Origin of the sequence: Amycolatopsis solani, from assembly GCF_033441515.1 — a bacterium.
Lineage (GTDB): Bacteria > Actinomycetota > Actinomycetes > Mycobacteriales > Pseudonocardiaceae > Amycolatopsis > Amycolatopsis solani.
In genome coordinates this window covers 2,255,490-3,172,113 of the sequence record NZ_JAWQJT010000001.1, presented here as the reverse complement: position 1 = coordinate 3,172,113, position 916,624 = coordinate 2,255,490, and the positions used below count along the sequence as shown (strand labels likewise).

Here is a 916,624-nt window from a genome sequence, read left to right as displayed (position 1 = left end):
GCCGGCCAGGCGCGCCACCTGGGCCTGCGTGACCCGGCCCGAACCCGCCGTCATCCGTGACTCCCTCCCGCTGCTCTCCGGCAGACCCTACCGGCGGCAAGCTCAGTACCCCCGCACTTCCGGCCACCGGCGTTCCACCCCGGCGGCGTCCAGCACGCGCGCGAAGTCCTCGAAGAGCCGGCTGTCGGCCTGGACGGCTTTCGGCTCGACGTCCTCGCGGACGGCGAAGGCCGCGAGCAGCCCGGCCACCTCGCCGACGTTCCACTCGACGGGGTGCAGCCGGAAGCAGCCGTTCGTGATGTGCGTGGTGCCGATGTTCTTGCCCGCGGGCAGCAGGTTCGCGGTGCGGACCGGGAGCAGCGCGCCCAGCGGGATCTCGTACGGCACGCTGGCGACGTCGATGTAGTTGTCCCCGCCGGTCGACGGGTGCAGGTCGATCCGGTAGCTCCCGACCCCGACGGCGTCCGCGCGGCGCACCCGCCCGTCGACGCCGAGGATCTCGGCGGAGACGTCGTGTTCGGTGACGGTCGTGACGGCCTTGATCCGCCGCGCTTCGCGGACGTACGCGGACTTCGCGAGGCCGTCCTTCGTGCCGGTGACGTCGGGGCGGAGCTTGAGCCCCGGGAAGCCGGTCCCGCCGTCGGCGCGGGGCGCCTCGGTCTGCAGCCAGTAGAGGACGGAGAGGCTCAGCTGCTTGGCTTCGCGGTGCGCTTGGGCGACGTCGGCCTCGGTGGTGTGACCGGGGATGGTGAGCGCGGGCTTGAGCCAGTAGTCGTTGAGCGGCCAGTTGACGAGCGTGACATCGGAGTCGAAGGCGCCGGCGGTGTGCAGGTTGCGGGCCAGGATGCGGCGGAACGTCCACAGTTCCTTGTCACCGGCGTCGGCGCTCTGATCGGCGCTGACGGCCAGCGGGTCACCGGGCGGGTTCGGCACGAAGGTGCGCTTGACGGGTTCCAGCGACCGCGGATCGGGGGCGACGAACCCGAGCAGCGGACCGGGCCAGAAGTCCGGCTGGTAGTCGCGCCAGAAGCCGAACATCGCCGGCTTGTCGATGACGTGGTTTTCGCCTTCGTGGTGGGAAACGGCGAAGCAGTAGGTGATGCCCTGCAGGTTCGCCGGGTCGGCTTCGTCCGGCGCGTGGGGTTCGCCGTGGGCGCTTTTCGCTTCCGCCCCGGTGACGTGTTCGGTGCCGGCGAGGGGCAGGAGGTCGCCGTTTTCGGTGGCGTCGAGGACGTACTGGGCGGTGACGGTGATCCGGTCTTCGCCGTTCTCGAGGACGACGGCATCGACGCGGTCGCCGGTGGTGTGCACGCCGACCGGCCGGTGGTGGCGCAGGACGTGGATCCGCCCGGCACTGACGTGCGGCGCGAGCACGGCTTCGATGACGGCGAGCGCCACTTTCGGCTCGTGGCAGAGCTTGCTGACCTTCCCGGCGCCGGGATTGAGCTCAGCGTGCTTCGCGGCTTCGGCGCGAAGCGGGTAGTGACGGCGGTAGTGGTCGCGGATGCCGGCGCGCAGCTCGCGGTAGGTGCGGGTGGACCCGAAGCGTTCGATCCAGGGGTTTTCATCGGGCGGAACGGCCTGGGCGGTGAGCTGGCCGCCGAGCCAGCCGGTCTCTTCGGTGAGAACGACCCGCCGGCCGTGGGAGGCCGCGGCCAGCGCGGCGGCGACCCCGCCGAGCCCGCCGCCGACGATGAGGATCTCGGTGCCCAGTTCCTTCATGAAGCCTTCCCGACGGTGATAATTCGAATTACTGCGTGGGTATGGTGCGCGAACGACCGCCGGCGAGTCAAGAGCCGGAACCGGCCGCCGTCCGCTCCGCGCCGGGTGAGCTGAAGGGGACCTTCAGCCCACGTGGGCTGACCGGTCGGCGGCGCGAGCTCAGCCGCGCCGGCGGCGCGTGGTCACTCCGCGCACCGGAACCGCGTACAGGCCCGGTTCCAGATCGAGCAGCAGGACCATGCGCCGGCCCTCGCCGCCGATCCACGCGCGGTGGTTCTGCCAGCCGGCCAGGCCGCGGAGGCTGTGCGTCGACAGCGAACGGCGGAGCTGGACCATCGAACCGTCGCGGTAGGCGGCGTGCACCGGCGGCTGGTGTTCCGGACGGCCGCCGAGCAGCTCGGGCAGGACCGTCACCCCGGCGCGGCGCCAGCCCGTCCTGGCGACCGCGCGCCGGCGCAGGAGCCACCCGATGGCGACCGTGGCCGAGATGGGCGAGCCGACGACGCCGGCCAGCGCCGGCACCGTGGCCAGGTCGCCGGCTCCGCTCGGGTTCGCCTCCTCCGGCGTGCGGACGCGGGTCGGGGCGGCGGGGTCGTAGACCACGGTCACCCGGTCACCGAGGTGGTACGCGCAGTCGGCGGCGCAGTAGATCCGCGCGCGCCGCTCCCCGGGCGGCGCCGGAAAACGCACGTCGAAGTACGGCGGTTTCTTGCCGGGGTCGTGGTAGAACACGACCTCTCCCGGCACCCGGACACCGGTCACCAGGAGGTCGTCGGCCGCCGCCCGGACCAGGGTCATGCCGGTGAGCCCCGCCGCGAGCACCACGGCCCAGGCCAGGGCCAGCCCCACCGCGCGGAGGGTGGTCCGGCGCAGCCGCGCCGTCTGCGCGGCGAAGTCGCCGGCGGTGCGGTCCACCGGCGGCAGCCACGCGGAGAAGTCCTGGTCGGCCATGGGGGCAGAGTACGGCCTGCGACCTGCGAAAACGACGCGATGAGAAGCACCCGCGGACCAGGCAACCGGATGACCTCGCCGGGCGTGCAAGTGATCAGGCGGGCCGGTCGCCGAGCACCGTGGCCGCCAGGCGTTTGGCCGTGCGGAACGGGTCCGCGGCCTGGGCGACCACCGACTGCACCGCGGCGCCCTCGAGCAGCAGCATCAGCTCATCCGCCAGCCGGTCCGCCCCGGCACCGCGGCCGAGCTGGGCGCGCAAGTACCCGTGCAGTGCCGTCTTGTGGTGGCGGACCACCTCGCGCACCGGGTCGGCCGGGTCCGGGAACTCCGAAGTCGCGTTGAGGAACGCGCAGCCCCGATACCCATCGCGGGACAGCCAAGCCTCGTAGGCGTCGAACACCGCCAAGACCCGCGCCCGCGGCTCCGGTTGCGCCGCCGTGATCTCGTCGATCTGCTCCTGCCACGCGCGGTCGCGCTCCCGCAGGTACGCCACCACGAGCCGGCTCTTCGAGCCGAAATTGCCGTACAGCGCCGCCTTCGTGACGCCCGCCTCCGCGGCCACCGCGTCGACGCCGACGACGTGGATGCCGTCCCGGTAGAACAGCGTCGACGCGGCCTTGAGCACCTTCCCCCGTGCGTCGCCGGGGCGAGTCCGAGCCACCATACCTCCCGGTCTGCCACTTCACCTGCCACCACCGTACCACCCCTTGACAGCAAACATACCGGTCTGTCTGATGGAGGCATGCCGACCAAGACTCGAGAGACGACGTCGTGGTGGCCCCTCGCCGTGGCCGGTGCCGGGGTCATCGCCCTCTGCTACGGGTTCGCGCGCTACGCCTACGGGCTGTTCGTGCCGCGGTTCAGCGAGACGTTCGGGCTCACCACCGTCGGCGTCGGCGTGCTCGGTGGCCTTTCGACCGCCGGGTACGCGGGCGGGCTGCTCCTGGCCCCGCGGACGTCGGCGCGTTCGGCGCGCGGCACCGTGCTGCTCGCCGGGGCGGCCGCCACCACCGGGCTCGCGCTGATGGCGGCCGCCCCGGACGTCGGCGTGTTCGCTGCCGGGATCGTGGTCGCGGGCGGCAGTGCGGGGCTCGTGTCGCCCGGCGTCGCCCAGCTCGTCCAAGAGAGCACCGCGCAGGACAGGGCCCAGACCTGGGCCAACACCGGCACCGGCCTCGGGCTCGCCGCGTCCGCGTTCACCCCACTGCTGGCCGTCGGCTGGCCCCTGATCTGGGCCGCGTTCGCCGGGCTCGGCGCGGTCGTGACGCTGCTCGCGTGGCGCACGCTCCCCCGCACCCGGCCGGCCGTCACCGCCGACGGCGAAAGCGAGGGCCTCAAGCCGCTCGTGCTCAACTCCGCGCTCATCGGCGTGACGAGCGCGCCCTACTGGACCTTCTCCGGCTCCCGGCTCGCCGAAGCCGGCTTGAGCCCGGTGGCCGCGACCTGGTGCTGGGCCACGATCGGGGTCGCCGGGCTGCTCGGCGGCCTGGCCGGCCGGGTCGTCGAACGCGCCGGGCTGCCGGCCGCCAACCTCGTGACCTGTACGCTCGCCGCGGCCGGCCTCGCCCTCCTCGCCGTCCCCGGCCTCGGACTGGCCGGCGCGCTGGCTTCCAGCGCGCTCTTCGGCAGCACGTACATGGCGCTGACCGGGCTGTGCATTGTCTGGGCCGCCCGCGTGTCACCCGGACGGCCCGCCCGCGGCGTCACCTGGTCGTTCGTCGGGCTCGGCGTCGGGCAGACCGCCGCCGCCCCGCTCGCCGGGGCCGCCGCGGGCGCCTTCGGGCTTCAGACGGTGTTCATACTGACCGGTCTGGTCGCTCTCCTCGCCTGGGCTCCGTGGTTCAAGCCAGCCGGGCCGGCAGTCCGGCAGCCGTGACGAACTCCGGGCCGGGGAACTTGACCGCCCGCGACAGGCGCTCCCCCCGCACGGTGAACACCCACAACGCTTCCGCGCGCAGGACTCCCCCGGCGTCCGGGCGGTAGCTGCCCGCGGCGGGCTGGCCGTTGGCGCGCGTGGGCCGCAGCCGGATCCCCTTGTCCGCCCGGAAGGCGTACCGCTCCAGGAACGGCAGGCAGACGCTCAGTCCCTTGAACCACACCGGGTGCGGCACGGCTTCGAGGCTGAAGTCGTCGTGGATGACGGTCCGGATGGCCGCGGTGTCCTGCGCCTCGAACGCGGCGACGTAGCGGTCGAGCAACGCCCGTTCGAGCGCCGAGTCCGGCGGCGCCGCGTCGAGGTCCAGTTCGTCGAGCCGCTGCCGGGCCCGCTGCAGCAGGCTCTTCACCGCGGGCACGCTGACGCCGAGGGTCTCCGCGATTTCGGCGGCGGACCACGACAGCACCTCCCGGAGCAGGAACGCCGCCCGCTGCCGCGCCGGCAGGTGCTGCAGCGCCGCGATCAGCGCCAGCCGCACCGATTCGCGCCGGACGACGACCTCGCCCGGGTCGCCGAGCACCGCGTCGGGCAGCGGCTCGAGCCACGCGAACGAGCCCGCGCCGAAGACCCGGACGTCGGGATCGCTCGACGGCGCCCCGAGCCCGGCGGGCAGCACCCGCCGGCTGTGGTGCTTCAGCTCGGTGAGGCACGCGTTGGTCGCGATCCGGTACAGCCACGTCTTGAGCGACGAGCGCCCTTCGAACGCGCCGACCCCGCGCGCGGCCCGCAGGTACGTCTCCTGGACGACGTCTTCGGCGTCCTGGTACGACCCGGTCATCCGGTAGCAGTGCGCGAGCAACGCGGGGCGGAGCGCGTCGAACTCGTCCCGCAGCCGCGCGTTCCCGACCAGCACCTCAGCTGACATCGCGCACTCCCCGCTCGTGGATGGCTTCCACAGCTTCCCTCATCCCCGCGAAACCGGAGCGGTAGAACCGGGGTCCGTAAGACACCCGCGCCACGCCCAGCGCCGCCAGCCCGGCCAGGTCCAGCGCCGGCTGGGTGTTGCCGTTGACCGGCCCGCCGACCTCGGCGACGACCCGGCCCAGCGCGTCGCCGGGCGCCCCGATCGGGTACACGCAGTCCGCGCCCGCCTCCCGGTAGCGGCGGCCGCGCCGGACGGCCTCCGCGACCCGATCCCCCTCGGGCACCCCGGCGGGCGGCAGGAACACGTCGATCCGCGCGTTGACGACGAGCGGAACCCCGCTCGCGTCGGCGGCCGCGCGCACCTCGGCCAGCCAGTCCGCGTGCGCTTGCGCGTCCGCGAGCCGCCCGGCGCGGTGGTCGGTGTCCTCGAGGTTGCACCCCGCCGCGCCGGCTTCGAGGAGCCGGTCCACCAGCTCGCGCGGCGCCAGCCCGTAGCCGGCCTCGGCGTCCACGGTCACCGGGACGGGCACCGCGCGGGCGATCCGGGCCGCCGCCGCGAACATCTCCCGCCACGGCGCCGCTTCGCCGTCCTGGTGCCCGAGCACGTCGGCCACCGCGGCGCTGGACGTCGCCACCACCGGGAACCCCGTCTCGACGACGAGTTCGGCGCTGGCTTCGTCCCAGGCGTTCGGGAGCACGAGCAGCTCACCGTGGTGCAGTTCGCGCAGCAGGTCGGCATGGGCTTTCAGGTCGCTCATGGCTCAGTTCTCCTTCGGTTCGCGACGCGGGACGAAACAGCCGGCCAGCACACCGGCGGCGGCGAGGACGGCGCTGACCACGAGGGCGGCGGTGAACCCGTCGGCGAACGCGGCCCGTGACGAGTAGCCGCCGGCCAGCGAGAACCCGGCGACCAGGGCGGCCACGCCGAAGGCGCCGCCGAGCTGCCGCATCGCGCTGAAGGCGCCGGAGGCCTTGCCGAGGAACCGCGGCCCGGCCGACGTCAGCACCGCGCTCTGCACGGCGGGCAGGCACATCGCGATGCCCGTGCCCGACAGCACGAGCGGCGCGGCGATCGCCCAGTACGTGCTCGCCGGGCCGGCGACCACGGCGATCCAGAGCATGGCGAGGCCGTGCGCGCCCAGGCCGGCGACGATGAACGGCCGCTCGCCGAACCGGCCGACCAGGCGCCCCGCCAGCTGTGGGACGACCACGGTGGTCAGCCCCCACGGCGCCAGCCCGGCCCCGGCGGCGAGCGGCCCGTACCCGAGCCCCTCCTGCAGGAACTGGGCCATGAAGAAGGTCGCGCCCAGCGCGGAAGCCCAGTGGAAGAAGATCACCGCGTTGCCCGCCGAGAACCGGCGCGAGCGGAACAGCCGGAGCGGCAGCATCGGGTGCGCCGCCCGCCGCTGCCAGGCGACGAACGCGCCGAACGCGACCAGCCCGGCCGCGACCGGTCCCACGACGCCCGCCCAGCTCGCGGTGCCGACTTGGGCCAGGCCCCACACCACCCCGAACGAACCGGCGCCGGCCAGCAGCAGGCCCGGCCCGTCGAGGGCGCGATCGGGGCCGTGGCTCTCCTCGACCCGGGTGCGGGCGAGGACGACGAGGACCGCGCCCACGGGGACGTTGATCCAGAAGATCCACGGCCAGGAGATGCCCGCCACGACGGCGCCGCCCAGCAGCGGCCCGAGCGGCACCGCCACCCCGCTCACGCTCGCGAAGACGCCGAGGGCCTTCGGCCGGAGCTCCGGCGGGAAGGCGGCGCCCAGCAGCGCCAGCGCGAGCGGCATGACGAACGCGGCGCCGGCGCCCTGCAGGACCCGGCCGGCGATCAGGGTGCCGGCGTCCGGCGCGAGGGCGCAGACCAGCGACGCCAGCGCGAACACGCCCACCCCGGCGGTGAACACCCGCCGCCGTCCCCACCGGTCCCCGGCCGCCGCGGCCGTCATGAGCAGGACGGCGAAGCTCAGGCCGTAGGCGTTCACCGTCCATTCGAGCTCGGCGGCCGACGCACCCGTGCCCGCCCTGATCGCGGTCAGCGCGGTCGCCACGACGAGCGCGTCGAGCACGACCATCATCGAAGCGACCGAGGTGATCGCCAGGACCCACCGTCGCTTCGCTGTTCCTACCTCGGTTACCGCCGGCGTGGGCGGGGTTTCGACGCGCACTCGGGACTCCTCGCGGCTCGGATCGCGTTCTTCCGGTCAATGGACCGCGCGCGAGCCGGAAAGGAATCGGTGCTTACAGGGGAAGCCCCGAGTAGTTGTCCGCGAGCTCGGTCGCCGCAGCCACCGACGTCACCGTGCGCTGGAGCTGGGCCAGCTGGAGCCGGGCGTCGAAGTCGTCGCCGTGGCGGTGCAGCATCGACGTCATCCACCAGGAGAAGTGCGTGCAGCGCCAGACGCGCCGCAGCGCCGTGTCGGAGTACGCGTCGACGAGCTCGTCGGTGCCGTCCTTGAGCGAGGCGGTGAGCGCCTTCGCCAGCAGGGCGACGTCCGCGACCGCCAGGTTCAGCCCCTTCGCCCCGGTGGGCGGCACGATGTGCGCGGCGTCCCCGGCGAGGTAGAGGTGGCCGTGCCGCATCGGCGTCGCGACGAAGCTGCGCATCGGCAGCACGCTCTTCTCGGTGATCGGCCCCGTCCCCAGGCTCCACCCGGGGTGGCCGAGGCGCGTGGCGAGCGCGTCCCAGATCCGGTCGTCGCTCCACGCGGCGATGTCCTCGTCCGGCGCCACCTGCAGGTAGAACCGGCTCACGCGCGGCGAGCGCATGCTGTGCATCGCGAAGCCGTCCGGGTGCCACGCGTAGATCAGCTCGTCGGCCGACGGCGCGACGTCGGCCAGCACACCCAGCCACGCGAACGGGTAAGCGCGCTCCCACACCTCGGCGCCCGGGATGGACGCCCGGCTCGGCCCGTGGAAGCCGTCGCAGCCGACGACGACGTCCGCGTCGACCCGGCGGGCGGTGCCTTCGACGTCCACGAAGGTGACGTGCGGTTTCCCGGTGACGTCGTGCAGGGTGACGTCGGACGCCGAGTAGTACGCCGGGCGGCCGGCCTTTTCCCGCGCCGCCATGAGGTCCTTGGTGATCTCGGTCTGCCCGTAGATCGTCACCGACCGGCCGACGAGGTCGACGAAGTCCAGGTCGTGCCGTTCGCCGGGCCACTGCAGGTGGATGCCCCGGTGTTCCATGCCCTCGACGTCGAGCCGGGCGCCGAGCCCGGTCTCGCGCAGGAGGCCGACCGTGCCCGCCTCGAGCATGCCCGCACGGATGCGCGCCTGGACGTAGTCGGCGGTCTGCCGTTCGAGCAGCACCGAGTCGATGCCTTCGAGGCCGAGCAGGTGGGACAGCAGCAGCCCGGCCGGGCCGGCGCCGACGATGGCGACCTGGGTGCGCACGGGAACGTCCTTTCGCGGGGAGAGCTCCGAGCATCTCCCGCGCGCCCGGCGACCACCACCGGACTCTCATTCAATGAGAGAGCATCCTCGAAATCCCCCGGGCCGCCGCGCGCAACGCCGGGATCTGCATCCGCGCGGAGTCGTCATTGGGCACGATCACCGACAGCGCGGCGACGACGTCGCCACCGCGTCCCCGCAGCGGGACGGCGATCCCCGTGGTCTCTTCGTCGATGAAGCCCGCGCAGTACGCGTAGCCGTCCCGCCGGACGTCGGCGAGGAACCGCCGCAGCCGCGCGGGCTCGGTCAACGTCGTGCGCCGGAAGGCTTCCAGCGGGCCCGCCAGCACTTGTTCCTGCAGCTCGGCGGGTGCGTGGGCGAGCAGCACGAGCCCGGACGACGACGCGTGCAGCGGCAGCCGCCCGGCCACGCGCGTCACGTTCACGACCGCCCCTGGTGCGGAAAGCCGCTCGACGAACAGCACTTCGCGGTCCTCCAGCACGGCGAGCTGCGTGTGGTGCCCGACGACGGCGTGCAGGTCCTCCATGAACGGCATCGCCGCTTCGCGCAGCCCCAGCGTCGGGGAAGCGCGCGAGGCCAGCTCCCACAGGCGGACGCCCACCCGCACCCTCCGATCGGTGTCGCGCCGCAGCCAGCCGTGCCCGACCAGCTCCTCGATCAGCCGCGACGCCGTCGCGACGTGCAGCCCGGCGCCCCGCGCGATGTCGGTGACACGCAGCGCGGGCGCGTCCGGTTCGAACGTCTCGAAGATCCGGACGACACGCGTCAGCACGGAGTCGCGTTTCACCACGTCAGGCAGTGTGCCCCACCTCGGGTGGCGGGGCACACCGCCACGATCACGGCAGCGAGTTCAGGAACGGCTCGTGGCTGTTCTGGAACTCCCAGTTGTAGTACTTGTCCCAGTTGATCGACCAGGTCATCAGCCCGCGCAGCGCGGGTGAAGTCCCGCCGCGCAGCGCGTACGAGCCACAACCCGAGCCCTTGACCAGGCAGTTCACGGCTGTTTGGACGTCCGCGGGCGAGGTGTAGCCGTTGCCGGCGCTGACCGCGGCGGGCAGGCCGACCGCGATCTGGTCCGGCCGCAGCCCGGGGAAGAACTGGCCGGTGTTCGCGACGGTGAAACCGGCCTTGAGCATGTCGGTCATCGCGATGTGGAAGTCGGCGCCGCCCATGTTGTGGTACTGGTTGTCCAGCCCCATGACCGGCCCGGAGTTGTAGTCCTGGACGTGCAGCACGGTGAGCGAGTCGCGCAGCGCGTGGATGACCGGCAGGTAGGCGCCGGTGCGCGCGTCCCCGGCGCTCGTGCCGCCGTAGAACTGGTAACCGACCTGCACGAAGAACGTTTCGGGTGCCATGGTGAGGACGAAGCCCGAGCCGTACTTGGCCTTGAGCGTCTTCAGCGCGGAGATCAGGTTGACGATCACCGGCGTGGTCGGGTTGCGGAAGTCGGAGTCCCCGGCGTTGAGCGACAGCGAGTGGCCCTCGAAGTCGATGTCGAGGCCGTTGAGCCCGTACTTGTCGATGATCGCCGAGACGGAGCTGACGAACTTGTCCCGCGCGGCGGCCGTCGTCAGCTGCACCTGGCCGTTCTGGCCGCCGATGGAGATGACGACCTTCTTGCCCTGCGCCTGCTTGGCCTTGATCGCGGCGGTGAAGTCGGCGTCGCTCTCGACGTTCGGGCACTCGGCGACCGGGCACCGGGTGAAGCGGATGTCGCCCGAGGTGACCGAGGTCGGCTCCCCGAAGGCGAGATCGATGATGTCCCAGGCGGCGGGCACGTCGGCCATCCGGACGTAGCCGGAGCCGTTCGCGAAGCTGGCGTGCAGGTAGCCGACGAGCGCGTGCTTGGGCAGCCCGGTGTCGACGCACCCGGTGGTGGTCGCACTGGTGGTACCGCTCTTCGGAGATTCACCGGCGCTGTTGTAGGCGGCGACCGAGTAGCTGTGGGTTTCGCAGGCCTTCAGCCCTCCGACGGTGGCGCTGGTCCCGGTCACCGTGGCGACGACGGTGCCGCCTTCGTAGACGCGGTACCCGGTCACGGTGCCGGCACTCGCGCCCCAGGTCAGGGCGATGGAAGTGTTCGTGACCGCCCCGGTGGCCGGGGTGGCGGGGGCCCCGGGCGTGCCGGGGGTGCTGCCGCCGGGGCCGTCGAGGACGACGTCGTCGGCGTAGTAGGTGCCGGCGCCGTACCAGCCGTGGAGGTAGAGCTGGGCGGAGGTCTGGTTGCCGGTGGTGAAGGTGAGCTGCAGCTGGTTGTAGGCGCCCGAGTTGCCGGACCAGGTGGAGGCGCCGCCGGTGATGCCGAGGTAGACGGGGTTCCCCCGCACCCAGGCGGAGACGGTGTAGGTGGTGTTCGGCTGAACGGACACAGTCTGCGAACACTGGGCGTAGTCAGCACCGACCGGGGTGGCGGCGAGGGCGTAGCTGCCGCCGTGCACGGGAGTGCTGACGGTGGTGGCACCGGAGCAGGTCCAGCCGGAGAGGGAGCCGGCTTCGAAACCGGGATTGGTGAGGAGGTTGGCCGCTTCGGCATTCCCGGTCACGAGACCGGAGAGCGCCAGCACGAAGGCGGCGAGGGTTGCGGACAGTCTGGAACGCCTCATCGGGTCCTCCAGTCGGGGAGATACCCGATATTGTCTAGACCAATATGTAAAATGTCCAGACCAACTGGGTGGGCGCCGGGTTTCCTCGCTCCCGCGGCGCCGGCGGATCGCTCGCGCCCGGCTCCGACCGCCGGGGTCCCGGCAAAGTCGCGTGTGCGCGATCGGCCGGATCCGCCCCGACGTCATGAACGACCCGTCCACCACGATCCCCGGACGCCACCTCCCGCGCACCGAGCAGCTCGCCGAAGGCGGCGTCGCGAATGACCCATTCGGGACCTCCCAAGCCGCCAATGACTCATTCGCGACCTCGCTCGAACTGCCCGCCCTCTCTGCCGGCGGTGAAGCGAGCCGAGGCCGGCGACTTTGCCGGAGGCCTGGCTCCGACCGCCGTGAATGACTCATTCACGTCGTCTGACGACAGGAATGAGTCATTCACTACGTTCGGGCCGGCCCACACCGGGCAACCGGGCGCTCAGGAAGGCAGCTCCGCCAGCGCCTTGGCCACCAGCCGGGTCCGGCCCGCGCGCGAGCGGTCGATCACCTGCACGCTGCTCCACCCCGGCGGAACGCGCTCGGCGAGCAGCTCCGCCCGCCACTTCCCCACCCGCCGCACGTGCCGCGCGAACGACCGCGGCCGCACCACCCGGCCCCGGCGGCGCTGCCCCTCCAGCGCCTGCTCCGCCGAGACGTCGAGGAACAGCAATCGCACCGGACGGCCGCTCACCGCGCCGACCAGTGCCAGGAGCGCCCTGGTCGAGGCGCGCGTCGACGGCTCGTGGACCACGATCGGGCCCGCCACCCCCAGCGCGCGCCCGACGATCCGCGCGCGGTGCCAGGCGTGCACCACCGGCCGATAACAGCGGTACGGCACCGCGGGGACCACCGCCCCGAGCCGCTCGCGGACCTGGTCGGAGTCCAGCACCGGCAGGCCCGTCGCCGCGTGGCGGAGCATCGTCGTCTTGCCCGCGCCCGGCAGACCCGCCACGACCAGCATGTCGCGTGGCCCGAGTTCGATGACAGTGGGCTCGCTCATGCCCGCTCAACGCCCGGCCGAAGGTAATGGTTCCTTTACCATCGACTCACGGACAGTGACCGCCACGCCGTCCGCGCGGGGGCCGCCACCCGGCCGGACGCGCGGACGTCACGCGCCGTGCGACACGGCGGAAAACCCATGCGGGACAACGCATTCGTCGGCGGTCACTTCGGGTGAAGTTCGCGCCGACCCCTTCCCGGCGCCCGAGAAATCCTTATCTTATTGAAGGGACACGGCTAGAACAGGGGAACTCGTCATGACCCAGTCGCTGGAACTCCCGGTCCAGGAATTCTGTCTCGATTGGACGCTCGCGGGCGAGGAAGGCGGCAAGGTCGCGGTAACCCTGTCCGGTCAGGTGTCCCTGCTCGACAACAAGCGCTTCTACAAGATCGACGGCGTCGTCTACGTCACCGACGGTGACGCCGACATCCGCGCGGTCGGCAACCCGTGCCTTTCCGTGCGGCGCAACGGTGTCGAGAAGTCGGGCCGGCAGTGGGGCTGGGAGATGTGCTCGGCGCGCAAACGCCTGGGCGCGCTCACCACGATGGAGGGATACTTCGTCCGGACGGGCTACTGGGCACCCGCCGATCGCGCGATCCAGCTGAGCCTGTGCGCCGAATCCGGGTGGAGCCGTCGCAAGAGCTACAGCCCGCACGTCACCGTCCGGATGGTCGACTGACCACTGTGGACACCCGGCGCCGCGCCGCCGTGACGACCAGTCCGGCCGCGAGCGCGCCCGCCACCGCGCAGCCGGCGCCGAACCCCGGCGACGGTTCGTGCTGGCGCAACGCCGTCAAGCAGAGCCACAGCGCGGCACCGAAGAGGATGCCGAGCACCGGGGCGCCGACCGACGCGCCGCGCCAGCGGTGGCCGTTGCGGATCGTGCGCAGCCCGGATTCGAGGTAGGCGAGGGCGAACAGCGCCAGGATGAGGCTGCCCGCGCCCATCGCGCTGGCCAGTGGGTGCTGGCTGGTGAGGAGCGTGAAGGTCTGCGTGATCGGGCCGGTCCGGACGGTCGCCGTGACCGCGCCGCCGACGACCCACCGCGCGATCCCCGGCAGGGTGAGTTCCGCGGTGAAGCCGTTGCCTTCGGCTTTCGCGTCGGCCGCGGCCGAACCGAGCGGGATCCCCGCGGCGGACAGGTCGAGCGCGACCGGCCCCGGGTTGCCGGGACCGCTGAAGATGAGCGGCTTGCTCAGGTCCACCTCGACCGGAGCCGAGACGGCGGACCCGCCGAGGTTCAGCGTCGGCGACGCCGAGTGCGGCAGCCGTTCGGGGTTGAGGAGCGCGAGAACGATCAGCGCGAGGCCGGCGAGTGCCGCACCGACGCGCAGCCAGACGACGGACGACGTCGAGGCGGAGCCGCCGGAGGGCTGCTGTTCGGGCGTGCCGCCGGTGAGGCGCGGGTCGAGGTGCACGTGGGGCGCGGCCAGGGTGGGGTTGGGCGCGCCGGGACGCTGCACCGGCCGGGTGCGAGCCGGGTCAGCCACACCGGCCGAGCCGAGCCCCGCGGCTCCCGCCGCACCGAGCCCGCCGGCGCCGGCCACACCCAGTCCGGCTCCCTGCGGCGCGGTCGGCGAGTTCAACCCCGCGATCACCCTCGGCGGCAGGTGCAGCACCGGCACCCCCGACCGCTCCAGCCAGCCCTGGCCGTACACCGCCGTCGCGGCTGCCGCCAGGTCTGCCGCGAACGACTCCGCCTCCCGGTAACGCGCGTCCAGCTCGCGGGCCAGGCTCCTCATCACCACTCCCGCGATCGGCATCGGTACGCCGGCGATCGGCATCGGGTCGGTGAACATGTGCTGGCGCATCATGCTGATCGCGCCGCGGGTGTTGTCGAACGGGAGGCGGCCCGACAGCAGCTCGTAGAGCACCGTTCCCGCCGCGTAGACGTCCGCCGCCGGGCTCAGGGCGTTGCCCATGGCCTGCTCCGGGGCGATGTACGCCGGGGTGCCCAGGATCTCGCCGCCGTGGGTCACCAGGGTGGCGCCCTCGCTGATCACGCGGGCGATGCCGAAGTCGGCCACCTTCACCACGCCCTGCGTGCTGAACAGCAGGTTGCGCGGCTTGACGTCGAGGTGCAGCACGCCGGCCCGGTGTGCCGCGTGCAGGCCGGCCAGCATCGCCAGGCCGATCGCGCACGCCTGCTCGCCACTGAGGCCGTCGCCGTGGAAGCGGCTGTGGACCGTCCCGCCGTCGAGGCGCTCCATCACCAGGAGGTGCTCGCGGCCCGTGCGGACGTAGTCGTAGACCGGGACGATGTGCGGGTGGTCCAGGCTCGCGAGCACCCGCGCCTCGCGGTCGAAGAGCTCGCTGCTCGCCGCGTGGTTGAGGATGTCCCAGGGCAGCTGCTTGATCGCGACGCTGCGGCCGAGCGTCCGGTGCACCCCCGCGAACACCACGCCCATGCCGCCCTCGCCGATCTCCGCGCCGATGTCGTACTGCGGCAGGGCGGCGACCAGCTCGGCCGGTGCGCTCATCGGGTGAATTCCTGCGTCGACGGCAGCGGGAGCCGGACCGTGGCGCCGTCTTCGGCGGGTGCGGCCGCCGGGGGTGCCGGGTGCGGGGTCAGGTAGCCGAGCAGGAACGCGATCGCCGCGGCGCCCAGCACCACCGGGATCTCGATCGCCGGCTCCGGCGGGACGAGCCGCAGCACCGACAGGCTGATCACCGCGACCAGGCCGGTGCCGAACCCGGCGGGCAGGAAGCGCAGGCCGCGGCGCCAGCGGTTGGGCGCCAGGCGGTGGCGGGCCAGCGCCAGCAGCGCGGCCGCCCAGGCCAGGACCGTCAGCACGAGCATCGCCAGTCCGAACACGCCGTACACCGACCAGACGGACCCGCGGACGTCGGCGACCGTCGCCGCCTCCCCCAGCGTGCCACGCTGCGCGTCGAGCAGCTCCACCGACGAGGGCAGCAACCCGGTCGCCTGCCCGCTGAGGTCACCGAGGTCGAGGACGAACGTCCGCGTCGCCGAGCCCCGGGCCGGCACCTCGAACGGCGCCGTCGTGTCGTAGGCGAAGAACGTGAGCGCGAGGGCCACCCCCGACAGCCGCACGCTGCGGACCTTCACCGGCGCGGTGCCGGTGTTGGTGGCCACGACCTTGAGCTCGACCTGGCTCGCCGGGTCGATCGGGACGGTGGCGTCCTCGATCGGCCGCCGGTCGATCGACACCTGCAGTTCGAGCGAGCCGGATTCGGCCGACGCGGCCGGTGCGCCGAGCACCAGCGCGCACAAACCCAACGCAACCCCCGCCGCGATGACACGTCCCATTGGGCATCCCCTACTTGCGTAATCCAACTCGTCCGGAATGCTACAGCGAGCACACACCGGGGAGGGACGTCCGATGCGATTCGTGGTTCGGCTGTTTTTGGGCGCCGTGGCCGGAGTGTTGCTGCTGCTCACGTTCGTGGGCAGCGCCGGCGCACAAGTTCCGCCGTCAGTTGGTTTGAAACCGTCGAGCGGCCCGGCGGGCAGTTCCTTCACCATTTCCTGGAATGGTTTCCCTACCTGCCGGACCATCAATTTCTTCTGGGCGGGCACGGCGCTCACCCAGAAGGTGGCACCGGCGACCAGCGGGCAGATCACGACCGCCGTCCCGGCCACCGCGAAGCCGGGCTCCTACACGGTGACCGCGACCTGCACGAGCCAGAAGCAGACGGCCAGTGGCACCTTCGTCGTCACCGGGGTCACCACGACGACCCCGCCACCGCCGACGACCACCACTCCGCGGCCGCCCGTGACCACGACGCCGACCAGGCCGGGCACCACCACGACCCCGCCGGCCACGACCACCACGCCGCCGTCCACCACGACCACGCCGCCGCCGACGACGACCACCACCACGCCGCCCACCACACCCGGCACCACCACCACGACCAGCACCGAGCCCCAGCCGGGTGAACTCGTGCTCGACCGGCCGAGCATCCAGCCCGGGGAGTCCCTCGCCGCGTCGGGACGGGGGTGCCAGCCGGGCCGGCTGGTGACGCTGACCTCCGACGGCTCCGAAGTCGGCTCGGCCCTGACCGACAGCTCCGGCGCGTTCACCGCGCCCGTCGAGTTCACGCGCATCGAGGCCGGGCGGCACACCGTCGTCGCCGAGTGCGGGGTGCGGCTGACCGGTGCCGTCGACCAGGTCGTCACGCGCTCCTCCGGCGGGCAGACCGGCACGCTGGTCATCCTGGTGTTCTTCGTCCTCGCCGGCAGCACGGTGATCCGCTTCCGGTGACCCGCGGTTGACATGCAGCCATCTGGCTGCCTATTGTCGGACGGCGTGATGGACGAGGTCTTCAAAGCGCTGGCCGACCCCAGCCGCCGCCTGCTGCTGGACGTGCTCAACGAGCGCAACGGCCAGACCCTGCGCGAACTCTGCGCAGGGCTGGAGATGGCCCGCCAGTCGGTGAGCAAGCACCTGGCCGTGCTCGAGACGGCCGGGCTGGTCACGACGACCTGGCGCGGCCGCGAAAAGCTGCACCACCTCGACGCCGCGCCGATCAACGCGATCGCCGACCGCTGGATGACCCGCTACGACCGCAGGCGGGCCGGCGCGCTGGCCGACCTGAAACGAGCACTGGAGTCCGCACCGATGAACGAATTCGCCTACACCACCTACATCAACACGACGCCGGAAAAGCTCTGGAAAGCGCTTACCGACCCGGCCTTCACCCGCCAGTACTGGGGTGTTTCCTTCGAAACCGACTGGAAAAAGGGTTCGCCGATGGCCTGGGCCGAAAGCGGCGCGAAAACCGAGGACCCGGCACAGGTCGTCCTCGAATCGGATCCGTACCGCCGGCTTTCCTACACCTGGCACACCTTCACGGCGGAATGGGCGGACGCCAACGGGATCAACGCCGGAACGCTCGCGAAACTGCAGGGCGAAAGCCGCACGAAGGTCACGTTCACCCTCGAACCGCAGGGGGAACTGGTGAAGCTGACCGTGCTGCACGACGGCTTCGACGACGACAGCACGACGCGGGCGATGTGCAGCCAGGGCTGGCCCGCGCTGCTGTCGAGCCTGAAGACGCTGCTGGAGACCGGCGTCCCCCTTCCGTGATCCCGGCCAATCGGTCGTTTCTCTCGAACGCGACAGATCTGACACACGGAAAAGTCTGAATTCTCCCCCTTTCGTGGGCGGCAGGCTGAAGTCCGGGTGAATTCCCTCCGATCGACGCCATCCGATGCGGTTTCGCGGGCGTTAGGCTCGCATAATCCGTGACCGGTGATGGTCCGATCGAGTGACGGGAGAGTGCGCGTGCCGGGGTCAGTACGTGCTCGCTGGATCGTGGCGGCGCTCGCGCTCGCCGTCGTGGCGGGCGCTGTCGTCGTCTTCTGGCCGGACAGCGCCGCCGCCGGGGATCCGGAGATCGCGGTCTCGCGCTCGGCGTGCGGCGCGGGCTGGTCGGAGCCGAAGCCGGGGCCGCAGACGTTCCGCCTGCACAACACCGGCTCGGTGACCGCCGAGGTCGACCTGATCGACCCCGCGACCGGCGTGATCTACGGCGAGGTCGAGGGCCTCGGCCCGGACACCACCCGGCCGCTGCAGGTCAACCTCGGCAACGGCAGCTACGCCTTCCGTTGCCTGCCCGAGGACTCGGGCGCGATCGTCGGCCCCGCGGTGCGGGTCAGCGGTGGGGCCGAGCGGACCGGGCCGGGCGTCGCGCCGGTGACGCACAACGACCTGCTCGGGCCGCTCAAGGCCTACCAGCAGCACGTCGCGACCGGGCTCGGCGAGCTGGTCGCGAACACCGCCGCGCTGAAGGACGCCGTCCACGGCGGCGACCGCGCGGCCGGCGAGGCCGCGTGGCTGACCGCGCACCTGACCTACGAGCGCCTCGGCGCCGCCTACGACGCGTTCGGCGACTCCGACGGCGCCCTCAACGGCACCGCCGACGGCCTGCCCGCCGGCCCGGCCGACCCCGGGTTCACCGGCTTCCACCGCCTGGAGCAGGGCCTTTGGCACGGCGAGGACCTGGGCGCGCTCGCCGCCGTCGCCGACCGGCTGGACACCGACGCCCGCGCGCTGCAGGCGTCCTTCGGCGACAGCCAGGTCGACGGCAACGACCTCGGCCTGCGCGCGCACGAGATCATGGAGAACACGCTGCAGTTCGAACTCACCGGCCGCACCGACTACGGCAGCGGCACCAACCTGGCCACCGCCCGCGCCAACCTCGACGGCACGCGCGCGGTGCTCGACGTCCTCCGCCCGCTGCTGGCCCCGCGCTACCCCGAGCTGTCCAAGGTGGACAGCTGGCTGACGCGCACGCAGTCCGCTTTGGACGCCGCGCACCACCCGGACGGCAGCTGGACACCCCTGAAGCAGCTTTCCCAGCTGCAGCGGCAAAAGCTGAATGCCGACGTCGGCGAGCTGACCGAACTGCTGGCCCCGATCGCCGCGATCGCCGAGCCGAGGAGGGTCTCGTGACCGGCCTGCCCCGCCGTTCCTTCCTGCGCCGGGCCGCGATGGGCGCCGGCCTCACCGTCGCCGCGGGGGCCGGGCTCGGCGCCTCCTCCGTCATCGACAGCGCGGCACCCGTTCCCTTCCACGGCCGGAACCAGGCCGCCATCCTGCGGAACCCGCCGACGCAGACGATCGTCGCCGCCTTCGACGTCGTCGCGGAGTCAAAGGCCGAGCTGACCGACCTCTTCCGCGCGATCACCGACCGGGCGCGGTTCCTCACCACCGGCGGGGCGCCGGCCGCGCTCGGCATCAGCGCGCCACCGGCCGACTCCGGCGTCCTGGGGCCCGTCGTGCCCGGTGGCGACCTCGGCGTGGTCCTCGGGGCCGGCGCGTCGCTCTTCGACGACCGGTTCGGCCTCGCGAAGCTCAAACCGGCCAAGCTCAAGCCGATGACGACGTTCCCGAACGACGCCCTCGACCCCGCGCAGTGCCACGGCGACCTCAGCCTGACGCTGTCGGCGAACTCCACCGACACCGTGCTGCACGCGCTGCGCGACATCGCGCGCGCGACCCGCGGCGGCATGCAGCCGCGCTGGAAGCTGAGCGGCTTCAGCTCGCCGCCGCGCCCGGCGGGCACGCCGCGGAACCTGATGGGGTTCAAGGACGGCACCGCCAACCCGACCGGCTCCGAAGTGGACAGTCTGGTGTGGACGACCGGCGCGGGCGAACCCGCGTGGACCGCGGGCGGCAGCTACCAGGTGGTCCGGCTGATCCGGATGCTGGTGGAGTTCTGGGACCGGGTCTCGCTGGCCGAGCAGGAGAACATGTTCGGCCGCCGCCGCGACACCGGCGCCCCGCTCGACGGCACCGCCGAGACAGACGTCCCGCGCTACGCCGACGACCCGATCGGCACGGTGATCCCGCTGACCAGCCACATCCGCAAGGCGAACCCGCGCACCCCGGAAACCGATGCGAGCCGGATCCTGCGCCGCGCGGTGAACTACGACCGCGGCGTCGACAGCAACGGCAACCTCGACATGGGCCTGATCTTCGTCTGCTACCAGCAGGACCTGGAGCGCCAGTTCGAGGCGGTCCAGACGCGGCTGGCCGAAGAACCCCTGACCGACTACATCTCCCCGTTCGGCGGCGGCTACTTCTTCGCGCTGCCGGGCGTCACCGGCCCGGACGACCACTTCGGGCGTTCCCTGCTCACCTGACTGACGCACCCACCACGAAAGGAATCCACTGTGGACACGAGAACCCGCCGGCGACGGCGTGGCCTGCTCGGCGCCGGGGCACTCGCCTCGGTCGCCGCGCTGGCCGTCGTCACCGGCTCCGCGGCGACCACCGCGGACGCCCAGCCGCTCAACCTGTTCCCCGCCCACTGGATCCCGACCGCGACGCCGATCAAGCACGTCGTCGTCATCTTCGGCGAGAACATCGCGTTCGACCACTACTTCGGGACGTACCCGAACGCGGCCAACACCGACGGCACGCCGTTCCAGGCCGCGCACGGCACCCCGAAGGTCAACGGCCTCGACAAGAAACTGCTGACCGACAACCCGAACGCGTACAACCCGAAGCGGCTCACGCACGAGCAGGCGATGACCTGCGACCAGAACCACAACTACGGCGCCGAGCAGGCCGCGTTCAACGGCGGCAAGATGGACAAGTTCGTCGAGAAGACCGAAACGGACAAGTGCACCGGCCAGCCGGTGCTGTTCGGCGAGCCCGGCCTGGTGATGGACTACTACGACGGCAACACCGTCACCGGCATGTGGAACTACGCGCAGCACTACGCGCTGAACGACAACTCGTTCAACACGGTGTTCGGGCCGTCCAGCCCGGGCGCGATCGACCTGATCTCGGGCAACACCCACGGCGTGCAGGCGGTCGACCCCGTCACGCATGAGCCGGTCAGCGACGCCTACGCGGTGCAGTCCCCGGACGCGAACGGCGTCGGCACTATGATCAACGACCCGGACCCGGCGTGGGACGACTGCTCGGGCAAGAACCACACGAGCAAGGACAACCTGGCCACGATGCACGGCCGCAACATCGGTGACCTGCTCAACCAGCGCCGTGTCACGTGGGGCTGGTTCCAGGGCGGCTTCCGCCCGACCGGCACGGCCAACGGCTACGCGGTGTGCGGCCAGACGCACACCAACGTCGGCGGCAACGCGGTCGTCGACTACAGCCCGCACCACGAGCCGTTCCAGTACTACCCGTCGACGGCGAACCCGAAGCACCTCCCGCCGTCGTCGGTGCAGGCGATCGGCCAGACCGACCGCGCCAACCACCAGTACGACATCTCGGACTTCAACGACTCGCTGCAGGCCGGCTCGATGCCCGCCGTGAGCTTCCTGAAGGCCCCCGAGTACCAGGACGGCCACGCGGGTTACTCGGACCCGCTGGACGAGCAGCAGTTCGTGGTGAGCGAGGTCAACAAGATCCAGCAGTCCCCGGACTGGAAGTCGACGGCGATCGTGCTGGCGTACGACGACTCCGACGGCTGGTACGACCACGTGTCTTCGAAGGTCGTCAACGGTTCTCACGACGCTTCGCAGGACCAGGCGATCTGCACGGGCAAGCCGACGACGGTGGGCACGTACGCCGACCGCTGCGGCTACGGCCCGCGGCTGCCGCTGCTGGTGATTTCGCCGTACAGCAAGGTGAACCACGTCGACCACACGCTGACGGACCAGACGTCGGTGCTGAAGTTCATCGAGGACAACTGGTTCGCCGGCCGCATCGGCGACTCGTCGTTCGACGCGCGGGCCGGCTCGATGAACGGGATGTTCGACTTCTGGTGGCCGCGGGCGAAGAAGGTCACCCTCGACCCGAAGACCGGCGCGGTGACGCACAGCTAGAGCCCGAAGCGCCCCAATGTGGCGTTGGTTGCGTCCAACGCACCGAACGCCACATTGGGTGCGCTGGACGCACCGAACGCCACATTGGGGCGCTTGCGTCAGCCGACCGGGTCGAGGTCCCAGGTCAGGGTGACCACGGTGCCGCTCTCGCCGGACGAGATGTCCGCCCGGTCGGCGCTGGCGCGCAGCAGCAGCAACCCGCGGCCGCGCGGGGAAACCGGGCGCGGGTCGACCACCGGTGCCCGCCACTGGCCGTGGTCGGTGATCACCACTTCGATCCGGTCGTCGTGGGCCGTCGCGTCCAGGTCGACCACCCCGGCGCCCGCGCCGCCGTACGCGTGGTCGGCCACGTTCGCCAGTGCTTCGTAGCCGGCCAGCACGATGTCCCTCGCCAGTGCCTCGTCGACGCCCACCGCCAGCACCCACGCCATCAGGTCGTGCCGGAGCCGGCGCAGTGCCTCGGGTACCGCTTCGACGCCGTGGCAGCGGAACGACCCGGCGGGTTCGTGCATCGGGGGTCGCCCTTCTTCCGTGCCGCGGGCCGTCACGTGAGTGCTTCGTCGACCGTCGGGTGGACGCTGATCCACGTGTCGAGGCCGGTCGTCTTGAGCGGGCCGGACGTCACCGGGGAGTCGCTGACCACCCGCAACGCGCTTTCGGCCAGCCGCCGGTGGGCCGAGGCGAGCACCTGCAGCCCCGCGGAGCAGAAGAACGTCACCGACCGCAGGTCCACGACCAGCGTTTCCGGCCCGTCGGCCAGCACCGCGTCGACGACGTCCTCGAACTCCGGCGCGCTGAGCAGGTCGATCTCCCCCGCCACGCCCAGCACCGCCGCCCGGCCCCGCCAAGCGAGCGTGACCGCCAGCTCGGTGGCGGGAAGATCCCGTGATGAAGAGGTCACGGCACTCCATCGTGCCCCACTCCCCGGCAAACGGCTACCGGTGCGGGAGTTGCACCACCGAGACCCAGAACTCGTCGATCTTCCGGACCACCTCGATGAACTTCTCGAAGTCGACCGGCTTGGTGACGTAGGCGTTCGCGTGCAGCTCGTAGCTGCGCAGGATGTCCTCTTCCGCCTCGGACGTGGTGAGCACGACGACGGGGATCGTGCACAGGTCCCCGTCCCGCTTGATCTCGGCGAGCAGCTCGCGGCCGTCCTTGCGGGGCAGGTTGAGGTCGAGCAGGATCAGCCCGGGCCGCGGCGCCGTCCGGAACCGCCCCTCGCGGTGGAGGAACTCGAGCGCCTCGACGCCGTCGGCCGCGACGTGCAGCGCGTTGCGGATCTTGTGGTGCTCGAACGCTTCCCGCGTCATCAGCACGTCGCCGGGGTCGTCCTCGACCAGCAGGATGTCGATCGGGGCAGGCGCCTGCGTCATACTTCCCCATTGTCCTCTCGTGCCGGCAGGGTGAAGCGGAACGTCGTGTCCGCGGCCGCGGTGTCGAGCCAGATCCGGCCGCCGTGGTACTCGACGATCCGGCGGCACAGGGCGAGACCGATGCCCGTGCCCGGGTAGGCGGATCGCGTGTGGAGGCGCTGGAAGAGCGCGAACACCCGTTCGGCGTATTCCGCGTCGATGCCGATCCCGTTGTCCGACACCGTGAACACCCAGTCGTCGCCGTCGCGCTCGGCGGTGACGCGCACTTCCGGCGGGGTCTCGCCCTTGAACTTCAGCGCGTTGCCGATCAAGTTCTGGAACACCGCCGTCATCAGCGCCGGTTCGACGCGCACCTCGGGTAGGTCGACGTGGGTGACCTTGCCGCCGCTCAGGGAGAGCGCGACCTCCAGGTTCGCCAGCGCGTCGTCGACCAGCCGGTCCGCGCCGATCAGCACGTGCTCGCCCGGTTTCCGGCCGACCCGCGAAAACGCCAGCAGGTCGTTGATCAGGATCTGCATCCGCTTCGCGCCGTCGACGGCGTACTCGATGTACTGGTCGCCGCGTTCGTCCAGCAGGCCCTGGTAGCGCCGCTGGAGCAGCTGGCAGAAGCTGGCGACCTTCCGCAGCGGCTCCTGCAGGTCGTGCGAAGCGACGTAGGCGAACTGCTCGAGGTCGGCGTTGGACCGCTCCAGCTCGCGCGTGCGCCGGTCGAGCATCGCGTGCGCGCGCTCCAGCTCGGCGACCTCGTCGAGGATGCGCTGCCGCATGGCTTCGACGTCGGCGCCGAGCTGCGCGATCTCCCGCGGCCCGCTGCCGTGCACCGGGCGGTGGATGTCCCGGTCGGCGACCTGCCGGACTTCGTCGGCCAGGCCGAGGATCGGCCGGGTGATGATCCGCCGCAGCCCGAAGGACAGCGCCGCGAACAGCACCACGAGCAGCACGGCGATGGCGACGAGCATCGCGTTCAGCAGGCTCGCCGCGGCGTCGAGCTCGGCGCGCCCGGTGTCGCGGACCGCGGCCAGGTGACCGAGCTGGGTGTCGAGCGCCGTGCGCACCGCGGTGAACAGCTCCCGGCCGCGCTCGACCTGCGCCGGGGTCACCGGCGGCGCGCCGGGGGCGATGGTCGGCGCGGCCGCGGCCTGCCACGCCGTGACCGCACGGACCACGGCGTCGAGGTCGTCGCCGAGCTCGGTGCCCGGGGCCGCGCCGGCCTGCCGCAGCTGGGTCACGGCGACGGCCTCCGCCCGGACGCCGTCGGTGTAGGGCTCGAGGAACTCCGGCTGACGGCCGAGCTGGTAGCCGCGGACACCGGTCTCCTGGTCCAGCAGCGCGGTCGACAGCTGGAGGGCGGCCAGCCGCTGCGGCCCGATCACGTCGAGCAGGCGGTTGCGGGCGTCGGTGAGGTTGTTCAGCGCGATCCCGCCGCCGATCAGCGCGGCGAGGAGCAACGCCGTCTCGGCGACGGCGAGGAGGGTCAGCCAGCGGCCGATCGACCAGCCGCGTGCTTCAGCGGGCATCGGGCGGGCTCCCCGGGTCGTGGCTCAGCAGGGCGAGGGCGACGTCGTCGTCGAGCGGGCCGGCGTTGAACCGCTCGGCGCGGGCGATCAGCTCGTCGAGCAGGTCCGTGCCGTCGAGCCCGCCGCGGCGCCGGATGTCGAGCACGAGCTCGGCCATCCGCTCGTGACCCAGCCGCTCGGACCCGGCGCCGACCCGGCCCTCGAAGACGCCGTCGGTGTAGAGCAGCAGCGACCAGCCGGGCTCCAGCGTGACGTCGAGGGCGTCCCACTTGGCGCCCTCGACGATGCCGAGCGGGACGCCGAGGCGTTCGCCGGAGAGCAGGTGCCCGTCGCCGGGGGTGAGCAGCAGGGGCGGCAGGTGGCCGGCCAGCGACAGCCGCAGTGACCGCCGGTCGGGCGCGACGACGACCATGCAGACCGTGGCGAACAGCGGCTCGATCCGCTCGTGCACCAGCACCCGCTCGACCATGCTCAGCACGTCGGCCATCGGCAGGCCGGCCATCACGAGCGAGCGCCAGGCGATCCGGAGCGCGACGCCGAGCGCGGCCTCGTCCGGGCCGTGGCCGCAGACGTCGCCGATCATCATGTGCACGCTGCCGTCGGCGAGCTCGATGGCGTCGTAGAAGTCGCCGCCGAGCAGGGAGCCGTTGCGGCCGGGCCGGTAGCGGGCGGCCAGGTCGAGGTGGGAGTCGCGCAGCAGCGGGCTGGGCAGCAGGCCGCGTTCGAGCCGCGCGTTCTCCCGCGCGAGCAGCTGCTGCTGCAGGAACTGCTGCTCGACCTGCTCGGCGCGCTTGCGCTCGCGGGCGAAACGCAGGGCCTTCACCAGCAGCGGGCCGTCGACCTGGTCCTTGACGAGGTAGTCCTGCGCGCCGGCGGCGACCGCGGCGACGCCGGTGGCCTGGTCGTGCCCGCCGGTCAGGACCACGATCGCGACGCCGGGCGCGTGCTGGCCGAGCTTCGTCAGCCCGCTGAGACCCATCGCGTCGGGCAGTTGCAGGTCGAGCACGACGCAGTCGGCGGTGAGCGGGCCGGTCAGCGCGGCGGCGAGCGTTTCGACGCGTTCGAGCGAGAACGGGACGGACGTGTCCGCCAGCATCTCCTCGACCAGCAGCGCGTCGCCGTCGTCGTCCTCGACCAGCAGCACCCGCAAGCGGGTGCCGGGATCCCACGATGAGTCGGCGGTCACCGGCTTCTCCCGTTCGGCTGCCCTCGGCCAGCACATCCAGACGATCAACCCTAGCGGCACCGGCGGCGGCCGCCTACGGCCGCGGAACCGGTCTCACCGGGGTAGCGTTTTATAGCACCCCGGTGTGACACCTGGTGGGTAACAGTTCGGTGCACGGCCGTGCCGGATCGGCGTGTTCCCGGCCTACGCTCCGGCCATGCCCGCGCCCCGCGCCGCTTTCGCCTGGTGGGGCGCGACGGCGTGCTGGTTCCTCGGAACTTTGCTGGGCGGGCGCCGCACCCCGGTGGAGGCGGCCGTTCCGCCGCCGGTCGCCGTACTCGCGTACGTCGTTTGCGCCGGGTTGTGGGCGCTCCTCGTCTACGGCGTGTACCGCGGGGTGAAAGGGACCCGGACCGCGCTGGCGATCGTGGGTGCGCTCGGCATCGTGGACTTGGTGGTGCAGCTGGTCGGCGACGTCGTGACACGCGCCTACGGCCACGGCGCGTTCTTCCTGGCGGCACTGGTCCTTTCGGGCGCGGGGTTCGTCCTGCTGTTCAAGCCCTCGTGAGTGTTTAGGACGGTTCTAACCGACCTAAACACTCACGAGGCGGGCGGCGAGGAACTCTTGCTCCACGGCGTTGTCGCTGAGCTCCAGAGCCGCCCGGTACGCCTCCGCCGCCTCCGCGTCGCGGCCCAGGCGGTGCAGCAGGTCCGCCTTCGTCGCGGGCAAGTAGCGGTAGCCCGCCAGCCTGCCGTCCGACTCGAGCCGGGCGACCTCGGCCAGCGCCGCCGCCGGACCGTCCACCATGGACAGTGCCACCGCGCGGTTGAGCGCCACCACCGGGGACGGCCACAGGCCGAGCAGCACGTCGTAGAGGGTCAGGATCTGCGGCCAGTCCGTCTCGGCGTAGCTCGGCGCCTGCGCGTGCAGCGCCGCGATCGCGGCCTGGACGCTGAACCGGCCGGGCGGCCCGGACTTCAGCGCCTCGACGACGAGCCCCTCGGCCTCCGCGATCAGCTCGGCGTCCCAGCGGGCGCGGTCCTGGTCCTCGAGCCGCAGCAAGCGCCCGGCCGCGTCGGTCCGGGTCCGCAGGCGGGCCTGGTGGACCAGCAGCAACGCCAGCAGCCCGGCGACCTCGGTGTCGGACGGCAGCAGGGCACGCAGCATCCGCGCGAGGTCGAGGGCCCGCGCGGTCAGCTCGGCGCGGACCAGGTCGGTGCCGGTGGGTGCGGTGTGCCCGGCCGAAAACAGCAGGTGGACGACGGTCAGCACGACCGACACCCGCGCGGGCAGGTCGGCGGCGGCCGGGACCGCGTACGGGATGCTCGCGGCCGCGATCTTCTTCTTCGCCCGCGTGATCCGGGCGGCCATCGTCGGCTCCGGCACCAGGAACGCGTGCGCGATGTCGGCGGTCGCGACGCCGCACACCAGCCGCAGCGTCAGCGCGATCTGGGCCTCCTGCGCCAGCGCCGGGTGGCAGCAGGTGAAGACGAGCCGCAGCCGGTCGTCCGGGATCGGGCCGGCCGGCTCCGGTGGTTCGGCGGCCTCGGGCTCGACCAGCAGCGGGAGCTTGCGCCGCAGCACCTCCCGGTGCCGGACGCCGTTGAGCGCGGTCCGGCGCGCGACCGTGGTCAGCCACGCGCCGGGCCGGTCAGGGACGCCGTCGCGTGCCCAGCGCTCCAGCGCCTGCAGGTACGCGTCCTGCACGGCCTCTTCGGCCTCGTCGAGGTCGCGGCTGACCCGCACCGTCGCGGCGAGCACGTAGGCCCACTCGCGACGGTGCGCCTCGGCGACGGCGTCCGCGGCGGAGGTCAGTCCGGCACCACCTGGAAGTCGATCAGCGGCCGGACCTCGACGCCGCCGTCGACGACCGGCGTCAGCTTCGCGCAGGCGAGCGCGTGGTCGAGGTCGCGAGCCTCCAGCAGGTACACCCCGGCCAGCACCTCCTTGGTCTCCACGAACGGCCCGTCGGTGACGAGGTCGCCGCGGATGGCGGTGGCCGTTTCGTTCGGCTGCAGGGCCAGGCCCGCGGTCACCTTGCCGCCCTTCGAGGCGATCAGCTCCGGCAGCCCCAGGTGCCGGTCCATGATCTCCTTCGGCAGCTCCTCGGGCGGCACCCGCTCGTAGATCAGCACCGCGTACTGCGCCATGGCCGTTCCTCTCGTCGTGGTCCTTTCCTACTCCGTCACGCGAGGGGCGGCGAAATCGACAACTCAGAACAACGGGCGCCCGGAATTCTTCGCGGCGACGTAGGCGTGCCAGTCGGTGGTGACCTGGTCGGCGTAGCTCGTCGCGAAGGCCCGGGTCTCGGCCTGCAGCCCGGGCACCGACGTGATCGCGCCGTCGATGGCGGCGTCCGCGGAATACGCGAGCCCGGTGCCGGGGATGTCCTGGTCGGCGCGGGAGTGCGCGGCGGCGAGCAGGCGGCCGACGTCGCGGACGGTGTCGTCCCAGATCGCCGTCGACGTCAGATCGCCGATCTCCAGGTCTTCGGCGAACGGCGACTTCTCCTTGACGAGCACCGGCGTGCTCCCGACGCTGGCCCAGCCGGCGAGCGGGTCGGACCGGTTGGCGAGCCACCGCAGGGCCAGCGCCGGGCGCTGCCCGCCGGTCAGCGCCGTGGCGTTCGGCGCGAGCTGCTTCGGCGCCGGGTCGACCTCCTGCTTGAGCTCCAGGATCCGGTCGTCGGACGCAGCCGTCGTGTCGCCCTCGACCAGCGCGTACCAGCGGAACCGGCCGAGGCTGCCGGTGCCCGCGCCGGTCCGCCGCCGCACGTCCTTCACGACGGCTTCGGACGTCTTGAGCGGCTGGCCCGCGGTCGTCCGGTAGGCGGCGACGGCGTCGGCGATCTGCGTCCGGGTCGCCGCCGAAACGGTCTGCAGCTCGGGGTCGCTCTTGAAGTGCCCGCCGGTGGTCCACTTCGCGACGAGGTCCGCGCGCTTGTCCCCCGCGGAAGCGTCGATCAGGTCGCCGACGAGGTCCGAGGTGTTGCTCGCGGTCAGCCGCCAGCTCGCTTCGTCGTCCGTGCCGTGGAACTTCCCGATCCACTGCGCGTACTCGGCGACGAACGTGTCGACGTCGGTCGCGATCCGGCTCGCGCTGCGGCCGTTCGCGCGTCCGGCGAGCACGATCGAGACGGCTTCGCGGCGCACCTCCCACGTCCACGACCCGCGCCAGGCGTCGTCGGTGTCGTTGAGCGCGAACTGCTCTTCGTTGTCGGCCCCGCGGTCGGCGCCGGTGTTCTCGAGGTGGGCGTCGCCGGTCAGCCAGACGTCGCCGCCCGCGGTGGCGTACGCGGACTTCGGCAGTTCGCCGAGGTCGCGGTAGTAGAGCGGTGAAGTCCCGCGGAAGAACGCCCACGCGCTCGACGCGAGCGCCTGCGTCCGCAGCGTCAGCTCGTCGTCGGTCGCGCCGCCGTTCAGCGTGTGCAGCGCGTGGTCCCGGTCGTAGACCACCGCCACCGGGTCACGGGCGAGCCCGGCCGCCTCCCCGGGCGCGGCGGTGGCGAGCAGCGTGACTACGACCAGGGTCCCCACAGTGGTTCGGCGCATCCGACCAGAGTTACCCGGCCGAGGTGAATCGCGGTCAGCGAACGGCCAAAGTGACGGCGAACGTGTTGCCGTCACTTTGGAACAGCGAACTCAGGTACGCCGTGAACGTCCCGCAGCCGGTCAGCGCCGGGATCGCGTAGCCGCCGGTGACGGGACCACCGGTGGCGAGCGCGAACCCGGCGCCGGTGCGCAGGTCGACCGGGATCGGCGCGCTCGCCCGGCACCCCGCGTCGGCGACCGGCAGGCCGAAGAGCGTCACCTGCGGCAGCGTCAGCGCCAGCTTCGCATGCGCGACGAAGCCGTCGCCGGCGAGTTCGCCGGTCTGCGGGCCGTCCGGGCTGAACTGCAGGTCGGCTGTCCCGGGCACGAACCCGAAGACCTTGAACTCCGCCCGCGCCCGGTCGAACGCCGGGCTGAACCCGGTGAACGAGCCGGTGAGCGGCGCGGTCGCTCCCAGCGTCTTCAGCGTCGTGGCGCCGGTCACGCCGTAGTCGCGGGAGGAGCCCAGGTCGAACGACAGCAGCACCGGGTCCTGGCCGGCGTCGAGCGTGCAGTCCGAGGTGAACGAGCCCAGCCCGGTGAACGAGCCGTCGGCCTTCTTCGGCGTCAGGCGCGTGCTGAAGCCGCCGATCGTCAGCGCTGTCTTGCCCCCGTTCGGCAGCCGCACCGGCGGGACCGAGCCGGACGCGTTCGTGGTGAACGGGCCCGACGACGGCACCGCCGTCTTCGCCACCGTCAGCGGCAGGGCCAGCGGCAGCGTCAGCGGGCCGTTGGTCAGCGTCACCCCTGCGGACGCCGTCCCTTCGATGCTCGCCGCGCCGACCAGGGCCAGGCCGCGGGTGGACTTGTCGGGCACGGTCACCGAGACCGCGAGGTCCGCCGTCGTGAACGTGCCGCCCGGCGCGGACGGCACCTCGAACGACGCCTTGATCTCCACGTCCAGCTTCTGCAGCCCGATCAGCGGGAACGGGCAGGTGTAGCTCAGCTTCTTCGTGATCGGCGTCGACGCGTGCGCGGGCACGGCCGCGAGCGGCAGCACCAGGCAGGCGAGAGCCGCCGCGAGCAGCGACCGGGCGTTCGGCACGGGATTTCCTTTCGGGGCATGGCACCGGCCCCCGCCGCGGCGCGACGGGGGCCGGCAGTCCGGGTCACTTCTTGGCGAGCACCAGGTCCAGCGAGTTGCCGTCGCTCTTGGCGAACGCGCTGATGTAGTCGTTGAACGCACCGCAGTTCTGCAGCGCGGACAGCGAGTAGGTGCCCGACAGCTTCCCGCCCTTGAGCAGGTCGAAGTCGGCGCCGGTGGTCATCTCGCTGGTCGACGGCGAGACCGTGCCGCACTTCGGGTCGGTGCTGATCGGGAAGCCGAACAGGTTGACCGTGGTGAGGAACGTGTCGAACTTGATGTGCGCCTTGAACCCGGTGCCCACGAGCTCACCGGTCTGCGGGCCGTTCTGCACGACCTTGACGTCCGAGCTGCCCGGCAGGAAGCCGAGGAGCTTGAACTCGGTGTGCGTCGGGTCCAGCTTCAGGTCGCCGACGAAGGTCTTGGCCGACAGGTTCACGTCGGCGTCGAACGAACCCTTGATCGGCGCGGTGCTGCCGAGCGACTTCAGCGCGGTCTGGCCGGTGATGCCGAAGGAGTACTTGATGCCACCGCCCGGCGGGGTCGTGGTGGGCGGGGTGGTCACCGGCGGCGTGGTCGTCGGCGGCGTGGTCACCGGCGGGGTCGTGGTCGGCGGGGTCGTGCCGCCACCGCCCGCGATGGTGATCGTGGCCAGCGTGTTGTTCTGGCCGGTGTCCTGCGTGCAGGGCGCGTCGATGGTGCCGTCCGGCGTGATGCCGGTGACCGAGCCGTCGGCCTTGCGCGGGGTGACCTTGAGCTGCAGGTCCCCGACGGTGATCTTCGCCTGGCCGGGCTGGGTGAACGTCAGCGACGGCGTCTTGCCCGACGCGTTGATGTTCAGCTCACCCGACGCCGGGATGTTCGTCTTGTCCAGCGTGATCGGGACGTTGACCGGCAGGTTGAGGCTCGGCGCGGCGACGGTCGCGGCCGCCGTCGCGGTGCCCTCGATCGTCGTGGCACCGATCAGGCTGAGGCCGGCGACGGTGTCCGCGTTGATCGTGGACACGGCCTTGATGTCGAAGGCGCCGGTCGGCTGGCCGGTGTTGACGGTGGTCGGCAGATCGGTGTTGATCACCACCTTCAGCGACTGCGAACCCACCAGCGGGAGCGTGCAGTGGTAGTTCAGCGTCAGCGAGATCGGGTCGGCGGCACTGGTCTGCGCCCCGACGAGCAGAGCGGTGGCGACGAGCCCCACCGCGCCCGCGGCCGCGGCGGCCGCGACCGTCTTCTTCTTGCCTCTTGGGTGAGTCACGATGGTCCTTCCGTGTATCAACAGTGATACGAAACGGCACGCGTTTTCCCCGGAAATCGCTACCGGACAGTAAGCTAACGAGCGCAGATGGCGGCAATCAAGAGCTTTTGGTGAAAACGCCACGCCGCACCGGCAAATTGTCACACCGGCACGCCACGGGACCCGGGTTCCTAGCAACCCCAGGAAGGTTTCCCCAGCACAGCGCGTTCGCCGAACCGCTGACGCGCGTGACAAATTCCCTTCGCGCAATGTTGACGCACGTGCCAACCGGCCATTCTCTCCTTGCTCGCGCACAACCGCGCCGCGTAGCTTCGAAACCCATGAAAAGAATGCACAGCGCGGTGCTCGCAATGGCGGCGGCCGCACTTCTGTCGTGCGCTGCCTGCGGCTCCGACGCCCCGGCCGATCCGGGCCGGCACGCCGACCCGGCGGCGCTCGCGTGGGTCGACAAGGTGTGCACCGGGGTGGCCGCGGGGTCGGCGAAGCTGGCCCAGCCGCCCGCCGTCGACAACGCCGACCCGGTGAAGACCCGGGACGCGATGGTCGACTTCCTCGCGCGCCTCGGCTCCGCCCTCGACGACATGGCGGGCGGCATCCGCGGGGCGGGCGTCCCGCCCGTCCCGGATGGACAGTCCGCAGTGGACAAAGCCACCGGCAACCTGACCCAGACCAGGACCAAGGTCGGCGAGACGAAGACCAAGATGGAGCAGGCGAAGGTCACCGACGACGCCAGCCTGCGGAAGGTCATCTCCGAAGCCGACGCCACGATGGGGCAGCTCGCCGACCCCGAGGGCCCGATCAAGGACCTCAAGGCGAACCCCGAGCTGGACCTGGCCTTCAGCGAATCCGCGACCTGCAAGCGCGTCTACGGGAGCGGCGCGTGACCGCCCGCCGCGTGCTCGCCGTCTTCCTGGCGCTGGCGCTCGCCGGCGTGTTCGCGCCCGCGGCTTCGGCGGCGCCGTCGGCCGGCCCCTTCGACGACTCGTTCTACACGCCGCCGTCCCCGCTGCCCCAGGGCAAGCCGGGCGACGTCATCCGCTGGCGCCCGTCGAACGCGGGCCCGCGCCAGGCATCGGTCGACGCGTGGCAGGTGATGTACCTGTCGACGAACGCGCTCGGGCAGCCCGACGCGGTCACCGGCACCGTGCTGGTGCCGAAGACCGCGAACCGGGCCACCGCCCCGATCGTCTCGTTCGACCCGGGCACGCACGGGCCCGCGTTCGCCTGCACGCCGTCGAAGATGATCGACATCGGCGCGTTCTACGAGCAGCCGGGCCTCGACGACCTGCTCGACGCGGGGTACGCCGTCACCGTCCCGGACTACGAGGGCTACCAGAGCACGCCGAAGACGACCTACGTCGTGGGCCGCTCCGAAGGCCCGGCGGTGATCGACGGCGTGCGCGCGGCCCAGCGGCTCACCGCGGCCGGGCTGTCCCCGACGGCGAAGGTCGTGTTCCGCGGCTACTCCCAGGGCGGCGGTGCCGCGGCGTGGGCCGGGGAGCTGCAGCCGGCCTACGCGCCGGAGCTGAACCTGGTCGGGATCGCGGCCGGCGGCGTGCCCGCGGACCTGGTCCAGGTGACGCTGCAGCTGGACGGGAAGTTCGGGTTCGGCGTGTTCGCCTACGCCTTGGCGGGGCTCGACCAGGCTTATCCCGAACTGCAGCTCGATTCCTTCCTCAGCGACAACGGCCGGGCGAAGCTCGCCGAAATGAAGCAGAGCGCGTGCACGTTCGAGCTGCTCACGACGTACGCGAACCAGAAGATCGCGGACTACACGACCGGCCCCGGCTACATCAAGCCGGCGTGGGTGGCGCGGCTGAACGAGAACAAGCTCGGCGGCACCCCGCCGAAGGTGCCGGTGTTCCAGTACCACGGCACCGGCGACCAGCTGGTGCAGTTCGCGCAGGCCGACGCGCTGCACAAGGCGTACTGCGCGGCCGGCGTGGCGGAGACGTGGAAGACCTACGACACCGACCACATCACGCTGGTCTACACCGGCAACGCCGACGTGCTGGCCTTCGTCAAGGACCGGATCGCCGGGAAGCCGGCGAGCTCGAACTGCTGATCAGCGGTTCCGCCCGCCGTGCGGGCGCTGCTGCTGCCACGAGCTGATCACCGAGCTGACGTACTCGCGCCACTGGTCCTGCTGGTCCGGCGGCGGCGCCGTCGTCGCGGGACCCGCGGGCTTGCGGCCCGCGCCGGCGGGCGCGCTCGGCTTCTTGGCCGGGGAGTCGTGCACCTCCGCGGTGAGCGGGGGCGGCGCCGCGGACGCGCTCATCGTCTCCACCGCCTCGCTGGAGGTCGGCGGCGGGACGGCGGCGGAGGCACCGGGCGGCGGCACGGCCGTCCCGCCGACCTGGTGCGGCTGGAACAGCACGACGGCGGCCAGCCCGAGCGCGACGACCCCGCCCGCGGCGAGGATGAACGGCTTCGTGCGGCGCGAGGTGTCCGCGGGCGGCGCGTCCAGCGGGCGCTCGTCCCCGGGCTCCGGCGCCGCCAGCTCGGCGTCGAGGATGGCGAGCGGATCGGGCTTGGGCTCGGGTGCGGGCTCTTCGGCGAGCTTCGCGTCGAGTTCGCCGCGGATCACCAGCGGTCTCGTCTGCGAGAGGTCCACCAGCTCGGCGACCGAGGGCAGCTCGCTCCCCTCGCCCTTGCGTGCCATCGAAAGACCTCCACCCTGTCGGCGTCACCTGGAGGAACCATGCCCGAGCCGCGAGAGCTGCTCCGTTTCGCCGTCGTCGGCTCGGCCGCGTACGGGGTCACCCTACTGGGCGACTACAGCCTGAAGCTCACCGTGTTCCGGGAGAAGCCGGTGACGGCGCTCGCGATCGCCACGATCGCCTCGACGGCGTTCGCGTACCTGCTGTCGCGGCGCTGGTCGTTCGCGGACCGGGGCGGACACCGGCGGCTGCGCGAGGCGACGCTGTTCTTCGTGGTCAACGCGGGTGCGGTGGCCGTGAACCTGGTGCCGCCGCTGGTGTCGCGGTACGTGCTGCTGCTGTCCGTCCCGCACGTCGGCTTCGTGGCCCAGGAGATCGCGGACTTCGTGGCGGGCATGGTGCTGGGCACGGCGGCCGGCACGGCGTTCCGCTGGTACGGCTACCGGCGGTGGGTGTTCCCGCGGTCAACGCCACCAATTGGCGTCCCCCAAGCCGGTGAACCCGAGCTTGTCGTAGAGCGGCTTCCCGGCCCGGGCGGCGGTCAGCGTGACGGGGCGGTCCTCGAAGTGCCGTAGGACGGCGTGCATGAGCGCCCGCCCGACGCCCTTCGAGCGGTGTTCCGGCAGCGTGGTGACCCAGTAGGCGCCGCCGACCCCGCCGTGCTCCATGGTGAGGCAGGCGCCACGGCCCGGGTCGGCGAAGAAGGCGGGCCCCGGCTCGGTCAGCAGGCTCCGCGGGAAGACGTCGTCGGCGTCGTCACCCTGGTACTCCTCGAGCGGAAACCCGCCGACAACGATGTCGACAGCGGCAGCGAGCGCGTCGGCGCTCCGGACCCGCACGACCCCGGCCGGCTCGGGCGCGGGAGCCGGTTCCCGCACCATGACCGGCAACTGCCCGGCGGCCATCCCGACGTGCCGGAGGTCGAGCACCCGGAAGGGATCCTCGACGACGACGGTCCGCCCTTCGGCTCGTTTCTCGCGGGCGAGTTCGGTCAGTTCGCGGGTGGTGGCGGCGTCGGGGTCACCGGTGCGGAGCATGACCCGGTACCGGCGCCCGTCGATGGCGGTGAAGCCGGGCCGGTCGAGGACGCGGTCGCCCCGGGCGCGGGCGAGTGCGGTCCACATCGCGACGGCGTTCTCGCTGGCTTGGTGCAGCCGCTCGGTGAGCAATCCGGTCATGGTGCCGAGCTTATGGTGGGATTGGCCCTGCCCCCAGTGCCAATCCGAGCGTGCCGGACCAGTCCACTCGGGCCTCCCGCGGCCCTCCGCCGTTCGCGCCGTCCGATCTTGCCGGGCCTCGCCAGATGTCTTGAATGACTCATTCATGTCGCCGGATGTCTTGAATGAGTCATTCACGACATGCACCGCGCCACCGACCCCGGCCGGTTCGATCTTGCCGGGTGCCTTGAATGACTCATTCATGTCGTCAGACGACATGAAGTGAGTCATTCACGTCATCTGCGCCGGCGGGCCGAGCGGGTCGGGGGCCGGGACAGGCCGTGCACACCGGGGCAGGCAGGGCAGGCCGGGCGCGTCGAGGCTGGACCGGCGTGGGCCCGGCGGGCCTGCGCGGGCCCGGCGGGCGGGCGCGCGCCGAGGCTGGACGGGCGCGGGCCAGGCGAGCGGGATCCGGTCAGGCGGGAGGGCGGGCGCGGGTCAGGCGGGAGGGCGGGCGCGGGTCCGGCAGGGTCAGTCGCGGCCCGGGAGGGCGCGCTCGGCCAGCAATGCCAGCTCCAGCCTCAGCCGCTCGGACGGGTCGTCCAGCCTCTCGCCGAACAGTTCCGACAGCTTCTTCAGCCGGGCCCGGATCGTCTGCGGGTGCAGGTCGAGCAGCCGGCCCAGCTCCGGCGCACTCCCCCGGGTCTGGACCAGCGCCAGCAACGTCTCCGCCAGCTGCTCCCGGCGCCGCCCGGACAGGCCCGACAGCGGCTCCAGCGTCGTCTCCGCCAGCTGTGCCACCAGGAACTCGTCCGCCAGCAGGAGCAGCGTCGTCACGTGGTCGCGGCACCAGACCACCGGGCCCGGCGCGTCCAGCATTCCGCGCGCCGCCAGGTCGACCGCGCGGCGGGCCACCCGGAACGACTCCGGGGCCGATGCGAGCGGGACCAGCGGGCCCACCGCCGCCGTCCAGCCGGCCGGGAGGGCCGAGAGGCCCGCCAGGTCCGTGTCCGGGGCCGGGGTCAGCGCCGCCGGCGGGTCGCCCGACGGGTCGGCCGGGACGTGCTCGGGCAGCAGGCCCGGCGGGAACTCCGGGGCGCCCGGCAGCGCGCGGAACGCGACCGCGGCCACGCGCGAAGGCACCGGGAGACCGGACGCGGCGACCAGACCGTCCACTTCGGCCGGTGTGCGGCCGCCGAGGAGGGCGCGCAGGACGCGGCGGTGGCGTTCGCCGGTGCCGGACACCGCCGCTTCCGCCGCGCTGTAACCCTCCGCGACCGCCGCCATCGACGTCTCGACGTCCGCGAACATGCCCTCGGCCGCGCCGTACAGGACGTCGCCGGACAGGCCCGCTTCCCGTGCGATGTCGGCGATCCACCGCCACGTCACCCGGCTCGACACGCGCACCGCCGCCTGCACCGACTCGCGGCTCAGGCCATTGTGGAACGCCGCGCGCCCGTGGCCGCGGAATTCGGCGAGCCGGTCGGCCTGCCACATCGCGGGGGTGCCGACGCGGTCGACGTCGCGCTCGATCCCGCGCCGCGCCTGCTCCATGGCGGACACGCGGGTCGGGCCGACGGCGAAAGTCCTTGAATATTCAGGAACCTCGGTGGCGATGGCGTCGATGCAGGCGCGGGCGATCTCCGGGATCCGCGGTCGCACGGCGTCACCGAGTTCGTGCGGCAGCCGGGACCACACCGAGCCGTCCGACGCAGCGGGAACGCGCATGGGGAATTCAGTCCTCCACTGGGAATTGACACCGCAGAAATAACCCCGCCACCCGACACGGAGCGTAGAACGCGCACCCGTCCGTGTCAAAAGTGCGGGGGCGCGTCACCCTTTCAGGGAACCAGTCGTTGATTATTCCGTCACGCACCGGTCGGATACGCTCAGCCGACACCGGACTCGAAGGGGGATTGGTGGTCGAGTACCGCAGCTTCCGCCTGCTGGCCTCGCTGCCACGCGCGCTCGGCGCGGGCCTGCGCCCGCACGTCGGGCACGCCGCGGCCGCGATGATCCAGGAGGTCCAGCGCACGGTCCCGGCCTACGGCCAGCCGCTCAAGGGCGTCTTCGGGAAAGTCCTGGTCAAGAGCGTCGAGTTCGCCGTGCAGCACTGCATCGACTCGATGGGCGAGCCGAACCTGTCCCACGAGCACTGGCTCGACTTCTACCGCGGCCGCGGCCGGATCGAGTTCGCCGAAGGCCGCAACCTCGACGCGTTGCAGGACAGCGCCACGATCGGGGCGAGGGTGGCCTGGCGGGCGATGCACCCCGGCGTCGTCGCCGCGGGTGTCGACCCGGCCGTCATCTCGGTCGCGGCGGAGGCCATCTTCGCCTACGTCGACGAGCTGTGCGCCACCGCGATCGAGGGGTACCAGGAGGCGCAGGCCAAGGCCGAAGGCGCCGTCCCGGTCCGGCGGCGACGGCTGCTGGAGCTGATCGTCCAGGCCCCGGAAGGCGCCACGAGCAGCATCGCGGAGCTGGCCGGCGGCGCGGGCTGGCCGCTGCCGGAGACCGCGGCGATGGTCGCCCTCGAACGCGGCCCCGACGCGGCCGACTTCCCCGCCGACCTGCTCGGCGACGGCGTCCTGGCCGCCCTCGACGGTCCCGAGCCGCACCTGCTGACGCGCGATCCGGACTCCGACCTGACGCCGCTGGAGGCCAAGCTCGACGGCTGGCGCGCGGCCGTCTCGCCGACGGTCCCGCTGGCCGACGCCCCGGCCGCCCTGCGCACGGCCCGTCGGGCGCTGTCGCTGTCCGGCCCGGACGTCCCCGGCCCGATCATCTGGTGCCGCGACCACCTGGCCACGCTCTGGCTGCTCGCCGAGGACTTCCTGGCCGCCGAATTGGCTCGCCAGAGCCTCGACCCGTTCGCCTCGCTCAGCGAAAAGCAGCGCGACCGGCTCGGCGAGACGCTGCTGGCCTGGCTGGAGACCCGCGGCGGCGCGCCCGAGATCGCCCAGCGCCTCGGCGTGCACCCGCAGACGGTCCGCAACCGGCTGCGCCAGCTGGAGGAACTGTTCGGCGACCGCCTCAAGGACGCGGACGACCGCCTGGGGATGCAACTGGCACTGCGCGCGCAACGCCTGATGCGGGCACACCGGCCCCCGGAGAACTGACGAGCGCCCCACCCAAGCGGCTCGCAGGTGCGCCGGCCCGGGGGTGCGCAGGCCGACGCAGTGCGCGGTCCAGCGCGCGCACCGGCATCGGCAGCACCCGCCGCCAGCGGCGTCCAGGGCGGCGCCGGGGCAGCCCGGGGGCGAAATGAATACTCGCGCGGCAGGACATCAGCGCGTCCGGTGCGTCATTGCGACCATGCCTCCGAGAATTACCCGGATACCAGCGGAATGTCGATACACTTTCCCCGTATGTCCATAAAACCCGCACGCGCGGGCACCTTTCCGCAAAACTTCTTGTCATGCTCGACGCGGTTTCCGCCGGAGTGGTGTTCACCACACGGGAGCGAGTAGTCGGATGCCCTATTTTCCGAGTTCGCGAGAAAGGCCGCCGATGACACTCGAAACCCACGACCTCACCCTGCACGGCCGTCGCGTCCGGCTGCACGAGCACCGGCCCGGTACGGGCGACGGCGACGAAGCGATCGTGCTGCTGCACGGGATCGCGGGCAGCGCCGAAACCTGGGCACCGGTGCTGCGGCGCTGGACCGGCTGCCGCGTGCTCGCCCCCGACCTCCCGGGGCACGGGGGATCCGACGCGCCGCGCACGGATTACGGCCTCGGCGCGATGGCGAGCATCGTCCGGGACGTGCTCGCGGTGTCCGGGGTGCGGCACGCGACCGTCGTCGGGCACTCGCTCGGCGGGGGCATCGCGATGCAGTTCGCCTACCAGTTCCCGGAAATGTGCGACCGCCTCGTCCTGGTCGCCAGTGCGGGCCTCGGCCCCGAGGTGAGCCCGGTGCTGCGGGCGACCGCGCTGCCGGGCGCACGGCTCGCCGTGGCGCTGGCGGTGAACCGGTGGACGCTCGCGGCCGCCCGCGCCGCGGCCCGGCCAGCACGGCGGCTCGAAAGATCGGTGAAACCTGAAACACGGGAACTGGCCCGGCATTTCGGCTCGCTGGCCGACCCCGGGCGGCGGCGCGCGTTCCTCGCCATCGCCCGGAGCCTGATCGACCTGCGCGGCCAGCGCGCGAGTGCCGTGGAGAAGCTCTACCTCGCCGAATCGGTGCCGATGCTGCTGGTCTGGGGCGCCCGCGACCCGCTGATCCCGGCGGCGCACGGACGCCGGACCGCGGCACTGCTGCCGGACAGCCGCTTGACGGTGCTGGAAAACGTGAAACACTTTCCGCACGTGGCCGACCCGGACGGGTTCTGCCTGCTGCTGAACGAGTTCGTCTCGGGCACCACGCCCGCGCGCCTGACGCTCGACGACGTCGTCGCCCGCCTCATGGCCGGCTGAGCCACCCGAAACGGCTGCCGGAAAAGTTGTCACCCGCGCACCATCGGCCCGCGGCGGAAGTGTCACCTCCCCTCGCGCCAGTCCACCCGTTCGGGTGTAGTCCGGACGGGTTACCCCGAAGTCAGCGGAGAACCCGTTGACAGTGCCGTTCGCGCGAAATTATGTTGCCTGAGCCACAAAAATCGGATCGGCTTCGACGACGAAGAGGCCGATTTTGTTGCCAGCAAGGATAAAACACATGACCGACGTGGACACCGGGTACGCCGGCCCCGCCCTGCGGGCGAACCGGCCCCACCCCGGCGAACGCTCTTCCGGACCGGCTCACCGGCAGCAGTCCGTGTCGGCCGACCGGCCCCGGCCCGCCTACCCACCCGTCCCCCGGACACCGGCGGACCCCCAGCACGGGCGCGTTTCCGGCGCCATCGGGCTGTGGGCTTCGCTGCCCCGCGAGCTGGCCGTGCGGTTCAAGCCGCGGGTCGACCCGCTCGCCCGCGCCATCCTGCAGGAGGTGCAGCGGGCGGTGCCCGAGTACCGCCAGCCGCTCGAAGGCGCGTTCGGGCACATCATCACGCAGGGTGTGCGGCAATCGATCATCCAGTGCCTCGACAGTGTCGGCACCCCCGGTGCCGTCCCGCTCGAAACGTGGACGACCGTGTTCCGCAACCTCGGCAAGATCGAGTTCAACGAAGGCCGCAGCCTCGACTGCCTGCAGACCGCGTACCGGGTCGGCGGGCGGGTCGCGTGGCGGCACATCTCGGAGTTCGGGCAGGCCGCCGGCCTCGCCGCGGACACCCTGTGCACGAGCGCCGAGGCCATCTTCGCCTACGTCGACGAGATCTCCGCGCTGTCGATCGAGGGCTACACCGCGGCCCAGACGCGAGCCGCCGGCACCCGGGCCCGCCGCCGGAGACGGCTGCTCGACCTGCTGCTCGCCGACCCGCCGTCCGCACCGCAGACCATCACCGCGCAGGCCGCCACGGCGCAGTGGCCGCTGCCGGCCGAGGTCACCGTCGTCGCCCTCGAACCCCGCGCCGACCAGCACAGCCTCGCCGCGCCGGACCTGCACTCCGACGTCCTCGTCGATCTCGAGGGCAGCGAGCCGTGCCTGGTCACCGGCGACCCGGCGAAGCACCTGACCAACCTTTCCGAGCGGCTGCGCGGCTGGCGCGCGGTGGTCGGCCCGACCGTGCGGCTCACCGACGCGCCGCGGTCGCTGCTCTGGGCGCGCCGGACGTTGAAGCTCGTCCAGCGCGGCGTGCTGCCGGACGCGCCGGTGACGCGCTGCACCGATCACCTGTCCACGCTGTGGCTGCTCGCCGACGAGTTCCTGGTCCGCGAGCTGTGTTCGCGCAGCCTGGAGCCGTTCAAGGACCTCACCCCGAAGCAGCGGGCGCGCCTCGGCGAGACGCTGCTGATCTGGCTGCAGTCCCGCGGCAGCGCACCCGAGATCGCGAAGAAGCTCAAGGTGCACCCGCAGACCGTGCGGTACCGCATGCACCAGCTGATCGACCTGTTCGGCGACCGGCTGAACAACGCCGACGACCGGCTCGACATGGAGATCGCCCTGCGCGCGGAGGCTCTCCTCGGTTCCTGACCACAATGAGGTGGGCGCATGACGGGACCTCCCGTCGAAACGACGTACGGGCCGATGCTCGGCGGCGACGGACGGCCGGGCCGGTTGTGGGCCCTGCTCCCCCGTGAGCTGGCCGCGGTGTTCCGGCCGCGGATGCTGGACGTCGCCGACGAGGTGCTGCGCGAGATCCAGCGGACCATCCCGGACTACGCGCGGCCGCTCGACGGCGCGTTCGGCAAGGCGCTGCGGGCCGGCGTGCAGGCGGCGATCCTGCAGTTCATCGACCGGATCGCCGCGTCCGGCCCGGCACCGGACGACCGGCGGAAGCTGTTCGTCGGGCTCGGCGTGCACGAGCTCGCGCAGGGCCGCAACCTCGACGTCCTGCAGGCGGCCTACCGGGTCGGCGCGCGGGTGACGTGGCGGCGGATGGCGGAGGTCGGGACGCGCGCCGGCGTGCCCTCGGCGACCCTGTGCCTGCTGGCCGAGGCGATCTTCGCCTACATCGACGAGCTGTCCGCGTTGTCGATCGAAGGCCACGCGGCGGCGCAGGCGCGCGCGGCGGGCGCGCTGGAACGGCGCCGGCGACGGCTGCTGGACCTGCTGCTGGCGGACCCGCCGTCGCCGTCGCGGACGGTCCAGGAAGCCGCGGCGGCGGCGGAATGGCCGCTGCCGCACCGGCTCGTCGCGGTGGCGCTCGACGAGGCCGCCGACGTCAGCGGCCTGGACGCGCTGGAGGACTTCGAAGACGGGACGCCGCGGCTGCTGCTGGCCGCGCCCGAGGACCGCGACGCGCTGACGGCCGCGCTGGCCGGGCACCGTGCCGCGGTCGGGCCGCCGGTGCCGCCGCGCCAGGCGGGCCGGTCACTGGCGACGGCGCAGGAAGCCCTGCGCCTGGCGGCCGCGGACGTCCTCCCGGACGAGCCGCTGACCTGGTGCGAAGACCACCTCGCGACGCTGTGGCTGCGCAAGGAGCCGTTCCTCGCCACGGAGGTGTGCCGCCGCCGGCTGGCCCCGCTGACCGCGTTGACGCCGAAGCAGTACAACCGCCTGGCGGACACGCTGCTCGCGTGGCTGGAGACGTGCGGCAACGTCCGCGAGGTCGCCGACCGCCTGGCGATCCACCCGCAGACGGTCCGTGCCCGGGCCCAGGAGCTGGAAACCCTGTTCGCGGACCACCTCCGCAACCCGGACGACCGCTTCGAGATGATCCTCGCCCTCCGCGCGACCTTGACGTAGCCGGCCCGTCGCCGGTAAGCGAGGCAGGCCGTTCTCCGACGCGCAGGCCACGGTCGAGATCGCGTGGCGGGATGCGCCGACGGTCTTCGGTCCGTGGCAGACGATCCGGACGTGGCATCGCCGGACGGCCGGCGACGCCGTCTTCACCGTGCGCGCATACGCCACGAGAGACAGCCTGGAACCGGCCGCTCAGTGCGCAGATTTTCGCCGTTCACACGACGAAACCGCAGCTCACCAGCCAGCACCCTACCCAAGATCAGCGATCTTGAGCCAAAGTCGGATAAGGTGACGGAATGGTCATGCGGGTGGCGGTTCCCGTGCTGCCGTGCCGAGATGTGCAGGCAGCGCGGTCGTACTTCACGGACACGCTCGGATTCGACACCATATTCACCTGGGAGACCCCACCCAGCTACGCGGCCGTGATCCGCGACACCGCCGAGTTCCACCTGTACGCCGAAAGCAGCGTCGGCCCGGCCAGGGTGACGGTTGTCGTCGACGACGTCGATTCCTGCCACGACGAGCTGCGCGCCCGCGGCGCCGACATCGTCGAGCCACTGGCTGACCGGCCCTACGGGATGCGCGACTTCAACGTACGGACACCCGATGGGCACTTGTTGATCTTCAGTCAGCCGCTTACCGAGTACGGGTGACCATCAGCGGACCAGCCGGAAGAATGACCGGACCTCGTCGACGAACAACGCCGGCTGCTCGAACGCCGCGAAGTGGCCGCCCTTGCCGAGCTCGTTCCAGTACCGGATGTTCGGGAACCGGCGCGCCGGCCGACCGGAGATCCATTCGTTGACCTGCCGGAGGCTTTCCCAGTACAGCCGGGCGGATGTGGCGCCGGTGCCGGGCAGCCGGTAGAGCATCAGGTTGTCGAGCAGCCCATCCCGGGCAATAACCCGATGCAGGTCGCCACCGGAGTCGGTCCACGACCAGAACTTCTCGACGATCCAGGCGCAGTGGGCGGCCGGCGAGTCGACCAGCCCGTAGCCGACCGTCTGCGGCCGGGTCGACTGCTGCGCCGAGTATCCGCCAGCCCCATTCGTCCGCCTCCCCCCGTGTCGCGAGCGCCGCCCGCTCGGCACCGGTGAGGTCGTCCAACGTGGCCGGATCGGGCGGTGCGAGCGGCGGCATGAGATGGCTGCCGGCGACCCGATCGGGTTGCCGTTGACCGATGCTCGTGGCGATGCTGGTGCCCCAGTCGCTGCCCTGGGCGCCGAACCGCCGGTAGCCGAGCCGGGCCATCAGCTCGCACCACGCGTCGGATATCCGCTCGATCCCCCACCCGGCGCGGCCGGCTTGTCGCTGAAGCCGTAACCGGGAAGCGATGGGCAGACCCCTGGAACCGGCCGCTTAGTGCGCAGATTTTCGCCGTTCACACGACGAAACCGCAGCTCAACAGCCAGCACCCTACCCAAGATCAGCGATCTTGAGCCAAGTCAGGAGTTCTGGCTACTCGCTACGACGAGCTCGCCGTCGTCTGCCGACCGGCGGACGTCCCGTCGCCGGTTCAGGCCGCGGCGCGCTCGGCGAGGGGGCGGCGGCGCAGGTCCGGGTCGTGCACGGCGGGCGGCTGGTAGTTCTGGTCGAGCGCGCCCACGTTCGTGCCCGGCGGCACGATTTCGTCGATGCGGTCGAGGACGTCGTCGGTGAGCCGGACGTCGAGGCCGGCCAGGAGGTCGTCGAGCTGGGGCATGGTCCGCGGGCCGAGCAGCGCGCTGGTGACGCCGGGGTGGGCGATGACGAAGGCCATCGCGAGGTGGGTCATCGGCAGGCCCGCCTCGGCGGCCAGCGGAACGAGCTGCTCGACGACGTCGAGCCGGCGTTCGTCGCTGAGGTGCTTGAGCAGGTGGGCCCGGCGCAGGTCGTTCCGCTCGCCCTTGCGGACGCGCCCGGTGAGCAGGCCCTGGCCGAGCGGGCCCCAGATCAGCGTGCCCATGCCGAAGCGCTGGGCCAGCGGCAGCACTTCGCGTTCGACGCCGCGGTTGAGGAGCGAGTAGGCCGCCTGCTCGGCGCGGAACCGTGCCAGGCCGCGCCGTTCGGCGACCCACTGGGCCTCGACGAGGTCGGACGCGAGGCTCTGGGACGTGCCGATCGCGCGGACCTTGCCGGCGCGGAGCAGGTCGGTCAGCGCGGAAAGCGTTTCCTCGACGTCCGTCGTGGGATCGGCGCGGTGCAGCTGGTAGAGGTCGATGTGGTCGACCTGCAAGCGCCGCAACGAGTTCTCGACGGCGGTGACGATCCAGCGGCGGGACGCGCCTTGGTGGTGCGGGTCGTCGCCGGCCTGGCGGCCGAACTTGGTGGCGAGCACGACTTCGTCGCGGCGGCCCCGCAACGCTTTGCCGACGACCTCTTCGGAGTCGCCGTAGGCGTCGGCGGTGTCGATGAAGTTGATGCCCGCGTCCAGTGCCCGGTGGATCATGCGGGCGGAGTCGTCCGGGTCGGGGTTGCCGAAGGACGTCGCGAACATCATCGCGCCGAGCGCGTACGGGCTGACCTTGATCCCGGTCCGGCCGAGGGTGCGGTACTGCATGGGTTCTCTTCCCGTCGAGGTGCCGGCCGGCGCGGATGCCGTACGCTGGCCGTAAGTGGAAAGCTATTCCGGAACTATACGGAAAGGCTTTCCGGTTACGCAACCGAGAGGGGCGAAGTGACCCAGGAGACCCGGCGTCGGCGTGCCGACGCCCAGCGCAACGTCGAGGCCCTGGTCGAGGCGGCGCGGACGGTTTTCGCCACCTCCGGCGTGGACGCCCCGGCCAAGGAGATCACCGACCTCGCCGGAGTCGGCGTCGGCACGCTGTACCGGCACTTCCCGCAGCGCTCGGACCTGGTGAAGGCCGTCGTGCGGACCGGGATCGACGCCGTCGCCGACGCCGGCCCGGAGCTGAGCGCCGCCCACCCGCCGGAGCGGGCGCTTTCGCTCTGGATCGACCGGTTCGTCGAGCTCCTCGGCACCAAACGCGGGCTCGCCTCGGCCCTGCACTCGGGCGATCCGGCGTTCGAGGGGCTGCCCGGCTACTTCATGGAACGGCTGGGTCCCACGCTCACCGCCCTGCTCGACGCGGCGGCCGCCGACGGCGCGATCCGCGGCGACCTCGGCGCCGAGGACCTCCTGTACACGATCGCGTTGTTGTGCCAGCCCGTACCCGGCCGCGAGCCGGGGCACGGCAGGCGCATGGTCGCCGTCCTCGTCGACGGTCTCCGCTACGGCGCCTGAGCCCGTCTCCGGTCAGCGGATCCCGGCCGCCACCACGAACGGGACCGCCACGAACAGGCGGTCGTCGCGGGCCCTCGCCTTCTGCTCGTCGAGCCACGCGCCGTCGCCGCCGAGGTCGGCGAGGATCGGCAACACCGCTGCGTCGGTCCAGACCGCCGTGCGCACCTCGACCGTGACGCCGGTGAACCCGTTGTCCAGCAGGAGGTTCCGGTAACGGCGGGCGATCCGTGGGTGCGGCACCCGGTCCGCGCGGGCGTGGACGAGCGCGCGGGTGCGCGCCGGGTCGTCGGAGTCGATGACGAAGGTGTCCCAGTCCTGCCCGGTGAGCACCGCGCGCCCGCCCGGCGCCAGCACCCGGCGGGCTTCGGCGACCGCCCGCCCGGGGTCGGCGAGGGTGTGCAGCACCTTGTCGGCGCGGTAGCCGGTGACCGAACCGTCGTCGAGGGGCAGCGAAGTCGCGTCGGCGACGTGGAATTCGCCGGCGGGCCACCGCTCGGCCGCGGCCTCGATCATGGCGGCGTTCAGGTCGACGCCGAGGGCGCGGACGCCGCGGGCGGCCAGCTCGCCGACCGCGCGCCCGCCGCCGCAGCCGACGTCGACCACCGTCGCGCCCAAGCCTCGGTAGGTGAGTTCGCGCAGGTCACGGGCGGCGGGCCGGTCGTCGAAGGCATCCAGGAGAGCGAGCAACGTGGACATGGCCGCCATCTTGGGACTTAATGTCGGCATGAAGTCAATAGGCGAAGTGGCGGCCCGGTTCGGGGTACCGGCCCACGTGCTGCGCCATTGGGAGGCGGAGGGGCTGCTGGCTCCCGCGCGCGCCGGGAACCGCCGCCGCTACACCGACGCCGACCAGCACCGGGTCGCGGCGATCCTGGTGTCGAAGGAGGCCGGCCTGGGCCTGGCGGACATCCGGGCGGTGCTGGCGGCGAAATCCGCTCCGGCGCGCGAAGAACTCCTGGCCGAGCACCGGCGGCGGCTGGAAGCCCGGCTCGCCCGGACGCAGGCCGCGCTCGACCTGCTCGCCGGCGGTCCCTGCCCGCACGACGACATCATGACCTGCCCGCACTTCCGCGGCCTGCTGGCCGACCGGCTGCCCTAAGGGCTCCCCGGCTCCTCCCCGTGGTGCACGAACTCCTCGAGCACCGCCGAAAAGTACGGCCGCCAGACCGCCGGCGAGACCTGCCCGGCACCGACCCGGGTGATCGCCGCGGGCAGGCCCCGGGAACGCCGCCAGGCCGCGAACGCGTCCAGCCACGCGTCCGCCGTCGCGCCGGCCACCCGCCCCGGCGACCCGAACAGGGCGGTGGCGGGCGAACACAGCAGCCACCAGACCGGCTGGCTCTCCGAGGTCGCTTCGTGCAGCCGCCGCGTACCCAGCACCCTGGCCCGCCACACGGCTTCGGCGTCCTCGGTGAACACCCCGGCCGCGTGCACGATCCCCCGCAACGCCAAGCCACCCGCCGTCGCTTCGGCGATCAACCGGTCCGCGACGCCGGGCTCGGCGAGGTCCCCGGCGACGACCACGACGTCCACCCCGGGGAGGTCGGCCACGCCGCCGCGGCGTCCGGAAAGGACGATCCGGGTGGCCCCGTGGTCCGCCAGCCAGCGCGCGGTGGCCAGTCCGAGCGAGCCGAACCCGCCGGTGACCACGTACGCACCCGGCCCGGCCGGCACTTCGGCGGCCGGCGCGACGCGGGTCAGCCGGGCCGCGTACCGGACGTCGTGGCGCCAGCGCACTTCGTCCTCCGGCGCGTCCGCCCGCAGTTCCCGCGCGAGGGTGTCCACATCGGACCGGGCGTCGAAGTCCACGATGCTCGCCCGCAGATCCGGGCGTTCACAGGCGAGCACCCGGATCAGCCCGCGCAGGAACACCAGCCCCGGCTCGTCGCGGGCTTGCGTCACCAGGTGGAAGCGGACGCCGCGGTCGAGCCGCGCGACCACCGACGAGACCGTGCGCAGGAGTTCGCGCGCGTCTTCGGGGTCGTGGTAGGCGTGCGGTGCCCCGGTGAGGAACACGACGCCGCGCACCGGCCGGCCGGCCAGGAACCCGGGCAGCTCACCGAAGTCGTCTTGGGGCAGCGAAAGGGCTTCGTCCCCGGTCTCGGCCAGCGCCAGCGCGAGCGCCACGGCCCGGCCGAGCGCGGCCGGGTGTTCGTCGGTGAGCAGCAGCCACGAGCCCGGTGGCCACCGGGGAGCGGGCGGCAACGGCGCTTCGGGCCAGATCACCTCGAACGCGCGGGTGGCGAACGGGACGTCCGCCGCCACCGCGCGTTCGTCCTCCACCGGCCCGGTCACCGCAGGCCTTCCGCGGCCGCGGTGCGCACGACGACCCGGCGCGGGGTGAGCCCGTACCGCGCGGCCAGCGCACCGCGCACGGCCCGCTCGACCTCACCGCGCGGCGGCACGACGCCCGCCGCGAGCTCGACGACGAGGACGGCCTGCTCGCCGCGTACGGCAACCGCGGTCGAGCCCCGGATCGCCGGGTGCGCTTCCCCGGTGGTCGCTTCGAGGTCTCGCGCGGGATGCCCGGCGACGAGGTCCTCGCCGAGGACGGTCAGTTCGCCGGACTCGTCGAGGCGGCCGCGGTCACCGGTCCGCAGCCACCACCGCGGCTCGTCGTCCCCGGTGATGAGGGCGCAGAACACGCGGGCGGATTCCTCCGGCCGGTTCCAGTAGCCGCGGGCGACGTTCGGCCCGCTCACCCAGATCTCGCCCGCCTCTCCCGCGGGCAGCCGCCTGCCGCCGGGATCGACGATCGCCACGCGCTGGCCCGCCGGGTGTCCACAAGCGACCAATGCGGTCGCCTCGGGCACGCTGTAGCAAACCCGCAGCGGCCCGAACGCCTCGCGAAGGCGGCCCAGTTCGGGGTCAGCGGTGCTCACGAGCGTCGTCACCGGGCCCGCCAGCGAGTCCGGCCGCTCGGCGAACACCACGGGCCGTCCCGTCACGAGCGGCACCGCCACCCCGAGCAGCACGCCCAGGGGATCGCCGACCGGCGAGCGGCTCACCAGCGTGCCCGGCCCCAGCACCGGCGCCGCCTGCCGGGCGTTGGCGACGATGTTCGCGTGCGCCACCATCACCCCGCCCGGGTACTGCAGGTAGGCCACGTCTTCGGCGGCCACCGGGGCTTCGGGGAAATCCGGCGCGCCGGGAACGGCGTCCACGGCGAGCACGCGGTGCCCGATCGTGTCCAAAGTGGACAAGAAGAGCCGGGTCCCGGCCACCGTGGCCGACGTCGCCAGCACGATCGCCGGTTCCTCGTCCGCGAGGACGCGAGCGCGGTCGGCGCCGACGGGGATCGCGACCAGCCCGGCCCGGAGCACGCCGAGGAACGCGACGACGTGCTCCAGCGGGTCCGCGACGAGGATCGCCGCGCGCTGCCGGGGTTCGGTGACCCGGCGCAGGGCGGCGGCGACGGCGGTCACCCGGCGGTCCAGCTCAGCCCAGGTCACGGTGACCTCTTCGGCGCCGTCCCACCGCGAAAGCGCTCTCTCGTGACCCGCGGCCGCGGCGCGGGCCGTCAGGAGCGTGGCGAGCGTCGTGGCCCGTTCAGAACTCGTGAGCATCGGTTCCTCGTGCCTTCTCAAGCGGCGGACATCCCGGTGACGCGCCACTTCCCGCCGGCGCGCTCGGCCGTGACGCTCAGCTGGGCGGCACCGGTGCTGCGCTGCCCGTCGCCCCTCGTCCCGGTCTGGTCGAGGAACACCAGCAGCGCCGCGCGGTCGCCGTCCAGGAGCTTCACGCCGGACGTCACGGCGGTCGAGGTGACCACCAGCTTCTGGTCCGCGGCGAGCTTGCGCACCTGGCCGAAGAGCTGGTCGTACTGGGCCAGTGCGGGACCGGTGAGGACGTCCTTCGCCGCCTGCTCGCTCTTCGCCGGGTCGTCGAAGCGGCAGGAGAAGACTGTGCCGAGCGCGGCGCTGATCTGCTTCGCGACGTCCGCGGTACCCGAGGCATCGGACAGCGCACGGTTGTGCGCGACGACGGCGTTCGTCTGCCGCGCCTCGACGGTGAACCACCCGGCGAGCCCCGCCATGACCACCGCGGCAACCAGGCACCCCCACCACACCCGCCGCCGTGGTCCCGTGGTCGTGAGTGATAAGTCGGGTTCTAACCCTCCTTTCCACTCACGACCGTCTTGGTCCTCGTGCAGGCGGCCGGCCACCTTCACGGTCCGTTTCTTGGTCTGGGTCAAGGTGTCTCCCCGGTCGGGACCTGGCCCAGCCCGGTGACCCGCCAGCCGTCGGGCCCGCGGGTCAGCTCGGCCTGGAACCGGTTGCGTTTCGTCACGGCGTCCCCGCCTTCGGGGGCCACCACCAGCTCCACCGACGCGATCAGCTTCGCCGTGCCCGCGCCGGGGTCCACTTCGGTCACCGCCGCGTCGGTCACCTTGCCGGTGGTGACGGTCTTCGCCTGCGCGATCCGGTCGAGGCTCCCCTGCCGGTCGGCCGCCAGCTCGTCGTGCAGTGCGCCACCCGACACGTCGAGCCAGCGCTGGTACCCCGGCGCCGCCTGCCGGTAGTCCAAAGTGGTCAGCCCGGCGACGGCGGCCCGGCCCGCGCCCAGCGCGTCCTCGCGGACGACCGCGCGCGCGACACCGTCGTCGTGCGCCGCCTGCCACCAGGTGAACCCGGACCACCCGGCGGCGACGGCCGCCAAAACCGTGGCCACCACCAAGAAGATCTTCACGGCCGTCCTCCCGGTGCGTTCTGCGAACCCCGTACGTTCGTCGGGTCACCCTTCGGCAACGCGCACCGCGCGGCCGTGTTCAGCGGGCGGGTCGAGGTGTCCAGGCCGTCGCGGTACGGCGTCGAGTAGCCGGTCGTGCACGGCGGCGGGTCGAAGAAGGTCAGCGACAGCCCGAAGTGGGCGCCGTCCGGCCGGATCACCGCGCTGCCCGCGGCGACGGCCCGCGGTGCGGTGATCAGCAGCTGCCGCAGCCCGTCCCGCCGGTTCTCCAGGACGTCCGCGGTGGTCAGCAGGTTCGCCAGCAGCACACCGAGCTGCGGCCCCGAGTCGCGGATCAGCGCGCCGACTTCGTTCGCCGCGGCGGGCACCGCCGGGATGAGCGTGCGCAGGTCGCCGTCGGCCTGCTTCAACGTCGACGCCAGGAGCTTCGCGTTGGCCCCGAACTCGCGGATCGCGCCGGCCTGCTGCACCTGGGTGTCCAGCACGACGTGCGCGTCGGTGACGAACCGGGTCAGCGGCGCCACGTGCGCGCTCGCCGCCTGCACGAACTCGATGCCGCGGCCGACGAGCTGGTCGAGCGCCGGGCCGGCGTCGGTGGTCGCGTGGTACAGCTCGTCGACGACCGTGCGCAGCGCGGGCTTCGGCACCGAGTTGGCGAACGTGTCCACTGTCGACAAGACGACGTCGACCGGCAGCGGGATCTTCGTGTCCGCCTGCGTGATCACCGAACCGTCCCGCAGCTTCGGCCCGCCGTCGGTGCGCGGGCGCAGGTCGACGTACTGCTCGCCGACGGCCGAGCGGTCCGCGACGACGGCCTCGGTGTCGGCCGGGACCGGCGCGGTGCCCGAGTCGATCTCGAGGTCGGCTTCCATCCCGGCCGGGGTCAGGCGCAGCTCGCCGACCCGGCCGATCGGCACCCCGCGGTAGGTGACCTCGGAGTTGGTGAAGATGCCGCCGCCGGTCGGGAACTGCGCCTTGACCGTGTAGCCGCGGTCGAAGAACACCTTGTCGAGACCGGCGTAGGTGGCGCCGACGTAGGCCACGCCGAGGACGGCGATGACCACGAAGATCGTCACCTGCACGCGCACGAACCGGGTCAGCATCAGTGACCCACCTTGAGGAAGCCGTTGAGGTAGTCGCCGCGGATGGTGTCGAGCGCCGCGTCCGGGAACGGGAAGGTGAAGATCATCTCCATCGCCTTCGGCAGCTTGTCGCCGGAGTCGGCCAGCCGCCGCAACAGCGGTTCGAGCGCCTTGAGGTCGGCGACCAGGTCGTCCTTGCTCTTGTTCACCGTGTCGACGGCGACCGAGGTGAGGCCGTCGAGGGACTTGAGCATCCCGACCAGCGCCTCCCGCTGCTGGTTGAGCACGCCGATGCCGGGTGTGAGGCCGTTCAACGTCGTGGTGATCTGGTCGGTGTGCGCGTTCAGCGTCTGCGCGAGCTTGTTGACGCTCTCGATGGCGCGCGTGATCTCGGTGCGGTGCTCGTCGAGCCCCTTGACGAAGGTGTCCAAACTGGACAGCAGGCTGCGGGCCGCGGTTTCGCGGCCGCCGAGGGCTTCGTTGAGCTGGTGGCTGATGTTCTGGACCTGCGCCACGCCGCCGCCGTTGAGCAGCAGCGACAGCGCCCCGAAGACCTCCTCGATCTCGGGTGTCAGGGTGGATTGGTCCAGTGGGATGGTCGCGCCGTCGAGGAGCCGGCCGGACGGCGTCGCGACGTCCGGCGCGGCCAGCTCGACGAACTTCTCGCCGAGGATGCTGGCCTGCCGCAGCCGCGCGACGGCGTTGCCCGGCAGGTCGACGTCACCGTTGAGGAGCAGCTCCACGATCGCGCTGTGCCCGTCCGGCGCCAGTTCGACCTTGACGACCTGCCCGACCGGGACGTCGTTGACCTTGACGCCGGACTGCGGCACCAGGTCGAGCACGTTGGTGAAGCTCGCGGTGACGTGGATCGGGTGGTCGCCGAGCGCGGCGCCGCCGGGCAGCGGGATGTCGTAGACGCTCACCCCGCGCCCGCAGCCGGTGGTGACCAGCGCGAGCGTCACCACCGCAGCGAGTTTGACCAGGGACTTCATTTGCCCTCCGGGAACTCGAGGAGGTTGCCGCGGCCGTCGATGGTCCCGTTCGCCTGGTCGTAGGCACCCAGGAGGTTCGTCAGCGCGTTCGGCGCCGCTTGCAGGGCTTCGGCGAGGGAATCCTTCTGGTTCACGAGGATCTTCGTGACGTCGGCGAGCTTGTCCACATCGGACCGCACCTTGCCGCGGTTGTCCTTGATGAACCCCTGCACGACGCTGAGCGCCTGGGTCAGCTCGGTCAGCGCACCGGAGAACTGGTCGCGCTGGTCGGCCAGCACCTTGCTCAGCGACGCGATCTGCGAGATCGCCTGCTTCACCTGACCGTCGTTGGCGGCGAGCATCGCGGTGAACTCGCTGATGTGGTCCACCGAGCCGAACAGGTCGTCCTTCGAATCGCTGGCGGCACGGGCGAATTCGCCGAGGTTCTTGATCGCCGTGCCGATGGTCTGCCCGTTGCCGCTGAGGTATTCGGCCGACTTGGTCAGCACTTCGCTGACGGCGCCGTCCTTGTTGGCCCCCTGCGGGCCCAGCGCGGACATCAGCTGGTTGAGGCTGTGCAGCAGGTCGTCGACCTCGACCGGGGTCGCGGTGCGCTCACGCGGGATCGAAGCGCCGTCGGGCAGCTGCGGCCCGCCGCGGTAGACGGGCGTGATCTGCACGTACCGGTCGGCGACCAGGCTCGGCGTGATCACGACGGCACCGGCGTCCGCGGGCAGCTGCGCGTCCGGCTTGAGCGTCATCGTCACCTTGACGTCCGTGCCGTTCGGTTCCACTTTGGACACCGAGCCGATGGCGACCCCGAGCACGCGCACGTCGGAGTTGGGGTAGATGCCCACCGCGGCGGTGAAGTACGCGGTCAACGTCCGCTCGCCGGGCGCGGTGGCGATCGGCCACGCCGCCGAGACGACGAGCGCGAGCAGCACGCCGACCGTGAGCGCTCGCAGTCGCGTCCGCCGTCGCGCCCGCGCGCCCAGGTCGATCAGCTGGTGCGCCATCAGCGTCCCCCGTTCTTCGGCGGCAGGCAGCTTCCCGGCGTGGTGCCGGTGGGGATCAGCCCGCAGATGTAGGTGTCGATCCACCGGCCGTTGCCGACGGCGTTGCCGAGCAGCCGGTAGAACGGCCCGGCCAGGCGCAGGCTGTCCTCGAGCTTCCCCTGGTTCTGCTGCAGTACGGTGGCGACGCGGTCGAGCTGGTCGAGCGCCGGGCCGAGCGTTTTCTGGTTGTCCGCGACCAGCCCGCGCAGCTGGATCGCCAGGTTCTTGATGCCGCTGAACAGCTGCGCGATCGCGTCCTTGCGCGCGTTCAGCTCGGTCAGCAGCGTGTTGCCGTCGCGGATCAGCGCCTGGATCTGGCCGGACCGCTCACCGAGCGTCTTGGCCACCTGGTTGGTGTTCTGGAACAGCTTGACCAGCTCTTCGTCGCGCGAGGCCAGCGTTTGCGACAGGGCGGCGATGCCGTCGAACGCGGTCCGGACGTCGCTGGGTGCCGACGCGCCGAGCGTGTCGGACAGCGTGCGGAACGCCTGCGCGAGCTGGTCGGTGTCGATCGCCCCGACCGTGCCGGCCAGGTCGTTGAAGACCGCGGTCACGTCGTAGGGCGAACTCGTGCGCTCGGGCGGGATCGGCTGGGCCGGGTCCAGCTCGCCGTTGCCGACCGGGTCGAGCACGAGGTTCTTCTGGCCGAGCAACGTCTTGATCTTGATCGCCGCCGTCGTCCGGTTCCCGACCCAGGTGTCCTTGACCCGGAACAGCACCTCGACATGGTCGCCGGCCAGCCGCACGTCGGTGACCTCGCCGACCTTCACCCCGGCCACGCGGACCTCGTCGTTCGGCTTCAGCCCGGCGGCCTCGCGGAACTCCGCCCGGTACGTGGTGCCGCCGCCGACCAGCGGGAGGTCGTCGGAGAAGAACGTGGCCCCGCCGATCAGGGCCATCACCAACGCCGTGACGGCGCCGACGGCGATCGGGTTCCGGCTGCGGAACGGCTTGATGCGGGGCGGTTTCACCGGCACCTCCCGGCCGTGACGGGGATGCCCGGCGGCGGGCCGCCCGGCGCCGGTTTCGCGTCGGTCTGCACCGAGCAGAGGTAGAAGTTCGCCCAGGAGCCGTAGGAGAACAGCGTGCCGATCCGGTCGAGCTTCTTCGGCAGGTTGTCGACGAACGACTGGAACACCGGGGTGTTGTCGGCCAGGTTCTTCGACAGGTCCCCGAGCGCGGTGATGCTGTCCTTGAGCGGCTGCCGCCCCTGCTCCAGCAGCCCGGCGGTGGCGGTGGTCAGCTCGCCGAGCCCGCCGATCGCCTGCCCGATCGGCTTCGCGTCCGCGGCCAGGCCGGTGACCAGCTGCGCGGTGGTGTCGACCAGGGCGTCGAACTGGTCGCCTTGCGCGTTCACGGTGTCGAGGACGGTGTTGAGGTTGCCGATCACCTGCCCGATGACGGCGTCCTTGCCGGCCAAAGTGGACGTCAGCGACGCCGTGTGCCGCAGCAGGCTTTCGATCGTGCTCCCCTCGCCCTGCAGCACCTGGATGATCTCGAAGGACAGCTGGTTGACGTCGGTGGGCGACAACGCCTGGAAGAGCGGCTTGAAGCCGTTGAACAACGCGGTGAGGTCGAGGGCCGGTGTGGTCCGGTCCAGGGGGATCTCGGCGCCTTCGGCCAGCGTGGGCGAGGTGTCGGTGGCGCCAGGGTCGACCGAGAGGTACCGCTGCCCGACCAGGTTGCGGTAGCGGATGGTGATCGCGGCCGACGCGGTGAGCCGGTGCGTGCGGTCGACCGAGAAGTCGACGTCGGCGAGGCGGTGCTCGACCACCCGCACCGAGTCGACCTGGCCGATCCGCACGCCGGCCATCCGGACCTCGTCGCCGGGGTTGACCGACGTCGCGTCGGTGAAGCGGGCCGTGTAGCCGATGGTGGCGCCGACGCTGGAGTTGGCGATGGTGATCGCGAGGATCCCGGTGGCCACGGCGGTGACCAGGAAGAAGATCAGGCCCTTGACGGCGGGACCGGTGACGCTCCTCATCGGACGGTCACCTCCGTCCCGCGCAGGGCCGGTCCGATCAGGACGCTGCTCCAGTCCGGCACGTCACCCAGCGCCGGCTTCAGGAGCTCGGCGACCAGCTGCCGCTCACCGGGCGAGTTCGCCGGACCCAGGTCGCCGTCGGTCGCTCCCGGTGCCGCGGCCCCACCGCCGTAGCACTTCGGGCCGCCGGTGGCGTCGAACCGCGGGGTGTCGCGGCCGGGGACGTACTTGTCGCGCGGGTCCTGCACGGTGAGCGTGACGTGCAGGCCCGGCTCGTTCGTGCCCTTGCCCAGCGCCTTCTCCATCAGCGGTTTGAGCCGGTTCACCGCGTCGAACAGGCACGGGAACTCGGGCGAGTACTGGGAAAGCAGCTCCAGCGACGGGCGGCTTTCGACGGAGACGCCGATGATGTTGTCCTTGTTCTTCCGCAGGAAGTCGTTCAGGTGCCCGGTGGCGCTGGTGACGCTCGTGTAGAGGTGGTCGAGGTCGGCCCGGGTGTCCACAATGGTCTTCGCGGTCGTCGACAGGTCGGTCAAGGCTTGCAGGATGTCCGGCGCGGCGCCGGTGTAGACGTCGGCCGCGTTCGCCAGCCCGGTGATGTCCGCCTTGAACTGCGGCATCAGCGGGTTCACCTGGGCGAGCAGGTCCTGCAGCTTGACGATGCTGTCGCCGATCGGCTGCCCGCGGTTGTCGAGGGCCTGCGAGATCGCGCCCAGCGAGCTGTTCAGCTTCTGGAGCTGGACCGCGCGCAGCAGCGGCAGCAGGTCGCCGAGGACGCGTTCGAGCTCGATCGCGCTCGACGAGCGGTCCTGCGCGATGACGTCCCCCGCGGCGAGCCTCCCCTGTGGACGGTCGGGCAGCACGAGGTTGACGTACCGTTCGCCGAAGACGGTCTTCGGCAGCAGCCGCGCGGAGACGTTGCCGGGCAGCTGGCCGATCTTGGCCGGGTCGAGCGCCAGGTCGATCTCGGCGCCGGTGCGCGTGCTGCGCACCGCCCGGACCTCCCCGAACGGCACGCCCTTGACCTTCACCTCGGCGGTCGGCGCGAGCTGGTTGCCGACCCGGTCCGCCCGCAGCGTCACCAGCTCGGCGTCGTCGAAGTCCTTGTCGTAGATGGCGACCGCGAGGTAGCCGAGCAGCACGAGCACGCCGAGGAAGGCGACCCCGGCGAGCTGCGTGGCGAAGCGGCTCATCCGGACACCTTCACGGTGGTCGTCGCGCCCCAGATGGCCAGGGACAGGAACAGGTCGAGCACGCTGATCAGCACGATCGACGTCCGCACGGCCCGGCCGACCGCCACGCCGACGCCCGCCGGCCCCCCGCTGGCGCGGTAGCCGTAGAAGCAGTGGGTCAGGATCACGCCGACGCTGAAGACGAGCACCTTGCCGAACGACCACAGCACGTCGCCGGGGGGCAGGAACAGCGTGAAGTAGTGGTCGTAGGTGCCGCCGGACTGGCCGAAGAAGACGACCGTCGTCAGCCGCGAGCCGAGGTAGGAGATCAGCAGCCCGATGACGTAGAGCGGGACGATCGCGATGAACCCGGCGACGATCCGGGTGGTGACCAGGTACGGCATGCTCCGCACGGCCATCACCTCCAGCGCGTCGATCTCCTCGGAGATCCGCATGGCGCCCAGCTGCGCGGTGAACCCACTGCCCACTGTGGACGACAGCGCGAGCCCGGCGACCAGCGGCGCGATCTCGCGCGTGTTGAAGTACGCCGTCAGGAAACCGGTCATCGCCGAGATGTTGATCTGGTTCAGCGCGCTGAACCCCTGCAGGCCCACGGTGACGCCGGTGAACACGCACAGCCCGACCATCACGCCGATCGTGCCGCCGATGACCGCGAGCGCGCCGCTGCCGAACGTCACCTCCGCCAGCAGCCGCACCACCTCGCGGAAGTAGCGGGTCACCGCGAGCGGGACGGCCGCGATCGCCCGGACGTAGAACATCAGCTGGTCGCCGAGTTCGAACAGCCGGTCGCCCGGTTTGCCGAGGATGGCCACTCAGGTTCCCTTCGCCGGGACGAGCTGCAGGTACAGCGCGGTCAGCACGGTGTTGACGAAGAACAGCAGCAGGAAGGTGATGACGACGGACTGGTTGACGACGTCGCCGACGCCCTTGGGGCCGCCCTTCGGGTTCAGGCCGCGGTAGGAGGCGACCACCCCGGCGAGGTAGCCGAAGATCACCGCCTTCACCGAGCTGACGACGAGGTCCGGCAACTGCGCGAGGGCGTTGAAGCTCGCCAGGTACGCGCCGGGCGTGCCGCCCTGGATGATCACGTTGAAGAAGTAGCCGCCCAGCACGCCGACCACGCTGACCAGGCCGTTGAGCAGCACGGACACCCCGACGGCGGCCTGCACCCGCGGCACGACCAGCCGGTGGATCGGCGAGACGCCGAGCACCTCCATCGCGGCGATCTCCTCGCGGATGCTGCGCGCGCCGAGGTCGGCGCAGATGGCGCTGCCGCCCGCGCCGGCGATGATCAGCGTCGTCACGATCGGGCTCGCCTGCTGCACGACGGCCAGGACGCTCGCGGCGCCGTTGAACTGCTGGGCGCCGATCTGGCTGGTGAGCGAGCCGAGCTGGAGCGAGATGACCGCGCCGAACGGGATGGACACCAGGATCGCCGGCGTGATGGACACGCTGGCGATGAACCAGAACTGCTGGACGAACTCGCGGACCTGGTACGGGCGGCGGGCCATCGCGAGGACGATGTCGAGGCCCATCGCGCACATGCGGCCGAACTCACGCAGGCCGTTGGCGGCTTTGCGGGGCGCTTCGGTGAGCAGCGTGGTCATGCCGGCTTGCACCCGGAGCTGAAGCACCGCAACGTGAGGTTGGAGACGAAGGTGTTGCCGGGCCCCGAGACCAGGCCGGTGAGCAGCCGGCTCAGGTCCTCGCGCCCGGTGCACCCGGCGAACGCGGGCGTGGTGAACGTCGACGTCACCTTCACCGGCGGGGCGGGCAGCGAAATCGGTACCAGTGCCTTGATGTTCACGGCGGCGGGTTGCGCGGTCCGGCAGTCCGGGCCGACGTCGAGGGCTTTGCCGTCCACCTTGACGTTCGAGAGCTTGATGAACACCTTCGCGGTCACGTCGGTGTCGGCGCAGATGTTCGTCTGCGTTGCCTTGCAGTTGGTGTCCTTGCCGGTCTTCACCGTGGCGGTGCCGGCGGCGTCGCCGTCCGGGACGATCTCGACCCGGCCGGTGGTGCCCATGAACCGGAACGCGACGAAGTAGCCGTCGGCCGGCGGGATGGCCAGTTTCCCGGTGATGGGCACGGTGCTGGTGAGGCCACCCAGGTTGCCGTCGAAGGTGCCGGGCGGGAAGGCGATGTCCGACCCGAGCTTGGCCACGTGGCTCGTGGTCGGCTGCCGCGCGTCCCCCAGGGTGAACCCGAACGGGATCTGCGTGGCCGCTTGCGGTTGTGCCGGGGGCGCGTCCTCGTTGGGTGCGGCTTCCGCGGCACCCAACGAGAACGCGACTCCGACGAGCACGAGCGGCAGCGAGAACCGGGTCAGCACGGACTTCCAGCCTTCCTCATCGAAGGTGATCCTTTCCGAAGCTACTGACGATTCTCGTTGCGGTACAAGGGTTGTTCACGTTCTTGTCACGCCGGTCTGCGTTTTCGCGCCGCTACTTCACTTCTTGGTGAGCGTCACTTCCAGCTTGTTGCCGGGGCCGGAGGTGAGGCCGCTGATCAGGCCGGTCAGGAAACCGCAGCCGGTGAACTGCGGGATGCCGTAGGTCGCGGTCAGCTTGCCGCCCTTGAGCGGGTCGAACCCGGGCGCCGAGGCGAGCGGCACGTCGGCCGGCTTCACCGTGTGGCACGACTTCGACTGCAGGATCGGGAAGCCGAACACCCGCACCTTGGTCAGCTGGACGTCGATCCGCGCGTCCGCCTTGACCGCACCGCTCGTGAGCGTGCCGTTGATCGCGCCGACCTGGTCGAGCTGCACCGTCGCGGACGCCGGGATGAAGCCGAGGACACGGAAGTCCACATCGGACTTCGGCAATGCGAGCCGGACGCCGAACTTGCCGGAGGCGGCGTCGAGCTTCGCGTCCAGACTGCCCGGGCCGAGCGGCAGCGTGGCGTGCAGCTGCTTCAGGACCGACTTGCCCTTGACCGAGTACTTGACGTCGATCCCGCCGGGCGGCGTGGTCGTCGGCGTGGTCGGCTCGGTGGTGGGGGTCGTCGGCTCCGTCGTCGGCGTGGTGGGCTCGGTCGTCGGCGTCGTGGGCTCGGTGGTGGGAGTCGTCGGTTCCGTGGTCGGGGTCGTCGGCTCCGTCGTGGGAGTCGTGGGAGTGGTCGGCGTCGTGGGCTCGGTGGTGGGAGTTGTCGGCTCGGTGGTGGGAGTCGTCGGTTCCGTCGTGGGAGTCGTGGGCTCCGTGGTCGGGGTGGTGGGAGTCGTCGGCGTGGTCGGCTCGGTCGTCGGCGTCGTGGGCTCCGTCGTGGGAGTCGTGGGTTCCGTCGTCGGGGTCGTGGGGGTCGTCGGCTCCGTCGTGGGAGTCGTCGGCGTCGTGGGCTCGGTCGTCGGCGTCGTGGGCGTGGTCGGGGTCGTCGGCGTCGTGGTGCCGCCCGCCGGCTTGATCTCGAACGTGCCCAGCAGCTGGTTCTGGCCCGGGACCGCGACGCAGTCCGAGGTGAACGTGCCCAGGTCGGTCGGCTGGCCGTCCGCGGTGCGCGGGGTCATCGTGGTGCTGAAGTTCCCGACCGTCACCGAAGCGGTGCCGGGGCTGGGGAACGTCACCGCCGGGGCCTTGCCGCTGCTCTTGACGTGGAACGCGCCCGACGGCGGGACCGGCGTCGACGCGATGGTCAGCGGCAGGTTCAGGTTCAGCGTTTTGTCGACCGGGTACTTGAGCTGCGCCGCGGCCTTCGCCGAGCCGTCGAGCGAGGTGGCGCCGACCAGGGCGAGGCCCTCGGTGGCGGTCTCCGGCACGGTCACGTCGACGTCGAAGGTGATCGGCGTCGACGACGCGCCCGCGACGGCGTTGTCGGGCAGGTTCGTGTCGATCTTCACCGACAGCACCTGGTCGCCGATCAGCGGGAACGGGCAGTTGTAGTTCAGCGTCAGGGACACCGGCGCGGCCTCGGTCGGCCCGGCCCCGACGAGCACGACGGTCGCCGCGACCCCCGCGACGGTAGCGGCGGCCAAGCCGTACGCGGGCTTTCTCGACTTCCACGAAAATCTCACGGGTCGTCACCTCAGGGAATGGGGGAATGTCAGCGAAAAGTACCTCCGCCATTCCGGCCGAACAAGCAGCGCCGATTTCTTTGTCACGCGCAGGGGAAGGACCCCGGCGGGAAGGGTCATGCAGGTCAGCGCTTGTCACGTGCGCACGAATCGGGGCGGCGAAAATTGTCACGCGCACGGCCGGTGGCCGCGATCTTCTTGCCCGCCGTGCCCGCGTCCCGTTACCTTTTCCAAAAGTAGGGGAAGGAGCGGCCATGAACCAGCCGGTCATCGCCGTGACCGACCTCGCGAAGCAGTACGGCGAAGTCACCGCGCTCGCCGGGATCAGCCTGAGCGTCGCCCGCGGCGCGGTGCTGGCGGTCCTCGGCCACAACGGCGCCGGGAAGACCACGCTGATCGACATCCTCAGCACGCGCGTCCGGCCGAGTGCCGGCACCGCCCGCGTCTGCGGCTACGACGTCGTGCAGCGCGGGCGTGCGGTCCGGCGGCGGATCGGGGTGACCGGGCAGTTCGCCGCGGTCGACGACGCCCTGTCCGGGCGCGGGAACCTGGTGCTGATCGCCCGGCTGCTGGGTGCGAAACCCCGGCAGGCCCAGGCCCGGGCGGCCGAGCTCATCGCGTCCTTCGGCCTCGAAGACGCGGCCGACCGCCCGGCCGCCACCTACTCCGGCGGCATGCGGCGGCGGCTGGACCTGGCCGCGGGTCTCGTCGGCGCGCCGCAGGTGCTGTTCCTCGACGAGCCGACGACCGGGCTGGACCCGGTGAGCCGGTCCGGGCTGTGGTCGGTCGTCGAAGGGCTCGCGGCGCGCGGCACGACCGTCGTGCTCACCACGCAGTACCTCGAGGAGGCCGACCGGCTGGCCGACCACGTCGTCGTCCTCGGCCTCGGGCACATCACGGTGTCCGGGACGCCGGCCCAGCTCAAGGGGCGGCTCGGCAACCGGACGGCGACGCTGACCTTCGGCACCGAACTGGCGCTGCAGCGGGCCGTGGCCGCGTTGTCCCGCTTGGGCATGGCGGCCGGGCGCACCGGGCTCGTCCTCGCCGTGCCGCTGACCGGACCCGGCGACATCCCGGTGCTGGTGCGCGCGCTCGACACGGCGGGCGCGCCGCTGCGCGACCTGACGGTGACCGAGCCGACGCTCGACGACGTCTACCTGTCCCTGCACCGGACGGCGGTCGGCTGGTGACGCAGGCGCGGCACCGAGCGGCCGTCTCCGCGCTCGGCGACCCGGCGGCGTGGCCGGAATCCGGCTTCTGGACGCAGGTCCGCGTGCTGGCGGGCCGTTCGCTGCGCACGGCGTTCGGCGACCGGCGGCTGGTCTTCTTCGGACTGTTGCAGCCGGTGGTGCTGCTGCTGTTGTTCAGCCAGGTGTTCAGCGGCGTCGGCGCCCTGCCGGGGGTGGCGGCGTACCAGGGTTACGTGAACTTCCTGGTGCCGGCGACGCTGGTGAACATCGCGATGACGACGGCGATGAGCTCGGGCGCGGGCCTGCTGGCGGAGATCTACGGCGGCTTCACCGGACGCCTCCGCTGCCTGCCGATCTCGCTGGTCTCGGTACTGGTCGCCCGCACCCTGTCCGACGCGGCGCGGCTCGCGGTCCAGCTGGTGGTGACGGCGCTGGCCAGCGTGCTGTTCCTCGGTTTCCGCCCGGCGGGCGGCGTGCTGGGCCTGGGACTGGCGTTGCTGCTGACCCTGGTGGTGGGCTGGTGCCTGAGCTGGGTGTTCGTGGCGATCACGACCTGGCTGCGCAAGGCGGAGACGTTGCAGGCGGCGTCGTTCGTGGTGATGTTCCCGCTGATGTTCTCTTCCAGCGCGTACATGCCGCTGGACACGATGCCGGCGTGGGTCCGGGTGGTGTCGGCGGTGAACCCGCTGACGTACGCGATCGACGCGACCCGCGCGCTGGCACTGGCCCGCCCGATCGGCTGGTCGGTCGCGACGGCCCTGGTGATCGCGGCGGTGGCGGCGGTGGCGGGCTCGACACTGGCGGCCCGCACGTTCCGCAACCGCGCCTAACCCAGCGCCTCGAGGTGCGTCGCCGCTTCTTCCGCGCCGCCCGCCGCCGCGAACGAGTCGCGGATCTTCTCCGCACCCTCGCGGTGCTCCCCGGCCGCTTCGATCGCCGTGCGGAGGTCCGCTGCCTTGGCGCGGTCGAAGCGCACGCGCACGCCCGCCGACGCCGTGACCACCTGCTGGGCCAGCATCGACTGGTCGTCCCGGATCGGCGCCACCACCAGCGGCACCCCGGCCGCCAGGGCTTCGCACACCGTGTTGTGCCCGCCGTGGCAGACCACCACCGACGCGCGCGCGAACACCGCCACCTGCGGGATCCGCCGGGCCAGCGCGACACTTTCACTGATCAAGTGGCCACTCGGGTCCACCACCAGGCCTTGCACCGAAGGCAGGCCCGCCAGCGCGTCCACGCTCTCCGCCAGGAACCGGGCCCCCGCCGCCGCGTTCGACGTTCCCAGCGTCACCACGACCAGCGGGCGATCGTCCACAGGGGACCATTCACCGGGCGCCGGAGACAACGCCGGGCCGACGTAGGACACCGGCACCGCCAGCCGGGAATCGCCGGCCAGCGCCCGGGTCGTGAACGCCAGCACCAGGTGCGGTGAGAACCGGAGGTCGCCGAGCAGCACGCCGTGCCGGGCCCTCAGGCCCGCCTGGAGCTCGTCCACCCAGGACGCGATCTTCGGCAGCGAGCCCAGCGGGTCGGCCAGCTCGGTGGACGTCGACGCCGACGTCGCCCACGGCAGCCCGCACCGCGCGGCCACCAGCGCGCCCGCCATCGCCTGCTGGTCCACCACGACGACGTCCGGTGCGAACGACGCGACGGCCGCGGCAACCCCGGGCACCATCGCGTCGGCCAACGGCACCAGGTACGACTCCCACAGGTACTTCAGCGCCGCGAACCCGCGCAGCTCCGGTGGCCGCAAGGCCAGGGAGAACGGCGCGGAGTCCCCGGCCGGGAAGACCCGGCCGGGGACCACTGTGGACAGTGCGGGCACCGGGCCGCACCAGGCCACCGCGTGCCCGCGAGCTTCGAGCACCGCGGCCACCCGCCGCAGCGGCGCCACGTGCCCGGTCAGCGGCGGGACGACCAGCAGGAACTTCACGCCGCGTGCCGATCGATCCACTTCAGCACCAGCTCGCGCACCTCGCGGTGCTGCTCCACCAGCACCGAGTGCCCCTGGCCTTCGAAGACGTGCAGCTCGCCGTGCGGCAGCAACGACGTCAGGGCTTCGAGGTCGTCGGCCTGGTAGCCGTGACTGCCCAAGATGGACAGCACCGGGCAGCCGATCGCGGCCACCTGTTCCCAGCTGAGCAACGGCCCGAGGGGCACCTCCTCCGCCATCTTCGTCGACGTGATCCGCTCGGCCGCCAGCCGCGCGAGCCGCCGGTGGTGCGCGCTGAAGTTCGCCTCGATCCAGTCGAAGCTCTCCTCCACCTGCAGGAACCGCACGGTGTGCGCGAGGATCTCGGTCATCTTGCCCGCCCACACGTCGGTCGCGGGCTCGGACTCGATGCACACGATGCTGCGGACCCGGGAAGGGTGCGCCACGGCGTAGCTGTAGGCCAGCGTGCCGCCGAAGCTGTTGCCCACCAAGTGCACCGGCCGGTCGACGGCCAGCTGCACCAGCAGGTCGTCGAGGTCGGCGACGAAGTCCCCGAGCGTGTACCCGTGCACCGGACGCTCGGTCTTGCCGTGGCCGCGCAGGTCGTAGCTGATCACGTCGATGCCCGCGGCCGCGACCGGCGGTGCCAACGTCAGGTAGAAGCTCGCCAGGCTGTCGGTGCCCATGCCGTGCAGGAACACCACGGTCTCGGTGCCGCCGGCGGGGACGAGCTGCACGTTCGTGCGCAGCCCGTTGACGGTCATCGTGGGCACGTGCGCTCCCCCACGAACCGGGCGATGTCGCCGACAGTCAGGCCGATGACGTCGTCGAGGTCCTTCTCCGCCAGGTGTTCGGCGAGGTTCACGTCCGCGCCGAAGTGCTCGGTGAGGATGCTCGCGAAGGTCACCAGGTCGATGCTCTCCAGCTGCAGGTCCTCGTGGAACGTCGTGTCGGGCGTGATCTCGATGCCGAGCACCTCGGCGTCGCCGACGAGCTCGGCGAGCAGCTCGGCGACGACGTCGAACGTCGCGGACGCGTGGTCGATGGTCATGACGTGCTCCTGTGGTGTGCGATGGCGGTCTCCCCGGTCAGCTCGACCGTGACGGCGTGACCCGGCAGAACGCGGTGCCTGCCGGACACCGTGCCGTCGTCGTGGACGCGGATTTCCGCCGGGTACACGGGTTCGGCGAGCCGGGCCCGGACGGCGTCCTTCGCGGCGATGCGCCGCAGCAGCCAGCCGCGCTGCTCACGCGGCGGCACGGCGGCGAACTCGGCGCGTTCGCCGGCGCTGAGGTAGATCCCGGCGTAGATGTCCCGCGCGGCGACCGTCGGCCAGCGGTCGGTGACCGCGACCGAGCCGTCCTCCCGCCGTTCGGACAGCAGGTTCTCCGCGGGGAAGGCGTAGACGCGGTGAGCGGCGCGGTCGCACGGGAACCGGACGTCCCGCCAGCCCTCGACGCTCGCCAGCACCCGCCCGTCCCGCACGAGCTCGGCGTCCATCTCGAGGACGTCGGACCGCGGCAGCCGGACGCGCACCTGGCACGTCACGCGGGTCCCCGGCGGCGGTTCCGGGCCGTACCAGGTGAGCTTGCCGATCGAGCGCGGGAACGCGAGCAGGTCGTCGGACCGGGTCGCCATCAGCCAGCAGCCGAGCAGCTGGCCGACGTTGTCGAGCAGCCCACCCGGCGCGGACGGCACGACCAGTTCGCCGCGGATGTGCTGCTCGCCGAGCCCGGTCAGCCGGGCCAGGCCCTGGTACGCCGGGCCGTGGAACATCTCGCGCCGCTCGTAGATCTCGGCGGCGCTCAGCGGCGGAGCGGTCTCCGGCCCGGGCACCCCGGACGGCGACGGCGGTGGCGCGAACGTCCCGACCTCGACGGTCAGCAGCGCGTACGGTCCGATCTCGACGGTCACGCGATCGCCCTCGCGGCTCAGCGCCAACGGCACCCGCTGGGCGGGCGAGGCGATGAGCCAGCGCGAGAAGACGGCGTCCCCCACGGTCACCGCTTTCGTGCCCGGCCAGGTGCGTTCGACGGCCCGGCAGGCGAGGTCGACCAGCGTCGTCGCGGGCACCACCGGGCGGAAGTCGTCCTCGTCGGGCCAGTCCTCGCGCTGCCGGAAGAACCGGTGGTCGCGCAGGTACGGCATCGCGGTCATCGATACGTCCACAGTGGACTCGACCCGGCGACGGGCGGCCGCCGCGACGACGTCCGCCGCGGTCCGGCGGGTTTCGTTGAGCAGCGCGGTGAATTCCGCGACGATCGCGTCGGGTACCCCCGCGGGCAGTTCGGGCGGCGCCGCGCTGTCCAGCAGGCCGCGGGCCGACGCCCCCAGTGACAGCAGGGGTTTCCCGGTGTTGAGCCGGATCCGCCGCGGCTCCAGCGCCGCGAAATCGGGGTCGCCGCCCTCGGTCCACAACGCGGTCGCGACCCGCCGCAGCTGCGCGAGCCCGGGCCGGGTGCCGGACGCGGCCGCGACGACCAGGTGCCGCCGTTCGCCGAGGGTGTCGGCGACGAACGAGCCGAGCTGCCCGGCGCCGACCTGCACGAACGCCCGGAACCCGGCGTCGTGCAGTGCTTCGGTCAGCTGCCGGAACCGGACCGGGCGCAGCAGGTGGTCGAGGTAGAGCCGCCGGACGTCGGCCGCGGCCGCCGGGTACGGCCGCGTCGTCGTCGCCGACCACACCGGTACCGCGGGGGCCAGCAGGTCCAGGTCCGCGACGAGCCGCGCGAACGGCGCGAGGTGCGGTTCCATCAGCGGGGTGTGGAAGCCGGATCGGAACGGCAGCGTCCTGGCCACGATGCCGAGCCCGCGGCAGGTCGCCGCGAACTCCGCGACGGCGGGCGGCGGACCGCACACGATGGTCTGCTGAGCGGCGTTTTCGTGTGAGATCACGAGATCACCGGTGAGCAGCTCGGTCACCCGCGCGGCCGGGCAGCCGAGCACCAGGTAATCGGCTTCGGGCAGCTCGAACCCGCCGGGCCAGTAACGTTCCAGCAGGTCCGGTTCGGCCCGGTACATCCCGGCGGCCTGCATGGCCGTCCACTCGCCGGCGCTGTGTCCGGCGAGCGCGTCCGGCCGGATTCCCAGGCGCCGCAGGGCGTGGTCGAGCAGGAGCCCGGTCGACGACACGCTCGTGGCGCGGGCGGGCACGGTCGCGGTCGACCACTGTGGACGGTCTAGGCCGAAGTGCCGGGCCACGTCTTCGAGACGCGGCTCGGCGTCGGCTTCCAGGCCCGGGTAGAGGAACGCGGTCTTCCCGCCGGGCAGCAGCGGATCGGTCGTGCACCAGACGTCGCCGCCGCCGTGCCACGCCCGGCCGGCGGCCGCCACCTTCGCGAGCACGCGGCGGGCCGTGGCCAGCTTGCGCTCGTCCGCGCCGACGATCCCGAGCCGGCAAGGACCGTCACCGTCACCGGGTTTCTCGAGCTGCTCCAGGAGTTTTTCCGGCGTGGCCGCGGCCAGCCGCAGCACGCGTTCCGGCTCGTCGACGCGGACCCGCCGCTTCGGCGCCGGATCGCCGGCTTCGAGCACGACGTGGGCGTTCACCCCGCCGAAGCCGAAGGCGTTGACCGCGGCCACCCGCGGCAGCCCGCCCCACGGCTCGGCCTCGGCCAGCACCCGGAACCGGGTCTTGTCCAGCAACGGGTTCGGGTCGGCGCAGTTCAGCGTCGGCGGCAGGACCCCGTGGTGCAGCGCGAGCGCGACCTTCACGAGCCCGGCCACCCCGGCGGTCGGCAGGGTGTGCCCGATCATCGACTTGACCGAGCCGATCACCGCCCGCGGGCCGGCGGCGTGGCCGAAGACGTCGGCGACGGTGGTCAGCTCGGCGGCGTCCCCGGCCGGGGTGGCGGTGCCGTGGGCCTCCAGCAGGCCGATCCCCGCCGGGTCCAGCCCGGTCCAGGCCCGCCGCAGGGCGAGGGTCTGCCCGGCGACGGACGGGCTGAGCAGGCTCGCGCCCCGCCCGTCGCTCGACGTGCCGCTGCCGCGGATCACGGCGTACACGCGGTCGCCGTCGCGGCGGGCGTCGGCCAGCCGCTTGAGCACGACGATCGCGGTGCCCTCGCCGATCAGCATGCCGTCGGCCGCGCGGGACAGCGGGCTGATCCGCTGGCTCGGCGACAGCGCGCCGAGCTGGGTGAACAGCGCCCACAGCGTGTCGTCCTGCGTCTGGTGCGCGCCGCCGGCCAGCACGGCGTCGCAGCGGCCGCGGGTCAGCTCGCCGATCGCCTGGTCGACCGCGACCAGCGAAGACGCGCAGGCGGCGTCCACTGTGTACGCCGGGCCGCCGAGGTCGAGCCGGTTCGCGACGCGGGCCGCGGCGAGGTTCGGCACCAGCCCGGCCGCGGTCTCCGGCCGGAACTCGCCGAGGGGCTCCAGCAACGCGGTCCGCAGCCGGTCGAGGACGTCCTGACCGGCCGAGGGCATCAGCTCGCCGACCGTGCGGGTGATCTGCCGGACGGTGCGGACGCGCTGGTCGAAGCCCTGCAGCCCGGGCGAGAGGTACCCGCCGCGGCCGAGCACGACGCCGATCCGCTCGGGGTCGCCGAGCCGGCCGAGGCCCCCGGCGTCACCGACCGCGGCCACCGCGACGGCCAGCGCCGTCAGCTGGTCCGGTTCGGTGCCGCCGAGCGACGTCGGCGGCACGCCGTGCGCGGCCGGGTCGAAGTCGAGCGTGTCCGCGGTGAAGCCGCCGCGCCGTCCGTGGGTCCGGTCCGGCGCGGCGCCGTCGTGCCCGTGGAACGCGGGGTCACGGCGGTGCGGCGGGATCTCCGTGACGGCGTCGGTACCCGCCACCAGGTTCCGCCAGTACTGGTCCACTGTGGATGCGCCGGGCAGGAACACACCCATTCCGGTGATCGCCACCGGCTCCTGGCTCACCACAACGACGCCGTGTACAGGACCGCGCGGTCCGTGCCGTAGGCGAGCTCACGCAGCAGGGCGGCGACGCCCTCGTCCGCGTCGAGCAGGCCGATCTCCCGGCGTTCGTACTCGCGCGCCAGCTCCGGCGAGACCATGCCACTGTGGTCGGCGGCGGGCGCCCATGGTCCCCAGTGGACGGTCACCGCCCGGCCCGGCCAGCTCGCCGCCAGCGGCTCCAGCGCGTCGTTCGCCGCGGCGTAGTCGGTCTGGCCGCGGTTGCCGAGCACCGCGGCGATGCTGCCGAAGAACGTGACGAACCCCGGTTCGGCGCCGGCCTCCGCGAGCGCGGCGAGCAGCGTGCGGGCACCGTCCGCTTTGGTCTCGAAGACGGTCCGGAACGACCGCTCGTCCTTGTCCGCCATGAGCTTGTCGTCGAGCACGCCGGCGGCGAAGACGACGCCGTCGATCCGGCCGCGTAGTTCTTTGACCAGGTGGCGCACGGCGTCCGGGTCCCGCACGTCGAGCGACCGGTACGCGGGATCGCCGCCGGCCGCGCGGACCTCGTCGATGGTGCGCCCGATCTCGCGCTGGGCCAGCACGGTCCGCACCCGGCGTTCGATCTCGGCGACCGAGCCACCGCGCCCGGCCAGCACCGCCCGCATCGCGGCGGGGTCGGCGGGCAGGTCGTCCGGCTCGCCCGGCCACGGCGTGCGGCCGGCGAGCTCGATCCGGCAGCCGGACGCGGCGAACGCGACGGCCGCGCGGGCGGTGATCCCGCGGGCGCCGCCGACCAGGAGGACCACGGAGTCCGGGCCGAGGCCCAGCGCGGCGAGCTCGCCGCCGCCCGGGCCGGCCCCGGCGTAGGCGATCGAACCCAGGTCCGCGGGCCGGGGTTCGATCGTGAACCGCCCGCCGTCGTCGTGGCCGACCACCGACGGGCCGTCGCTCAGTGCCTCGTCGACCAGCACCTTGGCGACGTCCTGCGTGACCTCGACGAGCCGTGTGCCGCCGTCCCGTTCCAGCGCGGCCGACCGGACCAGGCCGCGCAGCCCGGGCACCGCGCCCGGCTCGGCCGCCACGAGCACGGTTCCCCGCAGCGCCTTGAGCCGGGCGAACACGTCTGTCAGGTCGCGGGCGAGGAGCACGGTGATGTCCGCGTCCCCGGTGACGACCGCCGCCCCGGCCGCGGCGAACGCGGCCGCGACGGAAGCGTCGTCGCCGACCACCGCCACGGACTTCCCGTGCAGCCGCGCGGGATCCGGGTCGAGCGGGACCGGCACCCGGTCGAGCCGGTACCGAGTGGGTGCGGCGGCCGCCGGCGTGGGGCTCAGCCAGCTCTCCAGGTGTGCGGTCAGCGCGCCGGCCGTCCGGTCGCGGCTGAGCTGGTCGGTGCGGTCGTCGGCCGGGAGCCCCAGCCGTGACAGCAGCGTGCCGGCGATTTCGGTGCGCTTGATCGAGTCGATCGACAGGTCGGCTTCGAGGTCGAGGTCACCGGCGATCATCTCGGCCGGGTAGCCGGTGCGTTCGCTGATCACGCCGATCACCGTGCCCAGGACGTCGGCCGGGGCCGCGGCGACGGGCTCGGGTTCCGGTTGTGGTTCTTCGAGCACCACGGGCACCGGAGCGGGCGCGGGCGCCGGGGCCGGTGCGCTGCCGAGGTAGCCGAGCATCACTTCCCGTTGCGCCGCCACGAGTTCGCGCGTGGTGCGCAGGAAGTCGACGACGGCCTGGTCGCGGCCGGGAGCGGGCTGGGGCATGGCGGTACTCCGGATTCGTCGGGCCGGGGGCAGGGCGGGGACCTCGGCGCCGGGCGCGCGGGCGGACCGCCCGTCCACGGCCCAGGCGGTCGGGGACGGTGCCGGGGGTTTCGCGCGCTCGAGGCGTTCGGTGCGGACGTCGACCCCGGCGGCGGCGAGTTCCGCCAGCGCGGTCAGGAAACCGGTCAGGTCGGGTCCGCACGCGACCACGGTGTGCGGGCGGTCGCCGAGGATTTCCGCGACCAGCCGGGACAGCACCCGGCCGGGCCCGGCCTCGACGAACGTCCGCGCACCCGCCGCGTACATCGACTCGATCTGGTCGAGGAACCGCACCGGCGCGCCGATCTGCGCGGCGAGTTCGGCCTTGACGTCGCCGTCGTAGGGCGCCGCGGTGCGGTTCGCCCACACCGGCAGCTTCGGGTCCACAAGGGACTCCCCGGCGAGGTCCTTGGCGAAGACGTCTCCCGCGGCGGCGACCAGCGGGCTGTGGAACGCGCAGGCGACCGGGATCCGCTTGGCGGCGAACCCGGTTTCCCGCAGCCGCCGGATCGCGCGTTCGACGGCGGCGACCGAGCCGGAGAGGACGACCTGTTCGGGTGCGTTGTGGTTGGCCACCACGACGTCCGGGCCGATCAGGGTGGGGGTGAGTGCGTCCCGCGGTGCCTTGACGGCGGCCATCGCGCCGGGCTCGGCGAGGTCGGCGATGGCCCGGGCGCGGGCCCGGCTGAGCCGCAGCAGCGTCGCGGTGTCGAACGCGCCCGCGACCGACAGCGCGACCAGCTCGCCGTAGCTGTGCCCGGCCAGGAAGTCCGGGCGGACGCCGACCTGGTCCAGCAGCCGGGCCACCGCCGTCTCGACGAGCCCGAGCGCGGGCTGCGCGACCCGCGTGTCGGTAAGGGCTTTCTCCTGCTCCTGCACGGCGTCCGCGTCGAACGCCCGGGGCGGGAACGCTTTCCCGGCGACGTCCGGCGCGAGCTTGAGCAGCTCGGCCAGCTCCGGGAAGTGCACGAACAGCTCGGCCAGCATGCCGGGCCGCTGGCTGCCCTGCCCGGGGAAGAGGAACGCGATCTTCCCCGGGTCGGCGTCCGCGCGCCGGATCCCGGCCAGGGCTTTCTCCGCACCGGCCGGCCAGTCACGCGGGCCGTGGCGGCGGTCCGGGGCGACCGGGCCGGCCCCGAGCACGGCGTGGAAGTTGGTGCCGCCGAAGCCGAACGCGCTGACCCCGGCCAGCCGGGCCGGGTCCGCCCACGGGCGGGCCGCGGTGGTGAAGGTGAACGGGCTGGCGGCCGCGTCCCAGGCCGCGTTCGGCTTGCTCAGGTGCAGCGTCGGCGGGACGACCTCGTGCCAGAGCGCCAGCGCCGCCTTGATCAGCCCGGCCAGCCCGGCCGCGCACTTCGTGTGCCCGATCTGGCTCTTCACCGAGCCGAGCACGCAGCTGCCGGGCGTGGCACCGGCGTCGGCGAAGAACCCGGTGAGCGTCCGCAGTTCGGTCGCGTCGCCGACCACCGTGCCGGTGCCGTGCGCTTCGACGAGCCCGACGTCCACTGGGGACACGCCGGCGTCTCGGTAAGCGCGTTCGAGGGCGCGGTACTGGCCTTCCGGGCGGGGCGCGGTCAGGCCGAGCGCCTTGCCGTCGCTGGCCGCGCCGATGCCCTTGACCACGGCGTAGACCCGGTCGCCGTCGCGCTCGGCGTCGGCGAGGCGCTTGAGCACGAGGCAGGCGACGCCTTCGCCGAGCGCGATCCCGTCGGCGGCGGCGTCGAACGGGCGGCAGCGGCCGGTCGGCGAGAGCGCGCCCGCCGAGGTGAACATGAGGTAGTCGTGGATGCCGTTGTGCAGGTCGACCGCGCCGCAGAGGACCAGCTCGCTCGTCCCGGCGCGCAGTTCCTTGGCCGCCAGGTCCAGTGCGGCCAGTGAGGAACCGCAGGCGGCGTCCACCGTGTAGTTCGCGCCGCCGAGGTCGAGCCGGTTGGCGATCCGGCCGGAGATGACGTTGGCGAGCGTGCCGGGGAAGGTGTCCTCGGTGGGCTCCGGCAGCTGCGCCAGGAGTTCGGGCGGTACCTCGTCGAGGTAGCCGTCGAGCAGGGACCGCAGGGTGCTCGCGTTGGCGAGGTCGCCACCCGCCTCCGCGCCGAACACGACGCTCGTGCGTTCGCGGTCGAAGTCGCGGTGCGCGTACCCGGCGTCTTCGAGCGCCCGGCGCGCGGTTTCCAGCGACACCAGCTGCGCCGGGTCGATGCTGCCCATCGCGGACGGCGGGATCCCGAAGTCGAGCGGGTCGACGGCCACCGGGGGCAGGAAACCGCCCCACTTCGACGCAGACCGTCCGAAGTAGACTTCCGGGTCCCAGCGCTCCGGCGGCACCTCGGTGACGGCGTCCTCGCCGCGCAGGACGTTCGACCAGAACGCTTCGAGGTCCGGCGCGCCGGGGAACGTGCAGGCCATCCCGATGACGGCGATGTCACCGGTGGTCTCCGCTGGCGAGGGCGCTTCGGGCCGGGTGAACGTTTTCCCGGCCACGACTTCGCGGTGCAGCTCGGCGATGGTGGTCCTCCGGTCGCGCAGCACGGCGACCTGCCCGGCCATGAACATCCCCTCGGCGAGCTGGGTTTCCGCGTCGAGCGCCGCGCCGCCGTGGCGGACGCCCTTGCTCGCGACGCGCAGCCGTCCGGTGTTCAGTTCTTCCAGGCGCTGCCAGGCTTCCTGCGCGGGCACGTCCCGCAGGCTCGCTTTGACCTGCTCGAACTCGGCGGTGTACGGGCTGGGCAGGCAGCGCGTGCGGTGCCCCGGCGCGGTCTCCAGCGTGACAGTGGCTTCGGCGCCGATCGCGCGTTGCTGGAACAGGTCCGTGATCGCGCCGTGCGCCACGGCTTCTTCGGTGAAGAGGTACGCCGTCCCCATCAGGAGGCCGACGGCGTCGAGCGGCGCCGCCATCGCCCGGACCACCGCGGCCGAACGGGCGTCGTGGATCCCGCCGGCGAACAGCACCTCGACGTCCTTCGCCGCGCCCAGCACGGCCAGTTGTTCCTCCCACAGCTCGAAACTCGTGCGCGGGCCGACGTGCCCGCCGCATTCGGCGCCCTCGAAGACGAACCGGCGGACGCCCGCGTCGAGGTACTGGCCGAGCAGGACCGGCGACGGCACATGCACGAACGTCGCGATCCCCTCCGCTTCCAAAGCCTTGGCCTGCCCGGGTTTCCCGCCCGCGATCAGCACGCACCGCGGCCGGGCGGCGCGGATCGCGGCGAGCTGCGCGGCCCGCAGGTCGTCGGGGACGAAGCCGAGGATCCCCGCGCCCCACGGCCGGTCGCCGAGCCGCTCGGCGGTGCGGGTCAGGAGTTCCGTGGTCCGCGGGCCGTTCGCGGTGGCCACCGCCACGAACGGGAACCCGCCCGCCTCGGCGACTGCGGCCGCGAACCCGGGCTGGTCACTCACCCGCGTCATCGGCCCTTGGACCACCGGGAGCGCGGTGCCGAGCGTCCGCAGGAGCCGGTCCGGTGCGGGCACCGCGGGCACGGCGGCGCCGGTGATCCGGCGCACGTCCGATTCCACGGTGTTCGATTCCACTGTGGACTTGCTCACGACACCGGCTGCCCCGCCCGCCAGCGCGCCGACGGCGGTCCGCGGCCCCGCCACGGTCCCCCACACCGGGACACCGAAGGCGTTCAGGAGCTGTTGCAGGAGAACGAAATCGCTCAGTTCACCGCCGCGGGCGACGAGCCCCAGCGCACCGCCACGCACCGCTTCGGCGGCCGTGGCGACGTCGGCGACTTCGGCGAGGGCGCCGGCCCACGGCGCTTGCGTGCGGAGGGCGAACGCCGCACCGGCGGGTAGCGGGCCGTCGGTGCGCACGCCGTAGGGCACCCGGACGCGGCCGGCGACCAGCGCGACGGCCGCCGGATCGGCGCCGTCGAGCACGCCGAGGCCGCCACCGCGGGCGACCGCGGCGACGGCGTCCGGGTCGCCGATGCCCAGGCAACGCAGCCGCCGGACGTGCGGCGGCGGGACGAGCTCGGCCATCGGCGGACCTCCTGAGCGCGGGGTGGGGCGATCTTCAGAAATAACGCACCGGACCGGTGAAAAGCAATACTCGTGCTAGGGTAGGAAACCGTTGGACACGTCACGATCATGGCCCTGAACAGCACTTTTATCACCTGGATCGCAATCTCGGAATGCATTTCCCGCACGCAAGTGACAATTCGACTTCGAAATACCTGGAGCCCGCGTGGAACTGACTGGACGGGTGGTCGTGCTGACCGGCGCGGCACACGGGATCGGGGCCGCCATGGCCCGCCGCTTCGCCGCCGAGGGCGCGGCGGGCGTCGTGGTGTCCGACGTCGACGCCGCGGGCGCGGCCCGGGTGGCGGCCGAGATCACCGGCGCGGGCGGCCGGGCCGTCGGGGTGGCCGCCGACGCGACGTCCAAAAAGGACTTGAAGGCACTGGTCGCGACGGCCCGCGCCGAGTTCGGCCCGGTGGACCTGTTCTGCGCCAACGCCGGTGCGGCGTTCGGCACCGGCGTCCACGCGTCCGACGCACAGTGGCAGAAGTCCTGGGAGATCAACGTGCTGCAGCACGTCCACGCCGCACAGGCCGTGCTGCCCGCGATGCTCGCGCGCGGCGAAGGCTACCTGCTGCTCACGGCGTCGGCCGCCGGGCTGCTCGGCACCCCGGGCGACGCGCCGTACTCGGTCACCAAGCACGCGGCCGTCGGCCTCGCCGAGTGGCTGGCGATCACCTACCGGCCGCGCGGGATCGGGGTCAGCGCGCTGTGCCCGCTCGGCGTCCGGACGGCGCTGCTCGAACCCGGGATCGCCGCCGGTCACCCGGCCGCGCTGGCCATCGCGGCGGCGGCCCCGCTGCTCGAACCCGAGGACGTCGCCGAAGCGGTCGTGCACGGGCTCGGCAAGGATGAGTTCCTGATCCTGCCGCACGAATCCGTGCGGGAGTCCTTCGCCCGCAAGGCGGGCGCGGTCGACGCGTGGATCGACGAGATGGCCGTGGGAGGCTGAAGTGGAGTACCGCAGGCTCGGCGCGAGCGGCCTCGCCGTCAGCGAGATCGCGTACGGCAACTGGCTCACGCACGGCGAACCCGGCTGCGTCGCGGCGGCGCTGGACGCCGGCGTCACGACGTTCCACACCGCGGCGGCGTGGGACGGCGGCGCGGCGGAAGAGGCCTACGGCGCGGCGTTTTCCGGGGTGCCACGCGACGAACTGGTCCTGTGCACGGGGGTCTTCTGGCCGGAGGGCCCCGGCCCGAACGCCGCCGGGCTGAGCCGCAAGCACGTGATCGCGTCGTGCGAAGGCTCGCTGCGGCGGCTGCGCACCGACCACGTCGACGTCTACCAGCTGCTGCGCTTCGACTACCGCACCCCGGTCGCGGAGACGTTCCTCGCGCTGTCGGACCTGGTGCGGCAGGGGAAGATCCGGTACGCCGGCACGTCGGAGTGGACGGCCGAGCAGCTGCTGCAGGCCCACGAAGCCGCGCAGCGCTACGACGTCCCGCTGATCGCCAACCAGCCGCACTACTCGATGCTGTGGCGGGTGGCGGAGGCGCAGGTGATGCCGGTGAGCGACCGGATCGGCGTCGGCCAGTTCGCTTCGGTGCCGCTCGCGCAGGGCGTGCTCACCGGCAAGTACCACGACGGCCGCATCCAGGCGGGCTCCCGCGCGGCCGGGCCGGCGTACGCGCGGCCGTTGCTGATGCCGGAACTGCTGGAGCGGGTGGAGCTCCTGCGCGGCGTCGCCGACGACGCCGGGCTGACGATGGCGCAGCTCGCGCTGGCGTGGACGTTGCAGCACGAGGGCGTCGCCGCGACGGTGGCCGGGGCGAGCACGCCGGAGCAGGTCACCGAGAACGCGAAGGCCGCCGGGGTGCGGCTCGACCTCGACGTGCTGACCCGGATCGACCACCTGCTCGGCAGTTTCGTCCAGACCGACCCGCGGCTGGTCTGGTCCCCGCCCGCTCAGCCCAGCCCGGCCCGAACGTAGTGAATGACTCATTCCTGTCGTCCGACGACAGGAATGAGTCATTCACGTCATCCGGCGCCGAGGCAGACGAACGGGCGGCGGAACGGGTCCACGGCGATCGCGTCCGCCAGCGCCAGCGCCGGGCTTTCCCGCTCGGCCAGCGCCCGGTAGTAGTCGTCCATCGCGGCCGCCGAGGCCAGGTCGCCGACGCGGGACAGCGGCGCGATCACCGTGCGCGAGCCGCTGGCCAGCAGCGCGCTGGCGAAGCCGAGAGCTTCGTCGCCGGGCCGGATCCGGTTCAGCGCGAGCTCGCACGCGGCGAACACGACCTGCCGCGGCGGCTGCCGCAGCCCGGCCATCTCGTGCCCGAAGAGGGCGCCGTCCGCGAGTTCCAGGCGGGAGAAGAGCGCGTTCTCCGGCTCGTGCGCGCCGTGCGCGGCGAAGTGCGCGAGCTTCGCGCCGTCCATCGCGCGCAGCACGGACTTCACGGTGGCCTTGGCGCCGGTCATGGTCGTCGCGGTGCGGTAGTGCGTGGTCAGCTTCTCCAGCTCACCGCGCGCCCCGGCCAGCCCCGGCCCGCGCACGAGCACGATCTTCCGCGCCCGGGTCAGCTTGGTGAGCTCGGCGGCGAGCCACGCGGTCGCCGACGGCGCGACGACGGTCGGCCGCCCCCGCAACCCCGGCAGCACGCCCCACGGCACGGCGTAGAGCGGCCCGGTCGGGACGATGACCAGTTCCCGCTCACCGAACAGCTCGGCGAGGGGCTGGATGAGCTGCGCGTCGAGCTTGTCGGCTTGCTTGCGCGCGGACGCCATGACGACCTCGGCCAGCCGCTCGGGCAGGTTGTCCGGCGCGAGCGCGTCGAGGTCGACGTTGAGCACCCGCGCGGACTCCGCGGCGGCTTCCGCCGATCCGAGCCGCACGAGCCGGCACTCGCCACCGGCCACGACGACGGCGACGAGCTCGTCACCCGAAGCGGCGAAGCTGACCATGGCCCGTTCCCCGAGCCGCGCGACGACTTCCCCGAGCCCGGCCACCGGCCGCGGCCGCCCCCACCGCCCGGTGTGCCACCCGAGCCGCTGGGCTTCGCGAAGCCGTTCGTTGTACTTCGCCCGCAGCCCGGCGATCGGGTGCCCGTCGTGCTGGGCCTCCTGGATGGCCTGGCCGAGCCCCCGCACCTCGGCCACGCTCGCGGCGAGCTCGGGATCGGTACCGGCGGAAAGCGGTTCGTAGCGGTAGGTCTGCGCCCGCGTGCGTTCGAGCCACACGAAGAGCCGCCGGGCGTCACTGCGTTCGAGCACGAGCTTCACGGCGAGGTCGGCGAGCTCCTGCCCGTGCAGCGCGGTCCCGGAGACGAGATCGAGCCCACCCATCCGATCCCGCACGGCGTCGAGCTCGGTGAGCCCGGACCGGATTTCGGTGAGCGCCTTCCCCCGCCGCCCTTCCGCAACGGCGAGCTCGGCCCGGCAGAGGCGCCGCAGCATCCGGTAGTCGATGGGGGTGAGCTGCCCGGGCCGCGGCACCATCCGGAGCGTCTCGGCGGCCCGTTTGAGGTTGCCCCGCCGGATGTCGAGCCGCACGGCAAGCATCCGCGCGGTGGCGGCCTGCTCGGCCAGCCGGGGAACCGGCAGTGTTTCGGCGGTCCGGATGGCCCGGTACGGCAACGCGGCGGGGATCTCCCCGGAGCGCAGCGCCTCCCGGACATCGGCGTGCAACCCGATGATCTTCGCGTTGCCCACGCAGGTCTGGCAGCCCACTTTGAGCATCCGGCGCCGGGCGGACCCGGCCATCTGCCGGGCGAGCACGAGGTCGTCGGCCAACAGCGCCGCCTCCGCTCGGTGCAGCTCGATGTAGGCGAGCTCACGGGTGACGCTCGGCTGCGACCGCATCGAGGCCATCAGGTCGTCGAGGTGCTCGCCCGCCTCGCCGGCCAGGCCGGCGGCCAGCAGCGCCTCCGCCTGCTCCAGCCTCAGCTGGGACGGCACGTCGAGGTCGAGGGCCCGGTACGACCGCTCACTGACTTCGTACAGGCGAAGCGCCTCCGGGACATCACCGGTGCGCAGCGCCAACGTCCCGAGGAAGCGGCGCCCGTCGGCCGCGTCGGCACGCAGCTCGAACTTCTCCGCGAGTTCGATCGCGCGGTTCAGATCTTCGCGCGCCTGGCTGACGTTGCCCAGCTTCGTGTGCACCCACCCCCGGGCGGCGAGGGTCTGCACCAGCCCGACCATCCGGGGCTCGGCTTCCAGGGTGTGATCGAGCCAGTAGCGCCGGTGCTCCATCGAAGTACCGAAGTACCCGAGGCTGTCTTCGTTCCGGCCGACGCTCATCAGCCGGGCGCCGTAGTTGTGCTCCAGCGCGGCGCTCAGCTCGGCGCGCACCACCGGGTCTTCGACTCCGGCGATGAGCTGGCGGATGTCGTCGAGCCCGGCCAGCCCGGCCTTGAAATCACCGGTGATCTCCGAGGTCAGCGCGACCAGTGTGCTGGAAAGCCGGATCCGCGTGACCATCCAGTCGATGCGGTGCTCAGGTGCGACCGGATACATCCCGTCCAGCAGGCCCATCCCCTTGCGGAGCAGGCGGACACCTTCGTGGAAACGCCCGAGGCAGGAGACGTCCGAAGCGGTCTGCTGGAGTTTGCGGACCCTGTCGATGACTTCGGACGGATCCAGCTTTGTCACAGGCACTCTCCTATGACAGCACACAGGTTGCCGAAAGGAGCCCGCCTACCGGTCGAAGATCGGCAGGCGGGCGGTTACAACCGGGTGAAGCTCAGCGAGCCACCTGGTAGCACGGCGGCGCGCAGTTCGGCGTCACGACCGGACCGTCCTTCTTGTCCGCCACCACCGGGCCGTGGTCGATGTGCACCCAGCCGTGCTCGTCGGGCTCCGGGTGCGGGACCACCGGCCCGGCCTTCTCGATCGGGTCCGGCGTCTCTTCCGGCTTCGTGTCCGTGGGCGTCGACATGGTCGATCTCCTCTCCCCTGGGGATCTGCATGGGGACGCTGGCCGTAACGGTGAGTCCCCCTCGCGGGGCCCTCTCCCCGCGAACGGCCCAATAGTTCCACAACGGAGCAATGATCGGGAGGGTTTTAGCTACGGAAAGTCAGACCGAACGCTGTGAACAGGCTAGATGTTCGGAGGGGAACGTCCTAAAGAGTGAAGTCTGTAACGACGTCCACGAAGGACGTGCATCCGACCGGCTGGGGGAACGGCCACAGAGGCCTTCGGAGGCACGTGTTCCTCCGGATACGCCGGGTGATCGACTCCGGACCGGGCGGGTACGGGACGGCGCCGGCGGGTACCAGCCGATCATGAAGCTGACCTCCACCGTGCTCGGTGCGCCGGAGCCGCGCGCGCTCGCCGCGTTCTACTCGAAGCTGCTCGGCTGGCCGATCCGCACCGATGAGCCGGAGTGGGTGACCCTGCGCCCGGACGACGGGAGTGCCGGGCTGTCGTTCCAGCTCGAAACCGGGCACGTCCCGCCCACCTGGCCGCCCGCCGACGGCGCTCAGCAGATGCAGCTGCACCTCGACATCGAAGTCGACGACCTCGAGGCAGCGACCGCGGCCGCGCGCGCCGCCGGAGCCGTCGTCGCGGACTTCCAGCCGCAGGACGACGTGCGCGTCTGCTTCGACCCCGCCGGGCACCCGTTCTGCCTCTGGACGAGGTGACGCCCCGCGTTCGAGCGGTCACAGGATCCGCTATGTTCGGCTGAGGTCGGCGTCGCGGCGAACGGAGTTGAGTCCTGTGGGGGTGCACCGGATCTGGCACCACGGCCTCGTCCCCACCGAAGGAAAACGCCCCCTCGACGCCTTGCGCAGCAGGCTGATCAGCCGCCAGCGGCAGCACGACGACTACACCGTCACCGATCTCGGCTCGTCCGACGACGGCGGATCGCGCCGGTGCGATCTCGAATTCGCTTACGGCGACGGCGAAGGCCGCTACTCCGTTCAGGTGTTCCTTTCCCTTTGCTACCACGCCGGCGAGGACCGGGTGACGTGGTTGCTGGCCGCGGCGTGCACGCGGCCGTGGCGCAGCTGCCACCCCGCGCCGGCGCACCGGATCGGGCTGGAGGAGCTGGGCGCCAGCGGCCACGACGAAATCCCCATCGAAACTCCCGTGCTGGCCATGCGCGGCTGGTCCCGCGAGGAGTGCGACCACCTCGCCGATCTGCTGGGCGAGGCGCTGGTGGCCCCGTGGCGGACGTCGGCGGTGCTGGTGCTGGCCGAGCCGCCGACGGTGCCCGTCTCGGGCTGGCCGGGGCTGGTCAACGTCTTCGACGTCGACGACCGCTTCCGCCGCACGCTCAACCGGAACCTCCCGCTCGGCTGCGCGGTACCGGCGGGCGCGCGGCTCTACGCGCCGCCGTGCGACCAGCTCCCGGACTTCGTCGAGACCGCCAGCCCCGTGTCCGGCGAAGCGCTGGAAGGCGCGATCACGCAGCTCATCCAGGCACGCGGCCGGACGCCACTGCCCGACGAATGGGCCGAGGTGGCGAGCGTTCGCGCCTGGTACGCGGCCGATCCGTTCGTTTCGCCCGCCCGGCCGGACGCCGGACTGACCGAAAAGCTCGGCCACGCCGCGCGCGAGCTGGCCGAGGCCCGCCGGGTCATCACGATCCTGCGCAAGAAAGCCAAGGCGCACGCCGAAGAGCGCGATCGCCACGCCTGCGAGGTGAAGGCGTTGCGCGGCCGGCTCGAGGACGTCTCCGCGACCGACGTCGTGTGCCTGCGGAAGCAGCTCGCGCAGTTGCAGGAGGAGGTCGACGACTACGCGCGCGCGTTCGAGGAGACCGAGGCCGAGCGCGACGAACTCCGGCGTGTCAACGGGTTGCTGGCGGGCCGCCTCGCCCGCCACCACGACGCGGACGACGAAGTGGCCGCCGCCGGACGGCCGCCGGAGGAGTTCCCCAGCTTCGCCGAACTGATCGCGGCCGCGACGGCGTCGCTGAAGCACCTCGCGCTCACCGCCGACCCGGCACCGGCCGCGATCCTCGACCACCACCCGAAAGCCGCCGCCTGGCGCCGCAAGGCGTGGGACGCGCTTCGGACGTTGGACGCGTACGCGAGCGCGCGGACCTCGTTGCTCCACGCGGGCCAGGACCCGGGCCCCGGGCTGTCGGACGTGCTCGCGTTCGCCCGCACCGGCCAGCCGGGTTCGCTGATCAGCGCCAACATCATCGCGCTGGCCGAGTCGGACACGGTGACCACGAACGAGCGGCTGCGCCAGGCCAGGACGTTCCGCGTCGACCCCCGCACCAGTCCCTGCGGCCGCGACTACTTCGGCGCCCACATCGCCTTGGAGCGCTTCAAAGCGCCGGCCCCGCGGCTGCACTTCCTCGACGACACCGACCGGACGGGCACGGTGTACGTCGGCTACCTGGGCGCCCACCTGCCGACGTCCAAGACCAACTGAGCGAGAATGCCGGGCATGGAAGAAAAGCACCTGGCCTACTGCTGGATCGCCCGCGGCGAGCGGGTGCTGTTCCTCCGCCGCGCCGCCGGCGTGTTCCGCGCGGGCCAGTGGGAACTGCCGGGCGGCACGGTCGAGCCGGGCGAACCCGACGAGACGACGGCGGTCCGGGAGGCGGCCGAGGAAACCGGGCTGGCGGTTCGCGTCACGGCCGAACTGGCGCGCGACGAGTGGCCGGACATCGCGGGGCGGGACCTCCGGATCCACGCCGTGGTCCACGGGGTCGAGGAGATCGGGACGCGCGAGGTCGTGCTCAACCCGGCGGAGCACGACGATTTCGCCTGGCTGACCCGGGCGCAGGCCCGGGAGCTGCCGCTGCCGGACCACTTCCGGCGGCTGCTGGACCGCTAGACTCGGCCGGCCGGGGCGAAGAAGTCATCGAGAGGAACTGAAGTCAGTGGCACGTCTACACGTCGGCTGTGCGATGTGGACCCACAAGGCCTGGCCCGGCCGGTTCCTGCCGCCGTCGCTGCCGGCCAAGGAGCGCCTGCGCGCCTACGCCGGCTGGTGCAACGCGGTCGAAGGCAACACGACCTTCTACGCGACTCCCGCCCGCGACACTGTCGAAACCTGGGCCCGGCAAACCGATCCGGCCTTCCGGTTCGTCGTCAAGCTGCCCAAGGTCGTCACGCACGAGCGCCGGTTCGCCGGCGTCGAGACCGAAATGCGCGCGTTCCTGAACGCGATGGAACCCCTGGGCGACCGAGCGGTCCTGTGGACCCAGCTCCCCGGCTCGTTCGGCCCGGCGGACGTCGACGCCCTCACCCGCTTCCTGCGCCGCCTCCCCGCCGGCCGCCGCCGCGCGGTGGAGGTGCGCCACCCCGACTTCTTCACCGACGAACGCTCGACGTCCCTGCTGGAGGGAGCACTGGCCGCCGCGGACGCCGAGTGGGTGCCCTTCGACACCACGGTTTTCTTCCGCAGCCCGCCGACCAGCGAGGGCGAACAGGAGGCCTGGGCCAAGAAACCCCGCCTCCCCCGCCGGACGAAGGCACTGACCGGCCACCCCGTCGTCCGCTACCTGGGCCGCGACGCGGAAGCGGAAACGGTCGAGGGCTGGCAACCCTGGCTCACGACGGTGGCCGGCTGGCTGCGCGAGGGCCGCACCCCGACGGTGTTCGTCCACACCCCCGACAACCACGACGCCCCGGCCCTCGCCCGCCGCTTCCACGACGAGGTGCGCGCGCTGGTGCCGGAATTGGAGGCCCTGCCGGAGCCGGAGCCGATCGAGCCCGCCACGTTGTTCTGAAACGGTGTCCGATGTGGCCGGGGTCAGAGGTTCGCGCGGGTCCACTCGACGTCCTCGCCCACGGCTACTTCCCAGCGCTCGTAAGCCCGTTCCCCTTCGCCCCGCCGGGTGTAGGTGCACAAGGTGACCCGGGTGGGTCCGTCCCCGGTGAGAACGGGTGGCTCGGGGTCGGGACCGGTGACGAGGAAACGCGGCGCGGGTTGCGGTTCCACGTACGACGCGACCAGGAACGCCGTCTCCAGCGGGCCGGTTCCGACCCGCCGGTGGAAAGCTTTCAGCTGTGCCGGATCGTTGAGGTGGAAGGCCCGGCCGTCGGGCAGGACCGCGAACCCGTCCTCCGGATCGCCGACGTCGGTCATCGCCGACTCCGCGACGAACAACCGGTAGCCGGGGCTGGTCTCCGTCGTGCCGATCTCCCGGAGGGGCTCCACCCGCCAGTCGGCCCGGCCGGTGACCACGATCGAGGCCACCTCGCCGGGCATGACCTCGATGACCTCGTCACCGTCGGGCAGCAAGAAGTCGGTGACGAGACGCCGGGCGATCGTGGCGTTCACAGTTCCTTCAGCTTCTTGAGAATCCACGCGGCCGACTCCTCGAGGTTCTTGAAGTAGGGGCTCCCGCCGGCGCGGGGCTTGTACGCATCCTCCACGTACTTCCTGATCGCCGCGAAGTCGGCGTTGACCAGCCAGCGGTAGTTCTCGGGGATGCGGTGCAGGGGCAGGTCCAGGCTTTGCAGGAACAGCTTCTGCAGGTAGAAGGCCTGGAACTCGATGTCGATCTTCCGCATGGTGCCCAGGCCGACGCGGGCGTGCTGCAGCTGGTGGGTGAGTTCGTGGGCGAGCGTCGCCGCGATCGAGGCGGCCGTCCGGTTGCCGCGCACGATGATCGTGTTGGTCACCGGGTCGTACAGGCCGGCGATGCCTTCACGCTCCAGCCGTTCGAGCAGAGCCGTGACACGCGCCTCGACGTCGTAGCCGGCCGGTGCGTGACGCCGCAGGAGGGCGGTCAGCGCCGCCTTCTTCTGTTCCAGCGTCCCCGCGTACAACGCGATCCTCTCCTCGGCCATGGCCCGGTCCGCGGCCCGGAGGAAGGAATTGGCCAGGTCGGCGTCGATGTTGACCCTCGTGCCCCGGAGGAACACCCGCCGGACCTCTTCGAGACTGGTCGCGACGTTCCGGACGACCTCCTGGCCGCCGCGTGCCGCGGCCGCCTCGGCGGTGCCCTGGCCCCCGCGGCCGACGCCGTAGGACATCCGCAGGTAGGCCAGGAACTTCTGGAAGATCCACTCGACACCCGCGACGATGCGTTTCAGCGCCGCGTTGTCGGCGGCGAATTCCCGCACCGTCCGCAGGATCCGGCTGATCCGCGGCAGCAACGACCCCAACGCCGACAGCAGCTCAGTGATCCGCGTAGCGGCCTTCGTGAACAACGCCGCGACGCGCTGGATGATCGGTTTGGCCGCGTAGCCGCCGGCGGTGAGCACGATCAACGTGACTTCGAAGACGACGACACCGGTGACGTAGCCGATGGACTCGCCGAGTTTGCGGTCGGGCTGGCGCAGGAACTTGACGACGCTGTCGAAAACCTGGGCTCCGGCCGCGCGGGCGGCGCGGGCGACCTGGTCCATGACGCCGCGGACCAGCTGGATGATGCGCCGCACGTCGATCGGGCCCGCGAAGAACGTCCGGACGGCCGGCCAGATGTCCTTCGCGATCGTTTCCCAGGTCGCCCGGATGGCGACGACGAGTTCCCGCAGTGCCGGCGGCAGGCCGTGGACGACGGTCTTCGCCAGCCACGCGATCGCGTTGCCGATGAGCTTCGCGATGTCCCACAGCAGGATGAACGGGCCGCTGATGCCGTCCCAGACGCCCTTCAGGATCCCCAGCCCGTAGCCGACCGTGAAGTCCCAGCTGCCTTCGGTGGCGATCTTGGCGAAGCGGTTCGCCAGCTGCTCCAGGTTGGCCAGGCTTTCGTTCTCCAGGGCCCGGTCGACGAACCCGATCAGCGCTTCCCTGATGACCGCGCCGAGCGGCCCGAGCAGGGTGACGGGCATCAGCCTGAGCGCGCCCTTGACGATGGTGAGCAGGAACCGCAGGATCGGCCGCCGCATGCACGACGGCAGGGCGCGCCACGCCGCGCCCTCGATGAGCCCGACGATGCCGAAGGGGTTGGCCACGACGGAAATGACCTTCTTCAGCACGGTCAGCAGCAAGGTGCCGAGCCGGCGCAGGTGGGTGAGGCCGGTGGCGACGAGGTCGCTCAGCGGGAGCACGTTCCGGTTGACCCAGTCGAGCAGCCCGGCGGCTTGCTGCCCCAGCCAGTCCACGAGTTCCCGCAGCGGCCCGAGGATCGGCGCGGAGAGGGCGCCGGCCAGCTTGCGGAGGTCCTGCCACGCCGTGGTGAGCACGCCACCCAGCCAGTTCGCCCCGTCCTTGAGCTTCCCGGCGACGGTGCCGACGCCCTCGATCAGCGGCGGCAGGATGTCGTTGACCAGCGCCTTGCGCATCCGGACCAGAGACTCGGGTTCGCTCAGGTTCTCCCACAGCCACCGCGCGCCCTTGAGCACGCCGTAGGCCGCCGCGCCCGCCGCGAGGAACGGTCCGGCGGGCGAGAGCAGCAGGAGCACGCCACCGGCGATCTTCAACGGCGTGGCGATCGGGCCCAGCTTGGCCTTGAGCCAGTTCCACGCGTCCTGCGCGCGGGCCTGGACCCACTGGATGATCCCGTTGCGGCCGTCGGGCCCGTCGCCGATGCCGATGACGTCCTTGAGCCAGCCCCACGCGGCCGCGGCGGTGTCGCGGATGGGCTGGGTCTTGTCCCACAGCCACTGCGCGACCTGCTGGATCCGCGCCCAAGCCGCCGAGCCCGCCCGGCCGAGCAGGTCGGCCACCGGCGCGCCGAGCCGGTCCCACAGCCCGCCGAGGAACTTCCCCGCGCCGCTCGCCAGGTCCTTGAGCTTCCCCAGCACCCCGGTCTCGGCCGTGTCGATCCCGTCGACGACGTGGGTGACGCGGTCGGCCGCGCCGGACAGCACCACGCAGCTGGTGCTGACGATCTTCGCCACGCCGGTCCGCATCCAGCCGACCAGCCCGGCGAAGAAGAGCTTCAGCGCGCCGACGGCGCTGTCGAGGGCCCGGACCGGCGCGGTCAGCACGGCGAAGAGCGACTGCATGGCGCCGGCGAGCTGGTCCCGCAGCCAGTTCCCGACGCCCTGGCGCAGGATCGGGACCAGCTCGGGGGCGACCCGTTCCAGCAACGACCACCCCTGGTCGGTGAGGAACCGGCCGGCCGCCCGGAACTTGCGCCCGAACCACGCGCCGACGCCGGATCCTCCGCCGGCGTTCGCCGCCGCGGGCGGGGACCCGGTGAGCGAGGTGGCGACCGCGGAGTTCCCGGCGGTCTCGGGGGCTTCGCCGAGCAGGGCCGCGGCGGAAGTGCCGGTGGTGCCCAGGATCCGGCTGGTGGCCGCGTTGCCGACGCCGCTCTGCATCCCGGTGCGCGCGGGCGCCGGAGCGGCCCGCGCGACGGTGGGCGCGGGCCGCCGGGCCGGGGCGGGCCGGGCGGGCGCCGTCAGCTTCGCGGTCGCGGCCATCGCCGGCAGCCCATGAGCGACATCCCTCCTGTCAAAGGGACCGTGCCGGCCCAGACTGGCACCCGGCGCGTGGTCGAGCCGTCACCGAAGCGTCACCGGGTCCTGCTCGGTGGCCACGGCGGAGGCGGACAGGAGTGTCGCGGCGGCGAGGCCGCCCCACAGGACGGCCGGGCCGCGGGCGGCGAGCGCGGTGAGGACCGCCGGGGAGACGGCGAGGCCGAAGCCCGTCGAGAGCTGGAAGCGGGCGAGCGCGCGGCCCAGGACGTGGGGCGGCGCGAGGGCGGTGACGAGCGCCGTGGCGCTGCCCGCGTAGACGACTTCGCCGAGCGTGCAGACCACGGAGACCGCGGCGACGGCCGGGGCGCCCCAGCCGTCGCCGAGCGAGGTGGCCGCGAGGAAGCCGAGGTAGGACGCGGTCAGCACCACCCCGCCGAGTGCCAGCGCGGTCCGCCGGGGGAAGCGGGACAGCAGCACAGTGACCGGCACCTGCAGCGTGACCACCAGCACCGTGTTGGCCACGAACACGGCCGCCGGCCAGACCGGGGACGCGTGCAGCTGCGTCACCAGCACCAGCGGGACCGCGATCTCGGGGACGTTGAGGCAGAAGACGTAGACCACGTTGGCGGCCAGGAGCTTGCGCAGCCGGGGTGCGGGCCCGCGGTCGCCGTCCCCGGTGGGGATGGCGGGAGCCGCGCGGAGCCGCACCGACCACGCCAACGCCGCCGCGAGGAGGTAGGCGAGCCCGGTGCCGGCCGCCATCGCCCGCAACGCGGTGGTGCCGCCCGCCAGGCACGCGGTGGCGAGCAGCCCGCCGACACCCAGTGCGGCGTTGCGCAGTGCGCGGCCGCCCGCGAGCGCGGCGTCGCGGTCCCGGCCGCGGGCGACCGTCGCCACCACGGCCGCGTGGGCGGCCGGCCAGGCCTGGTTGCCGATGCCGAGGAAGAGCGCCGCCACCGCGAACAGCCCGGCGTGCCCGGCCGGCGCAGCGAGCAGCACGCCCACGCCCACCACCCGCACCAGCATCGACGCCGCCACGACCGTGCTGCGCGCGCCCCGGTCCAGCCACCGGCCGGCAGCGGGCAGGCACACCAGGCCCACGACGATGCCCGCCGTCATGGCGATGCCGGTGACCGGCGCGGACAGCCGCAGCACCGTCACCCCGTAGAGCAGCAGGAACGGCCGCAGCAAGCCGGTGCCGAGGGCGTCCACGGCCAGCGCGACGGCGTACCGGGGGCCGCCGGAAGCCCGGACGAGGGCGCGGGGCCGGATCTTGGTCGTCATGGCGCCCACCGTGCGTCCGCTCGCCGGTCCCGCCACGCCGATTGACGAACACCGTCAACCGGTGCGGTCATCGGCCGTCCGTCCGGCGAGAATGCGGGGATGACGGTGCGGATCGACCTCGGTGGCCCGCCGGCCGGGCGGCTGCGGTTCGCCGTCTCGCCGCTGGCCGAGCTGACCGCGATGCTGCACGTGCTGGCCGAACCCGGGCACCACCCGCGGCTCGCCGGCTGGGCCACGGACGTCTGGGGCGGGCTGCGGCCGGAACTGGCCGAACGGCTCCGGGAGGCGGAGTTCCTCTGGCGGTCCTCCCGCGCCGACTTCCTCGTCCCCGCCCGGCCCCGGCCGGCCCTCGCCGAGGAGCTCGACGACGTCGACCGGATCGACGACGAAACCTACGTGAGCGCCGCGCTCGTCACGACGTGCGGCAACAACCGGGTGCACTTCGGCGCGCCGTCACCGCTCGCCGACGCGACGGCGCGCGAGCGGGCCCTGGACCTCGCCCAGGCCCGCGGCGCGCTCCAGGAGGCCTTCGCGGAACGGCTGCTCGCGGACCCCGGCGCCGTGCGGGCCCGGGTCCGGCACACCCTCGAACAGTGCGCGGAAGCTTTCTTCGACGCCGCCTGGACGAACGTCGCCGGCCAGCTCGCCACCGACGTCCGCCTGAAGCACGAACTGCTGACACGCCAAGGCATCGCGGCGGCACTCGCGTCCGTCTCCAGCGCCGTCACGCTGGCGCCGGACGGCGACGGCATCGTCGTGGACAAGCTGCAAGACAACGCGACCGCCGGTGCCGGTGTCGTCCTGATCCCCAGTGTGTTCGGCCGCCCGCACCTGGTGGCGGTCCACGCGCCGGGGTGGCAGCCGGTGCTGCAGTACCCCGTCGCGGAGCCGGGGCCGCCGGAACCGGTGTCCCTGGAGACGATCACGCGCCGCCTGGAGGCCCTCGCCCACCCGGTCCGGCTGCGCCTGCTGCGCACACTGGCCCGCGGTCCGCACACCACCGGCGAATTGGCGCTGGCGTGGGAACTTTCACCCCCGGAGGTGTCCCGCCACCTCGCCGTCCTGCGCCGCGCGGGCCTGCTCACGACCCGGCGGCAAGGGCGTTACGTCAGCTACTCCGTGAACCTGCCCGAGCTGACGGCGCTGGGGACCGACGTGCTGGCGGCCGTCCTGCGGTGAGGCGGGGTTCAGGCCTGCCCGTCGCCGAACACCGCGGTGATGAGCGCGCCCAACGCCGTGGGGAACACCCCGGCCGGGTCGCTGTCCCCGGTGGTCAGCGTCGCGGTCAAGGTCTTGCTACCGTCGGGCGTGCTGATCATCAGCGCGCCGTAGCCGCCCGGGGCACTGCCGTTGTGGTGGACGATCGTGCCGGCGCCGAGGTCCTGCACCCAGAGTCCCAGTCCGAGCCCGAACTTGCCGTGCGGCGTGCGCATTTCGGCCAGCAGCTCGGCGGGCAGGAGCCGGCCGCCCAGCAGTGCGGAGATGAACGTGCCGAGGTCCTTGGCCGTCGAGACGAGGTGGCCGGCCCCGGCCAGCAGCGAAGGGTTCTGGCGGCTGACGTCGACGACCTTCCACTCGCCGTCGTCCTCGTAGCGGTAGTAGCCGTGGGCGTGCGGCCCGGGCAGCTCCGCCGAGGTGGCCGACGCGACGGTGTCCGCCAGGCCCAGCGGCCCCAGGATCCGCCGCTGCGCCTGCTCGGCGTAGGAAAGGCCGGTGACCTTCTCGATCAGCAGCATGGCCACCGTGTAGTTGGTGTTGGCGTAGCTCTGGTCGGTCCCCGGTTCGAAACGCGCCGGCTGGGACAGCGCGTACCGCACGAGCTCCTCGGGGCGGTAGGTGCGGAACCGGTTGTCCACCCACGCTTTGCCGTGCGACGGGAGCCCCATCTCGAACGTCCCGTCGGTGCCGAGTTCGCCGGTGTAGTTGTAGAGCCCGCTGGTGTGCTGGAGCAGCATCCGCACCGTGATCCGCTCGTCCAGCCCGAGCTCGGGCAGGTGCCCGGCCACCGGCTCGTCCAGCCCGATCCGGCCGTCGGCCACCAGCTGCAGCACCAGGGTCGCGGTGAAGGCCTTGGTGACGCTGCCCACCCAGGCCTGCCCGTCGGCCGGCGGCTCGGCGGTCCCGCCCAGCTCGCTGACGCCGGCGCGGCCGGCCCAGTCGCCGTGCTAGTCGTGCACCCGAACCTCCGCGCCGGCGAACCCGGCTTCGACGAAGGCCTGGACGGCCGCCTGCAGCTCGGGCCGGTCCGGCCCGGCGGTGGCGATGGGGGCGAGGGTGTCGAACTTCTGCATCGTGCTCTCCGGAGAGTCAGGCGTCCCCGCTGGTGGTGACGCATCTTGTGGCTGCTGGATCCAAGATCGCCGCCCGCCCTGACACCGGACGGCCACTGCGCTGACACGGCCCCTGACACCGGTGATGAGTTGTCCCGCCCGCCGCCGTCTCACTTTCGACGGCACACCACAACCGGGAGGATGACACGATGCTGAAGGAACTGGCCGAGGTCGACGAGCCCGCGTTCACCGGGCTCGCCCAGCGGCACCGGCGGGAGCTGCACGTGCACTGCTACCGGATGCTCGGGTCCTTCGAGGACGCCGAGGACACCGTGCAGGAAACCTTCCTCCGGGCCTGGCGGCGGCGTGAGACCTTCGAGGGGCGGTCGACCTTCCGGGCCTGGCTCTACCGGATCGCCACCAACGCCTGCCTGGACCTGCTGGCCAAGTGCCGCCCGGAGCCCGCGGCCGGGGGTGAGGTGCCGTGGTTGCAGCCCTACCCGGACCGGCTGCTCGACGAGCTGCCCGCGGGGGACGCCGACGAGCCGGAGCGGGTCGCCGTCGCGCGGGAGACCGTCGAGCTGGCCTACCTGGTCGCCGTGCAGCACCTCGCGCCGCGGCCGCGGGCCGTGCTGATCCTGCGGGACGTGCTCGGCTGGCCCGCGAAGGACGTCGGGGAGCTGCTCGGGGACTCGGTCAACTCCGTGAACAGCGCGCTGCAGCGGGCCCGCGCCGGCCTGCGGGCGCACCTTCCCGCCGAGCGCCAGGACTGGACCGGCGGCGGCGAGGACGCCGGCACGCGCGAACTGGTGCGCCGCTACACCGACGCCAGCGTCGCCACCGACATCGACGGGCTCGCCACCCTGCTGCGGGACGACGTCCGGTGCTCGATGCCACCCACGCCAGGCCTGCACATCGGCCGCGACGCGGTCGTGAACGACTGGCGCGAGAGCGGCTTCGAAAGCATGACGGGCCTGCGTGCGGTCCCCACGTCGGTGAACTGGCAGCCCGCCGTCGCCTTCTACCTGTGGCAGGAGCAAGAGGATGCCTACCTGCCGCTGACGATCGACGTCCTGCGCGTCGCGGGCGGGGCGATCGCCGAGATCACGACGTTCCACGCCGACCGGTTCCCCCGGCTCGGCCTGCCGGACCGCCTCCCGGCGGCCTAACGAGCCGTCAGGTACCGCAGCAGCACGCTCGCGCCGTCGGTCAGCACCGAGGCCAGCTCGAGTGCGGCCGGGTCGACCACGCCACCGAGGGCGGCCCGGCTCGACGTGCCCGCCACCAGGAACGGCGCCACCGTCAACCGGAACTCGTCGACCACGCCCGCCTCGATCAGCGAACCGAACAGCCGCGGGCCGCCCTCGCAGTCGATGCGGCCCAGGCCCTCCGCGACCAACGTCGAAACCGCGCCGGCGGCCGAGTCCACCACGAACACCCGCGCGCCGTTCGACGCCCAAGCGGCGCGCAACGAATCGGGAGCCGCCGCGGAGGTGAACACCAGTGTCGGGACCAGGGCCCGGGTGATCACCGGGGCGTCGGGCGGCAGCGAACGGCCCGAAGTCACCACCGCGACCGGCGCGATCGGGGCCAGCCCGAAGCGACGCCGTCGCTCCGCCGTGCGCGCGTCCGGGCGCAGGCCCTCGAAGCCCTCCGCCATCGCCGTTCCCGCGCCGACCAGGACGACGTCCGCGAGGTCGTTGCCGAGGCGGTAGACGATCCGGTCGGCCGGGGTCGACAGGCCGCCCGACACGCCGTCGACGGTGATCGCGCCGTCCGCGCTGGACACGAAGTTCACCGCCAGCCAGCGGGGGTCGGCCGGGTAGCGGTACAGCTGCTCGAGGTCCTCGTCGGCCAAGTCGCGTTCGGCCGGCCAGACCTGCCGGATCACTCCCACCGGACCGCCTTCGCCGGCGGGCGGGTGCCCGCGATGCTCGCCGCCATCTCGGCCACGTACCGCGTCGAACGCGGGTGCGCCGTGCGGATGATCGCCGCGCCGGCCGACGCCGTCAGCGCCGCCAGCGCCAGGCCCGCGGGGGTCCCGTCGCCGGCCACCTCGGCGAGCACGGGCACCTCCGAGGGCAGCGAAGGCGCCGCCCGCACCACCCCCACGTCCAGGACGGCTCCCTCGGCGGGCACTCCGCGCGCCACCGCGCCGGACACCGACGGCCCGGCGTATCCGGCGCCGAAGCGGGCTGCGACGTCGACGAGGTCGGCGCGCGCGAGGATCAGGTCCGCGCCCGCTTCGCAACACGCCGAAGCGACGGAAACGTCCGCGGTGTCGACCGCCAGGACCAGGCCGGGAAAAGTCTCGCGGGCCCACGCGAGCAGGGGTTCGACGCCGGTTCCGGCGAAACCCACCAGGTCGGCACCGTCCGCGACGGCACTCGACACCGCCGCCCTCGCCGCGTCGGGCTCCGGGAGCACCTGCACCACGGCCAGCACCAGCGCGTGGTCACTGCTCAACCGGCGGCCCCGGAAAACGAGGTCGGGGGTTTTCATCGCGCTCTCCCTGCTGGACATCCGTGCTTCGCGATCATAAGCGAGCACGGCGGGGAGCACTTTCGCCGTCAGGTGGCGGGGCATCGTCGCCGGGCCACCCGACTCGCGGCGGATTCCTCAGGAGGCGAGCGCCTCGTTGATCGCCCTCAGTTCCTGCGCCGTCCGCGTGGCGGTGAACTCGATGACGTCGTACCGGGCGAGGCGCTGGACCACGAACGGGTCGCTGGCGAGCACGGCGTCGAGCTTGCCCCGCAGCATCGGGCGGGTCAGTATCACGTGGTCGGCCGCGCCGTTACCCTTTCCGCAAACCAGGAAGAGTCCTTTCGTGAATTGTTTGCGCACCCAGTCCGAATGGTCCGGGAGCGCGTAGTCGACTTCTGTTTCGGGCGCCGTGTAGGTCAACAGTGCGATGTACATGATTCGATGGTAGAACTCTTCCGGTCACCGCGCACCCGAAGTTCCGGTCAAGGAAACGGAAATTCCTTTACCAACACTTTTTCGACATTCCCGCCGATTGCCGTACGCCCGTTGTCGTACGACGCGGTGTCGCCGCCGAGCCGACGCGGTGGCCGCGCCACCGCGCGACACTCGGGACCATGAACGCACAGACGAGGATCCGGCCGGCCGAGCGCGTCGCCTACGCCGTCGGCGCGGCGCTGTTCCTCAGCGGCCTCGCGCACGCGGTCGTGCTGCTCGCCACCGGCGGCTCGTGGCTGGGGCCGCTGTCGCTGCGCAAGGCCGTCACGTTCGGCCTGTCGTTCGGGCTGACGCTGGCGTCGGTGGCCTGGGCGACGTCGTTCCTCACCGTCCGCGCCCGCTGGCGCACCGCACTGCTCGGCGCGTTCACCGTCGCGAGCGTCGTCGAAGTGCTGCTGGTCAGCGTGCAGGCGTGGCGTGGGGTGCCGTCGCACTTCAACTTCGAGACGCCGGTCGACACCGCCGTGTCGATGACGCTCGCCGCGGGCGGCGGGGTGCTCGTCCTGACCGTCATCGGCTTCACCGCGGCCGCGCTGGTCGAGCCGGGCCCGGCCGCGCCCAGCCTGCGCCTGGCCATCCGGGCCGGTCTCGTCGTGCTGCTCGTCGCGCTGGCCACCGGCGCGGTGATGATCGGCCGCGGAGTCGTGGCGGCGCGCGGCGGCGACCCGCAGCTGGCCTACACGACGGCGGGTTCCCTCAAGCCGTTGCACGCGGTCGCGATGCACGCCATCCTCGTGCTGCCCGCGCTGGCCTGGCTGCTGCGGTTCAGCCGCTGGCCCGAGGCGCACCGGCTGCTCGTGGTCGAGGTCGCCGTCGCCGCCGACGCCGTGCTGACCGCCGTCATCGGCGTCGAGTCCTTCACCGGCACCGACCCGCTCGCCGCGCCGCTGCCGGTGCTGGCCCTCTCCGCGCTGGCCGCGCTCGCGCTGGCCGGCACCGGCGGCTACGCGCTGAGCGGCGTTGAACCGGGTTCCCGATTCGTACGTGTTCGCGATGGGAAGGCAAGGGGCCGGTAAAGCGGCGGACGGAGAACACGCGTGCGGCACGGCATGACCACCAGGGGCCTCTTCCAGCAGAGCGCGGCCCACAGTCCGTCGTTCTTCTCCGTGGCCAGGGCGATGGGACAGCTCGCCGACGACCTCGCGGACTTCTGCATCCCCTGCAACCCGTACTTCCCCACCGACGAGATGTTCGGCGAGCTGGAGCGCAACCTCCGCACCATCCTCAAGTTCTACCCGAGCGACTCCGGCGCGATCACCGCACAGCTGGCGAGTGTGCTGCGGCTCAACCCGTCGACTATTTCGCTCGCCAACGGCTCGACCGAGCTGATCACCTGGATCGACCAGCTGCTGGTCGGATCCAGTGTGGCGGTGCCGATCCCGACGTTCGGCCGCTGGACCGACCAGCCGCTGGAGACCGGCAAGCGCGTCGACATGTTCGTGCTCAAGGAAGCGAACAACTTCGAGCTCCGGGTGGACGAGTACATCGACTTCATCAAGCGCCGCGGCTCCCGGGTCGCGGTGCTGTGCAACCCGAACAACCCCGACGGCGGCTACCTGTCCCGCCGCGAAGTCATCCGGTTCATGGACGCCCTCGAGGACCTCGACCTGGTGGTGATCGACGAATCGTTCATCGACTTCGTCGAGGTGGAGATGAACGCGTCGGTGGCCGCCGAAGCCGTCGTCCGTCCCAACGTGATCGTGCTGAAGAGCCTCGGCAAGAACTTCGGGCTGCACGGCATCCGTTTCGGTTACCAGGTGTCGAACCCGGCGCTGACGCGCAAGCTGTCGGCCGCGCTGCCGAAGTGGAACCTGAACTCGCTCGCCGAAACCGTGATCTTCATGCTCGCCGAGCACCGCGCGGAATACGAGGAAAGCCTCAAGAAGCTCGCGCTCGACCGGTTCATGATGAATTCGCAGCTGAACCAGTTCCAGGAACTGACGGTCTACCCGTCGCAGGCGAACTTCCTGCTCGTCAAGCTGCCCGGCTCGGTCGACGGCGCCGAGCTGTGCGACTACCTGCTCGCCGAGCACCACCTGCTGGTGCGCCAGTGCGGCAACAAGATCGGCATGACCAGCCAGTTCATGCGCTTCGGGGTGCGGCCGGACACCGAAGTCGAGCGGCTGGTCGAAGGGCTGCGCGGGGTCGAGCGGCTCGGCGGCGGGCGGCACTCGACGCCGACGATCGAGCTCGTCTCGCACTCCCGCGAACCGGAACGGTCGATCAGCTGAGCACGTGGGCGATGGCCGACTTCCAGGCGAACACCCGGCCGTTCGCCGAACTCGACCGCGCCGGCCGCACGCGGCGCCTGCGCCGGCTCGCCGAAGCGGCGTTGACCGCTTACGACGTGCCGGTGGCCCGGCTGACCCCGCTGGCGCACGGGCTCAACACGGCGTTCCGCGTCGACGGCGCGGACGGCCACCGGTACGTCCTGCGGGTGCAGCGCCCGGACGGGCCGGGGCCCGCGCGGGTGCGGTCCGAAATGGCGTGGCTCGCCGCGCTGCGCCGCGAAACCGACCTCGTCGTCCCGCTGCCGGTGCCCACGCGCGAGCGGGACCTGGTCACCGTGGTCGCCGACCCGGCGGTGCCGGAACCCCGCACGTGCGTGCTCTGCCACTGGGTCGAGGGCCGGTTCGTCGACGAGCGGCTCAGCGCGCCGCAGCTGTACGCGGTCGGCGAGTTCACCGCGCGGCTGCACCTGCACGGCGCCCGGATGAACGGCCTCGACCGCGGCCGGGTCGACGACCTCACCGACTTCGGCCGCACGCAGGTGGACGGCTTCTCGGCCGCGGTCGTCGAGCGGGCGGTCGCCCAGTCGGGCGACGAGCGGATCCGGGACGCGGTCGAGCGCGCCCGCGCGGTGCGGGCCGAGCTGGGCTTCGGCGCCGACGCGTTCGGCCTGGTGCACGGCGACCTGCGCCAGGTGAACTACCTGTTCCACCGCGGCCGCGTGCGCGCGATCGACTTCGACGACTGCGGGTTCGGGCACTACGCCTACGACCTCGCGGTGACCCTCGGCGAGCTCCGCCACCTGCCGCAGCGGGAAGAGCTGCGGGAGGCCCTGCTGGACGGCTACCGCTCGGTGCGCCCGGCCGCCGCCACAACCGACCCCTTGGTCCTGGCCGCGTTCGCCGCCCTCCGCCGCGTCCAGCTCCACCTCCGCTGACCCCCAAAGCGCAACTTTCCCTACGAAAGCTCCACCCCCGCCCCTTCCAAAGCCGCACTTTCACGTGAAAGTGCGGCCTTGGGGGCGGCACTTTCATAGGGAAAGTTGCGCGTTACAGCGTGGCGTTACAATTGCTACATGGCTGGACGATCGAGCAACGCCACCAGTACCCGCGACCGATTGCTGCTGGCCGCCGGTCAGCTCCTGCACGAGGCCGGCGACGGGCCGGTGTCGACGCGGGCGATCTGCGAGCGCGCCGGCGTCCAGGCTCCCACGCTGTACCACCACTTCGGCAGCAAGCAGGGCCTGCTCGACGCGGTCGTGAACTACGGCTTCACGCAGTACGTCCAGGCGCCGGACGCCGGCGGCGACCCGGTGGACCGGATCCGCGCGGGCTGGGACCGGCACGTCGAGTACGGCCTGGCCCACCCCGCGTTCTACGTGCTGCTCTACGGCCAGATCGAGCCGGGCGTGCCGTGCAACCTGACGTCCAGCGCGGAAGCGATGCTGCTGGACCTGTTCACGCCGCTGGCCCGCGAAGGCCGGCTGCGCGTCGAGGCGACGGAGGCCGCGAGGCAGTTCGCGGCGGCCAACAGCGGAGTCACGCTCAGCCTCATCGCCCAGCCGGAGGACAGCCGCGACCTGGCGATGTCGGCGCAGGTCAGGGAGTCCGTGCTGGCCGGGCTGCTGGCCGAGGAGCCGGCCGGCGGCACGTCCGTCGGCGCCCTGGCGGTCGCTTTGTCGACCGCACTGGCCGACGACGTCGACGCGCTCACGACGACCGAGCGTCAGATGCTGCGGGAGTGGCTGCACCGGATCGCGGGCTGACACCCGGCGTTACATTTGCTACATTCACGTCTATGACAAGTGTAGTGAAGCGGTTCGGCCTGTTCCTCGCCCCGCACCGCGACGACGCGGCCCGCAAGGAGCAGGCGATCGCGGCGGACGAGCTCGGCTACGGCGCAGTCTGGCTGGGTACCGGCCGGAACTCGGTCGGCGACCTCGCCCTCGTCGAAGACCTGCTCGCGTCGACCGAGCGGATCACCGTGGCGACGGCGATCGTCAACGTGTGGGTCGACGAGCCGGAGACCCTCGCGGAGTCCTACCACCGGCTCGCCGGCCGCTACGGAAAGCGCTTGCTGCTGGGCATCGGCGTCGGGCACCCCGAGGCGGTCACCGGATACCGCAGCCCCTACGAGAAGCTCGTCGACTACCTCGACCGGCTCGACGCGGCCGGCGTCCCGGCGGACGCCCGGATCCTCGCCGCACTCGGCGACCGCGTGCTGAAGCTGGCCGCCGAACGCACCGCGGGCGCGCACCCGTACCTCGTACCGGTGGCGCACACGCGCCACGCCCGCTCGGTCCTCGGCGCGGGCAAGCTGCTCGCCCCCGAGCACAAGGTGGTCGTCGACGAAGACCCGGTGGCCGCGCGCGCCATCGGCCGCCCGTACGTCCAAAACCCTTACCTGGGGCTGCAGAACTACGTGAACAACCTGCGGCGCCACGGCTACACCGAGGCCGACGTCGCGGGAGGTGGCAGCGACCGCCTCATCGACGACCTGGTCCTGCACGGCTCAGCGGAAACCGTGGCGAAGGGACTTCGGTCCCATGTGGACGCCGGCGCCGACCACGTGGCCGTGCAGGTGCTCGGCCCGTCCCCCGAGGTCGAAGCGCGGCACCAGCGGCAACTGGCCGAAGTGCTGCTCTGATCAACCGGGCTCATTCCCGTTGTCGAGCCGGTGCAGCTCCACCACCGGCAGCACGCGGGTCGTCCGCGCTTGGTATTCCGCGAACCCCGGTTCCCGCGCGACGACTTCGGCGAACAACGCGTCGCGGTCCGGCGGGAAGCCGGCCGCCGCCTCGAAGGTCTCCGCGCCGGTTTCCACGGTGACCAAAGGGTTGTGGCGGATGTTGTGGCACCAGTCGGGATCCTTCGGCGACCCCAGCGCGGAAGCGATGACGACCAGGCGGCCGTCGATCGTCAAGTCCCCCAGGGGAACCCGGTGTGGCCGGCCCGTGCGGGCGCCGGTGGTGGTGAGGTGGATCAAGGTGCTCCTTCGGCGAGGAAAGTGATCGCCGGAGGCCGTGAAGCGACACGGGACGGGCGCGCGGAGGGCACACTCCTGCCAGGCAAGGCAGAACGTGTCGACTTCAGGGGGGCTGTAGTAGCCACTACCTCCGTGCGTAGGCCCATCCGGGGCGCATCCGCACAGTAGCACGGAATCAGCGCGCGGCGTCGGCGGCTTTCTGCGCCTCGTTGGCGGCGGAGTCCGCCTGTTCGTACTTTTCCTTGGCTTCCTCGAACTCCGCCGTCGCGCGCTCGGCGCGTTCCTCGGCTTCGGCGAGGCGGGTGCGCAGGTCCTCGACCCGCGCGCTCGCCTGCTCGGCCGCCCGCTGAGTCCGGACGAGGTCGCGCTCGACGACCGCGCGCTCCTTCGCCAGTTCCGCGGCCTCCTTGCGCAGGCGGTCGCGTTCGGCGCGGGCCCGCGCCCGTTCCTCTTCCTCACGGCGGTGATCGCGCTTGGGCTTCGCCGGTTCGGCCTGGTCGACCAGCTTCTTCGAGCGCTGCCCGGTGGCGGGCGGGACGGTGGCGGCGAGGGTGAACCACTGGTCGGTGTCCTGGTGCGCCACCGACGTCAGCCGCCCGGCGACGGCGAGCGCGGCCGTGTCCGGATCGGCCGCGACGGCTTCCAGCGTGGCCTCGACCTCGCGGGACACGGTGTCGCTCATCGACGGCAGCTCGCGCATGATCCGCCGGACGAGCTCGCCTCGCTGCCGGGTCAGCGCGCGCAGGTCGTCGCCGGCGAGGCGGGTGTGCGCGTCGCGCAGTTCGTCGCCCAGCTCGGCCAGCTCCCGCAACTGGCTGTCGTCTTCCCGCGCCAGCCGGTTGACGATCGCCGCGGCCGTCGTCGGCTTCCGCAGCTCACGGATCTGCTTCGCGAGCTCGGCATTCCCTTCGGCCTTCGCCGCCTTCGCCGCCGCGTTGCGCGCGCTGACGAACTCCGCGAGGTCACCCCCGTAGAGCTCGCCGGCCACCGTGTCCAGGTCCATCGTGCTCCAGCGAACCACATCGGACTGGTGCGAGCACCTGCGACGAGTCATCATCGGGGGCATGTTCTTCGATCTGGGTGTCCGGGACTTCCTCGACCGCGCGGAAACGGTGTACCCGGACCGCGTCGCGGTGGTCGACGAGCCGGACCAGCCCGCGCCGAGCTGGGGTTCGCTGACCTACCGCGAAGTGGCTCGCCGGGCCCGCGCGCAAGCCGCCCACCTCGACGCGCTGGGCGTGCCGGCCGGCGGGCGCGTCGCGATGGTGTCCCACAACGCCGCGCGGCTGCTGGTGTCGTTCTTCGGCGTGTCCGGCTGGGGCCGGATCCTGGTGCCGGTGAACTTCCGGCTGGCACCGGCCGAGGTCAAGTACATCGTGGAGCACTCCGGCGCCGAGGTGCTGATCGTCGACCCGGAGCTGGAACACCTGCTCGACACGGTCACGGCGAAGCACGTGTTCGTCCTCGGCCGCGACGACGACGCCATCTGGGGCGGCGACGCCACGCCCGAGCCCTGGGACGGCGACGAGTCCGCCACCGCGACCGTCAACTACACCTCCGGCACGACCGCGCGTCCCAAGGGCGTCCAGCTCACCCACCGCAACATCTGGCTGAACGCGGTGGTGTTCGGCCTGCACACGACGTTGAGCGACAACGACGTCCTGCTGCACACGCTGCCGATGTTCCACTGCAACGGCTGGGGCATGCCGTACGCGGTGACCGGCCTCGGCGGGCGGCACATCGTGCTGCGCAAGGTCGACGGCACCGAAATCCTGCGGCGGATCGAAGAGCACGGCGTGACGATCCTGTGCGCCGCCCCCGCGGTGGTCACGGCGGCCCTGGACGGCGCCGCGACCTGGGACGGCGAGATCCCGGGCCGCGACCGCGTCCGGATCGTCGTGGCCGGCGCACCCCCGCCGACGCGCACGATCGAGCGAGTGCGCGCCGAGCTGGGCTGGGAGTTCATCCAGATCTACGGCCTCACGGAGACGGCCCCGCTGCTGACCGTCAACCGGATGCGCAGCGAATGGGCCGGCCTCGACCCGCACGAACAGGCCCGCCTGCTGGGCCGCGCGGGCACGCCGGCGCTGGGCGTCCGGATCGAGGTCGACACCGACGGCGAGGTGCTCGCGCGGTCGAACCACAACCTGGACGGCTACTGGGAGAACCCGGCCGAAACCGAGCGCGTCCAGGAAGGCAACTGGTTCCACACGGGCGACGGCGGGACCTTCGAAGAGGGCTACCTGACGATCGCGGACCGCAAGAAGGACGTGATCATCTCGGGCGGCGAGAACGTGTCGTCGATCGAGGTGGAGGACGCGCTGAACTCCCACCCGGCGGTCCGTGAGGCCGCCGTGATCGGCATCCCGGACCAGAAGTGGGGCGAGCTGGTGACGGCACTGGTCGTCACGGACGGCTCCCCGGTTTCCGCCGAGGACCTGATCAAGCACTGCCGCGAGTACCTGGCGGGGTACAAGTGCCCGAAGCGGGTGGAGTTCCTCGCCGAGCTGCCCCGGACGGCGACCGGGAAGATCCAGAAGTTCAAGCTGCGGGAGCCGTTCTGGCAAGGCCAGTCCCGTCAGGTGAACTAGCGGACCAGCCGGAAGAACGTCCGCACCTCCTCGGCGAACAGCTCCGGCTGCTCGTACGCCGCGAAGTGGCCGCCGCGGTCGAGCTCGTGCCAGTGCCGGATGTCGGTGTACCGCTTGGCGGCCCATCGCCGTGAAGGGCGGGGCATCTCTTTCGGGAAGATCGAGCACCCCGCCGGCACGTCGACCGTGTCGGACGTGGCCTCCGAGAACCACGCCTGCACCTTCCGGATGCTTTCCCAGTACAGCCGCGCCGACGACGCCGCCGTGCCGGTGAGCCAGTACAGCGTCACGTCGTCCAGCAGCTCGTCGCGCGTGAACGGGAAGCCATCGGACCAGGCGTGGAACTTCTCCACCAGCCAGCCGCACAGTCCCGCCGGCGAATCGAGCAGGCTGTAGCCGATCGTCTGGGGGCGCGTCGACTGCAGCACCGAATACCCGTCCTCCCAGCGCTGCGCGTGCGCCAGCGCGTCGAGCGCCGCCCGCTCGGCGGTGGTCAGGTCGTCGAACGTCGCCGGGTCCGGCGCCGCGATCGGCGGGTTCAGGTGGATGCCCGCCAGGTGCTCGGCGTCCTGCTGGGCCAGCGACGTCGTGATCGACGTCCCCCAGTCGCCGCCTTGGGCGCCGTACCGCGCGTAGCCGAGCCGCGCCATCAGCGTGGCCCACGCCGAAGCGATCCGTTCGATGCCCCACCCCGGCGACGCGGGCTTGTCGCTGAAGCCGTAGCCCGGCAGCGACGGGATCACCAGGTGGAACTCCTCCGCCAGCGGCTCGATCACCTTCCCGAACTCGAGGAACGACCCGGGCCAGCCGTGCGTCAGCAGCAGCGGCAGCGCGTCTTCCCGAGCCGAACGCACGTGCAGGAAGTGGATGCCCAAGCCGTCGATTTCCGTGCGGTACTGCGGAAACCGCGCGAACCGCGCCTCCACGCGCCGCCAGTCGTACGACTCGGCCCAGTATTCGCACAACGGCCGCAGATACGCCAGCGGCGTGCCCTGGCTCCAGTCGTCCGGCCCCGCCTCGGGCCAGCGCGTCCGGCGCAGCCGCGCCCGCAGGTCCTCGAGGTCGGCCTCGGGTACCTCGATCCGGAACGGCGCGATCACGCGGGCACGTACGTCAACTGGACGACACCGTTGGAGAACGTGGCCGATTTCGCCAGCACCAACGGGAACGACGTGCCTTCGTCCGGGAACAGCCGGCGCCCCCGGCCCACGACGATCGGGTACAGCAGCAGGTTCAGCTCGTCGACCAGTCCCTCCGCCAGCAGCCAGCGCACCGCCGTGGCGCTGCCGCTGGTGATGATGTCGCCGCCGGGCCCGGCTTTCAGCGCCCGTACCGCCTCGGCGGGATCGCCGGTCAGCAGCGTCGAGTTGTTCCAGGTGACCTCGGTCAGCGTCGACGACAGCACGTACTTGCGCACGCTGTTCATGAACTCGGCGCCTTCGTCGTCCTCGGCGGTCCGCCCGGGCCACGCCTCGGCGAACCCTTCGTAGGTGACGCGCCCGAGCAGCATTGCGTCGGCCGCGGCCATCCCGCTGCCGACCGCTTGGCCTATTTCGTCACTCCAATACCGCAGCGACCACTTGTCGGGCGCTTCGACGACGCCGTCGAGCGAGATGAACAGGCTGGCGACGATCTTGCGCATGCGCCCACTATAAACCGGTGAACCGGCCCGACCGTCCACTCGCGACGGTCGCACGCACCCGCACGCTGTCCGCTTCCGCCCGCGCCCGTTCTTCGTCGGTCACCGGTTCCAGCCGCGCCGGGACGTCCTTGTGGTGCGGCGTGCCCGCGATCGGGTCGCGGTCCAGCGCGTCGGTGAGCAGGTTGATCCGCGGGCCGCTGACCACGCGGCCGCCGTCGGCGACCGGGTGCGCCATGCCGTAGCCGTGCGGCAGGGCCAGCTGCCCCGGCCGCAGCCCGGGATCGGTTTCGGCGCGGACGACGACGCGACCCGCCGCCGTCACGACCGCCACCCAGTCCCCCGGCGAGGCCCCGATCGACGCCAGTTCCTCGGGACGCGCCCGCAGCGCGCCGTCCGGATCCGTGCGCCGCCAGCGCGGGTCACGCAGGATCTGGTTCGCGTTGTGTGCCCGGCGTTGCCCGTTGAGCAGCGAAAACGGGAATGCCGGATCGGGCCGTTCCGCCGCCGGGTCCAGCGCCGTCACCCAGTCGAGCAGCTCCGGGACCGCCAGCCGGACGCGCTCGCGGCGCATCAGGCTCCACACTTCTTCCTGCTCGTGCGTGGAAAACGGCGTCGGACCGGCCAGCACCCGCTCGAACAGCTCCTCGCCGAGCCGCGCACCGGTCGACGTGCTGCCCAGCGCACGCTGCACCGGCACGGTCATCGTCTTCGCCGCGCGGTGGCACCCCGCCCACAGCGGCGCGATCGAAGCGGCGCCGTCGGGCAGCGAGGCCCCCAGCGTCCGGTAGAGCAGCACCGGCAGGATCGCCGCGCGCTCGGGCATCGCCCGCACCAGCGCGCCGATCCCGTTCTGCAGCTCCGAACGCGGCCCCGCGGCCAGCTCGGCCAGCACGTCGGACGGCGGCAGCACGCCGAGCGCGTCGAACAGCCGGGTGTAGATCTCGGCTTCGACCAGCGTGCCCGGCACCGGCTCCAGCAACGGGCGCCGCAGCTGGAAGTAGTTCGTCGGCCATTCGAACGTGAAGAGCGTGAACTCCCACTTTTCGTGCTGGGAAGCCGCCGGCAGCACGTAGTCCGCGAGCGCGGCCGTTTCGGTGTAGGCGACGTCGACGACCACGGACAGCTCGGCGGCGCGGATGGCGCGTTCGACTTCCCGCGTGCCCGCGTAGGTGTTGGCGGGGTTCGACGACTCCACCCAGAGCGCGCGGACGTGGTTCGGGTGGTCGGCGAGGATCTCTTCGGCGAGCGTGTTCGCCGGCAGCAGGCCGCCGATGTACTCGAACCTGGTGATCTCGGAACGCTTTCCGCTCGCCGACCCCCACAGCGGCAGCAGCCAGGAGTGCAGGTTGTTCGTGCCGCGGCGCCCGAAGTGCCCGGTGAGCAGGTACAGCAGCTTTTCGAGGTAGCTGTTGAGCGTCGAGTGCCGCCCCTGCTGGATGCCCAGCTCGACGCGCACGGTCATCGCCTCGGCCGCCAGGATCAGCTCGACCGCGCGCTCGACGTCCACACGGGACACTTCGGCGTGCGCGATCCACGCGTCCACCGGCACTTTCGCGAGCACGGCGGCAACCTCGTCGAAGCCTTCGGTGCGCTCCGCCACGAAGGTCTCGTCCACGCCACCGCGTTCGAGCAGCAGCGCCAGGATCGCGCCCAGCAGGTAGGCGTCGGTGCCCGGCCGCAGCGGGAGGTGCAGGTCCGCCATCTCGGCGGTTTCGGTGCGCCGCGGGTCGATCACGATCATCCGGCGCGCCGGGTCGTTCTTGAGCGTGTTCAGCGCGTGCCGCGCATTGCTGAACCCGTGTGCCTGCCACGGGTTGCATCCCAGCACGATCAGCAGGTCGCAGTGCTCGACGTCCTCCGCGGTGTGCACCAGCGCCGAGCCGAACAGCTGCCCGTTGACCCAGAAGTCGCCGGTCTTCTCCTGCGAAAGGGCGTTGAAGTGGCGCGTCGAGTTCATCCACTTCAGCAGCGAAGCGCCGTACGCACCGCCGGAGTGGTTGCCCTGGCCGCCCCCGCCGACGTAGGCGAACGAGCCGGGCCGCCCGGCCGCGGTGTCGGCGTCGCGGATCGCGTGCAGCTTGGCGGCGATCTCGGTGAGCGCGGTCTCCCAGCCGATCGGCTCGTGGGTGCCGTCCGGGCGACGGCGCAGCGGCGTCGTCAAGCGGTCTTCGTGGTCGCCGTACCAGGTCAGGCGCTGCGCCTTCTGGCAGAGGTACCCGGCGGAGCGCGGGTGCGCCTTGTCCCCGCGGACGCGGGTGATCTTCCGTCCCTCGACCTGCACTTCCAGGCCGCAGTTGAGGTAGCAGAGGCTGCACGCGGTGCGCTGCCATTCGCCGGTCACATCAGCTCCAGTGCGCGGCCGAGCGTCGTGAGACGCGCTTCGAGCGTTTCGCCGGCCGGGTACAGCCGGACCGTGTCGATACCGGTGTCGCGCCAGACGCGCAGCCGGTCGCGCACCATGTCCTCGGTGCCGATCAGCGTCGTGCCGAGCACCATTTCGTCGGTGACGAGCGCGGCGGCGCCGTCGCGGTCCCCGGCCTGCCAGCGCTCGCGGACCTCGGCGGCGACGTCCGCCCAGCCCTGGCGGCTGTAGGCGTTGTTGTAGAAGTTCGTGCTGGCCGAGCCCATCCCGCCGAGGCTGAAGGCGAGTTCCTTCTTGCGGCTGCCGACCAGGGTGCGCAGCTCGTCTTCGTTGGCGGCGAAGGCGACTTCGGCGCCCTGGCAGACGTCGATGTCCGAGCGTTTCCGGCCGGCCTTCGCGAGTCCGGCGTCGAGCGGGCCGAAGTACGCGTCGGCGCCTTCGGGGACGAAGCTGGTGCCGAGCCAGCCGTCCGCGACCTCGCCGGTGAGCTCGAGCAGCTTCGGCGACAGCGTCGCGAGGTAGATCGGGATGTCCGGGTTCGGCGCGGTCGACAGCCGCATCGGGCGGGCCTCACCGGGCAGCGGGATCTCGAACGCCCGGCCGGAGAACGCGATCTTCTCGCCGGCGAACGCCCGGCGGATGATCTCGACGGTCTCCCGCATCCGGGTCAGCGGCTTCGCGAACGGAACGCCGTGCAACCCCTCGATGACCTGCGGCCCGGACGGGCCGAGACCGAGCGCGAACCGGCCGCCGGACAGGTCGGCGAGGGTGAGCGCGGCCTGCGCGATCGCGACCGGCGTGCGCGTGCCGAGCTGGATGATGCCGGAGCCGAGCCGGATCCGGTCGGTGCGCGCGGCGAGGTAGCCGAGCGCGGACGGCGCGTCGGCGCCCCAGGCTTCGGCGACCCAGCAGACGTCGAGGCCGAGCTTTTCCGCCTCCAGCACGAAGTCCAGCGTCTCGCGCGTGTCTCCGGAGAATTCGACGGTCGTCGCGGTCTTCACCGGTTCTCCACGCGGTCCTTGATCGCGGCGAGGTTCCCGGTCATCGCCGTTTCGAACTCGCGCAGCCGGACGAAGACGATCTTCTGTTCCTTTTCGGGCATCCGGTCGATGGCGAAGGACAGCCCGGAGCGCCCGGGCCCCATCCGCACCCACTGGCTCAGCCGGGTGCCGCCGCCGTCGGGCTCGAGGGTGAACTTCCAGACCGCGCTCGGCTCGGCCGGATCGGCGACGGCCCACGAGAACACCCGCGGCGCTTCGCACTCGACGACGTACGATGTGGTTTCCCACTCGCCGAAGGCGTCGTGCTTGCTGCGTCCGACGAACTTGCGGCCGGCCTCGCACCACTCGACGGACTGGAGCTCCGCGCTCAGCTCGGGCATCAGCGAGATGTCCGAAACGACCGGCCAGACGTCCTCGGGCACGGCGTCGATCCAGGTCGAGACCTCGGCCGTCGGCAGGTCGGCGTACCTCGCGCCGGTCCACTCCATCGTGGTCGCACCCCTCTCACAGAGCCGTCTGACCACGATAGTTGCGTAGATAGACCCAGCCTGTCAACGTCACTCCTGCCGGGCGAAGCGCGCCTCGACGTCCGGGCGCTGCGCCAGCCGTGGCGGGAACCCGGGACCACGGCGCATCCGCGTCTCGTCCGGCGTCATCGGCTCCCCGCACTGCGCGCAGACGATTTCGGCGTGCGTGTCGTGCCCGCAGGCGAGGTGGTGGACGGTGATCGGCGGGCCGGCCTCGGTGGCGAGCCACTTGTCGCCCCAGCGGGTCATCGCGAGCAGCACCGGGTAGAAGTCCCGGCCCTTCTCGGTGAGCACGTAGTCGTAGCGCACCGGCTCGGTCTGGTAGGCGACCTTCTCCAGCAGCCCCTCCTCGACCAGCCGCTTGAGCCGGTCGGCGAGGGTGTTGCGCGCGATGCCGAGCGCCTGCTGGAACTCGTCGAAGCGGTGCACGCCGTAGAAGGCGTCCCGCAGCACCAGCGGCGTCCACCAGTCCCCCAGCAGATCCATGGTGCGCGCGATCGAGCACGGCCACTGCGCGAACGATGTGCGTTTCATGCGGCCGAGAGTACGCCGTTTCGCAGAGAGACTCAGCAGGTCAGCCGCATGACCGCCCGCCGAGCGGTCGGCCGGCTGACTTCCTCGAACCCGGCGTCGGCGAAGGTCTTGCGGGTGCCGACGAACAGCTCACCCGGCCAGGCGACGTTCTCCCCCGGCTCGATCGCGTACCCTTCGACGGCCCGGGCACCCCGCTCGCGCGCGAAGTCCACCGCGGCCTTGGCGAGCGCGGCGCTCACCCCGCGCCGCCGGAACCCCTTCCGGGTGACGAAGCAGGTGACGGCCCAGACGCCGTCGTCCGCGGGGTCCTCGTCCCGCCCGTCCCAGACGACGCGGCTCTTGAGCAGCCGCCGGTAGGTGGTGCGCGGCTCGACCGCGCACCACCCGGCGGGCTCCCCGTCGAGGAAGGCGACGATCCCGGTAGCCCGCTCGGCGGTCTGCTCCCGCAACCGCTCAGCGCGTTCACCGGGAGTCCCGGCCCGCCACTCGGCGGGTGTGTCCTTGAAGTACTGGCACCGGCACCGGGCGGGATCCCCGCGGTCGCCGAAGATCGCCTGCAGGTCGGTCCAGTCCACCTGGTCGACGGGTACGACGGTCAGCATCTCCGTGAAGCTAGACCAGGTGCCCGGTGGTGACGTCGACGTGGTCGGGAACCTCGTCGTGATCATCCCCGACCGTGAGCGTCCCGGACGGCTCGACCAGCAGAACACTGGCCCCACCCTTCGACGACGGCTTGTGGAAAGTGCCCTTCGGGACGACGAAGACCTGCCCCTTGGCCAGGTTCACCACGCGTTCCTCCGGATCACGCACCCCGATCTCGATCTCCCCGTCGAGCACGAGGAAGAACTCGTCGGTGTCGGTGTGCACGTGCCAGACGTGCTCACCATCGAACCGCGCGAGCCGGATGTCGTAGTCGTTGACGCGGCTGACGATCCGCGGGCTCCAGGCGGCGTCGAAGCTCGCGAGGACTTCATTGAGGTCGATCGGGTTCATGCGTCCCATGCTCGACCTGGCGTTTCCCGGGCGCGAGTGCTAGGAATCGCACATGCCGCAAGAATTCTCGCACCGCGTGGTGGCGATCGTGACGGAGGAGTCGAACCCGTTCGAGATGGGCGTGACGACGGAGCTGTTCGGCCTGCGGAGGCCGGAGCTGGACCGCCCGTGGTACGACTTCACCCTCTGCTCGGCGACCCCGGACGTGCGGATGAACCTGGGGATGTTCACGTTGTCAGGAGTCGCCGGCCTCGAAGCGGCGGAGACGGCGGACACGCTGATCGTGCCGGCCCGCCCCAACACGACCGTCCCGACCGACCCCGCGATCATCACGGCCATCCGCCGCGCGGCTGCTCGCGGCGCCCGATTGGTCAGCTTCTGCACAGGCGCCCTGGCCCTCGCCGAAGCCGGCGTCCTGGACGGCCACCGCGCGACAACGCACTGGCAGTGGGCCCCGGAGTTCGCCGCACGCTTCCCGGCGGTCCACTGGGAGCCGGACGTCCTGTTCATCGACGAGGGCACCATCCTGACGGCGGCCGGCAGTGCGGCTTCGCTGGATCTGGGCCTTCACTTGATCCACCGCGACCACGGCGCGGAGGTGGTCAACGCGGTCAGCCGCCGGTTGGTGTTCACGGGCCACCGCGACGGCGGACAGCAGCAGTTCATCGCACGGCCGGTGCCGGCGGTGCCGGACACTTCGTTGGCGCCGGTGCTGGCTTGGGCGTTGACTCGTCTGGACCAGCCCCTGACGGTCACCGACCTCGCCGCTCGCGCTTCGACCAGCCCGGCGACGTTGCACCGGAAGTTCCGGGCGGAGCTGGGCACCACGCCGTTGGGGTGGCTGACGACAGAGCGGGTTTCACTGGCCTGCCGCTTGATCGAGCGCGGCGAGCTGCGCCTGGACCGAGTGGCCGAGTCCAGCGGCTTCGGAACGGCGGCGAACCTGCGCCTACAACTGCGGCGGCACACGGGGTTGAGCCCGAGCGCGTATCGCCGCCGCTTCGGCCCAGCTGCGTAGCAACCGCTCGATCAGCTCACGCGCCTCGGGGCGGCACAGTTCGCTGACGAGCGCCAGCAACCGAGCGGCGGAGACCCGGACGTGCCGCGGAGCCTGCTCGTCGTGCGCGATCTCGCGCGCCACGATCGCGGCGGCTTCGCGATGGTCGCGGTGCAACTCCGCGGTAGCCCAGGCACAGCGGCAGCGAACCACTGGCCCGAGGCTCTGGTCCCGTGCCATGCCAAGCAGCCCACGCGCACCTTCGTCGGGCTCGAAGCTTCCGATCGCCTCCCAGACCCGTACCCGGACGAGCGGGCTTGCCTTTGCCCGGAGGCGGCGCAGCACGTTGAGTACGTCGCCGCGCAAATCCGGCCTGAGCGTTCCCAACTGTTCGGCAGCATCTCGCCTCGCGGCGACCGGGAACGCCTCGTCCTGCATTTGCGACGCCAGCAAAGCCGTCCCGAGTTCGTGTCCACGAATCCCGCGCTCGGCGAGGTCCTTGGCGGCCGACCAGCGCAGGTTCGGGTGGCGGTCAGGATCGGTGGCGGCGGCGTGAAAGAGCTCTGCGGCCACGACGCGGTCTTCCCTGCTGTAAGCGGCCATCCTCGTCGCCGCGTTCAACCGCAGCGAGAGCGGTTCGCGCTGGTCGTCGCGCAGCGACCGAACGTCGTCCAAGCGCCTCAACTCGAACAGGATGCGAAGCCGGAGCCGGCCGGCGAGCCGTCGATCGGCCAAGACGTCCTCCAGGTGCATCCGGCACTGCCCTGGCAGCTCGGACGTGAGAGCGAACAAGACGAATCCGGCTTCGGCCCGATCACGCCCGGATCGCCCCGCGTCAGCCAGCACGGCCCGCGCGTCGGCGACGAAACAGCCACGCCGGCGACAATCCAGCAACGCCAGCTCCCGCCGTGCTCGACTGGCGGCGACACGCCCACGGCTCAGCTCCTCCAGAGCCGCGACGGCTTCCGGCTCAAGCGCCGGCGAAACTTTGCTCAAGGCCACGGCCGCATTGATCCGGTCGACCGGCATCGACTCCGGGTTGGCGAGCCGATCACGGAGGACGCGCTCGACTTCCCCAGCCAACGCGCCGTCGGTCCAGCGGTCGACGTAGTCCGACCATGTCTGCGGCGAGACGAGGTAGTCCGACACCAGCGCGCGTCCGACGGATCGGCGTTCCTTCCCGGTGAGATCGCGCAACACACCGGCGCGCACTTGCCCGGAAGCAGCTGCCGGATCGTGCGCCAACGCCAGCTTCGATCGGATAATCGGGACATCCGCTCGGAAGCTGTGGAGGTAGCGCAAGGCTTCGCCGCGTTCCTCCGGCGTCAGCTCCGGCGCCCCAGTCAGTCGCGCCAAAGTCCGACGAGCATGTTCTCCAGCCGATTGATCGATGGTCGCGAGCTGATAAGCGGCATAGCTGCGTTGGTCGACCGGCTGCCGATCGTCCACCATCGTGACGCGGAGGGCCGCGGCGGACGCAGCCGCGTTGCGGGAGTCCGCCGTCGCCAGTTCGGCAGTCGCACTGGATCGCCAGCCGGAGGAAATGAACGGATCATCCGCCTGCGACCTCAACTCAGCAATCGCTTCCGGAGCGGGAGACCGGACCAATTCTACGAAGAGGATGGCGGTTTGCTGCCGATGACTGAAGTTCGTGTCCCGGTCACGCAATACCACACGCAGACCGTCCAGCACATCCGCAGCGAACTCGGCCGCCGTCCGCACGCGGCGGATCCACACGAAATTATCCAGCTTCGGCCGGAGTTCGAGAATCAACTGGAGCGCGTCCGAAGCATCCACGACGCGGTTCTTCGCCAGCAGGATCATCGCGTCGCACCGGGATTTCGCACTCGCCGAAGAGTCGGCGGCGATCTCCCTCAACACGGAAAGCACGTCGTCGTCCAACGCGTCCAGCGCGGCCAGCCCCTCCGCCGCTGCGCAGATCTTGCTGGTACGAACCTCGGGCGAAAGTGCAGTGTCGCGCAGAACATCGGCCACGAGACGGCGCGACCAGGCGCCGGTGTGACTGGCTTGGCGCCCCAGGAGGCCGATCTCCCCGTCACCCGCGACATCGTCTCGGAGCAGCTCGACGATCCCCCGCGCGGCCGTCGGGTGGTAGCGGTGGTGCATCAAAGTCAGGAGAACCGCGGCGTCGGACCGTTGCCGACCGCTGAGTTCGCGGTCGCCGATCACCGCTTCCAGCAACTCCTCCAGCTCATCCGGCTCCGGGACATCCCAGCGGTAGAGCGGAAGACCTTCAATCCACGCCTCGCCGCCTTCCTCCCCGAGTTGCAAGCCGATCACCCCGGCGGAAGCACTCTGGTCGAGGTCCGGGGCGAGGCGCTTGAGCTGCCGCCAAATCTCGAGCCGGAGCTTGAGCGGGAGCGAAGCGCGCGTGAGGCCGACCAGCCGGCCGATCGCTTCGGCGTGGAATTCCGTACCGAGCGAGGAGAGTTCGGAAGCCGCACGGAACTGCGTTGCCACCGTGGATTCCGGTCGGCTCACCAGCGCGCGGAGCTCAGCCACGGCCGATGCCTTGTGGTCCGCCCCCAGCGCGGCGAGGTACCTGAGGGCGTTCACCGCGAGTCCGTCGAGTCCTAGCTGATGAGCGGCAGCGCGGGTGAGCGCCCGCGCGGCATCCGGCCAGTGGTCGGGCCCCAGGTCGATCAACCTGCTCCCCGCCGTGAGCAGGAATCCCGCCGACGCGCCGGGATCATCCAGCTCCGTCCGGATGAGGGCCACCGCCGCCTCGCGGAACTCAGGCCCACAGTCGGCGAGCACCGACCCGAGGTACGCCTGGTCGAAGGTGCCGCGGGCCGGGCTCGTTGCCAATCCGGAAATCAGCTCGCCGGCCCGAGCCCGGTGTTGCGGACCCAGCTGCAGCAGAACCTGTGCGCTGTGCACTCGGTCGACGCCGTCGAGCCTGCAGTCGGCGATGCGGTGTTCGAGCGCGGCCGCGGCCTCCGCCAGGTGTTCCCGCCCCAACGACGCCAGGCCGAGCGCGGCGTCCTCGATCGCGTTGGTCGACCACGACGGTCGGTGCAACACGGCCCGCAGCACCGCCGCACGCCGTTCGTGACCCTTGAGGTCGATCTCCAGCAAGCTGACCGCGGCCGCGACCAGATCCTGATCGGTCGCGCAGGGGTGCTCGATGACCTCGGTCAAACTCTCGATCGCGCGGGCCCGCGGCTCCGGGCCCAACCCGGCGAGGACCACCGCGGCATCTCCGTGCTGGGTCGCGGTGGCCGCCGGGCTGTTCAGAACGGACTCCAACCCGAAAACCGCAGCCTCGCGCTCCTCGTCGCCGCATTGGGAGAGCGCTTCAGCGGCGTCGAGACGAGCCTGGACGTCGATACCCACGCCCCGGACGCTCGTCCGGAGTGTCTCCACAGCCTCCGCGCGGGCGTCATTGCCGAGCCGCGTAGCCAGCGCCACGGCGGCCTCGACCCGCGACGGCCACGGGACGCCGCTATCGCGCATGAGATCTTGCAGCCAGCCCACCAAGCCGGGATGGTGCGCGGCCCGGCTGACCTCGGCGAGGATTTCGCCGCCCGGGTACTGGGCGGTGGCGGCCCACGCGCGCGCCTTAGCCAGGAATGCGCCCACGACTTCCGCGCCCGCCGGCGCGTGCCAAGCCAGCAGGCGCGCGGCGAGCAGGTGCTGTTGTGGTCCCCCCTCGTGGAGGTGGCGGATCAGCCGGTCCGCTTCCGCGGGATACAGCCGCGTGTAGTGCAGCAAAACTCGCCTGGCGTAGCGACCGCGCTCTTTGGGCTCGGCCGCGTGCAGCAGCTCGACGAAGTCACGGTGCGCCGGCGCGAAACTCTCTGGCAGCAGCCGGGCCTTCGCGGTGGCCGCGAGGTGCTCGGCGAAGCTGTGGTGGAGGAAGCCGAGGTCGTCACCGCGAAGGAGAAAGGGGCCGACCGCACCGAGGTAACCGACGAGTCGTTCGCGCCAGTCGGCCTCGGTGCCCAGCTCGGGGAGCTGGGCACCTACCCAGCGGCAAGCCGCCGTTATCAGGGACGTGTCCTCTTCGAGCCGGACTCGGCCGAGGTGTTCCAGCAATCTTCTACAGTATTCGTCGAACGGTCCCGGCGGTACGGAATGACCCGACCGCAGGAATTCCAGATACGTTTCGTAGAGCTCGTACTGGTTGTCCGGCAGCGGCCGATCGGTGTATTGCCCGAAGATGATCGCCGCGATCGTGGCCAGCAACGGGACGCGGACCAGTTCGTCCAGGTGAGCGTCACGAACCTGGCGCACGAACCTCTGCGCCTCGCCGGCGTTCTCGCTGAACCAGTGCTCCGCGAACAGGCGGAACGCTTCTTCATCGAACGGCAGCAATTCGTAGCGCGCCGCCCCGATGCGCTGGAAGGGGGCCAGCGTGGCCCCCTCGATCGGCCGGGTGGTGAGGACGACGCGGTAGGCGGCGGTGGCGTCCGAAGCCCAGGCGGCGAGCACCGTGACCAGCCGGTCACGGACGGCGGTGTCGGCAACCTCGTCGAGGCCGTCCACCAGCAGCAACCACCGGCAGCCGCCTACCCGCCCGGTGAGGTCGTCCGGCCCGAGTGGCTGGGCGAGCATCGCCCCGTATTCACCGCGGACGGTTTCCGCCAGTGCCTCGAAGAAGGGCAGTTCGAGTCTGGCCGCCAGCTCCCGCGCAGTCAGTCGCAGCGGGATGACAGGCTCACCCAACGGTGGTGAGTCGAATTTCTGCCACTGACGTGCCACGTCGGCGGCCAGCCGGAGCGACAGCGTGGACTTCCCTTGGCCAGGTCCGCCGGTAACCAGCATGTGTTCGGCGCCGTCGAGCGCATCCCGCACACTCCTCGACGGTGGACGCACGGCCACCCGCGCGACCGGCCGGCCCGGGACGTCGATCAGCCGCCCCATGCTGTCGAGCACCGGAAGCGGCCGCGCTTGGTCGGAAGGCTGGAGCTCGGACCCGGTCGTCACGTCCTGGCGGACGTACACGGTCGCCAACGAGGTGCGCCGTGCGCCTCGCAGCCGGTACGGCATGATCTCCGCGTTCTCGATCTGCGCCCGCAACAGCGAAACGATCTTCGGCGGCAGCTCCGGCAGCTCATCCCACCCCGCAGGCGGGTCGACCGGCACCGGTGGCGCCGGGCGCGGGACACCCACGTACATGTTCCCGTGCACCGCCCCCACCTGGACCGCCGTGCCGTCGACCTTGCCCGAGATCACGTTGGCCGTGTCTTCCTCTGCCACGCAGCCTCCTCCTGCCGGGCCGGGATCCTCCCACGCGGGACCGCCTCCGCGGCGTATTCTGCGGGACCAGTGGATCGGGTGGCCGTGGGGAAAGCCGAAAGCTCACCCGCTCGGCCGAACCACACTCGGTGATGACGGACGGGGAGGACGGGATCATGACCGACACTGAGTTGCCGCCGTATCGGGCCTTGCTCGTGGTGGACACCAAGGGGTTCGGGAGCAATTCCGATGCCGACCAAGGCGTGCTCGCCGAGATGATTCCCGATGTGCTCGGGCAAGCCTTCGAACGTGCCGGGCTCGCGGAAGTCTGGAAGACCGCCCTGTTCCCGCACGGGACCGGTGATGGGTACGGCGTCGGGTTCGACCCGCGTTTCCTGCCCGCCGTCGTCTCGAGACTCTTCGACGCGCTCGAAAGCGTGCTCGCCGAGCGGGATGCGCGGTTGCGGGCGACCAGCCGGTACCTGCGGATGCGGATGCGGGCCAGCCTGAACGTCGGGCCGATCCGGGAAAGCGACGGCGAAAGTTCCGCCGTCGCCATCGGGGCCGCCGTGATCACCACGCACCGGCTGCTCGATTCCGCGCCGGTGCGGGAAGTGCTCACCCTGTCGGATCCCGATCAGACCTTCCTGTCCGTCGTGCTTTCCCAGCGGATCTTCGACGACGTGCTCGCCAGCGGTTACGCCACGCTGCCGAAATCGCGGGTCGTGCCGGCCGACGTCGAGGTGAAGGAATACCGCGGGACCGTCTACCTCTACGTGCCGAACCCCAGCGGTGATCTATTGAAGAACGGCGTCGGAAAGGACTACGAAAAGAAGCTGGCCGCCACCGAAGAGGTGCGGAACGAAGGGACCTCGAACGTGATCAAGGAGATGCACGGCGGCACCGCCATCCAGATCGGGCGCGTGCACGGCGACGTGCACAACTCCGGGGGTTAACGCAGCGGGGAAAGCGCCGCGGCCAGCGCCTTTTGCTGTAGCCGCGCCGGGTAGCCGCGCGGGTCCGCCGCCGCCAGGACGTTCATGCCCTCCACCAACGCCACCAGGCTCTTCGTCGTCAGCTCGACGTCCTCGTCCGTCCACTCAGGACGACATGCCGACACCAACCTCCTGACCCGGGAAAGGAACGAGTGGTTGGCCGCGCGGTGGCGCTCGGCCAGGTCGTCGTCCGCCAGCGCCGCCGCCAGGAAGCCCACCCACACGCGGGATTCGTCGTGGTGGCCGTGCGCGAGGTCGACCGCCTGGCCGAGAACCGCTTCCAGGGCCCCGAACGCGTCGGAGCGAGCCGCCTCGGCCGCGTCCGCGCGGACGGCCGTGCGTTCGTAGAGCAAGTCTCGCGCGTGCAGCAGCAGCGCCTTCTTGGTCGGGAACGCGTGCATGACCAGGCCCGTCGTGCAGCCGGCGCGCTCGGCGACCGCGCGCAGCGTCAGCCCCGGGAGGCCGTTCTCGGCCAGCACCTGCCACGTCGCCGCGGACAGCAGTTCGCGCTGGGCCTCGACATCACGCTGCTTCGGCACGTCGACCTCCTTCCCCGGAAGCGTAACAGGTGCTACGGTAACAAGCGTTACGAAACGGGGGTACGACCTGATGCTCGACTGCACGTTCGCCATCGACGCCGTGACCTGGGACGACCCCGACGCCGCCCGCCTGCGCGCGGCCCAGCGCACCGAACTGGACGCCCGCTACGGCACCGACGACCACGAGCCCGGCGCGGCCCCGACCGCCGAGACCGTCGCCGTGTTCCTCATCGCCCGGGATGCCGCCGGAACGGCGCTCGGGTGCGGTGGACTGCGCCTGCTCGGGCCGGGGTCCGGCGAGGTCAAGCGCATGTACGTCGAGCCGGCGGCCCGCGGCACCGGCGTCGCGACCGCCCTGCTGCGCGCGCTCGAAGACCACGCGCGGGCGTTCGGCATCGCCCGGCTGCTGCTGGAGACCGGGGCCGGGCAGCCGGACGCGATCCGCTTCTACCAGCGCGAAGGCTACGAACCGATCGAGCCGTACGGACCGTACGTCGGCGAGCCGATCTCGCGGTGTTTCGCGCGCGACCTCTGACCGGCCCTGTCCACTTCGGACGAAGGCCGGAAGCCGCACGTCACCCCCAGCACGTGCATCCGCACGCCGCCGGTGCACGTGATCTCCGCCCGGTACGGCGAACCGGTTGCCGCGTCCGGGTTCCGCCGGTAAGTTGGCGGCGCGCTGCACGGTGGAACCAGGGAGGGTGCCCCGCCGGGGGAAGCGCTTTCCGGTCGGTACGGGTCACCGCCGGAGTGCAGGAGGGAAGCAGTGCCTTGGTGTTGCGGGGATCGGTCATGGCCGAACACGTGACGGATCCGTACCTGGTCGATCTCGAGGCCATCGCGGGTGAGTTGCAGCGCGGCAAGTGGTGCGTCTACCTGCACGAATGGCTGGGCGACGAGCACGACCTCCCCGAATGGCGGGCCCAGGTGGCCGCCCAGGCCGAGCGCTCCGGCATCGAAGTGTGCTTCATCGAAATCCCGCGCAAGGACATGACGCTGGTGGCCAACGTGCGCGCGCTGCCCAGCTTCGAGCAGGTCACCGAGTCCGTGGCCGCGCTGGAGCACTACCGGGGGCTGGCCGCCGGACGCGGGTGGCGGGGCGCGGCCGCCCGGCGCGGGCCCGCCCGGTGATACCCCGACCGGCGCAGTCCGAAGAGGACCGGACGGAGCAGCGCTAACGCGCGGCCGCGTGCTGCTGCGCGGCCAGGAAGTGCGTGGTTTCCGCGGTGGCCTCGTAGAGCGCGCGGTAATGCCGGTAGAACTCGCCGTACCGCTCGCTGTTCGCCGGGTCCGGCAGCACCGTCTCGGCGATCGGGTTGACGCGCGCGAAGTCGACCTCGACGCCGGTGGCCTCCGCCGCCAGCAGCGCGTCGCCCAGCGCCGCCCCGATGGTTTCGGCCGGGATCCGCTGCGGCAGCCCGGTGACGTCGGAGACGATGCGCGTCCACAGCCCGCCCGTGGTCCCGCCGCCGACCGCGACCAGCCGCCCGGCCGCCCCGCCCGCGGCGGTCATCGCCTCCAGGTTGTGCCGCACGCCGTACGCCGTGCCCTCGAGAGCCGCGCGGTAGATCTCCGCGCGGCCGTGCCCGGTCGTCAGCCCGGCCAGCACGCCGCGCGCGGCCGGGTCGAACAGCGGGGTCCGCTCCCCCGCGAAGTACGGCAGCAGCAGGAGCCCGCGGCTGCCCGCCGGCACGGAAGCGGCCTCCGCCGTCAACTCCGCGTACGAGCCGCCGACCAGATCCCGCAGCCAGCCGGTGACCGCGCCCGACGTCGCCATGCCCGCCGCGAGCGTGAAACTGCCCGGATCGACGCCGCGCGTGCCCCACAAGCCGTGGTGCGGCCGCGGTTCGGCGAGCACCTGGATCAGGAAGAGCGTGCTGCCGTACATCACCATCACGTCACCCGGCTCGCGGACGCCGGCGCTGGCCGCCTCCGCCCACGCGTCGACCGTCCCGGCCGTCACCGGCAGCCCCGCGGGCAACCCGGTCGCCGCGGCCGCGGCGGGCGTGACTTCGCCCGCGGTCTCCGTCGGCCACAGCAGTTCCGGCAGCGGCAACCCGGGTGCGACGCGCTCGGCCCAGTCCACCGCCCACTTGCCGCCGGCGAGGTCGTACAGCGGCGTGCACTGGCTGGCCGAGTGGTGGTCCAGTACGTACCGGCCGGTCAGCCGGTGCACCAGGAACGAGCTCGCCATCAGCAGTTTTTCCGTGCGCGCGTAGACGTCCGGCTCGTGGCGCGCCAGCCAGCGCACCTTCGGCCCGACGGCCTGGCTGGTCAACGGCGAACCACCGCGCGCCAGGATCGCGTCCGCGCCCAGCTCTTCGTTCAGCGACGCGATTTCCTCGCCCGCGCGGGTGTCGACGCCGTAGAGGATCGCCGGCCGCAACGGCTCGCCCGCCGCGGACGCCGGGAGCAGGCACGGCCCGATGCCGCTCACCCCGAGCCCGGCGAGCGGCCGCCCGCCCGCGGCGCGCAGCAGGTCCGCGACGATCGCGGTGAAGTCCGCCCACCAGACGGCTTCGGCGTCGTGCTCGAACCAGCCCGGCCGCGGCGCCGAGACGGCGTGCTCGCGGACGGACCGGGCGAGCACCGCGCCACCGGGGTCCAGCAGCACGCCCTTCGACCCCGCCGTGCCGATGTCCACGCCGAGCAGCAGTCCCGTCACCCACCTCACGCTATGGTGTGCCGAAAACCCCGTCAAACGACGAGAGTGGATGAGGACGCGGTGGCGACGATCTCCGATGTGGCGGCGCTGGCCGGGGTCTCGACCGCGACCGTGTCGAGAGCGCTCAACGGCAAGTCCACTGTGGATCCGGTGCTCGCGGATCGCGTGACGAGAGCAGTGGAACAGCTCGGCTACACGCCGAACGGCCTGGCGCGCAGCCTGCGCCGCCGCGAAACCGCGGTGCTGGCGCTGATCATCGCCGACGTCGAAAACCCGTTCTTCACGGCGATCGCGCGCGGGGTCGAGGACACCGCGCAGGCCGCCGGTTTCTCGGTCCTGCTGTGCAACGCCGACGAAAACACCGCCAAGGAACGCCGGTACGTCGAAGCCGCGGTGCAGGAACGGCTCGCGGGCGTGATCCTCTCGCCCACGCCCGACAGCGACGTCCGGCCGCTGCTCGCGCACCGGACGCCGGTCGTGACGGTCGACCGGCGGCTCGCTTCGGCCGACTGCGACGCGGTGCTCGTCAACTCCCGCGAGTCGGCTGCCGCGGCCGTGCGGCACCTGATCGCGCGCGGCTACCGGCGGATCGGGTGCGTCGCCGGCCCGCCCGGCATCACCACCGCGGACGCGCGGCTCGACGGTTACCGCGACGGACTCCACGCGGCTCGCCTGACTTATTCCGAGAAACTGGTGCACCGCTGCGGATTCCGCGAAGCCGGTGGCCGCGAAGCCGCGAAACGGCTGCTGACCGAACCCGATCCGCCGGACGCACTCCTGGTGTCCGGCAGCCCGATGGCGGTCGGCGTGCTGCAGGTGCTCGCGGAGATGGGCCTGCGGCCGGGCCGCGACATCGGGATCGTCTCCTTCGACGAAGTCCCGTGGGCCACGCTGATCACGCCGGCGCTGACGGTCGTCGCCCAGCCCGCCTACGCGATGGGGCAGCTCGCGGCCCGCCTGCTCCTCGACCGCATCGCCGACGGCGCCCGTCCGCCGACCTCGACGACCATGGCGGCGCAGCTCATCGTCCGGGACAGTTCGAGCCGCGACGGTTGACTTCGACCTTCCTTGAGCTTTTACCGTCGTCGGCATGACCACCGCACCTCCCATCCCGCGCACCGTCTGGATCGCCTCCGGCGTGATGGCGCTCGGCGGGTTCCTGGGCAACATGGACGGCTCGATCGTCGCCGTCGGGCTGGAATCGATGAGGCTGCGCCTGGGGGTCAGCCTCATCGAAATCCAGTGGGTGGCCACGGCTTTCCTGCTCGGGCTCGCCGCCGCGCTCCCGCTCACGCCGTGGCTCGTGCGGAAGCTCGGCGCCGGGCGGCTGTGGCTGTGGGCGCTCGCCGCGTTCCTCCTGACGTCGGTGGCCTGCGCCCTCGCGCCGGACGCGGTCACCCTGATCGCGTTCCGGGCGGTGCAGGGCATGGCCACCGGGGTCATGGTGACGGCCGGGCAGACCGTGATCGGGCTGGCCGTCGGCCCGGAACGGCTGGGCCGCACCATGGGGACGCTCGGCCTGGTCGTGGGCCTCGCGCCGGTCGTCGGGCCGAGCGTCGGCGGGTTCCTGCTCGCGCACTTCTCGTGGCCGGTGCTGTTCTGGCTGAACCTGCCGATCGGGCTCGTCGCGTTCGGACTCGCGCTGCGGTACGTCCCGCGCGGCGAGCGGCACGCGCCGCCGCCGATGGACTGGCCCGGGCTGGCCTTGGTGTCACTCGGCCTGCCGCTGCTGGTCTACGCGCTGACCGAGCTGAACGGCGTGCTCGCGGCCGCCGGCGCCGGCGCGCTCGCGGTGTTCACGTGGTGGTCGCTGCGCGTGCGGCACCCGGTGCTGCGGCTGCGGCTCGCCGCGCGGCCGGTGCTGGGTTCGGCGCTGGCGTCCGTGCTCCTCGCCGGGGCCGGCATGTTCGGCGCGGTCCTGCTGCTGCCGCTGTGGTTCCAGGTCCGGCTCGGCGCCGGGCCCGCCGAAGCCGGCGTGCTGCTCGCGCCGATGGGGCTCGCCACCACGGTGTTCGTGCTCGTGGCCGGCCGGCTGACCGACCGGTACGGCGGTGGCACCGTCTCGCTCACCGGGGCACTGGTCGTGCTGGCGAGCACGGTGCCGCTGCCGTGGTTCGGCCCGGACACGCCGATGTGGCTGGTCCAGGGGGTCCTCCTGCTGCGCGGCGCCGGACTGGGCCTGTCGATCATGCCCGCGTCGACGGCGGCGTACGCGTCGGTCGCCGCCGACGAGCTCGGGCACGCCACCGCGCTGGTCAACATCGTCATGCGCGTAGGCGGCGCGGTCGGCGGCGCGCTGTGCGTGATCGTGCTGTCCCGCGGCCTGTCCGTGACCGCGTCGACCGGGTTCGGCTGGGCGTTCGGGGTGCTGGGAACGCTGTGCGCGCTCGGGGTGCTCGCCACCGCGTGGCTCCGGCACGCCGAGCGTACGTCCACAATGGACGCCACGGCCTGATCCACCTGGGAAGCTGGCGCGATCACCGGATCGGTGATTTCCTGGAGCCGAACAAACACTGTCGGTGAGGGGAAGGGCTGGCAATGTCGGGGGTAATGAGGCGGCTGCTGACCGCCGCGGCGACGACCGCGGTACTGGGGAGCCTGTTCGCGGCACCCGCTTCGGCGGCGGGATCCGTGGACTGGCAACCGTGCGCGGACGCACCGGACGTCGACTGCGGCACGGTCACCGTGCCGGTCGACTGGGGACACCCGGACCGGGGCACCACGACCATCGCGCTCGCACGGCGCAAAGCCACGGATCCGCAGGCCAGGATCGGCTCGATCCTGATGGACCCGGGCGGTCCCGGCGGCGCGGGCGCGGGCGAGGTGAAGGGCGGCTGGGGGCTTTCGGCCGAGATCACCAAGAGGTTCGACACCGTCGGGTTCGACCCGCGCGGCGTCGGCGACAGCACGCAGATCAAGTGCGGGCTCGACGAACTGATCGCCGACCACCCGAAGGTGCCGGCGAACCAGGCGGAGTTCGAGCAGCTCGCGCAGTACAACCGGAAACTCGGCGAAAGCTGCGGACGGCTCACCGGGCCGCTGGCGCGCTTCGCCGACACCAAGAGCGTCGCGCGCGACATGGACGCGATCCGCGCCGCGCTCGGCGACCGGAAGCTGACGTACTACGGCGTTTCGTACGGCACGCTGATGGGCCAGCAGTACGCGGAACTGTTCCCGGACAAGGTCCGCGCGCTCGTGCTCGACAGCAACATGGACCACTCGCAGGTCACCGCGTGGGACTTCCTGAACAGCGAAACCCAGACCGTGCAAGCGGAATTCGGCGAATTCGCCGCCTGGTGCGCCCGGACGGCGAGCTGCGCGCTGCACGGCCAGGACGTTTCGAAGGTGACGCGTGACCTGCAGGACAAGGCCGCGCGCGGCGAGCTGAAGGACCCGCAGAGCGGTGAGCCGATCACGCCGCTCGACCTCGCGTCGATCATCCAGGGCAGTTTTTACGGTCCCAGCTGGGACCGTCTCGCGACGACGCTCAAGTCCTTCAAGGACGGTACCCAGCCGCCCGCGTCGGCGCGGCTGCGTGAAGACATCCCGATCAACAACGTGTTCCAGAGCGTGTTCTGCGACGACTGGCGCCTGCCGGTGCACAACTTCGCCGAACTCGAGGCCTACCGCCGGGGCGCCGCGGCGCTGGCACCCGACGTCAAGGTCAACTCACTGGGCTGGTCCGCCGTCACCGGTTGCATCGGCTGGCCGGAGCGGGCGAGCAACCCGCAGCACCCGCTGCAGGTCCACGGCGCGCCGCCGCTGCTGATGCTCAGCAGCAGGCACGACCCGGCGACGCCGTACGCGTGGTCGCAGACGGCGGCCCGCCAGAGCGGCAGCACGCTGCTCACCTACGACGGCTGGGGCCACGGCGCGTACTTCAAGAAGAGCCAGTGCGTCACCAAGGCCACCGACGACTACCTGATCAGCGGCAAGATGCCGGCCAAGGGCACGCACTGCGCCGCGGTCGAGCCGGGTACGCCGGAAGCGCGGATCGCCGGGCCGAAGCCGCCGTCGACGATCGCCTTCTGACGCCTTCCGCCGCGTGGCCGGACCCGGCAGAATCGGTGCCGGCCACGCAGCGGTGCGCGGAAGGAGCCCGGAAATGCTTCGTCGATTCTTCGCCGTCACGGCGGCGGTCCTGGCGGCGAGCGCGCTGCTGATCGCACCGGCGGAAGCCCGGGCCCACGGCGGGTACCTGGCACTGGGCGATTCGGTCGCGTTCGGGTACCGGCCGAACGCCGGTGCGGACTACCTCGACGCGGACAACTTCCGCGGCTATGCAGAAAAGTACGCGGCGGCGCGCGGGTTGAAGCTCGCCAACGCGTCCTGCCCGGGTGAGACGACGGGGAGCTTGCTGGCCGTCAGCGCGCCGAGCAACGGCTGCGAAAACGCCTACCGGCTGGCGTATCCGCTGCACGTCGCCTATCCCGGCGCCCAGATCGACTACGCCGTGCGGTACTTGAAGACCCACCGGGACACGCGGCTCGTCACGCTGACCATCGGCGCCAACGACATGTTCCGCTGCCGCGACACCACACCGGACCACTGCACGGGCGCCACGTTCGAAGCCGCGCTCAAGCAGGTCGGCGCGAACCTGGCGACGATACTCGGCGCGGTGCGCGCGCAGTACCGCGGCGAACTCGTGCTCGTGTCGTACTACTCGCTCGACTACCGCGATCCGGCGCAGGTCGCCCAGACCAAGGCGATCAACGCGACGCTGGCCCAGGTGACCCGGCACTACCGCGGTGCCGTCGCGGACGGCTTCACCGCGTTCCGGCTGGCTTCCCTGCGCACCGGCGGCGACCCGTGCGCCGCGGGGTTGCTGGTCAAGCTCCCGGACGGCGGCTGCGACGTCCACCCGAGCGCGGCCGGGCACCGCGTCCTCGCCACGGCGCTGGCCGTGGCGGTCGCGTTCCGGTAGCTCAGCCCCGGCGTAAACCGCGGCGCAGCACCTGCCACCAGCCACTCTTCACCACGGGGAGATCCGCGGCCGCGCCGGTGCGGCGGCGCATCCGGTACGCCAGTTCGAGCACCTCGAGGTCCTCGGGACGGCGCCTGCCGTGGACGTCCGATCGGAGCATCAGCTCTCCCACCGTGACGGGTCTGCCACTGCCACGGTGCGCTGTGCGCGCCATCAGGAACCTCCGCGTGAATGCTGCCGACCGAGTTCCCCGATTCTATGAATTTGATTCGGGTTCGTCACCTTACTGGCCAGTTGTGTCCGGCGGACCAGCCTGACTGCATGATCACCGCCGAGCGCAGGCACGCGCTCGGCGCGCTTCATGCATCACCAAATCCCGCTGGACGCCTAGTTTCCGCGCCGGTGCCGTCCGCCGCCACCGCAGTCGTGGTGCCCGCCGCCGTGGTGGCGGGCGACCGCCTGCCGGTCCGGGGCCGGCGCCCGGTCGCGCGACCAGATCGGCACTTCCCGGATTTCGTGGCGCACCGGCGCCGCGTGCTCGGGTTTCTTCAGCTTCGGTTTCGCCTTGCCGACGATCTTGACCGCCCGGGCGAGCGTTCCGCGATGCCCCGCCGAAATCCGGGAATCCGGCTCGGGCGCACCCGCCGCAGGAGGATTCACGGCCTGAGCACCCGGCGGCACCACGGATTCCGCATCGGGACGCGCAGCCGGCACCACGACGTCGGCCGGCAGCGGGATCAGTGCCACCGGCGGGGGTTCCAGGCCGGCCGGGGGCCAGGTCGCGCCCGCGCCCCGCTGCACCGGCATCGACACCGCCGCGCCGACCCCGCCGGTCAGTGCCAGTGCCCCGGCGACCACCGAGACGACGCGCAGCCGGGCGAGTGAACGCAGGACCTGCGGTTTCTCCCGGTGCCGTGCCCTCGTCCCGCCGGTGCGGTCGTGCGGCGCGGTGGTCCGGACCAGCAGCTCGGCGACGGTGACGTGCTCCCCGCGCGGCGCCCTACGTGTCATCAAACCCTCCACCTCGGGCCGACCGGACCGCGGCGGCGCGCCCGGTCGGCCCGATCATAGGAATGGTCCACCTCGGTGTAAAGGCTTGCTCACCCTGGGTTTCAGGCGAGTCGGCCGCCACCGTCCACGTGGTACACCGAGCCCGTGGTGAACGGGTTCGACAGCAGCTGGAGCGTGGCCGCCGAAACGTCTTCGGGCCGACCCACCCGGCGTGCCGGGTTCGCTTCCGCCGTCCGCACGAACAACTCGTCCTTCGCTTCCCCGAGGCGGTCCCAGGCGCCCGAGTCCACGATGCCCGGTGAGATCGCGTTGACCCGGATCGGCGCCAGCTCGACCGCGAGCGCCTGCGCCAGAAAAGCGACCGCGCCGTTCGTCGTGGCCATGACCGTCCGCTCCGGCGCCGGGCGCCAGGCGGCGACCCCGGAGAACAGCACCATGGCACCGCCTTCGCGGAACCGCGGGGCGAAGTGCTTGGCCAGCAGCAGCGGCCCGATCACCTTCGCGTCGAACGCCCGCGTCACGGCGTCCCGGTCCAGCGTCGTGACCGGGCCGTTCGCCGGCGCCGACGCGAGCGTGACCAGGTAGTCGACTTCGCCGACCGCCTCGGCAAGCGCTTTCACCGACGATTCCTCGGACAGATCGGCGAATGCGGCCCGCACCCCGGAATCGGTGACCCGCGCCGGGTTCCGGCCGGCCACGATGACTTCGGCACCCGCGTCGCGCGCGTCCGCCGCGATCCGGCGGCCGATTCCCGAACCGCCGCCCACGACGACCAGGCGCTTTCCCTCGAACGACATTTCCGTGCTCCTTTCGTCTCGCACACGTCGTTCAGCGCCGGCGAGCCCGCTGACAATCCCGTCCTGATCCGAAGGTTTTCGATGGTTGCGATAAAATCGGCGAATGCCTACGCTGCGCGCGCTCGAGTGCCTGGTCGCCGTCCTGGACGCGGGATCGATCACCGAGGCGGCCGCGCGGCTGCACCTCTCGCAACCCGCGCTGTCCCACCAGATCGGCGCGCTGGAACGGGAACTGGGCGCGCCGGTGCTCGAACGGCTGCCGCGCGGGGTGCGCCCGACCGCCGCGGGACGCGCGATCCTGGCCGACGCGCGGGCCGCGCTCGCCGCCGCCGAGCGCGTCATCCGGACCGGGCGCGCGGTGGCCGGTGGCGGCGCGGGCAGCCTGCGCGTCGCGTGCGCGGAGAGCATGACCGCCGGCTTGCTCGCCCCCGTGCTGCGGGCCTGGCACCGCCACCGCCCGGAAGTGCTGATCACGCTGACCGAAACCACGAGCGCGGACGCGCTGGTCAGGGCGCTGGAATCCGGGGAAGCGGACGTCGCCGCAGGACCGCGGCCGAGCCGCTGGAGCGGGCCGGCCGAGGTGGTCGGGCGCGAGGAGGTCGTCGTGGCGCTGGCCGCGGACCACCCGCTGGCCACCCGGACGGCGGTGGCGATGACCGACCTCGCCGGGGTGCCGGTGGTGCACTACCACCCCGACAACGGCCTGGGCGGCTGGCTCGACGAGCAGGCGGCCCGGCACGGTGCCGTGCTGGAGGCGGTGATGCGGACGAAACAGGCATCGACGGCGGCTCAGCTCGCCGCCGCGGGGCTCGGCATCGCACTGGTCCCGACGACCGCGCTCAGCCGGACCTTCGCCGGTGCGCTCCGGCACCTCGAGCCGGCCCTGCACCGCGAAGTCGTGGTGCTCGCCGCGACTCCGTCGGATTCGCTCGTCCGGCGGTTTTCTTCGGACGTGGTCCAGCGCGGGATCACCGTCCCCGGCGCCCTGCTCGGCAAACTGTCCTCAGCGACCCGTTAAGTCCTGGTGAATGTGACAGATTCCCTACGAAGGTTTTGTGCCATCAGGACGAACTTCTCCGCGACGGCCGGATTTCGCTGTGCCATTCGCCAAAGTTCGCTTCCATCGGATAGCTTGCTCCTACCGGCCAGTACCGGTGGGTGGGGCCGATCGGGTGAGGCGATCAGCGAAGATCGAGGGAAGCGGGGACGACCATGCCGAAGCACCGGCCACGTCGCAAGAGCTCGCGGGCGGTCCGCCGCGCCGCGGCCGCGCTCGCGGGCGGCGCGCTCGTCGTGCTGCCGACGCTGACCGCCGGCCTGCCCACGCCGGTCGTGGTCGCCGACACCGGCAACGCCCTCCCGGACCAGGCCGCGCCGCTGCAGCAGCCGAACATCGTCATGCCGCCGATCGCCGTCGACGGCAGCCTGCCCCAGCCCCCGCTGCCCACGCCGCTGGTCGTGCCGGGCGGGCGGGCCGGCTCGGCGGGCATCTCCGGGCCGCTCGGCATCCCGGCCAGCATGCTCAAGGCGTACCAGAACGCCGCCGCGATCCTGGCGAAGGAACAGCCGAACTGCCACCTGGACTGGGCGCTGATCGCGAGCATCGGCCGGATCGAGTCCAACCACGCCCGCGGCGGGTACGTCGACGCCAAGGGCGACACCCTCGAGCCGATCCTCGGCCCGGTGCTCAACGGCGCCGGCGCGTTCGCCGCGATCCCGGACACCGACGGCGGCAAGTACGACGGTGACGCCGTGTGGGACCGCGCGGTCGGCCCGACGCAGTTCATCCCGTCGACGTGGCGCGGCTACGCCTCCGACGGCAACGGCGACGGCGTGTCGAACCCGAACAACATCTACGACGAGGCCCTCGCGACCGCGCGCTACCTGTGCTCGGGCGGTCTGGACCTCTCGACCGACGCGGGGCAGCGCATCGCCGTGCGCCGCTACAACAACTCGCAGTCCTATGTGGACACCGTGCTGGCGTGGGCCTCGGCCTACCGCAGCGGGGTGGCCCAGCTCCCCGACAGCCAGGTGCCGATCGGCGCGCCCGACGCCCCGGACGCCGCCGCGGCCGGTGCCCCGGTCGGCGTCCCGGCGCCGCCCGCGCCCCCGGTGACCGCCCAGCCGCCGGGTTCGCTGCCGGGCACGTCGACGCCGCCGGGCAGCACCACGCCGACGTCGCCGACGACCAGCCCCACCACCCAGCCGACCACCCCGACCACGGACCCGACGACGACGCCGCCGTCCACCAGCACGCCGCCGCCGTCGACGACCAGCACCACCACCCCGCCGCCGGAGACGACGTCGAGCACGACCCCGGCCGATTCGGCGGCCACGCCGACCGAAACCACCTCGACCACCCCGGCGGGGTGAGCCGGGTGGAGCCGTTCCTGGTGCACATCCGCTGCGACACCGACGGCTACACCCACGCCGTCACCGAAGACGAGTTCGCGACCGGACGGCACGACGGGCGGTTCCGGGCGGTGTGCGGGCACCTGGTGCTGGCGGCGCCGATGATCGAAGCACCCGGCCGGTTCGACCCGGTCTGCCGCGACCTGCTGCGCGGCGACGCGACGGCCGAGGTGCCCCGCCAGGAGCGGCGCCGGTTGCGGTGGCGCAGCCGGCGTTAGCCGACCAGGGCCTCGATGCCGTCGAGCATGCGGTTCAAGCCGAACTCGTACGCCTTGTCGCCCTGGGCTTCGGCGCTCTGGTCGAAGCCGCCGCCGAGCCAGATCCGGTTCATCGCCGGGTGCGCGTCGACCACGAAGTAGTCCTCCCAGAACGACGACCGCTGGTGCCACCAGGCCTCGGTCGACTGGCCGGTGCTGCGTTCGAGGCGGGTGTTCTCCGCGCCGAGCGCGGCGTTCGCGTCGACGTACGTGCCGATCGCGTTGGCCGCGGCGACCGCCTGCCGCGGCGGCAGCCCGAGTCCGTCCACAATGGACAACAGGTACTCCTGCCCGGCCAGCTGCCCCGGCCCCAGCGGCGGCCGGACCCGCGAAACCTCGCACAGCCACGGGTGCGTGCGGTAAGCCGCCCTGGTCCGTTCGGCGTAGAGCGCCACCTGCGCGCGCCAGTCGCCCTCGCGCGGCTCCCCCGGCCCCGGCAGCCGCCGCTCGACGAGCACGTCGTCGACCATCAGGTCCACCAGCTCGGCCTTGCCGGGCACGTAGGTGTACAGCGTCATCGTGCCGGCCCCGAGTTCCTTGGCGACCCGGTGCATCGACGCGGCGGCCAGCCCGTCGGCGTCCGCGACCCGGATCGCGGCGGCGACGATCCGCTCCACGCTCAGCGTCGGCCGGCGGCCCCTGGTCGGTTCGGAAGTGCCGCCGCGGGCGCGCCAGAGCAGCGCGAGTGTGCGGTCGACGTCATCGGCGCCACTGCGTTCGACGGTCATGCGGTCCCCTCGCTCCTCCCTCGGAGATTACCCTGGGGACGAGGGGGTGCGAGCCGATGAACCCACGCAAACCACCCAAGGTCTCGTTCCGCTGGTGGGTCGACCGGCAGATCGCCGAGGCCCGCGACCGCGGCGACTTCGACGACCTGCCCGGCACCGGCCGGCCCTTGCCGAAACCGACCGGCAACGACGCGGCGACCGACTGGGTGCTCCGCGAAGTGCGCAAGGGCGGCCACGACACGAAGGCCCTGCTGCCCCCGGCGCTCGCGCTCAAACGCGAGGTCCAGGACCTGCCGGAGACGCTCGCCACCGAGTGCACCGAAGCGCGGGTGCGCGAGGTCGTGACCGACCTCAACGACCGGATCCGGCAGGCCTACCTCAACCACCACACCGGCCCGCCGCTGACGGTGGCGCTGGTGGACGTCGAGGAAGCGGTCCAGGACTGGCGCCGCTCACGAGCCGCGTCGTAGCAGCGCCCGCTCGGCCGCCGTCCACGCCGTCGTCGTGAGCAGGTAGATCCCCGCGGCCTGCGGGAGGACCAGCGTCGCCAGCACCGTGCCGTACGGCAGCAGGCGGACGAGCTTGCCGCCCGGCACCTCCGCCTGGCGGGCTTGCAGGCGGACCGAGAACCACGCCACGACCGCCAGCCCCGCCGCGATCACGAACACCAGCGGGCTGCCGGACAGGCCGTGCGCGCCCAGCGGCGTCCCGAACAGCGTCGCGCCCAGCAGCGAGTTGGGCTCGCCGCCGATCGACGGGGTCGTGAACAGCCGGTACATGACCGTGAAGAACGGCAGCTGCAGCAGCATCGGCAGGCAGCCGACGAACAGCGACGTCCCGGACTCCTGCTGCAGCTTCGTCACCTCCGCGGCCAGCCGGTCGCGGTCGCCGCCGTGCTTCTCCTGCAGGGATCGGAGCTCCGGCAGCAGCGTGGCCCGGGCGCGTTCGCCGCGGGCGGCCGATCGGGCGAGCGGGTGCAGCAGGAGCCGCACGCCGAGGGTGAAAACGACGATGGCCAGCGCCGTCGAGAGCGGGCCGGTGAGCGCGTGGATCAGGTGGTACGCGCCCGAAACGGGCACGTCGAGAAAGCCGAACATGGGCAGCACTCCGCACGAGTGGAAGGAACGGGGAAAGGCGGAATGGCTGCGGGTCGAGTCACGCAGCCGGGCTGCGGGAACCGGGTGCTCGTGGCCTGCTGCGGCCGGGTCGTCCGGGGTCGCGGAGCCGGATCGACTCGGCGCGGCGGGCGCGACGGCGCAACGCGGTGACGCGGCTGCGCACCGGCGCCGACCACAGCGCGAGCTCGCTGCGGTGCGTGCTGCCGACCAGCAGCACGACCAGGAGGCTCGCGGCGGCGAGGGAGGCGAAGGCGACCAGCGCGGTCGGGCTGCTCACCACGGGGAACGCGAGCTGGAGCAAAGTGTGCACGGCGTCCCCCTCCCTTCCCCACCAGAGTAGCGAAAACGCTAACAGCCCGATGGGCTGTAACCTGGTTCGATGAGAGGGCAACTCGTCGTCGTGCCGATCCTGGCCATGCTCCTGCTGTACGGCGTCCCGTGGTGGACGCTCGTCCTGGCGCCGGAGTGGGGCCTGGCGGGCACCATCGCCGGCACCGCCGTGCTGGCGGCAGGCCTGGTCACGATGCCGATCGCGATGTTCCGCGGCCACTCCAAGCGCCAGAGCGACGCGTCCGCGCGCCTCGGCGACTCGCTGCTCGCCGTGATCTGGGTGCTGTTCACCTGGTCGATCCTGAGCCTTGTCCTGCGCGTCGCGCTGCTCGGCGTCGAGGATCCCTTGCGGTCGCGAATCGTCGCGGGCGCGGCCGTGCTGGTGTCCGCCGTCCTGCTCGTGCACGGCAACCGCGTCGCCATGCGCGTGCCGCCGGTGAAGCGGACGGACGTCGTCATCCCGCGCCTCGGGCCGGGCCTCGACGGCCTGCGCGTCGCCGTGCTGACCGACACCCACTTCGGGCCGATCGACCGGACGAAGTGGTCGGAGCGGGTCGTCGCGGCGGTGAACGCGCTGGAGGCGGACGTCGTCTGCCACGCCGGCGACCTCGCCGACGGCGCGGTGGCGAAGCGACGCAAGCAGGTCGACCCGCTCGGCGGCGTCCAGGCCGGGCTCGGCCGCTTCTACATCACCGGCAACCACGAGTACTTCGGCGAAGCCCAGGCGTGGCTCGACCACATGGAAGGGCTCGGCTGGGACACGCTGCACAACCGCTCGACCCTGCTCGAACGCGGCGGCGACCGGATCCTGTTCGCCGGCATCGACGACCCGACCGGCACTTCGTCGGGCCTCCCCGGCCACGGCCCCGACCTGGCCGCGGCGCTGGCCGACCGGCCCGACGGCGTCCCGGTGGTATTGCTCGCGCACCAGCCGAAGCAGGTGCGCGAGGCCCGTGAGGCCGACGTCGACCTGCAGATCTCTGGCCACACGCACGGCGGGCAGATCTGGCCGTTCCACCTGCTGGTGCGCCTCGACCAGCCGACGCTGTCCGGCCTGACCCGCCACGGTCCGACCCAGCTGTACAACAGCCGCGGCACCGGCTTCTGGGGCCCGCCGTTCCGCGTCTTCGCGCCCAGCGAGATCACGCTCCTCACCCTGCGCTCAGCCTGACCCAAGCGCCCCAAGGCGGCCTTCGGTGCGTCTGACGCAACCAAGGCCACCTTGGGGCGCACCGACAACTTTTTTTGTCTTGACAGTTGTAATCATCGGATGCCACGCTGTCCGCCATGACCACCACCGCGCTTCCCACCCGCACCCGCACCCTGCTGACCTGCGGCATCCTCGCCGGACCCGTGTTCGTCGGCGCCGGCGTGCTCCAGGGCCTCACCCGCGCCGGCTTCGACTTCACGCGCCACCCGGCGAGCGTGCTGGCGAACGGCTCGCTCGGCTTCGTCCAGATCGCGAACTTCGTCGTCACCGGCCTGCTGACGCTCGCGGCCGCGGCCGGCCTCCGGCGCGTCCTGCCCGGCAGATGGGGGCCGAGGCTGCTGGCGGTGTACGGCGTCAGCCTCATCTGCGCCGGGATCTTCAGCGCCGACCCGCAGGACGGGTTTCCGCTGGGCACCCCGGCCGGCCCGCCGGCGTCGGTGAGCTGGCACGGCATGCTGCACTTCGCCTGCGGCGGCCTCGGGTTCGCCGCACTGGTCGCGGCCTGCTTCGCGATCGCCTCGCACCTGCCGCCCGCCCGGGCGTGGTACTCGCGCATCACCGGCCTGCTGTTCCTCGTAGGCTTCGGCGGCGTAGCGTCCGGCTCGGCGAGCCCGGCCGTCACCCTCGGTTTCTGGGCGGCCGTGGTGATCGCCTGGACCTGGCTCGCCACGACGTCCGCCCACCTGATGCCGCGAGGAGAGTCCCGATGACCACGACGATTTCCGCCGACGGCACGAAGATCGCGTACACCCGCACGGGCACCGGCCCCGCCCTGGTCCTGGTCGACGGCGCGATGTGCTACCGCGGCTCGTCCCCGAACGACGCGCTGGCGAAGGAGCTGTCCGCGCACTTCACGGTGTACACGTACGACCGCCGCGGCCGCGGCGAAAGCACCGACACGGCCCCGTACGCGATCGACCGCGAGGTCGAGGACATCGCGGCACTGCTGAAGGAAGCAGGCGGCGAGGCGTTCCTGTTCGGCATTTCCTCGGGCGCGGCACTGGCCCTCGAAGCGGCCCGCGGCCTCGCGGCCCCGAAGCTGGCGCTGTACGAACCCCCGTACGTGGTGGACGGCACCCGCCCCCGCGTCCCAGCCGACTACCCGTCCCGCCTCGACGCGGCGCTCGCCGAAGGCAAGCGGGGCAAAGCCGTCAAGATGTTCATGACCGAGGGCGTCGGCCTGGGCAACGCGACGGTGGCGTTGATGCGGATCATGCCGTTCTGGTCGAAGCTCAAGAAGGTGGCCTACACACTCCCGTACGACACGGCTTTGGTGGGCGACCGCCAGTCGGGCGAGCCCCTGACGCCGTCCTGGCCGGAGGTGACAGTCCCCACGCTGGTCATCGACGGCGGCCGCAGCCCGGAGTGGATGCGCAACGGCGTGTCGTCGCTGGCGAAGGTCCTGCCTTCGGCGGAGTACGCGACGTTGCCGGGCCAGACGCACATCGTGAAGGCGGCGGCACTGGCCCCGGTGCTGACGAAGTTCTTCCTGGGCTAGGGAGCGATCGCCCGAACCCACACGGGCAGCGGCGCGAGCGGCTCGGCGACCGCCCCGGGACTCGCGTCGCTGAGGAACTCCTCGACGATCGGCCCCAGCTGGTGGGCCGGCGCGTACTCGGCGCCGAAGAGCAGCTCGCTGGGGCCGAGCGACGAAAGCGAAGATTTGAGGGCGCCGGCCTGCCGGTCGTGCCAGACGTAGAAGGTCACCGGCCCACTGGCGAGCCCCTCGAGGGACCGCCCCACGGCTTCGAACGCGGCGACGACCTGCTCGACGGTCAGCCCGGCCCGCTCCTCCGGGGACGCGCCCAGTGACCACGTGTTCTGCCGCGCTTCGGCGAGGTGGTCCGCCGGCTCGACCAGGTACTCCTCGGTGGCCAGCTCGGCGATGGAATTCAGCAGCACGAACCCCGTTGTGTCCGGCAAGATCACGCCCATGCGCATCCGGATCCTCGACGCCGACATCACCACCCTCGAGGTGGACGTCGTCGTCAACGCCGCCAACTCCTCGCTGCTCGGCGGGGGCGGGGTCGACGGGGCCATCCACCGCAAGGGCGGCCCCGCGATCCTCGCCGAATGCCGGAAGCTCCGCGCCGGGCACTACGGCAAGGGCCTCAAGACCGGGCAAGCCGTCGCCACCACCGCGGGGAACCTGCCCGCGAAGTGGGTCGTGCACACCGTCGGCCCGGTCTGGTCGGCCACCGAAGACCGGTCCGGGCTGCTCGCCGACTGCTACCGCAACTCGCTGAAAGCGGCCGACGACCTCGGCGCCAAGACCGTCGCCTTCCCCGCCATCTCCACCGGCGTCTACCGGTGGCCGCTCGAGCCGGCCGCCGAGATCGCGCTCGCCGCCGTCAGCCGAGCCGATCACGGCGGCATCGAAGAGGTCGTCTTCGCCCTCCGCGGCGAACACGCGCTCCAAGCCTTCGAGGCTCGTCACACCCCACTTGCCTGAACGATCACCGACCGGGCAGGGTGCAGGCGTGCCCACCCGCGCCCTGGTCTTCGACTTCGACGGCACGCTCGCCGACACCGAGTCCGCCGTTCTCCGTGCCTGGCAGGAGGTCTTCCGCGAGCACGGGACCGAGCTGCCCCTCGAAGCCTGGTACGCCGTCATCGGCACCCAGCACACCACGCCCGCGATGTTCGCCCTGCTCGCCGAACACGTCCCCGGCATCGATCCCGATGCACTGCGCCCGAAAACCAAAGCCCGGGTCTACGAACTCCTCGAGACCCTCGGTCCCCGCGAAGGCGTCGAGACCTACCTCGAAACCGCGCGTGAACACGGCCTCAAGCTCGCCGTCGCGTCGAGCTCGTCCGGGGGCTGGGTGAACCCGCACCTCGAGCGGCTCGGCATCGCGCGGTACTTCGACGCCGTCCTCACCGGTGACCTGCACCAGGCCAAGCCCGACCCGGACCTCTACCTCGCGGCGCTCAACGCCCTCGAAACCGACGCGCACGAGACCATCGCCTTCGAGGACACCCCGCACGGCGTCACCGCCGCCAAGGCCGCCGGGCTGACCTGCGTCGCCGTGCCGAACGCCATCACCGAGAGCCTCGACTTCCGGCAGGCCGACGTCGTGCTGCCGTCCTTCACCGCGAAGCCGCTCGAGGCGTTACTCGAAGACTGACAGCAGGCGGTCCAGGAACGGCAGCTGGCCCTTCACCAGCTTCTCCCTGGCCACCTCCAGCGAAAACCACGCGACGCGGTCCACCTCGGGGAACTCCTGCTGACGGCCCGACCGCGGCGGCCACTCCATGGTGAACGTCCCCGGCACGACGGCCGCCGGGTCGAGGTCGGCGGCCACCGCCCACGCCGTCACGACCTTGCCGCCCGACTGCTTGACCTCGCCCAGCGGGACGTACTCGCCGGTGGGCGCCGGCAGGCCCAGCTCCTCCGTGAACTCCCGGCGCGCCGCGGCCTCCGGGGACTCGTCCGGGTCCAGCTCGCCCTTGGGCAGCGACCACGCCGCCGCGTCCTTCTTCGCCCAGAACGGCCCGCCCATGTGCCCGAGCAGCACTTCGAGGGCCTCGCCCTGCCCGCGGTGGAGCAGGAGCCCGGCACTGCGTTTACCCGCCATCGCCCCAGTCTGCCGAAACCCGCCGAAAAAAATCCGGCGGGGTTGTCGATCCGGCGGTGACCCGCTCGACGCCTAGGCAGAAGGCAAGGAAGAACCCAGGGAAGGAACCCCGCAATGACCACCACCATCGCCCGCGAAGCCCAGACCACCGCCACCGCGAAGAACCAGGTCACCGGAGTCGTCATCGGCGCGAGCCGGATCGTGATCTCGTTCCTGTTCGGCTTCCACGGCCTGCAGGGATTCGGCTTCTTCGGCGGAATCGACGGCCAGGGCGGCGGCGTCCCGTTCGGCTCGTTCCCCGGCTGGTGGGGCAGCGTCTTCGAACTCGCCGGCGCCCTGCTGCTCCTCGTCGGGCTCGCCAGCAGGCCCGCCGCGATCCTGCTCTCCGGCGTGATGGCCTACGCCTACTTCACCGTGCACGCCCCGATGGGCCTGCTGCCCCTGCAGAACATGGGCGAGCCCGCCGCGGTCTACGCGTGGATCTTCCTGCTGTTCGCCGCGATCGGCCCGGGCCGCTTCGCGCTCGACACGCTCATCAAGCGCCGCCGCTGAAGCAACCCGAGCGCGGTCCGGTCAGTAGCCACCCTGGGCGGCTGCGAGATCGGACCGCGCCATCACGTGTTCCATCAGGCTGGTCAGCACCTGCTTCGTCGATTCGCGCTCACGCGCGTCGCACAGCAGCAGCGGGACGTCCATGCCGACGTCGAGCGCCTGCCGGACCTCCTCGGTGCCGTAGCGGTACGCGCCGTCGAAGCAGTTCACGCCGACGACGAACGGCAGGTTGCGGCGCTCGAAGAAGTCCACCGCCGCGAAGCAGCTGTCGAGGCGCCGGGTGTCGGCCAGCACGACGGCGCCGAGCGCGCCCTCGGCCAGCTCGTCCCACATGAACCAGAACCGGTCCTGCCCCGGCGTGCCGAACAGGTACAGGATCAGGTCGGGGTTGATCGTGATGCGGCCGAAGTCGAGCGCGACCGTCGTCGTGGTCTTCTGCTCGACGCCCGACAGGTCGTCGACCCCCTCGGAGGCGGTCGTGATGACCTCTTCGGTCCGCAGCGGCGGCACTTCGCTCACCGAGCCGACCATCGTGGTCTTGCCGACCCCGAACCCGCCGGCGATGAGTACCTTGACCGCGGTCGCGGTCAGGTTCCGCCGGGGGTCAGAGTTTCCGGATGCCATCAAGGACCGCCTGCAATACGTGTCGGTTGGGGGTTTCCTGGACCGGTGCCGCGGTACGGAACAGCACCAGGTTCTGCTCGATGAGGTCGCTCAGCATCACCTTCACCACGGGCAGCGGGAGATCGACCCGGGCGGCCACCTCGGCCACCGAGACCGGCCGCTGGCACAAGGCGATGATGCGCGCGTACTCCGGTTCGAGCATGCCCGCTTCGTGCGCGGTGCGCAGGGCGACGACGAGCGTGATGAGGTCGAGCCCGAGCGTGTCCGACCGCGTGCGGCCGCCCGTGACCGCGTAGGACCGGACCAGGGGGCCGGCCTCGTCGTCGAACCAGGCTTCGTGCCGTCCGCTCATGGCGACGTGGGCTGGACGCCGGCCCGCGGGGCGGAGGTGAGCACCTGACCGACCCGTTTCACCATCAAGTTCATCTCGTACGCGACGAGGCCCATGTCCGCGTCCTCACGGGCGAGCAGGGCCAGGCAGGCACCCCGCCCGGCCGCCGTCACGAACAGGAACGCGTGGTCCATCTCGACCATCGTCTGCCGGACGTTGCCGCCGCCGAAGTGCCGTCCGGTCCCGCGCGCGAGGCTCTGGAACGCCGAAGCCACGGCGGACAGGTGTTCGGCGTCCTCCTCGGAGAGGTTTCCCGATCGGCCGATCAGCAGGCCGTCCGAGGACAAGACCACCGCCCGGTCCGCCCCGGCGACCCGTTTGACGAGGTCGTCCAGCAGCCAGTCGAGCTCGTGGGCGCCTGAGTTGACCATTACTCGCGCTCTCCGTACGTGTCGTCGTTCTCGGGAAACTCTGCGTCGCGGGCCCGGCGGGTGCCCTGCTGGAACGCGGACAGCCTGCTGCGGGCGGCCTCCGGGGAGTCCAACCGCACCTCTTCGCGTTCCTGCACGGGCTTATCTTCCCGCAACTGGGGCACGAGGCTCTGCTGGCGTCGCCGTTGGGGCAGCGGCGGCCGGCCGGGCGCCTCCGGGCGGCGCGGCTGCTGCGGCCGTCCTTCGGGCACCGCGGGCCGCGGTTCCTGCGGCGGCCACGCCGGCTGCTGCGCGGCCGGGCGGGCCGGGCGCGCGGTCCGGTTCGGCGGGGACGGCGGGCGGACCGGGGCCACCGGCTGCGCCTGGGTCGGCTGGCTCACCGGCTCCGAGACGGACCCGACCGGGACCGGCGTCGGCGCGGACGGCGGCTGGACCGGAGCCGGCGGCGGCACGACGGCGGGCTGGGCCGGGGGCGTCACCGGGGCCGCGGGCGGCTCGGTGCGGTGCCGGGCCGGACGGCGCTGCGGCCGCTTGAGCGGCGCGACCTCGTCGTTGCCCGGCTCCGGCTCGACCGGGTTCGGGACGAGCTCCGGCTTCGGCGGCGTGATCGGCTGCTCCGGCTCGAGCTCGGTGAGCGGGGCCAGCAGGTCGGTGCGCACCAGGACGATGGCCCGGGTGCCGCCGTAGGCGGACTCCCGCAGGTGCACCTGGATGCCGTGCCGCGCGGCCAGCCGCGCGACCACGAACAGGCCGAGGCGCGGCTCGTCCGACAGCGCCATGATCCCGAAGTCCGGCGGGTCGGCCAGCATCCCGTTGATCTCTTCGGTCTGGTCCGGCTCGAGCCCGAGGCCCTGGTCTTCGACCTCGATCACGACGCCCTTGCCGACCACGTTGCCGCGGATCTCGACCCGCGACTGCGGCGGCGAGAACGACGTCGCGTTGTCGATCAGCTCGGCGAGCAGGTGCACGAGGTCGCCGACGACCGGGCCGCGGATGGCGATCTGCGGCAGCACCGCCGTCTTGACCCTGGCGAAGTCCTCGGTCTCGGCGGACGCGCCGCGGACCAGCTCGGCCAGCCCGACCGGGTTGCGCCACTGCCGTCCCGGCTGCCCGCCGCCGAGGATGATCAGGTTCTCGGCGTTGCGGCGGGCGCGGGTGGAGAGGTGGTCGAGCTGGAACAGGGTGTCCAGCTGCTCCGGGTCCTCCTGCTTGCGCTCGGCCTGGTCGAGCACCTTGAGCTGGCGGTGCACGATGACCTGGCTGCGGTGGGCGATGTTGAGGAACACCGTCTTGGTGCCCTCCCTGGTCTTCGCCTCGTCGATGGCGGCCGCGATGGCGGTCTGCTGCGCCTTGTTGAACGCGTCGGCGACCTGGCCGATCTCGTCGGTGCCGTGGTCGAGGAAGTGCCCGCCCTCTTCGAGGTCGACCGGCTCGCCGGCCTGGACGCGCGCGACCAGTTCGGGCAGCCGGACCTCGGCCGCGTCGAGGGTGTCCTCGCGCAGCCGGTGCAGCCGGCCGATGAGCCGGTTGGACAGCCGGACGGCGACGAAGACCACGAAGACCGCGAACAGGACGGCGATCACACCGGCGATCAGCGACTCGGTGAACGTCGAGTCGGCGTCGTCGATCGCGGCCTGGCTCGCGTTCGAGCTCTGCGCGACGAAGATGCCCATCAGCGCGTCGCCGACCTGGCGGGCGGCGGTGCGCCACTGGTCCTGCGCCACCGGCAGCTTCGTTAGGTCACCGCGCAGGAAAGCGGTTTCCACCTGGGTCACGACCTGCCACGGCTGGCTGGCCAGCAGCTGGTCGTACTTGGCCTTGACCTCGGGGATCATCTTCGGCGCCGACGCGTCGAGCTGGGCGTGGTAGGCACCGACCTGGCCGACGTAGGCGCGGAAGTCGTCGTTCGTGAGCCCGCCCGCGGCGAGCCCGGCGGCGGCGAGCGCGTCACTGCGCTGCATCGCGTCCGCCGCGGTGAACAGCGGGATCGCGGTCAGCCGGTCGAACGCGTTCTGCGCGCCACGGGCCTTCTGCGCCAGCCCGGCCACACCGTCGGTGAACTGGTCGAGCATCTTGTTGTAGAAGGCGAAGGCCTGGCTGATCTGGATCTGGCCGCTGTCGACCGCCTGGCGCGTCTGCGGCAGCTGCTGGAAGACGCCGAAGAACGTGGCGATGTTCTTCTGGACGCTCGGCGGGGTGTCGTTGTAGTCCGCGAAGTTGTCCCGGAGGTTCTCGATCTCCTTGGCGGCGGTCTGGTCGACCTTCGGCCGGACGGCCGCGAGCACGGCCCGCTGGTTGCCCTGGCCGGCGAGGAGGCTCAGCGTCGCCTGGCGCTCCTGCTGGAGCGCGGCGAAGAACGGGATCGCCGGGGCTTCCGAATTCCGGATGCGCGTGGTGTAGTCGCGTGCGGTGACCGCGTCGTAGATGAGGTAGCCCGCGAGGGCCACGCCCACCAGCAACAACGCCACACTGGGGATGAGCGCGATCGTGAGCACGCGCTTCCGAATCGAGGATCCCCGGTTTCGTCGAAGAGAAATCTGCTTCACCTGGGTCCGTTTTCCTTCCGGCAGTACATGGTTTCGGGTCGCCCGAGGTGGTCAACACCCGGATTCCGACCAGCCGGATCAACATCACCGTGGTCTGCTTCGCCCGCGACGACGGTATGCAGCCGCTCAGGGCGCGTCAAGTCCGTGGCGAGAACGTGATCTTGGAACGGTGACCCGTCCACACTTGCTGCCTGCGCTTGGAAAGTCCACCACCGAAAGTCGTGACGTTCGTCCCAGGTCGACTTCCGTTTCCTCACAGGGGTGCACGCTGGTACCGGTTGCGGTCCGCGCGCCGAGCCGGCCCGGGGCCGCTACGTACGAAGCCGCCGGATGGTTCGGTGAGAAACGTCACGGGTCGGTGAACCCGGTCACCCGCCACGGCTTCGTACGGGCGAGACCGCTTCCGGAAAGCGGAAATACGCGATATTCGCGAAGCACGCCGCGGATTCGCCGGAGAGCGCACCGGAATTCCCGCCTTTCCGCACGCGTGCCCGCGCGGGCACGCGTGGTGGCGCCGGTACCGGTTCCGCGGGCCGTCAGCCCGGGAACTCGTCCGCGAGGGTGTTCCAGAAGAGCAGTTCGTAACTCTGGAACAGCCGCGCGTAACGGCGGGCCTCGGCCGGGTCCAGCCGCCGCGCGTCGAGGCCGGCCTGGATCGCCGCGAGCGCTTGTTCTTCGATTTCGGGAACGTCCGCAGCGAAAAAGTCGAAGAACGCGCACTCGGTGTCGGTGAAGCGGTAGTGCTCGCGCATCGCGGCGGCGACGTCCCGGCAGTACCGGCCGAAGGCGGCGAAGTTCGCGAAGATCCCGGCCACGGCGGCCCCCGACTCGCCGTTGAGGGCGAGCCACGCCACGTACGCCGGGTACGCCTGGCAGCCCGCGCGCGGGAGTTCCTTCCCGTGGTCCGGACCAGTCGCCGCCAGCAACGCGTCCAGCATCGCGTTCGCCTGCTGCTCCCCCGGCGCGAGACCGCCGAAGAAAGCGCGCGCCTTCGGCTCGTCGGCGCGAGCGGCGAGCGCGTGGAAGCTCCGCCAGTCCGACAGCGTGATCAGCTTTTCTTCGGCGGCGAGCGCGGCGAACACCGCGCGCGGCGCCCGGCCGGCGGCGATCGACGGCACGAGCCGGTTGTCGCCGTCGCGCGGCGCGAGTTCGGCCTGGATCTTTTCGAGCAGTGCACGAGCGGACCGCGTCATCGCTTCCCCCTGGAGTCCGTGGTCCTCCCATTGAAGCGCGGTTCGCGCGCGGGCGCCCGTGTACACAGTGGACGGTCGTGGGGGCCTGACCGGGATGTCCGTTTCGACGGTGCCGGTTGTCGTGGCCGCGATTCTCTATCCACCTCGGCCGGGAGCCCCTACAGTGTGGCCATCCGCAGCTCCGAGGAGGCCAGCGTTGACCACCCCGTCCGTCGCCGAGCAGACCGAAGGCCAGACGATCCCGCGGCTGTTGCACCGCAACGCGGTCGACTACCCGGACCTGCCGGCGATCACTTCGCTCGACCTCGAAGGCCGGCCGACGCTGAGCTGGCTGGAATTCCGCACGGCGATCGCGGAGGTGTCCCGCGGACTGGCCGGGCTCGGGCTCGCCGCGGGTGACCGCATGCTGATCATGGCGCCCGGCTGCCCCGACCACATCATCGCCGACCTCGCCGCGACGCACCTGTCCGCGATCCCGTGCACCGCCTACGCCACGCTCAGCCCGGACCAGATCCGGTTCGTCGCGCGGCACAGCGCGGCACCGATCGTGGTGCTCGGCGGCGAGGCCGAGCTGGCGCGCTGGCGCCCGGTGCTCGACGACCTCCCCGCGTTGCGCCGCATCGTCGTGATGGACGAAGCCGCGATCCCGGAAGGCGACGGCCGGTTCCTCTCCCTCGCCGAACTCCGGAACTGGGGCCGGGAAGCGCTCGCCGCCGACCCGGACGCGTTCGAGCGGTCGTGGCAGGACATCAAGCCGGACGACCCGCTGTCGATGATCTACACCTCGGGCACCACCGGTGACCCGAAGGGCGTCGTGCTGTCGCACCGCAACGCGATCCACCAGGCGTACGCGGTCACCGAGCTGCACCACCCGCCTATGCACGCGACCAACATCGCGTACCTGCCGCTCGCGCACATCGCCGAGCGCGAGCTGTCGGTCTACCTGCCGATCGTGTGGGCCGGCCACGTGCACACGCTCGCCGACCCGACCGCGGTCGCCGGTGCGCTCGGCCAGGTGCACCCGCAGAGCTTCTTCGGCGTCCCGCGGGTGTGGGAGAAGATGGTCGCCGGCCTGAAGAACATGCTCGGCAGCGTCCCCGAAGACCGGCGCACGGCGTTGCTGCAGGCCAACGAGCTGCTGCAGCAGGGTTACAAGCTGCGCAGCGCCGGCCAGGAGGTGCCGGCCGAGCTCGCCGAGAAGATCCGGCAGACCGACGAAGCCGCGCTGGCGCCGGTGCGCGGGCTGCTCGGCCTCGACAAGCTGTTGGTCGCCTCCAGCGGCGCGGCCGCCCTGCCGGTGGAGATCATCTACTTCCTGGCCGGCCTCGGCGTCGAGATCTGCGAGGTCTGGGGCCTGTCGGAGACGACCGGCGCGGCGACGTCGAACTCGAGCACGGACTTCCGGGCGGGTTCAGTGGGCAAGCCCCTCGAAGGCGTCGAGGTGAAGGTCGCCGACGACGGCGAGCTGCTGGTCCGCGGCCCGATCGTCTTCCTCGGCTACCTGCAGGAGGACGGGACGATCCAGGACGCGACCGACGCCGACGGCTGGTACGCGACCGGCGACATCGGCACGATCGACGAAGACGGCTTCGTGACGATCACCGACCGCAAGAAGGAACTGATCATCACCTCGAGCGGCAAGAACATCGCGCCGACCCGCATCGAGGGCCTGCTCAAGGAGCACCCCTTGATCGGCCAGGCCGTCGCGATCGGCGACGACCGCCCGTACGTGACGGCCCTGATCGTCCTCGACGACGAAATCGCCCCCGGCTGGGCCGCGGCGAACGGCGTCGAGGCCACCCCGGAGGAGCTGCCGTCCCACCCGGCGGTCCGCGCGGAGCTGGAGCGCGCGGTCGAGTCGGCGAACAGCAGGCTGGCCCGGATCGAGCAGATCAAGCGCTACCACGTGCTGCCGAAGGCGTGGACCCCGGAATCCGGCGAGCTGACCCCGACGCTCAAGCTCAAGCGCCGGGTCATCAACGACCGCTACTCGACGAACATCGAGGCCCTGTACGCGGCAACCCGCGACCCCGAACCGGCCGCCGGCGCCTGACCCCTCGCGTCACTTTCCCTACGAAAGCTCCACACCGGGAGGCGGCACTTTCCCTATGAAAGTGCCGCCTTCGGTCAAGCCGTGCGGGGTGAGGTCGACTCCGTCCACTTGCGCAGCCGCGGCGGGACGCGCTTTTCCAGGCCGTAGTTCTCCAGGTGGGCGGAGAACACCTCGTCGAACGCCTTCTGCACCGTCTCGGTGTCCCACACCTCGCGCTCGAGGATCGGCTGCTTGAGGAACGGCTGGCCCATGACGTGCAGCTGCGGGCCGTTGCACCGGATCATCTGGCCGGTGATCCCGTGCGAGCCCGCGCCGAGCAGGAACAGCACGACCGGGGCGATCCGGGCCGGCGTGCGGTCCGGCGGGCAGGCGCGCAACGAGCGCTCGGACTTCCACACCATGCGCGTGTGCGCGAGCGGGCAGACGGCGTTGACGCGGATGCCCTGCTCCTCGAGGTCGAGCGCCCAGGAGTAGGTCAGCGACGCGACCGCGCCCTTGCTCGCCGCGTACACGCCGAGCTTGCGCTGCCCGAGCGAGGCGCCCGAGGAGATGTTGACGATCGACCCGCCGGTGCCCGCGCCGACCATCGCCTTGATCGCGGCCAGCCCGGTGTTCACCACGCCCATGACGTTGACGGCGACGAGCTCGCGCGCCTGCTCGGCGTCGTCCTCCCAGGGCAGTGCCTCGTAGTTCAGCCCGGCGTTGTTGACCAGCCCGTCGATCCCGCCGAACTCCTTGACGCACAGGTCGACGATCTCCTGCGCCTGCCCCGCTTCGGCCACGCTGTGCCCGCTGGCGACGGCCAGTCCGCCGTGCGCCCGGATGCTCTCCGCCGTCCGCTCGGCCAGTTCGACGTCGATGTCGTTGACGACCACCGCGCCGCCCGCGCGGGCGACGTGCACCGCGAACGCCTCGCCGAGACCCCGGCCGGCGCCGGTCACCACGACCGCTTTGCCTTGCATCAACCCGTCCATCGTCCACTCCCCGCTCTGCGGCGCCGGCGGCGCGCGCGTCCCGTCCACCCCGGCCGGCTCTGAGTCCAGTCTTGGCCCATCCGGCCCAGCGGGGCAGCGCCCCGACGACGAGCGGCGGCCGCCTTGCGCCGAGCGAATCCGGTTCGATCAGTCCGGAGGTACCCGCGCACCGGTCAGAGCCACCGTCCACCGCCTCTTCGGGGGTGACCCGATCGGCCCCTCGACGGGGTGAGTGGCGTCCGTTCCGAGGACATCGGCGCGTAGTCGGCGCCATACTGTTAGTGCTTCCGGGAGGTCAGCGGTGACTCCCCCGGACGGGGTCGTCACTGGCGAGGCACAATGCGGACGGTCCATGTTCACTCGATCGGGGGACGGTGGTTACGAGGTGACGACGCGCGCGACACCGCGGCTGCGGGCCGTCCTGGCCAACCGCGAGTTCCGCGCGCTGTGGTTCGCCGAAACCCAGTCGATGCTCGGCGACCAGCTGACCATCGTCGCCCTCGCCATCCTGATCTTCGACCGGACCGGGTCGCCGCTGCTCTCCGCCGCCGTCTACTCCCTGACGTTCCTGCCCGCGCTCGCCGGCGGGCTCGGGCTGTCGCAACTCGCCGACCGGTTCCCCCGCCGCGCGGTGCTCGCGACCGGCTCGCTCGCGCAGGCCGGGCTGATCGGGCTGATGGCCGTGCCCGGGATGCCGATGGGCTGGCTGTTCGTCCTGTTCGTCTTCGCCCGGCTGGCGAACGCGCCGTGCAACGCGGCGCAGAACGCGCTCGGCCGGGAGATCTTCACCGACGACGACGTCTACCTGCAGAGCCAGGACCTGCGCGGGATCACGAACAACACGGCCATGCTGGCCGGGCTCGCCGTCGGCGGGCTGCTGGTCACCGGGATCGGGACGTCGTGGGCGCTGGCGATCGACGCGCTGACGTTCCTGGTCGCCGCCGTCGCCGTGCGGCTGATGATGCGGCGGCGCCCGGCCGCGGGGAACGGGAACGCACCGTGGTTCGGCGCCGTGAGGCAGGTTTTCGGCGACGAACGGCTGCGGGTGCTGCTCTACCTGTCCTGGCTCGTCGGCCTGGCGGTGATCCCGGAGGGGCTGGCCGCGCCGCTCGCCGCGCAGCTGGGCGCGGGTGACCAGGCCGTCGGCTGGCTGCTGGCCGCCGATCCGCTGGGGTTCGTGGTCGGGACGTTCCTGCTGTCGCGGTTCGTCTCGACGGAGCACCGCCGCAAGCTGCTGGGCGTACTGGCCGCGTTGCCGCTGGCCGCGCTCGCGGCGTTCGCGCTGCACCCGAACCTGGTGCTCGCGCTGGTCCTGCTCGCGCTGGCCGGTGCGACCGGCGCGTACGTCATCACGGTGTCCGCCACGTTCATCACGTGGGTGCCCAACGACATCCGGGGCAGCGCCGGCGGGCTGTACCGGACCGGGCTGCGGGTCGCGCAGGGGGTGGGCGTCGGCATCGGCGGGCTGGCCGCCCAGGGCCTTGGTTCCGCGAACGCGACGATCGCGCTCGCCGGTGCGGTGGGACTGCTGCTGGCCGTCCCGGTGGGGTTCGCCTGGCGCCGGGTGGGCGGCGGCGAGCCGGAACCGCGGCCGTCATGAGCCGGGGTTTCAGAGGTCACGGTTGGCCATCGGAAGCCACCTCTCCGTGCAGTGAAGATCATGAATGGTATTCAGTCGGTCACAGGTCGCGGTTGCGCACGGTCGCCACCTCTCGGGTAATCGGGGAGGACAATTCGACGGCTCATCAGAGATCGCGGTTGGTCAACGGTGCCACCTCCGTGTGGGGAGCCTGAAGATGCTTTTGGTCCGCGTTCCCGGCAGTTCCACCGAGGACTCGGCAGTTCCGTTGCAGTGGGATGGTACCCGCCAAGGGAATGCGTGAACACTCTGGCAGGTACCGATGAGATTACTCAAGACCCGAAGTAGGCTGGAAAGGAGGTGACCAATTGCATCCCGGACCAGACGACGCCGCGACCGGCGCCGGCGAACCCCCGGCCGACGACCGGCCGCGGCCGCCGTCGCCGCACGAACAGCCGGACCAGCCGACCACGCCCGGTGGTCCACCCCGGACGGTCTGGCGCGAGCACCCGTACTCGCCGCGGAACTGGGCGCTCTGGCGGCGCCGCCCCCGCGTCATCGCTTTCATGCTGGGCAGCGAGGGATTGGCCATCGCCGTTCTCGCCATTTCGCTCGCCCATTCACAGGCGCTCGTTTCCCGCGATTGGCTGAACTTCGGAATCCTCGCCGCCGGCGCCACCGTGCACATTCAGCTCACCCAGCGCCAGGAGGAAAGGCGCCGGAACCGCAAAAAGACGGTGCTGATCGACCTCACCGCCGTGTGGACGTTTTCCGCGGCGATGATCCTGCCGGTTCCCCTGACGTTGCTCGTCATCTTCGTGGTCCGGCTCCAGCATTGGTTCATCGCCCGCCGCCCGGCCCACAACTTCATTTTCTCGTCGATCACGCACGGTCTCGCGGCGGTGCTCGCGCACCTCACCTACACCGCGCTCGGCCCCCATTTCCTGGGCACCGGCTGGGCCGACTTCCTCGCCGAGTTCGGCGCGATCGTCGTCACCGCCGCGATCTACGAGGCGATCCAGATCGTCTACGTCGGCGGGGCACTCGCGCTCGGCATGTCCTCCGAGCCCACCGTGCGTAACGTCCTGGGCAGCCCGGCCGACAACATGCTCGAAGCGATCACCGTCGGCCTCGGCGCGGTGACCGCGATTCTGCTCGCCGTCGTCCCGCCGATGGTCGTGGTGATGGCGGTCGCCACCGTGGTCTTCAATCGGCTCGCGGAACTCGACCAGCTCCAGAACGACGTCCGGACCGACCCGAAAACGGGCATTCTCAACATGCGCGGCTGGTCGGAGTCGGCGGAGCGCGCGCTGGAACGGACCGCACGATCGAGTGATCAGCTGGCACTCCTGATGGTCGATCTCGACCACTTCAAGTGGATTAACGACACCTATGGACATCCGGCGGGCGACGACGTGCTCCGCACCGTTGCGCAAACGCTCGACGAAGTGACGAGACCGAGCGACTTGGTCGGCCGTTTCGGCGGTGAGGAATTCCTCATTCTGCTCCCGGACATCGACGAAGAGGCCACCTGGGACGCGGCCGAGCGGATACGCGCCGCGATTGCGAAGTTGCACATCGTGACCACGGACAAACGCGGCGACCCGGCGACGATCGCGGACCGCACGACGTCGATCGGAGTAGCCCGCCACCCCCGCCACGGCGACACCCTGGAGCGCCTCCTCCAGTCCGCGGACGCGGCGGTCTACCTGGCCAAGGAGAACGGCCGCGACCAGGTCTGCTTCGCCCCGGACACGCTCACGCCCCCAGCGGCACCGTGAGCTCGAGCTTCACGAGCACGTCAGCACAGGCCCGAGCGGCGGTGGGAGCGAGCCGCAGCAGCTCCCCGCGATAACCGGCGGACTCGAGCCGCAGAAACCGAGCCCCGGCCGCGGGCCGCGGATGGCACCAGTGCCGGACGGTCCCGGTCCCTGCGTGGTCCTTGGCGAGGACGAGGTACTCGTGCCCGAGGTCGTCGGCCACCCGGCCCAGCCCGTTCCACCAGAGCGCGCGAAGGGTCGTCCCTTCGTCGTCGAGAGCGAGGTCGACGGGCGGATCGGCGTCGATGTCGACGCGGAAGCCGAGCGCGCCTAGGTGGAGCGCCCGAACGCGGAGGAAGGCACCGGCAGCCCGGAGCGGACGAGGGTCGGCGGGGTGATGACCGCGGTCCGACGCTGGTCCCCTCCCCGCACCTGCATCGCGCGGCGCCGGCCCAGCCCCCGCGCCACCGGCGCAACCCGCCGCCGGCCCGCCCGACCCGGGTTCGCCAGCCGCCGCCCGGCCGCCCGACCCGGGTCCGCCGCCCACCGCCGGATCGCCCTGCTCGGGTCCGGTCCCCACTCCGCCGACATTGCCCGCCACCGGCCCACCTGACGCAAGCCCACTCCCCGCGAGCTCACCCGACCCGGGTCCGCCGCCCAGCGCCGAACCGCCCGGGTCGCGTTCGCCCCCCGCGCCACCCGCCGCTGGCTCACCAGGTCCAAGCCCACCCGCCGCCGGACCGCCCGGCCCAAGCCCACTCCCCACGCCACCACCCGCCACCGGACCACCCGGCCCGCCCGACCCAAGCCCATCCCCCAGGACCGAGCCGCCCTCCCCGCCAGCCTCACCCAGCCCCAGATCCCCCAACGCCAGCCGTGGCACCACCGCCGCCACCGCCAGTTCCGCCGCCCGGCGCCCGTCCTCCACTGCCGGTACCAACGGCAACCCCAGCAGCTCATCCGCCAGCAACCGGCACCCGCTCACCCCAGCCCACCCCAGCGCCGCCGCTCGCAACCCCGGTTCGCCGCGGAGCCGGTCCAGCAACGGGCCCACCCGCCCCCACCTCCGGCTGTACCGCGCCGCCCGGACCAGTCTCGCCGCCTCCGGGCAGCTGCCGTCCGGGCCGTACACGCCCGTCATCGCCTGGCCGAGGGCGCTCAACTGCCCCGCCAGCACCACCCGCGCGACCGCGCCCGGGCAAGCCCGGGCCAGCTCGGCCGGTGATCGCGAGCGCAACGCCCGCGCCAGCGCGCGCAGGTCCGGGCTCCGGGGTTCGCGCAGCACCGCGCCGGGAGCCAGCGAGCGCAACGCCCGCACCGTGTTCTCCACCGGTACTCCGGGATCGGTCGAGCTCACCGCACGCCCTCCTGGTCACCGCGCCCCCGGGGACAGCGTCACCGATCCGCATGCGGGCGGGAAGAGGAGATCGGGCGGCCGATCGGGCAGCTTAGGGGAAACCCGCGCCGCGACACTGGGGTTGTCCCCATGCCGGGCCCGGCACCGGACTGGCACCCTGGACCCCATGCCAGCCGAGCCCGTGCCGCCGCGTCGCCGCCGACCTTGGTCGACGTCCGGGTGGCTGATGCTCGTGCTGCTGGTCGTCTTCGCGTTCGGGCTGATCGCGTCGCGCCCGCCGTCGCCGCCCGATCAGGGGCCGCCGACCGGGGACGTGCTCGCCGCGCAGAACGCCATCGACGCGCTTGTGCACCCCGGCCCGCACCCCGACGCGCTCGCGGAACTGCCGAAGGACTTCACCGCGCTCAGCGGCGTCACCCCGGGTGCGATGACCGCGCGCGACGGCACCGTCCGCGCCGTCCACGTCGACGGCGGGTGCTCGACGCCGTGGGGTGACGACAACACCAAGTGGGACTACGCCGTGCCGTGCAAGGCGCACGACCTCGGCTACGACCTGCTGCGGTACGCCGACCGCAAGGGCCACCCGCTCGGCCCGGAGGTCCGGGCGGCGCTCGACGACCGGCTCTCCACCGACATGCACCACGCCTGCGACCTCAACCCGATGAACTCCGCGCTCACCTGCCGGGTGGTCGCGTCGCTCTACTCCGCGGGCCTGGTCGTCAACTCGTGGCACCAGCGCTGGGGCCCGCCGGTCGGTGACCCCATCGGGCCGATGGTCGCCGGGGTGCTCGTGATCGCCTGCCTGCTCGTGTTCCGGCTGCGCGGCTGGCTGCGGGCCCGCCGCGAACCCCGGCGGACCGCACCCGCACCCACGCCCGTCGACGTCAGCCGCTGGGCGCTGCTCGGCGCCGCCGGCGTCGTCCTCCTGCTCGTCGGCGAGTCCCTGACGGCGCTGGCGCACTGGGCAGGGGCCGCCGAGACGGCGTGGTGGCCGCTCACCTGGCTCACCCAGCTCGCCCCACTGATCTTCTTCGCCGGCGGCCACGCCAACGCCGCCGGCTGGCGCGCCGAACAGGAGCGGGGCGGCGGCTACCGCCACTTCCTGGCCGAACGCGCGAGCCCGCTGCTGCGCCCCGCGTTGATCTTCGCCGTCGTCGCGCTGCTGACGCCGCTCGCGCTCGAACTGCTCGGCAGCCCGTCCGGGACGACGGCCACGGTCATGCGGATCGCGCTGCACCCGCTCTGGCTGCTCGGGGTCTACCTGCTGACGATCGTCTGCGCGCCGGCGCTGCTGGCCCTGCACCGCCGGGCGCCGGTGAGCGCGGCCGCCGGCCTGCTCGCGCTGGTCGTCGGCGGCGAGGTGGCCGCCGGCGCGACCGGCTCGCCCTTGCCCCGCTACGCGGCGACGTTCGCCCTCGCGCTCCTCGCCCAGCAACTCGCCTTCGCGCACGCTGACGGCGTACGCCCGTCGCGTCGCCTGCTCGCCGTGGCCGCCGCGACCGGGGTCGCGGGACTGGTCGTGGCGAGCGTCCTGCGGGACGGGCCACCCGTCCTGCTCGGCAGCCCGGGCGCCCCGGCGGCGTTGTCGGCGCCGCCGTGGGGCGTGCTGCTGCTCGGCCTGGTCCAGCTCGGCCTGCTCGGGCTCTTCGCCGTCCCGCTGGCGCGTCTCGCCGCGCGGCCCGGCGTCGCCACCGCCTGCCGGTTCGTCGTGCGCGCGCCGATGAGCCTCTACCTGGCCTTCCTCGCCGCGATGCTGCTGCTCGTCGCCGTCGTCTACCTGCCGGGGCGGATCGCCGACGGGCTGAGCTGGCTGGTCCGGCCGCGGACGCTGGTCGCGGTCGGCCTGCTCGCGGTGCCCGCGACCGTCGTCTTCTGGTGGTTCGAGCGGCACACCCACGGCGCGCGGGCACCGCGCGCCGCCGACCTCCCCGGCCGCCGGACGGCGGTGCTGACCAGGGCCGCGGCCGCGCTCGGCATCGGCTACGCGATGCTCGGCGTGTTCGGCTTCGCGCTGACCCGCTTCGGCGGGGTGGCCGCCGACGCCGACCTGCTCGGCCTCCGGCTCGACCCGATCCAGAGCCTGGTGCACCTGCTCCTCGGGGTCTTCCTGCTGCACACGATCCGGATCGGGGCGGGCGCGGCAACCGGCACCTGGCTGGCCACGGCGCTCGCCTGCGCGCCCTCGCTGCTGTTCGCCGCCGACGGCAGCACGCCCGGCTTCCTCGGCGTCACGCTGCACGCGGTGACGGCGGCGTTCGCCCTGCTCGCCGCGGCCGGCACGCTGCTGCCCGCCAGACGCCCGGCGGGCGCGGCGTCCTGACCAGGCGAAAGCGCCGGAGGTGCGGGAAACTGGGTGGTGCGTGCCACATTCGCGGGGGGATGTGTAACGCTACGGCAACCCGGGGCGGGCACCATGCGTCCCAACGCCAGGACCACCGATTTGAGCAGTGAGGAGTCGCCCGCGTGGATCACCCGCCTCGGAACGGGCAAGGCGACCGCCGCCCCGCCCGGCCCTGGCAGGACGAGCCAGGCCGGCGCACGCCACCGCCGTCACGCCGCCCCGCGCCCCGCCGCGAGCCCGTGGACGCCCGGCGTGCCGCTCCTCCGCCGCGCCGCCCCCAGCCGCGCCCGGTCGCGCGGGGCCGCCGCAACTCCTTCCGCGGCGCGAAGATCGCGCTGGCCGTCGTCTCGCTGCTGGTGATGGGCCTGACCGGGTACGCGTGGGCGGCCATGCAGGGCCTGGTCAACGGTCTGAACTACGCGAACGTGATCAGCGACGGCGGCGGTGGCGACAAGCCCGCCGACGGCGCCCGCGACATCCTGCTGGTCGGCCTCGACAGCCGCACCGACGCCCAGGGCAACCCGCTCTCGCGCGAGGTGCTCGACGAGCTGCGGGCCGGCGACTCCGACGGCGAGCTCAACACCGACTCGCTGATCTTCGTGCACATCCCGAACGACGGCAGCAAGGCCGTCGCGATGTCGCTGCCGCGCGACTCCTACGTCGACATCCCCGGCTTCGGCAAGCACAAGATCAACTCAGCCTACGCCCGCGCGATGCTGCAGGCCCGCAAGGACCTGCAGAAACAGGGCGTCACCGACCCCAAGGAGCTCGACGTCAAGGCCAACCAGGCCGGGGCGAAGGAGCTCATCGCGACCATCGAGAAGCTCACCGGGTCGACCATCGACAACTACGCCGCGGTCAACCTGCTCGGCTTCAGCGACATCACCAAGGCCATCGGCGGCGTCGACGTCTGCCTGAACAACAACGTCAAGGACCAGTACTCCGGCGCGAACTTCAGCAAGGGCCAGCACACGATCTCCGGCGTCGAGGCGCTGGAGTTCGTCCGGCAGCGCCACGGCCTGCCCAACGGCGACCTCGACCGGGTCGTCCGCCAGCAGGTGTTCATGGCCGGCATGGCGCGCAAGGTGCTGTCGGCGGGCACGCTGACCAACCCGGGCAAGCTCAACGACCTGATCGACGCCATCAAGAAGTCGGTCGTGCTCAACCAGAACTGGGACATCTTCGGGTTCGCCCAGCAGATGAAGGGCCTGACCGGCGGCCAGCTCGAGTTCCGCACCATCCCGGTGAAGAACATCGAGTACAAGACCCCCGAGGACGGCACGGCCATCCAGGTCGACCCGGCCGAGGTGAAGCAGTTCGTGCAGAGCCTCGCCGGGCCGCAGGCGGGCCAGACCGCGCCGCCCGCGCAGCAGGCCGACCCGGCGAACAAGGCGACCACGGTCGACGTCCGCAACGCCTCCGGCAAGACCGGCCTGGCCGCGAGCGTCGCCAAGACCCTCGAAGGCAAGGGCTTCACCTCCGGCGAAACGGCGAACGCGACCTCGCGCAAGACGACGGTCATCTGGGTGCCGAAGGGCGGCAAGGACAAGGGCCAGGCCGTCGCGGAAGCGCTCGGTGGCTCGCCGACGATCCAGGAGGACAAGAGCGTCCAGGCCGGTCACGTGACGGTCTTCCTCGGCTCGGACTTCGAGGGCACGACGTCCGACGCGAGCTCGGGCGCCGGTGCCGGCGCCTCGTCGAGCGCGCCGTCGCAGGCCGCGGCGCCGCCGGCCGACGAGGAGAAGCCGATCACCGCCGAGGGCGTCCCCTGCGTCAACTGACCCGGTCGCCGGGACTTCGTTAACCCGTTCGGCCTAACTCGCGCAATCGGTATCAAAGACATGCGCGAATCCGCGTAAGGGCCGGGCCTCCGCGCACTTACATACATGTGAGGGTGCACCTGCACGGGAAAGTTGTCACAGCCGTACGGGTGCCGCGGGAGCGCACGGCAGGGGAAATTGATGTGCTGATCGACGGCGAGGAGTACCAGCGGATTCTCGGGGACGAGCTCCGGAAGCTCCGGCGCAGCCGCGGCTGGACGCGCAAGGAGCTCAACCAGCACCTGCAGAGCGAGATTTCGCTCCAGACGCTGGCCACCTACGAGCTGGGCACGAGACAGTGCTCCGTCGTGCGCCTGGTCGAGCTGTGCGTCGCGATGGACGAGCTGCCCCAGGACCTGCTGGCCAAGGTGCACCGCCGGGTGTTCGTCGACGAGCCCGGCCGGGTCCGCGTCGACCTGCGCAAGGTCGTCGCCGACGAGTCCGCCGAGCTGCTCCCGCTCCGCCGCTGGGCCGAGGACCGGCTGCGGCAGGTGGGCGACCACGGCGCCGCCGAGATCGCGCTCGACCTGCCCGCACTGGAGCGCATGGCCGAGCTCTGCGAGCTGCCGACGGTCGAGCTGATCGCCCGCCTCCGCCGCTACGCCTCCCGCTAGCCTCCGCTCCCGCCCGGGTCGTGAGGAGCGTCAGCCGACCAGGAAGTCCTCCCGGCGCACCTTGCGCGTGTCCAGCCAGTAGCGCCAGGTGAAGCCGGGCCAGATCGTCCGGTTGACGCCCTTGGCGTCCAGGTACCAGCTCTTGCAGCCGCCGCGCGTCCAGATGCCCTTCGCCAGCTTGCGCTGGATCTCGGCGTTGAACCGCTCCTGCACCTCCGGCTTCGGCTCGATGGCCTGCCCGCGGGCCAGCCGCAGCGCCTCCGCGACGTAGGAGATCTGCGCCTCGATCATGAACACGACCGAGTTGTGCCCGAGGCCGGTGTTCGGGCCGAGCAGGAAGAACAGGTTCGGGAAACCGGCGACGGTGATCCCGAGGTGCGTCCGCATCCCCTCGGTCGCCCACTCCTTGCCGAGGTTGCGCCCGTCGCGCCCGACGATCTCCAGGTCGTCGAAGGCGTCGGTGACGTGGAACCCGGTGCCGTAGATGATCACGTCGGCTTCGTGCTCGACCCCCGCGGCGTCGACGACGCTGCGTTCGCGGACTTCCCGGACGCCGCCGGTCACGACGTCGACGTTGTCCCGCGCCAGCGCCGGGTAGTACTCGTTGGAGATCAGCACGCGCTTGCAGCCCATGGTGTAGTCCGGGGTGACCTTACGCCGTAAGGCCGGGTCGGTGATCGCGCGGTCGATGTTCCGCTTGGCCAGCCGCTGGCCCAGCTTCATCACCCACGACTGGCCGTTGAAGCCGATCGCGCGTGCTTCGAGCAGCCAGTACAGCAGGTTCCGGTAGGCGCGCTGGGCCGGCGGGAACGCCTTGAACAGCGCGCGGGTGCGCCCGGACATCTCGTGGTCGGCCTTCGGCATGATCCACGGCGGCGTCCGCTGGAACAGCGTCAGCTCCGCCACCTCGGGCGCGATCTTCGGCACGAACTGGACCGCACTGGCGCCGGTGCCGATCACGGCAACCTTCTTGCCCTCGAGGTCGACGTCGTGGCGCCATTGCGCGGAGTGGTAGGCCGGTCCCTCGAACTTCTCGATGCCCGGCAGGTCCGGCACCATCGGCAGGTGCAGCGCGCCGACCCCGGCGACCAGGGCGTTCCCCACGAACTCGTCGCCGCCCCTCGTGGCGACGTGCCAGCGGTTGCCCTCGGCGTCCCAGCGGGCGCCGGTCATTTCCTGGCCGAACCGGACGAAGCGGCGCAGGTCGTACTTGTCGGCGACCTCGCGCATGTAGCGCCAGATCTCCGGTTGCGGCGAATAGGCCCGCGACCAGCCGGGGTTCTGCTCGAAGGAGAACGAGTACATGTGCGACGGGATGTCGCAGGCGCACCCGGGGTAGCTGTTGTCCCGCCACGTACCGCCGACGTCGTGCGCCTTTTCGAGGATGACGAAGTCGTCGCGCCCCTCCTTGCGCAGCTGGATCGCCATGCCGAGACCGGAGAAGCCCGTCCCGACGATCACGACCCCGGTCTCCGTGCGGTTGCCCATGGCGCCTCCCGGTTCCTGTTACCCGTCGTCCATCTTACTCAGAGTAGGTTACTGCCGGTAGAGTGTTGCCCATGACGACCGCGAAGCGCAAGCGCATGCCCCGGGCCGAGCGGATGCGACAGATGATCGAGGTCGCCGAAGAGGTCTTCGCGGCACGCGGCTACGCGGCGGCGTCGATGGACGAGATCGCCGAACTGGTCGGCGTCTCGAAGCCGATGCTCTACGAGTACTTCAACTCGAAGGAAGGCCTGCTGCTGGCCTGCATCCGGGAGTCGCGCGCAGTGCTGCGCGAGGTCACCGAGCAGGCGACGGTCGGCGCGACGACGGCCGAGGACGCGCTGCGCCGCGGCCTGCTCGCGTTCTTCGTCTTCATCCGGGAACGGCGCCAGGCGTGGTCGCTGCTGCGCCACGAGATGGCGCTGATCGGCACGCCGGCCGCGGACGAGGTCGAGGAGACCCGCCGCCAGCAGACCGATCTGATCGCCGCGCTGATGAGCGGCTACTTCGACAGCGGCGACGACCTGCGCGCCGAAGCGGCCGCGGAATTCGTGGTCGGCGCCTGCGAACGGCTCGCGATCTGGTGCGAGAAGCACGACGAAGTGGACCCCGCGACGGCCACCGAATACGCCATGGACGTGCTGTGGACCGGCCTGCGGCACCGTGCACGGTAACTTGCAAGTGCATTAGGCCATTCGGTCGTTACTCACTGCTGTCGTGTCCTGTGACACAGAGTTGCTCTACGGTATCGAGGACACGGTAGAAAAGGTGCTGGACTTTTCGCAGCCGAGAGGGGGCGCGAATACCGCGTCATGGGAATGCGGTAGCCGCGTCACGGTTGTGTAAAGCATGGTGGTGGAGGAGAGGGGCGTGAGGCAGATGGTGGAAGCGATCACGGCGACGTACGTCCAAGAGGACGCCGACTGGGCGATCACGGTCAGCGGCCGCGGCAAGGAGCTGAGCGCCAGGGCACCCGGCATCATCGCCGCGCGAGACCGGGCGGACCAGCTGGTCGAGGAGCTCGGCGACGGCAAGGCGACGGTGGTGCACCTGCTCAACGGCAGCGCACTGGACTTCACGAGCGCCTACATGACAGCGCGGCTGACGCTCCCCAAGCTCCCGCCGCTCGAGGTCCCGCCGCCCGGCAGCGTGCCGAAGCAGCAGACCACGGAGGCCGCGGACAAGAAGCCGCAGCTGCCCCCGAGCAAGCAGCTCCCGAAGGCCGTCGAGGACCGCAAGGCCCCCGCCGAGCCGGCGCCCGCCACGGAGAGCAAGGCGCCGGCCAAACAGGCCTGAGCGCTACTTGAGGAGCTTGCGCACCAGCAGGACCAGCACGAGGATCCCGCCACCGATCAGCGGGTACTTCACCTTCGGGTTGTCCAGATTGGCACGCACGCCGTCCTTGGCGGCGTCGGCGAGCTTCTTGGGGTCGGCCTTGACGGTGAGCTGGTCGAGCGTCGCCGCCAGAGCGGTCCTTGCCTGCTCGATCTCACGCTCGATCGTCTCGGGATCGCGAGCCACGTGTCCTCCTCGCCGCATGGGTCTTCCGCGCCCCAACTTAGTCGACCGCCCCACCGCCTCCGCACGGGCCACGCCGCACGCTACGCTTCCCGGTGCTGGGGGCCCGTAGCCCAATTGGCAGAGGCACATGGTTTAGGTCCATGCCAGTGAGAGTTCGAGTCTCTCCGGGCCCACGAGCGAGTTGATGAGTCCTGCTCGGCGCTGCGCGCCTTCGCCGGACTCGCTCGTCGTTCCCTCCGGGGGTGCAACCCCCGGGCCCCGCCCGGCGGGCTTCGCCCCCGGACCCCCTGCCGTGGTCACCTTCGTTCGTTCGCTCAGCTGAAGTCGACGGTGATGTGCGGCGCCAAGGCCCGCAGGAAGTCCGGCGCGTCGAAGATCTCCCCCGCCGACGCCACCCCCTTCCCCCGCGTCCGCCCGCTCAGGATCCGCTCCACCGCCTCCACCGCCAGCGGCGCGCTCACCGCGTAGATGTCCTGCCCGCGAGCGACCGCCCGCCGCTCCTGCGCACCAAGGCGCACCCGGACGTCCACCACGAACGTCTCCGCCGAATCGCGCTCGGCGGCCGCCGACAGGCCCTGGGCCGCGGCCACCGTCATGTACGACGTCACCGACGGCACCTCGAGGTGCCGCGGGATCGTCACGATGTCCGCCATCGAGAACTCGCCCAGCACCGGCCGCGGGCCGAGTGGCGCCGGGAAGTTCCACTCCAGCGTCGACAGGGCGTCGTCGCGGTGCTCCAGCCGGCCGCCCGCGAACCGGACGCGCCGGCCGCCGCGGCGTTCGCGGGACACCTGGCCGGCCGCGAGGGTGCCCGGGGTCGGGTGCCAGCCGCTCAGGCCGTAGGCGACGTGGACCTCGTCGGCCGCCGTCCAGCCGTCCATCGCCGCCGTGGCCAGCAGGTCGGCCAGGCCGCCGAAGAACGCCATCGCGGGGACCACCGCGGTGTCCGCCGTCAGCGCGAAGGTGTCGAGGTTCGCTTCGATCTCCGCGGCGACGTCCACGTACGGGACGCCGGCGCGGATCGCCGCCGCGGCCACCGGGAGGGCCGTCGCGGCGAACGGGCCCGCGCAGTTGATCACCGCCGCGACACCGTCGAGCGCGCGGTCGAGGGCCGCCGGGTCGTCGACCGACGCCGGCCGCCCGCCCGGCAGCTTCGCCGCGTCGCGGCCGGAAAGGACCGGGGTGAAGCCGCGTTCGCGCAGCTCCGCCACCACGAAGCGGCCGGTGAGTCCGTAAGCGCCGTAAACCAGTACCGAAGTCATGAAGAAATCCTCGCGCCAGCCCTTCGCCGACGACAGTGTCCGGAACGACGTGATGCGTACACTTTCGGACATGCACGCTGTCGCGCTGGCCGCCACCGACGGGATGCTCTCGTTCGAGCTGACCATCGCCACCGAGGTGTTCGGGGAGAACCCGCGCTACGACTTCGCGGTGTGCGGCAGCGAGCCCGTGCGGGTCGGCCGGTTCCTGCTGGAGCCCGACGACGGCCTGGACCGGCTGGCGCGCGCCGGCACCGTGCTCGTACCGGGCTGGGCTGACGTCGACGCGGACCCGCCCGCCGAGCTCGTCGACGCGGTGCGCGCCGCCCACGCGCGGGGCGCGCGGGTGGCGTCCCTCTGCACCGGCGCGTTCGTGCTGGCCGCCGCGGGCCTGCTGGACGGGCTGCGCGCGACCACGCACTGGGCGCACACCGACGTCCTCGCCGCCCGCTACCCGCGGGTGACCGTCGACCCGGACGTGCTCTACGTCGACAACGGCCAGGTGCTCACCTCCGCCGGCAAGGCCGCGGCCATGGACCTGTGCCTGCACCTGGTGCGCGCCGACCACGGCCCGTCGGTCGCCAACGCGGTCGCCCGGCGGCTGGTCGTGCCGCCGCACCGCGCCGGCGGCCAGGCCCAGTTCGTCGCCGCCCCGGTCCCCACGCGCGACGACCACCCCCTCTCCGCGCTGCTCCCGTGGATCACCGCCCGCCTGGACCGGCCGCTGACCGTCGAGGACCTGGCCCGCCAAGCGAACATGAGCTCCCGCCACCTGGGCCGCCACTTCCGGGCGGCGACCGGCACGACGCCGTTGCAGTGGCTGCTCACCCAGCGGATCCGGCGCGCGCAGGAACTGCTGGAGAACACCGACGACGGCGTCGAGTCCATCGCGGAGGCGGTCGGCATGGGCACCGCGACGACGTTGCGCCGCCACTTCAACCGCGCGGTCGGCGTACCCCCGGACACCTACCGCCGCACGTTCCGCGGTTAGGGTTCGCCCATGCGGTCGTACGGGTTCGTGGGCACCGGCGAGCTCACCGCCGCCATCGTCGAAGGTCTCAGCACGGACGCACCCGAGGTCTTCCTGTCGCCGCGCAACGAGAAGATCGCGCACGACCTCGCGGCCCGCTTCCCGAACGTGCGGGTCTGCGGCAGCAACCAGGAAGCCCTCGATCGTGCGACGGCCGTCGTCGTCGCCGTGCGCCCGCAGATCGCCCGGGAAGTGCTGGCGGAGCTGACGTTCCGGCCGGAGCACGTCGTGGTGAGCGCGGTCGCCGCCGTCACGCTCGCCGAGCTGCGCGACCTGGTCGCCCCCGCCACCAGGGTCGTCCGGTCCATCCCGCTGCCGACGGCGAGCCGGCGCGCCAGCCGCACCGCGATGTACCCCGACGACGCCGTCGCGCGTGCCCTGTTCGAGCGCGTCGGCGACGTCGTCGTGCCCGCGGACGAGCAGGCGCTGGCCACGTTCAGCGCCGCCACCGCGACCTTCTCCGCGCACCTCGACCAGCTCGCCACGATCGCGGGCTGGATGGCCGAGCACGGCGTCGCGCCCGCGGACGCCGACGGTTACCTCGCGCACGTCTTCGGCGAACTCGGCCGCACCCTGGCCGGGTTCGGCGGCACCCTCGGCGAGCTGGCCCGCAAGCACGAGACACCGGGCGGGATCAACGAACAGTTCCGGACGGCGGTGCGGGACCCCGAGCGGGTGCGCAAGGGTCTCGACGACGTCCTCGCCCGCGTGAAAGGTCAGTAGCGCACATCGTTCTGCAGCAGCGGCGGGTACACAGTGGACGGTTCGCCGTCGACCGTCGTGCCGGCGAACTGCAGCATCGCCCGCTGGGCGCCGTGCATCGGGGCCGGGTAGTCCAAACTGGGCGCCGAGACCTCGTCCAACGTCGCGAGCTGGGACGGCGAAAGCGTCACGTCCAGCGCCGCGAGGTTGCCGGTCAGGTGCTCCAGCCGCCGCGCGCCGACGATCGGGACGACCGTGCCGCGCCGGGCCAGCAGCCACGCCAGTGCCACCGCCGCCGACGTCGTTCCGAGCTCGACGGCGATCCCGGCGACGGCGTCGATGACGGCGTACTCCGCTTCGGACGGACCACCGACGAAGGCCGCGCGGGCCGAGTCGGCGACCTCCGTGCCACGCCGGTACTTGCCCGACAGGAAGCCGTTCTTCAGCGGGCTCCACGGCGTCAGCGCGATATCCTGGTCGAGCGCGAAGGGCGCGAGTTCCCCTTCGACCGTCCGCGCCAGCAGCGAGTACTCGACCTGCAGCGCGATCAGCGGCGTCCAGCCCCGCAGCAGCGCCGCCGTCTGGGCCTGCGCGGTCACCCACGCCGGGGTGTTGGAGAAGCCGAGGTACCGGATCTTGCCCGCGCGCACGAGGTCGTCGAGGGTCCGCATGGTCTCTTCGATCGGGGTGTGGCGGTCCCAGTTGTGCAGCCAGTACAGGTCGAGGTGGTCCGTCCGCAGCCGCCGGAGCGACTCGTCGAGCTGGGCGATGATCGACGCGCGGCCGGCGCCGCCGCCGTTGGGGTCGCCGGGGAACATGTTGCCGAAGAACTTGGACGCCAGCACGACGTGCTCGCGGCGGCCGGGGCGGGCGGCGAAGAAGTCGCCGAGGATCTTTTCGGAGTGGCCGTTGGTGTAAAAGTTGGCGGTGTCGACGAAGTTGCCGCCGAGATCGAGGTAGGTGGCGAGGATCTTTTCGGACTCTTCGACGCTGCAGCCGGCGCCGCCGGGGTCCTCGCCGAAGGTCATCGCGCCGAGGGCGAAGGGGCTGACGCGGAGGCCGGACCGGCCCAGGGTGACGTAGTGGTCGAGTGGCACGAAACTCTCCTTGCGTGTCGGATCGGTCAACCCAGGAAACCGCGTTAACCCGGCGTTCGGTAGATCGATGCCCGCACGCCCTTGCACGATCCTCTCGATGTGGGTTTCCTGGATGAGTGCTCACCAAGATGCGGGACCTCGTCGCCACCCACGCTCGCGAAGACCTGCGCACCCCGGTCCCCGGGCTCCTCTTGTCCAAAGTGGACACCAGCGAGCCGCACCACTCGCTCGCCGACCCCCTGTTCGTCGTCATGGCTCAGGGCGGCAAGCGGCTGCTGCTCGGCGACCGCGTCCACGAATACCGCGCCGGGCAGTACCTGCTGGTCAGCACCGAACTGCCGGTCACCGGCCACTTCATCGGCGCGACCCCGCGAACCCCGGCGCTGGGTCTCGGCCTGCCCCTGCGCCCGGCGGCGATCGCCCCGCTGCTGCTGGAGTCCCCGCCCGGCCGCTGGTCCCGCACGCCACCGCCGTCCCCGATCGCGACCGGCGACGCGAGCCCCGAGCTGCTGGACGCGGCGGTGCGGCTGCTGCGGCTGCTCGACCACCCAGCCGACGCGCCGGTGCTCGCCCCGCTGATCGAGCGCGAGATCCTCTGGCGCCTGCTGACCGGCCCGCACGGCGGCCTGGTGCGCCAGATCGGCCTGGCCGACAGCGGGTTGTCCCACGTCAGCCGGGCGATCCGGTGGATCAGGGCCAACTACGCCGAGCCGATGCGGATCGAGGAACTCGCCCGGCTGAGCGACCTGAGCCCGTCGGCGTTCCACCGCCACTTCCGCGCGGTCACGGCGCTGAGCCCGCTGCAGTTCCAGAAGCGCATCCGCCTGCAGGAGGCCCGCTCGCTGCTGCTGGCGGACGCGGGCGACGTCGCGGGCGTCGGCCACCTGGTCGGCTACGACAGCCCGTCGCAGTTCAACCGCGAGTACCGCCGCCTGTTCGGCGCCCCACCGGGCCAGGACGCGGCCCGCCTTCGTGAGGCCGCGGCGCCCGCCGGCCCCCAGCTCCCCTGACTCCGCACGCCGGGTGCCGATCCGTTCAAGACCGCCGCCCCGGCCGGGTGCGAGGCTGACCGCATGTCGGTGAACCTTTCCGCGGCGGCGTCGTTCATGGCGACGCACGCCCGCCTCCTCGACCGCCGCCGCTTCGAGCTGCTCGGCGGCCGGACCGATGCCGGTGCCGTGCTGGCCGCCGTCGACGGGTACCGCAACCCCGACGGCGGCTACGGCTGGGGCCTCGAGCCGGACCTGCGGGCGCCGGAGAGCCAGCCCGGTGGCGCGCTGCACGCCTTCGAGGTGTTCGAAGACATCGCGCCCGGCACGTCGCCGCACGCGGCGAAGCTCTGCGACTGGCTCGCGTCGGTCTCGCTGCCGGACGGCGGCCTGCCCTTCGCCGTGCCCGTGGCGGACCCGGCGGGCTGCGCGCCCTTCTGGGCGCAGGCCGATCCGGCGGTCGCCACCCTGCAGAGCACCGCGTTCACCGCCGGTGTCGCCCTGCGCGTCGCCCGCCACGACCCCGCCGTGCGCGAACACCCGTGGCTGGCCGCCGCGACGCAGTACTGCTTCCGCGCCATCCGCGCGCTTTCCGCGGCGCCGCACGCGATCGAGCTGTCGTTCGCGGTGCAGTTCGTGGACGCCGCACACGACCTCCACGCGGAAGCGCCCGGGCTGCTGGACCGCCTGGCCGCGTTCGTCCCGCCCGACGGCCTGGCCCCGGTGGCCGGCGGCTCGGACGGCGAAACCCTGCGCGCACTGGACTTCGCGCCCCTGCCGGACCGCCCGGCCCGCGCGTTGTTCGAGGACGGTGTCATCGAGAGCGAACTGCGGCGGCTGGCCGGCGAGCAGCAGGACGACGGCGGCTGGCGGGTCGATTTCGCGAGCTATTCGCCTGCCGCGGAGCTCGAATGGCGGGGCTACGCGACCGTCCGCGCGGTGTCGGTGCTCCAGCGCAACGGCGCCGCCTGAAGGTCTACACGGGCGCCGTCAGAGTTCACTCGCCCGTGGCACGTCGAGTCACGGGCGGTAAGCAGTCACATGCCTTTCGGTGGCCACCGACGACCCCGTACTGTGACTCCAGGTGCCCGGGCCGGAGGTGGAGCATGTCGTCGCGCAACCCGTTGGGCTGGTTCGCTCGCTGGGCGGACTGGTTCGAGGAACGCGGCGTCTACGTGCCCGGCGAAGAGAGCCGCGCGGTCGACCCGATCCGCGATTTCGGCTGGCTGATGGCCGCGTGGGTGGCCGGCGTGGCGATCTTCATCCTGCTGTTCGCGCTCGCCGTTTAAGTGGCATGTGGGCAGTGATTGTCACCAGCGGTGCGCTTCCGGTCACGGATTGGCCACGGGGTGGCACCAGGTGCGCGACAACCCCCCGTCGCGCCTCGTAACCACGCGCGATCACGGCCAGAGTGGAGCGGGTTCGCCCGGCATCCCCCGTTGCCGAACGGCACCCCCGACCCGCCGACTGGAGTACCCGCGATGGCGCTCGCGCGCACGTGCAAGATCATGTTCACCTCAGGACTGCTCGGCCTGGCGGTGGCGTGCGGGGTCCCTTCGACGCAGGGCGGCACGGCGGCACTGGGCGCCGCCGGCTCCCCGGCCGGTGCCGGGGTCTCGGCCTCGCAGGCGGGCAACGACCTGAAGTTCGGCGCCGACCACCGGTTCGCCAGCGGCCTCACCATCTCGGTCGGCTCCCCGAAGTCGTTCCGCCCCAGCTCGTCGGCGTACCCGCAGAGCCCGCGCGGCGCGGCGTTCGACATCCAGCTGACGAACGACGGCGCGACGATCTACAAGCTGTCGGGCCTCACGGTCACCGCGACGGTGTCGGGCACGGCCGTCAAGCAGGTCGTGGACACGACACAGGGCTTCACGGGCATCACCGACGCGGGCAAGGACGTGCTGCCGGGCCGTTCGGCGCACCTCACGCTGGCGTTCGCGGTACCGCGCGAGCAGGCACAGCTGCGCCTGCAGTTCCGCCCGAGCGCGACCGAACCCGCCGTGGTCACCTACTGCGGTCCTGCATGACGTTAGGCTCGGCCCATGACCGAGCGTCTTTCCCCGGGTGACGAAGCCCCGGACTTCACCCTGCCCGACAGCGAGGGCAAGGACGTCTCCCTGCACGACTTCCGCGGCGAGTCCGTGGTCGTCTACTTCTACCCGGCGGCGAGCACCCCGGGCTGCACGAAGCAGGCCTGCGACTTCCGCGACAACCTGGCCCAGCTGAACGACGCCGGCTACCGCGTCATCGGCATTTCCCCGGACACGCAGGCGAAGCTGGCGAAGTTCGCGGAGCACGAGAAGCTGACGTTCCCGATCCTGGGCGACCCGGAGAAGTCGGTCATCGAGGCGTGGGCCGCGTACGGCGAGAAGAAGAACTACGGGAAGACGTACATGGGCGTCATCCGCTCGACGTTCGTGGTCGACCCGGACGGCAAGATCGCCCACGCCTGGTACAACGTCCGGGCGGCCGGCCACGTGGCGAAGCTGATCCGAGACCTCGGCCTCGCCTCCTGACGCGTTGACGAGCCTGGAGGGGCCGGCGCTCAAGCTGGGCGGGCAGATCGCCTCGGCCGCGGCGAAGTCGTGGCTGCGGCGGCGGAAGGCGAGCTACGAACGCTCCGCCGACCTGGCCGACTTGGCCGCCGGCGAACTCAAGGGACCGCTGGAGCGGCGCAAGCTCGAGAACCTCGTCCGGACGATCGGCACGCAGGTGGCCGAGCAGCTGGAGGCGGTGCTCGCCGACCGTTTCTCTTCCTTGCCGCAGAACGAGATCGACGCCGCCTTCCTCGCCGTGGAAGACGCGCTGACCGGCGCGGACCTGTCCGACGAAGCCTTCCTGACGGTGGACGCGGATCCCGAGCAGCTGGCCAGGAAGCTCCGCGGCGACCTGACACGCGAACGGCTTCTCGCCCCGCGCGCGGCGGCGCTGTACGAGCTGGTGCTGGACCTGTCGTGCCGTCACCTCGTGCAGGTGGTCCGCCACCTGCCGTCGTTCCAGCCCCGCGCGCTGGCCGAGGTGCTCGGCCGCTTGAGCCGCCAGAGCGACCAGCTCGACGAACTGCTGGCCCGGGTGCCGAAGACGAGCCTCGCGGCCCCCGAGGGGGTCGACCACGACGCCGAGTTCGAAGCGGCGTACCGGCGCCTCCTGGCCCGCGAGCTCGACCGGCTGGAACTGCTCGGCCTGACCGTGGACGACCAGCCGGCGCTGCCGCTGACGGTCGCCTACCTGAGCCTGAGCGTTTCCCCGGAAGGCGAGCCGCGCCGGGCGGACCGCCGCCTGGACGAGCTCTGGTTCGAGAAGCGCCAGAGCCGGGCGGGCAGTGGGAACATGCGCGTCGAGACGGCGTTGAGCGGCGCCACCCGCGTCCTGGTGCGCGGCGAGGCCGGGTCGGGCAAGACGACGCTGCTGGACTGGCTGGCGGTGACGGCGGCCGGCGGCCGGTTCACGGGCAAGCTCGCGGGCTGGAACGGCCGGGTCCCGTTCCCGATCCGGTTGCGCAGCTTCGCCGCGGAGCCGTTGCCGCGGCCGGAGGACTTCCTCGCCCACATCGCGCCGATGCAGGCGCCGCCGCCGGGCTGGGCCCGCCGGGTGCTCGAAAGCGGCCGGGCGCTGGTCCTGGTCGACGGCGTCGACGAAGTGGGCACCAGCCACCGCCGCGAGGTGAAGTCGTGGCTGCGCAAGCTGTCTTCGGCGTTCCCCGCCACGCTGATCGTGGTGACCGCCCGCACGGCGGCGGCCGACCAGCGCTGGCTGGCGCAGGAGGGTTTCGGCAGCCTCCTGCTGGAACCGATGAGCGCGGACGACATCGAGGCACTGGTGGCCCGCTGGCACAAGGCGGCCGCGGCCGGCGGCACGGTCCGCCCGGGCACCGACGTCCCCGCGGTCCAGCGGCGGCTGCTGAACCAGCTCGACAGCCGCCCGCACTTGAGAACACTGGCCGCGAGCCCGTTGCTGTGCGCGATGTTGTGCGCGCTGAACCTGGCGCACCGGTCCGAGCTGCCGCGGGACCGGATGGACCTGTACCGCAAGGCGTTGTCGATGCTGCTTCACCTGCGCGACGCGGAGCGCCACATCGGCGTGCTGCTCACCGAGACGCAGAAGGAAGTCCTGCTGGGCGATCTGGCTTGGCGGCTTTCGCTGGCGTCGAAAGTGGAGCTGCCGAAGGACCGGGTGCTGTCCCACCTCGCGCGCCGGCTGCCTTCACTGCCGCACGTCGACCACACGCCCGCCGAAGTCCTGGACCACCTGCTGGAACGCAGCGGCGTGCTGCGGGAGCCGGTCAGGGACCGGGTCGACTTCGTGCACCGGACGTTTCAGGAGTGCTTGGCCGCCAACGAAGCCACGGAACAGGACCACCTGGAGACGTTGATCGCGAAGGCCCACCTGGACACGTGGTGGGAGACGTTCGTGATGGCCTGCGGCCACGGGAAGCACCACCAGGTCGGGACGTTGTTGACCGGGATCCTGGACCGGGCTGACGAGGAACCCCGGCACGCGCGCCACTTGCGCCTTTTGGCGGCGGCGTGCTTGGAGACGGTGAGCAACGCTTCGCCGGACGTCATCGCGCGGGTCGAGGCGGTGATCCGGGAACAGCTGGTGCCGCCGCGGAGCTTGCGGGAGACGCGGTCGCTGGCGTCGATCGGGCACCGCGTGTTGCGGTACCTGCCGGAATCCCTCGGGGGACTGTCGGACGCAGTGGCCGCGGCCACGGTCCGAGCCGCGGCGCTCACCGCGGGAGCTGATGCGCTGAACCTGCTGCGCGGGTACGCACAGGACCCGCGCTCGGCGGTGCAGAGGCAGTTGGTTCAAGCCTGGCAGTACTTCGATCCCGAGCGGTTCGCGGTCGAGGTCTTGGCCGATGCCCCCTTGGAGAACGGCGCTATCGAGCTCGAAACCGCGCGGCTGTTGTCGCATGTCCACCACCTGAAGAACCTGACCGAGCTGAGCCTCGGTTTTCGCGCTTCGGAGACACCGCTCGACCTCGACCTTGACTCTCTCCGCGAACTGCCCCACCTGACTCGAATCGCGCTGGACTTCAGTCACAACGAGACAACTGTCGATCTTGATCCGTTGAACAAGCATCCAGGACTTGTTGAAGTATCGATCTACTCCGCGCACAGCTTCGCCAACGTTCGAAGATTGAAGAGTCTCAAGAAGCTTGAAATCCTCACCCTTGACAACAATGCTCCTTGGCAAAGTCTCGATGAATTCAGCGAGTTGACAAGTATCAGATACCTAGCTCTCGGAAACCTGGAATTAACAGAATCCCTCAATCCCTTGAGCTTTCTCAACAGACTCGAGACGCTCGGGCTCACGGCAATTCAAGCAAGAGCACTCAATGCCTCGACACCCCTTACCGCACCCACGAAGATAGGCTTTTATCGACAGATAGGCTCGAAAGCGAACACGGTGAACGGTGAAGCAGTCGCCAAATGCTTCCCACGAATCACCGCGCTCTACTTGTCGGGCGTGGAACTCCGCGATCTCGCACCCCTCGCCACTCTTCGGATACGCAAGCTCTCGCTCGATTTTCTCACCACACCCGTTGACCTCAGCTCACTAGCCGATCAACAGTTGATCATCCAGGCAACCGGAACCGAGCTCCTCGGCACGGAGAAGCTCGGCCCCGGCGTCAAACTGGTCTAAGCCAGGTCCCGCAACGCCGGCAGCAGCGCCCGCAAAGCCCGCCCCCGGTGGGAAAGGGCGTCCTTCTCCGCCGGCTCCATCTCCGCCGACGTGCGCGACTCCCCATCCGGCCGGAAGATCGGGTCGTACCCGAACCCGTTCACGCCCTGCCGAGCGCGCACCAGACTCCCACGCCACTCGCCGCGAACGACCGTCTCCTCGCCCGACGACAGCACCAACGCCGCCGCGCACACGAACTGGGCCCCGCGGCGCTCGTCCGGAACATCCCGGAGCTGCCCCAGCACCAGGTCCAGGTTCGCCTCGTCATCCCCGTGACGACCGGACCACCGAGCCGACAACACCCCGGGCATCCCGTTCAACGCATCGACAGCCAGACCGGAGTCATCGGCAATGGCAGGCAACCCCGTAGCCGCAACAGCATCCCGGGCCTTGGCGACAGCGTTGCCCTCGAAGTCCGGAGCTGTCTCGGGCGCCTCCGGAAACGAAGGCACGTCAGCGAGACCCAGCACCTCGATGCCCGAAATCCCCTCAGCCTCGAGGATTCGCCGAAGCTCGCCCAGCTTCTTCGCGTTCCGCGTAGCCAGCAGCAGCTTCGTCACTTCGACCCCTTCTTCTTGTCCGGCCGCGGCTCCGGCAGCTCCCCGGGGTACGGCAGCGCCAGCGCCTCGTTCTGCAAGCGGGTCAGTTCTTCACACCCCGCCAGCGCGATGTCCAGCATCTTGTCCAAAGTGGACCGCGCGAACGTCGCCCCCTCGCCGGTGCCCTGGACCTCGATCAGCGTGCCCGCGTCCGTCGCCACCACGTTCATGTCGACCTCGGCGCGCGAGTCCTCTTCGTACGGGAGGTCGAGCCGGACGCGGCCGTCGACCACGCCGACGCTCACCGCGGCCACCGAGGACGACAGCGGCTGCGGGTCGTTGAGGCGGTTCGCCGCGCCCAGCCACGTGATCGCGTCCGCCAGCGCCACGTAACCACCGGTCACCGCGGCCGTGCGGGTGCCGCCGTCGGCCTGGATGACGTCGCAGTCGATGACGATCGTGTTCTCGCCCAGCGCCGCCAGGTCGATGCAGGCGCGCAGTGAACGGCCGATCAGCCGGGAGATCTCGTGCGTGCGGCCGCCGATCCGGCCCTTCACCGATTCGCGGTCACCGCGGGTGTTGGTCGCGGACGGCAGCATCGCGTACTCGGCCGTCACCCAGCCGAGGCCGGAGCCGGCCCGCCAGCGCGGGACGCCTTCGGTGACGCTCGCCGCGCACAGCACCCGCGTGTTGCCGAATTCGATCAGCACCGAACCCGCCGGCCACTGCTGGAACCCCCGGGTGATCTTGATGTCACGGAGCTGGTCGTCGTTCCTGCCATCTTTTCGAGCCACGGGAGCACTCTAGGACCGGCCGTTCACACGTCGTAGACGGCACCCTGCTTGACGACCTCGGCCCCGGCGAACTCGGCCGACGCCTCCGCGAGAACCGCGCCGGCGTCGGTCCACGGCGCGATGTGCGTCAGCAGCAGCCGGCCGACACCGGCGTCGCGCGCCAGCTCGCCCGCCTGCTTGCCGGACAGGTGCACACCCGGCGGCCGCTCCGCCGAATCCGTCCAGGACGCCTCCGCGAGCAGCAGGTCGACGCCGTCGGCGAGCTCGTTCAGCGCCGCGCACGGCCCGGTGTCGCCGGTGAACGCCAGTATCCGGCCGCCGTAGGAGATCCGGAGGCCGTACGCGGGAGTCGGGTGGTCGACCTCGACCGCGACGACGTCGAACGGCCCGATCCGGAACGGCTCCGCCCGCAGCGGCCGGAAGGCGTAGACGTCCGAGAGGTCCGTGACGGCCCGCTCGGTCTCGTTCGGCGCGTACGCGTTGGCCAGCCGGGTGGGCGCGTCCGGCGGGGCGTACAGCGGCAGCAGGCGCGGCCGCGCCGGGTACGGCGGCGCCGGGTGGTAGCGCCGGAGGACGGTGAGCGCGCTGACGTCGGCGCAGTGGTCGGGGTGCAGGTGCGTGAGCACGAGCGCGTCGAGGTCGAACGGGTCGGCCACGGCCTGCAGCTGCGCCAGCGTGCCGTTCCCGAGTTCGAGGCCGAGCAGGAAGCCCTCGGCCTCGACCAGGTAACCGGACGCGGCCGCGTTCGGCCCGGGGATGCTGCCGGAGCACCCGAGGATGGTCAGTCGCACTTCGACACCCTAAGCGTCCGCCGCGTTGATCACGCGGTGGTGGGAGCGAGGACACCCGGGGCGAAGCCCATGAACCGCTGGGCGAGCCGCGCGAACGGCTCGGCCGAGCCGGTGGCCACGAACTCGTGCTGCGGCGGGGTGTCCCGGGTGGTCAGCAGGTCGAGTTCGGTGAGCACGCGGACGAGGTCCTTCGCGGTCTCCTCGGCACTGCTCACCAGGGTCACCTCCTGGCCCATCACGATCTGCAGCACGCCCTGCAGGAGCGGGTAGTGCGTGCAGCCGAGCACGAGCGTGTCGACCTGCGCGTCGAGCAGCGGCTGCAGGTAGCCCTCCGCGAGCCCGAGCACCTGGCGGCCGGAGGTGATGCCGCGCTCGACGAAGTCCACGAACCGCGGGCAGGCGACGCTGGTGAGCGTGATGGCCGGCGCCGCGGCGAACGCGTCCTCGTAGGCCCTCGACCGCACGGTGCCCTCGGTGCCGATGACGCCGACGCGCCCGGTGTGCGTCGCGACGACGGCCCGGCGCGCGGCGGGCAGCACGACCTCGATCACCGGGACGTCGTAGCGCTCGCGGGCGTCGCGCAGGCAGGCCGCGGACGCCGTGTTGCAGGCGATCACCAAGGCTTTCACGCCGCTCTCGACGAGTTCGTCGAGCGCCGCTAGGGCGTAGCTGCGCGCGGTGGCGATCGGGAGCGGGCCGTACGGGTTGTGCGCCGTATCGCCGACGTAGCGGAGCTGCTCGGCGGGGAGCTGCTCGAGGATCGCCCTCGCGACCGTGAGCCCGCCGACGCCGGAATCGAACACGCCGACCGGGGCATCAGCGGGCGGAGACGTCACACCTCGAGGTTACCCGGCGCGGCCGGGACGGCTTTGCGCGACCGGCGGGTGGTCAGCCACGCCGCGAGGACGCCGGCGAGCGCGCCGAAGACGTGGCCCTGCCAGGAGACGCCGGTGTTGCCCGGCAGCAGCCCGGCCAGCATGCCGCTCCAGACGCCGAGCAGGACGACGGCGACGAGGATCTGCCCGGCGGCGCGGTTGAAGATGCCGCGGACCAGCAGGTAGGCGAGCCAGCCGAAGGCCAGCCCGGACGCGCCGACGGTGACCGCGTTCGCCGGCCCGGTCAGCCACACGCCGAGCCCGGACACCACCCAGATGATGGCCGTGACCAGCGCGAACCGGCCGATTCCCGCGGCCATCGCGAGGAAGGAGAACAGCAGCACGGGCACGGTGTTCGCGAACAGGTGCGACCAGCCGGCGTGCAGCACCGGCGCGAAGAGCACACCGTCCAGCCCGGACAGCTCGCGGGAATGGATGCCGCCCTGGTCGAGGTCGCCGGGCAAGATCACGTCCACCAGCTCGACCAGGTAGAGCAGGAGGGTGAACGACAGCGCGACGAGCGCGGCCGCCTTCGGTCGCGGCGGCAGCACGCGCTTGGCGGCATCCGTTGCGGCGTGGGTGTCCGGGGCGGGGATCGGTGTGCTCACGGTTCGAGGCTACGTCCGGGTCCGGCGCCCGCGCCTCGGGTGAAATCCCTGATCCGGCGGTTTTGTCGGTGCCCGCCGCTAGCGTGGCCGGCATGGACGTCACCGGTTACCTCGCGCGGCTCGGCCTCGGTCCCGAGCCGCCGAGCCTCGCCGCGCTGCGGCGGCTGCACGCGGCGCACGTCGAACGCGTGCCCTACGAAGCGCTCGAGGTCCAGCTCGGGCGGCCGGCCCCGCTCGACCCGCCGGCTTCGCTGGCGCGGATCCTGCGGGGCCGCGGCGGGTACTGCTACCACCTCAACGGCGCTTTTTCGGCGTTGCTGCGCGCGCTCGGCTACCAGGTGACGCGGCACATCGGCGGGGTGCAGAGCAGCGCGGCGGACGCGCCGAACATCGACCGGAACCACCTGGCGCTGACCGTCGCCGGGCTGCCGGACGCGCCGGGCGCGGAGTTCCTGGCCGACACCGGGCTCGGCGACGGCCCGCACGAGCCGCTCCCCCTCCGGGAAGGCACCTACGTGCAGGGCCCGCACACCTACCGGCTGCGGCCGTCCGAGTGGCGCCGGGCGGCTGGCGGTTCGAGCACGACCCCTCCGGCAGCTTCACCGGCATGGATTTCGCGCCCGGAGTCGCGGAGATGACCGACTTCGCGGAGAAACACGCGTGGCTGTCGAGCGCCCCGGAGTCCGGGTTCGTGCGGGTCTGCGTGGTGCAGCGGCGGGACGAGGCGGGCGTCGACACCCTGCGCGCGCTGACGCTGAACCGCCACGGCGCCAAGGAGCTGATCGAGTCACCCGCGGACTGGTGGGCGGCCGCCGGTGACGTGTTCGGCATCCGGTCGTCGCTGTTCACGGCGGAGGAGCGCGAGCGGCTGTGGCGGCAGTGCGCCGCCCAGCACGAGGCTCACGCCGGCGGCACGGGCAGCGAGGTGGTGCCCAGCGCGTAGTCCACCGCCGCCTCGGCGTGCAGGCGGGTCGTGGGGAAGGCCGGCACCGGGGAGTCCTCCGGCCCGACCAGCAGCTCGATCTCCGTGCAGCCGTAGATCACGCCTTCGGCACCGGCCTCGACGAGCCGCGCGATCACCCCGCGGTAGGCCTCTCGGGAGGCGGGTTCGACGACGCCGAGCACGAGCTCGTCGTAGATCACCCGGTGCACGAGGTCGCGGTCTTCGGCGGGCGGCACAAGCACGTCGAGGCCGTGCGCGGCGAGGCGGTCGCGGTAGAAGGACTGTCCCATGGTGAACGCGGTGCCGAGCAGGCCGACCCGGCGGATCCCGGCGGCCCGCACGGCCGCGGCGGTGGCGTCACCGAGGTGCAGCAGCGGGATGCCGAGGCCCTCTTCGACCTGGTCGGCGACCTTGTGCATGGTGTTGGTGCAGAGCACGACGACGTCGGCACCGGCCGCTTCGAGGGCTTTGGCGGCGCGGTTCAGCTCGGCGCCGGCGTCGTCCCAGCGGCCGTCGGCCTGCATGCGCTCGATCTCGGCGAAGTCGACCGAGTAGAGCACGGTGCGCGCCGAGTGGAACCCGCCGAGGACGTCCTTCACCCGTTCGTTGACGAGCCGGTAGTACTGGGCGGAAGATTCCCAGCTCATCCCGCCGAGCAGCCCGATGACCTTCATAGTGACAGCATGCCCGAACTGCGCACGGCGTTCGCCGGGGTCTCGAACGTCCTGGTCACCGACGGCGGATCGGCCGTGCTGGTCGACGGCTTCTTCTCACGCCCGTCACCGCTGAAGCTGGCGACGCGGGTGGCCCCGGACCGCGACCGGATCGACGAGGCCCTGCGCCGGCTGGGCATCACGGCACTGGACGCCGTCCTGGTCGCGCACTCGCACGTCGACCACGCCCTGGACGCGCCGGTGGTCGCGAAGCTGACCGGCGCCACGCTGGCCGGGTCGGCCTCGACGCGCAAGATCCAGGAGGGCTACGACCTGGCGGCCGAGCCGTTCGAGGAGCTGGTGCCGGGTACGCCGGTGAAGTTCGGCGCGTTCACCGTGACGCCCGTCGACGCCCGCCACAGCGACGGCGACCGCGTGCCCGGCGAGATCACCGAGCCGGTCCGGCTGCCGGCGAAGACGAAGGCGTTCAAGACCGGGCGGTGCTACTCGTTCCACATCGCCCACGCGGCGGGCACCGTGCTGGTCCACGCGTCGGCGAACTTCGTGCCCGGCGCGCTCGACGGCTACGCGGCGGACGTCGTCTACCTCGGCATCGGCGCGGCGGGGAAGCAGACCGAGGACTGGCGAGAGGAGTACTGGCGGGAGACCGTCGGCGCGGTCGGCGCCCGGACCGTCCGGCCGGTGCACTGGGACGCCTTCTGGCGGCCGCTGAACAAGCCGCTCAAGCTCCTGCCGAAGGTCTTCGACGACCTGGGCACGACGATGGCCACGTTCGAGCGGCTGGCCGAGGCCGACGGGGTCGGCCTCGCCCTGCCCGAACTCTGGAAAGCGGAGTAGCTCAGGCCCAGAGCTGGCCGTCGAGCCGCTCCGCCGCTTCGTCCAGCGAACCGGCGTACGCACCCGTCGACAGGTACTTCCACCCGGCGTCGGCGACGACGAAAGCGACGTCGGCCGTCTCGCCGCGAGCCGCGGCCTTCTCGGCGACGGCCAGCGCCGCGTGCAGCACCGCGCCCGTCGAGATGCCCGCGAAGATGCCTTCGTGCTCCAGCAGCTCACGCGTGCGGCGGAGCGCGTCGTACGCGCCGACCGAGTACCGGCCGTTCAGGACGCTGGGGTCGTACAGCTCGGGCACGAACCCCTCGTCCAGGTTGCGCAGGCCGTACACCAGCTCGCCGTAGCGCGGCTCGGCCGCGATGATCTGGACGTCCGGCTTCGCCTCGTGCAGGTACCGCCCGCAGCCGACGAGCGTGCCGGTCGTGCCGAGGCCGCCGACGAAGTGCGTCAGCGTCGGCAGGTCCTTGAGCAGCTCCGGGCCGGTGCCGCGGTAGTGCGCGTCGGCGTTGGCCGGGTTGCCGTACTGGTAGAGCATCACCCATTCCGGGTTGGCCTCGGCCAGTTCCTTCGCCCGCCGGACGGCCTCGTTCGAGCCGCCCGCGGCGGGCGAGAAGACGATCCGCGCGCCGTAGGCCTGCAGCAGCTGCTTGCGCTCGGTCGAGGTGTTCTCCGGCATGACGCAGACCAGCCCGTAGCCCTTGAGCTTGGCGGCCATGGCCAGCGCGATGCCGGTGTTGCCCGACGTCGGCTCCAGGATCGTGGAGCCGCGCCGGAGCTTGCCCTCGCGCTCGGCGGCCTCGATCATGGCCAGCGCGGGGCGGTCCTTGATCGAGCCGGTCGGGTTGCGGTCCTCCAGCTTCGCCCAGAGGCGCACGTCGTGCGTCGGCGAGAGCCGGGGCAGCCCGACCAGCGGGGTGCCGCCGAGCGCGTCGAGCAGGGACTCGAAGCGAGCCATCGATCAGCCACCGGCCACGGCGGGCAGGATGGTCAGGGTGTCGCCGTCCTTGACCTCGGCCTCGAGCCCGCCGGCGAAGCGCACGTCCTCGTCGTTGACGTAGACGTTGATGAAGCGGTGCAGCTTCTCCTCCTTGACCAGGCGGCCCTTGATGCCGGCGTGGCGGGACTCGACGTCGTCGATGACCTCGAGCACGGTCGCGCCCTTCGCCTCGACGGACTTCTCGCCGCCGGTGTGGGTGCGCAGGATCGTCGGGATGGAGACGGTCACGGCCATGGGTTCTTACCTCCGGTGGTTTCCTAGACGCAGACGCACTCGGCGCGCGCTTTGTTCCGGTCGTCAGTCGATGATCTCGACCGGCTCCTCGGTGATCTCGGCGTCCACGATCCGGTACGACCGGAACTCGTGCACTTCGGGGTCGCGGGTGGAGACGAGCACGTAGTGCGCGCCGGGCTCGGCCGCGATGTTCGCGTCGGTCCGCGACGGGTACGCCTCGGTCGCGGTGTGCGAGTGGTAGATGACCACCGGCGCTTCGTCGTTCGCGTCCAGCTCGCGGTAGAGCTTCAGCAGGTCGGCGGAGTCGAATTCGTAGAACGTCGGCGAGCGGGCCGCGTTCAGCATGGGGATGAACCGCTCGGGCGAATCCGAGCCTTCGGGCCCGGCGATCACCCCGCACGCCTCGTCGGGGTGGTCACGGCGGGCGTGGGCGACGATCTCGTCGACGAGTTCACGGCGAATCCGGAGCACATCGACATCTTAGGTCGTGGACACAAGCGATCCATATCCTGAGATGCTGTGCTCAGGAGCACAGCGGCGACTCAGCCGAACGCCTCCGGCCACACGTCCCGGTAAGCCGGCACCCCGCCCGCGGTCGTCGCCGCCAGCAGGCCGTGCACCATCGCCCGGGCGAACACCCGCGCCGCCGCCGAGCACAGCGCGTCCAGCGCCACCGGGCGGGCCGCCGCGCCGAACGGGCCGCTCGCCTCCGGGAGCTCGCGCTCGCCCGTGGCCAGCGCGAACACCGTGTCGCCGTCGAACATCGTGTGGGCCGGGCGCACCGCGCGCGCCAGCCCGTCCTGGGCCGCGACCGCGATCCGCCGCGCCTCCGCCTTCGAAAGCGCCGCGTCGACCGCGACCACGCCGATCGTCGTGTTCAGGTCGGTCCGGCGAGACGGCAGCGAGGCGGCCCGTGAAGGCCACGTCACGCCGAAGTCGCCGTGGTCGGCCGCGTACGCCCGGCCGGTCGAGAGGTCGACGGCCTCGCCGGCCGCGTTGACCGCCGCCAGCGCCCCGACGGTGAACCCGTCGACGACCTCGCTCGCCGAGCCGATCCCGCCCTTCAGCGACCCCACGGCCGCTCCGGCGCCGGCCCCGACCGTTCCCTCGGCGAACGAAGGGGCGGCCGCGTCGCAGGCCGCGTACCCGAAGGACGCGTCCGGCCGGTTGCCCCACTCGCTGCGCGGCAGGTCGAACAGCACCGCCGCGGGCACGATCGGCACCACCTCGTGCGGCTGCGCGCCGACCGGGAAGCCCAGGTTCCGCTCCGACAGCCACCGCATCACGCCGTCAGCCGCGGCCAGGCCGTACGCCGACCCGCCCGACAGGCACACCGCGTTGACCCGCTGGACCAGGTTCTCCGGCTCGAGCAGGTTCGTCTCCCGCGTGCCGGGCGCGCCCCCGCGCTGGTCGACGGCCCCGACCGCGCCGCCGGGGACGAGCACCACCGTCGTCCCGGTGGCCCAGCCGTCACCAACGCGTTCGTGGTGCCCGACCAGCACGCCGGGGACGTCGGTGATCATCCCGTGAGCGCCTGGATCAGCGTCTCCTGCACCCAGGTCAGCCAGTGGTAGACGCCGAGGTGCGGCGCCCGCGGGTCGTCCTCGGGCAGCTCGTCGGGCATGTCCTCGGTGACGTCGAGCGCGGTGCCCAGCGCCAGCCGGACGTCGTTGAGCGCGCCCAGCCAGGCGTCGGCCTGCTCCTCGGTGAGCCGGACGTGGCCGCCGTCGCGGGGCAGCGTGTCGAGCACGATCTTCGCCACGCCGACCTTGATGTCCAGCAGCTCCGGCTCGTGCAGCGACCGCATCGCCGACGCCGAGTCGAGGTCCTCGCGGGTCGGGTTGTCCGGGTCGAGCTTGTGGAAGTCGGGGAGCAGCCGCGAGAGCACCGGGTCGTCCGGGGACTCGGTGGGCCCGGTCCGGATGCCGGTCAGCTCGGCGAGCTCGTCCTGCGGCGCCTCCTCGGCGCGCGCGGTGAGCATGTCTTCGAGCTGGCTGACCAGTCCGCGCAGGACGGCGGCCTCCTGCTGCTCGAACCCGGCGTGGATGACCGCGCCCTTGCGCCGCCAGCCGTTCACGACGTCTGCTCCATGGTGGCCCAGAGACCGGCCGCGTGGAGCTTCGCCACGTCCGTCTCCACCTTCTCCTTGCTGCCGGACGACACGATCGCCTTGCCCTTCTGGTGCACGTCGAGCATCAGCTTGGTGGCGTGGTCGCGGCTGTAGCCGAACAGCTTCTGGAAGACGTACGTCACGTACGACATCAGGTTCACCGGGTCGTTCCAGACCACGGTCCGCCAGGGGGTGTCCGACTCGGCTACTTCCGCACCGGCCGGCTCGACCTGCGTCTGTTCGGATGCGACAGGCGTGGACATGCACCCCATGGTGTCACGGGGGTCACGGGGTACGCCGCGCCAGGTCCGGCCATGTGGGTGAATAGGCTGACCCCATGGGTTCACCGGAGCCGGCCACGACCAGCACTGCGCTGCTCACCGACCACTACGAGCTGACCATGCTGGGCAGCGCGCTCGCCGACGCGACGGCGGACCGCCCCTGCGTGTTCGAGGTGTTCGCCCGGCGCCTGCCGGACGGGCGCCGCTACGGCGTCGTCGCGGGCACCGCGCGCGTGCTCGACGCCATCGCGGACTTCCGCTTCACCGACGCCGAACTGGCGCAGCTGGAGGCGACCGCGGTCGTCGACGACGCGACGCTGTCCTGGCTCGCCGACTACGAGTTCTCGGGTGACCTCGACGGGTACGCCGAGGGCGAGCTGTACTTCCCCGGCTCGCCGATCCTGACCGTCACCGGCTCGTTCGCCGAGTGCGTGCTGCTGGAGACGCTGGTGCTGTCGATCCTCAACCACGACAGCGCGATCGCGTCGGCGGCGGCCCGGATGTCCGGCGCCGCGCACGGCCGCCCGATCATCGAGATGGGCGGCCGCCGGACGCACGAGTACGCGGCGGTCGCGGCCGCGCGCGCCGCCTACCTGGCCGGCTTCGCGACGACGTCCAACCTCGAAGCGGGCCGCCGCTACGGCATCCCGACGCGGGGCACCGTCGCGCACGCCTTCATGCTGCTGCACGACAGCGAGGAGGCGGCCTTCCGCGCGCAGGTCGAGAAGATGGGCGCGGACACGACGCTGCTGGTCGACACCTACGACATCACCGCCGGCATCGAGACGGCGGTCCGCGTCGCCGGGCCGGAGCTCGGCGCGATCCGGATCGACTCCGGCGACGTCGGCCCGCTCGCCCGCCGGGCCCGCGAGCAGCTGGACTCCCTCGGCGCGAAGGACACCCGGATCGTCGTCTCCGGTGACCTCGACGAACACGCCATCGCGGCGCTGCGCGCCGAGCCGGTGGACGCGTACGGCGTCGGCACCTCGGTGGTCACCGGGTCCGGCGCGCCGACCGCCGGCATGGTCTACAAGCTGGTCGAGGTGGACGGCAAGCCGGTCGCCAAGCGCAGTGCCCACAAGGAGTCGCGCGGCGGCCGGAAGTCCGCGCTGCGGCGCCACCGCGGCACCGGCACGGCGGTCGAGGAGGTCGTCTGGACCACGGCGGGCACGGCGCCCGCCGCGGAGCCCAACGACCGGCCGCTACAGCTGCCGCTGATCCGTGCTGGCCGTCCGGTGCCGGATCTGCCTACGCTCGACGACGCCAGGCAACGGCTGCGCCGCGGCCTGGTCAGCCTGCCGTGGGAGGGCCTGAAGCTCTCGCACGGCGAGCCCGCAATCCCGACGCTGTTTCTCTGAAGGAGCCCGACCATGGGGACCGCGCTGATCGTGGTGGACGTGCAGAACGACTTCTGCGAGGGGGGTTCGCTCGGCCTGCCGGGCGGAGCCGCCGCGGCCGCCGGCATCTCGAAGCAGGCCGCCGAGGGCGGGTACAGCCACGTCGTGGCCACCCGGGACAACCACATCGACCCGGGCGACCACTTCAGCGAGACGCCCGACTTCAAGGACAGCTGGCCGGTGCACTGCGTCGCCGGCACGCCGGGGGCGTCGTTCCACGCCGCGCTCGACGTCGTCCCGATCGGCGAGGTGTTCTCGAAGGGCGAGTACAGCGCCGCGTACTCGGGCTTCGAGGGCGCGGCCCGCGACGGGAAGTCGCTGGAGGCCTGGCTGCGCGAGCACGACGTCACCGACGTCGACGTCGTCGGCATCGCGACGGACTTCTGCGTCCGCGCGACGGCGCTCGACGCGGCGAAGGCGGGCTTCGGCGTGCGGGTGCTGCTGGACCTGACGGTCGGCGGCTCGCAGCCGACGGTCGACGCGACGTTGAAGGACTTCGACGAAGCCGGCGTCTCCTACACGGGCACCGCCGCCGTGCCGCCGGCTTCGTGAAGGACCTGCGGGCCGCGCTGGCGGAACACCGGCTCGTCGCGATCCTGCGCGCCTCGGACGCGTCGCGGTTCGCCGACGCGGCGATGGTGCTGCACGCGGCGGGCGTCCGCCTGCTCGAAGCGACCCTGACGACGCCGGGCGCGCCGGCGGCGATCACCGCGCTGCGCCTGGCCCTCGGCGAGGACGCGCTGATCGGCGCGGGCAGCGTCCGCGAACCGTCCGATGTGGACATCGCGGTCGACGCCGGCGCCGCGTACCTGATCACCCCGACGGTCAACCCGGCGGTGCTGGAGCGCGCGGCGGAGCTGGACACGCCGGTGGTCTGCGGCGCGCTGACGCCGACCGAGATCGACCAGGCCTGGCGCCTCGGCGCGGCCGCGGTGAAGGTGTTCCCGATCGCGGCCGTCGGCGGCGTCGCGTACCTGCGCGCGGTCCGCGCCCCGCTGCCGGACGTCCCGCTGGTCCCGACCGGCGGCGTCCACCTGGCCGACGTCGAGGCCTACCTGCGCTCGGGCGCGATCGCGATCGCGGCGGCGACCCCGCTGCTGGGGGACGCCCTGTCCGCCGGCGGCAGCCTCCCGGACCTGGCCACCCGCGCGGGCGAGTTCGTCGCGGCCGCCGCCCGCTTCACCACGCCCTGAGGCGCCACTTTCCCTATGAAAGCTGCGCTTTGCGGCGCAAAGCGGCACTTTCATAGGGAAAGTTCCGCCGTCACTTCTTGCCGAACGGGGCGCAGGCGGCCGTGCCCAGGTAGATGTCCCCGCTCGCCGGGCCGCCCTGCGGGAACAGCCGGATGTGCACCGCGTGCGTCACCAGGCTGCCGTCCGGCGGCTGCGGCGTCACGGTCTCGTTGAGCACCACCGTCGCCAGCGCGGTCCCCGCGGCACCGCCGGGGATGACGATCCGGTGGTTCGGCGGGATCTGCTCGGGCACGGTGATCCCCTGCACGGCGCCGATCGACACCTCGCCGCCGCTGCCGTTCTCGCTCGTCGCGCACTTCGCCGAGAAGGTGCGCACGGTGATCACCGGGCCGCCGTAGCGCTTGAGCACGGTGGCCGAGAACCGGTGCCCCGACGCCTGCGCGACCGCGACGGCCCCCGAGCGCCCGCAGCCGGACTCGCCCATCCCGAACGCGGCGACGTCGCCCGTCGCACCACCCTGCGTCTGCGCGCTGTACGGCCCGTCGGCGGTGCATTTCGCCAGCTCGCCGGTGACGACGTGCTCGTTGTCGATCGTCACGTCCAGCGATCCCGAAGACGCCCATCCGGTGGACGTCCCGGGGGCCGCGGCGGCCAGGAGCGGCACGCTCAACGTCGTCACGGCCAGCAACCGGAATGTCCTCTTCCTGGCGTTTCGCATGCACCGGCCTCCTCGGTTTCGTGACAGGTCGTAGTTACCCACTACGTCATCGGCAGCCCGGCCGCCGTCCCTGATCGGGTCCACCCGGACGAGTGGCCGGTGAGGAACGCAACTTCGCGGGTTTTGCGGCGGTAACGAGCGTTAACCTCGATCGACTTTGCTCACCCAGGGAGGTTTCGTGTCTTCGCTGTCCTTCGCCGGCAAGCGGCCCGTGCTGGCCGACCTCGTCCCCGGCTCGCTCGTCCGGGACATCGCGCTGGTCGCCGGCGGTGCCGTGCTCACCGGCGCCGCCGCGCAGCTGACCATCCCGGTGCCGGGCAGCCCGGTGCCGATGACCGGCCAGACGTTCGCCGCGCTGCTCGTCGGCGCGTCGCTCGGCATGTCGCGCGGTGCCGCGTCGATGCTGGTGTACCTGCTCGTCGGCGCCGTGGGCGTGCCGTGGTTCCAGCACGGCACCGCGGGCCTGTCCGGCGCGAGCGCCGGCTACATCGTGGGCTTCGTCTTCGCCGGCGCGCTCGTGGGCGCCCTCGCCGGCCGCGGCGGCGACCGGACGGCGGTGCGCACCGCGGGCACCATGGTGCTCGGCAACCTCGTGATCTACGCGTTCGGCGTGCCGTGGCTGATGGCGTCGACCGGCTTCGACCTCTCGACGGCGTTCGCCAAGGGCGTCACGCCGTTCCTGGTCGGCGACGCGATCAAGATCGTCGTGGCGGCGGGTCTGCTGCCGCTCACCTGGAAGCTCGTCTCGGGCCGCGAGCAGGACTGACGCCGTCGGTGATCCGGCGCGAACGGCCCGTTCGCGACGGATCACCGATCCTGTCGGTCCCGGCGGCTAATGTGTGTCGCTGTGCCCGCTCGAACTGATTTCCCCGGCGTCCTCGAACTCCTCACCCACGCGGTGGAGTCCGTCGGGGGTGCCGAGCGCCCAGGGCAGGTCGAAATGGCGGACGCCGTCGGCCGCGCGATCCGCACCGGCGAGCACCTGGCCGTGCAGGCGGGCACCGGCACCGGCAAGTCGCTGGCGTACCTCGTGCCCGCGATCCGCCACGCCGTCCAGAAGGAAGCCACGGTCGTCGTGTCCACGGCGACGATCGCGCTGCAGCGCCAGCTGGTCGACCGCGACCTGCCACGCCTGGCGAAGGCGCTGAAGAAGCCGCTGGGCCGCGAACCGACCTTCGCCATCCTCAAGGGCCGCCGCAACTACATGTGCCTGCACCGGCTGGATTCCGGCGCGCCGGACGAGCCGGAGGACGCGCAGCTCTTCGACCCGTTCGCGGTGTCGAGGCTGGGCAAGGAGGTCACGCGGCTGCGGGAGTGGGCGTCGGACACCGAAACCGGCGACCGCGACGAGCTCGTCCCCGGCGTCACGGACCAGGCGTGGCGCCAGGTTTCCGTGACGGCGAAGGAATGTCTCGGCGCTTCGCGCTGCCCGATCGGCACGGACTGCTTCGCCGAGAAGGCCCGCGCCGAGGCCGGCCGCGCCGACGTCATCGTCACCAACCACGCGCTGCTGGCGATCGACGCCCTGCAGGGCTACCAGGTGCTGCCGGACCACGACGTGGTGATCATCGACGAGGCCCACGAACTGGTCGACCGCGTCACCTCGGTCGCCACCGGCGAGCTGACCAGCGCGATGTGCGCGTCGGCCGCCCGCCGCTGCGGCAAGCTCATCGACGCCGACGTCGCCGACGGCCTCCTGGAGGCCGGTGACGGGCTGGCCCTGATCATCGACGACCTGCCCGCGGGCCGGATGGACGAGCTGCCGCAGCCGCTGAAGGGCGCGATCCCGGCGATCCGCGACGCCGCGCACCGGTGCATCACGGCGCTGGGCTCGGATCGCAAGGAGGACGTCGAGGGCGCGACCGCGCGCAAGCTGGCGCGCTCGCTGCTCGACGAGGTGCACGACACCGCCGTCCGGCTGCTGGAGGCGTTCGACGACGACCAGGCGCACCAGCGCGACGTCGTCTGGCTGTCCGGCGACAAGTTCTCGTCGAACCCGCGCCCGCCGGCGTTGAAGGTGGCGCCGCTCGGCGTCGCCGGCCTGCTGCGCGAGCGCGTGTTCAACCAGCACACGACGATCCTGACCTCGGCGACGCTCACCCTCGGCGGCACGTTCGACACCATGGCGCGCCAATGGGGTCTCCCGCCGGCCGCGGCGCGCGTCGAGCAGGCACCCGGAGCCGCGACGGAGAAGGAAGCGCCGTCGGACGCCGGCACCGGCCCCAAGTGGCTCGGGCTGGACGTCGGCTCGCCGTTCGACCACAAGCGCAACGGCATCCTCTACCTGGCCAAGCACCTGCCGCCGCCGGGCCGCGACGGGCTTGCGTCGTCCACAATGGACGAACTGGCCGAGCTGATCGAGGCCGCGGGCGGGCGCACGCTGGGCTTGTTCTCGTCGATGCGGGCGGCCAAGCAGGCCACCGAGGAGATGCGCGGACGGCTCGACTTCCCGATCCTCTGCCAGGGCGAGGATTCGACGTCGCTGCTGGTCCAGAAGTTCTCCGAGGACGTCCGCACGTGCCTGTTCGGCACGCTCAGCCTGTGGCAGGGCGTGGACGTGCCGGGGCCGTCGCTGCAGCTCGTGGTGGTCGACCGGATCCCGTTCCCGCGCCCGGACGACCCGGTGTCATCGGCCCGCCAGCGCGCTGTGGAAGCCCGCGGCGGCAACGGGTTCCTCACCGTCGCGGCCACGCACGCGGCGCTGCTGCTGGCACAGGGCACCGGGCGGCTGCACCGTTCGGTCACCGACCGCGGGGTGGTCGCGGTGCTGGATTCGCGGCTGGCGAACGCCCGCTACGGCGGATTCCTCCGTGCGTCGCTGCCGCCGTTCTGGCCGACGATGGACCCGAAGGTGGTGCGCGAAGCGCTGCGCCGGCTCGACGCAGCCGCGCCCGCGTGACGCGGTCCACAGCACCGACCGGTACGGTGAAGCAACCGAAGCAATAAAGGGAGCACCGGTTGACCCAGGATTCGTCCAGCGCACAGTCCCGGACCGTCAGTGTCGACGACACCGGCGTGCGGCGGCGCCTCGCGGACGGCAGCGAAGAAGCTGTCACGTGGGCCGGCCTGTCGTCGGTGATGGTCCGGGTGATCCCCGACGGCCCGTGGAACGAAGACGTGTTCTTCATGCTGGTGGGCACCGACGGCAAGGGCACCGCGGTCCCGAGCGGCGACCCGGCGGCCGACGCGCTCATCGAGCGCCTGCAGTCCTTGCCGGGCTTCGACAACGAGAAGTTCATCGAGGCCATGACGACCGACGCCGACCAGGCTTACGTCGTCTGGGAATCCGCGCAGAACTAGGCGCCCGGGAACTCCTCCGTCACCGGAATCCCCTTCTTGAGCGTCCGGCTCACCGTGCACAGCCGCTCGATCGCGCGGTCCACGGCGCCGGCCAGCGCTTCCCGCTGATCCGCCGCCAATGTCGACACGTCGACGTCGAAAGCGACGTGCACGGCGTCCAGTTCCGAAGCCCCTTCACGCCGATCCGCGGTGACGGTGACGCGGAACTTCGAGTCCTCGCCGACCCGTCGCGTGATCAGCTCTTCGGCGGTCACCGCGCTGCAGCCCGCGGCCGCGATCTGCAGCAGTTCGGCGGGCGAGAAAGCCCCTTCGGCGCCCGCGCGGCCCAGCCGGACCTCCGCGCCCCGATCATTGCGCCCCACGAACGCGTGCTGCCCGTCGCGTTGAACTTCGAGTCCCATGCCCGCTCCAACCGGCTCAGGGAGCCGCTTGTTCCGGCGCCCACTGGGCGAGAACCGTGATGGTGCCCGGATCGACCTCGGTGAACCCGGCGTCCCGCACGGCGATGACGCGGTCCCGCCGCCACGCGCCCTCGGGGTCGTCGCCGGGGTGCAGTTCCTTCCACTGCACGGGGCTCGCGGTGCGCACGGCGGTCCGGTAGCCGCGCGCGGCCCAGCCGGCGAGCGCGGCGTCGTCGAGCAGCGCGGCGAGGATCATCGTCGCGTGGCCGACCTGTGCCGAAGCCTTGCCGACGGTCATCGGCACGTGCGGGTTGAGCAGCAGCAACGGCACCCCGTCCGGGATCGGCCCCGGCTCGTCCGGCGGCAGTTCGCTGCCCGAGATCTGCAGCCGCGCGACTTCCTTGGGCGTCTCGGTGATCAGGCCCGGGACGAGGGCTCGCGCTTCGGCGCCGTCGACCTCGACGGTGACGCCCGGCAGGTCCTGCACCGCGGCCCAGTGCGCGCCCCGGGCCCGCCGCGCGACCTTCCGGATCCGGTTGTCGAGCCACGCGTGCATCGGCTCCGCCCACTCGCCGCCCGGCTGGGCGCGCTCGTCGAGGCACACGGCCAGCGCGGCCGCCGCCGCGGCTTCCAGCAACGGCGTGCGGCCCGGCGGCTCGGCGCGTTCGATGCGCAGGATCACCGGCATCGCGCGGACTTCTTCCGGGACCTCGTCGGAGGTGTCCGACGTGTCTTCGGGCGGAAGCCCCAGCCAGAAGGCGTAGCGGGCGCCAAGGGGGTCGAGAACGCTGCTCACGGACGCATCAGCTCGAGCCCGTCGGCGGCGTCGGCCGCTTCGACCTCGCCGCGGGTCAGCCCGAGCACGAACAGCACCGCGTCGAGGTACGGGTGCGACAGCGCCGTGTCGGCCACCTCGCGCAGCGCGGGCTTGGCGTTGAACGCGACGCCCATGCCCGCGGCCGACAGCATGTCGATGTCGTTGGCGCCGTCCCCGACCGCCACGCACTGCTCCAGCGGGATGTCGTACTCGCCGGCGACGCGGCGAAGCACCTTCGCCTTGCCCGCCCGGTCGACGACCTCGCCGATGACCTTCCCGGTGAGCTTGCCGTCCACGATCTCGAGCTCGTTCGCCGCCGCGAAGTCGAGGCCCAGCTCTTCCACCAGACCCCCGATGACCTGGGTGAACCCGCCGGACACGACGCCGGTCTTGAACCCCATCCGCTTGAGCGTGCGGATCGTGGTGCGGGCGCCCGGGGTCAGCTCGATCGACGCGGCGACCTCGTCGATGGCCGTCGCCGGCAGGCCCTCCAGCAACGCGACCCGCCGTTCCAGCGACTCGCTGAAGTTGAGCTCGCCGCGCATGGCCGCTTCGGTGATCTCGCGGATCTCCGGCTCGACCCCGGCGTGCGCGCCCAGCATCTCGATGACCTCGCCCTGGATGAGCGTCGAGTCGACGTCGAAGACGACCAGCCGCTTGGCCCGGCGCGTGATCCCGGCGCGCTCCACGGCGATGTCGACCCCCGCCTCGACGGCGGCGTCGGCGAGCTCCGAGCGCAGCGCGGTGTCGGCTTCCGGGGTGTCCCGGTCGACCGAGACGTACAGCTCCAGCCCGGTCACGGGGTAGTCGGCGACGCTGCGGATCGCGTCGATGTTGGCGCCGAGCGAGGCCAGCCGGCGCGCGACCTCGGAGAAGCCCCGCGCGGTGACCGGGCGGCCGAGCACCACCAGCACGTGGGTGGAGTCGCGGCGGCCCAGCGCGAACGGGTCGTCCCCGATCGCCGACCCGATCTTGACGTCGACCTGCATGCCGACGGACGCCATCGCCTGCTCGACCGTCTCCTGCAGGCCCTCGGGGTCGCGGTAGACCCCGGCGAGCACGCCGAGCACCAGCTGCCCGCGGATGACGACCTGCTCGACGTCGAGGACGTCGACGTCGTGCCGGGTCAGCACGGCGAACAGCACGGACGAGACACCCGGCTTGTCGGGGCCGGTCGTCGTGATCAGGACGGGGGTCTGGGTCACTGGTCATCCCTCGTTCGGCAACGCTGCACGGTCAGTCTGCCGGTCCGGGGTCGGACAAAAGTAGAGCGCGTGCCCGGCTTCACAAAAGCCGGGCACGCGCTCACTCGATCAGGTGCTTACTTGTCGCCCTGCTCGCTGGCGTTGTCCTTGGAGTGGTCTCCGGGGATCACCGCTTCGGTCAGCAGCTGCGACGGCGCCGCGTGGCTGTTGACCTTCTGCTTGCCGAAGAAGCCGATCTCGCCCTCGCTGTGGAGCCGCTCGATCATGTGCGGGTAGTGCAGCTCGAACGCCGGCCGCTCGGAGCGGATCCGGGGCAGCTCGGTGAAGTTGTGCCGCGGCGGCGGGCAGGAGGTCGCCCACTCGAGCGAGTTGCCGTAGCCCCACGGGTCGTCCACCGTGACGATCTCGCCGTACCGGTAGCTCTTGAAGACGTTCCAGATGAACGGCAGCGTCGAGGCACCGAGGATGTACGCGCCGATCGTGGAGATCGTGTTCAGCGTGGTGAAGCCGTCACTGGTCAGGTAGTCCGCGTACCGCCGCGGCATGCCCTCCGCGCCGAGCCAGTGCTGGACGAGGAACGTGCCGTGGAAGCCGATGAACGTGGTCCAGAAGTGCCACTTGCCGAGCTTTTCGTCCATCATCCGGCCGGTGATCTTCGGGAACCAGAAGTAGATGCCGGCGAAGGTGGCGAACACGATCGTGCCGTAGAGCACGTAGTGGAAGTGCGCGACGACGAAGTAGCTGTCCGACACGTGGAAGTCGATCGCCGGCGCGGCCAGCAGGATGCCGGTCAGGCCGCCGAAGAGGAACGTGACGATGAAGCCCATCGAGAAGATCATCGGCGTCTCGAAGGACAGCTGGCCCTTCCACATCGTGCCGATCCAGTTGAAGAACTTGATGCCGGTCGGGACGGCGATCAGGAACGTCATGAAGGAGAAGAACGGCAGCAGCACGGCGCCGGTGGCGTACATGTGGTGCGCCCACACCGCGACCGACAGCGCCGCGATGGCCAGCGTCGCCCAGACCAGGCTCTTGTAGCCGAACAGCGGCTTGCGGCTGAACACCGGGAAGATCTCCGACACGATCCCGAAGAACGGTAGCGCGACGATGTAGACCTCGGGATGGCCGAAGAACCAGAAGAGGTGCTGCCAGAGGATCACGCCGCCGTTTTCGGGGTCGAACACGTGCGCCCCGAGGTGCCGGTCCGCCAGCAGGCCCATCAGGGCCGCGGTCAGGATCGGGAAGGCGAGCAGGATCAGGATCGACGTCACCAGGATGTTCCAGGTGAAGATCGGCATCCGGTACATCGTCATGCCGGGCGCGCGCAGGCAGACCACGGTGGTGACCATGTTGACCGCGCCGAGGATGGTGCCGAGACCGGAGACCACCAGGCCGGAGATCCACAGGTCGGCGCCGACGCCCGGCGAGTGGATCGCGTCCGACAGCGGGGTGTAGGCGAACCAGCCGAAGTCGGCGGCGCCACCCGGCGTCAGGAAGCCCGACAGCACGATCAGGCCGCCGAAGAGGTACAGCCAGTACGAGAACGCGTTCAGCCGCGGGAACGCGACGTCGGGCGAGCCGATCTGCAGCGGGAGCACGAAGTTCGCGAAGCCGAAGAGGATCGGGGTCGCGTACAGCAGCAGCATCACCGTGCCGTGCATGGTGAACAGCTGGTTGTACTGCTCCTGCGAAAGGAACTGCTGCCCGGGCCGCGCCAGCTCGGTGCGGATCAGCATGGCCATCGCGCCGCCCGCCATGAAGAAGGCGAACGACGTGACCAGGTACATGATCCCGATCTGCTTGTGGTCCGTCGTGCGGAACAACCGCAGCAGGTACGAACCCTTGACCGACTCGCGCGCGGGGTACGGGCGCGTCGCGATCGGCTTGGGGGCTACGGCCGTCACTCCTGCCTCCAACACTTGAAACCTTGTGGTGGTCATCGTCCGGCCACCGGGGCTCGGGAACACCCGGTCCGGCGGCTTAGGGGGATCGTAGCCCTCGCTACCGACAGTCGCGCGCACCGGCTGGCAAGATCGGGCCGTGGCCGACGAACACACGCGGAACGCGGTCCGCGCGGCACTGGCCGCGACCACCCGGCTGGGCCTGCCGGAGCACGTTCCCGAAGTGCTCCACGAGCGCTCGAACGTGCTGGTGAGACTGGGTCCGGTGGTCGCGCGGGTGCCGGGGACGACGACGCTCGCCCGGCCGGAGCCGACGGCTTGGCTGGCCCGGGACGTCGCGGTCTCGCGGTTCCTCACGGACCGTGGTGTGCGCGTCGTCTCACCCACCACGGATCCCCCGGCCGGACCCCATTTCGCGGCCGGGCTGCCGGTCACGCTCTGGCACCACACCCCGCACGATCCGGGCCACCGGTACGCACCGGACACCGTCGCGCGGTCCCTCGCCGAGGTGCACTCGGCGTTGCGCGAGTACCCCGGCGAACTGCCCCGCCGCGGGCCCCTCGACGACCTGGAGCGCATCCTCGCGCGCCACGGCGACGCGATGGACGGCGCGGCACCCCGGCTGGCGGCCGAAGCCGCGCGGATCGCGGCCGCGCTGCCGGACACCGACGGCCGCCCGCTGCACGGCGACGCCCACCCCGGCAACCTGATCGCGACGCCCGGCGGCCCCTGCTGGCTGGACTTCGAGGACACCTGGCACGGGCCGCTCGCCTGGGACCTCGCCGTCCTGGCCCGCCAGGGCGGCCCCGAGTACCTGGCTGCCTACCCCGAGACGGTGTCCGCCGCGGACCTCGAGGTGTGCACGCGGTTGCGGGAACTGTTCGCCGTCGCCTGGCGCTACGTCATCGCGAAGCGGTTCCCGCACCGCCTGCCCGAAGCCCGTTCCGCGCTGGCTGCCTACTTCTCGTGAGTCGCGGGGTACCAGGACAGGATCGCTTCGACGACGCCCGCGGGGTCTTCCAGCGGCGTCAGGTGCCCGACGTCCGGGAGCACCACGAGCGTGGCGCCGTCGACGGCTTCGGCCATTTCGCTCGCCGCCTCGACCGGGGTGATCGGGTCCGCTTCACCCACGATGACCAGCGTCGGCACGTCCGATTCCCGCAGGAGTTGTCGCGAATCGGGCCGGGCACGCAGCGCCAGCGCCGTCCACGCGACGCCGGCGGGCGGCTGGGCTTCGATGATCCCGCGGACGTCCTCGACGAGCTCGGGCCGTGCGTTCCGGGTCGATTCCGCCAGCAGGTTCGGCAGGTTCGCCTCGGCCAGCCAGGGCTTGGTGCCCTCCCGGTCGACGCGGGCGGCGACGTCGAGCCTCGACTGCGCGGCCTCGGGCGTGTCGGGCGTGGCCTTGGTGTCGATGAGCACGAGCCCGCCGACCCGTTCCGGCGCCAGCCGCAGCACGGCCATCGCGAGGTAGCCGCCCATCGAGCAGCCACCGAGCACGACGCGGTCCAGCTCCAGCCGGTCGAGCAGGGCGACGACGTCCCGCGCGGCGTCGTCGAGACTGGGTTCGCGATCGGACTCCGGCAGCGGCGAGCGGCCGAGCCCGCGCTGGTCCGGGGTGATCACCCGAAGGTGTGAAGCGAGAGGCTCGCGCACCGCGTTCCACATGCGGGCGTCCAGCGGAAAGGCGTGGAGGAGGACCAGCGGCAGTTCGGTCATGCCGGCTATTTTGTCGGACCCCCGCGCTAGCTTCGCCGATGTGTTCACCGACATCGAAACCGACCGGCTCCTGCTGCGTCCGCTCCACGAGGCGGATCGCCAGGCGATGGTCGACATCCACACCGACCCGCGCACCAACCGCTTCCACCCGGATCCGCCCGACGTCCCGCGCGCGTCGGCGATGTTTTCGGAGTGGCTGGAGCACTGGGCCGACCACGGCTTCGGCTACCCCGCGGTCCTCGAACGCGGCGGCACCGAGGTGCTCGGCATGTGCGGCGTCCGGCTGCGGGAGTTCCACGGCGAGAAGGTGCTGAACCTCGGCTACCGCTTCCGGCCGTCGGCGTGGGGCAAGGGGTACGCGGTCGAGGCCGGCCAGGCGGTCCTCGAGTGGTGCGCTCGTGAACTGCCGACCGTGCCGGTGCTGGCGAGCGTGAGCATCGCGAACAAGCCGTCGCTGCGGGTGGCCGAGCGCCTCGGCTTCACGGAGTACACGGAGGAGATGTACGACGGCGCGATGTCGAGGCACTACCGGCGCTGAGCCGGACCGTTGTTTGACAACTCAAGAGTGAAGGATCACCGGCGCCGGGTCGGCCGCCGCCGGGCGCGCGCCTCCCAGCAGGCCCGGTGCCAGTGCCGCCGGTCGGCGACGGACCCGGTGTCATCGGCGGGCCAGACCACGAGGTGCGGCGTCCCGGGCCGGATCTCGTGGTCACAGCCGGGGCAGCGGTAGAACTTGGTGGCTTGCGACCCGGGCACGGTCCGCACGAGCCAGTCCCCATCGCTCCCGGCCTCGGCCCGAGCCCACCCGGTAGCGCCACCAAGCTCCCGTTCAGGCGACAAGCCACCGTCCGACCGGCGGCCGGGACGGTTCCGTCGAGGCACACCACCACGGTAACGGCCACCGGTTCAGGCGACGGCTTCCGGTCCACACCGGCTGGTCCGGCCCGCGCCACCTCCCCAGCCCGGTCGGCCCACGGGTCCAGCGCGGGCAACCACCTCCGGCCCACCCGTCCCGAGCCCGCCCCTGCCCACGATCAGCGCCATCCGGCCGCCACTGCCCACCCGCGAGGTTCCAAGGCTCCCGCGCGTTCCCGGGACGGCACATCACCCCGACCGGACCCGCGCGCACTGCCCCGCGCGGTCCCGGCCGAATCCGCCCCCGCCGGCCCACTCGCCCAGCCCGCCCGGCAGCACGCCACCCGGCCGACCACCCCGCGCGATCCCGGCCGAATCCGCCCCGCCGACCCACCCGCCCCGGCCCCGCCAGGCAGTAAGCCACCCGGCCGCCTGACCAGGGTCCGAAGCCACCCGGCCGACCACCCCGCGCCGCGAGGTTCCGCGCTCGCACCCCACCCCACGAGACCTCAAGCCGCCCGGTCCGCCACCCCGCCGCCGGCCCCCAGCCGGCGCACGATCCCCTCATGGCCGAGCCCCTCCCACCCGAGCCTCCCCAAGGTTCGCCCGGTCCGGCGGAAATCCTCCCCGCCGAGCACGGACATGATCGTGATCGCGGCGTCCACCACCGGCGTGGCCACCCCGGCGCACCGCGCGAGCGCCTGCAGCGGCACCAGCGTCGACCGGATGTCCTCCGTCAGGAACCGGTGGTCGAGGCTGGTCGGCGCGGCGATCGTCCGGTACGGCTCCACCGTCCGCAGCGCGTCCAGCAGCGTCGTGGCCGGGCAGCCGTAGTACCGGTCGAGCACCTCGGTCATCGGCATCAGCCGGGCCCCGTACGCCCGCGCGACCAGCGCGAACTCGGCCTCGGTCCGCTCCAGCAACGCGATCGTGCGCGCCGAGACGCCGTCGACGTAGAAGAGCAGCTCCTCCGCGCGGTCGATGGTCCCGAGGTTGGCGAGGGCGATCGGCACGTGCGCGACCGCGCCGAAGTCGTGCAGCCCGCGTTCCACCGGGTTGCGCGCGATCTCCAGCATCGGGAACCACTCGCGCAGCAGCCCGGCCCGCCGGGCGACGGCGGCCGGAGTGCTGCCGGAAATGAGGTTCCAGCCCTTCGCGCCCAGCACGGTCACCCCGTCGGTCCCGGCCGGCCGGGCGGCGAAGAGCGCGTCGGTCTCGACGACGTCGACGGCCGGCGCCCCGGCGGCAGCGAGCGCGTGCGCGAACTCGACGCTCCCGCACAGCTTGCTGGAGAACAGCACGACGACCTGGCCCGCGCGCAGGTGCGGCGCGAGGCGGGCGGCAACGTCCGGGTAGGCCGTGGTCACGGTGGCGATCAGCACGACGGCACGTGCACCGAGCCCCGCCGGGTCGGAAGTCACCTCCCGCAGCGGGAACCGGCCCTCGAGCACGCCGTGCGCGACGATCTCCCGGCAGCGCGCGATCCCCGCCACGGCGGCCAGTTCCCGCGTGTAGAGGTGCACGGGCAGTCCCCGCGCGGCGAGGTGCGCGGCCACGGCCCGTCCCTCGCCGCCCGCTCCGACGACCCCGATCCCGTCCAGCACGCTCATTCCGCCCACTCCCGTCAGTCCGGTACGCAGTGGACAGGTCGGCACCGGAAGGGGGAAAGTTCCCGCCGGGGCACGTTCCCGGAAAGGGGGACGCCTCAACCCTGGGCGAGCGCGAGCGGCACCAGCTGTTCGGCGGTGGTCAGCGAGCCGTGCTGCCCGACCAGCGAGCTCTCGACGGCTTCCGCGAGCCCGCGCACCATCCCGAACCGGTCCCGGGCCGCGGCGACGACGTCGCCGATGCGCGGCAGCACCCGGTCGCTGACCGTGTGCCCGAACCAGCCCTCGGCCACGGCTTCCTCGCGCGAGCGCACCCAGGCCCGCTCGCCGAGCACCGCCCGCCAGACCGCGAGGACGTCGGCGGCCGCGCCCGGCTCGGTGTAGACGTGCCGGGCCCGCACCTCGCCCCCGAACGTCCGCACGCCGGCCAGCAGCTCCGGGACGTCTTCGAGGTCGAGCTTGTCGTCGACGGTCACCATCCCGTGGTCGGCCACGACGGCGAGCAGCGCCCCGGCCGGCAGGTTGTCCACAATGGACTCGACGAGCCGGTCGACGTGCCGCAGCTGCATCCGCCAGGCGGTCGAGCCGGGCCCGTAGACGTGGCCCAGCAGGTCGAGTTCGTTGTGGTAGGAGTAGCAGAACGCCCGCCCGCCGAGCACGTCCACCGTCCGCGCGGCGAGGTCGCCCAGCGCGTGCACCCCGGCGTAGCGCGCTCCGCTCTGGGTGGCGCGGGTCAGCGCCGTGTCGGCGAACTTCCCCGCGGACACCACCGCGGCGTCGATCCCGGCCGCGGCGGCCCGCTCGAACGTCGTCGGCAGCGGCTGCACGTCGCGGGGCGGGAGGGCGCCGCGCAAGTCGCTGCCGTCCTCGTGGCTGCACCAGCGCAACGCGTTGAGCACGCCCGCGCCGGGCATTTCGAAGGTGTAGCCGACCATGCCGTGTTCGCCCGACGCGAGCCCGGTGCCGATCGCGGCCACCCCGGCGGCCGTCGTCGACGGGAAGCCGACGCGCAGCGACTCGCGGGCGAGCTCGGTCAGCACCGGGGCGTCCGCGGCGTGTTCGGCGAGCAGCTCCCAGCCGAGCCCGTCGACGAGCAGCACCCCGGCGCTGCGCACCTCCGGCAGGGCAAGGGTGTTCGCGCAGCCGGGCACCCCGAGCGCGGCGAGCAGGGACGGGACGACCTGGCCGAGGTGCGGGACGTCGGCGAGCGAAGGCGGCTGCACGCGCCCAGCTTCCCACTGCCGGGCGCGCGCGGCGGTCCGAGCGGCGAATCCCCGGTCCGGCGGCCGCCTTCCCTTCCGCCGGGCGGTCCGGCGATAATCGCGGCATGCCGACCTACGCCTACCGCTGCCGCGAGTGCACCGAGACGTTCGAGCTCCTGCGCCCGATGAGCGAATCCGGTGCGCCGGCGCCCTGCCCGGAGGGGCACTCCGACACCGTCAAGCTGCTCACCACGGTCGCCCTCACCGGGGCCGCGAGCGGTCCCGCGGCCCCGGCCGGCGGTGGCGGCTGCTGTGGTGGCGGCTGCTGCGGCTAGAGCGCCTTCAGCGCCTGTTCCAGGTCGGCCCACAGGTCCTCGACGTCCTCGAGGCCGACGGACATCCGGACCAGCTGGTCGGACACCCCGGCACCACGGCGGTCGCCCTCGTCGACGATCCGGTGGCTGATCGAACCGGGGTGCTGGATCAGCGTGTCGACGCTGCCGAGGCTGACGGCGGGCGTGATCAGCCGGACCGCGCCGATCAGGGCGTGCGGGTCGCCCTCGACCTCGAACGCCACCAGCGGCCCGCCGATCCGCGGGTAGTGGACGGCGCTCACGCCCGGGTGCCCGGCGAGCCGGGAAACCAGCGTCGACGCGGTCGCGGACGCGGCGTTCACGCGCAGCGGCAGCGTGGAAAGCCCGCGCAGCAACAGGTATCCGGCGAGCGGGTGCAGCACGCCGCCGGTGGCGAAGCGGATTTGCCGCAACCGCGCGGCTTCTTCGGCGTCGCACGCGACGATCCCGCCCATCACGTCGCCGTGGCCGCCGAGGAACTTCGTCGCGCTGTGCAGCACCATCCGGGCGCCGTGGCGGCCGGGACGCTGCAGCACGGGCGTGGCGAAGGTGTTGTCCACGGCCAGTGGCACGTCCCCGCAGGCCGCCGCCAGCTCGGCGATGTCCACCTCGGCCAGCGTCGGGTTCGCCGGCGTCTCGACGAACACCAGCCCGGTGTCCGGCCGGAGCGCGGCGGCGACGGCGTCCGGCGCGGCCCAAGTGACCTCGGTGCCGAGCAGCCCGGATTCGAGCAGGTGGTCACTGCAGCCGTACAGCGGGCGCACGGCGACGACGTGCCGTTTCCCTTGCGCCACCGCGGAAAGCAGGCAGGCCGAGACGGCGGCCATCCCGCTGGCGAACGCGACGCCGTGGTCGAAGCCTTCGAGTTCGGCGAGCGCCCGCTCGAACCGTTCGACGGTCGGGTTGCCGACCCGGCCGTAGATCGGCGGGCCGTCGAGCTCGCCGCCGGCGGCGAAGTCGTCGATCCGGGCGGCTTCGGCGGCGCTGTCGCGGGACGGGTAGGTCGTGGACAGGTCGAGCGGAGCGGCGTGCACGCCGAGGTCCGTGAGATCGTCACGGCCGGCGTGGACAGCTCGGGTTCGCAGCGCGGAAGTCATGCGAGCATGCTCGATCTTTCCCCGGATCGAGAGCAAGACTCTCGGATATCATTCGCCGATGTCCGATTCCGTCGAACTGAGTCCGGTCGACCTCCGGATTCTGCGTCTGCTGCAGAACGATGCCCGGATCACGAACAAGGACCTGGCGGCCGCCGTCGGCATCGCGCCCTCGACCTGCCTCGACCGCGTGGCCCGGCTGCGCGACACGGGCGTGATCACCGGCCAGCACGCCTCGGTCGACGCGGCCAAGCTGGGCCGTCCGCTGGAGGCCTTCCTGTTCGTCCAGGTCCGGCCGCACCGGCGGCCGCTGGTGGACCCGTTCATCGAGCACCTGCTGTCCCTGCCGGAGGTGCGCGCGGTCTACCACCTGACCGGCCCGGACGACTTCCTCGCCCACGTCGCCACCAGCTCGGCCGGCGAGCTGCAACGCCTGGTCCTCGACGAGCTGACCGCGCGGGACGAGGTGGCCCGCGTCCACACGAACCTGGTGTTCCAGCACTGGAGCGGCGGTCCGCTGCTGCCGCCGGGCGCCTGACGTCAGAGGGTGCCGAGCCAGCGGCGCGCCTCGCGCGGGGAAGTCAGCCGGACGACCACGGCGGCGCACGGCGGCTCGGCGGCCCAGGCCCGGATGGTCGCCCGCTTCTTCGCGAACGACGTGAAGTGCCAGCGGATGATCGAGTCACGGGAGAACATCTGCCGGAACGATTCGACGTTGCCGTTGCAGATCCGCTCCCGGGTCAGCGAACGCAGCAACGTCCGCCGCACCAGGCGGCTCAGCGAAAGCCGGCGCGGGTAGTCGAGGCCGACGATGAGCTGTGCGCGCGGCAGCACGACGTCCCGCCACCGGCTGTACGCGGCGTCGAGCACCCAGCGCTCCCCCGCGCACACCTCGGCGATCCGGCGGCGCTGCTCCTCGGTGGGCACCTCCACCCAGCCCGGCTGCCAGGTGAGGTCGTCCGCCGACACGTACGGCAGGCCGGTGCGCTCGGCGATGCGGGCGGCGAGCGTCGACTTGCCCGAGCCGGTCACGCCGTAGACGACGACGCGCTCAGGCACCGGGGTCACGGGCGGGTTCCTGCGGGCCGCGGTAGGGCAGGGTCTGGCTGTAGACGACGTTCGTGGTCGTGCTGCCGAACTGGGCGAGCTCGTCCATCGTGTGCTCGAGGTGGGCCATCGAGGCGGCGCCGATCTTGAGCGTGTAGCAGTCGTCGCCGGTGGTGCGCAGGCATTCGAGGATCTCGAGGCGCTCGGCGAGCAGCTTGTGCAGTGCCTCGTGCCGGCTGCCCGGGTACTTGAGCCGGACGACGGCGAGCACCGCGTAGCCGACCTTGCCGAGGTCGACCTGCGCGCGGTAACCGGTGATCACGCCGGTGGCCTCGAGCCGCCGGAGCCGTTCGGTCGTCGCGGACGCGCTGAGGTTCACGCGGCGGCCCAGCTCGGTGAGCGGCAGCCGGGCGTCGCGCTGGAGCTCGACGAGGATGGCCCAGTCCGTCTGATCGAGACTCACGGTCATCCGCCGAATCTACCGCGAGATCCACGGCCCGAGCCGATCAACGCCGTGATTGCTTCCTTCCGATCAGGGCCGGAGCGCCGATAGCCTTTCCCCGTGAAGATCGGCGTGAACGTCCCCAACTTCGGTCCCGGCACGGATCCGGGCGTCCTGCGCGCGTGGGCTCGGACGGTGGAAGGTCTCGGCTACGACCTGCTGATGGTGTCCGACCACGTCGCCATCACGCCGGACGTCGCCGGGCAGTACCCGGCGCCGTTCTACGAGCCGTTCACGACGCTGTCGTGGCTGGCCGGCGTCACCGAGCGGGTGCGGCTCGGCACCACCGTGCTGGTCGTGCCGTACCGGCATCCGCTGCTGGTGGCCCGGATGGCGGCGAACCTCGACGCGCTGAGCGGCGGCCGGCTGGTGCTCGGCGCCGGCATCGGCTGGGCGAAGCAGGAGTTCGACGCGCTGGGCGTGCCGTTCAGGGAACGCGGGAAGCTCACCACCGAGTACCTGCGGACGATCCGCGCGGCCTGGGCCGACCACGACGACTACCGCGCGGGCTCGATCCCGCTCTGGCTGGGCGGCCACAGCGACGCCGGCCTGCGCCGCGCGATCGAGCTCGGCGACGCGTGGCACCCGCTGCGGCTGACGATGCCCGGGTTCCGGGAAGGCCTGGCCCGGCTGGAAAAGCTGGCCGGCGACGAGCCGGTGCCCGCCTTCGCGCCGCGGATCCTGCTGCGGGTGACCGGATCCCCGGTGACCGGGCCGGACCGGCGGGCCGGTGAAGGCACCCTCGAGCAGGTCGTCGACGACCTGACGCAGCTGCGCGCGCTGGGCGCGGAAACCGTCGTGCTCGACCCGTTCGACACGGACCCGGCCGAAACGCTCCGCCCCGAGGTGGCGTGGCGAGACCTCGCGGCGGTGGCCGCGTCCTGGAAGGAGAACCGGTGAAGGAAACCGAAGAGGCCCTGCTGCGGCGGGCGATCGAGCTGGCCCGCGAAGCCCGCGAGGAGCACGGCAACCCGCCGTTCGGCTCCCTGCTGGCCGACGCCGACGGCAAGGTCATCGCCGAAGACCGCAACACGTCGTTGACCGACGACGACATCACCGCCCACCCGGAGCTGAAGCTCGCCCGCTGGGCCGCACAGAACCTGGACCCGGAAACCGCGGCGGCGACAACGATGTACACCAGCACCCAGCCCTGCGGCATGTGCACCGGCGCGATCGAGCGGTCCGGGCTGGGCCGCGTCGTGTACGCGCTCTCGACCGAGCAGTTCCTCACCCTGCGCCCGCCGGTCACCTGGGGCTACGAACTCGACGGCCCCGCCCTGTTCGACGAGGCCCGCGTGCCGGTCGAGGGGTACTACACGTGACGAGCTACGAGGTCCGCCCGGTAGCCCACGTGCGGTCGCCCCTGACCGACCGCGCCGCCGCCCCGAAACAGGGCGACGAGGGCGCCCCACCGGCCCACGTGGTCTTCGCCCCCGACTTCCACGCGGCGGCGGCCGACCTGCGCCCGGGCGACCGCCTGGTCCTGCTCACGTGGCTGCACGAAGCCGACCGCGAAGTCCGAGCGGTCCACCCCCGCGGCGACCCGGCCCGCCCGAGCACGGGCGTGTTCTCGACCCGCTCCCCGGACCGCCCCAACCCGATCGGCCTCCACACGGTCACCGTGACGGCAGCGGACAAGGGCACGCTCACGGTCACCGGCCTGGAAGCCATCGACGGCACCCCGATCCTGGACGTGAAGCCCGTCCTCGGCGAGGTAGCCGGGCGCTGATCCACGTGATCACGATCCGGGCACGGGGGTAACAGCCCTCGCTCTCCGGCCGACCTCTTTCGCACGAACGGACCACACCCGACCGTGCCGACCGGAGGTGCCACGATGACCGACGCGTTCGAACCCGTCATCCCCGATTCGTGGCCGCCGCCGGTACCACCGCCCGCGCGGGCACGGACCAGCTTCTGGCACCTGCTTCTCGCCGGCGCCGCGGGCGCCGCTTTGGTGGGCGCCCTGTGGGTCGGCCTCGACCTGGCCCGCGCCGACTCGCCGAGCGCACCGGCCGTGACCGCCGGGCAGTCGTTCGACCTCAGTGGCACGTTCACGCTGTACAGCACCGGGTACGGCTACAGCACCTGCGGCGGCTCCGGAGGTTACTCGGACATCACCACCGGGACGGCGGTCACTGTCTACAACGCGGCCGGAACTGTGCTCTCCCAAGGCGCGCTGGGAACCGGGCACTCGAACGGTGCCGGGACGTGCGTGTTCTCCCTCTCCGCACCGAACGTCCCGGCCGGCGAAAAGTTCTACCTGGTCGAGGTCTCCCACCGCGGCCGGATCATGGTCCAGCCCGACGACGCGCGGTACGGCCGCGTCGCGATCAGCCTGGGGAACTGATCAGTAGTCCTTGAAGCCCTTCCCGGTCTTACGGCCCAGCCGCCCGGCCGTCACCAGGTGCTCCAGCAGTGGCGCCGGCGCGAAGCCCTCCTCGCGGAACTCGAGGTACAACGTCCGCTGGATGGCCAGCGAAACGTCCAGCCCGACGACGTCCAGCAGCTCGAACGGGCCCATCGGCAGGCCACAGCCCACCTTCATGGCCGTGTCGATGTCGTCCGCCTCCGCGTAGTGGGCCTCCAGCATCTTCACCGCGTCGTTGAGGTACGGGAACAGCAGCGCGTTGACGATGAAACCCGCGCGGTCGCCGCAGTGGACGGCGTGTTTGCCGATCGCCGTGCAGACCGCGCTCGCCGTCGAGACCACGTCCGGGGCGGTCGCGATCGTCGAGACCACCTCGACGAGCTTCATCACCGGGGCCGGGTTGAAGAAGTGGAGACCGACCACATCGGACGGCCGGGAGGTCGCCGCCGCGCACTCGATCACCGGGAGCGAGGACGTCGTCGTGGCGAGCACCGCGCCGGGGCGGACCACCTCGTCCAGGGCCGCGAACACCGCCTGCTTCACCGAAAGCTCCTCGGCGACCGCCTCGATGACCAGGTCGACGTCGGCCAGTGCCTCGAAGTCCGTCACCGGGGTGATCCGGGCCAGCGCGGCCGAAGCGTCCTCTTCGGACAGCTTCCCGCGGACCACGGCCTTGTCGAGCGACTTCTTCACCTTCGCCACCGACGCCTGGGCCTTCTCCAGGCTCCGGGCGCGCAGCACGACGTCGAGGCCGCGCTTCGCGAACACCTCCGCGATGCCGGTGGCCATCGTCCCGGTGCCGACCACGCCGACCCGGGTCACCGGCCGCGGCGGCGCGGGGTCCACAGTGGACACGACGTCGGACGCGACCACGTTCGGCGAGTCCGGGGCGTCGTAGGTGTAGAAGCCGCGGCCGGTCTTGCGGCCGAGCAGGCCGGCCGTGATCATCTGCTTCAGCAGCGGTGCCGGCGCGTGCAGCCGGTTGCGGGACTGGTGGTACATCGTGTCGAGGATTTCGTTCGCGGTGTCCAGCCCGATCAGGTCGAGCAGCGCGAGCGGGCCCATCGGGTAGCCGCAGCCGAAGCGCATCGCGGCGTCGAGGTCCTCGCGGGTGGCGTAGCGCTGCTCGTACATCCGCACCGCGTGGTTGAGGTAGCCGAACAGCAGCGCGTTCGCGATGAACCCGGCCCGGTCGCCGATCACCACCGGCACCTTGCCGAGCCGCTCGGCGAACGCGACGACCTCGGTGACCACCTCGGGCTCGGTCACCACGGTCTTGACGATCTCGACGAGCTTCTGCACCGGCGCCGGGTTGAAGAAGTGCATGCCTACGACCTTGCCGGGACGCGTGGTGTGCACCCCGATCTCGGTGATCGACAGCGACGACGTGTTCGACGCGAACACGACCTCGGGCCGGGTGATCTTGTCGAGCTCGGTGAAGACGTCGGCCTTCAGCTCGAGGCTCTCCGGGATCGCCTCGATCACCAGGTCCACATCGGACAGATCGGAAAGCGATGTGCTGTAACGGATCCGGCCCAGCAGCGCGTCACGCCCCGGAGCATCCAGCTTGCCACCGGAAAGCGCCCGCTCGGTGGAGTGCTGCAAGTGCCCGCGTCCCCGCGCGACGCCTGCCTCGTCGAGCTCGACCGTGACGACGTCGAGCCCGCTGCGCGCGAGCACTTCGGCGATCCCGGCCCCCATCGTGCCCAGGCCGATCACTCCGACTGTCGAGATGTCCCGCGCCATCGAGGCCTCCAGAGATGTTACTCGCTGGTAATTGCCCCGATACTGCCACGCGGAACCGCGCGAAGCCCAGACGGAATCGAGTCAGTACCGCTCAAGTCACCCGGTCGGCGACCCCGCTTCACTCGCCGAAATTGCCGTCCACCAGCTCCTTTGCCTTCTCCAAGGCCGCGGCGGCCTGCGGGCCGCGCGCCCGCAAGAAAATCCGGTCACCCTGACGGGCACCGAGCGACATCAGGGCCAGCACGCTGCGGCCGTCGGCCTCCTGGTCGCCGAGCCGGACGGTGACCTCGGCGTCGAACCCGCTGAGCGTGCGCACCAGCACCGCGGCGGGCCGGGCGTGCAACCCGACGTCGTTGCGCAGCTCCAGCTCGAGTTCCGCCTCACCGGCCGCGGGCTCGACGGGCTGGAGGTCGTCGGGGATCCCGGCCGCCGCGGCGGCCTCGGCCACCGCCTTGCGGTCCTGCCCCGACTGGGCCGCGACGGCGGCGGCGATCGCGCCCTCGACCAGCGGGCCGTCCGCGACGACGGCCGCCGACGGGTCGGCCAGCGATTCGACGGCCAGCTCGGCGGTCATCTGCGCGCTGCCGAGGTCGTAGAGCAGCACGACGCCGTCGCCGCGGTCGGCGCGCTGGGTGGCCGCGACGACCTCGTCGTAGTCGGTGCCGATCGAGCCGTCGGCGAGGCCGCCGGCCGGCACGATGGTGACGTCCGGCGCCATCTGGGCGGCCAGTTCGGCCAGGCCCTCGGCGAGTTTGGCGCTGTGCGAAACGAGCACGATCCCCACGCTCACCGGGCGGCCTCCGCGAACGCCCGCAGCAGCAGCGCCGACGACCGGGCGCCGGGGTCCAGGTGCCCGACCGCGCGCTCGCCGAGGTAGGACGCCCGGCCCTTGCGCGGCACCAGGTCCACTGTGGACTCCGCACCCCGGTCGGCGGCGTCGGCCGCGGCGGTCAGCACCGCGGCGACGTCACCACCGTCCCCGGCCGCCTTCTCCGCGGCCGAAACCGCGGGGATCAGGGCGTCGACCATGGTCGCGTCGCCGGCGACGGCCTTCCCGCGGGCCTGGACGCCTTCGAGGCCGGCCCGCAACGCCTCCAGCAGCGCCGGGACGTCGAGGTCGCCGGCCGTGCCCAGCTTGGCCGACGCACGCAGGAAAGCCGTGCCGTACAACGGGCCTGCCGCCCCGCCGACCTTGGAGATCAGCGTCGTCGCGACCAGCTTCAGCACCCCGCCCGGGGTGTCCGGCGCACCCGCGTCGAGCGCCGCGACGACGGCGGCGAAACCGCGGTTCAGGTTCTCGCCGTGGTCGCCGTCGCCGATCGCGCGGTCGAGGTCGATCAGTTCCACGCGGTGCTCGGCGACCACCGCCGCGGCGGCGCGCACGGCCGCCGCGACCCCCTCGGCCTTGCAGGTCATCAGAGCCCCCACCGCAGTGCCGCGGTGTTGACCGGGGCGTCCCAGAGCTCGGTCAGCTCGTCGTCCAGTTTGAGCAACGTCAGACTCATCCCCTGCATCTCGAGGCTGGTGATGTACGGGCCGACCAGCCGGCGTTCGACCACGATCCCACGCTCGGCGAGCAAGCGCTCAGCGATGCCGTGGGCCAGGTACAGCTCGACGAGCGGGGTACCGCCCATGGAGTTGGTGAACAGCAGGACGCGGTCGCCGGAGGCGAACGGCAGGTCCGTGACGACGGCCTCGACCATCCGCGCCACCAGCGCGTCCGCCGGTTCGAGCGGGATCCGCTCGCGGCCGGGCTCGCCGTGGATGCCGATGCCGAACTCGATCTCGCCGTCGTCGAGCTCGAAGCTCGGGGTGCCGGCGTGCGGCACGGTCGGCGCGGTCAGCGCGACGCCGATCGACCGCACCTGGGCGATCACCTTCTGCGCCAGCGCGGTCACGGCGTCGAGCGAGTCCCCGCGCTCGGCGGCGGCGCCGGTGATCTTCTCCAGCAGCACCGTCCCGCCGACCCCGCGGCGGCCGGCGGTGTAGGTCGAGTCCTTGACCGCGACGTCGTCGTCGATCACGACGCTGCGCACTTCGAGGCCCTCGGCGGCGGCCAGTTCGGCGGCCGTCTCGAAGTTCAGCACGTCACCGGTGTAGTTCTTGACGATCAGCAGCGCGCCCGCGTCGCCGGTGGTCGCGGTGACGGCGGCGTGCACGGCGTCCGGCGTCGGCGAGGTGAACACGGCGCCGGGCACGGCGGCGGCGAGCATGCCCCGGCCGACGAAGCCGCCGTGCAGCGGCTCGTGCCCGGAGCCGCCACCGGAGATGACGGCGACCTTGCCCGCGACCGGGGCGTCGGCCCGGACGACGACATCGGGGTCGTACTGGACGCGCAGGACGTCGGAGTGCGCGGCGGCGAGCCCCCGCAGTGACTCCGCGACCACGTTCGCCGGATCGTTGATGATCTTCTTCACGGCAACCTCCGGCACATCGGCGGGTGGGGTGTCCCCTTCCTACCTCGCCGCGCGGCCGACCGCCAGGTCAGGGTTTGGGGAGCTTCCCGACGACGTTTTTGGCGACGGTCACGGCTTTGCCGCACGGGTCGTCGCTGCTCGCTTCGGCGGCGTAGCTGCTGTAGTCCACTTGGGCCAGTTCGACGTCGTCGCCCTGCCACGGCCGGTGCTGCCACTCCACCACGCACCGCGAACTGCTCGTGGTCGGCTGCTTCTGGTAAGCGGTGACCCCGCCCCCGATGTCCACCTTGGAGTACCCGCCGCCGACGATCGGGGGCAGGCCCGGCAGGAACTTGACGGTGATCGTCGGATCCGACCCGTTGCTCTTCCACTCGCAGGAGTGCAGGCCCGAGGGCGCGGACTTCGCCGACGGCACGGCGGCGGTCACCGTCGCGGTGTCGGCCATCGCGCACGGGTCGGCGGTCAGCAGGGTGCCCGCCGGCGTCGAGTACTTCTCCGGCGAGTTGTGCACCTTCTGGACGGCCGCCTCCAGCAGCGTCTGCGCGGGACGGCAGGGCTCGCCGGGGTAGGCGACCGTCACGGCGAGCGCCAGGTCCGGGTTCAGCGCCGTCATCGCGGCGGCCAGGCAGTCGGTGTCGTCGGACTTGTCCACGCGCAGCGGCAGCCCACCGACCTGGCCGGTCGTCTTGTCGGCCCGGGGCAGCAGGGTGCTCCCGACCTTGACCTCGAACCGGATCTCCTTGCCGCCGGGGTCCTTCACCTTGTTGCTGCAGGTGTCGAAGGCGATCGACGACGGCGACGGGTCTTCCTCGACCGTGCCGAGGCCGAGCGCGCCGAGGGCGTCCTTGGTCAGGAACTGGCACGGCTTGATGACGCGCAGCGCGTTCGCCGCCACGGCGGCGTCGGTGATCGGGCCGTCGGTCTGCTGGCCGGTGCCGCCGGCCGCCGCGGGCACCGTCGTCCGGCCGAAGTTGGACCGGCCGAGGTCCTGCCCGCAGGCGGTCAGCGGCAGTGCGAGGGCGATGACCAGCAGGAACAGCTTCGGGAGACGGCGGCGCCGAGCGTCAAGGAACACGCGATGCACGGTAGCCGCACCCTCGCTCCGCTGTCCGGACAACCCGGCTATTCGCCCGCGGCGGGCGCGGTGCCGTCCGTCTCGGTCTCCGCCGGGACGAGCAGCGGCCGCACCTTCGCCCAGATGATGAAGAGCGCGGCGACGACCAGCATGCCGATGCCGGCCCACAGGTTGATGTTGACGCCGGCGGCCTTCTCGAGGTCCGCGTCGGAGGTGAAGCCGATGCCCATCACCGTCAAGATCACGCCGTACACGCCGATCAGCAGGGCGATGATCAGCCGGATGTCGAAGGCGCCCGCCTTGTGCGGCCGTGCGCCGGACTCGGTAGCCATGCGTGCCTCCTTAGAAGATGACGTTGAGGGCGATGGTCAGGATGAGCACGATGCCCGCGAGCAGGCCCGGCTTGCGGTACCAGCCCGCGTTCTCGCCGGTGTCGTCGTGCTTGAGCGACTCGCGCGGGGTGAGCGAGTAGACCAGCCCGACGAGCTCCTCGTCCGGCTTCGGCTTGGTGGCCAGCGACACCACGACGCTCGCGACGATGTCGACGACGAACGCGGTCCCGGCGGCGACGAAGCTGATGCCCTGGCCGGTCAGGCCCAGCACCCCGGCCTGCGAGAGGCCCCACACGGTGATCGCCGACGCGGTACCGAGCACGAGGCCGATCCAGCCGGCGTGCGGCGTCATCCGCTTCCAGAACATGCCGAGGATGAACGTCGCGAACAGCGGCGCGTTGAAGAACGAGAACAGGTCCTGCAGGTAGTTCAGGATGTTGCCGGAGTTCGACGCGATGAACGCGGTGCCGATCGCGAGGATCGTGCCGCCCGAGGTCACCACGCGGCCCAGGTTCAGGTAGTAGTGGTCCGGCTTGTCCTTCTTCACGTACGTCTGCCAGATGTCGTACGTGAAGACGGTGTTGAACGAGCTCAGGTTCGCCGCCATGCCCGCCATGAACGAGGCCAGCAGACCGGCGATCGCGATGCCGAGCATGCCGTTCGGGAGCAGGTCGCGCATCAGCAGCAGGAGGGCGTTGTTGAACGTGACGCCGCTCTCGGCCTTGCCGCCGTCGAGCAGCACCTGCTTGTCCTTGACGTACTCGGACACGCTGACCGCGGCGATCATGCCGGGGATGATGACGATGAACGGCACCAGCATCTTCGGGAAGGCGCCGATGATGGGCGTGCGCCGCGCGGCGGACATGCTCTTCGATGCCATCGCGCGCTGGACCTCGACGAAGTTCGTCGTCCAGTAGCCGAAGGAGAGGACGAAGCCGAGACCGAACACGATGCCCAGCACCGAAAGGATGCTGTTGCCGAAGCCGGTCAGGTTGTCACCGGGCCAGGAGTGCAGCTGCGCGTCGCCGCCCGGGCTGTTCGTGACCTTGTCGACCAGGCCCTGCCAGCCGCCGACCTTGACCAGGCCGATGATCGTCAGCGGCACCAGCGCGATGACGATCACGAAGAACTGCAGGACCTCGTTGTAGATGGCCGCAGAGAGGCCGCCGAGCGCGGTGTAGGAGAGCACGATCGCGGCGGCGATGATGATCGACACCCACAGCGGCCAGCCGAGCAGCAGGTTCACGACACTGGCCAGCAGGAACAGGTTCGCGCCCGCGATCAGGATCTGAGCGGCGGCGAAGCTGACGCCGTTGACCAGGTGGGCCGGCTTGCCGAAGCGCCGGCGCATGAACTCGGGGACGCTGCGGACCTTGGAGCCGTAGTAGAACGGCATCATCACGATGCCGAGGAACAGCATCGCCGGGATGGCGCCGATCCAGAAGTAGTGGACGGTCGGCAGGCCGTACTGGGCGCCGTTGGCCGACATGCCCATGACCTCGACCGCGCCGAGGTTCGCCGAAATGAAGGCCAGGCCGGTGACCCAGGCGGGCAACGACCGGCCGGACAGGAAGAAGTCGAGGCTGCTGGACACCTGACGCCGCGCCAAGTACCCGATGCCGAGCACCAGCACGAAGTAGAACGCCAGCTCGATGTAGTCGATCGCGCTCGCGTCGAGTCGCAGGTTCGCATCGGCTAGGACGAGCACCCGACCCACCTCCCGCAGTATTTTTTCCAACCGGACAACAACCCACAGGAATCACCACTACCCTGCCGGATCCGGACAGTACTGCATGGATTCAGGTTCGGCACGCTGACCTGTCCAGAGTGGAACGAGGGCGCGTCCCCCCTGGTCGCCACCAGGGGAAACGCGCCCTCGTTCCACGCGCCGCGGGAGCGGCAGCCGATCACCGGTCGGTCGGGACGGCGATCTCACCTTCTTCCTCGATCAGCCGCGCGAGCACGGCGTCGGGCAGGTAGGTCCGGTGCGGGAAGCCCGGGCCCCAGGAGTTGAGGATCGGCACGGCGCCGAGCTCGTCGGCCCGCGCGTTGCCGAGCACGGCGTGCACGTCGTCGACCGACTTGGCCCAGCGGAACGCCTTGATGCCCTGCTTGGCTTCCGGCGCGTACTGCTCGCGCTTCTGCCAGTCGTCGCCGGCGTAGGAGTCGTCCCACAGGACGTGCCCGCTTTCCGCGAGCACCTCGGCCGCGGCGCGGACGGAGGTGCCGTTTTCGTCGCCGGGGTTGGTTTCGGGCCACTCGTCGCGCTTCTTGGCCGAGTCCCACAGCCAGCGGGCGGCGTACTCGCTGCCGTTGAAGATCGACATGCACCGCGACCAGCCGAAGCCGACGCAGGCGCCTTCGCGGCCCTGGTCGTAGAACGCGTACCAGGCATCGGTGTCCGGCGTACCACCCGGCTCGAGGCACACGCAGTGCCCGCCGCGGACCCGCCCGAGCTTCTTGACGCCGGCCTTCGCGATGAAGAACTCGCCGGAGGTCTCGTCCTGCTCCGGCTCGTCGAACGCGGAGTACCAGTTGACCCCGATCACGACGGGCGCCTGCGTGGGCCGGTCGTCGTCGGCCAGCGCGGACAGCGGATACCTTTCCACGTGCCGCCAGTCGTCCGGAATGAACCGGCCCAGCCGCGGGTCGGCCGGATCGGAACCGAGTGGGCGATAACGCATGACTTCCTCCTCCGTGCAGGCGAAAACGCGCGCGCACCGGCCGGACAGGCACGCGCACACGAGCTCGAAGGCGGACTGAAACGTAGGCACGACAAAGAAAGACGGCCGAGCGCGCCACCCTCCGGCCACGCCGGACGCACCGGCGGAACCCCTCGAATCGAGTGTGCCACTCATACCCGGGAAAAGATCCCGGACTCACCCGAACAGCGCAGGAATCCGGCCGAAAAAAGACCTGGTCACAGCGCCGCGGTCGATCACGTCAATGATTTCCTTGCGGAGGAAACGAGTCGGAATCAGATACCGGAATTCGGCATCGATCCGGTATCGGCGGGGAGAACGATTACCGCGCCCGGCCGTAACGGCGATCGGCGCCGCGACGACTCCGGTTGCCGTAGCCAGCCGAAGGGAGGCCGCATGTCACCGTGGGCCGTCGTCGTAATCCTCTTCGCGATCTTCGCCGGAGCTGTCGGGGTGAAGGTGATGCGGTCCGCGACGCTGGCGGGCGCGGATCTCGACGAAGGGGTCATCGCGGCTTTCGCGGGCCTGCGGCTGACCGAAACCGCCGTCGTCGAGGGCACCGGCGATCGGGCCTTGCACCACTCGGCGGCGGGCCTGTCCGCGCGGGTCGAGATCCGGAGCGCCGAGTACCACCGGGTCACCGTGCCGAGGGTGCTGCTGCTCGGACTCCTGGCGCTGGCCGTCAAGAAAAAGGGCTATGAAAGCGAAGCTCACCTCGTCGTCGAAGGACCCGGGACGACCATCGAACGGGCCGTCAGCCTCCGCAAGCACCCGAACGGAGCCGCGGAAGCCCAGGAGTTCGCCGAGGCACTGAACCAGCTCGACGGCCGGCCCGCCGCCCGTCCGGCGGACGGCCGGGAACGGTTCGACGTCGCGCTGCTCGATGCCGGGGCGAGTCAGGTCGAGGTCGTGCGGGCGGTGCGGCGGCTCGTGCGCGGGATCGGCTTGCTCGACGCCAAGGAGCTGGTCACCGGCGCGCCGTCGATCCTGCTGGAGCAGGTGCCGGAGCGCCAAGCCGAAGCGGCTCGCGACGAACTCGAGAAAGCCGGAGCCGCCGTCGAGTTGCTGTGAGTCTCAGTCCACGCGCCGGAACCGCGGCACCTCGGTGCCGTCCACGACCACCGTCTCGGCGAACATCACCTTCGGGCGCACCCACAGGCCCTGCTCGCCGTACAGCGCGCGGTACACCACGAGTTCCTCTTCGGTCTCGCTGTGCCGGGCCACGCCCAGCACCTCGTACTCCCCGCCCTTGTAGTGGACGTACCGCCCGGGAAGCACCTCAGAACAACCTGAACTCGTCGGACTCGATGCCGCGCAGGGCGTCGTAGTCCAGGGTCAGGCAGCGGATTCCGCGGTCTTCCGCGAGCGTCCGGGCCTGCGGCTTGATGATCTGGGCCGCGAACACGCCCTGCACCGGGGCCAGCAGGGGGTCGCGGTTGAGCAGCTCCAGGTACCGCGTCAGCTGCTCGACGCCGTCGATTTCGCCGCGGCGCTTGATCTCCACCGCGACCGATCCGCCGTCGGCGTCGCGGGCCATGATGTCGACCGGGCCGATCGCCGTCGGGAATTCGCGGCGGACCAGGGTGTAGCCGTCGCCGAGGGTCTTGATGTGCTCGGCCAGGAGTTCCTGCAGGTGCGCCTCGACGCCGTCCTTCTGCAAGCCCGGTTCCGCGCCGAGGGCCTGGGTGTGGTCGTGGAAGACCTCTTCGATCGAGATCACCAGCTTCTCGCCCTGCTTGTTCTCGACGATCCAGAGCTTGCCGTCCTCGATCAGCCAGCAGGGCGGGCTCATCCAGTTCAACGGCTTGTACGCGCGGTCGTCGGAGTGGACCGACACCGAGCCGTCGGACTTCACGAGCAGCAGGCGGGTGGCCATCGGCAGGTGGGCGGTGAGCCGGCCGGCGTAGTCGACCTGGCACCGCGCGATCACGAGACGCACCCGAGGAGGGTAGGACAGGTCCGGGATACTGGGCGGGTGGACCCCATTCAGCGTGTCGCGTCCCGCGAGGTGTACCGGAACAACTGGATGACCGTGCGCGAGGACGAAATCCGCCGCCCGGACGGCTCGCCGGGAATCTTCGGCGTGATCGACAAACCCGCGTACGCGCTCGTCATCGCCCAGGACGGCGACCGGTTCCGGCTGGTCGAACAGTTCCGCTACCCGGTCGGCGCGCGCCGCTGGGAGTTCCCGCAGGGCACCGCGCCCGACCGGGCCGACGTGCCGCCCGCCGAGCTCGCCGCGCGCGAGCTGCGGGAGGAGACCGGGCTGCGGGCCGGGTCGATGGTCGCGCTCGGCCAGCTCGACGTCGCCCCTGGCATGAGCAGCCAGCGCGGCTGGGTGTTCCTCGCCACGGACATCACCGAGGGCGAGCCCGAGCGCGAGCTCGAAGAGCAGGACATGCGCAGCGCGTGGTTCCCGCGCGGGGACGTCGAGAAGATGATCCTCGCCGGGGAAATCACCGACGCGCAGTCGGTCGCCGCGTGGGCCCAGCTCATGCTGTACGAGCGGCTCCGGCCTTGAGCAGATCGGGCTCAGTCGGGCCACGCGGGCTTGCGCTTCTCCAGGAACGCGGCCATGCCTTCACGGGCGCCGGGTAGCTGCGACGCCGCGGCCATGACCTCCAGCGCGATCGCGTACGCGTCGGCCTCGGGCCGGTCGAGCTGGGCGTAGAGGGTCACCTTGCCCATCGCCTTGCTCGCCCGGCTGCCCCGCGTCGCGCGGTCCAGCAGCTCGGCGACGGCGTCGTCGAGCTGCTCGTCCGGGACGACCCGGTTGACCAGGCCCCACTCCAACGCGGTGGGCGCGTCGACGACGTCGCCGGTCAGCGCCAGCTCCATCAGCCGTTTGCGGCCGATCGCGCGGGCCACCGGCACCGCCGGCGTGTGGCAGAACCAGCCGCCTTTGCCGCCGGGGAGCGCGAAGCCCGCCGATTCGGCGGCGATCGCGAGGTCGCACGACGCCACGAGCTGGCAGCCGGCCGCCGTGGCCAGGCCGTGCACCCGGGCGATGACCACCTGCGGCACGGACTGCATCGTCTTCATCAGGTCCGTGCACAGCGTCAGCAGCTCGCGGACGCCCATCAGGTCGCGCGCGGCGACGTCGCCGAAGTCGTGGCCGGCGGAGAACACCGGGCCGGCGCCGGCCAGCACGATGCCGGTCGCGTCGGACGTCCCGGCCTCGTGGAACGCCGCGAGCAGCTCCGCCAGGTGGTCCGCGGACAGCGAGTTGCGCCGCGCGGCGCGGTTCATCGTGATCGTGACGGTGTCGTCGTCGCGCTTGACCAGGATGTGCTCGTACTCGGTCATGCCCCGACGGTAACCCGCCGGAACGTGCGCCGATAGCTGTCGGGGCCGACGCCGACTTCGGCATGCATCCGGCGGCGCAGGTTCGCCGCCGTCCCCAGGCCGGACCGTTCCGCGACGCGCTCGACCGGCAACTGCGTCGTCTCCAGCAGCCGCTGCGCGAGCCGGACGCGCTGCACGCGCAGCCAGCGCCCCGGCGTGACGCCGGTGGCCGCCGCGAACTCGCGGTGGAACGTCCGCTCGCTCATCCGCGCGTGTCCCACGAGGTCTTCGACGCCGATCCCGGAACCCAGGCGCGCCAGCGCCCAGTCCATTGTGGACGACAAGCCCGGCTGGGCGGCGGACGGCACCGGGCTGTCGACGTACTGCCGCTGCCCGCCTTCCCGCACCGGCGGCATCACCAGGCGGCGGGCGAGCGTGGCGGCGACGTCCGCGCCGTGGTCGCGCCGGACCAGGTACAGGCAGAGGTCGAGGCCGCCGACGACACCGGCGGAGGTCAGGACGCCGCCGTCGTCGGTGTAGAGCACGTCACGCTGGAGGTCGGCCCGCGGCGCGACGCGGGCGAGGGCGTCGAGGTCGCGCCAGTGCGTGGTCGCCGGGCGGCCGTCGAGCAGCCCGGCGGCGGCCAGCGTGAACGCGCCGGAGCACAGGCCCGCGACCGTGCGCCCGTCCCGGTGGGCCCGGCGCACCGCCGTGACGGCGGCGGGCGGCACCGGCGCGAGCGGGTCGTCGCGGCCCGGCGCCAGCACGAGGTCGCAGCCGTCGAGCCCGGCGAGGCCGTGCGTCGCCGCGACGTCACCGAACGGCGAGACGGCCGTCCGGACCCGGCCCGGGCTGCACAACCGGAGGGTGAACGGGCCGATCCCGCTGTCGGTCCGGTCCTGGCCCCAGACCTCGCCGATCACCGCGAGGTCGAACACCCGGGTGCCCGGCAGCAGCAGAACGCCGATCGTGCGCATGGCAGGAAAGTACCGCATCGCGCGTCTTCTGCCGCTCCCCTCGACCCGAACGGCCCGCGAAACTCGACGGCATGACGGAAACGGCACTCATCCTGATCGACGTCCAGCGCGGGTTCGACGACGCGGCGTTCTGGGGCCCGCGCAACAACCCCGGCGCCGAAGCCAACATGAAGGCACTGCTCGACGCGTGGCAGGAACGGCGGCTGCCCATCGTGCTCGTGCGCCACGACTCGCCGAAACCGGGCTCGCCGCTGCGTCCCGGCCAGCCGGGCAACGACTTCAAGCCCGAACTCGACGGCGCACGACCGGACCTGGTGTTCGGCAAGAAGGTCAACTCGGCCTTCATCGGCGACGTCGACCTCGACGCGTGGCTGCGCGGGCGCGGCATCACGAGCTTCGTCGTGGCCGGGATCCAGACGAACTTCTGCTGCGAAACCACCGCCCGGATGGGCGGGAACCTCGGCTACGACGTGACTTTCGCGCTCGACGCCACGTTCACGTTCGACCTCCCGGAGGTCACGGCCGACGAGCTGTACCGCGTGACGGCGGCGAACCTGGCGAACCAGTTCGCCACCGTCAAGTCCACAAAGGACGTCCTGGCGGCGCTCAGCTGAGCCCGTTGCGCTCCCGCACGAGGTCGACGATGCCCGCCATGATGTCGGTCAGCTCGTAGTCCTTGGGCGTGAACACCCGGGCGATGCCGCGTTCGGTGAGCAGCGCGGCGTCGTCCGGCGGGATGATCCCGCCGACGATCACCGGCACGTCTCCGGCACCGGCGGCCCGCAGGCCGTCGACGACGTTCGGGACGACTTCCAGGTGCGAGCCGGAGAGCACCGACAGCCCGACGACGTGCACGCCCTCCTGCACCGCGGCCGCGACGATCTGTTCGGGCGTCAGCCGGATGCCCTGGTAGACGACCTCGAAACCGACGTCGCGCGCCCGGACGGCGACCTGCTCGGCGCCGTTGGAGTGCCCGTCGAGGCCCGGCTTGCCGACCAGGATCCGCAGCCGCTCGCCGAGTTCCGCCTCGGTGGCGCGGACGCGCTCGCGCACCCGCTCGATCCCCGGGTCGCCGCTGCCACCGGGCGCCGCGGAAACCCCGGTGGGCGCCCGGTATTCGCCGAACACCTCGCGCAGCGCGCCGGACCACTCGCCGGTGGTGACGCCGGCCCGCGCACAGTCCACAGTGGCCTCGAAGAGGTTCTCCGTCGTCCGCGCGCGCTCCTTGAGCGCGGCCAGCGACCGCTCGACGGCGTCGTTGTCGCGCCCGGTGCGCCACTCCTCGATCGCGGTCACGGCGGCTTTTTCGACGGCGGGGTCGATGGTCTCGATCGCCTTCGCGCCCTCGGCCTGCAGCGGCGACGGCTCGGTCGTCTCGAACTTGTTGACGCCGACCAGGATCCGCTCGCCGTTCTCCATCCCGCGCCGGTACTCGGCGAGGGAGGTGACCAGCTGCGACTTCATGTAGCCGCTCTCGACCGCGGCGACCGCGCCGCCGAGGTCCTGCACGCGCGCGATCTCCTCGCGCGCGCCGGTCATGATCTCGTCGACCTTGGCCTGGATGACGTGCGAGCCGTCGAAGATGTCCTCGTACTCCAGCAGGTCGGTCTCGAACGCGAGCACCTGCTGCATCCGCAGCGCCCACTGCTGGTCCCACGGCCGGGGCAGGCCGAGCGCCTCGTTCCACGCGGGCAGCTGGATCGCGCGGGCCCGCGCGCCGCGCGACAGCGACACCGCGAGCATCTCCAGCACGATCCGCTGGACGTTGTTCTCCGGCTGGGCTTCGGTGAGCCCGAGCGAGTTGACCTGGACGCCGTAGCGCAGGCGGCGCGCCTTCGGATCCGTTACGCCGTAACGGTCCCGCGTGATCTCGTCCCAGAGCGCGGTGAACGCGCGCATCTTGGACATCTCCTCGACGAACCGCACGCCGGCGTTGACGAAGAACGAGATCCGCGCGACGACCTTGGCCATGTCCGCCTGGTCGACCTGCCCGGAGTCGCGGACCGCGTCGAGCACGGCGATCGCGGTGCACAGCGCGTAGGCGACCTCCTGCGTCGGCGTCGCACCGGCTTCCTGCAGGTGGTAGCTGCAGATGTTGATCGGGTTCCACTTCGGCACGTGGTGCACGGTCCACGCGATCATGTCGGTGATCAGCCGCAGGCTCGGCCCCGGCGGGAAGATGTAGGTCCCGCGGGACAGGTACTCCTTGATGATGTCGTTCTGCGTGGTGCCGGTGAGCTTCGCGAGCACCTCGTCGACGTCCCGGCCTTCGGCTTCGGCCTGCTCGCGCGCCACGGAGACGTACAACGCGAGCAGCCACATGGCCGGCGCGTTGATCGTCATCGACGTGTTCGCCTCGGCGAGCGGGATGCCGTCGAAGAGCCGCCGCATGTCGCCGATGTGCGACACCGGCACGCCGACCTTGCCGACCTCACCGCGGGAAAGCTGGTGGTCCGGGTCGTAGCCGGTCTGGGTCGGCAGGTCGAAGGCCACCGAGAGCCCGGTCTGCCCCTTGGCGAGGTTGCGCCGGTAGAGCTCGTTCGAGGCGGCCGCGGACGAGTGCCCCGCGTACGTGCGCATCACCCACGGACGATCCCGCTCGTGGTCGGATGGGTACGGCACTGGGCACCTCCGGCGGTGGACGTTTCGTCGAGTGTACCGACCGGTAACTTGTGGTGGCAGTGGAATCCGACACGTCCGGGTGACTCAGGCCACGGCCTGCTCGACCAGCTCGCGGATCCGATCGGGCTCCGGCACGGCGATCAGCCTGATCGTGTCCAGCCGGCCACGCCACCGCACCGGCACCGAGTAGCCGAAGACGTCCACGACGAGGTCGGGCGCCCCGAAGGTGAGCGTGCCGAGACCGCCGTGCCCCAGCCAGGTGACCGTCGGCGGGGTCGGGCCCAGCGCCGCCTGCCGCCGGATGCGGCCCGACACGCGGTCGGCCACCACGACCCGCCGGTCGGTCACCGCGTACCCGGCGCGCCCCACCACCCACGGCCGGGCCAGCACCGGCCACCAGACCCCCACGAGCCCGGCGGCCAGCGTGAAGACCGCGGCCGCGAACGGCAGCCCCGGCTCCTGGAACGGCAGCACGGCGGCGGCGAGCCCGGCCACCAGGACCGAGCCCCCGAGCGGCCGGACCCACTCGAGACCGGCGGGGGCGACCCGCTGCGGCCGACCGGACCACAGGAACCGCTCACCCGGCTGAAGGATTGTCGAAGGCACATCCACGGCGACCTCCCCAAGCGGTGTTTCCGGGCAGACGCACGGGAAGGCGCCGCCGGTTGCCTCGACCGGACGGTCAGCGCGCGGCTTGTGCTTGCGCGATGAGATCGCGGACGCGCTCGGCGTCCGGCACGCCGACCAGCTCGACCTTCGCCGCCGCGGGCGGCTGTCCCGAACTGTTCAGGACACTCGAGAAGCCGCCCGCTTCGCCGAAGGTCACCGTGCCGGTCCCGTCGGCGCCGGCGCGTGCGACCGGAGGCGGCAGCGTGCTGAGGTAGACCGAGGCGCGGGTGCGCCCGGAGGCGCTGTCGACGACCACGACCCGCCGGTCCGTGACGGCGTAGGCCGAGCGGCGCAGGGTCACCTGCCGCGCGATCAGCGGACCGAAGGCGGCCGCGGCCCCGAACGCGGCGAAGACCGTCCCGATGTACCAGTGCCGCCCGCCGCCGGACGGCACGGCGAAGACCACGACCCCGGACACCCAGACGATCCCGAACACGAGCCGGAACCACTCCTGGCCGCCCAGCCCGATCCGCCGTGGCCGGTCGGACCAGAGCAGCCGTTCTCCGGGCATCAGGACGTTCACCGGCAAGTCCATCGTCGCCTCCGCTCCCCAGCAGACGTCGGGGACACGCGGCGGCGGACCGCGAGGTTGCCTCAAACTTCCGAAGTGTCCGGCTCCGGCGGGGCTTGGCGGGCCTTCGCCTCGTCGATGGCCTTGGTCAGCAGGTCGCGCACGCGCTTCGGTTCGCCGACGCCGATCAGCGTCACCGCGCCGGGCGTGCCGAACGTGATCGTGCCGGTGCGCGAGGGTCCGGGCTTGAGGACCGGCGCCGGCAGGCCCGCCAGGTCGGAGGCGCGCTCCCGCAGCCGGAACAGGCCCGAGCGCGCGATGATCCGGCTGTCCGTCACCGCGTACGTCGTGCGGCCGAGCGCGAGGTAGCGGACGAGCGAGCGGCCGAGGGCGCCGTACAGACCGGCGGCCAGCACGACCACGGCCGCGACCGCGGTGCCACCGGCGGGCTCGCGCGTGAGCAGGAACCAGAGCGCGGCGACGGTGACGACGAGTCCGGCGGGAGCGATCACCCCGTCCGCGGCGACGTAGAGCGGGCGCTGGACCGGCTCTCCCGCCCAGAGCACGCGCTCACCGGGCAGAAGCTCGATTTCCCCTGCTGACATGGCCGAACACTACTCCGCGCGGACCCCTCCCGCCGAGCCCCGCACGCTGCGTGCCCGGCCGGTCGCGGTACGGCGAACGGTGTGACCGAAATCCGCGAGACCGGGCCGCCGCCCGTCGGTTAGCGTGGCGGCCGTGACGTGGAGCGTGTACGGGAGTTACCTGGTCATCGTGGTCCTGATCGTGCTGGCGCCGGGCCCCGACACGATGGTGATGCTCAAGAACGCGCTGTCCGGCGGGTTCCGGGGCGGGCTGCTCGCGTCGCTCGGCATCTTCACCGGCAACGCCGTGCAGGGCAGCGCCGCGGCGCTCGGGCTCGGCGTCCTCGTCGCGCGGTCGCAGCCGGTGTTCCTCGCGCTGAAGTGGGTCGGCGCGGCCTACCTCGTCTTCCTCGGTTTCCAGGCGCTGCGCGGGGCGTGGCGCGGCAACTACGACGTCGTCGAGCAGGCGCAGCGCCGCAAGGGCGGCGGCTTCCGGCGGTTCCGCGAAGGGTTCCTCTCCAACATCACTAACCCGAAGGTGCTGGTGCTGTACCTGTCGGTGCTCCCGCAGTTCCTCGACCCCGGGCGCACGACGACGTGGGACGCGCTGGCGCTGGCCTACACGGTCGCCGTGCTCGGCGTGGCGTGGCTGCTGGTGCTGCTGGCGTTCGTGCACCGCGTGCGCGCGTGGCTCGAGCGCCGCCGCGTCCGCCGTACGCTGGACGGCGTCACCGGCACCGCGCTGCTCGGCTTCGGCGCCGTCCTGGCCCTGGAGTCCTGATGTCCCTGAGCACGTACGCGGGGTTCGCCGCGATGATGGCGTTCCTGGCGATGATGCCGGGCCCGGACACGATGATCGTGCTGAAGAACGCCCTGACCGGCGGCGCCCGCGGCGGCGCGTGGGCGTGCACGGGCATCACGGTCGCGAACTTCCTCCAGGGCACGGCGGCGGCCCTCGGCCTGGGCGCGGTGCTCACGCGGTCCCAGCCGGTGTTCGAAACGGTGAAGTGGCTCGGCGCGGCCTACCTGGTCTTCCTGGGCGTCCAGGCCCTGCGCGGCGCCTGGCGCGGCGATTACGCGGCCCTGGACGACGTCCGCCGCGCCCGCGCCTCCCGCGGCCGGCGCTTCCGCGAGGGGTTCCTCTCCAACATCACCAACCCCAAGGTGATCGTGCTGTACCTGTCGGTGCTGCCGCAGTTCCTGACCCCGTCGTCGACTTTCGCGGATTCGCTGCTCCTGGCGTACACGGTCGCGGCGCTGGGACTGGTGTGGCAGGTGCTGCTGCTGTTCTTCGTCCACCGCGTCCGGGGCTGGCTGCAGCGGCGCCGGGTCCGCCGGGTGATGGACGGCGTCACCGGCACCGCGCTCGTCGGCTTCGGGGCCGCGCTGGCCCTCGAAGGCTGATCAGGAACCGCAGCGCCAGAGCACGGGACCGGTGTCGCCGTCGCCTCGGCCGAAGACCGTCCCGTCGTCCCCGATGAGATCGGCCGACGCCGAGGACGCTCCTTCGGGGAGCGGGAGCTTCGCCACCAGGCTCGTGCCCTGCCACACCGCCGGCGGCCCGTCCCACGCACCGGCCTGACCCGCGATCGTGCCGTGGCGGTTGACGCTTTCGGCGGCGCCACCGCCGTCGAGCAGGTGCGGTGTGTTCTGCGACCAGAGCACGGCCTTCGGCCCGGCGACGTCGAGGACCGTGCCCACCGCGGTGCCGGCGCTGATCGCGCGGGCCAGCACCGGCGTGCCGGGCGACGGCGGCTGGGCGGTGAGGGTGCCCGCGCGCCACACGTACGACGAGTAGCCGCCGCTCAGCAGGACGGCACCGTCTTCGTCGATGTCCACGGCGTCGGCCCACGGCAGTTCGGGCGGGGCGATGACGACCGGGCCCGCGGCGAGCACCGACCACAGGATCACGACGGTGCCGGTGCCGCCCGGCACCTTCGCGGTGGCCACGACGTCGCCGCGATCGTTGATCGCGGCCGCGCGCGCGTCCCGGTACGGCGCGGGCAGCCGCACCGGTTCGTACGTGCCGTCGTGGTAGCGGAAGATCTGGTTCGTCGCCGGGGTGGTGCTGAACGAAGTGGCGTTGACCAGCACCGTCCCGGACCGGTTCCGGCCGGCGGGAACGGCCGAGTCGAAGCCGGCGGGCAGGTCGAGCTCCCGCGGTTCGCCGTGCTCCCAGAGCACGACGCTGTACGCGCTCTCGCCGACGACCGTGCGACCCGCGAAGTTCCCTTCGCCGTCCGTCGCGTCGACGTGGACGTAGCGGGGCTGGGCGAAGGGCGGCAACGGCACGGGCTCGACCCGCCAGGTGCACGGGGCCGGCACCGGGTCGGCGGCCGCCGGTACCACCGACCCCGCGGTCAAGGCCAGCGCGGCCAGTCCCGCCGCCGTCGTTCGTTTCACCAGGTGCATGGGATCCCCCTCGATCGTTCGGTCGCCTCCCCCACGCGCCTGCCCCGCTCACCGTTGACGACCGGGGATCCGGTTCACCCGTTCGGCCGCACCGTTTCGAGGGTCCGGTCCAGCCAGTCGTAGACCCGGCCGGTCGCGAGGCGCTGGGCGCCGACGTGGCAGTGGGCGTCCGCGCCCTCCTCCGCGGTGAACGTCAGCAGCGTCTTCGGCGCGTTCAGGTGCGCGTACAGCCGCCGCGGCTCGGTCTCCTGCTCGCCGCCGAAGAACAGGTCGTCCGCCGCTTCGCAGACCAGCGCCGGGCACGTGATCCGCTCCGCGATGCCGCCCTCCAGCGTGTACTCGAGGTACTTCGCGACGAACTCGCGGTCGGTCGCCGCGCCCAGCACGTACCGGCCGTGGTCGCACGCCCAGCGCAGGGTGGAGCTCGCCTGGCGGCCCGCGGTGAGCATCGCGTCGAACTCTTCGTCGTGCTCCGCACCCGCCCGGCGGACGATCTCCGCGCGGTCCCAGGGCAGGAACCCGACGACCGCCGCGCCCGCGTCGTACACGCCGTCCACCGCGACGACCGCCGCCAGGCGGGACTCGAACGCCGCCGCGCGCGGGGCCAGCATGCCGCCGAGGCTGATGCCGAGCAGAGCCACGCGGTCCGGGTCGACGCCGTCGAGGCCGAGGGCGAAGTCCACCACCGGCGTGACGACGTGCTCCCAGTCCGGCCGGAACACCAGGTTCTCGTGCCGGATCGCGCTGGGCTGGCCCGGGCCGTCGAACGTCAGCACGTGGTAGCCGCGCTCGGCACCGCCGGCCGCGCCCATGAAGTGGCATTCCTCGGCGCTGCCGTCGAAACCGTTGTGCATCAGCAGCACCGGCTTCGGGCCGGCACCCGGCGCGCGGTAGAAGTAGCCGCGCAAAACCGTTCCCTCGTACGGGATTTCGACCGGCTCGGCGACGGCGGCCCGCCGGAAGCACTCGACGCTGCGGTCGTAGGCCGCCGCGACGCGCGGGTCCGCCGGGTCGCCGTGCAGGAAGAATTCCGACGAGAAGTAGTACGTCGACGCGCGCAGCAGCAGGTCGCGCGCGGTCACCGGGCCCGCGTCTGCTGCTTCCGCGTACAGGCGGTCCGCCAGGCCGCGGTAGGCGTCGTGCCAGCTGTCGTAGTCGCCCGGCTTCACCGTCGACGCCGCCGCGAGGACTTCGCCGAAGTCCGAGCCGCCGTAGGACGCGTGGCCGAACAGGCGCAGGGTCTCGAACCAGAACTGCGCGTCTTCTTCGAACATGAGCTGCTTCATCGGATTTCTTCCTCCACGAAGGTTTCGAACGAGCGAGCGGGCCGGCCGGCGACCCGCTCGACGACGGGGGTGACGCGGTCTTCGGCACCGCGCCGGATGTCTTCGTCGAGCGCGGCGAGCACGCGCGCGAACTCGGCGGGAATGCCCGACGCGGTCAGGCGGGCCGCGAACTCGGCCGTGCCGACCGGGCGGTGGCGCACCGGGCGCCCGGTGCGGGCGGCGATGATCGATGCGGCTTCGGAATAGCTCAACGCACCAGGACCGGTCAGCACGTGTTCGGTGTTGTGCGGTTCGGGGTCGGTCAGCGCGCGGACGGCGACCGCCGCGATGTCGGCGGCGTCGACGAACGCGACCCGGCCGTCACCGGTGGCGGTGACGATCTCGCCGTCGCGCACGCCCTGCGCCACCAGGTGCGCGCCGGTGAAGTTCTGCATGAACCACGACGGCCGCAGCACGGTCCACTCCGGAGCCGTCCGCACCAGCCGCGGCAGCTCGCCGAGACCGGGCGTGTCCTCGGTGACGGCGGACGAGCTCAGCAGCACGATCCGGCGGACCCCGGCGTCGAGCGCGTCCGCCACGAACGGCGCCACCAGTCCCGCGGGCGCGACTTCGCCGATCGGCGCGACGAGGTAGACGGCGGAAGCGCCGCGCAGGGCCCCGGCGTGCGTGGTGCGGTCGGCCCAGTCGAACCGGACCTGCCCGGGCTCCTCCGGCTTGCGGGTGGCCGCGCGTGCCTCGGCGCCGTGCGCGCGCAGGCCCGCGACGACCCGGCGGCCGGTGGTGCCGGTGCCGCCGACGACCAGGACGTCAGCCACGGTCACCGCCGGTGAAAGCCGCGGTCAGCTCGTCGGCGCCGCCGAGCAGCTCCGCCGCGGCCTGCGGGCTCCAGTAGTCGCGGTACCGGCGGATCTCGCCGTCCTCGACGGTGATCACGGCGACGTACGACAGCTCGTACGGCCGCTGCGTCGCGACGACGACGCCGGCGACGGTGAACTCGGCGACGACCACGGCCGGGTCGGTGGTCTCGTGCACGGTCTTGGCCGTGACCTCCCGGATGTCCAGCAGGTTCGGGTAGTCGCGCAGGTACTCGCGGATGGCGTCCCGGCCTTCGACGCGCGCCGGGTAGCCCGGAGCGGCGAACGGGAACTCGAGGACGCCGTCCTCGGCCCAGAGCCCGGCGAACCCGGCCATGTCGTGCTTCAGCAGCAGATCGAGCGCGTGCTCGACGAAGTCGTGCATCGCAGCCTCCTTGAACGTTCGGACGGTACGGTACCGTCCCGACGTCAGACTAGACGGGACGGTACCGTCCCGTCCACCCGCTAGACTGCCGCCATGGCACGCACCCCGACCGGCGCCGCGGTCCTCCAGCCCGAGGTCACGCAGGCCATCACCGAAGCCGTCATGTGGGAACTCGCCGAACAGGGCTACGGGCGCCTGTCGATGGAAGCGGTCGCGAAACGCGCTGGCGTCAGCAAGAGCGCGCTGTACCGGCGCTGGGCGTCGAAGGACCACATGATCGCGTCGGTGGTGACGGAGTTCAGCGTGACGCGCGCGCCGGAGGTCGACACGGGCACCCTGCGCGGAGACCTGCGCGAGACGATGCGGTCCCTGATCGACTGGCTCACGCACCCGCTGTTCTCGCGGATCCTGCCGGACCTGATCGCGGAGGACGCCCGCGCCCCGGAACACGCCCGCGGCTTGCGCGAGGCCATCGGCGGCCCCCGCCGCGAGGTCGGCGAGGCCATGCTCCGCCGCGCGATCACCCGCGGCGAGCTACCCGAAGACCTGGACATGGAGCTGGCCCTCGACGTCCTGGCGGCACCGATCTACTGGCGGCTGGTGGTCCGCATGGCCCCGGCGGAGCCGGACTACGTGGACCGCCTGGTGGCGTACGCCCTGCGCGCGCTCGGCGCGCAGAGCGCCTGAGTCACGCCCGCTCGGGCTCGCCGGTGACGCGCTTGATGTCGGCCCCCAGCCGGTTCAGGTTCTCCACGAAATGCGGGTAGCCGCGGTCGATGTGGAAGACGTCCCAGACCTCCGTGACGCCGTCCGCGCACAGGCCCGCCAGTACCAGGCCCGCGCCCGCGCGGATGTCGGAGGCCCAGACCGGGGCGCTCGACAGCTGGGGGACGCCGCGGACCACCGCGTGGTGGCCGTCCGTGCGGGCGTCGCCCGACAGGCGGACCATCTCCTCGATGAAGCGGAACCGCGCTTCGTACACGTTCTCCGTGATCATCGACGTGCCCTCGGACACCGCCGACAGCGCGACCGCGAAGGGCTGCAGGTCGGTCGCGAAACCGGGGTACGGCAGCGTCACCCAGTCGACCGCCTTCGGGCGCTCCGGCTGGACCACGCGGAAGCCCTTGTCGTCGTAGGTCTCCACCTCCGCGCCGGCCAGTTCGAGCTTGTTCAGCACCAGGTCGAGGTGGTGCGGGTTGACGCCGCGGACGGTGATGTCGCCGCGGGTCATCGAGGCGGCGAACGCCCACGTCGCGCCGACGATCCGGTCGCCGATCACGCTGTGCTCGGTCGGGTGCAGCTTCTCGACGCCGTGGACCGTGAGCGTCGACGTCCCGGCGCCTTCGATCTTCGCGCCCATCTCGACGAGCATCGTGCAGATGTCGGCGATTTCGGGCTCGCGCGCGCAGTTGTCGATGACCGTGGTGCCCTCGGCCAGCACGGCCGCCATCAGGATGTTCTCGGTCGCGCCGACGCTCGGGAAGTCGAGCCAGATCTGGGCGCCGACAAGCGTCTCGGCCTTCGCGACGACGCAGCCGTGCTCGATGGTGCTCGTCGCGCCCAGCTTGCGCAGGCCGTTCTGGTGCATGTCCAGCGGCCGCGAGCCGATCGCGTCGCCGCCCGGCAGCGCCACGACGGCCTGCTTCAGCCGGCCGACCAGCGGGCCCAGCACGCAGACGGACGCGCGCAGCTTGCCCATCGCAGCCGAGTCCGCGCGGTGCGACAGCTCGGCCGGCGTCGTGATCGTGGCGGTGTCGCCTTCGATGACGACCTCGCAGCCGACGCTCCGCAGCACGTCGCCCATCAGCGGGACGTCGAGGATCTGCGGGCAGTTCGTGATGGTCGTGGTGCCCTCGGCCAGCAGCGCCGCGGCCATCAGTTTCAGCACGCTGTTCTTCGCGCCGACCACGTCGACCTCGCCGACCAGCCGGGCTCCGCCATGCACGTCGAAGTGCTCGCTCATGGCCGCCAATCATGCCCTCTCGCCCGGATTCGGCCCGGGCGGGGCCCGCTATGGTGGGTTCATGGTCGTTCGCATCAACCGCGTCTACACGAAGGTCGGCGACAGCGGCACGACCGCGCTCGGCGACGGGTCCCGCGTGCCGAAAACCTCGGCCCGCCTCGGCGCGTACGCGGACACCGACGAGACGAACTCGGTGCTGGGCCTCGCGATCGCCGTCGGGCAGCTGACCGGCGAAATCGCGGACGTCCTGCGTGTGGTGCAGAACGATCTCTTCGACGTCGGCGCCGACCTCTGCCTGCCGATCTCCGACGACCCGCCGTACCCGCCGCTGCGGATCACGGAGAAGTACGTCGAGCGGCTCGAAGGCTGGTGCGACGAGTTCAACGAGCGGCTGCCGAAGCTGACGTCGTTCATCCTGCCGGGCGGCACGCCGGGCGCGGCGTTCCTGCACCAGGCGCGCACGGTCTCCCGGCGTGCGGAGCGGAGCGCGTGGGCGCTGTACGAGGCCGAGCCGGAGACGACGAACCCGATCGCGGTGAAGTACCTGAACCGGCTGTCGGACCTGCTGTTCATCCTCGCCCGGCTGGCGAACCCCGAGGGTGACGTGCTGTGGCAGCCGGGCGGGCAGCCCCAGTAGCGCTCGGTGCAGGTTGTCGTGAGTGTTTAGTCGGGTTAGAACCCGACTAAACACTCACGAGGCCCACTGCGTACGCAAGTCGGCCAGTGTCTGGTGGAAGCCGGGGAACGTCTTCTTCACGCAGTCCGGGTCGTCGAGCGTGATGCCGTCGGTGAGCAGGCCGGTGATGCTGAACGCCATCGCGATCCGGTGGTCCCGGCGGCACTTGATCAGGGCGCCGGACGGCGTGCCCGGCTGGATCTCGATCCAGTCGCGACCCGTCTCCACCTCGATGCCCAGCGCGCGCAGGTTCTCCTCGCACGCGTCCAGCCGGTCGCACTCCTTGATGCGCGTGTTGTACACGTCCTCGATGCGCACCGGGCCCGAAGCGAACGGCGCGATCGCCGCCAGCGTCGGGACGGTGTCGGAGATGTCGCGCATGTTCACCGTGACCCCGCGCAGGCCGTCCGACGGGCCCGCGACCGTCACCGAGTCCTCGGCCAGCTCGACGTGCGCACCCATCCGGTCTAGCACGTCGACGAAGCGGACGTCGCCCTGCAGCGCCGAAGAGCCCAGCCCCGGGATGGTCACCGTGCGGCCGGTGACCGCCGCCGCGGCGAGGAAGTAGCTCGCCGTCGACGCGTCGGGCTCCACCGGGTACTCGCAGGCCCGGTACGGCGTCGGCGGGACGACGAACGTCTTCCCCTCACGCCCGACGTCGACGCCGAAGCGGCGCATCATCTCGAGCGTGATCTCGACGTAGGGCACCGACACGAGGTCGGTCACCGTGATCCGCAGCCCCTCCGCGGTCAGCGGCCCGAGCAGCAGCAACGCGGTCAGGAACTGCGAAGACAGCCCGGCGTCGAGGGTCAGGTCGCCGCCCTTGACGCCGTTCGCGCGGACCGTCAGCGGGTGGTGGCCCGGCTCGCCGCCGAACTCGAGGTCGACGCCCAGCTCCTGCAGCGCGTCGGTCAGCGGCCCGAGCGGGCGGCGGCGCATCTGGTCGGAGGCGTCGAAGTGGAACGTCCCGGTGCCGGCTGCGGCCAGCGCGGGCAGGAACCGGGCCGTCGTGGCGCCGTCGCGGCAGAAGACGTCGGCGGAAGCGACGCCCGGACCCGACGGGCGGCCCTCGATGGTCCACGCGCCCGGCTGGCGGTCGACGCGGTAACCGAGCTCGGCGAGGCCCTCGGCGAAGCCCTCGGTGTCGTCCGAGTGCAGCGGACGGCCGAGGGTCGTGGTGCCGTGCGCGGCGGCGGCCAGGAACAGGCCGCGGGCGGTGACGGACTTGGAGCCGGGGATCTCGACGAGGGTCACGGACCCCAGTTTAGTGGGGCGAGATCTCGGCCATCGGGCCCCAGTCGGAGGCGTCCTGGACGTTGATGATCTGCGGGTGGTCGCTGATGTAGGCACCGAGGTTCTCGACCGCCCACTTGAAGTGGTCGGAGCCGACGTGCGCGACCGCGGCGTCCTGGCCGTCGAAGCCCTCGACCAGCACGTAGGTGTTCTTGTCCTCGAGGCTGCGCGACCATTCGAAGAAGCGGTTGCCGTCTTCGGCGCGGGTGTTCGCGGTGTAGTCGGCGACGATTTCCGGCCAGGCTTCGGCGTGCTCCGGCTTCACCGGGAACTTGACGACGATGAAGATCATGCGTTCAACCGTAAGCCAAATCGGCGGCGATGGCTGTCTCGGTTTGAGACAAACACCGCGAGACAAGTCAGGAGGCGCGGGGCAGGCGTCGCCCGGGCGGGGCGGACTCGAGCCACGACAGGAAACCCGTCAACGCACCCGGGCCCATGGCGATCTCGATCGCTTCCTGGGTTTCCGACTCGCAGCGCAGCACGGTCGAGCCTTCGGGAACGGCGTAGGCCTCGCTCCCGGACGGGTCGCGCCGGTCGGCGATCTGCATGCTTTCCCGCTGGAAGACGCGGTCCGGGCCGGTCCGCAGGCTCCACACGCGGTACCAGACGAACTCGTCGCCCTCGTAGCGGCCCAGCCCCAGGTGCCAGCTGGACCGCGCGGCGTCCGGACGCCACCGCAGCGCGACGCTCACGCCCCCACCGCGGCGCATCCGGATCCACCGCTGGCCGTACCAGGCGACCAGCACGGCGAGCACGATCAGGAGCCCGACTACCACCACGGTGATCTTCACGGCCCGGCTCCTGCCCGTCTCGCGCTCAGGCCGACTTGCCCGCCGCGCGGAGCTGGGCCGTTGCCCTCGTCCGCTCGGTTTCGTCGTCGGCGTTCAAAGCCGCCTTCGCCGCGTCGACGTCGATCTCGTCGGACAGTTCGGCGCTCTCGGCCAGGATGCTGACCCCGGTGGCGGTGACCGACAGGAAACCGCCGTGCACGGCCGCGCAGACCGTCTCGCCGTCGGTGGTCGTCACCTTGACCACGCCACCCTCGACGAGCTGCCCGAGCACGGGTTCGTGGCCGGCCATGATGCCGATCTCGCCCTCGGTGGTCTGGGCCACCACGAAAGTGGCGGTACCCGACCAGAGACGGCGCTCGACGGCCACCAGCTCCACGGACATCTCAGCCACGTAGCACTCCTTAGCTCGGGGTGTTACTCCCGAGTGTAATAGGTCTGTCCGAAGCTATGAGAACGGCGGGGGCGCGAGTCCATAGTGGACACTGCCCCCGCCGAGCTCACGAGATCACTTCTTGGTGATTTCCTTGTACTTCTTCTCGAGGTCTTCGAGGCCACCGATACCCAGGAACGCCTGCTCCGGGTAGTGGTCGAAGTCACCCTTGGTGATGCGGTCGAACGACTCGATCGTCTCCGACAGCGGCACCGTCGAGCCCGGGATCTGCGTGAACGCCTCGGCGACCAGCATGTTCTGCGACAGGAACCGCTCGATGCGGCGCGCGCGCTGAACGGTGAGCTTGTCCTCTTCCGAGAGCTCGTCCATACCGAGGATCGCGATGATGTCCTGCAGTTCCTTGTACTTCTGCAGGATCCGGATGACCTCGGAGGCGACACGGTAGTGGTCCTCACCGACGATGGCCGGGTCGAGGATCGTCGACGTCGACGCCAGCGGGTCCACCGCCGGGAAGATGCCCTTCTGGAACACGCCACGCGAGAGCTCGGTGGTCGCGTCCAGGTGGGCGAACGTCGCGGCCGGGGCCGGGTCGGTGTAGTCGTCCGCGGGGACGTAGATCGCCTGCATCGAGGTGATCGAACGGCCTCGGGTCGAGGTGATCCGCTCCTGCAGCTGCCCCATCTCGTCGGCCAGCGTCGGCTGGTAACCCACGGCCGAAGGCATGCGGCCCAGCAGGGTCGAGACCTCGGAACCGGCCTGGGTGAACCGGAAGATGTTGTCGATGAACAGCAGCACGTCCTGGTTCTGGACGTCGCGGAAGTACTCCGCCATGGTCAGCGCCGACAGCGCGACGCGCATGCGCGTGCCCGGCGGCTCGTCCATCTGGCCGAAGATGAGGGCGGTGTCGTTGATGACGCCGTCCTCGGACATCTCCAGGAAGAGGTCGTTGCCCTCACGAGTGCGCTCGCCGACGCCGGCGAACACCGAGGTACCACCGAAGTTCCGGGCGACGCGGGTGATCATCTCCTTGATGAGCACCGTCTTGCCGACGCCGGCACCGCCGAACAGGCCGATCTTGCCACCCTCGACGTACGGGGTCAGCAGGTCGACGACCTTGAGGCCGGTCTCCAGCATCTTCGTCTTGCCTTCGAGCTGGTCGAAGGACGGCGCACTGCGGTGGATGCCCCAGCGCTCGAGGTCCTCGCCGTAGCCGGGCTCGTCGAGGCACTCACCGAGGGCGTTGTAGACGTGGCCCTTGACCTTGTCGCCGACCGGGACCGTGATCGGGCCGCCGGTGTCGGTGACCTCGGCGCCGCGCACCAGGCCGTCCTGCGGCTGCAGGGAGATGGTGCGGACGAGGTTGTCGCCCAGGTGGCTGGCCACCTCGAGGGTCACCGTCTTGCGCAGCTGCTCGAACTCGATGTCGACCTTGAGCGCGTTGAACTGGTCGGGAACGGAACCGCGCGGGAACTCGACGTCGACGACCGGCCCGGTCACCGAGACGATGCGCCCCTTGGCGCGCGGGGCTTCAGTACTGGTCATCAATCATCACTTCCTGCTGCGGTGAGCGCGTTCGCGCCACCGACGATTTCGGAGATCTCCTGGGTGATCTGCGCCTGGCGGGCCTGGTTCATCTCCCGCGTCAGGTTGCCCACCAGCTCGTTCGCGTTGTCCGACGCGGCCTTCATCGCCGTCCGGCGGGCAGCCAGTTCGGACGCCGCCGACTCGAGCAGCGCCGCGTAGAGCCGCGTGTTGATGTACTTCGGCAGCAGGGCGTCCAGCAGCTTGTCGGCACTCGGCTCGAACTCGTAGCTGGGGAGCAGCCCGGCGGGCTTCTCCTCTTCGCCTTCGGAGTACTCGACCTCGAGCGGCGCGACGCGCTTGGCGGTCGGCCGCTGGGTCAGCATCGACACGAACTCGGTGTAGACGACGTGGATCTCGTCGACACCCGTGACGCCGTCGGCGTTGCCGTGCTCGTCGTCGACACCCCGCATGAACGACTCGACCAGGGCGTCACCGGCCGCGACCGCGTTCGCGTAGCCCGGCTGGTCGGAGAAGCCCGTCCAGCCGTCCACGACCTCGCGGCCCCGGAACCGGTAGTAGTTCAGCCCCTTGTTGCCGGTGACGTAGACCTGCGGCTCCTTGCCCTCCTCGCGGAGGAGGGCCAGCAGCTCTTCGGTCGCGCGCAGCACGTTGGAGTTGTACCCACCGCACTGGCCCTTGTCGCTGGTCACGACCAGGACAGCGGCCCGCTTCGGGTTCGGGCGCTCGACCAGCATGGGGTGGTCGAGCGTCGTGGCCGCGCCGGCCAGCGCCGAGAGCACCTTCGTGATCTCGTCGGCGTACGGCCGGGAAGCGGCGACCCGCGCCCGCGCCTTGGTGATGCGCGCGGTGGCGATGAGCTCCATCGCCTTGGTGATCTTGCCGATCGACTTGGTCGCCTTGATGCGCGACCGGAGTTCCCGGAGTTGTGCGGCCATGAGCTACCAGCTCACTTCTTCGGCGCGGGCTTGTTGACCTTGACGGTCTCCTGCCCGACCTTGTCGGATTCCATGGCGTCCGCGTTCTCCTCGAGCGGCTTGCCCTCGGAGGTCGTGAACTCCTTCTTGAACTCGTTCACCGCGGCGACCAGCTTGTCGGCCGTCTCGTCCTCGAACTTCCCGGAGTCGCGGATCGCGCCCAGGATGTCGTCGTGCTTGCGGCGGAGCGAGTCGAGGAACTCCTGGTTGAAGCGGCGGACGTCCTCGGTCGGGACCGAGTCGTAGTGGCCGTTCGTGCCCAGCCACACCGTGCAGACCTGCTCCTCGACCGGGACCGGCGAGTACTGCGGCTGCTTGAGCACCTCGTACAGCCGGGCACCGCGCTCGAGCTGCGCCTTGGAGGCGTCGTCGAGGTCCGAGGCGAAGGCCGCGAAGGCCTCCAGCTCGCGGTACTGCGACAGGTCGATCCGGAGCGAGCCCGAGACCGACTTCATCGCCTTGACCTGCGCGGCACCACCCACGCGGGAGACCGAGATACCCACGTCGATGGCCGGGCGCTGACCGGCGTTGAACAGGTCCGACTGGAAGAAGCACTGGCCGTCGGTGATCGAGATGACGTTCGTCGGGATGTAGGCCGACACGTCGTTGGCCTTGGTCTCGATGATCGGCAGCCCGGTCAGCGAGCCGGCGCCCAGCTCGTCCGAGAGCTTCGCGCACCGCTCGAGGAGACGGGAGTGCAAGTAGAAGACGTCGCCGGGGAACGCCTCGCGGCCCGGCGGGCGGCGCAGCAGCAGCGAGATCGCGCGGTAGGCGTCGGCCTGCTTGGTCAGGTCGTCGAACACGATGAGGACGTGCTTGCCCTCGTACATCCAGTGCTGGCCGATGGCCGAGCCGGTGTAGGGCGCGATCCACTTGAAGCCGGCGGAGTCCGAGGCCGGAGCGGCGACGATGGTGGTGTACTCCATCGCGCCCGCGTCCTCGAGGGACTTCTTGACCGCGGCGATCGTCGAGCCCTTCTGGCCGACGGCGACGTAGATGCAGCGGACCTGCTTCTTCGGGTCGCCGGTCTCCCAGTTGGCCTTCTGGTTGATGATCGTGTCCACGGCGACGGCGGTCTTGCCCGTCTTGCGGTCACCGATGATCAGCTGGCGCTGGCCGCGCCCGATCGGCGTCATCGCGTCGATCGCGGTGATGCCGGTCTGCAGCGGCTCGGACACCGGCTGGCGCTCGACCACCGAGGCGGCCTTCAGCTCCAGCGCGCGGCGCTCGGTGGTCTCGATCTCGCCGAGGCCGTCGATGGCGGCACCCAGCGGGTTCACGACGCGACCGAGGTAGCCGTCGCCGACCGGCACCGACAGGACCTGGCCGGTGCGCTTGACCTGCTGGCCCTCTTCGATGCTTTCGAAGTCACCGAGGATCGCGGCACCGATGGAGCGCGCGTCCAGGTTCAGTGCGACGCCCAGGACGCCGCCGGGGAACTCGAGCAGCTCGTTGGCCATGGCCGAGGGGAGGCCCTCGACGTGGGCGATACCGTCACCCGCGTCGATCACGACGCCAACTTCTTCCCGGCTCACGTCCGGGGCGTAACTCGAGACGTAGTTCTCGATCGCGCTACGGATCTCATCCGAGGAGATCGTCAGCTCGGCCATGTCTTTCCCGCTCTCGCTTCGTTCTTGCCAGTATGCAAAGTCTTGTGTGACCTGGGGCTATGCCCGGGCCAGCCGCCTGCGCAGCGCCGCGAGCTGACCCGCCGCGCTCCCGTCGATGACCTCGTCGCCGACGCGGACGACGAGACCGCCGCCGAGCCGGGGGTCGATCTCGACGTGCAGGGCGATCGGCCGCCCGTAGATGCCGTTGAGCTTCTCGCCCAGCTGGGCGGTCTGCTCGTCGGACAGGGCGTTCGCGCTGGTCACGTAGGCGACCGAGCGCTGGCGCCGCTCGGCGGCCAGCTTGACCAGCTTGTCGAGCCCGACGCCGACGCCGCGGCCCTTGGCCCGGCGGACGACCTGCTCGACGAGGGTCTCGGTCACGACGTCCACCTTGTCGGCGAACAGCCCGCGCACCAGCGTGCGCTTCGCGTCGGCGGAACCGGTCAGGTCCGACAGCGCCTTCTCCAGCTCAGGGTGGTTGGCCACCACCCGCGCGACCTGGAAGAGCTGGGACTCGACGGTGTCGACGTTCCCGGTCTTCTCGGCCGAGGTGAGCAGGGCCGAGCGACCGAGCGACTCGAGGCCGTCGGTCAGCTCACGGGGGCTGGACCAGCGGCTGCCCGCCACGGCGTCGAGCACCTTCAGGGCCGGTTCGGACAGCTTGCCGTCGAACAGCCGGCGCACCAGCGCGGTGCGCGCCTCCGGCGTCGCCGAGGCGTCGCTCACCGCCCGGCGCAGGCCGATCTCCCGGTCCAGCAGGTCGACGACCGAGAGCAGCTCGTCGCCGACCGTGGCCGCGTCGGCTCCCGCGTCGGCCAGAACCTCGCCGAGGCGTTCCTCGGCGAGGCCGAGCGCTTCACGGCTCGCAGCATGCAGCGTCATTTCTGGCTACTTCCCCGCTCCGTTGGAGGCACCGGCGGTCTCCAGCTCCGCCAGGAACCGGTCGACGGTGCCGCGGCGGCGCGCCTCGTCCTCGAGCGACTCGCCGACGATGCGGCTGGCCAGCTCGACGGCGTTGCGGCCCATGTCGGCCCGCAGCTCGGCGATGATCTGCGCCTTCTGGGCCTGCAGCTGGGCCTGCCCCTGAGCGACGATCCGCTGGGACTCGGCCTCCGCCTCGGCCCGCAGTTCCGCCTTGATCTGCTCGGCTTCGAGCCGGGCGTCGTCACGGATCTTGGCGGCCTCGCTCCGGGCCTCGGCCAGCTGGGCCTTGTACTTGGCCAGCGCCTCTTCGGCCTCGGCCTGGGCCTTCTCGGCCTTCTCGATGCCACCCTCGATCTTCTGCGCACGCTCTTCGTACGCGGCCTCGAAGCGAGGGACGACGTACTTCTTGAGGATGAACAGCAGGATGAGGAAGGCGACGATGCCGAGGATCAGCTCCGAGATGTCGGGGATGATCGGGTTGTGCGTTTCGCCCTCTGCGGCGAGGACCAAGGCACTGTTCAGCACGGCGTCTCCTTAAAGCGATGAGCCGAAACTCAGGCGGCGGAGGCGATGAAGTAGATGACGATGCCGATCAGGGCGAGCACCTCGGTAAGCACGAAGGTCGAGAAGCCGATGCCCTGCAGCTTGCCCTGCGCCTCCGGCTGACGCGCGGTGCCGTTGATGACGGCCGCGAAGATCAGACCCACACCGATGCCCGGGCCGATCGCGCCCAGGCCGTAACCGATGGCGGCGAGACCGGGGTTGATGTTGACGGCCTGCTCCGCGGCCTGGGCCAGAACGATGTTGCTCACGTGCATTTCCCTTCACTTCGGTCCACGCGCTCGCGCGGATCGGGGGCTTGTGTTCTCAGTGCTCCGACGCCAGCGCGGCGCCGATGTACCCAGCCGACAGCAGGGCGAAGATGTAGGCCTGCAGCACCTGGATGAAGGCCTCGAGGAACGTCATCCCGATGGCGAAGATCCACGCCACGAGGGAGACCGGCTTCAGCGCCCAGCCCGACGTCTCGGTCAGCAGGAAGGTGCCGCCGAGCGTGAACACCGCCAGGATCAGGTGACCCGCGAACATGGCGGCGAAAACACGGATGGCGAGCGTCAGCGGGTTGAGGAAGAACTTCTCCGCGAACTCGATCAGCGAGAAGAGCGGCAGCACCGCCTTGGGAACGCCCGGCGGGGCGAGTTCCTTCTTGAAGTAGCCGGCGAAGCCGTGCCGCTTGAACCCGGCGTAGTGGTACACGGGGTAGACGACGAGGACCGCGAGCGCGACCGGGAAACCGAAGCGCGCCATGGTCGGGAACTGCAGGACGGGGATGATCCCGTAGAGGTTGTTCACCAGCACGAAGGTGAACAGTGCGAAAACGAGGGGAACGTACGGCTTGAAGTCCTTCGAGCCGATCTGTTCACGCGCGATGTTGTTGCGGCTGAAGTCGTAGATCGACTCCGCTACGAACTGCCCCTTGCTCGGGACGACCTGAAGCTTGCGGGTCGCCAGCAGGAAGTACGTCGCGATGATGACCACCGAGGCCACGACGAGCAGCATCGGCTTGGTGACGTTGCCAAACAGCGCCGGCAACTCGAAGCTTTCGGCGCCGGGCGGCGCGAATACCGCACCCTCGGCCAAAACCAGCGCGCCCACTGGGCTCCTTCCGGTTCTCCCGGCCGGCGTTCACTCCGCCGGGGGAATCGTCACGATCTGGACTTAACGTACCCGATACGTATCGGGACGTCGGAGGCGGCTACCCCACTGTCCGCAGAACACACCTTCACGTTCTGCACACGGGGTTCTCTCGCGTGAACACTGCCCTGCGGTCTACTTCGGACCAGCGGTTGGCGAGGCGGAACTACACGGTCGCCACACTGCTGATCGCGGTTCGTCTTAGGGAGTGCGCGGCCGAGGCCGCCACCCTTGACGCGGACCATACCAGCAGGTCAATCAGTGCCGTACACGCGTACTCCATACCCACCGATCAGCCCAGGACTTAGGTCCCGGGTCCACCCGGGACCTCGGTCCGGACCGGTGCGGGACCCACTCCGGAACGGCCCAGTTGACGGGTCCCGGGTCACCTCGTCCCGAACACCCCGTGTGGCACCGGTCACACTCTTGCGGCCGAGGCAGGGTTCACCCAGGGTAACGGAACAGCCGGGCAAAACGGACCGGCGTCAGGACGGGATGATCGTCGGGATCTTGGTCTTGCGGAAGGCCGCGAACTCGGCCGCGGCGGCCAGCAGGATGGCGACGATCATGGTGATCCCGAGCGAAAGCGGGTGCAGCGCGGTGACGCCCTTGAGCAGCGTCAGCGCGCCGAACAGCAGGACGACCTTCACGACGTACCCGCCGAGCGCGATGACCATGACGAACATCGGGTCCTGCCCCGCGCTGAACTTCATCATGCCCAGCGTGGACAGCGACGCGAGCATGGCGAGCACGCCGCCGACGAGCGACCCCAGGAAGCCGTGCAGCCCGTAGATGACGCTGAAGAGCGCGATGCAGACCAGTACGGCGGGCGGGGTAACCAGCAGCGAGGCCTTCGTCATCGCGCGGGCCGCCTGCAGCACCACCTTGGCGTGCGGGTTTTCCTGGTCCTGCGGTTCGGTCTCGCTCACGGCTGACTCCCTGCTCGGTTCGCCACCGAGTGTAGAGAACGCCGCCGGTCAGGTGCCCGCCTGGTTGCGCGAGCGCAGCCTCGGCACGATCGAAACCACCACCGCGAACACCAGCCCGACGCCGATGATCCACAGCGCCGCGGCGTCGTCGAACAGCGTCACCGACACCGCGCCGAACGCCAGGATCCCGGCCCACAAGTAGATCAGCAGGACCGCGCGGCGCTGGGAGTGGCCGATCTCCAGCAGGCGGTGGTGCAGGTGCATCTTGTCGGCCGCGAACGGGCTTTCGCCCCGGCGCGTGCGGCGGACGACCGCCATGATCAGGTCCAGCATCGGCACGAACAGCACCGCCGCCACGACCACCAGCGGCGACAGCAGCGCGATCGCGTCCTTGCCGCTGAACTGCGGGTACGGCACGCGGCCGGACGCCGACGTCGTGGCACCCGCGAGCACCAGGCCGATCATCATCGAGCCCGAGTCGCCCATGAAGATCTTCGCCGGTTGGAAGTTGTAGGGCAGGAAACCCAGACACGCTCCCGCGAGCGTGGCCGCGATCAGGGCCGGCGGGTAGGTGCCGACGTCGCCGCCGGAGCTGTCCAGCAGTCCCAGCGAAAACGCGCACGTCGCCGCCGCCGCGATGAAGCCGAGGCCGCCGGCCAGGCCGTCGAGGCCGTCGACGAAGTTCATCGCGTTGACCATCACCACGACCATCACGACCGTGAGCAGCGCGCCCTGGTTCTTGTCGAGCACCAGCACCGAGCCGAACGAGTCGCCGCTGCCGCCCCACGGCACCCAGAACGACACCCACTGCACGCCGAAGATGACCAGGATCCCGGCGCACATCACCTGGCCGGCCAGCTTCGTCCAGGCGTCGAGCTCGAACCGGTCGTCGAGCGCGCCGATCAGCGAGATCACGCCCGCCGCGAGCAGCACGCCGACCGAGTCGAACGAGGCGTCGAAACCGTGCGACAGCGCGGGCAGCTGGTGGGCGAGGCCCATCGCGCCCGCGACGCCGAGGAAGATGCCGATCCCGCCCATCCGCGGGATCGGGGCGACGTGGACGTCGCGCGCCCGCGGGTTCGCGATCGCGCCGACGCGGATGGCGAGCCGCCGGACGAGGCCGGTGAGCAAGTAGGTCACGGCCGTCGCGGTCAGCGCGACGAGGATGTATTCCCGGATGGGGAGGAGACCGGATGTGGGCGGCACGGGTGCGTCACGCTCGCGGGGTCGGGGTCACCCGCGACACGCTATCGTGCCGCGGCTGGGACCTTGATCCGGCTTCAGGCCAACGATTCCGCGGGTACACCGAGCACCTCCGCGACCGCCGTCTTCGCGACCGAACCCTCGCGCAGCACCACCGGTTCGGTGCCCGTGAGGTCCACAATGGTCGACGCGACGGGCTCGCCGCTCGACCCGCCGTCGAGGTACACCGCGACCGAGTCGCCGAGCTGTTCCTGCGCCTCCTGCGCGGTGCTCGCCGGCGGCCGCCCGGAGACGTTCGCGCTCGACACGGCCATCGGGCCGACGTCGCGCAGCAGCTCCAGCGCCACCGGGTGCAGCGGCATCCGGAGCATCACGGTGCCGCGGGCGTCGCCGAGGTTCCACTGCAGGCTCGGCGCGTGCGGGAGCACGATGGACAGATCGCCGGGCCAGAAGGCTTCGATGAGCGCGCGCGCCTGCGGCGGGACGCCGAGCACCAGGCCGTCCACAGTGGACCAGGACCCGACGAGCACGCCGACCGGCATGTCCGGGCCGCGGTTCTTCGCGCGCAGCAGCGCCTGGACGGCACCGGCGTCGAACGCGTCGGCACCGATGCCGTAGACCGTGTCGGTCGGCAGGACGACCAGCCTGCTCGACCGCACCGCACCCGCCGCGGCGGTCAGCCCGTCGGCGCGGGTGTCGCGCTTGCTGCAGTCGTAGACCACGCTCATGGCACCCAAGCGTAGTCCGGCCGCCGGAGGGGGCGTTCGCCGCGTCACACCCCGCGCCGCCCGGAGGCGCCCCCGTCTTCCACGCTACCGGCGAGCACCGACAGTTTCCGGCGCGCGCGGCGCGCGGGGCCGGAGTTGTCCACAGCGCCCGCCGCCATGACCCGGCTCGGCGCGCCCGGTCCGCGCGGCGCGCACGTCGTGACAGCGGCTCCACCAAGGTCGCGAATGACTCATTGGGGACCTCGGAGGTCCCCAATGAGTCATTCGCGGCACCACAGCAGCAGCCGGCACCGCCCGGCTTCCCGGGAACACCGCTCGGACCGGGCCGCCGGCCAGACTTTCGTCGTGGGGCAAGCGGGTAAACCTCGCCGCGAGGCAGAACTCCGGCAGCGCGGCTCAATACGGTCGATCACCGGGAACCGGCAAATCCCCGTGGGTTCCCAGTGAAGGAGCCGCAGATGCGTTCCAGAACCCCGAAGGCGCTCGCCCTGCTCGCCGCGGCCGCCCTGCTGACCGGGCTCGGCGCGGGCACCGCCGCGGCCGAGCCGCTCACCCGTGGCTGGCCCGCCCCCATCGACTCCGCGCGGTGGGAGAACCAGGACCACATGACCTGGTCCGACTACAAGAAGATCCCCGGCACGAACTGGGCCGACCCCGCCCTCCAGCCGACGCAGCGCACGTTCAAGGGCGCCGTCGTGCTCGCCGACTACCCGGACCAGGACTTCGTCGTCACCAAGCCGGCGAACTCGACGATCTTCGGCAACCCCGGCCCCGCCGCCGCGAACATCCCGCGGGCCGGCGTCGCGAAGTACTACCAGGACTTCCTCAACAAGCCCGAGGCGCTCAACAACGGGCACACCATCAACGAGTACTGGATGGAGGACTCCGGCGGCCGCTTCGGCGTGCAGCTGACCGCGTTCGGGCCGTACCGGATGCCCGGGAAGTCCTACGAGTACGGCATGGAGTTCCAGCCGTCCGCCTGCCCGCCCGGGGCGAACTGCGCGCGGGACATCCGCAAGGACGCCGGCGACGCGTGGCGCGCCGACGTCGGTGACGCGGCCAAGCAGTTCGACTTCGTCTTCTACCTCTCCGCCGGCCAGGACGAGAGCTCGACCTGGCAGGAGTTCGGCGAGATGAAGTTCGGCACCAAGGAGAACGTGCCCGACGCGTTCGGCCCGCCGAACCGCGACCTGCCCAACTACGCGGCGACCCGGTACGTGCCGTGGACGTCGTGGGCGTCGGCCGCCAGCATCTGGCCCAACGCCCAGGACGGCAGCTCGGTGCAGGCCGAGAGCTCCGGCCAGTCGACCTACGCGCACGAGTTCAGCCACATCCTGGGCATCGGCGACAACTACAACAACCCGTTCGGCACCCCGCCGTCACGCTCCTACAGCGGACCGTGGGACATGCTGTCGCGCGGTACGTTCAACGGTCCCGGCGGTCCGCACACGCGCTGGATGATCCCGGCGACGCAGGGCAGCTCGATGGGGGCCCAGCACCAGCTGCGCAACAAGCTGAAGCTCGGCATCGTCGACCCGGCGGACGTGCTGCAGCTCGACCGGGACCAGCTGGCCTCGACCGGTCCGGTGTCCGCGCGCCTCACCGCGCGGGAGACCGAGGCGCAGCCGGGCGCGTTCACCGGGCTGAACATCAAGCTCACCGGCGGCGACAAGGCACCGAAGTGCGACCGGGCGAAGGACCCGTTCTGCGACGGCGGCGGTTACGACAACTACACGGTCGAGGTCGTGGACCGGATGGGCGCGGACTCCTTCGCGCCCGACTCCGGCGTGCTGATCACGAAGACGAAAAACAAGGACAACGCGCCCTTCGACTGGGTGATCGACGCGAACCCGCAGGACATCGGCATCACCGACTACACGAAGCCGGACGGCACGCCCGTGAAGATCACCGTCGGCGACTACCGGCAGCTCAACGACGCCCTGTTCAAGGCGGGCACGGAGGCGGCGAGCCCGTACGAGTACACCGACCAGGCCAACCGGCTGCGGTTCCTGATCACCGACCTCGCCCGGGACCGCAAGGGCATCCTGTCGTACACGGTCACGGTCGCTTCGCTGGACGGCTCGGGCACCCAGGCGCGCGGCGCCGCGGTGACCCCGGCCCCGCCGGCGTTCGCCCGCGGCGGACTCGCGACCTGCGACTTCGGCCTGCTCAACACGGGTTCGGCCCGCGGGGCCCAGGCCCCGTACGACACGGACACCTACCGGCTGAGCGTGTCGACGGACGCGAAGGGCTGGGCGGTCCGCCTGCCGAACGAGCTGACGACGGCGAAGTTCGGCGGTCACGTGAAGGTCCCGGCGTACGCGAAGCGCGACCAGGGCGGCGACTTCACGGCCCGGGTGAAGCTGACGGCGACGTCGGTGAGCGACCCGGCCAAGACGGCGACGGCGAGCTGCACGGCCTTCGGCTTCTGACGACGCCGCGGAGGGGGCTCACCGGCTGGTGGGTCCCCTCCCGGACTACGGCAGCGGTGACGTCTTGAATGAGTCATTCAGGTCTTCGGAGGTCCTGAACGACTCATTCAAGACCTTTGCCGCGCCGCTCAGCCCAGCCGGCGCGCCGTGACGAACCGCGGGCGGCCGGTCAAGTCCGTGTGGCCCTCGACGCCGGTCAGCACCCGCCGGGCCCGGACCAGCGCGGGCACCGCCGAGCCGTGCGTGTCGTCGTGCTCGATGGCCAGCCCGCCGCCGGGACGCAGCAGGCGGGCGCCCGCCGCGATCGCGTGGCGGATCACCGCCAGGCCGCTCTCCTCGGCGAACACCGCCCGCGGCGGGTCGTGCTCGGCCACCTCCGGGGGCACCGACGTGCCCTCCGGGACGTACGGCGGGTTGCACAGCACCAGGTCGACCAGGCCGTCGAGCTCGGCGAACATCGTCGGGTCGCTGATGTCACCCGAGTACAGCCGGATCGGGGTGTTGCCCGCGTCGGCGTGGACGTCCGCGTTGTGCCGCGCCCAGGCCAGCGCCTGCGGGTCGACGTCCACCGCGTAGACGACCGCGTCCGGCCGCGCGTGCGCGACCGCGAGGGCCAGCGCGGCGGACCCGGTGCACAGGTCCACCACCACCGGGAATTCGCGCCCCTGCAGGAACTTGACGCCCCACTCGAGCAGCAGCTCGGTCTCCGGCCGCGGCACGAACACCCCGGCACCGACGGCGACGGTGATCTCGCCGAGCGCGGCCCAGCCGGTCAGGTACTGCAGCGGGATCCGTTTCGCGCGCTGCTGGACGAGCTGGCCGATGGCCTCGATGACCGGCGGGTCGACCAGCGGCACCATCGGCAGCCGGCCGCGTTCGACCCCGAGCACGTGCGCGGCGATCACCTCGGCGTCGAACCGCGGCGAGGACACGCCCGCGCGCTCGAGGATCCGGGTGGCCTCGATGATGGCCAGGCGCAGCGGCTGCCGATTCACTCGTCGTCCTTCACCTCGTCAAGCCTGGCACACCAGGCGGAACTCCCCCGTGAGGACACGCGCCGGTCCTACGCCGTCCAGCGTATCGAGGCACCCTCACGGCTCGGCGGACAAGTACCCGGCCAGCTCGCCGCGCCGCCGCTGCAGGGCGCTGATCCGGTCGTCCATCGCGCGCAGCTCCCGGTGCAGCAGGCCGGCGAGCTCCGGGCACAGGTCGAGGTGCGCCTCCTCACCGCTCGCGCACTGCAGCGCCGACGAGATCACCTCCGTGTTCAGCCCCGCCGCGAGCAGGCGGCGGATCTGCCGGACCCGCACGACGGCGTCCTCGTCGTAGGCGCGGTAGCCGTTGCCGTCGCGCGACGCCGCGAGCAGGCCCTGCTCCTCGTAGTAGCGCAGCAGCCGCGTGCTGACGCCGGTGCGTTCCGCGAGCTCGCCGATCCGCACTCCCACCCCCTGAACGGTTGACCTTCACACCGATGTGAATGCCTAACGTCGCCGTCATGACCGAACATTTCCCGGACCTCGAAGTCGTCCTGCCGAACGAGCAGCCGCACGTCGAGCCCGCCCGGATCGCCGAGCTCGCCCGCCGCGCCGAGGAGCTCGGCTACCGCGCCGCCTGGCTGCCCGACCACCTGATCCCGCCCGGCCCCTTCGGCGAGGTGTTCGGCGGGGTCCACGAGCCGCTGGTGACCCTCGCCCACCTCGCCGCGGTGACCAGCCGGATCCGGCTCGGGACGGCGGTGCTGATCCTGCCGCTGCGGGAGCCGTTCGCGCTGGCCAAGCAGGCCGCGACGCTGGCGAGGCTGTCCGGGCACCGGTTCGACCTCGGGGTCGGCGCCGGCTGGAACGAACCGGAGTTCGCCGAGGTGGGCGTGGACTTCGGCAGCCGAGGAAAGCAGACCGACGCGGCCCTGGACCTGCTCGCCGAGCTGTTCCGCACCGGCCGCGGTCCCGGCGGCGGGTACTTCGAGCCGCGGCCGGCGCGGCCGGTGCCCCTCACCGTCGGCGGCAACTCCGCGGCCGCGCTGCGCCGGGCCGTCCGGGTCGGCGCGGGCTGGTTCAGCGCCGGGCTCTCCCCCGCCGAGGTCGGCGAGCGCGCCGGAAAGCTCACGGCCATGACAAACGGCCGCGAAACAAGGGTCACCGCCAGAATGGAGTGGGACGGGACCGATCTCGACTCCGCGACGGCGCGATTCCGCGCGTATATCCTGGCGGGGGCGGACGCGGTGGCCGTCCACTTCGGCCCGGCGGAGACCTTCGAGCAGCGGATGACCACGTTCGCCGAGGCCGTCGCCGGACCCTAGGATGCCCGAGACGCCGACCCACGGGAGCGCCAGTGCCGACCGAGCCGACCACGCGCCGCCGGGTCGCGTTCGTCTTCCCGATCTACAACGAGGAAGCGAACATCGAGCTGCTGCACCGCACGGTCGACGAGGTCACCGCGCCGCTGGCCGGGCGCTACGACTTCAGCTTCCTCTACGTCGACGACGGCAGCCGCGACGGTTCGCTCGATCGGCTGGCCGAGCTGTCCGCCCGCGACGCACGGGTGACCGTCGTCGAGCTCTCCCGCAACTTCGGGCACCAGATGGCCGTGACCGCCGGGCTCGACCTGGTCGACGCGGACGCCGTGGTGATCATGGACAGCGACCTGCAGGACCCGCCGCGGGTGGCGCTCGAGCTGCTCGAGAAGTGGGAAGAGGGCTACGAGGTCGTCTACGCGCAGCGCCGGTCGCGGCGGGATTCGCCGTTCAAGCGGTACACCGCGAGCGCGTTCTACTGGTTCCTGCGGAAGATGGCCGCGGTCGACATCCCGAAGAACACCGGGGACTTCCGGCTGGTCGACCGCAAGGTCGTCGACGAGCTGCGCAAGTACCGCGAGCGCGACCGGTTCCTGCGCGGCCTGGTCAGCTACGTCGGGTTCCGGCAGACCGCGGTGCTGTTCGACCGCGACCAGCGCCACGCCGGCGTCACCGGCTACCCGCTGACGAAGATGCTGCGTTTCGCCGCCGACGGCATCCTCGGGTTCTCCACGACGCCGTTGCGGATGATCACGCGGATGGGGTACCTGATCTCGCTGCTGAGCTTCCTCGGCGTGCTCTACGTCGTCGGCGTGAAGCTGTTCGCGCCGGAGACCGCGGTGCCCGGCTGGGCGTTCATCACCATCGCGATGTTCTTCCTCGGCGGCATCCAGATCATCATGCTCGGCGTGCTCGGCAGCTACATCGGCCGCACGTATTCGCAGGTGCAGAACCGGCCGCTGTACACGGTGGCGTCGGTGCGCACCGGCCTGCCCGAACCCGTCGAGACCGACGAGAACAGCCGGAGCGCCGCCCGATGAGGATCGTCACGTCCACGCAGCTGCGCTTCGGGATCGTCGGGATCGGCAACACGCTGGTCGACGTGCTGGGCTACGCGCTGCTGGTCACGCTCGGTGTGCCGGTGTTCGTGGCGAACTTCCTCTCGACGACAGCCGGCATGCTGCTGTCGTTCACGCTGAACCGGAACTTCACGTTCCGGGCGAAGGACGGTGACATCCGGCGTCAGGCACTGCTGTTCTTCGCGGTGACCGCTTTCGGGCTCTGGGTGGTCCAGTTCGGCGTCATCACGCTGGTGAGCCACCTGTTCCCGGGCGTGAACGTGCTGGTGCCGAAGGGTGCGGCGATCGTCGTCGGCCTGTTCTGGAACTACCTGCTCTACCACTACGTCGTGTTCCGGCACCGCCCGGTTTCGCCCGTTCCCGGTGCAGCGCCCGCCGACTCTGCGTGATCTCGTACGCTGGTCCGGGTGCGATCCCGTGAACTGCGCTTCGGCCTGGGCGTCTTCGTCCTTTCCCTGGGCGTCCTGCTGCTCCGGTTCCTCGTGCCGCGCCCGGTCGGGATGGCCGACAACGGCGACGGCTGGCGCCTGCTGTGCGACCTCGGCGGCCGGCACACCGAGATCAAACCCGAGTTCTACGTGCACTTCAGCTACGGGCCGGGCCAGGGCTGCAAGAGCGACTACATCTCGAGCCAGGCGTGGCTCGACTGGTTCGCGAGCAAGCTCGGGAAGGTCCTCGGCTCGTCGGCGGAGCTCAACCTGCTGGTGCTCGGCTCGATCACGGCCGTGCTGGTCGCAGTGGGTGTCGCGGCGACCGTCCTCGCGCTCGACCTGAGCACCCGCAACCGCGTCATCGCCACGGTCCTGCTGCTGCTCGTGATGGCCGACTCGGCGTTCTTCGGCTACTTCGCCTCGGTGCTCAGCGAGGGCGCCGGCTTCCTGGGGATGCTGCTGATGGCCGGCGGGCTGCTGCTGATGCACCGCACGGGCGCGTGGCGCTACTGGGGCGCGGCGCTGACCGTGTTCGGCGCGCTGATCGGCATCAACGCGAAGTCGCAGACGCTGCTGCTGATCCCGCTGTTCGTGCTGGCGCTGGTGCTGGTCAAGCCGCTCGGAGCACGCGGATGGGCGCGGTGGCTGCTGCCGCTGGGCGTGCTGGTGATCGTGGGCGCGGGGACGGCGGCGGTCCAGTCCCACGGCGACCCGGCCAACGCCGAGTACCGCGAAGCGAACATGTACCACGTGGTGTTCGACAGCATCGTGGACGGCAAGCACGACACGGACGCCGACCTGGCGGCGCTGGGCCTGCCCCCGAGCGCGAAGAAGTTCATCGGCACGGGCTGGTGGGAAGCGAGCCCGTGGAAGGACGCGGACTACAACGGCTTCCGCGACAAGATCAGCCGCCGCAACGTGGTCCAGTACTACGCCGCGCACCCGGAGCGCACGCTCCAGATCCTCCAGCAGGGCGCGATCGACACGCTGACGGCCCGCCCGGAGCGGCTGGGCAGCTTCGCCGACACGTCCGGGCTGCCGCCGATGGCGCAGGAGTTCCGCGTCCCGGTGTTCTCGGGGCTGTCCGCACTGGCGGCCCCGCTGGGCCTGTTCGTGCTGGTCCCGTTCTGGCTGCTGATCGGCTGGGCCGGCGTGCGGGCGTTCCGCCGGTCGCGCCGCGAATACGGGATCGTGGTCTTCTTCCTGCTGCTGTTCGCGGTGGGCCAGTTCGGTCTGTCGGCGCTCGGCGAGGGCGTCGAGGGCGTGAAGCACCAGCTGCTGACGCTGTTCCCGACGGTGCTGGCGTTCGCGTTCGGGGTCCTGAGCTTCTTCCCGCGCCGGGCGCGGCCAGAGGAGCCCGCGGTCGAGGAAGAGCCAGTGACCGAGGTCTTCGACGCGTTCCGCGAGCCGGAGCAGCCGGCGGTCCGGTGATGCGGATCAAGCACCAGGTCGTCACGTTCGACGCCGCCGACCTGGCGCCCGAGAGCCACTTCTGGGCGGGCGTCCTCGGCGGCGAGGTCGACGAGGACGGCGACTGGCACATGGTCCTGGTCGACGGGGCCCCGCGTGTCGGGGTGCAGCTCGCGCCCGATCATGTCGCGCCGGAGTGGCCGGACGGCGGGACGAAGCAGCAGGTGCACCTGGACCTGTGGGTCGAGGACTTCGCGGAAGCTCACGAGCACGTAATGGCTTTGGGTGCCCGGGTGCTGAAGGCGGCGAGCGGGGCTACGGCCGGCGACGACTTCCAGGTCTACGCCGACCCGGCCGGGCACCCGTTCTGCCTGTGCTGGCTGGTGCCGAAGGCTTAGCCCGCTCGAGTCGGGGCGCTGGTTCCGGGGGTCGCGAATGAGTCATTGGGGACCTCGGAGGCCGCGAATGAGTCATTCGCGACCCTCGCGGCCGCCGACACTCAGCCCGCCGAGGCAGCCAGCCACTCAAGCGCGGCAGCGATCCGGACACAGCTCGGCACCGCGGACCGCGGAGCCCGCGACCGGCCCGCCGCTCGCCGTAGCCCGCCAGGCCCCCGCGCTAAGGTCGCGAATGAGTCATTGGGGACCACCGAGGCCGCGAATGAGTCATTCGCGACCCCGCCCCGCCGGCTCAGCCCGCCGAAGCCGCCAGCCGCTCCTCGCGGTCCGCCGTTGCCAACGCGTCCAGCACGCCGTCCAGATCGCCGTCGAGGACCTGGTCCAGGTTGTACGCCTTGTAGTTCACCCGGTGGTCCGAAATCCGGTTCTCCGGGAAGTTGTACGTCCGGATCCGCTCCGAGCGGTCGACCGTGCGGACCTGGGACTTGCGGGCGTCCGACGCCTTCGCCGCCGCCTCTTCCTCCGCGATCGCCTGCAGGCGGGCCTGCAGGACCTGCAGGGCGCGGGCGCGGTTCTGGATCTGGGACTTCTCGTTCTGGCAGGACACGACGATCCCGGTCGGCAGGTGGGTGATCCGGACCGCCGAGTCGGTCGTGTTGACGCTCTGGCCGCCGGGGCCCGAGGACCTGAACACGTCGATGCGCAGGTCGTTCGGGTCGATCTCGACCTCGACCTCCTCCGGCTCCGGGTAGATCAGCACGCCGGACGCGGACGTGTGGATCCGGCCCTGGGACTCCGTCGCCGGCACGCGCTGGACGCGGTGGACGCCGCCCTCGAACTTCAGGCGGGACCAGACGCCGTCGACCTCGGCCGCCTTCGTCTTGATCGACAGCGTGACGTCCTTGAAGCCGCCCAGGTCGGAGTCGACCGAGTCGAGGACCTCCGCCTTCCAGCCGTGGCGCTCGGCGTAGCGCAGGTACATGCGCAGGAGGTCGCCGGCGAACAGGGCCGACTCCTCGCCGCCCTCGCCGGACTTGATCTCCATCACGACGTCGGAGCTGTCGTACGGGTCGCGCGGGAGCAGCAGCTCGGTGAGCTTCGACTCCAGGTCCGGGATGCGCGAGGCCAGTTCCTCGGCCTCGGCGGCGAACTCCGCGTCCTCCGAGGCCATCTCCCGGGCGGCCGCGAGGTCGTCGCGGGTGGTGTCGAGCTCGTGGACCGCGCGGACCACCGGGGTCAGCTCGGCGTAGCGGCGGCCGAGCTTGCGGGCGCGCGCCTGGTCGGCGTGCACCGCCGGGTCCGCCAGCTGCTGCTCCAGCTCCGCGTGTTCGGCGAGCAGCCCCTTGAGCGAGCTCGAATCCACCTCTGCCACCTCTCAGCCCGGGATGAAGACAAAAACACGGCGCCCACCCGGAAGTACCGGATGGGCGCCGTGGAAAAAGCTACTTGGCGTCGGCGTCCTTCTTCTGACGCTTGCCGTAGCGAGCCTCGAAGCGCGCGACCCGGCCACCGGTGTCCATGATCTTCTGCTTGCCCGTGTAGAACGGGTGGCAGTTGGAGCAGATCTCGACGTGGATGTTGCCGCTGGTCTTGGTGCTGCGCGTGGTGAAGCTGTTTCCGCAGTCGCAGTTCACTTCGGTGACCACGTACTCGGGGTGAATACCGCTCTTCATGGTGTCCTCTCTCGTTGGCTCCGGGTCCCCAGTCGTTCACGGGGTGAACCGGCGCCGGACTTCAGCGGGTGATTCTGCCAGACGGGCTGACGTTCACTGGAACGCACCCCGCTGACCTGGTATTCCGACCGTGCCGGAGGCCTCCCCACACGCGGCGGGAAGGCCTCCGATGAGCACGCTCAGTCGTCTTCGCTGCCGCCGAGGGCGGTCTTCGAGACCTGCATGAGGAACTCGACGTTCGTCTTCGTCTTGCGCAGCCGCGAGATCAGCAGGTCGATCGCCTGCTGCGAGTCGAGCGCGTGCAGCACCCGGCTGAGCTTCACGGTGACCGCGAGCTCGTCCGGCGAGAGCAGCAGCTCGTCCTTGCGGGTACCCGACGGGTTGACGTCGACGGCCGGGAACACCCGGCGCTCGGCGATCTTCCGGTCCAGCTTGAGCTCCGCGTTACCGGTGCCCTTGAACTCCTCGAAGATGACCGTGTCCATCGTCGAACCGGTCTCGACCATCGCCGTGGCGAAGATGGTCAGCGAGCCGCCGTTCTCGATGTTGCGCGCCGCGCCCAGGAACCGCTTCGGCGGGTACAGCGCGGTCGAGTCGACACCACCGGACAGGATCCGGCCGGACGCCGGGGCCGCCAGGTTGTACGCACGCCCGAGCCGCGTGATCGAGTCGAGCAGCACGACGACGTCGTGACCCATCTCGACCAGGCGCTTGGCCCGCTCGATCGACAGCTCCGCGACCGACGTGTGGTCGGACGGCGGCCGGTCGAAGGTCGAGGCGATGACCTCGCCCTTCACCGAGCGCTGCATGTCGGTGACCTCTTCCGGACGCTCGTCGACCAGGACGACCATCAGGTGGCACTCGGGGTTGTTCGTGGAGATCGCGTTGGCGATGTCCTGCATGATCGTGGTCTTACCGGCCTTCGGCGGCGACACGATCAGGGCACGCTGCCCCTTGCCGACCGGCATGATCAGGTCGATCACGCGGGTGGTGAGCTTGTGCGACTCGGTCTCGAGGCGCAGCCGCTCGTTCGGGTACAGCGGGGTCAGCTTGGTGAAGTCCGGGCGCCGCTTGGCCTCGTCCGGCTCCAGGCCGTTGATCGAGTCGACGCGCACCAGCGGGTTGAACTTCTGCCGCTGCTGCTCGCCGTCACGCGGCTGGCGCACGACGCCGGTGATGGCGTCACCGCGGCGCAGGCCGTACTTGCGGACCAGCGACAGCGAGACGTACACGTCGTTCGGGCCGGCGAGGTAGCCGGAGGTGCGCACGAACGCGTAGTTGTCCAGCACGTCCAGGATGCCCGCGACGGGCAGCAGGACGTCGTCCTCGCGGATCTCGGTGTCCGGCGAACCGGCTTCGCGCTGGCCGCCGCCACTGCCCCGGCGGCGACGGTCGCGGAAGCGACGGCCGCGACGGCCGCCTTCCTCGTCGTCGTCCGGCTGCTGGTTGCGGTTGTCCTGGCCGCCGCGGCTGCCGCCGTCCTGCTGCTGGTTGCGCTGGCGGTTGCCGTCCTGACGGTTGCCGTCCTGGCGGTTGTCGCCGCGGTTGCCGCCCTGCTGGCGGTCGCGGTTGCCGCCGCCCTGCTGCCGGTCACCACCCTGCTGGCGCTCGCCCTGCTGGCGCTCGCCGCCCTGGCCCTGCTGCTGACCGTCGGGCGCGCCGGCGGCGCGGTTGGAGCCGCGGCGACGACGGCTGCGGCCGCCCTCCTCGGGCTGGCCGTCCTGGCCCTGCGGGCCGTCCTGCTTGTCCTGCTGCGGGCGCTCGGCCTGCGGCTGCGCGTCCGACGGCGGCGCCGAGGGCGCTTCGGCCTTCGGCTCCGGCTTGGTCTCGACCGGGGCGGCGGGCGCCTCGGTCTTCGGGGCCGCCGCGGCCTTCGGGGCCTCGCCGACGCCTTCCAGCGGCAGCGTCTCGGCCGCCGCACGCGGCTTGCGCGACTTGCCCTGGCGCTCGCGGATCGCGGCGATCAAGTCGCCCTTGCGCATGCCCGTCGTCTCGCCGACGCCGAGCTCCCCAGCCAGCGAACGCAGTTCGGCGACGGTCTTACCGGTCAGCCCGCCGACCGTCCGCTTGGGAGCGGGGGCGGTGCCGTTCGTCTCGGCCGTGCCGCTCACGTCGCTCAAAAGATCGGTGTTGCTCACACATGTCCTTCCTGACCGATCCACGCCTCCAGGCGGATCAGCGGACTGCCGCTCGCTTCTGATCGCGAACCGGCGTATCTGCCCCCCGATACGGGAGATGAGCTCTTCGGCCGTGCGAAACACAGCTGGAGCGCCTCCACCACAGGGGTTTGCGTCCTCCATTCGGAGGACACGAAATTCGGCACCGCCGAAACCGGAAACCCGCCTGCGTCCCTCCGCGTTACCCCGCTTGCCAGGCGGTGCGGATTCGGCGGATCGACGAAGGATGCGATCCCAGAGGACCGGCATCGGGTGCGGAAACGCACGGTGATCGAACGCCCCCGAGGGTAGACCGCGCGGGTGCCGGGTGCAACAACCACCCCCCGCGTGGCGGCCCCTACCGCAGGCACGTGACCCAGCCTTTACTGAGCCGCAACCTGCACACCCGCGAGATCCACGGGCAGCTCGAAGACGTCGAAACCCTCAACGCCGACCCCCGCGGGCAGTATTCCCGCCGTGGTCAGCGCGAGCACCGTCGGACCGGCGCCGGACACCGCGGCCGCCACTCCCTGTGCACGCAGCGTCGCCACCAGCTCGGTGCTCGCCGGGTACGCGGGCGCCCGGTAGCTCTGGTGCAGCCGGTCGTCCGTGGCCGCCAGGAGCAGCTCCGGCTTGGCCGTCAGGGCGTGCACGGCGAGCGCCGCGCGGCCGGCGTTGTGCGCCGCGTCCGCGTGCGGCACGACCGCGGGCAGCAGGCCGCGCGTAGTCGCGGTGGCCGAGCGCACCGACGGGACCGCCACGACCGGGCGGATCGACGGGTGCGGCGTGAGCGTTTCGGCGTGGAAGACGCCGCCCTCGCACCAGGCCAGGACGAGCCCGCCGAACAGGCTCGCCGCGGCGTTGTCGGCGTGGCCTTCGAAGCCGGCGGCCAGCTGCAGCGCCTCGAACGCGTCGAGCTGCCGTCCCGCCAGCGCGTACCCGGCGGCCACGCCGGACACCACCGCGGCCGCGGACGAGCCGAGGCCGCGCGCGTGCGGGATCGCGTTGAAGCAGCGCAGGTGCAGGCCGGGGACCTCGACGCCGAGGTGCGCGCAGGTCCGCTCGATCGCGCGGAACACGAGGTGGGTCTCGTCGGTCGGGACGTCGGCGACGCCACCCGCGCCGGCGTCGACGACCTCGACCTTCAGCCCGCTGCCTGCGACCTGCACCTCGACGACGTCGTGCAGCCCCAGCGCCATGCCGAAGGCGTCGAAGCCCGGCCCGAGGTTCGCCGTGGACGCCGGGACGGTGACCTTGAACGCGCCGGTCACCGGAGCGCCCCAATGTGGCCTTCGGTGCGCGAGACGCACCCAAGGCGGCCTTCGGTGCGCAAGACGCAACCAAGGCCGCCTTGGGGCGCTTGGGGGCCGCTCACCGCAGGTCCAGCGCCGCCGCGACGGCCGAGGGGTCCACCGCCAGCGGTTCGACCTCGACGTTGCCCGCCAGCGCCGTCTGCGGGTCCTTCAGGCCGTGGCCGGTGACGGTGCACACGACGCGGGAGCCGCGCGGCAGCCTGCCGTCGGCGGCCGTGGCGAGCAGGCCCGCCACGCTGGTCGCCGACGCCGGCTCGACGAACACGCCCTCGCGCCCGGCCAGCAGCCGGTACGCCTCGAGGATCTTCTCGTCGGTGACGGCCTCGAAGAGCCCGTCGGAGGCCTCCTTCGCCTTCACCGCGGCCGTCCACGACGCCGGGCTGCCGATCCGGATCGCGGTCGCGACCGTCTCCGGGTCCGCCACCGGCTCGCCGTGGACCAGCGGGGCCGCGCCGGCCGCCTGGAAGCCGAACATCCGCGGGGTGTTCTTCACCACACCGTCGGCCGCGTACTCCGAATACCCCGCCCAGTAGGCGGTGATGTTGCCCGCGTTGCCGACCGGCAGGCAGTGGATGTCCGGTGCCGTGCCGAGCACGTCGCAGATCTCGAACGCGGCGGTCTTCTGGCCGGCGATGCGCACCGGGTTGACCGAGTTGACCAGCGTGACCGGGTAGTCGGCCGCGGTCTTGCGGGCCAGCTCGAGGCAGTCGTCGAAGTTGCCGTCGACCTGCAGGATCCGGGCGCCGTGCAGCACGGCCTGGGCGAGCTTGCCCATCGCGATCTTGCCCTGGGGCACCAGCACGGCGCAGGTGAGCCCGGCGCGGGCGGCGTAGGCCGCGGCCGAGGCGGACGTGTTGCCGGTCGACGCGCAGATCACCGCCTTGAGCCCGCTGGCGAGCGCGTGCGTGATGGCCACGGTCATCCCGCGGTCCTTGAACGACCCGGTCGGGTTCGCGCCCTCGACCTTGAGGTGCACCTCGCAGCCGGTCAGCTCGGACAGGTGGTGCGCGGGCAGCAGCGGCGTGTTGCCTTCCCCGAGCGTGACGACCCGCGCCCCGTCCGGAACCGGGACGCGGTCCCGATATGCCTCGATGAGTCCCGGCCAGGGGTGCCTGATCACTGGTCTTCGCCTTCCACCCGCATCACGCTGACAACTTCGTGCACGACGTCCAGCTTCGCGATTTCGTCCACAGTGGACTGCAAAGCCGCGTCGGGCGCCTGGTGCGTCACCACGACCAGGCTCGCGCGGTCGCCGACGTCGCTCTGCCGCACCGCCGCGATGCTGACGCCGTGGCCGGCGAAGGCCTGCGCCACCTGCGCGAGGACACCGGCGCGGTCGGCGACGGAAAGGCTTACGTGGTACCGGGTCGGCGTCTGGCCCATCGGCCGCACCGGCAGCGCGGCGTGCGCGGATTCGCGCGGGCCGCGGCCGCCGGCCACCCGGTTGCGGGCCACCGCGACCAGGTCGCCGAGCACCGCGCTCGCGGTCGGCGCGCCCCCCGCGCCCTGGCCGTAGAACATCAGCTCGCCGGCGGCGTCCGCCTCGACGTAGACGGCGTTGAACGCGCCGCCGACGCCCGCCAGCTGGTGGCTGCGCGGGATCATCACCGGGTGCACGCGGGCCGAGACGGACTCGACGCCGTCGTCGTCGGTCACGCGCTCGCAGATGGCCAGCAGCTTCACCGTGCGGCCGAGGCCACGGGCCGCCGCGAGATCGGACGCGGTGACGTCGGCGATGCCTTCGCGGTGCACGTCCGAAGCCGTCACGCGGGTGTGGAACGCGAGCGACGCGAGGATCGCGGCCTTCGACGCGGCGTCGTAGCCGTCGACGTCGGCGGTCGGGTCGGCCTCGGCGTACCCGAGCCGGCTGGCCTCGTCGAGCGTCTCGGCGTAGCCGGCGCCGGTCGAGTCCATCGCGGACAGGATGTAGTTCGTGGTGCCGTTGACGATGCCCATCACGCGCGTGATGCGGTCGCCGGCCAGCGATTCGCGCAGCGGGCGCAGCAGCGGGATGGCGCCGGCCACCGCGGCCTCGAAGTAGAGGTCGGCACCCGCCGCGTCGGCGGCCTCGAAGAGGTCAGCCGAGTGTTCGGCGAGCAGCGCCTTGTTCGCGGTGACCACGGACTTGCCGGCCTTCAGGGCGGCCAGCAGCCAGCCGCGCACCGGCTCGATCCCGCCGACCAGCTCGACCACGACGTCGACGTCTTCGGACGTGACGAGCTTTTCGGCGTCCGCGGTCAGCAGCTCCGGCGGCAGCTCGGGGTGCTTGTCCGGGCGGCGCACGGCGATGCCGGCCAGTTCGACCGGCGCGCCCGCCCGCGCGGCCAGCTCGGCGGCCTGCTCGGTGAGCAGCCGGGCGACCTCGCTGCCGACCGTCCCGCAGCCGAGCAGGGCGACGCGGATGGCCGGGCGTTCCTCAGGGGCAGCCACTGTGTTCAGACCTCCAGGCGGAGCATGTCGTCGGTCGTCTCCCGCCGCAGCAGCAGCCGGGAGCTGCCGTTGCGCACCGCGACCACGGCCGGGCGCGGCTGCCGGTTGTAACTGCTCGCCATCGAGTAGCAGTAGGCGCCGGTCGCCGCGACCGCCAGCAGGTCGCCGGGAGCCAGCGTGTCGGGCAGCCAGCAGTCTCGTACGACGATGTCGCCGGATTCACAGTGTTTTCCCACGACCCGGGACAGCACGGCGGGCACCGGCTGGTCGTTGTCGCCCGCGGACCGGGAAACCAGCCGGACGTCGTACACCGCGTCGTAGAGCGCGGTCCGGATGTTGTCGCTCATCCCGCCGTCGACGCTGACGTACCGCCGGGACAGGTTGTCACCGAGCGAGACGTCCTTGATGGTGCCGACCTCGTACAGCGTGATGGTGCCCGGACCGGCGATCGCGCGGCCCGGCTCGCCCGCGATGCGCGGCACCGGCAGGCCCGCGTACGCGCATTCCTTGCGGACGATCTCGCGGATCTGCGTGATCATCTGCGCCGGCGGCGGCGGGTTGTCCTTCTCGGTGTAGGCGATGCCGAACCCGCCGCCGAGGTCGACCAGGCTGAGCTGGTCGAGCAGTTCGGTGCCGTGTTCCTTCGCCAGGTCGCCGAGCAGGCCGACGACGCGGCGGGCGGCGACCTCGAAGCCGTCGGCGTCGAAGATCTGCGAACCGATGTGGCTGTGCAGGCCGACGAGCTTGAGCGAGGACGCGTTGAGCACCCGGCGGACCGCTTCTGCGGCATCGCCGGACGCCAGCGAGAAGCCGAACTTCTGGTCCTCGTGCGCGGTCGCGATGAACTCGTGGGTGTGCGCCTCGACGCCGACGGTCACCCGGATCAGCACCGGCTGCACGACGTCGTGGCGGGCGGCGATGTCGGCCAGCCGCGCGATCTCGAAGTACGAGTCGAGCACCACCGTGCCGACGCCCGCGACGACCGCGGCTTCCAGCTCGGCGGGCGACTTGTTGTTGCCGTGGAAGGTGATCCGCTCGGCCGGGAAGTTCGCGCGCTGCGCCACGGCGAGCTCGCCGCCGCTGCAGACGTCGAGGCTCAGCCCCTGCTCGGCCACCCAGCGGGCGATCTCGATGGAGAGGAACGCCTTCGACGCGTAGTGCACGAGCGAGGGGTCGTCGAACGCCTCGGCGTAGTCCGCGCACCGCGACTTGAAGTCGGCTTCGTCGACCACGAACAGCGGCGTGCCGTGCTGCTCGGCCAGCTCGCGCACGTCGACCCCGGCGATCCGGACGACGCCGTCGTGGGCGCGGAAGGTGTTGCGCGGCCACACTTTCGCGGGCAGCTTGTCGAGTTCTTCGACCCCCGACGGCTGGAGCCCGGAGGTGTCGGCGTGGGGGTAGACGTCGGCGTGCCGTGGGCCGGCGGGGTGCGCCATTTCTTACATCCGTTCCGGAGCGGAGACACCGAGGAGGGCGAGGCCGTTCGCCAGGACCTGGCGGGCGGCTTCGCACAGCGCGAGCCGGGCGTACGTCAGAGGGGTCGCCTCTTCGTCGCCCATGGGCAGCACGCGGCCCACGGTGTAGAACTTGTGGTAGGCGCCCGCGAGTTCTTCGAGGTAGCGCGCGATCCGGTGCGGCTCCCGCATTTCGGCGGCGCGGCGCACGGTTTCCGGGAACTCGCCGATGGTGCGGATCAGGTCGCCCTCGGCGGGCAGCGTCAGCAGTCCGAAATCGACGTCCGAAGTGGACTTGATGCCGAGGTCGGCCGCGTTGCGTTGCAGGGACGCCAGCCGCGCGTGCGCGTACTGGACGTAGTAGACGGGGTTGTCGTTGGAGTGCTTGCGCAGCAGGTCCAGGTCGACGTCCAAAGTGGAATCCACCGAGTAGCGGATCAGCTCGTAGCGGGCCGGGTCGACGCCGACGGCCTCGACGAGGTCCTCCATGGTGATCACGGTGCCGGCGCGCTTGGACATCCGGACCGGCTTGCCGTCGCTGACCAGGTTGACCATCTGCCCGATGAGGACCTCGACGGTCGCCGGGTCGTCGCCGAACGCGGCGGCCGCGGCCTTCAGCCGGGCGATGTAGCCGTGGTGGTCCGCGCCGAGCATGTAGATGCAGAGGTCGAAGCCGCGGTTGCGCTTGTCCTTGAAGTAGGCCAGGTCGCCGGCGATGTAGGCCGGGTTGCCGTCCTGCTTGATGACGACGCGGTCCTTGTCGTCGCCGTACTCCTTCGACTTCAGCCACCAGGCGCCGTCTTCGAAGTAGAGGTTCCCGGAGTCCTTGAGCTCCTGGACGGCGGCGTCGACCGCGCCGGACTCGTGCAGCGAGTTCTCGTGGAAGTAGACGTCGAAGTCGGTGCCGAACTCGTGCAGGCTCTGCTTGATCTCGCCGAACATGAGGTTGATACCGATCCGGCGGAACGTCTCGTGCCGCTGCTCCTCCGGCAGCGAGAGCGCGCTCGGCTCGGCCTTGATGACCTCGGCGGCGATGTCGTTGATGTAGCCGCCCGCGTAGCCGTCCTCGGGCGCGGGCTCGCCCTTCGCGGCGGCGATCAGGGACCGGACGAACCGGTCGATCTGGGCACCGGCGTCGTTGAAGTAGTACTCGCGGGTGACCTCGCCGCCCTGCGCGCCCAGCACCCGGCCCAGCGCGTCGCCGACCGCGGCCCAGCGCGTGCCGCCCAGGTGGATCGGGCCGGTCGGGTTCGCCGAGACGAACTCGAGGTTGATCTTGGTGCCGGCAAGCGCGTCCCCGCGGCCGAACGCGGCGCCGGCGTCGAGCACCTGGCGCACGATGTCGCCCTGCGCGGCCGCGGCGAGCCGGAAGTTGAGGAAGCCGGGGCCCGCCACCTCGGCCGAAGCGACGCCGTCGTCCGCCGAGACCGCCTCGGCCAGCGCCTCGGCGAAGTCGCGCGGCTTCAGTCCGGCCTTCTTGGCCACCTGGAGGGCGATGTTCGTCGCGTAATCGCCGTGTTCGGGGTTGCGCGGGCGTTCGATGGTCACCTGCTCCGGCAGCACGGCGTCGTCGATGCCGCGTGCGGCGAGCACCTGCACGGCGGAGCTGCGGACCAGGTCGGCAAGAGCGGCGGGAGTCACTCTTCGAATTCTAGGTGTGCCCTGGTCGGGAGCTTTCATCGGTCTCGGGGACGTCACGGTGGGCAGGTGCGTGAGGCGTTAACGGTGATCAGACGCGTGGTCTCTACACTGGCCCGGGCGGGAATCCGTCCGCAGCCACCAGAGGGAGAACGCGGGAGCCATGGCGAACGGGACAACTCGGAAAAAGGGGTCGGCGGTGAAGGCGGCCCGCGGTTCCGTGGTGAGCAAGAAGGGCACGCCCTGGGGCACGATCATCGCCGTCGTGGCCATCGTCGCACTGGCCGGCGCCGTGATCACCTACTACATGGTGGCGTCCGCGCCGAAGCGCGAGCAGTCCGACCGTGAGGCCGCCGCCGCTTCGTTCGCGCCGACGGCGTCCGACCCGGACCCCTCCAAGCGCATCCCCGGCGTGGTGACCGCCACCTACACCGGCAGCGTGCACGTGCTCCCGACCGAGCGCGTCGCCTACGACAAGACCCCGCCCTTCGGCGGCCCGCACGACGGGTACTGGGCCACCTGCACCGGCACGGTGTACCCGAACGCCGTCCGCACCGAGAACATGGTGCACGGCCTCGAGCACGGCGCCGTCTGGATCGCCTACAACCCGCAGCAGATCACCGGCGACGCGCTGAACCTGCTCAAGGTCCGCGTCGAGGGCAAGCCGTACACGATGATGTCGCCGTACCCGGGCCTGGACAAGCCGATCTCGCTGCAGTCGTGGGGCCACCAGCTGAAGGTGGACAAGGCCGACGACGCGCGCATCGACGAGTTCATCGCGGCGCTGCGGAGCAACCCGAACGGCGTCTACCCCGAGGTCGGCGCCTCCTGCGACGCACTCGGCGCGGGCCAGTTCGACCCGGACAACCCGCCGCCGTTCGACCCGTCGAAGCCGGGCCCGGACGCCAAGCCGATGGACTACAAGGGCACGCCGAACGCCCAGACCGACCAGAACGGCGGCATGAGCCAGCAGCCGTCCGCACCCGCGTCGGGCACGCCCACCAAGTGAGTTCCGAAGAACAGCCCACGTGGTCGCGCTGGGTGATCATCGGCGGGACGCTCCTCGCGGTCCTGCTGATCGGCGCGACCGCGGGCATGTTCCTGACCCGCGCCATCGACGACCCGGCCACCGCCACCCCGGCGGCCGGGTCGGTCGAGGTCGGCTTCGCCCAGGACATGTCGACGCACCACCTGCAGGCCGTCACGATGGCCGGCTGGGCCCGTGACCACTCGACCGACCCGGAGATCCGCCAGCTCGCGTTCGACATCGAGCGCACCCAGCTGGAGCAGGTCGGGCGTATGAAGGGCTGGCTCATGCTGTGGGACCAGCCCGAGCAGCCCATCGGCGCCCCGATGAAGTGGATGACGGAGCCGATGCAGGGTCACGACGGCATGGCGATGGGCACCGGGTCGGTCAACCCCGGAGCGGGCCCCCTGATGCCGGGCATGGCGACCGAGGCGGAGCTGGCCAAGCTGCGTTCGCTGTCGGGCAAGCAGCTGGACGTGTACTTCCTCCAGCTGATGCTCCGCCACCACCAGGGCGGCACGTCGATGGCCCAGTACGCGGCCGCGCATTCGAACCTGACGGCGTTGCAGGCGCTGGTCCGGAGCATCCTGACGTCGCAGGGCGCGGAGATGGACCAGATGAAGCTGATGCTGGGCGCCCGGGGCGCCCAGCCGCTCCCCTGACCCTGACTCAATTCCGTCGCGCGACCAGCGCGAGCGGTGTGAGCGCGAGCACCGCGGCGACCCCGGCCACGAGCGCGTACCCACCCAGCCCGAACAGCCCGCCGGCGATGATGCCGCCGAGCCCGGAGGCGCTCCAGACCAGCGCGTCGATGACGCCCTGCAGCTGCGTGCGCTCGTCGTCGGCGAGGCTCCGGCTCAGCAGGGCGCTGGACCCGACGAACACCAGGTTCCACCCGTACCCGAGCAGGAACAACGCCAGCGGCAACCCGGCGGTGTGCGACGTCGGCGCGGCGATCACGGTCACCGCGGCCAGCACCAGCACCCCCACACCGGCAGTGATGGTGGCCCGCCCCCCGATCCGGTCGGCGATCTTCCCGGACAACGGGGCCAAGGCGAACATGCCGATCATGTGCGCACTGAGCACGTAGCCGACAACCTCGAGCCCGTGTCCCTGCCGGTGCAGCTGCAGCGGCGTCATCGTCATGACGGTCACCATGGTCACGTGCGCGGCGGTCATCGAGACCAGCGGAACCAGAACAACCCGCCGTTTCAGCGCGGCAGCCACGCGGGCAAGCGTCAGCGGCGGCCGCTTCGGCCCTTGAGCGGGGAAAGCCGCCTTCGGCATGGTGGCACTGGCGAGGAGCGCGATGGTGCAGAGGAGAGCCGCGAAGCCGATCGCCCCGGAGGTGCTCGGCAGCCCGAAGAACCCGGCGGTGGCAGCGGCGGGCTCAAGCAGCGCGGGCCCGGCGATGGCACCGATGGTCCCGGCCCAGACGATGAGCGAAAGCGCAAAACCCTTGCGATTGTCGGGATACAACTCGGCGGCGGTGTACCGAACCAGGCCCGCGGCCCCGTTGCCGATCCCGAGCAGCGCGAGGCCGGGCAAGAGGAGCAGCAGATTGGCGAACACCCCACCGAGGAAAGCAACAAGCCCCCCGAGCGCGGCGACGCCGTAAACCAGTTTCAGCGAGGTCCGAGCACCCTTTTTCCCGATGAGCACCCCAAGGTAGACCGCCCCGAAAGCCGTCCCGGCGACCACCGCCGCGTTGGGAATCCCGCTCCACCCGTCCCCATGGGAATCAGAGGCAATGAGGGTACTGACCGTCGTCGCCCCGGTGACCGCGGTGTTCAACGCCGCGGCGCCGGTGAACAGCACCCCCATCGCCCGCGTCCGCACCGTCGTGGTCTTCGTCACGATTTCCGTCATGGACCGACGGTAGTACCGCCATTAGGCCGAGCTATTCCTCATTGGTGCGCAATTGCGCTGGGGTCTTGCATTCCGGGGGTCGAGTGATCTTTCCTCAGCGGCGGGGTTCGGTGGTTGCGGAATCCGCGTCGGCGGGAGAGCTCTTGGCGGCGGTGTCCGTCCCCGGGGGACTACCCTCCGCGGGATTCGGTACTGCGACATCGGCCCCCCGGAGGCTTAGAAGCCGACACGGTTCGGCATGTGCGCTGACCAGAATAGACCTCATTTGGTGCTCAGTAGCCCGCCGCCATCTGGGAACACAGTGAGAACGCGCCGCGCTCAAGCTTCCGCTGGACGGGGTTTGAATGGATCTTGGTATCCGTCGACGACCTGCACTTGAACCCACTGGGTGGGGTGCCTGAGACCTAGAAGTGAGACTCAGCTTGTGCTGTGTAAGGGTTGGACCTGGGTGCCCCGAGAGGGCCGCTGACGGCCGAGCATGCGTTTGCTTCGGGTGAGGGTGTCCTCGTGCAGTTCGCGAGCCTGCTGGTGCTCACCCAGCAACCGAAGGTCGGTGGCGAGGTTGTCGGCGGTGATGAGGGTGTGAGGGTGGTCGTCGCCGAGGACGCGCTTGGAACGGGCAAGCGTGTCTTCGTTCAGTTCTCGGGCTTGCTGGTGTTCACCTAGCGCCCGAAGGTCGGTGGCGAGATTGTTGGCGGTGGTGAGGGTGTGAGGGTTGTCGTCGCCGAGGACGCGCTTGGAACGGGCAAGCGTGTCTTCGTTCAGCTCGCGGGCCTGCTCGTGTTCGCCCAGGTTGCTGAGGTCGATGGCGAGGTTGCTGGCGGAGGTGAGGGTGTCGGGGTGGTCGTCGCCGAGGACGCGCTTGGAACGGGCAAGCGTGTCTTCGTTCAGCTCGCGGGCCTGCTGATGTTCGCCCAGGTTGCTGAGGTCGAGGGCGAGGTTGCTGACGGTGGTGAGCGTCAGGGGATGGTCGTCGCCGAGGACGCGTTTCGAGCGGGCAAGCGTGTCCTCGTTCAGCTCGTGAGCGCGATCATGCTCACCTAGGTTGCTGAGGTCGATGGCGAGGTTGTTGGCGGTGGTGAGGGTGTCGGGGTGGTCGTCGCCGAGCACGCGTCTGCGGCGGGTGAGGGTGTCTTCGTTCAGCTCGCGGGCCTGCTGATGTTCGGCCAGGTTGCTGAGGTCGATGGCGAGGTTGTTGGCGGTGGTGAGGGTGTCGGGGTGGTCGTCGCCGAGCACGCGTCTGCGGCGGGTGAGGGTGTCTTCGTTCAGCTCGCGGGCCTGCTGATACTCACCCAGGTTGCTGAGGTCGATGGCGAGACCGTTAGCTGAGGTGAGGGTGTCGGGGTGGTCGTCGCCGAGGACGCGTTTCGAGCGGGCAAGCGTGTCCTCGTCCAGCTCACGTGCCCGCTGATACTCACCCAGGTCGCCGAGGGCGAGGGCGAGGCCTCCGACGGCGGTGAGGGTGTCGGGGTGGTCGTCACCGAGGCGACCCCTGTCAAGTGCGTAGGCCCGCTGAAACAGCGGAAGTGCGGCGCGGGCGTCACCACGGGTATGGAGGTAGGTTGCGGTGCGGTCGAGCAACTCGGAGACTTCCTGCGCTGCCGGCTGCCATGCGCGGTGCGGGTCACACACGAACAGCAGATGCGGGAGAAGTTCTCGCCAGCGGGGCCAGCTCGGCGGGTTGCTCCAGGGATCGTCAGGCTGACCCGCGTGGAGCAGCCGGACGGCGGTGACCGGCCAGGTCGAGTCTCGGTCGTCCCTGGTAGCGATGTCCTCGCGGGTGCGTGCCCGCAGGAGGGCGGCGGGGACTCGATGGAGCTGGATGGTCGTGGTGGTGACCTCGGCCATGCCGCGGCTGCGCAATGCGGCCGTGACGTCGGCGAAGGCCAGCGGGTCCTGCGCGGTGGCCCCTGCGTCGCCTTGCTGGTGGGTGAGCAGGGTGAGCGGCACAGGTTCGGGAGCCAGCCACGCCACCATGGTCAGGGTGTGCAGCGCGGCGGGGTGGTCGCGGGCGAGCTGGTCGAACGACACCGTCCACGCCGCCGCCAGTGAGACGGGGTAGCTGCCGCCTTTCTCGTGTCGGGACATCAGGTCGTGGATGCGCTCGTCGAGCAGTTCGAGGTATTTCTCGGCAGTAAGATTGGTTGTCGCGAGGAGTCGTGCTGCCTGGTTGACGGCCAAGGGCAGATCACCCAGGGCCTCGGCGACGCGGTCAGCGTCGGACTCGGTAAGCCGGCCACAGCGGGTTCGCAGCAACTGGACCGACTCGGGACGGCTGAATTCCCGCACCGACAACGCGGCACCGATGTCGTCCCAGTCGGGATTGCGGGAGGTGATGATCACGTGCCCGCCCCCGCTGGGCAGCAGCGGGCGCAACGCGGTGGGGTCCTCGGCGTTGTCGAACACCACCAGCCACCTGCTGCGGGACTCCAGTACCCCGCGCAACCGGGCCACCGCGACGTCCGGCGAGTCCTGGCCCGTGGACAAGTCCAAAGCCTGGGCGAGCGCGGCCAGGTTGCCGAGAACGAGGTCAGGATCTTCCGACGGCACCCACCAGGCCACGTCGTAGTCCTCGGCATGACGATAGGCGTACTCGATCGCGGTGGTGGTCTTGCCGACCCCGCCCATCCCGTTCAACGCCTGCACCACCGCCGGCTGCCCGGCACACAACGCCGCACGCAGACCGGTCAGCAGCTCGTCGCGACCGGTGAAGGTGGCTGTGCGGGCGGGGATGTTCGAGATCCGGCCGGCGAGCTTCGACTCCCGTCCAGAGCGGGGGACCCGATTCAGCGCCCGCTCCAGCTTGGTCGCCAGCTCACCAGGCGAGGACACCATGGTGATGGTCAGCCCGCTGTTCGGCAGCCGTTGGCGGAACGCTTCCTGACGGCGACCGTAATCCAGGTCCCGGACCAGCGCCGGTGGCCCTTCGGTGTCCTCGGCCAGCACGAACACCAGCCGCTCCATGCCGGTGGCGGTGGCGACCTCGAACTCCTGCTCGCAGTAAGAGACTTCCGGGCGGCCTCGCACCGGCGTGCCGTAGCGGAAACCGGCGATCAGCACGTAGATGTCAGCCTCAGCCAGCATCTCCTGGTCGAGTTGCTCCGGCGTCACGTCCCGCGCCGTGAACGCGGACATGTCCACCACCGCATCCCCAGCCGCGGCCACCGCGTCCTTCGCCGCCGCCACGAACGACCGGGGCTTCGGCCACTCCGCAAGCTCACTGGTGTGACTGAGAAACACCCGCCGCGCAGGCGGTCGCTCGTGCTCCCCGACCACCACCACCCGCTCCCCACGCCGCCGACATCGTAGGAACAGTCTCCACGGTCCGCGCAGGCGTTACGGCGCTACCAGGAAAGCTCCTGGCACCGCCGAGCACACTGCGGCGCCTCCACCTGCAACGTCGCATGCTCGATCGCATACCGCGAAGCCAGCAGGTTCTGCGCCTCCGTCAACACGTCCGACTGCTGCGCAGGCGGCGCCAGCGTCAGATGCGCCGAAGCCACCTCCATCCCCGACGTCAGCGTCCAGACATGCAGGTCATGCACATCCGCCACCCCAGGCAGCGCAGCCAGCTCAGCGTTGATCGCCCCGACGTCCACCCCCTGCGGCGCGTGCTGGAACAAGATCCGCAGCGCCCGCCGAGCCAGCACCCACGTGCGCGGCAGCACGAACAGCCCGATCGCCACACCGATGATCGGGTCCGCATAGCGCCAGCCAGTGAGGAGCGTCAAAGCGCCGCTGATCAGGACGCCGACCGAGCCGATCAGGTCGGCGACCACTTCGAGGTACGCGCCGCGGACGTTGAGGCTCTCCTTGGCCCCCGAACGCAGCACCGTGAACGACACGATGTTGGCCACCAGGCCGGCCGCCGCGGCCAGCAAAACCGGTAGGCCGGGGACCGCGGGTGGGTTGCCGATCCGGTCCACGGCCTCGATGAGGACGTAGCCCGCGACGCCGAAGAGGAGGATCGCGTTGCCCAGCGCCGCCAGGACCTCCGCGCGGTAGAGGCCGAACGTGCGGCTGATCGTGGGGCCGCTTCGGCGCGCCAGGATGATCGCCGCCAGGGCCATGCCGACGCCGAGGACGTCGGTGAACATGTGGGCCGCGTCCGAGATCAGGGCCAGTGAGCCGGTCGCGAAGCCGACGGCGAACTCGAGCACCATGAAGCCGGCGCCGATGGCCAGGGCGATGGTCAGGCTCCGCACGTACCGGCCCGACGCGCTCGCCGGCGCGATCGCGTGCCCGTGGCCGTGTCCCTGCCCCATGCTGCCTCCGTTCCCGGTTCACCGTCGCCGCAAACATATAGTGAGATGCGCATATGTGCAACAGAGGGCAGCCTAAGTTCACCCACTCGGAAAGTTACCCCGGACGACGGCGGTGACCAATCCACCAGGCGGGGTTTCCCGCCTGGTGGATCCCGTCACGCTTCGCGCACCAGCCGGAAGAACCCGCGAACCTGCTCGACGAACAGCTGCGGCTGCTCGAGCGCGGCGAAGTGCCCGCCGGCGGGCAGCTCCTCGAACCAGCGCAGATCGGTGTAGCGCTGCTCGGCCTGCCGCCGCGACGGGCGCACGATCTCCTTGGGGAACACCGAAACCCCGGCCGGCACGTCCACCGTGGACAGGTCGCGATCGTTGTTCTCCCAGTACATCCGCGCCGAGGACGCGGCGGTCGCGGTGAACCAGTAGACCGAGATGTCGTCGAGGATCTTCTGCCGGTCGACGGCGTCCTCGGGGTGCCCCTTGTGGTCGGTCCAGGCCCAGAACTTCTCGACGATCCAGGCGGCCTGCCCGGCGGGCGAGTCGGTGAGCCCGTACCCGAGCGTCTGCGGCCGCGTGCCCTGCTCGGCGGAGTAGCCGCTGCCGGTCCGCCGGAATTCCTGGAGGTCGGCGAGCGCCCGCTGCTCCGAGGCCGTCAGGTCGCCCTGGTCCATCCGCACGGGCGCGAAGTTGACGTGCACCCCGGCGACGCGCCCGGGCGCGACCTTGGCGAGGGCGTTCGTGATGGCGGCACCCCAATCACCGCCCTGGGCGCCGTAGCGGTCGTAGCCGAGCGACACCATGAGCTGGTCCCACAGCGCGGCGACCCGCGGGATCTTCAGCGCGGGCTTGTCGCTCCACCCGAACCCGGGCAGCGACGGCACGACGACGTGGAAGGCATCAGCCGGATCGCCCCCGTACTGGGCGGGGTCGGTGAGCGGCCCGATGACGTCGAGGAATTCGAGGACGGACCCGGGCCACCCGTGGGTGAGCACGAGCGGGAACGCGCCGGGCACCTCCGACCGGACGTGCAGGAAGTGCACCCCCACGCCGTCGACGGTGGCTTTGAACTGCGGGAAGGCGTTCAGCCGCCGTGCGAACCCGAAGTCGTACTCCTCGCCCCAGTCCCGGCAGAGTTCCTTGACGTAGGCGAGCGGCACGCCCTGCGACCAGTCGCCGACGGTTTCGCTCTCGGGCCACCGGGTCCGCCGCAACCGCTCCCGCAGGTCGGCGATGTCGCTCTCATCGAGAGCTACCTGGAACGGCTCGGCCATCGCGGGCTCCTTCGGGTGGGGTTCTCCACGCTAGCGACGGAGTGTGCAACCGATCAACTTCATAGCGTTGACCTGGGGAAACCTGGGTGGGGGAACCTGGTCGCAGGGGGTTCGGGGGATGCGCTAAGCTTTCGAGGTCGCCCAGCGATGGGCCCTCGTAGCTCAGGGGATAGAGCACTGCCCTCCGGAGGCAGGTGTCGCAGGTTCGAATCCTGCCGAGGGCACCCCTATGGGAGCGGGAAAAACCGCTTCTCATCAGCACTTTCTCTCACGAAGCGGCTCTTCCCGCACTCCAGTTCTCTCCGACTCGAACCGATCATGAACGAGTGTTCACGCCCAATGCGTGCCCACGGATGTGGCCAGCTCCCCCGAGATCGAGCCTCCAGGACCGCGTTGGCGTGTCTCTGGTCACACCACGTCTCGGCTATCGGTGGCCGAGGATCGCCTCGATTCGCGCGCGATTGGCGGCCTGTCCCCCGTCCAGGAACGCGGCGTAAATCTCCAGCAGCACCGAGACCGAGTGCCCTGCCCACTCCGCGACCGTCGCCGCATCGACGCCGGCGGCCAGTTGCGTGCTGACGGCGGCGTGGCGAAGGTCGTAGGGCCGCGCCGCTAGCGGTGTCTTGGCGACCTCCTCGGACAGGATCAGTTTGCGCACCGCCCACGAAGGAGATGGCCGGCGGCTTGCTGCCGTCGGCGCGTCCCGACGTGGTACCGGCGGGTTGAGTTGCACGCAGTGACAGCCTGGCTACAGCTGGCACAATGACTTCCATGACAAGCAGCAAGCGAGTCGTGTACGTGGTGCACGACCGCACCACGTCCGCCCAGCCCGGCATCCACACGACCGCGTACGAGTCCGTCGAAAAGGCGATCGCGAACCTCAACGGGTTTCGTGCCCAGCATCCCGACAACCCCGGCCCGCTCGTCTGGTCCACCGGTCCCGGCTGGGCCGACGGCCGAGATGCAAAGGGCAACACGGTGTTCTACGTCTCCGGCCTGACGGTCCAACCCGACAACCAGCCGGGCTACTACGAGCAGTTCACCCGCAGGTCGTGACCGTATCGGCTGGTCAGACGCCGTCTCAGTCTCCGTCTCAGTTCGCGTCCGTTCAAGCTGTTGCTGCTGTTCCGGTGGTCGCGCTGACCTGCGCGTCAGCCTCCGTACGACCCCCGCCGAACGGTCGTGCCGAGATCTGAAAAGCGGACGGTTCTCGGTTTGACCTTACCGATCGCTGCTGTCTTCCTGGCCTCGTAACGCCCGCGTGGATCGGGGAGACTGTTTCTACGAAGTCGGCGGTGTGGGGAGCGGGTGCTGGTGGTCGGGGAGTCTGCCGAGGGGCAGGGGCGGAAGTCGCCGGCGAGGCGAGTGTTCCTTAGTCACACCAGCGAGCTTGCGGAGTGGCCGAAGCCGCGGTCGTTCGTAGCGGCGGCGAAGGACGCGGTGGCCGCGGCCGGGGATGCGGTGGTGGACATGTCCGCCTTCACCGCCAGGGACGCGACACCGGAGGAACTCGACCGGGAGATGCTAGCCGAGGCCGACATCTACGTCCTGATCGCCGGTTTCCGGTACGGCACGCCGGTGCGGGGCCGTCCGGAGGTTTCCTACACCGAGCAGGAGTTCGGGATCGCCACCGCCACCGGCATGGAGCGGCTGGTATTTGTGCTGGATAAGGACACCGAAGGGCCACCGGCGCTGATCCAGGACCTGGACTACGGTCGCCGGCAGGAAGCGTTCCGGCAACGACTGCCGGACAGCGGCCTCACCATCACCAAGGTTTCCTCACCCGCCGAACTGGCGACCAAGCTGGAGCGAGCTCTGAACCGGGTCCCCCGCTCCCTCCAGGAGTCGAAGCCCGTTCGCCGGATCTCCAACATTCCCGCTCGAACCGTCACCTTCACCGGTCGCGACGAACTGCTGACCAGCCTGCGGGATGCGTTGTGTACTGGTCAGCCGGCGGTGGTGCAGGCACTCAACGGGATGGGCGGGGTCGGCAAGACCACCACGGCGATTGAGTACGCCCACCGTCACGCCGGAGATTACGAGGTGGCCTGGTGGGTCCCGTCGGAAGACCCCGACCTCATCCTCGGCAACCTTGCCGCCCTCGCCCAAGCCATGGACTTATCCGCTAGCCAGGACTTGCCAGATATTGCCGTGGCCCGGTTGCGCGGCGAGCTGGAATCACGTGGGCGGTGGCTGGTGGTGTTCGACAACGCCGAAGAGCCAACCGCCCTGCGCCCGCTGCTGCCCGCCGGTGACGGGCACGTGATCATCACCTCCCGCAATCCCGACTGGGACGACATCGGCGCCGCGCTACCGGTGCGGGAATTCGCCCGCCCCGAGTCGGTCCAGCTGCTGAGAACCCGCTGTGACCGGCTCACTGAATCCGACGCCGACCGCATCGCCGATGCCCTGGGTGACCTGCCCTTGGCCGTCAACCAGGCAGCACGACTCCTCGCGACGACCAGCCTGACCGTCGAGAAATACCTCGAACTGCTCGACGAGCGCATCCATGACCTGATGGCCCGCCATGAGCAGAGCGGCGGCTACCCCCTCTCGCTGACCGCGGCGTGGACGGTGTCGTTCGACCAGCTCGCCCGCGACAACCCGGCCGCGCTGAACACCTTGACGTTGGTGGCGTGGCTGGCTCCCGAACCGGTGCCACTCGGCCTGCTCACCCACCAGCAGGGCGACGCCGGAGTCACTGCACGGGACCCGCTGGCCTTCGCCGACGTCACGACCGCGCTGCGCAGCCGCGGGATGGCCGAGGTCACCACCGCCACGATCCAGCTCCACCGGGTCCCCGCAGCACTGCTGCGCGCACGCACCCGCGGCGACATCCTCACCGAGAACGACCCAAACTCGACCTGGCAAGTCATCGCAGTCCAGCTGCTAGACGCCGGTCAGCCTGACGATCCCTGGAACAACCCGCCGAGCTGGGCACGCTGGCAAGAAATCCTCCCGCACCTGCTATTCGCCTGCGACTCCCACCGCGCATGGCAGCCGGTCGCGAGAGAAGTCGCCCACCTACTCGACCGCGCCGCCTCCTATCTCCAGACCCGTGGCGACCCTCGCACCGCATTGCCACTCTTTCAGCGGGCCTACGTGCTCCGCAGGGATCTTCTCGGCATAGATGCCCCCGCCACCGTCGCCTCCGCCTGCAACCTCGCCCTCGACCTCAGGGAATTGGGTGAGTATGAGCGGGCTTGTGAGCTGGACGAGGACGCCCTCGCCCGCTACAAGCGCGTTCTCGGCGAGAACCATCCCGACACCCTCGCCTCCGCCAGCAACCTCGCCGCCGACCTCAGGGAGCTGGGTGAGTATGAGCGGGCTCGGGAGCTGGACGAGGACACCTTCACCCGCTGCAAGCGCGTTCTCGGCGACGACCACTCCGACACCCTCGTCTCCGCCGTCAACGTCGCCCTAGACCACTGGTTCTTGGGTGAGTATGAGCGGGCTCGGGAGCTGGACGAGGACACCCTCGCCCGCCGCAAGCGCGATGTCGGCGACGACCACCCCGGTACTCTCATCTCCGCCAACAACCTCGCTGGTGACCTCAGGGAGCTAGGTGAGTATGAGCGGGCTCGGGAGCTGGACGAGGACACCCTCGCCCGCCGCAAACGCGTCCTCGGCGAGAACCACCCCGACACCCTCACCTCCGCCAACAACCTCGCTGGTGACCTCAGGAAGCTAGGTGAGTATGAGCGGGCTCGGGAGCTGGATGAGGACACCCTCGCCCGCCGCAAACGCGTCCTCGGCGAGAACCATCCCGACACCCTCACCTCCGCCAACAACCTCGCCTTCGACCTAAGGGAGCCGGGTGAGTCTGAGCGGGCTCGGGAGCTGGACCCGAACACCCTCGCTGGCCAATAAGGGCCATCTACCTGCACGAGTGCCCAATGGCGACTGGCCGACCGCGCCCCTTGCGTGCCCGATCGGTCGGGAGGGCACGGGTACCGACGGGCAACAGCGGGGAATTCGGCCGCCTGACCTGCGACTTTAGGTTCCCCAGGTCGAGTATGATCTGTGTACGGACATTTGCAAGGCGGGGGTCAGGGGTTCGATTCCCCTCAGCTCCACATCCGAAAAGAAGTGACGAAGGCCAGGTCAGGCGGCACTTTCGCTGACCTGGCCTTCGTCGTGTTAAGCGGTGCGCGACTCAGCCGACTCCGTAACGTCCGGGCGAACGAGGGAGACTGTTCCGAGGAACGGCGGTGTGAGGAGGCGGGGGTTGGCGGTCGGGGAGCCTGTCGAGAGGCAGGGACGGAAGCCGCCGGCGAGGCGGGTGTTTCTCAGCCACACCAGCGAGCTCGCGGAGTGGCCGAAGCCGCGGTCGTTCGTGGGGGCGGCGAAGGACGCGGTGGCCGCGGCGGGGGATGCGGTGGTGGACATGTCCGCCTTCACCGCTCGCGACGCGACACCCGAACAGCTCGATCAGGAGATGCTGGCCGAGGCCGACATCTACGTGCTGATCGCGGGATTCCGGTACGGCATGCCGGTACGAGACCGCCCGGATGTCTCCTACACCGAGCAGGAATTTCAGATTGCCACCGATACCGGTATGCCACGGCTGGTGTTCATGCTGGCCGAAGACACCGAAGGGCCACCGGCGCTGATCCGTGACTTGCAGTACGGGGCGCGGCAGGAGGCGTTCCGCAAACGGCTGCCCGACAGCGGTCTCGCCATCACCAAGGTGTCCTCGCCCGACGAACTGGCGGCCAAGCTGGAACGGGCTCTAAATCGGGTCGCTCGCTCCCGGCCGGATTCGAAGCTCGTTGGCCGGATCTCGAACATCCCCGCGCGGACGGCCACTTTCACCGGCCGCGACGAGCTATTGACCAGGCTGCGGGATGCGTTGTGTTCTGGGCGGCCGGCGGTAGTGCAGGCGCTCAACGGGATGGGCGGGGTCGGCAAGACGACCACCGCGATCGAGTACGCCCACCGCCACGCTGAGGACTATGACGTGGCCTGGTGGATCCCGTCGGAGGACCCCGACCTCATCATCGGCCACCTCGCTGAACTGGCCCAAGCTCTGGACCTGACCACCGGCCAGGACTCACCCGCGGTCGCCGTGGCCCGGTTGCGCGGGGCGCTGGAGTCGCAGGGGCGGTGGCTGGTGGTGTTCGACAACGCCGAAGACCCCGCCGCCCTACGTCCCCTGCTGCCCGGTGGTGCCGGGCATGTGATCATCACCTCCCGCAACCCCGATTGGGACGACATCGGCGCCGCACTCGCGGTGCGGGAGTTCACCCGTCCCGAGTCGGTCGAGCTGCTGCGCACCCGCTGTGACCGGCTCACCAACACTGACGCCGACCGGATCGCTGATGCTCTGGGCGACCTGCCCTTGGCCGTGAACCAGGCAGTGCGCCTGCTGGTCACGACCAGTCTGACCGCCGGGGAGTACCTCGAGCTGCTCGCCGAGCGCGTCCATGACCTGCTGGCCCGCCATGAGAAGGGCAGCAGCTACCCGGTCTCGCTGACCGCGGCGTGGGCCGTGTCGTTCGATCGGCTGGCCCGCGACCACCCCGCTGCCTTGAACGTCCTGACCTTGGTGGCGTGGCTCGCTCCCGAGCCGGTGCCGCTCACCTTGCTCTCCCATCAGCAGGGCGAGGCTGGGGCTGTTGCGCGGGATCCGCTGGCCTTCGCCGATATTACGGCCGCGCTGCGCAGCCGCGGGATGGCCGAGGTAACCACCACGACCATCCAGCTCCACCGGGTCCCCGCCGCGCTGCTGCGGGCGCGCACCCGAGGCGACGTCACCGCCGAGGGCGACCGGGACTCGACCTGGCCGGTCACCGCGATCCGGCTGCTCTACGCCGGGAAGCCTGACGAACCCTGGGCCAACCCGCCGAGCTGGCCGCGCTGGCGAGAGCTTCTCCCGCACCTGCTGGTCGTGTGCGACCCCGAACGAGCCTGGCAGCCAGCAGCGAACGAAGTAGCCCGTTTGCTCGATCGGACCGCGATCTACCTCAAGACCAGTGGCGACCCCCGCCGAGCATTGCCGCTGTTTGAGCGGGCCTACACCCTGAGCAGGGATCGCCTCGGCGAGGACCACCCCGACACCCTCTCCTACGCCAATAATCTCGCCCTCGACCTCAGCGATCTGGGTGAGCATCAGCGGGCTCGGGAGCTGAACGAGGACACCCTCGCCCGCCGCCAGCGCGTCACGGGCGGGGACCGCCCCGACACCCTCTCCTCCGCCAGCAACCTCGCCATCGACCTCCGGAACCTGGGTGAGCATCAGCGGGCTCGGGAGCTGGACGAGGACACCCTCGCCCGCCGCCAGCGCATCCTGGGTGAAGACCACCCCGACACCCTCAAGTCCGCCAACAACCTCGCCATCGACCTCCGGAACCTGGGTGAGCATCAGCAGGCTCGGGAGCTGAACGAGGACACCCTCGCCCGCCGCCAGCGCATCCTGGGTGAAGACCACCCCAACACCCTCTCCTCCGCCGGCAACCTCGCCATCGACCTCGGCGATCTGGGTGAGCATCAGCGGGCTCGGGAGCTGAACGAGGACACCCTCGCCCGCCTCCAGCGCATCCTGGGTGAAGACCACCCCGACACCCTCATCTCCGCCAGCAACCTCGCCATCGACCTCCGGAACCTGGGTGAGCATCAGCGGGCTCGGGAGCTGAACGAGGACACCCTCGCCCGCCGCCAGCGCATCCTGGGTGAAGACCACCCCGACACCCTCAAGTCCGCCGGCCTCGCCATCGACCTCCGGAACCTGGGTGAGCATCAGCGGACTCGGGAGCTGAACGAGGACACCCTCGGGAGCCAATAAGGGCCAACCCGTGCAACCTCTCGATCGACCCGCCGTCCACGGGGCCTACATCGATCGGAATCTTCCGCCTCGAACTCGCCAAGGGTGGGACGGCGGCTACCAGGCCGTCGGGTTCAACAGGTGCTGATGCGGGTCCTGCTGGCACGAACCATGCCCAATGCGTGCCCAAGAGCCGTCGTCATGACGGCTTGAGTCCTCCATTTGTGCAGGTCAGGTGCCACAACAGGGATTGACCGCGCTTAACCCTCCGGAGGCAGGTGTCGCAGGTTCGAATCCTGCCGAGGGCACACCAAGCGCAAACGGGAGAGATGTCGGACACGACAGCTCTCCCGTTTTTCGTTTCGCCGAGTTTCCGGCCGCTACGACGCCGGTGTCATCGCCGGCGCGGGGCGGGTTCGGTCCCGTCGCCAGACGTCGCCGGGGTGTACACCGGCTGGCGGAACAGGCTTCCGTACCGGCTCTCCTGGGGCGCGGTGACCGTTTCGGGCCGGGGTTCGTCGGCGATCGGGTGACTGAACAACGAGCAGTCCACTGGAGAAGTGATCGGGGATTCCTTTCTTGGTGCCACTCCGCGAAGCGATGGCACCGCAAGCGATTCGGCGAACAGAGGGTTGGGGCCACCGGCCGAATGAGAGCCGAGGACGGCGCAGGCTTGCGCACGAAATGCACTCGGTCACCACCCAGCGTACACGACCACCGCGCCAGGTGCGTCGAGACCGGGTTCCGGCACCGGGCACAGTGCCTACTGAAAGCGCTTTCAGAAGGCCATGACCTTCGGCTGGTTCCTGTCCAAAAGCTGTGAAACGGACGGATCCGGCACCTCTGGGTCCGTCCGTGCGTTCTCCGGGTAGGAGAACGGGAGGAACCATGGGTGCCCTGTGGACGCTGCTCGGGTTCGCGCTGAGCCTGTACCTGCTGGTACTCGTCGCGCGGATGGTGCTGGACTGGGTCGCGGTCGTCGCTGACACGCCGCCGTGGGCGCGGCGGGCGCGGGGGCTCGCCTACGCCGCCACCGAGCCGGTGATCGGGCCGGTGCGGCGGGTCGTGCGGCCGGTGCGGATCGGCGGGTTCTCGCTCGACCTCGCCTTCACGCTGGTCTTCATCGGCGTCATCGTGCTGCGGTCGATCGTCTACGCGCTTTAGAGCGTGCCGCGGAAGCCCGCGGAGAGCCGGTCGACGCCGCTCTCCAGTTCCGCGCGCAGGCCGCGCAGGTCGATGCCGTCGGGGTCGATCAGTGCCTGCATCGAGATGCCGCGGAGCTGGGCGAGCAGCGCCGAGGCGTACGCGTCCGCGTCGCGGACGCCGGTGATCGAGCCGTCCGCGACGCCGCTGGCCACGGTCTGGGCGATGGCGAACCGGAACCGGCGGTCGGCCTCGGTCAGCGTGCCGCGCAGGGCCGAGTACTCCGCCGCGCCGTCGCCCCAGAGGGCCAGGAACGCCTGGTTGAGCGTCGGCATCGTGCGGATCAGCTCGAAGATGATGTCGAGGAGGGCACGCAGCATGTCCATCGGCGTCGCGGTGAGCGCCCCGGTCCGGGCCGCGACGGCCTCGCTGTAGGAGTTGGTGAACTCTTCGACGGCGAACTCGACGAGCCGGCGGCCCAGCCCTTCCTTGTCGCCGAAGTGCTGGAAGACGACCGAGCGCGCGTAACCCGAGCGCGCGCAGACCGCGCCGATCTTGAGCCTCCCGAAGCCCTCCTCGGCGATGAGGTGCGCGGCGGCGCCCAGGATGCGCGTCTCGACGGCTTCCTCGCCGTCCTGCGGGATCCGGCCTGCGGCGGAGCGGTCCACCGCGCCATGTTAGCCACTCGATGTCTGCTTCACCGGCCGAACGGTCAGCGAATCGTGCGCGGACCGTCAGCGGCGCCGCGCAGTCTCGGATCACCACGACCGAGAGGAACCCCCGATGAAGACCGTGCTCGTCTCCGGGGCCGGCATCGCCGGCCCGTCCGCGGCCTGGTGGCTGCACCGCGGCGGCTACCGCGTCACCGTCGTCGAGGCCGCGCCCGCGCTGCGCCCCGGCGGCCAGGCCGTCGACTTCCGCGGTGAACAGGTCAAGCTGCTGGCCGCGATGGGCGTCCTGGCCGACATCCGCCGCCACGAGACGGCGATGGGCGACCAGACCGTGCTCGGGCTCGACGCGCGGCCCGCGCTGACCGTGCCCGGCGCCGCCTGGAGCGGCGAGGTCGAGATCCTGCGCGGCGACCTCGCGCGGATCCTCTACGACCACACGAAGGCCGACACCGAGTACGTCTTCGGCGACCGCGTCACCGCGCTGAACGAGACGGCCGACGGCGTCGAAGTCACCTTCCGCCACGGCGCGCCGCGCACGTTCGACCTGGTCGTCGGCGCCGACGGCGTGCACTCCGGGGTCCGCGCCGCCGCGTTCGGCCCGGAGCGGGACTTCCGGCACGACCTCGGCTTCGGCATCGCCGGCTTCACCGCGCCCAACCACCTCGGGCTCGACCACACCAGCGTCATGTACAACGAGCCCGGCCGCGGCGTGACCGTCGGCAGCCACCGGCTGGCCGGCGAGCTGCACGTCAGCCTGGTCTTCGCCGCCGACGGCGTCGAGTTCCGCCGCTCCCCCGACGAGCAGCGCGCCCTCCTCACGCGGTTGTTCGCGAACACCGGCTGGGAAGTGCCCAAGCTGCTCGAAGCGCTGCCCGCGGCCGACGACCTCTACGTCGACTCGATCAGCCAGATCCACCTCGACCGCTGGGCGAAGGGCCGGGTCGTGCTGCTCGGCGACGCCGCGTGGTGCGCCGGACCGGGCGGCTCCGGCACCGGGCTCGGGATGATGGGCGCGCAGGTGCTGGCCGGCGAACTCGCGGCAGCGGGCGGCGACCACGTGACGGCGTTCGCGAAGTACGAGGAGCGGCTGCGCAAGCCGGCGACCGTCGGGCAGAAGAACGGCAAGGGCTCGGGCACCTTCCTCGCCCCGCGCACGGCCGCGAAGATCCGAAGCCGCAACCGCGCCTACCGGATGATCAGCACCCGGTTGTTCGGCAAGGTGTTCGTCTGGATGACCGACCGCGCGGCCAACGCGGTCGAATACCGGGAGTACCCCGCGCTCACCGTCGCGTGAGCCGCCGATCTTCGTCTCATCGGGGGACTCGGCTGGCGGCCCGGCGTGGTGTGCGTCACCCTCGACGCCATGTCACCGCGCCTGGCCGCCGACGCCCCGGTCAGGACGGCGCTCGCCGGGCTGGCCGTGCTGGCACTGGGCATCGTGACGGCGCTCAACGCGCGGTCCCTGCCCGTGATCGGCGACGGCACCACGTACTCCGCCGAATTCAGCGAAGCGGCGGGACTGTTCGCGGGCAACGACGTCCGGATCGCCGGGGTCAAGGTCGGGCGGGTCACCGAGCTGAAGCTGCGCGGCGACCGCGTGCTGGTTTCCTTCAAGGCCAAGGACGTCTGGCTCGGCGACGCGACGGGCGCGGCGATCCGGCTCAAGACCGTGCTGGGCCAGAAGTACCTCGCACTCGACCCGGAGGGTGAGGGGACGCTCGACCCCGGGCAGCCGATCCCGCGGTCCCGCACCAGCGTCCCGTACGACATCCTCGCCGCGTTCGGCGAGCTTTCGTCCACTGTGGACAAGATCGACACGGCACGGCTGGCGAAGAGCTTCGACACGCTTTCCGCGACGCTCGCGAACACGCCGCAGAGCGTCCGCGCCGCGCTCACCGGGCTGTCGCGGCTGTCGGATTCCCTCGCCTCGCGCGACCAGCAGCTCGGCACGCTGCTGGCCAACACCAGGACCGTGTCGCAGACACTCGTCGACCGTGACGCCGCCGTCCAGCGGCTCCTCGCCGACGGCAACCGGCTGCTCTCCGAGGTGAGCGACCGCGAACAGGCGATCACCGCGCTGCTCGACGGCTCGCGGCAGCTCGCCACCGAGCTCTCCGGGCTGATCGACGAGAACGAAGCGCAGGTCGGCCCGCTGCTCGCCCAGCTCGACCAGCTGACGTCGATGCTGCAGCGCAACCAGGACGCGCTCGCCGCCGGCATCAAGGGGTTCGCGCCGCTGGTCCGGCTCGGCACCAACATCGCGGGCAACGGCCGCTTCATCGACGGCTACCTGTGCGGGCTGATCCTGCCCTCGGTCGGCCCGCTGAACGAGGAAGGCTGCCACGGCTAGGGTTTCGTGATCTTCACCGTCACCTGGTTGTCGCTGTAGGTGTAGGCGACGTACTCGAACTCGACGCCCGTGCGCTCGACGTACTCCGTCCAGGCGCGGTATTCGTGCCGCTTCCAGCCGGGGAAGTTGAAGAACTCGTCGAAGTGCACGATGCTGCCCGCGCGCAGCCGCGGCCCGCAGAGGTCGAGCACGGTCTTGGCGGAGCTGTAGAGGTCGCCGTCGACGTGCAGGAAGTCGACGTGCCCGGGGTGCTCGGCCAGGAAGCCGGGCAGGCTGTCGCCGAACAGCCCGACGACGAGCTCGGCACCGGGCACGTCCGGCAGGTCGTCGCGGGCGAACGCACCGGCGGGCATGCCGTTGAGCCACGCCTCGGGCAGCCCGTCGAAGGAGTCGAAGCCGTAGACCTCGCGGCCGCCGCGGGCGCGGGCGATGGTCCGCAGCGTGTTGCCGGACGCGACGCCGAACTCCAGCGCCATGCCGCCGCTTTGCGGTGCCAGCGACAGCGCGTACTCGAGCGTCTCCTTGGGCTTGCCGAAGTGCCGGGAGCCGACGAGGTGCTCGCGGGCGAAGACGTTGCTCTCGAGGGCGGCGTCCTGATCGCCGGCGTAGACGATGTCGCGGCGGCTGCGGATCTCGAACTCCACCACCCGATCGAGGACCCGGTCACCCTGGCGGACGACCTCCTCGCGGAGCTCCGCGGCCAGCCGGTTCAGCTGATCGGTGTACGGGTCGTCCACTTTGGAGGCCAGCGCGTGGAGCAGCTTGCCGAGGGTTTTCCTTGCCGGAAAACGGTTTTTCACGCGGTTCATCCCGGGACGGTACCCGACGCGATGAGCCGGAACCCCGCGTCCCACTCCGGGAGGGCCAGCAGCTCCTCGTGTTCCGCGTGCCACCGGCCGGATTCGAGGTCGGCGCGCAGCCGGGCCATCCCCCGCTCGACGGCCGCCGCCGGCGTCTGCGCGAGCGCCGAGCAGGCCCGCCGCACCGCCGGGTCCAGGTAGGCCTCCGGCCGCCGCCAGTGCGCCGGGAACACCCCGTCGGTGAAGTCCCACGGCACCGGCAGCGGGAGCACCGACGCCGCGCCCAGGTGGTCGGCGATCGCCGCCGCCGAAGGCCGCGAACGCTCCAGCGCCGCCACCTCCGGGACGTACTCCTGCACGAGCCAGAAGTCGTTGTGCCGCGCGGTGTCGTAGGCCAGTACGACCTGCCGGGGCGCGACCCGGCGCAGCTCGTCGAGCCCCCGGCGCCAGTCCGGCCAGTGGTGCACGGTCAGCACCGCCAGCGCGGCGTCGAAGCTCGAAGAGCGGAACGGCAGCGCCTCCGCGACCGCCCGCACGACCGGCGCCGCACCCGCCGCGCGTTGCCGGATCATCTCCGCCGACGGCTCCACCGCGACGACCCGCCGGGACGGCGGCTCGTACGACCCCGTCCCGGACCCGACGTCGAGCACGGAACCGGCGGTCCCGAGCGCGGCGAGCACCGGCGCGAGCCACCGCGGGTCGGTGCGCCGCCCCAGCACGTACCCGACCCCGATCTCGTCGTAGCGCGCCATCAGCGTTCGGGGCCGTCGCCGCCGTTCTGCTCGGCCAGGAACCGCTCGAACTGCGAGCCGAGCTCCTCCGCGGTCGGCATGTGCTCGACCGACTCCGCGAGCAGCGACCCCTTCTCCGAAGCCTCGACGAACGTGTCGTACTGCCGCTCCAGCGCGCGGACGACGTCGGCGACCTCGTCGGACTCCGCGACCTGGCGGTTGATCTCGGCGTCGGCCAGCTCCGCGGCCGCGCGCAGCTCGCCCTCGGCCAGGCTCAGCCCGGTCGCGCGGCCGAGCGCGTCGAGCACGACCAGCGACGCCGACGGGTACGTCGACTGCGCCAGGTAGTGCGGCACGTGCGCGGCGAAGCCGACGGCGTCGTGCCCCCACTCGCCGAGCCGGTACTCCAGCAGCGCGGCGAGGCTGCCCGGGACCTGCAGCCGGTTCGGCAGCGGCTGGTGCTCGCCGACCAGGTCCTTGCGGGTCGCGTGCGCGGTGACGCCGAGCGGGCGGGTGTGCGGCGCGCCCATCGGGATGCCGTGGAAGCCGGCGGTCAGCCGCACGCCCCAGCGCTCGACCAGGTTGCGGACCGCGAGGCAGAACCGCTCCCAGTCGTGGTCCGGCTCCGGGCCGGACAGCAGCAGGAACGGCGTGCCGTCGGCGTCGTGCAGCAGGTGCACGACCAGCTCGGGCGCGTCGTAGTCCTCCCAGTGGTCGACCGCGTAGGTCATCGTCGGCCGCCGCGAGCGGTAGTCGATGAGCCGGTCGACGTCGAAGCGGGCGACCACCCGGTGGTCACCGGTCAGCAGGTGCTCCGCCAGCAGACGGCCCGCCGAGCCGGCGTCCATGAACCCTTCGAAGTGGTGCATGAGCACCGCTCCGGTCAGGTCGGGGACGTCCGAGTCCACCTCGTACAGGTCGTCGGGATCGAGTCCCACCTGGTCCTCCTGCTTGCCGATAAGCGTCCTTCAAGCACAACACACGCGTGCGGGGATTCCATTCCGCCGACGGTGGCGCCGATCGTAACGGCACGCGATCGAGGCCGGACCGGATCGGCATCGTGACGTCTGTCGTGGGCACGCAAGTCTCCGATCGGGCACGCTTGAGTCGTGACCGAACACACCGCGAACACGGCGTTGCGGCTGCGGCCGCCGGCGCACCGGGTCAGCCGCCGGGCCATCGGCTACTGGACGGTGACCGCCGCGATCTTCTGGGTCCTGCTGGTCGGGCTGCAGACCGTCATCGTGGTGACCAGCGACGACCCGCCGTCGTTCCTGAGCGTGACGCTGGTGATCTCCTGCGTGCTGGCCCCGCTGCACCTGATCGTCATGCCCCAGTGGCGCTACCGCGTGCACCGCTGGGAGGTCACCGGCGAGGCCGTCTACACGCAGGCCGGGTGGCTGAAGCAGGAATGGCGGATCGCGCCGGTCTCGCGGATCCAGACCGTCGACATCGAGCGCGACCCCTTCGAGCAGCTGTTCGGGCTGGCGAAGATCACCGTGACGACGGCGTCCGCGGCGGGGCCGCTGCGCATCGCGGGGCTGACCCACGGACGCGCGCTGGAGCTGGCGGACGAGCTCACGAAGACCACCCAGGCCGTGCGCGGGGACGCGACGTGAGCACCGAGACCGTCGTGACCCCGCCCGCCGAAGGCACGCAGGACGCGCCCTGGCACCACCTCGACCGGCGCATGCTGCTCATCCGGCCGGTGCTGGACCTGGTGAAGTCGCTGCCGGTGCTGCTGGGCGCGCTGCTGTTCGGCCACGGCGAGCCGTGGCAGTGGATCGGGCTGGCGTTCACCGCGATCGCCGTGTTCACCGGCGTCTCGCACGTGCTGACCTCGCGCTACCGGATCACCGCGACGCAGGTCGAGTGGCACACCGGGCTGCTGCTGCGCAAGCAGCGCGCGATCCCCCGCGACCGGATCCGGACCGTCGACGTCACGTCCGAGCCGAAGCACCGGCTGTTCTCCCTCGCCGCGGCGCGGATCGGCACCGGGCGGCACTCGCACGGCAAGGGGCCGGGCAAGGACGAGCTCGTCCTCGACGCCGTGACGATCGCCGAAGCGCAGCGGCTGCGGACACTGCTCTTACACCGTAAGGCCGCGGCCCCCTCCGAAGAGGTCACCGCGCCGCCGGAGCAGCTCGTCGTCGCGGTCGACAAGAGGTGGCTGCGGTACGCGCCGTTCACGCTCTCCGGTCTCGCGGTGGTCGGCGCGGTGGTCGGCACCGTCTACCACTTCGCGCACGAACTGCACTTCGACCCGATCCAGTTCTCGCTCGTCCAGACCGTCGTCGGGCACTTCACCGACACCCCGACATGGCTGAGCCTGGTGCTGGCCGCCGCCGGGCTGGTGGTGCTCGTGTCGGTGCTGTCGGTCGGCGGGTACGTGCTCTCGTTCTGGAACTTCCGGCTCACCCGCGAGCCCGCCGGCACGCTGCACATCCGGCGCGGGCTGATCACGACGCGGTCGGTGTCGATCGAGGAGGACCGGCTGCGGGGCGTCGAAATCCGCGAGCCGCTGCCGCTGCGGGTGGCCGGCGGCGCCCGCGTCGTCGCCATCGCCGGCGGCCTGCGGGAGGGCAAGGGCGCGGACAAGGGCGGTGGCCTGCTGCTCCCGCCCGCGCCGCTGGCGAAGGCGCACGAAGTCGTCGCGGAGGTGCTCGGCGAGGACCCGGCCGCGACGCCGTTGACGCGCCACCCGCGCCGGGCGCTGTACCGGCGGATCTCCCGCGCCGTCGCCGGCGTGCTACTGCTCGCCGCGGCGCTCTACGGCCTCGCGTGGCTCGGCGCGCTGCCGGACTGGCCGTGGCAGGCCGCGCTCGGGCTGCTGCCGTTCGCCGCGCTCGTCGGCTGGGACCGCTACCGCGGCCTCGGCCACGCGCTCACCGGCCGCTACCTGGTGACGCGCTCGGGCTCGCTGGACCGTGGCACGGCGGCGGTCCGCTGCGACGGGATGACCGGGATCGTCGTCGAGCGCTCGTACTTCCAGCGCCGCGCCGGCCTCGTGACGGTGATCGCGCCGGTCGCCGCGGGCAAGGGCCGGTACCGGGTGCTCGACGTCGGGGAGGCCGACGGGCTGGCGCTGGCCGAGCGGGCCGTGCCGGGACTGCTGACGCCGTTCCTGACCGGTCAGCGGGACCGCGGTTGACGGCCCACCGGCGCCGCTCGTAGCGTGAAAATCCGCCGTCCGAAACGCAAGCCCCTCGCGTTCACGAAAGGACGGCAGGATGTTCCGGAAGTTCTCCGGTGTGCTCGCCGCGGCGATCGTCGCGGCTTCGGCGTTCGCACCCACCGCGGCGGCCGCGGAAAACCCGTACGGCGACCCGAACCTGGTCCCGATGTTCGACGGCACCGATTTGACCGCTTGGACGTCGTCCAAGCCCGGGCTGTGGAGCGTCAAGAACGGTGTCATCCACGGAAATGGGACCGCGCGCGGCTGGTTGTACTACAACAAACAGCAAGTCGGCACGTTTCGGTGGATATTCAATGTGCGCCAGGTCAAGGGCAACCACAAACCGACCGTGCTGATCTGGGGCACCGCCGACCCGATCCGCGACGCGCTGAGCGCCATCCAGTTCCAGCCCCCGAACGGCGGCCACTGGGACTACCGGCCGGGCCACAACGACGGTGGCGGGAAACTGTTCCGGCAGCTGCCGCACCCCACGATCGACATCGAGAAGTGGGCGCAGTGCGAGCTCATCGGGGACGCCGCCACCGGCGTGGCCCGGATGGCGTGCTGCCCGCTCACCGGAACGGCCGTCACCTGCAAGGGGGTCGAGGTCCTGCGGTTCACGGACAAGACCGCCGGCCGCATCGGTCCGCTCGCGCTGCAGGTGCACAACTCCGGCATCCAGGACGAGTACCGCGGTCTCTACGCCGAGTCACCGGTCGTGACGAGACCGGGCGAGTTCCTCACCCTCTGAACGGCGGGTCTTTCCCGGGTGGCGGAATACTGGCTTTCGTTTAACACAACGTGCTAATTTATTCACCCCGTGTGATAGCGAAGGTCGTTTTTGTCTCACCGAGAGGTCATGATGACGCCTGCCGTCAGTGCCGTCGACGGTTCCGCCACCTCCACGCCGCGCCGCACCCCCGGTGCCAGCAGTTCCCGCAAGGTCCTGCAGCTGCTGCTCGCCTTTTCCGAGAGACGCTGGGAAGCCAGCGTCGCCGAGCTCGCCGCGACGATCGGCACCCCGGTCGCGACGACCTACCGCTACGTGGCGCTGCTCAAGGAGCTGCAGCTGCTCGAAGAAGGCCGCGCCGGCCACTACCACCTGACCAGCCAGGTGATGCCGCTCGCGCGGGCCGCGCAGCTGGCGAACGACCTGGTGCAGCTGGCGAAACCGTCGATGGAGGAGGCCGCGCGGGAACTGGGCGAGACGGTGATGCTGTTCCAGCAGTTCGGCGACGCCGCCGTGTGCGCGGACCGGGTCGAGTGCGACCGCGCCATGCGGTTCACCTTCGAGCCGGGGCATTCGATGCCGCTCGGGCTCGGGGCGTCCGGCAAGATGCTGCTCGCCATGCTGCCCGAGATGGAACGCGACCGGCGGCTGCCCTCGATCGTCGAGCAGCGCGGCACCGCGATCCGCGACGAGCTGAAGCACGCGCTGGAGAACCGCTACTCGGTCAGCTCGGGGGAAATCGACGAAGGCGTCTGGGCCTGTTCGGTGCCGGTGTACACGCCCGGGCGGCGGCCCACGGTGCTCAGCATGGCCGGCCCGGCCGCGCGGATCACCGAAGAGGCCCGGCAGGGCGCGATCACCGCGTTGCAGGAGTACGCGACCCGGATCCAGCGGACCATCTCGTCTTATTCACTGTGAGAATCCCGCGCGAGCCCGTAGGAATGGCCGGGTGATCCGGCTCGCGCGCCCCGACGACCTGCCCGCGTTGATCGACGTCGAACGCGAGGCGGGCCGCCTCTTCCGCGACATCGGCATGACCGCGATCGCCGACGACGACCCCGGGTCGGTGGCGGAACTGGCGGAGTACCAGGCCGGCGGCCGCGCGTGGGTGAGCGTCGACGAGCACGACCGGCCGGTCGCCTACCTCGTCGCGGCGGTCGTCGACGGGCACGCGCACATCGAGCAGGTCTCGGTCCGGCCCGGGCACGCCCGGCGCGGGCTGGGCCGGGCGCTGATCGAGACGCTCGCCGACTGGGCGCGCGCCCGCGATCTCCCGGCGCTGACGCTCACGACGTTCGCGGCCGTGCCGTGGAACGCGCCCTACTACGAGCGGCTGCGGTTCCGGGTCGTCCCGGACGGTGAAATCGGCGACGGGCTGCGCGCGATCCGCCGTGCCGAAGCGGCCCGCGGCCTGGACGCCTGGCCGCGTGTCGCGATGATCCGACCGCTCTGACCTGCGGTTCTGCGACTTTCTCCCCTGGCCGGGGGATGCACTGGCGCGCACGGTCGAACATGTGTTCTACTGTGCGGGCCGGTCCCGGAGGGGGAAGCTCCGCGGGCCGGCCCACAGACTTCGGGAGGTTGTTGTGGCGGTCAAGATCACCCACCTGACGAACGGCCAGCAGGTCCGCTTCGCCAACGCCGACGGCGCCCGCCGGTACGCCGAAATCATGGGCGGCGGCGTGGACAAGTGGCGCTTCACGGTCGTCCCCGAGGACCCGGCGCTCCGGAAAATGTCGGACTCGGTCGTTAACGTGCCCGTATGGCGCATGACTTCCAGGTAGTGGTGGATTCGGCCGACCCGCACGTGCAGGCCGACTGGTGGGCCGAGACGCTCGGCTGGTCCGTGGAACCGACGGACGAAGGCTTCATCCGCGAGATGATCGCGAAGGGGTACGCGAAGGAAGAGGAAACCCGGACGTACCGCGGGTCGCTGGTGTGGAAGACGGGGGCGGCGATCCGGCATCCGGATTCGCCACCCGACGGCCCGCCACGGCGGATCCTGTTCCAGGAGGTCCCGGAGGGCAAGACGGTGAAGAACCGGGTCCACCTCGACGTCTGGGTCGGCGCGGACAACGTCGAGGCGGCGCTGGAGAAGCTGACGGCTCGCGGGGCGACGTACCTGCACCGCGGGCGGCAGGGGCCGCACAGCTGGGTGACCGTGGCGGATCCGGAGGGGAACGAGTTCTGCATTTCCTGAAGCGCGGGGCCGGCGGCGGACCGGGGGGTCGCCGCCGGCCTCGGCTCAGCTTTGCGCGGCCAGGCGGTCCAAGGCCTTCGGCAGCGCCGACGCGAGCAGGTCCAGCTCCGGCTCCGCCGCGATCAACGGCGGCGACACCGCGACCCCGCGGCCGAGGTTCCGCACGATCACGCCCTCGTCCCGGCAGGCGCGCTGCAGCTTCACCGGGGCACCCGGGTCGGCGGTCATGACGTCCGCCGTCAGTTCCACGGCCGCCAGGAAACCCAGGCCCGCGCGGACTTCCGCGACCAGCGGGTGCCCGGACACGCTCGACACCGCGTCGGCCAACGGCTTCTCCAGCTCGCGGCCGCGGGGGATCAGGCCGTCGCGTTCGTAGAGGTCGAGGGTCGCCAGGCCCGCCGCGCACGCCACCGGGTGGCCGGCGTACGTCGCGCCGTGGCGGAAGATCGGGGCGCCCGGCGCGCCGGTGAAGAACGGTTCCGCCACCCGCGGGGCCACGATCAGCGCACCCAGCGGGATCGTGCCGCCGGTGATGCCCTTCGCCGTCGTGATCATGTCCGGCCGGACGGCCCAGCGGTCGATGCCGAACCACGTGCCGAGCCGTCCCCAGGCCGCGATCACGCAGTCCGCGACGAACAGCACGTCGTGGCGGCGGCAGATCGCCGCGACCTCCTCGATGTACCCGTCCGGCGGCAGCAGCACGCCGCCCGCGCCGATCACCGGCTCGCAGAAGAACGCCGCCACGCGCTCCGCGCCGACGCGCTCGATCTCGGCCTCCAGCGCCGCGGCGCTGTCGAACGGGACGTGCGAGAAGTCCGGCGGCTGCGGGCCGAAGCCCGCCGCGTTGGCCGGGATGCCGCCGACCGCGGTGCCGAAGCCGTGCGTGCCGTGGTAACCCTGCGCCCGGCCGATCACGTGCACCTTGTCCGGGCGCCCGGTGTGCGCGAAGTACGCCCGCGCCAGCTTGACGGCGGTGTCGATGACGTCCCCGCCGCCCGAGCCGAAGAACACCTTCGAACCCGGCTCCGGCGCCAGCCCGGCGACGCGGTCCGCCAGCTCGATGGCCGGCTCGTTGGCGTTGTAGCCGAACAGGTTGTACGAGTCGAGCGTCCGCAGCTGCTTCGCGACGGCGTCGGTGATCTCCGGCCGCCCGTGCCCGAAGTTGGCGTACCAGAGCGAAGCGGTCGCGTCGAAGTACCGCCGTCCGGCGTCGTCCCAGACGTACGAGCCCTCGCCGCGCGTGATGACCATCCGGTCGCCGTCGACCGCGCCCATGTCGGCGAACGGGTGCCACAGGGCGTGCTGTGCTGACATCGCTCCTCCTCAGTCCTGCCCCCATCCCTACCAGGGCGAAGCGGCGAGCGCGAACACTCCATCGTGCACAGTTCGCGGCCCCGGACTGGCCGCGATGGCACCGCAACCCGTAACGGCGCTGCCGCTGCGGCGACCTGGAAGGGGTGCGAATCCCCTTCACGCGAGCAGATGAACAGCACCTCGGTCCGCTGGCCGAGTACGCGGCGCTGCGCGCGGAGATCATCCACTTGATGGACCTGCAGTGGAAGGTGACCGCCTTCCTGATCACCACCAGCGGCGCGGTGTTCGGCTTCGCGCTCACCTCGGCCGGCAGGATCCCCTTGCTGCTGATCATCCCGTTCAGCAGCAACATCCTCGCGTCTCGCTGGGTCGGGTGCTCGCAGCACGTCGAACGGGTGTCGCTGTACATCAGGAGCGAGCTCGATCCGTGCGTTCCCGGCGGCATCGGCTACGAGAAGTGGCTCCGCCGGACTCCCGACGAGCCGCTCGGCATCCGGCGCATGATCCGGTACGTGCAGGCCAGCCCCACCGGTGTCCTGTTCCCCGGGCTCGCGGCGGCGGCTCTCGGCTGCGTCGCGTGGTGGTTCCTGCGCTCCGGCCGCACCTGGTCCGACCCGGCCACCACCCCGGGCGTCGTCGCCTGGGCGACCGGAGCCGTGCTGACCCTGCTGAGCTTCCGGCTCCTCCGGGTCGCGGCGAACCGGCGGACCGTCACCGACTTCCTCCACTGGAGACCGACGGCGAGCTGAAGCTCAGTCCAGGAACTCCGCGATCTCCTCCGCCGAATACCCCAGCTCCGCGAGCACCTCCGAGGTGTGCTGCCCCAACGTCGGCGGCGCGGACGTGGGTCGCGCCGGCGTGTCCGACGCCTTCACCGGGAACCCCGTCCCCACGTACGTCCCCACCGTCGGGTGCGGCAGCCGGACCACCTGGTCGCGCGCCGCCGTCCACGGGTCCGCGTAGACGTCGTCGATCTCGTTGATCGGGGCCGCCGGGATGCCCGCCGCGTCGAAGGACTTCGACCACTCCGCCACCGTGCGCGTCGACAGCACCGGCTCCAGCAAAGCGTTCAACGAATCCCGGTTCGCGGCCCGCACCGCGTTCGACGAGAACCGCGGGTCCGCGGCGATGTCCAGCTCGAGCACCCCGCAGAACGCGTGCCACAGCTTTTCGCTGCCCACCGCGATGATCAGCCAGCCGTCGGCCGCGTGGTACGCCTGGTACGGGACGATGCTCGGGTGCGCCGAACCCATCCGGCGCGGGCGGGGCGCGTCGTGGAAGTGCGCTCCCGCGGCGTAGACGTGCCACGCCAGCTGACTGTCCAAAAGGGACACGTCGAGGTACTGCCCGCGGCCGGTGGTGTGCCGGGCCTGCAACGCCATCAGGACGCCGATGATCGCCCACGTCCCCGCGTTCAGGTCCGCCACCGGCAGCCCGACCTTCGCGGGCGCGCCGCCGGGCTCGCCGGTCAGGGACATCACGCCGCCGAGGGCCTGCGCGACCAGGTCGTAGCCCGCGCGGTCGCGGTACGGCCCGGTCTGCCCGAACCCGGTGATCGACACGTGGATGAGCCGGGGGTTCAGCTCGGACAGCGCCGCGTAGCCGATCCCCCACTTCTCGAGCGTGCCCGGGCGGAAGTTCTCGACGAGCACGTCGGCGCCGGCGACCAGCCGTCGCAGGGCGTCACGGCCGCGGTCGCTCTTGAGGTCGAGGACGATCCCGCGCTTGTTCCGGTTCGCCGCCAGGTAGTAGACCGCTTCGTCGCCGACGAACGGCGGGCCCCAGCCGCGGGTGTCGTCGCCGTGGCCCGGCGGCTCGACCTTCACCACGTCCGCGCCCATCTCGCCGAGGTACTGGGTGCAGTACGGGCCGGCCAGGATGCGGGACAGGTCGACGACCTTGATCCCGTCGAGCGGGCGGAATCCTTCGGGCATCAGCGGCTCCTCGTCGAGCTGGGCGGCCAGCCCCCTTTCTACCTCGCGCGCCATCGGAAATGGATTACCTACTAACGGACGTAGACGACAGTCACTCCCGTCCTGTTGATTGTTGAGTGAGTCTGTGCAGAGTTGCGCACTCCTGGAGGGATTTATGCGTCGTCTTGGTGGAATGGCGGCCGTGATAGCCGTCTGCGCCACAGTCGTCACTGTCCAAGCCACCCCCGCGGCCGCCGCCGAACCCCAGTACTTCGCCGCCCAGCGCGTCGGCGAACGCCCGCCGATGGGCTGGAACAGCTGGAACAAGTTCGGTTGCGAGATCGACGAAAACCTCATCCGCGGCGCCGCCGACGCGCTCGTGTCGACCGGCCTGAAGGACGCGGGCTACCAGTACGTCAACATCGACGACTGCTGGGCCGAGCAGAACCGCACGGCCGACGGCAAGCTCGAGCCGAACCACGAGCGCTTCCCGCACGGCATCAAGGCGCTCGCCGACTACGTCCACGAAAAGGGCCTCAAGCTCGGCATCTACACCAGCGCGGGCACGCTGACCTGCCAGAAGACCATGCCCGGCGCGCTCGACCACGAGGAGGCCGACGCGCAGTCGTTCGCCGACTGGGACGTCGACTACGTCAAGTACGACAACTGCAACAACCAGGGCCGCCCGGCGATCGAGCGCTACACGAAGATGGGCGACGCGATCAAGAAGACCGGCCGCCCGATGATCTACGCGCTCTGCGAGTGGGGCGAGAACGACCCGTGGACCTGGGGCCGTGACGCGGGCGCGCAGCTGTGGCGCACCACCGGCGACATCAGCGACAACTGGGGCAGCCTGACCGGCATCCTCGACCAGCAGGTCGGCCTCGAGAAGTACAGCGGCCCCGGCGGTTGGAACGACCCGGACATGCTCGAAGTCGGCAACGGCGGCATGACCGACGTCGAGTACCGCGCGCACTTCTCGTTGTGGGCACTGCTGAACGCGCCGCTGCTGGCCGGCAACGACCTGGCCGCGATGACGCCGGCCACCAAGGCGATCCTGGAGAACAAGGACGTCATCGCGCTCGACCAGGACTGGGCCGGCGTGCAGGGTCACAAGATCCGCGACGACGGCGACACCGAGGTCTGGGCGAAGCCGATGTCCGACGGCTCGGCCGCGGTCGTGCTGTTCAACCGCGGCTCCGCGAGCGCCGCGATGTCGACGACGGCGAAGGAGCTGGGCCTCGAGGGCCACAGCTTCCGCGTCCGCGACCTCTGGACCGGCACCGAAACCGAGACCGCGGGCACCCTCCGGGCCGCCGTCCCGGCGCACGGCTCGGCCACTTTCCGCGTCTGGCCGGAGCGGAAGCCGTCCGGCGCGCCGCTGACGACGCTCGCCCTGCCGAACCCGGACTACGTGCCCGCCGACCGGCCGCTGACCACCACGCTGAAGGTCACCAACGACGGCAGCACGCCGATCGCGCAGCTCCGCGCGAGCATCGCGACCCCCGCGGGCTGGAAGCTGCGCGGCCCCGGCGCGTTCACCGTGCCGGTCGTGCCGCCGGGCAAGACGTGGCAGCAGAACGTCACGTTCGAACCGGTCGCGCCTGCAGGTGCGCGCGTCACGCTCACCGCGAAGGCGAGCTACCTTACGCTGTACGGCCAGCGCAGCCTTACGTCCGAAGGCAGCTCACCGCTGGTCACCCGCCCGGCCGCGGGGACGACGGCGCTGTCGAAGGCCGCGTGGATGTCGTCCGACAACGGCTGGGGCCCGGTCGAGCGCGGGACCAGCAACGGCGAAGCCCAGGCGGGCGACGGGCACCGGATCACCATCGCCGGCGTGGGCTACGACGACGGGATCGGCGCGCACGCCCCGTCGAGCGTGCGGATCTACGTCGGCGGGGCCTGCACGTCGGTCGGCGCGCTCGTCGGCCTGGACGACGAGAACTCCGGCGGCAGCGCGGGGTTCCGCCTCCTCGGTGACGGCAAGGAGCTCGCCGCCACCGGCGTCCTGCACCCCGGAGACAAGGCGCAGCCGCTCGAAGCGCAGCTGTCCGGCGTGCAGGTGCTGGAGCTGGCCGTGACCGACGGCGGCGACGGCAACACCAACGACCACGCCGACTGGGCGAACGCCGCGATCACCTGCTGAGCAAGGGAAAATCACGCACCGCCCGCCGCCCCCGGCCACCCGGCCGGGGGCGGCACTTCTCCCCTCATGCCCGGTTCGTCCCCGATGCACCCTGGAGCTCTTGTCCGCGCTCCTGGGAAGGGAAACTGTGCGAAGACTGGGTGTCCTGCTGCTCACGCTCCTCGGCCTGACCACGGCGGTCGCCGCGCCCGCGGCCGCCGACGAGCCGCTCCTCGCCGCGACCCCGCCGATGGGGATCTCGTGGTCCCGCGGCTGGAACCAGTGCCCGCGGATCGACGACGCCAAGGTCCGCGCCGCCGTCGACATGCTGGTCAGCACCGGCCTGAAGGACGCGGGCTACACCTACGTCAACATCGCCGGCTGCTGGGCGCTGCCGACGCGTGCCGCCGACGGTTCGCTGCGCCCGGACACCGCGAAGTACCCGGACCTGCCGGGGCTGATCGCGTACGTGCACGCCAACGGGCTGAAGTTCGGGCTGTACAGCGGAACCGGCGCGCAGGTCTGCGGGCGCGCGATGCCCGGCTCGCGCGACCACGAAGAACAGGACGCGCAAACGTTCGCGGCCTGGGGCGTCGACTACCTCGCGTACGACACCTGCGGCGGCGAGAACGGCGTCGGGGCGGCAGCCAAGAAGATGAGCGACGCGCTCAAGAGCACCGGGCGGCCGATCCTGCTCGCGATGATCGACACGATGGGGAACAACTACCGCCAGTGGGAGTGGGCACCCGGCGCGGGCGCGCACACGTGGCAGCTCGCGAGCGACCTCCCGGAACCACTCACGAGCGTGATGCAGGCGGTGGACAAGCAGCCGTCGCTCGCCGGGCTGACCGGTCCCGGCGGCTGGAGCGATCCCGGCTACCTCAACTTCAGCTTCCTCGACCCGGCCCCGCGGCGGACGCAGTTTTCGTTGTGGGCGCTGCTGAACGCGCCGCTCATCCCCAACGAGTCGTTCCCGCTGGACACGATCGCCAACCGGGACGTGATCGCGGTCGACCAGGACTGGTCCGGCACGCCGGGCCGCAAGGTCCGCGACCTGTCCGACGGCGAGGTCTGGGCGAAGCCGATGTCCGACGGCTCGGTCGCGGTGCTGCTGCTCAATCGCGGCTCGTACGCGCGGACGATCCCGTTCGACCTCGCCGAATCCGGCGTCGCGGCGGCGCCCGCCTACCGCGTCCGCGACCTCTGGGCCGGCACCGAACTGACCAGCACCGGCACGCTGCGCGCGTCCGTGCCCGCGTTGAGCAGCGTGTTCTTCCGCGCGTGGCCGGGACAGCCGTCGGCGGCCGACCCGCTGGTGACGCTGGGCGTGCAGCTGCCGGAGGGCTTCCTGGCGGGGCAGCCGGTCGACGGCACGGTCACGCTGACCAACGACGGCGACACCCCGATCACCGACGCGCGGTACGCGATCACTGTCCCCGCCGGGTGGCAGCTCGACGGCGACGCGCAGGTCGACGTCCCGCGCGTCTCGCCGGGCAGCACGGTCACGCGGGAGATCACGCTGCGGCCGACCGCGGCTCCGGCCGCGAAGCTGACGGTCGGCGCGAGCGGCGGCTACACGAGCGCGCTCGGGACGCGTACCGCGGCCGGTTCGGGCGAGGCGCCACTGGTGACCGCGCCGCCGGCCGGCACGACGACGTACCTGTCGACGCGGCCGTGGCTCTACTCCGAGAACGGCTCCGGCCCGGTGGAACGCGGCACCGTCGCCAACGGGCGGGCGATGTCGATCGGCGGCGTCGGCTACCAGCCGAACAGCGGGGTCGGCGTGCACGCGCCGTCGGTGATCCGGCTGTACCCCGGGGGCGCGTGCAAGACGTTCTCGGTGCAGTTCGGCGTCGACGACGTCTCGAGCCCGCAGGCCACCGTGACGTTCCGGGTCCTGGGCGACGGCCGCGAGCTGTACGCGACGGGCATCGTCCGGCCGGGCGCGAAGGCGCAGAAGCTGACGGTCCCGGTCACCGGGGTGCGGCAGCTGGCCATCGCGGTCGACGACGGCGGCGACGGTTCGGCGGGCGAGTACGCCGACTGGATCTCGCCGAGCGTCACCTGCTGACGTCCCCGTCCAGGAGGACGACGGCCTGCGCGGTCCGCCGGTACAGCACGTACCGCCCGTCCCGGGCCTTGCTGACCAGCCCGGCGCGGTGCAGCGCGCTCAGGTGGTAGGAGACGGTGCCCGGGCTGTACCCGGTCCGGGCGGCGAGTTCGGCGGTCGGCCGGGCGGTGTCGAGGTCGGCCAGCAGCGCCGCCCGGGCCGCGCCGACCACCGGCGCGAGCCGCCCGGGCGGCCGGTCCGAGCCGGTGCCGATCCCGAGCGCGGGGTAGGCGAGCACCACCTGGCCGGGCACGTCGACCTGGATGCTCGTGCCGGGCCAGCTGAGCACGCCGGGCGCGAGGACCAGCTCGCGGCCGGCGACGTCGACTTCGCCGTCGAACGGCTTGTCGAGGGTGATCGCGTCGCCGGCCCAGCCGATGGTGGGGTGCAGCGACGCGAGCGCCGCGCCGACGCCGTGGGTGGCGATGGTCGTCGCGCGGTGGGCGATGTCGCGGTCGACGACCGGGTGCAGCGCGGCCCAGTCGTCGGCGAGCGCGTCCCGCCAGAACCGGGCGAGGCCGCCGGCCAGCCGTCGCGGCATCGACCCGGACTCCGCGATCCGGCGCGCCCCGATCGGCAGCGGCCGGTGCCAGTGGACCGCCGTGTAGGCCAGGACCTGCGCCTCGAGGTCGTCCTGCGTGGTCGCCTCGATCCGCGCGATCTGCTCGTCGAGCAGGTCGGCGGGCCGGGTCGCCGTCCCGGGCTGCGGGGTGAGCAGGTCCGGGGTGTAGACCTCGCCGGGACGCGGCAGCAGGTCCAGCAGCAGGGCGACGTCCGGGTGGGCGAGCGACGCGCGGGCGACCGGGCCGGGATCGCCGAACACCGGGTGGCGTCCCGCGTCGGCGGTGAGCTTCAGCCAGGCCAGCGACTCCGCGGCGAGCGAGGGCGAGAACCGTGTCCTGGCCACCGTCTCGGCGTCGACCCGCAGCGTGAACACCGACCGACGGTAACAGGGGATCCGGTGGATTTGAACCGGCTCGAATCCTTTCCGGTGCGGCCCTCCCCCGCGGTTGAGTGGGCTGGTGCTCCCAGGACGCGTGACGACCGCTGCGGCCGTGGCCGTCGTGCTGCTCGCCGTCGCGCCGCCCGCATCGGCCCGTCCCGCCCCGCCTGATTACGCCGTGTGTTCCGTCGTCCGGACCGTCGTCATGCTCGGCTGGTCGGCCGGCGCCGACGGGATCCACCGCGTCACGGCCTCTCCCCGGCCGTACGCGGTCACCGTCGCGTTCCCCTACGAGCTCAGCTCCAGCAACCGGTTTTCGGCGTCGCGCAGGTAGCGGTCGAGCGCGGCCGCGGCGGCGTCGAACCGGCCGCGGCGCAGGTCCCGCAGGATCCGCTCGTGGCAGTCGAGGAACGGCTCGTAGAACTCCCGCGTGTTCTCGTTGAGCACGAAGAACAGCCGCGTCTCGGCGAGCACCTGGCGCATGGTCGCGGACAGCCGCTCGCTGCCCGCCAGGTCCGCCAGCGCCTGGTGGAAGTGGATGCTGGCGGTGCCGACCGCGGGCCAGTCCTCGGCGGCGGCCGCCGCGCGCCCGTCCGCCAGCGCGCGCTCCAGCCCAGACAAGTCCACAGTGGACAGTTCGGCGGCGCGGCGCAGGGCACCGCACTCGGTGGCGCGGCGGACGACGTAGAGGTCCTCGATGTCCTCTGTGGTCAGTTCCCGCACGAACACCCCGCGGTTCAGCTCGTGCACGGCCAGCCGCTCGTGGGCCAGCAGCTGGAACGACTCGCGCAGCGTGTTGCGCGAGACGCCCAGCGCCGAGCTGATCACCGGCTCGGACAGGCGTTCACCGGGGGCGAAGACGCCGTCGGTGATGTACTGGCGCAGGATCGCCGCGACCCGCTCGGCCGTGCCGCTGCGTTCCAGCAGGTGCCGCTCGCTCCCCAGGCCCGAGGCATCGACGGTCACGGCACTACCCGACGCCCAGGTCGAACTCGAGGCTGTACCGGTTGCCCGGCATGGCGCCCGCCGCCTTCGCGCCGTCGATCGGCAGGACGACGCCGTTGATGAACCTCGATTCGTCGCTCGCCAGGAACACGACCGCCTTCGCGACCTCCCACGCCTCGCCGACGCGCGCCGCGGGGGTGCTCGCGACCAGCTGGTGCTGCTTGGTTTCGAACTCCTCCGGCGAATTCAGGGTGCTGCGCAGCATGTCGGTGTCGATCGCGCCCGGGTTCACCGTGTTGGCCCGGATGCCCTGGTGCGCGTGGGCGACGGCAATCGACTTCGTCAGCCCGACCAGCGCGTGCTTGGTGGCGTTGTAGACCGGGTCGCCGGGCCGGCCCATCACGCCGCCGTTCGACGACGTCGTGACGATGCTCCCGCCCCGCTGCTCGATCATGTGCGGCAGCACGGCGCGGGTGCCGAGGAAGGCGGCCCGGACGTTCAGCGCGAAGATGTGGTCGAACTCGGCCAGCGTCGTGTCGGCCAGCGGCTTGCCGAGGTGGATGCCGACGTTGTTGAACAGCACGTCGATGCGGCCGGCTTCGGCGATGACGCCGTCGACGAACGCGGCCACGGCGGCCTCGTCGGTGGCGTCCACTGTGGAGTGCCGGTACCCGTCGACGTCCTCCGCGGGCTCGCGGATGTCGGAGGAGTGGACCGTCGCGCCCTCGGCGAGGAACTCCTTGACCGTGGCGAGGCCGATTCCCCGCGCACCGCCGAAGACGACCGCCACCTTGCCGGCCAACCGACCCATGTCACTTCCCCGCTCTCAGTCGTGCTGTCTGCTCTTCGTCCACCGCGTAGTCCTCCGGCAGCCGGACGAGCGCGTCCGGCTCACCGAGGTACCGCACCGCGACGCCGTACACCTCGCGCGCCGCCGCCACCGAGACGTACCCCTCGACGACGTCGGCGAGGACCATCGCCACCGGCCGTTCACGCGGCGGCCCGTAGCCGCCACCGCCGGGCAGCGTGACGTCCACAATAGACTCGGGTGCCAGTGTCACCCGGCTTTTCGCGGGCAGGTCGGCGCCTTCGCGCAAACCGAACCGTCCGGGTGCTCCCGCGGTCCCGCCGTCCACTCCGGACGCGGCGGTCCGCACGCGGTCGACGTTCCCGTTCACGCTCCAGGAATCCCCGCCGCGTGACCCCATCGTGGTCACCTGTCCGAGTCCGCCGCGCCACCGGCCCGCGCCACCCGAATCCGGCCGCAGTGCGCGGGAAAACTGGACCAGCGGCGCCATCGTCTCGATGACTTCGGTCGGCGTCGACCGCAGGCCGCTGGGGAATCCCGTGGTGGTGAGCCCGTCCTTGCCGCGCCGGGCGCCCATGCCGCCGGTCTGGAAGACGTTGAGCATGAACCCGGGCCCCCGCCAGATGGTCATCCACAGCGCGTCCGCGCTCGGGGCGATCGCGGTCCCGGGCAGCGCGCCGATCAGCAGCGACGGCAGGAAGTGCCCGATGAGGTGCCGCGACGCGACCGGCGCGGGCGGCAGGCAGTTCAGCACGGACCCTTCGGGCGCGGTGACGTGCACCGGCCGGAACGACCCGGCGTTGTGCGGCACCTCCGGCGAGATCGCGGCCTTGACCGCGAAGGACGCGTACGCCCGCGTGTAGTTCAGCACGACGTTGATCCCGCGCCGGCTCTGCGGCGACGAGCCCGCGAAGTCGAGGTGGATCTCGTCACCGTCCACAGTGGCCGTCACGCGCAGGACGACTTCTTCGTCGTCGAAGCCGTCGGTGGCGATTTCGTTGGTGTAGACGCCGTCCGGCAGTTCCCGCAGCGCGTCCCGCAGCGCCTTTTCGGAGCGGTTCATCAGCTCGGCGGCGATTTCGTCGAGGGAGTCGAGACCGAATTCGGCCAGCAGCCGCAGCAGGCTGGCGGCGCCGACCTCGTTGCCGGTGACCTGCGCGTACAGGTCGCCGATGGTCTCCTCCGGCGTCCGCACGTTCGCCCGGATCAGCCGTTCCAGATCGGTGTTGACCGCACCGGCGCGCAGGAACTTCAGGATCGGCAGCCGAAGACCCTCTTCGAAGACCTCGTGAGCCTCGGCGGACACCAGCCGCCCGCCGATGTCGGGCGCGTGGCAGCAAGAAGCGAACCAAGCGACGAGCCGGCCGTCGCGGAACACCGGCGTCGCGACCGTGATGTCGTTGATCTGCCCGGCGGTCTGCCACGGGTCGTTGGTGAGCAGGACGTCCCCGGGTTCGAGGGTCTCCGGCGGGTACGCCGCGACGAAGTGGTGCATGCCGGTCGCCATCGCGTTGATGTGCCCCGGCGTGCCGCCGACGGACTGCCCGATCATCTCGCCGCGCGAGTCGAACACCGCGCAGGCCAGGTCGAGCGATTCACGCACCACGGCGGAGAAAGCCGTGTTCACCAGCGCGTTCTGCTGTTCGGCGAGGATCGAGTGCAGCCGGTTTCCGAACAACCCGACCAGGATGGGGTCGACGCTCACACCGTCACCTCCAGCGCGGCGTCCTCGCGGACGACGCAGTGCGCGCCGGGCGGGACGAGCACGGTGGACTCGCGTTCTTCCACGATGGCCGGTCCGTCGATCCGCGTCCCGGGTTCGAGCCGGTACCGGTCGAAGACCGCCGTGTCGACAAATCCACCTGCACTGGGGAAGTACGCTTCGCGCGTGCCCTTGCGCGCTTCACCCCCGGCGGCCCGCACCTTAAGCCGTAAGGTGACGTCCGGCGCCGGTCCGCTCGACACGACCCGCCAGTTCAGCACCTCGACGCCGACCTCGGGACCGGTCCGCCGGTAGAGCGCGCGGTAAGTCCGGGTGAACTCGCCGATGAGGGTGTCGGGCCAGCTGCCGCCGTGCACCGGGACGCGGATTTCGTAGCCCTGCCCGGCGTAGCGCATCTCGGCGATCCGGCGGTGCGTCACGTCTTCGACGCCGGACTTCGTCAGCAGCGCTTCGCCCTCGGCCTCCATCTCGGCGAACAGCGCGTCGACCTGTGCCGAGGCGAGGTCGTGCACAGCCGCGCGCGCCGAGCGCACGAAGTCGAACGCCAGCGGCGCGGTCAGGAACCCGGCCGCGCTCAGCACCCCGGCGGCGGGCGGCGCGACGACCGACGGCGCCCCGAGCGCCCGCGCGACCCCGGCGCCGTGCACCGGACCCGCGCCGCCGAAGGTGTACATCGGCAGCTTCCCGGGGTCGTGCCCGCGTTCGACGGCGTGCACCCGCGCGGCGTTGGCCATGTCTTCGTTGACGCTGGTGTGGATGCCCCAGGCTGCCTCTTCGACGCTCACCCCGAGCGGGTCGGCGATCTTCTCCCGAAGCACTGCTCTCGCACCCTCGGCGTCGAGACGCATGCCGCCGCCGAGGAAATAGCCCGGGTCGAGGTAGCCGAGCACCAGGTCGGCGTCGGTGACCGTGGGCTCGGTGCCGCCGCGGCCGTAGCAGACCGGCCCGGGCTCGGACCCCGCCGAGTCGGGCCCGACGGTCAGCAATCCCAGCGCGTCGATGCGCGCGATCGACCCGCCGCCGACACCGATCTCGATCATGTCCGTGACCGGCACCTGCACCGGCAGCCCGGAGCCGGGCCGCAGCCGGTACTTGCGGTCCACCTCGAACTGGTGCGTGACGAGCGGCGCGCCGCCCGCGATCAGGCACAGCTTCGCCGTCGTGCCGCCCATGTCGAAAGCCAGGAGGTTGGCCGGACCGACCGCGGCCGCCGCGAGCGCCCCGCCCGCCGGCCCGGACTCCAGGATGCGGATCGGGTGCCGGGCCGCGGTGTCGACGGTCGCCAGGCCGCCGTTGGACAGCATGATGTGCGGCGCCCCGGCGATCCCGAGCCGCCGCAGCCGGCGTTCGAGGTCGCGCAGGTAGCGCTCGGTGAGGTCCTGGACGTAGACGTTCGCGACCGTCGTCGACGCGCGCTCGAACTCGCGGATCTCGGGCACGACGTCGGAGGAGAGCGCGACTCGCAGCTCCGGCGCGACCTCGGCGAGCAGTTCCGCCACGCGCCGCTCGTGCACCGGGTTCGTGAACGCGTGCAGGAAGCAGACCGCGACCGCTTCGATTCCGCGTGCGGCGAGTTCCCGCCCGAGCCTTACAACGTAAGCTTCGTCGAGTGCGGTCCGGACGGATCCGTCCGCGAGGATCCGCTCCGGAACGTCTAAGCGCAGGTGCCGCGGAACCAGCGGCGCGGGCAGTTCGAGCTGCAGGTCGTACAGCTCGTACCGGTGCTCGCGGCGCATCTCCAGGACGTCGCGGAAGCCGGCGGTGGCGAGCAGCGCCGTCCGCGAGCCGGTGCGCTCGATCAGCGCGTTGGTCACCAGCGTCGTCCCGTGCACCACCCGCGTCACGCCGGAAGCAGCGATCCCGGCGTCCGCGAGCAGCGCGGCCAGACCTTCCTCGACCGCGCGCGCGGGCTCGTCGTGCGTGGTCAGGACCTTCCCGACGGCGGCGATGCCGGCGTCGTCCACCGCGCAGAGATCGGTGAACGTGCCACCGATGTCGACGCCGATCCTCATGTCCGGTACCACCGCGGCGAGGTGTTGAGCGGCGGCTTCAGCTTGGCCTTCACCACCAGAACGTTCGGCTCGTCCGACTCGACGAACTCACCCAGCAGCCGCCGGAACGCCCGCCCGAAGCCGGACACGCGGTCCGCGTGCACGCCGAAGGACCGCGCCAGACCGACGAAGTCCGGGCTGTCCCAGTCGACCCCGCGGTGCGGCACGCCTTCGCGGTCCTGGTCGTAGCGCAGCATCCCGTAGCCGCCGTCGTCGACGAGCACGACGGTGACCGGCAGCTGCTCCTGCGCGAGCGTCGCGAGGTCGCCGCAGCCGTAGAGGAACCCGCCGTCACCGGTGATGCAGATGGCCCGCCCGGTGCCGGCCGCCGCCGCGCCGAGCGACGCCGGGAAGCCGTAGCCGAGGGTGCCCCAGCCCATCGGGTAGGCGAGCTTGCGCGGCGCCCGCACCCGGTGGAAGCCGCCGACCCAGTACCCGGCGACGCACATGTCGGACACCAGCACGGCGTCGGTCGGCAGCACCTCGTCCAGCGTGGACAGGAAGTCGTAGGCCTGCGGCTCCTCGTCGCGGATCCGCTGGCGCACCCGGCGGCCGATGCCGGCCAGCCGCAGCGTGATGTCGTCGAGCCCCGGCCGCTGCTTGGGCAGCAGCCGTTCGACGATCGAGCGCGCGTCCCCGACCAGCGTCAGGTCGGGCGGGTAGTTCTTGGCGGCGTCGTCGGCGTCGACGTTGATCGCGATCAGCCCGGCCGGCTTCGGCATCCGCCAGTTCTGCGTCATCAGCCCGTCGAAGTCGGTGCCGATGGCGAGCACGACGTCGGCCTCGTCCCACAGCTCGCCGACCTCCGGCGTGTGCACCGGGTTCGGCGCCAGGCACGGGTGGTCCAGCGGCAGCAGGCCGCGCGCGCCGAAGGTGGTGATCACCGGAGCGGCGAGCTTCTCCGCGAGCGCACCGATCGCGTCGCCGGCCCCGGAGCGCAGCGCGCCACCGCCGGCCCAGATCAGCGGGTGCCGCGCGTCGGACAGCATCGCCTCCGCCCGCGCGAGGTCCGGAACGTCGACGTCGGGCTTGCGGTGCGGCGCGGGCGGACGTCGGTGCGGGACCGTCTCGCGCAGGTAGTCGGTCGGCACGCCGAGGTAGACGGGCCCGCTCTGCGGCTGCAGCGCGAGCCGCGCCGCGCGGTGCACGGTGGTGCCGATCTGGTCGGCGGCCCGCACGGTGAAGCCGCCCTTGGTGACCGGCGCGAACATGGCCTGCTGGTCCGAGGTCTCGTGCAGCACCCCGCGGACCACGCCGGGCCGCCGCAGCGTCGACGGGATGTCGGTGGCGATGACGAGTACCGGAGCCGCGGAGGCCATCGCTTCGCCGACCGCGCCGAGCGTGTTCGCGGCACCGGGACCGGTGGTCACGAGCGCGACGCCGAGCTTCCCGGTCGCGCGCGCGTACCCGTCGGCGGCGTAGCCCGCGGTCTGTTCGTGGCGCACCCCGACGAGCTTGATGCCGGTCTCGGACAGCGCCTCCCACAAAGGCAGGTTGTGCACGCCCGGGAGGCCGAAGACGATCTCCGTCCCGAGCGCTTCAAGCGCGTCCACCAGCTCCCGAGCACCACTCACAGCCACGGCGCGGATACTGCCAGATCGTTGAACGATCTGGCAATCGGCCCCTAGACGATGTGGTGCTCCACCGGTGCGGTAACGGCGTCTTCGAACCGCCGGACGTCCAGCGCGCCGATGTCCACCGACGTCGGACGGCCCAGGTAGAGGTCCCGGACCAGCTCGCCGGTCGCCGGTCCCATCTGGAACCCGTGCCCGGAGAAACCGGTCGCGTAGAAGAACCGCGACAGCAAGACGCTTTCCCCCACGATCTGGTTGCGGTCCGGCGTGACTTCGTACAACCCGGCCCAGGCGGTCCGGATCCCGGCGTCGAGCACGGCGGGGATCCGGCGGCCCGCCACCTCGGCGAGCCGGGGCAGCCACTCGCCCGCTTCGTAGCGCGTGCTGAAGCCGGGGAAGCCGTCGTCCTCGCAAACGGACATCGCCAGACCTGCACCTTCGCGGTGGAAGTAGAACGCCGACGGCAGCTCGATGGTCAGCGGCAGCGATTCCGGCAGTCCGGGCACCGGCCCGGTGAACACGACCTGCCGCCGGAACGGCCGCACCGGCAGGTCCAGACCGGCCAGCTCGCCGACCTGCCCGGACCACGCGCCCGCCGCGCACACCACCGCGCCGGTCCGGACGAACCCCGCGGTCGTGCGGACACCGGACAGGACGGCACCGTCCCGTTCGATGCCGATGACGTCGACACCCGTGCGCAACTCCGCGCCGCACGCCCGCGCGGCTTTCGCGTAGCCCCGCACAACGGCGTCCGGCGTCGCTTTCGCGTCGTCCGGAGACCAGAGCGCGGCGACGACCCCGTCCGTCTCGAGCAGCGGGAGCACCCGCTTCGCTTCCGCGGGCTCCAGCAGGTGGCTGCGAACGCCGTACTCCCGTTGCAGCTCCGCGCACTGTCCGATTGCGGTCACGTCCGCCGGGTCGGTGAGCAGGTACAGGTAGCCGTCCCGGCGGAAGTCGATCTCGACGCCGAAGTCGCGCGCGAAAGCGCTGTACGCGGCGAGCCCGCGCAGCCCCAGCTCGACGTTCACGCGACTGGTGAACGACGACCGGATACCGCCCGCGGCCTTCGCCGTCGAGCCCTCGCCCAGCCCGCCGCGCTCCAGGAGCAGCACGTCGACGCCGGCTTCCGCCAAGCGGAACGCGCAGCTCACCCCGATCACACCGCCGCCGATGACGACGCACTCGGCCATCGGTGGCAAGGACGTTTCCCCCGCGCCGCGGACGGTCATACTCGCCAATGTAGAACGTGATCCACCCACGGCGGCCGAGCGCGTAGGCTCGGCCTGCCGAGTGCGGAAGGTGATGTCCCATGGCGATGATGCCCGTGACCGACTCGATGTTCCTCCTGGTCGAAACGCGCGAGCATCCGATGCACGTGGGCGGTCTGCAGCTCTTCAAGAAACCCGACGGCGCCGGGCCGGACTACCTGCGCGACCTCCGCCGGAACCTGCTCGAATCCGACAACATGCGCTCGGTGTTCCGGCGCCGCCCGGCCCGTCCGGTCAACACGATGGGACACGTGGCCTGGTCGACCGACGCCGACCTCGAACTCGACTACCACTTCCGGCACTCCGCACTGCCCCAGCCGGGCCGCATCCGCGAACTGCTGGAACTCACCAGCCGCTGGCACAGCACCCTGCTCGACCGGCACCGGCCACTCTGGGAGACCCACCTCATCGAGGGGCTCGCAGACGGCCGGTTCGCCGTCTACACCAAGGTCCACCACGCGCTGATGGACGGCGTCTCCGCGCTGCGCCAGCTGCAGGGCACGCTCTCGGACGACCCCACGGACCTCGATTGCCCGCCCTGGTGGGGCAGCCGGCGCAAGCCCGGCGAAGGCCGCGTCAAGCGCCCGCGGTCGTTCCTGCAGACCGCGGGCAAGACCGCCAGCCAGCTCGCGAGCCTGGCGCCGGCCGCGATGAAGGTCGCGCGGGAGGCGTTCGGTGAACACACGTTAACGCTGCCCGGACAAGCACCGCGCACGATGCTCAACGTGCCGATCGGCGGCGCGCGGCGGTTCGCGGCGCAGTCGTGGTCGCTGGAGCGGGTCCGGAAGGTCGCCACCGCCGGCGGGGTGTCGCGCAACGACGTCGTGCTCGCGATGTGCTCGGGCGCGCTGCGGGACTACCTCATCGAGCAGCGGGCGCTGCCGGACGCGCCACTGGTCGCGATGGTCCCGGTGTCGCTGCGCCGTCAGAACGACCCCGGCGAAGCGTCGGGCAACAACATCGGCGCACTGCTGTGCAACCTCGCCACCGACCTGCCGGACGCGGGCAAGCGGCTCGTCACGATCCACCAGTCGATGCGCAACGGCAAGCGGTTGTTCTCGGAACTGACGCCGTTGCAGACGTTGTTGTTATCCGCGGTTAACGTCGCGCAGCTCGGCGTCTCGCCGATCCCGGGCGTCGTCAACAACACGCGGCCGCCGTTCAACCTGGTGATCTCGAACGTGCCCGGTCCGCGCAAGCAGATGTACTGGAACGGCGCCCAGCTCGACGGCATCTACCCGGCGTCGGTGCTGCTCGACGGCCAGGCCGTGAACATCACGCTGACCAGCAACGGCGACAACCTCGACTTCGGCGTCACGGGCTGCCGCCGGAGCGTGCCGCACCTGCAGCGGATCCTGACGCACCTCGACACGGCGCTGGTCGAACTGGAAGCGGCGGTCCGGTAGCCCGCTGACCGGCACCGCACTGCGCCATCGGAAGGAAACTTTCCGAACCTCCCGGCCAAACCCTGGCCAGCCGGCTCGCCGCGCTCTTACCGTGACGGCGATCAGTTCCCGGGAGAGGAGCAGGAAAATGACCGAGGTGTGGACGACTCCCGACTTCGTCGAATACGAAACGCCCATGGAGGTCACCGCCTACGCGGCTCGCATGGCGGACTGACGTGCCCGTCGAGCCGCTCGCGGAAAGCGCATTCATCGCGGCCCTGCGCGGTCTTTCGCACCGGTACTGGGGCACGCACCCGTTCCACCACCGGCTGCACGCGGGCGAGCTCGACGCGCACGAACTGCGGATCTGGGCCGCGAACCGGTGGTACTACCAGCAGGTGCTGCCGCAGAAGGACGCGGCGATCATCAGCAACTGCCCACTGCCGGAAATTCGGCGCCAGTGGCTCGACCGGATCGTCTACCACGACGGGACGAGCGCCGGGAGCAGCGGCACCGAACGCTGGCTGCGGCTCTGCGAAGCGGTCGGTCTCGACCGCGAAGAGGTGCTCGACGAACGTCACGTCGCGCCCGGAGTGCGGTTCGCCGTCGACGCGTACGTGACTTTCGCGCGCACGAAACCGTGGTGGGAAGCGGTCGCTTCGGGACTGACGGAGATGTTCGCCGGCCACCTGATGCGGCAGCGCGTCGCGGACATGCTCGCACACTATGCGTGGATCGCGCCGGCGGACCTCGCCTACTTCACCGACCGCATCGACAAGGTCGCCGGCGAAGGCAAGGACACGCTCGACATCGTCGTCCGCCACTGCGTGACGCGCGAACAGCAGGACCGGGCGATCGCCGCGCTGTCGTTCAAGTGCGACGTCCTGTGGTCGGTGCTGGACGCCGTCGAACGGGCGGCGCGGTGATCACGGCGGGCTCGGTGCCGCAGCTCCGGCGCGGTGTCCGATTGTCCTTCGACCACGTCCGGGAGACGCACGTGCTGCTGTTCCCGGAGGGCGTCCTGGTGCCGAACGCGACCGCGGCCGCAGTGCTCGAACTCTGCGACGGCGCCCGCAGCGTCACAGACATCACCGCCGTGCTGGAGAAGCGCTACTCCGGCGTCCGCGCGCAGGACGTCCTCGACGTGCTGGCGCGGCTGGGCGAACGGCGGGTCGTCGCATGGACGTGACGCCGCCGCTGGGCCTGCTGGCCGAGCTGACCCACCGCTGTCCGCTGCACTGTCCTTATTGCTCCAACCCGGTGGAGCTGACCAAACGGGACGCCGAACTGTCCACCGCGGACTGGCTGTCGGTGCTCTCCCAGGCCCGCGAGCTGGGTGTGCTGCAGGTGCACATGTCCGGCGGCGAGCCCCTGCTCCGGCCGGACCTGCCCGAGCTGGTGGCGCACGCGAGTTCGCTCGGCTGCTACGTCAACCTGGTCACTTCCGGGCTCGGGCTGACGTCCGCGCGGCTGTCCGGTCTCGTCGAGCACGGGCTGGCGCACGTCCAGCTGTCCGCGCAGGGCGCGACAAGGGAACGTTCCGACCAGCTCTCCGGCGCGCGGGCGTTCGACCACAAGCTCGCCGCGGCCGCCGCGGTCAAGGCCGCCGGGCTGCCGCTGTCGCTCAACGTCGTGCTGCACCGGCGCAACCACGACCAGCTCGCCGGGATCATCGCGCTGGCCGAGACGATGGGCGCGGACCGCCTGGAGCTCGCGAACACCCAGTACTACGGCTGGGCGCTGCGCAACCGCGACGCGCTGATGCCGACGTCCGAGCAGCTCGCCGTCGCGGAACCGATCGTGCGCGCGGCCGTCGCGCGGCTGCGGGACACGATGGAGATCGTCTACGTCGTCGCGGACTACCACGAGCCGTTCCCGAAGCCGTGCATGTACGGCTGGGGTGCGCGGCAGCTGACCGTGGCGCCGGACGGGACCGTGCTGCCCTGCCCGGCGGCGTCGGCGATCTCGACGCTGCAGTTGTCCTCGGTGCGGGACACGCCGCTGGCCGACATCTGGTACCGCTCGGAGTCGTTCAACGCCTACCGCGGCGAGGACTGGATGTCCGAGCCGTGCCGCACGTGCGACCGCCGCGGGCTCGACTTCGGCGGCTGCCGCTGCCAGGCGTTCCTGCTCACCGGCGACGCGGCGGCGACCGACCCGGTGTGCTCGCGCTCGCCGCGCCGGGACGTCGTCGACCTGGTGCTGGCCCGGCCCCCGGCCGCCGACCTGGTGATGCGCCGGTGAAGGTGATCCTGCTCGGCACCGCGGCGGGCGGCGGCTGTCCGCAGTGGAACTGCGCGTGCCGGCTCTGCACGGCCGGACTGCCGCCCCGGACGCAGGACTGCGTCGCGATCAGCGCGGACGGCGCCGGCTGGTACCTGCTCAACTGCTCCCCGGACATCCGCGCGCAGATCCTCGGGACGGCCGCGCTGCGCGCCGGACCGGGCCCGCGGGACATCCCGCTGCGCGGGGTGCTGCTCACCGACGCCGAACTCGACCACTCGCTCGGCCTGCTGATGCTGCGCGAGGCGGGCGGGCTCCCGGTGTGGGCGCCGGACGCGGTGCTGCGGGCGCTGACCCCGTTCCGCGAGATCGTCGACGGCTACGGCGGCTGGACCTGGTCGCCCCCGGCGGACCTGCCGGGACTGCGGGTCCGGGTGCTGCCGGTGAGCGACAAAAAGCCGAAGTACGTCGCATCGGATCGGGCTGGGCCGTGGGTGGTCGCCTACCGGATCGAAGACCCCGCGACCGGCGGCGTGCTGGTGTACGCGCCTTGCCTGAAGAGCTGGCCCGCCGGGTTCGACGCGTTCGTCGCGGACGCGGACCTCGTGCTGCTGGACGGAACGTTCTACGCGCCGGACGAGATGGCCGGGGTCGGCGGTCCGGACCAGCTCGCGATGGGGCACCTGCCGATCACCGCGAGCCTGCCCCGGATCACCGGACGGCCGTGGGCGTTCACCCACCTCAACAACACCAACCCGGTACTGGACCCGGCGTCCACCGAACACGCGGCCGTACTCGCCGCGGGCGCCCTGCTGCCCGCGGACGGCACGGAGTTTTCGCTCTAGACGAGACCCCCAAATAACTCTTTGACGGTCGTGGCAGACTGACCCCATGCCGCACGACCACCTCCGGGTTCTGGCCCACCCGCTCCGCATGCGCATCCTGTCGCTCCTGACGGGCACGACGATGAGCGCGGCCGAAGCCGCGCGCGAACTCGGCGAGACGCAGGCGAACACCAGCTACCACATCCGCCGCCTCCACGACGCGGGCCTGCTGGAGGTGGCCGAGGAAGTCACCATCCGCGGCGGCCGCGCGAAGCGCTACCGGCACGACCCGGAGTCGGGCAAGCGCCTCACGAGCCGCGATCCGGGCGAAGAGCGACTGCTCACGAAGGCGATCGCGGCAGAGCTGCTGCGCCGCGCGGACCAGCGGGCGGGCAACCGGCCGGCTTCGCTGACCGACGCCGAGCTGTGGGTGGCACCGGAGGTCTGGACGCGGTTGCTGAAGCAGGCGACCGAGCTCAGCCAGGAGCTGCACGACTCGGCCCAGCCACCCCGCACACCGGGAACGGTCCGGGTCAGCGCCAGCGTCGCCCTGTTCGAGCTGACGACCGGACCGGCGGAACCACGGTGAGCGCGTTGCCCGCGCCGACGACACCCGGTGGCCGCGCCGCTCCAACCGGCGGCAACTCGGCGATCGCGCTGTCCGTCCCGCCAGCACCTCGGGCCGCGCCGTCCAAACCGGCAGCACCTCGGCGACCGCGTTGTCCGCCCCGCCGACCCGCGTGGCCGCACCGCCCGAACCTGCAGCACCTCAGTGAGCGCGTTGTCCGCCCCGCCGACCCGCGTAGCCGCGCCGCCCGAACCGGCAGCACCTCAGTGACCGCGCTGTCCATCCCGCCGGCCCCCGGCGGCCGCGCCGCTCCAACCGGCGGCAACTCGGCGACCCCACTGCTCGTCCCGCCAGCACCCCGTGGCGGCGCCATCCGAACCGGCAGCACCTCGCCGACCGTGTTGTCCGTCCCGCCGACACCCGGTGGCCGCACCGCCCCAAACCGGCAGCACCTCAGTGAGCGCGTTGTCCGTCCTGCCGGCCCCGGTCGCCGCACCTCCCGAACCGGCGGCGCCTCGATGACCGCGCTGTCCCGCACCAACCGTCCCCACTCTCCGGAGCCGCTCCCGTGATCCCCCTGCTCGCCCCGCTGCGCGAAGGCCGCTTCCGCGCTCTCGTCATCGGCCGGACGTTCGCCGACTTCGGCAACGCCGTCGCGCCCTTCGCGCTCGCCTTCGCCGTCGTCGACCTGACCGGGTCGGCCGTGGACCTCGGGATCGTCGTCGGCGCGCGGTCGCTGGCGAACGTGCTGCTCGTGCTGTTCGGCGGGATGCTGGCCGACCGGTTGCCGCGGTCGGTGATCCTGCAGGGCACCGAAACCGCCGCCGCGCTCACCCAGGCCGCCATCGCCGCGAGCGTCCTCTGCGGCTTCGCGTCCATCCCGCTGCTGGTCGGGCTCAGCCTGGTCAACGGCGCCGTCTCGGCGATCTCCCTCCCCGCGGCCGCCTCGCTGACGCCGTTGACCGTTCCGGCGTCGCAGCTCGCGCAGGCGAACGCGCTGGTCCGGCTGCTCTCCAACGTCGGCCGCATCGCCGGGGCCGGGCTCGCCGGGATCCTTGTCGCCTTCGCCGGGTCCGGCTGGGCGCTCGGCGGCAACGCGGTGCTGTTCCTCGCCGCCGCGCTGGCGTACCGCCGGATCCGGCTGCCGCGTGGCGAACGGGTTCCCGGGAGCCGTCCGCTCGCGGAGCTCGGCGAAGGCTGGCGCGAGTTCCGCGCGCGGTCCTGGGTGTGGCTGGTGGTGCTGCAGTTCATGGTGGTCAACGCGGTGAACGCGGGTGCGCTGCTGGTGATCGGCCCGCTGGTCGCCGACGACACCTTCGGCCGCACCGGCTGGGGGCTCGCGCTGGCCGTGCAGACGGCCGGGGCGCTGCTCGGCGGCGTCGTCGCCGCGCACTGGCAGCCGCGGCGGATGCTCCTGATCGGCGTCGCGCTGACCGCGGTCGACGCGCTGCCGATCCTCGCCCTCGGCAAGACCCCGTACCTGCTGCCGCTGCTGTTCGCGATGTTCCTCGCGGGTGTCGCGATCGAGCAGTTCGCCGTCGCGTGGGACGTGTCGCTGCAGGAGAACGTCCCGCCCGAGAAGCTCGCCCGGGTGTACTCCTACGACATGCTCGGCTCGTTCGTCGCGATCCCGCTCGGCCAGATCGCCGCGGGCCCACTGGCCGAGCACGCCGGCCGCGAAGCGACGCTCCTCGGCGGCGCGGCCCTCGTCGTCGCGGCGACCGCTGTCGTGGCGGTCAACCCGCAGGTACGCGGCCTGGTCCGCCGGCGCCGGAGCTCGGCGGACCTCGCCTAACGGCCCGCGCGGGGCTCCGGGGTCAATTCGCGGTGGCCGTCGAGACGCCACCAGTTCTCCAGCGTCTCGCGCAGCGCCTTCAGCAGCTCGCCCCCCGTTTCCAGGGGCACCAGAGCGGCCTTGCCGTCGTCCACGCGCAGGGCCGCCGACAAGCGGTCGCCCTGCTCGACGAGGCCGACCACCACCCGGGTGGGCCGCCCGGTCGAATCGGTGGTCGGGATGGCTCGTTCGTAGCGCCAGCCTTCAGCGTTCACCCGGCCGACAGTGGCACAGCCCTTCCCGCTCCGGCCCCGGTTTCACCCTAAGGAGATCACCACGGCCGCACTTCCTCCAGCAGCTTCGCGACGGCGAGCACGAGGTCGTCCGAGTGCCGCGGGCCGACGATCTGCAGGCCCACCGGCAACCCCGCCGACGTCCGTCCCGCCGGAACGCTGATCGCCGGCTGCTGCGTCATGTTGAACGGGTACGTGAACGGCGTCCACTCCGGCCACTCGCTCAGCCCGCTGCCCGGCGGCACGTTGTGGCCCGCCTCGAACGCCGCGATCGGGAGGGTCGGGGTGATCAGCACGTCGTAGCGGGTGTGGAACTCGCCCATCAGGATGCCCAGCGCCGCCCGCTCGGCCGTCGCGTCGAGGTAGTCGCTCGCGCTCCACGTCTTGCCGAGCTCCCACACCTTGCGCAGGCCCGGGTCGGTCCGTTCCTCGGAACCCGGCGGGAACGTGCCGAGCAGCTTCGCCGCGCCCGACGACCACAGGACGTCGAACGCCGGTTTCGGGTCCGCGAAGCCGGGATCGGTCTCCTCGACGTGCAGGCCCGCGTCGCCCAGCGCGCGCACGGCGGAGGCGACGATCTCCGCCACCTCCGGGTCGACGTCGACGTAGCCGAGCGTCGGCGAGAACGCCGCGATCAGGCCGCGCACGTCCCGCCGGACGGCTTCGCGGAACGACCCGACCGGCGGTGCCAGCGCGGCCGGATCGCGGTGGTCCGGGATCGACAGGACGTCCAGCAGCAGCGCGGTGTCGTCCACCGAGCGCGCCATCGGACCGGCGTGCGAGAGCGGCCCGAACGGGCTCGCCGGGTACAGCGGGATGCGGCCGTGGGTCGGCTTGAGCCCGACGATGCCGCAGAACGACGCCGGGATCCGCACCGAGCCGCCGCCGTCGGTGCCGACCGACAGCTCGCCCATCCCGGCCGCGACCGCCGCGGCGCTGCCGCCGCTCGACCCGCCCGCCGTCTTGGACGGGTCGACGGGGTTGCGCGTGATGCCGCACAGCGGGCTGTCCGTGACGCCCTTCCACGCGATCTCGGGCGTGGTCGTCTTGCCCAGCAGCACCAGGCCCGCCTCGCGCATCCGCGCGGCGACCGGGCTGTCGACGTCCCACGGCTGGTCCGGGCTGATGCTCCGCGAGCCGCGGACGGTCGGCCAGCCCTGGGTCAGGAACATGTCCTTGATCGAGGCGGGCACACCGTCGAGCCAGCCGATCGGGTTCCCGTCCCGCCAGCGGATCTCGGACGCCTTGGCCTGCTCCAGCGCCCGGTCGGCGTCGACGAGGCAGTAGGCGTTGCACTCGCCGTCCCGGGCTTCGATGGCCTGCAGCGCGTTCTGCGTCGCCTCGATCGGCGAAAGCTCGCCGGTCGCGTAGGCGGCGACGAGCTCGCTGGCGGTCAGCATCCTGTCGTTCATCCGGCTCCCTGGTTCCCCGACGGCACGTAGCCGAGCGTCTTGTCGACGACATTGCGCAGCGGCTCCCCGGCACGCCAGCGGCGGAAGTTCTCCGCGAACACCTCGACCAGCGTGTTCCGCCAGCCGACGAAGTCACCGGACATGTGTGGCGAGACCAGCACGTCCGGCATGCTCCACAGCGGGCTGTCCGGCGGCAGCGGCTCGGTGTCGAACACGTCGAGCGCGGCGCCCGCGATGGTCTTGCTCCGGAGCGCTTCCACCAGTTCGGACGTCACCACCAGCTCGCCCCGGCCGACGTTGACGAACCGCGCCGACGGCTTCATCGCGGCGAACGCGCGCGCGTCGAACATGCCCTTGGTGTGCTCGGTCAGCGGCGCGACGGCGACGACGTAGTCGGCGTGCGGCAGCACCTCGGTGAGCCGCGCGGACTCGTGCACGACGCCGAAGTCGGGGTCCCCGGTGCGCTCCCGGCGCCCGGCGCCTCTCACCCGCATCCCCACGGCGCGCAGCAGCCGCGCGATGGCCCGGCCGATCGGCCCGGTGCCGACGACCACCACCTCGCGTCCGGCGATCCGCTCGCTCTCCCGGTGCAGCCAGCGACCCTCGCGCTGCAGGTCGTGCGACCGCGCGAAGTCCTTCGCGAAGGCGAGGACGACCCCCAGCACGTACTCCGCGATCGCGTCGTCGAAGACGCCCCGCGAATTGGTCAGGACCACGTCGCTCTCCACCAGCCCGGGGAACAGCACCGGGTCGACGCCCGCGCTCGCGATGTGCAGCCAGCGCAGGCGATCGGCCGCGTGCCAGGCTCCCGGCACGGCCGTGGAGAGGAAGTCGTAGACGAACAGCGCGTCGGCTCCGGACAACGCTTCGGCCAGGCCCGCCGCGTCCGTGTAACGCACGACCGCCCCGGATTCGACAGCACGCATGTCCGGTGGGCGGTGCTCGCCGCAGAGCACGGCCAGGACCGGCGCTTCCTGGTTTTCCGAGGCGATCACGTTGACACGGTAAAAGCGGCTCGTATGATTGTCAACAATCCGAGGAACGACCCCCGGAGCACCGGACGTGTCATCAAGTTCAGACGTATTCCGGAGGCTGAGCCTTGGATTTCGACTTCCTGGCGTTCGACGGCCCGCTGGCCCAGCGGGGCATCGGCATCATCGCCCCGTTCGACCTCGCGCTGGAGCGCGAGCTCTGGCGGTGGGTCCCGATGGAGGTGTCCCTCCACCTCGCCCGCACGCCGTACGAGCCCGTGCCGGTCAGCATGGAGATGGCCCGCCTCGTCAGCGACAGCCACCACCTGGCCAGCGCCACCCGCGACGTCCTGCACGTCGAGCCCGAGGTCGTCGCCTACCTCTGCACGTCGGGCAGCTTCGTCAACGGCGTCGACTACGAGCGCTCGCTGACGAAGGCGATCTGCGACGCCGGCGCGCCGGACGCCGTCACCACCTCGGGCGCGCTGGCCGAGGTGCTGCACCAGCTCGACCTCCACCGCGTCTCGGTGCTGACGCCCTACGACGGCGACCTCACCAAGGCACTGCACGACTTCCTCGGCGAGCTGAACGTCGAGACCGTCGCCAGCGACCACCTCGGGCTCGGCGGTGGCATCTGGAAGGTCAGCTACCGGACCATCGCCGAGCGCATCCTCGCCGCCGACCACGGCGAGGCCGAGGCGATCTTCGTCAGCTGCACCAACCTCCCCACGTACGACCTGATCGAGCCGCTGGAGGCCGCGCTCGGCAAGCCGGTGCTCACCGCCAACCAGCTGACGATGTGGGCGTGCCTGCGGCGGATGAACCTCCCGATCGTCGGACCCGGGAAGTGGCTTCGTGAGGTGTCGTGAGGGAACGCGCCCGCCCGGCGCCCGGAGCGACCTCGACGTGGACGAACATGTCGGAGAGCGCCCGGCAGGTCGTGAAGGTTTTCCTTGACCACCCCTCTAGCATTGTCGACAATTTGCGTCCCTCCGGAGGTTCCGTGACCACCATCGGCTTCATCTACCCCGACCACGCGGCCGAAGACGACTACCCGTTGGCCGAGCAGCTGCTCGGCGGGATGGCCGCCGACGAGGGCGACATCCGGCTCGCGGTCGAACACATCTACGGCACCGACAAGCACGCGGTGGCCGAACTGCTCGACCTCGGCAGCGAGAGCCGCCTCGCCGATGGCGCCGCCCTGCTCAAGAAGCACGAGCCCGACGCGATCATCTGGGCCTGCACCAGCGGCAGCTTCGTCTACGGCTGGGACGGCGCCCGCGACCAAGCCGACCGCCTGGCCGCCGTCTCCGGGGTCCCGGCCTCCAGCACCTCCTTCGCGTTCGTGCACGCCGCGCGCGCACTGGGTGTCAAGCGGGTCGCCGTGGCCGCCAGCTACCCGGACGACATCGCCCGGCTGTTCGTCGACTTCCTCAAGTCCGGCGGGATCGAGGTCGTCTCGATGGCCAGCGCGGACATCATCACGGCCGCCGAAGTCGGCGCCATGAGCCCGGAGGCCGTCGTCGAACTCGCCGTGCGCCACGACCACCCGGGCGCCGACGCCGTCCTCGTGCCCGACACCGCCATGCGGACGCTCGGCGAGATCAACGCCATCGAAGCCGCACTGAAGAAGCCCGTGCTGACCGCCAACCAGGTCACGGTGTGGGAGGGGCTGCGCCTGACCGGCCAGCACCGCCTCGTCCGCTCGCTCGGCGCACTCTTCCGGCACCTGCCGGACGGGAGCGCCTGACATGGCCCTGCCGCCCGGCATGCTGCCCGAGATCGAGCCCGTCAGCCGCGAGTCGACGGCCGCCGTCATCGCTCGTCAGCTGCGTGACGCGATCATGACCGGCGCCCTCCCGCCCGGGACCCAGCTCGGCGAAACCGAGCTGGCCGCACGGTTCCAGGTGTCACGGGGGCCGCTCCGGGAGGCCATGCAGCATCTGGTCTCCGAGGGACTCCTGCGCAGCGAGCGGCACCGCGGGCTGTTCGTGATCGACCTCGAACCCGGGGACGTCTACGACATCTATGCAGCTCGAACGGCGATCGAACGCGCCGCCATGCTTCGCGCCCTGCGTGGCGGAGACCGTGACCGGATCGCGGACCTGCTCGAACACACCGTCGCGGAGATGGCGACCGCCGCGAGTGAAGACGATCCGAACGCGCTCTCCACCGCGGACCTCAAGTTCCACGAGGCCCTCATCGGCGCTTCCGGCAGCAAGCGGCTCGTCCGGATGGCCCGGACGCTCCTCATCGAGACGCGGATGTGCCTCACCGCGCTGCAAAGCACGTACCAGCGGGTCGAAGAGCGCGTGGAAGAGCACACGAAGCTCATCCAGGCGCTGCGGGACGGCGACGAGGAGACGGCGCTGGCGCTCCTCGAGGCGCACATGGAGGACGCGGTGCAGCGGCTCGCGCCCGGCACCAGCCTCCGGGACGGGCACGCGCCGCCGGTACCGGGAAACGCGTGACCGGAAGGCCGCCAGGCGCGATCGCAGGGGCGACACGCGGATCGTGACGGACGGCCCCCGCACCTCGTCGTCCGGATCGTCCGCCCAGGCACCGGATTCCTCCGCCGGCGCGGCAGGCTCATCCGCCCGCCCCACCGGCTCGTCCACCGGCGCGGCCGGCCGAGCGGCCGATCCGTCTTCCCAGCCGGCGGGTTCGTCCGCCAAGGCGCCTGGCTCGTCCACCCGAGCCGGCTCGTCGATCCGGACGGTCACCATGCCCACCCGGCTGGACGGCACGCGGGCGTGGACGGCGGGCACGGGTACCGGGAAACAGTTCCTGGGTATGGCACACGGGCAATCAGCAGGCACGGCGCACCCCCAGCACCGGCTGGCCGCCCCGGCCGTCGCGGAAGTCGGGCGACCACGGCCAGCGGCCGCGCTCGTCCGCGTGAACCAGTTGCAGCGCCCGGATTTCCGGGCCGTACAGGGCGACCGCGAACACCAGGTGCGCCGACGGCTCCGTCAGCGGGACGACCTCGACCAGTGGACCGTCCCGCAGCGGAATGCGTTCCCCCGGCTCGGGCGGCGACGCGTGCAGTGCGTGCGACGCCAGGTCGTTGAGCAGTTCGGCGGCTTCCTCGAGCGGTAAGCCGGTCGTGACCAGTTCGGGCAGGCCGTACCCGCTGAGCCCGATCGTGTAGGCCCACGGCGGGTAAAGCTCGTTGCCCTCCACGCCTTGCACGAGCCAGCCCCGGTCGGCCACCTTCTCCTGGAGCATCGCCAGGTAGTCGGACTGTGGCCGATCCGGGTTTTCGCATTGCCAGCACATCGGTTTCTCCTCCCCCTCGGTGGGCTTGTGGCCACCGTGCCGGAGGGCACCGACAAAAACTCAGCCCAGTGCTTCGGCCACTGCCGTGCCGAGCCGTTCTGTGGTATCCGTGCCGCCGAGGTCGGGGGTGCGCACCCGGCCCTCGTCGAGGACGCGGTCCACGGCGGCGCGGATCGCTTGCGCGGCAACGGTTTCGCCCAGGTGTTCGACCAGCATCGCGGCCGCCAGGATCTGCGCCACGGGGTTCGCGATCCCCTGTCCGGCGATGTCCGGAGCGCTCCCGTGGACCGCCTCGAACATCGACGGGGATTCACCCGATGGGTTGATGTTGCCGGACGGCGCCATGCCGAGCCCGCCGGTGATCGCGGCCGCGAGGTCGCTCAGGATGTCGCCGAAGAGGTTCGACGCCACCACGACGTCGAGCCGGTCCGGCGCCTGGACCATCCGCGCGGCCAGCGCGTCCACGTGCATCTGTTCACTGTGTACATCCGGGAATTCCGTGGCGACCTCGGCGAAGATCTCGTCCCAGAACGGCATCGAGTGGATCAGGCCGTTGGACTTCGTCGCCGAGCAGACGCGCGAAGACCGCGTACGCGCCAGCTCGAAGGCGTACCGGATGATCCGTTCGACGCCGACGCGCGTGAACACCGATTCCTGCAGCACGAACTCGTCCGGCCGCCCGGCGTTGTGCCGCCCGCCGATCGCGGAGTACTCCCCTTCGGAGTTCTCGCGGACGATGACCAGCTCCAGCTCCTCGGCCTTCCGCCCGGCCAGCACGGACGTCGTGCCCGGCAGCAGCCGCACCGGGCGCAGGTTGACGTACTGCTGGAACGCGCGCCGCAGCGGGATCAGCAGGCCCCACAACGAAACGTGGTCCGGGACGCCGGGGAAGCCGACCGCGCCGAGCAGGATCCCGTCGTACGCCGAGAGCTGCGCGACGCCGTCTTCCGGCATCATCGCGCCGAGTTGCGCGTACCGTTCGCAACTCCAGTCGAATTCGTTCCACTCCAACGAAAAACCGAAGAGCGCGGAAGCCCGGTCGAGGACCTTGCGGGCCTCGACCGTGACGTCCACGCCGATCCCGTCGCCGGGGATGCTCGCCAGGCGGTAGGTCGTCACAGGGCCACCGCGATGTACTTGGTCTCCAGGAACTCCTCGATGCCGACCGTGCCGCCCTCGCGGCCGAGCCCGGACTGCTTGATCCCGCCGAACGGCGCCGCCGGGTTCGACACGATGCCCTGGTTCAGGCCGATCATGCCGGCTTCGAGCGCCTCGGACACGCGCAGCGCGCGCTTGAGATCGCTGGTGTAGAGGTAGGAAACGAGGCCGAACTCCGTGTCGTTCGCCTTCGCCACCGCCTCTTCCTCGGTGTCGAACGGCGTGATCGGCGCGACCGGCCCGAAGATCTCCTCGTGCGTCAGCCGCGCGTCCTGCGGGACGTCGACGAGCACGGTGGCCTGGTAGAAGTGGCCCGGACCGTCGACCGCGGAGCCGCCGGTGAGCACCTTCGCGCCGCGGTCGGTGGCGTCCTTGACCAGCTCCGTCACCTTGTCGACGGCCTTGTCGTCGATCAGCGGGCCGACGACGACGTCCTTCTCCGTGCCGCGGCCCATCGGCAGCGCCTGCATGCGCTCGGTCAGCCGCCGCGAGAACTCCTCGACGACGCCGCGCTGCACGTAGAACCGGTTCGCCGCGGTGCACGCCTCGCCGATGTTGCGCATCTTCGCCTGCATCGCGCCGTCGATGGCCGCGTCCATGTCGGCGTCGTCGAAGACCAGGAACGGCGCGTTGCCGCCCAGCTCCATCGAGGTGCGGAGGATCTTGTCGGCGCACTGCTCCAGCAGCTTGCGGCCGACGCCGGTGGACCCGGTGAACGACAGTTTACGTGCGCGGCCGTCGCGGATCAGCGGCTCCATCACGCCGCCGGAGTCGCTGGTCGTGACGACGTTGAGCACGCCTTCGGGCAGTCCGGCCTCGGCGAGGATGCCGGCCAGCGCGAGCATCGACAGCGGCGTCTGCGCGGCGGGCTTGATCACCGACGTGCAGCCCGCGGCGATCGCCGGCCCGATCTTGCGGGTGCCCATCGCCATCGGGAAGTTCCACGGCGTGATCAGCAGCGTCGGGCCGACCGGCTGCTTCGTGATGAGGAACCGGCCGGCGCCGTTCGGCGCGGTCGCGAAGCCGCCGTCGATCCGGACGGCCTCCTCGGCGAACCAGCGGAAGAACTCGGCGGCGTACGCGATCTCGCCCTTCGACTCGGCGAGCGGCTTGCCCATCTCGAGCGTCATGAGCAGCGCCAGCTCTTCCTGGCGCTTCATCAGCAGCTCGTACGCGCGGCGCAGGATCTCACCGCGCTCCCGCGGCGCCATCTTCGCGAAGTCCGATTGCGCGGCGACGGCGGCGTCCAGTGCCGCGAGGCCGTCCGCCGGGGAGGCATCGGCGACCTGGCACAGCTCCTTGCCGGTGGCCGGGTCGACCACCGGGAACGTCTTCCCGGACCCGGCGGCGACCCACTTGCCGCCGATGAACAGTTCCTTGCCGACCGCGTCGACGACGCCGGACTCGGTGCTCGCGCTCATCCCGACTGCTCCTCACGTGTTGTCCCGAGGGCCATGCTATGGATATTGTCAACAATCGACAACCCGCTCAACCGACCTAGGAGCACGCTGCCATGGCCCAGCTATCTCCGCTGCTCAAGCAGGCAACGCCCGTCGTGGTCGACCACGGTGAAGGGGTTTACCTCTACGACGTCGACGGCAAACGCCACCTCGACTTCACCGCAGGCATCGGCGTCACGAGCACCGGGCACTGCCACCCGCACGTCGTGCGCGCGGCGCAGGAGCAGATCGGCAAGCTCGTCCACGGGCAGTACACGACGGTGATGCACCAGCCCCTGCTCGAGCTCACCAAGCGCCTCGGCGACGTCCTGCCGAGCGGACTCGACTCGCTCTTCTACGCGAACTCGGGCAGCGAAGCCGTCGAAGCGGCGTTGCGGCTCGCGCGGCAGGCGACGAAGCGCCCGAACGTCATCGTCATGCAGGGCGGCTTCCACGGCCGGACCGTCGCGGCGGCGTCGATGACGACGTCCGGCACGCGGTTCAGCGCCGGCATCGGTCCGCTGATGGCAGGCGTGCACGTCGCGCCGTTCCCGTACGCCTACCACTACGGCTGGGACGAGCAGACCGCGACGAAGTTCGCGCTGCGCGAGCTGGACTACCTGTTCCAGACGGTCAGCGCGCCGAACGAGACCGCCGCGATCTTCGTCGAGCCGGTGCTCGGCGAGGGCGGGTACGTCCCGGCGAACACGGAGTTCATGGCGGGCCTGCGCGAGCGCGCGGACCGGCACGGCATCCTGCTGGTCCTCGACGAGATCCAGACCGGCTTCGGCCGCACCGGCAAGTTCTGGGGACACGACCACTTCGACGTCTCGCCCGACATCGTGCTCATCGCGAAGGGCCTGGCGAGTGGCTTCCCGCTGTCCGGCATCGCCGCGTCGCAGGAGCTGATGGCGAAGGCGTTCCCGGGTTCGCAGGGTGGCACGTACGGCGGCAACGCCGTTTCGTGCGCGGCGGCGATCGCGACGCTCGAGGTCATCCAGCAGGAGAACCTGGTGGAGAACGCCGCCGAGCGCGGGCGCCAGCTGCTCGAGGGCGCGCGCGTGATCGCGGACAAGACGCCGTCGATCGGCGAGGTCCGCGGGCTCGGCCTGCTGGTCGGCTTGGAGTTCACCACCGCCGACGGCGAGCCGGACGCCGCCACCGCGGCCGCCGCGCAGCAGACCGCGTCGAAGAACGGCCTGCTGCTGCTCACCTGCGGGCCGTACATGAACGTCGTCCGCATGGTGCCGCCGCTGGTCGTCAACGCCGAGCAGGTCGACGACGCGCTGCGCATCTGGGGCGAGGTCGTCGCGTCGGTCACGGGGAGCTGAGCATGGCCCGGTACATCACGATCACCCTCGACAAGCGCGGCGTCTCCTGCCGGGCCCGGCTGCTGGACGACGAAGCGCCGCGGACGTGCCGCGCGGTGTGGGACGCGCTGCCGCAGAGCGGCTCCGCCTACCACGCGAAGTACGCGCGCAACGAGGTCTACACGCTCGTGCCGCCGTTCGCGGAGCCGAAGCCCGGGCGGGAGAACCCGACGATCACGCCGATCCCGGGTGACGTCGTGTACTTCGGCTTCGAGGCCTGGGAGATCGGCAACCCGGCGTACGGCTACGACGACGGCAGCGAGGCCCACAGCGACCAGGGCGCGACCGACCTCGCGATCTTCTACGGGCGCAACAACCTGCTGATCAACGGTGACGCGGGCTGGGTGCCCGGCAACGTGTTCGCCACGATCGAGGAGGGCTTGGCCGAGATGGCGGCGGCCGCGCAGGACCTGTGGCTGGGGGGCGTCGAGGGCGAGACGCTCTCGTTCGCGCGAGCCTGATTCCGTTCTCCCCCAAGGGGACGCCGGGTGCGGATGCCGCACCCGGCGTCCCCTTTTTCTTGCCTGCCGCCACCCGAAAGGGTGATCGTCGGGATCTCACCTTTCGTGGCCGGTGATCACCACATCGAGCTACCCGCGTACCCGGGATGTCGGATCAAGGCCGGAACTACCGACAGTGATGATCGACTCGCCTGCTACCCAGAGTGGCTGACCGCCGAACCGGGCACCCCGGCGTCGAACACGAAGGGATTACGTGTTTAGGATGGGAAGATTCGCGATACCGGCGGCGCCCGAAAATGGCTCTTTGACAGCTCGACGGCACGGTGAAAACCTGACTCCGCTCTTACCGGAGCATCTCCAGGGAAATCATTGTTGAGTCACCAAAGGAGCCATTCCATGCAGACGTTCGTCCAGCACGCGCACTACTGCCACGACATCATCTCCGGCGCGCTGGCGCACCTGGCCCACTTCATCGGCTGGCTCGTCTGACCGAGGCGTGAACCGGACGGCCCGGCCGCGGAAAACCGCGGCCGGGCCGTTTTCACGCCAGTTCCCCCAGCCGCGCGAAATCGTCGTCGGAAAGCTCGATTCCCGCGGCACCGCAGTTTTCTTCGAGGTGCGCGATCGACGACGTGCCGGGAATGGGGATCACCACCGAGGAACGGCGCAGCAACCAGGCGAGGGACACCTGGGCGGGTGTCGCGCCGAGCCCGGCCGCGACCTTCCCGAGCAGTCCGCCGGCCGTCGTGTGGTCACCGCGTGCGATCGGCAGCCAGGGCACGAACGCGATCCCCTCGCGCTCGCAGTAGTCGAGGACGTCTTCGGACGCCCGGTCGGTCAGGTTGTAGCGGTTCTGCACGCTCGCGATCGGCGCGATGGCTCGCGCCTCGGCCAGCTGCGCGACATCGACCTCCGACAGCCCGATCCGGGCGACCTTCCCTTCCTCCCGCAGGCGAGCGAGCGCGCCCACCTGCTCGGCGAGCGGCACCTGCGGGTCAAGCCGGTGCAGCTGCAGCAGCTCCAGCCGGTCGACGCGCAAGCGGCGCAGCGAAAGTTCGGCCTGCTGCCGCAGGTACTCGGGCCGGCCGAGCGGCACCCACTCGCCCCGGCTCGGACGCGCGTGCCCGCACTTCGTCGCCACCAGCAGTCCCGGGTACGGGTGCAGCGCGCGGGCGAGCAGCTCTTCGTTCAAGCCCAGGTCGTAGGCGTCGGCGGTGTCGAAGAACGTCACGCCGAGTTCGGCCGCGCGGCGGGCGACCGCTTCGGCGCCGTCGCGCGCGTGGTCCCATTCGGTGAGCCGCATGGCGCCGAAACCGAGCCGGTGCACGGAAAAGCCGTCTTCGAAGGTGTACGTCGAGGTCATGGGAGAAGCTTCGCCGTCACTCGCGCCCACCGGCCAGAGATTTAGTCTGAACTAAATTCGGGCCAGTGTAACCAGTCGATCACCGAACGCGCACGGAATGTGAAAAACCTTCATAGCGGCGTACCGGCGGTATCTACTACGCTGCGGTAACCACAGCAGCGGCGCGGAGGAGAAACTCTCGATGGGCGACGTGGCGGCACAGCTGGCCGGGATCGTCGGGGACAAGAACCTGCTCACGGGCGAGGCGATCTCCGAGGACTACGCGCACGACGAGGCACTGACGGCGGAGCCGCAGAAGCCCGCGTACGTTGCGAAGCCGGCCACCGCCGAGGAAGTCGCGGAGCTGCTGAAAGCGGCTTCGGAGCACAACGTCCCCGTGACCGCGCGCGGCTCCGGGAGCGGTCTGTCCGGCGCCGCGCGGCCTCGCGAAGACGGGCTGCTGATCTCGTTCGAGCGCATGAACGCCGTCCTCGAGATCGACACCGGGAACCACGTCGCCGTCGTGCAGCCCGGCGTCACGCTCGCCGAGCTCGACGCCAAGACCGCCGAAGCCGGGCTGAGCTACACCGTCTACCCGGGTGAGCTGAGCGCGAGCATCGGCGGGAACGTCGGGACCAACGCCGGCGGGATGCGCGCGGTGAAGTACGGCGTCACCCGCAACAACGTGCTCGGCCTGCAGGCCGTCCTGCCGACCGGCGAGATCCTGCGCACCGGCGGCAAGACGTCGAAGATCTCCACCGGCTACGACCTCACGCAGCTGATCGTCGGCTCCGAAGGCACCCTCGCGCTGGCGACCGAGATCACCGTCAAGCTGCACCCGAGGCTGACCCACGGCGCCACCGTGCTCGCCCCCTTCGGCGACTTCGGGCAGGTCATGGCCGCCGTGCCGGCGATCGTGTCCAGCGGTCTCGCGCCGCACATCCTCGAGTACATCGACAACTTGACGATGGCGGCGATCGTCTACAACGAGAAGCTCGAGCTCGGCGTCCCGGACAAGATCCGCGAGACCAGCGAGGCCTACCTCGTGGTGGCGCTGGAAAACCGCGACAACGGACGCCTGCACGAGGACGTCGAGACCGTTGGCGAGCTGCTCGGCGAACTCGGCGCCACCGACGTCTACGTCCTCGAAGGCCCCGCCGCGCGCAAGCTCATCGAAGCCCGCGAAAAGGCGTTCTGGACCGCGAAGGCCGCCGGCGCCGACGACGTGATCGACGTCGTCGTGCCGCGCACCGCGATGCCGCAGTTCATCACGAAGGCGCGGGAGCTCGCGATGGCCGCGGGCGGCGGCGCGCTCGGCTGCGGCCACGCCGGCGACGGCAACGTCCACCTCGCGATCTTCTGCAAGGACACCGGCAAGCGGAAGCAGCTCCTCACGGACATCTTCGCGTACGCGATGGAACTCGGCGGCGCGATCTCCGGCGAACACGGCCTCGGCCGCACCAAGGCGCACTACCACCAGGAACTCGAAGACCCGGCGAAGATCGAGCTGATGCGCCGGATCAAACAGAGCTTCGACCCCGCCGGGATCCTCAACCCCGGCGTTCTCTTCCCCGAAGGAACCGCATGAGCGAGATGAACGGCGCCCAGTCCCTGATCCGCACGCTGGTCGACGCCGGCGTCGAGGTGTGCTTCGCGAACCCCGGCACGTCGGAGATGCACTTCGTCGCCGCGCTCGACACCGTCCCGGAGATGCGGGGCGTGCTCGCGCTGTTCGAAGGCGTCGTCACGGGGGCCGCCGACGGTTACGCGCGCATCGCGGACAAGCCCGCCGCGACGCTGCTGCACCTCGGCCCCGGCCTCGGCAACGGCCTGGCAAACCTGCACAACGCGCGGCGCGCGCACACGCCGATCGTCAACGTCGTCGGCGATCACGCGACCTACCACAAGCAGTACGACGCGCCGCTGGAGTCGGACATCGAGGCCGTCGCGGGCTCGTTGGAAGGCTGGGTGCGCCGCTCCGAGCACACCAAGGACGTCGGGGCGGACGCCGCTGCCGCTGTCGCCGCCGCGCAGGACGCGCCCGGCCGCGTCGCGACGCTGATCCTGCCCGCCGACGCTTCGTGGGGTGAGGGCGGCGAGACGTGCGCGCCGGTCCCGCCGCGGGTGCCGCAGGCCGTGGACGCCACGACCGTCAAGGACGTCGCCGCGGTGTTCGGCGCCGGCGAGCCGGTGGCGCTGCTGATCGGCGGATCCGCGTGCCGCGAGGAAGGTCTGCGCGCGGCGAGCCGGATCGGCGCCGCGACCGGCGCGAAGGTTTTCGTCGAAACGTTCCCGTCTCGTCTGGAGCGCGGCGCGGGCCTGCCGTCGATCGAGCGGCTCGGGTACCTCGCCGAGCAGGTCACCTACCAGCTCGACGGGATCAAGCACCTCGTCGTCGCGGGTACGAAGGCGCCGGTGTCGTTCTTCGCCTACCCGGGCAAGCCGAGCGACCTTACGCCGGAAGGTGCGCAGGTGCACACGCTCGCGTCGGTCGGCCAGGACATCACGCGGGCGCTGAACGAGGTCGCGGACCTCGTTGCGGCGGACACCGACCCGGTGCTCGCGCCGGCGTCCCGGCCCGCGCTGCCGAGCGGTCCGCTGACCCCGCAGAACTGGGTCGACGTCATCGGCGCGCTGCTGCCGGAGAACGCGATCATCGCCGACGAGGCCAACACGTCCGGCCTGATGCTCCCGGCGGCGACGGCCGGTGCACCGCGCCACGACGTGCTGACGCTGACCGGCGGCGCGATCGGCTACGGCATGCCGGTCGCGACCGGCGCAGCAGTGGCGGGACGGGACCGTCCCGTCCTGAACCTGCAATCGGACGGCAGCGCGCTCTACACGATCTCCGCGCTCTGGACGCAGGCACGCGAGAACCTGAACGTCACGACGGTGCTGCTCAACAACCGCGCGTACGCGATCCTGCGGCTGGAGCTGCAGCGCGTCGGCGCGGCATCGGGCGGGCCGAAGGCGAACGAGCTGCTCGACCTTTCGCGCCCGGACATGGACTTCGTGAAGATCGCGGAGGGCATGGGCGTCCCCGCGACACGCGCGACCACCGCCGAAGAGCTCGCCGAGCAGCTGCAACGCGCCTTCGCCGAGCCCGGTCCGCACCTCATCGACGCCGCGGTGCCCCCACTGCTGTGAAACCGGACTATTCTCCCGTCACACCCTGAGCCCGGGAGCGGCGGATGAGCGAAGACGAACACGCGAAGCGGGGCATCGACCTCGAGCGACCGAACGCGGCGCGCGTGTACGACTACATGATCGGCGGGAAGCTCAACTACGCCGTCGACCGGATGTTCGCCGACCAGATCATCGGTGTGCTGCCGAACGCGCAGCACATGGCGCTGACCAACCGGGCGTGGCTGCGCCGCGCCGCGCGGTTCGGCGCGGAACAGGGCGTCCGGCAGTTCCTCGACATCGGGTCGGGCATGCCGACCGTCGGGCACGTGCACGAGGTCGTCCAGGCGGTCGACCCGACGTCGCAGGTGGTGTACGTCGACAACGAGCCGATCGCCGTCGCGCACAGCGAGATCGTCCTCGAGGACAACGACAACGCGGCGATGGTCCAGGCCGACGCCGAGTACGCGGAGGACGTGCTGGAGCACCCGACCACCGAAGCGATGATCGACTTCAGTGAGCCGGTGATGATCATCATGGCCGCGTTCGTGCACTTCATCCCCGACTCCCGCGACCCGGCCGGGCTGATCGGCCGTTACCGGGACGTGCTCGCGCCGGGCAGCTACCTCGCGCTGTCGTCGGGGACGTGGGAAGGGCAGGGCGAAGAGACCCAGCGGTCGGTTTCGCTGTACGAGAAGAGCGGGACGCCGTTGACGTTGCGCTCCCCCGACGAGCTGACCGCGCTGGTGAAGGGCTTCGAGATCCTCCCGCCGGGCGTGGTGTTCACGCCGGAGTGGCGCCCGGACGAGCCGCTCGAGGACCCGCCGGAGCGCTCGGGCGGGCTGGCGCTGGTGGCGCGGAAGATCTAGGCGGCGCGGCCCGGCTATTCTCGCGTGCACACCCTGATCACGGGAGCCGCGATGAGCGAAGACGAGTACGCCAGACGGGGTATCGACCTCGACAAGCCGAACCCCGCACGGGTGTACGACTACATCCTCGGCGGCCAGCTGAACTACGCCGTCGACCGGGTGTTCGCCGAGCAGGTGCTGGCCGCGCAGCCGAACGCGCGCGATCGGGCGCGGCTCAACCGGCGGTGGCTGCGCCGGGCCATCCGGTTCGGGATGGACCAGGGCATCCGGCAGTTCCTCGACATCGGCTCGGGCATGCCGACCGTCGGGCACGTGCACGAGGTGGCGCAGGCGGTCGACCCCCGGGCGCGGGTCGTCTACGTCGACAACGAGCCGATCGCCGTCGCGCACAGCGAGATCGTGCTCGAGGACAACGAGAACGCCGCGATGGTGCACGCCGACGCCGAGTTCCCCGACGACGTCCTCGAGCACGACACCACCGAGACGATGCTGGACCTGGACCAGCCGGTGATGGTCGTGATGGCGCTGTTCGTGCACTTCATCCCGGACGAACGCGACCCGGCCCGGCTGATCGCCGCCTACCGCGACGCGCTCGCGCCCGGCAGCTACCTCGCGCTGTCGTCCGCGACCTACGAGCAGCAGAGCGACGGCACCGCCCGTGCCGTGGCGATGTACCAGAAGAGCGCGAACCCCGTGACCCCGCGCTCGGCCGAGGAGCTCCGGGCGCTGGTCGACGGCTTCGAGATCCTGGACCCGGGCATCGTGTTCATCCCTGAGTGGCGGCCGGACGACCCCGCGGACGTGCCGTCCGACCCGGCCGAGTGCGGCGGGCTGGCGCTGGTGGCGCGCAAGGACTAGGCGGGCACCAGCTCGGGCGCGGTGCGCGTCTTCGGCACCAGGCCCGCGAGCAGCACACCCGCCAGCGCGGCGAACGCGGCCACCGCGAACGTGGCCCGGAACCCGAACAGCGACGGCACCGGCAGCCCGCCGACGGTGATCGTCAGCTGGGCCAGCATCGCGGCCATCACCGCGCTGGAGACGGCCGTGCCGACCGAGCGCATCAGGGAGTTCAGGCCGTTCGCCGACGCCGTTTCGGTGACCGGCACCGAGCCCATGATCAGCGCGGGCATCGCCGCGTACGCAATGCCGACGCCGGCACCGATGATCACCGACGCCGTGATCAGCTCGAGGGCGTTGCCCATCAGCAGGATCGCGAAGACGTAGCCGACGGCGATCACCAGCGCGCCGGTCATCAGGGTCGGGCGCGGGCCGAAGCGGGTGATGAGCCGCGCCGAAACCGGCGACAGCAGCATCATCACGAGGCCGTTCGGCGCCAGGGACAGCCCGGACTGCACCATCGTCTGGCCCAGGCCGTACCCGGTCGAGGCCGACGCCTGCAGCAACTGCGGGAACGACAACGCCATGGCGTACATCGAGAACCCGACCATGATCGACGCCAGGTTCGTGAACAGCACCGGACGGCGCGCCGACACCCGGAGGTCGACGAGCGGATCGCGCCGGCGCAGCTGGTAGGTGCCCCAGGCCAGCACGATGACGACGGCCGCCGCGGCGAACCCCAGCGTCGGCGTGCTGGTCCAGCCCCACGTGGCGCCCTTGACCACCGGCAGCAGCAGGCAGACCAGACCGGCCGCGAGCCCGAACGCACCGAAGTAGTCGAACGGCGCGGGCGTGCGCAGCGGCGACTCCGGCACGAACCTGATGATCAGCAGCGCGAAGAACAGCCCGAGGCCGGCGGCCATCCAGAAGAGCACGTGCCAGTCGGCGTTCTCGGCGACGATTGCGGCAACCGGGAGCCCGATCGCGCCGCCGACCCCGAGCGTCGCGCTCATCAGGGAGATCGCGCCGCCGACGCGTTCGGGCGGGAGCTCGTCGCGCATGATGCTGATGCCGAGCGGGATGACGCCCATCGCACAGCCCTGCAGCCCGCGGCCGATGATGTGGAACGCGAGCGCGCTCGTCGTCGCGGACACGATCGAACCGGCGATGAGCAGCGCGAGGCTGACGAGGATCATCCGCCGCTTGCCGTAGAGGTCACCGAGCCGTCCGCTGACCGGCGTGATCACGGCGGCGGCGAGCAGCGTCACCGTGACCACCCAGGACGCGTCGGCCGGCGAGGCGTTCAGCAGCCGCGGGAAGACCGGGATCAGCGGCACGACCAGCGTCTGCATGAACGACGCGACGAGCCCGCACGACGCGAGCACGACGACGATCGCGCGGCCGGACCGCTCGGGACGGGACACCAACACCCCCACGGTGTGTAGTTAGTACGCATCATGCAACTTCATGCACTGTACCTACCGGGTGGTGGGTTTCCGTACGAGTGGCGGCTTCGTCACAACCAGGTGCGGACGCCTCCGTGGCCGGAGCAGGTCCCGGAGCGGTGCTGGCTGTAGCTGTAGCTGCCGTCCTTGCACAGTGCCGTGGCGCCGGACGGGTTGTCGCTGGGCCGGTGGACGCAGTTGCCGTCGGAGTTGCGGTAGTAGTCGGCGCCGCAGGCGGTCGGGGCCGGCGCGGCCTGAGCGGTGCTCTTCGGTGCGGCCTTCGGCTTCGGTGCGGTCGTCTTCGGCGCGACCGCCTGCGGCGTGGTCGGCACGGTCGTGACCGCCGGCGCCGCGGAGGTGGTGGTCGCGGGCGCCTCGGTCGTGACCGGCGCCGACGACGCAGGTGTCCGGTACGACGACGTCGGGGCGTCGAGGACCCCGACACTGCCCGTGTCCTTCGGCGGCACCGCACCGACACCACAGCCCGCGACCAGCAGGCCCGCGACCAGGATCCACCCCAGTTTCTTGTTCACGACGACTCCTTAGCAACACGAATCAATGCCGCCGTAGTCGTTCACCCGAGAGCGTTTGTTACGCCTTCTAAACTCGGTGCATGTCCTGGTTGCGGCGCTACGCGGCCGAGCTCGCGGTCACCGTCGCCGTGCTCGTCGGCTCGCTCTTCGCCGTCCTGGACGACGGCGCCAAGCCCGCGCACCACGCCGCGATCGGCTGGGTGCTCACCGTCCTCTGCTGCGCCGCGCTGTTCTTCCGCCGGACGTACCCGCTGAGCGTCGCCGGGTTAACGCTCGTTTGCTGCGCCCTCTACTACCCGCTGACCGATCCGGACGGGCTCGTTCTCCTCGCGTTCGCGTATGCGCTCTTCAACGCCGCCGCGGCCGGGCGCATCCGCGGGGCCGCGCTTCTCGTCGTCGCCGCGATGGCCGGGGTCGCCGTCGGAGAGGTCAGCTCGCGGACCGGGCGGCACGTCGACAACTTCGCGTTCTTCCTCATGACCGGCTGGTTCGTCGCGCTGGTCGCGGGCGGCGCCGTCGCGCACTACCGGGCCGAGGCGGAGCGCACCAAGGAAGCCGAAGCCCGCGCGCGGGCCACCGACGAGCGACTCCGGATCGCGCGCGAACTGCACGACGCCCTGGGCCACCACCTCGCGCTGATCAACGTCCAGGCCGGTGCCGCGCTGCACCGCCGGGACCCCGTGCAGGCCGAAGAAGCACTCCGGACCGTCAAGGACGCCAGCAAGACCGCACTCCAGGAGTTGCGCGCGACGCTCGGCATGCTCCGGACCGAGCGGCCCGCGCTGGACCGGGTCGCGGAGCTGGCCAGATCGGTCGGCACGTCCGGGCTGACCGTGCGCACCGAGATCGACGGCGTCGTCCGGGACCTGCCGCCGGACGTCGAGCACGCCGCGTTCCGCGTGGTGCAGGAGGCGCTGACCAACGTCGCCAAACACGCCGGCGCGCAGACCGTCGTCGTGCGGCTCGGCTACCGCGCCGACGAGCTGTCCGTGCAGGTCGACGACGACGGCCGCGGCGGGGACGCGCCGCCGGGGAACGGGATCCGCGGGATGGCCGAGCGCGCCCGGGCTTTGGGCGGCGAAGTGACCGCCGCGCCGCGCGAAGGTGGCGGTTACCGGGTCCGCGCGCGGCTGCCGGTGCGATGATGGGCCGATGATCCGGGTCCTGCTCGTCGACGACCAGCGGCTGGTGCGAGCCGGCTTCCGGTCCATTTTGGACGGCGAGGACGACATCACCGTCGTGGCCGAAGCCGCGGACGGCCGCGAGGCGCTGCAGGCCGCGCACGACCACCGTCCGGACGTCGTGCTGATGGACATCCGCATGCCGGTGCTCGACGGCCTGGCCGCGACACGGCACCTCCTCGAGGACTCCGCCGTACACAGTAAGGTCGTCATTCTTACAACGTTCGACCTCGACGAGGACGTCTACGCCGCACTGCGCGCGGGCGCGAGCGGATTTCTGGTCAAGGACACCGAGCCCGAGGAGCTGATCCACGCCGTGCGCGTGGTGGCCCGCGGCGACGCGCTGCTCGCGCCGTCGATCACCCGGCGGCTGATCTCGGAGTTCGCGTCGCGCGGCACCCGGCCGGCGCCGCCCCCGGCGCTGGACCGCCTCACCGACCGCGAACGCGAGGTGCTGTCCCTGGTCGCGGCGGGCCTGTCGAACGATGAAATCGCGCGCGAGCTCACGCTCAGCCCGGCGACGGCGAAGACGCACGTCAGCCGCATCATGACCAAGACCGGCGCGCGGGACCGGGCGCAGCTCGTCGTGCTCGCCTACGAGTCCGGCGCCGTGACGCCGCGCTGGGTGAACCCCTGAGCCGTACTCCCCCGGGCGTACGGGACGAGCCTTAAGGGACACCGCCGGGAGCAGCGCAAGTGTCCTCCCGCGCTCGACGCGGAGTACGCCCCCGACCGCGAATCCTTGTCCACCATGGACACCATCACTCGCCCCACCGGGGGAAGCCTGGCGAAGCTGGCCGGCTGGGCGCAGCGCCACCGGTGGCTCGCCGTCGCGCTCTGGGCGCTGGTCCTCATCGGCGTCACGCTCACCTCGCGGCTCACCGGAGACGCGTTCCACGACGACAACTCGCTGCCCGGAACCGAGTCTCAGCAGGTCGTCGACCTGCTGCGGAACACCGCGCAATCGGGCACGAGCGCGCAGATCGTGTTCAAGTCCGACAGCGGGCTCGAGACGCAGCGCGCCGCAATCGGACATGTTCTGGACGATGTCCGATTGCAGCCGCACGTCAGGTCGGTGACCGGGCCGTTCGAGACGCTGTCGGCCGACGGCCGGATCGGCTACGCGACCGTCACGTTCGACGCGGCCTCCACCGATCTGCCTTACGACGACATCGTGCGGTTCGCCGACACGGTCGAGCGGAGTCCCGTCGAGGCCGCGCTCGCCGGCGACCCCGTCGAGCGCATCTCCGGCGGCGGCGGACCCGCGGAAGGCGTCGGCCTGCTCGCCGCGCTGGTCATCCTCGTGTTCCTGTTCCGCTCGCTGCTCGCGGCCGGGCTCCCGGTCATCACCGCCGTCTTCGCCGTCGGCAGCACGCTCGGCGTGATCACCGTCGTTTCGCACTACGTCGACATCGCGAGCTACACCTCGCCGCTGATGATGCTGGTCGGGTTCGGCGTGGGCGTCGACTACGCGCTGCTCGTCTTCTCCCGCTACCGCGCGGAGATCCTGAACGGCCTCGACCGTGAAGCGGCCGCGAGGCGCGCGCTCGACACCGCCGGCCGCTCGGTCCTGTTCGCCGGGACGACGGTGATCATCGCGCTGCTCGGCCTGCTCGCGCTCGGGCTCGGCGGGCTTCGCGGCGTCGCGCTATCGGTCGCGCTGACCGTCCTGATGACGATGGTCGCGTCGGTGACGCTGCTCCCGGCGTTGCTTTCGCTGTTCGGGAAGCGGCTCGAGCGCGGGATCCGGCGCCACGCGGACAAGCGCGAGCACGGCCGGGCGTGGCGTCGGCTCGCGGACGGCGTCCAGCGACGGCCCGCGGCCCCGCTGGCGATCGGCCTGCTCCTCCTCATCGGACTGTCGATCCCGGCACTCGGCATGCGGCTCGGGTTCGCCGACGCGGGCACCGACCCGGCCGGGTCCACCACGCGGAAGGCGTACGACCTGCTGGCGGAGGGCTTCGGTCCGGGCTTCAGCGGCCCGCTCGCGGTCGTCGCCGAAGAAGGTGACGCGGTCGCGTTGCAGCAACGGCTCGCGTCGACGCCGGGGATCGCTCGCGCGCTGCCCCCGGCGGGCCGGACCGTCCTCGCGTTCCCGACGACGTCACCGCAGGACGCGGCGACCGCCGAGCTGGTGACGCGGCTGCGGACCGACGTCCTGCCGTCGCTCCCGGGCCACTACCTGGTCGGCGGGCCGGTCGCGGCCGCGACGGACTTCGCGGGCGCCGTCGCCGACCGGTTGCCGCTGTTCGTGCTGGTCGTCGTCGGGCTGTCCGCGCTGCTGCTGATGGTCGTGTTCCGGTCGATCCTCATCCCGCTCAAGGCGGCGCTGCTGAACCTGCTGAGCATCGGCGCCTCGCTCGGCGTCATGACGCTGGTGTTCGGCGACGGCTGGTTCGGCGCGCAGCCCGGCCCGATCGAGGCGTTCGTGCCGGTGATGATCTTCGCGATCGTGTTCGGGCTGTCCATGGACTACGAGGTGTTCCTGGTGTCGCGGATGCACGAGGAGTGGCGGCGCACCGGCGACGCGCGCCTCGCGGTGCGCGAGGGACTCGCCGCGACCGGCGGCGTGATCACCGTGGCCGGCGCGATCATGGTGCTGGTGTTCGGTGCGTTCCTGCTCGACCCGTCGCGGATGCTGGCGCAGTTCGGGCTCGGCCTCGCGGTCGCGGTGCTGCTGGACGCGCTGGTGATCCGCTGTCTCGTCGTGCCGGCGATCATGCGGCTGCTCGGCGAGCGCGCCTGGTGGCTGCCGAAGTGGCTGGACCGGCGGCTCCCGCACCTCGCGCTCGAGCCTTGAGACAACAGTGAAGGCCTCCTCACCGGCTCAAAGCGCCGGTGAGGAGGCCTTCACGGATCGATCGGCTATTCGTAGATCTCGCCCTTGGCGGCCTTCTCCACGAGTGAAGCCGGCGGCTCGAAGTGGTCGCCGTACCGGGCCGCGAGCTCACGCGACCGGTCGACGAAGCCCTGCAGGCCACCCTCGTACTGGTTGATGTACTGGATGACACCGCCGGTCCACGCCGGGAAGCCGATGCCGAAGATCGAGCCGATGTTGGCATCCGCCACCGACGTCAGGACGCCCTCGTCGAAGCACTTGACCGTCTCGAGCGCCTCGGCGAAGAGCATCCGCTCCTTGAGGTCCTCGAACGGCACCTCCGTCGAGCCGGACTTGAACGCGTCGCGCAGGCCCGGCCACAACCCGGTGCGCTTGCCTTCAGCGTCGTACTCGTAGAAGCCCGCGCCGGTCGAGCGGCCCTTGCGGTCGTACTCGTCGAGCATCCGGTCGATGACCGCCTCGGACGCGTGCGCCTTCCACGTGCCGCCCGCGGCCTCGATCGCCTCGCGGGTCTCCTTGCGGATCTTGCGCGGCAGCGTCAGCGTCAGCTCGTCCATCAGCTGCAGCGGGGGCGCCGGGTAGCCGGCCTGCGAACCCGCCTGCTCGATCGACGCCGGCTCGACGCCCTCGCCCAGCGCGGCGACGGCCTCGTTGATGAACGTGCCGATCACGCGCGAGGTGAAGAAGCCGCGGCTGTCGTTGACGACGATCGGCGTCTTCTTGATCTGCAGCGTGTAGTCGAAGACCTTCGCCAGCGTCGCCGGCGACGTCTTCTCACCGCAGATGATCTCGACCAGCGGCATCTTGTCGACCGGCGAGAAGAAGTGGATCCCGATGAAGTCCTCGGTGCGCTGCACGCCCTCGGCGAGGGTGGTGATCGGCAGCGTCGAGGTGTTGGAGCCCAGCACCGCGTCGGCGTTGACGACGCTTTCGATCTCGCCGAACACCTTGTGCTTCAGCTCGACGCTCTCGAAGACGGCCTCGATGACGAAGTCGACGCCCGCGAAGTCGGCCGGGTCACCGGTCGGCTTGATCTTCGCCAGCAGCGCGTCCGACTTCTCCTGCGTGGTCTTGCCGCGCGAGAGAGCCTTCTGCTCGAGCTTGGCCGCGTAGCCCTTGCCCTTCTCGGCCGCCTCGAGCGAGACGTCCTTGAGGACGACGTCGATGCCGGCCTTCGCCGACACGTACGCGATCGCCGCGCCCATCATCCCGGCGCCGAGGACACCGACCTTCTTGGCGGTGTACTTCTCGAAGCCGTCCGGCCGCGAACCACCCGAGTTGATCGTCTGCAGGTCGAAGAAGAACGCCTTCGTCATGTTCTTCGAGACCTGGCCGGTCGCGAGGCTGATGAAGTAGCGCGTCTCGATCAGGATCGCGGTGTCGAAGTCGACCTGCGCGCCCTCGATCGCGGCGGCCAGGATCGCCCGCGGCGCCGGCATGTTCGCGCCCTTGATCTGCTTGCGCAGGTTCGCCGGGAACGCCGGGAGGTTGGCCGCGAAGCTCGGGTTGGACGGCGTGCCGCCCGGGATCTTGTAGCCCTTGACGTCCCACGGCTGGACGCCGCCTTCGGGGTTCGCCTTGATCCACGCCTTCGCGGCGGGGACGAGCTCCTCGACCGTGCCGACGAGCTCGTGCACCAGGCCGAGCTCGAGCGCCTTGGCCGGACGGTGCCGCTGGCCCTGCAGCAGGACGTTCAGCAGCGCGCTCTGGATGCCCAGCAACCGGACGGTGCGCACGACACCGCCGCCGCCGGGCAGCAGGCCGAGCGTCACCTCGGGCAGGCCGATCTGGCTGCCCTTGACGTCCGCGGCGATGCGGTGGTGCGTCGCCAGCGCGATCTCGAGGCCGCCGCCGAGCGCGGCACCGTTGATCGCCGCGACGACCGGCTTGCCGAGCTGCTCGATCCGCCGCATCTGCCCCTTCATGAGGCTGGACGACTCGGTGAACTCGACCGCGTTCTCGGGCTTGGCCTGGATGAGGTCGTTCAGGTCGCCGCCGGCGAAGAAGGTCTTCTTGGCGGACGTGATGACGACGCCGGTGATGGAGTCCTTCTCGGCTTCCAGGCGGTCCACGGTGACGCCGAGCGACTCGCGGAAGTCGGCGTTCATCGTGTTCGCCGACTGGTTCGGGTCGTCCAGGGTCAGCGTGACGATCCCGTCGGAGTCCTGCTCCCAGCGGATGGTCTTGCTCTCGGCCATTGGAGTCCTCACACCCGCTCGATGATGGTCGCGACGCCCATGCCGCCGCCGATGCACAGGGTCACCAGGGCGCGGCGCGCCTGGCGGCGTTCGAGCTCGTCGACCACGGTGCCGACCAGCATCGCGCCGGTGGCGCCGAGCGGGTGGCCCATGGCGATCGCGCCGCCGTTGACGTTGACCTTGTCCTCGTCGAGGTGCAGGTCCTTGATCCACTTGAGCACGACGGACGCGAACGCCTCGTTGAGCTCCCACAGGTCGATGTCCTCGGGCTTGAGGCCCGCGGTCTTCAGGACCTTCTCGGTGGCCGGGGTCGGGCCGGTGAGCATGATCGTCGGCTCGGAGCCGATCGACGCCGTCGCCACGATGCGGGCGCGCGGGGTCAGCCCGAAGGTCTTGCCGATCTGCTCGGAGCCGACGAGCACCAGCGCGGCGCCGTCGACGATGCCCGAGGAGTTGCCGCCGGTGTGGACGTGGTTGATGCGCTCGACCGAGTGATACTTCTGCAGCGCGACGGCGTCGAAGCCGCCCAGCTCGCCGATGCCCGCGAAGGCCGGCTTGAGCTTGCCGAGGCTCTCGACGGTGGAGCCGGGACGGCGGTGCTCGTCGTGGTCGAGGACCGTGACGCCGTTGATGTCCTTGACCGGGACGACGGACTTGGCGAAGTAGCCGCCGGACCAGGCCGCCTCGGCGCGGTCCTGCGAGCGGACGGCCCAGCGGTCGACGTCCTCGCGGGAGAAGCCCTCGATGGTCGCGATCAGGTCGGCGCCGGTGCCCTGCGGGACGATGTAGTTGTCGTACGCGGTGGCCGGGTCCATGAACAGCGCGCCGCCGTCGGAGCCCATCGGCACGCGGGACATCGACTCGACACCGCCGGCGATGACCAGGTTGTCCCAGCCGGAGCGGACCTTCTGCGCGGCGGTGTTGGTGGCCTCCAGGCCGGAGGCGCAGAAGCGGTTGAGCTGCACGCCGGCGACGGTCTCGGGGAGACCGGCGTTCAGCGCGGCGGTGCGCGCGATGACCGCGCCCTGCTCGCCGACCGGGGAGACGACGCCGAGTACGACGTCGTCGATCACCGCGGGGTCGAGGTTCGGGTGGCGGACCTTGAGTTCGTTGATCAGGCCGACCACCAGGTCGACCGGCTTGGTGCCGTGGAGGGCACCGCCCTTGTTCTTGCCGCGAGGCGTGCGGATCGCCTCGTAGATGTAGGCCTCGCTACTCACTGAACAACTCCTCGCGAGCGGGGTGGACGTCGTCGTGCCATGGCCGATGATACCGACCAGTAGTGCTAATGGCCATTAACATATCGCCGGATAACCCCATGGTGTCAATGGGTTGCAGGTGTGCCGTTAGCCGCTATCGTCGACTCACCATGACCGACTCAGTACGCAGCGCGCGCCCCCGCGACCGCAAGGCCCAGCTGGCCGCGGTGGCGGCGGAGCTGTTCCGCGCGCGCGGCTTCCCCGGAGTCGGCATCAAGGACATCGCGGACGCGGCGGGCGTCACCGGGCCGGCGCTGTACCGCCACTTCGCGGACAAGCAGGCGGTCTTGTCTTACGTTGTACTAAACGGCTTCGAGGACATGGAGGCGGCGACGGCGGAAGCGCTGTCGGACTCGGTTCCGCCCGCCGACCAGCTGGAATCGCTCCTCCGCCGGCTCGCGACGCAGGCCGTCGAACGCCGGGAGATCGCGGCGCTCTGGCGCTGGGAGGGCCGCCACCTGCCCAAGGAGGACCAGCGGGAGATCGCCCGCCGCTCGGCGCTCGCGCTGGCGGCGTGGTCGAAAGCGCTGCTCGCCCGGCGCCCCGACCTGCCCGGCGAGGACGCGGAGCTGCTGTGCTGGGCGGCGCTGTCGGTGTTCGGCAGCGTGTCGGTGCACCACACCTCGGTGGCGCGCCGCCGCTTCGCGCAACTGCTGGTCGAGCTGGCGATGGGTGTGCTGAACGCCACACTCCCCTCGCCGTCCGCGCTGCCGTCTTCGCCTCCGCTGGGCCTCGGCACGCCTTCGCGCCGCGAGCAGGTCCTGGCGGAAGCGACGGCACTGTTCGCCCAGCGCGGCTTCCACGACGTGAGCATGGAGGACATCGGCGCGGCGGCGGGCATCGCGGGCCCGAGCGTCTACCGCCACTTCCCGAGCAAGGCCGCCCTGATGGTGGCGATCGGCCACCGCGCGGCGGACCGCCTGGCGCTGGCCGCCGAGCGCGCGCTCCAGGCGCCGGACGAACGGGCGGCCCTGCGCCGCTTGGCGGAGTCGTACGTGCACACGATTCTGCACACGCCGGAACTGCTGGTGTCGTTCTCGGCCGACCGCGTCACGATGCCCGACCGCGACAAAGCGGATCTGTTGCGCGTGCAACGCGATTACGTCGCCCAGTGGGTCACGCTGCTTTCTGCGGTCCGCCCTTCCCTGCCGCCACGGGAAGCGAAGATCACCGTCCACGCGGCGCTGACCATCGCAAACGACCTGGCCCGCACCCGTCGCCTGGCCGCCCGCCCCCACTTCGCGGCGGAGCTGACGACCCTCCTGCACCGGGTGCTGGACGTAGCCTGATCGGCGCACGGCGTCCGTCCCTGTCGAAACGGCCCGGAATGCGGGACAATGAAAACGGGCCGACGGGGTCCGCTCTCCCTGCGGAAGGGGAAAAGCGCGATGCAAGCAGCTCGTTCCGGCGCAGAAGACGGAATCGAATCCGAACTCCTCGACCTCGGCGGCGTCTCCCTCACCAGACTCCGCACCCTGGACGGCGGCGAACTGCGCAAGTCATTGCGGCATGCGGTCGAACGCGCTTCCCACATCCAAGTCACAGCGAGCGGAGGCGACGGCGCTCAGCGGGTCGACTGACCATGATTTCCGGGCAGACCGAGGATCCCGCCGCGGAACTGAACCGTCACCAGTTGCTCTGGGCGGATTTCGACGCGATGGCCCGTGGCGAGGGCGGCACCGGGCCGCTGCGCAAACTGCGGGCGACCGAACGGAGCCGACGGCTCCTGCTCCTGCGCAATCTGGTCGAAGTCGTCACGAAATCCGAAGACCTGTACCGCCCGCTCCCGTCCCCGGAAACAGCGTGGGAACTGCTGGCCAGGGTCGAACACGCCGCGCCTCAGGCACTCGAGACGATCCTCGCTCACCCGTACACCGGAACGTGGGCCGGTTACACGACCCGGCTGTACCGGCAGGACGTCACCGGCGTTTGCCCGTTCTGGGTGCACGTCGGACACGTCCACTGCCTCGCCGCTGCGGCCGCCGTCCGCGCCGGGATCCCGTTCGGAACGGAAATCCCAGTCTGGCAAGGCAAAGTGGCATTGCCGACGCTCGGTTCGGCCCAGCTGCGCGCCGAGGCACCGTTCTCCGTCGCCACGATCCGCAGCGACGGCGACGGGGTCGAAATCCGGAACCTCCACTCGGTGGTCCGCCTGCCGGCGCACCCGTCCGCCGACGCACCAGGGTGGTCCGGGATCCGCACGACCGTGTGCTGGTCCGGTGAGCGGCGGCTCGAAGTCCGCCTCGACGACGTGGATCCCTATCGCGGGCTGTACGAGCCGATCCCGCCGGATCGGCTGAGCCCGGTCGAAGTCGAATCGTGGCGGACGGTGCTCGACGGCGCCTGGTCGCTGCTCGCCAGGCACTTGCCCGCCGTCGCGGACACCCTGCGCGTCGGGCTGGACTCGATCGTGCCCGCCCCCACCGTCCCGTTCCGGCTGCCCAGTGCGTCGACCGGGGAAGCTTTCGGCAGCGCGATCGTCGCGTACGGCGAAGATCCCGCGACACTGGCCGCCGCGCTGGTGCACGAGTTCCACCACATCCGGCTGGGCGGGCTGCTCCACCTCGTCCGGCTCAGCGTGGACGACCCGCGCGAACGGCTCTACGCACCGTGGCGCGCCGACCCCCGCCCGATCGGCGGTGTGCTGCACGGGATTTACGCTTTCTTCGGCGTCGCGTCGTTCTGGCGCGCGCTGGCCGCGGCGGAACCGGACCACGAACTCGCCGCCTTCGAATTCGCGTTGTGGCGCGGGCAGGTCCGGCGCACGCTCGAGGTGGTGCACGCCGACGAGAGCCTGACCGCCGCCGGGCGCCGGTTCCTGGCGGGCATCGCCACGGAACTCGGGCCGTGGCAGGACGAACCGGTCGCGATGGGCCCGCGGATATGGGCGCGGTACGCGGCCGAAGACCACTACGCGGCCTGGCGCATCCGGCACCTCCGCCCGGATCCGGGCACAGTGGCGGAGCTGGCGGCGGGCTGGCGAGCCGGCCTCACGCGCCCGCGGTCCGCTGCCACGGCTCTGCCCGAGCCACGAGTCCCCACCCCGGTCCCGGACGGCGACTGGCAGGACGCCCGCACGGACCTGATCCGCCTCCGCCTCGGCCCGGACGGCGCCGCGCGGTTCGCCGTACAGGGATCCGCGGTCCCGGGCGCGACCGAGGCGGACCTGCACTTCGTGGCCGGACGCCCGGCGGAAGCAGCAGCCGGTTATCGGAAGCTGCTGGAAGCGACCCCGGAAGATCCGGCAGCGCTGGCCGGCTTGGGATTGGCCCTCGCGGCCCGCAGCACCGGACCGGCGTCCCGCGCGCTGCTGCACCGCCCGGAGCTGGTCCGGGCGGTGCATCGAGCGTTGCGCTACGGGCCGGGAACAGTCCCGTCAGTGGAGGCGATCGCCGGCTGGCTGGGGCGGTTCACACACTGAGTGGCGATGCTTGGTTCCGAGCCGGTCGGGACGTCTGGATTCACCAGACAAGTTCATAGACCGGCCAGCGTATTCCACCGCCATCCAGGATTTGCCGATGCCACCCATTCCGTGCGGTCTTCGCCGGAATCACCTGCGTTCGCTCTCGGCTGGTTGAACAAGGTCGAGACGTCCGGGCCGGCCACCAGGAACGTGATCGCCGCGAGCACCGCCAGCGCGATGACCACGACGCCCGCGAGGCAGAGCAGCCTGAGCAGCCGACGGTACAGCTTTCCGCTGGTCAGGACCTCGACGATAGCCCACCAAACAGTGTGATCGGACGGCCGATACGGGCTTCGGCCGTCATCATCGGTACTCTTGGACATTGCGGCTGTACTCCTGTCGTTGCGAGGCGTCCGGGGTCGTCGTGCCAGGGCGTCACCTGTTCCAGCAGGTGGCGCCCCTTTTTGCGCGTAAGGTGCAAAAAATGCGGCAGCTAGATGAGTGACTGCGACATCGTCACACTCACCGCCGGGATGTTATCAGCGTCCGAGCAGTGTCCACGGAAACAAATTGATCCCCCGCGGCGGGTGGGGCGATCGCCCAATCGAAATGAGAACTTCGCCGTCAAGGAATTGTCAAGCGGTCGAGGGCAAGTCGGCCTTGTCGGCTGGGCCGACGGCGAGCCGCCGGCCGGATGGCGGTGACGACCGCCACCCGGCCTGGCCTGCTCGTCGCTCGCTACATCGGCATCGGGTCGATGTCGCAGTCCGCGCGCACTCCGCGCGAAGCCGAGACCGTGCCCGGGTGGTTTTCGCCCAGCACCATGCGGTAGCGGGTCAGCACGTCGTCGTACATCGGGTCCGCTTCAACGGTCTGGCCCAGCGAGCGCAGGTCCAGCGAGCGGTTGAGCTGCACGGCCAGCGTCGTCGGGTGGTCGTCGCCCAGGACTCGGCGGGACCGGTCGAGGAGGTCGGCGTCCAGCTCCGCCGCCTCGGCCACGCGGTCGAGTGCGAAAAGATCGCTCGCCACGTTGATCCCGCAGACGATCGTGTGCGGGTGGTCTTCGCCGAGGTTCTCGCGGAGCTGGGCCAATGACCGCTCGTTCGTCACGCGCGCGCTCGCGGGGTCGCCGCCGAGCCGCAGGGTAACGCCGAGGTCGAGGGCGGCCGACAGCGTGTGCGGGTGGCTTTCGCCGAGGTTTTCGCGGTAGAGGTCGAACACCTCTTCACCGAGTTCGCGGGCTTCGGCGAATTGCCGCGCGTGCCTCAGGTCGATGGAATGCCCGAGCGCGCACGCCATCGCGTTCGGGTGGCTGTCGCCGTAGCGGATGCGGAACCTGCGCAGTGCGTCGGTCGACAATTCGAGCGCGGTTTCGTGGTCACCGTCCTTGCGGCAGGCGACCGATTGATAATAACGGCGGCGGAGCGTGCCGACGCTGTCGCCGCCGTACAGCTGTTCGGCGCGTTCCGCGATGTGTTCCATTTCGATGCGCGCCCACGGGTAGTGCCCGAGTTCCCGGCGCGCCAGCACGTGCAGCACCTGGGTGCCGATCGTGCTGACGTTGTCGTAGCCGAAGATCTCGGCTCGGCGGGTGTACGTCTCGTCCGCGAGCTTGCGAGCTGCTTCGTACTCACCGGTCAGCAGCAATGCGACGATGAATTCGTGCGCGGAACCCAGCGTGATCGGGTCGTCGTCACCGAACAGGCCCCTGGCCTTTTCGTAGATTTCGCTGTTACGATTCCGCGCCTCCGCGAAATCGCCGCGCGCTTTCAAGATGAGCGCATAAGTTAGCTGCGCATTGAGGGTCTCTTCGCTTTCCGAGCCGAGCGCCTCGGTGTAGCGCCGCAGCGTCTCTTTCGCGACTTCGGCGGCCTCGTTGTACCGGCCCACCACCCAGTAGTAGAACGCGAGTCGTTCGGCTGCGCTGAGTTCCAGCAGTGGTGGGTCTTCCGCCGGTTCCTCGCCCCGGATCCGCCGTTGCTCGCGGTCTTCGGCCCACGCCTTCACCGCACGTTCCGCCAGTGTGAGCGCGCCCTGGTGGTCGCCCCAGTGGTAGAGGAACTTGAACAGGTTGATCACCAGCTGCCGCACCCACGGGTCGGTGCACTCGGTCAGCTCGGTGTCGTAGATGTGCGGGAGGATCTCCTGGTAGCGGGGCCAGGTCTGCGGGGACGCCGGGTCGTTCGGGTCGAGATTCGCGAGCAGCAGGTGCGCGCCGTGGCGCATTTCGAGGCGGTGCTGGTCGCTCATGCGGTTGCGCAGCACCAGCTGTACCAGGCGGTGCAGCAGGAGGGTGTCGCTGCGGTGGTCGATCTTCGCCAGGCCGTAGCGGTTGATGTCGCGGATCGCGCGGCCCAGGCGCATCGGGTCGCGCAGGGCCGAGTCGAGTTCGGGGGCCACCGACACCCCGCGCACGCCGGCGAAGACGCTCCGGGAAATCGGCTCCGGGGCGAAGAACGCGCAGACCTGCAGGAGCTGGTGGGCCGCCGGGCTGCGGGAGCTCAGCTCGTCGAACGACACGTTCCACGCGGCCGCGACCGAGACCTCGTAGTCGCTCGGGGCGGACGTGTCGAGGATTTCGGTGACCTTCTCGTCGAACAGCCGCAGGTACTCTTCGGCCGGCATGCCCGTCTCGGCGAGCCACGCGGCCGCCTGCTCGATGGCCAGCGGCAGGTCGCCGAGCTTGTCCGCGATCAGGTCGGAATCTTCGTCGGCGAGGCCGGAGCGGCGCAGGCCGAGCAGGTTCTTGCTCTCGTCGCGCTGGAAGACGGCGACCTCGAGCGGGCGCGCGATGCCGGCCCAGCCGGGGTTGCGCGAGGTGACCAGGATCTGGCCCGGGCCGTCGACCGGGAAGAACGGCCGGACCATTTCGGGGTCTTCGGCGGAGTCGAAGACCAGCAGCCAGCGCCGGTACGGGCGGCCGAGGCGCAGGGCTTCCCGCACGGCGGGCACGGCGGTGATGGCTTCGTCGGCACCCGGCAGCCGCAGGTGCTGGGCGAGTTCGGTGAGCGACTTCCGGATCTGCGTGGCCTGGGTGGCCTGGATCCACCAGACGATGTCGTAGTCCTGCAGGTGCCGGTAGATGTATTCGACCGCCATCTGCGTCTTGCCGATGCCGCCCATTCCGTGCAGTGCCGCAGGCAGGACGGCCGTCGTTCCCGCACCGAGGCGCTCGCCCAATTGATCGAGCAGTTCACGCCTTCCGGTGAAATTGGGGTTCTTGGGCGGAACCGTTCCCCAAACGGGTGGCGCGTCGTCACCGGAACGGCGTTCGCTCCGGGCTGTCGTGTCCGCGATCTCGCGGACGATCTTCGTCCGCACGGCGGTCGGCGCCTCGGTCGGCGACGCGGAAAACCCGCTGGTCCTGGTATCGGGATGGACGACGGATGCAGGTTCACTCGAGTATCTCTTGCTTTCGAGTTCCTGCGACATGGTCTCGCTCACCGCCGGGATACTAGTGTCCATAGTGGATCTACGTAAACCGCCACCTGGCTCCCCGATCCTACTCGCCAGCCGGTCGGCACGGGAAAGGTACGGACCCGACAGTGCACGCATCACGTCACGTTCGAGTGCTATCTCGGCCGCCGTCGCAGCGGCCGGTTCGGGATCCGGAGTGGCGTCCGGTTCCGCCAGTGCCGCGTGGAGGCGAGCGAGCACCGGACTGCGTTCGCCGAACCGCCGGGACGCGGTGATCACGGCGTGCGCGGTGTCCGACCGGCGCGCGCCGCGCAGCAGGATTTCCCTTACCTGGGCGGAAAAGTCCCAGGCGGTGCGATCCCACGGCGATCCGTCGCGAGCGCGTTTCAGCAGGCCTGAGGTGAACACCTCGGCGAGATGCCCCGGCCCGGACCCGGGCAGCAATTCGGCCTGCAGGGCCCGCGCGACCCTGACGTCCACCGGCACCGCCGCCAGCAGCGTGGCCAGGCGGAACGCGGGCGGCGAAGCCATGCTGTGAAAGTGTTTCACTTGTTCGGTCGCCGTGGCGGCAATCCGTTCCGGCGCGGGTTCGGCGGTCTCGGCGTCGGCCGGGCGCGGCGAATCCCGGGCCAGGACGACGGCGGCCGGACGGGGTTTGCCGCCGTCACCCGTCACGAGGCCCGCCCACCAGCGGAACCACCGCTCGGCGAGTTCCAGCACCGGAACGGCGACCGCGCCCTTGACCAGCGCGGCGGTTTCCGCGGCGTCGAGCAACGCGTCGGTGAGCCGCAGGTGGTAAGCGCCGTTCGCGCGCAGCGGCCCGGGACTGGTGAGTTCCGCGGCTTGCACGTCGACGCCGCCGCGTGCCCAGAGCCGTTGCGGCAGCAGGTGCACGAGCGCGACCGGCATCGCGCGCGCCCATTGCGCGAGCAGCGGCGAGACGAGGTCACGGCGCCAGGCGTCGCTCATGCCGTCGGTCAGCAGGAGCACGAGCCGACGTCCCGACGGGTCGATCAGCTCCCGCGGTCCGCGCGGCGGCGTCTCCGCCGTACCGCCGTGCAGGGTCGGGCCGAGCACCACGCCACCCTCGGCCTGGCCGGTCTTGCCGGTTTCGAGGAGCCTGAGCTGGATCGACCTGAAGGCGCCCAGCCGTTCCAGCAGGTTTACGAACGCCGTGACGGTCGGCGTCCAGAGCGCCATCGACGGCGCCGACTCGACGACGAGCGTGAGGTCGAGCCAGCGATCGCGGCGGCGGCGGGTGTGCGGCAGCCACACCCCCGTCGCGGCTGCTTCTTCCGCTGTCCGCTCTTCGTCGAGCTCGACGTCGCCCTCGCGGCGGGACGGGACCTTGCGTTTGAACGGCCGTAGCGCGCGGACCAGGCGGGCGGCGTCGGGCAGCACCGGAAGCGTCGCGGACGGTTCGCCTTCGGCGTCGGCGTCCGGCTCCGGGGCGGTCAGCGGGCTGCGCTGTGCGAGCAAGCCGCCGTCTCCGGCGGCTTGCTCGAGGTCCGGGCCGCGGTCCGGCGGCGGATCGGGCCGCGACGCTTCGACGGCGTAGGCGAAGGACGTTCCTTCCGGGTCCGGCGGCGGGTCGGCCCGCGGAGCCTGCCCGGCGGGCCGGCGGTCATCGGCGGTCTCGGCGTCGTCGCCGTGCGGGCGTTCGGGCCGGGGCGGTTCGGCGAGCGGACGGGTGCCCTGGATGGTGGCCATCAGCCACATCCCGTCGGCGAGCTCGCGCCACGTCAGGTCGTGGTCGCCCGTCGTCCCGTCCGGCCGTCCCCCCATGTCACGGCACCTGCGGATTCAGCTGGCGCCACAGGGAATCCACGAGGCGCGGCCACGAATCGTCATCCGGCCGGTACGCGCCGGACGTCGCGAGGAACACGGCGTCCAGCAGCTTGTCGGCCGGCAGCCCGCCCACGGCGGCGCTGCGCGTCACGAAGTCTTCGACCAGCGCGCTTTGCGTGCGGTGCGGGTCGAGCGCGTGTGCCGCCACCATCGCGGCGAGCTGGTCGTTGTCCGGTTCGCGGGTCTCCAGCCGCAGGCAGCGGCGCAGGAACGCCGGCGGGAAGTCCCGCTCGCCGTTGCTGGTGATGACGACGATCGGGAAGGCCGCGCACCGGACGCGGCCGTGCTCGACCACCGCGGTGTAACCCGGATCGGCGGTGAACACCTCCGCCTGCGCCGAGCGCCGGGCGTCCCTGGCCAGTTCGGGAACCAGGAACTCGCCGTCTTCGAACAAGCTCAGCAGGTCGTGCGGGAGATCGGATTCCGCCTTGTCGAGCTCGTCCACCAGCAGCACGCGCGGCAGCCTGCGGGGCAGGAAGGCGGTGCCCAGCTCGGCGAGCCGGACGAACTCGCCGACCGGCGGCTCTTCCGCTTCGGCGCCCGCGGCCAGTGTCTGCCGCGCGGCGGCGGCCTGCACGCGGCCGATGGCGTCGTAGTCGTACAGCCCCGACTTCAGCGTGGTGTGCGAAGTGATCGGCCAGCGCAGCACGCGGCCCAGGCGCAGCTCGCGCGAAATCCGGTAGGCCAGGCTCGACTTGCCGCTGCCAGGACGGCCGGTGACCAGCAGCGGGCGCCGCAAGTACAGCGCCGCGTTGACCATGTCGACTTCATGCCGGTTGACGTTCCTCGACGAATAACTGAGTTCGGTGCCGAGCTTGCGATCCGTTTCGCCGTCGTCCGGTGGGGTCACGTCCACTTCCGGCAGTGCCGCGGTCGGGAAGTCGCGCCACGGCGGCGGCGGGGGCAGGCGATCCGCCAGCCGGATGTCCTGCAGCGGACGGCCGGTCCCGCGGTAGATCCACCAATCGGGTGGGCTGTCAGGATGCTCGGTCACGCTCATCGGCGCCTCCCCCGACCCGCCGGACCATGCCGGTCTCGGCGAGGGGAAGCAGCCGGTTCGGGTCGTCCCATAGCACCACCAGATCGCGTACTACACCGTCGTCCGTCGACGACGGCGGATTTCGAAGTGCATCCAGCCGGGACTCCCTTGCCCGCGCGGGCAAATCCCCCAATCCGCCACTACTGCCGGCAAGCCAGGCTACCACTTCGCGCACGACTTCCGAAGGGGCCGTGGGATGCCAAACGATCACCGGCAGGCCCGCGCGCAATGCCGCCAATAGCTCGTCACCTTCGGAAATGGGGCTGACCGGCGGTGATTCACTGAGCACCACCACAACCCACTGTTCGTCGCTCAGTATCGCATCCAGCCGATAGTTGTCTTCGGCTACGCCTGCCGGGCAGAAATACACCCGTTCGATCGACGGATCGCGACTCAACGACTCCCACCGGCGCCGCCAAACGCGATGCCATTTACGGGAACTCATCCGTTCAAGTGAACGAATGACCGTCGGATACGCGAGGTACAACGGTTTGGGCACACCGGAACCGCGGTCGGCGGCCCACGAATGCACCGGCAGGTTCAACAACGCCCTGGGCAGCACGAACTCCAGTGTCACGTCCGCGCTCCCGCCCGACCAGGACTCTTCCGCCGCGACGACCAGAGCGTCGACACGTTCCTCGAGATCGTTTTCGCGGACCAGCGCGGTGTCCCCGCACGGCGGCGGCCATTCGCCGGGATCGTCCTGCCGCCAGTGGGACAGCTCGTACAGCCCGGGCTCGATCGCGTCCGGCCGGACCACGATCATCAAGTGCAGCCTGCCTTCCGGCGGCGGAGAACCGCCGATTTCTTCACGCAATTCCGACAACGCCTTGTCGAGGCGGAGCCGCCGGGCCTGCCCGGAACACCATTCCCGCAGTTGACCGGCGAGGGGTTCGTCGCATTCCCCGGCGATGAGTTCGACGAAGGTCAGCACAGGCGGCAACTCGCCGGGCGCGGCGTTGAAGTCCGCAAGCCCGGAGAACGCCGCGGCCGCGTCGGCGTACGAAGGCGGCGGGACGACGTACCGCGCGGCGCGGCGGACGGCCCCGCCGAGCCCGGGCGGGACGAACCCCTCGAGCCGACGGTGGAGCTTCTCCTGTTCGGCTTCCGGGACGACGTCGTGCATCCGCACGGACGAGACCAGCCGCCGCACTTCCGCGCATTCCTTCGTACCGGGCCGCAGGAATTCGAGGACCTCCGCCAGCACGGCGAGCCCGTTGTCCAGCCGGCCGCAGGCGGTGACGATTTCGACCAGCTGGTCCCGGGCCGCCAGCTGGTCCGAAAAGGTGAACGGGTGGTCGAGCGCGGTGCGCAGTTCACCCACCATCAACGCGCGGATCGCCTTGTCGTCGGCGAAGCCCGCCACCACGAGGACGTCCACGAGTGCTTTGCGGATCGCGATCCCGAGCTGGGGCATGCCTCGCCGCACGAACATCTGGTGAACCACCTCCCGCCCCCGCGGAGCGCCCCCGAAGATCGTGAGTTTACCCATTCACCCGGGCGGAAGAATGGCAAAAAGTGGACATCGTTCAGCCCACCGGCCGCCCCGCCCCCGCCGCCACCAGCGACGCCACCTTTTCCACCTGCGGCGATCCCGGGTCGAGCAGCCGGATGGCGGCGAGGAGATCGGCCATTCCGCCCGCGTACCGCTCGCACGTCCGGGCGAGCGCGATGACGTGCAGACGGTCCTCGGCGTGGTAAGGAACGGCGTCGGCGATTTCCCGCCGGGGGAACATTTCCAGCAACAACCGGCGGCTTTCCGCCTTGCGCACACAAGGCACCGCGAGCAACGCGTCGATCAACGCCGGGAATCCCTCGTGCTTCGGATCCCCCGGCGCCGAAACGGTCACCCCGTTCACCACGCCGAACACGCGCAGCCACGCCCAGGCGGCGTTCTCCTCCGGCTTCACCTTCACCGGGATGCGCCGGAACGCCTCCGGGTCGGCGGCCGCGTCTTCGCGGACCACGTCCTGGTACAGCAGGTCCGAAGTGATCAGCACGAGATCGGCCTTCGCCTCTTTCTGCGCCGCCTTCGCTTCCGGGGCGTCGAGGATGCGGAAGGTGAAGCTCGCCGCCTTGCTGACGCGTCCGTGGCTGCCCTCCGCCACTTCGCCCGCGTGGAGGGCCAGGCGGAGGCGGATCTGTGCTCCCTCCGCGTGCACGTGGTTGTGACGGCGCAGCTCGTCGCGCATGCGGGCGGGGAACTGGGCGACCAGGTCCGCCTTCGCGACGTCCGGTGGCAGCAGGAACATCGCGCCGTCGCCGGTGTTCTCCACGTAGCAGGCGTCCCACGGGATGCCCGTTTCGGCGAACGTCGTGCGCAGGATCCGCCACAGACCTCCGTGGACTTCTCGCAGGTGGGCCAGGGTGCGGCTCGGGTTGTTGTAGCCCGCGATGTCGACGGCCATGATCGTCCGGTGCAGCGCGGCCGCATAGGAATGCACGACCCACCTCCCCACGTCCCTCGCTGATTGTCCCAGACGCGTGCACGCTCGGCCATGTTCGCGCAGGGCGTTACCCGGAAACGCGACGCGGGCGGGAGCGCGCCGTCCATAATTCGGCGTGCCCACGAGACGCCTGCACCTGGTGAGCGCGGATGAGGACCACCGCGTTTCCACCATCGAGCTCTTCTTCGACCTGGTCTTCGTCTACGCCATCACCCAGACCACCCAGCTGATGGCCGACCACCTGAGCCCCCTCGGGGTCGGGCAGGGGCTGGCCATGCTCGCCGTCCTGTGGTGGTGCTGGTGCTCCTACGCCTGGCTCGGGACGACCATCCACGTCGACCACGGGATCGCGCGGCTCGCCATGTTCGGGGCGATGGCCGTGATGTTCCTCGTTTCGCTGACCATCCCCGAGGCTTTCGTCGACTTCCCCGGTGGGCTGTACGCGCCTCTGCTCTTCGTCGCTTGCTACGCGCTCGTGCGGCTGCTGCACCTCGTCGCCTACCTCGGCGCGGCGAAGCACGACCCCGGGTTGCGCAAGGTCCTGCTGAGGATGTTCGTCGGCCTGCTGCCGTCCGTCGGGCTGCTCGCCGTCGGCACCGCGCTGAGCGGGCTCTGGCAGCTGGGGCTGTGGGTCGCCGCGCTGCTGGCCGACTACCTCAACGTCTACCTCGCCGGGCCCGACGGGTGGCGGCTGAACGTGCCCGCGCACTTCGCCGAACGGTTCGGGCTGATCGTGATCATCGCGCTCGGCGAGTCGATCGTCGCGATCGGCATCGGGATCGGGTCGCTGCCGATGTCGTGGCTGGTCGCCGGCGCGGCCGTGTGCGGGCTGGCGCTCGCCGCGGGGATGTGGTGGACCTACTTCGACGTCGTCGCGCGCGTGTCCGAGCATCGGCTCACCCAGGCCACCGGCACCGAACGGACGAAACTCGCGACGGACTCCTACACGTTCCTGCACCTGCCGCTGATCGCCGGGATCGTGCTCGTCGCACTCGGCCTGAAGAAGGCTTTCCTCTACATCGCCGACACCGAGCACCACACGCCCGGCGAAGCACTGCACGGGGTGCCGATCTGGACGCTGACCGGCGGGCTCGGGCTCTACCTGATCGCGCTGAGCGCGCTGCGCCGGCGCAACCTGGGCAGCTGGAACCACCAGCGGCTGGTCGTCGGCGTGCTGCTGGTCGCGGCGACGCCGTTGCTGGAGCACGTGCCCGCCGCGGTGCTGCTGCTGATCGTCGCCGCGGTCGTGCTCGGGCTCATCGGCTTCGAGCGGCTGCGGTTCGCCGAGTGGCGGCGGCAGGTGCACGCCGAGCACTCACAGTAGCTCCGGGCCGACGACGGACAGCAGCTGCAGCTTCTCGGCGTCCTCCGTACCCGGCGTGGCGGTGAACACCAGCAACATCTGCGCGAGGTCGTCGGTGAAGAGCAGCTGGCAGTCGAGCCCGATCTCGCCGAGGGCCGGGTGCACCAGCGTCTTGCGGCGCTCGAACGGCACCGCGACTTCGTGCGCTTCCCACAGCCGCGCGAAGTCCGTGCTCTTCGCCGCGAGCAGCCGCGCGAGGTCGGCGGCGCGGGTGTCGGTCGCGCTGGCCGCGCGCAGGCCGGCGACCAGGAACCGGCCGTGGCGCGCACGGTCCGGAGGCGGGTAGAGCAGCTGCTCCGCGGGGTCGGTGAACCATCGATAACATGCGCTGCGCGCCGGCCCGGTGTGGCCGGTTTCGTCGCCGAGCAGCGCCCGGGCCTGCGGGTTCTGCACGAGCGTCTCGCCGAGGTTCGACATCACCTGCGCGGGCGTGTCGTGCAGCCGGTCGAGTACGCGCATCAACGCCGGGCTGACGTGGTCCGCGCGCGACACGCGGCTCGGCGCGGTGTGCCCGGCCAGCCGGAACAGGTGGTCGCGCTCGTCGAGCGTCAGGCGCAGGCCGCGCGCGATCGCGGCGAGCATCTGCTCCGACGGCCGCGGTCCGCGCTGCTGCTCCAGCCGCGTGTAGTAGTCGGTGGACATCCCGGTGAGCGTCGCGACCTCCTCGCGGCGCAGCCCGGACGTGCGGCGCCGCTGCCCGGGCGGCAGGCCGACGTCGTCCGGGCGCAGGGCCTCCCGGCGGCGGCGCAGGAAGTCGGCGAGGTCGGCGCGGTTCACGATCCCGATTATCGGCGCCCGGAACCCGCTTACCCAGGGATCGCCGATCCCCCGATCGGCGCGCTCTGCCGCGCACGCGCGAGCGCGGCGACGCTGAGCCCATGACCACTTACCTGATCACCGGCGCCAACGGCGGCCTCGGCGCCGTCGCCGCACGCGAACTCGCCGCCCGGGGCGACCGCGTCGTCCTCGCCGTCCGCGACCCCGCCCGCGTCACGCCGCCGCCGGGAGACACCGAAGTCCGGCGCCTCGACCTCGCCGACCTGGCGTCGGTACGGGAGTTCGCCGGCGGCTGGTCCGGCGAGCTCGACGTCCTGATCAACAACGCGGGCGTGATGGCCGTGCCGTACGCGCGGACCGCGGACGGCTTCGAGACGCACATGGCCGTCAACCACTTCGGCCCGTTCCTGCTGACGAACCTGCTGCTCCCGCACCTGACCGGCCGGGTCGTCACCGTCTCGTCCGGGCTGGCGCGGACGGGACGGGTCCGTCTCGACGACCTGAACTGGGAGCACCGCCGCTACTCCGCGCTCGGCGCCTACAGCCAGTCCAAGCTGGCGAACCTGCTGTTCACGCAGGAACTCCAGCGGCGGCTGTCCGGAAGCGCGGTCCGGGCCGTCGCCGCGCACCCCGGCGTCGCGCGGACCGGCCTCGACCGGCACTTCGGGGGCGGCCGCTCCCTGCTGATGAAGGCCGTCTACCCGCTGATCGCGCAGAAGAAGGCGGAGTACGGGGCGCTGCCGATCCTGTTCGCCGCGACCGAAGACGTCCCCGGCAACGCCTACGTCGGCCCGGGCGGCCGGAACGGCGAGCGGCCCAGGCTCGAACGGCGTACGGACCACGCCGGCGCGCGGGAGCTGTGGGAGATCTCCACTCGTCTTACATCGTAAGGTCAGCCCCGCACTGGCGCGGCGCGACATCCCGGGTTAACCTACTCGCGAGTAGGTAACGGGATGGAGGGCCACATGGCTGCGCCAAGGAAACGGGACGCGATGGGCTGGGGCCTTTCCGCGCTGACCCGGCTGGCCGGGAGCAAGGTCGTCGACCGCGCGGGGCTGCGCAAGCCCCTCGAGGACCTGGTCACCGCGGGGACCCGCAACGGCTTCCGCGTCGCCGGCGCGGCGACCCGGTCGTTCAAGTCGGTGCAGAAGCTGGGCAAGCCCGCCCGGCTCGCGCCGTCCGCGGACACGGGGCTGTTCGACCTCACGCCGAGTGAGGACCAGCAGCTCATCGTCGAGACGGTGACGGAGTTCGCCGCCGAGCAGCTGCGGCCGGCCGCCGCGGACGCCGACGCCAAGCTCGAGGCGCCCGAGGGCCTGCTGAGCCGGGCCGCCGAGCTGGGCATCAGCCTGGTCGGCATCCCCGAGGAGCTCGGGGGCGTCGGCACCGAACGCTCGGTCGTCACCAACGCGCTCGTCGCGGAAGCGCTCGCGCACGGCGACCTCGGCCTGGCCGTGGCCGTGCTCGCGCCGTCCGCGGTCAGCACCGCGCTGGTCAGCTGGGGCGACGAGCAGCAGCAGGCCGACTACCTGCCCGCGTTCGTCGGCGAGAACGTCCCCGCCGCGGCGCTGGCGCTGCAGGAGCAGAAAGCGCTCTACGACCCGTTCAAGCCCGCGACGAAGGCGCGTCGCACGCCGAAGGGCTACCAGCTCGACGGCGTGAAGTCGCTGGTCCCGCGCGCGGCGCAGGCGGAGCTGTTCATCGTGTCGGCCGACCTCGAAGGCCGCGGCCCCGCGCTGTTCCTCGTCGAGTCGTCCAACGCCGGGGTGACCATCGAGGCCGAGCCGGCGATGGGCCTGCGCGGCGCCGCGACCGGCAAGCTGCACCTGGAGCACGTCAACCTGCCGGCGGGCGCGCTGCTCGGCGGCGGCAAGCTCGACGTCTTCACCGACCTCGTCCGGCTTTCGCGGCTGGGCTGGGCGGCGCTGGCCGCCGGCACCGCGAAAGCCGTCCTCGACTACGTCGTCCCCTACGTCAACGAGCGGGTGGCGTTCGGCGAGCCGATCAGCCACCGGCAGGCCGTGGCGTTCTCGGTCGCCGACATCGCGATCGAGCTGGAGGGCCTACGCCTGGTGACGCTGCGCGCCGCGGCTCGCGCCGAGCAGGGCAAGCCGTACGCGCGGGAGGTCGCGCTGGCCCGGAAGCTGGCCACGGACAAGGGCATGCAGATCGGCAACGCGGGCGTGCAGCTGCTCGGCGGGCACGGCTTCGTCAAGGAGCACCCGGTCGAGCGCTGGTACCGCGACCTGCGGGCCATCGGCGTCATGGAAGGCGCCGTCCTTCTCTAGGCTTTCGCGAAAGGCGTTAACGATGATTAACCTAGAAGCTCCCAAGAAGGCCGGCGCGCTGATCAACCAGGCGTACCAGGCCGCGGCCGAGGTGTTCCGGCCGATCTCGCGCAAATACGACCGCGCAGAGCACACCTACCCGGCCGAGCTGGACATGTTCGCGGCGCTGCTCGACGGCCTGAACTCGTCGGGCGAGGGTGGCGCGGGCGCGGCGGGCGTCCGGCGCTCCGGCGCCGACGACAAGGCGAAGGGCAACCGCAACGGCGCCAACCTGAACGTGGTCCTCGGCACGATCGAGATGTGCTGGGGCGACGTCGGCCTGCTGCTGTCGATGCCCCGCCAGGGCCTCGGCAACGCGGCGATCGGCTCGGTCGCGACCGACGAGCAGCTGGAGCGCTTCTCCGGCATGTGGGCGGCGATGGCGATCACCGAGCCGTCCTTCGGTTCGGACTCGGCGGCGGTCAGCACGACGGCCCGCCTCGATGGTGACCACTACGTCCTCAACGGCGAGAAGATCTTCGTGACGTCGGGCGAGCGCGCGGACGCCGTGGTCGTCTGGGCGACGCTGGACAAGTCCAAGGGCCGCGCGGCGATCAAGTCGTTCGTGGTCGAGAAGGGCACCCCGGGCTTCGAGGTGGTGCGCGTCGAGCACAAACTCGGCATCCGCGCTTCCGACACGGCTGTGCTGCGCTTCGAAAACTGCCGCGTGCCGGCGGAGAACCTGCTGGGCTCGCCGGAAATCGACACGGCCAAGGGGTTCGCGGGCGTCATGCAGACGTTCGACAACACGCGCCCCCTGGTGGCGGCGATGGCGATCGGCGTGGCACGGGCGGCGCTGGAGGAGACGCGTCGCATCCTCACCGAAGCCGGCGTTTCGATCGACTACGACCGCCCAGCGAACTCGCAGCACGCGGCGGCGGCGGAATTCCTCCGCCTGGAAGCGGATTACGAGTCGGCTTATCTGCTGACGCTGGAATCCGCGTGGATGGCGGACAACCGCAAGCCGAACTCACTGCAGGCTTCGATGGCGAAGGCGAAGGCCGGGCGTTCGGTGGTGGAGATCGCGCTCAAGTGCGTCGAGCTGACCGGCGCTTACGGCGAAGAGTCTTTGCTCGAAAAGTGGGCTCGTGACGCCAAAATCCTCGACATCTTCGAGGGGACGCAGCAGATTCAGCAGTTGATCGTCGCGAGGCGGATCCTCGGGAAGTCCTCCGCCGAACTGAAGTAGGCCATCCACTGTCGGCCTCCGGTACCCTCGGGTGCCGGAGGCCGATCGTGACCGAACACATCGAGACCACGCTCCTCGCCGGTGCCGTCGTGCACGGGGCGGGTGATGCCAGCCCGATCAAGACACCGCAGGAATGGGACGCCGAAGGCTGGGACGCCGATCGGCAGGGGCCCAAAACCCTTGACGAAGCCCGGACCGCGCTCGCTGAACGGATCGCGGATCCCCACGCGCCCGACACCGAAGCGGAGTCGGGGGCCTACGACGACGTGCCGGAGGGCTGAGCCGTGTACGTTCCCTGGCTCGTCGATGCCGCTCGCAGCACCGGGTATCCCGTCGTCGAAGTGCCCGGGTGGCAGACCCGGGGGCACGGCGGCATGCGCGTCGTCGAAGGCGTCGTCGGGCACCACACCGCCACCGCCGATTCCGCGCCCGGGGACTACCCCTCGCTCGACATCGTCACCAACGGGCGCGCCGATCTCGCCGGGCCGTTGTGCAACCTCGGGCTCGGGCGCAGCGGGACGATCTACGTCGTCGCCGCCGGGTGTGCCTACCACGCCGGTGCGTCGCGGTGGCTCGGGTTCCTCGACGTCAACGACGAATTTCTCGGCATCGAAGCGGAATCCGCGGGGGCCGGGGGCTGGACGGAGGCGCAGCGGGACGCCTACCCGAAACTCGTCGCCGCGCTGTTGCGGTACATGTCGCGCGGGGTCGAGCGGTACGCCGGGCACAAGGACGTCTGCCTGCCGGTCGGCCGCAAAATCGACCCCGTCGGCATCGACACCGCGTGGCTGCGCGAGCGCGCCGCCAACCCCAGCGGCGCCGGGCCGCTCGGTGCGGACGTCGAAATCCTCGAACGCATCACCGTCACCCCGCCCGACAACGGCGAGCACACCGTGCGCGTCTTCCTGTCCGGCAGTGTGGGCGCGGCGATCGTCGTCCGGCCGCGGCTGAGCGGCGACGGCACCGCGAAACCCTTGTGGGTGCCCGACATCTTCGCGTGGGGCTCCGACCGGACGGGCATCGGCTTCAACCCGCGGCAGCTGCCGGGGTACGACCCGAGGCTGACGACACACCGGCGTTACCGCGTGCCCGGCGCGGTGTGGGCGGACGTCCGCTACAGCGCCGCCGAGCCGTTCGAGATCGACCTAGTCGGCTGACGGCGCGGCCTGGTCGTCGAGGAATTCGTCCAGGTAGCGCCACGTCGTGCCGCGGGCCTTGCGGCCGGTCAGGACGCCGAGGTGGCCGCCCGGTGCGGTCTTGAAGCGGACTTCCGGGGCGTGGTCGAGCAGTTCCACCACCCGCTCCACCGACGGCCGGGGTGCGATCGTGTCGTTCTCGCCCGCCACCACCAGGGTCGGCACGCGCACCGACGACAGCGAAATGATGCGCCCGTTCAGGTCCACCTTGCCCTCGGCCAGGTCGTTCGTGCGGAACAGCCGGTGGTACAGCTGGCCGAACGTGCGCCCCGGGTAGGCGTACATGTTGCTCATGAAGTGGTCGACCGCCTCGATCTGCGCGAGGTAGTCGCGGTCGTCGAGGTTCTTCAGGATCGCGATCGGCTTCGTGATCTCCTTGCTGATGCCCGTCGCGCGGAACACGCGGCTGACCAAATAGGACGGTGCGCCGCCGAACGCGCGGTAGATCGGGGTCAGCAGGTGGCCGTTCGTCAGGTCGACCAGCGGGCGGAACGGTGCCACGATCGGGATCGCCGTGAAGTCGACCGGCGAACCGATCGCCGTGATCGACGCGATCGGGAGGTCCGGCTGGTCCGCGTTCACCAGCAGCGAGAAGATCCCGCCGAGCGACCACGACACCAGGTGCACGGCCTGGCCGCCCGCGTCCTCGCTCACCTTCCGGATCGCGCGCGGCAGGACCTCGTCGATCCAGTGCTCGATGCCCAGGCGCCGGTCCGAAAACGCGACCATCCCGTAGTCGACGAGGTAGGCGTTGCGGCCGCCCTCGACCAAGTGCTCGATGAGGCTGCAGCCGCGGCGCAGGTCGAAGCAGATCGCCGGCGCGGCCAGCGGCGGCACCAGCAGGACCGGCGGCCCGGACACCGGGCGGCTGCTGTGCGTCATCCGGTACACCGAGCGGTTGGGACCCTGGTCGATCAGCACCCGCGGCATCGGGCGCAGGTCGGCGACCCCGCCGTGCAGCACCTTGCCGACGACGTTCGACGCCGCCGCGGCCAGTCGTGCGGGCGGTGAAACCATTTTCTCGAGCCTCCTGCGACGTCCCCGGGCACTTCCGGCCAATCTTGCCCGGTCAGGCCGGTGGACTCAACACCGCCCACGTCCAAATCGGACGGTCGCTAGGCCGTCCGAGTTACTCCGTACCGGCCCCGGGCGCGCTCTCGGCGGCGCGCGCCTCGTAGTCCGCGCGAGCCGGGGAATGGGCCGCTGAAGCCAAAAGCTGGTCCGCTTTCAACGCACGCGCCAGCGCTTCACCGGCCCGCCGCGGCAGCAGCCGGGTGAGCTTGCCCATACTGCCCACCGAGCGGGGCACGAAGACCTCGAACCGCGGCTTGCGCAGCGTGGCGACGATGGCGTCGGCCACGTCTTCCGGGCGCGACGACTTGAAGAACTTCGCTTCGCCGAGGCCGCTCGCGAGCTCGGTCCGGACGATCGCGGGCATCACGCACGAGATGTGCACGCCGGATCCGTGCAGCTCCAGGTGCACCGACTCGGACAACCCGACGACGGCGTGCTTGGTCGCGCAGTACGTCGCCGCGCCCGGAAAACCCGCTTTGCCGGCGAAGGAAGCGACGTTGACGATGTGCCCGGACCGCCTCGGTCGCATCCGCTTCACCGCTTCGCGGGTGCCGTGGATGACGGCGTGCAGGTTGATCTCCAGCTGACGCCGGGTCGTCGCGTCGCTCTCTTCCTCCAGGCGAGCGAGCGGCATGATGCCGGCGTTGTTGATCAGCACGTCGATGCGGCCGTGGCGGCGTTCGACCTCGTCGAGGAACTCGGTGAACCCGCGGATGTCGGTGACGTCGAGCGGGAGCGCCTCGGCGTCCAGCTCGCCGGCGGTCTTCTCGGCCCGGACCTGGTCCAGGTCGCCGATCACCACCTTCGCCCCCAGCCGGGCCAGCGCCGACGCGGTCGCCGCGCCGATCCCCTGCCCGCCGCCGGTGATGACGACGACCTTGCCCGCGAGCTCTTCGGCCATGGCGACTCCTTCGTCTGTTGGCACTGCGTCAACAGTGTCACCCCTGACTCGCGATCGCGCTACCCCACGCGTTGCTCGAGCACCTGACCGACCCAGTCGTCGACGTGGAACCGCACGGTCGGCTTGAAGCCCTGGCTCTCGTAGTACCGCTGCAGGTCGCCGTCGCCACCGGCCCAGCAGTCGACGCGCACGAGGTCGATGCGGCGCCGTCGTGCCTCGTCGAGCGCGTACTCGATCAGCCGCGCGCCGACGCGCTGCCCGGTGAAGCGCCGGGACGTGATCAGCAGCCGGACGTACAGTTCACGCTCGTCAACCGGCGGCACGTGCGGGTCGTGCTCTTCGGAAACGATCAGTGCGCCGGCGGGCTCGCCGCCGACCATCGCGATGCGCAGCCCGGGGTCGGCGGCCATGCCGGTGACGCGTTCGACGCGCTTCGGGACCCCGCTCCACGGCTCGGTGCCCCACTGCTTCGAACTGCCGCGCGCGACCAGCCATTCGACGGCCTCGTCGAAGAAGCCCAGCAGGGTGTCGACGTCCCCAGAGTCACCCGATCGGATGACGGTGTTGTCCATGCCCCTGTTTACCGCACGGCGGGTACGCGCGGGCCGACTTCGGCGATCCACACCGCGTTAAGCCGGTGGCTCGATTCGTGTCATCCGAGCTTCAAAGAGCGCTGATTGACTTTCTCCGTTCCCCACCTCTCCCGCGACGAGGACGAATTGACTCAGTCAGTGCCCCCGGGCGATCCGTTGGCCGCGTTCACCGTCGAACTCGAAGAAATCCGGGCAAAGGCCGCAAGCGCGCAGGAAGCGCTCCGATCCGCCACCGCCAGCGTGCAGTCGCCGGACGGCGCGGTCTCGGTGACCGTCGGTCCCAGCGGCGTGCTGCAGGACCTCCGGTTCGGCCCGCGTGCCTACGAACGGCCCCCGCAAGCCCTGTCCGGTCTGGTGCTGCAGCTGATCGGCAAGGCGCAGCAGAAGGTTTCGGCGCAGGTCGCCGACGCGTTCGGCGACATGGTGGGCGAGAACTCGGCCGCGCGCGAACTGCTGGACGAATTCCTGCCCGCCCCCGAACCGGACGAGGGGACGCCCCCGGACAAGAGCGACGTGTTCATGCCGGAGCAGGAAGCGGAGGACCGCACGCCGCGGCCCCCGCACCGCCCGGCGCCGAACCCGCCGCCACCGCCGCAAGGTCCGCCGCAGCAAGGTCCGCCACGGCGTCGTCCCCGGCCCGCGCCGGACGAGGACGACGGCGAAAGCAACCCCTGGTAGTACGGAGGAGAACCGGTGGTTACCGGAGAAGGATTCTCGGTCGACCCGGCCGAGCTGCAGAAGTTCAGTCAGTTCCTGTCCGGCACCACGCAGCCGGCGGTGCAGGACGCCGCGAACCGGATGCAGGCCGCCAACGGGTTCGACAACGCCGCGTTCGGCATCCTGCTCGCCCAGATCCTCGCGGTGCCTTCGCGCGTCACGATGGCCGTCATCACCGGGGAGATCGGCAAACTCGTCGGGGACATCGGCAAGTCCGCCGAGGACGTGAAGAAGGCCGCGGAGACGTACTCGACCCACGACTCGAACACGGCGCAGGGTTTGAGCACCTTCGAAACGGAGCTGGGCAAGTGACCGTCCCCATCACGTCCGCGAACTCGACCACGGGCGCCGGCGTCTTCGACAGCTGGAAGCAGGTCGGCGACTCGATCGGCAAGGTCCAGACCGAGCACGGCGGCGACCTCGCGGCCGTCAGCGTGGAACTGGGCATCAACGTCATCAGCGCCGTGCTCGACACCGTCGCCTTCGCCATGGACCCGCTCGCGAAGCTGATCGCGGCGGGCCTGGGCTGGCTGATCGAGCACGTCTCGTTCCTGAAGTGGCCGCTGGACCAGGTCGCGGGCAACCCTTCGGAAGTCACGAAGCTCGCCAACGAGCTGCACAAGATCGGCGAGGGCCTGCGCAACACCGGCACCGAGCTGGACGAGACCCTCAAGTCGACGATCACCCAGTGGCAGGGCAAGGGTTACGACAGCTTCCTCAAGTCGATCAACGACCGAAAGGGCTGGATCGACGCCAACGCCAAGGCGGCCGACGTCGCGGGCTACATGGTCGAGACCACCGGCGCGCTGATCGGCGCGGTCCGCTCGCTGCTGCGCGACATCATCACGACGATCCTCGGCGACATCATCTCCACGATGCTGATCGCGCTCGCACTCGCCATCCCGACGTTCGGCGCGTCGATCGCCGTCGGCGTGACCAAGTGCGTCGCGACGGTCTCGGTGCAGGTGGCGGCGATGATGGCGAAGCTCGCCAAGGTCGTCGCCTACGCCGGCCGCACGCTGGCGCGGCTCACCGGGCTGTCGAAGCTGGTCAAGGGGAAGCCGGGCTCCTCATCGAGCGCGGGCCACGAACTGACGCCGATGCCGCCGCCGGGCACCGCGATCACCCACGACCGTCCTGGCGGTGGCGCCACCCCGAGCACGCGGCCCCCGGGCGACGGCACGACCCCGAACTTCTCGCGGCCGCTGCCCCCACCGGGCACGGCGGTCACCCACGACAGTCCCGGCGGTGGCGCCACGCCGAGCACGCGGCCGCCCGGCGACGGCACCACGCCCAACTTCTCGCGGCCGCTGCCGAAGCCGCCGGAGCCGCCCAAGCCGACGCCGCCGAAGTCGCACCTGAGCGACCACGACATCTCGACCATCAAGAAGCACGAGGACTGGCTGAAGACCAAGTTCGGCGACAGCTACAAGAAGATGAAGTTCGTCGACGACTGGCTGAAGGCCAAGGCCCCGGACTACTACCCGATGCTGAAGGCGCTTTCCGACGCGAAGTCCTCGAAGAACTTCGTGGGCTGGGCGGGCAAGGACATCGTCCAGGTCGACCGCGGCCTGACCGACATCCAGATGCAGGCCGAAGCCGCGTGGGCCGAAGAGGACAAGAAGCAGCAGCAACAACAGCCGCAGTAGCGAAGAGGGGCGCCTCCCGCAGGAGGTGCCCCTCTTGCGACGTCAGGCGACCCCGAGGTGGCGCGAGATCAGCATCTTCTGGACCTCGCTCGTCCCCTCGCCGATCTCCAGGATCTTGGCGTCGCGGTAGAACCGGCTCACCGGGAATTCGTTCATGAACCCGTAGCCGCCGAAGATCTGCGTCGCGTCACGGGCGTTGTCCATCGCCGCGTTCGACGCGACCAGCTTCGCGATCGACGCTTCCTTCTTGAACGGCTCGCCCCGCAGCATCTTCGACGCCGCCTGGTAGTACGCCAGGCGGGCCGTGTGCGTGCGGACCTCCATGTCGGCGACCTTGAACTGGATCGCCTGGTACTCCCCGATCCGCTTGCCGAACGCCACGCGGTCCTTCACGTACTTCAGGCACTCGTCGACGCAGCCCTGCGCCAGCCCCACCGACAGCGCGGCGATCGCGACCCGGCCCTCGTCCAAAATAGACAGGAACTGCGCGTACCCGCGGCCCCGCGTGCCGACCAGGTTCTCGACCGGCACCCGGACGTCCGAAAAGGACAGCTCGTGCGTGTCCGAGCAGTTCCAGCCGACCTTCGAGTACTTCGGCGCGACCGCAAAGCCGGGCGTGCCCGACGGGACGATGATCGCCGAGATCTCCTTGCGGCCGTTCTCCATCACGTCCGTCACCGCCGTGACCGTGACCAGCCGCGTGATGTCCGTGCCCGAGTTCGTGATGAACGCCTTGCTGCCGTTGATGACCCACTCGTCACCGTCCATCGTGGCGCGGGTGCGGGTCGCGCCCGCGTCCGAGCCGCCGCCCGGCTCGGTCAGGCCGAACCCGCCCAGCGCCGTGCCGGCGCAGAGGTCGGGGAGCCACTTCTCCTTCTGCTCCTGCGTCCCGAACCGGAAGATCGGCATCGCGCCCAGCGACACCCCGGCCTCCAGGGTGATCGCGACCGACGAATCGACCCGGGCCAGTTCCTCCAACGCCAGGCACAGCGCGAAGTAGTCCCCGCCCATGCCGCCGAACTCCTCGGGGAACGGGAGGCCGAACAGGCCCATCTCGGCCATCTTCGCGACGATCTCGTACGGGAATTCTTCCTTCTCGTACAGCTCGCCGATCACCGGCGCGACCTCGGCGTGCGCGAAGTCCTCGACGGTCTTGCGGAGGGCCTCGTACTCCTCGTCCAGGCGGAAGTCGATCACTGCTGCTCCTCTTGGGGCACTACTACGGCAAGGGTTTCGTCCAGCGCGACCTGTTGGCCCGCTCGGACGGGGAGTTCGCTGACCACGCCGTCGACCGGTGCGGTGACGGTGTGCTCCATCTTCATGGCTTCGACGACCAGCAACGGGGTCCCGGCCCGCACGACGTCACCCGCGGCGACCTTGACGACGAGCACCGTGCCCGGCATCGGGCTGGTGACCGGGCCCGATCCGGCCGCTTCGCCGCGCGACGACAGCACGAACTCCTGCTCCCCGAAGGGAAAGCTCAGGCCGTCACGGGCGAGCCAGACCGTCCGGTCGGGCGCGCAGGCGTGGCGGTAGCGGTGGAACCCGCCGGCGTGCCGGATCTCCAGGACGTCGCCGTCGCGCCGGGCCGAGACCTCGACCGGCTCGGCGTCGTCGACGAAGACCGTCGCGGCGGACGGCATGCCCTGCACCCGGACCACCGCGCGGGCAGTACCGGATTTGAGCCGGAACGTCACCCCGCCCGAGCCGCCCATCCGCCAGCCGTCCGGCACGTCCCACGGGTCCACAATGGACCCCGATGGCTGCAGTTCCAGGAATCGGTCCAGCGCGGCCGCGACGAAGAATTCCGCGGGGACGTTCGAGGAGACTAGTTCGGCCAGCCGCCGGTCGACCAGCTCGGTGTCGAGCCGGCCGGCGCGGACGTCGGCGTCCGCCAGCAGCCCGCGCAGGAACGCCGTGTTCGTGCCGACGCCCAACAGGGCCGTGTCCGCCAGCGCCAGGTCGAGCCGGTGCAGCGCCGCCGCGCGGTCCGGGCCCCACGCGATGACCTTGGCCAGCATCGGGTCGTAGTTCGAGCCGATCACCGCGCCGCGCGTCATCCACGAGTCGACGCGGACGCCGTCACCCGCCGGTTCGTGCACCGCCAGCACCGTCCCGCCGGTCGGGATGAACCCGCGCGCCGGGTCCTCGGCGTACACCCGCGCTTCGACGGCGTGTCCATTGAGGACGACGTCCTCCTGCGCTACGGTCAGGTGTTCCCCCGCCGCGACCCGGACCTGCCACTCGACCAGATCGAGGCCGGTGACCAGCTCGGTGACCGGGTGCTCCACCTGCAGCCGGGTGTTCATCTCCATGAAGAAGAACTCGTCCGGGTTGTGCGCCGACATGATGAACTCGACCGTGCCGGCCCCGACGTACCCGACCGAACGCGCGGCTTCGGCGGCCGCCGAGCCCATCTTTTCGCGCGTCTCGGGATCCAGCAGCACCGACGGCGCTTCCTCGATGATCTTCTGGTGCCGCCGCTGCAGGCTGCACTCGCGCTCGCCGAGGTGGATGACGTTTCCGTGCCGGTCGGCCATGACCTGGATCTCGATGTGCCGCGGCGTGGTGACGAACCGCTCCATCAGCAGCGTGTCGTCGCCGAAGGATCCCTTGGCCTCACGCCGCGCGGACTCGATCGCCGCGTCCAGCTCCTCCGGTCCGCGCACGAGCCGCATGCCCTTGCCGCCACCCCCGGCGGACGGCTTGAGCAGCAGCGGGTAGCCCACCTTCGCCGCGGCTTCCGCGAACCCGCCGTCGGGGATGTCCACGTCGGACGCGCCGGGCACGACCGGGACCCCGGCCTTCGACACCGTCGCCTTGGCGCGGATCTTGTCGCCCATGGCGTCGATCGCCTCGACCGGCGGCCCGATGAACACGAGACCGGCCGCCTCGCAGGCGCGCGCGAACTCGGCGTTCTCCGCCAGGAAGCCGTACCCCGGGTGCACGGCCTGCGCGCCCGACGACACGGCCGCGTCCACGATGGCCGGAATGGAGAGGTAGCTCTTCGAGGCCTCGGCGGGCCCGATCCGGACCGCGGTGTGCGCCTCGCGGACGTGCCGGGCCTCGGCGTCCGCGTCGCTGTACACCGCGACCGCGCGGATGCCGAGGTCCCGCAGCGTGCGGATGACCCGGACGGCGATCTCGCCGCGGTTGGCGACCAACACTGAGTCGAACATCATCACATCCGGAAGACGCCGTAGTTGACATCGGAAAGGGGCGCGTTGGCCGCCGTCGAGAGCGCGAGCCCGAGCACCGTGCGGGTGTCCGCCGGGTCGATGACGCCGTCGTCCCACAGCCGCGCGGTGGAGTAGTACGGGCTGCCCTGCGCCTCGTACTGCTCGCGGATCGGGTCCTTGAACGCTTCTTCGTCCTCGGCGGACCACTCGCCGCCGCGGGCCTCGATCGAGTCGCGGCGGACGGTCGAGAGCACCGACGCCGCCTGCTCGCCGCCCATCACCGAGATCCGCGCGTTCGGCCACATCCAGAGGAACCGCGGCGAGTACGCCCGGCCGCACATCGAGTAGTTGCCGGCACCGAACGAGCCGCCGATAACGACCGTTAACTTCGGCACGCGCGCGCAGGCCACAGCGGTGACCATCTTCGCGCCGTGCTTGGCGATGCCGCCGGCCTCATATGCGCGCCCGACCATGAAGCCGGTGATGTTCTGCAGGAACAGCAGCGGGATCGAGCGCTTGTCGCACAGCTCGATGAAGTGCGCGCCCTTCATGGCCGACTCCGCGAACAGCACGCCGTTGTTCGCGACGATGCCCACGGGGTGGCCGTGGATCCGGGCGAACCCGGTGACCAGCGTCGAGCCGTACTCCTTCTTGAACTCGCCGAACCGGCTGCCGTCGACGATCCGCGCGATCACCTCCCTTACGTCGTAAGGGGTGCGCGGGTCGGTCGGGACCACGCCGTACAGCTCCGCGGGATCGACGGCCGGAGCTTCGGTCGGGAGCACGTCCCACGGCCGCGGCGTGCGCGGACCGAGCGTGGACACGATGGACCGGACGATCCGCAGCGCGTGCGCGTCGTCGTCGGCCAGGTGGTCGGTGACGCCGGACTGGCGCGAGTGGACGTCGCCGCCGCCGAGCTCCTCCGCCGTGACGACCTCGCCGGTCGCAGCCTTCACCAGCGGCGGGCCGCCGAGGAAGATCGTGCCCTGGTTCCGGACGATCACGGCCTCGTCGCTCATCGCCGGCACGTACGCGCCGCCCGCCGTGCACGAGCCGAGCACCGCGGCGATCTGCGGGATGCCGCGCGCGGACATCGTCGCCTGGTTGTAGAAGATCCGGCCGAAGTGTTCACGATCCGGGAAGACGTCGTCCTGCTTGGGCAGGAACGCGCCGCCGGAGTCCACCAGGTAGACGCACGGCAGGTTGTTGTGGAGCGCGACCTCCTGGGCGCGGAGGTGCTTCTTCACCGTCATCGGGTAGTACGTGCCGCCCTTGACGGTGGCGTCGTTGGCGACGACCACGCACTCGCGCCCCGAGACGCGCCCGACCCCGGTGATGATCCCGGCGGACGGCGCTTCGTCGTCGTACAGTCCGTTCGCGGCCAGCGGCGACAGCTCGAGGAACGGCGATCCCGGATCCAGCAGCGTGTCGACGCGGTCGCGCGGGAGCAGCTTGCCGCGCTCGACGTGCCGCGTGCGCGCCTTCTCCGGCCCGCCCAGCCGGGCGCTTCCCAAACGTTTGCGGAGGTCCTCGACCAGCTCCGCGTGCGACGTCGCGTTGCGGGCGTAGGCCTCGCTGTCCGGGGCAGCAGACGTCCCCAGTACCGGCGTGTCCATGGGCTCCCTCGAAGTTAGCAGGCGTTAACCTACGCCCCGATGTTAGCGACCGCTAACGTGGGTGTCCAGTCGCCGGAATGCCGTGAAGGCCACCTCGAGGGAGTTGCGCTTCCTCGAGGTGGCCTTCACGAACTCGCGGGGAGGATCAGCCGATCGCGGCGCGCAGCGGCGTGTAGTAGCCGCCGGACTGTCCCGCCACGGTCGGGTGGTAGGACTCGATCACCGGCCAGGTCAGGCTGTGCAGGTAGTCGTCGGCCGACGAGCAGATGTTGTGCCCGACGAACGACGACCGGACGTCGACGAACGTCGCGCCCGCCGAAGCCGCCCGCGACTGGATCACCGACGCCAGGGTGTCGGCGCCCGAGTTGATCGCCGCGCGCTTGGTGTCGCTCAGGCCGACCCAGCAGGAGCCGGGCACGGTGTAGAAGCGCGGGTAGGACAGGACGACGAGCTTGGCGCCCGGCGCCTTCGCCTTGATCGCGTTGTAGGTGTTGGTCAGCAACGGCGGCAGCGTGTTGTTGACGTAGGTCTTCGCCGTGTTGACGCGGTTCGTGCAGTCCGAGTCGCTGCCGAGCGTGCAGGTCTGGATCACGTCGCTGAAGCCGGCGTCGTTGCCGCCAACGGTGACGGTGACCAGGGTCGCGTTGGACGGGATGGAGTTCGCCTGGCTGATCACGTCACCCGTGCGGGCGCCGGAGCAGGCCAGGAACGTGAACGAGGTGCCGCTGTGGGCGTTGGCCCACAACTGCGGGTACGCCTTCGAGCTGCGGTAACAGCTCCCGGAACTGCCGTAGCTGCCGGCTCCGACTCCCGAGGAGTAGGAGTCGCCGACCGCGGCGTAGACGGTCCCGGCGGCTTGGGCGAGGCCCGTCACGCCGAGAGAAGCAAGGACGACGGCCCCCAGGGCCGTGCTCAACCGGAGAAGGGATCGCCGTAACTTGCGGGTGGGAACAGCCATGGGTCACTCCTTTGTGACAGGGCCAGCCCGAATAGGACAGCAGGTGGACGGCCCACAAGGAACCCCTAGTTACCCGTAGGTAACCCACTCGGCTCACGCCGGAAGGAGGGAACGGGTGTTAGCGGTCGCTAACCTCGCGCTCTAATATGGCCGGATGCCGGCCAACTCCACGCCGCTCGTGAACGGCGAGAAGGCGAACAGACGCGAACAGATCATGTCCGCGGCCGCCGAGCTGTTCGCCCACCACGGGTTCCACGGCGTCGGCATCGACGACATCGGAGCCGCCGTCGGCATCTCCGGCCCGGCGCTCTACCGGCACTTCCGCAGCAAGGACGCGATCCTCGGCGAGATGCTGAACTCGATCAGCCGCTACCTGCTCGACGGCGGCACGAGGTGGGCGAGCAGGCCCGGCCCGCCGGACGACATCCTGGCCGGGCTCGTGGCGTTCCACGTCGGCTTCGCGCTCTCGCACCCGGCGCTGATCACCGTCCAGGAGCGCAACCTCGCGAACCTCACCGACGCCGACCGCAAGCAGGTGCGCGCGCTGCAGCGCCAGTACGTCGAGGTGTGGGTCAGCGCGATCCGCGAAGCCATGCCGGGCTTGGGAGAACGGCAGGCGCGGTCGGCGGCACACGCCGTGTTCGGTTTGATCAACTCGACCCCGTACAACCGCCATCTCGGTGACGGTGAACTCGCCGAACTGCTCTCCCGGCTCGCGCTGGGTGCGCTCCGCGCGGTGGGATGACCGTCCCGGATCAAGGTATCCCCACAACCGGCGCGGCTGGTGTTTGATGGGGCACGTGGAAGCGGACTGGAACGAGCAAAAGCTCGTCGAGAAGGCTCAGCGCGCACTGACCGCGCTGAGCCTCGGTGACGACGCGGAAGCCCTCGTCGAGGTCGCCCCGACGGCCGCCGCGCCGCAGGCCCGCGCGGACGAGACCAAGGCGCTGATGCTGCTGCTGTTCGGCGAGTGCAGCACGATGGTCGCCACCCTCGGCGACGGCGGCAGCGCCCCGGTCAAGGTCCAGGTCTTCGACGAGGACGGCGAAGAGGTCTCGATCGACCAGGCCGACCCGCCGGTCCGGACCGCGGTGCGCACGCTGCTCGCGGAGGTGCACGGCAACACGGAGGCGGCGCAGGAGCAGGTGGAGATCGCGCTGGCCAACGCGGCGCCGGACGAGGTCGACAGCCTGGTGCTGCAGGCACTGCGCTGGACGATCCGGCTGTCGGTGGAGTGCCTGGACCGCGACCTGCCGGTCGCCCCCTGGATCTCGGAAGCGGTCTCGGACTAGGGGTTCTTCAGCCCGTCGACGATCACCGCGACGAGCCGGTGCGCCCGCTCGTGCCATTCCGCACCCGGGATCCGCGACAGCGCGCCGAGCAGCAGGATGACGTCGGCCGCGTCGACGCCGGCACGGATCTCGCCGGCGGCCTGCCCCCGTTCGAGCAGGGTGCCGAGCGCTTCGTCGAGCCGGTGGTGCTGGCTGGAGTAGATCTCCTGCCAGGCCGGTACTTCGATCGCCGCCATCACCCCGCGCTTGACCCGCGCGTAGTCGACCAGCCGGTCCAGCCACTGGGACAGCGCGCAGAGCGGGGTGTGCTCCGCGAGGAGCGGCGTGACGGTGCCGACGAGCTGGTCCAGCTCGGCCCGGTACACCTCCGCCAGCAGGTGCTCACGGGTCGGGAAGTGGCGGTAGAGGGTGCCCTGCCCGACGCCCGCGGCCTTGGCGACCCGGTGCAGCTTCAGCTCGCTGACCGCACCGTTGGACTCGCTGAGCTCCGCCCGCGCGGCTTCGACGATCCGGTCGCGGTTCGCGACGGCGTCCGATCGGGTCACCACGACAGCCCCTTGCGTCGACGAAGTGGACAAGTGTCCGGTACGGTGGGAGCCAACCGGACAAGTGTCAGTTTAGCGGGAGGTGTCATGGCGAACGGACCGGACAAGGTCGTCGCGATCACGGGCGCGAGCAGCGGGATCGGCGAGGCGACCGCCCTGGAACTGGCCGGTCGCGGCGCCGCGGTCGTGCTCGGCGCGCGGCGCACGGACCGGCTCGAGGTGCTGGCGGAGAAGATCCGCGACGAAGGCGGCCGCGCGGAGGTGGTGGCGGTCGACGTCACCCGCCGCGCCGATGTCGAGCGGCTGGTGACCCACGCGGTCGAGCGCTTCGGCCGGCTCGACGTCCTGGTGGGCAACGCCGGCGTCGCCCGGATCGCGCCGGTGGGCGACCTCGACGTCGACGCCTGGGACGCGATGATCGACGTCAACCTCCGCGGTGTCCTGCACGGCATCGCCGCCGCGCTGCCGGTGTTCCGCGCGCAGGGCCGCGGGCACTTCGTCACCACGGTGTCGACGTCGGGTCTCAAGATCGTGCCTGCGCAGGCGGTCTACGCGGGGACGAAGAACGCCGTCCGCACGCTGCTGGAGGCGCTGCGGCAGGAGTCCACCGACGGCGTCCTGCGCACGACGTCGATCTCCCCCGGGTTCGTGCGCACCGAGCTGGTCGACCACGTCGAGGACCCCGCCCAGCGGGAGCAGGCCCAGCACGCGATGGCGGCGCTCGGCATCGCGCCCGAAGCCGTGGCGCGCGCGATCGCGTTCGCCGTCGAGCAGCCCGACGACGTCGAGATCGGCGAGCTCACCATCCGGCCCACCCGGCAGGGCTGAGTCAGGGGCGCAGCGAGCGGACGATCGGCGCGAGGTAGAGCTCGGCGAGCCGGCGGCGCTGAACGTCGTCGTCGACCGGCAGCACGGTGTCCGGGGTCAGCACCAGCGACACCACGATGCGGATCAGCAGCTCGGCCATCCCGTCGATGTCCTCGGCGGGCAGGCTGAGCCGCCCGGCGGCGATCTCCGCGTGGAAGTGCGCCGCGATCCGGGCGCGCGCGGCCGCGAACAGGCCGCCGGCCTGGACCGTCAGGTGCGGCAGGATCAGCTCCGGCTCCGTGCGCAGCAGGCGGGTGAGCAGCCGGTGGCCGCGCAGGTACCCCAGGGAGAAGCTCAACCCCTCGATGAGCTTCTCCTCCGGGGTGGCCTGCGCCTCGACGACGGCGTCGACCTTCGTCAAGAACCGCTTCATCTCCCGCAGGATCAGCGCGCCCAGCAGCTGGTCCTTCTTCGGGAAGTACCGGTAGATGGTCACGCGCGACAGGCCGACGCGGCGCGCGACGTCGTCGACGGTGAACCGGCGCAGCCCGAAGTCCTCGGCCTGGGTGAGCGCCGCGCCCATGATCCGTTCGGAGGTCTCGTCGCCGGGCAGTTCGGCTTCGAGCGCGTGCTTCAGGAGGTCGCGCATGCGCTGACTTTACATCTTGACGGAGATTGTTTCATGCGTTCTAGTGTTCAACGACACAGGGAGGCAGCATGGGTGATCGCGAAGCCACCGCCGAACGACTGCTCCGCTCGAGCGCCCGGCTCTCCTACGACCCGGACGTCGACGTCCACTGGGACGCGTCGCTGAACGAAGACCAGTTCTTCATCCCCGAGAAGCTCGTTTCGCTGTACGGCACGCCGGTCTGGGACACGCTGAGCCGCGCGCAGCGGATCGAGCTGTCGCGCCAGGAGCTCGTGAACACCGTCAGCGTCGGGATCTGGTTCGAGCTGATCCTCATGCAGATGCTGCTGCGCGCGTCCTACGACCAGGACCCGACGACCCGGCACGTGCACTACGCGCTGACCGAGGTCGCCGACGAATGCCGGCACTCCACGATGTTCGCGCGGCTGATCGAGCACGTCGACGGGCGGCCGTACCGCAACAACCGCTGGCTGCAGCGGTCCGCGCAGGCGCTGCCGTCGATCCTGCACGGGCCGGCGATGTGGGTGGCGACGCTGATCGGGGAAGAGATCTTCGACGCGCTGCAGCGCGAACACCTCGACGACGAGTCGGTGCAGCCGGTGGTGCGCGCGGTGATGCGGATCCACGTGACGGAGGAGGCCCGCCACGTCCGGTACGCGCGGGACGACCTGGTCCGCTCGCTGGCCGGCGCGCCGTGGTGGCGCAAGGAGTTCGCCAGGGTGGTGGTCGCGGTCGGCGCGCTGCTGATGTCCCGGCTGCTGTCGCGCCCGCGGCAGTACCTGCGCGCGGGCATCGACCCCGGCGTCGCGGTGGCCGCCGCGCGGGCGAGCACGCACCGGCGGGAGACACTGGCCTTCGGAGCCCGCAAGCTCGTCCGGTTCCTGAAGGAGAACGACCTGATCGGCGGCCCGAGCGCGGTGCTGTGGCGCCGCGCCGGGATGCTCTAGACGAAGGGAACGGCATGGCGTTCAAGGATCTGCTCGCCGCCGGCACCGGCCGGCTCGCCGACCGCATCGCCACCGCGGGCGACGAAGCGGGCGACCGCGCGGACGACGTCGCCTGGCGGGTCGCGAAACTGTCCGACCGCGCCGCGGAACGGCTCGGCGACTACGCGGCCCAGACGTCCCGGCGGCTCGCGAACACGTTGGTGCGCCTGGGAGAACGCGTGACTAACCCAGAAGCGCCTTCACCAGTGACGCGATCTGACCGGACTCGATGAGGAACGAGTCGTGGCCGTACGGTGAGGAAACCACCGACGGCTCCGCGGTTCCCGGGATCCCGGCGGCGATTTCCGCCGTCTGGTACAGCGGGTAGAGCCGGTCGCTGTCCACCCCGCCGATCACCGCGCGGGCGGTCACCCGGCCCAGCGCGGCCGCGACCCCGCCGCGGTCGCGGCCGACGTCGTGGGTGTTCATCGACTCCGTCAGCACCAGGTAGCTGTTCGCGTCGAACCGGCGCACCAGCTTGGCGGCGTGGTGGTCCAAATAGGACTCGACGGCGAACCGCCCGCCGCGCAACGGATCCTCGTCGCCCTGGTACGCCCGGTCGAACCGCTGGGCCAGCTCCGGCTCGCTGCGGTAGGTGACGTGCGCGATCCGGCGGGCGATGCCGAGCCCGGCCGCCGGCCCCGAGGGGGCCGAGTAGTAGTCGCCGCCGTGGAAGTGCGGGTCGCTGCGGATCGCGTGCAGCTGCGGGGCCGCCCAGGCGATCTGCTCGGCCGACGCCCGCGCGGTGGAAGCCAGCACCAGCACCGAAGCCACCCGCTCGGGCAGCGAAACCGCCCACTCCAGCGCGCGCATCCCGCCCATGGACCCGCCGGCGACGGCGGCCCAGCGTTCGATGCCGAGGTGGTCGGCCAAAACGGCCTCCGACGCCACCTGGTCCCGGACCGTCACGACCGGGAACCGGCTGCCCCACGGCCGGCCGTCGAGGTCCGACGACGGCCCGGTCGACCCCTGGCAGCCGCCCAGCACGTTCGGGACCACGACGAAGTACTCGTCGGTGTCGAACGCCTTCCCCGGCCCGATCAGCGCGTCCCACCAGCCCGCGTTCGGGTGCCCCGGCTCGAGCGGCCCGGCCGCGTGGCTGTCGCCGGTCAGCGCGTGCTCGACGAGGATCGCGTTGGACGCGTCGGAGTTCAGCGTCCCCCAGGTCTCGTACGCGAGCGTGAAGGACGGCAGCGCGCCACCGGCCTCCAGCGCGAGCGCGCCGGGGCCGGTGACGAACTGACGGCGGCCGGGCGGATCACCGATCCGCCAGGCGCCGGTGACGGGGTCAGCCGTCACAGTTCCGCCTTGGCCGCCCGGAATCCGGCCTCCAGGTCGGCCTTGAGGTCCTCGAGCCCCTCCAGCCCGACGGCGAGCCGGACGAGGCCGGGCGTGACGCCGCTGGAGAGCTGTTCCTCCGGGCTGAGCTGGCTGTGCGTGGTCGACGCCGGGTGCACGATCAGGCTGCGGACGTCGCCGATGTTCACCAGCTGGCTGTGCAGCTCGGTGCCGTCGACGAACTTGCGGCCCGCCTCGACGCCGCCGCGCAGGTCGAACGACAGGACCGCGCCCGCGCCGCGCGGCAGGTACTTCTGCGCCGCGGAGTAGAACGGGCTCGACGGCAGGCCGGCGTAGTAGACCTTCTCGACCTCGTCGCGCTGCTCCAGCCACTCGGCCAGCGCCTGCGCGTTGGAGACGTGCCGCTCGAGGCGCAGCGACAGCGTCTCGATGCCCTGCAGGATCAGGAAGCTGTTCAACGGCGAGATCGCCGCGCCGGTGTCGCGCAAGATCTGGACGCGCGCCTTGGCCGCGTACGCGCCCGGGCCGAGCGCCTCCCAGTACTTGAGACCGTGGTAGCTCGGGTCCGGCTCGGTGAAGCCCGGGAACTTCGCCGGGTCCTTGCCGAAGTCGAACGTGCCGCCGTCGACCAGCACGCCGGCCACCGTGGTGCCGTGACCGCCGAGGTACTTCGTCGCGGAGTGCACGACGACGTCGGCGCCGTGCTCGATCGGGCGCACCAGGTACGGCGTCGGCACCGTGTTGTCGACGACGAGCGGGACGCCGGCCTCGTGCGCGACGTCGGCGACGCCCCGGATGTCGAGGACGTTGCTGCCCGGGTTGGCCAGCGTCTCGGCGAAGAACAGCTTCGTGTTCGGCCGGACGGCGGCGCGCCACTGCTCCAGGTCGTCCTGGTCGTCGATGAACGTGACCTCGACGCCGAGCTTCGGCAGCGTGTAGTGGAAGAGGTTGTAGGTGCCGCCGTAGAGCGACGGGCTCGAAACGAAGTGGTCGCCCGCGCCCGCCAGGTTGAGGATCGCCGCCGTGGTCGCGGCCGAGCCGGACGCGAACGCCAGCGCCGCGACACCGCCTTCGAGCGCGGCGAGCCGCTGCTCCAGCACGTCCTGGGTCGGGTTCATGATCCGCGTGTAGATGTTGCCGGGCTCGGCGAGGCTGAACAGGTCGGCGCCGTGCTGGCTGTCGCGGAAGACGTACGACGTCGTCTGGTAGATCGGGGTCGCCCGCGCGCCCGTCGCCGGGTCCGGCGCGGCGCCCGCGTGGATCTGCTTGGTCTCGAAGGACCACGCCGAGGTGTCGTCCGCGCTCATCGGTTTCTCCTTGCGGCTCAAGGGTTCAAGGGGACTTCCGGGCCGAAGCTACTGGGCCGAACGGAGCACCCCAACCGTTCCCACGTCCTGGGAGTACCACGCGCTTGGAAAACTAATCTCTCTGTAGCTAAGATACTTTTATAGTGAGATTCATGGACAGGGAGGTAGTCGTGCCGGAGCGGGTACAGGTGCTGGTCGTGGGGGCCGGACTGGGCGGGTTGTCGGCGTCGCTGTTCCTCGCGCGGGCCGGAGTGGACGTGCTGACCGTCGAACGGCACGCCGGGACGTCGGTCCACTCGCGCGCCGCCGGGCAGAACTGGCGCACGATGGAGTTGTTCCACTGGGCGGGCATCGACCGCGAAGTGCTGGCGGTGAGCCCGCGCGCGTCGCAGGGGCTGCGGATCACCGTCGCGACCAGCCTGGCCGGTCGCGTGCTGCACCGGCTCGCCGAAGACGGCAGCGAATTCGACGTCTCAGCTTCGACCACGCTGCCCGCCGGCATGGCCGGGCAGGACGTCGTCGAGCCGATCCTGCTCGCGCACGCGGAGAAGGCGGGTGCGCGGGTCCGCTTCCGCACCGAGCTCGTCGAGCTCGCGCCGGACGACGACGGCGTCACCGCGACGCTGCGGCACCGCGATTCGGACGAGGAGACGGTGGTGCGCGCGGACTACGTCATCGCTGCCGACGGCGGCCGCAGCGGCATCCGGGCCCGGCTCGGCATCGGGACCACCGGGCTGGACGCGCTGAGCCACTGCCTCGGCGTGGTGTTCGACGCCGACCTCGGCGACCGCGTCCAGGCCGGCGTGACCGACCTGTTCTACCTGCAGCACCCCGAATTCACGGCCGGGCTGGTCACCACCGACGTGCCGGACCGGTACGTCTTCGCGCCGGACTACTTCCCGGAGAAGGGCGAGAGCCCGGCGGACTTCACCCCCGAACGGCTCGTGGCGATGATCCGCGGCGCCACCGACCTGCCGGACCTCGACCCGCGGATCGTCTGGACCGGGTCGTGGGAGGTCGCCGCGCGGCTGGCCGACCGGTTCCGCGACGGGCGCGTCTTCCTGGTCGGCGACGCGGCGAAGGTGACGCCGCCGACGGGCGGACTGGGCGGCAACACGGCGGTGGGTGACGCCGCGGACATCGCGTGGAAGCTCGCGGCGGTGCTGCGCGGCGAAGCGGGCCCGGCGCTGCTCGACACCTATGAAGCCGAGCGCAGGCCGATCGCGCGGATGGTCGTCGACACGTCCCTCCACAATATGAAGCAGCGCATGCACCCCGGTCTCGACGTCTCGGGGATCACGCCGGCGGAGGACCCGCTGGGCATCGTGCTCGGGTTCCGCTACCGCTCGACGGCAATCCTGCCGGAGGGGCCCGATGACGGCGAGCGCGTCGAGGACGTGCACGCGCCGACCGGACGGCCCGGCTTCCGGGCGCCCGGCCTGACGTCCACTTTGGACTTGCTGGGCCGGTCGTGGGTGCTGCTCTGCGCAGGTGACGGATCGGCGTGGACCCCGGCCGCGGCGGCCGCCGGGATCGACTGCCACGTCGTCGAGGACGGACTGTTCGCCGCGCGCTACGGGCTTTCGGAGGGTGGCGCATCGCTCGTGCGTCCGGACGGCATCGTCGCGTGGCGCGCCCCGGGACCCGTCGACGACCCGGTGGGCGAGCTGCGGCGGGTGCTCGACACGGTGCTCTCGCGTTAGTCGCGCCGCCCCCGCTCACCCCGCCGCCGGCCGGCGGGCGACGGCGGCGAAGTGCTCGTGCAGCTCCCGGACGTGCTGGGCCCAGAACAGCTGGCGCCCGCCGCGGGTGCGCGGGACCGTCAGCCCCTTCCGGCTCGCGAGCCGGTAGAAACCCGGGCCGGCGTCGTCCGCGCCGAGGTTGCGGACGAGCGCGCCGAGCAGCCGGCCGCCCGCCTCCGCGAACGCCGCCTCGGAGATGCGATCGAGCAGGTAGGCCATGCTCGCGCGGCCGGCGCCGGTCGTGAAGTCGAACCCGGCGACGCCGGTGGCGCGCACGAGCGCGGCCGCGAATTCGCCGTAGGAAGTGGTCCGGTCCGCCACGGCCTTGGCGATCAGGATCGTCCGGCCGGCCGCGATCATCTTTTTCCATTCCGCCACGTCACGTCCGTACAAGCCGATCACCTCGTGCTTTCGAAAACCGTTCGCCGTGAACAAGCGCGAGAGAATGCCACAAGATCGATCGGCGCTTCCACTGGGGTATGCCTTGCGGCGCAAGGAGATTCACTGCGGAGTGGACAGTTCTTTTCGGTCTCCCGGCGGTCGCGACAGGAATTTTCGGGCATTGCGAAAATCGGGGGAACCCTCTGGGAACGCGAGCACGGGTGCCATAGAGTCGGCCACTCCTCGAGCCCGAAACCGATCTTTCGGGCCGCCATTTCCGGAAACAGCCAGGAGTGCGGTGAGCGAAACGCCGTCGTTCGACTTCCTCGCGTGGGTGCTGAGCGCCTGCCGGGCCGAGGGGACCACCGGCTCGCTCTACCTCGCGGGCCGCCCCGGCGGCGTGTTCCACCTGCGCGAAGGGGCCGTGGTGGCGATCAACAGCCCGGGCGCGCCGGGGACGGACGCGCTGCTGCTGCGCTCGGGCCGGATCCGCGAGGAGGACTGGTCCGCGGTGCTGCGCGCCGGCGGGACCGTCCCGCTCGGCGACCTCCTCGCCGACGCCGGGATCGGCGCCGCCGAACTGCGGCTGATCACCACCATGGCCGCCCAGGACGGCGCGTTCGCCGTGGTCGCGGGCACGATCGACGAGTACGCCGTCGACCCCCGACCGCTCGACGTGCCCGTACCGGTCAGCCCGGGCCTGGACCTCGACCGGCTGCTGACCGAAACCCGGCGGCGGATCGACGCGCTGGCCGCGTTGCCGACGCCGGTGTCGCCGTACCGCGAACGCCTCGTGCCGGTCCCCGCCGCACCCGCGCCGAGCCGCACGCGGCGCGACATCGTCGCCTGCGCGAACGGCCGCCGCTGCGCGCGGGACATCGCGTTCCTGTTGGGGCGCAACGTCTTCCCGGTGACGGTCGAGGTGTCCCGGCTGATCGGCGACGGGCTGCTCGCCATCGCCGAGGGCGTCCCGCCGGGCACCGGTGGCCCCCATCGCCCGCTGCGCCCCCGGGATCCCGCCCCGGAGGCCGCCGCCGCGGACCCGGACCCGGACCTGCCGCAACGGGATCCCGGGGCCAGCGGCGCCGGGGACGACCGGCGGCCCTCCGGCTGGCAGGTGCTGCCCCGGCTGCTCAACCGCATCCGCGCCGGACCGCCGGGCACCGCGCCCGAGCCGAACACCGACGAACCCGAGGACCGGAAAGGAACCGCACGTGGACCGTGACGCGCTGGTCGCCGAGCTCAACGCGCTCCGGCGGGGGGTGAGCGGGGTCACCGACACCCTCGTGGCCGGTGTGGACGGCCTGCTCATCGTGGCCGACACCGAAGACCGGATCGACCCCGAGAGCGTCTCCGCGCTCGCCGCCGCCCACCTCGGGCTGGCGCACACGACCGCCGCCACCATCGGCCAAGGCGCATTCCGCCAGGCCGTCGTCCGCAGCAGCGGCGGCTACCTGGCCGTCTACTCCGTCGACCGGCTCGCGCTGATGGTCGTGCTCGGCGACGAAGGCCTCGACATCGGCCGCCTGCACCACGCTTCCCTGCCCACGATCGAGCGCATCGGCTCGATCCTCACTGCCTGCTGAAACCCCGAAAACCGGAAGAAGGAGAACGGACATGCTGGGCAACGGCCAGACCATGTCGGACCAGATGACCGTCTTGGTCAAGCGGATGCGGCAGGAGGTGTCCGAATGCCTGGCTTCCGGCGTGGTCGACCTGGCCACCGGCATGCTGCTGTCGGTCGAGACGACCGACGCCCACCCGCCGGAAGTGCTGGACCTGCTGGCCGGGGCGACCCTCGACCTGTTCCAGGGCCGCACGGTCGTGATGATCGAAGACATCTTCAAGGAGCGTCGCGCGGTCGCGAGCAACGAGCACTACTTCCAGGAGATCCTGGTCAACAGCGCCAACCTGACGCACCTGTTCCTGCGGGACAACCGGAACGCCGACGTGGTCGCCGTCGTCGTGTGCCCGCGGTCGGCGAACATCGGCATGCTCCTCGCCGGTGCGCGCCGCGTGGTCAAGAGCGTCGAGCTCTGACCCCCTGAACGCCTGCCGGGGCGGTGCGTCCGCCCGCCACCGCCCCGGTAGGCCCTGGGCTCACCGCCGTCCGAGCACCCAGTGGAAGGTCGCCGGGCCTTCGGGTTCCTCGATCGTCACCGGTTCGTCCACTTCGAGCGTGAAGCCCGCGACTTCGAGTGAACGACGGTTAACCGCCGGTGCGTGACTGCTGAAGAACATCGGCGTCCCTAGCCAGTCGGCTTCGACGCCGTTCGCTTCTCTGCAGCCGAGCGCGGCCAGGAACCAGCCGCCGGGACGCAGCCAGCCGGCGATCCGCGAGAAGAGCGCGCCCTGGTCCTCGCGCGGCACGTGCAGCACGGAGTAGAACGCCGTGACGGCGTCGAAGCTGCCGTCCGGAAAGGACACCGCGGTCATGTCACCCTGTTCGAACCGCGCGCCGGGGACGTTGCGCCGCGCCAGTTCCAGTTGCGTCGCGGAGAGGTCGACCCCGACGACGTCGTGACGCGCGGCCAGTGCCGCCGTGCACGGGACGCCGGCCCCGCAGCCGAGGTCGAGCACCCGGGCGCCGTCGGGGAGGAGGTCGGTCAGCCGCGCCAGGAAGCGCATCCGGGGTTCGTCCTCGATCCGGGCGCTCCACTCGAGGTACCGCTGCGCCGAGCTGTCGTAGCCGGATTCGACGATCCGCCGGGCCTCGTTCACCCCTTCGACCCTACCGAGCCGTCCACCGGTTTCTCGGCCAGAATGTCCCCGTGGTCTCGGTGCGCAGCGTGGTCGACCGGGTGGGGCCGACGCTGCTCCACGCACTCCAGGTGCCCGACGACTCCCCCGCGGTCGCCGACGTCGTCATCGCCGAGCCCGGCGGCGCGGTCACGCTGTCGGCCGGGGACCTCGTGCTCGGCGTCGCCACGACCGGCCCGGAAGACGCCGCCGAACTGGTGCGCCAGAGCGCCGGGCAGGGCGCCGCCGCGGTGCTGCTCAAGCCGCCCGTCGCCGGGAAGCCGTCGGTGAAGCGGGCCGCGAAGGCGAGTGGGATCGCGCTGGTCCAGGTGCACGCGGCGACGTCGTGGGCGCAGCTCGTGTGGCTGCTGCGGACGGTCCTCGACGCCCTCGCCGACGAGTCCGAAGACCTCGACCCCGGCTCCGGCGACCTCTTCCGGCTCGCCGACGCCGTCGCTTCCGTCGTGGACGCCCCGGTGACCATCGAGGACACCAACTCGCGCGTGCTCGCCTACTCCGCGCGCCAGGACCTCACCGACCCCGCGCGCGTCGCCACGATCATGGGCCGCCGCATCCCCGACGACGTGCTCGCGCGGTTCCGGTCGCGCGGGGTGTTCCGGGAGCTGTCGCGCGGACGGCAGACGATCTTCGTCCCCGCCCAGCGCGACGGCACGCTGCCGCGGCTGATCGTGCCGATCCGGATGGGCGGCGAGCTGCTCGGGTCGATGTGGGCGGTCGTCGCCGGTCCGGTGTCCGACGAGCGCGCGGCCGCGTTCGCCGACGCCGCGCCCGTCGTCGCGCTGCACCTGCTGCGGCGGCGCGCGCACACCGACGCGCAGCGCCGCGCGTCCGCCGAACTGCTGCGCGGAGTTCTCGAAGGCCGGGCGAACCCGCGCAAGGCGATGGCGGAGCTGGACCTGTCCGACGAGCCGCACCGCGTGGTCGTCATCGAGGTCACCGGCGGCGACGGGCGCGACGCCGAGGGCCTGCGGCTCGCGCTGCTCGAACGCATTTCCCAGGGCATCGGGCGCCGTCCGGTGGCGACCGAGCTGGGCGGGCTGCTCTACGCGGTGGTCCCGGACCGGCCGGGCCCCGGCGGCTGGGCGGAACTGCGCGAGGCTCTCGTCGCGACGGGACCGTCCCGTCGCGGCGGTGTTCCGCGCGCCGCGGCGGGCGCGCCCGGCGAGATCGGCGACCTCTCGGCGTCGCGCGTCCAGGCCGACGAAGCCCTCGGACTGCTGCGCGCGGAGCTGCTAGACGAGCGCGTGATCACCTTCGACGAAGCCTGGACGGCGTTGACCCTGCACCGCGGCGCGACCGCGGCGGCCGGCGCGAGGGTCGCCGAACTCGGCCCGCTGAGCACCCTGCGCGCGCACGACGAGACGGGCAAGGCCGGCTACGTCGAGACGCTGTACGAGTGGCTGCGCCACCCCGGCGACCCGCGGGCGGCGGCGCGGGAGCTGCGGATCCACCCGAACACCCTGCGGTACCGGATGCGGAAGCTGCTGGAACTGGTCCCCCTGGACCTCGACGACCCCGACGTCCGGCTGGCGCTGCTGACCCAGCTGGTCGCGCTGCACTGGAGCTGATTGCGCCATTCGGCCCAATACGCGACGCCTGCGTTGCTCCGCATGGATCGCGCCGATCGTCCGGATTGTGTTTTCCAGCCGAAAGGTGGGTGGATTCCGGTGATCGCCTGACGCACCTTTCTCTGCACCACCCGGCGCGGCCGGGTCATCGCACGAGGAGTTGTCCATGAGCAGTTCGGTCAGCAGGGCTCTCAAGCTGGGCGCGGTGTCCGCGCTGTCCCTGGTCGCCCTGGTCGTCCCGGGCGCCACCGCGGGGAGCGCCGTCGCGGCGCCGTCCGGCGACTGCTTCACCCCCACCCACTCGGCGGACCGCAGCAAGGACGGCCACGCCGACAGCCTGTCCCCGGCGGAAGCGGCTCGCGTCGAGGCGGACATGCAGAGCAAGCTGGCGGGCAAGCGAACGGCGTTCAAGGCCGCGGCGGCCGTCTCGATCCCGGTGTACTTCCACGTGATCACGAGCGGCTCGACCGGCAACCTGCCGTCGTCGACGATCACCAAGCAGATCTCGGTGCTGAACAGCGCGTACGCCTCGAGCGGCTTCAGCTTCTCACTGGTGAGCACCGACTACACGAACAACTCCACCTGGTACAACGGCATCACCGACGGCACCTCGGCCGAGCGCAACATGAAGAACGCGCTGCGCAAGGGCGGCAAGAACGCGCTGAACATCTACACCGCCAACCTCGGCGACGACCTGCTCGGCTGGGCGACGTTCCCCTGGAACTACAACTCCCAGCCCAAGCTCGACGGCGTCGTGATCCTCGACGAGTCCCTCCCGGGCCGCTCGGCGACGAACTACAACGAGGGCGACACGGCAACCCACGAGGTCGGCCACTGGATGGGGCTGTACCACACGTTCCAAGGCGGCTGCTCCGGTTCGGGCGACTACGTGTCCGACACCCCGGCGGAGTCGACGGCGACATCGGGCTGCCCGACGAACAAGGACACGTGCACGTCGACGGGCAAGGACCCGGTGCACAACTTCATGGACTACAGCTACGACGGCTGCATGTACGAGTTCACGGCGGGGCAGGGCACGCGGATGAACAGCTCTTGGTCGGCCTACCGCGGCTGACGTGGTTCTTGAGGGGCACTCTCATGGCTTTCAAGTCCAGGGCTCCGGCTAAGTCGGAGTCGACGCGGCGGATCGGTGCATCCGCGGGCTCGCCCGAAGTCTTGTATGAGTCATTCAGGACGCCGGAGGTCCTGAATGACTCATACAAGACCTCCCGGGGGCCGCTCGAGCCGGCCCGCCGATCCCGATCCCGACTTTGCCGGGACCCTGGACTCAAGAGCCGTGAAGGTGCCCTCACGGCACCTCGTAACTGAGGTCGGTCGCGACGAGTCGCGAAGGCCGTAGGTGCCCCCAGAGCGTGTCCGGGTTCCCGCGCAGGTACGCCCGGAACCGCGGGGCCCAGCGCTCCTCGTCGGGACCGAGGTACCGCGCCAGCTTGCGGCGTCCCCGCGGGACGTCGAACGGGCGCAGGCCGGCGTCGCCGCTCGCCAGAACCTGCCGGACCACGCCGGTGTCCAGCTCGCAGACGTCGACGGTGAGCGCGATCCGCGGCCGCGCGCGAATTCGGTCCGGCAGGCGCGACCACGGGCCGCTGAGGATCCAGAACGCACCGTCTTCCCAGAGGTACCAGGTGGGCCGGACCGTCGGCCCTTCCGTCGCGACCCGGGCGGTGAGCGGCCGGGCGAGGAACTCGTCGACGTCGAACCCGCTCACGCGACCAGCAGCGTCTTTCCCACCGTGGTGCGGGATTCGATCGCCGCGTGGGCGTCCGCTGCTTTCTCCAGTGGGAAGCGCTGACCGATCACCGGCACCAGGCGGCCCGCCGCCGCTTCCGACAGTGCCGACTCCGTGAACGCCCGCAGCTCCGCCGGGCTGCCGATCGAGCGCACCAGCGAAACCCCGCGCGCCGAAGCGTCCTCTTCGGACACTTCCGCCCACGAACCGCTCGCCAGTCCGTAAACCGCCATCCTGCCTCCGCGGCGCAGCAAGGAAAACGCAGTCGCGCCGATCGGGCCGCCCACGCCGTCGAAGACGACGTCGATCTCGCCGAGGGAAGCGGCCCAGTCCGGTGCCAGGTAGTCGACCACGACGTCCGCACCGGGAACCCGCGCCACCTTCGCCGGGCCGCCCGCCGCGCCGATCACGACCGCGCCCGCTGCCTTTGCCAGCTGGACCAGCAGGCCGCCGACGCCGCCCGCTGCGGCCTCGACCAGGACTCGATCGCCCGGGCGCACCCTGGTGGCATGCACCAAGCCGGTCGCGGTGCGGCCGTCCGCGAGCAGCGCCACCGCCGCGTCGAGCTCCAAGGATGGCGGCACCGCGAACACCGCGGCCGCGTCCGCCGCGACGCGCTGGGCGTACCCGCCGGAGCCGCCGGTCGACGTCACCACGCGCTGCCCGGCCAGTCCCGGGTCCACCCCCTCGCCGAGCGCGCTGATCACGCCGCCGACGCCGTTGCCGGGGATCAGCGGCGGCGTCGCGCGGAACGGCCCGGGCGCGCCCGCCCGGAACTGCGTCTCGACGAACGTGGTGTTCGCGAAGGCCACTTCGACCAGCACCTGACCGGGCCCGGCGACGGGCTCCGGCGCGTCCCCCGGAACCAGCACCTCCGGCCCGCCGAACTCGCGCAACCACACAGCTCTCATGCGCCCACGCTGCAACTTCAAGTGAAGTCGAAGTCAATGGTGTTGTCCGCTCGGCACTACAAAAGCGGCGGGAAAATGTCCGCGCAGCACGATGACACCGCCGTCCGGGTGGCTCACCGTGAGTGGCAACACCGCACCGATTTTCGACGCAGACCGACCCAGGAGGCCGACCGTGCGTATCGCCGTTCCCCGTGAGATCAAGAAGCACGAGTACCGGGTCGCGCTGACCCCGGCCGGGGTGCACGAGCTGGTCGGGCGCGGGCACGACGTCTTCGTCGAGACCGGCGCCGGTACCGGTTCGTCCATCGCCGACGAGGAATACGTCGCCGCCGGCGCGAAGATCCTCGCCACCGCGGACGAGACCTGGGCCGAGGGCGAGCTCGTCCTCAAGGTCAAGGAGCCGATCGCCGAGGAGTACCCCCGGTTGCGCGCCGACCAGGTCCTCTTCACCTACCTGCACATCGCCGCCGACCGGCCGCTGACCGACGCGCTGCTGGCTGCCGGCACCACCGCGATCGCCTACGAGACGGTGCAGACCGCGAACGGCGCGCTGCCGCTGCTCGCCCCGATGTCCGAGGTCGCGGGCCGGCTGGCCCCGCAGGTCGGCGCGTTCTCGCTGATGAAGCCGAGCGGCGGGCGCGGTGTCCTGCCCGGCGGCATCCCGGGCGTGCACCCGGCGCGCGTCGTCGTCATCGGCGGCGGGGTGGCCGGCCTCAACGCCGCCCGCGTCGCGCTGGGCCTCGGCTCGGACGTCGAGATCCTGGACACCAACGTCGACCGCCTCCGCCAGATCGACAACGACTTCGGCGGCCGCATCCGCACGGTGACGTCGAACCGCCTGTCGGTCGAGGAGTCCGTGCTGCAGGCCGACCTGGTCATCGGCGCGGTGCTGGTGCCCGGCGCGAAGGCGCCGAAGCTGGTCTCGAACGAGCTCGTGTCCCGCATGAAGGGCGGCAGCGTGCTCGTCGACATCGCGATCGACCAGGGCGGCTGCTTCGCCGACTCGCGCCCGACCACGCACGACGACCCGACTTACACCGTTCACGACTCGGTGTTCTACTGCGTCGCGAACATGCCGGGCGCGGTGCCGCGGACGTCGACCTACGGCCTCACCAACGTCACGCTGCCTTACGCTGTACAGCTCGCCGAGCACGGCTGGAAGGCCGCGCTGCAGGCCGACGCAGCGCTGGCGAAGGGCCTCAACACGCACGCCGGCGCGCTGACCAACGGCCCGGTCGCGGTGGCGCACGACCTGGTGCACACGCCGCTGGCCACCGTCCTCGCCTGAGCTATCTCACCCGAGCGGGCCCCTGCCGTTCCGCGGCAGGGGCCCGCTCCCCTTTCGCCACCAGCCGTCGCCCGAACGCGATCGCGGGCTGCTCGACCCACTTCCGGAGACCGCACGCGAAGAGCAGCGCGACGGCGGAAGTCGCGACCGCCTTGCCCAGCCCGGTCGGAAACAGCAGGCCGGTCACGCCCGCCGCACCCGTCTGGGCCAGGTAGAGCGCGTAGGACCGGTCGCCGACGAACGTCAGCACGCGGCTCGAAAGCAGCCGCCGGACCGGGCCCGCCGAGACCACGGCGACCAGCAGCAGCGCCGCTCCCGCGGCGTAGACCGGGACGACGAACTGCCAGCTCCCGCCGAGCGCCGCCCCCAGCGGCTTGACCGACAGCTGGAGCAAGCAGAACCCGAGCGTGACCAGCACCGCCGCGGCCGGGCTGGTCAGCGGCCGCAGCACCGCGAACCCGCGCGGGTGGTGCAGCGCCAGCGCGAGCAGGCAGCCGACGACCAGCGAGCCGTAGTGCACGGACAGGCTCGCCCACTGGTGCGCGGGCGCCAGCGGCAGGACACCGAGCACGAACCCCAGCGCGCCGGCGCCGATCAGCAGGCGCAGCGCGGTCTTGCCGGTCTTCGCGAACGACGTCAGCACGAGCAGCGCGGGCCAGACGAGGTAGAACTTCTCCTCCACGCCCAGCGACCACGACGTCGGGTACGGCGTGTTGTAGTCGACGACCTCGTTGAAGAACGTGAGGTAGTACGGCATCGCGTCAGCGAGCCGGCTGCTCTGGTAAACGCCGGTTAACGTCACCGCCAACGCCGTAAGGCCGAGCAGCAGGAAGTACACCGGCATGATCCGGAAGACGCGGCGGAGGTAGAAGTCGCGCAGCGAGATCCGGCCGGTCCGGTCCTCCTCGCGCAACGCCAGCGTCGTGATCAGGAAGCCGGACAGCACGAAGAACAGCTGGACGGCGATCCAGCCCTGCAGCCGGTCGAGGGCCGGGCCGCCGTAGTGGAAGAACACGACGGCCAGCGCGGCGAGCGCGCGCAGGCCGGTCAGGCCGGGGAACCACGACGACGACCGGTATTCGGCGTGCTCGAGCGGCCGCCAGGAAATGATCATGGCCGCAGCGTCGGCCGCGGATGCTGAACCGGACCTGAAGCCGGCTTAAGACGGCTTCAGCTCCGGCAGCGTGACGACGAACCGGCTGCCCGCTTCGGCCCGCGCTGTGCCGCCGTGGGCGCGGGCGATGTCGGCCACGATCGCCAGGCCCAGCCCGGACCCGCCGTCGTCGCGGGCGCGGGCGTCGTCGAGGCGGACGAACCGGTCGAAGACGCGCTCGCGGTCCGCTTCGGGGATGCCGGGCCCGTCGTCGGTGACCGTCAGCACGGCCCATCCGTCCACAGCGGACACCGCGACGACGACCCGGGAAGCCGCGTGCCGCTCGGCGTTGTCGACGAGGTTGCGGACGAGCCGTTCCAGCCGTGTCCGGTGCCCGCGCACCACCGGCGTCCCGCTGACCTCGACGTCCGCCCGGCCGGCCGCGACCGCCTGGACCACTTCGGACAGCGCCACCGGTTCGAGGCGGTCCGGGCCCGCGTGGTCGAGCTTGCCGAGCAGCACGAGGTCGGCGACGAGGTCCTGCAGGCGGGTGACGTCGAGCAGCGCGTTCTCGCAGGAGTGCCGCCAGTCGAGCCGGTCCGGGTGCGCGAGGAGGACCTCGAGCTGCGTCCGCAGCGACGCGAGCGGCGTGCGCAGCTCGTGCGACGCGTCGGAGGTGAACCGGCTCTGTCGCGTCACGGCTTCGTCGAGCCGCGCGAGCATGGTGTTCATGGTCCCGGCGAGGCGCGCGATCTCGTCGCCGGTGCCCGGTTCCGGCACCCGGCGGCCCAGGTCGTGCGCGCCGATCTCGGCGACCTCGGCGCGGATGGCCTCGACCGGCCGCAGCGACCGGCGGACGGCGAGCCAAGCGATGACGCCGATGAGCAGCGCGACCGCGGGGACGCCGAACGTGAGCACGGTCCGGACGGAGTCGACGGCCGCCTGGCCCTCGGGGTCGATCTGCACGCCGGCGTACACGTCGTACTTGCTGTTCCCGCTGAAGGCGTGGACGACGTGCACGGTGAGGGATTCGTCGAGGTCGCGCAGTTCGGGCGCGCAGCCGACGGACGCCTGGTCGCTGCGGACGATCTCGTACGGCCGAAGCGTGACATCGGTGTCGTTCGCGGCGAGCGTGGCGCCGTCCAAGACCGGGCAGGACACGAGCCGCTTGCCGGCGTGATCGGTGACTTCGTAGATCGAATCGCGCACGAGCAGCGTCAGGTCGGCGGGCTCGGCCCCGGTGTTCAGCAGCTGGACGATCGCGTCGGCGTGGGCGTCGGCGAGCTGCGCGGCGGCGTCGCGGAGCCGGCTTTCGGCCTGGAGCACGAACCACACGGAGACCGCGCCGAGCGCCACGACCGACGCGGCGAAGGCCGTGACCGCGACGCGGGAGCGGGTCGAGCGGAGGAAGTCAGGCACCCGCGGTCACCACGTGGTAGCCGGCCCCGCGGACGGTCCGGATGGTCTCGGCGCCGAGCTTGCGCCGCAGCGCGCTGACGTGCACTTCGACGAGGTTCGCGGTCGCTTCGGCGGCGAAGTCCCAGAGGTTGTCGAGCAGCTCGGCCTTGGTGACGACCTGCCCCGGCCGCTGCAGGAGGTAGGCGAGCAGCGCGAACTCCTTGCCGGTGAGCGGGACGTCGGCCCCGCCGCGCCGGCACGTCCGGGCCGCCTGGTCGAGCTCGAGGTCCCCCAGCTTGAGCACGCCCGGTCGGGTGGCGCCGCCCCGCCGGACGAGCGCCCGCAGCCGCGAGAGCAGGACGCCGTAGGAGAAGGGCTTGGGCAGGAAGTCGTCGGCGCCGGTGTCGAGCGCCTCGATCTCGTCGTCCTCCCCGTCCTTGGCGGTGAGCATGAGGATGGGCGTGCTGTTCCCCTGCTCCCGCAGCCGGCGGCAGACGCGGTACCCGTTCAGCCCGGGCAGCATGATGTCCAGGACGATGGCGGAGTAGGGGTGTTCCCCGGCGAACCAGAGCGCGTCCCGCCCGTTGTGCGCGACGTCGACGGCGTACCCCTCGGCGCTCAACCCGGCCCGCAGCGCATCGGCCAGCCGCCGCTCATCCTCGACGAGCAAGATCCGCATCGCGCAACGATGCCACAGCTGCGAGATCCGCCACCGCAACCCGCCCACACCACCAGAGGACTCGCTCGCGCCACGACGGACCCGGCCACCCCACGATGGACCCGGCCACCCCACGACGGGACCACGCTGGGTCCGGCACCGAACGCACCGTGGGGGTCCGGGGGCTCGGCCCCCGGGTGATACGACGAAGTCGAGCGAAGGGCGAAGCCCGATAGCAGAGACGAAGGGGCGACCCGCTCAACCAGCCTGGGGGTCACTGGGAGCGGGTCGCCGATATCCAGCTTAGAGGTCTTCGGGCGACTTCGCTGCACCGGGTCGGCAAGTCGAATGAATTCTTTACCTAGTTGATCTGTCCCGTCACGGGAATCCTCAGGTCACGCCCCTGACCGGTTGCGGAACGTGACGAAGGTCGCTCCCCACGGGTTCGGGAGTTCCGTGCGCGCGAGGCGCACCGGTAGGGCAGGATGACGCCGCATCAGCGGGGAACGTTAGGGGACGGTATGCACGACGGCAGTGGCCGGATTGTGGTGCAGAACCTGAGCAAGCAGTTCGGCGCGGTGAACGCGGTGCAGAACCTCAGCTTCACGGTCGAACCCGGGTCGGTGACGGGCTTCCTCGGTCCGAACGGCGCCGGGAAGACGACCACGTTGCGCATGCTGCTCGGCTTGGTGACGCCCACGTCCGGTGCGGCGACGATCAACGGGCGCCCGCACTCGCAGCTGGGGAACCCGGCGCGGGTGGTCGGCTCGGTTTTGGAAAACGAAGGTTTCCACCCGGGTCGGACGGCCCGCAACCACCTCCGGGTCTACGCGGCGGCCATCGGCGTGCCGGACCGGCGCGCGGACGAGGTGCTCGGCCTGGTGGGCCTGGGCAGCGCCGCGGACCGGAAGGCCGGCGGGTTCTCGCTCGGCATGCGGCAGCGGCTGGCGCTGGCCACCGCGCTGCTCGGCGACCCGCAGGTGCTGGTGCTGGACGAGCCGACGAACGGGCTCGACCCCGAGGGCATCCTGTGGCTGCGGAACTTCCTGCGGTCCTACGCGCGGGAGCAGCGGCGGACCGTGCTGGTCTCGAGCCACCTGCTGAACGAGGTCGAGCAGCTGATCGACCAGGTCGTGATCATCAGCCAGGGCGTCACGCGCTACTACGGCCCGCTGGAGCAGCTGCGCAAGAGCCAGCAGTCGCGGGTGCTGGTGCAGCCGGCGGACCCGTCGGCGCTAGTGAAGGCGTTGCAGGAGAACGGCATCACCGGCGTTTCGCCGACGCCGGACGGCCGGGTCGCGGTCGCCGGGTCGACCGTCCAGCAGATCGGCGACATCGCGGCGAAGGCCGGCATCGCGGTCTACGGCATGCAGGAGGACCACGCCGACCTGGAGCGGATGTTCTTCCAGCTGACGCAGGGCCAGTACGCGGGTGCGCCGGGCTTCCAGCCGCAGCCGCAGTACCAGGGCCCGCCGCCGGGGTACCCGCCGCAGCAGTACCCGCCTTCGGGCCCGCAGCAGCAACAGCAGCAGCACTGGGGAGGACCGCAGCAGTGATGGGCAACCTGATCAAAGCGGAGTTCCGCAAGACGCTGTCGCTGAACACCTGGTGGGTGCTGCTGATCCCGCTGGCGCTGGTGGCGTTCTGGCTGACGTTCGTCTGGGGCAAGATCACCAACGACTTCGCGGACTTCATCGGCTCGAGCGACGCCCGCGAGGTCGCGGGCGCGGTCGGCCTGGACGCGAGCAAGCTGCCGGTCGGGCTGCTGGCGTTCGCGCACGGCGTGAACATCGCGCAGCTGATCCCCGGCCTGTTCGGGGTCTTCGCGCTGGCCGGCGAATACCGCAGCAAGACGATCACGACGACGTTCCTGACGGCGCCGAACCGGATCGCCGCGCTGACCGCCAAGATGCTCACCTACGTGGCTTGGGGCGCGATCTACGGCCTCGTGAGCTTCGGCGTCTCGGCGGTCGCGGTGATGGCTTCGGTCGACTCCGGCCGGTGGCCGAGCGCGGGCCAGTGGCTGGCCGCGCTCGGCGGGACGATCCTGGCGTCGGTGCTGGTGACGTTGTTCGGCATCGGGTTCGGCGCGGTGCTGCGCAGCGTGCCGCTCGCCGTGGTGCTGTTCCTCGTGTGGTTCCTGATCGTGGAGAACGTGCTGGTCATCGCGCTCTGGGGACCGGTCGACATCCTCGGCGGGATCCTGCCGAACGGCACCGCCAACGGGATCGTGGGCGGGATCGCGGCGGACGCGTTCGGGATCAACACGCTCAACCTCCCCGGTGGGGTCGACCACTGGTCGCAGCTGGGCCTGCAGCTCGCGGCGGGCGCACCGGGCGTGATCTCGTGGTGGGCGTCGGCACTGATCTTCTTCGCCTGGACCATGCTGTTCTTCGGCCTCGGCTGGCTGGGCAACCAGAAGCGCGACATCACCTGAGTTTCACCCGTTCGTGAAGGCCACCTCGACGTGCTCGAGGTGGCCTTCACGGCGTTCCCGGAAATAAATTGTCGGTGGCCGCGCTTACTGTCCCTACGTGACCATCGCCCCGCCCCGCTCCCGTCAAGAGCTCCCAGCAGCCGAGACAGCCGGCTGGGTCCGCCGGCTGTCCGCCGCGGCCTGGGAGCACCGCGCGCTCGTCGTGCTCTCGCTGACCGCCGCCGTCTTCAGCGTCGGCGTGCAGGCCGTGAGCCCGCTGCTGGTGCGCACGGCGGTGGACGACGCCGTGGCGGGGCGGACCGGCGGGCTGCCCGGGGTCGCCGTCTTCCTGGTTTCGTTGCAGCTGGTGGCGTTCGGCACCGCGTTCGTGCGCCGGTACGTCGGCGGGAAGCTCGCCCTCGGCGTCCAGCACGACCTGCGGCAGCGGGTCTTCAACGCGGTTTCGCGGCTGGACGGCGGCAAGCAGGACGCGATGCGGACCGGTCAGATCGTCTCGCGCGCCATCTCCGACCTGCAGCTGGTCACCGGGATCCTGATGCAGATCCCGGTGTCCTTCGGTTCGGTGCTCTTCGCGCTGCTTTCGTTCGCGGCGATGCTGTGGCTGTCGCCGGTGCTGACGCTGATCGCGCTGGTCGTCACGCCCGCGGTCGGCATCATCGTGGCGCGCGGCCGCAAGCGGCTCTTCCCGGCGACGTGGTCGGCGCAGCAGCGCGCGGGCGACGTCGCGCAGCAGGTCGAGGAGACCGTCACCGGCGTCCGCGTGGTCAAGGGTTTCGGCCAGGAGGCGCGGGAAGTCGGGCGGCTGCAGGCGACCGCGCGCAAGTTGTTCGCGGAGCGGCTTCGCGCGGCGAAGCTGTCCGCGGTGCCGACGGCGACGACCGCTTCGCTGCCCGCCGCCGGCCAGGTCGCGGTGCTCGGCATCGGCGGCGTCCTCGCCATGAACGGCGCCATCACGCTCGGCACGTTCCTCGCCTTCGCGACCTACCTCGCGACGCTGGTCGGGCCGGCGCGGATGCTGTCCAGCCTGGTCGTGCAGGCGCAGCTGACCCGCGCGGGCGCCGAGCGCGTGTACGAGCTGATCGACGCGCAGCCGGAGGTCGTCGACGCGGCCGACGCGCGGCCGCTGCCGGACGGCCCGCTGGGCGTGGAGCTCGACGACGTCCGCTTCGGCTACACGCGCAGCGAACCGGTGCTGAACGGGCTTTCGGTCACCGCGCACCCGGGCGAGACCCTCGCGCTGGTCGGCACCGCGGGCTCCGGGAAGTCCACGATCTCGCTGCTGCTGCCGCGGTTCTACGACGTGCACGCGGGCGCGGTCCGGGTCGGCGGCCTCGACGTCCGGGACGTGCCGATGCGGCAGCTGCGCCAGTCGATCGGCGTGGTGTTCGAAGAGGCGTTCCTGTTCTCCAGCTCGATCCGGGACAACATCGCCTACGGCAGGCCGGACGCGAGCGACGAAGAGATCTTCGCGGCCGCTCGGGCGGCGGAGGCGGACGAGTTCATCCGCGCGCTGCCGGAGGGTTACGACACGCTGGTCGGCGAACGCGGGCTGACCCTATCGGGCGGCCAGCGCCAGCGGCTCGGGCTGGCCAGGGCGCTGATCACCGACCCGCGGATCCTCATCCTCGACGACGCGACTTCGGCCATCGACACCGTCACCGAGGCCGCGATTTACGACACCTTGCGTGCGGTCACCGCGAGCCGGACGACGCTGCTCATCGCGCACCGGCGCTCGACGCTGGCGCTGGCCGACCGGATCGCGGTGCTGGACGACGGCCACGTCGTCGACGTCGGCACCGAAGCCGAACTGATGGCGCGCTGCCCGCTGTTCCGCGAGCTGATCGCGGGTCCGGGCGACGGCGTCGAGGAGAAGCACCGGTGCGAGGGGCTCGACCGCGACCCGGCCGGCGTCACGCCGTCGCTGTGGCCGCGTGACGACGAGCGCGACGAAGTCGACGAGCTGGCCGCCGCGGCGCGGCTGCGCAGCGGCAACCCGAACAGCAGCGGGTTCGCCGGCCACGGCGGCGGCCTCGACCTGCCGCCGACCCCGGAACTGATCGAGGGCGTGCGGCGGCTCCCCCCGGCCGTCGACGAGCCGCGGCTGTCCGATGTGGACGTTACGACACCCGACCCCGGCTTCCGGCTGGCCCGGCTGCTGCGGCCGGTCCGCCGGCCACTGGCCGTGGTCATCGGCCTGGTCGCGGCGGACGCGCTGGCGTCGATCGCGCTGCCCGCGCTGTACCAGTTCGGCGTCGACCACGGCGTCCGCACGGGCGTCGAGTGGCTGGTCTGGCTGGCGGCCGGCATCGGCGCGCTGGTGATCGCGGCCGACTGGCTGGTCGTGTTCGCGCAGACCCGGCTGACGTCGAGGGTCGGCGAGACCGTGCTGTACTCGCTGCGCGTCCGCAGCTACGCGCACCTGCAGCGGCTCGGGCTCGACTACTACGAGCGGGAGCTGTCCGGGAAGATCATGACCCGGATGACGACGGACGTCGACGCGCTCTCGACGTTCCTGCAGACCGGCCTCGCGACGGCGGTGGTCAGCGCGCTGACGCTGGGCGGGATCGCGGCGGCGCTCATCGTCACCGACGCCGGGCTGGCGCTGTACGCGCTGGCGATGGTGCCGGTGCTGGCGGTGGCCACGGTGATCTTCCGGCGGGCGGCGTCGAAGGCGTACAACGAGGCCCGCGAGCGGGTCAGCGTCGTCAACGCGGACATGCAGGAGAACGTCAGCGGGCTGCGCGTCACGCAGGCGTACTCGCGCGAAGACCGTTCCGCGGCGGCGTTCGCGTCGCTGAGCGACTCGTACCGGCGCTCGCGGCTGCGGGCCCAGCAGTACGTCGCCACGTACTTCCCGCTGGTGGCGCTGCTGTCCGACCTGGCGACGACGACGGTGCTGGTGGCGGGCGCGAACCGCGTCGCGGCAGGCACGCTGTCGGCCGGTGTGCTGCTCGCGTTCCTGCTGTACCTGCAGCAGTTCTTCTCGCCGATCCAGCAGCTGTCGTCGGTGTTCGACGGCTACCAGCAGGCCCGCGTCGGGCTCTCCCGCATCGGCGACCTGCTGCGCACGCCGACGTCGGTCCCCGCGGCCGAGCACTCGGTCGCGGTGCCGGAGCGGCTGCGCGGCGAGGTGGCGTTCAAGGACGTCGACTTCTCCTACACCGGCGTCGAGGCGAAGGCGCTGGAGCAGTTCTCGCTGGACGTCGGCGCCGGCGAGACGATCGCGCTGGTCGGCGCGACCGGCGCCGGGAAGTCGACGGTGGTGAAGCTGGTCGCGCGCTACTACGACGTCACCGGCGGCGAGGTCCGCATCGACGGCACGGACGTCCGCGAGTACGAGCTCGCGGGGCTGCGGCGCCGGATGGGCGTGGTGCCGCAGGAGGCCCACCTGTTCTCGGGCACGGTGGCCGACAACGTCCGCTACGGCCGCCCGTCGGCCTCCGACGCGGAGGTCGAGGCGGCGGTCCGCGCGGTGGGCGCGTTCGACGGCGTCGCGGCGCTGCCGGCGGGCTTCCTGCAACCGGTGGGCGAACGCGGCCGCTCACTGTCGGCGGGCCAGCGCCAGCTGGTCGCGCTGGCCCGGGCGGAACTGGTGAACCCGGACATCCTGCTGCTCGACGAGGCAACGGCGGCCCTGGACCCGTCGACGGAAGCGGCGGTCCTGCGCGCGACGGAGACGGTGGCCCACCGCCGCACGACGTTCGTGGTGGCCCACCGCCTGGCGACGGCGGCCCGGGCGGACCGCATCGTGGTGCTGGACCACGGCCGCATCGTGGAGACGGGAACGCACGAAGAACTCCTGGCGGCGGAGGGCCACTACGCGAGGTTGTGGGCCCTGGGCTGAGCACTCCGGCCCGGAAGCGCGGTGGCTCGCCTTCCGGGGCTGCGGCGCCGACCGGGAACGGCGGCGGGGCACCCCTTCCGCGGGTACACCGCCGCCCGGACCGGGCTGCTCCCCGCCGACCGGCCGGGGGCGCCCTCCCGGCCGCACCCTTTCCGCGGCCGGCCGAACCCCGCAGCCCGCCCAGCCGCAGCCTGCCCGCCACCACGCCCAACCACACCAACCGCCTCGACGCAGCCCGCCCACACCTCGGCCCGCCCGCCCACACCACCACGCCCAACCACACCAATCGCCGCGACGCAGCACGGCTCCACACGCCGGCGGCCCGCCCAGCCACCCGGCGCAGCCCGCTCCACAGCCGCACCGGCCCGCCCACACCGCCTCACCAACCTCCGCGCCACAGCCCGGCCACCGCCGTCCCCTGACGCGGGGCTGAACGCCGAAAGTTCGTGGCCGCTCGGTCCGGCCGCTGACACCATGGCGGGCATGTTCGAAGAGAAGCGGGTCCCCGACCGGCAGGTCCGAGCAGCGCAGACCGAGACGACCGTCCGCGTCTACCAGGCGTGCTCCCCCGCCGTCGCCGATGCCGCGCTCGAAAAACAGACGTTCGGCGGCCTCGAAGGCACCACCTGGCTCGACCCCTCCTTCCGCTGGGCGGCCTACGCCAGCGGCAACGGCAGCAAGCCCGGCCACGAGCGCGTCCTCGCGGTCGACCTCACCCGCGCCGGCTTCGAGTGGGCTCTCGCCCACCCGGGCCCGGTGCTCGTCCAGTGGGAAGCGGAACGAGACCTCGACCACACCTTGCTGGACTTCGAGGCCATCCGCGTCGGCCTCACCGGCGAAGCCACGGACCACTACACCGACGACTGGATCACCGCGATCACCGACATCACCCCGGTGGTCCGCGACATCGCCGGCCTCCTGGCCACGGACCAGCTCCACAAGGCGGTCCGGCTCGTCCCCTACGAGCCGCCGTACCCGCTGAAAGAAGACCTCGCGAAGGCCATCGGCGCCACCACCTAAGGCAGCGCCCGCCACTTCAACGCGCCCAGCCCGGCCGCCTCCACGTCAGGCCGGGACGCCCACCGGACCGTGCCCGGCCGCACGTGGACGCCGGCTCCGACCAGCCAGTCCGGCTCGTCGGGCTCGACCCACTCCATCTCCTCGAAGTCGGCCAGCGTGGGCCAGACCGCCTGGCACGAATCGCACCGGAGCACGACCGTCCCCGACTCGGTGACCAGCGGCCTCACCAGGCCCTGGTCCCAGAACGAAGGGCATTCGACCAGCCACATCCCTCCAGTGGAACCCGCCGCGGTGAACGCCCGGCGGCAGCCGCGCGAACCGGAACGAAAGGTGCCGCGAACGCTGTACCGGGTCCAGTGCTTAAGGTTCCCTTAGCACATCTTGATCGAGTCAGTGACCGATCCCCTAGTGCGCCACGCCTCACACAGGCCGGTTCCATCACATCGCGGTCACCGAGGGGGTTAGCCTGGTAGGCGCATCAGCGGATTCAAGATCGAGATCGAGACGGATAGAGGCGAGCCCCAGCCGTGTCCAGCAGCAGCCCTGCGTCACAGTTCGGCCCCAACGAGTGGCTGGTCGAAGAAATGTACGACCAGTTCCTCGCCGACCCTTCTTCAGTCGATGCCGCCTGGCACGACTTCTTCGCGGACTTCAAGCCGACGCAGAGCGCGCAGGCCAAGGCGGACACCGCCCGGCAGCAGGCCGACGTCAAGCCCGCCTCCAACGGCCAGGCGGCGCAGCCGTCGGCCAAGGCGGTGCAGAACGCGGAGTCGGCGGCCAAGCAGGCCGCCCCCACGAAGGCGGCCCCCGCGAAGCCGGCGCCGAAGGCGGCTCCCAAGCCCGCCGCCGCCAAGGCCGAGCCGAAGGCGGACGCGAAGAAGGAAGAGCCGGAGTCGAAGCAGCTGCGCGGTGCCGCGGCCGCCATCGCGAAGAACATGGACGCCTCGCTGAGCGTCCCGACCGCGACCAGCGTGCGCGCGGTCCCGGCCAAGCTGATGGCGGACAACCGCATCGTCATCAACAACCACCTCAAGCGCACGCGTGGCGGCAAGATCTCCTTCACGCACCTCATCGGCTACGCCATGGTGCGGGCGCTGAAGGACTTCCCGAACCTGAACCGGCACTACCAGCAGATCGACGGCAAGCCGTTCGCGATCACGCCGGAGCACGTCAACTTCGGGCTCGCCATCGACATGAAGGGCAAGGACGGGTCCCGCAACCTCGTCGTGGCCTCGGTCAAGAGCGTCGAGGACATGTCCTTCCTGCAGTTCTGGCAGGCGTACGAGGACATCGTCAAGAAGGCCCGCAACAACAAGCTCACCGCGGACGACTTCGCGGGCACCACGATCTCGCTGACCAACCCCGGCGGCATCGGCACCAACCACTCGGTGCCGCGCCTGCAGGCCGGCCAGGGCGCCATCATCGGCGTCGGCGCCATGCAGTACCCGGCGGCGTTCGAGGGCACCAGCGAGAAGACGCTGGTCGACCTCGGCATCAGCAAGATCATGACGCTGACCTCGACCTACGACCACCGCATCATCCAGGGCGCGGAGTCCGGCGAGTTCCTCAAGCGCATCCACCAGCTGCTGCTCGGCGAAGACGGCTTCTACGACGACGTCTTCACCAGCCTGCGCCTGCCGTACGAGCCGATCCGCTGGGTCGCCGACATCCCCGAGGGCCCGGTCGACAAGACCGCCCGCGTGATCGAGCTCATCGACGCGTTCCGAATGCGCGGCCACCTGATGGCCGACACCGACCCGCTGAACTACCGCCAGCGCAGCCACGCCGACCTGGACGTCCTGTCCCACGGCCTGACGCTCTGGGACCTCGACCGCGAGTTCCCGGTCGGCGGCTTCGCCGGCCAGGAGCGGATGAAGCTACGCGACATCCTGGGCGTGCTGCGCAACTCGTACTGCCGCACGGTCGGCATCGAGTACACGCACATCCTCGACCCCGAGGAGCGCCGCTGGATCCAGGAGCGCGTCGAGATCCCGCACGAGAAGCCGGACCCCGCGGTCCAGAAGTACGTGCTCTCGAAGCTGAACGCCGCCGAGGCGTTCGAGACGTTCCTGCAGACCAAGTACGTCGGCCAGAAGCGCTTCTCGCTCGAGGGCGGCGAGACGGCGATCCCGCTGCTGGACACGCTGCTGGACAAGGCCGCCGAGCACGAGCTCGACGAGGTCGTCATCGGCATGCCGCACCGCGGCCGGCTGAACGTGCTGGCCAACATCGTCGGCAAGCCGATCAGCCAGATCTTCCAGGAGTTCGAGGGCAACCTCGACCCGGGCCAGGCGCACGGTTCCGGTGACGTGAAGTACCACCTCGGCGCCGAGGGCAAGTACTTCCGCATGTTCGGCGACGGCGAGACGAAGGTCTCCCTGACGGCGAACCCGTCGCACCTGGAGACCGTCGACCCGGTCCTCGAGGGCATCGTCCGCGCGAAGCAGGACCTCCTCGACAAGGGCGGCGAGGGCTACACCGTGCTGCCGGTCCTGATGCACGGCGACGCGGCCTTCGCGGGCCAGGGCGTCGTCGCGGAGACGCTGAACCTGTCGCTGCTGCGCGGCTACCGCACCGGCGGCACCGTGCACGTGATCGTCAACAACCAGGTCGGCTTCACCACCGCGCCGGAGCACTCGCGCTCGTCGCAGTACGCCACCGACGTCGCGAAGATGATCGGCTCGCCGATCTTCCACGTGAACGGTGACGACCCGGAAGCCGCGCACTGGGTGGCCAAGCTGGCCGTCGAGTACCGGCAGGCGTTCCACAAGGACGTCGTCATCGACCTGATCTGCTACCGCCGCCGCGGCCACAACGAGGGCGACGACCCCTCGATGACGCAGCCGGCGATGTACGACATCATCGACACCAAGCGTTCGGTGCGGAAGACCTACACCGAGTCGCTGATCGGCCGCGGGGACATCTCCGTCGAAGAGGCCGAAGCCGCGCTGCGCGACTTCTCGAGCCAGCTGGAGCACGTCTTCAACGAGGTCCGCGAGCTGGAGAAGCACCCGGCGAAGGCGAGCCCCTCGGTCGAAGAGGAGCAGCAGGTGCCGGCGAAGGTCGCGACCGCGATCACCAAGGAGACGCTGGAGCACATCGGCGACGCGTTCGTGAACGTGCCCGAGGGCTTCACGCCGCACCCGCGCGTCAAGCCGGTCATGGAGCGCCGCCACAAGATGTCCCGCGAAGGCGACATCGACTGGGCGTTCGGCGAGCTGCTCGCGTTCGGGTCGCTGGCGATGGAGAGCCGCCTGGTGCGGCTGTCGGGCCAGGACTCCCGCCGCGGCACGTTCACCCAGCGGCACTCGGTGTTCATCGACCGCAAGACTGGCCAGGAGTACTCGCCGCTGCAGAACCTGGCCGAGGGCCAGGGCCGCGTGATGATCTACGACTCGGCGCTGTCGGAGTACGCGGCCGTCGGCTTCGAGTACGGCTACTCGGTCGCCAACCCCGAGTCGCTGGTCATGTGGGAAGCGCAGTTCGGTGACTTCGTCAACGGCGCGCAGACCGTCATCGACGAGTACATCTCCTCCGGCGAGGCCAAGTGGGGCCAGCGCTCGGACGTCGTGCTGCTGCTGCCGCACGGCCACGAGGGCCAGGGCCCGGACCACACGTCCGGCCGCATCGAGCGCTTCCTCTCGCTGTGCGCGGAGGGCTCGATGACGGTGGCGGTGCCGTCGACCCCGGCGAACTACTTCCACCTGCTGCGCCGCCACGCCCTCGACGGCATCCAGCGCCCGCTGGTCGTCTTCACGCCGAAGTCGATGCTGCGCAACAAGGCCGCGACGTCACCGACCGACGACTTCACCGGCGAGAGCCGGTTCATGTCCGTCATCGACGACACGACCCCGGACCCGGCGAACGTCCGCAAGGTGCTGCTGACCTCGGGCAAGCTCTACTGGGAGCTGGTCGCGGAGCGGGCGAAGCGCGAGGCGCACGACGTCGCGATCGTCCGGATCGAGCAGTACTACCCGCTGCCGAAGAAGAAGCTGGTGGCGGCGCTGGAGCGCTACACCAACGCGCAGCAGGTCGCGTGGGTCCAGGAGGAGCCGGAAAACCAGGGCGCGTGGCCGTTCTTCGGCCTGAACCTGCCCCGGAAGTTCCCGGAGCTGCTCTCGGGCCTGCAGGTCGTCTCGCGCCGCCCGATGGCGGCCCCGTCGGCGGGTTCGTCGAAGGTGCACGAGGTCGAGCAGAAGGCGCTGATCTCGAAGGCGTTCGACTGATCGCTTGAACGACGAAGGCCCCCGCACTCCGAGTGCGGGGGCCTTCGTCGTTCAGCTGAGCGACTCCGAAGCCGCCTTCGCGAGGCTGTGGGCGTTGCGGCGGCAGCGCTCGGTGTTCTTGTCCGACGGGTCGGCCGCGGTGACGATCACGGTCGCGTCGACGTTGCCCTGGTAGAACCGCACACCGCACTGCATGGTGCCGCTCGCGGCGTACTCGACGTCGGCCGCCTTCGTCGCCCTCCCGATCTTCTCGGTGATCGGCTTCGCGCCGCGCTCGACCTCGATGTCGTAGCCCGCCTTCGCGTAGCCGGGGCCGTTGCCCGAGCCCGGCTGGTTCGACTTCGCCAGCATCATCGACACCGTGCCGGACGACGAGCCCGGCTTCGACCACGAGCAGCTCAGCTGGGACAGCTGGATCTGGTCGTCCGACGTGCTCGCCGGCTCGGCCGGGGAGTCGCTCGAGAGAGGCGGCAGGTTGTTCATCCGGCTGCCGACCTCGCTGCAGCGCGGCAGCGACGTGTACTTGTCCGGCTCGCCGGTCGCCGACGTCGCGGGCGGCGCCGCGGTGGACCGCTTGTCGTCCGAGGTCAGGAGGAAGAACGCGCCGACGCCCGCCCCGGCCAGGACGAGCACGCCGACCACGACCAGCACGACCACCAGCGCCGTCTTCCCGCCGGACTTCGGCGGCGGGTAGCCGGGGTACTGCTGCTGGGGGTAGGGCTGCTGCGGGTACGGGTACTGGGGTCCTTGCTGCACGAACCGGACACTAGGCCATTCGTGCGACCGGGGCGGGCGTTTCGGGGCAAATCACTCAGCCGGGCAAATCACTCAGCCGGGCAAGCCACTCAGACGGTCAACGACCAGCTGTCGATGCGCCCGGTGTCGATCGCGGCGACGTCCTGGACCCGCAGGGACCAGGTGCCGTTCGCGGCCTCACCGGAGACGTTCGCGCTGTAGGTCGTGTCGATGTTGTCCGAGGAATCGCTGCCGGAGTTCTTCAGCCGGTACGCCGAACCGTCCGGCGCGACCAGGTCGATCACCAGGTCGCCGACGTAGGTGTGGACGATGTGGACCTCCACGGCCGTCGTGGCCGAGGCGTTGCGGTTGCAGCCCGAGACGGTCACCGCGCTGGTCACCGCGGCGCCGCGGTCGGGGATGGCGACGTCGGTGCCGTTGGTGACGGTGCCGCAGGTCGGCGGCGGCGGGGTCGTGCCGGTGCCGGTGTAGAGCAGGACGTTCGGCGACCCGGTACCCGGGCTCGTCACCTTGCCGGTGGTGCCGTTCGCGACGAGGGCGTCGCGGACCTGCTGCGGCGTCGCGCCGGCGTTCGTGGCCAGGTACAGCGCCGCCGCGCCGACGACGTGCGGGGTCGCCATCGACGTGCCGCTGATCGTGTTGGTGGCGGTGCTGCTGCCGATCCACGACGACGTGATGCCGCTGCCCGGCGCGAAGATGTCGAGGCACGAGCCGACGTTGGAGTAGCTCGCGCGGGCGTCGGTGGACGTCGTCGCGCCGACGGTGATGCCCGCCGCGACGCGGCCCGGGGAGCCGTTGCACGCGTTGGCGCCGTTGTCGTTGCCCGCCGCGAGGCCGTAGGTGATGCCCGCGGTGATCGAGCGCTGCACCGCGGCGTCGAGCGTGCTCGAGGCGCCGCCGCCGAGGCTCATGTTCGCGACGGCCGGCTTGATCGCGTTGGCCGTCACCCAGTCGACACCGGAGATGACGCCGGCGGTGGTGCCGGAGCCGCTGCAGTTGAGGACGCGGACGGCGACCAGCTTGACCTCCTTGGCCAGGCCGTACTGCGAGCCGCCGATGGTGCCGGCGACGTGCGTGCCGTGGCCCTGGCAGTCGGTGGCGTTGCTGTCGTTGTCGACGAAGTCGTAGCCCGACGTCGCCCGGCCGCCGAAGGTGCTGTGCGTGAGGTTGATGCCGGTGTCGATCACGTACGCGTGCACGTTCGACGCCGTCGTGCTGTAGCTGTACTTCTGGTCGAGCGGCAGGTTCCGCTGGTCGACCCGGTCCAGCCCCCACGACGGCGGGTTCAGCTGGTCGGCGCTCGCCCGCACGACCTTGTTCTGCTCCACAGTGGACACCGCGGGGTCGGCGGCGATGCGCTTCGCCTGGGTCTCGGACATCGTGCCGGTGAAGCCGCGCAGGGCCGCGGAGAACGTCCTCGCGACCGTGCCGCCGTGGCGGCTCGTGACTTCCTTCGCCTTGCTCTCCGCCGCCGTGCCGTCCTTGAACACGACGATGTAGCTGTCCTTGACGGCGTCGGCGCCGCCGGCCCCGAGGATGGTCCCTTCGCTCGCCGTCGCGACGGCGTTGCCGCTCAGCGCGGTCAACGCCGAAACGGCGGCGACGACCCCGATCTTGGTCACCAGGCGCATGGTTCGTCCCTTTCTGGGCAGGGTCGACCGGGCGGTGCACGGCCGCCGGGTCGCCAGGGGTGAGACGTGAAGCGCGTTCACGTGGAACGTGGACGGAACTTTAAGTCGCGTCCACAGAGATCGGTAGATCGTCCGGTTTGCGCAGTTCAAGACCACTCGAACGGTCCCCTACCAAAGTCTGCCCGCGAAAACGATTTCCGCTCGGCGCCGGTTCGCGGCAAGGTGACGCCCATGCTGATCCGCCGCGCGACCCCGGCCGACCAGGCCGCGATCCACCGAGTGCACAGCGAAGCGTTCCGGCGCGAGGAGGGCGTGACCCCGGTCGAGGCCCCGCTCGTGGACGGGTTGAGAGCCGACGGCGACCTCCTCGACGCACTGTCCCTGGTGGCGATGCACGACGGCGAAGTCGTCGGGCACGTGTGCTGCAGTCCGGCCCGCGTCGGCGAGGACAGGGTGGCGGCGGTCGGGCTCGGCCCGCTCGGCGTGCTGCCGGCGCACCAGGCGCGCGGGGTCGGCTCGGCACTCGTGCACGCGGTCCTCGGCGCGGCGGACGCGTGCGGCTACGGCGTGGTCGTCCTGCTCGGCAACCCGGACTACTACACGCGGTTCGGCTTCGTCACCGCGTCGACGCTCTCGATCACCGCGCCGGATCCGGCCTGGGGCAAGCACTTCCAGGCCCGGACGCTGGCGGGGTACAAGTCCACCCACGCGGGCGCGTTCGAGTACGCGCCGGCGTTTTCCCGGATCTGAACAGGAGTCGCCGATGTACGCACCGACCACGTCCGTGGGAGTCCGGATCAACCGCGAGCAGCCGCCGGCCAAGCTGGTCGAGCTGGCGCGGCAGGCCGAAGCCGCCGGGCTCGACGAAGTCTGGCTGGTCGAGGACTGCTTCTGGGCGGCGGGCATCGCCACGGTCGCGACGGCGCTGGCGGTGACGTCGACGATCAAGGTGGGCATCGGCGTCCTCCCGGCGGTCGCGCGCAACCCGGCGATCGCGGCGATGGAGCTCGCGGCGCTGGCCGGGCTGCACCCGGGCCGCCTGATCGGCGGCTTCGGCCACGGCGTCGCGTCGTGGATGCGCCAGATCGGCGCGTATCCGGAGTCGCAGCTGGCGGCGCTGGAGGAAACACTGGTGGCGGTCCGCCGCCTCCTGGCCGGCGAGCGGGTCTCGATGACCGGACGGCACGTGTCGCTGGACGAGGTCGAGCTGGTCTTCCCCCCGTCTTCCGTGCCCCCGCTCCTGGCGGGCGTCCGGCGCCCGAAGTCCCTGGCGATCGCGGGCGCGGCGGCGGACGGCACGATCCTGGCCGAGCCGTCCCCACCGGAGTTCGTCCGGACGGCGCTGGCCGGCATCGCGGCGTCCGGCCCGCACGCACTGGTGACGTACAACTGGCTCGCGCTGGGCGACGGCGATCGAGCCCGCCGGACGGTGGCGGAGTCGCTGACGCCGGGCGCGCGGGTCCAGGTGGAGGGCCTGCCGTTCGCGGCGGAGCTGCTGGCATTGGTCGATTCGGCGGCCACAGTGGACGATTTGGCGGCAGGGCTGCGCCCGGAGTGGCTGGGCAAGCTGGCGATCTGCGGTTCGTTGGAGGAGTGCGTGACGTCGGTGCGCGCGCTGCACGCGGCCGGGAGCGGGTCGGTGGTGCTGCTGCCGCTGCCGGAGGAACCGCCGGAGCAGGGTATCGAGGACGCGGGCCGAGTAGCGGCGGCCCTGCGCGGCTGAGGGCCGAAAAGGAGTTCTCGGTGCGGGCCCGGCGTGTCAGGATCGGGGCATGCCGGTCGATCCGCACCTCCTCCTGGCCTTCGTCCTCACCACCCTCGTCGCCATGGTGACGCCCGGTCCGGACATGCTCTTCATCCTCGGCTGCGGCATGCGCGGCGGCCCGAAAGCCGGGCTGCTCGCCACCGCCGGAGTCGCCACCAGTGAGGCCATCCACGTCGCCGTGGCCGCGGCGGGGCTGGCCGCGCTGTTCGGCGCTGTGCCCGTGGCCTTCACCGTGGTCCGGATCGCCGGAGCCGGCTACCTGATCTACCTCGGCGTGCAGGCCATCCGGAACCGGAAGCCGCTCGTCGAGCGGAAGGCTGAGCGGGCCTATCTCAGCGGGCTGCTCACCAACCTGCTCAACCCGAAGATGGTCACCTTCACCATCGCCTTCCTCCCGCAGTTCATCGACCCCGCGCGCGGGAACCTCTGGCTGCAGTTCGCGGTCCTCGGCGCGATCCTGATCGTGTTCGAGTTCCTCGTCGACGGCGCCGTGGGCGTGCTCGCCGGCCGGATCGGGGGGTGGGTGCGGCGGAAGAAGAACCAGCGGCGCATCGAGGTCGCCACCGGGGGCATCTTCATCGGCCTCGGCGTGAAGCTGGCCCTCGACTAGGACTTCAGGTTGTTGCGGGCGAGGAAGTCTTCCGCGATGTCCAGCGGGTTGCGCTTCTCTTCGGTGAACTCGACGTTGAGCCGCGTGAGCTGCTCGGTGGTCAGCGCCGCCGACACGCGGTTGAGTGCCGAAACCTCGCTCGGGGACAGCGTTCCCCGAGCCACCAAGGGCACGATGTTCTGCGCCGGGAACATGTTCTTGTCGTCGACCAGCGGTACGAAGCCGTTCGCGGCGATCGTCGACGACGTGCTGAAGAGGTCCGCCACCTGGACGTCGCCGGACTTAAGCGCCGCCACCGTCACCGGGCCGCCGGTGTCGGTCGTGCGGATCTCCTTGAACTCGCAGCCGTACAACGACTTGATCTTGTCCTTCCAGCGGCTGCTCCACTGGCCCGGCCCGCCGAACACCAGCTCGCCGCAGCGCTTTCCCAGGTCCGAGAACGTCTTCACGCCGGTGGACGCCAGCTGTGGGCCGACCACGAGCAGGTCCTTGTCCTCGGCCGGCGCCTGGTCCAGCACCTCGAAGCCCGCGGGGACCTTCTGGCGGAGCTGCGCGTAGACGTCCTGCGGGGTGGTCGCCTGCGTGTCCTTGTCGAAGTACCGCAACAGGTTCCCGCTGTAGTCCGGCACCACCGACAGCGATTTGTCCTGCAGCGCCTTGACGACGACCTCGCGACTGCCGACCGGCGGCCGCACCGTCACGTTCGTCGCGCCCGCGTTCTTCAGCGCACCGGCGTAGATCTGGGCCAGCAGCAGGCTTTCGCCGACGTCGGACGCCCCGATGATGATGTCCCCGGACGCGCCGCCTTCGCCGCCGCCGGCGAGCGGGTTGCCGCAGCCGGCCGCCAGGACGAGGACGGCCAGCATCAGAAAGCGCTTCACGCCGTCACCTTCTTCGCGGCCGCCGCGAGCTGGACGCCGCGGGGGACCAAGGCGCGGTTCAGCAGCGCGAACAGGATGTCGAGCACGATCGCCAGCAGCGTGGTCAGGAGTGCGCCCGCGATCACCTCGGAATAGTCCAAAATGGCCAGTCCGTCGAGCAGGAACCGGCCCAGGCCACCGAGTCCGACGTACGCGGCCACCGCGGCGGTCGCGACGAGCTGGAGCACGGCGTTGCGGATGCCGCCGAGCACGAGCGGCAGCGAGATCGGCACTTCGACCTTCCAGAGCCGCTGCCAGCCGGTCATCCCGATGCCCTGGGCCGCGTCGACCACGCCGTGGTCGGTCGCCTGCAGGCCGGCGTACGTGCCGGCCAGGATCGGTGGCACGGCCAGCACCACGAGCCCGATGATCGTCGAAGTGACGCTCTCGGTGAAGAGCAGGAACAGGAACGTCACGAGCCCCAGCGTCGGCAGCGCGCGGATCACGTTGCCCGCGCCCACCAGCGCGACGCCGCCGCGTCCGGTGTGGCCGACGAACAGTCCTAAGGGGACAGCGATGACGAGCGCGATGACCAGCGACAAAGCCGTGTAGCCCAGGTGTTCCAGCAACCGCTGCGGGATGCCGTCCGGACCCGACCAGTGCGCCGGGTCGCCGAACCAGTGGACGAGATCGGTGATCACGCGGCACTCACCCGTTCCCACGGCGTCAGGAGGTTCCGGATCCCCACCAGGACCAGGTCGACGACCAGCGCGAGCAGCAGCGTCAGCACGATGCCGACGACGATCGGCGAGAAGTACTCGCGCTGGAAGCCGTCGGTGAACAGCACACCGAGGCCGCCGGTGCCGATCAATGCGCCCACGCTGACCAGGCTGATGTTGCTCACCGCCGCCACCCGCACGCCGGCCGCGAGCACCGGCACGGACAGCGGCAGCTCGACGGCGAAGAACCGGCGCACCGGCTTGTACCCGACGGCGGTCGCGGCGGCGATCACCGGCGGCGCCACGGCATCGAGCGCGTCGAGCACCGGGCGGACCAGCAGCGCCGTGGTGTAGATCGTCAGCGCGACGACGACGTTGACGCTGTCCAGGATCTTCGACCCGATCAGGCCGGGGATGACGACGAACAGCGCGAGCGACGGGATCGTGTAGAGCAGGTTCGCGAGCACCGAAAGGACCTGCCGCGCGGGCCGCCAGCGGTGCCCGACCCAGCCCGCCGCGATCGCGAGGACGATGCCGAACACCAGCGGGAGCAGCGCCAGGTAGACGTGGTCGCCCAGGTCGCCGAGGACTTGGACGCGGTTGTTCGCACTGCTCAGGTAGCGCCCGAGCTCGTCGAAGAAGCTCATGACGCCTGCGGCGTGGCCTCGATCACGTCCAGAACCTGCCGGGCGACGACGCCACCGAGCACGCGGTGGTCTTCGTCGACGACCACGCCGAGGCTGGCCGGGGACGACAGCGCCGCGTCGAGCGCGCCGCGGATCGGTGTGCCGTGGATCCACAGGGAACCGCCGGCGACGAGGTCGTCTTCGGACAGTGCGCCGTCCACTGTGGAGTTCGGGGCCAGCCAGCCGCGGGGTTGCTTGTCGGCGTTGACACCCAGCCGCCAGGCGTCGCTCGCGGGCACCGCCGAACCGATCTCGACGAGCTCGATCTCCTTGATCTCGACGCCTTCGGCGGAGAGGAAGGACAGGCCGCGGTAGCCGCGGTCGCGGCCGACGAAGGACGCCACGAAGTCGTCCACCGGGTGCCGCAGCACGTCGGCGGGGGTGCCGTACTGGGCGAGCTTGCCGCCGACCCGCATCACCGCGACCTTGTCGCCGAGCCGGACGGCCTCGTCGATGTCGTGCGTGACGAACACGATGGTCTTGCCCAGCTGCGACTGCAGCCGCAGCAGCTCGTTCTGCAGGTCCTCGCGGACGATCGGGTCGACGGCGGAGAACGGCTCGTCCATCAGGAGCACCGGCGAGTCCGCCGCGAGCGCGCGGGCGACGCCGACGCGCTGCTGCTGACCGCCCGAGAGCTGCGCGGGGTACCGCTTGCCGAGTTCGGCGGGCAGCCCGATGATCTCCAGCAGCTCGGCGGCCCGCTGCCGCGCCTTCGCCTTGTCCCAGCCCGACAACAGGGGCACGGTCGCGATGTTGTCCAGCACTGTCCTGTGTGGAAAGAGCCCGGCGTGCTGGATGACGTACCCGATGCCGCGGCGCAGCAGCGCCGGGTCGCCTTCGGCGACGTCCTTGCCGTCCAGCAGCACCTGCCCGCCGGTCGGCTCGACCATCCGGTTGATCATCCGCAGCGACGTCGTCTTTCCGCAGCCCGACGGGCCGACGAACACGGTGATCGTGCCGTCCTCGACCGTCAGGTTCAGCTTGTCGACGGCGACCGTCCCATCGGGATACTGCTTGGTCACGTCGCGGAATTCGATGGTCACTGCCACTCCCCATGTCCCGGTCGGCTTCGACCGTAGCCGAGTCCGCGGTGGTTGGCACGCTGTTCCGGCAGGTGGCCACTAGGCTCGTGGTCCGTGACCGCACTCGACGACGTCCTCGCCGCGCACGGCGTCGGCGTCCGCCCGCTGTACCGCGTCATCGACCTCCTGCGCACCGGCGACCACGACCTCGGCGAGCTGGTGCGGCTGTCCACGGCGCCGCGGCGCAGCGTGGAGGACGTCCTGGCCGCGCTCGGCGACGACCTCGACCGCAGCGGCGACCGGCTGCGGATCGCCCCCGGCGTCGCCGCGTCCTACCTGCAGTACAGCGTTCCCCGCTACGGCGACCCGCTCGAAGAAGCCGTCGCGGGGCACGAGCTGCTGCCGAAGATCGCCGAGTGGGTGGCGGAGGTCCCGGCGCCGCTGGCCGCGCTCGACCACGTGCAGGCCACGCCGGAAACCGTGCTGCGCCGCGCGCTGTGGCTGGACGCGCAGTACGACCTCACGACGGCACGGGTGCTGTTCCTCGGCGACCACGACCTGACGTCGCTGGCGGTGCGGGCGGTCTGCCCGGCGGCGTCGCTGACGGTCGTCGACCTCGACGAGCGCGTGCTCGCGTACCTGGACGAGCGCGGCGAGCGCGCGATCGCGACGGCGCACACGGACCTGCGCGTCGGGCTGCCCCCGGCGTTCGCCGGCCGGTTCGACCTGGTGTTCAGCGATCCGCCGTACACGCCCGAAGGCATGGGGCTGTTCGCCGCGCGCGGGGTGCAGGCACTGCGGGAGCCGAGCGAGGGACGGCTGCTGCTGGCCTACGGCTACAGCCCGCGCCACCCGGCGCTGGGCGCGCAGGTGCAGCGGTCGCTGGCCACGCTCGGGCTGACGTTCCAGGCGATCCTGCCGGGCTTCAACCGCTACTTCGGCGCGCAGGCGATCGGCAGCGCGGCGGACCTGTACGTCTGCCAGCCGACGGCGAAGGCCAAGAAGGTGCGCGGCGCCAAGGCGATCTACACGCACGGGCCGCAGTCGGTGGAGGCGGCGGGCACGAAGCCGGCGCTGCTGGAGAAGCTGAAGGAGATCGCGGGGGTCGGCGGGCTCGCGCTGGAGTCGCGGCCGGTGGACTGGTCGATCTCCGGTCCCGAGGGCGACGCCGTCGCGATGGACCTCTCGGGCGACCCCGGGCCGTGGCTGCTGCGGACGCTGCTGGGCACGAACGCCCGCCGGCTGGCCCTGCTGCTGCCGAACGCGCACCCGGACCTCGCGGACCAGGCGTCCCAGGAGGCGCTCGCGTCACTCGTCCAGGGGAAGTATGCGCTGCGGTACCTGCGCAGCACCCCGGACAACCGGCACGCGGTGGTGGTCGCGGACGCCGTCGAGCACCAGGACGAGGTGCTGACCCGCGCCCACGCCCGGCTGGCGAACGTCTCCCTCGACGTACCCGAGGACCTCACGGACCTGCGCCTGGTCGACGTCCCCCGCCACCGCCTCCCCGCCCTGCTCCGCTGAACCGCAAAGCGCCACTTTCATAGGGAAAGTGGCGCTTTGCGGTTCAAAGCGGAGCTTTCATAGGGAAAGTGCCGCCCTCGGGAAGCGGGGGGTCAGGCGGTGACGCCGTCGGCTTCCGCGGCCTTCGCCACCGCCGCCGCGACCTCCGGGGCCACCCGCGGGTCGAGCGGGCTCGGGACGATGCGGTCCGGGCCGAGGTCGTCCGTCGCGACCGACACGATCGCCTCGGCGGCCGCCAGCTTCATGTTCTCCGTGATCGCCCGCGCGCCGGAGTCCAGCGCGCCGCGGAAGACGCCCGGGAACGCCAGCACGTTGTTGATCTGGTTCGGGAAGTCGCTGCGGCCGGTGGCCACGATCGACGCGTAGCGCGCCGCGACCTCCGGGTGGACCTCCGGGTCCGGGTTCGACAGCGCGAACACGATGCCGCCGCCGGCCATGCGGCCCAGCAGCGACTCGTCGATCGTCGCGCCGGACAGGCCGAGGAAGACGTCGGCGCCTTCGAGCGCCTCGGCGAGGCCGCCGCGCAAGCCGGCCTTGTTCGTCGTCTCGGCCAGCCGCTGCTTGATCGGGTTCAAGCCGTCGCGGCCGTCGTGGATGATGCCGCGCGAGTCGAGGACGGTGACGTCGCCGATGCCGGCTTCCCGCAGGATCTTGGCGCAGGCGACACCCGCCGCACCGGCCCCGGAGACGACGACGCGCTGGTCGGCGATCGCGCGGTCGAGCACCAGGTTGGCGCCGCGCAGCGCGGCCAGCGTGACGATGGCCGTGCCGTGCTGGTCGTCGTGCATGACCGGGCAGTCGAGGGCTTCCTTGAGCTTGTCCTCCAGCTCGAAGCACCGCGGCGCGGAGACGTCCTCCAGGTTGACGGCCCCGAAGGACGGCCGCAGCCGCACCAGCGTCTCGACGATCTCGTCGACGTCGGTGGTGTCCAGGACCAGCGGGATCGAGTCGAGCCCGCCGAACGTCTTGAAGAGGACCGACTTGCCCTCCATGACCGGCAGCGACGCGCTCGCGCCGATGTCGCCGAGGCCGAGCACCGCCGTCCCGTCGCTGACCACGACGACCAGCCGGTCCGCCCACGTGTACCGCTTGGCCTTGGCGGCGTCTTCGGCGATCGCGCGGCTCACCTTCGCCACACCCGGGGTGTACGCGATCGAAAGGTCACGCGGGCTGGAGATGGGGCGCGTGGCCGCCACCGAGAGCTTGCCGCCCTCGTGCCCGGTGAAGATCTCTTCGTCGGTGACCGGTGCGACGGCGCCGGTGGGGTCGCTCATGGGGTTTCCTGTCGTCGTTTCCGTCATTCGTCCAGTGGGAATGACGGAACTCGCGGATCGAACGTGTGTCACTGGAATTTCTCCTGGGCCTGCGAGCGGGGGGCCACGGCTACAGGGGACACCGTGGTGATTCCCGGCACGGCAGCCCAGCGCGGTAGCGCCGGCCTGTCGGCGAGGCGTCACGTCGGCCATCGGTGCCGTGGGTCTGGCGATGGCCGCGGACGCGGCGGTCCAATCAGTGTGACAGGTCCGGTCGCGGGGTGGACCCCTCGGTGCGGTTCATGTCACACCAAAGCCCCATTCCGGCAATTCCCAAGACGTCTGTCCGGTTTTCTTGGCACCCGATATGATGAAGTCATGCAATTCCGCCGGCTGAGCGTCCCGGACGCCTTCGAGTTCTTCCCCCGGGCGTTCCCCGACGATCGAGGCGTGTTCGTGGCCCCGTTCCAGGAGGAAGCCTTCCGCTCCGCCGTCGGCCACCCGCTGCGCCTCGGCCAGTCCAACCACAGCGTGTCCCGGCGCGGCACGATCCGCGGGATCCACTTCGCCGACACGCCACCCGGCCAGGGCAAGTACATCTACTGCCCGCGCGGGTCGCTGCTCGACGTCGTCGTCGACCTCCGCGTCGGATCGCCCACCTTCGGCGAGTGGGACGCGGTCCGGCTCGACTCGAGCGAGTACCGGGCCGTCTACGTCGCCGAGGGCCTCGGCCACGGCTTCGTCGCGCTCGAGGACGACACGGTGATGGCTTACCTCTGCTCCGAGCCGTACACGCCGACGGGCGAGCACGGGATCAGCCCGCTCGACCCCGCGCTGAACCTGCCGTGGCCGGCGGAGCTCGAGCCCGTCCTCTCCCCCAAGGACGTCGCTGCCCCCACGCTGGCCGAAGCCCGCGAGAGCGGCCTGCTGCCGGTGTACGAGGACTGCGTCGCCTACTACGACAAGCTGCGCTCGATGGGCTGAGCCGCCGGCCGGCTCGGCATCGCGAAACTGCTTGCCCATTTAGTAAGCGCGCATATAGTCTGCCCGCATGTCACTTTACGAGTACGAGCACAGCGAGACGTCCACCGCGCCCGCCGCCGCGATCTGGCCGCTCTGGGCCGACACCACGCGCTGGCCGGAGTGGGACGCCGGCGTCCGGTCGGTGGTCGTCGACGGCCCGTTCACGGCCGGGACCAGCGGCACCATGACCATGGACGGGATGCCGCCGATCCCGTTCACGCTCACCGAGGTCACCGAAGGGCGCAGCTTCACCGACGAGACCCGCCTGCCCGACTCGTTCCTGCGGTTCGAGCACGTCCTGACCGACGTCGAGGGCGGCACGCGGATCACCTACCGCGTCACCGTCGACGGTCCCGAAGGGTTCGGCCCGCAGGTCACCGAGGACACCCCGGACGCGATGCAAGCGCTGGCGAAGCTGGCTGAGGCAAGCTCACTGACATGACCACGCCCGAGTCCCGCCTGCCCGGCCCCGAGCGCAGCCCCGGCTTCCTGCTGTGGCGCGTGACGCTGGCCTGGCAGCGGGCGATGCGGGCCGCACTGGCCCCGCACGACCTCACGCACGTCCAGTTCGTGCTGCTGACGACGACGTGGTGGCTCACCCGCTCGGGCGAGCCACCGTCCCAGCGGCAACTCGCCGAGCGGGCGGGCACCGACACGATGATGACCAGCCAGGTGGTCCGCAAGCTCGCCGAACGCGGACTGCTCGCCCGCGCCGACGACCCTTCCGACGCCCGCGCGAAGCGCCTGGAGGTCACGCCGGCCGGCCTGGAGCTGGTCGCGAAGGCGCTGAAGGACGTCGAGGCCGCCGACGCGTCCTTCTTCGAGGGCGTCGGCGACGGCTTCACCGAATCACTGGCCCGGCTCAGCCCCTGACGTCTTCGGCGAGGACGCGCTCGATGTTGCGCTCGGCGAGCGCCGTGATCGTCACGAACGGGTTGACGCCGGTGCTGCCGGGGATGAGCGAGCCGTCCGTGACGTACAGGTTCCGGTAGCCCTTCACGCGGCCGTAGCCGTCGGTGGCCTCGCCGAGCACCAGGCCGCCCAGCGGGTGGTAGGTGAAGCGGTTCTCGAACGTGCGCGTGTCGCCGAAGAGGTCGTAGCGGTAGATCGTCTTGTTCGCCCGGTTGACCTTGTCGAACAGCGCCTTCGCGGCGTCGATCGACGGCTGCCCCTGCGACGCCGACCAGCGCAGTTTCGCCGAGTCGCTCGCCGCGTCGTAGGTGAAGTGGCCGCGTTCGGGGTTCTTGGTGATGGCCAGGTAGAGGCTGACCCACGTCTCGAGCCCGGCGGGCACCGGCGCGATCTCGGCGAACGCCGGGTGCACCGGGTCGGCCCAGTTGTCGATGCCGAGCGCGGGCATGCCGGACTGCAGGCTGCCGGTGGTGTCCCAGACGTGGTTGGCGCGGCCGAGCATGACGTTGCCGTTCGTGCCCCAGCCCTGCCCGATCGCGTCGTTCAGCTCGGGGAGCCCGCCGGTCTCGCGGGCGCGCAGCAGCAGCTCGGTCGAGCCGAGGCTGCCGGCCCCGAGGAACAGGTGCTTCGTGGTGACGTGCTTGGTGCCGAGGACGGTTCCGCGGTCGTCGATCTCGCGCACGACCAGCACGTACGTCCCGTCCGGCTGCCGGCTGACTTCGCGGACCTCGTGCAGCGCCTGGATGGTCACGTTCCCGGTGCCGAGCGCGGCGGCGAGGTAGGACTTGTCGAGTGAGCGCTTCCCGTGGTTGTTGCCGTAGATGACCTCGGACGCGTCGGCCGAACGCGGGACCGTGCCCGCCTCCTCGCGCCGCAGGTAGTCCATGTCGTAGACGCTGGGCACGAACACCGTGTCGAACCCGGCCTTGCGCGCGGCCTTCCGCGAGACGCGGGCGTACTGGTAGGAGCGGCACGTCTCGAACCACGCCGGGTCGACGACGTTGACGCCCAGCTGGGCGCGGGCCCGCGGGAAGTACTTGCCGTACATCTCGTCGGCGTCGACGCCCGGGAGGATTTCCTCGAAGTAGGAGCGCTTCGGCGTCACCGCCATCGCGCCGTTGACCAGCGAGCCGCCGCCGACGCCGCGGCCGAGGTACACCGCCATGTCGCCGTAGTTCACCCGGTCGAGCACGCCGGCGTAGCGCCCGATGTCGCGGTTGGCGAGGTCGAGCCAGAGGAACGACGCGAGCGGCGCTTCGGTGCGATCCGTGAACCACATCGACCGCTCGTCCGGGGTGAGCATCGGGCAGAAGACCTTGCCGTCGGCGCCCGGCGTGCTCCAGAGCCGGCCCATCTCGAGCATCAGCGTCGGGATCCCGGCCTCGCCGAGCCGCAACGCCGTCACGGCGGCGCCGTAGCCGGTGCCGACCACCACCGCCGGGACGTGCGCGGGCAGCGTCGCGGCGGCCGCGGGCCGGGTGGAAACCGTGGTCAGCCCGAGTGCGGCGGCGGAGTTCAGTGCGGCGAGGCCGAGGAAGCGGCGGCGGGAGAAGGCAGACATGCTCCCGATCATGACCCAGTTGAGTGAACAGTGTTAACTATTTGGAACACGTTTCACCCAGTCGAGGGAAATCCTCGGGTCCCCCTGGGTGCGATCCCGGCTGCCGTCGTTCGACTTCTCGGACTGCCCGGCACCGCCCTCGAACGCCGACCCGGGCACGTGGCGTTGCGAAGCCTTCGTCTCCCAAGGAAAACTCACGATCGACGGTCGGGAGATCCCACTCGGGGAACTGCGCCTGACGTTCAGCGAAGGCCGCGTGAACGGCCAGTACGCCCAGGCGTTCGGCGCGCTGCGGCACGAGCCGGTGCGCGTCGCCGGCTTGGCGGGCGCGACGCTCCAGCTGCGCTACGGCGGCTATTCGGACTTCCAGGGCAACGCGCTCGTCGACCAGCAGCCGGGCCTGCCCTCGCCGTCGGGTCAGAACACGTTCCACCAGACGACGTACGTGCAGTACCAGCAGCTCTAACGCTTCTTCGGCGTCACCCAGATGGTGATCGTCCCGGTGACCACGGCCTTGCCGCCAGAGTCCGAAATGGTCACCGGGACGTCCAGCTCGACACCCTCGTCGCCGAAGTCCGGCAACCCGGGCAGCGACGCCACCGCGCGCAGGCCCGTTTCGGCCTTGGCGACGTACTGGACGTTCATGCCCTTCGGCAGCCAGCGGTGCGTCGGGGGGACGGTCGCTTCGGCGAGCATGCCCATCGCGATCTCGGCGAGGTTGCAGGCGGCGATCGCGTGGAACGTGCCGATGTGGTTGTAAACACCCCACCACTTGGGCGCGGTGACCTCGCAGTGGCCGGGCCGCAGCTCGCGCACCGAGGGCAGCACCGTGCGGAAGTACGGCACGCGCACGCACATCGCGGCGCTGAACAGCTGTTTCCCGCCCGGCTTCGCGGCCAGCTTGTGCCACAGCGCGAACGTCGGCGTCACGGACATGGGGGTCTCCTCGAACTAAGCTACTGCTCAGTAGCTAAGCAGACGACCTGCTCGCGCGCAAACGGCCGGGTATGTTCGGCCGCGTGGCGAACCGTCTCTTCCTCCTCCGGCACGGGCAGACCGAATGGTCGCTGAACGGGCGGCACACCGGCCGCACGGACATCCCGCTGACCCCGGCGGGCGAGGGCCAGGCACTCGCCGCGGGCGGCACCCTCCGCAGCCTGGTGGGCGGCCCGTCGCTCGTGCTGTCGAGCCCGCGGTCCCGCGCGCTGCGGACCGCCGCGCTGGCCGGGCTGCGCGTCGACGAGGTCACCGAAGACCTGGCCGAGTGGGACTACGGCGACTACGAAGGCGTCACCACGCCGAAGATCCGCGAGACGGTGCCGGGCTGGACGGTCTGGACCCACCCGATCCCCGGCGGGGAAAGCACCGCCGACGTCTCCGCGCGAGCGGACCGCGTGCTGGCGCGCGCTCGCCGCGACACCGAAACCGGCGACGTGATCCTGGTCGGGCACGGGCACTTCAGCCGTGTGCTCGTGGCCCGGTGGATCGGCCTGCCCGCGACCGCCGGCGTCCACTTCGGACTCGACGCGGCCGGTATCGCGGTCCTCGGCGACGAGCGCGGCGAACCCCAGATCGAACACCTCAACCTGCCGCCCGCCCTGGAGGACTGACGTGCCCGACGACCGCATCCGCCGGATCAGACCCGACGACGTCGAGGCCGCCGTCGCCCTCGCGTACGCGCTGGCGGACTACGAGCGCGCGCCCGGCGAGTGCCACCTGACGGTCGAGCAGCTGCACGCCGCGTTGTTCGGCGAAGCGCCGAAGCTGTTCGGGCACGTGGCCGAAGTGGACGGCGAGATCGTCGGCTTCACGGTGTGGTTCCTCAACTTCTCCACCTGGCGCGGGGTGCACGGGATCTACCTGGAGGACCTGTTCGTGCTGCCGGCCAACCGCGGCTCCGGCCTGGGCAAGGCGCTGCTCGCGGCGCTGGCGGCCGAGTGCGTCGCGAACGGCTACGCGCGGCTCGAGTGGTCGGTGCTGGACTGGAACCCGGCCACGGAGTTCTACAAGGCGCTCGGCGCGGTCCCGATGGACGAGTGGACCGTGAACCGCCTCACCGACGAACCCCTGCGGGCACTGGCGGCGCAGGCCTGACCCGCCCCGGTCGTGAGTGTTTAGTCGGGTTAGAACCCGACTGAACACTCACGACCACGGGACCGGGCATTTAGTCCTCTTCGTGTCCCTCGCGCTCGGCCCGGCGGCCGGCGAGGCCGCCGCGTTCGGCGGCTTCCGTCTCGGTCTCGCCCTCGCGCAGGCCCAGCGCCCACGCGCGGGCCGGGCGGCGGAACAGCAGCGCCAGCGCCGCGATGCCGAACAACGCGACCGGCACGCCCCACGCCGGCTCGCCGGACGGCCCGAGCAGGTACCAGCCGAGCCCGATCACGATCAGCGCGATCACCACGCCGGGCGAGCGCGCCCACGTCTGGCCGAGGACCAGCCCCGCCGACGCGGCCAGGAAGGCCAGCGCCACCACGATGAACGTGCCCGACTCGACGTAGACGTTGTTCCCCGGCTGGGACGGCGCCCCCAGGCCGTTCACCAGCACGATGATCCCGAACACCAGCAGGGCGAGCGACGGGACCGCGGTCACCGCGCCGGCCAGCCGGACCTCACGGGGAGCGGGCGAGAGCTTCACTGCGGCGGCCTTCCGGGAGGTCTTTTTCGCGGAGCACAGTGGACTCGACCAGGGCGGGTCACCGTGCGTGAGCTGATTCGATCGTATGCCACCCGGTCGGCCGTTTTCCCGGGACCGCCCGGGCGCTGAGAATTCAGGTGTCGTCGATGAGCGGGCGGTCGGCCCGGGTGCACTTGTCACGACGAGCGGACACTCGCACGTGAAGGAGGGCCGCCCGCCACAGGGTCTCGAAGGTGCTGTTCGCCGGGGTTGCGCCCGTCACCATGCGGGTCCGGAAGGTTCTCGGGCCGCCGGAAGTCACCTACCCTGCGGTGGTGCGCGCAATCCTCGTCGTGAATCCCCAGGCCACCTCGACCACCGCCGGTGGCCGGGACGTGCTGGCGCACGCGCTCGCCAGCCAGGTCAAGCTCGACGTGGTCGAAACCGACTACCGCGGGCACGCCATGGCTGTCGCGCGCTCGGCCGCGCGGGACGGGATCGACCTGGTCGTGGCGCACGGCGGCGACGGCACGGTCAACGAGGTCGTCAACGGCCTGCTGGCGGACGCGGACGGCGATCCTTCGCAAATCGGGCGGGTACCGGCCTTGGGCGTCGTGCCCGGCGGCTCGGCCAACGTCTTCGCCCGCGCCCTCGGCATCTCGTCGGACCCGGTCGAAGCCACCCACCAGCTGCTGAACGCGCTCGAGCACGACCGCTCGCGCCGGGTCGGGCTCGGGCTGGCCGACGGGCACTGGTTCACCTTCAACGCCGGCCTCGGCTGGGACGCCGACGTCGTCGGCCGCGTGGCGAAGCGCCGCGGCAAGCAGACGACCGCCGGTCTCTACCTGCGGGCCGCCGTCCGGTCCTACTTCCGGCCGCCGCTGGGCCGTCCGGCGCTCACGATCCGCGTCCCCGGTCACGAACCCGCCGAAGCGCTGACCGCTTTCGTGTCGAACACCGATCCGTGGAGCTACCTGGGCGAGCGTCCGATCCACCTCAACCCGGGTTGCTCGTTCGAGACGGGATTGGGCCTGTTCGCGTTGAACGGTCTGGGGTTGCCCACGGTGTTCAAGCATGTACGCCGTGCTTTGGCTACGAAGAGCGACCAAAAGGGCCGGCGTCTCGTGCGTCACGATGACCTGCCGATGATCCGCATCGACGCAGCTGAACCGGTAAACTTCCAGGTGGACGGCGACCTCGTCGGCCAGCGGAATCGCGTGGAGTTTTTCAGCGTCCCGGATGCACTCACCGTAATCGTGTGACGACGGGACCACTGATCGCCTGCGGCAAAGTGCAATCTGCCGTTCGTCGACCCAGAAGCTCCACTCAGCGCATCAGCCTTCCCTCAGGCGGGCTGTTTCGGAGAGAAACCGCAGGTCAGAAGCGTCGCTCGGCCGGGTGAGCTGACTCACCGATCTTCCGGAAACCCTTGTCGAAAGCGGTGCTTCGTGAAAGCATTCACAAGCACCCAAGAACACGACCGCCATTGACGACTGTGGCGCGGCCCTCCCGCGCCATGTGTAAGGAGCTCACGAACATGGACTGGCGCCACGACGCGGCCTGCCGAGACGAGGACCCCGAGCTGTTCTTCCCGGTGGGAACCAGCGGTCCGGCTCTGTCGCAGGTAGCTCAGGCGAAGGCCGTGTGCCACCGCTGCCCCTCCGCTTCCGACTGCTTGGCCTGGGCTTTGGCCAGCGGTCAGGACGCCGGCGTGTGGGGCGGCATGAGCGAGGACGAGCGACGCGCGCTCAAGCGCCGCCGTACGCACATCGGCACGCGTACCAACGCCTAAGTTTCACGAGATCCACCGATCCACCCGAGCCGAGTAGGAATTTCACCCGGCGGGCATTTTCGTGCCCACGCCGTCTGGGGTGATACCTACCTGACTCAAGTTTAACAACCGAGGCGAAACCACCTGGAGACGGGTGCGCTGAAACCTCACCGGGACTCCAAGTACTCCCGCGAAAACGTTGAAGGGCCCGGCACCCGCTCCTCAGGGTGCCGGGCCCTCAGCGTTTTTCCTCCCGCGATCCGCACTCGATCACGTCGCGCCCTCCGGATTCCCGCCGAGGTGCGAGTCCAAACAGGATTTTCAGAGGCGACGCGAAAGAGGGATGCGCAGCGCCGCTTCGGTGCCCGTCACCCGGGTCGACGACGCCTCCACGCGCACCTTCCGCAGCGAAAGCGAGCCCCGCAGCTCGGACTCGACGAGCGTCCGCACGATCTGCAGCCCGAGGCCGTCCGACCGCTCCAGCGAGAACCCCGCCGGCAGCCCGCGCCCGTTGTCGCGGATCACGACGTCCAGCCAGCGGGCCGAGCGCTCGACGATCAGCTCGACCTTGCCCGAGCGGCCCGCCGGGAAGGCGTGCTCGATGGCGTTCTGCACCAGCTCGGCCAGCACCATCACCAGCGGCGTCGCGATCTCCGCGACGACCACCCCGAACGAGCCCGTGCGCTTCAGCCCGACCTGCGACTCCGCCGTGGCGACCTCGCCGACCATCGGCAGCACGTTGTCGAGCAGCTTGTCGAGGTCGACGCGCTCGTCCACCGAGATCGACAGGGCCTCGTGCACCAGCGCGATCGACGTCACCCGGCGCACCGACTCGGCCAGCGCGAGCCGGGCCTCCTCCGACGACGTCCGGCGGGACTGCAGGCGCAGCAGCGCGGCCACCGTCTGCAGGTTGTTCTTCACCCGGTGGTGGATCTCGCGGATCGTCGCGTCCTTCGACAGCAGCGCGCGGTCGCGCCGCTTCACCTCGGTGACGTCGCGGACCAGCACCAGCGCGCCCGCGGCCTGCCCGGCCGGGCGCAGCGGCAGCGCGCGGAACAGCACCACGGCGCCGCGCCGCGAATCGGCCTCCGTGCGGCTCGACGGCTTCCCGTCGAGCGCTTCGAGGATCCGGTGCGACACCTCGGTCGCGTCGAACGGGTCGCGGATCAGCGAGCGCGTCAGCGGCGCCAGCCGGGTGCCGACCAGGTCGGATTCGTGCCCCATCCGGTGGTAGGCGGACAGGCCGTTCGGGCTGGCGAAGACGACCGTGCCGCTCGAGTCGAGCCGGATCAGCCCGTCCCCGACCCGCGGCGAGGTGTGCGTGTCGGTCGCGTTGGTGCCGTTCGGCGGGAACGTGCCGTCGACGATCATCTGGCACAGGTCGCCGGCGCTGCCCAGGTACGCGATCTCCAGCGGGCTCGGCACCCGCGGCGCGGCCAGGTTCGTCTCGCGGCTCATCACGGCGATGACCTCGTCGTGGAAGCGCACCGGGATGGCCTCGCGGCGCATCGGCAGGTCGCGGTACCAGTGCGGGTCCTCTTCGCGGCAGATCCGCACCTCGCGCATGGCCTTCGCCAGCTGCGGGTGCTCCTCCACCGTGAACCGCGTGCCGACGACGTCCTCGGGGTGCGCGGTGGGCGCCGTCGTCGGCCGCGCGTGCGCGACGCAGACGAAGTCGCCGCCGTCCGGCTGCAGCTCCTCGGTCACCGGGACCCAGAGCAGGAAGTCGGCGAAGGACAGGTCGGCCAGCAGCTGCCACTCGGCGACCACGGTCTGGAGGTGGTCCGCCGCCTCCCCGGGGAGGCCGGTGTTGTCGGCGAGCAGTTCGGCGAGCGTCGACACGGTTACTCGACCGTCCCGAGGACGTCGCCCTGCTGGACGCGGTCGCCCTTCGCCACGACGAGGCTGGTCAGCGTGCCGGCCTTTTCGCTCACGGCGGGCAGCTCCATCTTCATCGACTCCAGGATCAGCACGGTGTCGCCGGCGTTCAGCGCGGCGCCGGGCGCCGCGACGACCTCGAGCACGGTGCCGACCATTTCCGCCCTGATCTCGGCCATCGCCACCCCTCCTGGTACTCGCCCGGCCACCCCATCCAACCAGAACGGGACGTCATGACACACTTGAGAGGTTGACCAGCTTTGACGACGAGGAGTGAACATGTCGAAGCGCGCCCGCAAGCGTCGCAGCCGGAAGAAGAACGCCGCGAACCACGGCGGCAAGCCCAACTCCTGAGCCGGCGCCGGCACGCAAAAGGCCCCCGCACCGAAGTGCGGGGGCCTTTGTCGTGCTCAGGCGCGTTATTCGGAGCGCTGCTCGAGGGTGATCTCGGTGCGTTCGACCGTCACCCCGCCGCGGGAGGCGACGGTCTGGCGGATCGACGCGCGCAGCCTGCTCTTCAGCTCGGCGGGGGCGTGGTCGCCACCGCACTTGCGGGCCAGGAGCTGCTTGATGTGCTCGTCGATGCCGTACTCCTCGAGGCACGGCGGGCAGTCGTCGATGTGGGCACGCAACGCGGCGTCCCGCTCGGGGCTGCACTCGCGGTCGAGCAGCAGGTAGATGTCGGCGAGCGCCTCTTCGCAGCGGACCTTGTCGGACGAGCCTTCGCACATGTCGCTCATCGCCCGGCCACCTCCTCCTTGGCACCCCGGATGAAGCCGCGTTCCCTCGCGACGTCGGCGAGCAGGTCGCGCAGCTGGGCGCGACCGCGGTGGAGGCGGGACATCACGGTGCCGATGGGGGTGTCCATGATCTCGGCGATCTCCTTGTACGCGAAGCCCTCGACGTCGGCCAGGTACACGGCCAGCCGGAACTCCTCGGGCAGCTTCTGCAGCGCGGCCTTGACGTCGGTGTCGGGCAGGTTGTCCATCGCCTCGACCTCGGCCGACCGCAGCCCCGCGGAGGTGTGGCTCTCCGCCTTGGCGATCTGCCAGTCGGTGATCTCCTCGGTGGGCTGCTGCACCGGCTGCCGCTGCCGCTTGCGGTAGCCGTTGATGTAGGTGTTGGTCAGGATGCGGTACATCCAGGCCTTGAGGTTCGTGCCGGCCTTGAAGGACGCGAAAGCGGCGTACGCCTTCAGGTAGGTCTCCTGGACCAGGTCCTCGGCGTCAGCGGGGTTGCGGGTCATCCGCATCGCGGCCGAGTACAGCTGGTCGAGCAGCGGCATGGCGTCCCGCTCGAAGCGCTCGGCGCGCTCCGCCTCGGTCGCTTCCTCCGGTGCTGAGTTCTGCGTGCTCGGCAAACCGTTCCCTTCCCGCTCGGCGTCGATGCGCGTACGCGCATACGGCGACGTCGAGTTTACGCGGGGGCCGGGCACACCGCGGTTCGCCGGTGCCTCGGGGCGGCGGCGGCTGCGAGAGCGTGTGGTGGCGAGGGTTGTGGTCACGCCCCGTACAACCGATCGGGGCGGGCGGGCATTCCCTAGACTTCCGCACCATGGCTGGCAAGGGCACCCCGGCGACGGCGCTGTTGGGCAAGCAGAAGGTGGCGCACACGCTGCACGCGTACGACCACGACCCCCGCGCGGAGTCGTACGGCCTGGAGGCGGTGGAGGCCCTCGGCCTGGACCGCGCGCGCGTGTTCAAGACCCTGGTCGCCGAGGTCGACGGCCGCCTCGTCGTGGGAGTGGTCCCGGTCACGGGCCAGCTGGACCTGAAGGCACTGGCCGCGGCGGCGGGCGGCAAGAAGGCGAAGATGGCCGACCCGGCGGCGGCCCAGCGGGCGACGGGTTACGTGCTGGGCGGGATCTCACCGCTGGGCCACCGGAGCCGCCTGCCGGTGGTGATCGACGCCTCGGCTCCGACGTTCGAGACGGTGTTCTGTTCGGCGGGGCGGCGAGGTCTCGAGGTGGAGCTGGCCCCGGCCGAGCTGATCCGGCTGACGGGCGCGGTGGTGGCCCCGATCGGGGCCTGACCCGGCTCGCTTGTTGACTGGCCGCCAGCGCCCCAATGTGGCGTTCGGTGCGTCAGACGCACCCAATGTGGCGTTCGGTGCGTCAGACGCACCCAATGTGGCGTTCGGTGCGTCCAGCGCACCCAATGCCACATTGGGGCGCTTGGGACCTGGTCAGGACAGCGGGCGCAGCACCCTGGAGAGCCACTCCGTCGCCGCTCGCGAGACGCTGTCCAGGTCCTTGCTCAGGCTGTGGTCGCCCTCGACCACCACGATCTCGTGGTGCGGCCCGGCCGAGGGTCGCCCGAACGGGTCGTTCTCGCCCTGGACCACCAGGACCGGGACCTCGACCGCGTCCAGTTCCGGCTGGCGCGTCTTCTCCGGCTTGCCCGGCGGGTGCTCCGGGAACGCCAGGCACAGCACCGCCACCGCCTGGCCCTGGGCGGCCGTCCGGCAGGCCACCCGTGCGCCCGACGAGCGGCCGCCGAATACGAACGGCAGGGCGTCGAAGCGCTCCGACAGCTCGTCCGCGATCGTCAGCCACGCCGTGTCCAGCTGGTTCGCCGGGGCCGGGGCCCGGCGGCCCGCCACCCGGTACGGCTGCTCCACCAGCGCCACGTGCACGCCGGCCGCCTGGGCCGCGCGCGTCACCGCCACCAGGTCCTTCGCGCCGAGGCCGCCGCCCGCGCCGTGGCCGAGCATCAGCACCGCCTCGCCCTCCTCGGCGCAGTGCAGGTAGGCCCGCGCGGGTCCGTAGGCGGTGTCGATCTCGAGGGCCGTCATGAGAAGAGGGTGCCCTCGTGGACCGGGTCGACCCGCTCCAGCAGCTCGGGCCCGTTGTTGCGGACGTTGTTGACCAGCGTCGAGATCGGCCGCAGCTCCAGCGACGAGACGATCTCGTCCGGCGTCGGGACCAGCAGGTCCTTGACGTCCTCGCGGTCCGGGTCCAGCCAGCCGTCCCAGTGCGACCTGGGCACGATCAGCGGCATCCGGTGGTGGACGTCGGTGAGCTGCCCCGCCGCGTCGGTCGTGATGATCGAGAACGTGATCAGCGGCGCCGCGTCCTTGTCGTCCTTCGGGTGCCAGCTCTCCCAGATCCCGCCGAACGCGATCGACGAGTCGTCCGGGGCCGTCATGTAGAACGGCTCCTTCTCCTTGCCGGTGCGGCGCCACTCGAACCAGCCGTCGGCGGGCACCAGGCAGCGGCGGGACACCAGCGCGCGGCGGAACGCGGGCTTCTCGGCGGCCGTCTCGGCGCGCGTGTTGATCATCCGCGAGCCGACCGACGGGTCCTTGGCCCAGAACGGCACCAGGCCCCACTTCATGATCCGCAGCGAGCGCTCGGCGGGCTCGTCCTCGAGGACGTGGCCGTCGGCGTCACGCGGGTGCCGCTGCACCACCGTGACGACGTTCTTCGTCGGCGCGACGTTGTGGTCGGCGCGCGCGTGACCCTCGGTGAGGTCGATCGCCTCGAACTCCTCGATCAGCTTCGCCGGGTCCTTCGTGGCGGCATAGCGGCCGCACATGAGCAACCTCCTAGCTCCGGGACGCCATCGTTACACGCAGGCCAGGGCCGTGGCGAGCGGCATGGGATCATTCGGGTGGGCACCGGCGCACGAGAGGACGAGGGTTTGGCGCGCAACGACTGGAGCAAGCTGGACGAGTCCGACGTCCGCGTGCGTCCGGGAAAGGGCACCCGGCCCCGCAGCAAGCGCCGTCCCGAGCACGCCGACGCCGTCAGCGCCATGGTCATCGGCAAGGACCGCGGCCGCTGGACCTGCGCGATCGACGCCGACCCCGAACGGGTGATCACCGCGATGCGGGCCCGCGAGATGGGCCGGACGCCGGTGGTCGTCGGCGACCGGGTCGGGATCGTCGGCGACGTCTCCGGCAAGCCCGACACCCTCGCGCGCATCATCCGCGTCGACGAGCGCACCAGCTCCCTGCTGCGCACGGCCGACGACACCGACCCGTACGAACGGCTGGTCGTCGCGAACGCCGAGCGCCTGCTGATCGTCACCGCGCTGGCCGACCCGCCGCCGCGCACCGGCTTCATCGACCGCTGCCTGGTCGCCTGCTACGCGGGCGGCGTCGAGCCGGTGCTGTGCCTGACCAAGGCCGACCTGGCCAGCCCGGACGAGCTGCTCGCGGGGTACGCGGGCCTCGACATCCCGGTGATCGTCAGCCGCTACGACGAGAAGCCCGAAGGCCTCGACGAGCTGCTGAAAGACCGCGTCACCGCGCTCGTCGGACACTCCGGTGTCGGCAAGTCGACATTGGTCAACCGCCTGGTCCCGGACGCCGACCTGGCCGTCGGCGTGGTGAGCGGGGTCGGCAAGGGGCGGCACACGTCCGTCGCGGCGGTGGCGCTGCCGCTCCCGGACGGCGGCTGGGTGATCGACACGCCCGGCGTGCGGTCGTTCGGGCTGGCCCACGTCACCGCGGACGACATCGTCGACGCCTTCGAGGAGTTCGCCGCGGCCGCCGAGGAGTGCCCGTCGGGCTGCGGGCACCTCGGGCCGCCCGAGGACCCGGGCTGCGCGCTCGACGACGTCGTCACCGAAGGCACGGCGCTGCCCGAACGGCTCGCGTCGCTGCGGCGCCTGCTGGCCTCCCGCGGCGGCCACGACGTGACCCGCCCCACAGAGGCCTGAGGCAACCGGGAACCGATCGCGGATCGTCACCGTCACATCGGTAACCATTCGCCCGTTCGGGCGATATGCCCAGCGGAAGATCCGAACTCTGAGGGGAATCAGATGCGCAAGACCACCCTGGTTGCGGCGGGCGCCGCGCTGGTGCTCACGCTGACGGCGTGCAGCGGCAACACCACCTCGGGCACCGCTGCCCCGGCCGGCGCGCAGTCGCAGTCCGGTGGCAGCAGCGGCCTCGCTTCGCCGTTCACCGACGCGTTCCAGCTGGCGTCGGCGTCGAAGCAGGGCACCGAGAAGTCCAAGTCGGCGAAGTTCACCATGGAGGGCTCCGCCGCGGGCCAGACCATGAGCGCCACCGGCGCGATGGCCTTCGACGGTGCGAACACGAAGTTCTCGATGACCAGCACCGCGGCCGGCCAGACCACCGAGATGCGCATGGTCGACCAGGTCATGTACATCAAGCTGCCCGCCGACCAGCAGGCGCAGATGGGCACCGACAAGTCGTGGGCCAAGATCTCGGCCGACGGCACCGACCCGATCTCGCAGGCGATGGGCAGCGCGCTGTCGCAGTCGGCGGAGCAGAGCGACCCGAGCAAGATCCTGGAGCAGGTCTCCAAGGCAGGCCGGATCGTCTCGTCCGACCAGACCGAGCTGAACGGCGTGCAGGTCAACCACTACAAGGTCGAGCTCGACGTGGCCAAGGCCCTCGACCAGTTCACCGGTCAGGTCCCGGCCGCCGCGCGCGACCAGATCAACGAGAAGCTCAAGGGCAAGGACCTCAAGATCCCGGCCGAGCTGTGGCTGGACAAGGACAACCTGCCGGTGCAGGTCACCATGGACCAGGGCGCGATGATGCAGGCCATGGGCGCGCCGGCCGGCGACGCGAAGTTCACGATGAAGTACAGCGACTGGGGCACCCAGGTCGACGTGGCGGCCCCGCCGGCCGAGCAGGTCGTCGACCTCGGCGAGCTGATGAAGAAGGCCGGTCGCTGACCGGAAAACTCTGAGTAGCGGCGGCTCCCCCGAACGGGTTCGGGGGAGCCGCTGTGTTTTTGTTGGCGCCATGCGCAAAGCCGCCGTCGTGCTGCTGTTCGTCCTGCTCACCGGGTGCTCGACCCCGTCGTCCCCACCCGCGTTCACGGACGCGCGGGCGCTGGCCGACGCCGCGACGACGGCCACCACGACCGGCGGCTCGGCGAAGTTCGCCACGGACGTCGCCGTCGGCTCAGTCCGGTCCAAGGGCCAGGGCCAGGCGCGCTTCGGCGCCGGCGGGATGTCCCAGGTGATGACGACCGACTTCATCGGCGAGCCGATGGAGCTGCGGCTGCTGGCCGGCAAGCTGTACGCGAAGGTGCCGGAGGGCTCGCGCGACGAGGTCGGCGCGGGGAAGCCGTGGGTGCTGGTCGCCGCGGACGGCAGCGACCCGTTCTCCCAGGTCCTCGGCGGCAGCCTGACGCAGCTGGCGGCGCAGAACGACCCGGCGCACACGCTGGGGGAAATCCGGACGGCGGGCACGATCGTGTCGTCCGAGCGCACGCAGCTGGACGGCGTCGCGGCGGAGCACTACCGCGTCGACCTGGACCTGGCCCGCCTGGGCCCGGACCTGCCCGCGGGCCTGCCCCCGGAGTCCGCGGGGCGGCTCGGCAAGTTCCCGGTGGAGCTGTGGCTCGACGACGCGCACCGGCCGGTGCAGATCGTGCTGGACCTGACGCCGATCCTGCAGGGCTCCGACGCGCGGATCACGACGCGCTATTCGGACTGGGGCACCCCGGTCGACGTCCAGCCGCCGCCCCCGGGCGAGGTCGGGTAGTCACGTTCCCGGCCGCCGTCTCGTCCGCTTCTCCGACGAAGGGAGAAGGACATGCGGGTGCTGGTGATCGGGGCGACGGGCGTACTGGGCAGGCCGGCGGTGACGCGGCTGCTCGCCCTGGGGCACGAGGTGAGCGCGTTGACCCGCTCGGCTTCCCGTGTTCCGGCCGGCGTGACGGCCGTCGCGGGTGATTTGTTTTCGGCCGATGCGCTGGTGACGGCCCTGCGCGGCCACGACGCGGTGATCAACCTGGCGACGCGGATCCCCCGGAAGGTGACCAGCAAGAAGGCGTGGGCCCCGAACGACCGGGTCCGGGTTTCGGGGAGCGCGGCCCTGGCGGCGGCGGTCCGGCGGGTCGAGGAGGTGCGGATCGTGGTCCAGGAGGGCATCTCGTTCGTGTACGCCGACGGCGGTGCGGCGCTGCTGACGGAGGACGCGCCCCTGCGGCCGCGCGGGGTGACGGCGTCTTCGGTGGTGGCGCATTCGAATGTGGCGGCGTTGACCGACCGGACGGTGGTGCGGCTGCGGATCGGCACCCTGCTGGGCCCGGATCCGATGACGGCGGCACTGCTGGCCGCGGCACGCCGGGGCGCGCCGTTGATCATGGGATCGCGCACGGATTGGACGACGGCGATCCATCCCACTGACGCGGCCGGGGCGGTGGTGGCGGCGTTGGACGCGCCTCCGGGGGTTTACAACGTGGGCGCGCCGGCGGTGGTGAAGGGCGAGCTGGGCGCGGCGATGGCCGCGGCGGCGGGGGTGCGGCGGGCACGGGCGCTGCCGAAGTGGCTCGTGTCGCGGATCCCGCTGGCGGAGCCGATGGGGCGCTCGCAGCGGGTCGATTCGAAGAAGCTGATGGCGGCGACGGGGTGGAAGTGCGAACGCCCGGTGCCGGGCCCGGACTGGTTCACCGACGACTGAGCGGCGGCGCCCTTACCAGAGCTCAGTTGTCCACAGGTGAACCCACCTGTGGACAACTCAGAGCAGCTCCAGCAAGAACGGCAGTTCCTGCGGCGCGTACCAAGCCAGCTCGTGGTCCTCGGCATCGCCCAAAGTGAACTCCGCGTCCGGGTCGCCCAGGTCCGCCGCGTCGATCACCGCCGCGGCGGCCGTCACCGCTTCGGCCGCTTCGGGTGCGTCCACGTGGATCGCCGCCACCGCCTTCAGCGGGATCGGGCCGCCGATGCGGACGACCGGGGCGTCCAGGTCGGGCCGCAGGGTCACGCCCTCGACGTCCGCCGAAATCACCACCCGGCGCGGTTCACCCTTCTCCTCCGCGGCGATCAGGCGCAGCGAGGCGCGGGCCGCGTCCAGCAGGGCCGCGTACTCCAGCTCCTCGTCGGACCCGCTCACGTACGCCTCGCGCAACGCCGGCGTCAGCGCGAACGCCGTTCCGCTGCGGGCGCGGAACTCCCCCGAGGACTCGAGGTCGCGAAGCATCGCGATGGTCGCAGGCAGATAGACCCTCACCAGTGCGCACCCTTCAGCTCTTCCAAGGATTCTTCGATCATCCCGGCCAGCAGGTCGACGTCGAACGCGGCCTTGCGGTCGCCGTTCAGTCCGAAGTAGACGCCGCCGTGGTAGGACGTCACCCCGATCGCCAGCGCCTGGGTGCGCATCAGCGGCATCACCGGGAACATCTCGACCAGTCTGGCCTCTCCCGCGTACATCGGCACCTGCGGGCCCGGCGAGTTGGTCACCATGACGTTGAAGATGCGCCCCGACAGCGACCCCGCCGCGCGCGCCCCCAGGGAGTGGAGGGTAGCCGGGGCGAAGCCGCCGACCTTGAGCAGCCCGCGCGCCGCCACCGAGCGGCCCGAGTCCAGGTGCTCGGCCATCGCGTGGCCGATGTGCTGCAGGCGCAGCACCGGGTTCGGCTCGCCGACCGGCAGGTCCACCAGGTACGCGGCCACCTGGTTGCCGAGCAGCGCCGGTGTCGAGAACTCGGCCGTCTCCTCGTCGCGGACCGCCAGCGGCACCAGCGCGCGGATCGTCGTGTGCGGGGTCAGCGGTTCCTCGCGCGAAAGCAGCCATTCGCGCAGCGCGCCGGTGATGGCCGCGAGGACGACGTCGTTGACCGTGCCGCCGTGCGCCGCGCGGATCTTGCGGAAGTCCTCCAGCCGCGTCCGGACCACGGAGAACACGCGGCCGCCGGACACGCGGACGTTCAGCGGGCCGGTCGGCGCCGGCCGCACCAGCGTGCGCAGCGTCGACGCCACGCCGCCGACCGTCTCGGCGAACTTGCCCGCCGCCGCGAACGCGTCGTTCGCCGCCGAGCGGACGTTCTCCACGACCTCGCCCGGGCGCTGGACGCCCTCGCTGACCGCGTCCAGCACCAGCTGCGTGCGGCTCGGCTCGCGCCGCGGGGTCCAGATGTCCTCGAACGGTTCCGGCTCGGCCGGCGTCGGGTCGAGGATGAGCTGACCGAGCTCGATCGTGCCGACACCGTCCACAACGGACTGGTGGGTCTTCGTCACCAGCGCGACGCGGTCGCCGGCCAGCCCCTCGATGAAGTACGCCTCCCAGAGCGGCCGCTCCGGCGCCAGCCGCCGCGACATCAGCCGCGCGACCAGGTCGAACAGCTGCTCGTCGCTGCCCGGCTGGGGCAGCGCCGAGCGCCGGACGTGGTAGTTCAGGTCGAAGTCGACGTCGTCCACCCAGACCGGCCGCGCCAGGTGGCCCGGCACCTCCAGCACGCGCTGCCGGTACCGCGGCAGGTAGGCCAGCCGCGCGCCGACGAGGTCCAGCAGCTGCGCGTAGCTGAACCCGGACCGCGGCCGCTCGAAGATCGCCACCCCGCCGACGTGCATCGGTGTCGCGTGGTCCTCGACGTACAGGAACGAGGCGTCCAGCGCGGAAAGGCGGTCGGGCATGAGCCGATCCTTACACAGTGCGAGACTGCCGGGTGTGGGTGATGAGTCGACGATCTCGCCGAAAGACCGCTTTCTGACCGTCTACGGCCGCAAGCCGGTGCTCGAGGCGCTGGCGGACGACGGCCTGCGCGTGGACAAGGTGATCCTCGCCGACACCGCCCGCGGCCCCGGCGCGGCCGAGATCCAGCGCGCGGCCAAGGAGGCCGGCGTCGCCGTGCAGCGCGCCAGCGCGCACCGGGTCAAGGTGCTCGCCGGCAACGGCAAGCAGGACCAAGGCGTGCTCGCCGACGTCGTCGCGCCGCGGATGCGCGCGCTTTCCGCGGCGCTGGAGGACCGGCGGCCGCCGTCGCGGGTGCTGCTGCTGGACGGCATCACCACGCCCGCGAACGTCGGCATGATCCTGCGGACCGCGACCGCCGCCGGGCTCGAGGGCGTGATCGTGCCGCGCCGCGGCGTCGCGGCGCTGGACCCGCTGGTGGTCAAGGCTTCGGCCGGGGTCGCGTTCCGCGCCCCGGTGCTGCGCTGCGGCTCGGCGCGCGAAGCGGCGGAGCTGCTCACCGAAGCGGGCTACTCGCTTTACGCGCTGAGCGCTTCGGCGCGCACCACGGTGTTCGACGTCGACCTGCCGCAGCGCGCGGCGTTCGTCCTCGGTGGCGAGACGGCCGGCGTCGGCGGGGAAGTCGGCGAACTCGTCACGGAATGGGTGTCGATTCCCATGCCCGGTGACGTCGAGTCGCTGAACGTCTCGGCCGCCGCGGCGGTCTTGTCATTCGAATTGGTGCGCCGCGCCCGCTGACTACTCAGCCGTCCGGGAACAACACGTTCAGTTCGGTGAGTGTCTCTTCGACCGACCGGTGGTGCACGCCGACCATGCCCGCCTGGACGGCGCCGCGGATGTTCGTCGCGGAGTCGTCGACGAACGCGCAGCGCACGGCGGGCAGCCCGAGCCGGTCCGCCGCGATCAGGTAGACCGCCGGGTCCGGCTTGGCCACGCCGACCTCGCCGGAAAACACCAGTGCGTCGAAATAGTCGAACATCGTGTTCTTGACCTCGGCCGACGCCCCGGGGGCGTTCGACAGGAGCGCGGTGCGGACGCCTCGCTCGCGCGCGGCCGCCAGGTAGTCGTAGAACCGGCCGGCGTCGGGGTCGGTGAGAACTCCGGCGAAATCGACCAATAGCCCTTTCAGCACCCGGCACACCATAGCCGGGCGGCCAGGCGCTGTCTCGCATAGCGCAACACTGCCGGGGATTGCTTCGCTTCGGCGGATCTCGCCCGGATTGTGCGATTCCCGTCGCCTTTCCGGCCCGTTCCCGCCTCTAAGCGGCGGAGGTGGGGAAATGCCGAGTCCAGGAGGGGACGAAATGATCGAGGAACACCGCCTGCGCACACTCATCCACTGCGAGGCGGCCGGGAGGGCGGACTCGCCGCCGTCGGTGACGCCGCTGGAGCACCGTCGCGGCGGGGTCCGGTGCCCGGCGCCCCGGCAGCTCGAAGCGGACGAGGTGGGCCGCGTGCTGAGCATGCTGCTGGAGGCCTACGACGGCCGTCGCCCGGCGGCGCAGGTCCGCGCGCTGGTGGCACCGGAGGTGTACGCGGGTTTCAGCGGTCCCAGCCGGACCCGGCCCCGGCACCGGACGCGGACGATCCACACGTGCACCCCGGCCCCGGACGTGATCGAGGCGTGCGCGCGGGTCGAGGCGGACGGCCGGTCGTTCGCACTGGCGGCCCGGTTCACACGCACGCCGACGGGGTGGCGATGCGTGCGCTTCGCCCTCCTGAAGCCGCAGCGCCCGGGCCGGCCACTGCGACGAGCGGCGTAGGAGGTCGTGAGTGATAAGTCGGGTTAGAACCCGACTTATCACTCACGAGCCGGGGTGGGCTCAGCGTGCGACCGGGAGCGTGGCCAGGCCGCGCAGGGTGGTTGTCGGGTTCCACTCCGGACTTCCGGCCAGTCGCAGGTCCGGGAGCCGCCGGGCCAGCTCGCGGAACACGATGCGGCCCTCCAGCCGCGCCAGCGGCGCGCCCAGGCAGAAGTGGATCCCCTGGCCGAACGCCAGGTGCCGGGCGGCGGGCCGGGCCGGGTCGAACTCGTCCGGGTCCGGGCTCGCCGCCGGGTCGCGGTTGGCCGCGCCGAGCACGACGACCACCTGGCTGCCCGCCGGGACCGGCACCGCGCCGAGCGCCGTGTCGCGCAGGGCCGTGCGCGCGGTCAGCTGGACCGGCGAGTCGTAGCGCAGCACCTCCTCCACCACGCGGTCCGGCGCGTCCGCCGCCGCGCGGAGGCCGTGCGGATGGTGCAAGAGCGCCAGCACGCCGTTGCCGATCAGGTTCGTCGTGGTCTCGTGGCCGGCGATCAGCAACAGCGTGAGCGTCACCAGGAGTTCGCCCTCGGTGAGCACGTCCCCCGCGTCGGAGACCGCGACCAGCGCGGACAGCAGGTCCTCCCCCGGTTCGCGCCGGCGCCGAGCCGCCAGCTCGCGGAAGTAGCCGACGAACGACTGCCGCGCCCGGACCGCCGGTTCGACCGTCTCCGGGCGTTGCAGGAACGCCGGGTCCAGGGCCCTGGCCATCGCGTGCGACCACGCCGCGAACTGCTCGCGGTCGTCCAGTGGGACACCCAGCAGCTCGGCGATCACCTCGACCGGCAACGGCTTCGCGAGCGACGTCATCAGGTCGAACTCGCCGCGGGCGCGCTCGAGCGACTCCGCCGTGAGCGCCTCGATCCGCGGCGTCAGCTGAGCCACCATCCGGGGCGTGAACGCCTTCGCGACCAGCCGCCGCAGCCGCGTGTGGTCGGGCGGGTTCAGCGAGAGGAACGCCCGGACCACGCGTCCTGACTCGTCGACCGGCTGGTCCGGGCGGCGGTCCGCCGGATCCAGGTACTCGGGTTCCGGGTGCCCGAAAGCCGGGTCGCGCAGCACCTGCGTGGCTTCGGCGAGACCGCTGACCGCGAACATCCCCGCCGCCAGCTCCGCGACCGGCCGTCGCTCACGCCACCGCCGGTAGTGCGGGTACGGATCCGGCCGCCGCTCGGGCGCGAACAGCGCGAAGAACTCCTGCGGATCAGCCGCGACCTGCGTCATGAGACCCCCCGTTCACGACACCGGGGGCGCGTGGCCGAGCCACGCGCCCCCGGGTGCCTGCCCCACGTCAGCGACGCGGGCCCTTCTTGCCCTTCTTCTGCGCGTCGCGCTGCGCGGCGCGGCGATCCCGGCGGGTTCCCCCGCCACCACCGCCCGCGGCCTGCGCGCCGCCCTCGGCGTGGGACTCGACCTCGCCGTCCTCGCCCGGGCCGGACAGCGTCACGCCCGACGGCTGGCCACCGCCGCCGAGGCCCTTGCCGCGCAGCGCGGCCGGGACGGACTCGGTGTCGGTCGTCGGCGGCTGCGGCGGCGCCGGCCGCGCGTGCCGTCCTTCGGACGCCTGGCCGTTGCCGGAAGCGACGCCCGTCGGCAGCGCCGAGGCTTCCTCCGCCGGCGGGGCTTCGGCGCGCTCGACCTGCAGGTTGAACAGGAAGCCGACGGCCTCCTCCTTCAGCGAGTCGAGCATCGCGCGGAACATGTCGAAGCCCTCGCGCTGGTACTCGATCAGCGGGTCGCGCTGCGCGAGCGCCCGCATGCCGATGCCCTGCTTGAGGTAGTCCATTTCGTACAGGTGCTCGCGCCACTTGCGGTCGAGGACCGTCAGCATCACCTGGTGCTCCAGGGTCCGCATGCCGTCCGGGCCGACGAGCGCGTTGATCTCCGCTTCGCGCTTGTCGTAGGCGTTGCGGGCGTCCTGCAGCAGCGCCTCGCGCAGGCCCTGCGCGTCCAGATCACCGTCGTCGACGAGGTCGTCCCAGTCGATGCTGACCGGGTAGAGCTGCTTCAGCGCCGTCCACAGCTTCTCGTGGTCCCAGTCCTCGGCGTAGCCGTTGGCCGTCGCACCGTCCACATAGGCGTTGACGACGTCCTCGAGCATGCCCTCGATCTGGTCGCGCAGGTTCTCGCCGGCCAGCACGCGGTGGCGCTCGGCGTAGATCACCTTGCGCTGCTCGTTCATGACCTCGTCGTACTTGAGGACGTCCTTGCGCTGCTCCATGTTGATCTGCTCGACCTGGGTCTGCGCGCTCTTGATGGCCTTGGAGACCATCTTGTGCTCGATCGGCACGTCGTCGGGCAGCCGCATGGTCGTCATCACGCGCTCGACCATGGTCGCGTTGAAGCGGCGCATGAGCTCGTCACCGAGCGAGAGGTAGAAGCGGGACTCGCCGGGGTCGCCCTGGCGGCCGGAACGACCGCGCAGCTGGTTGTCGATGCGGCGCGACTCGTGCCGCTCGGTGCCCAGGACGTACAGGCCGCCGGCCTCGCGGACCTCTTCGGCCTCGGCCTTCGACTCCGCCTTGACCTGCTCCAGGACCTCGGGCCACGCGGCCTCGTACTCCTCGGAGTGCTCGACCGGGTCCAGGCCCCGCTCCCGCAGCACCTGGTCGGCGATGAGGTCGGGGTTGCCGCCCAGCACGATGTCGGTACCGCGGCCTGCCATGTTCGTGGCGACCGTGACGGCGCCCTTCTGGCCCGCGCGCGCGACGATCAGCGCTTCCCGGTCGTGGTGCTTCGCGTTCAGCACCTCGTGCGGCACGCTCAGCTTCACCAGCAGCTTCGACAGGTGCTCGGACTTCTCGACGCTGGTCGTGCCGACCAGGACCGGCTGGCCCTTCTCGTGCCGCTCGGCGATGTCCTCGGCGACGGCCTCGAACTTGGCCTGCTCGGTCTTGTAGATCAGGTCGGGCTGGTCGGCGCGGACCATCGGCCGGTTCGTCGGGATCGGCACCACACCCAGCTTGTAGGTCTGGTGGAACTCGGCGGCCTCGGTCTCGGCCGTACCGGTCATGCCGGACAGCTTGTCGTAGAGGCGGAAGTAGTTCTGCAGCGTGATCGTCGCGAGCGTCTGGTTCTCGGCCTTGATCTCGACCTTTTCCTTGGCCTCGATCGCCTGGTGCATGCCCTCGTTGTAGCGGCGGCCGACCAGGATGCGCCCGGTGAACTCGTCGACGATCATGACTTCGCCGTTGCGGACGATGTAGTCCTTGTCCTTGTGGAAGAGCTCCTGGACCTTCAGCGCGTTGTTCAGGTAGCCGACCAGCGGGGTGTTCGCGGCCTCGTAGAGGTTCTCGATGCCGAGCTGGTCCTCGACGAACCGGACGCCCTTCTCGGTGACGGCGACGGTGCGCTTCCGCTGGTCGACCTCGTAGTGGTACTTCGAGTTGATCAGGTTCGTCTTCTCGGTGCGCTCGCGCGAGCCCATCGTGGTGGTGTCGATGCCCTGCATCAGCGGCGCGAGCCGGGCGAACTCGACGTACCAGCGCGACGACTGGTCCGCCGGGCCCGAGATGATCAGCGGCGTCCGCGCCTCGTCGATGAGGATCGAGTCCACCTCGTCGACGACGGCGAAGTGGTGCCCGCGCTGCACGCAGTCGTCGAGGCTCCAAGCCATGTTGTCGCGCAGGTAGTCGAAGCCGAACTCGTTGTTCGTGCCGTAGGTGATGTCGGCGTTGTACTGCGCGCGCCGGACGTCCGGCTGCTGCTCGGACAGGATCACGCCGACCTCGAGGCCGAGGAACCGGTGGATGCGGCCCATCCACTCCGAGTCGCGCTTGGCCAGGTAGTCGTTCGTCGTGACGACGTGGACGCCCTTGCCGGGGATGGCGTTGAGGTAGGCCGGGAGGACGCAGGTGAGCGTCTTGCCCTCACCGGTCTTCATCTCGGCGACCTGACCCAGGTGCAGGGCGGCGCCGCCCATCAGCTGAACGTCGAAGTGACGCTGGCCGAGTACCCGCTTGGCCGCCTCCCGGACGACCGCGAAGGCCTCCGGCAGCAGTTCGTCGAGGGACTCGCCGTCGCTGTTCCGCTTGCGGAACTCCTCGGTCTTGGCCCGCAGCTCGGCGTCGGTCAGGTCCTTGACGTCGTCTTCGAGGGTGTTGATGTGATCGGCGATGTTGCGCAGCCGCTTCACCATCTTGCCCTCACCCGCGCGGAGCAGGCGGTTCAGCACCATCCGGTCGACCTCACTAGCTGATCAAGAGTGCGCCCGGGCCGGTCCCGGGCAGGTTTTCCCGCGGCGGCCGCCGTGGTCGGCGCCACCTTCCCACCCCATCGTAGGGAACAGGGGCCGCCGTGTGCACACGCCGTAGGTCCTGACATGCGGAGGGCCCGCACGCGAGCGCGTGCGGGCCGTCCGCGAAGGCCTCCTTAGGACCGGCTCAGCCGAGCCGGATCACGCCGTAATCGAAGCCTTTCCGCCGGTAGACCACGCTGGGCCGGCCCGCTTCGGAGTCGTTGAAGAGGTAGAAGTCGTGGCCGACCAGTTCCATCTCGTAGAGAGCCTGGTCCACCGTCATGGGCTCCGCGGTGTGCTGCTTCTCGCGAACGACGCGACCGGGCTGGTGACCGAGGTCGTCGTCGGCCCAGCTCTGCTGCTGGGGCAGGTGTATCTCGTCGGCACTCGCGAAGCCGTTCGTCTGCGGCAGGGCTTCGGGTGCCTCCAACACCGCGGTACGCGCGGCGGGACTGGCTGCGGCCGGGGATCCACCACCGGGCAGCACCGAGGTCGCTTCGGCGACCGATTCCGGGCGGCTGCGCCCGTAGTGCACGCGCCTCCGGTCGTGTGTCCTCCGCAGCCGGTTTTCCAGCTTCGTGACTGCGGAATCGAGCGCTGCGTAGAAGTCGGCGGCACACGCTTCAGCGCGTACGGCCGGGCCACGTCCCTTTCCGGTGATTTCGACGCGCTGGCAGCTCTTGGCCTGGCGCCGGTTGGGTTCGTGGAACAGTTCCACGTCGTACCGGATGACTTTCCTGTCGTAGCGCTCGAGGCGGGCCAGCTTTTCGCTGACAAGTGCCCGATAGTGGTCGGGCACCTCCACGTTGCGGCCCTTAACGACGATGTCCATACACGACCTCCCTCGCTTCGATGACTGCGAGCTGTTGTGTTTTCACACGGCGCCGGTATTGCGGGGACGGAAGCCCGGATCGCGGGCCGAGAAGGAACTCGGGAACGGTTCACGACGTCTCGTGCCGGAAGCCCGAGCGCGGACTCAGCGCACCTCCGGCGCCAGGGACATGGGCTCGTCACCTCCCTGCCTGCGGGGATTGCTGATAGCGGAGCACGTTAGCTTCCTCACGCCCGTTGCAACAGCCCCCGAGCCGGGGGATGTCGAGGAATGAGACTCCGTCACCCCGCGCAGTGATCGCGGGATGAACACCAGAAAACACCCGCTGGTCGGACGCAGTGCACGGAGCGTGCTTTCACACGGACGGCGCAGCGCTTCCTCCAGGTGGACGCCGAGGGTGACGGCCACGTCCGGCGCAGCCGCCACCCCGGTGGAGTGGTGTGGCGGCCGAGTGGTCGTGATCGACTCCCTCATGCCCGGACAACGGGCGTCCGGGCGTTCGTGTTCCCGGCCGGTGTCACTCGTGTAGGTGACGGGCGGTTTCACCCAGGTGCGGTGTTCCTTTCGGGGAGAAGGGGCGCGGAACCGGTACCGCGCCGGACCGGGTTTCGTTGCCGGGCTTCGGGTGTGCGTTTTTCCCGCCGCGGTGCCATGGTGGGGTGCATGGACCTGCTGGACTCCGCGCCCGTGCACTCGGTCCGGGGAATCACCCGGCTGAGAGCAGGGTCAGGACGGCGGAGACCGTGACCCCGGCGGCGGCCAGTGCCCGTGTGCAGGCTGCCGCGGTGGCTCCGGTCGTGATGACGTCGTCCAGGACGACGACGAGGTAGCCCGGAGGTGGGCGGCCGGCTTCGCGGAACCGTAGTCGGCCGGCGAGGTTGGCGACCCGCTGTGCGCGGCCCAGGCCGACGGCGTCTCGGGCGCTGCCGGCGAGTTCCAGCGCTGGGGCGACTGCCACGTCGATGCCGTGGGCAGCGAGGGCCTGGGCTGCGGCGTTCGCGAGGCGCTCGATGTGGGGGCCGCCGCGTACCCGCGATGCCGAGGGGCGGCTTGGGGCCGGGACCAGGCAGATCGACCGCGGTGGAGTTGTGGGGGTGGTCGGGTTCGTGGGCTTGCGGACTTCGGGTGCGTCGGCGGACGGGGCGGCCACGCGGGTTGGGGGCGCGACTGCATCGGCGGGATGGCTGGCCACGGCGGACTCGCGGGCTGGGGAAGCCATCGCCTCGGCAGGACCGGGTGGGGCGGACCCGCTCGCCCAGGTCGGCTGGGCGGCGCCGGAGGCACTGGCGGGGTGGGCGACGCCAGCCCGGCGCGCGTGCTCAGGCAAGCCGGCCACGGCAGCGACCGCGGCGGCGGGACGGCAAGCCTGGGCGGGTTGGCAAGCCGAGGCGGGCTGGCGAACCTGGGCGGGCTGGCAAGCCGGAGCGGGCTGGCGAGCCGAGGACGCAACCGCATCGGCGGGCAGGGTGGCCACGCGAGTTGGGGCACCGCCGACTGCCGCGGGCTCGCGGCGGTCGGTCTTCGCGGCGGTTCCGCTGACCAGAGCAACCGCGCCAGCCGCGGAGGCAGGCCCGGCCGCCCCCGCACCGACCCCCGCCAGTGGCAGCTCCGCCACCGCCTCCGCCAGCGCTCGCCCCAGTGACGGCGCCAGATCCCGCCGCCCCCGCTCCTTGTACGCGATCACCAACCGCCGCCCCACGCCGCGGTAATGCGCCAGGGCGAACACCCGTACCAGGCCCGTCGTCGGCACCCGCCAGACTTCGCGGACCGAGCCCCACACCTCCCCGCACCGCGCGCAGCACGGCTCGCCGCGCGCCCCACAAGCGGCGCAACGGCGAGGGATCAGCAGATCGAGCAGTTTCTCCAGCACACGGACAGTCTCACGACCACCACCGACAGTTTCGAACACCCAGCCGCCACCCACACGAGTGAAATCACCCCGGGTAGAACGGGTCCGCGTCCTTCATCGTGTGGGCCTGCGGCCGCCACACCTCGCCCAGCACCGACGCCGTCCACAAACCACTCAGGTCGGCCACCACGATCTGGCGGCCCGGGGCCGCCGTCACGCCGTGGACCGGGGGTGTCAGGTTGGAGCTGTTGAACGCGTCCATGCGCTGGCCGTCCACCGTCACGCGGACCACCGGCTGGGACGGGGACTTCGTCACCGCCACCAGGTTGTCCTGGGCGACCCAGTCGACGTCGACCACGTCCTCCAGGTCGTGGGGCTGGAGGTGGCGGGGCTCTCGCAACGAGACCGAGTCGCCGACGCCGACCACCGACGCCACCCACAGCTGGCCCTTGATCACCGCGGCCACGCGGGCGCCGTCGCGGGAAAACCTGAGCTCCGAAATCTCGCCCTGCTGGTTCAGGTCCGTCGCGTTGACGCCCAGCGCCGTCCAGACGCCGTTCTGGTTGACCACCATCCGGCCCACCGACAGCTGGTCGACCACCGTCCACATCTCGCCGGTGCCGGGGCGCCACGTCGGGCGGCTCAGGGTCGTGCCGCCGAGGGCGACCTGGGACAGGTCGCGCCCCATGTCGCCGATGCGCAGGCGGACGCCGCCGCCGTCGCGCTCCACCACCGCCAGGCGCTTGCCGTCGAGGGACTGGGCCGCGCTCACCACGTCGTAGCCGCCGTTGCCGGCCGGGCCCTGGACCGGGGTGCCGTCGCCGAGCGAGCGGACGCGGCCGCCGACCGTCATCAGGCCGGAGAGCTCCAGGTTCGGCGACAGCGTCGAGCCGTACGCCGGGAGGTCGTTCAGGCGCCAGTCCGGGTGGTTCGGCACCAGCGGTGCGCCGTCGGCGAGGATCCGGATCCGCGCCGACGTGACGTACTGGAGCGAAAGGACGATCTGCGCGGCGATCAGGTTCCGGGTGTCGTCGGGCACCCCCGCCAGCCCGGTCAGCGGCACCACCAGCGTGCCGTCGTCGAGGCTCTTGACGTTCGTGTCGATCTCGACCGGCTCGCCGAGGAAGTTCTTCACCGCGCCGGCCAGGCTCGTCGACGGCCCGCTGACCAGCAGGTCCATCACCCGGCCCGGCAGCCCGGACTGCGGTTTCGCGACGACGTAGCGCCGGTCGGGGACGAACGTGTTGGTCGACTCCGAGTAGAAGCTCACCGGGATCGGCGTGTAGTTCTCGCTGAAGTCGGACTCGGTCGCGTACAGATCGGCGGGCGGGTCGACGATCCGCCACTGGCCGGTCGGCTGCTTGCGCACCTTGACCTGCAGCAGCGCCGCGCTGAAGTCCGGCACGAACGCGTTGTTCTGGTCCAGTGTGCCGATGTCGCTCCCGCGCACGTTGACGACCTGGGTGTTCGGGTCGGGCTGCGGGTTCGTGTCGTACACCGTGCCGAAGGTGTTCTGGATGATCGTCAGGCTGCGGCTCGGCCGCCAGCTCGCGCGGCCGGCGTCGTCCAGGTAGGCGCGGGCGGCCGCGTTGTTCTGCCCGGGCTTGAGCGTCGCGCGGACGAACTCGCGGACCAGCGTCAGCGGGTCGAGGTCCGGCCGCGGCTCGGCCACGACGTCCCCCGAGCCCTGGCCCTGGCGTTCGCCGGGCACCACGACGGGCTGCGATTCCAGCGGCACGTTCGCGCAGCCGGCAAGCAGCGCGAAGCACAACAAGGAAACCAGGAGCCGTTTCATTGTCCGATTTCCTCACGCTCGGCGAAGATCGCTTCCGGCGCCGGGGTGACGTCGATGATCCCCAGCGGCACCTCGGCCGGGACGTGGTCCGGCGGCGGCAGCGTCAGCGGCGAGTCGCCGGCGGGCACGTCCTGGCGGCGCGGCAGCACCAGCCGGAAGCAGGCGCCGTAGCCCGGGGCGCCCCACGCGTCGAGCTCGCCGCCGTGCAGGCGCGCGTCCTCCTGGCTGATCGCCAGGCCGAGCCCGGTGCCGCCGGTGCGCCGGTTGCGCGACGGGTCGGCGCGCCAGAACCGGTTGAACACCAGGTCCGCCTCGCCGGGCCGCAGGCCGACGCCGTGGTCCCGGACCGTGATGGCGACCGCGGTCTCGTTCGCCGCGACGGCGAGCACCACCGGCCGTCCTTCGCTGTGGTCGACGGCGTTCGCCAGCAGGTTGCGCAGGATCCGCTCGACGCGCCGCGCGTCGACCTCGGCGATCACCTCGTCGTCGGGCAGCACCAGTTCGACCGAGCTGCCCGCGTTGCCGGCGATGACCCGCACCTGCTCGACCGCGCGGGTCGCGATCGGGCGGACGTCGATGAACTCCGCGGACAGGTCTTCGACACCGGCGTCCAGCCTGCTGATCTCCAGCAGGTCGCCGAGCAGCGCTTCGAACCGGTCGAGCTCGTCGACCAGCAGCTCGGTCGAGCGGGCGAGCCCGGCCGGGAACTGCTCGCGGGACGCGTGCAGCACGTCCGCGGCCATCCGGACCGTGGTCAGCGGGGTGCGCAGCTCGTGCGAGACGTCGGAGGTGAACCGCCGCTGCAGCCCGCCGAAGTCCTCGAGCTGGCGGATCTGGCGCTGGATGCTGGCGGCCATCCCGTTGTAGGACACCGCGAGCTTCGCCAGGTCGTCCTCGCCGAGCACGACGAGGCGCTGATCGAGGTCACCACCCGCGAACTGCTCGGCGGCCGCGGCGGCCTGGCGGACCGGGCGCACCACCTGCCGGGTCACCAGGTTCGTGATGCCGGCCAGCAGGAGCAGCAGCACGAGCCCGCCGACCAGCAGCGTGTTCTGCACGGTCGCGACGGTGTTCTGCTCGGTCGTCAGCGGGAACAGCAAGTACAGCTGCAGCGGGCTCGCGACGGTGTTCAGCGGGATGCCGACGATCAGGTACGTCGTGCGCCCGCCGGCGGCGTCGGGGACAGTGTGCTCGAGCCAGCTCATCTGGTCGGCCTCGACGAACTGGCGCAGCCGCGGCGGCACGTTCTCGTACGGGCCCGCGGACGCCGGCTCGTCGCCGGACTGGTCGTGGCCGCCGCTGGCGAGCACCGGGACGAACGTGCCCGCCGCCGACCCCGCCGCGTCCTGGCTGGTCGGCGTGATCGCGATCTTCTTCAGCGCGTTCTCGAGCCGGTTGGTCGTCGCGTCGCGCCCCTCGCCGCCGAGCCCGACCAGCTCGCCCGCCGCCGTCTCCGCCGCGGCGCGGGTCTGCGCGATCGCCGCGTCGCGCTTGGTGTCCAGCAGCCGTTCGGTGATCTGGTTCTGCAGGACCATGCCCAGCACGAAGACCACCGCGGAGGACAGCGCGAGCGTCGACACGGTGACGCGGAACTGCAGCGAGTGCTTCCACAGCTCGTTGAACGCGACCGCCCGACGGCGCGCGAAAACGACGACACGCCGCAGGAGGCGTGCCGTCGAACGCGCGAACGCGGGAATCCGTCCGGGGGTCTTCGTGGTCATCGACTCATCACGGCGGGCCGGCCTTGTACCCGACACCGCGAACGGTCAACACCACCTCGGGGTGTTCCGGGTCCTTCTCCACCTTGGAGCGCAACCGCTGGACGTGCACGTTCACCAGCCGGGTGTCGGCCGCGTGCCGGTAACCCCAGACCTGCTCGAGCAGCACCTCGCGGGTGAACACCTGACGCGGCTTGCGCGCCAGCGCCACCAGCAGGTCGAACTCCAGCGGGGTCAGCGGGATGGCCTTGCCCTCGCGCGTGACCTCGTGGCCCGGCACGTCGATCGCCAGGTCCCCGATGGTCAGCGACTCCGCGGGCTCGGCCTCGGTGCGGCGCATGCGGGCTCGCACCCGCGCGACCAGCTCCTTCGGCTTGAACGGCTTGACGACGTAGTCGTCCGCGCCCGACTCCAGGCCCAGGACGATGTCGACGGTGTCGCTCTTGGCGGTGAGCATGACGATCGGCACCCCGGACTCGGCGCGGATCGCCTTGCAGACGTCGATCCCGTTCATCCCGGGCAGCATCAGGTCGAGCAGGACGAGGTCGGGCTTCAGCTCGCGCAGCGCCGGAAGCGCGCGTGAGCCGTCGGCGACCACCGCCGTGTCGAACCCCTCCCCACGGAGCACGATGGTGAGCATCTCCGCGAGGGCGGGGTCGTCGTCGACCACGAGAACACGTGCCTTCATGTCCACATATTCGCACTAGTTCCGGCGCCCGTACGCGCGACCCGCGTGTTTGACCACCAGAAAGATCAAGATCGCGACCCGTCCCTGCTCCATCCGGGTGCCGGTACCGGCGGGTTTGGACGGTCCGCGGAGGCCGCGCGGGGTTCCGGCGCGGCCTCCGCGGACCTGCGGGGTGAGCTCAGGGAAACGACTGGCCGGATGCCGCGGCAGTGCGTGAAAGTTGCGCAGTGCGCGCTTCCGTGCCCTCTGCGCAACAATCGCGCCTCCCGGCCGGGCCCGTCAAGAGATTCGCCCACTCAGCCGATAGGAAACGCACGAAACGGATAGTGTTGCGCTATGCGGAACCAGGACTCGGGCAACGCAACTCAGAGCCAGGTGCAATCGGTCGACCGGGCGATCAGCGTGCTGGAGCTGCTCGCGCGCCACGGCGAAACCGGCATCACCGAGATCGCGGGCGAACTGGGGGTCCACAAGTCGACGGCGTCGCGGCTGCTCAGCGTCCTGGAATCCAGAGGGCTCGTCGAACAGCTCGGGGAACGCGGGAAGTACGCGATCGGCTTCGGCGTCGTCCGGCTCGCCGGCGCCGCGACAGGCCGCATGGACCTGGCGAAGCTCGGCCGCACGAGCTGCCTGAGCCTCGCCGAGGAACTGGGCGAGACGGTGAACATCGCCATCGCCGACGACGGCGTCGCCATCAACATCAGCCAGGCCCGCGGCTCGGCCGCGATCACCACGCAGAACTGGACCGGCCAGCGCACGCCGCTGCACGCGACGTCCAGCGGCAAGGTCCTGCTGGCGTACATGGCCGAAGCCGAGCGCAAACGGGTGCTCAAGCGGAAGCTCGAACAGTACACGCCGCGCACGACGGTCGAGCCGGAAGAACTGCTGTCCGAACTGGACCGCGTGCTCGCGGACGGCTACGCGGCTTGCTACGAGGAACTGGAACTCGGCATGCACGCGGTCGCCGTGCCGATCCACGGCCCCGGCGGTGACGTGGTCGCCGCGATGAGTGCTTCCGGCCCGTCGTACCGGCTTTCGAAGCAGCGGGTGAAGCAGGTCGTGCGCCCGATGACCGACGCGGCGGACGAACTTTCCGCGCAGCTCGGGTACTTCCGGGACTAGGCGTACAGCCGGGCCATCGCCGCGACGGTCTTTCCCATGTGCGCCACCAGTTCCGGGGGCGACAGCACCTGCGCGTCCGCGCCGAGCCGCAGCAGCCCGGCAGCGGCGTGGGACACGCTTTCCAGTGGCACGCGGGCGCGTCGCCACCCCTCGGCGTCCTCGGGTTCGAGGGTTCCGGAGACGAGCCGGGCGGCTTTCGGGCCGAGGATGTCCGGCAGGGCCGCGATCCCGGCGGGCGTCAGCCGGACGACGGCAGTCTCGTCGATTTCGCTTTCCTCGTAGCGTTCGACGTGCGCGCGCCAGAAGTCCGCGAGCTCGAACCCGGCGGGCCGGGTGACCCGCTCGTCGAGCGTCCGCAGGTCTTCGATGTTCGAGACGCGGTAGGTCCGCGGCTCCGGCCCGGCGACGAGGTACCAGACGCCGGCCTTCAGGACGAGGCCGAGCGGGTGCAGCCGCCGCGTGACGACCCCGGGCGACGGCGACCAGCGACGGTACCGGACCTCGACGACCCGGTCCTGCCACAGCGCTTCCGCGGCGGCGAGCAGCCGCGGCACGGGATCGGTCTCGCGGTACCAGCCGGGCGCGTCCAGGTGGAAGCGCTGCCGGATGCGCCGCGACGCGTCCCGGTACGGCGTCGGCAACGCGGCCATCAGCTTCAGCTCGGCGGCGGCCACCTGCGCGCCCAGGCCCAGTTCGGCGGCCGGCTGCGGCAAGCCGGTGAGGAACAGCGAACCCGCTTCGCCTTCGGTCAGGCCGGTCAGCCGGGTCCGGTAGCCGTCCATCAGCTGGTAGCCGCCGTTCGGACCGCCCTCGGCGTAGATCGGGACGCCCGCCGCGGCGAGCGCTTCCACGTCGCGGTAGACGGTCCGCGCCGTCACGCCAAGCTCCGCCGCCAGCCGCGCGGCGCTCAGCCGCCCGCGGTTCTGCAGCAGCAACACCAGGGACACCAGCCGGCTCGCGCGCACCCGGCGGAGTCTGCCAGCGACCACTGACAAAAGGTGTCAGTGGTGGGGCCGCAAGATCACTCCCATGAACGACTTCGACTTCCTCCTCGGCTCCTGGACCGTCACGAACCGGCGGCTGACCAAGCCGCTCGCCGGCAGCGACGACTGGACCGAGTTCCCCGGCACGACGACCTGCTGCTCCCTCTTCGAAGGCGGCGGCAACATGGACGAGATCGCCTTCCCTACCCTCGGTTTCCGCGGCTGCACCCTCCGGCTCTTCGACGTCGAGCGCGAGGAGTGGTCGCTGTACTGGGCCAACAGCCGGGACGGCTTGCTGCAGCCGCCGGTCGTGGGCGCGTTCACCGGCGGCCGCGGCGACTTCTACGGCGACGACACCCACGAAGGCACGCTTATCAAGGTGCACTACGCCTGGACCGACACGACCACGTCTTCGCCGCGGTGGGAGCAGGAGTTCTCGGCGGACGGCGGGCGGACGTGGGAGCCCAACTGGGTCATGGAGTTCGCCCGCGCTTGACAAGCGCGTCGCGCACCACGCACGTTGTTGCTGAAGACGCAACTTCGGAAGGGTGCCATGACGCACTACGACGTGATCGTCGTCGGGCTCGGCGGCATGGGCAGTGCCGCCGCGTACCGGCTCGCGCAGCGCGGGCAGCGGGTGCTCGGCATCGACCAGTTCGCGCCGGTGCACAACCGCGGGTCGAGCCACGGCGGTTCGCGGATCACGCGCCAGGCGTACCTCGAAGGCCCCGAGTACGTGCCGCTCCTGCTGCGGGCGCACGAACTCTGGGCCGGGCTCGAGCGCGACAGCGGCCGTCGGCTGTTCACCCGCTGCGGCGGGGTCATGGTCGGCACGGCCGATTCGCGGACGATCACCGGCAGCCTGGCGTCGGCGGCGGCGTTCGGCATCCCGCACGAACTCCTGGACGCGCGCGAGATCCGGCGGCGGTTCCCGACCATGGCGCCGTCTCCGGACGAAGTCGCGCTGCACGAACCGGGCGCCGGGCTCGTGTCACCCGAGGGCAGCGTCGCCGCGCACCTGCAGCTCGCCGCGCGCAGCGGCGCGGAACTGCACCACGAGGAGAAGGTCTTCACCTGGCGCACCATGGCCGGCGGGGTACGGGTCGGGACGTCGCACAACTACTACACGGCGGACCGGCTGGTGCTGTGCCCCGGCGCGTGGGCCGGTGAGCTGCTGCGCGACTTCGGCGTCGCCTTCACCGTGCGGCGGCAGGTGCAGTACTGGTTCGCGCCGTCGGGCGGGGTCGCGCCGTTCCAGCGGCACCCCGTCTACATCTGGGAGGGCGACGGCTACACGTTCTACGGCTTCCCGGCGCACAACGCGCCCGCGGACGGCGTCAAGGTGGCGTTCCACAGCGGTGGCGGCGTCTGCACGCCCGAGGGCATCGAGCGCGAGGTGAACGGCGACGAGATCCACCGGATCGCGACGGCTGTGAAGCGCCATCTGCCGACGCTGCCCGGCGCGTTCCTCCGCGCGGCCACGTGCATGTACACCGACACCGCCGACGAAAGCTTCGTGCTGGCCCCGCACCCGGACGAAGAGCGGGTGGTGCTCGCCTGCGGTTTTTCGGGCCACGGCTTCAAGTTCGCGCCGGTGGTCGGCGAGGTCCTCGCGGACCTGGTCGTCGACGGCGCCACCGCGCACCCGATCGAGCGGTTCGACCCGGCCCGGCTACTGCCCTAGCAACGCCGTCGCGAGTGCTTCGTGGTCTACGCCCGCGACGCCGTCCAGGACGTGCCAGGGCGCGAGCCAGCCGGACGCGGCCAGCTCGTCGTACACCGCCGCGCACCGCCGCTGCAGGCCGTCGTCGGTTTCGAAAGCGTCGCGCTCGCGGCCGGTTTCGGTCACCGCACGGCGTTCGGCGCGCTCGGCCGCCACCGCGGGTGCCACGCGCAGCAGCAGGTGCGCGTCCGGGCGGGGCAGCCCGAAGCGGTCGACTTCCAGCTCGTACACCCACTTCACGACGTCGCCGGCCGCGTCCTGGCGCAGCCGCGCGGCGGCGTACGCGGCGTTGGAAGCGACGTACCGGTCGAGCAGCACGACGTCGTGGGTTTCCCGCAGCGCGCGGATGTCGTCCGCGGCGCCGCTGCGGTCCAGCGCATAGAGCACTGCCATGCCGTACACCGAGTCGGCGAGGTCGCCGTGCCCGCGGTGCAGCGCCTCCTTCACGAGGTCGGCGTGCACGCTCTTGCCGTAGCAGGGGAACGCCAGCGAAGCGACGCTCGCGCCCTTCGCGCCCAGCGCCGCCGTCAGCCCGTCGGCCAGCGTGCGCTTGCCCGCGCCGTCGAGCCCTTCGATGACCACCAATCGACCCACGAGGAGTCACAGTAACGGTGGTGGACCGGCGGGCTCGGTGGAAGGGGATCGACGCCGAGCCCGCCGGTTCGTCTATGCGGTGTGCCGCCGCAGGTGGAAGACGTAGCCGGCGCCGCTGACCGCGAGCACGCCGACGAGGATCAGCAGCGGCACCCAGCCCGTGTCGTGGCTGGCCGCCGCCGGGCCGCCGTCGCCGCGGGGCATCACCTGGGAGGTGGCGTCGTAGCCGCCGGCCTCGCCGTCGCGGGCGTAGGCCGAGCCGGGCAGCTTGTCCGCGTAGCGCGCGCCGACGGTCCGCTGGTAGTCGGCGACGGTGACCGCGGTCCCGCCGGCCAGCGGGGTGAGGCGGCCGTCCCGCACCGAATACCAGGCGTCGATCTGGGGTTCGTGCAGCAGCTGGGCTCCCGCGGGCAGCTGCCGGGCGTAGGCGCCCTCGATGTCGCCCGAGGCGATGTTGCCCACCTGCCAGGCGCCGTCGTCGCCGCGCACCGACCAGAGCGTCGCGGTCCGGCCGTCGGAAGCCTTGGCGGGCACGGCGAAGTAAGCGAAGTCACCGGGCGCCGCGCCGGGCTCGCCCGTGACGAAGCCCGGCGACAGCTCGTAGACGGGGTAGGCGTCCGGCGCGATCTGCACCGTGACGGGTCCCCGCGCGTCCGGGGCCTGCGCGAAGAACCGGACCACGGTGCCCTGGAGGTCCGCGGCCGCCGCGTGCGCGGCCACGGCGTCGGCGCTGCTGATGCCGGCGGCCTGGGCCGCGCCTGACACCGGTGCCGTCATCAGCAGCGCCGCGCCGGTCAGCACGGCGAGCACCAGCACTCGCCTGCTCATCGGGCGATCCCGGTGAGCGTGTGCGTCCAGGCGAAAGACGAGTTGTGCGTGTAGAAGCCGTAGGTCGACCAGTTGTAGCGCTTGGCGGGTCCCGGATCGCCCCAGAACACCCAGTCGCCGCCGGTGTCGTAGCCGTAGACGACGTGCGAGTGCCCGCCGCCCGAGCGGTAGCCGACCCTGGTCTCCACCGGCCGCCCGGCCGCGGCCTGCGTCCGGATCGCCGCGTAGGTGAGGGGCCGGTCGAGGTAGCGGCCCGGCGAGCTGAACCCGAGCTTCGCGAAGGCGCGTTGCGGGTCGGCCAGCGTGCCAGTGCGGTTGGCGCAGTCCCCGCCGGTCTCGCCGGCCTCGCCGTGTGCGAGCCGGCAGAACGTCTGCTGGCTGACGGTGGCGCCGTGGTAGGCGGCGATGGTGTTGCCCGCGCCCGCCCAGCACCACTGGTTCTTCTGCTGCGCCTGCATCACGATCTGGTTGCGGTAGGTCGAAGGCACTCCGGGCGCGGCTCCGGCGGTGACCGGCGCGACCAGGCACATCATCAGGCTCAGAGCCAGTACGGCGTGAACCTGGCTCGACTTCACCAGCACGGACGGCCTCCTGCTCGAACGTGGGCGAACCAGCGGTGGTCACAACGGTGAACAACGTGGTCACCCGGAGCAAGAACGCCATCCGGAGGAACGGACCGTTCCGGGGCCTGGCCGGAACGCGGAACAGTCACCTCAACGAGGCCAACCACCCTGAACGGGGGTCGGCCACGGCACTCTACGCTGCTAACGTGAACGTTCCGCGGTGTTCACGCCCAGCGCACACACTGGTCGGGTGAAGGGACGAGCGGTGGCACAAGACGGGAACCTCCCACTGATCATCGATGGCGCCCGCACGACCCGGGCATCGGTCGCCGAACTGCCGAAAGAGCTGACCGAGGCACTCCGCACCGGTGAGTTCCACCACGCGCTCAGACTGGCGATCGCCTACCGCGGCCTGTCGCTCGCCCGGCTGCGCGCGCACCTGGCGTTGCGCGGCGTCCAAATCGGACAGTCCACGCTGAGCTACTGGCAACGCGGGCTCCGCCAGCCCGAGGTGCCGAAAGCGCTCCCCGCGGTCCGGGCCCTGGAATCGGTCCTCCAGCTGCCGGCGGACGCCCTCGTGGTGCTGATCGGCCCGCGACTGGTCCGCCGCGGCCACCAGCCGGCGGCGTCGTTCCACGACCTGCGCTCCGGCGACATGGGGTCGATCGTCGAGGACCTGCTGGCCGAGCTCGGCGCGTACCCGTCGTCGAACCACTACAACGCCGACCTCGAGCTGCTGTCGGTGCACGACACGATCACGTTCGACGCGGAACACCGCCAGGTCAGCCTCCGCACGCGCCTGGTGACGCGGGCGCGGCGGCACGGCCCGGACCGCTACCTGACGGTGTACAACGGCGACCCCGGCTGCCGCATCGACGACGTCGAGCTGATCACCGACGAGGGCTGCCGCGTCGGCCGGATGCGCCGCAACCCGGACGCGGACACGATGGCGACGGAGCTGCTCTTCGACCGCAAGCTCGCCGAGGGCGACATCCACGTGTTCTGCTTCGAGGTCCGCGACGACTCCGGCTCGGCGTCACCGGGCTACTACCGGATGCTGCGCGACCGGTGCGCGAGCTACCTGGTCCAGCTCCGCTTCGACCGCAACGCGCTCCCGGCCCGCTGCACCCGCCAGGTCCGCGCCCGCGACGACGCCCTGCCGGTGGTGGCGGAGGAACTGGCGTGCGACATGGGCGGGGTGAGCAGCGCGTTCTTCAACGACGCGGGGCCGGGGCTGGCCGGCGTCGCGGTGGAGTGGAATTAGCTTTCCCCGGGTCCGCCGCCGATGCCGAGCTCGTTCCCTTCGGGGTCGCGGTAGATGATCTTGCGCACCCCGTTCTCGTAGGTTTCCCGGTCAGCGGGTTCGATCCCGCGCGCGGAAATGGCGGCGATCCGCTCGTCAAGGTCGCCGACGAAGAGGGTGTGGAAGGCGCGACCGGCCCGCTCGGGCCGCAGTTCGACGACGACGGAGCCGTGCGGGGTGACTTCCCAGAGGGCTTCGGTGTCGCTGACGACGTAGGTCGGCGGGGAGCCGAAGAGCCGTTCGTACCAGGCCAGCGCGGCGAGGTAGTCGCGGACGGCGATCCCGGCGAAGAGTTCGACGCTCACCATTCACCTCGGCTCCAGTCCAGCGCCTCACTGACCGCGGTGCCCCAGCCGCGGGACAGCTCTTCGAGTTCGTCGAGACTCAGCAGCGGACCCTCCGGTTCGTAGGTGAGCAACCTACCTTCCGCGATCAGTCGGTTTCGCCGTTCGACAACCTCATCGTTCACATCTGGTTTTTCGACTGTCCCGAGGGTGAAACGGAGGGGCCGCCCCGAACACTTTCGGGGCGGCCCTGACCAGCGAAACTCAGTACCGGTAGTGCTCCGGCTTGAACGGGCCCTCGACGTCGACGTCGATGTACTCGGCCTGCTCCTTCGTCAGCTTCGTCAGCTCCCCGCCGAGCGCGTCGAGGTGGATCTTCGCGACCTTCTCGTCGAGCTTCTTCGGCAGCCGGAACACCTCGTTGTCGTACTCCTCGTGCTTGGTGAACAGCTCGATCTGCGCGATCACCTGGTTGGAGAAGCTGTTCGACATCACGAACGACGGGTGCCCCGTCGCGTTGCCCAGGTTGAGCAGGCGGCCCTCGGACAGCACGATGATCGTGTTGCCGTTCGGGAAGATCCACTCGTCGACCTGCGGCTTGATGTTGATCTTCCGGATGCCCGGGTACCGCGCGAGGCCCGCCATGTCGAGCTCGTTGTCGAAGTGGCCGATGTTGCCCAGGATCGCCTGGTGCTTCATCTTCGCCATGTGCTCGACCAGCACGACGTCCTTGTTGCCGGTCGTCGTGATGACGATGTCGGCCTCGGGCAGCGCGTTCTCCAGCGTGCGGACCTGGTAGCCGTCCATCGCCGCCTGCAGCGCGCAGATCGGGTCGATCTCGGTGACGACCACGCGGGCGCCCTGGCCGCGCAGGGACTCCGCCGCGCCCTTGCCGACGTCGCCGTAACCACACACCACCGCGACCTTGCCGCCGATCAGCACGTCCGTGCCGCGGTTGATGCCGTCGATCAGCGAGTGGCGGATGCCGTAGCGGTTGTCGAACTTCGACTTCGTCACCGCGTCGTTGACGTTGATCGCCGGGAACAGCAGCTCGCCGGCCGCCGCGAGCTGGTACAGGCGGAGGACGCCGGTCGTGGTCTCCTCGGTGACGCCGCGGACGCCTTCGCCGATCTTCGTCCACTTGCCCGTGTCGGCCGCGACCGAAGCGCGCAGCAGCTCGAGGAACACGCGGAACTCGTCCGAGGTGTTCTCGTCCGGGGTCGGCACGACGCCGGACTTCTCGTACTCGGTGCCCTTGTGCACCAGCATCGTGGCGTCACCGCCGTCGTCGAGGATCATGTTGGGACCCTCGCCGTCCCAGGTGAGCATGCGCTCGGTGCACCACCAGTACTCCTCGAGCGACTCGCCCTTCCACGCGAACACCGGGACGCCCTTGGGCTCTTCGGGCGTGCCGTGCGGGCCGACGACGATCGCGGCGGCCGCGTGGTCCTGCGTCGAGAAGATGTTGCAGGAGGCCCAGCGGACCTCCGCACCCAGCGCCACCAGCGTCTCGATCAGCACCGCGGTCTGCACGGTCATGTGCAGCGAGCCGGACACGCGCGCCCCGCGCAGCGGGTAGACCTCCGCGTATTCGCGGCGCAGCGCCATCAGTCCGGGCATCTCGTGCTCGGCGAGGCGGATCTCCTTGCGGCCGAACTCGGCGGCATCGAGGTCGGCGACGGCGAATTCGATGCCGTTGCGGGTCTCGTGCCGCTTCGCAACGCTTTCGGGGGGCATAGTGGCGATTCCTCCAAGACTCGATGACACCGGAACACTACCGTTGTCCGCTCGACCTTCCCTAGAGCGGTTAGGAGACCCTTACCGTGCCGATGCCCGGCCCGGACACCCGTGTCGTCGAAATCCGCGTCGCCGGCCTCGTGGGTACCAGCGGAGAAACGCTGCTCGACGCGGTCGCGACCGTCGACGTCGCCGGCGACGGGCTGGGCCGGGTGATCCGCCCGGCCGACCGGCTGCGGCGGCCCGCGCCCGGACCCGTGCTGCCGGCACTCGGCCGGACGATCCCGCGGACCCTCGAAGGCTACCTGTGGCACGGCATGACGTCCGGCGGCGCCACCAAGGCCACCTGGGCGCTGCTGTTCCCGTTCTCGCTGGCCAACGTCGCTTTCTGGATGCTGCCGCCGGTCCCGCCGGACCGCCGCTTCCCGCGCGTTCTCGGCGCCGTGTGCCGCGGTCTGCTGCGCGTCGGCGCCCTGTTGCTGACCATGCTGCTGATGGGCCAGCTGGCGGCGATCGCGCTCGACCTGTTCGCCACCCAGTGCCTCGCGCCCGGCTCGGGCTGCCTGCCCGTGGTCCCCGACGTGCTCCGCACGGTTCCCGCGCGGATCGCGCTCGGCGTCGTCCCGCTGCTGGCCGTGATCTTCGTGCTGCACCGGATCTCGTCGGCGACGTGGGCGGTGCACGCCGACGGCGACCTCACCGGCGGGCCGCTGCGGATGCGCGCCGACCCGGAGACGCCGGCACTGCGCTGCCTGCACACCGTCGCGGCGCTGGCTTCGGTCGCATTGCTGCTGCTGGGCGGCCCGTTCCACGTGCCGGGCACCACCTTCGACCTGGTCGTCTGGATCATCACGCTGGCCGTGGTGCTCGCGGTCGTCGTCGCGGCCGCGATCGGCGTCGACACCGGCCGGTTCGCCCGGCCCGGCGTGCTCGCCTTCGCGAGCCTGCTGGTCGTCGTGGCCGCGGTGCGGCTGCGGCCCGGTACCGGCCCGCTGCCGGGCACGAACGGCGTCGTCGAAGGCCTCGGCGCGGCCCTGGTCGCCGTCGTGGTGCTGTTCGCGCTGTTCCTGGTCCCGGCCGCGCTGCTGGCCCGGCCCGGCTGGCGGCACAAGCCCCGCCGGCTGAGGCCGTGGCTGGGCGGCTGGGCGGCCGCGCCGGTGCTCGCGCTGGCCGGCCTGCTCGGCGGCGGGTTCGGTGCCGGGCTCGCCGAAGCCCTCCGGCGGCTGTCGGGCGCGGAGCTGCTGCGGGTGCCCGACACGTACCTGCTGGTCACGGTGCTGTGGGGAGCCGGCCTCGCGCTGGCCGCGGTGCTCGCCGTGCTGGGGTTCGCGGTCGCCGTCCCGCTGCGACGGCTGCGGCGGGGCGTGCCGGAGATCGTCGAGCTGATGGAGCACGACGAGCGCCAGGAGGCCCAGGCCGCGGCGGCGTGGGCGCGCTCGGCGTGGGAACGGCGGCACCTGCACCACCTGGCGCTCGCGGTGGCGTCCGCGATGTCCGCGGGCGGTGCGGCGCTGCTCGTGCTGCGCTTCGGGTTCGGGCTGGTCCCAAGCTGGTTCAAGCCGCTGTCCGCGATCGGCGTGGTCGCGCTCGGCGCGCTGGCCGCGGGCCTGCTGCGCGTGGTCTACACGGCCGCGCGGACCCCGCAGCGCAGCCGGCACCTCGGGGCGCTGGCCGATCTCGTCTGCTTCTGGCCGCGGGCGGCGCACCCGACGGTCCCGCCGTGCTACGCGCTGAAGGTCGTCCCGGAACTGGCCGCGCGGGCCCGCGAACACCTCGCCGAGCCGGGGACGCGGGTGGTGCTCTCCGGCTACAACCTCGGCAGCCTGCTCACGGTCATGGCCGCCGCCCGGCTCGCGGCCGAGCTGCCCGCGGCGGACCTCGAGCGCGTCGGCGTGCTCACCGCCGGGTCCCCGCTGCAGTGGGGCTACCAGCGGGCGTTCCCGGCGCTGCTGCCGCAGGAGGCGCTGGAGGAGCTCTTCGCCGACCTCGACGGCCGGTGGCGTGCCCTCTGCCGCGGCACCGACATCTTCGGCGGCGGCGTGACGACCTGGCGGCACGAGGTCTCCGACCGGCAGCTCTTCGGCGTCGGCTACCAGCCCGAAGGCGGCATCGGGCCGTTGAAGGCGAGGGCCGACGAAAACGGCGTCCTCATCCTCGGCGGCGACCACTGGCTGCCGGACCCGCTGCGCGGCCCGACCGGGCGGCACCGCTGGGCTCCCGGCGTGCTCCGGCACCAGGACTACGTGGTCGACGCGGAGTGGGACCACGCCGTGGCGATGGCCGCCGGCCTCGGCAAACCCTCCGGCGGCGAACAGGGCCTGCTCTTCGGCGACTTCCCCGGAAAGCCGTGAAGGCCTCCTTACCGGCTCTTATAGCCGGTAAGGAGGCCTTCACGGCACTTCAGGTCAGGAAGCCTTGCGGCGGAACTTCAGCAGCGCGAGCAGACCGCCACCGGCGACCAGCAGCAGCGCGGCGATCCAGATCAGCCAGCTGTTGTCGAAACCGGTGTTGGCGAGGCCGCCACCGGTGCCCGACTCGTTGCCCGCCGGCACGGCGGCCGGAGCGGTGGTGCTGGTCGGCGCGACCGTCTCCGAGGACGCCGGGGCGCTCGGCTTCGTGGTCTCGGTGGCCGGCGTGGACGGCTTCGTCGGCGCCGTGGTGGTCTCAGTCGGCTTCTCGGTCTTCGTGCCGCACAGGTACCACTTCTCGATGTCGGCCTGCCGCCCGTTGCGGCTGAACGGCGCGCGCAGGTCGTTCCACGGCGCGGCCTTCTCGAGACCCTTGGCACCCGGGGTGTAGTCGTTGAAGCCGTCGTCGCCACCGATGACGACGATGCGCTTGACCGTCACACCCTCGTGGACCTTCGAGATGTTGAGGCGGTTCTTGACGATCTTGAAGTCGACGTCGCTCTGGCTGAGGTCGGTGCCCTCGGCGCACGGCGTCGCCTTGCCCGGGGTGGGGTGCGGGCGGGTGTCGTCACTGTGGCAGGCCAGCGCGGAGCCGGCGGTGCCGATGAGGGCAGCGGTGGTCAGCGCCATGACCGCAACGGCGCCGCGGAAGGTACGTCTGCGCATAGGGGAACTCCTAGTACCGGCGGGGAGACAGCACTTGCGAAATCTGTGGTCGCGGCACCACTGAGCGTGTAACCACACTGCTGTAATTCACCCGTCAGTGGCACGCGGAGGAACGAAAGGTATCGCACGTCACTCGACCGCTTACGCGGGGTCCCCCTTTGGGCGCGCAAAGCAAGATCCTTTTAACTCGTTCGTGACCCGCCGTTCCGTACCATGCGTCGAAAAAGCCCCGCCGACCTGGGGAATTCCGGTCGGCGGGGCGGTTTCTCGTCCGGGTCAGCGCGACTCGACGGGGTCCCCCGTGCCGCCGTCGGCCTGCCGCTGGCCGAGCAGCGAATGACGGCGGCTGTAGGCGAAGTAGATGACCACGCCGAGCACCATCCAGGCGACGAACCGCAGCCAGGTCAGCACGGTCAGGTTCAGCATCAGCCACAGGCAGGCCAGGATCGCCAGGATCGGGATGACCGGCATCAGCGGCACCTTGAACGCCCGCGGCAGGTCCGGGCGCGTCCGGCGCAGCACCAGCACCCCCGCCGAAACCAGCACGAACGCGAAGAGCGTGCCCACGTTGACCATCTCTTCGAGCTTGTCCGCCGGGAAGAAGCCGGCCGCGAGCGCGACCAGGCCGCCGACGATGAGCGTCGCGCCCTTCGGCGTCCCGTGCTCGCCGGTCTTCGCCAGCCGGCGCGGCATCAGGCCGTCGCGCGACATCGCGAAGATGATCCGGACCTGGCCCAGCATGAGCACCATGACGACGGTGGTCAGGCCGGCCAGCGCGCCGAAGGAGATGATGTTGGCCGCCCAGTCGACGCCGTTGGCGGAGAACGCCGTGGCGAGCGTCTTGTGGCTGCCGTCGCCCGCCGAGGTGGCGAGCTCCTTGTAGTTCGTCATGCCGACGACCACCAGCGACACCGCGACGTAGAGCACCGTGACGATGGCCAGCGAGCCCATGATCCCGCGCGGCACGGCCTTCTGCGGGTTCTTCGTCTCCTCGGCGGTGGTCGCGACGATGTCGAAGCCGATGAAGGCGAAGAACACCAGCGACGCGCCGGCGAGCAGGCCGAACACGCCGAACGAGCTGCTCGCACCGCCCGCGATCAGGGAGAAGAGCGACTGGTCGACGCCGGTCTGGCCGGCCCCGCCGGTCTCGCCCGGCGGGATGTACGGGGTGTAGTTGGCGCCCTTGATGTAGAAGATGCCGAGGATGATCACGAACAGCACGACGGCGACCTTGATGCCGGTGATCACCATCGAGACCCGCGACGACAGCTTCGTGCCCAGCACCAGCAGCGTCGTCAGGACCGCGACGACGAGCAGCGCGCCCCAGTCGACGGTCACGCTGCCGATGTCGAACGTCGTCTTGGTGCCCTTGCCGAACAGGTAGCCGAGCACGGTTTCGAGGTAGACCGACCAGCCCTTGGCCACCGCGGCGGCGCCGACGGCGAGCTCGAGGATCAGGTCCCAGCCGATGATCCACGCCATGAACTCGCCGAAGGTGGCGTAGGAGAACGTGTACGCGCTGCCCGCGACCGGCACGGTCGAGGCGAACTCCGCGTAGCAGAGCGCGGCCAGCGCGCAGGCGATCGCCGCGAACACGAACGCCAGCGACACCGAGGGGCCGGCGTAGTCACCGGCGGTGCGCGCGGTCAGCGTGAAGATGCCGGCGCCGATGACGACCGCGACGCCGAACACCGTCAGGTCCCACGCACTGAGGTTCCGCCGGAGCTTGGTGTCCGGCTCATCAGTGTCCGAAATAGACTGTTCGATCGATTTAGTGCGCCACAATCCCGTTCCGGGCACCGTTGACCTCCTGCGGCTGAGCTGCGTGTATCGCGGTACGTCACCCTAACGGGTCACGTCCGTGACGGCTCGCCGAGCGCCCGGCAGTGGATCTTGGAGCTACTTCGCGAGGCTGCGGTCGAGGTCCGGCTCGAGGTAGATCAGCTTCGCGACCGGAACCTTGGCGCGCACCCGGGCCTCGGCGTCGTCGATGGCCATCGCCAGCTCGGCGGTGTCGAGCCCGGGCACCATCGCCAGCTTGGCCGCGACGAGCAGCTCGTCCGGCCCGAGGTACTGGGTGCGGATGTGGATGACGCGCTCGACCTTCCCGGCGGCGAGCTCGTCGACGATCGTCGCGAGCACCGCCGGGGTGGCGCCTTCGCCGATGAGGAGGCTCTTCATCTCGATGATGAGGATGATCGCGATGACCCCGAGCAGCGCGCCGATGGCGAGGGTGCCGATACCGTCCCAGACCGGATCGCCGGTCCCGACCGCGAGCCCGACCCCGGCGAGCGCGAAGACGAGGCCGAGCAGCGCGCCGGCGTCCTCCAGCAGGACGACGGGCAGCTCGGGTTCCTTCGCCTGGCGGATGAAGCCCCACCAGCTGGCGTCACCCTTGATCTTCTTCGACTCGGTGATCGCGGTGTAGAAGCTGTAGCCCTCGAGGCAGATCGCGACGACGAGGATGATCACCGCGACGATCGGCGATTCGAGCGGCTCGGGGTGGCCGATCTTGTGGATGCCTTCGTAGATCGCGAAGGCGGAGCCCAGGCTGAAGAGCATCAGGGCGACGATGAAGGAGTAAAAGTACCGGTCACGGCCGTAGCCGAACGGGTGCTCCTCGTCCGCTTCCCGCTTCGACGTCTTCTGCCCGAGCAGCAGCAGGCCCTGGTTCGTGGTGTCGGCCAGCGAGTGCACGGACTCGGCCAGCATCGACGACGACCCGGTGACGAGGAAGCCGGCGAACTTCGCGACCGCGATCCCGGCGTTCGCCCCGAGGGCCGCGATGATCGCCTTGGTTCCGCCTCCAGCTGACACGACCGCTCCCCTGGTAGGTCCTGAATGTCCGGGTGGAGCGTAATAGGCGCGGTCCCGCCGGGTCCCCACCGCCCGTACCTACGCCCGCGGCGCCGGTCAGGCGATGGTGGCGACATCGCCGTCGTCGCAGGAGATCGCCTGGTGCAGGCGGCCCCCCAGAGCGGCGGCGTAGCGGGCGAGCACCTCGAAGCCGGCGATCTTGCCCTGCTCGATCTGGGACACCCGGCCTTTGGTGACGCCCATCCGTTCGGCCAGCTGCTGCTGGGTGAAGCCGCGACCGCGCCGGATTTCGGCGAGGCGGTGCCCGTGGACCGGCCCGCTCGATCCGCTCGGGGACCGCGACCGCCGGTTTCTGTCGGACCCCTTCGCTACGGTGGCCGTTCCGGTACTCGGGAGGGCGGACATGGCTCACTTCGGCGTGCTCGGGCCGCTCGCCGTCGAGGGGGCGCCCGGGCACTGGGTCGCGTTGCGGGGCGAGCGGCAGCGCACGCTGCTGGCCGTGCTGCTCGTCAACGCGGGCCAGTACGTCCACGTCGACGTGCTGGTCGAAGCGCTGTGGCCGGGCGGGCCGCCGAAGTCCTACACCTCCAACCTGCACACCTACCTCTCGCGGCTGCGCGAGCGGATCGACGGACTCCGGGTCGAGCACGGGCCGCTCGGCTACCGGCTGCGCGTCGAGCCGGGCGAGCTCGACCTGCTCGTCTTCCGGGCCGCCGCGGCCGAGGGGAAGCGGGCCGGGGACGCCGTCGCCGCCGCCGCGCACTACCGGCGGGCGCTCGCGCAGTGGCGGGGGCCGGTGCTGGCCGGGCTGCACGTGCCGCGGCTCGACGCCGACGTCGCGCGGCTGGAGTCCGAGCGGCTCGCCGTGTTCGAAGACTGCGTCGACGCCGAGCTCACCGCCGGGCGGCACGGGGAACTGACCGGTGAGCTGCAGGCCATGATCACCGAACACCCGCTGCGCGAACGGCTCGCCGCGCAGCTGATGATCGCGCTGCACCGAGCCGGCCGGCAGGGCGACGCGCTCGAGGTCTACCGGCGGCTGCGGACCACCCTGATCGAGGAGCTGGGCGTCGAACCCGGCGCGGAGGCCCGCCGGGTGCACGCGGCCGTCCTGCGCGGCGAAGATCCCGTGCCGCGGCTGCCGCCGCCGGTCTGGCCGGTGTGCCAGCTGCCGCCGGACATCGGGGACTTCACGGGCCGAGACGCCGAGCTCGCCGAACTGACCGGAGTGCTGGGTGACGACCGGGGCGTCCCGCTCGCCGTGCTGAGCGGCGAGCCGGGGGCGGGCAAGAGCACCCTGGCCGTGCGGGCCGCGCACCGGCTGCGGGCGCGTTTCCCGGACGGGCAGCTGTACGTCCCGCTCGCCGGCCGCGACATCGGCGAGGTGCTGGCCGACCTCCTGCGCGCGCTCGGCGTCCCCGGCCCGGCGGTCCCGGACGACGTCCGGGCGCGCGCGGCGGTGTTCCGCGGCCGGCTCACCGACCGGCGGGTGCTGGTGGTGCTCGACGACGCCGTCGACCCCGGCGACGTCCGCGCGCTGCTGCCGGGCACGCCGGGCTGCGCGGTGCTCGTGACAAGCCGGCGGCGGTTGAGCGGGCTGGCCGGCGCGCACCGGCTGCCGCTCGGACCGCTGTCCGGCGCCGACGCCGCCGAGCTGCTGAACCGGCTCGCCGGCGCGCGGGTCGCCCGGGAGCGGGCCGACGCCGAGCGGATCATCGCGGCGTGCGCGCGGCTGCCGCTGGCCCTGCGGATCGCCGGCAGCAGGCTGGCCATCCGCCCGCACCTGCGGCTCGACGAGCTGGCCGGCCGTCTCGAAGACGAGGTCCGGCGGCTCGACGAGCTGACCGTGAGCGATCTGGCGGTCCGCAGCAGCATCGCGCTGAGCTACGAAGGACTCCGGCCGCCCGCGCGGCGCGCGTTCCGGCTGCTCGGCCGCTGCCGCCTCGCCGACCTCCCGGCGTGGGCGGTGACGACGCTGGTCGGCACCCCGGACGCCGACGAAGCCGTCGAAGAGCTCGTCGAGGCGAGCTTGCTGGAGGCGCGCGGCGCGGACCCGTCCGGCGAGGGCCGCTACCGGATGCACGACCTCGTCCGGCTGTACGCGGCCGAGCTGGCCGAAGACACCGGCGGCCTCCGGACGGTGCTGTCGGCGACGCTCGCACTGGCCGACGCCGCCGCTTCCCGCTTGCCGCGCACGGTCCCGATGCCGCCACCGGCCGCCGCGCCGCTTCCCCAGCCGTTGCCCGAAGACCTGGTGGCGCGGTTGCTGGCTCGCCCGGACGACTGGTTCGCCGCCGAGCGCGCGAACCTCGTCCTGCTGATCGGGTGGCTGCCCGCACCGGAAGCGGTGCGGTTGCTGGACAAGCTGAGCGTGTACCTGTACCTGCACGGCCAGTACGCGGAGATGCGCGCGGCGTACGAAACGGTGCTGGCCGCGGCGGACGACCCGGCGGTCGCGGTGCTCGCCGAGGCGAACCTCGCGCTGCTGCGCCACGAACGCGGTCAGTACGAGGAGGCCGCGGCCACGTACCGCCAGTGCGCGAAGGAGCTGGAAGCGCGTCGCGAACACCATACCCACGCGTGGGTGACGGCGAACCTGGCGCACTGCCTGATCGGCCTCGGCGACGCCGAAGAAGCCCTGGAGACGGCGGCTCACGCGCGCGAACTGTTCACAATGGACGGTCAGCCGGAGCCCATCCGCGTCCGCTCGGCGGAATCGGCGGCCCTGCTGCGCCTCGGCCGCGTGGCCGAAGCCCGGGACGTCGACGCCATCGCACTGACGGCAGCCCGCGAAACCGGCGACGCCCGCCAGATCGGCACGGCCCTGCACGGATTCGCGTGGTCCTCGTTCCTGACGGGCGACGACCCCCACGCGGCGGCGGCGATCGCGGAGTCGGTGGACCACCTCCGCCCGACCCCGGCCCGTTCGGAGCTGGCGAAGTCGTTGCGCACAGCGGGCGCGATCTCGGCGGCAACGGGCAACCGCGAGCACGCGATGGCGGCGTTCGGCGAAGCGCGAGAGCTGGCGAGGGAACTGGACGAGCGGCCACGAGAGCTGTCGTGCACCCGAGCACTGGCAGCGGGCTGGATCGGCGAAGGCCGCGCGGCACAGGCGATCCCGGTGTTGCAGCAGTGTTTGACGGAGTTCCGCGAGATGGGCGGCCGGTCAGCAACCGGTCTGACGTGGCTGGTGCTCGGACGGGCGTACGACGCCACGGGAGACGCGGCAGCGGCGGAGGAGGCGGCAGCGGAAGCGGCCCGCCTCACCGACCCACGCGACGCGAGCGCGGCGGCGGTGAGGCGGGCTTTGCTGGCGCTGACCGAGCCAGTTCAGGAGTAGGGCGGCCCCGCCCACCTCCCGGGCTGCCCCCACGCCTGGGTGCGGGCGCCCCGCAGCGGCGCGGCTCCCCGACCCGCGCCGCTGCTTTTCACCGAGCCCGGCGCCCCCGCACCGCAACCAGCACGGCTCGCACCCGGCACCGCCCTGGCGCGACCCGCCATGCTCGCCGCGGCCCTCCCGCCGCGACCAGCACACCCCCGGGCCACCGCGCACCGCGGCAGGCCGGCGCCAGGCCCCCTTGCCCGGCGCACAGCAGCTCGCCCCCCACCGCAGCCGCCCCGCCCCCGCAGCTCGGCCGCGCCACCGCAACCCGCCCGCGCCAGGTCCCCCAACCCGGCGCGACGCCAGCTCGCCCCTCCCCCGACAGAACCGGCCGGCCGCGGTCAAACCGGGGTGGTGCCGCCCCCTCGCGACACCACCCCGAGCCCACGGGCGCCGGGCGTGCACGTCCGGCGCCACCCCCAGGGGGCTAGTGGCCCTTTCGGGCCTTCGCATACGCGTTGATCGGCGGCAGCCACGCCAGCACCACGACCGACAGCGCCGCCAGCGTCAGCCGTACGCGCGCCCACACCGTTCCCCGCAGTGCGAGCAACCCCCAGAACAGCAGCACCACGCCGAAGAACACCGCAACGCCGCCGCGGACCTGGAGAGTGCGCTGCACCTCGTCCACCGCCACCACGAGGAGGGCGGCGACGTCCAGTGCCAGATCACCGCCACCTACGAAGAACAGCACTCCGTCAGCGAGCGCGACCACCGCGACGCCGACCAGCGCCAGCAAGGCACCCGGCCGGTGAAGCCCGGTAGCGGCGTCGGCGTACGAAGTCACAAGCTCGTTCTCCTCGAAAATCGCGCGTTGGGGCGGAACAACCACCCCTACGAGCGATAGTGGAGAAGTGCGCCACACGGAACGCACACAGAACGAGCGTCAGTCCTCGCAGGTACCCGCGGTCGCCCGGAACAGCTGGGCACGCGCGCCGTCCAAGGGGCGCACGCGCACCGGCGGGTCCGCCGCCGGGAGCCAGACCGACTGGCCGCGGCGCAGCTCGACCTTCTCGCCGTCGTCCGCCGTCACCAGCAGGTCGCCCGCCGTGCACAGCAGGATCTGGGGGCCGACGCTGTCGACCGAAATCTCGTCGTCCTGGCCCGGGGCCCACTCGACGCGCGACAGCTCGAACTCCGGCGCGTCGGTCCGGTACACCGAAAGGCGGTCGCCGCTCTCGCCGCACTGGACCGGCATTTCGCCGCACGCGAAGTCGACGACGCGCAGCAGCTCCGGGACGTCCACGTGCTTCGGCGTCAGCCCGCAGCGCAGGATGTTGTCCGAGTTCGCCAGGATCTCCACGGCGGTGCCGTGCAGGTACAGGTGCAGGTTGCCGGCCGGCAGGTAGATCGCCTCGCCCGCGCGCAGCGTCAGCCGGTTCAGCAGCAACGCCGCCAGCACGCCCGCGTCACGCGGGTGCGCCTCGCCGAGCTCCAGGATCGTGCGGCACTCGACCGCGAACTCGCCGTGCTCCTGGACGTGCCGGACGCACGCGTCGAGCACCTCCGGCAGCAGCGCGTCCAGCGACGGCTGCGGCAGCGTGATCCACGTCGTGAACAGCGCCCGCAGCCCCGACGGGTCCGGCTGCGCCTCGATCAGCCCGGTGTACTTCGCCAGCCCCGGCGTCTCGATCGCCTTGAGCAGCTTCACCGTGCGGTCCGGGGCGCGGAACCCGGCCAGCGCGTGGAACTCCGTCAGCGCGCAGACCAGCTCCGGCTTCGCCGTCGGGTCCGGGTAGTTGCGGTTCGAGGCGTCCCTCGGGATGCCCAGCTTCTCTTCGCGGGCGTGCCCCTCCGCGGCCTGCGCCGCCGACGGGTGCGCCTGCATCGACAGCGGCTCCTCCGCCGCCAGGATCTTCAACAGGAACGGGAGCCGCCCGCCCCAGCGCTTCGCGCACCTCTCGCCGAGCTGGGTCACCGGGTCGGCTTCCACCAGCTCCAGCAGGCTCCGCTCGGTGCCGTCCGGGCCGATGACGTGCGACGGGTCGCCCGGGTGGGCACCCATCCACAGCTCGGCCTCGGGGTGCGGCGCGGGGACCGGACGGCCCAGCAGCTCCGGGATCGCCGTCCGCGATCCCCAGGCGTAGGGCCGCACCGCGTTGCGCAGCAGCTCCACAGTCACCTCAACTCCACTCCTTCGGCACCGGCCGGGGCCGGTGCTCGGCGGGTCTCACGCCGTGGCGGGCGCGTAGCGGCCTGCGCCGCCGATGCTGCCCGCCGCCAGCCCGAGGTAGACCGCCGCCAGTTCGAACCGCAGCGCCAGCACCGCGGCCCGCACGATTTCGTCGGCCTCGATCTCCTCGGCCGGGGCGATGACGTCCGCGCCCGGCAGCAGATCCTCGGCCTGGTACCGCGCCGCGTCCGTCGCCGGACCGGTGCGCACCGAGAGCAGCAGCACCCGGGTGGGGATGTCACCAGAGGGATCGTCCGGATCAGCGAAGATGTCACGCTCTGAGCCACCCGATTGCGCCGCCCGCCGCAATGCGGGCCGCGCCAGGGCCTGACGGTAGTCCTCGACGTCGCAGACCATGGCCGTGTGCGCGGCGAACGCGTGCGCCGCGTGCTCGCCGACGGCGACCGCGACCGGGTCCAGCCCCCACAGCAGCGGCACCCGCTCGGCGACCCGCAGCGCGAGCGCCTTCGCCGGGTTCGCGAACGACTCCCGGGCCAGGTAGTCCTTTTCGGCTTCCAGGTCGAGCTGGTCCGCCAGCACCTGGACGTCGGAGATCAGCAGCCCCAGCGCGTTCGCCGTGAGCAGCCCGGCGGCCAGGCCGCGCGGGAACGCCAGTTCGGCAGGCACCGGGACCCGGGGCGCCAGCAGCACGCCCTTGCCCGCCACCGCGGCCGCCACCGGGCCCTCCGAAGGCGCGGAGAGCACCACCGAAGCGCCGTAGCGGGCGGCGCGCTCCAGCGACGCGGCGAGCTCGCGGTCGCCGGGGTCGTCGGTGTGCGCGAACACGACGTCGAGCGCGCCGATCCAGCTCGGCACGACTTCGGCGACGACCACCGGAACCGGGCACGACGGCGCCAGCAGGGCGGCCAGCAGCCGCGTGAGCGTGCGGCTCACCCCCGGCCGGTCGAGGAGCACGACGGCGCGCGGACGGCCCACGTCGAGCCGCTCGGACAGCTCCAGCTCGGCGGCGAGCTCGGCGGCCGCCCGCACCTGGGCGCCGGCCATCGCGGCGGCCCGGAGCAGCCCCGCGCTGTCGGCCTCGGCCAGTCGCGCGGGGTCGTCGAGCAGCGTGTCGTCAAGCACTGTCGGCATCGGAGCTTCCCGTGGTGCCCGGTTGCGTCGCTTCGTCGAGGAGCAGCACCGGGATCCCGTCACGCACCGGGTACACCCGCCCACACTCCGTGCACGTCAGCGCGTCGGCCTCGGGATCGTCCGGTGCGCCGGGACGCAACGGGGCGTGATCCGGCGACGGGCACGCCAAGATCTCGAGGAGCTGGGCGTCGAGCGTGATGGCCATGGTTCCTCCATACCACGCGGGGGACTGTGGTGAAGAGCAGTTCAGGACACAGTTCGGCCCCTAGGCACCCTTCTTAGGGGGTGGGGTCAGTTGCGGATGATCGCGAGCACTTCGTCCACCAGGCCCTGCACGGCCTCGGCGTTCGCGGCCTCGACGTTCAGGCGGAGCAGCGGTTCGGTGTTCGACGGGCGCAGGTTGAACCAGGCGCCGCCGGGCAGCTGCACGGTGAGGCCGTCGAGCTCGTCGATCTCGACGCCGGAGCGGGCGCCGAAGGCGTCCTTGACGGCCATCATCTTGGCGACCTGGTCGTCGACCGTGGAGTTGATCTCACCCGAGGCCGCGTAGCGCGAGTACGCGCTGGTCAGCTCCGAGAGCGGGCCGTTCTGCTCGCCGAGGGCGGCCAGGACGTGCAGCGCCGCCAGCATGCCGGTGTCGGCGCGCCAGAAGTCGCGGAAGTAGTAGTGCGCGGAGTGCTCGCCGCCGAAGATCGCGCCGGTGCGGGCCATCTCCGCCTTGATGAACGAGTGGCCGACGCGGGTGCGGACCGGCTTGCCGCCGTGCTCGGCGACGATCTCCGGCACGCCCTTGGACGTGATCAGGTTGTGGATGATCGTGCCGCCCGGGTCCTTGGCCAGCTCGCGGACGGCGACCAGCGCGGTGATCGCGCTCGGCGAAACCGGCTCGCCGCGCTCGTCGACGATGAAGCAGCGGTCCGCGTCGCCGTCGAACGCGACACCGGCGTCCGCGCCGACCTCGCGCACCTTCGCCTGTAGGTCGACGATGTTCTTCGGGTCGAGCGGGTTGGCTTCGTGGTTCGGGAAGGTGCCGTCCAGCTCGAAGTACATCGGGACGACGTCGATGGGCAGCCCGGCGAAGACGGTCGGGACGGTGTGCCCGCCCATGCCGTTGCCGGCGTCGACGACGATCTTCAGCGGCCGGCTGCCCGACAGGTCGACCAGGTTGCGCAGGTAGGCGGCGTAGTCGGCGAGGACGTCCCGCTCGCTCACCGAACCGCGCTGGCCCTCGAATTCGGGGACGCCCTGCTCGACGGTGTCGCGGATCTCGGCGAGCCCGGTGTCCTGGCCGACCGGGGACGCGCCGGCGCGGCACAGCTTGATGCCGTTGTACTTGGCCGGGTTGTGGCTGGCGGTGAACATCGCGCCCGGCAGGTTCAGCGAGCCCGACGCGAAGTAGAGCTGGTCGGTGCTGGCCAGGCCGATGCTGACGACGTCGAGGCCCTGCGAGGTGATGCCCTCGGCGAAGGCCGCGGACAGCTGCGGCGAGGAGTCGCGCATGTCGTGGCCGATCACCACCGACGGCGCCTCGGGCTTGATGAGCAGGGCGAACGCGGCACCGAAGTCGCGGACGAGGTCCGCGTCGAGCTGCTCGCCGACCACGCCGCGAATGTCGTAGGCCTTCACGATGCCCGAAAGGTCTGGCACGCCGTCTCCCCGCGATTGTCGTCCTGGCGCCCGCTGCGCCGCGCGGAAAGCCTACCGGCGGGGTGCTCGGGTTACGCGCTCAGGCGCGGCCCGGCAGGACCCGCAGGTGACCGCGGCGCCCGGACGGGCCGTCCGGCTCGGTCGCGGGCGCGGGTTTGTCGGAGCGGCCGGCCTCGCGCACGGCCTCGGCCAGCGCGGTCAGTTCGTCGGCCGACGGGTCCGGCGCGGCGAAGGCGCCTTCGTGCCGGACGACTTCCCAGCCCTTCGGGACGGTCAGCCGCAGCGCGTGGGCTTCGCAGAGGTCGTAGGAGTGCGGCTCGGAGGCGGTGGCCAGCGGGCCGACGACGGCGGTGGAGTCGCTGTAGGCATACGTCAGCGTGGCCACAGCCGGCTCTAGACAGCCGGTACGCGAACACTTCCGTACGTTCCGCACGATCGGAAACGATAGCGCGTCGCCGCAAGGTAGGAGGAGCGACACGCGCTGGGACGTGCCGACCGCATAGACTTCCGGGGTGGCGACGGCTCGTGACTACCGACAGCGGCGGCGCCTGCGACGGGACCGGCACGGCCGGGGCCTGCGCGGGACGCTGTACCCGGCGACCCTTCCCGCCGCCGCGAGCCGCGCGGAGCGCTTCGACGCGCTGGTCCTGGACGCGCTCGAACCGATCGAAGCCCGGTGGCGCCACGAGCTGACGAAGCTCGACGTCGCGGTGGACGACGTCCCGGAGATCCGGGAGAACGGCCACTCGCCGGCGGACGGCGTCCTGCACGACGGCGCGGTGCCGCTGTCGCGGCTGGTCCCGGCGGGCGTGGACCGCACGGGCATGCCGACGCGGGCCCGGATCGTGCTGTACCGGCGGCCGCTGGAGGCGCGGGCGAAGGACCCGTCGGAGCTGGCTGAGCTGGTGCACGACGTGCTGGTGGAGCAGGTGGCGGGCTACCTGGGCGTGGAACCGGACGTCATCGAAGGCGAGTAGCGCCCTTTCGCGCTGCTGCGGGATGGCACGAACGGTCCAGTCGTGCCTTCCGCGACCGGCAGGGTCCCGGCAAAGCCGGGATCGGCGGGCCGGCTCGAGCGGCCCCGAGAAGTCTTGAATGAGTCATTCAGGACCTCCGGCGACCTGAATGACTCATTCAAGACTTCGGGCGAGCCCGCCGGTGAAGCGAGCCGGGGCCGGCGACTTTGCCGGAGCCCTGTCGCCGGACGACAGGAATGACTCATTCCTGTCGCCAGACGACAGGAATGAGTCATTCACGTCACCGGGTCAGGGGCGGCGCCGGGCCGGGACCGCGGTCAGCAGGGTGAACAGGACCGCCGCCAGCTGGGCCAGCAGGAGCAGGTTCCGTTCCGTGCCCGGGTACTCCACCGTCACCTCCGACGACGTCGGCGGCACCGACACCGCCACCTGGTGTCCCCAGGCCGGCACGATCGGCACGCTCTTGCCGCCCACCGAAGCCTTCCAGCCCGCTTCCTGTTCCGCCGCCAGCACCAGCAGCCGGCCGGTCGGGCCTTCCGACACCCGGACGCGCACGTCCGGGAGGCTGGCCTGGACCGGGGCCACACCCGGCGCCAGTCCCGGTGCGCCGCCGCCCGTGACCGCCGCCTTCGCCTGCTCCGGGGAGATCAGGATCACCTGGCCCGCCGGGGGAAGCAGGCGCAGCACGCCGCGCCCGTCCGACGTCGGGGCGGCCACCGACACCAGGTCCTTCGCCAGCGGCGGGTACGCCTTCGGGTCCGCTCCCGGCGGCAGGACCACGTACTCCACGCCCGCGGCGGCCGCGGCGGCGAACGTCCGCTGGACCGCCGCCGCGTCGCCTTGGCCGAGGTCGCGGCGCCACGCCGCCAGGCGGGCCGGGGTGGCGGACGTGGGCGCCAGTTCGTCGTCGCCGTAGTGGGGCAGGCGGCCGCCGATCTGGCGGGTCGCGTCGGGCGCCAGGTCCAGGACCGACCGGCCGGACGCCGAGAGCTCGGCCGCCGTTTCCGGGGCGAGCGCGGGGCGCGGAGCCGCGCTGAGCGGCCCCTGGCCGCCGACGGCGACGGCGCCGCCCGCCAGTGCCAGGAACACCACCACCCCGGCCACCGCCATCACCTGCGGCAGCCACGGCGACGGCACCCCGGCCGTGCCGCCGCGCTGCCACGAGCCGAGCACGACCCACAGCAGCCCGGCGCCGACGATCAGCAGCGGGACGCCCGCGTAGCCGTGCGCCGCCGGGCCGCCCTGCATCGGGGTCGCCGTGACCAGCCGGACCAGGACCAGCCCGCCCGCGCCCAGCGCCGCCAGCGCGAGGCCGCCCGCGGCGAGCTTCGTCGGGCGGACGACCACCGCCACGAGGGCCGCGGCGATCACCGCGACGCCGATCGGCCACGCGCCCGGCCCGCCGGGGTCGAGACCGGCCAGATCGGTGCCGGACACCGCCGCGGCCGCGCCGCCGAGGCCCTGCACGAGCAGTTCCGGGTGCCGCAGCAGCACGGTCGGCCACGGCAGCAGCAGCGCCAGCGGCAGCAGCACGACGATGCCGACCGACGCGATCCGCCGGGCCAGCCCGGTCGGCGCGGGCAGCACGACGAACCCGATCAGCAGCCCGGCGAGCGCGAGCCCGTGCGCCAGCGGGGAAAACGCGCCGAGCAGCGCCACCCCGAACGCCGAGAGCGCGGACACGTGCAGCCAGCGCGTGTCCGCGTGCACGAGCAGCCCGGCGATGCCCGCGGCCACCAGTGGCAGCACGAGGTGCACCACGACGACGTCGAGCCGGCCCTGCGCCACGCCGGCGGTCGCCGCGGGCAGCAGCGCGTAGGTCGCCGCGACGACCGCGCGGACCCAGCGGCGCACGCGAAGCCGCCGCGTCGCCACGTACGCGCTCAGCGCCGCCAGCGGGATGTCGCCGAGGAGCAGGATCGCGACGAGCGCGGCCGGGCCGCCGAGCGGGGCGAAGACCGCGCCGAGCGTGCCGAGCACCGGCAGCGTCGCCGACGCGGGGGCGCCCGTGCCGCCCGCGATCGCGTGCCACGGCGCCAGGTACGACGACCAGAGCTCCCCCAGCCCGCCGACCGGGAGCAGCTTGCCGCCGAAGAGGTCGAGACCGAGCCGGGCCCGGTTGACGACCAGGCCGAGCGCCGTCATCACGACGAGCAGCACGACCGGCGGCGCGAAGATCGTGGCCGCGAGCACCCGCCGCCGGTTGACCTCGACGAAGACGAGTTCGGGCTCGGCCTCTTCGACCGGCTCCGCGGAGACCGGTTCGCCGTCGACCGGTTCCGGCGCCGGGCTTTCCGGCAGCGCGACGGCGACGAGCGTGTCCGGCCGGCGCAGCCCGGACCCGCGCGAGCTGAGTCCGCGCAGCGCGCCGGCGGGCAGCGCGCCGGGCCCGACGGGACGGGCCTCACGGGCGTCGAGCGCTTCCGGCGTCACCCACGCCGACTCGGTTTCGACGGTCTCCGGGACCCGGCCGAGCGCGACGTCGCTCTCGACGCCCCGGCGCACCAGGCCGACCACGCCCGCGCGGAAAGCGTTGCGGAGGCGGGTGACGCGCCCGGTGAAGAGCCCGCGAACCGTGCCCGGCCGCGGATTCCGCCGCCGGTGGGCACGTGCGGCGCGCAATCCGCCGCGTCCACTGAGGAGGTACGCGGCCGCGGCGAACTCGGCCCGCGCTTCGCCGGTGCGGCGCAGCAGGACGAACGCGAGCGCGCGCAGCACCGAAAGCAGCGGGAGCCGGATCATCCCGAGCCAGAAGGAAAACGGCGAGCAGTTCACCAGGAAGACGCGCAGCCCGTGCGCGCGGTTCGCGGCGGACAGCGGCGTGGTGACGGCGTCGGCCGCGCGCCGGCCGGTCGTGACGGCGCGCGCGTGCCGGACCCGCGCGGTCGGCACGGAGAGGACGAGCCCGCCGGCGGCGTTGGCGCGCCAGCCGAAGTCGAGATCCTCGCGCAGCAACGGGAATCCGGTGTCGAAGCCGCCGAGGTCGTCCCAGGCGTCGCGGCGCACGAGCGAGCCCGCGCTGGGCACGGCGAGCACCTCGGCCGGTTCCTCACCGAGCGCGGCGACCTGCTGGCGGTGCCCGGACGCGTCGGTCGACAGGCCGGCTTCGACGATCAGCCGCGGGTCGGTCCAGTCGAGCCCGAGCGCACCGAGCACCGTCGCCGACGGCGTTTTCGTGGCGACGCGCAGGAGTTCGTCGAGGCAGTCGGGCTCGGGCGCGCAGTCGTCGTGCAGCAGCCACAGCCACGCCCCGGGGTCACCCCAGCGCTCGGTGGCGTGCCCGACGGCTTCGGCGACCGCCGCCGCGAAGCCGGTATCGCTCGATAGTGTGATGACCCCGGACAGCACGGGAGCAGAATCCGAGCCGGGATCCGCGGCCGCTTCGGCGAGCAGCCGCGGGGTGGCGTCGGTGGAACCGGTGTCCACGGCGAGCACGTGCCGGGGCCGGATGGTGCTGCGGCGCAACGACGAAAGCGCCAGCGGCAGCCAGTTTTCGCCGTTGTGACAGACCACAATGGCCAGAACGGGCGCGGTGCGCAGGGCGGGCGGCGCGGCGGTGCGGGGCAACGAACGCTCCAGATCAGGCGGCGGGTCGGTGCGGCCACCCTACGGCCCCGGTCCGTCACCCGGTGGTGAACCCACGCCGAGCGTTCACCACGTGGAATCACCGGTGACGCACGCATCACCGGTGATCCGCCGCTAGACGACGCGTTTCTTCAGCTTGCGGCGCTCCCGCTCGGACAGACCGCCCCAGATGCCGAAGCGCTCGTCGTGGGCCAGCGCGTACTCAAGGCACTCGTCCTTGACCTCGCAGCCCAGGCAGATCCGCTTGGCTTCACGGGTGGAACCGCCCTTCTCGGGGAAGAACGCCTCCGGGTCCGTCTGCGCGCACAGGGCGCGTTCCTGCCAATCCTGCTCTTCTTCGGTGGCATCGATGAGCTCGGTGAGATCTCCCAGAGCCTGCTCCGGGATCTCGCCCCAACTCATGACGTGCCCCCATTCCTTACCATCGGCTTCCAACCGCACGTCCGCCTCCTCGCTCCCTAGCACTCCCCAGGCTGGCGGTGGTGAAACGACACTCGCCGCCCCCTCTGGCGGCGAATGACATCACTGTGATTACACCCGTGTAGTGCGGTCAGGTCAAGCGGAGTAGCGAGTTCGGGGGACGTCGGAGCCCGATCGCGCAAGGGGACACGCCGGTAACTTCACACCGGGCATACGGAAGACTGGGAGTCGTGCAGAAGTCAGCAGTGCGCCCCAGCCCGGTCTTCCTCGGCATCCTCGCGCTCACCGTCGCCGGTGGGGCGATGGCCGCGTTCGGTGACATCAACACCGTTTTCGTCCGCGACCGCGACCCGCTGCTCATCGCCGGCGTGGTGATCTTCGTCGCCGCCGGCTGGGTGGCGTCGCTGTCGCTGCACGAGTTCGGCCACGCGATGGTCGCCTACCGCGGCGGGGACTACAGCGTCGCCCACAAGGGTTACCTCACCCTCGACGTGCGGAAGTACACCGATCCGGTCCTCTCGATCGTCCTGCCGCTGATCTTCCTCATCATCGGCGGCATCCCGCTCCCGGGCGGCGCGGTCTGGATCAACCGCGGCGCGCTGCGCTCGCGCGGGACGTCGTCGTGGGTGTCGCTGGCGGGCCCGCTGAGCAACCTCGCGGTCGGCGCGGCGCTGGCGCTGGTGGTCGCGCTGGTCCCGATGGCGGGCGGCCTCGTGATCGCGATGTCCTACCTGGCGCTGCTGCAGATCGTGACGTTCATCCTCAACATCCTCCCGATCCCCGGCCTCGACGGCTGGGGCGCGATCGAGCCGTACCTGCCGCCGCGGGCCCGGGAGATCGGCGCGCAGGTCCGCCCGTGGGCGCCGATCATCCTGTTCGCGGTCCTGTGGTTCATCAAGCCGGCGAACGCGCTGCTGTGGAACGCCTCGTACTCGATCTTCGGCGCCTTCGGGGGCTATGTGGACGGTGCGCAGATCGGGTTCAGCGTCTTCCAGTTCTGGAACTGAGGTTTGGCGGGAGCGCCGCGGGGCTACTCAGCCGCGGTGCTCCGTCAGCCAGACGTGCGCGCGCTTCCAGGCCACCCGCAACCCCGACCGCTCGCCGAGGTAGTCCCCCGCCGCGCCGACGACCGGCAACATGCCGATCGCACGGTGCAGGAAGTTGCCGCGCGGGCGCTTCTCCAGCTCCCCGGTGATCCCCAGCAGTCCCCGCCCCAGCCGCCACAGCGTGCGCCCGGCCGCCTTGATCGTCGCCTTGCCGTGCTTCTTCTCCGACGCCGTCAGTTCCTCGGTCAGCTTCGCGGCTTCGTCCGCCTCCGCGGCTTCGTCGTGCTCCGCGTGCTTGCCCGCCGCGAGGTCCGCGTCGATGTCGCGCTCGAAGAGCACCCACGCGATCAGGCGCACGCGCGTGCCGACGTCCGTGACGCCGTACTCGCCCGCGATGGCGCACAGCAGCAGCCCCTGCGACGCCGCGCCCAGCGCGTCCTGCACCGGGAGCCGGTCGGCCAGCGCGCCGCCCAGGCCCGGGATCGACGTCAGCAGCGCCGTGAAGCGGCCGACGCGGTTCATCCACCAACTCGACCGGTCGTAGCCCGTCATCCGGGCCCACGCCGCCGTGCCGGGGACCTTCACCGACGTCACGCCGTGGATCAGCTTCGCCTTCAGGCCCGACTCGACTTCGGCCAGATCGTCCGCCGCGCGGGCCTGCAGACCGAACGGATCGGACTCGCGCAGCGCGTCCAGCATCGGCCCGCACGCGCGCACGAACGGCCGCAGCACGGCCACGACCTGCCTGTCGGAGATCGACTCAGCCACTTCCGGTTCCCCTTCCCACCGCACGGCCCAGCCCGCCGCCGAGCACCAGCGCGCCCGGCAGCGCGCTCGCGCCGAGCAGCAGCAGTGCCCGCCAATCCTGGATCAGCACCAGGTCACCGCCGGGACCCAGCATGCCGACCCCGAACACGACGAGCACCCACACCGCCAGGGGTACCCACGAAAGAGCGGGCCGCACCAGCTTCGCCGTGGTCGACACCAGCCACGGCGTGGTGACGGCGCCCACCAGGACAGTCACCGGCAGCGGCACGACGCCGATCCGCAGCGGCAGGAAGAACAGCTCCACGATCGCCAGCAGGACCGTGTCGAAGACGAGCAGCAACAGGAGGAGCCGCTGCTCCCAGGTCAGCGGGGCCACGGTCACAGGCCGCCGAACAGGTCGTCCGCCGCACCCTCGGCGGGCCCGTGCGCGAGCACGAAGAAGTCCTTCGCGGCGATCGGCTGGGCGACCTCGTTCGTCAGCGCGAAGTACGGGACGGGACCGTCGACCACGGCGAGCTGCGTCGCGTGCGCGCGCAGCGCGGCCACCTTCGCGGGGACGTGTGCGGCGACGTCGAGCACCGTCGTGATCTCTTCGTCCAGGGTCGTCGGCAGCTCGTCGTCGGCCGGGACGGCGTATTCGGGCGCGCTCTCACGCAGCGCGGTCAACCCGGCGCGCACCGCGTTCTTCGACGCCACGGTGTGGAACACCCGCGCCACCGACGCCACCCGCGGCGCCGCCGCCATGGTGATCTCGTGCGCGCGGATGTGGTCGGGGTGGCCGTAGCCGCCGAAGGCGTCGTAGGTGACGACGACCTGGGGACGCACCTCGTCGAGGATCTCCACGAGCTGCGTGGCCTGCTCTTCGGCGCTGCCCCCGGTGAACGCCCGCGGGTGCGCCGCCGACGGCGTGCCCGCCATGCCCGAATCGCGCCAGCGGCCGATCCCGCCGAGATAACGATGCCGTGACACCCCGAGCGCGGCGCACGCGGCCTTCAGCTCGCTGACGCGGTAGCCACCCAGCTGGTCGGCGGCCCAGGCGCCCAGCCCGGACAGCTCCGCCAGGCCCGGCATGATTTCGCCTTCCTCACCCAACGTGCAGGTCACCACGGTCACCTCGGCGCCTTCGGCGGCGTATCGTGCGATCGTGGCGCCGGTGGTGATGCTCTCGTCGTCGGGATGGGCGTGGACGAGCAGCAGCCTGCGCGGTACCGGGGAGATCACGGGTTGAGCGTAATTCCCGTGCTCCGACCTTCGTCGGGGACACCCTCGGTTATCCTCGCGCGAGTCGCGGCGTGGGAGGAACACCGCCGCGTCGCGATCGTCTGTACCCCCACGAAGGGCATCTTGGTGAGCACTGAAGCAACTTCGGCGGACGTCGCCGGCGTTTCCGGATCCGTTCTGTCGATCTCCGACCTCAGCGTGTCGTTCCAGACCGAGGACGGCGTCGTGAACGCCGTCAAGGGCATCGGGTTCGACGTGCAGCCCGGCGAGATCGTCGCCGTGGTCGGGGAGTCCGGGTCCGGCAAGTCCGTCACGTCGATGTCGGTGCTGGGCCTGCTGCCCAAGACCAGCCGGATCGCCGGCGAGCTGCGCCTCGGCGAGCGCAACCTGGCGGATCTCAAAGAGAAGGAAATGCAGAAGATCCGCGGCAACCAGGTCGCGATGATCTTCCAGGAGCCGATGACCGCGCTGAACCCGGTCTACACGGTCGGCTGGCAGCTGCGCGAGTCCCTCCGCTCGCACCTCGACATCTCCAAGGCCGCCGCGGACAAGCGCGCGGTCGAGCTGCTCGACATGGTCGGCATCCCGAACCCGGAGCTGCGGTTCAAGCAGTACCCGCACCAGCTGTCGGGCGGGCTGCGCCAGCGCGTCGTCATCGCCATGGCGATCTCGTGCGACCCGAAGGTCATCATCGCGGACGAGCCGACCACCGCGCTCGACGTCACGGTCCAGGCCGAGATCCTCGGCCTGCTGCGCAAGCTGCGCGACACCCTCGACACGGCGATCGTGCTGATCACCCACGACATGGGTGTCGTCGCCGACATGGCCGACCGCGTCATCGTCATGTACCAGGGCGAGATCGTCGAAGAGGCGCCGGTGCGCGAGCTGTTCGCGTCGCCGAAGGAGGACTACACCCGGCGGCTGCTCGCCGCGGTGCCGGTGCTCGGCCAGCGCCCCGAGGGCCGCCGCCTGCTCGACGACGCGGGCATCGACGCCGACAGCACCGAGGCGGCCAAGATCGCCGAGGAGATCCGGCTGGCCGACGCCGAGCTGGAGGCCGTGATCGAAGAGGCCGCGCCGGCCCTGGAGATCAAGAACCTGGTGCTCGAGTACCCGGGCCGCCGCGGCCAGTCCAAGAACCGCGCGGTGGACGACGTCTCGCTGACCATCGCCAAGGGCGAGATCGTCGGCCTGGTGGGCGAGTCGGGCTCCGGCAAGTCGACGGTCGGCCGCTGCGCCGTCGGCCTGCTGCGCGCGACCCAGGGCACGATCGCCATCGCGGGCAAGGACATCACCACGATGTCGACGAAGGAGATCCGCCCGCTCCGCCGCTTCTTCTCGATCGTGTTCCAGGACCCGGCGTCCACACTGGACCCGAAGATGACGATCGGCGAGTCGATCGCCGAGCCGATGGTGCTGCACAAGGTGCTGTCCGGCAAGGAGCTGTCGGCGCGGGTGCGCTCGCTGCTCGACAAGGTCGAGCTGGGCGGGCACTACATGAACCGCTACCCGCACGAGCTCTCCGGCGGCCAGCGCCAGCGCGTGGCCATCGCCCGCGCCCTGTCGCTCGACCCGGCCCTGCTCATCGCGGACGAGCCGACGTCGGCGCTGGACGTGTCGGTGCAGGCCCGCGTGCTGGACCTGTTCCTCGACCTGCAGCAGTCGCTGCAGTTCGCGTGCCTGTTCATCAGCCACGACCTCGCGGTGGTCGACCTGCTGGCCGACCGCGTCGCGGTGATGCAGCACGGCAAGCTGGTCGAGGTCGGCACCCGCGACCAGGTCCTGCACTCGCCGCAGCAGGAGTACACGAAGCGCCTCCTGTCGGCGGCCCCGGTCGCGGACCCGATCCTGCAGGCCGAGCGCCGCGCGGCTTGGGAGGCCGGCAAGCTGGCCCCGGTGGCCGACTGAGGCTCCGCCACAACGCACGGAAGGCCGTCACCCGGGCTCGGGTGGCGGCCTTCCGTCGTTCGAGCGCCCATGCGCCCCAATGTGGCGTTCGGTGCGTCCAGCGCACCCAATGTGGCGTTTGAGAGCCGGCGTCAGCCCACGCGGATGCGGGGGTCCAGGATGCCGTACAGGAGGTCCGCGACCAGGTTCGCGATCACCACGCTCGCCGCGATCACCACCAGCCAGCCCATCAGCACCTGCGGGTCGTTCTTGTTGACCGCTTCGACCAGCAGCGTGCCCATGCCGTGCCAGTTGAACACCGTCTCGGTGATGATCGCGCCCGTCACCGTGGCGCCGAAGTTGACCGAAAACAGCGTCATCACCGGGATCAGCGCGTTGCGGAACGCGTGCCGCCAGATCACCCGCGAGTTCGAGACGCCCTTGGCGCGCGCGGTCCGGACGTAGTCGGCGCCCAGGACCTCCAGCATCGACGCGCGCTGGAACCGGCTGTACGCGGCGAACGTGATGGCCATGATCGACAGCGTCGGCAGCAGGAACGCGCCGACGTACTTCGCCAGCGCGTCGCCGACGCCGGTCGCGGAGAGGCTCTCCGGGCTCGTCGTGCGCAGCCACGGGTCGCCGAGGACGTCGGCCAGGCCGAGGTCGCGAACCCAGGTGTTGGCGCGGATCGCGTAGCCCTTGAGCACGATCGCCACGCAGAAGATGGGCATCGAGAACATCAGGAACGCCAGCGTCGTCGCGAGGTAGTCCCAGATCGAGTACTGCTTGACCGCGGCCAGGACGCCGACCAGCACGCCGAAGACGAGCGCCAGCACGGACGCCGCCAGTACCAGCTCGAGCGTCACGCCGAACGCGGCCATCACCTTCGGCTGCACCGGCGTGAACGCGTTGCCCTGGGCGATCGAGATGCCCCAGTCGCCGGTCAGGAAGTGGCCGAGCCAGGTGAAGTAGCGGGCGGTGACGCTCTGGTCGAGGCCGAGCTTGTGTTCGGTGTCGGCGATCGCCTGTGCGCTGATGCCCGGTTTGCTGCGCAGCTCGCCGAGCGGGTCGCCGGTGTTGGCCACCATGACGAAGCAGAGGAACGTGCCGACGAGCAGGACCGGGATGGAGATGGCCAGCCGTCTGAGCGCGTAGAGCACAAGATTCATCCGAAACCCCCAGGTCCGGCGATCCCGCGGCGGGAACGAGCGCGGGGGTGACCGGATCTCCGGTCACCCCCGCGTCGTGCGTTCAGGCCTTCATTCTCCGCTGTCGCGGGTCGAAGGCGTCGCGTAGACCGTCACCGATGAAGTTGATCGTCAGTGAAATCAGCACGAGCACGATGAACGGCCCGAAGAACAGCGCCGGCCGCGTCTGCAGCTGGGCGTAGTTCTCCAGGATGACGCGGCCCAGCGAGGTGTCGGGCAGCTGGACACCCAGGCCGATGAACGACAGCGCGGCTTCCGCCAGCACGGCCTGCGCGACCGCGAGGGTCGCGTTGACCGTGATGCTGCCGACCATGTTCGGCACCAGGTGCTTGAAGATGATCCGGACGACGCCGGCCCCGGAAGCGCGCGCCGCGTCGACGAACTCGCGCTGGGCCAGCGACATCGCTTCGGCCCGGGTGATCCGGGCGATCGGCATCCACGCGAACGCCGAGAGCACCAGCGCGACGATGTACCAGGTACCGCCGCCGAACACCTTGGCGAGGATGGCCGCCGCGGCGATCTGCGGGATGATCAGGAACAGGTCCGTCACCCGCGAGATCGCCGAGTCGGTGAACCCGCGCAGGTAACCGGCGACCGCGCCGAACACGACACCGATCACGGTGGCGAGGATCGACACGGTGAGCGCGATCAGCAGCGAGTACTGCGTCCCGCGCAGCACCTGCGACACCATGTCCTTGCCGACCTGCGTCGTGCCGAGGGGGAAGTCACCGCTCGGCTTGGCGAAGGAGGGGAACGAGCTGTCCTGGTAGCTGTGCTTCCAGAAGATCGGCATCAGGATGCTGATCAGCACGATGAGGATCAGCACCGCCGTCGACGCCATCGCCAGCTTGTGGTGCAGGAACTTCCGCAGGACCAGCTTGCCCTGGCTCCGCGGTTCCGGCAGCGCGTCCGCCGGCAGCGTGCCTTCGGCCGCGGCGGTTTCGGTCGCGAGAAGAGAGTTCAAGTCAGCCAACGCGAATCCTCGGGTCCAGGATGCCGTACATCAGGTCGGCGATCAGGTTGGCGATGATCACGAGGGAGGCGATCACCACGAGCCAGCCCATCATGACCTGGGTGTCGTTCTTCGTGACGGCTTCGACCAGCAGCGTGCCCATGCCGTGCCAGTTGAACACCGTCTCGGTGATGATCGCGCCGGCCAGCACCGAGCCGAAGTTCACCGAGAACAGCGTCGTCACCGGGATCAGGGCGTTGCGGAACGCGTGCCGGAAGATGACCCGACCGTTGGCGAGGCCCTTGGCGCGCGCGGTGCGGACGTAGTCCGAGCCCATGACCTCGAGCATCGAGGCGCGCTGGAACCGGCTGTACGCGGCGAAGCTGATCGCCATGATCGACAGCGTCGGCAGCAGGTACGCGCCGATCGTGCTGGTTATGAAGTCCCCGACGCCGTCGGTGTTCAGCTGCTCCGGGCTGGTGGTGCGCAGCCACGGGTTGCCGAGCACGTCGGACAGGCCGAGGTCCCGCACCCAGCCGTTGATCTCGATCGCGTAGCGCTTCAACACGATCGCGATGCAGAAGATCGGCATCGAGAAGAGCAGGAAGGCGAGCGTGGTGGCGACGTAGTCGATGATCGAGTACTGCTTCACCGCGGCCAGCACGCCGACGATGATGCCGATGATCAGCGCGAGGATCTCGGCGCCGACGACCAGCTTGAACGTGACGCCGAGCGCGGCCATCACCTTCGGGGCGACCGGCGCGAGGGCGTTGCCCTGCGCGATCGAGATGCCCCAGTTGCCGCTCAGGAAGTCACCGAGCCACGTGAAGTAGCGGGGGATGATGCCCTGGTCGAGACCGAGCTTGGTGGCCGTGGCGGCCAGCGCTTCCTTGCTGATCTGCGGGTTCTGCCGCAGCTCGCCCAGCGGGTCGCCGGTGCCGGCGACCATGACGAAACACAAGAAAGTCCCGACCAGCAGGACGGGAATCGATATCGCCAGACGGCGAAGGATGTAGATCACCAGGTTCAACGAACTGCTCCTCATCCGGGCCTGGTCGTCAGAAGTGCGCTGGACCGCTACCCGGTTGTCTACCGTAGTGGCGGTAACCCTACGGTCAACAGCTACTTCCGGTGGGTACCGGGGCCCGGCTTTTGGCCGAACCCCGGTACCTCCCAGGTCATCTGGAGCGAGGGGAAAGAAGAGGCGGGACGAGCCCTACTTCTTCTGCTCCCACTCGCCGACGTTCCACAGCACACCGTCGTACGACTGCATGTAGACGCGGTCGATGCCCTTGAACGCCCACATGCTCGGCGTCTGGAACAGCGGCAGGGTCGCGTAGTCGTCCGCGATGGCCTTGTCGGCCTCCTGGTACTTCTGCAGCTTGACCTGCTCGTCGGTCGCCTTCACCGCGGCGTTGTAGGCGTCGTCGATCTTCGGGTCGCACAGCGACTGGTAGTTCTGCTCGCCACCCTTGTCCGGGCAGACGTAGATCGACTTCGACTCCGCCTTGAACGGCTGGGCGGACCAGCCGAACAGCGCGACGTCGTAGTCACCGGTCGAGACGCGGCCACCCTTGAGGAAGTTGGCGTCGGTCTCGTCCTTGACCTCGATGCCGGCCAGCTTGGCCTGCGAGATGATGATCTCGACGGTCTGGCTGCGGCGCGCGTTCTGGTTGTGCGTGATCTTGAACGAAGCGCGCTGGCCGTTCTTGGCGAAGATGCCGTCGCCGCCCTTGACCCAGCCGGCGTCGGTCAGCGTCTTGGCCGCCGCGTCGGCGCCCAGGCCCGCCTTGCTGCTGTACAGGTCGGTGTAACCCTCTTCACCCTGGAAGAAGACGACGCTGTTCAGCGGCTCCGCGTCCGCCTGGACCTCCTTGAGCAGCTTGTCCGTGATCTCCTTGCGGTTGACCGACTCGAGGAACGCCTTGCGGAGGTCCTTGTCGGCGAACATGCGCTTGAAGTTCAGGTCGAGGTGCTCGTAGGTCAGCTGCGAGGCCGAACCGTAGGTCACGCCCTGGGCCGCGAGGCCCTTCATCGTCTGGGCCGCGGTGGCGTCCGGCTGGGTCGACGCCGCGACGTCGATCTCACCGTTCTGCAGCGCGGTCGCCATCGCCTTGGTGTCTTCCATGGCGCGGATGATGATCTTCGACGGGCCACCCTTGCCGCCGACCCAGGTCGGGTTCTTCTCGAGGGTGACGGCCTTCTGGTTGGCGTCGAACGCGGTGATCTTGTACGGGCCCGACGACGGCATGATGTCCGCCTTGAAGCCCTTCCACTCGTTCGACCAGAAGTCACCGGCGGCCTTGATCTGCGCCGGGTCGCCGGTCGGGGCCAGCTTCGTGATGTCCGCGATGCCGGTCTTGGCCTCGAGGATGTGCGCGGGCATGATCGCCGGCGCGTTGAAGAGGCCCTTGTAGTCGAGGTAGGGCTCGCTGTAGTCGGTGACGAAGGTCAGGTTGTCCTTGCACGTCGCCGTCTTGATCAGCGAGTACCCGGTGGTCGAGGCCGAGTTGAACGGGTTCTTGCCGTCCGGGCCCTTCGCCAGGCCGCTCTGCGACAGCCACGCCAGGTACAGGTCCTTGCAGTCGTACGCCTGACCGTCCGACCACTTGACGTTCGGCTTGATCTTGTAGGTGACCTGCTGCGGGTCCTTCTGCGTGACGTCCCACGACTCGAAGACGTCGTTGTTCAGCAGCACCTTGTTGTTGCCGTCGAGCTTCAACGTACCGGAGAGCACCGCGGTCAGGACGTAGTTGTTGTACGAGCTGTTGGTGTCCGGGGTCTGGTTGTTGTACCCCGAGTACCCGTCGTCGATACCGATCGTGACCGTACCGTCGTACCCCGGGGTGTCCGCGAGCTTGAACAGGTCACCGGTCTCGGCCTTGCCGGCAGCCATCGACTTGACGTCGGTCGACGATCCGTTCTGATCGGTGTTGCCCGAGCCCGAATCACCACCGCTGCAGGCGCTCAGCAGCAGCGAAGCGCCGGCGACGAGCGACAAAGCGGAGACTGCTTTGGATCTCCTCATGAAGTGTGCCCTCCTAGCACTGAACCCTTGAATATCGGGACAAGGGCCCACACCGCTCCGGTTTGGATGGGCCGGAGCCTACGACACGCCAAGCGACACTCAACTGGCGCACTGCGGGAGCACGCTAGAAAGGAAAAGCACCGACAGTCACCAGTTCAGGGTCGATCGTGACCAAAGGGTGACTTCCAGTGGACATCCAGAAATACGACGGTTACCTCACGGATTCACAGCCGCCCACTCGAAGGCGTCGGTCAAGATCACCCAGTAGTACTGAATGCGTAGTCGAACGATTACTTCGGGCCGCGAGTCCAGTTCACCGCGGACCCGAATGGGCCCACCATGGGGGGACCTGGCGTGACGCCCGAGATGCCCGATCCGATGGCGAGGGTGTCAGCCAATTGGAACAGCGGGACCACCACGTTCTGCCGCCAAAGTTCAGGCTCAAGAGTGGTGAGCGCTTCGGTGATCGGGGTCGATCCGGAGAGCGCCGCGTCGATCGACGGCTGCAGCGCGGTGTCGCAGAACCCGGCCGAATTGCCCGGAACGACGGGTTTGGCCGGATCGGCGCCGGTGACCGTCTGCTCGGGGCGGCAGCCGAAGCTCGACGCGAGCACCGAGGCCGGGTCGCCGCCGACCGCCTGCGGCACGACCGCGATGTCGATCCCGACGTTGCCCGCCGAGTCGCCGGTCGGCTGCTGGACGCCGTTGACGACCGGCATCGCGAGCAGCCCGCCGAACAGGTCGCGCGGCTGCGGGGTGATCGCGTTGACCTCGATCCCCTGCGCGACGAGCTGGGCGGTGAGCTCCTTGGCGATCGAGGCGTACGGCTCCTGGGTGCCCGGCGAGGCGATCACGAGCGAGAGCGCCTTGCCGTTCTTGCGCCAGGTGCCCGCCGTCTTGGCGTAGCCCGCGGCCTTCAGCGACTCCTCGGCCTTGGCGACGTCGGGCGCGGTCGGCGGGCCGGGCGGGATGGTCGCCGCGTACCCGGCCTCCGACGGCGCCTTCACCTGGGCATCGGCGTGCAGCGTCGACGACGGGCCGCCGGCGACGCCTTCGGTGATGAGCTTGTTCCGGTCGAGGAACGCGGCCACCCCGGCGCGGACCTGGGCGTCGTGCAGGGTCGCGCTGACCGGGCGCAGCAGCACGCCGGCCACGACCGGCCGGGCCACCGTGTGCAGCCGCACGGCCGAACCCAGCTCGCCGAGCCGTTTGAGCTCGTCGCCGGTGGTCCTGGCCAGCGCGAACTGGTCGTTGCCGCTCTGCAGCGCGGCCAGCAGGGTGTTCTGGTCCGACCGGCGCAGCACGATCCGGTCGATCGCCGCGGGCTTCTCCCAGTAGCGCTCGTTGCGCTCGAGGATGACCTCGCCGCGGGCGGTGTCGATGCTCTTGATCGAGAACGGACCGGCGATGGCCGGGAAGTTCGCCGCGAGCGCCCCGCGCCAGCCGTCGGGCGCGTCCTTGAGCAGGTGGGCGGGCAGCAGGCCGGAGAACAGCCCCTGCCAGCCGGGGTAGGGCTTGGCGAAGGTGACCTCGACGCGCTTGCCGCCCTCGCGGGACTGCAGGTCGGTGATCTGCCGGTAGCCGGCCGGCTCGACCACGCCGGGCTGGTCGCGCATCTGCGTCCGCAGGTAGTCGAAGTCCTCGGCCGCGATCGGCGCGCCGTCGGACCAGGACGCGTCCGGCCGGACCTCGTAGGCGACCACGAACGGCTGCTGCGAGACCACCTCGGCGGACTTCATGAGGCTCTTGTCGAGCTGGGTGCTGCCGTCGTCCTTCTGGCGGAACACCGAGGGCAGCAGCAGCTGCGACAGCGCCGACGTCACCTGGGACGAGTCCGCGAGGTTGTGCGGGTTGTACCCGCCGAGGACGTCGTCGACGCCGACGACGATCTGCGAGGGCGTCTTGCCGGTGGTCGACACCGGGGCGACCGAAGAGGACACCACCGGCGGTGGCGGGGTGTTGGAGCACGCGGTGAGCAGCACGGCCGCGAGTGCCAGTACCGGCACTCCCTTGCGATTCACCCGCACGCCCCGTTCCTCCCAGATTCCGCCGATCGGGTCAGCCATGCTCCCACGGCCGCCTTCGCGGCCGAAACCGAGATTCCCATACCCGGATCGGCCGGGCCCACCGCCCCTTGGTGCCGCTATGGGAAAAGGACGCGCGGAACACCGTCCGGGTTCCCGGACCGTTCCGGAACGGCGGAACACGACGGCGGCCCCATAAAGATATAAGGAGAAGCACACCGCATTCGGTGACAGCCCGTCCGGCGCTTTTCCACCCGGCGTAGCGGAGGCGACACGAAAAAGCCTCCCGGCGGCGGGCGCCGGGAGGCTTTTCGCGGTCTCGAGGGGATCAGCCGTTGTCGCGGCTCTTGGCGCGCGAACGCTCCTTCGCGCGGGTGTTGACGTCCAGGGTGACCTTGCGGACCCGGACGACCTCCGGCGCGACCTCGACGCACTCGTCGACGGAGCAGAACTCCAGCGCCTCTTCCAGGCCCATCTTGCGCGGGCGGGCCAGCGTCTCCATCACGTCGGCGGAGGACTGACGCATGTTCGTCAGCTTCTTCTCCTTGGTGATGTTGATGTCGAGGTCCTCGAAGCGCGGGTTCTCGCCCACGACCATGCCCTCGTACACCTCGGCGCCCGGCTCGACGAAGAAGGTGCCGCGGTCGGCCAGCTGGATCATCGCGTACGCGGTGACCGGGCCGGTGCGGTCGGCGACCAAGGAGCCGCTGTGCCGGGTGCGGATCTCGCCCGCCCACGGGAAGTAGCCCTCGAACACGTGGTTCGCGATGCCGGTGCCGCGGGTCTCGGTCAGGAAGTCGGTGCGGAAGCTGATCAGGCCGCGCGACGGGAGCACGTACTCCAGCTTGATCCGGCCGGTGCCGTTGCCGCTCATGTCCTCCATGCGGCCCTTGCGGGCGGCCAGGAGCTGGGTGATCGCGCCGAGGTGCTCTTCCGGCGAGTCGATGTAGAGGCGCTCGAACGGCTCGTGCAGCTTGCCGTCGATCGTGCGCAGGACCACCTGCGGCTTGCCGACGGTCAGCTCGAAGCCCTCGCGGCGCATCTGCTCGACGAGGATGGCCAGCGCCAGCTCGCCACGACCCTGGACCTCCCAGGTGTCGGGGCGCTCGGTCGGCAGCACGCGGATGCTGACGTTACCGATCAGCTCCTGGTCGAGGCGGGCCTTGACCAGCCGCGCGGTGACCTTGTCGCCGCCGTTGCGCCCCGCCAGCGGCGAGGTGTTGACGCCGATGGTCATCGAGATCGCGGGCTCGTCGACCGTGATCCGGGGCAGCGCCACCGGGTTGTCGGAGTCGGCGAGGGTGTCGCCGATGGTGATGTCCGGGATGCCCGCGATGGCGACCAGCTCGCCGGCGCTGGCCTCGGTCGCCGGGACGCGGGTGAGCGCCTCGGTGACCAGCAGCTCGGAGATCCGGACGTTCTGGACGTTGCCGTCTTCGCGCATCCAGGCCACGGTCTGGCCCTTGCGCAGCTTGCCGGCGTGGATGCGGATCAGCGCGATGCGGCCGAGGAAGTTCGACGCGTCGAGGTTGGTGACCAGCGCCTGCAGCGGCGCGTCGAGGTCGGCGGCGGGCGGCGGCACGTGGCGCAGCAGCGTGTCGAACAGCGGGTCGAGGTTCTCGCTCTCGGGGACCTCGCCGTCGGCGGGCTGCTCCAGGCTCGCCTTGCCGGCGCGCGCGGAGGCGTAGACGACCGGGAGGTCGAGGATCGCGTCGTGGTCGGCGTCCTCGATGTCGCTGGCCAGCTCGAGCAGCAGGTCGTGAGTCTCCTCGACGACCTCGGCGATCCGGGCGTCCGGGCGGTCGGTCTTGTTGACCAGCAGGATCACCGGCAGGCCGGCCTCGAGCGTCTTACGCAGTACGAAACGGGTCTGCGGGAGCGGTCCCTCGGACGCGTCGACCAGCAGCACGACGCCGTCGACCATGGCCAGGCCGCGCTCGACCTCGCCGCCGAAGTCGGCGTGGCCGGGGGTGTCGATGACGTTGATCGTCACCTGGCCCTCGGGGGTCTGGCGGTGGATCGAGGTGTTCTTCGCGAGGATGGTGATGCCCTTTTCCCGCTCGAGCTCACCGGAGTCCATCACGCGGTCGACGACCTCGGCCCGCTCCGCGAAGGCGCCGGACTGGCGCAGCATCGCGTCCACGAGGGTGGTCTTGCCGTGGTCGACGTGGGCTACGATCGCGACATTGCGCAGGTCGGGCCGGGTCTTACCGGTCGGCCGGCCGGTTTCGACGGTAGCGCTGGCTGCGGGCACGCGAAGACTCCTGAACTTCAAGGGGTGGGTGGCCGCGCAAGCCGTCAGGCATCCCGTGACCGGCTCTGGTCACACGCGGACCTCACCAAGGATACCTTCCGCGCGTTTGTGAGCAGGCCCACGCCCCCGGTCGGTTAGCCTCACCTAACGTGGATACCCGGTAGCGTCGCCGATCCGGAAGGTGCGTGCGCGTGGGCAAGAAGCAGCCGGACGACCCCCGGAAGGTCGTCCGCAAGCTGATGAAGGCCGGCAAGGTCAAGAAGAAGTGCTGCCGGTCGAAGCCGCGCTGCAAGAAGTGCCCGGTGCTGGCGCTGAAGAAGGCGAAGCAGGATCTGGCCGCCTAGTGCGGTACCGCTTCGTTGAGCAAGCGCAGCTCCGGAGCGGTCTTCGTCGGCGAGAACTCGATGACCTCGTACTGCGCGAGGTGCTGCACGCAGAACGGGTCGGACGCCAGGATGGCGTCGAGCTTCCCGCGGTTCAGCGGACGCGTGATGATGACACCTCCGACGCGGGGATTCCGCCGCCCGGACGCGAGGAAGTGGCCGTGTTCGTACTGCTTGTTCAGCCATTCCTGGTGGTCCGGGAGCGCGAGGTCGATCTGCTCGATCGGGGCCGTGTAGTTCAGCAGGACGACATACATGGTTAGACGGTAGACCCGCAAGCCCCTTCCCGCCTATGCTCGCCGCATGCACGCGCAGACGTCCAGCTGGTGGCCGCCCTCGGCGGCCGTCTAGTCCTGCGCTGATCACCAGCGGCCGCCCCGGACGGGCGGCCTTTTTTTCGTGCCTTCTCCGGGGTGGCCCCCGCCCCGAAAGGAAGACACGTGAGCAAGCTGTCCGGGATCACGCCGTCCGGTCACGTCCACCTCGGCAACTACCTCGGCGCGGTCCGCCGCTGGGCCCGTGAAGGCGGCGAGGACGACCTGTACTTCGTCGCCGACCTGCACGGCATGACGACCCCGCACAACCCGCCGAAACTCCGATCACTGGCGAGGGAGCAGCTGGCCGTGCTGATCGCCGCTGGCATCGATCCGGAGCGGGTGTTCGTCCAGTCCGACCTGGCCCGCGAGCTGGGCGCGCTGACCTGGGTCCTGGAGTGCACCTGCAACTACGGCGAGGCCGCGCGGATGATCCAGTTCAAGGAGAAGTCGAAGGGGCGAGCCGGCGTGCGGCTGTCGCTGCTGACCTACCCCGCGCTGATGGCCGCGGACATCCTGCTCCAGGGCGCGGACGAGGTCCCGGTCGGCGAGGACCAGCGGCAGCACGTCGAGCTGACGCGGACACTGGCCAAGCGCTTCAACAGCACGTACGGCGAGGTCTTCACCATCCCGGAGGCCGTCCTCCCGCCGGCGGGCGCGCGGGTGAAGGACCTCACCGACCCGGCGCGCAAGATGTCGAAGTCGACGCGCGACGCGGCCGGCGTGGTGTTCGCGCTGGACGAGCCGGACCAGATCCGCCGCAAGATCCGCCGCGCGGTCACCGACGGCGGTTCGGTGCCGGTGCACGCCCCGGAGACCCGGCCGGGGATGGCGAACCTGCTGGAGGTCCTGGCCGCCTGCCGGGGCGGGTCGCCGTCGGACCTGGCCGGGGAGTTCACGACGTACGGCGCGGTCAAGGACGCCGTCGCGGACGCGGTGATCGAGGAGCTGCGCCCGCTGCGTGAACGAGCGTTAACGCTGCTCGACGACGTCGCGGAGCTGGACCGGGTCCGCAAGGCGGGCGCCGAGCGCGCCCGGGAGCGCGGCTCCCACCGGCTCGACGCGGCCCTGCGGATGATCGGGGCTAACTGAGCAGCGCGCGCAGGTCCGGGAGCAGGAGGCGGTCGGCGGGCAGCCAGTCGACGTCGTCGAGGTCGTCGAGCCCGAGCCAGCGCACGGCTCGGTGCTCGACCGCCCGCGGCTCCTCACCGGGCGAAACGAGCGAAGCGGCGTAGATGCGGAGCACCTTCCCGCCCGGCAGCGGCACGTCGTCCCCGACGCGCGCGCCGACCTCGATGACGACGTCGAGCTCCTCGCTGCACTCGCGGGCGAGCGCGAAGGCGTCCGACTCGCCGGGTTCGACCCCGCCGCCCGGCAGCTCCCACTGTCCCGCGTGGTCGGCGGGCCAGGCGCGCTGCTGGGCGAGCAGCTTCCCGTCACGCACGAGGGCGGCACCCACGATCACACCGTTCACAGCCCCGGAATCTACCCGGAAGCCCCAGCGCCCCCGGTCGTGAGTGTTCAGTCGGGTTCTAACCCGACTGAACACTCACGACCCCGGACCGGCCGCGCGCCAGACCACCACGAACCGGGCGCCGCCGTCCGGGGACTCCCCCACCTGCACCCGTCCGCCGCGGCGCCGGACCGTCTCCGCCACCATCGCCAGCCCGAGCCCGGTTCCGCCCGACGAGCGGGCCCGGTCGTCGGCGATCCGGTAGAACCGGTCGAACACCTTCTCGCGGTGCTCCGGCGCGATGCCGGGGCCGTCGTCGTCGACGACCACCCGGACCGTCGAGCGGGACGCCAGCACCGACACCACGATCTCGCCGCGCGCGTAGCGGCAGGCGTTGCGCAGCAGGTTGTCCAGCACCAGCTCCACCTCGGCGTGCGCGGCCGACGCCCAGGCCTGCGCCACCGCCGTGCTCACCCGCGCCTCCGGCGCCCCCGTGGGAAGCCGGGCCACGGCGGACCGCACCTCGCTCACCAGCTCGACGGGTGAAGCCGGCGGCACCTCGCCCGCGTCCGAGCGCGCCAGCGACAACAGCCCGTCCAGCAGCGACGACAGCCGCTCGGCCTCGGTGAGGATGTCCGACAGCGTCTCCTGGGACAGCTCCGGATCCGGGTTCGTGACGGCGACCTCGGCCTGCACCCGGATCGACGCGACCGGCGAGCGCAGCTCGTGCGCCGCGTCGCCGGTGAACCGCCGCAGGCGCTCGGCCGCCTGCTCCTGCCGCTCCAGCAGCGCGTTGAACTCCTCCGCCAGCGCGCGCAGCTCGTCGTGGGAGTCCGGCAGCGCCAGGCGCGCACCCGGCGGCAGCGCCCGCACCGAACCCCGCATGCGCGCGACCGGCCGCAGGGACAGGCGCACCACCAGCCACGTCGCGAAGCCCGCGACCAGCGCGCCGACCGACGCGACGACGACCAGCCACACCCCGCCGTAGTGCACCGCGGCCGAGAACCCGACCAGGCCCGCGCCGGCCACGACCAGCCGTTGCGCCCCGTCCGGCGCGCTGACGACGGTGCCGAGGTACCGCGCGCCGTCGCGCTGGACCGGCTGCCCGGCCTTCAGCGTCGAGATGTCGTACAACGTAAGGCCGGTCGGGGTGCCGCCGTCCACCGGCGCGCCCGCGGTGTCCAGCACGCGCAGCGTCACCGGCGCCGCGCCGGACAGCGGGCGCCCGGCGCTCACTTCGGCGCCGGCCGGACCGAGCGCGCTCGAGAGCTCGCGGTCGACCGAGCCGATGAGCAGCGGCGACAGGTTCGACGCGGCCAGCGCCGCCAGCCCGAGCAGGCAGACCAGGGTGATCGTCGCGGCCAGCAGGGTGATCCGCACTTGCAGGGACCGGCCCCGCCACCACCCGATCACGGGGTGATGACCTCGTCGAGCTCCGCGTCCGAGGCCAGGTAGCCGTGCCCGCGCACGGTCCGCAGCAACGCGCCGGCGCCGACCGCGTCCAACTTACGTCGTACGTATCCGACGTAGACCTCGACGAGGTTGCGCGTCACGGCCTGCTCCTCACCCCAGACCGCGCGCAGCAGCTCGTCCTTCGTGACGACCGTGCCCGCGCGCCCGACGAGCACTTCGAGCAGCGCGAACTCGCGCGGGCTCAGCCCGACCTCCTCGCCGTTCCAGTGCACCTGCCGCAGCCCGCGGTCGACGGCCAGCGCGCCGAGCCGCAGCGTGCCGCGGCTCGCGTCGGGACCGGCTCGGCGCAGCGTCGCGCGCACCTGCGCGACCAGCACGACGAAGGAGAACGGCTTGACGAGGTAGCCGTCGGCACCGAGGTCGAGGCCGTCGGCCTGGTCGATCTCGCCGTCCTTGGCCGACACGAGCAGCACCGGCGTCGTGACGCCGTCCTTGCGCAGCCGCTCCAGCACGCGGTAGCCGGACAGGCCCGGCAGCATGATGTCGAGCAGGATGACGTCGAAGGAGCCCGTGCTCGCCAGCTGCAGCCCGGTGGGCCCGTCCGCGGCGGTGACCACGTCCATGTCCTCCGCGCGCAGCCCGCGTTGCAGCGCCTTTCGCACGCCCGGTTCGTCGTCGACCACCAGCACCCGAGGTTTCACGAGGTTCATCATGACCGGTTCGCGCAGGTCGTGCGGCGGCTCTCAGCACGATCTCAGCCGGGGAGGGAGAACCTTCAGGGGTATCTCAGCCTCGAGAGGGAAGCGTCGTGGCCAGGGAACCGGGCACACTCGGCCCGGGAACACCACAGGGAGAGACGCATGAAACCGAAGACGAAGGGCATCACCGCCGCGGTCGTCGGCACCGCGCTCGGCGCCGGCGGGCTCGCGTTCGTCGCGATGCCGGCCAGTGCGGACGACAAGCCGGCGCTGCCGCAGGTGAGCGCCGAGGACCTGGTCCAGTCGGTGGTCAAGGCGAAGCCGGGCGCGTTCGACGGCACGGTGAAGGTGAGCAACGACCTGGGCCTGCCCGCGGTGGGGAACGCGGTGCCGGGCGCGTCGGCGCTCACCATGGATTCGGCGCACATCTTCAGCGACGGCGCCGGCAAGAGCCGGCTCGCGGTCACGCAGGGGGCCAGCCAGGAGACCGTGGTCCACGACGGCACGACCGTCTGGGACTACAGCTCCAAGACGAACACCGCGACCAAGGTGACCATCCCGGCCGACGTCGCCAAGCAGAAGGGCGCGGGCAGCGACAAGACCGCCGACCCGATCGCCGCGAGCACCGAGCTGCTCGCGAAGGTCCGGGAGAGCAGCACGGTGTCGGTCGACGGCACCGCGACCGTCGCCGACCGGCCCGCCTACGAGCTGGTCCTGACGCCGAAGCCGACCGAGCGGACGCTGCTGCGCGAGATCCGCGTCGCGGTCGACTCGCAGACGCGGATGCCGCTGCGGGTGTCGGTGCTGAGCAACGGCACGTCGACGCCGGCACTCGAGGTCGCGTTCAGCGAGATCGAGTTCACGCAGCAGCCGGCCGACCTCTTCGCCTTCACCCCGCCGAAGGGCGCGAAGGTGGAAGAGAAGACGCCGGCGATCGACCAGCAGCACAAGGACCTCGCCGAGCAGGCGAAGCAGGACGTCAAGGTCGTCGGCGACGGGTGGGACACCGTCGTCACCGGCAAGGTCCCGGCCGACGCGCTGAACGCGGCGCCGAAGGCACAGGGCGACCGCAAGGGCGCGCCCGCCGACCCGAAGGCGCTGCTCGAGCGCTTCGCGAAGAAGGTCAGCGGCACCTGGGGCAGCGGCTACCTCGTCACCACGAAGGTCGGCACCGCGGTGCTGACCGACGACGGCCGGTTCGCCGCCGGCGCGGTGCCGGAGCAGGTCCTCTACGAGGCGCTGGGTCAGAAGTGACCAGCACCGCTGTGGAGTCCGGGGCGGACGTCTCTTCGGAGGCGTCCGCCCCGGCGGTCCCGCTCGCCGCGCGCACCCGGGGGTTGCGCAAGGTGTACGGCAGCACCGTCGCGGTGGACCACGTCGACCTCGACATCCCGCAGGGCGCGGTCGTGGGGATGCTCGGGCCGAACGGCTCGGGCAAGACGACCACCATCCGGATGCTGCTCGGCCTGGTCCGGCCGACCGAGGGCGAGGTCGAGCTGCTCGGCCGCCCGATGCCGGACGCCGCCGCGCACGCGCTGCCGGACGTCGGCGCGCTGGTCGAGGGCCCGGGCTTCCACCCGTTCCTGTCCGGGCGCGACAACCTGCTGCGCTTCGCCGCCGCGGAACCCCGGCTGACGTCGTCGGGGATTCCCCTGGCGGTGGATTCGGCGCTGGAGCGCGTCGGGCTGACCGCCGCCGCGCGACGGCGGTACAAGGGCTATTCGCTCGGCATGAAGCAACGGCTGGGGCTCGCTTCGGCGCTGCTCGTGCCGCGCAAGATGGTCGTGCTCGACGAGCCGACCAACGGCCTCGACCCTGCGGGTACCAGGGAGATCCGCAGGATCGTCGCCGAGCTGCACGCCGAGGGCGTCACCGTGCTGGTGTCGTCGCACCTGCTGGCCGAGGTCGAAGCGACCTGCACGCACGTCGCCGTGCTGCAGAGCGGGAACGTCGTCGCGCAGGGCGAGCTGGCCGAGCTGCTGGAGTCCGGGAACGCGGCCCTGCTGGTCCGCACGCCGGACGCGGACCAGGCGGTGGAAGTGCTGCGGGAGAACCGGATCGGCGCCCGGCTCACGCCGGACGGCGTCCGCGCCGACCTCACGGCGACGGAGGCCCCGCGGGTGCTGCAGGTCCTGGTGGGCGCGGGGGTCGCGGTCCACGAGGCGACGCGGGCGCGCACCGGGCTCGAAGACCTGTTCGCGCGGCTTACGGAGGGGGCGGAATGACCGCGGTTCTCGACGCACCGGCGGCCCGGACGGGCCACGACACGGTGCCGCTGCCCCGGCTGCTGGCCGCGGAACTGCGCTGGATCTTCCGGCGGCCGCGCACCTTGGCCGTGCTCGGCCTGCTGGCGCTGATCCCGGTGGTGATCGGCATCGGCCTGACGCTGGTGGACGACAATCCGCAGACCGGCGGCGGCCCGGACGACGGCGGCGGCGCGCTGCTGGCGTCCGCGGTCAACAACGCGTTCGTCCTCCCGATCGCGGCGATCGTGATGTCGCTGGCGCTGCTGCTGCCCTTGGCTTCGGCGATGGCGGGCGCGGACGCGATCGCGGGCGAGACGGCCCACGGCACGCTGCGCGGCTGGCTGATCGCCCCGGTCGGCCGGGGCCGCCTCCTGGCGGTGAAGGCGTTCGGCGTCGCGACCGTGTCGGTGGTCTCGGTGCTCGCGATGTGCGTCACGGGCGTCGTCACCGGCCTGATCATCAACGGCACGGACTCGCTGTTCACGCTGTCGGGCACGACGCTGTCGCTCGGCGGCGCGCTGGCGCGGATCCTGCTGGTGGCGGGCTGGGTGGTGCTCCAGCTGTGGGCGGTCGGCGCGGTGGCGCTGGCGATCTCCAGCTGGACCGAGCACCCGATGCTGGTGGTGGCGTCCGTCCTGGCGGCGGACATCGTGTTCACCATCCTCGGCTTCCTGTCCTCTTTGGACTGGCTGCACCCGTTCCTGCTGACGCGGAACTGGTCGATGGCGCCGGCGGAGGTGCTGCAGGACCCGATGGGCACGCAGATGCTCGGCGAGGGCGCGTTGCGAGCGGCCTGCTACATCGTCATCGGCCTCTCGCTGGCCTACGCGCGCCTCTCCACCCGCGACGGCTGACTCTCGACCACCGCCAGCCCGTCGGGGTCCAGTGCGAGGTGCACCCGGTCGCCGGCGCGCAGGTCGGACGCCGCGGGCGCGACCGCGTCCACAGTGGACTCCGACAGGCGGACCACCAGGCGCAGGTGTTCGCGGCGGTGCACCGCCGCGGACACCTCGCCCGGCACGCCTTCGGTGGCCGTCCGCAGCGCGTGCGGCCGCAGCCCGAGCCGGACCGGGCCGTCGCCGACGTCCGGCAGCGCCACGTCACCGAGGGACGTGTGCGCCATCCCGCCCGCGACGACGCCGTCCACGAACGTCGTCACGCCGAGGAAACGCGCCACGTCGTCGTCGGCCGGGTTGCGCCACACGCGCCGGACCGCGCCCTCCTGCCGGACCTCCCCGGCGTCGAGCACCGCGACGCGGTCGGCGAGCGTGAAGGCCTCCTCCTGGTCGTGCGTCACCAGCAGGGCCGTGATCTTGCTGCGTCGCAACAACTCCGCGAGGTCGATGGCCAGCTGCTCGCGCAACCCGGCGTCCAAACCGGACAGCGGCTCGTCGAGCAGCAGCAAGCGCGGCTTCGGTGCGAGCGCCCGGGCCAGCGCGACCCGCTGGGCCTGACCGCCGGACAGCTCCGTCACCCGCCGCTTTTCGAAACCGGTCAAGCCGACCAGCGCCAGCAGTTCGGCCACCCGCGGCGCCCACTGCGCGCGGGGTACGCCGTGCATGCGCAGACCGAACGCGATGTTCGCGGCGACGTCGCGGTGGCCGAAGAGCTGGCCGTCCTGGAACACCAGCCCGAACCCGCGCCGGTGCACCGGCACCGCGCCGAGGTCGTCGCCGTCCCAGCTCACCGAGCCGCGGGCGCCCGGCTCGAGCCCGGTGATCGCGCGCAGCAGCGTCGACTTCCCCGAGCCGGACGGGCCGAGCAGCGCCAGCACCTCGCCGTCGGCGATGTCCAGCCGGGCGTCGCGCACCGCGGCGAACGATCCGTAGTGGACGGTCAGGTCCCGCACCGCCAGCGCCATCAGAACTCTCCCACCCGGCCGCGTCCGAGCCGTTCGATCACCGCGACCGCCAGCACCGTCACGAGCATCAGCAGCGCGCACGCGGCGTACGCCATCTGGTTGTTCAGCTCCCCCGGCCGTCCCATCAGCGACGCGATCGCGACCGGCAGCGTCGGCGCCGTCGGCCGGGCCAGGAAGCTGGTCGCGCCGAACTCGCCGAGCGCGACAACGAAACCAAACCCGGCGGCGGCGACCAGCGGGCGCAGCGCCAGCGGCAGGTCGATCTCGCGCCACACCCGCAGCGGACTCGCGCCGAGCGTCGAGGCGGCCTGCCGCAGCCGGACGTCGACCGAGCGCAGCACCGGCAGCACCATCCGCACGATCAGCGGCGTGATCACCAGCGCCTGGGCCAGCGGGACGAGGTAGGGCGACGTCCGCAGGTCGCCGGGCAGCGCGTCGAGCGTGACCAGGTAACCGAAGCCGACGGTCACCGCGGACACGCCCAGCGGCAGCATCAGGACGGCGTCCATCGTCTCGCCGAGGCCGCGCGCGGTCCGGGCGGGCGAGCGGCGCAGCGCCACCAGCACCACGGACGCGAGCACGCCGACCACCATCGCAAGCAGCGTCGCGTCGATCGCCACCTTCAGCGAGTTCACCGCGGCATCCCAGCCGGACACCTGCAGCGCACCCTTTTCCCCGGTGCCACTCAGCGCGCGGTACCCCTCGAGACTCCAGCCGTCCTCTGTGGACACGGACTCGGCGAGCAGCGCGAGGATCGGCGTCAAGAGCATCGCCAGGACGACCCCCGCGGCGCCGACGCTCCACCACTCGCCACCGCGCGGCCGCCGCGCTCCGCCGGCTCCGGTCCTGGCCCCCTCCTTGCGCCGCCGGGCCAGCCCGCCGAGCACCAGCGCGGCGACCACGGCCGCGAACTGGATCAGCGAAAGCGCGGCCGCGCCGGACAGGTCGAGGAGGTCGACCGTCCGCAGGTAGATCTCGGTCTCGAGCGTCCGGTAGCGGGCGCCGCCGAGGATCAGGACGACCCCGAAACTGGTGGCGCAGAACAGGAACACCACGGCCGCGGCGGACGCGATCGCCGGGGCCAGCGCGGGCAACGTCACCGAGCGGAAGGCCCGCCACGGCGACGCGCCGAGCGCGCGGGCGGCGTCGGTCGTCCGCGAATCCAGCCGCGCCCACAGCCCGGCGACCGTGCGCGCGACGACGGCGACGTTGAAGAAGGCGTTGGCCAGCACGATCGGCAGCACGCCGCCGTCCGGCCAGAGCGCGCGGAACGCCAGCCCGACGACGACCGTCGGCAGCACGAACGGAACCAGCACCAGCGTCCGCGCCAGGCCGACGCCCGGCAGTTTCACCCGGGCCAGCAGGAACGCCACCGGGAGCCCGGCGACCACGGCGACCACGGTCGACGCCGCCGCGCTCGCCACGGTGAACCCGGCCAGCTGCCAGGTCCGCGCGTCGCCGAGGACGACGTCGAGGCCGCCCTCGGCGAACCCGCGCCCGACGATCGCCAGCACTGGCCAGGCGAAGAACACCACCAGGAAGCCGATCGGAGCCAGGCCGAGCAATGCCAGGCCGAAACCGCGGGCAGTCCTGGGTGGGGTCACTACTGCACGAGCGTGCGCCATTCGCCGATCCACTTCTCCCGGCCGGCCTGCACCTGGTCCGCCGTCAGCGCTTCCGGCTTCTGCGGCAGCGGCGCGACCTGCGCCCAGCCCGCGGGCAGGTCGACGCCCTGGCGCGCCGGGTAGACGTACATGTTGGCCGCGACGGTCGCCTGGAACTGCTGCGACAGCAGGAAGTCGACCACCTTGCGCGCGCTCTCGGTCTGCTTGCCGCCTGCCAGCACGCCGGCGTACTCCACCTGCCGGTAGCAGGTGTCGAGCAGCGCCTTGGTGCGCGGCTTCCCGTCGTCACCCACCTCGGCGGCGGGCGAAGACGCGTACGAGACGACGATCGGCCGCGGCCCCTTGCCGGAGGAGCCGGAGAACTCCTCGGTGTAGGCCTCTTCCCAGCCGCTGACCACCTTGAGGCCGTTGGCCTTCAGCTTCGTCCAGTAGTCCTTCCAGCCGGCCTCGCCGTACTTCGCGATGGTGCCGAGCAGGAACGCGAGCCCGGGCGACGCGGTGGCCGGGTCCTCGGCGACGAGGAGGTCCTTGTACTTCGGGTCGGCCAGGTCGTCGTAGCTCGCGGGCGCCAGGATCCCCTTGGTGGCGAAGTAGTTCGCGTCGACGTTGACGCAGACGTCCCCGACGTCGACGGCGGACAGCCGGTGCTCGGGATCGACGGCGTAGCGCTGCGGCCCGCGGTCGGCCTCCGGGCTGGTGTAGGGCTCGAAGACGCCTTCCTTGAGCGCGCGCGAGGCGAACGTCGAGTCGACGCCGTACGCGACATCGCCAACCGGGTTGGCCTTGGTGAGCACGAGCTTGTTGGTCAGCGATCCGGCGTCGCCCTGCTTGAGCACGGAGATCTTGATGCCCGACTGCTTCTGGAAGGCGTCGAGCACCTCCTGCGGCGCCAGGAAGGAGTCGTGCGTCACGAGGGTGACGGTGGGCGTCTGCTGCGTGCCACCGTCGCCGTCCGACAGCGAGCACCCCGCGGCGACGACGCTGACCACGGCGACGGCCGTCGCGGCGCGAACAGCCCTGCGTTTCATCTACCCCTCCTGCACTTCGCCGGACGAGGAGGGAAAGCCCTCCCTTCGCCGGCATGATCCGGTCAGGTGCGAACGGTCGCGGGGTGACCCGCCTCTCAGCCCGGCTGACCGGACTCCCGTGGCAACCGTGCAGCGTAGTCCAGGACGGACGACCATGGAGACATGACGGAAATCTTGAGCGACTCCGAGGCCGACGGACGTCTGGGCGCGAACTGGACGCGCACCGGAGCGGTGATCTCCCGCGAGGTGGAGCTGGCTTCGTTCTCCCAGGCGATCGAGGCGGTGGACCGCGTGGCGGTCCTCGCCGAAGCGGCCGACCACCACCCGGACATCGACATCCGCTGGCGCACCGTGACGTTCCGCCTCAGCACGCATTCGGCGGGCGGCCTCACGGCGAAGGACTTCTCCCTGGCGGCCGAGATCGACTCGGTCATCGCCGCCCTGTGATTCTGGTTACGCTGAGTGCACTTTTTCTCGGTTTCGACGTCTCCCAGTAAACGACTTTGCTAGGAGAGGTGGTCATGACCCAGGCGATCGTGGTCGGCACAGCGGCATTCGCGACGATGGTGGCAGCAGCCGGCGGTGTGCTCTGGTTCACCGTCCGGGGCCGCCGTCACCCGGATGCCGGTGAGTTCGATCACAGGCGCTAACGAAGGGCATGATCAGCGCGCTGAGCAGGGCGGAAGCATCGGTTTCGGCCCTAGGAAACGCCATGAACAGCACCGCCGCCCTCACCCCCGCGCAGCGCGCCTGGATCAACGCCCTCGCCCCCGCGGTGGTGCTGATCGCCATCGCACTGATGGGCCTGCTCGGCTGAGCGTGTCCGCGCCGCCGCTCTGATCTCAGCGCGGCGGCGCCTTCAGTCAGTGGACAGCGCACCTGACAGGTCACCTAAGGTCCTGTAGGTGCACACCAGCACGGCAACTCATAGGGCCACATCTGGTCGTCGATCGCCCAGCGTATGTATTACAACTTGTCGACAAGATCGTTCATCGCGGCAACCATGTTAAGCCGGTAGTCTTCTTTAACGGTGACCCGGCGACCAAGTACATTCCGTTTGCCAGACTTGAGCGCATAAAGCGGACAACCGTGCGAGAAGGCCACCACGCCGGTTGTCTGGAAGTCCCGGATACTGATAACGCCATCCTCAACCTCGTCGAACGCGAAGATCTCAGGGTTGCTTGCCAGCAATTTCCGTACATCCAGCTCGATCGTCTCCAAGACCGCAGAGTACGCGGAGGCATCCGTGATGTATTGAGTAAGCCGGTTTTTCGCAATCAGATGCACCTTTGGTAGCACCCTCCCAACTTTCTGCAGTCGCGTGGCGAACGCGTAGGCCAAGTAGATGTCCGACGGAAGCTTGAGACCGTATACCAAGGAGAACGCGTTCTGAATGGCACGACGAGACGAGTCATCGGCCATCACCGGCAGGACAAGCCGGTCGACCGCCGACAGCGCGATCTGCGTGTAGATCGAGAAGCTCGGGTTGCAATCAACAAAGATTGTGTCATAACGACCTTCAAGTCTCCCAAGTAGGTCGCGAAGCCAGTCAACCACCGTCACCCACGCGTCCGTGCCGGGAATCTGCGTGTTCGCAAGCGTGGAAATTGCGTTCGACTGCAACTCGAGGAGCGGATCACCGCAGATCAGGTCGACATTCTCTGGGACATGCTCATTGTACTCGACTGGATGCGTAAGAAAATCATCCGGATTGAAATTGGGAGCCGAATAGGGCGAGGGCAGGCGGAGCTGAAAATAGCCACCGATAGTAGCTCGGATCGTCTCACCCTGCCTAGCCAGCAGACGATCACTTCCTCCATTCGCCAGTCCGCCAAGGAACAACTCCGAAAGATTCGCCTGCGGACAAACATCAATGGCCAGCACTCGCTCCTCGGGGTGAGCGTTGGCGTAGAAGCAGATCGATTGAAAGCACAGGCTGGTCTTGCCGGTGCCCCCCTTGTTATTCCAGTACGCGTACGTAGGCACGGTCAACCTCTCACTCGATGGCGCCGAGTGGCACACGAGGGGACACTAGCACGTCCACGACGGACGCACAGAGGTCCATGACGGACACACTCGAGAGCAGTATCGACCGTCAGCAAGCCCGCGCGCACGAAGCGTCCCTGTCGTTGGTCGAAAGATGGGTGCCGTCAGCTTCTCAGCGCGGCGGCGCCCTCAACGGATCTCCTCCGGCTTGGGGAACCCCGCCGGTGTCTCGCCCGTCGTCGTCCAGTACTCGAGGCAAGAGAGCCGGCCTTCGTCGACGAACACGATGAGCCCGCCGTCCGGCGCGTCGGCCTCGACCGCGACGGATTCCTCCAGTGCCGCCCGCGGGGTCGTTTCGTCCACCGCGAGGTCGATCGTGGGGCAGCCACAACCGCAGCGGCCGGTCACCCGGGCCGTGGCGGCCTGCACCCGCAGCTCGGCCGCGCCGGGGAAGTCCCGGGCGAGCAGGACGTCGAGGGTGGCCCGTTCGTCCGGGGCCAGCGGGCGGGACGACGTGTTCTCCATCAGTAGCGCGGCATGGTGGGAATCGTCTTCTCGGCGACGCCGATGAGGTCGTCGACCTTCGCCACGTCAGCGGTCACGTCCTCGGCGGTCACCGCGGGTGCCTCGGAAGAACGGTAGGCGACTTCGTTGCGCCGGACTCGCATCCGGTTGAAGGGACGCAGAAGCGGCCCCAGCGGCGGATCGAGTTGCGCGAGAACCGCTTCGTAGACGGCGATGTGGCCACCGCGGCTCGTCGCACGCAGGCCTTGGTTCTGCAGGACGGCCGCCAAAGCCCGGCGGGCGCCGTCGTACGCCAGCGTGTAGGCGCCTTCCGGATCCGTGGTCAGCAGCTGCCGCGCGGAAACGACGTGGGTGCGAGCCCTGACGAGCTCCGCTTCCGCAGCCTCCCGCGAAGCCGGCACGTGTTCGAGCGAACCGCGCGCGATGAGCGCGTCGATCGTGGCGCGTCCCTGGTTCCACCGGGTCATCGGGCGGTCTCCTGATCGAGGGGCAACGGGACCAGCGGACGCTCGCGCACGCTGGTGAGGAACGGATCCGCGCTGTCCGCCGCCCACGACGCCGCCGCGATCCGGTGCACGTTGACCTCGCGGCCCAGCCTGCGCGACACGCCCTCGACCAGGTCGAAGAGCGCGTCCGGATCGGGCGAACCGACGACGAGCACGTCGACGTCCCCGGGCGGCGGCCCCGCTTCGCCGCGGTAGCGCGCGGCCCAGGACCCGTAGATGTAGGCCTCGCGCACCCCCGCCAGACCGGCCAAAGCCTCGGCGAGCAGCGGCAGCGGCCCGAAGGTGACCGCGATGACCTCGCTCAACGGCCGGTAGAGCGGGGTGTCCGTGCGGGCTTTGACCAGCCGGCTCCGGCCGACCCGCCGGTCGGCCAGGATGCCGCCCCCGACGAGCCGTTCGACCTCGCGCAGCACCGCCGTCGGCGTGACACCACAGGCCTCGGCGAGCTCGGTGATGGTGTACTCGCGCTCCGGGTGGAGCAGGACCAGCGCCAGCAGCTCACCCTGCATGCGCGAACGCAGCAGCGGCAGCAAGCTCGGTGAAGCTTTCATTGGACGCAGCATACCCTGCGCCCAATGAAAACAACACTCAGTAGTTTCTGCTCGCGCAGCGTGCGTCAGACGTTGAAGCGGAACTCGACCACGTCGCCGTCGGCCATGACGTAGTCCTTGCCCTCCATGCGGACCTTGCCCGCCGCTCGGGCGGCCGCCATCGAGCCGTGCTCCATCAGGTCGTCGTATGAGACGATCTCCGCCTTGATGAAGCCGCGCTCGAAGTCCGTGTGGATGACGCCCGCGGCCTGCGGGGCCGTCGCGCCCTTCGGGATCGTCCAGGCGCGGGACTCCTTCGGGCCCGCCGTCAGGTACGTCTGCAGGCCGAGCGTGTGGAAGCCCGCGCGGGCCAGGGAATAGAGGCCCGGCTCCGGCTGGCCGACCGACTCCAGGAGTTCGCGGACCGACTCCTCGTCGTCCAGTTCCAGCAGCTCCGCCTCGACCTTCGCGTCGAGGAACACCGCGTCCGCCGGGGCGACCAGCTTGGTCAGCTCCTCGCGGCGGGCTTCGTCGGTGAGGACCGACTCGTCGGCGTTGAAGACGTAGAGGAACGGCTTCGTCGTCAGCAGGCTCAGCTCGCGCAGCGCGTCGAAGTCGACTTCCTTCTGCGCCTGGAACAGCGTGCGCCCGGCGTCGAGGATCTCCTTCGCCTTCTGGGCGTTGTCCAGCGCGGGCTTGTTCTCCTTCTTCGTCCGCGCTTCCTTCTCCAGCCGCGGCAGCGCCTTGTCCAGCGTCTGCAGGTCGGCGAGGATGAGCTCGGTGTTGATCGTCTCGATGTCGCTCGACGGGTCGATGCGGCCGTCGACGTGGATCACGTCGGGGTCGTCGAACACCCGGATGACCTGGCAGATCGCGTTGGCCTCGCGGATGTTCGCGAGGAACTTGTTGCCCAGCCCGGCGCCCTCGGACGCGCCCTTCACGATGCCCGCGATGTCCACAAAGGACACCACAGCCGGCACGATCTTCTCGGACTTGTGCAGCTCGGCCAGCTTGTCCAGCCGCGGGTCCGGCAGCGGCACGACGCCGACGTTCGGCTCGATCGTCGCGAACGGGTAGTTCGCGGCGAGCACGTCGTTGCGGGTCAGCGCGTTGAACAGGGTGGACTTGCCGACGTTGGGCAGGCCGACGATACCGAGGGTGAGGCTCACGACCCCGCAGTCTACGTGTCTCCCCCGCCCCGGCCCCATGCACCCAACGCCGCGTCGGATTTCCGCCAGCCGTGGCGCTGACCTGCTGGCATGCTCGGATCCATGGTCACCGAAACGCTCGCACTCTGGCGCGACGCCGAGCGCTGCTACCGCGTGGTCACCGCCCGCGACTCGCGCTTCGACGGCCAGTTCATCATGGCCGTCCGCACCACCGGCATCTACTGCCGCCCGTCGTGCCCGGCGTCGACGCCGAAGGCGCAGAACGTCCGCTTCTTCCCGACGTCGGCGGCCGCGCAGGCCAACGGCTTCCGCGCCTGCCGCCGCTGCCTGCCCGACGCCGTACCCGGCTCGCCGGACTGGAACGTGCGCGCCGACCTCGCGGCGCGGGCGATGCGCCTGATCTCCGACGGGACCGTGGAGCGCGAAGGCGTCCCCGGCCTCGCGCGGCGGCTCGGCTACTCGGAACGCCAGCTCGGCCGGGTCCTCACCGCCGAACTCGGCGCCGGCCCGCTCGCACTGGCCCGCGCGCACCGGGCGCACTCGGCGCGGCTGCTCATCGAGCTGTCCGAGCTGCCGCTGACCGACGTCGCGTTCGCGGCGGGGTTCTCCAGCGTGCGGCAGTTCAACGAGACGATCCGCGAAGTGTTCGCGACAACGCCTTCGCAGCTTCGCGCCTTCGCCGCGTCACGGCGTCGACCCGATGTGAGCGGCACCCGGCTCAGCCTCCGGTTGCCGTTCCGGCCGCCGTTCGACGCTGTCGGGTTGCTCCGCTTCTTCGCGGCTCACGCGGTTCCGGGCGTCGAAGTGGTGACTTCGACGTCTTACGCGCGGGCGCTGCGGCTCGCGCACGGCACCGGCGTCGTCCGGCTGACGCCTGCGGCCGACCACGTGCGCTGCGAGCTGACGCTCACCGACCTGCGCGACCTCGGCAGCGCGGTCAGCCGCGTGCGCCGGCTGCTCGACCTCGACGCCGACCCGGCGGCGGTCACCCGGGTGCTGGGTGCCGACCCGGCGCTGGCCCCGGCGGTGGCGGCCGTGCCGGGGATCCGGGTCCCGGGCGCGGCGGACGGCGAGGAGCTGCTGCTCCGGGCGTTGCCCGACGTCGCGCTGCCACCCGGCGACGAGGTCCCCGGCGAGTGGGGCGTGACGCGGCTGTTCCCGACGGCGGCGCAGGTCGCGGCGACGGGCCACCCGGTGGCCGAGGCGTTGGCTTCGGGGCGGCTGGAGGTGCACGTCGGCCGGGACGCGGCCGAGCTGCGCGCGGAGTTGCTGACGTACGTCGGCCCGTCGACCGCGGAAGACGTGGTGATGCGTGTGCTCGGGGCCCCGGACGTGCTGGTGATCGACGACCCCGTGGTCCGGCGCGGCGCCGAGGCGCTGGGCATCCCGCCGGGCTCGCTGCCGGAACGTGCGCGTGCGTGGACACCGTGGTGCTCCTACGCCGGGATGTACCTCCGCCGGACCGCGGTGAGCTAGCCCTGCTCGCCCTGCCACAGCAGCGCCTGGGCCACGATCACCTGGTCACCGTCGAACGTCGCCGCCGGCGAGCCGTGCAGGCGGTAGCCGAGTTCGAGCGCCTCGCTGACGCGGTGGCAGAACTTCGCGTCGTCCGGGCCGGTGAGCAGGCGGTAGCGGGGCAGGCCGTTCGGCGGCTGGTCCGTCATGGCTTCATCTTGTCCGAGCGATCAGCCGGCGCGCACCTCCAATGTCGAGCCCGTGCGGGACTTGCGGACGCGCAGCCGCGTCGGGATGCGCTGCCGCAGCTCCTCGACGTGGGACACGAGCCCGACCACCCGGCCGCCGGCGCGGAGCTCGTCGAGGATGTTCATCACGACGTCGAGGGTTTCGGCGTCCAGGGTGCCGAAGCCCTCGTCGACGAACAGCGTGTCGAGCAGCGCGCCGCCGGTTTCCCCCGCGACGACATCGGCCAGCCCCAGCGCGAGGGCCAGCGACGCGAGGAACGACTCGCCACCGGACAGCGTCTTCGCCGGGCGGATGGTGCCGGAGTAGTCGTCCAGCACGTCGATGCCGAGCCCGCCGCGGGTGCCACGCGCCCCGGCCGCGTCCGAGTGCACGAACGAGTAGCGCCCCTGGCTCATGGTGCGCAGCCGGTGCGTGGCGGCGACCGCCACCTCCTCCAGCCGCGCCGCCAGCACGTACGACCGCAACGACATCTTGCGGCTGTTCTGCCCGCGCCCGTTGACGACCTCCGCGAGCGCCCGCAACTCGGCGTACGCCGCTTCGGCCGGCGCCAGCCCGGCGAGGGCCTTCCGCAGCAAGCCGGCCAGCCGGGTCAGCTCGTCGTGCTGCGCGGTGGCCACGCGCATCGCCGCGTACGCCGAATCCGCGCGCGCCCGCGCCAGCTCCGCCGCGTCGGCCGCGCGGTCGACGTCCGCGACGTCGTCCGGCGAGATCCCGAACAGGTCCGGTTCGGACAGCAGCGCCCGTGCCCCGGCCGCGGCCGCCTCGGCCTCCGCGATGCCCTGTTCCAGCTTCTCGATCTGTTCGTCCGGCAGCATCGCGGCCCGCGCCTTCTTCAGCGACGTGAACCCCTTCGCCGTGACCGCCGCCTCGACCAGCGCACGTTGCTCGGCCACCCGCTCCCGGGCCCCGATGACGGCCGTCCGCGCTTCGGCGACCGCTTCGAGAGCCCCCGCCAGGCCGATCAGGTGCCCACGCCGCGCCGCGACGTCCGCGAACTCGCCCCGCCCGGCGACCAGCCGGCGTTCGCGCTCGGCCAGGCGTTCTTCGAGGGCCCGGACGTCGGTCGTCGCCTCGGTCGCCGCCTGTTCCGCTTGGCGGCGGCGTTCGGTCCGCGCTTCGAGGTCCTGCTCCAAGAGGACGACCTGCTGACCCAGCTTGGCCTTCCCTGCCGCCCGCTCGGTCAGCGCCACGACCGCCGAACGCGCTTCCGCCAGCTCCGCGGTGATCGACTCGGCCGTGCGCCCGGCCAGCCGCTCGAGCAGGCCGGCCAGCCGCGCCTTCGCCTCTTCCAGGGCGACCACGACTCGCTGCCGCACCGCGTCCGCCGTTTGCTCGGCTTCTTCGGCGGCGCGCTCCTCCGCCGGGTCGACCAGCTCGACGTCCCGGTTCGCCTTCGCCGGGTGCTCGGCCGACCCGCACACCGGGCACGGCGCGCCTTCGGGCAGCGCGGCGGCCAGCTCGGCCGCCATCCCGTCGAGCCGCCGCTCCCGCAGGTCGAGCCGCCGCTGCCGGGCCGCCTGGTGCGTGTCGACGACCTCGCGCAGCTTCGCTTCGCCCCGCCCGACCTTCGCTTGCGCCTCGGGCAGGTCGGCCGCGTCGCGCGCCGCGGCCGTCAGCTCTTCGACCTTGGCGCGGGCTCCGTCGAGCTTGGCTTCGGCTTCGGCCGCGGCCAGTGCGTCCGCCCGCAGCTTGGCCAGCTGGCCGGGGATCGCGGCCAGTTCGGTGGTCAGCTGCTCGACCTGCTGCCGGGCCGTGACGGCGGCCAGCTTCCGGTCGTCGCGCCGCATCACGTCGAGCTGCTGTTGCTCGGCTTCGGCGACCAGCTCGGCCACCGCTCCGGCCTCTTCCCGCGCGGTCGCCGCCCGCGCCTTCAGGTCGCCGGTCGCGCGCGTGCCGAACTCGCGCAGGTGCCCGCCGCAGGCCTTCTCCGCCTGCTCGGCCTCGGTGAGTTCGGCGGCCCGGCGGTCCAGGAGGTCGGCCTCGACGGCGACCCCGGCGGCGCGGCGGGCGGCCGCGACCTCCTGCGCCCACTCCGCCCGCTGCGGCGCCTGCTCGGTGATTTCCAGGAGCCGCAGGTGCGCGGTGCGGACGCGCCGGATCTTCTCCGCGCCGGCGCGTTCTTCCTGCAGGTAGACGTCCGCCCGCTGGGCGGCCGACCGCGCCCGCAGCTCCTCGGCGGTGACCTGCCCGACGCGTTCTTCCGAAGCGGCGAGCACGGCGGCAACCCACTCGGCGACGTCCGCCTCCGGCGGGTCCTGCTGGGCTTCCTGCGCGTACCTGGCCAGCAGCTCCCGCACGTCCTGCTGCCGCTTTTCCAGCTCGCGGCCGCGCTCGGCCCGCAGGTCGGCGAACCAGCGTTCGACGTCGGCGAAGCGCTCGGTGCCGAACAGCCGCTCGAGGAGCTTCTCGCGCTCGGCGGTGTCCGACCGCAGGAACCGGGCGAACTCGCCCTGCGGCAGCAGCACCACCTGGAAGAACTGGGCCGCGGTCATCCCGAGCAGCCGCTCGACGGTGCGCGCGACCTCCTCGATCCGGATCAGGCCTTCCGGGGCCAGCCCGGCGGGCGCGGTGCCGACCCAGCTCAGCGACACCCGGGCCTGCTGGGTGGTCGTGCCCTCGCCGCGCCGCTTCGGCCGCTGGTACTCCGGGTTGCGCACGATCTTCAGCCGGTGCCCCTGCACGGTGAGCTCCAGCGCGACCTCGGTGACCTGGTCGGGGTCGGCGAGGTCGCAGCGCAGCCGCTTGGCTTCGTTGCGGGCGCCGGGGACCACGCCGAACAACGCGAACGCGATCGCGTCGAGCAGCGTCGTCTTGCCCGCGCCGGTCTCGCCGTGCAGCAGGAAGAGACCGTCGGCGCCGAGCACGTCGAAGTCGACCACTTCGCGTGCGCAGTACGGCCCGAAGGCTTCGACCTCCAGCCTGTGCAGCCTCATTTCGCGAGGGCCCCCCGGTCGGCCGCTTCCAGTGCCTTGAACAGGAGCTGCTCTTCGCTCCCGGTCGGCGGGGCACCGCGGCAGTCGTCGAGGAAGCTGCGCGAGATCTCGATGTCCGACCGGCCGCGGACGGCTTCGGAGTAGCGCAGCGGGGCGCCGCCGTGGCCGCCGGCGGGCTCCCATTCGAGGTGCACCGCGTACGGGAAGCGCTCGCGCAGGCGCCGCATCGCGTCCACCGGGCGGACCCGGTCGGTGACCGTGATCGAAAGGAAGTGACCGAGGTGGGCGTCGTGCGCCGGGTCCTTCAGGAGGTCCTCGATCTCGCCTTCGAGCGTGGCGAGCGCGCGCGGCACGGGCAGTTCGTGCCTGCGCACCTCGCCGAGGCCGCCGGCGTCCAGGTCGACCAGCCAGACCGATTTCCGTTGGCGCGCTTCGGAGAACGAGTACGCCAGCGGGCTGCCGGAGTAGCGGAGGTGCTCGGCGAGCGTCTGTGGCCCGTGGAGGTGGCCGAGGGCCACGTAGTCGACGCCGTCGAAGACCGAGCCGGGCACCTGCTCGACGCCGCCGACCGCGATCGTCCGCTCGGAATCGGTCGGCTCGCCGCCGGTGACGAACGCGTGCGCGAGCACGACCGACCGCGTGCCCGGCCGGTTCGCGAGATCCGCGCGGATCCGGCGCATGGCCTCGGTGAGCACGCCGGTGTGGCCGCGCGCCTCCGGCACGCCCAGCGCGTGCCGGGCCGGTTCCGGTTCCAGGTAAGGGATGCCGTAGACGGCGACCGGCCCGTGGTCGTCGTCGAGCAGCACCGGTTCGGCCAGCCCGCCGACGGTGGTGCGCAGGTGCAGGCCGCCCGCCGCGGCGAACTCCGCGAAGGCGCCGAGCCGGGGCGCGGAGTCGTGGTTGCCGGGCGTGACGACCAGCTGGGCGCCGGCCGCGCGGATCCGGGCGACGGCCGCGGTGGCCACCCGGACGGCCTCGGCGGAGGGCACCGCGCGGTCGTAGACGTCGCCTGACACCAGGACGGCGTCGATCGCCTCGCCGGCCACGAGGTCGGCGAGGTGCCCGAGCACCGCTTCCTGTTCCGCGAGCAGATCGGCGCCGTGGAACGTGCGGCCGATGTGCCAGTCGGAGGTGTGCAGGAATCTCACGGTGGCCAAGGTACGACCGGGCACCGACGAAAACCCGGAGGCTCGCCGCCCGCTCACTCGAACGTGTGTACTAACACGAGCGTGCCGGTTCGGACACGCCCTGCGCGGAATCGATGTGTTCGCAGGTCAGCTACCGAGAGCGACGGTTCGGGTGCGGTTTTTGTCGGTGGGGTCCGCCATGATGTCCCCGCGGTCCGATTCCGGCCGGAGGGAGGAGACGAAGTGGCGACAGTGCTGACCACCGCGGCGATCGTGCTGGCGGTCCTGCTGCTCGTCGCCGTCGCGGTGCTGTGGCGGCTGTACAACGACGGGATGCGCCGGGCGGACGCGGCGGCCCGGCTGGTGGCGGCCGAGCGGGCGAAGGCGGACCAGCAGCAGCTCGCGCTGCGGCGCTACGAGGTGGCGTTCGCGTCGATCAGCGGGCGCGGCGAGCTGGGCGAGCAGGTGCTGGTCGAGACGGCGCGCGCGCTCGGCCTGCGCGAAGACCTCCACTTCACGCTCCAGACCGACCTGGCGGGCGGCGGCGCGGCGAAACCGGACATGGTGCTGCGCGTGGGCGGCGGCCGCACGGTGCCGGTCGACGCGAAGGCGAGCATGGCGACGTGGTCGGAGGCGGTGGAGACCGACGACCCGGACGAGCGGATCGACGCGTTGCGCGCGCACGTGCGCCAGATCCGCTCCCGCGCGGCCGACCTGGCGGGCAAGGGCTACCAGCGCTGGGCGGACGCGATCTACGGCACGATCATGTTCGTCCCGTCGGACGCGGCGGTGGTCGCGGCGATGGACACGGACCCGGAGCTGCTGAGGTGGCTGATCGACCGCCGGGTCTTCCTGTGCGGCCCGACGGGCTTCGGCGTCCTGGCCTCGGCAGCCCTCTTCGCGGCGAGCGACCGGACGCTGGAAGCGGACGTCGAGCAGGTCCGAGCGGGGGCGGCAGCCGCCCACCGCGCGGCCGGCGGTGCGGTGGAGGCGTTGAACCTGTCGAGCACGCACCTCCAGCGATTCCTTTCGGCCCGGCGGCGGGAGCTGGAGGCCCTGGAGACGTTCCGGGCGACGGTGGCGCCGTTGTCGGAGGCGTCGGGCAGTCCGGCGCCGGTGCCGACGGTGCGGAAGGGGGACGAACTGGCAGCGAGCTGAGAGAGCGACTGGCGTCCGGGTGGGCGCGAGGACCCGGCGACCGGCGAGCAGAGCCACTAGCCCGCTCGACCCAGCGGCTCGGCATCCACGCGACTCGGCGGCTCCGCGGCTCGGCGGCCCCGCTGCTCGGCAGCATGGCTCAGCGGCGCCGCGGCTCGGCAGCACGGCTCGGCGACCCTTGCGGCGCGGCGAGCCAGCGGCTCAATGAGCCCGGTCGGCCGGGCGGGCCCCACGCCTCGGCAGCCCAGCCACGGCCAGCTCCGCGGCGCGACGAGCCAGCGGTTGGGGCGAGCCCATTCGATCCGGCAGGCTGCACGGCCCAGCGGCGCGGTGGCGCGGGAGCCGGTGGCACGGTGGCCCGGCGGCGCGAGAGCCCGTGGCGCGGGAGCCGGTGGCCCCGGCGGCGCGAGAGCCCGTGGCGCGGTGGCGCGAGACTGCCGGTCGGCCGCACAGCGGCCCGGCGAGCCCCACGGCTCGCCCGGTGGGCCCGCGGCTCGGAGGCCCTGCTGCGCGGCGAGCGAACGGTTCGGCAAGCCCGGTGGCCCGGTGGCCCGGTGGCCGGCACCCAGCGACCGGCGGCCCAGCCGCGCGGCAGCCCGCCGCGCGGCAGCCCGCGAGGGACAGCGAGCCCGCACGGCCGCCCGTGACCAGGCACAACCGGTGGTCACCCGAGCCCACGCGCGCCCCTCGAAGCCACCCCGCGCCCCTCCACCCCCGGTCGCCTGAACACTCGTGGCGAAGGTCGCCACCACCGTCACCGTGCGCTCCTCCCGAGCCGCCGGATCATGCCGCCGGGTGGCTTTAGCCCCACGTCGGCGGCGGTGCTGGCAAGATCTTCACAACCACGAGATACGGTGTTGCCCTGTGACCGCGATTCGCGATCGCCAGAGCGATCCAGATGCCGACGACGTCCCCGTGCCGTGGGATGAGCGTCCTGTCGTCGGTTCGAGGCGCGGACTGCCGTGGTGGGCGGCGGTTCTGGTCGGCCTCGTCCTGGCGGTCGTGGGCGCCCTCCTCGGCAAGCCGAGCCAGGCGAACATTCCCGTGGTCTTCGTCGTCTGCTACATCGCCGGGGCCGTGATCGCGGTCTGCGCGGTGCGGCGGCGGGGCCTGTTCGGGCCGATGGTGATGCCGCCGCTCGTGCTGGCCGTCACCGTGCCCGGCGTGATCCTGCTGACCTCGGGGTCGCAGGGCGACGACATGCTGGCCAAGGCGTTGAACATCGGCAGCCCGCTGATCAACAGCTTCCCCATGATGGCCATCACCACCGGCATCACACTGCTGATCGGCTTCGTCCGCATCTTCCGCGAGCGCGACCCGGACGCCCCCAAGAAGGGCAAGGCCGTCCGCCGTCCCGACGAGGACGACGAGCAGCCCCGGCCGAGCCGGCCGCGGCCGGCGGGGGCGAACCGGACCGGGCAGACGCCGGTGCCGCCTCGACGGGGCCGGGACGGTGAACCGCCTCGGCGGCCGCGTCCGCCTGCCGAAGGTGAACGCCGTACGCCGCGCGCGCCCGCCGAACGTGAACCCGGTGCCCGGAAGCCGCCGCCGTCGAACCGGCGTCCGCGGCCGGATGACGCCGACCCGCGCCGTCGCGAGCCCCGCGGGGATGCTCCGCGACGTCGTCCGCGGCCACCCGAAGACGGCCGGGACGCTCCGCCGCCCCGGCGGCCGGCTCGTGGACAGGGTGCGCCGCCGCCGCGGCGGAACCGTCCCTGGGACGACGAAGAGCGCTGAACAGCGAAAACGGCGGTTGCCCGCGCAAGGGGGCGACCGCCGTTTTCCTGTCCGGAACTCAGACCTTCCGCAGCTCCTTGGGCGGCGCGAAGGTGATCTTCTCGTTCGCCGTCGTCACCTCGTCGACGTCGCCGTAGCCCCGCTCGGCCAGCCACTCCAGCAGCTGCATGACCAGCTCGTCCGGCACCGACGCCCCGGACGTGACCCCCACCGTCGTCACCCCGGACAGCCACGCCTCGTCGACCTCGTGCGCGAAGTCGACCAGGTACGACGCCCGCGCGCCGGCCTTCAGCGCCACCTCGACCAGGCGCTTCGAGTTGGACGAGTTCGTCGAGCCGACCACCAGCACCAGGTCGCACTCGGCGGCCATCGCCTTGACCGCGACCTGCCGGTTCGTCGTCGCGTAGCAGATGTCGTCGCTGGGCGGGTCCGCCAGACCCGGGAAGCGCTCGCGGAGCTGGTCGACGCGCTCCATCGTCTCGTCGACCGACAGCGTCGTCTGGGACAGCCAGATCACCTTCGACGGGTCGCGCACCTCGACCTTGTCGACGTCCTCGGCCTTGTCGACCAGCTGGACCTTGTCCGGTGCCTCGCCGGCCGTGCCCTCGACCTCTTCGTGGCCCTCGTGACCGATCAGCAGGATGTCGTAGTCGTCGTTCGCGAACCGGTTGACCTCCTTGTGCACCTTCGTCACCAGGGGACAGGTCGCGTCGATCGTGCGCAGGTTCCGGTCCGCGGCCTCCTGGTGCACCATCGGCGAGACGCCGTGGGCGGAGAAGACCACGAGCGCGCCTTCGGGCACCTCGGACGTCTCGTCGACGAAGATCGCGCCGCGCTCGCGCAGCGTCTCGACCACGTGCTTGTTGTGCACGATCTCCTTGCGGACGTACACCGGGGCGCCGTAGACCTCGAGGGCCTTCTCGACGGCGATCACCGCCCGGTCCACACCGGCGCAGTAACCACGTGGTTTGGCGAGCAGCACCCTCTTGCCGGAGGCGGTTCCGGTGATCGTCGGGGTACCCGCGGGCTCGATTCCGGGACTCGCTGAACTCATGGCACCCAGGGTACGGGCAGGCCGGAGCCGACCTCGAAGTCCCTTTCGGGTGAGCTTCGTCCTGTGCCCGGGGTCACGCAACGCGCCCGAACTCACCCTTTCGGTTGGGCAGGATGGCGGACATGCGGCAGGCTAGACGTATGAAGCCATTCCCGCTCCCCCTCCGGGTCGCCGCGGGCCTCGCTGTCTCCACCGCCGAGCGGGTTCGTGACTTCCCCCGTCAGCTCGCCGGGCTCCCGGTGACCGTCGTCAGCCAGGTGCTGCAAGCGTCCATGCGAGTCCAGCAGCACGTCACCGAGCTGGCGATCAAGGGCGACAACGCCCTCTCGAGCCTCCGCCCGGTCGAGGACACGCCGAGCTGGGCGACCTTCGACGAGGACCTCGACGTCACGCCCCAGCGGCCGAACCTGACGCCGGTCGCCGACGTGCCGGAACCCCGTTCGGAACTCAACGGTCACCCTGGGTCACTTTCCGACCTCGAAGCGGAACTGGGTGATCCCTGGGCCGACGAGGAGCGCGCGCTGGCCGAGGACCACGCCGACGGCGAGAACGACGCCCCGGAAGACAACAAGCCCAAGCCCGGCACGCCCGCGATCGACAAGAAGACGAAGAACGAGACGCCACGGACCAGCGCCGGCGGCTACGAGGGGCCGGCCGGGCTGACCGGCTACGACCAGCTCACCCTGCCGCAGCTGCGGGCCCGCTTGCGCCAGCTGTCGATCCCGCAGCTCGAGACGATCCTGGACTACGAGCGCGCGCACGCCGACCGCTCGTCGTTCACCGGGATGCTGTCCCGCCGGATCGCCAACGCGCGCAAGACCGAGCAGGCCGGGGAGCAAGGGGAACCCGGCGACGGCACGGAAGGCCAGTGACCGAAACCGAAGCGAGCACCGCCGAGAAACCGTGGCCGGTGCGCACGGTCGCGCGCAAGATCGGCGACTGGATCCACCGCCTCGGCGCCGTCTGGGTCGAAGGCCAGGTCACGCAGGTCAGTTCCCGCCCGAACACGCAGACGGCGTTCCTGACCCTGCGCGACCCGTCGGCGGACGTCTCGATGTCGGTGACCTGCCCGAACTGGCTCATCCGCGAGATGGAGCCGCCGCTGCGCGAAGGCGCGAGCGTGGTGGTGCACGCGAAGCCGTCGTTCTTCTTCGGCCGCGGCACCATCAGCCTGCGCGCCGACCAGATCCGCGCGGTCGGCATCGGTGAGCTGCTGGCCCGGATCGAACGCCTCAAGAAGCTGCTGACCGCCGAAGGCCTGTTCTCGGCGCAGCGCAAGCGGCCGATCCCGTTCCTGCCCAAGGGCGTCGGGCTGATCACCGGCCGCGCGTCGGCGGCCGAGCGGGACGTCCTGGCCAACGCGCAGGGGCGGTGGCCGCACGTCCGGATCAAGGTGTTCAACACCGCCGTCCAGGGCTCGCAGGCAGTGCCGCAGGTCATGCGCGCGCTGAAGATCCTGGACGCCGACCCCGAGGTCGACGTCATCGTCATCGCCCGCGGCGGCGGCAGCGTCGAGGACTTGCTGCCGTTTTCCGACGAGGCGCTCTGCCGCGCGGTGTCGGCCGCCGGCACGCCGGTCGTCAGCGCGATCGGGCACGAGCCGGACACGCCGCTGCTCGACTACGTCGCCGACCTGCGCTGTTCGACCCCGACCGACGCGGGCAAGCGGATCGTCCCGGACCTGCGCGAGGAGACCGAACGCGTCCGGCAGATGCGCGACCGCGGGCGCCGCGCGCTGCACGGCTGGGTCGACACCCAGGTGCGGCTGCTGAACCAGATCCGCAGCCGCCCGTCGCTGGCCGACCCGCTCGGCCCGATCCAGCGCCGCCGCGACGACGTCGAGGTCCACCGCGAACGCGCGCGCCGCGCCATGCTGACCCTGCTCGCCAAGGACCAGGCCGAGATCGCGAGCGCGCGGGCCCGGCTCACCGCGCTCGGACCGGCCGCGACGCTGGCCCGCGGGTACGCCGTCGTGCAGTTCGTCGACGCCGAAGGCAACCTCCAGGTACTCCGCTCCGTCTCCGAGGTCGAGGCCGGTGCTCACCTGCGCGTGCGCGTGGGTGACGGCGCGATCGGCGCGGTGGCGGAAGGGGCACAGGAGTGAGAGCGACGTTCCTCCCGCTCACGGTGGACGCGGCCCGGCGCCTCGGCGCGCGGCCGCTGCTCGACCAGGCGATGCGGACCGACCGGGCCGCCGCCGAGTGCTGGACGGCGCTGCTCGCCGGCTGCCACAGCGCCGGCCGCCGCGACCTGGGCCCGCAGCTGCGCCGGCTGTCCGAAGCGACGTCGATGCAGGTCGGTCCGCGCTGGTGGTTCGCCGAGGGCGCGGGCCACCGGCGGCGGGTGGCGGGCGCGCAGGAGAACCTCGAAGAAGCGATCGCGGACGGTGACGGGCAGGAGTTCGCCCTCGCGTTCGTCGGGTACGACCACGCCATGGCCAGCGCGGTAGTGTGCGCGAACAGCGTGGAAGCCCGGAAGGTCGGAGAGCACCGAGCGTGAGTGAAGCACCCAGCGAGGAACTCGGCTACGAGCAGGCGCGCGACCGCCTCGTCGAGGTCGTCCGCGAGCTCGAGGCCGGTGGCCTGTCCCTCGAGCAGTCGCTCGCGTTGTGGGAGAAGGGCGAGAAGCTCGCGAAGGTCTGTGAGCGCCATCTCGAAGGCGCGCGCGAGCGCATCGAGGCTGCTCTGGCGTCCGTGGAGGACGAAACCGGCGACGGTCAGTGACGTTTGCCATGTCTGCGGCATCGGGAAACCGGACAGGGATCTGACAGACTGTTCACCCGCCAGTTCCACGATCCGGGAGGCCTGATGTCCACCGAGCCGCGTCGTCGTGAAGCACCCGACCGCAACCTCGCGATGGAGCTGGTCCGGGTGACCGAAGCCGCCGCCATGGCCGCCGGTCGCTGGGTCGGCCGCGGCGACAAGATCGGCGGGGACGGCGCGGCCGTCGACGCGATGCGCCAGCTGGTGTCGACCGTGTCGATGCGCGGTGTCGTCGTGATCGGCGAGGGCGAGAAGGACGAAGCCCCGATGCTGTTCAACGGCGAAGAGGTCGGCAACGGCGACGGGCCGGACTGCGACGTCGCGGTGGACCCGGTCGACGGCACCACGCTGATGGCGAAGGGCATGCCGAACGCGCTCGCGGTCCTCGCGGTCGCCGAGCGCGGCGCGATGTTCGACCCGTCCGCGGTGTTCTACATGGAGAAGCTGGCCGTCGGGCCGGAAGCGGCGGGCAAGGTCGAGCTCGGCGCGCCGATCGCGGAGAACATTCGCCGCGTCGCCAAGGCGAAGAACAGCAGCGTCGGCGACGTCACCGTGTGCGTGCTCGACCGGCCACGGCACGAGCAGCTCATCAAGGAGATCCGCGACGCGGGCGCGCGGATCCGCTTCATCTCCGACGGCGACGTCGCGGGCGCGATCGCCGCGGCCCGCCCGACCACCGGCGTCGACATGCTGGTCGGCATCGGCGGCACCCCCGAGGGCATCATCGCGGCCTGCGCGATGAAGTGCCTCGGCGGCGAGCTGCAGGGCCGGCTGTGGCCGAAGGACGACGCCGAGCGCGAGAAGGCCATCGCAGCCGGGCACGACCTCGACCGCGTGCTGCTGAACGACGACCTCGTGACCGGCGACAACGTCTTCTTCTGCGCCACCGGCGTCACCGACGGCGACCTGCTGCGCGGCGTCCACTACCGCGAGGGCGGCGCGACGACGCAGTCCATCGTGATGCGGTCCAAGTCCGGGACCGTCAGAATGATCGACGGCTACCACCGCCTCACCAAGCTGCGGGCGTACTCCTCGGTCAACTTCGACGGCCAGCTGGACACGCCCGACGACGACGTCGTGCCCCCGCTGCCGTAAGGAGATCCGTGCCCAGGCGACTGCTGGTCCTGCTGGTTCTGGTGTTCGCCCTGGTCCCCGCCACCGCGTCGGCCGAACCCGCGATCGTCGGGGGCGGCGACGCCGATCAGCCGTACCCGTTCGCGGTGTCGCTGCACTCCGCCACCGGAAAGCTGTTCTGCGCCGGCGCGCTGATCGCCCCCACCTGGGTGGTCACCGCCGCGCACTGCGCGTTCGACAAGTCCCCGGCCGCGGTGTCGGTGCGGGCGGGGACGAACGACTCCGGCGAAGGCGGCGAAGTCGCGAAGGTCGCAAGCATCGTCGTCAACCCGGCGTTCGACACCCAGCACCCGGCGGGCGACATCGCGCTGCTGCGGCTGGCGGCGCCGGTGAAGGCGGCGCCGGTCGGGCTGGCGACGGCGGCGGCACCGGGCACGGCGACCCGCATCCTCGGCTGGGGCCAGACGTGCCCGAAGCTCAACTGCGGCCAGATCCCGAAGACGCTGCAGCAGCTCGACACGCACATCGTCGAAGGCGCGAAGTGCACATCGGTGTTCGACGGCACGGCGGAGCTGTGCACGGACAACCCCGGCGGCAAGTCCGGGGCGTGCTTCGGCGACTCGGGCGGCCCCGAAATCGTCCGCGACGGCGACCACTGGTCGCTTGTCGGCGTCACCAGCCGCCCGGGCAACGACAACCCGGAATGCGCCACCGCGCCGTCGATCTACACGTCCGTCGTCGCGTACGCGCCGTGGATCGCGGAGAAGACGAAGGCCTGATCTACTCGGCGTTGCTCGAATGCCCGGGGAACAGGTGGGCGTCCGGATCGAGCGCGACGGCGATGTTGTTGACGGCGGTCGCCGCCTCGCCGAACCCGGTCGCGATCAGCTTGACCTTCCCCGGGTACGCGGCGACGTCCCCGGCGGCGTAGACGCGTTCGCGCGCGGTCGCCATGGTCGAGTCGACGGCGATCGCGCGGTGGTCGATCTCCAGCCCCCAGCTCTCGATCGGCCCGAGGTCGGCGGTGAACCCGAGCGCCGCGACGACGGCGTTGGCCGGCAGCCGCTCGTCTTCGGCGCCCTTGACCGAGACGTCGACGGCTTCGAGCGCGCCGCTCGCGTTTTCGACGAACCGCGTGACCTCGGCGTCGGTGATGATCCGGGTGCCGAGCTCGCGCGCCTGCCGGACGATCGACTCGGCGGCGCGGAACTTCGCGCGGCGGTGCACGAGGGTCACGCTCGCGGCGACCGGGTGCAGCGCGAGGATCCAGTCGAACGCCGAATCGCCGCCGCCGACGACCACGACGTGCTGGCCGGCGTGCGCGGCCAGTGAGGGGACGAAGTGGACCATGCCGCGCCCGAGCCAGCCGTCGCCGGCGGGGAGCGGGCGCGGGGTGAACTCGCCGATGCCCGCGGTGATGAGGACCGCGCCGGCTTGGAGGGTCTCGCCGCCGTCGAGGGTCAGTTCGACCTTGTCCCCGACGGTTTCCAGCTTCTCGGCCTTGCGCCCGAGGAGGTACTTCGGCTTGAACGGCGCGGCCTGCTTCACCAGGCCGTCGACCAGATCGCGCCCGCGGACCTCGGCGAACCCGCCGACGTCGTAGATCATCTTCTCGGGGTACATCGCGGTGACCTGGCCGCCGGGCTCGGGCAGCGAGTCGACCACCGCCATCGAGAGGCCGCGGAACCCGGCGTAGTAGGCGGCGAACAGGCCGGTCGGGCCCGCGCCGATGATCACGAGGTCGTAGGAGTCCCCAGGGACTTCGGTCATGCTCGCTCCAGCCAGTGGTGGATGGCGGTGATCGAGAACACATCCGATCCTAGCCGGATCGGAGTTCACTCGACGACGTGCGACACCGCCGACCCGACGACCGGCGCCCGCCGTGGGGTGTGCGGCGAACGCTGCTGAGCGCGTCGGCCGCCGCCGTCGTGCTCCTCGGCTGGTTCGTGCTGGCGGTTCGGCTCGCACTCCCGTCGGCGCAAGCGGAAGGTCTCGTGTTCTTCGTGGCCGCGTCCTTCGTGCTCCTCCTGCTGTTCGGCCGCTGGCTGGCCCGGACGGGCGCGTTGCTCGTGCTGCTCGGCTTGCTGCCGGCGTACTCCGCGTTCTACGGCGGCTGGGCGGCCACCGGCGACGAGATCCTGCTCGCCCGGGGCAGGCAGGTCGACGCCGTGGTGGCGGCGGAGACCGCGCACCGCCTGAAAGCCGGGATCGACTACACCTACGACCTGCGGAACCCGGACGGCAGCACCGGTTCGCTCGACCCGGGCGCCGGCACCCGGCTGGCGGTCGGCAGCCGGGTGCCGGTCGTCGAAGACCCCGGCGGGCTCGTCGCCACCCAGCTCGCGGGAAAGCAGGACCCGGCGGTGGCCCTGGTGTTCGCCTGGCTGGGTGTGGGCGGCCTCGCCGGCTCGGTGGCCGTGACGGCGGTGGCAGGCGAGCGGCGCAGGGTGCGCAACGCCACCACGCGGTGACTCGCGAACAGGTCCAGAATCGGTGTCATGGCTGATCAGGAATACCGGATCGAACACGACACCATGGGCGAGGTCCGCGTGCCTGCCGACGCGCTCTACCGCGCGCAGACGCAGCGGGCCGTCGAGAACTTCCCCATCTCCGGCCGGGGCCTGGAGCGCGCGCAGATCCGCGCGCTCGGCCTGCTCAAGGCCGCCGCCGCGCGGGTGAACCACAAGCTGGGCGTGCTCGACGCCGACGTCGCGGACGCCATCGCCGAAGCCGCCGACGAGGTCGCCGAGGGCGCGCACGACGCGCACTTCCCGATCGACGTCTTCCAGACCGGGTCCGGAACGTCGTCGAACATGAACGCCAACGAGGTCATCGCGACGCTCGCCAGCCGGGCCCTGGGCCGGGACGTGCACCCGAACGACCACGTCAACGCGTCGCAGTCGTCCAACGACACCTTCCCGACGACCATCCACGTCGCGGCGACCGAAGCCGTGCTCAAGGACGTCATCCCGGCGCTCGAGTACCTCGCCGGTGCCATCGAGGTGCGCGCCGCGGAGTGGGCCGACGTCGTGAAGTCCGGGCGCACGCACCTGATGGACGCCGTGCCCATCACGCTCGGCCAGGAGGCCGGCGCGTGGGCGTCGCAGGTCCGCTTCGGCGTCGAACGGCTGAAGTCGGGCCTGCCGCGCCTCGGCGAGCTGCCGATCGGCGGCACCGCCGTCGGATCGGGCCTCAACGCACCGGACGGCTTCGGTTCCAGTGTCGCCGCGGAACTCGCCACCGTCACCGGCCTGCCGCTGACCGAGGCCCGCGACCACTTCGAGGCGCAGGCCACGCAGGACAGCGTCGTCGAGACGTCCGGGCACCTGCGCACGGTCGCCGTGTCGCTCAACAAGATCGCGAACGACCTGCGCTGGCTGGGTTCCGGCCCGCGCACCGGCCTCGCCGAGCTGGCGCTGCCGGACCTGCAGCCCGGCTCGTCGATCATGCCGGGCAAGGTGAACCCGGTGATCCCGGAGGCGACGCTGCAGGTCGTCGCGCAGGTGATCGGCAACGACGCGGCCGTCGCTTTCGCCGGCGCCGCGGGCAACTTCCAGCTGAACGTCAACCTGCCGGTGATCGCCCGCAACGTCCTCGAGTCGGCGCGCCTGCTCGCGGCCGTCTCGCGGTTGCTGGCGGACAAGGTCTTCGCGGGCATCACCGTGAACACCGAGCGCACGCGTACTTACGCCGAGGGCTCGCCGTCGATCGTGACGCCGCTCAACAAGTACATCGGCTACGAAGAAGCCGCCGCGGTGGCGAAGCAGGCGTTGAAGGAGCTGAAGACGATCCGCGAGGTCGTCATCGAGCGCGGGTACGTCAAGGACGGCAAGCTCACCGAAGCCCAGCTCGACGAAGCCCTCGACGTCCTCCGCATGGCCCGCGGCGGCAAGTGAAATCCGCGTGAGACGCCGCATCTTTCGTAGAGAAAGTGGCGCCTCGGGCGTGGCTCGCTACCGCCGGCGCAGGCGCGCGTCCGCCAGCGCCGGCGGGGTGTAGTCCTTCTCGGCCGGGTTCAGGTCCGTGCCCGGCGGGACGATCTCGTCGATCCGGTCCAGCACGTCGTCGTCCAGCACGAGGTCCGCACCGGCCAGCAGGTCGTCGAGCTGCGCCGGTGTCCGCGGGCCGATGATCGCCGACGTCACGCCCGGGTGCGCCCGGACGAACGCCGTCGCCAGGTGCGTGAGCGGACGGCCCAGGTCGTCCGCGATCTTCTTCAACCGCGCGATCGCCTCGAACTTGACGGCGTTCTCCGGCAGCGCCGGGTCGAACTTGTGGAGCTGCAACGTCCGGCGACCTTCGGCAAGGTCCACATCGGACGGTTTCAGGTACTTGCCCGACAGCCAGCCGCTGGCCAGCGGGCTCCACGTCAGCACGCCCATGCCGTACTTCTGCGCGGTCGGCAGCACGGCCGTCTCGATCGCCCGGTTGAAGATCGAGTACGGCGGCTGCTCGGCGCGGAACCGAGCCAGGCCACGCTTTTCCGCCACCCACTGGGCTTCCACGATCTGCTCGGCCGGGAAGTCCGACGACCCGATCGCACGGACCTTGCCGGCGCGCACGAAGTCCGTCAGCACCGAAAGCGTTTCCTCGATGTCGGTCGCCGGGTCCGGCCGGTGGACCTGGTAGAGGTCGACGTGGTCGGTGTCGAGCCGGCGCAGGCTGTCGTCCAGCGCGCGGGTCAGCCACCGCCGTGAGAGCCCGCCCTGGTTGGGGTCGGAACCCATCGGGAAGAAGCCCTTGGTGGCCAGCACGACCTCGTCGCGGCGGCCTTTCAGCGCCTTTCCGACGATCTGCTCGTTCTCGCCGTCGGAGTACATGTCCGCGGTGTCCCAGAAGTTCACGCCGGCGTCGAGCGCCGTGCGCAGCATCCGGACGCCCTCTTCGTGATCGGGGTTGCCCCACTTGCCCAGCATCATCGCGCCGAACGCGTACTCGCTGACCGAGATGCCCGTACCGCCCAGAATTCGTCGTTTCATGCCACCACTCTGGAAGCGGCGGGCGGGCCGGACCAGGTCACGCTCAACCTGGGTCTGGCAGTACCAGGCGGGGCGCCGCGAGCCGGGGATACTGGAGGCATGAGTGACGCAGCCGAGCTGGGCGCCTTCCTGAAGGCACGCCGCGCCGCACTGGACCCCGCGGACCTGGGCCTGCCGCGGGGGATCACGCAGCGGCGGGTCAAGGGCCTGCGCCGGGAGGAGCTGGCGCAGCTGTCCGGCATCAGCGTCGACTACTACACGCGGCTGGAGCAAGGCCGCGCGAAGAACGTCTCGGACGCGGTCCTCGACGCGCTGGCCCGCGCGCTGCGGCTGAACTCCGGCGAGGAGTCCTACCTGCGCAACCTCGCCGCGCCCAAGCGCCGGGACGACCGGGCGCCGCAGCTGGTCCGGCCCGAGCTGCAGCAGCTGCTCGACGCCATCCAGGCGCCGGCGTTCGTCTTCGGGCGGTACATGGACGTGCTGGCCTGGAACGCGCTCGGCGGCGCAGTCGCGTTCGCCTTCGCCGACCTGCCCGAACGCAACATGCCGAAGCTCATCTTCACCGACGAGCGCGCGAAGCAGCTGCACCCGGAGTACGACGCCGTCTGCCGCGAGCTGGTCGCGAACCTGCGCGCGGAAAGCGGACGGCACCCCGGTGACGCGCGGTTCGCCCAGCTGATCGGGGAGCTTTCCCTGGCCAGCGAGCAGTTCCGGAAGCTGTGGGCCGAGCACGCCGTGCAGGAGAAGGCGCAGGGGTGGAAGGTGCTGATGAACCCCGTCGTCGGCGAGCTGCGGCTGCGCTACGAGACGCTGCGGCTGCCCCAGGACCCCGACCAGGGCATGGTCGTCTACCACGCCGAACCGGGCTCGGAGACCGAGCGCGCGCTCGGCCTGCTGGCCAGCTGGATCGCGGCCGACGAACGGCAGGCGAACACCCGGTCGTCGCAACCCCACACCGGCTGAGACTGCCCTCTGACCAGGCCGGACGTCCGGCCGTTCTGAAATTGTCGGTGGTGCGGGTCATGATGTCCGGGTGTTGCTGAGCGAGTTGGTCCGGGCGTCCGCCGAGCTGGCGGCGACGAGGTCCAGGAAGGCGAAGATCGCCCTCCTGGCCGCGGTGCTGCGCGCCGCGGAGCTCGTCGAGCTGCCCGTCGTGATCGCGTACCTGACCGGGCAGACGGCGCAGGACAGGCTGGGTGCGGGCTGGCGCACCCTGGCCGGGCTCGGCGCTTCGCCCGCGCCGGAGCCCGTCGTGTCGGTGCTCGAAGTGGACACCGCGCTGACCGAGGCCGCCGGGGTCGCGGCGGGCTCGGGCTCCGCGGGGCGTCGGCAGGAGATCCTGCGCGCGCTGTTCGCCAGGCTCACCGAGGAGGAGCAGCAGTTCCTGTTCCGGCTGGTCACCGGCGAGTTGCGGCAGGGCGCGCTGGAGGGCGTGATGGTCGACGCCGTCGCGGCCGCGGCCGAGGTACCGGCCGCGGACGTGCGGCGGGCGTTCATGCTGTCCGGGAAGCTGGGCGTCACCGGGGTCGCGGCGATGACCGGTGGGCAGGCCGCGCTGGCGGAGTTCCGGCTCGCGCTCGGCACCCCGGTCAAGCCGATGCTGGCGTCTCCGGCGGAGTCGCTCGACGAGGCCGTCGCCGAGCACGCCGAGGCGATCGTCGAGTACAAGATGGACGGTGCGCGGATCCAGGTGCACCGCCAGGGTGACGAGGTGCACGTCTGGACGCGGACGCTGCGCGAGATCACCGGCAGCGTGCAGGAGCTGGTCGAGCTCGTGCGGGCGCTGCCGTGCGAATCGGTGGTGCTGGACGGCGAAACGCTCGCCCTGACCGATGCCGGGCGCCCCCGGCCGTTCCAGGACACGATGAGCCGGTTCGGCAGCACACGTGACGAGCAGGTGAAGGCGCTGCTGCTGCGGCCGTACTTCTTCGACTGCCTGCACCTCGACGGCGTCGACCTGCTGGACGCGCCGCTGTCCGAGCGCAACGCGGCCTTGCGTAAGGTCGCCGGGGCGCACGTGATCCCCGGCGAGGTGGGCGTTTCCCGGGCCGCCGAAGTGCTGGAAGCGGCGATGGAAGCCGGGCACGAAGGGGTGATGGTCAAGGACCTGGCGTCGCCGTACGCGGCCGGGCGGCGCGGGCGGGCGTGGCTGAAGGTCAAGCCGGTGCACACGATCGACCTGGTGGTGCTCGCGGCGGAGTGGGGGCACGGCAGGCGCACCGGCCGGCTGTCCAACCTCCACCTGGGCGCCCGCGACCCGGACGGCGGCCCGCCGATCATGGTGGGCAAGACGTTCAAGGGCATGACCGACGAGCTGCTCGCGTGGCAGACGACGAGGTTCCAGGAGATCGAGACCCGCCGCGACGACTGGACGGTGTACGTGCGGCCCGAGGTGGTGGTGGAGATCGAACTGGACAGCGCCCAGGTTTCGACGCGCTACCCGGGCGGGCTGGCGCTGCGGTTCGCCCGGGTGGTCCGCTACCGCCCGGACAAGGACCCGGCCGACGCGGACACGATCGACACCGTCCGCGGCCTGCTGCACGGCGACCGGTCGGAAGGGGGCTGACTACGAAGGTCTTGATCACGACATCTCGCGTGTCGGCGGTGCTTTCCTCGTAAAAGGAAAGACGAAAGTCGATGTTGCCTTCTCCCGGTTCTGGCCAGAGTGGCTGACAGAGTTTCGTTCAGCCACCGGGAGAAAAGCATGAGATTGCGCGCTGTGTCCGGCTTGCTCGCGAGCACGACCCTGCTCGTGACCGCGTTCGCGGTACCGGCTTCGGCCACTCCGGTGCCGAACGCACCGAGTGCCGGGCACCAGCCGTCGAAGCACCACTTCTCGGCAGCCGCGCGGTCTTTCGTCGGCGCGGACACCGTGCAGAAGCGCGTGGCGAAGCTGGAAGCGGCGATGGCGTCGCTGCCGAAGGAAAGCACCGCGTACAACGCGACGAAGCTGTGGAACGCCGGCATCACCGGCGCGGGCAGCACCGTGGCGACGCTGGTGTCCTTCGGCGACGACAAGGTGAAGGAGGTCCTGGACACCTACTCGAAGAACCACGGCCTGCCGCCGGCGAACGTCGAGGTGCTCCAGCCGTCCGGCCCGGTGCCGGCGTGCACCGATCCCGGTGTCGACACCGCCACCTGCCAGGGCTGGGGCGGCGAGACCGACCTCGACGTCACGATGATGCACGCCATGGCGCCGAACGCGAAGATCGTCGTGGCGGCGACGCCGGTCGCCGAGACGCAGGGCTTCACCGGCCTGCCCGAGATGATGCACGCGGTCGACTACCTGACCGAGCACAAGCTCGTCGACGTGATCTCGATGAGCTTCGGCACGACGGAGGAGAACTTCCCGTCGTTCGACTCGATCAAGACGCTCGACCCGGCGCTGGACCGCGCGAGCAAGGCGGGCATCACGATGGTCGCGTCCTCCGGCGACGACGGCCCGACCGGCGGTTACCTGTACGGGCCGGGCAACTACCCGTACCGCGTCGCGAGCTGGCCGGCGTCCGACCCGCGCGTCACCACGCTCGGCGGCACGCAGCTGCACCTCGACGCGAACGGCACGCGCACCAAGGCGGACGACCTGGTGAACGTCGCCGACGACGGGTTCGCCGAGGGCGCCGGGCTGTCGAAGGCGTACGCGCGGCCGTCCTGGCAGGACGGCGTCAAGAAGATCACCGGCAGCAAGATGCGGTCGTTCCCGGACATCAGCATGGAAGGCGTGCACGGCACGTCGCAGTCCGCGCCGCTCTTCGCCGGCGTGCTCGCGCTCGCGGTGCAGGCCAAGCACGGCAAGCTCGGCCAGATCAACCCGGCGCTGTACACGAAGCTGGGCCCGGCGGGCCCGTCGGCCGGCATCGTCGACGTCACCGAAGGCGACAACAGCCAGGACGGCGTCGCGGGTTTCACCGCGGCCAAGGGCTTCGACATCGCCAGCGGCTGGGGCACGGTCGACGCGTCGGTCTTCGTTCCGGCACTGGTGAAAGCGCTCCGCTGACCACGCTGCCTGACGACCGCGCGCCCCGGTGCACGACACCGGGGCGCGCGCGGCGTCCGTAGCAGCGATCCGACTTGATCGCGTACGTCTCGTGTGCTCCTTGCCCTGGGCGATCGCGCCGCTCCACAGGCCCCGGGTGACCGGCGCGCCTCGATCGAGTGGTACCCGTCGAGTAGTCCACTGTGGAGCTAAGCTCCGGAAATGCGCAGCGAGAAGCTCACCCGCGCCTGGTTCGCGGTCATCGCCGTGGTCGCGCTGACCGGGCTCGTCAGCCAGGTGGTGTCCACCGCCACCAGCGCGGACGGCCAGGTGGCGAACCTGCTCTGCTTCTTCACCATCGACTCGAACCTGCTGGTCGCGGTCACCTCGGCGCTGGTCGCGCTGGGCCGGGCCCGCGGGCGCCTGTTCACCGTGCTCCTGCTCGACGCGCTGGTCGGCATCATCGTGACCGGCATCGTCTACCAGGTCGCCCTCGCCGGCCTGTACGAGCTGCACGGCTTGGCGTTCTTCGCCGACACCGTGCTGCACAAGGTGACGCCGATCCTGTTCGTGCTCGGCTGGCTCCTCGCGGCCCCGCGCGGCGTCCTGACCTGGCGCACGGTCTGGTGGTCGCTGCTCTACCCGCTGGCCTGGCTCGCGTTCACCCTGCCGCGCGGCGCGGTCACCGGCTTCTACCCGTACCCGTTCGTCGACGCCGGCGCGCTCGGCTACGGCCAGGTGACGCTCAACTGCGTCTTCATCGGCCTGTTCTTCACCGTGCTCGCCGCGGGCGCGCTGTTCTACGACCGACGGCTCAGCCTCGCACCCGGCGAAACGCGTTGAGACCGTCGGTCAGCCCCGCCTGGATCAGCGTCGGCACCGCGCCGCGCCGGTCGACCGGCTTGCCCGCCGCGATCCGGTGCAGCTGCCGGGTGTGCCACTGGATCTCGAGGAGGCTGTCGGCCAGCCGGACGCCCGTCTTCGGGCACCGCCGCTCCGCGCGGGCGTCCTCGCCGCCGAGCAGCCGTGCGGGCAGCTCCGGGTCGACGATCAGCGGCCGGCCGAGTCCGATGACGTCCAGCGCGCCCGAGCGCAGCGCGTCGGCCATCCCGCCGGGGGTCGCGAACCCGCCGGTGACCATCAGGGCGACGTCGGAGACCGAACGCGCCTTCGCCGCGTAGTCCAGGAAGTACGCTTCGCGCGCCTGCGTGCTGGCCCGGTCCGAGCCCATCATCGCGGTCTTCTCGTACGTGCCGCCCGACACTTCGAGCAGGTCCAGCCCGGTTTCCCCGAGCTCGCGCACGACCTCGAGCGACTCCTCCTCGGTGAAGCCGCCGCGCTGGAAGTCCGCGCTGTTCAGCTTCACCGACACCGGGACGTCGTCGCCCACCGCCGACCGCACGCGCCGCACGACCTCCAGGAGGAAGCGGCGCCGCCGGACGGCGTCGCCGCCCCACTCGTCGGTGCGCTGGTTCGTCAGCGGCGAAAGGAACTGGGACACGAGGTAGCCGTGGGCGCCGTGGACCTGCACGCCCGCGAAACCCGCTTCGACGAACGTGCGCGCCGCGACGGCGAAGCGTTCGATGATCGCTTCGATTTCTTCACCGGTCAACGCGCGCGGAGCGGCGAAGGCGGTGCGGATGCCGCGGTTGCCGAAGGGCACGGCGGACGGCGCCACCGGCTCGCGCGACAGGTAGCGCGGGCTCTGCCGGCCCGGGTGGTTCAGCTGCACCCACAGTCGCGTGTCCGTGCCTTCGACCGACCGAGCCCACGGCCGGTAGACGCCGGGATCGGGCACGGCGGCGACGTTGCGCGGCTCGCCGAGGGCGGCCGGGTCCACCATGACGTTCCCAGTGATCAGCGCGCCGGCGCCACCTCGGGCCCAGGTCCGGTACAGCTCGGCCAGCTCGCGGGTGGGGGCGTTGCGGCGGTCGCCGAGCTGCTCGCTCAGCGCCGACTTGACCAGGCGGTTCGGCAGCACCGCGCCGCAGCGCAGTTTCAGCGGCTCCGCCAGGAGTTCCCGGGTCGCGGTCATCGCGTCGCTCCTCCAACTTACCCGCAGTAAGGTGACGCGACAGTAGCATACCGTCGGTATGTCATCTACCCGCCGAATGACCGTTAGGGTCGGGCGCATGACGGCGATCGTGCAGAACTTGGTGACGTCCGGTGTCTTCCGGCTCGACGGAGGCAGCTGGGACGTCGACAACAACGTGTGGCTGGTGGGCGACGACGCGGAAGTGATCGTGATCGACGCGGCCCACGACGCGAAGGCGATCGAAAACGTCGTCGGCGAGCGGAAACTGGTCGCGATCGTCTGCACCCACGCGCACAACGACCACGTCAACGCCGCACCGGAGCTCGCCGACGCGACCGGCGCGCCGATCCTGCTCCACCCCGACGACCGCGTCGTCTGGGACCTCACGCACCCCGGCCGCGCCCCGGACGGCGAACTGGCCGACGGCCAGGCCATCACGATCGCGGGCACCGCGCTGCGCGTCATCCACACGCCCGGCCACGCCCCCGGCGCGGTCTGCCTGTACGCGGAGGAGCTGGGCGTCGTATTCACCGGCGACACGCTGTTCAACGGCGGCCCCGGCGCCACCGGGCGGTCCTATTCGGACTACCCGACCATCGTGAAGTCCATCCGGGAGAAGCTGTTCACGCTCCCGGAGTCGACCAAGGTCCACACGGGCCACGGCGAGGGCACGACGATCGGCACGGAGAAAACCGCTTCGGGCGGCTGGGACCAGCCCTAACCCGTCAGCCGGGGCGGTTCCGGCGTCACCCGCACCCGCCGCTTCGCCTCCTCGACCAGGCTGCGCGCCCACTCCTGCAGGCCGGCGACGTCGATCCCGTGCGGCGGTTCGCTCCGGAACGGCTCGATGTTCGCCGCCCCGCGCTCCAGCAGCGAGACCGCGCCGACGTTGTTGCCGCGGGCCGCGTGGGTCAGGCCCACCGCGAGCTGGGCCAGGCCGCGCCAGAGTTCGCGGTCGGGGCCGTCGGTCGTCTTCCAAGCGTCTTCGAAGACCTCGTGCGCGTGGAACGGCTTGCCGTCGTCGAGCAGGCGCTGGGCTTCCGCAAGCGTTTGCGCCGGGGTGCGCACCACGCCCTCCGGCTGGCGCTCGACGCCGTCGGAGCCGTAGGGCAGGGGACGGCCGAGGCCGTCACGCGGCCGTGCGTTGCGTGCGCGTCCTTCGGGGTCCCGGTCGCGGCGGCTCATGCCGCCGATCCTGCCACGGCCCCAGCAGGTAGCCTGGGGACTCGTGCGTTTCCTCGACGGCCACCGGCCCGCCCACGACCTGACCTACGACGACGTGTTCCTGCTGCCGAACCGTTCGGACGTGGAGTCCCGCTTCGACGTCGACCTCTCCACCGCGGACGGCACCGGTGCGACCATCCCGATCGTCGTCGCCAACATGACCGCGGTCGCCGGCCGCCGGATGGCCGAGACCGTCGCCCGCCGCGGGGGCCTGGTGGTGCTGCCCCAGGACGTGGACACCCACGCCGTCGCCGAGATCGTCGGCTGGGTCAAGAGCCGCCACACCGTGTGGGACACCCCGCTGGTGCTGACCGGCGGCGACGCGGTCGCCGACGCGCTCAACCTGGTCCACAAGCGCGCACACGGCGCTGTCGTCATCGTGGACGGCGAAGGCCGCCCGGTCGGCATCGTCGACGAAGCGGCCTGCGCGGGTGTCGACCGCTTCGCGCGGCTCGCCGACGTCGCGCAGCCCGCGCACGTCGCGGTCCCGCTCGACACGCCGGCCCGCGAGGTCTTCGAGCTCCTGCACGGCGCGGGCGCACAGCTGGCCCTCGGTCTCGACGCCGACGGCCGCCTCGCGGGTGTGCTGACCGCCGTCGGGGCGCTGCGCGCGGGCATCTACACCCCGGCCGTCGACGGCGCGGGCCGGCTGCGCGTCGCCGCCGCGGTCGGCGTCAACGGCGATGTCGCGGCGAAGGCCGAAGCCGTGCTCGGCGCGGGCGTCGACGTGCTGGTCGTGGACACCGCGCACGGGCACCAGGAAAAGATGATCGCCGCGCTGAAGGCCGTCCGGTCGGTGTCGCCGAAGGTCCCGGTCGTCGCCGGGAACGTGGTCACCGCCGAGGGCACGCGCGACCTGATCCAGGCCGGCGCCGACGTCGTCAAGGTCGGTGTCGGGCCGGGCGCGATGTGCACGACCCGGATGATGACCGGCGTGGGCCGCCCGCAGTTCTCCGCGGTCGCCGACTGCGCGGCCGCCGCCCGCGAGCTGGGCAAGCACGTCTGGGCCGACGGCGGGATCCGCCACCCGCGCGACGTCGCGCTGGCGCTGGCCGCGGGCGCGTCGGCGGCGATGGTCGGCTCGTGGTTCGCCGGCACCTACGAATCCCCCGGCGACCTGCGGTTCGACGAGCAGGGCCGGCCGTACAAGGAGTCGTTCGGCATGGCGTCGAAGCGCGCGGTGGGCGCGCGGACGCGCACGGACAACTCGTTCGACCGCGCGCGCAAGGCGCTGTTCGAGGAGGGCATCTCGTCGTCGCGGATGTCGCTCGACCCGCAGCGCCCGGGCGTCGAGGACCTGCTGGACTCGATCGGCTCCGGCGTCCGCTCGTCCTGCACCTACGCGGGTGCGCGCACGCTGGAGGAGTTCCACGAGCGCGCACTGCTGGGCGTCCAGTCGGCGGCCGGCTTCGCCGAAGGCCGCCCCCTCCCCTCCGGCTGGTAACCGCGGTCGTGAGTGTTTAGGAGGGTTCTAACCCTCCTAAACACTCACGACCGGTGGGGAGATCAGCTGTGGTCCTCCAGCATCTCGGTGACGAGGGCGGCGATCGGTGAGCGTTCGGAGCGCGTCAGCGTGACGTGCGCGAACAGCGGGTGGCCCTTCAGCTTCTCGATCACCGCCGAGACGCCGTCGTGCCGTCCGACCCGCAGGTTGTCGCGCTGGGCGACGTCGTGCGTGAGCACCACCCGCGACGCCGTGCCGAGCCGCGAGAGCACCGTCAGGAGCACGTTGCGCTCCAGCGACTGCGCCTCGTCGACGATCACGAACGCGTCGTGCAGCGAGCGGCCGCGGATGTGGGTCAGCGGGAGCACCTCGAGCATGCCGCGGTCGAAGACCTCGTCGAGGACCTCCTGGCTGACCAGCGCGCCGAGGGTGTCGAACACCGCCTGCGCCCACGGCTGCATCTTCTCGCTCTCGGACCCGGGCAGGTAGCCGAGGTCCTGGCCGCCGACCGCGTAGACCGGCCGGAACACCACGACCTTGCGGTGCTGACGGCGTTCCATCACCGCTTCCAGGCCGGCGCACAGTGCGAGCGCCGACTTGCCGGTGCCGGCGCGGCCGCCGAGGGAGACGATGCCGACGTCGGAGTCGAGCAGCAGGTCGAGCGCGACGCGCTGCTCGGCGCTGCGGCCGTGCAGGCCGAACGCCTCGCGGTCGCCGCGCACCAGCCGGATGCGCTTGTCCGCCGTGATCCGCCCCAGCGCGCTGGACGTGCCCGCGAGCAGCCGCAGCCCGGTGTGGCAGGGCAGCTCGGCGAGCTCGTCCATGCCGTACTCGACCGGGTCGACGGTGCTGCCGCCGAACAGCGTGTCGAGCACGTCCTGTTCGACGTCGACGTCCGCCATGCCGGTCCAGCCCGACGGCGTCACTTCCTGCGCGCGGTACTCGTCCGCCTCGAGACCGACGGCCCCGGCCTTGACCCGCAGCGGGATGTCCTTCGTCACCAGCGTGACCGCCGGGAACTCCGCCGCCAGGTTGAGCGCGCAGGCGAGGATGCGGTGGTCGTTGGAGTCGGTCCGGAACCCGGACGGGAGCACCGACGGGTCCGAGTGGTTCAGCTCCACCTGCAACGTGCCGCCGTGGTCCCCGATGGGGAGCGGCGCGTCGAGCCGGCCGTACTGGCGGCGCAGGTCATCGAGCATGCGCAGGGATTCCCTGGCGAACCAGCCCAGCTCCGGGTGGTGGCGCTTGGCCTCCAGTTCACTGATGACGACCAGCGGAAGCACGACGGCATGCTCGGCGAAGCGGGTGACCGCCCACGGGTCCGACAGGAGGACCGACGTGTCGAGCACGTACATGTGCTGCTGGGATTCGGGCGAGGTCGAGGCTTTCTCCGGGCCAGGAACGGCACCGGTCGAAGAACGGCCAGAGGCCTTACGGGGCAAACGCTGCGCAGTCACGACGGCATCTCCCTCGAGGGCGTGTGCACCTCACGCCCGCACTCGCTGGGCCGGGCACCTCCCTGGCTGGACCACTCCCCTGACCGGTGGGTCAGGTGGCGCGGCCACGAGGGCCGGGTGCCGGCCCCCTCGTGCGTCTCGTGGGCGGCTGCGCCGCCCCCTCGATCACCGTCACGACCAGGGCCTCCCGCGAGGACTCGCACGGAACGCGTGTCCTCCCTTCGGAAGGTACCCACGAATCCGGGATCGCGCAGGAAGCCAACACGGTGATTCGCCAGATCGTCACCTCACTGTCGGTCCGCCGACATCGACGCCCAGTGACGACTACCGTCAGTCATCGACCTCTCGAACGATGCACACTCGTCGGAATGATCACGGCGGAATTGCTGACCCGACGTATTCACAAGATCGATTGAAGTGCTTCTACCACGTTCGGGTGCACGGCGCATTTTGCGCCACCCAGAGAGAACCGGTCCGAGTGAAAGCGCCTGCTACAGGCTCACACAATGGGCGTACAGGCCGTACGAGATGCCTGTTAAGCGAGTAATTTTCTTGCTGCGGGACACACCACCGGACCCCCGGTGCCCCGGATCCCAACAGTTCTACCTAGGAGTGTGCGAAGTGCTGAAGAAGGCTGGTTTCGTCGCCGCCACGGCTGCGGGTCTCATGATGATCGGCAGCACCGCGTTCGCCGCGACGGGCGACACGACGGGCACGCCGGACCCGACGTTCGGCGACGCCTACGCCACGTTCATCGAGGGCGGCGGCGCCCTGGGCTACGGTGCGGCCTCCCTGGTCGCCGGTGCCTACACGGGCATCGCCACCACCCCGGCGCTGGTCCTGCACTCGCTGGAGCACCACCACCACTGAGTCAGGCTTCCGAAGGGCCCCCGGAGCACGCTCCGGGGGCCCTTCGGCTTGTTCAGGACCCGAAGCGCCGGTGCCGCCAGGCGTAGTCGCGCATGGCACGCAAGAAGTCGACGCGGCGGAATGCCGGCCAATAAGCTTCGGTGAACCAGAATTCCGAATGCGCGGATTGCCAGAGCAGGAATCCGGAAAGCCGCTGTTCACCCGACGTCCGGATGATGAGGTCCGGATCCGGCTGGCCCGAGGTGTAGAGGTGCTCGGAGATGTGGTCGACGTCGAGGATTTTCGCCAGCTCGTGAATCGACGTGCCTTCGTCGGCGTGCTGGAGCAGCAGCTTGCGCACGGCGTCCGCGATTTCCTGGCGCCCGCCGTAACCGACCGCGACGTTGACCTCGACCCCGCTCCGCCCTTCGGTGCGCGCGGCGGCTTCGCTGAGTCGCTTGGCGACTTCGCTGGGTAGCAGATCGAGCGCCCCGACGATCCGCAGCCGCCACGGCGTCCCTGGCGCGGCGAGCTCGTCGGTGACGTCGGTGATGATCTTCAGGAGCGGCGTGAGCTCGTCCGGATCGCGGTTGAGGTTGTCGGTCGAGAGCAGCCACATGGTGACGACCTCGACGTCGGCCTCCTCGCACCAGCTCAGGAAGTCCGCGATCTTCTTCGCGCCGGCCCGGTGGCCGTCCGCGACGTCCGTGAAGCCCGCTTCACGAGCCCAACGGCGGTTCCCGTCGAGCATGATGGCGATGTGCCGGGGATGCCGCCCGGCGGCCTGCTGGATGAGGCGTCGGCCGTAGACGCTGTACACGACGTCGGACAAGAAGGAGCGAACACTCACGTCGAAGCAGCCTACGCACTCGGTGTGAGGCGCGTGACTGAGCACTGCTGGAGAACTTACGGTCCCGTAACCTGGAAGGGTGAGCCTGACGACGGAACCGCGCGAGCCAGTGGTGGACCTCCGACCGCGCCTGCGCGGCCACATCCACTTCTGGACGTTCTTCGGCGCCCTCGCCGCGGCGGCGGCGCTGGTCAGCCTGGCGGCGTCCACGGTGTCCCCGATAGCGGCACTGGCGACGTCGGTCTACGGCCTGACGGTGCTCGGCCTGTTCGGCGTGAGCGCGCTGTACCACCGTCGTTTGTGGAGCCCCCGCGCGTACAAGTGGATGAAGCGCGCGGACCACTCGATGATCTTCCTGTTCATCGCGGGCACGTACACCCCGTTCACCCTGCTGGCGATGCCCAAGCCCACGGGCTACGTGATCCTGTCGATCGTCTGGGGCGGCGCGGTGCTGGGTGTCGCGCTGAAGATGCTGTGGCCGCACGCACCGCGCTGGCTCGGGGTGCCGATCTACATCGCACTGGGCTGGGTCGCGGTGTTCGTCTTCCCGGAGCTGCTGTCCCACGCCGGAGTGGCGGCTTTGGTCCTGCTGTGCGTGGGCGGTTTGTTCTACACGCTGGGGGCGGCGTTCTACGGGTTCAAGTGGCCGAACCACTGGCCGGAGACGTTCGGGTACCACGAGTACTTCCACGCCTGCACGGTGCTGGCGGCGGTTTCGCACTACATCGCGATCTGGCTGGCCATGTACGCCTAGCCGTCATCGGCGCACGTGGGACGACACCTCCTCGAAGTTCAACTCCCAAGGCCGCGCCGTCGCGTCCAACCCCGCGCTCAACAACCGGCGGCCCGGCAGGAACGTCATCGCCTTGATCGGGGCCGTGTGCCCCGCCAACGACGCCTCCAACCGCGGGTTTCGCGGGTCGCTCACGTCGATCACCCGGATCGTCGCGCTGCGGTCCGTCACCGCCAGCGTGCGGGCCTCCGCGTCGAACACCGCCTGCTGGAAGCCGCTCGGGGGCAACGGGAGTGGCGGCAGCTCGCGGGGTTCGAGGAGGTTCGTCGTGTCCCACAAGCGAAGCTGCTCGTCGCCGTAGGTGTCCAAAGTGACCGTCAAGCCGTGGGCCGAACCGAAGACCACGGTACCGATTCCCGTCCACTTCGTGAGGTGGCGGGCGCCCGTCGTGTCGTACTCCCACACGTGGATCGAGGCCGTCGGGCCCTCTTGCTGGCCGATGAACACCGTTCGGCCCGAGGCGCTGAAGCTGACGAATTCCGTCGGGGGCAGGGCCGCGAACTCGCGGGGGGGCCACGCCGTGGTCGATGGACAGGAGGCGGGTGGGCTGGCCGGGGGCGCGGGTGGCCAGGACGGTTCCGGTCGGGTCGATGCGGGCCGTTTCGGCGGCTGGGAAGGTCGCCGCCAGTGCTGGGGCGGTCGGGTCGTCCAGGTCGTACAGCTCGACGGTCCGCTGCGGCCGCGACACCGTGAGCCAGCGGCCGTCTTCGCTGAGAGTCAGTGTGCCGAGGGCGCCCGGGATCGTGGCCAGCTTGCGGTAGTGGGGCAGGTCCCACAGCTGCACGGCCTTGGCTCCGCCGAACGCGATCAGGCGGCCGTCGGTGCTGAGCGTGACGTCGCCGACCGTGCCGACGGCGCCGGCGAAATCGGTGCGGTCGGAGCCCGCCGCGGCGCTCAGCACCAGGTCGCGGGCATCGTCGGTCGGGGCGATCCGGTACGCGGCCAGTGCCAGCCGCGCGGCCTCGGTGGAATCCGTGATGAGGAAGCCCCGCCCTTGCGAGACCATCCGTTGCGACGTCGCCAGTGCGGCCTGCTCCGCCGCCTGCTGCCGGGCGGACACGCCGTACGCGGTGGCGGCCGCGGCCAGCACGACCAGCGCGACGAGGACCGTCGTCACCAGACGACGTCGGCTCGCGCGCCGCCGGTCGAGCGTCCGTTCCTGGTCGCGGAGCTCGGTCGCGGCGTCCAGGAACTCGCGCTCGACGGCGTTCAGCGTGGCGTCGTTCTCCGCGCGCCACGCCAGGGCGTCGTCGAGGCGCGCGCCGCGGTAGAGGATCCCCGGGTCGCGGTCGAAGGCCACCCAGTCGACGGCGGCGCGCGTCAGCCGGCGGTGGAGCTGCAGGCCTTCGCTGTCCTCGGCGAGCCAGTCGCGCAACCGGGGCCAGTGCCGGAGCAGCGCTTCGTGCGCGAGCTCGACGCTGTCCCGGTCGAGGCTCACCAAGCGCGCCGCCGCCAGCTGGTCCAGTACTTCGGTGGCGTCGTCGCCCAGCTCGTCGCGGGCGACCCGTCGTTTCACCGCGGGGGCACCGATTTCCGCCGTGGCCAGCCGGCGGCACAGGTGCCGCACCGTCTCCTGTTGCGCGCCGGTAAGGCTTTCGTACGTCTCTTCCGCCGTGCGGGCCAGCGCGTGCTCGATGCCGCCGGTACGCTCGTAGCCTTCGAGCGTGAGCCGCATGCCGCTGCGGCGGCGCCAGGTTTCCAGCAACGCGTGCGACAGCAACGGCAACGCGGCGGGCTGGCCCGCGGTTTCCGCGACCAGCCGGGTGACGAGCGCCGTGTCGACCACGCAGCCGACGGCGGCGGCCGGGCGGACGATCGCTTCCCGGAGTTCGTCGGCGTGCATCGGGCCGAGGAGGACCTGCGCGTCGGTCACCGCCTCGGCCAGCTTCTCGTGGAACGCGCAGTGCTCGTAGAAGTCGGCTCTGACCCCGAGCACGACGCGGGTGCGGCCGGTGGCCGAGCGCACCAGCGCCGAGAGGAAAGCGTCCCGCTCGGCGGGATCGGCGCACAGGGTGAAGCACTCTTCGAACTGGTCGACCACGACGACCAGATCGGCCGGCGGGTGCCCGGCCACGTGTTCTTCGTACGTCTTCAGGGGATGCGCGCCCGGCGTGAACACCACGTGCTCGCCGGTCAGCCGCGGGATGAGACCCGCCCGCAGGAGTGACGACTTGCCGGCTCCCGAGGGACCGAACACCGCCACCAGCGGCCGGCGTGACAGGCGGTCGAGTAGGTCCTCGACCAGCCGGTCACGGCCGAAGAAGCGGTCGGCATCCGCGGTCTGGAACGCGGCCAGCCCGGCATACGGCGAGCCGGCGTCCGGTTCGGTTCCGTCCGGCAGTTCCGCGGCCAGCTCGCGCCAGCGGCGGGCCCAGACCTCGACGTCGCCGCCGCACGCGCGGACGTAGGCGAGGGTGACCGGCAACGTCGGGAGTTTCCGGCCACCCGCGGCGTCGGACAGCGTGCTGGACGAGTAGTGCGCCCGCCGCCCCAGCTCCCGATAGGACGGTGTGCCCACCTGTGCGCGCAACGCCCGCAGATCGGCCGCGAAGCGGGACAACTCGTCCTCGGTCCGCTCAAGCGGTCGTTCCCGTCTCGGCACGACGACACCACCTCCCCGTGGCTCGTCATTGTCGCGCAGCCGGAGAGGCTCAGCCGAACATGCCCGGCTGGTACTCGCCCGCGGGGTTCTGCACGATGACGTTCAGCCGGTTCCACGCGTTGATCATCGCCACCAGGGAGATCAGCGCGCCGATCTGCTCGTCGTCGAAGTGCTTGCGGACCTCCGACCACGTCGCGTCGCTGACGCCGGTGTGCGCGTCCGCCAGGCGGGTCCCCTCCTCGGTCAGCGCCAGCGCCGCCCGCTCGGCCTCGGTGAACACCACCGCTTCCCGCCAGGCCGCCACCATCGCCAGGCGGACCGCCGTCTCGCCGTTCGCCGCCGCGTCCTTCGTGTGCATGTCGAGGCACATCCCGCAGCCGTTGATCTGGCTCGCCCGGATCTTCACGAGCTCCTGGGTCGCGGTCGGCAGCGAGGACTCCGCGATCGGGTGGGACGCCGCGATCAGGCGCTTGACGAACTTGGTGGTGATCTCGTTCTCGAACATGTTGAGCCGCGCTTCCATCGTTCTTCCCTTTCGTCTTCCGGTTTCACCGCCATGACGAGCGCGGCGGCGGGGTTGTGACAGCACCGGAAAGTGTCGGCGGTCACATCCACACCTTCGCGCCATTCCGCACCGGCTCGATCACGCCGGGGACAGCCCTCCCGACCTGCGGCGCACCCACGGACCTGGCCAGCCGGCGCGCCTTCAAACGATCACCTTCGGGGGTCACCCACGGGGACACCACGCCGGTTGCCGGGCCCGGCGGCGCGGCCGACGGTGGCTTCACCAAGGACGCAACGCGCGAAAGGAGCCGCACCGCGATGGCCAAGACCATGGAACCCCGGGAGCTCATCGACAGTGCCGTGGTCGACCCGAACGGCAACAAGCTCGGGAAGGTCGGCACGGTCTACCTCGCCGACGCGACGCACCAGCCGGAATGGATCACCGTCAAGACCGGGCTGTTCGGCACCAAGGAAAGCTTCGTGCCGCTCTCCGGGGCGCACACCGACCGGGACGGCGTCCACGTCCGGGTCGACAAGGACAGCGTTTCCGACGCGCCGCGCATCGACGCCGACGGGCACCTCTCCCCTGAGGAAAGCGCCCAGCTGTACCGCCACTACGGCCTGCCCGTGCCCCGCACGTCACCCGACGGCCGGATGCCCGCGGGCGACGGCCGTACGGGCGACGGCCGCACCGGCGGTGGTCGTACTGGCGACAGCGGTCGTACCGGCGAGCGGCAGCAGGCCAAGGGCAAGTCCGGGATGGACGCCAAGGGCAGCATGACCCGCTCCGAGGAACGGCTGGACGTCGGGACCGAGCAGGTCGAAACCGGGCACGTCCGGCTGCGGAAGTACGTCGTCACCGAGGAGCAGCAGGTCACCGTCCCGGTGCGGCACGAAGAGGTGCGCATCGAACGCGAGCCGATCACCGGGACCGGCGGCGAGGCCGAGATCGGCGAAGCCGAGCAGGACGTCGTCCTGCACGCCGAGAAACCCGTGGTGCGCAAGGAAACGGTGCCGGTCGAGCGGGCGCGGCTGCGGACCGAGTCGGTCACCGAGGACCAGACCGTCTCCGGCAAGGTCCGCAAGGAGCAGTTCGAAGTCACCGACGACGAAGGCAAGCACCGCCGGTAAAGCCGCCGCGAGGGGTGGCCGGGCCCCGACCCCGGCCACCCCTCGCGGTCTCGACTCAGGACTTCAGCATCGGCGCCGCCAGGAACTGGTCCGGGATGGCGAACGCGTCCACCAGCGTCCGCGCGTGCGGGCGCAGCTGGGCGCACAGGCCGTTCACCGCCGCGGTGACGGCCTTTCCACGTGACGCCGTCAGGCGGCCGTGGCCCAGGAACCAGGCCAGGTCCTCTTCGATCGCCGACAGCGCGTACAGGTCGCAGACGCGCTCCAGCAGCGTGCGGGCATCCGGGTCTTCGCAGCGCTCGATCGCCGCCACGAACGCCGACAGGACCAGCCGCTCGACGTGGACGCGGCCGGCGCGCAGCACGTGGTCCTGCGCCGAGTTGAACACGCCGAACGGGTCCGAAGCCGCCTTGCGCAGGCGTTTCGCCACGCCCTCCACGACGTGCTCCTCGCGGTCCTCGAACAGCCGGAGCTGCCACTCGCGGCGGAAGAACACATCCGCGTCGGAGCCCTCGGTGAGCGACTCGAGCGCCTTGCGCACGGAAGTCCGTTCCAGGATCGCGCTCACCACCTGGTCGGTGAAGAACCGCGCGGTCGCCAGCGGCGAAAGGTCCTGGAAGTCCTCCTTGTAGCTGGTCAGGAGCCCCTTCGCGACCAGCTGCAGCAGCACCGTGTTGTCGCCCTCGAACGTCGTGAAGACGTCGGTGTCGGCCTTCAGCCCGGGCAGCAGGTTCTCCGCCAGGTAGCCCGAGCCGCCGCAAGCCTCGCGCGCCGCCTGGATCGTGGCCGTCGCGTGCCAGGTGTTGAGGGCCTTCATGCCCGCCGCGCGCGACTCCAGTTCGCGCTGCTCCTCCTCGGGCGCCGACGAGTCGATGTCGTGGAGCTTCGACACCAGCTCCTCCTGCGCGAAGTGCAGCGCGTACGTCTTCGCCAGCGCCGGCAGCAGTTTCCGCTGGTGGGCGAGGTAGTCGAGGATGACGACCTCGTCGCCGTCCGGGGTGGTGAACTGGCGGCGGTGCTCGCCGTAGCGGATCGCCAGTGCCAGTGCGCGTTTCGTCGCGCTGCCCGCGCTGCCGCCGACGCTCACCCGGCCGCGGATCAGCGTGCCCAGCATGGTGAAGAACCGGCGGCCGTCGCTCTCGATCGGGCTCGAGTACGTCCCGTTCTCGTCGACGTCGCCGAAGCGGTTCAGCAGGGCCTCGCGCGGGACGCGGACGTTGTCGAAGCTCAACCGGCCGTTGTCGACGCCGTTGAGGCCGGCCTTCGGGCCGCAGTCCTCGATGGACACCCCGGGCAGCGGTTTCCCGTCCTCGCCCCGGATCGGCACCGTGAACGCGTGCACGCCGCGCGATTCCCCGCCGGTGACCAGCTGCGCGAACACCACCGCCATCCGGCCGTCGCGGGCCGCGTTGCCGATGTACTCCTTCTGCGCCATGTGGTCCGGCGTGTGCACGACGAACCCACCGTCCCCATAGGTCGCCGTGGTCCGCAGGTGCTGGACGTCGGAGCCGTGCCCGTGCTCGGTCATCGCGAAGCAGCCGAGCAGGTCCAGGTTCATGATCGAGCGCAGGTACCGCTCGTGGTGCCGCTCGGTGCCGAGCAGCTGGACGGCGCCGCCGAAGAGTCCCCATTGGACACCGGCCTTGACCATGAGGGACAGGTCGCCGTAGCCGAGCATCTCGAACGACGTCACCGAGCCGCCGACGTCGCCACCGCCGCCGTAGGCCGGGTCGAAGCCCAGGCCGGGGCGGTCGGTCTCGGCGAGCGCGCGCAGCTGGTCGAGCACCTGGGCGCGGTGGGCTTCGGTGTCGAGGGCGACCGGGTCCCGGAACTCCGTGCCGGCCATCTGCGCCCGCACCGCGCGGCGCAGCTCGGCCCAGCGACCGTCGAGGACGGCGGTCACCGAGTCCGGATCCACCTTCGATGGCACTTCTGGGACGTCCACGGCTACCTCCGGAAAGGACTGACGGCAGGCTTCCTACTCGTTGGTAGTCAGCCTGCCGCAGCCCTGTCGGCCCCGCAGGTTCAGAACGGCCGCAGACCCCTAAACGTGGACTTCTTCACGCCAGGTCAGGGCCCTTCGAGCGCAGGTCGTCGACCTTGCTCATCGCCTCGCGCAGGTCACCCAGCCAGCTGTCGGCGTGCTCGCCGACCAGCCGGACCGCCCACGCGAGCGCGTCCGACCGCGAACGCGCGACGCCCGCGTCCACCAGCGTGTCCAGCACCAGGCGTTCCGGCTGCCGCAGCCGGGTCATCACCGGCGCCGAATGCGTCGTGAACAGCGCCGTCGTGCCGCCGAGACGGGCGCCCCACGCCACCTTGCGCTGGTAGCGGTGCTCCGCCTGGCGCGCGATCTCGATGCGCTCGTCGCGCGTCTCTTCGCGGAACCGGCTGATCCGGCCTTCCTCCGCCGCCGCGCGGGCCGCGTCGTCGGCGTGCTCCTCGCTCAACGCCGGCAGCTCGCCGACCACGATGATCTCCTCGCGGTCGACCGTGACCTCCGCGGCTCCGGTGAACCAGCCGTCGGGCAGGCGTCCGCCGAACCAGGCCGCCGCGTCGTCCGCCGAAGGCACTTCGGCCTGCTGCCAGCCCCGGCTACCTCGCCAGCCTCGTCCCATGTCCGCCACCTCCGCGATTACATGATTACAACGCTACTGACGCTACGCCGACTACAGGGGGATACCCAGCACGTTCTCCCAGGGCGATCAGAGCTGAGCGGTCAGTGCCTCCGCCGACGTGACCGGCCGGTCGCAGACGTACCCGCGGCAGACGTAGGCCGCCGCGGCCCCGTCGACCAGGGGGCGGTCCGCCAGCAGCGGGACGCCGGGCGCGTCCGGCTCGCCGGCCAGCACGATGCCGCCGCCGTGCACGCCGCGCGCCGCGGCCAGGCGCAACGCCGGGTCCGCGCCGACCACCGCGACCTGCACCGGGCCGGCCTGCAGCGCCTCGGCCACCGACAGCCAGTGCCCGGCGAACCGCGGCACCCGCGCGGCCAGCACGCCGACGCGGCGAAGCGCCTGCTCGGCGGCGTCGCGGTACCGCGCGGAATCCGCGTGCCCGGCCAGCGCCGACGCCGTCAGCAGCGCCCCGGCCAGCGCGGACGCCCCCGCCGGGCTCGCGTTGTCGCCCGGGTCGGCCGGACGCTGGACCAGCGCCTCGGCGTCGTCGGCGGTGTCGAAGTACGCGCCGGGGACGTCCGGGGACGCGAAGTGCGCGAGCGCCAGGTCGAGCAGCCGCATCGCTTCGGTGAGCCACTTCGCCTCGCCGGTCGCCTGGTGCAGGGCCAGGAACCCGTCGGCGACGCACGCGTAGTCCTCGAGCACCCCGGCGGATTCCCCGACGACGCCGTCACGCGAACTGCGCCGCAAGCGCCCGTCGACGACGTGCACCCGCAGCAGCAGCCCGGCCGCCTCGACCGCGCCCTCGATCCACTGTGGACGGTCCAGCGCCACGCCCGCCTCGGCCAGCGCCTTGATCGCCAGCCCGTTCCAGGACGCGATCACCTTGTCGTCCCGGCCCGGCTGCGGCCGCAGGTTCCGCGCCGCCAGCAGGGGGAGCCGGATCGCCTCCGGGAGCTCCCCGAACAGGCGCAGCGTCGACGTCCCGTGCTCGAAGGTCCCCTCTTCGGTGACGCCGAACAGCTCGGCGGCCGCGTCGGCGTCGTCGCCGAGCACCTCACGCAGCTGCGACGGCGTCCAGACGTAGGTGAGGCCTTCGACGCCGTCGGTGTCCGCGTCCAGCGAAGACGCGAAGCCGCCCTCCGGCGTCCGCAGGCCGTCGAAGAGGAACTCCGCGGTGCCGGTCGTCACCCGCAACGCCGTCGCCGAGCCGGTCCGGCGCCAGAGGTGCGCGTAGAAGCCGAGCAGCAACGCGTTGTCGTACAACATCTTCTCGAAGTGCGGCACGAGCCACTCGGCGTCCACGGAGTAGCGCGCGAAGCCGCCGGCCAGCTGGTCGTACAGCCCGCCGCGGGCCATCGACTCGGCCGTCTTGTCCACCAGGGACAGCGCGGCCGCCGACCCGGTCCGTTCGTGGTGGCGCAGCAGGAACTCGAGCACCATCGACGGCGGGAACTTCGGCGCGCGGCCGAAGCCGCCGTTGACCGGGTCCGCCTCCTGCGCCAGCTTGGTCACCGCGGCGTCGAGCACGGCTTCGTCCACAACGGACTCCTGGAGCGGGCCGGTCTGCTCGGCGAGGTGCGCGACGATCTGCTTCGCGCCCTCCAGCAGCTCGTCCGGCCGCTCGCCCCACGCCTCGGCGACGGCGGCCAGCAGCTGCCGGAACGACGGCATGCCCGGCCGCGGCGACGGCGGGTAGTAGGTGCCGCAGTGGAACGGCTCGCCGTCCGGGGTCAGGAAGCAGGTCATCGGCCAGCCGCCCTGCCCGGTCATCGCCTGCGTCGCGGCCATGTACACCGCGTCGATGTCCGGCCGCTCCTCGCGGTCGACCTTGATGTTGACGAAGTGCTCGTTCATCACGGCGGCGGTTTCGGCGTCTTCGAACGACTCGTGTGCCATGACGTGGCACCAGTGGCACGCGGCGTAGCCGACGGAAAGCAGGATGGGCACGTTCCGCCGCCGCGCCTCGGCGAGCGCGTCCGGACCCCACTGCCACCACTCGACCGGGTTGTCCGCGTGCTGGAGCAGGTACGGGCTGGTCGCACTGGCGAGGCGGTTCATGCCTTCAGGGTCGCACCCGGCGAAAAACGCACGCGCGCGCACCGGCCGCTCCGCCACACTGGACGGGTGCTGCTGACCATCACGACGACCCGGAACCCGGCCACCGACTTGGGTTTCCTGCTCCACAAGCACCCGGCGAAGGCGCAGACGGTCGCGTTGTCGGCCGGTACCGCGCACGTCTTCTACCCGGAGGCCGGGCCGGAGCGCTGCACGGCCGCGCTGTTCGTCGAAATCGACCCGGTCGGGCTCGTCCGCGGCGGCGGGACGGCGCTGACCCAGTACGTCAACGACCGGCCCTACGCCGGCGGCTCGTACCTCGCGGTCGCGCTGCGGGCGGCGTTCACGACGGCGCTGGCGGGCCGCTGCGCCGCGCGCCCGGAACTCGTCGACGAGCTCTTCGACCTCGAGGTCCGCGTGCCGTCGCTGACCGCGCGTGGCGGGGCCGAGGCCGTGCACAAGCTCTTCGAGCCGCTCGGCTGGCGCGTTTCGGCCACGCCCATCCCGCTCGATCCGCAGGTCCCCGAGTGGGGCGAAAGCCGCTATGTCGACCTGACGCTGACCGGCACCCACCGCGTCGGCGACGCGCTGCGGCACCTCTACGTGCTGCTGCCCGCGCTCGACGGCGACAAGCACTACTGGGTCGGCCAGGACGAGGCCGACAAGCTGCTGCGCGCCGGCGAGGGCTGGCTCGCCGCGCACCCCGAGCGGGAGCTCATCGCGAACCGCTACCTCGAGCGGCGCCGCCCGGTGGTGGACTACGCGCTTTCGCGGCTGGCCGACGCCGGCGACGTCCCGGCGGAGGCCGAGGCACTGGTCACCGAGCTGCCGGACCAGCCGGAAAGCCTCGCGTCGCAGCGCCACGGCAGCGTGCTCGCCGCGCTGCGGGCCGCGGGCGCCCGGCGCGTGCTCGACCTCGGCTGCGGCTCCGGCGCGCTGCTGCGCGTGCTCGAGAAGGAGCGTTCCTTCGTCGACATCGTCGGCGTCGACGTCTCCGCGAGCGCGCTCGCCATCGCCGAGAAGCGGCTGGGCGGCTACACCCGGGTCACGCTGCGGCAGTCCGCGCTCACCTACGCCGACCCGGCGCTGGCCGGGTACGACGCCGCCGTGCTGATGGAGGTCGTCGAACACGTCGACGAAGACCGGCTGCCGGCGCTGGAGCACGCGGTGTTCGGGGTCGCGGCGCCGCGCACGGTGATCGTCACGACGCCCAACGCGGAGTACAACCGGCTGTTCGAGTTCCTGCCGATGGGGCATTTCCGGCACGCCGACCACCGGTTCGAATGGACGCGAGCCGAGTTCCGCGCCTGGGCGGACGGCGTCGCGACCCGGCGCGGCTACGACGTCCGGTTCCTGCCGATCGGACCGGTGGACCAGGAATCGGGACCGCCGACCCAGCTGGCGGTCTTTTCGACGACCGAGGAGGTGGCCGCGTGAAGCTGACCGTCCCCGACATGGCGCTCGTCGTGCTCGTCGGCGCTTCCGGCTCCGGCAAGTCCACGTTCGCGCGCACGCACTTCGCGCCGACGCAGGTGCTCTCCAGCGACTTCTTCCGCGGCCTCGTCGCCGACGACGAGAACGACCAGGCCGCGTCCCCCGACGCCTTCGACGCGCTGCACTACGTCGCGGGGAAGCGGCTCGCGGCCGGGCGGACGACCGTCATCGACGCGACGAACGTCCAGCGCGCTTCCCGGGCGAGCCTGGTGAAGCTCGCGAAGGAGCACGACGTGCTGCCCGTGGCGATCGTGCTCGACCTGCCGCTCGGCGTCTGCGTCACGCGCAACGCTTCACGGCCCGATCGCGAATTCGGCGACCACGTGGTCCGGCGGCAGCGCGGCGAGCTGCAGCGGTCGCTGAAGTCGTTGGAGCGCGAGGGTTTCCGGCGCGTGCACGTGCTGCGGTCGGAAGCCGAGGTGGCCGAGGCGGAGCTCGTCGTCGAGCCGCTGCGCAACGACAAGCGTGAGCTGACCGGGCCCTTCGACGTGATCGGCGACGTCCACGGCTGCGCGGCCGAACTGGAGGAGCTGCTGGCCGAGCTGGGGTACGTCGACGGCGTCCACCCGGACGGGCGGACGGCGGTGTTCGTCGGCGACCTCGTCGACCGCGGCCCGGACACCCCCGGCGTGCTGCGGCGGGTGATGGGGATGGCCGCGGCCGGGACCGCGCTGGTCGTCTGCGGGAACCACGAGCAGAAGCTGGTGCGCGCGCTGCACGGGCGCAAGGTCAACGCCGCGCACGGGCTCGCGGAGTCGCTGGCGCAGCTCGCCGAGGAGAGCGAGGAGTTCCGGCGGCAGGCGCACGAGTTCTGCGACGGGCTGATCGCGCACTACGTCCTCGACGGCGGTGACCTCGTCGTCGCGCACGCCGGGCTGCCCGAGCGCTACCACGGGCGCGCGTCCGGCCGGGTGCGCAGCATGGCGCTCTACGGCGACACGACCGGCGAGACCGACGAGTACGGCTTGCCTGTGCGGCTGCCGTGGGCACGCGACTACCGCGGGTCCGCGATGGTTCTGTACGGCCACACGCCGACGCTCGAGCCGGAGTGGGTCAACAACACGATGTGCCTGGACACCGGGTGCGTCTTCGGCGGGAAGCTGACGGCGCTGCGCTACCCGGAGCGCCAGGTCGTCTCGGTGAAGGCGCACCGGGTCTGGTACGAGCCGGCCCGGCCGCTCGACGCTTCGCGGCCGCCGGCCGGGCGCGAACCCGCGGTGCTGGAGCTGGCCGACGTCACCGGGAAGCGGGTCGTGCAGACCGCGCACCACGGCCGGGTCGGCGTCTCGGCGGAGCAGTCGGCGGCGGCGCTGGAGGTGATGAGCCGGTTCGCGGTCGACCCGCGGTGGCTGGCGTACCTGCCGCCGACGATGGCGCCGTGTGCGACGTCGGCGCGCCCCGACCACTTGGAGCACCCGGACGAGGCTTTCGCCGAGTACCGCGCGGCGGGCGTGCAGTCGGTGCTGTGCGAAGAGAAGCACATGGGGTCGCGGGCGGTCGTCCTGGTCTGCCAGGACGGCGTCGCGGCCCGGCGGTTCGGCATCGAGGGCGGGGGCGCGGTGTACACGCGCACCGGGCGGCCGTTCTTCCCGGCCGCGCAGAACCGCGAGCTGCTGGCGGACGTGCGCTCCGCCGCGGCCGAGCTGTTCCGGGAGCTGGACACCGGCTGGCTGCTGCTCGACGCCGAGCTGCTGCCGTGGAGCGCGAAGGCGGGCTCGCTCATCTCGGAGCAGTACGCGTCGGTGGGCGCGGCCGCCCAAGCCGTGCTGCCGGCGGCCGTTTCGGCGTTGACCACGGCGGCCGCGCGCGGCATCGACGTCTCGGACCTGCTGGCGCGGACGGCGGCCCGGTCGTCCACAGTGGACGCCTACCGGACGGCGTACCGGCGCTACTGCTGGCCGACTCAGGGCCTGGAGGGCGTCCGGCTGGCGCCGTTCCAGCTGCTGGCGTCCGAAGGGGCGGCCTACCACGACCGGCCGCACGCGTGGCACCTGTCGATGCTGGAGCGGCTGGCCGGACCGCGGTTCCAGCCGACCCGGACGCTCGAGGTGGACCTGCTGGACCCCGCGTCGGTCGCCCGGGGCGTCTCGTGGTGGGAGGAACTGACCGCCGGCGGCGGCGAAGGCATGGTCGTCAAGCCCGCGGCCAACCTGACGCGGGGCCCGCGCGGCCTCGTCCAGCCCGGCGTGAAGGTGCGCGGGCGCGAGTACCTGCGGATCGTCTACGGGCCGGACTACACGCTGCCGCCGAACCTGGAGCGGCTGCGCAAGCGCGGGCTGAACCGGAAGCGGACGCTGGCGCTGCGCGAGTACGCGCTCGGGCTGGAGGCGCTGGAGCGCACCGCGCGGGGCGAGCCGCTCTGGCGAGTCCACGAATGCGTGTTCGCGGTGCTCGCCCTGGAGTCGGACCCGGTGGACCCGCGGCTCTAGCTGTCGGCCTTGGTGGCCGGGGAGTCCTTCGCGGGCTTCTCGGCCGCCTCCGGCTGCTCGGCCTTCGCCTCGGGCGGCGCCGGCGCGGCCTCGGCCGGCGGGTCGTCGAAGCTCGCCGGGACTCGCTTCAGGTGCTTCGTCATCGAGCGGACCAGGAAGGCCACCGCCACGAGGAACAGGATCAGCACCAGGAAGCCGACCGGGGACGACTTGCCGAAGTCCTCCCCCTGCCCGCCGTTGTCGCCGTTGCCCGGCTGCTGCGTCAGGACCAGGGCCGACGCGGTCACCGGAAGCGCCACGCCGGCCGGCAGCGTCAGACTCATGTACTCACCTTCTCCTCGATACCGGCGAACAGGTCGTCCTCCGGCAACGTGCTGTCCACCAGCGACTTGACCAGCTCGTACTCCTCGGTCGGCCAGACCTCGCGCTGCATCTCCAGCGGTACTGCGAACCAGCGGCTGGTGGGGTCGATCTGCGTGGCGTGCGCCTTGAGCGCCTCGTCCCGCACCTCGAAGTATTCACCGCACTCGACGCGGGTCGTCACCCGCTCCATGACATCGGCCCGCTCCGGGTCCCACTTCGCCAGCCACTCGGTGTACGGCGACTCGAGCCCGGCCGCCTTCAGCGCCTCGTCGAAGAGCGTCATCCGGGCCCGCGAGAAGCCGTGCCCGTAGTACAGCTTCAGCGGCTGCCACGGCTCACCGGCGTCGGGGAAGCGAGCGGGGTCCGGGGCCGCGTCCCACGCCGCCATCGACACCTCGTGGGTGCGGATGTGGTCGGGGTGCGGGTAGCCGCCGTTCTCGTCGTACGTCGTGATGACGTGCGGGCGGAACTCCCGGATCACGCGGACCAGCGCCTCGGTCGACTCCTCCAGCGGCACGACGGCGAACGACCCCTCCGGCACCGGCGGCATCGGGTCGCCCTCGGGCAGGCCCGAGTCGACGAAGCCGAGCCAGCGCTGGCTCACGCCGAGGATCTTGGCCGCGCGGGCCATCTCCTCGCGGCGGATCTCGGCCATGTTCGCCAGCACTTCGGGGCGGTCCATGGCCGGGTTCAAGATGCTGCCGGCTTCGCCACCGGTGCAGGTGACGACCAGCACCTCGTGGCCTTCGGCGGCGTAGCGCGCCATCGTGGCGGCGCCCTTGCTCGACTCGTCGTCGGGGTGCGCGTGCACGGCCATCAGGCGCAAGCGCGGCTTCGGGGTCTTCGTCAGCGGGTCCACCATGCTGCGAACGGCTCCTTCTCTACCTGTATTCCGCGACCCACCTGCGGGCCGCCCACCCAGCGGGCGGATACTCGAAGCCGTACCCGCCCCACCATTGTCCCCGCGGGTACGACAAGAACGAGCAGGAGGCCCCGCGTTGGCGAGCGGACCGGCGAAAACGGCAGCCCCCGTGCTGCCCGAAGGCCGGTACGGCAGCCGCGGCGCGAAGCCGTCCCGGCGCTGGCGCCGGTGGCTCTTCCTGGCCATCGCCCTGCTGGTCAGCGGCGTGATCACCTGGGTCGCGTACGTCAACCTCGGTGCCGCGCCGATCGACGCCGAGCGCGTCGCGTTCAGCGCGAAACCGGGCAACGCGATGGAAATCACCATCAACGTGACGCGGGACGACAACAGCAAGCCGGGCGTCTGCATCGTGCGCGCCCGCGACAAGACCGGCGCCGAGAGCGGCCGCAAGGAGCTCCTGGTTCCCGCCGGCGCGAAGTACAGCAGGATGAGCACGACGATCAAGAGCATCGGGGTACCGGTGACCGCCGACGTCTTCGGCTGCTCGTACGACATACCACGCTATCTGTCAACCCCATAGCGGCCAACGGGGTGAACCGCGCGCCCAACGCCCGGGGCCAGCGGAATTGACGGGCGTCGACCTGTCGCGCCGTGATAGTCTGACCCCTCAGCACGGCCCGCGACGGGCCGTGTTTTTCCTTTATCTCAGCCACGCGGGCAACTACGCCCGTGTGGGCCGGCTTGAACACGCAAGCCTGGCAGGCCCGACGAGGAGATGGTGACCGTGAGCGACACCAAGGTGACCTGGCTGACCCAGGATGCCTACGACCGGCTCAAGCACGAGCTCGACGAAATGATCGAGAATCGGCCGGTCATCGCCGCGCGCATCAACGACAGCCGCGAAGAGGGCGACCTCAAGGAGAACGGCGGCTACCACGCCGCCCGTGAAGAACAGGGCCAGGCCGAGGCGCGCATCCGGCACCTGCAGGAGCTGCTGCGCTCGGCCAAGGTCGGCGAAGCGCCCGCGAACGACGGCACCGCCGGCCCCGGCAAGGTCCTCACCGTCCGCTACGAAGGTGACGACGAGGACGAGAAGTTCCTCCTCGCCACCCGCGAAGAAGGCGCCGAGGGCGAACTCGACGTGTACTCCCCGGAGTCGCCGCTGGGCAAGGCCCTGCTCGGCGCCAAGGAGGGCGAGTCCCGCGAGTACGAGCTGCCCAACGGCAAGCTGCAGAAGGTCACCCTCGTCAAGGCGGTTCCCTACACCGACGCGAAGTAAGCGCGGCTAGGTTGTCCTCCCAGGATCCACATTCTGGGAGGACACAGTCGTGAGCACCGAACCGATCTGCCGAGCGTGCGGCATGCAGTACGCCACCGCCCGTGACGACTGCCCGGTCTGCGAGGACGAGCGCCAGTACGTCCCGCAGTCCGGGCAGCAGTGGACGAACCTGGCTTCGCTGCGCGAGAGCGGCACGTACACGCCGCGGATCGAAGAGCAGGGCCCCGGCATCGTCGGCGTCGGCTCGAACCCCGGCTTCGCGATCGGCGAACGCGCGCTGCTCGTCCAGGCGCGCTCCGGCAACTTCCTCTGGGACTGCGCGGCGTACCTCGACGACGCGCTGGTGGCGCAGGTCCGCGACCTGGGCGGGATCACCGGCATCGCGATCAGCCACCCGCACTACTACACGACGATGGTCGAGTGGGCGCACGCGTTCGACGTCCCGATCTACCTGCACGAAGGCGACCAGGAGTGGATCGGCAGGCCCGACCCGGCGGTCAAGCTGTGGTCCGGCACCACCCTCGACGTGGCCGACGACCTGCGCCTGATCAACCTGGGCGTGCACTTCACCGGCGGCACGGTCCTGCACTGGCCGGACGGCGAGGACGGGCAGGGCGCGCTGCTGTCCGGCGACATCGTGCAGGTGATCCCGGACCGGACGCACGTCGGGTTCATGTACAGCTACCCGAACCTCGTGCCGGAGCGCCCGCACATCGTGCGCCGGGCGGCGGAACTGCTGGCGGGGTACCGGTTCGAGGCGATCTACGGCGCCTGGTGGGACGCGATCGTGCGGACCGACGGGTTCGAGGTCGTCCAGCGCTCGGCGAAGCGCTACCTGGCCCAGGTCATCGACGGACGCTGAGGCGGGCACGGCGCGGGTCTCGTGAGTGTTTAGTCGGGTTCTAACCCGACTAAACACTCACGACCGGGCGGTGCGCGCGAGCAGGGGGCGGACCCGGGGCGGCACCGGGGTCGAGAGCGCGATCGACGTCGACGTCCGCAGCACGTCCGGCACGCCGACCACCTCGTCGATGACCCGCTGCAGGTCGTCGTTGCCCCGCGCCACCATCCGGACGAACAGGTCACCCTGGCCCGTCGTCGCGTGGACCTCGCAGACCTCGTCGATCGCCGACAGCGCCTCCGTCACCTCCGCGCGGCGGCCCTGGGCGATCTCCAGCCACGCGAACGCCGTCAGGCCGTAGCCCATCGCGGCCAGGTCCAGTTCCGGCGGGAAGCCGCCCAGGATGCCGCGCTCGGTCAGGCGGTCGAGGCGCGCCTGGACCGTGCCGCGCGCGACCCCCAGCCGCCGTGCGCACTCCAGCACGCCGAGCCGCGGCGAGTCGGTCAGCAGAAGCAGCAGTCGCGCATCCAGCGCATCGAGGTTCTCCGGCATGCACAGATTGTCCATGATGACGGCCGATACCGGACGGTCACCAGGCAGATTGTGCAGCAAAAATAGAGACCATTGCGCATCTTGCCTCGAAGGGATGATCCTTCGGGGTATGACCCAGACTGCCGACCCCCAGGGTGCGCTCGACGACGTCAGCTACGACCAGCTGCGTCAGCTCGTCGGGCTCGTGGACCACGACGCCTCGACCGACCCGTTCCCGGTCAAGGCCATGGACGCGGTGGTGTTCATCGCCGGCAACGCCACCCAGACGGCCTGGTACTACCAGATCGCGTTCGGGATGCAGCTCGTCGCGTACTCGGGCCCCGAGACCGGCGACTTCGAGCGCAAGTCCTACGTCCTCAAGTCCGGCTCGGCCCGGTTCGTCATCACCGGCGGCGTGAAGCCGGACTCGCCGCTGCTCGACCACCACCGCAAGCACGGCGACGGCGTCATCGACCTGGCGCTCGAGACCACCGACGTCGACAAGTGCGTCGAGCACGCCCGCGCGCAGGGCGCGACCATCCTCGAAGAGCCGCACGACGTCTCCGACGAGCACGGCACCGTGCGCGTAGCCGCGATCGCGACCTACGGCGAGACCCGCCACTCGCTGGTCGACCGGTCGCGCTACACCGGCGTCTACCTGCCCGGCTACGAGCCGCGCGAGAGCGGCATCAAGCGGCCCGAAGGCGCGCCGAAGCGGCTGTTCCAGGCCGTCGACCACTGCGTCGGCAACGTCGAGCTCGGCAAGATGGACTACTGGGTCGACTGGTACCACCGCGTCATGGGCTTCGTGAACATGGCGGAGTTCGTCGGCGACGACATCGCGACCGAGTACTCGGCGCTGATGAGCAAGGTCGTCTCGAACGGCAACCACCGCGTCAAGTTCCCGCTGAACGAGCCCGCCGTCGCGAAGAAGAAGTCGCAGATCGACGAGTACCTCGAGTTCTACGGCGGCGCGGGCTGCCAGCACATCGCGCTGGCCACCAACGACATCATCGCGACGGTCACCGCGATGCGCGCCGCCGGCGTCGAGTTCCTCGACACCCCGGCCTCGTACTACGAGGACCCGGAGCTGCGGGCCCGGATCGGCGAGGTCCGCGTGTCGATCGAGACGCTCAAGGAGCACAGCATCCTGGTCGACCGCGACGAGGACGGCTACCTGCTGCAGATCTTCACGAAGCCGATCGGCGACCGCCCGACCGTCTTCTACGAGCTGATCGAGCGGCACGGCTCGCTGGGCTTCGGCAAGGGCAACTTCAAGGCCCTGTTCGAGGCGATCGAGCGCGAGCAGGAGCGCCGCGGCAACCTCTGACACAACTCGGCGAAAGGCCACCATCGGGAACCCGCGGGTCCCCTATGGTGGCCTTTGGCGTATTCGGGGAACCGGGGGCGGCCCGGATCCGTCAGTGGGGTGGAGCAGAGAGAAGGGGCCGGGATGCCGGACAGCATCGACGCCAGCGACGCGATGATCGACAACTGGACCAAGCGGCTCGAGGAGAACGCCGCGCGGTACCAGGCGCTGGCCGATCGTGTGCAGGGCCAGTCGGTCACCGAGCGGTCGAAGGACGGCACCGTCACGGTGACGATCGATTCGCGCGGGCTGCTGAAGAACCTCGTCATCGCCGAAACCGCGGCGGGCAAGCGGATGGCCGAGGTGTCGGCGCAGGTGATGCAGCTGGTTCAGCGCGCGCAGGCGCGGATCCCGGAGCTGCTGCAGCAGGCCATGGCGGAGACCACCGGCACCGCCGACCAAGCCGCGGCCGAGATCGTGCGCGAGGCGCAGAGCACCTTCCCGGAGCCGCCGCCGGAGCCCGAACCCGCGTTCCCGGAACCCGACCGCGTCCGCCGGTTCCTGCCGGAGGAAGAACAGCCACCGGCGCCGCCACGCACCCCGCCGCCGCCCGCGCCGCCGCAGCCACCGCGGCGCCGTCGTCCGGTGGACGACGATGACGACGACTTCGGCGGACCGATCCTTTCCTGAGGGGGAACCGATGACGGATGTGGAACTCAGCACCGACCTGACCGCGCACGCCCACCAGCTCGACGCCATCGGCGACGGGTTGCAGCAGGCCGTCGACGCGGCGAACCAGGTCAGCATGCCGACGGACGCGTACGGCATCCTCTGCCAGCCGTTCCGGATGATGCTGGACCCGGTCGAGCAGTACGGGATCGACGCGTTGAAGGACGCCGTGTCGGCAATGACGGCGGTGTCCGGCAAGGTCCGCGAAGCCGCCGCGGCGTACCACAAGTACGAAACCGGCGTCGCCGACGACCTGAACACGTCCACCGGCGGCGCGTGATGCCGGAGGGGAATCCGCTCGTCGCGGAGTCGAAGCAGGACCCGGACGGCCCCGGCGCGTTCACCGCCGGCAACGGCGACTACGGCTGGGCCGGCGGCATCGGCATCGCCGAATCCTCCATGGACGCCTTCAACGGCATCAAAGACGGCGACTGGGTCTCCGGCGGCCTCGGCATGCTCTCCCTCGCCGGAGAAATCGCCGGCGCCGCCATCGACCCCTTCGGCTACCTGATGTCCTCGGTCGCCTCGTTCCTCATGGAACACATCCAGCCCCTCAAGGACATGCTCGACTCCATCGCCGGCAACCCCCCGGTGATCCAGTCCTACGCCGACACGTGGGGCAACGTGTCCAAAGCGCTGGGCGAACGCAAGACCGACTTCGACAACGCCGTCAAGAACGGCACCACCGGCTGGCAGGGCGCCGGCGCGGACGCCTACCGCAAGTTCGCCGCGGAACACTCCGAGGCGCTCTCGGGAGCGGCGACGGTGGCCGGGGCGATCAGCACGGTCACGATGATCATGGGCCAGGTCGTGTCGTTCGTGCGGGAGACCGTGCGGCAGCTGATCGCGGACCTGGTCGGGAAACTGATCGCGTGGGTGATGGAGGAGGTCTTTTCCCTCGGCTTCGGCACCCCGGTGGTAGTGGCGCAGGCGTCGGCGGCGATCGCCAAGTGGGGGAAGAAGATCGGGGAGCTGCTCAAGAAGCTCACCGACACGATCCGGAAAGTGTCGCCGCTGCTGTCGAAGCTGGTCGACGTCTTCGAGAAGATCGCGAAGGTGTTCGGCAAGGTGCTGGGCAAGGTCTCCGGGCTGGACGGGTTGAAGGTGAAGGAGGGCGGGTTCGTCCACAAGATCCCCAAGGGTGAGGGTGGGGTGCATGCCCGGGCCCATGGTGGGGACGGGGATTCGCCGGATCCCGGTCATGCGGACGGGGACGGTTCTTCGCCGGATTCCGGTCGTGCGGACGGGGATTCGCCGAGTTCGGACCCGGACTCCTCACGTCGGAGCTCGAGCGGAGACAGCTCGCCTTCGCATGCGGGCGACTCGAGCGGGGACGGCGGCGGCTCGCCGTCACACGCGGGGGACGACAGCCCGTCGTCGACGCGAGGGAGCGACAGCACCCCCGCCCACACCGGCGACAGCAGCCCCTCGCCCACTCGCGGCGGTGACAGCACGCCTTCCCGCGCCGGCGACAGCTCTCCCTCGCCGACCCACGCGGGCGACAACACGCCCTCGCACACCGGGGACTCGAGCCCCTCACCCACCCATGCCGGCGACAACACGCCCTCGCACGCCGAAAACAGCAGTCCTTCCCCCACTCGCGGGGGTGACAACTCGTCCAGCCACGCCGGGAACTCCGGCCCCTCAGCGCGTGCGGCCGACAGCCCGGCACCCACGCATGCCGGGTCACCGAGCCACGCCGACGGCGGCACCCCCACCCACTCCGGCTCCTCACCGGCAGCCCGCTCGGACGCTCCCGGCCCGCACGCCGACAGTGGATCCTCGCCCGCAGCCCGTTCAGACACCCCCAGCTCGCACGCCGACGGCGGCGGCACCCCCACCCACTCCGGCTCCTCGCCCGCACCCGGCTCGCACGCCGGTACCGAGACGCCCAGCAGCGCCGCGCCTCCGCGCGTCGATGGCACCACCTCCGCCAGCGGCACCGCTCCCGCCGCTCCGCGCACCGGTGATCCCGGGACCGTGCCCTCCCCGCGTGGCGGAGACGGCTCCGCCCTCCCGCCCCAGGGCGGCGCACCGATGGCCGGCGGCATGCCACCCGGCGGCTCACCGGCCGGCGGCGGCCTCGGCGGGGGCTCCCCCCGCACCGGCGGCGGCGGTGGGGGCTGGACCGGCACCCCCGGCAGTCCCGGCGCCCACGTCGACGCCCCAGGCCGTCCCCGTGTCGGCGACGCCAACGCGCCCAGTCGTCCCCGCGTCGGCGACGCCGACGCCCCCGGTCGCCCCCGCGTCGGCGAACCCGACGCGCCCGGACGACCGCGGACCGGCGCTGGCGACACCCCGCGCACCCCCGAACCCGCCGCCCGCGGTTTCGGGCCCGACACGCCCGGCGCCCGGCCCGGCACGCGCACCCCCGACGGCAGCCCGGCCCACCGCCCCGGCGCCCACGGCCCGGACGGCGGCCCCACCAACCCGCCCGGCACCCACGGCCCCGACGGCACCGGCCACCACACCCCCAACAGCCACCACAGTCCCGACGGCGACGGCCACCACAGTCCCGACGGCGACCACACCCCCCTCACTCCCGACGAAGTCAACACCCGCCACGCCGAACACACCCCCTCCGGCAGCTCCTACCACGCCGGCGACCCCGACATGGGCGACCTCCCCCACCGCGTCCAACCCGACCCCCACGGCCGCTACACCGTCGACGTCCACGTCACCCCCGACGGACACGCCCGCATCGGCAACCACCACTACACCCCCGAACAATTCGCCGACATCCTCCGCCGCAACACCGACTACGACGGCCGCCCAATCCGGCTCATCGGCTGCGACGCCTCCTCCAACGACTTCGCCCACCGCCTCTCCCGCGAACTCGACACCGAAGTCCTCGCCCCCACCCGCCCCGCCTGGACCGACTCCCACGGCCGCGTCTTCTCCTCCGACTACGAAATCGGCCCCGACGGCCGCATGCGACCCCGCATCCCGCCCGACGGCGAATGGAACACCCACCACCCCGACGGCACCACCCACCGCGCCGGGGACGACGGGTTCGCGCCGGACAGCCACCACGGGGACGCGCACGACGTCGACGCCGACAGCGCGCTCGCGCGGGGCAAGGACCACCCGGACATGCACGACCTCGACGAGGGCTGGCACGAGCCCGAGTTCAAGCGCCACGAAGACGTCACGCTCGGGCGGAACGAGCGGTTCTTCGACCCGGCGAACCCGCGGCACCTCGAGCCGAACACGCGCTACGAGGTCACCGACCCCGACGGGCGGTTCACGCGCGTCTACACGAACGGCGAAACCCCGCCGCGGATCACGCACGTCGACGCCGACGTGCCGAACACCCGGGTGGGGAACAGCAGCGTCGAGGTCGGGAACCCCGACACCTCGCACCTGCTCGGCGACGTCGACTACCGCGTCAACACCGGCGAAGGCCACTTCGAGTTCCACACCGACGTGGACGGACGGCCCGAGCTGGACATCGACCACTTCGACCCGCCGATGACGCCGCCGCCCGTCGAACGCCGGATCACCGGCTACGACCCCAGCCACAACGGCGACGGCCCGTTCGGCGCCACACCACCGGAAGACCTCAAGCCGAACAGCCGGTACGAGATCTACACGACGGCGCCCGACGGCACCGAACAGTGGCACGGCACCTTCTACACCAGCGGCGACAACCCGCCGGAGTTCACGCACATCAAGACGTGGCACGACAACGAACGCGGCATGATCAACCCGGAGACGGGTGACAAGCACACGATGCACGACCAGCACGGGGGCCGGCCCGAGGGTGTGCCGGTGCGCGGCGCCAAGTACGAAATCGGCGACATGCACTACCACGCCGACGAGCACGGGAACGCCGCCGTCTCGTGGGAGCCCGACTACACCAGCCCGGCGACCAAGCGGGTCAACACCGACGTCCAGGACCGGGTCGGCAAGATCGGCCAGGCCGACGACGCCACCAGCACCGTCAACCGCGGCGGGCACACCGCCGACCACCGCTCGGGCGGGCTGCAGGGGCGCCTCGGCATGGTGCCGCAGGACTACTACCAGAACCACAGCGTGAGCGCGGACCCGGACAACTGGCGGCGGATGGAGATCGACCGCCAGACCTTCGAACGCCACGGCGGGGACCACGGCCCGGTGCGCGTCTACGCCGACGCGCCGTCGACCGGGGAAACACCCGACCGGCTGCACGTGATGTCCGAGAGAATCCACCCCGACGGCACCCGCACGTACAACTACAGGAGCTTCCCGAATGTCGCGAACCCAGCCCCCGTGGTACCCCCCACCCGGACCTGACCTCCGGGAGGCGGACGAGGACCAGGTGGTCCGCTGGATCGGTGGCTGGCTGATGGACGCCGCTCCCGAGGGGTGGCTGCGGATCGACATGACCGCGCGGCTGACCGTGGCGGTCGAGGAGATCGCGCTGGCCGTCGTGATGCCGGACGGCGCCGCCGCGCGGGTGGAGCCGCCGCCCGATGTCAGTCCGCTGCTGCACGAGCTGCGGAACAAGAAGTACATGCCCGGCCGCGGCACCTGGCTGTCGCTGCGGCTGGTCGTCGAGCCGGACGGCGACTACCGCGTCTCCTACAACTTCGACCTGGACCCGCTGTGGGACCCACCGATCGAGACCGCGGTGTGGGACCAGGACTTCGAGGCGTTCCCCCGCGACGACGAGTGGATCCCGGCCTGGTACCGGGAAGGGATCAAAGGGGAAACCGGCGGGAAGCGGATTCCCGACGAGCCCAACGCGCTGCTGAAGGGCGTCGCCGACTACCTCAAGTTCACGCTCCCCGCGGGCTGGGACTACCTCCAGCTGCGGTTCCGCGCGGTCGGCGACCACGAGGAGTCCGGCGCGGTCGTCCACTCGCTCACCGGCACCGTCTACCCGTGGACCCCGCCGGAGCAGGTGCTCGACCTGCTCCGCCGGCACCGCGCCGCCTCGTTGTCGGACGGCCGCGGGACCTGGGTGAGCCTGAAGTACGAAATGAAGTACCCCGACGCGGTCAAGGCGCAGTTCAACGCGACCGAAGAGCCGGACTTCCGGCAGCGGCCGCCGGCCGAGGCGTTCGCCGAGGAACTTCGCCGCTACCCGCGCTCGGAGCGGCGCACGCCGGACTGGCTGCGCCAAGGCGCCGAAGGAGCCTGACCATGACCCAGCCACCGGGGCCGTTGCGCCCGGACCAGCAGCAGGAGCTCGTCCGGCAGATCGGCGCGGCGCTCACCGCGCCGATCCCGCCGGGGTGGCGGCAGCTGCGGGTCGAGTACCGCGCCGCGGGACGGCACGTCGAGGCCGATCTGCTGGTGACCGGCCCGGACGGGCGGCCCCGCGTGGCCCAGCCGCCGCCGGAGGCCGTGCGGCTGCTCGGCGTGCTGCGGTCGGGCATGTACCGGCCGGGCCTCGGCACCTGGCTGGGCGCCATCCTCGTGTTCGCACCCGGGCAGCCGCCCGACGTCGACTTCGTGCGGCCCGACCTCGAACCGCCGTTCCGGCAGCAGCCGCCGCCGATCGGGTTCCAGGACGAGCTGCGGTTCTTCCCCCGCGCGGACGAGCACATCCCGGGCTGGCTGCGGGAGGGCGCGGGCCTCACGCCGCCGGCCGGTGGCGGTGAGGTGCGCACCCCGCGCATCTACGACGGCCTCGACGCCGACGGGCGCCCGCTCATCCGGCGCCAGCCGCTGCTGCCCGCCGAGATCGAGCGGGTGCTCGCCTACCTCGACGCGGCGCCGGTGATCCTGGCTTCCCGCAGCAACGGCCCGGACGCCTTCGCGCCCGACCGCGCGGACGCGGTGCCGATGAACTTCCGCACCGACGGCGCCTGGGCGTGGCCCGGCGCGGTCGCGTACTACTTGCGTGAACACGGCGTGCCGCCGGACCCGGAGCTGGTCGCCCACATCCGGGCCCGGCGCTTCACCGCGCCGGCGGAGGTGCCGGAGCCCGCGAAGGACCTCGCGCTCGCGGCCATCACCGGCGAACAGCCTCAGACCACCGTGTAACCCGCGTCGGTCAGCGCGCGTTCGACGTCTTTGCAGTGCTCGGGCCCACGGGTCTCCAGCGCCAGTTCGACGTCCGCCTCGCCGAGGTCGAGGGTGCCGGAGATGCGCGAGTGCTCGACGTCGAGCACGTTCGCGCCGAGCTCGCTGACGCACGACAGCACGCCGACCAGGGAACCCGGCCGGTCCGGGACGCGCAGCCGGAGCCGCAGGTAGCGGCCGCCCGCGGTCATGCCGTGCTGGATGATCTGCAGGAGCAGGACCGGGTCGACGTTGCCGCCGGACAGGATGGCCACGACCGGCGGCTCGAAGGCGCCGACGTGCTGCAGCAGCGCCGCCACGGGCGCCGCGCCGGCCGGCTCGACCACCAGCTTCCGCCGCTCCAGGCAGAGCAGCACCGCGCGGGACAGGAACTGCTCGGAGACCGTCACGACGTCGTCGACCAGCGACTCGACGTGCGCGAAGCTGACCAGGCCCGGCTCGCCGACCGCGATCCCGTCGGCCATGGTCGAGGTCTGGCCCAGCCGCACCGGCGCGCCCGCGGCCAGCGACGGCGGGTACGCGGCGGCGTCCTCGGCCTGGACACCGACCACGCGCACGTCCGGGCGCAGCGCCTTGACCGCCGAGGCGACCCCGCCGACCAGCCCGCCGCCGCCGGTGGCGACCAGGACGGTCTTGACGCCCGGCACCTGCTCCAGGATCTCGAGGCCGACCGTGCCCTGGCCGGCGATGACGTCCGGGTGGTCGAACGGGTGGATGAAGACCGCGCCGGTCCGCTCGCCGAACTCGATGGCCGCCCGCAGCGTCTCCTCCAGGAGCGCGCCGTGGAGGTGGACGTCGGCGCCGTAACCGCGGGTCGCGGCCAGCTTCGGCAGCGGGGCCCGCAGCGGCATGAAAACGGTGGACTTGGCGCCGAGCAGCGACGAGGCCAGCGCGACGCCCTGCGCGTGGTTGCCGGCACTGGCCGCGACGACGCCCCGCTCGCGCTCGGCCGGGGTCAGGCCGGCGATGCGCGTGTAGGCGCCGCGGATCTTGAACGACCCGGTGCGCTGCAGGTTTTCACACTTCAGGTTGACCGGACCGCCGTGGAGCTTGCGCAGGTCACGTGCGTGCTCCATCGGCGTCACCCGGGTTACTCCTTTTAGGAGTTCCCGGGCGGCCTGGATGCGCTCGAGGGTGACGAGTTCCATGGGCCGGACTATGCCACTCAGGAGATCCACAGGTTGACCCCACCGCGAGCCGGGTACCCTGGGACGCGTCAACACGCGGTAAACAGGGAGCAACTCATGGCACCGGGGAACGACGCTCGACGGGCTCGCACCACCCGGTCCGCCGGGCTGGTCCCGCTCGTGATCGGGCTGGCCTCGGCCGCGGCGCTCACCGGAGCCGCGTACATCACGGTGGACAGCGCCTCCTGCGGCTCGCCGGCCCAGTACATCCGCCACGACAGCCACGTCGAGCTGGTCGGCGGCTGCGTGGACGGCTCGAAGCTGCCGGCCGCGGGCACCCCGAAGGCCGGCGGCGTGGTGCACGGCAACTACAACCCCTGAGGAATCCCCGTTGGCGCTCAAGCGGATGGACAACGTCCTCATCGTCGTCGAAGACCTGGACGCCGTCATCGCGTTCTTCGTCGAACTGGGCATGCGGCTCGAAGGCAAGGGCCCGCTCGAAGGGCGCTTCGCGGAGCGCGTGATCGGGCTCGAGGACGTCAAGCAGGACATCGCCATGCTGCGCATGCCGGACGGCCAGGGCGGCATCGAACTGGCGCAGTTCCACCAGCCGAAGGCGGTCGTGCCGGAGCCGAAGGTCGCACCGTCGAACACGCTCGGTTACCGGCGGATCATGTTCGCGCTCGACGAGAACCTCGACGACGTCCTGGAGCGCCTGCGCCCGCACGGCGCCGAACTCGTGGGTGAGATCGAGCCGTACGGGGGCATCTTCCGGCTGTGCTACGTCCGCGGTCCCGAGGGGATCGTCGTCGGGCTGGCCGAAGAGCTGGACTGACTCAGTCCAGCGCCGCCAGCAGGTCGGCGACCAGGTCGCGGCCGTCTTCGATGCCCACCGACAGGCGCAGCAGGTCGGCCGGGACCTGCAAGGTCGAGCCCGCCGTGCTCGCGTGCGTCATCTTGCCCGGGTGCTCGATCAGCGACTCGATGCCGCCGAGCGACTCCGCGAGGATGAAGAGCTTCGTGCGCGAAGCGACCTCGAGGGCCGCCTGCTCGCCGTCCGCGTGGCTGAACGAGACCATGCCGCCGAAACGGCGCATCTGCTTCGCCGCGACCTCGTGGCCCGGGTGCTCCGGCAGGCCCGGGTAGTAGACCTTCGCCACCTTCGGGTGGTTGACCAGCGCCTGCACGATGCGCTCGGCGTTGTCGCTGTGGCGCTCCATGCGCAGGGCCAGCGTCTTGATGCCGCGCAGCGTCAGCCAGGCGTCGAACGGGCCGGGCACCGCGCCCGCGGAGTTGCGGAGGAAGAAGAACTGCTCGCGCAGCTCGTCCTCGTTCGTGATGATCGCGCCGCCGACGACGTCGGAGTGCCCGCCGAGGTACTTGGTCGTCGAGTGCAGGACGATGTCCGCGCCCAGCGCCAGCGGGTTCTGCAAGTACGGCGTCGCGAAGGTGTTGTCGACGACCAGGCGGGCGCCGGCGTCGTGCGCCACCCCGGCCAGCCCCGCGATGTCGGCGATGCCGAGCATCGGGTTGGTCGGCGACTCGCACCAGATCAGCTTCGTCTCGGGACGGATCGCCGCGCGCACCTCGTCGAGGTCGGCCAGGTTCGCGACGGTGTGCTCGACGCCCCAGAGGCTGAGCACCTTGTCGATCAGGCGGAACGTGCCACCGTAGGCGTCGTTGCCGAGCACGAGGTGGTCACCGGGGCGCAGGGTACTGCGCAGCACCACGTCGGACGCGGCCATGCCGGACGCGAAGGCCAGCGCGTGCCGGCCGCCTTCCAGCGAGGCCAGCGCCTCTTCCAGCGCCGTACGGGTCGGGTTCGCGGTGCGCGAGTACTCGTAGTCGCCCTCGCGGGTCCCGCCCACGCCGTCCTGGGCGTAGGTGGAGGTCTGGTAGATCGGCACGATCACCGCGCCGGTGCGGGGGTCGGGTTTCTGCCCCGCGTGAATCGCGCGGGTCTCGAAGCCCAGTTCGGAGTAGTCGTCCACCATCTGTTCAGCGTAAGGCTTGGCAGGAACATTCCCGTCAGGTGGGATGGGTCTCAGCCGGACGTGTGGGTCCGGTCCCGCTGCAGGTCACCGGGCCAGGCGAGATCGACACCGGCGCGCACAACTCCGCACGGCCGGAGATCAGGCGGGCGCCACGCCGACCCAGCGGCCGGCCGGCCGGGAGGCCGCCAGCGCGAGTGCGACAGCCGACGGCGCGAGCGCGGCCAGCCCATCCCCGGCCAAGTCACCCGGGCCGCCGAGATCGACACCGGCGCGCACAACTCCGCACGGCCGGAGATCAGGCGGGCGCCACGCCGACCCAGCGGGCGGCCGGCCGAGAGGCCGCCAGCGCCAGCGTGACAGCCGACGGCGGCAGCACCAGCGCGAGCGCGGCAAGCCCGCCCGCGGCCAGATCGCCGGGTCCGCCGAGGTCGACGACGGCGAGGCCGGTGGCCGCCAGCACCAGTGATGTCAGCGTCGCGAGCAGCGCGGCCGAGCTGCCGGCCACGCAGGCGATGCGGCCCGCCGGGTGGCGGCGCAGGAGCAGGACACCGCCGGACAGCAGGACCGACGCGAGGACGCCGTCGACCGCCGCGTGCACGCCGATGCGGCCCGCGTCGGCCGGGAAGCGGGCCAGCGTGACGACGTCGAGGACGAGGCCCGCGGCGTAGACCAGGCCGCCGAGCAGGGCGAGTGCCGCCGCGGCGAGTGCGGTGCGGCCTTCGGTGGAGGTGGTCAAGCGGCACCGGTCCGGGAGTCGGCCGCCCTGCTGGTGGGGCGGGTACGGGAGCCGAGGATACGACTGGTTACCGTACGTGACCATCCGGGGGGCGCCGGTTCACTGCGCCCCAAGGCGACCTTGGTTGCGTCTGACGCACCGAAGGCCGCCTTGGGTGCGTCTCACGCACCGAAGGCCACATTGGGGCTCGTCGGGGCCGCAGGGCAGGCGAGGCGGGACTCACCAAGTCCGCGACGAAGTCGGGTACGCGCCCGGACCGGCGAGCGCCGGCAGTGCGGCGCGGTAGCGCAGGTAGCGGAACGTCGGCGGCAGGAAGGCCAGTACCAGCACGAGCACCGAAAGCGTGGCGAGGCCGACCCGGTCGAGCATGGCCAGCCCGCCGCGGGTGAACATCGCGTCGGCGAAGCGGGCGAGCGGGACGCCCATCGACACCGGCTCCATCAGCAGCGCCCCGATGGCCAGCAGCGCGCCGACGCCGAGCAGGACCGCGCCCGCCGTCGCGCGGAACAGCGTGGCCAGCGAGCCGAGGAGGAGGACGAGCCCGGCGACGAGGTAACCGGCGAAGTCCACGAGCACCAGACCCGGGAGTGCGCCGAGGCTGAATTCGGCGGGCATGTCGAGAAAGATCTTGACCGGTACGTATCCCGCGGCGACCGCGGCCGGAATGCCGAGCAAACTGGCGAGCACCGCCGTTACTCCGGATGGCCGAGTCGATGAATACGAATGCGAACGCGCTACCGGAAAGCCGGTCACAACTCCCCCATCAGGCAAGCTCAGTACGTCGGCGCTCACCATAGACCGGAATGGCGGGAGTAGTCCGGGATCGGAACGGAATTCGGCCGGACGGCGGAACCCAAGATCATTATTGTGCGGTAGCGGCAGAAATCATGTCACGCGATCACACGATGTCCTTTAGTCCTGTTCGGACAATTGTTGATAGGCGGTAAACGCAGCGTGCCCCGGAGCCGAATGGGCTCCGGGGCACGGAAGGCGCTCAGTTCACCACTGCTGCGGCGGCTGGCCGGGCTGGCCGAACCCGCCGCTCGGCGGGCCCTGCTGGCCCGGCGGCTGGCCGTAACCCTGCGGCGGCTGACCCGGCTGCTGCGGGTAGCCGTACGGCTGCTGCGGCTGGCCGTACCCGCCCTGCTGCTGCGGCGGCTGGCCCGGCTGCGGGAAGCCACCGCTCGACGGCTGCGGGAACCCGCCGCTGGACGGGTTGGGGCCGCCCGGCTGGCCGTAGCCCGGGGGCGGGCCGTAACCCTGCGGGGGCTGGCCGAAGCCCTGCGGCGGCTGGCCCGGCTGACCCGGCTGGCCGAAGCCGCCGGGCTGCTGCGGGCCGCCGAAGCCCTGGGGCGGACCGCCGAAGCCCTGCGGCCCGGCCGGCGCGGCACCGCCGCCGCCGCCGAGGCCGACGAACTGCGCGGTCGCCGGGACCAGGCCGAGCACGCCCACGATGAGGACGAGGACGCCGAGGATCAGCGGCGGCAGCCCGAGACCGAAGGTGTCCTTGGCGGACGCGGAAACCTGCGCGAGCGCCTCGGCCTTCGGCGTCATCCCGATCTTGAGCAGCAGCGCGAACACCGTGAGCAGCGCACCGCCCGCGACGACCACGATCGGCACGAACTTCTTGATGCCGCCCAGCTTGCCCGCCAGCGCGAGGCCGACACCGCCGGCGAGGGCGAGCAGCGAGCCCACCAGGATCATGATCACGTAGAACCAGACGGTGCCCGGACCGATGATGCCCAGCCGGTCGAGGACGTCCTTGATCGCTTCCTGGCTCGGCGCGCTGTCGAAGAGCTTCGAGTAGTCGCTCGCGTCGCTCATGTACCCGAAGGAGATGATCAGCGCGATGAGGCCCAGCACCGCGACGACGCCGCCGGCGATGTAGCCGTACAGGCCGTTGCCGCCCGACGCGGGCGCGGCCCCGAACGGCTGCTGCGGCGGGCCGCCGAAGCCGGGCTGCTGCCCGAACCCGGGGGCGCCGAAGCCCTGCGGGGGCTGACCCGGCTGGCCGAAGCCACCCGGCTGCTGCCCGAACCCGCCCGGCTGACCGGGCTGGCCGAAGCCGCCCTGCTGCTCCGGCTGACCGAAGCCGCCCTGGTGCTGGCCGAACGCCGCGGCCGGGTTGTCGGCCGCGCTCGGCGGCGGGGTGTACGGGATCGCCGGCGGCTGGGAGCCCGGGGGCACCAGCTGCGTGGAGTCCGCGACCGGGGCGTCGCCGCCGGCGGCCGGGTTCACCCACTGCGTCGCGTTCGCGTCCACCGGCGGCATCGCCTGGGTCGCGCCCGCCCCGCCGTCACCCGGCTGGGACGGCTGGACGACCTGGGTCGGCTCCGGCGTCTCCCCGAACGGGGAACCGCCCTGGGGCTGGGCGGGCTGGACGACCTGGGTCGGCTCCGGGCTGCCGAACGGGTCCTGCTGCGGGTGGGGGCCACTCGGCGGGCCCTGAGGTGGCTGGTTGCCACCCCACGGCTGGTTCGGTGGCTGCGGTGCACTCATGTGGGTCTTGAACCCCCTTGACGAGGACGCGAAAGTGTTCTACTCGCGACCACGCTATCGGATCACCCGGCAGGGCGCTCGTAACGCCCCTGCCGGGTCCGCCGATCAAGACACTTTTAAGGGGCTGGTCACCGCCCGGCCAGGAACCCCAGCAGGTCGTGCCGGGTGACCACGCCCGCGGGCTTGCCGTCGATCAGCACGAGGGCGCCGTCCGCGCTCTCCAGCGCGGTCATCGCCGAGCTCACCTGCTCGCCGCCGCCGATCGTCGGCAACGGCGGCGACATGTGCCGGTCGAGCCGGTCGGCCAGTTGCGCCTTTCCGGTGAACAACGCGTCGAGCAGGTCGCGCTCGTTGACCGCGCCGACGACCTCGGCGGCCATCACCGGCGGCTCCGCGCTGACCACGGGCATCTGGCTGACGCCGAACTCGGCCAGGATCGCGATGGCCTCGGCGACCGTCTCGTTCGGGTGCGAGTGCACCAGGTTCGGCAGCGAGCCGCTCTTCTTCGTGAGGACGTCGGCGACCGTCGCGCCGGAGGAGTCGGGCGGGAGGAAGCCGTAGGAGGACATCCAGGTGTCGTTGAAGACCTTCGTCAGGTAGCCGCGGCCGCCGTCGGGCAGCAGCACGACCACGACGTCGTCCTCGGTGAGCCGCTCGGCGAGCTTCAGCGCGGCGGCGACGGCCATCCCGCACGAGCCGCCGACCAGCAGGCCCTCTTCCAGCGCGAGCCGCCGGGTGACCTGGAACGAGTCGGCGTCGGAGACCGGGATGATCTCGTCGGCGATGTTCCGGTCGTAGGTGTCCGGCCAGAAGTCCTCGCCGACGCCCTCGACGAGGTACGGCCGGCCGCTGCCGCCGGAGTAGACCGAGCCCTCCGGGTCGGCGCCGACCACCTGCACCCGGCCGTCGCTGACCTCCTTGAGGTACTTGCCGGTGCCGGAGATCGTGCCGCCGGTGCCGACGCCCGCGACGAAGTGCGTGATCTTCCCGTCGGTCTGCTTCCACAGCTCCGGGCCGGTGGAGAGGTAGTGGCTCTCCGGGTTCTGCGCGTTGGCGTACTGGTTGGGCTTCCAGGCGCCGTCGATCTCGCGGACCAGGCGGTCGGAGACGTTGTAGTAGGAGTCCGGGTGCTCGGGCGCGACCGCCGTCGGGCACACCACGACGCGGGCCCCGTACGCCTTGAGCACGTTGCGCTTGTCTTCGCTGACCTTGTCCGGGCAGACGAACACGCACCGGTAGCCCTTGCGCTGCGCGACCATGGCGAGGCCGACGCCGGTGTTGCCGGACGTCGGCTCCACGATCGTGCCGCCCGGGCGCAGTTCGCCGGAGGCTTCGGCGGCTTCGATCATGCGCAGCGCGATGCGGTCCTTGACCGAGCCACCCGGGTTCAGGTACTCGACCTTGGCCAGCACGAGCGGCTTGAGCCCCTTGGTCAACGAGTTCAGCTTGACCAGCGGGGTGTTGCCCACGAGGTCGGCGATGTGCTCTGCATACTCCACGGGGCCAGCCTAGATGGCGGACTGGTGGCCTTGTCCACCTCACGCGCGATCGGGGGTCCGGGGGGCCTCCGGGTGCGCGTCGGCGATGCCGGGCAGCGGTGGCGAGGCCGAGCCGCCCGGCGAGGACTCCTCAGGCGGCCACCAAGCCGCTCGTCCACGCCGGTTCCGGCCCGGGGGCCGCCGCACGCTGAGCCGTCATCCCGTCCCGGAGGGTCCGCCCGGCGCCGCTCGGCACGCGGCAGTCCATCCGCAGGATCAGGGACGCCCTGCAGGCGGCCCAGGTGGTGATCATCGCCGGTTCACCTCCCGTGTCGTGGAACGGCGACTTCACTGAGCACACGATCCTAACGGCCTTCCGGTTGCCCCGGATCAGCCTTTCGTGTCAATTCCACCCAGCCCGGCCGGTCGACGATCGGCCGTTCTTCCCAGCCCGGTGGCCAGGTACGGGGAAATCCCCGTTGCGCGATCGCCCCCGCGAGCCGCGCGGCGGACTTGCTGCCGAAATCGGCCGGACCAGCGAAAACGGTGCCGTTGAAAGAATCGCGGTCACCGCCGAAAACGGTGCCGCGCAAATCGGCGCGGTCCTTGAATTCGGCCTTGTTGAAGTCCGCTTTCGTGCGGAATTCGGTGCCGCGCAGCGACGTCAGTTCGAGGAACGTCGTGCCGTAGCAGACGATCGACCGGATCGAGCAGTGCGTGAGCGTCAGCCCGACGAGCGTCGCCCCGGAGAAGTCGAGGTCGATGTCCGGCCAGAAGTCCCCGTTCGGCGCCTCGGGCTTGCCGGGCCGCAGGTGCAGCAGGAGGATGCGCTGCGCGGTCTTGCGGACCTGCAGCTCCTCGAGGGTGTCGTCGCCGGGCTCGTAGGGCATCCGCAGGTAGGCGCAGAGCACGTTGACGATCGTCTGCCGGTGCTCGGCGTACCCGCCGGCGAGCCGTTCGAGCGAGTAGAGCCCGGCGAGCCGGACGGGCGCCTTGTCGCTGCCGAGCTGGTCGGCGGCCTTGCCGTAGATCTCGGTGACCCGCCGCTCGGTGGCGTCGTGGTCCTTCTGCACCAGGTCGAGCTCGGCGGACCGCTGCCGCCGCGCGGCGAGCAGCAGCGCGGCGGCACCCCCGGTCCCGACGACGATGTTGGCGGCGGTCTTGAGCGCGTCGAGCCGGGCGGAGTCCTCCGGGCGGCCGCCGCCCAGCAGGGTGAGCAGCAGCGTCGCCGCCAGCGCGGCGAGCACCAGGAGGCCGGCGCCCCACAGGAGGATCGTCCTGGTCCGCAGCACGCGCTCGAGTTCGTTCGCCACGGGGTTCGATCCTGCCAGTCACCGGGCGGTCGCACACCGGGTCCGGGCGGCCGCCGCGCGCCATCGGTCGGCCTTGCGGGGGGCCACGACGGACCGGCGCGAGCCCGGCCCGGCGCGCGAGGCTCGGCCCGGCCACCACCGCGCCTGCCTCGCGCACGGCCGAGACCCGCAACCCCGCAACCCGCACTCGACCCTGGCCGGCCTGCGGCCCGCCGCAACCGAACTCGCCGTGCCCGGCCGGCGCGGGCGGCAAGCACCGCGCCCGCGCGACGGGCACCGGCTACCCCACGACCGCGGCCGGCCACCACACCGGGTCCGGACGGCCGCGCGGCCATCCCACGACCGCAGCCGGCCACCCCACCGCCCGCCCGCACGGCTACCGCAGGTCGGCCACCGCCGGCACGACCACCCCGTACAGGTCCGCGATCGTCGCCAGCGCGCTGTGGTGCAGCTGCTCCGAACCCACCTCCGCGACCGCCGTGGCCAGCGGCCGCGTTGCGCACGTCTCCGCGACCACCGTCGGGGTGTTGCCGCGCAGGAACGCTCCCTCCGCGGTGAACGTGACGCACATGTTGGTCATGAAGCCCGCCACCACCACGCTCTCGTTCCCCGCCGCGTCGACCCGCTCACCCAGGTCGGTGCCGACGAACGCGTTCGGCGCCGCCTTGACGACCACCGGTTCGCCCTCGATCGGGGCGACGTCCGGGTGGATGGCACCGATGTCGGCGCGCACGTCGTACGCGCTGCCCGCGCCGCCGTCGTGGACGACGTGGATCACCGGCGCGCCCGCGGCTCTGGCCCGGGCGAGCAGGTCCTTGGCGGCGGTCAGCGCGGGCCGCCAGCCGTCCAGTTCCATCACGCCCTTCGTGTACGTGTTCTGGTAGTCGACCAGGATCAGCGTCGACCCGGCCAGTGCGGCGGGGGTCCGGTCGAGCCCGTTCAGCTCCCGCAGCGTCGTCCTCGGCATTTCATTTCCTTTCGTCGGCCCCACCGACGCTAAGGTCGGTGGGGCGTGTCGGCAATGACATGCAAGACGCAGAAACCGACATCGGAGCGAGCGTGGTGGAACGGCTGATCGTCGTGGTCCTGTTCGACGGGGCCGACCTGCTCGACGTGACCGGTCCCGCCGAGGTTTTCTCGCTGCTGCACCGCGAACTGGACCGCCCATCCGGTTACCGGGTCGTCCTCGCGGCCGGGGCGCCGGACGCCGTGACGACGTCGGCCGGCGTGCGCGTGCTGCCGGACGTCACCTTCGGGGAGCTGGCCGGCCGGGCGATCGACACCCTGGTCGTGCCGGGGGCGGTGACCGTCGGGGCGAACCGGGAGATCGTCGCCGAGTGCGACCCCGCCGTGGTCGAGGCGGTCCGCGAGCTGGCCGGGCACGCGCGGCGGGTGGCGTCCGTCTGCGTCGGGGCGCACGTGCTCGCCGCGGCCGGGCTGCTCGACGGCAAGCGCGCCACCACGCACTGGTCCACCGCCCGGCAGCTCGCCGAGGAGCACCCGGGGATCGCGGTCGACGCCGACCCGATCTTCATCCGCGACGGCGCCGTGTGGACCGGTGCCGGCCTGACCGCCTGCCTCGACCTCGCCCTCGCGCTGGTGGAGGACGACTTCGGCCCGGAGCCGGCGGCCCGCGTCGCTCGCCAGCTCGTCATGTTCCTCCGGCGCCCGGGCGGGCAGAGCCAGTTCAGTGTGTCCCTCGAACCGGCGTCGGCGACCCGGCGGGTCGAGGAGCTGCGCCACCACATCGCCACCCACCTCGCCGAGCCGCTGACGGTCGCCGACCTGGCCGCCCACGCCCACCTCACCGACCGGCAGCTCACGCGCGTGTTCAAGGCCGAGCTGGGCCTGACGCCCGCCGCGTACGTCGAGCACGCGCGGGTCGAGGCGGCCCGGCAGCGCCTGGAGACCACCGACGACACGCTCTCCCGCGTCGCCACCACCTGCGGTTTCGGCACGGTGTCGACGTTGACGCGGTCGTTCCGCCGCCGGTTGACCACCACGCCGGGCGAGTACCGGGACCGGTTCCGGATCCGGTAGTGCCCGGCAAGCTCACACCGGCTTCGACTTTGCGAGCCGGGATCCACGCGGCACTATGTGAGCAACCGCTTAGTGACCGTCGATACGAGGATGTGTCCGTCATGCCCGAAGCCGTCATCGTCTCCGCCGCGCGCTCGCCCATCGGGCGCGCCAACAAGGGCTCGCTGGTCAGCCTGCGGCCCGACGACCTCACCGTGCAGATGGTCCAGGCCGCGCTGGCCAAGGTGCCGCAGCTGGACCCCGCCGACATCGACGACCTGATGCTCGGCTGCGGCCTCCCCGGCGGCGAGTCCGGGTTCAACATGGGCCGCGCGGTCGCCGTCGAGCTGGGCTACGACCACCTGCCCGGCTGCACCATCACCCGGTACTGCTCGTCCAGCCTGCAGACCACCCGGATGGCCTTCCACGCGATCAAGGCCGGCGAGGGCGACGTCTTCATCTCGGCCGGCGTCGAGACCGTGTCGCGGTTCTCGAAGGGCAGCTCGGACTCCTGGCCCGACACCCACAACCCGCTGTTCGCCGACGCCGAAGCCCGCACCAAGGCGACCGCGGAGTCCGGCACGGACACCTGGACCGACCCGCGCACCGAGGGCGACGTCCCGGACGTCTACATCGCGATGGGCCAGACCGCGGAGAACCTCGCGCGGCTCAAGGGCGTTTCCCGCGAGGAGATGGACGAGTTCGGCGTCCGCTCGCAGAACCTGGCGGAGAAGGCCATCGCGGACGGCTTCTGGGCCAAGGACATCACCCCGGTGACCCTGGCCGACGGCACGGTCGTCTCGAAGGACGACGGCCCGCGCGCCGGCGTCACGGTCGAGGGCGTCTCCGGGCTCAAGCCGGTCTTCCGCCCGGACGGCCGCGTCACCGCCGGCAACTGCTGCGCGCTCAACGACGGGGCCGCGGCGCTGGTCATCATGTCCGACACCAAGGCGCGCGAGCTGGGCCTGACGCCGCTGGCGCGGATCGTCTCCACCGGCGTGACCGGCCTTTCGCCGGAGATCATGGGCTACGGCCCGGTCGAGGCGTCCAAGCAGGCGCTCTCGCGCGCGGGGCTGTCCATCGGCGACATCGACCTGGTCGAGATCAACGAGGCCTTCGCCGCGCAGGTCATCCCGTCCTACCGGGACCTGGGCATCGACATCGACCGGCTGAACGTCAACGGCGGCGCGATCGCGGTCGGCCACCCGTTCGGCATGACCGGCGCCCGGATCACCTCGACGCTGATCAACTCCCTGCAGCACCACGACAAGCAGTTCGGCCTCGAGACGATGTGCGTCGGCGGCGGCCAGGGCATGGCGCTGATCATCGAGCGCCTTTCCTGATCCCCGACACGGCGAAGGCCCCCACTCGCGAGTGGGGGCCTTCGCCGTTTTCAGCAGACGCTGTCGGTCGGGACCGGGTTCGCCAGGCCGAACAGCGGGCGCAGCTTCAAACCGACCCACGTGCCGCCGAGGGCGAAGACGCCCCACAGCCAGCCGTGCAGGCTGCCGGTGGAGATGCCGCCGAGGTAGGCGCCGATGTTGCAGCCGCCCGCCATGCGCGCGCCGACGCCCATCAGGATGCCGCCGAGGATCGCGGCGACGGCCGTGCGCCACGGGATCGAGCTGTGGATCTTCCACGCGCCCGCGGCCGCGGCGGCCACCGCCGCGCCGATCATGATCCCGATGTCGGTCAGGCTGTTCTTGTCCTTCCAGATCGGGTTGGCCAGCGAAGTCGCGTTGGACTTCTGCTGCCAGAACTCCCACGTCTCCGGGTGCAGCCCGAACACCTGCAGGATCTTCGCGCCCCACAACGAGAACGCGCTGGTGACGCCCCAGATGCCGCCGGAGACCAGGAAGACCGCGCCGGCCAGCACGCCCAGCACGAGCGCGCCGACGAGCATCGGCCACGAGCCGCGGAAGACCCGGGCGAAGCCGCGCGCGGTCGGCACGACGTCGGCGGGCGGCGGCGTCCGGCGGCGCTGCACCGCGCGCGTCACCAGGACGATCGCGGCGAGCACGGCGATCGTGATCGCCCAGGACCCGAACCAGCCGACGTGGTCGGCCAGCAGCACGCCCTTGAACTCGGGCCAGCCCGACAGCACCGGGTACGCCCAGGTGTAGAGCACCGACCCGGCGATGAAGCCGCCGAGGGTCAGCACGATCGTCGACTGGCCGGACCCGACCGCGAACAGCGTGCCGGACGCGCACGCGCCGCCGAGCTGCATGCCGATCGCGAAGAGCGTCGCGCCGACGAAGAGGGCGAGCCCGAGCGCGCCCGCCGTCGGCGCCGGCTTGCTGCCGAACAGCCCGCTGCCGGTGCCCGCGATCAGCGCGATGAGCGTCGCGGCGGTGCCGAGCAGGAGGGTGTGGGCCCGCAGGCCCTGGCCGTTGCCGACCGCGATGAGCTGGCGCCACGCGGACGTGAAGCCGAACCGCGAGTGGAACAGCGCGAGCCCGAGGCCGAGGCCGAGCAGCAGCAGGACGCCGAACTTGGCGCCGTAGCTCGCCCAGACGTAGGCGGTCAGGCCGGCCGCGAGCACGCCGGCGACGGCCAGCGGGACCACGCGGACGGGCTCCTCGGGCCGCGGCACGGGCGCGGCGCAGGAGGTCGGGAAATCGAGGAACTTCTTCTCACCGGCTGGGGATTCGGTCGTCGCCACCCGCTGAAGTTAGATCCGGTGATCGATTCACCGCAGCTCGTCGCACAGTGTGGGACGAGCCGCGGTGACTCGAAGCTATTCGTTCGTCTTGACGCACATCGTCGTCGCCGGCTCCGGGTAGACGGCCACGCGCGTGGCCTCGGTGCCCTCGCAGAGGTTCTTGTCCGCCTGGCCCGAGACGACCTTCACCAGCTCGCCGTCCTTGGTGGGGTCGGTGCAGGAGACCTTCACGTAGCCCTTGGTCTGCGACGTGAAGTTCGCGAGGCAGTCGCCCTGCTTCGCGTTGATCATCAGGCACAGCTTGTACGAGCTGCGGCCGCTGACCGAGTAGGTGTCGTAGCCGGCGTCGGAGCCGCCGGGGCAGTTGTCCGACGCGCTGTCGAGCTTGGCGGCGATCTTGACGTTGGCCTTCGGGTCGTTGCAGTCGGCCTTCGCCGGGTCGTCCCCGCCCCGGGTGAACTCGGTGATCGTGAGGCAGTCACCCGCGTTGGAGCTGGCGGGCGAGTTGGCGAACGACACGATCCCGACGACGACGGCGACGATCACGACGACGCCGACGATGCCGAACTTGATGAAGGTGCCGGCCTTCGACTTCTTCGGCACCGGCGGCGCGGGCGGGAAACCCTGCTGACCGGGCGGGAACTGCCCGGGCGGCGGACCGTACTGGCCCGGCTGGCCCTGCGGTGCCTGGCCGTAGGCACCGGGCTGGCCGTACTGCTGCGGGCCGCCGGGAGGCGGTCCGTAGGGATCGGGCTGACCCACCGGCTGCTGGCCCCCGGGGGCCGGAGGGGGAACGCTCACTGTGAACCTCACACATGTGAAATGAAGAACCGACCGGCACATCAAACACGCAGGGTGAGCACGATCCGCAGCGGGGTCCCCATATGCACTAATTACCCACAGAAAAGGCGCCCCGTTGGTTACGGAGCGCCTTCACTGCGGAACTGTGAGCCAGGTTGCCGCCCAGCTGAGTCCGACCTGCGACGCCGGGCCTCGAACGGCGACGCGGCCGCCCGGTCTCCTCGCGAGCCCGCCCGGCAGACCACCACCTGCTCACCTCAGGTCGACAGCGCCTCCTCGACCAGCCCGGCCGCGTTGATCAGCAGTAGCCGATCTTCTTGTACCCGATCCAGAATTCACCTTTGCTGTTCACACTGGCGTTCGTCGCCAGATGCGGCGTTCGATGGGCGCCCATGATCCGGCCTATGCGCCCCTGAGACGGGCTGACGATATCCACGTACGGGGTTCCCACGATGTTTTGGTTGAAGGTCGCGGCAGCATTCGCTCCGCGCGTCCCGCTCGCATAGCACGCCCTATCACTGGGACTCTCGCGGAGCACGAGATCGCCGTTCGTCTGCATCGTCACGTAGTGGTTTCCGTTGCAGATGGACTGGTCCGTTCCCAGGGTCGCGGCGAAAGAGCTGCCGACGCACGTTCGCGCCCTGGTGGAGCCTTGCAGTGGCGACGCTTGCGCGGTGGCAGAGGTCAGAGCAGCAGCACCGACCACCCCCGCGACGCCCAACGCAACAAACAATCGCCTTTTGTGCACCGATTCTTCCTTCCTTGACACGGCCCGGTTTCCCAGGCGCAGGTTTACCCCCACCCGAACTCATCGTACGAACAACCAGTTGCCGAAAACAGCCTTTCAAGCCTGCGTGAAAGTCACCCCGAGAGAGCTCCGCCACGGAATAGAGCCGACCAAACCCATGATCAAGTAATCTCGGACGCGATCACGGGAAATATTCGCCAAAGCTTTCGAGTAGCAGAAGGAGGCCTACGTGAGCGCTCGAAGGGAGGCGGCATGCTGAGCGTGCATTTGACAAGCGAGGATCTTGTCCGCATACGCATCGCCAGCACCCCCGCACTGATGTGGGAAACCACCTTGAGCCTGCACTGGCTTCAGCGTTGCGTCGCCGGAACAGCGGGAGAGCTTTGGCGTCGTTCGGTCGCAGGAAAGTTGCCGCATTCGACCGAACTGCTCGCGACCCTGATTCCACCACGGGGATACATCCCGGACTTCCTCACACCGTTCGGGCTGGCAGCCGAACTGGCGGAGGCGATGGAGCCCGTACTGCACGTTCCGAAGAAGCGCCTGCGCCAGGAGCTCGCTGAACTCACCGCGGACCGCCTGCGATCTCCCTGGGTTCGCGAATTGTCAGAGGGCGACGGAGGAGCATTGAAGCGCTTGGGACGAGCCTTCCACTCCTACCATCGAGTCGCCATCGCACCATTCTGGGAGCAAGTCCGGCGCAACGTCGCCCAAGAACACGTGCGAGCCTCGCATCTGATGACCGAGAGTGGGATCGAAGCACTCTTGACCCACCTCTCCCCCGCCGTACGCTGGCGCCGCCCGGTGCTGGAGGTCGACTATCCCGTCGACCGGCCGCTGCGCCCCGCCGGCCGCGGGCTCATCCTGATCCCGTCGTATTTTTGCGACCGTCGGCCCATTACCCTGGTCCGGCACGACACAACGCCGTTCCTGGTCTACCCCCTGGAACGCCGCCTGCTGGACGGCGATTGCCCACCGGACCCCAGCAAGGCCCTTGCCGATCTGGTCGGACAAAGCAGAGCAGCGGTCCTGGAGGCGGTCGACGGTACGGGCAATACCAGCGAGATCGCTCGTCGCGCGGGCATTCTCGTGTCTTCCGCCAGCCAGCACCTCGCAGTGCTGCGCCGTGCCGGGCTCGTAGCGAGTACGAGGCAAGGCAACTCGATGATTCACAACCTGACTCTCACTGGAGCCAGCCTGCTTCCCGGCCTCGGCTGCCGACAGCATGAGGAGCCGGGCGAAAAGCGACCGCCACCACCGGCAAGCTGCGGTGGTGGCGGTCGCGCCCTGATTGCTACTACCTCTGACTCGTGCGTTACTCGCGGAGGTACGACAGCAGCCGCAGGATCTCCAGGTACAGCCAGACGAGCGTCGTCATCAGGCCGAACGCGGTGTACCAGGCCCACTTCGACGGCATGCCCTCGCGGATCATCCGGTCGGCCTGGTCGAAGTCGAGCAGGAAGCTGAACGCCGCGATGCCGATGCAGACGAGGCTGAAGATGATGGCGAGCGGACCGCCACCACGCAGCGGGTTGAAGTCGAAGACCAGCGTGCTGATCAGGTTGAACAGCATCAGGATCGCGACGCCGACGACGGCGCCGACGATCCACTTGGTCAGCTTCGGCGTCACCTTGACCGCGCCGGTCTTGTAGACCACCAGCATGCCGATGAAGACACCGGCGGTGCCGATGATCGCCTGCAGCGCGATGCCCTTGTAGACGACCTCGAACACGCCGCTCAGCGCACCGAGGAACAGGCCTTCGGCGGCGGAGTAGACGAGCGTCAGCGGCCCGCTCGGCTTCTGGCGGAAAATGATCACCAGCGAGATGACGAGCCCGACGAGCAGGCCGCCGATCATCGCGCCGAGGAGGGCACCGGAGAGCCGGCCGGTCTCGGCCAGCGTGTTCTGGGCCCAGATCGCGGTGACGATCCCGACGAGCAGCGCGACGCCGAGGCTCATGCCGGTCTTGACGACGACGTCGTCGACCGTCATGGGGCGGTCGCCTTCGCCGGAGGCGGCCTGGCCGGGGCCGTACCCGGGCACGCCGCCCTGGGGTTGGTTGAAGCCCACCGGGGGCCCGTACTGCCCGTAAGTCTGGGTTCCGCCGTGGGGCAGGTTGCGGAACGCCGGGTTGCTACTGGAACGCACCTGATCCTCCTGGATCTGCTGCTTTGTGGATCGACGCTGCATCGGGTTCAACGACCGCCGGGGACGTGCGGTTCCCGTCGAGTAAAGACAACTTTACTCGACCGCGGGCCCGTGGCCACGGCAGACACGGTAAGCGATGGAGATCACGACCGTTCGGCGACGGCCACTCGAAGGGCGGTAGACATCCGGACCCCTCGGGCGCGACGCTCACTTGGCGTGCCCGGTCGTTCACCGAACGCGCGTCGGGGAGTTGATCAATCGTGTGACCTGCGGAGACGCCGCACGTCCGTCGAAGGAGTCTGCACACCATGAGGTGGTCGGCACGCCCGCGCGCGGTCATCCGCGTGCTCGTCGCTTTGTTCGCCGCAGCGCTGCTCGGCCTGCTCTCCACGCCCGCCGCGTCGGCCGCGAGCCAGGAGGGCGTCGGCCACCGGGTCGGCGCCGACCCGGCGCCGCGCCCGGTCTGGCTCGGGTCGTACGTCGTCGGCGGGCAGCAGGTGTTCTGCGTGAGCTTCCGGCTCCGGGCGCCGGACACCGACGAGCCGTACCAGCCGGGCGACGAGCTGCTGACGAAGTGGGGCACGAAGCTGCCAGCCGATCAGGCGGCGAACATCTCGTACCTGCTGCTGCGCTACGGCGGCACGAAGAACCCCGACGAGGCGACCGCGCTCGCGCACCTGCTGCACTCGTGGACGGCGGCGCCGCGCACCCCCGCCGACCTCGACCCGGACCTGCCCGCGGACAAGATCGCCTACGACGCGACCGGGTACCTCAAGGCGATGAGCAAGGGCTCCGCCGACGCCGTCGAGCGGCTGAAGACCGACGCCGAGACCAACCGCGGCCCGTGGACCGCTTCGGTGACCGCGCCGAAGGGCGACCAGCACCTCGGCGAGGCGGCCGAGTGGTCCGCGACCGTGAAGAACGCGCAGGGCAAGGGCGTCCCCGACGTCGAGGTGAAGCTGACGGCGACGGCCGGCACCCTGGGCGAGCCGTCCGGTGGCACGGCGGGCAACGCGAGCCCGCAGGCCGCGGCGAAGACCGTCACGCTGAAGACCGGCGCCGACGGCACGGTGAAGGTGAAGCTGACCCCGTCCGGCGAGCGGCCGAAGCTGGTGGCGTCGCTGTCCGCGCCGGCCGCCCGGCCCTACGTCCGGGTGCCGGTCGACACGTCGAAGCAGCGCGTCGTCTCCACCGGCGGCGAGCAGGAGCTGACCGCGCAGGGCGTCGTCGAGGTCGCGAAGCCCGGCAAGGTCCAGGTGACGAAGACCGACGCGAACACGGGCAAGGGCGTCGGCGGTGCGGTCCTGCGGATCACCGGCGCGGACAAGAAGTCGCCCGCGGTGGGCCAGGACGGCAAGCCGCTGACGGGCGCCGACGGCAAGCCCGCGGTCGTCACGACCGACGGCGCGACCGGCGGTGTGGCGGTGGAGAACCTGCGGGCGCCGCAGGAGATCTGCGTCGTGGAGGCGAGCCCGCCACCGGGCTACACGAACGCGTACGACCCGGCGAACCCGCCGTCGGTGTGCGGCACGGTGAAGCCGGGCGAGACCCTCGCGCTGTCGGTGACCAACAAGCCGAACGAGGTCCCGCGCGCGATCCCGGCGGGCGGCGCGCCGGTCGTCCGGATGCAGGGAGCGGTCGAGACGAGTTATTCGCCCCTGGGCCTGGCCGGTGTGGGCCTGCTGGTGCTGCTGGGCGCAGGTTCGGCCGGCTTCGCCGCGCGGCGCGCTTCGCGGAGGTAGCGGAGTGGCGAAGGACGCCGGCGAGAACTGGCGGGGCGAGGACTGGTTCATCGAGGAGTGGCACCGGGGAGTGGGCTGGGCCGCGGGCGAGGAGCCTCAGCCCGGCACCGACTGGGCCGTCATGTATGCCCAGCAAGCCAACAACCGGCGTCGTGCGGCCGTGCCGAAACCCCGGCGGGGCCGGCTGCTCGCCGGGTTCGCGCTCGGGGCCGCGACCGTCGTCGCCGTGCAGCTGGGGTCCTCCGTGGTCTCCTCGCCGCCCGTTGCCGTCGTGGCTGGGACCGCGGTGCCCGCCGCGGGTGCCGCCGCCCCGGCCGCGGCTCAGCCGGCCACTCCGGAAACCCCGCCGCCGCCGAAGACGACGAGCGCTCCCGCCGCCGCGCCCGCGGCACAGCCGTCCACTCCCGCTCCGCAGAAACCCGGCACCGTGCGGCTGCCCGCGGGTGGCACCGCCACCCTCGTGCGCCAGGACCTCGGCCCCGGCGGCGAGCTCCCGATCCCCGCCGACCTCGGGCAGGCGGCCTGGTGGGGTGCCGAACTCGACGCGGCCGGCGGGGCCAGCGTGTTCGCCGGGCACGTCAACTGGCGGGGTGCCACCGGGCCGTTCGCCGAGCTGTGGAACGCCCGGATCGGCGGGGCTGTGACCGTCGTGGACAGCGCCGGCAAGACCTGGCGGTACCGGGTCTCCCAGCTGCTCACCGTGCACAAAGACGACCTGCCCGCGCAGGCGGACGACCTGTTCGGCCAGTCCGGCCCGCACCGGGTGGTGCTGGCGACCTGCGGCGGCCGCTGGGTCGGCGGTTCGGACGGCTACGAGGAGAACCGCATCGTCATCGCGGAGCCCGAATAAGTTACCGGTGAGTAACTTCACGTTCCACCACGGTGGTCACTGACGTCCCGATGCAGCACAATGCGCAGGGTCAGGGCGTGGAGCGAGAGGTGTGAAGACGATGGCGACGTTCTTGGTGACCGGGGCGACCGGACTGATCGGGCGCCAGTTCACCCGGCTGCTGCTCTCCCGCCCCGACGACGACCGCGTCGCGTTGCTGGTCCGGGCGTCGAGCAAGGCCCGGCTGGCCGCGCTCGTCGACCAGTGGCCGCACTCCGACCGCGTCACGCTGGTCACCGGGGACCTCGGCGAGCCGCTGCTCGGGGTGTCCGAGGCCGACCGCGACGAGCTGCGCGGGCACGTCGACCACGTCGTCCACCTCGCCGCCCTCTACGACCTCACCGCCGACGACGAAGCGAGCGTCAAGGCCAACGTCGAGGGCACGCAGAGCGTCGTCGACCTGTCCGCGGACCTGCGCGCCGGCTGCCTGCACCACGTGTCTTCGGTGGCCGTCGCGGGCGACCACGAAGGCATCTTCACCGAGGAGATGTTCGACGCCGGGCAGCGGCTGATCACGCCGTACCACCGGACGAAGTTCGAGGCCGAGAAGATCGTCCGCGAGCAGACCGAGGTGCCGTGGCGGGTGTACCGGCCCGCCGTCGTCGTCGGGCACTCCGAGACCGGCGAAATGGACAAGATCGACGGCCCGTACTACCTCTTCCCCGCGATCAACCGGCTCGCCGGGCTGCCCGACGTGCTGCCGATCGTCGGCCCCGACCTCGGCGACACCAACATCGTGCCGGTCGACTACGTCGCCAAGGCGCTGCTCGAACTCGTCGTCAAGCCCGGGCTCGACGGCCGCGCCTTCCACCTGGTCAACCCCGAGCCGCAGCCGGTCGTGTCCGTCTACAACGCCTTCGCGCGGGCCGCGGGCGCGCCGACGATCTCGGTGCAGCTGGGCGAAGGGCTCTCCAAGCGGCTCGTCGGGCTGGTCAAGCTGACCGAGCACATCCCGGGCGTCACCATCGCCCGCGACGCCGTCATGGAGCGCTTCGGCATCCCGCCGGTGCTGCTGGACACCATGGCGTTCCCTTCGGTGTTCTCCTCGGCCGAGACGCGCAAGGCGCTGGCCGGCAACGTCGAGGTCCCCCGGCTGGAGGAGTACGCGCCGACGCTGTGGCGCTACTGGCGCGAGCACCTCGACCCGTTCCGCGCGCGCAAGCACGGCCCGCGCGGCGAACTGGACGGCCGCCGCGTGATCATCACCGGCGCGTCTTCCGGCATCGGCCGCGCGACGGCGTTGAAGGTCGCCGCCGCGGGTGGCGTCCCGCTGCTCGTCGCGCGCCGCCGGCACGAGCTGGAAGAGGTCCGCGACGAAATCGTCGCCGCCGGCGGCACCGCGTCGGTGTACCCGGCCGACCTGACCGACGAGGACTCGGTGCGCAAGGCCGTCGACGCGATGCTGGCCGAGCACGGCCGGATCGACATGCTGGTCAACAACGCCGGCCGGTCGATCCGCCGGTCGATCAAGCTGTCCTACGACCGGATGCACGACTACGAGCGCGCGATGGCGATCAACTACTTCGGCGCGGTCCGGCTGATCCTCGCGGTGCTGCCGCACATGTCGGAGCGGAAGTTCGGGCACATCGTGAACGTGTCGTCGATCGGCGTGCAGGGCATCGCGCCGCGCTTCTCGGCGTACGCGGCGTCGAAGGCGGCGCTGGACTACTTCTCGCGGATCGCGGCGACCGAGACGCACGGCGACGGGATCACGTTCACCACCATCCACATGCCGCTGGTGCGCACGCCGATGATCCGCCCGACGAAGATCTACGACGCGTTCCCGACGAAGTCGCCGGAACAGGCCGCGGACATGGTGCTCAAGGCGCTCGTCGAGCGGCCCAAGCACATCGGCACGCCCGCCGGGCAGGCGATCGGGCTGGCGTACACGCTCACGCCGGGCCTCACCGACGCCGTCGCGTACCAGGGTTTCCGGATCTTCCCGGACTCGGCCGCGGCGGGTGGTTCGGGCGGGCTGAAGATCGGCCGTGGCGAGAAACACCTTTCGAAAGCGGCGATGGCGCTCGCTCGGTTGTCTCGAGGCTTCCACTGGTGACGCAGTGTTTCCGGCGTGCGGCCGTTCCGGCGACGCGCCGCCAGGACAGCGACACGTGTTGGTGATTTGTTAAGCCGAAGGGCGTAAGCGGTCCGTGCCCAGGTACGGTCGGGCGCATGGTTCCTGAGCGCGACCCCGCCGCAACCGCCCTCAACGGCCTCCTCCCCCTCCGTCGTGAGTACACCCAGGCTTGGCACGGCTTCGACCGCAACGAAGTCCGCCAGTACCTCGACCACGTCGAGGCGCAGCTGCGCCGGGTGCTCAGCGAGCGCGACGCCGCCGTCGCGCAGGCCGCGACCGCGACCCGCGAGGCGGAGTCCGCCCGGAAGCAGGTCGCTTCGCTGGAAGCGCGCGTCGAAGAGCTCATGAAGCCGCCGGAGCGCCTCGAGGACCTCGACGAGCGGATGCAGCGGACGGTGACGCTCGCGCAGGCGCGCGCGGACGAGATCGTCAAGCGCGCCGAGGCCGCCGCCGAGAAGACGTGGGCGGGCTCGACCGAGGCGTCGACGAAGCTGCGTGAGCGGTACACGAAGCTGGTCGCGGAACTGGACAAGCAGGCCGACCTGCTGCACTCCGAGCACGAGAACGCGCTGGCGGAGACGCGCGCCGAGGTGCAGCGGCTGACCGTCGAGGCGGCGCAGCGGCGGGAGCTGCTCGACAACGAGGCGGAGCGGAAGCGGCGGAAGATCGAGCGCGAGTTCGAGGCGTCGCAGTCGGCGCAGAAGACGGCGCTGGACAAGCACATCGCCGACCAGCGCACGGCGAGCAAGAACCAGGCCGAGCGCCGGATCGCCGAGGCGACGGCCGAAGCCAAGCGGCGGCTCGACGAGGCGACGGCGGAAGCCAAGCGCCGCCTCGACGAGGCGACCACCCAGGCGGCTCAGCGCACGACGGTGGCGAACCGCAAGGTCGAGCGGCTGGCGGAGATCCGCGAGCAGGCCCGCAAGAGCCTGGCGATGGCGGAGGACATCCTCAACCGCAGCGAGACGCAGCTCGCGACGCTGCCGGAGGAAGCGGTGATCCCCCAGGCGTCCAAGCTGGTGGGCGGCGACACGGAATCGGCCACGACGCCGGCCGCGCCGGTGGTCCCGGTGGTGCAGCCGCAGCTCCCGGCCAAGCCCGCGGCAAAGGCCGCTCCGGCCCCGAAGCCCGCGCCCGCGGCGAAGCCGGGCAACGCCCCGGCGAACTCGAACGGCCCGGCGACGAAGCCCGCCAACGGAAACGGCGCCAAGCCCCTTTCCCCCACGGCAAGCAAGCCCGGCTCCTGACACCGCCCCAAGCGCCCCAATGTGGCGTTCGGTGCGTCTGACGCACCGAACGCCACATTGGGTGCGTCTGACGCACCCAACGCCACATTGGGGCGCTTTACTTGCGGGCGGTGCGGGGCCAGGGGTTGGCCGACTCCAGCTGGGCGGCCAGGCCGAGCAGCAGGGACTCGCCGCCCGGGCGGGTCACCAGCTGGACCGACGTCGGCAGGCCCGACACCACGGACCGGCCCACCGGGACCGTGATCGCCGGGTAGCCCGCGAAGTTCCACTGGCCCGTGAACCCGGCCAGCCGCGTCGACGGCAGGACGTTCGTCAGCCACCGCTTCTCGTGCCAGCGGCCCGCCTTCACCGGCCAGTGCGACAGCGTCGGCGTCATCAGCACGTCGTGCTCGGCGAAGAACTCCGCGGCCCGCGCGAGCCAGCGCTCCCGCGTCCGCTCGCGGATCAGGCCCGTGCGCTCGACCAGGCGTCCCGCGCGGACGTGCGCGCGGGTCCGCCGCTGCAGCCCGGAAAACGCGAAGTCCCCGGCCTGGATCGCGGGGCCGGCCAGCCAGCGGGCCGTCATGCCCAGGACCATCGTCGCCGGGTAACGCGGGGCCGACGTCGTCAGCGTGTGGCCCGCCCCGGACAGGTGGCCCGCCGCGGTGGAGACCGCCGCCACCAGCTCCTTCGGGACCGGTGTGTGCAGCAGGGGCACCGTCGTGGACATCCCGATCCGGACCGGATCAGGGGTGGGCACCGTCGCCAGCGAAGGGTCCGAAGCCAGCACCGAGAGCAGCACCGCCGTGTCGGCGACCGTCGTGGCCAGCGGGCCGTGCACCGACATGCCGAACCAGCCGCCCTCGGCCAGCAGGTCGGACCCCGGCTTCAGGCCGACCAGCCCGCACATCGCCGCCGGGAGGCGGACCGAGCCCATGCCGTCGGTGCCGTGGGCCAGCGGGACCAGGCCGGCCGCCACCGCCGCCGCGCTGCCGCCGGACGAGCCGCCCGAGGCGTACGTCGGGTCCCACGGGTTGCGGGCGATGCCGTCGGGGGTGTCGCTCATCGGCCAGATGCACAGCTCCGGCACGCGCGTCAGCCCGACGAGCACCGCGCCCGCGGCCCGCAGCCGCGCCGCGACGACGCCGTCCGAGGCGGCCGGGGCCGACGGGCCCGCCGTCGAACCGTGCGAAGCGGACTCGCCCTCGATCGCCGTGACGTCCTTGACCGCGACCGGCACCCCGGCCAGCGGCAGCGACGCGAGGTCGGGCCGCGCGGCGACCTCCGCGGCTTCCTTCAACGCCTCTTCGGCGCGCACCCGCCGGAAGGCGCCGACGACGCCGTCACCCGCGGCGATCCGGTCGAGCGCGTCCTGGGTCACCTGCACCGGGTCGAGCGTCCCGGCCCGCACGGACGCCGCGATCTCCACTGCCGTCAGCACCATGATCGCGACCCTAGCCGACGGAAAACGCCTCAGATAGCGCCCGCTCGCAACGCGTAGGCGACGGCGTGCGCACGGTTGTTGAGGCCGCAGCGGGTCATCAGGCCGTAGAGGACGTTCTTCACCGTCCGCTCGGAGTAGCACAGCTTCGCGGCGATCTCCTCGGTCCCGAAGCCCTCGGCGACCAGGCGCAGGACGTCGCACTCGCGCGCGGCGAGCCCGGACAGCGTGAGCCCGTTCGGCTCCAGGACGTCCTTGCGCATCCGCTGGACCTGCGAAAGCAGCGCACCCTGCAGCCGCGGCGGCAGGTTGGCCGTGCCGTCGCCCGCGGCGAGGACCGCCGTCACCAGCTCGGCGCCGCCCGTTTCCCGCCGCGGCAGGATCGCCACGACCCCGCACTCCAGCACCGCCATCAGGTCGCTCTCGCGGAAGTGCTCGACGACCAGCACCACGTGCGACGCCTTGGCCGCGCGGATCTCGCCCAGCACGGTCTCGGTGACGTGCTCCTCCATCACCAGCAGGACGTCCGGCACCAGGTCGGTCACCCGGACGTCCGGATGCGACTCCAGCAAGCTCTCGGCGCCGGCGTGCGTGATCGGGTCCGAGGCGAGGACGGTCACTTCCACGGGCTTCATGGACGCAGTGTGGCGGGCGCGCCTTCACGCCTTCCCTATTCCGTCTTCACGCGCGTGAAGACGTCTCCAGCTCCCCGACCGCGGCCCGCGCCCGCACCAGGCACTCCGGCATCCGCTCGGCCGCCCGCGCCCACTCGCGCTTGGCCCGCAGGTACTCCTCCTGGGCCGCGCCGGTCCAGCCGGCCAGCCCCGGCTCGACGTCGGCCTCCAGCTCCGCGAGCAGCTCGCCGAGCTCACCCGTGATCGACCCCATCCGGTCGAGCACGAGGCCGGCGAAGCTGAACTCGAGCTCTTGGCGCGTCACGGCTCGCGCTGCCGCGGCACCGGGCCGCCGCCCGTCGTCTCGAGCAGCCGGGCCAGCCGCGAAAGGATCACGTCGAACTCCTGCTCCCAATCGGTCATCGCCTGGCCGAAGCGCACCGCGTCCTCGCCGCGCCACGACGCCTGCACGAGTGCCATCTCGCTGTTGACGTCGCGGAGCCGGGAGCGGGCCGCTTCGATGGTGTGCGCGAAGCGGGCGGCCGCCCGCCGCATCTCGTCCGTCGTCGCGGCTGTGGCCATGCCGAACTCCTCTCGGGCGTCCCGAGGGTTCCAAACCCCGCGGCACCGCGGAACCCCCGCCGACGGCCGTTGCCCGAATGTCCGCCATCCTTGCCTGCCGGTTCACCACGGCCGCGTATGCTCACGTCAGGCATCCGGCGCGTGACGTTTCGTCAGCGCACGAAGGGAGACCGATGTCGGCTGCGGACGGCTCCGCACCGAGACTCCAGCTGCTCGGCCCGGTCAAAGCATGGCGCGGCGAACTGGAGCTCGATCTCGGCTCCGCGCACCGGCGGACGGTCCTCGCCGCGCTGGCGGTGAACCCGAACCGCACGGTCTCGCGCGAGGAGCTGATCGACGCCGTCTGGGGCGAAGCGCCGCCGCAGAGCGCGCAGGGTTCCATCTACACCTACGTCTCCGGCCTGCGGCGCGCGCTCGAACCCGGCCGCGCCAAGGGCGAGGGCCCGCAGCTGCTCGCGTCGATCGGGTCCGGCTACTCCCTGCGCCTCGACGCCGGGGCGATCGACGTCCACCGGTTCGACGCACTGCGCGAACAGGCGCTGCGCAAGCAGGCGGCCGGGGATCTCCGCGGCGCCCGCGAGGCCCTCGAGGAGGCGCTCGGGCTCTGGCACGGCGTTCCGCTGTCCGGCCTGCCGGGGCCGTTCGCCGCCGCCCAGCGCGCGCGGCTCACCGAGGTGCGGCTCGCGACGGTCGAGCGGCGGGCCGAGGTCGTCCTGGAGTCGGGCGGGCACGCCGAGCTCGTCGCCGAGCTGACCGCGCTGACCCGCGAGCACCCGTTCCGCGAAACGCTGCGCGGGCTCCTCATGCGGGCCCTGGTCCGGGCGGACCGGCGGACCGAGGCGATCGCGGTGTACGACGACGTCCGGGACAAGCTCGTCGAGTCCTCCGGCACCGAGCCCGGCCCGGCGCTGCGGCGGCTGTACGACCAGCTGCGGGAAAAGCCCGCGGCCGCCCCGGAACCGAAGCCCGCGCCGCCCGCGCGCCCGGCGCGGCTCCCGGTCTCGGCGATGCCCGACCGGGCCGAGCTCTTCCTCGGCCGGGAAGCCGAGCTGGCCCGGCTCCGCGAAGCCGTCGACGGGCTGGGCGCGGGGATCGGCCGGTCGGTGTGGATCGAAGGCGAGCCCGGCAGCGGCCGGACGGCGCTGCTGGCCGAACTGCTCGCCATGGCCGCGGACCTCCAGCCCGCTTTCGCCGCCGCCGACTCGCTCGACCAGCGCTTCGCCCTGCGCCCGCTGCTCGACGCGCTGGGCGTGCACCACGGGGCCGCGGGGCACCGCGCCGCGCTGGCCGCCCGGCTTTCCGCGCAGCCGGCCGAAGACGCCGTCGACGGCCTCCTCGCGCTGGTGCGCGAGCTGTGCGCGGAAGCGCCGCTGGTGCTCGTGGTCGACGACCTGCACTGGGCCGACGACGCCACCCTCGGGATCTGGCGGTACCTGAGCCGGGAGACCCGGCAGCTGCCGCTGCTGCTCGTCGGCGCCTGCCGCCCGGTGCCACGACCGGCCGCGCTCGACGACCTGCGGGCTGAGCTTGACAACGATGACACGACCATCCTGGCGCTGCCGCCGCTGACCGACGGCGCCGCCCGGGAACTGGCCACCGAGCTGGTCGGAGCGCCCCCTGGGCCGGGGCTGCAGCTGCTGGTGTCCTACGCGGCCGGCAACCCGCGCTACACCAGGGAAATCGTCGAGACGCTGCTGACCCAGTCGATGATCGTGCTCGACGGCGTCCACGCGCACCTCGACGGCAACTCGTGCCAGAGCATCCCGGCGCCGCTGGGGTCGCGGATCACGCTGTACCTGAGCTTCCTCTCCAGCGGCACGCGCGACACCCTGCGCTGGGCCGCGATGCTGGGGCGCGAGTTCTCGCTGTCGGACATCGCCGTGGCCACCGAACGGCCGCCGACGGCGCTGGTCGGCGCGGTGGACGAGGCGATCGCGTCCGGGGTGCTCGTCGAATCGGGCGACCGGCTGGCGTTCCGGCACCCGCTGGTGCGCCGGGTGCTCTACGAAAAGACCCCGGCGGCGATGCGCGTGGCGCTGCACCGGCAGCTGGCCGAGGCGTTCGCCGCGGCGGGGGCGCCCGCCGTCCGGGTCGCCGAACAGCTCGCCGCCGCGCCCGCGCAGGTCGACCCGTGGGTGACGACGTGGCTGCTCGAGCACATCGGGACGGTCGCCACCGAGACCCCGCGGATGGCCGTGGACCTGCTGCGCCACGCCGTCACGCAGGGCACGCTGCCGCCGGACGCGCGGGAGACGCTGACCGCGACCCTGGCCCGGCTGCTGTTCTGGCTCGGCCGGGAGCCCGAGGCCGAGGCGCGGTCGGTGGTGGCGCGGACGGCCGACAGCAGGCGCGCGGCCGAGATGCGCTGGATCCTGGCCTACGTCTACTACCGCCGCGGTGACTTCGCCGAGGCGACCGCCGAGCTGAAGCGGACCCTCGACGACACCGACGTCCCGGAGATGTGGCGCGGGCGGCACGAGTCGCTGCTCGCCACGCTGGAGCGCCTCGGCGAGGGAACGGCGCTGGCGCCCGCCGGGTTGCACCCGCTGGACGACGCGGCGCTGTCCGTGCCGAAGCTCGACAGCCTCGAGGAAGCCGCGGAGCCGCTCGACGCCGCCCGCCGGATCGCCGCGACCCGCGCGGTACCGGGCGAGATGCACCTGGCCGGCGCGGTGCACTACTACTGGCTGGGCCGCTGGCCCCGAGCCCTCGAAGAGCTGGACGCGGTGATCCGCGACGGCGCGGAAACGGCGTCGTACGTGCTGCGCAGCCCCGGATCGACACTGCTGGTGCACGGCGTCGGCGCGCTGATCGCCGGACACCGCGGCGACCCGGACCAGGCCAGGACGCACCTCGACGCGGCCGAGCGCCAGCAGTGGCCGCCCGGCCTCGAGCCCGACGGCGGCGACTTCCTGCTCGCGGCCCGCGCGTTGCTGGCCGAGCAGGAGGGCCGTCCGGAGGCGGCGCTGGTCGCGCTCCTGCCGCTGCTGGAGGAGAACTACCCGCCCGCCGCCCGCCACCAGTGGCTCCCGGACCTGGTCCGGCTCGCGCTGCGGCTCGGCGAACCGCAACGCGCCCACCAGGCCCTGCGCCTGCTCGACCTCGAGGACGCCCCACCGGCCCACGCGGCGGCGGCCGCGCACTGCCGCGGCCTGGTGACCGGCGACCCCGAGCCGGTGCTCACCGCGGCCGGCCACTACCGCGCGGCCGGCCGGCTGCTGAAGCAGGCGAAGGCGACCGAGGACGCGGCGATCCTGCTGGCCGAATCGGAGCAGCTGACCGAGGCGCGCACGGCGTTCCGCGCCGCGCTGACGGCGTACACCGGGATGGGCGCGGTGTGGGACGTCCGCCGGGCGGAGAGCCGCATGCAGCCGTTCGGCATCCGGCGGGCCCACGCGGTCCGCTCCCGCGCCGCCGCCGGCGAGTGACACCGACGGCCGTGAATGCCACATCCACGGCCGTCGAACTCAGCGCAACCCCGCTGGGTATTGCCACGTCAGTAAGGTCATCGGAGTAACCGAGATGTCCCTGGGGGAATGGGGTCTGGGGCGCGCCCCAGAGGGGACGGCAGTGACATGCCAGGGGATGCGGACACCGGCCTGCGGGTCGGTGTGCTCGGCCCGCTGCGGGCCTGGCGCGGGGCGGCCGAAATCGGCCTCGGCCCCGCGCGTCAGCGTGCCGTCTTCGCCGTGCTCGCGGTCAACGCCGGGCGCCCGGTCCCCCGCGCCGAGCTGATCGCCGGCGTCTGGGGCGATTCCGCGCCCGCGAGCGTCGAGGGCAGCGTCCACACCTACGTCTCGGGGTTGCGCCGCGCGCTCGAACCGGACCGGTCGCGCTGGTCGGCGGCCAGTCTCCTGGTGTCGGATCCGGCCGGGTACTCGCTGCTGCTCGACGAAGACGCGCTGGACGCCGCCGTGTTCGAACGGCACCGCGAGCGTGCGCGGGGGCACCTCGACCAAGGCGATCCGCGGGCCGCCGTCGCCGAACTCGATGCCGCGCTCGCGCTCTGGCAGGGTGAAGCGCTTTCCGGGGTGCCGGGCGGGTTCGCCGAGCGGCACCGCGAGTACCTGGCCGAACTGCGGCTGAACACCCTGGAACGGCGGGCCGAAGCCGTGCTCGCCCTCGGCGGGCACCTCGACCTGGCGCCGGAGCTGGCCGTCCTGGCCGGTGAGCACCCGCTGCGGGAGTCCCTGCGCGAGTCGCTCATGCTCGCCCTCTACCGCAGCGGGCGGCACGCCGACGCCCTCGACGTCTTCCGTGACGCCCGCGCCACGCTCGTCGAGGAGCTCGGGGTCGAGCCCGGCCCGGCGCTGCGGCAGCTGCACCAGCGGATCCTCGCCCAGGACCCCGGGCTCGACGCGCCCGCGGCGCCGGTCGTGGTCACCGGGCACCGGCTGTTCGGGCGGGAAGCCGAAACCAGAACCCTCGCCGAACTCCTCGCCGACGTCCGCGGCGGGCGCGGGCGGGCCGTCTGGATCGAGGGCGAGGCGGGGATCGGCAAGTCCGAGCTGCTCGCCGGTTCGCTGCCGGACGGCCCCGGCTACCAGCGGCTCATCGCCGCCGCGGACGAGCTGAGCACCCGGTTCCCGCTGCAGGTCATCCTGGAGTGCCTGGCGATCGACGTGCACTCGGCCGACCCGCGGCGCGCGCGGGTGGCGCAGGAACTCGCCGGTGAAGGCCCGGTACGGCGCAGCTGGGGCCCGGCCGACCCGGTGCTCGGCGCCGTCGACCGGCTGCTGGCCCTGGTCGACGAACTCTGCGCGCACTCGCCGCAGGTGCTGGTGATCGACGACCTCCAGTGGGCGGACGAGGCTTCCGTGCTGGTCTGGCACCGGCTCTGCGCGGCGACCCGCCAGCTGCCGCTGCTGCTGGTGGCCGCGACCCGCCCGGCGCCGGACCGCGCCGAGCTCGCCCAGCTGCGCCGCGGGGTCCAGGCGCGCGACGGCGTCGTCCTCGACCTCGCGCCGCTGACCGGCGAGGACGTCGGCAGGCTGATCGAGGACCGGATCGGGGCGCCGCCGGGACCGGGGTTGCGCGAGCTGGCCGCTCGTGGCGCCGGGAACCCGTTGTACGTCAAGGAAATGGTCGACGTCCTGCTGCGGGCGGGTGCGGTCGAGGTGAGCGGCGGCGAGGCCGACGTCGACGACCCGGCCGAGTTCGAGGCCCCCAGCTCGCTCGTCGCCGCGGTCGATCGGCGGCTCGACTTCCTCACCGCGCGGACGCAGGAAGTGCTGCGCTGGGGTGCGTTGCTGGGCATGGAATTCGCGGTCGGCGACGTCGCCGCGGTGCTCGGCTCACGGCCGTCGGACCTGCTGGAGCCGCTCGAAGAAGCGGTCGCGGCGAACGTCCTCATCGACACCGGGACGCAGCTCGCGTTCCGGCATCCCCTGCTGCGCCAAGCGCTCTACGACCGGTTGCCGGGCGCGACTCGGGCGGCACTGCACCGGCAAGCCGCGGAAGCGCTCGCCGGGATCGGCGCACCGGTGAAGCGGGTTGCCGAGCAGCTGGTGGCCGCACCGGCCACAGTGGACGAATGGGTGCTCGACTGGCTCGCCGCGCACCACGCGGCCGTGTCCAACCGGGCGCCGCTGATCGCCGTCGAGCTTTTGGAGCGGGCACTGGCCGCCGGGGCGGGCCCGCGCCGGGAAGTGCTGCTCGTCGCGCTCGTCAAGGTGCTGTTCCGGCTGGAACGCAACCCGGAAACCCAAGCGCAGCAGGCCATCGAGGTCGCCACCGACCCGGACGCCGTCGAGGAGATGCGGCACGTGGCCGCGGCGCTGCGGCACCGCCGCGGCGACACCGAAGGCGCGGTCGCCACGCTGGCCGGAGTGGTCGACGACCCGGCCGTGCCCGAGCTGTGGCGGGTCAAGCACCGCCAGCTGCTGGCCAACTTCCGGCGTGGCGATCTGTCCGATTTGGACGCCGCGGAAAAGGCGGCGCGCGAGACGAAGTCGCTCGCCGGCGGCGACCGGTACGTGACCGCGCACGCGCTGCAGACGTTGTGGCTGGTCGATTCCGTGCGCCGCGAGCACGACCGCGCGCTCGGCCACGTCGACGCGGCGATCGAGGCCGTCGGCGACGAGCACGAGCTGGCCGACCTGCACCTCGACCTGCTCGACAACCGCGTCTTCACGCTGCAGAACCTCGACCGCCTCGCCGAGGCGGGCGACGCCCTGCGCGCGGCGGGGGAAGTCGCGGCTCGGCACGCACTGCCGGTCGGGCTGCAGGTGTCCGCCGCGGTGCACCGGTACTGGGAAGGCCGCTGGGACGAGGCACTGGTCGAGCTGGACACGGTCATCGAAGACGGCCCGGCGATCACCTTCTACGGCCTGCGCGAGCCCGGCCCGGCCGCGCTGCTGCTGCACGGCGTCGCGGCGCTGATCGCGGGCCGCCGCGACGACCGGGCCCAAGCCGCGGCCCACCTCGACGCGGCGGAGGAGTACGCCCCGGCGACCGGCGCCGAGCGCGAGAGCTTCGACTTCCTGCTGGTCGCCGACGCCCTCGCGGCCGAGCAGCGCGGCGACCGCGTGCGCGCGCTGACCGTCCTCGAGCCCATCCTGAACCCGACGTACGCGGCGATGATGCTGCGGCACCAGTGGCTGCCGGCGTTCGTGCGGCTGGCGATGGAGCAGGACGACCCGGTCCGCGCCCGCCGCGCCCTCGACGTCTGCGAAGAAGAAGCGGCGAAGGAACGGCGTCCGGCACGGGCGTACGCGGCGGCGTCGTGGTGCCGCGGACTGATCGAGGAGGACCCGGCCGCGGTGCTGGCCACGGCGGAGCACTTCCGGGCCGTCGGCCGCCGCCCGGAACTGGCGGCGGCGCTGGAGGACGCGGCCGTGCTGCTGGCCCGCGCGGGCCGGCTCGACGCGGCGCAGGCGGCGTTCGAGGAGGCCGCCGAGCTCTACACGGCGTTGTCCGCGCGCTGGGACCTGCGCCGCGCGGAAACCCGCCTGCGCCGCCTCGGCGTCCGCCGCGGCGCGGTGTTCTCCCCGATCCGGCCTGGGCACGGCTGGGAGTCGCTCACGCCGATCGAGGTCCGCATCGCCGGCCTGGTCGCCGAAGGCCGGTCCAACCCGGACATCGCGGCCGAGCTGTCGCTGCCACGACGGACGGTCCAGGCGCACGTGGCCCGGTTGCTGGGCAAGCTGGAGACGCCCTCACGCTCCGGCGTCGCCGACGCCGTCCGCCGGCGCACCTAACGCGTTGGCCTTCGCGACCCGGCCGAGGAAGCGGCCTGAGTCCTTGACGGTCCGCTGCTGGGTCTCGAAGTCGACGTGCACCAGGCCGAAGCGCTGCGAGTACCCCATCGCCCACTCGAAGTTGTCGAGCAGCGACCAGGCGAAGTACCCGCGGACGTCGGCGCCCGCGCGGATCGCGTCGCGGACAGCGGCCAGGTGCTCGGCGAAGTAGGTGACGCGGTCGGCGTCGTGGACGCGGCCGTCGACCACCTCGTCCACGAAGGACGCGCCGTTTTCGGCCACGACCAGCGGGAGCCCGCCGGACCGTTCGTCGATCCACCGCAGCAAGCCGGTCAGCGAGCCCGGCGCCTGCTCCCAGCCGAACGCCGTCAGCGGCGGCGGCGCGGGCAGCACGTCCAGGCCGCGCAAGCCGGGCAGGGGGCAGTTGCCCGGGCCCAGCGGGTCGGCGAGCGGGGTGACGCGCGCGGGGGCGTAGTAGTTCACGCCCAGCCAGTCGATCGCCGCCGCGATGACGTCGGTGTCGCCGTCGCGCACGGCCGCGGCGAACCGGCCGCCGTGGTGCTCGACGTCGGCCATCACGTCGGCCGGATATCCCTTGCCCAGTACCGGGTCCAGGAAGAACCGGTTGTGGATCCCGTCGAACTTCCGCGCCGCTTCGCGGTGGGCCGGGCTGTCGCCGTCCGGGATCGCCGGGGCGAAGTTGAGCGCCAGCGAGAACTCGTGACCCGGGCGCGCCTGGTCGGTGAGCGCGCGTGTCGCCAGGCCGTGCCCGAGCAGCAGGTGGTGCGCCGCGACCAGCGCGGTGTCGTGATCCTGGACGCCGGGTGCGTGCACCCCGCTGCCGTAGCCGAGGAAAGCCGCGCAGAACGGCTCGTTGACCGTCGTCCACTGGTTCACGCGGTCGCCGAGCGCGTCGTGCACGACCGCCGCGTAGTCGGCGAACCGCGAGGCCGTGTCGCGCGCCGGCCAGCCGCCCTCGTCCTCCAGCGCCTGCGGCAGGTCCCAGTGGTAGAGCGTGAGCACCGGGACGACGTCGCGGCTCAGCAGCTCGTCGACCAGCCGGTCGTAGAAAGCGAGCCCGGCCGCGGACTTCGTGCGCCCGTCCGGCATCACGCGTGGCCAGGCGACCGAGAAGCGGTAGGCGTTCAGGCCGAGGTCCGCCAGCAGGCCGACGTCTTCGGGGTAGCGGTGGTAGTGGTCGCAGGCGACGTCGCCGGTCGCGCCGCCGAGCACCTTGCCGTCGGTGGCCGCGAACGTGTCCCAGATGGACGGTCCGCGGCCGCCTTCGCCCGCCCCGCCTTCCACCTGGTACGACGCGGTCGCCGCGCCCCACAGGAACCCCGCCGGGAATTCGGGTCCGGTCACACTGGTGCCCCTTTCAGGATTCCCTTGACGATGTACCGCCCCAGCAGCAGGAACAACGCGATGACCGGCACGACGCCGACGGTCGCGCCGGTCAGCATCAGCGCGTAGTCGGTGTAGTAGCCGCTCGCCAGCCGCGACAGGGCCACCTGCACGGTCGGTGTTTCGTTGGGGTCGAGTACCACGAGCGGCCAGAAGTAGTCGTTCCACGTGGCCATGAACGTGAGCATCGCGAGCACCGCGGCGGGCGCCCTCAACGCGGGCACCGCGACGTGCCAGTAGGTGCGCAGGACCGAGCAGCCGTCGACGGTGGCCGCGTCGACGAGGTCGGCGCTGATCGCGTTCTCGCAGGCCTGGCGCATCCAGAACACGCTGAACGCGCTGACCAGCGCCGGCACGATCACCGCTTCCAGCCGCCCGTACCAGCCGAGGTCGCCGACGACGAGGTACAGCGGGATGACGCCGAGCTGCGCCGGCACCATGGCCGAGCCGACGACCAGCAGGAACAGCGTGTTGCGGCCGCGGAAGCGCAGCCGTGCGAAGGCGAACCCGGCGAGGCTCGCCAGCACGACGTTGGCCGCCATCACGGTGCCCGCGACGATCAGCGAATTGCCGATGGCGAGCCAGAAGTCGACGGTGTCGAAGACGCGGCGCACGTTTTCGACGAGGTGCCCGCCCGGCACCAGCACCGGCGCCGCCTCCCCGATGGCCGAGTTGTCGCGCGTGGCCACGACGAACGACCAGTACAGCGGGAAGACGGACGCGCCGAGCACGCCGGCCAGCACCGCGTACACCCAGCCGCCCGTGCGGCGCCGCGCGGTCACGCCGCCCTCACGAACCGGCGCACCAGCCGGTAGTTGACCAGCGCGAACAGCGCGCAGACCACGAACATCACCCAGGTCAGCGCGGCCGCGTACCCGGCGTTGAACTGCGTGAAGCCCTTCTCGTACAGGTACATGACGAGCGTCTGGAACTGGCGGTCGTTGCCGCCGGTCGCACCCGAGCCACCGGCGTCGAACAGCTGCGGCTCGGCGAAGAGCTGGAGGCCGTTGACCGTGCCGGCGACGGCGGTGAACGCGATCGCGGGCCGGATGCCCGGCACGGTGATCGACCAGAACGTCCGCCACCGCGAGGCGCCGTCGAGCTCCGCGGCTTCGTAGAGATCGCTCGGGACGGCCTGCATCGCGGCCAGGTAGATCAGGGCGTTGTAGCCGGTCCAGCGCCAGAGCACCATGCTCGCCACCGCGAGGTGCGACGTCCACGTCGACGCCTGCCAGTTGACCGGCGCGATGCCGAACCAACCGAGCACTTCGTTGACGACGCCGTAGTCGCGGCTGAACAGCTGCCCGAACACCAGCCCGATCGCGACCACGGAGACGACGTTCGGCAGCAGGATCCCGGTGCGCCACCAGGTCGCGGCGCGCAGCGGCCGGTCGAGCAGCGCCGCGATGCCCAGTGCCAGCAGGAATTCCGGGACGGCGGCCAGCAGGAAGATGCTCACGGTGTTGGCGAGCGCGTTGTAGAAGTGCGGGTCGGCCAGCAGTTCGCCGTAGTTGGCGAGGCCGAGCCGGCCCTGGCCGCCCTCGAGGAGGTTCCAGTCGTGCAGCGAAACCCACGCCGTGTAGAGCAGCGGGTACGCGCCGAAGACCGCGAACAGCCCGAAGAACGGCGCGACGAGCAGCAGCGGCGTGACCTTGCGGTCGAAGCGCGCGAACCGGGTCCGCACTACTTCAGCAGCGCCCGGGCTTGCTGGACGGCTTGCGCCCAGGCCTGGTCGACGTTCTGGGTCTTGTCCTCGATCCGCCCGAGCGCGCGGCCGAACTCCGGCCGGACGTCGGCGTCGTGCAGGCCCCGGTAGTTCGGCCGCAGCCGGTCGGCCGACGCCGCGAAGATCTTCCCGGTCGGTGCGTCCCCGAAGTACGGGTCGGTGTGCGCGACGACCTGCGGGTCTTCGTAGACGGACGGCTCGCTGGGCAGGATGCCGTCGGAGAGGAAGAGCTTCTTCTCCTGCTCGGGCGCGGTCAGCCAGCGGGCGAGCTCGTAGGCCTCCTTCTGGTGCGAGCCCTGCTTCGGCACGGTCAGGAACGAGCCGCCCTGGTTGCCGCTCTTGCCGGGCACGGTCGTGACGTCCCACTTGCCCTTGTTGGCGTCCCCGCCGGCTTCCTTGATCTGGCTGAGCATCCACGCCGGGCACGCGACGGTGGCGAACGAGCCCTGCTTGATCGCGACGTTCCACGCCTGCGTGAAGGTGGTCGCCGCCGCCGTCTGCCCCTTGGCGGCGATGCCGCCCGCGAGATCGAAAGCGGTGCGCACGCTGGGGTTGGTGTCGGCGATGAAGGAGTCGTCGCGCTGGGAGAAGTAGTTCTCCGGCGACTGGTTGAGCATCGCCGTGTAGACGGTGCCCGCCGAGTCCGCGAACTTCACGCCGGGCGTCTTCCGCGTGAACCGGTCGGCCACGGCGGCGTAGGCGGGCCAGTCGGGGATCAGCTTCGCGACCTCGTCCCGGTCGGTCGGCAGGTCCGCGGCCTGGAAGAGGTCCCGCCGGTAGCAGAGCGCGAGGCTGCCCATGTCGGTGCCGAGGCCGAGCACGAAGTCCCCGTCGGTGCCCTGCGCCCACTTCCACGGCGCCCACTGGCGTTCGAGGTCGCGAGCCCCGAAGGAGGCGAGGTCGGTGAACTTGTCCTTCGCCTTCCGGTACTGCGGGATGTACTGCTCCTCGATCGCGACGACGTCGGCGGCACCGCGGCCGGTGGCGAGCTGCGTCGCGAGGCCCTTGTGGTGGGTGTCGAAGTCGGTGACACGGTTCTGCACCGTGATGTCCGGGTGCAGCTTCTCGTACTCCGCGATCAGCGGCGCGTACCCGAACTCGCCGAAGGTCGCGATCGTGAGCGTCGTGCGGCCCCCGGAGTCGGCGGGGCTGCAGGCGGCGAGCAGGGTCAACGCGGCGACCGCGGCGGCGGTCCGGCGGACGGTCGTGGGCACGGGCTCCCTCAGATCACCCCGGCCCGTACGGCGTACGCGACCGCGTGCGGCCGATTGCGCAGGTTGAGCCGGTTGGTCATGGCGTAGATGACGTTCTTCACGGTCCGCTCCGAGTAGCAGAGCCGTCCCGCGATCTCGGCAGTGTCCCAGCCTTCGGCCATCAAGCGAAGCACATCCACCTCGCGCGGCGTGAGCGCCGCCCCGCTGCCCTCGTGCGCCAGCGCCTCGACCTGCTCGCGCAGCGACGTCGTGCGCCCCCGCGCGGCGGCGAGCACGCTCTCGGTGAGCCGGTCGAGCGCCGTCCGCGGCAGCACGGCGGAGACGTGGCAGTCGGCGAGCACGCTCAGGTGCGCCGGGTCGACGTGCCCGGCGACCAGCACGATGGCGGCCGGCGACTCGGCGGACGCGGCCCGCAGCGCGGCGACGGCCTCCCGGTCGACCTGGCCGACGGCGAACACCAGCACGGCCGCCTCACCCCGGCGGGCCCGGGGCACGACCAGCAGTTCCGGGCGGGACTTCAGGTGGTTGATCAGCCCGGTCAGCGCGATCGGATCCGACGCCCACGCGGCCACTCGCACCTGGTCCATCAAGCCCCTCCTCTGCCATTTTCCGACAGCCTCACTCTGCTGGGGACGCCTTCACGAATTCTCTAACCGCGGTGAAGCCGTTCTTCACGCCGTGAAGTCAGGGGCATCGACTACCGTCGTGGGGCACACAGACGAGTGAAGGGACCGATGAACCGCCGACGTCTCGCCGCCCTCGGGGTGGCCTTCGCCATCGTGGCCGGCTGCCTGCTGGTCGTGGGCCTGCCGCCGCGGACCGTGTCCGGTCTGGCGTTGCCCGTGACTTCCCCACCTCCGCCGTCCTCCTTCAGCGCGGCCGTTCCGCCCGCTCCCACGTCGAGGCTGGCCCGCCCGGGCGACTGCACCTCGCTGGCCGGCGAACTCGACGTCCGCGCCCAGGTCGCGCAGCTGGTCGTCGTCGGGGTCTCCGGCGACAACCCGGCTTCGACGGTCGCCCTGGTGCGCGACCACCAGCCGGGCGGGATCTTCATCGGGGGTAACGCAACAGCGTTGTTGAAAAACCGTTCCCTGGCCGCGGTCCAGGCGGTGGCCAAGGTGCCGGTGGCGGTGTCGGTCGACGAAGAGGGCGGCCGCGTCCAGCGCATCGACGACCTCGACGGCGACCTCCCGTCGGCCCGCACGATGGCCGAGACGAAGTCGCCGGACCAGGTCCGCGCCATCGCCGCCGAGCGCGGCCGCCAGCTGCACGCCCGCGGCGTGACGGTCGACTTCGCCCCGGACACCGACGTCACGGAAGCTCCGGACGACGACGTGATCGGCGACCGGTCGTTCAGCCCGGACCCGGTGAAGGTGAAGACGTACGCGAAGGCGTTCGCGGAGGGGCTCCGCGAAGCGGGGGTCCAGCCGGTGCTGAAGCACTTCCCCGGCCACGGCCACGGCTCGGGCGACTCCCACAAGGGCACGGTGGTCACGCCGCCGCTCGCGCGGCTGCGGTCGGTCGACCTGGTCCCGTACCGGAACCTCGCCGACTACGGCCCGGTCGCGGTGATGGTCGGCCACCTCGACGTCCCCGACCTGACGGGCGGGATCCCGGCGTCCCTCTCCCCACCGGCGTACCAGCTGCTGCGCGGCGAGTTCGGCTTCACCGGCCCGGTCCTCACCGACGACCTCGGGGCGATGAAGGCGATCACGGCGCAGTATTCCCTGCCGGAGGCGGTGCTGAAGGCCCTGCAGGCCGGCGCGGACCAGGCGTTGTGGTCCTCCGGCGGCCGGGTGGACGAGGTGCTGGACCGGCTGGTGAAGGCGGTGCAGTCAGGCGAGCTGCCCGCGGCGCGGGTGCAGGAGTCGGTGACGCGCGTACTGCGCGGCAAAGGCCTCTGCGGCTGATCTGGCCAGGGTCACCCGATGGGGTTCGGTCAGCGGGCACGCCGGGTGCGCGACGGGCGCTTGGCGCACGGCCGGCGAGTCGCGGCCTTGGGGTCGTGCGTGCGGCTGTACCACCCGATCGGCCACCGGGCGACGTTGAGCTTCCTCGCCGAATTGGCCGGGCCGTACCAGCGGCACGAGCAGGCTCTGGTGCGGGCGCTGGAGGCGCTGGAAGCCAGCCGCGCGGTGTGGCGCGCGGAGGCCACGGCGTACGTGGACGCCCGCGTGGCGGAGAAGCGGCTCGGCCGCCGGACGCCGTCGCCCGGCGAACCGCCGCTCAGCCGGATGAGCGGGCATTGGTACGCGTCGACGCCCGAGCTGTCCCGGCGGGCGGCCGTCCACGCGCTGAAGCTGTGGGAGCAGGACCCGGGCGGCGCGGACGACGAGGTCCGCTCTCTCGTCCGCGACTGCGTCGCCGCCGGCGGCCGGCTCACCCCCGAGCGGCTGGACACCGTCGCGAGCGGCTGGCCGATGCCCCTCGTGGCCTCCGCCGCGGGTCTTCGAAAATAATTCCGGCGACGGTGTCGGATCGGCGCGGTGATGTTCGTAGCAGGGGTGAGGCCGCCCGCGCGGGGCGGCACCGAGGCCGAGGAGCCCCACCGTGAAGCTGACGACCGTGACCCAGCTGACCATCGACGGCGTCGTGCAGGGCAACGGCGGCGCGTCCGACGAAGACCGCCGCACCGGGTTCGAGCGCGGGGGCTGGGCGCTGGGGCGGGGTGACGACGAGACCCGGGCGCTCATCGCGCGGACCTACCAGCGCGCGGACGCCTTCCTGTTCGGACGGCGCACCTACGAGCTGTTCGCCCGCTCCTGGGGGTCGGTCGAGCAGATGCGCGCGACCCCCATCGGCGTCGCACTGAACGACGCCCCCAAGTACGTCGCCTCGACCACGCTCACCGACCCGGCGTGGGCGGGCAGCACCGTCCTGCCCGGCGACCTCGCGGCGGCCGTCCGCGAGCTGAAGGCCAAGCCCGGCGGCGAGCTGCAGGTGCACGGCAGTGGCACCCTGGTCCGGTGGCTGCTGGCGAACGACCTGGTCGACGAGCTGGTCCTGACCGTGGTCCCGGTGGTCCTCGGCCAGGGCACCCGGCTGTTCCCGGCCGACGGCCCCGATTTCGTGCTCGAGCTGATCGAGTCGCGAGTCGACTCGAAGGGCGTGTCGACGCAGGTCTTCCGGCCCGCCGGGCGCCCGCAGTACGTGTGAGTCCCCGTCCACCACCACGAGGAGTTCCGGATGCAGTACTTGGTTTCCGTGATCGACGACAAGGAAAACCCGGGTAGCACGGACCGGCAGCCCGCCATCAGCGAGTTCAACGACCGGCTGATCGCCGAGGGCTACTGGGTGTTCGCGGGCGGCCTCGCCGACACCGGCGCGGCCACGGTCGTCGACAACCGCGGCGAGCGGGCGGTGGTCACCGACGGGCCCTTTCTGGAGTCCAAGGAGTACCTCGCCGGCGTCTGGGTGTGGGAGGCGCCCGATCTGGACGTGGCGCTCAAGCTCGCCACCGAGGCGTCGAAGGTCTGCGACCGCAAGATCGAGGTGCGGCCGTTCCAGTGAACGACGTCGAGGAAGCGGTGGTCCGGGCCCACCGCGAGGAGTGGGCCCGGGTGGTGGCCACCCTGACCAGGCGCTTCGGTGACATCGACGTCGCCGAGGACGCGGCCGCCGAGGCGTTCGCGACCGCCGTCGAGCGCTGGCCGTCCGACGGCGTGCCGCCGGCCCCCGGCGCCTGGCTGACCACCACCGCCACCCGCAAGGCCATCGACCGGATCCGGCGCGAGAGCAAGCGCGACGACAAGCAGAAGGAGGCTCTGACGGTGTACGACGACGACCCGCCCGAGCCCCTCGGCGCCATCGACGACGACCGGCTCCGGCTGATCTTCACCTGCTGCCACCCGGCGCTGGCGACCGAAGCCCGCCTGGCGCTGACGCTGCGTATGGTCGGCGGCCTGACGGTGCCCGAGATCGCCCGCGCCTTCCTGGTCGCCGAAACCACCATGGGCCAGCGCATTACCCGCGCGAAGGCCAAGATCAAGGCGGCTCGCATCCCGTACCGCGTGCCGTCGGCCGAGGACCTCCCCACCCGCGTCTCCGGCGTGCTCGCCGTCCTGTTCCTGGTCTTCAACGAGGGCTACCTGGCGACCGGCCCGGACACCGACCCCGTGCGCCAGGACCTGACCGCCGAGGCCATCCGCCTCACCCGCCTGATCCGCACCCTCCTCCCGGACGACGGCGAGGTGACCGGGCTGCTGGCCCTGATGCTCCTCACCGAGGCCCGCCGCCCCGCCCGCGTCTCGGCCACCGGCGAACTGGTCGCCCTCGACGAGCAGAACCGCGGCGCCTGGGACGCGGAGCTGATCGCCGAGGGCCACCGCCTGGTGCGCGAACGCCTCGCCGCCGGGGTGGCCCCGGGCCGCTACCAGATCCTCGCCGCGATCAACGCCGTGCACACCTCCGCCCGCGACATGCGCGACACCGACTGGTCCCAGGTCCTCGCCCTCTACAACCAGCTCATCCGCCTGGACCCATCCCCGGTGGTCGCCCTCAACCGAGCCATCGCGGTCGCCGAACTCGACGGCCCCGAGGTGGCCCTGGCGGCGATCGACCGGCTCGAGCCCGAGCTGGCCGGCTACCACCCGTTCCACGCCACCCGCGCGGACCTGCTGCGCCGCCTGGGCCGAGGCGCGGACTCCCGGGCGGCGTACGACCGGGCCATCGAGCTGGCGGACAACACGGCCGAGACCGCGGCGTTGACCCGCCGCCGCGATCAGCTGGGGTAGCGCGGCTCAGCCGGACTCGTGCGCACAGCCCGGCTGGTGGATGTGCACGTCACCGTCGATCCGGCCGGCCTGGAGCACGGTCCCGAAAACGTCCCCGTGCACGGTGTTGCCGCTGGTCGCGACGGGATCGCCAGACCTGGCCTGAACCACGCGCAGGGTGTACCCCCGCAGTCCGCCGCTCCCGTCGACGACGTCGGGGTCGGTCAGCTCGAGCAGGTGCCGGGCGGCCGCCTCGGCGGCTTCGGCCAGCCCCCGCTCCGAGTCCCGCTTGGGCTCGGCTTCGGCCAGCCTCGCCGCGACCGCACTCAGTTCCCGGTCGACGAGGGGCAGTGTCCGCCGCGCTTCGTCGACTTCGCGGTCGTGCCGGATTGCACGCTGCTCCACCGCGGCCGCGATCGGATCGGGGTCGTCGAGGTCCCAGATCCGCTCGGACGCCCGGAAGACCACGCGATCGCTCACGGCGATCACTTTGCCCACCGCGGCGGCGAGCCGCCGCCACCGGTGCCGCTCCCGCGGCGCGACCGTGTGCTCGCGGATGGCGAAGAGCTGCCGGTACACCTCCTCGACCGTGCCGTGCGACCGCAGGCCGGCCAGATTCTCCCGCCACTTCCCGACCAGCGCGGGCGCCACTTCGGTGACCGACTGGAGGTGCCGGTCCAGGCTGTCGTACTGCGCCCGCAGCTCGGCGGTCAGGTGGGCTTCGAGCCGCTCTGTCAGGCGTGAATGCAAAGATTCGTACGGCTTCCAGGACGGGTCGGCGATCCTCTGCAAACGCGCCTGACGCCCGCGGAGCGCACGAAGTGTCGAAACCAGCTCGGCGGCCGATTTCGACCAGCCCAGCTCCGCAGCGATCCGCTTGCACAGGTCGTAGAGGGAAAAGGCCGATCGCGACGGCAGCCGGATCAGGAGCGCGGTCCGCTCGCGAAAACTCAGCACGAGCACGGCCGGGATCAGTGCCTCGTCGACGCCGAAGTACGAGGCACACCGCCCCGCGGCTTCGGTCCATGCGTCGCGGTGCTCGTCCGGTGGACCGGGACGCCGAGCTTGTGCACGAGCCCGCCGTTGCGCCGCGTGCACTGAATCCGCGAAACCGCGTTCGAATCGGGGTCCGGCGCCACCCAAGGCGATTCGCAGGTCTTGCCCGGCCGCGTAGCTCGCGACATTCCCCTGCCCCCTCACGGCCCACACCTCGGGGTCGGGACTCAGCACGGCGATGAGGCGCCCGGTGACGTCGTTCAGGCTGGTCCACTCGTTGGACAATTCGGCCAATTGCCTCCCGGCGTCCGCGTTGCGGAGCAGTGCCACCATGAGGCCGCTGTAGCCCGCTTCTTCGGCACCGTTCACCACATGGGTGAGCAGTTCGGCGGTGGACGTCGGCGCGAACAGCACGTCCCCCATCATGACAGGGCACGGGGATCCAGACCCGCCTAAACTTCGGCAACGGCACCCGAAGCGAAGGAGCGGCATGGCGAACCTCGGCGGCACCTACCCCCTCGGCGGCGAGCTGCCGGTCACCCGCATGGGCTACGGCGCCATGCAACTGGCCGGGCCCGGGGTCTGGGGTCCGCCTCGGGATCACGATCGCGCCGTCGCCGTGCTGAAGGAAGCCGTCGAGCGTGGGGTCACCCATCTGGACACCAGTGACTACTACGGGCCCCACACCGTGAACGCGCTCATCAAGGAAGCACTCCACCCCTACCCCGAAAACCTGTGCATCGTCACGAAAGTCGGCGCACGGCGGAGTGAAGACAAGGCCTGGCCACCCGCGCTGTCGGCCGAAGAGCTCACCCAGGCCGTGCACGACAACCTGCGGAACCTCGGGGTCGACGTGCTCGACGTCGTCAACCTGCGGCTGAGCAACGACGCCGGGGACTACCCCGTGCCGATGTCGCTCGCCGAGCCGTTCGGGGTGCTCGCGGACCTCCGGGAACAGGGGCTCATCCGGCACCTCGGCGTCAGCCACGTGACCGCCGAGCAGCTCGACGAGGCCAAGGCCATCGCGCCCGTCGTCTGCGTGCAGAACCAGTACAACCTCGCCCACCGCGAAAACGACGACCTCGTCGACAAGTGCGCCGCCGAGGGGATCGCCTTCGTGCCGTACTTCCCGCTCGGCGGGTTCAGCCCGCTGCAGTCCGGGCTGCTCGACGACTGCGCCGCGCGGGTCGGGGCCACGCCGATGCAGGTCGCGCTGGCCTGGCTGCTGCAGCGGTCGCCGTCGATGCTGCTCATCCCCGGCACGTCGTCGCCCGAGCACCTGCGGGAGAACCTCGCCGCCGCCGAACTCGAACTGCCCGCCGATGTTCTCGCCGATCTCGACCGGATCGGCAAGCCCTGATCGCTACGCTGAGCGCGCACACAGGCACGAGAACGGAGAAAAGCGTGGCGCAGTGGGGCGATCTGGTCGCTTACATCAGGCAGTCGTACCGGGTGGTGCGCGACGAGCCCGACGAAATCCGCATCCGCCTGATCTTCGGCGACGACCCCGACACCGAACAACGTGCCCAGATCGTCGTGATCGCCCGCGAAATCCTCGACCAGCGCGAAGACTGGGTGCAGATCGCGACGCCGTTCGCCCGGCACGAAGAGGTCGACCTCCTCGCCGTGCTGACCGAGGTCGGCGAGGCGATCGTGGTGGGCGGGATCGCCGTGATGGGTGAGCACGTCGTGCTGCGCCACTCGCTGCCGCTGATCAACCTCGACATCAACGAGTTCACCGACCCCCTCGAGCTGGTCGCCGGCGCCGCCGAGCTGCTGGAGCAGCAGTTCACCGGCCGCGACGACTACTGAGCGGAACCCCGGCGGCGGCCACCGGCCCGGCTCCGAGGCCGGGGTCGCCGCCCCCCGCTGGTGCTCACTCCGGTTTCCGCGCCAGCACCCTCCCCTGCGGCACCCGCGCCGCCGGATCGCGCAGCACCTGCGTGACGACCTCGAACCCGGCCTCGGCCACCAGCGCGCAGACCCGCTCCACCGGCAGCCAGTAGATGTCCAGCGAAAACCCCTCTTGGCCGTAGCCGTCACTGCGGTGGTGCCGCCGGTCGCCGACGTGGAACCCCAGCTGCAGGTAGCCGCCCGGGCGCAGCACCCGGAACAGCTCGGCGCATACGCCGGGCAGCCGGGACGGCGGTGTGTGGATGATCGAGTACCACGCCACCGCGCCCGCGAGACCGCCGTCCGGCAGGTCGAGGTCGAGCAGGGAACCCACGGAAAACCGCAGCCCGGGGTGCTCGCGACGGGCGACGGCGAGCATCTCGGGCGACAGGTCGACACCGACGACGTCCAGGCCCGCTTCGGCCAGGAACGCCGTCACGCGGCCGGTGCCGCAGCCGAGGTCGGCGACCGGGCCGTCGCGCACCAGCTCGGCGAACGCGGTGAACAGCGCGCGGTCTTGGACGTCTTCGGCGAGCGGCGGCACGTGGTCGTCGTAGCTCTCGGCCACGATCGCGTACGTGGCCCGGGTCGGTTCGAGGAACTGGTCGTCGGTCACGGCGCGGACGCTACCGGCGGGCACCGACAATTTTCCGCTTGAGTCCTAAATGGACTTGACTTGGGAGAGGTGGTCGAGCATGCCGCGGACGGCCTCGAACTCGCGGACCTCCTGGCGGCAGTCCTGGCACGCCGCCAGGTGCCGCTCCACGCGCGCCGCCTCGGCGGTCTCGAGCAACCCCAGGCTGTAGGCCCCGAGGTCGGTCCGGTCGTACCGGCCCATGGATCGCGTCTCCGTTCCGCGTCCCGCGAAGGAACACCCGCACTACCGGACGTCTCCAGGGTCCTGGCCAGGACGCGCGACCGGCGAGGTTCCCCCGTTTTCCACCCGATCGGCGGACAACGGCCGGAGGAAGACGAGCCGTGTGGGTGAAACGGCGGTCACGGTACCCACCGGTCACGACACGGAAAGCATTTGTGCGCGGAACTTCGCCGATTCCGCGTCATGGCTCCGCGGCTCCGTCGTCGGACCTGCGTCGGACCGGGATTTTCCGGCTTCGACCAGGGAAAGCAGGGCGACCCGAAACGAGGAGAGCGATGACCGTACGGAGCCACCGGGCGGACGACGTCGTGGACGAGGTCGGTGTGTGGCTGGCCGGGGAGTTCGCGGGGCGGCTCCCCGCCTCGGAGATCGACCGCGTCGTGAAGGTGACGCGGGTCGACCTCGAAGGGAGCATCGCGCGGGAGGAGCTCGGGGAGATGCTCCACCGGCTGAGCCGCGCCCGGCTGCAGCGCATCGTGCAGCTCGCGCCGGCCGCACGGGTGCGGATCCCGCACGCGCGGTGACGAGGGAACGGCCGGACCCGTCCCGGGCCCGGCCGTCGTGAAGGTCGCGAATGACTCATTCGCGACCACCGCGGGAGGTCGCCGACGCCGGTGGGACGAGCGCCGGCGCGTGATCCCGCGGTGAAGAACCGCCCCGCCGACCGGATCCAGGCCCCCTCCCCCGCGGACGTTCGCGCAGACCCGTTGCCCGGACTGGCCGACTTCTTGACTGGACTAGACCAATCTGTTCTAGTGACCGGTGTCACCCTCGTCCCGGCCGGATGAGCACACCCCCTCCGACACCGGGCGCCCCCGCGCCCGGACTCCGTCGTGGCCGAAGGAGTGAGCCAGTCTTGAGAAGACGTCTTGTCGCGGTCCTGTCAGCGTTCGCCGCCGCCGCCGGGCTCGTGCTCGGTGTGCCCGCCGCCACCGGGCAGGCGCCGCAAGCGGCCGCCGCCGCCTGCAGCGGGCCCAACTGGGTCGCGGGTCAGTGGTACGACGTGGGCGCGGTCGTCAAGTACACCAACGGCAGCTACTACCGCGCCAAGAACGCGAATCCGGGCTACGACCCGATCATCAGCACCTGGTACTGGGAGCCCTACAGCTGTGACGGCGGGGGCGGCGGCACCACCTGCAACGCGCCGAACTGGGTCGCCGGTCAGTGGTACGACGTCGGTGCGGTCGTCAAGTACACCAACGGCAGCTACTACCGCGCCAAGAACGCCAATCCGGGCTACGACCCGATCATCAGCACCTGGTACTGGGAGCCCTACGACTGCGGTGGCGGCACCAACCCGGGCAACCCCGGCTCGTTCGTCGTCAGCGAAGCCCAGTTCAACCAGATCTTCCCCGGCCGCAACAGCTTCTACAGCTACAGCGGCCTGACCGCGGCCCTGTCGGCGTACCCCGGCTTCGCGAACACGGGCAGCGACACCGTGAAGAAGCAGGAAGCGGCGGCGTTCCTGGCGAACGTCAACCACGAGACCGGCGGGCTCGTCTACATCGTCGAGCAGAACACGGCCAACTACCCGCACTACTGCGACTGGGGCCAGTCCTACGGCTGCCCGGCCGGCCAGGCCGCCTACTACGGCCGCGGCCCGATCCAGCTCAGCTGGAACTTCAACTACAAGGCCGCCGGTGACGCGCTCGGCATCGATCTGCTCGGCAACCCCTGGCAGGTCGAGCAGAACTCGGCCGTGGCCTGGAAGACCGGGCTCTGGTACTGGAACACCCAGAGCGGCCCCGGCACGATGACCCCGCACAACGCGATGGTCAACGGCCGCGGCTTCGGCGAGACCATCCGCAGCATCAACGGCTCGATCGAGTGCAACGGCGGCAACCCCGCCCAGGTCGAGAGCCGGGTCTCGAAGTACCGCCAGATCGCCTCGGTCCTCGGCGTCGACCCCGGCGCGAACCTCTACTGCTGAACCTCAGGCGCGGACGGCTCGCTCGCTCAGCGGGCGAGCCGTTCGCCGATCAGCCGGATGACCGCCGCGGCGTGGTCGTTGAGGTAGAAGTGCCCGCCCGGGTAGGTGTGCAGCTCGAACCCACCCGACGTCCGCTCCGCCCACTGCCGCGCCTCGGCCTCGGTGACCTTCGGGTCGCGGTCGCCGATCAGCGCCACCACCGGGCAGCCGACGTCCGGGCCCGGCCGGTAGCGGTAGAGCTCGGCGGCCTTGTAGTCGCTGCGCAGCGCGGGCAGCACCATGCGGAGGATCTCGTCGTCCTCCAGCACCCGCGAATCGGTGCCGCTGAGCCGCTTGACCTCGGCCAGGAGCTCGTCGTCGTCCTTCTCGTGGACCCGCTCGTCGCGGAACGCCGAAGGCGCGCGCCGCCCGGAGGCGAACAGCGCGAGCAGCCGCGTGCCGCGTTCTTCGAGCCGCCGCGCCACCTCGAAGGCCAGGCTGGCACCCATGCTGTGGCCGAAGAACGCGACCGGCCCGGTGAGCTCCGGGGCGAGCACGTCCACCAGCTGGTCGGCGAGCACGAACAGGTCGTCCACCGGCGGTTCGGCGTAGCGGTCCTGGCGGCCGGGGTACTGCACGGCCAGCACCTCCACCGACGGGGCCAGCGCCGCCGACACGGGGTGGAAGTAGCTCGCCGATCCCCCGGCGTGCGGGAAGCACACCAGCCGCGCCGGCGCGGACGGCGCCGGGTGGAAGCGCCGGATCCACTCCGCGGCTTCGATGGAAATGCTCATGCTCGCCAATCTGGCAGGCGGACCGGCCCGCGTCGACCCCTAACGGCGGATTCTGGGGGGTCGGCGGGCCCCGGGGTGCGGACCGGGACCCGCCGGTTTTTCCCTCCCTCCTCAGGAGCGCCCCAGGCGGAAGGTCACCCGGCCTGCCACAGGGCCGGGACGTTCGGGGGTTCCCAGCCCGGCTGGGCGGTGTGCCCCTGCAGGCACACGTACCCCCGTCCGCCGTAGGTGACCCGGGCACCCGCCGCGTAGGTGGTGCCCACCGCCCAGGAGGTGCCCCCGGGTGGCGTGGAGGTCGGTCCGCCGGTCGGCGTCGTGGTCGACGTCGGCGGGGTCGGCGTGCCCGTCTGCGGCACGTTGAGCACGAAGTCGAAGGCGGCCTCCTTCGCGGAGCCGTTGTCGCGCACGGTCATCAGCAGCCGCGCGTCGAAGATCGTGTCGGTGTTGTTGCGCGGCTCGTTGGGGAAGTAGAGCTGCGTGGTCAGGATCGGCCGGCCGGGGGCCTGCACCTTGACGTGGATGTGCCGCGTCCGGCCCGGGTAGAGGCCGGGCACGATCGTGGACAGCGTGAACGCGCCTTGGGCATTGGTGTACTGGTGGCCGCGGAAGGTGAAGCCGGTGTTGTCGTAGGCGCCGTTGACGTCCGCCTGCCAGAAGTCGAGCAGGGCGCGGTTCACCGGCTGGCACGCGAGGCCGAAGACGTACCCGGTGACGGTGAGCCGCGTGCCCTGGGTACCGGGCGTGACGAGGTTGGTCCGCTCGGGCGAGTTCGGCTTGAAGTACGGGCCTTCGGTCTGCGCGATCGTCGGCTCGTCGCCGTCGTGGCACTCCGGGGTCAGCGCCGGGACGGTGCCCGCGGCGACGGTGGTGCGGGCGAGCGCGGGACCGCCGATCAGCGCGACCGGCGCGGCGACGCCCGCCGCGAGCGCGGCCTTGAGCACCGTCTTGCGGCTGAGCTTGTTCTCTTCGTCCATGCCTTGCTCCTCGTGGGGGCGTCGGGAATCCCCTCGAACGTAGGCAGCGCACTCCCCGGGCGACGATGGACTGGACCGGTCAGTCGTGGTGTATCTCCCCGCCGCGGCGGAAGTCGCCGGGGCTCAAGCCGGTCTCGCGGCGGAAGAACCGGCAGAAGTAGGCCGGGTCGGCGAACCCGACGCGGCTCGCGACCTGCCGGACGGTCAGGTCCGTCCGGAGCAGGAACCGCTGGGCCTCCCGCGTCCGGGCCTCGCGCAGCAGCTGCGCGGCGGTGCGGCCGGTCGCCGCTTTCACCGCTTCGGTGAGGTGACCGGGGGTGACGCCGATGCGTTCGGCGTGCGCGGTCACCGACCAGAGCCCGAGCTCGGTGCGGGCCGCGAGCCTCGCGAACTCCTCGGCCACGGCGCCGGCGGGCGCGGGCGGCGCTTCCGGCGTCCCCGGCAGCCGTCCCGCGCGCACGACGAGGACGTGCAGCAGCGCCCGCAGCACCGACTCGGTGTCCTCGCCGCCGCGGCGGTATTCGTCCTCCAGGTCGGCGATCAGCCGCGTGACACCGGCGTTCGCGCGGGCGTCCAGCTCCAGCCACGGCCGCGCGCTCAGCCGGCGCAGCAGTTCGCGGTCGGCCGGGTAGTCGAGGAGGAAGTCGTCGGTGAACACCACGACGTGCCCGGTGAGGCCGCGGACGTCCGCCCACTGGTGCACCTGCCCCGGCGCGATGAAGCCGAGGTGCGGGGGCCGCAGCGGCCAGCGCGCCAGCTCGACGACGTGCGTGCCGGTGCCGCCGGTGACGTGGACGAGCTCGTGGAAGGTGTGCCGGTGCGGGAACTCCGCGCGCGACAGCGGCCCGAGCGCGTCGAAGGTGCCGACGGCGATCGGTGGCGCGTGCGGGGCGGGCACCTCCAGCCGGTGCATGGGCAGTTCTCCCGCCCGCGGTGTCGGGCAGGGGGTCCCCAGCGGAACGGTGGTACCGCGCATGGCGGAAAAGTCTAGACCAATTACCGGGCGTTTCGTCCGGTTGTGCCCCGATGATCGCAATCCGAACGTCGTAGTCCGGACACGAAGAACGGGGCCGGTCCACAGTGGACCGGCCCCGTTCACGGGACTAGCTTGCGCGTCTTGCTTACGCGCGGCTGCGACGCCGGTCGACCAGCAGCATCAGCGCGCCGCCGCCCAGCAGCAGGCCGCCGACACCGAACGGAACCGCGGCGTCGACACCGGTGTTGGCCAGGTCGCCGCCACCGGACTGCGCGCCACCCGGGGTGGTGCTCGGCGCGGGGCTGGTGGCCGGGGCGCCCGCCTCGGTCCAGGTCGCGGCCGCCTTCGCGGTCACCTGGGTCTTCTCCGAGTCGGCGACGATGAGCGACTGCGCCGGCTTCTTGGCGTAGTTGTCGGCGACGAACAGGCGGCCGGTGTCCAGCTCGCCGGTGACCTTGAGCGAGAACGAGCCGTTGCCCGGCTTCGCGTCGGCCGGGACGTCGACGAACAGCTTGCTGCCGTCCTTGACGTCGGTGGACTTCAGCTCCTTGCCGTCGGCGTCGGTGACCTTGACGCCGTCGGGCAGCTCGGTGGTCAGCGACGTGATGTCACCGGAGGTCGCGACGCTGAAGGGGCCGATCTTGGTGCCCGCGGCACCCTCGGTCTTCTCCGCGGCGATGTTCAGGGTCGGCTTCGGCTGCTGCGCGATGCCCTTGTTCTCGTCACCGGTCAGGTAGCTGTACAGCGCGGCGACGTCGGCGTTGGTCTCGGCCGGGTTGGCCTCGGCCAGCGGCTTCGTGAGGTTGAGGTTCACGCCGTCGCTGAAGTGCCACACGGCGGCCTGCGTCGCGGCGATGGCCTCGCGCTCGGAGATGCCGTCGTTGACCTTGACGCCGGCCTTCGCCAGCGTGCTGCCCAGCGCGTCGAGCGCGACACCCGGGTAGCCGTGGTGCAGCACCCAGTTGATCTTCGCGCTGTTCTTCTCGAAGGGCGAGTTCGCCGCGGGGTACTTGTTCCACGGGCGCTCGACCATGTCGACGTCGGTGCGCATGCCGACGGTGATCTGCACGCAGTAGAGCTTCAGCGTGCTGCCGTCGGACAGCTTCAGCGAGAACAACTTGGTGATGTAGTCACCGCCGCCGTCCAGGTTGAGCCGGTAGCCGACGGTGCCCGCGTTCTCGCTGACCCGGCCACGCGCCGCACCGTCGTCCGCGAGCGCCGACGGGGCGCTGACCATGACCGCAGCGGCCGCGGCGAGCACTGCGATCCCGCCACGCACGAGAGCTGACCTGACCTGCATAAATCTCCTATCCGAGCCCGAACCACGACGTGAGGGCCGCGCTGATGACAGGCGTCGATCGCTGCGGCCACCGATTCGGGTGAGTGATCACCCGGTCAAGCGAATCCGGAGCTTACACAGACTCCACAAGTGCTACTCAGGGTGCCCCCTTAACCACGGAGGTGTCCGAATAGCCGCGGAAAGGCGGTCACACCGACGGGCGCAGTCCCGCCGCCATCCGGCCGATGACCGAGGCGTATTCGGCCTTCAGCCGCGCTTTGTCCACATCGGACGCTTCGGCCAGCGCCATCCCGGCCGTGCCGAGCATGCCGAACACCAGCCGGGTCGTCGTCTCCAGCGGCTGGTCGTCGATGTCACCGCCGTCCACCAGCGCTTTGATCAGCTGTTCGACGAGCCCGTAGGCGAACTGTTCTTCGGCCGCCTGCCAGCGCAGCCAGCCGAGGGCGATCGGCGCTTCCTGCCAGACCAGCCGGCCGTAAACCGGATCGCAGCAGCGGTCGAGAAACGCGTCGAGCGCGGCGAAGGCCGCCTGCCACGGACCGTCCGCACGGGCCGCCGCCGACGCGGACAGCTCCATCGCCTCGGTTTCCAGCTGCTCGAAGACCGCCTCGAAGAGCGCCGTCTTGTTCGCGAAGTGGTGGTAGATCGCACCCCGCGTCGCCTGGATGTCGGCCGCGATGTCTTCGAGCGCGGTACCGCCGAATCCGCGTTCGGCGAACCGCCGGGTGGCCGCGGCCAGCAGCGCGGCCCGGGTGGCCTCGGAGTACTGCTCCCGCCGGCTTTTGACGGTCGACATGCGCCAAGCATAGGACATACACTGCGTATGTCACCGACACGGCGTAGGTATCCGGTGGGGGTTTGCTGATGACGAACACCGACGAGCTGCTCTTCAACCCGTTCCAGCCCGGCTTCTTCGAAGACCCGTACGCGCAGTACAAGGTGTTGCGCGACGAGGACCCGGTGCAGAGCCACCCACTGGGTTTCTGGTTCGTCTCGCGCTACGAAGACGTCTCGGCCCTGCTGCGCGCGGGACTGTCGGTGGAGGTCCGCAACCTGGCCGCGGGCCCCCTCCTCGACCAGCAGGCAGCACTGACGACGGACGGCGACCCGGGCGCGCTGAACCTGTCGATGCTCGACCGCGACCCGCCCGACCACACCCGCCTGCGTTCCCTGGTGACGAAGGTGTTCACCCGCCGAGCGGTCGCGGCCCTGGAACCGCAGATCGTCTCGCTCGTCGATGCGGCTTTGGCGCGAATGGCGGAGAAGGGCACGTCGGACTTGGTGGAGGAACTGGCGTTCCCCCTGCCGTTCGCGGTGATTTCGACGATGCTCGGCATGCCCCCGACGGACCACGCACGCATCCGCGAGCTGAGCGGAACCCTGGTGCGCTCCCTGGAGATCGTGGCGGACGAGGAGACAGCCCAGGCCATCGCATCGGCGGACGCGGAGCTCTCGGCGATCACCCGTTCGGTGATCGACTGGAAGCGCGACCACCCGGCCGACGATTTGCTGACGGCGTTGATCGCGGCGGAGCACGACGGCCAGGTCCTGGACGGGGACGAGCTGGTGGCCCAGGTGGTGCTGCTGTACGTGGCCGGTCACGAGACGACGGTAAACCTGATCGCCAACGGGGTGAACGCGTTGCTGCGAAACCCGGATCAGCTGGCACTGTTGCGTTCCCAGCCGGAGTTGGCTGCGAACGCGGTGGAGGAGTTCCTGCGGTACGACTCGCCGGTGCAGCAGACGCGACGGATCACGACTTCGCCGTATTCGTTGGCGGGGAAGGAGATCCCGGCGGGGACTTTCGTGCTGGCCTGTTTGGCTTCGGCTAACCGGGACGAGCGGTTCTTCGGTGCGGACGCTTCGCGGTTGCGGTTGGACCGGCCGGAGGCGCGTCATCAGGTGTCGTTCGGGGCTGGGCCACACCACTGTTTGGGTGCGGCGTTGGCGCGGTTGGAGGGGCAGGTGGCGATCAGCCGTCTGGTGGAGCGGTTCCCGGACCTGGGATTCGCCGGCGAGGTGGAGTGGAACGGCCGGATCAACTTGCGGGGGCCGGCGAAGTTCCCGGTGACCGTCCAGGCCGGTTGATGCCGTCGACGTTGCGCTATCGCCGACTGGACTCAGGCCACGTCGAGCGGCTTTGGAAGTACTGCGAAGCTTCGGGGTTGTCGTTGAACTCGAGTACGTTGCCCAGCTTCTCGGCCAGTGCCGCGCGGACTTCCTGTGGCGTGATGAAGAAGAACTCGCGACGCAGGTTCACCCGGTTCAGCCGCCGGTCGGCGAACATCGTGTGCAGCTCGTTCTCGAGCGCGACAGCATCCTTCGAGAAGTACAACAGGTGGGTGTCGAAGGGGAACGGCACCGACGCGTCGCCCAGTTCGAGGATGCGGTCCTTGGGCTCGCGGCGCCGGGTCATCCCGATCTTCACCACGTTCTCGCCGAAAGCACCGATGTTGCTGATGACGTACACGTAGCCGGCCCGGATGTTGGCGATGCGGTAGTCGTTCTGCGTGATCGCCGACTCGATGGCGGACAGCCGTTCACGCAGCTCGCCGGCCTCGTCGTGCTTGCCTTGCTCCGAGAGTCTCGCCAGTGCATTGGTGTAGTGGTCGCGTTCTTTCTCCAAGCGCTCGCGTTCGGCCTGCAGTTCCGCTTCAGCGCGTTTCTCCTCACGCAGAAGCTCGCGCTCGGCACGGGCTGCTTCGCGTTCCTCCTGCAGCTTGAACTGGTAGTCCCCAGTCAGCTCTATCTCACGCAGGCGAAGCTCGTGGTACTCCTGCGAAACGCGCATTTCCATCATTTTTCCGAGCTTCGCGATGGATTCGACCGATCTCTCGAGACGCTGCTTCGCCGAAGCCACCGTGCCGGCGCGCACCGACCGCACGCAGTTGTCGGCCTCGGCGTTGTACGCCCGGAGCATCAACTTCGAGAAGTCGGCGGTCATCTTCCGCCCTTGCGCCAGAGAGTTGTTGTACGCGAACCGTTCGGCCGCAAGGATGGCGGTGCCGTTCTTGACGAAGTCCTTCACCTGCTGGCGGATCGTGGTCAGCGCTTCCTTGTACTGCACAGCGTTCTCGAGCGGGTGGTGGTACTCGTAGATGCCGACCTGTTGCAGCAAGGCCGCATCATCGAGTTCGACAAGCTCACTCCTCGCCTGGTCGACTTGCTCGCGAAGGGCCTGCAGCTCCTGCTCGACCGAGGCTCGAAGTTCGTCTTGCTCGTCGATGTCGAACTGTGCGTCGTGGCGATCTGGCGCGAGTGTTCCCGTTACGGGCGCGAGCTCCTCCCAGGAAGAGCCCGAAGTCTCCGGCTCCTCTTGGCGTGCCGGCACTTCGGCAACCCAGAATTGCCAGCCCGGCGGTGCGGGCGGCCAGGACGGGTGCGGCTGCCAGCCCGGCGGCGGTACCCAGCCCGGCTCCGGGGGCGGCCACCCCGGCGGCGGAGCGAATCGGAGCCCGTTCACCGAGCGCTCCCCTCGTCGGCGGATGTCATCCCCGAACACCCTTCTTGTCGTCGATCGGCGTCAAGCGATGGGGCGCTTTGGACACCACAGCACGAAGGTGTTTCAACGTCTCTGACGGTGTGATCCGCGACAGGTCGATCTCCAGGAAGTCCGCACGGTCGACCGCCAAGGCGATCAGCCGGACGAACACGTCCTTGCCCACGGCGGGATCGACGTGGTTCACCCCGCCGACCAGCGAAATGCTGTCGATCTTGCCGCCGCGGTCCGATTCCCAGACCTCGTGGACGGTTCGCAACGTCATGTTGTTGATCAGATCGGCGTACCTGACCGTGGATTCCCGCTGCGCCAGCTTGGTTTCCGCGATCTCGTCGCTCGCGCGCACGTATCGGAAGGACTTGGTCGTCGGGATGGCCTCGGGCGGCGGGAAGACGAGAGTGATCGACAGCTCGCGGAACTCCGGACTGAAGGAGAACTCGATGTCGCTGTTGGCGGCGACCACTTCCGGGTAGATCGAGTTGCCGAAAACGATCCCGACGTATTCCTCGACTGCCTCGGCTTCGCTCGCGGCAAGCCGGTTGATCAGATCGTCGAGCCGCCGGTTCTCGTCGTCGACCACCCGCTGGCGTTCATCGCACTCCGCGTCGTAGCGCTTTCGGTCACCGGCCAATCGCCGCAACCGCTCGCCCTCGGCAGCTTGGTGCTGCTCGGCTGCGATCCGTTGCTGCTGGGGAATCTGCGCGACGAACGCCCGCCACGTGGCATGAGCCTGCTCGAACTGGCCCTTCGCGACTGCCACGGCCACCGCGTGTTTCTTCTTGGCGAAGACCGCCGAAAGTCCGGCAGGAGGCGCCGGCGGCCGGAAGATCGGCTCGGGCGGAGCCACGATCGGCACAGGCGGGGGCACCGGCACCAAGTAGGCCGATTCGAAGGGCGGGTGCTGAGCGACGCGACGCAGCTTCTCCAGGTCGACGTAGTCGTCGACAGCCAACGTCGACTCGAGTACCCCGTCGATGGCCGCCAGTTCTTCCCGCAAGTCCGCGTTGAGCGACTCGACTCGCATTTGCTGGGCCTCGACGTGGAGACGCTTGGCCTCACGTTCCGCCTGGACAGCCGCCTGCGCGTCAGCGCGCGCCATCCGCTCCCGCGCCGCGGCCGCAGCCGCGACAGCGCGGTGCATCTCTTTCTCCAGCCGTACACGCTCGCGCTCGGCGGTGGCCGCTTGACGCGCTCGCTCCTTCTGCGCCTTGGCAGCCTGGTACTGCATTTCGGCGAAGAACCCTCGGCGACGCCCCATCGATGTGCCTCCGACCTCAGCGATCTCAGTGCTGTTCAATATCGCTGAGCCGGACTGAATGTTTCACACTCGAGTCATTGTCTTGCAGACCACCACGGCGGGACACCGCTTCGCCACGGGAGGCGCGAGGCGAGGAGATTGATCGACATCGCGGCCACATCAAGCCTCTGACCAGCGTGTTTGGTGCCCCCGACCAGGCTCGGACAACATCCACACGGACTGCCATCCCTCACGACCTGCGAATATCCACCACAGTAGCTCTGTGCGGCGGCAGGTCGGTGCTGGTCCCGCCGCGTTCTTCCGCGACGCGTCCGGAATGACGTTCGGATCGTCTCTGCAAGAAGCCGTGCCAGCACAGCAGGGCAGCTAACTCCACACCGCCCGTCCCTGGCACGCGGACGTCGTCGAAACCCGGGGACCGTGAGCGTCCTCGAAGACAGCCTCTCCGATCGGGAACCCGACCCTGCCAGCCTGGACTACGTCGATCAGCAGCCGATCAGTACGAGGGCGCGGCCGGCCTACCCCGAATGACGGGCGGCGGCCGCCGCACTGCTCGACGACCTGCTGAAGACCGGCCAGCAACTGGCCGTACCGAGATGCGCGCCGGCTTCGAAGGCCCGCTGCGCCGCTTCCCGGCCCTTGCGCTGGCTGTCCCGGCCGAGGAGGTGAAGCTGCGCACGGACATGAACATCTACTGCGTCCACGAGCTGCCGGTCACGTGGCCGGAACCGGCCGGTGAGCCAGGGGATCCGCCTCATCCGGTGGGCACGCCGGGCGCCAGTTCAGCGCATCGCGGCGGATCGCTTGCGTCAGGTCGAGCTGCTCGCGCAGCAGCCGCTTGTGGTGATCCAGCCGGGCCATCATGGCGGCGATCGCTTGCTGCGTCCCGAGGTCAGGGAGCGGCACCGGCAGTTTGCGCAACGCGGCGAGCGAGATCGTCTTCATCCCCGTACTCCCGGTCGAATGGGCGCTGAGCCAGTCGCGCGCCTCCGCACCCCGCAGATAGGCCGCGAAGTAGTCGGCGTCCAGTCCGTCGGTGGGCCGGAGGACGAAACAGCCCGTACCGCACACCCAGCCGTCCTGCTCCTCACGAACCACCGCGCAACGGCCCAGCTCGCCACGGCGTGCCAGCACGACGTCGCCTCGGCGGAGGCGGAAGCGGTCCAGCCCGCGGGCGTGGTCTTCGGTGATCTGCCGGATTCCCGTGGCGTCGAATCCATCGTCCGTCAGATCCTTGGGCATGACCACGGGAACGCCCGGCGCGTCCAGGTAGTCCTCGGCGCGGATGTGGCTGCCGGAAGGGCCGGCGACAAGCAGATCCGCCGCGATGGCGCCGAGCGTCGGGCGTGAAAGGGTGGTCTCGTTGCGGGTCAGCCGTTCGTACCTGGCCAAGCTTTCCGCCAGCTCTGCGCTCGAGGACGCCGTTTCTTTCACGTGGTGGTCGAGCTTTTCGAGTGCGCGGGTGAGGTCCGGTGCCGCTGCCGGTCGTTCTCGCTCGACGTTGACATACAGCCTGGGGTCGAGACTTCCGTCGTTCTCGAGGATCTCCTCGTGCTTCACCGAGCGAGAAAAACCCGCCTCGTCGGAATCCGTGCCGGGGGACCTCAGCCACTCCCGCAGCCGGACGGCGATGCGCTCCACGTCGTCCGCAGTCAGGATGCGTGGCCGGCGCGGCGCCTGCCTGCCCAGCCGACCGGCGTCGACGAAGAGGACGGAGTCCGTCCCGCCGGGTGGCAAGTGGTGTGCCTTGTCGCGGGCGAGCACCCAGACGTGCACGGGGACGGCGGTGTGCGCGAAGAGGTTCGGCGGTAAGGCGATGACAGCGAGCACCACCCCACCGTCTTCCTCGATCATCTTCCGCCTGATGTCCGCTTCGCCACCGCCGGACCAGGCGGCGGCCGGCGGCATGATCATCGCGGCGATGCCACCTGGGCTCAACCGGTTCACCGCGAACTGGAGCCAGGCGAAGTTCGCATTGGACGCCGGTGGCGTGCCGAAGCGCAAGTGCGCAGGGTCGATCTTTTCGACGTTCTCGATGCGCCGGTTGAACGGCGGGTTGCTGATCACCACGTCGACCTCGGGCGTGTCGTGGCGGTTGAACAGCGATACCAGGTCCGAGCCGCGGACGACGGGCCGATCGACGCCGTGGACGGCCAAGTTCGCCATCGCCAGGTCCGCATTGGCGTGATCGGTCGTGTACGCCTCGAGGAAAGCTCCGTCGACGCGGCTGTGCTCCGCGATCTGCGCCACCGCGGCGGCGAGCAGACCACCGGACCCGCAGGCCGGATCCAGAACGCGATCTCCGGGCCCGGGAGCCGTCAAGCCGACCAGCACGCGCGCTACCGCGGGCGGCACCGGGAACTCGCCCGCGGTGACGGTGCTCTCCTGGAGGTGACGATCGAGCAGCAGCGCGGCGACGTCCGCCGCCCCCACCTCCGCCGGGGTCGGCCGCTGCACCAGCGCGAGGAGAAAAGCGGCTGTCCACGGCACGTCGTCCGGCTGTTCGTAACGGTTCATGAACTCAAACGCGCGCACATCCGGCAGCGGGAAGCCGGGCTGCCGGGCGGCGCTCGACAGGGCCGCACGCAGCCCCATCACCGGCGAGATCCGGGTCTCCGCCTCGGCGACTGCCCGCTTCCACTGCTTGACGAAGTCGTCTGCCGAATCCCGCCTCGACTCGACGAACCGGGCGAGGACCAGCAGGGCGAACATCGAAGCCAGATCGCCAGCCGAGTCCCGGCCCCGCCGGAAGGGCGCATACGCTCGCCAAAGCCGATCGGCGACGTCCGCGGCGCGAGTTTCCGTCATCTTCACTCCCCTGAGTGTCCTGGTTCCGCCCGGCCCGCTAGAGCCGGCTGATGAGGTACGCCAACGCGGCCACGAGCATCAGCAAACACAGCCGCAGCGTCGTGCCATTGCTCTGCATCGCCTTGCCGAGCAGCTCGAAGAACGCCTTCATTTGATCTCCCCCTGACTTCACCTGGGTCTTGCGCAGTGCCAGTGCGCATTATCTCGACACCCCGCCGAAGTGAGTCTTGCGAGCCCAGGCTTGCCGGAGGAGTGCGTCTTGCACGTACTTTAGCAGCAGTGGACCCATGTCGAGCGGTCATCCAGGGACGAGCGTCCCGCATCGCGCCATGTGCGCAGTAGTACTGCGCGACTTCCTAAGCCAATAACCGCTGGCTCCGATCTCGTGCCAACGATCGGAAGGCCGGAGCAGGCCAAGCGCACGCCTGGCACAATATGGCGTAGATCACACTCGCGTGGTTGTGCACCCTGGTCGTGTCTTGCCGATGAGTTCGCGTAGCACCGCTGCAGCCGACCGTCGTCGATCAACGCGTGAAGCACCGCTCGACGCATGCGACGGCCACCGCGCAGCGCGAGGCCTGGCTCGCCAAGTCGCCTCTGGTGGAGGCCGCAGCCACACCAAGGGCGTATGACGCAGCCCGGATGGAAGCCGTTCGATGCGGGCCCGTCCCCGCGATTCCGTCCAGACCGTGCAACTGCAGGGTGCCGGACTCAGCGCGAGCAGGAACGCCAGGCTGGGCACCAGGTCAGCGGCAGCCACTGGCCTCCGCGATTTAGTCGGTGTTCTTGGTGGTCCAGGCTGTCTGCCTGTTTCGATAAGGTCTCGTCACTCGCCAGATGAGTCCCCAGGTTCACCTGAGGCGTGTTGCACCAGGGACTCCAGAACCTCGACAATCGCCGGCATCGCGGCAGGGACCGAGCCGGGCTTCCGGGTCCACGCCTTGAGCGATTTGGCCTTCGCCGGCTCGCCGCCTGGAATGCGCGCCAACTCAGCTGTATATGACTCCAGCGCGTCGAAGACCGAGGGAGTCTGCGTCGCCGTACTCGTGTCATATCCGAGGCTCACGTACTTGAGCCCTTGCCAGTGGTATCCATCAGGTAGCAGCCATCCCACAGATATCGGCTCGGGTCGGTCAGGTGTGACCATCCTGATAGACGTGCCTCTCGCGCCCCACGCCAAGGTCAGATCCAGAGCGCGGCAAGCGGCAAGAAGATCTACCAGCGCGTCCCGGTACGTGTCATCGTCGATGGCTGCGAGGAACTCGGCCTCGTTGACCTTGGACACGGAGGTGCTGCGGCCGCGTTGTGCCGGCCCAGCCACCAACTGCGCTGAGTAGGCGGTGACCTCGGCTCCGGTCAGCTGCACCATCTGCACCAAGTGGTAGCGGCCGACCTGCGCGACAGTGTTGAGGTAGTCCAGACTAGTGGTCATCTGTGGCGTGAACCGTTGTGCTGCCACGACAAAGTGGAAGTCCCCCAGTGACAGCACAGCGGCCAGCCGGTCAACGAGCCCGTCCCAGTCGCATTCATCACCCGACCAAGTTCGGGCTACGAACTCTTGCAGCGTTCGACTGCCATGATCGACTACTGGATAGTGCTGGCTGGTGAGATAGCGCTGGACGACCCCGTTGTCGAAGTCGGCGACGGTCATACCCCACAGGTCAGAGCCGTAGTCGACGAGCTGGGCCAGCGCCGCACGGAAGTCGGGGTTCTGTGGCCCTGTCTTGAACTCGACCAATACGACCTCCCCCGACGATGTGAGCCCGACCAGGTCGACGCTGCCAGACGCAAGCCGGGTTTCTCGGCCCACGATCAGCAACGGGCCGCTGAGTCCCAGGTCATCAAGGGGCAGCAGTTCAGGATGATGTTTCAGCACCTCCTGCAGATGGTGCTCGTCGGGAGCGGGAGTCTCACTCAAGGTGAAAGGCTCACCGTTCGACTGTTTCACCAGGACTTTGCGGGCCACTCATCCATCTTCCCCGCCTGAGGTCCGATGCGCGACAGAAGCAACAGCCAGCACCTGCACGATCACGGCCGAGCACGACGCCAGCCAGATTAGCTTGCACTTCGACGGTGTTCACCTCACCGAGCAGCGTGGCGAGGAAGGAGGAACGTCCAGGTCCTGCGGGTGCGGCGCCGTACCCGTCCGCACCGTCGCTCGGCCTCGACCGACAGCTCGCCGAGAGCGATATCATCAACCGCGACGTCCTGTAGTACCCGATCGACAGCTGCCCATCGTGGCGGAAGTTTCCTGCGACTGATCGACGCCATACCAGTGCGCAGTGGTGTACCACCCTCGCGCCGCTATCCGGCACATTCCAGCCGACCGGCTGATCGACATCGGATTGGAAGGTCGTTCCGGAGACGGAGGTCTCCGGTCGTGACGACGCTTCCCGCCTGGCGGGCGTCTCGCCCTGCCTCAGGCGGCGACAAGTCGGCGGCGCCCTAGGCGGGCCGTGGCCGACGACCGGAGCTGACCGACAGTGAGCTGATCACGATGGCCGTGGCGCAGGTCCTGCAGATCGTGCAGCCCAGGGAGCAGTCCGGCGATCGCGCACTACTGCTCTCGGTCCTGCTGTCCGCCATGTCGGTTCCGGCATCGGCCACGGTATCCCACGCCAACATCCGGGACCTTACGGTGGCCTGGCCCTCCGAGCAGGACTCAGCACAACCGACAAAGGTGCTGCGGTCGGCGATTGCCCAGCAGGACGCGGTGCAAGCGGCAGGGATCGCGACCAATGAACTGCTGGGCGCGATGGTCGCCGCGGTGGCCGCGGGCTTGCACCCAGGCGAGTTCGAGGACTTTCGATGACGACGGAGCGGGCAGCCTCCCGGCGATCCGCGCACCGTAATCGGCCTGATCCTCCGTATCATCGACGAGCCGCGCAGAGCGGCGTGCAACGTCTCGATCCTTGTCCTGACGCTCTGTGTCGCGGCGCAGGTCTTCGGGAGCGGCCCCGTCTTCGGCATGCCTCTCGCGTGGCTCGACGGTGCGGGCAGTAACTCGGGCACAGCAGTGCTTGCCCTACTTCGCCGACGAAGCCGGAAACGCTCAGGGGTAGCCAGCAACCGCGACGAACGGCAGTGACTCGACAAGGGCGCGATCGCCGTAGCGGCCGGAGTGGCCTCTACGGCGTGAACCTCCGCGCCCTGACTGCGCAACTCTGGTGGACTGCCCCCTCGCCCATCTTCGTAGCAAGCGCGCCGGGGAGAAGGCCGGCAGGTGGGCTCCGCGCACAGCCGTAACAGTTGCTCGGATCACGACGATCCGTACGCTGGGCCAATCATGCGAAGCGGGCAGACAGGGGACGAGGCAGCAGTGGACGTTAGTGGCGGCAGTCGACGCGGCCGAGAGATGCCCTTAGAGGTTCAGCACATCCGCGATGCATTGAGGCGCGAGTTCACATCGCGAATTTCAATGGCAGATTACGAGGGCCGCGCCGGCACTGATTTCGATAACGCATTTCTGTCGCGCGCACTAGCTGCCAGAGCCGCCCGCATACTTACAGATTGCTCATCCGACGAGGCCGCAGCTGGCGTTATTGACGGACGCGACGATTTCGGCATTGACGCTGTCGCCTTCTCCGCATCGGGATCCGAACTTTGGCTGATTCAAGCAAAATGGAGCGACCGCGGGCAAGCAGGCTTCAATACAGCTGCAGCGCATAAATTAATACACGGCCTTAAGAAACTTGATAACCGCGATTTCGACCAGTTCAACGTACGCCTTCAGTCACTCGCCGACAGAGTCCGCGGAGTCTTAGGTCTGCCGACATGCAAGGTCTTCCTTATTGTAGCCGTCGTCGGCGAAGGACGACTCTCCGAGGAGACCGAGGCGATCCTAAAGGAAGCAGCAATCGATTTCGGCGGCTGGGGACGCACGGTCGAACACCGAGTACTAAACCAAGCAGCTTTTCATCGTGCGGTTCGCGAAGACCTAGCTCCCGAGCCAATAACGATCGTCGCCACAATGTCGGAAGGTTGGCATTCGCGAGAGACCCCCTATCAAGCTTTTGACGGACTCGTGTGCGTGGAAGAGTTAGCGAACTGGTACGCCGACCACGGCGAACGGCTTTACGATCGTAACGTGCGCCGATCGTTGGGGCTAACCGGCGTCAACCAGACTCTAGTCGAAAGCTTGACCGACGATCCACAAGGGTTCTGGTATCGACACAATGGGATTACCGTCCAGTGCAATACCATTGAACAGGAATTCTTTGCTCAGCGCGGCCCAAGCAAGCCTGTGCGATTGACCCTACACAACGCGAGCGTCGTGAACGGGGCTCAAACCGTAACATCAGCCTACCGCGCGTACGAACGCACCCCAGATGCACTAGGCGAAGCCTTCGTTACTGTACGAATTATATCGGTCAATGGCACGCCCGAAGGGTTCGCCAAGGAGATTACCAAGGCCACCAACACTCAAAATCACATGGAACGACGCGACTTCATCGCTATCGATGAAACGCAGAGTTTGATCCGAGAGGACTTTCGGCTCACTCTCGACAAAGAGTACGTTTTTAAGCGTGGTGAAATCGACCCAGCCCCTGCATCTGGCTGCTCAGTGCGCGAAGCCGCAACCGCCCTGGCCTGCGCATATCCAGATCCAATATTAGCCGTGAGAGTTAATGGATCCACAGAGGCACTCTGGGAGGAAGGCCCCGGCGGGGCGTACACAAGGCTATTCGGCAAACAACCGAACGCGTGCCAGATCTGGCGTACCGTGCTACTGATGCGTGCAGTACGGGACGCTCTTCATGACGTGCGCTCAACACTTTCTGGGCGCTCGGCCTCGATTGCCGAGAGCGGTGCATTACTCATCGCCCACATAGTATTCCAACTTGTGGGAACCGATGGCATCGAGGAGATAGACTCGGAGTGGGAATCAGGCTTGAATGAGGTGCCGGCTCTCGTAGAGGGGGTACTGGCACAGTTGATACCGCTGATGGACCATTTTTTTGGTGAAGGCAGCTATGTTACCAGCACCTTCGCCAACGAACAGCGGTGTCAGCAATTGGTGACCGGTGTACTGCAGGCGCTCGCTGAAGGCACTAACGTGCGCGATCTGACCACCTTCCAGTCAGATATCCCGAAACCCCGTCGACGTCCCAGCACCGTCTCCCTGATTATCGACCACAATCTCATCCCCGCAGGAACTCGCCTTGAATATCAGCCGAGCCCAACTGAAGAGCAGGCTATTGGAATTTGGTTGAGAAATGGTCAAGGTCGCTCCTTCGCAACCTGGGTAGATGATCGACGCAGGCCACTCTTATGGGAAGCGGATGGTCAGCGTTATTCACCAAGTGGGCTTGTCACGCAGATCTGGCGCAAGGCGGACTGGAGAGAGGCATGGAGTGCCGTCCAAGGACCGAAACAGTGGTACGTACCAGGCGAGGGTTCTCTCGTTGAGATAGCGGAACGACTTTGGCAGCGAATCATTACAGAGGAATGGTCACGAGAGCGAGAAACGACCAAGGATGCGGATTCGTAAAGGAGCGAAAGATGCCAGCATCTCAGCCCGAACCCCGTCCATTTAGCCGAAAGGGCCTCTGATGGCACTGCGACGTGGCCGTAAAGGCAACCTCGGACTCGAAGTCCTGTCGTTGATCGAACTGGCACTGCCGGAGCCAGACGGACAAACACTCTTGCGCGACCGACACGGGGAAACTGTTGCGGCCATTAGCGACGCCCTTGCCTCATCGCTCGACAATGTCTCCAGATTACAAGGCTGGCAGGTTCAGTACGCCTTCGAGGCCGTCGTAGTGGCTCTCGGCAACGTACGTCTAATTAAGTTTGAGGACTCAGGAATCTACTACTTCGACGACGCCGACGGCGAGCTCCAGCCCCCGGACTTCCGCATCGTGCTACGTGACGGTAGTCAACTATTGGTCGAAGTGAAGAACGTGGCTCCGAATGCAACCACCGCCACCGTCCGCGCGAAGGACTTAAGCGCAGCCCAGCGATATGCCGATGCTACCGGCGGGCGACTACTGTACGCACACTTTTGGAGTCATACCGGCCTTTGGACTTTGGTGGATCCGTCGGCATTCGATAGCACTGGGTCGCTGCGCCGCTTGACACTGGGAGAGTCCATGAAGGCTAACGAAATGTACTTGCTGGGCGATAGCTGGCTGGCAGTCGAGCCACCCCTTGTTCTTTCTGTAATCACTGACCGAGATAAAGAACAGGTGGTGGAGCGACACAGCGGCACAGCGGACACGAGGCGGATCACCGTCCGTCGAATGGAGCTGCTGAATGCCGGACGTCTCATCACCGACTCCGCAGAATGGAAGCTCGCCTGGTTCTTGATCTGGAATGGGCACTGGGCACCGACCGAGAACCTTCAGTTCGACAAGAATGGCCGACTGGAAAGAATAAACTACGTATTCTCGCCAGATATCCCGGACGAAGTGGCTGCGCGTCAGATTGCAGCTCGAGGAATGGCGATTGTCGGCGCACTGAGCACGTTAAGCACAAGGCGCTTCCTGGAAGTCACTACAACAAACGAAGGCGACATACGGGCACTGCGAGAGGAGCCCGAACCGGCACTACTTGTACAACTGATACCTGACGATTATTGGAATCGGCAGGACCGCGCCTTATCACTGTGGAAATTAAACGTCTCCCCGTAACCCAGTAGACGCTTATATCCGAATCTGCGATCACCTTTAAATGGCGTGGTTCTCAGATTCGAACCGCGGCGCCCACCGCTGCCGACGCCCGCAGGAGAGGAGGACGACGCGAGCGAGGTGTCAGACATCGGCACGCTGGTCGCGAGCGCTCCCGAGAGTCGCGCCACCGATCATCGCAACTGGGCGTTTCGTCGGGTCGCGCAGGAACGACAGGCGGCAAGGCCAGACGATGCGTCATTCCTCGGACCATTGAACCGGTGACGAGACAGTCGTACGAAGAGTCACTGTGTAGTTGCTATTAGTAGCAGGGGGACTTGGTCTCTCTTACCTCCGTGTCCTTGACTGTAGGTGCTTCCGACTATCTTGAGTCGAGGGCAAGAACCTAGGAGGGGGCATCGAGTGGCGAACGATCAGTCGGACCTGGTTCAACGGCTCGCAGCGGCGTCGGCCAACTTCGGCTACATGCTGCCGCTGGAGCCGCTCCTTGTGCGGTACGGCGCCGGCGCCGAACTCCACGTGTTCACCGATCCGAACGTCGCCCTGTACAAGATGCGACAGTTCGCGGAAGTCCTGGTCCAATGTCTCGCTGTGGAGAGCGGTCACCAGATCAACCCGCGAACCGACCTCGCTACTCTGATCGAGACCCTATACCAGAGGCAACTGCTCCCCGGCGACGTCTACCACCTGTTCGAGCGCATCCGCCGATCAGGCAATCGGGCGGTCCACCGCCACTTGGATGATCAGCGTGAGGCGCTGACATGTCTCCACGGCTGCTTCCAACTCGGGGTATGGTTCCACCAGACTCTGGGGCAGCCGTCGTCCGCACGACCCGAGTCGTTCATTCCTCCAGCTCGACCGGCGGACTTCACGTCCGACGAGGTCGCCGACCTAAGGCGCGACCTCGAAAAACTCCGAGACGATCTCGTCCGTGCCTGGTCTGCATCACAGGCGGCCACCGACCAGGCACACTCCGAAGCCGAAGCCCGCCAGCAGGCCGAAGCCATGGTCATTCAGACCCGCGATGATCTCCAGGTCGCGTTTGACCTGGCTCTGGAGACCGAGCAAGCTCTCAGCCGGGCCCAGGAGGAGTACAACGCCAGGCTTGCCGATCTTGAGGTGGCGCGGGAGGGGCTGACCGCCGCCGAGCGGAACGATGTAGTTCAGCGGGCGATCCGCGCGTCTGGCCGGGTGCGGCTAAGCGAGGCCCAGACCAGGGCCGTGATCGACGAGCAGCTCCGCGCTGCGGGGTGGGAAGTCGACTCGGAGAGGCTGCGTCATGGCCTCGGTGCTCGACCGGTCGCCGGGAAGAACATGGCCATCGCGGAGTGGCCGACGTCCTCGGGGCCGGCGGACTACATTCTGTTCTGTGGGCTCACCCCCGTCGGCGCGGTCGAAGCCAAGGCTGAGTCGCGAGACGTGTCCGGTGACCTCGGACAGGCTAGGCGTTACAGTCGGGATCTGAGCAACCTCGAGCCGCAGTCAGTGGCTAGGGGGCCGTGGGGCGACTTCAAGGTGCCGTTCCTGTTCGCCACGAACGGACGGCCGTATTTGGAGCAGCTGAGAACTGCTTCCGGCCTGTGGTTCCAGGACGTCCGCCGACCCACCAATTTGCCCCGGCCCCGCCGCGAGTGGCCTTCTCCCACCACGCTCTGGCAGTCAATGGCCCTCGACCGTAGCAACGCCGACGAGGCACTCCGCAACGACTCCAGCTTCGCCCCTCGGCTTCGCGAGTACCAACGCGAGGCGATTGCAGAGGTGGAGAAGCACATCGTCGACGGCATCCGGGCAATGCTGGTCGCGATGGCAACTGGCACCGGCAAGACGGTTACCTGCCTGGGCTTCGTCGAGCGCATGCTCCGAAACGAGCGGTTCAACCGCATCTTGTTCCTAGTGGACCGTCTGGCCTTGGGCGAACAGGCGGAGGGGAAGTTCAAGAGCGAGATCGTCCACAGCGTCAATACGCTAGCTCAGATTTACGACGTCGCGACCATCGACAAACCACAGATCGACGCCGAGACCCGACTACACATCGCGACCGTGCAGTCGATGGTGCACCGACTCGCTGACCACGACTCCGGCCAGGCCCGTCTCGATCCCGACCTGTACGATTGCATCGTCGTCGACGAGTGCCACCGCGGCTACTCGCTGGACAGGGCCATGACTCCGGGCGAGCTCGAGTTCCGCTCTGAGGCCGAGTATCAGAGCGAGTACCGCCGCGTACTCGATCACTTCGACGCCGTGAAGATCGGCCTAACGGCGACACCTGCCGCGCACACCGTCGCCATCTTCGGCGACCCGATCTACACCTACCCCTATCGGCGGGCCGTGATCGAGGGCTACCTCATCGACCACGAACCGCCCACCCAAATCGCGACGCAGCTCAACACCTTCGGCATTCACCTCGACCGCGGTACAGAAGCGAACATCCTCGACCTCGAGACCGGCCAAGTCGAGCTGCACCAACTCCAGGACGAGCTGAACTTCGAGGTCGACGACTTCAACCGTCGGGTGATCACACCCGGCTTCAACGACGCTGTTTGCCGGGAACTCGCCCAAGAAATCACTCCCGGCGAAGATGGCAAAACCATCATCTTCTGCGTGAACGACGCGCATGCCGACCTAGTCGTCGACTCTCTTAACCGTGCGCTCGAGGATCTCTGGGGAGAGATCGACGGCGAACTGGTCATGAAGATCACTAGCAGGTCGGACCGGCCACAACGTCTGATCCGGCGATTCCGCAACGAACGGACTCCGCAGGTCGCCGTGACCGTAGACCTGCTCACGACAGGGGTCGACATCCCAAAGGTCGACAAGCTGGTCTTCATCCGCCGGGTACGCAGCAGGATCCTTTTCGAGCAGATGCTCGGCCGGGCGACGCGGCCGTGTCCCGAAATCGGGAAGGAGACGTTCCGCATCTACGACGCGGTCGGACTCTACGCGGCCTTGAAACCACTGACGTCGATGCAGCCGGTCATCGCAAACATCAGCATCACGGCCGAGCAGTTGACCGCCGAACTGATCGACGCCGATCGTCCCGAGCATGTCCAAGTAATCGCCGAACAGCTTGCGGCTCGGTTGCAGCGGCGGCTCCCGAGGTTGACCGCCGAAGCAGCCGAGGCGTTCGCACGGCTCACGGCGCGTTCGCCCGCTGACTTCATCGACGAAGTCATCCGGGCCGGTGACTTCGAGCAGCTCGTCTCCGCCTTCACCCGGATCCCTGAACTGGCTGTCCTCGTCGAGCGCGGAGTAGTCCTTACATCCCGCCAAGCGGTGATCGACGAGCGGCAAGACGAGGTCATCGCGTCCCGCCGCGACTACGGGAACTCGATCCAGCCGGCCGAATATCTCCAGTCGTTCCGACGCCTACTACAGGACCTGAGCGATGTCCCGTCGCTTGACATCGCTTTGAGGACGCCGAGTGAGTTGTCTCGGAAGCAATTGAGCGAGTTGCTTACGGCGCTGGAAACGCGCGGTTTCACCGAGGCGAACCTTCGCACCGCCGTACGCGAGGTCACCAACCGCGACTTCGGCGCAAAGATGATCGGCTACGTCCTCCACTTCGGCCGAGGCCTTCCTCTGGTGCCTTTCGAGCACCGTGTCGACGCGGCAACCGACGCAGTGCTATCCAGCGAAGTCGTACGTTGGACGACGATGCGACGGAACTTGCTGAAGAAGATCGCAGCCGCCTTGAAGGCCCAAGGATACCTCGACCGACAACTACTCGACGACGGACAGTTCCGTCAGGAATTTGGTGGCTTCACACGACTCGATCGTGCATTTGACGGCCAGCTTAATCAGGTGCTAAACCATCTAACCGAACAGGTCTGGGCCGACACCGGCGTGAGCGAAAGATGACAATGACCCGTACTGCAGACATCGTGGCGAAGCTCTGGACCCTGTGCAATGACCTTCGCGATGATGGAGTCACGTACCAACAGTACGTGACTGAGCTGACCTACCTGCTTTTCCTCAAGATGGCGGCCGAGACCGGCGAAGAGGAAAAGCTTCTGCCGGAAGGCTATCGCTGGCAGGACCTTGACGAGAAAAAAGGCGTCGAGCAGTACGATTTTTATCGCGAGATGCTCATCCGCCTGGGCGGGAAGGCCCCCAGCCGGCAGGTGCGAGTGGTCTACGGCAACGCGAGCACGTCGATCAGGCACCCACGGGTTCTCACCAAGCTCGTCACCGACATCGATGCCCTGGACTGGTTTGATGCGCGCACCGAGGGACTTGGTGATCTGTACGAAGGGCTGCTGGAGAAGAACTCGACCGAGTCTAAGCGAGGCGCTGGGCAGTACTTCACCCCTCGCCCCCTCATCGACTCGATGATCGCGTTGGTCAAACCGCAACCCGGTGAAGTAGTCCAAGACCCCGCCCTCGGCACAGCCGGCTTTCTTGTCGCAACACACCGATATATCTGTGAAAAAACCAACGACCTGTACGATCTAAGCACCGAGAAGCAGAATACTCAGCTACACAACGCATATGTCGGCATGGAGCTCGTTCCCGACACCCATCGCCTCGCAGTGATGAACGCCCTCCTGCATGGCTTCACCGGCGACCTCCGACTCGGCAACACCCTCACTTCTGACGGTGCGCGCCTTCCGTCAGCCGACGTCATCCTGACCAACCCGCCGTTTGGCACCAAGACCGGTGGCGGAACCGATCGCGAAGACTTCACCCATCGCACCTCAAACAAGCAGTTTGCCTACGTTCAGCACATCTACCGTACGCTCCGACCCGGCGGTCGAGCCGCTGTCGTACTTCCCGACAACGTCCTGTACGATGCCCAAGCCCGTCCGATCAGGACGGACCTCCTCGACAAGTGCAACGTCCACACCATCCTGCGGCTGCCTGAGGGCCTCTTTTACGCCCAGAGCGTGAAAGCCAACGTGCTTTTCCTTTACCGAGGCCACGACGACACTGGAAACACCCAGCAGACGTGGATCTACGACCTCCGTTCGGGAGTGCCTTCCTTCGGTCGGCGCAATGTGCTCTCCCGCGCATTCTTCGCCGACTTCGAACGCGAGTTCGGCGACGATCCCTACGGGAAATCGCCTCGCACCGACCAGGGTCCCCGGGGACGCTTCCGGCGGTTCAGCCGCGAGGACATCGCCAGGCAGGATGACAGTCTCCACTTCCCTTGGTCCGTCTCGAACGGCAGCGAAGAGGATGTGACGGACGCTGATCCGATCAGCGTCATCGAAGATATGACCAAGAGCCTGCAGCAGGCGATGAACGACCTCGAAGCCCTCCGCGCGATCGTCGACGGGGAAGTGCGCCAGTGACCGCCGGGACCACCTGGACCACCGTACCTTTGAAAAACGTCGCCGAGGTGCGTCTAGGGCGGCAACTGTCGCCGAAGAACCGGACCGGCGACAACATGCGCCCGTATCTGCGTGCAGCGAACGTCACCTGGCGTGGCCTAGCCCTCGATGATGTGAACACCATGAACTTCACCGAGACCGAAGCCGAAACCTTTCGGCTTCGACCCGGCGACATCCTCGTGGGCGAAGCCTCGGGCAGCGCTGCCGAAGTCGGCAAACCAGCTATGTGGACCGGCGAAATCGCCGATTGCTGCTTCCAAAATACCCTGATCCGTGTTCGCAGTCACGGCATCGATCCGCGATATCTCTTGCACTTCCTTCGGCACGAAGCACGGCGGGGCGCCTTCGTCGAGCACGCCAGAGGCGTGGGCATCCACCACATCGGCGCTGCGCGGTTGGCCCAGTGGCACGTTCCGCTTCCACCAGTTGACGAGCAGCAGCGCATCGCCGACCTGATGGAAAAGGCTGAAGAATTGGCCAATCGCATTGAGGACAACCTACGGCAAGTGGTATCGAGCCACAATAACGCCGTGGATGCGATGATCTACGACGCACTCTTCGGCCCACCCAGTGACACCCTTCTGCCACACGAGTCCAGCGCTCAGGACGAATCTCCACTCCCGATCGGATGGGAGTGGCACGCTTTGGATGAGATTGCAGACGTCGTCTCGGGAGTCACCAAGGACAGTAAGAAGCAGTCCGACCCGGAGATCCCAGAATACCCGTACCTGCGCGTAGCGAACGTTCAACGCAATAAGTTGAACCTGACCGATGTAGCGCGTATTAGGGTCTCAGCCGAGAGGGCCGCTCAACTTACCTTGCAGCCCGGCGACGTGCTTATGAATGAAGGAGGAGACCGCGACAAGCTAGGCCGAGGATGGATTTGGGAAGGGCAGATCGAGAACTGCATTCACCAGAATCATGTCTTCCGAGTGCGAGTCAAAGACGAAATCCTAGACCCTCGACTTCTCTCCTGGTACGGAAACACGTACGCCCGCAGCTGGTTCGAGTCGCGAGGCAAACAGAACACTCGCCTTGCCTCTATCAGCATGAAACTCTTGAGACAACTACCTGTTCCAGTGCCTCCACGTGAGGCCCAGGCGGAAATCGTCAAAGAAATAGAAACGTGTTTAGCGACGCTCGACAACTTGCGGGCCCGATTGCAAGCGGAGCTGGATAACCTGCGGAGATTGCGAATCACGCTGGCCACAAAGGCGTACGCGGGTATTAAGGTAGCGTCAGTCCACTAACCACGCGCGTTGCGTCTTCTAGTCCGCCAGGAAAGGCAAGCAGAGAAGCTCTCTGCACTCGCGCGGGACCGTAAGCGAGTGGGGCTGGCTTGGACCTTCCAGCAAGGTCCAAGCCGGTCTCGATCACATGGTGGAGCACGTTTGACGTCCGGGGAAATAGGTTGTCGCGATTGACCAAATGCGTCGTCAGCGCCAGCCTGCGGACGAAAATTATTACCATAGGCGGGTCAGCGTCGAGAGGTCGCACTGGCCCGCCCGACAATTTTCGTCCTTGCCGCCGGTGCCGGTGTTAACCGGTCAACTGGATCACCCAGTGGGGATTCCAGGAGGTGGCTCAGCCATTCTTTCTCAGAACGTCTCGTTCGATCTGAAGAGCGACTTGCCCGACTAATTGTTTGGGGTGATCGGCGATGTCGTGAGAGGCTGCGTTGATGCCGCTGCTCAACGACATGCCGCTCGAACGAACGAACCAGATCTTCCGCCACCCGATCCACCAGGACGGGGTCGGCACCCTGATGCGGCTGATCACCGCGTTGCGGCAATGTCGGAGCGCGAAGGACTACCCTGACGTCCGGCCCGCTCTAACCCAGCTTCGGCGGAACGGACTCTGGATCGCGCTCGCCGGCAACCAGACCGCGAAGGCAGGGAGCCTGCTCCGCAAGCTCGACCTCCCTGTCGATGCCATCGCGACCTCGGCTGAGTGGGGCGTTGCCAAGCCGGATCCGGCCTTCTTCCGGCGCGTCATCGAACTGTCCGGCGTCGCTCCCAACGAGCTGCTCTACGTCGGGGACCACCGGGACAACGACGTCGTCGCCGGTCACGCCGCTGGGCTCTGGACGGCGTTGATCCGTCGCGGTCCCTGGGGACACTTGTGGGCTGACGACCCGACAGTGCTGGCGAACGCCGACTGGGTCATCAACTCGCTGAACGAACTGCCCAACCTGATCGCCAGAACTTGATCACGACACGTCAGCCCATGCGGCGAACGTCGCCAGCTCGTCGCTGACTGTCCGCTGCCCGCGCAGGAGCGATCGCAGTGCCGCCTTGACCCGAGGATGCTCCCGGCTGTGGAGCGGCGCGACGCTCTTGGCCAGCTGGAGCGATGCGAAAGCGTCGTCCGGCCGACCGACCTCGAGCTGCGCCGGAGCCAAGTCGATGTAGAAGTGCGATCGGCGCTCGGCCGGAAGCTCGCGAGGCGGGTGCCAACCGGTGCCGCGTTGGACCGCTGTCGGGCTGTCACCCAGCTCCTGTGCCACGGCCACTTCGTGAATCCGGACCGAGGCGGGACCGAAGGCCGTTCCGAGGTAGACCCCTTCGGGCGTGTGCTCGGCAGCTCGATACGCCTCAGCGAGGTGATCACCTGCTTCTTCCGCCTTACCCGCACGTGCGGAAACGACGGCGGCTCGCATCGCCAACGATCCGCGGGCAGCTTCGCTGTCTACTGTGGATCGGGTAGCCGGTATCCGATCGATAGCACGGACGAGCGAGCGGTGCGCCGTTTCCAAATCCCGCACGGCGAAGAACATTTCAGTACGCACATAGGCCACGGCCGCAGCAAGGAAGGGTTGATCGACCTGGGAAGCAGCCAATCGCATGGCGGTGATGATCTGGCTCGATAGGTCCGTGTAGCCGTATTTGAAAGCCAAGCCGTCAGCTGCCCGGTAAGCCAGGACCAACAGCTCCGTTGTGTCGTTGCGTTCCCGTTCATCGATCGCCAAGTCGCGCGCCCACCCAGCTCCATCAGGAGATCCGGCAGATCGACGACCAGTTGCGCGTAACGCGCCTGGACACGCTGTTCTGTCACCTGGGACACAGCTGCTCGCAGGGCGTGCGCAGGACGAACGGGACCGTCGTCCGGCTCGTCGCAAGCCAACAGCGCCCGCCTTAGCGCCGTCATGCCAACACGCACTGCATCGTCCCTGAGCTGAGCGGTGCGCGGGGATCGGTTCTCGCGCCGCAGCTCCGCCTGCTCCTGCTTCGCTGCCTCCCAATGCCGTCGCAAATCGCCACCCGTGTGCAGACCGCGGTCGAGCGCATCGACCAGTTCACGCGATGGCAGGTTCCGCCCTTCCCGCTCGGCCAGTGACACGTAGTTGCGCGTGTAGCCGATCCGCCGGGCCAGCTCGGACTGACTCAGGCCCGCGGCCGATCGGAGGCGCCGGATCTCCCGCACAAGATGATCGGCGGCCGGCCGCGTCTCCGTCTGCTCGTCAGTCACGTCGTTCTCCCGATCCGTTCACAGCGGGTAAATCGGCACGTTCGTCATTTACCCCCTTCCGGCATCGTCGCTGGCCAGGGTCCCATGGTGATCGTTCCGACGTCACGATGCAGGAGGGAACCGGTGAACACAACCGCCATGCCGGTATCCGGCGAAGCACTACCTGATTTGAGGAACGCCGAAGGGTGGACTCGATGATGCCCGGGGCCTCCGAGCGGCCGCTGACCATCGGGATCATGGGTCCGCACCTGACGGGCAAGAGCACGTTCATCTCCCGCCTGGCCTTGGAGCTTCGACGCAACGGATACCAAGTCGCCACCATCGCGGCGCTTGTGGAGCGAGCCCAACGGCTGGGGATACCGATCCTGCACAACCACTCCTGGGCATCGACGATGTGGTTCATCACCCGCGGCATCAGCGATGAACTGGAAGCGTGGGTCCACGCTGACGTCATCTTGGTCAACGGTGCTGTTCCCGACGCTCTGGCGTACTACCGCGCCGCCCTGGAGCACCGTGGCGATGCACCCGGTCAGGCGGAACTCGATCAGCTCGAGAGCCTGGTGCGGAACCACAGTTCGAACTACAACCTGCTCTTCCGAACGACGCTCGACGCAGCAGCGACCGATGGAGAAACCGACGATGAGGTGTTTCGGCGCCTCGCTGATCGCTGGGTGCGCCGGGTTGCCGAAAGCCTTGAAGTCACCAATGTTCCCGTGCCCTCTTCCGACCACGGCACCGCCCTGGAACTCGCCATCGGTTATGTGATCGAACGCGGATAACCCCCAGACCGGCGGCGGAGTTGCTGCCCCGACCGCAACTCCGCCGCCCCCACCACAGGTATGGCCCGGGTGAACACCATGGCACCGAACGAAGTCCGATGGCCCTCCGAGGACGACTTGCTTCTCGCAGAAGACGCCGGATACGTACTTCTTTGCCGCGTGCTCCTCGGGCTACGCCGTCCGTCCTTTTCGGAATCACCACCACGATCGACCGGAGTACCGATGTCCCGCGAAACCACCCGACTCGTCGACACGCTGCTGGCGACGCAGGTCCGAATCAGCCTGCTCGTGCACCAGCTTCAGGACGGAACGGCGACAACGGACGATCAGCGGCACTTCGCAGACGGGCTCGAGGAGCTGCTGGACATCCTGCAGTCTCACGCCGCGGACGTCGACGCCGGCATCGTGCTGGCTCCGCACGACCTTCTTCTCGCAGAACGGCACTTGGCATGACCGACGCATCGTTGCGCTACCCCGGCTTCTACGTGGTCGGCCGCGCGATCCGGGAACATCGAATGGCTCGGGACATGAGCCTTCGGAAGCTGGCACGCCTGATGGGCACCAGCCCAAGCCCAGCCCAAGCCTCCTTTCGAGTTGGGAGACCGGAGAACGACGCATTCCAGCGGTGCCGCTGGGCTGGGCGCTCGGCCTACTCGAAGTGCCAGCCGCCGAATGCCATCTCCTGGGCCGACTGCACGCGGAATCCGAGCGCGCGAGCTATGTCGAAGGGAACGACTCCGGCGAGATCAGCCTCCAGCGTGCGTACGACCGATACACCCTGCAGACCTACGAATGGGCACCGAAGGTCGTCCCGGACCTTCTCCAGACGTTCGGCTACGCTCACGCGCTTCCGGGAGCGCGCCCCCAGCCCGACGACGTCGACCAGGAGATCTTCGCGCGCCGCGTCCGACAGGTCGATCGAGATTCCCGACATCGGCACACCCTCCTGCTGGGCTCGGCCGCGTTGACCCTGGAAGGCGTCCCGGCGGAGGTCGTGCAGGCACAACTCCAGGAGATCACCAGCTCACCGAATCGGTGGCGGGTGGACACCCGGATCGTCCCGGCCGACGCGGCCGTCTCTCCGACGATCGAGTCATTCGTCATCTACGAGACCGCAGAAAAGGCCTTCACCGTCGTTTTGAGACACGAGCGCTCGACGGTCTACCTGTCCGACCTGACGACAGTCAGGCGCTACAAGTCGACGTTCGATGCGCTCCAGCGGATAGCTGTCGCCTATGACCCGGCGACCTCATGTTGAGCGTCACGGCCTGCTGGGGCGGCAGCCGCGAAGGCGTCCCAGAGCAAGTTGAGCGGGTGATCAGCGGCGTATCGCTGTCGTTCGCCTGCGCGAGCGAAGATCCCCGTGACGATTTCGAGCTCAGGTTCGTAGCCCGTGCCGAGCTGGAGCTTGCGGAGATTCGCGCCGGGCAGCCGACCTTCGATGGCCGCGTCGGCGACTCGCTCGGTCGTGAGCAGGCAGCCGAACATCAGCTTGCTGCTGAGCAGGTTGAGGCCGTAGTTGAGGGCGTCGATGTCGGCGACCACGTGGAGCTTGCCGCGGTACTCCGGGCCGTACCAGCGGGTGAGGAAATCGGCCAGGAGCCCGGCGGTCGGTGCGAGCAGCGGCAGGTCGGCGAGGGCGTCCCGCGACACCGGCCGGTCGGGAACCTCGCGGGCACAGAGGTTGGTCAGCAGCGCGACGCGTTCGCGGTGCCACTCGAGGAAGTCGTGCGGCACGTCCGGCCCGCGGCCGCGCTCGGCGGCGAACGAGCCGCACACGAGATCGACCTGCTCGGCGTCCAGCTTGGTCTTGAGGTCGCGGGTCCGGACGTGCTCGATTTTGAGCTGGATGCCCCGGCGTTCGAAGGTGTCACGCAGTTGTGGCCAGACCGCGCCGAGGAACTCGACGGTGAACTCGGTGGTGCCCACCGTGATGGTGGACCCGACCCGCCGGCGGGCGCCATGGAGACGCTCGGTCCAGGCGCGCAGCGTGCTCGTGGCCAGCGCGACGACCTCGTCGCCGGAGCCGGTGAACAGGAAGTCCTTCCCGCGCCCCTGCTTCGCGACAAGCGCCTCGCCCATCAGCCGGATCGCCGCATCGTTCAGCGTGTCGAGCTGCTTCTGCACGCTGGACTGCGACCGTTGCAGAACCCGGGCCGCGCGCTGCGCACTGCCGGTGGCATGCACGACGGCCAGCGTCCGCAGCTGGTCGAGGCTCGTGTCCAGCAACTCCGCTGGGAAGCCGAGCAGCTCGGCTACTTCCGAGTCCCTCACCAGGGTCTCCTCGCTTGTTTTCCAGCCGGATAGTTCCAGTTCTAGTTCGAGCAAGTATAGCTAGAATGCTCTGAAGTTTTCTTTCGAGCATTACTAGTCGATTTATTGCTCCAGCGAGCACCGAGTGGTCTACTCGTGCCACCGCCACCGCTCGCCCCGACTTGGAGGTCCGAACGATGACCGTCCGTCCGATCGCCGTCGACGAGCAGGCGTCGAGCTGCTACTTCCGCACCACCGTCGACACCCCGTACCGCAAGGCCCTCGTCCAGATCACCGAGCGGTGCAACCTGCGCTGCGCACACTGCTTCGTCTCCGCGACCAAGCGCGGCAAAGACATGCCGCTGACCGAGGTCGTGAAGAAGGTCGTCCCTCGGCTGGCCGACGCCCGGGTCCGCCGGGTGACGCTGACCGGCGGCGAGCCGACCGTTCACCCGGACTTCCTCGGCATCGTGCACGTCTTCCGCAACGCCGGAATCGACGTCGGCATCTGCACCAACGCCACCGAGCTCGACGACAAGCTGATCCGGCAGCTCGCCACAGCCGGGGTGCACGCCAACGTCTCGCTCGACGGGTTCGCCGCCGACTCCCACGGCCTGTTCCGCGGCGACCGCGCCTCCTTCGACGTCACCGTGGCCAACGTCCGCAAACTCGCCGCGGCCGGACTCCTGCAAGGGCTGCTGTGCACACCAAACTCCCTGGCCGCCAACGAGGAGTACGTCAAGCTGTGCGAGTTCGCCCGCGAGAACGGCGCCCGCTACGTGCTGCTCAACCCGCTGGGCAGTATGGGCCGCGGCGTGAAGTCCCAGCGGAAACTCGCGAAGACCACCATGCACATGCAGGAGATCTTCGAACTGACTACCCCGTTCGACGGCCCCGACCTCGACATCGCCCACATCCGCTTCCCCAACACCGACGGCAAACCCCTCGCCGGCTGCGAAGCCGGAACGATCATCTACGTCTTCACCCCGGGCGAGGTCACCGTCTGCTCCTACCTCGTCTTCGCCGCCCGCACCCCGATCTCTCGCCACCCCGACACCGACTTCATCGTCGGCAACATCTTCACCGACCGCGACCTCGCCGCCCGCCTCGACGCGTACCGCTTCCACGAGCGGTTCCAGGTCGGCGCGAACCCGACCTGTACGTCCTGCAGCCTCGAATCCGCCTGCGGCAAGGGCTGCCCCGCCGCGGTCGTCGCCGCGGGCGGACGCATCGGCGATCTCGACGCCGAGCAGTGCCCGGTCACCGCCGAGACCCACCGGCTGCTGCCCCTGGACGTCGCGTGAGCGCCCCGCGGCTGCCGGGCAAGCTGGTGACCTTCGAAGGCCCCGGCGGCGTCGGCAAGACAACGATCACGGCGCTGGTCGCCAAGCTACTCGGAGCGGACGGCGTTCCCGTGCACGCCACCGTCCAGCCGTCGCGCTCCCCGCTGGGTGAGCTGGCTCGGCATGGCACCGACACCTACCGCGACATGGCCCTGGCCTGCCTCTGCGCCGCCGACCGGCACCACCAGCTGGCCATCGAGATCCTCCCGGCCCTGGCCGAGGGCAAGATCGTGCTCTGCGACCGGTACGCGGCATCGTCGCTGGTCCTGCAGGGACTCGACGACATCCCCCTCGACGTCGTCTGGGCACTCAACCACGACGTGTACCGCCCCGACCTCGTGTGCGCGCTCAAAGCTCCACCCGCGGACGTCGAACAGCGGCTGCGCGCCCGCGGCGGACACAGCCGCTTCGAGCGCACCCCCGGAAGCAGCTTCCGCGAAACCCTCGGCTACCTGGCGGCCATGACTTTCCTGCGCGACCAGGGCTGGCCCGTCGAGATGATCGAGTGCGCCGACGATCCCCGCGCCACGGCTGGCACCATCGTCGACCTGATCCACCGCACCCTCACGGAGAGCCCGGCATGCCCCTGACCGTCCTCACCCTCAATGTCGGCAACCCCGCCGTCGAACGAGCCCGCCGCCAGCGCGACTGGCTCGCCCGCCGCGGTGAGGACGTCTTCGTACTCACCGAGACCGGCTCCGGGCCCGGCACCCAGCTGATCGCCGAGTCCTACCGCGACGCCGGCTGGGCAGTCACCTTCCCCCATTACCCCGATAAGGAACGCGGCGTCATGCTGCTCTCCCGGTTCGAGAGCACCGTGGACCCCATCGGCGCGGCGATGTCCTACATGCCCTCGCGGCTCGCTGGCATCGCGCTGGACACCGACGATGGCCCGCTGCGCATCCTCGGCGCCTACGTCCCGTCCCGCGACGCCACCGAAGCGAAGACCACCCGCAAGCGAGAGTGGATCGAGGCCTTCCACCAGGCGTACGAAGCCACCGGGGACGACGCCGCCGTTCTCCTTCTGGGTGATCTGAACGTCCTGGAACCCGAGCACGTACCGCCTCACCCAGGGCAGTTCGCGCCCTTCGAGACCGCCTTCTACACCGCACTCACCCAACGACACGGCCTCACCGACCTCTTCCGCGCACTGCACCCGACCGCCGTCGAGCACAGCTGGGCCCGCCGCGCCGAACTCGGCTACCGCTACGACCACGCCCACGCCTCCACTCCGCTCCTCGCCCACCTCACCAGCTGCTCCTACGTCCACGACACCCGTTCGGGGAACCCCGCCCTCACGGACCATTCAGGACTCGCCGTCCAGCTGACGCTCACCGCGCTCGCGCCGCTGATAACGTCCGACCCGGCCGCGGACCGCGAGGCAACGCTGTTCTAGCCAGAGGGCTCGTGCCCGGCCGCCACACCAGCCGCCGAGCACAAGGGGCCGAACCGGATGACCGTCGCCAGCGACCCGACGTTGCGGGTCGGCGCCCGCGTCCTGCTCCTCAACCCCGCCGACGAGGTCCTGCTCATCCACGCCCGCGACCCCGACAACCCCGACCATCACTGGTGGGAACTCCCCGGCGGCGGCCAAGACCCCGGCGAGAAGCTCGAGGACACCGCCCGCCGCGAAATCGCCGAGGAAACCGGGCTGGTTCTGGACGAGATCGGCCGCAAGCTCTGGACCCGCGAGAGCCGCTTCACCTACCGCGGACGAGAGCATCACCGCCTCGACCACGTCTACCTCGCCCGCACCGACCACGACGCACCGCAGGTCGCACTCCGCCACACCGCCAACGAGCGGGCCGGGCTCATCGAGCACCGCTGGTGGTCAGCAATCGACCTTGCCGATTGCCGGGACAAGCTGTTGCCTGCTCAGCTGCCTGACCTTCTGCAAGCGCTTCTTAACGATCACTTCCCCACCACTCCCCTGGCGCTCACCGCCTGACCTCCCCGTTGCTGGTGGCACAGCGTGTCGAGCGGCCCAGGCGAGGGACGCTACTGGACCGCTTGCCGGGCGCGGAGCCGGTCGAACCAGGTGGCGATCGACCGCTTGTACCCCTCCGGCATTGGCAGCTCGGAGACCTCGTCTTCCAGGAATTCGCCGATTCGGCTGTGCTCATGGCTGAGGACCGGCGCGGCACTGGAGGTCGTGGTGCAGCCATAGGTCACGATGAACACATCCTTCGCGGCCACGGCGATGTGGTACACCCACGCATCGAGGATCTCGACGTCGACCGGTAACCCGGACTCCTCGGTGATCTCTCGAGCGACGGTTTGCTCGGGAGTCTCGCCGGGTTCGATCCGGCCGCCCGGCAGCTCCCACTCGTCGCGCTCGTTATGCATCAACACGACTCGGCCATCCCGGACCAGCACACCCTTGATCGACACCGGGTATCCAACCTCCACCACCCGACACCAACCTCCCGCTATCCATGCTTCTCTGTCACCGACAGTAGCGCTGCAGGACCACCGTTAGATCATCAGCACGAGGGGCGCAGTCGAAGCTACCGCCGTGCCGGCGCGTGAGGGTGTCGCACCCGGGGCGCATGCCTCCGCGGTCACCGGCCCGCCAGCTCGGCAACGACCGGCGCAAGAACACCGGCAGCCTCGGCCCCGACCACGAAGTAGGAGAACCCGATCTCCTCCCACCGCCGTTGAATCTCCTCAGCAGCGGCAGAAGGATCACTGGGCAGGAACGCCAGCGAGTCCGCGGCTCGGACGGCAGCGGGGTCGGTGTCGGGTCCGGCCATGAACGCCGTGACCGAATCGCCCACCACAGGCACGTGCAACGCCAATTCCGCACCGCGGCGGTTGTCGAAGCGTTCCACCCGCTGGATCGTCGCGGCCCGCGTCTCAATCTGTGGCATCACGAAGGTCACGGTGTCGGCGAGTTCCGCGGCGAGCCCTTGTGCCTTCGGGCCGCCCACAGCCATCACCACCGGCGTGTGCCGGTCCGGGCCGTCGAGGTCACGCAGAGCCGTGACCACGTCACGCACCTGGCTCGTCCGGTTCGCCGGGCTGATCGGCAAGCCCAGCTCACGGAGCTGGCCGGCGATCCCGGGCCGGCCGGTGCCGATGCCCATCTCGAACCGCCCCTCGGTGAGCACGGACAACGAGTGGGCCTCCCACGCGGTGATCCACGTCGGCCGGACCGGAGACGCGTACACCCAGGTGCCCACCCGCAGGCCGGTGATCGTCGCCGCCACCGCGAGCGCCGGTCCCGGTGCCGGCTGCCACTGCGGCACATCGGGCATCAAGATCGTCGAGTAACCGCTGTCGGCCAGACCACGCAGCTGATCACGCCAGGCTGGCAGGCCGGCGGTGATCGGCGCCACGACCCCGAACCGCAACGGCCTGCTCTCACGTGCGGAGGTACTCGCCATGGTGAAGCCCCTTCCCTTGCCGGCCCAGCCTGGCGCCGAGCTCATCCCCTACCACGAACGAGCGACCGCGCAGCCGACACAACGCGCCAAGCAATCTGGCGCGACCTTCAGTCAAGAGCTGATCGGAATCTTGAGCAGGAGACGCACAGCGTTCGATCGCGCCGTCGAACCGCTACGAGGCTCACGGATACTTATCGCCTACGCTGCAAGAGGCTGGCGTGGACACACGCCGGATCCGCCCGGCGCATGGCGATCCGGGCACGGAACGACTGCGCCACCGGGCCGTCCGGCAGCGGCGCCGTCCACCGGTAGCACGGGGCACGAGCCATCGCAGCCGCCACCAATGTCCGGCCGAAGCCGAGGCGCCGGTACTCGGCGGCGACATGGACGTAGTCGAGGGTGGCCGTCTGGCAGCTCGCGCACAGGCTGGCAGTCACCGCGCCGACCTCGGTGCCGGCGAGCTGGAGTTCGATCCGACCCGCCAGCGTTCCCGCGGCCGGTGGATGAGCGACTAAGACGAGCCCGTCATCGGGGGCTAAGCCGGGCGGGTGCTGGATTGTGACGTCGAGGTGCGCCCACTCGGCGAGGCGCCGGGCCGCGAGATCGCAGCCTTCCTGCGCGCGGCAGACCTCGCAGAGAGTGCCGTGCAGCCGGTAGCGGTGGCTGTAGGGCTTGAGCTTGTCGTAGAGGTCCAGGTCGAGCCGGTGACCGCGCAGGCAGACGACGAGCTTGCTGGACGCAGGCCGGACGGGAATCAGCCCGCCGTACTCGCCGCGCGCCCCTGACCGAACGGCGCCGCTCGCCTGGTTGATCATCGCGCACCCCGCAACGGTCCCGACCAACTCACACGCAGCCGCCGCGCTGTGTGAATCATCCGGCGACCTCGGTCAGTCTGCGGTCGGCGGATGTCTCGACAGCGGCTACAGCACCGTCGGGGCCCGGAAGCCGCAGCGCCACCTTGCGAGGGCGAGCCGCCGGACCGCGGCCGCGGCTGGTCGCCACCACGTCACGGAACTCCAAGTGGCCGAAGCCGTCGTCGGTGAGACCCCGCCACCGGCGACTCGACACGCTCACTTCGAGTTCAGCGCCGGGCCACTGGCCGGCGCAGAGCAGCACCGCGCCCCGGTTGCGGACACGTCCGGCCAGCCGACGAGCCAACTGCGACTGAATCCCACGGGCGACAGCCGAGCCGAGCACGACCAGATCGAACCCGTCGATCAACGCCGAGAGCACCGCGGCGACCTCAGCGCCGGGATCAGGGATGAGAGCGAGCCGGTCGAGGTCGACGCCCAGCTCGGCGGCCGCCACCAGGCCGACCTCGGGCATGCCGGTGATCGCCGCCCACGATCCTTCCCTCATCGCTTCGGCCAACAAGGCCAAGACCAAGGCGGTCGAGCCGCGGACCGCCACCGTGCTGCCGCGCCGCAGACCATTCGGCACCAGTCCAGCGAGAGCCTGCGCCACCGGCAAAGAACCAGCAGACGAGGAAGTATCCGACGCTGGGTCATCAAGCTGCGCCGCGGTGCGGACGCCAGGGATCGCGGCGAGCCCAGCCACCACTTCCGGCACCGCCACCACGCACCTCCAGCACCACGAACACGCACCGGAGACGCCCACGTGGAAAGCCGCGAGCGCACCCGAACCCATCGAACACTTGTTCGGATATTTCGAGACGTCGCCGCCGCTGTCAAGCCGAGCGGCTCAAGCTCACCCTCACTGTGGTGGGGTCGCAGCTCACGGCGCTCACCCTTGCACTTGGTATTGCCGATCAGAGTGTTGACCAGCGCAGACACAGCGGGTGTTAGGCCAGCCGGGCCACCCGAGCAAGTGCCAGTCTTGCCCATGCATCCAGGTGGCCAAGCTGCCTGTCCGGGCTTCCGCGCGAGACCCAGTGACCACGCCGTGTTCGCCTGGTCGTCGGGCGGCGTGACACACGGCCTACTTTCGTCGGGTCAAACTACGTCCAAGCTCTACCTCATCTGGCGCCGTGGTGTCCCTTATTCGCGACAGCCATCGTTGACCGCGTGGGATCACGTGAGTTTCGGGTGCGGCTGCCATTGACGTACCGCCATCCCGGTACGCGACGATCGTGCATGCGGTCGCCGGGGTACTCGACGCTGCCGGCCTGATCGCCAGCTCGTCGATTGTCGTGGACCATGAAGCCCGCGATGAGGACTTGAATCACGAGTTTGACCGGTTCAGCGCCGAATACCCGTGGAGTGAAGTCTGATCGCACGTCCATGGCGCTGCTGCGGTGGGCAGGCCGAGCACACCCCAGCGACACCGGCAAGGATGACCACGCCGATGGCGGCGATCGCGATGATCCAGCCGCTGCCGGTGCTGCGCTCCGCGGGCGGTGTGGGAGGCCCGCCGTGGTAGGGCGGGAATCCTTGGGCGCCGGCGCGTTCACGGCGCACCTCGCGGTCACAGGTTGTCTGCCTGCGGCCAGTGGCCGCTCGGCAGCCGGGGGTCCTTCATCACCCCTTGGCGTCGCGGATGCTGGCCAGGGTGCCCATCAGCCGGGTGACGATCACGGCCAGTCGGTTGATCCGTTGGTGACCAGGCCGCCGATCGCCCTGGCCAGGTCCTCGGCCGCCAACGGGATCCCGACGACCGCCAGCACGTCGAGCGGCGTCGACTCACCTGACGCGGCTGTGAGGAAGATGATCTCGAACTCCGGCGAAGTCGCGCAATCCGCCAGCGGGCACGCCGCGCGGTTCTCAGCGTCGGCGATGAATGCTGGACACTCAACCCGTCCAGCAGCGGATCCAGCCTATGATCAACGCGGTATTTCGATCCTTCAAAGCGCTCTGGCCGGTGACTCCCTGTCAGACGAACAGGTTGGTGACTGCCAGCAACATAGCGTGCCGGCCTGCTCAGCGATGTCGACTAGGAGGCGAGCGCACCTTACACTGGAACGGAAGCTTAGTGAGCGGGGCCTGGATGGAACGGTGGCCCATCGCTGAGCACCGGGAACCAACCGACATTGCGAGGGCGTTCTCCGTGACCGAAGCATTAACCGTTGGGCTCAAGCTGACTCACGATGCTTCCGTTGCGGCAACCAGGGGAAGTACCACATCGACGATCGTCGAACTCGAAAAGCTCGGCAGACGGCGATTCGCTCGCGCCATGGGACGGGCCGACATCGAACTGCTTCTCAAGGCTGGAGGAGCGTTGGATGACACTCCTGACTTGTTGGTGGTTGACGGCTGGTTCACCGACAGAGACGGTTACCTTCAACTGCCGAATGGGCCGAGGATTCGGGTCGCGCCGTATGCGCCGGAGTACTCTCCCGGCACGGTCGTCGACTTAGAGTCGGAACTCGTGCCAAGCGACGTTCTAGGACGAGCGGCCGTCTCGGTGCCGCATGTGATCAGCCACGTCTACGCCGCCCTCGGCTCGGCGCCGGGTCCGTCGCCCGCACGCGACTATGTACTGGTGTGGGATGGCGGCGTCGCGCCGGCGCTATTCGAGAAAACACGAAGCTGCTTAAGTTTCATCGACACCCTGTTCCCGATCGCGTTAGACGTTTACTCAAGGACCGCGATGTTGATGCCGCCGTTCGGACCGGACTCGATGAACGCGCCGTCGCGTGATCGACTGGATGTCGCGGGTAAGGTCATGGCCTTCATCGCAACGGCGAAGGAGCAAGGGGAACCTGCGGCCGCAAAGGTCGCGGACGTGATGTCCGCGGCCATGAAGTCCTCTAAAATGGCTGGTATCACTGACTCGTCAGCCCTTGCCCGGAGACTCGCGAACCTCCATTACAACCACCGAGAAACCATGAGCCCCGCCGACGTCCTCGCTGGCCTTCACTTTGCGCTCGAGAGAGCTCTCCGAATGCAGCTCGATCGAGTTCTGCCCGCGTCCGAACGGGCAGGAAGTCGCCTCTCCGTGGTCGGCGGCGCCGGACTGAACATCAAATGGAATGCCGCTCTCCGGCGGTCCGGGTCTTTCGACAGCGTCTGGGTTCCTCCGTTCCCAAACGACTCGGGTGTAGCGTTCGGTGCCGCTGTCGCCGGGCGCGCGGCGATGACCGGGGAGGTCACAACACACTGGCGAGTTCACAGCGGGCCCACTCTCAAGAAGACTCGCCGTCTGGGATCGCCAGCATCGCCAGCAAACGTCGCGGCCGTTCTGGCTGACGGACATCCCGTCATGGTTCTCGACGGACCGGCAGAAGTCGGCCCGCGAGCACTCGGAGGCCGCAGCATCCTCGCTGATCCGCGACGGCCCGAGATGCGCGACCGGCTCAATGCCATCAAGGGCCGTGAGCCGTACCGCCCCATCGCTCCCCTGTGCCTAGAAAAACATGCTCCAGACTACTTCGAACCAGGGACGCCAGACCCTTACATGGTCTTCGAGCATAAGTTGAATCAGCGTGGCAGAGAACTAATCCCGGCAATCGTCCATCTCGACGGGACCGCACGACTCCAGACCATCAACGAGGAACAGAATCCGTTGATATTTATCATTCTCACCGAGTTCCAGTCCCTAACGGGCGTGCCCGTGCTGTGCAACACCAGCGCCAACCGAAACGGTCGCGGCTTCTTCGACTCGGTCGAAAAAGCTATTAGATGGGGCGGAGTCCCTCACGTTTACAGCGACGGCAAACTCTTTCTCGGGAGGAAGGCCTCGAGGTGATGAAGTACAACTTCCTCGGACGATCAGGCTTGCAAGTGAGCGCGCTCGGCCTAGGGACTTGGGCGACAGTGGGCGAGAGCATCGGGCACGCCCACACCGTCGAGATTTTTCAGGCTGCACAAGAGGCCGGAATCAATCACGTGGACACGGCCGAGGCGTATGCCGCAGGTTTGGCTGAGTCGGAAATATCAGCGTCGCTTGACGAAATCGGGTGGAACCGGGACGACATCGTCCTCGCGACCAAGCTGTATTGGGGTATCCGACCGGTTGTGAACTGGGGAGAGACCCTCAACAGAAAGTACCTACTGCGTTCAGTCGACGGTTGCCTTCGACGACTAAACACCGACTACATCGACATACTTTACTGTCACCGACCTGACCCTCACACCCCTATTGACGAAGTTGTATTCGCGATGTCCGACATCGTCGCCTCAGGGAAAGCGATGTACTGGGGCACGTCCGAGTGGCCCGCAGGATCAATCCGCGACGCCATCGACTTTGCTGAAAAGTACGGATTGAGGGCCCCGACGGTAGAGCAGCCCGAACTGAACCTCGTGTGGAGAAGTCGATATGTACAAGAGTACTTGCCGCTCCATCGCGACACAGCGCTTGGACTGGTGACCTGGAGCCCATTGGCTTCAGGTCTGCTAACAGGAAAGTACGCCGGGAAGACATCCGGGACGGAACGCGCCTTCCAAACAGGAATGGAGTGGCAACGAGACCGACTCCTTAACGGCGCCCGCGACGAAGTAGCTACGTTCGTCGAGTTGGCACGTGACCATGCCGTCGAACCGTCTCAATTGGCGATCGCTTGGTGTCTGCGTCGCGAAGGCGTCTCCTCCGTTCTCCTGGGTGCTTCGTCTGTGGAGCAGTTGCGCATCAATCTCCGCGCACAGGAGACGGCTGAAGTAATCTCGGACGAGGTAGAGAAACGACTAGAGTCGATCTTCGTAACAGACTTGGAGCGACACGAATGATCAGGCGAGACTCGAAGGCGGTGCAGGCCCTCCGCCTCCGCCCCAATACAGCGCAGGTACGAAATGCGATTGCCTATCGTCGTTCCGAACGCGGCGCCGAGGTAGCGAACCGGCCCACCTGGCTGCTGATCTACCTAACCGACAACTGCAACCTCCGATGCCAGATGTGCCCACACCACACGACGCTTGAAGTCGACGGCTTCAAATACCTGAAAATCATCGAGAACGCGATGACCCTAGACGTGCTCGAGGGCGCATTAAATCGTTACCCCGAGGTGACACACGTGAGTCTCACAGGCGTCGGCGAACCGCTTATGCACCCGCAGATTATGGATGTGCTCGCGATACTCAATTCGAGGCGCGTGCTCTTCGACGTCACCAGTAACGGCTACCTGCTGTCCGGTGAAGTCGCTGAAGCACTGCAGCGAAGCCAGCATCTGCGAGAACTGTCCGTAAGCCTCAACGGCGCTACACCCGAAGAACACTACGGCGTCACGGGCGCCAGAGGCTTCAATCGCGTGCTCGAAAACGTCCGCCGCATCACTGGTTCGAAGCGGAGCCACCTACGCGGTCCAATGCGAATCGCTGGAAGTCAGGTGTGTACTCCAGACAATGTAGCTACTTGGGACACCTATGTGAAGCTCGGAGCCGACCTTAAACTGGATCGACTCTACCTCCACAACGTCATCGACATGAACATCCAGGGTCCAGGACTGACGACTCTAACCGATACTCCCGCGGTGCGCGACGCGATCGCCCAGCTCCCAGATCGCGCCGGCGACACTGAAATAATCAAGCCACGAATCATTAAGAAGGCGAAAGTTGGCATCGGCTGCCAGTTCTTCCATCGAAATATCGCCCTCGACGCAAAAGGGGCCATCGGGTCATGCGGACGCGTCATGAATCCTAGCCCCCTCTACGGTAACATTAAAGATGAACCCGACCCGTGGACCAACGACTACTTCACGAAAACCCGGGCCACGTTCGTGGACGGAACAATGCCGAGCCCTTGCTGGACATGCGTGGAGTTACAAAGCGAAGAGTAGCGGGCTTAATCAGTGACGGCAACAGTCTCAGTTCTGATCCCAACGCGCGGCGATCGGATGAATCTCCTCGCCAGACTGGTGGCAGATATCGACCTACTTCGCACCGATTACCCCTGCATTACGGAAATAGTGATCGGTTACGATCCCTCAGCACGTGCCGACCCTTTCGTCGCCGACCGGTCAGATGTTGTCACGTGGTTCATGGCCGGTTCAAGCGGGGCCGCGAATGTGCGTAATGAGTTGGCAATCCGATCGAGCGGAGACCTCCTGGCATTCCTTGACGATGACGTAACAATCGCGGAGACGTGGGGACTGGCCCTCAAGCACGCCGCGCACGGGGCCGCCGCCTTCTGGGCAGGCGCGATCGACGACAATGGCACCTCACCGTCCTCCGGCAGACTTCGTGAGCAGATCGGCAAGAAGGATTTCGGTCCGGTGATGAGGCCCTTGTCTTCGCAAGAACACGCTGCCGGCGCGAACTTGATCATCAGTCGAGCACTCTTCAACGAGCTCGGCGGATTTCGACCGATTTTCGGCGGGAGGAACGAGGACGTCGACCTTCACCGTCGAGCTAGCGCGAAGACGGCCGTCATGTGGCTCCCCGATCTACGAGTGACTCACCTGTTACCACAGAGCGAGGCCTCGTTCAACTGGCGCGCACAAGGTCAATCCGACGGGTTCGTCGACTGCGATCTTGTCGGCCGCGTTCGCCTTTGCAGAACCCTAATCGGCTTATTTCGTTGGATGGTCTATCCGACGCCACCGACCTACTCCGTAGGATACATGCAGGGCATGATGGCTCATCAACGGAGGCAGGCGGGTGATTGACGACCAGCAGAACTACGCCGACGCGTTGGCGTACGGAATTTGCATCGGCCAACCATCCCTGGGCCTTGACGACGGGTTCCGGGTCATCAACACAAGAAAGGGCAGACCGGCCCCACCAACCCACATTTCTGGTCTTCGGCAGACTCTGAATCTCATCTTGGGTCGAATCTGGATCCCTCACGAGTTCGCCTTCTCCCTATGGGATCTGACATGGAATTTGGACAAGTTCACACCCAATTACGATCAACTGCCGCCCACGTACTTTGATATTGCATTGTCCGCGAAGAACGGCACGATTTATCTGCCGCATGTCCCCGTGACGACAGTCGAATCATATCGCGCCTCCGTGACCAGGGCAGGATATGAATGGAGCCTTGGGGCGCGCGAAGTTGAACTGGTTCTCGATCGGTCGGATGCCTTTCCGTATTTTGGATTACCAACGATGCATCGTCGGCGGCGACTTGCGACACTAGAACGAAACGTGAACCGGTCGATTACAGAAGAGCTTCTCCAAATCATAACACCAGGGGAAGTGAAGCCGCTTCTGGATACAATCGCAATGATCGAAGCAGACAGCTGGAAGATCGACTCCAAGTATGCCGCAACTTCACGATTTAAACGTAGAGGGTTCCGTCACGTGGTATCTGAGGCGGCACAGCTTGGACTACTCCGCTCATCCACCCTACACTTGGACGACCGGCCGATCGCCCTGCATCTCGGCTTCGTCGGCGGAGGTGAGTACTCGTTCTGGTATAGCGTCTTTAATGAACATTATCGACGACAATCGCCAGGAATACTCCTACTCCTTCGAATACTAGCCACGCTTCCGACTGAAATATCTACGTTCAGCTTCTTGCGCGGCAATGAAAAGTATAAACATGCTTTCGGGCCACGAGAGATTCCACTAACAGACCTCGCATTCGCCAAAGAGAGAGATAGCGCCTGGATGCATTCCCGACTGGCGCGCGCTCGCAACTTACGCCCCGCCTTGGCTTCGCTTCTAAGGCCCGGAAATAGGTAACTCGTAAAGACGTGATAGCATAGACACAAGTCTTATAGCTCGTCGCATTGCACGAAAATTTGTCAGAGGAGTCCGGTGAAGTATCTAGCAATGTTTCCGGCCGGTGCCGATCGTGTCGTGATACAGGTGCTGGAGGGCAATAACGCGACGATCGTTCGTTCCGATGAGAGCAGCGTCCTTTTCACCACTCCGAAAGAGCTCAGCGCCGATCAACTTCTGTTCGCCAACAACGTGTTCGAGATCTTAGTCGTCACCAAGAGGAAGTCCATCGACGGGTCAGTCGAGAAACTAGTTCAGGCGCTCGGGGACAATTCGATTCCACGTTCTGGCACGTTCCGAACAATGTGTCACTTCGACGGGCGTCTAGCCCCAATGAGCCCGGCGTCCCGACGTACTTTGGAACGTGCGCTCGCGCGGCGAGGCGCGAAGTTCACACCCAGGGGAGGCGGGTCGGAGTTCTGGGTCATCGGGCGACGTGACTGGCCGGACGTGGTACTCGGACGACGGATGGATCTTGGACGTAAGGGCAAAGGCGCGAAAGGCGCCTTGTCCCCACAGATCGCATGGCTCCTCGCATCTCTATCGTCCCCGACCCCCTCAGACGTGGTCTTCGATCCATTCGCCGGCTCAGGAGCCATCTTGGAGGCGCGAGCGCGATGGAAGTACAGGGAGCTCGTCTACAACGACGCCGAGCATAACGATGCGAGCGCGAAATTGCGGCTCCGCAACCTTCGGAGTTTCCACATCGACGTGCTCGCGGGCGCACCGCCAGTCAAGAACGTCAACAAAATCATCACGGATCCGCCGTGGGGTGAATACGAGGAAGTCGGCATGCCTTACGCCGATTTCACCTCCAAATGGTGGCAGTCGACGGCGTCGTGCCGGTCACCAGGTGGCGGTTCGCTGGTGGTGCTGGTGAACCGTACCAACGAGTCGGCGCTGATCGAGGCGCTTTCGCGCCTAGACGTCGAGATAGAGAGGTCCGCTCCATTACTCATCAACGGTCACCCGGCGGCAGCCGTCTGCGGATCATGGCCCGCGCGATCTTGAAGTAGAGAGCGGCGACGGGGGGTGCCCACAGCAGCAATACGCACCGAGCGAGCCGGGCCCACGCTGCAGGTCGCCAGAAATTTCGTCTGAAGGTGGAACTCAATTGAGTGACGTCTGGCGGCTGAGGCATCCTCGTGACTCTCGACAATGCGTTCGCCTCAAGCCACCACCATGGGTACGCCGGGCGGTGGCTGTGTTCCGAGAAGACCTGACACGTAAGTGTCAGGCGATCACATTGGTATCGGTCTTGCGGCGGAGCCTGCGAATCGTTGCTGACCTCGGTCCAGATCGTTGATACCCGAGCAGATCGAGCCAAGCGCTCAATCGCCTGCGTCACATCGCGTGCGCCGCCCAGCGGCCATCCGTGAAAATGACAGGCTGCGACGGGCTGCCCCGCGGCAGCGGCAAGCAGAATGCTATTCCACGGTTCAGCGGCTGATACCAAGATCGGCACGTCGAACTGGCGCGCAAGTAATGTGAACCACTGCACCGCGCCGAGCAACTGGTACGAATCTAGCTGGTCGATCTCGTTGATCGCCTCAAAACCAGCGATAGCATCTGCGTCTGGTGATGCCAGAACTCCATCGATGATATTGGCCGATATCTCAGCGCTTGCGAAGAAATCAGATGGACATGCGAACGGCCCACCGCGTTCGACCGACAACGGACTTCCAGCCCAACCGTGAGAAGGATCTACGACCTCACGGGTGATACTCGCGTTAAGAAATTCGACATGGCTGTGGATGCATGGCATCAAGAGCACGCCCGCCCTCGTCGCCTCGCGAGCAAGCCTCGCGAAATGCGCCACGCGGTTCTGTATGTAGTCATGGACATCAACGCCTCGGTCGACCTCCCAGGGCGCGGCCCACACTCTGCAGAGCTCAAAACCCTGCCTACGCGCACAGACGAAAGCTTCGCGGTACCCCTCATAGCAAGGGGTCCCGTCATCGGTTATCCATGGAACGTTTACCCCGCGAGCAGAGGTCAGCTGGCCGTTCATCGGCTCGGACGCAGTCGGAAGTCGTTCACCGGTGCCAGCAGGAACTCTTCCGCCGTCCGTGTAGTGGAGTTCTCGATGCAGTATCGACCGCTCAGGGTCGGCGACATGAACGACAACGACGAAAGATGGCTCAGGAGGTGCACCGTGCCGATTCCGGCGTCCCGAAGTTGTCGTAATACCGGTCGCGAAATCCGTCCGTAAGGTGCGACGAACTCGTCGGGATCCCGTCCAGTCAAGTCACGGACCAGTCGGACCGCCCGGAGTGCGTCCTGCACAAGTTCTCTACGATTGTGAAGGGCGTTGCGTAGGTGAAGATGGCCATGCGGGACGAGAGTTCCGCCGAGATGCACGAAGTCCTCGATCTCCGAAACCGTTGCTAACGGTGCGTCCAGCAGTCCCTCAAGACGATCTCCCGTTAGCAGGCCCGTCGGGAGGGCGATCGAGACTTGATAGCCCCGGGCGAGGAGGTCTGCACCGAACGGCAACGCCGAAGCGTAGGCATCGTCGAGGTGTATGTCAACGTGGATTCCGAGCGACGTCGCCATTTCGAGATGATCGTTCGCGCGCGCTATTGACGTGAACCCAGGTGCCTGCGAAGTTCCCAACGCGTGAAGTACGAAGACCCGCCGGCCAGCGGAGCGGCGGCGGACGGAGTTAGTCAAGGCCTCTTTGATGCGGTCGCTGGCAGTCACTCGCGACTACTTCGGGCGGCAGCCTCGTCGGTGCGGGATCGAACCGAGGTGCGGCCGACGACTTCGACGACGGGGGCGAGAGTTTCGTCCCAGGTCAAGGTTGCCACGCTGGCACGCGCCACGATGTTGGCGTGTGGGTACTGAAGGTGCCGCGCGAGGGCAGCTGCGAACTCGGTCGGTTCATCGCAAACGGTGAAAAAGTCTGAGGTGAGGTCCTCAAGCCCGAGCGCGCCCAGTCGCGTCGCGACGACCGGCGTGCCAAGTGACAAGGCTTCGACGATCTTCAGCCGGGTACCACCTGCGGCTAGCAGTGGTGCAGTTGCCACCGCTGTCGTAGAGATGAACGGGACGACGGACACGACATCGGCGACGACTTCGATGCTGTCGCCCGCGAGTCGGAGCACCTCGTCCGACGGGTGTCGCCCAATCAGCTGGAGGCGGACGGACGGAATCTCAGCGACCACAAGGGGCCACACCACGGTCGCGAGCCACCGTGCGGCATCGATGTTCGGTCTCCACCCTAGGTTCGCCACAAAAACGGCAGTCTGTTCACGGTCGACGAGCTCGACTTCCAGGTTGGAGTGATTTGTTCCATTCCGCGCCACGACTGTGTGCCCACTCGACGCCCGACCTGTGAGCCGGTTCAGCAGTTGGGCGTCGTGATCGCTCACCACGAACGTGGCATCCGCAGCGAGGGCACCGGTACGTTCGAGTCGCCGAAGCTGCCAGCTCTCGTACCTTGCTGCACATCGTCGCATAATGTTGGATGCGGAGTCGGCGTATGAATCCATCAACGTATGCTCGACGTTGTGCATGTCGAGAAGAAAGGGATGGCCGACACCGAGTAGGTATGGGAGCAATTGCGAGTGCTCAACGATAACTAGGTCGGAGCGCCTGACCTCGGCCGCAAGTGCCTTGGCGACATGCGGGCGGTACCAGCGGATGCAGCTCAGACTGGCGGTGCGGAGGAATCGAAGGAGCGTAGGTAGGCTCGAGAGGGTGTCACCGGCTCGGTGCCGTTTTCTCGTCTGGCCGGACCCCACGACCCCCATCACAGTAGTTTCGTAGCGGCCGGTTTCGTCGAGGGTTCGTTTCAACGCATCAACACGGATGGCACCGCCGCTGCGCGGCGGGACTTCGACCTGCTTAGTGATCAGGAGGACGCGGAGCTTCAGACGGTTCACCGAGACACCTTCCGCCAGACTGCGTTCTTCGGACAACGATGCGGAACGGGACCTGGACAGTCATGTAGCATGCTGGCGACGATGCGAGCCATCGCGCGGGGAGGCAGGGTCTGCATTGCAATGGGCGCAAGAAGCGGACTCGGTCGGACGTCAGGTCTGAGCTGACCCGAGTATCGCAATGTCGCGTACACTGTGGTTGCTGCCATCGAGACGCACAGTTTCGAGCCTCGGCTGCTTCCGAGTATTAGCCACATCCAGTAGCCGAAATTGCCGACAGTGACGCGCCATAGTTTGTGTGCGAAGAATTGGCGTCCGAGGCGGCTTCGAAACAGCGCCGGTAGTTGTGGGAGGGCAGTCGAGATGAGGCCGTGCGCGATCCTCACTCTCCGCTCCCAGTGGTCGGCGGGCGCTGGCGCCGGCTCCTCGGAGTAAATTCGTCGGGATACGCCGGGGATAAGGCCTCGTTCGGCAAAGTCGATCGCGATTGAGATGTCATCGCAGATTGCATTGGGCGAGATCGGCCGGTAGTTGAGGCGCCTGAAGGCGAGGTACTCGCCGACAATGGCAAGGGTGGGATTCGCGGTCGATACGGTCGGTCGCGTTTTGAGGATGCGCTCATACAGCCAGAAGAAGCGGTCCTGGCTCGCAAGCTCTACCTTGTGGCAGGAGACCAGATCAACCGACCGGAGGTCTTCCGTCGTCTGGCTGAGCCATCCGTTGGGCCGGATCTTGCAATTTGCGTCCGTGACGATGCATACGTCGGCGCGTGAGGCTTTGACTGCCGCGTTGATCGCGGTAGCCTTGCCGTCCCTAGCCGTGTCGATGACGCGTACGTTTGGCCATGCGCGGTTGGCAGCGCTCGCGGTCTGGACGTCGCTCGCCACGACTGTGATTGCAGCTTCGCCTGAGTAATGCTCGAGCTCGTGGACACAGTCCAGTATCTTGACGCCGATAGTGGAATGCTCGAGGTAAGCGGGTATGATGATTTCGATGCTCGGTTGTTGACCTTGGCGAGCAGCTAAGTTCCGTTCCTTTAACCGAGGCCAGATGACCGGAAGTACTACTCCGGTGGCGAAGAGCGCGATCCCCCCGTATTGGCCCAGTCGTCGGATGTCCAACGAGTGAAACTCCCTTCGCTGCGCAAGTGGTGGCCATCCAGTCACTTCGTCCGCGTCGAGCACCTGCTGAGCGTCGGAGGAGAGCTCGGGCCCCACAACGCCGCTGCAAGCGATTCGGGAACGTGGGGCGGTCAGCGTCCTCATCCTCGACTTATTCCCACTCTTCCCGACTTCCCAGGGTACGACATTGGGGGCGGCCTGCAAACCACGCTCGCGTTCAGCGACCACAATACATACGTAGAGTTGCGCCCTGGGGTGGACATCTTGATTCCAGGTACCGATCAGAAGCGAGGACGTCCTGGCGTCGCCTTCGATGTGTCATGAGCAGTTCCAGTTCGATGGCATCGAGCTCGCTCTAAAACTGACAGAGGTTGTTGACAGTCTGAGTTCCTGATCAAGGGAGGCCCATGGCTGAGCGAGTGTGGAGTGAGAAGGGCCTGGTCAGGCGCGCGAACCGGCGCCTGGCCGTCCTGCGTCACGCCGAAGAGATCAGCGGCAACGTCGCGGCGACCTGCCGCTACTACGGCATAGGCCGCACCGTGTTCTACCGGTGGAAACGCCGCTACGAGGACGAGGGCCTCGACGGGTTGAAGGACCGCTCGAGCGCCCCGTTGCACTGCCCGACCATCACCCCGCCCGAGGTGGTCGAGAAGATCATCCATCTGCGGCAGCACTACCACTTCGGCCCGCTGAAGATCGAGATGTACCTGCGCCGCTACCACGACCAGGAGATCGGCCACTCCACGATCTACCGCATCCTCAAACGCCTGGGCATGAGCCGGCTGCCAGCGTCTCAGCGCTACAAACGCCACCAGCAGCGGTGGAAGCGGTATGAGAAGCAGCGCCCCGGCCACCAGGTGCAGATCGACGTCAAGTTCGTCGAGCCGATCACCGCCGACGCCGGCCGGAAGAAGCGGTACTACCAGTACACCGCCATCGACGACTGCACCCGCCTGCGGATCCCGCGCATCTACCCCCGCGCCGATCAGAAGCCCGAGATCCAGTTCACCGACTACGTGCTGTCCCGGCTGCCGTGCCAGGTCGAGAAGATCCAGACCGACAACGGCGCCGAGTTCCAGTCAGCGTTCCACTGGCACCTGGTCGACCAAGGCATCGGCCACGTCTACATCAGGCCCGCCACGCCGCGGCTCAACGGCAAGGTCTGTGAAGACTGGGGCCTGGTGCTGCGCCGAGCTGGTCTGACCCCGGCCAAGGTGTGACCCACGGGTAGTTCGTGGTGTCCTGCGTTCGATTTGTCGGCCCGCTCGGGCGCAGCACCGTATGCGCACCGGCCAGACGGGTCTGACCTGATAGGAGCTTGGATCAGAAGCCCCGTCACAGACCTGTCGCCCGTCCGGTCGGTTCGCCCATCCGCCAGCGCGAACACACCGGAGGAGCGAGTTCCAGCATGACAACTTCTACCACCCGTGTCATCGGCGGTGTCGACACCCACAAGCACACCCACTACGCAGCCGTGGTCGATGAGCACGGCCGGCTCCTCGGACACCGCGAGTTCCCTGCACGCGACCGCGGCTACGCCCAGTTGCTGGACTGGATCACAAGCCACCGTGTCGTCGCCGCGGTCGGTGTCGAAAGCACCGGGTCATTCGGGGCCACCCTGAGCAGGTTCCTCACCACCGCCAATGTCCGGGTTATCGAGGTCAACCGGCCAAACCTCCTGGCCCGGCGGATGGACGGCAAGTCCGACCGCCTGGACGCCGAGCAGATCGCCCGCGCTGTCCTGGGCCAGACCTCGACCGCAACCCCGAAGGCCAAGTCCGGCATCGTCGAGGTGATCCGCACCCTCCGGATCACCCGTTCCAGCGCGGTCAAGACCCGGACCCAAACCTTGAACACCCTGTGGGGAGTGATGATCGGCGCACCCTCGCCCTTACGTGACGACCTGGTGACACTGACCAAGAGGACCTTGATCAACCGATGTCTGCTGTTGCATCCCGAGACCGATGACGTCCTCACCCTCATCGACGCGCCCGCACGGCTGCTCACGGCCGGAGTGACCACGGCACTGCGTGATCTCGCCCACCGGTGGAAGACCTTGGACGAGGAAATCAAAACCCTCGACAAGCAGATCGAAGCGCTGGTCCGCGCCACGGTCCCGGAACTGGTCGAGCTTCACGGCGTCGGGATCGAGCTGGCCGGGCAGTTCCTCGTGACCGCCGGCGACAACGCTGACCGCATCCGCAGCGAGGCCGCCTTCGCCAAACTCTGCGGGGTCGCCCCGCAACCAGCCAGCAGCGGCCGCACCACCGGACGCCATCGCCTCAGCCGCAGCGGTGATCGCGCGGCCAACAGCGCCCTCTACATCGTGACCATCGTCCGGATGCGCCGCCATCAACCCACCCGTGACTACGTCGAACGACGGACAGCCGAAGGACTCAGCAAACGCGAGATCATCCGCTGCCTCAAGCGCTACATCGCCCGCGAGATCTACGCCCACCTTCCTCGAACAACACCCCACCCACAACCACCGCACCCCAATGCCGCTTGACGAACATAGGAGCATCGAGCGTTCCCACCGCATCGACGCCGAGGAGTTCTACCGCCTGCTCGACGGTATCGTCCTCGGCGACATCGGCGCCTTCAACGACAAGCTCAAGGACTGGGAGGACTACTACAACTACCACCGCCCCCACGGCGGCCTGGCCGGCCAGACCCCGTATGAGAGGCTCCTACAGAAGACCCAGTGTGGTGTGGCCGGGCGTGACGGACTGCACCGTTCGAGCGCCAGTGACGTCATCGCGGCGCAGCACAGGCCTACGTGGATAACGGGTGTGCTGCTGCCTCTGGTCGTTGACACCCTGGGATGGGGGTCGAGGGACGAATCGGTCGGCAATGTCATAGCTTAGTGAGAGCAGGGTGCTTGCACTGAGATAGCGCTACCTTGCAGGTATGTTGCTTTTTCCTGCTCGGTGAAACCCCGGTTCACAGTGCGACAGATCTTTTCAATCCCGCTCTGCACGTCAGGTAACGAGATTTCCCATAGTCGAACCGTGCGGTCGGTACTTCCGCTGGCGAGGGTATGGCCGTCCGGGCTGAACGCGAGCGATGTGACTACACCGGTGTGGCCAGTGAGGGTAACGCGTGTCTGGCCGGTGGCCACGTCCCAGAGCCGGATCGTGCGGTCGTTGTCGGCGCTGGCGAGGGTGTGGCCGTCCCAGCTGAAAACGAGCGAATGGCCGACGGCGTTGTAGAATGGGACGGATAAGCGAGTGGTTCCGGTGGCGACGTCCCACATTCGAACAGTGTTGTCGTCACTGGCGCTGGCGAGGGTACGGCCGTCCGGACTGAACGCGAGCGATGTGACTACACCGGTGTGGCCAGTGAGGGTAACGCGTGTCTGGCCGGTGGCCACGTCCCGGAGCCGGATCGTGCGGTCTATGCCGGCGCTGGCGAGGATGCGGGCATTACGGCTGAACGCGAGTGATATCACGTCGTCGGTGTGGCCGGTGAGTCTGGCGCGGATCTTGCCGGTGTGGGTGTCCCACAGTCGAACCATGTAATCGCGGCCGGTCTTGTCCTCGCCTACGTACCGGGGACGGGCTGCAGCAGCGAAGGTTTGCCCGTCAGGGCTGAACGCTAGCGCGCCGAGAGGCGCGTCATGGTCGCTTAGGTCGGCAAGGATCTTCCCTGTGGGAATGTCTTGCACCAATACTGTGCGTTTGCTGTCGATGGTGGCAAGGCTGTGACCGTCAGGACCGAGTGCCGATGGAGGATCCCAAACATTTCGGCTGGCGTCGCTGGTAAGCGTGGCGCGGGGTTGCCCCGTAGCGGCGTCCCACAGACGCGCCGTGCTAAGGCTGTCGATGCTGGCGACTGTGTGCCCGTCGGTGCTGAATCCTACGGATGACACTGTCGTGTCGTGACCGGTGAGGGTGGTGCGTGTCCGGCCGGTGGCCACGTCCCAGAGCCGGATCGTGCGGTCGCTGCTGGCAGTGGCGAGAGTGCGGCCGTCGGGACTGAAGGTCACAGGGTGATTACGCCCTTGTGGCCTGTGAGGCTGGCAAGGGATCTCCCAGTGGCCGTGTCCCACATCAAGACCCTGTTGTCGCTGCTGGTACTGGCGAGGGTGCGCCCGTCGGGACTGAATGCTACAGATCTCACCATGACGGCTTGGCCGGTGAGGTCGGCGTGAGTCTGCCCCGTCGCGACGTCCCACAGCCGCACGGTTTCGATGTTGGGCGTGCCTGCTAACGTCCTTCCGTCGGGACTGAATGCCACCGGCGTACCCACTGTCACGCCGGCGCCAGTACCGGGAAATGCGCGGGATTGCCCGGTGGCAACATCCCACAGTCGGGTGTCGCCACCGCCAGTGACGAGGGTGCGTCCGTCGGGGCTGAACGCGACGCTGTTCAAAATGCCGCCGTAACGATGGTCAGACCAGGTGGCGCGAGGCTTGCCGGTCTCGGTCTCCCAAATTCGAATCGTGTTGTCAGTGCTGACGCTGGCGACGATGCGTCCGTCCGGACTGAACGCTACCGATTCCACGGGGCCGGTGTGACCGGCCAGGATGACCGTGGTGTCACCGGTCGAGATTTTCCACAACCGCAGCGTGTCGTCGGAGCTGCTGCTGGCGAGGACGTGTCCGTCTGGACTGAACGCGACATCGGTCACAGCACCGCTATGGCCGACAAAGGTCGCAACAGGTTTGCCGCTCTTGGTCTCCCACAGCCGAACCGTGTTGTCGCCGCCGGCGCTGGCGACGATGCGCCCGTCTGGGCTGAACGCTACCGAGTTCACATCGTTGGTGTGCCCAATGAGTCGGTGGCGCAGTGGTAACGCGGCGGCAGCGTAGAGGCTGGCGACGGCTTGGTTTGTGTCGCTGGTCCGGTAAGCCTGAACAGCGAGAAGCGAAGCCGTGTCGGGGTCGCTGTCAAGCAGCGCGTTCGACGCGGAGGCGAGCTGGCGTGACAACGCCACGGCCTGCGCAGCCACCGCAGACTGTCGTTGTGTCCAGGCGATCGCAGTGGCTGTAAGGGAGACAACGACCAATGTGATCAGGGCGATGTTGTTTAGACGCAGGCGGCGCATCCGGGACTGTTGGTGGCTGCGGCTCGCACGCACGTACGCTGTGATATCCCGAGGCACCGAACGCTGCGTCGACCAGTCCAGCCCTTCGGCTAGGTCGGTGCCGTGCAACAGGTCGTCAGGGTCACGGCGTTGCGTCCAATTGCTTTGGTGTTCACGGGCACGGCGTAGCCAGTCCTGGAATCGATGGTCTTCGCTAATCCAGATGCGCAAGGTAACCCAGTTGTGGATCAGGGCGTCGTGGACCAGTTCAGCTACCGGAGTCCTGCCCCGCTCTGTGTCGCCATGGGCGTGGGTGTGGCGGGCCGTAATGATCCGGTTGGTAGTCAACATGTCGAGGACATCGTCGGGCAATTGGTCGTCGATCCCATCTGCTCTGGCGACCTTCTGGTCGGGCGCCGCTAGCTCGTGCAGGACTACGATTGGCAACTGCTGCCGGACCGCCGGAATGTGGCGTTCCTCGTCGGCTGGGCGTACCAGGGCAGTCAAGATCCGTTGCGCAGTATGCCGTTGTGTCGGTGACAGCCTCTCGATCACGTTGTCGCACCACGTAGTCACGGCGCCCGCGACAGCGCCAATCCGTCGGTAGGCGTCGTGGGTCATAATGCTGCCTGAGCGTCGATGCCACAGTTGCTGCAAAGTCAGCTCAAGTAAGGGCAGAACGGTGACCGGCGCTTGGCTGGTGGTTGCTGTGGTTCGGTCGACGGCTAGTACGTCGCTAATAATTCGCTCTGGCAGGTTATCTTCATGGCGCAGGCCAGCCAGGTCGGCCGGTTTGACGATGATGTCACGCAGTTCCTCCAGGCTCAACGTTGCTGGAATGTTGACCAAGCCAGGTTTCAGCAGTTCCAGCAGGTCCGGCGCGTGGGCGGCTAGGCGGGGGTAGAAGTCGTCTCGCATTACCAGCACGATGGTGAGTTGGGCGGTGGCGATGAGTGCGGTGATCTCGTCAATTGCCGACTGTAGGGCGTGCTTGTCGGTTTCGGACGGTGTCAGCATTTCCTCGAACTGGTCTACGACCAGCAGTAGTCGAGTGCTGGGTGACTGGCCACTTAGGCGGCTCTCGATCGCACTCCTAATCGATTCGTCGGTCGGAGCCGGGGTGGGTCGATCGCCGCGGAAGTCCTCAAGTAAATCTTGGCCGGGTCGGGTGATGATGGTCCGCCAGCTGTCGCTGCCGGGGATCGCGCCGTCGGCGAGTGCGGGCAGCACGCCAGCCCGCATAAGGGAGGATTTTCCGGCGCCAGATGGGCCTAGTAGCAGTGTGGCGTGGGAATCGTTGTCCAGCCCGGCCAGCACCGCACGGATTGCGGCGGCTCGCCCATGGAACCAACGAGCATGCTCCGTGGCAAAGATTTCTAGTCCGCGGTAGGGGCATTCCTGCGTGTCCGCCCGGCGGCGCGGGCGCATGGCGACGAGGTCTTGCTGCATCTTGGTGTGCCGAGCTTGCCAAGACGCGAGGTTGGGGTTGTTGTCACCGGTGTGGCGTGCGCAGGCGAGCACGAAGGTCTTGACGAACTCCCAATTTGGTGGTCGCTTTCCATTCAGGAGTTCGTTGATCGTGCGATGGTCGTACGGCTTCCCGACCTTGCTGAACAGCCGCGCTAACTCGCGCATCGACGGCGCCCCGGCTGTGGCGTGCAGCTCCTGTAACTGCCTTGCGAACGCCTCCCAGACGGAGTCGTCGCTGTTGGGCTGCACGCCGGCTCCTTCAGATCCAGGCATGTCTCTAAGCCTACGGCGAACGCCTGCCCAGCGGGCGGTGAGCGAGCAGCTGTCTGGAAGCCGTCTGGGGTTCTCGCCAGCCAGAAAGGCAGACAGGTCACATGGTCTCCACCAGGCAAGACGCGACCATCGGAGATCCCATGAACAATTGGCTTGTAGCAGCGCTAATGACCGCAGGACCACCTCTCTTCGGCTCGTTGATCAGCCGGATGATCTGGCTCGCAGGCCTCCACTGCATCCTCAGAGAAACCGAGCCTGCAGACCGGTCAGCGCTCCTGCGCGCCTACGCCGTGTGCCAGCCGGCTGCTGCGCCGCGCCCCAGTCAATTGCTCTCTCGGCCGTTACAAACGCCACATTCGGCACGAAAGGTCAATGAGGGGGCGACCCGATGACCGGTTGAGTGGTGCGGCCCAAAGGTGGGCACGGTTCCCACCAGTAGTAGCGCCGCGGCGCTTCTATCCGGCTGCATGAGCGGGTGTTCGTGGCAAGATCTCAAGGACACGTTCTCGTGTCGGCAGCGGCGTACGCACTTAGCCGCGGCCGGATCATCGATGCGAACGCAGCTCAACCAACGCGATGTAACGAAGGGCTCCGGCCTTGCGACCACTTGGCGCGATGCTCCGGCGGCGGGTGAAGCCCGGCTGTTGCCCGCGGGAGTCAGCCGCAGCAGGCCCGTCGGCTGGCCGGGCGTGCCCGCACCCGGCGCGCGGTGCTCCTCGCCGCCGGCCAGTGGCCCGGCGCGAACTCGAACTGAGCGTGTCGAGTCGCCGGCGGCGAGGTCTCACGACGGACGCCTTCGGCCACCCGGAGTTCCGTGACGTGGTAGCGACCAGCCGCGGCCGCGGTGCGGCGACTCGCCCTCGTAACGTCGCGCTGCGGCTTCCATGCCCCGACGGTGCAGTCGCCGCTGCCGATGCATCCCGCCGACCACAGACTGACCGGGTCGCTACGCATGCTCATGCCGCAGAGCGTGCGACTCGGCACGCCACACTCGGCAGCTCAACGCGGGTCGGCCTCGAGACTGTCGTCCCTCGCCACGTTGGGGCTCCGGCAGTGGACGAGGGACATTCGACTCGATACTGCTGAGCTGGCTCCAGACCCGAGGTCGTTCGCCGATCACACGGCTGTTCGAGACGAACGCGGCCAGTCCTCTCACTAATTTCACTGGGGCATAGTTGGGGCAAGCCTCTGTCCGGAACTGCTCTCAACCGCTCTGAAGTGCACGCGGCTGCCCCAAACTGCCCCCAGCCGACCTGCGGATTCACCAAAACTGCAGGTCAGACGACCATGCCCACCTCACTCGTAGTGATGGGGTCATCAGCGCTGTTCTAGCTGGTCAAGAACGTACCCATCAGTCGCCGACTCGAACTCGTCAGCGGTCATCGCCAGGTCCCGAACGACCCACTCCGGCCAGCGCAACGAGAAGCATCCGCTGACATCGGCTCGACAAAAGAACCCGGACCTTCGGAAGTCATCGATAACACTCGTCGACGCCGGTCGGCCGCACAGAAGCCACCTCCACACCGGCGACACGAAGCACGGCAGACCCCCGTCACGCGCCGGAGTCGTGTCCAGCCATGAGCCAACGATCGACGCGGGGCCGACGCAGTGCGTACCGGAGGCACCAGTGCACCGCGAAGCCGCGCCCGTACAGCCCCGCCGACGACCATCAGAGCTGGCCGACAGCGTCACCAGGGCAGCAGCAGCAGCCGGGCAGACCCACGGTTTGGACGATCGTCAAGATAGACACTAAGTCACCCCTACTCCCGGGTAGCAAAAAGCCTAGGTCTGTGACCTGGGCTTTGCTTCCCCGCTTGGACTCGAACCAAGAACCATCCGGTAGCTGCTTCGACGTGCTTCACCTGTGAACCCTCGGACCTATCGATCTGGCAGCCGTGTGTCTCCACAGGCTCTCGAACGCGGAGTCAGAGGCGTCACGCCTCATCCGCCAGGAGCACCGCCATGCAAAGCATTCGCACTACACAGCGACAAGGAACCGATTTCCCAGAATTTCGCATCGATGTACAATTTATTGAAGGAAGCGCTGGCGAAGAACTGCAGAATAACTTGGTCTCGACTGTTCGAACTCTACTACGTTGGGCCTCGAGAAAAACCAGCGACGGTACGGCCAGCAGCGGGGAGGCGGCATAGTGGCAGACGTGGACTCTTCTTTCACTTCAGGTCCATCCGGCCTCTCGGACTACGCGGTATCACCGCTCGGGATGCCGACCGCTCTCCTGCGCGGCGAAGTACGAGTTGCGTTCCTGGGCCGAACCTCCACTGAGGACCAGCAGGACCCACGCCAGTCCTTGATACGTCAGCTCGGTAACTGCAAAAACTCTATCCCGACCTCCTGGGTCATTGTTGCCCACTTCTACGACGTCGAGTCGGGCCGTATGAACTGGACCGCCGAGGTCAAGGGTCCGGCTATGAACGCTTCGACATCCCGATCGCCCGTGACGGCGGCATCGCCGACCTCCGGGCCGAAAGCAGGAGGCAGGACCGCCGGTTCGACGTGGTCATCTGCGAGAGCATCTCTCGCGTCGCACGGCGTGCCTTTGAAGGCCTGTCGATCGAGCGGGCTCTCGAACAGGCAGACGTTCCGCTCTTCGCCTCCAATGAGCCGATCACGCTCTCCGGCAGCCGCGCCCAGCGGATCCTGCAGCGGCGCATCAACCAATCCGTAGCCGAGTACGAGGTCCTCAACACCCTCGAGCAGTCCTGGGGCGGATTGTGTACTCATGTCCGCGACGGCTGGAACATCGGCAAACCGCCATACGGGTACCGCGCTAAGACCTACCGGCACCCCAACCCGACCAAAGCCGCCAAAGGACAGACCAAGACGCGCCTCGAACCCGACGGGCGATGCGGCGAGACCGTCACCCAGATCGCCGCGTGGCGCCACCACGAGGGCCTCGGCTACATCACGATCGCAGACCGGCTGAACACCGACCTCGAGAAGTATCCGCCTCCAACGCCGCCGAACCCAGATCGCGCCCGAGGACACTGGGGCAAGACCAGCGTCTACGAGATCCTCTGCAATCCGAAGTACACCGGGTACCAGGTATTCAACCGCCGGGCCAGCCGCTCGCGACATGGCAAGGTCAACGACCCCATGCTCTGGGTCTGGTCACCCGAACCGGTCCACGAGCCGCTGATCCCGAAGTGGATGTACGACGAGATCGCCGCCGGCCGGCGCCCGCGGCGACACGCCATCGAGGTCGGCCACCGGATGAGCAAGCACCCCCAGGCACGCCGAAAGTACCTGCTTCGCGGAATGGTGGTCTGCGATTGCGGCCGCCGCATGTTCGGCTGCCGACGGCGCGGCACGACCTCGTACTACCAGTGCAAGCCCGACAAGAACAACAAGACGCAGGCCAGCCACAGTGTCTACGTCCGCGAAGACGGCATCCTAGACGCGGTGACCAGCTTCTTCGCCGAGCGGATTTTCGGCGAACACCGGCGCGCCACCTTGGCTGCCGAACTCAGCAGCGTTGACGACACCGCTGATCGTCAGCGGCAAGCTGACGAAGATCGCCTGAAGCAGACCGTGGCGAACATCGAACGCCGTCAGGCCGCGGTCCTGCGCCAAGCCATGGACGGCGCCCCGGACGACCCCTTCACCAAAGCCCTGCGGGCCACCTACAACGAGCTCGATACGAAGAAATCAGCCACCCAGGCGGCGCTGGCCGCCAACGCGAAGACCATCGAGACCGACCGGCCCGCGCCCGCGAACCTGAAACTGCTCGACGCACTGCCCTACTTGGCTGCCCACCTGCTCGAAGCCCCGGAGGACCTTCTGCGACCGCTCTTCGAGGTCACCCGCCTGCAGGTTCGGCTGCACGGCGCGCGGGCGGCCGCGCGACGATCAGCATTCACCTGCCCGCCGACCGGCTGGCCGACGTCGCGGACGCGGCCAGCGGGCTGGCCAGGACAGACGACGAACGTGCGGATTGCGTACGTGCCCCCGACGGGACTCGAACCCGCACTGAATCGATTTTAAGTCGACTGCCTCTGCCGATTGGGCTACGGGGGCACCACACACTCTAGGTCACGCCGTCAGTTCAGGGTCCACGACTGGTTCGCCGCGCCGGTGCACGTCCAGATCTGCAGCGGCGTTCCGTCCGCTGAGCTGGGCCCCGTCGCGTCCAGGCACTTGCCTGACGTCGGGTTCACCAGCTGAACTCCCGAACGGGTCCACTGCTGAGCCCCCGTCCCGTTGCAGTCGTACAGCTGCACCCGGGCCCCGTTCGCCGTCCCTGCCGAGGCCACGTCCAGGCACTTGCCCAACGCTCGCAGCGTCCCGCTGGACGATGTCCACTGCTGGGCGTTCGTCCCGTTGCACGTGTACAGGTCCACCGCCGTTCCGTTGGCCGACGACGCTCCTGCCACGTCGACGCACTTGCCGCCGTAGCCCGTGATCGTGCCGGCCGAAGACTGGGGTGGGGTGGTCGTCGCGTTGAAGATGCGGGAGTACGCGTAGCCCGTTGCGCGGTCGTAGTCCTGGAGTTCCCAGAACGACAGCTCCGCTACTCCATTCGAAGCCGCGAAGCTTTGCAGTTGCTGGGCGTCGGACTGGCTGAACTGGGCGCCGTCGTCGTTGCGGCCGGCTATGGGGGTCAGGCCCATCATCGCGTAGGCCGCTGACGTCGAGATTCCGTACAGGCTCGCCAGCTGGGACGCCGATGCTCGCGCGGCCGAGAGGGCGTCGCCCAGGACGGGCTGGCCGTCGTAGAAGTCCATCACCATCAGGTTCACGACGCTGACCTTCACGCCCTTGCTCTTCGCGTCGCGCAGCAGGTCGAGCTCCTTCGACGGCAGGCCCGTCGGGTCGACCGCCAGCGTGTAGTCGACCTGGACCGCCGGGTTCTGCTGCTGCAGCGCCGCCAGTGCGGAATTCCGGCGCTGGTTGGACGCCGTGTCGTTCAGGACGCCGCCTTCGATGTCGAAGTCGAGGCGGGGGGTGCCGTAGGTGTTCACCACGTTCGCGTACGCCGCGGTCAGGTTCGCCGTGTTCGTGCAGGTCTGGGCCAGTTCGCCGCCCTCCGCGCCGCCGAAGGACGGGATCACGTTGCCGCCCGCGGCCTGCAGGGCGCTGATCTGGGACTTGAACGAGCCGACGCCGGTGCCGTTCGCCTCCCAGACCGGGGTGCAGCCGGACTGCGGGGTCAGGAACGCCAGCGTGAAGAACTTCGTGCCGGTGGCGTTCATGTCCGCCGCCATCTGGCCGGCGTCGGCGTCGCTGATCTGCAGGTACGGCGCCGCGTAGTGGGCCGGGAACGCCGGGGTCGCCGCGGCCGCCGTGGACGGGATCGCGATGGCGGCCGCGCTCAGCGCCATCGCGCCGAGTGCGGCTCTGGTACGGGAAAAGGGCATGGGGGAGCTCCAAGGGACCGGGAGGGGAGGGAGCCGGAGCGGACTTATTCCGCGTTGTGAAGAAAGGGTTTACCCGCTCGTCCGCCCGGTTGTCCAGACCATGTCGCTCACCGGCACACAATCGCCTTTTTCCGGCAATACGCCGGAATCCGCCCCTATTCGCCGATAATGCCGCCGTCGAGCAACCCGGGACCGCGCTCGCGGCGCCAGTCCTCCGAACGACGCCGGCGCCGCTCCTGCTCGCGGCTGATCCAGTCGCGCCCTTCCGCGGACACCGCCTCCAGGACGTGCAACGCGCCGGCGATCCCGGACACCTCGAGCGCGATGCGCTGGAGCGCCGTCTCGCTCTCGAGGCTGGAGTCGGTCAGGCCGTCGAAGCTCTCCGCCACCACCGAAATCTGCTCGCCGCTGACCAGGCTGAGCCGCAACGCGCGCCGCCGCAGGGATTCCGTCTGCAGGAGCGTCGCCTGGTCGCCGCTGAGAATCTGGTAGCGCCACCCGTCGGCGTACCGGACGCCGACCTCGGCCACCCGCGCGGCGGCGAGCGAGGTGTACTGGAACGACGTCCGCTGCTCGTTGTGCACGTTCCCGGTGAGGAAATCGAGTTCGACTTCGATTTCGCGCACGCCGCTTTCGGACAGCAGGAAGATCAGCACGACGTACCGCGAATACCGCATCGGGCCGTGGATCACGCGCGCCCGCAACGCGTTCGCCGCCCCCTCGGTCATGACCACGTGCGTGACCAGGTCCCGGTTGCTCAGCGCGTGCCGGCGCAGCGCCTCGGTCTTCAGGAAGGTCTTGTCCAGGTCGAGCCAGCGCGCCATTTCCGCGTCGTCCGGCCGGTCGCGCAGGACCGCGAGCCAGTCCGCGTAGCCCCGCTCCTCTTCCTCGAGCAGCTGCCGCCCGCGCACCTCCTCTTCGGCTCGGTGCCGCCGGTCCGCGACCACCCTGGTGACGCCCTTCAGCGCCAAGAGCCCGCCCAGCGCCAAGAAGACCGCGGCCACGGCGAAACCACCCTGACCACCCAGCATCACGAGCGCGGCGAAGATCGTCGCGCCGAGCCCGATCCGGTGGACGGCGACCACCGTGCCCGACGGCCGCAGTTCCCGCCGGTAGTCGAACAACGTCCCCGCGCGCCACTGCGCCGCCACCCGCTTGGCGTGCCACCGGATGAGCCAGTCGACGGCGTTGGCCTCGACCTGCGCGTTGCCGAACAGGGCCACGAAACGCCACTTGTAGTACTCGCAGAGGCCCCTGGTGTCGTTCAGCCAGCTGCCTTCGACGTGCGGGCGCGCTTCCCAGAAACGCGTCTCCACCAGCTTGTGGATCCGCTGGACGAAGTCCGTCCGCACCCAGTGCCCCGGCGAGACGGCGGCCTGGTACTGCAGCGGGATCCCGTGCTCGCGGTCGCGCTGGGCGAGCCGGCGCAGGGCCAGTTCCCGTTCCGCGCCACCCCAGAACGCGGCCGCGACGCCGCCCGCGAAGAGCAGCAGCGCGGGGATCGCGATGGCGGGGCGGCCGGTGCCGAAGCTGCCGGCGAAGGCGACCAGGCCGATCAGCACGCCGAGAACGCCGAGCGCCGGCTTCAGCCAATCGGCCGTCGAGAGCGCCGTCGCCTGCGTGGTGAAGTACCGCGGCGCCGCGGGGTCGGGCTCGAAGAACTTCCACGCCCGGCCCGCGCGGTCCGGCTGCAGCCGTTCTTCGCGGACGCGCTGCGCGTCCTCGGCGTCCAGGCTGTCCTGCAACGCGCCGCCGAGGACCATGGCGAGGTGCCGGGTGATCTCGCCCTGCCGGTCCTTGGGCAGCTCGCGGAAGTTCGAGAGCGCCTTGGCGAGATCCGTCGAGTCGAGCGTCTCGCCGATCTCCTGCCGCCACACGCAGGAAATCAGCTCCCACACCACGTTCAGCGCGGTGCGCCAGCCGTCGTCCGGGAATCGGCGCGCGGTCAGGTCCGCGGCCCGGAACCGCAGGTAGACGTCGTCGCCGATCTCGTTGAGCGAGCGTTCGCTCAACACCGAGAGGGCGTAGTAGTACGCGAGCCGGGTCGAGGCGTCGCCGTGGTGCAGGAGGTCCTGGAAGATCGACTCCGCCATCCGGGACGTGCCGCCCTGCAAGTGGTTGAGGGCCACCTCGAACTTCCGCTCCGGCGGGTCCGACTCGTGGATGTGGTAGGTCGTCTCGTTGCGGTGGAAGGTGCCGCCGAAGATCGCACCCACCTGCTGCTCGACGTGCGCCTGGCCGCTCGCTTCGTTGGTGTTGCGCATGCCGGGGAAGTCCTGGGGGAACGTCATTTCCGGTCTCCTCGCTGCGGCCCGACGGTCAAGTCGCCGTACACGGCGCCGATCTGCTGCCCCACCCGCGCGTGGTCGGTGGCGAGGTTGAGGTTGCTGAACCCGCGCGACTCCCCCGACGGCTCGGCGGGCGCCTCCGCGTCCTCGTCGTCGATCTCGGCGATGAGCGCTTCGGCGAAGGCGGCCGCGTTGCCGGCCGCGACCGGCTGCCAGCCCGCTTCGTCGGTGACGTCCTTGACGCCGCCCGCGTGGTCGCTGACGCCGCGGACGCTGATCGCCGGGAGGTCGTCGTTGAGGTGGCCCGCCAGCGCGAAGCCGGCGCTCTCCATTTCGACCGCGACGGCGTCGGTGTAGTTCTCGTGCAGCCACCGCGCGACCTCGGACGTCCGCGAGTCGAGCACGACCTCGCCGGAGGCGACGGGCTCGAAGTGGACGCCGGGGCGGCCGCCCGCCGGCACGGCGGCGCACCACTCGCCCGCGCGCCCCACCGACCGCGCGAGCTCCAGCAACCGGTAGGACGGCGTCCACGCCTGCGGGCTGCTCCGCATGCCGCCGTCCGTGCTGCGGCCGCCGTGGTAGGCGTAGACCTTGGTCGCCACGACGACGTCGCCGAGCCGGGTCCAGTCGCGGAGCCCGCCCGCGACGCCGACGAACACCATCGCGGCCGGCGAAAACTCCGCCACGGCGCGCTCGGCGACGGCGGCGGCCGCGGCGTTGCCCGCCCCCACCAGCCCGAGGGCGACCCGGCGCCGGCCGAGCTGCCCGACGTGGAACAGCGTGCCGGCCCGGTGTGCGCGGACCGTGGCGCCGGTCATCCGGTCGAGCACGGCGGAACGCTCGACCTCCAGCGCGGTCAGGACGACGATCACGCGATCACCACTTCCCCGCGTTCCACCATGACGATTCCTCCCTCGTTGCGATTTGCAGGGTGCAAGGTAGTCCTGACGGACCGTTCTCGTCAACGAGACGAATATTGACAGCTGGTTACACTGTGCACTATGGACAGTTCCGTCACGGTCGTTCCCCCGGCTGTCGAACATGCCTGAAACCGAGGAGTGGACGATCCCGGAGGTCGCGCTCGCCGTCGACCTGGCCGTCTTGACCATCCACGACGGTTCCCTGCAGATCATGTTGATCAGGCGGGGAATTCCCCCGTTCGAGGGAATGCTCGCGCTCCCCGGCGGCTTCCTCGCCTCCACGTCCGAGGACCTCGACCACGCCGCCACCCGTGAGCTGTCCGAAGAAACGGGCCTGGACGCGAAAGCGTTACACTTGGAGCAGCTGCGCACGTACGGCACACCCGGCCGCGACCCCCGCCGCCGGGTGATCACCGTCTGCTACGTCGCCTTCTCCCCCCAGCTCCCGGCGCCCACGGCGGGCGGCGACGCGCGCGACGCCGTGCTCATGCCGGTCGAGAAGGTGCTGCGCCCGCGGACGCAGATCGCCTTCGACCACAAGAAGATCATCGCCGACGCGGTGGAGCGCGCCCGCGCCAAGCTGGAGTACACGACGCTCGCGGCGGCGTTCTGCGCGCCGGAGTTCACCATGACGGACCTGCGCGAGGTGTACGAAATCGTCTGGGGCGAACAGCTCGACCCACGCAACTTCCACCGCAAGATCACCGGTGTCGAAGGGTTTCTGATCCCGACCGGGGAGCGCGTTTCGCGCCAGCCGGGCCGCCCGGCGGCGCTGTACCGCCGCGGGCCGGCGACCGTGCTGCACCCGGCGATGCTCCGCAGCCGGCCGTAATCGTCAGCTTGACGTTAACTGGCGGGCCGGGTTACCGTCGTGGGGACAGTAATCGTCAGACTGACGGGAAGTGGTCGAGATGGAGATCCACTGCGAAGCCGGGCGAGCGATCCGGACGGTGGCGCTGGCCTTCACGATCGGCGCGGTACTGGGCGGCGGGGTCGTGGGCTACGCGGCGGCCGAGCCGGCCGGCCGGCCGGAGGTGCACACGACGCAAGGTGATGTCCGGGCGGTCGCCGACCGGGTCGGCGACCCCTGAAACGCCGAAGGCCTCCCGCGCGAACACGGGAGGCCTTCGAAACGCCGAAACGTCAGGACTTCGAAACGCGCGCGAACTCGTCCTTCGGGTTGTTGATCTGACCCAGCGAGATGACCTCGCGCCGGAACAGCCCGCCGAGGATCCAGTCGAACAGGATGCGGATCTTGCGGTTCCACGTCGGCATCGCCTTGAGGTGGTACGCGCGGTGGAAGAGCCAGGCCGGGAAGCCCTTGATCTTCAGGTTCAGCGCGTCGGCCACGCCCTTGTGCAGGCCGAGGCTGGCGACCGCGCCGAGGTTCTTGTGGTAGTAGTCCTTCGGCTTGCCGCCGCGGATCACCTTGATGATGTTCTTCGCCAGCAGCGTCGCCTGGCGGACCGCGTGCTGCGCGTTCGGCGGGCACGTCGCCGTCGGGTCTTCTTCGGTGCGGGAGAGGTCCGGGATCGCCGCGTTGTCGCCCGCGGTCCAGACGTCCGGGTGGCCGACGACCTGCATGGCGGCCGTCGCCTCGAGGCGGCCTCGCTTGTCGAGCGGGAGGTCCGAGTTGGCCAGCACCGGGTTGGCCTTCACGCCGGCGGTCCAGATGAGCGTGTCGGTGTCGAACTCCGTGCCGTCCGAAAGCACGACGTGGCCGTTTTCGAACGACTTCGCCGCCGTCGACAGGTAGACCTCGATGCCGCGCTTCTCCAGCTGCTCGACCGTGTACACGCCCAGGGTCTCGCGGACCTCGGGCAGGATCCGCCCGGCGGCCTCGACGAGCACCCAGCGGACGTCGGACGGCTGGATGTTCGGGTAGTAGTTCTCGACGGCGAACCGGGTCATGTCCTCGAGCTCGGCCAGCGCCTCGATGCCGGCGAAGCCGCCGCCGACGACCGTGAAGGTCAGCAGGCGCTTGCGCAGCTCGGGGTCGAGCGTGCTGGCGGCCTCGTCGAGCTTGGTCATGATGTGGTTGCGGAGGTAGATCGCCTCGCCGATGGTCTTGAAGGCGATGCCCTGCTCGACCAGGCCCGGGATCGGCAGGATGCGGGCGACGGCGCCGAGCGCGACGACGAGGACGTCGTAGCCGAGCTGCTCGACGTGGCCGTCGGCGGCCTCGACCGTCACGGACTTCTTGTCGTTCTCGATCTTGGTGACGCGCGCGGTCAGCACGTGGCAGCGCTTCAGCACGCGGCGCAGCGGCACGACCACGTGCCGGGGCTCGATCGCGCCGGCCGCGGCCTCCGGGAGGAACGGCGCGTAGGTCATGTGGGGCTGCGGGTCAACGACGGTCACGGAGGCCTCGTTGGCCCGGAGCATCTTCTGGAGGCCGTACGCCGTGTAGAGCCCGACGTACCCACCACCGAGGACGAGGATCCGAGTCGGTTCCGACTTCGACTTCGCAGCAGCCATGTCCTCATGGTGACACCTTCCCGGGCGCCTCGCTCGGGGACCCCATCCGGCTGTGACCAGCGTCGCTGCGGTTTCCGTAACGATTCAGTCCGGCCCTGTCACCGAGGTCGCGGCGCGGAAGACGTCCGCCACCATGTCGTGGGTCACGCGCCTTGTCTGGACATTGCGCGGCGAAACGTGATAACAGCCGAAAAGCCGCAGGTCGTCCAGCTCCACGACGGCGCCGTGCGCGAAGGCCGGGCGGGGGTGCGGGACCGGCCAGCCCGCCGCGGCGAGCACGGGCAGTAACGCCTGCCAGCCGAACGCCCCGAGCACCACGATCGCGCGCAGTGTCGGACGTAACAGCGTCAGCTCTTCGGCGAGCCACGGACGGCACGTGTCGCGCTCGGCCGGCGTCGGCTTGTTCTCCGGCGGGGCGCAGCGCACCGGCGAAACGAGCCGCGTGCCGTACAGCTCTAGGCCGTCGCCGAGCCGCTCCGACGTCGGCTGCGACGCGAGCCCGACCTCGTGCAGCACCCGGAAGAGGAAGTCGCCCGAGGGGTCGCCGGTGAACATGCGGCCGGTGCGGTTCGCGCCGTGCGCCGACGGCGCCAGCCCGACGACCGCGAGCGACGCGTCCGGCGGGCCGAAACCCGGCACCGGGCGCGCCCAGTACGGCTCGCCGCGGAACGCCGCCTTCGTGCCGACGACGCCTTCGCGCCAGGTCACCAGCCGCGGGCAGGCGCGGCACCCGGCCACGGCCGCGTCCAGCTCTTCGAGCGACCTCATCGCAGCGCCGCCCGGGACAGCCGGTCGGCGCGCCGGGTCGTCTCGGGCAGGCGGTAGCGCGGGGTCAGCGCCAGCGTGAGCCGGCAGGCGTGCGCCAGGTCGATCCGGTGCCCGGCCGAGACGTACACCGGTTTGACGCCGTCCTGGGTCCGCAGCACCGCGCCGACCTCCTCCCCGGCGTCGACCAGCGGCGCCGACGACCCGCGAGCGTGCCCCGGCACGTCGTGCGAGCCGCCGAGGTGGCAGACCAGGACGTCGGGGCGGCGCTCCAGCGGTTCGAGGGCGGCCAGCAGCGGAGGCAGCTCGCGGAAGGCGAACAGGCCCGGCTCGTACGGGAAGACGGCTTTCGCGCGGTGCGTCCGTTCCTCGACCACGGTGAGCCCGGCGGTCTCGAGGGTGACGACCGCCGCGGCGATGCCGTCGTCCTCGTCGAGGCCGGTCACCGTCTTCGGCCAGTCCCCGGTGTGCACCGCGTCACCCTGCCACAACTAGGTTGGGGCCATGGCGGACACGACCCCCGAAGAGGCTCCCGAGAAGAAGGCGCCGGAAACCACGGAGATCCCGGCCGAGCCGACCGACGACATCGTCACGACCCAGCACACGCTCACCGTGAAGCGGAAGAAGCTCGCATACACGGCGAAAGCGGGCCGGGTCGTGCTCCGCAAGGAGGTCGTCAAGGACGGCAAGTCGGAGGGCTTCAAGGCGAAGGCGGAGGTGTTCCTCACCTCCTACACCCTCGACGACGCCGACCCGGGCACGCGGCCGGTGACGTTCGCCTTCAACGGCGGCCCCGGCTCGTCGAGCATCTGGCTGCACCTGGGCCTGATGGGGCCGCGCCGGGTGCTCTCCGGCGACGTCGACGACCTGGTGCCGCCGCCGTACGGGCTGGCCGACAACCCCGAGACGCTGCTGGCGCACACCGACCTGGTCTTCATCGACCCGGTGTCGACCGGCTACTCGCGGGTCGCGGGCGGCGAGGAGTCCAAGGACTTCCACGGCTACCAGGGCGACATCGAGTCGGTCGGCGAGATCATCCGGCTGTGGGTGTCGCGGCACCAGCGCTGGCTGTCGCCGAAGTTCCTGGCCGGCGAGTCGTACGGCACGCTGCGCGCCGCCGGGCTGGCCGCGCACCTGCAGGACCGGCACGGGCTCTACCTGAACGGCCTGCTGCTCATCTCGTCGGTGCTCGACCTCGGCACGCTGCAGTTCACCGAGGGCAACGACCTGCCGTACACGCTGTACGTGCCGACGTACGCGGCGATCGCGCACTACCACGGCCTGCACGGCGACCGCCCGCTCGACGACGTCCTGGCCGACGCCGAGGACTTCGCGGCGAAGGACCTGCCGTGGGCGCTCTCCCGCGGCGCGCGACTGTCCACTCAGGACCGGGCCGACGCGGTCGCCACGCTGGCGTCGCTGACCGGGCTCACCGAGTCCTATGTGGACCGGGTGAACCTGCGGATCGAGCACGTCCGGTTCTTCACCGAGCTCTTGCGCGACCGCGGCCTGACCGTCGGCCGGATGGACGGCCGCTTCACGACGTGGGAGCCCGACGGCGGCCGCGAGCACATGAGCGACGACCCGTCGATCTCCCGCGTGGTCGGCGCCTACGCGGCGGCGTTCAACCACTACGTGCGGGCGGAACTCGGGTACGAGAACGACCTGCCGTACGAGATCATCAGCGAGGACACGTTCAAGGCCTGGTCGTACAAGGAGTTCGAGGGCCGCTCGGTGTCGGTGGTCGATTCGCTGGCCTCGGCGATGCGCGCGAACCCGCACCTGAAGGTCCACGTGGCGTTCGGCCACTACGACGGCGCGACGGCGTACTTCGCGGCCGAGCACGTGCTGGCCCACCTGCAGATCCCGGAAGAACTGCGCGACAACATCGACACGGCGTACTACCCGGCCGGGCACATGATGTACGTCCACGAGCCGACCCGGGCGCAGCAGTCGAAGGACCTGGCGAAGTTCGTCAAGAAGGCGTCGAACCGCTGAGCCCCGGCCCGAGGCGGCACGGCTGTCACCGTGCCGCCTCGAAGCGGGGCCGCAGGACGCGCGACCGGCGGCGGTGCAGGACCCAGCCTGCCACCTGCGTCCCCACCGCGAGCACCGCGTACGCGACGGCCGCGATCCGGGAGGACAGCGGGACCGGCACCGTGAACAGCAGATCGCCGCAGGCCAGGTACGGGAGGACGGCCGGGGCCGCGTAGGAGTACGCGTCCTCCACGCGCAGCACCGCGTCGACCATGAACGACGCGGGGTCGACCGCGACCACCGGCTCGCGCAGCACGGTCCACCAGACGAAGCCCGACTGGACGGCGCCGAGCGCGAGCAGTCCCAGCCACAGCGACGCGGCCGACGGCGCCACCGCGGCCAGCTGGAGGAAGAGCACCAGCCCGCCGGCGTAGGCGATCACCGCCGACGTCAGGTACCAGCCGCCGAGAAGTCCCAGGGTCCAGCTCAGGGCCGGCCGCGCCGCCGGGCGCACCAGCGCGGCCGCCGGCCGGTCGGCTTCGCGGACCGTCACCCACCGCCACACCTGGGCCAGGACGACCAGGGTCCCGAGGACGAAGCCGGTGCCGACCGGCAGGTCCCCGAACGCGTCGTGCGCGAGCTCCATGCCGAAGGTGTTGACGAAGCCGACGGCGAACCCGAGCGCCAAGCCCAGCTCAGGACGCTTGGTGCGCAGCCGCTCCCGCACGCCGAGGCGCAGGGACAGCAACGGCGTCGGCGTGCCCACCACGACGCCGTGCCGGGCCAGCCACCTCGCGGCCATCGCCCCGTCGATCGGTCTCGGTACTTCTCCGCCCACGAAAGCCCCCTCGTTTTCACGCGCCCTCGCGGACGTCTCCCGCAATTTTCCCGAGCGCGGCCCGCAGCTGCCGCCACTGGACCACGCCCACGACCGCCTGCGTCGCCACCGCGAGGGCGGCGTAGCCGAAGAGCCACGGCCGCCACTCCGGCGGCTGCGCGTCGCCGACCAGCGGATCGGCCAGTACGGGGACGGCGTAGATCGCGGGCAGCGCCATGAGCAGGTCGTGCAGCCGGACGGCAGTGTCCACCGCCCGGGACGTCGCGTCCTCCGCGATGACCGGGCGCCGGTGGACGTCGGTCGCCATCGCCGCCGTGATCGCCGCACCCACGACCAGCAGCAGGAGCCAGCTCACCGCGTACGTGCGGAACGGCGACGTCGCGTAGATCGTCACGGCCAGCGCGGCGCCGCCGCCGAAGGTGACCAGCGGCGCCGCGAGGAACCAGCCGAACACGTGGGTGCGCGGCGGACCGGCGAGCGTGCCGTACCGCGCCAGCGCCTGGCGGTCGCGGAGCCGCGACGGAAGCCAGTAGGCGAGGTGCTGGCCGATGATCAGGAAGAAGACGTACGAGCTGCCCGTCGGCTCGCCGCCGCCGGGCAACGACGCCAGGCTCGGGTAACCGATGGTCGCCGCCACGAAGACCCCGACCGCCACGGCGAACCACCGCCACGACCCGGGCGGGCGCGCGCCGGCGCGGAATCCGAGGCGCATGGCCAGCAGGTCGGTCAGCTCCGGCACTTCGACACCGAGCTTGTTCAGCCAGCGGCCGGCCGCCGTCCGCTCCGCCTCCGTCACCGCGCTCACCAGGCCTCCCTCCGACGACGCCGGAGCTTGACCACGACGCCAGTGTGGGCCGCCACCACCAGGACGGTGTAGCCGAGCACCGGCACGAACGTCGAAAGCCCGGCGTCGGCTGCCGGCGTGTCCAGTTCTTCCACAGTCATCGAACCCCCTCCCGTCTTCCACGCCTGGAGCGGCGAAAAGGTTTACCGGCCGTAGGAGCCGGGCGGCAGGCGGCGGTAGCGGTGCCGGACGACGAGCCAGCCGATCAGCTGCAGGCCGAGCACCGCCACCAGGTACGCCAGCGCGAGCCACCCCAGGTAGCCCGGCGTGGCCCAGTCGACCACGAAGACCGGCATCGCCAGCACGGCGTACACCGCGGACGGCGCGAACCGGTAGGCGTCCTCGGCCCGCAGGACGTCGTCGACCCGGCGGGACGTCTCGTCCTCCGCGATCACCGGGCCGCGCAGGACGCGGCCGAGCACAAGCGCGGTCGCGCCGGCGCCGACGGCGAGCGCGAACGTGTGCACGCCGATCACGGCGGCCGGTGAGTACCAGTGCTTCCAGGTGAACTGCGGCACGGTGAGGAACGACGCGGCGCAGAGGGCCGCGCCGCCCACGAACGTGAGGGTCGTCGAGACCAAGTACGGCCAGCCGACCAGGCGCGCCACCACTCGGAACGGCGGTGGCGCGGTGCCGGCCAGGCTTTCGGCCACCTGCTCGCGGCCCTGCGCCCGGCGCCACCGCAGGATCTGGAAGACGGCGAAGAGCACCGCCAGTGCCGCGGCCTGCCCCGGCAGCTCCACCGCCTTGAACAGGACGCCGGTGGACCACCACGCGCCCGCGATGACGATCGCGTAAACCGGGGTCCCCCGGCCGCCGATGCTCCGCCCGCCGACGCGCAGGGCGAGCAGCCGGGTCGGCAACCACACCACCACCCCGCGCCGCGCCAGCCACGCCCGGGTGCGGCCCACCTCGAGCACCGTCGGCTCGCCCGGCAGTCGCGGGTCCACCGGCAACACGGGTTCACGCACGTTCACCGAAAACTCCCCCCAGTCCCGCCGTACACGCGGAACGCCCCGGACAGGTTGCCTGTCCGGGGCGTTCCAGTTCAAGTGTTCTTTACTTCAGGTACTGCGACCCGCGGGTCACCGCCGCGTAGGCGTCGACCGCGCCGTGGCCGTAGAAGCCGTTGAACGAAGGGTCGCCCACGCAGGTCGCGGTGAACGTGGCGTCGCGGCCCTCCTTGAGGTAGTCCACCGTCCGCGGCACCGGGCAGGCGATGTCGGTCGCCGTGCCCTCCAGCACGCGCTGGACCTTGTCCGGGTCCAGGCCGAAGTCGCCGTGCGACTTCTTGCCGTACTGCGAAACGATCAGCGCCGCGACACCCGCCGCGTGCGGGGTCGCCATCGACGTGCCCTGCAGCCACTGGTAGTAGCCGACCCGGCCGTCGGCCGCCGTCGCCTTCTTGACGCCCGCCGCGATGCCGGCCTCGGTGAGGTTGCCGTCCGCGTCGATGTTGCCGTCGACGATGCCGACGTTCTTCGGGTACGCCGAGAGGATCTCGTTCTCGACCGTGCGGTACCACGGCGTGCCGAAGCCGTCGCGGAAGAAGCCGCCCGGCGCGGAAACCGAGATCTGCTCGGTGCCGTAGTTCGAGTAGTCCGCCTTCTTCTGCGACGGGCCGAACGAGCTCACGCCGATCGTGTGGTTGCCTTCGACCGGCAGGTTCAGGCACGAGCTGTTGTCGATCGTGCGCGGGTGCGTGGTGTTCGCCGGGTAGTCCGGGCTAGTGGTGTCCGGCTGCGGCGCACCGAGGTCGGTGTGCTGGTTGCCGAGCGCGACCACCATCGTGACGCCCTTGCGGTGCGCGTAGTTCAGCGCCCGCTGCGTCGCCTCGATGATCGTGCGCTGCTCGGCCTGCTCGGCGGCCGAGTCGGCCGGGTTCGCGGCGCAGTTGTACAGCCACGGGTCGGTGTAGAACGACATGTTGACCACGTCGATGCCCGCGTCGCCGGCGTAGGTCAGCGCGTCGACGGTCGGCTGCAGGAAGAAGTACCCCGAGTCCTGGCCGGCGCGGATGTTCACCAGCGTCACGTTCGGCGCGACACCCGAGATGCCGAAGCCGTTCGCCGCCGCGGCGATGGTGCCGGCGACGTGCGTGCCGTGCGCGCCGTCGTCGTGGTTGACCGGGTCGACGCAGCCGCGGAACTCGCACGGGCCGTCGACCTCGACGCCGTTGACGTCGAACGGGATGTCCTTGACGAAGTTGCGCGAGTCGGCCTCGTCGAAGTTCGGCGCGATGTCCGGGTGCGTGCCGTCGATGCCGGTGTCGATGACGCCGACCTTGACCTGCTTGCTACCGGCCTGCTTGGTGCGCGAAAGGTCCGAGCGGACGGACTTCAGGCCCCAGAGCTGGTCGTCCAGCGGGTCCATCCCGACGGCCTTGTTCGCGGCGGCCTTCTTGGCAGCGGCGGCGCCGCGGCCTTCCTTCTCGACGTCGTTCTTCTTGGTCTTCTTGCCGTCCTTCGGCGCCGAGCCGATGACCTGCGCCTTGGCGGCGCCGAAGACCGCGCGGTTCGTGGACACGCGCTCGGTGAACCCGGTGGCCGGGGCACTGGCCTTGATCAGGCCGACCGCGGAGTTGGTCTCCAGGACCGTGCCGCCCGCGGCCCGGATCGCCTGCTGCGCGGTCGCGATGCTGCCGACGTCCTTGGCGAGCACGGTGAACTCGGTCGCCGGGCCGGCCAGCGCGGGCTGGGCCGAAGCCGCCGGCACCGCGACGGCCGAGATCGCCCCGAACAGCGGGACGGCCATGGCCGCGGCGAAAAGCCTGGGTCTCTTCACGATTCTCCTCCTCGGGAAAGCGGTTCCTGCACCGTATAGATCGGACATTGCGCAAACAACGGCCAAACGTACGTTATGGAACAACCGACTTCTGCTCCGCGAAGTGACAAGCTGACAAGTGGCCGTCCGTGCGCGGCTCCAGCAGCGGGACGTCGGTCGCGCACACGTCCTGCGCCTTCCAGCACCGCGTGCGGAACCGGCACCCAGACGGGGGATCCAGGGGACTCGGCACGTCACCGGTCAGCCGGATCACCTGGCGGCGGCCGCGCACGGCCGGATCCGCCACCGGGACCGCGGACAGCAGCGCCTGGGTGTACGGGTGGGACGGTCGTTCGTAGATCTCCTCGTCGGTGCCGACTTCGACGATCTTGCCGAGGTACATCACCGCGACCCGGTTGGACAGGTGCCGCACCACCGACAGGTCGTGCGCGATGAACACGTACGACAGCCCGAACTCGCTCTGCAGGTCGCCGAGCAGGTTCATCACCTGCGCCTGGATCGAGACGTCCAGTGCGGACACCGGCTCGTCGCAGATGATCACCTTGGGCCGCAGGGCCAGCGCCCGCGCGATGCCGATGCGCTGGCGCTGCCCGCCGGAGAACTGGTGCGGGTAGCGGTTGAGGTGCTCGGGGTTGAGCCCGACCACCTCCAGCAGTTCACGCACCTTCGCCGCGCGCGAACCCTTGGGCGCGACGTCGGGGTGGATTTCGAAGGGCTCGCCGACGATGTCGCCGACCGTCATCCGCGGGTTGAGCGAGGTGTACGGGTCCTGCAGCACGATCTGGATCTCGCGGCGCAGCTTGCGCAGCTCGGCCCCGCGCATCGAAAAGATGTCCCGACCTTCGAACTTCGCGGTGCCCGCGGTCGGTTCCTCCAGGCGCATCAGCACCTGGGCCAGCGTCGACTTGCCGCAGCCGGATTCGCCGACGACACCGAGGGTTTCCCCGGGCAGCAGGTCGAACGAAACGCCGTCGACCGCCTTGACCTGGCCGATCGTGCGCTTGAACAGGATGCCGGAGCGGACGGGGAAGTACTTCTTCAGGTCGGTGACCGACAGGATGGGGTCAGGCACGGGAGTTCACCACCTCTTCGGCGAAGTGGCACGCGCTGGTCCGGCCGAAGCCGATCGCGTGCGGTGGCGGGACTTCCTCGCTGCAGCGGGCTTCGGCGCGCTTGCACCGCGGGTGGAACGCGCAGCCGGGCGGGATGTCGAGCAGGCTCGGCGGCAGGCCCTTGATGGTCTCCAGTGTCTGTCCTTTGAGGTCCAGTCGCGGCAGCGAATCCATCAGCGCGGCGGTGTACGGGTGGGCCGGGGCGCGGAACAGCTCGACGACGTCGGCCTGTTCGACGATCCGGCCCGCGTACATGACCGCGATCCGGTCGGCGACCTCGGCGACCACGCCGAGGTCGTGGGTGATCAGCACCAGCCCCATCTTGCGTTCGGCCTGGATCTCGGCCAGCAGGTCCATGATCTGGGCCTGGACGGTGACGTCGAGCGCGGTGGTCGGCTCGTCGGCGATGAGCAGGTCCGGGTCGAGCGCGAGCGACATCGCGATCATCGCGCGCTGGCGCATGCCGCCGGAGAACTGGTGCGGGTAGTCCTTGATCCGGCGCTCGGCGGCCGGGATCCGGACGGTGTCGAGGAGTTCGATCGCACGCTTTCGCGCGTCCTTTTTGGACATCCCGAGCCGGACGCGCAGCTGCTCCTCGATCTGGAAACCCACGGTGAACACCGGGTTCAGCGCGGACAGCGCGTCCTGGAAGATCATCGCGATCTCGCTGCCGCGGACCTCCCGGCGGCGTTCCTCGGACGCCGTCAGCAGGTCTTCGCCACGCCAGCGCACCGCCCCGCCGGTGATCACGCCGGGCGGGGTGTCGAGGATCCCCATCACCGTCTGCGCCGTGACGCTCTTGCCGGACCCGGATTCGCCGAGCACGGCCAGGGTTTCCCCGGCGTGCACGGAGTAGCCGACGCCGTTGAGCACGTTCGCCACGCCGTCGGAGGTCCGGAACTCGACGTGCAGGTCTTCGACTTCGAGGAGGAGTTCGTTGTCGGACAAGGGATCTACCTCGACTTCGGATCGAGCGCGTCGCGGATGCCGTCACCCAGCATCACGAAGGCCAGCACGGTCAGGGTGACGAAGGCGCCGGGGAACAGCAGCATGTGCGGGTCGACGCGGAAGTAGTCCCGCGAGTCGCTGATCATCACGCCCCACGAGATCACCGGCGGGCGCACCCCGATGCCGAGGTAGGCCAGCGTCGCTTCGGCGCCGATGAACGCGCCGAGCGCGATGGTCGCGTACACCAGCACCGGCGCGATCGTGTTCGGCAGCAGGTGCCGGAAGATGATCCGCGGGGTGCTGGCGCCGAGGCCGCGCGCGGCCTTGACGTAGTCGAGCTGCTTGGCCACCAGCGTCGCCGAGCGCATGATGCGCATGGCCACCGGCCAGCTCAGCACCGCGATCGAGCAGACCACCTGCACGATGATCGTGACCGCGCCGGGGTTGGTGCCGGGCGCGTTGAACGTCGTCAGGATGACGATCGCGCCGAGCACGAACGGCAGGCCGGCGAAGATGTCGCCGAAGCGGGACAGCAGGCTGTCGACGAGCCGCCCGTAGTAGCCGGCGAGGATGCCGACCAGCGATCCGAAGAGGACGGTCAGCAGCGTCGAGAACACCCCGACCAGCAGGGACGCGCGAGCGCCGTAGATCGTGCGCGCGTAGACGTCGTAACCCTGGTTGTCGTAGCCGAACCAGGCGTCGCCGGACGGGCCTTCGTTGGCGTGCGTGAGATCGCTGAACCCGGCGTCGCGCGAGCTGAACAGGCCGGGCGCGATCGCGATCAGCACGATCAGGGCGATGATCACGGCGGACACCACGAACGCCGGCTTGCGGCGCAGCTGGCGCCACGCGTCGTTCCACAGGCTGCGGGGCTTGTGCGGGCCGGTGGCGGAGTCGTCGACGCGGGACAGCTCGGCCGCGTCGGCCCCGCCGCCGCCCACCAGGTTCGGGTCAGTCATAGCGGATCCTCGGGTCGAGAACGGCGTAGAGCAGGTCGACGATCAAGCTCATCAGCAGGTACACCAGCACCAGCAGGACGACGACGCCGACGACGGTGGCGCTCTCCCGGTTCTGGATGCCACGGAAGATGAGCCCGCCCAGTCCGTTGATGTTGAACACGCCTTCGGTGACGATCGCCCCGCCCATCAGGGCGCCGAGGTCGGTGCCGAGGAACGTGAGCACCGGGATCACCGAGTTGCGGAGCAGGTGGACGCCGACGACGCGGCTCTGCGGCTGGCCCTTCGCGATCGCCGTCCGCACGTAGTCGGCGCGGCGGTTCTCGGCGATGCTCGTTCTGGACAGCCGGGCGACGTAGGCCATTGAGAGGCTGCCGAGCGCGATGCCCGGCACGATCAGCTCGCCGACGCTCGGGTTGTCCGACACGCTGGCTTCGATCAGGCCGAGGCCGTTGCTGCCCAAGGCCAGCTGCAGCACGATCGCGGTGACGAACACCGGCAGCGAGATCAGGAACGTGGTCGAGACCAGCACGAGGTTGTCGAGGAAACCTTTGCCGCGCAGGCCGGTCAGCACGCCGGCGGTGAGCCCGATGACCGCCTCGATCACGACCGCGACCACGGCCAGGCGCAGCGTGATCGGGTACGAGGTGGCGATCAGCTCGCCGACCGAGGTGCCGTTGAAGGTTTCGCCCCAGTCGCCGGTGAACAGGCTCCCGAGGTACTTGAAGTACTGGACGAACACGTTGTCGTCCAGGTTGAACTTCTCGGTCATCTGGGCGATGTAGGCCGGCGGGCAGGCCGCCTGGCCGCACTTGCCGGAGAACGGGTCGCCGGGTACGGCCCAGACGAGGACGTAGATCAGGAACGTGGTCCCGAAGAACACCGGGATCAGCTGGAGCAGCCGTCGCAGGACGTAGCGGATCATGACGAGTTCCTAGTGCGCGCCGGCCGTCGTGAGTGTTTAGTCGGGTTCTAACCCGACTAAACACTCACGACGGCGTGGGTGGTTGCGGCAGGTCAGCGCGCCACTACTTCTTCAGGACCTCGATGGACTGGTAGTCCGGCATGCGGCGGAAGTCCAGCGCCGCCGACTTGAGGTTCTTCGACTTCGCCGCGACCCCCTTCTCGTCCCACACCGGGATCGAGGGCAGGTCCTTGGCGATCAGGTCCTCGGCGTCCTGGTACAGCTTGACGGCGGCGTCCTTGTCGGCGGTGGCGTCGGCCTTCGCGAGGGCCGCGTCGACCGCCGGGTTCGAGTAGTCGGAGTCGTTCGAGGACCCGCCGGTCTTGTAGATCGGGTTGAGGAAGTCCTCGATGGACGGGTAGTCCGCCGACCAGTCCGAACGGCCCATGCCGGTCAGCTTCTTGCCGGTGACGATGCTGCGCCACTGGCCGAAGTCGGTCGCGGGCACGAAGTCGCACTCGACGCCGAGCGTGTTCTTGATGCTGTTGCACGCCGCGACCAGCGGTTCCTTGCGGCCACCGTCCGCGTTGGACGCGATGGTCAGCTTGCCCTTGAAGCCGGACTTCGTGAACGCTTCCTTCGCCGCCGCGGGGTCGAACTTGCAGAACTGGCAGACGCCGGGACGCGCGCCCGGGATGCCCTGCGAGATGTAGCCGTCGGCCGGCACGTAGGTGTCGTTCATGACGGTCTTGGTGATCTGCGCGCGGTCGATCGCCATCGAGATGGCCTTGCGCAGCTCGAGGTTGTTGTAACCGGGCACGTAGTACGGCACGGCGATGGTGCTGATCCCGAGCAGGTGGCCGGTGACGAGCCGGTCGCCGAGGTCGGCCTTGTACTTGCCGCCCGCGACCGCCGACGGCGGCAGCGCCTCCATGAAGTCGAGCCGCCCGCTCAGCAGGTCCTGGTAGGCCGTCTCCTGGCTGGCGTAGATCTTGATGTCCAGGTTCTTGAACTTGACCTTGTCCTCACCCTTGTAGTCGTCGTTGCGGGTGAGCTTGATGTCCTGGTTCGGCGTCCGCGAGACGAACTTCAGCGGGCCGTTGCCGATCGGGTGCTGTTCGTAGCCCTTGGGGTCCTTGAAGAAGGAATCCGGCAGCGGCGCGAACGCGGTGTAGCCGATCTTGATCGAGAAGACCGAGAAGGGCGCGTCCAGCGTCACCTGGAACTCGTAGTCGCCCTTGGCGACCAGACCGGACATCTTGTCCGTGGCCGGCTTGGCGTTCTCGTCCGCGGGGTGGACGTCCTTGTACCCCTGGATGTTCGAGAAGAAGTCGGTGTTGAGCTGGCCGTTCGGGGCGTAGGCCCCGTAGTTCCAGGCGTCGATGAAGTTGTGCGCCTTCACCTCGGTGCCGTCGTGGAACTTCCAGCCCTGCTTGATCTTGATGTCGTAGACCTTGGAGTCGGTCGTGGTGATCGAGTCCGCCATCAGGTTGAACGGCTGCGCGTCCGCGCCCTTGAACCCGACGAGCGTGGCGAACATCGGCTGGACGGCCTTCGTGCCGCCCAGCTCGTTGGTGTTGGTGGGGACCAGCGAGTTCTGCGGTTCGGTGCCGTAGACGCTGACGGTGCCGTCCGGGTCCGCCCCGCCGGACCCCGTGGAACTACCCGACCCGCCACCGCACGCGGCGAGCACGAGCGCCAGCGAAGTCATCACCACCGTGGGTCCCCAGAGCCTGCGCGAACGACGCATGATCCCCTCCATCTCCGTCTGTCCGAAAGGTGAGACGCACGCTATCGGGGGCGATGAAGCCGATCACAGGACTGCGGTGTTGCAAATCAGTGACGACCGTCAGGACCACCTGGTTGGAGCACAACCAAGGTAGGAATTGGGATGGTCCGGACGGCTCAGCGCGGACTGGTGGTCATCAGGCGCTCACCCAGGGTTTCCCTTGTGGCGCAAGCCCTTTCGGGCAGTCGAACGGTCGCGCGCGGCAGCCGGGCGCGGGGTGGCGTGACCTGGGGTCTGGACCACGCTCGCGCCGCCGCCGCCACCCGGCCCGGCTGCGCGTCAGAGGTCGGTCGAGCCCGGCCCCGGGACCGGGCTCGCACGCGCGGGTCCGGCCGCCATGAAGGGGGACACCGCCGGTCGGCGCGGGATCGGACGAATGTGCCGGAGCCCTGCCACCGCGTGTAGTGAATGACTCATTCCTGTCGTCGGACGACAGGAATGAGTCATTCACTACATCGGGCGCAGTGGGCTCAGGCGAGGGACAGGGCGATGCCGTCCAGGATGTCGTGTTCGCTCACGATCAGCTCGGTCGGGCCGCCGCGGGCCGCGAGCTGCTCGGCGAGGGTCTGGACCACCACCGCGCCGCCGCCGATGACGTCGACTCGGCCGGGGTGGATGACCGGGTTGGCCGCGCGTGTCGCGTGGTCGCTCTGCAGCAGCTCGGACGCCAGCCGGTCGATGTCCGCCGGGCTCAGCTTGGACAGGTGCACCCGCTCGCTGTCGTACTCGGGCAGCCCCAGCGCGATCGCGGACAGCGTGGTCACCGTGCCGGCGACGCCGATCCACGTGCGGGCGCGGGCGACGTCGACGACGTCGAACGCGTCGGTCAGCACCTTGCCGGCCAGGTCGCGGGCGGCGGCGATCTCCTCGGCGGTCGGCGGGTCGCTCTTGAGCGCGCGCTCGGTGATCCGGACGCAGCCGATGTCGACGGACTTCGCCGCGAGCACCTCGGCCTGCCTGCCGTCCCAGGTGCCGAGGACCAGCTCGGTCGAGCCGCCGCCGACGTCGACCACGACGAAGGGGCCGTCGTCCGGGTCCTGCTCGCCGACGGCGCCGGTGAAGCTGAGCCGCGCTTCCTCGTCCCCGCTGATCACCTCGGCCTCGACGCCGAGGGTCTCGCGGGTCATGCGGAAGAAGTCGTCGCGGTTCTTCGCGTCGCGGGTGGCGGAGGTGGCGACCATGCGCACCTTCTCGACGCCCTTGCGCCGCGCGGCGATCGTGTAGTCGGCGAGGGCGGCCCGGGTGCGTTCGAGCGCTTCGGGCGCGAGCCGCCCGGTGGCGTCGACGCCCTGGCCGAGCCGGACGATCCGCATCTCGCGGTGCAGGTCGCGCAGGTCGACCGTGCCGTCGTGGCGCGGGGTCAGCTCGGCGACGAGCAGGCGGATGGAGTTGGTCCCACAGTCGATCGCGGCAACACGAGGCATGCGATCACCCTAACCGGCGGGCGTCGTCGTCCCCACGGTCGTGGTCGTCGGCGTGGTCGACGTCGTCACCGAGGTGACCACGTCCCCGCACGTCGGCGTGGGCGTCGTGGACGGCGCCGGAGTCGTCGTGCCGCTCGACGTCGGCGAGGTCGTCGGCGACGGCTCGGTCGTCACGCTCGTCACCGTCGTCGTGGTCACCGTCGTCGTCGGCGAGGCGCACGGCAGCGTCGGCTTCGACGTCGGCGACGTCGGCGTGGTCGTCGGCGGGCCGGTCGGCGTCGTCGACGGCACCGGGGGCGGCGGGACCGGGGGCGGGGCCGGGGCCAGCGCCGCGTTCGGGGCGCCGATCGGGACCGTGCTGTCCGGGACCTGCATGATGCCGTTGCGGTACGCATCGGCCCAGAGGATCACCGTGTTCACGTACGTGTCGGAGTTGTTGTACCGGTAGATCGCGCCGCGCAGCTGGTCCGGCTTGGCGACGTCGAACCCGCCGGAACACAGGTAGCGGCCGGTGGCCAGCGCCGCGTCGAAGATGTTGTTCGGGTCGGACTTGCCGTCGCCGTTGCCGTCCGAGGCGTAGCCCTTCCACGTGCCGGGGATGAACTGCGTCGGGCCGACCGCGCGGTCCCACACCGGGTCGGTGTCCAGCAGGCCCTGGTCGGTGTCCGGGATCGCGGCGAACCCGCCCTGGCCGTTGAGCTGCGGGCCGAGGATCGGTTCGCGGGTGGTGCCGTCGGCGTCGACGTAACCGCCGCGGGCGTGGTTGGACTCGATGCGCCCGATGCTGGCGATCAGGGCCCAGTCGATGTGGCACGCGGGCAGCTCGCGGCCGAGGATGTCGGCGGCGTTGTGGTACGCGGCCAGCGCGGTGGCCGGGATGCCGAGCGGGCCGTCGGGGAGTTCGTAGGCCGGGAGGGGCAGCGGGGTCGGTGCCCCGGGGAGCGTGCCGTCGACGGCGATCTGCTGGATGGCGGCGTGGCCGGGGTCGTAGCCCTGGCCGAGGGCGGCGTCGCGGGTGTGGTCACCGCTCCCGCCGAGCCAGCCGAGGGTGCCGCCGCCGGCGAGCAGCGCCGGGATCACCGCGAAAATGCCGGTGATCAGGGGGTACGCCGTGCGGTGGCGGAGCCCGAATCTTCGGGGGTAGCTCCCGACTGCGAATGGCAGTCGCCGCACGCGCATGACTCGGAGCCCTCCTGGCCGGATCGATCCCGCTCTCGGGTGACAGCCTGCCGTACCCGAGGCAAGGTTTCACCCCTTCGAGAGTCCCGAATGGGGTTTTCGCTCACCCAGACCAGTTATCTCTTCACGCGGCGCGAGCGTTACTCGGCGCAGTCGCCCGAAGGCCACCCGTTGGCCTCAAGCAGGGCGAGGGTCTCGTCACCGAACGGGTTCACGCCGGGGCCGACCGCCAGCGTGTGGGCCACGTGGACGTGCAAGCACTTGACGCGCCCGGGCATGCCGCCCGCGGTGACCTGGTGGCCGAGCGGCTCGATGGCGTCGCGCTCGGCGAGGTACGTCTCGTGGGTGCGCTGGTAGTGCGCGGCCAGCTCGGGATCGGTGGTGAGCCGCTCGGTCATCTCCTTCATGATCCCGGACGCCTCGATGGTGCCGATCATGGAGTTCAGCTTCGGGCACGTCAGGTAGTACAGCGTCGGGAACGGGGTGCCGTTCTCCAGCCGCGGGCTGGTCTGCACCACCGACGGGTGCCCGCTCGGGCACCGCGCGGCCACGGCCCGCAACGCCCGCGGCGGCCGCCCGAGCTGCTCCGCGATGATCTCGCGGTCGGCTTCGGTGACGGGCTCGAACCGGTGCTGCTGCGTGCTGTTCACGCACTCCAGGTTAGAGCGTGCGCCCCGCCACCCGGCCCGCACCCCAAGCGCCCCAATGTGGCGTTCGGTGCGTCCAGCGCACCCAATGTGGCGTTCGGTGCGTCTGACGCAACCAACGCCACATTGGGGCGCTTCGAACCGGTGCCGACGTCAGCCCGAAGAGACCTGGTTCCAGAGGTTCTCGTACCAGGAGCTGCCCGCGGCCTGCTGCTGTCCCGCCGGTGGGGCCGCGTCCGGGGCCTTGTCCTCCGGCAGCTGGACGATGTACGGCGTCTCGCCCGGCTTGACGTACCGGAGCCGCCGTCGGGCTTCGGCCTCGATCTGCGCGGGGTCGCTCAGCTCCGCCTTGCGGCCCTGGAGCTGAGCGACCTCCTGCTGCAGCTGCGCCTGCTGCGCCTGCTGTTCGCGGACCTCGGTCCGCTGGGCGAGGTACGTGCGCAGGGGCACGGCGATGGTGAACGCCAGCGCGCACACCACGATCGCCACCACCGCCGCGCGGCGGGTGGTGGACATGCCGAGCACCTTCGCCGCACCCGACGCGCGCTTCGCCGCGAGGCTCCGGCGCAGCCGGGCGCGGGTGGTGTCCGCGTCGCCGGTGCGGCGCCGGGCCACCGGCGTGCCGTCCGCCGTGCGGGGCGGCCGGGAGCCCGGGCTGCCCGCGCGACCGGCTTCGGGACGGCGGGTCCGCGTCGGTCCGCCGACCCGCGAAGCCCCGCCGCCGCCTCGGCGGTTGCGCGTCGTCCTCCCCCGGTCCGCCATGCGGCTCAGCCCTCGGCGCTGAACCGCGGGAAGGCCAGCTCGCCGGCGTACCGGGCGGCGTCACCGAGGGTCTCCTCGATGCGCAGCAGCTGGTTGTACTTGGCGATCCGCTCGCCGCGGGCCGGGGCGCCGGTCTTGATCTGGCCGACGCCGGTGGCGACCGCGAGGTCCGCGATGAACGTGTCCTCGGTCTCACCGGAGCGGTGGCTCATCATCGACTTGTAGCCGAACGACGTCGCCAGCGAGATCGCGTCGAGCGTCTCGGACAGGGTGCCGATCTGGTTGACCTTCACCAGCAGCGCGTTGGCGGCGCGGCGGGTGATGCCCTCCTCGAGGCGGTCCGGGTTGGTGACGAACAGGTCGTCGCCGACGATCTGGACCTTCTCGCCGATCTCGGCGGTCAGGGTGACCCAGCCGTCCCAGTCGTCCTCGCTCAGCGGGTCCTCGATGGAGACCATCGGGTAGTCGCGGATCAGCTCGGCGTAGTACGCCGACATCTGCTCGGCGCTCTTCTTGCTGCCTTCGAAGGTGTACGCGCCGTCGGCGAAGAACTCCGTCGCGGCGACGTCGAGGGCGAGCGCGACGTCGCGGCCCGGGGTGTAGCCGGCCTTCTCGATGGCCTGCAGGATCAGGTCGAGCGCCTCGCGGTTGTTCGCCAGGTTCGGCGCGAAGCCGCCCTCGTCGCCGAGACCGGTCGAGAGGCCGCGGCCCTTGAGCACCGACTTCAGCGAGTGGTAGACCTCGGCGCCCCAGCGCAGGGCCTCGCGGAAGGTCTCCGCGCCGATCGGCGCGATCATGAACTCCTGGACGTCGACGTTGCTGTCCGCGTGCGAACCGCCGTTGAGGATGTTCAGCATCGGGACCGGCAGCACGTGCGCGTTCGGCCCGCCCAGGTAGCGGAACAGCTCCAGCTCGGCCGACTCGGCGGCGGCCTTCGCGACGGCCAGCGAGACGCCGAGGATGGCGTTCGCGCCGAGGCGGGACTTCGCCGGCGTGCCGTCGAGGTCGACCAGCTTCTGGTCGACGATCCGCTGGTCGACGGCCTCGATGCCGACCATCTCCGGGCCGATCTCGTCGAGCACCGCGGCGACCGCGCGCTCGACGCCCTTGCCGTTGTAGCGGCCGGTGTCGCCGTCCCGCAGCTCGACCGCTTCGTGCTCACCGGTCGACGCACCCGACGGGACCGCGGCCCGCGCCAGGGTGCCGTCGTCGAGAGCCACCTCCACCTCGACCGTCGGGTTGCCGCGCGAGTCCAGAATCTCGCGCGCGCCTACCTGCTCGATGAGAGCCACGCCATGCTCCTCGGTGCGTCGTGCCTGCGGGTTCGCGCCCAGCCTAGCCGTCGCCGCAGTTCACCCGTTGGAGGCACGGCCGGTCACTCACCCGTCGGTGCGGATCGCCTGCCACCCCGGCGGCAGCTCCACGGTCTCGGACGTCTGCTGCCAGAACGTCCAGCTGTTGCCGCCGAGATCGGCGACGGTGAACACCCGGGCGCCGTAGGGCTGGTCCTGCGGCGGGTCCAGCTCGCCCTCGTCCCCGAGCGCGGCCTCGATCCGGCCGAAGTGCTCGTCGACGTCGTCGACGTAGACGATGTTGAGCTGGCCGACCGGCCCGTCGACGCCCTTGGCCTGCCAGTAGTCCGCCCCGACGCCCGCGATCTGGACCTTCGCCTCGCCGACGCAGAGCGTCGCCTGGAAGACCTCGCCCGCCGCGTCGCAGAACCGGACTTCCTCGGTGAACCCGAAGACCCTGGTCAGCCAGGCGAGCGCCGCGGTGGCGTCGGCGTAGTAGAGGTAGGGCGCCAGGCCCCGGTACCCGCTGCTCATGGCGGAACAGTCCACCACGTCCCGTTCGGAGGCGTGTGCAAGCCCCTCCTCCGGGGTAACGTGGGAGTGACCATGACGGACGCCGCAGCTGCTTCGCAGCCTCCCGAAGAGTCGCGGTTCCACGCCTTCCGCCAGGCCGAAGACCTGGTCGCGCGCCGCCGTCCGCTGGACGCGCTCAAGGCGCTGCAGCCCCTGCTGGAGTCCGAAGACGACAAGCCGTCGGTCCACCTGCTGGCCGGGCGCGCGTACTTCCACTCCGCACAGTTGCGGCGCGCCGAGCAGGCGTTCACCCGGGTGCTGGAACTGGACCCGACCGACCACTACGCCCGGTTCATCCTGGGCCGGACCCTGCAGCGGCTCGGCCGGTTCGTCGAGGCGCTGGCCCAGATCCGGATGGCGTCGGCGATGAACCCGGTACCCGAGTACCTCGAAGCCGCCAACGAGGTCAAGGCCCGCATCGCGCTGCGGGAATCCTGAGCGTTCCGGGTCACCAGGGCCGTTCGGCCCGTCGCGGCTCAGACTTTCGGCCGATCGGGCCGGGCCCCTCGGCCGATCCGCGGACCCCCTCCCGGCGGCGAAGCTGGTTCCAGACCGAAACAGGGAGGAACCGAAATGTCGATCTTCGCCACGTTGGGTGCTTACGCCGGGGTGCTGCTGCTGGTGCTCATGGCCGTCACGCCGTTCTTCGCCGACCGCGAGCTCTAAGGCGCGACACTCGCTTCGGCGTAGGCGTCCGCCGCGCTGAAGACGTCCTGCCCGTAGGCGAGCGCCTGGTTGTAGAACAGGATCGCCCGCCACCAGCCGGCCGGGGTGCCGAGGTCGTCGCCGCCCGAACACAGGAAGCGGGCCGCCGTGAAGGCCGCGTCGTCCACGTTCTGCGGGTCCGGCGCGCCGCCGTCGCCGTTCGCCCGCTCCTGGTACTTCTTCCACGTCGACGGCAGGAACTGCAGCGGGCCGATCGCGTGGTCCCACGACTTGTCGCCGTCGAGCTTGCCGCCGTCGGAGTCGTGCACCGCCGGGACGCCGGGCGAGCCGTCCAGCGGCGGGCCGACCACCGGTTTCACCAGGCGGCCGCTCGCGCTGATCGCCGCGAGGTCGAAGTCACCGCGCTCGGTCTCGACCCGGCCGATGCCGGCCAGCGTCGCCCACGAGAGGTGGCACGTCGGCTTCTGGCGCTGCATCCACATTTCCGCCCGGCCGTACGCGGCGAGCACGCGCGCGGGGATGTGCGTCTTGTCCGCGACGCGGGCCGCCCACGTGTCCAGCTCGGCCTGGTCCGACACCTGCGGCCGGTCGACCGGGGCGGCGAGCCCGGCTCGCGGTGCTTCGGCGCCGGGCTGCGGGCGCTGCTCGGGGATGGCCAGCGCGGGCTGGACGGCCGGCTGCGCGACGGGCGCGTCCGGGTCCCGCACCCCGATGGTGACGACCAGGACGACCCCGGTGACCACCAGCCCCAGCGAGAGCGCGATCCGGCCGACGTACCGCCTGGGCGGCCCGCCCGGGGGCGACGACGGAGGCGTGACGGTCGACTCAGCGGTTTCGGCCACCCGATCAGGTTACGGAGCCACTCAAGAGGGACGCCCAAGCGCCTGACCAGGCAAGCGGAGGGTAAAAACAGGTCGACTGCCAGCGAAGTCACAGAATTCGTTATCGAGTCGACGCGCAGGGCTCTGACCTGCGGTTACCCTAACCTAACTTCGCAACCAAGTCCCTTTTGCCCGATTGCATCGTTTCGAGCCCTCGCACGCCCGCTGGACTTACAGGTGAGCCTTACCTAAAAACTTCCTGAAGCCACAGAACTCAGGGAGGCGGAACCGGTGTTGTTCTCGAGCGCGCTGATCGGGCTGCGGGAAGGCCTGGAGGCCGCGCTGGTCGTCAGCATCCTCGTGGCCTTCCTCGTGAAGACCGAGCGGCGGCACGCGCTGCGCTGGGTGTGGCCCGGCGTCGGCGCCGCGGTGCTGCTGTCGGTCGCCGTCGGCGCCGTCCTCACCTACACGACCGCGCAGCTGTCGTTCGAGCACCAGGAGCTGCTCGGCGGGAGCCTGTCGATCGTCGCCGTCGTGTTCGTCACCGCGATGATCTTCTGGATGCGCAAGGCGGCGAAGAGCATCGCCGCCGAGCTGCGCGGGAAGATGGACGACGCGCTGGACGTCGGCCCGGCGGCCGTGCTGCTGCTGTCGTTCCTCGCGGTCGGGCGCGAAGGGCTCGAGACCGCGGTGTTCTTCTACTCCGCCGTCCAGACCGCGCAGTCGGACACCGTGCAGCCGCTGATCGGCTTCGCCGTCGGGATCGCGGCCGCGGTCGTGCTCGCCTGGCTGCTCTACAAGGGCGCCGTGCGGTTCAACCTGAGCAAGTTCTTCACGATCACCGGCGTCCTGCTCGTGTTCGTCGCCGCGGGCGTGCTCGGCTACGGCCTGCACGACCTGCAGGAGGCCGCGTTCCTGCCGGGCATCAGTTCCCTCGCCTTCGACGCTTCGGCGACGCTGCCCGAGACGTCCTGGTACGGCGCCCTCCTCAAGGGCATCTTCAACTACTCGCAGCAGACGACCGTGCTGCAGGCCGTCGCGTGGATCGCCTACGTCGTCATCGTGCTGCCCCTGTTCCTCAAGCCCAGCAAGAAGACCGCGCCGGCGCCCGCCGCCGCGGCCGCCTCGAAGGAGTGACCGTGCGCAAGACCACCCCGCTGGCCGTCGTGGCCAGTGCCGCCGCCCTGGTGGCGCTGTCCGCCTGCGACAGCAAGAGCGACACCGCCGGTGCCGCGGCGGGCGGCGGCCCGATCAAGGTGTCGGCGTCCGACACCGCGTGCGAGGTTTCCGCCACCACGGCCGGCGCGGGCAACCTGACCTTCGAGATCACCAACAAGGGCACCAAGGTCACCGAGTTCTACCTCTACGCCGAGGGCGACCGGATCATGGGCGAGGTCGAGAACATCGCGCCCGGGCTGAACCGGCGGCTGATCGTCGAGGTCGCCGACGCCGGCAAGTACCAGACCGCGTGCAAGCCGGGCATGGCCGGCGCCGGCATCCGCGGCGACTTCACCGTCACCGGCGGCGTCGCGAAGCAGAACGACGCCGACGCGCAGAAGGCGCAGGCCACCAAGAGCTACGCCGACTACATCGCGAACAACACCGCCGCACTGCAGGAAGAAACCGGCAAGTTCGCCGACCTCGTCAAGGCGGGCAAGGTCGACGAGGCGAAGGCCGCGTACGCGCGCACCCGCGTCTACTACGAGCGGATCGAGCCGGTGGCCGAGAAGTTCGGCGACCTGGACCCGGCCATCGACGTCCGCGAGGCCGACCTCGAGCCGGGCCAGCAGTTCACCGGCTTCCACCGGCTGGAGAAGGACCTGTTCAAGACCGGCCTGCAGGCCGACAGCGGCCAGATCGCCGACAAGCTCGTGACCGACGTCAAGGAGCTGGTCACCAAGTCCAAGGCACTGGAGCTGACCGCGCTCGACCTCGCGAACGGCGCGAAGGGCCTGCTCGACGAGGTCGCGACCGGCAAGATCACCGGCGAGGAAGAGACCTTCTCGCACACCGACCTCTGGGACTTCCAGGCCAACCTGGACGGCTCGAAGGGCGCGATCACTTCCCTGCGGCCGATCCTGCAGGCGAAGGACCCGGCCCTGACGTCCACTTTGGACAAGGAGTTCGCGAACGTGCAGGGCCTGCTGGACAAGCAGCGCGCCGGTGACGGCTTCAAGCTGTACACCGACCTGTCCCAGGACCAGGTCAAGGAGTTCGCCTCGGCCGTCGACGCGCTGAGCGAGCCGCTGAGCAAGGTTGCGGAGGTCGTCTCGAAGTGACGTCGACAGAGGGCACGCGGGTTTCGCGGCGGAAGCTCTTCGGCCTGGCGGGCGCGGGGGTCGCGCTGGCCGGGGCGGGGGCCGCCGCCGGCATCGGGATCGACAAGGCGACCAGCGGCAACGCCGAGGCGGCGGTGAACACCGTCGACTTCCACGGCGAGCACCAAGCGGGGATCGTCACGCCGACGCAGGCGAACCTGCACTTCGCGGCCCTCGACGTCACGACCAAGGACCGCGAAAAGCTGCGTCAGCTGCTGAAGACGTGGACCGACGCCGCCCGCCGGATGACCGCCGGCCAGGAGGTCGTCGCGGGCGGCGCGATCGACGGCGGCCAGTACGCCCCGCCCGGCGACACCGGCGAGGCGCTCGACCTGCCGGCGGCGAACCTGACGCTGACCATCGGCTTCGGGCCGTCGCTGTTCGACGGCCGGTTCGGCCTGGCGGGCAAGCGGCCGCCGCAGCTGATCGACCTGCCGCTGTTCCCGAAGGACAAGCTCGACCCCGCCCGCAGCGGCGGCGACCTGTGCATCCAGGCCTGCGCGGACGACCCGCAGGTGGCGGTGCACGCGGTCCGCAACCTGGTGCGCCTCGGCTTCGGCGTCACCGAGGTCCGCTGGTCGCAGCTCGGCTTCGGGCGCAGCTCGTCGACGTCGCGGGCGCAGGCGACGCCGCGGAACCTGTTCGGATTCAAGGACGGCACGAACAACATCAAGTCCGAGGACACCGACTTCCTTCGCGACCAGGTGTGGGCCGAGGCCGCCGACGGCCAGGCGTGGATGGCGGGCGGCTCGTACCTGGTGGCGCGCCGGATCCGGATGCACATCGAGACGTGGGACCGCGAGTCCCTCGACGGCCAGCAGAAGATCGTCGGCCGCACCAAGGGCACCGGCGCCCCGCTCGGCCAGACCGCGGAGTTCGACGAGCTGGACCTCGACGTCGGCGGCGCGGGCGGCGAGAAGGTGATCGCCGAGGACGCCCACGTCCGGCTGGCCTCGCACCAGGCGCTCGACGGCGTCCGGATCCTGCGCCGCGGCTACAACTTCGTCGACGGTTCCGACGGCGTCGGGCACCTGGAGGCGGGGTTGTTCTTCCTGGCGTTCAACCGGGACACGCGCAAGCAGTACGTGCCGATGCAGCAGGCGCTGTCGTCGAAGGACGCGATGATGGAGTACGTCCAGCACACGGCCTCGGCGCACTTCGCGGTCCCGCCGGGCGTGACCCGCGAGTCGAGCTGGGCGGACACCCTCTTTTCCTAAACACTTTAGGCTGAGCTACACTCCCTTTAGGCAAGAGGGAGTGAGTTCATGGTTCGAGCCGGGTTGACCACGGAGCGCGTCGTGCGCGCGGGAGCGGAGCTGGCCGACGAGGCCGGCTTCGACCACGTGACGCCGTCGGAGCTCGCGCGGCGTTTCGACGTCAAGGTCGCGAGCCTGTATTCGCACGTCAAGAACGCGCACGACTTGCGGACGAAGATCGCGTTGCTCGCGCTGGACGAGCTGGCCGACCGCGCCGCCGCCGCACTGGCGGGGCGGGCCGGCAAGGACGCGCTCGTGGCCTTCGCCGACGTCTACCGCGACTACGCCCGGGAGCACCCGGGCCGGTACGCCGCCACACGGTTCCGGCTCGACCCGGAAACCGCCGCCGCGAGCGCCGGTCCCCGGCACGCCGAGATGATGCGCGCGATCTTGCGCGGCTACGCCGTGACCGGCCCGGACGAGACGCACGCCGTGCGCCTGCTCGGCAGCGTCTTCCACGGGTACGTCGACCTGGAAGCCCAAGGCGGCTTCGACCACAGCTCGCCGCCCTCGGCCGAGTCCTGGAACCGGATCCTCGCGGTGCTCGACACCGTCCTTCGCGATTGGCCCACCGCATGATCACCACCCCGCTCACCGCCGACCTCGTCCGCGGTGCCGTCGAACTCGAGCGCACCGAGGCGGGCCTGGTCCCGCACCGGCTGCCCGCCCGGGCCCGCGCGCAGAACACCGACCCGCGGCTCGCCATGGCCGAAGCGCAGCCCTCCGGCGTGCGGCTGCGGTTCCGGACCCGGGCCGACGTCGTCGAACTCGAGACCGTGCCGACCAAGCTGGTCTACACCGGTGCCCCGCCGCGGCCGGACGGCGGTTACGACCTGCTGGTCGACGGCGAGCTCGTCGCCCAGGGCACCGTCGAAGGCGGCAGCACGCTCACCGTCGACCCGCGCACCGGCGCCGGCGAGCACCGCGACGGCCCGCCCGGCACCGTCCGGTTCGGCGGGCTGGGCACGCACCCGAAGGACGTCGAGATCTGGTTGCCGCACAACGAGATGACCGAACTGCGGGCCCTGCGCACCGACGCTCCCGTCGAAGCGCTGCCCGAGCGCCGGGTGTGGCTGCACCACGGCAGCTCGATCAGCCAGGGCTCGAACGCCGCGAGCCCGGCGGGCACCTGGCCCGCGCTCGCCGCCACCGCGGCCGGCGTCGACCTGGTCAACCTCGGGTTCGGCGGCAACGCGCTGCTCGACCCGTTCACCGCCCGCGCGCTGCGCGACACCCCCGCCGACCTGATCAGCGTCAAGCTCGGCATCAACGTCGTCAACGCCGACCTGATGCGCCTGCGCGCGTTCGGCCCGGCCGTGCACGGCTTCCTCGACACGATCCGCGAAGGCCACCCGGACACGCCGCTGGTCGTCGTCTCCCCGCTGTACTGCCCGATCCACGAGCAGACGCCGGGACCGGGCGACTTCGACCACGAGGCGCTGGCCCGCGGCGAGGTCCGGTTCCGGGCGACCGGGGACCCCACCGAACGGGCGGCGGGCAAGCTGACCTTGGAAGTCGTCCGGGCGGAGCTGGCCCGGATCGTGGCGCAGCGGCAGGCCGAGGACGCCAACCTGCGTTACCTCGACGGCCTCGACCTGTACGGCGAAGCGGACTTCGCCGAGCTGCCGCTGCCGGACGCCCTCCACCCGTGCCCGGCGGCCCACCGCCGGATCGGCGCGCGGTTCGCCGAGCTGGTCCTTGACTTCAAGGGAGCTTGAAGTCCGAGACTGGCCGCATGTTCACGGACGCAGAACTCGCCTACCTCGCCGCCCAGCCGCTGGGCCGCCTCGCCACCCGGCAGCCGAACGGCACGCTGCAGAACAGCCCGGTCGGCTTCCGGTACAACCCGGACGAGAAGACCGTCGACGTCACCGGGTACAACCTGCAGAACAGCAAGAAGTTTCGCAACATCGCGACCGACGACCACGTCGCCTTCGTCGTCGACGACCTCCCGTCGACGAACCCGTGGCGCGTGCGGTGCCTGGAGATCCGCGGCCGCGCGGAAGCGCTGACCGGCGCGAACGTCCCGGACGGCCACCTCGACGACGCCGTGATCCGCATCCACCCCGAGCGCATCCTCGCGTTCGGCGTCGAGGACTGGGACCGCGAGCCGCTGGAGCTCGAGGCGAACATCCGGAACGTCTGAGCGTCACGGCACCGGCACCGGGGTCTCGGCGAGCCCGGCCAGCTCCCGCGGCAGCGGGCCCCGGTGCAGGACGCCGAGGCGCTGGGTGGCGCGGGTGAGCGCCACGTACAGCTCGGCCGCGCCGCGGGGCCCGGCGGCGAGGATCCGGTCCGGGTCCACGACGAGCACGGCGTCGTACTCCAGGCCCTTCGTCTCCGACGCCGCCACGGCGCCGGGCACGTCCGGCGGCCCGATCACGACGCTGGTGCCTTCGCGCCCGGCTTCGGCGTTCGCGAACTCCTCGACGGCCACGGCGAGTTCGTCGTCGCCGACCCGCCGCGACCACGGCGGGACCCCGCACGCGCGGACCGACTCCGGCGGCCGCACGTCGGGCGCGAACCCGGCCAGCACCGCGGCGGCTACGCCCATGATCTCCGCCGGGGTGCGGTAGTTCACCGTCAGCGAGCGGTAGACCCAGCGACCGGGCACGTACGGGTCGAGCATCGCGCCCCACGACCGCGCCCCGGCCGCCGACCGGCGCTGGGCGAGGTCGCCCACCACCGTGAACGACCGGCCGGGGCAGCGCCGCATCAGCACCCGCCAGTCCATTTCGGACAGTTCCTGCGCCTCGTCGACCACGACGTGCCGGTAGGTCCAGTCCCGGTCCGCCGAGGCGCGCTCGACGAGCGTCCGGGTGTCGGTTTCGACGAACCGGTCGGCCAGGTCCTCGCCGTAGAGCAGGTCCTTGGCGACCAGGCCGACGTCCTCGTCGACGTCCTCGCGCTCGATGAGGTTGTCCAGGACGTCGGCGGCGTAGGCGGCTTTCGCCTTCCGCTCCCGTTCGGCCGCGCGCTCCGCGGCCTTTTCGGCCGCGAGGTCACGGCCCAGCAGGTCGACGAGCTCGTCGAGCAGTGGCACGTCCGACACCGTCCAGGCATCGCCGTCGGCCCTCGCCAGCGCGGCGTCCCCACCCGCCGCCCGCAGCCGTTCTGGCGACGAATACAGCTGGGACAGCAGGGTTTCCGGGGTCAGGATCGGCCACAGCTCGTCGAGCGCGCGGGTGAACACCTCGTCGGCGGCGAGGTCCTTGACCAGCTCGGCCCGGAACCGTTCCCAGTCCTCACGGTCGTCGCGGCTCAGCCAGCCCTGGGTGATCCGCTTCATCGCCCGTTCGGTCAGCACGTACGTGACGATGTCGGCGAACACCGCGCGGGCTTCGTTGTGCGGCTGCCCGCTGTCGCGCGCCTCCTGCCGGGCCCACTCCGCGGTCGCGGCGTCGATCCGGACGGTGGCGTCCCGGAGCTGGATCTCGACGGGCTCTTCGGGCAGCCGCTGCCGGTCGGCGATCGCGGCGGCGAGCACGTCCAGGACCTTCCGGGATCCTTTGAGCCGCGCGGCTTCCGGCTCGTCCTCGGCCGTGACGTGCAGACCGGGCACGAGGTCGCCGGTGGTCGTGAAGACGACGTCGGTCTCCCCGAGCGACGGCAGCACGCGCCCGATGTGGTTCAGGAACGCCGGGTTGGGCCCGACCACGAGCGCGCCGTGGCGTTCCATCCGCTCCCGCTGGGTGTAGAGCAGGTAGGCGACGCGGTGCAGCGCCACCACCGTCTTCCCGGTGCCCGGCCCGCCTTCGATCACCAGCACGCCGGGGTGGTCGAGCCGGATGATCTCGTCCTGCTCGGCCTGGATCGTCGCGACGATGTCCCGCATGCCTTCGCCGCGCGGCGCGTTGACGGCCGCGAGCAGCGCCGCGTCGCCCGACGCGTCCCCGCCGGGACGGCCCAGATCTTCGTCGGTGAAGTCGACGACTTCACGCCGGTGCGTGTGGAACTGACGCCGTCGCCGCATGCCCTCCGGGTTCGCGCCGGTGGCGGTGTAGAACGGCCGCGCGGCCGGCGCCCGCCAGTCGAGCAGCACCGGTTCGTGGTCGTTCTCCTCGTCGAACAGCCCGATCCGCCCGATGTACGAGCGCTCCCCCGAGACGGCGTCGAGCCGCCCGAAGCACAGCCCGTTGTCGACGACGTCGAGCCGTCGCACCTCCCGGCCCAGCGCCCGCACCCGGACGTCGCGTTCCATGGCGCCGAGGTCGTTGCCGCCGAGCGCCGCCTGGTACTCGGCGGCGACGCGCTCGCGTTCGGCGTCGAGCCTCGCGTAGAGCCCGGCCACGTGGGCCCGCTCCGCGTGCAGTTCCGTTTCGTGTTCCGTCATGCGTCCCCTCACGCCGCGGCCGGCGCGCCGAACCACCGCGCCAGCCGGTCCTGCAGTTGTTCCTGGTCTTCGCCCACCCAGGCGACGTGGCCGTCCGGCCGCACCAGCACCGCGGGCACGTCCAGCTCTTCGCTGACGTCCACCACGTGGTCGACCCGGTCCGCCCAACCGGTCACCGACAGGCTCCCGGTCTGGTCGAGCAGCAGGCCGCGGCCGCCGTGCATCAGGTCGTACAGCCGGCCCTGCTTCAGGGTCAGGTCCCGCAGCCGCCGTCCGACCAGCTCGTGCTCGTCGCCGAAGTCGTAGCGGATCTCGATCCCGACGATCCGCCCGATCAGGTACCGGTTGACCTCCTCGAAGTCCATCAGCTTCGCCAGCAGCCGGCGCAGGGCCTGCGGCCCGGCGTCGGGGCGCATCAGCTCGCCCTGGGCGCGGGTGTTGTCCAGCACGTCGGCGGCCACCGGGTGCCGCTCGGCCTGGTAGGTGTCGAGCAGCCCGGCCGGCGCCCACCCGCCGAGCTCGGCGGCCAGTTTCCAGCCGAGGTTCAGCGCGTCCTGGAGCCCGAGGTTGAGGCCCTGCCCACCGAGCGGCGGGTGGATGTGCGCCGCGTCGCCCGCCAGGAAGACCCGGCCGTCCCGGTAGCGCTCGGCGAGCCTGGTCGCGTCGCCGAAGCGGGACAGCCACAGCGGCGAGTGCACGCCGAAGTCGGTGCCCGCGTACACGCGCAGCCGCTCCTTGAACTCCTCCAGCGTGGGCGGGACCGAGCGGTCCTCGCGCACGCTCTCGGCGGGCACGATGACCCGGTAGCGCCCGGTTTGCCCGAGCGGGCCGAGCCCGAAGAACTTCTCCGTCTTGCGGATCTCGGTCACGATGGCGGTCACCTCCTCCGCCGGCGTGGTCACCTCCATCTCGCCCAGCAGCGTCTCGTGCCGGGCGGGCTCGCCGGGGAAGCCGATCCCCAGCAGCTTCCGGACGGTGCTGCGCCCGCCGTCGCAGCCGACGAGGTAACGCGCCCGCAGCTGCTCGCCACCGGCCAGCTCGACGGTGACGCCCTCGTCGTCCTGGCTCAGCCCCACCACCTCGCTGCCGGGCCGGATCTCGGCGCCGGCCTCGAGCGCGTGCTCGGTCAGCAGCCGCTGGGTGACGGGCTGCGGGATGCCGAGGACGTAGGCGTGCGCGCTGTCCAGCCGTTCCGGCCACGGCTTGTCGATGCCGGCGAAGTACCCGGCCATCTGGAACTGCTTGCCCTCGGCGAGGAAGCGGTCCAGCAGGCCGCGCTGGGCCATCACTTCGATGCTGCGCACGTGCAGCCCGAGCGACCGCACCTCCTTGACCGGCTCCGCCTCCCGCTCCAGCACGAGCACCCGCACACCGTGCAGCCGCAGTTCGGCGGCCAGCATCGTCCCCGTCGGGCCGCCACCGGCCACGATCACGTCGAACATGGAATCCCCTTGTTTCGTCGGTGCTGGTTCAGGCGGGCTGGATTTCGCGGCTGCCGAGCAGCAGGTCCGCGGCCACTTCGGCGCCGTCGGCGCGAATCGTGGCGGCCACCGCGGCCGCGCGGGCCCGGGTCGACGGCGCCAACGCCGTCTCGAGCGCGGCGGACAGCGAGGCGACGGTCGGCACCGGCCCGTCGTGGGCGACCCCGGCACCCAGCGCGGCCACCCGGCCCGCCCAGTACGGCTGGTCCGTCGCCTGCGGCACGACGACCTGGGCCGCGCCGGCCCGCGTCGCGGTCATCGTCGTGCCCGCGCCCCCGTGGTGCACGACGGCCGCGACCCGGCCGAAGAGCTCCTGGTGGTCGACCTCCCCGACGACGAAGCAGTCGTCGCGGTCGTCGAGCAGGTCCAGGTCGGCCCAGCCGCGCGAGAGGACCACGCGGCGCCCCTGCGCCCGGACCGCCTCGACGGCGACCGCGGCGACGTCCGCCGCCGCGGCCATCGGCATGCTGCCGAAGCCGACGTACACCGGCGGCTCACCGGCCGCCAGGAACTCCTCCAGCGCGGCTGGGAGCGGCCGCGCGTCCGGCACGATCCAGGCGCCGGTCTGCACGACGTCGAGGCCGGGCACCGGCTCCCACGGGTCCAGCACCGGATCCGTGGCCAGCCACGTCCGGCCGCCGAAGACGTACTCGCGGACGTCGCCGACCGGCGCCAGGCCGTTCGCGACGCGGTTGGTGTTCAGCGCGTCGCCGAAGAGCGCGTTCACGTTCTCGGCGTCGTGCTCCCACAGCACCCGGTTGTCGGTGACCCCCGCCGGGAACGGCTTGCCCGGGTACGCAAGCGGCGCGTGGTGCGGGGACGGCAGGACGACCTTCTGGAAGGTCACGACCACCGACCGGATGCCGAGCTTTTCCGCGACCGACAGCGCGCCGGCCATGGTCGGCAGCATGCCGGTGGCCACGACCACGTCGCAGCCCTCGGCCGCCGCGGCCACGACGTCGAACTGGGCCGCGATCAGCTGGGCGGCGCGTTCGGGCAGGGACCCCGGCGCGGGCGCCGCCTTGGTCAGCGCCTTGGCCGACGGGCCGTACGGCACGAACTCCACCCCGGCCTCGGCCAGCCGCCGGGCGAAGTCCTCGTCGGGCGGGGCGCACACCCGCACCTCGGCGCCCCGGGCCCGCAGCCGGGCCCCGAACCCGACCATCGGCTCGACGTCCCCGCGCGACCCGTACGTCGACAGCAAAACACGCACTCGCAAAACCCCCGTTGAATCCCTGAGCCGGGGTTTTCCGGCTCAGGGCGACGATTTTGCGGTATGACCGGGGTCTTGCGGCAAGCCCCCCGATGCGATATACGTTTAACATGGAGGGAGTTGGTTTTCCTCCATTCACACTTCCGGGGTCCTTCAGCGACGCCCTCCCCAGCCCGTGTATGCCACCGCACCGGACGCTGCCAGCACTACCGCCGTCCAGGTGGCCGCCGTCGTTCCCGCAGGTTGCAGCAGCCACGCCGTGACGTGGGTGGCCGTCGTGTCCTCCGGCGGGACGAACGGGCTGATCGCGCACCACGCCAGCGGCAGCGTCCAGCCGAACTGCCCGCCCGCGACCGTGGCGGCCAGCCCCGCCAAGCCGGCGAGGCCCGCCGCGTCCCGCGTGACGATCGCCGAGTCGACGGCGGTGACGCCCAGCTCCTGCACGCCGAGCACCAGCGCCCCGGTGGCCACGCCGACCAGCGCGAGGTGCGCGAACCGCCGCACCGGCCACGGGAGCGCCGCCGCCCGGTCGAGGTCGGCGTCCTGGCCGCTGAGGCCGATCGCCGCGACCGCGACGCCCGCCGCGAGCGTCATGGCGACCACGACCGGGTTCCACGAATCCCGCGCCGGGAGCCACACCCCCAGCGTCACGACCAGCAGGGCCGCGGCCGCGACGGGCAGCTGGCGCGAGCGGGCGTACAGCACCGCCCACCTCATCGGAGTGCTCCGGGAACGAGCGCGTCGATCGGTTCGCCCCGGCAGGTCAGCAGCGTCTGCCGCACCGCGACGATCCGGGCGGCCTGAACGTCCGGCGGCAACGCGCGGAACTCGTTCCACACCTGTTCGATCGCGCCGAATTGCCGCTTGAACCAGTTCCGGGTGTATTCGGGCAGCAGTTCGAGTTTCCCGGTGAAGTACGCGGCGGCGATCGCACGGGCGGCCTGGTCCGGCAGGCTCCCGTGGCTCGGCGGCACGCAGCTGGGCACGCCGGCGCCGGCCAGCACCGCCAGCCGCAGGTCGTTGTCATCCGCCGTGAGCAGGACCTCGTCGCGCTGGAAGTCCAGGTGGACGACGCGCGGATCGCGTGGCCCCGGCTCGGTCAGCGGAGGTGGCAGGACCTGCTCTTCGATCCGGGTCGGCGGATCGGGCAGCTTCGCCAGCATCGCGAGCGCTTCACGACCGGGCTGGTTCAAGGCGGCCAGCCGATCCCGGTGCAGTTCGGACACGCAGATCGGCCCGTCGCAGACCATGCGTGCGGCCGCGCTGTCGGTGGTGAGCGCGTCCGCGGGCACCGCCGGGAGCACCGGCAAGGCGACGACGACCCCGGCGGCGAGCGGCAGCAGGCTGAGCAGGCGGGCCCGCGCGGAGTTCACCGCGAGCAGCAGGAACGCGGTCACGGCCAGGCCGAGGAACCACACCGCCTGCCCGACGTCGACGGAAGTCGTGGTGGTCACCATCTCCCCGCGCGGCTCGGGCAGCGAGGGAGCCAGCGCCCCCACCCGGGCGGGGAGCACGGGGTGCAGCCCGGCCTCGAGCGACATCCAGCAGAGGATCGTCCCGACGAACGCCACGACGGCCACCCCGGGCGCGGCCAGCGGGTGCGGCAGCAGCCGTCCGACCGCCAGCCCCAGCCAGCTGCCCGCGACGACCGCGAGCGCCCCGACGAGCAGCACCGGCACGAAGCCGAGGGAGAAGAACCCGCCGTGCGCAAGGATTTCGACGGCCCCCACAGCGAACACGACGAGGAACCCGGCGACGCTCAACCCCCCGACGGCCCCGGCCAGCCTGGCGGCGCGTTGCCAGCCGGGCCGCGAGGTGGTGCCGAGCAACTCGACCATCCCGGACCGGCTGTCCCGCATCCCTTGGATGGCCCCGGCCCCGACGACGATGGGCCAGAGGAAGACGAGCAGGAACCGAAGCCACAACGCGGCGGTGGTGCTGTGCGAGGTCCACGCCGCGGGTGCTTTCCACCAGGGCCCGGAGAGCAGGAAGAGAAACCCGAGCGCGACGACGACGAGCGCTAGGCCGGCCCAGGGCGCGATGGAGCGCCGGAGTTCGGTGCGGAGGATCATCGGGACACCTCCGGGGTGCGGGCTGGGCGGTTCGGCCCGAGTGCGGCGGCCGGGCGGCTCGGCATGGGGCCCACCGCACGGTCGGCCGGTGTGCGGCGGCTCGACGCGGACCCAGCCCAGCGACCCCGCCCGATTTCGACGGCCGGGCGGCTCGACACGAGGCCGGCCGGGCAGCCGACCGGCGGGCGTCGCCATGGCACCGGCCCACCCACCCAACGACCCCGCCCGGCTTCGACGGGCCCAGCCAAGCGACCCCGCGCGGATCCACCCGCGCGGCGCCACAGCGCGCGGCCGCCCGGCGTGCGTCCGGCCGTGCGGCGCCACGGCACCGCCCCAGCCGCCCAGCGACCCCGCGCGAGGCCCACCCCGCCGTGGTCCAGCACCTGTCCCGCGGCCATCACCAAGCCCCCTTGCCCGGCTCGTGGTTCAGCAGTGCCGAATAGCCGCGCTCGATCGGGCTGTCGCCCACGTGCTCCAGCGTTCCCGCCTCCGCCAGCTCGCCCGGTGTCCCCTGGAACACCAGCCGCCCCTCGGCGAACAGCACCACGTCCGAGCACGCCGTCGCGACGTCTTCCACCAGGTGGGTCGAAATCAGCACGCACGACTCGCGGCCCAGTTCCTGGACCAGCTCGCGGAAGCGCACGCGTTGCGCCGGGTCGAGGCCCGCTGTCGGCTCGTCGAGCAGGAGGATTTCCGGGTCGTTGACGATCGCCTGGGCGATCCCCACCCGGCGGATCATGCCGCCGGACAGGGTTTTCAGGCGGTCGTCCGCGCGGTCGGCCAGGCCGACGCGCTCCACCGCGCGCTGGACCGCGCCTGGGATGTCCTCTTTGGACATCTCCTTGAGCCACGCCAGGTACTCGACGAACTCCCGCACCGTGAACCGCTTGTAGTAGCCGAAGTTCTGCGGCAGGTAACCGATGCGGCGGCGCACGCCGCGCTGGCCGCTTTGGGCGCCCGCCTGCGTGCCCAGCAGTGTCAGGGTGCCCGCCGCCGGCTTCAGGACCGTCGCCAGTGCCCTGATCAGCGTTGTCTTGCCCGCGCCGTTCGGCCCGAGCAGGCCGTGCACGCCCTTGCCGAGGGACAGGTCCAGCCCGTCCACGGCCATCTTCCGCCGCCCCACCCGCACCTTCAGCCCCTGCGCCCGGATTTCCCAGGCGTAGGTTGCCGGTGCGACCTCGGCGGCTCCCACTGCCCGCATGTCTGCCTCCCTAGTGGTGCGCGCCGAGCCGGGTGTACGCCGCCCTGTGCAGGACGACGGCCACCGTGGTCAGCGCGAAGATCCCCGCCCACACCGGCAGCGCGCCGGTGGTCAGTGCGAACGCTTGTCCCCGCTGGACGAACGCGGGCAGCACGACGATCGCCACCCACACCGCGATCAGCGCGTACGCCGCCCGGCTCACCCCGATCACCCCGCCGAGCGCGAGCGTGCCGGTGGTGAACGCCAGGCTCGGCAGCAGCCAGAGCGCCGGCGCCGTGCCGGTCAGCCACCCGGCCGCGCCGAGCACCGGCAGGACGACGGCGAGCACCGCCACCGTCCGCCGGACGATCAGGTAGAGCCCCGCCCGCGGCGTCGCCGTGACGACCTCGTAGGCCGGGTCGAGCCCCCGTGCCCACGACGCCGCGACCCCGAGCACCGGCAGCGCCGGGGCGAAGAGCTGCACCGCAGTCACGTCGAGCACCGCGTGCCAGACGCCGTCGAGCAGCACCGCGACCAGGGCCACCGCCGCGATCATCGCCAGCCACGGCGCCATCGCCGGCGTGACCCAGGTGTCGAGCCACCGCCACCGCCGCGGCCGCCGCGGCCGTGGCTTGGGCACGAGCGGCTCGTGGAACGGGACACCCGACAAGCGGACCTCGATCTCGGGCGCGAGCCGGTTCCAGACGGCGTCCACCACCGGCTGGACGGGGGCCACCTCGGCGAGCCGCGCCCGGCACGCCGGGCAGTTCTCGAGGTGGGCCTCCAGGCCCCACAGCTGGTCACCCGGGAGGTCGCCGCCCGTCACGTACACGGCGATGAGCTGGTCCGATGCGTGGTTCATGACAGTGCCTCCCGCATCGCGATCCGCGCCCGGCGGGCCCGGGTCTTGACGGTTCCTTCCGGCAGCCCCAGCAGGACGGCGGTCTCGCGGACGGTCAGCCCGTCGAGCACCATCGCCTGCAGGACCGCCCGCAGCTCGGGCGCGAGGTCGCGCAGCGCGTCGCCGACCTCGTCGCCCAGCGCCACCGACAGCGCCTGGTCCTCGGCGGCCGCGACCGGCGCGTGGTCGAACCCGATCTCCGGCGGTGGCTGCGCGTGGTGCGCCCGCCGCCGGAACGCGTCGACCAGCCGGCGCGCCGCGATCGTCCACACCCAGCCGACCGCTGTCCCGCCGGTGACGGCCCCCGCGAACGAACCCGCCGCGCGCCAGACCGCCAGGTACGTCTCCTGCATCACCTCGGCGACGATCTGGTCGTCCGCGCACCGGCGGCGCAGGCGCACGGCGAGCCAGGGCGACGTGCGGCGGTAGAGCTCCTCGAACGCCGCGCGGTCGCCCTTGGCCGTGCGCCGGACGAGGTGCTCCTCGTCCGCGCTGTCCAGTGGCAGGTGTCTCACACCAGGCAAGACGCCCGGTGCCCGGAAACGGTTCTCACCCGGATGTGTGCTGCGTCACACCTAGCGGCCGGGCCAGAACTTCCGCCAGCCGTCGGCTTCGAGGGTCGTCGGCTCCAGCCCGGCGTCGCGGGCGGCCTGCTCGGCACCCCGGACGTCCCGCGCGAACTGCTTCGCCAGCGTCCGCAGCTCGTCTTCGGGGTCGACGCCCGCGCGCCGCGCCGTGGCCGCGATGCGGAACAGCTGGGCGGCGGTTCCCGGGCCTTCGGGGAAGAGGTCGAGCGGGATGCCCGCCCGGCCGGAGCGCTGCCCCAGCTTGCCCGCCAGCGCGACGGCGGGCTGCCCGAGCGCCACGCCGTCCACAATGGACTTGCGCTGCTTCTCGCGCTGCTTCAGCTCTTCCCACTTGAGGTTCTGGTGCTCGACCGTGTGCACCTTGTCCGCGTCGGCGAACACGTGCGGGTGCCGCCCGACCAGCTTCTCGACCAGCGCGGTGGCGACGTCGTCGATGCCGAACGGGTCACCCGCGTCCTCGGCCGCGACGCGCGCGTGGAACAGCACCTGCAGCAGGACGTCGCCGAGTTCCTCGCGCAGCGCCTCGCGATCGCCGTCCTCGATGGCGTCGAGCAGTTCGTAGGTTTCCTCGACCAGGTACTGCCGCAGCGATTCGTGCGTCTGGACCGCGTCCCACGGGCAGCCGCCCGGCGAGCGGAGCCGGTCCATCACGTCGGCGGCTTCGACCAGGGGCGGCACCGGCGTCTCGATGACGACCGCGCCGGTCGCGATGAGCAGCGCCGCGGCGGGCTCGTCGCGGGACCCGGCGAGCAGCACGACGTCCTTCAGCGAAGGCGCTTCGGTGACGGCCGGGACGCCGAACGCGGCGGGGTCGACGTCCGTGGCCGCGTAGACCGCGTCCGACTCACGCAGGAGCTTCAGTGCCGCGCCGGGCAGCGTCGTCCCCCGGACGACCACGACGACCCCCGTGGTCACTGCTGCGCGGGTGCGGCACCGCGCACGGGCAGCACGGTGCCCTGGGTGGCGTCGGCGTTCGGCACGAGGTTCATGCCCACAACATCCCACACGCCGTAGCGCGGGTTGACGCGCAGGCCGCTCTGCCCGAGGTAGGGCTGGAGCAGCCGGGTGCCGATCGACGTCAGCTGCGCGTCCGTCGGCTTTTGCGCTTCCTGGTCGGCCGGCACGGCCTGGTCGGTGCCGCGGGCGCGGATGACGAAGACGAACCAGTCCGGGCTCTGCGGCTTCTGCGCCTGGAAGACGACGACGCTGTTCTTCTCCGAGCCGAAGAGCGCGGTCTGCGCGAGGCCGAGGTACTGCGCCGCGCCGAAGAGTTCGGCGGTCTGCCCGGCGGAATACCCGCTGGGGCCGGGCATCCCGGTCTGCTGGGCCTGCTGCCCTTCCTGCTGCGCCTGCTGGACGGTCGCCTGCACCTTGCCGGGGTCGTCGGCGAATTCCTTCGCGAGGTCGAAGGCGCGGGTGCGGGCCGCGCGGTCGTTGTCCGCGGTGGCGGTGATGCCGATGTAGTCCGCGCCGACCGACAGCTTCGGCAGCGTCTTCTGCGCGAGCTGCTGCTCCAGCACGACGTCGCTCGCGACCTCGTTGCGGTCGCGCAGCTTCGAGACGATCTGCGTGACGGCGACCTGGTCGCCCTGCCCGGTGTCGGTAACGGGGGCGGGAGTCACCTGCGCGGCCAGCCCGGCGATCTTCGCCTGGTCCGCCACGAGGTTCTCCTGCTTGGCGGCACGCAGGGTCAGCTCGTGGAGGACGGTCTGCCGGACGATCTCGCGGCCGAGCACGTCGAGCTTGTGCTCACCGGCGAGCTTCTTCGCGTACGGGTGTTCGCGGACGGCCTGGTCGATCATCGACTGCACCGAGTCGAGGGAAACCGACCGGTCGCCGACGACGACGGCGCTGCCGACCTGGCTGGGGCCCGAACCGCACCCGGCGAGCAGAAGTGCACCGGCAACGACCGCGACCAGCGCGCGAGGGCGCCCCATGATCCGCATCACAACGCATACCCTCTCACACCATCGGTGCCGAACCGCAACACCCATGGGGTGACGGCGGCCGTAATGTCGACTTATGGACCATTGGCTGACCATCGAAGTCTTCGACGGTGAGCACACGGCCACGAAGTGGCGGCTCGCCTACGGTGACGCACTCGCCGAAGCGGCGCTGACGAACGGCGCCGAGCAGTGGGTGTGGCACGAGCACCGGTGGGGTGTGGTGCTCGAAATCGAGTTCGGGAGCGAGGAACGACGGGACGCGTTCCGGGGCCTGCCGGTGGTCACGGCGGCGCTGGACGCGGTGCCGGACCCGGCCCGGGGGTTGCTGGTGTACCCCGGACGCGGCGGGGGTTCGGGCTCGCGGATGCCGCGGAAACCCCGCCCCCTACCGATGTCCGGCGCCGGCGCGGTTCCGGTACCGGCCGAGCAGGTGCGGATGGGCCTGGCGACGGCGTCGCCCCCGATGTTTAGCGCAGAAGCCGCAGGTGGTCGTGAGTGTTAAGTCGGGTTAGAACCCGACTTAACACTCACGACCACCCGGCCACCGGCCAAGTCCGCTGCACTACACCGCCGCGGGTTTCTTGGTCAGCTGCGCCAGCAGTTTCGCGCACCAGTCCAGCAGTTCCACGTCCCGCAACGTCGGCGCGCCGATCCGGCCGCCCGCCGGGCCCTCGGTCGGCTTCGGCACCGACACCGTGTTCGTCACCGCCTTGTACACCGCCTTCGGGTACAGCCGCTTCAGGCGCACCAGCTGCGAATCGGCCAGCGGCAACGGCGCGAAGCGGATGGTGTTGCCCTGGACCGCCACCTCCGTCACGCCCGCCTCGCGGCACGTGTGGCGGAACTTCGCCACCGCCAGCAGCCGGGTGACCGGGGCCGGCGGCTGGCCGTAGCGGTCGATCAGCTCCTCGCGCACGGCGTCGAGGCCTTCGGCGTCCGGCGCCGCCGCGATCTTGCGGTACGCCTCCAGCCGCAGGCGCTCACCCGGGACGTAGTCGTGCGGGATGTGGGCGTCGATCGGGAGGTCGACGCGGACGTCGGCCATCTCCTCGTCCTCCGCCGGCTCCGCGCCCGCGTGCCTGCGGAACGCGTCGACCGCTTCGCCGACCAACCGCACGTAGAGGTCGAACCCGACACCCGCGATGTGCCCGGACTGCTCCGCGCCGAGGATGTTGCCCGCGCCGCGGATCTCGAGGTCCTTCATCGCGACCGCCATGCCCGCGCCCAGTTCGGTGTTCTGCGCGATCGTCGCCAGCCGGTCGTGCGCCGTCTCCGTCAGCGGGGCCTCCGGTGGGTACAGGAAGTACGCGTACCCGCGGTCGCGGCCACGGCCGACGCGGCCGCGCAGCTGGTGCAGCTGGGCCAGCCCGAGCAGGTCACCGCGTTCGACCAGCAGCGTGTTCGCGTTCGAGATGTCCAGCCCGGTCTCGACGATCGTGGTGCACACCAGGACGTCGTACTCGTTCTCCCAGAAACCCTGGATGATCTTCTCGAGCTTGTCCTCGTTCATCTGGCCGTGCGCGGTGACGACGCGCGCCTCCGGCACCAGCTCGCGGATGTGCCGCGCCGCCTTCTCGATCGAGGAGACGCGGTTGTGGACGTAGAAGACCTGGCCGTCACGCAGCAGTTCGCGGCGGATGGCCGCGCCGACCTGCTTGTCGTCGTACGCGCCGACGTAGGTCAGGATCGGGTGGCGGTCTTCCGGCGGGGTCAGGATCGTCGACATCTCGCGGATGCCGGCCAGCGACATCTCCAGCGTGCGCGGGATCGGCGTCGCCGACATGGTGAGCACGTCGACGTGCGTGCGCAGCGCCTTGATGTGCTCCTTGTGCTCGACGCCGAAGCGCTGCTCCTCGTCGACGATCACGAGCCCGAGGTCCTTGTAGCGGATGCCGGTCTGCAGCAGGCGGTGCGTGCCGATCACGATGTCGACCTCGCCGGCGGCGAGCTGTTCCAAGATGACGTCCGACTCGGACTTGTTCGTGAAGCGGGACAGGCCCTTGATCGTCACCGGGAACGAGCGCATCCGCTCCTGGAAGGTGTTCAGGTGCTGCTGGGCCAGCAGCGTCGTCGGGACGAGGACGGCGACCTGCTTGCCGTCCTGCACCGCCTTGAACGCCGCCCGCACCGCGATCTCCGTCTTGCCGTAACCGACGTCGCCGCAGATGACGCGGTCCATCGGGACGCCGCGTTCCATGTCGGACTTGACCTCGTCGATCGCGGCCAGCTGGTCGTTCGTCTCGGTGAACGGGAAGGCGTCCTCCAGCTCGCCCTGCCACGGCGTGTCCGGGCCGAACGCGTGCCCCGGGGCGGCCTGCCGCGCGGCGTAGAGCTGCACCAGCTCGGCGGCGATCTCCTTGACCGCCTTCTTGGCCCTGGCCTTGGTGTTCTTCCAGTCGGAGCCGCCGAGCTTGTTCAGTGTCGGCAGCTCGCCGCCGACGTACTTGGACACCTCGTCGAGCTGGTCGGTCGGGACGAACAGCCGGTCGCCCGGGTGCCCGCGCTTGGACGAGCCGTACTCCAGCAGCAGGTACTCGCGGGTGGCGCCGGCGACCGTCCGCTGCACCATCTCGACGAACCGGCCGATGCCGTGCTGCTCGTGCACGACGTAGTCGCCGGCCTTCAGCGCGAGCGGGTCGACGGCGTTGCGCCGCCGGGACGGCATCTTGGCCGTGAGGTCCTTTGTGGACGTTCCGGCGCCGGAACCGCGGCCGGTCAGGTCCGCCTCGGTGAGCACGACCAGCGCGCGCTCCGGGGAGATGAAGCCGTCGGTCAAGCCGCCGCACGTGACTGTGACGAGGCCCGCCGCCGGCACGCCGGTGAGGCCGTCGCCCGCCAAGGCGGCCGGGACGTCGGCGGCCGAGAACTGCTCGACCGCGCGCGCCGCGGTGCCGTGGCCGGCGACGACGAGCACCGCCGTGCCGCCCGCCGCGATGTGCGCGCGCAGGTCCGTCGTCGCGCGTTCGAGCTCGCCGCGGTAGGCGGGCGCGGCCTCGATCGCGACGCGGTAGACGTCCGGGTCTTCGCTGGTCAGCTGGGTGAGGGTCCACCAGGCGCGCTTGGTGTCCTGCGCGTGCGACGCGATCTCGTCGAGCCCGCGGTAGGCGGACGCGCCCAGGTCGATCGGGGCCTGCCCGCCCGCCGCGGCCGTCGTCCAGGACGCTTCGAGGAACTCCTGGCCGGTGCGGACGAGGTCGGCGGCGCGGGCGCGGATCTTCTCCGGGTCGGTGAGCAGCACGTGCGCGCCGACCGGCATCGCGTCGGTGAGCAGCTCCAGCTCGCCTTCGCAGAGGACCGGGATGAGCGCCTCCATGCCCTCGACCGGGATGCCGTCGGCCAGCTTGGTGAGCATTTCGGCCAGGTGCGCGTCCGCTTCGTACGTTTTCGCCAGCTCCGCGGCCTTCTCCTTGACCGGCGCGGTGAGCAGCAGCTCGCGGCACGGCGGCGCGGTGACGCGCGGGATCTCGCCGGGCAGCGACCGCTGGTCGGAGACGGCGAACGCGCGGATCTCGCTGACCTCGTCGCCCCAGAACTCGACGCGGACGGGGTGCTGCGCGGTCGGCCCGAACAGGTCGAGGATGCCGCCGCGGACGGCGAACTCGCCGCGCTTCTCGACCATGTCCACGCGGACGTACGCCAGCTCGACGAGCCGTTCGAGCAGTTCCTCGAACGGCTCCTCCTCGCCGACGACGAGGTCGATCGGCTTCAGCGAGCCGAGCCCGGGCGCCATCGGCTGGATCAGGCTGCGGACGGTCGCGACGACGACGCGCAGGGAGTCGTCCCCGGTCTTCAGCCGGTGCAGCACCTCCAGGCGGCGCCCGACGGTGTCCGCGCGGGGCGAGAGCCGCTCGTGCGGGAGCGTCTCCCAGCTCGGGAAGTCGGCGACTCTGCTCGCGCCCAGCATCGCGCCGAGCGACGCGGTCAGCTCGTCGGCCTCGCGACCGGTGGCGGTCACGGCGAGCACGGGTTTGCCCGCCCCGTCGTCCGCCGCGAGGGCGGCGGCGACGAGCTGCCGGGCGGCGATCGGGCCCTGCAGTTCGAGCAGCGGCGCGCCGGCGCGCTCGACCACGCCGCGCAGCGCCGGGTCGGGAAGGATGGCGGTGAGGAGTCCGGACAGTGGAGCTTCGGTCACCGTCCCAGCCTACGTGCCACCCCCGACAGGTTTCCGATCACGGCTGGTCACGCAGCAGTTCCACCACCTCCGCGACCCGGGTCAGCTGCACGTCGAAGACCTTCGGGTCGGTGCTCGCGATGCGCAGCAGGAAGTGCTCCGCGCCTTCGTACTCCCGCAGCCGCGAAGCGACCTCCGCGGCGCTCCCGCACACCTGCAGCTGGATCCCCTGCACGAAGTCGGCGGGCATCCCGTAGTTGCGGTGGCAGTACTCCTCCAGCAGTGCCCGCCCGCGGCCGGGATCGTCCTCGATCAGGACCGTCGCGAACAGGGCCGGGGTCACCGGCCGCGTCGCCCGCGCGCGGATCCGGGCCAGGCCGGACCCGTAGTCCGCGGGGTCCGGCGGGTACGGCAGCCAGCCGTCGTAAAGCCGTCCGATCCGCTCCAGCGCCCCCGGCGTGTACGCGGCCAGCCACACCGGCGGGCCGCCGTCCCGCGCGGGCAGGGGGAACGCGGGCAGCGAGTCGTGGTGCAGCACCTCGCCGTGGAACGACTTCTCACCGCGCCACGCCGCCCGCCACAGGCCCACGATGTCGTCCAGGCGGGCCCGCCGCCGCTCCCACGGGACGCCCGCGAACGCGAACTCCGGCTCGCTGCGCCCGGCGAACCCGGCGCCGACCGCCACCGTGAGCCTGCCTTCGCTGAGCAGGTCGAGGGAAAGCAGCTGGTTCGCCGTCAGGATCGGGTTCCGCAACGCCGGGAGCAGCGCGGCCGTCCCCAGCGTCACCCGCGAGGTCCGGGCAGCGAAGGCGGCGAGCACGGTCAACGCGTCGAGGGGTGCCCGCGCGAGGGTGTCGCCGACCCACACCGAGTCGAGGCCGAGGCGTTCCGCTTCGACGGCGACGCCGACCAGCTCGGGCGCGGTCCGCCCGGCGTCGAGGATGGGCTGGTAGGTCGGCACGACCAGGCCGTATTTCGTCATGGCCGAAGCGTCGCGAAAACGGGGTATGCCCTCAATTCCCCACGGGGAATGGCGCGGCCGAGCAGGATGGGCGCGTGAACTTCGGAACGGCGCTCAAGGACTGGCGCACGCGACGGCACCTCAGCCAGCTCGACCTGGCGTTGCGGGCCGGGACCACGCAGCGGCACGTGAGTTTCATGGAGAGCGGGCGCTCACTCCCCGGCCGCGGCATGGTGCTGCGCGTCGCCGAGTCCCTCGAACTGCCGCTGCGAGAGCGCAACGGCCTGCTGCACGCCGCGGGTTTCGCGCCGTCGTACCCCGAGACGCGGCTCGACGACCCGGCGATCCGGCCGGTGCTCGACGGGCTGCGGCGGCTGCTCGACGGCCATCGCCCCTACCCCGCGCTCGTCGTCGACCGCTACGGCGTGCTCGTCGCGAAGAACGACGCCTTCTCGCTGCTCACCGAGGGCGTCGCGCCGGAACTGCTCGAAGAACCGGTGGACACGCTGCGGCTCGCACTGCACCCGCGCGGGATGGCGCCGCGCGTGCGCAACCTCGACGACTGGGCGCGGCACATCCTCGAACGCCTCCGCAACGACCTGGCCCGCCTCCCGGACGAGCGGCTGGCCGCCCAGCTCGCCGAGCTGGAGGGCTACCTGCCGCCGGCGGCCGCGCCGGGGCCGGAGCACCTCGGGTTCGCGGTGCCGGTCCGGCTGGCCAGCTCGGCCGGCGAGCTGCGGCTGATCACGGCGATCACCACGTTCGCGACGGCGGCGGACGTCACGGTGTCGGAGCTGAAGCTGGAGACGTTCCTGCCCGCGGACGCCGAAACCGCGCAGCGGCTTCAGAGCACCAGCGCCGTCGTGTGACCCACCAGCAGTTCCGCGCCCGCCCACAGCACCGCCGCCATGACGCTCCCCGCCGCGAACCGGCGGTACGGCATGGCCGCCGAGCCCGCGACCCGCGGCACCAGCGTCCGCAGCCCCACCAGGCAGCGGCCCGCGACCACCGCGGGCGCGTCAAGCAGCGGCCGTAGCAGGCTTTCCACGCCGGGCCCTCCCCGCCGTGACCGGGAGCGCCGCGCGGTAGACGAACGCGGGCGGCAGGTTGCCCCAGACCACCGGAGTGCGCTCCACGACTGCGAAGCGGTGCACGCGGTGGTGTTCGCCTACGAGTCCGGACTGGTGCGGCCGGGTACCTGGCCCGTCCCCCATGAGGAAGTGCGCGTGCCGACGCCGGAGGGCGAGACGTTCGTGCTGGTGTCCGGCCGGGGAGCGCGCCGCCACTGGTGCTCCTGCACGGCTCAGGGAGCAACTCGGCGGAGTGGGCCGGGCGGCTGCCCGCGCTGATCGGAACGTTCCGGGTGTACGCCGTCGACGTCATCGGCGAGCCGGGAATGAGCGCCGAGACGCGGCCGCCGCTCGACGGCGACCGGTACGCGGCGTGGCTGGACGCGGTGCTCGATCACTTCGCGGTGGACCGGGCGGCGTTCCTGGCGTCGTCGTTCGGCGGCTGGCTCGCCCTCGACCACGCGACCCGCCGGCCCGCGCGCGTCGCGGCGCTCGCCCTGCAGTGCCCGGTCGGGCTGGGCCCGATGAAGAAGGCGTTCGTCGTCAAATCGGTGCTACTGGCCCTGCTGGGTGAGAAGGGGCGGCGGAAGGCGATGGCGGACACGCTGGGCGAGCCGGCGTCGTCGCCGATCGTCGAGCACCAGCTGCTCGTGTCGGCGAACTACCGGTACCGCACCGGCCCGTTCCCGGTCTTCGGCGACGCGGCACTGGGCCGGCTGACCATGCCGGTGTACGCGGTCGTCGGGGCGGACGACGCCATGGTCGACTCCGCGACGACGAAGCGGCGGCTCGAGGCGTTCGGCGCCGAGGTCGACCTGCTCCCGGGCACCGGGCACTACCTCCCGGACGCGGGCGCCCTGGAGTTCCTGACGCGCGCGGTGGCGAACGGCGATTTCACCGGTTGATGGCAGGATGAGTCCTATGCGGCGTGTGCTGGGTCTCATCGGTGTGGTGTCCGTGCTGGTCGCGGGCTGTTCGGGGGCGGCGAGCGAGCCGGTCCAGAGCGTCGCGCCCGCGACGACACCGGCGGCCGCGAGCGGGAAGTTCAAGGTCGAGACGGTGACGGCCGGGCTCGAGCACGGCTGGGACATCGGGTTCCTGCCCGACGGCGGCATCCTCGTCCCGCAGCGGCCCGGCAAGCTCGCGCTGGTCCGCGACGGGAAGGCGGCCGAGGTCCGCGCCGACTTCTCCGACGTCCTGGTCAAGGGCGAAGGCGGGCTGCTCGGCATGGTCGTCAGCCCGGACTTCGCCACCAGCCGCGAGTTCATCACGTGCCAGGACCACCAGGAAGGCGGCAAGGCCGTCGACATCCGGCTGGTCACCTGGAAGCTGGCCGAGGACGGCGCGAGCGCGACCAAGGTGAAGGACCTGCTGACCGGCCTGCCGGTCAACCCCAGCGGCCGCCACTCCGGCTGCCGCCCGACGTTCGCCCCGGACGGCGCTCTGCTGGTCGGTACCGGCGACACCGCCCGCGCCCCGATCTCCCAGGACCGCCACTCCCTCGGTGGCAAGGTCCTGCGGCTGGACGCGAAGACCGGGAACCCGTTGCCGGACAACCCGTTCATCACGTCGTCCGACCCGCGCGAGCGGCTGATCTACACCTACGGCCACCGCAACGTCCAGGGCGTGGCGATCCGCCCGGGCAGCGGCCAGGTGATCACCGCCGAGCACGGCCCGACGTTCGACGACGAGGTCAACCTCCTCGAACCGGGCGCCAACTACGGCTGGGACCCCTCGAAGGGCGGCACGGACTCGAGCTACGACGAGAGCGTCCCGATGACCGACCTCAAGCGCTTCCCGGACGCGGTCAGTCCACTGTGGACCTCCGGCAAGATCACCGAGGCCATCAGCGGCGACGCCTTCCTGACCGGCACCCAATGGGGCCCGAACGACGGCGCGCTGGTCGTGGTGGCGCTGAAGGGCCAGAAGCTCCTGCTGTACCACTTGGACCCGGCGGGCAAGGTCCTGGACGTCACGCTGCCTCCCGAGTTCGACGACAAGTTCGGCCGCCTCCGAGCCGCCCGCACCGGCCCGGACGGCGCCCTGTACGTGACGACTTCGGACGGCAGTGACGACAAGCTGTTGAAGGTCACCCCCGCCTGACCCGTGAAAAAAACACACCGAGCCGGTGCCCGGAACACTTCCGCCCGGCCGCTGGATCGCGGAACATAGTTCGTACCAAGAGTTTTCGCCCGCCCCTACGCGTGTTGGACGCGGTCCGAAGATAGCGTTCCCGCGGCAGCACCGCGCCGGTCCCCGGGCGCCATCGCCGACCTGGCGATCGGGGACCGGCCTCCAGCCACCGCGCCCCGGCCTGGGGCCCGACGAGCCGCTAGTTGCCCAGGTGGGCCCCGCCGTTGACGTGCACCACCTGGCCGGTGACGTGCCCGGCGGCGGGGCTCGCCAGGAACGCCACCACCGCGGCCACGTCTTCCGGCGTGCCCGGTCGCTTGTTCATCGTGTTGCCGACCAGCCACTCGCGACGGCGGTCGCTGAGCTGCCCGTGGAAGAACTCGGTGTCGCCGATCAGTCCGGGCGCGACGACGTTCGCGGTGATCCCGCGCGAGCCGAACTCCCTGGCCACGCTCACGTTCCAGCCCTCGACCGCGGCCTTCGCGGCGCCGTACGACCCGGCGCCGGTGTGGGCGGCGATCGAGCCGATCGTCACGATCCGGGCGCCGTCGGCGAAGCGCTCGCGCAGCGCGTGCGTCACCAGTGCGGCACTGACCACATTGGACCGGAGGTTGCGCTCGAACGCGGCCGCGAAGCCGGCGAGCCCGTCCCCCTCCGCGTCGAGGAAGTCCGTGTTGCCGCCGGCGTTGTTGACGAGCACGTCGACGCGGTCCGGCAACTCCGCCAGTGCGGCTTCGACGGCCGCGGGATCGGCGGCGTCGAACACGACGGGCCGCGCGCCCAGCAGCGTCGCGGCCTCGGTCAGCACCTGCTCACGGCGGCCGGTGATCGTGACGCGCTCGCCGGCGAACGCGGCCGCGACCGCGTAGCCGATGCCCGTGCCGCCGCCGGTCACCACGACTTCCCTGGTTGTCCCCATGCCCCGACCCTAGTGCCTAGGATCGGGGCATGACCGAGATCGATCCCGCCACGGCCGCGCTCGTGCTCGTCGACCTGCAGGAGCGGATCGTGGCCTTGCCGACCACGCCGTACCGCGGCGAAGACGTCGTCGCGAACGCCCTGCGCCTGCGGGACGCCTTCCGCGACGCCGGCGCGCCGGTCGTGATCGTGAAGGTGTCGCGGCCGGACAACCCGCCAGGCAACGAACTGGTCTTCGACGCGATGACAGCGCTTTCCGAGATCTCGCACGAGAACGCGATCACGAAGATCTTCCCGCGGCTCGGCACGGTCATGACGACGGACGAGGTGTTGGCGTGATCGACAAGGTCGCCTGGGTGCACGTCGTGGACGGCCGGGTACTGGCCGCGCGTTCGCGGGGCAAGGACAAGTTCTACCTCCCCGGCGGCAAGCGTGAGCCGGGCGAAACCGACGCCGAGACGCTGGTCCGCGAGATCCGCGAAGAACTCGACGTCGAGCTCACGCCGGATTCGATCGCCCCGGCGGGGGTGTTCGAAGGCCAGGCGCACGGCAAAGCGGAGGGCACCCTGGTCCGGACGGCGGCCTACACGGCGGAGTACCGGGGAGCGCTCAAGGCCAGCAGCGAGATCGAGGAGATCGCCTGGCTCGCCCACGAGGACCGGCCGCGGGTTTCCCTGGTCGCCCAGCTGGTCTTCGACCACCTCCACGAGACCGGCGAGCTGCGGTGATCGACAAGATCGCCTGGCTGCACCCGGTGGACGGCCGGATCCTCAGCACGCGCTCGCGGGGCAAGGACGTGTTCTACCTCCCCGGCGGCAAGCGCGAGCCGGGCGAAACCGACGCCGAGACGCTGGTCCGCGAGATCCGCGAAGAACTCGACGTGGCGATCACGCCGGAGTCGATCGCGCCGGCGGGGGTGTTCGAAGCGGAAGCGCACGGCCACGCGGGCACCCCGGTCCGGATGACCTGCTACACGGCCGAATACCGGGGAACGCTCAGGGCCAGCAGCGAGATCGAGGAAGTCGTCTGGCTTACCTACGGCGACCGCGGCCGGGTCTCGGCGGTGGACCAGATCATCTTCGACCACCTCCGCGAGATCGGGCAGCTCGGCTAACCCAGCCGCAGCTTCGGCTTGTGCTCCAAGTGGGACAGCCCGTTCCACGCCAGGTTCACCAGGTGGGCCGCGACCTCGTCGCGCTTCGGCTTGCGCGCGTCCAGCCACCACTGGCCGGTCAGCGCCACCATCCCCACCAGCGCCTGTGCGTACAGCGCCGCCAGTTTCTCGTCGTAGCCGCGGGCCGCGAACTGCTGGGCCAGGATGTGCTCGACCTGGCTCGCGATGTCGTTCAGCACCGTCGAAAACGTGCCCGTCGAACTCGCCACCGGCGAGTCCCGTACCAGAATGCGGAAACCGTCGTGGGAATCCTCGACGTACGACAGCAACGCCGTCGCCGCCTGTTCGAGCATCACGCGGGGGTGGCCGCCGTGCAGCGTGGAGACCATGCGCTCCAGCAGGAGCTGGGTTTCGCGGTCGACGACCACCGCGTAGATGCCCTCTTTGCCGCCGAAGTGCTCGTACACCACCGGTTTCGACACGTTGGCGCGGTGCGCGATCTCCTCGATCGACGTGCCGTCGAAACCCTTTTCGGCGAACAGCGCCCGAGCCACGTTCAGCAACTGCTGACGCCGCTCGCTGCCGGTCATCCGGACGCGCGTCACCGGGGCGACCGGACGCGCCCCGGTGACCTGCTCACGTTTGGACCGCCGTCTCCCCGCCACCGTCGCAGCCTAGTTGACTAGCTCTTTTCCGTCGCGATACGGGCCAGGCGCTGCGGGGTCGGCCAGCGGACGTCGTGCACCCAGCCGAACTTCTCGAAGATCCAGATCAGCCGCGCGGAGATGTCGATCTGGCCGCGCTTGACGCCGTGGCGCGCGGACGTCGGGTCGGCGTGGTGCAGGTTGTGCCACGACTCGCCGAAGCTGAAGATGGCCAGCGGCCAGAAATTCGCCGACTTGTCGCGGGCGGCGAACGGGCGCTCGCCGATCATGTGGCAGATCGAGTTGACCGACCAGGTCACGTGGTGCAGCACGCAGATGCGCACCAGGCCCGCCCAGAAGAACGCCGTCACGGCGCCCCAGAGCGACCAGGAGATGAGCCCGCCCAGCAACGCGGGCAGCGCCAGGCTGACGATCGACCAGAGCCAGAACAGGTCGTCGACCTTCTTGATCGCCGGGTCCTTGACCAGGTCCGGGGCGAAGCGCTCGGCGTTGGTCTGGTCGCGCTCGAACAGCCAGCCCATGTGCGCGTGCCAGAAGCCCTTGGCGATGGCCCACGGCGAGGTGCCGAACGCCCACGGCGAGTGCGGGTCGCCGTCGCGGTCGGAGAACGCGTGGTGGCGGCGGTGGTCGGCGACCCAGGTGATCACCGGGCCCTGCAGGGCGATGCTGCCCGCGATGGCCATGAGCACGCGCAGCCACGGCTTGGCCTTGAACGAGCCGTGCGTGAAGTAGCGGTGGTAGGACACCGTGATGCCGAGCCCGCTGATCGCGTAGAAGACGACGAAGATGGCGACGTCGACCCAGCTCAGTCCCCAGCCCCAAGCGAACGGAACGGCCACCAGCAGGGCCACCAGCGGCGCGATCACGCCGAAGTAGACCGACAGCTGCACGCCGATGCCGCGCGTGCCTTCGGTGACGGGTTTGGGCCCCTTGGGCGCCGGAGGCTCCCCGGTGGGCTGAGAGCGGTCGAGCGTGGCCGTCATACGCTTCACTTCTTCCTACGCGGGCGACCCTTCGACGTAGGGTGCCCTAACCTACGATGCCGTAAGTTACGGTACAGGAGGTTCGGGTGCATGGGGAGTGCCCGAAGCCACACACCGGTTGTTCGAAGTGGAGTACCCGGCGGACGGGCCGCTAACGCATCCCCCGCGCGGACGACACCCGATCGTCGCTATCCTGACCAGGTTCGATCCGCCGTAGTGTAATCGGCAGCACTTCAGATTTTGGTTCTGACAGTTCAGGTTCGAATCCTGGCGGCGGAGCAGCAGAAGGACCCGAACCCACGACACCGGGAGGTTGGCGCTGACCGACGAGGCGACCGACCCGGGAGCGGCCAGGCGGCCCGCGCTGGCCGAGATGTCCGACGCCTGGCTGGTGGGGCGCGCGCGGGAGCTGATCGCCGCGGTCCAACGGCAGGAGTACACCCAGCAGCTCCAGATCGTCGAACTGATGGACGAGCTGCTCGACGAGACCCAGCGCCGCGGCGAGCCGACCATGGTCGCGCAGCTGCTGCGCGCCTCCGCCATCGCGCGGCTGATCACCAGGGGCCTGGCCGCCGAGGCCGAGCCGCGGCTCGACGAGATGCTCGCGCACACCCGGCGGCACGGCCTGGCGCTGCTGCGGGCCGACGCGCACGCGCTGCGCGGGCGCCGGCTGGTCATCGCCGCGCAGGAGGACCCCGCGCTCACCGAGATCGCCCGCGCGCTGGCGATCCTCGACGACTCCGCGATCCCGAACCGGCAGGTCGGCATCCGCCAGTGGAACCGCATGCTGTGGTCGACGCTGAACGACTGCTGGATCGTGCTGAACCAGCTCGGCGTCTACGAAGCCGCCGAAGAGGTCATCGGCCGCGCCGCGAGCGCGATCCGCGAGAGCGCGAGCCCGCACGAGATCACGCTGCAGCTGATGAACCGCGTCAAGATGCTGCTCGGCTGGGGCCTGCGCCTGGAGCGCATCGACGAGTACGACGAGAGCGCCGAGAAGTTCCGCACGGCCGCGTCGATGGCGGTCGCCGCGGAGGGCCCGTTCACCGAGTCGCTGTTCCCGCGGAAGGCGAACGTCTCGGCCGTCGACCAGGTCGGCGTCCTGGCCGCCGCGCAGGCGCTGCACAGCCCGAGCACCGACCAGATCGACCGGCTCCGGCAGCTGCACGAAGGCACCGGCTACCCGGGCGAGCGCGAGATCGTCGCGATCGCGCTGGCCCGCTGCCTGGACAAGGGCGGCCGCCGCGAGGAGGCCCTCGAAGTGCTGCGCTCGGCCCGCGACCTGTTGCGGGAGGACAGTTCGCAGCCGTCGATGCGGCTCAACATCGTCCGCGAGCTGGCCCGCCTCGACACCAGCCCGGACTACGCGTCCGGGGCGAGCCAGTCGCTGATCGACTACGCGACCCGGCTCGAGACCGAGATGTGGAGCCTGCGCGAGTCGCAGATCGCCACCCTGAACGCCCGTCGCGAGCACGAACGGCTGTCCGCCGAGCACGGCGCCATCACCCAGCAGGCACTGCAGGACCCACTCACCGGCCTGCCGAACCGGCGCGCGCTGGACGAGAAGCTGCGCCAGCTCGCCTCGTCGGCCGACGCGCAGCCGCTCGCCGTCGCGCTGGTCGACCTCGACGGCTTCAAGGGGGTCAACGACAAGCAGTCGCACGCCGAAGGCGACAACGTGCTGCGTGTCGTCGCGAGCACGCTGCGCGACGCCCTGCGCGGGGACGACCTGGTGGCGCGCTACGGCGGCGACGAGTTCATCGTGCTGCTGCCGGGCACGCCGGCCTCCGCGGCGAAGATGGCGCTCGGCCGCGCCGTGAAGTCCGTCGCAGGCCTGCCGCACCACCTCTCACACGGCGTCACGCTGTCGATCGGGCTCGTTTCGCTGCGCCCGCAGGAGCGCGGCGAGCAGGTCCTCGCGCGCGCGGACGCGGCCATGTACCAGGCGAAACGCGGCGGCGGCAACCAGGTGGCGTCGGCGAACTCGATGGCCGCCGACCCGGCGGCCGCGTGGGCGAACGAGGCCCCTCCGACCGACCCCGCGTGGGACGCCGAAGAGCACAGTTAGGATCGTGTCCCGACAGAAGCCATTCATTGGTAACCGTTGGGAGCGCCGTTGACCGGCCCGCTGAGCACGTTGATCCTGGCCGCGGGTGAAGGCACCCGCATGCGTTCTTCGACGCCCAAGGTGCTGCACCCGATCGCCGGGCGGCCCCTCGTCGAACACGCCGTCCGCGCCGCCGCCGGCCTGTCCCCCGAGCACCTCGTCGTCGTGGTCGGCCACGGCCGCGAAGCCGTCGGGGAGCACCTGGCGCGGGTCGGGCAAGCCCTCGAGCGCGAGGTCGGCACCGCGGTGCAGGACCAGCAGAAGGGCACCGGCCACGCCGTGTCCTGCGCGCTCGCGACCCTGCCCGCCGACCTGACGGGCACCGTCCTCGTCAGCTACGGCGACGTCCCGCTGCTGGACACCGGCACCCTGCGCGCCCTGCTCGAGGAGCACACCGAGGCGAAGAACGCGGTCACCGTGCTCACCGCCGTGGTCGCCGACCCGACCGGCTACGGCCGCATGGTGCGCGACGCGGCGGGCAAGATCACCGGGATCGTCGAGCACAAGGACGCCACCCCGGAGCAGGCGGAGATCACCGAGATCAACTCGGGCGTCTACGCCTTCGACGCCGCCGTGCTGCGCGACGGCCTCTCGCGCCTCTCGACCGACAACGCACAGGGCGAGCTCTACCTCACCGACGTCCTGGGCATCGCGAACGGCGACGGGCTGCACGTCGGCGCGCTGGTCGTCGACGACCCGTGGCTGACCGAGGGCGTCAACGACCGCGTCCAGCTGTCGGTGCTCGGCGCCGAGCTGAACCGCCGGATCGTGCGGCGCTGGCAGCGCGAAGGCGTCACCGTCGTCGACCCGGCCTCGACCTGGATCGACGCCGGCGTGACCCTCTCGCGCGACGTCGTCATCGAGCCCGGCGTGCAGCTGAAGGGCACCACGTCGGTCGGCGAGGGCACGACGGTCGGGCCGGACAGCACGCTGACGAACATGACCATCGGCGCCCGCGCCTCCGTGGTGCGCGTGCACGGCTCCGACTCCGAGCTGGGCGACGGCGTCAACGTCGGCCCCTTCACGTACCTGCGGCCGGGCACGAAGCTCGGCGAGAAGGGCAAGCTCGGCGCGTTCGTCGAGACGAAGTCCGCCGACATCGGGGCCGGCACGAAGGTGCCGCACCTGACCTACGTCGGCGACGCCACGATCGGCGAGCACAGCAACATCGGCTGCTCCAGCGTGTTCGTGAACTACGACGGCGTGAACAAGCACCGCACCGTTATCGGGTCGTATGTCCGGTTGGGCGCGGACAACACGTTCGTCGCTCCGGTGCAGGTCGGTGACGGCGCTTACAGTGGTGCGGGTGCCGTGATCCGCGAAGACGTCCCGCCGGGCACACTCGCGGTGTCGGCGCCGCCGCAGCGCAACATCGAAGGCTGGGCGATCCGGCGCCGGCCGGGTACACCCGCGGCGGAAGCGGCTCAGGCCGCTCTCGACGCCGAGACAGCAGCAGGAACCGACGGGGAGTCACCAGCATGAGTCCGAAGCAAGGCACGCCGAAGAAGAACCTGATGCTCTTCTCCGGACGCGCGCACCAGGAGCTCGCCGAAGAGGTCGCCGAGCACCTCAACGTGACGATCACCCCGCAGACGGCGCACACGTTCGCCAACGGCGAGCTGTTCGTCCGGTTCGAGGAATCCGTCCGCGGCACCGACGCCTTCGTCATCCAGGCGCACACCACGCCCATCAACGAGTACGTGATGGAGCAGCTGATCATGGTGGACGCGCTCAAGCGGGCGAGCGCGAAGCGGATCACCGTCGTGATGCCGTTCTACCCGTACGCGCGCCAGGACAAGAAGCACAAGGGCCGCGAGCCGATCTCGGCGCGGCTGATCGCGGACCTGTTCAAGACCGCGGGCGCCGACCGGATCATGACGGTCGACCTGCACACCGCGCAGATCCAGGGCTTCTTCGACGGCCCGGTCGACCACCTGATGGCGCAGACCGTGCTGGCCGACCACATCAAGAAGACCTACGGCGACGCCGACATCACGGTCGTCTCCCCGGACTCGGGCCGCGTGCGGCTGGCCGAGAAGTGGGCGCAGACGCTGGGCGACCGCCCGATCGCGTTCATCCACAAGACGCGCGACCCGGACAAGCCGAACCAGGCCGTCGCCAACCGCGTGGTCGGCAAGGTCGAGGGCAAGCTCTGCGTCCTGATCGACGACATGATCGACACCGGCGGCACGATCGTGAAGGCCACCGAGGCCCTGATCGACGAGGGCGCGGCCGACGTCGTCATCGCGACCACCCACGGCATCCTCTCCGACCCGGCGACCGAGCGGCTTTCGCAGTGCAAGGCGCGCGAGGTCATCGTGACGAACTCGCTGCCGATCCCGGCGGAGAAGCGGTTCCCGGGCCTGACGGTCCTGTCGATCGCCCCGATGCTGGCGGAGGCCATTCAGCAGGTCTTCGAAGACGGCTCGGTGACTTCCCTCTTCGACGGCAACGCCTGACGCTTTCCGCCGGGCGCGAACTCCGCGCCCGGCGGGGGCTCCCAGGGCTAGCGTCGCCGGCATGGGGAACTTCAAGTTCGGCGTCAGCCTCCGCGAAATCGGCAGCCGGGACGCCTGGATCGCCAAGTGCCGCCGGGCCGAAGAGCTCGGCTACGACGTCATCACCGTGCCCGACCACCTCGGTACCGGCCGCTTCGCGCCGTTCCCGGTGCTCGCCATGGCCGCCGCCGTCACCGAACGGCCGCGGCTCGGCACCCTCGTCTCCAACGTGCCCTTCTACAACCTCGCGCTCTTCGCGCGTGAAGCCTCTTCGACGGCCGCGTTGCTCGACGGGCGGCTCGACCTCGGGCTCGGCGCCGGGCACATGAAAGCCGAGTTCGACGCCGCCGGTCTCCCCTGGCAGCAGGCGTCGGAGCGCATCGGCTACCTCGGCGAAAGCATCGGCTACCTGCGCAAGCACTTCGACGACGAGGGCATCGCCCAGCCCCGGCTGCTGCTCGCGGGCAACAGCGACGGCGTCCTCGACCTCGCCGCCCGGCACGCCGACGTCGTCGGGTTCGCCGGGCTCCGGCAGCAGCCCGGCAAGCCGCCGGGCACCTTCAAGCTCGACAACGCCGAGGCGATGGACGAGCGCGTCGCGTTCTTCCGGGCCAGGGCGGCGCGCGAAGTCGAGTACAACATGCTCGTCCAGCACGTCGAGGTCACCGACGACCGGCGGAAAGCCGCCGAGGCGTGGCACGAGAAGACCGAGCGCAGCGCCGTGGCCGACGCCGGCGAGCTCCTCGACGCGCCGCAGCTCCTGCTGGGCACGGTCGAGGAGATCGCCGGGCAGCTGGTGGCGCGGCGCGAACGCTACGGCTTCTCGTACACCACCGTGTTCGAGCCGTTCCTCGAAACCTTCGCGCCGGTGATCCGCGAACTTCAGTAAGCGACCGTGAAGCGCGCGCGGCTGTGCTTCGGCTGCTCGATCTCGTCGACGTACGCGATCGCGTAGTCGTCGCCGCCGATGACGGACTTGCCGTTCTCGTCGGTCAGCAGGATGTCGCCGCCGATGCGGAACTTCTCCGTGCGCTCGCCCGGGATCCAGGCGCCGAACTCGGCGGCGGGGCTGACGTAGAACCAGTCGAGGTCTTCGGGCTGCTCGCGCAGCAGGTACAGCACCTCGGCGTGGTTGCCGGCTTCTTCCTTGTACTCGTCCGGGAACTCCGGGGTGTCGAACAGGCGCGGGCCGCCCTCGGCGACGAGCAGGCTCGACGCCCCGCCCACGAACGACAGCCGGACGCCGTTCTCGCGCGCGACGCGGACCAGCCCGGGCACGGCGTCGATCAGCTTCTTGCCGTCGATCGCGCGGGCCGGCGTCGCGACCACGATCACGTCGGCGTCCTTCGCGACCTGCGCGACGAACTCCTCGTCGTGCAGCGAACCCTGCCGCTCGTCGACGCCGTCGGGCACCGAACCCGCGTTGCGCGCGACGCCCACGACCTCGTGCCCGCGGCGCAGCGCCTCGGCGCTGATCTTGCCGCCCGCGTAGCCCGTCGCCCCGAAAACCACCAGCTTGGCCATTGGATCTCCTCGTTCGTTTCGGCCTTTCGAGGCCGATCGTAGGAACGGAAGATCACCTACTTCAACGGGAGCAACGCACCCCCGGGTAGGTGTCCAGGTCAGCCGCCCAGGCCGGCGAACTCCGCGGCGACCTTCTGCTTCACGGCGTTCGCGTCGAGCGCCGCGCGGACCTCCGCGGTCGCGTTCGGCTTCGACAGGACCTGGTAGCTGGCCGTCTTGTTGGGCAGCTTGAACTTGACCGTGCAGGACATCTTGACCGTCGCGTACGGCTCGGCGTCGGCCGCGGCCGTGCACGTCTGCGCGCCGAGTGAATCGGCGCTCACCTCGACCGAGAGGTTGATGTGCACGACGCTCTTCTCGCCCGACGCCGGCGAGCCGACCACGCTGGTGGAGACGTCGACCGTCGTCGTGCAGGAGCCGACGAAGTCCTTGCAGTCGAGCTTGTCGTTGGTGACCACGGCGCTGGCCTGGACCAGGCCCTCGAACGGCGAGCCGAGCGCGCCGACGGCGGCGTCGAGGTCGGTGTGGAACGCCTTCAGCGCGTCCCCGGTGAGTCCGGCGACCTGGAACTCGGCGCCGTACTTCGGGCCGGCCTGCGGGTCGAGCAGCACCGGCGCGAAGCTGACGACGCGGTTCGGCTTGGCCGCGGTGACGCGCAGGACGCTCGGCGCGGCGCCGAGCTGGTAGACCTCGGTGCCGTCCGCGAGCTTCGCCTTGACCGGCTCGCCCAGCCGGTCCAGGCCGGGCAGCGCCTTGCGCAGGCCGTCGGCGAGCGCAGCCGGGGCGAACCGGGCCGCCGGGTCCAGCGGCAGCTCGGAGCCGAGCGAACGCACCCAGCTCGTGCCGAACTGCGTGCCCTCGTCGATCGCGTGCGCCTTCCAGTACTCGGCGTCGGCCTGGAGGTAGAACTGGCCGCCGACGGCCACGACCTGGACGACCCCGCCTTCGAGCGGCAGGCCGCCGGCGGCCGTGCCGCCGCGGGTGATCCGGAACTGCTGCTCGGTGCCCTTGACCGTGGCCTTGAGCGCGACCGCGGGTGCCTGGCCCAGCGCGGTCAGCGCGGCGTCGACCGCGGTGCGCTGCTCGGCCCGCCGCTCCGCCGTCTGCCGGTCGGCCGCGGAGACACCGGCGGTACCGGGGACCGCCACCTGGCAGCCCGCGAGCAGTCCGCCCAGCAGCAGCACCGCCGCCGCCACGCCCCGTCGAGCCCGCATTGCCGCCCCCTGCTGTCCGCTGTGCCCGAGTGCACCTGAATCCGGTTGAGTCCCGCCACCGGACTTGTGTCGTCACGCACCGGGGTCCAGGAGGGTTCTAGCCTGGTCCAGGCCCCCACCGCAACCCACCGTGATGAGGTTGGTTTACACTCTTCAAGTTGTCTCGGCGAGGCGGGGCCCTACCTGGGTGCCCGGCGTGATCGACGCGGCGGCTCGAGTAGCCCCGGCTGTCGTGCACGCCTGAAACTCGCCGCCGCAACCGCCTGAACAGAACAACGCAAGCATCCCCGCCGCAGCATGCTGTCTCCCGCACCATGTTCGTGATTTGAAGGAGTGCCACACCGTGTCCGAGGTACGTCTGTCCGTCGAGCCGCGCACCGAGTTCGGCAAGGGCGCCGCGCGTCGCACGCGTCGCGCCGGCAAGATCCCCGCCGTCCTGTACGGCCACGGCTCGGACCCGCGGCACTTCGCGCTGCCGGCCATCGAGTTCGCCCGCGTCGTCCGCGAGAACGGCTCCAACGCCGTCATCACCCTCGCGCTCGAGGGCTCCGACGAGCTCGCGCTGACGAAGACCATCGTCGTGCACCCGCTCAAGAACTACATCGAGCACGTCGACCTGCTGGTCGTGAAGCGCGGCGAGAAGATCGTCGTCGACGTCCCCGTCGTCGTCACCGGCAACCCCGGCCCCGGCGGCCTGGTCAACCAGGACGTCGACACCCTGCAGGTCGAGGTCGAGGCGCTGCACATCCCCGAGCAGTTCGAGGTCTCGATCGAGGGCCTCGAGATCGGCTCCCAGGTCCTCGCGGGCCAGGTCGAGCTGCCCTCGGGCGCGACCCTGGTCACCGACCCGGAGGCGCTCGTCGTGGCCGTCAACGAGCCGCAGCGTGAAGAGTCCGACGACGAGGCCGCCGAAGCGGGCGACGAGTCGGCCGAAGCCGCCGAATAATAGAATCACCGCGTGACCGAAGACCTGCCCGGGGCCGGCGAGCTGATTCTGCTCGCCGGCCTTGGCAATCCCGGACCCCAGTACGCCGGAAACCGCCACAATGTCGGTTTCATGGTGCTGGACGAGCTCGCCGCCCGCATCGGCGGCAAGTTCAAGACGCACAAGACCGGCGGCGAAGTCCTCGAGGGCCGGCTGGCCGGCCGCCGCGTCGTGCTGGTGAAGCCGCGAACGTACATGAACCTCTCCGGCGGGCCGGTGGTCGGCGCGGCGCGGTTCTACAAGGTGCCGCCGTCCGGCGTGGTCGTGGTGCACGACGAGCTGGACGTCGATTTCGGGGCGCTGAAACTGAAGTTCGGCGGCGGCGACAACGGCCACAATGGACTCCGCTCGATCACGAAGTCCCTCGGTACCCGCGACTACTACCGCGTGCGCTTCGGCATCGGCCGCCCGCCCGGACGGCAGGACCCGGCGGACTTCGTGCTGAAGGACTTCGGAACGGTCGAGCGCAAGGAGCTCCCGTTCGAGGTCGACCGGGCCGCGGACGCGACCGAGGCACTCGTCGGCACCGGCCTGGCGGCCGCGCAAAACGCCTTCCACGCGGGCTGACGTGGGTGGGATGGTGAACCCATGACCCCTGACGAAGTCCGGGCGATCGCTTTCGGCAAACCCCGCTTCGGCCGTCGCGGCTACAACGAGGACGAGGTCGACGCGTTCCTCGACCTGATCGCCGAGGCGCTGTCCGGCCGCAACATCCTGACCGCGGACGACATCCACTACGTCGAGTTCACGATCATGCCGGTCGGCATGCGCAGCTACGACCAGGCCCAGGTCGACTTGTTCCTGGACGAGGCCGAGGCGGCGCTGGTGGAGCTGCGCAACCCGCGGCCGGTGGTCGAGGAGCCGCGTCCGCAGGGCCCGCGGAAGTGGTTCGGCCGCTCCTGACGATGTGAGACCGGCCACACAGCGCTGCGTAGTCCCGGCTCACTCACAGGCGGACGACGACCGCCCGTCGGGGTGAGCTTCGAGGTCCACCCCTTCCGGGGGAGCCCGTCCGCGGGCTAGGACGGTGTACGGCAGTTCGCACCGCCCATCCCCGGAATCGGAGAGTTGCATGTCGTTCACCGCCGAAGACCTCGCCGAGGTCACCTTCGGTAACGCCCCGATCGGCCGCCGTGGCTACGCGAAGCACGAGGTCGACGAGTTCGTCCGGCGGATCGCCAAGACGTTCGCCGAGGAGGACGACCTGACCGCCGCCGAAGTGCACCACGTGATGTTCTCGAAGCCGCTGATCGGCAAGCGCGGCTACGACGAACGCGAAGTCGACCAGTTCCTCGACGCGGTGGAGGACCAGCTGGCCACGTCCACGGGTCACGCCCCGGACCTCCCGGGCGCCCGCACCCCCACGGAGGCGACGACCGAGCGCGCGACCCCGCCCACCCTGCGCGCCGAACGCCTCCAACAGCGCTGAGTGGAACTTTCCCTATGAAAGTGCCGCCTCCCGGGAGCCTGGGGGTGGAACTTTCATAGGGAAAGTTCCGTTTTAGGCGTCGGCGTTCTTCTTGATCTTGTCCGCGAACTGGGCCGCCGTCGCGGCTCGCTTGACCTTGCCCGATGGGGTCTTCGGCAGGCTGCCGGCCGGGAGCACCACCACCGCGTACGGGCGCATGTCGACCGCGTCGCGGACCCGGGCCGAGACCTGCTTCATCAGGTCCTTCTCCGCCTCGGCGTCGCCCGCCAGCTTCGACTCCACGACCACCGCGAACCGCTCGCGACGGCTGCCCGCGTCCAGGCGGACCGCGACCGCGTTGCCGGCCCGCACGCCCTCGACCGAGGTGGCCGCGCGCTCGATGTCCGTCGGGTACAGGTTGCGGCCGCCCATGATGATGACGTCCTTGCGGCGGCCGCAGATGACGATCTGGCCGTCGACCAGGTAGCCGAGGTCGCCGGTGTTGAGCCAGCCGTCCTCGTCCTGGGTGGCGAGCGGGCCGTCCATCGTCAGGTAGCCGGGCGTGACGGCCTCGCCGCGCAGCCGGATCTCGCCGACTTCGCGCTCGCCGACGCGCTCGCCGGCCTCGTCGACGATCTCCGCCTCGAGCCCGTCCAGCGGACGGCCGAGCAGCGCGAACGACCGGACTTCGTCGGTGCCGCGCCGCGGGTCGCCCTCGGGGACCGGCACCGCGCGGTTGCCCGCCTCGAGCGCGTCCGCTTCGACGACGTCGAGGGTCAGCCCGGTGAACAGCGGCGCGAAGGAGACGGCCAGGGTCGCCTCGGCCATGCCGTAGGCCGGGAAGACGCACTCGGCGGGCATCTTGAACCGGGCGCCGGCCTCGACGAACGTCTGGACGGCGGTCTCGTCGATCGGCTCGGCGCCGTTGAGGGCGATGCGCAGCTTCGAGAGGTCGAACTCGGTGTCGTCGTCGACGCGGGCCATCCGGCGCCCGACGATCGCGTAGGCGAAGTTCGGCGCCGCCGTCGTCGTGCCGTGGTACTTGGTGATCAGCCGGGGCCAGATCAACGGGCCCGAAAGGAACTCGACCGGCGTGATCTTGACCAGCTCGACGCCGAAGGTCATCGGCACGGTCAGGAAGCCGACCATGCCCATGTCGTGGAAGGTCGGCAGCCAGGACACCATCACGTCGACGTCGAAGTCGAACTCCGCGCGGTCGACCATGGCCTTGACGTTGGAGTACAGGTTGCCGTAGGTGATCCGCACGGCCTTCGGGTCGGCGGTGGAGCCACTGGTCAGCTGCAGCAGCGCGGTTTCGCCTTCGTCGGTGACGACGACGTCTTCCAGCGGCTCGGCGCCGGTCAGGTCGCTGATCAGCCGGTAGCCGATGCCCTTCTCGGCCAGCACGGGCGCGAGCTGGTCGAAGGGCTCGCCCAGCAGCACCAGGTTCGACCCGATCATCCCGAGCACCCGCACGGTGTCTTCGGCCCACTCGGCGAGATCGGTGCGCGGAGTCGGCTGGTGCAGCATGGTGACGCTGCCCCCGGCCAGCCACACGGCCTGCACGGTCGGCGCGATCAGCACCGGCGCCGCGGCCAGCACCGCGACGGCGTCCCCGCGTTCGAACCCGCCGGCGACCAGTCCGCCGGCGATCCGCCGAGCCTCCTGGTGCACTTCGGCCCACGTCCGCCGGACCGGCTCCACCGGCTCACCCGTGACCATGCCCCGCTGCTGTCCCCGCCCCGTCGCGGTGGCGACCAGCGTGTCCACGAACCTGCTCATGGCCGGAACATTACTGTCTCGGCGTCAACGCCCGCCCGCCAACGCGGAAACCAGGCCCCGCAGCCAGCTGTCGACTTGGCGCTGCCCCCGCAGCCGGACGACGACGAGGCCGGGGTGCCGGTCCTCGTCGATCACCCGGCGGACCCGGGCCCGCAGGATCGGGTGGTAGCGCCACGCGAGCCGGACGATGTGGTCGCGGTCGGTGAAGAAGGTGTGCAGCGGCCCTTCGACGTTGCCGCCGGCGATCTTCGAACCGCGCCCGACGCGCCGTTTCAGCGTACGGACGACGACGCGGGCCATGGTCAGGGCACGCGGGTGGTCGAGCCACGTCGGCCTGCCACGTCTCCCGCACGGTCCAGCCGGGCGCGTGGAAGAAGGATTCGAACTCGACGTAGGGCACGCCGAGGCATTCGCACAGCGTGCGCGCGAGGGTCGACTTGCCCGAGCCCGCCGGGCCCGCGACCGCGAGCCGCCGGAGCGGGCGCGTGCCGAGGGGGTCGTCCGGGCCGAGCAGCGTCGTCATTCGAGCAGCTCGGACGTCTCCAGCCAGCGGGCCTCGATGTCCTCGATCTCGCCCTGCACGCCCTTCAGCTCGGCGTTGAGCTCCATCAGCTTCGCCGGATCCGTCGCCGCCGCCAGGAGGGCCGCGTGGAGCTTCTCCTCCTTCGCGTGCAGCTGGTCGAGCTTGCGCTCCAGCCGGCCGAGTTCCTTCTGGGCCGCGCGCAGGTCCGCCGCGGACTTCTTCGCCTCGGCCTTCGCCGCCGTGGGGGCCGCCGCGGGTGCCGGTTCCTTGTCGAGGGCCCGGCGGTTCAAGTACTCCTCGATGCCGCCCGGGAGGTGGGTGATGCGGCCGTCGCCGAAGAGGGCGACGATCGTGTCGCAGACGCGTTCCACCAGGTAGCGGTCGTGCGAGACCACGACCATCGTGCCCGGCCAGCCGTCGAGGAGGTCCTCCAGCTGCTGCAGCGTGTCGATGTCCAGGTCGTTCGTCGGCTCGTCGAGCAGCAGGACGTTCGGCTCGGCCATCAGCAGGCGGCACAGCTGCAGCCGGCGCCGCTCGCCGCCGGACAGGTCGCCGACCGGGGTCCACTGGCGGGCCTGGGGGAAGCCGAGCTTCTCGCCGAGCTGGGACGCCGTCATCTCCTGCTTGCCGAACACCACGCGGCCGGCCACCTGCTCGATCGCCTGCAGCACGCGCAGGTCGCCGGGCAGGTCGTCGAGCTCCTGGCGCAGGTGCGCGAGCGCGACCGTCTTGCCCTCGACCCGGCGGCCGGTCGACGCCTCGACGTCGCCGCCGAGCAGCTTCAGCAGCGACGTCTTGCCCGAGCCGTTCACCCCGACCAGGCCGATCCGGTCGCCGGGGCCGATCCGCCAGGTGACGTGGTCGAGCAGCGTCCGCTCGCCCACCGCGTACGTCGTGTCTTCCAGTTCCAGCACCGTTTTGCCGAGGCGCCGCTTGGCGAACGCCTGCAGTTCCACGGAATCGCGCGGCGGCGGGACGTCCGCGATCAGCGCCTCGGCGGCTTCGATGCGGTAGCGCGGCTTCGACGAGCGCGCCTGCGGGCCGCGGCGCAGCCACGCGAGCTCCTTGCGGGCCAGGTTCTGCCGCTTCTCCTCGGCCGTCGCCGCGAGGCGCGCGCGCTCGGCGCGCGCGAAGATCCAGTCGGCGTAACCGCCTTCGTACTGCTCGACGCGGCCGTTCGCGACCTCCCACGTCAGGGTCGCGACGGTGTCGAGGAACCACCGGTCGTGCGTGACGACCACGACCGCGATCCGCCGCGCGAGCAGGTGGTCGGCGAGCCACCGGACACCTTCGACGTCCAGGTGGTTGGTCGGCTCGTCGAGCACGACGAGGTCGAGTTCCCCGGTCAGCGCGGCGGCCAGCGAAACCCGGCGCCGCTCGCCGCCGGAGAGGTTCGCGGTCGGCTTGTCCAGCCCGATCGCGGTGATCCCCAGACCGTCCACAATGGACCGGACGCGCGCGTCGGCGGCCCACTCGTGCTCGGCGCCGTAGCGTTCGAGGACGACGTCGCCGACCGTGCTGCCGTCCGGCAGCTCCGTGCGCTGGGTGACGACCGCCATCCGCAGCCCGCCGACGTGGCTCACCCGCCCGGAATCCGGCTCGGCGAGTCCGGAAAGGACTTCCAGCAGCGTGGTCTTGCCCCCGCCGTTGAGCCCGACGACGCCGATGCGCTGCCCGGCCGCGACCCCGAGCGACACGCCGTCCAGGAGCGGGCGAATCCCGTAGGACTTGCTCACCGACTCCAGGTTGACCAGGTTGGCCATCCGCTCAGCCGATCCTCTCTACGATCGAAAACCGCGTCGCCACGACCTGCGTCGTGTCGTCCACGGCGAATTCCGGATCCCCCATGGCGGCGCGCATTTCGGCGCTCTGCCAGAACTTCACGTGTTCGGCACGCCACTCGGCGACGCTCGTGAAGCCTTCGCCCTCGCCGATCGCGTGCTGGAGGTCCACTTCGGACAGGGGGAGCACGCGCACCTCGGCGGTCTCGATGACGGCGACCCCGGCGCGGGCCGAGTCGAGCACCAGCTCACGCTCGCCAACGGTGGGCAACGCTTCGCCCTCCCGCTCGTATTCCACGAGCAAGGCGGAAGTGGTCGTCTTCGAGCCGTCCAGGATCGCCGCGACCAGCTTGTCGCGCAGCGGGCCGGGGAACGCGAATTCCGCGTGCTTCACGCGTGCACCCGCGGCGGCGTCGGCCGGCTCGCGTCGTCGCCGCCGACCACTCGGGCGCCCGGGACCGGGCCGTGGGCCACGCGGACCGTGCGGCAGACGCCCGCGCCGGAGAGCTCCGCGGCGACCTCCACCGCCGACTGCGCGTCTTCGCAGAGGAACGCGCAGGTCGGGCCGGAACCGGAGACCGTGCCCGCGAGCGCGCCCGCGTTGACGCCGGCCCGGAGCGTGCGGCGCAGGTCCGGGCGCAGCGAGACCGCCGCCGCCTGGAGGTCGTTGCCCAGCAGGAGGGCGAGCTGGCGCGGGTCGCCCGAGGCCAGCGCCTCGACGACCGGGGTGTGCGCCCCGATCCGCGGCGGGTTGCCCGCCGCGCGCAGCCGGTCCAGCTCCTTGAACACCTTGGGCGTCGACAGTCCTTCGGCGTCGAACGCCAGCACCCAGTGGAACGTGTGCCGCGAGAGCACCGGCACCAGGTGCTCGCCGCGCCCGGTGCCCAGCGCGGTGCCGCCGTAGAGCGCGAACGGGACGTCGCTGCCCAGGCCGGCGGCGATGCCGGCCAGCTCGTCGCGCGTGACGTCGAGGTTCCAGAGCGACGCGAGCCCGACCAGGGTCGCCGCCGCGTCGGCGCTGCCGCCCGCCATGCCGCCGGCGACCGGGATGCCCTTGCGCAGCACCACCCGGACCTTCGGCTCGCCATTGCGCCCGACGTGCGAGGAAAGCGCTTCGACCGCCCGCCAAGCCAGGTTTTCCGGGCCGGTCGGGACGGTGCCTTCGCCCTCGCCGTAGACCTCGATGCCGGGTTCGTCGGTGGCCGCGACGGTCACTTCGTCGGTCAGCGACAGCGCCTGGAACACGGTCACCAGCTCGTGGTAACCGTCTTCGCGCAGGTCGTCGACCGAAAGGTGCAAGTTGACCTTGGCCGGGACCCGGACGGTGATTGGGGGCGGAACTACGGCGAGCACCCGCCCAGCCTACGTGTCCACGTTCCGCAGAAAGCCGTGAAGGCCTCCTTACCGGCTCTTATGGCCGGTAAGGAGGCCTTCACGGCTTTGGGGGTCAGGCGGCGACGACGGCCTGGGGGCCGCGGGCGGTCTGGGTGACGTGGCCGCCGCGCTCGGCGACCCACGCCAGCGCCGCGTCGGCGCGCTCGCCGCGGACGCCGAGGCGGAAGCGGCCGACCGGGGTGTCGCCGATCCGGGTCAGGCCGCCGCCGATGGTGGCGAACTCGACGTCGAAGCGGCCCGCGGCCTCGGGCAGCAGCGCGCCCACCGACGCGAAGCCGACCAGCACCACGTCGACCGAGCGGTCGTACCGGCCGTTCTGCGAGCGCGGGGTCTCGATCGACGGCAGCAGCGCCTGCGCGGTGCGGCTGCCCGGGGTCGAGATCAGGTCGAGCACGGTGCCGCGCTCGACGACGGTGCCGTCCTCCAGCACCGCGACGTCGTCGCAGAGCCGCCGGACGACGCCGGCGTCCGGCGTGGTGACGACGACCGTGACGCCCAGCTCGGAACGGGCGCGGTCGAGCACGGTCAGCACCGAACCGGCCTCCTCCGGGTCGACGCCGGCGGTCGGGTCGTCGGCGAGCAGCACGGCCGGCGCGGCGGCCAGCGCCTTCGCGACCGCGACGCGGCGGAGCTGGCCCGCGGTGAGCTCACCGGGACGCTGCGCGGCGCGCGGCGTCAGGCCGACAAGGTCGAGCAGCGAGCCGACCCGGCTGCGGCGCTGCGGGCCGTCGACGCCGAGCTGCTCCAGCGGGGAAGCGATGTTGCCGGCGATGGTGCGCTCGGCGATCAGTTCCGGCTTCGACGAGACGACGCCGAGCTGACGGCGGATTTCGCGGAGCCGGCGGCCGTCGAGCGTGCCGGTGTTGAGGCCGTCGAGCCGGACGACTCCGCGGTCGGGGCGCTCCTGCAGCGCGATGCAACGGGCCAGGACGGACTTGCCCGAACCGGCCGGGCCGACGACGCCGAACAGCGAGCCGGCTTGGACGTCGACGCTCACGTCGCGCAGGGCGACGACCGAATTTCCGTTGGTGGCAAAGGATTTGGACAGGTTTTCGACGGTGATCACGACAGCTCCAGAAAAACAGGGCGCAGCGCACGAGGGCGCGCCCGGCCGCAAGCGAGTGTCCGTCCGCAATGGACGGTGCGCGAAGAAGGGTGGAACGGCTCAGACGAAGCTCAGCGCGAGCGTCGACATGCGGAGACGGAGCGGCGGCCTTCGTCGACGACGCGACGCCTGGTCAGCAGCAGGGGGCGAGCTACCCTCTTCATCGAAAACGGCCTCCATCGGTCCTGGCGGTAGCACCTGCCCTGTGGAGGGTGGTTGCTGCGACTTCGACGAGCCAGGTCTCTCGGTCGCTCGGGATGGACGTACTGAGTTAAGCCGATCCCACGGAGCGAAAGCAAGCCCGTTGGCCCACATCACACGACTGGAGGTGTCGCCGTCACGGTCCGACGGGAAAAAGGTGCGTTTTTCACCGCATCCACTGTGGTCTTTTCAGCGGCCGGCCTGCGCGCGGGCCGCGATCCGGGCGAAGTCGTGCACGTCGAGCTGCTCGCCCCGGGTCTTCGGGTCGATCCCGGCCGCCGTCAAGAGCTCACCGGCCCGCTCGGCCGAGCCCGCCCAGCCCGCGAGAGCGGCGCGAAGCGTTTTCCTGCGTTGTGAGAAAGCGGCGTCAACCAGGGAGAAGAGACCGTCCCGATCCGCGGACGCCGTCTCGTCGGCGCGTTCGAACGCGACGAGCGCGGAATCCACGTTGGGCACCGGCCAGAACACCGACCGTGGTACCGCGGCGACTTTCCGTGCCGGGCCGTACCAAGCGAGCTTGACGCTCGGGACGCCGTAGATCCGGCTGCCCGGCCCGGCCGCCATCCGGTCGGCGACCTCGGTCTGCACCATGACGAGCCCGGAGCGCAAGGACGGCACCTCGGCGAGCAGGTGCAGCACGACCGGCACGGCGACGTTGTAGGGCAGGTTGGCGACGAGGGCGGTCGGCCCGCCCGGCAGGTCGCCGTTCGCGACCCGCAGCGCGTCGGCGCCGACGACGGTCAGCCGGTCCGCGGCTTCGGCCGCCCGCTCGGCCACGGTCTCGGGCAGCCGCGCGGCGAGCTTGGGATCGATCTCGACGGCGACGACCCGCGCCCCGGTGGCGAGCAGGCCCAGCGTCAGCGACCCGAGCCCCGGCCCGACCTCCAGCACGACGTCGTCCGGCCCGACGCGGGCGAGCTCGACGATCCGGCGGACGGTGTTGGGATCGTGCACGAAGTTCTGCCCGAGCTTCTTGGTCGGCCGCACGTCCAGCTCGGCCGCCAGCCCGCGGATTTCGGCAGGTCCCAACAGATCAACCACCGGTGGAGCTTACCGATGCCGCTCCGCGTACACACGAAACGGCCCCCGTCCACGAAGGACGGGGGCCGTTTCGGGAAGATCAGGCCTTCTTGCCGCAGACCGGCCAGGCGCTGTAGCCGCCGCGGGCGTCGCGGACCTTCTCCGCGATCGCGATCTGCTGCTCACGCGAAGCCTGGCTCGGCAGGTTCGCGTACGCGTCGCCGCCGTAGGCGTCCCACGTGCGCTTGTCGAACTGGAGGCCGCCGTAGTAGCCGTTGCCGGTGTTGATGGCCCAGTTGCCGCCCGACTCGCACTGCGCGATGCGGTCCCACGCGGAGCCGTCGCCGATGGCCGGGGTCGGGGCCTTCTTGGTGCCGACGTGGATGATCTTCGGCTTGGCCGCGGTGATGATCTGCTCGGAGATGCTCTCGCGGGAGACCTCTTTGCCGTTCTTCTGCGTGACCTTGTAGGTCACCATCTTCTCGCCGGCCACGCCCGGGTCCTCGACCTGGGTCTTGCCCTTGTCCAGGTCCGGGTCGTCGACGCGCTGCTCGGGCGGGTCGATGGTCTCCTTCTGGACGACCGTCGAGACGCCGGTGCGGCTGATGTGCACCTCGGCGCCGTCGGTCAGCTTGACGTCCAGGCCGCCCTCGGCCTGGTCCTCCGGGCCCAGGGTGAGCTTGTACTCGCCCAGGAACTCCTTCGTCGTGACCGCGGTGGTCTTCACCTGCTTCGGCGTGTTGGCGCCGTCGTACAGGGTGATGTTCTTCAGGGTCTTGATCTCGACGGTGGCGCCCTGCAGGGGCAGCTCGCCGTCCTTCGGCATCGACATCCACGTGCCGGGCTTGTCCATGCCGGCCATGCCGAGCTGGTTCAGCGCGTCGCCGAGGTGGGTCGCACGCACCCAGGAGGTGTGCTCCGCGCCGTCGACGATCATCTTGAGCTGGCGGCCGCGCTCGAGCTTGATGACGCCGCCGTCGCCGACCTCCGCCTGCGGGGAGGGCGAGAGCGAGTCGTGCTCGCCGACCGTCAGGCCCGCGTCCTCCAGCACCTCGCCGACGGTGTCGCCGAAGGAGTGGATGGTCTGCTGCTGGCCGTCGACGTCGACGGTGACGCTCTTGTTCATCGCCAGCGCGGCCGCGCCGCCGCCGGCGATGCTGATCATGACGCTGAGGACGGCGCCCTTGAGGAAGCGGCGCTTCCAGACCTTGGTGGTCTCGCGCAGACCCTCGTCCAGCGCGGCCCGCTTGGCCTGCGGGGACGCGGTCCGGTCCGCCTCGATCTCGTCGGGGATGACGATCGGGGGCAGGTACGTCGTCTCGGCGTTGATGAGGCGGATCAGTTCGTCGACGTCGACGTCGATCTCGGCCATCATCGCGTCGGCGTCGGGGCCGAGCGCGGCGAGGATGTCCTGCTGCGTGATGTTCGGGTCGTCGGAGAAGTCGAGCTGGCCATACGCGGTGTCCTCGAAATGACTGCGTTCGAGGACGGCGGAGCGCGCTCCAGCCTGTCTGCTACCTGTCACCGGGGATCGTTCCCTTTCACGAGACGGCGGTCGGGGGCGCCGTCTCTACGACTGGGCGTGACGATCGGGAACTGCTGAACGCAGGTCCGACCGGCACGATCACGGGACAGTAACGGGTCCCGCCGGGTTGCGCAAACACCCCCCGGAGTGTCGTGATCCCCGTCACTCCATCAGGTGGACGATCAAGGAACCCTGATGTCGCAATGCGTTCACCCCGTTGTGACACTGGGGAGTCGGTAGACGCGCTCGGCGGTGGTCCGGACCGATTCGGCGACTTCGTGGACAGCTTCGCCCCTGAGCGCCGCGAGGTGACGGACGGTGTAGGCGGCGCCGAACGGCTCGTTCGGCCGTCCACGGAACGGGTGGGGGGTCAGAAACGGCGCGTCGGTCTCGACGAGGTACTGCCCCGGCGGGCAGAGCCGGGCCGCCTCGTGGAGGCCCCTCGCGTTCTTGAACGTCACCGTGCCCGCGAAGGAAAGGACGTATCCCGCGTCCACGCACTTGCGGGCCATTTCCGCGTCCCCGGAAAAACAATGGAAGATTACGGCGTTCGGCGCATTCTCTTCGGCCAGGATGCGCAACACGTCGTCGTGGGCCTCGCGGTCGTGGATCATCAGCGGCTTGTCCAGCCGCTTGGCGAGGTCGATGTGCCAGCGGAAGGCTTCCTGCTGGGCGTCGTGCGGCGAGTAGTCCCAGTAGTAGTCGAGGCCGGTCTCGCCGACCGCGACCACGCGCTCGTGGGCGGCCAGGCGCTCCACTTCGGACTTCTCGGCCTCGCCGAACTCCTTGGTCCGCGTCGGGTGGATCGCGACGGCGGCCCAGACCCGGCGGTCCCAGGTGGCCGCCTCGGTGGCCCAGCGCGCGGAGGCGAGGTCGTCGGCGACCGTGACGACGCGGGCGACGCCGGCGCGCTCGGCGCGGTCGACCATGGCCGTGACATCGGCCGCGGTGACCGCGCCGCACGCGTCGAGATGGGTGTGCGCGTCCACCACCGACACCGGGAGCCGGTCCGGGACCGGCGGCAGCTCGCGCTTCTCTTCACCCATGCGTACTTCTTACTCCTTGATGATCGGCGCCCACTCCGGACCGGTCTCGCCGAGCGCCGGGTCGAGCTTGGTGAACAGCGGCGACGGCTTGGCGAGCGGCTTGCCGACCTCGATCGGCTTCGACTCCCACTTCGCCTGCTCGCCCGCGTAGTCGCCGGTCAGGATCGGGTTGACCCGGCCGTCGATGTCGAGGTCCTCGACCTCCTTGAGCTCCGGCTGGGCGGCCCAGACGCCGGTGCCGCCGAGGGCCTCGTGCACCTTCTGCGCCGAGTGCGGCAGGAACGGCGTCAGCAGCGTGTTGGCGTCGGAGACGACCTGCAGCGCGGTGTGCAGCACGGTGTCACGCCGCGTGGGGTCGTCCTTGAGCTTCCACGGCTCCTGGTCGGAGATGTACTTGTTCGCCGCGGTGACGACCTTCATCGCCTCGCCGGCCGCGAGCTTGAACCGGGACCGGGCCAGGTGCGCGCCCGCGGTGTCGAACGCCTTGCGCGACAACGCCTTCAGCTCTTCGTCGGCCGCCGTCGGGGCCTCCGGCCGCGGGATCGCGCCGACGTTCTTGTGCGCCATCGAGATGGACCGGTTGACCAGGTTGCCCCACTCGTTGGCCAGCTCGAAGTTGGTCCGGCGGACGAACTCGTCCCAGGTGAAGTCGGTGTCCTGGGTCTCCGGGCCGGCGACCGAGATGAAGTACCGCAGCGTGTCCGGGCCGAAGTCGCGCAGGAAGTCCTCGACGTAGATGACGCGCCCGCGCGAGGTCGAGAACTTCGAGCCGCTCATGGTGAGGAACTCGCTGGAGACGATCTCGTCGGGCAGGTGCAGCTTGCCGTACTTGCCCGGCTCGCCGCCCTTGTCGCCCTCGCCGTTGTGCCCGAACAGCAGCGCCGGCCAGATCTGGGCGTGGAAGGTGATGTTGTCCTTGCCCATGAAGTAGTACGACCGGGCGTCGGCGTTGTTCCACCACTCCTGCCACGCGTCCGGGTTGCCGGAGCGCCGCGCCCACTCGACGCTGGCCGAGAAGTACCCGATCACCGCGTCGAACCAGACGTAGAACCGCTTCAGCGGCTGGTCGCGCCAGCCGTCGAGGGGGATCTTGACGCCCCAGTCGAGGTCGCGGGTGATCGGCCGCGGCCGCATGTCGTCGATCAGGTTCTTGGTGAAGTTGAGGACGTTCGGGCGCCAGTCGGTCTTCGTCGACAGCCAGTCGCCGAGGGTCTTGGTGAACGCCGGCAGGTCGAGGAAGTAGTGCTCGGTCTCGACGAACTTCGGCGTCTCGCCGTTGATCCGCGACTTCGGGTTGATCAGCTCCGCGGCGTCGAGCTGGTTGCCGCAGTTGTCGCACTGGTCGCCGCGCGCGCCGTCGTACCCGCAGATCGGGCAGGTGCCCTCGACGTACCGGTCGGGCAGCGTGCGGCCGGTGGACGGGCTGATCGCGCCCCGGGTCGTCTTGGGCACGACGTAGCCGTTGCGGTGCAGCGCCAGGAAGATCTGCTGCGTCACCTCGGCGTGGTTGCCGGTGGTGGTCCGGGTGAACAGGTCGTAGGAGAGGCCGAGGCCCTGCAGGTCGGTGCCGATCTGGCGGGTGTACTTGTCCGCCGTGAGCTGCGGGGTCGAGTTCTCCTTGTCGGCCTGGACCGTGATCGGGGTGCCGTGTTCGTCGGTACCGGAGACCATGAGCACCCGGTTGCCGGCCATTCGCTGGTAGCGGGAGAAGACGTCGGACGGGACGCCGAATCCGGACACGTGGCCGATGTGGCGGGGGCCGTTGGCGTAGGGCCAGGCCACCGCGGTCAACACAGGGGTGCTCATACCTTATTAGGTTACGGAGGGCGTCACGAGCTTTGTCGGGAGGGAGGCCGCGGGGCTCCCGGGCAGCGCGGCGGCGGCGGAGATGTAGTGAATGACTCATTCCTGTCGTCGGACGACGTGAATGAGTCATTCACGGCACGCGGCGGGCGGGGCCGAGCGGGAAATCGCCTGATCAACCGCGTGGGTGTCACTGCGGGTCCGCCGTCGGCGACGTATGGTGTGCTCTCCACCGGAGTGGCGGGGGCGGGACAGTGACGGGACCGGAGAGCGAACGCGGCATCTCGCTGTCCCACCGTGAGCGGGTGTCCGACTGGTACGCCGTCCGCGCGGCGGACACCAAGTTCGTCTCGGTGACCATCAGCGAGAACGTCAACTGGAGCAACGGCGCCGCCGAGCGGAACCTGGCCGGGGCGCAGGAAGCCGGGCTGCACGTCGGGGGGCGGCACTACGCGCGGCCCGGTGCGGTGCACGACCAGGCCGACCACTTCGTGCGCACCGCCAGCAGGCTCGGCGCGTTCGCCACCGGGTCGCTCGCGCCGGCCCTCGAAGTCGCCGCGCCGAGTGTCGACGACCGGTTCATCAAGGCGTGGATCAAGCACGTCCGGCACGCGGCACGCATCGAGCGGGTGCTGGTCTACGCCGACCACGACTGCTGGGCGAACCGGCTGCACCCGGACCGCTGGGCGGACAGCGAAGTCATCCTCTGGCTGACCCGGCACAACGGCATCCCCGGGCGGCCGGGCTGGTTCCACTCGCGGCTGGGCCTGCACCAGCACGCGTGCGCCGCGGACGTCCCCGGCATCGCCGGGCCGGTCGAGCAGAACGCCGTCGTGTACCCGTTCACATTGGGCGACTTGCTGCTCTGACCTGTGGTGGTATGGCGCCATGCGCGTGTCGAGCACCCCACTGCGGACGGACGTCACGCCCGCGCGCGCGTTTTCGGTGCTCGCCCACCACGCCGCCGCCCGCGGGCTGCCGCCGCCCGCGATGCTGTCCGGCGAGTGGTTCGGTGCGCGGGCGGTGATCGCGCCTTCGCTCGCGGTGACGCCGGGTGCGCTGCCGCCGGTCGAGCCGGTGCCCGCGCCACCGGGGGTCGTCGGCGGCGGCTGGTTCGGCTACCTGGGGTACGACCTCGCGGACCCGTCGGGCCGCACCGGGTCCCTGCCGCCGTCGGCGTGGGGCTGGGCGGACCACGTGCTCCGGTGGTCCGCCGACGGCACCTGCCACCTGGAGTCGCTGGACGGCGGCGGGCCGCCGGTGTCCACGATGGAATCGCTGCTGGCCTCCGGCGTCCCGGAGTCGTCCTGGACGGCCGGGCCGCTGCGGCGTCCGCTGCCGTCGGAACACCGTGACGCGGTGAAGGCGTGCGTGCACGCGATCGAAGCCGGGGAACTGTTCCAGGCGAACATCTGCACGCGGTTCACGGGCTCGTTCTCAGGATCGCCCGCGGCGTTGTTCGCGGCCGGGGTCTCGTCGCTGGACCCGCGCCGCGCGGCCTTCCTGGCCGGCTCGTGGGGATCGGTGGTTTCGTTCTCGCCGGAGCTGTTCCTCGCGCGGCACGGGCGGGCGGTGCGGTCGACGCCGATCAAGGGGACGCTCCCCCGGCGCGGCCCCGCCGACGACGGGAACGCCGCGCTGCTGCGCCGCTCCGCCAAGGACGTCGCGGAGAACGTGATGATCACGGACCTGGTGCGCAACGACCTCGGCCGGGTGTGCGAGGTGGGGTCGGTGACCGTGCCGTCGCTGCTGCGCGTCCGCCCGGCGCCGGGCGTGTGGCACCTCGACTCGACGGTGACGGGCACGCTGCGCCCGCCGGTGTCCGACGCGGACCTGCTGGCCGCGACGTTCCCGCCGGGCTCGGTGACGGGCGCGCCGAAGATCCGCGCGCTGGACCTCATCGCTTCGCTGGAACCCGTCGGACGCGGCGTCTACACCGGCGCGATCGGGCTGCTCTCGCCCGCGGCCGGGCTCGAGCTGAACGTGGCGATCCGGACGTTCGAGATCGCGAACGGCGCCATCGCGCTCGGCGTCGGCGGCGGCATCACGGCGGATTCGGACCCGGAGGCGGAGTGGCAGGAGTGCCTCCACAAGGCAGCCCCCCTGGAACGCCTGCTCGCCTCCGGCTCGTGAGTGTTCAGTCGGGTTCTAACCCGACTAAACACTCACGAGGGGTTACTTGCCGGGGTCGAGCAGGAGCTTGCCGACCGTCTTGCGCGAGCGCAGGGCTTCGTGCGCGGCGCGGGCGTCCGCCAGCGCGTACTCGCCACCCGGGATGGCCTTGAGCTTGCCCGCGAGCACGAGGTCGAAGAGGTCGGTCAGCGCGGTCCCGAAGACGTTGCCCGGCAGGCGGAAGACGTGCGGCAGCCACATGCCGCTGATGGTCGTGCTGTGGCCGAGGAGGTTGCGCAGCTCGACCGGCTTCGGGCTTTCGCGCCCGGCCATACCGTAGAACGCCAGCCTGCCGAACGGCGCCAGCGCGGCGATGCTCTGGTCGGTGGTGGTCCCGCCGACCATGTCGAGCACGACGTCGACGCGGCGGCCGCCGTTCGCCTCGATCAGCGCGGCGGTCATGTCCTCCGCGCGCGAGTCGATCGCGACGTCGGCGCCGAGTTCGAGGGCGAGCGCGCGCTTCTCGTCGCTGCTCGCGGTGGCGATCACGCGGCCCGCACCCCAGGCCTTGGCGAGCTGCACGGCGATGGTCCCGACCCCGCCGGCGGCGGCGTGCACGACGACCGACTCGCCCGGCTCGAGGTGGGCGTTCTTCTTGAGCAGCACCCACGCGGTCGTGCCCTGGACCAGCATGGACAGCGCGGTGAGGTCGTCGACGCCGTCGGGCACCGGGAAGGTCGTGGCGGCGGGCGCGACGGCCTTTTCGGCGTACCCGCCCCCGCCGTTCAGCAGGGCGACGACGCGCTTGCCGTCGCTGGTCCCGACCACTTCGCCGCCGGGGACGAGCGGCAGCTTCGACGGCGCGAGGTAGCTGTTCTCGGCCTGGTGCGTGTCGGCGTAGTTGACGCCGACGCGCTCGACGTCGATGAGCACCTCCCCCGGCCCGGCCACCGGATCGGGCAGCTCGACCGGCGTGAGCACTTCGGGTCCGCCGAACTCGGTCACCTGCACTGCGCGCATGTCGTGTTCCCTCTCCGTCGTGGCTGTGAGACATTCTGGCATATGTCTCAGGAGTTCGAGCGAGCCCGCGAGTGGTTCCGGTCCGGCCGCCGGGTCGACATGGGCGAACTGGCGGCGGACCTGGCGATCAGCCGCGCCACCCTGCACCGCCGCGTGGGTTCGCGCGACCGGCTGCTGGGCGAGATCCTGTGGTCTCTTTCGTCGGCTTCGATCACCCGCCTGTGGCCGTCCTGCGTGGGCCGCGGCGCGGCCGGAGTGGCCGACTTCGTGAGCGGGTACGTCCGGTACGCGAACGACTCCCCGCCGTTCCGCGACTTCCTGCGCCGCGAGCCGGAGCGCGCCCTGCGGCTGCTGACGACCCGCGCGAGCGTGTGCCAGCAGCGGACGACGGCGAAGCTGGCGGAACTGCTCTCGGAGGAGGTCGCGGCGGGACGGCTCGTGCCGCCCCTGCCGGTGCCGGACCTGGCTTACCTGCTGGTGCGGATCGGCGAGTCGTTCGTGTACACGGACGTGATCACCGGCGACGCCCCGGACGCGGCGAAGGCGCACGCCGCGGTGACGGCACTGCTCACGTAGGCGGCCAAGGCCGCGCACCAGGCGCCACGACGCGCAGGCACTTCAACGGCCGGTGCGCGGTCAACGCGAACACGACCGCTTCGCCCACCGACTCGCCGAGCTCCCAAATCCAGCCGAGGCCCGTCGCCACCACCCGGCCGGAGGCCTCGACGAAGACGCTGGACGAGCTCAGCCATTCGCCGAGGGGATACCACTCGCCACCGAGTTCGGCGACGAGTTCGCGGGCCAGCTCGTGGTGCCCGGACCCGGCCGCGACCGGGTCCACGACCAACGGCTCGTCGTTGGCGAAGTTCGGGCCCGCCCGGTTGACCGGCGGCAGGTTCAGCCCGCCGAAGGAGCGCAGCGCCGCCGCCGCGACCGGGTGCAGGCGATAGCCCTGCCCCGCCAGCTCGGCGTCCCACGCGGAGATGTCGACGGACCGATCAGGGCGCCACCCGGCGTGTTCCAGCGCGCGCACGACCACGTCGGGGAAATCGAAGCCGCTCGCTCGGAGCTCAGCCGCCTCGGCCCGGGCGCTGCGGGCTTCCGCCACGGCCCGCTGCCGGTCTTCGGCGAAGAGCAGCAGCGGCGCCAGCGCCTCGAGCGCCTCCGCGACCGCCACCCGCCAAGCCGCGAACGCGGCCGCGCCCAGTTCTTCGCCGGGCCGCTCGGCCCGCACCCGCCGCAGTTCCTTCAGCGCGGCTCGCAGCTCCGGCGTCATTCCGCCTTCCGGGCCGCCAGCACGGCGTCGTAAAGCTCCTTTTTGGACACCCCGCCCGCCTCGGCGACCTCCGCCGCCGCGGTCTTCAGGCGCTCGCCCGAAGCCACCCGGGACTGGACTTCCGTCACCAGGTCCGCCACCGAGACCTCCCGCGGCGGCGCCCCGGAAAGCACCACCGTGATCTCCCCGCGCACGCCATCGGCCGCCCACTCCGCCAAAGAGGCCAGCGTTCCCCGCTTCACCTCTTCATACGTCTTCGTCAGCTCCCGGCACACCGCGGCGGCCCGGTCCGGGCCCAGCACCGAAGCCGCGTCGGCCAGCAAGGACGCCAACCGGTGCGGGGACTCGAAGAACACCGCCGTCCGCGGCTCGTCGCGCAACGACGTCAACCACCGCGTGCGCTCGCCCGGCTTGCGCGGCGCGAAGCCCTCGAAACAAAAGCGGTCGCACGGCAAACCGGACAAAGCGAGCGCCGTCGTCACCGCCGACGGGCCGGGCAGGCACGTCACCGGGATGTCCGCGGCGACGCACGCCGCGACCAGCCGGAAGCCCGGATCGGACACACTGGGCATACCGGCGTCCGTCACCAGCACGACCGTCTCGCCCGCGCGTAACGATTCGATCAGCTTCGGCAGCCGCGCGGTCTCGACGTCCTCGTAGAAGCTCACCACCCGGCCGCTCGGGGTCACCTCCAGCGCGGACGCCAGCGAGCGCAGGCGGCGGGTGTCTTCGGCCGCGATGACGTCGGCTTCCGCCAGTGCTTCCGCCAGGCGGGGCGACGCGTCGCGGACGTCGCCGAGCGGGGTCGCGGCCAGCACGAGACGACCGGGAAGCAGCGAGGGACTCACCCGGCCAGCCTAGGCTGATCAGCGGATCCGGACGACGGACGCCCTGTCCCGCCCGTAGGATCGCCCCCGTGACCGCCGTGCTGACCCGTCCCGACGACGAAAGCGTCCGGCCGGACCCGGTCGAGGCGCTCCGGCCGCCGACCGACCGCGAAGTGACCCTGCTCGGCCGCGGCATGCCGGCCGACCGGCTGCGCGGCTGGGTCGTCACCCTCGTGCTGACCTTGATCGGCGGCATCGTCCGGCTGCAGAACCTCGGCGTGCCGACCGACAAGGGCAGCCCGGTCTTCGACGAGAAGCACTACGTGCCGCAGGCCTGGCAGGTGCTGCGCAACGGCGGTTACGAGGACAACTACGGCTACGAACTGGTCGTCCACCCGCCGCTGGCGAAGCAGCTGATCGCGATCGGCGAATGGCTGTTCGGCTACAACGGCTGGGGCTGGCGCATCATGCCCGCGCTGGCCGGCACGCTGATCGTGCTGCTGACCATCCGCATCGCCCGACGGCTCACCCGCTCGACGCTGCTCGGCGCCGTCGCCGGCATCCTCGTGATCAGCGACGGCGTGCTCCACCTGCAGTCGCGCATGGGCATGCTCGACATCTTCATCGCGCTGTTCGTGCTCGCCGCGTTCGCCTGCGTGCTCGCCGACCGCGACCAGGTGCGCGAGCGGCTCGCGACGGCCGTGCGGGAGGGCTGGGTCAACGAGTCCGTGTGGGGCCCGAAGCTCGGGTTCCGCTGGTGGCGGTTCGCGACCGGCCTGATGATCGGGCTGACCTTCGGCGTCAAGTGGTCGGCGCTGTACTACATCGTCGCGTTCGGACTGCTCACCGTCTTCTTCGACGTCGCGGCGCGGCGCGCGGCCGGCGTCGAACGGCCGTGGCTGGGCACGATCCGCCGGGACGTGCTGCCCGCGCTGTGGGCGATCGTGGCCATCCCGTTCCTCATGTACTTCGCCGCGTACTGGGCGTGGTTCGCCAGCGAGACCGCCACGGACCGGCACTACACCGAGATCAAGGACATCGCGCCGGGCGTCTTCGCGTGGATACCGCCGGCGCTGCGCTCGCTCGGCGACTACACGGCGAACGTCCTGCACTTCCACGAAACGCTGGTCACGCCCAAGGACAACCCGCACCCGTGGGAGTCGAAGCCGTGGACGTGGCCGATGGGCCTGCGCCCGATGCTCTACAGCTACAACGGCGAGGCCACCGGCTGCGGTGAGTCCCGCTGCATCAGCGCGACGATGCTGATCGGCACGCCCGCGATGTGGTGGGCGGCGATCCCGATGCTCGGCTGGGCGGCCTGGCGCTCGATCTTCCGCGCGGACTGGCGCTACGCGGCCGTGCTGGTCGGTTACCTCGGCGGGTACGTCTTCTGGTTCACCAACATCGACCGCCAGATGTACTTCTTCTACGCGACGCCGCTGGCCGCGTTCCTGGTACTGGGCTTGACGTTGTGCCTCGGCCAGATCCTGGGCAGCGCGCGGCGCGGGTTCGAGAGACGCGGGACCGGCCTGCTGGTGGTGTCGCTGTACGTCGGACTGGTGGTGGCGAACTTCGCCTGGCTGTGGCCGATCCTGAACGGCATCGCGATCACGAACGGCCAGTGGGAAGCCGAACGCTGGCTCCCCTCCTGGCGATGACGCTGGCCGACCCCGGACCCCGCTACCACCGGTCGTTCCTCGACGCGCTGGCGGAGTACCACCGGGACGGCCTGCACACGGACCTCGACCCGCGGCTGCTCGCGGACCGGCCGCGGTTCCTGCGCTGGCTCGAAGAGCTGCGGGAAGCCGGCATCCGCGGGACGGCGCCGATCGAGCGGGACCGGGTGCCGCACCGGATCTTCTGGTGGGTCGCGGGCGAGGAGTACCTCGGGCGAGCGCGCCTCAACCTGCGCCTCAACGACGAGCTGGCCGGGTTCGGCGGCCACATCGGCTACGACATCAGGCCGTCGGCCCGCGGCCGCGGCCACGCCACCGCGCTGCTGCACGCCGTACTGCGGGCGGCCGGGGAGGCGGGCCTCGAAACCGCCCTGCTGACCTGCGCGCCCGACAACCACGCGTCGATCCGCGTGATCGAGCGCAACGGCGGAGTGCTCGACGGCACGAGCGCGGCCGGCCGGCTGCGCTACTGGTGCGGCACCTCCTGAAGCGCCCCAATGTGGCGTTGGTTGCGTCCAACGCACCGAACGCCACATTGGGGCGCTTGGGGCCGGTGGCGCGAGCGGTGCGTCACCCCGCGAAGTACGCGCCCGGCGTGACGCCGACCGCCCGGCGGAAAGCCGCCACGAACGCGCTCGCCGAGCTGTAGCCCACGCGGTACGCCACCGTCTCCAGCGGGGCTCCCTGGGCCAGCAGCGGCAGCGCCGCCCGCAGCCGGACCTGCGTTCGCCACGTGCCGAACGGCATCCGGCACTCGGCGGCGAACACGCGCGCCAGCGTCCGCTCCGACGCGCCGACCGCGCGGCCGAACTCCGCGAGGGTGCGGGGGTCGGCCGGGTTCGCCAGCAGGGCTCGCTCGACGTCGCGGGCGCGGGGGTCGGTGAGCGACGGCACCACGATCGGCACCACGTCCAGCGGTTCCAGCAGGTCGAACGCCACCGCTTCGGCGCGCACCCGCGCGGCCGGGGCGACGCCGGCGCCGGTCAGGTACTCCAGGAGCTCGCGCAGCAGCGGCCGGACCACGACCATTCGCGGCGAAGGCCACGACACCGGGGACAACGCCGGGTCGGCGTAGATCCCGCGCAGCGCCGCCCGGCCGAGCGCCCCCGTGCGGTGCCGGACGCGCGCGGGCATCCACAGCGCGCGCGTCGGCGGCAGCACCCAGCCCGCGTCCCCCGACTTCACCGCGACGACCCCGCGCGCGGACCAGACCAGCTGGTGCGCCGGGTGTGTGTGCCAGGGGAACCAGGTGCCGGCGGGCAGGTCGAACTCGCCGAGCAGCATGGCTTGACCGGTTGACGACATCACCTGGCACGCTATCGGCTTCCGGCCACCACCGCGCCGAAATAGCGTCGGGTGCATGCCGATGAACCTGATCCACCGGAAGATCTGCAGCTCGGAGAAGTGGGCCGCGACCGTCGAGGAGCGCCTGACGCCGTGGCTCGCGGACCGCGACCTCGGCGACGACGTGCTCGAGATCGGTCCCGGCTTCGGCGCCACGACGAAAGTGCTGCTCGACGCCGTCCCGAAGCTGACCGTCCTGGAAATCGACCCCGCGTCGACCGAGCTGCTGCGCGCGAAGTTCGGCGGCCGCGCCGAGGTCGTCGAGGGCAGCGGCGCCGAAATGCCGTTCGAGGACGGCCGCTTCTCCGCGGTCGTCTGCTTCACGATGCTGCACCACGTCCCGACGACGCGGCTGCAGGACGCGATCTTCGCCGAAGCGGCGCGGGTCCTGCGCCCGGGCGGCACCTACTGCGGCAGCGACGGCCAGCTCAACCTGCGGTTCCGCCTGCTGCACCTCGGCGACACGATGAACGTCGTCGACGCCGCGACGTTCCCGGCCCGCCTCGAACAGGCCGGCTTCGAACAGGTCGACGTCCGGCTGGAGCCGAAGCAGCTCGTGCTCTTCTCGGCCACCAAGCCCGCAAGCTCGTGAGTGTTTAGGCGGGTTAGAACCCGACTAAACACTCACGAGCGGTTAGCGGTGGTGCGGCTGGCGCGGGACCACCCGGGTCACCGGGCCGTCCGCGGACTTGCCCGCGCGCGACAGCCAGCCTTCGACCTCGCGGCGCACCGACGTCAGCGTCGGGCGGCGGCGCGGCTCGGGGTCGAGGGACGCCGCCAGGAGACGCGCGTGCGCGCTGCGCTGGGGCAGCCGGGACACCGGTTCGGCGCGGGCCGCCGCCATCAGGGCGGCCATCGGGGTCTCGCGCGTGCCGCGCGGGGGCTGGCCGGACAGCGCGTAGCTGATCGTCGCCGCCAGCTGCCACGCGTCGGACGCCGGGGAGGCCGCCGAGCCCATGGCCTGCTCCGGGGCGACGAAGTCGGGCGTGCCGATCATCATCCCGGTGGCGGTCATCTTCGAGTCGCCCTGGCTGCGGGCGATGCCGAAGTCGATCAGGTGGGCCAGGCCGCTCGGGTCCAGCACGATGTTCGACGGCTTGATGTCGCGGTGCAGGACGCCCTTCTCGTGCGCCGCGGCGAGCGCGCCCGCCATCGTCGCCCACAGGCGGCCGGCCGCGACGTCGTCCAGCGGGCCCTGGCCGTCGACCAGCTCGGCCAGCGGGCGGCCTTCGAGGTACTCCATGACCAGCGCGAGCCCGTCCGGCTCCTCGGCCAGGTCGTACACCTTGACGCAGTTCGGGTGGCTGACCACGGCGAGCGCGCGGGCCTCGCGCTGCATGCGCTCGGCGGTGTCGCGGTCCGGCGCGTGCGCGATCTTCAGCGCGACCGTGCGGTTCAGCTGGGTGTCGACGGCCTGCCAGACCGTGCCGAAACCCCCCGCGCCGAGCTGCTTGACGCGCCGGTAGCGGCTGCCGCCGGCGTTGCGGGAGCCGGGCGGCGGCGGGACCGGGCCGGGGGCCGCGGCCAGCGCGCCGGCCATCGGCGGCGGTTCGGGGGCCGACGCCAGCGCCGTCTTCGGGTACGGCTTGTTGATCGGCGGGGGCGGCGGAGGCGGGGTCGGGCGGGGCTGCATCTGCGATGCCGAGGGCGGCGGCGGCCGGTACGGCTCGGGTTCGCGGCGCGGCGGCGCGTCCGAGCGGTTGATCACCGACCACGGCGGTGGCCCGACCATCGCGACCGGGATCAGGCCCAGCACGCTGAACGGCAGGAAGCCGAGCCAGAAGTGCAGCGCGGTGTTCGCCTCCATGCCGACGCTGAACGCGAGCATCGCGGCGAACGGGATCCAGAGGAACCGCGACGGCCACTTCGGGCCGCGGCGGAAGGCGGTGCGGCCCTGCAGGATGACGAACAGCAGCGAGCCGGCGGGCAGCAGGATGAACGCGGCCACGTAGACGAAGGTCGGCAGCGCCGCGTTGTTCTTGTAGAACAGCACCTCGTAGACGTTCGGGCCGCCGCCCAGGTACTCCTTCTGCGTGTCCACCCAGCAGGAGCCGCTCGACAGCGTCGAAGCCTCGCTGGCGGTCAGCCCGGACTTCGTGCCCGCCCGTGCGGCGCGGAAGACGCCCGAAATGCCGTTGGACAGCAGCCACGGCAGGATCAGCGCGCTGACCAGGCCGATCGCCCCGAACACCGACAACGTCGTGGCGTCGTAGCGGTTGCCGGTGCCCTTGCGGATGATCGAGATCGCGAGCGCGCCGATCGGCGGGAGCAGCGCGACGAGCGCGCCGGCCGCGCTCGTGGCCCAGACCCAGTCGCCGGGGCAGAAGCCCGGGCCGAACAAGGAATGGGCTAGCGAGAGCAACGCGCTCGCGAGTCCGTTCACCGCCGGGCTCCCCTCACTGTCCGTGTTCACTTCGTACCGCGACGCGGCGTTTCCCCGCCGTCCAGCTTAGGACGCAGCCGGGCGCCGTTGGGTTGCCGGGTCTTCAGCGTGCCCGGAATCCGGCGGGCCCGCCGCTCGCGGGCCATGATGGGGGCGACGGGGACGTTCGACGCGAAGGAGCGGGCATGGGCGCGTACTCCGAGGCCTACCGGCGCAGCTTGCGCGAGCCGGAGGCGTTCTGGCTGGCCGCGGCGGGTGCGATCAGCTGGACGAAACCCCCGGAGCGGGCACTGGACGCCTCGAACCCGCCCTTCTTCCGGTGGTTCCCGGACGCCGAGCTGAACACCTCGTACAACGCGCTGGACCGGCACGTCGAGGCCGGGCGCGGTGGCCAGGCCGCGTTGATCTGGGACTCGCCCGTGACCGGACAGCAACGCACCTACACCTACGAAGAGCTGCGGGACGCGGTCGCGCGCTTCGCCGGCGCGCTGCGCTCGCTGGGGGTCACGAAGGGTGACCGGGTCATCGTCTACCTGCCGATGGTGCCCGAGGCGGCGATCGCGATGCTGGCCTGCGCGCGGATCGGCGCGGTGCACTCGGTGGTCTTCGGCGGGTTCGCGCCCAAGGAGCTGGCCGCGCGGATCGAAGACGCCAAGCCCAAGGTGATCCTGGCGGCGTCCTGCGGCATCGAGCCGACGCGGGTGGTCGAGTACCAGCCGATCATCACCGCGGCGCTCGAACTGACCGAGCACCAGCCGGACCACGTCGTCGTGCTGCAGCGCGAACAGGCGCCGGCCACGCTGAGCGGGCGGGAGCTGGACTGGACCGAGCTGGCCGAGAGCGCCGATCCGGCGGATCCGGTGCCGGTCGCGGCCACCGATCCGCTCTACATCCTCTACACGTCCGGCACGACCGGGAAGCCGAAGGGCGTCGTGCGCGACACCGGCGGCCACGCGGTCGCGCTCGCCTACTCGATGGACGCGGTCTACGACGTCCACGCCGGCGACGTCTGGTGGACGGCCTCCGACGTCGGCTGGGTCGTCGGGCACTCCTACATCGTCTACGCGCCACTGCTGGTCGGGGCCACGACGGTGATGTACGAAGGCAAGCCGGTCGGCACGCCGGACGCGGGCGCGTTCTGGCGGGTCATCGCCGAACACGGCGTCCAGGCGCTGTTCACCGCGCCGACCGCGCTGCGGGCCGTCAAGAAGGTCGACCCGGACGCCCGCGAGCTGGCGAAGTACGACCTCAAGGCGTTCAAGACGCTGTTCATGGCCGGCGAGCGGCTCGACCCGGAGACCCTGCACTGGGCGCACGAGAAGCTCGGCGTGCCGGTGATCGACCACTGGTGGCAGACCGAGACCGGCTGGCCGATCGCGGCGAACCCGCGCGGCCTGGAGCCGATGGAGGTCAAGCCCGGGTCCGCGACCAAGCCGGTCCCCGGCTGGGACGTCCGGATCCTCGACCAGGCGGGCGAGGAGCTGCCACCCGGCCGCGAAGGCGCCATCACGGTGCGGCTGCCGCTGCCGCCGGGCTCGCTGCCGACGCTGTGGGGTGACGACGAGCGCTACCGCGAGGCCTACCTCTCCCGCTACGACGGCTACTACCTGACCGGCGACTCGGGCTACATCGACGAAGACGGCTACCTCTTCGTCATGGGCCGCACCGACGACGTCATCAACGTCGCCGGCCACCGGCTGTCCACCGGGTCGATGGAGGCGGTGCTCGCTTCGCACCCGGCGGTCGCCGAGTGCGCGGTGATCGGCGTCGCCGACCAGCTCAAGGGCCAGCTGCCCCGCGGGTTCGTCGTGCTCAAGGCGGGCGCGGACATCGCCGAGGAGCAGCTGCGCGACGAGCTCGTGGCCATGGTCCGCCGGGACATCGGGCCGGTCGCCGCGTTCCGCGATGTGTCCATTGTGGACGCGCTACCGAAGACGCGGTCGGGCAAGATCCTGCGCAAGACCATGCGCGCGATCGCCGACGGCCGCGACGAGGCCGTGCCCTCGACGATCGAGGACCCGAGCGTGCTGGAAGCCATCCGCGCAGCCCTTCGTTAAGGACTGTTCCAAATGCCCCGGCTGGTCTGTACCTTTGGGGGCAGTCCCCGACCGGAGGTGCCCTGATGCGCTTGTCCAGAGCCGTCTTGACCGCGGCGATCGTGAGTCTCACGGCGGCCGGCCTGCCCGCCTCCGCGGCGGCTTCGCCGGCCGCCCCGGAACGCAGCGTGACCGACGTCGTCCCGGCGCCCGTGTCGGCGAAGGCCGACCCGCGTGGTGACTTCAAGCTGACGCCGTTCACCGTGATCGCGGCCGACCACGGCGCCGGCCAGGTCGCGGACTACCTGCGCGGCCTGCTCCGGCCCGCCACCGGCTACCCGCTGCCGGTCGTGCCGCGTGCGTGGGGCGTCCCCGCGATCTCCCTGAAGCTGGGCCGCGACGCGCGGATCGGCACCGAGGGTTACGAGCTGAAGGTCGCGCGCGACGGCGTCACGCTGAAGGCCAACACCGCCGACGGGCTCTTCGAAGGCGTGCAGTCGCTGCGGCAGCTGCTGCCGTCGGCGATCGACGCGAAGCGCGTGCAGCACCGGACGTGGACCGTCGCCGGCGGCACGATCCTCGACTACCCGCGCTTCGCCGAGCGCGGCGCGATGCTCGACGTCGCCCGGCACTTCTTCAAACCGGACCAGGTCAAGCGGTACATCGACCAGATCGCCCAGTACAAGGTCAACACCCTGCACCTGCACCTCGCGGACGACCAGGGCTGGCGCATCGAGATCAAGAGCTGGCCGAAGCTGGCGACGGTCGGCGGGCTGACCGCCGTCGACAACGACCCGGGCGGCTACTACACCCAGGCGCAGTACCGGGACATCGTCGCCTACGCGGCTTCGCGGCACATCACGGTGATCCCGGAGATCGACATGCCGGGCCACACGAACGCGGCGCAGTCGACGTACGCGGAGCTGAACTGCGACGGCAAGGCCGTCCCGGTGCGCACGGACACCGAGGTCGGCTACAGCTCGCTGTGCATCTCCTCGCCGATCACGTACAAGTTCGTCGAGGACGTCGTCCGCGAGCTGGCGGCCCTCACCCCCGGGCCGTACCTGCACATCGGCGGCGACGAGGCGCACTCGACGCCGCCCGCGGACTACCTCGCGTTCGAGAAGAAGGTCCAGCCGATCGTCGCCAAGTACGGCAAGAAGGTCACCGGCTGGCACGAGATCGCGAAGTCGGACCCGCCCGCGTCGGCGGTCCCGCAGTACTGGGACTTCGGCGGTGACAACCCTTCGGTCGCGGCCGCGGCGGCGCGGGGCAGCAAGATCCTGATGTCGCCCGCGAACTACGCGTACCTGGACATGAAGTACGACGCTTCGACCCCGCTGGGCCAGGACTGGGCGGCGCTGATCGAGGTTCGCGATGGCTACGACTGGGATCCGGCGTCGCTGGTGACCGGCGTCGGCGAGCACCAGATCGCGGGCGTCGAGGCGCCGCTGTGGACCGAGACGCTCCGCACGAGCGCCGACATCGAGTACATGGCGTTCCCGCGGCTGCCCGGCATCGCGGAGATCGGCTGGTCCCCGAAGTCGACGCACAACTGGGACGCGTACCGGGCGCGCCTGGCGAAGCAGTCCCCGCGCTGGGCGGCCCAGGGCATCAACTTCTACCGCAGCCCCCAGGTCGACTGGCAGTAAGGACGTGGTCCCGTGGTCGTGGGTGTTTAGTCGGGTTCTAACCCGACTAAACACTCACGACCCCAGGCGGGCACGGATCGCGCGGCGGGCCAGGGTGTAGGGGGTGGGGCCGCCGTTGAGGACCGCGTCGGCGTTGGCCGCGCGGCCCAGCGCGTGCAGCTCGAACGCCAGGACTTCCGCGTCCGCGGTCAAGTGGCCGAGCGAGACGGCGTCGATGCAAGTCTCGCGGATGAACGCGGCGAACGAGCCGCTTGCCGAAGCGACCGCGTCGTGGACCCGGCCGGGGCGTGCGTCGAACTCCGCGCCGACGTTGAAGAAGAAGCAGCCGCCCGGGAACACCCGCTTTTCCGAGTACTCCAGCCAGTTCTCGCAGATCGCCCGCAATCGCGGCAAGCCCGGTGAAACCGCGGACGCAGGCGTGACGACGTGGGAGCGGAAGATGTCGAGAGCCGCTTCGATCGTCGCGAGCTGCAGTTCCTCCTTCGAGCCGAACAACGCGAACACGCCGCTCTTGCTCAGCTCCAGCTCGGTGGCGAGCCGGCCGAGGGAGAGGCCCTCCAGGCCGTCGACGGACGCGACGTCCACCGCCCGGCGCAGCACCAGGCGGCGGGTCGCGTCACCGCGGGCGAGCCGGCCGTCAACCGGCACGCCGCGCCCGCCATCGGTCCACAGTGGACTGGATGCCGGCGCTCCACGACACCGCCAGCGCCGGCGTCGCGAGGACGCGGTCGGCGAAGTCCAGCGCCGCCTCGACGCGCTCGGGCGGCAGCTGCCCGTAGTTCGCGAAGGAGATCACGTAGACCTCGGCGACCGTCGGCGCGTCCGCGCGCTCGACCAGCTCGACCGCGCCGGACGTCGGCACCGTGCCCGGCCGCAGCACGCGCAGGTACCAGCCGCTGCGCCCGGAGTCGATCATCGCCGGGGTGATGTCCTTGCGGCCGGTCTTCATCGCGAGCTTGAAGCACGGCGACCGCGGCTGCGAGACCTGCACGAGCGCGTCACCCCAGGCCCAGACGTCCCCGATCCGCACGTCGTCCTCGGTGAGGCCGCTCAGCGAGATGTTCTCCCCGAAGTCGGCCGTCTCGACCTCGAAGCCGTCTTCGCGCCAGGCCGCGTAGTGCTCGGCCGGGTAGACGTAGACCGCCTTGTCGGGGCCGCCGTGCACGGTGAGGTCGGCCTGCCGGTCGCCGTCGAGGTTCAGCTCGCTCAGCTTCAGCTCCGGCGCCATGACCAGTGCCTTCGTGATCCCGCTCAGCACCGGCAGCTCCCGCCGGTAGCCCAGGACGCTCGGTTCGCCCACGTAGACGTTGTCGACGTTCATGCCCTGAAGATAGCACGACCGTTCGTATAGTTTTCCGCCTTTAAGGTGGCGGACATGGATCTGCTCGGCAAGGCCCGCGCCCACGTCGACTCCGGCGCCCTCTTCACCGAACTGGCCCGGCTGGTGGCCTACCCGACGGTCAGCGACGCCCCCGAAGGCCGCGCCGCGATCCAGGCCTACCTGGCCGAGGTCCTGACCCCGGCGCTGACCGGCCTCGGCTGCGCCGTCACGCAGCACGCCAACCCGGACCCGGCGGGCGGCCCGTTCCTGGTCGGCGTCCGCACGGAGGGAGAAGACCTGCCGACGCTGCTCTGCTACGGCCACGCCGACGTCGTCGGGGAAGCCGGGCAGTGGCGCGACGGGCTCGACCCGTGGACGCTCACCGCGGACGGCGACCGCTGGTACGGCCGCGGCACCGCGGACAACAAGGGCCAGCACCTGATCAACCTCACGGCGTTGCGCCTGGTGCTGGCCGAGCGCGGGAGGCTCGGCTTCAACCTCAAGTTCCTCTTCGAAACCGGCGAAGAGATCGGCTCCCCCGGCCTCACGGAGTTCGCCGCGCGGCAGAAGGAACTCCTGAGCGCCGACGTCCTCATCGCCTCCGACGGCCCGCGGCTCGACGCGGCGACCCCGACGCTGTTCCTCGGCGCCCGCGGCGGCATCCGGATCACCCTGGACGCCGACCTGCGCCCGGACGCCGCCCACTCCGGCAACTGGGGCGGGATCCTGCGCAACCCGGCCACGACGCTCGCCGCCGCGATCGCGAGCCTGGTCGACGGTCACGGCCGGATCCGGGTGCCCGCACTGCTGCCGCCGGAGCTGCCGGAATCCGTGCGCGCCGCACTGGCCGACGTCGTCGTCGACGCGGACGCAAGCTGGGGCGACCAGCGATTGACGCCCGCCGAGCGGCTCTACGGCTGGAACACCCTGGAGGTGCTGGCACTCGACGCCGGGAACGCCGGCCGCCCGGTCAACGCCATCCCCGGCCGCGCCCGCGCGGTGCTGCAGCTGCGGTACGTCGCCGGCACCGACGTCGACGGCGTCGCACCCGCCATCCGGGAACACCTTGCCGCGCAGGGGTTCCCGATGGTCGACGTCCAAGCCGACGCGACTTTCCTGGCCAGCCGTACGCCGGTCGACGACCCGTGGGTCGGCTGGGCTCGGACCGCGCTGGACGAGGTAAGCGCGAAGCCCGTCGCCCTCTTGCCCAGCTTCGGCGGCGGCCTGCCCAACCACGTCTTCACCGACGTCCTCGGGCTGGCGACGCTGTGGCTGCCGCACTCCTACCCGGGCTGCCTGCAGCACGCGCCGGACGAGCACCTGCTCGCCCCGGTCGCCCGGGAGGGGCTGGTGCTCGCCACGGCGTTGTTCGGCGCTTTCAGTTCAGCGCCGCGGACTCCTCGTCGGTGAGCAGCCGGGAGCGGATCAGGAAGCGCACGCCTTCGGGCGCCTCCAAGGAAAACCCGCTCCCGCGCCCGGGCACGACGTCGATCGTCAGGTGCGTGTGCTTCCAGTACTCGAACTGCGGCCCGGACATCCACACCGGCACGTCCTCGATGCCCTCGACTTCGAGTGAGCCGAGCCGCACGTCGGACTGACCGGTGCGGAACTCCCCGGCCGGGTAGCACATCGGGGCGCTGCCGTCGCAGCACCCGCCGGACTGGTGGAACATCACCGGCCCGTGGCGTGACACCAGCTGCCGCAGGAGGTCCGCGGCAGCCGGCGTCAGATCGACGCGCTCACTCATCAGAAGAACCCGAGCGCCTGGTCGGAGTAGGAGACGAGCATGTTCTTCGTCTGCTGGTAGTGGTCCAGCATCATCTTGTGGTTCTCGCGGCCGATGCCGGACGCCTTGTAGCCGCCGAAGGCCGCGTGCGCCGGGTAGGCGTGGTAGTTGTTCACCCAGACGCGGCCCGCCTGGATGTCGCGGCCGGCGCGGTAGGCGGTGTTGCCGTCGCGGGACCAGACACCGGCGCCGAGGCCGTAGAGCGTGTCGTTGGCGATCTTGATGGCGTCGGCGTAGTCGTCGAACTTCGCCACGGACACGACCGGGCCGAAGATCTCCTCCTGGAAGATCCGCATCTTGTTGTCGCCGGCGAACACGGTCGGCTCGACGTAGTAGCCGCCGGAGAGCTCGCCGCCGAGGTCGCTGCGGACGCCGCCGGTGAGGATCTCGGCGCCTTCCTGCTTGCCGATGTCGATGTAGGACAGGATCTTCTCGAGCTGGTCGTTCGAAGCCTGCGCGCCAATCATCGTCTCGGTGTCGAGCGGGTGGCCCTGCTTGATCTTGCGGACGCGCTCGACGCCGTCGCCGAGGAACCGGTCGTAGATGCCCGACTGGATCAGCGCCCGCGACGGGCAGGTGCAGACCTCACCCTGGTTCAGCGCGAAGAGCGCGAAGCCCTCCTGCGCCTTGTCGTAGAAGTCGTCGTTCCGCGCGGCGACGTCGTCGAAGAAGATGTTCGGGCTCTTGCCGCCCAGCTCGACCGTCACCGGGATGATGTTCTCGCTGGCGTACTGCAGGATCAGCCGCCCGGTCGTGGTCTCGCCGGTGAAGGCGACCTTGCGGACGCGGTTGCTGGAGGCCAGCGGCTTGCCGGCTTCGACGCCGAAGCCGTTGACGATGTTGACCACGCCCGGCGGGATCAGGTCGCCGATGATCGAGAACAGCAGGTGGATCGACGCCGGGGTCTGCTCGGCCGGCTTGAGCACGATCGCGTTTCCCGCGGCCAGCGCCGGGGCGAGCTTCCAGACCGCCATCAGGATCGGGAAGTTCCACGGGATGATCTGCGCGACCACCCCGAGCGGCTCGTGGAAGTGGTAGGCGACGGTGTTCTCGTCGACCTGCGAGATGCCGCCCTCCTGGGCGCGCAGGGCGCCGGCGAAGTAGCGGAAGTGGTCGATGGCCAGCGGGATGTCGGCGGCGAGGGTCTCGCGGACCGCCTTGCCGTTCTCCCAGGCCTCGGCGACCGCGATCGCTTCGAGGTTCTGCTCCATCCGGTCGGCGATCTTCAGGAGGACGTTGGCGCGTTCCTCGGGCGAGGTCCGGCCCCACGCCGGCGCGGCGCCGTGGGCGGCGTCGAGCGCCTTCTCGACGTCCTCGGCGTTACCCCGGGCGATCTCGCAGAAGGTCTTGCCGGTGACGGGGGTGGGGTTCTCGAAGTACTGGCCGCCGGCCGGCGGCACGTACTCGCCGCCGATGTAGTGGTCGTAGCGCGATTCGTAGCTGACGACACTGCCTTCGGTGTTCGGTGCGGCGTACTGGACCATCTTCCCTGCCTCGTTGCTCGGAGTGACGGTTTTCCTGGTGGCCGCCGAAGGTAGGTGCGGCAACGTTGCACGCGCGTTGCACCGCTGTGAGCTGGCTCTCTACGCTGGAGGACGTGGCAGAGGCGCCCGAACCGGAGCTGCTGCGCGACCCCGAGTCGTACGCGCGGCTACTGGAGCACGTCCGCGAAGCGGTGCTCCGGGGCGTTCCCGGGCCCCGGTTGCCACGCTCCGTCGTCTCCGACTCCTGGACCCGCTCGCTCGCCGCCCGTGTCGACCCGGACGAGGGCGAAGCGCCGTTCGTCTACGACACCGGCGACCTCGCCGACCTCCGCGAAGCCCACCCGCTGGCGCCGGTGCTGCCGGTGCTGCGGCAGATGCTGGTGAGCATCGCCGACGACGCCGAGCACGTGATGATCGTGACCGACGCCGACGGGCTGATCCTGTGGCGCGAGGGCGCGGCGGGCCAGCTGCTGCGCGGCGACCGCGTCGGCCTCACCGAGGGCACGCGCTGGAGCGAAGCCGCGATCGGCACGAACGCCATGGGCACCGCGCTGGCGACCGGCGACCCGGTGCAGATCTACTCGGCCGAGCACCTGGTCCGCCGCTACCACGCGTGGACGTGCGCGGCGGCGCCGGTGCGCGACCCCGAAACCGGCGTGCTGCTCGGCTCGATCGACGTCAGCGGGCCGTTGCGCACCGTGCACCCGGCGATGCTTTCGCTCGTCACCGCCACGGCGCAGCTCGCGGAAGGCCAGCTGCGGGCCCAGCTCGCGGTCCGCGACGAGCAGCTGCGGCGGGCCAACATGCCGCACCTGGAAGCACTGCGCGGCCGGCCCGGCGCGCTGCTTTCGGCGGGCGGGCGGGTACTCGCCGCGCAGGCGTGCCTGCTGCCGTCCACAGTGGACGTCCGGCGCGGCGGCGGCACGGTGAACCTGCCCGACGGCCGCATCGCCACGGTGGAGCCACTGCCCGAGGGCTACCTGCTGCGGCTGTCGTCGGCCACGGCGAGCGGTGGCGGGCCGCGGTCCCGGCTGTCGCTGGAGTACCTCGCGGACGGCGCTTTTTCGACCACTGTGGACGGTCGGGAAGTGCCGCTCACGTTGCGGCACGCGGAGATACTGACCCTGCTGAGCCTGCACCCGAACGGCCTCTCGGCGGAACGGCTGGCGCTGCAGCTCTACGGCGAATCGGGCAACCCGGTTACGGTCCGCGCGGAGATCCACCGCCTGCGCTCCCAGCTGGGCGCGTCGGTGGTGCAGACCCGCCCGTACCGGCTGGCGGCGGACGTCGACGCGGACTTCACCCGCGCCCGCGCGGCGTTGCGCACCGGCTCCGCCGCCGACGTCCTGCGTGCCTTCCGCGGCCCGCTGCTGCCGGACTCGGAAGCGCCGGCGATCCGCGAGGAACGCGAATCGCTGACGGCGCAGGTGCGTCAGGTGGCGCTCAACAGCGGCGATCCCGGCGTGCTGTGGTCGTTCTGGGAAACCGCGTGCGGCGTGGACGACTTCGCCGTGCTCGACGCGCTGCTGAAGACGCTCCCCGCGGCCGACCCGCGGCGGGCCGCCGTGACGGCCCACCGCGCCCGGCTCGCTTGAGGCGTCAGGGTTCCAGGTCGGCCAGGCCCCGCCCGGTCGCCACGTCGAACGGCACGGACGCCTGGTCGTGCACGATCACCCAGCCGTCGCCGGTGTCCCGGAAGACGAACGTGCCCCGGACCCACATGCCGTCGGTGGTGACGCCGTTCTTCAGGGTCCCGCTGACCCGGCCGAAGCCGTGCCCGACGGCGAGGCCGCCGCTCGCCGTGACGGTCAGGTCGCGCAGCTCGTAGTCCACCTTTTCGAAGATCGTGAACACCTTCGCCCAGTTCTCCAGCTTCGCGTCGACCCCCACGTGCTGCAACGGCGGCTCGACGTCGAAGGAGACGACGTCGGGGGCGTAACAGCGCCGCAGCGCCTCGAGGTCCTTGACGCGGAGCCCCTCGACCATCGCGTCGAGCCGGCCCCGGATCGCGGCTTCGGCGTCCCCGCGCCGCAGCGGCGCGAGCGCGGTGCTCCAGGCGACGACGTGGTCGAGCACCAGGTCGAGCGCGGGGAGCTGGTAGGCACCCGGCGCGAAGACGGCGCGGTCCTCGAACTCCGTCGCCAGCGGCAGCGTGACCTGCGGGGCCACGTCCGCCAGCTGGAGAGCCCCGCAGATCAGCCGCAGCTGCTCGACCGAGCGGGCCCCGCCGGCCCCGCCGTAGGAGACGAACCCGGCGGCCTTGGTGGTCCACTCGACGTGCACGTGGTCCATCGCGTTCTTGAGCACCCCGGGAACGGAGTGGTTGTACTCCGGCGTGACGAACACGAACCCGTCACAGGCGGCGACGGTCGCGGCCCAGGCGCGGGTGCGGTCGTCTTCGTACCGGCCCGAGAAGCCGGGCGGCTCCTCGAGGTGGGGCAGCGGGTGGTCGCGCAGGTCGATCAGCGTGAAGCGGGCGTCGGCGCGGCGGCTCGCCCGCTCGTGGACCCAGCGCGCCACCTGGTCCCCGAGGCGGCCGGGACGGGTGCTGCCCAGCACGATTCCGATCTCGATCATCGTTCTCCCCTGTTCGTTCGGCTTCCGGAGGTACGACGAAGCAGGCGGTCGGGATGTCAGGTGAACCCGAAGTAGACACCGTCTACACAAGTTTGATAGACAGTGTCCACAAGGTGAACCACGGGTTACGGAGATCGGGATGAGCTACCACCGTTTCGTCGTCCTCGGCGACAGCTGCGCCGAGGGCCTCGACGACCCGTACCCCGGCCGGGACCACTACCGGGGCTGGGCCGACTTCGTCGCCGCCCGGCTGGCCGAGGGTGCGCCCGGCTTCCGGTACGCCAACCTCGCCGTCCGCGGGCGGCGGCTCGACCAGATCGTGCCCGAGCAGATCCCCGCCGCCACGCGCCTCGAACCCGACCTCGTCGCGCTCTTCGGGGGCGGCAACGACGTCATGAGCCGCGGCTGGGACGCGCGGACCGTGGCCCGCCGCGTCGACGCCGCCATCAAGGCGTGCACGGAAATCTCGCCCACCGTCGTCACCTTCACCCTCAGCGACGTGTCGAGCCGGATGCCGCTCGGGCAGCGGATGCGGCCGCGGATCGTCGCGCTCAACGAGGCCATCCGCGAAGCCGCCGTCAGCTACGGGGCGCTGCTCATCGACCTGTGGCCCGACCAGGCCGTCACCGACTCCCGCTACTTCGGCGCCGACCGGCTCCACCTCTCCGAGCTCGGGCACCGGCGGCTCGCCGCGTACGTCCTCGGGCGGCTCGGGCTCGACCACGATCCCGGCTGGCTCGCGCCGCTGCCGGGCGTCGCGGCCGCGGGGAGCTGGCGCGCCGACCTGCACTGGCTGCTCCGCGAGGTGCTCCCGGTCGCCGTGACGCGCACGCGCAACCGGCTGATCGGCCGCCAGCCGGGCGACGGCTTCCTGCCGAAGCGCCCGGACCTGCTCCCGATGACGAGGGACGAAGCGTGGGCACCCGGCAACGCCTGATCGACACCGCGTCCGAACTTCTGGCCGACGAAGGCGTCGAGGCGGTGACGCTGCGCGGGATCGCGAAGGCCGCGGGCGTTTCGCACGGCGCGCCGCTGCGGCACTTCTCGGGCCGCGCCGAACTGCTGTCCGCCGTCGCGACCCGCGGGTACGCCGACCTGCTCGCCCGCCGCGAGACGCTGCCGGGAACCTCGCCGCGGGAGCGGCTCACCGCCGCCTGCCACAGTTACCTCGACTTCGCGCTGACCAACCCGGCGATGTTCGAGCTGATGTTCCGCCGCGACCTGGTCGACGCGGACGACCCGGCGCTCTCGGCGGCGGCGAGCGCGGTGTTCGACACCTTCGCCGTGCTGGTCGCGGCGGTGCCGACGCCGGTCGCGCGGTCGGGCGCCGACCTGCGGCTGGTCGCGGCGTCGCTGTGGGCCGCGCTGCACGGCCTCGCCCAGCTGTGGCTGTGGGGCGGCCTGGCGGGGGCGAGCTTCGCGCCGTCCCCGGAGGCGGCGCTGGCCGTCACGCTCGACGCGTACCTCGGCTAGGAACCCGGCTGGACGCCCGGCGAAGAGGACGCACCGAAGCCCTCCCCCTGCTTGGGTTGGGACACCCTCTCCACCGAGCCAGCCGCCGACGCTAGCGGGGCACGGCCACGCGGCGGAACCACCCGGTGACGCAGTGGCCGTAAACCTTCGCGGTACGCCGCGGGCTCCGGCTACCGCGGCGGGTCGACGCGGTAGCTTCGCAGCGTGCCGGGACTCCTTCGCGCGCGGCCGCGGCTCGCCGACGCCGTGCTCGCGGTCGTCGTCGCGGCCTACCAGCTCGCCGGCGCGACCGACCTCGGCGGGCACTTCGGCGACCACGCCCGGCCGCTCGGCCTGGTCCTCGCCGTCGTGAGCGCGCTGCCGCTCGCGCTGCGGCGCCGCTTCCCGATCTCCGCGCTGGTCGCGTGCGTCGTCCTGATGGGGCTGTTCTACGGCCTCGGTTTCCGGTCGCAGCTCGGCCAGCTCAGCGTGGTCGTGGCCGCGTACACGGTGTGGGCGCACTGCCGGTTCCGGGACGCGCTGCTCGTGACCGTGCTCGGCCTGGCCGCCTACGAGACGTCGATGCTGTTCGGCAGCCCGGTTTCCCCGGTCGGCGACTCGCTCCTGGCGCTGCTGCTGGCCGCCGGGATCGCGGCGATCGGGCGCGCCGCCTACGTGCGCAGCCACCGCATCCGCGACGCCGAGGAGGCCCTCGCCGAGGAACGCGTCCGGATCGCGCACGAGCTGCACGACGTCGTCTCGCACCACCTTTCGGTGATTTCGGTGCAGGCCAACCTCGCGCGGTACGTCTTCGAGTCGGCGCCGGACACCGCGCGGACGGCACTGGACACGATCACCGGCACGACGACCGAAGCGCTCGACGAGCTGCGGCGCCTCCTGAGCGTCCTCCGCCCGCCGCGGCACGCGACGGCGGAGTACCGGCCGCAGCCCGGGCTCGCCGACCTGGACGCGCTCGCCGCGCGGGTCCGCGAAGCCGGGGTCCCGGTCGACGTGCGCGTCACCGGCACGCCCCGGACGTTGCCGCCGGGCCAGCAGCTGTGCGCGTACCGCGTCGCGCAGGAGGCACTGACGAACGTGCTCAAGCACGCCGGTTCCCCGGCTTCGCTGGTCCTCGCCTACGAGCCGGAGCAGCTGGTGCTCAGCGTGACGGACACGGGTGGCCGCGCGGCGGCGCCGAACCCGGGCGGGCACGGGCTGGTCGGCATGCGCGAACGCGCCCGGATGTACGGTGGCGTGATCGAGATCGGTCCCCGCGATCCGGCCGGGTTCGCCGTCGTGCTGACCTTGCCGTACCCGAGCCGCCCGTCGCCCGAACCGCAGGAGCCCGAGTGACCAGCGTGCTGGTGGTCGACGACCAGGACCTCGTCCGCGCCGGGTTCGCCGCGCTGCTCGGCGCGGTGCCGGGAATCGACGTCGCCGGCGAAGCACGTGACGGGCTCGAGGCGGTCGCGAAGGCGGCGGCACTGCGTCCCGACGTCGTCCTGATGGACATCCGGCTGCCCGGGCTGGACGGTGTCACGGCGGCCGAGCGGATCCTCGCGTCGGCGGCGCCGCGGCCGAGCGTGATCATGCTGACGGTGTTCGACCTCGACGAGTACGTCTACGCGGCGTTGCGCGCGGGCGCGTCGGGCTTCCTGCTCAAGGACAGCCCGCCGGAGACGCTGATCGCGGGCATCCACGCGGCCGCCCGCGGCGACATGCTGTTCGGCCCGACGATCACCCGGCGGCTGGTCGAGGCCTTCACCTCGGCCCAGCCCACCGCCGCGCCGGAGCTGCCGGGGCTGACCGACCGCGAGCGCGAGGTGCTGCGCTCCGTCGGCACGGGCGCGCCGAACGGCGCCATCGCGGCCGAGCTGGGCGTCAGCGAGGCGACGGTGAAGACCCACCTCAACCGGCTGATGGCGAAGCTCGGCATTTCGAGCCGGGCGCAGGCGGTGGTCGTGGCGTACGAGACGGGCCTGGTCAAACCAGGCGGCTGAGCTCCTGCCGGACGGCGATCATCGCCGCCTGGGTCACGAAGCCGACCTCCCGGTTGACCCGGATCATGTGCGTGTTCTCCGCCCCGGTGTTCGTGCTGATCCACCGCAGCCCGGGCCGCTCGGCGAGCAGCCACCGCACCATGTCCGCCTTCACGCAGCGACCGAGACCACGACCTCGGTGCGCGGCGACCACGGCGGTGTCCCGCTGGTAGCCCCAGTCCGGCCGGCGCGGGTGGACGCAGACTTCGGTGAGGCCGGCGACGGTCCCGGTCTCCTCGTGGACCGCGACGACGAGGTGCTGCACCAGCCCTTGTGCCCGCGCTTCGGCTTCGGCGGCGCGCACGCGTTCCGCCGTCCACTCGGGCCAGCGGAAGCCCGAGTCCCCGAGCGGCGCGTCGTGGATCGCACCCCGCGCGACGGCGTAGGAACCGAGCACGTCTTCCGGGGCCGCGCCCGCCCAGCGGCGCAGCCGGTACCCGGGCGGAACCGGCACGTCCCAGCACGCCGGGTCGGTCTCGTCGACGACCAGGGCCAGCCGCTCGATCGTGCGCACCCGCCGGAAACCCCGGGCCTCGGCCCACCGCTCGCCGTCGGACCCGGCGACGACCTGCCACCCTTCGACGCTCTTTCGCCCGCGCGCCCGCAGTTCGGGCAGCACCGCGCGCAGCAACGCGGTGCCGATCCCCGAGCGTCGTATTCCCGGGTGCACGACGACGTCGGTCAGCCCGATCCCGCTGTTCTCGGCGTCGAGGAAGTGCACCCCGGCGAACGCGACGACGTCGTCCCCGCGGCGGGCCACCCAGTGCGCGGCCGGGCCCATTCCCGGCAGCGGTTTCGCCAGCCGTCCGGCCACTTCCGCGAGCGGGAGCGGCGGTTCCTCGGGCCGGTCAGCGGCCTGGCTCGCCACGAGCACGGCGTGGTAGCCGCCGAGGTCGGCGCCGGCCGGGTCGAAGCGCTCGATCGTCACCATGCGATCCAGTGTGCCGCGACACGCTGTGACCCGGTGCACGCGACCGAACACCTGATCGAATACCCTCCCTCCATGACCGAGTCAGACCCGCAGCTCGAGCGCATCCGCAAGCTGCTGGCCAAGGCCGAGGACCCGGCGGTCACCGAGGCGGAGGCCGAGGCCTACAACCGGAAGGCCGCCGAGCTCGTCGCGCGGTACGGGATCGACCAGGCGATGCTCGCCGCGTCCGGTGCGACCGCCGACGAGATCGGCACGCTCAAGATCCCGATGAACGACCCGTACAGCCGGGACAAGGCGAGCCTGCTCACCTCGGTCGCGTACCCGCTGCGCTGCCGGACGCTCCTGCACCGCTACGGCCAGAAGGTCGAGAGCGTCACGGTGTTCGGCTTCCACTCCGACCTCGGCCGCGTCGAGCTGCTGTTCACGAGCCTGCTGCTGCAGGCGAGCACCCAGCTGACCCGCGTCCGGCCGGACGGCTTCTTCCCCGGCGAGTCGCTGGCCGCCTACCGGCGCACGTGGCTGCACGGCTTCGCGCGCGCGGTGCACGAGCGGCTTTCGCACGCCGAAGCCGAAGCCGTCCGCACGGCGGTGCCCGGCGAGCGGTCGGCGGAGCTGGTCGTCCGGGACCGCGCGCAGCTGGTGCAGCACGCGTTCGACTCCGAGTACGGCGACCTGCGCTCGGCCGCGCCCCGGCGGCTGTCCGGCAGCGGCTACCTCGACGGCCACGACGCCGGCACGAAGGCGAACCTCGACCCGTCCGCGCTGACCCGCCGCCAGAAGGCCCTGCGCTGACTCTCGCCCGGATGCCGCTAGCCCGGCGGTGATCTTTCCGTTTCACTGGGCGCATGCGCGTCGTCGATCTTGCCGAACGCCCCGACCTGCTCGACGCCGCCTTGGCGCTCGGCGACGTCGGCGGCCAGTTCATCTACCAGGGTGCCAGCGGCCGGATGATCACCGGCGAGCGGTTCCTGCGCCACTGGGCGCGGTACTTCCTGATCGCGCTGGACGACGACGGCACGCCGATGGCCCGCGCCCTGTCGGTCCCGCTCGCCTACCCGGCGCCGGACCGCACCGAGCTGCCGGACCACGGCTGGGACCAGGCCATCGAGTGGGCGGCGCAGGACGTGATGGACGGCCGCGAGCCGAACGCGTTGTGCGCGCTGGAAGTCGTGATCGCGCCGCACCTGCGGGGCACCGGCCTGTCGGCGCCGATGCTGAAAACGTTGAAGGCCCGGGCCGCGGAAACGGGGCTGCGCAAGCTGATCGTGTCGGTGCGCCCGATCGGCAAGGAGGCCGAACCGGCGGTCCCGATGGCGGAGTACGCCGCCCGCCGCCGCCCGGACGGCCTGCTCGCCGACCGCTGGCTGCGCACCCACGAACGCCTGGGCGCCCGCGTGGTGAAAGTGTGCCCGTTCGCGGTGACCCTGGCCGGCTCCCTGGCCGACTGGCGCGACTGGACGGGCGTGAAGCTCCAGGACGGCGAGAACTTCATCCCCGGCGGCATCGCCCCGGTCCACGCGTCGACGGCCCACGACACGGCGACGTACGTCGAGCCGAACGTGTGGCTGGAGCACCCGATGTAAGTCGATTCGATCAAGTGCCGACAGCTTCCGGCTCCGCCACCCCTGCGGCCAGTCCAGCGCGGATGGATCGCGCTTTGTCGATCCACCAGGAGGCGGACGCGAGCCGCCCTTGGGTAAAAAGAACGTCAGCCAGATTGATCGCAGCTTCTGCGTCGCCGGCTTCGGCCGCCGTCTGGTACCAGCGTTTCGCTTGCTGCAGATCACGCCGTTTGGCGAAGATCACCCCTAGATTGAACGCTGCCGACACATTGCCGGCTTCGGCAGCCGTCTGCCAGTAGGGGATCGCCTCCTCGGTGCGCCCGAGTTCGTCCAGGATTTCAGCGAGAGCCGCCTGACCCACGTTGTCGTCTGCGGACACTAAGGGTCCGAGCAGGTCCAGCGCTTCTTCCAGCCGTCCACCCTTATAGAGGATGGCACCAAGTGCGTAGGCCGAGGACCGGTCTCCCACTTCTGCTCCGCGCCTGAACCACGATTCAGCCCCGTCCGCATCGTTCGATTTGTCAAGTAGCTTACCCAAATTACCCGCCGCGGAGAAAAGTCCCAATTCGAACGCCCGCTCATACCATTTTCTCGCGCCGGCGTAGTCCTCCGCTTCCAGCCGCAGCGTTCCCAGGTTGAGTGCTGCTTCAGCCGACCCACGAGCAGACGCCTTGCCGTACCACTCCTCCGCTTGTTCGCGCCGACCGGCTCCATGGTGGAACAACCCGATGTTGTAAGTCGCAAAAGGATCGCCGTCCTCTTCGGCTTTGTGAAACCACGGAAGTGCTTCTTGTGCGCGTCCGGTCTCGCTCAGTAGTTTGCCCAGGTTAGTGGCCGACCGGTGCTCGTTCAATTCTGCGCCACGCCGGTACCACTGCTCGGCTTCGTCCAGCTTTCCCTGCTCTTCGAGGTCGAACCCCACAAGGAAGAACGCGGGCGGGTAGTTCGCGTCAGCGGCACGCATCCGCCACTTCCGGGACTTCTTCGACTTCCCCTCCCTGTCGTAAATCACCGCGAGGTTGAATGCCGCTCTTGGCTCACCTGCCTTCGCGGCTTGCGAGAAGTAAGCGATCGACTCCTCCATCCGGCCGTTCTCGTTGCAGAGAACTCCCAGGTTGTAGCACGCCATCGAGGTTTCAACATCAGCGTCGAGCATCCATCGCCAGATAGACTCGGCGACCTCGGTCGAGACACCAGTTCCCGCGTCGGCTGCCCTGAGTGCGATGTCCAAGAGGTCCTTACCAGAAGAATTTTTCTTGGCGGCAAGCCACGTCGCGTCCAGGACCGGCTGCGACGCACTCATCCGCTCGAGCCGGTCTACCAGGTAGTCGAAAACACTCCACTGGCCACCGGCGACTTCGAACAGCGGGCTGGTCACGCCGTGAAATTGCTGACTTGCCCAAGCCCACGCCTCGACGAGAGACTCGGGCCGCAAAAGAAGACCCCCCTGTCGTTCAAGGTAGTGCTCGTGCAGTTCGACGATAAGTTCTTCGTCGTAGGGGCCCGCCAAGCCTGCCCGCGCCAAGTCAACAGCCGCTGCGATGAGAGCCGCCGCGCGAGGTTGACCGTCGACATCCATTGCCATTCGCCAAGCGGACCAGATCGCCGGGCCGGCTGCCAGGTACTCGGCGACCCCGTGGTGGCGGCTGTGCTCGACAGCGGCGGAAATCCGGTCGTCGTCAAATCGAGCTGCTCGCGCAATCTCGTCGTCGCTCCAGATCCGCTGGACCTCCAACGGATCAGCAGACGCGAGCACTCGAGCACCTATCTGAGCCTCCTGAAGGGGAACAGAGTCAGCGTCGGTGGGTAGCACATCCTGAAACATCGGATGGAACGTCTTGTACTCACGCATCCGCATGGTCGCCAGAAGTGGAACATTCCGCTTTTGGAATGCAGCCAGCATGGCCACGTCCAAAGCACCTGGGCCGAGGAACAGCTCCAGATTATCGAGCCAGACGACGCACTGCTCCGGCGACTCTATAATCGTCGCCAGTACCCCCTGCAGTTCACTACCCTGCGACGGAGTCGCAACCCGGCGGTTCGGCATGACCGCACGCATCGCTTCGAAAGCCGCTCGCGTCTTACCTGCCGCGGAGTGACCGAGCAGGAGAACCAGGCCACCGGCTTCTGCCACAGCATCTAGCCGACGCCTTAGCTCGGTGTCGATGTCACGTTCGACGTAGGGTGGTACGCCTTGGTCGTCGGCCTGCGGCCGCGCCCGGTGTACGCCAGCGGCTACAGGATCCCAGGCTGCTGCGACCGGCCAATATTGCGAATCCTGCAACGGCAACGGCGTGGTCCGCTGACTTCCCACATGAGCTGGGCCGAACAAATTCCCGATCTGCACGACAGGACCGTGGAACACACCGTCGGCGACTTCGTTCCGAGAAGACCCACGCTGCCCACCGCCATCTTTCGCTTCAACCATGACCGACATCCCGGAGCGCGGATCCGAACGAGGACACGCGAGCTACTATAGCGTTCAGAGAGGCGAACCGACACACTCGGATCCGGCAGGAGGCACCGTCCCGGTGGGCAAGGCAAGCCATGCACGGCAAAAACGCCGCGCCAACAGCAACTCCGAGTCTTCCTCGCGCGTGCCGGAGGCAGATTCGCATCCACGGGTGATCTCCGAAAGCGAAGCCGCGGCCTTACTACGGCTACTCAGCGAGAACCGCGGCTCCAAGCAAAGCTTGGCATCAGCCTATGCGTGGGGATACACAATTGTCCACAAAGCCGTCGAAGAAGGGGAATACCCGGAGTGGTACGACAGCCTGGATCCCCTCGACTTGATCCTCCTGGGTATAGTTTATCCAAAGGAGTTCGCTGACAGCAAAGAATTCGGCAACGCTCGGACAGCGTGGCTCCGCGAGCTACGTAAGACGCCACACTGGCCGTCTGTCGGCAAGTTTGTGTCCGAGGCGGTCGATCTCAGCAGTGAACTCGATCTCCCTGTTGACAACCCACAAGTCCTCTTCGACCTCAACGCACGGATCGAGAACGCCGGGCTGGCTCACAAAAGACTTCCGAAAGCCGTACACCCCGGCACCCTTCTGGCGAGCGCCAGGTTTCTACGGGGTCTCAGGACGGACATGCCCTTACCACCGGCAACCAGCGAGTCCCTCCTCCAGGCCGAGCGGTTCGCCGCTAATCTGGAGCCCAGCTTCCCGCAGGACGGCTCTTGCGCCGAACTGCTGCGCAACGGCCTGTTTTTGCTATCGCGAATAATCGCACCAGCAGACACCGACAGCACCTTCTTGTTGATCGCACTGTACATCTCTCTCACGGATTCGAACGATGTACCGTTGGACGAAATCCCCGAACGAGCTCACGCGTGGGCGCTCGGATTACCCGACGAATCAAGCCTGATCATCGTCATTGATGCGATCAATGCGTGCGCCGCACAGGATTTGCCTCTCATCACCGCTCTGAGTCACCTCTTCGTCGTCCCGGAGTTCACCCATCAGGTCGATCGAGAAGACCGGCGGTGGCACAGCGCTCCCGGAACGGATTTCGTACCTCTGGCTTTTGAGCTGGGTGGCCACGACCACGTGAACACTCGCTCGAGCCGGACGTACCGCTTGTCTCCAGGTGGCTCGGCGATCGTGGCGAGCGTTCTGCGCAATAAGGCTCCGACAGGAGCGGACACCATCGAACCCCCCGGACACGAAGACAACGTCGACGATTGGGTGAAGATGTTCGATTTGATCGGCCTTCACCCGGCGTGGAAGAAAGCCTGGCTTGACGAGAACGCCCCGCTGCCACGACTCGACGGCACCTTCAGAGACCGCGCCGGGGAGCGAGATTGGCATGCCGCGATCGAGCGTTACATTCGTGCCCATCCCGACGAAGACCCTCCTGACGCCGAAGAGGAGCTTCGGAAGCTGCGACGGTATGACGGCATCATGGTCATGAAGCAGGCCCTGGCGGACGAGGCGTTCGCCGCAGAACTGGTCGACCTGGTGGCCGACGATCCGCTGGGCGAAGACTACGGACTGATCGGCATCCGAGAACTTGCCTACGATCTCGGAGCACTGACAACGGACTTGCTGGCCGATGAGCCAGAGTTCGAGGACCAAGCCTTGACTCTAGCTTTCAAGTGGGGCGGGCCGGAGTTACGCGATCGAGTGGCTGAGTACAGCGAGACAGACGCCGAAGACGAGGTAGCAACCCTGGTTTTGGCCGGCGCGTACGTTCAGCAAGCCAGCTTGAAATCACCCATCTGAACGCGCAAGCAGCCTACTTTTGTGTAGCAAGCCTTAAAGATCCGTGCAGGACTTTTCACTTGTCCTGACGGGTCCGCTTCGGCACCGTGGAGCCCGTGACTGGTTGGGTGCGCATCGCGGTACTGGCTCTGCTGTGGGGCTCGGGGTTCCTCTGGATCAAGCTGGCGTTGACCGGGCTGAGCCCCGTCCACCTCACGCTGGTCCGCTGCGCGCTCGGCGCGCTGACGTTGCTGGTGCTGGCCTTCGCGGCCCGCCAGCGGCTTCCGCGTGACCGCGGCACGTGGGGGCGGCTGGTCGTCGCCGCGTTCTTCTGCAACGCGCTGCCGTTCGCGCTGTTCGGCATCGGCGAGCGCACGGTGGACTCCGGCGTCGCCGGGGTCATGAACGCCACGACCCCGTTGTGGTCGCTGCTGATCGGCGTCGCGCTCGGCACGGAACGACGGCTCAACCCGGCGCGCCTGCTCGGGCTGGCGCTCGGGTTCGCCGGCATCGTGGTGATCTTCGCGCCGTGGGAACAGGAGGGCCTGCTGAGCACCGGCGCCCTCGCACTGCTGGCGGCCGGCCTCAGCTACGCGATCGCGTTCGCTTACATGGCAAGGAAACTGCCACCGAACGGCGCCCCGCTCGCGCTGTCGGCCGCCCAGCTGACGACCGCCACCGCGTTGACGGCGCTCGCCCTGCCGGTCGCCGGGACCGCGCCGCACGTGAACCTCACGGCGCTCGTCGCGGTGACGATCCTCGGCGTCTTCGGCACCGGCATCACGTTCTACCTCAACTACCGCGTGATCGCCGACGAAGGCCCCACCGCCGCGGCCACGGTCGGCTACCTGCTCCCGGTGGTGTCGGTCGCCCTCGGCACCCTCTTCCTCGGCGAGCCGCTGTCAGCACGGGTGGTCGGCGGCATGGTGATCGTCCTGTTCGCCGTCGCCCTCACCCGGCTGAAGCCTCAGGTGCCGGCGAACTGCCCGGCGAGCTCGGCGGCCGGTTCGGCGACCCCGAAGTAGTCGCCCGTGCCCAGCTCGGCGCCCGCCGTGCGCCACCAGCTCGCCTGGTCCTCGGTGTGGATGCCGTCGACGACGAGGGTGGCGCCGACCTGCCGGACCAGCGGCACGAGCGCGCCGAGGAACGTCGAGTCCGACCACGACTGCCATTCGGCGAGCCGCCGGTCGACGCGCACGATGTCGACCGGCAGGTCCTGGACCGCCCGCAGGTCGTCGGGCCCCAGCCCGAACTCGTCGAGCATCACGTGGACGCCGAGGTCGGCCAGCGCGGTGACGTTCTCGATCACCCCGGACACCGGCAGCGCGCCGACCGGCACGCCGAGCATCAGCTGGTCCGGCGGCAGGCCGGTGTCGGCCAGCAGCCGCGTGACGCGCGTGCCCAGCGCGTCGTCCGACACCTGGTGCCCGGTCAGGCCGGCGACCATCGGGAGGCCGAACCCCGCGCGCTGCCGCCACCACTCGCCCTGACGGCCCGCCGCGCGCAGCAGCCAGTCACCGAGCGGCAGCACCAGCCCGGTCGACTCGGCGAGCTCCGCGCACTGTTCGTGCGCGGGCACCCGCTCGTCCGGCCGGTCCCAGTGCAGCCGGGCTTCGACGCCGGCCACCCCGCCGTCGGCGAGCCGCGCCATCGGCCGGTACCGGACGCTGATCTCGCCGTGCTCCCAGGCCCCGGCCATGCCGACGGCCAGCGCCTGCGTCCGCCGGTCGTCGGCGTCGGCCTCCCGGTCGAACATCTTCCACTGGCCGCGCCGCCGTTCCTTGGCGCGCCGCAGCGTCTGGTCCGCCGCCCGCAGCAGTTCCACCGGGTCGATGCCCTTCGACGGCCGGTGCACCACGCCGGCGCTCGCCGACAGCGCGAGCCCGTGCCCGTCGACGAAGAACGGTTCGGCGAGCTCGTCGTTGATGGCGCGCACGATGGTGCCGATGTCCGGCGTCGTCGCGGTGTTCTCGACCAGGATGCCGAACTCGTCGCTGTGGAACCGCGCGATCATCGCCTTTTCCCCGGCCATCACCACCTTCAGCCGCTGCGCGAAGTGCACCAGCAGTTGCTCGCCGATCCGGCGGCCGAGGCTGTTGCAGACCATCCCGAACGCGTCGAGGTCGACGTGGAACAACGTCACGCCGTACACCGGGTCGGCGCGTCGCAGCGCCGTCTCCAGGTGGGTGCCGAAGTACTGCCGGTTCGGCAGCCCGGTGAGCACGTCGTGCAGGGCCTGGCGGCTCAGTTCCCCTTGCAGCAGAACCAGTTCGGTGCCGTCCTCGACCACGACGACGAAGTACCCCGGCCGGTCCTCGGCGTCGCGCAGCAGGGACGCGGTGAGCGAGATCCGGGCGACGTCGCCGTCCTTGCGCAGCAGCCGTTGCGACTGCCGGACCCGCTCCCGGCCGCCCTCGCGCAGCGCCTCCATCGCCGTGCGCAGGACACCGACGGTGCCGGAGTGGACGACGTCGTACAGCACGGACCCGGTCAGCTCGCCGGGCTGGTGCCCGAGCATCTCGGCCAGTGCCGCGTTCGCCCGCACGATCCGGCCGTCGAGGGAGACCAGCGCGATGCCGCTCGCCGACGACGTCACGACTTCTTCGAAGCGCGCCTCGCTTTCCTTGAGGTGCCACTGGGCGTCGCGCACCGCCTTGAGCAGCGAGAGGTGCATGATCTCCTGCTGGTCGAGGACGCTGCGTTCGTGCGCGCGCAGGAACCCGCACGAGAGCGCGCCCAGCGTCAGCGCGACGCGCTCGGCCAAGCGGTCCACCGCCTGGAGTTCCGGCAGCGCGGGCAGGCCCTTCGCGAGGACGTCGAGCGTGCACCGCAGCCCGGGCTCGCCGACGTAGCCGAGCCCGACCAGCCGCGCGCCGATCCGTTCGGCGGGCGCGGTGTCCGCGGACGTGCCGCGCAGGCAGGCGCACAACGTGGCGAGCACGCCGCGCAGTTCGGTGTCGAGTTCGTCCCGGCCCAGCGAAACGACGGTCACGCCGCTGAGCAGGTAGGCCCACTTCCGGGCGAGCAGGTGCCGCCCGCGATCCGGGTCGGGGACTGTGGGCTGGTCCGGTTGGAGGTCGGGCATCGGCATCCGGCGCGTCCGATCAGTTCTTGCGGCCGATGCCGGCGTAGACCAGCATGTTCATCGCGGCGGCGGCGGAGATGTCCGCCGGGCCGGACGGCCGCCATTCCCCGCAGCCGACCAATCCCGGTTCGACGATTTCGAATCCGCCGAAGAGCTCGGTCACCTCGGCGTGCGTCCGCAGGTTCACTTGGTCGGGGCTCCGGCTTTCCTTGATCGCCTCCGTCGCCACTTCGAGATTTTCGTCCTGGTGGTCACCGGTGACGTGGGTGATCGCGAGAAAACTGCCGGGCGCGAGCGCCGCGCCGTACCGCCCGACGAGTTCGAGCGGGCCGGATTCGTCGGGAACCCAATGCAGCATCAAGAGCATCAGCAAACCGAGGGGTTTGTCGAAATCAAGTAAAGCGCGCACCTGTGGTGCATCGAAAATCTTCTCCGGATCCCGCATATCGGCGTGCACTATCGCTGCACGATCGTTGCCGGCGAGCATCAATTCGCTGTGCGCGACCGCCACCGGGTCGCGGTCGACGTAGACCACGCGGCAGTCCGGGTGCTGCGACTGGGCGACTTCGTGCACGTTGGCCACCGTCGGGATCCCCGAGCCGATGTCGAGGAACTGCCGGATCCCCTGTCCCGTCATGAACCGCACCGCGCGCCCCAGGAACGCGCGGTTCACGCGCGCTGCGTCGCGCAAACCGGGCATCGCGCGTTCGATCTGTTCACCCACCGCTCGATCGACGGCGAAGTGGTGTCCGCCGCCCAGCATGAAGTCGTAGGTGCGCGCCATACTCGGTACCGAGATATCGACTCCCGGCGGTACCCATTCCGGTGATCGCGTCACGAAGAACACCTTCTCAGTCTGTCGGACGGAAAGAGCTTAGCGATTTCTCCGGATTCGTCCACTGCGCCATGTGCGTGAGCGCACGCCACCCGATCGGGCACTGTACCGTTCGCCCGGACGCGCCTACCGTAGGCCGTCTCCTTGGGAATTCCACACAATGGCGCAACGAGGAGTCCACATGACCGCCCCGGTCGCACCGGGCCGGTGGCCTTTTCTCGGGCACACTCCGGCACTGCTGAGGCAACGCTTCGCGTTCACCAGTTCATTGCACGACCACGGCGAGATCGTGAAGCTGTACCTGGGCCCGGCACCCACCTACTTCGTCACGAGCCCGCGGCTGGCGCACGAAGTGCTGGTCACCGCGGGTCCGAAGTTCCGCAAGGGCGCCATGTTCGACAAGTTCCGGCCGTTCGTCGGAAACGGCTTGGTGCTTTCGAACGGCGACTTCCACCGGCACCAGCGGCGGTTGATGCAACCGGCGTTCCACCGCGACCGCTTGATCGCTTACGCGGAGATCATGCGGAACGCGGCGGCCGCGCTGGCCGATTCCTGGCGGGCCGGCGAGGTGCGGCCGGTCGACGAGGACATGCAGCGCCTCGCGGTGACGATCGTCGGCGAGGCGCTGTTCTCCACGGAACTGGGAAAAGAGGCGATCGCCGAAGCGCGGAGATCCATTTACCTGATCATCCAGCAGGGAATGATTCGCGCGTTGTCACCGAAGTTCGTCGAAAAGCTGCCGGTGCCCGGTAACCGGCGGTTCGACGAGGCGATCACCCGGATGCGGGCGATCGTGCTGGCGGTGATCCGCGAATGGCGGGCCGAGGGCACCGACCACGGCGACCTGCTCTCGACGTTGCTGCTGGCCGGCATGACCGACGAGCAGGCGCGGGACGAGGTGCTCACCCTGCTCACCGCGGGCATCGAAACGACCGCGCTGGCGCTGTCCTGGACGTTCCACGAGCTCGGCAGGCACCGCGAAGTGGAGGCACGCGTGCACGCCGAGATCGACGAAGTGCTCGGCGGCCGCCCGGTCACGGCCGAGAACCTCGGGCGGCTGGGCTACGTCCGCCAAGTGGTCGACGAGGTGCTGCGCGTGTACCCGCTGTGGATGCTGATGCGCCGCACCCTCGAGGAAGTCGACCTCGGCGGCGTCCGGCTCCCGGCCGGCGCCGAAGTGATCGTCAGCCCGCACGCCCTGCACCACGACCCCGCGTCGTTCCCCGACCCGGCCCGGTTCGATCCCGGCCGCTGGACCCCGGAGCGCGCCGCCGAGCTGCCGAAGGGCGCGTTCATCCCGTTCGGCGCGGGCAACCGGCAGTGCATCGGAAACCGCTTCGCCCAGAACGAAATCGTCATCACGGTGGCCACGGTGGCCGCGCGCTGGCGGCTGGTCCCGCTCCCGGACCACCCGGTACGCGTGAAGTTCACCTCGGCCGCCTACCCGGACAGCCTGCCGATGACGGCTGTCCCCCGTCGCTAGCTGGAGGTCGTACCCCCCGTGCTCCGCCTACGTGTTTGTGCTGCGGTTTTCCTGTTGCTGACCCTGTTACCGGCCCCCGCACGGGCGGCCACGACGACGTGCGAGGACCTCAACGTCCCGGTCACGGTGGCCCTGCTCCCCCAGACGGTGCACGGCCGCCTGTGCGCCCCGGCGGGCGCGCGGACCGTGGTGGTCCTGATCCCCGGCGGCACGTACAACGCGTCCTATTGGGACATCGGCTACACCCCGCAGACCCGGTCGTTCCGCCTGGCCGTGAACAACGCGGGCGTCGCGACCCTGGCGCTGGACCGCCTGGGAACGGGAGCGAGTTCGAAGCCGCTAAGCACGTTGCTGAGCGCCTCGGTCCAAGCCACGGCGGCCCACCAGGTGATCCAGTCGGTCCGTGCCCGCTTCGCGAAGGTGATCGTCGGCGGCCACTCGATCGGCTCGGCGATGGCCATGATCGAGGCCGGCCGCTACCACGACGTCGACGGCGTGCTGGTGACGGGGATGACCCACCGGATGAACCTGATCACGGTGATCCCGGTGCTCGCCACTATGATCCCGGCGCCCTTCGATCCGGCCGTCCCCGGCCGCGACGCGGGCTACCTGACCACGAGCCCGGGCACCCGCTACACGGCCTTCCACACCCCGGGCCCGCTGGACGAGGCCGCGATCGCGTACGACGAGTCCACAAAGGACGTCTTCGCGGCGACGGAAGCGGTGGACAGCCTGACGTTGACCACGGTGGTGACCCCGGCGTCCCAGCAGATCACCGTCCCGGTCCTGCTGGTGGTGGGCGACGACCCGCACTTCTGCGGCACCCTGGGCAGCGACTGCTCGTCCCCGGAAGCGTTGCGCGCATCGGAAGCCCCGTTCTTCGGCGGCCCCCTCCAGACGTACATCCTCGACGGCTACGGCCACGCGATCGACTACGCCCCGAACGCCCCGGCGTACTTCGGCGTGGTGGCCGCCTGGCTCGAGTCGTTCTGAGCTCGCGGGCGTGCAGGAGCCGGCTCGGGTGGTCCGGCTCCTGCACGCCATCACCGGGTGCCCGCCCCGCGGTACCGAGGTCGCCGGGAGCGCCGGACGGGCCCGCCCGGCCGGGCGGTCATGCGCCCAGCCAGGTTCTCGCGCCGGTCACCTCGGCCAGGCGGTCGGGGATCGGCGTGACCCCGAGGCCCGGGCCCGGCGGCACCGGCAGGTACCCGTCGTCGAGGACGAACGGCTCGGTGATGTCGGTGCGGTAGAAGTGGCCGGACGCCGACGTGTCGCCGGGCAGATCGGGGTGCGCACATACCGGGGCAGCTCGGCGTGGCCGTGCAGATCCTCCTCGTCCAGCGGCTTTTCCGGCAGCAGCAGGCCGAACGGGTCGAGCCGCGGCGCGTCCGGCAGCGAGTACGCGGTGTTCGCGTCGACCTGTCCGGAACGGCGCCACCAAAGGCATCCGCACGCGCGGGATCTCCACTCCGGTGAGCTTCACGGCCACTCCCTCGCCACCACGTACCGGCCGGCCCGGTCGAACCCGGTGACCCGGGCACCGCCGGTCATCAGGCCGTGCAGCACCTCCCGCAGCGCGATCCGCCAGACGCGGCCCAGCCCGGGGTCGCTCACCCGCACCGCCTCGATGTCGGGTGGCACCGCGACCAGTACGACCGGCGCGTCGGCCGGGCCCGGCACCGGGCCACCGTCCGTGCCGACGGACAGCGCGGGCGCACCGGTCACGTCGTCCACAAGGGACAGCCGGCCGCGCACCGCCGCTTCGACCGCCGGGCTGGTGAGGTCCCAGACGGTCATCAGCCGGTCCGTGGCACCGGAGCCGTTGATGGCGTCGCCCATCGGGCCGTAGAAGTCGGGCAGGTAGCGCACCGGGCGGGCGGCCAGCTTGGCCAGGTTGAAGTGCGCGTTGCGGCGCACCAGCGGGTCGAACGTCCAGGAGACGCGGGTGGCGCCCTCGCGCAGCGCCCAGGCGCGCTGGTGCAGCTTGAGCGCGAACCCGACGCCCCGGCCGGACCCGGCGCGGGCGACCCCGGCGATGTGGCTGTGCAGGCTGCCCTTGGCCGGGTGGCCGAAGAACCCGAGGCAGCCGCCGAGCAGCCGATCCCCGTCGAACGCCCCGGCCACGTAGTTCCCGGCCGCCGCCAACGCCTTCAGCAGCTCGGCGGTGACCAGCGTGCCGCCCCAGATCGACCGGAAGAGGGCGCACACGGCGGTCAGCTCGGGTACGCCGGCCAGTTCGCGGACCACCACCCCGGCCGCGGCCGCCGCCGCCACTTCCGGGGGCTCCGTCACCAGTTCGGCCATCGGCTCGTCCTTTCCGCCGTCATCGCGGCTCACCTCGCACTCCCCGCCCGGGCAGCGCGCCGGCGCGCAACTCCCCGTCCGCGACCACCGGGACCCCGGCGACGAACAGGTGCCGGACCCCGGCCGACGGCCGGGTCGGATCGGCGTGGGTGGCGGTGTCGGTGATCGTGCCGGGGTCGAGCACCACCAGGTCGGCGTCCGCGCCGGCACCGAGCCAGCCCTTGCCCCGCGCCGCCGGCGCGACGTCGTCGAGGATCCGCGCGGGCAGGTGGGAACACCGGCGGAAGGCCTCCAGCCACGTCCAGGCGCCCGTCTCGCGCACCATCACCCGCAGCGCGCGGGCGAACGTCCCCGCGGTGCGGGGGTGGGTGGACCCGCCGGGTGGCAACGGCCAGTCGGTGCTCTCCCGCACGCCGCCGGGCCAGGTCACCGGCATGGCGTCGCTGGCGACGACGGCGTCGGGGAAGGCCAGCGACGCGTGCAGCAGCGCCCGGTCGGCGGCGACCCGCTCGTCCAGGAACTCCAGGACGCACGCCGCGCCCGGGTCGGCGCGCCGCAGCTCGCGCAGGCGGGCCTCGTCCGCGACGCGTTCGCCGGATTCGAGCATGACCACGCTGGCCGGGCCGAGCCCCTTGAGCCGCAATCGTTCCGGGTCGAGGAACGCGGCCCCGACCGCCGTGCTGCCCGCGCCGTACGGGTACGCCTCCACGGTTACCCGCGAGCCTTCCCGGCGTGCCTCGTCCAGGGTGCGCAGCACCCGCTCGAGGTGCCGCCCGGACGTGCTGTTGACGTGGCAGTGGTGCATCGCGGCGCCCGTTTCCGCCGCGGCCAGCGCGAGCTCCGCCGCCCCGTCGACCGGGATGGCCGCATCGACCTCGGCCAGCTCGCGCACGTGTGTATAGACCGGCACCCCGGCGGCCGCGGCGAGCCGCGCGACGGCGAGGAACTCCGGCGGCGCGGAGTAGGGCGCGTATCCCATCAGCACGCCGATGCCCAGTGCCCCGGCGGCCAGCTCGCCGTCCAGAAGGGACAGCCAGGCGGCCAGCTCCGGCGGGGACGAAGACCGTTGCCACCGCGGATCGCCCAGCGCCGCCATGGTGGTCTGGACCCGCGCGTCGGGCTCGACGCCGGCGAGCACGCGGGCCCGGGCCGCACCCCAGGAAGCGGAGAAGCCGTAGTGCACCGGCCGCCCGGCCGCGGCCGCCTCGGCGTACGCGCGCCCGAGCGGCATCAGCCCGGCCTCCAGCTCCAAAGCCGTCGTGACCCCGTCCATCGCCCGCAGCCGCAGCCCGGCGATCGACTGCGCGTGGCTGTGCAGGTCCACGAACCCCGGCCCGACCACCAGCCCGGCGACGTCGACGAGCGTGGTCCCCGGTTCCGGCGCCGGGTGCGGGCCGACCGCGGTGACCCGGTCACCGGTCAGCAGGACGTCGGTGACGCCGTCGAACCCGCCGGCCGGGTCGATCACCCGGCCGCCGCGCAGGAGCGTCGGGCTCATCCTCGGCCGTGCCCGGCGACGGTGGCGATCGCGGCCAGCGCGGCGAACCACAGGTCCGCCAGCTCGCCGACCTCGTGCTCGGTCAGGTGCCGTCCGGCGAACGTCCAGTTCGCCACCAGCTGCGGGCCGTCGGCCGTGTCGTAGGTGATCGCGTTGAGGTCGAGCACGTGCAGCAGCGGCATGTCGGCCTGGCCGCCGCCGAGGAAACCGCCGCCTTCCCCAGGCCCGGGCCGCGGGGTCCACGGGCTGTCGCCGGTGGAGGAGGCCACCCGGCCCAGGTAGTTGAACCCGGCGTCCGGCCGGACCGCCGGCTCCAGCCGCGCGCGCGTCCGCGCGTTGAGGTGGCGCAGCAGTCCGAACCCGAGGCCGCCGGGGACGGCACGCAGGTTTTCCTTGATCCGCTCGACGCCCCGGCGGGCCGCGGCCCCACCCGCGAGCAGATCGTCCCAAGCCACCGCGTCCGGGTCGAGGCGGACCGGGTACATGCTGGTGAACCAGCCCAGCGTGCGGGACAGGTCGACACCCGGCGCCACGGATTCGTCGCGCCCGTGCCCTTCGACGTCGACCACGAGGGGTCCGGCCGCCCGCCCGCGCGCACGCGCCCACCGCGCCGCCGCGAACGCGAACGCGGCCAGCAGCACGTCCTGGATCCCGGCGCCGAGCGCCGACGGGACCGTCCCCAGCAGCGGGACGGTCTGCGCCACCGGCAGGCGCTTCGAGACCTTGGCGGCGGTGGCGTAGATGTCCTTCTCCGGGTCGAGGTCCCCGCACACCAGCGGCTCGGCCGGCGCCAGGATCCCTTGCCACACCGGCAGTTCCGCCGCCCGCGCCGGGGCGTGGGCCTGCGCGGCCAGCAGCAGGGACCAGCGCCGGAACGACGTCCCGGTGGCCGGCAGGCCGATCGGTTCGCCGGCGCTGATCGCGGCCCAGCCCGCCGCGAGGTCCTGCAGCAGGATCCGCCACGACACGCCGTCGACCACGACGTGGTGGATCAGCACCAGCAGCGTTCCCGGCCGGTCCGGCCCGTGGTCGAACCAGACCGGCTGCAGCAGCGAGTCCGCGGTGAGCCCGAGCCGGTCACCGGCGGCTTCGTATCCGGCCGCGATCGTGGCCTCGGCCTGTTCGCCGGAAAGCCCGCGGCAGTCGACGTGCTCGAGGTACCGCGCCACCGGAACGGAGCCGACCGGCCGCACCGTCAGCGCCAGGCCGCCGTCGCCGCCGGACGCCACGCGCAGGCGGAGCACGTCGTGGTGGTCGACCACCGCCTGCAGCAGCCTGGACACCCCGGCCAGGTCCAGCCCGGCCGGCGTGGCGATCAGCATGGCCTGGAAGAACCGGTCGACCAGCCCGCCGTGGGCGTGGAACGCCTCGATGATCGGGGTGACGGCGACCGCACCCACCCCGACGTCGTCGAGCGGGTCGGCCGAGGCCCCGCCCTGGCGGGCGACCGGCGCCAGCTCGGCCGGGGTCTCGTGCCAGGCCACGTCGTCCGGCTGGATCAGCACGCCGACCGCCCGGGCGCGCCTGACCAGCTGCAGCGACGACACGTCGTCCCCGCCGAGGTCGAAGAAGCTGTCGTCGGTCCCGACGTCGTCGAGCCCGAGGACCTGGGCGTACAGCTCCGCGAGGACCCCGGGGGTCACCGGCAGGGTTTCTTCGATGGTCCAGTGGTTTTCGTCGGTCATGCCCGCCTCAGAACGCTCCGTGGAATCGGTCGGGGTCGGCGAAGTCCAGCGCCACCGCCGGTGGCCGGCCGAGGACGGTGTCCGCGAGCACCTCGCCCAGCCCGGGTGCGTGCTTGAACGCGTGCCCGCTGTCCCCGCCGCCGAGCACCAGCCGCGGGTCGCCGTGCGGCCGTCCGACGAGGAACTGGCGGTCGGGGGTCAGCGTGTACATGCACACGGTCGTTTCGGCGGGCTCGAGCGCCAGCCCCGGTGCCGCCCAGCGCGCGATGGCTTCGATCCGCTTCCAGTCCTGCTCCGCGATCCGCCGGTCGCAGTCGCTTGCCGACGTTTCCCGGAACACCGCGGCGTCGTCGTCGTACTCGAGCGCGAACTTGACCAAGCCGCCGTCCCGGGTGCCGTGGCCGTACACGATGCCCGCCCCGCCCAGGTCACGCAGGAAGATGGGGAACTCCCGGGCGCCGAACCGGCCGGCGCCGCCGACGGGCCGGAACCACGTCATCGGGGTCCGCACCACGGTCAGCGGCAGCCCCGGGACGAGCCGCGGCAGCCACGGTCCGGCCGTCACGACGGCTTGCCGGGCGCGGATCGTCCCGGTACCGGTCGTGACGACCACACCCCCGTCGACCAGCTCGATGCCGGTCACCGCGGCTCCGGTCCGCACCTCGGCACCGGCTCGCTCGGCCGCACCGGCGGCGGCGCGGACGGCGTCCTCGGCGCGGAGCACCCCGGCGGTGGAATCCAGGACCGCGATGTGGTCCGCCGGTACACCGCCGTGCTCCGGGAAGCGGCGCTCGATGGCCGGCGCGGCCAGCACTTCGACCGCCACGTCGTGGACCCGCGCCGCCTCCAGCGTGCCGGCGACCAGGTGGCAGCCGGGCGGGCCGATCAGCAGCCCGCCCGTCTCGTCCAGCAACGGCCGGCCCGCTTCCGATTCCAGCTCCCGCCACAGCCGGCGGGACAACCGCGCCAGCGGGACGAGACCCGGGTGCTCGAGGCAGGTCGTCCGGAACATCCGGGTCGAGCCGTGCGAGGACCCCCACGGGTGCCCGACCGTGAACTGTTCCACGCCGACGACGTCGACGCCGCGGGCGGCCAGCCGCCACAGCGTGGCCGCGCCGACCACCCCCAGCCCGACGACGACGACCTCGGCGGTCCGGTCGTGCTCAGCCACCCTGCCGACCGCCGATCCCCCAGCGGTGCGGCGGCACGGGGTCCAGCGTGATCCACGTCGTCGGCCGGATCTCCTCCCCGTAGACCGCGACGACGGCTTCGGTGAGGCGTTCGATCAGGGCGGGCTCGGTTTCGGCGTCGAGCCGGTGCTCGTAGATCTTGACGTTGATGTACGGCATCGTCATTCCCCCGCGGCTTCGGCGAACTTCGGCATGACGCCCTCGGCGAACAGCTCGAACGACCGCCGGGACTGCGCTTCCGGCATCGCACCGGGGTTGAACTGCAGGCTGACGCAGATGTCCCGGCCGAACCACTCGCCGATCGTCTCCAGCTGGGCCGTCACTTCGGCGGGCGTGCCGACGAGCACCTTGTTGTCCGCCAGCGCCTTGCCGAGGCTGTACTTCTTCACCTTGTCCGCGAAGGTCTCGTACCCCGGGTAGTCGGCGCTCCTGACCTCCGCCAGCGCGGCGACCTCGCGCGCCATCATCGCGATGTAGTTGCGCTCCCAGGTGTCCGCCACCGTCATCGCGGTCTCGCGGTCGTCCGCGACGTAGCAGGTGTACTTGATCTGCACCCGCGGCGCGGGCTCGGCGTGCCCGGCCTCGGCCCACGCGTCGCGGTAGCGCCGCACCATCTCCTGCAGCCGGTCCACCGACACGACCGACGGGACGACCTGGATGCCGTAGCCTTCACGGCCGGCCGCGGCGCACGAGTCCGGTGTGGACGCCGAAGCGACGTAGATGCGTGGGTGCGGCGCCGAATACGGGCGCGGCGACAGCGTGACCGGACCGAAGCTGTGGAACTTCCCGTCCCACACCACGTCGGTCTCGCTCCACAGCCGGCGGCACGCCTCGATGCCTTCCTGGAACCGGGCCCGGCTTTCGTCCATCGAGAACCCGAACAAGTCGAACTCGCGCGGCAGGAACCCGCGGCCGAACCCGACGTCCAGGCGCCCGCGGGACAGGTTGTCCAGCACGGCGAGCCGGGACGCCAGTTTCACCGGGTGCTCGAAGGCCGCGATCACCGCACCGGTGATCAGGCGGATCCGGCTCGTCCGCATGGCCGCGGCGGTCAGGAAGAGCACCGGGTCCGGGCTGTAGCCGCCGTAGGGCGAGCAGTAGTGCTCGACCGTCTGGACGTGGGCGAACCCGGCGGCCTCGGCCGCTTCGACGAGGCGAAGGCTTTCCTCGTAGTACTGCGCCGCGCCCTTGCTCTCCGGGTCCACGACGGGGAAGAAGTTGATTCCGAATTCCACGACAACCTCTCGAAAATCGGTCGGAGCTTGGTCAGCGGGCCGTCAGCGCGCCGGCTGTCTCGGCGAAGGCGGTGGCCAGCGCCTGGGTCATGTGCTCGACCTGCCCGTCGCTCAGCGAGGGGTAGCAGGGCAGGTTGACCTGCGCGCCGAACCAGGACCGCTCGGCGACCGGGCACTCGCCCGGCCCGTGCCCGCGCCACCGCCACTCGGGCAGCAGGTGCAACGGGAAGTAGCGGAGCTCGATCTGCACGCCCTGCCGGTCGAGCGAGCGGATCAGGCGTTCCCGGGCCTCCGCGCCGTCCGCCACCATGAACGTGTACAGGTGGTACGCGTGCTCGGTGTCCACCGAAAGGCTCTGGGGCCGGGCCGCCGGGCTGAGGCCGATCACCTCGTCGAGGGCCGCCGCGATCGAGCGCCGCCGCTCCAGCAGGCCGTCGAGCCGGTCCAGCTGGACGCTGCCGACGACCGCCGCGGGCTCGGACAGGGTCGCGTTCGTGCCGGCGCGCAGGATGCGGAGGTAGTCCGACGTGTAGACGTCGTCGGCGTCCCGCATCCACGGCAGCAGCGAACCGCCGGGCAGGCTGTACTCCCAGCTCGGCCGCACCGATCCGTCGACCCGGTTGGACCGGATCTGGTTCAGCCGCTCGGCCCAGTCGTCGCGGGCGAAGGTGATCATGCCGCCTTCGCCGAGCGTCGTGATGTTCTTGAGCGAGTGGAAGCTGAAGCACCCGATGTCGGCCAGCGCGCCGGGGTGCTCGCCGTGGTAGCTCGCGCCCAGCGCGTGCGCGCAGTCTTCGAGCACGAGGCTGCCGTGGTCGTGCGCGATCCGGACGATCTCGCGCATGGCGGCCGGTGCCCCGCCGTAGTGCACCACGATCACCGCGCGGGTGCGTTCGCTGATCATCGCCCGCAGGGCTTCCGGGTCCATGTTCAGCGTGTCCGGGTCGATGTCGCAGAACCGGACGTTGACATCGAGGTCGAGCAGCGGCTGGGCCATCGCGCGGTACGTCTGCGGGGTGACGATGACCTCGTCGCCGCGGCTCAGGCCGAGCAGGTGGATCGCCAGGTCGAGCGCGACCGTCCCGCTGGTCACCGAGAAGGCGTACCGCGAGCCGATCCGGTCGCGGAAGCGCTGCTCGAACAGCGCCCGGTGGCGCCCCTGCGAAAGGATCTCGCCGGAATCGATCAGCTCGGCGAGCGCGGTCAGCTCCTCGCCACCGAGAATGCTTCCTCTGCGTGCCGCGGGCACGATGTAGGGCGACATCGTCATCCTGCCTTCACCTGCTCGGAAAAGCGCTCGCGGAGACCCTTCTTGTCGATCTTCCTGGCCGGCGTCAGCGGCAGCGCGTCCAGGATTTCCAGCTGGGCCGGGATCTTGTACTGCGCGACGCCGATCTCGGCGAAGATCGCGCGGACGTCGGACAGGTCCAGCTCGGTCCCGGGGTGCAGGACCACGCAGGCGCAGATCCGTTCGCCGGTCCGCTCGTCCGGCACGGCGATCACCGCCGCGTGCTGGACGGCGGCCAGCAGGTACAGGTGGTTTTCCACCTCTTCCGCCGAGATCTTCTCGCCCGCCCGGTTGATGATGTCGCGCGAACGGCCTTCGATCATGAGGTTGCCCGACTCGTGCACGCGCACGATGTCGCCGGTGCGGAACCAGCCGTCCGGCGTGAACGACTGCGCGTTCACTTCGCGGGCGTCGTAGTACCCGCGGATCGTGTACGGCCCCCGGGTCTCCAGCAGCCCCATTTCCCCGTGGGGTACCGGGTTCCCGTTCGAGTCGACGACGCGGATCTCGTCGGCCGGGCTCATCGGGCGGCCCTGGGTGGCGTCCACCACCTCGTCGGGGTCGTCGAGCCGGGTGTAGCAGAGCAGGCCTTCGGCCATCCCGTACACCTGCTGCAGCCGGCAGCCGAAGATCGGCTGCACCCGCTTGGCCAGTTCCGTCGCCAGCCGCGCCGACCCGATCTGCAGCGTCTCCAGGCTGCTCAGGTCGAACCGGCCGGGTTCGGCCGCGAGCGTGTCCATCCAGTGCTTCGCCACCGACGGCGCCAGCGCCGTCACGGTGACGCGTTCCCGTTCGATCGCCGCGAACGCGTTCTGCGGGCTCGGGGTCGGGATCAGGACCGCGGTCCCGCCCACGGCGAAGGTGCCGAGCAGGCCGGGGCAGGCGAGGGAGAAGTTGTGCGACGCCGACATCGTGGCCAGGTACACGGTCTTGGCGGTGAACCCGCAGACCTCCGCGCTGCGCCGCGCGTTGTACTCGTAGTCGTCGTGCGTGCGCCCGATCAGCTTCGGCAATCCCGTAGTACCACCGGAAAGCAGGAACGTGACGACGTCCCGGCTGCGGACAGCGCTTTCATCGAGCTTCTTCCGGCGCACGTCGGCGTCCCCCGCCGGGGTGCACATCGCCGTCAGGTCGAGGCAGCCGTCCGAGGGCGTCCCGGGCGCACCGTCCTCGCGGACGACCAGGAGCGTGCGCACCGCGGGTACGGCTTCGCCGACCCGGTGCGCGAGCTGCTCGTGCTCGTACCCACGCCAGGTCGACGGGGTGGCCAGCGCCGTCGCCCCCCCGTGGCGCGCGATGTGCACCAGCTCGTGGTCCCGGTGCGGCATCAGCGTCATGATCGGCACGACGCCGATCCGCGCGCAGGCGAAGAACAGCACCACGAACTGCCAGCAGTTGGGCAGCTGCACGACGATCTTGTCGCCCCGCGCCAGCCCGGTCTCGAGCAGCTTCTCGGCGAGGGCGTCGGCCTGCACGGCCAGGTCGAGGTAGGTCAGCGTGACCGTGCCGTCGACCACGGCGGTGTCGTCACCGCGGTCGTCGGCCCACTCCCACATCAGGGTTCCGAACGTCTTCCCCCGCCAGTGGCCCGCGGCGGCGTACTCCGCCGCGAGCCGGTCCGGCCAGGTGGGCGTACCAGCGGAAACCCGGTTTTCCATGCTGTCCATGCACTTCCTCACAAAGTTCGGTTCGGGCCGGGGTTCCGCCGCACCAGCGGCGAGACCTCCTGATAACACCCGTCGCGGTAGACGAGCGGGCGGGACGCCGTCAGGTGCGCGCGATCCGCGAAAACCTGCTCGACGGCGCAGACCACGACGCTGTGGTCACCGATCGGGATCCGGTCCACCAGCCTGACGTGGAAGCGGACCGGGACGTCGTGCAGCACCGGCGCGCGGCCGGACGGCCGGTGCCAGAGCGCCGGGTCGGCGAAGCGCTCGTCCGCGGGACCGGCGAACCGGCGAGCCAGCTCCTCCTGCCCGGTCGAGAGCAGGTGGATCACCGCGGTGTCCGACGCCCGCAGCACCGGCATGCTCGAGGAACGGTGCGCGATGTTGAACGACACCGCCGGCGGCCGCAGCGACAGCGACGCCAGCGAGCTGACCGTGAAACCCGCGGTCCCGCGGTCGGAATCCACCGTGACGATCGCGACGCCTGCCGCGTGGAACCGCATGGCCAGGCGGAAGTCTTCGGCCGCCGACACGGGGTCGACCGCCACCGGATCTGACATCACTTTTCCCCCAAGGCAGTTCAGTTCGCCGTCGCGGGTACCTTCCGCGCCCACGCCCGGCGGAGTTCGCCGAGCCGGTCGAGTCCGTTGAGGACCAGTTCGCTGTCGACGCCGAAGTCGATGAGGCAGGCGAGCTCGTCGACGCCCGCTTCCGCCAGGTCGCCGCAGATCTCCACCCCGTCTTCGACGCTGCCGAAGAGGCCGTTGGTGAGGAAGTACCGGTCGAACGCGGCGTCGATGAGGAACCGCCGATCCGCTTCGGTGAGCGCGGCGATGTCGCTCGCCATCCCCGCCGAGCCCGTGCGCCCGACCGCGCGCGCGATCAGGTCGAACGAGCTCAGCAGGTACTGGCTGAACGGCTCGCGCACGACTTCCTTCACCTCGGCCCGGTCCGCGCCGAGGTAGGTGTGGACCATCAGGCTGACGTGCCCGCGCCCGGCGTGCCCGGCGTCGTGCCAGGCGGCGTGGTACGCCTTGACCTTCTGTTCGATGTCCGCGAGCTCCTGGCCCAGCAGGTGCGTCAGGACGTTCACGCCGAGCCGGCCGGCGGACTCGAACGACTCGATGCTGCCGCTCGTGGTCAGCCAGACCGGCAGTTCCGCCTGCACCGGCCGCGGCAGGGTGCGGATCTCGACCGGGTTGCCGACCCCGTCGGGCACCGTCACGGACTCGCCGCGCCACAACCGGCGCACCTGCCCCAGCGCGGCGACGTTGTCCGTGCGGCGGTCGTGGTAGCGGCCGGGGCTGAACACGAAGTCCCCCGCGTGCCAGCCGGAAGCGAACGCGATCCCGGCGCGCCCGCCGGACAGGTTGTCGACGACCGACCACTCTTCGGCGATCCGGATCGGGTTGTGCAGCGGCGCGACCACGCTGCCGGCCCGGATCGCGACGTGCTCGGTGACCGCGGCGATCGCCGCCCCGGTCACCGCCGGGTTCGGGTAGATGCCCCCGAACTCGTGGAAGTGCCGCTCCGGGGTCCACACCGCGGAAAACCCGTTCCGGTCGGCGAACCGCGCCCCGGCCAGCAGCAATTCGTACCCCTGCCGGTGATCGTCCGCGTTGGCGAAGTAGAACAGTCCGAACTCCATCAGCGCACCCCGCCCTCCATCGCCAGCCGCAGGCTCTCGGGCCGCATGTCCGTCCAGTTCTCTTCCACGTACGCCACGCACTCCGCGTGGCCGTTCTCCCCGAACACGACCTGCCAGCCGCTCGGCACGGGGACGAACGCGGGCCACAACGAGTGCTGCCCCTCGTCGTTGGTCAGGACGTAGAACCGGCCGTTCTCGTCGTCGAACGGATTGCCACTCATGACTATGCAACTCCCGCATTAGAAATCGCTGCGCACACAACGCGCTGAACGAGAAGAACCCCGAAACAATCTCGCGAACGCCAATGGTTCGCCACCCCAGTAGCGCAGTGAAGGAAATTCAATGAACTGCGCTCCCCGATATCTCCGATCCTGTCACGCCCCGCTGCGGGCAGTCAAGGTCGTCCCAATTCGACGGCGGATCGCCGCCCGGAATGCTTCGGCGTTCTGCGGCACCAGAATCGAGGCGACAATGGCGATCACCGGGCCGACCGCCAGCATGGCGAACCCGGCGCGGTAGGACGCGTGGTCGACGACGAAGCCGAACGCGTACGGGGCCACCATTCCCGCCAGCTGGCTGCCGGACATCACCAGGCCCGCCACGAGCCCGAGCCACCGGGTCGGCAAGGCGCGCAAGGGAACCGAGAACGACGACGTGAGGCACAACCCGAGCGTCGAGTACAGCAACGTCAGCACGACCATGAACCAGGTCACCGAGCCCGCCATCGGCAGCAGGAGCTCGAGCACGCCGACGACGGCCATGGCGGGCACGACGACCACCCGTGGCCGGCCACCGAGGCGGTCGGCCAGCCGGCCACCGAGGATGATGGTGCCCGCGCCCAGCACCGTCGGCAGGGTCATCAGCAGGGCCGCGGTTCCGACCGGCACCCCGCGCTCCTCGGTCAGGTAGCTCGGCACCCACGTGGTGACGCCCCAGGCCAGCAGGTTGAACCCGAACGAAAGCGTGGCGCAGCCGATGATCGCGGGCGACCGGACGAACGCCCACCGCGACGGCGTGGGGCCGAGGCCGGCCGTTTCCGGCTCCGGCAACGCGGGCGGCAGCCACCACTTCCACGCCAGCGCCACCAGGACGCCGAGGCCGGAAATGGCGAGGAACATCCCGCGCCAGCCGATGGCGGGCAGCATCGCCGCGGCGAGCAGGCCTGCCCCCAGGATCGCGAACGAGCTCGACGCGTTGACCCAGCCGTTGGCGGTGTTGCGCTGCTCCGGCAGCGTGCGCTCGGAGAGCGCTTTCACCGACGCCGCGGGGAACATGCCCTGCATCACGCCGAACGCCGCCCTGGTCGCGAGCAACGCGGCGAACGACCAGGCCACGGCGGTCAGCCCGGTGCACACCGACCACGCGAGCATCGCGAAGACGCACATCCGGACCGCGCCGAACCGGTCCGCGAGCAGCCCGCCGGGAATCTGGACCAGTGCGTAGGCCACGAAGAACACCGACACCGCCAGCCCGCGCTGCGCGTGGTCGAGGTGGAGGTCGGCGCCGATCTGCGGCAGGGCGTTCCCGATCGCGAGCCGGTCGATCAGGTCGACGGCGTAAGCGGCGAACAACAAGAAGACGGTCTTCCGGACAGTTGGTGGCATCGTTGCATCCTTCGAGACACCGACCCGGCGCCGCTGCGCCTTCACATGGTGTCGTAGTAGACGGTTCCGGCCTTCATGACGAGGTTCAGATGCCGTTCGGGTGCGGTGAGGACGGAGATGCCGGCCAGCGGGTCGCCGTCGACGACGAGGAGGTCGGCGTACGCCCCCGGCGCGACGACGCCGATTTCGCCCGCCATGCCGAGCAGCCGCGCGGGGGTGGTCGTGGCCGAGCGGATGAGGTCGGCCGGGGGCTGGACCTCCGCGCGCAGCGTCAGCTCTTCCAGCTGACGCGTCTGCAGATCGCCCAGGAGATCGGTGCCGTAGACGAGGTTCACCCCGCCGCGGTGCGCGCGCTCCAGGGCCGTCATCCCGGCGTCGAAGACTTCGGCGCTCTTGGCGAGGACCTCGCCGGACAGGCCCATGGCCGGCCCGAGTTCCTGGATGGCGCGCACGATGGTCAGGGTCGGCACGAGGAAGGCGTCGTGCTCGATGAACAGCTCGACCGAGGTGTCGTCGATGAAGTTGCCGTGCTCGACGCACCGGACACCCTGGCGCAGCGCGGAGTTGATGGCGCCGGCCAGGAAGGTGTGGCCGGTGACGTACTTCCCGGCGGCACCCGCCTCGCGCACCGCCACGGCGATCTCCTCGGCGGTGTACTGCACCGACGTGATGCTGTCGGTCGGCGAAAGCACTCCGCCGGACAGCATGAGCTTGATGTGGTGCGCCCCGCCGCGCAGCACGTCCCGCACGACCCGGCGCACCTCGTCCGTGCCGTCGGCGAGCCGGAAGATGGTCGGGCAGCGCAGGCAGCCGTGGGTGCCGAAGTCGCCCCGTGACCGGAAGTCGCCGTGCCCGCCGGTCTGCGACAGCGCCGGGCCGCCGTGGATCAGCCGCGGCCCGGCGACCAGGCCCTCCTCGATCGACTGGGCGAGCGCGAAGTCCGCGCCCCCGACGTCGCGGACGGTGGTGAACCCGCGCCGCAGCATCTCGCCCAATGCCTTGGCCGCCTTCGGCACCAGGTAGGACGGCAGCCACGACTCCACTTGGGACAGGTCCATGCTCTGCACGTAGACGTGCACGTGCGCGTCGACCAGGCCGGGCATCAGCGTGCGCCCGCGCAGGTCGACGACGCGGTCAGGGCTCGGCGGCCGCACTTCGTTCGCCGCGCCGACTTCGGCGATCCGGTCGCCGACCACCAGTACGGACCGGTCGCCGTCCAGTTCGCCGCGCTCGGCGTCCAGCACGGCGGCATTGCGGAACAAAGTCGTCACCGGCATCGTTTTCCCCCAGGTTTTCCGCGCGGCGGCCGGTTCAGGAAACAGCCGGGACTTTTGCCGCGAACTGCGCGAGCATCGTCAGTTCTTCGACCCACATCCGCATCAATTCTTCGACAACGGATTGGTCGACGATGTTTTCGTGGAACGTGAACAGCCCCTTCAGCACCGGCCCGGCACCCGACTGCACGATCAGCGCGTTGACGTCCACGGCGAGCGGCACCGGCATGTCCGGGTCCCGCTGCGCGCCGAGGCTGCCCGGCACCGCCCGCCACGCGCCGCCACTGTCCTTTTCGGACTGGCCACCGGCGGAGAACCGGCCCATGTAGTTGAAGCCGAACTGCGGGCCGTCGTACTTCTTCAGCTCCGCCGCGGTGTCGTCGTTGAAGTACCGCAGCAGGCCGTAGCCGATCCCCCCGCCGGGCACGGCGCGCAACTGGCGCCCGACCGCGCGGACGACCTCGCCCGCCGCGGGCCCGCCGGCCAGTGCCTCGTCGAGGTCGATCCCGGCGATGTCCACGCGCGCCGGGTAGGCCTTGGCGAACCAGCCCACCGTCTGCGAAAGGTCGGCACCGGGCACCAGCTCCTCCTCGCGCCCGTGCCCGGTGAGCTGGACCAGGAGCGAGCCGGGGTGGTCACCGCGGGCGCGGCGGTACCGCGCCACGGCCAGCACCAGTGCCGCCAGCAGGCCGTCGGTGAGCCCGCCGCCCAGCGCCTTCGGCAAGGCCTTGGCCACCGCCTTGGTCACCGGCACGGGGACCTCGACCGTCAGCATGGATTCGCCGCCGCAGAGGTCCTTCTCCGGGTCCGGCCGGTGCGCGCCGAACAGCGGGTCCGGGCCGCTGAGGATCCCGACCCAGTCCGGCAGCTCGGCGGTGCGCGAGGCGCTGTGCGCTTCGGCCTCCAGCGCCGTGGCCCACCGGCGCATCGACGTCCCCGAAGGGACGGCACTCGGCCGCACCCCGCGCGCCACCTGGGCCGACACGGTCCCGAGGTCTTCGGCGAGGATCTGCCAGGAGGCGCCGTCGATCAGCAGGTGGTGGGCGATGACCAGGAGCCGGTCCGGTTCGCCGTCCACCGAGGTGAACCACACGAACTGGACCATGACGCCGGCTTCCGGGTCGAGGCGCCCGAGCGCGGCCGCGAGTTCGGCGTCCCACCGCCCGGAGCCGGTCACGCGGTGGACGAGCCGGGTCAGCGGCAGGTCGTCCGCGCCGACGGGCAGCAGGCCCCACCTCTCCTGGCTGCCCTTGACGACCAGCCGGGAACGAAGCAGCTCGTGCCGGTCGACCAGCGCGGAAACGGTGTCGTGGAAGACCTTCTCGTCGGTCCGGGCGGGCAGTTCGAACGTCATCCACTGCGCGAACCCCGGGTGCGGCCCGGACTCCAGCAGCGACCGGGCCGCGGGCAGCAGCGGGATCGGCTCCCGGGCGTCCGGCTCGTCCGGCGCCGTCCAGTCGCCGCGACCGGCGTCCGCGGGCAGCGCTTCGAACAGGCTCGCGATGCTGCGGTGCTCGAACAGCTGGCGCGGCGTGATCGCCAGCCCGAGCGCCTTCACCCGCGAAACCACCTGCATGGACGCGATGCTGTCGCCGCCGAGCTCGAAGAAGTTGTCGTCGATCCCCACCCGCTCGAGGCCCAGCACCTCGGCGAACACGCCGGCCAGCAGCTCTTCCTGTCCGGTCCGCGGCGGGCGGTAGCGCTCCGGGGCGAAGTCCGGCTCCGGCAGCGCCCGGCGGTCCAGCTTCCCGTTCACCGTCAGCGGCAGCCGGTCCAGCTCGACCACGGCCGACGGCACCATGTACTCGGGCAGCCGCCCGCCGACGAACCGGCGCAGTTCGTCCGGCGCGGCCGGGGAAGTCCCTCCGCCGGGCACGACGTAGGCGACCAGCCGGCGGTCCGGCCCGTCCGGCTCGCCGGCACGGCCCCGCACCACGACCGCCACCTGGGCGACCGCGGGGTGGGCCGCCAGCGCGGCTTCGACCTCGCCCAGCTCGATCCGGAACCCCCGGAGCTTCACCTGGCCGTCCGCCCGGCCCAGGTACACCAGCTCACCGGCGGCGTTCCACCGCACCAGGTCCCCGGTCCGGTACAGCCGCGATCCCGGGACCCCGAACGGGTTCGCCACGAACCGCCCCGCCGTCAGCGCCGGGCGGCGCAGGTAGCCGCGCGCGACCCCGGCGCCGGACAGGTACAGCTCACCGGTCACCCCCTGCGGCACCGGCCGCAGGCCCTCGTCGAGGACCACGGCCGACATCCCGGCCAGCGGAACGCCGATGGGCACCGGACCGGGCGCCACCGCCGAACCGGGCGCGAACGGTCGCGTCACCGCGAACGTCGTCGTCTCGGTCGGGCCGTAGCCGTTGGCGACCGTGGCCGCGACCGTGCTCAGCGCCCGGGACAGCGTCTCGCCGGGGATCTCCTCGCCACCGGCCCAGACCTCGTCGACCCCGTCGAAGACTTCGGGACGCTCCCGGACCAGCAGCTCGAACAGGCGAGTGGTCATGAACAGCGCCGAAACCCGTTGCGAAACCAGGACTTCCCCGATCACGGCCGGGTCCAGCTGCCCGGGCGGGGCCAGCACCGCCGTCCCCCCGCCCAGCAGCGGCACCCACAGCTCGTACGTCGAGGCGTCGAACACCAGCGGCGAATGCACCAGCACCCGGCGGTGCCGCCCGCTCGCGTACACCGGCTCGGCGGCCAGGTCCGCGATCGCGGCCTGCGGCACCGCGACCCCCTTCGGCGTCCCCGTCGACCCGGACGTGTAGATCACGTACGCCACGTTCCCCGGCTCGGGACGGCCCAGCCGCCGGTCGGCGGCGGTGAGCGCGTCGTCCGCGCACGCCGCCAGCTCGGCGCCGGTGACGGGGTCGTCGACCGACACCACCGGCACGTCGAAGCCCGCCAGCGCCGGGGCGGACTCGTCGGTGGCCACCGCCAGCCGCGCGCCGGCGTCCCGCAGCATGAAGCCGATCCGCTCGGCCGGGTACCCGGTGTCGATCGGCAGGTAGGCAGCGCCCGCCTTCAGCACGCCCAGCAGCAGCGCGACCAGTTCGGGCGAACGCGGAACCGCCACGCCCACCACCGATTCCGGCCCGATCCCGCACCCGGCCAGGAACCGCGCCCACCGGTTGGACGCCGCGTCCAGCTCCGCGTACGTCACGTTCACCGCGCCGGCGGCGATCGCGACCGCGCCGGGTGCCGCCGCCACCCGCTCGGCGAACAGCCGGTCCACCGTCACCGGCTCGGCCACCGGCGTCCCGCTCACGCGGCCCCACCCGGCCAGCCGGTCCTGCTCACCCGGCAGCAGCACGCCGACCCGGCGCACGGCGGCACCGGGGTCGGCGACGATCGCCCGCAGCACGCCGGTGAACCGGGCGCCGATCGCCTCGACCGTGCCGCGGTCGAACAGGGCGGTCGCGTATTCGATCTTGGCCTGCACCCCCCGCTGCCCCGTTCCCGGCAGCTGCGCGACCTCGCTCAGACTGAAGTCGAGGTCGAACTTCGCGGTGCCGGTCTGGGCCATCTCGATGCGGCCCCGCACGCCGGGGAAGTCCAGCACCGGCAGCTCGATGTCGTGCCAGGCGAACATCACCTGGAACAGCGGGTGGTAGGCGGTCGAGCGCTCCGGGTCGAGCAGCTCCACCAGCAGTTCGAAGGGGGCGTCCTGGTCGGCGTACGCGGCCAGCGCCCGGCGGCGGACCTGCTGGAGCAGGTCGCCGAAGGTGTCCTGCTCGCCCACCCGCACGCGCAGCACCCAGCTGTTGACGAAGAACCCGACCAGCTCCGAAAGCGCCTCGTCGATCCGGCCGGCGGTCGGCGCCCCGACGGCGATGTCGTCGCCGGCGCCGAGCCGGTGCAGCAGCACCACCAGTGCCGTCTGCATGACCATCGACCGGGTCACGCCCTCCTTGCGCGCCAGCTCTTCGACGGCTTCGAGCAGGTCCCCGTCGATCGAGAACCACACCGTGTCGCCGTCGCCGCCCGCCGACGCCGGGCGCGGCCGGTCCGTCGGCAGCGTGATCGGCTGCGGCAGGCCGGCCAGCTCGGCCCGCCAGCGCTCGAGCTGCCTGGCCGTCACGCTCTCCGGGTCGTTCTCGTCGCCCAGCAGTTCCCGTTGCCACAGGGTGTAATCCGTGTACTGCACGGGAAGCGGCTCCCACCGCGGTGGCTGCCCGGCGCACCGCGCGGTGTACGCCTCGGAGAGGTCGCGGATCAGCGGCCGCGTCGACCACCCGTCGCCCGCGATGTGGTGCAGCACGAGGGCGAGCACGTGCTCGGTCGCCGACGACCGCAGCAGCGTCACGCGCAACGGTGTCTCCGCGGCCAGGTCGAATTCGTACCGGGCCAGCTCGCCGACGACGGCGTCCACCCGGTCCGCCGCCACGTCGGTCACCGGGAGTTCGTGCGGCAGCTCGGAAAGCGGCTTCACCCGCTGGAAGGACTCACCGCGCTCGTCCGGCACGACGACGGTCCGCAGGCTCTCGTGGCGCTCGAGGACGTCCCCCACCGCGCTCCGCAGCGCCGGCACGTCCAGCGCACCCGAAAGCCGGATGATCAACGGGATGTTGTACGCCGCCGAGGCGCCTTCGAACTGGTGCAGGAACCACAGCCTGCGCTGCGCGTACGACAACGGGATCATCGGATTCCCCCAGGAATTCTCGGACTCCACCAGCGCGGTGGAAGGGTTCGGGCACCCGCTCCCCGGCACGCGCTGCGGCAGTGCCCGGGAGCGGGTCGACCTCGGTCAGGCCTCGGCGTCGGACGGCTCCGCCGCCGGTTCCGCGGCCGCCGGCTGCTCGGGTTTCTCGGCGGGCAGCCAGAACCACGCGACGACGACCATGGCCGCGGCCAGGCCGGCGAGGGTCCAGGCCGCGGTGTGGAAGCCGTCGTAGAAGCTCGACTGCGCGGCACCGATCAGCCGGTCCGCCAGCGCCGGCTGCCCGTCGGCGGTGTACCGCGCGGCTTCGGTGATCGCGTTGCCGATCGAGTCCTGGGCCTTGGTGAGCGACTCCGGCGGCAGCCCCGGCACCGCTTCGCCGATCAGGTGGTGGGTGTAGAGCGACTGGAAGAGGCTGCCGACGATCGCGATGCCGAGCGTGCCGCCGAGCAGGCGGGTGGCGTCGTTCATCGCCGAGCCGACGCTCGCCTTCGCCGCCGGGACCACCCGCATGATCGCGTCGGTCGCGGGCACGCCGACCGTGCCGAGGCCGACCCCGATGAGCGTCATCTGGAGGGCAAGGACCGCGGAGCTCGTGTCGTTGGATTCGCCGGTGAACCACACGAACAGCAGGGTCAGCACGCCGAGCCCGGCGGTGATGACGATCCGGGAACCCCACTGCACGGCCAGCTTCCCGCCGAGGATCGACCCGATCACCATGCCGACCGCGACCGGGATGAACCGCAAGCCGGTCTCCAGCGGGGAGTACAGCTTCAGGAACTGCAGGTACAGCGTGAGGAGGAAGGTCAGGCCCATCAACGTGAACGTCGCGATCGTCATCGCCCCGCAGGCCGCCGAGAAGCGCGCGTCGCGGAACAGCCGGACGTCGAGCATCGGGGTGCGTGCCTTGATCTCACGCACGTACAGCGAACCGAAGAGCACGACGGCCGCGACGAAGCCGGCGATCACGCGCGCGCTGCCCCAGCCCGAAGCGGGCGCCTCGATGATGGTGTAGACGAGGATGCCGAACGCCAGACACGACAGGACGAGACCGCTCTTGTCGAGCGCGGGCGTTTCCGGATCGCGCGACGTCGGCACGAACGCCGCGGTGAGCCCCAGCGCGACCAGGCCGATCGGCGCCATCACGAGGAAGATGCTGCCCCACCAGAACGACTGCAGCAGTGCACCGCCGGCGAGCGGGCCGAGGACCATGCCGATCCCCGAGCACGCGCCCCAGATCCCGATCGCGGCCGCCCGCGCCTTCCGCTCGACGAAGACCGTCGTGAGGATGGACAGGGTCGTCGGGTAGATGAAGGCCGCGCCGAGACCCATCACGGCCCGCGCCGCGATCAGCTCGCCCGCCGTGCTCGCGTAGGCACCCAGGCCGGAGGCCACGGTGAACACGGCCAGGCCGAAGATCAGCGCGCCCCGGCGGCCGAACCGGTCGCTGAGGCTCCCGGCGGCGATCACCAGCGCCGCGAAGACGAGGTTGAAGGCGTCGGAAACCCATTGCAGGTCGACGGTACTGGCGTGCAGCTGGTCGACCAGCTCGGGCAGCGCCACGGTGACGATCATGGTGTCCATGTTGATCACGACGACACAGACACACAGGACGGCGAGGATCATCGCCGGCGATCGAACGGATTTCGTTGCTGTACTCATGCCATCTTTCTTCTTCGATTTCCGGGGGCCGATCCGGCGTTGCCGCTTTCTCAACCCGCTTCCTGACTCCTGCGGCGGAGCTGAGGCCGGTTGGACGCCCGCAGGTCGTTCCAGCGCTGGGCCAACCGGGCGACGGTGGGTGCTTCGAAGATCAGCTGGATCGGCACCTCGACGCCCATCATCGAGCGGATCCGGGCGATCAGGCGGGCCGCCAGCAGCGACTGGCCACCTCGCTCGAAGAAGTTGTCGTCGATCCCGATCTGGTCGAGGCCCAGCACTTCGGCGAACGCTTCGGCCAGCTTCCGCTCCTCGGGGGTGCGGGCGGCGCGGTAGCGCGCCTGGCTGAACTCGGGTTCGGGCAGCGCCCGCCGGTCCAGCTTCCCGTTCGCCGTCAGCGGCAGCTGCGCCAGCACCACCACGGCCGACGGCACCATGTACTCCGGCAGCCGGGCGCCGACGTGGCTGCGCAGCTCGGCGACGTCGTGGACGGCCGCGCCTTCCCCGGCCACCACGCGGCTGAGCTCCGCGACCTCGCCGATCGACGCGCCGTCGGCGGGGACGACGTAGGCCACGAGCAGGCCGGTGCCTTCGCCGGCACCGCGCGCCACCACGACCGCCTGGGCGACCGCGGGGTGCTCCAGGAGGACCGCTTCGATCTCGCCCGGTTCAATCCGGAAGCCGCGGACCTTGACCTGGTGGTCGACCCGCCCCAGGTACCGCAGCAGCCCGTCGTCGCCCCACTTGACGAGGTCGCCCGTCCGGTACATCCGGCCGCCCGCCGGGTCGAGCGGGTCCGCGACGAACCGCGAAGCCGTCAAGCCGGCCCGCCCGCGGTAGCCGCGGGCCACCCCGGCTCCGGCGATGTACAGCTCGCCGACGACCCCCACCGGCACCGGCCGCAACCCCGGCCCGAGCACGTGGACGCGCTCGTTGTCCAGTGCGGTGCCGATCGGCATCGAGGCGTCCGCCGCGGTCCACGGCCGGGATTCCCACGGCTCGGCGAGGGCGTGCTCGGTCGAGGCGACCGCCGTTTCGGTCGGGCCGTAGCCGTTGATGATCGTGGTGCCGGGTAGCGCTTTCTGCACCCGCTTCACCAGCGACGTCGGAAGTGCTTCGCCGATGAAGACGATCGTGTCGGCGGTGACCGAGCCTTCGAGGCTGTCGACCATCTCGGCGAAGACCGACGGCACCGTGCTGATCACCCCGCCCGACCAGCGGCCGCGCTCGGCGAGCACCAGCGCGTCCCGGACGACCTCGAGGGTGCCGCCGGTGCACAGCGCCCCGAACAGCTCCAGGACCGAGACGTCGAAGCTGACCGACGTGCTGGCCAGCATCCGCGTGCCGGGTGCCACGCCCATCCGCTCGGTCACCTGGGCGACGAACGCGACGACGTTGGCGTGCGCGAGGGCGACGCCCTTGGGCTTGCCCGTCGACCCCGACGTGTAGATCACGTAGGCGAGGTTCCGCGGCCCGGCACCGCCGTCGAGCGCACCGGCTTCGGGCTGCTCGGCGACGTCGTCCACGAGGAGTGTGGGCGGCAGGGTCCTCGGCAGCTTCTCGCGCGTCGCGGTGTCGGTGATCAGCAGGACCGGCCGGGCGTCGCCGAGCACGAACTCCAGGCGCTGCCCCGGATAACCCGGGTCCAGCGGCAGGTACGCACCACCGGCCCGGAGAACGGCCAGCAGCGCCACCACCAGCTCCGCCGTCCGCGGCAGCGAAACCGCGACGACCGATTCCACGCCGACACCCCGGCCGCGCAGCACGCGCGCCAGCCCGTCGACCCGGTCCGCCAGCTCGCGGTAGGTCAGCTCCACGCCGTCGCACACCACCGCGAGGGCGTCCGGCGTCCGTTCCACCTGCGCGGCGAACAGGTCCGGCAACGTGGCGGCCGGCAGCTCGACCGGCGCGGCGGCCCGTGCCGCGGTCAGCGCGCGTTCCGCGGGCACCAGCACGTCGACCTGGCTGACCACGACCGCCGGGTCGGCCGTCACCTGGCGGACGACCGCGCGGAAGCGCTCGGCCAGCCGTTCGACGGTCTCGCGGTCGAACAAGGCGGTGGCGAACTCGATGCGGCCTTCGACCACGCGGTCGCCGGCGGCGTCGAGCGCCTCGATGAGATCGATCGTCAGGTCGAACTTCGACGACCCGTTCCCGATCCACCGGACCGTGCCCTTCAGCCCGGGCAGCTCGAGTTCCGCGGCCGCGGTGTTGTGCCACGACAGCATCACCTGGAACAGCGGCGCGTAAGCGGTCGAGCGCTCCGGGTTGAGCAGTTCCACCAGCAGCTCGAACGGGGTGTCCTGGTATTCGTAGGCCGCCAGCGCCTTTTCCCGCACCTGGTCCAGCACGGCGGCGAAGGTCGGGTGCGCGGACAGGTCGGCCCGCAGCACGACGTTGTTGATGAACATGCCGACGAGGTCGTCGAGCGCGTCGTCGGTGCGCCCGGCGATGGGTGAGCCGATGGTGATGTCGTCGCCGGCGCCGAGCTGGTGCAGCACCACGGCCAGCACCGCCTGCCACACCATCGCCACCGTGGCGTCGTGCTTGCGCGCCAGCTCCTCGACGAGCCGGAACTCGGCGGTGCCGACCACGAACCGCACGAAGTCGCCGTCGTAGGAGATGTTCTGCGGGCGCGGGCGGTCGAGGGGCAGCTGCAGCGGCTGCGGCACCCCCGCCAGCTCGGTGCGCCAGTACTCGAACTGCCGGGCCAGCACGCTTTCCGGGTCCGCCTGCGAACCCAGCAGTTCCCGCTGCCACAAGGCGTAGTCGGCGTACTGCACCGGCAGCGGCGCCCACTCCGGCGCGTGCCCGGCCAGCCGGGCCGTGTACGCCTCGGACAGGTCGCGCACCAGCGGCGCGGTCGACCAGCCGTCGGCGGCGATGTGGTGCAGCAGCGCGAGGAGGACGTGCTCGTCGCCGTCGTGCCGGATCAGCGCCACCCGCAGCGGGATCTCGGCCGTCAAGTCGAACTTGTGCCGCACCTGCGCGTCGATCGCCGCGTCGAGCTCGCCGTCGGACACGGTGAGCTCGGCGAACGGCACGTCGGCCTCGTGCGCCGGCAGGATGCGCTGGAACGCCTCGCCCCGGTCGTCCTCGGCGATCAGCGTGCGCAGGCTCTCGTGCCGCGCGACGACGTCCGCCCACGCGGCCCGCAGCGCGGGCACGTCCGGCTGGCCCGAGAGACGCACGAGCAAGGGCGCGTTGTAGGTCGAAGACGGTCCTTGGAAGCGCGACAGGAACCACAGGCGGCGCTGCGCGAACGACAGCGGCAGCTGCTCGGGGCGGCGCCCGGCGAGCAGCGCGGGCCGGACCTCCGTCCGGTAGTCCAGGCTCTCGAAGATGCCGGCCACGGTCGGGGTTTCGAAGACCACCTGGATCGGCACCTCGACGGCCAGCAGCCCGCGAATCCGGGTGATCAGCTTGACCGCGAGCAGCGACTGCCCGCCGAGGGCGAAGAAGTTGTCGTCGATGCCGACCTGGTCGAGCCCCAGCACCTCGGCGAACACGTCGGCCAGGAGCTTCTCCCGCTCGGTCCGCGGCGCGCGGTAGCGGTCCCGGGCGAACTCCGGCTCGGGCAGCGCCCGCCGGTCGAGCTTCCCGTTGGCGGTCAAGGGGAAGCTGTCCAGCACGACCACGGCGGCGGGCACCATGTACTCCGGCAGCCGCGCACCGGCGAACCGGCGCAGCTCCGCCGGGTCGGCGTCGCCCACCACGTACGCCACGAGCTGCCGGTCCGCCCGGTCCTGCTCGCCCGCGCGGCCGTGCACCACGACCGCCACCTGGGTGACCGACGGGTGGGCCGCCAGTACCGTTTCGACTTCCCCGGGTTCGATCCGGAACCCGCGGATCTTCACCTGGTCGTCCACCCGGCCGAGGTACACCAGCTCGCCGTCGGCGGTCCACCGCACGAGGTCCCCGGTCCGGTACAGGCGGGACCCGGTGGGGTCGAACGGGTTCGCCACGAACCGCGCCGCCGTCAAGCCCGGGCGGCGCAGGTAGCCGCGCGCGACCCCGGCACCCGAGACGTACAGCTCGCCGGTCACCCCCGGCGGTACCGGGCTCAGCCCGGGGTCCAGCACCACCGCGGACATCCCCGGCAGAGGCTTGCCGATCGGCACCGGGCCGTCCGGCACGTCCGCCCGGTCCGCGAACGGCCGCGTCACCGCGAACGTCGTCGCTTCGGTCGGGCCGTAGCCGTTGGTGATCGTCGCCGCGACGGATTCCATGGCCCGGGAGAGGGTTTCGGCGGGAATCTCCTCGCCGCCGACCCAGACCTCGTCGACGCCGTCGAAGACGCCGGGGCTCTCGCGGACCAGCAGCTCGAACAGGCGGGTCGTCATGAACAAGGCCGAAACCCCTTGGGAAACCAGGACTTCCCCGATGACCGCGGGGTCCAGCCTCCCGGGCGGGGCCAGCACCGCCGTCCCGCCACCCAGCAGCGGCACCCACAGCTCATAGGTCGAGGCGTCGAACACCAGCGGCGAGTGCACCAGCACCCGGCGGTGCCGTCCGGACGCGTACACCGGCGCCGCGGCCAGGTCGGCGACCGCCGCCTGGGAAACCGTGACGCCCTTGGGCGTTCCCGTCGAGCCGGACGTGTAGATCACGTACGCCGCGTTCGACGGCTCCAGCCGGTCGGCGACCGCGTCGCCCCGGCACGCCGCCACCTCGGCGCGCACGGCCTCGGCGTCGATCGCGACCAGGGGTACGTCGAAGCCCGAAGCCGCACCGGCGAGCTCTTCGGTGGTCAGCACCAGCCGCGCGCCCGCGTCGCCGAGCATGAAGCCGATCCGCTCCGCCGGGTACCCGGCGTCGATCGGCAGGTAGGCCCCGCCGGCCTTCCAGATCCCCAGCAGCACCGCGACCAGTTCGAGCGAGCGCGGCAGCACCACCGCGACGATCGACTCCGGCCCGATCCCGCGCCCGGCCAGGAAGCGCGCCCACCGGTTCGCCCGCTCGTCCAGCTCCGCGTACGAAAGCGCTTCCCCGCCGAGCACCACGGCCGTCTCGTCCGGGCCCGACACCGCCCGCTCGGCGAACAACCGCCCGGCCGTCGCGGGGTTCGCCTGGGGCGCGGCCGTGCGGCCCCACTCGGCCAGCCGGTCCCACTCGCCCGGCAGCAGCGCGGTCAGCCGGCCCACGGCGGTCCGCGGGTCGGCGGCGATCTGCGTCATCACCGCCTGGAACCGCCCGGCCAGCGCGGCCAGGTCGGCGGCGGCGTACCGGGCCGCGTTCGCGTCGAACCGCACGACGAGCCCGCCGGTCCGCTTGTCCTCGTACGCGGTGACCGCCAGGTCGTCGACCACGCCCGCCGACTCGATGGCGAACGCGCCCGGCGCGCCGCCGAAGTCCAGCGCGTCGGAGAACGGCAGGATCCCCAGCACCGGCCCGAGGTGCTCGCTCACCGACCAGCCGGCGGCCGCGATCACGTCGGACGTCGAGCACCCGGAGTGCCGCACCGATTCGCGCACCTCGGCGGCGATCCGCCCGGCGACCTCGGCGAACGGGGCCGCCTGCGGGATCGAGACCCGGAGCGGGACGAACCCCGCGCGCAGCCCGGGCTGCGTCTTCGTCGCACCGGTCCGGTTGGCCATCGTCAGCCGGACGGCGAAGTCGTCCGCACCGGAAAGCCGCTGGAGCAACACCGAGAGGCTCGCGATGAAGTAGCTGGAGAACCGGAGCCCGAGCGCGTCGGCGCCGGCCCGCCAGCGCCCGAGTTCGGCGGCTTCGACGTGCAGCACGTGGTGTTCGAGGCCGACGCGCCCCGGCGTGCGCCGGCCCGCCGGCGAAACCGGGGCCGCGACGGCGGCCAGCCGCTCCTGCCAGAACGCCCGGTCGGCGTCCGCGGCCGCCGACCCCTGGTAGTCGTGATCGGCCTCGACGAGCGTTTCGGGGCCGGTGAACTCGGTCGGTCCGGCCGGGGTGCCGGCCAGCTTCGCGGAGTAGACCGCCGCCACCCGGCGCATGAAAACGGTGTAGCCGAACACGTCGCTCAGCAGGTGGTGCATGGCGACGAACACGAAGAACCGGGACGGCCCGAGCTTCACCGCGCCGACCCGGCACAGGGTGTCGGTCGCGAGGTCGAGTGGGGCCCGCCGGTGCCAGGCGATGGCCGCCAGCGCCGCCGCGACCGGGTCCGGTTCCGCGCTGACGTCGGTGAGGACGGCGTCGGCGGGCACGTCGTCGCGGACGAACTGGTACGGCCCCTGCTCGTCCTCGTCGAAGTTCGTCAGGAACGGCCGCGCTTCGGCCAGCACGTCGCGGAACGCCGCGCGCAGCACCGGCAGGTCCACCTCGCCGTCGACGTCCCAGTACACCGCGGTCAGATTGGGGAGCTCCGGCCGCAGTTTCTGCGCGAACCAGATGGACTGCTGGGCAGCGGACAATCGGAGCGATTCAGTGGCGGGCACAGCATCCCCCAGATGCGGAATTTGTTTGAACGGAGAATTCGGCGGCTATATCGAGCACTTTCCGAGTGGAATCACCTTGGCACGCTCCGCTTCGGATCGTCAAACTTCGGGCTCAGTGAACGGGCCCACGCCAGCGATCCCGACGGGATTTCGGCCAGCTCGTACCCGGCGGGCGGGACGGCGTCCATGAGGTGGCGGACGAAGTAGTCCCATTTCCGCCGGGTGACGTAAGCCTCGCGGTGGAACATGGTGTGCCCGGCGCCGGGCACCATCAGCAAATCGAAGTCCTTGTTCGCCGCGATCAAGGCGTCAACCAATCCCAGCGTTTGGTACGGCAGCGCGTTGTCGTCGAGCTCGCCGTGGATCAGAAGGAGTTTTCCGCGCAGGTTCCCGGCGAATTCGGCGTTGACGCACCGGCGGTAGCGCTCCGGTTCGTACGGGCCCTGGTACACCTCGCCCCACCACGGCAGCTGCAGCCTCGGGTCGTGGCACCCGGACACCCCGACCGCGACCCGGTAGAAGTCCGGGTGCGCGAGCACGGCGCGCACGGAGGCGGACCCGCCGGCGGAATTGCCGGTGATCCCGACGCGCCCGGTGTCCAGCCACGGGTACCGCCTGCCGAGCTCGGTGATGGCGGCCACGTGGTCGTCGAGCCCGCCGAAGTCGTCGATGTGCCCGTAGGACAGGTCGTGGAACTCCTTGTCCCGGCCCGGTGTGCCGCGGCCGTCCACCGAGACCACGGCGAACCCCAAGGCCGCGTACGCCTCGAAGTCGCCGGTGCCGGTGTTGTCGAACCCGGGCGGCGCGTGCTGGGAATGCGGACCGGGGTAGATCCGGTCGAGGACCGGGTACCGCCGCTCCGGGTCGAACCCGTACGGGCGCCACAGGAGGCCGTAGATGTCGGTGGTGCCGTCGGCGGCCTTGACCGTGAACCGCTCGGGGGGTGTCCAGCCGGCCCGTTCGAGCGCGGAGACGTCGGCCCGCTCCAGCTCCACCACCACCCGGCCGGTCCGGTCGCGCACCACCGCGACCGGCGGCCGGTCGGACAGGGACGCGGTGTCGACCAGGTAGCGGCCCGACGGCGCGGCCAGCACGACGTGGTCGTCGAGGTCGTCGGTCAGCCGGGTGAACCCGCTGCCGTCCAGCTCGGCCCGGCACAGCTGCCGGACGTACGGGTCGGCGTCGACCAGGCCGGCCGCGGTGAAGAAGACGACGCCGGCGTCCTCGTCGACGTGGACGATTTCCCTTACCGCCCAAGCACCCTTCGTCACCTGGTTGACCAGGACCCCCGAAGCGGAATACCGGTAGAGGTGCCCCCAGCCGTCGCGCTGCGAGTACCAGAGCACGTCCCCGTTCGCCAGCGTGCGCACGAGGGGCGGTTGGAAGATCTGCTGGTTGGGCTCGACCCGGGTCCGGCCGCTTTCTTCGACGACCACCCGGGACCCGCCCGTCGCGAGGTCCACCGCGACCAGCCGCAGGCGCAGGTAGAACCGGCCGGGATCGAGGTAGTAGAGCGTCCCGCCGTCGGCCGACAGCCACGCCCGGTCCCACGCCAGCGGCGAGCGGAACGACGCGTGGAAGGGCTCGGCGTCCGACGGCGTCACCGTCCGACGCTCCAGGTCGACGACGACCAGGTGCAGCATCGGCTGGTTCTCTTCGCCGGCCATGGCGTACCGGTAGGCGTGCGAAACCGGGCGGCCGCCGCCTTCCGGCGCCGACTCGACCAGGTGCAGCAGCTCGACCTCGCGCTCGTCGATCCGGTGCGTCACCAGCTTCGTCCCGTCGGGGCTCCACAGCACCACCGGGGGCGCGACCGCGCCGGCCTTGCGCATGATCGACCGGTGCTGCCAGAACGTCGTTTCGGTGGCGTACGCGTTGTCGGCCGAGCCGTCGTGGGTGAGCGGTGACTCGGCGCCCGTTTCGTCGCGCACCCACAGGTTGTGGTCGCGGACGAAGACCGTCCACCGCCCGTCCGGCGAGCGGGATTCCCCGAGGGCCGCAGAAACCGGCGCTTCCGCGGGCGTGCACGCGTAGTCCTCGAGCGATACCCGCCACCGGCGGCCGCCGGATTCGACGACCACGGCGGCGCTTTCGACGTCGAGCAGCGACAAGCGCAGAGCCTCGCGCTCGACCGGTTCCCCGGTCGCGGCCGCCAGCGCGGCGGCCATCCGGCCGTGGTCGAAGGCGGGTCGCCGGGTGCCCGCGACCGGATCGACCAGCACGTGCTCCGGGCCGTCCGCGCTCGAAGTCGCGTACCAGAACGAATCCGGACGGGACGACCACGTCAGCGGGCCGGCCACGCCGGTGATCAGCGAAGCCCGGCGCGGCCTCAGCATCTGCTCCGCCCGCCGGTAGTCCTCGGCGGCAAGGGTGCGCTCCATGAGCGCGACGATACGGCATAGTCTACGCCGTAGACAACTACCCGCTCCGAGCCTCCGCGCGGTCGATTAGGCTGGTCACGTGACCGAAAAACCCGCGAAGACCACCGCACGGGCGACGACGCCGCGCGGGTCCCTCAACCGCCGCCGGATCCTCGACGCGGTGGCGGCGACGGTCGCGGAGAAGGGCGTGGACGCCGTCACGATGCGCGCCATCGCGACCGAGCTCAAGGTCGACCCGATGGCGCTCTACCGGCATTTCCGGGACAAGGACGCCTTGCTCGCGGCGTTCGTCGACGACGTCTTCGCGGAGATCGGACCGCCGGAGAAAACCGGCGTCGAAGGGGCGAAAGAACTGGCCCGGCAGTACTTCCGGGCCCTGGTCGCCCACCCCGGGCTGGTGAACATCACCCTCGAGCACGCCCTCGACAGCCCGCACCAGCTCCTGATGGGCGAACGGATCTACCGGGGCATGCTCGACGCCGGCTACGACATCGAGACGGCCGTCATGGTGTTCAGCGGCCTGCAGCGGTTCGTCCTCGGCAGCGCGCTGATGTACCCGCGCCGGACCGACCCCGAGGACCTCCCCGGCTGGAACCGCGTCCGCGGCCGCTTCCGGGACCTGGACCCCGAGCAGTTCCCGACCTTGCGCCAGGTCAACGAGCAGGTCCCGCGGATGAACCAGGAAGAGGTCTTCGGCCGCTGGCTCGACTGGATCTTCGACCCGCCGGGGTCCCGCGCGGCCGGCGCCTGACGCCGCTCACGTGCAGTGGTCGAGCAGCTCGGCCAGCTGGTCCCAGTCGCGCGACCGCTGCCGGGCGACCTCGGCGAGGCCCGGCGCGCAGTGGCTCGGGATCTTGTCCACGACCGTCTTCAGGTCGGCGCCGCCGAACGGGACCTCCAGCCAGCGCAGCACCGCGCGGCCGGATTCGGTGAACCGCAGCGCGGGGTCCCGGCGCATGCGGTCCAGCACGTAGGCGGGGTCCGCGCCCGGCCCGGCGGTGCCGATCGCGGCGGCGCGAGCCGGCTTGCTCTCCTTGCGGGACACCGGTTCTTCCCCGCCGCGCAGGCGTTTGCGCACGTCCTTGGCCGTGGTGACCGACACCCCGGCCGCCAGCGCCACTTCGCGCGCCGACGCGTCCGGGTCGGCCTCGAAGAGCTCGGCGGCCCGCCGCCGCGCCTGCTCGGTGGACCGGTACAGCACCCCGTTGCTCGCGAGCCTGCCGGTCGGACGGGGAATTTCCCCGTCCGACCGCCGCCGGATCGCGGCGACCGTCTTGGGCGAGAGCCCGGCGACCCCCGCGATCCGCCGGTCCGACCACTGCGGGTAGAGGAAGAGGATTTCCCGCGCCGCGGCCTTCCGGTCGGCCAGCGTCAACGGCAGGCCGTGCATCGCGTTCAGCTTGACGGCCAGCACGAACGCCTCTTTGACGTCGCCGTCGAAGAAGACCGCGGCGATGGTCGTCTCGCCGCGCGACTGCGCCGCCCGCACCCGGTGCAGGCCGTCGATGACCTGCGTCGTCGCCCGGTGGACGACGATCGGCGGCGGCGCGATCGCCGACTCGGCGAGCAGGCGGACGTGCTCGGCGTCCTCCACCGTCCGCGGCGCCGCCGCGAAGGGTGCCAGGTCCCGGATCGGGACGTTCACGACGTTCGAATAGAACCGAGATTCACGGTTCAACGGGTCGGCGGTGTTTTCCTCCGCCGAAACTGCAGTCACGGTCATGGATCCCCCCGGATGCGAAAGCCGCTCCGCCCGATGACAACCGCTTCACGTGCCGATTCTGCTCGACTCCGTTGTCACGGCGACCGAACGAACCTATCGTGTGGAAAACCGGTACTCCCCGCCAAGCGCATCCTCCCCGGACGACGGCTAGGGGTAAACTCAGATGACCGACGCTGCCCTGCCGGTCACATCAGCGAACACCTGGAGCCTACGGCGGGCTTCGATTCGCGTCAACTAGCGTGACCAGCAGGCTATGCTCTGTCCATGACAGCGACCTCCAGAGGAGCGTTAGTGCCGTGACCACCCCAGCTCCTTCCCTGGCAGCCAAGATCGAGAAGCTGTTCGAGACGGTCCAGCCGCTCGGCCGCGAGTACAGCAACGACGAGGTGGCCAAGGGCTGCGCGGAGATGGTCGGCGGCACGTTCTCCAAGACCTACGTCTGGCAGCTGCGGACCGGGCAGCGGGACAACCCGACGAAGCGCCACCTCGAGGCGCTGGCGTCGTTCTTCCGGGTGCCGCCCGCGTATTTCTTCGACGACGAGACGTCCGAACGAGTGGATTCGCAATTGGCGCTGATCGCCGCACTGCGCAACGCCGACATCCGCAACATCACGCTGCGCGCGCTCGAACTCGACAGCTCCGGCCGGGAGTTCATGTCGCGTATGATCGAAGAGATCGGCCGAATGCAGACGCGACGCTGAGGGTGCGTCGAACACCGGACCCGACATGAGGGCAGACGTGGACCGCCGAAGCAGCCATCAACCGTTCGACGTCCTGTCGCTGTCAGCGATGCGACGGGCCGCCAAGCGCAAGCTCGAGTCCCTGCACATGCCGCCGTGCCGCGACGTCGTCGAATTCGCGGAAGCGCTGAGCGCCAAGCGGGGCATCCCCCTGCACGTCCTGCCGGTGACGATCCGGCCGTCCGACCCGTGCGGGCTGTGGCTGTCCACGCCGGAGGCCGACTTCATCACCTACGAGGCGGTGGCGAGCCGCCCGCACCAGCACCACATCATCGCGCACGAGCTCGGGCACATGATCTACGGGCACCGCGGGGTTTCCGCGGCCAGCAGCGTCACGACCCAGCTGCTGTTCCCCGACCTGGACCCGAGTCTCGTCCAGGACCTGCTCGGCCGTTCCGGGTACACCGAACGCCAGGAGCAGGAAGCGGAAATGATGGCCACGATCATCCAGGACCGCCTGCGCGAGGCGCCCGAGGCCCCGGACCCGGCGTCGGCCGACGGCATCCTCGACCGCATCCGGCGGTCGCTCACGTGAACGCGAAGGGCTACCACGACTGAGCGCCCCGCCGTAAATTGGTGGGCCGGCGCTCGACGACCAGCTGGGGGACGCTCGGGATGGATCTGCTGGAAGCCACCAGACCCGCGATGGCGGCGTTCTGCTTCATCGCCCTCGTCTACAAACTCCTGACTTCGTCCAAGGCCCACCGCGACCCGGCGACGATGGCGCTGCTGGCCGTCTTCGCGTCGGGCGCGATCGCCTGGACCGTGACGACCCCGGGGATCAGCGCGGCCCTCGAACGCCGCACGGGCCTGCCGAACCTGTCCACCCTGGTCATGGAACTCCTGGCCGCGGTCGTCCTCAGCCCGGCACTGCTGGTCGCGGTGATCACGTGGTCCAACTCCCCGGCGGACGCCAAGCGCAAGCGCCGGGCGGTGATCGCCCGCGGCTCGGCCATCGGCGCGGTGATGATCACCCTCTGGATCGCGGCGGCGGTGAAGACCCCGGACGGCACGGAGTACCTCGTCCAGAACGCGAACCGCCCGATGGTGATCGCGTACCTGCTGGTCTTCGAACTGGGCTTCGGCCACGGCCTCACGGTGCTCCTCAGGCTTTGCTGGCCCTACGCACGCATGAGCGGTGACACGTGGCTCCGCCGCGGCTTGTTCGTGACGATGATCGGCGCGGGCGCCGACCTCCTGGTGATCGCCGGCCGCTTGATCTCGGTCCCCGCCTTGATGCTGGGCTACGACCCGATGGCCTGGGAGGTCGCCCTCGGCGTCGTCAGCCGCCTCGGCACGATCGGAATCGTCCTGGGCCTGCTGATTCCTTCGCTGGCCGCCCAGTGCGAGAACGTCGCGGCCTGGTGGCGCGACCTCCGTTCGTACCAGGCACTCGGCAGCCTCTGGCACGACCTCAGCCAGGCCTTCCCCGAGGTCAGCCTCCTGACCGGCAAAGTCCCCCGCCGCGCGTACCTCCGCGTCGAGGAAATGCGCTACCTCCTGGGCCGCCGGGTGATCGAAATCCGCGATTCCTGGCGAGCGCTACGCCCTTACGTACCGCACAACAACACCAGAGCGGACACCGACGTAACCCACCTGGCACTGGCTGCGGCGTGCTCCCTCCGCGCCGCACTGGCCGCGAAGTCAGCGGGCTGGGCAGCCAACGAGGAGTCGGGCGCCAGCCGCCTGGAACGCCTGGAAACAACGAACTTGGACGACGACATCGAGTGGCTGGTCCGAGTGGGCCGCGCCTACACGGCGACGCAACCCCAGGAGAAGCAAGCGGTCCTCCTGCCCGCCACCAACTGAGGCAACGTCCACACAGGACACAACGAAAACGGCCGCCCACCCTGAGGTGGACGGCCGTTTCAGAAAGTGGAGCTGAGGGGAATCGAACCCCTGACCTTCTCGATGCGAACGAGACGCGCTACCAACTGCGCTACAGCCCCTTGGTTGTGCTCGTAGAGCTTAGCAGTGCCCCACGAGCACCCCGTGCAGGGGGGTCACTCGCCAACCGCACGCCGATAAGGGCCGGTCCCGGGCTCGTCCAGCTCCTCGAACGCCGGGTCCTCGTCGTCCAGATCCACCACGACCGCGCTGCGGCGGATCCGCGACGTAGGGGACGGACGCCGCTCGACGACCTCCCGCCGCACCGGCTCGACGACGTCGACGTCCTCGCGGTGGTCCTCTTCGATCGGCTCAGGCTCCTCGGCCACCGGAGCGCGCCGAGGCGCCCGCGTGCTGTTGAACCGCGCGAGCCGGCGCTGCCGGATCTCCTCCTCGATGCGCACCTGGCGGCGCAGGTACACGAGGTACCCGACGAGCACGACGTCGACGACGGCGTGCCCCCACCAAGCCAGCGGGACGAGGAAGCCGGCGACCGCGGCCGTGGCCACGGCGATCACGAGCAGGATGACGACGACCCGCTGCCGGAAGCTGTACTTCGCGCGCGCCGCGATCTCGGCCGCTTCGGGGTCGAAGCCGCCTCGGCCGGGTCGGTAGCCCGGCCGGTCGCGTTCGGCGCGAGAGGCACGCGAGCCGCGCTTCGGCTGCGGGAGCGGTTCGGGGTCGGGCTCCGGATCCTCGAAGTCGTCCTCGAGCTCGAGGTCCGCTTCCAGTTCCGCGAGGTCGTCCTCGACCGAAGGCCGGGACTTCTCGGGACCATCGGACATGGCGAATTCCTCCCGGTCTTCGTTGCGTCCACCACCACTGCGCACGACCCTGGCCGCCATCGCGGAGTCGGTCGTTCTCGCGACCTGCTGCCGCCGGCGCGCGACCATGGGCACGAGTACGACGAGCCATGCCGCGGCGAGCGCGACGATGATCACGGAGCTGGGCATCTCCCGTCACCTCCCCCGATCCTTCACCTGAAATCACGCTAGTCACAGGAGTAACAGATCGGGCGGAGGCTCGCCGGGTTCGATCACGGAAATGCCTCACCGGATTAGGTGAATCTCACAGCATGTGGTAACGCGGCTACTGACCCAGGTGGGTAATCACGGTCAGGCGTAGTCGGCGCGGCCCGCCGCGACCAGCCGGGACACCAGCCCGGGCCCGGTCTCCTCGCGCGTGACGGCGAAGCAGTAGTGGTCCCGCCAGGCGCCGGCGACGTCGAGGTAGCGCTCGAACAGCCCCTCCTGCCGGTAGCCGGCCTTCGTGAGAACCCGCAGGCTGGCGACGTTTTCCGGCCGCACGGTGGCCTCCAGCCGGTGCAGGCCGGCCGGGCCGAAGGCGTGGTCGGTGACGAGGGCGACGGCGGCCGTCGCGACCCCGCCGCGGACCACATCGGACGACACCCAGTAGCCGATCCAGGCGGACCGCAGCGACGCCCGGATGACGTTACCCACAGTGATCTGACCGGCGAGTCGCCCGTCCAGGGTGATCGTGAACGGCAGGCACTGACCACGCCGTGCGAGCGAACGCAGGGCCGCCCACTGCGAAGGCCATGACCAGAAGGCGTTGCGTTCCGGCCACGGGCCGACGCCCGTCGGCTCCCACATCTCGAGGTGCGCCCGGTCCCGGAGCCGGATCCGGCTCCACTCGCCCGCGTCGCGCAGCCGGACCGGCCGGATCGCGACCACGCCGGCGGGAACCCGCAGCGGGCCGAGCCGCGCCGGCCAGCCCGGGTGCCTGCTCTCGACCGGGTAGGACACGCCGGACACGGAGTTCATCAGGCCCGTTGCGCCAGGAACGTGACCTGGACCTGCTCGCCGGCGGCGACTTCCGTCAGCTCTTCCGGCACGTTGATCAGGCAGTTCGCTTCGGCCAGCGACGCGAGCAGGTGCGCCCCGGACTGGCCGAGCGGCTGGACCAGGTACTCGCCGTTGGCCTCGTCGCGCAGCAGCTGACCGCGCAGGAAGCCGCGCCGGCCCTCGGTCGACGTGATCGGCGACAGCAGCCGCGCGCCGACGATCCGCCGGTGCGGGTTGCGGGTCCCGCGCGCCGCCCGGATCAGCGGCCGCACGAGCACCTCGAACACCACCAGCGCGCTCATCGGGTTGCCCGGCAGCAGGAACGTCGGCACCGAGTCGGGGCCGAGCCTGCCGAACCCCTGCACCGAGCCGGGGTGCATCGCGACGCGGGTCAGGTCGATCCGGCCCAGGTCGGACAGCGCGGCGTGGACCTCGTCGCCGGTCGTGCCGCCGGCGCCGCCGGCGACCACCACGATCTCCGACATCAGGAGCCGTCCTTCGACGATCTCCCGCAGCCGCTTCGGGTCGCTCGGCACGATGCCGACCCGGCTGACCTCGGCGCCCGCGTCCCGGGCGGCCGCGGCCAGCGCGTAGGAGTTGACGTCGTAGACCTGCCCGACCGACGGCGTCCGGTCGATGTCGACCAGTTCGTCGCCGACCGACACGATCGACACGCGCGGCCGCGGGTAGACCAGCACCTTCGCCCGGCCGACCGCGGCGAGCAGGCCGACCTGCGCCGAGCCGATCGTGTCGCCGTTGCGCACGGCGACGTCGCCGATCTGGACGTCTTCGCCGGCCCGCCGCACGTACCCCGCGGAGGGCACCGAGCGGTGCACGGTGACCTTGGCCTGGTGTCCGTCGGTGTAGGCGAGCGGGACGACGGCGTCGGCGAGCGTCGGCAGCGGCGCGCCGGTGTCGACGCGCACGGCCTGGCCGGGCTGGAGCCGCCGCGGCTGGCGCGAGCCCGCCGCGATCTCCCCGACGACCGGCAGCTGCACCGGCTCCTGCCCAGCGGTGCGCACGTCGACGCTGCGCACCGCGTACCCGTCGATCGCGGCCTGGTCGAACCCGGGCAGCGCGTGCTCCGCGACGACCTCCTCGGCGCAGAGCAGGCCCTGGGCCTCGGAGATCGCCACCCGCACCGGCCGGGGCCGGACGGCGGCGTCCAGCGTCATGGAGATCTGCGCGTCGACCGAGCGGAACTCGGCCTCCTCCTCGGCCACTTCGGGCCGTGCCGCGTCGAGGGATTCCGTCATGGGCGATCTGTCCCGATCCGTTCCGTCAGCCACGCCCGTAAAGATGGACCGTACTCGGGCGTTTCAAGCGCGAAATCGACCGCGGCGCGCAGGAAACCACCCGGATTCCCCAGGTCGTGGCGTCCGCCGCGGTGGACGACGACGTGCACCGGGTGCCCTTCGGTGATCAGCAGCGCGACCGCGTCGGTCAGCTGCAGCTCGCCGCCGCTGCCCGGCGTGATCCGCTTCAGCGCGTCGAAGATCGCCCGGTCGAGCAGGTAGCGCCCGGCCGCGGCGAAGGTCGACGGCGCGTCCTCCGGCTTCGGCTTCTCGACCATCCCGTGCACGCGCTTGACGTCTTCGTCGTCGGTGTCGCTGACGTCGAACACGCCGTACGGCGAGATCTCGGCCTTGGGGATGTCGAACGCGCAGAGCACGCTGCCGCCGTGCTCGGCGCGGACCGCGCTCATCCGCTCGAGCACGCCGGTGGGCAGCACGAGGTCGTCCGGCAGCAGCACGGCGACGGCCTCGTCCTCGGGCGTCAGGTTCGGTTCGGCCTGCGCGACGGCGTGGCCGAGGCCGAGGGCCTGCTCCTGGATGGCGGTCTCGACGGCGAGCAGCGCGGGCCCGCGGCGGACCTTCTCGAGCAGCTCTTCCTTGCCCTTGGCCTTGAGGTTCTCCTCCAGCTCGGGCTGCGTCTCGAAGTACTTGACGACGGCTTCCTTGCCCGGCGAGGTGACGATGACCAGGCGTTCCGCTCCGGCGGCGGCGGCCTCGGCCGCGACCAGCTCGATGCCCGGCGTGTCGACCACGGGCAGCAGTTCCTTGGGCACGGCCTTCGTCGCCGGAAGGAACCGTGTCCCGAGGCCGGCGGCAGGCACGATGGCTGTTCTGAACGTCTGGGAGGTTGCGGCGCCCGTCATGGGCGCAAAGCCTAACGTGAGGTCATGCACGCGCTGGGCAATGAGCACCTGAGCAAGGCGGAGTGGCGTGACCGGCTGAAGCGCGCACGCGCGGACCAGACCGCCGAATCGCACGCCGCCGAGGCGTCGGCCCTGGTCACCGAGGTGTCGAAGGTCACAGCGGGCACGGTGTGCGCGTACCTCCCCTTCGGCACCGAACCGGGCACGGCGGCGCTGGCCGACGCGCTGGCGGCCGGCGGCGCGCGGGTGCTGCTGCCGGTCATCCAGCCCGAACCGGGACCGCTCGAGTGGGCCGAGTACACCGGCGAAGCCGATCTCGTGCCCAGCCGGTTCCGCGGGATCCGCGAGCCGGGCGGGAAACGCCTGGGTGTCGAGGCCGTGGCGGCGGCCGAGCTGGTCCTGGTGCCCGCGCTCGCCGTGGACCGCCGGGGCGTCAGGCTCGGGCGCGGCGCCGGTCACTACGATCGTTCGCTGGTGTTCGCCGAGGCCGGCGCGACGCTGCTGGCGGTCGTCCGGGACGAAGAACTGGTCGACCGGCTGCCCGGGGAGCCCCACGACGTGCGGATGACCGGCGCCTTGACCCCGGGTCGAGGCGTGGTCGAGCTGCCGATGTGAGCAACCTGGAATTGCTTTCGGGGAATGTTTTCAAGCACAATCGGGTTGGCACTCTGGTCGGATGAGTGCCAGCAAAGGAGCCGTCAGTGCCTACGTACCAGTACGCCTGCAAAGAATGCGACCACCGGTTCGAAGCCGTGCAGTCGTTCTCGGACCCGAGCCTGACCGTCTGCCCGCAGTGCTCCGGCACCCTGCGCAAGGTCTTCAGCTCGGTCGGCGTCGTCTTCAAGGGCAGCGGGTTCTACCGCAACGACTCGCGCGACTCGAAGACGTCGAGCACCGCCGCGACGCCCCCGAAGTCCGAGACCAAGTCGGCCGAGACCAAGACGGAGTCGAAGTCGGACACGAGCTCGGCATCCTCCTCCTCGAGTACGACGAAAACCACCGCCGCGGCCTCCTGAGCCGGCGGGTTGTCCACAACACCCCAGTTGTCCACAGGTACCGGACGAGGCCCTTCCGGCGGCCCGTCCGGCTCCCTAACGTCGATCTTGTGCGGCACGCCGTCGCACGAGATCCGACCGAGGGGGCACCGTGGACGTGCTGGCGAGGTTCCACCCACCCGACTTGTCCCGGCTGCGAGGCCGGCGGACGCGGCTGATCCGCCGCTGGCTCGCCGCCTGCCTGGTGCTGGCCGCTGCGCTGCTGTTCGTCCACCCCGGTTCCGCGCGGGGTGCGCCGACGGATCCGACCGTCGTCGCGGCGCACGACCTCCCCGCAGGCGCGTCCTTGCGCGCCGCCGACGTCCGGCTGGCCGATCTCCCCGGTGACGCACGTCCGTCCGGCGCGCTGAGCTCCCTGGACCTCGTCGACGGGCGTTCGCTGGCCGGCGCCGTCCGCGCCGGTGAGCCGCTGACGGACGTCCGGCTGGCCGCCATCCCCGCCCCGGGTGATCCTGGCACGGCCACCGTGCCGGTCCGGCTGGCCGACGCGGCCGTCGCCGAACTCCTGACACCGGGCAGCCGTGTGGACGTCGTCGCGGCGCCGGAGGCGGGCGTACCCGCTTCCGTACTGGCCGGTGGGGCCACGGTCGTGGCGATCGGCCATCAGGAGCCGTCCGCGGCGAAGGGCCCCCTGGTCCTGCTCCGGCTGCCGGAGGCGATCGCGACGAGGGTGGCGGCGATTTCACTGGAGCGTCCGGTAACGGTTACTCTCCGCTAGCCCCCACCAGCCCGGTTGCTAGGAGAGCAAGTGTTCAAGGGTTTCAAAGACTTCCTGATGCGCGGCAACGTCGTCGACCTCGCCGTCGCGGTGGTCATCGGCTCGGCGTTCACGGCGATCGTCACGGCGTTCACCAACGGCCTCATCAAGCCGCTGATCAGCACGATCGGTGGTACGGACGCCGCCAAGGGCCTCGGGTACCAGATCTTCGACAACAACGAAGCCACGTTCCTGGACTTCGGCGGCGTGATCAACGCGGCGATCAACTTCGTGCTGGTCGCGGCGGTCGTCTACTTCGTGATCGTGCTGCCGGTGAAGCACGTGCAGGAGCGGCGCAAGCGCGGCCAGGAGCCGGGCCCGTCCGAGCCCACCGACGTCGAGCTGCTCATCGAGATCCGCGACCTGCTGCGCGCCCAGGCCCAGCGCGACAACGGCCGCGACTGACGGCTCAGCGGTCGTGATGCGGTGGCCGGTTCTCCCGGTACCAGTCGTCCGGGAGACCGGTGCGCCGCTCGGGATCGCGTTCGTCGGAGGTCGTCTCAGGCAGGACGTCCCCGAAGATCTCGTCGACCCGGCGGCGCCGCTCGCTGCTGGTCTGGGGGTTCCGCTGTTCGCCCGGCATACCCCCAGTGTCCCACGACTCGTTCTTTGATAACTCCAGAGCGAACGCCGAGCGGCGTGCCCGCACCTCGTCCCGCCATCCGCTGATCTGTTCCTGGCTGTGCAGGAAGTCCGCTCCCGGCCCGTGGGTGAGGTCGATGCCACCGAGCAGATCGAGCGCCCACAGCTGATGTTCGTCGAGGTCGACCCGACCGGCGAAGTCGTCGCTGAGCCACTTCATGGCCCAGCGGTCAGCCGCGTCGCGGCTGATCCGCCCGGCGAGGACACCGTCGAACCAGGCCTCGATCTCGCCCATCCCCGGCCCGGTCAACGGTGGATCACACCTCTTCGAGGCCCGAAAGCTCGTCGATCACGTGCGGCACGAGCGAGGTCAACGTCGCCATCCCGTCCCGGACCGCCGACCGCGACCCGGCGAGGTTGACCACGAGGGTGCTCCCGGAAACCCCGGCGAGCCCCCGCGAAATCCCGGCGTCGACCGCGCCGGCGGCCAGGCCGGACGCGCGGATCGCCTCGCTGATCCCCGGGATCGGGCGGTCGAGCACACCGGCGGTGGCGTCGGGCGTCCGGTCGCGCGGCAGCACCCCGGTGCCGCCGACGGTGATCACCAGGTCGGCGCCGCCGATCACGGCCGTGTTGAGCGCGTTGCGGATACCCGTGGTCTCGGCGTCGACGACCACGACACCGTCGACGATGAAGCCGGCTTCTTCGAGCAGCTCCGTGACGAGCGGACCGCTGGTGTCCTCGTGCTCGCCGTGCGCCACGCGATCGTCCACGATGACCACGAGGGCCCGGCCCAGCCGTTGTGCACTCCGTTCCATGGCGCCCACCGTAGTCGGTTTCGGCCGTACGGCGGTGGGAGGTGCCGGGTGAGTTCTGACGATCCGGTGACGTGGCCGCGCCGCTCTCGGCAAGGCACCGTGCGGCCCCCTAGCGTGGCCGGTGTGCGCGTACTGGTCACCGGCGGAGCCGGGTTCATCGGATCACACATCGCCGACCTGCTCGCCGACGACGGCGACGAGGTCGTGGTGCTCGACAACCTGCTCCCGACGGCGCACGGCTCCCGAACGCCGCCGCCGTACACCGGCAGGCACCGGTTCCTGCGCGGCGACGTCACCGACGCCGAGATCGTCGCGGAACTGCTGGACGGCGTCGACGCGGTGTGCCACCAGGCAGCGGTGGTCGGGCACGGCGTCGACCCGTCGGACGCGCCTTCGTACGCCCTGCACAACGACTACGGCACGGCGGTGCTGCTGGCCGGGATGTACGCGGCGGGCGTGCGGAAGCTGGTGCTGGCGTCGTCGATGGTCGTCTACGGCGAAGGCCGGTACGCCTGCCCGGAGCACGGCGTCGTGCCACCGTCACCGCGCCTCGCGTCCGATTTGGACGCCGGCCGCTTCGAGCCGCGGTGCCCGTCCTGCGGGGCCGAGCTCGCGTGGCGGCTCGTGCCCGAGGACGCACCGCTGAACCCCCGCAGCACGTACGCGGCGACGAAGCTCGCGCAGGAACACCTGGCCGGCGCGTGGGCCCGGCAAACGGGCGGCAGCGCCTGGGCGATGCGCTACCACAACGTCTACGGCCCGCGGATGCCGCAGAACACCCCGTACGCCGGGGTGGCATCGCTGTTCCGTTCGTCGCTGGTGCGCGGCGAAGCCCCGCGCGTCCTCGAGGACGGCGGCCAGCAGCGCGACTTCATCCACGTCCACGACGTCGCCAGGGCGAACGTCCTGGCCCTCAGGACACCCGGCCCACCGGGCGACGTCACCCCGCTGAACGTCTGCTCCGGCACCCCGCACACGGTGGGCGACCTGGCGTTCGAGCTCGCCCGCGCCTGCGGCGGCCCAGCCCCCCAGGTGGTCGGCGGCGCCCGCGCGGCCGACGTCCGCCACGTGGTGGCCGACCCCGCCCGCGCCCGCGAACTACTGGGCTTCACGGCCGAAATCGGCTTCGACAAGGGCATGGCCGACTTCGCCACGGCAGAGCTGCGCGACCCGGTCTGAGTTCACCCGGCGGATGTCGCCTAGCACCACAGCATCCGGGCCGTCGACGAGCACTCGTACCCCGCTCGGCGGCAAGTCGTCACGGGGTGTCCGCTACCGGCCCGGTGAACCGGTAGCGCGGCGGATCCGACCGCGGCCGCACAGCTGCCCGGCCTCCGGCTGCTGAGCTCATGGCCGCGTTGCCCGCCGGGCTGTGCGATCGCGCGGGCCGGGTCGCCCACCGGTTCCGCCTCGACTTCCCGCCGGGGTTCGAGCGAGCCGAAGGCCGCCGCGCCGCGGTGGTCTGGACCCTGCGGGCGGTGAACCCATCCTCCGCCCGCTAGGACATCGCCAGCGGCAGCCGCACCTCGAACCGGCACCCGGGCCCGTGGTTGTGCACGCCGATCTTCCCGCGGTGCGCCTCCACCAGCCCCTTGGCGATGGCCAACCCCAGCCCGCCGCCGCTGGTCGTCCCGCCGCGTTCCGGCGTCCGCGCCTGCGTCCCCCGGAAAGCGACGTCGAAGACGCGGGTGATCTCGTCGTCCGGGATGCCGCCGCAGGAGTCGTCGACGGCGAGCAGGGCTTCGTCGCCGTCGACGCCGATCTGCACCGCGACCGTCCCGTCGGGAGGGGTGTGCCGGATCGCGTTGGAGACCAGGTTCCGCACGATCCGCGCCAGTTCCGGGTCGCTCCCGGTCACGACGGGCCAGGTCGAGGCGTTGGCGAGCACCCGAACGCGTTTCCGCTCGGCGACCGGCGACTGGGCGGCGACGGCGTCGCTGACGACGTCCCGCAGCGGCACCGCGGACATGGTGAGCTCGAGGGCGCCCGCCGTGATCCGCGAGAGCTCGAACAGGTCGCCGACCATCGCGGAGAGCCGGGTGGTCTCGCCGGTGATCCGCTGGGCGTAGTCGGCGACCTCGTCGCGTTCGGACACCACGCCGTCGGCCAGCGCCTCGGCCATCGCCTGGATGCCGGCCAGCGGGCTGCGCAGGTCGTGGCTGATCCAGGCGACCAGCTCGCGGCGGGACGCCTCGGCCGCGCGTTCGCGTTCACGCGCTTCGCGTTCCCACACGCTGCGACGCGCGATCGCCCGGCCGAAGACGATCGCCGCGGGCACGGTGACCAGCGCGACGAGCAGGCAGACCAGCAGCATCGTGGTCAGCGCCGGGGTGAACATGAACCCGCTGATGCCCAGCACCCCGACCAGCGTGGCGACCACCGGGATCAGCACCAGCACGGTGAGCGTGGTGGCCAGGGAACCGCGGCGCAGGACGTAGAGCACCACGCCCCCCAGCGCGGCCATCGGGAGCGCGAAGAGCAGCGCCAGCGGCAGGATGTGCCAGACGTGGGCCGCCATCTCGTCGAAGGACTCACCTGGTTCGATCACGGCTGCTCCCGGTCGTAGCGGTAGCCGACGCCCCACACGGTCGCGACCCGGACCGGCTTGGCCGGGTCGCGCTCGATCTTCTCGCGCAACCGTCGCACATGGACGGTCACTGTGGACTGGTCGCCGAAGTCCCAGCCCCACACCTTTTCGAGCAGGTCCGCGCGCGAGAAGGCGACGCCGGGGTTGGCGAGGAAGTACGCCAACAGGTCGAATTCCCGGGTGGTGAGCGGCAGTTCGCGGCCGCCGAGCGTCGCGGTGCGCGCGTTCATCTGCAGGCGCAGGTCGCCGTCCGCCAGTTCGGCCGCGGCCGGTTGCGGCCGGGGCATCCGCGCGCGGCGCAGCACGGAGGCGACGCGGAGGGCGAGTTCCTTGGGGCTGAACGGTTTCGTCACGTAGTCGTCGGCGCCGAGCTGGAGCCCGGCGATCCGGTTCTCCTCCTCGCCGAGCGCGGTGAGCATGACGATCGGCACCTGGCTGACCTGGCGCAGCCGCTTGCACACCTCCAGGCCGTTGATCCCCGGCATCATGACGTCGAGCACGACGAGGTCGGGCTCGTGGGCGGCGAACTTGGCCAGCCCGTCCGCGCCGTCGCCGGCCTGGTCGACCGTGAACCCGGCCACCTCCAGGTAGCGGCGGACGACGTCGCGGACCGTCTCGTCGTCGTCGACCACGAGCACCCGCCCGGCCTGATCGTTCATCACGTCTCCCTCACCAGCCGGTCAGCAGCAGGTGGTTGACCGCCAGCGCCGTCGCCGCCTGCGCGGCCAGCCACCATCGGCGTCCGGGCCGCGGCAGCAACGCCGTCAACGGCAGCAACCACACCCCGAACGGTAGCCAGATCCGTTCGGTCTCGGCCTTCGACAGGCCCGAAACGTCGGCGAACACGATGGTGAGCAGCGCGGCGACGCCCAGGAGCAGCACCGGGTCGGAAAGCAGGCCGCGACGCGCTCCGGCGAGGCCCCGGCGGACGGCGGCCACCACCGCGGGGCCGAGGGCGATCGCCACCGCCGCCAGATCCGCCCACACCCAGTACGAGTAGGGCCGGACCAGCGCGACGCCCTGGTAGTAGCGCTCGACGACCAGGTGGTAGCCGTCGAGCCACCAGAAGCCCGCCCAGGCGAAGAGGCCGACGACCAGCAACGCCCCGCCGATCGCCAGCGCTGCCGCCCGCCACTGCCGGCCGAGGATGGCCACGGCCACCGCGAGCAGGCCGAGCAGCACCAGGCCGTACGAAAGGAAGACGCCGAAGCCGAGCAGGAGACCCGAAGCCACGCCGGCCGGCACGGCGTACCGGCGGCCGCCGGTGAACCCGCGCGCGGACAACGCGAGCAGCGCCAGCCCGGTGGCGGTCACCCCGGCGAACAAGCCGTCCGCGGACACCCCGATCCACACCGCGCCGGGCGTGAGGACGGCGAACGGCAGCACCGCGCGGGCGGCCTCGGCCCGGCCGAGCAGGGCGACCGTGGCGGGCACGGCGACCGCGACCAAGGCGCCGGCGAGCACGACGGCCGTCGCGGCCCACGCGCCGCCGTGCAGGCCGATCCGGTCCAGCCAGACGAAGACGAGCGTCGCGCCCGGCGGGTGCCCGGAGACGTGCGTGGTCCACGAATTCGGCTGGAAGTCGAGGATGCGGGAGGAGAACTCGCGCAGCATCCGGGGGATGTCGGTGATCCCGGGTACCTCGTGGAGGTACTCCTGCGGAATGGTGAGGTGGCCGGCGAACCCGCGCGTCCAGCCGTCGACCATGGCCAGCGAGAAGATCCACGCCAGCGAGGCCAGGTAGCCGGTGACGAGCGCGCGGCGCCACGGCAGCCGGGCGGCCAGCACCGGGCCGTGCAGCACGACGGCGACGGCGACGAGCACGGCGAACACCGAGCCCGGGCCGACGTGCGGCAGCCAGTCGGCGAACAGCGGCGGCGAGGAAACGAAGATGACCACACCGGAATGCGGCCGGTTGTAGTACAAGCCGACCGCGGTGGCCGCGGCGACGAGCACCACCGCGGCCGCGACGGCGAGGAGGTCGGCGCGGCGCCCGGTGACCGGGGCTTCGGGTTCGCGGACAGGCGGCTCGGCGAGCCGGGCTGCCGGATTCGGCTCGCTCATCGCTGTCCACCATAAGTCCGCGAGTGGTGCCTCGCGCACCGGTTGGAGCAGCCGTAACGACCCGGTAAGAACCTCGTCACCCGTCATGATTCAGTAAGGACCGCAAGGGTTTTCGGCCGTCCACGCCGGACTTACGGTCGGCCCCGTGACTGACTCAGGAGTGGACGTCGTCCTCCCTTGCCTCGACGAAGCCGGCGCGTTGCCCGGCGTACTGGCCGGCCTGCCGCCGGGTTACCGCGCGATCGTGGTCGACAACGGTTCGGCCGACGGCTCGCCCGAAGTGGCGGCCTCGCTCGGCGCGAAGGTCGTCCACGAACCGCGTCGCGGCTACGGCGCGGCCGTGCACACCGGGCTCGAAGCCGCCACCGCGGACATCGTGTGCTTCGCCGACGCCGACGGGTCCCTCGACCTCGGCGACCTGCCGCGGCTGGTGACCGCGGTCGGGGACGGCGCCGACCTGGCCGTCGGCCGCCGGGTGCCGACCGGTCCCGGCGTGTGGCCCTGGCACGCGAGGGCGGGCAACGTCGTGCTGGCGCTGCTGCTGCGCACCCGCGGGCTGCCGGTGCGGGACATCGCGCCCCTGCGCGCCGCGGACCGGCGGGCTTTGCTGGACCTCGACGTCACCGACCGGGCGTTCGGGTACCCGCTCGAGCTGCTGATCAAGGCCGAGCGGGCCGGCTGGCGGGTCCGCGAGTTCGACGTCCGCTACGGCGAACGCGCCAAGGGCACCAAGTCGAAGGTGTCCGGTTCGGTGCGGGGCACGCTGCGCGCGGTCCGCGACTTCGGGCGGGTGCTGGCCCGATGACGTCGTCGTTCGTCCTGCTGGTCGTGGCCAAGGCGCCGGTGCCGGGCCTCGCCAAGACCCGGCTGTGCCCACCGGCGACACCGGCCCAGTCGGCGGAGATCGCCGCAGCGGCGCTGCTCGACACGCTCGACGCCGTGTGCGCGGTGCCCGATGCCGAGCCCGTCGTCGCGATGACCGGCGACCTCGGTGCCGCCGCCAGGTCCGCGGAAATCGGGCTGGCGCTGCGGCGGGCCACCGTCATCCCGCAGCGCGGCTGGGACTTCGGCGCCCGGCTGGCGAACGCCCACGCCGACGCGGCCGCGGTGCACGCCGGCCTGCCGATCCTGCAGATCGGCATGGACACCCCGCAGGTCACGCCGGAGTCCCTCACGGCGGCCATCGCGCCGGTGCGGCACGGCCGCGACTCGGTGCTCGGCCCGGCCGAGGACGGCGGCTGGTGGGCGCTGGGGCTGGCCGAACCGCGCCACGCGCAGGTCCTCGCGGGCGTCCCGATGTCCCTCGACGACACCGGCGAGCGGACGCTGCGCGCGCTCACCGCGTGCGGACTGCGACCGGCCACGGCCGCCCGGCTGTCCGATGTGGACACGATGGCGGACGCTCGCGCGGTCGCGGCGGAGTGCCCGAACGGCCGGTTCGCCCGCGCCGTCGCGGCCGTCGGCGGACGGGCGGTCGCGTGATGACGACACTGGTCGGCCACGAATTCGACCTCGGCCTGCTCGGCCACCGCTGCTGGCTCGAGCTCGCGACCGGCGAGCGCATCGAGCTGCCGGTCGAACGCTGGACCGAGGCCTCCGACGGCGACGACGTCCTGCTCGACGCCTGCACCGGCCCGACCATCGACATCGGCTGCGGCCCGGGCCGGCTCACCGCGGCGCTGGCCGGCCGCGGAGTCGTCGCGCTGGGGGTGGACAGCTCGCGCACGGCGGTCGGCCTGACCCGCCGACGCGGCGGAAACGCGTTGCACCGCAACGTGTTCGACCGCCTGCCGGGCGAAGGCCGCTGGCGGCACGCCCTGCTCGCCGACGGCAACATCGGCATCGGCGGCGACCCGGCGGCCCTGCTGCGGCGCGCGGCGCAGCTGCTCGCCCCCGGCGGCGACGTCCTCGCCGAACTGGAGCCACCCGGCCACGGCTTGCGCCACGAACGCGTCCGCCTGCGCCCGGGCCACGCCGACGTCGCGTGGTTCAGCTGGGCCTGGGTCGGCGTGGACGCGATCGCCGAAGTCGCCGTGCGCGCCGGCCTCCGCGTCGACTGGACCACTCGCCACGGCCACCGCTGGTTCGCGCGATTGGAGCGACGGTGAAACTGCCGATCCCGAAGGAAGAACAGTTCCGGGCACCGGCCCACGACGAGCGCGTGACGTCGAAGATCGGCCTGGCGCTGGCGATCACGTTCACGACGTGCTTCGTGACCGGGCTGATCAGCCACCTGATCCAGCACCCGCCGGGCTGGTTCTGGTGGCCCAGCCGCCCGGTCGGCCTCTACCGCGTCACCCAAGGGCTGCACGTGATCTCCGGCGTGGCGTCGATCCCGTTGTTGCTGGCGAAGTTGTGGAGCGTCTACCCGAAGCTGTTCGGCAGGCCGCTCGTCCGTTCGCTGCCGCACGCCCTGGAGCGCTTGTCGATCCTGGTGCTCTCGGGGGCGGCGTTCTTCGAGCTGAGCACCGGACTGCTGAACGTGGCCCAGAACTACCCGTGGGGCTTCTACTTCCCGCAGGTGCACTACGCAGTCGCGTGGCTGGCGATCGGTTCGATCCTGGTGCACGTCGCGGTGAAGCTCCCGATCATCCGCCGCGCCCTGACCCGGCAGGCCACCGAGCAACCCCCATCGTCCGCGGGCCTCTCCCGGCGAGGTTTCCTCCTCACCACCGGCCTGGCCACCGGCACCGCGGTCGTCGCCACCGCGGGCGCGACGGTCCCGTTCCTCCGCGGCGTCTCCGGCCTGTCCTGGAAGACGGGCAAGGGAACGCAAAACCTCCCGGTGAACCGCACAGCGGCGGCCGCGGGCATCACGTGGTCCCCCTCGTGGCGCCTTTCGGTGGTGACCCCGCGCGGCACAAAGACGTTCTCCTTGGACGAGCTACGCGCACTACCCCAAACGACGGCGGAACTCCCGATCGCGTGCGTGGAAGGCTGGAGCCAATCAGCCACCTGGCGCGGCATCTCCCTGCCGACCCTCCTGAAAGCCACCGGCGCACCGCCCGGCACCGCGGTCCGAGTGTCCTCAATGGAGCGTTCCGGCCTCTACAGCGTCAGCACCCTCCCCGGCGAACACACGGCCGACGAGCTGACCCTGCTGGCCCTGGAACTCAACGGCGAAGTCCTGGACGTGGACCACGGCTTCCCGTGCCGGATCATCGCCCCGAACCGCCCGGGCGTCCTGCAGACGAAGTGGGTCACGAAGCTGGAGGCGCTGTGAAGACCGCCCGTGCACTCCTCGCCCTACCGGGCCTCGCGGCATTGGCGTGGGGCGTGGTGCTGTTCGCCGAGTACGCGCTCCCGGTGCGTCCGGACGTAATCGCGACGGCCGCCTGGATAGTCGGCGGCCCAGTCTTCAACGACGGCGTGATCGCACCCCTGACAGCGGTGCTCGGCATCGTACTGAGCCGAATCGTGCCAAGGCCGTGGAAAGCCCCGGTGGTGGCGGGCACGGTGATCACCGGTGTCCTGGCGATCGTGGCGTTCCCCCTGCTCTGGCGCCCATACGGAACCCCACCGATGCCCGGCCTCCACGACGGCGACCCGGCCCTGGGCCTGGCCCTGACGGTGGCAGCGGTCTGGCTCGCGGTCATCGTCACGGCGCTCACCATCCGCGCCCGCCGCCCTACCTCCGCAGTCACCCCAGCGGCCGCGCCGACCGAACATTCCAGCCCATCGCCAGCCCCGCACACCGCACCGGCCGCGCCCACCGAGCATTCCGGCGCGCCCGCCGACCCGACCGGCACCCCGCACCGCACACCAGCCCAGCCCACCACCGAAACCCCCGGCACGCCGGTCGCCGAAGCCCCGCCGAACACCCCACCCGGCCACCCCCGCACCTGACCCCGGCACAAATGCGGCCACGCGCGACCGGCATCAGCTGCCTGGGTCGCGCGTGGCCTTGTGGGTCCGGCCCCGGATTCGGGGGTCGAGCCGAAGTTGGTCTCGGCCGCGCCAGGGCGGCCGAGCGTCTGGAACGGGTCAGTTGGCCGGGACGGGCTGCCCGCCGAGCGTCACCTCGACCGTGCGGCCGTCGGCGAGGGTGAAGGTCGCCTTCTCGTCCGGGGCGCGGGTGCGCACCGCCGCGACCAGGGTGTCGGCCGAGTCGATGGTGCGGTCGTCGATCTTCGTGACGACGTCGCCTTCCTTCAAGCCCGCCTTCTCCGCCGGGCTGCCCGCGGTGATCGGGCCGAGCTGGGCGCCGCCCTGCGGGGCGTCCTTGACCTGGGCGCCGATGTACGTCTGCACCGCCTGGCCGGTCTTGATGATCGTGTCCGCCGTGCGGCGGGCCTGGTCGATCGGGATGGCGAAGCCGATGCCGACGTTGCCGCCCTCGGACGCGCCCTGGCCCTGGCCGCCCTGGCCGGACTGCGGGCTGTAGATCGCCGAGTTGATGCCGATGACCTGGCCGGCCATGTTCGCGAGCGGGCCGCCCGAGTTGCCGGGGTTGATCGCCGCGTCGGTCTGGACGGCGTCCATCACCGTCGTCTGGTCGCCGCTGCTGCCGCCCGCGCGCACCGGCCGGTGCAGCGAGCTGACGATGCCCGAGGTGACCGTGCCGGCCAGCTCGAACGGCGAGCCGATGGCGACCACCGACTGGCCGACCCGCAGGTCGTCGGAGCGGCCGAGCTCCACCGGGGTCAGGTTGTTGACGCCGGTGACCTTGACGACCGCGATGTCGGTCGTCGGGTCGCGGCCGACGACCTTGGCGGCCGCCTTCCGGCCGTCCTGGAACACGGCCTGGATCTGGCCGCCGTTCGCGGCGACCTCGACGACGTGGTTGTTGGTCAGGATGTAGCCGTCGGTGCTGATGACGAACCCGGAACCCTCGCCGGCCCCCTGCTGCCCGCTGACCTGCAGCTCGACGACGCTCGGCGACAGCTTCTGCGCCACGGACTCGACCGAGCCGGCGGGCGCGTTGCCCGTCTGCTGGGCCGGCTTCGGCGCGTCGAGCGCGTTGCTGGACGGGCCGGCGGAGCCACCGGTCAGGTACCCGACCGCGCCGCCCGCGATGCCGCCGACCAGCAGCGCGACCAGCGCGACGCCGGCGAGCAGCTTCCCGCCGGACCGCTTCGGCTGCGGCGGCGCCGGCGTGTTGTAGGCGGCGGTGCCGGGCTGCCCGTACGGGTTCGCCGGCGGGTAGACGCTCTGCTGGGTCTGGCCGGGCGGCAACTGCGAGCCGGGGGCGGACCAGGGGTTCGCGTTCTGCGCTCCGTAGGACGGATCGGCCCCGGTCACCGCGTGGTAGGACGGCTCGGAGTACTGCGGCGCACCGCCGGACTCGGGCTTGGCCTGCTCACCGTACGGGCTCCCCGCCCAACCGCCTTGAGCGGCCTGCTGGCCGGTCTCGGGCTGCCGCGGCGCCGCGGGGTCGTGCGTGCTGGGGTCGTTCTCGGTCATGTCATCACCTTGCGGGACGGTCCTGAGAGGTTCCTGAGCCGAACCTGTGCATCGGAGATGAGTATGGCCGGGATCAGCCCGCCGCGCGGAGCCGTTCCGCGATCTGCTCCGGTGTGGCGTCGTTGATCCAGACCGCCATGCCCGATTCGGACCCCGCCAGGTACTTCAGCTTGTCCTTCGCGCGCAGCACGGAGAACAGTTCCAGGTGGAGCCAGCCGAGCTCGCGGTCCTGGCGCACCGGAGCCTGGTGCCACCCCGCGATGTACGGCAGCGGCCGGTCGTACAGCGCGTCGCAGCGGCGCAACACGTCCAGGTAGACGTCGGCGAAGTCGTCGCGCTCGGCGTCGGTCAGCGCGGGGATGTCCGCGACCTGCCGGTGCGGCACCACGTGCACCTCGACCGGCCAGCGCGCGGCCGGCGGCACGTACGCCGTCCAGTGCTCGCCGGACGCCACGACGCGCGCGCCGGACTTCCGTTCGGCGGCCAGCACGTCGCCGAGCACCGGACGCCCGTGCTCGGCCTGGTAGGCGCGGGCGACGTCGATCATCCGCGCGGTTTTCGGCGTGACGAAGGGGTAGCCGTAGATCTGGCCGTGCGGGTGCGAAAGCGTGACGCCGATTTCCTCGCCGCGGTTCTCGAACGGGAAAACCTGTTCGACACCGGGCACTTCCGACAGCGCGGCCGTGCGGTCGGCCCACGCGTCGACGACCGCACGCACCTGCTTCGCACTCAGCTGCGCGAAAGAACCGTCGTGGTCGCTGGTGAAGCAGACGACCTCGCAGCGCCCACGGCCGGGCGCCACCGGCACCAGCCCGGAACCATCCACAGTGGACGGCTCACCGATGACGTCTTCCGCGAAGGACGGGAACCGGTTCTCGAAGACGACGACGTCGTAGTCGCTTTCGGGGATCTCGCTCGGTTTGCCGGGCTTGCTCGGGCACAGCGGGCACAGGTCCGCCGGCGGCTTGTAGGTCCGCGTCTGCCGGTGCGCCGCCATCGCGACCCACTCGTTGGTCAGCGGGTCCAGCCGGATCTCCGACGCGGCCGAGACCGGCGGCAGGTCGCGGGTGTCCTCGGCGACGCGGTCGGGCGCGCCGGGCTGGTCGAAGTAGATGATCTCCCGGCCGTCGGCCAGGTGTCGTACGGTGCGCTTCACGCTTCTCGGGCCTCGTCCGTCTCCGCCGTCTCGGCGATCATGAGTTCTCCCGCCCGTTCGGCGAGCGTTTCCTTGGCGTCGTCCGGTATCCCGTCATCGGTGACGACGACGTCGGCCTCGTCCAGGTCGGCGATCGTGGAGATCCCGACGGTGCCCCACTTGGTGTGGTCGGCGAGCACGACCAGCTTGCGCCCGGCCTCGACCAGCGCGCGGTCGGTCTCGCTCTCGGTGAGGTTCGGCGTCGTGAACCCCGGTCCGTCCGCCATCCCGTGCACGCCGAGGAAGACGACGTCGAGGTGCAGCGACCGGAGGCTGTGCACGGCGACCGGCCCGACCAGCGCGTCCGACGGCGTCCGCACGCCGCCGGTGAGCACGACCGTGCGATCCGGCTGCGTCGAGCCGCGGAGCACGTCGGCGACCTGGATCGAGTTGGTCACGATGGTGAGCCCCGGGATGGCGTCGAGCGCCCGCGCCAGCGTCCACGTGGTGGTGCCGGCGGAGATGCCGATCGCGGTGCCGGCCCGCACGAGCGTCGCGGCGAGCTCGGCGATGGCTTCCTTCTGCGCGCGCTGGCGCACGGACTTGGCCTCGAACCCGGGCTCGTCGGTGCTCTTGCCGACGATCGAGGTGGCACCGCCGTAGACCTTCTCGACCAGCCCGCGCCCGGCGAGCACGTCGAGATCGCGGCGCACCGTCATGTCGGACACGCCCAGCCTGGTCACGAGGTCACTGACCCGGACCGCACCGGTCCGGCGTGCCTCTTCCAGGATCACCGCCTGTCGCTGACGCGCCAGCACCGCTCAACTCCGTCCCCGTTACACCCCAACCACACAAAATCCTACACGATTCAACACGGGATCCGCAGGGCCGGCGTGGGTGAACTTTTGAACCCGCAGGTCACAGCACGATCGGCAGCACCACGCCCCAGCCGAACAACACCACCACAGGTGCGGCGAGCGCAACCCGCCACGCGTTGGGCAACTCGTCCGCGGTGACGAGGGCCGCGAAGGCGTAGCTGCCGGCGATCAGGGCGAGGAACGCCGGGAGCGACCCCGGGACGACCACTGTCGTGGTCACCGCCAGCAGGGTGGCCGGCCCGACGAGCGCGACGGGCCAGGCCGGACGCACGCGGGCCAGCGCCATGAGCGCGTACGCGAGCAGCCCCGCACCGAGCACCATGAGCGGTACGGCGAGGAGCGCGACGAAGAAGCACGCCGCTCCGGTGCACAGGTCCTTCGCCGGGAGCGCCCACAGGGCCAGCGTCCCCAGCACTCCGCTCACCGCCGCGACCAGGCAACGGCGGACCAGCTCACGGGCGGGCATCGGCCGATCCTGGCCGACGCCCGCCCGCGGTGTCTCGCGAACGGCTCAGCCGGGCGCCCCCGGCAGCCGAATCGTCATCAACGCGCCGCCTTCCGGTGCCTGCGAGGCGTACACCGCGCCACCGTGGCGCTCGGCCGCGTGCTTCACGATCGCCAGGCCGAGACCCGACCCGGGCAGCGTCCGCGCCTCCGACGAGCGGTAGAAGCGGTCGAACACCTTCGGCAGGTCCTCTTCGGCGATACCCGGCCCGGCGTCGGCCACCTCGACGACCGCCGTGCCGTCGCCGAGCGGGTACAGCCGCACCCAGACCGTCGACTCCGGCGGCGAGAACTTCACCGCGTTGTCGAGCAGGTTCAGCACCGCGCGCTCGATCGAGCTGTTGTCGCCGGTGAGCACCCACGGCTGCAGCGACACGTCGAAGTGGATCTCGCCCGCGCGCCGCCGCGCCCGGTCGAGGGCCCGCTCGACGACGTCCAGCAGCTCGACGCGTTCGAAGCGCTCCCGCGGCTCGTCCTGCCGCGCGAGCTCGACGAGGTCGCCGATGAGCTGCGTCAGCTCGTCGAGCTGGCCGCTGATGTCGGCGACGATGTCGATCCGGTCCTCGTCCGGCAGCGGCGGCGCGCCCGGTTTGCTCGCGGAGAGCAGCAGCTCGAGGTTGGTGCGCAGCGACGTCAGTGGCGTCCGCAGCTCGTGGCCGGCGTCCGCGACCAGCTGGCGCTGGCGTTCCTGCGAGTCCGCCACCGTGCCGAGCATCGTGTTGAAGCTCGTGGTGAGGCGCGCGAGCTCGTCGTCGCCGCTGACCGGGATCGGCCGCAGGTCGCCGGTCTTGGCGACGCGCTCGGCGGCCGACGTCAGCCGCTCGACCGGGCGCAGGCCGGTCCGCGCGACCGCGGTGCCCGCCGCGGCGGCGACCAGGATGCCGGCGCCGCCGATGAGGAACAGCACCAGCGCGAGCTCGTTCAGCGTGCGCTTGGTCGGCCCCATCGACTGGGCGAGCACGATGGCCTCGCCGTGCCCGGTCGGCAGCGCGACCACGCGGCTGTCGGTGCGGAAGTCCGTCCGCATCGACTCGGGCGAGTCGCCGTTCGCGACGGCGAGCTCGTCCTGGCCGAACGGCGGCGCCGAGCTCGACAGCGGGTACGTCATCACGGCGTGCGCGACGTCGGGCGCGGCGCTGAGCTGCCCGATCTGCAGGTCGGCGCTGGCCAGGAACGCGCCCGGGACCTGCCGCAGCTCGGTCTGCACCTGCGGCGAGTCGGCGGCGGCCTGCGCGCGCGCCATCAGGCTGTCGTCGAGCTGCTGGTACAGGTTGCTGCGAACGACCATGTACGCGCCGATCGACACCAGCGCGACGGCGCCCGCGACACAAGCGGCGGCCAGCAGCGTCACCCGGCCGCGCAGGGAGAACCGGCGCGTCCCCCAGCGCGTGCCCCGGGGATCGCCGGGCTCGGTCACGGCGGGGTTTCCCTCAGGACGTACCCCACCCCCCGCACCGTGTGGATCAGCCTCGGCTCCCCCTCGGCCTCCGTCTTGCGGCGCAAGTAGCCGACGTAGACCTCCAGCGCGTTGCCCGACGTCGGGAAGTCGTAACCCCATACTTCCTCCAGGATCCGGCCACGCGTGAGGACGTGCTTCGGGTAGGACAGGAACAGTTCGAGCAGGGCGAATTCGGTCCGGGTCAGGCTGATCTCCCGGCCGCCGCGGCGGACCTCCCGGGTACCCGGGTCGAGCGTCAGGTCCGCGAAGGACAGCATCTCCGAGGCTTGCCCGGCTTGTGCGTCCGGCGAAGCGCGGCGCAGCAGCGCCCGCAGCCGGGCCAGCAGCTCCTCCAGCGCGAACGGCTTCGGCAGGTAGTCGTCGGCGCCGGCGTCCAAGCCGGACACCCGGTCGGAGACGGTGTCGCGCGCGGTCAGCACGAGGATCGGCAGGTCGTCACCGGTGCTGCGCAGGCGGCGGGCCACCTCGAGGCCGTCCAGCCGCGGCATCATGACGTCGAGGACCATGGCGTCCGGCCGGTCGGCGATGATGGCCTCCAGCGCTTGCGCACCGTCGCTGGCCAGCTGGACCTGGTAGCCGTTGAACTCCAGGGACCGCCGGAGCGACTCACGGACGGCGCGGTCGTCGTCCACCACAAGGATGCGCATGGCGACAGTTTTACTCAGCGTGCTGAGACTCGCCTAAGAACACACACAGAACTAACAAAGAGAATGCTCACTCCGGCGCCCGCGCGACGGGGGCGTTCCAGTGCTGCCACAGCGCGATGATGCGGACGGCGACCACGGCGGCGGCCGAGAAAACGGTTACCGGCCCGGCAGGCAGCCGCAGAGCGTGACCGACGGCGACGAGCACCGACCCGGCCAGCGCGGCCACGGCGTAGATCTCCTTCCGCAGGACGAGGGGGATTTCCCGGAGCAGCAGATCGCGCACGGCGCCACCCCCGATCCCGGTCGTCATCCCGATCAGGCACGCGGCGTACACGGTCGCGCCGGCGTCGATCGCGATGGTCGTCCCGGCGGTGGCGAAGACCCCGAGCCCGAGCGCGTCCGCGAGGAGGACGCCCCGCCGCAACCGCGCGACCTGCGGGTGGAAGGCGAAGACGACGAGCGCGGTCCCGGCGCAGACGGCGAGGTAGGGCCAGTTCCGCAACGTCGTCGGCGGGTGGATGCCGAGGAGGACGTCCCGGATGACCCCGCCCCCGAGCGCGGTCGTGAGCCCCACCACGACCACCCCGAAGACATCGAGCCGCGCCCGCACGGCGGCGAGCGCCCCGGACGCGGCGAAGGCGACGAGCCCGACGAACTCCAGCGCCGTGAGCAGCATGTTCTACTGGTCGAGCAGCCCACCGCGGTAGGCCAGCAGCGCGGCCTGCACCCGGTTCGCGGCCCCGATCTTGGAGAGCACGGCAGAGACGTACCCCTTGACGGTCGCTTCGGACAGGTGGAGCCGCCCCCCGATCTCGGCGTTGGAAAGCCCTTGCCCGATGAGCGCGACGACTTCACGCTCCCGTTCGGACAGCGAAGCGAGCAGCTTGCGAGCGGGCTGAGCAGCACGTTGTTCGTCCCGATGCGACTGAACCATCCGCGCGGCCACCCCGGGATCGAGCACGGCCCCACCCCTGGCCAGGTCCCGCACGGCCCGGAGGAGCGCCGCGGGATCGATGTCCTTGAGGAGGAAGCCGTTGGCACCGAGCCGCAGCGCGAGGCTGACGTACTCGTCGATGTCGAAAGTGGTCAGCATGGCCACGGTCGGGGGATCGGGCAGCGCGAGGATGGCCCTGAGCGCGCGAATGCCGTCGTCAGGAGCACGCATCTTGATATCGAGCAGGGCAACGTCCGGGTGGTACCGCCGCGCGACCTCGACTGCGGATCTGCCGTCGGAGGCTTCACCCACGATCTCGATGTCCTGGGCCCCGGACATCATCGCGCGCAACCCCGAGCGCACCAGTTCCTCGTCGTCGGCGAACATGAGCTTGATCAACGAAGCCCTCCGCAACAGCCAGTAGGAGGCGGCTCCCCGCGTCCCGTTAACGAAGGTTACCTACTGTTGTTCAGCAGTTCGAAACCAGACACGACCAGGTGACCGACTGGTCCGTCCAGGTCAGGCGCGGTGGGCTGTCCGGCGGGGTGTACTGGCTTGGCTCGGATGCCAGGAGAACCACTCACCTGGGTGACTACGGAGGTCGGGCTGCTCCATCCGAGCCCCTGGTCTCGTAGACCGTCCGGGCAAGCTAAGCTTGCATCGGCAGTAGCAGGCCCTCGTAGCTCAGGGGATAGAGCACCGCTCTCCTAAAGCGGGTGTCGCAGGTTCGAATCCTGCCGGGGGCACAAAACCCCTGGTCGGGGTCATGACCAGGGGCTTCGCGCTAGGCCAACCCTCGCTTAACCCTCTTCTTTGGGAAGCTCGATCTTCGGACGCTCAGCCAAAGCCGGACCGACGTCTTCGCCGACAACACCGCGTTCCATGTAGTCCTCTTGAGTCGTGCTGATTCGCTCGTGTCCCAGATAGTCGGCGATCTCGCGAGCGGTCAGGCCGGCATCATAGAGTTTCTTTTCTTGTTCAAGGCGGCCCCTCCGGGGCCGCGCCGCTATCGGCCGGCACGCGCGGGGCCCGCCTCCGGCACCCACGCGACCGGCCGGCGACTGCACCGGGAGCCACAGCTCAAGAAGAAAGAAAGAATGTCCTCGCCGGACGGGCAGATCATCGAGATGGCCGGACGTGCGCGGCTGTCGCGTCCGTGTGCGGCCAAACGGCATCTCGACAACCTCCCGGAGGGCTATCACGCTGTGTCAAGGGGGCAGCCGCACAGGTAAGCGGCGGTTGATCGGAAAGTGCCCCCTTGACACAGCGTGATCGGGCTGCGCCAGGTCGTCGAGATGCCGAAAGGCCACCCACTTGATTGAGAGCTGCATCTGGTGACTGTTCGCAGTAGCCCTGCGATCCGACCCGCAGTGATATGTTCTCACAATGCTAGAACCTCTCAACGTGGATTTTGATGGGAGCCAGGGCGAATTCTGGATTCCGGGCTCGTTGAGCACTACCGGACGGGCGACAATCACCAGTCCGGGACTACAGCTCGACCTAGATGGAGTCCTTCAGCCGCCGAGGTCAGTCCGCCGAATAGTAACTGGCCAATTTATGGCAACAGAGTTTGGGAATCCGAAGGATATTGTTGTTGACTATAACCCTACTCCAATCCACGGCCAGCTGGACGATGGACGGATTGTAACCCTTATAGACGCCCGGGCCGACGACAACCCACACGAGTTCAACACGCAGAGCTTTACGGCCACGCAGGCAATTATCGGCGCCCACATCTTACCCGATAACACAGTTTTTCGCAGAGTTCGAGTATCAATCCCTATTACACGGCATTGTCCAAGGCTATTTTCTAACCCAAACAACGTTGAGATATCGATGCACAAATTCCAAGGCAGAATGAAGGGAGCACTGGAAGGCGGAATTGGATGGCTAGAAATGACACCATCGGAAGAAAATGGCCTCATCCTCAAAGATCTTGACCGCAGGTACTGGAATCGAATCATCACCCTACTTCGACTTTGGACCGATGTCGAAATAGGAGTTGACAAGCGCGTCCAGCTGCAGACCAACGATCACGAAGACTGGGCAGAGTTAGTCAGATTCCGGGGTGTCTCCCCAGCATCGGAGTTCCATCTGAGCCAGTGCCTCTTGCCACTAAGTGCTCTCAGCTTGGAAATTATGGCCGACGCACTTTCCCTATTTGATAAGCTCGCACCTATTCCCGACATTGCAAGTCGCGACAAGTTTGAAACAATGACAATCGAAGCAGCCCTTCTGGCGAGCGCAAGCTGCCTCGAAGGGATCCACTACCGGTGCCACGAAGAGTCCAAGCCATTTCCTGCAATCTCAACAAACCGGACGCGAAAGATTGCAAAGAGATCGGCACAGATGATTATTGAAGAGCTAATCGAAATGGGAGAGGTCAGCAAAGCAGAGGGCACCCAGGCAGTCGTCAGACTTACGGACAAGTTCAAGATTTTCAACGAGAAAACGCTCGGTGAGCGACTGGAAGAAATCTTGCCCCCCGTCGAGGAAGTCGCCCCTGGATTAATCGGGATCGATCACAGCGAATGGATTCGACTGGTCGTAGCCGCCCGGAATCTCGAAGCACACCGTTTCGCGAAACCGGTGCCCGACTACCAGGAACGCACCGACCGCTACTATCAGCTTGCAAAATCGATGGACTGGGCTCTTCGAATCATTCTTTTACTCGAAATTGGCGTCAGTAAAGATTTTCTGCATTCCAAACTGCACGATCACCAGAAGTTTATATTTGACCTTGCAAACATGGACAACTGTCGCTACCCGTGGCCCGGTTCTCGATTTGAAACTTTCAGGAAATCAAAGGCGAGCACAACTCGCCTGAAAGGCGATTAAGCGAATCAACTTATTCTCGAAGCCCAGTGCGCAGGTCTGATGACGACCAAATTAGCGCGAGGGGGCCCTCGATTCAGGTGTTCGGTGTTCTGTCGCGACCGACATCGAACAGTCGAGCCCTTGCCCACGCTTTACCCTCGCCAATGGTCGCGAAATGACCGCAAGTAACCAGGGGTACGAGCTCACCGCAGCCGACAGGTTGCCCAGGTGGCGGCACATGTCGATCAATCTCGACGATCAACAGAAGACGTGATCCACAAAAGCGGGTGTCGCAGGTTCGAATCCTGCCGGGGGCACAAGAACTGAGCCCGCTTTCTCCGGTTATGAGTGTCGCGTCGCGCAGTTGTGCCACTCACCCGCCAAAAGACGCGCGGTCCCTTCGCGCAATTGCGCGGTAAGAGGCCGGGACAGCACCCTTCGCAGGATGGAATTGTTCTTTCCCCAGGTCCGCCATCGAGGGTGGCCTGCTGTCGAGTCGTCACTCGTGCGCCACTGAATGCGCGCGTTCCCCAGCTTCAGCGTGCCGGCGCGCTACGCGACGTTCGCCAACTGTCCGCCGACCTGCCGTGGCGTCCAGCAGGTTGGCCACGGTCCGGCGGGCTGGGCGCGGGTCGGCCGGAGCGGTGTCACCGCGGTAGCGGTGCAGCAGCTCCATCCGCACTCGTACGCCTTCACCCAGCATGACCCGGGCGAGGAGCGTGTCCTTCTCGGCGGCCGGCAGGTCGATGACCCAAGCAGCCAGGTCGTCGGGATTGTCGGCGTCGAGCGGCGGAGAAGCCTCGGACGCGACGGCTAGGAGGTCGTCGTCGAGACGGAGAAAGTCCGCGAGCGCTCGCTGCGCCGCGGTGAGCGTGCCCAACCCGGGCGGAACCGGCGGTTCGAGATCGTCGTCGGCTTCACGGTCGAAGGCGTCCTCGTCGCGCTCCCAAGCGCCGTAAGCAGCCAGCCAGGCGAGGTAAAGCGGTCGGAGGTCGCCGGCGGCGAGTTCGGCACGGACTCCGACGATCGCCGACAGCAAGCTCTCGGAGTCGTAGTCGAAATCCTCGTCGTCGTCTTCGCTGGTGAAATCGAGCACGATGAACTCGCCTGTCTCCCAGGCGCTCACCCCGACGCCGACGCAGTAGTCCTCCACGACGTCCAGCTCGAGCGAGCCACCCGGCAGGCGGAACATCACGCGGTGGCTGCCCCAATTGGCGACGTACAGGTGCGCGTCGTAGTAGCGCTCCATCAGATCGCGCGGATCACCCTTGAAGTCGCCCCAGTCATACTCGTTCACGAAGCTGGTGGCGCTGATGGTCGCCCGCGTGGACAACGACCGGATCGTGGCTTGTTCGGCGTCGTCCAATGGCCGGTCGATCGCCAGGAACTCGTAGTACTGGTATTCGCTCACGACTCACCGCCGGTGAACGGCTTCGCTCGGAAGCTCGAGTCGTCTCCCAAGTGGAAGAACAGGTGCCCCTCGATCGTGTCGCCGACCAGGACCGCCCAGCCTCGTCCACTGACCTGGTCGCCCTCGTCGACACCTTCCCAGGTGAACTCGACGCCGGGTGAACCGTCGCGCTCGATCGCACGGCAGTCCAGCCACCCGGTGACGGCGATGAACCCGACCTGCCCGGTCCCGTCGGCGGCGAACTCGATGAAACCGGGGCCGTCCAGGTCGACCGCTTCAGGGCCCCAGCCGCTCATGGCCACCAGCCGCCACCGGCCGACCAGCTGCTTCGGCGAACGTCGTGTCACGAGGCAGCAGAATAGTCAGGCCTGATCCGACCACCGCGCTCCATACGCCAACCCCGGCGTAAGACGCTGGAACCTCAAGTGGATCTCCCCCGAGGAGTCGACCTCATGCGGACGCCCCCGGTAAGCCGGATCTGACACGTCGCTCTGGAACGCTCCCTCCAGCACCCGGACCTCCGGCCGGCCCTCGAACCTCACCCGCAGGTCGAACGACTCGCACGGTTGCCGCGGCACGCACACCATGTACGGGCGCAACGACGAAACCGACGGCAACCGAAACAGCACCGCCGACTCCCAAGACTCGCCCCGGGTCAAGGGCCGTGGCAACGACAACCCGAAGCCCCAGCGGTCCGTCGCCTCCATACCCCGGTCCACCAACCGACCTCCGTACAGGACCGATGTCGACAACGACGCACGGCCGTCCGGGAGGGAGACCGCCAGGTCGATGGACCTCAAGCCGTCGCGGTCGGCCACTATCCGGCGCTGCTCGAGGACCATCGGCGCTCCCTGGTCCAGCACCATAGACACCGCCAGGGACGCCGTGTGCCAGCTGTCGGCCGACTCCGCGAAGACCGGCGAAGACGATGCCAGCTCCGCCAAGACCTCGATCGCCTCGTCCACCCGCCGCCGCACCGTGCGGGGATCACGATCCAGGCGGGAAGCCGCCCAGCGGACCCGGTCCTGGTACAGCGGGTGGCGGGCCTCCGTCGAGATCGCGAAGGCCGCCAACGCCGCTACCCGCAGGTCCTCCGGGAGGTGGGAAGCCAGCGACGACAATCGGCCGGAGACCTTCTCGCGGATCGCCACCATTCCGTCGCCGTCGGCCACCGCGCAGGCCGACCGCAAGAACGGACCCACCCGGTCGTCCACCCGGCCCGCCAGGCCTCGGCCCTTCCGGAGCGTCTTCAGCTCCTGGACCAGCTCCGCCCGCTCCACCATCGGCTCTCCTTCAGTGCGTCTCCATGGGCCGTCACCCCCTTCAGGACAGCGTGCGGCCGGCCGGTGGACGAGAAGTGGACAGAACGTGCATCACCGAGGCGATCAGGGCCGTGCCCAGGCGGATGCCGTCGCGGCTCAGGTAGCAACGGAACGTGCCGATGCGGCTCAACGCCTCTTCGTCCGCGTCGCCCACGCCGAACGCCACCATTCGGGGGCGGTCGGCCCACGCGGGATCGACCAGCGAAGAGAAGGCCGACGGCCAGGTCACCGGGTCGGTCGGCTGGCCGTCGGACAGGAAGAACACCAACGGGCGGTGCACCAGCAGGCGGTGCGCCGCCAGGGCGCGGACGTCCGCCTCGATCGCCGTGCGCAGGAACGTGAACACCGGGCCGAAGTCGGTGCCCGCGGACGCCCCGGGGGTGGGCAGCTCGGCCAAGGCGTCCATCGGCAGCAGGCGCTGGACCAGGGCAGGCTCGGCGCCGAAGCCGATCATGCTGCAGAGCACCCGATCCAGCAGCGACGCGTGGACCGCGCCGCGGAACTCGCGCAGGCCGGCGTTCAGCTCGTCGATGTGGTCGGCCATCGACAGCGAGATGTCGCACGCCACGTAACACGGCAACACGTCGGACCCCATACCCGTTTCTCCTTCACCCCTGATTCGACCGGGCAGAGCTTGACAAGCGCGCGTGTATCGAACGTGGAAGAAATGCGGATTTTCGAAACCCTGACGGCCGATTGCGCGATGTCAAAAGAGGACAGCAAGCTGACAGCGGGGAGGCCGCGTGGAGTTCCGGATGCTCGGCCCGCTCGAGGCGTGGCACGACGGCGTGCCGGTGCCGCTGGGTGACCAGCAGCAGCGGTTCGTCCTCGTCGTGCTGCTCCTGAACGCCAACAAGCCGGTGTCGAGCGCCCGCCTCGCCGAGATCGTCTGGACCGGCCGGGAAACCAAACCCACGCTGGTGCGCAGCTACGTCAAGCGGTTGCGCGACCTCGGCGTCGGCATCGAGACCACCCCGACCGGCTACCTCCTGCGCGTCGGCGAGGACCAGCTCGACACCGCCCGGTTCGACCGGCTGCGTGCCGAAACCGGGCGGACCGACGACCCGCGCCGGAAGGTCGAGCTGCTGCGGGAGGCCGTCGGGTTGTGGCGGGGGCGGTTCCTCGAGGACATCGACATCGACCGCGTCGGCGGGCCGGAGGTCGCGTTCCCCGAGGAAAGCCTCTCCGACGCCGTGGGTGACCTCGCCGAGCTGGAGCTGGGCACCGGTGACCACCGCTCGGCGCGCGACCGGCTGCGGCCGCTCGTCCGGACCGATCCGGCCAGCCAGAAGCACGCCGGACTGCTCATGCGCGCCCTGCTCGCCGGGGGTGACCAGGTCGGGGCGCTGCGCGTGTTCGAAGGCACCCGCGCCGCCCTCGCCGAACTGCGGATGGAGCCCGGTCCCGTGCTGCGCAACCTCGCCGCGCGCGCCGAACACGGCGATCCGCCGAGCTCGCTGCCGTCGCGGCCCGGTGCGTTCACCGGGCGGGCCGGGGAGCTCGCCAAGATCGAGACGGCCGCCGTGGCCGGGCGGGGTGCGGTCTGGCTCAGCGGCGCACCCGGCGTCGGCAAGACCGGACTCGCCATCGAAGCCGCGCACCGGCTGCGCGACCGGTTCCCGGACGGCCAGCTCCTGGCCCGGCTCAACGGGTTCACCCCCGGCGTGCCCGAAACCAGCGTCGGCGACGCGCTCACCGAGCTGCTGCTCGAGCTCGGCGTGCCGGCCGAGCAGATCCCGGCCACCGTCGGCCGGAAGGTCACGCTCTACCAGACCACGCTCTGGGGCACGCGCACGCTGGTCGTCCTGGACAACGCCGCCTCGGCCGAGCAGATCCGCCCGCTGCTGCCCGAAGACGGCGGCTGCCTCGCCATCGTCACCAGCCGGCGGATGGGCGACACCGGCGAGCCGGTGCGGCTGTCGCCGTTGCCGCCGGAGGAGGCCGCCGAGCTGTTCCTCGCCCTGACCGACGCGTCGCGGGTGCGCGGGCGGGCGGCCGAAGTCGCGTTGATCGTCAAGCGGTGCGGGTTCCTGCCGATGCCTATCCGGGTGGCGGCGGCGCTGTTCCGGCGCCACGACCGGTGGCCGCTGGACCACCTGCTCCACCTGCTCGAACAGGACGGGCCCTGGGGCGAGGACGACGGCATCGCCGCCGTCCGGGTGTCCTACCAGCAGCTCGGCGAGCCGCAGCGCGCCATGTTCCGGCTGCTCGGCGGCCTGCCCGGGCCGGACGTCGACGTCGTCGGCGGTGCGGCGCTGGCCGGGTGCGACGTCGCCGACGCCCGGCGGCTGCTCGACGACCTGCACGAAGTCAGCCTGCTCGAGGAGGCGGCGCCCGAGCGGTACCAGATGCTGGACCCGCTCAAGGAGTACGCCGCCGTCGAGCCGGCGCCCCGGCAGGCTTTGCTGCGGCTGCTCGACTTCTACCTGGTCACGCTCGCGGCCGCGGTCGGCGCCGCCTACCCGTTCGACCGGGCCCAGCTGCCGGCGTCGGACCGGTCCTGCCCGGTCACGCCGGCTTTCGCGGACGAAGCCGCCGGCCTGCGGTGGATCGCCGCGGAGCGGGACAACCTCGTGGCCGCGATCCACTACGCCGCCCGGCACGACCTGCCCGAACACACCTGGCGCCTCGCCGTGCTGCTGTGGCGCTACTTCAACACGACCAACCAGTTCGAGGACTGGATCGGCACGCTCGAGCTCGCCTGGCGGACCGTGTCGGCCGACCCGGGCAACGACTACGGTCAGGCGCACGTGCTGCTCCGGCTGGCGACCGCGAACGACCGGCGCGGACGGCTCGCCGAGGCCCTCGAGCTCGCCGCCCAGGCGCTGCCGAAGTGGCACCGCCTCGGGGACGCGCGGGGCGAAGCGGCGACGCTGTGCGCGCTCGCGATCCCCACCATGGAGCTGGGCAAGCACGAGCAGGCGATCGCCCACCTCGAGGCCGCGCTGGAGAAGTACGAGCTGAGCGAAGACCGGCGGGGCGAAGCCCACGCGCTGAGCATGCTCGGCTACCTCAACGAACTGCACGGCAACCTCGAAGTCGCGCTGGGCCAGCACGAAGCCGCGGCGCGGATGCTGCGGGAGATCGGCCACGTCCAAGGCGTGGCGCACGCGCTCAACAACCTCGGTTCGGTGCAGGAGAACCTCGGCTTGCTCGCCGAAGCGCTGCGCAGCTACACGGAAGCGCACGCCCACGCCGCCGAAGTCGGCGACCACTGCGTCGAGGCCTACGCGCTGAACAACATCGGCAACGTGCACCGCCAGCGCGGGAAGTTCGCCGAAGCCGTGCGCTACCACGACAAGGCCAAAGAGGTGGCGGCCAACGTGCCGGACGCCGACCTGCGCACGCAGCTCTACCTCGACCGCAGCGCGACGGCGCTCGCCCGGGGCGCGCACCGGGACGCGCTCACCGCCGGACGGGCCGCCTTGGACCTCGCCGCCGGCGACGGGAACCGGACTTACGAGGCCCGCGCGCACCGGCGCGTCGCGGAAACACTGCACGCGATGGGTGCGCACGACGACGCCGTCACGCACTGGGACGCCGCTGTGGCCGCGTTCACCGAACTCGGTTTGCCCGCCGCCGAAGAACTGCGCGAAGAGCGCGCGGCTTGGGAATGCGCCTGCGCCACGCGGTGAACCGCGGTCCGGGCCGGCCGCCCCCGGCCCGGCCGGCCCGGTGCGCGTCAGCCGTGCCAGGGGTTGCCGTTGGTCCCGGCCGGGGGCGGCGTGGTCGTGGTGACCGGCGGCGGTGTGGTGTCGTCGCCGTCCGCGAACGCCGTGGCGGAGCCGATCAGCGGCGCCGCCGCGATGATGCAGAGCGCGAGCACGGGGCCACCGATTCTGGCCAGCTTTCTGGGCAAGGACATGACGAATCCCTCCTCGGGAATGGTTTTTTCAGGGGATTCCGGAGTAATTTCCGGGCCCTGCAACCAGGATTCGTCAAGCGCCCTTTACCGACCAGGGGTTTCCCGTTTCACGCAGGAACAGGAAACAGGAAACAGCGCCGCCGGACAAAATCACAGCCGCGGCGGTCAACGCGAAAGCCGTTGACATTCCGGAGGCCAGTACGCCGAGGACGGCAACGCCCAGGACCGCGCCCGTCTGGCGGGCCGCGTTCAGCGCGCCACCCGCGATTCCCGACAGCTCCGGCGGGGCCGAGCCGACCACCGCGGTCAGCAGGGACGGGATCGCCAGCGAGACGCCGAACCCCAGCGATGCCAGTGCCGGTACCGAAAGCGCCGGCGCGAACGCCTGCAGCAGCGTTCCCAGTGTCATCAGGGAAAAGCCCGCCACCGCGGGGAAACGCGGCCCGACGCGGGCGACCAGGCGGCCGGTGAAGATCGGGTTGAACGCCGTCGGGATGGTGAGCGGAAGGAAGGCCAAACCCGTGGCCGACGGGGCGTAGCCGCGGGTTTGCTGGAAGTACAGCGACAGGACGAACAGGACACCCGACAGCCCGAAGTTCACGATGGCGCCCGCCAGCAGGCCCCAGGACACGAGACGTCGTGGGAGCATCGCGCCCGGACGGCGTTGGGCCCGGAGGAACACCAGCGCCGCCGCTGCCGCGGGGAGCAGAGCCCAGAAAGCGGTTTCGGCCAGGGCATACGTCAGTGTCGACAAAGCGACTATCGCCGACAGCTGGCTGACCACGTCCAGCCGGCGCGGCTTGGGCGGCGCCGACGGCGCGGAGCGGGACAGCGCCAGTGCGATCAGCGCCACCGGGACGTTGACCGCGAAGATCGCGCGCCAGCCGAACGCCTCCGTCAGCACGCCGCCCAGCAGCGGGCCCGCGACCAGGCCCGTGCCGCTCACCGCCGCCCACACCCCCATCGCCTTGGCGCGCGCCGAAGGCACCGGGTAAGCCGTCGCGATCAAGGACAGCGAGGACGGGACCAGCAAGGCCCCGGCCACACCCAGCAGTGCGCGGAGAGCGATCAAAAAGGACGGAGACGCGGCAGCGGACAACCCTGACAGCACAGCGAAAGCGACCAAGCCGGTGAAGAACACCCGGCGGGCACCGAACCGGTCGGACCACGCGCCCGCCGTCAGCAAGAACGCCGCGAACGTCAGCGTGTAGCCGTTCGAAATCCATTGCTGGTCCGCCAGCGATGGCGACAACGACGGGAGCGCGACCGTCACGATCGTCGTGTCCAGCATGACCAGGAAGTAGCCCAGCGAAAGGCCGGTGAGGAGTCTTGGCACACCTCGAAGCCTGGACGCTCGGTGACACCGGTGGAAGCAGGGAGTTACGATGGGGGGCATCGGGAACGCCGATGGGGGATGCCATGGAACTGCGCCACCTGCGCACCTTCCGCGTGGTCGCGCGGACGCTCAACTTCACCCGCGCCGCCGGGGAACTGCACTACGCGCAGTCCAGCGTCACCGAGCAGATCCAGGCGCTGGAGGCGGAACTCGGGTCGAAGCTGTTCGACCGCGGGCGGCAGCTCCGGCTCACGGCCGCCGGGGAACGGCTCCTCGGGTACGCCGACCGGATGCTTTCCCTGGCCGAAGAAGCCAAGGCCGCCGTCGAGGAAAACCGCGGCGAGCCCGAAGGAGAGCTGACCATCGGCGCGCTGGAAACCCTTTGTGCGCAGTGGATCCCGGAGATCCTCAGCGAATACCGGGCCAAGTGGCCGCGCGTGCGGCTGACGCTGACCGAGGGTGGCCGCGGCGAGCTGTACCGGGCCGTGCGGCAGTCCGAAGTGGACGTCTGCTTCACCTTCGGCGCCCCACCGGCCGACCCGGCGTTCGCGAGCGAAAGCCTCGGGGAAGAACCCCTCGTCGTCCTCGTCCCGCCCGGACATTCCCTGGCGGACAAGGAAACCCTGACCCCCGCCGACCTTCGCGGGGTGGGTTTCCTCGCCACGCCCCAGGGGTGCGGCTTCCGGGAAATGCTCGACCGGCTCGACGGGCCCGTCATCGAAACCGAGGTCGGCAGCATCGCCGCGCTCGGGCGGTGCGTGGCCGCCGGGATGGGGTGCGGGCTCGTGCCCGCGCTCGCCGGCCACGGTGGCGCGGTCGCCGTCCCCCTCGCCGGGGCGACGACCGCCGTCACCATGACCTGGCGCAAGCGGGACGAGCAGAAGCCGAACGTCGCCGCCCTGCTCGCCCGTGTCAGGGCTTGAGCACCTCGAGACCGTCGGCCACCACGACGCCGTCGTGCAGCACCGTCCGGTCGCGGCCGCGGTCCATCACCGCGCTGGCCGGGGTTTCGCCGTCGACGAGCACCAGGTCCGCGCGGTCGCCGGCGGCCAAGCCCGGCCGGTCGTCCACGCCGGCCAAGCGCGGGACGTCGTGGCTCATGATCGACGCGCCGCCCATCGTCGCGACCGCCAGCGCCAGCTCGATGTCGGCGTCGCGGCGGAACCCGCGGGTGAACGCCAGCTGCCACGTCCGGTCCAGCAGATCGCAGTTGCCGTACGGGCTCCAGTAATCACGCTGGCCGTCCTCGCCGAGCCCGATCCGGACACCGGCGGCCACGAGGTCCACAAGGGACAGCTGACCGGCCGCGGACGGCGCCACCGTGGTCATCGCGATGTCGAGGGCGGCGAAGTCGTCGATCACCCGGCGGCTCACCGACTCGGAGATCGAGCCGAGGTCGTACGCGTGGGACATCGTGACCTTGCCCCGCATGTCGAGCGCCCGGACGCGCTCGAGCACCAGGTCCGTGGAGAACAGGCCGAGGTGGCCCGGCTCGTGCAGGTGGATGTCGATCTCCGCCTGGTGCTTCTCGGCCAGGCCGAAGACCGCGTCCAGGTGGCCCTTGGGATCACGGTCCACAGTGCACGGATCGATGCCGCCGATCACCGTCGCGCCGGAGCGCATCGCCGCGTCGAGGACGTCCAAGGTGCCCGGCTCCCGCAGGATGCCCGCCTGCGCGAACGCCATGACGTGCACCTCGGCCTGGCTCGCGAACCGCTCACGGGCGGCCAGCACGGCGTCGAGCTTCTCCAGCCCGCAGTCGACGTCGACCTGCGCGTAGCTGCGCACCCGCGTGGTGCCGTTGGCGATCATCCGCTCGAGCGTGCCGGCCACGCGCTCGGGCAGCGGGACTTCGGCCGTGCGCCAGTTCTCCCGGTCGTTCGTCATCATCGCCCAGACACCCGGACCGCCGGTGTGCGGCCGGAACGGCAGCCCGATCCGCGTCGAGTCGAGGTGCACGTGGACGTCGCTGAACGCCGGGAACAGCAGGCGGCCCCGGCCTTCGACCGCACCGGGCACCGGCGCCGGGTCGTGCGGGCGGACCGCCGCGATCCGGTCGCCGGTCAGCTCGACGTCGCTGCGCTCGCCGCCCCAGGGGCGGACGTCTCGGATCCACATGGGAGCCACGCTAGTCACTTGCCGAGCGCGTCCACGCCGGCCTGGGCGAACGCCTCGTCCTGCGCGCCGGAGGGCGCACCGGCGACGCCGACCGCGGCGATCGGGGTGGTGCCGGCGGTCACCGGGACCGCGCCGGCCAGGAACAGCGTGCCCTCGATGTCCTTCAGCGTCGGGGCCTGCTGGAGGCGCCCGACCAGCTCGGACGTCTTCGCGTTCCACGAGACCGCCGTGAACGCCTTCTGCTGCGCCGAGCTGTAGGACTGCGGGCCCGCGCCGTCGCCGCGCAGGGTCAGCACGGTGTTGCCGTCGCGGTCCACGACGGCGACCGACACGTGCTGGCCGGCCTTGGTGGCGGCGTCCAGCGCGGCCTGGGCGGCCTTCGACGCCGCCGCGATCGACAGGTGCGAGGTCTGGACGACGTTCTTGGTCCCGGCCGGGGCCGCGGTGGCCGAGACGGCGCCGGCGGTGGTGGCGCCGACCGCGGCGAGTCCGGCGACGGCGGCGGCGATGCGGGTGCGGGTCGAGATCATGGTCTGCTCCTCGGATCGGGGTTCGATGGCTCCAGCATCAGCCCGCGACCAGGCGGTTCTCGTCGGCGGCCCGGCCGACACCGGGGTCAGCCGATCGGCTGATGCGGGGGCGTTCCCGCCGGCCGACGCTGGTGCTGGAGAGCGGAGGGACCACTATGGAAGGCATGGCAGACGCCGACACGCGGTGGCTCGCCGCGGTCATGCACTCGGCGTTCCTCCTGCTGGTGCTCGCGTCCGCGGTGCGGTTCCTGACCCGCCACGAAGGCACGCCCCTGCAGCCGTGGGTGATCGGGTTCACCGCGGCACTGCTCGTCGCGTACGGCGCCGGCCTGCTCGCCGGGCGGCACCTGCTCTGGCTGACCGTCGTCCTGGCGCTCTGGGTCGTCCTGGTGGTGCTCGCCCCGAGCTTCGCGTGGTCGGCGATCCCGCTGCTGGTCACCGGCCTGCGCACGCTGCCGACCGGGCCGGCCCTCGCCCTCGTCGGGGTGATCACGGCGCTGGTCGTCGTGTCGCAGAACCGGCTGGCCGACGGCTTCGACCCGAACCTGACCATCGTGCCGATCGCCATCGCCGCGGTCACCGCCGCGGTGATCACCTTCATGCGACGGCAAGCCGAGCGGCTGCGCGATTCCGAGCGCCGCGCGGGCGTGCTCGCCGAACGCCACCGCGTGTCCCGCGAGCTCCACGACGCCCTCGCGCAGGGCCTGTCCAGCCAGTCGATGCTGCTGCAGGCCGCCGACCAGGACTGGGACCGGCCCGAGCTGGCTCGCGAGCACCTGCGGGCCGCGCAGCGCGTCGGCGCGGGGAACCTGTCGGAAGCGCGACGGCTCGTGCAGGACCTCGCGCCCGCCGACCTCGCCGACGCGACGCTCGAAGAGGCGTTGCGCGCGGTGGCCGGGCGGGCCGGGCTGCCGGTGGACGTCCGCATCGACGGCGACGAGCGGCCGCTGCCCGAGCGCGTCCAGTCCACTGTGGTCCGGATCGCGCAGGGCGCGCTGGCCAACGCGCGTGAGCACGCCGAAGCGGGCAGCGTCGTGCTCACCCTCACCTACCTCGACGACCAGGTCGTGCTGGACGTCGCCGACGACGGGCGGGGGTTCGTCGAGCGAGCGCCCGAAGGCGACCGGGGGCACGGGCTGCCCGCCATGCGGGTCCGGGCTCAGCAGCTCGGTGGCCGGCTGACCGTCGAGTCCGAGCCCGGCCACGGCACGGTCGTTTCGGCCGCGATCCCCCTGGAGGGCTGATGACCATCCGTGTCCTGGTCTGCGACGACCACGCCGTCGTGCGCGCCGGGCTCCGGGCCCTGCTCGCGGGCGCCGACGGCATCGAAGTCGTCGCCGAAACCGCGAGCGGGGAGGAAGCCGTCGCGACCGCCGCCGCCGTGCACCCCGACGTCGTGCTGATGGACCTCCAGCTCGGCGCCGGGATCGACGGGATCGAGGCGACGCGCCGGATCCGGAGCACCCCCAGCGCGCCCCGGATCCTCGTGCTGACGACCTACGACACCGATGCGGACATCAGCCGCGCGATCGCCGCCGGGGCCACCGGCTACCTGCTGAAAGCCGGGTCCGCCACCGAGCTGTACGCGGCGATCGAGGCGGCCGCGGCCGGGCGGACCGCGGTCTCCCCGCCGGTCGCCGACCGGATGATGGCGCAGCTGCGCGCGCCGAGGCCGACGTTGACCGCCCGGGAACTGGACATCCTGCGCCGGCTCGCCGAGGGACTCGGCAACCGCGAGATCGCCCGCGCGCTGTTCATCAGCGAGGCGACGGTCAAGACGCACCTGAGCCGGATCTACGGCAAGCTCGACGTCGACACCCGGGCCGGTGCCGTCGCGGTCGCCAAGGAACAGCGCCTGCTCGACTGATCAGGCGTTGTCCAAAAGGGACAGGTGCTCGCCGGGAAGGTCCAAAGTGAACGCCGGGGCGATCGACTCGTAGTGCGCCCAGGTCCGCGGGCCGATCAGCGGGATCACTCCCTTGTGGAGCAACCACGCGAGCGCGACCTGGTTGCCGGACGCGCCCAGCGCCGAAGCCACCTTCGCCACCGCGGCCAGCCGCGCCTCGGAGTCCGGACCGGCGTACGCGCGCCAGATCGGCGTCGACTCGCGGTAGGTCGCGTCGTCGTAGATCCCGCGCAGCAGAGCGGAATACGCCGCCAGGGAGACGTCGGGGTGCTGGGACAGCCAGTCCAAGAGCTCGCCGCCCGCGATCGACGGGACGTCGGCGCCGGTCGGCCGCAAGTACGAGTGCTGGACCTGGACCGCCACCGGCGACGCCCACCCGTTGGCCAGCGCCAGCGAGCGGATGCGCTCGAGGCGCCACGTCCGGACGTTGCTCCACCCCGTGTAGCGAACTTTGCCCGCGCGAACCAGTTCGTCCAAAGCGGACAGTGTCTCCTCCGGCGGCTCGCGGCGGAGGTCGACGTGGACGTAGTACAGGTCGATGTGGTCCGTTCCCAAGCGCCGCAGGCTTTCCTCCACCGAACGCCGGATCACCGCGGCGCTCGCGCCTTCGTACGTCCGCTCCCGGGCTTCCCAGTCCGTCGTGCCGTCGGGACGGGCGGCGGCGCGGGCCGCGGGCAGGTCCACGGGTTGCGCCGACACCTTCGTCGCCAGGAAAACGCGGTCGCGGCGTCCGCGCAGCAGCTTGCCGAGCAGGGTTTCGCTCTCACCACCGCGGAACGACGGACCCGCCCACCACGCGTAGCAGTTCGCCGTGTCGAGGAAGTCGCCCCCGGCGTCGAGGTACGCGTCCAGGATGCGGGCCGACGTCGGTTCGTCCGTCGACGTCCCCATCGTCATGCAGCCCAGGGACACCTGGCTGACGTGCTGACCGGTCCGGCCCAGTTCCACCTTCTTCATGCGTACGAACCTAAGCGAGAAGCGGTCCGGTACTACAGTCCAATGATGTGGCTGGAGCACAGACCAATTGGGGCGTCCTGCTGGAGCTGACCGGACCGGGGCCGAAGCACGAACAGCTCGCGCGCGCTCTGCGCAAGGCGATCCGCGGGCTCGACGACGGCGTCGCCGTGCCGCCGAGCCGCCAGCTCGCCGCCGATCTCGGCTGCTCGCGGTGGGTCGTGACGCAGGCGTACGCCCAGCTCGTCGCCGAGGGGTACCTCGACGGGCGCACCGGATCCGCCACGCGCGTGCGGCGGGTCGGGGACGCCGTCGCGGCCAAGCCGCCGTCCCGGAAGCCGCCGCCGCGGTACGACCTCGCCCCCGGGCTGCCCGACCTGCGCCACTTCCCGCGGCAGCGGTGGGCGGACGCCGTGCGCGGGGTGCTCGGCACCGCGCCGCACACCGACTTCGGGCTGCCCGATCCCGCCGGGCACCCGCGCCTGCGCGAGGTCCTCGCCGGGTACCTGCGGCGGGTCCGGGGCGCCGAAACGGACGACGTCGTGGTCTGCGGCGGCGTCACCGACGGCGTGGCCCGCGTTTGCCTTGCTCTGCAACGAAAAGGCATCACCCGGCTGGCCGTCGAGGATCCCGGCTGGACGCGGCTGCACCGCGCCGCCGCGGCGGCCGGGATGGCGATCGACCCGGTGCCGGTCGACGAGGAAGGCATCGACGTCGGGCGGATCCCGGCCGGGACGCGGGCCGTGCTCGTCACCCCGGCGCACCAGTTCCCCACCGGTTCCGTCCTTTCCCCGCGAAGGCGTGCCGAACTCCTGGCGTGGGCACGGGAAGTCGACGGGCTCGTCCTGGAAGACGACTACGACGCCGAGTTCCGGTACGACCGGCGGCCCGTCGGCACCGTCCAGGGCACCGATCCGGGCCGGGTCGCGCTCTTCGGGTCGGTCAGCAAGACGCTCAGCCCGGCGCTCGGGCTCGGCTGGGCCGTCGTCCCTCCACAGTGGACTATCGCGGGTCATGCGCCACCGGTGGTGGACCAGCTGGCCCTCGCCGGGTTCGTCGAGAGCGGTGGGTACGACCGGCACCTGCGGGCCGCGCGGCTGCGGTACCGCGCCCGGCGCGACCGGCTCGTCGAGGCGCTCGGGCCGGCCCGGCTCTCCGGTGCGGCGGCCGGCCTCCACCTCGTCCTGCACCTCGACCGGCCGGCGGCCGCCGTCGTGCGGGCCGTGCGGGAGAAGGGCGTGAAGGTGGCCGATCTCGACGGCTACCGCGTCGCGCCCGGCGAGCCCGCGCTCGTCCTCGGGTACGGCAACCTCGCCGACAACGCTGTCGCCGAGGCCGCCCGGTTGCTGCGCGAAGCGGCGAGCTGAGGTCTTCCAAAAGCCGCATCCAGGTGGCAAGGTGGCACACCGACCGCGGGCCTGACCGCCGGTCGACGTTTGACAACGTTGTCACTCCTGGGAGGTGCGCCCATGTGGTCGCAGAGCAGACGCCTGGCCGCCGTGGTGGCCGCGGGGGTGGTGGTCGCCGGCCTGGCCCCCGCCGTGGCACAGGCGGCGCCGGCCCCGGCGGATCCGGTGAGCCTGGTCAACCCGTTCGTCGGCACGCAGAACTTCGGCAACACGTTCCCCGGCGCGAGCGCGCCCTTCGGCATGGTGCAGGTCAGCCCGGACACCGGCGGGCAGGGCGGCTACGACTACCTGCAGAACGCGATCTACGGCTTCAGCCAGACGCACCTGTCCGGCGTCGGCTGCGGGGTGATGGGCGAGCTGCCGATCATGCCGACCACCGGCGCCGTCGACAGCGTCGACAAGAACGCCTACAAGTCCGAGTACAGCCACGACGACGAGCACGCCGAGCCCGGCTACTACCGCGTCGGCCTGAAGAAGTACGGCGTGGACGCCGAGCTGACGGCGACCGCGCGCACCGGCTGGCAGCGCTACACCTTCCCCTCGACCGGGCAGGCGAACGTCCTGTTCAACACCGGGCAGGCCAACCAGTCCGTGAAGGACTCCGAAATCCACGTCGTCGGTGACCGGACGCTCGAAGGGCGGGTCAAGGCCGGCGGGTTCTGCGCCGGGCACGACGAGCACACCGTCTACTTCACCGCCACCTTCGACCGGCCGTTCAGCTCGTTCGGCACCTGGCGCGACTCGACGCGCACGCCGGGCAGCCGCGACGCCGCGGGCACCGGCGGCAACGGCGCCTGGGCCAGCTTCGACGCGAGCACCGACCACGACGTCGTGCTGAAGGTCGGCCTGTCCTACACCGGACTCGACGGCGCCCGGAAGAACCTGGCCGCCGAGACTTCGGACAGCTACGACTTCGACGCCACCCGCGCGGCGCTGCACCAGCAGTGGGCCGACCGGCTCGGCGCGATCAAGATCGCCGGCGGCACGACCGACCGGCAGACGGCGTTCTACACCGCGCTCTACCACGCGCAGCTGCACCCGAACCTGGCCGGCGACACCGATGGCGCGTACACCGGCTTCGACGGCAAGGTGCACACCGCGAGCGGCTACACGCCGTACCAGAACTTCTCGCTGTGGGACACCTACCGGCCGCAGAACCAGCTGCTCGAAATGCTCGAGCCGCAGGTCGCGCGGGACGTCGCGCTGTCGGTCGTCGCGATCGGGCGGGACGGCGGGTGGCTGCCGCGCTGGGCGCTGGCCGAGAGCGAAACCAACATCATGACCGGCGACCCGGTCACGCCGTTCCTCGTCGAGGCGTGGTCGAAGGGCCTGCTCGCCGGGCACGAAGAAGAGGCGTACGCGCTGCTCAAGAAGAACGCGACGAGCACGCCGCCCGCCGATTCGCCGTACAACGGGCGCTCCGGCGTCAACTACTACAACGACCGCGGCTACATCCCGAGCGGTCTGGAGCTCGGCAAGGACTGCGCGGCCAAGGGCGGCGACAACGACTGCGAGCACCCGGCGTCGGCGACCATGGAGTACGCCGCGGCGGACGCGTCGCTCGCGTTGATGGCCGGCGGGCTCGGCCACAAGGCGGACGCGAAGCTGTTCGCCGACCGCGGCCAGTGGTACCGCAACCTGTGGGATTCGTCGATCCAGCAGTTCCGGCCGCGCACCGCCGAGGGCACGTTCCTGACGCCGTACAACCCGGTCGACGCCGACCACCAGTTCCACGAGGGCGGCGCCTACCAGTACCAGTGGCTCGTGCCGCAGGACCCGGCCGGGCTGGTCTCGCTGATGGGCGGGCGGACGTCGACGGAGAAGCGGCTCGACTCCTTCTTCGCGTACGGCAACCTGCTTTCCGACCCCGCGGGGACGGCCCGGAAGGACTGGATCGCGAGCCCGTACGACTACTACGGCAAGGCGACCTACAACCCGAACAACGAGCCCGACCTGCTCGCGCCCTACATGTACAACTGGGTCGGCGCGCCGGCGAAAACGGCGACCGTCGTCCGCGCGGCGATGACGTTGTTCACCACCGGCCCCGACGGCATGACCGGCAACGACGACCTCGGCACGATGTCCGCCTGGTACGTCTTCTCCTCGCTCGGGCTGTACCCGACGATGAGCGGCGCGAACTTCCTCGCGGTGTCGAGCCCGCAGTTCGAGTCGGCGACCGTCCGGATCGGACAGTACGGGCGTTCGCAGGGCGGCACGCTGACCGTCGACGCGCCGGGTGCTTCGGACGCGAACCGGTACATCCAGAGCGTGTCGCTGAACGGCCGCGACGTCCGGCAGACGTCGCTGGACTGGTCCGCGCTCGCGCACGGCGGGACGCTTTCGCACAAGCTCGGGTCTCGGGTTTCCGCTTGGGGCACGTCCCCGGGCGCGGTCCCGCCGTCGGTGAACACCGCGGCCGGTGACGCGCGGCGGCACGTCGACGCGTCGCTGCGGCAGACGTCCGTGGTGATCCCGGCGGGGGCGGCGCAGCAGGTGCACCTCGACCTGGACGTGCTGGCCCAGAACCCGGCACTGCAGCCGGTGACGGTTTCGGTCTCGGCGCCTTCGAAGTGGAAGGCGCAGGCCCAGCCGCTGCAGGTGATCTGGTCGGGCAGGCTCCCGGTGCAGAAGACGGTGCCGATCACGGTTTCGGTGCCCGCCGGGACCGCTTCGGGCACGTACCCCGTGCAGGTCAAGGTGTCCGGGCTGGGCGCGAACACCGTGTCCCGCTCGGCGACGGTCGAGGTCCGGACGCCGTCGACCTGCGTGTCTTCGGGCACGCAGTGCGCGGTGGACCTGGCCCGCGACCTCAACCACGACGGCACGGCCACGGTGACGGCCTCCACGGAGGGCAACTTCGACGGCGGCGGCTGGAGCTACGACGCAGCGCTGCTCCCGCCGGCGGGCCCGGTGGTCTGGGACGGCGTCACGTACGCGGCGCCGGACGCTTCGGGCACTTCGCCGAACTTCGTGGAGGCGCGCGGGCAGTCCCTGCTGGTGCCGGCGGGTCAGCACGGCGCTTTGAAGCTGGTGGGGGCGTCCCACAACGGGCCGGTGTCGACGACGGTGACGGCGCACTACACGGACGGGACCAGCGCGGACCTGGCCGTGACGTTCGGCGACTGGGCGGGGTCCGGCTCGCCGGTGGTGCTCGAGATGCCGCACCGCATCAAGGCGGGCAGCGGAGTGGACGGGCCGCCGGTACGGCTGTTCGGGATTTCGGCCGCACTGGACGGCGGGAAGACCGTGCAGTCGGTGAGCCTGCCGAACGACCCGAGGGTGGAGATCTACGCACTCACCCTGGCGTGACCGACCGGTCGTGAGTGTTTAGTCGGGTTCTAACCCGACTAAACACTCACGACCGGATCTCCGGTGACGGCGGCGGGCGATCGAGACGGCGGAACTCGACCCACTGGCGGCTCGCGTCGGACCACGTCTCCTGGTGGCGGGTGAAGAACTCCTGCAGCCGCTCGCGGCTCAGCTCGGCCGTCGGGGTGCCGACGAGGTAGTAGTCCATCTCGTCGCGGATGCGGTTGAGGTTGTAGCGGGTCTCCTCCATCAGCACCCACCGCGACCGCCAGTTGAAGAACGTCTCGAGGCCGCCCAGCACGGTGACCAGCGCGACCATCGGCAGGGCGATCGACGCGCGGGCCGGGATCTGCTGGATGCCGAGGACCACCGTCGAGGACGCGGTCAGCAGCAGCACCGTCACCCGGACGATCGACGCGCGGCGGCGGAAGCGGCGTTTGCGCGTGTCGGCCCAGTCCATGTCGGCCGAGACGAGGTCGCGGAAGCCGAGGAGCTGGTCGCGCAGCGGGCGGTCCGGCTCGCGGCCGGCGACTTCGAGGAAACCGCGCTCGGAGTCGAGGGGTGGGGACGCCATCGCGTCAGGTTGGCGGAGCCGCGCCCGCCGCGGCAAGCGTCAGGCCACGATCCGGGGTTCCGACGCCAGCCGCGAGAGCACGTGGGTGAGGCGGCGGGCGGCCACCTCCCACTCCTCGAGCGCGCTGCCGCGGCCGAGCGCCGCCGTGCGCAGGGAGCGCCGCAGTTCCGGGTCGGCGTACCAGCGGTGCAGCGCGTCCGCGAGCGAGTACGGGTCGTCCGGCTCCACCAGCAGGCCGGGGACCTCGCCGTCCGCGTCGACGCCGAGTGCGTCGTACACGCCGCCGACCTCGGTCGCCAGCACCGGGATGCCGCGGGCCAGTGCCTGCGCGACGAACATGCCGGACGTCGGCGCGCGGGCCGGGATGACCAGGAGGTCCGCCGCGTTGTAGGCCGCGCCCAGGTCGACCGCGTCGCCGGCCAGGGTGATCCGGCCGCCGAGGCCCAGGCGCTCGATCGACCAGTGCAGCTCGTCGACGTAGGCCGGGTCCGCCGCCAGCGAGCCGGTGAACACGCACGACAGCGCGAGGTGGTCGACCTCGCCGAGAGCCTGGACCAGCACGTCCTGGCCGTTGCGGCGGGTCACGTCGCCGACGCACAGCAGCCGGGACACGCCGTCCGCGCCCGCCGCGAGCGGGGCCGCGTCGGTGCCGGGCTTGGCGACGTAGACGCGGCCGGGGTCCAGGTCGTGGCGGTCGATCAGCAGCCGGGCGAGCCACGGGCTGGTCGCGACGACCATCCCGGCCATCCGCAGCGTCTCGCGCTCGCACGCGTCCAGCTCCGCGGCGTGCGCCGGGTCGAGGCCGGGCTCGTCGGCGAGAGCCTGGTGCACCAGCACGGCCAGCCGCAGCCGCCGCGTGTGGGGAACGACGATCTCCGGTACGCCCGAGGCGATCATGCCGTCGAGCAGCACCACCGTCCGGTCGGGCAGCGCCGCCAGCGACCGCGCGAGCCGACGTCTCGACGTCGCGTCCGGCTCCGGCCACTGGCCGGCGATCGGCAGTTCGAGCACCGGCTGCCCGACGGCGGGCAGGTTCTGGCACATGCGCTTGTCGTACGTGTCGCTGCCCGGTGGGGCGGCCGGGAGGATGAACACCATCGGGTCGGCAGGCCTCATCGCTCAACCTCCAGCGTGGATCGACGGCGGGACGCCTCATCCGTCACACGCGGCCGGAGCCGGAATGGTTCAGCTCTGGGCGTCGATCTTCCAGACGCCGTTCTCCTGGACCAGCGTGAACGTGTCCGTCTCCCCCTTGCCCCCGTCGTAGAGGACGTGCGCGGTGACCCGGCCGGGAGCGATTTCCTTCACGCTGTCGGCCTTGACCGACTTGTACTGCCCCCAGAAGTTCTGGTACGTCGCCAGCGTCTGCCGGCGCGACGCCTTGAAGCGGTCCGTGAGCAGGTTCCACGCCTCCGCTGTGTTGTTCGGCAGCAACGCGTAGTACGCGCTCAGCGCGTCGGCCGCGGTCTTCGTCGACGCCACGCTCGAAACCGGCGGCGAGGTGGGCGGGGCGGCCGACGTCGTGGGCGTCTCCGGCATGGAGGACGCCGGCGCGGGCGACGGCGAGGGAGTCACCGAAGCCGAGACGGAGGGTGCCCCCGACGCCGGCGGGGCCGCGTTGCCCGTCGGCGGTTTCTGCCGCACGACCAGCAGGATCGCCACCACGACCGCGACGCACAGCAGCGCCGCGCCCGCGCCGACGGCGATCAGGCCCTTGCGCGCGCCCGGCGACACCGCGGCGACCCCGCCGGCGGGCACGGTGACCGCGGCGGGTACCGGCGGCACCGGTGGCAGCGCGGCCGGTTCGGCCTCGGGGACCGTCGCCGCGAGCACCGACTCGCCGGGCTCGGGGTCCGGCAGCAGCGCGAGCAGCTCCCGCTCGACCTCGTCCATCGACGGCCGTTCGGCCGGGTCGGACGCGAGCATCCGGAGCAGCAGCGGCGTCAGCCTGCCCGCCTTTTCCGGCGGCTCGATCTCGCCGCTGGACGCCTTGTAGAGCAAGGCGATCGGGTTGTCGGCCGTGCCGTACGGCGGCTTGCCCTCGACGGCGGCGTAGAGCGTGGCCCCGAGGGAAAAGACGTCGGCCGCGAAGTCCGCGTCCTCGCCGCGGGCCACTTCCGGCGCCAGGTACGCGGGCGTGCCGGCGATCTCGCCGGTGGCCGTCAGCTTGACGTCACCGATCGCGCGGGAGATGCCGAAGTCGGTGATCTTCGCCGTGCCGTCTTCGGCGACCAAGATGTTGGCCGGCTTCACGTCGCGGTGCACGACCCCGACCCGGTGCGCGCCGGCCAGCGCGGAACTGATCTGCGCGCCGACGCGGATGGCGTCGTCCACCGTCGTCGGCTCCTCGCGGACCAGGACGGCGAAACTCTTCGACGGCAGGTATTCCATGATCAACCACGGCCGGTCCTCCTCTTCGAGGACGGCGAACACGGTGATCGCGTGGGAATGCTGGAGCCGGGCGGCGATCCGCGCCTCGCGCATCGCGCGGTTCTTCGCTTCTTCCGTGCGGTGCTCGTCGTGGTCGTGCGGCAGCAGGAGTTCCTTGATCGCCACGGTGCGGTCGAGCTTTTCGTCCTGGGCCCGCCACACCGTGCCCATCGCGCCGCCGCCGATCGGCTCGAGCAGCCGGTACCGATCGCGGATCCGGCGACTTTCCACGAGCATCCACCATTCTCCGAAGTGGCCGAGAGGTCCGGCCAGCATGCCAGCCGCGGGGGCCGACCGGTACCAACCTAACCGAAAACCTTGCACGGGCAGTGCATTCGCGCGCTGTGGCGCCGCCCACCCGGATACCCCGGATACTAACGAACAACCCCGAACGCGCGATCAAGTGCGTCCACGATCTCCTTGCGCAGCCCGGCGCCGACGGCGATCGTCGCCGCGGAACCGACCGTGTGCTCGCGGCCGTCGCGGTCCACGACGGCGCCGCCGGCCTCGCGCACGAGCAGCACGCCCGCCATGGTGTCCCACGGGTTGTTGGACAGGATCAGTGCGGCGTCGAGCTTTCCGTCCGCGACCCAGGAGAGGTCGACCGCCGCGGTGCCCAGCATCCGGATCTTCTGCGCCCGCGCGCCGAGGTCGGTCAGCAACGCCAGCCGCGCGCGGTTCTTCTCCTCGGCGAGTTCGCCGATCGCGAAGTCACCCACCGCGATCATCGCGTCGGGCAACTCGGTCGCGCGCGACGCACCGATCCGCTCTCCGTTCGCGAAAGCACCCTCTCCGCGCGACGCGGTGTACGTGACACCGAGGTACGGCAGGGCGATCGCGGCGACCGTGCTGTGCTCGCCGTCCACCAGCGCCAGGGAAATCCCGCAGAGCGGAATCCCGCGGGCGAAGTTCGCGGTCCCGTCGATCGGGTCGAGGGCCCACCAGCGCCCGCCGCCGGCCCCGCTGCGGCCGCGCTCCTCGCCGAGGAACCCGATTTCGGGGGTTTCGGCGGCGAGGAACTCCCGCAGCGCGTCCTCGACGGCGGTGTCGACGTCGGTCACCAGGTCGCGATCACCTTTCGCGGAAACGGAAAAGGTCGGGCGCGACCGGACGATCCCGGTCGCCTTCGCCACGGCTTCGCGCGCGACGGCCAGCAGTGCGGCATGCTCGGTCATGCCACCCAACATAGAGAAGGGACGCGGTCATGACCGAGCTGTTCCCGCTCGCGACCACCACCGACGAGCAAGCGCGGCGGGCGTCGGTCGCGGTGCTGCCGATCGGCAGCTTCGAGCAGCACGGCGCGCACCTCCCCCTGGCGACCGACGCGGTGATCGCGGCGACCATCGCGAAGGCCGTCGCCGACGCCTACCCGGTGCTCCACCTGCCGCCGATCACGATCTCGTGCTCGCACGAACACGCGGGGTGGGCCGGCACGGTGAGCATCTCGGCCCGCACGCTGCACGCCGTGGTCACCGACGTCGCCGCGTCGCTCAAGGCGTCCGGCGTCGGCAAGCTCGTGCTGGTCAACGCGCACGGCGGCAACTACGTACTGTCCAATGTGGTCCAGGAGGCGGGCGGCGCGATGGCGTTGTTCCCCGGCGTCGCGGACTGGCAGGCGGCGCACACCGCGGCCGGCCTGCGGACGTCGCTGGACGACGACATGCACGCGGGCGAGCTGGAGACGTCGATCCTGCTGCACGCCCACCCGCACCTGGTCCGGCCCGGCTACGAGGAGGCCGACCACGACACCGACCGGGAGCACCTGCTGACGCTGGGCCTGCGGGCGTACACGGAGTCGGGGGTGGTCGGCCGTCCCTCGCTGGCGACCGCGGCCAAGGGCCACGTCCTGCTGGACACGCTGGTCCAGCGCTTCGCCGCCGTGCTCAAGCTCGTGAGTGTTTAGTCGGGTTCTAACCCGACTAAACACTCACGAGGTCAGCGCGCGGTGAGGGCCTGGTCCAGGTGCGGGAGCAGGTGGGCCATCCGTTCGGCTTTGGTGCGCAGGTACCGCAGGTTCTCCGCGTTCGGCGGAACCAGCAGCGGGACCTGCTCGCTGATCCGGATTCCGTAGCGCGTGAGCTGTTCGACCTTCGCCGGGTTGTTCGACAGCAGCCGCACCGACCGGACCCCCAGGTCCTGCAGGATGGCCGCCGCCGCGTGGTAGTCGCGGGCGTCGATCGGGAGGCCGAGCGCCACGTTCGCGTCGACCGTGTCGAGGCCTTCGTCCTGCAGCCGCATCGCCTTGAGCTTCGCGAGCAGGCCGATCCCGCGGCCCTCGTGGCCCTGGACGTAGACCAGCACGCCCGAGCCCTCCTCGACGATCCGGTCGAGCGCGGCCGCCAGCTGGTCGCCGCACTCGCAGTGCGTCGAGCCGAAGACGTCGCCGGTCAGGCACTCGCTGTGCACGCGGGTCAGCGTGCCGAGCTCGGTGATGTCGCCGTACACCAGCGCGACCTGCTCGGTGCCGGCCCGGTCGAGGTAGCCGACCGCGCGGAACGTCCCGTGCCGGGTCGGCAGCCGGGTCTCGACGACCCGCTCGACCACGGCCCGGTGCGGTACGTCCCCGATGACGTCGCTTGCGGTCATGATTTCAACCCCACTTCCGATTCGATCCCGGTGTCGGCCGCCGTGCGCGGCGCGGGCACGACACCGGTGTGCGGAGCGCGGGTCACGCGGAACCCGGCGACGCTCCGGACGAGCAGGACACCGGCGCCGGGCAAGCTCGCGACCAGCGTGAGCACGCCGTAGACGACAGCGACGGTGACACCTTGGGCGGCACCCAGGCCGGCCGCGCCGAAGAGCAGGGCGCAGACGCCCTCGCGCGGGCCGAAGCCGCCGATGTTGAGCGGGAGACCCATCGCGAGCAGCGCGAGGACCATCAGCGGCACGAGCTGCCCGACCGGCGCGTCGACCCCGGCGACGCGGGCGGCGACGACGAACAGCGCCAGGTGCCCGGCCAGCGTCGCGGCCGACAGGAAGCCCACGCCGGGCCAGGTCTCGCGGGTGAACAGGCCGAGCCGCAGGTCGGCGAGGGTGACGGCGAAGCCGCGGCGGACCTTCGACGGGCTGTGGATCCAGCGTCCGCCGAACAGCCTTCCGGCGACGACCGCGGCGACGGCGGCCAGCACGACGACCACGCCGGTGACCACGACGACCTCGCGGAACGCGCCGGGCACGACGTCCGGCGACGCGAGCACGACGGCGACCGCGGACGCGATCAGCACGAGCTGGCCGGCGGTGCGCTCCAGGACGACGGCCCGCACGCCGCGCGGCACGTCGCCGGCGTCGCGGCCGTGCTGCACCGCGCGGTGGACGTCGCCGAGGACGCCCGCGGGCAGCACGCCGTTGAGGAACAGCGCGCGGTAGTAGTCGGCGATCGCGGTGGGCAGGGAAAGCCGCAGGCCGAGCCGGGTGGCGACGATCTGCCAGCGGCCCGCGCTGAACACCGTCGTCGCGAAGCCGATGGCCAGGGCGGCGAGCACGCCGGGCGTGCTGATCCGGCCCAGGCCGTCGAGGAAGGCCTCGCTGCCGAGCTGCCAGACGAGGACCGCGAGGATGCCGACGGCTCCGAGGATCCGGAGCCAGGCCAGTGCGCGCTTCACGCCGCCGCCTCCAGGCTCGGCGGCAGGACCAGCAGGTCGCCGTGGTGGACCACCGCGTGCAGCTCGCCCGCCGACGCCATTTCGAGCCGTCGCTGCAGGTAGACGTCGGAGACCGGGCGCAGCTCCGGCAGCTGCTCGACGGCCGCGCCGACCCAGCCTTCGAGCCACTGGCGCTGCAGTTCCGCCTGGTCCGGCCCGAGCCGCCAGGCGCTCTCCGCGCGGATGACGGTGGCGCCGAGCCTGCCGAACGCGGTCGCGGCGACGTCCGCCGCGGTCGGGCCGAGCAGCCGGCGGCCGCCGGTGAGCCGCCGCTGGTGGGCGTTGAAGGACGCGGAGATGGCCGGGTCGAGCGGGTCGCCGGGCGAAAGCTCCACCTTGCCGGTGACCGACAGCATCAGCAGCGCCGCGCAACCCGCTTCGGCGATGGCCGTGGCCAGCGCCGTGACCTCGGCCCTGGTCAGCAGGTCGAGCAGCGCGGACGCGGTGACCAGCGACGTCCCGGCGAGGTCGGCGGCGCGCAGCGCGGTGACGTCCCGCCGCTCGGCGACCACGGTGACCGGGCTGCCGTCGAGCGCGACCGGCGGCAGGCCGGTGCGGGCGCGGTCGAGCAGCTCGGCGTCGTCGTCGTGCAGGATCCAGCGCTGGGCGCCGGGCAGCCGGCCGGCCAGCCAGCGGCCGAGCGAGCCGGTGCCGCAGCCGAGATCGCGGACGACGACCTCCTCGCCGTCCGGGAGGTACTCGCGCAGCGTGTCGACGAGTTCGGGGGCGCGGGCCGCGGCGTCGGCGGGTTCCCGCAGGTAGAGCCAGTCCGGCGCGAACGCGGTCATGCCGCCGCCTCCTGCCGCTGGAGGATGTCGGCGATCCGGCGGGCGGTGGCGTCCCAGCCGGTCAGTGCCTCGCGCCGCAGCCGGGCCGAGGCACGCAGCCGCGTCCGCAGGTCGGGCTCGGTGAGCCAGCGGCGGAGGGCGGCGCCGAGCGCTTCGACGTCGTCGCCGGGGACGAGCATGCCGGGCACCGAGCCGTCGGGCGCGACGCCGACGGTGTCGGGCAGCGCGTCGACGTCGGTGGTCAGCACCGGCACGCCGCGGGCGAGGGCTTCGGTCACGACCATGCCGTACGTCTCGGCGCGCGAAGGCAGCACGAGCAGGTCGGCGGTGTGGTAGGTCGCTTCCAGCGCCGGGCCGGTCCGGGGGCCGGTGAGGGTGAAGCGATCGCCGAGCCGGTGCTCGCGCAGCCGCTCGACGTACTTGGTCTCGCGCCGGATCCCGCCGACGCATTCGCAGGTCCAGCGCAGGTCGGCGACGGTTTCCAGTGCCTGGGCGAGCACGCCCTGCCCCTTGCGCGGGGTCACGTTGGCCACGCAGACCAGCCGGGACACGCCGTCGGTGCCGATGGCGGGCGGCGCCGGGTCGACGCCCGGTGGCACGGCGTGCACGCGGTGCGGGGCCAGCCCGTGGTGGCCGATCAGCCGGCGCGCGGCCCACTCGCTGGTCGCGACGACCGAGCTCGCGGCCCGCAGCGTCTCGCGCTCCAGCGCGTCGAGCTCGGCGGCGAGCGCGGGCGGCAGGCCGGTCTCGTCGGCCAGCGGCAGGTGCACCAGCACCGAGAGCGAAAGGCGCCGGGCCTGCGGGACGACGACCTCGGGCACGCCGCACGCGACCAGGCCGTCGAGCAGCACGGCGGACCCGGTGGGCAGCGCGGCGAGCAGGTGGCCGAGGACCGCGCGGGCCTCGGTGTCCGGCCGCGGCCAGGAGCCGGCCACGGCGATCTCGTGCACGTCGAGCCCGGCGTCGGTGAGCCGGTCGCACAGCCGTCGGTCGTAGGTGTTGCCGCCACTCGGGACGGACGCGTCGTCGACGTCCCCGGGGAGGACCACGTAAAGGGAGTTCACAGGGCACGCTCGTAACTCGCCCAGGCGACGTGCGATTCCTTCAGGGAGACGGCGATGCCTTCGAGGCCGCGCGCGCCTTCGCCGAGGCGCCCGGCGTGGACGGCGTCGGCGAGGCGGTCGGCGACGACCTTCGCGAGGAACTCCGTGGAGGTGTTGACGCCCTTGAACTCCGGCTCGTCGTCGAGGTTGCGGTAGTTCAGGTCGCTCAGCACCGCCTTGAGCTCTTCCGTGGCCTTGCCGATGTCGACGACGATGTTGTCCTCGTCGAGGTCGGTGCGGCGGAAGGTCGCATCCACCACGAAGGTCGCGCCGTGCAGGCGTTGCGCGGGTCCGAAGACTTCCCCGCGGAAGCTGTGGGCGACCATCACGTGGTCACGGACGGTGATGCTGAACACCAAGACCTCCGATGCGTTCGGGTGGACGTGGTCACTGCGGCTGATACATGACACGGAGGCAAAGCGCGGAAAGTTCATTCCCGGCCAACCGGGGTAGCACGGACGGCAGATCTTCAAACGCGCACTCACCGCTGACCAGCGCTTCGAACGCCGGATCGGCCAGCAGCTCCAGCGCGACGGCCATCCGCTGGGCGTAGCTGCGGTCCGGCCGCGCGACCGTCCCGACCTGGCTGCCGCGGATGACCAGGCGCCGGGAGTGGAAGTGTTCGCCGAGCGGGACGCTGACCTTCCGGTCGCCGTACCAGGACATTTCGACGACTTCGCCTTCCGGCGCGAGCAGCTCGAGCGCGCGGGCGAGCCCGGCCTCGCTCGCGCTCGCGTGCACGACGAGGTCGCAGTCACCGTGGGCGCGCTCCGGGGTCGAGAAGTCGACTCCGAGCGCCTCGGCGACGTCGGCGCGCGACGGGTCGACGTCGACGAGCTGCACACGGGTCGCCGGGAAGCCGTGGAGCAGTTTCGCGACGCTCGCCCCGACCATCCCGGCGCCGATCACCGCGATCCGGTCACCGAGCCGCGGCCGCGCGTCCCAGACGGCGTTCACCGCGGTCTCGACGGTGCCGGCGAGGATCGCGCGGCCGGGCGGGACGTTGTCCGGCACCGGCGTCACGGCGCTCGCCGGGACGACGTACGCGGTCTGGTGCGGGTAGAGGCAGAAGACGATCCGGCCCTCGAGCTCGGCCGGGCCGCGCTCGACGACGCCGACGTTGAGGTACCCGTACTTGACCGGGCCGGGGAAGCCGCCGTCCTGGAAGGGCGCGCGCATGACGTCGTGCTGGCTCGCCGGGACACCGCCGCGGAAGACCAGCGTTTCGGTGCCGCGGCTGACGCCGGAACAGAGCGTGCGGACGAGCACTTCGTCGGGTCCCGGCTCGGGCAGCCGCTCCTCGCGCAACTCCCCGACACCGGGCTGTTGAACCCAGAAAGCCTGTTCCACGTGTTTCTCCTCAGCGGGCGACCGGAGGCTGGTGTCGCCACCCTATGAGCAATTCGCGGAGTCGACGATGATCAAACAGGACCTTCTCCTGCGCGCGGTGGTGCCGGCGTGGGTGCTCGCCGCGGGGGTCGTCGCGGGGCTGTCCCCCCTCGCCTGGGCCACCGGGGTCACCTTCGGGATCGCCCTCGTGCTGCTGACCGAATGGGGCCTGCGCCGCGCCGGCCGGGCCGCGTTCAGCGCGGCGGACTGGATCACGTTCGCCCGCGCGACGCTCGTCGGGTGCGCCGCGGAGCTGATCGCCGACGGCGGCCTTTCCGTCGCGTGGCTGGTCGGGCTGGCCGGCGTCGCACTCCTGCTGGACGGCCTCGACGGCCAGGTCGCCCGCCGCACCGGCACGACGTCGGAGTTCGGCGCGCGGTTCGACATGGAGGTCGACGCGTTCCTGATCCTCTTGCTGTGCGTCCAGGTGTCCCGGACGCTCGGGCTGTGGGTGCTGGCGATCGGCCTGATGCGGTACGTCTTCGTCGCGGCGTCGTGGTCGATGCCGTGGCTGACGGCGCCGCTGTACCCGAGCATGGCGCGCAAGACGGTGGCCGCGGTGCAGGGCGTGGTGCTGGTGGTCGCGGTGTCCGGCCTGCTGCCGGTTCCGGTGACGTTCGCGCTGGTCGCGGGCGCGCTGGGCTCGCTGGTGTGGTCGTTCGGCCGGGACGTCGTGTGGCTGGCCCGGCACCGGGTCACCGAACCGGCCCGGATCGTCCAGTTCCCGCGCCCGTTCCACACCCCGGCCTGGCGCGGCAACCAGGCGGCTTGAGATGACGTGAATGACTCATTCCTGTCGCCAGGCGACAGGAATGAGTCATTCACTACGTCCGGCTCAGCTCGATTCGCGGGCCGCCCGGGCGCGGCGCTTGCCTTCGTGCATCGCCACCACCCGGGCGATCGGGATCGTGTGCCCCTCCGCCACCAGGTCCTCCGGCAGCACGAACGGCTCCGGCATCTCCGCCGTCCACGGGTCGCCGTCCGCCAGCAGCCCCGGTGCCGTGTGCACCGTGAAGTCCGCGGGCTTGACGCTGTCGAGGTCGGCCCACGCGACCGGGAACGACACCGGCACGCCGGGGCGGTGGCGGGGGCTGTAGACCGAGATGACCGTGGCCCCGCCCGCCCGCGTCGAATCCAGGAACACCTTGCCCGCACGGCGTTCCCGCACGAACTCCGTGGTGCCGAGCGCCGGGTCGATCCGCTCGGCCCGGGCCGCGACCGCCCGCGTGGCCGCCGCAATGTCCTCGGTCGACTGGCCGGGAGCGAGCGGTACGAAGACGTGCACCCCCTTCGAGCCGCTGGTCTTCACCGCGCCGTCGAGACCGTCGTTGCGCAACGCCTCCCGCACCAGCTTCGCGGCCCCGGTGGCCAGCGAGAACGGGCCGTCCTCGGGCGGGTCGAGGTCGAGGATCAGGTGCGTCGGGCCGTGCTCGGGACCGCCGCGGTAGAGCGACGTGTGGTACTCGATCGCCCGCTGGTTGCCGAACCAGATCAGCGTCCGGAGGTCGTTGCACAGCGCGTAGGAGACGTCCCGCTTGGACGTCTCGGCCCACACCGACACCCGCTCGACCCAGTCCGGGGTGTACTTCGGCAGGTTCTTCTGCATGAACGGCCCCTGCCCGCGCAGCACCCGCAGCACGGTGAGCAGCCGGTCGCGCAGCTCGGGCAGCATCCGCTCGGACACGGCTTCGAGGTAGTCGAGCAGCTCCCGCTTGGTCACCCCGGCGTCCGGGAAGACCTCCTGATCGAGACTGCTCAGCTTGACGCCGTGCCGTACTTCGTCGCCGCTCATCGGCCCACCTTCGCGTCCGCGCGCGAGGCGGTCAACCTCAGAACGGCAGCTGCGAGCGGAGCCGGTCGAGCCAGCGGTCGACGGTGTCTTCCGCGCGGTCGTAGTCGTTGGCCTTGCGAGCCGCGTCGGCGCGTTCCTGGACGTGCCGGCCGATCGTGGCCGCGTACTGCGGCAGCGCGTAGACGTTCTGCCAGTACCCGGCGCGCATCTCGACCGTGGACACCTTCTCGTAGCCCGCGGTCGCCTTCGCGAAGTCGAAGCCGTAGCGCGTGCCCGACGGCTCCGGGCCGTTCGCGGTCACCACGATCACCGTCGGCCGCGCCTTCATGACGACCTCGGTCGGGTCGGCGCCGCGGGCGATCGCCGCGTCGTTGAGCCCGATGTAGTCGATCGAGTTCCAGCCGCTGTAGTACGGGATCGCGCCCGCGTCGGTGACGGCGAGGCTGCGGGCGGCCGGCGGGACGTCGGCCTCGGCCAGCCCCTTGCCGATCGCGATGTGCGCGCGCTGCAGGTCCGGGCCGTAGTTCGCGATCACGCCGAGGTCGGGCGCGGTCGCGCCGCCGACGGCCGACCAGCCGACCGCCACCAGCCCGAGCAGGGCACCCACGAGCCGCGGCTTGAGCGTCCCGGCCGCGATCCCGGCGCCCAGGCAGAGGACGGGGATCGCGTGGTCGGCGAAGCGGTCGAGGTAGTCCATGGTCGGCCCGGACACCGCGTACGTCACGTAGGTGACCGCGACCGTGACCACCAGGAGCACGCCCGTCGCGCGCGTCGCCTTGCGGAGCACCAGCGACAGCGTGAGCAGCAGCAGCGGGAGCAGCAGGAACGCCGTGTGCTTGGTCCACAGCCAGCCGGAGTCGAGGTGGCCGAACTTGACGTAGAAGGTGTTGGGCAGCAGCTGGCCGTAGAACTGCCAGCGCCAGACGAAGTAACCCGCGCCGACGACGGCCGCGGCGAGCGTCCACCAGCGCGCCGACGCGCGGCCCCGCTCGCGCCAGAACCACAGCGCGACGACCGGCAGCGCGGCCAGCACGCCTTCGGGCCGCAGCATGCCGAGCAGGAGCAGCAGCACCGGCGGTTCCCACGTCCGGACCCGCTCGTTCGCGAGCACGCGCAGGCCGAGCACGACGATCCGCAGCAGCACGGCGGCGAACGCGGCCGTCTCGAGGCCGGCGGTGAGGTGGAAGTAGGTCGGCAGGAACACGACGTACGCGCCCGCACCGACCAGGACGCCGGTGAGCCCCGCGCGGCGGTGGCCTTCGCGGATCAGCAGGTAGAGCGTCCCCAGGCCGAGGACCAGCGACGTCAGCTTGGTGAACAGCGGCAGCGCCAGCCCCAGCCACGCGCCCAGCCCCGACCAGACCACCCAGGCGAAGTTCGTGAAGCCTTCGACGCGCGGGCCGTCGACGTTCCACACCGGCCCGTGCCCGTCGGCGAGGTTCGCCGAGTAGCGGAAGCTGATGAACGCGTCGTCGATCGTGAAGAACCAGGCCGCCCAGGCGCCGGCGAGGAACACCGCGAGCAGGACCAGCGAGACCACGATCAGCGGCGCGCGGCGGGCGGGCCGGGCGGGCGCGGTCTCTTCGGCCTGGACGTCAGCCTCGATCGCCGTCATGGATTCCCCTCGGGTGGCTTTGCCGACCCGACACTGTAGCCGGGGCGGCTCAGACCGGCGGACGCCCGGTGCGCAGCCGGCGGCGCAGGTCCCACAGGCAGAGGTTGAACGGGAACCGCCGCAGCGGCGTGGGCAGCACGCGCACGACCCGGCCGAGCGCGCCGAGCAGCGCGTCGAACCGGCGCTGGTCGGCGGCGGTCCACGGCAGCCGCATCTCGTCGCGGAAGCGCTGCGGGAGGAACCCGGTGGTGACGAACCGGTGGAACCGGCGGCCGGGCGCGGCCAGCACCGGGTGCACGAACCGCAGGTCGACGACGGCGGTGAGGTAGCGGCGGACGGTGTCGTCGATGCCGACCTGCTCGAGCCCGGCCGCCCAGTACGCCTCGAAGGCGTCACGGTCGGCGGGCCACATCTCTTCACGCACCTGCAGCGTCGTGCCGAGCGAAGCGGCTTCGCGGTAGAAGTGCGCCGGGTCGCCGCCGACGAACGCCAGGTAGACGTCTTCGAAGCCCTTGTACAGGCAGGCCGCGACCCACAGCTGGAGATCGGTGTCGAACGCGTTGTAGGCGACCGGGCTCTCGTCGGTCGAGTGGACCTGCGCGTGCGCCGCGTCGACGCCGCGGCGGTAGGCGGCGCGTTCGGCGTCGGTGCCCATGGTGGCGACGGCGAGGTAGGTGAGCGTGGTCCGCGTCCGCTTCGCCGGGTGGCGGAAGAGGTTGCCGCTGTCGACCCGGCTCTCCAGCACGCCGTACCCGACGGGCGCGCGGGCGAGCTGCATGATCACGTTCGCGCTGCCGGCCAGCAGCCCGGCGCCGATGACGGCGTCCTGAAGCGCGGTTTCGGTCACGCCCTCCAGGGAACGACACTGTTGACGAGGTGTCAAGAACGGTAGTTCGCCCGGGCGAACGCGATCAGGGCGCGCGCCGCCGGGCTGAGCGGGCCCTCCGTCCGCCACGCGAGCGCGAGCACGCCACGCAGGCCCGGCCCCGCGATCTCGACGACCCGCAGCTCCGCCTGGTGGTAGCGGCCCAGCGACTCCGGCACGATCGCCACCCCGAGGCCGCGGACCGCGAGCTGTACCAGGACGTTCGGGTCGGCCGCCTCGAACGCGATCCGCGGGGTCAGCCCTTCGCGCGCGAAGGCGGTGTCGAGCGCGGTGCGCAGGCCCGTCCCCTTCGGCAGCGCCATCAGCGGCAGGCCGTCGAGGTCCCGGATGGCCACCTCGGCGCGGTCGAGCGGGCCGTCCTTCGCCGTGACCGCCAGGAACGGCTCGTCGAGCAGCACCTGCGTCGCGATGCCCGGCGGCGGCTCGGTCGAGAGACCGACGACCGCCAGGTCCAGGCGGCCTTCGCGCAGGCCGGCCAGCATCTCGCCGGTGTTGGCTTCCGACAGCGTGATCTCGACGGCCGGGTACCGCTCGTGGAAGCCGGCCAGCAGGTCCGGCAGCCGGACCGGGCCCGCCGACGTCACGGCGCCGATGGCGACCTGGCCGCGGACCAGCCCGGCCAGCTCGTCGACGGCTTCGCGCACGCCGCGCACCGCCGCGAGCGCGGCCCGGGCGTGTGGGAGGGCCGCGGCGCCGACGTCGGTGAGCCGGACCGTCCGGCCGGAACGGTCCAGCAGCTCCTGCCCCAGCTCCCGCTCCAGCCGCCGGACCTGCGCGCTCACCCCGGGCTGGGCGACGTGCAGCCGTTCGGCCGCGCGCGTGAAGTTGCCCTCCTCCGCGACCGCGACGAAGTAGGCGAGCTGGTGCAGTTCCATAAGCATTGATTCTAGCTCGTAGAAAAACCAGATCTTGGACTTCTGATCGGCTTCGGCCCAGGCTGGGAGCAGCGAACGAAAGGAGCCGAAATGAACACCCTCCGCCCAGGTCAGGACGGTTACGCCGAAGAAGTCGCCGGGTTCCAGACGGCGGTGCCCAGCTCGCCCGCGGTCGTCGTGGCCGCCGAAAGCGCCGAGGACGTCGCCGCCGCGGTGCGGTACGCCGCCGAGCACGGGCTGCCGGTCGCCGTCCAGGCCACCGGGCACGGCCTCACCGCCGGGACCGACGGCGTCCTGATCAGCACGCGCCGGATGACCGGCGTGGAGATCGACGCTCCGGCCCGGACCGCCCGGGTGGAAGCGGGCGCGCGCTGGGGCGCCGTCATCGAGGCCGCCGGGGCGCACGGCCTGGCGCCGCTCAGCGGCTCGTCGCCGGACGTCGGCGTCGTCGGCTACACGCTCGCCGGCGGCTTCGGGCTGATGGCCCGTCAGTACGGCCGCGCCGCCGACCACGTCCGCGCCCTCGACGTCGTCACCGCAGACGGCGAGCTCCAGCGCGTCGAGCCGGGCTCGGACTTGTTCTGGGCACTGCGCGGCGGCCGTGACAGCTTCGGCGTCGTCACGGCGGTGGAGTTCGACCTCTTCCCGGTCTCCCACCTCTACGGCGGCGGCCTCTACTTCGGCCCCGAGGACGTGCCGGCGGTGCTGCGGGCCTGGCGCACCTGGTCGGCGGCCGCGCCGGACGCGCTGACGACGTCGCTGGCCATGGTCGAGTACCCCGACCTCCCGGTTCTGCCGCCGCACCTGCGCGGGCGGCACATCGCGCAGGTCCGCGTCGCCTACCTCGGCGAGGACGGCGACGAACTGGTCGCCCCACTGCGGGCCGCGGCGCCGGTCCTGATGGACACGCTGAAGGTCATGCCGTTCACCGAGTCCGGGTCGATCGCCGCCGAGCCGCGGGAGCCGCACGGCTACCACGGCACCAACGCGACCGTCTCGCAGCTGAACGACGCCATGCTCGACGCGGTCGTCGAGCACGCGGGCCCCGGCGCGGCGACGCCGCCGGTGCTGATCATCGACCGGCTGGGCGGCGCGCTCTCCCGGCCGCCGTCGATCGCGGGCGTCGGCTGGGACAGCTCGGCCGAGTTCGTCGTCCGGACGCTGTCGCTGGTCGGCGACGGCGGGACCGCGGCCGTCCGGACCGCGCACGCGAAGCTGTTCGACGCGCTGGCGCCGTGGACGACCGGCCGGCTGCTGCCCTTCGTCTACGGCGAGCACGCGACAGTCGAGGGCGTCCACCCGGCGGCGGACCTGCGCCGACTCGGGGAGCTGAAGCGCCGTTACGACGTTCGGAGCACCTTCCGGGCGGCCGGACCGGAGGCAAAGGGGCGGTAAGCGGACGTCCTATACTCGCCCCGACGATCACACCGATGGGGGAACCGAGTTGCGCACGATGAGCCACGAGGACTACCTCGGCATGCGGCGGTTCCCCGGCCTCGACGGCCTCCGCGCGATCGCCGCGACGATGGTGATCTTCTTCCACTTCGGCGGCCAGAACTGGACGTGGCTGTCGGGCTGGGTCGGCGTCTACCTGTTCTTCGTGCTGTCCGGCTTCCTGATCACGACGCTGCTGCTGCGTGAGCAGGACCGGACCGGCCGGATCTCGCTGTCGAACTTCTACATCCGCCGCGTCTTCCGGATCCTGCCGCCGTACCTGGTGATCCTGGGCGGGATCGTCGCGTTCGTGGCGCTGCGCGGCGAATTCCACGCGCGCGACTTCCCGAACGCGCTGAAGTTCTACCTGACGTTCCTCAACGAGTTCCTGCCGTCGTTCACCAACGGCACGGACAACTTCTTCAGCGGCTCGTGGACGCTGGGGATCGAGGAGAAGTTCTACCTGGTCTGGCCGTTCCTGCTGGTCTTCATCGGGATCGGCGCGGCGAAGCGCAAGTTCCTGCTGGTCGGCGCGGCGATGGTCGTCCTGCTGGCCCTGGTCCCGCTGACCACGGGCGGCTGGCTGCTGCACGGCGCGAACGTGCCGATCTACCGCTCGACGGTGCACTACTTCATCCTGGCGGCCGGCTGCCTGCTGGCGATCCTGCTGCACTACCGGCGGGGTTACGCGCTGCTGAAGCCGCTGACCCACCCGCTGGCGGCGATCCCGATCGTCGTGGGGTTCGTGGTGTTCCACACGAACCTCGACACGCTGTGGAACCGCACCGGCCAGAACCTCTGGCTGCTGGTGGCGTACGCGTTCGCGGCGATGCTGCTGCTGATCGTCCTGGTCAGCCCGGGCCCGACCCGCTGGCTGATGGGCACGGCCCCGCTGCGGTTCGTCGGCGAGCGGTCGTACTCGCTGTACCTGCTGCAGGGACCGGTGCACTTCGTGGTCATCCAGGCGGTGCCCGGGCTGGCCCGCAACCACACGACGAGCGCGGTGGTGGTCTTCCTGGTCGGCCTGGCGATCGCCGACCTGATCCACCGGTGGGTGGAGAAGCCACTGATCGACGTGGGCAAGCGGATCATCGCCCGGAAGGAAGCACGGCGAGCGGAGCGGGAAGAGGCACGGCGGCCGGTGGAGCCGCCGGTGCCGTCGGAGCCCGCTCCCGCCGCCGCGACCTCGGCGTCTTAGCGCTCGAAGACGATGATCGGGATGATCCGGTCCGTCTTCGTCTCGTACTCCGCGAAACCCTCGGCGTGCGCGACCATGCCCGCGTACAGGCGGTCACGCTCGGCGCGGTCCGCGATCACCGTCGCCGTGGCCTCGAACTTCTCGGTGCCGACCTCGAGCGTGACCTTCGGGTTGGCGACGAGGTTGTGGTACCAGGCCGGGTTCTTCGGGGCGCCGCCCATGGACGCGGCGACGACGTAGCGGTCGCCGTCAGTGGTGTACACCAGCGGGGACAGGCGGGGTTCGCCGCTCTTCGCGCCGATCGTCGTGAGGAGCAGCACGTTCTTGCCCTCGAAGTAGCCGCCGACCACGCCGTCGTTGGCTCGGAACTCGTCCACGACCTGCTTGTTGAAGTCGTTCACGTCGGCTGGTGCGGTCATGAGGATCCCCTGTTCTGGCCGGTACGCTCGGTCCGCGAGGTACGCTCGGACGAACCGAAGCGTTTGCTTTGCAAACAAAGCTACCGACCGGAGGTGAGCGGTGTCAACGCAGCCCGGCCCGAGTGTCGAGGACGGCGTGCGGCAGCTCCTGCTGCTCATGCCGCGCCTGGTCGGCCGCGCGAAGCGGACGCCGGTGCCCGCGGAGCTCAACGGCTGCGCGCTCGCGCCGCGGCACCTGTCGCTACTCTCCTACCTGCTCTTCGACGGTCCGATGACGGTCACCGAACTGGCCACCCGCCTTCAGGTCGCCCCGACGACGGCCAGCCTGATGGTCGGCGACCTCAGCCGTCAGGGCGTGCTGAACCGCGACGAGGACCCAGCCGACCGCCGCCGCACGATCGTCAGCATCACCCCGGACAAGCGCCCGGCGGTCGACGCCTGGCTGGCCCGCGGCGCGAAGGCGTGGAGCGACGCGTTGACGCCGTTGAGCCCGGCCGAGCGGCAGCTGGTGATCGCGACGCTGGAGGCCTACGAACGCGGCACGTGCGAAGGCCCCGCCTGCCCGACGTAGTGAATGACTCATTCATGTCGTCCGGCGACAGGGTCCCGGCAAAGTCGCGTGTGCACGATCGGCCGGATCCGCCGCGATGTCCTGAACGACCCCTTCACCACGCTCGGGCCACCGATCCCCGGCCGCCACCTCCCGCGCACCCAGCGGCGGCTTGCCGAAGGCGGTGTCGCGAATGACTCATTCGGGACCTCCAAAGCCGCCAATGACTCATTCGCGACCTCACTCGAACTGCCCGCCCCGCCTGCCACCGGTGAAGCGAGCCGGGACCGACGACTTTGCCGGAGCCCTGTCGTCCGGCGACATGAATGAGTCATTCACTGCATGTCAGTCCTCGCGCTTTTCCCGGGCCAGCTTCCGCTGCGCCTCCGCGCGTTCCCGGCACTTGCGCAGGAACTCGTCGTCGTCCTCCGCGCTCGTCGCCGCGAAGCGCCCGGGGCGGTCGTACTCCGGGTACGCCGGCGCGTTGCGCTCGTACGGCCCGCGCACCCGCGTCACCTGCTGCGGCCGGCCCGCGACCAGCCAGATGATCGACCCGACCAGCGGCACCACCAGGACGAGCAGCAGCCACAGTCCCTTCGGCAGGTTTCGGCAGGAAGACTCGTCGGTCGTGATCACGTCGACGAGGCAGAAGATCCACAGCCCGAGCGTGACGATCCCGAGCAGCCCGTCCAGGTACAGCAATTTCCGCGCCTTTCCCCCATGGAAATGAACGCGGTAAGTCTTAGCAGAGCCCGTTTCCGGCCCGGCCGCGGGTCACCCACAGCTGTTCGGGCATCCGGAGATTCGGCGACGACACCCACGACGTCCTCACCTCTGTCAGGCGAAACCCCTGCAGCGCCCGCAAAACGCCGGTGGCGAGCGCGGTCGCGTGCCGTTCGCCCGGGCAGGCGCGGGGCCCGGCGCCGAACGGCGTCCCCGCCAGCGAGACCGAAACGTCGGCGCCGTCGATCCGGCGGCGGGTGGACAGCACCGCCGGCCCGGCGGGTTTTCCGGACAGCCACGCGGAAAGCTCGTTGCCGATGAGCCCCGCGGTCGCGTCGCACGCCTGGACGAGCAGGCCGATCCGGGCGGCCGCGCGTTCGTCCGCGCCGCCGCACGCGGCGATCAGCCGTCCCAGCGCGGCTTCCGCAGCCGCGCCCGGGGTCACGTGGGGGTGGTACGCGGCCGCGACCAGCGCCACGTCCGCCGAGACGCCGGGCAGGCCGAGCGCCGAAGCGAGCACCCCGACCGGCACCGGCCGCGCGACTTCGGCCATCACGTCGAACTCGCCGAGCGCGGCCACGATCCCTTGGGTGCGCGCGAAAGCTTCGTCCCGCAGCTCGCCGACGGACGCCAGGAGCGACACCGCGAGCCCCCGCCGCCGGACGTGGTCGGGACCATTGCTGAACCGGGCCACGTTCGCGCGCAGCCACGCGACGCTCCCGGGCGGGACATCGGAGGGAACAGGCGGCACCGGCGCGGAAAGCGAAGTCATGCCGCGACCGTAGCCGCGGGAAACGTCGGCGCCGGCCGAAGTTTAGAGCAGCGAACCCGGCAGCCAGGTCGCTTGTGGACCACCGCACCGCACCGGCCGCGGGACGGCGTGCTGGAACCACCACGCCTCGGTGACGCGGCCGTCCGGGAGCCGGTACGTCGGCGGCCCGGCCACGCGGGCGAGCCCGGCGGCCTGCAGCGAGCGCGCGCTGGCGACGTTGCCGACCTCGGCGCCGGCCCGCACCCGCGGCAGGCCGAGGTGGTCGTGGGCCAGCGCGAGCCCGGCCGCGAAGAGCGTCCGGCCGTGGCCGCGGCCGCGGTAGTCCGGGGCGAGGTAGCCGCCGGTCTCCGGGCCGCCGTCCTCGCCGGTGTGCACGCTGACCAGGCCGACGCAGCGGTTGGCCTCGACGTCGATCATCACCAGGTCGACGGACTGCGGATCGGGCGACGCCCAGTCCGGGCCGGTACCGGGCACGACCCGCAGCGCGTCGGCCCGCGACGGCTCGGCGACGATCGAGTCGGCCTGCCAGCCCAGCCAGCGTTGCGCGGCCGGATCGCTGCCGCACGCGACCGCGGCGGCGTACTCCCACGCGGTCGGGGTGCGGAAGAGGAAGCGCCCGTCGCGCACGACGTGGCCCTGCCGGTCGCAGGCCCGCTTGGTCATCAGGCGGCCGCGGCGGGTGAGCCGGTCGAAGATCCCCTTGGTGGCTGGCAGCATCGCGGCGAAATCGTAGCGGAGCGGGCGGGACGCGAGTTGTATTGTGGCCCGATGACGGCCGTACCCGACGCAACCGAACTGGACGGCTCCGGCCGCGCAGCCCAGCCGCGTCAGCTCATCGTGACGGTGTACGGCCTCTACTCGCGCACGGAAGGCGGCTGGCTGTCGGTCGCTTCGCTGATCGACCTGCTCGCCGCCGTCGGGGTCGACGAACCCGCGGTGCGCTCGTCGATCTCCCGGCTGAAGCGGCGCGGCATCCTCGAAGCGGTCCGCCGCGACGCGACGGCGGGCTACGAGCTGTCCGCCGAAGCCCGCGAGATCCTGCGCGAGGGCGACGAGCGGATCTTCCGCCGCGACCGCGCGACCCCGGCCGACGGCTGGCTGCTGGCGGTGTTCTCGGTACCGGAGACCGAGCGCCACAAGCGCCACCTCCTGCGCACCCAGCTCGCCCGGATGGGCTTCGGCACGGCGGCGTCGGGCGTCTGGATCGCGCCGGCCCACCTCCACGGGGTGGCCGCCGAGGCCCTGACCCGCCTCGGCCTGGCCGGCTACGCCGACCTGTTCCGCGCCGATCACCTGGCGTTCGGCGACGTCGCCGCGAAGGTCCGCGACTGGTGGGACCTCGACCGCCTGGACGAGCTGTACACGACGTTCCTCGACGAGCACGGCCCGGCCCTGCGCCGCTGGAAGACCCGCGCCCCGGAGCCGGACGGCGAGGCGTTCGCCGACTACGTCCGGGTCCTGACCGGCTGGCGCCGGATGCCCTACCTCGACCCGGGCCTGCCCGCGGAGTTCCTGCCGGCGAACTGGTCGGGCATCCGCGCGGCGGACCTGTTCTTCGAGCTGCACGCGCGCCTGGAGACGCCGGCCCGTGCGTACGTCACCACATCCATCGGCGCCAGTGGTCGTGAGTGTTAAGGCGGGTTCTAACCCGACTTTTCACTCACGACCGCGAACCCCTGCACCTCGACCAAAGCCTCCTCGTCCCACAGCCGCGCGACGCCGATGCCCGCCATCGCGGGGTACTCCGTGCCCGCGAGGCGCTTCCAGACCCGGCCGATCTCGCGAGCATGAGCGCGGTAATCCGGCATGTCGACGATGTAGATGGTCACGCTGCACAGGTCCTCCGGAGCACCGCCCGCAGCGCGGAGCGACGCCAGCAGGTTGCCCAGCGCGCGCTCGAACTGCTCGACCACGCCGTCGCCGACGATCTTGTTCGACGCGTCCAGTGCGGTCTGGCCGGCCAGGAAGACGACCCGGCCCTCGGCCACCACCGCGTGCGAGAACCCGGACGGCTTGCCCAGCTCCGGTGGGTTGATGCGTTCCATGCGCACACCGTACGCCATCTTTCGCGTTATTGACGGTCGTAGTCGTGACGACATACCCTGGACGGCGTGCGTATCGCGGTCATCGGCGGCGGCCCGGCGGGCCTGTACTTCGCCGCGCTGGCGAAACAGCTCGGTCCCGGCCACGAAATCACGGTCTGGGAGCGCAACGCCCCGGACGACACGTTCGGCTTCGGCGTCGTGTTCTCCGACGAGACGCTCGGCGGCATCGAGCACGCCGACGCGGCGGTGCACGAGGCCATGAAGGCCGAGTTCGCGCGCTGGGACGACATCGACGTCCACTACCGCGGCACCGTCACCACCTCGGGCGGCCACGGCTTCGCCGCGATGAGCCGCAAGCGCCTGCTCGGCATCCTGCAGAGCCGCTGCGGCGAACTCGGCGTCGGGCTGCACTTCCACGAAGAAGCGCCGGCGGACCTTTCGGGCTACGACCTCGTCGTCGCCGCCGACGGTCTCAACTCCGCGGTCCGCACCCGGTACGCCGAGACGTTCCGGCCGAGCGTCGAGACCCGCCGCTGCCGCTACATCTGGCTGGGCACGGACCTGGTGTTCGACGCCTTCAAGTTCCACGTCCTCGAGACGCCGGCCGGGATCATGCAGATCCACGGCTACCCCTACGGGCGCGACGGCAGCACGTTCATCCTCGAGGTCCAGGAGGACGTCTGGCAGCGGACGTTCGCCCCGGTCGCGGCGGCCTCGCTCAAGCCGGGCGAGAGCGACGAGCCGTCGATCGCGCTGATCCGCGAGCTGTGCGCCGACGTCCTGGACGGCCACCAGGTGCTGGCGAACAACTCGAAGTGGGTTTCGTTCGGCACGGTCCGCTGCGAAACGTGGGTGCACGAGAACGTCGTCCTCCTCGGCGACGCGGCGCACACCGCGCACTTTTCGATCGGCTCCGGCACGAAGCTGGCGATGGAGGACGCCCTCGCGCTCGCCGCGTGCCTGCACGAGAACGACGGCGTCACGGCGGCGCTCAAGGCCTACGAGCTGGAACGGCGGCCGGTCGTCACGTCGACGCAGCGCGCCGCGCAGGCCAGCCTCGAGTGGTTCGAGAACATCGCGCAGTACGCCCACCAGGAACCGCCGCAGTTCGCGTTCAACCTCCTCACACGCAGCCGCCGCGTCACCTACGACAACCTCCGCCTGCGCGACCCGGAGTTCGCCACCGAGCTGGACCACTGGTTCGCGCGGTCGCTCGGGACGACGTCGCGGCCGCCGATGTTCCAGCCGTTCCGGCTCGGTGCGCTGGAACTGCCGAACCGGATCGTCGTGTCCCCGATGGACATGTATTCCGCTGTGGACGGTGTGCCCGGCGACTTCCACCTGGTGCACCTGGGCAGCAAGGCACTGGGCGGCGCCGGGCTGGTGATGACCGAGATGGTGTGCGTTTCCCCTGAAGGCCGGATCACACCCGGCTGCGGCGGGTTGTACACCGCCGAGCAGGAAGCCGCGTGGAAACGGGTCGTCGACTTCGTGCACACGCAGTCGTCCGCGCGCATCGGTGTCCAATTGGGACACTCCGGCCGCAAGGGCTCGACGAAGCTGATGTGGGACGGCATCGACGAGCCGCTCCCCGCGGGCAACTGGGAAGTCTGCGCCCCTTCGGCACTGCCCTACTCCGCGCGGAACCAGGTCCCCCGCGAACTGTCCACAGCGGACCTCGCGGAGATCCGGGACCAGTTCGTCGCGTGCGCGCAAGCGGCCGCCCGCGCCGGGTTCGACGTCCTCGAACTGCACTGCGCGCACGGCTACCTGCTGTCGTCGTTCCTCTCCCCGCTGACCAATCAGCGCACCGATACCTACGGCGGTTCACTGGAGAACCGGCTGCGTTTTCCCTTGGAGGTCTTCGACGCGGTCCGCGCCGCCTGGCCCGCCGAGCGGCCGATGACCGTCCGGATTTCGGCGACCGACTGGTGCGAGGGCGGCATCGATGCCGACGACGCCGTCGAGATCGCGCGCGCGTTCGCGTCCCACGGCGCCGCGGGCATCGACGTCTCGACCGGGCAGGTTGTCAGCGAAGAACGACCGCAGTACGGCCGCAGCTACCAGACGCCGTACGCGGACCGGATCCGCAACGAAATCGGCGAAGAGTACGGGATCGCGGTGATCGCGGTCGGCGCGATCTCGTCGTACGACGACGTGAACTCCCTGATCCTCGCCGGGCGCGCGGACCTCTGCGCACTGGGCCGCACCCACCTCTACGATCCACAGTGGACGCTGCACGCGGCGGCCGAGCAGGACTACCCGATGGCGTGGCCGAAGCCGTTCGCCGCGGGCCGCCGCAAACCCCAGACCGGCCGCAGCGACGGGCCGGAGCCGCGCCTCGACCTCGTCCGGTCCGGCACGGTGGGAACCGCCCATGCTCGCTGGCGACCGGGAGCTTCGCGATGACCGCTTTCGCTTTGACCGCCGAACAGCAGGCCTTCGCCGCGGAGGTCCGACGGCTGGCCGAGGAGCAGCTGCGCCCGCTCGCCGAGTCCGGTGTGGAGGGTGCGGTGAACCGCCCGCTGCTCAAGGCGATGGGCGCGCTCGGCCTGCTCGCACGGTTGTTCCCCGGAGTCGCCGAAGGCACGCCGTCGAGGCAGGCGGCCGCGACGGACCTGTGCATCCTGCGTGAGAACCTGGCCACGGTGAGCACCGAAGCCGAGACCGCGCTGGCGTTGCAGGGACTGGGAAGTTATCCGATCCTGCAGTCCGGACAGGACGGACAGGTCGCGACGTGGCTGCCCGCGGTGGCGGCCGGCGACGCGGTGGCGGCGTTCGCGTTGACCGAGCCGGACGCCGGTTCGGACGCGGCGGCGTTGTCCCTGCGGGCCGAGCCCGACGGCGACGGCTGGCGCCTGACCGGCGAGAAGATGTGGATCTCGAACGCGCCGGAAGCGGACTTCTACACGGTGTTCGCCCGCACGACCCCGGACGCCGGCTCCCGCGGGGTGAGCGCGTTCGTCGTCCCGGCCGACCGGCCCGGCCTCGGCGGCGAGCACCTCGACCTGGTGAGCCCGCACCCGATCGGCACGGTGACGTTCGACGGCGTCGAGGTCCGGCGCGAGGAACTGCTCGGCGAGGAGAACCGCGGTTTCGCCGTGGCGATGCGGACGCTCGACCTGTTCCGCCCGAGCGTCGGCGCGTTCGCCGTCGGCATGGCGCAGGCGGCGCTGGACGCCACTGTGGACCACACGGGCGAGCGGAAAGCCTTCGGTGGCCCGCTGATCAAGCAGCAGGCGGTGGCGCACGCGCTGGCGGAGATGGCGACGCGCACGGAAGCCGCCCGGCTGCTGGTCTACGCGGCGGCGGGCGCGTACGACGCCGGCGAGCAGAACCTCGGCGGCCGCGCGGCGATGGCGAAGCTGTTCGCGACCGAGGCGGCGCAGTTCGTCGTCGACTCCGCGGTCCAGCTCCACGGTGCCCGCGCGCTGCGGCGCGGGCACCTGCTGGAGCACCTCTACCGCGAGGTCCGCGCGCCGCGCATCTACGAAGGCGCGTCGGAGATCCAGCGGACGATCATCGCGCGGTGGCTGGCTTCTTCGGCTTCCGGTCGAGCCACCACTGACTGAGCAGCAACAACGTCAGGATGCTCAACGACGCGGAGACCGTGGCCGCGCTGAGGATCATCGCGCCCTTGTCGCCTCCCCGCGGCAGCACCAGCAGGAAGCCGAGCGGGGACAGCGCCCGGCTCATCAGCGTGTTCATGCACATGGCGAAGCTGCGGATCATCCACTTCCGGTGGTCGGCGTACCGGCGTCGCCGGATCGCCCGCCACCCGGCGATCGTGAAGCCGAGCCACAGCAAGGCGGCGACGACGTCGAGCGCGGCGACGACCGGCCCGAACGGGCTCACCGCCCCGACGGTCGCCGCCAGCACGGCCGAGGGAATGGCGCCGGCGAAGACGTAGACGCGCCCGACCCGCCGGTGCACGACCGGGTGCGTCCGCCGCAGCCACGGCCAGATCTGCAGGATCACGCACACGATGGCGACCGTGCCGAAGGCGATGTGCGCGACGAGGAACCAGTAGTGCTGCGTGAACCCGGGCGGCGCGGGCACGCGCGACCGCGCGGGATCGAGCGTGAGGTACGGCGGCACCGAGTAGGCGATAAAAGCGGCGACGACGAGCGCGAGCGGCACCACCCACGGCCGTCGCCACCACTTCGGTTTCGCCTGTGCGGCTGCGGGTCTGATCTCCGTTCGAACGGTCATGGCGAACCCCCAAGTTCGGCTACCGATCCGAAGGTAGGGAGAACCGGGGGACGAAACCATGGGGTGAGCCACCACAACCCTGGTGGGGCTCACCCCACCGCCGTTCAGCTGCCGCGCACCCGCCGGACGGTGTCGCGGTAGAAGTAGCCGCTCTGCTTGATCGTGCGTTCCTGCGTCTCGTAGTCCACCCGGATCAGCCCGAACCGCTTCGCGTACCCGTAGGCCCACTCGAAGTTGTCCAAAAGGGACCACGCGAAGTACCCGCGCACGTCCGCCCCGGCCTCACGAGCCGCCGCCACGGCCGCGATGTGCGAAGCCAAGTAGGCCGTTCGGCCCTCGTCGCGGACAAAGCCGGAAGAGTCGGGGTCGTCGTCGAAGGCCGAGCCGTTCTCCGTGATGTACATCGGCAGGCCCGGGTAGTCGCGACCCAGCCGGGTCAGCAGCTCCGTGAACTTGCCCGGCAGGATCTCCCAGCCCATCGCCGTCGTCGGTTCGCCGAACGGGACCACTCGCGAAGCCGGGACGCCCTCGTCGTCCACGGAAGAGCCGTTCTCGTCCACGCCCGAGAACTGCTGGCCGAAGTAGTAGTTCACGCCCAGGAAGTCCAGCGGCGTCGAAATGATCGACAGGTCGCCGTCCTGGATCGGCAGCTTGACGCCGCGCGAAGCCAGGTCGTCCACCACGTCTTCCGGGTAGCGCCCGTGCACCAGCGGATCCAGGTACACGCGGACGCCGAGGCCGTCCGCCTGGCGGGCCGCGCGGACGTCTTCCTCGGAATCCGTCGCCGGGTCGGCCGTGCACATGTTGAGGGTGATGCCGAACTGCGTGTCCGGCGGCGCGGCCTCGCGCATTCGCTGCGTCGCGAGCCCGTGGCCGAGCAGCAGGTGGTGCACCGCGTGCAGGCCGGCCGCGTAGTCCCGCCGCCCCGGCGCCATCACGCCGTGGACGTACCCGTGCATCGCCGAGCACCACGGCTCGTTCAGCGTCGTCCAGTGGCGGACGCGATCGGAAAGCCGGTCGAACACCAGCATCGCGTAGTCCGCGAACCGGTACGCCGTGTCACGCGCGGGCCAGCCGCCCGCGTCCTCCAGTTCCTGCGGCAGGTCCCAGTGGTACAGCGTCAGCCACGGCGTGATCCCGCGGCTCAGCGTCTCGTCGACCAGCCGGTCGTAGAACCCGAGGCCGGCCTCGTTGACGCCGCCGCGGCCGCGCGGCTGGACCCGGGGCCACGCCACGGAAAAGCGGTATGTGTCCGCGCCCAGTTCGCGCACCAGCTCGATGTCCGACGGCATCCGGTGGTAGTGGTCGCACGCCACGTCACCGTTGTCGTTGTTGTCGATCGCCCACGGGACCCGGCAGAACGTGTCCCAGATGGACGGTGTGCGTCCGTCTTCCGCGACCGCGCCTTCGATCTGGTACGCGGCGGTGGCCACGCCCCAGCGGAAGTCCGGCGGCAGGGTGTCGATCAGCGCCTGCTGGTCGGCGGTCGCGGCGGTGGTCTCGGTCAAGGCAGCACTCCTCCAGTGGTACCGGACAGGGCGGACGGCGTTCAGGGGGAACCGACGGGGTGCAGCCAGCACGCGACTTCGCGCGCCGGGTCACCCGGGGTGCTGAGCAGCGGCACACGGTCGGGGCACGGCTCGAATGCCTTGGGGCAGCGCGGGTGGAACGCGCACCCGGACGGCATCCCGCGCGTGTCCGGTGGCGAACCGGGGATTCCGGCCAGCTCGCGCCGCGGACCCCGCAGCGCGGGGAACGAGTTCAGCAGGCCGTGGCTGTACGGGTGCAGCGCGTCCCGGTAGAGGTCCGCGGCCGGCGCCTGCTCGACGATCCGGCCGCCGTACATGATCGCGATCCGGTCCGAGAACTCCACGAGCAGCGACAGGTCGTGCGTGATGAACAGGACCGAGAAGCCCAGCCGCTCGCGCAGTTCCACCAGCTGACCGAGGATCTGCCGCTGCATCACGACGTCGAGCGCGGTCGTCGGCTCGTCCATGATGACGATCCGCGGCTCGAGCGCGAGCGCCATCGCGATCATCACGCGCTGCCGCATGCCGCCGGAGAGCTGGTGCGGGTACGCCTCCAGGCGGTCGGCCGAGATCCCGACCAGCCGGAGCAGGTCGCGCGCCCGGGCCACCCGGCCCGGGCGGCTCGTGCCCGGCTCGTGCGCCTTGATGACGTCGACGAGCTGCGTGACGACCTTGTGCACCGGGTTGAGCGAGTTCATCGCGCCTTGGAACACGATCGACGTCTCCGCCCAGCGGAAGCCGCGCAGCTGCTTGTCGGTCAGCTTCAGCACGTCGTAGGGCTCGCCGTCGGCCGGGTGGTAGATCACCTCGCCGCCGCGGATGACACCCGGCGGGGCGAGCAGCCGCGTCAGCCCGTAGGCCAAAGTGGACTTCCCGCTGCCGCTTTCCCCGGCCAGGCCGAGGACTTCGCCGCGGTGCAGCGTCAGGTGCACGTCCCGGACCGCCCGCAAGGCCTCGTCGCCGACGCCGTAGTCGACGTCGAGGCCCTTGATCTCCAGTACCGGGTCCATCATGGCTTTTCCTCTCGCCCGAGCACGGGCGTGAAGCCCACTCGCATGCGGTGCGTCTTCCCGTCGGCGCCGCGCACGCGCGCTTTGCCGCTGCCGCGCAGGCGCGGGCTGACGAACTCGTCGATGCCGAAGTTGAGCAGGGACAGCGCGGTGCCGAGGATCGCGATCGCCAGCCCGGCCGGCACGAACCACCACCACGCGCCCTGCGCGAGGGCCTGCTGGCTCTGCGCCCAGAACAGGATCGTGCCCCAGTTCCAGTTGGACAGTCCCGAGACGCCGACGAACGCCAGCGTGATCTCGGACATCACGGCGAAGATCACCGTGCCGACGAAGCTGGATGCGATCACCGCGGTCAGGTTCGGCAGGATCTCGAAGAAGATGATCCGCCACGTCGACTCACCGGTCGCCCGCGCGGCTTCGACGTATTCCCGGCCGCGCAAAGACAACGTCTGCGCTCTGAGCACCCGCGCGCCCCACGCCCACGACGTGAACCCGATGATCACCGCCACCAGGATGTCGCCGCCGGTGGGCACCGCGCTGCCGATGATGATGATCAGCGGCAGCGCCGGGATCACCAGGAACACATTGGACAGTGCGGAGAGGCCTTCGCCGGTGTTGCCGCCGAGGTAGCCGGAGGCCACGCCGACGACGACGGCGAGGATCGTCGCCACCACCCCGGCGGCCAGCCCCACCAGCATGACGCTGCGGGTGCCGACCACGACCTGGCTGAAGATGTCCTGGCCGAGGTGGGTGGTGCCGAACCAGTGCCGTCCGGACGGCGCTTCCAGCAGATCGCTGCTGCGCGCCGACGGGTCGTACGGCGCGATCCACTCGCCGACGACCGCGAGCACCAGGAAGAAGACGATGACGGCCAGTCCGGTGCCGGTCTTGCCGCCGGTCAGGAACCGGAACCGGCGCCGCTTCGCCCGGCCGGCGATCGCGTCGACGGGGAGGGCCTGGGCGGCTTTGACGTCCGCCGCGGGTACGGCCATGTCAGCCCTCCTTCCGGGTGCGCGGGTCGAGCGCGAGGTAAGCGACGTCGGCGAACAGGTTCGCCACGAGCACCGACAGCGTGATGATCAGGAAGATCCCCTGCATCAGCGGGTAGTCCTGCGAACCGACCGCCTGGAACAGCTGGAACCCGACGCCCGGGTAGGAGAAGACGATCTCCACCAGCAGCGTCCCGCCGACGATGAAGCCCAGCGCCAGCGCGAACCCGGACACGCTCGGCAGCAGCGCGTTGCGCGCCGCGTACCCGACCATCACCCGGCGCTCGGGCAGGCCCTTGGCGTGCGCCACCGTCACGTAGTCCTCGGAAGCGACGGTGACCATCATGTTGCGCATGCCCAGGATCCAGCTGCCCATCGAGCTGATCAGGATGGTGAGGGCGGGCAGCAGGCTGTGCTGGATCGCGCTGCCGATGAACGTGCCGTCCCAGCCCGGGATCGTGCCCGGGTCGTAGCCGCCGGACGACGGGAAGAAGCTCCCGGGGCCGGCCAGCAGCGTCAGCGCGATCAGGCCGAGCCAGAAGTACGGGATCGACGACAGGAACGTCGTCACCGGCAGCAGGCCGTCGACCCACGAGCCGCGCTTCCAGCCGGCGACCACGCCGAGGCCGGTGCCGATGGCGAAGCCGACGATCGTGGTGATGCCGACCAGGATGATCGTCCACGGCAGGCTGTCGCCGAGCAGCTCGGACACCGGGCTCGGGAAGAACGTGAACGAAACCCCGAGGTCGCCGCGGAACAGCTGGCCCCAGTAGTCGAAGTACTGGGAGATCAGGCTTTCGTTCTTGTCGAGTCCGAACAGGACGTACAGCGACTGGATCGCGTCCGCGCTGAGCATGCCCTGGTTCTTCGCGATGAGCGACTGCACCGGGTCGCCCGGGATCAGCCGCGGGATGAAGAAGTTGATGGTGACGGCGGCCCACGCCGTGAAGACGTAGAAGACCAGCCGTTGCAGCAGGAACCTCATCGGGCGGCTCCGTCGTACAGCCAGCACGCGGCCCAGTGGCCGGGTGCGTCGTCGACGTCGAACCGCGGTGGCAGGTCGGTCTTGCACCGCTCCATCGCCACCGGGCAGCGCGGGTGGAACCGGCAGCCGGACGGCGGGTCGATCAGGCTCGGCGGCTCGCCGGACCCGCGCTCGGCGGGCGTCTCCCCGGGCTCGCCCCCGCCCGCGATCCGGTCGGGATCGGGCGCGGAGTCGATGAGCAGCCGCGTGTAGGGGTGCGCCGGCCGTTGCGTGATGGTCTCGCTGTCGCCGCCTTCGACCATCCGGCCCGCGTACATCACCATCGTCTCGTCGGCGAAGTAGCGCGCCGACGCGATGTCGTGCGTGATGTACAGGATCGCCAGGTGCAGGCGTTCCTTGAGGTCCCGCAGCAGGTTCAGCACGCCGAGCCGGATGGAGACGTCCAACATGGACACCGGCTCGTCGGCCAGCAGGGCTTCGGGGTCGGCGCCGAGCGCCCGCGCGATCGCCACGCGCTGGCGCTGGCCACCGGACAGTTCGTGCGGGAACTTGTCGATGTACCGCTCGGGCGGGGTCAGCTGGACGCGGGAAAGCAGTTCGTGCAACGCCTTCTCGAGGTCGTCACCCGCCCGGCCGTGGATCTTCAGCGCCCGCGTCAGGTGGTACCGCACGGTGTGCACCGGGTTCAGCGAGGCGAACGGGTCCTGGAAGATCATCTGGACCTGCCGGGCGTAGGCGCGGAACGCCTTGCCGTGCTTGACGTTCACCTCTTCGCCGTGCAGCCGGATGTCGCCGCCGGTGCGCGGGTAGAGCCCCGCGAGCAGGCGCGCGACCGTCGACTTGCCGGAGCCGGACTCGCCGACCAGCGCGGTGACCCGGCCCCGCCGCAGCGTCAGGGTCACGTCGTCGACGGCCTGGATGGCGCGCTTGGGACCGGTCAGGGCCGCGCGGCCCTTGCGACGCAGGGGGAAGTGCTTGGTGAGCCCCGCCGCCTCGAGGACCACGGGGAGGTCCCCCTCCGACCCGACGGCGACGGGGTCGGAGGGGGACTGCTCGGTCGTCACGGCTGAATCCGCCATCGGTCAGGCCGACGGCTTCAGGTGCAGGACGATGTCGAGCGCGTTGCGCAGCGTCGGCTGGGCCGGCGCGTAGGGGTTGGCCTCGTCCGGCCAGCCCGTCCAGTTCTTCGTGCTGTACTCGCCGCCGGAGTTGGCCGCCGAGGTCGGGATCATCGGCTGCTGGTCGATCATGATCTTCTGCAGCGTCGCCATCGCGGCGGTGCGAGCGGCGTCGTCCTCGGCGTTGGCGTAGGTCGCGAGCGCGTTCGTCGCCTCGTCGTTCTTGAAGCGGCCGTAGTTGCCGTTGATGCCACCCTGGCCGGTCGGCTTGTAGCGGGTGCCGTCCATGACGTCGCGGTACATGTCGTACGGCGTCGCACCGTCGTTGGTCCAGTGCATCAGGCCTTCGAAGTCACCGGTGTCGACCGACTTGATCCACGCGTCCTGGTTCATCTTCTCGACCGTGGCGGTGATGCCGATCTGCGAGAGGTTGTCCTTGATGATCTCCAGGTCGGTGATGTAGTCCGACCAGCCGGACGGGACGGTGAGCTTGATCGTGACCGGCTTGCCGCTCGGGTCGGCCAGCTTGTCACCGTTGAACTTGTAGCCCGCGCCGGTCAGCAGTGCCTTGGCGCCCGGGACGTCGACCTTGACCGTCTGGCCCTTGTACTGCGGCGCGATGAACGGGTCGCCCGCCGGCGTCGGGATCCCGGTGACCTGGTCGTTCTTCGGGTAGAAGTAGCCGGCCTCACCCTGGTTGAAGATGTCGTCGCGGTTGATCACCTTGCTGACCGCCTGGCGCAGCTTCGCGTCGTTCCACGGCGCCTTCTCGGTGTTGAACCACAGGCCGTGCACGGCCAGCTGCGCGGGGAACCACAGCTTGTAGTGCTGCGGGTCCTTGCTGGTGTAGACCGCCTTGTAGTTCGGGATGAAGACGAAACTCCACTCCGAAGCGCCGTTGACCAGCGCGTTCACCTGCGCGTTGTTGTCGGTGTAGGAGGTGTAGCGGATCTCCTTGACCTTCGGCGCTTCCTGCCAGTAGCCGTCGCGGCGGACGACGATCATCGTCTGCGGCGTGGCCGACTTCAGCGTGTACGGGCCGGTGCCGATCGGGTTCTTCACGGTGTCGAGCGCCGGGTCCTTGATGCCCTGCCAGACGTGCTTGGGCACGACGAGGGTCTGCAGGACCTTGAGCTGGTTGACGAACTGCGAGCTCTCGAAGCCCAGCGTCACCTGGTTGCCGGCCGCGGCGATGTCCTTGTACGGCACGGCGTCGACGTTCAGCGCCTTGTTGTCGCGCAGCAGCTGGAAGGTGTAGGCGACGTCTTCGGCGGTCATCGGCTGGCCGTCGGAGAACTTGACGCCGTCGCGGATGGTCAGGACGAGCTTCTTGTAGTTGTCCGACCAGTCCCACTTCGTCGCCAGCCAGGGCTTGCCGGGCTCCTGCGGCTTGACGCGGTTGTGCATGGCCAAGGGCTCGTAGATCATCCAGCGGTAGCCCATGTTGGACAGCGCGGACGTCTCGAGGAACGGGTTGTTGTTCTCCGACTGCGGGCCGTCGGGCTTGCCGACGTTGAGCACGGCGTCCGGGTTGCCCTGGGCGGCGTTCGAGCTGCCGCTGCCCCCGCACGCGGTCAGGCCGGCCACGGCCATGACGGCTACTAGCGCTGCGACGATGGAGCGCTTGACTCGCATCGGATCCTCCTGGTCATCGACGACTTACCTGTGTCGACTGGTAGCGAGCCCCGACCGCCGGCGACCGAACGACGTCGAGAAGTCAACCCGGGTGACTCGGGTCACGTCAATAACACGGCGGTAACGTTTTGGACCTAAGTTTAAGTGCTGAAAGAACTGGCGGTCTGGACCTGCCTGCCGGACTACTCCTTGCGACGCAAGGAAATCAGCCGGTCCGGCCCCCGCTGGCGAGCAGCTGGGCGATGGGCAGCGTCGCCGCGCCGAGCGCGACCGCCTCGGGCCCGAGCCTGCCGAGGACGACCTCGGTGCGCCCGGCGAGGTAGTCGAGCGCGTGGCGGCCGACGGCGTCGCGGACGGCGGGCAGGATCGCCGGACCCATGATCGCGCCCGCCGAACCGGCGAGCACCACCCGGTCCGGGCTGAGCAGGTTGATCAGGTTGGCGATGCCGATCCCCAGGTATTCGCCGGTTTCGGCGAGGACCTCGGCCGCGGGGCCGCCCTCTTCGGCCGCGGCCACGATGTGCGCGAGCTCGGCGTCGCTTTCGTCCCCGATGACCGGTTGCTTGCCGACTCTGGCAGCGTAGTGCCGGACGACGGCCTCGGTGCCGACGTAGGCCTCCAGGCAGCCGTGCGAACCGCAGCGGCAGGGCGCGCCGCCGGCCTTGACGACGGTGTGGCCCCACTCGCTGGTCGTGATGCCGGGGTGCGACCGCCCGGCCGTTGCGACGGCGGCCCCGACCCCGACGCCGAGCAGGGCGACGATGGCGCGTTCGGCACCCCGGCCGGCCCCGCGCCAGGTCTCGGCCTGGCCCAGGGTGCGAGCTCGGTTGTCGAGGTGCAGGGGCGCCTGGATGTACGGGTGGATCAGGTCGCCGAAGGCCACGCCGCGCCAGCCGAGGGTGGGCGCGTGCACGATCCCGCCGTCGCGGACCGCGCCGGGCACGCCGATGCCGACGCCGAACACCGCGTCCGGTTCGCCCCCTTCGAGAACTTCGGCGATGCCCGTGCGCACCAGCCCGGCCACTTCGTCCGGGTCGAGCCGGGTGCCGACGAGCGGGTGGCGCACCGTGCCGAGGGTGCCGAGCGCGCAGTCGAAGAGGCCGACCTCGACGTGGGTTTCGCCGACGTCGACGCCCACGACGTGGCCGAAGTCGGGCCGCACGGCCAGCAGCGTCCGCGGCCGCCCGCCGTCCGATTCGACCGAGCCGGCCTCGGCGACGACGCCGTCGGCGATCAGTTCGGAGACGACGTTGGTAACGGTGGCGGCCGAAAGTCCCGATTCAGCTACCAGTTCCAGTCTGCTGACCGGGCCGCGGAGGTAGAGGGAGGAGAGCAGCGCCGCGCGGTTGTGCCGTCGGAGGTCTCGGGTTGTCTGACGCACCACCTGGGTCACCTGGGGGATTGTGCCAGAGACCCACCGTGCGACCATCAGTTCGGGACTTAGTTCACCACTTAATACATAGCCACAACTTACGGTGATCAGGCATCCTGGTCGAAGCCGGTAAGTTTTCAGATGGGTTGCCCATGGCGAGCAAGCGCACCACCGTCCGCGATCTGCGACGGCACAACCGTTCCCTGCTGCTGTCGAAACTGTACTTCGACGGCCCGCTGTCGCGGCACGAACTGAGCCAGCTCACCGGATTGAGCGCCGCCACGGTCAGCAACGTGACGGCGGAACTGGGCGAAGAACGGCTCATCACGGAGGCGGGCCAGGTCGAGTCCGACGGCGGCCGCCCGCGCGTGCTGCTGCGCGTCGACCCGGCGTACGGCCACGTGGTGGGCGTCGACATCGGCGAAACCGGCGTCAAGGTGGAGCTGTTCGACCTGTCGATGCGCCGGCTGGCGACGGTGGAGCACCCGCTCCCGAAGGCCCCGGACGCGGCGACGGCGGTCGAGCAGGTGACGTCCGGCCTGCGCGAGGTGTTCGCGACGGCGGGCATCGACGAATCGGGCGTACTGGGCGTGGGCATCGGCGTCCCGGGCACGGTCGAGCAGGGCGCGCGGGTGCTGGTGCACGCGCCGACGGTGGGCTGGGACGCGGTCCCGCTGGTGTCCCTGCTGCGCGACGCCGGCGTCGGGCTCCCGCTGTTCGTGGACAACGGCGCGAAGACGCAGGGCCAGGCGGAGATGTGGTTCGGCGCGGGCCGCGGCGCCCGCCACGCGGTCATCGCCCTGATCGGCTCGGGCGTCGGAGCGGCGGTGGTGACGGACGGAACGACCTACCGCGGCTCGACGAGCAGCGCGGGCGAGTGGGGCCACACGACGATCGCGTACGGCGGCCAGGAGTGCCGCTGCGGCGCCCTCGGTTGCTTGGAGGCGTACATCGGCGCCGGCGGGGTGCTGGCGCGGTACCGGAAGGCGCGCGGCAAGGACGTCCCGGGCGAGGACGAGCAGGCCCAGTTCACGGCACTGCTGGAGGCGGCACCGCGCTCGAAGACGGCGGCCCGCGTCCTCGACGAGACGGCGGGCTACCTGGGCGCGGGGATCGCGAACTTGATCAACTTGTTCAACCCCGAGCGGATAGTGATCGGCGGGTGGGCGGGGTTGGCGCTGGGCGAGCAGCTGCTCCCGCGGATCCGAGCGGCGGCCGGGGAGCACGCACTGCGGCACCCGTTCAGCCAGACGTCGATCCAGCTGGGGTCACTGGGCCTGGACGCGGTGGCCACGGGAGCGGCGACGTTACCGGTGGCGGACCTGCTGGAGCAGGGCGCAACGTCCCGGCTGGCGAAGCCGGCGGCGTCGGGCGCCCCGGACTCCGACGCGGCCTGAGAGCCTGGCCCGCTGGGTCGCATGTGCACGGCCCGCCCGCTCCCGCGAGCCCACGAGGTCCGCCGGCCCGCTCGCCCCGCGCGGCCCGCTCCTGCGCTGCCCGCCCCGCCCGTGTGCCCGCGCAGGGCACGCCGGCCGACTCACTCTGCGCACGGCCCACCCGCGCGCCCAAGCAGGGTCCGCCAGCCCGCCCGCTCTCGCACGGCCCGCCCGCGCGCGCACGCAGGGCCCGCCGGCCGACTCACCCTGCCCACGGCCCGCCCCGCGCGCCCACGCTGGGTACGCCAGTCCGCCCGCACAGCCCGGCCCCGTCGGCGCGCCCACGCAGGGCAACTCACCCTGCGCACAGCCCGCCCCGCGCGCCCACGCAGGGGTCCGCCAGCCCGCCCGCACAGCCCGCCCGCACAGCCCGCCCGCCCTGGGGGACCGCCCCGCTCCAGCGTATCGACCCCGACCGACAAAACCCCCGCGCCGAAGGCCGCCGAGGCCGGACCATCCACAACTCCGCGGACCTGTGGACAACCGGCGACCGCAGGGCCGCAGCACCGTGCCCCACTGACCGGAACACCGGATCGCCCCAGCTCACCGCCTCGGCCCCGTAACCCACCCACCCTTAATTCGGGTTGAAAAAAAATGACCGGCCGACGGTTGCCCGGCTTGTCTGGACCATGCATACTTTGTTGCCAGGCACAACAAAGCGCCCGTCCCCGAGCCACCCCGCCCCGGCTCGAGGGCTCGACCGCGCCTGCCGCCGCCCCGGCATGCGAGGCACCTCCCCTCCCCGCGTTCCGTGCTGCGCGCGGAACGCCGTCCCCCCAACGGTGAGAGAGGCGACAACGATGTCCACCTCAAAACTCCGCAAGAGATGGGCGGCGCTCTTCGCCGCCTGTTCGCTGCTCGTCCTCGGCCAGCAGGCGCTGACCGCGCCGGCCGCCGAAGCCGCGGCCACCTTCACCGATGACTTCAACGGGCCCGCCGGGTCCGCCGTCGACGGGTCGAAGTGGCAGCTCGAGACCGGCGACAACGTCAACAACCACGAGCGGCAGTACTACACCTCCGGCACGAGCAACGCCCAGCTCGACGGGCAGGGCCACCTCGTCATCACCGCCAAGAAAGAAAATCCCGGCAACTACAACTGCTGGTACGGCCGCTGCGAGTACACCTCCGCGCGGATGAACACCGCCGGCAAGTTCAGCCAGGCCTACGGCCACTTCGAAACGCGCATGAAACTCCCGCGCGGACAGGGCATGTGGCCCGCGTTCTGGATGCTCGGCGGCGGCAACTGGCCCACCGACGGCGAAATCGACATCATGGAGAACGTCGGTTTCGAGCCGAACACCGTGCACGGCACCATCCACGGGCCCGGCTACTCCGGCTCCGGCGGCATCGGCGCGGCCTACAACGGCCCGAACTTCTCCGACGACTTCCACACCTACGCCATCGACTGGGCACCCAACCAGATCAAGTGGTACGTCGACGGGAACCTCTACCAGACGCGCACGCCGTCGGACCTCAACGGCAACCGCTGGGTCTACGACCACGGCTTCTTCCTCATCCTGAACCTCGCGGTCGGCGGGTACTGGCCCGGCGATCCCAACAGCAGCACGCAGTTCCCGCAGCAGCTCGTCGTCGACTACGTGCACGTCACCAACACCTCGGGCGGCGGCAGCGGCCGGACCGGCACCATCACCGGCATCGGCGGCAAGTGCGTCGACGTCGCCGGCGCGAACAGCGCCAACGGGACGCCGATCCAGATCACCGACTGCAACGGCAACGCCGCACAGAGCTGGACCATCGGCACCGACGGCACCATCCGCGCCTACGGCAAGTGCATGGACGTCGCCGCCGCGGGCACCGCGGACGGGACGCCGGTGCAGCTCTACGACTGCAACGGAACCGGCGCCCAGCAATGGGTCGTCACCGGGGCGCGCGACATCGTGAACCCCAACGCGAACAAGTGCCTCGACGCGACGGGCAACAGCTCCGCGAACGGCACCCGCCTGCAGATCTGGACCTGCGGCGGCGGCGCCAACCAGAAGTGGACAACGCCCTGATCCACCCCCGGTCGTGAGTGGTAAGTCGGGTTAGAACCCGACTTACCACTCACGACCCCATTCCCCACAAGGAGAATCCCAGTGCGGCGAATCCTCGTCGCGCTAATGGGGTGTGCCCTGTTAGCGCTTTCTTCCCTCACGTCCGGCTCCGCCCAAGCCGCGGTCGAAGCGGGTCCGTCCGCGAGCCAGCTGCTCGCGAAAACCCAGAACTGCCAACAGATCTCGAACGGGAAGTATTCCTTCGACGAAGGCGGCGCGGCCACCGTTCCCGTCTGCCAGACCGCTGGCGCGGTGTTCTTCACCGCCGACATGGACATCGACTGCGACGGCGTCCGCACCACGCAGTGCAACGAGAACACCGACTGCTGCTTCTACCCCGACACCGCGTTCCACACCTCGACCGACCAGCCGCTCAACGCGGCACAGCTCCCGTACATCGTCCTCCCGCAGCCGACGTCCACATGGGACTACCGCAACTACGGGATCGACGGCGGTTCGGTCGTGGCGGTGATCTACAACAACCAGGTCACCTACGCGGTCGTCGGCGACACCGGCCCGACGAGCATCATCGGTGAAGCCTCGTACGCCACCGCCGTCAACCTCGGCATCAACCCCGACCCGAGCAACGGCGGCACCGAAGGCCCGGTGACCTACGTCGTGTTCCCGAACACGCACGTGAACCCGATCGAAAACCACGCCACCGCGGTCAGCCTCGGCGAGCAGGTCGCGACGCAGTTCGTCGGCGGCACCACACCCCCGCCCGCCGGGACCGCCGGGCCGATCAAGGGCATCGGCGGCAAGTGCGCCGACGTCGCGGGCGCGAGCAACGCCAACGGCACCGCCGTCCAGCTCTACGACTGCAACGGCACGAACGCTCAACAGTGGACAGTCGGCACGGACGGTTCGGTCCGCGCGCTGGGCAAGTGCCTCGACGTCACCAGCGCCGGCACCGCCAACGGCACCCCGACCCAGCTCTGGGACTGCAACGGCTCGAACGCCCAGAAGTGGTCGGCCAACGGTTCTCAGAACCTCGTGAACGCCGGCTCCGGCAAGTGCCTCGACGCGACCGGGAACTCGAGTGCCAACGGGACCCGGCTCCAGATCTGGACCTGCGGGTCCGGCGCGAACCAGAAGTGGACGCTCCCATGAGAAAACTGCTCACCCTGCTCGGCGTGACCGCGCTCGCCGCGGCCACCTTCGCCGCGCCCGCGCAGGCCGCGGGCGAGACGGTCAACGTCTGGCTCACCACCACCAGCGACTCCGGCGGCCGGACGGTCACCCGCGGTCTCCAGCAGCAGACGCCGGTCACGTTCGCCTCGGGCACCGGCTCCGGTGGCGTGACCATCAACGTCAACGAAGGCACCACCTACCAGCAATTCGAAGGCGGCGGCGCGTCCTTTACGGACACCGCGGCCTGGCTGATGAACTCCAGCGGCGCGCTTTCCCAGGCCACCCGCGACGACACGATGCGCAAGCTGTTCGACCCGAACAACGGCATCGGGCTGAGCTTCATCCGCAACCCGCTCGGCGCGTCCGACCTCGCCCGCTACAGCTACACCTTCGACGACATGCCGGCCGGCCAGACCGACCCGAACCTGACGCACTTCTCCATCGCCCACGACCAGGCCGACGTGCTGCCGCTGACCAAGCAGGCCAAGCAGCTCAACCCGCAGGCCAAGGTGATGGCGTCGCCGTGGAGCGCGCCGCCGTGGATGAAGGACAACGACAGCTACCTGCTCGGCTGGGTCGAATCGCAGTACTACCCGGCCTACGCGCAGTACTTCGTCAAGTACCTCCAGGCCTACCAGGCCGCGGGCGTGCCGATCGACTACGTCTCGATGCAGAACGAGCCGACGTGCTGCGCGAGCTACCCGTCGACCAACTGGAACGGCGCCGGGCTCGCGTACTTCGCGAAGAACAACCTGCTGCCCGCGCTGCAGAACGCGGGTCTGTCCACAAAGGTCCTCGCGCTCGACTGGAACTGGGACACCTACGCGTCCTACGGGGCACCGACCCTGGACGACTCGGCGATCCGCAACCACCCGAACTTCGGCGGCGTCGCCTGGCACGGCTACGGCGGCGACATCGCGCAGCAGACGACCACGCACAACCAGTACCCGAACGTCAACGCGTACTCGACCGAACACTCCGGCGGCACCTGGATCTCGAACCAGCAGGCCGAGGACATGAACAACATCGTGGACTACACCCGGAACTGGTCGAAGAGCGTCACCAAGTGGAGCCTCGCCGTCGACCAGAACATGGGCCCGCACAACGGCGGCTGCGGCACCTGCACCGGCCTGATCACCGTCCACAACGGAGACTCGCGCAGCGGGCAGGTCGACTACACCGTCGAGTACTACACGATGGGTCACCTGACGAAGTTCGTGAAGCCGGGCGCGTACCGGATCGACTCGAACGACAACTCGACCGTCCGCAACGTCGCCTGGAAGAACCCGGACGGCTCGAAGGCGCTGATCGCGTACAACTCCAGCACCGGCAACCAGAGCGTGCGGGTGAACTGGGGCAACTCGTCCTTCACCTACACCCTGCCCGGCCACACCTCGGCGACGTTCACCTGGAGCGGCAACCAGGGCAACGGCGGCGGCACCGGCAAGACCGGCCCGATCACCGGCCTCGGCGGGAAGTGCGTCGACGTCGCCGGCGCGAGCAGCGCCAACGGCACCGCGGTCCAGCTCTACGACTGCAACGGCTCCACCGCCCAGCAGTGGACCGTCGGCACCGACGGCACGATCCGCGCGCTCGGCAAGTGCCTCGACGTCACCGGTCAGTCCACAGCGGACGGTGCACAGCTGCAGCTGTGGGACTGCGGTGGCACCGCGAACCAGAGATGGGCGGCGAACGCGGCCAAGGACCTCGTCGGTGCCGGGTCGAACAAGTGCGCCGACGCCACCGGCAACTCCAGCGCCAACGGCACCCGGCTGCAGATCTGGACCTGCACCGGCGCCGCCAACCAGAAGTGGAACGTGCCCGCATGAAGAAGACAGCGGTATTCGCGGCCCTGATCGCCGCGTCGGCCCTGGTGTTCGCACCGGGCGTCGCGCAGGCGGCAACCGGGCCGATCACCGGCATCGCCGGCAAGTGCGTCGACGTCAACGCGGCGAGCAGCGCCAACGGCACGGCCGTCCAGCTCTACGACTGCAACGGCACGAACGCTCAACAGTGGACGGTCGGCTCCGACGGATCCCTGCAAGCGCTGGGCAAGTGCCTCGACGTGACGAGCGCCGGCACCGCGAACGGCACGACCGTCCAGCTCTGGGACTGCAACGGCTCCGCCGCCCAGAAGTGGACGGCCAACTCGGCGAAGAACCTCGTCAACACCGGCTCGGGCAAGTGCCTCGACGCCACCGGCAACTCCAGCGCGAACGGCACCCGGCTGCAGATCTGGACGTGCGCGAGCACGGCCAACCAGCAGTGGACGCTGCCGAGCGGGAACACGACGCCGCCGACCGGCCCGGGCGTGATGGCCGTCGCGCCGTACCTCTACAACGGCTGGGGTGACCCGCCCAACCCGCAGACGATCCAGAACGCCACCGGCGTCAAGTGGTTCACGCTGGCGTTCATCCTGTCCAACGGCTACTGCAACCCGCAGTGGGATGGCGGCCGGGCGCTCACCGGCGGCGTCGACCAGAACACGATCAACGCGGTGCGCGCGGGCGGCGGCGACGTCATCCCGTCGTTCGGCGGCTACTCCGGCAACAAGCTGGAGTCCTCGTGCGGCAGCGCGGGCGAGCTGGCGGCGGGCTACCAGAAGGTGATCAACGCCTACGGTCTCAAGGCGATCGACATCGACATCGAGGCCGACGCCTACAGCAACCCGACCGTGCAGCACCGCACGGTCGACGCGCTGAAGACGGTCCGGGCGAACAACCCGGGCATCAAGCTGTACGTCACCTTCGGCACCGGACAGTCCGGACCGGACAACAGCCTGGTCAACCGGGCGGCGCAGTCCGGTCTCACGGTCGACGGCTGGGTCATCATGCCGTTCGACTTCGGCGGCGCCGGCCAGAACATGGGCACGCTGACGCAGCGGGCGGCCGAGGGCCTCAAGAACGTCGTCAAGAGCGCGTACGGCTACGACGACGACACCGCGTACCGGCACATGGGGATCTCGTCGATGAACGGGATCACCGACAACAGCGAGACGGTCACCCTGAACGACTTCACCACCATCCTGGGCTACGCGAACGCGCACCACCTGGCCCGGTTGACGTTCTGGTCGGCCAACCGCGACCGCCCCTGCCCGGGCGGCTACCCGAACAACGACACGTGTTCGGGTGTTTCCCAGCAGGCGTGGGACTTCACGCGGATCTTCGCCCGCTACGCCGGCTGACACCACGGAGTGAGGGCTGCCGGGCCGCGGCACTGGGGAGGCGGCGACCCGGCAGCGTGGTCCGCCTGCCGCTGGGGGTCTCCGGCGGCGGAACCGCACCGAGGTTATCCAGCGGCGCCGGAGCCCGGCCGGTGCTCGGCCCGTCCGGACGTCAAGCGTGCCCGAAAGCGCACCGTAAACTGGCGGCCGTGGCGGAGACGACAGTGGACAACGTGCTGGCCGAGCTGGCCGCCCTCGACGACCCCAAAGTCCGTGCGGTCAACGAAAAACACGGTGACGACCACGGCGTGAACCTGAGCAAGCTGCGAGCGGTCGCGAAACGACTGAAAACGCAGCAGGACCTCGCCCGCGAGCTCTGGCGGACCGACGACACCGCGGCCAAGCTGCTCGCGACGCTCATCTGCCGCCCGAAAGCCTTCGAGCGCGCCGAGCTGGACGCCATGCTCCGGACCGCGCGCACCCCCAAGGTGCACGACTGGCTCGTCAACTACGTCGTGAAGAAGAGCCCGCACGCCGAGGAGCTGCGCCAGGCGTGGTTCGCCGATCCGGACCCGGTGGTGGCGAGCGCCGGCTGGGCGTTGACGACGGCCCGCGTACCCACGATGACCAAGGGCTTGAGCGAGCTCCTCGACGTCATCGAAAAGGACATGAAGGACGCACCGGACCGCCTGCAGTGGGCGATGAACCACTGCCTGGCCCAGATCGGGATCGAGCACGACGACCTCCGCGCCCGGGCGATCGAGATCGGCGAGCGCCTGGAAGTGCTGAAGGACTACCCGACGCCGCCGAACTGCACGTCCCCGTTCGCGCCGGCCTGGATCGCCGAAATGGTGCGACGGCGGTAGCTACTCCGCCGAGATCGCCGCGCGGGCGGCCTCCGCGCGATCGGCGTACGCCTCGACCAGCTGCTCCTCCGCGTCTTCGAGGTACTTCATCAGCAGCTGCTCCGCGCCCGGCCCGTCGCCCGCCTCGATGCGGTCGAGGATCTCGTGGTTGCGCGGCAGGTAGCGCTCGTGGAAGCGGCGCGGCTCGGCCATGATGTGGAAGACGAGCCGCAGCTCGGCGGTCAGCCTGCCGACCAGCTCGTTGACGCGCTCGCTGCCGGACAGCGCGGCCAGCTCCTGGTGGAACCAGACGTTCGCGGTGCCGAGGTCCTTCCAGTTGCCGGTGCGGGCGGCCTCGTCGCCGATGTCGACCTTCTCCTTGATGCGCCCGAAGGTCGGCGGCTTGGCCGTCACGCCGCGGACCGCCGCGCACTCGATGATCTTGCGGACGCGGTAGATGTCGACGACGTCCTCAACGCTCGGGATGCGGACGAAGACCCCGCGGTTGAGCTCGTGCGCCAGCAGCCGCTCGTGCGTGAGCAGCCGGAACGCCTCGCGCAGCGTGTTGCGCGAGACGCCGAGCGCGTTGCCGATGTCCTGCTCCGACAGCCGGCCACCGGGCAGGAAGAAGCCCTCCGCGATGCGCTTGCGGAGGACGCCGGCGACCCGCTCGGCCGTGCTCTTGCGGCTGACCAAGCCCCGGTCGGCCGCCAGGCCCGGTAACCCGCTGTCTTCGATGACCACGCTCCGATGGTACCCATCACACAGGGGACGATCCAATTGCCATCTTGTGGAATTGTTCAACAATCTCTACCGTGTGAGGCGCGCCACGATGAGAGACACTGGCCAGGAGGTGCCCCATGACCGCGACCACTACAACCGAGGCCCGGCCGTTCGACTGGTTCCGCACGCTCGGAAAACGCGGACGGCGCGCCTTCGTCGGCGCGTTCGGCGGCTACGGACTGGACTCGTTCGACTACCAGACGCTGCCGCTCGGCCTGGCCGCCATCACGGCCTACTTCGGCATTTCGAGCGGTGAAGCCGGCCTGCTCGGCACGACGACGCTGGTCGTGTCGGCCGTCGGCGGCGTCGGCGCGGGCATGCTCGCCGACCGGATCGGCCGCGTCCGCACGCTCCAGATCACCATCGCGATGTACACGATCTTCACCGTGCTCTGCGGGTTCGCGCCGAACTTCGAGACGCTGCTCGTCTTCCGCGCGCTGCAGGGCCTCGGCTTCGGCGGCGAGTGGGCGGCCGGCGCGGCGCTGGTGGCGGAGTATTCGCAGGCCAAGTACCGCGGCCGGACCGTGGCGTTCGTGCAGAGCGCGTGGGCGGTCGGCTGGGGCCTGTCGGTGGTCGTCTACACCGTCGTGTTCAGCGTCGCGAGCGACGACGTGGCCTGGCGGATCATGTTCTGGACCGGTGTCATCCCGGCGCTGCTCGTGCTGTGGGTCCGCAAGAGCGTCAAGGACGCCCCGCGCGCGGAAGAACGCCTCAAGGCCGAACGCCCGAAGGGCACGCTCGTCCGGATCTTCAAGGGCGACCTCGTGCGCACGACGTTCTTCGCCGCGCTGCTGGCCACCGGCGTCCAGGGCGGGTACTACACGATCTCGACGTGGCTGCCGTCCTACCTGAAGAAGACGCGCGAGCTGACCGTGATCGGCACCGGCGGCTACCTCGCGTTCCTCATCACCGGCGCCTTCGTCGGGTACATCTGCGGCGGCTACCTCACGGATCTACTGGGGCGCAAGAAAACGTTCCTGACCTTCGCGCTGCTCTCGGCCGCACTGATCGTCGCGTACACGCAGATCCCCAAGGGCGCCAACGGGCTCGTGCTCGTCCTCGGCTTCCCGCTCGGCTTCTCGATGTCCGCGATCTTCAGCGGCTTCGGGGCGTTCCTCGCCGAGCTGTACCCGACGGCGCTGCGCGGCACGGGCCAGGGCTTCACCTACAACTTCGGCCGCGCGGTCGGGGCGATCTTCCCGACCGTCGTGGGCTTCCTCGGGGCCGGCGGAGCGATCGTCTTCGGCGCGATCGGCTACGGCATCGCGGTGCTCGCGCTGCTCGGCCTCCCGGAAACCAGGGGCATCGAACTCGTCGACTGAGGGGGATCTCGTGACGACCTTTGACCAGCCGGCCACCTTCACGCCGGCGCAAGCACGCGCGGTGTTCCGCCGCGGCACCGCCCGCCCGACCACGGGCTGGGCCAACGGCTTCACCCAGACCAACCTGATCGCCGTCCCCGAGGACTGGGCGTACGACGTCCTGCTCTTCTGCACCCGCAACCCGCAGCCGTGCCCGCTGCTCGACGTCACCGACCCCGGCGACCCGGCCACCCGGCTCGCCGAGGGCGCGGACCTGCGCACCGACCTGCCGCGCTACCGGATCTGGCAGAACGGCGTGCTGGCCGGCGAGGTGTCCGACGCGAGCGGGCTGTGGCGCAGTGACATGGTCGCCTTCTCGATCGGCTGCAGCTTCACGTTCGAGACGGCGCTGGCCGCCGAAGGCGTCCCGCTGCGGCACGTCGACCAGGGCCGCAACGTCGCGATGTACGTGACGAACCGGCAGTGCGAGCCCGCCGGGCGGCTGTTCGGCCCGATGGTGGTGTCGATGCGGCAGATCCCGGAGGACCGCGTCGACGACGCCATCCGGATCACCCGGGCGATGCCGGCCGTGCACGGCGCGCCGGTGCACATCGGCGATCCGCGGGCGCTGGGGATCGAGGATCTTTCGCGGCCGGACTTCGGCGATCCGGTGGACGCGCACCCCGGCGACGTCCCGGTGTTCTGGGCCTGCGGCGTCACCCCGCAGGCGGCGCTGATGGCGTCGCGGCCCCCCTTTGCGCTCACCCACGCGCCGGGGTACATGTTCATCACCGATCGCCACGACAGCGAATACCGGGTGGGCTGAAATGGACTTGAACAGCGATCTCGGCGAGGGCTTCGGCGCCTGGAAGATGGGCGACGACGAAGCCATGCTCGACATCGTGACCAGCGCCAACATCGCGTGCGGCTTCCACGCCGGCGACCCGTCGGTGATGCGGCGAGTGTGCGAGCTGGCGGCCGAGCGCGGCGTCGCGATCGGCGCGCACGTCGGGTACCGCGACCTGGCCGGGTTCGGCAGGCGCGCGCTCGACATCGCGCCGGACGACCTGGCCGACGAGGTGCTCTACCAGATCGGCGCACTCGACGCGTTCGCCCGCGCGGCCGGCAGCCGCGTCTCGTACGTGAAGCCGCACGGCGCGCTGTACAACACCGCGGCGGTGGACGGCGAGCAGGCCGCGGCGATCGTCGCCGGCCTGCGCCGGTACGACCCCGCGCTCGCGCTGCTCTGCCTGCCGAACTCGGCGATGCAGCGGCAGGCCGAGATCGCGGGCGTGGTGGCGTACGCGGAGGCGTTCGCGGACCGGGCCTACACCGCCGACGGCAAGCTGGTGTCGCGCAAGCAGCCGGGCGCGGTCCTGCACGACCCCGAGCTGGTCGCCGAGCGCGCGGTCGGCATGGCGACCGGCGGCGTCGTGACGGAGGACGGCACCAAGCTCGACGTCCGCCCGGATTCCTTGTGCGTGCACGGGGACACGCCGGGTGCGGTGGAGCTGGCCCGGCGGATCGAGGCGGCGCTGGCGGACGCCGGCGTCCAGCTCGGCGCGTTCACCGGATGACCGTCCGGCTGCTGCCGTGCGGGCGGCGCGGCGTGCTGGTGGAGACCGGGGACGTGCTGGGTTACCAGGCGGCGCTGGCGGAACTGGCCCCGGACGGCGTCGAGGAGCTGGTCCCGGCGGCGCGGACGCTGCTGGTCCGCTTCGACCCTTCGGTGACCGACGCCGGCCGGCTGGGCGCGGTGCTGCGCGCGGTGTCCCCTGTGGACAGTGCGACGGCCGACGCGGGCGAGGTGGTGCTCCCGGTGGTCTACGACGGCGAAGACCTCGCCGAGGTCGCCGCCGAAACGGGGCTGAGCGTGGATTCGGTGATCGCGCGGCACAGCGGCGGCTCGTACGTGTCGGCGTTCTGCGGGTTCGCGCCCGGCTTCGCCTACCTGTCCGGCTCCGACCCGGTACTGCACGTGGCCCGCCGTTCCTCGCCACGCACCCGGATCCCGCCGGGTTCGGTGGCGATCGCCGGCGAGTACAGCGCGGTCTACCCGAGCGCGTCCCCGGGCGGCTGGCGGCTGCTGGGCCGCACGACCGTGCCGGTGTGGGACGTCGAGCGCGACCCGCCGAACCTGCTGCCGCCGGGCACCCGCGTCCGGTTCACGGCGGTGCCGTCGTGAAGCTGGAAGTCGTCCGGCCGGGCTTCGCGACGACGGTGCAGGACCTCGGCCGTCCCGGCCACGCGGCCCTCGGCGTCGGCCGCTCCGGCGCGGCCGACCGCTCGTCGTTCCGGCTGGCGAACCGGCTCGTCGGGAACCCTTCCGGGGCGGCCGCGCTGGAGGTGACGCTGGGCGGGCTGGTGCTGCGCGCTTCCGCCGTCACGACGGTGGCCGTCACCGGAGCCGCGTGCCCGCTGTCGAAGGGCGGCCCGAACGGCCCGATCACGTTGTGGCCGGGCGAAAAACTCGCGCTGGGCACGGCGGTTTCGGGCCTGCGCTGCTACGTGGCGGTGCGCGGCGGCATCGACGTGCCACCGGTGCTCGGCTCGCGGGCGACGGACACGCTCGGGAAGCTGGGCCCACCACCCCTTGCGGCGGGCATGCTGCTGCCGATCGGCCCGGCGCCGCAGGCGTTCCCCGTCGTCGATCTCGCGCCTCGCGCGGCTTTGCCGGCGTCACCGGTGTTGCGGGTGACGCCGGGACCGCGTCGCGATTGGTTCGCTGCCCCGGACGACCTGCTGTCCACTGTGTACACGGTCTCGCCGGACTCCGACCGCGTCGGGATCCGGTTCACCGGACCCCCGCTTTCCCGGGCACGCCACGATGAACTGCCGTCGGAGGCGTGCGTGCCGGGATCGCTGCAGGTACCGCCGTCCGGCCGGCCGATCCTGTTCCACGCCGACCACCCGACAACCGGCGGTTATCCGGTGCTCGCCGTCGTCGAGGAGGAGGACCTCGACCTCGCGGCCCAGCTGCGTCCAGGTCAGACGGTCCGCTTCCGTCGCGCGTCGTGAGTGATAAGTCGGGTTCTAACCCGACTTACCACTCACGACCACCAGCCACGTCAGGTTGGTGAGGGCGATCGCGAGCCACAGCGGCCACGTGCGGCGGGGACGGCGCGGACCCCGTTCGGCGAGGTAGGCGTCGAAGGCCTCGGCGACCTGGTCGTCGATCTCGTCGCGCAGCGCCGGGCTCAGCTCAGACATGGGCGGGCACCGACGGCCGCAGCGTCGCCGTCCCGATGGCCGCGAACGGCGTCCGCGGGTCGCCGCGGCCGAGCAGCCAGGCCGTGGCGAGCAGGCCGCACGCCTCCGCCGCGTCGAACCCCGTCCAAGCCGGCCACCAGTGCTGTGCCGCCCAGAACAGCTTCTTCATCGCAACCCCCGATCTCCCGATCCAAGGTAGCCGATTGCAGAGATTTTTTGCAAACAGTCTCTGTAGTACGCTGCGGCCATGGTCCAACGTCCCGAGAAGCGCGTGCTCACCGGCCCGGATCTCAAGGCCTTCTCGAAGGCATTGGCCAGCCCCGTCCGCCGGGACATCTTGTCCTACCTGGGCAAACACGGCGAGGCGAACTCGACGAGCGTCGCCAAGGCCCTCGGCGAGAGCACCGGGACGACCAGCTACCACCTCCGCAAGCTCGCCGACCTCGACCTCATCACGGAACTCGAAAGCCGCGGCGACGGGCGCGAACGCTGGTGGAAGTCGCTGATGAAGGACATCTACACCCCGCCGGGCCTGGACCTGACGCCCGACGAGCGCGAAGCGGCGTTGAAGCTGGGCGCACTGAAGATGAGCCACGACCTGGGCCTGGTCACGCGCGCGTACGCGGGCTACGACAGCGCGGCCGGCTGGAACCAGATCTACCGCTCCGGACTGCACCTGACGAAGGAGCAGATCGCGTCGTTCGTCGAGGAGTACCAGAACCTGGTGTGGAAGTACGTGACCGAGCCGGGGCAGCACCCCGAAGGCTCGCGCGCGATCGCCGTCCGGCTCGTCGTCGTGCCGGAGGACGACGACGATGAGTCCACTGAGGACTAGAGCCCGGACACCCGCAGCGTGATGTTCAGCCGGCCGGTCAAGCCGAGTGCCGGATCGGCCGTGCCGGGCAACGTCTTCGGGACGCCGTGGTAGGCCAGCCGGGACGGGCCGCCGAACACGAAGACGTCGCCGGAGCGGAGTTCGACGTCGGTGTAGGGCTTGCCGCGTGTCTCGGTGTTGCCGAAGCGGAACACGCACGCGTCGCCGAGGCTGAACGAGACCACCGGGGCCAGGCTGCGCTCGTCCTTGTCCTGGTGCAGCCCCATCTTCGCGGTGGCGTCGTAGAAGTTGACCAGCGCGATGTCCGGCTCGTACGCCTGCTCACCGGTCGCGGCCGCCAGCGCGCGGCGGCCCAGGTCGCCCAGCCAGGCCGGGAACGGCAGCACCGGCGTTCCCTCCGCGGTGGTGCGCGAGTAGCCGTACGGGTACCAGTGCCAGCCGAGGCAGACGGACTTCACCGACATCACGCCGCCGTTCGGCAGACGGGTGTGGCGGTAGCCGGACCAGCCGCGGCAGGCCGCCACGAACTCGCGCTGCTCGTCGAAGCCGAGCCAGTCGGGCAGGTGCACGGCGCCGGGCGCGATCTCGGCGCGCGGGCGCGGGAGGAGGGCGTCCATCACCTCGATTGTGCCGGAAGCTCCCGCCGCGCACGTTCGGTGATCGCCGAGGGCACGAGGTGGTGACCGCGGAACGTGACATCCGCGGCGGCGAACTGCCGCAGGAGACGTCCCAACGGACCAACGGGACGCTCCTGCGGCCGAAACCCCTCGCCCTGGGCCACCATGAACTAGACGTTGCCACACCTGAATGTCACAACGCCAGCGTGGATCAGCTACGACTGGGTCACTTGACCGCGGCGGGGCGGATCAGTCACCGAACGTCACGACGGTGACGCCCGCGCGGCCCGGCACGGGGTCGTTCATCTCGGCCAGCGCGGCCGGGACGTCGCCGAGCCCGATCCGCCGTCCGATCAGCGCGGCGAGGTCGATCCCCGCCGTCTCGACGACGCGCAGCAGCTCCGGGTACTCGTGGGCCTGGAGCCCGTGGATGCCGACCAGCTCCAGCTCGCCGCCGATGACCCGGTGCATCGGGATCGGCGCGACGCCCTGCGCGGGCGGCATCAGCCCGGCCTGGACGTGGCGCCCGCGCTTGCGGAGGCTGCCCACGGACGCGGCGCACGTCGAGGGCGAGCCGAGGCAGTCGAGCGAGACGTGCGTGCCACCGCCGGTCAGCTCGCGCACGTGCTCGGCGACGGCTTCCGGGCCGTCGAACGCCGACGCGTCGACGGTCAGCGCCGCACCCGACTTCGCCGCGAGCTCCAGCGCCGGCGGCGAGACGTCGACGGCGACCACCCGGGCGCCGGCCGCGACGGCCAGCAGGACGGCGGAGATCCCGACGCCGCCGCAGCCGTACACCGAGACCCACTGCCCCGCGCGCACCCCGCCCTGCCGCAGCACCGCGCGGAACGCCGTGCCGAACCGGCAGCCGAGCGCGGCGGCTTCGGCGGCGCCCATCGAGTCCGGCAGCGCCACCAGGTTCGTCTCGGCGTGCCCGATGGCGACGCGCTCGGCGAAGGAACCCCAGTGCGTCGCGCCGGGCTGGAACTCGCGGTCGCAGATCTGCTGGTCACCGCGCGCGCACTGGGCGCACGTCCCGCACGCGCAGACGAACGGCACGGTGACGCGGGCACCGAGCGCCCACCCGCGCACGCCCTCGCCGAGCGCGACGACCCGGCCGGCGAGCTCGTGGCCGGCGACGTGCGGCAGCGTCACGGCGGCGTCGTGGCCCTGCCAGGTGTGCCAGTCACTGCGGCACACGCCGGTCGCGTCGACCTCGATCACCACGCCACCCGGCGGCGCCACCGGCTCCGGCACGTCCCGCACGACGGGCGGGGCGCCGAACTCTTCGATCACGACAGCTCGCATGGCCGCGAGCCTACGTGACCCGGTTTTCCTTGCTGCCGCTCAGTTGAGCGGCGGCGGCTGGGCGTGGAAGCGGGTTCTTCCCCGCGGCGGCCCGAGGAGCTTGCTGAGCGAGCCGTCGGGCACGTTCAAGATGTCCTCGAGATTCCGCAAGGCCTCCAACGATTCCGCGCGCTCCGGACGGCACCGCCCGGACTGCCAGTGGCTGAGGGTGGCCAGGCTGACCGTGGTTCCCCTGCCGCGCAAGCGATAGCGGATCCGGTCCAGCCCGAGCCCGCGGGCCCGGATCGCGGCCCGCAAGGCCACGTCGAACGGGCCCGCGGCGAGCAGCTGGCTCAGCTCCGCCTGTTCCCCCCGGTCGATCGTGCGTGTTCGCTGACCGGTCATCACTACGCTCCGAAGCACTCCCGAATACGAACATTGGAGCGTAGGCGCAGGTTCGCAAGATCGGAAGACCACTCACCCACCTGCCGTGCGCACCTTCGCGGCGATCGCGGCGAACGGTTCCGCGTAGCCGGAGTTGATCGTGACGTAGGAAATCCCCCACCGCTCCCGCCAGCGGAGAAGCCTTTCCGTGGCTCGATTCAGGTCCTCGGGGAGCACGGTCACCGCACCGCCCGCGGCGAGCTCGGGGACGTCGACCCCAGCCCACCGCGCGATTCCCGGCGACGGCCGGTCACCGACAGCCATGAGGTTCAGCCCCAGCTCGATGTCCGGCAACCGCGAACCGGCGAGCGTTCGGAATCGATCCACAATGGACTCAGCTTCGGCTTCGGTGGTTTTCGGCGCCCAGGTGAACGTGACGGTGTCGGCTTCTTGCGCGGCGAGCGCGAGCATTTTCGGCCCCCCGCCGGCAACCACCAACGGCGGCCGGTCGGCCGTGCGCTTGAGGTGCGCGATGGTCTCGGCCATCCGTGTGACGCGCTCACCCGGAGAGGGGAACTCCCGGCCGAGCTGCTTCGCCTGCTCCTCGGCTCCCGGCCGTCCGACCCCGAGCCCGAGTTCGAAGCGACCACGGGACAGCTGGTGGAGGGTTTGCGCCTGCCAGCCGAGAGCCCGCGGGTCCCGGAAGGGGTCGGCGAGGACGAAGGTGCCGAGCTTCAGCCGCCGAGTGACCGCGGCGGCGGCCCCGAGGAGCACGAAGGGGTCGGCGGTCCCGACGGGATCGGTGGCGAGGAAGGTGTCGAACCCGAGGTCCTCGGCCTGCCTGGCCTGGGCCGTCCAGGCGGCGAAGTGGGGCGCGAACCCGGCGACGACGCCGAAGCGGAAGGGTTTCATGCGGCCATGGTCGCGGGGGCGGGTCGTCACCACATCCGCTTCACGACGTCACCCGCGCGTACGCCCGTCAGCGCAGGGTGACCGACAGCGCCTGCGCGATCTCCTTGCCGATCGCGTGCGTAGCCGCGTCCGGGGGTGAACCCACCTTCACCACCATCGGGCCGCCGAACGGCTGGCGCTCCACCACCTCGATGCGTTCGCCCAGGTTGATCGCGTGTTCCGTGAGGTACCGCAGCAGCTCCGGGTCCGTGTCCCAGACCCGGACGATCTCGCCGACCGCGCCCGGCGGCAAGTCGTCCAAGATGCGGACCGGCAGTTCCTCCACGCTTCCGTCGGGGGCCGGGATCGGGTCGCCGTGGGGGTCGCGGACCGGGTTGCCGAGCTTGGCCGCGATGCGCTCGACCAGGCGGTCCGACACCGCGTGCTCCAGCGCGTCCGCCTCCGCGTGGACCTCGTCCCACGTGTAGCCGAGCTCCGAGACCAGGTACGTCTCGATCAGCCGGTGCCGTCGCAGCACCGAGCGCGCGAGCAGTCTGCCGTCGGCGGTCAGCTCGATGCCGCGGTACGGCACGTGCGTGACCAGGCCGAGCTGGGACAGCTTCGTGACCATCCCCGACGCCGAGGACGGGCTGACCTCCAGCCGGCCGGCGAGCGACGTGTTGGTGACCGCCTCACCCCGCTCGACCAGGCCGTAGATCACCCGGACGTAGTCCTCGACCGACGAGGACCTCCGGACCGAACCATCTCCCATGCCGCATACTTTACGGGGCTACGTACTTTCTCGTGAAAGTCACTGGTCCGGCCAAAAGCAGGCCGGACCCTCGCGCGCCACGCAACCGGTGCTCCAAAGTCATCCTCAGTACGGCCGCCAGCGGTAGCGGATCCAGCCCGGGACGGGCTCCGCGCCCAGCTGGGCGTAGAACGCCTGGCCCTTTTCGTTGCCCTCCTGCATGTCCCACTCGACGCGCCCGGTCGTGCGGTTGCGCAGCTCGTCCAGCAGCTCGCCGCCCAATCCGTGGCGGCGGTGGGCCGGACGGACGAACAGGTCGTCCAGCCAGATCCCCGGACGGGCCTCCCACGTCGAGAAGTTCCAGCTGCAGAACGCGAAGCCGGCCACGGTGCCGGGCTCGCCGGGCGGGGTCGCGAGCAGCACCCACGCCTTCGGGTCCGGCCCGAACAGGTGCCCGCTCATCTCGGCGCGGTCGAGCTTCAGGTCGTGGTTGTCCTCGTAGACGGCGTGCTCCTCGATGAGCGCGCAGATTTCCTCGATGTCTTCGAAGACGGCGTCGCGGACGGGCATCTCGCCTCCCGTTTCTGTCGGTGGTGGTCGTTACTGTCGGGCTCGGAGGTGGTCGATGTCACCAGAGCAGCGGTTCGAGGACCTGGTCGACGAGTTCACCGGACGCCCGGGCATCACGCCACCCGGCGCGACCGGCGGGTTCGGGCGCACAGCCCTGCGCGCGCACGGCCGGATCTTCTGCGTGTTCGTCCGCGGGCAGCTGGTGCTGAAGCTGCCCAAGGCCCGGGTGGACGAGCTGGTCGAAGGCGGGCACGGCGTGCGCTTCGACGCGAACAAGGGCACGCCGATGAAGGAGTGGCTGGCGCTGGACGCGGCGTCGCCCCAGCCGTGGTCCGCACTGGCGGAAGAAGCACTCGATTTCGTGGGAAGGAAGTGAGTCATCACGCTTGATAACGCAGTTCGCCGCCGACGGCGGTGCCTTGCACGGTGAGGTCGTCCAAAGCGGACTCTTCGAGCGGCGACCCGGACAACACGGCGAAATCGGCGAGCTTCCCGGGTTCGAGCGTGCCCAGGTCACGCTCGGCGAAGGTCGCGTAGGCCGAGCCGTACGTGTACGCGCGCAACGCCTGCTCCGGCGTCAACGCCTCTTCGGGCGCGAAGAGGGCGCCTGACGCCGTGCGCCGCCGAACCATGTCGGCGAGCGCGAGCAGCGGAGCGCCGTTCACGACCGGGCGGTCCGAGGACGCGGGGAGCACGCAGCCGGCGTCGAGGACGCTGCGCAGCCGGTAGCACCACGGCACGCGGGACTCGCCGAGCGCGGCGCGCATGCCGTCGCCGAGCTCGTTGACGAACCGGCCCTGCGGCGACGGGATGAGCCCGAGCGCGGCCAGGCGGGTCAGCTCCGCCGGTTGGAGCACCGCGCAGTGCTCGATGCGGTGCCGGTGGTCCGTGCGCGGCGAAGCGGCCAACGCGGCTTCGTAGGCGTCGAGGACGACGGTGATCGCGCGATCGCCGATGGCGTGCGTCGCGATCTGCCAGCCCGCGTCGTGGGCTTGCCGGATCGTGCGCGCCAGCGACTCCTCAGGCACCTGGAAGTAGCCGACGTTGCCCGGCTCGCCGTCGAAGGGCTCGTGCATCGCGCAGGTGCGCCCGACCAGGGAGCCGTCGGCGAACAACTTCATCGGGCCGACGCGCAGCCACTCGTCGCCCAGGCCGGTGCGCAGGCCGAGGTCGAGACCGAAGCCGGCGCCGTCAGGGAGGTCGTGCAGCACGCTCGCGGCGACCATCACCGTGCTGCGCACGCGCAGCACGCCCTGCTCGCGCGCCTGCTGGTAGGCGGCCAGCTCCACGGGCGTCTCGCCGACCAGGCCGCCGCCGATCCCGGCTTCCTGGACGCTGGTGATGCCCTCGGCCAGGTACTGCGCGGACGCCCGGTCGAGCCCGCGCACGACCTGCGAGACCGGCGTCGGGTACGTCAGCGGCCGCAGCAGCAGCTGGGCCTGCTCGCGCAGCAGCCCGGTCGGCGAGCCGTCCGGGGAAAGCACGACGTCGCCGCCGACCGGGACGTTCGCCAGGTCGAGCTGGTCGAGCACGGCCGAGTTGACCACGGTCATGTGCCCGGACGTGTGCTTGAGCCGCACGAGCATGCCCGGCGCGGCGCGGTCGAGGCCGTGCCGGTCGGGGTGCCCGCCGGCGAGCTTGTTCTGGTCGTACCCGCTGCCGATCACCCAGCTGCCGGCGGGGAGCGTCGCGGCGCGCGCGGCGACGGCGTCGTAGACCTCCTCGACGCTGCGGCAGTCGCTGAGCGGGACGTCGTCGAGGCCCATGCCGAACCACGCCATGTGGTTGTGGGCGTCGTGGAAGCCGGGCACGACGAAGCCGCCGGCGAGGTCGACCCGCGAGCGCGCCGACAGCTCGAGCGCGTCGTCGCCGAGCGCGACGACCCGGCCGTGCAGCACGGCGAGCGCATGGGTGACGCCCGCGCCCGTCCACACCGTGGCGTTCTCGTAAACCGCGTCGACCTTCATGAGCCAGAGGCTATCGATCGATCGATCGAACGTCTAGCATCGCCCTCATGCCCACCGTGGACTTCGCCGTCGAGGACGGCATCGCGCAGATCCGGCTGAACCGGCCCGAGCGGCTGAACGCGGTCGCCGCCGTCCTGGTCGACGACTTCCTCGACGCCCTCGACGCGGCCGCTCGCAGCGACGCGCGCGTCGTCGTGCTGTCCGGGAACGGGCGCGCCTTCTGCGCCGGCCACGACCTCAAAGAACCCACCCCCGCGGGTGACTCGCGGGCCCGGCTCGACCGCCTCCAGGACGTCACGCGGCGGCTGCGCGGGCTGCGCCAGCCGGTGATCGCGGCGGTGCACGGCTACGCGATCGGCGCCGGCGCGGAGTTCGCGCTGGGCTGCGACCTGATCCTGGCCGCCGAGGACGCCGTGTTCGCGTTCCCGGAGGTCTCGCTCGGCCTGAGCGTCACCGGTGCGGCGTCGCGGCTGCTGCCGCTGCTCGTCGGCCCGCTCAAGGCGAAGGAGCTCCTGCTGCTCGGCGAGCGCTTCGACGGCCGGAAGGCCGCGGAGCTGGGCATGGTCAACGCCGCCGTCCCCGCCGACCAGCTCCAGGCCGAAGCGCTGAGCTGGGCGAAGCGGATCGCCGAGCACCCGCCGGCGGCCGCGGCGATGGCCAAGCGCGTCCTCGACGCGCCGATCGACGTCGAGCCGGCGCTCGAGCTCGAGGTCAGCCACGCCCTCATCACCGAAACCTCGGCCGCGGTCGCCGCGTCCACGGAGGCCTTCCGGAGCCGGACGTGACGCCGCTCGCCGAGATCGGCACGCTCGCCCAGCTCGTCACGCGGGCCGCGGCGCTGTGGCCGGAGCGCACGGCCTGGGTGTTCGACGAAACCGGCGAACGGTTCACCTTCGCGGACGTCGACCGGCGCAGTTCCGAAACCGCCGCGGCGCTCGCCGGACGCGGGATCGGCCCGGGCGACCGGGTCGCCGTGATGCTGCGGAACGTGCCCGACTTCCCGCTGACCTGGCTGGCACTGGCCAAGATCGGCGCGCAGCTGGTGCCGGTCAACACGAACTACCAGGAGTTCGACGGCGCCCACGTCCTCCGCCATTCCGGCGCGAAACTGACCGTCGCCGCCGAAGAGTTCACCGGCCTCCTCAACCGGATCGGCCTCACCGACGTCCTCACCCCAGCGGAGCTTTCACGTGAAAGCGGCGACCTGGGGGCGGAGCTTTCACGTGAAAGCGGCGCCTTCACCCCGGTGCCGGAACTGCCGGTCAACATCCAGTACACCTCGGGCACCACGGGCGCCCCCAAGGGCTGCGTCCTGCCGAACCGCTACTGGACGACGCTCGCGATCGGCCTGGCCACCGACTTCCCCGCCGTCGGCGAAGAAGACGTGCTGCTGACCGCGCAGCCGTTCCACTACATCGATCCACAGTGGAACGTCGCGCTCGGGCTGGCCGGGGGCGCCACCCTCGTCGTGCTGGACCGGTTCCACCCCAGCACGTTCTGGGCGAAGGTCCGCGAGCACGGCGTCACGTGGTTCTACTGCCTCGGCCTGATGCCGACGCTGCTGCTGCGGCAGGAACCGTCGGCGGCCGATCGTGACCACCGCGTCCGCGCGATCTGCGCGTCGGCCATCCCACGGGACCTGCACGCCGAGCTGGAGGCGCGCTGGGGCGTCCCGTGGTACGAGGCGTTCGGGATGACCGAGACCGGCGGCGACATCCGGATGACCGCGGCCGACCACGACGAGACCGTCGGCACCGGCTGCATCGGGCGGCCCAGCCGCGACCGCGAGGTGATGATCGCCGGCGACGACGGGAAGCCGTTGCCGCGCGGGGAAACCGGGCAGCTGCTGATCCGCGGCATCGGCCTGATGCACGGGTACCACGAAGATCCCGAAGCGACGGCGAAGGCGTTCGGGAACGGCTGGTTCCACACCGGCGACCTCGCACGGCTGGACGACGCCGGCCGCGTCTACTACGTCGGCCGGACGAAGGACATGATCCGCCGCAGCGGTGAGAACGTCTCCGCGGACGAGGTCGAACGCGCGCTGCTGCTGCACCCCTCGGTCAAGCTGGCGGCGGTCGTCGCGGTGCCCGACGAACTGCGGGGCGAGGAGATCAAGGCGTACGTCGTGTGCGACGGCGAGCGCCCCGAACCGGCCGCGCTGGCCGAGTTCTGCGCGGGAAAGCTGGCCTACTTCAAGGTTCCGCGCTTCTGGGCGTTCGCCGACGCGCTGCCGATGACGCCGTCGGAGCGGGTCGCCAAGGGCGAGCTGCGGAAGGTGGCCGACCCGCGCACCGGGTCGTGGGACGCGAAGGCGGCGGCATGGCTGTGACGAGCCGGGAGCGCGTCCGCGCGGCGGCGGTGAAGCTGTTCGCCACCAAGGGGTTCCACGGCACCGGCATCCGGGATCTGGCGCAGGAGGCGGAACTCTCGTCGGCGAGCCTGTACCACTACATGGGCACCAAGGAAGATCTCCTCGCGGAGATCATGCACACGGCCCTGAACCGCCTGCTCGACGCGGCCCGCGAAGCGACGGCGGGGGGCGGCGACCCGGTGCGCCGGTTGCGCACGCTGGTCGTGCTGCACGTGCTCGCGCACGCGGTCGGCCCGGCGGAAACCCGCGTGGTGGACAACGAAGTCGACGTCCTGTCCCCGGCCGCGCGCGAGCCGGTGGTGGCGTTGCGGGACGCCTACGAACGCCTGTGGGCGGCGGCGATCGACGAAGGCGTCGCGGCGGGCGTGTTCCACACCGAACACCCGGCCGTGACGCGGCTCGCACTGCTGGAGATGTGCAGTGGCGTGGCCCGCTGGTACTCCCCGCGCGGTCCGCTGGCGCTGGACCAGCTCGCGGAGCACTACGCGGAGCTGGTGTCGAGGGCCCTGGGCTGCACCGCACCGCCGGGTCTCACCGACTTGCGGCGGTGCCGGGAAATCGTCGCGAAAGAGTGGGGGGTGTCCGTTTAGCGGCGCTTTTACCTGTGTACGCCTTGCCCAGACGGCGTGCGTGGGGGACGCTCGAAGGGTGACTGAGGAAACGATCCAACTGGAACTGGACGACTCGGGTCTCGCGCCGGGCCTCCCGGCGCCGGCACACCCCCGCGATCAGGTGCAGGATGTCCCCTATCGCCCCGTCGAGTTCCGTGATGACGATCTCCCTACCGCCTTGGAGCGGTGCTCGAAGTGGCTACGGCAGGCGCAGGAGTGGCTGGGCGAGCCGCTCGACGTCCTGGCCATCCACCTCGACTACGACGACCGCCAGGGTTCGCCGTACTACGACGTGAAGCTCCTGTGCAACGAAGAGGACCTGGCCGGCGTCCCGATCGCCATCCGCAACAAGCAGTAACCCCGTAATACCGCCGAGGCCACCTCCCGGACGTCCGGGAGGTGGCCTCGTTCGCGTCCGGGGACGTCAGCCGAGCACGCCGCCGACCTTCACGTGCCCCTTGAGCAGGTTGCGCGCGATGGTGCGGCGCTGGATCTCGTCGGTGCCTTCGTAGATGCGCAGCAGCCGCAGCTCGCGGTACCACCGCTCGATCGGCAGCTCCCGCGTGTACCCCATGCCGCCGTGGATCTGCAGGACGCGGTCGACGATCTCGTTGGCCTTCTGGCCGCCGTACAGCTTCGCCATCGACTGCGCGTGCCGCGAGTCGACGCCCTGGTCGACCTGCCAGGCCGCGTTGAGCACGAGCCAGCGCAGCGCTTCGAGCTCGACGCCGGAGTCGGCGATCATCCACTGGATGGCCTGGCGTTCGGCGATCTTCTGCCCGAACGTCTCGCGCGTGTTGGCGTGCTCGATGGCCATCGTGATCAGCCGCTCGCACGAACCGATCGCGCGCGCCGGCAGGAGGTAGCGGCCCTGGCCGATCCACTGCATGGCGAGTTCGAAGCCGCGGCCCTCTTCGCCGAGGATCTGCGTCTCGGGCACGCGGACGTCCTGGAAGATCAGCGACGCCGGGCCCCACTCGCCCATGGTGTCGATGTACTCGGACTTCCAGCCGGCCTCGCGGTCGACGAGGAAGCAGGTGACGCCGCCGTTCGCGCCCTTCTCCGGGTCGGTGATCGCGAAGACCATCGTGAAGTCGGCTTCGTTGCCCCCGGTGATGAAGGTCTTCTCGCCGTTGATGATCCAGTCGGTGCCGTCCCTGCGGGCGGTGGTCCGGATGGCCTTGGCGTCCGACCCGGCGCCCGGCTCGGTGATCGCGAAGCACGACTTGCGCTCGCCCGAGATGGTCGGCAGCAGGTAGGTCTGCTTCTGCTCCTCGTTGGCGTGGAACAGGATGTTGTCCGCGGCGCCGCCGAAGCGGAACGGCACGAAGGTGCGGCCGAGCTCGGCCTCCAGCAGCGCGGCCATCACGGCGGACAGCCCCATGCCGCCGTACTCCTCCGGCGTGAAGACGCCCCAGAAGCCGGACTCCTTGGCCTTCAGCTGGAGGTCCTTCAGCTCCTCGCCGGTCAGGCCGGGCTGGTGCGCGCGCTCGCGGCGGAGGACTTCCTGCTCGAGCGGGATCAGCTCCCGCTGGACGAACGTGCGGACCCAGTCGCGCACTTCCCGTTCTTCGGTGCTGAGTGAAAAGTCCATTAGTGAGCTGCTCCTCCGACACTGGCTAAGCGCTTGCTTACCCAGAGTACCCCGTGAGAGGTGGATTACCCCAGACCTCCGCCCGAATTCGTGACAAGCGCCGTGGCGCCCGGAAGGATCGGAGGGGTGATGGAGATCGTGGTCCGCTGGTCGTCGCCGTTGCCCGCCGAAGAGCGCTTCCTGCGCCTGCTGGACGAAGCCGAGCAGGACCGGTTCGCGGCATACCGGCAGGACGCCGACAAGCGCCGCTTCCTGACCGGCCGCGTGCTGGCGAAGACGGTCGCGGCGGAGCGGCTCGGCCTGACCCCCGAGGCGGTGAAGTTCGACGCGACCTGCGAAGACTGCGGCAAGCCCCACGGACGCCCCCGGGTGCCGGGCGCGGACCTGACGCTGTCGATCTCGCACTCGGGCGACCTGATCGGCCTCGCGGCGACCCCGTCGGTCCCGGTCGGCCTGGACGTCGAGACGGCGAACCGCCGCGCGGACGACGGCCTGATCGACTACGCGCTGAGCCCCGCCGAAGCGGCCCACCTGGCCGGCCTCGGCCCGGACGACAAGGCGGCGGCGTTCTTCGTCTACTGGACCCGCAAGGAAGCGGTGATGAAGGCGACGGGCAAGGGCCTGCGCATCCCGCTGCAGAGCATCACGTTCTCCCGCTACGACGAACCGGCCCGGCTGGTGTCATCCGGGGACGCGGCGTTGGACCCGGCCCGCACGCGACTGGCGGACCTGAAGGCGGCGGACGGCTACCGCGCGGCCATCGCGGTGCTGACCACCGAGGAGCTCTCGGTGACCGAGGAGCACTGGCTCCCGCGGCTATAGTTACCAGCATGTCCACACCGGCGACCACGAGTGAGCCGAGGTATCCCGCGGGCACGTCGCCCGCGGCGATCCGGGCTGCGCTGCTCCCCGAGGACGTACCCCGGTTCGACCAGGACTACCGGCGCGCGCTCGATGTCGCACGGGAGGCGCTGAGCCTCACCGACCTGGTCGAGACGCTGGAGTCGTGGCGGCGGATCGCGTGGAGCACCCAAGCCGACCCCGCCGCGCACCGCCGGATGATCGAGGCGGCCGAACACGCTCAGCGCACCGGAGCACCCCCGACCGGCACGCGGTCGTGGACCTCGCTCAAGACGGAGCTCGCCGGGTAACTCCCGCGGCCAAGCGCCCCAATGTGGCGTTGGTTGCGTTGAACGCACCGAACGCCACATTGGGTGCGTCTGACGCACCGAACGCCACATTGGGGCGCTTGAAGCTGGCGTCAGACCGCGGTGAGGTCCGCCAGGCCCATCGCCGTCAACAGGGTGCGGAACTTCGCCGTCGTCTCGTCCAGCTCCGACTGCGGGTCCGACGCCGCCACGATGCCGCCGCCCGCGTACAGCCTCATCGACGTCGAGGCGATCTCCGCGCAGCGGATCGCCACCGCCCACTCGCCGTCGCCGGTGGCGTCGACCCAGCCGACCGCGCCCGCGTAGTAGTCGCGGTCGAAGGGCTCGAGTTCCTGGACCAGGTCGCGGGCGCCCTCCGTCGGGGTGCCGCAGATCGCCGGGGTCGGGTGCAGGGCCGCCGCGAGGTCGAGGGCCGTGACGTCCGGGTCGAGCAGCTCGCCCGTGATCGGGGTGCGCAGGTGCCAGATCGCCGGCGTCGTCACCAGCTCCGGGCCCGCCGGGACGTCCAGCGTGCGGCAGAACGGCCGCAGCGCCTCGACGACGTAGTCGATGACCACCGCGTGTTCGAGCTGGTCCTTGCGGGACGTCCGCAGCGCCTCGCCGTTGGCGCGGTCGGTCGCCGGGTCCGTGGACCGCGGCATCGAGCCCGCGTGCGGGGACGAGAACACCGTGCGGCCGGTGCGGCGCAGCAGCAGCTCGGGCGTGGCGCCGACCAGGGTGCGGCCGCCGGGCAGCTCGGCCGCGTACGTGAAGTGGCGGGGGTTGCCGACCGCCAGGTTGCGCACGACGCGTTCGGCGGACACCGGCGCCGCGAACTCAAGGTCCAGGGCCCGCGCCAAGACGGCCTTGCGCAGGTCACGCTCACCGAGAGCAAGCACGGCCGCCGAGACGGCCGCCATGTGCCGATCGGGCGAAGGCACCGCACGCACCCGCACGGGCGCCGGCAGCACCTCCCGCGGCAGCGCGGGCACCCCTTCGGAGCGGTGCACGGTCCGCGGCACGACGAGGTGGCCCGGCACCTTCGTGTCGGGCCCGGTGTCGAACGGCAGGACGCCGACGGCCAGCGGGGCTCCGGTCTCGGCCAGGACGCCGGGGATCGCCGAAGCGAGCCGCCGGGGGTCCGTTTCGGTGACCGTCCGGAGGGTGCCCTGCGCGAGGAGTGCGCGCTGGGCCGTCGTGAACAGGAAGTCGCCTCGCTGGTAGCGGGCGGCGAGGTCAGCCGGGGTTGCCGGGTCAGGAGAACTCACAAGACCTAGCGTCCCAGGCTTCGGGAGATCCGCGAGGGGAGTGTCACGAGCGACACTCCCCTCGCGGGAGCTCCGGGTGACGAGCTACTTGAGCGCGTCGATGAGCGCCTCGCGCTGGCGCTCGCCCAGGCCGGCGGCCCGCCGGTCCGGGTCGATGCCGGCCTGCTCGAGCAGGGCGGCGACCTTCACCGCGCCGAGGCCGGGCACGGCCTTCAGCAGCTGGGTGACCTTCGTCTTCCCGATGGTCTTGTTCTCCTTGGCCTGCTTGAGCACCTTCTCGATGCTCTCCTTGCCGGACTTGATCGACGCGAGCAGCTCCGAACGCGCCTTGCGAGCCTCGGCGGCCTTGGCCAAGGCGTCAGCGCGCTGCTCCGGAGTCAACGTAGGCAGAGCCAACGTAGTGTCCTTTCCTCTCAGGTCTCCGCTTTCGCGGCCGACAGCTTTTCTGAGTGCTTGCTCCTGCAAGCGCTGCTCAGCCGTCTCTTGCCACGGCCCCAGTAAACGCCACCGGCTTCGTGGCCGTGCAACCGACACGCACTTATTACCCCCGGAGGTGATACCGGGCAACCCGCTCCGGCCTGCGGAAACGCTCCCAAGAAGCAGCCCGGGTGGCCAGACTCACCCGGAAGTGGAGCCTCCGTTACAGCGTGCATTTCCGTGCCCATAAGGAAACCCGCAAAAATTGATGATCTTGATCATCGTCCGGTCGTCGCCCGATCGCGCGACGACCGTGACCGAACGGAGCCGTTGTTGACCATGCCCGCTTCACCCGATCCGCACTAGAGTCGGCCCAACCCCAGTTCACCGGCGAACAACCCCCGGGAGCGACCATGTTGAGCACCATGCAGGACGGCCAGCTGTCGCTGGCGAACCTGCTCCGCCACGGCACGTCGGTGCACTCGGCGAGCGAAGTCATCACCTGGACCGGTTCAGAAGCCCGGCGCGAGACCTACGGCGAGCTCGGCCGCAACGCCGCCCGCCTCGCGAACGCGCTCCGGAGCCTCGGCGTCACCGGCGACCAGCGCGTCGGCACGTTCATGTGGAACAACGCCGAGCACCTGGCCGCCTACCTGGCCGTCCCGGCGATGGGCGCCGTGCTGCACACCCTGAACATCCGGCTCTTCCCCGAGCAGCTGACGTTCGTCGCGAACCACGCCGAGGACCAGGTCGTCATCGTCGACGGCACCCTCGTCCCGCTGCTGGCCAAGCAGCTGCCGGAGTTCAAGACGGTCCGGCACGTCATCGTGGCCAACGGCGACGCCGCGTCGCTTCAAGCCCCGGACGGCATCCAGGTGCACGCCTACGCCGAGCTGCTGGCCGCCCAGCCGGACACCTTCGACTGGCCGGACGTCGACGAGCGCTCCGCCGCTGCGATGTGTTACACCTCGGGCACGACGGGTGACCCCAAGGGCGTCGCCTATTCACACCGCTCGATCTGGCTGCACTCGATGCAGGTGTGCATGAGCGACAGCATGAACCTCGCGCAGAGCGACAAGGCGCTGGCCATCGTGCCGCAGTTCCACGCGATGGCGTGGGGCCTGCCGTACGCGGCGCTGATGGTCGGCGCGTCGCTGGTCATGCCGGACCGGTTCCTCCAGCCGGCCCCGCTCGCGGCGCTGCTGGCCGCCGAGAAGCCGACGTTCGCCGGCGCGGTCCCGACCGTCTGGCAGGGCCTGCTCGCCCACCTCGAAGCGCACCCGCAGGACATCTCCCACCTGCGCGAGGTCGTCGTCGGCGGGTCGGCGGTGCCGCCGTCGCTGATGCACGCGTTCGAGGAGCAGCACCACGTCTCGATCCTGCACGCCTGGGGCATGACCGAGACGTCGCCGCTCGGCAGCGTCGCCCGGCCGCCGGCGTCCGCGACCGGCGACGAGGCCTGGCGCTACCGCTACACGCAGGGCCGCTTCCCGGCGTCCGTGCGGGCCCGGCTGATCGACGACGACGGCGCGGTGCTGCCCTGGGACGACGAGGCCGTCGGCGAGCTCGAGGTGCAGGGCCCGTGGATCGCCGGCGCGTACTACGGCGGTTCAGACGTGGATCCGGACAAGTTCCACGACGGCTGGCTGCGCACCGGCGACGTCGGCAAGATCAGCGCCGACGGCTACCTCACGCTGACCGACCGTGCCAAGGACGTCATCAAGTCCGGCGGCGAGTGGATCTCCTCGGTCGACCTGGAGAACCAGGTCATGGGCCACCCGGCGGTGGCCGAGGCCGCGGTCGTCGGCATCCCGGACGAGAAGTGGGACGAGCGGCCGCTGGTCGCCGTCGTGCTCAAGGAGGGGCAGACGGCGACGCCGGAGGAGCTGCGCGAGTTCCTGGCCGACAAGGTCGCGAAGTGGCAGCTGCCGGAGAACTGGACGTTCGTGGACGAAGTCCCCAAGACGAGCGTCGGCAAGTTCGACAAGAAGCGCATCCGCGCGTCCTACTCCGAGGGAAAGCTCGACATCGCCCAGCTCTAACGGGTAAATCTCCGGCGAGTCTTCATGCCTCTGACGGCCACCATGGGGGAACCTAACGCCCTCATGGTGGCCTTCAGAGCACGTCGGAGGGGTTCTGGGGATGCATAACAGGCGCAATTTCTTGGCACTGGCCGGAGTCGGCGCGCTGACGGCGGCTTGCGGGTCGAACACCGGTCGGCAGGGTGACCCGCCGCCCTCGACGGCGTACTCGGCGGGGCCGCCGCCGTCGGACACCCCGAAGGTCGCGCTCCAGCAG

General features: G+C 70.9%; 865 protein-coding genes, 6 tRNA genes, 7 pseudogenes and 2 riboswitches (2 of these 880 only partly in view). Of the genes and pseudogenes, 381 read left to right on the top strand and 497 right to left on the bottom strand.

The features are described 5' to 3' along the window. The 4 genes from SD460_RS15620 to SD460_RS15605 all read right to left on the bottom strand — a co-directional run. A protein-coding gene (locus tag SD460_RS15620; RefSeq protein ID WP_290056633.1) for a LacI family DNA-binding transcriptional regulator crosses the window boundary here: on the bottom strand, positions 1-54 show its 5' end (the start). It extends 1,002 nt beyond the left edge of the window; the window shows 54 of its 1,056 coding nt (coding positions 1-54); its start codon is at positions 52-54; its stop codon lies off the left edge, out of view. 48 nt (positions 55-102) lie between these two features. Beyond that, positions 103-1,722 (bottom strand): FAD-dependent oxidoreductase, encoded by a 1,620-nt coding sequence (locus SD460_RS15615; protein ID WP_290056634.1) that lies wholly within the window; start codon positions 1,720-1,722, stop codon positions 103-105. A gap of 159 nt (positions 1,723-1,881) precedes the next feature. After that, positions 1,882-2,673, bottom strand: coding sequence for a DUF3592 domain-containing protein (locus tag SD460_RS15610; protein ID WP_318306288.1), 792 nt, complete (start codon positions 2,671-2,673; stop codon positions 1,882-1,884). A 94-nt stretch (positions 2,674-2,767) separates the two neighbouring features. Beyond that, complete coding sequence (locus SD460_RS15605) at positions 2,768-3,334, bottom strand: TetR/AcrR family transcriptional regulator (RefSeq protein WP_290056636.1); 567 nt, start codon at positions 3,332-3,334, stop codon at positions 2,768-2,770. A gap of 81 nt (positions 3,335-3,415) precedes the next feature. On the opposite strand from SD460_RS15605, the gene SD460_RS15600 reads away from it, so the two are divergent. Continuing rightward, entirely contained in the window at positions 3,416-4,549 is a 1,134-nt protein-coding gene (locus SD460_RS15600; RefSeq protein ID WP_290056637.1) for an MFS transporter, read from the top strand. Here the strand turns inward: SD460_RS15600 and SD460_RS15595 are convergent. The 7 genes from SD460_RS15595 to SD460_RS15565 form a co-directional block, all read right to left on the bottom strand. Beyond that, positions 4,515-5,474, bottom strand: a complete 960-nt coding sequence (locus SD460_RS15595) for an RNA polymerase subunit sigma-70 (protein WP_290056638.1) — start codon at positions 5,472-5,474, stop codon at positions 4,515-4,517. The genes SD460_RS15600 and SD460_RS15595 overlap by 35 nt on opposite strands. Continuing rightward, positions 5,464-6,231 carry an isocitrate lyase/PEP mutase family protein gene (locus SD460_RS15590; protein ID WP_290056639.1) on the bottom strand — a complete coding sequence of 256 codons (768 nt, stop codon included), beginning with the start codon at positions 6,229-6,231 and terminating at the stop codon, positions 5,464-5,466. Before SD460_RS15590 ends, SD460_RS15595 begins: the two co-directional genes overlap by 11 nt. Positions 6,232-6,234: 3 nt before the next feature. After that, positions 6,235-7,641, bottom strand: coding sequence for a DHA2 family efflux MFS transporter permease subunit (locus tag SD460_RS15585; RefSeq protein ID WP_290056640.1), 1,407 nt, complete (start codon positions 7,639-7,641; stop codon positions 6,235-6,237). 73 nt (positions 7,642-7,714) lie between these two features. Further along, positions 7,715-8,869, bottom strand: coding sequence for a 4-hydroxybenzoate 3-monooxygenase (locus tag SD460_RS15580; protein WP_318306287.1), 1,155 nt, complete (start codon positions 8,867-8,869; stop codon positions 7,715-7,717). 70 nt (positions 8,870-8,939) lie between these two features. Continuing rightward, positions 8,940-9,677, bottom strand: a complete 738-nt coding sequence (locus SD460_RS15575) for an IclR family transcriptional regulator (RefSeq protein WP_438860619.1) — start codon at positions 9,675-9,677, stop codon at positions 8,940-8,942. Positions 9,678-9,723: 46 nt separating this feature from the next. After that, the gene (locus tag SD460_RS15570) at positions 9,724-11,490 is read right to left on the bottom strand and encodes a chitinase (protein ID WP_290056642.1); all 1,767 of its coding nucleotides are present in this window, start codon (positions 11,488-11,490) and stop codon (positions 9,724-9,726) included. Between the two features lie 472 nt (positions 11,491-11,962). Next, positions 11,963-12,523, bottom strand: coding sequence for an AAA family ATPase (locus tag SD460_RS15565; RefSeq protein ID WP_290056643.1), 561 nt, complete (start codon positions 12,521-12,523; stop codon positions 11,963-11,965). A 256-nt stretch (positions 12,524-12,779) separates the two neighbouring features. On the opposite strand from SD460_RS15565, the gene SD460_RS15560 reads away from it, so the two are divergent. Further along, positions 12,780-13,202, top strand: a complete 423-nt coding sequence (locus SD460_RS15560; protein WP_290056644.1) for a hypothetical protein — start codon at positions 12,780-12,782, stop codon at positions 13,200-13,202. Here SD460_RS15560 and SD460_RS15555 read toward each other — a convergent pair. From SD460_RS15555 to SD460_RS15545, 3 genes are all read right to left on the bottom strand, one after another. Beyond that, on the bottom strand, positions 13,180-15,003 hold the full coding sequence (locus tag SD460_RS15555; RefSeq protein ID WP_290056645.1) for a serine/threonine-protein kinase: 1,824 nt from the start codon (positions 15,001-15,003) through the stop codon (positions 13,180-13,182). The two genes, SD460_RS15560 and SD460_RS15555, sit on opposite strands and share 23 nt — an antisense overlap. Then, a complete protein-coding gene (locus SD460_RS15550) occupies positions 15,000-15,794 on the bottom strand; it encodes a hypothetical protein (protein WP_290056646.1) in 795 nt (264 codons plus the stop codon). Before SD460_RS15550 ends, SD460_RS15555 begins: the two co-directional genes overlap by 4 nt. Before the next feature lie 348 nt (positions 15,795-16,142). Next, a complete protein-coding gene (locus tag SD460_RS15545) occupies positions 16,143-16,406 on the bottom strand; it encodes a hypothetical protein (protein ID WP_318306286.1) in 264 nt (87 codons plus the stop codon). A gap of 22 nt (positions 16,407-16,428) precedes the next feature. Here SD460_RS15545 and SD460_RS15540 point away from each other — a divergent pair, with 22 nt between their 5' ends. The 5 genes from SD460_RS15540 (at position 16,429) to SD460_RS15520 (ending at position 21,788) form a co-directional block, all read left to right on the top strand. Next, the gene (locus SD460_RS15540; RefSeq protein WP_290056648.1) at positions 16,429-16,749 is read left to right on the top strand and encodes a hypothetical protein; all 321 of its coding nucleotides are present in this window, start codon (positions 16,429-16,431) and stop codon (positions 16,747-16,749) included. Between the two features lie 48 nt (positions 16,750-16,797). Next, positions 16,798-17,574, top strand: coding sequence for an ArsR/SmtB family transcription factor (locus tag SD460_RS15535; protein ID WP_290056653.1), 777 nt, complete (start codon positions 16,798-16,800; stop codon positions 17,572-17,574). Positions 17,575-17,772: 198 nt separating this feature from the next. After that, entirely contained in the window at positions 17,773-18,942 is a 1,170-nt protein-coding gene (locus SD460_RS15530) for an EfeM/EfeO family lipoprotein (RefSeq protein WP_290056649.1), read from the top strand. After that, positions 18,939-20,135 (top strand): Dyp-type peroxidase, encoded by a 1,197-nt coding sequence (locus SD460_RS15525; protein WP_290056650.1) that lies wholly within the window; start codon positions 18,939-18,941, stop codon positions 20,133-20,135. Before SD460_RS15530 ends, SD460_RS15525 begins: the two co-directional genes overlap by 4 nt. Before the next feature lie 30 nt (positions 20,136-20,165). Further along, the gene (locus tag SD460_RS15520) at positions 20,166-21,788 is read left to right on the top strand and encodes a phospholipase C (protein WP_290056651.1); all 1,623 of its coding nucleotides are present in this window, start codon (positions 20,166-20,168) and stop codon (positions 21,786-21,788) included. 98 nt (positions 21,789-21,886) lie between these two features. Here SD460_RS15520 and SD460_RS15515 read toward each other — a convergent pair whose 3' ends face one another. The 5 genes from SD460_RS15515 to SD460_RS15495 are packed head-to-tail and all read right to left on the bottom strand — an operon-like array spanning position 21,887 to position 25,903. Beyond that, on the bottom strand, positions 21,887-22,300 hold the full coding sequence (locus SD460_RS15515) for an ATP-binding protein (RefSeq protein WP_290057808.1): 414 nt from the start codon (positions 22,298-22,300) through the stop codon (positions 21,887-21,889). A gap of 32 nt (positions 22,301-22,332) precedes the next feature. Beyond that, positions 22,333-22,689 (bottom strand): STAS domain-containing protein, encoded by a 357-nt coding sequence (locus SD460_RS15510; protein ID WP_290057809.1) that lies wholly within the window; start codon positions 22,687-22,689, stop codon positions 22,333-22,335. Between the two features lie 34 nt (positions 22,690-22,723). Further along, positions 22,724-23,164, bottom strand: coding sequence for a response regulator (locus tag SD460_RS15505; protein WP_290057810.1), 441 nt, complete (start codon positions 23,162-23,164; stop codon positions 22,724-22,726). Continuing rightward, the gene (locus SD460_RS15500; RefSeq protein ID WP_318306285.1) at positions 23,161-24,681 is read right to left on the bottom strand and encodes a sensor histidine kinase; all 1,521 of its coding nucleotides are present in this window, start codon (positions 24,679-24,681) and stop codon (positions 23,161-23,163) included. The genes SD460_RS15505 and SD460_RS15500 overlap by 4 nt, the downstream gene beginning before the upstream one ends. Continuing rightward, positions 24,671-25,903, bottom strand: a complete 1,233-nt coding sequence (locus SD460_RS15495) for a PP2C family protein-serine/threonine phosphatase (protein WP_438860643.1) — start codon at positions 25,901-25,903, stop codon at positions 24,671-24,673. Before SD460_RS15495 ends, SD460_RS15500 begins: the two co-directional genes overlap by 11 nt. 160 nt (positions 25,904-26,063) lie before the next feature. Here SD460_RS15495 and SD460_RS15490 point away from each other — a divergent pair, with 160 nt between their 5' ends. Next, positions 26,064-26,414, top strand: a complete 351-nt coding sequence (locus SD460_RS15490) for a hypothetical protein (protein WP_290057814.1) — start codon at positions 26,064-26,066, stop codon at positions 26,412-26,414. 24 nt (positions 26,415-26,438) lie between these two features. On the opposite strand, the gene SD460_RS15485 is transcribed toward SD460_RS15490, so the two are convergent. The 5 genes from SD460_RS15485 to SD460_RS15465 all read right to left on the bottom strand — a co-directional run bounded on the left by SD460_RS15485 (position 26,439) and on the right by SD460_RS15465 (position 31,773). Beyond that, complete coding sequence (locus tag SD460_RS15485) at positions 26,439-27,608, bottom strand: RNA polymerase sigma factor (RefSeq protein ID WP_318306284.1); 1,170 nt, start codon at positions 27,606-27,608, stop codon at positions 26,439-26,441. Positions 27,609-27,658: 50 nt separating this feature from the next. After that, entirely contained in the window at positions 27,659-27,997 is a 339-nt protein-coding gene (locus SD460_RS15480) for a YciI family protein (RefSeq protein ID WP_318306283.1), read from the bottom strand. Between the two features lie 63 nt (positions 27,998-28,060). Next, on the bottom strand, positions 28,061-29,398 hold the full coding sequence (locus SD460_RS15475) for a DUF2252 domain-containing protein (RefSeq protein ID WP_318306282.1): 1,338 nt from the start codon (positions 29,396-29,398) through the stop codon (positions 28,061-28,063). A gap of 34 nt (positions 29,399-29,432) precedes the next feature. After that, entirely contained in the window at positions 29,433-30,482 is a 1,050-nt protein-coding gene (locus tag SD460_RS15470) for a DUF6801 domain-containing protein (protein ID WP_290057819.1), read from the bottom strand. A 64-nt stretch (positions 30,483-30,546) separates the two neighbouring features. Beyond that, positions 30,547-31,773 carry a DUF6801 domain-containing protein gene (locus SD460_RS15465; protein WP_290057820.1) on the bottom strand — a complete coding sequence of 409 codons (1,227 nt, stop codon included), beginning with the start codon at positions 31,771-31,773 and terminating at the stop codon, positions 30,547-30,549. Between the two features lie 320 nt (positions 31,774-32,093). On the opposite strand from SD460_RS15465, the gene SD460_RS15460 reads away from it, so the two are divergent. Both SD460_RS15460 and SD460_RS15455 read left to right on the top strand, forming a co-directional pair. After that, complete coding sequence (locus SD460_RS15460; RefSeq protein WP_290057821.1) at positions 32,094-32,657, top strand: hypothetical protein; 564 nt, start codon at positions 32,094-32,096, stop codon at positions 32,655-32,657. Then, entirely contained in the window at positions 32,654-33,838 is a 1,185-nt protein-coding gene (locus SD460_RS15455; RefSeq protein WP_290057822.1) for a lipase family protein, read from the top strand. The genes SD460_RS15460 and SD460_RS15455 overlap by 4 nt, the downstream gene beginning before the upstream one ends. On the opposite strand, the gene SD460_RS15450 is transcribed toward SD460_RS15455, so the two are convergent. Further along, positions 33,839-34,435, bottom strand: a complete 597-nt coding sequence (locus SD460_RS15450) for a hypothetical protein (protein ID WP_290057824.1) — start codon at positions 34,433-34,435, stop codon at positions 33,839-33,841. It abuts the gene before it with no gap. A gap of 39 nt (positions 34,436-34,474) precedes the next feature. Between SD460_RS15450 and SD460_RS15445 the strand changes: the two genes are divergently transcribed. Next, positions 34,475-35,008 carry a GtrA family protein gene (locus SD460_RS15445; protein ID WP_290057826.1) on the top strand — a complete coding sequence of 178 codons (534 nt, stop codon included), beginning with the start codon at positions 34,475-34,477 and terminating at the stop codon, positions 35,006-35,008. Here SD460_RS15445 and SD460_RS15440 read toward each other — a convergent pair. Both SD460_RS15440 and SD460_RS15435 read right to left on the bottom strand, forming a co-directional pair. Then, positions 34,898-35,611 (bottom strand): GNAT family N-acetyltransferase, encoded by a 714-nt coding sequence (locus tag SD460_RS15440; RefSeq protein ID WP_290057827.1) that lies wholly within the window; start codon positions 35,609-35,611, stop codon positions 34,898-34,900. The genes SD460_RS15445 and SD460_RS15440 overlap by 111 nt on opposite strands. 510 nt (positions 35,612-36,121) lie before the next feature. Beyond that, positions 36,122-37,318, bottom strand: a complete 1,197-nt coding sequence (locus SD460_RS15435) for a PucR-like N-terminal domain-containing protein (RefSeq protein WP_318306281.1) — start codon at positions 37,316-37,318, stop codon at positions 36,122-36,124. Positions 37,319-37,506: 188 nt separating this feature from the next. Here SD460_RS15435 and SD460_RS15430 point away from each other — a divergent pair, with 188 nt between their 5' ends. The 5 genes from SD460_RS15430 to SD460_RS15410 all read left to right on the top strand — a co-directional run bounded on the left by SD460_RS15430 (position 37,507) and on the right by SD460_RS15410 (position 43,465). Further along, positions 37,507-38,709 (top strand): PucR family transcriptional regulator, encoded by a 1,203-nt coding sequence (locus SD460_RS15430; RefSeq protein ID WP_438860644.1) that lies wholly within the window; start codon positions 37,507-37,509, stop codon positions 38,707-38,709. Positions 38,710-39,100: 391 nt separating this feature from the next. Then, positions 39,101-40,006 (top strand): alpha/beta fold hydrolase, encoded by a 906-nt coding sequence (locus SD460_RS15425; protein WP_290057832.1) that lies wholly within the window; start codon positions 39,101-39,103, stop codon positions 40,004-40,006. 238 nt (positions 40,007-40,244) lie between these two features. Then, positions 40,245-41,600 (top strand): PucR-like N-terminal domain-containing protein, encoded by a 1,356-nt coding sequence (locus SD460_RS15420; protein ID WP_290057833.1) that lies wholly within the window; start codon positions 40,245-40,247, stop codon positions 41,598-41,600. Positions 41,601-41,618: 18 nt separating this feature from the next. After that, positions 41,619-42,815 carry a PucR family transcriptional regulator gene (locus tag SD460_RS15415; RefSeq protein ID WP_318306280.1) on the top strand — a complete coding sequence of 399 codons (1,197 nt, stop codon included), beginning with the start codon at positions 41,619-41,621 and terminating at the stop codon, positions 42,813-42,815. Between the two features lie 293 nt (positions 42,816-43,108). Further along, on the top strand, positions 43,109-43,465 hold the full coding sequence (locus tag SD460_RS15410; RefSeq protein ID WP_290057837.1) for a VOC family protein: 357 nt from the start codon (positions 43,109-43,111) through the stop codon (positions 43,463-43,465). A gap of 3 nt (positions 43,466-43,468) precedes the next feature. On the opposite strand, the gene SD460_RS15405 is transcribed toward SD460_RS15410, so the two are convergent. Next, the gene (locus tag SD460_RS15405) at positions 43,469-43,903 is read right to left on the bottom strand and encodes an alpha/beta fold hydrolase (RefSeq protein WP_290057838.1); all 435 of its coding nucleotides are present in this window, start codon (positions 43,901-43,903) and stop codon (positions 43,469-43,471) included. Between the two features lie 425 nt (positions 43,904-44,328). Continuing rightward, complete coding sequence (locus SD460_RS15400; RefSeq protein ID WP_290057839.1) at positions 44,329-45,351, bottom strand: aldo/keto reductase; 1,023 nt, start codon at positions 45,349-45,351, stop codon at positions 44,329-44,331. Between the two features lie 117 nt (positions 45,352-45,468). Here SD460_RS15400 and SD460_RS15395 point away from each other — a divergent pair, with 117 nt between their 5' ends. Continuing rightward, entirely contained in the window at positions 45,469-46,035 is a 567-nt protein-coding gene (locus SD460_RS15395; protein WP_290057840.1) for a TetR/AcrR family transcriptional regulator, read from the top strand. 12 nt (positions 46,036-46,047) lie between these two features. Here the strand turns inward: SD460_RS15395 and SD460_RS15390 are convergent, their stop codons facing one another. Then, positions 46,048-46,731: a methyltransferase domain-containing protein gene (locus SD460_RS15390; protein ID WP_290057841.1), complete on the bottom strand. Its 684-nt coding sequence runs from the start codon at positions 46,729-46,731 to the stop codon at positions 46,048-46,050. Between the two features lie 28 nt (positions 46,732-46,759). Between SD460_RS15390 and SD460_RS15385 the strand changes: the two genes are divergently transcribed. Next, positions 46,760-47,134, top strand: coding sequence for a MerR family transcriptional regulator (locus SD460_RS15385; protein ID WP_290057842.1), 375 nt, complete (start codon positions 46,760-46,762; stop codon positions 47,132-47,134). On the opposite strand, the gene SD460_RS15380 is transcribed toward SD460_RS15385, so the two are convergent. The 14 genes from SD460_RS15380 to SD460_RS15315 all read right to left on the bottom strand — a co-directional run bounded on the left by SD460_RS15380 (position 47,131) and on the right by SD460_RS15315 (position 61,015). Further along, on the bottom strand, positions 47,131-48,330 hold the full coding sequence (locus tag SD460_RS15380) for a KR domain-containing protein (protein WP_318306279.1): 1,200 nt from the start codon (positions 48,328-48,330) through the stop codon (positions 47,131-47,133). The two genes, SD460_RS15385 and SD460_RS15380, sit on opposite strands and share 4 nt — an antisense overlap. Beyond that, positions 48,327-49,601 carry an AMP-binding protein gene (locus tag SD460_RS15375; RefSeq protein WP_318306278.1) on the bottom strand — a complete coding sequence of 425 codons (1,275 nt, stop codon included), beginning with the start codon at positions 49,599-49,601 and terminating at the stop codon, positions 48,327-48,329. Before SD460_RS15375 ends, SD460_RS15380 begins: the two co-directional genes overlap by 4 nt. 17 nt (positions 49,602-49,618) lie before the next feature. Then, positions 49,619-50,071 carry a hypothetical protein gene (locus SD460_RS15370; protein WP_290058831.1) on the bottom strand — a complete coding sequence of 151 codons (453 nt, stop codon included), beginning with the start codon at positions 50,069-50,071 and terminating at the stop codon, positions 49,619-49,621. 155 nt (positions 50,072-50,226) lie between these two features. Further along, entirely contained in the window at positions 50,227-50,724 is a 498-nt protein-coding gene (locus SD460_RS15365) for an Rv1363c family protein (protein ID WP_290058832.1), read from the bottom strand. Beyond that, the gene (locus tag SD460_RS15360; RefSeq protein WP_290058833.1) at positions 50,721-51,827 is read right to left on the bottom strand and encodes an MCE family protein; all 1,107 of its coding nucleotides are present in this window, start codon (positions 51,825-51,827) and stop codon (positions 50,721-50,723) included. Before SD460_RS15360 ends, SD460_RS15365 begins: the two co-directional genes overlap by 4 nt. After that, a complete protein-coding gene (locus tag SD460_RS15355; protein WP_318306277.1) occupies positions 51,827-52,798 on the bottom strand; it encodes an MCE family protein in 972 nt (323 codons plus the stop codon). The genes SD460_RS15360 and SD460_RS15355 overlap by 1 nt, the downstream gene beginning before the upstream one ends. Then, the gene (locus tag SD460_RS15350; RefSeq protein WP_290058836.1) at positions 52,795-53,793 is read right to left on the bottom strand and encodes an MCE family protein; all 999 of its coding nucleotides are present in this window, start codon (positions 53,791-53,793) and stop codon (positions 52,795-52,797) included. The genes SD460_RS15355 and SD460_RS15350 overlap by 4 nt, the downstream gene beginning before the upstream one ends. Then, positions 53,793-54,803, bottom strand: coding sequence for an MCE family protein (locus tag SD460_RS15345; RefSeq protein ID WP_290058837.1), 1,011 nt, complete (start codon positions 54,801-54,803; stop codon positions 53,793-53,795). The genes SD460_RS15350 and SD460_RS15345 overlap by 1 nt, the downstream gene beginning before the upstream one ends. Next, the gene (locus SD460_RS15340) at positions 54,800-55,816 is read right to left on the bottom strand and encodes an MCE family protein (RefSeq protein ID WP_290058838.1); all 1,017 of its coding nucleotides are present in this window, start codon (positions 55,814-55,816) and stop codon (positions 54,800-54,802) included. The genes SD460_RS15345 and SD460_RS15340 overlap by 4 nt, the downstream gene beginning before the upstream one ends. Then, a complete protein-coding gene (locus SD460_RS15335; RefSeq protein ID WP_290058839.1) occupies positions 55,813-57,009 on the bottom strand; it encodes an MCE family protein in 1,197 nt (398 codons plus the stop codon). Before SD460_RS15335 ends, SD460_RS15340 begins: the two co-directional genes overlap by 4 nt. Then, entirely contained in the window at positions 57,006-57,767 is a 762-nt protein-coding gene (locus SD460_RS15330; RefSeq protein ID WP_290058850.1) for an MlaE family ABC transporter permease, read from the bottom strand. The genes SD460_RS15335 and SD460_RS15330 overlap by 4 nt, the downstream gene beginning before the upstream one ends. A gap of 54 nt (positions 57,768-57,821) precedes the next feature. After that, complete coding sequence (locus SD460_RS15325) at positions 57,822-58,616, bottom strand: MlaE family ABC transporter permease (protein WP_290058840.1); 795 nt, start codon at positions 58,614-58,616, stop codon at positions 57,822-57,824. After that, positions 58,613-59,341, bottom strand: coding sequence for a hypothetical protein (locus SD460_RS15320; protein WP_290058841.1), 729 nt, complete (start codon positions 59,339-59,341; stop codon positions 58,613-58,615). Before SD460_RS15320 ends, SD460_RS15325 begins: the two co-directional genes overlap by 4 nt. Before the next feature lie 117 nt (positions 59,342-59,458). Further along, complete coding sequence (locus SD460_RS15315; protein WP_318306276.1) at positions 59,459-61,015, bottom strand: DUF6801 domain-containing protein; 1,557 nt, start codon at positions 61,013-61,015, stop codon at positions 59,459-59,461. A 254-nt stretch (positions 61,016-61,269) separates the two neighbouring features. Here SD460_RS15315 and SD460_RS15310 point away from each other — a divergent pair, with 254 nt between their 5' ends. Both SD460_RS15310 and SD460_RS15305 read left to right on the top strand, forming a co-directional pair. Next, the gene (locus tag SD460_RS15310) at positions 61,270-62,205 is read left to right on the top strand and encodes an ATP-binding cassette domain-containing protein (protein WP_290058843.1); all 936 of its coding nucleotides are present in this window, start codon (positions 61,270-61,272) and stop codon (positions 62,203-62,205) included. Beyond that, positions 62,202-63,035 (top strand): ABC transporter permease, encoded by an 834-nt coding sequence (locus SD460_RS15305; protein WP_290058844.1) that lies wholly within the window; start codon positions 62,202-62,204, stop codon positions 63,033-63,035. Before SD460_RS15310 ends, SD460_RS15305 begins: the two co-directional genes overlap by 4 nt. Here the strand turns inward: SD460_RS15305 and SD460_RS15300 are convergent. Genes SD460_RS15300 through SD460_RS15280 form a run of 5 tightly spaced genes read right to left on the bottom strand, consistent with a single transcriptional unit; the run spans position 63,032 to position 74,778 of the window. Further along, entirely contained in the window at positions 63,032-64,159 is a 1,128-nt protein-coding gene (locus SD460_RS15300) for a glycosyltransferase (RefSeq protein ID WP_290058845.1), read from the bottom strand. The genes SD460_RS15305 and SD460_RS15300 overlap by 4 nt on opposite strands. After that, the gene (locus SD460_RS15295; protein WP_290058846.1) at positions 64,135-64,911 is read right to left on the bottom strand and encodes an alpha/beta fold hydrolase; all 777 of its coding nucleotides are present in this window, start codon (positions 64,909-64,911) and stop codon (positions 64,135-64,137) included. Before SD460_RS15295 ends, SD460_RS15300 begins: the two co-directional genes overlap by 25 nt. Then, a complete protein-coding gene (locus SD460_RS15290; protein WP_290058847.1) occupies positions 64,899-65,189 on the bottom strand; it encodes a phosphopantetheine-binding protein in 291 nt (96 codons plus the stop codon). Before SD460_RS15290 ends, SD460_RS15295 begins: the two co-directional genes overlap by 13 nt. Beyond that, a complete protein-coding gene (locus tag SD460_RS15285; RefSeq protein ID WP_438860827.1) occupies positions 65,186-69,022 on the bottom strand; it encodes a beta-ketoacyl synthase N-terminal-like domain-containing protein in 3,837 nt (1,278 codons plus the stop codon). Before SD460_RS15285 ends, SD460_RS15290 begins: the two co-directional genes overlap by 4 nt. Beyond that, positions 69,016-74,778, bottom strand: a complete 5,763-nt coding sequence (locus tag SD460_RS15280) for an SDR family NAD(P)-dependent oxidoreductase (RefSeq protein ID WP_318306274.1) — start codon at positions 74,776-74,778, stop codon at positions 69,016-69,018. The genes SD460_RS15285 and SD460_RS15280 overlap by 7 nt, the downstream gene beginning before the upstream one ends. A gap of 205 nt (positions 74,779-74,983) precedes the next feature. Here SD460_RS15280 and SD460_RS15275 point away from each other — a divergent pair, with 205 nt between their 5' ends. Then, positions 74,984-75,769 carry an SDR family oxidoreductase gene (locus tag SD460_RS15275; RefSeq protein ID WP_318306273.1) on the top strand — a complete coding sequence of 262 codons (786 nt, stop codon included), beginning with the start codon at positions 74,984-74,986 and terminating at the stop codon, positions 75,767-75,769. Position 75,770: 1 nt separating this feature from the next. After that, complete coding sequence (locus SD460_RS15270; RefSeq protein WP_290061291.1) at positions 75,771-76,748, top strand: aldo/keto reductase; 978 nt, start codon at positions 75,771-75,773, stop codon at positions 76,746-76,748. 47 nt (positions 76,749-76,795) lie between these two features. Here the strand turns inward: SD460_RS15270 and SD460_RS15265 are convergent, their stop codons facing one another. Then, on the bottom strand, positions 76,796-79,405 hold the full coding sequence (locus tag SD460_RS15265) for a CHAT domain-containing protein (RefSeq protein WP_290061292.1): 2,610 nt from the start codon (positions 79,403-79,405) through the stop codon (positions 76,796-76,798). Positions 79,406-79,496: 91 nt separating this feature from the next. Beyond that, positions 79,497-79,691 (bottom strand): hypothetical protein, encoded by a 195-nt coding sequence (locus tag SD460_RS15260; RefSeq protein ID WP_290061293.1) that lies wholly within the window; start codon positions 79,689-79,691, stop codon positions 79,497-79,499. Positions 79,692-80,038: 347 nt separating this feature from the next. Between SD460_RS15260 and SD460_RS15255 the strand changes: the two genes are divergently transcribed. From SD460_RS15255 to SD460_RS15240, 4 genes are all read left to right on the top strand, one after another. Next, entirely contained in the window at positions 80,039-80,398 is a 360-nt protein-coding gene (locus SD460_RS15255) for a VOC family protein (RefSeq protein WP_290061294.1), read from the top strand. Positions 80,399-80,474: 76 nt separating this feature from the next. Continuing rightward, the gene (locus SD460_RS15250) at positions 80,475-82,142 is read left to right on the top strand and encodes a GAS domain-containing protein (RefSeq protein WP_290061296.1); all 1,668 of its coding nucleotides are present in this window, start codon (positions 80,475-80,477) and stop codon (positions 82,140-82,142) included. Positions 82,143-82,157: 15 nt separating this feature from the next. After that, positions 82,158-82,550 (top strand): NUDIX hydrolase, encoded by a 393-nt coding sequence (locus SD460_RS15245; protein WP_290061297.1) that lies wholly within the window; start codon positions 82,158-82,160, stop codon positions 82,548-82,550. A gap of 46 nt (positions 82,551-82,596) precedes the next feature. Continuing rightward, positions 82,597-83,448: a DUF72 domain-containing protein gene (locus SD460_RS15240; protein WP_498371782.1), complete on the top strand. Its 852-nt coding sequence runs from the start codon at positions 82,597-82,599 to the stop codon at positions 83,446-83,448. Between the two features lie 23 nt (positions 83,449-83,471). On the opposite strand, the gene SD460_RS15235 is transcribed toward SD460_RS15240, so the two are convergent. The 3 genes from SD460_RS15235 to SD460_RS15225 all read right to left on the bottom strand — a co-directional run bounded on the left by SD460_RS15235 (position 83,472) and on the right by SD460_RS15225 (position 88,321). Continuing rightward, the gene (locus tag SD460_RS15235) at positions 83,472-84,002 is read right to left on the bottom strand and encodes a hypothetical protein (RefSeq protein WP_290061301.1); all 531 of its coding nucleotides are present in this window, start codon (positions 84,000-84,002) and stop codon (positions 83,472-83,474) included. Continuing rightward, positions 83,999-87,040, bottom strand: coding sequence for a hypothetical protein (locus SD460_RS15230; protein WP_318306272.1), 3,042 nt, complete (start codon positions 87,038-87,040; stop codon positions 83,999-84,001). Before SD460_RS15230 ends, SD460_RS15235 begins: the two co-directional genes overlap by 4 nt. 81 nt (positions 87,041-87,121) lie before the next feature. Next, complete coding sequence (locus SD460_RS15225) at positions 87,122-88,321, bottom strand: MFS transporter (protein WP_318306271.1); 1,200 nt, start codon at positions 88,319-88,321, stop codon at positions 87,122-87,124. A gap of 99 nt (positions 88,322-88,420) precedes the next feature. On the opposite strand from SD460_RS15225, the gene SD460_RS15220 reads away from it, so the two are divergent. Beyond that, complete coding sequence (locus SD460_RS15220) at positions 88,421-89,500, top strand: DUF5937 family protein (protein ID WP_290059083.1); 1,080 nt, start codon at positions 88,421-88,423, stop codon at positions 89,498-89,500. A gap of 8 nt (positions 89,501-89,508) precedes the next feature. Here SD460_RS15220 and SD460_RS15215 read toward each other — a convergent pair. Both SD460_RS15215 and SD460_RS15210 read right to left on the bottom strand, forming a co-directional pair. Further along, a pseudogene (locus SD460_RS15215) lies at positions 89,509-90,453 on the bottom strand (serine hydrolase domain-containing protein); the annotation flags it as partial. Positions 90,454-90,486: 33 nt separating this feature from the next. Then, the gene (locus SD460_RS15210; protein WP_318306269.1) at positions 90,487-90,612 is read right to left on the bottom strand and encodes a hypothetical protein; all 126 of its coding nucleotides are present in this window, start codon (positions 90,610-90,612) and stop codon (positions 90,487-90,489) included. Positions 90,613-90,797: 185 nt separating this feature from the next. Here SD460_RS15210 and SD460_RS15205 point away from each other — a divergent pair. Next, a pseudogene (locus tag SD460_RS15205) lies at positions 90,798-91,760 on the top strand (RNA polymerase subunit sigma-70); the annotation flags it as partial. Here the strand turns inward: SD460_RS15205 and SD460_RS15200 are convergent. The 3 genes from SD460_RS15200 to SD460_RS15190 form a co-directional block, all read right to left on the bottom strand. After that, positions 91,757-92,482 carry a dihydrofolate reductase family protein gene (locus tag SD460_RS15200; RefSeq protein ID WP_318306564.1) on the bottom strand — a complete coding sequence of 242 codons (726 nt, stop codon included), beginning with the start codon at positions 92,480-92,482 and terminating at the stop codon, positions 91,757-91,759. The pseudogene SD460_RS15205 and the gene SD460_RS15200 sit on opposite strands and share 4 nt — an antisense overlap. Further along, a complete protein-coding gene (locus tag SD460_RS15195) occupies positions 92,479-93,093 on the bottom strand; it encodes a dihydropteroate synthase (protein WP_290059085.1) in 615 nt (204 codons plus the stop codon). Before SD460_RS15195 ends, SD460_RS15200 begins: the two co-directional genes overlap by 4 nt. Positions 93,094-93,210: 117 nt before the next feature. Then, on the bottom strand, positions 93,211-93,510 hold the full coding sequence (locus tag SD460_RS15190) for a YciI family protein (protein WP_290059086.1): 300 nt from the start codon (positions 93,508-93,510) through the stop codon (positions 93,211-93,213). A 179-nt stretch (positions 93,511-93,689) separates the two neighbouring features. On the opposite strand from SD460_RS15190, the gene SD460_RS15185 reads away from it, so the two are divergent. The 5 genes from SD460_RS15185 to SD460_RS15165 all read left to right on the top strand — a co-directional run bounded on the left by SD460_RS15185 (position 93,690) and on the right by SD460_RS15165 (position 98,445). Then, a complete protein-coding gene (locus SD460_RS15185; RefSeq protein ID WP_318306268.1) occupies positions 93,690-94,586 on the top strand; it encodes a hypothetical protein in 897 nt (298 codons plus the stop codon). 33 nt (positions 94,587-94,619) lie between these two features. Beyond that, a complete protein-coding gene (locus SD460_RS15180) occupies positions 94,620-95,801 on the top strand; it encodes a pyridoxal phosphate-dependent aminotransferase (RefSeq protein WP_290059088.1) in 1,182 nt (393 codons plus the stop codon). Between the two features lie 11 nt (positions 95,802-95,812). Further along, positions 95,813-96,736, top strand: a complete 924-nt coding sequence (locus SD460_RS15175; RefSeq protein ID WP_290059090.1) for a phosphotransferase enzyme family protein — start codon at positions 95,813-95,815, stop codon at positions 96,734-96,736. Between the two features lie 138 nt (positions 96,737-96,874). Then, positions 96,875-97,564 (top strand): TetR/AcrR family transcriptional regulator, encoded by a 690-nt coding sequence (locus tag SD460_RS15170; protein WP_290059092.1) that lies wholly within the window; start codon positions 96,875-96,877, stop codon positions 97,562-97,564. A gap of 32 nt (positions 97,565-97,596) precedes the next feature. After that, the gene (locus SD460_RS15165) at positions 97,597-98,445 is read left to right on the top strand and encodes an LLM class F420-dependent oxidoreductase (protein WP_290059093.1); all 849 of its coding nucleotides are present in this window, start codon (positions 97,597-97,599) and stop codon (positions 98,443-98,445) included. Here the strand turns inward: SD460_RS15165 and SD460_RS15160 are convergent, their stop codons facing one another. Beyond that, a complete protein-coding gene (locus SD460_RS15160; protein WP_318306267.1) occupies positions 98,446-98,955 on the bottom strand; it encodes a nitroreductase/quinone reductase family protein in 510 nt (169 codons plus the stop codon). A 4-nt stretch (positions 98,956-98,959) separates the two neighbouring features. Then, the gene (locus tag SD460_RS15155; RefSeq protein WP_290059094.1) at positions 98,960-99,787 is read right to left on the bottom strand and encodes a hypothetical protein; all 828 of its coding nucleotides are present in this window, start codon (positions 99,785-99,787) and stop codon (positions 98,960-98,962) included. A gap of 61 nt (positions 99,788-99,848) precedes the next feature. Between SD460_RS15155 and SD460_RS15150 the strand changes: the two genes are divergently transcribed. Then, positions 99,849-101,375 (top strand): AMP-binding protein, encoded by a 1,527-nt coding sequence (locus SD460_RS15150; protein WP_290059095.1) that lies wholly within the window; start codon positions 99,849-99,851, stop codon positions 101,373-101,375. Here the strand turns inward: SD460_RS15150 and SD460_RS15145 are convergent. The 8 genes from SD460_RS15145 to SD460_RS15110 form a co-directional block, all read right to left on the bottom strand. Next, the gene (locus SD460_RS15145) at positions 101,372-102,475 is read right to left on the bottom strand and encodes an epoxide hydrolase family protein (RefSeq protein ID WP_290059096.1); all 1,104 of its coding nucleotides are present in this window, start codon (positions 102,473-102,475) and stop codon (positions 101,372-101,374) included. The two genes, SD460_RS15150 and SD460_RS15145, sit on opposite strands and share 4 nt — an antisense overlap. Next, positions 102,472-103,017 carry a dihydrofolate reductase family protein gene (locus SD460_RS15140; RefSeq protein ID WP_290059097.1) on the bottom strand — a complete coding sequence of 182 codons (546 nt, stop codon included), beginning with the start codon at positions 103,015-103,017 and terminating at the stop codon, positions 102,472-102,474. Before SD460_RS15140 ends, SD460_RS15145 begins: the two co-directional genes overlap by 4 nt. Before the next feature lie 7 nt (positions 103,018-103,024). After that, positions 103,025-105,358 carry a molybdopterin-dependent oxidoreductase gene (locus SD460_RS15135; protein WP_290059098.1) on the bottom strand — a complete coding sequence of 778 codons (2,334 nt, stop codon included), beginning with the start codon at positions 105,356-105,358 and terminating at the stop codon, positions 103,025-103,027. Further along, positions 105,355-106,380: an LLM class flavin-dependent oxidoreductase gene (locus SD460_RS15130; protein WP_318306266.1), complete on the bottom strand. Its 1,026-nt coding sequence runs from the start codon at positions 106,378-106,380 to the stop codon at positions 105,355-105,357. The genes SD460_RS15135 and SD460_RS15130 overlap by 4 nt, the downstream gene beginning before the upstream one ends. Further along, positions 106,377-106,868: an SRPBCC family protein gene (locus tag SD460_RS15125; protein ID WP_290059100.1), complete on the bottom strand. Its 492-nt coding sequence runs from the start codon at positions 106,866-106,868 to the stop codon at positions 106,377-106,379. The genes SD460_RS15130 and SD460_RS15125 overlap by 4 nt, the downstream gene beginning before the upstream one ends. A 69-nt stretch (positions 106,869-106,937) precedes the next feature. Further along, positions 106,938-107,441 (bottom strand): winged helix-turn-helix transcriptional regulator, encoded by a 504-nt coding sequence (locus SD460_RS15120; protein ID WP_290059101.1) that lies wholly within the window; start codon positions 107,439-107,441, stop codon positions 106,938-106,940. Between the two features lie 32 nt (positions 107,442-107,473). Then, positions 107,474-108,043 carry a GNAT family N-acetyltransferase gene (locus tag SD460_RS15115; RefSeq protein WP_318306265.1) on the bottom strand — a complete coding sequence of 190 codons (570 nt, stop codon included), beginning with the start codon at positions 108,041-108,043 and terminating at the stop codon, positions 107,474-107,476. Between the two features lie 10 nt (positions 108,044-108,053). Continuing rightward, complete coding sequence (locus SD460_RS15110; protein WP_438860577.1) at positions 108,054-108,434, bottom strand: cupin domain-containing protein; 381 nt, start codon at positions 108,432-108,434, stop codon at positions 108,054-108,056. Positions 108,435-108,486: 52 nt separating this feature from the next. Between SD460_RS15110 and SD460_RS15105 the strand changes: the two genes are divergently transcribed. Beyond that, positions 108,487-109,452 carry a GlxA family transcriptional regulator gene (locus SD460_RS15105; protein WP_290053575.1) on the top strand — a complete coding sequence of 322 codons (966 nt, stop codon included), beginning with the start codon at positions 108,487-108,489 and terminating at the stop codon, positions 109,450-109,452. On the opposite strand, the gene SD460_RS15100 is transcribed toward SD460_RS15105, so the two are convergent. Next, positions 109,384-114,654, bottom strand: coding sequence for an NACHT domain-containing protein (locus SD460_RS15100; RefSeq protein WP_290053573.1), 5,271 nt, complete (start codon positions 114,652-114,654; stop codon positions 109,384-109,386). The two genes, SD460_RS15105 and SD460_RS15100, sit on opposite strands and share 69 nt — an antisense overlap. A 155-nt stretch (positions 114,655-114,809) precedes the next feature. Here SD460_RS15100 and SD460_RS15095 point away from each other — a divergent pair, with 155 nt between their 5' ends. Next, a complete protein-coding gene (locus SD460_RS15095) occupies positions 114,810-115,589 on the top strand; it encodes a hypothetical protein (protein ID WP_290053570.1) in 780 nt (259 codons plus the stop codon). Here SD460_RS15095 and SD460_RS15090 read toward each other — a convergent pair. Beyond that, positions 115,586-116,167 carry a TetR/AcrR family transcriptional regulator gene (locus SD460_RS15090; RefSeq protein ID WP_290053568.1) on the bottom strand — a complete coding sequence of 194 codons (582 nt, stop codon included), beginning with the start codon at positions 116,165-116,167 and terminating at the stop codon, positions 115,586-115,588. The genes SD460_RS15095 and SD460_RS15090 overlap by 4 nt on opposite strands. Before the next feature lie 70 nt (positions 116,168-116,237). On the opposite strand from SD460_RS15090, the gene SD460_RS15085 reads away from it, so the two are divergent. Beyond that, positions 116,238-116,702, top strand: a complete 465-nt coding sequence (locus tag SD460_RS15085) for a GNAT family N-acetyltransferase (RefSeq protein ID WP_290053565.1) — start codon at positions 116,238-116,240, stop codon at positions 116,700-116,702. Between the two features lie 257 nt (positions 116,703-116,959). Continuing rightward, the gene (locus tag SD460_RS15080; RefSeq protein WP_290053563.1) at positions 116,960-117,298 is read left to right on the top strand and encodes a hypothetical protein; all 339 of its coding nucleotides are present in this window, start codon (positions 116,960-116,962) and stop codon (positions 117,296-117,298) included. A gap of 43 nt (positions 117,299-117,341) precedes the next feature. Here the strand turns inward: SD460_RS15080 and SD460_RS15075 are convergent, their stop codons facing one another. Then, positions 117,342-118,832 (bottom strand): FGGY-family carbohydrate kinase, encoded by a 1,491-nt coding sequence (locus SD460_RS15075; protein ID WP_290053560.1) that lies wholly within the window; start codon positions 118,830-118,832, stop codon positions 117,342-117,344. A 60-nt stretch (positions 118,833-118,892) separates the two neighbouring features. On the opposite strand from SD460_RS15075, the gene SD460_RS15070 reads away from it, so the two are divergent. The 4 genes from SD460_RS15070 to SD460_RS15055 all read left to right on the top strand — a co-directional run bounded on the left by SD460_RS15070 (position 118,893) and on the right by SD460_RS15055 (position 123,756). Then, complete coding sequence (locus SD460_RS15070) at positions 118,893-119,888, top strand: LacI family DNA-binding transcriptional regulator (RefSeq protein ID WP_290053681.1); 996 nt, start codon at positions 118,893-118,895, stop codon at positions 119,886-119,888. Between the two features lie 34 nt (positions 119,889-119,922). Continuing rightward, positions 119,923-121,287 carry a DHA2 family efflux MFS transporter permease subunit gene (locus SD460_RS15065; protein WP_318306264.1) on the top strand — a complete coding sequence of 455 codons (1,365 nt, stop codon included), beginning with the start codon at positions 119,923-119,925 and terminating at the stop codon, positions 121,285-121,287. 95 nt (positions 121,288-121,382) lie between these two features. Next, positions 121,383-122,864: an alpha/beta hydrolase gene (locus SD460_RS15060; RefSeq protein WP_290053554.1), complete on the top strand. Its 1,482-nt coding sequence runs from the start codon at positions 121,383-121,385 to the stop codon at positions 122,862-122,864. 73 nt (positions 122,865-122,937) lie between these two features. Continuing rightward, the gene (locus tag SD460_RS15055) at positions 122,938-123,756 is read left to right on the top strand and encodes an SGNH/GDSL hydrolase family protein (RefSeq protein WP_290053553.1); all 819 of its coding nucleotides are present in this window, start codon (positions 122,938-122,940) and stop codon (positions 123,754-123,756) included. 1 nt (position 123,757) lies between these two features. Here the strand turns inward: SD460_RS15055 and SD460_RS15050 are convergent, their stop codons facing one another. The 3 genes from SD460_RS15050 to SD460_RS15040 form a co-directional block, all read right to left on the bottom strand. Further along, positions 123,758-123,916 (bottom strand): hypothetical protein, encoded by a 159-nt coding sequence (locus SD460_RS15050; protein WP_290053551.1) that lies wholly within the window; start codon positions 123,914-123,916, stop codon positions 123,758-123,760. 227 nt (positions 123,917-124,143) lie between these two features. Continuing rightward, positions 124,144-124,767, bottom strand: a complete 624-nt coding sequence (locus SD460_RS15045; protein WP_318306263.1) for a hypothetical protein — start codon at positions 124,765-124,767, stop codon at positions 124,144-124,146. Between the two features lie 101 nt (positions 124,768-124,868). Further along, positions 124,869-125,564 carry an SDR family oxidoreductase gene (locus SD460_RS15040; protein ID WP_290053547.1) on the bottom strand — a complete coding sequence of 232 codons (696 nt, stop codon included), beginning with the start codon at positions 125,562-125,564 and terminating at the stop codon, positions 124,869-124,871. Between the two features lie 103 nt (positions 125,565-125,667). Between SD460_RS15040 and SD460_RS15035 the strand changes: the two genes are divergently transcribed. The 3 genes from SD460_RS15035 to SD460_RS15025 all read left to right on the top strand — a co-directional run bounded on the left by SD460_RS15035 (position 125,668) and on the right by SD460_RS15025 (position 128,194). Beyond that, positions 125,668-126,582 carry a LysR family transcriptional regulator gene (locus SD460_RS15035; RefSeq protein ID WP_318306262.1) on the top strand — a complete coding sequence of 305 codons (915 nt, stop codon included), beginning with the start codon at positions 125,668-125,670 and terminating at the stop codon, positions 126,580-126,582. Positions 126,583-126,776: 194 nt separating this feature from the next. Further along, positions 126,777-127,937 carry a lytic transglycosylase domain-containing protein gene (locus SD460_RS15030; protein WP_318306261.1) on the top strand — a complete coding sequence of 387 codons (1,161 nt, stop codon included), beginning with the start codon at positions 126,777-126,779 and terminating at the stop codon, positions 127,935-127,937. A gap of 5 nt (positions 127,938-127,942) precedes the next feature. After that, positions 127,943-128,194 (top strand): hypothetical protein, encoded by a 252-nt coding sequence (locus SD460_RS15025; RefSeq protein ID WP_290061831.1) that lies wholly within the window; start codon positions 127,943-127,945, stop codon positions 128,192-128,194. On the opposite strand, the gene SD460_RS15020 is transcribed toward SD460_RS15025, so the two are convergent. After that, a complete protein-coding gene (locus tag SD460_RS15020) occupies positions 128,191-128,961 on the bottom strand; it encodes a TetR/AcrR family transcriptional regulator (RefSeq protein WP_290061833.1) in 771 nt (256 codons plus the stop codon). The two genes, SD460_RS15025 and SD460_RS15020, sit on opposite strands and share 4 nt — an antisense overlap. Before the next feature lie 56 nt (positions 128,962-129,017). Here SD460_RS15020 and SD460_RS15015 point away from each other — a divergent pair, with 56 nt between their 5' ends. Continuing rightward, positions 129,018-129,431 carry a DnaJ family domain-containing protein gene (locus SD460_RS15015; RefSeq protein ID WP_318306260.1) on the top strand — a complete coding sequence of 138 codons (414 nt, stop codon included), beginning with the start codon at positions 129,018-129,020 and terminating at the stop codon, positions 129,429-129,431. Here the strand turns inward: SD460_RS15015 and SD460_RS15010 are convergent. Further along, positions 129,414-130,058, bottom strand: a complete 645-nt coding sequence (locus tag SD460_RS15010; RefSeq protein WP_290061836.1) for a YidC/Oxa1 family membrane protein insertase — start codon at positions 130,056-130,058, stop codon at positions 129,414-129,416. The two genes, SD460_RS15015 and SD460_RS15010, sit on opposite strands and share 18 nt — an antisense overlap. A gap of 58 nt (positions 130,059-130,116) precedes the next feature. Continuing rightward, entirely contained in the window at positions 130,117-130,389 is a 273-nt protein-coding gene (locus SD460_RS15005) for a DUF6412 domain-containing protein (RefSeq protein WP_290061838.1), read from the bottom strand. A gap of 69 nt (positions 130,390-130,458) precedes the next feature. Here SD460_RS15005 and SD460_RS15000 point away from each other — a divergent pair, with 69 nt between their 5' ends. From SD460_RS15000 to SD460_RS14990, 3 genes are all read left to right on the top strand, one after another. Beyond that, on the top strand, positions 130,459-131,580 hold the full coding sequence (locus tag SD460_RS15000) for a metallophosphoesterase (RefSeq protein WP_290061839.1): 1,122 nt from the start codon (positions 130,459-130,461) through the stop codon (positions 131,578-131,580). Between the two features lie 116 nt (positions 131,581-131,696). Continuing rightward, positions 131,697-132,329, top strand: a complete 633-nt coding sequence (locus SD460_RS14995; RefSeq protein WP_318306259.1) for a DUF998 domain-containing protein — start codon at positions 131,697-131,699, stop codon at positions 132,327-132,329. After that, positions 132,326-133,117 (top strand): alpha/beta fold hydrolase, encoded by a 792-nt coding sequence (locus tag SD460_RS14990; protein ID WP_290061841.1) that lies wholly within the window; start codon positions 132,326-132,328, stop codon positions 133,115-133,117. Before SD460_RS14995 ends, SD460_RS14990 begins: the two co-directional genes overlap by 4 nt. On the opposite strand, the gene SD460_RS14985 is transcribed toward SD460_RS14990, so the two are convergent. Beyond that, positions 133,114-133,554 carry a hypothetical protein gene (locus tag SD460_RS14985; RefSeq protein WP_318306258.1) on the bottom strand — a complete coding sequence of 147 codons (441 nt, stop codon included), beginning with the start codon at positions 133,552-133,554 and terminating at the stop codon, positions 133,114-133,116. The two genes, SD460_RS14990 and SD460_RS14985, sit on opposite strands and share 4 nt — an antisense overlap. On the opposite strand from SD460_RS14985, the gene SD460_RS14980 reads away from it, so the two are divergent. After that, positions 133,553-134,071, top strand: a complete 519-nt coding sequence (locus SD460_RS14980) for an O-acetyl-ADP-ribose deacetylase (RefSeq protein WP_290061843.1) — start codon at positions 133,553-133,555, stop codon at positions 134,069-134,071. The two genes, SD460_RS14985 and SD460_RS14980, sit on opposite strands and share 2 nt — an antisense overlap. Positions 134,072-134,099: 28 nt before the next feature. Then, entirely contained in the window at positions 134,100-134,747 is a 648-nt protein-coding gene (locus SD460_RS14975) for an HAD family hydrolase (RefSeq protein WP_290061844.1), read from the top strand. On the opposite strand, the gene SD460_RS14970 is transcribed toward SD460_RS14975, so the two are convergent. Further along, positions 134,733-135,197 (bottom strand): NUDIX hydrolase, encoded by a 465-nt coding sequence (locus SD460_RS14970; RefSeq protein ID WP_318306257.1) that lies wholly within the window; start codon positions 135,195-135,197, stop codon positions 134,733-134,735. The genes SD460_RS14975 and SD460_RS14970 overlap by 15 nt on opposite strands. A gap of 114 nt (positions 135,198-135,311) precedes the next feature. Here SD460_RS14970 and SD460_RS14965 point away from each other — a divergent pair, with 114 nt between their 5' ends. Further along, entirely contained in the window at positions 135,312-135,749 is a 438-nt protein-coding gene (locus SD460_RS14965) for a DoxX family protein (RefSeq protein WP_290061846.1), read from the top strand. A gap of 21 nt (positions 135,750-135,770) precedes the next feature. Here the strand turns inward: SD460_RS14965 and SD460_RS14960 are convergent, their stop codons facing one another. The 5 genes from SD460_RS14960 to SD460_RS14940 form a co-directional block, all read right to left on the bottom strand. Beyond that, entirely contained in the window at positions 135,771-136,373 is a 603-nt protein-coding gene (locus SD460_RS14960; RefSeq protein ID WP_004561734.1) for a GTP-binding protein, read from the bottom strand. Beyond that, the gene (locus tag SD460_RS14955) at positions 136,354-136,725 is read right to left on the bottom strand and encodes a DUF742 domain-containing protein (protein WP_072476759.1); all 372 of its coding nucleotides are present in this window, start codon (positions 136,723-136,725) and stop codon (positions 136,354-136,356) included. The genes SD460_RS14960 and SD460_RS14955 overlap by 20 nt, the downstream gene beginning before the upstream one ends. Next, a complete protein-coding gene (locus tag SD460_RS14950) occupies positions 136,722-137,135 on the bottom strand; it encodes a roadblock/LC7 domain-containing protein (protein WP_086859064.1) in 414 nt (137 codons plus the stop codon). The genes SD460_RS14955 and SD460_RS14950 overlap by 4 nt, the downstream gene beginning before the upstream one ends. Then, positions 137,135-139,630, bottom strand: a complete 2,496-nt coding sequence (locus SD460_RS14945; RefSeq protein ID WP_318306256.1) for a sensor histidine kinase — start codon at positions 139,628-139,630, stop codon at positions 137,135-137,137. The genes SD460_RS14950 and SD460_RS14945 overlap by 1 nt, the downstream gene beginning before the upstream one ends. Before the next feature lie 587 nt (positions 139,631-140,217). Then, positions 140,218-140,874 carry a TenA family protein gene (locus tag SD460_RS14940; protein ID WP_290061206.1) on the bottom strand — a complete coding sequence of 219 codons (657 nt, stop codon included), beginning with the start codon at positions 140,872-140,874 and terminating at the stop codon, positions 140,218-140,220. Between the two features lie 196 nt (positions 140,875-141,070). Here SD460_RS14940 and SD460_RS14935 point away from each other — a divergent pair, with 196 nt between their 5' ends. Further along, complete coding sequence (locus tag SD460_RS14935) at positions 141,071-142,927, top strand: AMP-dependent synthetase/ligase (protein ID WP_290061204.1); 1,857 nt, start codon at positions 141,071-141,073, stop codon at positions 142,925-142,927. A 74-nt stretch (positions 142,928-143,001) separates the two neighbouring features. On the opposite strand, the gene SD460_RS14930 is transcribed toward SD460_RS14935, so the two are convergent. Next, positions 143,002-143,901 (bottom strand): SDR family NAD(P)-dependent oxidoreductase, encoded by a 900-nt coding sequence (locus SD460_RS14930; protein WP_290061201.1) that lies wholly within the window; start codon positions 143,899-143,901, stop codon positions 143,002-143,004. A 352-nt stretch (positions 143,902-144,253) separates the two neighbouring features. Between SD460_RS14930 and SD460_RS14925 the strand changes: the two genes are divergently transcribed. From SD460_RS14925 to SD460_RS14900, 6 genes are all read left to right on the top strand, one after another. Continuing rightward, on the top strand, positions 144,254-145,501 hold the full coding sequence (locus SD460_RS14925) for an MFS transporter (protein WP_290061198.1): 1,248 nt from the start codon (positions 144,254-144,256) through the stop codon (positions 145,499-145,501). Between the two features lie 545 nt (positions 145,502-146,046). Further along, a complete protein-coding gene (locus SD460_RS14920; protein ID WP_290061196.1) occupies positions 146,047-147,261 on the top strand; it encodes a GGDEF domain-containing protein in 1,215 nt (404 codons plus the stop codon). 154 nt (positions 147,262-147,415) lie between these two features. Beyond that, on the top strand, positions 147,416-147,574 hold the full coding sequence (locus SD460_RS14915) for a hypothetical protein (protein ID WP_290061193.1): 159 nt from the start codon (positions 147,416-147,418) through the stop codon (positions 147,572-147,574). Between the two features lie 1,189 nt (positions 147,575-148,763). Beyond that, positions 148,764-150,917 carry a phospholipase A2 gene (locus tag SD460_RS14910; protein WP_318306255.1) on the top strand — a complete coding sequence of 718 codons (2,154 nt, stop codon included), beginning with the start codon at positions 148,764-148,766 and terminating at the stop codon, positions 150,915-150,917. Between the two features lie 143 nt (positions 150,918-151,060). Then, on the top strand, positions 151,061-152,719 hold the full coding sequence (locus SD460_RS14905) for an LCP family protein (protein ID WP_318306254.1): 1,659 nt from the start codon (positions 151,061-151,063) through the stop codon (positions 152,717-152,719). 182 nt (positions 152,720-152,901) lie between these two features. After that, the gene (locus tag SD460_RS14900; protein ID WP_290063099.1) at positions 152,902-153,372 is read left to right on the top strand and encodes a helix-turn-helix domain-containing protein; all 471 of its coding nucleotides are present in this window, start codon (positions 152,902-152,904) and stop codon (positions 153,370-153,372) included. Between the two features lie 30 nt (positions 153,373-153,402). On the opposite strand, the gene SD460_RS14895 is transcribed toward SD460_RS14900, so the two are convergent. Beyond that, the gene (locus SD460_RS14895) at positions 153,403-154,860 is read right to left on the bottom strand and encodes a flavin-containing monooxygenase (RefSeq protein WP_318306253.1); all 1,458 of its coding nucleotides are present in this window, start codon (positions 154,858-154,860) and stop codon (positions 153,403-153,405) included. Positions 154,861-154,931: 71 nt separating this feature from the next. Here SD460_RS14895 and SD460_RS14890 point away from each other — a divergent pair, with 71 nt between their 5' ends. Together SD460_RS14890 and SD460_RS14885 are read left to right on the top strand one after the other, a co-directional pair. Next, on the top strand, positions 154,932-155,531 hold the full coding sequence (locus tag SD460_RS14890) for a TetR/AcrR family transcriptional regulator (protein ID WP_290062955.1): 600 nt from the start codon (positions 154,932-154,934) through the stop codon (positions 155,529-155,531). Positions 155,532-155,736: 205 nt separating this feature from the next. Further along, positions 155,737-156,153 (top strand): hypothetical protein, encoded by a 417-nt coding sequence (locus SD460_RS14885; RefSeq protein ID WP_290062957.1) that lies wholly within the window; start codon positions 155,737-155,739, stop codon positions 156,151-156,153. 3 nt (positions 156,154-156,156) lie between these two features. On the opposite strand, the gene SD460_RS14880 is transcribed toward SD460_RS14885, so the two are convergent. Then, positions 156,157-156,378 (bottom strand): DUF3618 domain-containing protein, encoded by a 222-nt coding sequence (locus tag SD460_RS14880; protein ID WP_290062956.1) that lies wholly within the window; start codon positions 156,376-156,378, stop codon positions 156,157-156,159. A gap of 99 nt (positions 156,379-156,477) precedes the next feature. Here SD460_RS14880 and SD460_RS14875 point away from each other — a divergent pair. Further along, positions 156,478-156,551, top strand: a tRNA-Leu gene (locus SD460_RS14875). A 141-nt stretch (positions 156,552-156,692) separates the two neighbouring features. On the opposite strand, the gene SD460_RS14870 is transcribed toward SD460_RS14875, so the two are convergent. Then, a complete protein-coding gene (locus SD460_RS14870) occupies positions 156,693-157,640 on the bottom strand; it encodes a saccharopine dehydrogenase NADP-binding domain-containing protein (protein WP_318306252.1) in 948 nt (315 codons plus the stop codon). A 70-nt stretch (positions 157,641-157,710) separates the two neighbouring features. Between SD460_RS14870 and SD460_RS14865 the strand changes: the two genes are divergently transcribed. Then, positions 157,711-158,628 carry a helix-turn-helix domain-containing protein gene (locus tag SD460_RS14865; protein WP_290053588.1) on the top strand — a complete coding sequence of 306 codons (918 nt, stop codon included), beginning with the start codon at positions 157,711-157,713 and terminating at the stop codon, positions 158,626-158,628. A 9-nt stretch (positions 158,629-158,637) separates the two neighbouring features. Further along, on the top strand, positions 158,638-159,390 hold the full coding sequence (locus tag SD460_RS14860) for an NAD(P)-binding domain-containing protein (protein ID WP_318306251.1): 753 nt from the start codon (positions 158,638-158,640) through the stop codon (positions 159,388-159,390). Here SD460_RS14860 and SD460_RS14855 read toward each other — a convergent pair. Next, positions 159,384-160,466 carry an aldo/keto reductase gene (locus SD460_RS14855; RefSeq protein ID WP_290053593.1) on the bottom strand — a complete coding sequence of 361 codons (1,083 nt, stop codon included), beginning with the start codon at positions 160,464-160,466 and terminating at the stop codon, positions 159,384-159,386. The genes SD460_RS14860 and SD460_RS14855 overlap by 7 nt on opposite strands. Positions 160,467-160,582: 116 nt before the next feature. Here SD460_RS14855 and SD460_RS14850 point away from each other — a divergent pair, with 116 nt between their 5' ends. The 6 genes from SD460_RS14850 to SD460_RS14825 all read left to right on the top strand — a co-directional run bounded on the left by SD460_RS14850 (position 160,583) and on the right by SD460_RS14825 (position 167,104). Beyond that, complete coding sequence (locus tag SD460_RS14850) at positions 160,583-161,476, top strand: AraC family transcriptional regulator (protein WP_290053596.1); 894 nt, start codon at positions 160,583-160,585, stop codon at positions 161,474-161,476. A 63-nt stretch (positions 161,477-161,539) separates the two neighbouring features. Continuing rightward, positions 161,540-162,427: a hypothetical protein gene (locus SD460_RS14845; RefSeq protein WP_290053599.1), complete on the top strand. Its 888-nt coding sequence runs from the start codon at positions 161,540-161,542 to the stop codon at positions 162,425-162,427. 134 nt (positions 162,428-162,561) lie between these two features. Next, positions 162,562-162,744 (top strand): hypothetical protein, encoded by a 183-nt coding sequence (locus tag SD460_RS14840; RefSeq protein ID WP_125313016.1) that lies wholly within the window; start codon positions 162,562-162,564, stop codon positions 162,742-162,744. Between the two features lie 192 nt (positions 162,745-162,936). Continuing rightward, positions 162,937-163,482, top strand: a complete 546-nt coding sequence (locus SD460_RS14835) for a hypothetical protein (protein ID WP_290053607.1) — start codon at positions 162,937-162,939, stop codon at positions 163,480-163,482. Positions 163,483-163,497: 15 nt separating this feature from the next. Then, positions 163,498-163,971 carry a thioredoxin-dependent thiol peroxidase gene (gene bcp / locus SD460_RS14830; RefSeq protein ID WP_290053610.1) on the top strand — a complete coding sequence of 158 codons (474 nt, stop codon included), beginning with the start codon at positions 163,498-163,500 and terminating at the stop codon, positions 163,969-163,971. Positions 163,972-163,975: 4 nt separating this feature from the next. Then, a complete protein-coding gene (locus SD460_RS14825) occupies positions 163,976-167,104 on the top strand; it encodes an NACHT domain-containing protein (RefSeq protein ID WP_318306250.1) in 3,129 nt (1,042 codons plus the stop codon). Here the strand turns inward: SD460_RS14825 and rdgB are convergent. Genes rdgB through SD460_RS14800 form a run of 5 tightly spaced genes read right to left on the bottom strand, consistent with a single transcriptional unit; the run spans position 167,101 to position 170,750 of the window. Further along, positions 167,101-167,703: an RdgB/HAM1 family non-canonical purine NTP pyrophosphatase gene (gene rdgB, locus SD460_RS14820; protein WP_290053615.1), complete on the bottom strand. Its 603-nt coding sequence runs from the start codon at positions 167,701-167,703 to the stop codon at positions 167,101-167,103. The genes SD460_RS14825 and rdgB overlap by 4 nt on opposite strands. Beyond that, positions 167,700-168,476, bottom strand: a complete 777-nt coding sequence (gene rph, locus SD460_RS14815) for a ribonuclease PH (RefSeq protein WP_160694094.1) — start codon at positions 168,474-168,476, stop codon at positions 167,700-167,702. Before rph ends, rdgB begins: the two co-directional genes overlap by 4 nt. 23 nt (positions 168,477-168,499) lie before the next feature. Beyond that, on the bottom strand, positions 168,500-169,267 hold the full coding sequence (locus SD460_RS14810) for an MBL fold metallo-hydrolase (protein ID WP_290053621.1): 768 nt from the start codon (positions 169,265-169,267) through the stop codon (positions 168,500-168,502). Between the two features lie 29 nt (positions 169,268-169,296). Next, the gene (murI, locus tag SD460_RS14805; protein ID WP_318306249.1) at positions 169,297-170,103 is read right to left on the bottom strand and encodes a glutamate racemase; all 807 of its coding nucleotides are present in this window, start codon (positions 170,101-170,103) and stop codon (positions 169,297-169,299) included. Continuing rightward, entirely contained in the window at positions 170,100-170,750 is a 651-nt protein-coding gene (locus tag SD460_RS14800) for a rhomboid family intramembrane serine protease (protein WP_290053625.1), read from the bottom strand. The genes murI and SD460_RS14800 overlap by 4 nt, the downstream gene beginning before the upstream one ends. Positions 170,751-170,842: 92 nt before the next feature. On the opposite strand from SD460_RS14800, the gene SD460_RS14795 reads away from it, so the two are divergent. Both SD460_RS14795 and SD460_RS14790 read left to right on the top strand, forming a co-directional pair. Further along, entirely contained in the window at positions 170,843-171,388 is a 546-nt protein-coding gene (locus tag SD460_RS14795; RefSeq protein ID WP_318306248.1) for an arylamine N-acetyltransferase family protein, read from the top strand. Next, positions 171,385-171,693: an arylamine N-acetyltransferase family protein gene (locus tag SD460_RS14790; protein WP_318306247.1), complete on the top strand. Its 309-nt coding sequence runs from the start codon at positions 171,385-171,387 to the stop codon at positions 171,691-171,693. Before SD460_RS14795 ends, SD460_RS14790 begins: the two co-directional genes overlap by 4 nt. On the opposite strand, the gene SD460_RS14785 is transcribed toward SD460_RS14790, so the two are convergent. Continuing rightward, positions 171,651-172,367 carry an aspartate/glutamate racemase family protein gene (locus SD460_RS14785; protein WP_290053628.1) on the bottom strand — a complete coding sequence of 239 codons (717 nt, stop codon included), beginning with the start codon at positions 172,365-172,367 and terminating at the stop codon, positions 171,651-171,653. The two genes, SD460_RS14790 and SD460_RS14785, sit on opposite strands and share 43 nt — an antisense overlap. A 9-nt stretch (positions 172,368-172,376) precedes the next feature. Here SD460_RS14785 and SD460_RS14780 point away from each other — a divergent pair, with 9 nt between their 5' ends. Then, positions 172,377-173,204 carry an MBL fold metallo-hydrolase gene (locus SD460_RS14780; RefSeq protein WP_290053630.1) on the top strand — a complete coding sequence of 276 codons (828 nt, stop codon included), beginning with the start codon at positions 172,377-172,379 and terminating at the stop codon, positions 173,202-173,204. A 1-nt stretch (position 173,205) separates the two neighbouring features. On the opposite strand, the gene SD460_RS14775 is transcribed toward SD460_RS14780, so the two are convergent. The 6 genes from SD460_RS14775 to clpS all read right to left on the bottom strand — a co-directional run bounded on the left by SD460_RS14775 (position 173,206) and on the right by clpS (position 176,805). Continuing rightward, complete coding sequence (locus tag SD460_RS14775; protein ID WP_290053632.1) at positions 173,206-174,156, bottom strand: PLP-dependent cysteine synthase family protein; 951 nt, start codon at positions 174,154-174,156, stop codon at positions 173,206-173,208. Positions 174,157-174,159: 3 nt separating this feature from the next. After that, positions 174,160-174,432 (bottom strand): MoaD/ThiS family protein, encoded by a 273-nt coding sequence (locus SD460_RS14770; protein ID WP_086679767.1) that lies wholly within the window; start codon positions 174,430-174,432, stop codon positions 174,160-174,162. A 63-nt stretch (positions 174,433-174,495) separates the two neighbouring features. Beyond that, positions 174,496-174,903, bottom strand: a complete 408-nt coding sequence (locus SD460_RS14765; RefSeq protein WP_290053640.1) for a M67 family metallopeptidase — start codon at positions 174,901-174,903, stop codon at positions 174,496-174,498. A gap of 71 nt (positions 174,904-174,974) precedes the next feature. After that, the gene (locus tag SD460_RS14760) at positions 174,975-175,955 is read right to left on the bottom strand and encodes a P1 family peptidase (protein WP_290053642.1); all 981 of its coding nucleotides are present in this window, start codon (positions 175,953-175,955) and stop codon (positions 174,975-174,977) included. Then, the gene (locus SD460_RS14755) at positions 175,952-176,509 is read right to left on the bottom strand and encodes a DUF2017 domain-containing protein (RefSeq protein WP_125313000.1); all 558 of its coding nucleotides are present in this window, start codon (positions 176,507-176,509) and stop codon (positions 175,952-175,954) included. The genes SD460_RS14760 and SD460_RS14755 overlap by 4 nt, the downstream gene beginning before the upstream one ends. After that, positions 176,506-176,805, bottom strand: coding sequence for an ATP-dependent Clp protease adapter ClpS (gene clpS, locus SD460_RS14750; RefSeq protein ID WP_247019249.1), 300 nt, complete (start codon positions 176,803-176,805; stop codon positions 176,506-176,508). The genes SD460_RS14755 and clpS overlap by 4 nt, the downstream gene beginning before the upstream one ends. A 74-nt stretch (positions 176,806-176,879) precedes the next feature. Here clpS and SD460_RS14745 point away from each other — a divergent pair, with 74 nt between their 5' ends. Genes SD460_RS14745 through SD460_RS14735 form a run of 3 tightly spaced genes read left to right on the top strand, consistent with a single transcriptional unit; the run spans position 176,880 to position 179,413 of the window. After that, positions 176,880-178,181, top strand: coding sequence for a nicotinate phosphoribosyltransferase (locus SD460_RS14745; RefSeq protein WP_318306246.1), 1,302 nt, complete (start codon positions 176,880-176,882; stop codon positions 178,179-178,181). Positions 178,182-178,193: 12 nt separating this feature from the next. Then, a complete protein-coding gene (locus tag SD460_RS14740) occupies positions 178,194-178,772 on the top strand; it encodes an isochorismatase family protein (RefSeq protein ID WP_247019244.1) in 579 nt (192 codons plus the stop codon). After that, complete coding sequence (locus tag SD460_RS14735) at positions 178,769-179,413, top strand: bifunctional 4-hydroxy-2-oxoglutarate aldolase/2-dehydro-3-deoxy-phosphogluconate aldolase (RefSeq protein ID WP_318306245.1); 645 nt, start codon at positions 178,769-178,771, stop codon at positions 179,411-179,413. The genes SD460_RS14740 and SD460_RS14735 overlap by 4 nt, the downstream gene beginning before the upstream one ends. A gap of 70 nt (positions 179,414-179,483) precedes the next feature. On the opposite strand, the gene SD460_RS14730 is transcribed toward SD460_RS14735, so the two are convergent. Further along, entirely contained in the window at positions 179,484-180,101 is a 618-nt protein-coding gene (locus SD460_RS14730; RefSeq protein WP_318306563.1) for a choice-of-anchor P family protein, read from the bottom strand. Between the two features lie 208 nt (positions 180,102-180,309). Here SD460_RS14730 and SD460_RS14725 point away from each other — a divergent pair, with 208 nt between their 5' ends. The 3 genes from SD460_RS14725 (at position 180,310) to SD460_RS14715 (ending at position 183,431) form a co-directional block, all read left to right on the top strand. Further along, positions 180,310-180,897: a biotin transporter BioY gene (locus tag SD460_RS14725; protein ID WP_290053655.1), complete on the top strand. Its 588-nt coding sequence runs from the start codon at positions 180,310-180,312 to the stop codon at positions 180,895-180,897. An 81-nt stretch (positions 180,898-180,978) separates the two neighbouring features. Next, complete coding sequence (locus SD460_RS14720) at positions 180,979-183,030, top strand: ATP-dependent DNA helicase (protein WP_290053658.1); 2,052 nt, start codon at positions 180,979-180,981, stop codon at positions 183,028-183,030. Positions 183,031-183,089: 59 nt separating this feature from the next. Then, a complete protein-coding gene (locus tag SD460_RS14715; protein ID WP_290053660.1) occupies positions 183,090-183,431 on the top strand; it encodes a hypothetical protein in 342 nt (113 codons plus the stop codon). Here the strand turns inward: SD460_RS14715 and SD460_RS14710 are convergent. From SD460_RS14710 to ctaD, 4 genes are all read right to left on the bottom strand, one after another. Next, positions 183,428-183,832: an OsmC family protein gene (locus SD460_RS14710; RefSeq protein WP_290053663.1), complete on the bottom strand. Its 405-nt coding sequence runs from the start codon at positions 183,830-183,832 to the stop codon at positions 183,428-183,430. The two genes, SD460_RS14715 and SD460_RS14710, sit on opposite strands and share 4 nt — an antisense overlap. Positions 183,833-183,848: 16 nt before the next feature. Then, positions 183,849-184,628: a peptidyl-tRNA hydrolase gene (locus SD460_RS14705; protein WP_290053665.1), complete on the bottom strand. Its 780-nt coding sequence runs from the start codon at positions 184,626-184,628 to the stop codon at positions 183,849-183,851. After that, complete coding sequence (gene serB / locus SD460_RS14700) at positions 184,625-185,854, bottom strand: phosphoserine phosphatase SerB (RefSeq protein WP_290053668.1); 1,230 nt, start codon at positions 185,852-185,854, stop codon at positions 184,625-184,627. Before serB ends, SD460_RS14705 begins: the two co-directional genes overlap by 4 nt. 116 nt (positions 185,855-185,970) lie before the next feature. After that, the gene (gene ctaD / locus SD460_RS14695; protein ID WP_290053670.1) at positions 185,971-187,758 is read right to left on the bottom strand and encodes an aa3-type cytochrome oxidase subunit I; all 1,788 of its coding nucleotides are present in this window, start codon (positions 187,756-187,758) and stop codon (positions 185,971-185,973) included. A gap of 136 nt (positions 187,759-187,894) precedes the next feature. On the opposite strand from ctaD, the gene SD460_RS14690 reads away from it, so the two are divergent. After that, complete coding sequence (locus SD460_RS14690) at positions 187,895-188,725, top strand: phosphotransferase (protein WP_290053672.1); 831 nt, start codon at positions 187,895-187,897, stop codon at positions 188,723-188,725. Here SD460_RS14690 and SD460_RS14685 read toward each other — a convergent pair. Next, complete coding sequence (locus SD460_RS14685; RefSeq protein ID WP_290053676.1) at positions 188,713-189,474, bottom strand: alpha/beta fold hydrolase; 762 nt, start codon at positions 189,472-189,474, stop codon at positions 188,713-188,715. The two genes, SD460_RS14690 and SD460_RS14685, sit on opposite strands and share 13 nt — an antisense overlap. Here SD460_RS14685 and SD460_RS14680 point away from each other — a divergent pair. Beyond that, positions 189,473-190,012 carry a GNAT family N-acetyltransferase gene (locus SD460_RS14680; protein WP_290053678.1) on the top strand — a complete coding sequence of 180 codons (540 nt, stop codon included), beginning with the start codon at positions 189,473-189,475 and terminating at the stop codon, positions 190,010-190,012. The genes SD460_RS14685 and SD460_RS14680 overlap by 2 nt on opposite strands. A 35-nt stretch (positions 190,013-190,047) precedes the next feature. Here SD460_RS14680 and SD460_RS14675 read toward each other — a convergent pair whose 3' ends face one another. The 3 genes from SD460_RS14675 to SD460_RS14665 all read right to left on the bottom strand — a co-directional run bounded on the left by SD460_RS14675 (position 190,048) and on the right by SD460_RS14665 (position 193,159). Beyond that, positions 190,048-190,356: an Rv1322 family protein gene (locus SD460_RS14675; protein WP_290053679.1), complete on the bottom strand. Its 309-nt coding sequence runs from the start codon at positions 190,354-190,356 to the stop codon at positions 190,048-190,050. Between the two features lie 482 nt (positions 190,357-190,838). Beyond that, on the bottom strand, positions 190,839-191,939 hold the full coding sequence (locus tag SD460_RS14670; RefSeq protein ID WP_318306244.1) for an NAD/NADP-dependent octopine/nopaline dehydrogenase family protein: 1,101 nt from the start codon (positions 191,937-191,939) through the stop codon (positions 190,839-190,841). Between the two features lie 95 nt (positions 191,940-192,034). Beyond that, entirely contained in the window at positions 192,035-193,159 is a 1,125-nt protein-coding gene (locus SD460_RS14665) for an alkaline phosphatase family protein (protein WP_290059040.1), read from the bottom strand. 104 nt (positions 193,160-193,263) lie between these two features. Between SD460_RS14665 and SD460_RS14660 the strand changes: the two genes are divergently transcribed. Further along, a complete protein-coding gene (locus SD460_RS14660; RefSeq protein WP_125312985.1) occupies positions 193,264-193,473 on the top strand; it encodes an FmdB family zinc ribbon protein in 210 nt (69 codons plus the stop codon). Here SD460_RS14660 and SD460_RS14655 read toward each other — a convergent pair. Continuing rightward, positions 193,470-194,588 carry a trans-sulfuration enzyme family protein gene (locus SD460_RS14655; RefSeq protein WP_290059041.1) on the bottom strand — a complete coding sequence of 373 codons (1,119 nt, stop codon included), beginning with the start codon at positions 194,586-194,588 and terminating at the stop codon, positions 193,470-193,472. The genes SD460_RS14660 and SD460_RS14655 overlap by 4 nt on opposite strands. Positions 194,589-194,646: 58 nt before the next feature. Between SD460_RS14655 and SD460_RS14650 the strand changes: the two genes are divergently transcribed. After that, the gene (locus tag SD460_RS14650; RefSeq protein WP_290059042.1) at positions 194,647-195,123 is read left to right on the top strand and encodes an Lrp/AsnC family transcriptional regulator; all 477 of its coding nucleotides are present in this window, start codon (positions 194,647-194,649) and stop codon (positions 195,121-195,123) included. 2 nt (positions 195,124-195,125) lie between these two features. Here SD460_RS14650 and SD460_RS14645 read toward each other — a convergent pair whose 3' ends face one another. Both SD460_RS14645 and SD460_RS14640 read right to left on the bottom strand, forming a co-directional pair. After that, positions 195,126-195,653, bottom strand: a complete 528-nt coding sequence (locus SD460_RS14645) for a P-loop NTPase family protein (RefSeq protein ID WP_290059043.1) — start codon at positions 195,651-195,653, stop codon at positions 195,126-195,128. Continuing rightward, a complete protein-coding gene (locus SD460_RS14640) occupies positions 195,637-196,101 on the bottom strand; it encodes an Lrp/AsnC family transcriptional regulator (protein ID WP_290059044.1) in 465 nt (154 codons plus the stop codon). Before SD460_RS14640 ends, SD460_RS14645 begins: the two co-directional genes overlap by 17 nt. Before the next feature lie 93 nt (positions 196,102-196,194). Between SD460_RS14640 and SD460_RS14635 the strand changes: the two genes are divergently transcribed. The 4 genes from SD460_RS14635 to SD460_RS14620 all read left to right on the top strand — a co-directional run bounded on the left by SD460_RS14635 (position 196,195) and on the right by SD460_RS14620 (position 198,481). After that, a complete protein-coding gene (locus SD460_RS14635) occupies positions 196,195-197,034 on the top strand; it encodes an LLM class flavin-dependent oxidoreductase (protein WP_290059045.1) in 840 nt (279 codons plus the stop codon). Beyond that, complete coding sequence (locus SD460_RS14630) at positions 197,031-197,456, top strand: nucleoside deaminase (RefSeq protein ID WP_290059046.1); 426 nt, start codon at positions 197,031-197,033, stop codon at positions 197,454-197,456. Before SD460_RS14635 ends, SD460_RS14630 begins: the two co-directional genes overlap by 4 nt. Next, positions 197,453-197,863, top strand: coding sequence for a tRNA (N6-threonylcarbamoyladenosine(37)-N6)-methyltransferase TrmO (gene tsaA / locus SD460_RS14625; RefSeq protein WP_290059047.1), 411 nt, complete (start codon positions 197,453-197,455; stop codon positions 197,861-197,863). Before SD460_RS14630 ends, tsaA begins: the two co-directional genes overlap by 4 nt. A 105-nt stretch (positions 197,864-197,968) precedes the next feature. After that, the gene (locus SD460_RS14620; protein ID WP_290059048.1) at positions 197,969-198,481 is read left to right on the top strand and encodes a hypothetical protein; all 513 of its coding nucleotides are present in this window, start codon (positions 197,969-197,971) and stop codon (positions 198,479-198,481) included. Here SD460_RS14620 and SD460_RS14615 read toward each other — a convergent pair whose 3' ends face one another. The 8 genes from SD460_RS14615 to SD460_RS14580 form a co-directional block, all read right to left on the bottom strand. Beyond that, entirely contained in the window at positions 198,482-200,248 is a 1,767-nt protein-coding gene (locus SD460_RS14615; protein WP_290059049.1) for a 3-hydroxyacyl-CoA dehydrogenase family protein, read from the bottom strand. Positions 200,249-200,366: 118 nt separating this feature from the next. After that, entirely contained in the window at positions 200,367-201,038 is a 672-nt protein-coding gene (gene dhaM, locus SD460_RS14610) for a dihydroxyacetone kinase phosphoryl donor subunit DhaM (RefSeq protein ID WP_318306243.1), read from the bottom strand. Then, the gene (dhaL, locus tag SD460_RS14605) at positions 201,035-201,664 is read right to left on the bottom strand and encodes a dihydroxyacetone kinase subunit DhaL (RefSeq protein WP_290059052.1); all 630 of its coding nucleotides are present in this window, start codon (positions 201,662-201,664) and stop codon (positions 201,035-201,037) included. The genes dhaM and dhaL overlap by 4 nt, the downstream gene beginning before the upstream one ends. Then, positions 201,664-202,665, bottom strand: a complete 1,002-nt coding sequence (gene dhaK / locus SD460_RS14600) for a dihydroxyacetone kinase subunit DhaK (RefSeq protein WP_290059053.1) — start codon at positions 202,663-202,665, stop codon at positions 201,664-201,666. The genes dhaL and dhaK overlap by 1 nt, the downstream gene beginning before the upstream one ends. A gap of 67 nt (positions 202,666-202,732) precedes the next feature. Then, positions 202,733-203,740 (bottom strand): DUF3558 domain-containing protein, encoded by a 1,008-nt coding sequence (locus tag SD460_RS14595; protein WP_290059054.1) that lies wholly within the window; start codon positions 203,738-203,740, stop codon positions 202,733-202,735. Between the two features lie 47 nt (positions 203,741-203,787). Beyond that, positions 203,788-204,072 carry a hypothetical protein gene (locus SD460_RS14590; protein WP_290059055.1) on the bottom strand — a complete coding sequence of 95 codons (285 nt, stop codon included), beginning with the start codon at positions 204,070-204,072 and terminating at the stop codon, positions 203,788-203,790. Positions 204,073-204,082: 10 nt separating this feature from the next. Further along, entirely contained in the window at positions 204,083-205,780 is a 1,698-nt protein-coding gene (locus SD460_RS14585; protein ID WP_290059056.1) for a sodium:solute symporter family protein, read from the bottom strand. 199 nt (positions 205,781-205,979) lie between these two features. Continuing rightward, positions 205,980-206,756 carry a hypothetical protein gene (locus tag SD460_RS14580; protein ID WP_290059057.1) on the bottom strand — a complete coding sequence of 259 codons (777 nt, stop codon included), beginning with the start codon at positions 206,754-206,756 and terminating at the stop codon, positions 205,980-205,982. 414 nt (positions 206,757-207,170) lie between these two features. On the opposite strand from SD460_RS14580, the gene SD460_RS14575 reads away from it, so the two are divergent. Then, positions 207,171-207,845, top strand: a complete 675-nt coding sequence (locus SD460_RS14575) for a ribosomal protein L7/L12 (RefSeq protein ID WP_290059058.1) — start codon at positions 207,171-207,173, stop codon at positions 207,843-207,845. A 3-nt stretch (positions 207,846-207,848) separates the two neighbouring features. Here the strand turns inward: SD460_RS14575 and SD460_RS14570 are convergent, their stop codons facing one another. Together SD460_RS14570 and nucS are read right to left on the bottom strand one after the other, a co-directional pair. After that, on the bottom strand, positions 207,849-208,052 hold the full coding sequence (locus tag SD460_RS14570; protein ID WP_290059059.1) for a DUF1653 domain-containing protein: 204 nt from the start codon (positions 208,050-208,052) through the stop codon (positions 207,849-207,851). A 1-nt stretch (position 208,053) separates the two neighbouring features. After that, complete coding sequence (gene nucS / locus SD460_RS14565) at positions 208,054-208,713, bottom strand: endonuclease NucS (protein WP_290059060.1); 660 nt, start codon at positions 208,711-208,713, stop codon at positions 208,054-208,056. A gap of 36 nt (positions 208,714-208,749) precedes the next feature. Here nucS and SD460_RS14560 point away from each other — a divergent pair, with 36 nt between their 5' ends. Beyond that, a complete protein-coding gene (locus SD460_RS14560; RefSeq protein ID WP_290059061.1) occupies positions 208,750-209,295 on the top strand; it encodes an NUDIX domain-containing protein in 546 nt (181 codons plus the stop codon). Between the two features lie 11 nt (positions 209,296-209,306). Here the strand turns inward: SD460_RS14560 and SD460_RS14555 are convergent, their stop codons facing one another. Continuing rightward, complete coding sequence (locus tag SD460_RS14555; protein ID WP_318306242.1) at positions 209,307-210,080, bottom strand: enoyl-CoA hydratase-related protein; 774 nt, start codon at positions 210,078-210,080, stop codon at positions 209,307-209,309. Beyond that, the gene (locus SD460_RS14550; protein WP_318306241.1) at positions 210,077-211,036 is read right to left on the bottom strand and encodes a GlxA family transcriptional regulator; all 960 of its coding nucleotides are present in this window, start codon (positions 211,034-211,036) and stop codon (positions 210,077-210,079) included. The genes SD460_RS14555 and SD460_RS14550 overlap by 4 nt, the downstream gene beginning before the upstream one ends. A gap of 71 nt (positions 211,037-211,107) precedes the next feature. Between SD460_RS14550 and SD460_RS14545 the strand changes: the two genes are divergently transcribed. Beyond that, entirely contained in the window at positions 211,108-211,650 is a 543-nt protein-coding gene (locus SD460_RS14545) for a cysteine hydrolase family protein (RefSeq protein WP_290056138.1), read from the top strand. On the opposite strand, the gene SD460_RS14540 is transcribed toward SD460_RS14545, so the two are convergent. The 4 genes from SD460_RS14540 to SD460_RS14525 all read right to left on the bottom strand — a co-directional run bounded on the left by SD460_RS14540 (position 211,643) and on the right by SD460_RS14525 (position 215,443). After that, complete coding sequence (locus tag SD460_RS14540) at positions 211,643-213,658, bottom strand: protein meaA (RefSeq protein ID WP_318306240.1); 2,016 nt, start codon at positions 213,656-213,658, stop codon at positions 211,643-211,645. The two genes, SD460_RS14545 and SD460_RS14540, sit on opposite strands and share 8 nt — an antisense overlap. Positions 213,659-213,742: 84 nt before the next feature. Continuing rightward, positions 213,743-214,264, bottom strand: a complete 522-nt coding sequence (locus SD460_RS14535) for a hypothetical protein (RefSeq protein WP_318306239.1) — start codon at positions 214,262-214,264, stop codon at positions 213,743-213,745. Positions 214,265-214,340: 76 nt separating this feature from the next. After that, entirely contained in the window at positions 214,341-214,862 is a 522-nt protein-coding gene (locus SD460_RS14530) for a hypothetical protein (RefSeq protein ID WP_290056140.1), read from the bottom strand. Between the two features lie 59 nt (positions 214,863-214,921). Then, a complete protein-coding gene (locus tag SD460_RS14525) occupies positions 214,922-215,443 on the bottom strand; it encodes a PH domain-containing protein (protein WP_290056141.1) in 522 nt (173 codons plus the stop codon). A gap of 133 nt (positions 215,444-215,576) precedes the next feature. Here SD460_RS14525 and SD460_RS14520 point away from each other — a divergent pair, with 133 nt between their 5' ends. Together SD460_RS14520 and SD460_RS14515 are read left to right on the top strand one after the other, a co-directional pair. Continuing rightward, the gene (locus SD460_RS14520; RefSeq protein WP_290056142.1) at positions 215,577-216,203 is read left to right on the top strand and encodes a LysE family translocator; all 627 of its coding nucleotides are present in this window, start codon (positions 215,577-215,579) and stop codon (positions 216,201-216,203) included. Next, complete coding sequence (locus SD460_RS14515; protein ID WP_290056143.1) at positions 216,203-216,826, top strand: LysE family translocator; 624 nt, start codon at positions 216,203-216,205, stop codon at positions 216,824-216,826. The genes SD460_RS14520 and SD460_RS14515 overlap by 1 nt, the downstream gene beginning before the upstream one ends. Here the strand turns inward: SD460_RS14515 and SD460_RS14510 are convergent, their stop codons facing one another. The 4 genes from SD460_RS14510 to SD460_RS14495 all read right to left on the bottom strand — a co-directional run bounded on the left by SD460_RS14510 (position 216,827) and on the right by SD460_RS14495 (position 220,359). Continuing rightward, on the bottom strand, positions 216,827-217,825 hold the full coding sequence (locus SD460_RS14510; RefSeq protein ID WP_290056144.1) for a hypothetical protein: 999 nt from the start codon (positions 217,823-217,825) through the stop codon (positions 216,827-216,829). Positions 217,826-217,908: 83 nt separating this feature from the next. Continuing rightward, on the bottom strand, positions 217,909-219,120 hold the full coding sequence (locus SD460_RS14505) for an alpha/beta hydrolase family protein (protein WP_290056145.1): 1,212 nt from the start codon (positions 219,118-219,120) through the stop codon (positions 217,909-217,911). Continuing rightward, entirely contained in the window at positions 219,117-219,935 is an 819-nt protein-coding gene (locus SD460_RS14500) for an NmrA family NAD(P)-binding protein (RefSeq protein ID WP_290056146.1), read from the bottom strand. Before SD460_RS14500 ends, SD460_RS14505 begins: the two co-directional genes overlap by 4 nt. Then, complete coding sequence (locus SD460_RS14495; RefSeq protein ID WP_290056147.1) at positions 219,928-220,359, bottom strand: nuclear transport factor 2 family protein; 432 nt, start codon at positions 220,357-220,359, stop codon at positions 219,928-219,930. The genes SD460_RS14500 and SD460_RS14495 overlap by 8 nt, the downstream gene beginning before the upstream one ends. Positions 220,360-220,452: 93 nt before the next feature. On the opposite strand from SD460_RS14495, the gene SD460_RS14490 reads away from it, so the two are divergent. After that, positions 220,453-221,046, top strand: a complete 594-nt coding sequence (locus SD460_RS14490; protein ID WP_290056148.1) for a TetR/AcrR family transcriptional regulator — start codon at positions 220,453-220,455, stop codon at positions 221,044-221,046. 1 nt (position 221,047) lies between these two features. Here the strand turns inward: SD460_RS14490 and murA are convergent, their stop codons facing one another. Then, a complete protein-coding gene (gene murA, locus SD460_RS14485; RefSeq protein ID WP_290056149.1) occupies positions 221,048-222,322 on the bottom strand; it encodes a UDP-N-acetylglucosamine 1-carboxyvinyltransferase in 1,275 nt (424 codons plus the stop codon). 61 nt (positions 222,323-222,383) lie between these two features. On the opposite strand from murA, the gene SD460_RS14480 reads away from it, so the two are divergent. Further along, a complete protein-coding gene (locus tag SD460_RS14480; protein WP_290056150.1) occupies positions 222,384-222,959 on the top strand; it encodes a cob(I)yrinic acid a,c-diamide adenosyltransferase in 576 nt (191 codons plus the stop codon). Positions 222,960-223,013: 54 nt separating this feature from the next. Here the strand turns inward: SD460_RS14480 and aroA are convergent, their stop codons facing one another. The 14 genes from aroA to SD460_RS14410 all read right to left on the bottom strand — a co-directional run bounded on the left by aroA (position 223,014) and on the right by SD460_RS14410 (position 235,081). Continuing rightward, positions 223,014-224,252, bottom strand: coding sequence for a 3-phosphoshikimate 1-carboxyvinyltransferase (gene aroA, locus SD460_RS14475; RefSeq protein WP_318306238.1), 1,239 nt, complete (start codon positions 224,250-224,252; stop codon positions 223,014-223,016). 10 nt (positions 224,253-224,262) lie between these two features. After that, positions 224,263-224,583, bottom strand: coding sequence for a putative quinol monooxygenase (locus tag SD460_RS14470; RefSeq protein ID WP_290056152.1), 321 nt, complete (start codon positions 224,581-224,583; stop codon positions 224,263-224,265). Positions 224,584-224,650: 67 nt separating this feature from the next. Beyond that, the gene (locus SD460_RS14465) at positions 224,651-225,085 is read right to left on the bottom strand and encodes a DUF2550 domain-containing protein (RefSeq protein ID WP_257918441.1); all 435 of its coding nucleotides are present in this window, start codon (positions 225,083-225,085) and stop codon (positions 224,651-224,653) included. A gap of 25 nt (positions 225,086-225,110) precedes the next feature. Further along, positions 225,111-225,476, bottom strand: a complete 366-nt coding sequence (locus tag SD460_RS14460) for a F0F1 ATP synthase subunit epsilon (protein WP_290056153.1) — start codon at positions 225,474-225,476, stop codon at positions 225,111-225,113. A gap of 114 nt (positions 225,477-225,590) precedes the next feature. Continuing rightward, a complete protein-coding gene (gene atpD, locus SD460_RS14455) occupies positions 225,591-227,018 on the bottom strand; it encodes a F0F1 ATP synthase subunit beta (RefSeq protein ID WP_290056154.1) in 1,428 nt (475 codons plus the stop codon). After that, a complete protein-coding gene (locus tag SD460_RS14450) occupies positions 227,018-227,956 on the bottom strand; it encodes a F0F1 ATP synthase subunit gamma (RefSeq protein WP_290056155.1) in 939 nt (312 codons plus the stop codon). Before SD460_RS14450 ends, atpD begins: the two co-directional genes overlap by 1 nt. Before the next feature lie 11 nt (positions 227,957-227,967). After that, a complete protein-coding gene (gene atpA / locus SD460_RS14445) occupies positions 227,968-229,605 on the bottom strand; it encodes a F0F1 ATP synthase subunit alpha (RefSeq protein WP_290056156.1) in 1,638 nt (545 codons plus the stop codon). A gap of 57 nt (positions 229,606-229,662) precedes the next feature. Further along, positions 229,663-230,487, bottom strand: coding sequence for a F0F1 ATP synthase subunit delta (locus SD460_RS14440; protein WP_290056157.1), 825 nt, complete (start codon positions 230,485-230,487; stop codon positions 229,663-229,665). A 6-nt stretch (positions 230,488-230,493) separates the two neighbouring features. Then, positions 230,494-231,054 carry a F0F1 ATP synthase subunit B gene (locus tag SD460_RS14435; RefSeq protein ID WP_318306237.1) on the bottom strand — a complete coding sequence of 187 codons (561 nt, stop codon included), beginning with the start codon at positions 231,052-231,054 and terminating at the stop codon, positions 230,494-230,496. Positions 231,055-231,083: 29 nt separating this feature from the next. Continuing rightward, positions 231,084-231,341 (bottom strand): ATP synthase subunit C-like protein, encoded by a 258-nt coding sequence (locus tag SD460_RS14430; protein ID WP_026468506.1) that lies wholly within the window; start codon positions 231,339-231,341, stop codon positions 231,084-231,086. A 55-nt stretch (positions 231,342-231,396) separates the two neighbouring features. Next, positions 231,397-232,182, bottom strand: a complete 786-nt coding sequence (gene atpB, locus SD460_RS14425; RefSeq protein ID WP_290056159.1) for a F0F1 ATP synthase subunit A — start codon at positions 232,180-232,182, stop codon at positions 231,397-231,399. A 524-nt stretch (positions 232,183-232,706) separates the two neighbouring features. Next, on the bottom strand, positions 232,707-233,150 hold the full coding sequence (locus tag SD460_RS14420) for a Cg1360 family ATP-synthase-associated protein (protein WP_290056160.1): 444 nt from the start codon (positions 233,148-233,150) through the stop codon (positions 232,707-232,709). Positions 233,151-233,198: 48 nt separating this feature from the next. After that, complete coding sequence (locus SD460_RS14415; RefSeq protein ID WP_318306236.1) at positions 233,199-234,356, bottom strand: glycosyltransferase family 4 protein; 1,158 nt, start codon at positions 234,354-234,356, stop codon at positions 233,199-233,201. 74 nt (positions 234,357-234,430) lie between these two features. Beyond that, on the bottom strand, positions 234,431-235,081 hold the full coding sequence (locus SD460_RS14410) for an L-threonylcarbamoyladenylate synthase (protein ID WP_290056162.1): 651 nt from the start codon (positions 235,079-235,081) through the stop codon (positions 234,431-234,433). A gap of 458 nt (positions 235,082-235,539) precedes the next feature. Between SD460_RS14410 and SD460_RS14405 the strand changes: the two genes are divergently transcribed. Next, complete coding sequence (locus tag SD460_RS14405; RefSeq protein ID WP_318306235.1) at positions 235,540-237,513, top strand: M6 family metalloprotease domain-containing protein; 1,974 nt, start codon at positions 235,540-235,542, stop codon at positions 237,511-237,513. Between the two features lie 128 nt (positions 237,514-237,641). Here the strand turns inward: SD460_RS14405 and prmC are convergent, their stop codons facing one another. Beyond that, positions 237,642-238,508, bottom strand: a complete 867-nt coding sequence (gene prmC, locus SD460_RS14400; protein WP_290056164.1) for a peptide chain release factor N(5)-glutamine methyltransferase — start codon at positions 238,506-238,508, stop codon at positions 237,642-237,644. Between the two features lie 96 nt (positions 238,509-238,604). Next, positions 238,605-238,952 (bottom strand): MerR family transcriptional regulator, encoded by a 348-nt coding sequence (locus SD460_RS14395; protein WP_290056175.1) that lies wholly within the window; start codon positions 238,950-238,952, stop codon positions 238,605-238,607. Between the two features lie 56 nt (positions 238,953-239,008). Here SD460_RS14395 and SD460_RS14390 point away from each other — a divergent pair, with 56 nt between their 5' ends. Genes SD460_RS14390 through SD460_RS14370 form a run of 5 tightly spaced genes read left to right on the top strand, consistent with a single transcriptional unit; the run spans position 239,009 to position 243,124 of the window. Beyond that, the gene (locus SD460_RS14390) at positions 239,009-239,812 is read left to right on the top strand and encodes a TIGR03619 family F420-dependent LLM class oxidoreductase (protein ID WP_290056165.1); all 804 of its coding nucleotides are present in this window, start codon (positions 239,009-239,011) and stop codon (positions 239,810-239,812) included. A 32-nt stretch (positions 239,813-239,844) separates the two neighbouring features. Then, entirely contained in the window at positions 239,845-240,846 is a 1,002-nt protein-coding gene (locus tag SD460_RS14385; protein WP_290056166.1) for a glycosyltransferase family 2 protein, read from the top strand. Beyond that, positions 240,843-241,274 carry a GtrA family protein gene (locus tag SD460_RS14380; protein ID WP_290056167.1) on the top strand — a complete coding sequence of 144 codons (432 nt, stop codon included), beginning with the start codon at positions 240,843-240,845 and terminating at the stop codon, positions 241,272-241,274. The genes SD460_RS14385 and SD460_RS14380 overlap by 4 nt, the downstream gene beginning before the upstream one ends. A gap of 18 nt (positions 241,275-241,292) precedes the next feature. Beyond that, positions 241,293-242,747, top strand: a complete 1,455-nt coding sequence (gene wsfD / locus SD460_RS14375; protein ID WP_290056168.1) for a glycan biosynthesis hexose transferase WsfD — start codon at positions 241,293-241,295, stop codon at positions 242,745-242,747. Beyond that, a complete protein-coding gene (locus SD460_RS14370) occupies positions 242,747-243,124 on the top strand; it encodes a VOC family protein (RefSeq protein ID WP_290056169.1) in 378 nt (125 codons plus the stop codon). The genes wsfD and SD460_RS14370 overlap by 1 nt, the downstream gene beginning before the upstream one ends. 292 nt (positions 243,125-243,416) lie before the next feature. Here SD460_RS14370 and prfA read toward each other — a convergent pair whose 3' ends face one another. The 8 genes from prfA to argS form a co-directional block, all read right to left on the bottom strand. Next, positions 243,417-244,487 carry a peptide chain release factor 1 gene (gene prfA, locus SD460_RS14365; RefSeq protein WP_290056170.1) on the bottom strand — a complete coding sequence of 357 codons (1,071 nt, stop codon included), beginning with the start codon at positions 244,485-244,487 and terminating at the stop codon, positions 243,417-243,419. 79 nt (positions 244,488-244,566) lie between these two features. Beyond that, positions 244,567-244,797 (bottom strand): 50S ribosomal protein L31, encoded by a 231-nt coding sequence (rpmE, locus tag SD460_RS14360; protein WP_086863515.1) that lies wholly within the window; start codon positions 244,795-244,797, stop codon positions 244,567-244,569. A gap of 179 nt (positions 244,798-244,976) precedes the next feature. After that, complete coding sequence (rho, locus tag SD460_RS14355) at positions 244,977-246,935, bottom strand: transcription termination factor Rho (protein ID WP_290056171.1); 1,959 nt, start codon at positions 246,933-246,935, stop codon at positions 244,977-244,979. Positions 246,936-247,336: 401 nt separating this feature from the next. After that, entirely contained in the window at positions 247,337-248,224 is an 888-nt protein-coding gene (thrB, locus tag SD460_RS14350; RefSeq protein WP_290056172.1) for a homoserine kinase, read from the bottom strand. Between the two features lie 100 nt (positions 248,225-248,324). Continuing rightward, positions 248,325-249,386, bottom strand: coding sequence for a threonine synthase (thrC, locus tag SD460_RS14345; protein WP_290056173.1), 1,062 nt, complete (start codon positions 249,384-249,386; stop codon positions 248,325-248,327). After that, positions 249,383-250,696 carry a homoserine dehydrogenase gene (locus tag SD460_RS14340; RefSeq protein WP_318306234.1) on the bottom strand — a complete coding sequence of 438 codons (1,314 nt, stop codon included), beginning with the start codon at positions 250,694-250,696 and terminating at the stop codon, positions 249,383-249,385. The genes thrC and SD460_RS14340 overlap by 4 nt, the downstream gene beginning before the upstream one ends. 5 nt (positions 250,697-250,701) lie before the next feature. Next, entirely contained in the window at positions 250,702-252,132 is a 1,431-nt protein-coding gene (lysA, locus tag SD460_RS14335; RefSeq protein WP_290056418.1) for a diaminopimelate decarboxylase, read from the bottom strand. A 3-nt stretch (positions 252,133-252,135) separates the two neighbouring features. Next, positions 252,136-253,791: an arginine--tRNA ligase gene (argS, locus tag SD460_RS14330; RefSeq protein WP_290056417.1), complete on the bottom strand. Its 1,656-nt coding sequence runs from the start codon at positions 253,789-253,791 to the stop codon at positions 252,136-252,138. A 196-nt stretch (positions 253,792-253,987) separates the two neighbouring features. Between argS and SD460_RS14325 the strand changes: the two genes are divergently transcribed. Together SD460_RS14325 and SD460_RS14320 are read left to right on the top strand one after the other, a co-directional pair. After that, the gene (locus SD460_RS14325; protein ID WP_290056416.1) at positions 253,988-254,797 is read left to right on the top strand and encodes a thioredoxin-like domain-containing protein; all 810 of its coding nucleotides are present in this window, start codon (positions 253,988-253,990) and stop codon (positions 254,795-254,797) included. Further along, complete coding sequence (locus SD460_RS14320; protein WP_290056415.1) at positions 254,794-255,477, top strand: DUF305 domain-containing protein; 684 nt, start codon at positions 254,794-254,796, stop codon at positions 255,475-255,477. The genes SD460_RS14325 and SD460_RS14320 overlap by 4 nt, the downstream gene beginning before the upstream one ends. A 7-nt stretch (positions 255,478-255,484) precedes the next feature. On the opposite strand, the gene SD460_RS14315 is transcribed toward SD460_RS14320, so the two are convergent. From SD460_RS14315 to SD460_RS14300, 4 genes are all read right to left on the bottom strand, one after another. After that, a complete protein-coding gene (locus SD460_RS14315; RefSeq protein ID WP_290056414.1) occupies positions 255,485-256,684 on the bottom strand; it encodes an MFS transporter in 1,200 nt (399 codons plus the stop codon). Between the two features lie 417 nt (positions 256,685-257,101). Beyond that, positions 257,102-259,963: an FxSxx-COOH system tetratricopeptide repeat protein gene (gene fxsT, locus SD460_RS14310; RefSeq protein WP_318306233.1), complete on the bottom strand. Its 2,862-nt coding sequence runs from the start codon at positions 259,961-259,963 to the stop codon at positions 257,102-257,104. A gap of 65 nt (positions 259,964-260,028) precedes the next feature. Next, positions 260,029-260,949 (bottom strand): cation diffusion facilitator family transporter, encoded by a 921-nt coding sequence (locus SD460_RS14305; RefSeq protein WP_290056412.1) that lies wholly within the window; start codon positions 260,947-260,949, stop codon positions 260,029-260,031. Between the two features lie 155 nt (positions 260,950-261,104). Further along, positions 261,105-262,217, bottom strand: a complete 1,113-nt coding sequence (locus SD460_RS14300; RefSeq protein ID WP_290056411.1) for an epoxide hydrolase family protein — start codon at positions 262,215-262,217, stop codon at positions 261,105-261,107. Between the two features lie 151 nt (positions 262,218-262,368). On the opposite strand from SD460_RS14300, the gene SD460_RS14295 reads away from it, so the two are divergent. Next, positions 262,369-262,441, top strand: a tRNA-Arg gene (locus tag SD460_RS14295). A gap of 200 nt (positions 262,442-262,641) precedes the next feature. Here the strand turns inward: SD460_RS14295 and SD460_RS14290 are convergent. Further along, complete coding sequence (locus SD460_RS14290) at positions 262,642-262,875, bottom strand: site-specific integrase (protein ID WP_318306232.1); 234 nt, start codon at positions 262,873-262,875, stop codon at positions 262,642-262,644. Positions 262,876-262,988: 113 nt separating this feature from the next. Between SD460_RS14290 and SD460_RS14285 the strand changes: the two genes are divergently transcribed. From SD460_RS14285 to SD460_RS14270, 4 genes are all read left to right on the top strand, one after another. Beyond that, complete coding sequence (locus tag SD460_RS14285) at positions 262,989-263,273, top strand: hypothetical protein (protein WP_290056410.1); 285 nt, start codon at positions 262,989-262,991, stop codon at positions 263,271-263,273. A gap of 414 nt (positions 263,274-263,687) precedes the next feature. Next, positions 263,688-266,087, top strand: a complete 2,400-nt coding sequence (gene fxsT / locus SD460_RS14280) for an FxSxx-COOH system tetratricopeptide repeat protein (RefSeq protein ID WP_498371761.1) — start codon at positions 263,688-263,690, stop codon at positions 266,085-266,087. Between the two features lie 358 nt (positions 266,088-266,445). Next, the gene (gene fxsT / locus SD460_RS14275; RefSeq protein ID WP_318306230.1) at positions 266,446-269,001 is read left to right on the top strand and encodes an FxSxx-COOH system tetratricopeptide repeat protein; all 2,556 of its coding nucleotides are present in this window, start codon (positions 266,446-266,448) and stop codon (positions 268,999-269,001) included. 867 nt (positions 269,002-269,868) lie between these two features. Further along, positions 269,869-270,144 (top strand): YggT family protein, encoded by a 276-nt coding sequence (locus tag SD460_RS14270; RefSeq protein ID WP_290056408.1) that lies wholly within the window; start codon positions 269,869-269,871, stop codon positions 270,142-270,144. Here the strand turns inward: SD460_RS14270 and SD460_RS14265 are convergent. Further along, positions 270,141-270,791, bottom strand: a complete 651-nt coding sequence (locus SD460_RS14265) for a TetR/AcrR family transcriptional regulator (RefSeq protein ID WP_290056407.1) — start codon at positions 270,789-270,791, stop codon at positions 270,141-270,143. The genes SD460_RS14270 and SD460_RS14265 overlap by 4 nt on opposite strands. Before the next feature lie 115 nt (positions 270,792-270,906). On the opposite strand from SD460_RS14265, the gene SD460_RS14260 reads away from it, so the two are divergent. After that, positions 270,907-272,088, top strand: coding sequence for an FAD-dependent monooxygenase (locus tag SD460_RS14260; RefSeq protein WP_290056406.1), 1,182 nt, complete (start codon positions 270,907-270,909; stop codon positions 272,086-272,088). Positions 272,089-272,157: 69 nt separating this feature from the next. After that, positions 272,158-273,144 (top strand): MCE family protein, encoded by a 987-nt coding sequence (locus tag SD460_RS14255; protein WP_290056405.1) that lies wholly within the window; start codon positions 272,158-272,160, stop codon positions 273,142-273,144. Here the strand turns inward: SD460_RS14255 and SD460_RS14250 are convergent. From SD460_RS14250 to SD460_RS14240, 3 genes are read right to left on the bottom strand one after another with little or no spacing between them, the layout of a single operon-like run. Beyond that, on the bottom strand, positions 273,141-273,953 hold the full coding sequence (locus SD460_RS14250) for a class I SAM-dependent methyltransferase (protein WP_290056404.1): 813 nt from the start codon (positions 273,951-273,953) through the stop codon (positions 273,141-273,143). The two genes, SD460_RS14255 and SD460_RS14250, sit on opposite strands and share 4 nt — an antisense overlap. Then, positions 273,950-274,696, bottom strand: a complete 747-nt coding sequence (locus SD460_RS14245; RefSeq protein WP_318306229.1) for a class I SAM-dependent methyltransferase — start codon at positions 274,694-274,696, stop codon at positions 273,950-273,952. The genes SD460_RS14250 and SD460_RS14245 overlap by 4 nt, the downstream gene beginning before the upstream one ends. Further along, entirely contained in the window at positions 274,696-275,613 is a 918-nt protein-coding gene (locus SD460_RS14240) for a proteasome assembly chaperone family protein (protein WP_318306228.1), read from the bottom strand. The genes SD460_RS14245 and SD460_RS14240 overlap by 1 nt, the downstream gene beginning before the upstream one ends. A gap of 171 nt (positions 275,614-275,784) precedes the next feature. Between SD460_RS14240 and SD460_RS14235 the strand changes: the two genes are divergently transcribed. The 7 genes from SD460_RS14235 (at position 275,785) to SD460_RS14205 (ending at position 280,780) form a co-directional block, all read left to right on the top strand. Continuing rightward, a complete protein-coding gene (locus SD460_RS14235) occupies positions 275,785-276,294 on the top strand; it encodes a PH domain-containing protein (protein ID WP_290056401.1) in 510 nt (169 codons plus the stop codon). Positions 276,295-276,365: 71 nt separating this feature from the next. Further along, a complete protein-coding gene (locus SD460_RS14230; RefSeq protein WP_290056421.1) occupies positions 276,366-277,826 on the top strand; it encodes a PH domain-containing protein in 1,461 nt (486 codons plus the stop codon). A gap of 79 nt (positions 277,827-277,905) precedes the next feature. Beyond that, positions 277,906-278,601: a 3-keto-alpha-glucoside-1,2-lyase-like domain-containing protein gene (locus tag SD460_RS14225; RefSeq protein ID WP_290056400.1), complete on the top strand. Its 696-nt coding sequence runs from the start codon at positions 277,906-277,908 to the stop codon at positions 278,599-278,601. A 111-nt stretch (positions 278,602-278,712) separates the two neighbouring features. Further along, positions 278,713-279,498, top strand: a complete 786-nt coding sequence (locus tag SD460_RS14220) for an IclR family transcriptional regulator (RefSeq protein WP_318306562.1) — start codon at positions 278,713-278,715, stop codon at positions 279,496-279,498. 31 nt (positions 279,499-279,529) lie between these two features. Then, positions 279,530-280,033: a GNAT family N-acetyltransferase gene (locus SD460_RS14215; protein WP_354670617.1), complete on the top strand. Its 504-nt coding sequence runs from the start codon at positions 279,530-279,532 to the stop codon at positions 280,031-280,033. A 133-nt stretch (positions 280,034-280,166) separates the two neighbouring features. Beyond that, positions 280,167-280,364 (top strand): hypothetical protein, encoded by a 198-nt coding sequence (locus SD460_RS14210; RefSeq protein WP_072476601.1) that lies wholly within the window; start codon positions 280,167-280,169, stop codon positions 280,362-280,364. After that, positions 280,343-280,780, top strand: a complete 438-nt coding sequence (locus SD460_RS14205) for a VOC family protein (protein ID WP_290056398.1) — start codon at positions 280,343-280,345, stop codon at positions 280,778-280,780. The genes SD460_RS14210 and SD460_RS14205 overlap by 22 nt, the downstream gene beginning before the upstream one ends. A gap of 45 nt (positions 280,781-280,825) precedes the next feature. Here the strand turns inward: SD460_RS14205 and SD460_RS14200 are convergent, their stop codons facing one another. After that, positions 280,826-282,094 (bottom strand): aminotransferase family protein, encoded by a 1,269-nt coding sequence (locus SD460_RS14200; RefSeq protein ID WP_290056397.1) that lies wholly within the window; start codon positions 282,092-282,094, stop codon positions 280,826-280,828. Positions 282,095-282,237: 143 nt separating this feature from the next. Here SD460_RS14200 and SD460_RS14195 point away from each other — a divergent pair, with 143 nt between their 5' ends. Then, on the top strand, positions 282,238-282,843 hold the full coding sequence (locus tag SD460_RS14195; protein ID WP_318306227.1) for a hypothetical protein: 606 nt from the start codon (positions 282,238-282,240) through the stop codon (positions 282,841-282,843). A gap of 3 nt (positions 282,844-282,846) precedes the next feature. Here the strand turns inward: SD460_RS14195 and SD460_RS14190 are convergent, their stop codons facing one another. Continuing rightward, the gene (locus SD460_RS14190; protein WP_318306561.1) at positions 282,847-284,028 is read right to left on the bottom strand and encodes a CaiB/BaiF CoA transferase family protein; all 1,182 of its coding nucleotides are present in this window, start codon (positions 284,026-284,028) and stop codon (positions 282,847-282,849) included. Positions 284,029-284,200: 172 nt separating this feature from the next. Here SD460_RS14190 and SD460_RS14185 point away from each other — a divergent pair, with 172 nt between their 5' ends. Next, positions 284,201-286,153, top strand: coding sequence for an NPCBM/NEW2 domain-containing protein (locus tag SD460_RS14185; protein ID WP_290056394.1), 1,953 nt, complete (start codon positions 284,201-284,203; stop codon positions 286,151-286,153). Positions 286,154-286,280: 127 nt separating this feature from the next. After that, positions 286,281-288,203 (top strand): NPCBM/NEW2 domain-containing protein, encoded by a 1,923-nt coding sequence (locus SD460_RS14180; protein ID WP_318306226.1) that lies wholly within the window; start codon positions 286,281-286,283, stop codon positions 288,201-288,203. Here the strand turns inward: SD460_RS14180 and SD460_RS14175 are convergent. Beyond that, a complete protein-coding gene (locus SD460_RS14175; protein WP_318306225.1) occupies positions 288,193-289,179 on the bottom strand; it encodes an ArsR/SmtB family transcription factor in 987 nt (328 codons plus the stop codon). The two genes, SD460_RS14180 and SD460_RS14175, sit on opposite strands and share 11 nt — an antisense overlap. 100 nt (positions 289,180-289,279) lie before the next feature. Between SD460_RS14175 and SD460_RS14170 the strand changes: the two genes are divergently transcribed. After that, positions 289,280-289,519 carry a hypothetical protein gene (locus SD460_RS14170; protein ID WP_290049502.1) on the top strand — a complete coding sequence of 80 codons (240 nt, stop codon included), beginning with the start codon at positions 289,280-289,282 and terminating at the stop codon, positions 289,517-289,519. On the opposite strand, the gene SD460_RS14165 is transcribed toward SD460_RS14170, so the two are convergent. The 6 genes from SD460_RS14165 to SD460_RS14140 form a co-directional block, all read right to left on the bottom strand. Beyond that, positions 289,474-290,151 (bottom strand): GntR family transcriptional regulator, encoded by a 678-nt coding sequence (locus tag SD460_RS14165; RefSeq protein WP_290049503.1) that lies wholly within the window; start codon positions 290,149-290,151, stop codon positions 289,474-289,476. The genes SD460_RS14170 and SD460_RS14165 overlap by 46 nt on opposite strands. A gap of 4 nt (positions 290,152-290,155) precedes the next feature. Continuing rightward, complete coding sequence (locus SD460_RS14160) at positions 290,156-290,941, bottom strand: SDR family NAD(P)-dependent oxidoreductase (protein ID WP_290049504.1); 786 nt, start codon at positions 290,939-290,941, stop codon at positions 290,156-290,158. Position 290,942: 1 nt separating this feature from the next. Continuing rightward, positions 290,943-292,643 carry a hydantoinase B/oxoprolinase family protein gene (locus tag SD460_RS14155; RefSeq protein WP_290049505.1) on the bottom strand — a complete coding sequence of 567 codons (1,701 nt, stop codon included), beginning with the start codon at positions 292,641-292,643 and terminating at the stop codon, positions 290,943-290,945. Continuing rightward, entirely contained in the window at positions 292,640-294,673 is a 2,034-nt protein-coding gene (locus SD460_RS14150; protein ID WP_290049506.1) for a hydantoinase/oxoprolinase family protein, read from the bottom strand. Before SD460_RS14150 ends, SD460_RS14155 begins: the two co-directional genes overlap by 4 nt. Then, on the bottom strand, positions 294,670-296,265 hold the full coding sequence (locus SD460_RS14145) for a thiamine pyrophosphate-binding protein (protein WP_438860530.1): 1,596 nt from the start codon (positions 296,263-296,265) through the stop codon (positions 294,670-294,672). Before SD460_RS14145 ends, SD460_RS14150 begins: the two co-directional genes overlap by 4 nt. Before the next feature lie 71 nt (positions 296,266-296,336). Further along, entirely contained in the window at positions 296,337-297,515 is a 1,179-nt protein-coding gene (locus SD460_RS14140; protein ID WP_318306224.1) for an NAD(P)/FAD-dependent oxidoreductase, read from the bottom strand. An 80-nt stretch (positions 297,516-297,595) separates the two neighbouring features. Between SD460_RS14140 and SD460_RS14135 the strand changes: the two genes are divergently transcribed. The 8 genes from SD460_RS14135 to SD460_RS14100 all read left to right on the top strand — a co-directional run bounded on the left by SD460_RS14135 (position 297,596) and on the right by SD460_RS14100 (position 304,349). Next, positions 297,596-298,960, top strand: a complete 1,365-nt coding sequence (locus SD460_RS14135) for a WS/DGAT/MGAT family O-acyltransferase (protein ID WP_290049511.1) — start codon at positions 297,596-297,598, stop codon at positions 298,958-298,960. 127 nt (positions 298,961-299,087) lie between these two features. Next, positions 299,088-299,174, top strand: coding sequence for a pyrroloquinoline quinone precursor peptide PqqA (gene pqqA / locus SD460_RS14130; protein ID WP_086864059.1), 87 nt, complete (start codon positions 299,088-299,090; stop codon positions 299,172-299,174). A gap of 1 nt (position 299,175) precedes the next feature. Beyond that, the gene (gene pqqC / locus SD460_RS14125) at positions 299,176-299,865 is read left to right on the top strand and encodes a pyrroloquinoline-quinone synthase PqqC (RefSeq protein ID WP_290049513.1); all 690 of its coding nucleotides are present in this window, start codon (positions 299,176-299,178) and stop codon (positions 299,863-299,865) included. Next, positions 299,862-300,128, top strand: a complete 267-nt coding sequence (pqqD, locus tag SD460_RS14120; protein ID WP_290049515.1) for a pyrroloquinoline quinone biosynthesis peptide chaperone PqqD — start codon at positions 299,862-299,864, stop codon at positions 300,126-300,128. Before pqqC ends, pqqD begins: the two co-directional genes overlap by 4 nt. Beyond that, positions 300,119-301,183 carry a pyrroloquinoline quinone biosynthesis protein PqqE gene (gene pqqE / locus SD460_RS14115; protein WP_290049516.1) on the top strand — a complete coding sequence of 355 codons (1,065 nt, stop codon included), beginning with the start codon at positions 300,119-300,121 and terminating at the stop codon, positions 301,181-301,183. Before pqqD ends, pqqE begins: the two co-directional genes overlap by 10 nt. Continuing rightward, positions 301,180-302,007 carry a pyrroloquinoline quinone biosynthesis protein PqqB gene (gene pqqB / locus SD460_RS14110; protein ID WP_290049518.1) on the top strand — a complete coding sequence of 276 codons (828 nt, stop codon included), beginning with the start codon at positions 301,180-301,182 and terminating at the stop codon, positions 302,005-302,007. Before pqqE ends, pqqB begins: the two co-directional genes overlap by 4 nt. 46 nt (positions 302,008-302,053) lie before the next feature. Next, complete coding sequence (locus SD460_RS14105) at positions 302,054-302,575, top strand: ArsR/SmtB family transcription factor (RefSeq protein ID WP_290049519.1); 522 nt, start codon at positions 302,054-302,056, stop codon at positions 302,573-302,575. Positions 302,576-303,122: 547 nt separating this feature from the next. Further along, complete coding sequence (locus tag SD460_RS14100) at positions 303,123-304,349, top strand: MFS transporter (protein ID WP_438860531.1); 1,227 nt, start codon at positions 303,123-303,125, stop codon at positions 304,347-304,349. On the opposite strand, the gene SD460_RS14095 is transcribed toward SD460_RS14100, so the two are convergent. From SD460_RS14095 to SD460_RS14085, 3 genes are read right to left on the bottom strand one after another with little or no spacing between them, the layout of a single operon-like run. Then, a complete protein-coding gene (locus SD460_RS14095) occupies positions 304,346-304,603 on the bottom strand; it encodes a hypothetical protein (protein ID WP_290049521.1) in 258 nt (85 codons plus the stop codon). The genes SD460_RS14100 and SD460_RS14095 overlap by 4 nt on opposite strands. Positions 304,604-304,659: 56 nt before the next feature. Then, positions 304,660-306,033: an amidase gene (locus SD460_RS14090; protein ID WP_318306223.1), complete on the bottom strand. Its 1,374-nt coding sequence runs from the start codon at positions 306,031-306,033 to the stop codon at positions 304,660-304,662. Next, positions 306,030-307,028 (bottom strand): D-2-hydroxyacid dehydrogenase, encoded by a 999-nt coding sequence (locus tag SD460_RS14085; RefSeq protein ID WP_290049525.1) that lies wholly within the window; start codon positions 307,026-307,028, stop codon positions 306,030-306,032. The genes SD460_RS14090 and SD460_RS14085 overlap by 4 nt, the downstream gene beginning before the upstream one ends. A gap of 104 nt (positions 307,029-307,132) precedes the next feature. On the opposite strand from SD460_RS14085, the gene SD460_RS14080 reads away from it, so the two are divergent. The 3 genes from SD460_RS14080 (at position 307,133) to SD460_RS14070 (ending at position 309,475) form a co-directional block, all read left to right on the top strand. Beyond that, positions 307,133-307,873, top strand: coding sequence for a maleate cis-trans isomerase family protein (locus SD460_RS14080; RefSeq protein WP_290049526.1), 741 nt, complete (start codon positions 307,133-307,135; stop codon positions 307,871-307,873). Positions 307,874-308,007: 134 nt separating this feature from the next. Further along, positions 308,008-308,754, top strand: a complete 747-nt coding sequence (locus SD460_RS14075; RefSeq protein ID WP_318306222.1) for a maleate cis-trans isomerase family protein — start codon at positions 308,008-308,010, stop codon at positions 308,752-308,754. A gap of 1 nt (position 308,755) precedes the next feature. Continuing rightward, entirely contained in the window at positions 308,756-309,475 is a 720-nt protein-coding gene (locus SD460_RS14070) for a GntR family transcriptional regulator (protein ID WP_290049529.1), read from the top strand. A gap of 337 nt (positions 309,476-309,812) precedes the next feature. On the opposite strand, the gene SD460_RS14065 is transcribed toward SD460_RS14070, so the two are convergent. The 3 genes from SD460_RS14065 to SD460_RS14055 are packed head-to-tail and all read right to left on the bottom strand — an operon-like array spanning position 309,813 to position 312,862. Continuing rightward, positions 309,813-310,283, bottom strand: coding sequence for a DUF4262 domain-containing protein (locus tag SD460_RS14065; RefSeq protein WP_290049530.1), 471 nt, complete (start codon positions 310,281-310,283; stop codon positions 309,813-309,815). Positions 310,284-310,343: 60 nt separating this feature from the next. Further along, positions 310,344-311,402, bottom strand: a complete 1,059-nt coding sequence (locus SD460_RS14060) for a tartrate dehydrogenase (protein ID WP_290049531.1) — start codon at positions 311,400-311,402, stop codon at positions 310,344-310,346. Continuing rightward, the gene (locus SD460_RS14055) at positions 311,399-312,862 is read right to left on the bottom strand and encodes an NAD-dependent succinate-semialdehyde dehydrogenase (protein WP_290049533.1); all 1,464 of its coding nucleotides are present in this window, start codon (positions 312,860-312,862) and stop codon (positions 311,399-311,401) included. Before SD460_RS14055 ends, SD460_RS14060 begins: the two co-directional genes overlap by 4 nt. 92 nt (positions 312,863-312,954) lie before the next feature. Between SD460_RS14055 and SD460_RS14050 the strand changes: the two genes are divergently transcribed. Both SD460_RS14050 and SD460_RS14045 read left to right on the top strand, forming a co-directional pair. Further along, entirely contained in the window at positions 312,955-314,211 is a 1,257-nt protein-coding gene (locus tag SD460_RS14050) for an aspartate aminotransferase family protein (protein WP_290049534.1), read from the top strand. 2 nt (positions 314,212-314,213) lie between these two features. Beyond that, positions 314,214-314,711, top strand: coding sequence for a DUF3830 family protein (locus tag SD460_RS14045; RefSeq protein ID WP_290049536.1), 498 nt, complete (start codon positions 314,214-314,216; stop codon positions 314,709-314,711). A 541-nt stretch (positions 314,712-315,252) separates the two neighbouring features. Here the strand turns inward: SD460_RS14045 and SD460_RS14040 are convergent. Beyond that, entirely contained in the window at positions 315,253-316,074 is an 822-nt protein-coding gene (locus SD460_RS14040) for an aldo/keto reductase (protein WP_290049537.1), read from the bottom strand. Between the two features lie 181 nt (positions 316,075-316,255). On the opposite strand from SD460_RS14040, the gene SD460_RS14035 reads away from it, so the two are divergent. Genes SD460_RS14035 through SD460_RS14020 form a run of 4 tightly spaced genes read left to right on the top strand, consistent with a single transcriptional unit; the run spans position 316,256 to position 320,903 of the window. Then, complete coding sequence (locus SD460_RS14035) at positions 316,256-317,641, top strand: FAD-binding oxidoreductase (protein ID WP_290049539.1); 1,386 nt, start codon at positions 316,256-316,258, stop codon at positions 317,639-317,641. 5 nt (positions 317,642-317,646) lie between these two features. Then, complete coding sequence (locus SD460_RS14030) at positions 317,647-319,200, top strand: acetolactate synthase large subunit (protein ID WP_290049683.1); 1,554 nt, start codon at positions 317,647-317,649, stop codon at positions 319,198-319,200. 44 nt (positions 319,201-319,244) lie between these two features. Then, positions 319,245-320,045, top strand: coding sequence for an SAM-dependent methyltransferase (locus SD460_RS14025; protein WP_290049541.1), 801 nt, complete (start codon positions 319,245-319,247; stop codon positions 320,043-320,045). A 51-nt stretch (positions 320,046-320,096) separates the two neighbouring features. Further along, positions 320,097-320,903: an SAM-dependent methyltransferase gene (locus SD460_RS14020; protein ID WP_290049542.1), complete on the top strand. Its 807-nt coding sequence runs from the start codon at positions 320,097-320,099 to the stop codon at positions 320,901-320,903. On the opposite strand, the gene SD460_RS14015 is transcribed toward SD460_RS14020, so the two are convergent. Both SD460_RS14015 and SD460_RS14010 read right to left on the bottom strand, forming a co-directional pair. Beyond that, positions 320,900-322,312 carry an MFS transporter gene (locus tag SD460_RS14015; RefSeq protein WP_290049685.1) on the bottom strand — a complete coding sequence of 471 codons (1,413 nt, stop codon included), beginning with the start codon at positions 322,310-322,312 and terminating at the stop codon, positions 320,900-320,902. The two genes, SD460_RS14020 and SD460_RS14015, sit on opposite strands and share 4 nt — an antisense overlap. Positions 322,313-322,398: 86 nt before the next feature. Next, entirely contained in the window at positions 322,399-322,860 is a 462-nt protein-coding gene (locus SD460_RS14010) for a DUF3761 domain-containing protein (RefSeq protein ID WP_318306221.1), read from the bottom strand. A gap of 80 nt (positions 322,861-322,940) precedes the next feature. Between SD460_RS14010 and SD460_RS14005 the strand changes: the two genes are divergently transcribed. The 3 genes from SD460_RS14005 (at position 322,941) to SD460_RS13995 (ending at position 326,841) form a co-directional block, all read left to right on the top strand. Continuing rightward, a complete protein-coding gene (locus tag SD460_RS14005) occupies positions 322,941-324,005 on the top strand; it encodes a sensor histidine kinase (RefSeq protein ID WP_290049545.1) in 1,065 nt (354 codons plus the stop codon). Positions 324,006-324,012: 7 nt separating this feature from the next. Further along, complete coding sequence (locus SD460_RS14000; RefSeq protein ID WP_290049546.1) at positions 324,013-324,678, top strand: response regulator; 666 nt, start codon at positions 324,013-324,015, stop codon at positions 324,676-324,678. Positions 324,679-324,792: 114 nt separating this feature from the next. Further along, complete coding sequence (locus tag SD460_RS13995) at positions 324,793-326,841, top strand: MMPL family transporter (RefSeq protein ID WP_290049547.1); 2,049 nt, start codon at positions 324,793-324,795, stop codon at positions 326,839-326,841. Between the two features lie 65 nt (positions 326,842-326,906). Here SD460_RS13995 and SD460_RS13990 read toward each other — a convergent pair whose 3' ends face one another. After that, positions 326,907-329,078, bottom strand: coding sequence for a 3-hydroxyacyl-CoA dehydrogenase NAD-binding domain-containing protein (locus SD460_RS13990; RefSeq protein WP_290049549.1), 2,172 nt, complete (start codon positions 329,076-329,078; stop codon positions 326,907-326,909). Positions 329,079-329,086: 8 nt separating this feature from the next. Continuing rightward, positions 329,087-330,298 (bottom strand): acetyl-CoA C-acetyltransferase, encoded by a 1,212-nt coding sequence (locus SD460_RS13985; RefSeq protein WP_290049550.1) that lies wholly within the window; start codon positions 330,296-330,298, stop codon positions 329,087-329,089. Between the two features lie 149 nt (positions 330,299-330,447). Between SD460_RS13985 and SD460_RS13980 the strand changes: the two genes are divergently transcribed. Beyond that, complete coding sequence (locus tag SD460_RS13980; RefSeq protein ID WP_290049552.1) at positions 330,448-331,626, top strand: TetR/AcrR family transcriptional regulator; 1,179 nt, start codon at positions 330,448-330,450, stop codon at positions 331,624-331,626. 344 nt (positions 331,627-331,970) lie between these two features. After that, a complete protein-coding gene (locus tag SD460_RS13975; protein ID WP_290049554.1) occupies positions 331,971-333,758 on the top strand; it encodes an HEXXH motif domain-containing protein in 1,788 nt (595 codons plus the stop codon). Between the two features lie 53 nt (positions 333,759-333,811). Here the strand turns inward: SD460_RS13975 and SD460_RS13970 are convergent, their stop codons facing one another. From SD460_RS13970 to SD460_RS13950, 5 genes are all read right to left on the bottom strand, one after another. After that, a complete protein-coding gene (locus SD460_RS13970; protein WP_290049556.1) occupies positions 333,812-334,123 on the bottom strand; it encodes a hypothetical protein in 312 nt (103 codons plus the stop codon). A 355-nt stretch (positions 334,124-334,478) separates the two neighbouring features. Further along, positions 334,479-338,942 (bottom strand): FxSxx-COOH system tetratricopeptide repeat protein, encoded by a 4,464-nt coding sequence (fxsT, locus tag SD460_RS13965; protein ID WP_290049557.1) that lies wholly within the window; start codon positions 338,940-338,942, stop codon positions 334,479-334,481. Between the two features lies 1 nt (position 338,943). Continuing rightward, positions 338,944-340,005: an AAA family ATPase gene (locus tag SD460_RS13960; protein WP_290049558.1), complete on the bottom strand. Its 1,062-nt coding sequence runs from the start codon at positions 340,003-340,005 to the stop codon at positions 338,944-338,946. Beyond that, positions 339,983-341,479 carry a VMAP-C domain-containing protein gene (locus SD460_RS13955; protein WP_290049559.1) on the bottom strand — a complete coding sequence of 499 codons (1,497 nt, stop codon included), beginning with the start codon at positions 341,477-341,479 and terminating at the stop codon, positions 339,983-339,985. The genes SD460_RS13960 and SD460_RS13955 overlap by 23 nt, the downstream gene beginning before the upstream one ends. Positions 341,480-341,573: 94 nt before the next feature. Then, positions 341,574-342,488, bottom strand: a complete 915-nt coding sequence (locus tag SD460_RS13950) for an effector-associated domain 2-containing protein (protein WP_290049560.1) — start codon at positions 342,486-342,488, stop codon at positions 341,574-341,576. Positions 342,489-342,606: 118 nt separating this feature from the next. Here SD460_RS13950 and SD460_RS13945 point away from each other — a divergent pair, with 118 nt between their 5' ends. Further along, positions 342,607-343,815 carry a low temperature requirement protein A gene (locus SD460_RS13945; RefSeq protein WP_290049561.1) on the top strand — a complete coding sequence of 403 codons (1,209 nt, stop codon included), beginning with the start codon at positions 342,607-342,609 and terminating at the stop codon, positions 343,813-343,815. Here SD460_RS13945 and SD460_RS13940 read toward each other — a convergent pair. Beyond that, complete coding sequence (locus SD460_RS13940; protein ID WP_318306220.1) at positions 343,807-344,631, bottom strand: helix-turn-helix transcriptional regulator; 825 nt, start codon at positions 344,629-344,631, stop codon at positions 343,807-343,809. The genes SD460_RS13945 and SD460_RS13940 overlap by 9 nt on opposite strands. A 101-nt stretch (positions 344,632-344,732) precedes the next feature. Here SD460_RS13940 and SD460_RS13935 point away from each other — a divergent pair, with 101 nt between their 5' ends. The 5 genes from SD460_RS13935 to SD460_RS13915 all read left to right on the top strand — a co-directional run bounded on the left by SD460_RS13935 (position 344,733) and on the right by SD460_RS13915 (position 349,304). Continuing rightward, positions 344,733-345,521, top strand: a complete 789-nt coding sequence (locus tag SD460_RS13935) for an SDR family NAD(P)-dependent oxidoreductase (RefSeq protein ID WP_290049564.1) — start codon at positions 344,733-344,735, stop codon at positions 345,519-345,521. A 102-nt stretch (positions 345,522-345,623) separates the two neighbouring features. Further along, positions 345,624-346,919: an acyl-CoA dehydrogenase family protein gene (locus SD460_RS13930; RefSeq protein ID WP_290049687.1), complete on the top strand. Its 1,296-nt coding sequence runs from the start codon at positions 345,624-345,626 to the stop codon at positions 346,917-346,919. Positions 346,920-346,941: 22 nt separating this feature from the next. Continuing rightward, positions 346,942-348,147 (top strand): acyl-CoA dehydrogenase family protein, encoded by a 1,206-nt coding sequence (locus tag SD460_RS13925; RefSeq protein WP_318306219.1) that lies wholly within the window; start codon positions 346,942-346,944, stop codon positions 348,145-348,147. Between the two features lie 47 nt (positions 348,148-348,194). Then, a complete protein-coding gene (locus SD460_RS13920) occupies positions 348,195-348,428 on the top strand; it encodes a hypothetical protein (protein ID WP_290049568.1) in 234 nt (77 codons plus the stop codon). 3 nt (positions 348,429-348,431) lie between these two features. Continuing rightward, entirely contained in the window at positions 348,432-349,304 is an 873-nt protein-coding gene (locus SD460_RS13915; protein ID WP_318306218.1) for a peptidoglycan recognition protein family protein, read from the top strand. On the opposite strand, the gene SD460_RS13910 is transcribed toward SD460_RS13915, so the two are convergent. The 3 genes from SD460_RS13910 to SD460_RS13900 all read right to left on the bottom strand — a co-directional run bounded on the left by SD460_RS13910 (position 349,293) and on the right by SD460_RS13900 (position 351,890). After that, positions 349,293-350,360 (bottom strand): alpha/beta fold hydrolase, encoded by a 1,068-nt coding sequence (locus SD460_RS13910; RefSeq protein ID WP_290049571.1) that lies wholly within the window; start codon positions 350,358-350,360, stop codon positions 349,293-349,295. The two genes, SD460_RS13915 and SD460_RS13910, sit on opposite strands and share 12 nt — an antisense overlap. A 112-nt stretch (positions 350,361-350,472) precedes the next feature. Then, a complete protein-coding gene (locus SD460_RS13905) occupies positions 350,473-351,318 on the bottom strand; it encodes an SDR family oxidoreductase (protein WP_290049572.1) in 846 nt (281 codons plus the stop codon). A gap of 59 nt (positions 351,319-351,377) precedes the next feature. Further along, entirely contained in the window at positions 351,378-351,890 is a 513-nt protein-coding gene (locus SD460_RS13900; RefSeq protein WP_290049574.1) for a GNAT family N-acetyltransferase, read from the bottom strand. Positions 351,891-352,049: 159 nt separating this feature from the next. Here SD460_RS13900 and SD460_RS13895 point away from each other — a divergent pair, with 159 nt between their 5' ends. The 3 genes from SD460_RS13895 to SD460_RS13885 are packed head-to-tail and all read left to right on the top strand — an operon-like array spanning position 352,050 to position 354,277. Beyond that, positions 352,050-352,589 (top strand): YbaB/EbfC family nucleoid-associated protein, encoded by a 540-nt coding sequence (locus tag SD460_RS13895; protein WP_318306217.1) that lies wholly within the window; start codon positions 352,050-352,052, stop codon positions 352,587-352,589. Between the two features lie 15 nt (positions 352,590-352,604). Further along, positions 352,605-352,940, top strand: a complete 336-nt coding sequence (locus tag SD460_RS13890) for a hypothetical protein (protein WP_290049577.1) — start codon at positions 352,605-352,607, stop codon at positions 352,938-352,940. Then, the gene (locus SD460_RS13885; protein WP_318306216.1) at positions 352,937-354,277 is read left to right on the top strand and encodes a hypothetical protein; all 1,341 of its coding nucleotides are present in this window, start codon (positions 352,937-352,939) and stop codon (positions 354,275-354,277) included. The genes SD460_RS13890 and SD460_RS13885 overlap by 4 nt, the downstream gene beginning before the upstream one ends. A gap of 42 nt (positions 354,278-354,319) precedes the next feature. Here SD460_RS13885 and SD460_RS13880 read toward each other — a convergent pair whose 3' ends face one another. The 4 genes from SD460_RS13880 to SD460_RS13865 form a co-directional block, all read right to left on the bottom strand. Beyond that, the gene (locus SD460_RS13880) at positions 354,320-355,474 is read right to left on the bottom strand and encodes an acyl-CoA dehydrogenase family protein (RefSeq protein ID WP_290049579.1); all 1,155 of its coding nucleotides are present in this window, start codon (positions 355,472-355,474) and stop codon (positions 354,320-354,322) included. Continuing rightward, a complete protein-coding gene (locus tag SD460_RS13875; RefSeq protein ID WP_290049580.1) occupies positions 355,471-357,456 on the bottom strand; it encodes an acetyl-CoA carboxylase biotin carboxylase subunit in 1,986 nt (661 codons plus the stop codon). Before SD460_RS13875 ends, SD460_RS13880 begins: the two co-directional genes overlap by 4 nt. 2 nt (positions 357,457-357,458) lie before the next feature. Further along, positions 357,459-359,072, bottom strand: coding sequence for a carboxyl transferase domain-containing protein (locus SD460_RS13870; protein WP_290049581.1), 1,614 nt, complete (start codon positions 359,070-359,072; stop codon positions 357,459-357,461). 145 nt (positions 359,073-359,217) lie between these two features. Next, the gene (locus SD460_RS13865) at positions 359,218-359,988 is read right to left on the bottom strand and encodes an SGNH/GDSL hydrolase family protein (protein WP_290049583.1); all 771 of its coding nucleotides are present in this window, start codon (positions 359,986-359,988) and stop codon (positions 359,218-359,220) included. A gap of 196 nt (positions 359,989-360,184) precedes the next feature. Here SD460_RS13865 and SD460_RS13860 point away from each other — a divergent pair, with 196 nt between their 5' ends. Beyond that, a complete protein-coding gene (locus tag SD460_RS13860; protein WP_290049584.1) occupies positions 360,185-360,775 on the top strand; it encodes an SACE_7040 family transcriptional regulator in 591 nt (196 codons plus the stop codon). A 46-nt stretch (positions 360,776-360,821) separates the two neighbouring features. Then, the gene (locus SD460_RS13855; protein WP_290049585.1) at positions 360,822-361,322 is read left to right on the top strand and encodes a hypothetical protein; all 501 of its coding nucleotides are present in this window, start codon (positions 360,822-360,824) and stop codon (positions 361,320-361,322) included. Here SD460_RS13855 and SD460_RS13850 read toward each other — a convergent pair. Next, complete coding sequence (locus SD460_RS13850; protein ID WP_318306215.1) at positions 361,319-361,870, bottom strand: TetR/AcrR family transcriptional regulator; 552 nt, start codon at positions 361,868-361,870, stop codon at positions 361,319-361,321. The two genes, SD460_RS13855 and SD460_RS13850, sit on opposite strands and share 4 nt — an antisense overlap. Before the next feature lie 84 nt (positions 361,871-361,954). Here SD460_RS13850 and SD460_RS13845 point away from each other — a divergent pair, with 84 nt between their 5' ends. Beyond that, positions 361,955-362,695, top strand: coding sequence for an SDR family oxidoreductase (locus tag SD460_RS13845; RefSeq protein WP_290049588.1), 741 nt, complete (start codon positions 361,955-361,957; stop codon positions 362,693-362,695). Between the two features lies 1 nt (position 362,696). Here SD460_RS13845 and SD460_RS13840 read toward each other — a convergent pair whose 3' ends face one another. Then, entirely contained in the window at positions 362,697-363,323 is a 627-nt protein-coding gene (locus tag SD460_RS13840; protein WP_290049589.1) for a TetR/AcrR family transcriptional regulator, read from the bottom strand. Positions 363,324-363,391: 68 nt separating this feature from the next. On the opposite strand from SD460_RS13840, the gene SD460_RS13835 reads away from it, so the two are divergent. Together SD460_RS13835 and SD460_RS13830 are read left to right on the top strand one after the other, a co-directional pair. After that, entirely contained in the window at positions 363,392-364,270 is an 879-nt protein-coding gene (locus tag SD460_RS13835) for an AurF N-oxygenase family protein (RefSeq protein ID WP_290049591.1), read from the top strand. A gap of 14 nt (positions 364,271-364,284) precedes the next feature. Then, a complete protein-coding gene (locus SD460_RS13830) occupies positions 364,285-364,542 on the top strand; it encodes a hypothetical protein (protein ID WP_290049593.1) in 258 nt (85 codons plus the stop codon). Here SD460_RS13830 and metX read toward each other — a convergent pair. Further along, the gene (gene metX, locus SD460_RS13825; RefSeq protein ID WP_318306214.1) at positions 364,493-365,608 is read right to left on the bottom strand and encodes a homoserine O-acetyltransferase MetX; all 1,116 of its coding nucleotides are present in this window, start codon (positions 365,606-365,608) and stop codon (positions 364,493-364,495) included. The two genes, SD460_RS13830 and metX, sit on opposite strands and share 50 nt — an antisense overlap. Beyond that, the gene (locus SD460_RS13820; RefSeq protein ID WP_290049596.1) at positions 365,605-366,915 is read right to left on the bottom strand and encodes a bifunctional o-acetylhomoserine/o-acetylserine sulfhydrylase; all 1,311 of its coding nucleotides are present in this window, start codon (positions 366,913-366,915) and stop codon (positions 365,605-365,607) included. Before SD460_RS13820 ends, metX begins: the two co-directional genes overlap by 4 nt. Before the next feature lie 152 nt (positions 366,916-367,067). Between SD460_RS13820 and rdmE the strand changes: the two genes are divergently transcribed. Further along, positions 367,068-368,618: an aklavinone 12-hydroxylase RdmE gene (gene rdmE, locus SD460_RS13815; protein ID WP_290049598.1), complete on the top strand. Its 1,551-nt coding sequence runs from the start codon at positions 367,068-367,070 to the stop codon at positions 368,616-368,618. A 15-nt stretch (positions 368,619-368,633) separates the two neighbouring features. Here the strand turns inward: rdmE and SD460_RS13810 are convergent, their stop codons facing one another. After that, a complete protein-coding gene (locus SD460_RS13810) occupies positions 368,634-369,035 on the bottom strand; it encodes a hypothetical protein (protein WP_290049600.1) in 402 nt (133 codons plus the stop codon). Positions 369,036-369,336: 301 nt separating this feature from the next. Between SD460_RS13810 and SD460_RS13805 the strand changes: the two genes are divergently transcribed. From SD460_RS13805 to SD460_RS13795, 3 genes are read left to right on the top strand one after another with little or no spacing between them, the layout of a single operon-like run. Next, entirely contained in the window at positions 369,337-370,263 is a 927-nt protein-coding gene (locus tag SD460_RS13805; protein WP_290049602.1) for a hypothetical protein, read from the top strand. Continuing rightward, complete coding sequence (locus SD460_RS13800; RefSeq protein WP_290049603.1) at positions 370,253-370,624, top strand: roadblock/LC7 domain-containing protein; 372 nt, start codon at positions 370,253-370,255, stop codon at positions 370,622-370,624. The genes SD460_RS13805 and SD460_RS13800 overlap by 11 nt, the downstream gene beginning before the upstream one ends. Before the next feature lie 31 nt (positions 370,625-370,655). Then, positions 370,656-371,078 (top strand): hypothetical protein, encoded by a 423-nt coding sequence (locus tag SD460_RS13795; RefSeq protein WP_290049604.1) that lies wholly within the window; start codon positions 370,656-370,658, stop codon positions 371,076-371,078. A 60-nt stretch (positions 371,079-371,138) separates the two neighbouring features. On the opposite strand, the gene SD460_RS13790 is transcribed toward SD460_RS13795, so the two are convergent. Next, positions 371,139-371,759 carry a class I SAM-dependent methyltransferase gene (locus tag SD460_RS13790; RefSeq protein WP_290049605.1) on the bottom strand — a complete coding sequence of 207 codons (621 nt, stop codon included), beginning with the start codon at positions 371,757-371,759 and terminating at the stop codon, positions 371,139-371,141. A 50-nt stretch (positions 371,760-371,809) separates the two neighbouring features. Here SD460_RS13790 and SD460_RS13785 point away from each other — a divergent pair, with 50 nt between their 5' ends. Further along, positions 371,810-373,366 carry a PucR family transcriptional regulator gene (locus tag SD460_RS13785; protein WP_290049606.1) on the top strand — a complete coding sequence of 519 codons (1,557 nt, stop codon included), beginning with the start codon at positions 371,810-371,812 and terminating at the stop codon, positions 373,364-373,366. 166 nt (positions 373,367-373,532) lie between these two features. Then, complete coding sequence (locus tag SD460_RS13780; RefSeq protein ID WP_290049608.1) at positions 373,533-374,441, top strand: zinc metalloprotease; 909 nt, start codon at positions 373,533-373,535, stop codon at positions 374,439-374,441. A gap of 234 nt (positions 374,442-374,675) precedes the next feature. Here SD460_RS13780 and SD460_RS13775 read toward each other — a convergent pair whose 3' ends face one another. Both SD460_RS13775 and SD460_RS13770 read right to left on the bottom strand, forming a co-directional pair. After that, a complete protein-coding gene (locus tag SD460_RS13775; protein ID WP_290049609.1) occupies positions 374,676-375,095 on the bottom strand; it encodes a pyridoxamine 5'-phosphate oxidase family protein in 420 nt (139 codons plus the stop codon). Further along, positions 375,092-376,027 (bottom strand): zinc-binding dehydrogenase, encoded by a 936-nt coding sequence (locus SD460_RS13770; protein WP_290049610.1) that lies wholly within the window; start codon positions 376,025-376,027, stop codon positions 375,092-375,094. The genes SD460_RS13775 and SD460_RS13770 overlap by 4 nt, the downstream gene beginning before the upstream one ends. Positions 376,028-376,199: 172 nt before the next feature. On the opposite strand from SD460_RS13770, the gene ald reads away from it, so the two are divergent. Next, positions 376,200-377,315 carry an alanine dehydrogenase gene (gene ald, locus SD460_RS13765; protein ID WP_290049611.1) on the top strand — a complete coding sequence of 372 codons (1,116 nt, stop codon included), beginning with the start codon at positions 376,200-376,202 and terminating at the stop codon, positions 377,313-377,315. Position 377,316: 1 nt separating this feature from the next. Here ald and SD460_RS13760 read toward each other — a convergent pair whose 3' ends face one another. From SD460_RS13760 to SD460_RS13750, 3 genes are read right to left on the bottom strand one after another with little or no spacing between them, the layout of a single operon-like run. Next, positions 377,317-378,429, bottom strand: a complete 1,113-nt coding sequence (locus SD460_RS13760) for an acyltransferase family protein (RefSeq protein WP_318306213.1) — start codon at positions 378,427-378,429, stop codon at positions 377,317-377,319. 45 nt (positions 378,430-378,474) lie between these two features. Beyond that, the gene (locus SD460_RS13755) at positions 378,475-379,827 is read right to left on the bottom strand and encodes a sensor histidine kinase (protein WP_318306212.1); all 1,353 of its coding nucleotides are present in this window, start codon (positions 379,825-379,827) and stop codon (positions 378,475-378,477) included. After that, on the bottom strand, positions 379,820-380,485 hold the full coding sequence (locus tag SD460_RS13750; protein ID WP_290049614.1) for a response regulator transcription factor: 666 nt from the start codon (positions 380,483-380,485) through the stop codon (positions 379,820-379,822). Before SD460_RS13750 ends, SD460_RS13755 begins: the two co-directional genes overlap by 8 nt. Before the next feature lie 500 nt (positions 380,486-380,985). On the opposite strand from SD460_RS13750, the gene SD460_RS13745 reads away from it, so the two are divergent. The 4 genes from SD460_RS13745 (at position 380,986) to SD460_RS13730 (ending at position 387,765) form a co-directional block, all read left to right on the top strand. Then, positions 380,986-382,020: an ABC transporter ATP-binding protein gene (locus SD460_RS13745; RefSeq protein WP_290049616.1), complete on the top strand. Its 1,035-nt coding sequence runs from the start codon at positions 380,986-380,988 to the stop codon at positions 382,018-382,020. Then, on the top strand, positions 382,020-382,901 hold the full coding sequence (locus SD460_RS13740; protein WP_086856912.1) for an ABC transporter permease subunit: 882 nt from the start codon (positions 382,020-382,022) through the stop codon (positions 382,899-382,901). The genes SD460_RS13745 and SD460_RS13740 overlap by 1 nt, the downstream gene beginning before the upstream one ends. A 97-nt stretch (positions 382,902-382,998) precedes the next feature. Next, entirely contained in the window at positions 382,999-386,745 is a 3,747-nt protein-coding gene (locus SD460_RS13735) for an ABC transporter ATP-binding protein (protein WP_318306211.1), read from the top strand. 483 nt (positions 386,746-387,228) lie between these two features. After that, positions 387,229-387,765 (top strand): DUF4291 family protein, encoded by a 537-nt coding sequence (locus SD460_RS13730; protein WP_290049622.1) that lies wholly within the window; start codon positions 387,229-387,231, stop codon positions 387,763-387,765. Here the strand turns inward: SD460_RS13730 and SD460_RS13725 are convergent. Further along, on the bottom strand, positions 387,762-388,034 hold the full coding sequence (locus SD460_RS13725) for a hypothetical protein (RefSeq protein WP_086670514.1): 273 nt from the start codon (positions 388,032-388,034) through the stop codon (positions 387,762-387,764). The two genes, SD460_RS13730 and SD460_RS13725, sit on opposite strands and share 4 nt — an antisense overlap. Before the next feature lie 258 nt (positions 388,035-388,292). Between SD460_RS13725 and SD460_RS13720 the strand changes: the two genes are divergently transcribed. Beyond that, positions 388,293-391,991, top strand: coding sequence for a multifunctional oxoglutarate decarboxylase/oxoglutarate dehydrogenase thiamine pyrophosphate-binding subunit/dihydrolipoyllysine-residue succinyltransferase subunit (locus SD460_RS13720; protein WP_290049624.1), 3,699 nt, complete (start codon positions 388,293-388,295; stop codon positions 391,989-391,991). A 51-nt stretch (positions 391,992-392,042) separates the two neighbouring features. Here the strand turns inward: SD460_RS13720 and SD460_RS13715 are convergent, their stop codons facing one another. Together SD460_RS13715 and SD460_RS13710 are read right to left on the bottom strand one after the other, a co-directional pair. After that, complete coding sequence (locus SD460_RS13715; protein ID WP_290049625.1) at positions 392,043-392,747, bottom strand: hypothetical protein; 705 nt, start codon at positions 392,745-392,747, stop codon at positions 392,043-392,045. 89 nt (positions 392,748-392,836) lie between these two features. Then, the gene (locus SD460_RS13710) at positions 392,837-394,378 is read right to left on the bottom strand and encodes a S8 family peptidase (protein ID WP_318306210.1); all 1,542 of its coding nucleotides are present in this window, start codon (positions 394,376-394,378) and stop codon (positions 392,837-392,839) included. 231 nt (positions 394,379-394,609) lie between these two features. Between SD460_RS13710 and SD460_RS13705 the strand changes: the two genes are divergently transcribed. The 3 genes from SD460_RS13705 to SD460_RS13695 are packed head-to-tail and all read left to right on the top strand — an operon-like array spanning position 394,610 to position 396,753. Next, positions 394,610-395,128: a GNAT family N-acetyltransferase gene (locus SD460_RS13705; RefSeq protein ID WP_290049627.1), complete on the top strand. Its 519-nt coding sequence runs from the start codon at positions 394,610-394,612 to the stop codon at positions 395,126-395,128. Positions 395,129-395,141: 13 nt separating this feature from the next. Then, a complete protein-coding gene (locus SD460_RS13700; protein WP_290049629.1) occupies positions 395,142-396,101 on the top strand; it encodes an LLM class flavin-dependent oxidoreductase in 960 nt (319 codons plus the stop codon). 49 nt (positions 396,102-396,150) lie between these two features. After that, a complete protein-coding gene (locus SD460_RS13695) occupies positions 396,151-396,753 on the top strand; it encodes a LysE family translocator (RefSeq protein ID WP_290049630.1) in 603 nt (200 codons plus the stop codon). Here SD460_RS13695 and SD460_RS13690 read toward each other — a convergent pair. The 4 genes from SD460_RS13690 to SD460_RS13675 are packed head-to-tail and all read right to left on the bottom strand — an operon-like array spanning position 396,750 to position 400,061. Then, on the bottom strand, positions 396,750-397,619 hold the full coding sequence (locus SD460_RS13690) for an ABC transporter substrate-binding protein (RefSeq protein ID WP_438860532.1): 870 nt from the start codon (positions 397,617-397,619) through the stop codon (positions 396,750-396,752). The genes SD460_RS13695 and SD460_RS13690 overlap by 4 nt on opposite strands. An 11-nt stretch (positions 397,620-397,630) precedes the next feature. Next, positions 397,631-398,314 (bottom strand): ABC transporter permease, encoded by a 684-nt coding sequence (locus SD460_RS13685; protein WP_290049634.1) that lies wholly within the window; start codon positions 398,312-398,314, stop codon positions 397,631-397,633. After that, positions 398,311-398,979 carry an ABC transporter permease gene (locus SD460_RS13680; protein WP_290049636.1) on the bottom strand — a complete coding sequence of 223 codons (669 nt, stop codon included), beginning with the start codon at positions 398,977-398,979 and terminating at the stop codon, positions 398,311-398,313. The genes SD460_RS13685 and SD460_RS13680 overlap by 4 nt, the downstream gene beginning before the upstream one ends. Further along, positions 398,976-400,061, bottom strand: coding sequence for an ABC transporter ATP-binding protein (locus SD460_RS13675; RefSeq protein ID WP_290049638.1), 1,086 nt, complete (start codon positions 400,059-400,061; stop codon positions 398,976-398,978). The genes SD460_RS13680 and SD460_RS13675 overlap by 4 nt, the downstream gene beginning before the upstream one ends. A gap of 93 nt (positions 400,062-400,154) precedes the next feature. On the opposite strand from SD460_RS13675, the gene SD460_RS13670 reads away from it, so the two are divergent. Beyond that, a complete protein-coding gene (locus SD460_RS13670; RefSeq protein ID WP_290049639.1) occupies positions 400,155-401,564 on the top strand; it encodes a bis-aminopropyl spermidine synthase family protein in 1,410 nt (469 codons plus the stop codon). A 92-nt stretch (positions 401,565-401,656) separates the two neighbouring features. On the opposite strand, the gene SD460_RS13665 is transcribed toward SD460_RS13670, so the two are convergent. Further along, positions 401,657-402,838: an NAD(P)-dependent malic enzyme gene (locus SD460_RS13665; RefSeq protein WP_290049641.1), complete on the bottom strand. Its 1,182-nt coding sequence runs from the start codon at positions 402,836-402,838 to the stop codon at positions 401,657-401,659. A 357-nt stretch (positions 402,839-403,195) separates the two neighbouring features. On the opposite strand from SD460_RS13665, the gene SD460_RS13660 reads away from it, so the two are divergent. The 3 genes from SD460_RS13660 to SD460_RS13650 all read left to right on the top strand — a co-directional run bounded on the left by SD460_RS13660 (position 403,196) and on the right by SD460_RS13650 (position 404,713). After that, entirely contained in the window at positions 403,196-403,801 is a 606-nt protein-coding gene (locus SD460_RS13660) for a dTDP-4-dehydrorhamnose 3,5-epimerase family protein (RefSeq protein ID WP_290049642.1), read from the top strand. A 67-nt stretch (positions 403,802-403,868) separates the two neighbouring features. Further along, the gene (locus SD460_RS13655) at positions 403,869-404,282 is read left to right on the top strand and encodes an SRPBCC family protein (RefSeq protein WP_290049643.1); all 414 of its coding nucleotides are present in this window, start codon (positions 403,869-403,871) and stop codon (positions 404,280-404,282) included. Continuing rightward, positions 404,279-404,713, top strand: coding sequence for a MarR family winged helix-turn-helix transcriptional regulator (locus SD460_RS13650; protein ID WP_290049644.1), 435 nt, complete (start codon positions 404,279-404,281; stop codon positions 404,711-404,713). The genes SD460_RS13655 and SD460_RS13650 overlap by 4 nt, the downstream gene beginning before the upstream one ends. Here SD460_RS13650 and SD460_RS13645 read toward each other — a convergent pair. Continuing rightward, positions 404,703-406,313 carry a GMC oxidoreductase gene (locus SD460_RS13645; protein ID WP_290049646.1) on the bottom strand — a complete coding sequence of 537 codons (1,611 nt, stop codon included), beginning with the start codon at positions 406,311-406,313 and terminating at the stop codon, positions 404,703-404,705. The genes SD460_RS13650 and SD460_RS13645 overlap by 11 nt on opposite strands. Positions 406,314-406,401: 88 nt before the next feature. Between SD460_RS13645 and SD460_RS13640 the strand changes: the two genes are divergently transcribed. After that, positions 406,402-406,779, top strand: coding sequence for a hypothetical protein (locus SD460_RS13640; protein ID WP_290049648.1), 378 nt, complete (start codon positions 406,402-406,404; stop codon positions 406,777-406,779). Here the strand turns inward: SD460_RS13640 and SD460_RS13635 are convergent. Further along, on the bottom strand, positions 406,776-407,249 hold the full coding sequence (locus SD460_RS13635) for a hotdog fold domain-containing protein (protein ID WP_290049649.1): 474 nt from the start codon (positions 407,247-407,249) through the stop codon (positions 406,776-406,778). The two genes, SD460_RS13640 and SD460_RS13635, sit on opposite strands and share 4 nt — an antisense overlap. 83 nt (positions 407,250-407,332) lie before the next feature. Here SD460_RS13635 and SD460_RS13630 point away from each other — a divergent pair, with 83 nt between their 5' ends. Both SD460_RS13630 and SD460_RS13625 read left to right on the top strand, forming a co-directional pair. Beyond that, positions 407,333-407,923 (top strand): acid phosphatase, encoded by a 591-nt coding sequence (locus tag SD460_RS13630; protein WP_290049650.1) that lies wholly within the window; start codon positions 407,333-407,335, stop codon positions 407,921-407,923. A gap of 1 nt (position 407,924) precedes the next feature. Then, positions 407,925-408,407: a GNAT family N-acetyltransferase gene (locus tag SD460_RS13625; protein WP_290049651.1), complete on the top strand. Its 483-nt coding sequence runs from the start codon at positions 407,925-407,927 to the stop codon at positions 408,405-408,407. A gap of 70 nt (positions 408,408-408,477) precedes the next feature. Here SD460_RS13625 and SD460_RS13620 read toward each other — a convergent pair whose 3' ends face one another. Continuing rightward, positions 408,478-408,948, bottom strand: a complete 471-nt coding sequence (locus SD460_RS13620; protein ID WP_318306209.1) for a hypothetical protein — start codon at positions 408,946-408,948, stop codon at positions 408,478-408,480. A gap of 314 nt (positions 408,949-409,262) precedes the next feature. On the opposite strand from SD460_RS13620, the gene SD460_RS13615 reads away from it, so the two are divergent. Together SD460_RS13615 and SD460_RS13610 are read left to right on the top strand one after the other, a co-directional pair. After that, positions 409,263-410,189, top strand: a complete 927-nt coding sequence (locus SD460_RS13615; RefSeq protein ID WP_290049688.1) for a diacylglycerol/lipid kinase family protein — start codon at positions 409,263-409,265, stop codon at positions 410,187-410,189. 275 nt (positions 410,190-410,464) lie between these two features. Next, a complete protein-coding gene (locus SD460_RS13610) occupies positions 410,465-410,719 on the top strand; it encodes a WhiB family transcriptional regulator (RefSeq protein ID WP_043777259.1) in 255 nt (84 codons plus the stop codon). 300 nt (positions 410,720-411,019) lie between these two features. Here SD460_RS13610 and SD460_RS13605 read toward each other — a convergent pair whose 3' ends face one another. Together SD460_RS13605 and SD460_RS13600 are read right to left on the bottom strand one after the other, a co-directional pair. Continuing rightward, a complete protein-coding gene (locus SD460_RS13605) occupies positions 411,020-412,540 on the bottom strand; it encodes a sensor histidine kinase (protein WP_290049657.1) in 1,521 nt (506 codons plus the stop codon). 2 nt (positions 412,541-412,542) lie between these two features. Continuing rightward, positions 412,543-412,755, bottom strand: coding sequence for a biotin/lipoyl-binding carrier protein (locus SD460_RS13600; protein ID WP_290049658.1), 213 nt, complete (start codon positions 412,753-412,755; stop codon positions 412,543-412,545). A 100-nt stretch (positions 412,756-412,855) separates the two neighbouring features. Between SD460_RS13600 and SD460_RS46970 the strand changes: the two genes are divergently transcribed. Further along, positions 412,856-412,930, top strand: a complete 75-nt coding sequence (locus SD460_RS46970; protein WP_370444718.1) for a 50S ribosomal protein bL37 — start codon at positions 412,856-412,858, stop codon at positions 412,928-412,930. A gap of 65 nt (positions 412,931-412,995) precedes the next feature. Here SD460_RS46970 and rsrA read toward each other — a convergent pair whose 3' ends face one another. Both rsrA and SD460_RS13590 read right to left on the bottom strand, forming a co-directional pair. Further along, the gene (rsrA, locus tag SD460_RS13595; RefSeq protein ID WP_290049659.1) at positions 412,996-413,316 is read right to left on the bottom strand and encodes a mycothiol system anti-sigma-R factor; all 321 of its coding nucleotides are present in this window, start codon (positions 413,314-413,316) and stop codon (positions 412,996-412,998) included. After that, positions 413,313-413,936 (bottom strand): sigma-70 family RNA polymerase sigma factor, encoded by a 624-nt coding sequence (locus SD460_RS13590; protein WP_318306208.1) that lies wholly within the window; start codon positions 413,934-413,936, stop codon positions 413,313-413,315. Before SD460_RS13590 ends, rsrA begins: the two co-directional genes overlap by 4 nt. A 194-nt stretch (positions 413,937-414,130) precedes the next feature. Here SD460_RS13590 and ybaK point away from each other — a divergent pair, with 194 nt between their 5' ends. Beyond that, a complete protein-coding gene (gene ybaK, locus SD460_RS13585) occupies positions 414,131-414,607 on the top strand; it encodes a Cys-tRNA(Pro) deacylase (RefSeq protein ID WP_290049661.1) in 477 nt (158 codons plus the stop codon). A 153-nt stretch (positions 414,608-414,760) separates the two neighbouring features. On the opposite strand, the gene SD460_RS13580 is transcribed toward ybaK, so the two are convergent. Together SD460_RS13580 and SD460_RS13575 are read right to left on the bottom strand one after the other, a co-directional pair. Next, positions 414,761-415,369 (bottom strand): alpha/beta hydrolase family protein, encoded by a 609-nt coding sequence (locus tag SD460_RS13580; protein WP_290049662.1) that lies wholly within the window; start codon positions 415,367-415,369, stop codon positions 414,761-414,763. Beyond that, on the bottom strand, positions 415,366-416,112 hold the full coding sequence (locus tag SD460_RS13575; RefSeq protein ID WP_290049663.1) for an SOS response-associated peptidase: 747 nt from the start codon (positions 416,110-416,112) through the stop codon (positions 415,366-415,368). The genes SD460_RS13580 and SD460_RS13575 overlap by 4 nt, the downstream gene beginning before the upstream one ends. A 105-nt stretch (positions 416,113-416,217) precedes the next feature. Between SD460_RS13575 and rsgA the strand changes: the two genes are divergently transcribed. The 4 genes from rsgA to SD460_RS13555 all read left to right on the top strand — a co-directional run bounded on the left by rsgA (position 416,218) and on the right by SD460_RS13555 (position 419,968). Next, on the top strand, positions 416,218-417,240 hold the full coding sequence (gene rsgA / locus SD460_RS13570) for a ribosome small subunit-dependent GTPase A (protein WP_290049665.1): 1,023 nt from the start codon (positions 416,218-416,220) through the stop codon (positions 417,238-417,240). Positions 417,241-417,342: 102 nt separating this feature from the next. Then, positions 417,343-418,230, top strand: coding sequence for an SCO4651 family lipoprotein (locus SD460_RS13565; protein WP_290049667.1), 888 nt, complete (start codon positions 417,343-417,345; stop codon positions 418,228-418,230). Between the two features lie 70 nt (positions 418,231-418,300). Then, positions 418,301-419,047, top strand: a complete 747-nt coding sequence (locus SD460_RS13560; RefSeq protein ID WP_290049669.1) for an SCO4651 family lipoprotein — start codon at positions 418,301-418,303, stop codon at positions 419,045-419,047. Positions 419,048-419,098: 51 nt separating this feature from the next. Continuing rightward, on the top strand, positions 419,099-419,968 hold the full coding sequence (locus tag SD460_RS13555; protein WP_290049671.1) for an NAD-dependent epimerase/dehydratase family protein: 870 nt from the start codon (positions 419,099-419,101) through the stop codon (positions 419,966-419,968). 57 nt (positions 419,969-420,025) lie between these two features. Here the strand turns inward: SD460_RS13555 and SD460_RS13550 are convergent, their stop codons facing one another. After that, entirely contained in the window at positions 420,026-420,517 is a 492-nt protein-coding gene (locus SD460_RS13550) for a DUF6912 family protein (RefSeq protein WP_318306207.1), read from the bottom strand. After that, a complete protein-coding gene (locus tag SD460_RS13545; RefSeq protein WP_290057273.1) occupies positions 420,514-421,920 on the bottom strand; it encodes a WS/DGAT/MGAT family O-acyltransferase in 1,407 nt (468 codons plus the stop codon). Before SD460_RS13545 ends, SD460_RS13550 begins: the two co-directional genes overlap by 4 nt. 34 nt (positions 421,921-421,954) lie before the next feature. Here SD460_RS13545 and SD460_RS13540 point away from each other — a divergent pair, with 34 nt between their 5' ends. Next, on the top strand, positions 421,955-422,716 hold the full coding sequence (locus SD460_RS13540; RefSeq protein ID WP_290057272.1) for a TrmH family RNA methyltransferase: 762 nt from the start codon (positions 421,955-421,957) through the stop codon (positions 422,714-422,716). 4 nt (positions 422,717-422,720) lie between these two features. Here SD460_RS13540 and SD460_RS13535 read toward each other — a convergent pair whose 3' ends face one another. Next, positions 422,721-423,095 carry an HAD-IA family hydrolase gene (locus SD460_RS13535; protein ID WP_290057277.1) on the bottom strand — a complete coding sequence of 125 codons (375 nt, stop codon included), beginning with the start codon at positions 423,093-423,095 and terminating at the stop codon, positions 422,721-422,723. Between the two features lie 187 nt (positions 423,096-423,282). On the opposite strand from SD460_RS13535, the gene SD460_RS13530 reads away from it, so the two are divergent. Then, complete coding sequence (locus SD460_RS13530; RefSeq protein WP_290057271.1) at positions 423,283-423,741, top strand: Rv3235 family protein; 459 nt, start codon at positions 423,283-423,285, stop codon at positions 423,739-423,741. A 60-nt stretch (positions 423,742-423,801) separates the two neighbouring features. Here the strand turns inward: SD460_RS13530 and SD460_RS13525 are convergent, their stop codons facing one another. The 7 genes from SD460_RS13525 to mtrA form a co-directional block, all read right to left on the bottom strand. Further along, the gene (locus SD460_RS13525) at positions 423,802-425,004 is read right to left on the bottom strand and encodes a cytochrome P450 (protein ID WP_290057270.1); all 1,203 of its coding nucleotides are present in this window, start codon (positions 425,002-425,004) and stop codon (positions 423,802-423,804) included. A 67-nt stretch (positions 425,005-425,071) separates the two neighbouring features. After that, complete coding sequence (gene secA / locus SD460_RS13520; protein ID WP_290057269.1) at positions 425,072-427,957, bottom strand: preprotein translocase subunit SecA; 2,886 nt, start codon at positions 427,955-427,957, stop codon at positions 425,072-425,074. A gap of 205 nt (positions 427,958-428,162) precedes the next feature. Next, entirely contained in the window at positions 428,163-428,849 is a 687-nt protein-coding gene (gene hpf, locus SD460_RS13515) for a ribosome hibernation-promoting factor, HPF/YfiA family (RefSeq protein WP_290057268.1), read from the bottom strand. Between the two features lie 706 nt (positions 428,850-429,555). Beyond that, on the bottom strand, positions 429,556-429,807 hold the full coding sequence (locus SD460_RS13510; protein WP_438860633.1) for a hypothetical protein: 252 nt from the start codon (positions 429,805-429,807) through the stop codon (positions 429,556-429,558). Between the two features lie 976 nt (positions 429,808-430,783). Beyond that, the gene (locus SD460_RS13505; RefSeq protein WP_290057267.1) at positions 430,784-432,493 is read right to left on the bottom strand and encodes an LpqB family beta-propeller domain-containing protein; all 1,710 of its coding nucleotides are present in this window, start codon (positions 432,491-432,493) and stop codon (positions 430,784-430,786) included. After that, the gene (mtrB, locus tag SD460_RS13500) at positions 432,490-434,214 is read right to left on the bottom strand and encodes an MtrAB system histidine kinase MtrB (protein ID WP_290057266.1); all 1,725 of its coding nucleotides are present in this window, start codon (positions 434,212-434,214) and stop codon (positions 432,490-432,492) included. Before mtrB ends, SD460_RS13505 begins: the two co-directional genes overlap by 4 nt. 7 nt (positions 434,215-434,221) lie before the next feature. After that, complete coding sequence (gene mtrA / locus SD460_RS13495) at positions 434,222-434,899, bottom strand: MtrAB system response regulator MtrA (protein ID WP_005150760.1); 678 nt, start codon at positions 434,897-434,899, stop codon at positions 434,222-434,224. Between the two features lie 336 nt (positions 434,900-435,235). Between mtrA and SD460_RS13490 the strand changes: the two genes are divergently transcribed. Then, positions 435,236-436,021: an IclR family transcriptional regulator gene (locus SD460_RS13490; RefSeq protein WP_290057265.1), complete on the top strand. Its 786-nt coding sequence runs from the start codon at positions 435,236-435,238 to the stop codon at positions 436,019-436,021. On the opposite strand, the gene SD460_RS13485 is transcribed toward SD460_RS13490, so the two are convergent. Next, complete coding sequence (locus tag SD460_RS13485) at positions 436,018-436,986, bottom strand: helix-turn-helix transcriptional regulator (RefSeq protein WP_318306206.1); 969 nt, start codon at positions 436,984-436,986, stop codon at positions 436,018-436,020. The two genes, SD460_RS13490 and SD460_RS13485, sit on opposite strands and share 4 nt — an antisense overlap. A 64-nt stretch (positions 436,987-437,050) precedes the next feature. Here SD460_RS13485 and SD460_RS13480 point away from each other — a divergent pair, with 64 nt between their 5' ends. Then, positions 437,051-437,500, top strand: coding sequence for a hypothetical protein (locus SD460_RS13480; RefSeq protein ID WP_290057263.1), 450 nt, complete (start codon positions 437,051-437,053; stop codon positions 437,498-437,500). Between the two features lie 57 nt (positions 437,501-437,557). Beyond that, positions 437,558-438,688 (top strand): N-methyl-L-tryptophan oxidase, encoded by a 1,131-nt coding sequence (solA, locus tag SD460_RS13475; protein ID WP_290057262.1) that lies wholly within the window; start codon positions 437,558-437,560, stop codon positions 438,686-438,688. On the opposite strand, the gene SD460_RS13470 is transcribed toward solA (SD460_RS13475), so the two are convergent. From SD460_RS13470 to SD460_RS13460, 3 genes are all read right to left on the bottom strand, one after another. After that, a complete protein-coding gene (locus SD460_RS13470; protein ID WP_290057276.1) occupies positions 438,677-439,309 on the bottom strand; it encodes a dTMP kinase in 633 nt (210 codons plus the stop codon). The two genes, solA (SD460_RS13475) and SD460_RS13470, sit on opposite strands and share 12 nt — an antisense overlap. A gap of 84 nt (positions 439,310-439,393) precedes the next feature. Continuing rightward, complete coding sequence (locus tag SD460_RS13465; protein WP_318306205.1) at positions 439,394-440,149, bottom strand: hypothetical protein; 756 nt, start codon at positions 440,147-440,149, stop codon at positions 439,394-439,396. After that, on the bottom strand, positions 440,146-440,730 hold the full coding sequence (locus SD460_RS13460; protein ID WP_290057260.1) for a papain-like cysteine protease family protein: 585 nt from the start codon (positions 440,728-440,730) through the stop codon (positions 440,146-440,148). Before SD460_RS13460 ends, SD460_RS13465 begins: the two co-directional genes overlap by 4 nt. A 247-nt stretch (positions 440,731-440,977) precedes the next feature. On the opposite strand from SD460_RS13460, the gene SD460_RS13455 reads away from it, so the two are divergent. Next, the gene (locus SD460_RS13455; protein ID WP_103341215.1) at positions 440,978-441,976 is read left to right on the top strand and encodes a hypothetical protein; all 999 of its coding nucleotides are present in this window, start codon (positions 440,978-440,980) and stop codon (positions 441,974-441,976) included. Here SD460_RS13455 and SD460_RS13450 read toward each other — a convergent pair. Beyond that, positions 441,973-442,320, bottom strand: coding sequence for a VOC family protein (locus SD460_RS13450; RefSeq protein ID WP_290057259.1), 348 nt, complete (start codon positions 442,318-442,320; stop codon positions 441,973-441,975). The genes SD460_RS13455 and SD460_RS13450 overlap by 4 nt on opposite strands. A 243-nt stretch (positions 442,321-442,563) precedes the next feature. Further along, positions 442,564-444,036, bottom strand: coding sequence for an adenosylhomocysteinase (gene ahcY, locus SD460_RS13445; protein WP_290057258.1), 1,473 nt, complete (start codon positions 444,034-444,036; stop codon positions 442,564-442,566). Between the two features lie 92 nt (positions 444,037-444,128). Between ahcY and SD460_RS13440 the strand changes: the two genes are divergently transcribed. Next, on the top strand, positions 444,129-446,387 hold the full coding sequence (locus SD460_RS13440) for a hypothetical protein (RefSeq protein ID WP_290057275.1): 2,259 nt from the start codon (positions 444,129-444,131) through the stop codon (positions 446,385-446,387). 54 nt (positions 446,388-446,441) lie between these two features. On the opposite strand, the gene SD460_RS13435 is transcribed toward SD460_RS13440, so the two are convergent. The 4 genes from SD460_RS13435 to SD460_RS13420 form a co-directional block, all read right to left on the bottom strand. Next, a complete protein-coding gene (locus SD460_RS13435) occupies positions 446,442-447,110 on the bottom strand; it encodes an LPXTG cell wall anchor domain-containing protein (protein ID WP_290057257.1) in 669 nt (222 codons plus the stop codon). A 276-nt stretch (positions 447,111-447,386) separates the two neighbouring features. Continuing rightward, positions 447,387-448,910, bottom strand: a complete 1,524-nt coding sequence (locus SD460_RS13430) for an amino acid permease (RefSeq protein ID WP_290057256.1) — start codon at positions 448,908-448,910, stop codon at positions 447,387-447,389. Positions 448,911-449,009: 99 nt separating this feature from the next. Beyond that, positions 449,010-449,927, bottom strand: coding sequence for a cation diffusion facilitator family transporter (locus SD460_RS13425; protein WP_318306204.1), 918 nt, complete (start codon positions 449,925-449,927; stop codon positions 449,010-449,012). Between the two features lie 96 nt (positions 449,928-450,023). Further along, positions 450,024-450,332: a helix-turn-helix domain-containing protein gene (locus SD460_RS13420; protein ID WP_290057254.1), complete on the bottom strand. Its 309-nt coding sequence runs from the start codon at positions 450,330-450,332 to the stop codon at positions 450,024-450,026. Between SD460_RS13420 and SD460_RS13415 the strand changes: the two genes are divergently transcribed. Further along, positions 450,331-453,267 carry an AfsR/SARP family transcriptional regulator gene (locus SD460_RS13415; protein ID WP_318306203.1) on the top strand — a complete coding sequence of 979 codons (2,937 nt, stop codon included), beginning with the start codon at positions 450,331-450,333 and terminating at the stop codon, positions 453,265-453,267. The genes SD460_RS13420 and SD460_RS13415 overlap by 2 nt on opposite strands. Before the next feature lie 469 nt (positions 453,268-453,736). Here the strand turns inward: SD460_RS13415 and SD460_RS13410 are convergent, their stop codons facing one another. The 6 genes from SD460_RS13410 to SD460_RS13385 form a co-directional block, all read right to left on the bottom strand. After that, a complete protein-coding gene (locus SD460_RS13410; RefSeq protein WP_290060217.1) occupies positions 453,737-454,093 on the bottom strand; it encodes a hypothetical protein in 357 nt (118 codons plus the stop codon). A gap of 99 nt (positions 454,094-454,192) precedes the next feature. Beyond that, complete coding sequence (manA, locus tag SD460_RS13405) at positions 454,193-455,422, bottom strand: mannose-6-phosphate isomerase, class I (protein WP_290060240.1); 1,230 nt, start codon at positions 455,420-455,422, stop codon at positions 454,193-454,195. A gap of 54 nt (positions 455,423-455,476) precedes the next feature. Further along, entirely contained in the window at positions 455,477-456,571 is a 1,095-nt protein-coding gene (locus SD460_RS13400) for a hypothetical protein (protein WP_290060215.1), read from the bottom strand. After that, positions 456,555-456,776 (bottom strand): Trm112 family protein, encoded by a 222-nt coding sequence (locus SD460_RS13395; RefSeq protein ID WP_247018807.1) that lies wholly within the window; start codon positions 456,774-456,776, stop codon positions 456,555-456,557. Before SD460_RS13395 ends, SD460_RS13400 begins: the two co-directional genes overlap by 17 nt. Positions 456,777-456,862: 86 nt before the next feature. Continuing rightward, entirely contained in the window at positions 456,863-458,218 is a 1,356-nt protein-coding gene (locus tag SD460_RS13390) for a phosphomannomutase/phosphoglucomutase (protein WP_290060211.1), read from the bottom strand. 79 nt (positions 458,219-458,297) lie between these two features. Further along, positions 458,298-458,651 (bottom strand): DUF3499 domain-containing protein, encoded by a 354-nt coding sequence (locus SD460_RS13385; protein WP_290060210.1) that lies wholly within the window; start codon positions 458,649-458,651, stop codon positions 458,298-458,300. Between the two features lie 79 nt (positions 458,652-458,730). On the opposite strand from SD460_RS13385, the gene SD460_RS13380 reads away from it, so the two are divergent. Further along, the gene (locus SD460_RS13380) at positions 458,731-459,195 is read left to right on the top strand and encodes a metallopeptidase family protein (protein ID WP_086865629.1); all 465 of its coding nucleotides are present in this window, start codon (positions 458,731-458,733) and stop codon (positions 459,193-459,195) included. Between the two features lie 288 nt (positions 459,196-459,483). On the opposite strand, the gene SD460_RS13375 is transcribed toward SD460_RS13380, so the two are convergent. Both SD460_RS13375 and SD460_RS13370 read right to left on the bottom strand, forming a co-directional pair. Further along, complete coding sequence (locus SD460_RS13375; RefSeq protein ID WP_290062034.1) at positions 459,484-462,762, bottom strand: glycosyltransferase family 2 protein; 3,279 nt, start codon at positions 462,760-462,762, stop codon at positions 459,484-459,486. 132 nt (positions 462,763-462,894) lie between these two features. Beyond that, positions 462,895-463,182: a WhiB family transcriptional regulator gene (locus tag SD460_RS13370; protein ID WP_167441477.1), complete on the bottom strand. Its 288-nt coding sequence runs from the start codon at positions 463,180-463,182 to the stop codon at positions 462,895-462,897. 263 nt (positions 463,183-463,445) lie between these two features. Here SD460_RS13370 and SD460_RS13365 point away from each other — a divergent pair, with 263 nt between their 5' ends. Next, complete coding sequence (locus SD460_RS13365; RefSeq protein WP_290062035.1) at positions 463,446-464,207, top strand: site-2 protease family protein; 762 nt, start codon at positions 463,446-463,448, stop codon at positions 464,205-464,207. A gap of 27 nt (positions 464,208-464,234) precedes the next feature. Here the strand turns inward: SD460_RS13365 and SD460_RS13360 are convergent, their stop codons facing one another. From SD460_RS13360 to mshB, 3 genes are read right to left on the bottom strand one after another with little or no spacing between them, the layout of a single operon-like run. Continuing rightward, positions 464,235-465,014, bottom strand: a complete 780-nt coding sequence (locus tag SD460_RS13360) for a hypothetical protein (RefSeq protein WP_290062032.1) — start codon at positions 465,012-465,014, stop codon at positions 464,235-464,237. Continuing rightward, positions 465,007-465,396 carry a hypothetical protein gene (locus tag SD460_RS13355; protein WP_290062031.1) on the bottom strand — a complete coding sequence of 130 codons (390 nt, stop codon included), beginning with the start codon at positions 465,394-465,396 and terminating at the stop codon, positions 465,007-465,009. The genes SD460_RS13360 and SD460_RS13355 overlap by 8 nt, the downstream gene beginning before the upstream one ends. Continuing rightward, positions 465,393-466,235 (bottom strand): N-acetyl-1-D-myo-inositol-2-amino-2-deoxy-alpha-D-glucopyranoside deacetylase, encoded by an 843-nt coding sequence (mshB, locus tag SD460_RS13350; RefSeq protein ID WP_290062030.1) that lies wholly within the window; start codon positions 466,233-466,235, stop codon positions 465,393-465,395. The genes SD460_RS13355 and mshB overlap by 4 nt, the downstream gene beginning before the upstream one ends. 126 nt (positions 466,236-466,361) lie before the next feature. On the opposite strand from mshB, the gene SD460_RS13345 reads away from it, so the two are divergent. After that, positions 466,362-468,143 carry an ABC transporter ATP-binding protein gene (locus SD460_RS13345; protein WP_290062028.1) on the top strand — a complete coding sequence of 594 codons (1,782 nt, stop codon included), beginning with the start codon at positions 466,362-466,364 and terminating at the stop codon, positions 468,141-468,143. A gap of 131 nt (positions 468,144-468,274) precedes the next feature. Here the strand turns inward: SD460_RS13345 and SD460_RS13340 are convergent, their stop codons facing one another. The 6 genes from SD460_RS13340 to typA form a co-directional block, all read right to left on the bottom strand. Further along, a complete protein-coding gene (locus SD460_RS13340) occupies positions 468,275-469,291 on the bottom strand; it encodes an ABC transporter permease (RefSeq protein WP_318306202.1) in 1,017 nt (338 codons plus the stop codon). Positions 469,292-469,373: 82 nt separating this feature from the next. Beyond that, the gene (locus tag SD460_RS13335; protein ID WP_290056915.1) at positions 469,374-470,303 is read right to left on the bottom strand and encodes an ABC transporter permease; all 930 of its coding nucleotides are present in this window, start codon (positions 470,301-470,303) and stop codon (positions 469,374-469,376) included. Continuing rightward, positions 470,296-471,312 carry an ABC transporter permease gene (locus tag SD460_RS13330; protein ID WP_318306201.1) on the bottom strand — a complete coding sequence of 339 codons (1,017 nt, stop codon included), beginning with the start codon at positions 471,310-471,312 and terminating at the stop codon, positions 470,296-470,298. Before SD460_RS13330 ends, SD460_RS13335 begins: the two co-directional genes overlap by 8 nt. Positions 471,313-471,498: 186 nt before the next feature. Then, entirely contained in the window at positions 471,499-473,310 is a 1,812-nt protein-coding gene (locus SD460_RS13325) for an ABC transporter family substrate-binding protein (protein ID WP_290056918.1), read from the bottom strand. A 290-nt stretch (positions 473,311-473,600) separates the two neighbouring features. Further along, positions 473,601-475,337: an ABC transporter family substrate-binding protein gene (locus tag SD460_RS13320; protein WP_290056944.1), complete on the bottom strand. Its 1,737-nt coding sequence runs from the start codon at positions 475,335-475,337 to the stop codon at positions 473,601-473,603. Positions 475,338-475,662: 325 nt separating this feature from the next. Beyond that, positions 475,663-477,588 carry a translational GTPase TypA gene (typA, locus tag SD460_RS13315; protein ID WP_290056919.1) on the bottom strand — a complete coding sequence of 642 codons (1,926 nt, stop codon included), beginning with the start codon at positions 477,586-477,588 and terminating at the stop codon, positions 475,663-475,665. A gap of 191 nt (positions 477,589-477,779) precedes the next feature. On the opposite strand from typA, the gene SD460_RS13310 reads away from it, so the two are divergent. Next, positions 477,780-477,932: a hypothetical protein gene (locus tag SD460_RS13310; protein ID WP_169734962.1), complete on the top strand. Its 153-nt coding sequence runs from the start codon at positions 477,780-477,782 to the stop codon at positions 477,930-477,932. Here the strand turns inward: SD460_RS13310 and SD460_RS13305 are convergent. Then, positions 477,929-478,228, bottom strand: coding sequence for a YciI family protein (locus tag SD460_RS13305; RefSeq protein WP_086859227.1), 300 nt, complete (start codon positions 478,226-478,228; stop codon positions 477,929-477,931). The two genes, SD460_RS13310 and SD460_RS13305, sit on opposite strands and share 4 nt — an antisense overlap. A gap of 183 nt (positions 478,229-478,411) precedes the next feature. Between SD460_RS13305 and trpS the strand changes: the two genes are divergently transcribed. Beyond that, a complete protein-coding gene (gene trpS / locus SD460_RS13300) occupies positions 478,412-479,377 on the top strand; it encodes a tryptophan--tRNA ligase (RefSeq protein WP_290056921.1) in 966 nt (321 codons plus the stop codon). Here trpS and SD460_RS13295 read toward each other — a convergent pair. The 3 genes from SD460_RS13295 to SD460_RS13285 all read right to left on the bottom strand — a co-directional run bounded on the left by SD460_RS13295 (position 479,370) and on the right by SD460_RS13285 (position 481,864). Next, positions 479,370-479,759, bottom strand: coding sequence for an NUDIX domain-containing protein (locus tag SD460_RS13295; protein WP_290056923.1), 390 nt, complete (start codon positions 479,757-479,759; stop codon positions 479,370-479,372). The genes trpS and SD460_RS13295 overlap by 8 nt on opposite strands. A gap of 75 nt (positions 479,760-479,834) precedes the next feature. Continuing rightward, on the bottom strand, positions 479,835-481,151 hold the full coding sequence (locus SD460_RS13290; protein WP_318306200.1) for a sensor histidine kinase: 1,317 nt from the start codon (positions 481,149-481,151) through the stop codon (positions 479,835-479,837). Continuing rightward, positions 481,148-481,864 carry a response regulator transcription factor gene (locus tag SD460_RS13285; protein ID WP_290056925.1) on the bottom strand — a complete coding sequence of 239 codons (717 nt, stop codon included), beginning with the start codon at positions 481,862-481,864 and terminating at the stop codon, positions 481,148-481,150. Before SD460_RS13285 ends, SD460_RS13290 begins: the two co-directional genes overlap by 4 nt. Positions 481,865-482,011: 147 nt before the next feature. On the opposite strand from SD460_RS13285, the gene SD460_RS13280 reads away from it, so the two are divergent. The 3 genes from SD460_RS13280 to SD460_RS13270 are packed head-to-tail and all read left to right on the top strand — an operon-like array spanning position 482,012 to position 484,949. Beyond that, complete coding sequence (locus tag SD460_RS13280) at positions 482,012-483,103, top strand: LolA family protein (protein ID WP_290056927.1); 1,092 nt, start codon at positions 482,012-482,014, stop codon at positions 483,101-483,103. After that, positions 483,100-484,074, top strand: coding sequence for an ABC transporter ATP-binding protein (locus SD460_RS13275; RefSeq protein WP_318306199.1), 975 nt, complete (start codon positions 483,100-483,102; stop codon positions 484,072-484,074). Before SD460_RS13280 ends, SD460_RS13275 begins: the two co-directional genes overlap by 4 nt. Then, a complete protein-coding gene (locus tag SD460_RS13270; RefSeq protein ID WP_290056928.1) occupies positions 484,071-484,949 on the top strand; it encodes an ABC transporter permease in 879 nt (292 codons plus the stop codon). The genes SD460_RS13275 and SD460_RS13270 overlap by 4 nt, the downstream gene beginning before the upstream one ends. On the opposite strand, the gene SD460_RS13265 is transcribed toward SD460_RS13270, so the two are convergent. From SD460_RS13265 to SD460_RS13255, 3 genes are read right to left on the bottom strand one after another with little or no spacing between them, the layout of a single operon-like run. Next, a complete protein-coding gene (locus SD460_RS13265) occupies positions 484,919-485,956 on the bottom strand; it encodes an ABC transporter ATP-binding protein (RefSeq protein ID WP_290056930.1) in 1,038 nt (345 codons plus the stop codon). The genes SD460_RS13270 and SD460_RS13265 overlap by 31 nt on opposite strands. Beyond that, the gene (locus tag SD460_RS13260) at positions 485,956-487,581 is read right to left on the bottom strand and encodes an ABC transporter permease (protein WP_438860628.1); all 1,626 of its coding nucleotides are present in this window, start codon (positions 487,579-487,581) and stop codon (positions 485,956-485,958) included. Before SD460_RS13260 ends, SD460_RS13265 begins: the two co-directional genes overlap by 1 nt. Next, positions 487,560-488,609, bottom strand: a complete 1,050-nt coding sequence (locus SD460_RS13255) for a thiamine ABC transporter substrate-binding protein (RefSeq protein WP_290056931.1) — start codon at positions 488,607-488,609, stop codon at positions 487,560-487,562. The genes SD460_RS13260 and SD460_RS13255 overlap by 22 nt, the downstream gene beginning before the upstream one ends. 22 nt (positions 488,610-488,631) lie before the next feature. Beyond that, a riboswitch (TPP riboswitch) is annotated at positions 488,632-488,739 on the bottom strand. Positions 488,740-488,771: 32 nt separating this feature from the next. Here SD460_RS13255 and SD460_RS13250 point away from each other — a divergent pair. After that, complete coding sequence (locus SD460_RS13250) at positions 488,772-489,056, top strand: 4a-hydroxytetrahydrobiopterin dehydratase (protein ID WP_290056933.1); 285 nt, start codon at positions 488,772-488,774, stop codon at positions 489,054-489,056. Positions 489,057-489,130: 74 nt separating this feature from the next. Beyond that, positions 489,131-489,259: a hypothetical protein gene (locus tag SD460_RS13245; RefSeq protein WP_290056934.1), complete on the top strand. Its 129-nt coding sequence runs from the start codon at positions 489,131-489,133 to the stop codon at positions 489,257-489,259. A 316-nt stretch (positions 489,260-489,575) separates the two neighbouring features. Here the strand turns inward: SD460_RS13245 and SD460_RS13240 are convergent, their stop codons facing one another. The 5 genes from SD460_RS13240 to ychF all read right to left on the bottom strand — a co-directional run bounded on the left by SD460_RS13240 (position 489,576) and on the right by ychF (position 493,325). Beyond that, positions 489,576-490,595 (bottom strand): ParA family protein, encoded by a 1,020-nt coding sequence (locus tag SD460_RS13240; protein ID WP_290056935.1) that lies wholly within the window; start codon positions 490,593-490,595, stop codon positions 489,576-489,578. Between the two features lie 189 nt (positions 490,596-490,784). Continuing rightward, entirely contained in the window at positions 490,785-491,120 is a 336-nt protein-coding gene (locus SD460_RS13235; protein WP_290056936.1) for a hypothetical protein, read from the bottom strand. Beyond that, entirely contained in the window at positions 491,120-491,587 is a 468-nt protein-coding gene (locus SD460_RS13230) for a hypothetical protein (protein WP_290056937.1), read from the bottom strand. Before SD460_RS13230 ends, SD460_RS13235 begins: the two co-directional genes overlap by 1 nt. Next, complete coding sequence (locus SD460_RS13225; RefSeq protein WP_290056938.1) at positions 491,584-492,177, bottom strand: ArsR family transcriptional regulator; 594 nt, start codon at positions 492,175-492,177, stop codon at positions 491,584-491,586. The genes SD460_RS13230 and SD460_RS13225 overlap by 4 nt, the downstream gene beginning before the upstream one ends. A 65-nt stretch (positions 492,178-492,242) precedes the next feature. Next, positions 492,243-493,325 carry a redox-regulated ATPase YchF gene (ychF, locus tag SD460_RS13220; RefSeq protein WP_290056939.1) on the bottom strand — a complete coding sequence of 361 codons (1,083 nt, stop codon included), beginning with the start codon at positions 493,323-493,325 and terminating at the stop codon, positions 492,243-492,245. A 102-nt stretch (positions 493,326-493,427) separates the two neighbouring features. Between ychF and SD460_RS13215 the strand changes: the two genes are divergently transcribed. Then, positions 493,428-494,801 carry a DNA-3-methyladenine glycosylase 2 family protein gene (locus SD460_RS13215; RefSeq protein WP_290056940.1) on the top strand — a complete coding sequence of 458 codons (1,374 nt, stop codon included), beginning with the start codon at positions 493,428-493,430 and terminating at the stop codon, positions 494,799-494,801. Here SD460_RS13215 and SD460_RS13210 read toward each other — a convergent pair. The 3 genes from SD460_RS13210 to SD460_RS13200 are packed head-to-tail and all read right to left on the bottom strand — an operon-like array spanning position 494,798 to position 499,110. Continuing rightward, positions 494,798-494,989: a DUF1737 domain-containing protein gene (locus tag SD460_RS13210; protein ID WP_125312655.1), complete on the bottom strand. Its 192-nt coding sequence runs from the start codon at positions 494,987-494,989 to the stop codon at positions 494,798-494,800. The genes SD460_RS13215 and SD460_RS13210 overlap by 4 nt on opposite strands. 21 nt (positions 494,990-495,010) lie before the next feature. Further along, the gene (locus tag SD460_RS13205; protein ID WP_290056941.1) at positions 495,011-497,962 is read right to left on the bottom strand and encodes an AAA family ATPase; all 2,952 of its coding nucleotides are present in this window, start codon (positions 497,960-497,962) and stop codon (positions 495,011-495,013) included. Continuing rightward, complete coding sequence (locus SD460_RS13200) at positions 497,959-499,110, bottom strand: exonuclease SbcCD subunit D (protein ID WP_290056942.1); 1,152 nt, start codon at positions 499,108-499,110, stop codon at positions 497,959-497,961. Before SD460_RS13200 ends, SD460_RS13205 begins: the two co-directional genes overlap by 4 nt. Positions 499,111-499,332: 222 nt before the next feature. Between SD460_RS13200 and SD460_RS13195 the strand changes: the two genes are divergently transcribed. Together SD460_RS13195 and SD460_RS13190 are read left to right on the top strand one after the other, a co-directional pair. After that, positions 499,333-500,247: a DNA recombination protein RmuC gene (locus SD460_RS13195; RefSeq protein ID WP_290056943.1), complete on the top strand. Its 915-nt coding sequence runs from the start codon at positions 499,333-499,335 to the stop codon at positions 500,245-500,247. 864 nt (positions 500,248-501,111) lie between these two features. After that, positions 501,112-501,984, top strand: a complete 873-nt coding sequence (locus tag SD460_RS13190; RefSeq protein WP_318306198.1) for a DUF6542 domain-containing protein — start codon at positions 501,112-501,114, stop codon at positions 501,982-501,984. A gap of 58 nt (positions 501,985-502,042) precedes the next feature. Here SD460_RS13190 and SD460_RS13185 read toward each other — a convergent pair whose 3' ends face one another. Next, positions 502,043-503,038: a 4-hydroxy-3-methylbut-2-enyl diphosphate reductase gene (locus SD460_RS13185; RefSeq protein ID WP_290056871.1), complete on the bottom strand. Its 996-nt coding sequence runs from the start codon at positions 503,036-503,038 to the stop codon at positions 502,043-502,045. A 140-nt stretch (positions 503,039-503,178) separates the two neighbouring features. Between SD460_RS13185 and SD460_RS13180 the strand changes: the two genes are divergently transcribed. From SD460_RS13180 to SD460_RS13155, 6 genes are all read left to right on the top strand, one after another. Continuing rightward, positions 503,179-503,910: a lipid droplet-associated protein gene (locus SD460_RS13180; protein ID WP_290056872.1), complete on the top strand. Its 732-nt coding sequence runs from the start codon at positions 503,179-503,181 to the stop codon at positions 503,908-503,910. Continuing rightward, positions 503,907-505,142: an exodeoxyribonuclease VII large subunit gene (gene xseA, locus SD460_RS13175; RefSeq protein WP_290056874.1), complete on the top strand. Its 1,236-nt coding sequence runs from the start codon at positions 503,907-503,909 to the stop codon at positions 505,140-505,142. The genes SD460_RS13180 and xseA overlap by 4 nt, the downstream gene beginning before the upstream one ends. Continuing rightward, on the top strand, positions 505,139-505,537 hold the full coding sequence (locus tag SD460_RS13170; RefSeq protein ID WP_290056875.1) for a hypothetical protein: 399 nt from the start codon (positions 505,139-505,141) through the stop codon (positions 505,535-505,537). Before xseA ends, SD460_RS13170 begins: the two co-directional genes overlap by 4 nt. After that, positions 505,534-505,761 (top strand): exodeoxyribonuclease VII small subunit, encoded by a 228-nt coding sequence (locus SD460_RS13165; protein WP_290056877.1) that lies wholly within the window; start codon positions 505,534-505,536, stop codon positions 505,759-505,761. The genes SD460_RS13170 and SD460_RS13165 overlap by 4 nt, the downstream gene beginning before the upstream one ends. A gap of 84 nt (positions 505,762-505,845) precedes the next feature. Then, positions 505,846-506,895: a class II fructose-bisphosphatase gene (glpX, locus tag SD460_RS13160; RefSeq protein WP_290056878.1), complete on the top strand. Its 1,050-nt coding sequence runs from the start codon at positions 505,846-505,848 to the stop codon at positions 506,893-506,895. Positions 506,896-506,903: 8 nt separating this feature from the next. Further along, the gene (locus SD460_RS13155; RefSeq protein ID WP_290056879.1) at positions 506,904-507,653 is read left to right on the top strand and encodes a S1 family peptidase; all 750 of its coding nucleotides are present in this window, start codon (positions 506,904-506,906) and stop codon (positions 507,651-507,653) included. Between the two features lies 1 nt (position 507,654). Here SD460_RS13155 and SD460_RS13150 read toward each other — a convergent pair whose 3' ends face one another. Then, a complete protein-coding gene (locus SD460_RS13150; RefSeq protein WP_290056881.1) occupies positions 507,655-508,644 on the bottom strand; it encodes an NAD(P)/FAD-dependent oxidoreductase in 990 nt (329 codons plus the stop codon). Positions 508,645-508,721: 77 nt separating this feature from the next. Between SD460_RS13150 and SD460_RS13145 the strand changes: the two genes are divergently transcribed. Then, positions 508,722-509,345, top strand: a complete 624-nt coding sequence (locus SD460_RS13145) for a hypothetical protein (RefSeq protein WP_290056882.1) — start codon at positions 508,722-508,724, stop codon at positions 509,343-509,345. Positions 509,346-509,372: 27 nt separating this feature from the next. Beyond that, positions 509,373-510,770, top strand: coding sequence for a class II fumarate hydratase (locus SD460_RS13140; RefSeq protein WP_290056884.1), 1,398 nt, complete (start codon positions 509,373-509,375; stop codon positions 510,768-510,770). A 57-nt stretch (positions 510,771-510,827) separates the two neighbouring features. Here the strand turns inward: SD460_RS13140 and SD460_RS13135 are convergent, their stop codons facing one another. Continuing rightward, a complete protein-coding gene (locus SD460_RS13135; RefSeq protein WP_290056885.1) occupies positions 510,828-511,853 on the bottom strand; it encodes an aldo/keto reductase in 1,026 nt (341 codons plus the stop codon). Between the two features lie 99 nt (positions 511,854-511,952). Here SD460_RS13135 and SD460_RS13130 point away from each other — a divergent pair, with 99 nt between their 5' ends. From SD460_RS13130 to SD460_RS13115, 4 genes are all read left to right on the top strand, one after another. Continuing rightward, on the top strand, positions 511,953-512,816 hold the full coding sequence (locus tag SD460_RS13130; RefSeq protein WP_290056886.1) for a helix-turn-helix domain-containing protein: 864 nt from the start codon (positions 511,953-511,955) through the stop codon (positions 512,814-512,816). A gap of 70 nt (positions 512,817-512,886) precedes the next feature. Next, a complete protein-coding gene (locus SD460_RS13125; protein WP_318306197.1) occupies positions 512,887-514,419 on the top strand; it encodes an ATP-dependent DNA ligase in 1,533 nt (510 codons plus the stop codon). 138 nt (positions 514,420-514,557) lie between these two features. Beyond that, positions 514,558-515,850, top strand: a complete 1,293-nt coding sequence (locus SD460_RS13120) for a S53 family peptidase (protein WP_290056888.1) — start codon at positions 514,558-514,560, stop codon at positions 515,848-515,850. Positions 515,851-516,051: 201 nt separating this feature from the next. Further along, entirely contained in the window at positions 516,052-516,672 is a 621-nt protein-coding gene (locus SD460_RS13115) for a Pr6Pr family membrane protein (RefSeq protein WP_290056890.1), read from the top strand. Here the strand turns inward: SD460_RS13115 and SD460_RS13110 are convergent. After that, on the bottom strand, positions 516,644-517,864 hold the full coding sequence (locus SD460_RS13110) for an NADH:flavin oxidoreductase/NADH oxidase family protein (RefSeq protein ID WP_290056891.1): 1,221 nt from the start codon (positions 517,862-517,864) through the stop codon (positions 516,644-516,646). The genes SD460_RS13115 and SD460_RS13110 overlap by 29 nt on opposite strands. Positions 517,865-517,961: 97 nt before the next feature. Between SD460_RS13110 and SD460_RS13105 the strand changes: the two genes are divergently transcribed. Then, complete coding sequence (locus tag SD460_RS13105) at positions 517,962-518,585, top strand: MBL fold metallo-hydrolase (RefSeq protein WP_290056892.1); 624 nt, start codon at positions 517,962-517,964, stop codon at positions 518,583-518,585. On the opposite strand, the gene SD460_RS13100 is transcribed toward SD460_RS13105, so the two are convergent. After that, entirely contained in the window at positions 518,582-519,049 is a 468-nt protein-coding gene (locus SD460_RS13100; protein WP_290056893.1) for a DUF309 domain-containing protein, read from the bottom strand. The genes SD460_RS13105 and SD460_RS13100 overlap by 4 nt on opposite strands. Positions 519,050-519,092: 43 nt before the next feature. On the opposite strand from SD460_RS13100, the gene guaB1 reads away from it, so the two are divergent. Further along, entirely contained in the window at positions 519,093-520,532 is a 1,440-nt protein-coding gene (guaB1, locus tag SD460_RS13095) for a GMP reductase (RefSeq protein WP_290056894.1), read from the top strand. A 62-nt stretch (positions 520,533-520,594) separates the two neighbouring features. On the opposite strand, the gene phoH2 is transcribed toward guaB1, so the two are convergent. Continuing rightward, on the bottom strand, positions 520,595-521,887 hold the full coding sequence (gene phoH2, locus SD460_RS13090) for an RNA 5'-3' helicase PhoH2 (protein WP_318306196.1): 1,293 nt from the start codon (positions 521,885-521,887) through the stop codon (positions 520,595-520,597). A gap of 723 nt (positions 521,888-522,610) precedes the next feature. Between phoH2 and SD460_RS13085 the strand changes: the two genes are divergently transcribed. Beyond that, positions 522,611-522,859, top strand: a complete 249-nt coding sequence (locus SD460_RS13085) for a hypothetical protein (RefSeq protein WP_290056896.1) — start codon at positions 522,611-522,613, stop codon at positions 522,857-522,859. A gap of 52 nt (positions 522,860-522,911) precedes the next feature. Here the strand turns inward: SD460_RS13085 and SD460_RS13080 are convergent, their stop codons facing one another. Further along, entirely contained in the window at positions 522,912-523,688 is a 777-nt protein-coding gene (locus SD460_RS13080; RefSeq protein WP_318306195.1) for an isoprenyl transferase, read from the bottom strand. 112 nt (positions 523,689-523,800) lie between these two features. On the opposite strand from SD460_RS13080, the gene trhA reads away from it, so the two are divergent. Beyond that, positions 523,801-524,442: a PAQR family membrane homeostasis protein TrhA gene (trhA, locus tag SD460_RS13075; protein WP_290056908.1), complete on the top strand. Its 642-nt coding sequence runs from the start codon at positions 523,801-523,803 to the stop codon at positions 524,440-524,442. On the opposite strand, the gene SD460_RS13070 is transcribed toward trhA, so the two are convergent. Together SD460_RS13070 and SD460_RS13065 are read right to left on the bottom strand one after the other, a co-directional pair. Beyond that, the gene (locus tag SD460_RS13070; protein ID WP_290056897.1) at positions 524,327-527,083 is read right to left on the bottom strand and encodes an nSTAND1 domain-containing NTPase; all 2,757 of its coding nucleotides are present in this window, start codon (positions 527,081-527,083) and stop codon (positions 524,327-524,329) included. The genes trhA and SD460_RS13070 overlap by 116 nt on opposite strands. A gap of 49 nt (positions 527,084-527,132) precedes the next feature. Further along, positions 527,133-527,606: a carboxymuconolactone decarboxylase family protein gene (locus SD460_RS13065; RefSeq protein WP_290056898.1), complete on the bottom strand. Its 474-nt coding sequence runs from the start codon at positions 527,604-527,606 to the stop codon at positions 527,133-527,135. 299 nt (positions 527,607-527,905) lie between these two features. On the opposite strand from SD460_RS13065, the gene SD460_RS13060 reads away from it, so the two are divergent. Continuing rightward, positions 527,906-528,718 (top strand): PRC and DUF2382 domain-containing protein, encoded by an 813-nt coding sequence (locus SD460_RS13060; RefSeq protein ID WP_290056900.1) that lies wholly within the window; start codon positions 527,906-527,908, stop codon positions 528,716-528,718. Between the two features lie 55 nt (positions 528,719-528,773). On the opposite strand, the gene SD460_RS13055 is transcribed toward SD460_RS13060, so the two are convergent. From SD460_RS13055 to SD460_RS13045, 3 genes are all read right to left on the bottom strand, one after another. Next, the gene (locus tag SD460_RS13055) at positions 528,774-530,663 is read right to left on the bottom strand and encodes an acyl-CoA dehydrogenase family protein (protein ID WP_290056901.1); all 1,890 of its coding nucleotides are present in this window, start codon (positions 530,661-530,663) and stop codon (positions 528,774-528,776) included. Positions 530,664-530,778: 115 nt separating this feature from the next. Then, positions 530,779-531,336 carry an ATP-binding transcription factor AbmR gene (gene abmR, locus SD460_RS13050; protein WP_290056902.1) on the bottom strand — a complete coding sequence of 186 codons (558 nt, stop codon included), beginning with the start codon at positions 531,334-531,336 and terminating at the stop codon, positions 530,779-530,781. Positions 531,337-531,423: 87 nt separating this feature from the next. After that, positions 531,424-533,397: a thioredoxin domain-containing protein gene (locus SD460_RS13045; RefSeq protein ID WP_318306194.1), complete on the bottom strand. Its 1,974-nt coding sequence runs from the start codon at positions 533,395-533,397 to the stop codon at positions 531,424-531,426. Positions 533,398-533,463: 66 nt separating this feature from the next. Here SD460_RS13045 and SD460_RS13040 point away from each other — a divergent pair, with 66 nt between their 5' ends. After that, on the top strand, positions 533,464-534,831 hold the full coding sequence (locus SD460_RS13040) for a 3' terminal RNA ribose 2'-O-methyltransferase Hen1 (protein WP_318306193.1): 1,368 nt from the start codon (positions 533,464-533,466) through the stop codon (positions 534,829-534,831). Beyond that, the gene (locus SD460_RS13035; RefSeq protein WP_318306192.1) at positions 534,828-537,317 is read left to right on the top strand and encodes a polynucleotide kinase-phosphatase; all 2,490 of its coding nucleotides are present in this window, start codon (positions 534,828-534,830) and stop codon (positions 537,315-537,317) included. The genes SD460_RS13040 and SD460_RS13035 overlap by 4 nt, the downstream gene beginning before the upstream one ends. On the opposite strand, the gene SD460_RS13030 is transcribed toward SD460_RS13035, so the two are convergent. Both SD460_RS13030 and mca read right to left on the bottom strand, forming a co-directional pair. Further along, positions 537,314-537,640, bottom strand: a complete 327-nt coding sequence (locus tag SD460_RS13030) for a hypothetical protein (protein WP_290061446.1) — start codon at positions 537,638-537,640, stop codon at positions 537,314-537,316. The two genes, SD460_RS13035 and SD460_RS13030, sit on opposite strands and share 4 nt — an antisense overlap. After that, complete coding sequence (mca, locus tag SD460_RS13025) at positions 537,637-538,542, bottom strand: mycothiol conjugate amidase Mca (protein ID WP_290061445.1); 906 nt, start codon at positions 538,540-538,542, stop codon at positions 537,637-537,639. The genes SD460_RS13030 and mca overlap by 4 nt, the downstream gene beginning before the upstream one ends. A 136-nt stretch (positions 538,543-538,678) precedes the next feature. Here mca and SD460_RS13020 point away from each other — a divergent pair, with 136 nt between their 5' ends. The 3 genes from SD460_RS13020 to SD460_RS13010 all read left to right on the top strand — a co-directional run bounded on the left by SD460_RS13020 (position 538,679) and on the right by SD460_RS13010 (position 540,683). Then, complete coding sequence (locus SD460_RS13020; RefSeq protein WP_290061443.1) at positions 538,679-539,122, top strand: DUF4307 domain-containing protein; 444 nt, start codon at positions 538,679-538,681, stop codon at positions 539,120-539,122. Between the two features lie 195 nt (positions 539,123-539,317). Next, the gene (gene greA / locus SD460_RS13015; protein ID WP_086857442.1) at positions 539,318-539,821 is read left to right on the top strand and encodes a transcription elongation factor GreA; all 504 of its coding nucleotides are present in this window, start codon (positions 539,318-539,320) and stop codon (positions 539,819-539,821) included. 49 nt (positions 539,822-539,870) lie between these two features. Beyond that, a complete protein-coding gene (locus SD460_RS13010; RefSeq protein ID WP_290061442.1) occupies positions 539,871-540,683 on the top strand; it encodes an MBL fold metallo-hydrolase in 813 nt (270 codons plus the stop codon). A 57-nt stretch (positions 540,684-540,740) separates the two neighbouring features. Here the strand turns inward: SD460_RS13010 and SD460_RS13005 are convergent, their stop codons facing one another. Beyond that, complete coding sequence (locus SD460_RS13005) at positions 540,741-541,214, bottom strand: Lrp/AsnC family transcriptional regulator (RefSeq protein ID WP_290061439.1); 474 nt, start codon at positions 541,212-541,214, stop codon at positions 540,741-540,743. Between the two features lie 109 nt (positions 541,215-541,323). On the opposite strand from SD460_RS13005, the gene hppD reads away from it, so the two are divergent. From hppD to SD460_RS12975, 6 genes are all read left to right on the top strand, one after another. Continuing rightward, complete coding sequence (gene hppD / locus SD460_RS13000) at positions 541,324-542,523, top strand: 4-hydroxyphenylpyruvate dioxygenase (protein WP_290061438.1); 1,200 nt, start codon at positions 541,324-541,326, stop codon at positions 542,521-542,523. A gap of 123 nt (positions 542,524-542,646) precedes the next feature. Continuing rightward, entirely contained in the window at positions 542,647-543,192 is a 546-nt protein-coding gene (locus tag SD460_RS12995) for a YbaB/EbfC family nucleoid-associated protein (RefSeq protein WP_318306191.1), read from the top strand. A 10-nt stretch (positions 543,193-543,202) separates the two neighbouring features. Then, the gene (locus tag SD460_RS12990; RefSeq protein WP_290061435.1) at positions 543,203-543,511 is read left to right on the top strand and encodes a type VII secretion target; all 309 of its coding nucleotides are present in this window, start codon (positions 543,203-543,205) and stop codon (positions 543,509-543,511) included. Next, positions 543,511-547,506 carry a DUF8616 domain-containing protein gene (locus SD460_RS12985; RefSeq protein WP_318306190.1) on the top strand — a complete coding sequence of 1,332 codons (3,996 nt, stop codon included), beginning with the start codon at positions 543,511-543,513 and terminating at the stop codon, positions 547,504-547,506. Before SD460_RS12990 ends, SD460_RS12985 begins: the two co-directional genes overlap by 1 nt. A gap of 25 nt (positions 547,507-547,531) precedes the next feature. Then, a complete protein-coding gene (locus tag SD460_RS12980) occupies positions 547,532-548,356 on the top strand; it encodes a hypothetical protein (protein WP_290057338.1) in 825 nt (274 codons plus the stop codon). Positions 548,357-548,358: 2 nt separating this feature from the next. Then, positions 548,359-549,204 (top strand): ferredoxin, encoded by an 846-nt coding sequence (locus SD460_RS12975; RefSeq protein WP_318306189.1) that lies wholly within the window; start codon positions 548,359-548,361, stop codon positions 549,202-549,204. Here SD460_RS12975 and ilvA read toward each other — a convergent pair. Next, entirely contained in the window at positions 549,189-550,391 is a 1,203-nt protein-coding gene (gene ilvA / locus SD460_RS12970) for a threonine ammonia-lyase (protein ID WP_290057340.1), read from the bottom strand. The two genes, SD460_RS12975 and ilvA, sit on opposite strands and share 16 nt — an antisense overlap. A 96-nt stretch (positions 550,392-550,487) precedes the next feature. Here ilvA and SD460_RS12965 point away from each other — a divergent pair, with 96 nt between their 5' ends. Both SD460_RS12965 and SD460_RS12960 read left to right on the top strand, forming a co-directional pair. Further along, entirely contained in the window at positions 550,488-550,751 is a 264-nt protein-coding gene (locus SD460_RS12965; RefSeq protein WP_290057341.1) for a hypothetical protein, read from the top strand. Between the two features lie 10 nt (positions 550,752-550,761). Further along, positions 550,762-551,205, top strand: coding sequence for a VOC family protein (locus SD460_RS12960; RefSeq protein ID WP_290057342.1), 444 nt, complete (start codon positions 550,762-550,764; stop codon positions 551,203-551,205). A 1-nt stretch (position 551,206) separates the two neighbouring features. On the opposite strand, the gene SD460_RS12955 is transcribed toward SD460_RS12960, so the two are convergent. From SD460_RS12955 to SD460_RS12920, 8 genes are all read right to left on the bottom strand, one after another. After that, entirely contained in the window at positions 551,207-552,364 is a 1,158-nt protein-coding gene (locus SD460_RS12955) for a cystathionine gamma-synthase (protein WP_290057343.1), read from the bottom strand. Positions 552,365-552,659: 295 nt separating this feature from the next. Further along, the gene (locus SD460_RS12950; protein ID WP_318306188.1) at positions 552,660-553,100 is read right to left on the bottom strand and encodes a hypothetical protein; all 441 of its coding nucleotides are present in this window, start codon (positions 553,098-553,100) and stop codon (positions 552,660-552,662) included. A 219-nt stretch (positions 553,101-553,319) separates the two neighbouring features. Next, the gene (locus tag SD460_RS12945; RefSeq protein ID WP_318306187.1) at positions 553,320-553,715 is read right to left on the bottom strand and encodes a hypothetical protein; all 396 of its coding nucleotides are present in this window, start codon (positions 553,713-553,715) and stop codon (positions 553,320-553,322) included. 384 nt (positions 553,716-554,099) lie between these two features. After that, positions 554,100-555,599 (bottom strand): hypothetical protein, encoded by a 1,500-nt coding sequence (locus tag SD460_RS12940; protein ID WP_290062630.1) that lies wholly within the window; start codon positions 555,597-555,599, stop codon positions 554,100-554,102. A gap of 128 nt (positions 555,600-555,727) precedes the next feature. Continuing rightward, the gene (locus SD460_RS12935; RefSeq protein ID WP_290062631.1) at positions 555,728-557,098 is read right to left on the bottom strand and encodes a cystathionine beta-synthase; all 1,371 of its coding nucleotides are present in this window, start codon (positions 557,096-557,098) and stop codon (positions 555,728-555,730) included. A gap of 130 nt (positions 557,099-557,228) precedes the next feature. Further along, entirely contained in the window at positions 557,229-557,390 is a 162-nt protein-coding gene (locus SD460_RS12930) for a hypothetical protein (RefSeq protein WP_290062632.1), read from the bottom strand. A gap of 52 nt (positions 557,391-557,442) precedes the next feature. Then, on the bottom strand, positions 557,443-558,390 hold the full coding sequence (locus SD460_RS12925) for a pentapeptide repeat-containing protein (RefSeq protein ID WP_290062633.1): 948 nt from the start codon (positions 558,388-558,390) through the stop codon (positions 557,443-557,445). 376 nt (positions 558,391-558,766) lie between these two features. Then, positions 558,767-559,357 (bottom strand): isochorismatase family protein, encoded by a 591-nt coding sequence (locus SD460_RS12920; protein ID WP_290058326.1) that lies wholly within the window; start codon positions 559,355-559,357, stop codon positions 558,767-558,769. Between the two features lie 59 nt (positions 559,358-559,416). On the opposite strand from SD460_RS12920, the gene SD460_RS12915 reads away from it, so the two are divergent. Both SD460_RS12915 and SD460_RS12910 read left to right on the top strand, forming a co-directional pair. Further along, a complete protein-coding gene (locus SD460_RS12915; RefSeq protein ID WP_290058327.1) occupies positions 559,417-560,430 on the top strand; it encodes a GlxA family transcriptional regulator in 1,014 nt (337 codons plus the stop codon). A gap of 101 nt (positions 560,431-560,531) precedes the next feature. Further along, positions 560,532-561,752 (top strand): acetyl-CoA C-acetyltransferase, encoded by a 1,221-nt coding sequence (locus tag SD460_RS12910; RefSeq protein ID WP_290058328.1) that lies wholly within the window; start codon positions 560,532-560,534, stop codon positions 561,750-561,752. Between the two features lie 50 nt (positions 561,753-561,802). Here the strand turns inward: SD460_RS12910 and SD460_RS12905 are convergent, their stop codons facing one another. From SD460_RS12905 to SD460_RS12895, 3 genes are all read right to left on the bottom strand, one after another. Beyond that, positions 561,803-563,071, bottom strand: a complete 1,269-nt coding sequence (locus SD460_RS12905; RefSeq protein ID WP_318306186.1) for a YeeE/YedE family protein — start codon at positions 563,069-563,071, stop codon at positions 561,803-561,805. 75 nt (positions 563,072-563,146) lie between these two features. Next, positions 563,147-563,833, bottom strand: a complete 687-nt coding sequence (locus tag SD460_RS12900) for an LppU/SCO3897 family protein (protein WP_290058343.1) — start codon at positions 563,831-563,833, stop codon at positions 563,147-563,149. Between the two features lie 337 nt (positions 563,834-564,170). Next, a complete protein-coding gene (locus tag SD460_RS12895; protein WP_290058330.1) occupies positions 564,171-564,674 on the bottom strand; it encodes a hypothetical protein in 504 nt (167 codons plus the stop codon). A gap of 198 nt (positions 564,675-564,872) precedes the next feature. Here SD460_RS12895 and SD460_RS12890 point away from each other — a divergent pair. After that, positions 564,873-565,754 (top strand): annotated as a pseudogene (locus SD460_RS12890) (ArsR/SmtB family transcription factor); the annotation flags it as partial. A 181-nt stretch (positions 565,755-565,935) separates the two neighbouring features. Here SD460_RS12890 and SD460_RS12885 read toward each other — a convergent pair. Then, on the bottom strand, positions 565,936-566,769 hold the full coding sequence (locus SD460_RS12885) for a Bax inhibitor-1/YccA family protein (RefSeq protein WP_290058332.1): 834 nt from the start codon (positions 566,767-566,769) through the stop codon (positions 565,936-565,938). A gap of 308 nt (positions 566,770-567,077) precedes the next feature. On the opposite strand from SD460_RS12885, the gene SD460_RS12880 reads away from it, so the two are divergent. The 4 genes from SD460_RS12880 to SD460_RS12865 all read left to right on the top strand — a co-directional run bounded on the left by SD460_RS12880 (position 567,078) and on the right by SD460_RS12865 (position 572,724). After that, positions 567,078-568,511 carry an MSCRAMM family protein gene (locus tag SD460_RS12880; RefSeq protein ID WP_318306185.1) on the top strand — a complete coding sequence of 478 codons (1,434 nt, stop codon included), beginning with the start codon at positions 567,078-567,080 and terminating at the stop codon, positions 568,509-568,511. 121 nt (positions 568,512-568,632) lie between these two features. Then, positions 568,633-569,361 (top strand): class F sortase, encoded by a 729-nt coding sequence (locus tag SD460_RS12875; RefSeq protein WP_290058344.1) that lies wholly within the window; start codon positions 568,633-568,635, stop codon positions 569,359-569,361. A gap of 100 nt (positions 569,362-569,461) precedes the next feature. After that, on the top strand, positions 569,462-571,456 hold the full coding sequence (locus tag SD460_RS12870) for an SDR family oxidoreductase (protein ID WP_290058334.1): 1,995 nt from the start codon (positions 569,462-569,464) through the stop codon (positions 571,454-571,456). A gap of 116 nt (positions 571,457-571,572) precedes the next feature. Continuing rightward, positions 571,573-572,724: a coiled-coil domain-containing protein gene (locus SD460_RS12865; RefSeq protein WP_290058335.1), complete on the top strand. Its 1,152-nt coding sequence runs from the start codon at positions 571,573-571,575 to the stop codon at positions 572,722-572,724. A gap of 97 nt (positions 572,725-572,821) precedes the next feature. Here SD460_RS12865 and SD460_RS12860 read toward each other — a convergent pair whose 3' ends face one another. The 4 genes from SD460_RS12860 to SD460_RS12845 are packed head-to-tail and all read right to left on the bottom strand — an operon-like array spanning position 572,822 to position 575,340. Next, positions 572,822-574,147 carry an amidase gene (locus tag SD460_RS12860; RefSeq protein ID WP_318306184.1) on the bottom strand — a complete coding sequence of 442 codons (1,326 nt, stop codon included), beginning with the start codon at positions 574,145-574,147 and terminating at the stop codon, positions 572,822-572,824. A 29-nt stretch (positions 574,148-574,176) separates the two neighbouring features. Continuing rightward, a complete protein-coding gene (locus SD460_RS12855) occupies positions 574,177-574,779 on the bottom strand; it encodes a helix-turn-helix transcriptional regulator (protein ID WP_290058338.1) in 603 nt (200 codons plus the stop codon). A gap of 46 nt (positions 574,780-574,825) precedes the next feature. Next, positions 574,826-575,083, bottom strand: a complete 258-nt coding sequence (locus tag SD460_RS12850; RefSeq protein WP_290058339.1) for a WXG100 family type VII secretion target — start codon at positions 575,081-575,083, stop codon at positions 574,826-574,828. Continuing rightward, positions 575,080-575,340, bottom strand: a complete 261-nt coding sequence (locus tag SD460_RS12845; protein WP_290058340.1) for a WXG100 family type VII secretion target — start codon at positions 575,338-575,340, stop codon at positions 575,080-575,082. Before SD460_RS12845 ends, SD460_RS12850 begins: the two co-directional genes overlap by 4 nt. A gap of 173 nt (positions 575,341-575,513) precedes the next feature. Here SD460_RS12845 and SD460_RS12840 point away from each other — a divergent pair, with 173 nt between their 5' ends. Both SD460_RS12840 and SD460_RS12835 read left to right on the top strand, forming a co-directional pair. Then, positions 575,514-578,768 (top strand): ATP-binding protein, encoded by a 3,255-nt coding sequence (locus SD460_RS12840; RefSeq protein WP_290058341.1) that lies wholly within the window; start codon positions 575,514-575,516, stop codon positions 578,766-578,768. Between the two features lie 147 nt (positions 578,769-578,915). Then, entirely contained in the window at positions 578,916-582,539 is a 3,624-nt protein-coding gene (locus SD460_RS12835) for an ATP-binding protein (protein WP_318306183.1), read from the top strand. Here the strand turns inward: SD460_RS12835 and SD460_RS12830 are convergent. From SD460_RS12830 to SD460_RS12810, 5 genes are read right to left on the bottom strand one after another with little or no spacing between them, the layout of a single operon-like run. After that, positions 582,498-583,904 (bottom strand): GH1 family beta-glucosidase, encoded by a 1,407-nt coding sequence (locus tag SD460_RS12830; protein WP_290050411.1) that lies wholly within the window; start codon positions 583,902-583,904, stop codon positions 582,498-582,500. The two genes, SD460_RS12835 and SD460_RS12830, sit on opposite strands and share 42 nt — an antisense overlap. Beyond that, positions 583,901-584,725, bottom strand: coding sequence for a carbohydrate ABC transporter permease (locus SD460_RS12825; protein WP_290050409.1), 825 nt, complete (start codon positions 584,723-584,725; stop codon positions 583,901-583,903). The genes SD460_RS12830 and SD460_RS12825 overlap by 4 nt, the downstream gene beginning before the upstream one ends. Beyond that, positions 584,722-585,627 carry a carbohydrate ABC transporter permease gene (locus tag SD460_RS12820; RefSeq protein ID WP_290050408.1) on the bottom strand — a complete coding sequence of 302 codons (906 nt, stop codon included), beginning with the start codon at positions 585,625-585,627 and terminating at the stop codon, positions 584,722-584,724. The genes SD460_RS12825 and SD460_RS12820 overlap by 4 nt, the downstream gene beginning before the upstream one ends. Then, the gene (locus SD460_RS12815; RefSeq protein WP_318306182.1) at positions 585,627-586,883 is read right to left on the bottom strand and encodes an ABC transporter substrate-binding protein; all 1,257 of its coding nucleotides are present in this window, start codon (positions 586,881-586,883) and stop codon (positions 585,627-585,629) included. The genes SD460_RS12820 and SD460_RS12815 overlap by 1 nt, the downstream gene beginning before the upstream one ends. 8 nt (positions 586,884-586,891) lie before the next feature. Further along, positions 586,892-587,470 carry a helix-turn-helix transcriptional regulator gene (locus SD460_RS12810; RefSeq protein WP_290050405.1) on the bottom strand — a complete coding sequence of 193 codons (579 nt, stop codon included), beginning with the start codon at positions 587,468-587,470 and terminating at the stop codon, positions 586,892-586,894. Between the two features lie 147 nt (positions 587,471-587,617). On the opposite strand from SD460_RS12810, the gene SD460_RS12805 reads away from it, so the two are divergent. From SD460_RS12805 to SD460_RS12785, 5 genes are all read left to right on the top strand, one after another. Continuing rightward, positions 587,618-588,793, top strand: a complete 1,176-nt coding sequence (locus tag SD460_RS12805) for a glycoside hydrolase family 3 N-terminal domain-containing protein (RefSeq protein WP_290050404.1) — start codon at positions 587,618-587,620, stop codon at positions 588,791-588,793. Positions 588,794-588,811: 18 nt separating this feature from the next. Further along, on the top strand, positions 588,812-589,342 hold the full coding sequence (locus SD460_RS12800; protein ID WP_290050402.1) for a hypothetical protein: 531 nt from the start codon (positions 588,812-588,814) through the stop codon (positions 589,340-589,342). A 91-nt stretch (positions 589,343-589,433) separates the two neighbouring features. Then, a complete protein-coding gene (locus tag SD460_RS12795; protein ID WP_318306181.1) occupies positions 589,434-590,039 on the top strand; it encodes a dihydrofolate reductase family protein in 606 nt (201 codons plus the stop codon). Between the two features lie 30 nt (positions 590,040-590,069). After that, complete coding sequence (locus tag SD460_RS12790; protein WP_290050400.1) at positions 590,070-590,393, top strand: YciI family protein; 324 nt, start codon at positions 590,070-590,072, stop codon at positions 590,391-590,393. Next, positions 590,390-591,616, top strand: coding sequence for an RNA polymerase sigma factor (locus tag SD460_RS12785; RefSeq protein WP_290050398.1), 1,227 nt, complete (start codon positions 590,390-590,392; stop codon positions 591,614-591,616). The genes SD460_RS12790 and SD460_RS12785 overlap by 4 nt, the downstream gene beginning before the upstream one ends. A 6-nt stretch (positions 591,617-591,622) precedes the next feature. Here the strand turns inward: SD460_RS12785 and SD460_RS12780 are convergent, their stop codons facing one another. Beyond that, positions 591,623-593,083, bottom strand: coding sequence for a hypothetical protein (locus SD460_RS12780; protein WP_318306180.1), 1,461 nt, complete (start codon positions 593,081-593,083; stop codon positions 591,623-591,625). Here SD460_RS12780 and SD460_RS12775 point away from each other — a divergent pair. Together SD460_RS12775 and SD460_RS12770 are read left to right on the top strand one after the other, a co-directional pair. After that, positions 593,082-593,951 (top strand): oxidoreductase, encoded by an 870-nt coding sequence (locus tag SD460_RS12775; RefSeq protein ID WP_290050393.1) that lies wholly within the window; start codon positions 593,082-593,084, stop codon positions 593,949-593,951. The two genes, SD460_RS12780 and SD460_RS12775, sit on opposite strands and share 2 nt — an antisense overlap. 44 nt (positions 593,952-593,995) lie before the next feature. After that, positions 593,996-594,403 carry a hypothetical protein gene (locus tag SD460_RS12770; RefSeq protein WP_290050392.1) on the top strand — a complete coding sequence of 136 codons (408 nt, stop codon included), beginning with the start codon at positions 593,996-593,998 and terminating at the stop codon, positions 594,401-594,403. A gap of 64 nt (positions 594,404-594,467) precedes the next feature. On the opposite strand, the gene SD460_RS12765 is transcribed toward SD460_RS12770, so the two are convergent. Beyond that, positions 594,468-595,100, bottom strand: coding sequence for a class I SAM-dependent DNA methyltransferase (locus tag SD460_RS12765; protein WP_290050389.1), 633 nt, complete (start codon positions 595,098-595,100; stop codon positions 594,468-594,470). 45 nt (positions 595,101-595,145) lie between these two features. Next, entirely contained in the window at positions 595,146-595,322 is a 177-nt protein-coding gene (locus tag SD460_RS12760) for a zf-HC2 domain-containing protein (RefSeq protein WP_290050387.1), read from the bottom strand. Positions 595,323-595,636: 314 nt separating this feature from the next. On the opposite strand from SD460_RS12760, the gene SD460_RS12755 reads away from it, so the two are divergent. After that, positions 595,637-595,885 carry a hypothetical protein gene (locus SD460_RS12755; protein WP_290050386.1) on the top strand — a complete coding sequence of 83 codons (249 nt, stop codon included), beginning with the start codon at positions 595,637-595,639 and terminating at the stop codon, positions 595,883-595,885. 386 nt (positions 595,886-596,271) lie between these two features. Next, positions 596,272-597,291 carry a chitinase gene (locus SD460_RS12750; protein ID WP_318306560.1) on the top strand — a complete coding sequence of 340 codons (1,020 nt, stop codon included), beginning with the start codon at positions 596,272-596,274 and terminating at the stop codon, positions 597,289-597,291. 26 nt (positions 597,292-597,317) lie between these two features. Here SD460_RS12750 and SD460_RS12745 read toward each other — a convergent pair whose 3' ends face one another. The 5 genes from SD460_RS12745 to SD460_RS12725 all read right to left on the bottom strand — a co-directional run bounded on the left by SD460_RS12745 (position 597,318) and on the right by SD460_RS12725 (position 602,110). Next, entirely contained in the window at positions 597,318-598,064 is a 747-nt protein-coding gene (locus SD460_RS12745) for a thioesterase II family protein (RefSeq protein WP_290050384.1), read from the bottom strand. Between the two features lie 134 nt (positions 598,065-598,198). Continuing rightward, complete coding sequence (locus tag SD460_RS12740) at positions 598,199-599,038, bottom strand: dioxygenase family protein (protein WP_290050383.1); 840 nt, start codon at positions 599,036-599,038, stop codon at positions 598,199-598,201. Positions 599,039-599,117: 79 nt separating this feature from the next. Further along, positions 599,118-600,014, bottom strand: coding sequence for a helix-turn-helix transcriptional regulator (locus SD460_RS12735; RefSeq protein ID WP_318306179.1), 897 nt, complete (start codon positions 600,012-600,014; stop codon positions 599,118-599,120). A 145-nt stretch (positions 600,015-600,159) separates the two neighbouring features. Further along, the gene (locus SD460_RS12730) at positions 600,160-601,293 is read right to left on the bottom strand and encodes a Cys-Gln thioester bond-forming surface protein (protein ID WP_290050380.1); all 1,134 of its coding nucleotides are present in this window, start codon (positions 601,291-601,293) and stop codon (positions 600,160-600,162) included. Between the two features lie 208 nt (positions 601,294-601,501). Beyond that, positions 601,502-602,110, bottom strand: a complete 609-nt coding sequence (locus SD460_RS12725) for a TetR/AcrR family transcriptional regulator (protein WP_290050379.1) — start codon at positions 602,108-602,110, stop codon at positions 601,502-601,504. 68 nt (positions 602,111-602,178) lie between these two features. On the opposite strand from SD460_RS12725, the gene SD460_RS12720 reads away from it, so the two are divergent. Further along, positions 602,179-603,402 carry a cytochrome P450 gene (locus SD460_RS12720; RefSeq protein WP_290050378.1) on the top strand — a complete coding sequence of 408 codons (1,224 nt, stop codon included), beginning with the start codon at positions 602,179-602,181 and terminating at the stop codon, positions 603,400-603,402. 16 nt (positions 603,403-603,418) lie between these two features. On the opposite strand, the gene SD460_RS12715 is transcribed toward SD460_RS12720, so the two are convergent. Next, a complete protein-coding gene (locus SD460_RS12715) occupies positions 603,419-604,777 on the bottom strand; it encodes an SNIPE associated domain-containing protein (RefSeq protein ID WP_290050377.1) in 1,359 nt (452 codons plus the stop codon). Positions 604,778-604,802: 25 nt separating this feature from the next. Beyond that, positions 604,803-606,041 (bottom strand): hypothetical protein, encoded by a 1,239-nt coding sequence (locus SD460_RS12710; RefSeq protein ID WP_290050376.1) that lies wholly within the window; start codon positions 606,039-606,041, stop codon positions 604,803-604,805. A gap of 617 nt (positions 606,042-606,658) precedes the next feature. Here SD460_RS12710 and SD460_RS12705 point away from each other — a divergent pair. Further along, a pseudogene (locus tag SD460_RS12705) lies at positions 606,659-606,793 on the top strand (cytochrome P450); the annotation flags it as partial. Here the strand turns inward: SD460_RS12705 and SD460_RS12700 are convergent. After that, the gene (locus tag SD460_RS12700; RefSeq protein ID WP_290050419.1) at positions 606,786-608,879 is read right to left on the bottom strand and encodes a type I restriction-modification system subunit M/S; all 2,094 of its coding nucleotides are present in this window, start codon (positions 608,877-608,879) and stop codon (positions 606,786-606,788) included. The pseudogene SD460_RS12705 and the gene SD460_RS12700 overlap by 8 nt on opposite strands. A gap of 826 nt (positions 608,880-609,705) precedes the next feature. After that, entirely contained in the window at positions 609,706-610,845 is a 1,140-nt protein-coding gene (locus SD460_RS12695; RefSeq protein WP_290050375.1) for a PDDEXK family nuclease, read from the bottom strand. 531 nt (positions 610,846-611,376) lie between these two features. Here SD460_RS12695 and SD460_RS12690 point away from each other — a divergent pair. The 7 genes from SD460_RS12690 (at position 611,377) to SD460_RS12660 (ending at position 623,047) form a co-directional block, all read left to right on the top strand. Beyond that, positions 611,377-611,691, top strand: a complete 315-nt coding sequence (locus SD460_RS12690) for a hypothetical protein (protein ID WP_290050373.1) — start codon at positions 611,377-611,379, stop codon at positions 611,689-611,691. Positions 611,692-612,165: 474 nt separating this feature from the next. Then, entirely contained in the window at positions 612,166-614,370 is a 2,205-nt protein-coding gene (locus tag SD460_RS12685) for an AIPR family protein (protein WP_290050372.1), read from the top strand. Between the two features lie 61 nt (positions 614,371-614,431). Next, positions 614,432-615,511 (top strand): protein NO VEIN domain-containing protein, encoded by a 1,080-nt coding sequence (locus tag SD460_RS12680; protein ID WP_290050369.1) that lies wholly within the window; start codon positions 614,432-614,434, stop codon positions 615,509-615,511. Positions 615,512-615,910: 399 nt separating this feature from the next. Further along, complete coding sequence (gene hsdR / locus SD460_RS12675; protein WP_290050368.1) at positions 615,911-619,366, top strand: type I restriction-modification system endonuclease; 3,456 nt, start codon at positions 615,911-615,913, stop codon at positions 619,364-619,366. Next, a complete protein-coding gene (locus tag SD460_RS12670) occupies positions 619,363-620,799 on the top strand; it encodes a class I SAM-dependent DNA methyltransferase (protein ID WP_318306178.1) in 1,437 nt (478 codons plus the stop codon). The genes hsdR and SD460_RS12670 overlap by 4 nt, the downstream gene beginning before the upstream one ends. After that, positions 620,796-622,088, top strand: a complete 1,293-nt coding sequence (locus SD460_RS12665; protein WP_290050365.1) for a restriction endonuclease subunit S — start codon at positions 620,796-620,798, stop codon at positions 622,086-622,088. Before SD460_RS12670 ends, SD460_RS12665 begins: the two co-directional genes overlap by 4 nt. Before the next feature lie 431 nt (positions 622,089-622,519). Next, a complete protein-coding gene (locus tag SD460_RS12660; RefSeq protein ID WP_290050362.1) occupies positions 622,520-623,047 on the top strand; it encodes an HAD family hydrolase in 528 nt (175 codons plus the stop codon). Here the strand turns inward: SD460_RS12660 and SD460_RS12655 are convergent, their stop codons facing one another. Further along, positions 623,048-623,806 carry a hypothetical protein gene (locus tag SD460_RS12655; protein ID WP_290050360.1) on the bottom strand — a complete coding sequence of 253 codons (759 nt, stop codon included), beginning with the start codon at positions 623,804-623,806 and terminating at the stop codon, positions 623,048-623,050. It lies immediately after the preceding gene. A 281-nt stretch (positions 623,807-624,087) separates the two neighbouring features. Further along, positions 624,088-624,261 (bottom strand): annotated as a pseudogene (locus SD460_RS46885) (helix-turn-helix transcriptional regulator); the annotation flags it as partial. A gap of 239 nt (positions 624,262-624,500) precedes the next feature. Between SD460_RS46885 and SD460_RS12650 the strand changes: the two are divergent. From SD460_RS12650 to SD460_RS12640, 3 genes are all read left to right on the top strand, one after another. Further along, positions 624,501-625,085 carry a P-loop NTPase family protein gene (locus SD460_RS12650; protein ID WP_285459653.1) on the top strand — a complete coding sequence of 195 codons (585 nt, stop codon included), beginning with the start codon at positions 624,501-624,503 and terminating at the stop codon, positions 625,083-625,085. A 222-nt stretch (positions 625,086-625,307) separates the two neighbouring features. Beyond that, positions 625,308-625,538 (top strand): hypothetical protein, encoded by a 231-nt coding sequence (locus tag SD460_RS12645; protein WP_290050359.1) that lies wholly within the window; start codon positions 625,308-625,310, stop codon positions 625,536-625,538. Between the two features lie 172 nt (positions 625,539-625,710). Further along, positions 625,711-626,343, top strand: coding sequence for a Scr1 family TA system antitoxin-like transcriptional regulator (locus SD460_RS12640; RefSeq protein ID WP_290050357.1), 633 nt, complete (start codon positions 625,711-625,713; stop codon positions 626,341-626,343). Here SD460_RS12640 and SD460_RS12635 read toward each other — a convergent pair. Further along, entirely contained in the window at positions 626,319-627,359 is a 1,041-nt protein-coding gene (locus tag SD460_RS12635; protein ID WP_290050356.1) for a LysR family transcriptional regulator, read from the bottom strand. The two genes, SD460_RS12640 and SD460_RS12635, sit on opposite strands and share 25 nt — an antisense overlap. Before the next feature lie 176 nt (positions 627,360-627,535). Between SD460_RS12635 and SD460_RS12630 the strand changes: the two genes are divergently transcribed. The 4 genes from SD460_RS12630 to SD460_RS12615 are packed head-to-tail and all read left to right on the top strand — an operon-like array spanning position 627,536 to position 630,629. Further along, positions 627,536-628,642 carry a radical SAM protein gene (locus SD460_RS12630; RefSeq protein ID WP_290050354.1) on the top strand — a complete coding sequence of 369 codons (1,107 nt, stop codon included), beginning with the start codon at positions 627,536-627,538 and terminating at the stop codon, positions 628,640-628,642. Continuing rightward, positions 628,639-629,271: a dTMP kinase gene (tmk, locus tag SD460_RS12625; protein ID WP_290050352.1), complete on the top strand. Its 633-nt coding sequence runs from the start codon at positions 628,639-628,641 to the stop codon at positions 629,269-629,271. Before SD460_RS12630 ends, tmk begins: the two co-directional genes overlap by 4 nt. Next, positions 629,262-630,077, top strand: a complete 816-nt coding sequence (locus SD460_RS12620; protein ID WP_290050351.1) for an endonuclease/exonuclease/phosphatase family protein — start codon at positions 629,262-629,264, stop codon at positions 630,075-630,077. Before tmk ends, SD460_RS12620 begins: the two co-directional genes overlap by 10 nt. A 57-nt stretch (positions 630,078-630,134) precedes the next feature. Next, positions 630,135-630,629 carry an NUDIX hydrolase gene (locus SD460_RS12615; RefSeq protein ID WP_290050349.1) on the top strand — a complete coding sequence of 165 codons (495 nt, stop codon included), beginning with the start codon at positions 630,135-630,137 and terminating at the stop codon, positions 630,627-630,629. Between the two features lie 50 nt (positions 630,630-630,679). Here SD460_RS12615 and SD460_RS12610 read toward each other — a convergent pair whose 3' ends face one another. From SD460_RS12610 to imuA', 4 genes are all read right to left on the bottom strand, one after another. Then, the gene (locus SD460_RS12610) at positions 630,680-631,072 is read right to left on the bottom strand and encodes an NUDIX hydrolase (protein ID WP_354670598.1); all 393 of its coding nucleotides are present in this window, start codon (positions 631,070-631,072) and stop codon (positions 630,680-630,682) included. Positions 631,073-631,242: 170 nt separating this feature from the next. Then, the gene (locus SD460_RS12605; protein ID WP_290050348.1) at positions 631,243-632,019 is read right to left on the bottom strand and encodes an LLM class flavin-dependent oxidoreductase; all 777 of its coding nucleotides are present in this window, start codon (positions 632,017-632,019) and stop codon (positions 631,243-631,245) included. A gap of 239 nt (positions 632,020-632,258) precedes the next feature. Continuing rightward, positions 632,259-632,882, bottom strand: coding sequence for a GNAT family N-acetyltransferase (locus SD460_RS12600; RefSeq protein WP_290050346.1), 624 nt, complete (start codon positions 632,880-632,882; stop codon positions 632,259-632,261). A 55-nt stretch (positions 632,883-632,937) separates the two neighbouring features. After that, positions 632,938-633,642: a DnaE2-dependent mutagenesis accessory factor ImuA' gene (imuA', locus tag SD460_RS12595; protein ID WP_290050345.1), complete on the bottom strand. Its 705-nt coding sequence runs from the start codon at positions 633,640-633,642 to the stop codon at positions 632,938-632,940. A 514-nt stretch (positions 633,643-634,156) separates the two neighbouring features. On the opposite strand from imuA', the gene SD460_RS12590 reads away from it, so the two are divergent. The 7 genes from SD460_RS12590 to SD460_RS12560 all read left to right on the top strand — a co-directional run bounded on the left by SD460_RS12590 (position 634,157) and on the right by SD460_RS12560 (position 641,633). Then, positions 634,157-634,297: a hypothetical protein gene (locus SD460_RS12590; protein ID WP_290050343.1), complete on the top strand. Its 141-nt coding sequence runs from the start codon at positions 634,157-634,159 to the stop codon at positions 634,295-634,297. A gap of 773 nt (positions 634,298-635,070) precedes the next feature. Further along, positions 635,071-636,711, top strand: coding sequence for a carbamoyltransferase C-terminal domain-containing protein (locus tag SD460_RS12585; RefSeq protein WP_290050341.1), 1,641 nt, complete (start codon positions 635,071-635,073; stop codon positions 636,709-636,711). Next, positions 636,711-637,688: an aldo/keto reductase gene (locus tag SD460_RS12580; RefSeq protein WP_290050340.1), complete on the top strand. Its 978-nt coding sequence runs from the start codon at positions 636,711-636,713 to the stop codon at positions 637,686-637,688. Before SD460_RS12585 ends, SD460_RS12580 begins: the two co-directional genes overlap by 1 nt. Further along, positions 637,685-638,734 (top strand): radical SAM protein, encoded by a 1,050-nt coding sequence (locus tag SD460_RS12575; protein WP_290050339.1) that lies wholly within the window; start codon positions 637,685-637,687, stop codon positions 638,732-638,734. Before SD460_RS12580 ends, SD460_RS12575 begins: the two co-directional genes overlap by 4 nt. A 57-nt stretch (positions 638,735-638,791) precedes the next feature. Then, a complete protein-coding gene (locus SD460_RS12570; protein WP_290050337.1) occupies positions 638,792-639,562 on the top strand; it encodes a glycosyltransferase family 2 protein in 771 nt (256 codons plus the stop codon). Next, the gene (locus SD460_RS12565) at positions 639,555-640,583 is read left to right on the top strand and encodes a GNAT family N-acetyltransferase (protein WP_290050335.1); all 1,029 of its coding nucleotides are present in this window, start codon (positions 639,555-639,557) and stop codon (positions 640,581-640,583) included. Before SD460_RS12570 ends, SD460_RS12565 begins: the two co-directional genes overlap by 8 nt. A 75-nt stretch (positions 640,584-640,658) precedes the next feature. Next, complete coding sequence (locus SD460_RS12560; RefSeq protein ID WP_290050333.1) at positions 640,659-641,633, top strand: TRM11 family methyltransferase; 975 nt, start codon at positions 640,659-640,661, stop codon at positions 641,631-641,633. Here the strand turns inward: SD460_RS12560 and SD460_RS12555 are convergent. The 4 genes from SD460_RS12555 to SD460_RS12540 form a co-directional block, all read right to left on the bottom strand. Then, positions 641,581-642,297 carry a hypothetical protein gene (locus tag SD460_RS12555; protein ID WP_290050331.1) on the bottom strand — a complete coding sequence of 239 codons (717 nt, stop codon included), beginning with the start codon at positions 642,295-642,297 and terminating at the stop codon, positions 641,581-641,583. The two genes, SD460_RS12560 and SD460_RS12555, sit on opposite strands and share 53 nt — an antisense overlap. A gap of 332 nt (positions 642,298-642,629) precedes the next feature. After that, the gene (locus tag SD460_RS12550) at positions 642,630-643,178 is read right to left on the bottom strand and encodes a polysaccharide deacetylase family protein (RefSeq protein ID WP_318306177.1); all 549 of its coding nucleotides are present in this window, start codon (positions 643,176-643,178) and stop codon (positions 642,630-642,632) included. Between the two features lie 143 nt (positions 643,179-643,321). Beyond that, positions 643,322-644,509, bottom strand: a complete 1,188-nt coding sequence (locus SD460_RS12545) for a glycosyltransferase (RefSeq protein WP_290050328.1) — start codon at positions 644,507-644,509, stop codon at positions 643,322-643,324. After that, on the bottom strand, positions 644,506-645,690 hold the full coding sequence (locus SD460_RS12540; RefSeq protein ID WP_290050326.1) for a glycosyltransferase: 1,185 nt from the start codon (positions 645,688-645,690) through the stop codon (positions 644,506-644,508). Before SD460_RS12540 ends, SD460_RS12545 begins: the two co-directional genes overlap by 4 nt. A gap of 344 nt (positions 645,691-646,034) precedes the next feature. Between SD460_RS12540 and SD460_RS12535 the strand changes: the two genes are divergently transcribed. The 3 genes from SD460_RS12535 to SD460_RS12525 all read left to right on the top strand — a co-directional run bounded on the left by SD460_RS12535 (position 646,035) and on the right by SD460_RS12525 (position 648,494). Then, positions 646,035-646,847, top strand: a complete 813-nt coding sequence (locus SD460_RS12535) for a helix-turn-helix domain-containing protein (protein WP_290050324.1) — start codon at positions 646,035-646,037, stop codon at positions 646,845-646,847. 188 nt (positions 646,848-647,035) lie between these two features. Continuing rightward, complete coding sequence (locus tag SD460_RS12530; RefSeq protein WP_290050323.1) at positions 647,036-648,136, top strand: IS110 family RNA-guided transposase; 1,101 nt, start codon at positions 647,036-647,038, stop codon at positions 648,134-648,136. Beyond that, on the top strand, positions 648,126-648,494 hold the full coding sequence (locus SD460_RS12525; RefSeq protein ID WP_290050321.1) for an integrase core domain-containing protein: 369 nt from the start codon (positions 648,126-648,128) through the stop codon (positions 648,492-648,494). Before SD460_RS12530 ends, SD460_RS12525 begins: the two co-directional genes overlap by 11 nt. On the opposite strand, the gene SD460_RS12520 is transcribed toward SD460_RS12525, so the two are convergent. Together SD460_RS12520 and SD460_RS12515 are read right to left on the bottom strand one after the other, a co-directional pair. After that, positions 648,491-649,615, bottom strand: a complete 1,125-nt coding sequence (locus SD460_RS12520) for a WD40 repeat domain-containing protein (protein WP_290050319.1) — start codon at positions 649,613-649,615, stop codon at positions 648,491-648,493. The two genes, SD460_RS12525 and SD460_RS12520, sit on opposite strands and share 4 nt — an antisense overlap. Further along, positions 649,612-652,374, bottom strand: coding sequence for an nSTAND1 domain-containing NTPase (locus SD460_RS12515; RefSeq protein ID WP_290050317.1), 2,763 nt, complete (start codon positions 652,372-652,374; stop codon positions 649,612-649,614). Before SD460_RS12515 ends, SD460_RS12520 begins: the two co-directional genes overlap by 4 nt. A gap of 703 nt (positions 652,375-653,077) precedes the next feature. Between SD460_RS12515 and SD460_RS47090 the strand changes: the two genes are divergently transcribed. Then, positions 653,078-653,152 carry a hypothetical protein gene (locus SD460_RS47090; protein WP_498371737.1) on the top strand — a complete coding sequence of 25 codons (75 nt, stop codon included), beginning with the start codon at positions 653,078-653,080 and terminating at the stop codon, positions 653,150-653,152. A gap of 1,620 nt (positions 653,153-654,772) precedes the next feature. Here SD460_RS47090 and SD460_RS47085 read toward each other — a convergent pair. After that, the gene (locus tag SD460_RS47085; protein ID WP_290050316.1) at positions 654,773-655,306 is read right to left on the bottom strand and encodes a hypothetical protein; all 534 of its coding nucleotides are present in this window, start codon (positions 655,304-655,306) and stop codon (positions 654,773-654,775) included. Between SD460_RS47085 and SD460_RS47080 the strand changes: the two are divergent. Then, positions 655,286-655,765: pseudogene (locus tag SD460_RS47080) on the top strand (recombinase family protein); the annotation flags it as partial. The gene SD460_RS47085 and the pseudogene SD460_RS47080 overlap by 21 nt on opposite strands. 45 nt (positions 655,766-655,810) lie before the next feature. On the opposite strand, the gene SD460_RS12505 reads toward SD460_RS47080, so the two are convergent. From SD460_RS12505 to SD460_RS12485, 5 genes are all read right to left on the bottom strand, one after another. After that, positions 655,811-655,990, bottom strand: coding sequence for a hypothetical protein (locus SD460_RS12505; RefSeq protein WP_290050315.1), 180 nt, complete (start codon positions 655,988-655,990; stop codon positions 655,811-655,813). A 370-nt stretch (positions 655,991-656,360) separates the two neighbouring features. Next, a tRNA-Leu gene (locus SD460_RS12500) sits at positions 656,361-656,434 on the bottom strand. A gap of 23 nt (positions 656,435-656,457) precedes the next feature. Next, complete coding sequence (locus SD460_RS12495) at positions 656,458-657,774, bottom strand: lectin (protein WP_290050313.1); 1,317 nt, start codon at positions 657,772-657,774, stop codon at positions 656,458-656,460. A gap of 155 nt (positions 657,775-657,929) precedes the next feature. Beyond that, entirely contained in the window at positions 657,930-660,065 is a 2,136-nt protein-coding gene (locus tag SD460_RS12490; protein WP_290050312.1) for a hypothetical protein, read from the bottom strand. Then, complete coding sequence (locus tag SD460_RS12485; protein WP_290050310.1) at positions 660,062-660,934, bottom strand: 5'-methylthioadenosine/S-adenosylhomocysteine nucleosidase family protein; 873 nt, start codon at positions 660,932-660,934, stop codon at positions 660,062-660,064. Before SD460_RS12485 ends, SD460_RS12490 begins: the two co-directional genes overlap by 4 nt. 169 nt (positions 660,935-661,103) lie before the next feature. Between SD460_RS12485 and SD460_RS12480 the strand changes: the two genes are divergently transcribed. Both SD460_RS12480 and SD460_RS12475 read left to right on the top strand, forming a co-directional pair. Continuing rightward, positions 661,104-661,814, top strand: a complete 711-nt coding sequence (locus SD460_RS12480; RefSeq protein WP_290050308.1) for an NUDIX hydrolase — start codon at positions 661,104-661,106, stop codon at positions 661,812-661,814. A gap of 70 nt (positions 661,815-661,884) precedes the next feature. After that, positions 661,885-662,073: a hypothetical protein gene (locus SD460_RS12475; RefSeq protein ID WP_290050306.1), complete on the top strand. Its 189-nt coding sequence runs from the start codon at positions 661,885-661,887 to the stop codon at positions 662,071-662,073. 52 nt (positions 662,074-662,125) lie between these two features. On the opposite strand, the gene SD460_RS12470 is transcribed toward SD460_RS12475, so the two are convergent. The 3 genes from SD460_RS12470 to SD460_RS12460 all read right to left on the bottom strand — a co-directional run bounded on the left by SD460_RS12470 (position 662,126) and on the right by SD460_RS12460 (position 664,698). Next, entirely contained in the window at positions 662,126-663,460 is a 1,335-nt protein-coding gene (locus SD460_RS12470) for an NAD(P)/FAD-dependent oxidoreductase (RefSeq protein ID WP_290050304.1), read from the bottom strand. 84 nt (positions 663,461-663,544) lie between these two features. Continuing rightward, the gene (locus SD460_RS12465) at positions 663,545-664,228 is read right to left on the bottom strand and encodes a uracil-DNA glycosylase (protein ID WP_290050302.1); all 684 of its coding nucleotides are present in this window, start codon (positions 664,226-664,228) and stop codon (positions 663,545-663,547) included. Beyond that, positions 664,225-664,698, bottom strand: coding sequence for an endonuclease V (locus SD460_RS12460; protein ID WP_290050301.1), 474 nt, complete (start codon positions 664,696-664,698; stop codon positions 664,225-664,227). Before SD460_RS12460 ends, SD460_RS12465 begins: the two co-directional genes overlap by 4 nt. Before the next feature lie 31 nt (positions 664,699-664,729). Between SD460_RS12460 and SD460_RS12455 the strand changes: the two genes are divergently transcribed. Further along, positions 664,730-666,223 carry a S10 family peptidase gene (locus SD460_RS12455; protein WP_290050300.1) on the top strand — a complete coding sequence of 498 codons (1,494 nt, stop codon included), beginning with the start codon at positions 664,730-664,732 and terminating at the stop codon, positions 666,221-666,223. Positions 666,224-666,248: 25 nt separating this feature from the next. On the opposite strand, the gene SD460_RS12450 is transcribed toward SD460_RS12455, so the two are convergent. The 16 genes from SD460_RS12450 to SD460_RS12375 form a co-directional block, all read right to left on the bottom strand. Next, a complete protein-coding gene (locus SD460_RS12450; RefSeq protein WP_318306176.1) occupies positions 666,249-667,004 on the bottom strand; it encodes a hypothetical protein in 756 nt (251 codons plus the stop codon). A gap of 52 nt (positions 667,005-667,056) precedes the next feature. Then, positions 667,057-667,845: a hypothetical protein gene (locus tag SD460_RS12445; RefSeq protein WP_290050298.1), complete on the bottom strand. Its 789-nt coding sequence runs from the start codon at positions 667,843-667,845 to the stop codon at positions 667,057-667,059. Beyond that, complete coding sequence (locus SD460_RS12440) at positions 667,842-667,985, bottom strand: hypothetical protein (protein WP_290050296.1); 144 nt, start codon at positions 667,983-667,985, stop codon at positions 667,842-667,844. Before SD460_RS12440 ends, SD460_RS12445 begins: the two co-directional genes overlap by 4 nt. A gap of 42 nt (positions 667,986-668,027) precedes the next feature. Continuing rightward, positions 668,028-668,861 carry a hypothetical protein gene (locus SD460_RS12435; protein WP_318306175.1) on the bottom strand — a complete coding sequence of 278 codons (834 nt, stop codon included), beginning with the start codon at positions 668,859-668,861 and terminating at the stop codon, positions 668,028-668,030. Positions 668,862-668,943: 82 nt separating this feature from the next. Further along, on the bottom strand, positions 668,944-670,638 hold the full coding sequence (locus SD460_RS12430; protein WP_290050415.1) for a S8 family serine peptidase: 1,695 nt from the start codon (positions 670,636-670,638) through the stop codon (positions 668,944-668,946). Positions 670,639-670,741: 103 nt separating this feature from the next. After that, a complete protein-coding gene (locus SD460_RS12425) occupies positions 670,742-671,740 on the bottom strand; it encodes an ABC transporter ATP-binding protein (protein WP_290050292.1) in 999 nt (332 codons plus the stop codon). Continuing rightward, a complete protein-coding gene (locus SD460_RS12420) occupies positions 671,733-672,728 on the bottom strand; it encodes an ABC transporter ATP-binding protein (protein ID WP_318306174.1) in 996 nt (331 codons plus the stop codon). The genes SD460_RS12425 and SD460_RS12420 overlap by 8 nt, the downstream gene beginning before the upstream one ends. Before the next feature lie 5 nt (positions 672,729-672,733). Continuing rightward, positions 672,734-673,687 (bottom strand): ABC transporter permease, encoded by a 954-nt coding sequence (locus SD460_RS12415; protein ID WP_290050290.1) that lies wholly within the window; start codon positions 673,685-673,687, stop codon positions 672,734-672,736. After that, complete coding sequence (locus tag SD460_RS12410) at positions 673,680-674,609, bottom strand: ABC transporter permease (RefSeq protein WP_290050288.1); 930 nt, start codon at positions 674,607-674,609, stop codon at positions 673,680-673,682. Before SD460_RS12410 ends, SD460_RS12415 begins: the two co-directional genes overlap by 8 nt. A 103-nt stretch (positions 674,610-674,712) precedes the next feature. Further along, positions 674,713-676,338: a peptide ABC transporter substrate-binding protein gene (locus SD460_RS12405; RefSeq protein ID WP_290050287.1), complete on the bottom strand. Its 1,626-nt coding sequence runs from the start codon at positions 676,336-676,338 to the stop codon at positions 674,713-674,715. 509 nt (positions 676,339-676,847) lie between these two features. Further along, positions 676,848-677,801, bottom strand: coding sequence for a Ppx/GppA phosphatase family protein (locus tag SD460_RS12400; RefSeq protein ID WP_290062926.1), 954 nt, complete (start codon positions 677,799-677,801; stop codon positions 676,848-676,850). Positions 677,802-677,810: 9 nt separating this feature from the next. Then, a complete protein-coding gene (locus tag SD460_RS12395; RefSeq protein WP_290062927.1) occupies positions 677,811-678,980 on the bottom strand; it encodes a lytic transglycosylase domain-containing protein in 1,170 nt (389 codons plus the stop codon). 140 nt (positions 678,981-679,120) lie between these two features. Further along, positions 679,121-679,630: a DUF501 domain-containing protein gene (locus tag SD460_RS12390; RefSeq protein ID WP_318306173.1), complete on the bottom strand. Its 510-nt coding sequence runs from the start codon at positions 679,628-679,630 to the stop codon at positions 679,121-679,123. A 150-nt stretch (positions 679,631-679,780) separates the two neighbouring features. Then, positions 679,781-680,143, bottom strand: coding sequence for an FtsB family cell division protein (locus tag SD460_RS12385; protein WP_290062929.1), 363 nt, complete (start codon positions 680,141-680,143; stop codon positions 679,781-679,783). A 251-nt stretch (positions 680,144-680,394) separates the two neighbouring features. After that, positions 680,395-681,681 carry a phosphopyruvate hydratase gene (gene eno, locus SD460_RS12380; protein WP_155540934.1) on the bottom strand — a complete coding sequence of 429 codons (1,287 nt, stop codon included), beginning with the start codon at positions 681,679-681,681 and terminating at the stop codon, positions 680,395-680,397. A gap of 87 nt (positions 681,682-681,768) precedes the next feature. Continuing rightward, a complete protein-coding gene (locus SD460_RS12375) occupies positions 681,769-682,215 on the bottom strand; it encodes a VOC family protein (protein WP_290053271.1) in 447 nt (148 codons plus the stop codon). Positions 682,216-682,287: 72 nt separating this feature from the next. On the opposite strand from SD460_RS12375, the gene SD460_RS12370 reads away from it, so the two are divergent. After that, positions 682,288-682,692 (top strand): tetratricopeptide repeat protein, encoded by a 405-nt coding sequence (locus tag SD460_RS12370; protein WP_290053269.1) that lies wholly within the window; start codon positions 682,288-682,290, stop codon positions 682,690-682,692. Positions 682,693-682,916: 224 nt separating this feature from the next. On the opposite strand, the gene SD460_RS12365 is transcribed toward SD460_RS12370, so the two are convergent. Continuing rightward, positions 682,917-683,663, bottom strand: a complete 747-nt coding sequence (locus SD460_RS12365) for a lysozyme family protein (protein ID WP_290053281.1) — start codon at positions 683,661-683,663, stop codon at positions 682,917-682,919. Between the two features lie 369 nt (positions 683,664-684,032). Here SD460_RS12365 and efeU point away from each other — a divergent pair, with 369 nt between their 5' ends. From efeU to SD460_RS12335, 6 genes are read left to right on the top strand one after another with little or no spacing between them, the layout of a single operon-like run. Beyond that, positions 684,033-684,878: an iron uptake transporter permease EfeU gene (efeU, locus tag SD460_RS12360; protein ID WP_318306172.1), complete on the top strand. Its 846-nt coding sequence runs from the start codon at positions 684,033-684,035 to the stop codon at positions 684,876-684,878. Beyond that, positions 684,875-686,020 carry an iron uptake system protein EfeO gene (gene efeO, locus SD460_RS12355; RefSeq protein ID WP_290053278.1) on the top strand — a complete coding sequence of 382 codons (1,146 nt, stop codon included), beginning with the start codon at positions 684,875-684,877 and terminating at the stop codon, positions 686,018-686,020. Before efeU ends, efeO begins: the two co-directional genes overlap by 4 nt. Further along, on the top strand, positions 686,017-687,276 hold the full coding sequence (gene efeB, locus SD460_RS12350; RefSeq protein WP_318306171.1) for an iron uptake transporter deferrochelatase/peroxidase subunit: 1,260 nt from the start codon (positions 686,017-686,019) through the stop codon (positions 687,274-687,276). The genes efeO and efeB overlap by 4 nt, the downstream gene beginning before the upstream one ends. 48 nt (positions 687,277-687,324) lie before the next feature. Continuing rightward, positions 687,325-687,894 (top strand): TetR/AcrR family transcriptional regulator, encoded by a 570-nt coding sequence (locus SD460_RS12345; RefSeq protein ID WP_290053262.1) that lies wholly within the window; start codon positions 687,325-687,327, stop codon positions 687,892-687,894. Then, complete coding sequence (locus SD460_RS12340) at positions 687,891-689,033, top strand: GDSL-type esterase/lipase family protein (RefSeq protein WP_290053260.1); 1,143 nt, start codon at positions 687,891-687,893, stop codon at positions 689,031-689,033. Before SD460_RS12345 ends, SD460_RS12340 begins: the two co-directional genes overlap by 4 nt. Before the next feature lie 17 nt (positions 689,034-689,050). Then, complete coding sequence (locus tag SD460_RS12335) at positions 689,051-689,461, top strand: PPOX class F420-dependent oxidoreductase (protein ID WP_290053258.1); 411 nt, start codon at positions 689,051-689,053, stop codon at positions 689,459-689,461. 3 nt (positions 689,462-689,464) lie between these two features. On the opposite strand, the gene helR is transcribed toward SD460_RS12335, so the two are convergent. From helR to SD460_RS12285, 10 genes are all read right to left on the bottom strand, one after another. Then, the gene (gene helR, locus SD460_RS12330; protein WP_290053256.1) at positions 689,465-691,648 is read right to left on the bottom strand and encodes an RNA polymerase recycling motor ATPase HelR; all 2,184 of its coding nucleotides are present in this window, start codon (positions 691,646-691,648) and stop codon (positions 689,465-689,467) included. A gap of 8 nt (positions 691,649-691,656) precedes the next feature. Continuing rightward, entirely contained in the window at positions 691,657-693,090 is a 1,434-nt protein-coding gene (rox, locus tag SD460_RS12325; RefSeq protein WP_290053253.1) for a rifampin monooxygenase, read from the bottom strand. A 28-nt stretch (positions 693,091-693,118) separates the two neighbouring features. After that, on the bottom strand, positions 693,119-694,342 hold the full coding sequence (locus SD460_RS12320; protein WP_318306170.1) for a glycosyltransferase: 1,224 nt from the start codon (positions 694,340-694,342) through the stop codon (positions 693,119-693,121). Between the two features lie 153 nt (positions 694,343-694,495). Next, on the bottom strand, positions 694,496-695,059 hold the full coding sequence (locus SD460_RS12315; protein WP_290053250.1) for a hypothetical protein: 564 nt from the start codon (positions 695,057-695,059) through the stop codon (positions 694,496-694,498). Continuing rightward, positions 695,056-696,414 carry a hypothetical protein gene (locus SD460_RS12310; protein ID WP_318306169.1) on the bottom strand — a complete coding sequence of 453 codons (1,359 nt, stop codon included), beginning with the start codon at positions 696,412-696,414 and terminating at the stop codon, positions 695,056-695,058. Before SD460_RS12310 ends, SD460_RS12315 begins: the two co-directional genes overlap by 4 nt. A 397-nt stretch (positions 696,415-696,811) precedes the next feature. Next, a complete protein-coding gene (locus tag SD460_RS12305; protein WP_290054143.1) occupies positions 696,812-697,615 on the bottom strand; it encodes an ABC transporter ATP-binding protein in 804 nt (267 codons plus the stop codon). A gap of 10 nt (positions 697,616-697,625) precedes the next feature. Then, positions 697,626-698,456 (bottom strand): zf-HC2 domain-containing protein, encoded by an 831-nt coding sequence (locus SD460_RS12300; RefSeq protein WP_290054145.1) that lies wholly within the window; start codon positions 698,454-698,456, stop codon positions 697,626-697,628. Then, complete coding sequence (locus tag SD460_RS12295; protein WP_290054146.1) at positions 698,453-699,010, bottom strand: RNA polymerase sigma factor; 558 nt, start codon at positions 699,008-699,010, stop codon at positions 698,453-698,455. The genes SD460_RS12300 and SD460_RS12295 overlap by 4 nt, the downstream gene beginning before the upstream one ends. A 60-nt stretch (positions 699,011-699,070) precedes the next feature. Then, positions 699,071-699,997: a nucleoside triphosphate pyrophosphohydrolase gene (locus tag SD460_RS12290; RefSeq protein WP_290054148.1), complete on the bottom strand. Its 927-nt coding sequence runs from the start codon at positions 699,995-699,997 to the stop codon at positions 699,071-699,073. After that, on the bottom strand, positions 699,994-701,019 hold the full coding sequence (locus tag SD460_RS12285) for a hypothetical protein (RefSeq protein WP_438860587.1): 1,026 nt from the start codon (positions 701,017-701,019) through the stop codon (positions 699,994-699,996). Before SD460_RS12285 ends, SD460_RS12290 begins: the two co-directional genes overlap by 4 nt. An 85-nt stretch (positions 701,020-701,104) precedes the next feature. Between SD460_RS12285 and SD460_RS12280 the strand changes: the two genes are divergently transcribed. Further along, positions 701,105-701,530, top strand: coding sequence for a hypothetical protein (locus tag SD460_RS12280; protein WP_290054152.1), 426 nt, complete (start codon positions 701,105-701,107; stop codon positions 701,528-701,530). A 60-nt stretch (positions 701,531-701,590) separates the two neighbouring features. On the opposite strand, the gene mfd is transcribed toward SD460_RS12280, so the two are convergent. Together mfd and SD460_RS12270 are read right to left on the bottom strand one after the other, a co-directional pair. Then, positions 701,591-705,145, bottom strand: a complete 3,555-nt coding sequence (gene mfd / locus SD460_RS12275; RefSeq protein WP_290054224.1) for a transcription-repair coupling factor — start codon at positions 705,143-705,145, stop codon at positions 701,591-701,593. Positions 705,146-705,197: 52 nt separating this feature from the next. Then, positions 705,198-706,121, bottom strand: a complete 924-nt coding sequence (locus SD460_RS12270) for an LLM class flavin-dependent oxidoreductase (protein WP_290054153.1) — start codon at positions 706,119-706,121, stop codon at positions 705,198-705,200. A gap of 74 nt (positions 706,122-706,195) precedes the next feature. On the opposite strand from SD460_RS12270, the gene SD460_RS12265 reads away from it, so the two are divergent. Then, on the top strand, positions 706,196-706,969 hold the full coding sequence (locus tag SD460_RS12265; RefSeq protein WP_290054155.1) for a helix-turn-helix transcriptional regulator: 774 nt from the start codon (positions 706,196-706,198) through the stop codon (positions 706,967-706,969). On the opposite strand, the gene SD460_RS12260 is transcribed toward SD460_RS12265, so the two are convergent. Continuing rightward, on the bottom strand, positions 706,945-707,148 hold the full coding sequence (locus tag SD460_RS12260; protein ID WP_438860588.1) for a hypothetical protein: 204 nt from the start codon (positions 707,146-707,148) through the stop codon (positions 706,945-706,947). The genes SD460_RS12265 and SD460_RS12260 overlap by 25 nt on opposite strands. Positions 707,149-707,388: 240 nt before the next feature. Between SD460_RS12260 and SD460_RS12255 the strand changes: the two genes are divergently transcribed. Together SD460_RS12255 and SD460_RS12250 are read left to right on the top strand one after the other, a co-directional pair. After that, positions 707,389-708,075 (top strand): alpha/beta fold hydrolase, encoded by a 687-nt coding sequence (locus tag SD460_RS12255; protein WP_290054157.1) that lies wholly within the window; start codon positions 707,389-707,391, stop codon positions 708,073-708,075. 16 nt (positions 708,076-708,091) lie between these two features. Continuing rightward, a complete protein-coding gene (locus tag SD460_RS12250; RefSeq protein WP_318306168.1) occupies positions 708,092-709,273 on the top strand; it encodes a PQQ-dependent sugar dehydrogenase in 1,182 nt (393 codons plus the stop codon). Positions 709,274-709,502: 229 nt separating this feature from the next. Here the strand turns inward: SD460_RS12250 and SD460_RS12245 are convergent, their stop codons facing one another. Continuing rightward, on the bottom strand, positions 709,503-710,222 hold the full coding sequence (locus SD460_RS12245; RefSeq protein WP_290054160.1) for an SDR family NAD(P)-dependent oxidoreductase: 720 nt from the start codon (positions 710,220-710,222) through the stop codon (positions 709,503-709,505). Between the two features lie 29 nt (positions 710,223-710,251). Between SD460_RS12245 and SD460_RS12240 the strand changes: the two genes are divergently transcribed. Genes SD460_RS12240 through SD460_RS12230 form a run of 3 tightly spaced genes read left to right on the top strand, consistent with a single transcriptional unit; the run spans position 710,252 to position 711,335 of the window. Further along, complete coding sequence (locus SD460_RS12240; protein ID WP_290054162.1) at positions 710,252-710,560, top strand: isochorismatase family protein; 309 nt, start codon at positions 710,252-710,254, stop codon at positions 710,558-710,560. After that, positions 710,557-710,949, top strand: coding sequence for an NUDIX hydrolase (locus SD460_RS12235; RefSeq protein WP_318306167.1), 393 nt, complete (start codon positions 710,557-710,559; stop codon positions 710,947-710,949). The genes SD460_RS12240 and SD460_RS12235 overlap by 4 nt, the downstream gene beginning before the upstream one ends. Further along, on the top strand, positions 710,946-711,335 hold the full coding sequence (locus SD460_RS12230; protein ID WP_290054166.1) for an NUDIX hydrolase: 390 nt from the start codon (positions 710,946-710,948) through the stop codon (positions 711,333-711,335). The genes SD460_RS12235 and SD460_RS12230 overlap by 4 nt, the downstream gene beginning before the upstream one ends. On the opposite strand, the gene SD460_RS12225 is transcribed toward SD460_RS12230, so the two are convergent. Together SD460_RS12225 and SD460_RS12220 are read right to left on the bottom strand one after the other, a co-directional pair. Further along, positions 711,332-711,925 carry a TetR/AcrR family transcriptional regulator gene (locus tag SD460_RS12225; RefSeq protein ID WP_155544196.1) on the bottom strand — a complete coding sequence of 198 codons (594 nt, stop codon included), beginning with the start codon at positions 711,923-711,925 and terminating at the stop codon, positions 711,332-711,334. The genes SD460_RS12230 and SD460_RS12225 overlap by 4 nt on opposite strands. 92 nt (positions 711,926-712,017) lie before the next feature. Next, positions 712,018-712,983 (bottom strand): acyl-CoA desaturase, encoded by a 966-nt coding sequence (locus tag SD460_RS12220; RefSeq protein WP_290054168.1) that lies wholly within the window; start codon positions 712,981-712,983, stop codon positions 712,018-712,020. 207 nt (positions 712,984-713,190) lie between these two features. On the opposite strand from SD460_RS12220, the gene SD460_RS12215 reads away from it, so the two are divergent. The 5 genes from SD460_RS12215 to SD460_RS12195 all read left to right on the top strand — a co-directional run bounded on the left by SD460_RS12215 (position 713,191) and on the right by SD460_RS12195 (position 718,477). Then, a tRNA-Gln gene (locus SD460_RS12215) sits at positions 713,191-713,262 on the top strand. Between the two features lie 34 nt (positions 713,263-713,296). Beyond that, the gene (locus tag SD460_RS12210) at positions 713,297-715,051 is read left to right on the top strand and encodes a GGDEF domain-containing protein (protein WP_290054170.1); all 1,755 of its coding nucleotides are present in this window, start codon (positions 713,297-713,299) and stop codon (positions 715,049-715,051) included. Positions 715,052-715,099: 48 nt separating this feature from the next. Next, on the top strand, positions 715,100-716,572 hold the full coding sequence (glmU, locus tag SD460_RS12205; protein WP_290054172.1) for a bifunctional UDP-N-acetylglucosamine diphosphorylase/glucosamine-1-phosphate N-acetyltransferase GlmU: 1,473 nt from the start codon (positions 715,100-715,102) through the stop codon (positions 716,570-716,572). Then, positions 716,569-717,549 (top strand): ribose-phosphate diphosphokinase, encoded by a 981-nt coding sequence (locus SD460_RS12200; protein ID WP_290054174.1) that lies wholly within the window; start codon positions 716,569-716,571, stop codon positions 717,547-717,549. Before glmU ends, SD460_RS12200 begins: the two co-directional genes overlap by 4 nt. 61 nt (positions 717,550-717,610) lie before the next feature. Beyond that, complete coding sequence (locus tag SD460_RS12195; protein WP_290054176.1) at positions 717,611-718,477, top strand: TIGR03621 family F420-dependent LLM class oxidoreductase; 867 nt, start codon at positions 717,611-717,613, stop codon at positions 718,475-718,477. Here the strand turns inward: SD460_RS12195 and SD460_RS12190 are convergent. Together SD460_RS12190 and SD460_RS12185 are read right to left on the bottom strand one after the other, a co-directional pair. Then, positions 718,471-719,112: an NAD(P)-dependent oxidoreductase gene (locus SD460_RS12190; protein WP_290054177.1), complete on the bottom strand. Its 642-nt coding sequence runs from the start codon at positions 719,110-719,112 to the stop codon at positions 718,471-718,473. The two genes, SD460_RS12195 and SD460_RS12190, sit on opposite strands and share 7 nt — an antisense overlap. A 98-nt stretch (positions 719,113-719,210) precedes the next feature. After that, a complete protein-coding gene (locus tag SD460_RS12185) occupies positions 719,211-720,326 on the bottom strand; it encodes a hypothetical protein (protein WP_318306166.1) in 1,116 nt (371 codons plus the stop codon). Between the two features lie 343 nt (positions 720,327-720,669). Between SD460_RS12185 and SD460_RS12180 the strand changes: the two genes are divergently transcribed. From SD460_RS12180 to SD460_RS12165, 4 genes are all read left to right on the top strand, one after another. Beyond that, positions 720,670-721,272: a 50S ribosomal protein L25/general stress protein Ctc gene (locus SD460_RS12180; RefSeq protein WP_290054181.1), complete on the top strand. Its 603-nt coding sequence runs from the start codon at positions 720,670-720,672 to the stop codon at positions 721,270-721,272. A 12-nt stretch (positions 721,273-721,284) separates the two neighbouring features. Next, the gene (pth, locus tag SD460_RS12175; protein WP_290054183.1) at positions 721,285-721,878 is read left to right on the top strand and encodes an aminoacyl-tRNA hydrolase; all 594 of its coding nucleotides are present in this window, start codon (positions 721,285-721,287) and stop codon (positions 721,876-721,878) included. Between the two features lie 21 nt (positions 721,879-721,899). Continuing rightward, positions 721,900-722,214 carry a DivIVA domain-containing protein gene (locus SD460_RS12170; protein WP_290054184.1) on the top strand — a complete coding sequence of 105 codons (315 nt, stop codon included), beginning with the start codon at positions 721,900-721,902 and terminating at the stop codon, positions 722,212-722,214. A 169-nt stretch (positions 722,215-722,383) separates the two neighbouring features. After that, complete coding sequence (locus SD460_RS12165; RefSeq protein ID WP_290054186.1) at positions 722,384-722,740, top strand: DivIVA domain-containing protein; 357 nt, start codon at positions 722,384-722,386, stop codon at positions 722,738-722,740. Positions 722,741-722,812: 72 nt separating this feature from the next. On the opposite strand, the gene SD460_RS12160 is transcribed toward SD460_RS12165, so the two are convergent. From SD460_RS12160 to metG, 10 genes are all read right to left on the bottom strand, one after another. Then, positions 722,813-724,501, bottom strand: coding sequence for a fatty acyl-AMP ligase (locus SD460_RS12160; protein ID WP_290054188.1), 1,689 nt, complete (start codon positions 724,499-724,501; stop codon positions 722,813-722,815). Between the two features lie 24 nt (positions 724,502-724,525). Next, complete coding sequence (locus tag SD460_RS46965; protein ID WP_290054190.1) at positions 724,526-724,801, bottom strand: hypothetical protein; 276 nt, start codon at positions 724,799-724,801, stop codon at positions 724,526-724,528. A 219-nt stretch (positions 724,802-725,020) separates the two neighbouring features. Then, positions 725,021-726,787: an ABC-F family ATP-binding cassette domain-containing protein gene (locus SD460_RS12150; protein ID WP_318306165.1), complete on the bottom strand. Its 1,767-nt coding sequence runs from the start codon at positions 726,785-726,787 to the stop codon at positions 725,021-725,023. 4 nt (positions 726,788-726,791) lie between these two features. Next, the gene (locus SD460_RS12145; RefSeq protein WP_290054194.1) at positions 726,792-727,199 is read right to left on the bottom strand and encodes an ASCH domain-containing protein; all 408 of its coding nucleotides are present in this window, start codon (positions 727,197-727,199) and stop codon (positions 726,792-726,794) included. Further along, positions 727,196-728,158 carry a 4-(cytidine 5'-diphospho)-2-C-methyl-D-erythritol kinase gene (locus SD460_RS12140; RefSeq protein WP_318306164.1) on the bottom strand — a complete coding sequence of 321 codons (963 nt, stop codon included), beginning with the start codon at positions 728,156-728,158 and terminating at the stop codon, positions 727,196-727,198. The genes SD460_RS12145 and SD460_RS12140 overlap by 4 nt, the downstream gene beginning before the upstream one ends. Before the next feature lie 94 nt (positions 728,159-728,252). Next, entirely contained in the window at positions 728,253-729,266 is a 1,014-nt protein-coding gene (locus tag SD460_RS12135) for a methionine ABC transporter ATP-binding protein (RefSeq protein ID WP_290054197.1), read from the bottom strand. 212 nt (positions 729,267-729,478) lie between these two features. Further along, positions 729,479-729,569, bottom strand: a riboswitch (SAM riboswitch). A 126-nt stretch (positions 729,570-729,695) separates the two neighbouring features. Next, complete coding sequence (gene rsmA / locus SD460_RS12130; RefSeq protein ID WP_318306163.1) at positions 729,696-730,547, bottom strand: 16S rRNA (adenine(1518)-N(6)/adenine(1519)-N(6))-dimethyltransferase RsmA; 852 nt, start codon at positions 730,545-730,547, stop codon at positions 729,696-729,698. A gap of 79 nt (positions 730,548-730,626) precedes the next feature. Beyond that, a complete protein-coding gene (locus tag SD460_RS12125) occupies positions 730,627-732,051 on the bottom strand; it encodes a resuscitation-promoting factor (RefSeq protein ID WP_290054201.1) in 1,425 nt (474 codons plus the stop codon). Positions 732,052-732,260: 209 nt separating this feature from the next. After that, a complete protein-coding gene (locus SD460_RS12120; RefSeq protein ID WP_290054202.1) occupies positions 732,261-733,097 on the bottom strand; it encodes a TatD family hydrolase in 837 nt (278 codons plus the stop codon). A 9-nt stretch (positions 733,098-733,106) separates the two neighbouring features. Continuing rightward, positions 733,107-734,903 carry a methionine--tRNA ligase gene (gene metG / locus SD460_RS12115; protein ID WP_290054203.1) on the bottom strand — a complete coding sequence of 599 codons (1,797 nt, stop codon included), beginning with the start codon at positions 734,901-734,903 and terminating at the stop codon, positions 733,107-733,109. 251 nt (positions 734,904-735,154) lie between these two features. Here metG and SD460_RS12110 point away from each other — a divergent pair, with 251 nt between their 5' ends. Both SD460_RS12110 and SD460_RS12105 read left to right on the top strand, forming a co-directional pair. After that, positions 735,155-735,769, top strand: coding sequence for a glycoside hydrolase family 25 protein (locus SD460_RS12110; protein ID WP_290054205.1), 615 nt, complete (start codon positions 735,155-735,157; stop codon positions 735,767-735,769). A gap of 19 nt (positions 735,770-735,788) precedes the next feature. Then, complete coding sequence (locus tag SD460_RS12105) at positions 735,789-737,033, top strand: aminodeoxychorismate synthase component I (RefSeq protein ID WP_318306162.1); 1,245 nt, start codon at positions 735,789-735,791, stop codon at positions 737,031-737,033. A gap of 42 nt (positions 737,034-737,075) precedes the next feature. Here the strand turns inward: SD460_RS12105 and SD460_RS12100 are convergent, their stop codons facing one another. Then, positions 737,076-738,032 carry a quinone oxidoreductase family protein gene (locus SD460_RS12100; protein WP_290054209.1) on the bottom strand — a complete coding sequence of 319 codons (957 nt, stop codon included), beginning with the start codon at positions 738,030-738,032 and terminating at the stop codon, positions 737,076-737,078. A gap of 42 nt (positions 738,033-738,074) precedes the next feature. On the opposite strand from SD460_RS12100, the gene SD460_RS12095 reads away from it, so the two are divergent. Then, a complete protein-coding gene (locus tag SD460_RS12095) occupies positions 738,075-738,608 on the top strand; it encodes a QsdR family transcriptional regulator (RefSeq protein WP_290054211.1) in 534 nt (177 codons plus the stop codon). Here SD460_RS12095 and SD460_RS12090 read toward each other — a convergent pair. Beyond that, the gene (locus SD460_RS12090; protein ID WP_318306161.1) at positions 738,601-739,308 is read right to left on the bottom strand and encodes an SUKH-3 domain-containing protein; all 708 of its coding nucleotides are present in this window, start codon (positions 739,306-739,308) and stop codon (positions 738,601-738,603) included. The two genes, SD460_RS12095 and SD460_RS12090, sit on opposite strands and share 8 nt — an antisense overlap. Next, complete coding sequence (gene rsmI / locus SD460_RS12085) at positions 739,305-740,144, bottom strand: 16S rRNA (cytidine(1402)-2'-O)-methyltransferase (RefSeq protein WP_318306559.1); 840 nt, start codon at positions 740,142-740,144, stop codon at positions 739,305-739,307. Before rsmI ends, SD460_RS12090 begins: the two co-directional genes overlap by 4 nt. Before the next feature lie 80 nt (positions 740,145-740,224). Between rsmI and SD460_RS12080 the strand changes: the two genes are divergently transcribed. Beyond that, a complete protein-coding gene (locus SD460_RS12080; protein WP_290054216.1) occupies positions 740,225-741,793 on the top strand; it encodes a dolichyl-phosphate-mannose--protein mannosyltransferase in 1,569 nt (522 codons plus the stop codon). After that, positions 741,790-742,299, top strand: coding sequence for a GNAT family N-acetyltransferase (locus tag SD460_RS12075; protein ID WP_318306160.1), 510 nt, complete (start codon positions 741,790-741,792; stop codon positions 742,297-742,299). Before SD460_RS12080 ends, SD460_RS12075 begins: the two co-directional genes overlap by 4 nt. An 82-nt stretch (positions 742,300-742,381) precedes the next feature. On the opposite strand, the gene SD460_RS12070 is transcribed toward SD460_RS12075, so the two are convergent. After that, positions 742,382-743,095, bottom strand: a complete 714-nt coding sequence (locus SD460_RS12070; RefSeq protein ID WP_290054227.1) for an AraC family transcriptional regulator — start codon at positions 743,093-743,095, stop codon at positions 742,382-742,384. 76 nt (positions 743,096-743,171) lie between these two features. Here SD460_RS12070 and SD460_RS12065 point away from each other — a divergent pair, with 76 nt between their 5' ends. Then, positions 743,172-743,747, top strand: coding sequence for a class I SAM-dependent methyltransferase (locus SD460_RS12065; RefSeq protein ID WP_290054219.1), 576 nt, complete (start codon positions 743,172-743,174; stop codon positions 743,745-743,747). Between the two features lie 42 nt (positions 743,748-743,789). Here the strand turns inward: SD460_RS12065 and SD460_RS12060 are convergent, their stop codons facing one another. Continuing rightward, the gene (locus SD460_RS12060) at positions 743,790-745,538 is read right to left on the bottom strand and encodes a serine/threonine-protein kinase (RefSeq protein ID WP_318306159.1); all 1,749 of its coding nucleotides are present in this window, start codon (positions 745,536-745,538) and stop codon (positions 743,790-743,792) included. A gap of 185 nt (positions 745,539-745,723) precedes the next feature. Between SD460_RS12060 and SD460_RS12055 the strand changes: the two genes are divergently transcribed. Further along, a complete protein-coding gene (locus tag SD460_RS12055) occupies positions 745,724-747,595 on the top strand; it encodes a propionyl-CoA synthetase (RefSeq protein ID WP_290049845.1) in 1,872 nt (623 codons plus the stop codon). 65 nt (positions 747,596-747,660) lie between these two features. Beyond that, on the top strand, positions 747,661-749,226 hold the full coding sequence (locus SD460_RS12050; protein ID WP_290049844.1) for a beta-N-acetylhexosaminidase: 1,566 nt from the start codon (positions 747,661-747,663) through the stop codon (positions 749,224-749,226). A gap of 54 nt (positions 749,227-749,280) precedes the next feature. Here SD460_RS12050 and SD460_RS12045 read toward each other — a convergent pair whose 3' ends face one another. Continuing rightward, positions 749,281-749,874, bottom strand: a complete 594-nt coding sequence (locus SD460_RS12045; RefSeq protein WP_318306158.1) for a TetR/AcrR family transcriptional regulator — start codon at positions 749,872-749,874, stop codon at positions 749,281-749,283. Then, complete coding sequence (locus tag SD460_RS12040) at positions 749,864-750,547, bottom strand: MOSC domain-containing protein (protein WP_290049842.1); 684 nt, start codon at positions 750,545-750,547, stop codon at positions 749,864-749,866. The genes SD460_RS12045 and SD460_RS12040 overlap by 11 nt, the downstream gene beginning before the upstream one ends. A gap of 54 nt (positions 750,548-750,601) precedes the next feature. Between SD460_RS12040 and SD460_RS12035 the strand changes: the two genes are divergently transcribed. Next, on the top strand, positions 750,602-751,957 hold the full coding sequence (locus tag SD460_RS12035) for a M20 family metallopeptidase (RefSeq protein ID WP_290049841.1): 1,356 nt from the start codon (positions 750,602-750,604) through the stop codon (positions 751,955-751,957). Here the strand turns inward: SD460_RS12035 and SD460_RS12030 are convergent. Both SD460_RS12030 and exaC read right to left on the bottom strand, forming a co-directional pair. Then, complete coding sequence (locus tag SD460_RS12030; RefSeq protein WP_290049840.1) at positions 751,926-752,294, bottom strand: DUF779 domain-containing protein; 369 nt, start codon at positions 752,292-752,294, stop codon at positions 751,926-751,928. The genes SD460_RS12035 and SD460_RS12030 overlap by 32 nt on opposite strands. Next, positions 752,294-753,817: an acetaldehyde dehydrogenase ExaC gene (gene exaC / locus SD460_RS12025; RefSeq protein WP_290049839.1), complete on the bottom strand. Its 1,524-nt coding sequence runs from the start codon at positions 753,815-753,817 to the stop codon at positions 752,294-752,296. The genes SD460_RS12030 and exaC overlap by 1 nt, the downstream gene beginning before the upstream one ends. A gap of 113 nt (positions 753,818-753,930) precedes the next feature. On the opposite strand from exaC, the gene SD460_RS12020 reads away from it, so the two are divergent. Further along, entirely contained in the window at positions 753,931-755,412 is a 1,482-nt protein-coding gene (locus tag SD460_RS12020) for a helix-turn-helix domain-containing protein (protein ID WP_290049838.1), read from the top strand. Between the two features lie 4 nt (positions 755,413-755,416). Here SD460_RS12020 and SD460_RS12015 read toward each other — a convergent pair whose 3' ends face one another. After that, positions 755,417-756,394, bottom strand: coding sequence for an NAD(P)H-dependent oxidoreductase (locus tag SD460_RS12015; RefSeq protein WP_318306157.1), 978 nt, complete (start codon positions 756,392-756,394; stop codon positions 755,417-755,419). 139 nt (positions 756,395-756,533) lie between these two features. On the opposite strand from SD460_RS12015, the gene SD460_RS12010 reads away from it, so the two are divergent. The 4 genes from SD460_RS12010 to SD460_RS11995 all read left to right on the top strand — a co-directional run bounded on the left by SD460_RS12010 (position 756,534) and on the right by SD460_RS11995 (position 759,846). Next, positions 756,534-757,331 carry an SGNH/GDSL hydrolase family protein gene (locus SD460_RS12010; RefSeq protein WP_290049836.1) on the top strand — a complete coding sequence of 266 codons (798 nt, stop codon included), beginning with the start codon at positions 756,534-756,536 and terminating at the stop codon, positions 757,329-757,331. Next, a complete protein-coding gene (locus SD460_RS12005) occupies positions 757,310-757,867 on the top strand; it encodes a TetR/AcrR family transcriptional regulator (RefSeq protein WP_290049835.1) in 558 nt (185 codons plus the stop codon). Before SD460_RS12010 ends, SD460_RS12005 begins: the two co-directional genes overlap by 22 nt. A 204-nt stretch (positions 757,868-758,071) precedes the next feature. Further along, positions 758,072-759,199, top strand: coding sequence for a sensor histidine kinase (locus SD460_RS12000; protein ID WP_318306156.1), 1,128 nt, complete (start codon positions 758,072-758,074; stop codon positions 759,197-759,199). After that, positions 759,196-759,846, top strand: coding sequence for a response regulator (locus SD460_RS11995; protein ID WP_290049833.1), 651 nt, complete (start codon positions 759,196-759,198; stop codon positions 759,844-759,846). Before SD460_RS12000 ends, SD460_RS11995 begins: the two co-directional genes overlap by 4 nt. Here SD460_RS11995 and SD460_RS11990 read toward each other — a convergent pair. Continuing rightward, positions 759,830-760,816 (bottom strand): GNAT family N-acetyltransferase, encoded by a 987-nt coding sequence (locus tag SD460_RS11990; protein WP_290049831.1) that lies wholly within the window; start codon positions 760,814-760,816, stop codon positions 759,830-759,832. The genes SD460_RS11995 and SD460_RS11990 overlap by 17 nt on opposite strands. 72 nt (positions 760,817-760,888) lie before the next feature. Here SD460_RS11990 and SD460_RS11985 point away from each other — a divergent pair, with 72 nt between their 5' ends. Together SD460_RS11985 and SD460_RS11980 are read left to right on the top strand one after the other, a co-directional pair. After that, positions 760,889-761,608 carry a DUF2786 domain-containing protein gene (locus SD460_RS11985; RefSeq protein ID WP_290049829.1) on the top strand — a complete coding sequence of 240 codons (720 nt, stop codon included), beginning with the start codon at positions 760,889-760,891 and terminating at the stop codon, positions 761,606-761,608. A 53-nt stretch (positions 761,609-761,661) separates the two neighbouring features. Then, positions 761,662-762,399: a Long-chain-fatty-acid--CoA ligase gene (locus SD460_RS11980; protein ID WP_290049828.1), complete on the top strand. Its 738-nt coding sequence runs from the start codon at positions 761,662-761,664 to the stop codon at positions 762,397-762,399. Positions 762,400-762,409: 10 nt separating this feature from the next. On the opposite strand, the gene SD460_RS11975 is transcribed toward SD460_RS11980, so the two are convergent. Then, positions 762,410-764,806: a tetratricopeptide repeat protein gene (locus SD460_RS11975; RefSeq protein ID WP_318306155.1), complete on the bottom strand. Its 2,397-nt coding sequence runs from the start codon at positions 764,804-764,806 to the stop codon at positions 762,410-762,412. On the opposite strand from SD460_RS11975, the gene SD460_RS11970 reads away from it, so the two are divergent. Beyond that, a complete protein-coding gene (locus tag SD460_RS11970) occupies positions 764,805-766,604 on the top strand; it encodes a hypothetical protein (RefSeq protein ID WP_290049824.1) in 1,800 nt (599 codons plus the stop codon). The genes SD460_RS11975 and SD460_RS11970 overlap by 2 nt on opposite strands. A gap of 95 nt (positions 766,605-766,699) precedes the next feature. Beyond that, the gene (locus tag SD460_RS11965) at positions 766,700-767,608 is read left to right on the top strand and encodes a DMT family transporter (protein ID WP_290049822.1); all 909 of its coding nucleotides are present in this window, start codon (positions 766,700-766,702) and stop codon (positions 767,606-767,608) included. Here the strand turns inward: SD460_RS11965 and SD460_RS11960 are convergent. Both SD460_RS11960 and SD460_RS11955 read right to left on the bottom strand, forming a co-directional pair. Beyond that, the gene (locus SD460_RS11960) at positions 767,551-769,668 is read right to left on the bottom strand and encodes a putative bifunctional diguanylate cyclase/phosphodiesterase (RefSeq protein WP_318306154.1); all 2,118 of its coding nucleotides are present in this window, start codon (positions 769,666-769,668) and stop codon (positions 767,551-767,553) included. The two genes, SD460_RS11965 and SD460_RS11960, sit on opposite strands and share 58 nt — an antisense overlap. A 19-nt stretch (positions 769,669-769,687) precedes the next feature. Continuing rightward, positions 769,688-770,506, bottom strand: a complete 819-nt coding sequence (locus SD460_RS11955) for an SAM-dependent methyltransferase (RefSeq protein ID WP_438860534.1) — start codon at positions 770,504-770,506, stop codon at positions 769,688-769,690. Between the two features lie 178 nt (positions 770,507-770,684). On the opposite strand from SD460_RS11955, the gene SD460_RS11950 reads away from it, so the two are divergent. Both SD460_RS11950 and SD460_RS11945 read left to right on the top strand, forming a co-directional pair. Continuing rightward, positions 770,685-771,986: a cytochrome P450 gene (locus SD460_RS11950; RefSeq protein ID WP_290049819.1), complete on the top strand. Its 1,302-nt coding sequence runs from the start codon at positions 770,685-770,687 to the stop codon at positions 771,984-771,986. Between the two features lie 51 nt (positions 771,987-772,037). After that, positions 772,038-772,979 (top strand): alpha/beta hydrolase, encoded by a 942-nt coding sequence (locus SD460_RS11945; protein WP_438860533.1) that lies wholly within the window; start codon positions 772,038-772,040, stop codon positions 772,977-772,979. A 118-nt stretch (positions 772,980-773,097) separates the two neighbouring features. Here SD460_RS11945 and SD460_RS11940 read toward each other — a convergent pair. The 18 genes and pseudogenes from SD460_RS11940 to SD460_RS11855 form a co-directional block, all read right to left on the bottom strand. Further along, positions 773,098-773,408 (bottom strand): annotated as a pseudogene (locus tag SD460_RS11940) (o-succinylbenzoate synthase); the annotation flags it as partial. Between the two features lie 57 nt (positions 773,409-773,465). Continuing rightward, entirely contained in the window at positions 773,466-774,290 is an 825-nt protein-coding gene (locus SD460_RS11935; protein ID WP_318306558.1) for a GNAT family N-acetyltransferase, read from the bottom strand. Positions 774,291-774,309: 19 nt separating this feature from the next. Beyond that, positions 774,310-775,788, bottom strand: coding sequence for an amidohydrolase family protein (locus SD460_RS11930; RefSeq protein WP_290049815.1), 1,479 nt, complete (start codon positions 775,786-775,788; stop codon positions 774,310-774,312). Further along, on the bottom strand, positions 775,785-777,473 hold the full coding sequence (locus SD460_RS11925) for a condensation domain-containing protein (RefSeq protein ID WP_290049813.1): 1,689 nt from the start codon (positions 777,471-777,473) through the stop codon (positions 775,785-775,787). Before SD460_RS11925 ends, SD460_RS11930 begins: the two co-directional genes overlap by 4 nt. Before the next feature lie 7 nt (positions 777,474-777,480). Further along, complete coding sequence (gene solA / locus SD460_RS11920; RefSeq protein WP_318306153.1) at positions 777,481-778,644, bottom strand: N-methyl-L-tryptophan oxidase; 1,164 nt, start codon at positions 778,642-778,644, stop codon at positions 777,481-777,483. Then, positions 778,637-778,822, bottom strand: coding sequence for a tautomerase family protein (locus SD460_RS11915; protein ID WP_290049811.1), 186 nt, complete (start codon positions 778,820-778,822; stop codon positions 778,637-778,639). The genes solA (SD460_RS11920) and SD460_RS11915 overlap by 8 nt, the downstream gene beginning before the upstream one ends. Positions 778,823-778,824: 2 nt before the next feature. Then, positions 778,825-779,898 (bottom strand): LLM class flavin-dependent oxidoreductase, encoded by a 1,074-nt coding sequence (locus SD460_RS11910; RefSeq protein WP_290049810.1) that lies wholly within the window; start codon positions 779,896-779,898, stop codon positions 778,825-778,827. Positions 779,899-779,929: 31 nt separating this feature from the next. Beyond that, on the bottom strand, positions 779,930-781,168 hold the full coding sequence (locus SD460_RS11905) for a DegT/DnrJ/EryC1/StrS family aminotransferase (RefSeq protein WP_290049808.1): 1,239 nt from the start codon (positions 781,166-781,168) through the stop codon (positions 779,930-779,932). Further along, positions 781,165-782,853 (bottom strand): (2,3-dihydroxybenzoyl)adenylate synthase, encoded by a 1,689-nt coding sequence (locus SD460_RS11900; protein WP_290049807.1) that lies wholly within the window; start codon positions 782,851-782,853, stop codon positions 781,165-781,167. The genes SD460_RS11905 and SD460_RS11900 overlap by 4 nt, the downstream gene beginning before the upstream one ends. An 8-nt stretch (positions 782,854-782,861) precedes the next feature. Further along, positions 782,862-783,413 carry a flavin reductase family protein gene (locus tag SD460_RS11895; protein ID WP_290049805.1) on the bottom strand — a complete coding sequence of 184 codons (552 nt, stop codon included), beginning with the start codon at positions 783,411-783,413 and terminating at the stop codon, positions 782,862-782,864. 20 nt (positions 783,414-783,433) lie between these two features. Next, the gene (locus SD460_RS11890; protein ID WP_290049804.1) at positions 783,434-784,501 is read right to left on the bottom strand and encodes a MupA/Atu3671 family FMN-dependent luciferase-like monooxygenase; all 1,068 of its coding nucleotides are present in this window, start codon (positions 784,499-784,501) and stop codon (positions 783,434-783,436) included. After that, positions 784,501-784,722: an MbtH family protein gene (locus SD460_RS11885; RefSeq protein WP_290049802.1), complete on the bottom strand. Its 222-nt coding sequence runs from the start codon at positions 784,720-784,722 to the stop codon at positions 784,501-784,503. Before SD460_RS11885 ends, SD460_RS11890 begins: the two co-directional genes overlap by 1 nt. A gap of 153 nt (positions 784,723-784,875) precedes the next feature. Further along, positions 784,876-786,105 (bottom strand): MFS transporter, encoded by a 1,230-nt coding sequence (locus SD460_RS11880; RefSeq protein ID WP_318306152.1) that lies wholly within the window; start codon positions 786,103-786,105, stop codon positions 784,876-784,878. A gap of 41 nt (positions 786,106-786,146) precedes the next feature. Next, positions 786,147-787,382 (bottom strand): metal-dependent hydrolase family protein, encoded by a 1,236-nt coding sequence (locus SD460_RS11875; protein WP_318306151.1) that lies wholly within the window; start codon positions 787,380-787,382, stop codon positions 786,147-786,149. A 34-nt stretch (positions 787,383-787,416) separates the two neighbouring features. Beyond that, positions 787,417-792,021 (bottom strand): non-ribosomal peptide synthetase, encoded by a 4,605-nt coding sequence (locus tag SD460_RS11870; protein WP_290049798.1) that lies wholly within the window; start codon positions 792,019-792,021, stop codon positions 787,417-787,419. A gap of 105 nt (positions 792,022-792,126) precedes the next feature. Then, positions 792,127-793,665, bottom strand: a complete 1,539-nt coding sequence (locus tag SD460_RS11865; protein ID WP_290049848.1) for an MFS transporter — start codon at positions 793,663-793,665, stop codon at positions 792,127-792,129. Positions 793,666-793,751: 86 nt separating this feature from the next. Continuing rightward, positions 793,752-800,087, bottom strand: a complete 6,336-nt coding sequence (locus SD460_RS11860) for a non-ribosomal peptide synthetase (RefSeq protein ID WP_290049796.1) — start codon at positions 800,085-800,087, stop codon at positions 793,752-793,754. A gap of 95 nt (positions 800,088-800,182) precedes the next feature. Beyond that, positions 800,183-802,492: a S9 family peptidase gene (locus tag SD460_RS11855; protein WP_318306150.1), complete on the bottom strand. Its 2,310-nt coding sequence runs from the start codon at positions 802,490-802,492 to the stop codon at positions 800,183-800,185. Positions 802,493-802,571: 79 nt separating this feature from the next. Between SD460_RS11855 and SD460_RS11850 the strand changes: the two genes are divergently transcribed. Then, positions 802,572-803,243 (top strand): TetR/AcrR family transcriptional regulator, encoded by a 672-nt coding sequence (locus tag SD460_RS11850; RefSeq protein WP_290049792.1) that lies wholly within the window; start codon positions 802,572-802,574, stop codon positions 803,241-803,243. Positions 803,244-803,249: 6 nt separating this feature from the next. On the opposite strand, the gene SD460_RS11845 is transcribed toward SD460_RS11850, so the two are convergent. Further along, a complete protein-coding gene (locus SD460_RS11845) occupies positions 803,250-804,215 on the bottom strand; it encodes a ParB/RepB/Spo0J family partition protein (RefSeq protein ID WP_318306149.1) in 966 nt (321 codons plus the stop codon). 296 nt (positions 804,216-804,511) lie between these two features. Between SD460_RS11845 and SD460_RS11840 the strand changes: the two genes are divergently transcribed. From SD460_RS11840 to SD460_RS11830, 3 genes are all read left to right on the top strand, one after another. Beyond that, on the top strand, positions 804,512-804,916 hold the full coding sequence (locus tag SD460_RS11840) for an XRE family transcriptional regulator (protein WP_125312461.1): 405 nt from the start codon (positions 804,512-804,514) through the stop codon (positions 804,914-804,916). An 88-nt stretch (positions 804,917-805,004) separates the two neighbouring features. After that, entirely contained in the window at positions 805,005-805,490 is a 486-nt protein-coding gene (locus SD460_RS11835; protein ID WP_318306148.1) for a hypothetical protein, read from the top strand. Positions 805,491-805,570: 80 nt separating this feature from the next. Further along, positions 805,571-806,764, top strand: a complete 1,194-nt coding sequence (locus SD460_RS11830; RefSeq protein ID WP_290049787.1) for an MAB_1171c family putative transporter — start codon at positions 805,571-805,573, stop codon at positions 806,762-806,764. 67 nt (positions 806,765-806,831) lie between these two features. On the opposite strand, the gene SD460_RS11825 is transcribed toward SD460_RS11830, so the two are convergent. From SD460_RS11825 to SD460_RS11805, 5 genes are all read right to left on the bottom strand, one after another. Continuing rightward, positions 806,832-806,904, bottom strand: a tRNA-Ala gene (locus tag SD460_RS11825). Positions 806,905-806,958: 54 nt separating this feature from the next. After that, positions 806,959-807,795 carry a divisome protein SepX/GlpR gene (sepX, locus tag SD460_RS11820; RefSeq protein WP_290049785.1) on the bottom strand — a complete coding sequence of 279 codons (837 nt, stop codon included), beginning with the start codon at positions 807,793-807,795 and terminating at the stop codon, positions 806,959-806,961. A gap of 162 nt (positions 807,796-807,957) precedes the next feature. Further along, positions 807,958-808,626, bottom strand: coding sequence for a GNAT family N-acetyltransferase (locus SD460_RS11815; RefSeq protein WP_318306147.1), 669 nt, complete (start codon positions 808,624-808,626; stop codon positions 807,958-807,960). Continuing rightward, positions 808,626-809,903, bottom strand: a complete 1,278-nt coding sequence (gene glp, locus SD460_RS11810) for a molybdotransferase-like divisome protein Glp (RefSeq protein WP_290049782.1) — start codon at positions 809,901-809,903, stop codon at positions 808,626-808,628. Before glp ends, SD460_RS11815 begins: the two co-directional genes overlap by 1 nt. Continuing rightward, positions 809,900-810,805: a UTP--glucose-1-phosphate uridylyltransferase gene (locus SD460_RS11805; protein ID WP_290049780.1), complete on the bottom strand. Its 906-nt coding sequence runs from the start codon at positions 810,803-810,805 to the stop codon at positions 809,900-809,902. Before SD460_RS11805 ends, glp begins: the two co-directional genes overlap by 4 nt. 24 nt (positions 810,806-810,829) lie before the next feature. Here SD460_RS11805 and SD460_RS11800 point away from each other — a divergent pair, with 24 nt between their 5' ends. From SD460_RS11800 to mscL, 4 genes are all read left to right on the top strand, one after another. Next, the gene (locus tag SD460_RS11800) at positions 810,830-811,420 is read left to right on the top strand and encodes a 5-formyltetrahydrofolate cyclo-ligase (protein WP_290049779.1); all 591 of its coding nucleotides are present in this window, start codon (positions 810,830-810,832) and stop codon (positions 811,418-811,420) included. An 86-nt stretch (positions 811,421-811,506) separates the two neighbouring features. Further along, complete coding sequence (locus SD460_RS11795) at positions 811,507-811,821, top strand: FmdB family zinc ribbon protein (RefSeq protein WP_290049777.1); 315 nt, start codon at positions 811,507-811,509, stop codon at positions 811,819-811,821. Positions 811,822-811,951: 130 nt separating this feature from the next. Continuing rightward, the gene (locus tag SD460_RS11790) at positions 811,952-812,578 is read left to right on the top strand and encodes an SAF domain-containing protein (protein WP_318306146.1); all 627 of its coding nucleotides are present in this window, start codon (positions 811,952-811,954) and stop codon (positions 812,576-812,578) included. 30 nt (positions 812,579-812,608) lie between these two features. Next, on the top strand, positions 812,609-813,022 hold the full coding sequence (gene mscL / locus SD460_RS11785) for a large-conductance mechanosensitive channel protein MscL (protein ID WP_086678717.1): 414 nt from the start codon (positions 812,609-812,611) through the stop codon (positions 813,020-813,022). A 4-nt stretch (positions 813,023-813,026) separates the two neighbouring features. On the opposite strand, the gene SD460_RS11780 is transcribed toward mscL, so the two are convergent. Continuing rightward, a complete protein-coding gene (locus SD460_RS11780; RefSeq protein ID WP_290049851.1) occupies positions 813,027-813,494 on the bottom strand; it encodes a hypothetical protein in 468 nt (155 codons plus the stop codon). A 22-nt stretch (positions 813,495-813,516) separates the two neighbouring features. Further along, positions 813,517-814,017, bottom strand: coding sequence for a MogA/MoaB family molybdenum cofactor biosynthesis protein (locus SD460_RS11775; protein WP_086861534.1), 501 nt, complete (start codon positions 814,015-814,017; stop codon positions 813,517-813,519). Positions 814,018-814,140: 123 nt separating this feature from the next. Between SD460_RS11775 and SD460_RS11770 the strand changes: the two genes are divergently transcribed. Together SD460_RS11770 and SD460_RS11765 are read left to right on the top strand one after the other, a co-directional pair. Beyond that, the gene (locus SD460_RS11770) at positions 814,141-815,196 is read left to right on the top strand and encodes an NAD-dependent epimerase/dehydratase family protein (RefSeq protein WP_318306145.1); all 1,056 of its coding nucleotides are present in this window, start codon (positions 814,141-814,143) and stop codon (positions 815,194-815,196) included. Positions 815,197-815,366: 170 nt separating this feature from the next. Further along, the gene (locus tag SD460_RS11765; protein WP_290049770.1) at positions 815,367-815,519 is read left to right on the top strand and encodes a hypothetical protein; all 153 of its coding nucleotides are present in this window, start codon (positions 815,367-815,369) and stop codon (positions 815,517-815,519) included. On the opposite strand, the gene SD460_RS11760 is transcribed toward SD460_RS11765, so the two are convergent. The 3 genes from SD460_RS11760 to SD460_RS11750 are packed head-to-tail and all read right to left on the bottom strand — an operon-like array spanning position 815,516 to position 818,668. Then, the gene (locus SD460_RS11760) at positions 815,516-816,565 is read right to left on the bottom strand and encodes a sensor histidine kinase (protein ID WP_290049769.1); all 1,050 of its coding nucleotides are present in this window, start codon (positions 816,563-816,565) and stop codon (positions 815,516-815,518) included. The two genes, SD460_RS11765 and SD460_RS11760, sit on opposite strands and share 4 nt — an antisense overlap. Beyond that, positions 816,562-817,263 (bottom strand): response regulator transcription factor, encoded by a 702-nt coding sequence (locus tag SD460_RS11755; protein ID WP_290049767.1) that lies wholly within the window; start codon positions 817,261-817,263, stop codon positions 816,562-816,564. Before SD460_RS11755 ends, SD460_RS11760 begins: the two co-directional genes overlap by 4 nt. A 10-nt stretch (positions 817,264-817,273) precedes the next feature. Further along, a complete protein-coding gene (locus tag SD460_RS11750; RefSeq protein WP_290049765.1) occupies positions 817,274-818,668 on the bottom strand; it encodes a hypothetical protein in 1,395 nt (464 codons plus the stop codon). A gap of 160 nt (positions 818,669-818,828) precedes the next feature. On the opposite strand from SD460_RS11750, the gene SD460_RS11745 reads away from it, so the two are divergent. From SD460_RS11745 to SD460_RS11725, 5 genes are read left to right on the top strand one after another with little or no spacing between them, the layout of a single operon-like run. After that, positions 818,829-819,473 carry a glycosyltransferase family 2 protein gene (locus SD460_RS11745; RefSeq protein ID WP_290049847.1) on the top strand — a complete coding sequence of 215 codons (645 nt, stop codon included), beginning with the start codon at positions 818,829-818,831 and terminating at the stop codon, positions 819,471-819,473. Then, positions 819,470-820,150 (top strand): TIGR04282 family arsenosugar biosynthesis glycosyltransferase, encoded by a 681-nt coding sequence (locus tag SD460_RS11740; RefSeq protein WP_318306144.1) that lies wholly within the window; start codon positions 819,470-819,472, stop codon positions 820,148-820,150. The genes SD460_RS11745 and SD460_RS11740 overlap by 4 nt, the downstream gene beginning before the upstream one ends. Beyond that, positions 820,150-820,776, top strand: a complete 627-nt coding sequence (locus tag SD460_RS11735) for a methyltransferase domain-containing protein (protein ID WP_318306143.1) — start codon at positions 820,150-820,152, stop codon at positions 820,774-820,776. The genes SD460_RS11740 and SD460_RS11735 overlap by 1 nt, the downstream gene beginning before the upstream one ends. Next, positions 820,773-821,891: a molybdopterin-dependent oxidoreductase gene (locus SD460_RS11730; protein ID WP_290049761.1), complete on the top strand. Its 1,119-nt coding sequence runs from the start codon at positions 820,773-820,775 to the stop codon at positions 821,889-821,891. Before SD460_RS11735 ends, SD460_RS11730 begins: the two co-directional genes overlap by 4 nt. Beyond that, positions 821,888-822,514 carry a hypothetical protein gene (locus SD460_RS11725; protein ID WP_290049759.1) on the top strand — a complete coding sequence of 209 codons (627 nt, stop codon included), beginning with the start codon at positions 821,888-821,890 and terminating at the stop codon, positions 822,512-822,514. Before SD460_RS11730 ends, SD460_RS11725 begins: the two co-directional genes overlap by 4 nt. Positions 822,515-822,652: 138 nt before the next feature. On the opposite strand, the gene SD460_RS11720 is transcribed toward SD460_RS11725, so the two are convergent. The 8 genes from SD460_RS11720 to SD460_RS11685 all read right to left on the bottom strand — a co-directional run bounded on the left by SD460_RS11720 (position 822,653) and on the right by SD460_RS11685 (position 830,027). Next, entirely contained in the window at positions 822,653-824,071 is a 1,419-nt protein-coding gene (locus SD460_RS11720) for a S1C family serine protease (RefSeq protein ID WP_318306142.1), read from the bottom strand. Between the two features lie 73 nt (positions 824,072-824,144). Next, positions 824,145-825,227, bottom strand: a complete 1,083-nt coding sequence (galT, locus tag SD460_RS11715) for a galactose-1-phosphate uridylyltransferase (protein WP_290049757.1) — start codon at positions 825,225-825,227, stop codon at positions 824,145-824,147. After that, the gene (locus tag SD460_RS11710) at positions 825,224-826,024 is read right to left on the bottom strand and encodes a DeoR/GlpR family DNA-binding transcription regulator (protein WP_290049756.1); all 801 of its coding nucleotides are present in this window, start codon (positions 826,022-826,024) and stop codon (positions 825,224-825,226) included. The genes galT and SD460_RS11710 overlap by 4 nt, the downstream gene beginning before the upstream one ends. Before the next feature lie 100 nt (positions 826,025-826,124). Continuing rightward, positions 826,125-826,550 carry a hypothetical protein gene (locus tag SD460_RS11705; RefSeq protein WP_290049754.1) on the bottom strand — a complete coding sequence of 142 codons (426 nt, stop codon included), beginning with the start codon at positions 826,548-826,550 and terminating at the stop codon, positions 826,125-826,127. 45 nt (positions 826,551-826,595) lie between these two features. Then, a complete protein-coding gene (locus SD460_RS11700) occupies positions 826,596-828,005 on the bottom strand; it encodes a sensor histidine kinase (protein WP_290049752.1) in 1,410 nt (469 codons plus the stop codon). Next, positions 828,002-828,694, bottom strand: a complete 693-nt coding sequence (locus SD460_RS11695; protein WP_290049750.1) for a response regulator transcription factor — start codon at positions 828,692-828,694, stop codon at positions 828,002-828,004. Before SD460_RS11695 ends, SD460_RS11700 begins: the two co-directional genes overlap by 4 nt. A 67-nt stretch (positions 828,695-828,761) precedes the next feature. Beyond that, positions 828,762-829,370 (bottom strand): trimeric intracellular cation channel family protein, encoded by a 609-nt coding sequence (locus SD460_RS11690; protein WP_290049749.1) that lies wholly within the window; start codon positions 829,368-829,370, stop codon positions 828,762-828,764. 3 nt (positions 829,371-829,373) lie between these two features. Further along, positions 829,374-830,027 carry a response regulator gene (locus tag SD460_RS11685; protein ID WP_003087851.1) on the bottom strand — a complete coding sequence of 218 codons (654 nt, stop codon included), beginning with the start codon at positions 830,025-830,027 and terminating at the stop codon, positions 829,374-829,376. A 274-nt stretch (positions 830,028-830,301) separates the two neighbouring features. Here SD460_RS11685 and SD460_RS11680 point away from each other — a divergent pair. Continuing rightward, positions 830,302-830,374: transfer RNA gene (locus tag SD460_RS11680), tRNA-Arg, on the top strand. 640 nt (positions 830,375-831,014) lie between these two features. Beyond that, positions 831,015-832,466 (top strand): HEPN domain-containing protein, encoded by a 1,452-nt coding sequence (locus tag SD460_RS11675; RefSeq protein WP_318306141.1) that lies wholly within the window; start codon positions 831,015-831,017, stop codon positions 832,464-832,466. Positions 832,467-832,944: 478 nt separating this feature from the next. Here SD460_RS11675 and SD460_RS11670 read toward each other — a convergent pair whose 3' ends face one another. From SD460_RS11670 to SD460_RS11655, 4 genes are read right to left on the bottom strand one after another with little or no spacing between them, the layout of a single operon-like run. After that, a complete protein-coding gene (locus tag SD460_RS11670; RefSeq protein WP_290049744.1) occupies positions 832,945-833,856 on the bottom strand; it encodes a hypothetical protein in 912 nt (303 codons plus the stop codon). Beyond that, the gene (locus tag SD460_RS11665; protein WP_290049742.1) at positions 833,853-834,203 is read right to left on the bottom strand and encodes a hypothetical protein; all 351 of its coding nucleotides are present in this window, start codon (positions 834,201-834,203) and stop codon (positions 833,853-833,855) included. The genes SD460_RS11670 and SD460_RS11665 overlap by 4 nt, the downstream gene beginning before the upstream one ends. Before the next feature lie 15 nt (positions 834,204-834,218). After that, positions 834,219-835,139: a hypothetical protein gene (locus SD460_RS11660; RefSeq protein ID WP_290049741.1), complete on the bottom strand. Its 921-nt coding sequence runs from the start codon at positions 835,137-835,139 to the stop codon at positions 834,219-834,221. 40 nt (positions 835,140-835,179) lie between these two features. Next, complete coding sequence (locus SD460_RS11655; RefSeq protein ID WP_290049740.1) at positions 835,180-835,773, bottom strand: vWA domain-containing protein; 594 nt, start codon at positions 835,771-835,773, stop codon at positions 835,180-835,182. Positions 835,774-835,921: 148 nt separating this feature from the next. Between SD460_RS11655 and SD460_RS11650 the strand changes: the two genes are divergently transcribed. Next, complete coding sequence (locus SD460_RS11650) at positions 835,922-838,813, top strand: AfsR/SARP family transcriptional regulator (protein ID WP_290049738.1); 2,892 nt, start codon at positions 835,922-835,924, stop codon at positions 838,811-838,813. 47 nt (positions 838,814-838,860) lie between these two features. On the opposite strand, the gene SD460_RS11645 is transcribed toward SD460_RS11650, so the two are convergent. Continuing rightward, positions 838,861-839,043 (bottom strand): hypothetical protein, encoded by a 183-nt coding sequence (locus tag SD460_RS11645; protein ID WP_290049737.1) that lies wholly within the window; start codon positions 839,041-839,043, stop codon positions 838,861-838,863. Positions 839,044-839,116: 73 nt separating this feature from the next. Then, on the bottom strand, positions 839,117-840,379 hold the full coding sequence (locus SD460_RS11640; RefSeq protein WP_290049736.1) for an MFS transporter: 1,263 nt from the start codon (positions 840,377-840,379) through the stop codon (positions 839,117-839,119). Between the two features lie 71 nt (positions 840,380-840,450). Between SD460_RS11640 and SD460_RS11635 the strand changes: the two genes are divergently transcribed. Then, positions 840,451-841,302 carry a LysR family transcriptional regulator gene (locus tag SD460_RS11635; RefSeq protein ID WP_318306140.1) on the top strand — a complete coding sequence of 284 codons (852 nt, stop codon included), beginning with the start codon at positions 840,451-840,453 and terminating at the stop codon, positions 841,300-841,302. On the opposite strand, the gene SD460_RS11630 is transcribed toward SD460_RS11635, so the two are convergent. Then, positions 841,292-842,497, bottom strand: a complete 1,206-nt coding sequence (locus SD460_RS11630) for an amidohydrolase family protein (protein ID WP_290049734.1) — start codon at positions 842,495-842,497, stop codon at positions 841,292-841,294. The genes SD460_RS11635 and SD460_RS11630 overlap by 11 nt on opposite strands. A 14-nt stretch (positions 842,498-842,511) precedes the next feature. Next, positions 842,512-843,027 (bottom strand): GlcG/HbpS family heme-binding protein, encoded by a 516-nt coding sequence (locus tag SD460_RS11625; RefSeq protein WP_290049732.1) that lies wholly within the window; start codon positions 843,025-843,027, stop codon positions 842,512-842,514. Positions 843,028-843,191: 164 nt separating this feature from the next. Between SD460_RS11625 and SD460_RS11620 the strand changes: the two genes are divergently transcribed. Together SD460_RS11620 and SD460_RS11615 are read left to right on the top strand one after the other, a co-directional pair. Continuing rightward, complete coding sequence (locus SD460_RS11620; RefSeq protein WP_290049730.1) at positions 843,192-844,271, top strand: sensor histidine kinase; 1,080 nt, start codon at positions 843,192-843,194, stop codon at positions 844,269-844,271. Beyond that, complete coding sequence (locus tag SD460_RS11615; protein WP_290049728.1) at positions 844,271-844,894, top strand: response regulator; 624 nt, start codon at positions 844,271-844,273, stop codon at positions 844,892-844,894. The genes SD460_RS11620 and SD460_RS11615 overlap by 1 nt, the downstream gene beginning before the upstream one ends. Here the strand turns inward: SD460_RS11615 and SD460_RS11610 are convergent, their stop codons facing one another. Continuing rightward, a complete protein-coding gene (locus tag SD460_RS11610; protein WP_290049727.1) occupies positions 844,895-845,890 on the bottom strand; it encodes an aldo/keto reductase in 996 nt (331 codons plus the stop codon). It lies immediately after the preceding gene. 47 nt (positions 845,891-845,937) lie between these two features. Here SD460_RS11610 and pdxR point away from each other — a divergent pair, with 47 nt between their 5' ends. After that, a complete protein-coding gene (gene pdxR, locus SD460_RS11605; protein ID WP_290049725.1) occupies positions 845,938-847,254 on the top strand; it encodes a MocR-like pyridoxine biosynthesis transcription factor PdxR in 1,317 nt (438 codons plus the stop codon). Between the two features lie 102 nt (positions 847,255-847,356). Next, entirely contained in the window at positions 847,357-850,605 is a 3,249-nt protein-coding gene (locus tag SD460_RS11600; protein WP_318306139.1) for a GH92 family glycosyl hydrolase, read from the top strand. Between the two features lie 46 nt (positions 850,606-850,651). On the opposite strand, the gene SD460_RS11595 is transcribed toward SD460_RS11600, so the two are convergent. The 4 genes from SD460_RS11595 to SD460_RS11580 form a co-directional block, all read right to left on the bottom strand. After that, the gene (locus SD460_RS11595; protein ID WP_290049722.1) at positions 850,652-851,179 is read right to left on the bottom strand and encodes a DUF4231 domain-containing protein; all 528 of its coding nucleotides are present in this window, start codon (positions 851,177-851,179) and stop codon (positions 850,652-850,654) included. Between the two features lie 39 nt (positions 851,180-851,218). Beyond that, on the bottom strand, positions 851,219-852,277 hold the full coding sequence (locus SD460_RS11590) for a glycosyltransferase (RefSeq protein ID WP_318306557.1): 1,059 nt from the start codon (positions 852,275-852,277) through the stop codon (positions 851,219-851,221). A gap of 87 nt (positions 852,278-852,364) precedes the next feature. Continuing rightward, positions 852,365-853,846 carry a serine/threonine-protein kinase gene (locus tag SD460_RS11585; protein ID WP_290049721.1) on the bottom strand — a complete coding sequence of 494 codons (1,482 nt, stop codon included), beginning with the start codon at positions 853,844-853,846 and terminating at the stop codon, positions 852,365-852,367. A 137-nt stretch (positions 853,847-853,983) separates the two neighbouring features. Next, positions 853,984-854,784, bottom strand: coding sequence for an inositol monophosphatase family protein (locus tag SD460_RS11580; RefSeq protein ID WP_290049720.1), 801 nt, complete (start codon positions 854,782-854,784; stop codon positions 853,984-853,986). A 29-nt stretch (positions 854,785-854,813) separates the two neighbouring features. Here SD460_RS11580 and SD460_RS11575 point away from each other — a divergent pair, with 29 nt between their 5' ends. After that, positions 854,814-855,512, top strand: a complete 699-nt coding sequence (locus SD460_RS11575) for a creatininase family protein (protein WP_290049719.1) — start codon at positions 854,814-854,816, stop codon at positions 855,510-855,512. 32 nt (positions 855,513-855,544) lie between these two features. Here SD460_RS11575 and ribA read toward each other — a convergent pair whose 3' ends face one another. Genes ribA through SD460_RS11545 form a run of 6 tightly spaced genes read right to left on the bottom strand, consistent with a single transcriptional unit; the run spans position 855,545 to position 860,491 of the window. Beyond that, complete coding sequence (gene ribA, locus SD460_RS11570; RefSeq protein ID WP_290049718.1) at positions 855,545-856,195, bottom strand: GTP cyclohydrolase II; 651 nt, start codon at positions 856,193-856,195, stop codon at positions 855,545-855,547. Next, a complete protein-coding gene (locus tag SD460_RS11565; RefSeq protein WP_290049717.1) occupies positions 856,192-857,211 on the bottom strand; it encodes a lysylphosphatidylglycerol synthase transmembrane domain-containing protein in 1,020 nt (339 codons plus the stop codon). The genes ribA and SD460_RS11565 overlap by 4 nt, the downstream gene beginning before the upstream one ends. Further along, complete coding sequence (locus SD460_RS11560; RefSeq protein WP_290049715.1) at positions 857,208-858,038, bottom strand: class I SAM-dependent methyltransferase; 831 nt, start codon at positions 858,036-858,038, stop codon at positions 857,208-857,210. Before SD460_RS11560 ends, SD460_RS11565 begins: the two co-directional genes overlap by 4 nt. Beyond that, entirely contained in the window at positions 858,035-859,102 is a 1,068-nt protein-coding gene (locus SD460_RS11555) for a glycosyltransferase family 4 protein (RefSeq protein WP_318306138.1), read from the bottom strand. The genes SD460_RS11560 and SD460_RS11555 overlap by 4 nt, the downstream gene beginning before the upstream one ends. Continuing rightward, the gene (locus SD460_RS11550; RefSeq protein WP_290049711.1) at positions 859,099-859,497 is read right to left on the bottom strand and encodes a 6-pyruvoyl trahydropterin synthase family protein; all 399 of its coding nucleotides are present in this window, start codon (positions 859,495-859,497) and stop codon (positions 859,099-859,101) included. Before SD460_RS11550 ends, SD460_RS11555 begins: the two co-directional genes overlap by 4 nt. A 31-nt stretch (positions 859,498-859,528) precedes the next feature. Further along, positions 859,529-860,491 (bottom strand): zinc-dependent alcohol dehydrogenase, encoded by a 963-nt coding sequence (locus SD460_RS11545; RefSeq protein ID WP_290049709.1) that lies wholly within the window; start codon positions 860,489-860,491, stop codon positions 859,529-859,531. 67 nt (positions 860,492-860,558) lie between these two features. On the opposite strand from SD460_RS11545, the gene SD460_RS11540 reads away from it, so the two are divergent. Continuing rightward, on the top strand, positions 860,559-861,302 hold the full coding sequence (locus SD460_RS11540; protein ID WP_290049707.1) for a CDP-alcohol phosphatidyltransferase family protein: 744 nt from the start codon (positions 860,559-860,561) through the stop codon (positions 861,300-861,302). Positions 861,303-861,365: 63 nt separating this feature from the next. Here SD460_RS11540 and SD460_RS11535 read toward each other — a convergent pair whose 3' ends face one another. Genes SD460_RS11535 through SD460_RS11520 form a run of 4 tightly spaced genes read right to left on the bottom strand, consistent with a single transcriptional unit; the run spans position 861,366 to position 865,698 of the window. Beyond that, positions 861,366-862,322, bottom strand: coding sequence for a DNA polymerase domain-containing protein (locus tag SD460_RS11535; RefSeq protein ID WP_318306137.1), 957 nt, complete (start codon positions 862,320-862,322; stop codon positions 861,366-861,368). A gap of 37 nt (positions 862,323-862,359) precedes the next feature. Next, positions 862,360-863,937 (bottom strand): DUF8728 domain-containing protein, encoded by a 1,578-nt coding sequence (locus SD460_RS11530; RefSeq protein WP_290049704.1) that lies wholly within the window; start codon positions 863,935-863,937, stop codon positions 862,360-862,362. A 49-nt stretch (positions 863,938-863,986) separates the two neighbouring features. Further along, positions 863,987-864,784 carry an oxygenase MpaB family protein gene (locus tag SD460_RS11525; protein WP_290049703.1) on the bottom strand — a complete coding sequence of 266 codons (798 nt, stop codon included), beginning with the start codon at positions 864,782-864,784 and terminating at the stop codon, positions 863,987-863,989. 32 nt (positions 864,785-864,816) lie between these two features. After that, on the bottom strand, positions 864,817-865,698 hold the full coding sequence (locus SD460_RS11520; protein ID WP_290049701.1) for a LysR family transcriptional regulator: 882 nt from the start codon (positions 865,696-865,698) through the stop codon (positions 864,817-864,819). Between the two features lie 90 nt (positions 865,699-865,788). On the opposite strand from SD460_RS11520, the gene SD460_RS11515 reads away from it, so the two are divergent. After that, positions 865,789-867,093: an FAD-binding oxidoreductase gene (locus tag SD460_RS11515; RefSeq protein WP_290049699.1), complete on the top strand. Its 1,305-nt coding sequence runs from the start codon at positions 865,789-865,791 to the stop codon at positions 867,091-867,093. A 58-nt stretch (positions 867,094-867,151) separates the two neighbouring features. Further along, positions 867,152-868,330: an acyltransferase family protein gene (locus SD460_RS11510; RefSeq protein ID WP_290049697.1), complete on the top strand. Its 1,179-nt coding sequence runs from the start codon at positions 867,152-867,154 to the stop codon at positions 868,328-868,330. On the opposite strand, the gene SD460_RS11505 is transcribed toward SD460_RS11510, so the two are convergent. Next, positions 868,327-868,749 carry a nitroreductase family deazaflavin-dependent oxidoreductase gene (locus SD460_RS11505; protein ID WP_290049696.1) on the bottom strand — a complete coding sequence of 141 codons (423 nt, stop codon included), beginning with the start codon at positions 868,747-868,749 and terminating at the stop codon, positions 868,327-868,329. The two genes, SD460_RS11510 and SD460_RS11505, sit on opposite strands and share 4 nt — an antisense overlap. 100 nt (positions 868,750-868,849) lie before the next feature. Between SD460_RS11505 and SD460_RS11500 the strand changes: the two genes are divergently transcribed. Then, positions 868,850-869,320, top strand: a complete 471-nt coding sequence (locus tag SD460_RS11500) for a MarR family winged helix-turn-helix transcriptional regulator (protein WP_290049695.1) — start codon at positions 868,850-868,852, stop codon at positions 869,318-869,320. Positions 869,321-869,644: 324 nt separating this feature from the next. Here SD460_RS11500 and SD460_RS11495 read toward each other — a convergent pair whose 3' ends face one another. From SD460_RS11495 to SD460_RS11485, 3 genes are read right to left on the bottom strand one after another with little or no spacing between them, the layout of a single operon-like run. Next, the gene (locus SD460_RS11495) at positions 869,645-870,001 is read right to left on the bottom strand and encodes a PLDc N-terminal domain-containing protein (RefSeq protein ID WP_290049694.1); all 357 of its coding nucleotides are present in this window, start codon (positions 869,999-870,001) and stop codon (positions 869,645-869,647) included. Positions 870,002-870,041: 40 nt separating this feature from the next. Next, positions 870,042-870,794: a cytochrome P450 family protein gene (locus SD460_RS11490; protein ID WP_290049693.1), complete on the bottom strand. Its 753-nt coding sequence runs from the start codon at positions 870,792-870,794 to the stop codon at positions 870,042-870,044. A gap of 42 nt (positions 870,795-870,836) precedes the next feature. Beyond that, positions 870,837-871,511 (bottom strand): GNAT family N-acetyltransferase, encoded by a 675-nt coding sequence (locus tag SD460_RS11485; RefSeq protein ID WP_318306136.1) that lies wholly within the window; start codon positions 871,509-871,511, stop codon positions 870,837-870,839. 51 nt (positions 871,512-871,562) lie between these two features. On the opposite strand from SD460_RS11485, the gene SD460_RS11480 reads away from it, so the two are divergent. Beyond that, positions 871,563-872,429 (top strand): PaaX family transcriptional regulator, encoded by an 867-nt coding sequence (locus SD460_RS11480; RefSeq protein ID WP_290053154.1) that lies wholly within the window; start codon positions 871,563-871,565, stop codon positions 872,427-872,429. Positions 872,430-872,437: 8 nt separating this feature from the next. Here SD460_RS11480 and SD460_RS11475 read toward each other — a convergent pair whose 3' ends face one another. Further along, complete coding sequence (locus tag SD460_RS11475) at positions 872,438-872,839, bottom strand: RidA family protein (RefSeq protein ID WP_290053152.1); 402 nt, start codon at positions 872,837-872,839, stop codon at positions 872,438-872,440. 66 nt (positions 872,840-872,905) lie between these two features. Between SD460_RS11475 and SD460_RS11470 the strand changes: the two genes are divergently transcribed. Both SD460_RS11470 and SD460_RS11465 read left to right on the top strand, forming a co-directional pair. Continuing rightward, a complete protein-coding gene (locus SD460_RS11470; protein WP_290053151.1) occupies positions 872,906-875,248 on the top strand; it encodes a bifunctional salicylyl-CoA 5-hydroxylase/oxidoreductase in 2,343 nt (780 codons plus the stop codon). Further along, positions 875,245-876,411: an acyl-CoA dehydrogenase family protein gene (locus tag SD460_RS11465; RefSeq protein WP_290053148.1), complete on the top strand. Its 1,167-nt coding sequence runs from the start codon at positions 875,245-875,247 to the stop codon at positions 876,409-876,411. Before SD460_RS11470 ends, SD460_RS11465 begins: the two co-directional genes overlap by 4 nt. On the opposite strand, the gene SD460_RS11460 is transcribed toward SD460_RS11465, so the two are convergent. The 8 genes from SD460_RS11460 to SD460_RS11425 all read right to left on the bottom strand — a co-directional run bounded on the left by SD460_RS11460 (position 876,359) and on the right by SD460_RS11425 (position 885,710). Beyond that, on the bottom strand, positions 876,359-876,982 hold the full coding sequence (locus SD460_RS11460; RefSeq protein ID WP_290053168.1) for a DUF2306 domain-containing protein: 624 nt from the start codon (positions 876,980-876,982) through the stop codon (positions 876,359-876,361). The genes SD460_RS11465 and SD460_RS11460 overlap by 53 nt on opposite strands. 173 nt (positions 876,983-877,155) lie before the next feature. After that, positions 877,156-878,559, bottom strand: coding sequence for a GH1 family beta-glucosidase (locus tag SD460_RS11455; protein WP_318306135.1), 1,404 nt, complete (start codon positions 878,557-878,559; stop codon positions 877,156-877,158). Between the two features lie 41 nt (positions 878,560-878,600). After that, positions 878,601-879,593 carry an ABC transporter ATP-binding protein gene (locus tag SD460_RS11450; RefSeq protein ID WP_290053144.1) on the bottom strand — a complete coding sequence of 331 codons (993 nt, stop codon included), beginning with the start codon at positions 879,591-879,593 and terminating at the stop codon, positions 878,601-878,603. Then, positions 879,590-880,582, bottom strand: coding sequence for an ABC transporter permease (locus SD460_RS11445; protein WP_290053142.1), 993 nt, complete (start codon positions 880,580-880,582; stop codon positions 879,590-879,592). The genes SD460_RS11450 and SD460_RS11445 overlap by 4 nt, the downstream gene beginning before the upstream one ends. Position 880,583: 1 nt before the next feature. After that, on the bottom strand, positions 880,584-881,564 hold the full coding sequence (locus tag SD460_RS11440) for an ABC transporter permease (RefSeq protein ID WP_290053139.1): 981 nt from the start codon (positions 881,562-881,564) through the stop codon (positions 880,584-880,586). Beyond that, positions 881,561-882,628, bottom strand: a complete 1,068-nt coding sequence (locus SD460_RS11435; RefSeq protein ID WP_318306134.1) for an ABC transporter ATP-binding protein — start codon at positions 882,626-882,628, stop codon at positions 881,561-881,563. Before SD460_RS11435 ends, SD460_RS11440 begins: the two co-directional genes overlap by 4 nt. An 18-nt stretch (positions 882,629-882,646) precedes the next feature. After that, positions 882,647-884,317: an ABC transporter substrate-binding protein gene (locus SD460_RS11430; RefSeq protein WP_290053136.1), complete on the bottom strand. Its 1,671-nt coding sequence runs from the start codon at positions 884,315-884,317 to the stop codon at positions 882,647-882,649. 205 nt (positions 884,318-884,522) lie between these two features. Beyond that, positions 884,523-885,710 carry an ROK family transcriptional regulator gene (locus SD460_RS11425; protein WP_290053133.1) on the bottom strand — a complete coding sequence of 396 codons (1,188 nt, stop codon included), beginning with the start codon at positions 885,708-885,710 and terminating at the stop codon, positions 884,523-884,525. Positions 885,711-885,841: 131 nt separating this feature from the next. Between SD460_RS11425 and SD460_RS11420 the strand changes: the two genes are divergently transcribed. From SD460_RS11420 to SD460_RS11395, 6 genes are all read left to right on the top strand, one after another. Then, on the top strand, positions 885,842-887,086 hold the full coding sequence (locus SD460_RS11420; protein WP_318306133.1) for an ROK family transcriptional regulator: 1,245 nt from the start codon (positions 885,842-885,844) through the stop codon (positions 887,084-887,086). An 839-nt stretch (positions 887,087-887,925) separates the two neighbouring features. Beyond that, on the top strand, positions 887,926-889,140 hold the full coding sequence (locus tag SD460_RS11415) for an RICIN domain-containing protein (RefSeq protein ID WP_290053129.1): 1,215 nt from the start codon (positions 887,926-887,928) through the stop codon (positions 889,138-889,140). 81 nt (positions 889,141-889,221) lie between these two features. Next, positions 889,222-890,289, top strand: a complete 1,068-nt coding sequence (locus tag SD460_RS11410; protein ID WP_318306132.1) for a ricin-type beta-trefoil lectin domain protein — start codon at positions 889,222-889,224, stop codon at positions 890,287-890,289. Next, positions 890,286-892,139: a ricin-type beta-trefoil lectin domain protein gene (locus SD460_RS11405; protein ID WP_290053128.1), complete on the top strand. Its 1,854-nt coding sequence runs from the start codon at positions 890,286-890,288 to the stop codon at positions 892,137-892,139. Before SD460_RS11410 ends, SD460_RS11405 begins: the two co-directional genes overlap by 4 nt. Continuing rightward, positions 892,136-893,494 carry a ricin-type beta-trefoil lectin domain protein gene (locus SD460_RS11400; RefSeq protein WP_290053125.1) on the top strand — a complete coding sequence of 453 codons (1,359 nt, stop codon included), beginning with the start codon at positions 892,136-892,138 and terminating at the stop codon, positions 893,492-893,494. Before SD460_RS11405 ends, SD460_RS11400 begins: the two co-directional genes overlap by 4 nt. Before the next feature lie 188 nt (positions 893,495-893,682). After that, positions 893,683-894,339, top strand: coding sequence for a DNA alkylation repair protein (locus SD460_RS11395; RefSeq protein ID WP_290053122.1), 657 nt, complete (start codon positions 893,683-893,685; stop codon positions 894,337-894,339). Here the strand turns inward: SD460_RS11395 and SD460_RS11390 are convergent, their stop codons facing one another. Next, positions 894,340-895,062, bottom strand: coding sequence for a GntR family transcriptional regulator (locus tag SD460_RS11390; RefSeq protein WP_290053119.1), 723 nt, complete (start codon positions 895,060-895,062; stop codon positions 894,340-894,342). 116 nt (positions 895,063-895,178) lie between these two features. On the opposite strand from SD460_RS11390, the gene SD460_RS11385 reads away from it, so the two are divergent. Genes SD460_RS11385 through SD460_RS11365 form a run of 5 tightly spaced genes read left to right on the top strand, consistent with a single transcriptional unit; the run spans position 895,179 to position 899,420 of the window. Then, positions 895,179-896,423 (top strand): MFS transporter, encoded by a 1,245-nt coding sequence (locus SD460_RS11385; RefSeq protein WP_290053118.1) that lies wholly within the window; start codon positions 895,179-895,181, stop codon positions 896,421-896,423. Positions 896,424-896,433: 10 nt separating this feature from the next. Next, positions 896,434-897,228: a putative hydro-lyase gene (locus SD460_RS11380; protein WP_290053115.1), complete on the top strand. Its 795-nt coding sequence runs from the start codon at positions 896,434-896,436 to the stop codon at positions 897,226-897,228. A 1-nt stretch (position 897,229) separates the two neighbouring features. Continuing rightward, positions 897,230-897,979: a LamB/YcsF family protein gene (locus SD460_RS11375; RefSeq protein ID WP_290053113.1), complete on the top strand. Its 750-nt coding sequence runs from the start codon at positions 897,230-897,232 to the stop codon at positions 897,977-897,979. Then, on the top strand, positions 897,976-898,587 hold the full coding sequence (locus tag SD460_RS11370; RefSeq protein ID WP_290053111.1) for a 5-oxoprolinase subunit B family protein: 612 nt from the start codon (positions 897,976-897,978) through the stop codon (positions 898,585-898,587). The genes SD460_RS11375 and SD460_RS11370 overlap by 4 nt, the downstream gene beginning before the upstream one ends. Continuing rightward, entirely contained in the window at positions 898,584-899,420 is an 837-nt protein-coding gene (locus SD460_RS11365) for a 5-oxoprolinase subunit C family protein (RefSeq protein ID WP_290053109.1), read from the top strand. Before SD460_RS11370 ends, SD460_RS11365 begins: the two co-directional genes overlap by 4 nt. Before the next feature lie 15 nt (positions 899,421-899,435). On the opposite strand, the gene SD460_RS11360 is transcribed toward SD460_RS11365, so the two are convergent. Then, a complete protein-coding gene (locus SD460_RS11360) occupies positions 899,436-899,612 on the bottom strand; it encodes a hypothetical protein (RefSeq protein WP_290053108.1) in 177 nt (58 codons plus the stop codon). After that, a complete protein-coding gene (locus tag SD460_RS11355; protein ID WP_290053106.1) occupies positions 899,605-899,781 on the bottom strand; it encodes a hypothetical protein in 177 nt (58 codons plus the stop codon). Before SD460_RS11355 ends, SD460_RS11360 begins: the two co-directional genes overlap by 8 nt. A gap of 78 nt (positions 899,782-899,859) precedes the next feature. Between SD460_RS11355 and SD460_RS11350 the strand changes: the two genes are divergently transcribed. Continuing rightward, positions 899,860-900,447 carry an ArsR/SmtB family transcription factor gene (locus SD460_RS11350; protein ID WP_290053105.1) on the top strand — a complete coding sequence of 196 codons (588 nt, stop codon included), beginning with the start codon at positions 899,860-899,862 and terminating at the stop codon, positions 900,445-900,447. Here SD460_RS11350 and SD460_RS11345 read toward each other — a convergent pair. The 6 genes from SD460_RS11345 to SD460_RS11320 form a co-directional block, all read right to left on the bottom strand. After that, complete coding sequence (locus SD460_RS11345) at positions 900,444-901,064, bottom strand: alpha-ketoglutarate-dependent dioxygenase AlkB family protein (protein ID WP_290053104.1); 621 nt, start codon at positions 901,062-901,064, stop codon at positions 900,444-900,446. The genes SD460_RS11350 and SD460_RS11345 overlap by 4 nt on opposite strands. A 249-nt stretch (positions 901,065-901,313) precedes the next feature. Beyond that, positions 901,314-902,372: a zinc-binding dehydrogenase gene (locus SD460_RS11340; protein WP_290053102.1), complete on the bottom strand. Its 1,059-nt coding sequence runs from the start codon at positions 902,370-902,372 to the stop codon at positions 901,314-901,316. 39 nt (positions 902,373-902,411) lie between these two features. Further along, positions 902,412-902,756 (bottom strand): transcriptional regulator, encoded by a 345-nt coding sequence (locus SD460_RS11335; protein WP_166640026.1) that lies wholly within the window; start codon positions 902,754-902,756, stop codon positions 902,412-902,414. Between the two features lie 72 nt (positions 902,757-902,828). Further along, the gene (locus SD460_RS11330) at positions 902,829-903,647 is read right to left on the bottom strand and encodes an LLM class flavin-dependent oxidoreductase (RefSeq protein WP_290053098.1); all 819 of its coding nucleotides are present in this window, start codon (positions 903,645-903,647) and stop codon (positions 902,829-902,831) included. A gap of 67 nt (positions 903,648-903,714) precedes the next feature. Next, entirely contained in the window at positions 903,715-904,398 is a 684-nt protein-coding gene (locus tag SD460_RS11325) for a metal-dependent transcriptional regulator (protein WP_072476133.1), read from the bottom strand. 105 nt (positions 904,399-904,503) lie between these two features. Further along, complete coding sequence (locus tag SD460_RS11320) at positions 904,504-904,947, bottom strand: GNAT family N-acetyltransferase (protein WP_290053095.1); 444 nt, start codon at positions 904,945-904,947, stop codon at positions 904,504-904,506. A 55-nt stretch (positions 904,948-905,002) separates the two neighbouring features. On the opposite strand from SD460_RS11320, the gene SD460_RS11315 reads away from it, so the two are divergent. After that, positions 905,003-905,323 (top strand): hypothetical protein, encoded by a 321-nt coding sequence (locus SD460_RS11315; RefSeq protein ID WP_290053094.1) that lies wholly within the window; start codon positions 905,003-905,005, stop codon positions 905,321-905,323. Positions 905,324-905,327: 4 nt separating this feature from the next. Here SD460_RS11315 and SD460_RS11310 read toward each other — a convergent pair whose 3' ends face one another. After that, a complete protein-coding gene (locus tag SD460_RS11310) occupies positions 905,328-906,914 on the bottom strand; it encodes an amidohydrolase (protein ID WP_318306131.1) in 1,587 nt (528 codons plus the stop codon). A gap of 47 nt (positions 906,915-906,961) precedes the next feature. Here SD460_RS11310 and SD460_RS11305 point away from each other — a divergent pair, with 47 nt between their 5' ends. The 4 genes from SD460_RS11305 to SD460_RS11290 are packed head-to-tail and all read left to right on the top strand — an operon-like array spanning position 906,962 to position 910,257. Next, a complete protein-coding gene (locus SD460_RS11305) occupies positions 906,962-907,699 on the top strand; it encodes an enoyl-CoA hydratase/isomerase family protein (RefSeq protein WP_318306130.1) in 738 nt (245 codons plus the stop codon). Next, entirely contained in the window at positions 907,696-909,246 is a 1,551-nt protein-coding gene (locus SD460_RS11300; RefSeq protein ID WP_290053090.1) for an ATP-dependent acyl-CoA ligase, read from the top strand. The genes SD460_RS11305 and SD460_RS11300 overlap by 4 nt, the downstream gene beginning before the upstream one ends. Beyond that, complete coding sequence (locus SD460_RS11295; RefSeq protein WP_290053164.1) at positions 909,243-909,878, top strand: TetR/AcrR family transcriptional regulator; 636 nt, start codon at positions 909,243-909,245, stop codon at positions 909,876-909,878. Before SD460_RS11300 ends, SD460_RS11295 begins: the two co-directional genes overlap by 4 nt. A gap of 58 nt (positions 909,879-909,936) precedes the next feature. Next, on the top strand, positions 909,937-910,257 hold the full coding sequence (locus tag SD460_RS11290; RefSeq protein WP_284742934.1) for a hypothetical protein: 321 nt from the start codon (positions 909,937-909,939) through the stop codon (positions 910,255-910,257). 66 nt (positions 910,258-910,323) lie between these two features. Here SD460_RS11290 and SD460_RS11285 read toward each other — a convergent pair whose 3' ends face one another. Then, a complete protein-coding gene (locus SD460_RS11285; protein WP_290053088.1) occupies positions 910,324-911,493 on the bottom strand; it encodes an acyl-CoA dehydrogenase family protein in 1,170 nt (389 codons plus the stop codon). Positions 911,494-911,622: 129 nt separating this feature from the next. Here SD460_RS11285 and SD460_RS11280 point away from each other — a divergent pair, with 129 nt between their 5' ends. Together SD460_RS11280 and SD460_RS11275 are read left to right on the top strand one after the other, a co-directional pair. Further along, complete coding sequence (locus SD460_RS11280; RefSeq protein WP_438860574.1) at positions 911,623-912,315, top strand: 4'-phosphopantetheinyl transferase family protein; 693 nt, start codon at positions 911,623-911,625, stop codon at positions 912,313-912,315. A gap of 8 nt (positions 912,316-912,323) precedes the next feature. Then, positions 912,324-912,644, top strand: coding sequence for a DUF6247 family protein (locus tag SD460_RS11275; RefSeq protein ID WP_290053084.1), 321 nt, complete (start codon positions 912,324-912,326; stop codon positions 912,642-912,644). A 110-nt stretch (positions 912,645-912,754) separates the two neighbouring features. Here the strand turns inward: SD460_RS11275 and SD460_RS11270 are convergent, their stop codons facing one another. Beyond that, positions 912,755-913,909 carry an isochorismate synthase gene (locus tag SD460_RS11270; protein ID WP_290053082.1) on the bottom strand — a complete coding sequence of 385 codons (1,155 nt, stop codon included), beginning with the start codon at positions 913,907-913,909 and terminating at the stop codon, positions 912,755-912,757. 84 nt (positions 913,910-913,993) lie between these two features. Further along, positions 913,994-914,305 (bottom strand): integration host factor, actinobacterial type, encoded by a 312-nt coding sequence (gene mihF / locus SD460_RS11265; protein ID WP_026468624.1) that lies wholly within the window; start codon positions 914,303-914,305, stop codon positions 913,994-913,996. 434 nt (positions 914,306-914,739) lie between these two features. On the opposite strand from mihF, the gene SD460_RS11260 reads away from it, so the two are divergent. Then, the gene (locus SD460_RS11260) at positions 914,740-916,368 is read left to right on the top strand and encodes a long-chain fatty acid--CoA ligase (protein ID WP_290053075.1); all 1,629 of its coding nucleotides are present in this window, start codon (positions 914,740-914,742) and stop codon (positions 916,366-916,368) included. A gap of 100 nt (positions 916,369-916,468) precedes the next feature. Continuing rightward, a protein-coding gene (locus tag SD460_RS11255; RefSeq protein WP_290053072.1) for an ABC transporter substrate-binding protein crosses the window boundary here: on the top strand, positions 916,469-916,624 show its start. Its footprint extends 1,131 nt past the window's final position; the window shows 156 of its 1,287 coding nt (coding positions 1-156); its start codon is at positions 916,469-916,471; its stop codon lies beyond the right edge, outside the window.

Coding starts and splice junctions, on each gene's coding strand:
- SD460_RS12775 (WP_290050393.1), top strand. CDS start 593,082: ATGGCGAACCTCGGCGGCACCTACCCCCTCGGCGGCGAGCTGCCGGTC.
- SD460_RS13900 (WP_290049574.1), bottom strand. CDS start 351,890: ATGGACAACACCGTCATCCGATCGGGTGACTCTGGGGACGTCGACACC.
- SD460_RS12100 (WP_290054209.1), bottom strand. CDS start 738,032: ATGCGCGCAGTGCAGGTGACCGAGTTCGGCGGACCCGAAGTGCTCACG.
- SD460_RS14470 (WP_290056152.1), bottom strand. CDS start 224,583: ATGATCTTCATCGTCGTCAAGTTCCCGGTGAAGCCGGAGCACGCCGAA.
- SD460_RS13255 (WP_290056931.1), bottom strand. CDS start 488,609: ATGAAACGCAGGGCTGTTCGCGCCGCGACGGCCGTCGCCGTGGTCAGC.
- SD460_RS15340 (WP_290058838.1), bottom strand. CDS start 55,816: ATGAGGAGCGTCACCGGTCCCGCCGTCAAGGGCCTGATCTTCTTCCTG.
- SD460_RS13855 (WP_290049585.1), top strand. CDS start 360,822: ATGGGGCACGTGGAAGCGGACTGGAACGAGCAAAAGCTCGTCGAGAAG.
- SD460_RS14985 (WP_318306258.1), bottom strand. CDS start 133,554: ATGGGCGTGATCTTGCCGGACACAACGGGGTTCGTGCTGCTGAATTCC.
- SD460_RS12035 (WP_290049841.1), top strand. CDS start 750,602: ATGGATCTGCTCGGCAAGGCCCGCGCCCACGTCGACTCCGGCGCCCTC.
- SD460_RS13555 (WP_290049671.1), top strand. CDS start 419,099: ATGCGGGTGCTGGTGATCGGGGCGACGGGCGTACTGGGCAGGCCGGCG.
- SD460_RS12370 (WP_290053269.1), top strand. CDS start 682,288: ATGACGGACGCCGCAGCTGCTTCGCAGCCTCCCGAAGAGTCGCGGTTC.
- SD460_RS11635 (WP_318306140.1), top strand. CDS start 840,451: ATGGGGGATGCCATGGAACTGCGCCACCTGCGCACCTTCCGCGTGGTC.
- SD460_RS13110 (WP_290056891.1), bottom strand. CDS start 517,864: ATGACCGCGACCCGGGAACTCCTGGCGGAGCCGCTGAAACTGCGCTGC.
- SD460_RS11440 (WP_290053139.1), bottom strand. CDS start 881,564: ATGAGGTTCCTGCTGCAACGGCTGGTCTTCTACGTCTTCACGGCGTGG.
- SD460_RS15095 (WP_290053570.1), top strand. CDS start 114,810: ATGACCGACACTGAGTTGCCGCCGTATCGGGCCTTGCTCGTGGTGGAC.
- SD460_RS12790 (WP_290050400.1), top strand. CDS start 590,070: ATGCAGTACTTGGTTTCCGTGATCGACGACAAGGAAAACCCGGGTAGC.
- SD460_RS12480 (WP_290050308.1), top strand. CDS start 661,104: ATGCCTGAAACCGAGGAGTGGACGATCCCGGAGGTCGCGCTCGCCGTC.
- SD460_RS14990 (WP_290061841.1), top strand. CDS start 132,326: ATGACCACGACGATTTCCGCCGACGGCACGAAGATCGCGTACACCCGC.
- SD460_RS13505 (WP_290057267.1), bottom strand. CDS start 432,493: ATGAAACGGCTCCTGGTTTCCTTGTTGTGCTTCGCGCTGCTTGCCGGC.
- SD460_RS14575 (WP_290059058.1), top strand. CDS start 207,171: ATGTCACCGTGGGCCGTCGTCGTAATCCTCTTCGCGATCTTCGCCGGA.
- SD460_RS13370 (WP_167441477.1), bottom strand. CDS start 463,182: ATGAGTTGGGGCGAGATCCCGGAGCAGGCTCTGGGAGATCTCACCGAG.
- SD460_RS12495 (WP_290050313.1), bottom strand. CDS start 657,774: ATGCCCTTTTCCCGTACCAGAGCCGCACTCGGCGCGATGGCGCTGAGC.
- SD460_RS11540 (WP_290049707.1), top strand. CDS start 860,559: ATGATCAAACAGGACCTTCTCCTGCGCGCGGTGGTGCCGGCGTGGGTG.
- SD460_RS15195 (WP_290059085.1), bottom strand. CDS start 93,093: ATGAAAACCCCCGACCTCGTTTTCCGGGGCCGCCGGTTGAGCAGTGAC.
- SD460_RS13420 (WP_290057254.1), bottom strand. CDS start 450,332: ATGTCCGCCCTCCCGAGTACCGGAACGGCCACCGTAGCGAAGGGGTCC.
- SD460_RS13435 (WP_290057257.1), bottom strand. CDS start 447,110: ATGCGCAGACGTACCTTCCGCGGCGCCGTTGCGGTCATGGCGCTGACC.
- SD460_RS12385 (WP_290062929.1), bottom strand. CDS start 680,143: ATGTCCACCACCCGCCGCGCGGCGGTGGTGGCGATCGTGGTGTGCGCG.
- SD460_RS11935 (WP_318306558.1), bottom strand. CDS start 774,290: ATGGCCGAACTGGTGACGGAGCCCCCGGAAGTGGCGGCGGCGGCCGCG.
- SD460_RS15555 (WP_290056645.1), bottom strand. CDS start 15,003: ATGAGCGCACCGGCCGAGCTGGTCGCCGCCCTGCCGCAGTACGACATC.
- SD460_RS15115 (WP_318306265.1), bottom strand. CDS start 108,043: ATGCTGACCGTCGTACCCGTCGACCAGGTGGACTGGACCGACCTGCAG.
- SD460_RS11695 (WP_290049750.1), bottom strand. CDS start 828,694: ATGCGCATCCTTGTGGTGGACGACGACCGCGCCGTCCGTGAGTCGCTC.
- SD460_RS14655 (WP_290059041.1), bottom strand. CDS start 194,588: ATGACTTCCGCGCTGCGAACCCGAGCTGTCCACGCCGGCCGTGACGAT.
- SD460_RS12630 (WP_290050354.1), top strand. CDS start 627,536: ATGACCGTCCGTCCGATCGCCGTCGACGAGCAGGCGTCGAGCTGCTAC.
- SD460_RS14285 (WP_290056410.1), top strand. CDS start 262,989: ATGACAAGCAGCAAGCGAGTCGTGTACGTGGTGCACGACCGCACCACG.
- SD460_RS14370 (WP_290056169.1), top strand. CDS start 242,747: ATGCGGATCAAGCACCAGGTCGTCACGTTCGACGCCGCCGACCTGGCG.
- SD460_RS11930 (WP_290049815.1), bottom strand. CDS start 775,788: ATGAGCCCGACGCTCCTGCGCGGCGGCCGGGTGATCGACCCGGCCGGC.
- SD460_RS11780 (WP_290049851.1), bottom strand. CDS start 813,494: ATGGGCGAGATCGAGGCCTGGTTCGACGGTGTCCTCGCCGGGCGGATC.
- SD460_RS11990 (WP_290049831.1), bottom strand. CDS start 760,816: ATGGTGACGATCGAGCGCTTCGACCCGGCCGGCGCCGACCTCGGCGGC.
- SD460_RS13105 (WP_290056892.1), top strand. CDS start 517,962: ATGACGGCGATCGTGCAGAACTTGGTGACGTCCGGTGTCTTCCGGCTC.
- SD460_RS14530 (WP_290056140.1), bottom strand. CDS start 214,862: ATGGACTTGCCGGTGAACGTCCTGATGCCCGGAGAACGGCTGCTCTGG.
- SD460_RS13650 (WP_290049644.1), top strand. CDS start 404,279: ATGACCACGCCCGAGTCCCGCCTGCCCGGCCCCGAGCGCAGCCCCGGC.
- SD460_RS15040 (WP_290053547.1), bottom strand. CDS start 125,564: ATGTCGTTCGAGGGAAAGCGCCTGGTCGTCGTGGGCGGCGGTTCGGGA.
- SD460_RS14220 (WP_318306562.1), top strand. CDS start 278,713: ATGACGCCTGCCGTCAGTGCCGTCGACGGTTCCGCCACCTCCACGCCG.
- SD460_RS15055 (WP_290053553.1), top strand. CDS start 122,938: ATGCTTCGTCGATTCTTCGCCGTCACGGCGGCGGTCCTGGCGGCGAGC.
- SD460_RS12030 (WP_290049840.1), bottom strand. CDS start 752,294: ATGAGTGAGCGCGTCGATCTGACGCCGGCTGCCGCGGACCTCCTGCGG.
- SD460_RS12575 (WP_290050339.1), top strand. CDS start 637,685: ATGATCAGGCGAGACTCGAAGGCGGTGCAGGCCCTCCGCCTCCGCCCC.
- SD460_RS15360 (WP_290058833.1), bottom strand. CDS start 51,827: ATGCTGACCCGGTTCGTGCGCGTGCAGGTGACGATCTTCGTGGTCATC.
- SD460_RS15035 (WP_318306262.1), top strand. CDS start 125,668: ATGCCTACGCTGCGCGCGCTCGAGTGCCTGGTCGCCGTCCTGGACGCG.
- SD460_RS11260 (WP_290053075.1), top strand. CDS start 914,740: ATGTTGAGCACCATGCAGGACGGCCAGCTGTCGCTGGCGAACCTGCTC.
- SD460_RS13280 (WP_290056927.1), top strand. CDS start 482,012: ATGAAACCGAAGACGAAGGGCATCACCGCCGCGGTCGTCGGCACCGCG.
- SD460_RS14260 (WP_290056406.1), top strand. CDS start 270,907: ATGAAGACCGTGCTCGTCTCCGGGGCCGGCATCGCCGGCCCGTCCGCG.
- SD460_RS11615 (WP_290049728.1), top strand. CDS start 844,271: ATGACCATCCGTGTCCTGGTCTGCGACGACCACGCCGTCGTGCGCGCC.
- SD460_RS15330 (WP_290058850.1), bottom strand. CDS start 57,767: ATGTTCTACGTCCGGGCGATCGCGGCCGTCCCGCTCGCGGTGACCCGC.
- SD460_RS12740 (WP_290050383.1), bottom strand. CDS start 599,038: ATGGACGAAGAGAACAAGCTCAGCCGCAAGACGGTGCTCAAGGCCGCG.
- SD460_RS11740 (WP_318306144.1), top strand. CDS start 819,470: ATGACGTCGTCGTTCGTCCTGCTGGTCGTGGCCAAGGCGCCGGTGCCG.
- SD460_RS11530 (WP_290049704.1), bottom strand. CDS start 863,937: ATGACGGCGATCGAGGCTGACGTCCAGGCCGAAGAGACCGCGCCCGCC.
- SD460_RS13660 (WP_290049642.1), top strand. CDS start 403,196: ATGCAATTCCGCCGGCTGAGCGTCCCGGACGCCTTCGAGTTCTTCCCC.
- SD460_RS14845 (WP_290053599.1), top strand. CDS start 161,540: ATGTCGGTGAACCTTTCCGCGGCGGCGTCGTTCATGGCGACGCACGCC.
- SD460_RS13600 (WP_290049658.1), bottom strand. CDS start 412,755: ATGGCCGAGATCAGGGCGGAAATGGTCGGCACCGTGCTCGAGGTCGTC.
- SD460_RS46965 (WP_290054190.1), bottom strand. CDS start 724,801: ATGGCCCGCGTCGTCGTCCGTACGCTGAAACGGCGCGTCGGGCGCGGT.
- SD460_RS14315 (WP_290056414.1), bottom strand. CDS start 256,684: ATGACGGAAATCGTGACGAAGACCACGACGGTGCGGACGCGGGCGATG.
- SD460_RS15570 (WP_290056642.1), bottom strand. CDS start 11,490: ATGAGGCGTTCCAGACTGTCCGCAACCCTCGCCGCCTTCGTGCTGGCG.
- SD460_RS14980 (WP_290061843.1), top strand. CDS start 133,553: ATGCGCATCCGGATCCTCGACGCCGACATCACCACCCTCGAGGTGGAC.
- SD460_RS12090 (WP_318306161.1), bottom strand. CDS start 739,308: ATGACGCCGGAGCTGCGAGCCGCGCTGAAGGAACTGCGGCGGGTGCGG.
- SD460_RS12450 (WP_318306176.1), bottom strand. CDS start 667,004: ATGGCCGCGAGGTGGCTGGCCCGGCACGGCGTCGTGGTGGGCACGCCG.
- SD460_RS11280 (WP_438860574.1), top strand. CDS start 911,623: ATGGAGATCGTGGTCCGCTGGTCGTCGCCGTTGCCCGCCGAAGAGCGC.
- SD460_RS14545 (WP_290056138.1), top strand. CDS start 211,108: ATGACGGAAACGGCACTCATCCTGATCGACGTCCAGCGCGGGTTCGAC.
- SD460_RS15230 (WP_318306272.1), bottom strand. CDS start 87,040: ATGGCCGCGACCGCGAAGCTGACGGCGCCCGCCCGGCCCGCCCCGGCC.
- SD460_RS14745 (WP_318306246.1), top strand. CDS start 176,880: ATGGGTTCACCGGAGCCGGCCACGACCAGCACTGCGCTGCTCACCGAC.
- SD460_RS14055 (WP_290049533.1), bottom strand. CDS start 312,862: ATGAGCGCGAGCACCGAGTCCGGCGTCGTCGACGCGGTCGGCAAGGAA.
- SD460_RS11980 (WP_290049828.1), top strand. CDS start 761,662: ATGCGCGTCGTCGATCTTGCCGAACGCCCCGACCTGCTCGACGCCGCC.
- SD460_RS11705 (WP_290049754.1), bottom strand. CDS start 826,550: ATGCCCGCCCGTGAGCTGGTCCGCCGTTGCCTGGTCGCGGCGGTGAGC.
- bcp (WP_290053610.1), top strand. CDS start 163,498: ATGACCGAGCGTCTTTCCCCGGGTGACGAAGCCCCGGACTTCACCCTG.
- SD460_RS12220 (WP_290054168.1), bottom strand. CDS start 712,983: ATGACGGCCACGCTCGACCGCTCTCAGCCCACCGGGGAGCCTCCGGCG.
- SD460_RS15500 (WP_318306285.1), bottom strand. CDS start 24,681: ATGCCCGCTGAAGCACGCGGCTGGTCGATCGGCCGCTGGCTGACCCTC.
- SD460_RS12940 (WP_290062630.1), bottom strand. CDS start 555,599: ATGAGTGCACCGCAGCCACCGAACCAGCCGTGGGGTGGCAACCAGCCA.
- SD460_RS15325 (WP_290058840.1), bottom strand. CDS start 58,616: ATGACCACGCTGCTCACCGAAGCGCCCCGCAAAGCCGCCAACGGCCTG.
- SD460_RS12070 (WP_290054227.1), bottom strand. CDS start 743,095: ATGCTGCTCGGCGAGTTCGACCTGCCCGCCGGCACCTGGTTCCCCTGG.
- SD460_RS15085 (WP_290053565.1), top strand. CDS start 116,238: ATGCTCGACTGCACGTTCGCCATCGACGCCGTGACCTGGGACGACCCC.
- SD460_RS11830 (WP_290049787.1), top strand. CDS start 805,571: ATGGATCTGCTGGAAGCCACCAGACCCGCGATGGCGGCGTTCTGCTTC.
- SD460_RS13400 (WP_290060215.1), bottom strand. CDS start 456,571: ATGCCGACAGTGCTTGACGACACGCTGCTCGACGACCCCGCGCGACTG.
- SD460_RS11520 (WP_290049701.1), bottom strand. CDS start 865,698: ATGGAACTGCACCAGCTCGCCTACTTCGTCGCGGTCGCGGAGGAGGGC.
- SD460_RS13990 (WP_290049549.1), bottom strand. CDS start 329,078: ATGGCCGAGAGCAAGACCATCCGCTGGGAGCAGGACTCCGACGGGATC.
- SD460_RS13215 (WP_290056940.1), top strand. CDS start 493,428: ATGGTCACCGAAACGCTCGCACTCTGGCGCGACGCCGAGCGCTGCTAC.
- SD460_RS13305 (WP_086859227.1), bottom strand. CDS start 478,228: ATGTATGTCGTCCTGCTGAACTACACGGCCCCGATCGAGCAGATCGAC.
- SD460_RS13490 (WP_290057265.1), top strand. CDS start 435,236: ATGCGGAACCAGGACTCGGGCAACGCAACTCAGAGCCAGGTGCAATCG.
- SD460_RS15445 (WP_290057826.1), top strand. CDS start 34,475: ATGCCCGAGCCGCGAGAGCTGCTCCGTTTCGCCGTCGTCGGCTCGGCC.
- SD460_RS14000 (WP_290049546.1), top strand. CDS start 324,013: ATGATCCGGGTCCTGCTCGTCGACGACCAGCGGCTGGTGCGAGCCGGC.
- SD460_RS14525 (WP_290056141.1), bottom strand. CDS start 215,443: ATGTCAGCAGGGGAAATCGAGCTTCTGCCCGGTGAGCGCGTGCTCTGG.
- SD460_RS15105 (WP_290053575.1), top strand. CDS start 108,487: ATGCCGCAAGAATTCTCGCACCGCGTGGTGGCGATCGTGACGGAGGAG.
- SD460_RS12570 (WP_290050337.1), top strand. CDS start 638,792: ATGAATCTCCTCGCCAGACTGGTGGCAGATATCGACCTACTTCGCACC.
- SD460_RS15610 (WP_318306288.1), bottom strand. CDS start 2,673: ATGGCCGACCAGGACTTCTCCGCGTGGCTGCCGCCGGTGGACCGCACC.
- SD460_RS11675 (WP_318306141.1), top strand. CDS start 831,015: ATGCTAGAACCTCTCAACGTGGATTTTGATGGGAGCCAGGGCGAATTC.
- SD460_RS15615 (WP_290056634.1), bottom strand. CDS start 1,722: ATGAAGGAACTGGGCACCGAGATCCTCATCGTCGGCGGCGGGCTCGGC.
- SD460_RS13760 (WP_318306213.1), bottom strand. CDS start 378,429: ATGATCATTTCCTGGCGGCCGCTCGAGCACGCCGAATACCGGTCGTCG.
- SD460_RS13970 (WP_290049556.1), bottom strand. CDS start 334,123: ATGTCCAAGAGTACCGATGATGACGGCCGAAGCCCGTATCGGCCGTCC.
- SD460_RS12120 (WP_290054202.1), bottom strand. CDS start 733,097: ATGGGTGAAGAGAAGCGCGAGCTGCCGCCGGTCCCGGACCGGCTCCCG.
- SD460_RS12525 (WP_290050321.1), top strand. CDS start 648,126: ATGCCGCTTGACGAACATAGGAGCATCGAGCGTTCCCACCGCATCGAC.
- SD460_RS13560 (WP_290049669.1), top strand. CDS start 418,301: ATGCGCAAAGCCGCCGTCGTGCTGCTGTTCGTCCTGCTCACCGGGTGC.
- SD460_RS14105 (WP_290049519.1), top strand. CDS start 302,054: ATGCCGCACGACCACCTCCGGGTTCTGGCCCACCCGCTCCGCATGCGC.
- SD460_RS13265 (WP_290056930.1), bottom strand. CDS start 485,956: ATGGCGCTGGCGGTGCGGGACCTGACCGTCCACTACGGATCGTTCGCC.
- SD460_RS11505 (WP_290049696.1), bottom strand. CDS start 868,749: ATGACCGCACCAGCCGACGTGAACGACTTCAACAAGCAGGTCGTGGAC.
- SD460_RS12620 (WP_290050351.1), top strand. CDS start 629,262: ATGCCCCTGACCGTCCTCACCCTCAATGTCGGCAACCCCGCCGTCGAA.
- SD460_RS14860 (WP_318306251.1), top strand. CDS start 158,638: ATGCGGTCGTACGGGTTCGTGGGCACCGGCGAGCTCACCGCCGCCATC.
- SD460_RS12995 (WP_318306191.1), top strand. CDS start 542,647: ATGCCGGACAGCATCGACGCCAGCGACGCGATGATCGACAACTGGACC.
- hpf (WP_290057268.1), bottom strand. CDS start 428,849: ATGGACATCGTCGTTAAGGGCCGCAACGTGGAGGTGCCCGACCACTAT.
- atpA (WP_290056156.1), bottom strand. CDS start 229,605: ATGGCCGAGCTGACGATCTCCTCGGATGAGATCCGTAGCGCGATCGAG.
- SD460_RS12410 (WP_290050288.1), bottom strand. CDS start 674,609: ATGATCCGCTACGTCCTGCGACGGCTGCTCCAGCTGATCCCGGTGTTC.
- SD460_RS13835 (WP_290049591.1), top strand. CDS start 363,392: ATGGGTGATCGCGAAGCCACCGCCGAACGACTGCTCCGCTCGAGCGCC.
- SD460_RS12405 (WP_290050287.1), bottom strand. CDS start 676,338: ATGCGTCGTTCGCGCAGGCTCTGGGGACCCACGGTGGTGATGACTTCG.
- SD460_RS13120 (WP_290056888.1), top strand. CDS start 514,558: ATGAGATTGCGCGCTGTGTCCGGCTTGCTCGCGAGCACGACCCTGCTC.
- SD460_RS12985 (WP_318306190.1), top strand. CDS start 543,511: ATGCCGGAGGGGAATCCGCTCGTCGCGGAGTCGAAGCAGGACCCGGAC.
- SD460_RS14225 (WP_290056400.1), top strand. CDS start 277,906: ATGTTCCGGAAGTTCTCCGGTGTGCTCGCCGCGGCGATCGTCGCGGCT.
- SD460_RS11515 (WP_290049699.1), top strand. CDS start 865,789: ATGAACACCCTCCGCCCAGGTCAGGACGGTTACGCCGAAGAAGTCGCC.
- SD460_RS14960 (WP_004561734.1), bottom strand. CDS start 136,373: ATGGCATCCGGAAACTCTGACCCCCGGCGGAACCTGACCGCGACCGCG.
- SD460_RS14450 (WP_290056155.1), bottom strand. CDS start 227,956: ATGGCCGCACAACTCCGGGAACTCCGGTCGCGCATCAAGGCGACCAAG.
- SD460_RS11315 (WP_290053094.1), top strand. CDS start 905,003: ATGTCACCAGAGCAGCGGTTCGAGGACCTGGTCGACGAGTTCACCGGA.
- SD460_RS14040 (WP_290049537.1), bottom strand. CDS start 316,074: ATGACCTCGACGTACACCTTCGAAGACGGCTTTTCCGTGCACCGGCTC.
- SD460_RS13795 (WP_290049604.1), top strand. CDS start 370,656: ATGCTGGGCAACGGCCAGACCATGTCGGACCAGATGACCGTCTTGGTC.
- SD460_RS14580 (WP_290059057.1), bottom strand. CDS start 206,756: ATGCGTTATCGCCCACTCGGTTCCGATCCGGCCGACCCGCGGCTGGGC.
- fxsT (WP_498371761.1), top strand. CDS start 263,688: ATGTCCGCCTTCACCGCCAGGGACGCGACACCGGAGGAACTCGACCGG.
- SD460_RS13005 (WP_290061439.1), bottom strand. CDS start 541,214: ATGCCGGAGAACCTCGATGCGCTGGATGCGCGACTGCTGCTTCTGCTG.
- SD460_RS13260 (WP_438860628.1), bottom strand. CDS start 487,581: ATGGCGCACGCTCGTGCAGTAGTGACCCCACCCAGGACTGCCCGCGGT.
- abmR (WP_290056902.1), bottom strand. CDS start 531,336: ATGGGACGAGGCTGGCGAGGTAGCCGGGGCTGGCAGCAGGCCGAAGTG.
- SD460_RS12160 (WP_290054188.1), bottom strand. CDS start 724,501: ATGAGCAGGTTCGTGGACACGCTGGTCGCCACCGCGACGGGGCGGGGA.
- SD460_RS14480 (WP_290056150.1), top strand. CDS start 222,384: ATGGTCGTTCGCATCAACCGCGTCTACACGAAGGTCGGCGACAGCGGC.
- SD460_RS13575 (WP_290049663.1), bottom strand. CDS start 416,112: ATGTGCGGCCGCTATGCCGCCACGAAGGACCCGGCGAAGCTGATCGAG.
- SD460_RS14835 (WP_290053607.1), top strand. CDS start 162,937: ATGGCGCTCGCGCGCACGTGCAAGATCATGTTCACCTCAGGACTGCTC.
- SD460_RS13140 (WP_290056884.1), top strand. CDS start 509,373: ATGGCTGATCAGGAATACCGGATCGAACACGACACCATGGGCGAGGTC.
- SD460_RS12195 (WP_290054176.1), top strand. CDS start 717,611: ATGGGGAACTTCAAGTTCGGCGTCAGCCTCCGCGAAATCGGCAGCCGG.
- SD460_RS12865 (WP_290058335.1), top strand. CDS start 571,573: ATGGTTCCTGAGCGCGACCCCGCCGCAACCGCCCTCAACGGCCTCCTC.
- SD460_RS15120 (WP_290059101.1), bottom strand. CDS start 107,441: ATGAAACGCACATCGTTCGCGCAGTGGCCGTGCTCGATCGCGCGCACC.
- SD460_RS11660 (WP_290049741.1), bottom strand. CDS start 835,139: ATGGTGGAGCGGGCGGAGCTGGTCCAGGAGCTGAAGACGCTCCGGAAG.
- SD460_RS15370 (WP_290058831.1), bottom strand. CDS start 50,071: ATGGCGGGGCTCGCCGGGTGGTTCACCGTCGAGGCGCGGCAGACGAAC.
- SD460_RS13820 (WP_290049596.1), bottom strand. CDS start 366,915: ATGAGCGCGGACGACACCTCGGCGTGGTCCTTCGAGACCAAGCAGATC.
- SD460_RS14090 (WP_318306223.1), bottom strand. CDS start 306,033: ATGAACGACAGGATGCTGACCGCCAGCGAGCTCGTCGCCGCCTACGCG.
- SD460_RS15030 (WP_318306261.1), top strand. CDS start 126,777: ATGCCGAAGCACCGGCCACGTCGCAAGAGCTCGCGGGCGGTCCGCCGC.
- SD460_RS13250 (WP_290056933.1), top strand. CDS start 488,772: ATGACGGAAATCTTGAGCGACTCCGAGGCCGACGGACGTCTGGGCGCG.
- SD460_RS12645 (WP_290050359.1), top strand. CDS start 625,308: ATGTCCCGCGAAACCACCCGACTCGTCGACACGCTGCTGGCGACGCAG.
- SD460_RS11385 (WP_290053118.1), top strand. CDS start 895,179: ATGACCGCGACCACTACAACCGAGGCCCGGCCGTTCGACTGGTTCCGC.
- SD460_RS11600 (WP_318306139.1), top strand. CDS start 847,357: ATGTGGTCGCAGAGCAGACGCCTGGCCGCCGTGGTGGCCGCGGGGGTG.
- SD460_RS11560 (WP_290049715.1), bottom strand. CDS start 858,038: ATGACCGCGTTCGCGCCGGACTGGCTCTACCTGCGGGAACCCGCCGAC.
- SD460_RS12300 (WP_290054145.1), bottom strand. CDS start 698,456: ATGAACCACGCATCGGACCAGCTCATCGCCGTGTACGTGACGGGCGGC.
- SD460_RS12200 (WP_290054174.1), top strand. CDS start 716,569: ATGAGTCCGAAGCAAGGCACGCCGAAGAAGAACCTGATGCTCTTCTCC.
- SD460_RS11905 (WP_290049808.1), bottom strand. CDS start 781,168: ATGACGATGTCGCCCTACATCGTGCCCGCGGCACGCAGAGGAAGCATT.
- SD460_RS15410 (WP_290057837.1), top strand. CDS start 43,109: ATGGTCATGCGGGTGGCGGTTCCCGTGCTGCCGTGCCGAGATGTGCAG.
- SD460_RS14490 (WP_290056148.1), top strand. CDS start 220,453: ATGGCACGCACCCCGACCGGCGCCGCGGTCCTCCAGCCCGAGGTCACG.
- SD460_RS13530 (WP_290057271.1), top strand. CDS start 423,283: ATGATCGAGGAACACCGCCTGCGCACACTCATCCACTGCGAGGCGGCC.
- glp (WP_290049782.1), bottom strand. CDS start 809,903: ATGACGGAATCCCTCGACGCGGCACGGCCCGAAGTGGCCGAGGAGGAG.
- SD460_RS13415 (WP_318306203.1), top strand. CDS start 450,331: ATGGCTCACTTCGGCGTGCTCGGGCCGCTCGCCGTCGAGGGGGCGCCC.
- secA (WP_290057269.1), bottom strand. CDS start 427,957: ATGGTGCTGAACCGCCTGCTCCGCGCGGGTGAGGGCAAGATGGTGAAG.
- SD460_RS13465 (WP_318306205.1), bottom strand. CDS start 440,149: ATGAGCAGGCGAGTGCTGGTGCTCGCCGTGCTGACCGGCGCGGCGCTG.
- SD460_RS13230 (WP_290056937.1), bottom strand. CDS start 491,587: ATGACCCGGTGGAACCAGGGACGCGCCACGATCGACGCGCTCATCGCG.
- SD460_RS15460 (WP_290057821.1), top strand. CDS start 32,094: ATGAAAAGAATGCACAGCGCGGTGCTCGCAATGGCGGCGGCCGCACTT.
- SD460_RS13245 (WP_290056934.1), top strand. CDS start 489,131: ATGACCCAGGCGATCGTGGTCGGCACAGCGGCATTCGCGACGATGGTG.
- SD460_RS15475 (WP_318306282.1), bottom strand. CDS start 29,398: ATGCGCCGAACCACTGTGGGGACCCTGGTCGTAGTCACGCTGCTCGCC.
- SD460_RS12245 (WP_290054160.1), bottom strand. CDS start 710,222: ATGGGGACAACCAGGGAAGTCGTGGTGACCGGCGGCGGCACGGGCATC.
- SD460_RS14380 (WP_290056167.1), top strand. CDS start 240,843: ATGAGGATCGTCACGTCCACGCAGCTGCGCTTCGGGATCGTCGGGATC.
- SD460_RS15450 (WP_290057824.1), bottom strand. CDS start 34,435: ATGGCACGCAAGGGCGAGGGGAGCGAGCTGCCCTCGGTCGCCGAGCTG.
- SD460_RS12050 (WP_290049844.1), top strand. CDS start 747,661: ATGCGCTTGTCCAGAGCCGTCTTGACCGCGGCGATCGTGAGTCTCACG.
- solA (WP_290057262.1), top strand. CDS start 437,558: ATGACGCACTACGACGTGATCGTCGTCGGGCTCGGCGGCATGGGCAGT.
- SD460_RS11620 (WP_290049730.1), top strand. CDS start 843,192: ATGGCAGACGCCGACACGCGGTGGCTCGCCGCGGTCATGCACTCGGCG.
- SD460_RS12105 (WP_318306162.1), top strand. CDS start 735,789: ATGCGCGTGTCGAGCACCCCACTGCGGACGGACGTCACGCCCGCGCGC.
- SD460_RS11900 (WP_290049807.1), bottom strand. CDS start 782,853: ATGGACAGCATGGAAAACCGGGTTTCCGCTGGTACGCCCACCTGGCCG.
- SD460_RS14305 (WP_290056412.1), bottom strand. CDS start 260,949: ATGGGGCAGGGACACGGCCACGGGCACGCGATCGCGCCGGCGAGCGCG.
- SD460_RS13680 (WP_290049636.1), bottom strand. CDS start 398,979: ATGAGCTTCTTCGACGAGCTCGGGCGCTACCTGAGCAGTGCGAACAAC.
- SD460_RS11815 (WP_318306147.1), bottom strand. CDS start 808,626: ATGAACTCCGTGTCCGGCGTGTCCTACCCGGTCGAGAGCAGGCACCCG.
- SD460_RS15165 (WP_290059093.1), top strand. CDS start 97,597: ATGACAAGTGTAGTGAAGCGGTTCGGCCTGTTCCTCGCCCCGCACCGC.
- SD460_RS11350 (WP_290053105.1), top strand. CDS start 899,860: ATGGTCCAACGTCCCGAGAAGCGCGTGCTCACCGGCCCGGATCTCAAG.
- SD460_RS12015 (WP_318306157.1), bottom strand. CDS start 756,394: ATGATCGAGATCGGAATCGTGCTGGGCAGCACCCGTCCCGGCCGCCTC.
- rdmE (WP_290049598.1), top strand. CDS start 367,068: ATGGACAGGGAGGTAGTCGTGCCGGAGCGGGTACAGGTGCTGGTCGTG.
- SD460_RS13395 (WP_247018807.1), bottom strand. CDS start 456,776: ATGGCCATCACGCTCGACGCCCAGCTCCTCGAGATCTTGGCGTGCCCG.
- SD460_RS13340 (WP_318306202.1), bottom strand. CDS start 469,291: ATGAATCTTGTGCTCTACGCGCTCAGACGGCTGGCCATCTCCATCCCG.
- SD460_RS13325 (WP_290056918.1), bottom strand. CDS start 473,310: ATGAGGAGATCCAAAGCAGTCTCCGCTTTGTCGCTCGTCGCCGGCGCT.
- SD460_RS15415 (WP_318306280.1), top strand. CDS start 41,619: ATGACGGGACCTCCCGTCGAAACGACGTACGGGCCGATGCTCGGCGGC.
- SD460_RS14065 (WP_290049530.1), bottom strand. CDS start 310,283: ATGTGCTGGCAATGCGAAAACCCGGATCGGCCACAGTCCGACTACCTG.
- SD460_RS11655 (WP_290049740.1), bottom strand. CDS start 835,773: ATGGGGTCCGACGTGTTGCCGTGTTACGTGGCGTGCGACATCTCGCTG.
- SD460_RS11320 (WP_290053095.1), bottom strand. CDS start 904,947: ATGCCCGTCCGCGACGCCGTCTTCGAAGACATCGAGGAAATCTGCGCG.
- SD460_RS12650 (WP_285459653.1), top strand. CDS start 624,501: ATGATGCCCGGGGCCTCCGAGCGGCCGCTGACCATCGGGATCATGGGT.
- SD460_RS15375 (WP_318306278.1), bottom strand. CDS start 49,601: ATGCTCACGAGTTCTGAACGGGCCACGACGCTCGCCACGCTCCTGACG.
- SD460_RS15185 (WP_318306268.1), top strand. CDS start 93,690: ATGAACGCACAGACGAGGATCCGGCCGGCCGAGCGCGTCGCCTACGCC.
- SD460_RS12915 (WP_290058327.1), top strand. CDS start 559,417: ATGCAAGACGCAGAAACCGACATCGGAGCGAGCGTGGTGGAACGGCTG.
- SD460_RS13440 (WP_290057275.1), top strand. CDS start 444,129: ATGCCCGGCCCGGACACCCGTGTCGTCGAAATCCGCGTCGCCGGCCTC.
- SD460_RS15505 (WP_290057810.1), bottom strand. CDS start 23,164: ATGACGCAGGCGCCTGCCCCGATCGACATCCTGCTGGTCGAGGACGAC.
- SD460_RS15170 (WP_290059092.1), top strand. CDS start 96,875: ATGGCTGGACGATCGAGCAACGCCACCAGTACCCGCGACCGATTGCTG.
- SD460_RS14685 (WP_290053676.1), bottom strand. CDS start 189,474: ATGACCGAACTGCCGCTGGTCCTCCTCCACGCCTTTCCGCTGGACGCC.
- SD460_RS11325 (WP_072476133.1), bottom strand. CDS start 904,398: ATGGGAGATGGTTCGGTCCGGAGGTCCTCGTCGGTCGAGGACTACGTC.
- SD460_RS14590 (WP_290059055.1), bottom strand. CDS start 204,072: ATGGCTACCGAGTCCGGCGCACGGCCGCACAAGGCGGGCGCCTTCGAC.
- SD460_RS14140 (WP_318306224.1), bottom strand. CDS start 297,515: ATGACCGTCCGCGGCGCGGGGGAAACGTCCTTGCCACCGATGGCCGAG.
- SD460_RS13185 (WP_290056871.1), bottom strand. CDS start 503,038: ATGAGTTCAGCGAGTCCCGGAATCGAGCCCGCGGGTACCCCGACGATC.
- SD460_RS11445 (WP_290053142.1), bottom strand. CDS start 880,582: ATGGCCGTACCCGCGGCGGACGTCAAAGCCGCCCAGGCCCTCCCCGTC.
- SD460_RS15310 (WP_290058843.1), top strand. CDS start 61,270: ATGAACCAGCCGGTCATCGCCGTGACCGACCTCGCGAAGCAGTACGGC.
- SD460_RS13980 (WP_290049552.1), top strand. CDS start 330,448: ATGACCGACTCAGTACGCAGCGCGCGCCCCCGCGACCGCAAGGCCCAG.
- SD460_RS11590 (WP_318306557.1), bottom strand. CDS start 852,277: ATGGTGTTCATCCTCCCGGCCGCCCCACCGGGCAGCGACACGTACGAC.
- SD460_RS11285 (WP_290053088.1), bottom strand. CDS start 911,493: ATGGACTTTTCACTCAGCACCGAAGAACGGGAAGTGCGCGACTGGGTC.
- SD460_RS13150 (WP_290056881.1), bottom strand. CDS start 508,644: ATGACCGAAGTCCCTGGGGACTCCTACGACCTCGTGATCATCGGCGCG.
- greA (WP_086857442.1), top strand. CDS start 539,318: ATGGTGACCGTGAGCGACACCAAGGTGACCTGGCTGACCCAGGATGCC.
- SD460_RS11750 (WP_290049765.1), bottom strand. CDS start 818,668: ATGAGCGAGCCGAATCCGGCAGCCCGGCTCGCCGAGCCGCCTGTCCGC.
- SD460_RS13045 (WP_318306194.1), bottom strand. CDS start 533,397: ATGAACCGCCTCGCCAGTGCGACCAGCCCGTACCTGCTCCAGCACGCG.
- SD460_RS12945 (WP_318306187.1), bottom strand. CDS start 553,715: ATGCCCGCCGAATTCAGCCTCGGCGCACTCCCGGGTCTGGTGCTCGTG.
- SD460_RS14680 (WP_290053678.1), top strand. CDS start 189,473: ATGCCGGCTATTTTGTCGGACCCCCGCGCTAGCTTCGCCGATGTGTTC.
- SD460_RS15080 (WP_290053563.1), top strand. CDS start 116,960: ATGGCCGAACACGTGACGGATCCGTACCTGGTCGATCTCGAGGCCATC.
- SD460_RS13130 (WP_290056886.1), top strand. CDS start 511,953: ATGAGTGACGCAGCCGAGCTGGGCGCCTTCCTGAAGGCACGCCGCGCC.
- SD460_RS11765 (WP_290049770.1), top strand. CDS start 815,367: ATGGCCGCGTTGCCCGCCGGGCTGTGCGATCGCGCGGGCCGGGTCGCC.
- SD460_RS14410 (WP_290056162.1), bottom strand. CDS start 235,081: ATGAGCGTGGTCTACGACTGCAGCAAGCGCGACACCCGCGCCGACGGG.
- SD460_RS15515 (WP_290057808.1), bottom strand. CDS start 22,300: ATGCACGAACCCGCCGGGTCGTTCCGCTGCCACGGCGTCGAAGCGGTA.
- SD460_RS12185 (WP_318306166.1), bottom strand. CDS start 720,326: ATGCGGGCTCGACGGGGCGTGGCGGCGGCGGTGCTGCTGCTGGGCGGA.
- SD460_RS12010 (WP_290049836.1), top strand. CDS start 756,534: ATGAGCTACCACCGTTTCGTCGTCCTCGGCGACAGCTGCGCCGAGGGC.
- SD460_RS14910 (WP_318306255.1), top strand. CDS start 148,764: ATGCCAGCCGAGCCCGTGCCGCCGCGTCGCCGCCGACCTTGGTCGACG.
- SD460_RS15440 (WP_290057827.1), bottom strand. CDS start 35,611: ATGACCGGATTGCTCACCGAGCGGCTGCACCAAGCCAGCGAGAACGCC.
- SD460_RS12280 (WP_290054152.1), top strand. CDS start 701,105: ATGGACCATTGGCTGACCATCGAAGTCTTCGACGGTGAGCACACGGCC.
- SD460_RS15110 (WP_438860577.1), bottom strand. CDS start 108,434: ATGAACCCGATCGACCTCAATGAAGTCCTCGCGAGCTTCGACGCCGCC.
- SD460_RS13525 (WP_290057270.1), bottom strand. CDS start 425,004: ATGACGCAGGTCGCGGCTGATCCGCAGGAGTTCTTCGCGCTGTTCGCG.
- SD460_RS14200 (WP_290056397.1), bottom strand. CDS start 282,094: ATGTCAGCACAGCACGCCCTGTGGCACCCGTTCGCCGACATGGGCGCG.
- SD460_RS12745 (WP_290050384.1), bottom strand. CDS start 598,064: ATGAGCATTTCCATCGAAGCCGCGGAGTGGATCCGGCGCTTCCACCCG.
- SD460_RS13210 (WP_125312655.1), bottom strand. CDS start 494,989: ATGACGGACCAGCCGCCGAACGGCCTGCCCCGCTACCGCCTGCTCACC.
- SD460_RS12470 (WP_290050304.1), bottom strand. CDS start 663,460: ATGGCTGCTGCGAAGTCGAAGTCGGAACCGACTCGGATCCTCGTCCTC.
- SD460_RS15600 (WP_290056637.1), top strand. CDS start 3,416: ATGCCGACCAAGACTCGAGAGACGACGTCGTGGTGGCCCCTCGCCGTG.
- SD460_RS13730 (WP_290049622.1), top strand. CDS start 387,229: ATGTTCGAAGAGAAGCGGGTCCCCGACCGGCAGGTCCGAGCAGCGCAG.
- SD460_RS12920 (WP_290058326.1), bottom strand. CDS start 559,357: ATGCCGAGGACGACGCTGCGGGAGCTGAACGGGCTCGACCGGACCCCC.
- SD460_RS12760 (WP_290050387.1), bottom strand. CDS start 595,322: ATGGGCCGGTACGACCGGACCGACCTCGGGGCCTACAGCCTGGGGTTG.
- SD460_RS14550 (WP_318306241.1), bottom strand. CDS start 211,036: ATGCGCACGATCGGCGTTCTGCTGCTGCCGGGCACCCGGGTGTTCGAC.
- SD460_RS12490 (WP_290050312.1), bottom strand. CDS start 660,065: ATGACGTTCCCCCAGGACTTCCCCGGCATGCGCAACACCAACGAAGCG.
- SD460_RS12170 (WP_290054184.1), top strand. CDS start 721,900: ATGACCCCTGACGAAGTCCGGGCGATCGCTTTCGGCAAACCCCGCTTC.
- SD460_RS12855 (WP_290058338.1), bottom strand. CDS start 574,779: ATGAAGCCCGTGGAAGTGACCGTCCTCGCCTCGGACCCGATCACGCAC.
- SD460_RS12755 (WP_290050386.1), top strand. CDS start 595,637: ATGACCGTACGGAGCCACCGGGCGGACGACGTCGTGGACGAGGTCGGT.
- fxsT (WP_290049557.1), bottom strand. CDS start 338,942: ATGGGGGGACGGCCGGACGGGACGACGGGCGACCACGACCTGACGTGG.
- SD460_RS14515 (WP_290056143.1), top strand. CDS start 216,203: ATGTCCCTGAGCACGTACGCGGGGTTCGCCGCGATGATGGCGTTCCTG.
- atpD (WP_290056154.1), bottom strand. CDS start 227,018: ATGACCAGTACTGAAGCCCCGCGCGCCAAGGGGCGCATCGTCTCGGTG.
- SD460_RS14255 (WP_290056405.1), top strand. CDS start 272,158: ATGTCACCGCGCCTGGCCGCCGACGCCCCGGTCAGGACGGCGCTCGCC.
- SD460_RS15050 (WP_290053551.1), bottom strand. CDS start 123,916: ATGCTCCGATCGGACGTCCACGGCAGGCGCCGTCCCGAGGACCTCGAG.
- SD460_RS15390 (WP_290057841.1), bottom strand. CDS start 46,731: ATGTCCACGTTGCTCGCTCTCCTGGATGCCTTCGACGACCGGCCCGCC.
- SD460_RS13180 (WP_290056872.1), top strand. CDS start 503,179: ATGAAGCCATTCCCGCTCCCCCTCCGGGTCGCCGCGGGCCTCGCTGTC.
- SD460_RS11630 (WP_290049734.1), bottom strand. CDS start 842,497: ATGTGGATCCGAGACGTCCGCCCCTGGGGCGGCGAGCGCAGCGACGTC.
- SD460_RS13840 (WP_290049589.1), bottom strand. CDS start 363,323: ATGCGCGACCTCCTGAAGCACGCGCTCGAAGCCGAACTGCCCGGCGAC.
- SD460_RS12860 (WP_318306184.1), bottom strand. CDS start 574,147: ATGGTGCTGACGGCAGTGGAGATCGCGGCGTCCGTGCGGGCCGGGACG.
- SD460_RS15180 (WP_290059088.1), top strand. CDS start 94,620: ATGACCACCAGGGGCCTCTTCCAGCAGAGCGCGGCCCACAGTCCGTCG.
- SD460_RS12250 (WP_318306168.1), top strand. CDS start 708,092: ATGCGGCGTGTGCTGGGTCTCATCGGTGTGGTGTCCGTGCTGGTCGCG.
- SD460_RS13270 (WP_290056928.1), top strand. CDS start 484,071: ATGACCGCGGTTCTCGACGCACCGGCGGCCCGGACGGGCCACGACACG.
- SD460_RS11950 (WP_290049819.1), top strand. CDS start 770,685: ATGACCGCCCCGGTCGCACCGGGCCGGTGGCCTTTTCTCGGGCACACT.
- SD460_RS12395 (WP_290062927.1), bottom strand. CDS start 678,980: ATGCGCGTGCGGCGACTGCCATTCGCAGTCGGGAGCTACCCCCGAAGA.
- ilvA (WP_290057340.1), bottom strand. CDS start 550,391: ATGGAACTCGTCACCCTCGAGCGCATCCAGGCCGCCCGGGAACTCCTA.
- SD460_RS12805 (WP_290050404.1), top strand. CDS start 587,618: ATGAACCGCCGACGTCTCGCCGCCCTCGGGGTGGCCTTCGCCATCGTG.
- SD460_RS12415 (WP_290050290.1), bottom strand. CDS start 673,687: ATGACTGACCCGAACCTGGTGGGCGGCGGCGGGGCCGACGCGGCCGAG.
- SD460_RS15420 (WP_290057833.1), top strand. CDS start 40,245: ATGACCGACGTGGACACCGGGTACGCCGGCCCCGCCCTGCGGGCGAAC.
- SD460_RS13780 (WP_290049608.1), top strand. CDS start 373,533: ATGAGCAGTTCGGTCAGCAGGGCTCTCAAGCTGGGCGCGGTGTCCGCG.
- SD460_RS11340 (WP_290053102.1), bottom strand. CDS start 902,372: ATGCGAGCTGTCGTGATCGAAGAGTTCGGCGCCCCGCCCGTCGTGCGG.
- SD460_RS14030 (WP_290049683.1), top strand. CDS start 317,647: ATGAACGGCGCCCAGTCCCTGATCCGCACGCTGGTCGACGCCGGCGTC.
- SD460_RS11960 (WP_318306154.1), bottom strand. CDS start 769,668: ATGCCCGACCTCCAACCGGACCAGCCCACAGTCCCCGACCCGGATCGC.
- SD460_RS14300 (WP_290056411.1), bottom strand. CDS start 262,217: ATGGCCGAGCCGTTCCAGGTAGCTCTCGATGAGAGCGACATCGCCGAC.
- SD460_RS11735 (WP_318306143.1), top strand. CDS start 820,150: ATGACGACACTGGTCGGCCACGAATTCGACCTCGGCCTGCTCGGCCAC.
- SD460_RS15350 (WP_290058836.1), bottom strand. CDS start 53,793: ATGGCGCACCAGCTGATCGACCTGGGCGCGCGGGCGCGACGGCGGACG.
- SD460_RS12720 (WP_290050378.1), top strand. CDS start 602,179: ATGACGAACACCGACGAGCTGCTCTTCAACCCGTTCCAGCCCGGCTTC.
- SD460_RS12315 (WP_290053250.1), bottom strand. CDS start 695,059: ATGAGGTGGGCGGTGCTGTACGCCCGCTCGCGCCAGCTGCCCGTCGCG.
- SD460_RS12880 (WP_318306185.1), top strand. CDS start 567,078: ATGAGGTGGTCGGCACGCCCGCGCGCGGTCATCCGCGTGCTCGTCGCT.
- SD460_RS15385 (WP_290057842.1), top strand. CDS start 46,760: ATGAAGTCAATAGGCGAAGTGGCGGCCCGGTTCGGGGTACCGGCCCAC.
- hppD (WP_290061438.1), top strand. CDS start 541,324: ATGACCCAGACTGCCGACCCCCAGGGTGCGCTCGACGACGTCAGCTAC.
- SD460_RS13205 (WP_290056941.1), bottom strand. CDS start 497,962: ATGAGGCTGCACAGGCTGGAGGTCGAAGCCTTCGGGCCGTACTGCGCA.
- SD460_RS13480 (WP_290057263.1), top strand. CDS start 437,051: ATGAACGACTTCGACTTCCTCCTCGGCTCCTGGACCGTCACGAACCGG.
- SD460_RS11720 (WP_318306142.1), bottom strand. CDS start 824,071: ATGACCGAGAACGACCCCAGCACGCACGACCCCGCGGCGCCGCGGCAG.
- SD460_RS12310 (WP_318306169.1), bottom strand. CDS start 696,414: ATGATCCTCCGCACCGAACTCCGGCGCTCCATCGCGCCCTGGGCCGGC.
- SD460_RS11625 (WP_290049732.1), bottom strand. CDS start 843,027: ATGATCTCGACCCGCACCCGCATCGCCGCCGCCGTCGCCGGACTCGCC.
- SD460_RS15355 (WP_318306277.1), bottom strand. CDS start 52,798: ATGAAGTCCCTGGTCAAACTCGCTGCGGTGGTGACGCTCGCGCTGGTC.
- SD460_RS14790 (WP_318306247.1), top strand. CDS start 171,385: ATGACCGACTTCGCGGAGAAACACGCGTGGCTGTCGAGCGCCCCGGAG.
- SD460_RS11645 (WP_290049737.1), bottom strand. CDS start 839,043: ATGTCCTTGCCCAGAAAGCTGGCCAGAATCGGTGGCCCCGTGCTCGCG.
- SD460_RS15210 (WP_318306269.1), bottom strand. CDS start 90,612: ATGCAGAAGTTCGACACCCTCGCCCCCATCGCCACCGCCGGGCCGGAC.
- SD460_RS13935 (WP_290049564.1), top strand. CDS start 344,733: ATGACCACTTACCTGATCACCGGCGCCAACGGCGGCCTCGGCGCCGTC.
- SD460_RS15400 (WP_290057839.1), bottom strand. CDS start 45,351: ATGCAGTACCGCACCCTCGGCCGGACCGGGATCAAGGTCAGCCCGTAC.
- SD460_RS12690 (WP_290050373.1), top strand. CDS start 611,377: ATGGCCGTGGCGCAGGTCCTGCAGATCGTGCAGCCCAGGGAGCAGTCC.
- SD460_RS12055 (WP_290049845.1), top strand. CDS start 745,724: ATGGGCGCGTACTCCGAGGCCTACCGGCGCAGCTTGCGCGAGCCGGAG.
- SD460_RS12340 (WP_290053260.1), top strand. CDS start 687,891: ATGATCACCACCCCGCTCACCGCCGACCTCGTCCGCGGTGCCGTCGAA.
- SD460_RS13665 (WP_290049641.1), bottom strand. CDS start 402,838: ATGAGCGACCCCACCGGCGCCGTCGCACCGGTCACCGACGAAGAGATC.
- SD460_RS14185 (WP_290056394.1), top strand. CDS start 284,201: ATGGCGGCCGTGATAGCCGTCTGCGCCACAGTCGTCACTGTCCAAGCC.
- SD460_RS12835 (WP_318306183.1), top strand. CDS start 578,916: ATGCCAGGGGATGCGGACACCGGCCTGCGGGTCGGTGTGCTCGGCCCG.
- SD460_RS15125 (WP_290059100.1), bottom strand. CDS start 106,868: ATGGAGTGGACCGGCGCGAGGTACGCCGACCTGCCGACGGCCGAGGTC.
- SD460_RS12930 (WP_290062632.1), bottom strand. CDS start 557,390: ATGATCACCACCTGGGCCGCCTGCAGGGCGTCCCTGATCCTGCGGATG.
- SD460_RS11275 (WP_290053084.1), top strand. CDS start 912,324: ATGTCCACACCGGCGACCACGAGTGAGCCGAGGTATCCCGCGGGCACG.
- SD460_RS11890 (WP_290049804.1), bottom strand. CDS start 784,501: ATGGAGTTCGGACTGTTCTACTTCGCCAACGCGGACGATCACCGGCAG.
- SD460_RS14150 (WP_290049506.1), bottom strand. CDS start 294,673: ATGAGGATCGGCGTCGACATCGGTGGCACGTTCACCGATCTCTGCGCG.
- SD460_RS14640 (WP_290059044.1), bottom strand. CDS start 196,101: ATGACCGTGAGTCTCGATCAGACGGACTGGGCCATCCTCGTCGAGCTC.
- SD460_RS11895 (WP_290049805.1), bottom strand. CDS start 783,413: ATGTCAGATCCGGTGGCGGTCGACCCCGTGTCGGCGGCCGAAGACTTC.
- SD460_RS12240 (WP_290054162.1), top strand. CDS start 710,252: ATGACCGAGATCGATCCCGCCACGGCCGCGCTCGTGCTCGTCGACCTG.
- SD460_RS12440 (WP_290050296.1), bottom strand. CDS start 667,985: ATGACTGTGGAAGAACTGGACACGCCGGCAGCCGACGCCGGGCTTTCG.
- SD460_RS15565 (WP_290056643.1), bottom strand. CDS start 12,523: ATGAGCGAGCCCACTGTCATCGAACTCGGGCCACGCGACATGCTGGTC.
- SD460_RS11925 (WP_290049813.1), bottom strand. CDS start 777,473: ATGACCGACGAAAACCACTGGACCATCGAAGAAACCCTGCCGGTGACC.
- SD460_RS12870 (WP_290058334.1), top strand. CDS start 569,462: ATGGCGACGTTCTTGGTGACCGGGGCGACCGGACTGATCGGGCGCCAG.
- rsrA (WP_290049659.1), bottom strand. CDS start 413,316: ATGAGCGACATGTGCGAAGGCTCGTCCGACAAGGTCCGCTGCGAAGAG.
- SD460_RS12840 (WP_290058341.1), top strand. CDS start 575,514: ATGTCGGCTGCGGACGGCTCCGCACCGAGACTCCAGCTGCTCGGCCCG.
- rox (WP_290053253.1), bottom strand. CDS start 693,090: ATGTTCGACGTGATCGTGGCCGGTGGCGGCCCGACGGGGACGATGCTG.
- SD460_RS13285 (WP_290056925.1), bottom strand. CDS start 481,864: ATGATGAACCTCGTGAAACCTCGGGTGCTGGTGGTCGACGACGAACCG.
- SD460_RS12580 (WP_290050340.1), top strand. CDS start 636,711: ATGAAGTACAACTTCCTCGGACGATCAGGCTTGCAAGTGAGCGCGCTC.
- SD460_RS12700 (WP_290050419.1), bottom strand. CDS start 608,879: ATGACGGAAACTCGCGCCGCGGACGTCGCCGATCGGCTTTGGCGAGCG.
- SD460_RS12990 (WP_290061435.1), top strand. CDS start 543,203: ATGACGGATGTGGAACTCAGCACCGACCTGACCGCGCACGCCCACCAG.
- ahcY (WP_290057258.1), bottom strand. CDS start 444,036: ATGCCCCCCGAAAGCGTTGCGAAGCGGCACGAGACCCGCAACGGCATC.
- SD460_RS11305 (WP_318306130.1), top strand. CDS start 906,962: ATGCCCACCGTGGACTTCGCCGTCGAGGACGGCATCGCGCAGATCCGG.
- SD460_RS12735 (WP_318306179.1), bottom strand. CDS start 600,014: ATGCGCGGTACCACCGTTCCGCTGGGGACCCCCTGCCCGACACCGCGG.
- SD460_RS11585 (WP_290049721.1), bottom strand. CDS start 853,846: ATGCTCGTGGAAAGTCGCCGGATCCGCGATCGGTACCGGCTGCTCGAG.
- SD460_RS13235 (WP_290056936.1), bottom strand. CDS start 491,120: ATGGAGAACACGTCGTCCCGCCCGCTGGCCCCGGACGAACGGGCCACC.
- SD460_RS12165 (WP_290054186.1), top strand. CDS start 722,384: ATGTCGTTCACCGCCGAAGACCTCGCCGAGGTCACCTTCGGTAACGCC.
- SD460_RS14795 (WP_318306248.1), top strand. CDS start 170,843: ATGGACGTCACCGGTTACCTCGCGCGGCTCGGCCTCGGTCCCGAGCCG.
- SD460_RS13750 (WP_290049614.1), bottom strand. CDS start 380,485: ATGCGGATCTTGCTCGTCGAGGATGAGCGGCGGCTGGCCGATGCGCTG.
- ybaK (WP_290049661.1), top strand. CDS start 414,131: ATGGCTGGCAAGGGCACCCCGGCGACGGCGCTGTTGGGCAAGCAGAAG.
- SD460_RS12535 (WP_290050324.1), top strand. CDS start 646,035: ATGGCTGAGCGAGTGTGGAGTGAGAAGGGCCTGGTCAGGCGCGCGAAC.
- SD460_RS15595 (WP_290056638.1), bottom strand. CDS start 5,474: ATGTCAGCTGAGGTGCTGGTCGGGAACGCGCGGCTGCGGGACGAGTTC.
- SD460_RS14505 (WP_290056145.1), bottom strand. CDS start 219,120: ATGAAGCAGCTCATGTTCGAAGAAGACGCGCAGTTCTGGTTCGAGACC.
- SD460_RS14390 (WP_290056165.1), top strand. CDS start 239,009: ATGACCGAACATTTCCCGGACCTCGAAGTCGTCCTGCCGAACGAGCAG.
- SD460_RS14840 (WP_125313016.1), top strand. CDS start 162,562: ATGTCGTCGCGCAACCCGTTGGGCTGGTTCGCTCGCTGGGCGGACTGG.
- SD460_RS15140 (WP_290059097.1), bottom strand. CDS start 103,017: ATGCGCAAGATCGTCGCCAGCCTGTTCATCTCGCTCGACGGCGTCGTC.
- SD460_RS15495 (WP_438860643.1), bottom strand. CDS start 25,903: ATGTGCTGGCCGAGGGCAGCCGAACGGGAGAAGCCGGTGACCGCCGAC.
- SD460_RS13565 (WP_290049667.1), top strand. CDS start 417,343: ATGCGCAAGACCACCCTGGTTGCGGCGGGCGCCGCGCTGGTGCTCACG.
- SD460_RS14740 (WP_247019244.1), top strand. CDS start 178,194: ATGGGGACCGCGCTGATCGTGGTGGACGTGCAGAACGACTTCTGCGAG.
- SD460_RS11800 (WP_290049779.1), top strand. CDS start 810,830: ATGCACGCGCTGGGCAATGAGCACCTGAGCAAGGCGGAGTGGCGTGAC.
- SD460_RS13995 (WP_290049547.1), top strand. CDS start 324,793: ATGGACACCATCACTCGCCCCACCGGGGGAAGCCTGGCGAAGCTGGCC.
- SD460_RS15150 (WP_290059095.1), top strand. CDS start 99,849: ATGTTCTTCGATCTGGGTGTCCGGGACTTCCTCGACCGCGCGGAAACG.
- SD460_RS11420 (WP_318306133.1), top strand. CDS start 885,842: ATGGCGAGCAAGCGCACCACCGTCCGCGATCTGCGACGGCACAACCGT.
- SD460_RS13610 (WP_043777259.1), top strand. CDS start 410,465: ATGGACTGGCGCCACGACGCGGCCTGCCGAGACGAGGACCCCGAGCTG.
- SD460_RS11510 (WP_290049697.1), top strand. CDS start 867,152: ATGAGCCACGAGGACTACCTCGGCATGCGGCGGTTCCCCGGCCTCGAC.
- SD460_RS11845 (WP_318306149.1), bottom strand. CDS start 804,215: ATGACCGTGACTGCAGTTTCGGCGGAGGAAAACACCGCCGACCCGTTG.
- SD460_RS11835 (WP_318306148.1), top strand. CDS start 805,005: ATGCGACGGGCCGCCAAGCGCAAGCTCGAGTCCCTGCACATGCCGCCG.
- SD460_RS13135 (WP_290056885.1), bottom strand. CDS start 511,853: ATGAAACGACGAATTCTGGGCGGTACGGGCATCTCGGTCAGCGAGTAC.
- SD460_RS13545 (WP_290057273.1), bottom strand. CDS start 421,920: ATGCCCGACCGCCTTTCCGCGCTGGACGCCTCGTTCCTGTACGTCGAG.
- SD460_RS11330 (WP_290053098.1), bottom strand. CDS start 903,647: ATGAAACCCTTCCGCTTCGGCGTCGTCGCCGGGTTCGCGCCCCACTTC.
- SD460_RS12345 (WP_290053262.1), top strand. CDS start 687,325: ATGGTTCGAGCCGGGTTGACCACGGAGCGCGTCGTGCGCGCGGGAGCG.
- SD460_RS12910 (WP_290058328.1), top strand. CDS start 560,532: ATGCCCGAAGCCGTCATCGTCTCCGCCGCGCGCTCGCCCATCGGGCGC.
- SD460_RS14670 (WP_318306244.1), bottom strand. CDS start 191,939: ATGAGCGTGCTGGACGGGATCGGGGTCGTCGGAGCGGGCGGCGAGGGA.
- SD460_RS12190 (WP_290054177.1), bottom strand. CDS start 719,112: ATGGCCAAGCTGGTGGTTTTCGGGGCGACGGGCTACGCGGGCGGCAAG.
- SD460_RS15020 (WP_290061833.1), bottom strand. CDS start 128,961: ATGACCGTCGAACGCAGTGGCGCCGATGACGTCGACCGCACACTCGCG.
- SD460_RS12810 (WP_290050405.1), bottom strand. CDS start 587,470: ATGGACCAGGTGCGAGTGGCCGCGTGGGCGTCGGATCCGATCGCGCTG.
- SD460_RS12550 (WP_318306177.1), bottom strand. CDS start 643,178: ATGGCGACGTCGCTCGGAATCCACGTTGACATACACCTCGACGATGCC.
- SD460_RS13745 (WP_290049616.1), top strand. CDS start 380,986: ATGCACGACGGCAGTGGCCGGATTGTGGTGCAGAACCTGAGCAAGCAG.
- pqqA (WP_086864059.1), top strand. CDS start 299,088: ATGACCGAGGTGTGGACGACTCCCGACTTCGTCGAATACGAAACGCCC.
- SD460_RS12335 (WP_290053258.1), top strand. CDS start 689,051: ATGTTCACGGACGCAGAACTCGCCTACCTCGCCGCCCAGCCGCTGGGC.
- SD460_RS12150 (WP_318306165.1), bottom strand. CDS start 726,787: ATGGCCAACCTGGTCAACCTGGAGTCGGTGAGCAAGTCCTACGGGATT.
- SD460_RS12710 (WP_290050376.1), bottom strand. CDS start 606,041: ATGCAGTACCAGGCTGCCAAGGCGCAGAAGGAGCGAGCGCGTCAAGCG.
- SD460_RS13115 (WP_290056890.1), top strand. CDS start 516,052: ATGCGCAGCGAGAAGCTCACCCGCGCCTGGTTCGCGGTCATCGCCGTG.
- pqqE (WP_290049516.1), top strand. CDS start 300,119: ATGGACGTGACGCCGCCGCTGGGCCTGCTGGCCGAGCTGACCCACCGC.
- SD460_RS11405 (WP_290053128.1), top strand. CDS start 890,286: ATGAGAAAACTGCTCACCCTGCTCGGCGTGACCGCGCTCGCCGCGGCC.
- SD460_RS14995 (WP_318306259.1), top strand. CDS start 131,697: ATGACCACCACCGCGCTTCCCACCCGCACCCGCACCCTGCTGACCTGC.
- SD460_RS11775 (WP_086861534.1), bottom strand. CDS start 814,017: ATGGAACGGAGTGCACAACGGCTGGGCCGGGCCCTCGTGGTCATCGTG.
- SD460_RS12065 (WP_290054219.1), top strand. CDS start 743,172: ATGCCGATGAACCTGATCCACCGGAAGATCTGCAGCTCGGAGAAGTGG.
- SD460_RS13710 (WP_318306210.1), bottom strand. CDS start 394,378: ATGCGCCTGGTGACCAAGATCGGGGTCGTCGCCGCCGTTTCGGCGTTG.
- SD460_RS11475 (WP_290053152.1), bottom strand. CDS start 872,839: ATGGAACGCATCAACCCACCGGAGCTGGGCAAGCCGTCCGGGTTCTCG.
- SD460_RS11575 (WP_290049719.1), top strand. CDS start 854,814: ATGACCGAGCTGTTCCCGCTCGCGACCACCACCGACGAGCAAGCGCGG.
- SD460_RS14925 (WP_290061198.1), top strand. CDS start 144,254: ATGTTCACTCGATCGGGGGACGGTGGTTACGAGGTGACGACGCGCGCG.
- SD460_RS14620 (WP_290059048.1), top strand. CDS start 197,969: ATGACCGACGCGTTCGAACCCGTCATCCCCGATTCGTGGCCGCCGCCG.
- SD460_RS14205 (WP_290056398.1), top strand. CDS start 280,343: ATGGCGCATGACTTCCAGGTAGTGGTGGATTCGGCCGACCCGCACGTG.
- SD460_RS14870 (WP_318306252.1), bottom strand. CDS start 157,640: ATGACTTCGGTACTGGTTTACGGCGCTTACGGACTCACCGGCCGCTTC.
- SD460_RS11580 (WP_290049720.1), bottom strand. CDS start 854,784: ATGACCGAGCATGCCGCACTGCTGGCCGTCGCGCGCGAAGCCGTGGCG.
- SD460_RS12845 (WP_290058340.1), bottom strand. CDS start 575,340: ATGGCCACAGCCGCGACGACGGACGAGATGCGGCGGGCGGCCGCCCGC.
- SD460_RS14555 (WP_318306242.1), bottom strand. CDS start 210,080: ATGACCGAGTACGAGCACATCCTGGTCAAGCGCGACGACGACACCGTC.
- SD460_RS14865 (WP_290053588.1), top strand. CDS start 157,711: ATGCACGCTGTCGCGCTGGCCGCCACCGACGGGATGCTCTCGTTCGAG.
- SD460_RS13910 (WP_290049571.1), bottom strand. CDS start 350,360: ATGGTTTCACCGCCCGCACGACTGGCCGCGGCGGCGTCGAACGTCGTC.
- SD460_RS14405 (WP_318306235.1), top strand. CDS start 235,540: ATGCGTTCCAGAACCCCGAAGGCGCTCGCCCTGCTCGCCGCGGCCGCC.
- SD460_RS14940 (WP_290061206.1), bottom strand. CDS start 140,874: ATGACGCGGTCCGCTCGTGCACTGCTCGAAAAGATCCAGGCCGAACTC.
- SD460_RS14025 (WP_290049541.1), top strand. CDS start 319,245: ATGAGCGAAGACGAACACGCGAAGCGGGGCATCGACCTCGAGCGACCG.
- SD460_RS12600 (WP_290050346.1), bottom strand. CDS start 632,882: ATGATCAACCAGGCGAGCGGCGCCGTTCGGTCAGGGGCGCGCGGCGAG.
- SD460_RS13655 (WP_290049643.1), top strand. CDS start 403,869: ATGTCACTTTACGAGTACGAGCACAGCGAGACGTCCACCGCGCCCGCC.
- SD460_RS15045 (WP_318306263.1), bottom strand. CDS start 124,767: ATGACACGTAGGGCGCCGCGCGGGGAGCACGTCACCGTCGCCGAGCTG.
- SD460_RS15220 (WP_290059083.1), top strand. CDS start 88,421: ATGACGGTGCGGATCGACCTCGGTGGCCCGCCGGCCGGGCGGCTGCGG.
- SD460_RS12670 (WP_318306178.1), top strand. CDS start 619,363: ATGACAATGACCCGTACTGCAGACATCGTGGCGAAGCTCTGGACCCTG.
- SD460_RS14770 (WP_086679767.1), bottom strand. CDS start 174,432: ATGGCCGTGACCGTCTCCATCCCGACGATCCTGCGCACCCACACCGGC.
- SD460_RS11345 (WP_290053104.1), bottom strand. CDS start 901,064: ATGGACGCCCTCCTCCCGCGCCCGCGCGCCGAGATCGCGCCCGGCGCC.
- SD460_RS12285 (WP_438860587.1), bottom strand. CDS start 701,019: ATGGGGCGCCCTCGCGCGCTGGTCGCGGTCGTTGCCGGTGCACTTCTG.
- SD460_RS11355 (WP_290053106.1), bottom strand. CDS start 899,781: ATGAAGAAGCTGTTCTGGGCGGCACAGCACTGGTGGCCGGCTTGGACG.
- glpX (WP_290056878.1), top strand. CDS start 505,846: ATGTCCACCGAGCCGCGTCGTCGTGAAGCACCCGACCGCAACCTCGCG.
- SD460_RS13830 (WP_290049593.1), top strand. CDS start 364,285: ATGGCGTTCAAGGATCTGCTCGCCGCCGGCACCGGCCGGCTCGCCGAC.
- SD460_RS13875 (WP_290049580.1), bottom strand. CDS start 357,456: ATGTTCGACTCAGTGTTGGTCGCCAACCGCGGCGAGATCGCCGTCCGG.
- SD460_RS12660 (WP_290050362.1), top strand. CDS start 622,520: ATGCCGCTGCTCAACGACATGCCGCTCGAACGAACGAACCAGATCTTC.
- SD460_RS13955 (WP_290049559.1), bottom strand. CDS start 341,479: ATGTTCGTGCGGCGAGGCATGCCCCAGCTCGGGATCGCGATCCGCAAA.
- SD460_RS11970 (WP_290049824.1), top strand. CDS start 764,805: ATGACCGACATCCCGGAGCGCGGATCCGAACGAGGACACGCGAGCTAC.
- SD460_RS15435 (WP_318306281.1), bottom strand. CDS start 37,318: ATGCGCGTTCCCGCTGCGTCGGACGGCTCGGTGTGGTCCCGGCTGCCG.
- SD460_RS11450 (WP_290053144.1), bottom strand. CDS start 879,593: ATGATGGACCCGGTACTGGAGATCAAGGGCCTCGACGTCGACTACGGC.
- SD460_RS14660 (WP_125312985.1), top strand. CDS start 193,264: ATGCCGACCTACGCCTACCGCTGCCGCGAGTGCACCGAGACGTTCGAG.
- SD460_RS14230 (WP_290056421.1), top strand. CDS start 276,366: ATGCTGCTCATCCGGCCGGTGCTGGACCTGGTGAAGTCGCTGCCGGTG.
- SD460_RS14250 (WP_290056404.1), bottom strand. CDS start 273,953: ATGAACCGCGTGAAAAACCGTTTTCCGGCAAGGAAAACCCTCGGCAAG.
- SD460_RS14780 (WP_290053630.1), top strand. CDS start 172,377: ATGCCCGAACTGCGCACGGCGTTCGCCGGGGTCTCGAACGTCCTGGTC.
- SD460_RS11870 (WP_290049798.1), bottom strand. CDS start 792,021: ATGATCCCGTTGTCGTACGCGCAGCGCAGGCTGTGGTTCCTGCACCAG.
- SD460_RS11335 (WP_166640026.1), bottom strand. CDS start 902,756: ATGACCGGTCAGCGAACACGCACGATCGACCGGGGGGAACAGGCGGAG.
- SD460_RS14045 (WP_290049536.1), top strand. CDS start 314,214: ATGGCCCGGTACATCACGATCACCCTCGACAAGCGCGGCGTCTCCTGC.
- SD460_RS13695 (WP_290049630.1), top strand. CDS start 396,151: ATGCCGGTCGATCCGCACCTCCTCCTGGCCTTCGTCCTCACCACCCTC.
- SD460_RS11915 (WP_290049811.1), bottom strand. CDS start 778,822: ATGCCGTACATCAACGTCAAGATCTACGAGCACCGGCTCGACGCCGAA.
- sepX (WP_290049785.1), bottom strand. CDS start 807,795: ATGCCCAGCTCCGTGATCATCGTCGCGCTCGCCGCGGCATGGCTCGTC.
- SD460_RS15000 (WP_290061839.1), top strand. CDS start 130,459: ATGAGAGGGCAACTCGTCGTCGTGCCGATCCTGGCCATGCTCCTGCTG.
- SD460_RS15290 (WP_290058847.1), bottom strand. CDS start 65,189: ATGACCATCGACCACGCGTCCGCGACGTTCGACGTCGTCGCCGAGCTG.
- SD460_RS15280 (WP_318306274.1), bottom strand. CDS start 74,778: ATGGCCGAGCTCGTCCCGCCGCCGCACGTCCGGCGGCTGCGTTGCCTG.
- SD460_RS15425 (WP_290057832.1), top strand. CDS start 39,101: ATGACACTCGAAACCCACGACCTCACCCTGCACGGCCGTCGCGTCCGG.
- SD460_RS12955 (WP_290057343.1), bottom strand. CDS start 552,364: ATGGTGGACGACTACTCCGAACTGGGCTTCGAGACCCGCGCGATTCAC.
- SD460_RS15490 (WP_290057814.1), top strand. CDS start 26,064: ATGCCCGCGCCCCGCGCCGCTTTCGCCTGGTGGGGCGCGACGGCGTGC.
- SD460_RS12305 (WP_290054143.1), bottom strand. CDS start 697,615: ATGCGGGCAGTGGGAGCCGCCGAGGTCGCACCGGCAACCTACGCCTGG.
- SD460_RS13960 (WP_290049558.1), bottom strand. CDS start 340,005: ATGAGCGTGACCGAGCATCCTGACAGCCCACCCGATTGGTGGATCTAC.
- SD460_RS11415 (WP_290053129.1), top strand. CDS start 887,926: ATGTCCACCTCAAAACTCCGCAAGAGATGGGCGGCGCTCTTCGCCGCC.
- SD460_RS13905 (WP_290049572.1), bottom strand. CDS start 351,318: ATGGCCGAAGAGCTCGCGGGCAAGGTCGTCGTCATCACCGGCGGCGGG.
- SD460_RS11690 (WP_290049749.1), bottom strand. CDS start 829,370: ATGCTGCTCACGGCGCTGGAGTTCGTCGGGCTCGTCGCCTTCGCCGCG.
- SD460_RS15190 (WP_290059086.1), bottom strand. CDS start 93,510: ATGTACATCGCACTGTTGACCTACACGGCGCCCGAAACAGAAGTCGAC.
- SD460_RS15480 (WP_318306283.1), bottom strand. CDS start 27,997: ATGGCGCAGTACGCGGTGCTGATCTACGAGCGGGTGCCGCCCGAGGAG.
- SD460_RS13580 (WP_290049662.1), bottom strand. CDS start 415,369: ATGACGGCCCTCGAGATCGACACCGCCTACGGACCCGCGCGGGCCTAC.
- SD460_RS12875 (WP_290058344.1), top strand. CDS start 568,633: ATGTATGCCCAGCAAGCCAACAACCGGCGTCGTGCGGCCGTGCCGAAA.
- SD460_RS11865 (WP_290049848.1), bottom strand. CDS start 793,665: ATGATCCTCGCCGTCCTGTGTGTCTGTGTCGTCGTGATCAACATGGAC.
- SD460_RS11400 (WP_290053125.1), top strand. CDS start 892,136: ATGAAGAAGACAGCGGTATTCGCGGCCCTGATCGCCGCGTCGGCCCTG.
- metG (WP_290054203.1), bottom strand. CDS start 734,903: ATGAGCACCCCTGTGTTGACCGCGGTGGCCTGGCCCTACGCCAACGGC.
- SD460_RS13030 (WP_290061446.1), bottom strand. CDS start 537,640: ATGAGTCTGACGCTGCCGGCCGGCGTGGCGCTTCCGGTGACCGCGTCG.
- SD460_RS12375 (WP_290053271.1), bottom strand. CDS start 682,215: ATGAGCAGCGGGTACCGGGGCCTGGCGCCCTACCTCTACTACGCCGAC.
- SD460_RS14710 (WP_290053663.1), bottom strand. CDS start 183,832: ATGGGACTCGAAGTTCAACGCGACGGGCAGCACGCGTTCGTGGGGCGC.
- SD460_RS15155 (WP_290059094.1), bottom strand. CDS start 99,787: ATGGACCTGGACACGGTGGCCGGCGAGCTCTACGGGGGTGACCTCGCG.
- SD460_RS15225 (WP_318306271.1), bottom strand. CDS start 88,321: ATGACGACCAAGATCCGGCCCCGCGCCCTCGTCCGGGCTTCCGGCGGC.
- SD460_RS14270 (WP_290056408.1), top strand. CDS start 269,869: ATGGGTGCCCTGTGGACGCTGCTCGGGTTCGCGCTGAGCCTGTACCTG.
- SD460_RS12430 (WP_290050415.1), bottom strand. CDS start 670,638: ATGGCCGTCCCGCTGTTCGGGGCGATCTCGGCCGTCGCGGTGCCGGCG.
- SD460_RS12040 (WP_290049842.1), bottom strand. CDS start 750,547: ATGAACGTCGACAACGTCTACGTGGGCGAACCGAGCGTCCTGGGCTAC.
- SD460_RS15550 (WP_290056646.1), bottom strand. CDS start 15,794: ATGGGACGTGTCATCGCGGCGGGGGTTGCGTTGGGTTTGTGCGCGCTG.
- SD460_RS15015 (WP_318306260.1), top strand. CDS start 129,018: ATGAACCCACGCAAACCACCCAAGGTCTCGTTCCGCTGGTGGGTCGAC.
- SD460_RS11480 (WP_290053154.1), top strand. CDS start 871,563: ATGACGGCCGTACCCGACGCAACCGAACTGGACGGCTCCGGCCGCGCA.
- SD460_RS11360 (WP_290053108.1), bottom strand. CDS start 899,612: ATGTCTGAGCTGAGCCCGGCGCTGCGCGACGAGATCGACGACCAGGTC.
- SD460_RS13870 (WP_290049581.1), bottom strand. CDS start 359,072: ATGGACACGCCGGTACTGGGGACGTCTGCTGCCCCGGACAGCGAGGCC.
- SD460_RS11755 (WP_290049767.1), bottom strand. CDS start 817,263: ATGAACGATCAGGCCGGGCGGGTGCTCGTGGTCGACGACGACGAGACG.
- SD460_RS11975 (WP_318306155.1), bottom strand. CDS start 764,806: ATGGTTGAAGCGAAAGATGGCGGTGGGCAGCGTGGGTCTTCTCGGAAC.
- SD460_RS12095 (WP_290054211.1), top strand. CDS start 738,075: ATGTCTCAGGAGTTCGAGCGAGCCCGCGAGTGGTTCCGGTCCGGCCGC.
- SD460_RS13860 (WP_290049584.1), top strand. CDS start 360,185: ATGCCGGCCAACTCCACGCCGCTCGTGAACGGCGAGAAGGCGAACAGA.
- dhaL (WP_290059052.1), bottom strand. CDS start 201,664: ATGACCTGCAAGGCCGAGGGGGTCGCGGCGGCCGTGCGCGCCGCCGCG.
- SD460_RS11490 (WP_290049693.1), bottom strand. CDS start 870,794: ATGACTTCGCTTTCCGCGCCGGTGCCGCCTGTTCCCTCCGATGTCCCG.
- SD460_RS14005 (WP_290049545.1), top strand. CDS start 322,941: ATGTCCTGGTTGCGGCGCTACGCGGCCGAGCTCGCGGTCACCGTCGCC.
- SD460_RS12780 (WP_318306180.1), bottom strand. CDS start 593,083: ATGCCGCTCCTTCGCTTCGGGTGCCGTTGCCGAAGTTTAGGCGGGTCT.
- SD460_RS14615 (WP_290059049.1), bottom strand. CDS start 200,248: ATGGCGCGGGACATCTCGACAGTCGGAGTGATCGGCCTGGGCACGATG.
- SD460_RS15590 (WP_290056639.1), bottom strand. CDS start 6,231: ATGAGCGACCTGAAAGCCCATGCCGACCTGCTGCGCGAACTGCACCAC.
- SD460_RS13225 (WP_290056938.1), bottom strand. CDS start 492,177: ATGAAAGCTTCACCGAGCTTGCTGCCGCTGCTGCGTTCGCGCATGCAG.
- SD460_RS13845 (WP_290049588.1), top strand. CDS start 361,955: ATGGCGAACGGACCGGACAAGGTCGTCGCGATCACGGGCGCGAGCAGC.
- SD460_RS14955 (WP_072476759.1), bottom strand. CDS start 136,725: ATGAGCGGACGGCACGAAGCCTGGTTCGACGACGAGGCCGGCCCCCTG.
- SD460_RS12225 (WP_155544196.1), bottom strand. CDS start 711,925: ATGACCGGCAGCGAGCGGCGTCAGCAGTTGCTGAACGTGGCTCGGGCG.
- clpS (WP_247019249.1), bottom strand. CDS start 176,805: ATGTCCACGCCTGTCGCATCCGAACAGACGCAGGTCGAGCCGGCCGGT.
- SD460_RS14930 (WP_290061201.1), bottom strand. CDS start 143,901: ATGGACGGGTTGATGCAAGGCAAAGCGGTCGTGGTGACCGGCGCCGGC.
- SD460_RS14135 (WP_290049511.1), top strand. CDS start 297,596: ATGGCGATGATGCCCGTGACCGACTCGATGTTCCTCCTGGTCGAAACG.
- SD460_RS13645 (WP_290049646.1), bottom strand. CDS start 406,313: ATGTCTGCCTTCTCCCGCCGCCGCTTCCTCGGCCTCGCCGCACTGAAC.
- SD460_RS13705 (WP_290049627.1), top strand. CDS start 394,610: ATGCTGATCCGCCGCGCGACCCCGGCCGACCAGGCCGCGATCCACCGA.
- SD460_RS14035 (WP_290049539.1), top strand. CDS start 316,256: ATGGGCGACGTGGCGGCACAGCTGGCCGGGATCGTCGGGGACAAGAAC.
- SD460_RS11610 (WP_290049727.1), bottom strand. CDS start 845,890: ATGAAGAAGGTGGAACTGGGCCGGACCGGTCAGCACGTCAGCCAGGTG.
- SD460_RS15175 (WP_290059090.1), top strand. CDS start 95,813: ATGGCCGACTTCCAGGCGAACACCCGGCCGTTCGCCGAACTCGACCGC.
- SD460_RS12400 (WP_290062926.1), bottom strand. CDS start 677,801: ATGCCTCGTGTTGCCGCGATCGACTGTGGGACCAACTCCATCCGCCTG.
- SD460_RS12530 (WP_290050323.1), top strand. CDS start 647,036: ATGACAACTTCTACCACCCGTGTCATCGGCGGTGTCGACACCCACAAG.
- SD460_RS13635 (WP_290049649.1), bottom strand. CDS start 407,249: ATGTCCGTGACGCCGACGTTCGCGCTGTGGCACAAGCTGGCCGCGAAG.
- SD460_RS14920 (WP_290061196.1), top strand. CDS start 146,047: ATGCTGGGCAGCGAGGGATTGGCCATCGCCGTTCTCGCCATTTCGCTC.
- SD460_RS14965 (WP_290061846.1), top strand. CDS start 135,312: ATGACCACCACCATCGCCCGCGAAGCCCAGACCACCGCCACCGCGAAG.
- SD460_RS11485 (WP_318306136.1), bottom strand. CDS start 871,511: ATGCTGCCAGCCACCAAGGGGATCTTCGACCGGCTCACCCGCCGCGGC.
- SD460_RS12965 (WP_290057341.1), top strand. CDS start 550,488: ATGGCACCGGGGAACGACGCTCGACGGGCTCGCACCACCCGGTCCGCC.
- SD460_RS15060 (WP_290053554.1), top strand. CDS start 121,383: ATGAGGCGGCTGCTGACCGCCGCGGCGACGACCGCGGTACTGGGGAGC.
- SD460_RS12800 (WP_290050402.1), top strand. CDS start 588,812: ATGGGGTTCGGTCAGCGGGCACGCCGGGTGCGCGACGGGCGCTTGGCG.
- SD460_RS14440 (WP_290056157.1), bottom strand. CDS start 230,487: ATGACGCTGCATGCTGCGAGCCGTGAAGCGCTCGGCCTCGCCGAGGAA.
- SD460_RS14895 (WP_318306253.1), bottom strand. CDS start 154,860: ATGGGCAACCGCACGGAGACCGGGGTCGTGATCGTCGGGACGGGCTTC.
- SD460_RS11535 (WP_318306137.1), bottom strand. CDS start 862,322: ATGAGCGGCGACGAAGTACGGCACGGCGTCAAGCTGAGCAGTCTCGAT.
- SD460_RS14890 (WP_290062955.1), top strand. CDS start 154,932: ATGACGACCGCGAAGCGCAAGCGCATGCCCCGGGCCGAGCGGATGCGA.
- SD460_RS14495 (WP_290056147.1), bottom strand. CDS start 220,359: ATGCACGACTTCGTCGAGCACGCGCTCGATCTGCTGCTGAAGCACGAC.
- SD460_RS11805 (WP_290049780.1), bottom strand. CDS start 810,805: ATGACGGGCGCCGCAACCTCCCAGACGTTCAGAACAGCCATCGTGCCT.
- SD460_RS11880 (WP_318306152.1), bottom strand. CDS start 786,105: ATGCCACCAACTGTCCGGAAGACCGTCTTCTTGTTGTTCGCCGCTTAC.
- SD460_RS13925 (WP_318306219.1), top strand. CDS start 346,942: ATGATTAACCTAGAAGCTCCCAAGAAGGCCGGCGCGCTGATCAACCAG.
- murA (WP_290056149.1), bottom strand. CDS start 222,322: ATGAGCGAGCACTTCGACGTGCATGGCGGAGCCCGGCTGGTCGGCGAG.
- mtrA (WP_005150760.1), bottom strand. CDS start 434,899: ATGAAGGCACGTGTTCTCGTGGTCGACGACGACCCCGCCCTCGCGGAG.
- SD460_RS14050 (WP_290049534.1), top strand. CDS start 312,955: ATGGCCCAGCTATCTCCGCTGCTCAAGCAGGCAACGCCCGTCGTGGTC.
- SD460_RS14885 (WP_290062957.1), top strand. CDS start 155,737: ATGGTGGAAGCGATCACGGCGACGTACGTCCAAGAGGACGCCGACTGG.
- exaC (WP_290049839.1), bottom strand. CDS start 753,817: ATGGTCCAGTACGCCGCACCGAACACCGAAGGCAGTGTCGTCAGCTAC.
- SD460_RS11375 (WP_290053113.1), top strand. CDS start 897,230: ATGGACTTGAACAGCGATCTCGGCGAGGGCTTCGGCGCCTGGAAGATG.
- SD460_RS12615 (WP_290050349.1), top strand. CDS start 630,135: ATGACCGTCGCCAGCGACCCGACGTTGCGGGTCGGCGCCCGCGTCCTG.
- SD460_RS14650 (WP_290059042.1), top strand. CDS start 194,647: ATGTCCGATTCCGTCGAACTGAGTCCGGTCGACCTCCGGATTCTGCGT.
- SD460_RS11465 (WP_290053148.1), top strand. CDS start 875,245: ATGACCGCTTTCGCTTTGACCGCCGAACAGCAGGCCTTCGCCGCGGAG.
- SD460_RS14760 (WP_290053642.1), bottom strand. CDS start 175,955: ATGATCACCGACGTCCCCGGCGTGCTGGTCGGGCACCACGAACGCGTT.
- SD460_RS14775 (WP_290053632.1), bottom strand. CDS start 174,156: ATGGCTCGCTTCGAGTCCCTGCTCGACGCGCTCGGCGGCACCCCGCTG.
- helR (WP_290053256.1), bottom strand. CDS start 691,648: ATGACGGAACACGAAACGGAACTGCACGCGGAGCGGGCCCACGTGGCC.
- lysA (WP_290056418.1), bottom strand. CDS start 252,132: ATGGCGCACCCCGCCGGCCCACGGCACGCCGACGTCTACCCCCACGCC.
- SD460_RS11310 (WP_318306131.1), bottom strand. CDS start 906,914: ATGAAGGTCGACGCGGTTTACGAGAACGCCACGGTGTGGACGGGCGCG.
- SD460_RS15065 (WP_318306264.1), top strand. CDS start 119,923: ATGACCACCGCACCTCCCATCCCGCGCACCGTCTGGATCGCCTCCGGC.
- SD460_RS13700 (WP_290049629.1), top strand. CDS start 395,142: ATGTACGCACCGACCACGTCCGTGGGAGTCCGGATCAACCGCGAGCAG.
- SD460_RS15255 (WP_290061294.1), top strand. CDS start 80,039: ATGAAGCTGACCTCCACCGTGCTCGGTGCGCCGGAGCCGCGCGCGCTC.
- SD460_RS14020 (WP_290049542.1), top strand. CDS start 320,097: ATGAGCGAAGACGAGTACGCCAGACGGGGTATCGACCTCGACAAGCCG.
- SD460_RS12680 (WP_290050369.1), top strand. CDS start 614,432: ATGGCACTGCGACGTGGCCGTAAAGGCAACCTCGGACTCGAAGTCCTG.
- SD460_RS13725 (WP_086670514.1), bottom strand. CDS start 388,034: ATGTGGCTGGTCGAATGCCCTTCGTTCTGGGACCAGGGCCTGGTGAGG.
- SD460_RS13100 (WP_290056893.1), bottom strand. CDS start 519,049: ATGAGCCGCCGCGACCGGGACCCCGAAGGACGCGCACGCAACGCACGG.
- SD460_RS13065 (WP_290056898.1), bottom strand. CDS start 527,606: ATGGAAGCGCGGCTCAACATGTTCGAGAACGAGATCACCACCAAGTTC.
- SD460_RS15260 (WP_290061293.1), bottom strand. CDS start 79,691: ATGTCGACGCCCACGGACACGAAGCCGGAAGAGACGCCGGACCCGATC.
- SD460_RS12270 (WP_290054153.1), bottom strand. CDS start 706,121: ATGACGAAATACGGCCTGGTCGTGCCGACCTACCAGCCCATCCTCGAC.
- SD460_RS14070 (WP_290049529.1), top strand. CDS start 308,756: ATGGCCCTGCCGCCCGGCATGCTGCCCGAGATCGAGCCCGTCAGCCGC.
- SD460_RS12455 (WP_290050300.1), top strand. CDS start 664,730: ATGGCGGACACGACCCCCGAAGAGGCTCCCGAGAAGAAGGCGCCGGAA.
- SD460_RS14785 (WP_290053628.1), bottom strand. CDS start 172,367: ATGAAGGTCATCGGGCTGCTCGGCGGGATGAGCTGGGAATCTTCCGCC.
- SD460_RS13770 (WP_290049610.1), bottom strand. CDS start 376,027: ATGAGAGCTGTGTGGTTGCGCGAGTTCGGCGGGCCGGAGGTGCTGGTT.
- SD460_RS11885 (WP_290049802.1), bottom strand. CDS start 784,722: ATGAGTGGCAATCCGTTCGACGACGAGAACGGCCGGTTCTACGTCCTG.
- SD460_RS11595 (WP_290049722.1), bottom strand. CDS start 851,179: ATGGCGTCCCCACCCCTCGACTCCGAGCGCGGTTTCCTCGAAGTCGCC.
- SD460_RS15535 (WP_290056653.1), top strand. CDS start 16,798: ATGGACGAGGTCTTCAAAGCGCTGGCCGACCCCAGCCGCCGCCTGCTG.
- SD460_RS12075 (WP_318306160.1), top strand. CDS start 741,790: ATGACGCTGGCCGACCCCGGACCCCGCTACCACCGGTCGTTCCTCGAC.
- SD460_RS13060 (WP_290056900.1), top strand. CDS start 527,906: ATGGCCAAGACCATGGAACCCCGGGAGCTCATCGACAGTGCCGTGGTC.
- SD460_RS14245 (WP_318306229.1), bottom strand. CDS start 274,696: ATGGCGCGCTACGACGAGATCGGGGTCGGGTACGTGCTGGGGCGGCGC.
- SD460_RS15245 (WP_290061297.1), top strand. CDS start 82,158: ATGGAAGAAAAGCACCTGGCCTACTGCTGGATCGCCCGCGGCGAGCGG.
- SD460_RS12725 (WP_290050379.1), bottom strand. CDS start 602,110: ATGTCGACCGTCAAAAGCCGGCGGGAGCAGTACTCCGAGGCCACCCGG.
- SD460_RS12685 (WP_290050372.1), top strand. CDS start 612,166: ATGCGAAGCGGGCAGACAGGGGACGAGGCAGCAGTGGACGTTAGTGGC.
- SD460_RS14970 (WP_318306257.1), bottom strand. CDS start 135,197: ATGGCGGGTAAACGCAGTGCCGGGCTCCTGCTCCACCGCGGGCAGGGC.
- SD460_RS15010 (WP_290061836.1), bottom strand. CDS start 130,058: ATGTTCGGCTTTCTCGACGTGCCCGTTTCGGGCGCGTACCACCTGATC.
- SD460_RS15560 (WP_290056644.1), top strand. CDS start 12,780: ATGACCCAGTCGCTGGAACTCCCGGTCCAGGAATTCTGTCTCGATTGG.
- rpmE (WP_086863515.1), bottom strand. CDS start 244,797: ATGAAGAGCGGTATTCACCCCGAGTACGTGGTCACCGAAGTGAACTGC.
- phoH2 (WP_318306196.1), bottom strand. CDS start 521,887: ATGTACGTGCTCGACACGTCGGTCCTCCTGTCGGACCCGTGGGCGGTC.
- SD460_RS11430 (WP_290053136.1), bottom strand. CDS start 884,317: ATGCGAGTCAAGCGCTCCATCGTCGCAGCGCTAGTAGCCGTCATGGCC.
- SD460_RS14190 (WP_318306561.1), bottom strand. CDS start 284,028: ATGCCCGAAGGATTCCGCCCGCTCGACGGGATCAAGGTCGTCGACCTG.
- SD460_RS11875 (WP_318306151.1), bottom strand. CDS start 787,382: ATGCCGGTGACGACTTTGTTCCGCAATGCCGCCGTGCTGGACGCCGAG.
- SD460_RS15335 (WP_290058839.1), bottom strand. CDS start 57,009: ATGAGCCGCTTCGCCACGCAGCTCGCCGGGGTCGCCTTCCTCGGCGTG.
- SD460_RS14160 (WP_290049504.1), bottom strand. CDS start 290,941: ATGGGTCGGTTGGCCGGCAAGGTGGCGGTCGTCTTCGGCGGTGCGCGG.
- SD460_RS12465 (WP_290050302.1), bottom strand. CDS start 664,228: ATGAGGTCGCTCGAAGAGCTGGACGCGGCCGTGGCCGGGTGCCGCGCC.
- SD460_RS11985 (WP_290049829.1), top strand. CDS start 760,889: ATGACCGAGTCAGACCCGCAGCTCGAGCGCATCCGCAAGCTGCTGGCC.
- SD460_RS13740 (WP_086856912.1), top strand. CDS start 382,020: ATGGGCAACCTGATCAAAGCGGAGTTCCGCAAGACGCTGTCGCTGAAC.
- SD460_RS11855 (WP_318306150.1), bottom strand. CDS start 802,492: ATGGAGCGCACCCTTGCCGCCGAGGACTACCGGCGGGCGGAGCAGATG.
- SD460_RS13930 (WP_290049687.1), top strand. CDS start 345,624: ATGGGCTGGGGCCTTTCCGCGCTGACCCGGCTGGCCGGGAGCAAGGTC.
- SD460_RS14950 (WP_086859064.1), bottom strand. CDS start 137,135: ATGGTCAACTCAGGCGCCCACGAGCTCGACTGGCTGCTGGACGACCTC.
- SD460_RS11370 (WP_290053111.1), top strand. CDS start 897,976: ATGACCGTCCGGCTGCTGCCGTGCGGGCGGCGCGGCGTGCTGGTGGAG.
- SD460_RS13690 (WP_438860532.1), bottom strand. CDS start 397,619: ATGCTGGCCGTCCTCGTCCTGGCGGCCGGCTGCGGCAACCCGCTCGCC.
- SD460_RS12975 (WP_318306189.1), top strand. CDS start 548,359: ATGACCCAGCCACCGGGGCCGTTGCGCCCGGACCAGCAGCAGGAGCTC.
- mca (WP_290061445.1), bottom strand. CDS start 538,542: ATGGTGGACCCGCTGACGAAGACCCCGAAGCCGCGCTTGCGCCTGATG.
- mtrB (WP_290057266.1), bottom strand. CDS start 434,214: ATGACCACGAAGACCCCCGGACGGATTCCCGCGTTCGCGCGTTCGACG.
- ribA (WP_290049718.1), bottom strand. CDS start 856,195: ATGACCGCAAGCGACGTCATCGGGGACGTACCGCACCGGGCCGTGGTC.